General features: G+C 44.9%; 780 protein-coding genes, 11 tRNA genes, 3 rRNA genes, 2 other RNA genes, 9 pseudogenes, 1 CRISPR repeat array and 1 other annotated feature (2 of these 807 cut by a window edge). Of the genes and pseudogenes, 447 read left to right on the forward strand and 358 right to left on the reverse strand.

Annotation, left to right across the window (positions count from 1 at the left end; all coding sequences use genetic code 11):
- The 5 genes from rpiA to ssrS form a co-directional block, all read right to left on the reverse strand.
- Positions 1–24, reverse strand: the start of a protein-coding gene (gene rpiA / locus IUA53_RS05050; RefSeq protein ID WP_196898568.1) for a ribose-5-phosphate isomerase RpiA. Its footprint begins 633 nt before the window's first position; 24 of the gene's 657 nt are visible here — the first part of the coding sequence; the start codon lies at positions 22–24; its stop codon lies beyond the left edge, outside the window.
- 80 nt (positions 25–104) lie between these two features.
- Complete coding sequence (locus IUA53_RS05055; protein ID WP_196898569.1) at positions 105–713, reverse strand: 5-formyltetrahydrofolate cyclo-ligase; 609 nt, start codon at positions 711–713, stop codon at positions 105–107.
- 68 nt (positions 714–781) lie between these two features.
- Positions 782–1,723 (reverse strand): nucleoside hydrolase, encoded by a 942-nt coding sequence (locus IUA53_RS05060; protein WP_044057789.1) that lies wholly within the window; start codon positions 1,721–1,723, stop codon positions 782–784.
- A gap of 25 nt (positions 1,724–1,748) precedes the next feature.
- The gene (locus IUA53_RS05065) at positions 1,749–2,642 is read right to left on the reverse strand and encodes a ribokinase (RefSeq protein ID WP_044057788.1); all 894 of its coding nucleotides are present in this window, start codon (positions 2,640–2,642) and stop codon (positions 1,749–1,751) included.
- A gap of 21 nt (positions 2,643–2,663) precedes the next feature.
- Positions 2,664–2,846: non-coding RNA, 6S RNA (gene ssrS, locus IUA53_RS05070), on the reverse strand.
- A gap of 352 nt (positions 2,847–3,198) precedes the next feature.
- Between ssrS and IUA53_RS05075 the strand changes: the two genes are divergently transcribed.
- The 6 genes from IUA53_RS05075 (at position 3,199) to IUA53_RS05100 (ending at position 9,902) form a co-directional block, all read left to right on the forward strand.
- Positions 3,199–3,765 carry a UPF0149 family protein gene (locus IUA53_RS05075; RefSeq protein ID WP_044057787.1) on the forward strand — a complete coding sequence of 189 codons (567 nt, stop codon included), beginning with the start codon at positions 3,199–3,201 and terminating at the stop codon, positions 3,763–3,765.
- A gap of 44 nt (positions 3,766–3,809) precedes the next feature.
- Entirely contained in the window at positions 3,810–5,123 is a 1,314-nt protein-coding gene (gene pepP / locus IUA53_RS05080) for a Xaa-Pro aminopeptidase (RefSeq protein ID WP_044057786.1), read from the forward strand.
- A 3-nt stretch (positions 5,124–5,126) separates the two neighbouring features.
- Positions 5,127–6,353 carry a 2-octaprenyl-6-methoxyphenyl hydroxylase gene (gene ubiH, locus IUA53_RS05085; RefSeq protein WP_044057785.1) on the forward strand — a complete coding sequence of 409 codons (1,227 nt, stop codon included), beginning with the start codon at positions 5,127–5,129 and terminating at the stop codon, positions 6,351–6,353.
- Positions 6,354–6,407: 54 nt separating this feature from the next.
- Positions 6,408–7,580 (forward strand): FAD-dependent monooxygenase, encoded by a 1,173-nt coding sequence (locus tag IUA53_RS05090; protein ID WP_196898571.1) that lies wholly within the window; start codon positions 6,408–6,410, stop codon positions 7,578–7,580.
- Positions 7,581–7,649: 69 nt separating this feature from the next.
- A complete protein-coding gene (locus tag IUA53_RS05095) occupies positions 7,650–8,579 on the forward strand; it encodes an EamA family transporter (RefSeq protein WP_196898573.1) in 930 nt (309 codons plus the stop codon).
- Between the two features lie 42 nt (positions 8,580–8,621).
- The gene (locus IUA53_RS05100; RefSeq protein ID WP_196898575.1) at positions 8,622–9,902 is read left to right on the forward strand and encodes a M24 family metallopeptidase; all 1,281 of its coding nucleotides are present in this window, start codon (positions 8,622–8,624) and stop codon (positions 9,900–9,902) included.
- A 29-nt stretch (positions 9,903–9,931) separates the two neighbouring features.
- On the opposite strand, the gene IUA53_RS05105 is transcribed toward IUA53_RS05100, so the two are convergent.
- Positions 9,932–10,780, reverse strand: a complete 849-nt coding sequence (locus IUA53_RS05105) for a LysR family transcriptional regulator (protein WP_196898577.1) — start codon at positions 10,778–10,780, stop codon at positions 9,932–9,934.
- Positions 10,781–10,922: 142 nt separating this feature from the next.
- Between IUA53_RS05105 and gcvT the strand changes: the two genes are divergently transcribed.
- From gcvT to cas2e, 13 genes are all read left to right on the forward strand, one after another.
- Entirely contained in the window at positions 10,923–12,002 is a 1,080-nt protein-coding gene (gene gcvT / locus IUA53_RS05110; RefSeq protein WP_196898579.1) for a glycine cleavage system aminomethyltransferase GcvT, read from the forward strand.
- A gap of 39 nt (positions 12,003–12,041) precedes the next feature.
- Positions 12,042–12,431: a glycine cleavage system protein GcvH gene (gene gcvH, locus IUA53_RS05115; protein WP_044057773.1), complete on the forward strand. Its 390-nt coding sequence runs from the start codon at positions 12,042–12,044 to the stop codon at positions 12,429–12,431.
- 118 nt (positions 12,432–12,549) lie between these two features.
- On the forward strand, positions 12,550–15,447 hold the full coding sequence (gcvP, locus tag IUA53_RS05120) for an aminomethyl-transferring glycine dehydrogenase (RefSeq protein ID WP_196898581.1): 2,898 nt from the start codon (positions 12,550–12,552) through the stop codon (positions 15,445–15,447).
- 145 nt (positions 15,448–15,592) lie between these two features.
- Entirely contained in the window at positions 15,593–16,429 is an 837-nt protein-coding gene (locus IUA53_RS05125) for a helix-turn-helix transcriptional regulator (RefSeq protein ID WP_196898583.1), read from the forward strand.
- Between the two features lie 118 nt (positions 16,430–16,547).
- Complete coding sequence (cas3, locus tag IUA53_RS05130; protein WP_196898585.1) at positions 16,548–19,295, forward strand: CRISPR-associated helicase Cas3'; 2,748 nt, start codon at positions 16,548–16,550, stop codon at positions 19,293–19,295.
- A complete protein-coding gene (gene casA, locus IUA53_RS05135) occupies positions 19,292–20,899 on the forward strand; it encodes a type I-E CRISPR-associated protein Cse1/CasA (protein WP_196898587.1) in 1,608 nt (535 codons plus the stop codon). The genes cas3 and casA overlap by 4 nt, the downstream gene beginning before the upstream one ends.
- Entirely contained in the window at positions 20,899–21,468 is a 570-nt protein-coding gene (gene casB / locus IUA53_RS05140; protein ID WP_196898589.1) for a type I-E CRISPR-associated protein Cse2/CasB, read from the forward strand. Before casA ends, casB begins: the two co-directional genes overlap by 1 nt.
- A gap of 44 nt (positions 21,469–21,512) precedes the next feature.
- A complete protein-coding gene (gene cas7e, locus IUA53_RS05145; protein WP_196898591.1) occupies positions 21,513–22,550 on the forward strand; it encodes a type I-E CRISPR-associated protein Cas7/Cse4/CasC in 1,038 nt (345 codons plus the stop codon).
- Between the two features lie 13 nt (positions 22,551–22,563).
- On the forward strand, positions 22,564–23,295 hold the full coding sequence (cas5e, locus tag IUA53_RS05150) for a type I-E CRISPR-associated protein Cas5/CasD (RefSeq protein WP_196898593.1): 732 nt from the start codon (positions 22,564–22,566) through the stop codon (positions 23,293–23,295).
- Positions 23,295–23,963, forward strand: coding sequence for a type I-E CRISPR-associated protein Cas6/Cse3/CasE (gene cas6e, locus IUA53_RS05155; RefSeq protein WP_196899436.1), 669 nt, complete (start codon positions 23,295–23,297; stop codon positions 23,961–23,963). The genes cas5e and cas6e overlap by 1 nt, the downstream gene beginning before the upstream one ends.
- 21 nt (positions 23,964–23,984) lie before the next feature.
- On the forward strand, positions 23,985–24,806 hold the full coding sequence (locus IUA53_RS05160; RefSeq protein WP_196898595.1) for a KilA-N domain-containing protein: 822 nt from the start codon (positions 23,985–23,987) through the stop codon (positions 24,804–24,806).
- Positions 24,807–24,808: 2 nt separating this feature from the next.
- Entirely contained in the window at positions 24,809–25,729 is a 921-nt protein-coding gene (gene cas1e / locus IUA53_RS05165) for a type I-E CRISPR-associated endonuclease Cas1e (RefSeq protein ID WP_196898597.1), read from the forward strand.
- Between the two features lie 5 nt (positions 25,730–25,734).
- Positions 25,735–26,037 (forward strand): type I-E CRISPR-associated endoribonuclease Cas2e, encoded by a 303-nt coding sequence (cas2e, locus tag IUA53_RS05170; protein WP_196898599.1) that lies wholly within the window; start codon positions 25,735–25,737, stop codon positions 26,035–26,037.
- A 73-nt stretch (positions 26,038–26,110) separates the two neighbouring features.
- A CRISPR array of direct repeats spans positions 26,111–29,374; the repeat unit is 29 nt; unit sequence GTGTTCCCCGTGCCCACGGGGATGAACCG.
- Between the two features lie 100 nt (positions 29,375–29,474).
- Here the strand turns inward: cas2e and IUA53_RS05175 are convergent.
- Positions 29,475–29,618: a hypothetical protein gene (locus IUA53_RS05175; RefSeq protein WP_231401260.1), complete on the reverse strand. Its 144-nt coding sequence runs from the start codon at positions 29,616–29,618 to the stop codon at positions 29,475–29,477.
- Between the two features lie 209 nt (positions 29,619–29,827).
- On the opposite strand from IUA53_RS05175, the gene IUA53_RS05180 reads away from it, so the two are divergent.
- Complete coding sequence (locus IUA53_RS05180) at positions 29,828–30,142, forward strand: helix-turn-helix transcriptional regulator (RefSeq protein WP_332310804.1); 315 nt, start codon at positions 29,828–29,830, stop codon at positions 30,140–30,142.
- Positions 30,136–30,360 carry a HipA N-terminal domain-containing protein gene (locus tag IUA53_RS05185; protein ID WP_196898603.1) on the forward strand — a complete coding sequence of 75 codons (225 nt, stop codon included), beginning with the start codon at positions 30,136–30,138 and terminating at the stop codon, positions 30,358–30,360. Before IUA53_RS05180 ends, IUA53_RS05185 begins: the two co-directional genes overlap by 7 nt.
- Positions 30,361–30,485: 125 nt before the next feature.
- On the opposite strand, the gene IUA53_RS05190 is transcribed toward IUA53_RS05185, so the two are convergent.
- The 4 genes from IUA53_RS05190 to IUA53_RS20355 form a co-directional block, all read right to left on the reverse strand.
- Positions 30,486–33,056, reverse strand: coding sequence for a serine hydrolase (locus IUA53_RS05190; RefSeq protein ID WP_196898605.1), 2,571 nt, complete (start codon positions 33,054–33,056; stop codon positions 30,486–30,488).
- Positions 33,057–33,437: 381 nt separating this feature from the next.
- Positions 33,438–34,634, reverse strand: a complete 1,197-nt coding sequence (uxuA, locus tag IUA53_RS05195) for a mannonate dehydratase (RefSeq protein WP_196898607.1) — start codon at positions 34,632–34,634, stop codon at positions 33,438–33,440.
- A gap of 17 nt (positions 34,635–34,651) precedes the next feature.
- Positions 34,652–34,972 carry a hypothetical protein gene (locus tag IUA53_RS05200; protein WP_196898609.1) on the reverse strand — a complete coding sequence of 107 codons (321 nt, stop codon included), beginning with the start codon at positions 34,970–34,972 and terminating at the stop codon, positions 34,652–34,654.
- Positions 34,973–35,222: 250 nt separating this feature from the next.
- The gene (locus IUA53_RS20355; RefSeq protein ID WP_196899439.1) at positions 35,223–35,384 is read right to left on the reverse strand and encodes a DUF2986 domain-containing protein; all 162 of its coding nucleotides are present in this window, start codon (positions 35,382–35,384) and stop codon (positions 35,223–35,225) included.
- 162 nt (positions 35,385–35,546) lie between these two features.
- Between IUA53_RS20355 and IUA53_RS05210 the strand changes: the two genes are divergently transcribed.
- Positions 35,547–35,870 carry a helix-turn-helix transcriptional regulator gene (locus tag IUA53_RS05210; RefSeq protein WP_196898611.1) on the forward strand — a complete coding sequence of 108 codons (324 nt, stop codon included), beginning with the start codon at positions 35,547–35,549 and terminating at the stop codon, positions 35,868–35,870.
- Positions 35,864–37,180 (forward strand): type II toxin-antitoxin system HipA family toxin, encoded by a 1,317-nt coding sequence (locus tag IUA53_RS05215; RefSeq protein ID WP_196898613.1) that lies wholly within the window; start codon positions 35,864–35,866, stop codon positions 37,178–37,180. Before IUA53_RS05210 ends, IUA53_RS05215 begins: the two co-directional genes overlap by 7 nt.
- 411 nt (positions 37,181–37,591) lie before the next feature.
- Here the strand turns inward: IUA53_RS05215 and IUA53_RS05220 are convergent, their stop codons facing one another.
- Entirely contained in the window at positions 37,592–38,248 is a 657-nt protein-coding gene (locus tag IUA53_RS05220; protein ID WP_231401261.1) for a sensor histidine kinase, read from the reverse strand.
- 252 nt (positions 38,249–38,500) lie between these two features.
- On the opposite strand from IUA53_RS05220, the gene IUA53_RS05225 reads away from it, so the two are divergent.
- The 3 genes from IUA53_RS05225 to IUA53_RS05235 all read left to right on the forward strand — a co-directional run bounded on the left by IUA53_RS05225 (position 38,501) and on the right by IUA53_RS05235 (position 40,843).
- Complete coding sequence (locus IUA53_RS05225) at positions 38,501–39,241, forward strand: class II aldolase/adducin family protein (protein ID WP_196898615.1); 741 nt, start codon at positions 38,501–38,503, stop codon at positions 39,239–39,241.
- A gap of 242 nt (positions 39,242–39,483) precedes the next feature.
- Complete coding sequence (locus IUA53_RS05230; protein WP_196898617.1) at positions 39,484–40,203, forward strand: diguanylate cyclase; 720 nt, start codon at positions 39,484–39,486, stop codon at positions 40,201–40,203.
- 187 nt (positions 40,204–40,390) lie between these two features.
- On the forward strand, positions 40,391–40,843 hold the full coding sequence (locus tag IUA53_RS05235; RefSeq protein ID WP_044057756.1) for a DUF3010 family protein: 453 nt from the start codon (positions 40,391–40,393) through the stop codon (positions 40,841–40,843).
- Positions 40,844–40,956: 113 nt separating this feature from the next.
- Here the strand turns inward: IUA53_RS05235 and IUA53_RS05240 are convergent, their stop codons facing one another.
- Positions 40,957–42,201 (reverse strand): DEAD/DEAH box helicase, encoded by a 1,245-nt coding sequence (locus IUA53_RS05240; protein ID WP_196898620.1) that lies wholly within the window; start codon positions 42,199–42,201, stop codon positions 40,957–40,959.
- Positions 42,202–42,815: 614 nt separating this feature from the next.
- Here IUA53_RS05240 and IUA53_RS05245 point away from each other — a divergent pair.
- From IUA53_RS05245 to IUA53_RS05265, 5 genes are all read left to right on the forward strand, one after another.
- Positions 42,816–43,982, forward strand: coding sequence for a hypothetical protein (locus tag IUA53_RS05245; protein WP_196898622.1), 1,167 nt, complete (start codon positions 42,816–42,818; stop codon positions 43,980–43,982).
- Positions 43,979–45,034 (forward strand): hypothetical protein, encoded by a 1,056-nt coding sequence (locus tag IUA53_RS05250; RefSeq protein WP_196898624.1) that lies wholly within the window; start codon positions 43,979–43,981, stop codon positions 45,032–45,034. The genes IUA53_RS05245 and IUA53_RS05250 overlap by 4 nt, the downstream gene beginning before the upstream one ends.
- 261 nt (positions 45,035–45,295) lie before the next feature.
- A complete protein-coding gene (locus tag IUA53_RS05255; RefSeq protein ID WP_196898626.1) occupies positions 45,296–46,177 on the forward strand; it encodes an ABC transporter ATP-binding protein in 882 nt (293 codons plus the stop codon).
- Positions 46,178–46,188: 11 nt separating this feature from the next.
- Complete coding sequence (locus IUA53_RS05260; RefSeq protein ID WP_196898628.1) at positions 46,189–49,746, forward strand: ABC transporter permease/M1 family aminopeptidase; 3,558 nt, start codon at positions 46,189–46,191, stop codon at positions 49,744–49,746.
- A 200-nt stretch (positions 49,747–49,946) separates the two neighbouring features.
- The gene (locus IUA53_RS05265; RefSeq protein WP_196898630.1) at positions 49,947–52,523 is read left to right on the forward strand and encodes a hybrid sensor histidine kinase/response regulator; all 2,577 of its coding nucleotides are present in this window, start codon (positions 49,947–49,949) and stop codon (positions 52,521–52,523) included.
- 78 nt (positions 52,524–52,601) lie between these two features.
- Here IUA53_RS05265 and msrA read toward each other — a convergent pair whose 3' ends face one another.
- Positions 52,602–53,195 carry a peptide-methionine (S)-S-oxide reductase MsrA gene (gene msrA / locus IUA53_RS05270; RefSeq protein WP_196898632.1) on the reverse strand — a complete coding sequence of 198 codons (594 nt, stop codon included), beginning with the start codon at positions 53,193–53,195 and terminating at the stop codon, positions 52,602–52,604.
- A 298-nt stretch (positions 53,196–53,493) separates the two neighbouring features.
- Here msrA and IUA53_RS05275 point away from each other — a divergent pair, with 298 nt between their 5' ends.
- The 3 genes from IUA53_RS05275 to IUA53_RS05285 all read left to right on the forward strand — a co-directional run bounded on the left by IUA53_RS05275 (position 53,494) and on the right by IUA53_RS05285 (position 56,333).
- Positions 53,494–53,925 (forward strand): OsmC family protein, encoded by a 432-nt coding sequence (locus IUA53_RS05275; RefSeq protein WP_196898634.1) that lies wholly within the window; start codon positions 53,494–53,496, stop codon positions 53,923–53,925.
- A gap of 261 nt (positions 53,926–54,186) precedes the next feature.
- A complete protein-coding gene (locus tag IUA53_RS05280; RefSeq protein WP_196898636.1) occupies positions 54,187–55,176 on the forward strand; it encodes an alpha/beta fold hydrolase in 990 nt (329 codons plus the stop codon).
- A 2-nt stretch (positions 55,177–55,178) separates the two neighbouring features.
- Complete coding sequence (locus IUA53_RS05285; RefSeq protein ID WP_196898638.1) at positions 55,179–56,333, forward strand: RNA polymerase sigma factor; 1,155 nt, start codon at positions 55,179–55,181, stop codon at positions 56,331–56,333.
- A gap of 34 nt (positions 56,334–56,367) precedes the next feature.
- Here the strand turns inward: IUA53_RS05285 and IUA53_RS05290 are convergent, their stop codons facing one another.
- The 4 genes from IUA53_RS05290 to IUA53_RS05305 form a co-directional block, all read right to left on the reverse strand.
- Positions 56,368–59,595 (reverse strand): response regulator, encoded by a 3,228-nt coding sequence (locus tag IUA53_RS05290; protein ID WP_231401262.1) that lies wholly within the window; start codon positions 59,593–59,595, stop codon positions 56,368–56,370.
- A 17-nt stretch (positions 59,596–59,612) separates the two neighbouring features.
- Positions 59,613–59,816 carry a hypothetical protein gene (locus tag IUA53_RS05295; RefSeq protein ID WP_044057748.1) on the reverse strand — a complete coding sequence of 68 codons (204 nt, stop codon included), beginning with the start codon at positions 59,814–59,816 and terminating at the stop codon, positions 59,613–59,615.
- A gap of 12 nt (positions 59,817–59,828) precedes the next feature.
- Positions 59,829–60,656 carry an SAM-dependent methyltransferase gene (locus tag IUA53_RS05300; protein ID WP_044448251.1) on the reverse strand — a complete coding sequence of 276 codons (828 nt, stop codon included), beginning with the start codon at positions 60,654–60,656 and terminating at the stop codon, positions 59,829–59,831.
- Between the two features lie 123 nt (positions 60,657–60,779).
- Positions 60,780–61,955, reverse strand: coding sequence for a hypothetical protein (locus tag IUA53_RS05305; protein WP_044448249.1), 1,176 nt, complete (start codon positions 61,953–61,955; stop codon positions 60,780–60,782).
- Positions 61,956–62,388: 433 nt separating this feature from the next.
- Between IUA53_RS05305 and IUA53_RS05310 the strand changes: the two genes are divergently transcribed.
- A complete protein-coding gene (locus IUA53_RS05310) occupies positions 62,389–63,393 on the forward strand; it encodes an alpha/beta fold hydrolase (protein WP_044448247.1) in 1,005 nt (334 codons plus the stop codon).
- A 69-nt stretch (positions 63,394–63,462) separates the two neighbouring features.
- On the opposite strand, the gene IUA53_RS05315 is transcribed toward IUA53_RS05310, so the two are convergent.
- Entirely contained in the window at positions 63,463–65,454 is a 1,992-nt protein-coding gene (locus IUA53_RS05315) for a RecQ family ATP-dependent DNA helicase (RefSeq protein ID WP_044448245.1), read from the reverse strand.
- Between the two features lie 72 nt (positions 65,455–65,526).
- Positions 65,527–66,234, reverse strand: a complete 708-nt coding sequence (locus tag IUA53_RS05320) for a transposase (protein WP_044448243.1) — start codon at positions 66,232–66,234, stop codon at positions 65,527–65,529.
- 6 nt (positions 66,235–66,240) lie between these two features.
- Here IUA53_RS05320 and IUA53_RS05325 point away from each other — a divergent pair, with 6 nt between their 5' ends.
- Together IUA53_RS05325 and IUA53_RS05330 are read left to right on the forward strand one after the other, a co-directional pair.
- The gene (locus tag IUA53_RS05325) at positions 66,241–66,480 is read left to right on the forward strand and encodes a hypothetical protein (protein ID WP_044448241.1); all 240 of its coding nucleotides are present in this window, start codon (positions 66,241–66,243) and stop codon (positions 66,478–66,480) included.
- A gap of 40 nt (positions 66,481–66,520) precedes the next feature.
- Positions 66,521–67,642, forward strand: coding sequence for a zinc-binding dehydrogenase (locus IUA53_RS05330; protein ID WP_044057742.1), 1,122 nt, complete (start codon positions 66,521–66,523; stop codon positions 67,640–67,642).
- Positions 67,643–67,791: 149 nt separating this feature from the next.
- On the opposite strand, the gene IUA53_RS05335 is transcribed toward IUA53_RS05330, so the two are convergent.
- From IUA53_RS05335 to IUA53_RS05345, 3 genes are all read right to left on the reverse strand, one after another.
- Complete coding sequence (locus tag IUA53_RS05335) at positions 67,792–68,466, reverse strand: nitroreductase family protein (RefSeq protein ID WP_044448239.1); 675 nt, start codon at positions 68,464–68,466, stop codon at positions 67,792–67,794.
- Positions 68,467–68,687: 221 nt separating this feature from the next.
- Positions 68,688–69,065, reverse strand: coding sequence for a hypothetical protein (locus IUA53_RS05340; RefSeq protein WP_044448237.1), 378 nt, complete (start codon positions 69,063–69,065; stop codon positions 68,688–68,690).
- 247 nt (positions 69,066–69,312) lie between these two features.
- Complete coding sequence (locus IUA53_RS05345; RefSeq protein ID WP_044448235.1) at positions 69,313–69,672, reverse strand: hypothetical protein; 360 nt, start codon at positions 69,670–69,672, stop codon at positions 69,313–69,315.
- Positions 69,673–69,984: 312 nt separating this feature from the next.
- On the opposite strand from IUA53_RS05345, the gene IUA53_RS05350 reads away from it, so the two are divergent.
- Positions 69,985–70,431 (forward strand): retropepsin-like aspartic protease, encoded by a 447-nt coding sequence (locus IUA53_RS05350; RefSeq protein ID WP_044057738.1) that lies wholly within the window; start codon positions 69,985–69,987, stop codon positions 70,429–70,431.
- 52 nt (positions 70,432–70,483) lie between these two features.
- On the opposite strand, the gene tal is transcribed toward IUA53_RS05350, so the two are convergent.
- Entirely contained in the window at positions 70,484–71,437 is a 954-nt protein-coding gene (tal, locus tag IUA53_RS05355) for a transaldolase (RefSeq protein ID WP_044449681.1), read from the reverse strand.
- 22 nt (positions 71,438–71,459) lie between these two features.
- Positions 71,460–72,446: a Gfo/Idh/MocA family protein gene (locus IUA53_RS05360; RefSeq protein ID WP_044448233.1), complete on the reverse strand. Its 987-nt coding sequence runs from the start codon at positions 72,444–72,446 to the stop codon at positions 71,460–71,462.
- Positions 72,447–72,644: 198 nt separating this feature from the next.
- On the opposite strand from IUA53_RS05360, the gene IUA53_RS05365 reads away from it, so the two are divergent.
- Positions 72,645–74,249 carry a glycoside hydrolase family 43 protein gene (locus IUA53_RS05365; RefSeq protein WP_196898641.1) on the forward strand — a complete coding sequence of 535 codons (1,605 nt, stop codon included), beginning with the start codon at positions 72,645–72,647 and terminating at the stop codon, positions 74,247–74,249.
- A gap of 131 nt (positions 74,250–74,380) precedes the next feature.
- Here IUA53_RS05365 and xylA read toward each other — a convergent pair whose 3' ends face one another.
- The 7 genes from xylA to IUA53_RS20360 form a co-directional block, all read right to left on the reverse strand.
- A complete protein-coding gene (xylA, locus tag IUA53_RS05370) occupies positions 74,381–75,700 on the reverse strand; it encodes a xylose isomerase (protein WP_044448229.1) in 1,320 nt (439 codons plus the stop codon).
- Between the two features lie 97 nt (positions 75,701–75,797).
- Entirely contained in the window at positions 75,798–77,807 is a 2,010-nt protein-coding gene (gene tkt / locus IUA53_RS05375) for a transketolase (protein ID WP_044448227.1), read from the reverse strand.
- A gap of 7 nt (positions 77,808–77,814) precedes the next feature.
- The gene (gene xylB / locus IUA53_RS05380; protein WP_196898643.1) at positions 77,815–79,272 is read right to left on the reverse strand and encodes a xylulokinase; all 1,458 of its coding nucleotides are present in this window, start codon (positions 79,270–79,272) and stop codon (positions 77,815–77,817) included.
- Positions 79,273–79,436: 164 nt separating this feature from the next.
- The gene (locus IUA53_RS05385) at positions 79,437–80,606 is read right to left on the reverse strand and encodes an endo-1,4-beta-xylanase (protein ID WP_231401263.1); all 1,170 of its coding nucleotides are present in this window, start codon (positions 80,604–80,606) and stop codon (positions 79,437–79,439) included.
- A gap of 72 nt (positions 80,607–80,678) precedes the next feature.
- On the reverse strand, positions 80,679–81,722 hold the full coding sequence (locus IUA53_RS05390; protein ID WP_044448225.1) for a glycoside hydrolase family 43 protein: 1,044 nt from the start codon (positions 81,720–81,722) through the stop codon (positions 80,679–80,681).
- A gap of 14 nt (positions 81,723–81,736) precedes the next feature.
- A complete protein-coding gene (locus IUA53_RS05395) occupies positions 81,737–82,609 on the reverse strand; it encodes an MFS transporter (protein WP_332310821.1) in 873 nt (290 codons plus the stop codon).
- Positions 82,539–83,066: an MFS transporter gene (locus tag IUA53_RS20360; protein WP_269748620.1), complete on the reverse strand. Its 528-nt coding sequence runs from the start codon at positions 83,064–83,066 to the stop codon at positions 82,539–82,541. Before IUA53_RS20360 ends, IUA53_RS05395 begins: the two co-directional genes overlap by 71 nt.
- A gap of 254 nt (positions 83,067–83,320) precedes the next feature.
- Between IUA53_RS20360 and IUA53_RS05400 the strand changes: the two genes are divergently transcribed.
- Complete coding sequence (locus IUA53_RS05400; RefSeq protein ID WP_231401264.1) at positions 83,321–84,394, forward strand: endo-1,4-beta-xylanase; 1,074 nt, start codon at positions 83,321–83,323, stop codon at positions 84,392–84,394.
- Positions 84,395–84,522: 128 nt separating this feature from the next.
- On the opposite strand, the gene IUA53_RS05405 is transcribed toward IUA53_RS05400, so the two are convergent.
- Positions 84,523–85,224, reverse strand: coding sequence for an NUDIX hydrolase (locus IUA53_RS05405; protein ID WP_196898645.1), 702 nt, complete (start codon positions 85,222–85,224; stop codon positions 84,523–84,525).
- 201 nt (positions 85,225–85,425) lie between these two features.
- Between IUA53_RS05405 and IUA53_RS05410 the strand changes: the two genes are divergently transcribed.
- The 3 genes from IUA53_RS05410 (at position 85,426) to IUA53_RS05420 (ending at position 89,034) form a co-directional block, all read left to right on the forward strand.
- Positions 85,426–86,613 (forward strand): XylR family transcriptional regulator, encoded by a 1,188-nt coding sequence (locus IUA53_RS05410; protein WP_044448219.1) that lies wholly within the window; start codon positions 85,426–85,428, stop codon positions 86,611–86,613.
- Between the two features lie 191 nt (positions 86,614–86,804).
- Positions 86,805–87,599, forward strand: a complete 795-nt coding sequence (locus tag IUA53_RS05415) for a ThuA domain-containing protein (RefSeq protein ID WP_044449678.1) — start codon at positions 86,805–86,807, stop codon at positions 87,597–87,599.
- Positions 87,600–87,618: 19 nt separating this feature from the next.
- Complete coding sequence (locus tag IUA53_RS05420; RefSeq protein WP_044448217.1) at positions 87,619–89,034, forward strand: sugar porter family MFS transporter; 1,416 nt, start codon at positions 87,619–87,621, stop codon at positions 89,032–89,034.
- A gap of 42 nt (positions 89,035–89,076) precedes the next feature.
- Here IUA53_RS05420 and IUA53_RS05425 read toward each other — a convergent pair whose 3' ends face one another.
- The 3 genes from IUA53_RS05425 to IUA53_RS05435 form a co-directional block, all read right to left on the reverse strand.
- A complete protein-coding gene (locus IUA53_RS05425; RefSeq protein ID WP_044448215.1) occupies positions 89,077–89,385 on the reverse strand; it encodes a hypothetical protein in 309 nt (102 codons plus the stop codon).
- On the reverse strand, positions 89,385–89,933 hold the full coding sequence (locus tag IUA53_RS05430; protein ID WP_044057736.1) for a YaeQ family protein: 549 nt from the start codon (positions 89,931–89,933) through the stop codon (positions 89,385–89,387). Before IUA53_RS05430 ends, IUA53_RS05425 begins: the two co-directional genes overlap by 1 nt.
- 240 nt (positions 89,934–90,173) lie before the next feature.
- The gene (locus tag IUA53_RS05435; protein WP_044448213.1) at positions 90,174–90,956 is read right to left on the reverse strand and encodes a DUF1194 domain-containing protein; all 783 of its coding nucleotides are present in this window, start codon (positions 90,954–90,956) and stop codon (positions 90,174–90,176) included.
- Between the two features lie 304 nt (positions 90,957–91,260).
- Between IUA53_RS05435 and IUA53_RS05440 the strand changes: the two genes are divergently transcribed.
- Positions 91,261–91,707 (forward strand): MarR family winged helix-turn-helix transcriptional regulator, encoded by a 447-nt coding sequence (locus tag IUA53_RS05440; RefSeq protein ID WP_044057734.1) that lies wholly within the window; start codon positions 91,261–91,263, stop codon positions 91,705–91,707.
- Positions 91,708–91,783: 76 nt separating this feature from the next.
- Here IUA53_RS05440 and IUA53_RS05445 read toward each other — a convergent pair whose 3' ends face one another.
- Entirely contained in the window at positions 91,784–92,254 is a 471-nt protein-coding gene (locus tag IUA53_RS05445; RefSeq protein ID WP_044448211.1) for a hypothetical protein, read from the reverse strand.
- 210 nt (positions 92,255–92,464) lie between these two features.
- On the opposite strand from IUA53_RS05445, the gene IUA53_RS05450 reads away from it, so the two are divergent.
- Positions 92,465–93,106 (forward strand): peroxiredoxin-like family protein, encoded by a 642-nt coding sequence (locus tag IUA53_RS05450; protein WP_044448209.1) that lies wholly within the window; start codon positions 92,465–92,467, stop codon positions 93,104–93,106.
- Positions 93,107–93,197: 91 nt separating this feature from the next.
- On the opposite strand, the gene IUA53_RS05455 is transcribed toward IUA53_RS05450, so the two are convergent.
- From IUA53_RS05455 to IUA53_RS05465, 3 genes are all read right to left on the reverse strand, one after another.
- Positions 93,198–94,388, reverse strand: a complete 1,191-nt coding sequence (locus tag IUA53_RS05455) for a M56 family metallopeptidase (RefSeq protein ID WP_196898647.1) — start codon at positions 94,386–94,388, stop codon at positions 93,198–93,200.
- Positions 94,381–94,773 carry a BlaI/MecI/CopY family transcriptional regulator gene (locus IUA53_RS05460; protein WP_044057730.1) on the reverse strand — a complete coding sequence of 131 codons (393 nt, stop codon included), beginning with the start codon at positions 94,771–94,773 and terminating at the stop codon, positions 94,381–94,383. The genes IUA53_RS05455 and IUA53_RS05460 overlap by 8 nt, the downstream gene beginning before the upstream one ends.
- Positions 94,774–94,960: 187 nt before the next feature.
- The gene (locus IUA53_RS05465; RefSeq protein WP_196898649.1) at positions 94,961–95,317 is read right to left on the reverse strand and encodes a HopJ type III effector protein; all 357 of its coding nucleotides are present in this window, start codon (positions 95,315–95,317) and stop codon (positions 94,961–94,963) included.
- Between the two features lie 226 nt (positions 95,318–95,543).
- On the opposite strand from IUA53_RS05465, the gene IUA53_RS05470 reads away from it, so the two are divergent.
- Complete coding sequence (locus IUA53_RS05470; protein ID WP_052806693.1) at positions 95,544–96,251, forward strand: sulfotransferase family 2 domain-containing protein; 708 nt, start codon at positions 95,544–95,546, stop codon at positions 96,249–96,251.
- A gap of 1 nt (position 96,252) precedes the next feature.
- Here the strand turns inward: IUA53_RS05470 and IUA53_RS05475 are convergent, their stop codons facing one another.
- The 4 genes from IUA53_RS05475 to IUA53_RS05490 form a co-directional block, all read right to left on the reverse strand.
- Positions 96,253–97,449 carry a PepSY-associated TM helix domain-containing protein gene (locus tag IUA53_RS05475; RefSeq protein ID WP_044448204.1) on the reverse strand — a complete coding sequence of 399 codons (1,197 nt, stop codon included), beginning with the start codon at positions 97,447–97,449 and terminating at the stop codon, positions 96,253–96,255.
- Between the two features lie 6 nt (positions 97,450–97,455).
- Complete coding sequence (locus IUA53_RS05480; protein ID WP_044448202.1) at positions 97,456–99,582, reverse strand: TonB-dependent siderophore receptor; 2,127 nt, start codon at positions 99,580–99,582, stop codon at positions 97,456–97,458.
- 112 nt (positions 99,583–99,694) lie between these two features.
- A complete protein-coding gene (locus tag IUA53_RS05485) occupies positions 99,695–101,188 on the reverse strand; it encodes a carotenoid oxygenase family protein (RefSeq protein WP_044448200.1) in 1,494 nt (497 codons plus the stop codon).
- Between the two features lie 5 nt (positions 101,189–101,193).
- Positions 101,194–101,607, reverse strand: coding sequence for a DUF2141 domain-containing protein (locus IUA53_RS05490; RefSeq protein ID WP_052806692.1), 414 nt, complete (start codon positions 101,605–101,607; stop codon positions 101,194–101,196).
- Between the two features lie 154 nt (positions 101,608–101,761).
- Between IUA53_RS05490 and IUA53_RS05495 the strand changes: the two genes are divergently transcribed.
- Complete coding sequence (locus IUA53_RS05495) at positions 101,762–102,895, forward strand: sensor histidine kinase (protein ID WP_196898651.1); 1,134 nt, start codon at positions 101,762–101,764, stop codon at positions 102,893–102,895.
- On the forward strand, positions 102,888–103,517 hold the full coding sequence (locus IUA53_RS05500) for a response regulator (protein ID WP_044057725.1): 630 nt from the start codon (positions 102,888–102,890) through the stop codon (positions 103,515–103,517). The genes IUA53_RS05495 and IUA53_RS05500 overlap by 8 nt, the downstream gene beginning before the upstream one ends.
- 4 nt (positions 103,518–103,521) lie before the next feature.
- Here IUA53_RS05500 and IUA53_RS05505 read toward each other — a convergent pair whose 3' ends face one another.
- Positions 103,522–104,478: a YihY/virulence factor BrkB family protein gene (locus IUA53_RS05505; protein WP_044448196.1), complete on the reverse strand. Its 957-nt coding sequence runs from the start codon at positions 104,476–104,478 to the stop codon at positions 103,522–103,524.
- A 289-nt stretch (positions 104,479–104,767) separates the two neighbouring features.
- Between IUA53_RS05505 and IUA53_RS05510 the strand changes: the two genes are divergently transcribed.
- From IUA53_RS05510 to IUA53_RS05520, 3 genes are read left to right on the forward strand one after another with little or no spacing between them, the layout of a single operon-like run.
- Positions 104,768–105,295: an RNA polymerase sigma factor gene (locus IUA53_RS05510; protein ID WP_044058993.1), complete on the forward strand. Its 528-nt coding sequence runs from the start codon at positions 104,768–104,770 to the stop codon at positions 105,293–105,295.
- 32 nt (positions 105,296–105,327) lie between these two features.
- On the forward strand, positions 105,328–106,371 hold the full coding sequence (locus IUA53_RS05515) for a FecR family protein (protein WP_052806691.1): 1,044 nt from the start codon (positions 105,328–105,330) through the stop codon (positions 106,369–106,371).
- An 8-nt stretch (positions 106,372–106,379) separates the two neighbouring features.
- Positions 106,380–109,295: a TonB-dependent receptor gene (locus IUA53_RS05520; protein ID WP_044448194.1), complete on the forward strand. Its 2,916-nt coding sequence runs from the start codon at positions 106,380–106,382 to the stop codon at positions 109,293–109,295.
- Positions 109,296–109,336: 41 nt separating this feature from the next.
- Here the strand turns inward: IUA53_RS05520 and IUA53_RS05525 are convergent, their stop codons facing one another.
- Both IUA53_RS05525 and IUA53_RS05530 read right to left on the reverse strand, forming a co-directional pair.
- Positions 109,337–112,081, reverse strand: a complete 2,745-nt coding sequence (locus IUA53_RS05525; protein WP_196898653.1) for a TonB-dependent receptor — start codon at positions 112,079–112,081, stop codon at positions 109,337–109,339.
- Between the two features lie 19 nt (positions 112,082–112,100).
- Positions 112,101–113,165 carry a Ca2+-dependent phosphoinositide-specific phospholipase C gene (locus IUA53_RS05530; RefSeq protein ID WP_196898655.1) on the reverse strand — a complete coding sequence of 355 codons (1,065 nt, stop codon included), beginning with the start codon at positions 113,163–113,165 and terminating at the stop codon, positions 112,101–112,103.
- Between the two features lie 216 nt (positions 113,166–113,381).
- Here IUA53_RS05530 and IUA53_RS05535 point away from each other — a divergent pair, with 216 nt between their 5' ends.
- Positions 113,382–115,187 carry a metallophosphoesterase family protein gene (locus IUA53_RS05535; RefSeq protein WP_196898657.1) on the forward strand — a complete coding sequence of 602 codons (1,806 nt, stop codon included), beginning with the start codon at positions 113,382–113,384 and terminating at the stop codon, positions 115,185–115,187.
- 12 nt (positions 115,188–115,199) lie between these two features.
- On the opposite strand, the gene IUA53_RS05540 is transcribed toward IUA53_RS05535, so the two are convergent.
- Positions 115,200–117,002 (reverse strand): vanadium-dependent haloperoxidase, encoded by a 1,803-nt coding sequence (locus IUA53_RS05540; protein ID WP_196898659.1) that lies wholly within the window; start codon positions 117,000–117,002, stop codon positions 115,200–115,202.
- A 310-nt stretch (positions 117,003–117,312) separates the two neighbouring features.
- Between IUA53_RS05540 and IUA53_RS05545 the strand changes: the two genes are divergently transcribed.
- Both IUA53_RS05545 and IUA53_RS05550 read left to right on the forward strand, forming a co-directional pair.
- Positions 117,313–117,831: an RNA polymerase sigma factor gene (locus IUA53_RS05545; RefSeq protein ID WP_044057721.1), complete on the forward strand. Its 519-nt coding sequence runs from the start codon at positions 117,313–117,315 to the stop codon at positions 117,829–117,831.
- Between the two features lie 4 nt (positions 117,832–117,835).
- The gene (locus IUA53_RS05550; RefSeq protein WP_196898661.1) at positions 117,836–118,210 is read left to right on the forward strand and encodes a DUF6768 family protein; all 375 of its coding nucleotides are present in this window, start codon (positions 117,836–117,838) and stop codon (positions 118,208–118,210) included.
- Positions 118,211–118,259: 49 nt separating this feature from the next.
- On the opposite strand, the gene IUA53_RS05555 is transcribed toward IUA53_RS05550, so the two are convergent.
- Together IUA53_RS05555 and IUA53_RS05560 are read right to left on the reverse strand one after the other, a co-directional pair.
- Positions 118,260–119,633, reverse strand: coding sequence for an amidohydrolase family protein (locus IUA53_RS05555; protein ID WP_196898663.1), 1,374 nt, complete (start codon positions 119,631–119,633; stop codon positions 118,260–118,262).
- Positions 119,630–120,991, reverse strand: a complete 1,362-nt coding sequence (locus IUA53_RS05560) for a nucleobase:cation symporter-2 family protein (protein ID WP_196898665.1) — start codon at positions 120,989–120,991, stop codon at positions 119,630–119,632. Before IUA53_RS05560 ends, IUA53_RS05555 begins: the two co-directional genes overlap by 4 nt.
- A 147-nt stretch (positions 120,992–121,138) precedes the next feature.
- On the opposite strand from IUA53_RS05560, the gene IUA53_RS05565 reads away from it, so the two are divergent.
- Positions 121,139–122,023 (forward strand): LysR family transcriptional regulator, encoded by an 885-nt coding sequence (locus IUA53_RS05565; protein WP_044448188.1) that lies wholly within the window; start codon positions 121,139–121,141, stop codon positions 122,021–122,023.
- A gap of 13 nt (positions 122,024–122,036) precedes the next feature.
- Here the strand turns inward: IUA53_RS05565 and IUA53_RS05570 are convergent, their stop codons facing one another.
- Positions 122,037–122,534: a DUF6644 family protein gene (locus tag IUA53_RS05570; protein ID WP_196898667.1), complete on the reverse strand. Its 498-nt coding sequence runs from the start codon at positions 122,532–122,534 to the stop codon at positions 122,037–122,039.
- A 13-nt stretch (positions 122,535–122,547) separates the two neighbouring features.
- On the reverse strand, positions 122,548–124,329 hold the full coding sequence (locus IUA53_RS05575) for a DUF6152 family protein (protein ID WP_196898669.1): 1,782 nt from the start codon (positions 124,327–124,329) through the stop codon (positions 122,548–122,550).
- Between the two features lie 458 nt (positions 124,330–124,787).
- On the opposite strand from IUA53_RS05575, the gene IUA53_RS05580 reads away from it, so the two are divergent.
- Complete coding sequence (locus IUA53_RS05580; RefSeq protein ID WP_044057714.1) at positions 124,788–125,339, forward strand: DJ-1/PfpI/YhbO family deglycase/protease; 552 nt, start codon at positions 124,788–124,790, stop codon at positions 125,337–125,339.
- Between the two features lie 75 nt (positions 125,340–125,414).
- On the opposite strand, the gene IUA53_RS05585 is transcribed toward IUA53_RS05580, so the two are convergent.
- Positions 125,415–126,329 carry a hypothetical protein gene (locus IUA53_RS05585; protein ID WP_044448185.1) on the reverse strand — a complete coding sequence of 305 codons (915 nt, stop codon included), beginning with the start codon at positions 126,327–126,329 and terminating at the stop codon, positions 125,415–125,417.
- 424 nt (positions 126,330–126,753) lie between these two features.
- Between IUA53_RS05585 and gtfA the strand changes: the two genes are divergently transcribed.
- From gtfA to IUA53_RS05600, 3 genes are all read left to right on the forward strand, one after another.
- Positions 126,754–128,235 (forward strand): sucrose phosphorylase, encoded by a 1,482-nt coding sequence (gene gtfA, locus IUA53_RS05590; protein ID WP_044448182.1) that lies wholly within the window; start codon positions 126,754–126,756, stop codon positions 128,233–128,235.
- Between the two features lie 241 nt (positions 128,236–128,476).
- The gene (locus IUA53_RS05595) at positions 128,477–129,100 is read left to right on the forward strand and encodes a DUF6515 family protein (RefSeq protein WP_196898671.1); all 624 of its coding nucleotides are present in this window, start codon (positions 128,477–128,479) and stop codon (positions 129,098–129,100) included.
- Between the two features lie 179 nt (positions 129,101–129,279).
- The gene (locus IUA53_RS05600) at positions 129,280–130,200 is read left to right on the forward strand and encodes a dienelactone hydrolase family protein (RefSeq protein ID WP_231401265.1); all 921 of its coding nucleotides are present in this window, start codon (positions 129,280–129,282) and stop codon (positions 130,198–130,200) included.
- 141 nt (positions 130,201–130,341) lie between these two features.
- Here the strand turns inward: IUA53_RS05600 and IUA53_RS05605 are convergent, their stop codons facing one another.
- The 4 genes and pseudogenes from IUA53_RS05605 to IUA53_RS05620 form a co-directional block, all read right to left on the reverse strand.
- Positions 130,342–130,905, reverse strand: coding sequence for a DUF4136 domain-containing protein (locus IUA53_RS05605; protein WP_044448175.1), 564 nt, complete (start codon positions 130,903–130,905; stop codon positions 130,342–130,344).
- A 78-nt stretch (positions 130,906–130,983) separates the two neighbouring features.
- Positions 130,984–131,187, reverse strand: coding sequence for a hypothetical protein (locus tag IUA53_RS05610; RefSeq protein ID WP_196898673.1), 204 nt, complete (start codon positions 131,185–131,187; stop codon positions 130,984–130,986).
- A 56-nt stretch (positions 131,188–131,243) separates the two neighbouring features.
- The gene (locus IUA53_RS05615; protein ID WP_044057707.1) at positions 131,244–131,498 is read right to left on the reverse strand and encodes a hypothetical protein; all 255 of its coding nucleotides are present in this window, start codon (positions 131,496–131,498) and stop codon (positions 131,244–131,246) included.
- Between the two features lie 93 nt (positions 131,499–131,591).
- Positions 131,592–132,104, reverse strand: a pseudogene (locus tag IUA53_RS05620) (cupin domain-containing protein); the annotation flags it as partial.
- A gap of 300 nt (positions 132,105–132,404) precedes the next feature.
- Between IUA53_RS05620 and IUA53_RS05625 the strand changes: the two are divergent.
- Positions 132,405–133,490: a serine hydrolase domain-containing protein gene (locus tag IUA53_RS05625; protein WP_196898675.1), complete on the forward strand. Its 1,086-nt coding sequence runs from the start codon at positions 132,405–132,407 to the stop codon at positions 133,488–133,490.
- A gap of 3 nt (positions 133,491–133,493) precedes the next feature.
- Here IUA53_RS05625 and IUA53_RS05630 read toward each other — a convergent pair whose 3' ends face one another.
- Positions 133,494–135,506, reverse strand: a complete 2,013-nt coding sequence (locus tag IUA53_RS05630; RefSeq protein WP_196898677.1) for a tetratricopeptide repeat-containing diguanylate cyclase — start codon at positions 135,504–135,506, stop codon at positions 133,494–133,496.
- Positions 135,507–135,620: 114 nt separating this feature from the next.
- Positions 135,621–137,594 carry a class I adenylate cyclase gene (locus IUA53_RS05635; protein ID WP_196898679.1) on the reverse strand — a complete coding sequence of 658 codons (1,974 nt, stop codon included), beginning with the start codon at positions 137,592–137,594 and terminating at the stop codon, positions 135,621–135,623.
- A 243-nt stretch (positions 137,595–137,837) separates the two neighbouring features.
- Here IUA53_RS05635 and IUA53_RS05640 point away from each other — a divergent pair, with 243 nt between their 5' ends.
- Entirely contained in the window at positions 137,838–138,494 is a 657-nt protein-coding gene (locus IUA53_RS05640; RefSeq protein WP_044057703.1) for an NAD(P)H-dependent oxidoreductase, read from the forward strand.
- A 70-nt stretch (positions 138,495–138,564) separates the two neighbouring features.
- Here the strand turns inward: IUA53_RS05640 and IUA53_RS05645 are convergent, their stop codons facing one another.
- The 3 genes from IUA53_RS05645 to IUA53_RS05655 are packed head-to-tail and all read right to left on the reverse strand — an operon-like array spanning position 138,565 to position 142,299.
- Positions 138,565–140,775 carry a xanthine dehydrogenase family protein molybdopterin-binding subunit gene (locus IUA53_RS05645; protein WP_044448168.1) on the reverse strand — a complete coding sequence of 737 codons (2,211 nt, stop codon included), beginning with the start codon at positions 140,773–140,775 and terminating at the stop codon, positions 138,565–138,567.
- A complete protein-coding gene (locus tag IUA53_RS05650; protein WP_044448166.1) occupies positions 140,765–141,787 on the reverse strand; it encodes an FAD binding domain-containing protein in 1,023 nt (340 codons plus the stop codon). Before IUA53_RS05650 ends, IUA53_RS05645 begins: the two co-directional genes overlap by 11 nt.
- Positions 141,787–142,299: a (2Fe-2S)-binding protein gene (locus IUA53_RS05655; protein WP_044448164.1), complete on the reverse strand. Its 513-nt coding sequence runs from the start codon at positions 142,297–142,299 to the stop codon at positions 141,787–141,789. Before IUA53_RS05655 ends, IUA53_RS05650 begins: the two co-directional genes overlap by 1 nt.
- A 244-nt stretch (positions 142,300–142,543) precedes the next feature.
- On the opposite strand from IUA53_RS05655, the gene IUA53_RS05660 reads away from it, so the two are divergent.
- Together IUA53_RS05660 and gloA are read left to right on the forward strand one after the other, a co-directional pair.
- Positions 142,544–143,173 carry a DUF1456 family protein gene (locus IUA53_RS05660; RefSeq protein ID WP_044448163.1) on the forward strand — a complete coding sequence of 210 codons (630 nt, stop codon included), beginning with the start codon at positions 142,544–142,546 and terminating at the stop codon, positions 143,171–143,173.
- 66 nt (positions 143,174–143,239) lie between these two features.
- The gene (gloA, locus tag IUA53_RS05665; protein WP_044448161.1) at positions 143,240–143,791 is read left to right on the forward strand and encodes a lactoylglutathione lyase; all 552 of its coding nucleotides are present in this window, start codon (positions 143,240–143,242) and stop codon (positions 143,789–143,791) included.
- 64 nt (positions 143,792–143,855) lie between these two features.
- Here gloA and IUA53_RS05670 read toward each other — a convergent pair whose 3' ends face one another.
- The 3 genes from IUA53_RS05670 to IUA53_RS05680 all read right to left on the reverse strand — a co-directional run bounded on the left by IUA53_RS05670 (position 143,856) and on the right by IUA53_RS05680 (position 149,401).
- Positions 143,856–146,969, reverse strand: a complete 3,114-nt coding sequence (locus IUA53_RS05670) for a DUF748 domain-containing protein (RefSeq protein ID WP_196898681.1) — start codon at positions 146,967–146,969, stop codon at positions 143,856–143,858.
- 96 nt (positions 146,970–147,065) lie between these two features.
- Positions 147,066–147,635, reverse strand: a complete 570-nt coding sequence (locus tag IUA53_RS05675) for a DUF2780 domain-containing protein (protein WP_044448157.1) — start codon at positions 147,633–147,635, stop codon at positions 147,066–147,068.
- Positions 147,636–147,748: 113 nt separating this feature from the next.
- Complete coding sequence (locus IUA53_RS05680; RefSeq protein WP_196898683.1) at positions 147,749–149,401, reverse strand: isovaleryl-CoA dehydrogenase; 1,653 nt, start codon at positions 149,399–149,401, stop codon at positions 147,749–147,751.
- A gap of 262 nt (positions 149,402–149,663) precedes the next feature.
- On the opposite strand from IUA53_RS05680, the gene IUA53_RS05685 reads away from it, so the two are divergent.
- The gene (locus IUA53_RS05685; RefSeq protein ID WP_082052915.1) at positions 149,664–150,404 is read left to right on the forward strand and encodes a PaaX family transcriptional regulator C-terminal domain-containing protein; all 741 of its coding nucleotides are present in this window, start codon (positions 149,664–149,666) and stop codon (positions 150,402–150,404) included.
- 106 nt (positions 150,405–150,510) lie between these two features.
- A complete protein-coding gene (locus IUA53_RS05690; RefSeq protein WP_044448154.1) occupies positions 150,511–151,623 on the forward strand; it encodes a hypothetical protein in 1,113 nt (370 codons plus the stop codon).
- Positions 151,624–152,078: 455 nt separating this feature from the next.
- On the opposite strand, the gene istB is transcribed toward IUA53_RS05690, so the two are convergent.
- Together istB and istA are read right to left on the reverse strand one after the other, a co-directional pair.
- Positions 152,079–152,813, reverse strand: coding sequence for an IS21-like element helper ATPase IstB (istB, locus tag IUA53_RS05695; RefSeq protein ID WP_071979584.1), 735 nt, complete (start codon positions 152,811–152,813; stop codon positions 152,079–152,081).
- A gap of 9 nt (positions 152,814–152,822) precedes the next feature.
- Positions 152,823–154,346, reverse strand: coding sequence for an IS21 family transposase (gene istA, locus IUA53_RS05700; RefSeq protein ID WP_071979583.1), 1,524 nt, complete (start codon positions 154,344–154,346; stop codon positions 152,823–152,825).
- A gap of 230 nt (positions 154,347–154,576) precedes the next feature.
- On the opposite strand from istA, the gene IUA53_RS05705 reads away from it, so the two are divergent.
- Positions 154,577–155,044 (forward strand): hypothetical protein, encoded by a 468-nt coding sequence (locus tag IUA53_RS05705; protein ID WP_044057693.1) that lies wholly within the window; start codon positions 154,577–154,579, stop codon positions 155,042–155,044.
- 324 nt (positions 155,045–155,368) lie between these two features.
- Positions 155,369–156,289, forward strand: a complete 921-nt coding sequence (gene rlmF / locus IUA53_RS05710) for a 23S rRNA (adenine(1618)-N(6))-methyltransferase RlmF (protein ID WP_044448152.1) — start codon at positions 155,369–155,371, stop codon at positions 156,287–156,289.
- On the opposite strand, the gene IUA53_RS05715 is transcribed toward rlmF, so the two are convergent.
- Positions 156,286–156,987: an META domain-containing protein gene (locus tag IUA53_RS05715; RefSeq protein WP_052806686.1), complete on the reverse strand. Its 702-nt coding sequence runs from the start codon at positions 156,985–156,987 to the stop codon at positions 156,286–156,288. The genes rlmF and IUA53_RS05715 overlap by 4 nt on opposite strands.
- Before the next feature lie 150 nt (positions 156,988–157,137).
- On the opposite strand from IUA53_RS05715, the gene IUA53_RS05720 reads away from it, so the two are divergent.
- Positions 157,138–157,653: an Mpo1 family 2-hydroxy fatty acid dioxygenase gene (locus IUA53_RS05720; RefSeq protein WP_044057691.1), complete on the forward strand. Its 516-nt coding sequence runs from the start codon at positions 157,138–157,140 to the stop codon at positions 157,651–157,653.
- 83 nt (positions 157,654–157,736) lie between these two features.
- Here IUA53_RS05720 and IUA53_RS05725 read toward each other — a convergent pair whose 3' ends face one another.
- Complete coding sequence (locus tag IUA53_RS05725) at positions 157,737–158,393, reverse strand: crotonase/enoyl-CoA hydratase family protein (protein WP_044057690.1); 657 nt, start codon at positions 158,391–158,393, stop codon at positions 157,737–157,739.
- A 280-nt stretch (positions 158,394–158,673) separates the two neighbouring features.
- Between IUA53_RS05725 and IUA53_RS05730 the strand changes: the two genes are divergently transcribed.
- Both IUA53_RS05730 and IUA53_RS05735 read left to right on the forward strand, forming a co-directional pair.
- The gene (locus tag IUA53_RS05730) at positions 158,674–159,270 is read left to right on the forward strand and encodes an ECF-type sigma factor (protein ID WP_044448150.1); all 597 of its coding nucleotides are present in this window, start codon (positions 158,674–158,676) and stop codon (positions 159,268–159,270) included.
- Positions 159,271–159,301: 31 nt separating this feature from the next.
- Positions 159,302–162,592 carry a serine/threonine-protein kinase gene (locus IUA53_RS05735; RefSeq protein ID WP_196898685.1) on the forward strand — a complete coding sequence of 1,097 codons (3,291 nt, stop codon included), beginning with the start codon at positions 159,302–159,304 and terminating at the stop codon, positions 162,590–162,592.
- 25 nt (positions 162,593–162,617) lie between these two features.
- Here the strand turns inward: IUA53_RS05735 and IUA53_RS20445 are convergent, their stop codons facing one another.
- Positions 162,618–163,001 (reverse strand): helix-turn-helix transcriptional regulator, encoded by a 384-nt coding sequence (locus tag IUA53_RS20445; protein WP_044057688.1) that lies wholly within the window; start codon positions 162,999–163,001, stop codon positions 162,618–162,620.
- Between the two features lie 245 nt (positions 163,002–163,246).
- Between IUA53_RS20445 and IUA53_RS05745 the strand changes: the two genes are divergently transcribed.
- From IUA53_RS05745 to IUA53_RS05775, 7 genes are all read left to right on the forward strand, one after another.
- Positions 163,247–166,522: a PKD domain-containing protein gene (locus tag IUA53_RS05745; protein ID WP_196898687.1), complete on the forward strand. Its 3,276-nt coding sequence runs from the start codon at positions 163,247–163,249 to the stop codon at positions 166,520–166,522.
- A 228-nt stretch (positions 166,523–166,750) separates the two neighbouring features.
- Positions 166,751–167,482, forward strand: a complete 732-nt coding sequence (locus IUA53_RS05750; protein ID WP_044057686.1) for a TrmH family RNA methyltransferase — start codon at positions 166,751–166,753, stop codon at positions 167,480–167,482.
- Positions 167,483–167,559: 77 nt separating this feature from the next.
- Positions 167,560–168,558, forward strand: coding sequence for a ribosome biogenesis GTPase YlqF (gene ylqF, locus IUA53_RS05755; RefSeq protein ID WP_196898689.1), 999 nt, complete (start codon positions 167,560–167,562; stop codon positions 168,556–168,558).
- A gap of 187 nt (positions 168,559–168,745) precedes the next feature.
- Positions 168,746–169,981, forward strand: a complete 1,236-nt coding sequence (locus tag IUA53_RS05760) for a hypothetical protein (protein ID WP_044057684.1) — start codon at positions 168,746–168,748, stop codon at positions 169,979–169,981.
- Complete coding sequence (locus IUA53_RS05765) at positions 169,978–170,772, forward strand: transglutaminase domain-containing protein (protein ID WP_044057683.1); 795 nt, start codon at positions 169,978–169,980, stop codon at positions 170,770–170,772. Before IUA53_RS05760 ends, IUA53_RS05765 begins: the two co-directional genes overlap by 4 nt.
- 169 nt (positions 170,773–170,941) lie before the next feature.
- Positions 170,942–171,475, forward strand: a complete 534-nt coding sequence (locus IUA53_RS05770; protein ID WP_196898691.1) for a DUF2780 domain-containing protein — start codon at positions 170,942–170,944, stop codon at positions 171,473–171,475.
- Positions 171,476–171,634: 159 nt separating this feature from the next.
- Positions 171,635–172,135, forward strand: coding sequence for a WbuC family cupin fold metalloprotein (locus tag IUA53_RS05775; protein WP_044057681.1), 501 nt, complete (start codon positions 171,635–171,637; stop codon positions 172,133–172,135).
- Here the strand turns inward: IUA53_RS05775 and IUA53_RS05780 are convergent.
- Positions 172,125–172,547: a hypothetical protein gene (locus tag IUA53_RS05780; RefSeq protein WP_231401267.1), complete on the reverse strand. Its 423-nt coding sequence runs from the start codon at positions 172,545–172,547 to the stop codon at positions 172,125–172,127. The genes IUA53_RS05775 and IUA53_RS05780 overlap by 11 nt on opposite strands.
- A gap of 464 nt (positions 172,548–173,011) precedes the next feature.
- On the opposite strand from IUA53_RS05780, the gene IUA53_RS05785 reads away from it, so the two are divergent.
- The 3 genes from IUA53_RS05785 (at position 173,012) to IUA53_RS05795 (ending at position 175,157) form a co-directional block, all read left to right on the forward strand.
- Positions 173,012–173,248, forward strand: coding sequence for an XRE family transcriptional regulator (locus IUA53_RS05785; RefSeq protein ID WP_044057680.1), 237 nt, complete (start codon positions 173,012–173,014; stop codon positions 173,246–173,248).
- A 57-nt stretch (positions 173,249–173,305) separates the two neighbouring features.
- Positions 173,306–173,935, forward strand: coding sequence for a uracil phosphoribosyltransferase (gene upp, locus IUA53_RS05790; protein WP_044057679.1), 630 nt, complete (start codon positions 173,306–173,308; stop codon positions 173,933–173,935).
- Positions 173,936–174,131: 196 nt separating this feature from the next.
- Positions 174,132–175,157 (forward strand): LacI family DNA-binding transcriptional regulator, encoded by a 1,026-nt coding sequence (locus IUA53_RS05795; protein ID WP_044057678.1) that lies wholly within the window; start codon positions 174,132–174,134, stop codon positions 175,155–175,157.
- A 68-nt stretch (positions 175,158–175,225) separates the two neighbouring features.
- Here IUA53_RS05795 and IUA53_RS05800 read toward each other — a convergent pair whose 3' ends face one another.
- On the reverse strand, positions 175,226–175,804 hold the full coding sequence (locus tag IUA53_RS05800) for a thymidine kinase (RefSeq protein ID WP_044057677.1): 579 nt from the start codon (positions 175,802–175,804) through the stop codon (positions 175,226–175,228).
- A 5-nt stretch (positions 175,805–175,809) separates the two neighbouring features.
- On the reverse strand, positions 175,810–177,786 hold the full coding sequence (locus IUA53_RS05805) for a putative bifunctional diguanylate cyclase/phosphodiesterase (RefSeq protein ID WP_052364398.1): 1,977 nt from the start codon (positions 177,784–177,786) through the stop codon (positions 175,810–175,812).
- A 394-nt stretch (positions 177,787–178,180) separates the two neighbouring features.
- Between IUA53_RS05805 and IUA53_RS05810 the strand changes: the two genes are divergently transcribed.
- On the forward strand, positions 178,181–180,685 hold the full coding sequence (locus IUA53_RS05810) for a TonB-dependent receptor (RefSeq protein ID WP_196898693.1): 2,505 nt from the start codon (positions 178,181–178,183) through the stop codon (positions 180,683–180,685).
- A 73-nt stretch (positions 180,686–180,758) separates the two neighbouring features.
- On the opposite strand, the gene IUA53_RS05815 is transcribed toward IUA53_RS05810, so the two are convergent.
- Complete coding sequence (locus IUA53_RS05815) at positions 180,759–181,457, reverse strand: hypothetical protein (RefSeq protein WP_196899445.1); 699 nt, start codon at positions 181,455–181,457, stop codon at positions 180,759–180,761.
- A gap of 215 nt (positions 181,458–181,672) precedes the next feature.
- Complete coding sequence (locus tag IUA53_RS05820; protein WP_196898695.1) at positions 181,673–183,922, reverse strand: acyl-CoA dehydrogenase; 2,250 nt, start codon at positions 183,920–183,922, stop codon at positions 181,673–181,675.
- Between the two features lie 303 nt (positions 183,923–184,225).
- On the opposite strand from IUA53_RS05820, the gene IUA53_RS05825 reads away from it, so the two are divergent.
- From IUA53_RS05825 to IUA53_RS05835, 3 genes are all read left to right on the forward strand, one after another.
- On the forward strand, positions 184,226–184,483 hold the full coding sequence (locus IUA53_RS05825; RefSeq protein WP_044057673.1) for a DUF3081 domain-containing protein: 258 nt from the start codon (positions 184,226–184,228) through the stop codon (positions 184,481–184,483).
- A gap of 142 nt (positions 184,484–184,625) precedes the next feature.
- Positions 184,626–185,555, forward strand: a complete 930-nt coding sequence (lpxL, locus tag IUA53_RS05830; protein WP_196898697.1) for an LpxL/LpxP family Kdo(2)-lipid IV(A) lauroyl/palmitoleoyl acyltransferase — start codon at positions 184,626–184,628, stop codon at positions 185,553–185,555.
- Between the two features lie 140 nt (positions 185,556–185,695).
- On the forward strand, positions 185,696–186,313 hold the full coding sequence (locus IUA53_RS05835) for a TcpQ domain-containing protein (RefSeq protein ID WP_196898699.1): 618 nt from the start codon (positions 185,696–185,698) through the stop codon (positions 186,311–186,313).
- Position 186,314: 1 nt separating this feature from the next.
- Here IUA53_RS05835 and glnE read toward each other — a convergent pair whose 3' ends face one another.
- Positions 186,315–189,203: a bifunctional [glutamate--ammonia ligase]-adenylyl-L-tyrosine phosphorylase/[glutamate--ammonia-ligase] adenylyltransferase gene (glnE, locus tag IUA53_RS05840; RefSeq protein ID WP_196898701.1), complete on the reverse strand. Its 2,889-nt coding sequence runs from the start codon at positions 189,201–189,203 to the stop codon at positions 186,315–186,317.
- Positions 189,204–189,332: 129 nt separating this feature from the next.
- Here glnE and IUA53_RS05845 point away from each other — a divergent pair, with 129 nt between their 5' ends.
- Positions 189,333–190,238 carry a DUF350 domain-containing protein gene (locus IUA53_RS05845; RefSeq protein WP_044448123.1) on the forward strand — a complete coding sequence of 302 codons (906 nt, stop codon included), beginning with the start codon at positions 189,333–189,335 and terminating at the stop codon, positions 190,236–190,238.
- A gap of 31 nt (positions 190,239–190,269) precedes the next feature.
- On the opposite strand, the gene IUA53_RS05850 is transcribed toward IUA53_RS05845, so the two are convergent.
- A complete protein-coding gene (locus IUA53_RS05850; RefSeq protein WP_044449664.1) occupies positions 190,270–190,611 on the reverse strand; it encodes a GIY-YIG nuclease family protein in 342 nt (113 codons plus the stop codon).
- Between the two features lie 31 nt (positions 190,612–190,642).
- On the opposite strand from IUA53_RS05850, the gene hldE reads away from it, so the two are divergent.
- Complete coding sequence (gene hldE, locus IUA53_RS05855; RefSeq protein WP_196898703.1) at positions 190,643–192,073, forward strand: bifunctional D-glycero-beta-D-manno-heptose-7-phosphate kinase/D-glycero-beta-D-manno-heptose 1-phosphate adenylyltransferase HldE; 1,431 nt, start codon at positions 190,643–190,645, stop codon at positions 192,071–192,073.
- Between the two features lie 84 nt (positions 192,074–192,157).
- Positions 192,158–193,225, forward strand: coding sequence for an XrtA/PEP-CTERM system-associated ATPase (locus IUA53_RS05860; RefSeq protein ID WP_196898705.1), 1,068 nt, complete (start codon positions 192,158–192,160; stop codon positions 193,223–193,225).
- 59 nt (positions 193,226–193,284) lie between these two features.
- On the opposite strand, the gene IUA53_RS05865 is transcribed toward IUA53_RS05860, so the two are convergent.
- Genes IUA53_RS05865 through IUA53_RS05880 form a run of 4 tightly spaced genes read right to left on the reverse strand, consistent with a single transcriptional unit; the run spans position 193,285 to position 198,108 of the window.
- The gene (locus IUA53_RS05865) at positions 193,285–194,955 is read right to left on the reverse strand and encodes a TIGR03016 family PEP-CTERM system-associated outer membrane protein (protein WP_196898706.1); all 1,671 of its coding nucleotides are present in this window, start codon (positions 194,953–194,955) and stop codon (positions 193,285–193,287) included.
- Positions 194,924–195,877 carry an XrtA-associated tyrosine autokinase gene (locus IUA53_RS05870; RefSeq protein ID WP_196898708.1) on the reverse strand — a complete coding sequence of 318 codons (954 nt, stop codon included), beginning with the start codon at positions 195,875–195,877 and terminating at the stop codon, positions 194,924–194,926. The genes IUA53_RS05865 and IUA53_RS05870 overlap by 32 nt, the downstream gene beginning before the upstream one ends.
- On the reverse strand, positions 195,877–197,445 hold the full coding sequence (locus IUA53_RS05875; protein WP_196898710.1) for an XrtA system polysaccharide chain length determinant: 1,569 nt from the start codon (positions 197,443–197,445) through the stop codon (positions 195,877–195,879). Before IUA53_RS05875 ends, IUA53_RS05870 begins: the two co-directional genes overlap by 1 nt.
- Positions 197,446–197,475: 30 nt before the next feature.
- On the reverse strand, positions 197,476–198,108 hold the full coding sequence (locus tag IUA53_RS05880) for an XrtA/PEP-CTERM system exopolysaccharide export protein (RefSeq protein ID WP_044448113.1): 633 nt from the start codon (positions 198,106–198,108) through the stop codon (positions 197,476–197,478).
- 149 nt (positions 198,109–198,257) lie between these two features.
- Here IUA53_RS05880 and IUA53_RS05885 point away from each other — a divergent pair, with 149 nt between their 5' ends.
- The 14 genes from IUA53_RS05885 to IUA53_RS05950 all read left to right on the forward strand — a co-directional run bounded on the left by IUA53_RS05885 (position 198,258) and on the right by IUA53_RS05950 (position 213,293).
- Positions 198,258–199,670 carry a TIGR03013 family XrtA/PEP-CTERM system glycosyltransferase gene (locus tag IUA53_RS05885; RefSeq protein ID WP_044057663.1) on the forward strand — a complete coding sequence of 471 codons (1,413 nt, stop codon included), beginning with the start codon at positions 198,258–198,260 and terminating at the stop codon, positions 199,668–199,670.
- 5 nt (positions 199,671–199,675) lie between these two features.
- On the forward strand, positions 199,676–200,527 hold the full coding sequence (locus tag IUA53_RS05890) for an XrtA system polysaccharide deacetylase (protein ID WP_044057662.1): 852 nt from the start codon (positions 199,676–199,678) through the stop codon (positions 200,525–200,527).
- An 8-nt stretch (positions 200,528–200,535) separates the two neighbouring features.
- Positions 200,536–202,008, forward strand: a complete 1,473-nt coding sequence (xrtA, locus tag IUA53_RS05895) for an exosortase A (protein WP_196898712.1) — start codon at positions 200,536–200,538, stop codon at positions 202,006–202,008.
- Between the two features lie 159 nt (positions 202,009–202,167).
- A complete protein-coding gene (locus IUA53_RS05900; protein ID WP_196898714.1) occupies positions 202,168–202,917 on the forward strand; it encodes a glycosyltransferase domain-containing protein in 750 nt (249 codons plus the stop codon).
- Entirely contained in the window at positions 202,914–203,792 is an 879-nt protein-coding gene (locus IUA53_RS05905; RefSeq protein WP_196898716.1) for a glycosyltransferase family 2 protein, read from the forward strand. Before IUA53_RS05900 ends, IUA53_RS05905 begins: the two co-directional genes overlap by 4 nt.
- Before the next feature lie 4 nt (positions 203,793–203,796).
- The gene (locus IUA53_RS05910; RefSeq protein WP_156026756.1) at positions 203,797–204,831 is read left to right on the forward strand and encodes a hypothetical protein; all 1,035 of its coding nucleotides are present in this window, start codon (positions 203,797–203,799) and stop codon (positions 204,829–204,831) included.
- Positions 204,828–206,279: an oligosaccharide flippase family protein gene (locus IUA53_RS05915; RefSeq protein WP_196898718.1), complete on the forward strand. Its 1,452-nt coding sequence runs from the start codon at positions 204,828–204,830 to the stop codon at positions 206,277–206,279. The genes IUA53_RS05910 and IUA53_RS05915 overlap by 4 nt, the downstream gene beginning before the upstream one ends.
- The gene (locus IUA53_RS05920) at positions 206,267–207,061 is read left to right on the forward strand and encodes a hypothetical protein (RefSeq protein ID WP_196898720.1); all 795 of its coding nucleotides are present in this window, start codon (positions 206,267–206,269) and stop codon (positions 207,059–207,061) included. The genes IUA53_RS05915 and IUA53_RS05920 overlap by 13 nt, the downstream gene beginning before the upstream one ends.
- 16 nt (positions 207,062–207,077) lie before the next feature.
- Positions 207,078–207,947 (forward strand): sulfotransferase family protein, encoded by an 870-nt coding sequence (locus IUA53_RS05925; protein ID WP_196898722.1) that lies wholly within the window; start codon positions 207,078–207,080, stop codon positions 207,945–207,947.
- On the forward strand, positions 207,944–208,633 hold the full coding sequence (locus IUA53_RS05930; RefSeq protein ID WP_044057655.1) for a GDSL-type esterase/lipase family protein: 690 nt from the start codon (positions 207,944–207,946) through the stop codon (positions 208,631–208,633). The genes IUA53_RS05925 and IUA53_RS05930 overlap by 4 nt, the downstream gene beginning before the upstream one ends.
- Positions 208,634–208,637: 4 nt before the next feature.
- Complete coding sequence (locus tag IUA53_RS05935) at positions 208,638–209,762, forward strand: acyltransferase family protein (RefSeq protein WP_231401313.1); 1,125 nt, start codon at positions 208,638–208,640, stop codon at positions 209,760–209,762.
- A gap of 8 nt (positions 209,763–209,770) precedes the next feature.
- Positions 209,771–211,096: an O-antigen ligase family protein gene (locus IUA53_RS05940; protein ID WP_196898726.1), complete on the forward strand. Its 1,326-nt coding sequence runs from the start codon at positions 209,771–209,773 to the stop codon at positions 211,094–211,096.
- Positions 211,093–211,926: a hypothetical protein gene (locus IUA53_RS05945; RefSeq protein WP_196898728.1), complete on the forward strand. Its 834-nt coding sequence runs from the start codon at positions 211,093–211,095 to the stop codon at positions 211,924–211,926. Before IUA53_RS05940 ends, IUA53_RS05945 begins: the two co-directional genes overlap by 4 nt.
- A gap of 74 nt (positions 211,927–212,000) precedes the next feature.
- A complete protein-coding gene (locus tag IUA53_RS05950; protein WP_196898730.1) occupies positions 212,001–213,293 on the forward strand; it encodes a right-handed parallel beta-helix repeat-containing protein in 1,293 nt (430 codons plus the stop codon).
- 92 nt (positions 213,294–213,385) lie between these two features.
- Here IUA53_RS05950 and IUA53_RS05955 read toward each other — a convergent pair whose 3' ends face one another.
- Genes IUA53_RS05955 through IUA53_RS05990 form a run of 8 tightly spaced genes read right to left on the reverse strand, consistent with a single transcriptional unit; the run spans position 213,386 to position 224,162 of the window.
- On the reverse strand, positions 213,386–214,390 hold the full coding sequence (locus IUA53_RS05955) for a sulfotransferase domain-containing protein (RefSeq protein ID WP_196898732.1): 1,005 nt from the start codon (positions 214,388–214,390) through the stop codon (positions 213,386–213,388).
- Between the two features lie 42 nt (positions 214,391–214,432).
- On the reverse strand, positions 214,433–215,539 hold the full coding sequence (locus IUA53_RS05960) for a glycosyltransferase (RefSeq protein WP_196898734.1): 1,107 nt from the start codon (positions 215,537–215,539) through the stop codon (positions 214,433–214,435).
- Positions 215,536–217,440, reverse strand: a complete 1,905-nt coding sequence (gene asnB, locus IUA53_RS05965; RefSeq protein WP_196898736.1) for an asparagine synthase (glutamine-hydrolyzing) — start codon at positions 217,438–217,440, stop codon at positions 215,536–215,538. Before asnB ends, IUA53_RS05960 begins: the two co-directional genes overlap by 4 nt.
- A gap of 12 nt (positions 217,441–217,452) precedes the next feature.
- Positions 217,453–218,514, reverse strand: coding sequence for a GNAT family N-acetyltransferase (locus IUA53_RS05970; protein WP_044448089.1), 1,062 nt, complete (start codon positions 218,512–218,514; stop codon positions 217,453–217,455).
- Positions 218,514–219,539: a polysaccharide deacetylase family protein gene (locus IUA53_RS05975; protein ID WP_196898738.1), complete on the reverse strand. Its 1,026-nt coding sequence runs from the start codon at positions 219,537–219,539 to the stop codon at positions 218,514–218,516. Before IUA53_RS05975 ends, IUA53_RS05970 begins: the two co-directional genes overlap by 1 nt.
- On the reverse strand, positions 219,532–220,641 hold the full coding sequence (locus tag IUA53_RS05980) for a glycosyltransferase (protein WP_044057648.1): 1,110 nt from the start codon (positions 220,639–220,641) through the stop codon (positions 219,532–219,534). The genes IUA53_RS05975 and IUA53_RS05980 overlap by 8 nt, the downstream gene beginning before the upstream one ends.
- Positions 220,642–220,644: 3 nt before the next feature.
- Positions 220,645–221,607, reverse strand: coding sequence for a glycosyltransferase (locus tag IUA53_RS05985; RefSeq protein ID WP_196898740.1), 963 nt, complete (start codon positions 221,605–221,607; stop codon positions 220,645–220,647).
- On the reverse strand, positions 221,604–224,162 hold the full coding sequence (locus tag IUA53_RS05990) for a hypothetical protein (protein WP_196898741.1): 2,559 nt from the start codon (positions 224,160–224,162) through the stop codon (positions 221,604–221,606). Before IUA53_RS05990 ends, IUA53_RS05985 begins: the two co-directional genes overlap by 4 nt.
- A 189-nt stretch (positions 224,163–224,351) precedes the next feature.
- Here IUA53_RS05990 and IUA53_RS05995 point away from each other — a divergent pair, with 189 nt between their 5' ends.
- Both IUA53_RS05995 and IUA53_RS06000 read left to right on the forward strand, forming a co-directional pair.
- Positions 224,352–225,548, forward strand: a complete 1,197-nt coding sequence (locus IUA53_RS05995) for a TIGR03087 family PEP-CTERM/XrtA system glycosyltransferase (RefSeq protein ID WP_196898743.1) — start codon at positions 224,352–224,354, stop codon at positions 225,546–225,548.
- A complete protein-coding gene (locus IUA53_RS06000) occupies positions 225,545–226,129 on the forward strand; it encodes an acyltransferase (RefSeq protein ID WP_196898745.1) in 585 nt (194 codons plus the stop codon). Before IUA53_RS05995 ends, IUA53_RS06000 begins: the two co-directional genes overlap by 4 nt.
- Here IUA53_RS06000 and IUA53_RS06005 read toward each other — a convergent pair.
- From IUA53_RS06005 to IUA53_RS06015, 3 genes are read right to left on the reverse strand one after another with little or no spacing between them, the layout of a single operon-like run.
- On the reverse strand, positions 226,116–227,267 hold the full coding sequence (locus tag IUA53_RS06005) for a GNAT family N-acetyltransferase (RefSeq protein WP_196898747.1): 1,152 nt from the start codon (positions 227,265–227,267) through the stop codon (positions 226,116–226,118). The two genes, IUA53_RS06000 and IUA53_RS06005, sit on opposite strands and share 14 nt — an antisense overlap.
- Before the next feature lie 14 nt (positions 227,268–227,281).
- Positions 227,282–228,079, reverse strand: coding sequence for a YdcF family protein (locus IUA53_RS06010; protein ID WP_196898749.1), 798 nt, complete (start codon positions 228,077–228,079; stop codon positions 227,282–227,284).
- Positions 228,080–228,136: 57 nt separating this feature from the next.
- The gene (locus tag IUA53_RS06015; RefSeq protein ID WP_196898751.1) at positions 228,137–228,964 is read right to left on the reverse strand and encodes a PEP-CTERM/exosortase system-associated acyltransferase; all 828 of its coding nucleotides are present in this window, start codon (positions 228,962–228,964) and stop codon (positions 228,137–228,139) included.
- Positions 228,965–229,116: 152 nt separating this feature from the next.
- On the opposite strand from IUA53_RS06015, the gene IUA53_RS06020 reads away from it, so the two are divergent.
- Positions 229,117–229,890 (forward strand): S1 family peptidase, encoded by a 774-nt coding sequence (locus IUA53_RS06020; protein WP_231401268.1) that lies wholly within the window; start codon positions 229,117–229,119, stop codon positions 229,888–229,890.
- A gap of 37 nt (positions 229,891–229,927) precedes the next feature.
- On the opposite strand, the gene IUA53_RS06025 is transcribed toward IUA53_RS06020, so the two are convergent.
- Positions 229,928–231,559 carry an FAD-binding protein gene (locus tag IUA53_RS06025; RefSeq protein ID WP_196898753.1) on the reverse strand — a complete coding sequence of 544 codons (1,632 nt, stop codon included), beginning with the start codon at positions 231,557–231,559 and terminating at the stop codon, positions 229,928–229,930.
- 277 nt (positions 231,560–231,836) lie between these two features.
- Between IUA53_RS06025 and IUA53_RS06030 the strand changes: the two genes are divergently transcribed.
- Genes IUA53_RS06030 through IUA53_RS06045 form a run of 4 tightly spaced genes read left to right on the forward strand, consistent with a single transcriptional unit; the run spans position 231,837 to position 234,679 of the window.
- Positions 231,837–232,454 carry a hypothetical protein gene (locus IUA53_RS06030; protein ID WP_196898755.1) on the forward strand — a complete coding sequence of 206 codons (618 nt, stop codon included), beginning with the start codon at positions 231,837–231,839 and terminating at the stop codon, positions 232,452–232,454.
- 2 nt (positions 232,455–232,456) lie between these two features.
- Positions 232,457–232,672: a hypothetical protein gene (locus IUA53_RS06035; protein ID WP_044057640.1), complete on the forward strand. Its 216-nt coding sequence runs from the start codon at positions 232,457–232,459 to the stop codon at positions 232,670–232,672.
- Positions 232,669–233,541, forward strand: coding sequence for an HprK-related kinase A (locus tag IUA53_RS06040; protein ID WP_269748621.1), 873 nt, complete (start codon positions 232,669–232,671; stop codon positions 233,539–233,541). The genes IUA53_RS06035 and IUA53_RS06040 overlap by 4 nt, the downstream gene beginning before the upstream one ends.
- The gene (locus IUA53_RS06045; protein WP_196898757.1) at positions 233,534–234,679 is read left to right on the forward strand and encodes a nucleotidyltransferase family protein; all 1,146 of its coding nucleotides are present in this window, start codon (positions 233,534–233,536) and stop codon (positions 234,677–234,679) included. Before IUA53_RS06040 ends, IUA53_RS06045 begins: the two co-directional genes overlap by 8 nt.
- Before the next feature lie 59 nt (positions 234,680–234,738).
- On the opposite strand, the gene IUA53_RS06050 is transcribed toward IUA53_RS06045, so the two are convergent.
- From IUA53_RS06050 to IUA53_RS06060, 3 genes are all read right to left on the reverse strand, one after another.
- The gene (locus tag IUA53_RS06050; RefSeq protein ID WP_196898759.1) at positions 234,739–236,910 is read right to left on the reverse strand and encodes a malate synthase G; all 2,172 of its coding nucleotides are present in this window, start codon (positions 236,908–236,910) and stop codon (positions 234,739–234,741) included.
- A gap of 98 nt (positions 236,911–237,008) precedes the next feature.
- Entirely contained in the window at positions 237,009–237,953 is a 945-nt protein-coding gene (locus tag IUA53_RS06055) for a LysR family transcriptional regulator (RefSeq protein ID WP_044057637.1), read from the reverse strand.
- 256 nt (positions 237,954–238,209) lie between these two features.
- Complete coding sequence (locus IUA53_RS06060; RefSeq protein ID WP_196898761.1) at positions 238,210–239,805, reverse strand: isocitrate lyase; 1,596 nt, start codon at positions 239,803–239,805, stop codon at positions 238,210–238,212.
- A gap of 348 nt (positions 239,806–240,153) precedes the next feature.
- Between IUA53_RS06060 and IUA53_RS06065 the strand changes: the two genes are divergently transcribed.
- The 3 genes from IUA53_RS06065 (at position 240,154) to glsB (ending at position 243,704) form a co-directional block, all read left to right on the forward strand.
- Positions 240,154–241,113, forward strand: a complete 960-nt coding sequence (locus IUA53_RS06065; protein ID WP_044057635.1) for a chemotaxis protein CheV — start codon at positions 240,154–240,156, stop codon at positions 241,111–241,113.
- 225 nt (positions 241,114–241,338) lie between these two features.
- A complete protein-coding gene (locus IUA53_RS06070; RefSeq protein ID WP_196898763.1) occupies positions 241,339–242,781 on the forward strand; it encodes an alkaline phosphatase in 1,443 nt (480 codons plus the stop codon).
- Entirely contained in the window at positions 242,772–243,704 is a 933-nt protein-coding gene (gene glsB / locus IUA53_RS06075) for a glutaminase B (RefSeq protein WP_375277366.1), read from the forward strand. Before IUA53_RS06070 ends, glsB begins: the two co-directional genes overlap by 10 nt.
- On the opposite strand, the gene IUA53_RS06080 is transcribed toward glsB, so the two are convergent.
- From IUA53_RS06080 to IUA53_RS06120, 9 genes are all read right to left on the reverse strand, one after another.
- A complete protein-coding gene (locus IUA53_RS06080) occupies positions 243,698–244,396 on the reverse strand; it encodes a VC0807 family protein (RefSeq protein WP_044057633.1) in 699 nt (232 codons plus the stop codon). The two genes, glsB and IUA53_RS06080, sit on opposite strands and share 7 nt — an antisense overlap.
- Positions 244,397–244,443: 47 nt before the next feature.
- Positions 244,444–244,983 carry a rhomboid family intramembrane serine protease gene (locus IUA53_RS06085; RefSeq protein WP_196898765.1) on the reverse strand — a complete coding sequence of 180 codons (540 nt, stop codon included), beginning with the start codon at positions 244,981–244,983 and terminating at the stop codon, positions 244,444–244,446.
- Positions 244,984–245,037: 54 nt separating this feature from the next.
- A complete protein-coding gene (locus IUA53_RS06090) occupies positions 245,038–246,204 on the reverse strand; it encodes a glutathionylspermidine synthase family protein (RefSeq protein WP_196898767.1) in 1,167 nt (388 codons plus the stop codon).
- A 3-nt stretch (positions 246,205–246,207) separates the two neighbouring features.
- The gene (locus IUA53_RS06095) at positions 246,208–246,855 is read right to left on the reverse strand and encodes a DUF1190 family protein (RefSeq protein ID WP_044448070.1); all 648 of its coding nucleotides are present in this window, start codon (positions 246,853–246,855) and stop codon (positions 246,208–246,210) included.
- Between the two features lie 10 nt (positions 246,856–246,865).
- Complete coding sequence (locus IUA53_RS06100; protein ID WP_044057630.1) at positions 246,866–247,282, reverse strand: DUF350 domain-containing protein; 417 nt, start codon at positions 247,280–247,282, stop codon at positions 246,866–246,868.
- A 16-nt stretch (positions 247,283–247,298) separates the two neighbouring features.
- The gene (locus IUA53_RS06105) at positions 247,299–247,943 is read right to left on the reverse strand and encodes a YjfK family protein (RefSeq protein ID WP_044448068.1); all 645 of its coding nucleotides are present in this window, start codon (positions 247,941–247,943) and stop codon (positions 247,299–247,301) included.
- A 20-nt stretch (positions 247,944–247,963) separates the two neighbouring features.
- A complete protein-coding gene (locus IUA53_RS06110; protein WP_196898769.1) occupies positions 247,964–249,019 on the reverse strand; it encodes a potassium channel family protein in 1,056 nt (351 codons plus the stop codon).
- A 92-nt stretch (positions 249,020–249,111) separates the two neighbouring features.
- Positions 249,112–249,792, reverse strand: coding sequence for a PspA/IM30 family protein (locus IUA53_RS06115; RefSeq protein ID WP_044448066.1), 681 nt, complete (start codon positions 249,790–249,792; stop codon positions 249,112–249,114).
- Positions 249,793–249,815: 23 nt separating this feature from the next.
- A complete protein-coding gene (locus tag IUA53_RS06120) occupies positions 249,816–250,205 on the reverse strand; it encodes a DUF2170 family protein (protein WP_044057627.1) in 390 nt (129 codons plus the stop codon).
- Between the two features lie 236 nt (positions 250,206–250,441).
- On the opposite strand from IUA53_RS06120, the gene IUA53_RS06125 reads away from it, so the two are divergent.
- The 6 genes from IUA53_RS06125 to secF all read left to right on the forward strand — a co-directional run bounded on the left by IUA53_RS06125 (position 250,442) and on the right by secF (position 256,494).
- Complete coding sequence (locus IUA53_RS06125) at positions 250,442–250,654, forward strand: DUF6471 domain-containing protein (protein ID WP_231401314.1); 213 nt, start codon at positions 250,442–250,444, stop codon at positions 250,652–250,654.
- 322 nt (positions 250,655–250,976) lie between these two features.
- Entirely contained in the window at positions 250,977–252,011 is a 1,035-nt protein-coding gene (queA, locus tag IUA53_RS06130) for a tRNA preQ1(34) S-adenosylmethionine ribosyltransferase-isomerase QueA (protein WP_196898771.1), read from the forward strand.
- A 158-nt stretch (positions 252,012–252,169) separates the two neighbouring features.
- Entirely contained in the window at positions 252,170–253,282 is a 1,113-nt protein-coding gene (tgt, locus tag IUA53_RS06135; protein ID WP_044057624.1) for a tRNA guanosine(34) transglycosylase Tgt, read from the forward strand.
- 24 nt (positions 253,283–253,306) lie between these two features.
- On the forward strand, positions 253,307–253,642 hold the full coding sequence (yajC, locus tag IUA53_RS06140; RefSeq protein ID WP_044057623.1) for a preprotein translocase subunit YajC: 336 nt from the start codon (positions 253,307–253,309) through the stop codon (positions 253,640–253,642).
- Between the two features lie 55 nt (positions 253,643–253,697).
- Entirely contained in the window at positions 253,698–255,542 is a 1,845-nt protein-coding gene (gene secD / locus IUA53_RS06145) for a protein translocase subunit SecD (protein ID WP_196898773.1), read from the forward strand.
- 10 nt (positions 255,543–255,552) lie between these two features.
- Positions 255,553–256,494, forward strand: a complete 942-nt coding sequence (gene secF, locus IUA53_RS06150) for a protein translocase subunit SecF (protein ID WP_044057621.1) — start codon at positions 255,553–255,555, stop codon at positions 256,492–256,494.
- Positions 256,495–256,579: 85 nt separating this feature from the next.
- Here the strand turns inward: secF and IUA53_RS06155 are convergent, their stop codons facing one another.
- Positions 256,580–257,464, reverse strand: coding sequence for a LytTR family DNA-binding domain-containing protein (locus IUA53_RS06155; protein ID WP_196898775.1), 885 nt, complete (start codon positions 257,462–257,464; stop codon positions 256,580–256,582).
- A 135-nt stretch (positions 257,465–257,599) separates the two neighbouring features.
- Between IUA53_RS06155 and IUA53_RS06160 the strand changes: the two genes are divergently transcribed.
- Positions 257,600–258,817, forward strand: coding sequence for an acyltransferase family protein (locus IUA53_RS06160; protein ID WP_196898777.1), 1,218 nt, complete (start codon positions 257,600–257,602; stop codon positions 258,815–258,817).
- Between the two features lie 188 nt (positions 258,818–259,005).
- Here IUA53_RS06160 and suhB read toward each other — a convergent pair whose 3' ends face one another.
- Complete coding sequence (suhB, locus tag IUA53_RS06165) at positions 259,006–259,782, reverse strand: inositol-1-monophosphatase (RefSeq protein ID WP_044057618.1); 777 nt, start codon at positions 259,780–259,782, stop codon at positions 259,006–259,008.
- 258 nt (positions 259,783–260,040) lie between these two features.
- Between suhB and trmJ the strand changes: the two genes are divergently transcribed.
- The 20 genes from trmJ (at position 260,041) to der (ending at position 280,042) form a co-directional block, all read left to right on the forward strand.
- A complete protein-coding gene (gene trmJ / locus IUA53_RS06170) occupies positions 260,041–260,826 on the forward strand; it encodes a tRNA (cytosine(32)/uridine(32)-2'-O)-methyltransferase TrmJ (RefSeq protein WP_196898779.1) in 786 nt (261 codons plus the stop codon).
- 5 nt (positions 260,827–260,831) lie between these two features.
- On the forward strand, positions 260,832–261,656 hold the full coding sequence (cysE, locus tag IUA53_RS06175; protein ID WP_196898781.1) for a serine O-acetyltransferase: 825 nt from the start codon (positions 260,832–260,834) through the stop codon (positions 261,654–261,656).
- Between the two features lie 121 nt (positions 261,657–261,777).
- Positions 261,778–262,263 carry a Fe-S cluster assembly transcriptional regulator IscR gene (gene iscR, locus IUA53_RS06180; protein ID WP_044057615.1) on the forward strand — a complete coding sequence of 162 codons (486 nt, stop codon included), beginning with the start codon at positions 261,778–261,780 and terminating at the stop codon, positions 262,261–262,263.
- Positions 262,264–262,281: 18 nt separating this feature from the next.
- Entirely contained in the window at positions 262,282–263,460 is a 1,179-nt protein-coding gene (locus IUA53_RS06185; protein ID WP_196898783.1) for an IscS subfamily cysteine desulfurase, read from the forward strand.
- A gap of 295 nt (positions 263,461–263,755) precedes the next feature.
- The gene (sufB, locus tag IUA53_RS06190) at positions 263,756–265,192 is read left to right on the forward strand and encodes a Fe-S cluster assembly protein SufB (RefSeq protein ID WP_196898785.1); all 1,437 of its coding nucleotides are present in this window, start codon (positions 263,756–263,758) and stop codon (positions 265,190–265,192) included.
- 3 nt (positions 265,193–265,195) lie between these two features.
- Complete coding sequence (gene sufC / locus IUA53_RS06195; RefSeq protein ID WP_196898787.1) at positions 265,196–265,957, forward strand: Fe-S cluster assembly ATPase SufC; 762 nt, start codon at positions 265,196–265,198, stop codon at positions 265,955–265,957.
- Positions 265,954–267,210 carry a Fe-S cluster assembly protein SufD gene (gene sufD, locus IUA53_RS06200; RefSeq protein WP_024016622.1) on the forward strand — a complete coding sequence of 419 codons (1,257 nt, stop codon included), beginning with the start codon at positions 265,954–265,956 and terminating at the stop codon, positions 267,208–267,210. Before sufC ends, sufD begins: the two co-directional genes overlap by 4 nt.
- Positions 267,207–268,424, forward strand: coding sequence for an aminotransferase class V-fold PLP-dependent enzyme (locus IUA53_RS06205; protein WP_141154275.1), 1,218 nt, complete (start codon positions 267,207–267,209; stop codon positions 268,422–268,424). The genes sufD and IUA53_RS06205 overlap by 4 nt, the downstream gene beginning before the upstream one ends.
- Positions 268,425–268,433: 9 nt before the next feature.
- Positions 268,434–268,790, forward strand: a complete 357-nt coding sequence (locus IUA53_RS06210; protein ID WP_012519003.1) for a HesB/IscA family protein — start codon at positions 268,434–268,436, stop codon at positions 268,788–268,790.
- 51 nt (positions 268,791–268,841) lie between these two features.
- A complete protein-coding gene (gene sufT, locus IUA53_RS06215) occupies positions 268,842–269,375 on the forward strand; it encodes a putative Fe-S cluster assembly protein SufT (protein ID WP_044057611.1) in 534 nt (177 codons plus the stop codon).
- Positions 269,376–269,442: 67 nt separating this feature from the next.
- Positions 269,443–269,853, forward strand: coding sequence for a SufE family protein (locus IUA53_RS06220; RefSeq protein ID WP_044057610.1), 411 nt, complete (start codon positions 269,443–269,445; stop codon positions 269,851–269,853).
- Positions 269,854–270,087: 234 nt separating this feature from the next.
- A complete protein-coding gene (gene ndk, locus IUA53_RS06225) occupies positions 270,088–270,519 on the forward strand; it encodes a nucleoside-diphosphate kinase (RefSeq protein WP_012519000.1) in 432 nt (143 codons plus the stop codon).
- 261 nt (positions 270,520–270,780) lie between these two features.
- On the forward strand, positions 270,781–271,899 hold the full coding sequence (locus tag IUA53_RS06230) for a bifunctional tRNA (adenosine(37)-C2)-methyltransferase TrmG/ribosomal RNA large subunit methyltransferase RlmN (RefSeq protein ID WP_044057609.1): 1,119 nt from the start codon (positions 270,781–270,783) through the stop codon (positions 271,897–271,899).
- A 24-nt stretch (positions 271,900–271,923) separates the two neighbouring features.
- The gene (pilW, locus tag IUA53_RS06235; protein ID WP_196898789.1) at positions 271,924–272,973 is read left to right on the forward strand and encodes a type IV pilus biogenesis/stability protein PilW; all 1,050 of its coding nucleotides are present in this window, start codon (positions 271,924–271,926) and stop codon (positions 272,971–272,973) included.
- Positions 272,974–272,981: 8 nt separating this feature from the next.
- On the forward strand, positions 272,982–274,067 hold the full coding sequence (locus IUA53_RS06240; protein WP_196898791.1) for a RodZ domain-containing protein: 1,086 nt from the start codon (positions 272,982–272,984) through the stop codon (positions 274,065–274,067).
- Between the two features lie 8 nt (positions 274,068–274,075).
- Positions 274,076–275,194, forward strand: coding sequence for a flavodoxin-dependent (E)-4-hydroxy-3-methylbut-2-enyl-diphosphate synthase (gene ispG / locus IUA53_RS06245; protein ID WP_044057606.1), 1,119 nt, complete (start codon positions 274,076–274,078; stop codon positions 275,192–275,194).
- 77 nt (positions 275,195–275,271) lie between these two features.
- Complete coding sequence (hisS, locus tag IUA53_RS06250; protein WP_082052910.1) at positions 275,272–276,552, forward strand: histidine--tRNA ligase; 1,281 nt, start codon at positions 275,272–275,274, stop codon at positions 276,550–276,552.
- Positions 276,553–276,564: 12 nt separating this feature from the next.
- Positions 276,565–277,185, forward strand: a complete 621-nt coding sequence (locus IUA53_RS06255; protein ID WP_044057604.1) for a YfgM family protein — start codon at positions 276,565–276,567, stop codon at positions 277,183–277,185.
- Positions 277,186–277,216: 31 nt separating this feature from the next.
- Positions 277,217–278,473 (forward strand): outer membrane protein assembly factor BamB, encoded by a 1,257-nt coding sequence (gene bamB / locus IUA53_RS06260; protein WP_196898793.1) that lies wholly within the window; start codon positions 277,217–277,219, stop codon positions 278,471–278,473.
- 126 nt (positions 278,474–278,599) lie between these two features.
- Positions 278,600–280,042 (forward strand): ribosome biogenesis GTPase Der, encoded by a 1,443-nt coding sequence (der, locus tag IUA53_RS06265; RefSeq protein WP_044057602.1) that lies wholly within the window; start codon positions 278,600–278,602, stop codon positions 280,040–280,042.
- A 64-nt stretch (positions 280,043–280,106) separates the two neighbouring features.
- Here the strand turns inward: der and IUA53_RS06270 are convergent, their stop codons facing one another.
- Positions 280,107–281,168 carry a hypothetical protein gene (locus IUA53_RS06270; protein ID WP_196898795.1) on the reverse strand — a complete coding sequence of 354 codons (1,062 nt, stop codon included), beginning with the start codon at positions 281,166–281,168 and terminating at the stop codon, positions 280,107–280,109.
- Between the two features lie 9 nt (positions 281,169–281,177).
- The gene (gene xseA / locus IUA53_RS06275; RefSeq protein WP_196898797.1) at positions 281,178–282,533 is read right to left on the reverse strand and encodes an exodeoxyribonuclease VII large subunit; all 1,356 of its coding nucleotides are present in this window, start codon (positions 282,531–282,533) and stop codon (positions 281,178–281,180) included.
- A 100-nt stretch (positions 282,534–282,633) separates the two neighbouring features.
- Here xseA and guaB point away from each other — a divergent pair, with 100 nt between their 5' ends.
- From guaB to IUA53_RS06295, 4 genes are all read left to right on the forward strand, one after another.
- The gene (gene guaB / locus IUA53_RS06280; protein ID WP_044057600.1) at positions 282,634–284,103 is read left to right on the forward strand and encodes an IMP dehydrogenase; all 1,470 of its coding nucleotides are present in this window, start codon (positions 282,634–282,636) and stop codon (positions 284,101–284,103) included.
- Between the two features lie 69 nt (positions 284,104–284,172).
- A complete protein-coding gene (gene guaA, locus IUA53_RS06285) occupies positions 284,173–285,750 on the forward strand; it encodes a glutamine-hydrolyzing GMP synthase (RefSeq protein WP_044057599.1) in 1,578 nt (525 codons plus the stop codon).
- Positions 285,751–286,146: 396 nt separating this feature from the next.
- Positions 286,147–287,769 carry a methyl-accepting chemotaxis protein gene (locus IUA53_RS06290; RefSeq protein WP_044057598.1) on the forward strand — a complete coding sequence of 541 codons (1,623 nt, stop codon included), beginning with the start codon at positions 286,147–286,149 and terminating at the stop codon, positions 287,767–287,769.
- Positions 287,770–287,861: 92 nt separating this feature from the next.
- Positions 287,862–288,764, forward strand: a complete 903-nt coding sequence (locus tag IUA53_RS06295; RefSeq protein WP_196898799.1) for a histone deacetylase family protein — start codon at positions 287,862–287,864, stop codon at positions 288,762–288,764.
- 30 nt (positions 288,765–288,794) lie between these two features.
- Here the strand turns inward: IUA53_RS06295 and IUA53_RS06300 are convergent, their stop codons facing one another.
- The 6 genes from IUA53_RS06300 to folD all read right to left on the reverse strand — a co-directional run bounded on the left by IUA53_RS06300 (position 288,795) and on the right by folD (position 294,774).
- Positions 288,795–289,745 carry a phospholipase A gene (locus tag IUA53_RS06300; RefSeq protein WP_044448025.1) on the reverse strand — a complete coding sequence of 317 codons (951 nt, stop codon included), beginning with the start codon at positions 289,743–289,745 and terminating at the stop codon, positions 288,795–288,797.
- Between the two features lie 35 nt (positions 289,746–289,780).
- Positions 289,781–290,620 carry an MBL fold metallo-hydrolase gene (locus IUA53_RS06305; RefSeq protein ID WP_044057595.1) on the reverse strand — a complete coding sequence of 280 codons (840 nt, stop codon included), beginning with the start codon at positions 290,618–290,620 and terminating at the stop codon, positions 289,781–289,783.
- 30 nt (positions 290,621–290,650) lie between these two features.
- Positions 290,651–292,351 (reverse strand): proline--tRNA ligase, encoded by a 1,701-nt coding sequence (locus IUA53_RS06310; RefSeq protein ID WP_196898801.1) that lies wholly within the window; start codon positions 292,349–292,351, stop codon positions 290,651–290,653.
- An 89-nt stretch (positions 292,352–292,440) separates the two neighbouring features.
- On the reverse strand, positions 292,441–293,154 hold the full coding sequence (gene tsaA / locus IUA53_RS06315; protein ID WP_196898803.1) for a tRNA (N6-threonylcarbamoyladenosine(37)-N6)-methyltransferase TrmO: 714 nt from the start codon (positions 293,152–293,154) through the stop codon (positions 292,441–292,443).
- A gap of 207 nt (positions 293,155–293,361) precedes the next feature.
- A complete protein-coding gene (locus IUA53_RS06320; RefSeq protein WP_196898805.1) occupies positions 293,362–293,913 on the reverse strand; it encodes a DUF1415 domain-containing protein in 552 nt (183 codons plus the stop codon).
- 6 nt (positions 293,914–293,919) lie between these two features.
- Positions 293,920–294,774 carry a bifunctional methylenetetrahydrofolate dehydrogenase/methenyltetrahydrofolate cyclohydrolase FolD gene (gene folD / locus IUA53_RS06325; protein ID WP_044057592.1) on the reverse strand — a complete coding sequence of 285 codons (855 nt, stop codon included), beginning with the start codon at positions 294,772–294,774 and terminating at the stop codon, positions 293,920–293,922.
- A 372-nt stretch (positions 294,775–295,146) separates the two neighbouring features.
- On the opposite strand from folD, the gene IUA53_RS06330 reads away from it, so the two are divergent.
- The 12 genes from IUA53_RS06330 (at position 295,147) to dapE (ending at position 306,506) form a co-directional block, all read left to right on the forward strand.
- Positions 295,147–295,223 (forward strand) — tRNA-Pro (locus tag IUA53_RS06330).
- Positions 295,224–295,247: 24 nt separating this feature from the next.
- Positions 295,248–295,324 (forward strand) — tRNA-Arg (locus IUA53_RS06335).
- A gap of 89 nt (positions 295,325–295,413) precedes the next feature.
- A tRNA-His gene (locus IUA53_RS06340) sits at positions 295,414–295,489 on the forward strand.
- A gap of 7 nt (positions 295,490–295,496) precedes the next feature.
- Positions 295,497–295,581: transfer RNA gene (locus IUA53_RS06345), tRNA-Leu, on the forward strand.
- Between the two features lie 47 nt (positions 295,582–295,628).
- Positions 295,629–295,705: transfer RNA gene (locus IUA53_RS06350), tRNA-Pro, on the forward strand.
- Between the two features lie 323 nt (positions 295,706–296,028).
- On the forward strand, positions 296,029–297,333 hold the full coding sequence (gene tig, locus IUA53_RS06355) for a trigger factor (RefSeq protein WP_044057591.1): 1,305 nt from the start codon (positions 296,029–296,031) through the stop codon (positions 297,331–297,333).
- 98 nt (positions 297,334–297,431) lie between these two features.
- The gene (gene clpP, locus IUA53_RS06360) at positions 297,432–298,061 is read left to right on the forward strand and encodes an ATP-dependent Clp endopeptidase proteolytic subunit ClpP (protein ID WP_044057590.1); all 630 of its coding nucleotides are present in this window, start codon (positions 297,432–297,434) and stop codon (positions 298,059–298,061) included.
- Between the two features lie 74 nt (positions 298,062–298,135).
- Positions 298,136–299,410: an ATP-dependent protease ATP-binding subunit ClpX gene (gene clpX, locus IUA53_RS06365; RefSeq protein WP_044057589.1), complete on the forward strand. Its 1,275-nt coding sequence runs from the start codon at positions 298,136–298,138 to the stop codon at positions 299,408–299,410.
- 382 nt (positions 299,411–299,792) lie between these two features.
- Positions 299,793–302,147: an endopeptidase La gene (gene lon, locus IUA53_RS06370; RefSeq protein WP_044448021.1), complete on the forward strand. Its 2,355-nt coding sequence runs from the start codon at positions 299,793–299,795 to the stop codon at positions 302,145–302,147.
- A 305-nt stretch (positions 302,148–302,452) separates the two neighbouring features.
- Complete coding sequence (hupB, locus tag IUA53_RS06375) at positions 302,453–302,725, forward strand: nucleoid-associated protein HU-beta (protein WP_044057587.1); 273 nt, start codon at positions 302,453–302,455, stop codon at positions 302,723–302,725.
- A 266-nt stretch (positions 302,726–302,991) separates the two neighbouring features.
- On the forward strand, positions 302,992–304,884 hold the full coding sequence (locus tag IUA53_RS06380; protein ID WP_196898807.1) for a SurA N-terminal domain-containing protein: 1,893 nt from the start codon (positions 302,992–302,994) through the stop codon (positions 304,882–304,884).
- A gap of 452 nt (positions 304,885–305,336) precedes the next feature.
- Positions 305,337–306,506 (forward strand): succinyl-diaminopimelate desuccinylase, encoded by a 1,170-nt coding sequence (gene dapE, locus IUA53_RS06385; protein ID WP_196898809.1) that lies wholly within the window; start codon positions 305,337–305,339, stop codon positions 306,504–306,506.
- 134 nt (positions 306,507–306,640) lie between these two features.
- On the opposite strand, the gene IUA53_RS06390 is transcribed toward dapE, so the two are convergent.
- Entirely contained in the window at positions 306,641–308,359 is a 1,719-nt protein-coding gene (locus IUA53_RS06390; RefSeq protein WP_196898811.1) for a GNAT family N-acyltransferase, read from the reverse strand.
- 150 nt (positions 308,360–308,509) lie between these two features.
- Complete coding sequence (locus IUA53_RS06395; RefSeq protein ID WP_044057582.1) at positions 308,510–309,310, reverse strand: UDP-2,3-diacylglucosamine diphosphatase; 801 nt, start codon at positions 309,308–309,310, stop codon at positions 308,510–308,512.
- 297 nt (positions 309,311–309,607) lie between these two features.
- Between IUA53_RS06395 and IUA53_RS06400 the strand changes: the two genes are divergently transcribed.
- The gene (locus IUA53_RS06400; protein ID WP_044057581.1) at positions 309,608–310,360 is read left to right on the forward strand and encodes an SDR family oxidoreductase; all 753 of its coding nucleotides are present in this window, start codon (positions 309,608–309,610) and stop codon (positions 310,358–310,360) included.
- Between the two features lie 83 nt (positions 310,361–310,443).
- Here IUA53_RS06400 and rpsT read toward each other — a convergent pair whose 3' ends face one another.
- Entirely contained in the window at positions 310,444–310,707 is a 264-nt protein-coding gene (gene rpsT / locus IUA53_RS06405; RefSeq protein ID WP_044057580.1) for a 30S ribosomal protein S20, read from the reverse strand.
- A gap of 347 nt (positions 310,708–311,054) precedes the next feature.
- Here rpsT and murJ point away from each other — a divergent pair, with 347 nt between their 5' ends.
- The 11 genes from murJ (at position 311,055) to IUA53_RS06460 (ending at position 325,391) form a co-directional block, all read left to right on the forward strand.
- Positions 311,055–312,614 carry a murein biosynthesis integral membrane protein MurJ gene (gene murJ, locus IUA53_RS06410; RefSeq protein WP_196898813.1) on the forward strand — a complete coding sequence of 520 codons (1,560 nt, stop codon included), beginning with the start codon at positions 311,055–311,057 and terminating at the stop codon, positions 312,612–312,614.
- 78 nt (positions 312,615–312,692) lie between these two features.
- Positions 312,693–313,613, forward strand: coding sequence for a bifunctional riboflavin kinase/FAD synthetase (ribF, locus tag IUA53_RS06415; RefSeq protein ID WP_044057578.1), 921 nt, complete (start codon positions 312,693–312,695; stop codon positions 313,611–313,613).
- A gap of 110 nt (positions 313,614–313,723) precedes the next feature.
- On the forward strand, positions 313,724–316,543 hold the full coding sequence (gene ileS, locus IUA53_RS06420; protein WP_196898815.1) for an isoleucine--tRNA ligase: 2,820 nt from the start codon (positions 313,724–313,726) through the stop codon (positions 316,541–316,543).
- Positions 316,536–317,096, forward strand: coding sequence for a signal peptidase II (gene lspA, locus IUA53_RS06425; protein WP_044448012.1), 561 nt, complete (start codon positions 316,536–316,538; stop codon positions 317,094–317,096). The genes ileS and lspA overlap by 8 nt, the downstream gene beginning before the upstream one ends.
- 11 nt (positions 317,097–317,107) lie before the next feature.
- On the forward strand, positions 317,108–317,575 hold the full coding sequence (gene fkpB / locus IUA53_RS06430; protein ID WP_044057576.1) for an FKBP-type peptidyl-prolyl cis-trans isomerase: 468 nt from the start codon (positions 317,108–317,110) through the stop codon (positions 317,573–317,575).
- A 2-nt stretch (positions 317,576–317,577) separates the two neighbouring features.
- Positions 317,578–318,522, forward strand: coding sequence for a 4-hydroxy-3-methylbut-2-enyl diphosphate reductase (gene ispH, locus IUA53_RS06435; RefSeq protein WP_044448010.1), 945 nt, complete (start codon positions 317,578–317,580; stop codon positions 318,520–318,522).
- A 286-nt stretch (positions 318,523–318,808) separates the two neighbouring features.
- Complete coding sequence (pilV, locus tag IUA53_RS06440) at positions 318,809–319,432, forward strand: type IV pilus modification protein PilV (protein WP_231401270.1); 624 nt, start codon at positions 318,809–318,811, stop codon at positions 319,430–319,432.
- Positions 319,429–320,274 (forward strand): PilW family protein, encoded by an 846-nt coding sequence (locus IUA53_RS06445; protein ID WP_044057573.1) that lies wholly within the window; start codon positions 319,429–319,431, stop codon positions 320,272–320,274. The genes pilV and IUA53_RS06445 overlap by 4 nt, the downstream gene beginning before the upstream one ends.
- On the forward strand, positions 320,271–320,834 hold the full coding sequence (locus tag IUA53_RS06450; RefSeq protein WP_044448006.1) for a PilX N-terminal domain-containing pilus assembly protein: 564 nt from the start codon (positions 320,271–320,273) through the stop codon (positions 320,832–320,834). The genes IUA53_RS06445 and IUA53_RS06450 overlap by 4 nt, the downstream gene beginning before the upstream one ends.
- A gap of 13 nt (positions 320,835–320,847) precedes the next feature.
- A complete protein-coding gene (locus tag IUA53_RS06455; protein ID WP_044448005.1) occupies positions 320,848–324,921 on the forward strand; it encodes a PilC/PilY family type IV pilus protein in 4,074 nt (1,357 codons plus the stop codon).
- A gap of 5 nt (positions 324,922–324,926) precedes the next feature.
- Positions 324,927–325,391 carry a type IV pilin protein gene (locus IUA53_RS06460; protein ID WP_044448003.1) on the forward strand — a complete coding sequence of 155 codons (465 nt, stop codon included), beginning with the start codon at positions 324,927–324,929 and terminating at the stop codon, positions 325,389–325,391.
- Positions 325,392–325,395: 4 nt separating this feature from the next.
- On the opposite strand, the gene IUA53_RS06465 is transcribed toward IUA53_RS06460, so the two are convergent.
- The 4 genes from IUA53_RS06465 to IUA53_RS06480 are packed head-to-tail and all read right to left on the reverse strand — an operon-like array spanning position 325,396 to position 327,625.
- Positions 325,396–325,614 (reverse strand): hypothetical protein, encoded by a 219-nt coding sequence (locus IUA53_RS06465; RefSeq protein ID WP_044057569.1) that lies wholly within the window; start codon positions 325,612–325,614, stop codon positions 325,396–325,398.
- A gap of 46 nt (positions 325,615–325,660) precedes the next feature.
- Entirely contained in the window at positions 325,661–326,545 is an 885-nt protein-coding gene (locus IUA53_RS06470) for a hypothetical protein (protein WP_044448001.1), read from the reverse strand.
- Positions 326,529–327,140: a prepilin-type N-terminal cleavage/methylation domain-containing protein gene (locus IUA53_RS06475; RefSeq protein WP_044447999.1), complete on the reverse strand. Its 612-nt coding sequence runs from the start codon at positions 327,138–327,140 to the stop codon at positions 326,529–326,531. Before IUA53_RS06475 ends, IUA53_RS06470 begins: the two co-directional genes overlap by 17 nt.
- Positions 327,134–327,625 (reverse strand): GspH/FimT family pseudopilin, encoded by a 492-nt coding sequence (locus IUA53_RS06480; protein WP_172655523.1) that lies wholly within the window; start codon positions 327,623–327,625, stop codon positions 327,134–327,136. The genes IUA53_RS06475 and IUA53_RS06480 overlap by 7 nt, the downstream gene beginning before the upstream one ends.
- A gap of 111 nt (positions 327,626–327,736) precedes the next feature.
- On the opposite strand from IUA53_RS06480, the gene IUA53_RS06485 reads away from it, so the two are divergent.
- Entirely contained in the window at positions 327,737–328,126 is a 390-nt protein-coding gene (locus IUA53_RS06485) for a type IV pilin protein (RefSeq protein WP_052806677.1), read from the forward strand.
- Between the two features lie 24 nt (positions 328,127–328,150).
- Here IUA53_RS06485 and IUA53_RS06490 read toward each other — a convergent pair whose 3' ends face one another.
- Positions 328,151–328,723: a GspH/FimT family pseudopilin gene (locus IUA53_RS06490; protein ID WP_082052908.1), complete on the reverse strand. Its 573-nt coding sequence runs from the start codon at positions 328,721–328,723 to the stop codon at positions 328,151–328,153.
- Positions 328,724–328,983: 260 nt separating this feature from the next.
- Here IUA53_RS06490 and nadE point away from each other — a divergent pair, with 260 nt between their 5' ends.
- A complete protein-coding gene (nadE, locus tag IUA53_RS06495; protein ID WP_044449629.1) occupies positions 328,984–329,817 on the forward strand; it encodes an ammonia-dependent NAD(+) synthetase in 834 nt (277 codons plus the stop codon).
- Positions 329,818–329,822: 5 nt separating this feature from the next.
- Positions 329,823–330,161, forward strand: coding sequence for a P-II family nitrogen regulator (locus IUA53_RS06500; RefSeq protein WP_044057565.1), 339 nt, complete (start codon positions 329,823–329,825; stop codon positions 330,159–330,161).
- Between the two features lie 80 nt (positions 330,162–330,241).
- On the opposite strand, the gene IUA53_RS06505 is transcribed toward IUA53_RS06500, so the two are convergent.
- Positions 330,242–330,733 (reverse strand): FKBP-type peptidyl-prolyl cis-trans isomerase, encoded by a 492-nt coding sequence (locus IUA53_RS06505; RefSeq protein ID WP_044447996.1) that lies wholly within the window; start codon positions 330,731–330,733, stop codon positions 330,242–330,244.
- Between the two features lie 61 nt (positions 330,734–330,794).
- Positions 330,795–331,793 carry a CAF17-like 4Fe-4S cluster assembly/insertion protein YgfZ gene (gene ygfZ, locus IUA53_RS06510; RefSeq protein WP_196898817.1) on the reverse strand — a complete coding sequence of 333 codons (999 nt, stop codon included), beginning with the start codon at positions 331,791–331,793 and terminating at the stop codon, positions 330,795–330,797.
- Between the two features lie 263 nt (positions 331,794–332,056).
- On the opposite strand from ygfZ, the gene IUA53_RS06515 reads away from it, so the two are divergent.
- From IUA53_RS06515 to IUA53_RS06525, 3 genes are read left to right on the forward strand one after another with little or no spacing between them, the layout of a single operon-like run.
- Complete coding sequence (locus IUA53_RS06515; protein ID WP_044057562.1) at positions 332,057–332,308, forward strand: FAD assembly factor SdhE; 252 nt, start codon at positions 332,057–332,059, stop codon at positions 332,306–332,308.
- Between the two features lie 40 nt (positions 332,309–332,348).
- On the forward strand, positions 332,349–332,783 hold the full coding sequence (locus IUA53_RS06520) for a protein YgfX (protein ID WP_332310822.1): 435 nt from the start codon (positions 332,349–332,351) through the stop codon (positions 332,781–332,783).
- The gene (locus IUA53_RS06525; RefSeq protein ID WP_044447990.1) at positions 332,773–333,624 is read left to right on the forward strand and encodes a MaoC family dehydratase; all 852 of its coding nucleotides are present in this window, start codon (positions 332,773–332,775) and stop codon (positions 333,622–333,624) included. Before IUA53_RS06520 ends, IUA53_RS06525 begins: the two co-directional genes overlap by 11 nt.
- Positions 333,625–333,647: 23 nt before the next feature.
- Here the strand turns inward: IUA53_RS06525 and nadB are convergent, their stop codons facing one another.
- Positions 333,648–335,333, reverse strand: a complete 1,686-nt coding sequence (gene nadB, locus IUA53_RS06530; RefSeq protein WP_196898819.1) for an L-aspartate oxidase — start codon at positions 335,331–335,333, stop codon at positions 333,648–333,650.
- Positions 335,334–335,530: 197 nt separating this feature from the next.
- Between nadB and rpoE the strand changes: the two genes are divergently transcribed.
- From rpoE to IUA53_RS06580, 10 genes are all read left to right on the forward strand, one after another.
- Positions 335,531–336,109 carry an RNA polymerase sigma factor RpoE gene (gene rpoE / locus IUA53_RS06535; protein WP_044057559.1) on the forward strand — a complete coding sequence of 193 codons (579 nt, stop codon included), beginning with the start codon at positions 335,531–335,533 and terminating at the stop codon, positions 336,107–336,109.
- 89 nt (positions 336,110–336,198) lie between these two features.
- Positions 336,199–336,783, forward strand: a complete 585-nt coding sequence (locus IUA53_RS06540) for a sigma-E factor negative regulatory protein (protein WP_044057558.1) — start codon at positions 336,199–336,201, stop codon at positions 336,781–336,783.
- A 12-nt stretch (positions 336,784–336,795) separates the two neighbouring features.
- Complete coding sequence (locus tag IUA53_RS06545) at positions 336,796–337,992, forward strand: MucB/RseB C-terminal domain-containing protein (protein WP_082052907.1); 1,197 nt, start codon at positions 336,796–336,798, stop codon at positions 337,990–337,992.
- Positions 337,989–338,432 (forward strand): SoxR reducing system RseC family protein, encoded by a 444-nt coding sequence (locus IUA53_RS06550; RefSeq protein WP_044057556.1) that lies wholly within the window; start codon positions 337,989–337,991, stop codon positions 338,430–338,432. Before IUA53_RS06545 ends, IUA53_RS06550 begins: the two co-directional genes overlap by 4 nt.
- Before the next feature lie 191 nt (positions 338,433–338,623).
- Positions 338,624–340,420, forward strand: coding sequence for a translation elongation factor 4 (gene lepA, locus IUA53_RS06555; protein ID WP_044057555.1), 1,797 nt, complete (start codon positions 338,624–338,626; stop codon positions 340,418–340,420).
- Complete coding sequence (gene lepB / locus IUA53_RS06560) at positions 340,420–341,325, forward strand: signal peptidase I (RefSeq protein ID WP_044057554.1); 906 nt, start codon at positions 340,420–340,422, stop codon at positions 341,323–341,325. The genes lepA and lepB overlap by 1 nt, the downstream gene beginning before the upstream one ends.
- Positions 341,325–342,005, forward strand: a complete 681-nt coding sequence (rnc, locus tag IUA53_RS06565) for a ribonuclease III (protein WP_044057553.1) — start codon at positions 341,325–341,327, stop codon at positions 342,003–342,005. The genes lepB and rnc overlap by 1 nt, the downstream gene beginning before the upstream one ends.
- Complete coding sequence (gene era / locus IUA53_RS06570) at positions 341,998–342,909, forward strand: GTPase Era (protein WP_044447984.1); 912 nt, start codon at positions 341,998–342,000, stop codon at positions 342,907–342,909. Before rnc ends, era begins: the two co-directional genes overlap by 8 nt.
- 58 nt (positions 342,910–342,967) lie before the next feature.
- Complete coding sequence (pdxH, locus tag IUA53_RS06575; RefSeq protein ID WP_196898821.1) at positions 342,968–343,606, forward strand: pyridoxamine 5'-phosphate oxidase; 639 nt, start codon at positions 342,968–342,970, stop codon at positions 343,604–343,606.
- A 36-nt stretch (positions 343,607–343,642) separates the two neighbouring features.
- Entirely contained in the window at positions 343,643–344,434 is a 792-nt protein-coding gene (locus IUA53_RS06580) for a TatD family hydrolase (protein ID WP_196898823.1), read from the forward strand.
- Here the strand turns inward: IUA53_RS06580 and IUA53_RS06585 are convergent.
- Positions 344,418–345,059 carry a hypothetical protein gene (locus tag IUA53_RS06585; protein WP_196898825.1) on the reverse strand — a complete coding sequence of 214 codons (642 nt, stop codon included), beginning with the start codon at positions 345,057–345,059 and terminating at the stop codon, positions 344,418–344,420. The two genes, IUA53_RS06580 and IUA53_RS06585, sit on opposite strands and share 17 nt — an antisense overlap.
- Positions 345,060–345,186: 127 nt before the next feature.
- On the opposite strand from IUA53_RS06585, the gene serB reads away from it, so the two are divergent.
- Entirely contained in the window at positions 345,187–346,185 is a 999-nt protein-coding gene (gene serB, locus IUA53_RS06590; RefSeq protein ID WP_044447980.1) for a phosphoserine phosphatase SerB, read from the forward strand.
- 32 nt (positions 346,186–346,217) lie between these two features.
- Here the strand turns inward: serB and IUA53_RS06595 are convergent, their stop codons facing one another.
- The gene (locus IUA53_RS06595) at positions 346,218–348,752 is read right to left on the reverse strand and encodes a PilZ domain-containing protein (protein ID WP_044057547.1); all 2,535 of its coding nucleotides are present in this window, start codon (positions 348,750–348,752) and stop codon (positions 346,218–346,220) included.
- Between the two features lie 208 nt (positions 348,753–348,960).
- Here IUA53_RS06595 and radA point away from each other — a divergent pair, with 208 nt between their 5' ends.
- Positions 348,961–350,328 carry a DNA repair protein RadA gene (gene radA / locus IUA53_RS06600; RefSeq protein WP_044447978.1) on the forward strand — a complete coding sequence of 456 codons (1,368 nt, stop codon included), beginning with the start codon at positions 348,961–348,963 and terminating at the stop codon, positions 350,326–350,328.
- On the opposite strand, the gene IUA53_RS06605 is transcribed toward radA, so the two are convergent.
- Both IUA53_RS06605 and ettA read right to left on the reverse strand, forming a co-directional pair.
- Entirely contained in the window at positions 350,295–350,717 is a 423-nt protein-coding gene (locus IUA53_RS06605) for a PilZ domain-containing protein (RefSeq protein WP_044447976.1), read from the reverse strand. The two genes, radA and IUA53_RS06605, sit on opposite strands and share 34 nt — an antisense overlap.
- A 170-nt stretch (positions 350,718–350,887) precedes the next feature.
- Positions 350,888–352,555 carry an energy-dependent translational throttle protein EttA gene (ettA, locus tag IUA53_RS06610; RefSeq protein WP_196898827.1) on the reverse strand — a complete coding sequence of 556 codons (1,668 nt, stop codon included), beginning with the start codon at positions 352,553–352,555 and terminating at the stop codon, positions 350,888–350,890.
- A 200-nt stretch (positions 352,556–352,755) separates the two neighbouring features.
- On the opposite strand from ettA, the gene lpxD reads away from it, so the two are divergent.
- The 10 genes from lpxD (at position 352,756) to IUA53_RS06660 (ending at position 361,181) form a co-directional block, all read left to right on the forward strand.
- Complete coding sequence (gene lpxD, locus IUA53_RS06615; RefSeq protein ID WP_044057543.1) at positions 352,756–353,784, forward strand: UDP-3-O-(3-hydroxymyristoyl)glucosamine N-acyltransferase; 1,029 nt, start codon at positions 352,756–352,758, stop codon at positions 353,782–353,784.
- Positions 353,785–353,947: 163 nt separating this feature from the next.
- Entirely contained in the window at positions 353,948–355,204 is a 1,257-nt protein-coding gene (gene glyA, locus IUA53_RS06620) for a serine hydroxymethyltransferase (RefSeq protein ID WP_044447971.1), read from the forward strand.
- A 58-nt stretch (positions 355,205–355,262) separates the two neighbouring features.
- Positions 355,263–355,712, forward strand: coding sequence for a transcriptional regulator NrdR (gene nrdR / locus IUA53_RS06625; protein WP_044057541.1), 450 nt, complete (start codon positions 355,263–355,265; stop codon positions 355,710–355,712).
- A gap of 14 nt (positions 355,713–355,726) precedes the next feature.
- A complete protein-coding gene (gene ribD, locus IUA53_RS06630) occupies positions 355,727–356,848 on the forward strand; it encodes a bifunctional diaminohydroxyphosphoribosylaminopyrimidine deaminase/5-amino-6-(5-phosphoribosylamino)uracil reductase RibD (RefSeq protein WP_196898829.1) in 1,122 nt (373 codons plus the stop codon).
- A gap of 16 nt (positions 356,849–356,864) precedes the next feature.
- Positions 356,865–357,527: a riboflavin synthase gene (locus tag IUA53_RS06635; RefSeq protein ID WP_196898831.1), complete on the forward strand. Its 663-nt coding sequence runs from the start codon at positions 356,865–356,867 to the stop codon at positions 357,525–357,527.
- 20 nt (positions 357,528–357,547) lie between these two features.
- Positions 357,548–358,648, forward strand: a complete 1,101-nt coding sequence (ribBA, locus tag IUA53_RS06640) for a bifunctional 3,4-dihydroxy-2-butanone-4-phosphate synthase/GTP cyclohydrolase II (protein ID WP_044057538.1) — start codon at positions 357,548–357,550, stop codon at positions 358,646–358,648.
- Positions 358,649–358,758: 110 nt separating this feature from the next.
- Entirely contained in the window at positions 358,759–359,232 is a 474-nt protein-coding gene (gene ribH, locus IUA53_RS06645; RefSeq protein WP_013783365.1) for a 6,7-dimethyl-8-ribityllumazine synthase, read from the forward strand.
- Positions 359,233–359,244: 12 nt separating this feature from the next.
- Positions 359,245–359,667, forward strand: coding sequence for a transcription antitermination factor NusB (gene nusB, locus IUA53_RS06650; protein WP_044057537.1), 423 nt, complete (start codon positions 359,245–359,247; stop codon positions 359,665–359,667).
- Positions 359,668–359,715: 48 nt separating this feature from the next.
- Entirely contained in the window at positions 359,716–360,681 is a 966-nt protein-coding gene (thiL, locus tag IUA53_RS06655) for a thiamine-phosphate kinase (RefSeq protein ID WP_044057536.1), read from the forward strand.
- On the forward strand, positions 360,681–361,181 hold the full coding sequence (locus IUA53_RS06660) for a phosphatidylglycerophosphatase A family protein (RefSeq protein WP_044057535.1): 501 nt from the start codon (positions 360,681–360,683) through the stop codon (positions 361,179–361,181). Before thiL ends, IUA53_RS06660 begins: the two co-directional genes overlap by 1 nt.
- Before the next feature lie 117 nt (positions 361,182–361,298).
- On the opposite strand, the gene dxs is transcribed toward IUA53_RS06660, so the two are convergent.
- From dxs to IUA53_RS06675, 3 genes are read right to left on the reverse strand one after another with little or no spacing between them, the layout of a single operon-like run.
- Positions 361,299–363,176 carry a 1-deoxy-D-xylulose-5-phosphate synthase gene (dxs, locus tag IUA53_RS06665; protein WP_044447966.1) on the reverse strand — a complete coding sequence of 626 codons (1,878 nt, stop codon included), beginning with the start codon at positions 363,174–363,176 and terminating at the stop codon, positions 361,299–361,301.
- A gap of 33 nt (positions 363,177–363,209) precedes the next feature.
- On the reverse strand, positions 363,210–364,100 hold the full coding sequence (locus IUA53_RS06670; RefSeq protein WP_044447964.1) for a farnesyl diphosphate synthase: 891 nt from the start codon (positions 364,098–364,100) through the stop codon (positions 363,210–363,212).
- 31 nt (positions 364,101–364,131) lie between these two features.
- Positions 364,132–364,374 carry an exodeoxyribonuclease VII small subunit gene (locus tag IUA53_RS06675; protein WP_044447962.1) on the reverse strand — a complete coding sequence of 81 codons (243 nt, stop codon included), beginning with the start codon at positions 364,372–364,374 and terminating at the stop codon, positions 364,132–364,134.
- A 262-nt stretch (positions 364,375–364,636) separates the two neighbouring features.
- On the opposite strand from IUA53_RS06675, the gene pomA reads away from it, so the two are divergent.
- Entirely contained in the window at positions 364,637–365,401 is a 765-nt protein-coding gene (pomA, locus tag IUA53_RS06680; RefSeq protein WP_044057531.1) for a flagellar motor protein PomA, read from the forward strand.
- Complete coding sequence (locus IUA53_RS06685) at positions 365,401–366,330, forward strand: flagellar motor protein MotB (RefSeq protein ID WP_044057530.1); 930 nt, start codon at positions 365,401–365,403, stop codon at positions 366,328–366,330. The genes pomA and IUA53_RS06685 overlap by 1 nt, the downstream gene beginning before the upstream one ends.
- A 46-nt stretch (positions 366,331–366,376) precedes the next feature.
- On the opposite strand, the gene IUA53_RS06690 is transcribed toward IUA53_RS06685, so the two are convergent.
- From IUA53_RS06690 to IUA53_RS06710, 5 genes are read right to left on the reverse strand one after another with little or no spacing between them, the layout of a single operon-like run.
- Positions 366,377–367,630 carry an SAM-dependent methyltransferase gene (locus IUA53_RS06690; protein WP_196898833.1) on the reverse strand — a complete coding sequence of 418 codons (1,254 nt, stop codon included), beginning with the start codon at positions 367,628–367,630 and terminating at the stop codon, positions 366,377–366,379.
- 13 nt (positions 367,631–367,643) lie between these two features.
- Positions 367,644–368,366, reverse strand: coding sequence for a DUF1365 domain-containing protein (locus IUA53_RS06695; protein WP_044447960.1), 723 nt, complete (start codon positions 368,364–368,366; stop codon positions 367,644–367,646).
- Positions 368,366–369,628 carry an NAD(P)/FAD-dependent oxidoreductase gene (locus IUA53_RS06700; protein ID WP_044447958.1) on the reverse strand — a complete coding sequence of 421 codons (1,263 nt, stop codon included), beginning with the start codon at positions 369,626–369,628 and terminating at the stop codon, positions 368,366–368,368. Before IUA53_RS06700 ends, IUA53_RS06695 begins: the two co-directional genes overlap by 1 nt.
- A 29-nt stretch (positions 369,629–369,657) precedes the next feature.
- A complete protein-coding gene (locus IUA53_RS06705; RefSeq protein WP_044447956.1) occupies positions 369,658–370,374 on the reverse strand; it encodes an SDR family NAD(P)-dependent oxidoreductase in 717 nt (238 codons plus the stop codon).
- Entirely contained in the window at positions 370,371–370,802 is a 432-nt protein-coding gene (locus IUA53_RS06710; protein WP_044449620.1) for a nuclear transport factor 2 family protein, read from the reverse strand. The genes IUA53_RS06705 and IUA53_RS06710 overlap by 4 nt, the downstream gene beginning before the upstream one ends.
- A 333-nt stretch (positions 370,803–371,135) precedes the next feature.
- On the opposite strand from IUA53_RS06710, the gene IUA53_RS06715 reads away from it, so the two are divergent.
- The 3 genes from IUA53_RS06715 (at position 371,136) to IUA53_RS06725 (ending at position 373,257) form a co-directional block, all read left to right on the forward strand.
- A complete protein-coding gene (locus IUA53_RS06715) occupies positions 371,136–371,711 on the forward strand; it encodes an LON peptidase substrate-binding domain-containing protein (protein WP_044057524.1) in 576 nt (191 codons plus the stop codon).
- A gap of 137 nt (positions 371,712–371,848) precedes the next feature.
- The gene (locus IUA53_RS06720; protein ID WP_044057523.1) at positions 371,849–372,460 is read left to right on the forward strand and encodes a sigma-70 family RNA polymerase sigma factor; all 612 of its coding nucleotides are present in this window, start codon (positions 371,849–371,851) and stop codon (positions 372,458–372,460) included.
- Between the two features lie 8 nt (positions 372,461–372,468).
- Positions 372,469–373,257: a ChrR family anti-sigma-E factor gene (locus IUA53_RS06725; RefSeq protein ID WP_044447954.1), complete on the forward strand. Its 789-nt coding sequence runs from the start codon at positions 372,469–372,471 to the stop codon at positions 373,255–373,257.
- A 58-nt stretch (positions 373,258–373,315) separates the two neighbouring features.
- Here the strand turns inward: IUA53_RS06725 and IUA53_RS06730 are convergent, their stop codons facing one another.
- On the reverse strand, positions 373,316–374,083 hold the full coding sequence (locus IUA53_RS06730) for an outer membrane protein assembly factor BamD (RefSeq protein WP_044057521.1): 768 nt from the start codon (positions 374,081–374,083) through the stop codon (positions 373,316–373,318).
- A 169-nt stretch (positions 374,084–374,252) separates the two neighbouring features.
- On the opposite strand from IUA53_RS06730, the gene rluD reads away from it, so the two are divergent.
- The 3 genes from rluD to clpB all read left to right on the forward strand — a co-directional run bounded on the left by rluD (position 374,253) and on the right by clpB (position 378,653).
- On the forward strand, positions 374,253–375,233 hold the full coding sequence (gene rluD, locus IUA53_RS06735; RefSeq protein WP_044057520.1) for a 23S rRNA pseudouridine(1911/1915/1917) synthase RluD: 981 nt from the start codon (positions 374,253–374,255) through the stop codon (positions 375,231–375,233).
- Positions 375,234–375,238: 5 nt separating this feature from the next.
- Positions 375,239–375,976: a peptidoglycan editing factor PgeF gene (gene pgeF, locus IUA53_RS06740; protein WP_044447952.1), complete on the forward strand. Its 738-nt coding sequence runs from the start codon at positions 375,239–375,241 to the stop codon at positions 375,974–375,976.
- 100 nt (positions 375,977–376,076) lie between these two features.
- Complete coding sequence (clpB, locus tag IUA53_RS06745) at positions 376,077–378,653, forward strand: ATP-dependent chaperone ClpB (protein WP_044057518.1); 2,577 nt, start codon at positions 376,077–376,079, stop codon at positions 378,651–378,653.
- Positions 378,654–378,714: 61 nt separating this feature from the next.
- Here clpB and prsT read toward each other — a convergent pair whose 3' ends face one another.
- The 3 genes from prsT to xdp1 (IUA53_RS06760) all read right to left on the reverse strand — a co-directional run bounded on the left by prsT (position 378,715) and on the right by xdp1 (IUA53_RS06760) (position 383,572).
- Positions 378,715–381,522 (reverse strand): XrtA/PEP-CTERM system TPR-repeat protein PrsT, encoded by a 2,808-nt coding sequence (prsT, locus tag IUA53_RS06750; protein ID WP_196898835.1) that lies wholly within the window; start codon positions 381,520–381,522, stop codon positions 378,715–378,717.
- A 79-nt stretch (positions 381,523–381,601) separates the two neighbouring features.
- Entirely contained in the window at positions 381,602–382,513 is a 912-nt protein-coding gene (gene xdp1, locus IUA53_RS06755; RefSeq protein ID WP_196898837.1) for an exosortase-dependent surface protein XDP1, read from the reverse strand.
- A 171-nt stretch (positions 382,514–382,684) separates the two neighbouring features.
- The gene (gene xdp1, locus IUA53_RS06760) at positions 382,685–383,572 is read right to left on the reverse strand and encodes an exosortase-dependent surface protein XDP1 (RefSeq protein ID WP_231401271.1); all 888 of its coding nucleotides are present in this window, start codon (positions 383,570–383,572) and stop codon (positions 382,685–382,687) included.
- Between the two features lie 281 nt (positions 383,573–383,853).
- Here xdp1 (IUA53_RS06760) and pssA point away from each other — a divergent pair, with 281 nt between their 5' ends.
- The 7 genes from pssA (at position 383,854) to IUA53_RS06795 (ending at position 391,997) form a co-directional block, all read left to right on the forward strand.
- Positions 383,854–384,663 (forward strand): CDP-diacylglycerol--serine O-phosphatidyltransferase, encoded by an 810-nt coding sequence (gene pssA / locus IUA53_RS06765; RefSeq protein WP_044057517.1) that lies wholly within the window; start codon positions 383,854–383,856, stop codon positions 384,661–384,663.
- Positions 384,664–385,159: 496 nt separating this feature from the next.
- A 16S ribosomal RNA gene (locus IUA53_RS06770) occupies positions 385,160–386,692 on the forward strand.
- A gap of 80 nt (positions 386,693–386,772) precedes the next feature.
- Positions 386,773–386,848: transfer RNA gene (locus tag IUA53_RS06775), tRNA-Ala, on the forward strand.
- Between the two features lie 17 nt (positions 386,849–386,865).
- A tRNA-Ile gene (locus IUA53_RS06780) sits at positions 386,866–386,942 on the forward strand.
- A 564-nt stretch (positions 386,943–387,506) separates the two neighbouring features.
- Positions 387,507–390,386, forward strand: a 23S ribosomal RNA gene (locus tag IUA53_RS06785).
- Positions 390,387–390,515: 129 nt separating this feature from the next.
- A 5S ribosomal RNA gene (rrf, locus tag IUA53_RS06790) occupies positions 390,516–390,631 on the forward strand.
- Together the 16S, 23S and 5S rRNA genes with 2 tRNA genes alongside form the textbook arrangement of a ribosomal RNA operon.
- A gap of 415 nt (positions 390,632–391,046) precedes the next feature.
- Positions 391,047–391,997 carry a sensor domain-containing diguanylate cyclase gene (locus tag IUA53_RS06795; protein WP_231401272.1) on the forward strand — a complete coding sequence of 317 codons (951 nt, stop codon included), beginning with the start codon at positions 391,047–391,049 and terminating at the stop codon, positions 391,995–391,997.
- Between the two features lie 261 nt (positions 391,998–392,258).
- Here IUA53_RS06795 and IUA53_RS06800 read toward each other — a convergent pair whose 3' ends face one another.
- Both IUA53_RS06800 and IUA53_RS06805 read right to left on the reverse strand, forming a co-directional pair.
- On the reverse strand, positions 392,259–392,621 hold the full coding sequence (locus tag IUA53_RS06800; protein WP_044447944.1) for a DP-EP family protein: 363 nt from the start codon (positions 392,619–392,621) through the stop codon (positions 392,259–392,261).
- 21 nt (positions 392,622–392,642) lie between these two features.
- Complete coding sequence (locus tag IUA53_RS06805) at positions 392,643–395,924, reverse strand: nSTAND1 domain-containing NTPase (protein WP_044447942.1); 3,282 nt, start codon at positions 395,922–395,924, stop codon at positions 392,643–392,645.
- A gap of 243 nt (positions 395,925–396,167) precedes the next feature.
- On the opposite strand from IUA53_RS06805, the gene IUA53_RS06810 reads away from it, so the two are divergent.
- The 7 genes from IUA53_RS06810 (at position 396,168) to IUA53_RS06840 (ending at position 403,056) form a co-directional block, all read left to right on the forward strand.
- On the forward strand, positions 396,168–396,581 hold the full coding sequence (locus IUA53_RS06810; protein WP_044447940.1) for an HvfA family oxazolone/thioamide-modified RiPP metallophore: 414 nt from the start codon (positions 396,168–396,170) through the stop codon (positions 396,579–396,581).
- Between the two features lie 55 nt (positions 396,582–396,636).
- Entirely contained in the window at positions 396,637–397,485 is an 849-nt protein-coding gene (locus IUA53_RS06815) for an HvfB family MNIO-type RiPP peptide maturase (protein WP_044447937.1), read from the forward strand.
- On the forward strand, positions 397,482–398,234 hold the full coding sequence (locus tag IUA53_RS06820; RefSeq protein WP_044447935.1) for an HvfC family RiPP maturation protein: 753 nt from the start codon (positions 397,482–397,484) through the stop codon (positions 398,232–398,234). Before IUA53_RS06815 ends, IUA53_RS06820 begins: the two co-directional genes overlap by 4 nt.
- 277 nt (positions 398,235–398,511) lie before the next feature.
- Complete coding sequence (gene apt, locus IUA53_RS06825; protein WP_044057509.1) at positions 398,512–399,048, forward strand: adenine phosphoribosyltransferase; 537 nt, start codon at positions 398,512–398,514, stop codon at positions 399,046–399,048.
- A gap of 17 nt (positions 399,049–399,065) precedes the next feature.
- Positions 399,066–401,606, forward strand: coding sequence for a DNA polymerase III subunit gamma/tau (dnaX, locus tag IUA53_RS06830; protein WP_044447932.1), 2,541 nt, complete (start codon positions 399,066–399,068; stop codon positions 401,604–401,606).
- Between the two features lie 37 nt (positions 401,607–401,643).
- The gene (locus IUA53_RS06835; RefSeq protein ID WP_044057507.1) at positions 401,644–401,970 is read left to right on the forward strand and encodes a YbaB/EbfC family nucleoid-associated protein; all 327 of its coding nucleotides are present in this window, start codon (positions 401,644–401,646) and stop codon (positions 401,968–401,970) included.
- Between the two features lie 198 nt (positions 401,971–402,168).
- On the forward strand, positions 402,169–403,056 hold the full coding sequence (locus IUA53_RS06840; protein WP_375278307.1) for a hypothetical protein: 888 nt from the start codon (positions 402,169–402,171) through the stop codon (positions 403,054–403,056).
- Positions 403,057–403,062: 6 nt separating this feature from the next.
- Here the strand turns inward: IUA53_RS06840 and IUA53_RS06845 are convergent, their stop codons facing one another.
- Positions 403,063–403,896 (reverse strand): putative porin, encoded by an 834-nt coding sequence (locus tag IUA53_RS06845; RefSeq protein ID WP_044447931.1) that lies wholly within the window; start codon positions 403,894–403,896, stop codon positions 403,063–403,065.
- Positions 403,897–404,105: 209 nt separating this feature from the next.
- Between IUA53_RS06845 and recR the strand changes: the two genes are divergently transcribed.
- The 4 genes from recR (at position 404,106) to IUA53_RS06865 (ending at position 408,237) form a co-directional block, all read left to right on the forward strand.
- Positions 404,106–404,705, forward strand: a complete 600-nt coding sequence (recR, locus tag IUA53_RS06850) for a recombination mediator RecR (RefSeq protein ID WP_044447930.1) — start codon at positions 404,106–404,108, stop codon at positions 404,703–404,705.
- 139 nt (positions 404,706–404,844) lie between these two features.
- Positions 404,845–406,767, forward strand: coding sequence for a molecular chaperone HtpG (gene htpG / locus IUA53_RS06855; RefSeq protein WP_044057503.1), 1,923 nt, complete (start codon positions 404,845–404,847; stop codon positions 406,765–406,767).
- A 319-nt stretch (positions 406,768–407,086) separates the two neighbouring features.
- On the forward strand, positions 407,087–407,731 hold the full coding sequence (adk, locus tag IUA53_RS06860; RefSeq protein WP_044057501.1) for an adenylate kinase: 645 nt from the start codon (positions 407,087–407,089) through the stop codon (positions 407,729–407,731).
- 110 nt (positions 407,732–407,841) lie between these two features.
- Positions 407,842–408,237, forward strand: a complete 396-nt coding sequence (locus IUA53_RS06865; protein WP_044057500.1) for an MAPEG family protein — start codon at positions 407,842–407,844, stop codon at positions 408,235–408,237.
- 81 nt (positions 408,238–408,318) lie between these two features.
- Here IUA53_RS06865 and IUA53_RS06870 read toward each other — a convergent pair whose 3' ends face one another.
- Positions 408,319–410,931 carry a TonB-dependent receptor plug domain-containing protein gene (locus IUA53_RS06870; protein WP_196898839.1) on the reverse strand — a complete coding sequence of 871 codons (2,613 nt, stop codon included), beginning with the start codon at positions 410,929–410,931 and terminating at the stop codon, positions 408,319–408,321.
- A 586-nt stretch (positions 410,932–411,517) separates the two neighbouring features.
- Between IUA53_RS06870 and IUA53_RS06875 the strand changes: the two genes are divergently transcribed.
- Together IUA53_RS06875 and IUA53_RS06880 are read left to right on the forward strand one after the other, a co-directional pair.
- Positions 411,518–412,444, forward strand: a complete 927-nt coding sequence (locus IUA53_RS06875) for a transposase (protein ID WP_196898841.1) — start codon at positions 411,518–411,520, stop codon at positions 412,442–412,444.
- A 427-nt stretch (positions 412,445–412,871) separates the two neighbouring features.
- Positions 412,872–413,717: a formate/nitrite transporter family protein gene (locus tag IUA53_RS06880; RefSeq protein ID WP_196898843.1), complete on the forward strand. Its 846-nt coding sequence runs from the start codon at positions 412,872–412,874 to the stop codon at positions 413,715–413,717.
- 296 nt (positions 413,718–414,013) lie between these two features.
- Here IUA53_RS06880 and IUA53_RS06885 read toward each other — a convergent pair whose 3' ends face one another.
- The 9 genes and pseudogenes from IUA53_RS06885 to hisG all read right to left on the reverse strand — a co-directional run bounded on the left by IUA53_RS06885 (position 414,014) and on the right by hisG (position 422,665).
- On the reverse strand, positions 414,014–414,964 hold the full coding sequence (locus IUA53_RS06885; protein ID WP_196898845.1) for a LysR substrate-binding domain-containing protein: 951 nt from the start codon (positions 414,962–414,964) through the stop codon (positions 414,014–414,016).
- 547 nt (positions 414,965–415,511) lie between these two features.
- On the reverse strand, positions 415,512–416,129 hold the full coding sequence (hisIE, locus tag IUA53_RS06890) for a bifunctional phosphoribosyl-AMP cyclohydrolase/phosphoribosyl-ATP diphosphatase HisIE (protein WP_196898847.1): 618 nt from the start codon (positions 416,127–416,129) through the stop codon (positions 415,512–415,514).
- Complete coding sequence (hisF, locus tag IUA53_RS06895) at positions 416,126–416,938, reverse strand: imidazole glycerol phosphate synthase subunit HisF (RefSeq protein ID WP_196898849.1); 813 nt, start codon at positions 416,936–416,938, stop codon at positions 416,126–416,128. Before hisF ends, hisIE begins: the two co-directional genes overlap by 4 nt.
- Entirely contained in the window at positions 416,920–417,657 is a 738-nt protein-coding gene (hisA, locus tag IUA53_RS06900; protein WP_196898851.1) for a 1-(5-phosphoribosyl)-5-[(5-phosphoribosylamino)methylideneamino]imidazole-4-carboxamide isomerase, read from the reverse strand. Before hisA ends, hisF begins: the two co-directional genes overlap by 19 nt.
- Entirely contained in the window at positions 417,657–418,298 is a 642-nt protein-coding gene (gene hisH, locus IUA53_RS06905; RefSeq protein WP_196898853.1) for an imidazole glycerol phosphate synthase subunit HisH, read from the reverse strand. The genes hisA and hisH overlap by 1 nt, the downstream gene beginning before the upstream one ends.
- Positions 418,298–419,368, reverse strand: a complete 1,071-nt coding sequence (gene hisB, locus IUA53_RS06910; protein ID WP_044057491.1) for a bifunctional histidinol-phosphatase/imidazoleglycerol-phosphate dehydratase HisB — start codon at positions 419,366–419,368, stop codon at positions 418,298–418,300. The genes hisH and hisB overlap by 1 nt, the downstream gene beginning before the upstream one ends.
- Positions 419,365–420,441 carry a histidinol-phosphate transaminase gene (hisC, locus tag IUA53_RS06915; RefSeq protein ID WP_196898855.1) on the reverse strand — a complete coding sequence of 359 codons (1,077 nt, stop codon included), beginning with the start codon at positions 420,439–420,441 and terminating at the stop codon, positions 419,365–419,367. Before hisC ends, hisB begins: the two co-directional genes overlap by 4 nt.
- Positions 420,441–421,748, reverse strand: coding sequence for a histidinol dehydrogenase (gene hisD, locus IUA53_RS06920; RefSeq protein ID WP_196898857.1), 1,308 nt, complete (start codon positions 421,746–421,748; stop codon positions 420,441–420,443). Before hisD ends, hisC begins: the two co-directional genes overlap by 1 nt.
- A 12-nt stretch (positions 421,749–421,760) precedes the next feature.
- Positions 421,761–422,665 (reverse strand): annotated as a pseudogene (gene hisG, locus IUA53_RS06925) (ATP phosphoribosyltransferase).
- 47 nt (positions 422,666–422,712) lie between these two features.
- Positions 422,713–422,833 (reverse strand) — a sequence feature (His leader region).
- 282 nt (positions 422,834–423,115) lie between these two features.
- On the opposite strand from hisG, the gene IUA53_RS06930 reads away from it, so the two are divergent.
- The 3 genes from IUA53_RS06930 (at position 423,116) to IUA53_RS06940 (ending at position 426,424) form a co-directional block, all read left to right on the forward strand.
- Positions 423,116–423,364 (forward strand): hypothetical protein, encoded by a 249-nt coding sequence (locus IUA53_RS06930; protein ID WP_044447916.1) that lies wholly within the window; start codon positions 423,116–423,118, stop codon positions 423,362–423,364.
- A gap of 94 nt (positions 423,365–423,458) precedes the next feature.
- Positions 423,459–425,369 carry a TonB-dependent receptor domain-containing protein gene (locus IUA53_RS06935; protein WP_196898859.1) on the forward strand — a complete coding sequence of 637 codons (1,911 nt, stop codon included), beginning with the start codon at positions 423,459–423,461 and terminating at the stop codon, positions 425,367–425,369.
- Positions 425,357–426,424: an MBL fold metallo-hydrolase gene (locus tag IUA53_RS06940; RefSeq protein WP_231401273.1), complete on the forward strand. Its 1,068-nt coding sequence runs from the start codon at positions 425,357–425,359 to the stop codon at positions 426,422–426,424. The genes IUA53_RS06935 and IUA53_RS06940 overlap by 13 nt, the downstream gene beginning before the upstream one ends.
- A 38-nt stretch (positions 426,425–426,462) precedes the next feature.
- On the opposite strand, the gene IUA53_RS06945 is transcribed toward IUA53_RS06940, so the two are convergent.
- On the reverse strand, positions 426,463–427,035 hold the full coding sequence (locus IUA53_RS06945; protein WP_044057484.1) for a YSC84-related protein: 573 nt from the start codon (positions 427,033–427,035) through the stop codon (positions 426,463–426,465).
- Between the two features lie 116 nt (positions 427,036–427,151).
- Positions 427,152–428,012: a TraB/GumN family protein gene (locus tag IUA53_RS06950; RefSeq protein WP_196898863.1), complete on the reverse strand. Its 861-nt coding sequence runs from the start codon at positions 428,010–428,012 to the stop codon at positions 427,152–427,154.
- A gap of 251 nt (positions 428,013–428,263) precedes the next feature.
- On the opposite strand from IUA53_RS06950, the gene IUA53_RS06955 reads away from it, so the two are divergent.
- From IUA53_RS06955 to IUA53_RS07015, 13 genes are all read left to right on the forward strand, one after another.
- On the forward strand, positions 428,264–429,568 hold the full coding sequence (locus IUA53_RS06955; RefSeq protein WP_196898865.1) for an alpha-amylase family glycosyl hydrolase: 1,305 nt from the start codon (positions 428,264–428,266) through the stop codon (positions 429,566–429,568).
- A 120-nt stretch (positions 429,569–429,688) separates the two neighbouring features.
- Positions 429,689–430,021 (forward strand): hypothetical protein, encoded by a 333-nt coding sequence (locus IUA53_RS06960; RefSeq protein ID WP_044057481.1) that lies wholly within the window; start codon positions 429,689–429,691, stop codon positions 430,019–430,021.
- A 112-nt stretch (positions 430,022–430,133) separates the two neighbouring features.
- Positions 430,134–432,053 (forward strand): ATP-dependent DNA helicase, encoded by a 1,920-nt coding sequence (locus tag IUA53_RS06965; protein WP_044447912.1) that lies wholly within the window; start codon positions 430,134–430,136, stop codon positions 432,051–432,053.
- A gap of 7 nt (positions 432,054–432,060) precedes the next feature.
- Entirely contained in the window at positions 432,061–432,762 is a 702-nt protein-coding gene (gene tsaB, locus IUA53_RS06970; RefSeq protein ID WP_044447910.1) for a tRNA (adenosine(37)-N6)-threonylcarbamoyltransferase complex dimerization subunit type 1 TsaB, read from the forward strand.
- 172 nt (positions 432,763–432,934) lie between these two features.
- The gene (locus IUA53_RS06975; protein WP_044057478.1) at positions 432,935–433,240 is read left to right on the forward strand and encodes a hypothetical protein; all 306 of its coding nucleotides are present in this window, start codon (positions 432,935–432,937) and stop codon (positions 433,238–433,240) included.
- Positions 433,241–433,494: 254 nt separating this feature from the next.
- On the forward strand, positions 433,495–434,175 hold the full coding sequence (locus tag IUA53_RS06980) for a Slp family lipoprotein (RefSeq protein WP_196898867.1): 681 nt from the start codon (positions 433,495–433,497) through the stop codon (positions 434,173–434,175).
- Positions 434,176–434,298: 123 nt separating this feature from the next.
- Positions 434,299–435,132 carry an alpha/beta fold hydrolase gene (locus tag IUA53_RS06985; RefSeq protein ID WP_044057477.1) on the forward strand — a complete coding sequence of 278 codons (834 nt, stop codon included), beginning with the start codon at positions 434,299–434,301 and terminating at the stop codon, positions 435,130–435,132.
- Between the two features lie 129 nt (positions 435,133–435,261).
- Positions 435,262–436,914, forward strand: a complete 1,653-nt coding sequence (gene fadD, locus IUA53_RS06990; protein ID WP_044447906.1) for a long-chain-fatty-acid--CoA ligase FadD — start codon at positions 435,262–435,264, stop codon at positions 436,912–436,914.
- A gap of 51 nt (positions 436,915–436,965) precedes the next feature.
- A complete protein-coding gene (rnd, locus tag IUA53_RS06995; RefSeq protein WP_044447904.1) occupies positions 436,966–438,126 on the forward strand; it encodes a ribonuclease D in 1,161 nt (386 codons plus the stop codon).
- Positions 438,127–438,196: 70 nt separating this feature from the next.
- Positions 438,197–438,490, forward strand: a complete 294-nt coding sequence (locus IUA53_RS07000) for a YcgL domain-containing protein (protein ID WP_044057474.1) — start codon at positions 438,197–438,199, stop codon at positions 438,488–438,490.
- Positions 438,490–439,476 carry a lytic murein transglycosylase gene (locus IUA53_RS07005; protein WP_196899449.1) on the forward strand — a complete coding sequence of 329 codons (987 nt, stop codon included), beginning with the start codon at positions 438,490–438,492 and terminating at the stop codon, positions 439,474–439,476. Before IUA53_RS07000 ends, IUA53_RS07005 begins: the two co-directional genes overlap by 1 nt.
- A gap of 1 nt (position 439,477) precedes the next feature.
- Positions 439,478–440,140 (forward strand): fumarylacetoacetate hydrolase family protein, encoded by a 663-nt coding sequence (locus IUA53_RS07010; RefSeq protein WP_044057472.1) that lies wholly within the window; start codon positions 439,478–439,480, stop codon positions 440,138–440,140.
- On the forward strand, positions 440,140–440,634 hold the full coding sequence (locus tag IUA53_RS07015; RefSeq protein ID WP_196898869.1) for a YcgN family cysteine cluster protein: 495 nt from the start codon (positions 440,140–440,142) through the stop codon (positions 440,632–440,634). Before IUA53_RS07010 ends, IUA53_RS07015 begins: the two co-directional genes overlap by 1 nt.
- Positions 440,635–440,689: 55 nt before the next feature.
- On the opposite strand, the gene IUA53_RS07020 is transcribed toward IUA53_RS07015, so the two are convergent.
- The 3 genes and pseudogenes from IUA53_RS07020 to nhaB all read right to left on the reverse strand — a co-directional run bounded on the left by IUA53_RS07020 (position 440,690) and on the right by nhaB (position 443,355).
- Positions 440,690–441,238, reverse strand: a complete 549-nt coding sequence (locus IUA53_RS07020; protein ID WP_044447900.1) for a GNAT family N-acetyltransferase — start codon at positions 441,236–441,238, stop codon at positions 440,690–440,692.
- Entirely contained in the window at positions 441,235–441,750 is a 516-nt protein-coding gene (gene dsbB / locus IUA53_RS07025; protein WP_044058954.1) for a disulfide bond formation protein DsbB, read from the reverse strand. Before dsbB ends, IUA53_RS07020 begins: the two co-directional genes overlap by 4 nt.
- A 20-nt stretch (positions 441,751–441,770) precedes the next feature.
- A pseudogene (nhaB, locus tag IUA53_RS07030) lies at positions 441,771–443,355 on the reverse strand (sodium/proton antiporter NhaB).
- A 390-nt stretch (positions 443,356–443,745) separates the two neighbouring features.
- Between nhaB and fadR the strand changes: the two are divergent.
- The 4 genes from fadR (at position 443,746) to IUA53_RS07050 (ending at position 448,136) form a co-directional block, all read left to right on the forward strand.
- Positions 443,746–444,456, forward strand: a complete 711-nt coding sequence (gene fadR / locus IUA53_RS07035) for a fatty acid metabolism transcriptional regulator FadR (RefSeq protein ID WP_044057468.1) — start codon at positions 443,746–443,748, stop codon at positions 444,454–444,456.
- Between the two features lie 181 nt (positions 444,457–444,637).
- Positions 444,638–446,815, forward strand: a complete 2,178-nt coding sequence (locus IUA53_RS07040; protein ID WP_196898872.1) for a S9 family peptidase — start codon at positions 444,638–444,640, stop codon at positions 446,813–446,815.
- Between the two features lie 164 nt (positions 446,816–446,979).
- Positions 446,980–447,339 (forward strand): phasin-related domain-containing protein, encoded by a 360-nt coding sequence (locus tag IUA53_RS07045; protein ID WP_044057466.1) that lies wholly within the window; start codon positions 446,980–446,982, stop codon positions 447,337–447,339.
- A gap of 71 nt (positions 447,340–447,410) precedes the next feature.
- Positions 447,411–448,136, forward strand: coding sequence for a hypothetical protein (locus IUA53_RS07050; protein ID WP_052806675.1), 726 nt, complete (start codon positions 447,411–447,413; stop codon positions 448,134–448,136).
- Positions 448,137–448,159: 23 nt separating this feature from the next.
- Here the strand turns inward: IUA53_RS07050 and IUA53_RS07055 are convergent, their stop codons facing one another.
- Together IUA53_RS07055 and IUA53_RS07060 are read right to left on the reverse strand one after the other, a co-directional pair.
- The gene (locus IUA53_RS07055; RefSeq protein ID WP_196898874.1) at positions 448,160–449,593 is read right to left on the reverse strand and encodes a hypothetical protein; all 1,434 of its coding nucleotides are present in this window, start codon (positions 449,591–449,593) and stop codon (positions 448,160–448,162) included.
- A 57-nt stretch (positions 449,594–449,650) separates the two neighbouring features.
- Positions 449,651–451,108: a DUF3336 domain-containing protein gene (locus IUA53_RS07060; RefSeq protein ID WP_044447894.1), complete on the reverse strand. Its 1,458-nt coding sequence runs from the start codon at positions 451,106–451,108 to the stop codon at positions 449,651–449,653.
- Positions 451,109–451,292: 184 nt separating this feature from the next.
- Here IUA53_RS07060 and IUA53_RS07065 point away from each other — a divergent pair, with 184 nt between their 5' ends.
- The 3 genes from IUA53_RS07065 to IUA53_RS07075 are packed head-to-tail and all read left to right on the forward strand — an operon-like array spanning position 451,293 to position 454,619.
- The gene (locus IUA53_RS07065; protein WP_196898876.1) at positions 451,293–452,501 is read left to right on the forward strand and encodes a DUF445 domain-containing protein; all 1,209 of its coding nucleotides are present in this window, start codon (positions 451,293–451,295) and stop codon (positions 452,499–452,501) included.
- A 1-nt stretch (position 452,502) separates the two neighbouring features.
- Positions 452,503–453,168 carry a TetR/AcrR family transcriptional regulator gene (locus IUA53_RS07070; protein ID WP_196898878.1) on the forward strand — a complete coding sequence of 222 codons (666 nt, stop codon included), beginning with the start codon at positions 452,503–452,505 and terminating at the stop codon, positions 453,166–453,168.
- A gap of 11 nt (positions 453,169–453,179) precedes the next feature.
- Positions 453,180–454,619 (forward strand): wax ester/triacylglycerol synthase domain-containing protein, encoded by a 1,440-nt coding sequence (locus tag IUA53_RS07075; protein WP_196898880.1) that lies wholly within the window; start codon positions 453,180–453,182, stop codon positions 454,617–454,619.
- A gap of 25 nt (positions 454,620–454,644) precedes the next feature.
- Here the strand turns inward: IUA53_RS07075 and IUA53_RS07080 are convergent, their stop codons facing one another.
- Complete coding sequence (locus IUA53_RS07080; RefSeq protein ID WP_231401274.1) at positions 454,645–455,379, reverse strand: DUF1439 domain-containing protein; 735 nt, start codon at positions 455,377–455,379, stop codon at positions 454,645–454,647.
- Between the two features lie 235 nt (positions 455,380–455,614).
- Between IUA53_RS07080 and IUA53_RS07085 the strand changes: the two genes are divergently transcribed.
- A complete protein-coding gene (locus IUA53_RS07085; RefSeq protein WP_196898882.1) occupies positions 455,615–457,240 on the forward strand; it encodes a GMC family oxidoreductase in 1,626 nt (541 codons plus the stop codon).
- Between the two features lie 9 nt (positions 457,241–457,249).
- Here IUA53_RS07085 and IUA53_RS07090 read toward each other — a convergent pair whose 3' ends face one another.
- Entirely contained in the window at positions 457,250–457,855 is a 606-nt protein-coding gene (locus IUA53_RS07090) for a TetR/AcrR family transcriptional regulator (RefSeq protein ID WP_044447887.1), read from the reverse strand.
- Positions 457,856–457,992: 137 nt separating this feature from the next.
- Between IUA53_RS07090 and IUA53_RS07095 the strand changes: the two genes are divergently transcribed.
- The gene (locus tag IUA53_RS07095; protein WP_044057458.1) at positions 457,993–458,832 is read left to right on the forward strand and encodes a crotonase/enoyl-CoA hydratase family protein; all 840 of its coding nucleotides are present in this window, start codon (positions 457,993–457,995) and stop codon (positions 458,830–458,832) included.
- 105 nt (positions 458,833–458,937) lie between these two features.
- Positions 458,938–460,980, forward strand: a complete 2,043-nt coding sequence (locus tag IUA53_RS07100; RefSeq protein ID WP_044057457.1) for an NADPH-dependent 2,4-dienoyl-CoA reductase — start codon at positions 458,938–458,940, stop codon at positions 460,978–460,980.
- Positions 460,981–461,027: 47 nt separating this feature from the next.
- Here the strand turns inward: IUA53_RS07100 and IUA53_RS07105 are convergent, their stop codons facing one another.
- The 3 genes from IUA53_RS07105 to IUA53_RS07115 all read right to left on the reverse strand — a co-directional run bounded on the left by IUA53_RS07105 (position 461,028) and on the right by IUA53_RS07115 (position 463,439).
- On the reverse strand, positions 461,028–462,221 hold the full coding sequence (locus IUA53_RS07105; RefSeq protein WP_196898884.1) for a retropepsin-like aspartic protease family protein: 1,194 nt from the start codon (positions 462,219–462,221) through the stop codon (positions 461,028–461,030).
- Between the two features lie 4 nt (positions 462,222–462,225).
- On the reverse strand, positions 462,226–462,666 hold the full coding sequence (locus tag IUA53_RS07110; RefSeq protein ID WP_414630847.1) for an acyl-CoA thioesterase: 441 nt from the start codon (positions 462,664–462,666) through the stop codon (positions 462,226–462,228).
- Between the two features lie 62 nt (positions 462,667–462,728).
- Entirely contained in the window at positions 462,729–463,439 is a 711-nt protein-coding gene (locus IUA53_RS07115) for an FFLEELY motif protein (protein WP_044057455.1), read from the reverse strand.
- Between the two features lie 161 nt (positions 463,440–463,600).
- On the opposite strand from IUA53_RS07115, the gene IUA53_RS07120 reads away from it, so the two are divergent.
- From IUA53_RS07120 to IUA53_RS07140, 5 genes are all read left to right on the forward strand, one after another.
- Positions 463,601–464,149 carry an elongation factor P hydroxylase gene (locus IUA53_RS07120; protein ID WP_196898886.1) on the forward strand — a complete coding sequence of 183 codons (549 nt, stop codon included), beginning with the start codon at positions 463,601–463,603 and terminating at the stop codon, positions 464,147–464,149.
- Complete coding sequence (locus IUA53_RS07125; protein ID WP_196898888.1) at positions 464,146–465,276, forward strand: ATP-NAD kinase family protein; 1,131 nt, start codon at positions 464,146–464,148, stop codon at positions 465,274–465,276. Before IUA53_RS07120 ends, IUA53_RS07125 begins: the two co-directional genes overlap by 4 nt.
- A gap of 52 nt (positions 465,277–465,328) precedes the next feature.
- Complete coding sequence (locus IUA53_RS07130; RefSeq protein WP_044057453.1) at positions 465,329–465,628, forward strand: YfcL family protein; 300 nt, start codon at positions 465,329–465,331, stop codon at positions 465,626–465,628.
- Positions 465,629–465,807: 179 nt separating this feature from the next.
- Positions 465,808–469,941, forward strand: coding sequence for a hybrid sensor histidine kinase/response regulator (locus IUA53_RS07135; RefSeq protein ID WP_231401275.1), 4,134 nt, complete (start codon positions 465,808–465,810; stop codon positions 469,939–469,941).
- A gap of 133 nt (positions 469,942–470,074) precedes the next feature.
- Positions 470,075–470,887, forward strand: coding sequence for a mechanosensitive ion channel family protein (locus IUA53_RS07140; protein WP_196899455.1), 813 nt, complete (start codon positions 470,075–470,077; stop codon positions 470,885–470,887).
- Between the two features lie 12 nt (positions 470,888–470,899).
- Here IUA53_RS07140 and IUA53_RS07145 read toward each other — a convergent pair whose 3' ends face one another.
- Complete coding sequence (locus IUA53_RS07145) at positions 470,900–473,062, reverse strand: winged helix-turn-helix domain-containing protein (protein WP_196898890.1); 2,163 nt, start codon at positions 473,060–473,062, stop codon at positions 470,900–470,902.
- A 372-nt stretch (positions 473,063–473,434) separates the two neighbouring features.
- Here IUA53_RS07145 and IUA53_RS07150 point away from each other — a divergent pair, with 372 nt between their 5' ends.
- Genes IUA53_RS07150 through IUA53_RS07160 form a run of 3 tightly spaced genes read left to right on the forward strand, consistent with a single transcriptional unit; the run spans position 473,435 to position 475,539 of the window.
- Entirely contained in the window at positions 473,435–474,049 is a 615-nt protein-coding gene (locus tag IUA53_RS07150; protein ID WP_052364379.1) for a FlgO family outer membrane protein, read from the forward strand.
- Positions 474,050–474,053: 4 nt separating this feature from the next.
- The gene (locus IUA53_RS07155; RefSeq protein WP_044447880.1) at positions 474,054–474,815 is read left to right on the forward strand and encodes a FlgO family outer membrane protein; all 762 of its coding nucleotides are present in this window, start codon (positions 474,054–474,056) and stop codon (positions 474,813–474,815) included.
- A 1-nt stretch (position 474,816) separates the two neighbouring features.
- The gene (locus IUA53_RS07160) at positions 474,817–475,539 is read left to right on the forward strand and encodes a FlgO family outer membrane protein (RefSeq protein ID WP_196898892.1); all 723 of its coding nucleotides are present in this window, start codon (positions 474,817–474,819) and stop codon (positions 475,537–475,539) included.
- Here IUA53_RS07160 and mnmC read toward each other — a convergent pair.
- The gene (gene mnmC, locus IUA53_RS07165) at positions 475,536–477,572 is read right to left on the reverse strand and encodes a bifunctional tRNA (5-methylaminomethyl-2-thiouridine)(34)-methyltransferase MnmD/FAD-dependent 5-carboxymethylaminomethyl-2-thiouridine(34) oxidoreductase MnmC (protein WP_196898894.1); all 2,037 of its coding nucleotides are present in this window, start codon (positions 477,570–477,572) and stop codon (positions 475,536–475,538) included. The genes IUA53_RS07160 and mnmC overlap by 4 nt on opposite strands.
- Before the next feature lie 309 nt (positions 477,573–477,881).
- On the opposite strand from mnmC, the gene fabB reads away from it, so the two are divergent.
- The gene (gene fabB / locus IUA53_RS07170; RefSeq protein ID WP_196898896.1) at positions 477,882–479,096 is read left to right on the forward strand and encodes a beta-ketoacyl-ACP synthase I; all 1,215 of its coding nucleotides are present in this window, start codon (positions 477,882–477,884) and stop codon (positions 479,094–479,096) included.
- A 67-nt stretch (positions 479,097–479,163) separates the two neighbouring features.
- Here fabB and IUA53_RS07175 read toward each other — a convergent pair whose 3' ends face one another.
- Complete coding sequence (locus IUA53_RS07175; RefSeq protein WP_044447877.1) at positions 479,164–479,856, reverse strand: Crp/Fnr family transcriptional regulator; 693 nt, start codon at positions 479,854–479,856, stop codon at positions 479,164–479,166.
- 127 nt (positions 479,857–479,983) lie between these two features.
- Here IUA53_RS07175 and IUA53_RS07180 point away from each other — a divergent pair, with 127 nt between their 5' ends.
- From IUA53_RS07180 to purF, 9 genes are all read left to right on the forward strand, one after another.
- Entirely contained in the window at positions 479,984–481,186 is a 1,203-nt protein-coding gene (locus IUA53_RS07180; RefSeq protein ID WP_196898899.1) for a 4-phosphoerythronate dehydrogenase, read from the forward strand.
- Positions 481,187–481,221: 35 nt separating this feature from the next.
- Positions 481,222–482,238, forward strand: a complete 1,017-nt coding sequence (locus IUA53_RS07185; protein ID WP_196898902.1) for an aspartate-semialdehyde dehydrogenase — start codon at positions 481,222–481,224, stop codon at positions 482,236–482,238.
- Positions 482,239–482,658: 420 nt separating this feature from the next.
- Positions 482,659–486,261 carry a FimV/HubP family polar landmark protein gene (locus IUA53_RS07190; protein ID WP_196898904.1) on the forward strand — a complete coding sequence of 1,201 codons (3,603 nt, stop codon included), beginning with the start codon at positions 482,659–482,661 and terminating at the stop codon, positions 486,259–486,261.
- Positions 486,262–486,322: 61 nt separating this feature from the next.
- Entirely contained in the window at positions 486,323–487,114 is a 792-nt protein-coding gene (gene truA / locus IUA53_RS07195) for a tRNA pseudouridine(38-40) synthase TruA (protein ID WP_044447875.1), read from the forward strand.
- A gap of 303 nt (positions 487,115–487,417) precedes the next feature.
- Positions 487,418–488,263, forward strand: a complete 846-nt coding sequence (gene accD, locus IUA53_RS07200; RefSeq protein ID WP_044057441.1) for an acetyl-CoA carboxylase, carboxyltransferase subunit beta — start codon at positions 487,418–487,420, stop codon at positions 488,261–488,263.
- Positions 488,263–489,561, forward strand: a complete 1,299-nt coding sequence (gene folC, locus IUA53_RS07205) for a bifunctional tetrahydrofolate synthase/dihydrofolate synthase (protein ID WP_196898906.1) — start codon at positions 488,263–488,265, stop codon at positions 489,559–489,561. Before accD ends, folC begins: the two co-directional genes overlap by 1 nt.
- Before the next feature lie 31 nt (positions 489,562–489,592).
- A complete protein-coding gene (locus IUA53_RS07210; RefSeq protein WP_196898909.1) occupies positions 489,593–490,225 on the forward strand; it encodes an SPOR domain-containing protein in 633 nt (210 codons plus the stop codon).
- Between the two features lie 131 nt (positions 490,226–490,356).
- Positions 490,357–490,845, forward strand: coding sequence for a CvpA family protein (locus IUA53_RS07215; RefSeq protein WP_044057439.1), 489 nt, complete (start codon positions 490,357–490,359; stop codon positions 490,843–490,845).
- A gap of 14 nt (positions 490,846–490,859) precedes the next feature.
- Positions 490,860–492,383, forward strand: a complete 1,524-nt coding sequence (gene purF, locus IUA53_RS07220) for an amidophosphoribosyltransferase (protein ID WP_196898910.1) — start codon at positions 490,860–490,862, stop codon at positions 492,381–492,383.
- 64 nt (positions 492,384–492,447) lie between these two features.
- Here purF and IUA53_RS07225 read toward each other — a convergent pair whose 3' ends face one another.
- Positions 492,448–493,047, reverse strand: coding sequence for a Yip1 family protein (locus tag IUA53_RS07225; protein WP_196898913.1), 600 nt, complete (start codon positions 493,045–493,047; stop codon positions 492,448–492,450).
- Between the two features lie 144 nt (positions 493,048–493,191).
- Positions 493,192–493,977, reverse strand: coding sequence for a tRNA isopentenyl-2-thiomethyl-A-37 hydroxylase MiaE (miaE, locus tag IUA53_RS07230; RefSeq protein WP_044057436.1), 786 nt, complete (start codon positions 493,975–493,977; stop codon positions 493,192–493,194).
- Positions 493,978–494,329: 352 nt separating this feature from the next.
- Here miaE and IUA53_RS07235 point away from each other — a divergent pair, with 352 nt between their 5' ends.
- On the forward strand, positions 494,330–494,920 hold the full coding sequence (locus IUA53_RS07235; RefSeq protein ID WP_196898916.1) for an acyl carrier protein phosphodiesterase: 591 nt from the start codon (positions 494,330–494,332) through the stop codon (positions 494,918–494,920).
- On the opposite strand, the gene IUA53_RS07240 is transcribed toward IUA53_RS07235, so the two are convergent.
- On the reverse strand, positions 494,917–495,849 hold the full coding sequence (locus IUA53_RS07240) for a LysR family transcriptional regulator (protein WP_196898918.1): 933 nt from the start codon (positions 495,847–495,849) through the stop codon (positions 494,917–494,919). The genes IUA53_RS07235 and IUA53_RS07240 overlap by 4 nt on opposite strands.
- A 110-nt stretch (positions 495,850–495,959) precedes the next feature.
- Between IUA53_RS07240 and IUA53_RS07245 the strand changes: the two genes are divergently transcribed.
- Positions 495,960–496,985, forward strand: a complete 1,026-nt coding sequence (locus IUA53_RS07245) for a zinc-binding alcohol dehydrogenase family protein (RefSeq protein WP_196898921.1) — start codon at positions 495,960–495,962, stop codon at positions 496,983–496,985.
- A 77-nt stretch (positions 496,986–497,062) separates the two neighbouring features.
- On the opposite strand, the gene IUA53_RS07250 is transcribed toward IUA53_RS07245, so the two are convergent.
- From IUA53_RS07250 to IUA53_RS07280, 7 genes are all read right to left on the reverse strand, one after another.
- The gene (locus IUA53_RS07250; RefSeq protein ID WP_196898924.1) at positions 497,063–498,811 is read right to left on the reverse strand and encodes a flotillin family protein; all 1,749 of its coding nucleotides are present in this window, start codon (positions 498,809–498,811) and stop codon (positions 497,063–497,065) included.
- A 16-nt stretch (positions 498,812–498,827) separates the two neighbouring features.
- A complete protein-coding gene (locus IUA53_RS07255) occupies positions 498,828–499,448 on the reverse strand; it encodes an OB-fold-containig protein (protein WP_196898926.1) in 621 nt (206 codons plus the stop codon).
- A gap of 120 nt (positions 499,449–499,568) precedes the next feature.
- On the reverse strand, positions 499,569–500,318 hold the full coding sequence (locus IUA53_RS07260; RefSeq protein WP_196898929.1) for a hypothetical protein: 750 nt from the start codon (positions 500,316–500,318) through the stop codon (positions 499,569–499,571).
- A 95-nt stretch (positions 500,319–500,413) separates the two neighbouring features.
- Positions 500,414–502,411: an alkaline phosphatase gene (locus IUA53_RS07265; protein WP_196898931.1), complete on the reverse strand. Its 1,998-nt coding sequence runs from the start codon at positions 502,409–502,411 to the stop codon at positions 500,414–500,416.
- A 13-nt stretch (positions 502,412–502,424) separates the two neighbouring features.
- Entirely contained in the window at positions 502,425–504,008 is a 1,584-nt protein-coding gene (locus tag IUA53_RS07270; RefSeq protein ID WP_044057429.1) for an alkaline phosphatase, read from the reverse strand.
- Positions 504,009–504,308: 300 nt separating this feature from the next.
- Complete coding sequence (lpxH, locus tag IUA53_RS07275) at positions 504,309–505,037, reverse strand: UDP-2,3-diacylglucosamine diphosphatase (protein WP_044057428.1); 729 nt, start codon at positions 505,035–505,037, stop codon at positions 504,309–504,311.
- A 57-nt stretch (positions 505,038–505,094) separates the two neighbouring features.
- Positions 505,095–505,586: a peptidylprolyl isomerase gene (locus IUA53_RS07280; RefSeq protein ID WP_044447856.1), complete on the reverse strand. Its 492-nt coding sequence runs from the start codon at positions 505,584–505,586 to the stop codon at positions 505,095–505,097.
- Between the two features lie 161 nt (positions 505,587–505,747).
- Between IUA53_RS07280 and cysS the strand changes: the two genes are divergently transcribed.
- A complete protein-coding gene (cysS, locus tag IUA53_RS07285; protein ID WP_044057426.1) occupies positions 505,748–507,130 on the forward strand; it encodes a cysteine--tRNA ligase in 1,383 nt (460 codons plus the stop codon).
- A gap of 37 nt (positions 507,131–507,167) precedes the next feature.
- On the opposite strand, the gene IUA53_RS07290 is transcribed toward cysS, so the two are convergent.
- The 3 genes from IUA53_RS07290 to gloB form a co-directional block, all read right to left on the reverse strand.
- A complete protein-coding gene (locus IUA53_RS07290; RefSeq protein WP_044447854.1) occupies positions 507,168–508,226 on the reverse strand; it encodes a hypothetical protein in 1,059 nt (352 codons plus the stop codon).
- Positions 508,227–508,231: 5 nt separating this feature from the next.
- Positions 508,232–509,893: a lytic transglycosylase gene (locus IUA53_RS07295; RefSeq protein ID WP_196898933.1), complete on the reverse strand. Its 1,662-nt coding sequence runs from the start codon at positions 509,891–509,893 to the stop codon at positions 508,232–508,234.
- A 64-nt stretch (positions 509,894–509,957) separates the two neighbouring features.
- The gene (gene gloB, locus IUA53_RS07300; protein ID WP_196898935.1) at positions 509,958–510,749 is read right to left on the reverse strand and encodes a hydroxyacylglutathione hydrolase; all 792 of its coding nucleotides are present in this window, start codon (positions 510,747–510,749) and stop codon (positions 509,958–509,960) included.
- A gap of 86 nt (positions 510,750–510,835) precedes the next feature.
- Here gloB and IUA53_RS07305 point away from each other — a divergent pair, with 86 nt between their 5' ends.
- The gene (locus IUA53_RS07305) at positions 510,836–511,690 is read left to right on the forward strand and encodes a methyltransferase domain-containing protein (protein ID WP_044057423.1); all 855 of its coding nucleotides are present in this window, start codon (positions 510,836–510,838) and stop codon (positions 511,688–511,690) included.
- A gap of 68 nt (positions 511,691–511,758) precedes the next feature.
- On the opposite strand, the gene metG is transcribed toward IUA53_RS07305, so the two are convergent.
- Positions 511,759–513,786, reverse strand: a complete 2,028-nt coding sequence (gene metG, locus IUA53_RS07310) for a methionine--tRNA ligase (RefSeq protein WP_196898937.1) — start codon at positions 513,784–513,786, stop codon at positions 511,759–511,761.
- Between the two features lie 107 nt (positions 513,787–513,893).
- Here metG and apbC point away from each other — a divergent pair, with 107 nt between their 5' ends.
- The 4 genes from apbC to IUA53_RS07330 all read left to right on the forward strand — a co-directional run bounded on the left by apbC (position 513,894) and on the right by IUA53_RS07330 (position 517,371).
- A complete protein-coding gene (gene apbC, locus IUA53_RS07315; protein ID WP_196898939.1) occupies positions 513,894–514,997 on the forward strand; it encodes an iron-sulfur cluster carrier protein ApbC in 1,104 nt (367 codons plus the stop codon).
- Positions 514,998–515,090: 93 nt separating this feature from the next.
- Positions 515,091–515,684, forward strand: coding sequence for a dCTP deaminase (gene dcd, locus IUA53_RS07320; RefSeq protein WP_196898941.1), 594 nt, complete (start codon positions 515,091–515,093; stop codon positions 515,682–515,684).
- 99 nt (positions 515,685–515,783) lie between these two features.
- Complete coding sequence (locus IUA53_RS07325) at positions 515,784–517,196, forward strand: SLC13 family permease (protein ID WP_044057419.1); 1,413 nt, start codon at positions 515,784–515,786, stop codon at positions 517,194–517,196.
- 98 nt (positions 517,197–517,294) lie between these two features.
- A tRNA-Pro gene (locus IUA53_RS07330) sits at positions 517,295–517,371 on the forward strand.
- A gap of 125 nt (positions 517,372–517,496) precedes the next feature.
- Here the strand turns inward: IUA53_RS07330 and IUA53_RS20450 are convergent.
- Positions 517,497–518,688: pseudogene (locus IUA53_RS20450) on the reverse strand (ISL3 family transposase).
- Positions 518,689–518,763: 75 nt separating this feature from the next.
- Positions 518,764–519,552: pseudogene (locus IUA53_RS07345) on the reverse strand (transposase); the annotation flags it as partial.
- A gap of 174 nt (positions 519,553–519,726) precedes the next feature.
- Between IUA53_RS07345 and IUA53_RS07350 the strand changes: the two are divergent.
- The 4 genes from IUA53_RS07350 to IUA53_RS07365 all read left to right on the forward strand — a co-directional run bounded on the left by IUA53_RS07350 (position 519,727) and on the right by IUA53_RS07365 (position 522,051).
- A complete protein-coding gene (locus IUA53_RS07350) occupies positions 519,727–520,671 on the forward strand; it encodes a slipin family protein (RefSeq protein ID WP_044057416.1) in 945 nt (314 codons plus the stop codon).
- Between the two features lie 2 nt (positions 520,672–520,673).
- Positions 520,674–521,126, forward strand: a complete 453-nt coding sequence (locus IUA53_RS07355) for an NfeD family protein (RefSeq protein ID WP_196898948.1) — start codon at positions 520,674–520,676, stop codon at positions 521,124–521,126.
- Between the two features lie 216 nt (positions 521,127–521,342).
- Positions 521,343–521,633, forward strand: coding sequence for a helix-turn-helix transcriptional regulator (locus IUA53_RS07360; RefSeq protein ID WP_196898952.1), 291 nt, complete (start codon positions 521,343–521,345; stop codon positions 521,631–521,633).
- Positions 521,623–522,051 carry a HipA N-terminal domain-containing protein gene (locus IUA53_RS07365; protein WP_196898955.1) on the forward strand — a complete coding sequence of 143 codons (429 nt, stop codon included), beginning with the start codon at positions 521,623–521,625 and terminating at the stop codon, positions 522,049–522,051. Before IUA53_RS07360 ends, IUA53_RS07365 begins: the two co-directional genes overlap by 11 nt.
- Before the next feature lie 83 nt (positions 522,052–522,134).
- On the opposite strand, the gene IUA53_RS07370 is transcribed toward IUA53_RS07365, so the two are convergent.
- On the reverse strand, positions 522,135–523,802 hold the full coding sequence (locus tag IUA53_RS07370; RefSeq protein WP_196898956.1) for a hypothetical protein: 1,668 nt from the start codon (positions 523,800–523,802) through the stop codon (positions 522,135–522,137).
- A gap of 386 nt (positions 523,803–524,188) precedes the next feature.
- Between IUA53_RS07370 and IUA53_RS07375 the strand changes: the two genes are divergently transcribed.
- Positions 524,189–524,842 carry a DUF1707 SHOCT-like domain-containing protein gene (locus IUA53_RS07375; RefSeq protein ID WP_196898958.1) on the forward strand — a complete coding sequence of 218 codons (654 nt, stop codon included), beginning with the start codon at positions 524,189–524,191 and terminating at the stop codon, positions 524,840–524,842.
- Between the two features lie 91 nt (positions 524,843–524,933).
- Here the strand turns inward: IUA53_RS07375 and IUA53_RS20265 are convergent, their stop codons facing one another.
- The 5 genes from IUA53_RS20265 to IUA53_RS07395 form a co-directional block, all read right to left on the reverse strand.
- The gene (locus tag IUA53_RS20265) at positions 524,934–526,100 is read right to left on the reverse strand and encodes a M16 family metallopeptidase (RefSeq protein WP_231401278.1); all 1,167 of its coding nucleotides are present in this window, start codon (positions 526,098–526,100) and stop codon (positions 524,934–524,936) included.
- A gap of 17 nt (positions 526,101–526,117) precedes the next feature.
- Positions 526,118–527,677: a M16 family metallopeptidase gene (locus IUA53_RS20270; protein ID WP_231401279.1), complete on the reverse strand. Its 1,560-nt coding sequence runs from the start codon at positions 527,675–527,677 to the stop codon at positions 526,118–526,120.
- Positions 527,678–527,707: 30 nt separating this feature from the next.
- Positions 527,708–529,801: an amidohydrolase family protein gene (locus tag IUA53_RS07385; protein ID WP_196898959.1), complete on the reverse strand. Its 2,094-nt coding sequence runs from the start codon at positions 529,799–529,801 to the stop codon at positions 527,708–527,710.
- Between the two features lie 128 nt (positions 529,802–529,929).
- On the reverse strand, positions 529,930–531,318 hold the full coding sequence (locus tag IUA53_RS07390; protein ID WP_196898961.1) for a sensor histidine kinase: 1,389 nt from the start codon (positions 531,316–531,318) through the stop codon (positions 529,930–529,932).
- Complete coding sequence (locus IUA53_RS07395) at positions 531,315–532,844, reverse strand: DUF3369 domain-containing protein (protein ID WP_044447843.1); 1,530 nt, start codon at positions 532,842–532,844, stop codon at positions 531,315–531,317. Before IUA53_RS07395 ends, IUA53_RS07390 begins: the two co-directional genes overlap by 4 nt.
- 290 nt (positions 532,845–533,134) lie before the next feature.
- Here IUA53_RS07395 and IUA53_RS07400 point away from each other — a divergent pair, with 290 nt between their 5' ends.
- Positions 533,135–533,806: a nitroreductase gene (locus tag IUA53_RS07400; protein ID WP_044057407.1), complete on the forward strand. Its 672-nt coding sequence runs from the start codon at positions 533,135–533,137 to the stop codon at positions 533,804–533,806.
- Here the strand turns inward: IUA53_RS07400 and IUA53_RS07405 are convergent.
- Complete coding sequence (locus tag IUA53_RS07405) at positions 533,803–535,170, reverse strand: sensor histidine kinase (protein ID WP_044447840.1); 1,368 nt, start codon at positions 535,168–535,170, stop codon at positions 533,803–533,805. The genes IUA53_RS07400 and IUA53_RS07405 overlap by 4 nt on opposite strands.
- Before the next feature lie 11 nt (positions 535,171–535,181).
- Positions 535,182–535,895 (reverse strand): response regulator transcription factor, encoded by a 714-nt coding sequence (locus IUA53_RS07410; protein ID WP_044057405.1) that lies wholly within the window; start codon positions 535,893–535,895, stop codon positions 535,182–535,184.
- Between the two features lie 167 nt (positions 535,896–536,062).
- On the opposite strand from IUA53_RS07410, the gene IUA53_RS07415 reads away from it, so the two are divergent.
- From IUA53_RS07415 to IUA53_RS07425, 3 genes are all read left to right on the forward strand, one after another.
- Positions 536,063–536,515: a Spy/CpxP family protein refolding chaperone gene (locus tag IUA53_RS07415; protein ID WP_044447838.1), complete on the forward strand. Its 453-nt coding sequence runs from the start codon at positions 536,063–536,065 to the stop codon at positions 536,513–536,515.
- A 255-nt stretch (positions 536,516–536,770) separates the two neighbouring features.
- Positions 536,771–537,148: a hypothetical protein gene (locus IUA53_RS07420; RefSeq protein ID WP_156141779.1), complete on the forward strand. Its 378-nt coding sequence runs from the start codon at positions 536,771–536,773 to the stop codon at positions 537,146–537,148.
- Positions 537,149–537,506: 358 nt separating this feature from the next.
- Positions 537,507–538,751, forward strand: coding sequence for a hypothetical protein (locus IUA53_RS07425; protein ID WP_231401280.1), 1,245 nt, complete (start codon positions 537,507–537,509; stop codon positions 538,749–538,751).
- Here IUA53_RS07425 and IUA53_RS07430 read toward each other — a convergent pair.
- The 5 genes from IUA53_RS07430 to manD all read right to left on the reverse strand — a co-directional run bounded on the left by IUA53_RS07430 (position 538,745) and on the right by manD (position 545,753).
- Complete coding sequence (locus IUA53_RS07430; protein ID WP_231401281.1) at positions 538,745–540,649, reverse strand: putative bifunctional diguanylate cyclase/phosphodiesterase; 1,905 nt, start codon at positions 540,647–540,649, stop codon at positions 538,745–538,747. The genes IUA53_RS07425 and IUA53_RS07430 overlap by 7 nt on opposite strands.
- 61 nt (positions 540,650–540,710) lie before the next feature.
- Positions 540,711–541,565 (reverse strand): hypothetical protein, encoded by an 855-nt coding sequence (locus IUA53_RS07435; RefSeq protein WP_044447834.1) that lies wholly within the window; start codon positions 541,563–541,565, stop codon positions 540,711–540,713.
- On the reverse strand, positions 541,565–543,349 hold the full coding sequence (locus tag IUA53_RS07440; RefSeq protein WP_044447831.1) for a sodium:solute symporter family transporter: 1,785 nt from the start codon (positions 543,347–543,349) through the stop codon (positions 541,565–541,567). Before IUA53_RS07440 ends, IUA53_RS07435 begins: the two co-directional genes overlap by 1 nt.
- A gap of 10 nt (positions 543,350–543,359) precedes the next feature.
- Positions 543,360–544,493 carry a Gfo/Idh/MocA family protein gene (locus IUA53_RS07445; RefSeq protein ID WP_044447829.1) on the reverse strand — a complete coding sequence of 378 codons (1,134 nt, stop codon included), beginning with the start codon at positions 544,491–544,493 and terminating at the stop codon, positions 543,360–543,362.
- A gap of 42 nt (positions 544,494–544,535) precedes the next feature.
- Positions 544,536–545,753, reverse strand: coding sequence for a D-mannonate dehydratase ManD (gene manD / locus IUA53_RS07450; RefSeq protein ID WP_231401282.1), 1,218 nt, complete (start codon positions 545,751–545,753; stop codon positions 544,536–544,538).
- Between the two features lie 124 nt (positions 545,754–545,877).
- On the opposite strand from manD, the gene IUA53_RS07455 reads away from it, so the two are divergent.
- A complete protein-coding gene (locus IUA53_RS07455) occupies positions 545,878–546,897 on the forward strand; it encodes a LacI family DNA-binding transcriptional regulator (RefSeq protein WP_196898968.1) in 1,020 nt (339 codons plus the stop codon).
- A 70-nt stretch (positions 546,898–546,967) separates the two neighbouring features.
- Here the strand turns inward: IUA53_RS07455 and IUA53_RS07460 are convergent, their stop codons facing one another.
- Positions 546,968–547,372, reverse strand: coding sequence for a phosphate ABC transporter substrate-binding protein (locus IUA53_RS07460; protein ID WP_044057399.1), 405 nt, complete (start codon positions 547,370–547,372; stop codon positions 546,968–546,970).
- Positions 547,373–547,739: 367 nt separating this feature from the next.
- Between IUA53_RS07460 and IUA53_RS07465 the strand changes: the two genes are divergently transcribed.
- Positions 547,740–547,991, forward strand: a complete 252-nt coding sequence (locus tag IUA53_RS07465) for a hypothetical protein (RefSeq protein WP_044057398.1) — start codon at positions 547,740–547,742, stop codon at positions 547,989–547,991.
- A gap of 60 nt (positions 547,992–548,051) precedes the next feature.
- Here the strand turns inward: IUA53_RS07465 and IUA53_RS07470 are convergent, their stop codons facing one another.
- Positions 548,052–549,506: an ATP-binding cassette domain-containing protein gene (locus IUA53_RS07470; RefSeq protein ID WP_156141778.1), complete on the reverse strand. Its 1,455-nt coding sequence runs from the start codon at positions 549,504–549,506 to the stop codon at positions 548,052–548,054.
- 245 nt (positions 549,507–549,751) lie between these two features.
- On the opposite strand from IUA53_RS07470, the gene IUA53_RS07475 reads away from it, so the two are divergent.
- The 4 genes from IUA53_RS07475 to IUA53_RS07490 all read left to right on the forward strand — a co-directional run bounded on the left by IUA53_RS07475 (position 549,752) and on the right by IUA53_RS07490 (position 557,835).
- Entirely contained in the window at positions 549,752–550,888 is a 1,137-nt protein-coding gene (locus IUA53_RS07475; protein WP_044447826.1) for an efflux RND transporter periplasmic adaptor subunit, read from the forward strand.
- Between the two features lie 16 nt (positions 550,889–550,904).
- Positions 550,905–554,003: an efflux RND transporter permease subunit gene (locus IUA53_RS07480; protein WP_332310813.1), complete on the forward strand. Its 3,099-nt coding sequence runs from the start codon at positions 550,905–550,907 to the stop codon at positions 554,001–554,003.
- A gap of 214 nt (positions 554,004–554,217) precedes the next feature.
- Positions 554,218–556,797, forward strand: coding sequence for a M1 family metallopeptidase (locus IUA53_RS07485; RefSeq protein WP_196898970.1), 2,580 nt, complete (start codon positions 554,218–554,220; stop codon positions 556,795–556,797).
- Between the two features lie 153 nt (positions 556,798–556,950).
- On the forward strand, positions 556,951–557,835 hold the full coding sequence (locus IUA53_RS07490) for a WYL domain-containing protein (protein ID WP_044057394.1): 885 nt from the start codon (positions 556,951–556,953) through the stop codon (positions 557,833–557,835).
- Positions 557,836–557,853: 18 nt separating this feature from the next.
- Here IUA53_RS07490 and IUA53_RS07495 read toward each other — a convergent pair whose 3' ends face one another.
- The 4 genes from IUA53_RS07495 to IUA53_RS07510 all read right to left on the reverse strand — a co-directional run bounded on the left by IUA53_RS07495 (position 557,854) and on the right by IUA53_RS07510 (position 564,009).
- Positions 557,854–559,995 (reverse strand): response regulator, encoded by a 2,142-nt coding sequence (locus IUA53_RS07495; protein WP_196898972.1) that lies wholly within the window; start codon positions 559,993–559,995, stop codon positions 557,854–557,856.
- A 136-nt stretch (positions 559,996–560,131) separates the two neighbouring features.
- Positions 560,132–561,319: a pectinesterase family protein gene (locus tag IUA53_RS07500; protein WP_196898974.1), complete on the reverse strand. Its 1,188-nt coding sequence runs from the start codon at positions 561,317–561,319 to the stop codon at positions 560,132–560,134.
- Between the two features lie 18 nt (positions 561,320–561,337).
- A complete protein-coding gene (locus IUA53_RS07505) occupies positions 561,338–562,789 on the reverse strand; it encodes a glycoside hydrolase family 28 protein (RefSeq protein WP_231401284.1) in 1,452 nt (483 codons plus the stop codon).
- Positions 562,790–562,812: 23 nt separating this feature from the next.
- Positions 562,813–564,009, reverse strand: coding sequence for a glycoside hydrolase family 88/105 protein (locus tag IUA53_RS07510; protein ID WP_044057390.1), 1,197 nt, complete (start codon positions 564,007–564,009; stop codon positions 562,813–562,815).
- A 592-nt stretch (positions 564,010–564,601) separates the two neighbouring features.
- On the opposite strand from IUA53_RS07510, the gene IUA53_RS07515 reads away from it, so the two are divergent.
- Together IUA53_RS07515 and IUA53_RS07520 are read left to right on the forward strand one after the other, a co-directional pair.
- Entirely contained in the window at positions 564,602–567,298 is a 2,697-nt protein-coding gene (locus IUA53_RS07515) for a TonB-dependent receptor (RefSeq protein WP_044449598.1), read from the forward strand.
- An 80-nt stretch (positions 567,299–567,378) separates the two neighbouring features.
- Positions 567,379–568,179, forward strand: coding sequence for a rhamnogalacturonan acetylesterase (locus tag IUA53_RS07520; protein ID WP_052364535.1), 801 nt, complete (start codon positions 567,379–567,381; stop codon positions 568,177–568,179).
- Between the two features lie 32 nt (positions 568,180–568,211).
- Here IUA53_RS07520 and IUA53_RS07525 read toward each other — a convergent pair whose 3' ends face one another.
- From IUA53_RS07525 to kduD, 10 genes are all read right to left on the reverse strand, one after another.
- Positions 568,212–569,132, reverse strand: coding sequence for a sugar kinase (locus tag IUA53_RS07525; protein WP_196898976.1), 921 nt, complete (start codon positions 569,130–569,132; stop codon positions 568,212–568,214).
- Between the two features lie 53 nt (positions 569,133–569,185).
- The gene (locus IUA53_RS07530; protein ID WP_196898978.1) at positions 569,186–570,676 is read right to left on the reverse strand and encodes a mannitol dehydrogenase family protein; all 1,491 of its coding nucleotides are present in this window, start codon (positions 570,674–570,676) and stop codon (positions 569,186–569,188) included.
- Positions 570,677–570,678: 2 nt separating this feature from the next.
- Positions 570,679–572,094 (reverse strand): glucuronate isomerase, encoded by a 1,416-nt coding sequence (gene uxaC / locus IUA53_RS07535; RefSeq protein ID WP_044057387.1) that lies wholly within the window; start codon positions 572,092–572,094, stop codon positions 570,679–570,681.
- A gap of 12 nt (positions 572,095–572,106) precedes the next feature.
- Positions 572,107–573,591 carry a UxaA family hydrolase gene (locus tag IUA53_RS07540; protein WP_044447816.1) on the reverse strand — a complete coding sequence of 495 codons (1,485 nt, stop codon included), beginning with the start codon at positions 573,589–573,591 and terminating at the stop codon, positions 572,107–572,109.
- 138 nt (positions 573,592–573,729) lie between these two features.
- Positions 573,730–574,746: a LacI family DNA-binding transcriptional regulator gene (locus tag IUA53_RS07545; protein WP_044058936.1), complete on the reverse strand. Its 1,017-nt coding sequence runs from the start codon at positions 574,744–574,746 to the stop codon at positions 573,730–573,732.
- 77 nt (positions 574,747–574,823) lie between these two features.
- Entirely contained in the window at positions 574,824–576,119 is a 1,296-nt protein-coding gene (locus IUA53_RS07550) for a TRAP transporter large permease (protein ID WP_196898980.1), read from the reverse strand.
- Complete coding sequence (locus IUA53_RS07555) at positions 576,119–576,604, reverse strand: TRAP transporter small permease (RefSeq protein ID WP_044447814.1); 486 nt, start codon at positions 576,602–576,604, stop codon at positions 576,119–576,121. Before IUA53_RS07555 ends, IUA53_RS07550 begins: the two co-directional genes overlap by 1 nt.
- Positions 576,605–576,606: 2 nt before the next feature.
- Positions 576,607–577,539 (reverse strand): TRAP transporter substrate-binding protein, encoded by a 933-nt coding sequence (locus IUA53_RS07560; protein WP_231401317.1) that lies wholly within the window; start codon positions 577,537–577,539, stop codon positions 576,607–576,609.
- Positions 577,540–577,602: 63 nt separating this feature from the next.
- Positions 577,603–578,448 (reverse strand): 5-dehydro-4-deoxy-D-glucuronate isomerase, encoded by an 846-nt coding sequence (kduI, locus tag IUA53_RS07565; RefSeq protein WP_196898982.1) that lies wholly within the window; start codon positions 578,446–578,448, stop codon positions 577,603–577,605.
- Positions 578,449–578,460: 12 nt separating this feature from the next.
- Positions 578,461–579,219: a 2-dehydro-3-deoxy-D-gluconate 5-dehydrogenase KduD gene (gene kduD, locus IUA53_RS07570; RefSeq protein WP_196898984.1), complete on the reverse strand. Its 759-nt coding sequence runs from the start codon at positions 579,217–579,219 to the stop codon at positions 578,461–578,463.
- A gap of 166 nt (positions 579,220–579,385) precedes the next feature.
- On the opposite strand from kduD, the gene IUA53_RS07575 reads away from it, so the two are divergent.
- Positions 579,386–580,597, forward strand: coding sequence for a DUF4861 family protein (locus IUA53_RS07575; RefSeq protein WP_196898986.1), 1,212 nt, complete (start codon positions 579,386–579,388; stop codon positions 580,595–580,597).
- A 42-nt stretch (positions 580,598–580,639) separates the two neighbouring features.
- On the opposite strand, the pseudogene IUA53_RS07580 reads toward IUA53_RS07575, so the two are convergent.
- The 7 genes and pseudogenes from IUA53_RS07580 to IUA53_RS07610 all read right to left on the reverse strand — a co-directional run bounded on the left by IUA53_RS07580 (position 580,640) and on the right by IUA53_RS07610 (position 586,967).
- Positions 580,640–581,234, reverse strand: a pseudogene (locus IUA53_RS07580) (DUF1989 domain-containing protein).
- 20 nt (positions 581,235–581,254) lie between these two features.
- Entirely contained in the window at positions 581,255–581,920 is a 666-nt protein-coding gene (gntA, locus tag IUA53_RS07585) for a guanitoxin biosynthesis heme-dependent pre-guanitoxin N-hydroxylase GntA (protein WP_196898988.1), read from the reverse strand.
- A 30-nt stretch (positions 581,921–581,950) separates the two neighbouring features.
- Positions 581,951–583,057 (reverse strand): glycosyltransferase family 2 protein, encoded by a 1,107-nt coding sequence (locus IUA53_RS07590; protein ID WP_196898990.1) that lies wholly within the window; start codon positions 583,055–583,057, stop codon positions 581,951–581,953.
- Between the two features lie 208 nt (positions 583,058–583,265).
- The gene (locus IUA53_RS07595; protein ID WP_196898992.1) at positions 583,266–583,619 is read right to left on the reverse strand and encodes a hypothetical protein; all 354 of its coding nucleotides are present in this window, start codon (positions 583,617–583,619) and stop codon (positions 583,266–583,268) included.
- Positions 583,616–584,619, reverse strand: a pseudogene (locus IUA53_RS07600) (YHYH protein). The gene IUA53_RS07595 and the pseudogene IUA53_RS07600 overlap by 4 nt, the downstream one beginning before the upstream one ends.
- Before the next feature lie 249 nt (positions 584,620–584,868).
- Positions 584,869–585,558 carry a response regulator gene (locus IUA53_RS07605; protein ID WP_044447796.1) on the reverse strand — a complete coding sequence of 230 codons (690 nt, stop codon included), beginning with the start codon at positions 585,556–585,558 and terminating at the stop codon, positions 584,869–584,871.
- Entirely contained in the window at positions 585,558–586,967 is a 1,410-nt protein-coding gene (locus tag IUA53_RS07610) for an ATP-binding protein (RefSeq protein WP_196898994.1), read from the reverse strand. The genes IUA53_RS07605 and IUA53_RS07610 overlap by 1 nt, the downstream gene beginning before the upstream one ends.
- Positions 586,968–587,140: 173 nt before the next feature.
- Here IUA53_RS07610 and IUA53_RS07615 point away from each other — a divergent pair, with 173 nt between their 5' ends.
- From IUA53_RS07615 to IUA53_RS07625, 3 genes are all read left to right on the forward strand, one after another.
- Complete coding sequence (locus IUA53_RS07615) at positions 587,141–587,401, forward strand: hypothetical protein (RefSeq protein WP_044057374.1); 261 nt, start codon at positions 587,141–587,143, stop codon at positions 587,399–587,401.
- Positions 587,402–587,593: 192 nt separating this feature from the next.
- On the forward strand, positions 587,594–588,184 hold the full coding sequence (locus IUA53_RS07620; RefSeq protein ID WP_156026752.1) for a hypothetical protein: 591 nt from the start codon (positions 587,594–587,596) through the stop codon (positions 588,182–588,184).
- An 85-nt stretch (positions 588,185–588,269) separates the two neighbouring features.
- Positions 588,270–588,848, forward strand: coding sequence for a hypothetical protein (locus tag IUA53_RS07625; RefSeq protein WP_044057372.1), 579 nt, complete (start codon positions 588,270–588,272; stop codon positions 588,846–588,848).
- Positions 588,849–588,899: 51 nt separating this feature from the next.
- Here the strand turns inward: IUA53_RS07625 and IUA53_RS07630 are convergent, their stop codons facing one another.
- Positions 588,900–589,874 (reverse strand): endonuclease/exonuclease/phosphatase family protein, encoded by a 975-nt coding sequence (locus IUA53_RS07630; protein WP_196898996.1) that lies wholly within the window; start codon positions 589,872–589,874, stop codon positions 588,900–588,902.
- A 307-nt stretch (positions 589,875–590,181) separates the two neighbouring features.
- Here IUA53_RS07630 and IUA53_RS07635 point away from each other — a divergent pair, with 307 nt between their 5' ends.
- Together IUA53_RS07635 and IUA53_RS07640 are read left to right on the forward strand one after the other, a co-directional pair.
- Positions 590,182–590,802, forward strand: coding sequence for a BON domain-containing protein (locus IUA53_RS07635; protein ID WP_196898998.1), 621 nt, complete (start codon positions 590,182–590,184; stop codon positions 590,800–590,802).
- A gap of 473 nt (positions 590,803–591,275) precedes the next feature.
- Positions 591,276–591,635: a hypothetical protein gene (locus IUA53_RS07640; protein WP_044447791.1), complete on the forward strand. Its 360-nt coding sequence runs from the start codon at positions 591,276–591,278 to the stop codon at positions 591,633–591,635.
- A 3-nt stretch (positions 591,636–591,638) separates the two neighbouring features.
- Here IUA53_RS07640 and IUA53_RS07645 read toward each other — a convergent pair whose 3' ends face one another.
- The 4 genes from IUA53_RS07645 to IUA53_RS07660 all read right to left on the reverse strand — a co-directional run bounded on the left by IUA53_RS07645 (position 591,639) and on the right by IUA53_RS07660 (position 596,440).
- Entirely contained in the window at positions 591,639–592,613 is a 975-nt protein-coding gene (locus IUA53_RS07645) for a hypothetical protein (RefSeq protein WP_044447790.1), read from the reverse strand.
- 83 nt (positions 592,614–592,696) lie between these two features.
- A complete protein-coding gene (locus IUA53_RS07650; protein ID WP_196899000.1) occupies positions 592,697–593,590 on the reverse strand; it encodes a 5'-methylthioadenosine/S-adenosylhomocysteine nucleosidase in 894 nt (297 codons plus the stop codon).
- A gap of 225 nt (positions 593,591–593,815) precedes the next feature.
- The gene (gene pyk / locus IUA53_RS07655; RefSeq protein ID WP_044057367.1) at positions 593,816–595,252 is read right to left on the reverse strand and encodes a pyruvate kinase; all 1,437 of its coding nucleotides are present in this window, start codon (positions 595,250–595,252) and stop codon (positions 593,816–593,818) included.
- 336 nt (positions 595,253–595,588) lie between these two features.
- Positions 595,589–596,440, reverse strand: coding sequence for a MurR/RpiR family transcriptional regulator (locus tag IUA53_RS07660; RefSeq protein WP_044057366.1), 852 nt, complete (start codon positions 596,438–596,440; stop codon positions 595,589–595,591).
- Positions 596,441–596,727: 287 nt separating this feature from the next.
- Between IUA53_RS07660 and zwf the strand changes: the two genes are divergently transcribed.
- The 5 genes from zwf to IUA53_RS07685 are packed head-to-tail and all read left to right on the forward strand — an operon-like array spanning position 596,728 to position 602,355.
- Complete coding sequence (gene zwf, locus IUA53_RS07665; protein ID WP_044057365.1) at positions 596,728–598,221, forward strand: glucose-6-phosphate dehydrogenase; 1,494 nt, start codon at positions 596,728–596,730, stop codon at positions 598,219–598,221.
- Between the two features lies 1 nt (position 598,222).
- The gene (gene pgl / locus IUA53_RS07670; protein ID WP_196899002.1) at positions 598,223–598,915 is read left to right on the forward strand and encodes a 6-phosphogluconolactonase; all 693 of its coding nucleotides are present in this window, start codon (positions 598,223–598,225) and stop codon (positions 598,913–598,915) included.
- A gap of 9 nt (positions 598,916–598,924) precedes the next feature.
- The gene (gene edd, locus IUA53_RS07675; RefSeq protein ID WP_044057363.1) at positions 598,925–600,751 is read left to right on the forward strand and encodes a phosphogluconate dehydratase; all 1,827 of its coding nucleotides are present in this window, start codon (positions 598,925–598,927) and stop codon (positions 600,749–600,751) included.
- Entirely contained in the window at positions 600,751–601,704 is a 954-nt protein-coding gene (gene glk / locus IUA53_RS07680; protein ID WP_196899004.1) for a glucokinase, read from the forward strand. Before edd ends, glk begins: the two co-directional genes overlap by 1 nt.
- 3 nt (positions 601,705–601,707) lie before the next feature.
- Positions 601,708–602,355, forward strand: a complete 648-nt coding sequence (locus IUA53_RS07685; protein WP_044057361.1) for a bifunctional 4-hydroxy-2-oxoglutarate aldolase/2-dehydro-3-deoxy-phosphogluconate aldolase — start codon at positions 601,708–601,710, stop codon at positions 602,353–602,355.
- Between the two features lie 155 nt (positions 602,356–602,510).
- Here IUA53_RS07685 and IUA53_RS07690 read toward each other — a convergent pair whose 3' ends face one another.
- Together IUA53_RS07690 and gap are read right to left on the reverse strand one after the other, a co-directional pair.
- A complete protein-coding gene (locus IUA53_RS07690) occupies positions 602,511–603,362 on the reverse strand; it encodes a D-hexose-6-phosphate mutarotase (protein ID WP_044447785.1) in 852 nt (283 codons plus the stop codon).
- Between the two features lie 178 nt (positions 603,363–603,540).
- Positions 603,541–604,536, reverse strand: coding sequence for a type I glyceraldehyde-3-phosphate dehydrogenase (gap, locus tag IUA53_RS07695; RefSeq protein ID WP_044057359.1), 996 nt, complete (start codon positions 604,534–604,536; stop codon positions 603,541–603,543).
- Positions 604,537–604,789: 253 nt separating this feature from the next.
- Between gap and malQ the strand changes: the two genes are divergently transcribed.
- The 5 genes from malQ to msrB all read left to right on the forward strand — a co-directional run bounded on the left by malQ (position 604,790) and on the right by msrB (position 613,564).
- Complete coding sequence (malQ, locus tag IUA53_RS07700) at positions 604,790–606,985, forward strand: 4-alpha-glucanotransferase (protein ID WP_196899006.1); 2,196 nt, start codon at positions 604,790–604,792, stop codon at positions 606,983–606,985.
- A gap of 105 nt (positions 606,986–607,090) precedes the next feature.
- Positions 607,091–609,313 carry a 1,4-alpha-glucan branching protein GlgB gene (gene glgB / locus IUA53_RS07705; protein ID WP_196899008.1) on the forward strand — a complete coding sequence of 741 codons (2,223 nt, stop codon included), beginning with the start codon at positions 607,091–607,093 and terminating at the stop codon, positions 609,311–609,313.
- Between the two features lie 8 nt (positions 609,314–609,321).
- A complete protein-coding gene (gene glgX / locus IUA53_RS07710) occupies positions 609,322–611,409 on the forward strand; it encodes a glycogen debranching protein GlgX (RefSeq protein WP_196899009.1) in 2,088 nt (695 codons plus the stop codon).
- 132 nt (positions 611,410–611,541) lie between these two features.
- The gene (gndA, locus tag IUA53_RS07715) at positions 611,542–613,095 is read left to right on the forward strand and encodes an NADP-dependent phosphogluconate dehydrogenase (protein WP_196899011.1); all 1,554 of its coding nucleotides are present in this window, start codon (positions 611,542–611,544) and stop codon (positions 613,093–613,095) included.
- 70 nt (positions 613,096–613,165) lie between these two features.
- On the forward strand, positions 613,166–613,564 hold the full coding sequence (msrB, locus tag IUA53_RS07720) for a peptide-methionine (R)-S-oxide reductase MsrB (RefSeq protein WP_044447776.1): 399 nt from the start codon (positions 613,166–613,168) through the stop codon (positions 613,562–613,564).
- A 173-nt stretch (positions 613,565–613,737) separates the two neighbouring features.
- On the opposite strand, the gene IUA53_RS07725 is transcribed toward msrB, so the two are convergent.
- Complete coding sequence (locus IUA53_RS07725) at positions 613,738–614,631, reverse strand: DUF2989 domain-containing protein (RefSeq protein WP_196899013.1); 894 nt, start codon at positions 614,629–614,631, stop codon at positions 613,738–613,740.
- A gap of 123 nt (positions 614,632–614,754) precedes the next feature.
- Between IUA53_RS07725 and IUA53_RS07730 the strand changes: the two genes are divergently transcribed.
- From IUA53_RS07730 to IUA53_RS07760, 7 genes are all read left to right on the forward strand, one after another.
- Positions 614,755–616,200, forward strand: coding sequence for a glyceraldehyde-3-phosphate dehydrogenase (locus tag IUA53_RS07730; RefSeq protein ID WP_044057354.1), 1,446 nt, complete (start codon positions 614,755–614,757; stop codon positions 616,198–616,200).
- Positions 616,201–616,356: 156 nt separating this feature from the next.
- Positions 616,357–617,484 carry a M14 family metallopeptidase gene (locus IUA53_RS07735; RefSeq protein ID WP_196899014.1) on the forward strand — a complete coding sequence of 376 codons (1,128 nt, stop codon included), beginning with the start codon at positions 616,357–616,359 and terminating at the stop codon, positions 617,482–617,484.
- A gap of 97 nt (positions 617,485–617,581) precedes the next feature.
- Positions 617,582–619,240 (forward strand): alanine/glycine:cation symporter family protein, encoded by a 1,659-nt coding sequence (locus IUA53_RS07740; protein ID WP_044057352.1) that lies wholly within the window; start codon positions 617,582–617,584, stop codon positions 619,238–619,240.
- A gap of 181 nt (positions 619,241–619,421) precedes the next feature.
- Complete coding sequence (locus tag IUA53_RS07745; protein WP_044057351.1) at positions 619,422–619,748, forward strand: Zn-ribbon protein; 327 nt, start codon at positions 619,422–619,424, stop codon at positions 619,746–619,748.
- Positions 619,748–620,041, forward strand: coding sequence for a YeaC family protein (locus tag IUA53_RS07750; protein ID WP_044057350.1), 294 nt, complete (start codon positions 619,748–619,750; stop codon positions 620,039–620,041). Before IUA53_RS07745 ends, IUA53_RS07750 begins: the two co-directional genes overlap by 1 nt.
- A complete protein-coding gene (locus IUA53_RS07755) occupies positions 620,031–622,901 on the forward strand; it encodes a DUF349 domain-containing protein (RefSeq protein WP_196899016.1) in 2,871 nt (956 codons plus the stop codon). The genes IUA53_RS07750 and IUA53_RS07755 overlap by 11 nt, the downstream gene beginning before the upstream one ends.
- A gap of 1 nt (position 622,902) precedes the next feature.
- On the forward strand, positions 622,903–623,118 hold the full coding sequence (locus tag IUA53_RS07760; protein ID WP_044057348.1) for a hypothetical protein: 216 nt from the start codon (positions 622,903–622,905) through the stop codon (positions 623,116–623,118).
- A 49-nt stretch (positions 623,119–623,167) separates the two neighbouring features.
- Here the strand turns inward: IUA53_RS07760 and IUA53_RS07765 are convergent, their stop codons facing one another.
- The 11 genes from IUA53_RS07765 to IUA53_RS07815 all read right to left on the reverse strand — a co-directional run bounded on the left by IUA53_RS07765 (position 623,168) and on the right by IUA53_RS07815 (position 631,418).
- Entirely contained in the window at positions 623,168–623,362 is a 195-nt protein-coding gene (locus IUA53_RS07765) for a hypothetical protein (protein WP_044057347.1), read from the reverse strand.
- Positions 623,363–623,390: 28 nt separating this feature from the next.
- Positions 623,391–623,567, reverse strand: a complete 177-nt coding sequence (locus tag IUA53_RS07770) for a DUF1328 domain-containing protein (protein WP_044057346.1) — start codon at positions 623,565–623,567, stop codon at positions 623,391–623,393.
- 354 nt (positions 623,568–623,921) lie between these two features.
- Entirely contained in the window at positions 623,922–624,509 is a 588-nt protein-coding gene (locus tag IUA53_RS07775) for a CC0125/CC1285 family lipoprotein (RefSeq protein ID WP_231401285.1), read from the reverse strand.
- A 12-nt stretch (positions 624,510–624,521) separates the two neighbouring features.
- On the reverse strand, positions 624,522–624,779 hold the full coding sequence (locus IUA53_RS07780; protein ID WP_196899018.1) for a hypothetical protein: 258 nt from the start codon (positions 624,777–624,779) through the stop codon (positions 624,522–624,524).
- 32 nt (positions 624,780–624,811) lie between these two features.
- Entirely contained in the window at positions 624,812–625,234 is a 423-nt protein-coding gene (locus tag IUA53_RS07785; protein WP_196899020.1) for a hypothetical protein, read from the reverse strand.
- Positions 625,235–625,330: 96 nt separating this feature from the next.
- Complete coding sequence (locus tag IUA53_RS07790; protein WP_044057343.1) at positions 625,331–625,651, reverse strand: hypothetical protein; 321 nt, start codon at positions 625,649–625,651, stop codon at positions 625,331–625,333.
- Positions 625,652–625,865: 214 nt separating this feature from the next.
- A complete protein-coding gene (locus IUA53_RS07795) occupies positions 625,866–627,875 on the reverse strand; it encodes a response regulator (protein ID WP_196899022.1) in 2,010 nt (669 codons plus the stop codon).
- 11 nt (positions 627,876–627,886) lie between these two features.
- The gene (locus tag IUA53_RS07800) at positions 627,887–628,339 is read right to left on the reverse strand and encodes a response regulator (protein ID WP_044057342.1); all 453 of its coding nucleotides are present in this window, start codon (positions 628,337–628,339) and stop codon (positions 627,887–627,889) included.
- The gene (locus IUA53_RS07805) at positions 628,329–629,843 is read right to left on the reverse strand and encodes a sensor histidine kinase (protein ID WP_196899024.1); all 1,515 of its coding nucleotides are present in this window, start codon (positions 629,841–629,843) and stop codon (positions 628,329–628,331) included. Before IUA53_RS07805 ends, IUA53_RS07800 begins: the two co-directional genes overlap by 11 nt.
- Positions 629,844–629,847: 4 nt before the next feature.
- Positions 629,848–630,072, reverse strand: a complete 225-nt coding sequence (locus IUA53_RS07810; protein WP_044058929.1) for a hypothetical protein — start codon at positions 630,070–630,072, stop codon at positions 629,848–629,850.
- Between the two features lie 14 nt (positions 630,073–630,086).
- Positions 630,087–631,418: a sigma-54-dependent transcriptional regulator gene (locus IUA53_RS07815; protein ID WP_044057340.1), complete on the reverse strand. Its 1,332-nt coding sequence runs from the start codon at positions 631,416–631,418 to the stop codon at positions 630,087–630,089.
- Positions 631,419–632,113: 695 nt separating this feature from the next.
- Between IUA53_RS07815 and IUA53_RS07820 the strand changes: the two genes are divergently transcribed.
- Positions 632,114–632,719: an exopolysaccharide biosynthesis protein gene (locus IUA53_RS07820; protein WP_196899026.1), complete on the forward strand. Its 606-nt coding sequence runs from the start codon at positions 632,114–632,116 to the stop codon at positions 632,717–632,719.
- Here IUA53_RS07820 and IUA53_RS07825 read toward each other — a convergent pair.
- Positions 632,711–633,643, reverse strand: a complete 933-nt coding sequence (locus tag IUA53_RS07825; RefSeq protein ID WP_044057339.1) for a LysR family transcriptional regulator — start codon at positions 633,641–633,643, stop codon at positions 632,711–632,713. The genes IUA53_RS07820 and IUA53_RS07825 overlap by 9 nt on opposite strands.
- Positions 633,644–633,712: 69 nt before the next feature.
- Complete coding sequence (locus IUA53_RS07830; protein WP_044057338.1) at positions 633,713–634,063, reverse strand: rhodanese-like domain-containing protein; 351 nt, start codon at positions 634,061–634,063, stop codon at positions 633,713–633,715.
- A gap of 167 nt (positions 634,064–634,230) precedes the next feature.
- Here IUA53_RS07830 and IUA53_RS07835 point away from each other — a divergent pair, with 167 nt between their 5' ends.
- Positions 634,231–634,563, forward strand: coding sequence for an ArsR/SmtB family transcription factor (locus IUA53_RS07835; protein WP_044057337.1), 333 nt, complete (start codon positions 634,231–634,233; stop codon positions 634,561–634,563).
- A 91-nt stretch (positions 634,564–634,654) separates the two neighbouring features.
- Here IUA53_RS07835 and IUA53_RS07840 read toward each other — a convergent pair whose 3' ends face one another.
- Together IUA53_RS07840 and maoP are read right to left on the reverse strand one after the other, a co-directional pair.
- The gene (locus IUA53_RS07840; protein ID WP_196899028.1) at positions 634,655–635,395 is read right to left on the reverse strand and encodes a PRC-barrel domain-containing protein; all 741 of its coding nucleotides are present in this window, start codon (positions 635,393–635,395) and stop codon (positions 634,655–634,657) included.
- Between the two features lie 244 nt (positions 635,396–635,639).
- Entirely contained in the window at positions 635,640–635,996 is a 357-nt protein-coding gene (gene maoP / locus IUA53_RS07845) for a DUF413 domain-containing protein (RefSeq protein ID WP_044057335.1), read from the reverse strand.
- Positions 635,997–636,392: 396 nt separating this feature from the next.
- On the opposite strand from maoP, the gene IUA53_RS07850 reads away from it, so the two are divergent.
- The 4 genes from IUA53_RS07850 to IUA53_RS07865 all read left to right on the forward strand — a co-directional run bounded on the left by IUA53_RS07850 (position 636,393) and on the right by IUA53_RS07865 (position 638,172).
- Positions 636,393–636,557, forward strand: coding sequence for a hypothetical protein (locus tag IUA53_RS07850; protein ID WP_172655519.1), 165 nt, complete (start codon positions 636,393–636,395; stop codon positions 636,555–636,557).
- A 123-nt stretch (positions 636,558–636,680) separates the two neighbouring features.
- On the forward strand, positions 636,681–637,517 hold the full coding sequence (locus IUA53_RS07855; RefSeq protein ID WP_044057334.1) for a LysR family transcriptional regulator: 837 nt from the start codon (positions 636,681–636,683) through the stop codon (positions 637,515–637,517).
- Positions 637,518–637,533: 16 nt separating this feature from the next.
- Positions 637,534–637,878 carry a DUF2750 domain-containing protein gene (locus IUA53_RS07860; RefSeq protein WP_044057333.1) on the forward strand — a complete coding sequence of 115 codons (345 nt, stop codon included), beginning with the start codon at positions 637,534–637,536 and terminating at the stop codon, positions 637,876–637,878.
- Positions 637,879–637,941: 63 nt separating this feature from the next.
- On the forward strand, positions 637,942–638,172 hold the full coding sequence (locus IUA53_RS07865; RefSeq protein ID WP_044057332.1) for a DUF2789 domain-containing protein: 231 nt from the start codon (positions 637,942–637,944) through the stop codon (positions 638,170–638,172).
- 9 nt (positions 638,173–638,181) lie between these two features.
- Here the strand turns inward: IUA53_RS07865 and IUA53_RS07870 are convergent, their stop codons facing one another.
- A complete protein-coding gene (locus IUA53_RS07870) occupies positions 638,182–638,838 on the reverse strand; it encodes a YceH family protein (protein ID WP_196899030.1) in 657 nt (218 codons plus the stop codon).
- Between the two features lie 252 nt (positions 638,839–639,090).
- On the opposite strand from IUA53_RS07870, the gene IUA53_RS07875 reads away from it, so the two are divergent.
- From IUA53_RS07875 to IUA53_RS07885, 3 genes are all read left to right on the forward strand, one after another.
- Complete coding sequence (locus IUA53_RS07875; RefSeq protein WP_420535547.1) at positions 639,091–640,401, forward strand: ribonuclease J; 1,311 nt, start codon at positions 639,091–639,093, stop codon at positions 640,399–640,401.
- Between the two features lie 94 nt (positions 640,402–640,495).
- Positions 640,496–644,674: an EAL domain-containing protein gene (locus IUA53_RS07880; protein ID WP_196899034.1), complete on the forward strand. Its 4,179-nt coding sequence runs from the start codon at positions 640,496–640,498 to the stop codon at positions 644,672–644,674.
- Between the two features lie 184 nt (positions 644,675–644,858).
- The gene (locus tag IUA53_RS07885) at positions 644,859–646,538 is read left to right on the forward strand and encodes an AMP-binding protein (protein ID WP_044057329.1); all 1,680 of its coding nucleotides are present in this window, start codon (positions 644,859–644,861) and stop codon (positions 646,536–646,538) included.
- A gap of 63 nt (positions 646,539–646,601) precedes the next feature.
- Here IUA53_RS07885 and IUA53_RS07890 read toward each other — a convergent pair whose 3' ends face one another.
- A complete protein-coding gene (locus IUA53_RS07890; protein ID WP_196899036.1) occupies positions 646,602–647,258 on the reverse strand; it encodes a dUTP diphosphatase in 657 nt (218 codons plus the stop codon).
- Positions 647,259–647,754: 496 nt separating this feature from the next.
- Here IUA53_RS07890 and recC point away from each other — a divergent pair, with 496 nt between their 5' ends.
- The 3 genes from recC to recD are packed head-to-tail and all read left to right on the forward strand — an operon-like array spanning position 647,755 to position 657,062.
- Positions 647,755–651,276, forward strand: a complete 3,522-nt coding sequence (gene recC, locus IUA53_RS07895; RefSeq protein ID WP_196899038.1) for an exodeoxyribonuclease V subunit gamma — start codon at positions 647,755–647,757, stop codon at positions 651,274–651,276.
- On the forward strand, positions 651,273–655,067 hold the full coding sequence (gene recB / locus IUA53_RS07900) for an exodeoxyribonuclease V subunit beta (RefSeq protein ID WP_196899040.1): 3,795 nt from the start codon (positions 651,273–651,275) through the stop codon (positions 655,065–655,067). Before recC ends, recB begins: the two co-directional genes overlap by 4 nt.
- A 9-nt stretch (positions 655,068–655,076) precedes the next feature.
- Entirely contained in the window at positions 655,077–657,062 is a 1,986-nt protein-coding gene (gene recD, locus IUA53_RS07905; protein ID WP_196899041.1) for an exodeoxyribonuclease V subunit alpha, read from the forward strand.
- 1 nt (position 657,063) lies between these two features.
- Here the strand turns inward: recD and IUA53_RS07910 are convergent, their stop codons facing one another.
- Complete coding sequence (locus tag IUA53_RS07910; protein ID WP_044057325.1) at positions 657,064–657,489, reverse strand: hypothetical protein; 426 nt, start codon at positions 657,487–657,489, stop codon at positions 657,064–657,066.
- Between the two features lie 415 nt (positions 657,490–657,904).
- Between IUA53_RS07910 and IUA53_RS07915 the strand changes: the two genes are divergently transcribed.
- Entirely contained in the window at positions 657,905–658,594 is a 690-nt protein-coding gene (locus tag IUA53_RS07915) for a sulfotransferase family 2 domain-containing protein (RefSeq protein ID WP_196899043.1), read from the forward strand.
- A 114-nt stretch (positions 658,595–658,708) separates the two neighbouring features.
- Entirely contained in the window at positions 658,709–659,059 is a 351-nt protein-coding gene (locus tag IUA53_RS07920) for a hypothetical protein (RefSeq protein WP_196899045.1), read from the forward strand.
- Positions 659,060–659,079: 20 nt separating this feature from the next.
- Here the strand turns inward: IUA53_RS07920 and IUA53_RS07925 are convergent, their stop codons facing one another.
- A complete protein-coding gene (locus tag IUA53_RS07925; RefSeq protein ID WP_044057322.1) occupies positions 659,080–659,343 on the reverse strand; it encodes a DUF7218 family protein in 264 nt (87 codons plus the stop codon).
- Between the two features lie 323 nt (positions 659,344–659,666).
- On the opposite strand from IUA53_RS07925, the gene IUA53_RS07930 reads away from it, so the two are divergent.
- The gene (locus IUA53_RS07930; RefSeq protein WP_044057321.1) at positions 659,667–660,854 is read left to right on the forward strand and encodes a pyridoxal phosphate-dependent aminotransferase; all 1,188 of its coding nucleotides are present in this window, start codon (positions 659,667–659,669) and stop codon (positions 660,852–660,854) included.
- Positions 660,855–660,979: 125 nt separating this feature from the next.
- Here IUA53_RS07930 and IUA53_RS07935 read toward each other — a convergent pair whose 3' ends face one another.
- Complete coding sequence (locus tag IUA53_RS07935; protein WP_196899047.1) at positions 660,980–662,158, reverse strand: saccharopine dehydrogenase family protein; 1,179 nt, start codon at positions 662,156–662,158, stop codon at positions 660,980–660,982.
- A gap of 165 nt (positions 662,159–662,323) precedes the next feature.
- Entirely contained in the window at positions 662,324–663,520 is a 1,197-nt protein-coding gene (locus IUA53_RS07940) for an aminotransferase class I/II-fold pyridoxal phosphate-dependent enzyme (RefSeq protein ID WP_196899049.1), read from the reverse strand.
- A 304-nt stretch (positions 663,521–663,824) separates the two neighbouring features.
- Between IUA53_RS07940 and IUA53_RS07945 the strand changes: the two genes are divergently transcribed.
- Positions 663,825–666,269 (forward strand): zinc-dependent metalloprotease, encoded by a 2,445-nt coding sequence (locus IUA53_RS07945; RefSeq protein ID WP_196899051.1) that lies wholly within the window; start codon positions 663,825–663,827, stop codon positions 666,267–666,269.
- Positions 666,270–666,563: 294 nt separating this feature from the next.
- Here the strand turns inward: IUA53_RS07945 and IUA53_RS07950 are convergent, their stop codons facing one another.
- From IUA53_RS07950 to IUA53_RS07960, 3 genes are all read right to left on the reverse strand, one after another.
- Positions 666,564–667,538 (reverse strand): transposase, encoded by a 975-nt coding sequence (locus IUA53_RS07950; protein WP_442859011.1) that lies wholly within the window; start codon positions 667,536–667,538, stop codon positions 666,564–666,566.
- 122 nt (positions 667,539–667,660) lie between these two features.
- Positions 667,661–668,782, reverse strand: a complete 1,122-nt coding sequence (locus IUA53_RS07955; protein ID WP_196899053.1) for a succinylglutamate desuccinylase/aspartoacylase domain-containing protein — start codon at positions 668,780–668,782, stop codon at positions 667,661–667,663.
- A 72-nt stretch (positions 668,783–668,854) separates the two neighbouring features.
- A complete protein-coding gene (locus tag IUA53_RS07960) occupies positions 668,855–669,598 on the reverse strand; it encodes a HesA/MoeB/ThiF family protein (RefSeq protein ID WP_196899055.1) in 744 nt (247 codons plus the stop codon).
- Positions 669,599–669,722: 124 nt separating this feature from the next.
- Between IUA53_RS07960 and moaB the strand changes: the two genes are divergently transcribed.
- The 7 genes from moaB to IUA53_RS07995 are packed head-to-tail and all read left to right on the forward strand — an operon-like array spanning position 669,723 to position 674,111.
- Entirely contained in the window at positions 669,723–670,229 is a 507-nt protein-coding gene (gene moaB, locus IUA53_RS07965) for a molybdenum cofactor biosynthesis protein B (protein ID WP_044447749.1), read from the forward strand.
- Positions 670,226–670,708: a cyclic pyranopterin monophosphate synthase MoaC gene (gene moaC / locus IUA53_RS07970; protein WP_044447747.1), complete on the forward strand. Its 483-nt coding sequence runs from the start codon at positions 670,226–670,228 to the stop codon at positions 670,706–670,708. Before moaB ends, moaC begins: the two co-directional genes overlap by 4 nt.
- Before the next feature lie 3 nt (positions 670,709–670,711).
- Positions 670,712–670,960 (forward strand): MoaD/ThiS family protein, encoded by a 249-nt coding sequence (locus tag IUA53_RS07975; RefSeq protein WP_044447746.1) that lies wholly within the window; start codon positions 670,712–670,714, stop codon positions 670,958–670,960.
- Positions 670,961–670,967: 7 nt separating this feature from the next.
- Entirely contained in the window at positions 670,968–671,435 is a 468-nt protein-coding gene (locus tag IUA53_RS07980; RefSeq protein ID WP_044447745.1) for a molybdenum cofactor biosynthesis protein MoaE, read from the forward strand.
- A 32-nt stretch (positions 671,436–671,467) separates the two neighbouring features.
- Entirely contained in the window at positions 671,468–672,331 is an 864-nt protein-coding gene (modA, locus tag IUA53_RS07985) for a molybdate ABC transporter substrate-binding protein (RefSeq protein WP_052806669.1), read from the forward strand.
- Entirely contained in the window at positions 672,328–673,026 is a 699-nt protein-coding gene (gene modB, locus IUA53_RS07990; protein ID WP_196899057.1) for a molybdate ABC transporter permease subunit, read from the forward strand. Before modA ends, modB begins: the two co-directional genes overlap by 4 nt.
- On the forward strand, positions 673,005–674,111 hold the full coding sequence (locus IUA53_RS07995) for an ATP-binding cassette domain-containing protein (RefSeq protein WP_052806668.1): 1,107 nt from the start codon (positions 673,005–673,007) through the stop codon (positions 674,109–674,111). The genes modB and IUA53_RS07995 overlap by 22 nt, the downstream gene beginning before the upstream one ends.
- Positions 674,112–674,116: 5 nt before the next feature.
- On the opposite strand, the gene hemN is transcribed toward IUA53_RS07995, so the two are convergent.
- Positions 674,117–675,484, reverse strand: coding sequence for an oxygen-independent coproporphyrinogen III oxidase (hemN, locus tag IUA53_RS08000; protein WP_044057312.1), 1,368 nt, complete (start codon positions 675,482–675,484; stop codon positions 674,117–674,119).
- A gap of 468 nt (positions 675,485–675,952) precedes the next feature.
- On the opposite strand from hemN, the gene IUA53_RS08005 reads away from it, so the two are divergent.
- Together IUA53_RS08005 and IUA53_RS08010 are read left to right on the forward strand one after the other, a co-directional pair.
- Positions 675,953–676,603: a DsbA family oxidoreductase gene (locus IUA53_RS08005; protein ID WP_172655518.1), complete on the forward strand. Its 651-nt coding sequence runs from the start codon at positions 675,953–675,955 to the stop codon at positions 676,601–676,603.
- The gene (locus IUA53_RS08010) at positions 676,603–677,604 is read left to right on the forward strand and encodes an XdhC family protein (RefSeq protein WP_044447741.1); all 1,002 of its coding nucleotides are present in this window, start codon (positions 676,603–676,605) and stop codon (positions 677,602–677,604) included. Before IUA53_RS08005 ends, IUA53_RS08010 begins: the two co-directional genes overlap by 1 nt.
- Here IUA53_RS08010 and IUA53_RS08015 read toward each other — a convergent pair.
- Complete coding sequence (locus tag IUA53_RS08015; RefSeq protein WP_196899059.1) at positions 677,601–680,165, reverse strand: TonB-dependent receptor; 2,565 nt, start codon at positions 680,163–680,165, stop codon at positions 677,601–677,603. The genes IUA53_RS08010 and IUA53_RS08015 overlap by 4 nt on opposite strands.
- 293 nt (positions 680,166–680,458) lie before the next feature.
- Between IUA53_RS08015 and IUA53_RS08020 the strand changes: the two genes are divergently transcribed.
- From IUA53_RS08020 to IUA53_RS08035, 4 genes are all read left to right on the forward strand, one after another.
- The gene (locus IUA53_RS08020) at positions 680,459–681,133 is read left to right on the forward strand and encodes a histidine phosphatase family protein (RefSeq protein WP_044057309.1); all 675 of its coding nucleotides are present in this window, start codon (positions 680,459–680,461) and stop codon (positions 681,131–681,133) included.
- An 11-nt stretch (positions 681,134–681,144) separates the two neighbouring features.
- On the forward strand, positions 681,145–682,359 hold the full coding sequence (locus IUA53_RS08025; protein ID WP_044057308.1) for an acyl-CoA dehydrogenase family protein: 1,215 nt from the start codon (positions 681,145–681,147) through the stop codon (positions 682,357–682,359).
- Between the two features lie 9 nt (positions 682,360–682,368).
- Positions 682,369–683,430: a phosphotransferase family protein gene (locus IUA53_RS08030; protein WP_052806667.1), complete on the forward strand. Its 1,062-nt coding sequence runs from the start codon at positions 682,369–682,371 to the stop codon at positions 683,428–683,430.
- Positions 683,431–683,503: 73 nt separating this feature from the next.
- Entirely contained in the window at positions 683,504–684,478 is a 975-nt protein-coding gene (locus IUA53_RS08035; RefSeq protein WP_196899061.1) for an NADPH:quinone oxidoreductase family protein, read from the forward strand.
- A 63-nt stretch (positions 684,479–684,541) separates the two neighbouring features.
- On the opposite strand, the gene IUA53_RS08040 is transcribed toward IUA53_RS08035, so the two are convergent.
- The 3 genes from IUA53_RS08040 to IUA53_RS08050 form a co-directional block, all read right to left on the reverse strand.
- Positions 684,542–684,820, reverse strand: coding sequence for a hypothetical protein (locus tag IUA53_RS08040; protein WP_044057305.1), 279 nt, complete (start codon positions 684,818–684,820; stop codon positions 684,542–684,544).
- Between the two features lie 175 nt (positions 684,821–684,995).
- A complete protein-coding gene (locus IUA53_RS08045; RefSeq protein WP_196899063.1) occupies positions 684,996–685,760 on the reverse strand; it encodes an SDR family NAD(P)-dependent oxidoreductase in 765 nt (254 codons plus the stop codon).
- Positions 685,761–685,775: 15 nt separating this feature from the next.
- On the reverse strand, positions 685,776–686,678 hold the full coding sequence (locus IUA53_RS08050; protein WP_196899065.1) for a haloalkane dehalogenase: 903 nt from the start codon (positions 686,676–686,678) through the stop codon (positions 685,776–685,778).
- Between the two features lie 268 nt (positions 686,679–686,946).
- Between IUA53_RS08050 and IUA53_RS08055 the strand changes: the two genes are divergently transcribed.
- Genes IUA53_RS08055 through IUA53_RS08065 form a run of 3 tightly spaced genes read left to right on the forward strand, consistent with a single transcriptional unit; the run spans position 686,947 to position 692,092 of the window.
- A complete protein-coding gene (locus IUA53_RS08055; RefSeq protein ID WP_044056892.1) occupies positions 686,947–689,067 on the forward strand; it encodes a 3-hydroxyacyl-CoA dehydrogenase NAD-binding domain-containing protein in 2,121 nt (706 codons plus the stop codon).
- A gap of 34 nt (positions 689,068–689,101) precedes the next feature.
- Positions 689,102–690,283, forward strand: a complete 1,182-nt coding sequence (locus IUA53_RS08060) for an acetyl-CoA C-acyltransferase (protein ID WP_196899067.1) — start codon at positions 689,102–689,104, stop codon at positions 690,281–690,283.
- A 9-nt stretch (positions 690,284–690,292) separates the two neighbouring features.
- Complete coding sequence (locus IUA53_RS08065) at positions 690,293–692,092, forward strand: acyl-CoA dehydrogenase C-terminal domain-containing protein (RefSeq protein ID WP_196899069.1); 1,800 nt, start codon at positions 690,293–690,295, stop codon at positions 692,090–692,092.
- Between the two features lie 186 nt (positions 692,093–692,278).
- Here IUA53_RS08065 and IUA53_RS08070 read toward each other — a convergent pair whose 3' ends face one another.
- The 3 genes from IUA53_RS08070 to IUA53_RS08080 all read right to left on the reverse strand — a co-directional run bounded on the left by IUA53_RS08070 (position 692,279) and on the right by IUA53_RS08080 (position 694,700).
- Positions 692,279–692,674 carry a DUF3718 domain-containing protein gene (locus tag IUA53_RS08070; protein ID WP_044056895.1) on the reverse strand — a complete coding sequence of 132 codons (396 nt, stop codon included), beginning with the start codon at positions 692,672–692,674 and terminating at the stop codon, positions 692,279–692,281.
- A gap of 407 nt (positions 692,675–693,081) precedes the next feature.
- Positions 693,082–694,038: a sugar-binding transcriptional regulator gene (locus tag IUA53_RS08075; RefSeq protein ID WP_044056896.1), complete on the reverse strand. Its 957-nt coding sequence runs from the start codon at positions 694,036–694,038 to the stop codon at positions 693,082–693,084.
- On the reverse strand, positions 694,035–694,700 hold the full coding sequence (locus IUA53_RS08080; protein WP_231401287.1) for an HAD family hydrolase: 666 nt from the start codon (positions 694,698–694,700) through the stop codon (positions 694,035–694,037). Before IUA53_RS08080 ends, IUA53_RS08075 begins: the two co-directional genes overlap by 4 nt.
- A 560-nt stretch (positions 694,701–695,260) precedes the next feature.
- On the opposite strand from IUA53_RS08080, the gene IUA53_RS08085 reads away from it, so the two are divergent.
- Positions 695,261–696,976, forward strand: coding sequence for a purine-cytosine permease family protein (locus tag IUA53_RS08085; protein WP_196899073.1), 1,716 nt, complete (start codon positions 695,261–695,263; stop codon positions 696,974–696,976).
- 9 nt (positions 696,977–696,985) lie between these two features.
- Complete coding sequence (locus IUA53_RS08090) at positions 696,986–698,494, forward strand: mannitol dehydrogenase family protein (RefSeq protein WP_196899075.1); 1,509 nt, start codon at positions 696,986–696,988, stop codon at positions 698,492–698,494.
- Positions 698,495–698,607: 113 nt separating this feature from the next.
- Here the strand turns inward: IUA53_RS08090 and IUA53_RS08095 are convergent, their stop codons facing one another.
- Together IUA53_RS08095 and IUA53_RS08100 are read right to left on the reverse strand one after the other, a co-directional pair.
- On the reverse strand, positions 698,608–699,000 hold the full coding sequence (locus IUA53_RS08095) for a DUF3718 domain-containing protein (RefSeq protein WP_044056900.1): 393 nt from the start codon (positions 698,998–699,000) through the stop codon (positions 698,608–698,610).
- Positions 699,001–699,465: 465 nt separating this feature from the next.
- Positions 699,466–700,371, reverse strand: coding sequence for a LysR family transcriptional regulator (locus IUA53_RS08100; protein ID WP_044056901.1), 906 nt, complete (start codon positions 700,369–700,371; stop codon positions 699,466–699,468).
- 196 nt (positions 700,372–700,567) lie between these two features.
- Here IUA53_RS08100 and IUA53_RS08105 point away from each other — a divergent pair, with 196 nt between their 5' ends.
- The gene (locus IUA53_RS08105; RefSeq protein ID WP_196899077.1) at positions 700,568–701,014 is read left to right on the forward strand and encodes a MaoC family dehydratase; all 447 of its coding nucleotides are present in this window, start codon (positions 700,568–700,570) and stop codon (positions 701,012–701,014) included.
- Positions 701,015–701,115: 101 nt separating this feature from the next.
- Here the strand turns inward: IUA53_RS08105 and IUA53_RS08110 are convergent, their stop codons facing one another.
- Entirely contained in the window at positions 701,116–701,283 is a 168-nt protein-coding gene (locus IUA53_RS08110; RefSeq protein ID WP_081869476.1) for an entericidin A/B family lipoprotein, read from the reverse strand.
- A gap of 53 nt (positions 701,284–701,336) precedes the next feature.
- Positions 701,337–702,314 carry a mechanosensitive ion channel family protein gene (locus IUA53_RS08115; protein ID WP_196899079.1) on the reverse strand — a complete coding sequence of 326 codons (978 nt, stop codon included), beginning with the start codon at positions 702,312–702,314 and terminating at the stop codon, positions 701,337–701,339.
- Positions 702,315–702,760: 446 nt separating this feature from the next.
- Between IUA53_RS08115 and IUA53_RS08120 the strand changes: the two genes are divergently transcribed.
- From IUA53_RS08120 to rpsO, 12 genes are all read left to right on the forward strand, one after another.
- Complete coding sequence (locus IUA53_RS08120; RefSeq protein ID WP_196899081.1) at positions 702,761–705,463, forward strand: TonB-dependent receptor; 2,703 nt, start codon at positions 702,761–702,763, stop codon at positions 705,461–705,463.
- 177 nt (positions 705,464–705,640) lie between these two features.
- On the forward strand, positions 705,641–705,946 hold the full coding sequence (locus tag IUA53_RS08125) for a 4a-hydroxytetrahydrobiopterin dehydratase (RefSeq protein ID WP_044056905.1): 306 nt from the start codon (positions 705,641–705,643) through the stop codon (positions 705,944–705,946).
- Positions 705,947–706,138: 192 nt separating this feature from the next.
- Positions 706,139–706,215: transfer RNA gene (locus IUA53_RS08130), tRNA-Met, on the forward strand.
- Between the two features lie 70 nt (positions 706,216–706,285).
- Positions 706,286–706,362 (forward strand) — tRNA-Met (locus IUA53_RS08135).
- A 355-nt stretch (positions 706,363–706,717) separates the two neighbouring features.
- Positions 706,718–710,044 (forward strand): MHYT domain-containing protein, encoded by a 3,327-nt coding sequence (locus IUA53_RS08140; protein WP_196899083.1) that lies wholly within the window; start codon positions 706,718–706,720, stop codon positions 710,042–710,044.
- Between the two features lie 9 nt (positions 710,045–710,053).
- Entirely contained in the window at positions 710,054–711,049 is a 996-nt protein-coding gene (locus IUA53_RS08145) for a response regulator (protein WP_044447134.1), read from the forward strand.
- A gap of 295 nt (positions 711,050–711,344) precedes the next feature.
- The gene (gene rimP, locus IUA53_RS08150; RefSeq protein ID WP_044058850.1) at positions 711,345–711,803 is read left to right on the forward strand and encodes a ribosome maturation factor RimP; all 459 of its coding nucleotides are present in this window, start codon (positions 711,345–711,347) and stop codon (positions 711,801–711,803) included.
- Positions 711,804–711,848: 45 nt separating this feature from the next.
- On the forward strand, positions 711,849–713,342 hold the full coding sequence (gene nusA, locus IUA53_RS08155; RefSeq protein WP_044056908.1) for a transcription termination factor NusA: 1,494 nt from the start codon (positions 711,849–711,851) through the stop codon (positions 713,340–713,342).
- 24 nt (positions 713,343–713,366) lie between these two features.
- Positions 713,367–715,970 (forward strand): translation initiation factor IF-2, encoded by a 2,604-nt coding sequence (gene infB, locus IUA53_RS08160; protein ID WP_196899085.1) that lies wholly within the window; start codon positions 713,367–713,369, stop codon positions 715,968–715,970.
- A 99-nt stretch (positions 715,971–716,069) separates the two neighbouring features.
- Positions 716,070–716,471, forward strand: coding sequence for a 30S ribosome-binding factor RbfA (rbfA, locus tag IUA53_RS08165; RefSeq protein WP_044447136.1), 402 nt, complete (start codon positions 716,070–716,072; stop codon positions 716,469–716,471).
- The gene (gene truB, locus IUA53_RS08170) at positions 716,472–717,452 is read left to right on the forward strand and encodes a tRNA pseudouridine(55) synthase TruB (RefSeq protein ID WP_044056911.1); all 981 of its coding nucleotides are present in this window, start codon (positions 716,472–716,474) and stop codon (positions 717,450–717,452) included. It begins immediately after the preceding gene.
- A 167-nt stretch (positions 717,453–717,619) separates the two neighbouring features.
- Positions 717,620–717,889 (forward strand): 30S ribosomal protein S15, encoded by a 270-nt coding sequence (rpsO, locus tag IUA53_RS08175; RefSeq protein WP_044056912.1) that lies wholly within the window; start codon positions 717,620–717,622, stop codon positions 717,887–717,889.
- Positions 717,890–718,038: 149 nt separating this feature from the next.
- On the opposite strand, the gene IUA53_RS08180 is transcribed toward rpsO, so the two are convergent.
- The 4 genes from IUA53_RS08180 to IUA53_RS08195 form a co-directional block, all read right to left on the reverse strand.
- Positions 718,039–718,962 (reverse strand): GGDEF domain-containing protein, encoded by a 924-nt coding sequence (locus IUA53_RS08180; protein WP_196899087.1) that lies wholly within the window; start codon positions 718,960–718,962, stop codon positions 718,039–718,041.
- The gene (locus IUA53_RS08185; RefSeq protein WP_231401288.1) at positions 718,959–719,807 is read right to left on the reverse strand and encodes an alpha/beta fold hydrolase; all 849 of its coding nucleotides are present in this window, start codon (positions 719,805–719,807) and stop codon (positions 718,959–718,961) included. The genes IUA53_RS08180 and IUA53_RS08185 overlap by 4 nt, the downstream gene beginning before the upstream one ends.
- Positions 719,808–719,960: 153 nt before the next feature.
- Positions 719,961–720,770: a hypothetical protein gene (locus IUA53_RS08190; protein WP_196899089.1), complete on the reverse strand. Its 810-nt coding sequence runs from the start codon at positions 720,768–720,770 to the stop codon at positions 719,961–719,963.
- Positions 720,771–720,892: 122 nt separating this feature from the next.
- Positions 720,893–722,446 (reverse strand): carbon-nitrogen hydrolase family protein, encoded by a 1,554-nt coding sequence (locus IUA53_RS08195; RefSeq protein WP_044056914.1) that lies wholly within the window; start codon positions 722,444–722,446, stop codon positions 720,893–720,895.
- A 361-nt stretch (positions 722,447–722,807) separates the two neighbouring features.
- Here IUA53_RS08195 and IUA53_RS08200 point away from each other — a divergent pair, with 361 nt between their 5' ends.
- Entirely contained in the window at positions 722,808–723,479 is a 672-nt protein-coding gene (locus tag IUA53_RS08200; protein WP_196899090.1) for a 2OG-Fe(II) oxygenase, read from the forward strand.
- Positions 723,480–723,684: 205 nt separating this feature from the next.
- Positions 723,685–725,370 (forward strand): response regulator, encoded by a 1,686-nt coding sequence (locus IUA53_RS08205; RefSeq protein WP_044056916.1) that lies wholly within the window; start codon positions 723,685–723,687, stop codon positions 725,368–725,370.
- A 111-nt stretch (positions 725,371–725,481) separates the two neighbouring features.
- Here IUA53_RS08205 and IUA53_RS08210 read toward each other — a convergent pair whose 3' ends face one another.
- On the reverse strand, positions 725,482–728,049 hold the full coding sequence (locus tag IUA53_RS08210; protein WP_196899093.1) for an ExeM/NucH family extracellular endonuclease: 2,568 nt from the start codon (positions 728,047–728,049) through the stop codon (positions 725,482–725,484).
- Positions 728,050–728,321: 272 nt separating this feature from the next.
- A complete protein-coding gene (locus IUA53_RS08215) occupies positions 728,322–729,656 on the reverse strand; it encodes a DUF2252 family protein (RefSeq protein WP_196899095.1) in 1,335 nt (444 codons plus the stop codon).
- Between the two features lie 330 nt (positions 729,657–729,986).
- On the opposite strand from IUA53_RS08215, the gene ahpC reads away from it, so the two are divergent.
- The 8 genes from ahpC (at position 729,987) to IUA53_RS08255 (ending at position 739,612) form a co-directional block, all read left to right on the forward strand.
- The gene (ahpC, locus tag IUA53_RS08220) at positions 729,987–730,544 is read left to right on the forward strand and encodes an alkyl hydroperoxide reductase subunit C (RefSeq protein ID WP_425592650.1); all 558 of its coding nucleotides are present in this window, start codon (positions 729,987–729,989) and stop codon (positions 730,542–730,544) included.
- A 134-nt stretch (positions 730,545–730,678) separates the two neighbouring features.
- Positions 730,679–732,268, forward strand: a complete 1,590-nt coding sequence (gene ahpF / locus IUA53_RS08225; RefSeq protein ID WP_196899097.1) for an alkyl hydroperoxide reductase subunit F — start codon at positions 730,679–730,681, stop codon at positions 732,266–732,268.
- A 253-nt stretch (positions 732,269–732,521) separates the two neighbouring features.
- Positions 732,522–734,663, forward strand: a complete 2,142-nt coding sequence (locus tag IUA53_RS08230) for a TonB-dependent siderophore receptor (RefSeq protein ID WP_196899099.1) — start codon at positions 732,522–732,524, stop codon at positions 734,661–734,663.
- Between the two features lie 9 nt (positions 734,664–734,672).
- On the forward strand, positions 734,673–735,209 hold the full coding sequence (locus IUA53_RS08235) for a hypothetical protein (protein ID WP_196899101.1): 537 nt from the start codon (positions 734,673–734,675) through the stop codon (positions 735,207–735,209).
- A 10-nt stretch (positions 735,210–735,219) separates the two neighbouring features.
- Positions 735,220–736,683 (forward strand): PepSY-associated TM helix domain-containing protein, encoded by a 1,464-nt coding sequence (locus IUA53_RS08240; protein WP_196899103.1) that lies wholly within the window; start codon positions 735,220–735,222, stop codon positions 736,681–736,683.
- A 220-nt stretch (positions 736,684–736,903) separates the two neighbouring features.
- A complete protein-coding gene (locus IUA53_RS08245) occupies positions 736,904–737,386 on the forward strand; it encodes a cupin domain-containing protein (protein WP_196899105.1) in 483 nt (160 codons plus the stop codon).
- Between the two features lie 117 nt (positions 737,387–737,503).
- Entirely contained in the window at positions 737,504–739,198 is a 1,695-nt protein-coding gene (locus IUA53_RS08250) for a S41 family peptidase (protein ID WP_196899107.1), read from the forward strand.
- Positions 739,199–739,225: 27 nt separating this feature from the next.
- The gene (locus IUA53_RS08255; RefSeq protein ID WP_196899109.1) at positions 739,226–739,612 is read left to right on the forward strand and encodes a hypothetical protein; all 387 of its coding nucleotides are present in this window, start codon (positions 739,226–739,228) and stop codon (positions 739,610–739,612) included.
- Between the two features lie 69 nt (positions 739,613–739,681).
- On the opposite strand, the gene IUA53_RS08260 is transcribed toward IUA53_RS08255, so the two are convergent.
- Positions 739,682–741,922 (reverse strand): YgiQ family radical SAM protein, encoded by a 2,241-nt coding sequence (locus IUA53_RS08260; protein WP_196899111.1) that lies wholly within the window; start codon positions 741,920–741,922, stop codon positions 739,682–739,684.
- 187 nt (positions 741,923–742,109) lie between these two features.
- On the opposite strand from IUA53_RS08260, the gene IUA53_RS08265 reads away from it, so the two are divergent.
- A complete protein-coding gene (locus IUA53_RS08265) occupies positions 742,110–742,574 on the forward strand; it encodes an EVE domain-containing protein (protein ID WP_196899113.1) in 465 nt (154 codons plus the stop codon).
- Between the two features lie 8 nt (positions 742,575–742,582).
- Here IUA53_RS08265 and IUA53_RS08270 read toward each other — a convergent pair whose 3' ends face one another.
- Positions 742,583–743,005 (reverse strand): DoxX family membrane protein, encoded by a 423-nt coding sequence (locus tag IUA53_RS08270; RefSeq protein WP_044056926.1) that lies wholly within the window; start codon positions 743,003–743,005, stop codon positions 742,583–742,585.
- Positions 743,006–743,166: 161 nt separating this feature from the next.
- Between IUA53_RS08270 and IUA53_RS08275 the strand changes: the two genes are divergently transcribed.
- From IUA53_RS08275 to IUA53_RS08310, 8 genes are all read left to right on the forward strand, one after another.
- Positions 743,167–745,512 carry a TonB-dependent receptor gene (locus tag IUA53_RS08275; RefSeq protein WP_196899115.1) on the forward strand — a complete coding sequence of 782 codons (2,346 nt, stop codon included), beginning with the start codon at positions 743,167–743,169 and terminating at the stop codon, positions 745,510–745,512.
- A 19-nt stretch (positions 745,513–745,531) separates the two neighbouring features.
- Positions 745,532–747,685, forward strand: a complete 2,154-nt coding sequence (locus IUA53_RS08280) for an FAD-dependent oxidoreductase (RefSeq protein ID WP_196899464.1) — start codon at positions 745,532–745,534, stop codon at positions 747,683–747,685.
- Positions 747,686–747,689: 4 nt separating this feature from the next.
- Positions 747,690–748,508 carry a DUF547 domain-containing protein gene (locus IUA53_RS08285; RefSeq protein ID WP_442859012.1) on the forward strand — a complete coding sequence of 273 codons (819 nt, stop codon included), beginning with the start codon at positions 747,690–747,692 and terminating at the stop codon, positions 748,506–748,508.
- Positions 748,492–749,703 (forward strand): ABC transporter substrate-binding protein, encoded by a 1,212-nt coding sequence (locus IUA53_RS08290; protein ID WP_196899117.1) that lies wholly within the window; start codon positions 748,492–748,494, stop codon positions 749,701–749,703. Before IUA53_RS08285 ends, IUA53_RS08290 begins: the two co-directional genes overlap by 17 nt.
- Positions 749,703–751,451, forward strand: coding sequence for an ABC transporter permease (locus IUA53_RS08295; RefSeq protein ID WP_196899119.1), 1,749 nt, complete (start codon positions 749,703–749,705; stop codon positions 751,449–751,451). Before IUA53_RS08290 ends, IUA53_RS08295 begins: the two co-directional genes overlap by 1 nt.
- On the forward strand, positions 751,448–752,107 hold the full coding sequence (locus IUA53_RS08300; protein ID WP_196899125.1) for an ATP-binding cassette domain-containing protein: 660 nt from the start codon (positions 751,448–751,450) through the stop codon (positions 752,105–752,107). Before IUA53_RS08295 ends, IUA53_RS08300 begins: the two co-directional genes overlap by 4 nt.
- Complete coding sequence (locus tag IUA53_RS08305; protein WP_196899128.1) at positions 752,101–752,721, forward strand: CDP-alcohol phosphatidyltransferase family protein; 621 nt, start codon at positions 752,101–752,103, stop codon at positions 752,719–752,721. The genes IUA53_RS08300 and IUA53_RS08305 overlap by 7 nt, the downstream gene beginning before the upstream one ends.
- Before the next feature lie 84 nt (positions 752,722–752,805).
- Positions 752,806–753,603 carry a sterol desaturase family protein gene (locus tag IUA53_RS08310; RefSeq protein ID WP_196899130.1) on the forward strand — a complete coding sequence of 266 codons (798 nt, stop codon included), beginning with the start codon at positions 752,806–752,808 and terminating at the stop codon, positions 753,601–753,603.
- A 24-nt stretch (positions 753,604–753,627) separates the two neighbouring features.
- Here IUA53_RS08310 and IUA53_RS08315 read toward each other — a convergent pair whose 3' ends face one another.
- The 3 genes from IUA53_RS08315 to IUA53_RS08325 all read right to left on the reverse strand — a co-directional run bounded on the left by IUA53_RS08315 (position 753,628) and on the right by IUA53_RS08325 (position 755,931).
- Complete coding sequence (locus IUA53_RS08315; protein WP_231401290.1) at positions 753,628–754,194, reverse strand: exopolysaccharide biosynthesis protein; 567 nt, start codon at positions 754,192–754,194, stop codon at positions 753,628–753,630.
- Between the two features lie 125 nt (positions 754,195–754,319).
- The gene (locus tag IUA53_RS08320; RefSeq protein WP_196899134.1) at positions 754,320–755,369 is read right to left on the reverse strand and encodes an alcohol dehydrogenase family protein; all 1,050 of its coding nucleotides are present in this window, start codon (positions 755,367–755,369) and stop codon (positions 754,320–754,322) included.
- A 34-nt stretch (positions 755,370–755,403) separates the two neighbouring features.
- Positions 755,404–755,931: a TetR/AcrR family transcriptional regulator gene (locus IUA53_RS08325; RefSeq protein ID WP_196899136.1), complete on the reverse strand. Its 528-nt coding sequence runs from the start codon at positions 755,929–755,931 to the stop codon at positions 755,404–755,406.
- 236 nt (positions 755,932–756,167) lie between these two features.
- On the opposite strand from IUA53_RS08325, the gene IUA53_RS08330 reads away from it, so the two are divergent.
- From IUA53_RS08330 to IUA53_RS08345, 4 genes are read left to right on the forward strand one after another with little or no spacing between them, the layout of a single operon-like run.
- Positions 756,168–758,612: a TonB-dependent receptor gene (locus IUA53_RS08330; protein ID WP_196899138.1), complete on the forward strand. Its 2,445-nt coding sequence runs from the start codon at positions 756,168–756,170 to the stop codon at positions 758,610–758,612.
- Positions 758,613–758,626: 14 nt separating this feature from the next.
- A complete protein-coding gene (locus IUA53_RS08335; RefSeq protein ID WP_196899140.1) occupies positions 758,627–758,908 on the forward strand; it encodes a hypothetical protein in 282 nt (93 codons plus the stop codon).
- A gap of 34 nt (positions 758,909–758,942) precedes the next feature.
- A complete protein-coding gene (locus tag IUA53_RS08340; RefSeq protein WP_196899142.1) occupies positions 758,943–760,427 on the forward strand; it encodes a PepSY-associated TM helix domain-containing protein in 1,485 nt (494 codons plus the stop codon).
- Positions 760,424–760,708 carry a DUF3325 domain-containing protein gene (locus IUA53_RS08345; RefSeq protein ID WP_196899144.1) on the forward strand — a complete coding sequence of 95 codons (285 nt, stop codon included), beginning with the start codon at positions 760,424–760,426 and terminating at the stop codon, positions 760,706–760,708. The genes IUA53_RS08340 and IUA53_RS08345 overlap by 4 nt, the downstream gene beginning before the upstream one ends.
- A 47-nt stretch (positions 760,709–760,755) precedes the next feature.
- Here the strand turns inward: IUA53_RS08345 and IUA53_RS08350 are convergent, their stop codons facing one another.
- From IUA53_RS08350 to ssrA, 8 genes and pseudogenes are all read right to left on the reverse strand, one after another.
- On the reverse strand, positions 760,756–761,580 hold the full coding sequence (locus IUA53_RS08350; protein WP_196899468.1) for a DUF4437 domain-containing protein: 825 nt from the start codon (positions 761,578–761,580) through the stop codon (positions 760,756–760,758).
- A gap of 325 nt (positions 761,581–761,905) precedes the next feature.
- Positions 761,906–763,555 carry a methyl-accepting chemotaxis protein gene (locus tag IUA53_RS08355; protein ID WP_196899156.1) on the reverse strand — a complete coding sequence of 550 codons (1,650 nt, stop codon included), beginning with the start codon at positions 763,553–763,555 and terminating at the stop codon, positions 761,906–761,908.
- A gap of 282 nt (positions 763,556–763,837) precedes the next feature.
- Positions 763,838–766,033: pseudogene (locus IUA53_RS08360) on the reverse strand (TonB-dependent siderophore receptor).
- Complete coding sequence (locus IUA53_RS08365; protein WP_196899158.1) at positions 766,030–767,346, reverse strand: DUF3526 domain-containing protein; 1,317 nt, start codon at positions 767,344–767,346, stop codon at positions 766,030–766,032. Before IUA53_RS08365 ends, IUA53_RS08360 begins: the two are co-directional and overlap by 4 nt.
- On the reverse strand, positions 767,343–768,785 hold the full coding sequence (locus IUA53_RS08370) for an ABC transporter permease (RefSeq protein ID WP_196899160.1): 1,443 nt from the start codon (positions 768,783–768,785) through the stop codon (positions 767,343–767,345). Before IUA53_RS08370 ends, IUA53_RS08365 begins: the two co-directional genes overlap by 4 nt.
- A complete protein-coding gene (locus tag IUA53_RS08375) occupies positions 768,782–769,504 on the reverse strand; it encodes an ABC transporter ATP-binding protein (RefSeq protein ID WP_196899162.1) in 723 nt (240 codons plus the stop codon). The genes IUA53_RS08370 and IUA53_RS08375 overlap by 4 nt, the downstream gene beginning before the upstream one ends.
- A 605-nt stretch (positions 769,505–770,109) precedes the next feature.
- A complete protein-coding gene (locus IUA53_RS08380; protein WP_196899164.1) occupies positions 770,110–770,529 on the reverse strand; it encodes a hypothetical protein in 420 nt (139 codons plus the stop codon).
- 277 nt (positions 770,530–770,806) lie between these two features.
- Positions 770,807–771,166, reverse strand: a transfer-messenger RNA (tmRNA) gene (gene ssrA, locus IUA53_RS08385).
- Positions 771,167–771,297: 131 nt separating this feature from the next.
- On the opposite strand from ssrA, the gene IUA53_RS08390 reads away from it, so the two are divergent.
- A complete protein-coding gene (locus IUA53_RS08390) occupies positions 771,298–772,554 on the forward strand; it encodes an NADH:flavin oxidoreductase/NADH oxidase family protein (RefSeq protein ID WP_044449464.1) in 1,257 nt (418 codons plus the stop codon).
- Between the two features lie 48 nt (positions 772,555–772,602).
- Here the strand turns inward: IUA53_RS08390 and smpB are convergent, their stop codons facing one another.
- Positions 772,603–773,082: an SsrA-binding protein SmpB gene (gene smpB / locus IUA53_RS08395; protein ID WP_044056946.1), complete on the reverse strand. Its 480-nt coding sequence runs from the start codon at positions 773,080–773,082 to the stop codon at positions 772,603–772,605.
- Positions 773,083–773,259: 177 nt separating this feature from the next.
- Between smpB and IUA53_RS08400 the strand changes: the two genes are divergently transcribed.
- Positions 773,260–773,691: a type II toxin-antitoxin system RatA family toxin gene (locus IUA53_RS08400; protein WP_044056947.1), complete on the forward strand. Its 432-nt coding sequence runs from the start codon at positions 773,260–773,262 to the stop codon at positions 773,689–773,691.
- Entirely contained in the window at positions 773,688–774,047 is a 360-nt protein-coding gene (locus IUA53_RS08405; protein WP_044056948.1) for an RnfH family protein, read from the forward strand. Before IUA53_RS08400 ends, IUA53_RS08405 begins: the two co-directional genes overlap by 4 nt.
- A 51-nt stretch (positions 774,048–774,098) precedes the next feature.
- On the opposite strand, the gene IUA53_RS08410 is transcribed toward IUA53_RS08405, so the two are convergent.
- Entirely contained in the window at positions 774,099–774,578 is a 480-nt protein-coding gene (locus IUA53_RS08410) for a MarR family winged helix-turn-helix transcriptional regulator (protein ID WP_044056949.1), read from the reverse strand.
- A 33-nt stretch (positions 774,579–774,611) separates the two neighbouring features.
- A complete protein-coding gene (locus IUA53_RS08415; RefSeq protein WP_044447179.1) occupies positions 774,612–776,582 on the reverse strand; it encodes a BCCT family transporter in 1,971 nt (656 codons plus the stop codon).
- Between the two features lie 304 nt (positions 776,583–776,886).
- Between IUA53_RS08415 and IUA53_RS08420 the strand changes: the two genes are divergently transcribed.
- Together IUA53_RS08420 and IUA53_RS08425 are read left to right on the forward strand one after the other, a co-directional pair.
- Complete coding sequence (locus tag IUA53_RS08420) at positions 776,887–779,595, forward strand: TonB-dependent receptor (RefSeq protein WP_196899166.1); 2,709 nt, start codon at positions 776,887–776,889, stop codon at positions 779,593–779,595.
- Between the two features lie 166 nt (positions 779,596–779,761).
- A complete protein-coding gene (locus IUA53_RS08425; RefSeq protein WP_196899168.1) occupies positions 779,762–781,720 on the forward strand; it encodes a tetratricopeptide repeat-containing sulfotransferase family protein in 1,959 nt (652 codons plus the stop codon).
- Positions 781,721–781,765: 45 nt separating this feature from the next.
- Here the strand turns inward: IUA53_RS08425 and ppsR are convergent, their stop codons facing one another.
- The gene (gene ppsR / locus IUA53_RS08430; RefSeq protein WP_044447183.1) at positions 781,766–782,578 is read right to left on the reverse strand and encodes a posphoenolpyruvate synthetase regulatory kinase/phosphorylase PpsR; all 813 of its coding nucleotides are present in this window, start codon (positions 782,576–782,578) and stop codon (positions 781,766–781,768) included.
- A 270-nt stretch (positions 782,579–782,848) separates the two neighbouring features.
- Between ppsR and ppsA the strand changes: the two genes are divergently transcribed.
- Positions 782,849–785,221, forward strand: coding sequence for a phosphoenolpyruvate synthase (ppsA, locus tag IUA53_RS08435; RefSeq protein ID WP_196899170.1), 2,373 nt, complete (start codon positions 782,849–782,851; stop codon positions 785,219–785,221).
- Between the two features lie 73 nt (positions 785,222–785,294).
- On the opposite strand, the gene IUA53_RS08440 is transcribed toward ppsA, so the two are convergent.
- From IUA53_RS08440 to IUA53_RS08450, 3 genes are all read right to left on the reverse strand, one after another.
- Complete coding sequence (locus IUA53_RS08440) at positions 785,295–787,550, reverse strand: xanthine dehydrogenase family protein molybdopterin-binding subunit (RefSeq protein ID WP_196899172.1); 2,256 nt, start codon at positions 787,548–787,550, stop codon at positions 785,295–785,297.
- Positions 787,547–788,065, reverse strand: a complete 519-nt coding sequence (locus tag IUA53_RS08445; protein ID WP_044056956.1) for a (2Fe-2S)-binding protein — start codon at positions 788,063–788,065, stop codon at positions 787,547–787,549. The genes IUA53_RS08440 and IUA53_RS08445 overlap by 4 nt, the downstream gene beginning before the upstream one ends.
- A 329-nt stretch (positions 788,066–788,394) precedes the next feature.
- Complete coding sequence (locus IUA53_RS08450; protein WP_044056957.1) at positions 788,395–788,622, reverse strand: PGPGW domain-containing protein; 228 nt, start codon at positions 788,620–788,622, stop codon at positions 788,395–788,397.
- A 282-nt stretch (positions 788,623–788,904) separates the two neighbouring features.
- Here IUA53_RS08450 and ydiJ point away from each other — a divergent pair, with 282 nt between their 5' ends.
- Positions 788,905–791,946: a D-2-hydroxyglutarate dehydrogenase YdiJ gene (ydiJ, locus tag IUA53_RS08455; RefSeq protein WP_196899174.1), complete on the forward strand. Its 3,042-nt coding sequence runs from the start codon at positions 788,905–788,907 to the stop codon at positions 791,944–791,946.
- 69 nt (positions 791,947–792,015) lie between these two features.
- Here ydiJ and IUA53_RS08460 read toward each other — a convergent pair whose 3' ends face one another.
- From IUA53_RS08460 to IUA53_RS08490, 7 genes are all read right to left on the reverse strand, one after another.
- On the reverse strand, positions 792,016–792,474 hold the full coding sequence (locus IUA53_RS08460) for a GNAT family N-acetyltransferase (RefSeq protein ID WP_044056959.1): 459 nt from the start codon (positions 792,472–792,474) through the stop codon (positions 792,016–792,018).
- Between the two features lie 9 nt (positions 792,475–792,483).
- The gene (locus IUA53_RS08465; RefSeq protein ID WP_044056960.1) at positions 792,484–793,602 is read right to left on the reverse strand and encodes a JmjC domain-containing protein; all 1,119 of its coding nucleotides are present in this window, start codon (positions 793,600–793,602) and stop codon (positions 792,484–792,486) included.
- Positions 793,603–793,667: 65 nt separating this feature from the next.
- The gene (locus IUA53_RS08470; protein WP_196899176.1) at positions 793,668–794,870 is read right to left on the reverse strand and encodes an adenylate/guanylate cyclase domain-containing protein; all 1,203 of its coding nucleotides are present in this window, start codon (positions 794,868–794,870) and stop codon (positions 793,668–793,670) included.
- 63 nt (positions 794,871–794,933) lie between these two features.
- A complete protein-coding gene (gene purB / locus IUA53_RS08475) occupies positions 794,934–796,301 on the reverse strand; it encodes an adenylosuccinate lyase (protein ID WP_044056962.1) in 1,368 nt (455 codons plus the stop codon).
- Positions 796,302–796,315: 14 nt separating this feature from the next.
- Entirely contained in the window at positions 796,316–796,942 is a 627-nt protein-coding gene (gene hflD / locus IUA53_RS08480; protein ID WP_044447195.1) for a high frequency lysogenization protein HflD, read from the reverse strand.
- Positions 796,942–798,069: a tRNA 2-thiouridine(34) synthase MnmA gene (gene mnmA, locus IUA53_RS08485; RefSeq protein WP_196899178.1), complete on the reverse strand. Its 1,128-nt coding sequence runs from the start codon at positions 798,067–798,069 to the stop codon at positions 796,942–796,944. Before mnmA ends, hflD begins: the two co-directional genes overlap by 1 nt.
- Positions 798,070–798,309: 240 nt before the next feature.
- Positions 798,310–798,855, reverse strand: a complete 546-nt coding sequence (locus IUA53_RS08490) for an rRNA large subunit pseudouridine synthase E (RefSeq protein ID WP_231401291.1) — start codon at positions 798,853–798,855, stop codon at positions 798,310–798,312.
- A gap of 405 nt (positions 798,856–799,260) precedes the next feature.
- Between IUA53_RS08490 and IUA53_RS08495 the strand changes: the two genes are divergently transcribed.
- On the forward strand, positions 799,261–801,480 hold the full coding sequence (locus tag IUA53_RS08495; RefSeq protein WP_196899182.1) for an NADP-dependent isocitrate dehydrogenase: 2,220 nt from the start codon (positions 799,261–799,263) through the stop codon (positions 801,478–801,480).
- A gap of 327 nt (positions 801,481–801,807) precedes the next feature.
- Here IUA53_RS08495 and cspD read toward each other — a convergent pair whose 3' ends face one another.
- Positions 801,808–802,026 (reverse strand): cold shock domain-containing protein CspD, encoded by a 219-nt coding sequence (cspD, locus tag IUA53_RS08500; RefSeq protein ID WP_044056965.1) that lies wholly within the window; start codon positions 802,024–802,026, stop codon positions 801,808–801,810.
- Positions 802,027–802,226: 200 nt separating this feature from the next.
- Between cspD and clpS the strand changes: the two genes are divergently transcribed.
- Both clpS and clpA read left to right on the forward strand, forming a co-directional pair.
- Positions 802,227–802,547, forward strand: a complete 321-nt coding sequence (gene clpS / locus IUA53_RS08505; RefSeq protein ID WP_044056966.1) for an ATP-dependent Clp protease adapter ClpS — start codon at positions 802,227–802,229, stop codon at positions 802,545–802,547.
- A gap of 24 nt (positions 802,548–802,571) precedes the next feature.
- The gene (gene clpA / locus IUA53_RS08510) at positions 802,572–804,848 is read left to right on the forward strand and encodes an ATP-dependent Clp protease ATP-binding subunit ClpA (protein WP_044056967.1); all 2,277 of its coding nucleotides are present in this window, start codon (positions 802,572–802,574) and stop codon (positions 804,846–804,848) included.
- A gap of 118 nt (positions 804,849–804,966) precedes the next feature.
- On the opposite strand, the gene infA is transcribed toward clpA, so the two are convergent.
- From infA to trxB, 4 genes are all read right to left on the reverse strand, one after another.
- Positions 804,967–805,185, reverse strand: a complete 219-nt coding sequence (gene infA / locus IUA53_RS08515) for a translation initiation factor IF-1 (RefSeq protein ID WP_008844395.1) — start codon at positions 805,183–805,185, stop codon at positions 804,967–804,969.
- A 75-nt stretch (positions 805,186–805,260) separates the two neighbouring features.
- A complete protein-coding gene (locus IUA53_RS08520; protein ID WP_044056968.1) occupies positions 805,261–805,974 on the reverse strand; it encodes an arginyltransferase in 714 nt (237 codons plus the stop codon).
- Positions 805,971–806,717, reverse strand: a complete 747-nt coding sequence (aat, locus tag IUA53_RS08525) for a leucyl/phenylalanyl-tRNA--protein transferase (RefSeq protein WP_044447202.1) — start codon at positions 806,715–806,717, stop codon at positions 805,971–805,973. The genes IUA53_RS08520 and aat overlap by 4 nt, the downstream gene beginning before the upstream one ends.
- Positions 806,718–806,808: 91 nt before the next feature.
- The gene (gene trxB / locus IUA53_RS08530; RefSeq protein WP_044056970.1) at positions 806,809–807,774 is read right to left on the reverse strand and encodes a thioredoxin-disulfide reductase; all 966 of its coding nucleotides are present in this window, start codon (positions 807,772–807,774) and stop codon (positions 806,809–806,811) included.
- Between the two features lie 356 nt (positions 807,775–808,130).
- Here trxB and yfbV point away from each other — a divergent pair, with 356 nt between their 5' ends.
- Positions 808,131–808,580: a terminus macrodomain insulation protein YfbV gene (yfbV, locus tag IUA53_RS08535; protein ID WP_044056971.1), complete on the forward strand. Its 450-nt coding sequence runs from the start codon at positions 808,131–808,133 to the stop codon at positions 808,578–808,580.
- Between the two features lie 22 nt (positions 808,581–808,602).
- On the opposite strand, the gene IUA53_RS08540 is transcribed toward yfbV, so the two are convergent.
- Together IUA53_RS08540 and sppA are read right to left on the reverse strand one after the other, a co-directional pair.
- A complete protein-coding gene (locus IUA53_RS08540; RefSeq protein ID WP_332310823.1) occupies positions 808,603–809,097 on the reverse strand; it encodes a SprT family zinc-dependent metalloprotease in 495 nt (164 codons plus the stop codon).
- Between the two features lie 17 nt (positions 809,098–809,114).
- Entirely contained in the window at positions 809,115–810,980 is a 1,866-nt protein-coding gene (gene sppA, locus IUA53_RS08545) for a signal peptide peptidase SppA (RefSeq protein WP_044056973.1), read from the reverse strand.
- A gap of 638 nt (positions 810,981–811,618) precedes the next feature.
- On the opposite strand from sppA, the gene IUA53_RS08550 reads away from it, so the two are divergent.
- Complete coding sequence (locus tag IUA53_RS08550) at positions 811,619–812,170, forward strand: NAD(P)H nitroreductase (RefSeq protein WP_196899184.1); 552 nt, start codon at positions 811,619–811,621, stop codon at positions 812,168–812,170.
- Between the two features lie 12 nt (positions 812,171–812,182).
- Here the strand turns inward: IUA53_RS08550 and IUA53_RS08555 are convergent, their stop codons facing one another.
- Together IUA53_RS08555 and ansA are read right to left on the reverse strand one after the other, a co-directional pair.
- A complete protein-coding gene (locus IUA53_RS08555; RefSeq protein WP_196899186.1) occupies positions 812,183–813,022 on the reverse strand; it encodes a DUF2797 domain-containing protein in 840 nt (279 codons plus the stop codon).
- A gap of 24 nt (positions 813,023–813,046) precedes the next feature.
- Complete coding sequence (gene ansA, locus IUA53_RS08560; RefSeq protein ID WP_196899188.1) at positions 813,047–814,054, reverse strand: asparaginase; 1,008 nt, start codon at positions 814,052–814,054, stop codon at positions 813,047–813,049.
- Between the two features lie 233 nt (positions 814,055–814,287).
- Between ansA and IUA53_RS08565 the strand changes: the two genes are divergently transcribed.
- Positions 814,288–816,018, forward strand: a complete 1,731-nt coding sequence (locus tag IUA53_RS08565) for a tetratricopeptide repeat-containing diguanylate cyclase (protein WP_196899190.1) — start codon at positions 814,288–814,290, stop codon at positions 816,016–816,018.
- Between the two features lie 136 nt (positions 816,019–816,154).
- Here IUA53_RS08565 and lipA read toward each other — a convergent pair whose 3' ends face one another.
- From lipA to leuS, 13 genes are all read right to left on the reverse strand, one after another.
- A complete protein-coding gene (lipA, locus tag IUA53_RS08570) occupies positions 816,155–817,117 on the reverse strand; it encodes a lipoyl synthase (RefSeq protein ID WP_044056979.1) in 963 nt (320 codons plus the stop codon).
- Positions 817,110–817,766, reverse strand: coding sequence for a lipoyl(octanoyl) transferase LipB (gene lipB / locus IUA53_RS08575; RefSeq protein WP_044056980.1), 657 nt, complete (start codon positions 817,764–817,766; stop codon positions 817,110–817,112). The genes lipA and lipB overlap by 8 nt, the downstream gene beginning before the upstream one ends.
- Entirely contained in the window at positions 817,767–818,030 is a 264-nt protein-coding gene (ybeD, locus tag IUA53_RS08580) for a DUF493 family protein YbeD (protein ID WP_044056981.1), read from the reverse strand.
- A gap of 89 nt (positions 818,031–818,119) precedes the next feature.
- Positions 818,120–819,313, reverse strand: coding sequence for a D-alanyl-D-alanine carboxypeptidase family protein (locus IUA53_RS08585; RefSeq protein WP_044447211.1), 1,194 nt, complete (start codon positions 819,311–819,313; stop codon positions 818,120–818,122).
- 238 nt (positions 819,314–819,551) lie between these two features.
- Positions 819,552–820,424: a septal ring lytic transglycosylase RlpA family protein gene (locus tag IUA53_RS08590; RefSeq protein ID WP_044058863.1), complete on the reverse strand. Its 873-nt coding sequence runs from the start codon at positions 820,422–820,424 to the stop codon at positions 819,552–819,554.
- Positions 820,424–821,539: a rod shape-determining protein RodA gene (gene rodA, locus IUA53_RS08595; RefSeq protein WP_044056982.1), complete on the reverse strand. Its 1,116-nt coding sequence runs from the start codon at positions 821,537–821,539 to the stop codon at positions 820,424–820,426. The genes IUA53_RS08590 and rodA overlap by 1 nt, the downstream gene beginning before the upstream one ends.
- 2 nt (positions 821,540–821,541) lie before the next feature.
- Positions 821,542–823,431, reverse strand: a complete 1,890-nt coding sequence (mrdA, locus tag IUA53_RS08600) for a penicillin-binding protein 2 (protein WP_196899192.1) — start codon at positions 823,429–823,431, stop codon at positions 821,542–821,544.
- Between the two features lie 12 nt (positions 823,432–823,443).
- Positions 823,444–823,914 (reverse strand): 23S rRNA (pseudouridine(1915)-N(3))-methyltransferase RlmH, encoded by a 471-nt coding sequence (rlmH, locus tag IUA53_RS08605; RefSeq protein ID WP_044056984.1) that lies wholly within the window; start codon positions 823,912–823,914, stop codon positions 823,444–823,446.
- 87 nt (positions 823,915–824,001) lie between these two features.
- Positions 824,002–824,319: a ribosome silencing factor gene (rsfS, locus tag IUA53_RS08610; RefSeq protein WP_044056985.1), complete on the reverse strand. Its 318-nt coding sequence runs from the start codon at positions 824,317–824,319 to the stop codon at positions 824,002–824,004.
- Between the two features lie 12 nt (positions 824,320–824,331).
- On the reverse strand, positions 824,332–824,982 hold the full coding sequence (gene nadD, locus IUA53_RS08615) for a nicotinate (nicotinamide) nucleotide adenylyltransferase (protein ID WP_196899194.1): 651 nt from the start codon (positions 824,980–824,982) through the stop codon (positions 824,332–824,334).
- Between the two features lie 4 nt (positions 824,983–824,986).
- Positions 824,987–826,015, reverse strand: coding sequence for a DNA polymerase III subunit delta (gene holA / locus IUA53_RS08620; protein ID WP_196899196.1), 1,029 nt, complete (start codon positions 826,013–826,015; stop codon positions 824,987–824,989).
- A gap of 3 nt (positions 826,016–826,018) precedes the next feature.
- The gene (locus IUA53_RS08625; protein WP_196899198.1) at positions 826,019–826,540 is read right to left on the reverse strand and encodes an LPS-assembly lipoprotein LptE; all 522 of its coding nucleotides are present in this window, start codon (positions 826,538–826,540) and stop codon (positions 826,019–826,021) included.
- A 2-nt stretch (positions 826,541–826,542) separates the two neighbouring features.
- On the reverse strand, positions 826,543–829,146 hold the full coding sequence (gene leuS / locus IUA53_RS08630; RefSeq protein WP_196899200.1) for a leucine--tRNA ligase: 2,604 nt from the start codon (positions 829,144–829,146) through the stop codon (positions 826,543–826,545).
- A gap of 538 nt (positions 829,147–829,684) precedes the next feature.
- Between leuS and IUA53_RS08635 the strand changes: the two genes are divergently transcribed.
- Complete coding sequence (locus tag IUA53_RS08635; protein WP_196899202.1) at positions 829,685–832,081, forward strand: Lon protease family protein; 2,397 nt, start codon at positions 829,685–829,687, stop codon at positions 832,079–832,081.
- A gap of 80 nt (positions 832,082–832,161) precedes the next feature.
- On the opposite strand, the gene IUA53_RS08640 is transcribed toward IUA53_RS08635, so the two are convergent.
- Positions 832,162–832,938: an SDR family NAD(P)-dependent oxidoreductase gene (locus IUA53_RS08640; RefSeq protein WP_196899204.1), complete on the reverse strand. Its 777-nt coding sequence runs from the start codon at positions 832,936–832,938 to the stop codon at positions 832,162–832,164.
- Positions 832,939–833,030: 92 nt separating this feature from the next.
- Positions 833,031–833,324 carry a ribosome assembly RNA-binding protein YhbY gene (gene yhbY, locus IUA53_RS08645; protein ID WP_044056992.1) on the reverse strand — a complete coding sequence of 98 codons (294 nt, stop codon included), beginning with the start codon at positions 833,322–833,324 and terminating at the stop codon, positions 833,031–833,033.
- Positions 833,325–833,419: 95 nt separating this feature from the next.
- On the opposite strand from yhbY, the gene rlmE reads away from it, so the two are divergent.
- The 9 genes and pseudogenes from rlmE to IUA53_RS08690 all read left to right on the forward strand — a co-directional run bounded on the left by rlmE (position 833,420) and on the right by IUA53_RS08690 (position 842,500).
- Complete coding sequence (gene rlmE / locus IUA53_RS08650) at positions 833,420–834,049, forward strand: 23S rRNA (uridine(2552)-2'-O)-methyltransferase RlmE (RefSeq protein ID WP_044056993.1); 630 nt, start codon at positions 833,420–833,422, stop codon at positions 834,047–834,049.
- A gap of 111 nt (positions 834,050–834,160) precedes the next feature.
- Positions 834,161–836,108 (forward strand): annotated as a pseudogene (ftsH, locus tag IUA53_RS08655) (ATP-dependent zinc metalloprotease FtsH).
- Between the two features lie 78 nt (positions 836,109–836,186).
- Positions 836,187–837,011: a dihydropteroate synthase gene (gene folP / locus IUA53_RS08660; protein WP_044447227.1), complete on the forward strand. Its 825-nt coding sequence runs from the start codon at positions 836,187–836,189 to the stop codon at positions 837,009–837,011.
- 10 nt (positions 837,012–837,021) lie between these two features.
- Positions 837,022–838,365 carry a phosphoglucosamine mutase gene (glmM, locus tag IUA53_RS08665; protein ID WP_044447229.1) on the forward strand — a complete coding sequence of 448 codons (1,344 nt, stop codon included), beginning with the start codon at positions 837,022–837,024 and terminating at the stop codon, positions 838,363–838,365.
- 95 nt (positions 838,366–838,460) lie between these two features.
- Positions 838,461–839,204 carry a triose-phosphate isomerase gene (tpiA, locus tag IUA53_RS08670; protein ID WP_196899207.1) on the forward strand — a complete coding sequence of 248 codons (744 nt, stop codon included), beginning with the start codon at positions 838,461–838,463 and terminating at the stop codon, positions 839,202–839,204.
- Between the two features lie 10 nt (positions 839,205–839,214).
- Entirely contained in the window at positions 839,215–839,607 is a 393-nt protein-coding gene (gene secG, locus IUA53_RS08675) for a preprotein translocase subunit SecG (protein WP_044056998.1), read from the forward strand.
- An 18-nt stretch (positions 839,608–839,625) separates the two neighbouring features.
- Positions 839,626–839,711: transfer RNA gene (locus IUA53_RS08680), tRNA-Leu, on the forward strand.
- Between the two features lie 205 nt (positions 839,712–839,916).
- Entirely contained in the window at positions 839,917–842,211 is a 2,295-nt protein-coding gene (locus IUA53_RS08685; protein WP_196899209.1) for a putative bifunctional diguanylate cyclase/phosphodiesterase, read from the forward strand.
- Positions 842,212–842,341: 130 nt separating this feature from the next.
- Positions 842,342–842,500, forward strand: a complete 159-nt coding sequence (locus IUA53_RS08690) for a YqaE/Pmp3 family membrane protein (RefSeq protein WP_044057000.1) — start codon at positions 842,342–842,344, stop codon at positions 842,498–842,500.
- A gap of 114 nt (positions 842,501–842,614) precedes the next feature.
- Here the strand turns inward: IUA53_RS08690 and IUA53_RS08695 are convergent, their stop codons facing one another.
- The 3 genes from IUA53_RS08695 to IUA53_RS08705 form a co-directional block, all read right to left on the reverse strand.
- Entirely contained in the window at positions 842,615–843,058 is a 444-nt protein-coding gene (locus tag IUA53_RS08695) for a hemerythrin domain-containing protein (protein ID WP_044057001.1), read from the reverse strand.
- 192 nt (positions 843,059–843,250) lie between these two features.
- A complete protein-coding gene (gdhA, locus tag IUA53_RS08700) occupies positions 843,251–844,594 on the reverse strand; it encodes an NADP-specific glutamate dehydrogenase (RefSeq protein ID WP_196899211.1) in 1,344 nt (447 codons plus the stop codon).
- The gene (locus tag IUA53_RS08705) at positions 844,595–846,244 is read right to left on the reverse strand and encodes a diacylglycerol kinase family protein (protein WP_196899213.1); all 1,650 of its coding nucleotides are present in this window, start codon (positions 846,242–846,244) and stop codon (positions 844,595–844,597) included.
- A 202-nt stretch (positions 846,245–846,446) separates the two neighbouring features.
- Here IUA53_RS08705 and IUA53_RS08710 point away from each other — a divergent pair, with 202 nt between their 5' ends.
- On the forward strand, positions 846,447–847,001 hold the full coding sequence (locus IUA53_RS08710; RefSeq protein WP_196899215.1) for a DUF2878 domain-containing protein: 555 nt from the start codon (positions 846,447–846,449) through the stop codon (positions 846,999–847,001).
- 4 nt (positions 847,002–847,005) lie between these two features.
- Complete coding sequence (locus IUA53_RS08715; RefSeq protein ID WP_196899217.1) at positions 847,006–847,695, forward strand: SDR family NAD(P)-dependent oxidoreductase; 690 nt, start codon at positions 847,006–847,008, stop codon at positions 847,693–847,695.
- Positions 847,696–847,858: 163 nt separating this feature from the next.
- Here the strand turns inward: IUA53_RS08715 and IUA53_RS08720 are convergent, their stop codons facing one another.
- A complete protein-coding gene (locus IUA53_RS08720) occupies positions 847,859–848,410 on the reverse strand; it encodes a hypothetical protein (protein WP_044447240.1) in 552 nt (183 codons plus the stop codon).
- A 491-nt stretch (positions 848,411–848,901) separates the two neighbouring features.
- On the opposite strand from IUA53_RS08720, the gene IUA53_RS08725 reads away from it, so the two are divergent.
- The 5 genes from IUA53_RS08725 to IUA53_RS08745 all read left to right on the forward strand — a co-directional run bounded on the left by IUA53_RS08725 (position 848,902) and on the right by IUA53_RS08745 (position 855,323).
- Positions 848,902–849,999: a DNA topoisomerase IB gene (locus tag IUA53_RS08725; RefSeq protein ID WP_196899219.1), complete on the forward strand. Its 1,098-nt coding sequence runs from the start codon at positions 848,902–848,904 to the stop codon at positions 849,997–849,999.
- 387 nt (positions 850,000–850,386) lie between these two features.
- Positions 850,387–851,886, forward strand: coding sequence for a sodium/proline symporter PutP (putP, locus tag IUA53_RS08730; protein ID WP_044447242.1), 1,500 nt, complete (start codon positions 850,387–850,389; stop codon positions 851,884–851,886).
- 16 nt (positions 851,887–851,902) lie between these two features.
- Positions 851,903–853,012 carry a glutamate 5-kinase gene (gene proB, locus IUA53_RS08735; RefSeq protein ID WP_044057008.1) on the forward strand — a complete coding sequence of 370 codons (1,110 nt, stop codon included), beginning with the start codon at positions 851,903–851,905 and terminating at the stop codon, positions 853,010–853,012.
- A complete protein-coding gene (locus IUA53_RS08740; RefSeq protein ID WP_196899221.1) occupies positions 853,009–854,256 on the forward strand; it encodes a glutamate-5-semialdehyde dehydrogenase in 1,248 nt (415 codons plus the stop codon). The genes proB and IUA53_RS08740 overlap by 4 nt, the downstream gene beginning before the upstream one ends.
- A 128-nt stretch (positions 854,257–854,384) precedes the next feature.
- Positions 854,385–855,323 carry a mechanosensitive ion channel family protein gene (locus tag IUA53_RS08745; protein WP_044447244.1) on the forward strand — a complete coding sequence of 313 codons (939 nt, stop codon included), beginning with the start codon at positions 854,385–854,387 and terminating at the stop codon, positions 855,321–855,323.
- Between the two features lie 20 nt (positions 855,324–855,343).
- Here the strand turns inward: IUA53_RS08745 and IUA53_RS08750 are convergent, their stop codons facing one another.
- Complete coding sequence (locus IUA53_RS08750; protein ID WP_196899223.1) at positions 855,344–855,901, reverse strand: HNH endonuclease; 558 nt, start codon at positions 855,899–855,901, stop codon at positions 855,344–855,346.
- Positions 855,902–856,357: 456 nt separating this feature from the next.
- On the opposite strand from IUA53_RS08750, the gene pnp reads away from it, so the two are divergent.
- Positions 856,358–858,469 carry a polyribonucleotide nucleotidyltransferase gene (pnp, locus tag IUA53_RS08755; RefSeq protein WP_044447246.1) on the forward strand — a complete coding sequence of 704 codons (2,112 nt, stop codon included), beginning with the start codon at positions 856,358–856,360 and terminating at the stop codon, positions 858,467–858,469.
- A gap of 105 nt (positions 858,470–858,574) precedes the next feature.
- On the forward strand, positions 858,575–858,868 hold the full coding sequence (locus IUA53_RS08760; protein ID WP_196899225.1) for a DUF1244 domain-containing protein: 294 nt from the start codon (positions 858,575–858,577) through the stop codon (positions 858,866–858,868).
- A gap of 127 nt (positions 858,869–858,995) precedes the next feature.
- Here IUA53_RS08760 and IUA53_RS08765 read toward each other — a convergent pair whose 3' ends face one another.
- A complete protein-coding gene (locus tag IUA53_RS08765; RefSeq protein WP_044447250.1) occupies positions 858,996–859,652 on the reverse strand; it encodes a class I SAM-dependent methyltransferase in 657 nt (218 codons plus the stop codon).
- Positions 859,653–860,098: 446 nt separating this feature from the next.
- On the opposite strand from IUA53_RS08765, the gene IUA53_RS08770 reads away from it, so the two are divergent.
- Together IUA53_RS08770 and IUA53_RS20365 are read left to right on the forward strand one after the other, a co-directional pair.
- A complete protein-coding gene (locus IUA53_RS08770) occupies positions 860,099–860,611 on the forward strand; it encodes a hypothetical protein (protein ID WP_044057015.1) in 513 nt (170 codons plus the stop codon).
- Positions 860,612–860,731: 120 nt separating this feature from the next.
- Positions 860,732–860,866, forward strand: a complete 135-nt coding sequence (locus IUA53_RS20365; RefSeq protein ID WP_269746493.1) for a hypothetical protein — start codon at positions 860,732–860,734, stop codon at positions 860,864–860,866.
- Between the two features lie 69 nt (positions 860,867–860,935).
- Here the strand turns inward: IUA53_RS20365 and cdd are convergent, their stop codons facing one another.
- Complete coding sequence (gene cdd, locus IUA53_RS08775) at positions 860,936–861,343, reverse strand: cytidine deaminase (protein WP_044447258.1); 408 nt, start codon at positions 861,341–861,343, stop codon at positions 860,936–860,938.
- A 132-nt stretch (positions 861,344–861,475) separates the two neighbouring features.
- Between cdd and nlpI the strand changes: the two genes are divergently transcribed.
- Positions 861,476–862,369, forward strand: a complete 894-nt coding sequence (gene nlpI, locus IUA53_RS08780) for a lipoprotein NlpI (RefSeq protein ID WP_196899227.1) — start codon at positions 861,476–861,478, stop codon at positions 862,367–862,369.
- A 14-nt stretch (positions 862,370–862,383) separates the two neighbouring features.
- Positions 862,384–863,913, forward strand: coding sequence for a sel1 repeat family protein (locus IUA53_RS08785; RefSeq protein WP_044447259.1), 1,530 nt, complete (start codon positions 862,384–862,386; stop codon positions 863,911–863,913).
- Positions 863,914–863,917: 4 nt separating this feature from the next.
- Here the strand turns inward: IUA53_RS08785 and cysZ are convergent, their stop codons facing one another.
- Positions 863,918–864,664, reverse strand: a complete 747-nt coding sequence (cysZ, locus tag IUA53_RS08790; RefSeq protein WP_044447261.1) for a sulfate transporter CysZ — start codon at positions 864,662–864,664, stop codon at positions 863,918–863,920.
- Between the two features lie 296 nt (positions 864,665–864,960).
- Here cysZ and smc point away from each other — a divergent pair, with 296 nt between their 5' ends.
- The 3 genes from smc to ligA all read left to right on the forward strand — a co-directional run bounded on the left by smc (position 864,961) and on the right by ligA (position 871,965).
- Entirely contained in the window at positions 864,961–868,437 is a 3,477-nt protein-coding gene (gene smc / locus IUA53_RS08795; protein WP_044447263.1) for a chromosome segregation protein SMC, read from the forward strand.
- 20 nt (positions 868,438–868,457) lie between these two features.
- Positions 868,458–869,789: a cell division protein ZipA gene (zipA, locus tag IUA53_RS08800; protein WP_044447265.1), complete on the forward strand. Its 1,332-nt coding sequence runs from the start codon at positions 868,458–868,460 to the stop codon at positions 869,787–869,789.
- Positions 869,790–869,931: 142 nt separating this feature from the next.
- On the forward strand, positions 869,932–871,965 hold the full coding sequence (gene ligA / locus IUA53_RS08805) for an NAD-dependent DNA ligase LigA (protein WP_044447267.1): 2,034 nt from the start codon (positions 869,932–869,934) through the stop codon (positions 871,963–871,965).
- A 78-nt stretch (positions 871,966–872,043) separates the two neighbouring features.
- Here the strand turns inward: ligA and IUA53_RS08810 are convergent, their stop codons facing one another.
- Positions 872,044–872,577: a DUF2062 domain-containing protein gene (locus tag IUA53_RS08810; protein ID WP_044057021.1), complete on the reverse strand. Its 534-nt coding sequence runs from the start codon at positions 872,575–872,577 to the stop codon at positions 872,044–872,046.
- A gap of 68 nt (positions 872,578–872,645) precedes the next feature.
- Here IUA53_RS08810 and IUA53_RS08815 point away from each other — a divergent pair, with 68 nt between their 5' ends.
- From IUA53_RS08815 to IUA53_RS08840, 6 genes are all read left to right on the forward strand, one after another.
- A complete protein-coding gene (locus IUA53_RS08815) occupies positions 872,646–875,102 on the forward strand; it encodes a DNA internalization-related competence protein ComEC/Rec2 (RefSeq protein ID WP_231401294.1) in 2,457 nt (818 codons plus the stop codon).
- Positions 875,103–875,170: 68 nt separating this feature from the next.
- Positions 875,171–876,916: a lipid A export permease/ATP-binding protein MsbA gene (gene msbA, locus IUA53_RS08820; RefSeq protein WP_044447269.1), complete on the forward strand. Its 1,746-nt coding sequence runs from the start codon at positions 875,171–875,173 to the stop codon at positions 876,914–876,916.
- Positions 876,916–877,917, forward strand: a complete 1,002-nt coding sequence (gene lpxK / locus IUA53_RS08825) for a tetraacyldisaccharide 4'-kinase (RefSeq protein ID WP_044447271.1) — start codon at positions 876,916–876,918, stop codon at positions 877,915–877,917. Before msbA ends, lpxK begins: the two co-directional genes overlap by 1 nt.
- 25 nt (positions 877,918–877,942) lie before the next feature.
- Entirely contained in the window at positions 877,943–878,137 is a 195-nt protein-coding gene (locus IUA53_RS08830) for a Trm112 family protein (protein WP_044057024.1), read from the forward strand.
- Between the two features lie 8 nt (positions 878,138–878,145).
- Complete coding sequence (gene kdsB / locus IUA53_RS08835; RefSeq protein ID WP_196899231.1) at positions 878,146–878,889, forward strand: 3-deoxy-manno-octulosonate cytidylyltransferase; 744 nt, start codon at positions 878,146–878,148, stop codon at positions 878,887–878,889.
- Positions 878,890–878,945: 56 nt separating this feature from the next.
- Entirely contained in the window at positions 878,946–879,605 is a 660-nt protein-coding gene (locus tag IUA53_RS08840) for an SDR family oxidoreductase (RefSeq protein ID WP_196899233.1), read from the forward strand.
- A 56-nt stretch (positions 879,606–879,661) separates the two neighbouring features.
- On the opposite strand, the gene rimO is transcribed toward IUA53_RS08840, so the two are convergent.
- On the reverse strand, positions 879,662–881,089 hold the full coding sequence (gene rimO, locus IUA53_RS08845; protein ID WP_196899235.1) for a 30S ribosomal protein S12 methylthiotransferase RimO: 1,428 nt from the start codon (positions 881,087–881,089) through the stop codon (positions 879,662–879,664).
- 182 nt (positions 881,090–881,271) lie between these two features.
- On the opposite strand from rimO, the gene IUA53_RS08850 reads away from it, so the two are divergent.
- The gene (locus IUA53_RS08850) at positions 881,272–882,894 is read left to right on the forward strand and encodes an esterase/lipase family protein (protein ID WP_196899237.1); all 1,623 of its coding nucleotides are present in this window, start codon (positions 881,272–881,274) and stop codon (positions 882,892–882,894) included.
- Positions 882,895–882,962: 68 nt separating this feature from the next.
- Here IUA53_RS08850 and IUA53_RS08855 read toward each other — a convergent pair whose 3' ends face one another.
- From IUA53_RS08855 to IUA53_RS08910, 12 genes are all read right to left on the reverse strand, one after another.
- Positions 882,963–883,982: a serine hydrolase domain-containing protein gene (locus IUA53_RS08855; protein WP_052806649.1), complete on the reverse strand. Its 1,020-nt coding sequence runs from the start codon at positions 883,980–883,982 to the stop codon at positions 882,963–882,965.
- Between the two features lie 109 nt (positions 883,983–884,091).
- On the reverse strand, positions 884,092–884,844 hold the full coding sequence (locus IUA53_RS08860) for a hypothetical protein (protein WP_044447277.1): 753 nt from the start codon (positions 884,842–884,844) through the stop codon (positions 884,092–884,094).
- Positions 884,845–885,452: 608 nt separating this feature from the next.
- Entirely contained in the window at positions 885,453–885,809 is a 357-nt protein-coding gene (locus IUA53_RS08865; protein WP_044447280.1) for a DUF2750 domain-containing protein, read from the reverse strand.
- 133 nt (positions 885,810–885,942) lie between these two features.
- A complete protein-coding gene (locus IUA53_RS08870) occupies positions 885,943–886,854 on the reverse strand; it encodes an alpha/beta hydrolase (protein WP_052806650.1) in 912 nt (303 codons plus the stop codon).
- Between the two features lie 133 nt (positions 886,855–886,987).
- A complete protein-coding gene (locus tag IUA53_RS20455) occupies positions 886,988–887,185 on the reverse strand; it encodes a type II toxin-antitoxin system RelE/ParE family toxin (RefSeq protein WP_082052884.1) in 198 nt (65 codons plus the stop codon).
- A 98-nt stretch (positions 887,186–887,283) separates the two neighbouring features.
- Positions 887,284–887,481: an addiction module protein gene (locus IUA53_RS08880; protein WP_044447282.1), complete on the reverse strand. Its 198-nt coding sequence runs from the start codon at positions 887,479–887,481 to the stop codon at positions 887,284–887,286.
- Between the two features lie 169 nt (positions 887,482–887,650).
- Entirely contained in the window at positions 887,651–888,073 is a 423-nt protein-coding gene (locus tag IUA53_RS08885; protein WP_044447283.1) for a hypothetical protein, read from the reverse strand.
- A gap of 126 nt (positions 888,074–888,199) precedes the next feature.
- Positions 888,200–888,634, reverse strand: coding sequence for a hypothetical protein (locus tag IUA53_RS08890; RefSeq protein ID WP_044447285.1), 435 nt, complete (start codon positions 888,632–888,634; stop codon positions 888,200–888,202).
- A gap of 114 nt (positions 888,635–888,748) precedes the next feature.
- Positions 888,749–889,363, reverse strand: coding sequence for an FMN-binding negative transcriptional regulator (locus IUA53_RS08895; RefSeq protein ID WP_196899239.1), 615 nt, complete (start codon positions 889,361–889,363; stop codon positions 888,749–888,751).
- A gap of 143 nt (positions 889,364–889,506) precedes the next feature.
- The gene (locus tag IUA53_RS08900; RefSeq protein WP_044447290.1) at positions 889,507–889,797 is read right to left on the reverse strand and encodes a hypothetical protein; all 291 of its coding nucleotides are present in this window, start codon (positions 889,795–889,797) and stop codon (positions 889,507–889,509) included.
- Between the two features lie 116 nt (positions 889,798–889,913).
- Positions 889,914–890,177: a type II toxin-antitoxin system RelE family toxin gene (locus tag IUA53_RS08905; RefSeq protein WP_044447293.1), complete on the reverse strand. Its 264-nt coding sequence runs from the start codon at positions 890,175–890,177 to the stop codon at positions 889,914–889,916.
- A complete protein-coding gene (locus tag IUA53_RS08910; RefSeq protein ID WP_196899241.1) occupies positions 890,164–890,397 on the reverse strand; it encodes a ribbon-helix-helix domain-containing protein in 234 nt (77 codons plus the stop codon). The genes IUA53_RS08905 and IUA53_RS08910 overlap by 14 nt, the downstream gene beginning before the upstream one ends.
- A 414-nt stretch (positions 890,398–890,811) precedes the next feature.
- Here IUA53_RS08910 and IUA53_RS08915 point away from each other — a divergent pair, with 414 nt between their 5' ends.
- Positions 890,812–891,762, forward strand: a complete 951-nt coding sequence (locus tag IUA53_RS08915) for an IS110 family transposase (protein WP_196899243.1) — start codon at positions 890,812–890,814, stop codon at positions 891,760–891,762.
- A gap of 34 nt (positions 891,763–891,796) precedes the next feature.
- On the opposite strand, the gene IUA53_RS08920 is transcribed toward IUA53_RS08915, so the two are convergent.
- The 6 genes from IUA53_RS08920 to IUA53_RS08945 form a co-directional block, all read right to left on the reverse strand.
- Positions 891,797–892,171, reverse strand: a complete 375-nt coding sequence (locus IUA53_RS08920; RefSeq protein ID WP_196899245.1) for a hypothetical protein — start codon at positions 892,169–892,171, stop codon at positions 891,797–891,799.
- Positions 892,172–892,295: 124 nt separating this feature from the next.
- Entirely contained in the window at positions 892,296–892,592 is a 297-nt protein-coding gene (locus IUA53_RS08925) for a hypothetical protein (protein WP_196899247.1), read from the reverse strand.
- Between the two features lie 710 nt (positions 892,593–893,302).
- Positions 893,303–893,590, reverse strand: a complete 288-nt coding sequence (locus IUA53_RS08930; RefSeq protein WP_196899250.1) for a lysozyme inhibitor LprI family protein — start codon at positions 893,588–893,590, stop codon at positions 893,303–893,305.
- A 547-nt stretch (positions 893,591–894,137) separates the two neighbouring features.
- Positions 894,138–894,353, reverse strand: coding sequence for a hypothetical protein (locus IUA53_RS08935; RefSeq protein WP_196899252.1), 216 nt, complete (start codon positions 894,351–894,353; stop codon positions 894,138–894,140).
- Entirely contained in the window at positions 894,337–894,522 is a 186-nt protein-coding gene (locus tag IUA53_RS08940) for a hypothetical protein (protein WP_196899254.1), read from the reverse strand. The genes IUA53_RS08935 and IUA53_RS08940 overlap by 17 nt, the downstream gene beginning before the upstream one ends.
- Positions 894,523–894,657: 135 nt before the next feature.
- Positions 894,658–895,149: a hypothetical protein gene (locus IUA53_RS08945; RefSeq protein WP_196899255.1), complete on the reverse strand. Its 492-nt coding sequence runs from the start codon at positions 895,147–895,149 to the stop codon at positions 894,658–894,660.
- 193 nt (positions 895,150–895,342) lie between these two features.
- Between IUA53_RS08945 and tnpA the strand changes: the two genes are divergently transcribed.
- The 3 genes from tnpA to tnpC all read left to right on the forward strand — a co-directional run bounded on the left by tnpA (position 895,343) and on the right by tnpC (position 897,599).
- Positions 895,343–895,663, forward strand: a complete 321-nt coding sequence (gene tnpA, locus IUA53_RS08950; protein ID WP_014979025.1) for an IS66 family insertion sequence element accessory protein TnpA — start codon at positions 895,343–895,345, stop codon at positions 895,661–895,663.
- Positions 895,660–896,010 (forward strand): IS66 family insertion sequence element accessory protein TnpB, encoded by a 351-nt coding sequence (gene tnpB / locus IUA53_RS08955; RefSeq protein ID WP_014979024.1) that lies wholly within the window; start codon positions 895,660–895,662, stop codon positions 896,008–896,010. Before tnpA ends, tnpB begins: the two co-directional genes overlap by 4 nt.
- A gap of 86 nt (positions 896,011–896,096) precedes the next feature.
- Entirely contained in the window at positions 896,097–897,599 is a 1,503-nt protein-coding gene (gene tnpC, locus IUA53_RS08960; RefSeq protein WP_196898098.1) for an IS66 family transposase, read from the forward strand.
- Between the two features lie 847 nt (positions 897,600–898,446).
- Here the strand turns inward: tnpC and IUA53_RS08965 are convergent.
- The 3 genes from IUA53_RS08965 to IUA53_RS08975 form a co-directional block, all read right to left on the reverse strand.
- Positions 898,447–898,935, reverse strand: coding sequence for a hypothetical protein (locus IUA53_RS08965; RefSeq protein ID WP_196899257.1), 489 nt, complete (start codon positions 898,933–898,935; stop codon positions 898,447–898,449).
- Between the two features lie 973 nt (positions 898,936–899,908).
- Complete coding sequence (locus IUA53_RS08970) at positions 899,909–900,406, reverse strand: hypothetical protein (protein WP_121638463.1); 498 nt, start codon at positions 900,404–900,406, stop codon at positions 899,909–899,911.
- A 116-nt stretch (positions 900,407–900,522) separates the two neighbouring features.
- Complete coding sequence (locus IUA53_RS08975; RefSeq protein WP_174380488.1) at positions 900,523–900,861, reverse strand: hypothetical protein; 339 nt, start codon at positions 900,859–900,861, stop codon at positions 900,523–900,525.
- 351 nt (positions 900,862–901,212) lie between these two features.
- Between IUA53_RS08975 and IUA53_RS08980 the strand changes: the two genes are divergently transcribed.
- A complete protein-coding gene (locus IUA53_RS08980) occupies positions 901,213–901,680 on the forward strand; it encodes a DUF2919 family protein (protein WP_044447295.1) in 468 nt (155 codons plus the stop codon).
- 97 nt (positions 901,681–901,777) lie between these two features.
- On the opposite strand, the gene IUA53_RS08985 is transcribed toward IUA53_RS08980, so the two are convergent.
- Positions 901,778–902,185: a hypothetical protein gene (locus IUA53_RS08985; RefSeq protein WP_044057047.1), complete on the reverse strand. Its 408-nt coding sequence runs from the start codon at positions 902,183–902,185 to the stop codon at positions 901,778–901,780.
- A 65-nt stretch (positions 902,186–902,250) separates the two neighbouring features.
- On the reverse strand, positions 902,251–903,027 hold the full coding sequence (gene tcdA, locus IUA53_RS08990; protein WP_044058870.1) for a tRNA cyclic N6-threonylcarbamoyladenosine(37) synthase TcdA: 777 nt from the start codon (positions 903,025–903,027) through the stop codon (positions 902,251–902,253).
- A gap of 266 nt (positions 903,028–903,293) precedes the next feature.
- Here tcdA and IUA53_RS08995 point away from each other — a divergent pair, with 266 nt between their 5' ends.
- Together IUA53_RS08995 and IUA53_RS09000 are read left to right on the forward strand one after the other, a co-directional pair.
- Positions 903,294–904,259, forward strand: coding sequence for a glutathione S-transferase family protein (locus tag IUA53_RS08995; RefSeq protein ID WP_196899258.1), 966 nt, complete (start codon positions 903,294–903,296; stop codon positions 904,257–904,259).
- A gap of 182 nt (positions 904,260–904,441) precedes the next feature.
- Positions 904,442–905,902, forward strand: coding sequence for a phosphomannomutase/phosphoglucomutase (locus IUA53_RS09000; protein ID WP_044447298.1), 1,461 nt, complete (start codon positions 904,442–904,444; stop codon positions 905,900–905,902).
- Between the two features lie 75 nt (positions 905,903–905,977).
- Here the strand turns inward: IUA53_RS09000 and IUA53_RS09005 are convergent, their stop codons facing one another.
- Positions 905,978–906,400: a DUF3429 domain-containing protein gene (locus tag IUA53_RS09005; protein ID WP_044447300.1), complete on the reverse strand. Its 423-nt coding sequence runs from the start codon at positions 906,398–906,400 to the stop codon at positions 905,978–905,980.
- Positions 906,401–906,470: 70 nt separating this feature from the next.
- Positions 906,471–907,748: a citrate synthase gene (locus tag IUA53_RS09010; RefSeq protein WP_044057051.1), complete on the reverse strand. Its 1,278-nt coding sequence runs from the start codon at positions 907,746–907,748 to the stop codon at positions 906,471–906,473.
- 702 nt (positions 907,749–908,450) lie between these two features.
- Between IUA53_RS09010 and sdhC the strand changes: the two genes are divergently transcribed.
- The 10 genes from sdhC to IUA53_RS09060 all read left to right on the forward strand — a co-directional run.
- Positions 908,451–908,825 (forward strand): succinate dehydrogenase, cytochrome b556 subunit, encoded by a 375-nt coding sequence (sdhC, locus tag IUA53_RS09015; RefSeq protein ID WP_044057052.1) that lies wholly within the window; start codon positions 908,451–908,453, stop codon positions 908,823–908,825.
- Positions 908,819–909,166, forward strand: coding sequence for a succinate dehydrogenase, hydrophobic membrane anchor protein (sdhD, locus tag IUA53_RS09020; RefSeq protein ID WP_044057053.1), 348 nt, complete (start codon positions 908,819–908,821; stop codon positions 909,164–909,166). Before sdhC ends, sdhD begins: the two co-directional genes overlap by 7 nt.
- 1 nt (position 909,167) lies before the next feature.
- Positions 909,168–910,940, forward strand: a complete 1,773-nt coding sequence (gene sdhA / locus IUA53_RS09025) for a succinate dehydrogenase flavoprotein subunit (protein ID WP_044057054.1) — start codon at positions 909,168–909,170, stop codon at positions 910,938–910,940.
- A 14-nt stretch (positions 910,941–910,954) separates the two neighbouring features.
- Positions 910,955–911,665 carry a succinate dehydrogenase iron-sulfur subunit gene (locus IUA53_RS09030; protein ID WP_044057055.1) on the forward strand — a complete coding sequence of 237 codons (711 nt, stop codon included), beginning with the start codon at positions 910,955–910,957 and terminating at the stop codon, positions 911,663–911,665.
- Positions 911,666–911,837: 172 nt separating this feature from the next.
- A complete protein-coding gene (gene sucA / locus IUA53_RS09035; protein WP_044447302.1) occupies positions 911,838–914,657 on the forward strand; it encodes a 2-oxoglutarate dehydrogenase E1 component in 2,820 nt (939 codons plus the stop codon).
- Positions 914,658–914,666: 9 nt separating this feature from the next.
- On the forward strand, positions 914,667–916,175 hold the full coding sequence (odhB, locus tag IUA53_RS09040; protein ID WP_044057057.1) for a 2-oxoglutarate dehydrogenase complex dihydrolipoyllysine-residue succinyltransferase: 1,509 nt from the start codon (positions 914,667–914,669) through the stop codon (positions 916,173–916,175).
- Positions 916,176–916,328: 153 nt separating this feature from the next.
- Positions 916,329–917,495, forward strand: coding sequence for an ADP-forming succinate--CoA ligase subunit beta (sucC, locus tag IUA53_RS09045; protein WP_044057058.1), 1,167 nt, complete (start codon positions 916,329–916,331; stop codon positions 917,493–917,495).
- Positions 917,495–918,367, forward strand: a complete 873-nt coding sequence (gene sucD, locus IUA53_RS09050; protein ID WP_044057059.1) for a succinate--CoA ligase subunit alpha — start codon at positions 917,495–917,497, stop codon at positions 918,365–918,367. The genes sucC and sucD overlap by 1 nt, the downstream gene beginning before the upstream one ends.
- Positions 918,368–918,691: 324 nt before the next feature.
- Positions 918,692–921,553: a TonB-dependent receptor gene (locus IUA53_RS09055; RefSeq protein WP_044447304.1), complete on the forward strand. Its 2,862-nt coding sequence runs from the start codon at positions 918,692–918,694 to the stop codon at positions 921,551–921,553.
- Positions 921,554–921,687: 134 nt separating this feature from the next.
- Positions 921,688–922,746: the 5' portion of a tryptophan halogenase family protein gene (locus IUA53_RS09060; protein ID WP_196899260.1), read on the forward strand. It continues 471 nt past the right edge of the window; 1,059 of the gene's 1,530 nt are visible here — the first part of the coding sequence; its start codon is at positions 921,688–921,690; its stop codon lies off the right edge, out of view.

The following is a 922,746-nucleotide window of genomic DNA, read 5'->3' on the forward strand; positions in this document are numbered from 1 at the left end:
CAGTTTTTTTGCGTTTTGATCCATCGTTACTCTCCAGTGGGTTTTGTTAGAGTCTAACAAAAAGCCACCTTTTCACCTATGGCTCAATTTAGCAATTGCAGGTTTTATTTCTGATTGAAGGTAATGGTTTGCGTAGGAGTAACAATTGCATCAAGGGGAACATCCCAAGATTGTACAGGTAACCTATCAACGTGTTGACAGTCGTGGGCAATACCTACAAGGGCTGGACGGGAGTGTGCTTCGCGCACCGAGGCAAGGGTTCTATCGTAAAAGCCGCCGCCCATGCCCAGTCGGTTACCTTGACTGTCAAAGCCCACCAGCGGCATAAAAATAACGCTATGGTGTCGCATAGGAACAATATTTTGGCACGCCAGTTCAGGCTCGGGAATGGCAAAGGTGTTTTTCACCATGTGAGTTTGCGCATCATAGCCAAGAAACAACAGATGGCCCTTACACACTGGATGAAGCACAGGCAAGGTGGTGTTGCATCGCATAGGGTGAGAGGTGGCTTTGCTCTGCCAACAATGCTTAATAAACGGGGTAAGCGAAACTTCCCCATCGTTGGGTAAATAACAGGCTGCGTAGGTAGCGTGAGATAATAGTGGAAGGTCACACAAGCGCTGAAGCACAGCTTCTGCGGCCTTGTCTTGCTGAGCGCGTGTTAGCTGCTGACGCGCTAGCCTTAGTTGCTTTCGTAATTCAGAGCGCTGCATAAAAGGCCATTCGACAATGGGAATTAAATGAATAAAAAAGGTGGCCTATTGCCACCTTTTTTCATGCACTACAACGCGTAAGTATCAACAAACAATTGTTCCAACTTAGCGTGGTCAACTTTGGTGGCAACCTTAATGGTATTTGCTTCAGTCCACAGCGGACTTGGCGTAGTACCTAAAGGCGCAACCACGGTTTGACCGCGGTCAAGAGGGCCTGTACCTACACGGACGTGACCTTCAGTTAACTCAAAGAGCTCTGGGTGACGTAAGTGAGCGATAGGGAAGGCATCGTGGAAGAAACACACACGATCTTCGCGGTTCTGAGAATAGAAATCCATATAGAACTGCGCGCTTTCCTGAACAAAACCACCTAGTTTAGGGTTTTTCTCAGCAAGAACGTCAACGAATGATGGCTTAAATGGCACATCATTGGTGACGTCTAAACCAAACATGGTTAAGTTCCAATCGGCACCAAACACAATTTCTGCAGCGTGGGCATCATTCCAAATGTTGGCTTCAGCCACCGGCGTGACATTACCGCGAACAAATGCTGCGCCACCCATAATGCTTACACCTTTCACTAATTTAGGTAAGTCAGGCTCTAAGCGAAGTGCTAGCGCTAGATTACCTAAAGGGCCAATAGCCACGATAGTGACTTCGCCTGGGTACTTGCGTGCGGTATCTACAATAAACTGTGCTGCACTACGAGGGTCAAGCTCGCCCTTAGGGGCTTCAGGTTTCATATGACCGAAACCGTAATCACCATGTACGAAGTGCGCATAAGTAGATTCTGGACCTACCCAAGGCATGCCAACGCCTTTTGTTACAGGAATATCTTTACCTGCAAACTCACAAAGGGTTAGCGCGTTTTGGGCTGCCATCGTCACAGGCACGTTACCATAAACCGTAGTTAAACCCAGTACGTCGATATCGGGTGATTGAAACGCGAAAAAGATAGCCATGGCATCATCAATGCCAGGATCCGTGTCTAAAATGATTTTATGTGCCATTAAAAATACTCTGTGCGTTCTGCAATTAGCTGTGTTTTGCTAAAAAACGATCCACTTCTTTTTGAGTGGGAATACTTTGAGCTGCGCCTTCTCTCGTTACGGCAATAGCTGATGCCGCGCAGCCACGAATAAGCGCGCGCTTTGCGTCAGTGTGATTGCTGTAAGCCGACAAGAAATAACCGATAAAGGTGTCGCCCGCTGCCGTGGTATCAACTGCGTCTACTAAAAATGCGTCGACTTTAATGCAGTCGTTATTTTTTAGCATCATGACACCGGCTTTGCCTAGTGTAATGATAACTTCGCACTCTGACCACTGCTCTTTAAACACCGCTACAATATCATCGAGTGAATCTTTTTCAGTAAGGGCGGCCGCTTCCGTTTCGTTCACAATAAGTAAATCGATACATTCAAGTGGAAGCGATTTTACTGATTCGCTCATAGGGGCAGGGTTAAAGGCAACTTTTAACTGCTTTTCTTTGGCCTGACGCAATACTTGGTCAATACTGCTGGTTTCATTTTGTGTTAAAACCCAGTCGGACGGCTTAGTGCCATCAAGCGCCTGCATGACAGTTTTTGCGGTAATGGTTTGATTAGCACCGCCAAACAACACTATCGCGTTTTCGCCACTTGGCGTAACTTGAATAATGGCATGGCCAGATGGGGTTTCAGAACACTTAACGCCACGACAATCAACGCCTTTTTTAATTAGCGCTTGTTTAAATGCCGCGTCATTTTCGTGAATGCTGCCAACATGGCATACATCAGCACCAGCTTGTGCAAGGGCAATAGATTGATTGGCGCCTTTACCACCTAAAAGCTGTTGGTAGTGGGTAGAAGCCAAGGTTTCACCAGGTTGAACAAAATGATCTACCTGATAAACATGATCGATATTAATAGAGCCAAAATTTATAATTGCCATTTCTTCTTCCGTCGAAAGAGGGCGTCTCCCAGAATGCCGCTGTTCATCGTTCGCCCGTGAACCGAAAAGTTCAGGGCGGAAGAATCACAATAGCCGTAGGCTTCTCGATACGCGCCGAGCTTGCACAATAGCCATCGTTTCAACTTCCTAGTTTTAAAGCATCGGCCAGGGACATGAATGAACTGGCGTACATCCCAGGAGACATTGTTGTTGTGTAACGCAACAGGGTATATCAAACGCGGTACTTCGTGAAGTGGATCACTAAGACGCCTTTCAAACCTTTGCGAAGTTATTCATTACTGCTAAGCAAGAAAGGTAAGTTTCTTGACCAGATGGTCAGCAATTATACACGCAATTGAACGAAGCTCAATCATTGTACTGTTACGTGGGGAAATCCTTATCCTGTGTCGGGGATCATAGAGCAATTACATCAGCCTTACCACCCTAAACCCTTTATTTACTGCACGTTCGAATACACATTAACCAATTTGCTAAAAGTAGGTTTTAAAGCATGAATTTGCTAGTATGAAGTATCACCGAAAAAGGAACAGTATTTGTGGAAAAACAGCTCGATTATGACAGCGTAAGCAATAAATTGTCACAACACGGTATTATTGTGGATGGCGCTGAAGTGCACGGCATACTCGTGGGCATGTTGTGTGGCGGTATGTCACTGACCGATCGCAACTGGTTAACGGCGCTAAGTGAAACGATTAACCAAGGCGACAAGTTTAACGACGCAACAGAATATTTGCTGACTAGCTTATTCAATCAGGTATGCCAGCAGCTTCTAGAGCCAGAATTTGCTTTGCAATTAATGGTACCTGACGATCAAACGCCTATTAACGACCGAGGTACTGCGTTAATTAACTGGGTTCAAGGGTTTATGTTAGGGTTTGGTTTGCACCAACAAGACTTAATGCAGTGTTCTGAAGACGTTAAAGAAGCACTTGAAGACTTTGCCGATATTTCGCGTATGGAAGAACCCATGGACGCTGATGAAGAGTCTGAAAAGGCCTTATTCGAAGTCATGGAATACGTAAAAATATCGGCCATTTTGTGCTACAGCGAATTAGGACAGTCGCTTTTAGATGATCAACAAGAAAAGCCATCCGTACATTAAATACCAACCCAAGACCATTAACGTAGCGTGATAAGGCCAATAATATGATTAGTGCGCAAGAGTTTATTGCTCGCCAAGATAGGTTATTAGCTCAGTGCTTACCTAATAGCGTGTGCTTAGTGCCCGCGGCATCAGTGGTAACTCGCAGTCGAGATACCGAATATGTGTTTCGCCAAAATAGCGACTTTTGGTATCTCACTGGATTTCACGAACCAGAGGCATGGCTTCTGCTTTCAAATCACCCACGCTATGGCGAAAGCTACCGTGCGATGGTGGTGCAAGATAAAGATCCCGACGCTGAAGTATGGCAAGGGCGACGGGTAGGTGCAGAGGCAGCGTTATCGGTATTTAGCTTAGATGAAGCGTTTGAGTTGTCTGAATTAAACGAAGCATTACTTGAAACATTGCTAGGTCACGACAACCTTTATTTTGCATTGGGCGAAAATAAACAAGCCGATGCACTTGTGCTTGATGCATTACAAGCATTGCGTGAGGCGCCTAAAGCGTCACTCGCGCCTTATAGCATGCATGACACCCGGCCCATGTTGCATGAAATGCGGGTATTTAAGTCGGCATGCGAAGTGGCAGTGATGAAAACGGCAGGTCGAATATCTGCTGCGGCACATAAACGTGCCATGCAATTTGTAAAGCCTGGCTGCTATGAATATCACCTAGAAGCGGAGCTGCACCATAGTTTTGCCATGCAAGGTGCACGCACCCCAGCTTATAGCACCATAGTGGGAAGTGGGGAAAACGGATGTATCTTGCATTACACCGAAAACAGCGCGCAAATTAAAGACGGCGACCTGGTACTGGTGGATGCGGGGTGTGAATACCAAGGCTATGCAGCAGATATTACGCGCACTTTTCCTGCCAACGGGACATTTAGCAAACCCCAAAGAGACATTTATGAATGGGTGCTAAAAGCACAAGAAGCAGTATTAACCACGCTGGGGCCAGGTAGCACCCTAGGCGAAGCCATGCAACAAAGTGCCGAGGTAATAACTGAAGGCTTGGTGTCGTTAGGATTGCTTGGTGGCACTATTGCAGAAAACCTTCAGCAAGAAACCTGGCGACAGTTTTATATGCATGGTGTGGGTCATTTCTTAGGGTTAGACGTACATGATGTGGGCGACTACAAAATTGATGGCCAAGACAGACCCTTGAAACCCGGCATGGTATTGACCATAGAACCGGGTATTTATATCGGCAGCCACCTAGATGTAGATGAACAATACAAAGGTATTGGGGTAAGAATTGAAGACAACGTGGTGGTAACCGCTACCGGTGTTGATGTACTTACTGCCGATGTACCCAAAACGGTGGACGCCATAGAAGCATTAATGAAGGGCGCATAGCAGGTGAATCAAACTGACATAGTGATAGTGGGTGGCGGTATTGTAGGTACTGTGTTGGCCAAGGGGCTTAGCCAACTTACCGGTTTCTCGGTGGTATTGGTTGATGCCCAAGATAGCGCACAAACCGACGGTATTCATCCTCGTGAAGATAAGCGAGTTATTGCCCTGGCAAAGCGCACCGTCAATGAATTAACCGCGATGGGCGTGCCACTGCACGACTTAGCTCAGCAAAACCCCGGTAAAATAGAGCACATTGAAGTTAGCGATAAAGGGTGGCTGGGCATGACTCAGCTGCACTGTAACGACTTCAATTTAGATGCATTTGGGCAAGTGGTGTCGCTATCGGCATTAGCGTCGTTAGTTGAACAGCACACTACCAGTGAAGGCATTACCCATATTGCACCCGCTAGCGTGTTTGCCATTGAGCGAACTGCCAATGATGCGCAGGTGACATTGGATTCTGGCGAGTGTTGGCAAGCCAAACTGGTGATAATGGCCGACGGGGGGCAATCTTCACTCATTGAACAAGTGGGAATTAGCCGAACGCAAACCCCTTACAACCAAGTGGCCGTGGTGGCCAATGTACATACCCAACTGCCACATAATAACAAAGCTTACGAACGTTTTACCCCCAACGGGCCGTTAGCGTTTTTACCCTTCGACAGCAGTATTAACGGTGAAACGGCCAAGGGGAATGGATTTTCAGTGGTATGGACAGTCAGCCCAGATAAAGCCAAGGCATTGCTTTCGTTATCTGATAAGCAGTTTTTGGCCCAGCTTCAACAAGACTTTGGATTCAGGCAAGGTGTCATTAATGCCATCAGCGATCGCGTGAGTTACCCGCTTTCGTTGCGCGTGACAGACAGCCTTTATTCCCACCGCACCGTGGTGGTGGGGAATGCCGCGCAAACCCTTCACCCTATTGCGGGGCAGGGGTTTAACCTGGCGCTACGAGATATTGTCACCTTAGTTGGGCACCTAACCCAGTGCAAGGATCCAGGCGACTATTCGCTATTGCGTGAATATGGGCAAAACCGCCAGCGGGATCGTGAAAATACCATAGCGCTTACCGATACCCTAGTGCGCACATTTTCAAATACCTATTTCCCATTAGTATTGGCAAGAAATGCCGCGTTGTTAACGTTAAATATTGTACCAAGTTTAAAGCGCCGCTTTGTAAAACAAACCACAGGTTTTGCGCCTTCAGTAAAAACCAAACACGCTAGCTAATGCGAGCAAGCCGTTATTATTGGCAAAAACAAATAACACAATGAGAGAGCTTTTATGCAACATGTTGATATAGCAATAATTGGTGGTGGAATAGTTGGCTTAACATTAGCCGCAGCACTAAAAGATGCCCCATGTAGTATTGCTGTGATAAACAAACACCCTCTCGTTGTGCCGTTGTTAGACGCACCAAGCCCCAGAGTAAGCGCCATTAATCAGGCCAATATTGAGGCTTTGGATTCACTCGGTGTTTGGCAGTTTGTTCAACAAGACAGAGTTAACCCATACAAGGCAATGCATGTGTGGGATAAAGACAGTTTTGGTGATATACATTTTAATTGCGACGACATGGGTAACGACAGCTTAGGCGTGATTGCGGAAAATGCCGCGTTAGTGAACGGTCTGGCAGACAGCGTAATGCAACAAGCGAACGTGACGGTAGTGACTCAAAGTATTGAACGCATGTTAGTAGGGCCGTCGCAAAGCATGCTTATGCTAGATAATAATGACGCCATCAGTTGTAGGTTGTTAGTAGGCGCAGACGGCGCTAACTCCTCTGTGCGAAAGCAGGCCAGCTTTCCCATTACCTTTCGTGATTACGAACACACGGCCATTGTGGCCAATATTCAAACCGAGCATCCACACAATAATGTTGCGCGCCAAGCCTTTACGCCAACAGGGCCGCTAGCACTTTTGCCTATGGCTAACCCGCATGTTTGTTCAATTGTTTGGTCGCAGACACCGGATGCTGCAAGTAAGCTGCAACAATGCAGCGATGACGATTTCTGTCACGCCCTAACTGTGGCGAGCGACGCTGCCTTGGGTAACGTTAGCTTACAGACCTCGCGCCATACTTTTCCGTTAACCATGCGTTACGCGCGAAGCTGGGCGAAAGATGGGGTGGTGTTAGTGGGCGACGCCGCACACACCATTCATCCACTGGCGGGGCAGGGCGCCAATTTAGGCATGCAAGACGCATTGGCCTTAGCCGACACACTCTCTGCATTATTAAACCGTCAAAAAGACATTGCGCAACATCGTTATTTGCGCCCCTACGAGCGAGCGCGCAAAACCGAAGCGGTGAAAATGATAGCGGCTATGGACGGGTTTAAGTTTTTATTCGACGGTAACGACCCTGTGAAGAAACTTATTCGTGGAGTTGGGCTAGCCGCCACCGACAAACTTACTACGGTAAAGCAGGCCTTCGTGGCGCATGCTATGGGGCTTTAACGGCCTTGCGGGAAACGACGTAAGCCCTCATTGCAACCTACAAGTGAAGACATAGAGAAGGAACGCTAAGTGAGTTGGGTGCTATTTACCTTAGGTGCAGTTTTTCTCCAAACCGGACGCAATGCCCTGCAAAGTAAACTTAGCGATAAGGTAGACACCTTAGGTGTAACCTTGTCGCGCTTTTTATTTGCGCCGCCTATTGCATTAGCGTACCTGCTGTTGCTTTCCTGTTTATCTCAACCATCTTTTGACAGCCACGCTAATGTTCAGCCAGCCTGGCTAGAACTGCCTCAGTTTTCCCTTTCTTTCGTGCTGGTAGTGATACTGGCAGCGCTTCTCCAAATTGCCGCCACATCGTTTATGGTCATGCTTTTTAAGCAGCGTAACTTTGCCATAGGTGCAGGCTTGGCAAAAAGTGAAGCCTTAGTGGCGGGCATTTTAGGGACTTTGTTTTTTGGCAGCTATTTGAGTGTTATCGGCTGGTTAGGGATTGTACTGGGGGGCGTGGCGGTATTTGTATTAAGTGCAGGTAAAAGTGTTCAACAGGGTGCAACCCGTAGCTTAAGCACAAAAACCTTGTGTATTGGTTTGGCCAGCGGCGCGTGTTTTGCGCTTACGTCGCTCTTTGTTCGTGAAGCCTCGCACCTATTAGCTTTGCCGCTTAAACAGGCGGCAGCCTGGGTGCTACTTTGGGTGGTAAGCATTCAAGCCGCAGGCCTTAGCCTCTACATTTTCATTCGTAAACCCAACATACTTAAACAAATGCTAGCCAATGTTCATACCGTACTGGTGATTAGTACCGTCAGTTGTTTGGGCTCTGTGTGTTGGTTCACCGCTATGGCGCTACAGCATGTAGCCTATGTAAAAACACTCGGTCAAATAGAGGTATTGCTTACCTTGCTGCTGGCACACTTTTGGTTAAACGATAAAGTGTCGAAACGTGAGATTATTGGCCTTCTGCTTATTGGCGTAGCCGCTACTATGGTGATGTGGGCTTAAGCACTTATAAAAACGATAAATGAAAAACGACAGGGAACAACCATGAATAAACGTGATTTTTTGAAGTTTACCGGCGCAAGTCTGGCGTTGACGCCATTGGCTGGCATGGCCGCTGGCAGTGATTCAGGTAAAAATGTGACTGAATCTTTAAGCAATATAACAGGCTCGGTAAACCCTATTTCTGTTGCAGAGCGAAAGGCGCGTATCGAAAAGGCGCAGCAACTTATGAAGCAGCACAACATGGCTGCCCTGTTAATTGAACCCGGCGCAGCCATGGACTACTTTTCAGGAATACAGTGGTGGCGCAGCGAACGCTTAACTGCGTTAGTGATTCCACAAAAAGGCGACATTGCCGTGGTAACCCCGTTTTTTGAAAAGCCCAGCGTGCTAGAAAGCTTAAAGGTGGGCGACGACGTTCAGGTGTGGAACGAGCACGAGAGCCCTTTTGAGGTAGTAGCAAACATTTTGACGTCACGGGGTATTCGTTCGGGCAACATAGGCTTTGAAAGTAGTGTGCGTTATTTTGTGGTTACCGGCATCAGTAATGCCTTACCGGCTATGAATATCGTTGCCGCAGAGCCTGTGACCTTAGGCTGTAGAATGTATAAAACCGCTGCCGAACTTACCCTGATGCACAAAGCTAATGAAGTGACCCTTCGCGCTTACGAACATGTGTTTAACAACCTGAAGTTGGGCATGAGCCAAGCACAAGTTAAAGGGCTAATGAATGCGGCGCAACGAAAATTAGGGGGCAGTGGCACCTGGTGTTTAGCGTTGTTTAACGACGCCAGTGCGTACCCCCACGGCACCAATGCGAAACAAGTTATTCAAGAAGGCTCTGTTATTTTGCTTGATAGCGGATGCAGTGTGCACGGGTATCAAAGTGATATAAGCCGCACCTTGGTATTTGGCAAAGCGTCGCAAAAAGTGGAAGACGTGTGGAATACCGTACGCGAGGGCCAAAATGTTGCTTTTGCCGCCGCTAAAGTGGGCGCACCTGCCGGTGGTGTTGACGACGCGGTTCGCCAATACTACGCAAGTAAAGGGTATGACAAAAATTATGCCTTACCTGGGTTAAGCCACAGAACCGGCCATGGTATAGGTATGGAAGGGCACGAAAGCGTGAACTTCGTAAGGGGTGAAACCACGCCATTGAACAAAGGCATGTGTTTTTCTAACGAACCCGGGTTATATATTCCGGGTGAGTTCGGCGTGCGGTTGGAAGATTGCCTGTACATGACCGACAAAGGCCCTGCTTACTTTACGACTCCACCAGACAGTTTAGCTAGCCCGTTGGGCACGCTTATGCCATTGCAAGCATAAAACATGGGCTGGCTGAGTTGCCCTAACGGCTATTCAGTGAGCCTAGCTTTAAAAAACTCAGCCAGCGTTTTGCTGATAACCGGGTGTTGAGTGTCTTGGTTAAATAGGCAGATATTCACCCTGCCTAATTTAGGGAGTTTTGGGTGGTTAAGGGGCGATACGTTTTGCGGCAAACTAGAGCGGGCGAGGGCGGTAATGCCTAAGCCTTGCTTAATAGCGGCGACCAGCCCGCCTAAATCGGCGTTAGTGTAAGTAATTTTCCAGGCAAAAGTTTGTTGTTTTAGTTCTTCTATTACCCGGCTTCGGTACATGCATCCATCGGGGGCGAGTACTAACGGAATGCTGTCGCCTACGAGCGGGTGGCTAGCATCACCCACCCACACTACGTCATCTTCAAGTACCACTTCCCCTTCCGTGTCTTCATTGGGGTTTACCAGCGCCAATATTAAATCGAAATGATCACGCTGACTGGGGTGCAGTAAATCACGACTCAAAGCAGACGTGACTTCGAGAGAAACATCGGGATAACGCTTAGAAAACTCACCAATTAAACCCGGTAAAAGGGTAGAGGCAAATTCGTTAGGAATGCCCAACCGTAATCGCCCGCTTAATGGCGCGGGCGTAAGGCTTCTAAAGATATTGTCGTTAAGCTCTAATAATTCTTTAGCTTTAGGATACAACCAATTGCCGTCGGCGCTAGGAACATGTCGCTGGCCCACTTTAGTAAACAGCTTTTTGCCTAATTGGGTTTCAAGCTTTTTAATTTGCAAACTAATCGCAGGTTGAGAACGACCTAAAAAGTCGCCCGCTTTGGCATAGCCACCAAGCTCTATAACGCTAACAAAGGTGCGCAAGTTATCTAACGAAAGCTGTTTCATATAGATTTGAATTCCTGATGTAGTTAAGCGCATACATTATAAATGCAAATGTATTGATAAGAAATTCCAATTTGTTGCATAAGGTGTAGCTCACTATACTCAATGGCGTTTTCTACCTTTCAATTCAAAAAGAGTAAGTGGAATGTCTAACACTACCGCCTTACACGCCAAGCACCTAGAAGCTGGCGCGAAAATGGTCGATTTCTTCGGCTGGGATATGCCCATTAACTATGGTTCACAAATTGAAGAGCATCACGCAGTGCGCAAAGACGCGGGTATGTTCGATGTGTCTCACATGACCATTGTTGATGCAAAGGGCGCGCAAGCGAAAGCCTATCTTCAGTATCTACTTGCAAACGACGTAGCGAAGTTAAAAGACAAAGGCAAAGCGCTGTACAGCGGCATGCTGAATGAAGAAGGCGGTGTAGTAGACGACCTTATTGTTTACCACTTCGACGAAACCAACTACCGCCTAGTGGTTAATTCAGCAACCCGCGAAAAAGACATGAACTGGTTAATGAGCAAAGCCGAAGGCTTTGACGTAACCATCACCGAGCGCCCTGAATTTGCCATGATTGCCGTACAAGGCCCTAACGCAAAAGAAAAAGCAGCCACCTTGTTCAGCGCAGCGCAAAAAGAAGCGGTAGCGGGCATGAAGCCATTCTTTGGCGTACAAGCCGAAGACTTATTCATTGCTACCACAGGTTATACCGGTGAAGCAGGCTACGAAATTATGGTGCCTACTGAGCAAGCCGCAAGCTTCTGGCAAGGCTTATTAGATGCTGGAGTACAGCCTTGCGGGTTAGGTGCACGTGACACGCTGCGTTTAGAAGCGGGTATGAACTTATACGGCCAAGATATGGATGAAACCGTATCGCCACTAGCCGCCAACATGGGCTGGACAATTACATGGGAACCGGCAGAACGTGACTTCGTAGGGCGTAAAGCACTAGAAGCACAGCGCGAAGCAGGTACCGACAAGCTAGTAGGCTTGGTGATGACTGAAAAAGGCGTGCTTCGTCATGGCCTTAAAGTGAAAACAGAAAGCGGCGAAGGCGTTATCACATCTGGTACTTTCTCGCCAACACTAGGTCACTCAATTGCCATGGCACGAGTACCACGTGATGCTGGTGAAACAGTAGAAGTGGAAATGCGCAAAAAGTGGGTTACAGTAAAAGTGGTTAAGCCCTCCTTTGTTCGCAATGGAAAAAGTGTTTTATAAAATAACTTCTTAAGTTTACAAAGATTAACAGGAACGATTATGAGCAACATCCCAACTGATTTACGCTATGCCTCTACCCACGAATGGGTACGCCCAGATGGTGACGGTGTTTTCACTGTAGGTATTTCTGAGCACGCTCAAGGCCTACTTGGCGACATGGTATTTGTAGAGCTGCCAGACGTTGGCGATGCCGTAAGTACTGGCGACGATATTTGTGTTGCTGAATCGGTAAAAGCGGCGTCTGACGTTTATGCACCTATTTCAGGTGAAATTGTTGAAGTTAATGAAGACCTAGAAGACTCACCAGAGCTGGTTAACTCTGACCCCTACGGTGACGGCTGGTTATTCAAAATTAAAGCTGACGATGCGGCAGAAGTAGAAGGCCTACTTGACGCAGAAGGCTACGAAAACAGCATAGACGAAGAGTAATTCGTTACGCCATTTTCATGTAGTACATTTTGAAAAAGGGGCCTATGTATAGCGCCCCTTTTTAAATTTAAGATTTAACGCGCCCTTGCGGCAACCATTACGAGTGCTTAACAACGTTATGTCGAATACTTCCCCAACATTGGCTCAACTAGAGCAAAAAGATACCTTTATCCGCCGTCATATTGGCTCGGGAAAAGGTGAAATTGAAGAAATGCTGTCTGCCATTGGTGCAAGCTCATTAGACGATTTAATTGAGCAAACCGTACCGGCAGGTATTGCGCTACCAGAGCCATTAAAATGTGGTGAAGGGGCGACAGAAGTTGAAGCATTAAATGAACTTAAAGCTGTTGCACAAAAGAACAAAATCAACCGTTCTTTCATTGGTATGGGTTACTACGATACCCACGTACCCAACGTTATTCTTCGCAACGTGCTAGAAAACCCAGGTTGGTATACCGCGTACACGCCCTATCAGCCAGAAATTGCCCAAGGTCGTTTGGAAGCTATCCTTAACTTCCAACAAGTGACCATTGACCTAACTGGCTTAGAGCTAGCATCGGCGTCATTGCTTGATGAAGGTACTGCGGCCGCAGAAGCTATGGGCCTTGCTAAGCGTGTATCTAAGAACAAAAAAGCGAATGCGTTCTTTATTGCCAATGATGTTCACCCACAAACCGTAGACGTGGTAGAAACCCGCGCTGAAATGTTCGGTTTTGAAATCATTAAAGGCGAAGCAGAAGAAGCCGCAGACCACGATATTTTCGGTGCGCTACTTCAATACCCCACTACCACAGGCGAAGTAAAAGACATCAGCGATGTTATTACTGCGGTACAAGCGAAAAAAGGCATAGTAGCAGTAGCGGCAGACCTAATGAGCTTGGTAATGCTTAAATCACCAGGCGAGCTAGGTGCTGATGTGGCACTAGGCAGTGCGCAGCGCTTTGGTGTACCCATGGGGTACGGCGGCCCCCACGCGGCATTCTTTGCTACACGCGACAGCTACAAGCGTTCACTACCAGGGCGTATTATTGGTGTAAGTAAAGACACCCGTGGTCGCCCAGCACTTCGCATGGCGCTACAAACCCGTGAACAACACATTCGCCGTGAAAAAGCCAACTCGAACATTTGTACCGCGCAGGTGCTTCTAGCCAACATGGCAAGCTTCTACGCTGTGTACCACGGCCCACAAGGCTTAAAAACAATTGCCGAGCGTATTCACCGCTTTGCCGACATTTTGGCGACAGGATTAACCCAAAAAGGGCTAGCACTTAAACATAGCACCTACTTCGACACCTTAACCATTATGGTTGACGATAAAGAAGCGGTACTAAACAAGGCTTACGAACAGGGCTTAAATTTACGTGCCGACCTTGAAGGCGCGGTAGGTGTGTCGTTAGATGAAACCACCACCCGTGAAGACATTATTGCACTATTCGATGTGCTTCTAGGTGAAGAGCACGGCCTAACGGTTGAAGACTTAGACGCTAGCGTAACCACACAAGGCGTTAAGTCTATTCCTGACACGCTAGTTCGTACCAGCGACATTTTAACCCATGAAGTGTTCAACAAATATCACTCAGAAACTGAAATGCTTCGCTATATTAAGAGCCTAGAGAACAAAGACTTGGCGCTTAACCACTCGATGATTTCATTGGGTTCGTGCACCATGAAGCTAAACGCAACGGCTGAGATGATCCCAGTAACCTGGGCTGAATTCGGCCAGCTTCACCCGTTTGCACCACTAAACCAAGCCGAAGGTTATCAAGAAATGATTGCCGAGTTGGCTGAGTGGCTCATTAACGTAACAGGCTACGACAACCTTTCAATGCAGCCGAACTCAGGTGCGCAAGGTGAATACGCAGGCTTATTGGCTATTCAGCGTTACCATGAAAGCCGCGGCGAAGGGCACAGAAACGTGTGCCTAATTCCAAGTTCCGCCCACGGTACTAACCCTGCGTCTGCACAAATGGTTAGCCTTAAAGTGGTAGTAGTGGCTTGTGATGCTAACGGTAACGTAGACCTTGACGACCTACGCAAAAAAGCGGAAGAAGTGGGCGAGAACTTATCGTGCGCCATGATCACATACCCGTCTACCCACGGTGTGTACGAAGAAACCGTACGTGAAATGTGTGACATCGTTCATCAGTACGGCGGCCAGGTTTATATGGACGGCGCGAACATGAATGCACAGGTTGGCATTACGTCACCTGGCTTCATTGGTTCTGACGTATCGCACCTTAACTTACACAAAACCTTCTGTATTCCACACGGTGGTGGTGGCCCAGGTATGGGGCCCATTGGTGTTAAATCGCACCTAGCACCGTTCCTACCAAACCATACTGTGGTGAATATTGAAACCGCTGGCAAAAACTGCGGCGCCGTTTCAGCCGCACCATGGGGCAGTGCGTCTATTCTGCCTATTAGCTACATGTACATTAAAATGATGGGCAGCGCTGGTTTACGCAAAGCCACTGAAGTAGCAATTCTAAATGCCAACTATGTAGCTAAGCAGCTAGAAGGGCACTTCCCCGTGCTTTATAAAGGTAACAATGGCCGCGTAGCACACGAATGTATTATTGATCTTCGCCCGCTTAAAGAAGCAAGCGGCGTTACCGAGCTAGATATTGCAAAACGCCTTAACGACTACGGCTTCCACGCCCCAACCATGAGCTTCCCAGTAGCGGGTACGCTTATGATTGAGCCTACAGAGTCGGAAGCGAAGTACGAACTAGACCGTTTCATTAACGCCATGGTTAGCATTCGCCAAGAAATTGCGAAAGTAGAAAGCGGCGAGTGGGATGCCACTGACAACCCGCTACACAACGCGCCACACACATTGGCCGATATTTGTGACAGCGACTGGAACCGTAGCTACGACCGCATGCTAGCGGCATACCCTGCACCAGAAGTACACAGAAACAAATTCTGGCCAACGGTTAACCGTATTGATGACGTTTACGGCGACCGTAACCTGATCTGTTCTTGCCCTAGCATTGAGAGTTATGTTGAGGGGTAGGTTTTTGTTGGTTTAGCAGCGTTGCTGCTAGAGTTTGATTTGAAAGGCGAACCTGTTGGTTCGCCTTTTTTTTGAGCGAGTATTATTTTACAGTTCTTATACTTTAGTTTAATGTTAATGAATTGCAAAGGAAGGTCAAATTGTTATGGAAAACAAAAGCACCTCAAAATACTTTTGGTTTATTGAATTAGTTGCCTACTGGCAGGGGCAGATAAACAGCCGAGAGTTGTGTGATAACTTTGGTATTAGTGTAACGCAAGCTAAAAAGTATATTACTCACTACAGAGACTATTGTCCTACAAACCTCGCCTATTGCAAAAGTACCAAAGCTCACCTCGCACAAGACTCATTTCAACAGCAGTATATTTCTGGCGACGTCAGTGAATATCTCGATTGGCTCAATGGCTTGAACGAAGGTACTGTGTTGACCGCAAATTCAATTACCCACGCAAAACTTCGTTTACCGGCAAGAACAATTTCGCCAAACATCATGAGAGCATTAGTAAGCGCAGTAAAATCAAAGCGTAGAGTAGATGTAGACTACGTTTCGCTTAGCAAAACGACGGAGGAAGGGCGAGTAATTCAGCCACATACCTTCGTGAAAACGGGGCTACGTTGGCATTTACGTGGCTATTGTGAATATCGAGGTGAGTTTAGAGACTTTGTACTCAGTCGTTTTCGGGGCGAGCCGACGTTAATGGGCAAGGCGACACATTTTGAAAGTGATGACTCAGGTTGGAATACAGAAGTCAGTTTGCGCATTCAACCCGACCCTAGATTCTCAAAAGCACAAAGAACTATTATTGAGCAAGACTATAAGATGAGAAATGGCGAATTAGTCATCAAGTCAAAACCCGCGTTAGCGCAATACTTGCTCCAAGAAATGCATGTAAGAACCGAGTTTTTAGCCAAAACACCTCAACAGCAACAGCTCGTACTGGTAAACGAAAGCGACGTAAAAGAATGGCTATTCGGTAATTAGCCGATATATGCGTGCACAATCGGTACACTTAATTTACTGGTTTTATTTACCTCATTGTAGATGAAGTAAAAAAATGGAAATGTACTTAAACAGTATTTTTCGAATATAAAGGAACGGCATGGATAAGGAATTCCCTCCCTATTTTAAATATTGGGGTAAAGCTAAAAAAGACGTTAATCAGGATGGGGCAGACTATCACTTGCTCCCCTACCATTGTTTGGATGTGGCGGCTGTGTGTTATGAGTGGCTTTACGCTGATACTAAACTCTCTGCTGAATTAAGCAATTATTTGGGAATCCCTAGAGCGCAGTTTACATCAATGATGAGCATGTTCATGGCAATGCATGATCTTGGGAAATTTGCATCTGCTTTTCAAGCGTTATTTTCGAACGCTTCATCGTCACTCATTTTTCCCAATAGTCGAAAGTGTTATGACGGTTCACGTTATCGCCATGACAGGTTGGGCACTTGGTTTTGGCGGAAACTGCGCAAGCAAATCTGTGAACGATGTACAGAAGGCAATGGACTAGATAGAAGACAGCAACGGTATTTAACAAAGCCATTGAATATCATCATGGATTGTATGTTGGGACATCATGGTGTGCCGGTAGAACTTGATGAGCCGGGCATTGAAGGATTTACTGAAAGCCAAAACCTAATTGCCGCAGATGCATTTGCTGTAGATCTAATCGCACTATTCCAACCTGAATTTACCGAAGTCATGTATCTAAATGATTCTGAGTGGCTAGCAAAGCTAAGACAAGTCAGTTGGCACATTGCAGGTATAGCTGTGCTTTGTGATTGGATAGGCTCAGATCAAACCGATTTTCCCTATGTTTCAGATGAGATACCGTTAGACGTCTATTGGCAAAATGCTAGAAAACAAGCCCAGAAAGCACTTGAGAGTAAACAACTCATCCGGTCATTTAAAGTTGCGCCTTTCGTTTCTGTTGAGAATAGCTTTGGTTTTAAACCTACACCATTACAGAGCTGGGCTGAAAAAGTAGAGATCGCAGATACCCCCCAGCTATTCATACTTGAAGACGTAACAGGGGCTGGCAAGACAGAAGCTGCGCTTACATTAACCCATAGGCTTATGCAAAAAGGTGTGGCTAGTGGTTTTTATTTTGGTCTACCTACCATGGCTACGTCCAATGCTATGTATAAACGGGTGACCGAACATTACTTAAGTATGTATGAATCAGTGGCAAAAAAGCCCAGTATTGTGTTGGCTCATGGTGCTCGTGAAATGAACTCGCTCTTTCAGCAAACGGTCATCACTTCAGGCAAAGATAACTCTGACTACAACGCAGACGACAAAACTGCCCTCGCAGAGTGTCATCGGTGGCTTGCCGATTCTCGCAAAAAAGCACTGCTTGCACCGGTTGGTGTTGGCACCATTGATCAGGCACTGCTGGCGGTGTTACCTAAAAGGCATCAATCCCTTAGACTCTTAGGGTTACATAATAAAGTCCTGATTTTTGATGAAGTCCATGCGGCAGACGAATATATGTTTGAACTGCTGGAAGGATTACTAAAACTGCATTTGCATCAGGGCGGTAGTGTTATTTTATTAACGGCCACATTACCCCTAAAACAGCGTAAGAAGCTGGTAGAAATATGGCAAACGGCATCACGGGACGAAGTGATTTTGCCAAAGAAAACCTGCTTCTCTGATTTTCCTCTTGCCACTCAAGTTGCGCCCGGAACAGTGAATCCAGTGCAAGAAGCCACAATGCCTAGTCGGGAAGCAGTGAGTAGAGCGGTAAAGGTGACTTTTCTGCATGATGAAGCGAGTTGTATTGAGCGCATTATCAACACCACAGAAAGCGGAGACTGCGTAGTTTGGGTGCGCAATTCTGTTGATGATGCTCTAGCCGCATACTCAGTATTGTCTGTTCAGATGAGTAACCCCGATGATTGTATTTTATTTCATAGCCGGTTCACCCTAAATGATAGAAATTTTATTGAAGCAAAAGTTCTGAATGTATTCGGTAAGCATGCTGAAGTAGGTACTCGAGCCGGTAAAGTCCTTATAGCGACTCAGGTTTTCCAGGAAAGTTTAGATGCAGACTGTGACCTGATGATTTCAGATATTTGCCCAATTGATGATTTGATACAACGGGCTGGACGCTTACATCGTCATTCCCGAGATAAGTTTGGCAAATTTACTCCGAATAAATCAGATCAGCGAGGGCAACCCGAATTAATTGTGCATACACCACATTGGACTGATAACCCCAGTGATGAATGGGTAAGTAAAGATTTCAGAAATATCAGCTATGTCTACCCATCAGCAGGCAGGTTATGGCTGGGCATGAGAGAGTTGCTGAAATTAGGCTCCATGCGTATGCCACAGGATGCCAGACAGTTAATCGAAGCGGTATATAGCGATGAAGGTAGAGAGCAAATCCCTGCTAGTTTAATTGCACAGGAGCAACAGGTTCTCGGCGATGAACGAGCGAGAGAAAATCAAGCATTTGCCAGAAAGCTCAACTGGGAAACGGGATATCAAATAACGAACCGAGGGCGCTGGGAAGAAGATGAGATTGAAATTAATACCCGGCTAAGTGAGCGGGAAGAAGTGCAGGTGGTATTACTAAAGGTAAGTGAGCAGGACCATCTTACTTTTTGGTGCGAGCATAAACAGCATGCAATACAGCTAAGCACATTGAAACTCGCAAAAAATAAGTACGCAGACAATTTAAGCCCAGTGCCGGAAAAATATCAGGCACAACTGGAAGAATTACAAACGAAATACCCAGTACTTAAATCTAAACAATGTTGGATACCAGAGCAGGATGAGCGGTTTGGTTATTCTCCTGTATCTGGTTTTTATCAAAAAAACATCAAGGAAGAGCTATGAACTTACTCAAAGATCCTTGGCTGTTATTTAACGTGCAACAACCAGATGGAAGCATAGCTGAACAAACGTTGCCGATAACCGCCATTGCAAAACCAGAAGTCATCGACTTTGCATTACCCAGAGCCGATTTTCAGGGTGCAGCCTATCAGTTTGCGATTGGGCTATTGCAAACCTGTTTCTCGCCTGATGATGAGTTTGAATGGGAAGATAACTATCTTGAACCACCAACAGAAGATGCCCTTCGGCAAGCTTTTTCAAAAGTAGAACATGCATTCAATGCCACAGGTGATGGCCCGCTGTTTATGCAGGATTTCGACAGCTTGGAAGAGGCAAAGCGAAACTCAATCTCAGGTTTACTCATCGAAGCGCCGGGTGGAAATGGCTTAAAGCTGAATACCGATCACTTTGTTAAAAGAGGGGGTGGTGAAGCCATGTCTTTGCCCATGGCGGTTTTGGCGCTTTTTACTCTCCAAATAAATGCACCAGCGGGTGGGCAGGGTAATCGCACCGGGCTTCGCGGTGGCGGCCCTTTAACAACTCTCGTGATGCCGCAGCAAGAACTCGCTCCGCTTTGGCAGAGGCTTTGGCTCAACATAACTCCAAAAGATGACAATTACTCCGAGCCTGATTTTGACAGCGACACATTATTCCCATGGTTAGGCAAAACTCGAGTAAGTGCAAAGAAGGGAAGCGAAGTTTATCAAAAAGATGTACACCCGTTGCATATGTTCTGGGCGATGCCAAGACGCATAAGACTGATCGTCGAAGATGTTGCTGGCGAATGCAAAATTACAGGTAAGCCTTGTAGCCAATTAGTGAAACTGTATAAGACTCAGAATTACGGTGCAAATTATGCGGGATCGTGGTCACACCCCCTTACACCCTATAAGCGTGACTTAAAAAAGCCGGATCAGGAAGACTTGTCGACCAAAGGCCAGCCTGGAGGAATTACTTATAAGGTTTGGGATGTGCTGACACTAACGGGCTCTCCGGATGGTGGCAAGACTCAGCAGATGTGTGCGAGGGTGGTTCGTTCTTTTAATAGTCTGGTGAGCGAAGACATTATAGATGATGTAACGGTACAAGCCAGATTATGGGTATTTGGCTACGACATGGATAACATGAAAGCTCGTGGATGGTATTCAGAATTTATGCCGCTTTATCAGTTCCCGTCGGCTAAGCAACAACATATCCTTGATCACATCAAAGAGCTTCAGTCAATAGCCACTGATGCCCTATGGCATTGTCGTAGCCAGATAAAAGCGGCGTGGTTTGATAAACCCGGTGATGCAAAAGGGGACTTCAGTTTTATCGATGCTGCCTTTTGGCAACAAACCCAATCCGATTTTTTTACCGCTGTGCAACAGTTGATGAGTAGTGAGTCTCAGTATTTGAGTTCAATGGATGCAAAACATTGGATATCTACGCTCAGGAATGTTGCGTTGTCCTTATTTGATGAATATGCGCTATCTGAACTGGGTTCTGAACGGACGATGGCTAAGCGAGTTACAGCAAGAAAAAGCTTGTTAAAAGGGCTGTACTCAAAATCATTCAAAAATTTTGAAAAGGAACATCAAATTGAGCCGATTAAGGAGACAAACTAATGGATAAAGAGCTAATTCAACGTGGTGTATCAACAGCGCTCCGCTGGTGGAAGTCTATGTATGCCAGTGCGGGTGAGTTGAAAAAAGAGGGTATTCAGGCTGCACCAACCGCTTGGAAAGCTGAACTAAAAAGAGCTGAGTCTATTGACGCGGTGTTGTTAACACAGGGCTTTAGGGCTCTTTGGATTTCGTTAAGTAGTGAAATAACCGAAGGCAACGAAAAGCAAGTGAGTCACAACATGTTTGGTTGGGCTATGGTTGCTGGAGCACTCGTTTCCATAACAGAAAATCATGCTCAAAGCTTTGCTAAATTAGCCGGGAAAAAGGGCGACGGAGAGAAGCCTGTGGTAAGCGAAATGCGTTTCGCTCAATTGCAACAGGCGCAAACGCCAGAAGAGTTTTTACGCCGAATCAGGCGAATTTTGAAACAGTTGAAAGGCAAGGCATCAGTGGCACAGTTAGCCAAAGATACCTGTAACTGGAATCAGGAACTGACATCAAATTACCCCAGGCAAGCTGACAAACGCATAGCGGTACGCTGGGCAATGGATTACTACCAGGCAAACTAATCAAAAGCGCCTGAATAACTATTTTTTGAAAAAGGATTAATCACATGAGCAAATTTATTCAACTTCACTTACTAACTTCCTACGCGCCGTCAAACTTAAACCGTGATGACCTCGGACGCCCTAAAACAGCAAAAATGGGCGGGTTTGATCGTTTACGTGTGAGTTCACAAAGTTTGAAGAGAAACTGGCGTGTGTCTGAGTTATTCGAAGAAGCCATGATTGGCGAAATCGGCGTTCGCACCAAAAAGCTCGGTGAAGAAGTATTTAACACCTTGGTTACCGGTGGCGTGAAAGAGAAGCAAGCGACAACATGGGCTTCATCTATTGCAGGGGTTTTTGGCAAGGTTAAAAAAGACAAGCCATTAGAAATTGAGCAACTTGCCCATATCAGTACGGCTGAAAAACAAGCCGTATTGGCATTAGCTAAGTTGCTTTGCCATGAGCAGCGCGAGCCAAGTGCTGATGAATTGAAATTGTTAAAAGCAGACCGCACTTCGGTTGATATTGCCCTATTCGGCAGAATGCTGGCATCCAGCCCAGAGTTCAATGTAGAAGCCGCTTGTCAGGTAGCCCATTCAATCAGTGTTCACAAGGTATTGGTGGAAGATGACTATTTTACCGCTGTTGATGACTTAAACGATGGTAAAACAGACACTGGCTCAGCCCACATAGGTGAAGCTAACTTTGCGGCGGCGTTGTTCTATAGCTATATCTGCATTAACAAAACTCAGCTAGTCGAAAACCTTGGCGGTAATGCCTCCTTGGCAGATAACGCTATAAAAGCACTGACCGAAGCGGCGGTAAAAGTTTCTCCCAAAGGCAAGCAAAACAGTTTTGCTTCACGCGCCTACGCCAGCTATGTCATGGCTGAACTTGGTGAACAACAGCCACGTTCACTTTCAGTATCGTATCTTAAGCCGGTTCAGGACGAAGATATGGCTGATGCGGCAATTACCGCAATAGAAAAACAGGCGGCGAATTTTGACGCGGTTTACGGCAAATGTGCAGATGCGCGTTATACAATTAACGCTGTAAAAGGCGAAGGTACGTTAAACGAATTATTAGATTTCGTTGCAAAGTAATTGGAGCGTAACAATGAAAGAATATTTAGTCTTTCGGCTCTATGGAGCAATGGCGAGTTGGGGCGTGCCTGCAGTGGGAGGCGATAGAGCCACTGCGATTGCACCCACGCGTTCAGCACTGTTGGGTTTGCTCGGTGCTGCATTGGGGGTCACCAGAGATAATGCTACGAAACTAGAGGCGCTTCAGCAAAGTGTTTCTTTTGGTGTTAAGCAATGTGTACCCAGTTCAATATTGCGGGATTATCATACGGCACAGGTGCCATCAGAAAAAAGAGGCGTTACTCATTTCACCCGCAAGAGCGAGTTAAGTGAAGCAAAGTTGAATACGGTATTATCCAGCCGGGATTACCGCTGTGATGGTGTTTGGATAGTAGCAGTTTTGTTAAAGGGTAAGCCTCAAGTAACTCTTTCAGCCATAAAAGACGCGTTGGAAAAACCGGTATTTCCCCTCTACTTGGGACGTAAATCTTGCCCTCTTAGTTTACCACTTTCACCAAAGTCTATTGAAACTGAGACACTGCAGCAAGCTTTAGATACCGATTTCCCCCCTGTTGTTTCAGAACAATCAGACAAATATTGGTTTGGTGCTAACGGCTTTGTAACTTATTTTTGGGAAGGTGCTGTGACGGAATTTGACGGTGAACTCACGCAGTCTTACCAACCTTGGGATGAGCCAGTTCATCGCGGGAGATGGCAGTTCAAACAGCGGACTATGCATCAAATAACAATGCAGGAGGCTAAGTGATGTATCTATCAAAAGTCACAATGAAATCGAGTCCGCAAACTGCACAGGAATTAGCAAAGCTTCAACGTAATGGCGTTTATGCATCACACCAGTTAATTTGGCAATTGTTTACAAATGATGCAGAAAGGTCATTTCTTTATCGTGAAGAAATCGGAGCAACGGGCATGCCGGAATTTTACGTTTTGTCTAAAACAGAGCCGCAAGCAAATTTACCTATCTTTTCGAGTGTAACAAAAGTATTTGAGCCTAAATTAGACAAGGGGCAGCGGCTGTCATTCAAGCTAAGAGTTAACCCTACCGTTTGTGTAAAAGGTGAGGGTGGAAAGCAGCGCCGCCATGATGTGATGATGCAGGCGAAGTATAGTGTCAAAAACGAATTATTGGATGCACAAAAGCTCAAGATGCATATGGAGCAAGCTGCAATTGGCTGGTTGAGCAACGAGAAAAGATTGGATGAATGGGGGATTACTCTTGATTGCCAACCAGCCATTGATGGCTATACCCAGCACAAGGTTCAGAAAAAACGTCATCAAATACAGTTTTCAAGCGTTGATTATCAGGGCATGTTAACAGTTAAAGACCCACTAAAATTCATAAACCAATACGCCAAGGGATTTGGCAGAGCCAAAGGAATGGGCTGCGGATTAATGATGATTAAACGAGCGTGAAACTACAAAACAGGGACGTTTATGAAACCAAAACTACAAGTACTTGAACAAACAATCGCGACCATGACCAATGAGGGAGGGGAGTATATTTGCATTACTGATATTGCAAAGTATAAAAACTCTGCTCGTTCCGACGATCTTATTCGAAACTGGTTACGAAATCGCAATACTATCGAGTTTTTGGGTATCTGGGAGCAACTCAATAATTCGAAATTTAATCCCGTCGAATTCGACGGGTTTAAAAAAGAAGCAGGATTGAATAGTTTTACACTTACCCCAAAACAATGGATAGAGAAAACCAACGCCATAGGGCTTATTTCAAAAGCCGGCCGCTATGGCGGTACTTATGCACAAAAAGACATTGCCTTTGAATTTGCCAGTTGGATTTCAGTTGAATTTAAACTCTATTTGATTAAAGAGTTCCAACGATTAAAAGAACAAGAATTTGAAAAACTCGGCTGGGATATTCGACGCAATCTCGCAAAAGTGAATTACCTGATTCACACAGATGCGGTCAAGGAACACCTTATTCCTGAAACGCTCAGTAAGCAACAAATAGCCTGTGTATACGCCAGCGAAGCTGATTTACTTAATGTTGCACTTTTTGGTGTAACGGCTAAGCAATGGCGCAATGAAAACCCCAAGCACAGCGGTAATATGCGTGATCATGCCAATATTCACCAGCTTGTTTGTTTGGCCAACATGGAATCTATGAATGCCCATTTTATTCAACAGGGCATGGTGCAATCTGAACGAATTGTAAAACTGAATGAATTAGCTATTCAGCAAATGCAGGTACTGATAGCAGCCAATACCACCAAGAATCCTTTATTAAAGGGGTAAATATGGCATTCATTCCACTTAAACCTATCCCTATTAAAGATCGCAATTCAATGATTTTTGTTGGTATGGGGCGAATAGATGTGAAAGACGGCGCGTTTGTGGTTATCGATGAGGTACACGGCGAGCGGATGCATATTCCAGTGGGATCGGTTGTGTGTATTATGCTTGAACCAGGTACACGAGTTTCCCATGCGGCAGTAAAGCTGGCAGCTCAGGTTGGCACATTGTTAATTTGGGTTGGGGAAGCTGGGGTTAGGCTGTATGCTGCTGGTCAACCTGGCGGTGCACGCTCAGACAAGTTGTTATACCAAGCTAAACTGGCACTGGATGAAAACTTGCGATTGAAAGTGGTTCGTAAAATGTTCGAACTGAGATTTGGAGAACCAGCACCAGAGCGACGAAGCATAGAGCAATTGCGCGGAATTGAAGGAGCACGCGTACGCAAAACCTATGAACTGCTTGCGAAGCAGTATGGTATTGAATGGCGAGGACGAAAATACGACCCCAAAGATTGGGAAAAAGGCGATGTCGTTAATCAATGTATTAGCGCCGCCACGTCTTGTTTATATGGTGTAACAGAAGCAGCAATTTTAGCGGCTGGATACGCCCCCGCTATTGGTTTTATTCATTCAGGTAAGCCTTTGTCTTTCGTTTATGATATGGCGGATATAGTGAAATTCGAGTCTGTAGTACCGGAAGCATTCAAGATAGCCTCAAAACACCCCCGAAGTCCTGATAGAGAAGTACGGGTTGCGTGTCGTAATATTTTTCGGGAAACCAAGGTATTAAACCGCCTTATTCCGCTAATTGAAGAAATCCTAAGTGCTGGAGAGATTACTCCTCCAGCGGCCCCTAAGGATAGCCAACCTCCCGCGATACCCGAACCTACGAATATCGGAAACGAAGGGCATAGAACAGGGTAAGTATTATGGCAATGTTAACTGTAGTGACTGAAGCTGTGCCTCATAGACTAAGAGGCCGGCTTGCCGTTTGGTTGTTAGAAGTTAGAGCTGGCGTATACGTTGGAAATGTTTCAAGGCGGGTTCGGGAAATGATTTGGTTTCATATAACCGAGTTGGCTGATGAAGGGAATGTAGTAATGGCATGGTCTACCAATAATGAGTCTGGCTTTGAATTTCAAACTTTTGGTGAGAATAGACGAGAACCAATTGACGTTGATGGACTAAGGCTAGTTCGATTTTTACCTCTTGATTCTAACCAAAATTCTTAACTTTGTTCTTTAAAAAGTTGGTGTATTTTTAATTTTCAATATTCCTTTTATAGATCAATTGTCTATCATTAGAGTGTTCCCCGTGCCCACGGGGATGAACCGAGCCAGGCAATCTGGATGGCGCGTTAGATGAAGTGTTCCCCGTGCCCACGGGGATGAACCGATGAAGCGAGAGAGGAAGAGCTACAGAAAGAAGTGTTCCCCGTGCCCACGGGGATGAACCGCCTACAACAGTATGGTTGGTATACCTATTGTAGTGTTCCCCGTGCCCACGGGGATGAACCGTTAGCTATATTGGACTATGAACTTTATTTCCAGTGTTCCCCGTGCCCACGGGGATGAACCGGGATTCAGGTACCCATTGCTGAATATTTTCTGGTGTTCCCCGTGCCCACGGGGATGAACCGCAGCAATAAATGCAGGGCAAGAACCGAGTGTTGTGTTCCCCGTGCCCACGGGGATGAACCGTACATGGGAATGGACAGATAATGCAGCATTAAGTGTTCCCCGTGCCCACGGGGATGAACCGCGTATATGCGCGTAAACCCAGATAACAATGGCGTGTTCCCCGTGCCCACGGGGATGAACCGGTTGAGTTGGACTTTCTCGCTACTGGGTTAGGGTGTTCCCCGTGCCCACGGGGATGAACCGTCGCAGGAAATATCCCTATATACCCCGATTTAGTGTTCCCCGTGCCCACGGGGATGAACCGGCGTTTTTATCGCGAGTGTTTCGCTGGGCATAGTGTTCCCCGTGCCCACGGGGATGAACCGCGTTAAAAGTGATGCTCGCCCCTGGTTATTGCGTGTTCCCCGTGCCCACGGGGATGAACCGTTACGCGGCTGTCTATAAACAACGTTGCCGAAGTGTTCCCCGTGCCCACGGGGATGAACCGGCTAAATCGGAGGTTACAACATAGGCTGACTCGTGTTCCCCGTGCCCACGGGGATGAACCGCCATCTGAGGTTAGCGCTTTAATGGCACCACCGTGTTCCCCGTGCCCACGGGGATGAACCGCAGTAGTGACCGGCCAAGCGGCCAAGAAAGCGGTGTTCCCCGTGCCCACGGGGATGAACCGTCAGGTGGAGCTAAAACCCATCAAGCCGACGAGTGTTCCCCGTGCCCACGGGGATGAACCGTCTTCACAATCGCCGCGAAACGGCTTGTCTATGTGTTCCCCGTGCCCACGGGGATGAACCGCTTAATTCCGCTGCCAAAATCCGAAGGCTGGCGTGTTCCCCGTGCCCACGGGGATGAACCGCATACGCTAACGTTAATACCACTATCTCTAGCGTGTTCCCCGTGCCCACGGGGATGAACCGATGGAACTACGTATTTGGGGGGAGGCCTTACAGTGTTCCCCGTGCCCACGGGGATGAACCGGGTTTTCACTCCGCATTCCCCTGAAACTTGACGTGTTCCCCGTGCCCACGGGGATGAACCGCGAGGGCGGCATAAGTGGCACCAAGGCGCAGGGTGTTCCCCGTGCCCACGGGGATGAACCGAGGGGAGGCGTATATTTAAACCATACCAAGACGTGTTCCCCGTGCCCACGGGGATGAACCGAACGGCGGTGGAGATATCCGTCTTTGTGAAAAGTGTTCCCCGTGCCCACGGGGATGAACCGGTAGAAACTGTGCTTCGCAAAATCAAATGGCCGTGTTCCCCGTGCCCACGGGGATGAACCGTGCCAGCAGAAAAATCCCCGGCGTCAACGTACGTGTTCCCCGTGCCCACGGGGATGAACCGTATCGACCCAGAAATTATATCTCGTATCCAATGTGTTCCCCGTGCCCACGGGGATGAACCGTTTTTACTTCAACGGTCATTGGTTTGTTATTCGTGTTCCCCGTGCCCACGGGGATGAACCGCCCATGTCGCCTTTAAAGAAAAGCAGAATCCCGTGTTCCCCGTGCCCACGGGGATGAACCGTTGAAAATATTGATGAGGAGAGTCGTGTTGTCGTGTTCCCCGTGCCCACGGGGATGAACCGCAGTTACAGGAGCTTACACGGGGCGATCAGAGGTGTTCCCCGTGCCCACGGGGATGAACCGGGGGTGAGTGATGCATCATTTACAAGCAAAAGGTGTTCCCCGTGCCCACGGGGATGAACCGGGCGGCGTTATACTGTCAGAGCCTGAAAACGGGTGTTCCCCGTGCCCACGGGGATGAACCGCTATACAAGTAGCTCCGGGCCTATTCCCCTTGCGTGTTCCCCGTGCCCACGGGGATGAACCGTAATGCAAGCATTAAAGGGGAATTTTGGAAGAGTGTTCCCCGTGCCCACGGGGATGAACCGAAACAACGGCTGAAATTTTTGATGACACGGTGGTGTTCCCCGTGCCCACGGGGATGAACCGCATGTACTCTTTGATGGCATTGAAATAACTGTGTGTTCCCCGTGCCCACGGGGATGAACCGCTTCTACCACTTGCCCAGCATGACCACGCATAGTGTTCCCCGTGCCCACGGGGATGAACCGGTTGTTGGGGCATATCTGGAGGATTACTTAGCGTGTTCCCCGTGCCCACGGGGATGAACCGCTTATCTTCTATTTTTGGTATATGTCGGCCAGGTGTTCCCCGTGCCCACGGGGATGAACCGGGTTTAGCTCGAAACATTACGAGCATGAAATCGTGTTCCCCGTGCCCACGGGGATGAACCGCGATTGAGGCATTGGAGTTGAGAGAGCTATGAGTGTTCCCCGTGCCCACGGGGATGAACCGAGGGTAAGATCACGCACTTGCTACGCTGGGGCGTGTTCCCCGTGCCCACGGGGATGAACCGTTCAAAGCTCAGGAGGTTGGGCATAATGCTGGGTGTTCCCCGTGCCCACGGGGATGAACCGTAAACGAAGGCAAAGACTGCTTTTTCACTGAAGTGTTCCCCGTGCCCACGGGGATGAACCGAGTGGGTGCGAGTTCCCGCTGGGGAATTGAAGGTGTTCCCCGTGCCCACGGGGATGAACCGCCATCTTGACGCAGCGAGAACTCGATAAACTGGTGTTCCCCGTGCCCACGGGGATGAACCGGCACTAATCAAACCTCTGATTATTTCAATCACGTGTTCCCCGTGCCCACGGGGATGAACCGGCGCGGTTTTAGGTGTCCAATTACGCACCGTAGTGTTCCCCGTGCCCACGGGGATGAACCGGTTTGTAGAGTGTGACCCTTCAGCTACTAACGGGTGTTCCCCGTGCCCACGGGGATGAACCGGGCGCTAAGTGCGCCCAGTTTAAAGGTATGTTGTGTTCCCCGTGCCCACGGGGATGAACCGAGGATGTATCTCGCTTGGCGAAACAGGGAGGGGTGTTCCCCGTGCCCACGGGGATGAGCCGCGGAATATGGAGGACTTTAAATACGGTATTTAGGGAGTTAAGGGTCAGAGTACATTATCGCTCAGACTGGCAATGTCCACTTCCCCTAAACTAAGACTGATTAAACTAGTGATGCCAAAAGCTTTGTAAAAGGCACAATATCTTGTTTGGCGCTGGCTACTTCCAACGCTTGCATATATTCATCTCGCCGCGTAACCGGCACAATTGTCCAAGGGTAGCCACCAGATGCCATCATTAGATTCATGATAAATTTCCCCATTCTCCCGTTACCATCAAAGTAAGGGACAACAGCTTGTTGCCCCATTATGCAGCGATGTTTATGCTCACCTGCGATTATCGCTTTCATCTGTTATGAATGATGTGTCCTAAAGATCACATAAAGCCCCAAAATGGTTACTCTAATAGGTTAAAAGGCACTTAACGTAACCAAAAGTGCACTTTATAGTGAAAGGTGTGACAGCTGCAGCATTAGCAGAAGAGATCGGCGACAGATTGAAGCAAGCTCGACTAAATCGAAACTTAACACAAGCAGAAGTTGCGGAGCTTGCTGGCATTGCTCGCAAAACGGTTTTAAATGCAGAAAAGGGAAAAGTTCAGCTCAACATCATGATTGCTATATTAATGGCATTAGACCTCACGCAGCAGATTGATCTATTTCTTCCTAAACAAGAAATTTCTCCCTTACAGCTGGCCAAACTGCAAGGAAAGAAAAGGCAGAGAGCCTCTGGCCAGCGCAGTAACAAAGATGAGGAAACACCAGAATGGTAATGGAAGCCATTACAATAACATACCAAGACGATGTTGTTGGTGCAGTGAGTTTTGACACTGAAAAGGGACTTGGGTCATTTGAATATGATCCAGGCTTCATTAAAAAAGATATCGAGCTGTCCCCGATCAAAATGCCATTATCGAATCGTATTTATAGCTTTCCCGAACTGGATTTCAATACCTTTAAACTCGACCTCATTAAAGAGTTTCAGCGATGAAAAGAACAAAAATTCCTATAACTGCGCGGGAATATTCGCCGCAATCTGGCGAAAGTGAATTACCTTATTTACACCGATGCGGTAAAAGGGCATCTCACTTCGGAAACGCTTAGCTTTACCGCTGACTATTCCCTAACACCCCGAATATTCCCATCCATAACAAGCGTCTTAGCCAGCACGCCTTCAGCATCGTCTTCAAAACGAACACTACTACCATTCTTGGCAAAGAATCGCCCGCTTCCCTCATGAAAATATTCTTCATTTTCAACGTAGGGTAAGGCGTTAAGCACAAAGCCATTGCTTGTTTTTTCTAGCACCACATCAACATTAACAGGGGTAGTCACCACATAGGTTCCAATATATTTAGTTAGTTCCTTTTGGCTTATGGGTACTAACTTCTTAACCTCAGCTTCCGAGTAGCCTACATCTAACGCTTCTTTTAAACGTATTTCTAGCTCGCTTATTAACTGCATGCCATTGTTGCCATTAGTCATGATGGCGTAGCCATTGCCGGTATCTAACTCAAGGTATAGCTGCGACATAAATCCAGCATCTGCGCCGCCGTGACCAAAGCCCAGAGTTTTACCGTCTTCATCCATGTTGATAAAAAAGCCAATACCAACATTAGGTGCTTCATTGGTTGGCGTATTGTTGGTTAACATTTCTCGTGCAGTAGCTTGCGATATCCAATCTGTTTTTTGCCCCAAATACGCGCTACGAACGCCGCTTGCCATTTTCAACATGTCTGATGGCGTGCTCCACATGCCTGCTGCTGCAAGCGTAGCGTAAGTATGCGCGCCACCTTCTACTGGTGCACCGTCACCGTCGTATGGCGTAGCCATATTGTTTGATAGGTTTTTCGATATGGGCTGTTCGAAGCCAGAGCGCGTCATGTCTAAAGGTGTAAACAAAAGCCGTTGTGACATAACTGGCAGGGGCTCGTTAGCTACGTCCTGCAAGGTAAGTTGAGCAAGCGTAGTGCCGCCACCTGAATAACGCATTTGCGTACTGGGCTTAATATCAACAACAACGGCGTCGGTATTGGCTGGAAATGCACCTTCTAACACTTGCTGCAAAGTAGGTACTGGCTCACCAGCTGCGTAACCAGGGAAGCCGTGTACGGTGGTGCCAGCCGTGTGGCTTAATAATCTGCGTAATGAAACAACCTCTTGCCCAGCCCATTCGTGTTCAGGCAACTGCCAGCTGGTAAGCAAGTTATTTACGTCGGTATCTAAATCAATAGGGTTATCTTGGCGGTATTTCATCAATACCGCGGCAAATGCGGGTTTAGAAATACTGCCTGCTTGAAACACTGTGTTTTCATCAACAACCAATTCAGTGGTTAAATCTTTAACGCCGCTTTGCATGGTCCAAGCTAATTGCCCGTTTCTCATAAACGCGACAGACACACCGGGCACATCGTAATGCGCTTGTCTTTGCTCTAAAGATTGGTAATCAACCTCTTGCCCTTCAATTCGAATGCGTTCAGCCAGCCCAGTTTTCAAAAGGTTGGCTTCTTTTGATTCTGTACCTTTCGCAATCTTCTTTCGCAAGTTAGCCAGCCGCGTTTTATAAGCACCATTCTCAACATTTTCTTCATAGCTCATTGCTAGCGCTTTCTCTCTCATTTCAAGCGCCATGGCTAATTCGCCGTTAGCTTCATACCCGTCTGCCAGACTGTCGTAAGCATCAGATTTGTTAGGGAAGCGAGTTACATTTTTCTTAAAAATTTCAATGGCGGATTCAAAGTCTTGTTTGTTTAACGCCGCATAACCCGCGTGGTTTACGGCTTTATATTCTGGCTTTGCTTCAAAAGCGTATTTTGCAGAAAGGTCTTTATAGTATTGCTCTACCGCAGGAATGCCTTCCTGTATTATCGCACCTGTTGGGCGTAACGAATTTAGCTGCTTTTGAAGCGCCAAGCTCATACCTGCAAGCGCAGTGGTGTTGTGGCTTTCAGATGTATCCAGTTCGGTATCAAAGGTAAACCCTTTTCGTTCGCTGCTATTTAGTAGTTCAACGTAACTTTCGTATGCGCTTAGCATGTTCCCGTCTTCGTTACCCATATTGATATAAAGGTATTTGTTAAGGTCGTTATCTGACGCAAAGAACGCTTTTGCCTCTGGAAATATCACTTCTTCGTGCCACCACAAACTTGGGCTAAATGCGAAGTAAGCTTGAAACAGTTCAGGCCGCTCTTGCAGTGCGTATAAGGTAAAAAGGGCGCTTAATGAATGCCCGGAAATAATCCCGTAGTTATTGGTGCGATAGTTTGCCTCTACGTAAGGCTTCAGTTCTTTTTCTAGAAAGTCTAAAAAGTTGTCGGCACCACCAGATATTCCCCACTGGTTGTAGCTTTCATCATAGGTAGGTGTGAAATCTCGCGTGCGCTCTGTGTTGGTAATACCAATAACTATCATTTCTTGCGCCATTCCAGACTGATTGAGCAGATCAAGCGTGCCTACGGTATGGGCAAAATTTCTCTGTCCATCTAGCAAATATAAAACTGGGTAGGTGGTGTTTTTATAGCGGGAATAGTTATTAGGTAAGTGAATAAGTAGTTCTCGCGACTCATTCAAAACTTCTGACGTGATTGTTGTAACTACGGCTTCGCCACGCACTTTGGCGTTTACGTGAAAGCTAAGGCTGAGGGTAATTACAGCGCCGATAAAAACGCAGGCAAGTTTTTGATACATTTGAAATTCCCTTTTTCGCTATCAGGCACGAGATTTTTATAGTTTGTTTATCCTACGCTGTCATAGCCGCTCTTACTTGTCAAAAAATAGCCAAATATTAGCCAGCTAAAAAGAAAAAATATTGTCCTCTTATCATATGCGCGACTGACGTCTCTGGCGACGTTCACGGTCATTTTACTCGTTTTGTATTTTTACATGACCCACAAATAGAATAGTGGGCCAAGTGAAAATTAGCTGTACTGGCTTAAGGAGCCTGTAACACTTCCCGTACCTACCGTAAAACCGAACAGAAATATCCTTGTCAACAGTTTTTTAATTATTTTTGATAATGCTGTTATACCACTTGTACCGCCCCATACCGCTAATTACATGTGCAAAAAACTATCTCCGCGCAGCAAGGGCTCTTATTACACCGCGAATTTCAGCCAAGCCTTTGAGGCGACCTATACCCGAGTAACCAGGGTTCACAGTTTTTCCAATGTCGTCCATCATTTGATGCCCGTGATCGGGGCGTATGAAAATATCTTGTGACATACCTTTTTCAGCACGACGCTGCTCTTCTTTAAGAAGCGCATCAATTACCGCCACCATATCTACGTCACTATCTAAGTGGCTTGCTTCATAAAAGCTACGCTGTTCTTTAGGGTCTCGTGTTACCCCCCTTAAGTGAGAGAAATGTATACGCTCTCCGAATTGCTGAGCCATTTCAGGAAGGTTGTTGTCTGGCCTACTGCTATAGGTTCCAACGCACAAGGTCATTCCGTTTGACGGGCTTGGTTGGGCATCAAATAAAATATTTAAATCATCTGCCGTGCACACAATACGAGGTAGACCTAGCATGTCACGCGGCGGATCGTCAGGATGAATAGCGAGCTTGATACCCGCAGCTTCTGCTCTGGGAAGTACTTTTTCTAAAAAGGAAAATAGGTTCTTGCGCAGTTGGTTGGCATCGATATCTTTATAATTTGCCAGCATGGCGCGGAAATCTTCAATGCCGTAGCTATCTGTCATACGACCTGGCAAACCCGCAATGATGTTATTCGTCAGGGTTGAGCGTTCTGCTTCGGTCATCTCTTCGAACACCCGCTTTGCTTCAACTAACTCTTCTTTGCTGTACTCATTTTCAGCGTTTTCGCGCTGCAGAATGAACAAATCGAATGCAGCAAACTTGGGTTGGTCAAAGCGCAATGCATAAGCCCCACTTGACAGGCGATAATTTAAGTCAGTGCGTGTCCAATCAATTACCGGCATGAAGTTATAGCAAATGGTCTTAATGCCACATTTGGCTAAATTTTCCATGCTCACTATCCAGTTTTCGACATACTTTTCGTGCCCAGGCCTCGCAAGTTTAATGTCTTCATGCACGGGAATACTTTCCACTACCGTCCATTTAAGTGGGCTTTCATGGGGTTCACAGGTTTCGATAAGCGCTTTATACGCTTTTATATCTTCTACTTGCCAAACTTCGCCGGTAGGAACACTGTGCAAAGCACTTACTATATCTGTGGCGCCAGTTTGTCTGATTTCGCTAATTGTTACCGGGTCATTAGGACCGAACCATCTCCAAGATTCACGCATACTTTATTTACTACCATTTAAAGACAAAAATCGGACTGGGGGTTGCTGATTACGCCCGCTTTCACCGCATGCTGATCAAAGCAAACCCACGCTACTGCCTCTTTATTGTGGTGTTGCAATACTAGCTCTACACCTTGTTTTAAAATCTCTCCGCCTCCTTGCATATTGTCGCAACATAACACTGTAAAGGGCTGCCTATTCTGTTCTGCACGATTAACACAGTTAGCAGCAATGAAACCATAAATGGCTTTGGGTGAAGATAAAGACGTTAGATCTGCTGCGATATCGGGATGTGATTTATCTACTTCACCTATTTCGGATAAGGTAAGCTGCTTCATGTTCTGCCTTTCGGTTACAGTCACCCTGAAATACAAGCAACATACCGAGTGTACTTACCAATTCAGAATTAAACAAATTTAAAACTTTGTAGTTACGAAACAGTATTAATAAATAACATTTTAACAACAAGGAAACTAATACATAAGTATAAAATTAGGTGAGATATTGGAATGACCGATTATAAGTTTAGTGTATGTGACAGAATATGTGATAGTGCCTCTTGATGGTGAGGCAGCGTATTGGGGGGATTTATTCGCTGACTGGTTTTGTGCTTTTTTCGTTCACAGGCGGTTTACTCTGGGCTTGTTCTACTAGCTTTGCACGTTCTGCTTTAGGGACATAAGCTGGCTTACTGCTTTTATGAAGTTTAACTTTCTCATCTTTTTCTGTTATGAATAACGCTTCCTTAATATCGTATAAAGCACCAAAATGGTTACTCTAATAGGTAAAAATGCACTTTATGTAACCAAAATAGCACTCTAAATGCCAACTTGACAGAGTTTCTTTAAAGTCCTAAATTAAGAACATTAAGTGCGTATACCTCTAATAATGTAACTAAGTTGGGACTTTATAGTGAAAAGCGTGACAGCTACAGCATTAGCAGAAGAGATCGGTGATAGATTGAAGCAAGCTCGGCTAAATCGAGACCTAACACAGTCTGAAGTTGCGGAGCTTGCTGGCATTGCTCGCAAAACGGTTTTAAATGCAGAAAAGGGAAAAGTTCAGCTCAACATCATGATTGCTATATTAATGGCATTAGACCTCACGGAGCAGATTGATCTATTCCTCCCTAAACAGGAAATTTCTCCCTTACAGCTGGCCAAACTGCAAGGAAAGAAAAGGCAGAGAGCCTCTGGCCAGCGCAGTAACAAAGATAAGGAAACACCAGAATGGTAATGGAAGTTATTACAATAACATACCAAGACGATGTTGTTGGTGCAGTGAGTTTTGACACTGAAAAGGGACTTGGGTCATTTGAATATGATCCAGGCTTCATAAAAAAAGGCATCGAGCTGTCACCTATCAAAATGCCATTATCGAATCGCATTTATAGCTTTCCCGAACTGGATTTCAACACCTTTAAAGGCCTACCGGGTTTAATAGCTGACTCCTTACCTGATGATTTTGGTAACGCAGTTCTCAACGCATGGGTTGCAGGTCAAGGTCGATCACCTAGTGACATTACCCCACTGCAACGCCTTCAATATACGGGAAAGCGAGGCATGGGAGCGCTTGAGTATGCGCCAGCTACAAAGTTACGAAGTTTAAATGCTTCACAGCAAGTAGAAATCCAATCCCTCGTTTCAATTGCACAAGAAATCTTAGATTTACGAGGTAATTTTGAAGTAGAACTCAAACAAAGTGGTCAAGACGATAGGGAGGCAATGATGTCTTTATTATCTGTTGGCATGAGTGCGGGAGGAGCACGACCGAAAGCCGTATTAGCATTTAATGGAGATTTTACTCAAGTTCGCTCCGGCCAAGCCAAAGTGCCAAGTGGTTTTACTCATTATTTGATGAAATTTGACGGCGTTAGTGAACACAACAAAAATCAAGAAACCTTCGGTGACCCATTAGGCTATGGTGCAATGGAGTTTGTCTATCATTTAATGGCTAACAAATGCGGTGTCGATATGATGCCATGCCGCTTACTTCATGAAGGCAATCGACGCCATTTTATTACACAACGGTTTGATCGAAATAAAAACAACAAGGTACACGTACAAACATTAAACGGGCTTGCTCACGTCGATTACAAAAAACCAGGGGCATTTTCTTACGAAGAGTTATTCGGTATTGCCAGACAATTGAAGCTTTCTGCTGTTGAAGCTGAGCAGCTATTTAAGCGTATGACGTTTAATATCATTGCTCGAAATCATGACGACCACTCAAAGAACTTTGCCTTTATGTTAAAAAAAGACAAATGGTCTCTCGCACCCGCTTATGATTTAGCATATAGCTATAAACCAGGCAGTAAATGGGTGAATAGCCACTGGATGAGCTTAAATGGTAAAAGAGATAGATTTACACGAAGTGATTTCTATCGTTTAGAGAAACTTAGCCCTATTTTTAGCAAGAAAAAGATCGACGATATTATTGATGCAACCATTGAGCACATATCAACTTGGCGTCAGCTTGCTGAGGAATGGGATGTACCAAAAACTCTGATAGACGAGATACAGGAAAACTTGCGGCTCGATATTTAGTACGTTCAGAGTTCGATACTCATTTCCGCTATTCGCTCATTTGAGTCCTAAACAGCCACTGCAGAGGCTATTAAGTATGTTTTCAACTCTAGTTACTACTACTCGTGATACTGGCCAATTAGCAATTCTTATCTATAGGTTTTGGTGTTATATCATTTATAGGTTTTAATGCCGCTTTTTAGCCGTTAACCCTTATTTTAATGTCATCGAATTTGATGATTTTTAAAAAGAAGCTGGTTTTAATTAGTTCTGCGTTTACGGTCGAGTTTAAACTCGACCTCATTAAAGGGTTTCAGCGATGAAAAGAATAAGAGATCCAATAACTGGACGGGAACATTAGCCGTCATCTGGCGAAGTGAATTACCTTATTAATACTGTTCTGGTAAAAAAGCATTGGCTGTTTTTTCTAGCTCACCAACACAACCTAGCAACGACTAGATTTTCAGACGTGCTTAGTGAAAACGCCCAGTTATTTTTCTCACACAAACGCTGCACAATGCCTAAACCAAGGCCGTTGTTTGTTGTACTGAATTCATTAGCCAACGTTATCTGCTGACTAACATGCTTATTTGTGTGATTACTAACAATGAGTTCGTTGTGTTTTATTATTACGCTGACTGAGCCCTGGTTATCTAAGGTGTGTTCGAACGCGTTACGTACAAGGTTTGTAACGGCGATAGAAAAAGCCTGTGGATGCCCGAAAATGCTGGGGTTGGCCGCTTCGTCTAGTTCAATATCAACTGACTTTCCTCGCAAAAGGTAGCGCTGCTGATCAATGGCTTTATACACTAAGGGCGCAATGCTAAACTGTTCGCTGTACAAGCCATGGTCGGTCTCGCGGGCTAAACACAAAAACATTTCAATCATGTTTTTCATGTCTAGCGTGGCACGCCGCATTCTATCTAGCGCCTTTTTGTCACCATTATCTAAGTCACTTTGTTCAAGTATTTCAAGCGCACCTGAAATTACCGTCACTGGGGTGCGTAATTCGTGGCTGGCTGCATTGGTGAAATTGCGTTCGCGTTCAACAAAGTCGCTCACTCTTTCGAGGGTCTTTTCAATTGTCATCGCTAACAGGCCTACTTCGTCGTCTACGAATCGGCTCGACCTAATGCGTTTATGATCGTCAGCAGTTAAATGTTAGAATAATGGGGTCAGAGTACTTTTTTCAGCCGCACTTACCTTGTTTTTATTCGTTTGTTTGAAAAATACGTCTCGTTTAAATGCTCTACATAACATTCTTCGTATTTTCATCAGTCATTGCATGTGGTCTCATAAACGCGTGTACTGACCAACTTCTCAAAGTTTAGGGGCCCTTAGATGGCAGATATCGATGCTGAACAAGAATTACGAAAAGACCTAGCTGCCGCTTATAGGCTGATGGATTTAGAAGGCTGGAGCGATATGATTTTTACACATATTTCCGCTCGTATGCCCGATGAAGCAAACCGTTTTTTGCTCAACAGTTACGGTTTATTGCCAGAGGAAGTTTGTGCGTCGAATTTGGTCATGGTGGATGTACAGGGCGAAAACGCCGATAGCAGTCCTGCTTCTGTTAATCCAGCGGGCTTTACTATTCACAGCGCATTGCATATGGCCCGGCACGACGCCCACTGTGTAATGCACACACATACTATGGCGGGTATGGCGGTATCGGGGCTGGCCGAAGGCCTACTGCCGCTTAATCAAACCAGTATGGAGTTCTTTAATCGTGTGGCCTATTACGACTATCAGGGCATTCCTTTGGAATGCGATGAACGCGAAGCAATCGTGGCCGCTATGGGCGACAAAAACAGCATGATTCTACGCAACCATGGGTTATTAACCGTTGGCCGTACTGTTGCCGAGGCCTTCTATCGAATGTATTACCTCAATAAAGCCTGCGAAATTCAGGTGGAAATGATGCAAACAGGCGGGAAACTACTTATCCCCGCTGATCATATTTGTGAGCATGTTGCCCAACAGGCTTCCAACCCGCGCTATATGGCCCAAAGTGTTGATCTTATCTGGCAGGCAATGTTGCGTAAATTAGATAGAATCGACCCTGCTTACCGTTCGTAACCTGTTTGGACCTACCATTAAGCGAGCACTTGCTTATCAAGCAGGGTAGTCCAACTACTATCGAGTTAGGCGCATAGTTTATTTTCGCTTTAAAGCGCCGCTTCTTACAATCTCACTACGCAAAGGTTAAAAAATTTTAATGAAGTGCTAATCTGTTTTGGTCTGTTGCCCGTTTATAACCTCATATTCCTTCGCTCACGTTATGTGATGTAAGCCATGTTTATGAGGAGAGGCTGGTTTCTATGGACGACCCTACACTCATTATCCTGATGTATTTCATCATACCCATCTGGTTTCTGGCGGGCATTGTTGACTGGTATTGTCATAAGCGAAGCAATATTTCCGGCACTAGCGGTGCAAAAGAATCCCTTATCCATTTACTTATGTTCGCCGAAGTGGGCATTCCGCTTTTTATGGTACTGGTTTTTGAAGTCAACAGCTTAATTATCGCTATCAGTATTCTGTTCTTTTTTGTGCATGAGGCTACGGCAATGTGGGATGTATCCTATGCTGTAACCAAGCGCCATGTTGGGCCAATCGAACAGCATGTTCATAGTTTTTTAGAAATGATCCCGCTGCTTGCCTTAGTACTGGTGGTGGGGCGACATTGGGAACATTTCATTGCACTTTTTGGTGTTGGCAATATGTCTCCCGACTTCGCGTTAGAACTGAAAGAGGACCCTTTACCCACATGGTATTTAGTTACCGTATTATTGATAGCACTCGCTTTGGAGTTTGTTCCCTATCTGGAGGAATTAATGCGTGGTTTAAAAGATAAGAATCAAAAAAGTAGGAGCGAGCCCGGTGACATACGCACCAAAAACATCAGCCCTGTTTCACATGAGCAAGCCGAAGCGGCTAGCCCCTATGATACATCCGTGGCAGGGGAAGAAGACCCCGGTGTGGCATTAGAAGAATTGGTAGAGGATAGAAAGGTGGACCCGATTCACCCGAAGCGCTAAATTGCTTTTATCGTAGGATAAACTCTAGCATACCCCGCAAAAATTAATGGGGTCAGAGTACATTTCATTTTTTCAAAATGTACTCTGACCCCATTTTTTCCAATGACTAAGTAAAGAAAAATGCCTATTAATAAGTATCATCAGCGAAACAGGTTATAATGGATGATAAATGTAAATAGGAATGAATATGAAAGTTTGTGGTGTAGATTTAAAAGGTAACGAAGCCGTTGTGAGTTTGTTATCGCTTGTTGACGGTATGTTCCACCTTCCCGACTGCCGTGTACGCCGATTAACACTAGCCGATACCAGTGCCAAAGGGCTAAAAAGCTTTCAAAGTACTTTTGCTAAACTCGTAGCCGACTATAAAATTGATGCGGTAATAATCCGCCAGCGTCAAAGCAAAGGTAAGTTTGCGGGCAGTGCCATTGGTTTCAAACTAGAGGCGGCTATTGAATTAATTGAAGGGTTAAACGTTGTTGTTATGAGCCCAACAGATATTAAAGAGTCGTTACGCAGAAACCCAATCGCTGTACCCTTTTCAGAGACAGGCTTAAAGCAATTTCAAGAGACTGCTTTTACCAGTGCATACGCGTGGCTTATGAAAAATGAGTATGCTTCGCAAGATTCAGGTGAGCTCTAAAAGCTGAATGCTAGTAGCTTAGTTTTAATCGCGGTGTAAATGAAATAAATGGGGTCAGAGTACATTCGCCTATTTCAAAAAGTACTCTGACCCCATTGTTTAAGCGTATATTATTAGCGGCGTTTTCTACGTCCTTTCGATTTGCCTTTGCGCTTTGTTTTATCGTCGGCTTCGAAATTTCCGTATAAGTCATCTTCCTTTTCAACAACGGGCGGCTTTGGCATCGGCTTTGGCGTAAAGCCAGCAATAAACGTCTTCTTAAATTGTCGACCAAGAAAGCGTTCTATAGCCCTCAATTGTTTCGCTTCATCATCGCTAAATAGTGAGATAGCTAACCCCTTAGAAGACGCGCGGCCTGTACGACCTATTCTGTGAATATAGTCTTCGGGTACATAGGGTAGGTCGATATTAATAACACATGGTAATTGTTGAATGTCGATGCCTCTGGCGGCTAAGTCTGTGCCAATCAACACTTTTATACTGCCACTTCTAAAGCCATTCAATGCCAATGTACGCGCATGTTGCGTTCTATTGGCGTGAATAGATTCTGCAGTAATCCCTATTGCTTCAAGATCATTTCTTAATGTATCTGCACCGCGTTTGGTACGTGTGAATACCAATATTTGAGACCAATCATGGTTTTCAAGCAGGTGAATCAGTAGTTCGTGTTTTCGCTCCTTGTCCACCGGGTGCAAAATTTGTGTGATGTTGTCGATGTGATCCTGCGCTGTGGCTAATTCAATTGTCATGGGGTTGCGTAGCATCGCGGTGGTGAGTGCTTTTATTTCTTTTGAAAAAGTAGCCGAAAATAGCAGCGTCTGACGTTTTTCTGGTAACAGACTTTGTATGTGATGAATATGGTCGATGAAACCCAAGTCCAACATGCGATCGGCTTCGTCTAGTACGAGTATTTCGAGATTCTCGAAGTTAATTGCACCTTGCTCATATAAATCGACCAAGCGCCCAGGTGTTGCAATGAGGATGTCGACACCTTTTTCCAACGCAATCTTTTGGGGCTCGATACGTACACCACCAAATACGGCCGTTGAGCGAACATTCAGGTTTTGACTGTATTTATCAACGTTATCGGCAACCTGCGCTGCAAGCTCCCGAGTTGGAACAATAATTAGCGCCCTTATACCGTGAGCTTGCGGTCTTTGCGTGGTAGCCAATAAATGCAAAATAGGTAAGGAAAAGCTGGCCGTTTTTCCGGTGCCTGTTTGCGCAATCGCAATGACATCTCGCTGGCTTAATATGGCTGGAATAGCTTCCTTTTGAATAGGGGTAGCGGTGGTATAGCCTTTTTCAGCAACAGTGTTCAAAAGTTCGGCACATAGGCCTAAAGCGCTAAATGACATAAGAGGAAAGCCCACGACACATTAAAATTGGCGTCATAATACGTGTTGTTGGAAATTTTTGTGTCACTATTTTATCCCTAGCCTAACTATTCACCACAAGCTTTCTAAAAATACATCTCACTTAAGCATTCGGCTGAAGTTCTAAAAAGAAATGGGGTCAGAGTACATTACGATTTTGCAAAAAGTACTCTGACCCCATTTTTACGCTCCAGCATTGGAAATTTAAACTATTTTGAAAAGTTGGTGAGAGAAACTGCTTCATTCTTTCACAACCAATATCGAGACGGGTAAACAAACCAATACTTTCAAGGCTTGAGATTAAAGTGCGATGGTTTTTAGATTAAGTGAAGCTGAAGTTAGTTCATGTGAGCATTATTGCGGCTATATCAATGATGCAATGACCAGCACTGGAGCACTACTCGCACAAGTTAGAATGGATTGGGTTTATGGTTCTGAGGCTATAGGATACTAGCTGTATGGCTTTCTAGAAGTGAAAAGCCTTACTGTAGTCCGAAGCACGTAAATCAAACTAGGGACCGAGTACAATTATGTTAAACGGTGCTGTCCCCCTTTTGTTATTTAATTTATAAGTAAACAACAATATATGGGAAAGGATGATGAAAACTACTTTTAATAATAAATTGTTAGCCACCTTAATGTTCTCTACTGCGATTATTTCATGCAGTGCAACGGGAAAACGACAAGATTTAACCGTTGTAGAAACGAGAACTTATATTAGCAATCAGTGTTTGGTTACTTCCAATAATAGCGCTATGGATAAGGGAATAGGCGCCGTTGTTGCTAGCACACTCATACCAGTAGCGGTTAATTGGTTTATCGATCAAATTACTGAATCTCTAACCAAAGTGAAGAAAGTACAAAAGGTAAGCACTACTGAATTTTACTTATACACCTATGACAAAGAGGATAAATATCCAAAATGGAATAGTGACTTTAAGTGTATTACTAGTATCACAGGCGTTTTTGAAGACGAAGCGTTGGAAAGCGGTTTACTTGATGAATTAGACAATACCTCGTCGCAAGTTACTCTTGCCAATTTAGACACGCGTGACAACGAAGTTCATCAAAGGCTGAAGGATAATGAGATCTTTGTTAGTGAGGTTTACTCTATTTTTGAGAGTAAATTAGAGTTCTCCAAAGATGCGTCTGCATTTAAGTTTGTTAGTCAGTATCTTGATATTAAGAATCTACTTACCAACAAAAACTCAACAGAATTGGTTTACAGTTATGAACTCGTTGGCCCTGGTTCGACTCCAGATTCAGTTGTATTGGCGTCTGCGGCGTTTAATTTTGGTACGGTAAAACCAGGCTTATTCTACGCTCCCTTAAAATTTAAAAAGGGCAAAGAGTCCGGGTGGATTCGGACAGTGGGGATGTCAAAAGAGTCGCTATTATCTTTTATTAGCCAGCATCACTTAAACGCAGAGAATAAAATAACGCACTACTCTCCCATTAAATTGAAAGCTTCCAATATACAAACAAATAAACCTAGTGATGGAGCAAAGTTAGTGGCCGCAATACTGGGTGAAGCCAAAGAGACACTGTCAACAGCGGCGGTGGCGAAGCTTGTTCCGGAAGATAAAGATGAGGTAGCAAAGAAGCTTCTCGATGCTCAGATTGCTTATCAAACAACGAAAGTTGCCATCGTCGATGCGTCTGGCGAATCTGAAGACCACCAGCGCTTAGCTGAGCTCCAAGCTAGGAAGGCCTGCGAAGCATTGAAGGAGTTGGATCCTACTACTTTGTGTAGCCACCAATGAGTAGGTGGAACGCGTTACCGTATCTTTCATTTATTTGCTTATCTTCAATTTGCCTAAGCCAAACTAACGAAGATTTGATAATTGAAAAGCCTTTTCAATTGAGTATTTCAAATTACCAATCGTTGGAAGCGCTGTGGGCGAAAGATGTTGATGATGCAAACAACTATAAATACGTGTTAGATGTGGCTGCAAAGTGGGCGCTGTCTGATGTACCTTTGACCGTTTGCTTTTTGGATGGCGACAAGGGCGATCGAGTTCGAGTTAAAAAGGCAGCAGAGCAATGGTCAAAGGCAATCAAAGAGGACTTGTTTGATTTCGGGCCGCGACGCAAACCACAGGATTGCAAGGGTGAGTATCCTGGTGAAAATATAAGGATCTCCTTTAGGGGGAGTTCTCTTTCAACCTATCGAGGTCAACTAGGTATACGGAAAGTTGCAGCGCACAATCCAACAATGATACTTGGTGGATTTTCAAAGTCGAAGCCTTCCGGCGATGGCGTTTTTACGCATTGGGTGCTACATGAATTTGGACATGCTTTAGGGTTAGTCCATGAGCACCAAGGGGAACATAGTGCTTGTGAGCAAGAATATGATTTAGAGAAAATTTACGAGAAACTTGAATCTCCGCCTTTTCATTGGAGCAGAGATGAAGCAATTGCCAACATTAAAACGATGTATTTAGACGACGTACAAACATCGCCGTTTGATGAAAATTCGATTATGTTGTACCCGTTCCCTACGGAGTATTATAAGCAAGGAAAGAAGAGTCACTGTTACGCAGAAGTGCACGCTACTTTATCTGAAAAGGATAAGCTATTTGCGAATTCGTTTTATTCTTCCATTGCCAGTACCAAACAAAAAAATATGATGTTACGAAGTTTATACCCCGAACAAGTGACCGTTGCTATTAAAGGGCGTATGGGAGAGCAGGCTCTTCTGACACAGGATGTTAAATTGTCGAGAGAGGCAGCAATAGAGGTACTCAAACTTAAAATCCAGTCAGAGAATATCTCTGATGACGAGAAAGAGTCTTTGCTGGTCTTACTTGAGTAAAAACAAAGAAATGGGGTCAGAGTACATTACGGTTTTGCAAAAAGTACTCTGACCCCATTTTTACGCTCTATTCCATTAAAACAGTTGGTTTCTGCAGTTTCTCTATTTTTCAATGTATTGAAGACTTCGTTAGCGATTTTTGACTTGCTTCCATTTGCAAAGTGTTGAACAAATTTTGCACTTTGTTACAACTTTCATATTAACAATACAAAAAATAGTGGGTAGGTTGGAATTTCAATAATAAAAAACCATGGAATGATCATGCTCAATATAAGCGGCCTTACCAAAACCTATCCAAATGGGGTTAAAGCCCTTAACGGAATAAACTTGTCAATTCCCAAGGGAATGTTTGGGCTACTTGGCCCAAACGGCGCCGGCAAATCGTCATTGATGAGAACTATTGCGACTTTGCAAACGCCCGATACCGGCACTATTCAGTTTGATGACATTGATGTATTGGCAGATCCCAACGGGTTGCGGCAGCGCCTAGGTTATTTGCCACAGGATTTCGGTGTTTATCCGCGCATTAGTGCTGAAAAGTTACTTGATCACCTAGCGGTGCTAAAAGGGATCAATAATAGTTCGGAGCGCAAAGACACAGTAGAAAGCCTATTGGTTCACACAAACTTATGGCAACACAGAGATAAAGCCGTGAGCGGGTATTCTGGAGGTATGCGTCAACGTTTTGGTATTGCTCAGGCGTTATTGGGCGACCCTGATCTTATTATCGTTGATGAACCAACGGCAGGGCTCGACCCTGAAGAGCGAAACCGGTTCCATAATTTGCTGGTTAGCCTGGGTGAAGAGAAAGTCATCATACTTTCTACCCATATTGTTGACGACGTGTCAGAGCTTTGCCCGAAAATGGCGGTGTTAGGGCAGGGTAAAATATTACTGGAAGGTAATCCCATCAGTTTGACCCATGAGCTGACTGGGCGTATCTGGCGCAAACAGGTTAGCCAAGACGAGTATCGAGAGCTTGAGCAGCACCTTAACATTATCTCTGCTCGCCTCATTGCCGGTAAGCACGTTATACACGTGATGGCAGACACTTCGCCTGAAGGCTTTGAGCAGGCGCCCGCTAACCTTGAAGACGTCTATTTCTCTACGCTGTATAACAGCCGCGCTGCGACTGCTGCGTAAGGAGACCAAAGATGTTTCTAAATAGCCTAACTTTTGAATGGCGTTATTACCTTCGCCAACCTTCGTTTTACGTCACTATGCTGGCGTTTTTCTTACTACCCTTTCTGGCCACAACCACCGACAATGTGCGTATTGGTGGTGGTGGTAATGTGCTTTATAACGGCTCGTTTGCTATTACACAAACTACGCTCATCATGGGGATTTTTGCGTTATTCCTCTTGGTGAACTTTGTTTCAGGCACAGCCACACGAAATCACTCAAGCAATATGGGGGAACTGGTCTATACCCGCCCCATAACGCCGCTGTCTTACCATTTGGGCCGTTTCATAGGCGCTTATTTGATAAGCATCAGTGTGTTTGCCATGGTTCCCATCGCTATATTATTGGGCTCTTTAATGCCGTGGGTAGATCAAGAGCGAATAGGACCAACACACTTAAGCTTCTATCTAACAACCTTTTTCTACTTCTCCGTGCCCAGTATGCTGGCACTAGGTATGATTTTTTATGCCATTGCCCAGCGCCTGCGTTCTATGATGGCGGCGTATCTGGTCGCCATGGGTATTTTTATTTTTTACCTTATTAGCGGAGTGGTAACGTCTGAGCCTGAATACCGTACCATTGGCGCATTGCTTGACCCATTTGGTCTGCGCACGTATGCAGAGATAACCCGATATTGGACGGTATTTGATAAGAACACCGCAGTTGTGTCGCTGGAAGGAGTGTTGTTACATAACCGTCTTATCTGGCTAGGTATAGGCGCACTGATATTGGCCACAGTCGGCAGTATTTATCACATGCATTGGCAGCAAAAAGCCCGTAACGAGAAGCCATCCAAAGCCTCTCAAGTTCCCCCGCCTTCAACGCTGAACCTCACCATAAAAGCACACAGTGGCAGCCAATTTGGTAAGTTGCTAGCGCGTATTGGCTTTGAAATGCGCCAGGTGATGTTTAGCCCAGCCCTTCTTGTACTGATGATATTCACCTTGTTTAACCTTACTGCGGTTTTCTTTGTGCCTATAGGCGGTATTTACGGTACACCTGATTGGCCGTTAACGTACAAGATGGTGGAGTTCATTCGTGACAGCTACGGGCTGATGATGCTTATTGTTATCACCTACTACAGCGGTGAAATAGTGTGGCGCGAGCGTGGTTCAGGTATGGGCGATATCGTCGATGCGACCCCAGCATTTAACCTTGTATTTTGGGTGTCTAAGCTACTTGCGATGTGGGCTGTAACCGCTTTATTGTATGCCATTGGCATTATCTTTACGGTGATTTTCCAGGCCACTCAAGGCTATTTTAATTTTGACTTTGGCACTTACCTGATTGGCGTCTATTTTGTGTCCTGGGTTCCTTGGGCCTTACTGGCTGTGCTGGCATTTTTTATTCAGGTATTAAGCCCGAATAAGTTTGTGGGCATGTTACTGTTCGTTGCTTATTTTATTATTAGCTTGGTGTTTGCTGAACTTGGGCTTGAGCACAATATGTGGAGCTTCAGCGACGCCCCCCAGGTATTGTATTCCGACTTAAATGGCTGGGGCTGGTTCCTAGGGCCGTTCGCTTGGTACATGCTGTATTGGAGCGCGCTATCGCTTGCGCTTTTCACTATTGGCTATGCCATGTGGCAGCGTGGCCCAGAGGTTTCGCTAAAACACCGATTCAAGCTATTGAGCTATCAGTTGGGCACCTCTGGAAAGACACTGCTGGCTGCTAGCCTTATCGTATTTGTACTTACGGGCGGCTATATTCATTACAACACCAAGGTAGTGAATACTTTCCTTACACAGGATGAAACCTTCGAGTTGCAACATGAATACGAACGCCAATTCGTACAATTTGAGGATGACGCCATTCCAGTGGTCACTCGCATTAATGCGAGCGTAGACATTTATCCAACCGCGCGTCGTATTGAGGCATCAGCTGACTTTACCATTAGCAACCCATTCGATGCGCCGATTTCACGCACTTTAATTTCCGTACCGCGATTCACCACACAATGGGATATGGAAGTTACGGGGGCGAAAATTACCGAGCGGTTCGACAACCTTCGTGCCGCCTGGTTGTCGTTCGATGAACCATTACAACCAGGTGAAACACGAGATGGCAGGTTAACAGTACTGCGTGAAAATAAAGGGTTTAAAGACGGTAATTTCGACCTTCAGGTTGCCGAAAACGGAACTTTCATTGATAACGCCTCGTTGTTTCCTTCTTTCGGATTTAATGCACAAAACCTGATAACAGACCGACACGAGCGACGTAAACGTGATTTACCACAGCGCCCTCGTGCAAATAAACTGGAAGATACTTCTCGCTACGGCGAAAGTGGCTTTGGTAAGGGTGTCACTTTTATCGACTTTGAAACCACCGTGTCTACCAGTAGCGACCAAATAGCTATCGCCCCAGGCTATTTGCAAAAAGAATGGCAAGACAATGGGCGTCGCTATTTCCATTATAAAATGGATGCACCCATCGTAAATTTCTTTTCTTACCTTTCAGCCCGTCACAAGGTTAAGAAGGACGTTCACAATGGCGTGAATATCGAGGTGTATTACCACCCTGAACACAACTGGAACGTGGATGTGATGGTAAAAAGTGTGAAAGATTCACTTGATTATTTCACTCACGCGTTTGGCCCTTATCAGCACCGACAGATGCGGATTATTGAGTTTCCAGGCTATCGCTCATTTGCACAGAGCTTTGCTAATACTGTGCCGTATTCTGAGGAAATAGGGTTTATTGCGGACCTGCGCGACCCAGAGGATATCGACTACGTGTACTATGTTACTGCGCACGAAGTTGCTCACCAATGGTGGGGGCATCAGGTGGGCGCGGCAAATGTACAGGGCCAATCAATTATCATTGAAAGCCTGTCTCAGTACAGTGCCATTATGGTGCTACGTGAACGCTTTGGTGAAGAGAAAATGCGTCGTTTCCTCAAATACGAACTCGACCGGTATCTGCGTGGTCGCGGCAGTGAACTGATTGAGGAAATGCCGTTTATGCGAAGTGAAAATCAGCAGTACATTCACTATCGCAAAGGCTCTGTTGTCATGATGGCAATCCTCGACCGTTTAGGTGAAGAGCGGGTTAACACCGCGCTTAAAAACTTCTTAAAAGACTACAAGTTCAGTGATGCTCCGTATCCAACTACGTTAGATCTTCAGGCTGCTCTAAACACACAGGCCACAGAAGAAGAGCAGCAGTTTATTGCAGATTTGTTTGAACGCATTACGCTGTACGACCTGAAGATGCTATCCGCCGAAACTGACGAAACCAACGAGGGCAAAATTCAAGTCACCATGACAGTTTCAGCGGCAAAATTTGAAGCAGAAGGCGATGGTCGCGAGACAGAACGCGAAGTAGATGAGTACATTGATATTGCGCTGTTTAGCGGTGATCCTGAGGATGTATCTGGTGACACTAAAGTGCTTTACAACCAAAAGCACAAGCTAACGAATGGGGAAAACACCATTACCGTTACGGTAGAAGAAAGGCCTGCATATGTGGGCGTTGATCCATTCGTGAAAATGATCGACAGAGACAGCGGCGATAACGTTATCCAGCTTTAAACCTCGCCAAGTAAAAAATAATTGGGTCAGAGTACTTTAATTTACTTTAAAAAGTACTCTGACCCCTTTTTTGTAGCCCTACATCCGCTAACCCTTGTTTCTTTGCACAAAATAAATATACATTCACGGCAAGATGTAAGTTAGGTATTATACTTTGGTCTACGTAGTGTGGTCGTTGCGTTAAACCGAAAGGATGCATAGTGTTCAAAAAAGTATCAAAGTCAGATCTTGTTATTGCTGTTTTCTGCGCCATTTTTATCTGTATTTTGGCTGTATTAGCCAACATTTTATGGATTGAAACTAAGCGGTTCAGTAACGACGCAATCGACCAACAATTCGATGTGTTGCGTAAGGATTTCCAAAACCAAATTAACAACGTCGTTTTGGATGCGCGTTCAATTGCTATTCAAGAAAGCCAAAGCACGCTAATAACCGACGCACTAGTTGAAGAGAAAGCGAAAAGCTATCTTACATCTCATTGGTCGGCGCTTTTTAATGTTTACCCTAATTTGCAGCAAATTCGTTATATTACCTTAGATGGGCAAGAACAATTACGCGCAGAAAAATCCTCTGATGCCCTTATTTGGCGAGACACGCAAGACTTGCAAAACAAAGCTGATCGGTATTATTTTATTGAAGCGGTGGAGTCGTCAAAAGACTTTTATATTTCGCCCTTAGATTTAAACAAAGAGCGGGGTGTTGTAGAACTTCCTTACCGCCCCACGATTAGAAGTGTAGCCAAGTATCGTGTGAATGGGGAAGTCGCGGGTTTAATTGTGCTCAACTTTGACCTTCGTCAGGTGTTTATCCGCTTAGACAGCCTTCAAAAGCAAAATGCGCATTGGCTAATTAACCCCGATGGCTTCTTTCTAGCAGCGCCTAACGATACTGCATGGGGTTGGTTGCTAGATAGGCCCGAGAACCAAGTTAGCATGCAGTTTCCTGGCTTTGAAAGTCGCTTTAATGGCAATGAAAACCAAGCCCCAGATGCGCATTTTTCATCTAAGTATACCGATGGAATCATTCCGATTAGTAACAGCAATACAAAAGATACGGATATTGAAGACGCTTATTACTGGCTAGTGATGGAAAAGCCCACTGATGTCGTGGCATACATGCAACGAACGAAACACTTTATTACGCTTGGGTTTGTGTTGGCGGCGTTGTTTTTAATTGGCTTAGCGTATTTGTTAATTAGGCTGCTTAGGCAGTTGAACTTGGAAAAAGAGCTAGCAATAAAGGCAAAGAATAAAGCCACTAATGCTGAGAAGGCCAAGGCCGACTTTCTGGCAAGAATGTCTCATGAAATCCGCACACCGATGAATGGTGTTTACGGCTTACTACAAATTACACAAGGCGAGCGTAATTACAAAAAAATAAACGACAACATTGAACAAGCCATTACGAGTTTTTCTTTGCTAAGTAGAATTATTGATGACGTGCTCGACTTTTCAAAGATAGAAGCCGGAAAGCTAGATATGGTTGAGGCGCCGTTTCGGTTAGACAGTTTGCTAAATCAAGTTGGAAAAATGATGAGCCGTGCTGCATACGGTAAACATATAGAGTTGTGGATTGATGTCGACCCTAAATGCCCTAAACATGCAGTGGGGGACTCCGTCAGGCTGAATCAAATTATCAGCAACTTAATTAGCAATGCAATAAAGTTTACATCGCGAGGGGAAGTAAACTTAAGCGTTGATTTACTCGCGGAAAATGATGAGACGGTTCAGCTGGGCTTTGAGGTTCAAGATACCGGCATTGGTATGACTGAAGAGCAAGCTAGCCAAGTATTTGGTGCATTTACGCAAGCGAGTCGAGATACCAATAGCAAGTTTGGTGGCACTGGGCTGGGGCTCAGTATAGCCAAACAGTTGGTTGAAATGATGGATGGAAAAATTGGTGTGGTTAGCCAAAAAGGCAAAGGCAGCAAATTCCACTTTAACGTTGTACTGAAAAAAGCCTCTAAGGCGCAAGAAGAAGACGCTAACGAGCAGGATGTAGTGTCTTATCAAGCCATTATATTTACCCAAAATGTGAATGTTGAAACAGGTATTAAGCGCCAATGTTCAGTGCTTGGGTGGCCCTCATACGTGGCCACGAGTGTTGAAGAATTAGCGTCGCACAAAACAGCTAAAAGTTTGCCCCGAGTCATTTTAATTGATGAAGCTATTTTAGATGTGATTAACAAAGATGCGATGGCGTCTTGGCAACGAGAGCAAAAAGAAGCAACGCACTTAGTGATTGTTTCTCATAACAGAGAAGGGTTTGATGAACACTCTCTTGGTCTATTTGATGATCTGCTTTATAAGCCCTTTACGCCGTCTACGCTCTACGATACGGTAATTTCTTGTAACTCATCCTCTACTAGCCTTATGGAGAGTGTGTCAGGAGAGGGCGATGAAAAGCTGTTGGCTAAAACCCTTATTCTAGTGGTTGAAGATAATCCAATTAACCAGCAAGTGGCAGGCTCTATGTTGAAGGGGGCGGGTGCCATTGTTAAGTTCGCTGAAAATGGGCAAGAGTGCTTAGAGCTTCTGTCCAGCGGATTTAAGCCTCATTTGATATTGATGGATATGCAGATGCCGATTATGGGGGGCATAGAGGCTACCGAGCATATTCGTGAAAACGCAATGTGGGACGATATTCCTATTTTGGCCATGACTGCCAATGCGATGGAAGCAGATAAAAAACGTTGTATAGATGCTGGCATGCAAGGGCATATCGTTAAACCTGTGGTTAAACAAGAGCTAATCACCGCCGTTAAATCACGGCTATAAAAAGCTAAAAAAATGGGGTCAGAGTACATTTTTCATGACGCACTTTGGCGAAAAGTACTCTGACCCCATTTTTTCTGGCTAAGATTTGCCAGTCGCTCTATCTCCCCAAATTTCTTCTAAGCGTTTATCGCGCCCACAGTTCCAGCGGTATAATTTGTAGCGCACGGGGCTTTTTTTGTAGAAGTCTTGGTGGCCAATTTCATCACCCTTAATCGGGTAGAAAGTGGATGCGTTTAGTATTGGTGTTACCACGGTTTGTTTAGGAAATTGTGCCTGTATGGCATTTTTGGTTTCCTCGGCAATTGCTCGTTCTTGGTCGTTGGCCACAAATATTGCGCTTAAATAGCTTGGGCCTTTATCACAAAATTGACCGCGGGCGTCGAAAGGGTCTATGTTCACCCAATAGTGATCGAGTATTTGTCGGTAAGATACTTTGCTTTCGTCATAAGTGATTTTTACTGCTTCATAGTGCCCTTTGTGATCTCCATTGTAAGTAGGGTTTGGCGTAGTACCGCCAGTGAACCCCGAAATAACACGGGTGACGCCATCTAATTTTTCAAAGTCTGATTCCATACACCAGAAGCACCCACCCGCTAAAACAGCCTCGTTAGCGTTGGCCACAGGCGCAACAAGCAGGGCGCTTAACAACAATGCAGATAAAATAAATTTCATTATTAACCTATAAGAGTAACGTTTAATTAGAAAATACGGCTTACTCATACAGAACGGATTAAGGTGAAATAGCTTTCAATGGTTTTCGGGTGATTGCGCGTAAAATTTTCAATTGACTATGTAGGCTACACGTATGACCTATAGATAGATACTGGTAATGGGGAGGGGGAAATGTCTGTAGCCTTTATAAAATAAGGCCTTTAGCTAAGGTTTAAGGTCGGCAAAGCACTTGCATCGATATGTTTTTAATATACAAACCGTATCTAGGGTTTGGACGAAAAACGCAAGGAGATAATTGATGAGCATAGTTAAATCAGGCAGCGCAACCTATAAGCCTTTAGGTAAAGAGGGAAAAGGTAGTATTTCTACAGAAACCGGCGCATTAGCTAATCAGCCTTACGGATTTAATACGCGATTTAAAGAAGGGAAAGGAACTAACCCTGAAGAGCTCATTGGCGCGGCACATGCGAGCTGCTTTACCATGGCATTGTCCTTCGCATTGTCAGAAGCGGGCTACGACGATGGTGAACTAAACACCACAGCAAGAATAAGCTTAGATAAAAATGACGACGGTTATGAAATTAGTCAGTCGGCACTTACCTTAGACGCCAGCGTTGAGGGCATTAGCGAAGACGAGTTTGCCAATATAGCGCAAGAAGCCAAAGAGAACTGCCCTGTTTCGCAACTGCTTGATACCAAGATTATCCTCGAGTTTACTCTTAACCAGTAACCACAAATAATGGGGGCAGAGTACTTTATAAAGCTATAAACTCTGCCCTCATTTTCCTAGGCTCTGTTAAGCGCTTCGTAAAAATGCAAAGGAGTGAACAAAGTACTCTGACCCCATTTTTTATTCACTCCCCATGTATTACGGATACCTTTTACTACTTACCAGCAAAAATGTTGTCACACTTTTCTCGTGGCGTGTTTCTTAGTTATATGTCCAGCAAATGATTTGCTGTCCATTTTTATAAACGAGAGGAATACGAATATGAAACGGGTCTTACATGTGAGCAAATGGCTATTACGGGGTCTAAAGAGAACTACTTTGGTTCAGTCCACTGGGTTTTGGCAGAAGTTTGCTGTGTTTATGCTGATTTTAGGCGTGGTAATACCAACTGCGTTACAAGCCAAAACTATGATCACTCCCAGTGATGAGCGTATTACAAATCTTGGCACTGCTATTGTTGAGCAGCACGCAAGTAATACGAATAAAAAAGCGATTATCTTTATCCCTGGTTTGATGTCGAACGCGTCGGTTTACGAGGGGATTACAGAACATTTTAATTCGCAGTTTGATGTTCATATTGTTGCGATAAAAGGCTTTGGGGGCACGCCTCAAAACGGGGGATTTAATTTCGACACGTTAATAAAGGAGCTTCGCGATTATATTGCAGTCAACAAGCTAAGCAAGCCTCATGTCGTTGGGCATAGCATGGGAGGGTTAATAGCGTTAACCCTAGCTGCAGAGCATGAAGAGATAATTGGGAAAGTGGTATCAATAGATGGCTTGCCATTTATTGGGCCTGTTTTTACGCGTAGTAACGATACTGAAGTAAGCCAACTTGAGCCGCAAGCCCAAGCATTTAAGGCTATGTTTAGTGCAATGAAGCCTGACCAATTGGCAGAGCAAACAAAACGCGGTATTTTTATTCAAGCCACAGCGCCTGATGATCAAGCTCGCATCATCGAAATGGCAAAAGACTCTCACCCGCCAACGGCTGGAAATGCCATGTATGAAGTCATGACAAGAGATCTCAGGCAGCCTCTTAAACACAGCCAAACCCCTATACTCATGTTGGGCGCATCGGGAGGCTTTAGTGATGATGCTCAATACCAGCACGCACAGTATTTATATGAACAACAATTTGTTGATGTAAAGAATGCTAAAGTGGTTATGAGCACAGAAGCGCGGCATTTCATTATGTACGACCAACCGACATGGTTAGTGAATCAAATTCGCTCATTTTTGGAGAAATAGGGATGTTGAATGCTCAGATAGCACACGCCGAGAATGCCGACATTATCTTGGCTCAACAGGACGATCAGCAAGCCTACGAGCGTATTATTCGTCGTTCACAGAATTTGGTAAGTACCATTGCGCTAGCAATTGTGAAAGATGTGGATGATAGCGAAGAAATAGCTCAGCAAGTGTTCGTAAGTATATGGCAAAATTTGAAGCAATTGAATAAGCCGGAAAGTTTTTTGCCTTGGCTCAGGCAAACCACGCGATATGCGGCGTTGAATTTCCTTAGAGACAACAGAGTTAACGCCCGTGTAGATTCCGATGAAGCCAATTTACTGTTAGCGCAAATGGCGACTGCCAACGACGTGCAATATGAAAAACTTAGTCAAGAACAACACAAGCGTCTAGTTGCACAATTTATCGACCAGCTTTCTGAGGAGAGCAGAGAAATAGTACTGCTTTACCTTCGTGAAGAGCAATCCAGCAAACAGGTGGCACAATTGCTGAACCTCACGGAATCCTCCGTACGAAAAAAGCTCTCTCGTGCGCGGGTTGCTTTGAAAAGTGAGATGCTAAAGCACGTAGGTAGTGCTATTTACAGTACAGCCCCCAGTATTGGTTTTAGCGCTGTGGTGCTGGGGTTAATCACCCCAAGCGGGCCTGTTGCCGCTGCTATGGTATCAGGCAGCCTAACGTCGGTATCGGCGGGAAGCAAAGCGGGAAGCAGTTTCTGGTTGAAAGCGTTAAGTATATTGGGAGGGTCGCTCATCGGTGCATTTATGGCCGTATTGGTAATCATGTGGTCGTCGAAGACGGCGCTGTCTAACTTGCCTAACAAAGACAGCAAACGCACTATGAAGCGCTATCGAAACGAACTTATAGCCTGGGTTTTACTTTGGGGGCTGGTTATTACCGCCGCATATGAACTCACTCTTGATTGGGTGGCGCCGGTGGTGACTTACACTATATTTGCTTTTGGTTTATTCGTGTTGATGATAAGAAACATGGCTTTTCTTCACGAAAATGCAGAATTCAATGAAAGTGGTAAAGCAAAAAGGAAAACCACTGGTTCTATGAAGGTGTTGAATTATGCATGTTTAGTGCTGGGTATTGGCAGTGGCTTTGCGGGGGTTATTTGGGGGCTTATCTCTAACGGAAGGCTAACGCTTTAGGCTTTGCTGCTTGTGTGGGGTGATGAGTTTAGTGCTATCTCTGTTGCTCGAATTTTGCGTTCATTTTAGTGAGCTCGCTATGTAATAGATTTAACTGCACGAAAAAGCCTTCAACCTTGTCTTGTTCGTTTTGTTGGATGGTTAACTCTATTGACCTCGCAAGCTCAGCTAACCCATAAGCCCCGATGTATTTAAGCGCTGTAGTGTAAATATGTGCAATCCTTAATATTGACGAGAAATCTTTTTCGTCAATGGCAGTGCGAAGCGCATGTAATTCGGGGCCGAGTGCTACAAAGTCGTTAGTCAATTCTGTATACAGGGGTTCATCATTTAGCAATGCCTGCATCGCTTGCTTTTTATCAATAAAGCTAAGGGAATTAGGCACAAACGCATCAGAAGAGGCTAAACCTAATGGCGCTTCGTTGCTGGGTATTGAATGTAACTTTTGATCGTTTAGCACTTCAACGAGCACATCGAAAAATCGATTTGGGTCCACAGGCTTATTGATATGCCCATCCATTCCTGCCGCATGGCTCTTATCTATATCTTGCTGCATAGCGTGGGCGGTCATCGCAATAATTGGAAGAGTGAGTTTCAATTCTTCGCGAATGCGTTTTGCTGCGGTTAAACCATCCATGATGGGCATCTGAATATCCATCAATACCACATCGAATGTGCTATCTTCGCGTAGCGCCTTTAACGCCTCTAACCCATTATTGACAACGCTAATGGTAGCATGAGTATCGGTTAACAAACCCAGTGCTACCTTCTGATTCAGTGCGTTATCTTCGGCAAATAGAATTTTTATGCCAGTGAGATCGGGTACCTGAATAGTGTCTGCTGCTTTTACATTACTCTTCACCGTAAGGCAGAGCTCTTGAAGCTTGTTGACTAAGTCGCTGCTACCAAAAGGCTTTTTAATAAAGGTGTGAATGCCTAGTTGGTTCGCTTGTTCACGCATATGTGGCGACTCAAAGGCATAAAGCATAATCACCTTTGGCTGTTTATTTGGAAACTCTTGGTTAATGATGGCAGCCACTTCCAAACCATCTATATCGGGCATATTCCAGTCTAATATAAGAACATCATAGGGGTGGTTACTGGTGACGGCCTCACGCACTCTCGTCACCGCTTCTTTACCGCCGGTGGCTTTGTCGGCGTGAATATTCGCCATGGATAAGGCTTCGGTAATAGCTTCACGAGACATACTGATGTCATCAGCAATCAGCACCTTAAGCGCTGACAGTTGCATAGATGGTGAGACAATCTGCTGCGCAGGGTCATGCTTCACATTAACCGTGAAATGAAAACTTGCGCCTTTTCCTAGTTGGCTTTCTACCCAGATGTCTCCACCCATTAATGTGGTGAGCTGCTTACAAATTGCCAGCCCCAAGCCGGTACCACCGAAGCGACGTGAGATAGACTCGTCACCTTGGTTAAAGGGCTTGAACAGTTTGGCTTTTTGTTTACTACTCAAGCCTATTCCCGTGTCTTTGACTTCAAATTCAAGCTGAATATTTTGTTCTTCTTTTGTACATCTCACGCTCACGGCAACTAGCCCATCTTCCGTAAACTTTAACGCGTTACTTAGCAAATTACTTAATACTTGTTGAATTCGCAGGGGGTCGCCAACTAAGTTATGCGGCACATCTCTGGCAATGTGTTGAATGAGCTCTATGTGCTTTTCATCCGCGCGGGCTAAATGAAGACGAATGGTCTGATTCACCAAGGCATCTAAATTAAATTGGGTCGACTCTATATCTAACTTTCCGGCTTCGATTTTTGAAAAGTCTAGAATATCTTTAATGATGGCGAGGAGCGTTTGCGATGCCCCTTCTATTTGTATAAGGTTGGTTTGCTGCTCTTGATTTTCTGCAGCACGCTGTGAAAGCTTGGTAAGACCGATAATAGCATTTAATGGCGTACGTATTTCATGGCTCATACGAGCAAGAAAGTCAGACTTAGCTTTGGTGGCTTTTTGCAAATCTTGCGTAAGATTATCCAGCGCTTTACGCTGTTGCCTGGTGCGCATTAACAGGCCAATAACTAATACCAACGACAAAATAACGCATCCGATAAAGTACAGTTGGAAGGTGTTTTGCTTTTGTTGAATGAGATTGCGCTGTTCTTTTAGCTGGTTGTCTTTTTCCAGCAATTCTATCGTTTCTTCTTTTTCGGATATCGCTAGACGTACGCGATTCAATGCCAGAAGTCTTGACTGTTGTTCGTTGAAACTTTGTGTATACACTTCTCTATATTGCTTTGCATAGTTGAGTGCCATGCGATAATTATCTGCCGCTTCATAGAGAGTAATCAACTGTTCTAGCAGGTCTAAAAGTACGACTTTGTCGTTTTGAATAGCCGTTTTATTTAGCCCAGCTTCTAGTTCCGCAATAGCGAGTTCGTTCTCACCTCTCTGCCTATATATCTCGGCTAGTTGAAGTAGGTAAGTGCCTTCGTTGTACCGAAAGCCAACTTGACGATCTACTTCGGCTGCTTGATTTAGCTTTTTCAATGCCTCGTTTAAATTGCCCTGAGCAATGTGAAGGTCTGCCATGGCACTATAAACAATGCTCATAAAGGGATACTGAACCTCGCTTAACAGGTTGTCGGCAAGTAATAAGTTAACCTTGGCTTCTTGGTAGTTTCCCAACCTCTTTTGTGTGTATCCCTGGAAAAAATACGCAATGCCTTCATCTTGACGGCTATGAAAACGTTGGGCGGTAGACAGGTATTGCTGTCCGAACGTCAACATTTGTTCATAGTCTTTCAGCGACATGTAGACATTCCCCATACCACTGTACACAAGCAATACCCTCGAACTTTGCACTTTATTATATAGTTCCAAAGAGCGGTTTAATGCTTCTAACGCATTCGCGTGCTCGCCAGAGAAATCTAAAATTAATCCTTCTAATCGATAGGATTCGGCTAGAGCGAGTATGTTATTGCTGGCATTTGCAAACTCACGAGCCTCTAGAAGGAGTTCGTAACCTGCCAGGTAATTCTGTTTTAGAATGTGGTGGTAGGATTTTAGGTTTAAATAGCGCGCCTGTTCAAAGTCGTTGGTGTTGTTGACAAAGAAGTCTTCTAACTTTGAAAGTGTGTCGTCAACCGAGGAGTCGTTTTCGCGAATTCGATCTCTTAGCCCGTCTAGTAAACTGAGGGGATAGGAAGCGGTATCTGCTAGCGCCTGAAAGGCGAGCAGGGGCAATGCCACCAGAAAAAAGATGGCATTTATGTTACGGCAGATACATCGCATCATTGACTGCAGTGTTTCAACTAATAGTTAACAACACGAATGGCTTTACTTGTATCGTCAAAGCGTTTTGCTACTTCGTCCCAATCTTTGTTTTCAATCAGTTTTAGTTCTTCATCCGATAGGCCATAGTCGGCAGCAATTCCTACGGGATCTTTTTTATACGCTTCCATCAATTTACTGTTTGTGTCTAATTCTACTAAGAAGTCTACTATCGATTTTGCCATTTTTATTTCCTGTTAGTTTATGCTTGGGTTTCTATAATTAATCACTTGTTGTTCCGTTAAACCTAACTTGGCTAAACGGTCCTGTCGGTACTCTGGCAAGCCTAGCGACGGAACAACCAGAGTGGAAATCAATGTAAGTTTGGCGAGCGTTAACTCGCTAAGCAGGATCTTTTGAATTTTGGGCTCGCAGATAGGCAAGGTTGCCGCTTCGTAGATAATAAGCTCATGATTGTCGGGGTAATGCTCGCGCAGGATATCTGCCAACATCACAAGTCCTGGCTGATTGTGCGTGGCATCTAGCACGCTTAACGATGCTTCTCCCGCTAAGCCTATTTGCCATATGATTTGCGTCATATAAGGGTCGATGCGGTAATCGCGAAACATAAATTGCGTGGCTTCATAAGACTGACAGCCAAAGCGCGATGGGTCTATGCCTAAGTCAGCAATTAAACAATCTTCCGCTGACACGCCCGGCAGCATTTGAGCGTTAAGACCAAGCTCTCTTACTCTGCGAATAGCCTCGTGAGAAGGAGTGACGAAAACGCCGGGGTGGCCATAGAATGCCACGCATACTTTGTGTCCTTCAGATACAGCCTGCACAATACGGTCGGCCATTTGGTCATAAGTGACAGCACGTGACTTACCCTCTTGGTAGAGGTCGTCCAAGGAAATACTGTTAGGATTGAGGTTTTTGACAGCATGTTCGCCAACTTTATTCATGATACCCATGAAGACGATGTCAGCGTTTTCGATGTGGCTTTTTGCAGCTAATGTCATTTGCCCTGCCACACTAATCCCTGTGCCCACAACAATCAACTGTCCTTTTTTGGCGGTGTCCATTATTTCCTTAACCAATAACCACGCTTAATCTGAGATTCACTATAAAATAGATTTCAACTATTTACTATGCCGGCAAGTTGAGAATAATGGGGTCAGAGTTAATTAAAAAGTACTCTGACCCCATTATTTCAGTGAAGTGACCTTAAACCGGTGTTTAAAACGGAGTAGTTTGAAAAAGTATCGTATTTTGGTCAATCCGGAACTTTGTGTGTATGAAGCTTGTATAGCCTTCAATACTTCATCTGTAACGCTGTTTTTTACAGTATCACTTAGCACTAAATGATTGGAGTTACTCACTTTGTTATACGCGGTTAAGTTGCTTTCGTCTTCACTGTCCCAATGAATAAAGCTGCCTAATTGCAATTTTGGCGTGTGGATATCTCTTTTTCCTGTTGTCATTCTTGGCTTAAATTGAAGAGCCCCCTCATATTGATCAACCACCGTTAACGTTTTAATTGTTTGAAATGTCGCTAAGGGAGCAAATAGGTTGAGAAAACCCTTTTCCATTCGTTTATAGAGTAACGGAACGGTGAGAACTGCACCGTTGTCGGCCGTAAGTTGAATGAACGTATTTGTTTGAAACCCGTTTACAAAAAAGCCAATTAACTTCTTTTGTGTGGATATCGACATAGTGTGGCCTTTTTCACACTCCAGATATTGTGCTTCAGTTAATGAATTTTTATAGTTTCTTATTTCGCCTTCATTAAGATGGGTTGAAACTATCTCAAAGTTCTTACTGTAATCTACACACTCAGCTCCGTTTGTTATGTGATCATAGTGATGACTAATAGCCACACCTAGGTAATAACCTATTTTATTTGATATTTCATCTTTAGGGTGTGCGGGGTGATTCGAATACACGTCGTCATATAAATATTGATAAACCTTAAGCAGCGATGAAAAATCGATAAACTGAGCGCCCATGTTATTGGCAAGGTTTTCTCTGTCAGTATAAATAGCGGATGGCTTTGCAAAGAAATCGCGAATCGCAATTCCTAGAACAATTAGTTTGGTTTGCGAGGAGATGGTTGAAACGACTTCAAGCAGAATACGCTTATTTTGATTGCTATAAGAGTAACCCGGCGTTTGCAATGCATATTGTTCATCATTTGGTACAGAATCCAGCACCACTAAATCATAGCTAGTGAAGTCCATCTTGGCATATTTAGAAAACTGTATGCCTGGTGAAGCACCTGAAGATAAGCTGGTCCATGACGCATTAGGGAGTGCTCTTTTCAAGCCACTAACATAACCATTTTTCAAAATAGAATTGGATGTTCCCAGTATTAATATGTTCATTCCTGACAGCCTTTATCCTTTTAATAACAACCGCTTAATGTCGATAAGACAATAAGATACTATCATTCGGGGCAAGATATTACTTCATTAAAGTGAGAAATGGGGTCAGAGTACTTTAAAAGGCTCTTGAATTGAGTGATCTAAAGAGCAGCATACAAAGTGTTGTATCGCCTTTGATGTTATTTAAAACCCCACTACTATTAGCTAGGTTTACCTTTGTTTTACAGTTACCTTCGAATGTATTGAAAAACAACATTCCTTATAAAGTTGCTTCACTGGTATTAAAATGTCGGGCCATAAATAATGGGGTCAGAGTACTTTAATGAGAGTACATTAATGAGAGTACATTAATGAGGGTTGATTAGTGAGAACATTAATTCCTTAAAAATACGCTGTGCCTTTTTATGGCTTATCTAAATTGCTAGGAGCTAACATGAAACTATGGATTAAAATACTTTTGCTAGTGTTGGGAGCGATACTCATTCTTATTGTATGGGGGCTAACATTAGACAAAAAATTCACTGAAACCAGCACCGCTGCCTACATACAAACTAGCCATGCATTATTTGAAGAAATTGGCATTGACCCTCAATCTCATTTTGTAAATACCCAAGGACCTGTTAAGCGCGTCCACTATTACGAAATGGGGGAGGGCGAACCTCTAATTTTGATCCACGGAGGAGGCGGTTATGCATCTCAGTGGTATACCATTATGGAAGAACTCGCTAAGTCCTATCACATATATGTTTTGGATCGCCCTGGAAGTGGATTAACTGATAATTTTATCTATGGTGATGTAGACCTAACTAAACACGGCGCTGCGTTCATCCGTTCTTTTATGGATGCTCTAAAATTAGATAGTGCACATATAGTAGGGCATTCCATGGGTGGATTATTCAGTGTGAATTTTGCAGGCATCTACCCCCAACGAGTAAAAAAGCTGGTGCTGATTGGGCACCCTGCTGGCGGCACCGAAACCATCCCTCCCCAAGTCGTAATGATGGGCCTACCGGCCGTTAATAAAATACTGTTAAAGCTAATTGGCGAGCCGACAATAAAGGGAAGTAAGGATTTTCATGGCATGATGCTGGTACATAAACCAGAGCAATTATCTGATATCTACTGGCAAAATGATGTGAATGCTCAACTTATTCCCGGAAGTGCTCGCTCATTTAATTCACTGCTTGAAAACTGCGTAGAGTTTGGCGGGTTCAATGAGGCGTTTCTTATTCAAAATACATTGTTTAACCTGCCCCATCACGTGACCTTTATTGTTGGTGATAAAGATGTTTGGGATACGATAGAAAATGCTGAATATTTAGCATCGAAAATGAATAATGCCACGGTTCATGTAATAAAAAATGCCAGTCACTTGCCATGGCTTGATGCACCTGAAGAAAGTGCACAACTCATCTTAAGTGCCTTAGAAGGGAATTGATGGTACGCCAAAAATGAGGGCAAAAAATGGGGTCAGAGTAAATTAAAAAGTACTCTGGCCCCATTATTTCTAGATTAGCTCGCTAACTAGTTGCTTCACATCTGCATAACGGCAGTGTTCACAACTTCCGTAGCCCTTAACTTGCTTCACTTTCAATCGAGTAAAGAGAGGCATGGTCATGGCGGTTAAAAATCGGCAATAGATGGATATCGTGATTGGGTCATTAAATTTTCCCTCTAGGTGTGCTCTTAGTGCTGCCATTGCTGCAGATACTTGTTCTCTCTCTGGTGTTGGTATGGGGCTTGAATAGCTAAGTTTTGCGACTTTGCCTTCGCAAACGCTGCAATGGCCGCATTTACGTGGCGCTTGGTTATCATCGAAATAGGCTGATAAGTTGAAATTTAAACAACTATCTTGTTCAAAAAACTGAATTAGCGCGGCAATTCGCTCAACCTCTTTTTGTTCATTTTCAGCAAAATAGCGCGCCAATTTGTCGGCTAATTCACTTTGTTGAAGTAATGAATAGTCAACACTGTACACATCGGTAATTAAGCGCGACGCCAGCTCAATATGATTATGCTCGTGCAAATACTCTAGTGCAGCCACAACTCTCGAGCGCTCTGCCCCATATTGTGCGTAGATGCTATCGAAATTTACTACTCCCCATACTTTTTTCATATTTGAATGAGTAAAAACTGCTTCTAAGAATTCTCTTCGTTCTTTAGAAAATAAATTAAGGATGTCTACTTGCTCCGTATTGAAACGGAATTTATATTCGGCAAAGTAGGCGTACAGGGGGCGAATAACGTTGGCTAACTCTAACTGTACCAATAAAGTTTTTAAGGGTAACTGCCGAATGTTGCTTATACTCGATAAGCTGTTAATTTGCGTTTCCCACTGGTAAACGCTGCTACTTGTTGGGGTGGGGGGAGATTTGATATTAGCAGCTTGTAAGTGCGCAGGCGCTTGCGCTGAAATATCATCTATCACCCGCCGAATGGCGCTTTTATCGGGTGTGTCGCCATACACAAAATTTTCAATGGTCACCAAACCGTCTAAGTTTGCCAGCACTGTGCAGTTGGCTGTTCCTCCATCTCGCCCGCCTCGACCAATTTCTTGGCTATAGTTCTCAATAGATTTTGGCAAATCGTAATGTATAACAAAGCGAATGTCAGACTTGTCTATGCCCATACCAAACGCGATGGTAGCCACAACAACTTGCAGCCTATTTTCCATAAAATCTTGCTGAATACTTTGCCTAACATCATTGTGTAGACCTGCGTGGTAAGCTTGTGCGGCGTACCCATTTTGTTGTAGGTATTGCGCAACTTCTTGCGCGGTGTTTTGAAGGGTGACATACACAATACCCGCGCCTTGCTGTCGTTGTAATTCTTCTAGCAATACTTTGTTTCTATTGATACCTGCTACAGGTAACACATTTAAATTGAGGTTAGGTCTATAAAACCCTGTTTGGATAATATTTCCATGAGCAATATTAAAACGGCTGGCCATATCTAACTTTACTTTTTGAGTGGCAGTAGCCGTTAGCAATAATACTAAGGGAATGTTCAGTTCTTTTTGATAGGCCGGTAGCTTTAAATAGTCGGGTCGAAAGTTGTGGCCCCATTCAGAAATGCAGTGTGCTTCGTCTACCACTAACATGCTCACTTGGACCGATTCTATAAACTGTCTAAAACGCTCGTTTTTAAAGCGTTCTACCGACACCATTAAAATTTTGCAGCGCCCAGAACGCACGTCATTCATCACTTGCTTATTTTGCTCAGCAGTTAAAGTTGAATCGATGCTGGCCGCTGCAATACCTTTGCTGTGTAAAAACGAAAGCTGGTCTTTCATCAAGGCCAATAAAGGTGAAATGACCAAAGTTAAGTGGGGGAGCTGGGTAGCAACATATTGATAGCACAACGACTTTCCAGAACCAGTGGGAAATATCGCTAGTGTAGAACGCGCGTTGAGTAGGCCTTCAACAACCTCTTGTTGCCCTTGTCGGAAAGCAGTAAAGCCGAATAAATTTTGAAGCAATTGTGAATGGGGTGATGTCATCGTTACACGCTTTCCTTACAATGTTTGAAGAAAAATAATGGGGTCAGAGTACATTATTGAGCACCTGAATATTTAAGTTTTAGCTATTCTATTATTGCTAGCGGGTCGGCCGAGTGTTTCATTTTTTAATGTACTGCCAGTTAGCTGTTCTATGTGGTGTTTGAATTTTTTACTTCCTAAAGCTAACTCTTTTCGTGAGCTGGTTTGAATTTTATCTATGACCGATTGCGGTACGTCGTTTTTGAACAGAGTTCGGTAAGCTTTTAATCGCCGAAAGTCAGTTTTCCCCAATGATAAGTAAACAGGGTGCGGGCTGCATAGCATTGATTTAATGCCTAATGCATTTATCCGATAGCTTGACCATTTATATTCTGCTGGTGATAAAACCATATTGGCTCTCACGGGGTTAAGTTCAATGTACCGGTAAACCGCAAGCAGATATTCTTCACTGCTCACCAAGCTAGAGTTAAATCTCCCTTCCCATAACGTGCCGGTGCGGTTGTACTTATGGTTGAAGTACCTTACATACATTCGCCCTAATGATTGCATCATCGCGCTGACGCCACGATTATCTGAGTTAGGCGTGCAAAGTAAATGCACATGATTAGTCATTAAAACCCATGCGTGAATAGCTACGTCAAATTGCAGCGAAAACTTCTTTAACCAATGGGCGTATGCAATGTAGTCGCTTTCATCGGCAAAGCATATAGAGCGATTATTTCCTCGTTGAATGACATGCTGTGCAAAGCCAGCTGGGCCTAGTCGATGTTTACGAGCCATACCTTTATGAGTTACTTTTTGAGTTTTCTTTTTACTAAGATGGGCAATTTAAAAACTATCTACAACCCTGTACCCGCTAAAACTGGTCTAATAGACAGTGAGAAAAAGCTGGAAGAAAAAGATGCCGTGTACGCTCGTGAGAAAAGTACTCTGACCCCATTAACTCAGCGCCTTAATTATAAATCATTGGAACTCATATATATTCGCAATATAAATATTGCTGATAGTGGTGTCGTGTTAGCTTAAGAATATATTTAGCGTTATCACTAGGGCGGGAAACACCGATATGAATAAATCAAAACAACTTTTTACGCTTATTACCTCAGAAGGCGAGTTGCAAGTATCTCTTAAAGAGGTTGATGTACCAGAGCCTAAGCCCCACGAAGTTATTGTTCGTATGGAGGCCTCACCGATTAATCCTTCTGATATGTGGCCAATGTTTGGCCCCGCTAGTTTAGATAAGGCGTCGTTTAACGCTGATAAGGGTGCGCTTATTGCGCCAGTTCATAAGCCATTGCTAGCTCGTATTAAATCACGTCTTGATCAAACGTTACCTATCGGCAATGAAGGTGCTGGAACCGTAGTTGCCGCTGGCGACAGCTCAGAAGCGCAAGCGTTGATGGGAAAAACCGTATCTATTCTTACGGGAGCAGCTTACACCGAATACGCATGTGTTCCCGTGCAAGTTTGTTTGCCGCATAGGGAAGGTACTACTGCTCAGCAAGCGGCGTCTTCATTTGTTAATCCACTAACAGCACTTGGTATGGTAGAGACCATGCGAATGGAAGGTCACAAAGCATTAGTACATACCGCCGCAGCGTCTAACTTAGGCCAAATGCTGAATAAGATTTGCTTAGATGAGGGTGTGGAGTTAGTGAACATTGTGCGCAGCCAAAAGCAGGTGGATATGCTTAAAGAAATTGGCGCCAAAATTGTGCTTGATTCTAGCAGTGAGAATTTTAAAGCTGAACTTTACCAAGCCATTGATAAAACAGGTGCAACGTTAGCTTTTGACGCCATCGGCGGTGGCGAGCTTGTTAGCGATATTCTCACGATGATGGAAGCATCTGGCAGCAAAGATGCCAAGGGTTTTAACACGTACGGCTCTGATAGCAATAAACAGGTGTATATTTACGGCGGTTTAGACTTTTCTCCCACCATTTTAAATCGTGCGTATGGCATGACCTGGGGTATCGGAGGTTGGCTGCTAATGCGCTTTTTGGGCAAGCTTGATAAAAAGCGGGTGGGTGAGCTTTACCAAAAAGTAGCTGCAGAAATAAACACCACATTTGCCTCTTCTTACACCAAGGAACTTAGTCTTGAAGAAGCGCTGCAGCCTGAAAATGTAGCCCTTTACAATGCCAAAAAGACAGGCGAAAAATACTTAATTGTGCCAAACAAAGGGTAAAGAAATAATGGGGGCAGAGTACATTTCCCATACCCTCAAAAAGGAATGGGAAAGGGGGCGGCTTAACACTTTTGAGGGTCGAGCTTTAACTCCATGAATTGAACCGTAATAGCGCGTTCAAAAAGTACTCTGACCCCATTTTTAGTTTGTTAGAGGAAACTGGCTATTTCGCTGAGTGATTTCTTTTGCTTAGCATGGGTGGGAAGGGTGGCATCTTTAGCAGGATAACCGGCCACAATTAGCATGTAGGCTCTCTCATTACTAGGGCGTTGGCAAACGTCAGTTAAAAAGTTCATCGGTTTCGGAGTATGCGTTAAGGTTGCTAAGCCTGCGTTGTGCAACGAGGTGATAAGCATACCCACTGCAATGCCAACAGATTCATGGACATAGTAGTTTTGAGTTCTTTCTCCTGTATCTGTTTCCCCAAATTTTTGGCTGAATACCGCTATTAGCCATGGGGCAGTTTCGAGATAAGGTTTGCTGGCATCAGTGCCTAAAGGTTTTAGGTCGTTTAACCACTGCTGTCCAGCGCGCCCATCATAAAACCCCCGTTCGTGGGCTTCCGCTTGTTCGCGAATTTGCTTTTTTATACTCGCAGAGTGAATGGCAGAAAAATGCCAAGGCTGGTGGTTGGCGCCGCTAGGTGCGGTGCCTGCGGTTAAAATACAGTTTTCAATAATGGCTTTATCTACCGGTTTATCACTGAAATGACGAATACTATGACGGCGCTGCATGGCTTTTAAAAAGTCAGTGCTTCGAGCAAGCATATGTTCTTCAGGGTATTCGATGAAATCGTTAAGTGGTGAGTGATCGTGAGGTTGCATTTTTAGTCTCGTTTTACGTCACGTAATTGCAGAATAGCGTAAGGGAGAAATCACAGATTTTCAAAACAAATAATGGGGTCAGAGTACTTTTATCGTGAACTGTCATTTGCTCAGCGAAAAATGCGGCAACGTTATATTTCACGGCCAGGAATGTACTCTGACCCCATTTGGGCTTACTGTGCAGTTTTGCAGGGACTTAACCAGCCGCTACCACGCAACGCTTAATCGTCACACTCACTGACGTCGCCGCCCATCTTTTCTTTCATTGCCACACAGGCTTCGTGGGCTTTTTTGGCTGCTGCGTCTTTCCATTCACCGGTTTTTTCCGCGGTTTTGTCATAGGCATCAGAGGCCATTTCTTTGCCATCTTCATAGGCATCAGAGGTCATTTCTTTACCATCTTCATAAGCATCTGATGTGGCATTTTTAGTATCATCCCACGCGTCTGCCGTTTTTTCTTTTGCGCCTTCATAGGTTTCAGCTGTTGCTTCACCAGCCTTTTCCATTTCTTTTTTCATGTCTGTTTTTGCGTCTTCGTTACTCTCAGAACAACCCACTACAGATAATAATAGGGCTAACGCCATTGCTTTAGTTTTCATTGTGAAACTCCTTTTGCCTAATTAGGGGCAAGTGTATAAGCCAGTAAAAGTGTGGTTTTCAATTATTCGCAATCTGCTCATTCAAGTTACCAAGGCCGGATTGCCAACATTCGACGTTTCCAGTCTAGCTTAAATGTTGGTTAAAGTGTAAACAGAAGTTAAGGCGGTGGGGAAGAGGTCGCTTTTTTACTAAGAGGCCGTTCACTCATGCAATAGTGAACAGCCAATGTTGGTAATAAATGATGGCTTAAAAACGTTTGAAAGGAGGGCGCGTCCCCCGTTTTTGCGAAGTATTTTGCGCTTCCAATACTTCAAACTGGGCGACGTCATATACCGGCATCATAGTGACTTTTCTGCGGTACGGCGGTTTGCCACGCATCACGACTTCTTTAACGTCAACGTATTCAATGGCTTCTTGGCCTAGTGTTTCCAGTTGAGCAACATCACTCACGGGAACACTTACCGTTCTACGTTTAAAAGGTGGCTTACCAGAAAAATCGACCAGTTGAACATCAACCATCTCTTGATGAGAAACTTGTTCAGCCTGCGCTGCTAGAGGCAGGGTGGCAGTTATCAGTAGTGTGCCCAAAATATAGCGTAATTTCATGCTGGATCCTCTTTTTGCACCAAATTAGTACCTTTTCATATTGTATTAATGAAAATTTTTAAAACAATGATGATTCGTGATAGTCATAAGCTATCAGTTTTTTGGGATGTTCGGTTTTATCTTATCAAATGATGATGAAAAGAGGGGGTAATTCTATTTTTCGCCTGAATTTGGTGCGTTTTGATTTTTGTTGCGCATTATTGGTGCTTTTGCGTAGTGAGGAAAGGTGGGGACGCTATTGAAATCAAGGGATTAACGCCTTGGTGTCCAATTTGCTTTGTTTTTAGACTCTAATAGCTTGGTGCCTCTGCAGTGAAGATTCTTCGGTTTAGCTTAATCAGCATGATGCTAGTTTTCATTAACGCCGCATTTGCCATTGAACAACAGATCCCCCTCGCGCAAAGTGGTGGGGGAACCTTGTATCTGGAGGCAACCCTCGAATCGAGAGTAAAAGCAAAATTCTTACTCGATACGGGGTCAAGCTTGCTCACCCTAAATCAAGAAACCTTTGATGCGCTTACCCACAGAAAAAAACGTATTGCCATTAGAACCTCTGCAGCCAGATTGGCGAATGGTAAAATACTAAAGGTGGCTCAGTACCAACTCAGTTCAATTCGCATTGGTGATCATTGCGAGGTAGGGCCTGTGGAGGTGGCGGTGATCCCCAAGGGAAGTAATATTCTGGGGATCAACACGTTGCTGCGTGTAGCGCCGCTTACAATAACAGCAAATTCGGTGATATTGGCAGGCTGTGAGTAATCTATTTGCAGTCCACCAAATTAGACTAGTCACTTTGCCGATATTCCCACGCTTACTTAGAGGAAGCACGAAGGTTTTCCACTAACGCTTCAAGGGTTCGCTGATCCTTTGCAAAGTTGCGTATGCCTTCGCTAAGTTTTTCTGTTGCCATGGCGTCTTCGTTGTGTTGCCACAGGAATTCTTCATGAGATAGTGGCTTAATTTCTGCTTTTGATTTTTTATCAATCGCATCGGCATTAAGCTTGACGTCTAGCTTTCCTTCCATAGTACTTAGCTGCGATAGCAGGGCGGGGGATACCGTCAATAGGTCGCAACCGGCTAGCTGTAAAATTTCATCAGTATTCCTAAAGCTTGCTCCCATGACTGTGGTGGCGTAGTGATAGCGTTTGTAGTAGTGATAGATTTGCGTAACCGACTTAACCCCAGGGTCATTTGCGCCTTCATAGTCAAGCCCGGTTTTTGATTTATACCAGTCTAGAATGCGGCCTACGAATGGAGATATGAGGGTTACGCCAGCTTCTGCACACGCAATAGCTTGAGGCATTGAAAAAAGGAGTGTCAGGTTGCAGTTTATGCCTTCTTTTTCCAACTGCTCAGCCGCTTTGATACCTTGCCATGTGGAGGCGAGTTTTATTAGCACCCTTTCTCGCCCTATACCGCTCTTTTCATACAGCGAAATGATTTTTCTCCCTTTTTCAATGGAAGCTTGTGTATCGAAGGATAATCTAGCGTCAACCTCGCTGCTTACGCGGCCAGGTACATATTTTAATATTTCACACCCAAAATTAACGATTAGCTGATCGCATATATCATCAGTCGTTGCTTGCGGCTCAGCGCTGTCTATCGCCGCGAGAAGGAGGTGCTTATATTGAGGTTGCTTTGCCGCTCGAAGAATTAACGAAGGGTTAGTTGTAGCATCGATAGGAGATAGTGATTTTATCAAGTCTACATCGCCACTGTCTGCGACTATTGTTGTGACTTGTTTAAGTTGCTCTAAGATATTCATAAATTTATTCATTCACCTTAATTCAGCTGTTATCTTTTCCATTAGCTTCGATATTTAATCTAATATCATTTAGCCTTTTTAGGAGTTGGCGCGAAACCATGTGGCTTACAATAGAAGACTCTTTTTCACCTTTAAGAATTTTGTCACTCGCGTGACTTATTTCAAATTCAAAGCCGCTACCCTCACGGGCGTCAGCAAAGTGTTCAACAAGCGAATTCCCGTCGTAAAGAAAACATTCTTTTGCACTCCAAAAATCAGGAATTCTAATGGTGCCTTTACTACCAATGAGCCAGGCATCATTATTAAGCCGGCTTCTAAAACTGGTATGAAGCGTTGATGTAACCTGTCCCCTTTGGTAAATCCAAGTTACATCGTCTTCCACCCCATTGGTGGCTAAATGATGACTAACGAACTCCGTTGTTGGCTCGCTAATATTGAAAAGCGCATCTAGGGCGATAGGGTATATACCCATGTCTAAAAGGCATCCACCCCCAAGCTCTTTTGCATACTCCCTAGATTTTGGCTCATAGTGAACAGGGAAGCCAAAGCTGGCTTTTATATGCAATAGTTCACCAATTTCCCCTGATTCTACCCATGCTTTAGATTTTAGAATGGCAGGTAAAAAATAGGTCCACATGGCTTCCATAAAGAAGCGGTCTTGCGCGCGAGCTTCGGCAATCATGTGCTCTAATAAAGACAATGATGTGGTGGCAGGTTTTTCACATAAAACATGTTTGCCGGCCTGCATTGCTTGTATTGCATTTTCGCAATGAAGGGTATGCGGAGTGGCAATGTAGACAGCGTCAATGTTGGGATCTTCTAGCATCGACGTATAACTTCCATACGCATTGGGTATTTGGTGGTTGTGGGCAAAATGTTTAGCATCTTTAATATTTCTAGATGCTACCGCGTATAACTTGGAATTAGTGCAATGCCTTACGTCCTGTGCAAAGGTATTTGCTATACGAGCAGTTGAAATAATTCCCCAATTTACGATGTCTTTTTGCAATTCTCGCGTCCTTTAATATCGGTATTAGTGTCTGCTACGTCAGCTATCGTACACAGGTTATATGATTTTCTGTTACTTAGAATAGGATAGTAAAAATTAGTTAATAGTATGTAAGTAATCGTAATTGTTGGCGTTTTATAAAAGTTTCAACCTAAAGTCCCTTCTAGTTTGTGACATGAGCGTAAACGTATGACTCACATGAAAAATCCAATTTTACGGGGATTTCATCCCGACCCTACCATTGTCAGAGTAGGGGATGATTATTACCTGGCAACATCAACATTTGAGTGGTATCCAGGAGTCTGCATTTATCACTCTGTAGATTTGGTTAACTGGGTACTAGCGGCGCGACCATTAGCGAGCCTTGAATTGTTAGACATGCGTGGTAATCCCGACAGTTGTGGCGTTTGGGCGCCTTGTCTTTCGTATCACAATGAACGATTTTATTTGGCGTTCACCAATACTCGTCGCTTTCAGGGAGACTTTAAAGATACACCAAACTATCTTATTTCGAGTGAAAAGATAACAGGGCCTTGGTCTACTCCTCGGTTCATCAATAGCAGTGGGTTCGACCCCTCATTGTTTCACGATGACACAGGTAAAAGTTATTGGTTAAATATGATTTGGGATCACAGGCCGAGTAAAGTTAGAGGCAATCATGCTGGTCGCTTTTTTGGTGGGATTAGTTGCCAAGAAATTGATCTCAATACGGGTAAGCTACTTGGATCTCCTAGTGTAATATTTAAAGGGTCAGAGCTAGGCTTGGCGGAAGGACCTCATATCTTTAAAAAGGGTAACTACTATTATTTAATCGTAGCAGAAGGAGGCACTGATAAAGACCATGCCGTCACCATCGCGAGATCGGAAACTGTTTTCGGCCCCTATGAGCTACCATTAAATAGGCCATTATTATCCAGTAAATGCTCGCCTAACCTGTCTATCAAACGCTCTGGTCATGGTGATATATGCACAACGCCGGAAGGTGAGAGCATCTTAGTGCACTTATGTAGTCGGCCGTTGACATTCCGTGGTCGCTCTGTGATGGGGCGAGAAACAGCACTGCAAAAACTATCTTGGAAAGACGGTTGGCCAGAGTTAGCCAGCGGAGCTAACATCCCTTCATTAATTATCCAAACAGATAAGCATCCACACAATACTTGTTTCATTGAAAAGGTAGATTTTAAGCGGCAGAAATTACCGAATAGTTATCATTCGCTACGTTACCCTTTACCTAAAGAGGTTTTATACTACAGTCCCCACGCGCTAACCCTTCATGGGCAGCAAAGTTTAGGTAGCTTATTTGAGCAAAGCCTTTTGGCGCGACGCCAACAATCGTTTCGTTTCAGTTATACCACTGAGTTTTCTTTTTCACCTAAAAACTTTCAACAGATGGCTGGGTTAGTGTGTTACTACAATAGCAAGCAATATTATTATTTATACGTTACTTTTAGCGAGGAAAAGGGACGGGTTATAGAATTGTCATCCTGTCAGGGGCGAGCAAATTGTGAATACTTATTAGAAGAGCCAATAAAACTACCCGATACGGGGAAAGTGTATTTGAAAGCAAATATTGATCATGACTTACTTCACCTAGCTTACAAAACTGATGAAAGTGCTTGGCATTGGGTAGCAGTAAATCTTGATTACAGTATCTTATCTGATGAATTCGGAGAGGGTGGGGCTGGGGCGAACTTTACTGGCGCGTTTGTGGGGATCTGTTGTCAGGATTTATCTGGTGCGAGACAGCCCGCACATTTTTATTCGTTAAACTATCAAGAGTTTAATGAAGGCGAGGTTGGCTAAATCGGGTGGGTTCAGTGTGGAGAATGAGACGGAGAGTGCGTTAATTTTTTAACATTTCATCACGTCCATTTTGGAAAAAGGGCATGATTAACTCATGCCCTTTTCAATAAAAGCGAATGTATGGTAACTAATTAACCATAAATTATGCGGTTAACTTTATTTTCTAATAACTCTTGTTGACCCGTGTTGTGAGATGGGTTTAGGTTATCGCCGAGGGCTTGCTGAGAGAGCGATTCAAGAGAATAATTACCGCCTAGAATGTCTTTCCCAAGTGATGTATTCCAGCCCTGGTATCGAGATGAAACGGCTTCTGCCAAGAAGTCATTTTCCACTAATTGAGCAGCGCGTTTCAAGGCCATAGCCAGATGATCCATACCGCCTATGTGACCGTGGAATAAGTCTAGCGGGTCGGTACTTTGGCGGCGTAATTTTGTGTCGAAATTGAACCCACCGGTTGAGAAACCACCGGCCTTTAATATTTCGTACATTACCAGTGATAGTTCATCTACATTAATTGGGAATTGATCCGTATCCCAACCATTCTGCGCGTCTCCTCGGTTAGCATCTACACTGCCGAATATTCCCAAAGAAATAGCGGTGGCTACTTCATGATGGAATGAATGACCCGCTAAAGTGGCGTGATTGGTTTCAATGTTAACGGCAAATTCATTTTCTAGGCCAAACTCTTTAAGAAAACCATAAACCGTTGCGGTATCATAGTCATATTGATGTTTAGTGGGTTCTTGAGGCTTTGGTTCTATTAATAATGTCCCCTTAAAACCAATTTTATGCTTGTGCTCCACAACCATTTGCATGAACCGTCCCAACTGCTTTCGTTCTTGACGCAAGTCGGTATTGAGTAGCGTTTCATAGCCTTCACGACCGCCCCATAGTACATAGTTTGCACCACCTAAACGTTTTGTCGCATTCATTGCGTTAAATACTTGAGTGGCACCATAAGAAAATATTTCAGGGTTAGGGCTAGTCGCCGCACCACCTGCGTATCGCGGGTTACTGAAAAGATTCGCGGTTCCCCACAATAAGGATAATCCTGTTTCTTCCTGCTTTCGCTCCAGAACATCTGTCATCGTTAAGAAGTTTTCAGTGTACTCTTTCAGGTTAGCGCCCTCTGGGCTAACGTCTACATCGTGGAAACAATAATAAGGAATACCCAGCTTGCTAAAAAATTCAAATGCGACATCCGCTTTTTGTTTTGCTCTTTCCATGGCATTGCCCGGTTTCAACCAAGGGCGGCCAAATGTACCAGCACCAAAAACGTCGGCCCCATCCCAACAGAAGTTGTGCCAATAGCACGCAGCAAACCGTAAGTGCTCTTTCATAGATTTACCAAGAATTATTTCGTCTTCATTGTAATGTCTAAATGCAAGAGGGTTCTCTGAATTAGGGCCTTCGTATTTTATTTTTTCTACTGACTCGAAAAATTGAGACATGAGTAGTTCTCCGTATCTATGTTTATGTATCGGCGATTATTGAGCGTTTACATCGTTCTAACAATTATGTTTTTTGCTATTAGCATTCCGCTTATTGCTAAGGACTAGGGGTACCTATGTCGCTCAATATTTGTTTGCAAATCTCCTCTTGAGTGAGTTCAAAGTGTTCATAAAGCGCCTCCGCCTTTCCCGATTCGCCAAACGAATCTATGCCAAACACGCGGCCATCCAGCCCTACAAATTCATACCATGGCTGTGAACATCCGGCTTCTATTGCAAAGCGGTGCCTGATATGAGGGGGAAGGACCTTGTCTCTGTAACTGTTTGGTTGCTGTTGAAAGCGAGAAAAACAGGGAATGGAAACCACCCGAATGTTTAAACCTTGTTCCTTCGAGAGTTGGCTGGCCACCGATAACGCCAGCTGGACTTCAGAACCGCTCGACATAAGTATTAACGAGGGCGGCATTTTGCTATCCAAAAGGATGTAACCACCTTTCTCTATATTTTCTATGGATGCCGTCGTTTGTGGTGTGGGGGAAAGGGACTGTCTAGAAAAACATAACGCGCTAGGACGTGATGTTTGTTCTACCGCACTGTACCAGGCAACTGCAGTTTCAATTTCATCACAGGGACGCCAGGTATCAAGGTTAGGGGTCGCCCGTAAGTTCGCAATTTGTTCTATAGGTTGATGAGTAGGGCCGTCTTCACCAAGGCCGATTGAATCGTGAGTAAATACAAAAATATTGGGCAATTTCATTAACGCTGACATGCGAATAGCGTTTCTAGCGTATTCCATAAACATTAGGAATGTCGCTGCAAAAATTTTGTGCATACCGTAAGCTGACACGCCGTTTGCTATCGCTGCCATGCCAAACTCCCTTACACCGAAGTGTAAATACTGGCCTTGGGGAGTTGAATGAGAAAACGGTAACGCCTCTTTCCATTGCGTTAGATTAGAAGGCGCTAAGTCAGCAGAGCCACCGATTAGCTCGGGAATGATACTTTTGAGTTGATTAATCATACTTTCAGAGGCTTTTCTTGAAGCGATATTGGCTCTGTGTGATAAAAGGTTTTGCAAGTGTGCTTTTTTCTTTGAAAGAAACGCCTCTGGCAATGTACCTTTTAATCGTCGTTGAAGTTCAGAGGCGGCCTGCGGATATAGTTTCGCATAGTGGCTTAGCTTTTGATCCCAATCGGTTTGCCATGTCAGTCCTTTATCTTTGGCGTTCCAAGCGTTGTACATTCCATCGGGCAAAGAGAATGGTTCGGCGTCTACTCCAAGTGCTTGTTTGACTAATGATATCTCCTCTAAGCCTAGTGGCGCACCATGACAGGAATGGGAACCCGCTTTGTTGGGAGAGCCATGGCCAATAGTGGTTTTGCAACAAATGAGCGTAGGTTTCGACGCTTTTTTAGCCGCAATTATGGCGTTATCAATAGCCGTGGCGTCATGGCCATCTACATTTTGAATAACATGCCAGTTATAGCTTTCAAACCGTTTTGGGGTGTTGTCTGTGAACCAGCCTTCCACTTCACCGTCTATTGATATTCCGTTATCGTCGTAAAATACAATAAGCTTGCTCAGTTGCCAGGTTCCTGCAAGCGAGGCGACTTCATGGGATATTCCCTCCATTAAGCAACCATCGCCTACAAAGCAATAGGTGTAGTGATCGATGATATTAAAATCAGGTTTGTTGAATTCTGTTGAAAGCATTTTTTCGGCAAGAGCAAAGCCGACAGCATTAGCAATGCCTTGCCCTAACGGGCCCGTGGTTGTCTCTACACCCGGCGTGTATCCTTTTTCTGGGTGACCTGGTGTCTTGGAATGCAGTTGGCGAAAATGTGCAAGGTCGTCAATAGACACATCATAACCTGTGAGATGAAGTAGGCTGTAAAGTAACATCGAACCATGTCCATTTGACAAAACAAAGCGATCTCTATTCATCCAGTGTGGATCGCGAGGGTTATGAACCAAATGCTTACGCCATAGCACTTCTGCAATATCTGCCATCCCCATAGGCATACCTGGGTGCCCTGATTTGGCAGCTTCTACGCCATCCATGCTTAAAATTCGGATAGCATCAGCACATTGTTTGTTTGAAAACATATTCAATTTACTCTTTGATTTGTTGGTTGGTAAACATAGTGAAGGCTTCATACCTGCTCATCAGTAACTTATGGCGTGCTGGATTTGGACTATGCTCTTCTATTGCGTTAGGAACTGGGCAAAGGGTAGAGATATCTTCCGACGGGAATTCATTTATTTTAGCTAACTTGGCAGCGCCTAATGCAGGACCAACTTCGCCGCCTTGGCGGTAGGTAATTGGCATGCCAAGAACATCTGATATTAACTGCCGCCAAAACTGGCTTCTAGCGCCTCCACCAATAATGGAGATTGAATTTAAATGGACGCCTGCTTCCTGCATAACCTTAAGGCCATCTTTAAATGCAAAGGCAACGCCCTCTAGCACTGAATATGTCATGTCCTTACGCGTTGTACTGTGGGTTAGGTTGCAGAAACGCCCGGTCAAATCTGGGTTGTTGTGAGGTGTTCTTTCTCCACTTAAATAGGGAGTGAAATAACAGGAATGGGACGTCGTATCTTCGGGCGACTCGTCCAGTTCATTGAGTAACGTGGCGACATCACCATTGGCCGATATGTTAGCAAACCATTGTAAACAAGAAGCAGCACTCAGGTGCACTGACATAACATGCCACTTATTTGGAATAGCGTGACAAAAGCTATGTAACGCGGAGTTTGGGTTAAAGATAAATTTATCGGTCACGGCAAAAATTACGCCTGACGTGCCCAATGAAATCATCGCCTGACCGGTGTCAACGACGCCGCTACCAATGGCACCTGCCGCGTTGTCTCCAGCGCCACCCACGATGGGTATTTGATCCACCCCCCACTTTTTAGCGAGGTCTGCCTTCAACGATCCTGATGTTTCTGTACCTTCAACCAGTGAGGGCATATGTTTGCGTTTAAGATCGGCGAGTGCCAACAGTTCATCGGACCAATCCCTGTTTTTGGTATCGAGCCAGCAGGTGCCTGCTGCGTCAGACATTTCACTGACAAATTGTCCCGTCAGCAAATATCGAATGTAATCTTTTGGTAGAAGTACTTTGTCTATCTTTGCAAAGTTACTCGGTTCGTGTTCCTTTACCCACCTCACTTTTGGCGATGTGAAACCAGGCATAATTAGATTACCAGTGATGACGGTCGCTTCTGGGCATTCATTCATCATGTCAGTGCACTGCTTTTCGCTACGTCCATCATTCCATAGTATGGCTGGACGGATAACGTTTCCGCTTGTATCAATTAGAACTGCACCGTGCATCTGACCTGCTAATCCAATGGCTTTTACTTTTTTAAGACTTCCTCTTAGACTTAGTGCTGACATGGTATGATCAATGGCGTGCCTCCAGTCAGCAGGGGATTGTTCTGACCACTTTGGGTGAGCAGATGAAACGTTAAGGGAGTGGGATTCGCTATCAACCACCGTGCCCGCTGAGTCGCATACGACTATTTTGATTCCAGATGTACCAATGTCGATACCGATGTAATGCATGATATGTCCTCATTTTTTAACTCATCATTAACGAAGACTAGCGGCCAAACAATTACGAAAAGTACCATGTGAAATTATGATTCTTCTGGGATCAGTATTTATAGCGTGATTGAAGTGAAAACGTGAGGGCCCTATGTGCCGTAACACGACACATAGGGGGACTACTACAAAGTAAGAATTTTTTCTAATGCACCTTTTGGCGAGAAGTCTCGGTTCCACAATAATGGGTAGTTAGTACGATTAGTTACAGGGTAGTCATTTTTCCATGAGGTTGAATCGTCAACCCCCCAAAAGGTTACCCTGTCTATAGCGTCTGACTTACGTTTGAATAGGGAAAAAAGCGCTGTCCAACGAGCATCTAATTGCTTTGCAACCGACGTAGGTAAGTTCTCTTTATAAGGATCGAGAAACGCTTCGAACTCCGGCTCTTGAAACTGTTTATGGAGTAACCCCGAGCCTATGACTTGTCCCTCTTTTGTTATCGGCAGTACGTCAATATCTATCTCGCTTATCATCACCTTTACGCCCTCGGCAGCGTAAGCATCTATAGCCTCTTCGATGAGGCTAATACTCGGGTAATTCAGTCCCCAGTGACCTTGTATGCCAATACCATCTATACGAATGCCTTCTTTCTTTAGCATTCTTATCATTCGTACAATACCTTTCACTTTTCCTGGCTTCCAGGCATTGAAGTCGTTGTAGTAAAGTTCTGTGTTAGGCGCATATTTTTGAGCGGCTCGGAAGGCCATTTTAGCGAGTTTGTCTCCCCCACCTATCTGCTCTACCCAAATAGTGGGTCTGTAACTCCCATCATCGTCAATTATTTCGTTCAACACGTCCCATGCGTGAACCTGGCCAAGGTAACGTTCAGCCATCACTTTAATATGCGCGTTTAACACTCGGGATTGCTCCTCTTCATCAAAAGGTTCCCCCTTCTCATTTGTGAAGAACCAGGAGGGCGTCTGATTATGCCAAATTAAGGTATGTCCAATGACAAAGGCGTTTCGTGCTTTGGCATAATCAATAAATGCATCAGCCCTTGAAAAGTCATATTGCCCCCTTTGTGGGCTAACAACTTCCGCCTTCATGTCATTTTCAACGGTTAACGTGTTGAAATGCTTCGACACTAACTCGTTAGCCAAAGGGGAGTCTCCTTCTACAATACTTCTCCCTACCGCTGCACCTATCAAAAAGTCATCTTTGAAATGCGTTTTTAGAGAATCCGCGTCGACCATGTGGGGTAGAAGCAAGAGGCATAGCCACATTAATTGAACATTGGCGAATAGCGGGTATTTTTTATTGCGTTTAGATTTTTGTTGAACAGGTATCATCATTTGTCCACCGCATTAAAAGCCGCAGAGCGCCAGTTTGCTGCGCTCTTCGCGACGTAAATAAAATGGATAGGGTTACACGTGGTAGGCGTTGTAGGTAATAATTTTGCCTTGTTCATCATGTATCAATTCCGCCATTTTCACACTACGCAAGTGAGATTGGCCTTTTGACAGGGTGCTATCATGGTAGAACAAGTACCATTTATCCTGATAAGAGACGATACTATGATGGTTTGTCCAGCCTAGCACGGGCTCTAAAATAGTTCCCTGATACGTAAAAGGGCCTAGAGGCGAGCTCCCCGTGGCATACACTATTTTATGAGTATCGCCAGTCGAGTAAGAGAAGTAATAGACACCATTGTGTTTGTGCATCCAAGCGGCTTCGAAAAAACGACGGTGATTATCTCCGGCTTTAATTAACTCACCGTTTTCGTCGTAAATGAGAATATTTTTGGGCGGACTCTCTAATGTGAGCATATCGTCGTTTAATTTAGCCACCCGTGGGCAAAAAGCAGGGTCTTGTGGCGCTAGTTCTTTCGCTGAAGATGAATAGGTGTTGTGCTCCCAGTGCTCTAATTGCCCCCCCCATAGTCCACCAAAATACAAATAGAAACTGCCGTCGTCATCTTCATAGACAGCAGGGTCAATACTGTACGTACCTGGTATGAAGCTTTCTTCAGCAGCAAACGGGCCGTAGGGCTTATCGGATGTTGCCACACCAATACGAAATAACCCTTCAGTATCTCTTGCTGGAAAGTAAAAATAATAGGTGTCGCCCCTTTTAGCCGCATCAGGAGCCCATAATTGTGTGCTTGCCCACGGAATGTCGTCAAGGGTTAACGCTACCCCATGGTCTGTGGCGGTACTTAAGTCCTCTGATAAAGACAGAACATGGTAGTCTCGCATAGCATATTGGTCCCCGTCATCGTTAACTGATGGACCTTCTTCGGTCTCTATGTCGTGGGATGGGTAGACATAAATCTTTCCTTCAAACACATGGGCAGAGGGATCTGCCGTGTAAATGTGTTCCACAAGAGGCTTACTTTTTTGCTTCGTAGTAAGCTCCTCTGCGCGCTCTGCATCTTTAATTTGAACTTCTTCTGCATGACTTAATGGCATAATTAACCTGCTATTTATTTTGAAAGCGAATGTTGAATATCTAAAACAGTAGTTTCTGTGAGACGATATCTTGAGATGAATAAGACCGCTGCTAGCATGCATAGAGTGGGAATGCCGGCGAACGCAATGAGGATACCTTGTAGTGCCTCAGCAGATTGCGATTGGTTGGCTATATAACCAAACATTGATAGTAGCCAGCCTGCGAGAGCTCCCCCAATGGCAAAACCAAGTTTTATCGCTAGTAAATGACCAGAAAACGCTATGGCGGTAAGCTTCTTTCCACTCATTTTTTCGCCAAAGTCGATAGTGTCCGCCACCATTGAAAACATAAGCGGAGTAATGATCATGTGGGCGAAGTTAGCGATGAAAAATAGCCCAAAGATTAGGGATAAACTAGACGATGGAACAATGAAAAACAGAAGGTGGGAAACGATGACCACCCACAACGCTATTTTGAATAGACGAATTTTTTGTATCTTCTTTGTCAGTAAGTGGGTAGCAATAGCGCCTAATACTGAACCTGTGGCAGCCACGGTTAAGAATGGAGAAAGTAGATCTGGTGCTTCTAAGTAGTATTTTATGTAATGAGGAGCCACAGAAGAGCGTACGCCAATCAAAATAAGAGTGAACAAGCTAATAAGGGCAACTAGTGTCCATTGGCTATTCTTAATTAACGTATAAAAGTCACTCAATTTAGCTTTCTGGTAGGTACTAGCATCAAACTTTTCTTCACTGGTAAAGAAGTAGCAGAGAACAAAGCAAATGATAGCTAGCACACTCATTACAAGCATCGCTATCGGATATCCCTTTTGTTCGTTACCGCCACCAAAGAATAAAACGAGTTTTGGGATAGCCCAAACGACAAGAAACATCGCAAACATTGCCATTGCAAATCGGTAAGACTGCAAAGAAGCGCGCTCGGTAGGGTCTGTTGTCATCGTGCCACCCTAGAGCGCCGTAAGGTATATTGATTGCGGTGTATATCGTCATTAATAAACCATAGGTAACGTAGGCGTAGATAAGTTTGCCGTTGGAGGACCAATCTGGTGTGTAGAAGGCAAGGACGGCGAACACGCCAAAAGGAACTGCAAGGTATAAAAGATACGGGCGGTAACCACCCAATCTCGCTCTTGTTCTATCCGCAATGGTGCCCATAACAGGGTCGGTTATACCGTCGAATAGACGCACCACTAATAGTAATGTTCCCGCGGCCGCCGCAGTGAGGCCAAACACGTCGGTATAAAAAATTAACATAAAATTGGCGACCATCTGGAAGACGATGTTACTGGCGGTATCCCCTAGGCCATAGCCAAATTTCTGTTTAACACTTAGCGCTGTTTTCACGAAACATCTCACTCTTTCTAATTGTCAAAAACACTATAACTTAATATTTGTTAATATAAAGTATACTTTGTGAATTGCGCGTCCATAGAAAAACGTAAAAATGTAATGGAAATATTAAAAATGGTTGTTTGTCTTGGAGAGTATTGCTATCAGAATTTGTCGCTCATATTGACTATAAGGAGTGTATGGTGAAGTTAAAAAAACATATTGCATCTATATTTAGCGCGATGATTTTTGTGACAGGGTGTAATGGTATGTCCGAACAAAAGTCCGAAGTTGAATCACCATTTAGTTTAAAGCAGGCGTTTGAGGGCAAATTCGTTATTGGCGCAGCAGTGAACGAACATCATATAAGCAGTGAAGCGGACAACCTCTTGCTTACACAGCATTACAATACACTAACGCCAGAAAACATGATGAAGTGGGAAGAGATCCACCCTACGCCAACGCAGTTCTCCTTTGCACGTCCGGATGACTTAGTATCTTTTGCCGAACTTAACAATATGCAGGTGGTTGGTCATACATTGGTTTGGCACAGTCAAACCCCAGACTGGGTTTTTCATCGTGAAGACGGAAGCCGAAAGAGTAGGGAAGAGCTACTCTTGTTGATGAAAAATCATATCGATACTGTGGCAGGTCGATATAAAAATAGGCTATATGGGTGGGACGTGGTGAATGAGGCTTTCAATGAAGATGGAAGTTTAAGGCAATCACTCTGGTACGAAATTATTGGCGAAGACTTCATAGAAAAAGCGTTTGAATATGCTCATGAGGCAGCGCCAAAGGCGAAGCTTTACTACAACGATTACAATCTCTTTAAACCTGCCAAAAGAGAGGGGGTAGTGAGTTTAGTCAAACGGCTCCAGTCAAAGGGGATTAAGATAGATGGCGTCGGTATGCAAGCTCACTATTCGTTGGAACACCCTGATTTGAAAGAGGTTGAGGATAGTATTAAAGCTTTTTCTTTGTTAGGTGTAGATGTCATGCTTACCGAGCTGGATATTTCGGTGTTACCTTTTCCTGACGAAAACAACATGGGCGCAGATGTGGGATTGTCTATTGCGTTACAAGACGAATTTAACCCATACAGTGATTCGTTACCCTCTAATATACAAAAGGAACTTGCCAACCGTTACCAATCTTTATTCGCTATTGTAAACCGACACAGCGACAAGATTAGTAGGGTCACGTTCTGGGGGCTTCATGATGGGCATTCTTGGCGTAACGATTGGCCGATGCCTGGTAGAAAGGATTATCCACTTCTATTCGGTCATGATAAGGGACTGAAAGATTTTGCAAGACAGCTCCCTTTCGCTGAAGATAAATAAAACACGAAGACAATGGGTTTAGTATTAATCTAAGCCCATGTTTTAGTTGTGATTTACTAAGCGCGCCATCATTGTTATGAATGGTATTCGAATAAATGACGTCTTGGGTCAAAGAGATGGGATATGGGTTAAAACTCAAAGTTAAACCCATGTTCGCAGAGTTTTTGGTAAACGATGGGATCGAATCGATAATAGTTAGCAGCGCGATGCGTTACCCCTTTTTGCTTTTCTTGGCAATCAACCAATAAATTCATTTTGAGAATTTTTCGTCTAAAATTAGGTTTGTCGAGCTTTACGCCCCATATCGCTTCATACACTTCCAAGAGCTGTAGCAGTGTAAATTTCTCAGGTAGCAAGTTGAAACCAATGGGTTCAAAACGAATCTTGCGCTTTAACTGTTCAAGTGCCGCATCTACCAGCTTGTTGTGGTCATAAATAAGTGGTGGCAACTGTTTTGCGGGGTACCAGCTAACATCACTTGCGGTAAACCCTGCATGGAATGAGTAATTTTCGGGGCGAACTAAGGCGTAGTAAGCAATGGTTATTACTCTATCAAGGGGATATCTGTTTGGTGCGCCAAACGCCCTAAGTTGCTCCATGTGAAAGTCATTTTCACCGGTGATAGCCCTTACTAGCCTCTTTGCTGCATCATCAATATTTTCATTTATACCGACCCAGCCACCGAGTAACCCTTTTTTCCCTTCAGCGTCCCCCTCCTTGTATTCAGCCACGAGCACATTGAGCTTGCCGTCAATAATACCAAATACAATATTATCCACAGAGAGGTGAGGTAAGAATGACGATTTGTTAGGGCTGTAGGGTTCGGACATCGTTTCTAATTTCCTAATTGAAGAAATAAAATGTTAACAAATATTAAAATAATTTGTTAAATTGTAGTAGTCATTTTTACTTTAAGGTATCTTGTTGTGAGATTGTGCGGCTTTTGGTCAATCATTGAAAGACCATTCTTTAAATAACCGACCATACAAGCCTAATCAATGACATGGCATAATGATATTTGGAGGCGCATCTTGTTTGACGTTAAGCATAGTATTTCTCTCTTGTTCAATGCTAACAAAATCTATGATCGACAAGTGATTGAGGGTGTTGGCAATTATTTACAGGCATCGAAAGTCAATTGGGACGTTTACCTCGAGGAAGACTTTACCGCAAGGCTTAATCTTATTGATGAGTGGTCAGGAGATGGTGTCATAGCCGATTTCGACTCGGCGGAGATAAGAGAGGCACTTTCAAATTCAGATAAGCCTGTTATTGGCGTAGGTAGTTCTTATTTTGATGAGGCAGATTATCCGCCTGTGCCCTACGTGGCTACAGACAATTATCAAGTAGTTAAACAAGCATTTGATCACCTCAAAGGTAAAGGGTTAGAGCGTTTTGCATTTTACGGTGTGCCTGTAGACGCGTCTCACTTATGGGCAACTGAAAGGGAGAAAATCTATCAATACCTCACGCGCTCTCAAGGTTATGAACAGTTCTCTTATCAAGGCATAACCACCAGTCCCGAGACATGGCAATATGCAATCAATCGGCTTGCTGATTGGCTACATAGTTTACCAAAGCCCATTGGTATTATTGCCGTTACTGACAGTCGCGCCCGACATATTTTACAAGCCTGCGAGTTAGCCGATATTGCTGTACCCGATAAAGTCGCCGTTATAGGTATCGACGATGACGACATTGCTCGGCACCTCAGCAGAGTCAGTTTAAGCTCAGTGACCCAAGGCGCTGTTGAAATGGGGTATCGAGCAGCTAAACTATTGCACCGTCGACTAACCCGACCTTCCTCAAAAGCAGTGAGAGTGCTGATTCCACCCGCCGGAGTTTCTGCACGCCAGTCGTCAGATTTTAGTGCTCTGCACGATCCTTACGTGATCCAAGCAATGCAGTTTATCCGTCAAAATGCGACTAAAGGGATAAAGGTGGATCAAGTAACCGACTTTATTGGTATTTCGCGCTCGAACCTTGAACAACGATTTATTTTGGAACGTGGACATACCGTGCACACGGAAATTCATAACGAAAAGCTTAACAAGGCGCGCAATTTACTCGAGGAAACCGAACTCCCTACTAAATCGGTCGCAATGCAAAGCGGTTATCCTTCGCTGCAGTATATGTACGCAATTTTTAAAAAGCATTTTGGGCTTACGCCCACCCAATTTAGAGAAGAGCACTTCGTACGCGCACAGAAATCTAGATAAAACTCAAAGAAGATAAAGTGCAATGAAATTAATGGTGTTAACGATGTGATTAAAATTGTTGAAAATAATGTAAATTCATAACACTGTTAATAAGACTCGTAAATCTTGCATGATATACACTTTGCCGCATCTTCTAGAAATAGGTGGCGGTGACCACCGAGGTTGAACTTGGGATTCGCTTGAGATTATTTATGTTACATTTTACGAAAGCATGCAGCGTGGTTCTGATTGTGATTATTGTAGCTATTTCAAGCCTTGCGTACGCCGCTGAGTTTAATGTATTACTATTTACAAAGACTACCGAATGGCATCACAAATCTCAGCATACAGGGGTAGAAACCATTCAAAACTTGGGGAAAAAACACTTCTTCTCAGTTGAGTGGCACGAAGATTCCCGTGTTTTTAACCGCAAGGATTTGGCGCGTTTTGACGCCGTGGTTTTTCTCTCAACCACTGGCGATGTGCTCAACGAAGAGCAGCAAAAGCATTTCATAGAATTTATTCAAGCAGGTAACGGCTTCGTGGGTATTCATAGTGCTAGTGATACTGAAAAATCCTGGCGTTGGTATCAAAAGCTCGTTGGCCACACCTTCATCATTCACCCCGCCATACAAACGGCAGAAATACGGCTGTTAAATAGCCAGTTTCCAGGCATGCATAAATTTAACGATCAGCAACTATGGACGGATGAGTGGTATGAATTTTCTCCGGCACATGTTTCTGGCTTACAGTATCTGCTTTCCGTTAATGAAAGCTCTTACAATACGAGTGCGGACTGGGGGCATATTGTAGGCAATGGCATGGGCTACTTTCATCCCATTGCGTGGTATCACAATTTTGACGGAGGCCGCTCATTTTATACATCACTCGGGCATATGGCGAGTACCTATGAGTTAGCTGCTTTTCAATGGCACCTATTTGGTGGCATTTATTGGGCGGCAACAGGGAAGGGCATAATTACAGATAGCCCTCCTCCTCTTCACTAAGGCTACAAGGAGAATAATAATGAATAAGCCTGTTTCTTCAATAAATGGTGAATCCGTTAATATTGGATTCGTTATTTTTATTAGTATTGTTGCCACAATTGGAGGCTTCCTTTTTGGTTATGATAGCGGCGTTATAAATGGAACGGTAGATGGACTGCAATCTGCGTTTCAATCCGAAAGTGTGGGAACTGGTTTTAACGTTTCTAGTATGTTGCTGGGTTGTGCGGTAGGTGCTTTCTTTGCTGGGTGGCTCGCCGAGCGGCTAGGTCGCCGTTCGCTACTGCTTGTCGCTGCTGTATTCTTTCTCATTAGTGCGTGGGGGTCAGGCGTTGCCTCAAGTAGTGGAGAATTTGTTTTTTACCGTATTATCGGTGGGTTAGCCGTAGGCGCGGCATCTGTGATGGCACCCGCATACATTGCCGAGGTTTCACCCGCTCGCTATCGGGGCATGCTCACGTCAATTCAACAGATAGCCATCGTAAGTGGGTTATTTGCGTCTTTTGTTAGCAACTACCTATTAGCTGATATTGCCTCTGGCTCTACTCAGCCACTATGGTTTGAATTCGCCGCTTGGCGCTGGATGTTCTGGATGGAACTCATTCCCGCAGCCTTATTTCTTGTCATGTTGTGCTTTATTCCGGAAAGCCCTCGATATTTAGTGGCCTCAGGGAAAACCGAGCAAGCAAGCCATGTACTCAATAAGCTTTTAGCGAGAGGAGTAGCCCAAAAAGTTAAAGACATACAAGCCTCTTTGGTGAATGATCACAAACCAAGATTACGCGACATTATAAATCCAAGCGGCATTGGCATTCGCCCTATCGTGTGGGTAGGTGTTGGCCTAGCTGCATTGCAGCAATTGGTAGGAATAAATGTGGTTTTTTACTACGGGGCAGTGTTATGGCAAGCCGTTGGCTTTTCAGAAGGTGATGCGCTACTCATAAACGTCATAAGTGGTGGGATCAGCATTGGAGCCTGTATCATTACCTTACTTGTAGTGGATAAGATTGGGCGTAAGCCACTTCTCAAGTGGGGATCGATTGGAATGACAATTACCCTAGCGGCTGTGGCGTTCGCTTTTTTTAATGCGCAAATTGGCGATGATGGGAAGCTAATCCTTGGCCACTGGGGGCCTATCGCACTTATTGCGGCAAATCTTTATGTATTCTGCTTTAACTTCTCTTGGGGCCCCGTGATGTGGGTGATGCTTGGGGAAATGTTTCCTAATCAGATACGAGGTTCTGGTTTAGCTGTTTCGGGTCTAGTGCAGTGGATAACAAACTTTGCTATTACGCTGTCTTTCCCGATGTTACTGGCAGGAATAGGCTTAGCTGGCGCTTATGGTCTATACGCTTTCTGCGCACTTGTATCGGTGATATATGTTATTCGTGTCGTCAATGAAACTCGTGGAAAAGAGCTAGAAGACATGCAAGGCTAGTAGAACAGCACTTGTGTTACTCTGAATAAAGGGCGATTGAGGTTATCCCTCTGGCCCTTCAGTAGTAAACACTAAGTGTCTGCGCATGTCTTTCAGCACTACACCTTTTTTAAGCAGCGCTGCACTCAGGCGTTTTTGCCACACTTTCAATTCAGGCTCTGCAGAACGCATGGCATCTTCACTGTCGAACTGAAAACGCAACAGCAACGAACCTGGAAACTGGTGATATTGTACGTCGAACCAACATTGAACTATACCTGGAATCTCTTCTCGGGCTTGCTCTTCTAACCTATTGGCAATGTCAAATACCAGGGTTTGTTGTTTACGTTGAACCGCAGAAAGCTTTTTCATTACATGTGCTTCTGTATGGCGATTTCAACGCTTTCAGTCACTTCAGTACCCTCAATAGTCAACCACATTTGCCCATCTTGAATAGTTACCTGAATTTGCATAGAACGCTGAACCGCATTAGCGAGCGTACCGGCTAATGATTCAGGCAAGGTGAATACCGATAAGTTTTTTCTTGTGTGCAATTTGTTTTGCTCTTTTTTCCACCATGCCTCAAAACTGTTGTCGGCATAAGCATAAATCATCATGTGCTGGCTTTGATTACAGCCCTTTTTAATACGTTGCTCTGAAGGTTGCCCTAATTCTATCCATAACTCTATTTCGTCACTAAAGTTTTTTTGCCAGAGATCGGGTACATCGTCATCAGACAAACCTTTGGTAAACTGAAGGTGCTCGTGGGCGTTAACAATAAAGGCAATGATGCGCAGCATCATGCGTTCATCGTTTTCAGACGGGTGGCGAGCAATAGTCAGGTTATGATCGTTATAGTAATTGCGGTCCATATCGGTTATCGATATGTCTGCTTTGAAAATAGTTGCTTTAAGCGCCATGGTCTTCTCGGTTGCTTTTTTGCGGGCTATTTTAGCAGCTAATACAGCCTTTCGCCCTCAAAATTCCTACGCGAATAAGCGCTTATGGCTATTTTTAAAGAAGGGGATTCGTTAGGTCTACGTGAACGAAAAAAACATTTATTGTCTCGCCAGTATGTATTGGCGTCCATGTGCTATTTATCATTTTAAAATGAAAAGTAAATAATGCATGGCGCCGCCACGTTTTCGTTTTACCCATCGCTAAGCGTATTTTACTGATAAGCAGCGAAACAAGACTGAGCGTATGCATGTGAAAAGTAAAAAGGAAAATGCGAAAATCGTGAGTGGGCGTGGCGCCGCAACTAAACGGGGCGTTTCTGTGGTATCAATGAGTGCAAGGGTTAAGGCTTGTTCAAAATCGGCGTAGCTGTTTGCTTGATAGCATTGGCCATCCGCAGTAATAATATTTTCAAAATAGTAGCCGCCGGGTAAGCAAGCATCAATGAAGTACCCTGGGTCATCCACTGCCAGCCCATTAATGGTGACGCCGTTCGCCTGAGCGGCATCACGTGCGGCACCGTCATTATGGTACGACCCATAGCCATCGCCTACTACCAGTGCCAACAAACTTGGGCTTTCCCAAACGGTACTGTCCAGCAACCAATCACTGGCCAAGATCATGCCATCAGCTGGAGAGGTGCCTTCGCTGAAGGGGCGAGTTAACGCGCCTATCGTTGTACTAAATACGGCGGCATCTGCGGCAGAGGTTAAAAGCATATCGATATCCGCGCTAACCGCACTTGATGAAAAAAAGAATACCTCTACCAAAATACCTTCATTTAAGGCATCAATATTCGCTAAAACTGTGGGGTTATTAAATGCGGTTTCAAAAGCCTGTATTTGAAATTGGTAATCGCTATCACTAACACTGGCTGACACATCAATGACGAGGGCAAGTTTAGAATCGATGAGGTCAGCACGACAAACAGGGGATAAAAAGAAAACAACGAGGCAAGTAGTTAAACAAGATTTAAATGCTTTCATAAACTAATTCCATTTAGTTATTGTAAGGACAATTTTAACGTGAACGAGTCAGTTCACCGGCGTGCACAATCAGTAGAGTATTTATATATCAAAAAGCACGGTGTATATAATGTGCACAATTCGGTTGGTAAATCTACAAATTTATCAGCGCTTTACGATATTTTTACGTTCGTAAATGGAATTGTATCCTGGGACAGTTCGGGGCTAAATAAAGTGTGAAATCGCCATTAACGAACGCTAAATCTGGCGTTTATGAAAAGCGGTATCGCACGTCATCTATTAAAAAAGCGAAAAGGGGTTGACAATGTCAACTAATGCCACGGTTTCCCCAATGAAATTTAACGACGCCTTATTTAACCTGCTTAACACAATACGCAATGCGATTTTATTAGAAATCAAGAATACATCGTTAATGTTGCCGCCTATGCAGCTGAAAACGCTAAAAATTATTGATCAATTAGAAGGGTGTACAGGGCAAAAATTAGCGGCATATTTAGGCAGAGACAAAGCTCAAATAAATCGCTTAATTAAAGAGTTGTCGGAAAACGACTTAGTACGAAAAGTGCAATGTGACACCGATAAGCGTAGTCAAATTATTTCGCTTACCACAAGTGGCGAGCGCGCCCTTGCCGTGTTTATTCAAATAGAAGAGCGCGTGTTTTCCGATATGCTAAAAAATGTAAGTGTAGAGGATCAAGAAATATTCAAAACATTGGTGCTTACCTTTAAAGAAAATTTAGACAACAGGTAAGCGGCATTCGGCTGATGCTTTCCGCCAACATTTTTTTTGGTTTAGGGTATTTACCTCTGATTTCTTCTCCTTGGCGTTAAAATGAAATACCTATCGCCAAGCCCGCCACCACTGCACTTTTGTGATTTCTGTGGTAATCGTAATGCAGTTGGGGTGATACCGTAAAGCCAGCCCACTCGAATTCATACAGCATACCTAGCCTTCCTACTTCCATTTTGTGGCTGCCGTGAAATTCTACGCCGGGGCCTACTTGAATGATAAAGTTGTGGGTTACGTGAAGGTCTGCAACGAGCAAATAGGTGTAGGCGTCGAGGTCATCGGCTGCATATTCGGCCACTACGCCTACGCCTAAAAAGTTGTTTAAACGGTATTCGTAATCAAGGCCAAGGGTGAAGGCGTTGCCGCACTCTTTTGTATAGGTGGTGCCAATTAAAGCTGATAGATGGTGTGGTGAGGTTTGCCAGTGGTGGTGAGCATTTCCTTTTGCAGCAGCATGGTGGGCAAACGTCACAGCTAGCATAAAAACCATGATTGATTTTATTCGCATGTGAAGCTCACTTACATTGAAACGGTGACAACCTAAAGCATGTCTGCTTTAGCACTTCTTTATAGCGTAGGTGCGTTAGCGTATTTTCACCAATGAACTTTAGTTTTAGCTCTATCGAGCATAGCTTGGCGACTTGAAAGTTTTCTTTTTACTTGTCGGTCTAGTAGTAGGTAGCGCAATACGCGCGAAAAAATAAATAGGGAGACATATGTGAGAAATTTTATTGTTGTAGCTGTGGTGGTGCTTAGCGTTATATTGGGTGCAAATCAGGCGTTAGCTTTTGAAAGAGGGGGCATTGCAGAATCTGCGAACGCAGTGACTCCATTGCTAAACGGTCAGTTTGCGCCTAAAACGACGTTAAAAATGGCCGATGGTACGCCGGTTAGCTTACAAGCCTTAACCCTACAAAAGCCGACTATTGTGCTTTTTTATCGCGGGGGATGGTGTCCCTATTGCAGCCGCCAACTGGCGCAGTTAAAAGATATTGAAAAAGAACTCGTTAACCTGGGCTTTCAAATTCTCGCTATTTCGCCCGAAACACCAGAACGGCTTCAAGAACAAAAGCTTGAAACTGAGTTTTTAGTTACGCTTCTTTCCGATGAAAAGCTAGCCACCATTCGTGAATTCGGTGTGGGGTTTTATGTGGATGAATCAACGTCTGAAAAATATCAAACCTACGGCATTAAACTAGCAAAAGATGAAGCAGGCCGTGAAGTTTTGCCTGCCCCAGCTATTTTTATGCTCAATACAAAAGGGCAAGTGCTGTTTAGCTATGTTAATCCAGATTACAAGGTACGCCCTTCTGCTGAATTAGTGCTATCTGTCGCGAAGGTGCTAAAAGCGGAAATGTAGCAGTTACAGTGGTGTGCTGCCTCTCAATGACAAAACACTAAAAGGAGCGTAAGCTCCTTTTAGTATTCTGATGCCTGTGATGTATTCGACGCTACATGGGAGGCAGGGTGTTTTTTGTAGTAATAGGCTCAGGGGCTAGCTTAAAATCAAGCTGAACGAGTAACCCTTTTTGTCTTATTGGCTTACCCCCTTTTGTGGCTGGTTTGAACTCCCACTGCTTAAACGCTTTTAACGCATTTTTATCGAACACGCCTTTAGGTGAGGACTTTACCACCACAATTTTGTCGGCCGCTCCTTTCTCTGAAATGTCGAATTTGAACACGACAAACCCTTCTAGGTTCTCCTTAATGGCTTTTTTAGGGTAAATAGGTTCTACACGTTTGATAGGAGCAGCACTATTTATTTGCGCTTTGTTTGACTCTACCGGTTGTGATGGCATGTTGGCCAATGCCGTATTCGCCGCCATTAGTATTGCCACGGACGTTATCGCCATGGCCAGCATTTTATTTCCCTTGCTAGGGGTTTTAATTGCATTTATACGTTTAATCATTGTCGTTTTTTCTCCAAAAGTAGGATACAGCGTTAAGGGTGTAGCACTATGCTCTGCACATTGAACCAATGCTTTCGCATAATTGAGTTTATCGTTGTCTGATTTTAGTTTTAGCACGTTGAAGTCGCAGGCCAATTCCTGGTTTAAACGAAACGACTTAAGCGCTATCCACACAAGTGGGTTAAACCAAAATACGGTGGCCAATACCAATGCCAATGCATTCCACACGTGATCTAGGTGCCGTAGATGCATATTTTCATGTTCTAAAACGAGGGCTTGCTGTGAGTCTGTGAATGTAGAGTGGAATGAATAAGGCAAAAGTATTTTGGGGGCTATAAAGCCAAATAGCATGGGGGTATTCGCTTTACGGGAAAAATGCGTGTTTGGGAATGCTTTCTCTTGTTTATCTATGGATTGCCATAAAGTGAAATGATGCAAGCCAACGTACAAAACGATACTGCAAACGCCCAATACCCATACAGAAAAATACACAGTAGAAGGTGGGACGGTGACTTCTGTGTTCATCCCCACCACATAACGGCTAATCGTGTTGCTGGCTACAGCCACCACATCCGAAGGTAAGTTGTTCAATATCAGTACAAGCGGCACTAGCGCCCATAATCTATAGGTGAACATTGGGTTAAGCTTCACCGCGGCGAGTCGCTCGTTTACGATGAGAAGGGCAAGGGCAATAGACAGTACGCCTTGCTGCGCTATTATCCAATCAATCATTGTTCTGTTCCCACTGTTCGATAAGTGCTTTAAGTTCATCAACATCTTGCTGAGATAACGCATTTTGGTTAGCAAAGCCTGCCACTAAAGGTGCTACTTTCCCTTTGAACAAGCGACCAATGAAGCTGTTTGCTTCTTTTTTTGTATACTCATCCCGCGCAATAAGAGGGTAATACAAGTACTGACGTTGCTGCTTTTCGAATCGTAATACCCCTTTTTTTACTAGCCGCCCCAGTAAGGTTTTTACGGTTTTTTCGTGCCAATCTTTGTGTTTGTTTAACCTAGCAATCACGTCTGCCGATGTGGCTGGGCTGTCTTCCCAAAGGGCGTCGAGCACGTCAAATTCGGCATTAGAAATATCGGGTTTATCTACTGAATGAGTCATTGTGTTTAATCTGCATCTTAATGAATTACAAGTGTAGTCTTCATTTAAGATTACATGTGTAATCCATTTGTGCAAGCTTTTTGTTTAAATATTGAACGCGGCGGTTTGAGGCGTGTTCGCTGGAGCGGACACGCACTTAACGAAGGAGAAATGGAAAGGCGAAATAATTAAATGATGAAGTGGGTGGTTAACCCTTTAATACTAATGGGAACTGTTCGAACGTGACACCAGCATGCCCTGTTTGCATGAAATTTCTAATGTTTCCGTGGTCGTCCCCTTCTGCGTGGTTGAGCACATCGTCTCGGTAAAAGCTACCAAACAACGCCAGAGTTTGCTCATTTGAAAGGTCAAGATATTGGCCTAATGCCAATAGCTTACATGAACCATTATTTTGGTTTTCCTGGTTCTTTATGACACCGTTTTCAAATGCTGTGGGGGTAAAGAAAAACGTATTATCAATAAGGGAAATCACATCACCAAACGCTATAGTATTGGGTGCTTCAGAAAGGTGTGCGACTAATTCTTCCAAACGCGTGTACGACACAGTTAACTCCATAAGTAAAAAGTAGACAGTAAAAAATAACCCCAATCTTTCTAACGACTATTCTTCTGCATGACAGTGCAATCATACCAAGCCAATATGGGGTGAATAAGGGCAAAATGGCAGTGAACGTTAAATAGCGTCAGGATATCTACAGCAACTGTAAATTACCGCTAAAGCTATCAACTTACGCATTAAATAACAGTCACTAGGGTACGTAAGGTTATTGATGACAGAGTACCTGAAAACAGTGATTATTTCTCATAAGCACAAATTTATCTTTATCAAAACAAAAAAAACGGCGGGCACAAGCATAGAGGTATTCTTATCGCAGTTTTGCGACGAAAACGATGTGCTGACACCTATTTACCCTGCGGTTTCACCTCATACGCCTCGCGGATACAAAGGATATTGGAATCTCTTTCCTGAACTGGCGAGATCTTCATTGTGCGAGAAATCGACGATTATGTGGCATTGGGTAAAAAGAAAAAAGTTTCGTAATCATGCATCCGCATTAACGATAAGTCATCGTGTGCCTAAGCACATTTGGAATAGTTACTATAAGTTTTGTGTCGACAGAAACCCGTGGGATAAAACCCTGTCTCATTATTATATGGTTAAAAGTCGTCGCTATCCTGAAATGACGTTAGATCAGTATTTTAAACGGGGTAATTTGTGTTTGAATTACCCTAAGTACTGCGATCAGAAGGGTAACATCATGGTAGATAGAGTTTTAAACTACGAGAACCTAGATCACCAACTCGCACAGGTCTGTAAAACCCTTTCTCTCCCCTTTAATGACGGGCTGACGGTGCGCGCGAAAGGCGACTATCGCGTTGATCGAAGGCCCTATCAAGAGGTGTTTACTGCTACGCAGAAAGGTTACGTAGCAGAAGTATTTTCACGGGAAATTAGCATGCACAATTATGGCTTTTAAGCTAGCGGTTAGAAAGGGCTAAGGTGGTAAGCACTAAACATATTGTTATTAACGTCAATGATATCAACGCCCCAGCTTTCGTGTTCATTGCCCCACGATAGAGGACGTTTCTCAGTGGTGGCGTTTGCCCTTTTCGCCATTTAAACGTGCGGTGTGCATAAATAATAGTGCCGGTAATAGATAAACTGCTCATGAGTAAGCCAAACATGAAGTAGAGGGTTTTACTCCAGTAACCTCCCCAAGTACCAAAGTGAAGTGGGTCGGCAGCTTCAGATATTCTTACGTGGGCTGAAAGATCCTCGGCATGACGTTGAGAAAGTAGCGCACCTGATACGGGGTCGAATATGAGGTTGTTTGCACGATCTCGCACTAGAATTTGGTTTTCTTGGCCGTCTACCCTAATGGGTTGCCCCGCTTTAATGGGTAAGTAAATCGACTTTATTTGGAATGCGGGGCGTAAACGAGCAACAGTGTCCAGCGCGGTGTCGAGCACCTGTGGTTGAACACTAACGTGGGTCTTCATGGCCAGCTCGCTTTCTGGCTTTCCATTTATCGGGTAATTTGCACCCAAGCCATATTTTTCCACAAAATACCAAACTCCAGTAACACTAATAATGAGCAATAAGCCACTTGTCCATAGGCCGGTTAAGCGATGAATGTCACCCCAAAATACCCGTTTATTGGCGCGCCGGGGAGCGCGCCAAAGCCCTCGCCACCATTGTGGATGCAGTATTAAGCCTGAGACTAGGCTAAACAGTAAGGGAAGCGCTAATGCCGAGACAATGGTTAAGCCGAGATTTAATGGCATCATCAAATGGCGGTGTATTCGCCTTAACGTTGTTTGCCAATTAAACCACGCCCCATTGCCGGTATATTGGTAGCCATTGGGGTCAACGTATACGCGGTAACGCTGATTTTTTGCGTCATAGAGGATGGCCTCGGCGGCGAATCCCTCATGTAGAGGTGCCGATAACTGATAAATTTTATCGCCGTGGGAGACGCTTTGTACTTCGCGATAGTATTCTGACCAATTAAACGGTTCGGCTTGATGAGGCTGGGTGCGAATGGCGGGGTTAGTTAACCAATCGAGTTCGTGAGACATCACCGCGAGGGTGCCAGATAGCATGACGAAGCAACAAAGCACAGCCAGCGGAAACCCCGCCCAGCTGTGCCATTTGTACCAGTGTTGTTTGCTCATGGGGAATTAGAAATCGTAACTTACCTGCACAACAACTTCTCGTGGCTCTCCAGGGAAGTGACCATTGCGCTCACTAAAACCGCTCACTGCGTATTCTTTATCGAACAGATTTTTCACGTTAATGCTTAACAACATGGCATTCCATTGCGTGGTCCAGCTAGCATCAAAAATGGTATAGGGTTTCACTCGCTGCCCATCTAAGCTTATTTGCTCACTCACATAGTCTACGCCCATGGCAAAAGAAGAGTCGATAGATTCAAGGTTATACCGCGCCCAAAATCCAGCCTGATGACGGGGCGCATTGGCGAAGCGGGTTCCATCGTAGGTATTGCTGGTGCTGCCTTCTTTTACAAGGGTGTCGTTGTAAGCATAGTTGGCAGTAATACTAATATTGTCGGACACGTCACCCACAAGAGTGAATTCAGCCCCGCTGCTTTCGACTAAACCGAAATTAATTAATGCAGGCTCAACATCGTCATTTTCCCCTTCAATATAGTCAGGGTTACTGATAACGAGGTTTTCTTTTTCAATTTGATAAACGGCGACAGTGGTCATAATGCTGCCATTTAACCATGACTGTTTCAGGCCTAATTCCACCTGGTTGCCTGTTTCTGGGTCAAGCGGGGTTACCCCAGCGTCTTCGTAATCAGAGGAGTCTACAGAGTTAAAGCTCTCAGAATAATTGAGGTAAACCGTGGTTTCTTGCGTTGGGGTATAAATTAATCCCGCTCGAGGCGTAATATCCTTGTCATTATATTCCGTGTCCGTATCCATACTTTGTTCATCAAAGTAATCGAATCGCGCCCCTACCATTAGGGCCCACTCAGGCGAAAATGCAATTTTATCTTGAACGTAAATACTGGCTCTGTCACGTTTTAAACCGTCACGATCTAAATCGGTAAGATTGTAAGTGCTAGGATCGGTTTCACCATAATTTAAATCAAAGATATTTAAATTACCTACACCGTCAGCTTCGTAGCGGGCGCGCAAGTAATCGTATTGCGTTTCTACATTGTGCCAATCTCCACCAAACAATAGCTGGTGGTCAAGGCCAAGTAGGGTGGTGTCGTACACAAAATCGAGGGTTAAACTGAGTTCTTCATTTGCGCGGTATTGCTTGCGGTATTCTCGCTGAATGGTTTCATCATTAATGTCGGCCACCCCATCACCGTTCACATCAACCCAACTACGGGACTCATGATATGCCTGATCGCGTTCGTTATCTAAATATCTCAATGTGCCGTTGAAGGTAAAATTATCATTAAAGTTGTGTTGTAGATTGGCTTGTAAAACCAGGGCTTCTAAGTCTTGGTAATCGCCTTTTTCATTCGCGTTGTAGCTAGGGTCAACTAAGAAGTTACCATCGTCATCCACGGGTACCCCGCGTAAGCGGTTGCCACCCAAGTTTTGAACAATATAATCATAGGTGGTTGTCAGCTGTGTATTGTCACCAAGGGCAAATAATGCGCCACCTGCAAATTCAATGTTTTCTGAGTCAGCATTGTTGCGGAAACTGTCTTGTGCTTCGTAAAATGCGCCGAAACGATACGCCATGGTGTCTGTTACTGCACCCGTTAATTCAGTAGACGCACCTAATAGCGAAAAGTTTCCGCCCGTAACCGTGATGTTCTTTCCTTCATTGAAAGACGGCTGACGACTCACATAGTTAATCATTCCGCCGGGTTCGCCACCACCGTAAAGGGCAGCCGCAGGGCCTTTCAGTACTTCAACACGCTCTACATTAAATAATTGGGGGACCGAAAATCCTGAGAAAGGGTCGCCGCGTACGCCATCGTAAAACACATTGGCGTCGTCTCTGAAACCTCGAAAGGTAACCCCTGAGTAACTAAACTCACTAACACCTGCAATAGAGCGGTACAAATCTGTGATATCACGAGCGGCTTGGTCTGCAATGAGCTGATGGGTTAGCACCTGAACAGACAGGGGAATTTCCATAATATCCGCATCAGTTTTCGTCCCTACTCGAGTATTACTGTCTAAGTAGAACTGCTGCGCGCGCCCTGTAACCTCAATTTTTTCGACGTTTTCTCCGTCGGTTTGTTTTTCAGCTAACGCTGAGAACGAAGCGCCTAAACCACCGATTACCGCTATGGCAAGTGTTGAATATTTCATGAAGCTCCTGCTAACGTAATATTTTTGTAAATGAAAACTATTTGTATTTGTGTTTGGGGGATTGTACATCAAATTCAAATAAAATCATCTACATTAAAATGTCTTTACATTGTCATATGATGGCACCATGAAAACCTAATGGCATGTAGCTATCTAACTTAACTTGGGCAACAGGGCCGTCCGCAATATGTTGTGCATTGAATACGTAGCAGTAAGTATTGCCTGACACGAAATCTAACCCTGTATTGACTAAGTAGCCTTCACCTGGCTTACTGCTCACAGGCACAAAAAGGGGTTCTTCGGTAATAACATTATTGCCAAAGCTAAAACTGTCAAGATGCCCTGTTTGGGTGTTCACACTCGCGATACTGTTATACTCGCCATGGGTAACATGTTTAGACGCGTGAACGCCAAATTGCAGTTGTGTCGCCTTGCCGGTAAAGCGGTTATCGAATTGCACAAATTCCATAGGCGTAGTGCTATTATCCAAGTACGCGGTCTTTTTACTTAAATTGATGCGTATTTGTGCCGCTGTGCTTCTATCGTGTTTACCTATTGTCCCGTCACTAACCATTTTTACGTCATTAAGCATAATATCGGCGTTGTGATACCAACAGGCATTCACGGTAAGCGTGTTGCCTTCTTGCCAAGCATTGCCAAAATGGAAGACGAACCCAGCGTCAAAAGGCACTCGCAATACCGGGGTAAGGGTGTTTTTGTCTACCACTAATAGTTCGCCTGGCTGGTGACCCTGCCAATTCATGCTGCTAATTAATGTCTCTCCTCTGCCTTTTTGGATGGGCGGGAAGTAGAACACTAAATAATTGTCGGTGACCGCGAAGTCGTGAACATAACTTTTGGGCGCATCTACCATGGCGTATCGCGACAATTTTCCCTGGGGCGTAAGCTGATAAATCATCAGTTTTGCATGGCCAAAAAACGAGAGGTCGCCAAAATTCCAAAGGTTACCTGTGCTATCGGCATGAGGGTGAGCTGAAAAGGGCATGCCATCTAATGCCGATTCAAGCGATACTTGTCCCTCGGTGACTAGGCTATTCGGGTTAAGCTTATAGGGCATCGCCGCCTCCCATAATGCCCATAGTTCATTGTTCACCGGCAACAGTGCAATGTTTGCTGTGTTTACCGCTTCGGCGTTTTTAGACAATTTTGAATTCGGGACGATAGATCCAGCCCCGTTATATAAGAAGCGGTTGGCTTTTGTTTCTTCAACAAACTTTTGCGTGCGAACGAATTTTCCCGAATGGGTAACACCTTTAGCGTCGAAGGCATAGCGGTGAACGAACCCGTCACCATCAAACCAATGTGTGTAGCGCTCGCCACCTAACACCACGCGGGCAGGCCCATTCCTATAAAGGCTTTTTCCTCTAAGTTCCTCGGGGAGTTTACCTTCCCACGAGAAATGGCGAGGGGCAATATCTTGAGTAAGTCCTTCCCAGCCTCGCAATATAGGGTGTTGCTGTAGTTGTTGGTTGAACGCTTCGTTGAATGAAGGCCGCTGCTCAGCAAACGCATGGAGGCTGAAAGAGGGGGCTAGGGTACTGCAACCAGCAACACCAAGTGCTTTAACAAAGTCTCGACGGTTCATCTTGGTTACTCCATATTTATTGTGAGGTGTACGGGGGTGGTGGCGACATCAAATTGAATGTCGGAAAAGGACGGAGGCCCCATCACTCTGGGGTTGGTACTAAACCCGTAGGGTTCCGTTGGAATGCCAATTAAGTTCGAGTTTAAATCGCGGTTGCCATCTAAATCTTGAAACACCATCACACCATAGTGGCCGCTAGGTAAATCAGCCAATACCGCTTTTTGATCAGCTTTGTGGACCGTAATAATTTGACTTTGAATGGCCTTGCGAGATTTCATGTCTTCTTCCGATGCATACACCGCCAGGTAAAGCTGACCAGAGAGGGTATTTACTCCAGCAAAATTTACTGTCACATCGGCTGCTTCTGAAAAAGGCGTCATCATAGTGAATAGGGTGAGTGCGGTAAGGTGAGTTTTCATGTTTTGTCTCCTGTTAAGTTAATAGCAACTTTATACAGCAGACATAAACGTGACATGTGCCAAAAGTCATGGCGATAAAAAACATGACTTTTGGCACCTGAGTAGGCAAAGTGGGCCTTGTATTCTGCCGTTACGTTCAATAAAGAAAAAAACTATGCCTAAGGAAGATAAGCAAATAACGTTACTCATCGCTGGCGTTCTCGCTTGGTTTGCAGTACTCATGATTACGCAAGTAAGAGCTTCATTTTTATTGGCAAATGAGGTTTATTTCGCGGGGTTCGGTTTTTTTCTCGCTGGCTTTTTGGCGATTAATTTTTTAACTAAAGCTAAGCAACGAACCTGGTTGGCCAGCGGGTTTATTTTGCTTCAACTCATCGGGTTTGTTTTTGTCTTCATGACCTCTCGAACCTCTGATGCATTAATTCTATTGGTTGTATTTGCAGGTCAATTGCCTTTTTTTCTGTCACAGAGGCAATCTATCGCTGTATTGGTGCTGATTGATGGGCTGTGCCTCGCGACTTTTCTTTTAATGTGGGAGCGGGGGGTTAACGCATCCCTAATTGCAATAACCTTGAATTTGGCATTCCAGTGTTTTGCACTGTCGGTGGCGCATATTGCAGTACGTGAAAGCAATGCGAGGGTGGCGTTAGAGCAAGCGAATGCGGAACTGGTATCCACGCGATCATTGTTAGAGCAAACCTCACGGCAGGCCGAGCGCCTTAAATTAAGTCGAGATTTACATGATATTTGTGGCCATCAACTCACCGGCCTGCTGCTTAATTTAGAATATTTAAGCAAAACCGTGCCTGAGCCTCAGCAAAGGGGGATAGATGAAACAAAACAAATTGCAAAAGATTTACTTAACGATATTCGTGCCGTGGTCAGGCAAAACAAACAATCGGCACAATTAGATTTAAATGCCGCCATCGATAGTTTGTTTGCCCATTTACCCCATGTCAATGCTACCTTTAATCAGCGGCTAGCTGCGCCTTTATTATCTGTGCACCATGCAGAGGTCTTGTTGCGAATTTGCCAAGAAGCGGTGAGCAATGCATTGCGCTACGGCAGTGAGAAGCGCCTGGCTATTTCACTCACCAAGCTCCCCGATACCATATTACTTGACGTGACTAACCCGTATAAGGCGCGCACTCAACCTCGGCAAGGTTCGGGGTTGCAAAACATGCAGGAGCGCGCCACCGAATTGGGCGGGAAGGTGACAATTGAAAAGGACGAGAACCAATGGAAAGTCAGTGTAAGCTTGCCCTACAAGGAGCAACACTATGATTAATGTCGCCATTGCCGATGATCAAATTTTGGTGCGCCAAGGTATAGCAAGCTTATTAACGTTATGTGCGGATATAAACGTGTGTTGGCAAGCTGATAACGGTGAAGATGCACTGCAAAAAATAGCGGCGCAGCCCATCGATGTAGTGTTGATGGATATTCGAATGCCGTTAAAAAGTGGCATTGAAGCGCTCAGTGAATTGCGAGACGCAGGCAACGACACAAAAGTGATTATTTTAACTACGTTTGATGATCCAGCCCTTTTTACCCAAGCTATGCACGCTGGGGCGAATGGTTTCTTACTAAAAGATGTGGATGCCGAAAAGCTTGAGAGTGCCATTAATATCGTGTTTAACGGCGGCATGCTGGCCGAGCCCGTTCTTTTAAATCAGCTGAGTCACGACCAGCTAAGCACCTTCGCCGACCCCGATATCGAGCCATTAAGTGGGCGCGAATTAGACATTTTAAAGCTAATTGCAGGAGGCTATTCGAACAAAGAAATTGCAGAAACGGTGTTTTTAGCAGAGGGCACAGTGAAAAACCATGTTTCGAATATTTTATCAAAACTAAACACCCGGGACCGAACCCGCGCCGTACTAAAAGCACTAAGCGCAAAACTGATTTAGGTGGCTAAGTATCGCGTAAATCAGCTGGGGTGTTGTCGGCAACAACGGCATTTCTATGCCCCATAGGCTTATCTTCACCCACTGTACTGTCGGCGGTAGTTTGTAATTCAATGGATGAATTGACTTCAGCGCCAATCAGTATGATATAGGCACTTAAATAGAGCCACATTAGCAGCACGATGATACCGCCAACAGAGCCGTAGGTTTTATTGTAGGAAGCAAATTCATTCAGGTAAATTGAAAACCCATAGGAGGCTATTACCCATAATATTGTGGCAAATAGAGAGCCTGGGGTGACCCATCGCCATTGTGCTGAGCGACGGTGAGGGGCATACCGATACAACGCCGATAACCCTAAGTTAAAAAATATCAACATGGTAGGCCACGATACCCATGCGGCTTGTTTAGTACTTACTGTGTTGTTTGATAACCAACTGATTAATTCAGGTAATATGGTAATGGTTGCAAGGGCAATAATAACGGTGGCTATGACGCATAAGGTTCCCGTTAATCGGGCAAGTAGCCCTTTAAAAAAGCCCCGCGCATTGGTTTCGTTATAGGTGATATTGCAGGCTTTAATAAGGGCATTCGCGCCTTTGCTGCTGCTCCACAACGACAATAATAATGTGAGTAAGAAGCTCCAGCCTAGCGCTGAATTTGTTTTTTCCGTCAGGTTGGTTAACTGTTCTTCAATGATGTATCTGCTGTCTCTAGGCACTACATCCACTATCAGTGCCATGTGCTTTTGTAACTCATCAGCCGACACCACTAGTCCGTATAGGGCAATGGTTGCCCCCAATAATGGGAAGATAGCGAGCAAACAATAAAATGCGACGCCTGCTGATATAAGAGGGATATTGTGCTTTTGCACATTTGTCACAATACGTTTGCTGATTGACCACCAACTGCGCAACGACATTTCCATGGCCGATTGTGCCTTACTGATATGCTTTTGCTTCATGGTAATAAGGTTGTTCCTAATATCTAATGTAGATACTAGGTTTAGCGTATGAAAGATTACTACTGATGTGAACAAGTGAGCTAAGGTGTTCGGTATGTCATTTAAGCGTCAAAAAACCTTCATAGTGTTTATTGTCCCCCATTGACGCCTTTTTGCGTCAATAAAGATGAAACCGGTTGCCCCTCTCTATGTTTATTCCGATGATGGGGGGAACCTCTGAGTGAAATGAATTTGTCATATAGCAAAGGTACACTGAAAAGACTCTACGCCAATGCATTCAATAATAAAAATGAAGCCTTCAGATGATTTAAATTGGCACGGCCTATCACGTTCAGAGGCCAATGTGCTTTGGACATCCTTGCGGGCATTTATTCGAAGCTTAACCTTTGACAGTGCTCAGGTTGATGACATTTTTCAAGAAACGGTGTTACGCACCCGTAAAAGTAAATGTTTATCTGAACTGGACTCACCGCTTGCTTACATGATTACGGTGTCGAAGTCGGTGCTGTATGATTTTCAGCGTAAATCAATCCCTCAGGCCGACGATATTCAAACGCTTGAGCTGCAATCTGCGGATGAGTCTCCTGACGTTGCTTATTTGAATCAGCAAAAATTAGACGAAGTAGAGCGCATTTTGTCTGCGATGGCGCCGCTGCGTAGACAGGTATTTTTACTACGGAGAATAGACGGGTTATCGCGGGACGAAATTGCAGAGAAGCTTGATATAAGCCTAGAGGCGGTAAAAAAACACCTTACTCGTGCTATGGTAGAACTCACCGTAAAGCTTGAAGAAGCGGGCTGGTCGAAAGACCACTAACACCCAAGTAGCCGAAGAGACGTACGCCATTAATGAACGCTTATACTAATCAATCCTCCCCCAATGCATCTGTTTTAGAAGAGGCCGCTGATTGGGTTGACCGCTTTGACTCTCTTTGTGAAGCGGAACACCGCGCGTTCACCGAATGGCTGGAAATTGAGCAAAACAAAAGGGCGTTTGAGCGGGTATCTCGCATCATGGGGCAACCTGAAATTGTTGCCAAAGGGCAAGCGCTTCTCGCGGAGCACCGAGCGGCCAGCCGTTTAGCGCAAACGCCCACGTCATTACAATGCAAGGCTAATGTAAGTCGCTTTCCTCACCTATCTAGTTGGCTTTATGCCAGTGCGGCGTCCTTGCTGGTGGCCGCAATCTTTATTACCACAAATGTATGGCAGCCATCTGAATCATCATCACCGGGCGATGGCCTAGTTAATCAGGTACCCGTTAATCAATGGCAACAGGAAGACGTCACCACGCAAATAGGTGAACTACGCTCTACGGTACTCAACGATGGCTCCATTGTTTATTTAGGCGCAGACACTGCATTGGTAGTGTCACACACGGCAGACAAAAGGGCGGTAAGGTTACAACAAGGCCAAGCTTACTTTGATGTTGCCCATGCCCCTCATCGTCCATTTGAAGTCGAGGCCGGGGATGTGGTTATTACAGTAGTTGGCACCGCATTTGACGTAGAGCGCTTAGGCAGTAAAACCGACATTCAGGTTTACGACGGTACTGTTAACGTGGCGGCAGATAAACGATTAACCTTGTACAAAGGGGACGGGGTGGTTCTTGAAAATGGGCGCGTCATACAAGAGACCCACGTCAATAACCGACAACTGCCCACGTGGCGCACTGGATGGCTTGAAGCTGAAGGTAAGCCGATTAAAGATATTGTGGCAACATTAAATCGATACCTGAAAAAGCCCATTTCGTATACCGGTGATGAACACTATGCGGTATCAGGTCGCTTTCCACTGAACAATCCGAAACGTGCACTTAAGCTACTGGCTTCCATAGACGAATTGCAATTACAAGAACGCCAAACTAGCTATACGCTTACTCTCACTGATTAGGTGCATACATGGCACTTAAGCATTTAGGGTGGCGAGCGGGTTTATTTGCCATTTCATTGGCAAGTAGCGAAGCCATTGCCAACGTTAATCACGATAATGTGCCGCAGTACCTTCATATTCAGGAGGTAACCTTAGACAAAGCCTTACAGCATGTTGCCGAACGTTTTGCCTACGCCTATGTCGCCAACCCCAAGTTACTCAGCCATTCTGATACGGTTTCACTTAACGGTAATTACGGGCTGCATGAAGCCTTAGCTTACCTTTTAAAGGCCACCCCGCTTACCTATATTATCAATGATCAGGGCATTGTCATTAAGGCGAAACCTGCTGTTGAAGCAACGGCGATAGAAGAGGTTAGGGTGAAGGGTATTCGGGGGTCCTTAAACCTATCTCGCAAAGGCAAACGAGAAAGCAAGGCAATTTCCGATGTGATTGCCGCACAAGACATTGCTGCTTATCCTGACAGAAATTTAGCAGAGTCTTTGCAGCGTATCTCGGGCATGTCTATTACCCGTGAAGCTGGCGAGGGCCGACAAATTATTCTGCGTGGGCTTAATCCAGACTTTACCCTTGTTACGTTAAACGGCATGCCCGTACTTGCTAATAATGACTCACCCATGGACAGTCGAACCCAACGAGATAGAGATCGTTCTTTCGACTTAAACCTGTTTACCTCTGATTTATTCAATCAAATACAAGTATTAAAAAGCTATTCCCCCACACTTCCAAGTGGTGGAATGGCTGGGGTGACCGCGTTGAGTACGGCGCGACCATTTGCAACGCCCGGAGTTCATGCCACATTCACTCAACAGGTGGGAGCAAATCAGTACGCCAATGGGGTGTCATCGCGCTCTTCTGCGGTGGTGTCTGCCACGAAAGGAAACTGGGGCGGACTATTTTCCATTTCCTACGGCGCTAGAAACTCTCAAGAGCAGGGCGCGAATACCTTTAGGTGGCGACAAATCCCCCCTGATGGTGCGGATATTTCATTGCTAGACGATGATATAGCCGCAGCCTGGGAAGCGCAGACACTTTGGATCCCCCGAGGAAACCGCTATTCAGTTTGGCGCAGTGATATGCGCAGGTTGGGGGCGGGGGCAGCACTGGAATACAAAGATACCCAAAGCCACATTACCCTCGATTGGATATATGGAAAATTAGCCAGCACACGGCAAGAAAATCATCTCTATCCGAGAGGGTTTAATTCTACCCCTATCATTGAAGATAAAACCCTTGTGACAGCGCTAGAGGTAAATGAGCAAAACGAACTCGTGTTTGGCAAATTCGAAAACGCGAGGGTAGGTACCGAAAATCGATATCAGCAGGTTGCTACTCGGTTTGAGCAATGGGTGGTTAATTCCGAAAACGCCTTATCCAATACATGGCGTGGCCTGGGAGTTTTTGGTGTTCAGCAGGCCAGTTATGACATGCCAACCAGCATACGCGCCTACATGCGCGGCGAAAGTGATGTCACATTAGATTACACTCAAGATTACTATTTTGCTGATATTCGCTATGCCGACGACCTCACTCAGGGAGGTTTTTGGCAAATGAATGAACTTGATGCCGAGCAGTATGGGTCAAGCTCTCATTTTGTGTATGGGAAGTATACGCTTGAATATCAACCAAGCAGCCATAGTGTGTGGCAGATGGGAATGGACAGAGTCCACTTTGAAAGTAAAACTAACTACCTAGACATTCAGGATATGCTGAAGGAAGAATGGAAAACGACTGCTGTGGAGGTACCGTTAAACGCAAGCTATGGGTTTTCAGCGCACCCTAAATTGTCTTGGCTCGCATTGCGCCCGCGCGCTGCATTTGAGGCGTTTGATGTTTCTACATCAGCGCAAGCACTCGCTTCCTCTTTTGAAATTGACCGCCAAGAAGACAACACCGTGAAGGAAATACGCACGTCGGCGTTTGTTCAACATCAGTGGCAGTCAAACCGTTGGACTTTTCTAGCCGGCATTCGAAGTGAGCTTGATGAAACTCACGTACAGGTGGTTCAAGATGACATCAAACGTAGCTACACGATGAATAACTTTATTTGGCTGCCTCATGTAGCTGCTAATTTGCGTCTTCATGAAAGTGTGTATAGGTTAAGCGTCAGTCAGTCAGTAGGTTATCCACAGTTAGATACCTTAACGTCGCAGGTGGTTTATAACCCTCTCACGCAAATGCTGTATTCACCTAATGAGAATTTATCGCCCTTTACGGCTTACAACATCGATTTAAGTGTTGAGCGATACCTTGCGGGTGTCAATAGAGTGTCTACCAATGTGTTTGCCAAATTAATCGATGATATTGTGGTGAGTCAGCGCGCAGCGTTAAATATAGATTCGTTATCGGCGTATGAGCAGTTTATTATTGCTGATATTGACCCTGACACGATTAGGGGTAAAGTGACACCGCAAAATGCAGAAGAGGCATTTATTTACGGTATTGAAGGCACCTTGCAATGGGAAATGCCGGTGGCAGAGGTGTTGCCGCTAGCTTCACCTTATCATTTAGGCCTAGTGATTAATGCCAGCTACACCCAAGGAGACGTGCGCTACTACAACGAAAACACGGGTGAAGCATTAGAGCGAAAAGCCCTACCGTATCTATCGCCTTGGCTTGCCAATGTAACGGGCTATATAGAAGGATACGCATTGAGTCTAAGGGTGTCTGCCACCTATCGTGATAGTTATATTGCCCGGGTAGATAGCAATACATTAACTGATGAAGACGAAACGGGCTTTGAACCAAGTTTGTATCTAGACGCGGTTTTCGCTTATCAAATGGACGATCACTGGGAATGGCGTATAGAAGCGACCAACTTAACCAACGAGCGCGAAATTCAATATTCCAATTCAAATCATCGGCCCTACAACACAACGGTAAGTGGCAGAAACTATACGCTTTCATTGTCTTATCGATTATGACCAACTACCTAAGGGTAGTTGGTCACTGATTCACTCATCCCTTAGAACTCGTAAGTTACCCCAAGGTAGAAGGTTCTGCCGCTTACCGTGGTGTTATATAAACGGTCGTCAGAGTCACTGTACTGTTCTTCACGCTCATCACTTAAGTTAATCCCTTCAAAGGAGAGTTTGATTTTCTCACTGACATCATAAAAGGCTGAAAAGTCCCAATACGTTGTGCCATGAAAACCGGCTTCATCTTGATCAGAACTAGAGGTTTCTACCTGAGTAAGGTAATCATCGCGGTGTGCCAAGGATACACGCATACCCCAATGACTTGTTTCATAGTATAGGGTTGCGTTGTACGTGTTTTCTGACAGCCCATAAAACGGGCGATAAACTTCAGTACTTTCGCCATCAACCAGCACATTGTGAAGGGATTCACCTTCAGCGTAGGTGTAGTTTACGATGGCGCCCATATTGTTAAACGGGGCAGGTAAGAAATCGAAATCACGCTGAAATGCTAGCTCCCAGCCAGAAAAGTCGCTGTCATCAAGATTTTGCGGTTGGGAGAACGTATACAGGGTACTGGCGGTTTGTGGATTGCCATCTTCATCTACCATACCTTCGATAAGGTCGAGAGGATAACCGGTATCACCATAAGCAACCGGCACGATGGTGGTGGCAATAAAGTTATCAATGTCTTTTTGGAAATAGGTTACGGACGCGTATCCCACTTCGTCAAAATAATACTCTGCACTGACTTCCATATTGAGGGTTTCAAACGGTTGCAAGCCGGGATTACCCGCATTAATGTTTAAGCCGCTAGAACCAAATAACGGGTCGGTATTCACAGTACCAGACACTGACAGGCTGCCTAATGTAGGGCGCGTAACGTTTTTACCCGCGCTAGCTCGCAGCACCAGTTTTTCTGTTGCATACCAGGCTAGGTTGAAGGTAGGCAGTATGTCGTCGTACTGGCGTTCTACGGTGACATATTCAGTGCCGTTCACTAAGCCGCTAGATTCAATGTCGGTATCAAAATAGCGCAAACCAAAACTGGTTCGTACTTCCGAGTTTTCAAGTAAGAAGTCTTTTTCGTAGGTGATGTACAGGGCTGTAGTTTGTTCTGTGACTTCGTCGGGTTGGTCAGAGTACGAAAGGTTTCTGTCTACATTAAAGGTAGTTAAAACACCGGTGACGTCTGTGCTTAACCAGCTTTGTTTTTCATGCACATTATTAACGTAAACTAAATCAGGGTTAATGACGTCGCTTATTTCGCCACTTTGCCATTCGCTTCGTAACGCATTGCCAATCTGTTCAGAGTTATTACTATGCTCGAAGTCTTTAATAGACACCCCAAACTTTAAGGTGCTGGTGTCAGAAAGTAAGTAGTCGCTATCGAGCTTCGCGATAGCGAAACTGTTATCCACCTTGTCTTCGGCTAAATCAATTTCGTGGAAGCGGTATTCGTCAATATCGGTAGGATCAAAGCCGTTTACGTAGCTGTTAGTGCCGTAAAAACGGTCTTCGCGGTAGTCTATTGTCATGTCAGCAAATGACTCTAAATACACTTTGGCACTATTACTTTCGTACTCACTCTTCATATAACCGAGCAGGCCAGAGACAGAAAGCGCCTCTGTGACTGTCCAATCGGCGTTAAATATCATCTGAGAGATATCGGTAGTGGCGCTTTGATCGCGGCTTTCCGAGTGCAGCGCGGTGTTTTCCCACGCCGAGTAAATCACTTCGTTGTTAGCGTTAAACTCAATGTCGGTTAGGCTAGAGCAGTAATAACGCGCACCCTCGTAATCGGCGCCCGTACACCCTAAAGCTGTAGAGCTTGAGCCTCGGCTTTGGAGGTGAAACTCACCTCGATCACTATCTAACGTGCCGTAAAGGGCGTCTAGGCCAAAAGAAAGATTGGCGCTTGGGCGATATTGCAACGCCACGGTAGCCCCAACACGGGTTTGTTCGCTGTTAAATTGGGAATAGCGGCTGCCGCGAGAGAATCGTAATTCCCCACTGTTAACAGCATCTTGGTCCGCAGCTGAAAGGGCTGATATGTCAGAGCCTTGCGCATCTCTTGGGCGCCAGCGATAGGTGTTATAGCCTTGCTCAGCGGTGTCTCGTTTACTATAAGCTAATGAGAAAAGTGCGCCGAAGTCGCCCCACGTATTTGATACCAATGCGGCTAATCGAGGGCTGGTGTCTTCTGTGAGTGAGTTGTCACCCGCTTGCGCGCTCACCACCGCTTTCATGCCATCGTAGTCGAAGGGTTTTGCGGTATAAAGTTTCACAGTGCCACCAATACCGCCTTCATCCATTTCGGCGGAATAACTCTTTTTAACATCAATTTGATTAAAGAGTTCAGAAGCAAATATATTAAAATCAAAAGAACGAGAGCGGTTAGTGGTGCCACGACTGTCCATGGCTGAAGACGACGTGCCTAAGGCTTCCATTCCGTTAAGTTGTACCTGGGTAAAATCTGCGTTTAGGCCTCGTAGTGAAATTTGTCTACCTTCACCGGCTTCTCGAGTAATGGTGACACCAGGAATACGCTGAATAGATTCGGCTAGGTTGAGACTAGGAAAGTCAGCGATATCTTCTGCAAGAATGGAGTCTTGAGATCCTAACGCATCTTTTTTCAAATCTTTCGCTTTAATCAAAGAGCTTCTAAAGCCACTGACCACAATTTGCTCAATCATGTCGTCATCGGCTTCTTGTGCTAAAGACACCTGTGGCAGCGAGGCGAATGACGAGGTGACCGCAACGGCGATCAGGGCTTTTTTGAATGTGTGTTGCATGTGTGTTCCTTATTGCGTGTTAATTAACGTTATTGTTTAAAAAAGGATGACTTCGTACGAAGGGGGTTGACTCAAAAGAGACCACATGACCCCTTTGCCTTGACAGCAAAGCGCCTGCGTAAAAATCGGTAGAAATAAACTGTGCACCACTGGCGAATGCCGCTTGCTTTTGTAATGCCATGTCGTCAGTGGTGGCACTTAGGTTGGCATCTGCACGGGTGCGCACTAAAAAACCTTGCGCCACCAAAGCCCGAATATCGTCTAGTTGGTTGCGGGGGTTGTTGCGGATAAAAATAGCCGCTTCGTCCCACTCCTCAGGCACCGAGATAAACATGCTGCGTCCTTTCAGTGAGGGGGCGTGTTTCACGTATTGCGCGCGCTGGTGGGTGCTGGCGTCGAAGATAAATAAAAACTTACCGCGCAGGCTGTCTAGTTGTGGCCAACCTTGCGTTAGCACTGCCCGCTTGAGGGAGTTAAATTCACCGCGAATCTCGTCGGGCGTAACCAGTTTGTGTTTAAGTAACTGCGCTATTTCGTCATCTAGGCGCTTATAGGCTTGTGCTGAAAAGGGCGCTGGTGAAGGTCGAGAGATAAAGTCAGGCTGGGTTTCTTTCGCGTTCACTAAAATGGTGATGGGGAAATGATTAGGGTGCGCATTGGACCAAGTCACAAGACGCGTCAAACAGGTGCTAAAGAGAACGCAGTGAGTTTGCATATCCAAATGAGGGATATGCATAACCTTAAAACCGGGTTGTGCCAGGTGTTCTCGCTGTTGATCATTGAACCAGGTGTCGTTTAACAGTAACTCTGTTTCAGGAGCGTGGTATTGCCCGCCTTGGGGGTCGTTTACCACATCGATTTCAAGCTGTCGCAACCCCATATCAAGTTGCTCGGTAAGCGATGGGTGGCTGTAGTTGAGCTTTGTCCACATACCAGGGGCACGTTTATTTAAAAACGCCAAAAGCGAAACAGGTAATGGTTTTTTGTAGCTATTGTGGGATCCAATAACCTGATATTCATTAAGAGAAGCCGCCTTAGCACTTAAGATAAGACAGCACCCGAATACAAAAGACACGAAACGCATAAACTCACTTCTAAGCAGTATTTTTGAAGGTAGAGTGAGTGAGATTTAAAACGGGGACGAGAAAAGTTGCGGTAAAGATAAATTTAATAAAAGTGTCATAAACCTGCTGATTTATTTAGGAAAAAATTTATTTTCTTTGTCCCCGTTTCGCGGTGAACGGTGTCTTCTTTGTGTGATGTTGTAATTTTGTATTAGGCAAGGATTAAACGAGAAAAAATGAAAAATCGCCAGCGGTACACAGTGGTTAGCGCCGTATTTCCCCGTCTTTTATTTATCTATCTGCTTTGGGGAGCCTGCTTATTGCCCCTGGCTAATGCGCAAGCCAAGGCGCTAGAAAAAAAACAGCAAATTGCTTTTATCGCCGATATTCATTTGCATGCGCCAGTGGCTACGGCTAAAGGGATCCCTAGTGCGCTCTTGCCTAAGGATCCCGCGACGAAACAACCCGTATTGTTACGTAGTATGCAAGCACAGCTTCATTCTACTCGGTTATTTAATGAAAATAGTGTGGTGTTGCGTACCGCGTTAGAGGATATTGCTGAACAAGGTATTCAACTTGTCGCCCTGCCAGGTGATTTCTCAGATGATGGTCAACCAGCCAATATCGAGGCCTTAAACGCCATTCTCAATGAATATGCCGAAAAATACGGAATGCGCTTTTTTGCCATTAATGGTAATCACGACCCTGTTCGTCCGTTTACCAGGCCTGGGGGAAAGGCCAACTTTTTAGCGGCTGAAGGGAATGAAATTCGTGTTGTTAGCCCACTTCACAAAGACTGCATCAGTGGCAAGGCTGTTCATTGTAGCGAAGGCGTCAAAGAGTGGGGATACAAAGAAATTGCCAACGCGCTGGCCGCCCATGGGTTTCAACCTCACAGTAGTGACATTTTGTATGAAACGCCTTTTGGTACTGCCGATTTAGCTAAACGGGCATGGCAATGGTGCGATGATAATGTCAACTGCATCGCCATGCCTGATATGAGTTACCTGGTGGAACCCACCGAAGGGCTTTGGCTATTAGCCATAGATGCCAATGTTTATATTCCAGAAAGCGACAGTGGAATGGGAAAATTTAAGGGGTCTAGCAATGCCGGTTATAACGCATTGCGAGAATATAAACCCCAACTTATTGAATGGATAGCGAATCTTGTACAGCGTGCCAAGCGCGAAAACAAACTTTTAGTGAGTTTTAGCCACTTTCCCATGGCCGATTTCTATGATGATCAAGCAAGCGCAATGGCGAGGGTGTTTGGGCAAAACACTATGCAGCTATCCCGTTTACCTACAGCAAAAACCACTGCAATACTTGCCAATACAGGGCTTAAGTTGCATTTCGGGGGGCATATGCATCTGTTTGATATAAGTCGCATACAACCCCAGGGTTTATTAAATGTGCAGGTACCGTCACTCGCCGCTTACCAACCTGGCTATACAGTGCTGAAACTGGCCCCTTCTGGAGAGGCGCTAATAGAAACGAAAGTAGTGAAAAATGTGCCACAGTTTACCCGCTGGTTTCCCATTTACGCAAAAGAGTGGCAGTTCCGTCGAGCTCATAACTTGAACGTTTGGGATAAGAATATTCTTAACGCACCAGATTACTTATCGTTTACCGATGAGCACCTAAAACAGATTATTCACCATCGTTATTTAGTAAAAGAATGGCCTGAAAGTGTGGTTAACACATTAACCCAATCAACGATTGGCGATATTGTTGCTCGTTTGGGGTATACCCTGAGCGGCCCGCAATATGATGAGGTACTATCCCAAGACGCTATCACCTTGGTTTATGATTTCTATCGCGCAAGGAATGCGGGTAGCTTTGCCAATTTAAATGGAAGGCGCGCCTTTTACCGCGCGCTCGACCGAGTCTTTAGAAATCGACGACCTTCACTCTCCATCACTTCACAGGCTGCGAATGCGAAGCCAACAGAGCAACTGGAAGCCGTGATATCAATGATTATCGAAACGGTTGAACGCGCGAGTAAAGACACAGCAATACAAACCCTAAATTTAAGGGGCTAACAATAAAGCACCCTAGGTAGGTTTAATTTCGCCGTTCTTAATTTCCACTTCTGTACCTGTGAATTGATTAAATTTAAATACCAGGTTTTCTTTTGCATTATGGGTGAGTGTTTGTTCCTGTAAAATGCCCATCGCAATTTCCTCACCCATTAACAGTGACTCGCGATAGTCACTGTAGTAATGCACGCCTGCCCAATCGCGTCCAATTGAAATGTTAGCGGCCAGCTTGTTGAGCTCGCCTTCTAAGGTGAGCGAACGACTCACTTCCACAACCCTTAAACGTTTTCCATCAGGGGAGGGCACAAAAGCGTAATCACTTTGGTAACTTTGGCCATCCACGCTAATGCTTTCCCCGTTTTTTGAAACATGGAGATAGTTTGCACCATTGAAAAACGCTTTTAGCATGGTGACACATGCACCCGCTACGGTAGCGTGGCCAGCACCATAAGAAGGGTGCATGGGTGACCCTTCCGCAAAGGCCATAGGTAACAGCAAATTGCCTGAGGCGTGCTGTAATTTTTCTGCAAGCCCAGCGTTGTCTATTTCACTCCGCATAGCCGTAAATTGCGGCTTTACTTCGTCGGGTAATATATCGGCTTTTTCAATACGCGCAGCCAGTGCTTCGGGGCGTAAGCGTCGGTGTACATTAAATTTTTGATATCGAACGGCTTTAAGTGCACGGGTTGCCACCTCTGTCACTAAGGTGAGTATGTGTGGGCCACCGTAAAGGGCAAAGCCCTGCTGTCTGTCTTGTTCGTCACTTTGGGTATAAGGAATTCCTTCACTCAAAGGCGCTTTGATATTCAACAGTAAAATACAGGCATTCAAGTAGGCTTGGTAAAGTGCGTCGTAATGCACGAAGGTGGCTAGGTCTCTTGGGGTAGTGATAAATCGCCTATTGTTTCCTTTGTAATGCTCTAAGCTTCCGGTATCTCCTCCATTTTGAACATGAAGCCATTCGTCCCAGTCGGTAAGATAATTTTCCTCGCTGGCTTGCCGAACACGCTGATCGATTATTTGTGCGCCGTAGCGAATTTTACCGTCGCTAGCATCATGCTCTGGGCTAGTGTCGTTTTTGTGGTTTAAACCGGTATCACCACTTAGCAAAAACTGCGAAAGGTAAGGGCCATCAACATCCCCATGAGTCATCCCCCTAAATGCGGTTGTTAATGTGAAAGGCGCAGCGGCAGCTCGATTTTCAAAGGAAAATTGATTAAGCATAGAAACAATGCTGTCAGCGTTTTGCTGCTCTCTTTTTAACGAACGGTAATGCCGAGAATGCTCGCCAACAAAGGATAAAAAGCTCTCTTTAGGCATAGAGAAGGCCGCAAAATGTACATCTCGCAATAAAGCTTGCGCGTAAACCTCGGCCATTTCGCCCGTTAAAATCGATTTTTTATTAGATAACCCCGGAGGAGGGCACATGGTTACAGCATGGCTGTCTGGGCCTTGTAAGTCGAAAGTTAAACCGGCTGAAGCACTTTCCCAAGCTCGCCATTTGTATTGCCCCGGGTCGCCCACATTGATGGCTTTGAAATCTGCTGGGTCGCCAGAGTCAATAGCCTTCACCAAGGCAGCGTAGTCATCGGTATTAGCCACTAACCCTGTGTTGCCGTGGTGTGATAATCCTTTGGTGAAATTCATTGCTTTGCAAATGAGTAACTCGTCACCATTGGTGTTATGGATAGATTCACCGCCGGAAGCAGCTAACGCTGCGTCGGCTCGGCTTTTCGCGACATCTGCCGCTTTCACTCTGGTACTGAGGCTTTTAAGAGTACGATTGACTTGTGCATTGTAATCATGTGGATTAGCCATGACATCTCCTTATTAATGGTAGATACAGTCTATTTAATGGTTGCTTTCATCGTTGTTCTATTGCTTGCTAAGAGTGAGTGCTAAGAAAAGGAAATTTCTCTCATTAAGGCTAAAAATTAATCGTTGATATGCAAAAGTGCTTGTATGGCTTAGGAGGAGGTATGAAATGGTGGGCAGCAATTAAAAAGTCCGAACCCGAAGTGCATTTGACCCGTCATTATATAAAAAGAAGAGGGCGCTCAATGTTCATAACACTCCTATTGCTTTTGGTTACCTTTCTAATAGAAGTATTTGAGACTGTTGTAAATTAATGACAAATGCAGACATAGAGTTACTGGTGATAGAACTTCAATTTGGCGATAGGGCTGCGCTTGGCAAACTCTATCAGCATTTTCATGTTGCCATGCGAAAATACGCATTAATGCGGGTTAAAGACAGTATGGTGGCAGACGATCTTGTTCAAAATGTATGGGCCAAAATTGCCAAACGCGTAACGCGATTGAACGACGTATCGCTGTTTAAAAGCTGGTTATACAAAGCGCTGCGGTGGGAAATAATCGACTGGTATAGAGCATCACGCAATGAAGTATTACTAGACGAAAATATCCCTGAAAAAACCATAGAGCTGGTCTTCAGCGAGCCCCTTTCACCCTTAAGGCATTTATTTACACTACCGGCGAAAGAACGAGACGTGGCAGAGCTGTTTTACCTTAACGATTTAAATATTAAAGAGATAAGCCTAGTGGCAGGAATACCACTAGGCACGGTTAAGTCGCGATTACACCGCGCACGCACCTTATTAAAAAAACGCATTTCAGATACGGAGTAAAGCCATGACGACTAATTCAGACGATGAGATTAAGCGCTACCTAAAACAGCAGTCGCAGGAGCTAGACAGCATGCTAGGTGAAGGTTTAACCGATTACCTAAAACTGGGGTTTGACAGTCGCTTTTCTGGCTTGATGAAGCTAGGCTATGCTATAGCGATAGCACTGAGCATAGTGCTATTTTACTGTGGCTATCAGTTTTTCAACGCGCCAGGTGCAGACCAAGTATTTTGGGGGGTATTACTCATAGTGAGTTTTAACGCACAGGTAGCCACCAAGCTTTGGATATTCATGCAAACCAACCGCAACATGCTTTCAAAAGAAATGCGCATGATGGAGGTTAGGCTGCGGGCATGGGTTGAGGCCAAAGGGTTGCAGTAAGGTGTTAGGTCACGCTGCACTACCCAACACCTTTTCATGCTAATAAACACTACTTATTCAGCGCGTTTTTGCTTCCCCCTGACGTTTTCATCCACGCATTTCTGCGAGCAAAGAGCGCGGGGGCGGCAAGATTGACTTGCTCAATCAAGGTTTGGATATCGTGTTCTAGCAGCTTTCCGTTTTTAACCAGTACCTTTCCCGCCACCATGGTCATGTTCACGTCTTGCCCTTGTACGGCATGAACCAAATTGTGGTGAATATTCATTAAGGGGCCTGAGGCAATGAGAGGCGTCATTCTTGGGGTGTTCAGGTTAATACTGATCATATCTGCTGATTTACCTACTTCTAGTGAGCCTGTGGTTTGCGCTAGCCCTAAGGCTTTTGCGCCATTAATAGTGGCCATTTTGCACACATCCCAAGCATCCAAGGTGGCGGCATCAAGTTTGACAAACTTCGCCAACAGCGACGCAGTTTTCATCTCTTCAAACATATCTAGGTTATTGTTTTCTTTTTCACCGTCAGTGCCTAACCCTACGGCAATACCGGCTTTTAGCATCTCAACCACGGGGGCAGCGCCAGACGCGAGCTTCATATTACTGATAGGGTTGTGCGCAACGCCTATTTTTCGGTGCGCCATAAGGGATATTTCACTTTCATCCACCCATACGCAATGGGCAAGTAACACCTTGGGAGCTTCTAGCAAACCTTGTCGCTCTAACGCGTGTAAAGGGCGGCACTGATAGCGCGCTAACGTTTGTTCTACGTCAAATTGACTTTCATTGCTGTGAGTGTGAAACCCTACGTTGTAGTCGTTACACATTGCCGCTATTCGGGTTAATGCGTGTGGCTCTGCGTAAAACAAATGTTCTAACCCCACCCAAACTTGAATGCGACCATCACCTTTTTCATGCCATTGATTGATTAACTGTTCATTGGTATCTAACGTTTCAAAATAGTTGTGGTCGGGGTGTTCGGCGACATACGGCACTAAACACGCGCGAATGCCTAGTTGCTCTGCAGCTTCGGCGCTGCCATGCATGTATCGCCACATATCCACTATGCAAGTGGTGCCAGACAATAAAGCTTCTGCATAGCATAACCATGAAGATAACGATGCGTCTTCAGGCAATAGCACACGGTGCATAGGGTCAATATACTGTTGTAACCAATCCCAAACAGGCAAGCCTTCCGCCGTTCCTCGCAGCATGCCAGAGTGGCAATGCGTATTAATTAAACCCGGCATTAGGAGTTGATTCTCAAGGTATACAACCTCTGCATGAGGAAAAGTTACGGTTAACTCTTCTGAGGCATCAATGGACTTAATTATGCCGTCTTCAACTAATATGCCTCCGTTTTCAATTAAGGTATTGTCATCGTCCATGGGGAGAATATAGTCGGCTATATAAATTGTACTTTTTTTCATTTTTTTGCCTGAGGGGAGTGATGTGAATTTGAGTTAAGCAGTGCGTTCAACAACACCGCAGTGATGACGCAAAGAATAATGCCGCTATCGGTTATCATTTTGCTCCAAGCTGGCATGTGCTGGAAAAAGTGAGGCGCAATGGTAGGGGTGAGGCCAATGCCAACACTGGAAGAAACAATAAGAATATTCGAACGGTGATGGGAAAAATTCACGTTAGATAGAATTTGAACGCCCATTAACGCCACGGTGCCGAACATCACCATGGCGGCAGCACCCAACGCATAGAGCGGAAGCGACGCAATAATAAACGCCATTTTAGGGAAGCACCCAAGTAAAATCAGAATGAACGCCCCGGAGGAGGCCACATATCTACTCGTTACGCCGCTAATGGCAACGAGGCCAATGTTTTGAGAAAACGAGGTGTAAGGAAAAGCATTGAATATGCCGCCGAGTAAGGTACCAAGCCCGTCTGATCTTAGACCCCGAACTAATCGCTTTTCGTCAATCTCTTGATCTACCATTTTGCCTAACGCTAAAAACATGCCGGTGGATTCTACCATGGTCACCAGCATGACGAGGCTCATAGACACAATGGCCCAAATATCGAAGGTAGGCAGGCCGAAGCTAAAGGGTTTAATCATGCCAAACCACGCTGCTTCATCAAGCCCTTTTAGTGAAACGTCACCCAGTGCGGTTGCACAAATAAAACCGCAAATCATAGCAATGAGAATTGACGTGTTGGCTATTAATCCTTTTGCATAGCGGTTAATAAGTAGAATAAGGGCAAGCTGAAAAAAGCTAATAGCAAGGTATATGGGCTTACCAAAATCAGGGTTAGGGCTGCCATCTGGCAATCTTGGTTCGCCGCCTGCTGCCCATTCTATGCCCACTTTCATTAAGCTAAGACCAATGACCAAAAGCACTGAACCTGTTACCACGGGCGGGAAAAAGCGAAGTAATTTTCCCATAAGTGGGGCGCAGGCAATTCCAATTAAACCCGAGGCAATAATCGCCCCGAAAATACCAGTAATACCTAAATCGGGATTAACGCCAATGGCTATCATGGGGGCTACGGCGGTAAAAGTAACGCCCATCATAATAGGCAGGCGAATGCCAAAAAAGCGGTTGCCGAAACATTGGACAAGTGTGGCAAGTCCGGCTGCAAACAAATCGGCGTTGATAATAAGTGATAGCTTATCTTTCGGTAAATCCAGTGCGGCGCCAAGAATGAGTGGAACAATAATACAGGCTGAATACATCACTAAAACATGCTGTAGTCCCATAACAAAGGTTGGCCAAAGCGCTAATTTTTCATCTACGGGGTGAACACGACTTTTTATTTTTATTGTGCTGTCCATGGTTTTTGGTTTTCCATTACAGAGAAGTACAGAGGGCTAGCGAATTAACTTCACTGTTTTGCAGCGCAAGTTGAAGAATAATTTACGCCGCTAGTACAATTATGCAAAATGGGACCTATTGAAAAAATTAATAGGTCGGAGAGAAAGTTGAGACTTTCTATAGAACAGTTAAACGCGTTTTACGAAGTAGCCAGTGAGCGATCATTTTCTGCGGCGGCTCGAAAATTGAAAAAATCTCAATCTGCGCTGAGTATTGCGGTTGCAAATTTAGAAACTGACCTGGGGGTAACGTTATTCGACCGAACTGGGCGATACCCTGTGCTAACCCATAACGGTAAAAGCCTATTGCGGGATGCTGAAGCTATCTTGCAGCAATGTGCATCTATGGAAAATCGCGCTTATGGATTGGCTGCTGAATTAGAAAATGAGGTCACATTAGCCATAGATGACACCATCCCTTTTGCGCTATTGGCATCAAATTTAAATGAATTTGCTCACCAGTTTCCTTTTGTTGACTTAAATTTACTACACCCTTCATCATCCTACGTACAAAATCTCGTTGAGCAAAAAAATGCGGGGCTAGGCATTATGTGTGCCGGCGAAAACTATCCTGCACATATTAATTTCAAACGGCTCGGCTATATTGTATTTGCTAATGTGGTGCATAAAGATCATCCGTTAGCTAAATTCGAGGAAGTCACCTTTGAGCAATTGAGCCAGTACAGAAATTTAGTGTATAGCCCGTTACAAAATGTGCTTCCCACCAGTGAGTATTTGAGTGGACCTCGACAATGGCGAATGGAAAGCTACCTTAATTTGATACATATGCTAAGTAGTGGGTTAGGGTGGGCTACAGTACCTAAGCAAGTACTGAGTGATAGCAAAGTTAAAGGAGAGTTAGTGGAACTTCATTTAACGTCTTACCCCTTTACCGAGTGGATGGTAGGGGTGGATTTAATTTGGTCTACTGAACATCGCTTAGGGAAAGCGGCAGAGTGGCTAAAAGGCGCATTAGGGAATACGCCTTTATAGCCAGTATTACCCGCTAGGGGGTTTCTACGTAGGGGATAAAGCGGCCTAAAATAATCACGCTTGACCATAGCGCTAACGAAAGCCAGGCCACCACTTGGGCTTCTGAACTTGGGGTTTGCCCATGGCAATTGAAGTGCAATTTAGGTTTAACTCGCAGTAAAAAATAAAGGGTGTTAAGACCAGCAAGGACAATCATTAGCATTTTTAGCCCAAATGCGAGATTAACCAAGTACCGGTCTGGATCGCCCGCCACAAACAACGCACCTGAAATAAGGTTGATGGCAAAACCAATAAGCGCAAAGCGAAGAAACGCCTCTACTTTTTCTAACGGCAATTGTTTAGCTATACCGACGAGTCTCAAATCCACGATGAGTAGCGCCCCAAAAAGTAAACTTAGCCCGAGAAAGTGCAGCATTTCTAGGGTGGGGAACACCACCGCATTGTCCATCACAAAATGGTTCAGTTGGCTATTATTCAGTGCGTCTATAATCCACGAAAGGCATGTATTCATTGTCTAAAACTCCTTAGGATAAATAGCCGATGAGACGGCCGGCCACAATGGCTAGAACCCAACTCAATAACGTTACAACGGCAAGGGGCTTGTACGACGATGAAACAGAAGGTGTCTGCATTATCGCTTTGTTAACCAACCGCCACGTTAGCGCTATTCCCAGTGCTACCAGGAGAATCTTGCTTCTAAATGCCCAGTTGTAAAATAGCTCAGACGCATTTCCAAAGAAGAGGGCGGTACCCGACAGTAGATTGATAGCAAAACCGATTAATGCCACATGCCAGTATGGGGCGAGTGAAGAAAATGCAATAGAAGACGCAAAACCTAGTGCTCTTATGCATATCATCAAGGCTACACCTACCATGGTGGCCATTCCTATGGCATGCAGCGATAGTACAATGGGGTAACCCCATTGCGTACTCGATATCGCCATGCCCACGCTGGAGTCTTCTAGCCAGTAAAGAAATGCATTTTCATGGTTATTCATGTTGTTTGAGGGTGAGGTCGCTCGCGTGACTCCTATGCCGCCTAGACTGTCTGAACCGCGCTCTGCCGTAAGATCTTCACACTCGTAAGCCGTAAACTTGTCGTGGGTGAACGTAACTTCGTCCGATCCTGTCATAGGCGACTTAAGATAGAGAGGGTCGGTAATAGTATATTCACGTTTCAAAACCGTTCCGTCGGCGTTTAAAGAGAAACGCTCGACAATGGTCATTTCGGTGCTGTTTTTGGCGGGTGAGGGAGGCCCACGTCTGCCTTTAGGGCGTTCACCTTTCATACCTGGAGGGGGGCCGCCAGCATTATCAGGGCGAGGGGGGCGCTCACTTTTTTCTCCCCGCTCGCCTTTACCGCCAGGGGGCATGCCACCTGGGTTTCCCCCCAACGGCGCCATAATCCAACCCTCGTCAAAACCGGTAGTGGTTACCACTAAGGTATCGCCTTCCCACTTTCCGGTAGAAAACCCGGCTCTGTTGCGCTGATAGTCACTAGGCATTCGCGTACCATCGAGGTAAATGGTTCGCTTCAGGCTCATGAAGCCATAGCTTAAGGTCATCTGGCTACTCGACTGCTCAATTTTATTCACCATTAAATCGAACCACCAATCCATAATGATATTAGTGGGTTCACATTGAAAGCGAGGGTTATCCGCAGAGCTAGCGCCGGCAATGGCGGCCTTACCAGCTTGGGTGAGTTCTGCCATTTCGCCCCCTGCGCCTGGAGGTGCGCCCGCTTTTCGAACCATAGCCCAATTGCCGGCAAAGTTAGGTGAACCATCTTCGCGCACTAAGCTACGTTTTTTTTCACTCTCTTCATCTTCATGGGTGGCGTGGAATTCTTCGTGATCGTCGTCATGATGATCCTCGTTTATTGCTTCTTCTTGCATGTCGAGGGTTGTACTGATGTGGCCGTCGTCGTCAAACTCACTGTTGCGCGTGGCAGTCATACCATTTTCAAACGTAATTTCTTTCATATAGCAGGTGGTAGGGTCGGTTCTATCTGGCGACCCTTTGATGGAAATTTCGCTGCCAGTTTTGAATAGGTCGGCTGTCCAGCCTCTGCGTTTAAGCAAAGAACCTGATTGCAGTTCACAACGCATATTGGTGACAGTTCCGTTGGTATCTACGGCGTCAAAATAGACATAGGCATGGGGGTTAACCAGCCTAATACGCGTGATTTTCCCGCTGAGTTCTACGGTGGCGTTGGTATCAAATTGACCGCTACTTCCGTGATGAGCGTTGACGGTACAAGAAAATAGCAATGCTACAAATACGCAAAGGCATCGTAGGTTTCCCATTGTGTTATGTCCTTAGTTTACAAAAATTACTGTAGCCCTCAGTGGCGATGAAGTGCGAAGTGAGTGGCATACAATATGAACCTTGAAAAGAGGTAGGGAATGATAATGAAAGCAAGGAAATGTCGCTACTAAGCAAATGTAAAGACCGTTTAAATTTTTCTCAGAAAAAGCTAAAATTTAGCGTCCCTGCGTTTTCTGTTTTTATCCCTGCTTTCATTTATGCCTTGTCGAGTACGCCAAATTTTTCGGTGTGCAGGGTGTAATTCTTTCATTACAGACTCGTTTCTTCACTCAGTGTATATCACTCTCTAGGTGTATTTCTGGTTTTTTGTATTTTAATCAGTTGGTTGTGATAGTTTTTCTTTAGGAGTGAAAATTGCTTCGTTAATGTTACTGAAACGATGCCAGCCTTTATATCAAGGTACTCGTTGCACTAACCATGAGAGGAGTATTTTTACATGAGTGACAATCAAAACCTTTTTGGAAAGAAAATCGCTATTTTGGCCACCGATGGATTTGAACAAATTGAACTCATCCAGCCTAAAGACATGTTAATGGAAAAAGGGGCGCAAATTGACATAGTCTCAATCGACCAGAAAGACACCATTCAGTCATGGGATGAAGACAACTGGGGAGACAGCGTGAAGGTTGATGCGCAAGTCACCGATGTGAGCCCCAGCGATTACGATGCCTTAATTTTGCCTGGCGGCCAAATTAACCCCGACTTACTTCGTGCCAACGATGAGGCGGTGGCTTTTATTAAGCAGGCCCATGATGAATCTAAAGTGAAAGCTGTGGCGGCAATTTGTCATGGCCCTTGGCTGCTTGCCGAATCGGCTCTCATTGATGGCTGTGAAGTGACGTCTTTTCCCAGTATTAAAACCGATCTGATAAATGCTGGCGCAAAATGGGCTGACAAAGAAGTGGTGACAGATGGAAAATTGGTGACCAGTCGCAACCCTGATGATATCTCAGCCTTTGTGGCTAAAATTACCGAATTGGTTGCGTAACTAAAAGACTAAGCAGGGGCGCGCTCGTGCCCCTGAATGATTATTTTCAGTATTCAAGTACCACTTGCTCACTCGTTAATTAAGCAGTGCTGCTAATCTTGCTGCCCACGTATGGTTTTTCTCAATTTCGTTCACCGTTGACTTTCGGTGCTCGAGAGGCACGTCAGTTTGCACCTTATTACTTGGATAAACCGCAGGTAAACCTTGCAGCATTTGACGTTGGTTAACATTGGCGTCAAACAAAATCGGCGTGCCTTTAGCTAGCGGGTAAACCATTCGCTCGTGTAGCGCGAATTCGAACCCTGGTGAGTTATGAACCACAAAGCTGGCGTTAGCCATTTTTTCAAGCATGTCTTTGTACGGTACTTCGTCATGATAACGGTGGAATGGGTAAGCTTGCTGGTATTGTTTTACATTTCTACCATAAACATCTAAAACGATATTTTTTTCGGTGTAAGATGCGAGAATTCTCTCTCGAGCGAGTGCACGTATGTATAAATCAGCTTCGCAGGTTATTTTGTAAATAGCTTCATTGAGCTGTGCTCTTGCAGGCTGGTTGCCATTGGGTAACACCCCTATCGCCATTAAAAGTTCATTGATGCTTCCCACGGCCGTAACCACTGGCTTCAACTGGTCCCACACGCCCATTTCCTGTAGCTTTTTCTGTGCGTTATCTTTATTGATATGGCTTGCAGGAAATAAAATCTCCCCCGATTTTGCTTCATTTAATGACTCGGCTGAGGCGATATCTGCCCTAGAGACGGCATGAAAGAAGTCGCGTGCGGGAATATTAAGAAGCTGAGCGAACGCGGTATGTTCTTTTGCAACGCATAGAAGCTCGAAACCTCTGTATTGCTGGAGGTGAGGCAAGATAAGAAGAGGGGGGGCGACGGCAAGCGCATAGGCTTTTCCGAACGTTAATGCGGTATCGAGGCAAGACCCATTAATACATAGACTAAACTTAACGTCTTTCTTCGATATTTGGTTCAATAATTTAGCTACGGTTACGCCATCATCAACGGGAAGGACTAAACTTTTTCTCCCATTGTCTCAAGGTCGTGCTTAATACCCTCGCTGAAATGGGAAAGTACGCCATATTGATTGACCACGCCAAAAATTAATATCATAAAACATCTTTGTGGGGTGTTGAGTAATAAAGTTCTGTAGCATTATAGACTTGCATGAGGAAGAGTGTATCGACTGATCGTTTTCTTTCATGAATTTTCTTCAGTGACCAATGAAATTTTAAAGGGTAGCTAAGGAAGAGTTAAAACAAGTTATTTACATTTGAACTGATGATTGCTATTTTACTCCCGCAAACTTAATCGATTAAGTTTGTGTTGGTAAAGGTAAAGATACGGCGTTTCTTAAAAGCCTAAAGGCGCCACGTTTACCGTATTTTGGAGAAATTTTCATGTCTATACGCAACGGCGTTCAATTAATCACCTATGCCGATAGGTTAGGTGATGGCAATATAGAAAGCCTTAACGGCCTTCTTAACGGTAAGCTTAGTGGCCTATTTACGGGTGTTCACATTCTGCCGTTTTACTATCCTTACGACGGCGAAGATGCTGGTTTTGACCCTATTGATCACACCATTGTGGATGAGCGTTTAGGCGATTGGAATCACATTAAGTCGATAGGCGAGTCAAAAAATATTATGGCCGATCTCATCGTCAATCACATGTCGGCACAAAGCGCTCAGTTTAAAGACGTGCTAGCTCATGGGCGTGAGTCAGAGTTTTGGCCGCTTTTCCTGACTAAACAAGATGTTTTTACCAGTGATGATGACGCTGAAACCGCGGCGCAGATCGCGCAAGTTTTTAGACCTCGCCCCACTCCGTTTTTCAGCAACTATGAAGTAGCCGGAAAAGAGATGGTGCCCTTTTGGACAACGTTTACATCTAACCAAATTGATATAGACGTAGAGTCAGATTTAGGCAAAGCGTATCTTTCTTCTATTCTTACTTCGTTTACGCAAAGCAATGTAGATTTAATCCGCTTAGATGCTGCGGGTTATGCCATTAAGCGCGCCGGATCGAATTGCTTTATGTTAGAAGAGACCTTCGAATTTATCGAGTCTCTTAGCACTCGTGCCAGAGGCATGGGAATGCAATGTTTGGTTGAAATACATAGTCACTACCAAACACAAATTGATATTGCCGCACGTTGCGACAGTGTTTATGACTTTGCACTACCACCATTAGTGCTGCATACGTTATTTACTAAAGATGCGAGTGCGCTAGCGCATTGGTTATCCATTTCCCCACGCAATTGTTTCACTGTGCTAGATACTCACGATGGCATAGGTATAGTGGATGTTGGGGCAAGTGGCGATAAGCCGGGGTTGTTAAACAACGACGAAATAAACAATTTAGTTGAGCAAATTCACATTAATTCGCAAGGGGAGTCGAGAAAGGCTACCGGCGCAGCCGCTAACAATGTGGATTTGTATCAAGTTAATTGCACCTACTATGATGCCTTGGGGCAGAACGATCTTGAATATCTAGTAGCCAGAGCTATCCAGTTCTTTAGCCCAGGTATACCTCAGGTGTATTATGGCGGATTGCTCGCTGCGGCAAATGACATGTCATTACTCGCTAGAACCAATGTTGGTCGAGATATTAATCGTCCCTACCTATCCAGTAGCGATGTAGACGAAGCCTTTGAAAAGCCAGTGGTGCAAGGGTTGATGACGTTGATAAAACTAAGAAACGATTCGTCAGCCTTTGACGGTGAATTTCGTGTTTCTTATACGCACAATCTACTTGAGCTTGTTTGGATAAATGGCGAGGCGTCTGCACAATTGACTGTAGACTTTGCCGATTTTGATGCCGTTATTCGTATGGTGAGCGCGGAAGAAACCACCGCCTTTTCGCTATCGTCACTGCTTTAACAGTAAAAATGTTATTCTAAAAAAGAACGCCTCCGTACTGAAGTACGTGGGGCGTTTTTCAGTCGTTTATTCAAATCACTGTTATCCTCTCGTTTTTATTCAGTAAATTTACGAAACTTATACCTACTTTTCCGTATTCTTGACGAATTTTTTCTTCGCGGATGACTCAAAGTCACTATCACATGCAATCGTCTAATTTGTTTTGTTTCGATGTGAGCTTTCAATTTTTGGCAAGGAAATTATGATGAATTTACGATTATTATCGGCCCTGTGTGTCACCTTAATGGCTGGATGTGCCCATTCTCCACGGGGTGGGCATGGACATGTCAGAGTTAGTGGGCATGGTGGCGGCGTGGCTGCAGTTGCTGTGGGTATTGGTATAGGGGCATTGGTGGCAAATGTCATTAGCCGGCCCAAATATGAAGTAGGGCACAAGCCAACCCATGTTCCGCGAGATGCGAGAGATATTCATTTTCACGGTGTCACCTACCGTTATCACAATGGGGTTTATTATCAAAAAATGGAGGGGGCTTTTCATGTTGTTCGCCCGCCACTGGGGATAAGAGTGCATACCCTTCCTCCTAAACCTGACGTAATAGTGATCGATGGTGAAACTTATTACGTGGCCGAAGGGGTTTATTACTATAAATCCGGTGACGATTACATTGTGGTGGATGAACCAAAAGTAAGCGCCCCTCGGCGTCACACAACGTATGTTTCAGGCCAGTTTTACAGTGATTTACCTAGCCAGGCAAAGCCGGTGAAAATAAATGGTATTCAGTATTTTACCTATGAAGGTTTGTTCTTTTTACCCCAACCAGTAAATGGCAGTGTGCGCTATTTGGTTGTAGAACTTAACGATTAAAGTCGTTTAAATAGGCTCGTTAAGGTACGCGCCCTTCAGAAAAAGGGGGCGTTTCATCTTGTTTAATTGATTATCTGCGCGTTTTATAGGTAGTGTTAAATTGCTGGTATAGCCGTTTGTTGGGTTGCCCCTTGTGGCAATCGTTGAGAATGTAACCCTACCCCAAAATAAAACGCAGGTTGATTACGACGAAAGCAAAAAATGAAGCAGCAGAGTCTCGCATTCCCATTCCTCAAGAGGCCTTTGATTGGTACGACGAATACGCCCATGGTGATATCGATAGGCGAACCTTTTTAACGCGTATTGCGTCGCTTTCCATTGCGGGATTGTCTGTTGGGGTCATTGGAAACGCCCTTCTCCCTGATTATGCTAAAGCCGAGCAGGTGTCGTTTAACGACCCTGCTATTAAGGCGACCTATGAAGAATTTGCGTCGCCAGAAGGCCATGGTACAGGGGGAGGGTATTTGGTGATACCCAGCTCCCTTAGTGCAGACCAAAAAGCGCCTGCCGTACTTGTTGTGCATGAAAATAGAGGTTTGAACCCTTACATAAAAGATGTTGCTCGCCGATTAGCTTCTCAAGGTTTTATTGCCTTTGCCCCCGATGCTTTATTTCCACTTGGCGGCTATCCAGGTAATGATGATGATGGCCGAGCAATGCAGCGAAGCTTAGACAAACAAAAAATTGAAAATGACTTTATAGCTGCTGCTCGTTGGCTTCATTCTCATAATCAAACCACAAATAAACTGGGTGTGGTGGGATTTTGTTTTGGTGGATACATCAGTAATTTTCTTGCTGCCACATTGCCAGACGTCATTAGCGCCGCAGTGCCTTTTTACGGCACACCGGCAAAGGGTGAGTTGCAGGCTCGGGTTAAAGGGCCTCTTTTGCTGCACTTCGGTGAAAAGGACAAGCGTGTGAACGCGACGTGGCCAGAATATGAAAAGGTATTGAAGGACAATGGTGCAGAATACTCAGCCCATGTTTATGCACAGGCTCAGCATGGGTTTCACAACGACTCAACTAGCCGCTATAGCCCGAAAGATGCTGAATTAGCATGGCAGCGTACCTTGGCGTTTTTCAACAGCCATTTACGTTAAACGCTGGAGTAACTGAGAGCGCTTCACAGCGCCGGTAGGCGCTGATGGATGCGGGGAGATGATACTTTCAAGCCACTCGAATACGTTTGCGCGAGCGCTGTATTTTCCGTTTTGTGGGTACAGCAGTGTGAGTGGAGTGGTTTAGCCCTTCGCCGGATACGCTGTGAGAAGCGCCTCCACCAGTTGCTCAAGCTTTTGCTGCACGCTGATGCTGTCTTTAGACTCTAATTCAGCACTGCCTGCAGCGCTGTATATAAATTCGTTGTTGTGCACCATATCAATTTGTAAGTTTTGATATTGGGTGACCTGTTCGCCCACGGGTAGGCTAAAAATACTGCCTAAAGATAAGCCACCAGAGCGGCCAAAAATGCCCGTGCCTAGCCCTAAATTTACTCGTGTGCCATTTTCTTTTGATGCGGTAGAAGGGAAAAAGCCAACAATAATGTCTGCGTCCTCTTCTGATGACGGCGTTAACCCTTTCGATTGCAGAGTGCGGGTAATGGCGTTAGCCACCTGATTTTCTATCACTTCGTTGATAGCATTTAATGGGGGCGTTACATAAAACGTATTGAGAGCGGCAAAGTTCTGCGACTCACTTATATTAATTTCAGGTTTGTTGCTGGCACAGCCAGCTAGCGCAACACAAAAAAGAATCGTATAGGCGGCATGTTTGAATACAGTGAATGTTGGATGATTAATTTGCATCGAGCGCTAATGTCGTAATGAATAATGTGTTTAAACGAAGTGACCCAGTGAAAGGGATCGCTTTTTAGGTTGGGCTAATTATTCTTTACGAAATACCTTTAACTTAATGGCGATTTGCGTGCACACAAAACCCACAAGCAATATTACCGAGATGATCATGCTTATTTCAGCCAACTCTCCCATTTCCCAGTTCGCTTTAATAGCGCGAATAAAGGCAATGCTTAGGAAAATGATAGATAGCGCGTAAATGACATAACTTAAAACAGCTTTAATATTAGGCATGAAAAAAATCCTTTGTTTAGGAAAGGAGCGAAAGCTCCTCAACCTATTTCGTTATTTTAATGAGAAAGAGACGGCGTGGAAGAACCTACATTCGTCGTTCTTTCAGACATTTTGTCACCTATTGTGCTCCCTGCGTAACCTAGGCCACCGGAAAGTGCGCCTAAGCCTATAGCAGCCGGGCCGCCTCTAAGGCCGCTAATAGCGCCGGCGAGCAAAGATGCGCCAAGTCCAGCCAAACTAAAATCTCCCCAGCAGTGTTCAGCACATCCGCCTGAGACTCGTTCAATGTCGTTTAACATCAGTTGTTTCATTTTACATTCCTTATGTTTTCCCCCTAATTGGGACACTAAAATTAACCTGAAATGAAAAGGAAAACAGCTGTATCAAAGGCCAGTTATTGGTCATTAGCGGGTGAGCTTTTTGATTACGTCGGCATGCTGTGGAAACGCTAACAACATGGCACTTCTTTTCCCTAACTGCATATCTGTGTATTCAAACCCCGGCGCAACCGCTTCACCGATGAGCCCGTATCCATAGAGCCCTTTTTGTGGAATCACCGATGCTTTCCAAGTTCCCCCTTTTACCACCATTTGCAGTTTGTGACCTTGAGTTGGGTCAGGCCCTAAAATATGGGTTTCTAGGCTACCGTCCTCGTTTATCAAATAATAGGTAATGGGGTCACCCATATGAAAATAATGCATGATGTCTGACTGGTTCATATGAAAATGGCCAATGGGAGATTCGCCTGTAAGCAAATAATAGATAGATGTCATCGTCACCCTGTTACCATGACTGGTGGATAACATGGGGCGATGATCGGCCTTAAATGTTTGCTTAAAATAACCACCTTCTACATGGCCTTCTAGTTCCAATGCGTTTATAAGCTGATTAGCGGTTAGCATTCTGGAGGAATGGCTGCCTTTCACTTTGATTGGTTCGCCAGCGGTTTTGAAATAAGGTGTCGAATTTTGACACCCCGTTAAAACCACACTGAAAGCAAATAGAGGCAGAAAAGTAAGACATTTAGGAGAACATTTGAACACTGTGAGATCCTTAGCGATTCGCGATAAAATTTAGCATACCCAGTTCCCGCATTTTTACCAATCCTTTGCGCTTACAATTTCTTACGTATTAGCGCATGCACGTGGTGATGTTTGCTTGTATGTTAGACGTGAAGTCAATTTAGGTGCTTTAATAAACAACACAAGATGCTGCATATGGACAAAAAAAAGCGGAAAAAATACCTCACACTGATCATGCCTCTAATTGGTATTGCCATTGGGGTGATAATAGCGCCTCTTGATCTTCTGCCGCTATGGCTTTCCCCTCAACCTAACACCATAGAAAAAGTATTAGAAGAAGGTATAAACGCTGATATTGATGGCATCTTGCTGTACGTTGAAACAAGCGATAAGCCACCAAGTATTTATAGCGCGGGCGTTAATAATAAAATGGCTGGCTCATCCTTACAGGCTGACACTTTGTTCAAAATCGCCAGCATTAGCAAAATGTTTATGGCAGTAAGCATTGTTAAATTAGTGGATAATCAAAGCCTCTCTCTCGATGATACATTAGCCACCTTATTGCCTCAGCGAAGTCAGATTATCAACAATGCGGATAGTATTACTCTCGGCATGTTGGTGCAGCACACAAGTGGTATTCCAGATTTTGTTAATCAACAAGGGCATCATTGGTTTGAGCCAGCCTCGCAGGCCAGTGATTATTTTGCCTTGGTTGCCAATAAGCCGCCGTTGTTCTCACCAGGCGAGGATTATCGCTATTCCAATACCAACTACCTGCTGCTGGGTGAAATTATGGATCGTGCGCTTGGGTATCATCATAGCCGTTTTATTCAACAGCATATTCTTGCCCCGCTTTCACTTTCCGATACCTACTATTCTTTATCTGAAGTAGATAATGACGCCGTGGCGAGTGGTTATTGGTATGGCTACCAAGATGATCTCAAGTCATTAAACTTCGTGGCACCCGGTGGGTCTATGATTGCTAGCGCAGGCGATGTCGCTACGTTCATAAGGGCACTAAACAAAGGGGCATTACTATCCCCCAGTGAGCAACAGCTTTATGAACGGCTCTATCCTTTAGAACATGATGGGTGGTTACCTGGCTATCACAGTAAAGCAAGATACTATGCAGATATAGATACCGTAGTGGTGCAATTTACCAATACCACAGGCGGTGAGACATGGGGGCTTGCTAATGTGATTGGCGGGAAAGCAACCGCCATGGCTAACATCGTGTTTGAACGTGCCGTGAATGTGGTTGAGCGAGAATCGCAGCAATAATCTTTATGGGGCTATTTCGTTCCAACTGGTAACAGAATTCCGACCTTTGTGCTTGGAATGAAATAGCGCAGTATCAGCCTGTTCAATAAGTTCCGATGGCGTGTTAGCGGTAAACGCCATTGATGAAACGCCAATACTGCACGTCACCTCTATGTCGCCATGTTTGTATGTGCTTACTTTGTTTTTGATAGTATGAGCAATATCAATTGCACTGTTAATGGTTGATGTGGGTAAAACAATACAAAATTCTTCACCGCCGTAGCGCGTAACAATACCCGTGTCATTGACGGTGTGGGTTAAAATAGCGGCAATCTCTTCCAGTACCTTGTCACCGGCGGTATGGCCATACGTATCGTTAATTGCCTTAAAGTGGTCAATATCCACCATGATTAGGCTGTAATTTTCAGCCAAGGGAGGATTGGCAAAGTCTTCGTTAAGGTAATCGAATAAATAGCGTCTATTATAGCAACGGGTCAACGGATCTTGGGTCGCCAGTTTATCAAGCTCAGCATTGCGCTTCTTTGCAGCGCTAAAGCTGCGATAAATAAAGGCACTAAACAATAAACAGACCGCAAGCATAAGTGCCAGCGCTAAACTGGCGTATTTGTTCTTGGTTAATTCAAGCTCGGCAATAGTATTTCTCTGGTTCGCAATTTCAACTTCATCACTTTTCTTGTCTAATTCTAGCTTTGATAGCTTCGCGTCTTCTCGCAGATCATTGAGTTCCATCTCAAGGGTTCGGGAATACAAAGAGGCGTTAGACAGCGCCATTTGCTTGGCGATTTCTTCATCTTTTAAGATCGTGATCATTTGAATTTCTTTTTCAGCATACGCCAGCGAGCCGGCAATGTTGCCTCGCTTTTTGTCTGCTTTTCTAAGTGCACGATAGCTGTAAAGTAAGTAGGCGGTGTCGTTAATTTCTGCTGCTAATTGTTGGGCTCTTAACAGTAAGGGCACGGCCGAGGCTGCCGATTGGTTTATCAACAATTCACCAAGATGCACAAGTGACTTGGTTTGATTTAACTTATTGCCCGATGCTTCTGCATAGTTAAGTGATTCTTCATAACGGGCTTTAGCGAGTTTCGGCTGCCCACTGTCACGGTATATATCTGCAATAATGCGCGTCGTCAATGACAGCTTTTCTACTTCATTTTCAGCCTTGTAAATATCATAAGCACGTTGGGCAAAATTCAACGCCGTTGAATAATCGGAACTGTGCCATTTTGAAACGCCCATTTCTCGTAAGGCTGTGGCCAGTGTTCTGGCTTCTAATTTATCTTTGGGCAACCCTATGGTGGTGAGATAAAAGCGCTCAGCGTTGTCGAATTGCATCAGTCTGGTGTAAACCAGGCCCATTTCATTGGCTGCTTTCGCAATACGGTTTGGCGCGTTAACACGTTTGAAATACTGATACGCCTTGTACGCATGTTCAAGTGATGCATCATAGCGACCTATGTGCCGGTATATGATGGCTGCGCCCATGAACGCCTTCGCTTCCCCTTCAGGATCATCAATTTCGCTGTGAATACGCAAGCTCAACATAGAGCATTGGAGTGCTTTTTCAAGTTCGTTAATATAACGCTCCGCCTCCGCTAACGTATTGAGGGTGCGAGCCATATATTTCTTGTCGTTTAATGCAGTGAAGATAGCCAGTGCTTTTCGATAGTAGACGACGGTTTCTGTTCTTTCTTTTAGGCGCTTATAAGACTGTGCAACATTGGTATAGGTAGTACCAAGCAAACGTTGTTCGGTTTTTTTACTCGATTGGGCAAGGATAGATGCTGCGTGTAGATAAGCTGAAATGGCAAGGGAGAATTGCTTAGTATCGTAATAGCCGTCTGCAGAGGCTAACCAATTTTCAACTTCCTCTTGCTGAACGTCAGACAAAGACAATGCGCTTTCTGCCGAGGTAGCAGAGAGAGAACCCGAAGGGGCAGGGAACGCACTCACCGCCTTAGCATTGGCAAAGAATGTAACAGAAAGCACGAATAACGAACAACGTAACCGATTTTGCATCAAACCTCAATTGTCTTAAAAGATATCCATTTCACGATGACAGCAATCTGCAATAAAGACCATAAGGTCACCTTTACTACAAAAATAGCGCAATAATGAGCGAAAAACTGTGTACTACTGCAATAAAGTAAACGACATAGCATGGTTTTCGATGAACTCTCCATGGATGCGCGAGTGTTGATTCCCTCTTGGGATAAACACAAAGCAGGCCGCTGGGTTGTTTATATCTTGCATGTCTAACCATAAGGCATCGAGGCTTTCTTCACCATGACACACAAAAGTTTCACCCCAAGATGTACTATAGATCATAGAGATATCTTCAACATTCGCCTTTTGTCTAAGTGTGGGGAAATTGACAATAACCATGCAGCTAATAATGCGCTCTGGTGCCAGTAATTGATTGCGGGTAAGTGCCGATACCTTGACGGGGGGAAAATGCTTACACAAATGCTTCAGCAAATCATTGAGGTCTAATTCGCTGATTTCACCTGAGTTGTAATCTAAAAGCACCTGAGTGCGACTATCAATAATACGGCTAGATACACACCAGGCGATTAAAGAAATGGCGTTGTCAGCTTGAGATATTTTCTGATCTTCATCCACAATACCACTTTTGCTTAACTGATCTCCGGCATAAACTCGCCAAATTTGTTCCCCATTTTTAAGTTGTTTTAGGGAAACCGTCACACGCTCACAATAGGACTCGGCGTCGAATGCGCGTCTGAGGAAATCTATTTTGTTGGCCTTTTTACTGTAAAAAGTACTAAGTCTGCGACCTAATACTGTCATGTCTTTGACGTCCATTACTTGTTGCTCTGGCGTCAGTTGGGCAGAAATGCGGCGATAACACTTTAGTAAAAAACGGTGAATCTGGCGGCTGAACTGTAGCTTTTGATGGAAACTCCAACTATGTTGATTATCCAAATAATGAAGATCTGAACGGGTCCATCCCCAGGCTTTCGCGTAGGCCGTTATTATCTTGCGTTTAAAGTTGGGCTTTTGTCCTTGCGGTAAGGGTTCGCTAAGCTTAGCACCACATTTTAGGTAAAAGCACTGCTGTAAAAGCAAAACGTCTTCTTTCTGCCCCTGACTTTTGTAGTGGCTAATGAGCTGATCGAACATTAACCCATAAGGGTCGATGATGGCCACACTTCCTGGCGCTTCAGCCCCCCTATGAACATGTTTTTTAAGTACGTTACACAAGGGCTGACCGAGTTCAATATTCGCAAGGTAAACTTCTAATTTAGCTATCTTAAGCAAAGACTTAAATGGTGAATCCATGGCTTTACTTAGCTGCCAGATAGTGGCACCAAAAAGCTCACTTGCGTCTAACCGGTCGATGTGGCCTAAATCCATAAACCAGTTAATGTCTGGCGAGCCCCCTTTTTCCAAGGTGCTATACAAGCCTTGATATTGTTTGTGGGTGGCTTTTTCAGGGGTAAGCCACCAAAAAGGCGCTTTTCCCGCCACCACGATATTGGTGTTATAAAATTCCGCTTTTAAGAATAGTGCTTGCGCTGAACCGGCGCTTTCACCGTCGGCTATGCCAAAGTTGTTTTGCCGTACGTGGTCAATTTGCGACAAGAAAAAATGCACTTCAACCTTGTATTCATGCTCCGCCCATTGTTCAATTAGGGTTAGCTTTTGCTGTAATTTTTCGAGTTGCGCATCAGAAAAATCTTGCCCATTCACACATACCCAGTAATCAAAATCTGAATGCTCTGTTTGTGCAATTGTGCCAATACTTCCCATTAATATAAGCGCTTCAATAGACCTCTGTCGTGGCCAAATTTCTTTAATGTTGGTAAAGAGGTGACGCTGTTCAGGAAAGCAGGTAATGAGTGCAGAGGCTATATCTTCTCGAAAGGTGTAATTGTTGATACCCATGGGAATAGCGTGCCCATCCACGTAGCCAGGTAAGTCAGGATGATTAACATGCAATAAAAAAGGGAGCACATTGAACAGCGGTTGATGTGCTTTGGGCATGAGCGTAATGGCTCGTTCAATTCGAGCTTTGTTATATCTGAGCACCCGCAATAAGCGAATAGTCAGGTTTTGTTGAATTGATAGCGACTGTGGCGCTGTCATTGCTGCCCATATATTTGCTTAGGTAGGGGTCAAGAATAGCGCGAATTGGGTAAGCCTGCCTCTTATTTTTCCTCATAAAGATCTTGGATTTATAGTTGTTGGGTATCTAATCTTTTAACTCAAGCCGTTATTATCAAAAAAATATGTAAACTCATTCAAAGGCTTTGGGGCTTATCAATAACTGACCTTGGCTTTACACTTCTTCGCACATTTCGCAGTTACACTCATCAATAGGAGTTCATTGTGTCTCATCAGATTATTAGTGATTTACATACCCGTTACACAGCAAAAAAGTACGACAGTAACAAACGTATTTCAGCCGAAGATATGGCGATTATTACTGAAGCCTTACGCCTATCAGCGTCATCAATAAACTCTCAACCTTGGAAGTTTGTCATCGTAGAAAGTGATGAAGCAAAACAGCGCCTTCACGATACGTTTGCTAATAAGCATCAGTTTAACCAATTGCACGCGAAAGAAGCGTCACACACCGTGTTGCTTGCTTATGACCCTGCCTTTACCAAAGACAAGTTTGTCAAGCGTGTTGATGCAGAGGTTGCCTCTGGCCATTTGCCAGAGTCAATGCGTGACTCTTTTATGGGGGCCTATGCATTTGCCGAAGCAAACACAGATGAACAAGGTAACAATGGAAGTTGGACAAAAGCACAAGTGTACTTAGCATTAGGTAACTTATTGCATACACTTGCCCGTTTAGGCATTGCTTCCACGCCGATGGAAGGCGTGGACGCGGATCTCATTGGTGAGCTGTTCAGCAAGGAGCTAGACGGTCATATTTGCGAAGTGGCTGTTGCCATGGGCTATCCAGACCAAGAGCAAGACTGGAACTATGGTTTGCCGAAAGCTCGCTTACCTAAAGAAGACGTGGTTGAGGTGGTGTAATCACTACACTAGACACACGAGTTATGTGATGTCACGCCCCATTCCAAAAAGGCGTCGTTAAGACGCCTTCTTATTTTAGCCCTTCAAGCACTTTATCCAACGTTATTGGGAAGTCTCGTACACGCACGCCAGTGGCATCGAAAATAGCATTTGCAATAGCGGCACCTGCTCCTGTAATACCCAGCTCTCCAATGCCCTTAGCGCCTACCGGTGATGCTTCAAAGTCGGGTGAGTCGATAAAGTCTACTGTGACCTCAGCAATGTCTCTATTTACCGCAATGTGGTATTCGCCAAAGTCAGGGTTAACAAAGCTGGCGGAATCGGTATGATGATGAATGGCTTCAGTAAGCGCGTAACCGGCGCCCCATACCATGCCGCCTTTAATTTGGGATTTGGCGGTTTTTTCATTCAGTATTCTTCCTGCCGAGAACATGCCGTACTGTCGCTTTAAGCGCACTTCTGCGGTGAGGGTGTCTACCTCCACTTCAACAAAATGCGCACCGCAAGAATATTGCTCATCATCGCTGGTATCTTCATCACTTACAGCCCCAAGTTCGCTGATAGGAAACTTTGTGCTATCAATAAGGCTAATAAGCGGAGTTTCCTGTATTTTTTCCGAATTCGATTGCCTTACACAAAGGCCCTTATCGGTCACCAAAAACTGGGCATCTCGATAATCTTCTGGCAACAGGGATAAAAGTGAAGACTTGACTGCCTCACAGGCTTTAAGTACGGCGGAACCGGTACTTGCCGCACCGAAAGAGCCGCCAGAACCGCAAGAGGCTGGTGACTGACTATCGCCGAGATTGACGGTGACATTGTCTACTGAGGTGTTAAAAGCGTCTGCGGCTATTTGCGCCAAAATAGTGTAAGTTCCCGTGCCTATGTCGGTCATATCTGTTGTGACGGTAATCATACCGTTTTCATCAATAGCAACATTGGCTGAGCTTTGAACTAGCACATTCATTCTCATGGCACTCGCTACGCCATGACCTATGACTTTCCCTGGTTTGGCGTTGCTCTTCTGTTGCCACCCGAAAATATCAGCTCCGCGTTGTAGGCAGCTTTCAAGTTTGTGACTGGTAAATCGACTGCCATTGACAGGGTGCACTTTTGGCATATTATTTAAGCGAAATGTTAGTGGGTCAATGTTAGCCTTGTGCGCCAATTCGTCGATGGCGGATTCGAACGCTAATGACCCAATGGCATCTCCCGGTGAGCGGGTAGAATCGATAAGCGGAGTATCTGCGCTTTTTACCCTGTGAGTGCTATTAATGTAGTTCGCATGGTAGGTAACTCTTGCGCCCGCCCCAGTGGCTTCTGCGAAGGTATATCCTTTCGCTTTTGGCATTGCACTGTGATGGGCAATGCTAGTGAGGTATCCTTGATTATTGCAGCTTAGCTGCATGCGCTGAAAGCTATGACCACGGTGTGGTGTGTTATAGAATACATGGCGCCGGCTAAGTGCTACTTTCACTGGGCGCTTAAGATAACGCGCACCGATGCAAGCTAGTATCGCATCGTAGTGTAAACCTAATTTAGAACCAAAGCCGCCGCCGATAAAGGGGCTTTTTACATGAATGTTGTCTTCGTCCATTTCTAGGGTGGTTGCCAGCGCTTGTACTGCTGAGGCAACAATTTGTACGCTGGGGTAAACCGTTAATTTATCTCCATCAAAGTGGGCAATGGTGGCGTGAGGTTCCATTGCTGCAGAAATTTGTGATGGCGTGGTGTATTGCATATCGACATTAATATCTGTCGCGCTTTGTGTTGGCGCAACACCACTTTCCACATCGGGCTCAAATCCACCGTCTAGTGATTCAGGCACCTCAGTTGCTTGGTCTGGCGCCAGTAACAACTGAGCAGGTTGTGCATCAATATTGAATGCTACCAGGCTTGCTGCATATCTCGCTTGTTCTAAAGTGTGAGCAAGGACTAGCGCCACAGGCATGCCGTAATGGCGAATATGGGAATCATTAAGCACCGCACGGCTTTGGGTGAATCGGCCTTCATCATCGGGTTGACTGAACGCTTTTAGGGGGCCGGCGTTTGTGTGGGTTAACACAGCTTGTACGCCTTCAGCTTTTTCTGCTTTTGAGGTGTCTAAATGAGTAATTTCACCCACCGCAGATGTGGAAGCTACTAAGAAGCCGACAAGGGGCGTTTGTGGCATAGCGTGAGTGTGTTCAGCGGCGTAACGCGCTTGCCCTGTTACCTTTAATACACCATCAACTCGATTGATAGGATCGCCTATAGAATTAGCGGAATGATTAGTTTTCATATAGAGCTCCTTCGTGCTGAGGGTAGGTGCGTTGATGCTGGGCGAGGGCACGTAATACTTTGTGTAAGGTGTTGCGTAAAAGCGGTGGCTTAAAGTTGTTACTGCCGTAAACTTGCGCAGGCGCGAGTTCAGCGTCCAGTGCTTTTTCAATATTGGCGTCTGTGAGTTCCGTCCCCATCAAAGCATTAATCGTTGTTTCTGGATACCAAGGCACCGTACCAACGCCGCCAAATCCTAATGTGAGGGCGCTAACTTTGTTGTCTTTCATCACCAGGCCTGCGGCTACTGACACTAACGCGAACGCATACGATGAACGATCACGCACCTTATGGTAATACTGAGAACCAACCGCTTGCTTGGGCAGAATAACCGCGGTGATCAGCTCGCCTTCTTTTAAGTTATTTTCAATATGGGGTGTGTTCCCCGGCGTACAGTAGAAGTGGCGTAATGGAAGGGTTCTTTTTTCGCCATTTGGAGCAACAAGTGCGAGCTTAGCGCCCAGCGCTATCATGGCGACGGCCATGTCTGAGGGGTGGGTGGCAATGCACTTATCGCTGGTGCCAAAAATAGCGTGTATTCTATTTTCACTATTCACGGCGGTACAACCTGTGCCTGGTTCACGCTTATTGCACGGTTTTGCCGTATCGTAAAAGTAGTAACAACGGGTGCGTTGCAAAAGGTTTCCAGCTGTGGTCGCACGGTTTCTAAGCTGAACGGTGGCGCCACTCAATAGTGCTTGCGACAGTAAAGATAGGCCAGGGGTGGTGCTGGCAAAGTTGGCCAGCTGAGTATTGGTGACCATTGCGCCTATGCGGAAATGCTCGTCATGTTCAACAATGCGTGTTTCGTCTTGCCAGTCACTTAAGTTCACCAGCGTAGAGGGCGTTTCAACCTGTAATTTCATTAAATCGATAAGGTTAGTGCCCCCAGCGATAAAACGAGAGTTTTTTGCCCCAGAGGTGCTGTCTAGCTCTGATGTGTTGTGTAGATGAGTTAACGTAAATGGCTGCATTATTGTGGCTCCAAAGCGATAACGTCTTCTATCGCATCAACAATATTGGGGTAGGCACCACACCGGCATAAATTACCGCTCATGCGTTCGCTAATGTCTTCTCGCGGGCTATAGTCTTCACTAAAGGTAACGGCGCTCGGCGCGTTGTCGGCCAACTCTTTTTGCAGCGCAACTGATGAGCAAATTTGCCCCGACGTGCAATAGCCACATTGAAATGCGTCACGGTTTACAAACGCCCGTTGTAGCGGGTGAAGTTCATCATTCTTGGCTATACCTTCAATGGTGGTTATCGACTTGCCTGTAAGTTGAAAGGCAAAGACCAAACAAGCGTTAATCCTTTCATCATCAACTAATACGGTACATGCGCCACATTGTCCATGATCGCAGCCTTTTTTGGTGCCGAATAAAGCAAGGTTTTGATGAAGAAAATCAAGCAAGGTAGTGCGAGGGTCGGTAGGTAGCACATAGGGCGTACCATTAATTGTGACGGTTGGTCCCGTATCTATAGACATAATGCAATCCTTTTCCGTGTAGTCAGCCTTCCACTGCGTCATACGCCTTAAATCTATCTTAGCGGGGCTGACGGTAGGCATGTGGGTTCATAGCTGCGTACGGGAGGAAAAGGAGATTGGTTTAGCTACTTTGCGAAGATATTACTGGCGTGATGGCGTGTACGTAGCGAGAAAGCGCAATCTGCGGTAAAATAGACAGATTACCCTTACGGTACGCACCCCCAGTTAATAAAGGCTTTCACCAATGCTCCATAACGATGTGTTACGTCGTCTTCGATACGCACTTGCAATAAATGACACCGCCGCCATCAGTATTTTTAAGTTGGCTGATTATGACATGGACATGGCGTACCTCCATGCCATCATGAAAAAAGAGGAAGAAGAAGGATATTTACCCTGCAGGGATAAAATTATTACCCTATTTCTCGATGGTTTAATTATTAAAAATAGAGGAAAGCAAGAAGGGCAGAAGCCCGGAGAGCTGGCCGCTAATGCAAGGTTGAGTAACAACGATCTGTTACGCAAAATTCGAATTGCAATGCGTTATAAAGATGAAGACATTATTGCCATTTTAAATTTGGCTCAATTTCGAATGAGCAAAAGTGAACTCTCGGCCTTATTTCGAAAGCCAGACCATCGAAACTACAAACCTGCTGGTGACCAAGTTGTTCGTAACTTGCTACAGGGAATGGTGAAAAAGTATCGAAGCGGTGGAAAAGGGGCAAGCACATCGAGCGTTGTAGCATCTCACGCTCCTGCCACGAAATCACAGCGTACAGCACAAGGTAAAAGCGTAGGGACAGCGCGTAAAAAAGAAAATACGGCGCCGAAAAAGACCGATTCGCCATCGAATTCCGTATGGGGGAAAGTGTAATTCAACGGGTTTTCTTTCGAAACTCATTTTCCATAACGTGACTAGCGATAAAATAAGGAGTATGTAATGAGCCGGCATTTTGACCAAGCCGAAGGTTTGTGTGAAGAAAAAGATGAGGCTACAAAAGGGTTTGTGTTTAATCAAACCATGCTGCGTATTGCTGAACCAAAGCGTTCTCTCGATTTTTATACCCGGGTAATGGGCATGACATTACTAAAGCGCCTCGATTTTGAGGAAATGCAATTTAGTTTATACTTTCTAGCGGCAGGTGAAGACTTTTCCGATATTAGTTCAAACATTGAAAAGCGCACCGAGCAAACTTTCGCTCGTCCAGCCATGTTGGAGCTTACTCACAATTGGGGTGATAGTGCAGATACCGTTGATTACCACAGTGGTAATAGCGAACCAAAAGGCTTCGGTCATATTGGTTTTCATGTACCTGACGCAGAAGCGGCATGTGAACGCTTTAGCGAAATGGGTGTGCCGTTTCAAAAAGGGTTGAATGATGGCAGCATGAAAGGCATCGCGTTTATCAAAGATCCTGATGGTTATTGGATTGAAATATTTGATGCCAGTAAAGTCGCAGACACTTGCGCCCCACATTTAAAGAAGGCTTAGCCTCGTAAGGGCGTTGCTAAGCAACGCCCTTGTTTAACTGTTTGTTGAACGTTATCGCTTTATTTTAATTGGCCTCAAGCGTTAATTCCACGCCACTGTATTCGCTTTGCAAATGATGTTGGCTGTTCAGTAAAAACACCCGTGTCGTTTCCAGGCCGCCAGTATTCACCAAGTAACCTTTCACCGCCTTTGCCCGTGACTCCGCAAGGTTCGCAAGTTCAGCCTCGGTAATCGTTACTTTATTTCTTAGTGTGTTATACATGGTGATATTCAACACTCGTTGCACGCTTTCCTCGCTAGGTATATAAGGGAGGGCTGCTTCATTCCCCTCCTCTTGAGCTTTTTCTTGTTGTAATGTAGACAAGATATGTTGACGTTCCTGTTGAATGTCACTATTGAATGTTTCGCTGTATAGCGCAGTGAGTGCATCTGTAATTTCGCCGCTAAGCGGTACCGAGCTGGCGGTTAAATCCGCTGGCAGAGTCGACAGATTCGTACGTGCTAATATAGCTTGTTTAACCATAGATTCTGCTAGCGCCGTGGCGTCGCTAACCGCATCGACAGTACCTTCAATATTCACCCTCAATCGAGGCCGCGATTTTAGCGCTTTAGTAAGCGTATCTAAGGTGTCTTCACCTTGCTTGCTAATGTAAGAACTGCCCGGAGCAAAGGCAATGTGGTCGAGTTCGTCGTCGCTGCCCACCAAATTAGCTAGTAAGCTAAATGGAGCGGTTACCGCTTTAGTGATCAAGTTGCCAAGGGCGTTGAGAATAATTGAGCCAAAGCCAAATGTGGGACTGTCTAAATCTCCCGATACTTCTAGCCCTAAGTCAATCACGCCTTGGCTATCTTCTAGAAGTGCGATGGCCAGTCCTAACGGGAGACTTAGGGCTTGATCTGAATCGGATTTTTGCCCTAGCGTGAGCTGGTCAATCACCACATGGTTATTCCCTTGGAGTTGATTGTGGTTAAGGGTGTATTCTACATCAAGTGATAAGAGCCCTTTATCTATGTAGTGCCCCATATAGGTGCCAGAGTAGGGGTTGACAGAGGTTAGCTCAGCGCCATCTACAGAGAATAGAAGGTCTAGAAAGATATCTTCTTTTAGTGGGTTAATCTGCCCTTTTAGTTGCACCGGTGCATAGCCATCAATTTTACCTTCTATATTGACGTTTGCTGCGCTATCACTGCGTGAATCTAAGTTATCGACGTAACCATTTAACCTGTCTATTTTTGAGGCAAAACGTGGCGTTAAAGAATGGTCAGCAAAGTAAGCACTACCTTCCTTAATGCCTACATGGTTGACCATTATGGCCATTGCGTCCTTGTTTTGAGTCGTGGGCGCTTGCGCTTTAGTTATCGCACTTTCATTTGCAGAATGCGTGGCTTGCGGAACAAGCAACGCACTGATATTCGTGGCTTTATTTTCATCAATAACCATGCGAGCGTAGGGGCTGTCGAAAATAACATCGTTAATGGTTAACCCGTTTTCTTTGGCGCTATAGTGAATGTCAGACAATGACAATGACTGCCATTTCAATAAAGGAGATTGCGTGTTATCGAGTACATTCAGTGACCTTATATCAGCGTTGGCGTGAAGGTCTATCTGGCCGTCAGCGCTGGCCTTAAAAGCGAGCGTGGACGAAAATGCGCCATCTTCAATGGTGATGCGTGCATATCTTTCTGCGTATAGTTGGAATTGGTCTAACTCAAACTGATGGATTTCTGCACATCCTTTCACGGATTGCGTGGTGGCGTCGACACTACCTACACTACTAAAGGTGCCTTTTGTTCTTTCACTACTAGCACCTTCTGCGCTATTACTTGCTGAAATAGCGGTGTAAAAAGAGTAATCGATAGGATTGGCGAGTGTTGAAGAAACGGGCCCCGTTTCTAATGATAATTGGCTAAGGTGCCAAAAGGTATTGTCGTTAAATTGACGCTCTTGAAGTTGAAGACTCCCTTGTATGAAAGAAAAGGTTGATAACTCTACTCGCCAATCAGAGGCGGTATCGTCGGAAGAGTCTGAGGTAGCTGCAGAAGGGCTATTCTGCTGTGCATTATCATCGTTGGTGGTAGCTAAATGAGGTGAAAATAGCCGCTGTAAATTGAGCCCTTTATCGTCATATACGCCCTTTACGGTTAACCCTTCAATGCCAATATGTTCAATGTCTACCTGTTGGATAAGGCTGTTGATACGCATATTTTCAAGCTTTAAAACCGGAAGGTTAACCAGCGCTTCGTCTTGGTAAGAAAAAACAATGTCATTAAGGCTTAATTCACCTTCGTTTAAATGAAACGCAAAGGTGTCTGTGAGGGCTTCAAATTTGGCGATAAAGTCAAGGTTTAGGGTACCTTGATCCAGTTTGGCTGAAATGGCATTGTCGGAAAGCGGCCATAAGGGGGCTAAGGCAATATTCGACAACGATATTTGCGTGGTGGCGACAAGCGGCGCAAGTTGAAAATCACCCCGCATCGACACATGACCCTGTTCCGCAGTAGTGATATCAAAGGCATATCGATTGACTTGTTGCGTTTGAGGTTCAGTGGCTATCGTTGCACGTGTATCGATATCATTAAGCACGAATTCTAGCTGTGGGTAGTCAAGTTTTGCGCCCGTGATTTGGTCAGTAAATAATGCATGTCCCTGCTGCAACTGAAATTTTGCAATCCTTAGATGGGGAATGTCGCCCACACTTTCCTCGTCTGTGACCTCGTTGCTCTGAGCATTTGATGCCGCCAGTGTTGTAAGAATATCGCTGATATTCAACTGCGTGTTGGCTTTGTCGGCGCGGTTGTCTAACCGTGCAAGGTGAACATAAGGGGCATTAATGTCTATCGATTCTAGGGTCGGCGTCAGCGTAATAAGCGAGCGTAAAAAGGCAACATCAAGGGCAAAACTTTCTACCGTGAAAAAGGGCGTTTTTCCATTTTGTTCGAAGATTGTGAATTGGGAAAGCTCGGCGTTGAGTAAAAACGGATTAATGCTAACGTCGTTAAGTTCAACCTGTCTGCCTAACACGTCTGCAGCCATGTTAGGCAGTTTTGCTTTTAGCACAGCAGGTATGACAGCGCCTAGAATAATGGCGTAACACAGATAGGCGGTTGCTAAGTAAGAAGTAATTCGAAACCATTTAGGTTGACGACTAAACGCAAGCTGAGCATTTTTAAAAGACATAAATGTACTATCTGTGAAGGTTGAGTTGTTGCCAAGTGATGGGCGTGAAGAGAGCTGCAGCACTAAGATGTAATGTGTGCAGCCCTTCGCTCTAGATTAAAGCGCTGTTAGTAAATTATCTAGGCCTGACGTAAATAAAGATTGGGTTTCTTCGCTGGCATTCGAATTTAAGTAGCTGGATATTTGGGTTACAAAGCTGCTGATCATGTCGGTAGATAAGCCTAACGCTTCGAATTGTTGTTTAAGATCGTTCACTGATTTTAGCGTGTCGCTATATTCGGAGGCTTTATTGAGTAAGCCGGTCAACGATGAGCTTGAACTTGTTGTAGACGTGCCACTTAAGCTAGGCACATTATTTAACAATGAATCTATGCCTGGTATATTGCTAGCCAGTTGGGTGTAATCCGTGCTTGATAAATTTCCTTGTACGTAATTCATTACCGACGCAATCCCGCCTTCAGATTGGGTTTCTGAGACGTCAAGATTGTCTGAAACAAGACTAACAAGGCGACTTAAATCTACGGTACTGTCGGTAGATGTGGCGGCTTCAGCGGTTGTCTGGTTGCCAAGTAAGCCTTTCAGTTGGTTTAACGTATCATTTGCTGACGCCGGCGCGCTCAAAGGTAGGCTGGCAATGGCAATGAAGGAAAGCACTTTAACGTTCATTTATAATCCTATGGTCATTTAAGGGGCAAATAGCCTAGTTTACCCCAAGCCCTTATTGAATGCGCGGGGTTAAATGTAAAGTGTGTTTACATTGGCACTCCTTAAAAGAATCTCTATTGGCGAGGCGTAACCAAGCCGGTGGCGATGATGTCATCAAAGGGAACATGGGCAGGTAACGTACCAAACGCCATTCCATGCTGATGCGATAGCCTGCTTTCGCAAAAGGCATCCGCTAAAACACCTTCACCATGTTTTAGCAACTGAGCAGCTTGAAGGGCAAGCGCCGTTTTTTCAGTAAGTAAACGACTTCTAACCTCTATGTCTTCATGTTGGTTGAACGCTAGTGTTAGCTCTACAACAAAGTTGTCGTAATGGCGGTTTTTCCCACGAGCATGCGTTAATTCCTGAAAAAGCGCGTGTTTAGATTGAGGGTCTTTCGCAATGGCGCGCAATACGTCTAGGCACTGAACATTGCCGCTGCCCTCCCAAATGGAATTAAGAGGCGCTTGACGATATAAGCGGGGAAGTATGTTTTCTTCAACATAACCTATACCACCTAAACATTCTTGTGCTTCGTTAATGAAGGTGGCTGTGCGTTTACATATCCAGTACTTGCCAATGGCAGTGGCTATGCGGGCGAACGCGGCTTCAGTGTTGTCATTTTCGGCGGCATCTACGGCTTTGGCTACACGCATGGTTAAGGCAACATGGCTAGCACACTCTAAAGTTAAATCGGCAATCACGTTTTTCATAAGGGGCTGCTCAATAAGCCGCTTTCCAAACGCTTCTCGCTCACTCACGTGATGGACAGCTTGTACCAAACCTTGGCGCATTAGCGCAGAGGAGCCAATCATACAATCTAGTCGTGTTAACGATACCATGTCGATAATCACCGGCACACCACGCCCCTCTTCACCTATCAGAAAGCCAGTCGCACCGGTAAATTCAACTTCCGATGAGGCATTACTCCAGTCCCCCAGTTTGTCTTTTAATCGCTGAATACGCACATGATTGCGTTGCCCATTTTCTAAAATTCGTGGTAACAAAAAGCAACTCAAACCGCCTTCCGTTTGAGCCAAAATAAGGTGCGCATCGCACATGGGAGCTGAAAAGAAAAACTTATGGCCAATAATGGAATAGCTTCCATCGTCATTTGGGATAGCTTTTGTCGTGTTGCGTCTCACATCAGACCCCCCTTGTTTTTCTGTCATTCCCATACCTATGGTGACACCCGCTTTATCCATCGCCGGTATGTCACGAGGGTCGTATTGGCCATGTACTAACTTTTCCAACCAGTAAGGTGGTAGATGTTTTGCTTGCTTTAATGCAGGTACAGCGGCATGGGTCATGGTGAGGGGGCAGGTCGTCCCCGCGTCTGCTTGGCAATGCATGAAGAGCAATGCGGCTCGCACGATATGGGCACTTCCCTTATTCTTGTGCTGCCAAGAATAGTTATGTACACCCTTGCTCATGGCACTATCCATAAGGCGGTGGTAACTCGGGTGAAAATGTACTTCATCTCTTCGCCGGCCATACCTATCGAAAAGGTGTAACTCAGGTTTATGTTTATTGGCGTGTTCACCGTCATCCATCAAGCTGTGCCCAGCCAGTTGGCCATAATGATGCAGCACCTCTGGCATTTCCCCTATGCTATTGCATTGTGTCCAATGCAATAGCATAGGGTCTTCTGACCATAGGTTATAAGGTGTGGGTGGGGTGGGCTGGTTTTCAACAATGTGGGTATCGAAGCGGTCAGAATAGCTCATGGGGCGATCTCGAGTGAAATAGGATAAATCAACTATTACTCTTAAATGTAATTATTGTCAAATTGTGTAATATTAGTGATGGGTAGAATTCTGCATTTGTTGAACTCTGCTTTTGGGGTACAGTGTTTAAACATCTTTATTTAATAATTTCCTAGTGAACGCAATGCCATTCCTATCATCACCCTCGCACGCCCCTCAAAGCGCTAAGCCTGTTCCCCGCCATTTGCTGCTTAAGCTATTTAGTTCAAGAGAGGGGGTGAGAATGGATGTACAAAGTGCGGTGAGAACAGGCGCACTTTTTGGTATTTCACAGAACAACATCCGGGTGACGCTGAATAGGTTAGTCGCCTCAAATTTGCTAAATAAAGCCCAGCGCGGGTGCTATACATTGGGCGCAGAAGGTGTTGCATTTGCACAGCAAGTGAATCACTGGCGCGAAGCCGAGTCTTTACTTTGCCGATGGCAGGGCGATTGGGTGTGTGTGAATACCAGTGAACTGAAAAAAAGTGACAGAAAAGCCTTTCGCGCACGCGAACGGGCGCTGAGCTTGGTAGGCATGCAGCAACTTTCAGCTGATTTATACATACGCCCCAATAATATCCGCAATGGTGTCAGTGCGGTGAGGAGCCAACTGCATAGCATAGGGTTAGAAAAAACAGCCTTAGTGTTTGCCTTGTCACAACTCGATGATGAGCATGAGGGGCAGGCGAAAAGACTGTGGAATACCTCGCAACTGGAACAATCTTACAGGGAAAGCGCAGCCGCGTTAGAAACGTCTTTGTCGCAATTGCCGAAGTTGCCTTTAAACGACGCAGCAAAGGCCAGTTATTTAGTGGGCGACAGAGCCTTACGTCAACTTGTTTTTGATCCTCTCCTTCCTGCGCCCCTTATTGATGAGCAGTTGCGTAGAGACTTTACCGAGATAGTGAAAGCCTACGATAAGGTAGGTGAAGATATTTGGTTTAAGTTTTTACGTCTAGACGGTGAATGTAAAACGGGGTAGTTTGGTGACAAGATTTTCATTTTTCAAACGTTATTCTAATTGGAACCAAGCACAAATAAATGAGCCCCAAACGCCGTTCCTTTAGCCGTATTTTGGAAGAAGTAGCATGAACGAACACCGCCCGCTTTTTAAACATATAAGAAACCACGCCGCGTTATTCAGCGATTTATCTCATTACCGTAATGCCGCCGTTGCTGAGCTTGGTTTCCCGCAGTATGAATTTCATAAAACACCAAAGTTTGTGACCGATGACGGACAGAGACTGACCATAGAGCCAGAACGAAGTATTGTTTTACCGAAAGTGAATGTTTTAGAGGGGGTAAAATCAAAGTTGGTAGAGCATGTTCCTGGATTGAGCATGGTGAAGCATTCTGAAATTGGATACCGCTATCCCACGGCGGCGCTTGCCGGCTTAGATGCGCCTTTTATTAAACGCATGCGATCTGAATATTTTCATAAAGTAGATGAAGACAGAAGTATTTGTCGTCCTGTTAATTTGTCTTACGGAATTAAAAGCCGTGGTAAAGCTGACAACAGGCAAGAATACGAAGTTTGGATGCCTGACGAAGCGCCAGATCAAAATCCACTTCCTTTGTTAATAGAAAATTATGGCGAAGATTTGCCTAACGATGTGAGGCATTTTGTTGAACAGCCTTCACGCGTGCACGGATGGATGGGGGTAAAACGCGCGGCTTTCGAGGCCTTGTATAGAAATTCAGTCGCCTGTGGCGACCTTATCATTTGCGTGGCTATGAGTGTGGACGCATATAATATTGGTGCCCAACCTGACTTATCCTATTCACCTCAGGTGGAAAGCTCTGTGGCAGCCAGCAATGCAGAATTAGAATGGGAAGTTGAAGGTTATTATGCGCCACGGGGCTGGACGTTCGATCATGATGCTGTTTGGTCAGCCATATATCATACACTTGAAGCGGTGGGGGCGCCCTTAAATGACCTTTATAGCCATGCCATTTTACCGATAACGCAAAGCAAGACCGAGCGCATACTTTCTACATTGTCGTCGCTAGGTGTAAGCCAAGCTCATATTGATGAACTGAATTTACAACCGTGGGAGTTCTTACAAACGGAAAGCCAGCATAGAGTGAAGTCCCATGATCCCAGTCGGCCAGTGAACCTCTTGGGCAGACTAAACCGACTATTTTATCAACCAGAGCTGCAACTTCCTTCATTAAACTGGATGCATGATTTAATTTTGTAAGGGATGCATGTGCGCAGTGACGCTTTGTTCAATTCTTCTGTTCTGTAATAAAATAACAAAATGCCCGCCTTTGGCGGGCTAGAAATTTCTGCTTATTTCCCTTTTCTACGGTTTTTTCCCCTCTCATTTTCGTTTTTCATCAGAATGCTCCCTCGAATTCAACGCAGCGCTTTGCCAAGAAAGCCCAGAGGATACTAAGGTTTGAGGTAACTGAAATGCCATTTTTGTAACAAGTTTGAGGTAAATTATAACTTTTTGTAAATGACTTTCAGTTTTGACGTAATCTTTACGTATAATTCCTATTTTTCGTAATAAAATTACAGAAAATTGCGTATTAGGCATTTCCCGATCACTAATTCCGGCCTCTCGATCACCCCAATTCTGATACACCCGATCACTGGTATTATGGCTTGCCCGATCAGTAGTTGTGGCAGACCGCAGTCTGCCACAGGTATTTACCTCATGGTTTGTTGCTTTCTCATTGACTCCCCAGTGAGGGTTATCCGGTGAGCATTGTGGATGAGGCGATCTAGTAGCGCATCGGCAACCGTGCCGTTACTTATCATTGAATGCCATTGCTCTACAGGTAGCTGACTACAGATGATGGTGCTACTTACGCCGTGCCTGTCTTCTACCACCTCCAGTAAGTCTGTTGCCTGTTTGACGGTGAGTTTTTCCAGTCCCCAGTCATCCAGGATCAGTAGCTGTTGTTTCGCTATCGTTGCTAGCTGCTTGGTGTAACTGCCATCAGCGTGACCGATGTGTAAGTGCTCGTTTAATCGTGGTAATCGCCAGTAACCAACACGTATTCCCTGGCGACACGCTTGTTCACCAAGCGCACAAGCTACATAGGTTTTACCGCCACCTGTGGCTCCGGTAACAATGATATTCTGATGATGACTAAGATATCCGCCATTTAATAAATCGGCCATTCTTGGCTTTTGTAATCCGCGGCCATTGTCGTATGACAGTTCTTCCGGTGTTGCATTTAACCTGAGTCGTGCCTGTTTACGAAGTCGGTTGATGCGGTTTGTCCGTCTTTGGTTCATTTCATGGTCAACCAGCAGGGACAACCGTTCCTCGAAGGCTAATTCACAGTAGGTGTTGGGTTGAGCGCGTTGCTGTTTTAACATATCCGCAATCCCTGTCATGCGCAGTTGCTGTAATTGTTGGATGAGTAGATCGTTCATTTGAGTTCCTTATTTGTAATATTTAGGGCCGCGGATGTTGTGATGAGTGAGATTGGGCGTTTCAACGTCATCCACTTTCGGGGCATTATCAAGGTGGGTGTGCAACAGCGATTTCACGCTGGCTCGACAGGGATTACCTATATCAATAGCCCGGCGACAGGCTTGTTCCAGGCGACTTTCGCCGTATTTCTTTGCAAGGTTAAGTAGCCCAAGGCAGGCCCGATAACCTTGCTCTGGATGTGGTTTGCTTTGCAGAATGGCGTCGGTGACTTCAAGTGTGGAAGGGCCGATCTGCTTTGCCCAGTTCTTGAGTCTTCCGGGTGACCATTTCTGATGCTGATGATTGGCAGGCATATGCTCATCAACACAGGTAAAGCCACCTTTTCGGTCACTACGCATGTGTTGTGCAATGCACTCGCGTTGGTAGTAAATCCGAATAAGCCGCTTAGAAGCCTGTATTTCAACTGACTTGCCGACAAAGAGGTGAGGAACTGAGTAGAAATGGTCTTTGTACAAGACATGGTAATCAATACCGACTCTGGCAATATGGATTTCAGTGTATTCCCATGGTGTTGTGGGTAACGGGGCCAGCTCTGGTTTATCCAGCGATTCAAACAAGGTTTGTCGGTTTCCCGGTAATCGCTGGAATGGTTTCTGATTCAGTTCATGCAGTAACGCCCGAATAGCAACATTAAGGCCTGATAAGGTATGGAAGACCTGATGCCGCAATTTTGCCATTATCCATCGTTCCACAATGAGTACGGCATTTTCTGCTTTCGCTTTATCTTTTGGCTTCAGAGGTCTTGCAGGCATCACGGCGCAGCCATAATGATTCGCTAATGACTGGTAAGCTGTATTCAACTGAGGTTCAAATCGACAGGCTCTGGTGACCGCTGACTTGAGATTGTCCGGTACCAGCAATTGCGGCACGCCGCCGAAGAAGGCAAACATAGCCACATGCGCCTCCAGCCAGCTTTCGAGCTTCTGGTTTTCTGTGGCAATCGCAAAGGTGTAGTTTGACGCGCCCAGTACCGCAACAAAGACCTGGGCATTACGCACTTCTCCGGTGCCGGGATTTACAATCGGTAATGTCGGCCCACAGAAGTCGATAAATAGCTTCTCGCCTGCTTTATGCGTAAATCGCATCGAGCGCTTTTGCTGGGATTTCCATTCACGATAATTGTCGCAAAACTGGCTGTAGCTATAGCAAGCATCAGGGTAATTAGCCTGATATTCCTCCCAGAGCAGCAGTTTAGTTACACCTTTACGCCGCAGTTCAATATCCATCAGGCCATAATCAGGTTTAATACGGCCCGCTTTCCTGTCAGGATAAAGTGACTGATGTAGCCATTGATCGGAGGCATGCTCAGGTAACGGCCAGCCACAATCCAGGGTTCTGAATTTACCGAGAATATCAGATATAGTGGCAGCCCCCACATTCAGTCTCCTGGCGATGTCCCGGTTACTGAGGTTTTCATCAAGCTTAAGATAGAGAACCGCTTTAACGCGTTCTATGTCAGTAGGTTTTGACATACTTGTTTCCTCTTTAAAATTAAAAGAAGTTAACAAGCATAAAAGACTGATCGGGTGGTGAAGAAAAAGTCTGTGATCGAATGACCGGAATAGAGTTGATCGGGCTAGCCAGAATCAGCGATCGAGAACATCAGAATACGCAAGAAAATGCTTTATTTTCTGTAATTTTTGGTCATAATGTATCCGTACTTTGATGAAAATCTAATTTAGTTACGAAATAGGAATACAAAATGAAACTGTCTACTCTTGCACTTGCTCTTACCTTCTCTGTTATCAGCGTATCGTCTTTTGCCAAAGATGTGGTACTTAAGCCTGTTAACGCGAATATTGAAACTCAAGCCTGTTTAACTGCGGCGACTGAAGGTTTCGGTCCAGCGCTACGCTTCATCAGAAAAAATGGATTTGATGCAGAAACATTCAGCGCAACAGTGCGTTGTAACGGTGAAAGCCTAAGAACATTTGCACACATGTACAGAAACAACGAAGTTTCTAGCAATGCAAAAACAGTGGCTCTTGTTGCTAAAAATGAAAACGTAGCATCTAAAGCATGCTTAGCAGCAATTAAAGTTGGCGCACGTCAAGCGCTAGCTCAGTACAACCTTGAAGGTGAAAACATCATCTGTAATAACAAGCAAATTGCAGATTTTGCACGTGAATACACTGCACAAGACGTGGTTGTTCGTAACCTGTCTGAATAACCTTAGCCTGGTTGGCTACGTAGTTCATTAGTAACTACTTGTATACAGTTTCATGGCCTGCTCGCCCTGAGCGGGCCTGATACTTAGCCCAATTCTCTAAATACCTTCTTATCCCCACGCTGTTATTTATCACTGTCTGCCTAGATACATTCAACGACATTGCTCTTATACCCTATTTACCATGTTCTAAAGCTGAGTAAGGTTTATCAATATGATATCCTGTTCACCGTGCTTCATCACTTAATAGCTAGATGGAAGTGAGCCACAAGTTATCCCTTTAAAGCACGACATTCGTGTACTTATTCTTTGTATTGAAAAGCGACTATGCATCCGAACAATGCCCATAAAAATGGATATCCGATGGATAAGCTTTGTAAGCGTCACCCCGCGCTTAAAGCATTCATCACCCCAGCCAAAAGTGGCCAGCCTAGTATCGATTTTGCTAATCCTGCAGCCGTTAAGGCGCTAAATACTGCGTTGCTTGCCTACTATTACAATATGACTTACTGGGATATTCCCGCTGGATACCTATGTCCACCGGTGCCAGGTAGAGCTGATTATTTACATGGCATTGCAGATTTACTTCAGGCCGATACCGCCAATAAAGCCCCAAGAGCATCTGGTAGTGAGGTGAAAGGTTTAGATATTGGCGTTGGTGCAAATGCCATTTACCCTATTTTGGGAAGTCAGCTGTTTGGTTGGCAATTTGTTGGCAGTGATATCGATAAAAAATCCATTGAGAACTGCCAAACTATCATTCAACGTAATCCCCCGCTTTCTTCGTTGTTTAGTGTGCGGCATCAGCCGAATAAAGCATGCATCTTTTCAGGTATCATCCATGAAGATGACTATTTTTCGTTTACTATGTGCAATCCACCGTTTCATAAATCTGCGTCTGATGCGAATAAAGGCAGTGTGAAAAAAGTAGCGAACCTGTCACGACATAAAAATAAACGCGCCAATAATAAAGGCCGGCTCCGTCTATCATCTAAGCCACCGCTGAATTTTGAAGGGCAGTCTAATGAATTATGGTGTGATGGGGGAGAGCTCGCCTTCATTCAAACAATGATAAAAGAAAGCGTTGTGGTGAAAAGCCAAGTGGGGTGGTTTACCTGTTTAGTGTCAAAGTCAGCTCATTTAAAGGCCATTAATACCAGCCTGAACTATTATAATGCTGCTGAAATTAAGACACTAAACATGGGGCAGGGGCAAAAACAAAGCCGGTTCGTGGCCTGGCGTTTTTAAACACTTACGCACTGATAGGTGTGGTCTTGCTCTCTATAAATACCTTGTTGACCTTTGTTCCAAAAAACCATGTCGCCATGGCGATACTTTGCCCCAGAGGCGCTTCTCTCTCGGTGGAGTGTCTGGCTTGTTGTTGCTGTGGTGAGTGTGATGGTTTCTGGCCCCACAAACATCATGGATATCATGCCAATATCTTCACACTGGAATAGGTGAGTAACGCCAGCGCTTGCGTCTTGGCGTTTCGGTTGGAGGGAAGATGCATGGGATGTCTTTAGCAGTTTAACCTGAACATTGTTGTTGTTACTGTTTTTCAATAGGATATAAGGCGTATTAATAGACAGTGTATTTACTGTCTCCAAGGAAGATATATATTGTTGCTCTTGGTGCATAAGGGCTTCTGGGCACAGCTTGCGGGTAACGGCAAGTTGCGAAATATGCAGTGCGTCCCCCTGACTTTCTATACTGCCCGTAAAGTGATTACAGCCTGTACTCCCTGAAACCTGATTTCCATTTACTCGTAGTGTTAACTGGCTATAGTCGATAATTCCCCGTTTATTTACGTCTTCCACCGTGTATTGCCCTTGCAACATTGTGCTTGTTTTCAACGTCGTTTGCTGAGAACGGGTAGACGAGCAACCACCTGATAATACGAGAAAGAAGGTAAAGATAGGGGCTATCAAAATGAGGTGCTTTCGCATAAAAAATCCTTATTTACTGACATAGGAGCGTTGAAAAGACTGAGTATAGTTGGCCTGGGTGAACAGAATATGAATTGTCGTTAAGCTGACAGTTCATGTATGCCTGTCACGGTATGCTCACAGATAATTTGTTAATAGCGGGTGAATACAATGAAAACCTTAGAGCAACATTTATCTGAATACGCAAAATACCATAGAGATCAACGAAATATTTATACGCATTACATAGGCATTCCGCTCATTGTATTTTCTGTGTTTTGTTTATTGAGTCGACCTTATACTCAAGGGGTATTTCCGTTTGTTGGTGAGTTTTTGGTTAGCCCGGCGGTCGTGGTGTGGTTCATTGGCAATGCCTTTTACCTCAAACTTGACCTAAGACTGGGGGCGGTAATGGCGCTTATTACGGCTGCCATGGTGTATTTGGCGCAACCGATTGCCATGATGACAACATCACTTTGGCTGAGTATTTCTATTGGCATTTTTGTGGGTGGGTGGATTTTACAATTTATCGGCCACCACTATGAGGGGAAAAAACCCGCTTTTGTGGACGATATTATGGGGCTTGCCATAGGCCCATTGTTCGTTTTGGCAGAGCTAAGTTTTGAGTTAGGGCTGAGAAATAAGCTTAAATCTGATATTGAGGATGTGTCTGGTCCAGTCCACTAGCGCTGGAAAACAGAGGGCGGTTTGTCAAACTGCCCTCTGTTTTCGTTTTCTATAGCAACCTAGCTAACGGGGGAAGGTACAACCTAGACCCCCATTTTTTCTAAGGTTTCTTTTCTTAATTGGCGTTTAGATTCTGCAAATGCACTAGAAGGAAGCATTTTTAACTGAGCCGCATAACTCATGGCAGTGTTTAGCACGTTATCCTGCGGTACTGCCGCATCGAGATACCCCGCTTTCACGGCTTCTTCACCTTGATAAATACGCGAAAATAGTAATGCTTCGGTTAGCGAAGTACTGGCGAGACGCGCTTTCGCTAATTCCATGCCGAAACTAGGCAGCACCATACCTATTGCCGTTTCATTTAAACCGTATTTAGTGTCGCCATCTTTTCCAATGCGTAAGTCTGCAGCCATGAGAAAAATGGCGCCAAGGGCGATGCTATGGCCTTCGGCGGCCATAATAACAGGCTTGGGAAAGGCGTATAGCCGCTTAACGAGAGCCGCCCCAGCGCTGACCAACGCCTGTTGCTGGCCTTTGTCCTCGCCTTTCATGACTGAAAGATCGAAGCCGCCGCAAAATTTCCCCTCGCCGCCATAGATAACCACGGCCTTCGCGTCTGCTTCCGCACTATCGAGTGCCTGATTAAACGCGTCAATAAGGCCGAAACCTACAGCATTGACTTTGCCATCGTCAAAAGTAATAAGTGCAATTTCATTATCAATAGTCATATTGAAAGACATAACGTACTCACATCATTTTTGTTGTTAATGGGTTTACCCTAGTGTGAGAGTTAGTGCGGGTAAGGGCAACTTTTTATTAATAATGCTGTTTAGTTTGAATTTGTGATAGTGGTGCCACTTCGCTGACCACACGCTATACACGGGGGGAATCGCTCAATCTATTTTTAAGTTACTGTTAATATTGTTTAAATCTGCTAAGTTTTGGTCTAATGTAAAGATGTTGTGTAGTGAGCTTGGCTCAATGGTGTCGTAGCAGTATAGATGTAGAAAGGAAAGCAACATGGAAGTAGGTTCGGTCATTCGGGGTCAAGATAACTTCACAGAGGTACTAAACCAATGGGTAGTTAGTAACGATCTTGATAGTGCAAATCAGTTGCGCAGCATGGTGTATTACCATCTTAAACATATTGTTAAAAAACAAATTCGCGGTGTAAAGCGGGTTCAACGTAAGAAGGATATCGCCGATAAACTGCCTAATACCACCTCTATTCTTCACGACATCATCATAGAATTGACCGCGCCAGACGAGATTTTCGACAGTCGGGAACAATTTTATACCCATATCGCTCTTTTTGTTCGGTGGATGATTCAAGATGAATTGAAAAAGCGCCTAGCAAAAAAACGTACAGCAGACTTGCAGTCTGAAGTGCTCTTGCCTGAACTCGCCACTGAATCCTTCTTATTTGTTGAATTTGACAATGCCCTTACCGCATTAGAAAAAGCCAATGAAAGATGCTATCGCATAGCCTTGCTCCACTTTTATCTTGGACAAGAAGTGGAGCAAATACAAACTCAGATGAGCCTGAGTAACTCCACGGTTTACAGCGAACTCTCTGCGGCGAAAGCCTTTCTCAAAGTTCAGTGTGCTCACGCATAAATTGACTTTCTAAACTTGCTCAAAGGCTTTTATGCAGTTTTCAGATGCGCTTTCGTTATTTACCCATTTAATTACGCTTGATGAAGAGCGTATGCGTGAAAATGTGTCTCGTTTTTGCGCAGAAGGTAAGCCCTTGTTTGAAGAGACCCTCGCTTTAATTGATGCGCATTACACCGTACAAGAAAAAGGTGGGTTCACGTCTATCATTAGTGGGCAAGCCGAGTTTTTTTCTGATGATCACATTGAAAAATCTCTGGAAGGGCAGCAATTCGGCCCCTACAGATTAGTAGAAAAGCTGGGGCAGGGAGGGATGTCTTCCGTTTATCTCGGTGAGCGCAATGACGGCACGATTACCCAGCACGTAGCGATTAAGTTTGTTTTTTCGTCTATTGCGAATATTGCGGGCGAGCACTTTATATTACGAGAAGCTCAGTTTCTGGCGAATCTTAACCACCCGAATATTGCAAAAGTGTTCAATATTGACGTTAGAGACGACGGTGTTCCGTACATAGTTATGGAGTACATTCAGGGTAAACCACTCAGTGAATTTGGCCAGGAAAACCTGACTAAGTCGGCGAGGATTTCTTGTCTTATTCAACTGTGTAGCGCACTCACCGAAGCACATCAAAACCGTATAGTTCACGCGGATATTAAGCCTTCAAATATTGTACTGGATGACAGTCATCGCCCCAAGTTGCTTGATTTTGGCATAGCCTCTTCACTCAATGATGCGGATAGTCAGTACCTTAAAGCCGCCAGTTCAGATTTTTCTAGCCCGCAATTGCGAAACGGGCAGAAAGCCAATGTTACCGATGATGTATTTTCGCTGGGTAAGGTGATGGCGTTTTTATTCCCAGACACCCAAGACAAGGAAGTGGCTGCCATTATCGAAAAAGCCACAACCGCGACGCCACAAGCGCGCTTTAAAAGTGCTGAACAGTTTAAAGATGCCCTAGATGCGTACCGTGAAAATAAACCCCTTCGCTGGTTTAACAGTTCCCGACGTTACTTAATGAAAAAGTGGTTTCAACGTTCGCCTACTACCGCCTTTTTAACCCTCGCGTTCCCATTGGTACTGCTTACAGGGATAAGTATTCTGTGGATGCAAAATAATAAGCTGCTGTTTGAAGCAAACAAGAATGAACAAATTCTCAGTTTTTATCACGAGCTGTTTCAGGCAAATACACCCACGTCGGCGAAAGGTAGTGCATTAAGCGCAGCTGACTTTATTAAAGAAGGGGTGAAATTGGTCCACGGGTCGAATGTAGTGGATGAAATGAGTAAAGCATCAATTTTATCTACTTTGTCAAATAGCCTGCTTAATTTGGGGTATTTAAAACAAGCGCAAGAGGTAATTTCTCAGTTGCCAAAACAAACCCCTGAGGGGTTCTACATTCAGGCAAAAGCCGCTTATCAGCGAGGCGAGTATGAAGAAGCTAAACTATGGGGGGAAGCGTATAACCGCGCTACTGACGCGACGAATTTTAATGGTCAGTTTTTAGCGCTGAATATTGCTAAAAAGCTTGATGACACCGTACCCTTATTAGATGAGTTATCTCGTATTGAGCGTGAGTTTTCTGGCCATTTAACCGACGACCAAACTTTCTACTTAAATAAAGTCAGGTGGTCACACTGGTTAGCCACCGATCCTGAATTTCTTCTCACGTCATTAAGCAGTATCGATCGGTCAACCTATTCCTCTTATAAAAAAGCCTGGCTTCTTACCTTAAAAGCGCAAGCGGAAGCGGCGCTAGCGTTAAAAGAAGAAGGAAGAAGTACCCTACAAACGGCCTTATTGCATGCAGAGGCTGCGTTTAATCCTTTAAACCCCGAGCTAGCAGAAATATATGCTGGGTTATCTTCTGTTGCCAGCGACGTTGAAGACGAAGTCATGCTGGAAATGCTACTCATTCGTCAGCAAACCATCTACAGCAGTCTGCAGCCCCTGTTTGATGAGCAGCTACTAACGGTTCTTGAACAACAGTTTAATTATCACATGTATACCAAACAATATGCTCAGAGTGCGTCTTATATCTCTTTGGCGGTAAAACAGTGTGGCGAAAAGCAAAGTGCAAGGTGTGAACGAATTCGCGTGAAGCATCTCGCTGCTAGCTACTTTACCAATAAATTTAACGAAGTTGTTACCTACTACCAGTTATGGTTTAACCGCCCCAATGAGCTGACTTACAGCGCTCAATTTTATGCTGAATTACTACTGCTAGCGAGTAAGACTGGTTTAGCGCAAGAGGTGTCAAGCAGCGACGTTGATCGGTTAACGCAATTTGCTGAGGCAGAAGAAAATGCCGGATTGATTATCCATACAGCATTAAGGGCTGGACTGACTAAGTGGGCCGTAGAGTATGGTGAAAAATTGCGCACCCCTAAAAGAGCGGCAAAGCTGGCGTTATTGGCGGCATATGCAGAAATCCAACATACTGAAAAAGCGGCCGAAGTTTTAAATTCCCTTAACCAAGGCAACGAAGAACAGGACTTCCTTCGCCCGCTTGCAAGTGCATTAAATCCTGAGAGCCTCCTATTTCCTGCGTTTGACAGTATAAGTGTGAAGACTCTTGTAGGAGAAAACATCATTTTCAGTAATCGACGGGTGACAGGTATAACTGCACCGGGGAAAGCTGAAATGCTGAAAATGGGCGAACTTTACGAGATTAAGTGGCTGCCTCAGGTACTGCCAGGCGATCAAATATCATTGTATATCAATCACCGACATCACTACGACGCAGAAGCTTTTTCTCTGTGGGATGATGTGCAAAAAACGCACTGGCACCGATTTGCGGCAAATATTGAAAATGACGGAAGTGAATGGATAGACCCCCTTGTTATGTCTGCAAACGGTATTCAGGGCTTTAAGGTAATGGCGGTATCAGATAAAGGTTATTGGGCATTAAGCGATGGGTTCTTCGGCATAGAATCCGGCCTGACAGAAAACAATGGGCTTAAGCAGCTCATGAACCAAAATTTACTGGTTGATGCCGTGCATCGGCCCCTCGCTTTTGAGGTGTACCAAGTGGGGAAGGCCAACAGCATTGAGTGGAATAGCAACACACTCAAGGGAGATACCGTCGCGATTTATGTCCTGCATGATAGTCCGCATAATATCGGTAGTGGAAATGGTGCTCATTACCCCACGGTGGTTAAGCGTCGCTGGTACATGGTTAGTGATAGAGTGGAAAACAACGGCAACTATACACTCGACCCAGCGCAATTTAACGGCCAAGGTAACGCCTATAAAATTCTTATCATTTCGAACACCGGATATTGGGCGGTGTCAGAAGAGCGCTTTACGGTGGTTAATCCGCACTAGTCTTTATCGGATACCTTCCGACGCGTTAAATATCAAAAGCGCAGTGGCTTTTAATAAATTCGCTAGGCGCAATGCCAACGTGCCTTTTAAATACCGTAGAGAATGTTTTGTGCTCATAGAACCCAAGTTGAGCTGCAATTACCGAGGGCCGTATTCCCTTTGATAATAGTTTTCTTGCTTTCCTGATTCTATAAATATCAATAAGTGCTTTTGGCGACTTTTGGTAATGTTTTTGGCATTGCCTTCTTAAATTAGAAACATCCATGTTGAGTCTCTTTGCTAACTCCTGAACCCGAATGTCCGAAACAATGAATACTTTAGGGTTTTGCCTTCGTGATATCTCCAAATTCAATTGTTGCTCAAATTTTTCTGCAAACGAACGGTAGAAAAGCGTGTTGTTTCCTTGCATGCCATCTTGCCTTTTTACTACGTAAATTCCGGTAAGGCGTCACTATGCAGAAGTGTCCACTCACAACGTAGTAAGAAAATTAAACGGCGTATTCCAAAAAAAAACAAAAAGATTTTTTCGGTAGGAAAAATAGGCGATTGCGCGAATTGAGGAAGGAAATGCAAATTAGGTTGCGATTATTATTTGTGCAGATTTCGATGGGTATTTCGTCAGCGTTGAATTGATTTAACCGGAAAGGAAGTAGAATGTTGGTCTCAAAAAAATATAAAAAAAGTGTCATTGCTGCGTCACTTCTTGTGGCCTTGTGTGGCTGTAACGATGACGACAAAAAAGAGCCTGTAGAAGAAATTGCCAACCAAGCCCCCGTGGTAGATGCGGGCGATGATATCACCATAGATGAACTCACAGAGGTGACACTTGTCAGTTCAGTAACGGATGAAGACGGTGACGTTGTCACTTACCGTTGGGTCCAGGTAGCAGGTGCTAACGTTGAATTAACAGGCGCAGATACATCAACAGTGAGCTTCACAGCGCCGGATGTTAACCCTTCTGAAACACTGACTTTTGAACTCACGGTAACGGACGATGACGCAGACACTAGCGCTGACAGTGTGAATGTGACTGTTACCCATGTGAATGCCTCGCCAAGCGTTTCCGTGGCTGCCAAGGTGGTGGAAGAAAAGCAGGCCGTAACCTTAACGGCTGTAGCTTCAGATGATGGGGACGTGGTTTCGTATAGCTGGCAACAAACTCAAGGTACAGAAGTGACTTTAGTCGATGCAGACACGGCAACGTTGAGCTTTGATGCACCGTCGGTTGATCAAGATGAAACACTCACGTTTTCCGTGAGTGTCACCGACGATGAAGGCGTGACAGTCAGCGAATCGGTTAATGTCGAGGTGACGCAAAAGCAAATAAATTTGGAGATTGCAGGGCGAGTTACCGACTCACCGATTGTCGATGCTACCGTGACTTTTTTCATCGGCGACGAAGAGGTTACCAGCTCTGCAGATGGGCAAGGTGATTACGTAGTTTCATTAAGTCTAGATGACGATGATGGCGCGCAAATGATTTCTGTTGTGGCGCAAGGTAAGGATGACCAGTCACACGCTAGGTTGATGTCGATTTTGGGTACCGCCGATGCGTTAAATCAGGCTTCAAACGACAATGGCTTACTCACCAAAGAGGAACTCTTTGATGTCAATGTTACCAATGTAACGACGGCAAATTCAGCACTTATTTTGCGCGAAAACCTAGGAGAGCCTGTTGTTGATGATGAAATGTTGGCAGCACTTAACCTAAGAGTGTCTCAAGAGGAAATGTTTGCGTTAGCGACGGCCATTAAAGTGGCCATAGATAAAGCGCCAGCGAATAGCAGTTTAGCACTGCCGGAAGGCATTGAAGACACATTGGCTTTAGCGCAAAACACAGACGTCGCGGCAGCGTACCTTGAGGTTGTCGAAAATACTCAAGAATATGAAGACGCCTACGAGGAAATTGTCGCCGACCCTGATCTTATTGAAGTGAGTAGCGATAGTGACCCGAAAAGTTTTTATGTCTCTGATTATCATAACCCCCTCATTACTCACCCAGGTAGTTTTGTACAGATTATCGATGACAATAGTGCGCGTTTCACTGCCTTCGACACGGACGTTGAGGCTACCCTTACCAACGACGACGGCAAACTGATACTGCGCTTTAACGAGGGCGACTATACTGTTTCATCAAACACGAATATCGTCCTCGATGGTATACAGTATTATGTGCCCGTTGAGTATATTTACCATGAATTGCAGTATCGCTTGCTTTCAGACAAAGAAGGCATTCTTTCCCTTGAATTTTTCTCGGTATATACCACCCATTACCCAAATGGTGAGTTAAGCGACGAGCTTCATAATAATGACCCGGTCAAACAGATAACGGCAATATCGGTAGATAATGTATCTGAGGTTGCGCTAAATAATGACAGTGAAACCATTTTATCCCTGCCAGTTCCAGGGATCTTGTTCCCTTCTCCTGATGACGCGGTCACCGCTTACAATAGGGGAGCTGATATATTTAGCTTTTCACCTCAGGGCAGTGGAGAAACTCAGCTAGAACGCGCCGGGTTCACTTGGATTACACAACCTTCCACCGTGGATGATGGGGTGAATGAGCTGGTTATTACGTTTGATGATGGGGCAGAGCTGCGCTATTTACAGTTAACCAATAGTGAAGGGGTGACGTTATATGCAGTATCGGGAACATCTGCTGATGGAGCCGTAAACTCGTTTAAAGTGGATGCTGGTAGCGAAGTTGACAGCAACATTAAATTTGACATTGCAAATGTGCCCGGTGTTTACACATACGCTTTCGACGGTGAAACAATCAATGAGTTTTGGTGGGAATTATGGCCAAATGGAAAGGCTTACAGCATTGAAACGGCCGACGACAATGGTGACGGCGCTATTTCGGTCGATGAGATGCTCGTTATGTATGGGGAATGGAAGGTAACGGATAACGGTGGACTTAGCATTACCCGCAATCGGTTTGAAGATTATAGTTGGCCAGGGTGTTTCGGTTCCGATGCAGGCTGCTACCTTTACAATGAACGCCATTGGAATTTGTTCGCTTTGGAAGGGAACGCATACCACGTAACCAATACCCACAAATTCGATTTTTACACCTCGAGTGGCAGTGATGGATTCGACGGAGTATTCGATTACTTAACCTTCGATAATCGAAGAATATCAAAACAAATCGCGCGACCTGTACCTGTTCCACTGCCTGATAATCAATACCTTCCCACGTCTCCGCCAAAAGCGTATTTGGACTTAATAGACCCTAGAGCGTTTATAGGCTCCGAGCTTTACGGCGTTGCGCAAAATGAGGTAACCGAGTATGACGATGTAAGTTTCACCATTATCCTCAAGGCTGACGGAACCTATGCAACAGCGTCTTCGATTAAAGGGAGTGCTGAGGGTGAATATGCCGTAGGTGCCGATAACAGTGTGTTATTCGATGAAGGCGCGACAGGGAAACCTACCTCGGTTGAAACCCTGCTTTACCGAAACGATAACTTCGTGGTGAACCTGTTTAATGAAGCACCTGCAATTGTGTTTTTTGCCTCATCTGATGCCGATGATTATGAAGCGCTACTTAGAGATAAAACATCTGCCGCCTCTTTTGATAGCATTGCCGGCACGCCACTCGCACTTGTCGATGTGCAAGAAGACGGAACGTGGGGCATGGCCTTCGTTGAGTTTGCTGATGGTGAAGTAAATATCTATACCGACAGCCGTTTTGACGAGGTGGACGCCACCTATGCGTTTAGCAAAAACGACGATGGCAGTATAGGTTTAGGGGGCAGGTTATACTTATCCCTTAGTGAAGGTGGTGTGCATGTTTTCGTTACCGACGAAGAAGATGCAGAGCACAACGACTACAACTTCCTGTTTGAGGATATTGAGAAGGCAAAAGGATTCGTTGAGAATATCAATAATACCTTAAATGGTGAGTATCACTATTCTGACTATCAGTAGGGCAGCGTAACCTGTTCGCAATAGAGAGCATTAATCTTTCTTTTTAGGTCAGCCTTACGTGCTGGCCTTTTTTCCTTTTCATCTCATGTTTCTTCTACGCCAGATTTCAGTAAAATGCGATTACAGTTAACACGCTATAGTGTAAAGTGTCGCGCTTTTAGCACGTGTCAGTTAACACACTAGCGTGTAACTAAAATGCTCCGCCAATTGAATGCGTAAGTGGTAACCATGAAATTAGATGACGTAAAAAAGCTGCACCAAAAAAAGTACCGAAATCAGTTTAAACACTATTTGGTAGAAGGGGAGCACCTTGTTCTTGAATTGGTGAAAGCCAATTTGTCGTCAATGGGTGATATCACCCTTTATGTCACGGCTGAATACCTATCTTGGGCACAGGCGCTAAATCCCTCTTTTGAACTCGTCGAAGTAACCCAAAAGCAAATGTCACAACTGAGTGATACTCAATCTCCGCAAGGTATTATTGCTTGTGTCCCCATGCCGGCCAAGCCACAAGAGATTGAAGTGACAGGGGGGAGGTATGTTTACTTACACGAAGTGCAAGACCCAGGAAATTTAGGAACAATATTGCGATCCCTAGCGTGGTTTGGCAATTTTAACTTGTTGCTTAGTCCAAATAGCGTGGACCCTTTCAATTCAAAAGTTGTTAGGGCAAGTATGGGGGCTATCTTTCATGTCCCCATTGAACTTGATGTGCCTTTGTTGAGTTTATCAGAAAGGTTTTCTCACTTTGCGTACTTAGATATGCAGGGCAAGGCGATATCCGACCCTGATTTTAGTGAATTCCAATGTTACTTGTTTGGCAACGAGGCGCGGGGCGTGCCCAGAGATACCTTAGTGGAAGTTAACGCTAGTGCATTTACCATTGCCGGCAGTGGTAAAATAGATTCATTAAACCTGGCTAGCGCAGTGAATATATGCGCTTATCAATTGTCTCAATAAGCGGCTTAATCCAAATTTTAATGCGGCGAGAAATGTCATGACGTGATCTCGCTGCCGCCAATATAAAGGTGAATAACGTGGCGTTACAATGGTTTCCGGGGCATATGCACAAAGCCCTTAAAGAGATTAAAGAGTCTCTTAGTCAAGTTGATATTTTAATTGAGGTGCTGGATGCCCGCATTCCTTATTCCAGTGAAAACCCGGAAATTGCAAAAATTCGGGGCGATAAGCCGTGCATTAAAATTCTCAATAAATTTGACCTGGCTGATCCAGAGATGACGGCTCAATGGCAAGTGCACCTAGAAGCAGAGCGTGGCGTGAAAACCATCACTACTTCCAGTGATAAACCCGGTAGCAGTAAACAGATTATGGGCATGATTAAAACAATGTTTGCTCACAAAGATGTGCAACACAAATCAATTAAAGCCATGATCACGGGGATTCCCAATGTTGGGAAGTCAACGTTAATTAATATATTGGCCGACCGTATTATTGCTAAAACCGGTAACGAGCCTGCGGTAACAAAAAGCCAGCAACGAATAAATTTAGGGGACGGAATTATTCTGTTTGATACCCCAGGTGTACTCTGGCCAAAACTAGAAAACCCTCATTCTATTTATCGGCTTGCCTCTTCGGGGGCTGTGAAGAACACGGCAATGGAATACGATGATGTTGGTTTTTTTGCTGCTGACTACTTGATCAAAGCCTACCCAGAGGTCATGAAATCCACTTACAAGTTGGACGATTTGCCGGACACTGAACTTGCCTTTTTAGAGGCAGCGGCACGAAAACGTGGCGCTATTATGGCTGGCGGGCGAGTAAACTTACATAAAATCTGTGAAGTTCTGCTTAATGAATTGCAATCTGGAAAGCTCGGCCGTATTACCCTGGAAACCCCCGCTATGGTGGAACAGGAAAAAATAGAAATAGCGGAAGCGGCTGCAAGAAAAGAAGCAGATAAAGCGAAACGAAAACAACGCTTTAAAGAGGGGTCGTTAACGCCTGACAAGCAGGCAAGGAAAGAAAAACGTAACGAAAAACGAGAAGCGCAAAGCAAGAGAATGAAAAAGCGTTAAGCCCAATGTGATATTGAGCCAGTGCTTCATCGCCTGTATGAATTAGTCTTTAGTCGTAATAGATGCGGAATGTTACACCCAGTTACGTAATTTAATGGAAAAGTATTTGTTAATTGCGTAACCTAATTCATACAACCTGCGCCCAAGAGCGTGATTTAACAATAACTATAATCAAGGAAGATATGCTATGAAGCTTTCGCCTGTATTTACCTCTATTGCCCTAGCCTTAACATGCAGCTCTACGTCTGTCCTCGCAAAAGATTTTATCCCTATTGAAACCTTTCCAGAATGGTTTAAAACAGCGATGTCGAGAAGCATTGACGTCACCAAAGAAAGTGACTTTTCCCTTGCGTCCGTTGCAGCCAAAGGCAAAGTGAAAGGTGAGATTTCGTTAGTAGACGAAAGCGAAGGTACATGGTACTACCATATTGATATTGGCACGCCTACGCCTGTAGAGTGCTACGTGTTTAACGAGTACGATGGCCCGGCAAACTCGCTGCATGCTATTGTTGATTTAAGCTTAAATGGCGCCGCAGAATTAAACGGAAAAACCCGTTCGGCACAATTCAACTACGCCATTGATACCGGTGTTATAGGCAATACGCCTTACTTGCAATTAGATACTCTCTACCACTTAGGCGAAGGAGAAGAGAAGGTAGCTGGAATGATTAAGGCCTATTCTGCGCAAACCAACGACACCTTAGAAATTTGTGTGCACAACGAACTGGGTTACCGCGACATCTTTTTCGACGTCTTTTCGTCCTTTGTAAACACCTTTAACAGCGAGCCCGCCGATGCGCCCTTCTTCGAGTCTGTGTATGAAATGCGTATCAATGATATTCCTATGGGCTTCGCTGTAGAAAAGTATACTAAGGATGCCGATGGCGACGTCATGATAGAAAGCGAAACCGCGTTGTTGGTGCCGGTAGATGCCAATACCGTTTCCCGTACTGATTCGGCGGATATTTCATGGAGTCGTCCTGATGGTTCGCTTATTAACGGCAGTACGTACACTATTGATAATGGCGTTTTATCCTCAGAGTTTGAAATTTCAGTGGCTGACGATAAGTGGCATGTGGAAGGGCAGATTCAAGGCAAGGCGGTATCTGCAGACTTAGCCTATGATGGCTGGTTATTATCAGATTTTGGTAGTTATTTAGAAACCGCGGATTTAATAAAAAGTGACGCAGAAAGCGCCCAATTTAAAATGTGGACACCGGATGCTGACCCAGTGTCGGCTATTTCAATTACCTTGAGCAAAGTAACGGGTAACGAAGATGCCAACATGAAGATTGATATGGGCCCAATGGTTTTGGATTTCTATGCAGAAGATAACGGTATCTTTAAGCACGGCGTCATGGCGCAGGGGCCTATCAATATCTTTATGAAATCTATTTATACGCAAGGCGTACCCAGCCTATGATTTCGTGTAGAAAACACGTTTTGCCTTTGGTGTTGCTGTCATGCTTTGCCACTGCCACCTATGGGCAAAGTGACCCCTCCTTTGCGAACGTGGCAATTTCGTTAAGCGAAGATCATGAAGGGGCATTGGGGGAGCGAATTAGTCTCACTTTATCGTCTAACTCTGCGCAAAAAATTGCGCAAACGTTAACGCAGTGGTCGGGCATAGAAGTGCAGCACGTTGCTAAAGATGCCCTTACTCTGACGATGGTATTGCGCCCAGAGTATCAGGGCGAAGTGATTAAACAGTATACTTCAGCCAGTTTCGTGATTGATTTGGATGAAGATAGCACGACTCAGTTTACCGCTGCTTTTGCCACCCAATATACAGGTCCATTTTCCGTCGAAGAGGCGGAAAAGTACGTCAGTGAATATATTGATGATACTACCTACATTCATGGGTTTAATTTTGCCTCTACAGTGGCGCGCGAAAAAAGCGGAGATTGTACAGAATTTGCGGTATTAACCACGGCATTAATGCGAGCACTGGGCAAACCGGGGCGCGTGGTGTTCGGCACCGTGATCATTGAAGATGAAGTAGGGGTCACCGCTTATGGCCATGCTTGGACAGAGGTTTGGCACGATAATAAGTGGCAAGTAATGGATGCGGCGCTATATGGTTTAGATGCAAATAAGCGCTTCTATTTACCGGGGTCGGTCATTGATAACGAAGGGCCGGGATATGGCATGTCTCTCGCTACCGGTACTATTCTAATGCCGGTGAAATTCTACGATGTAAAAAGCGCCTCTTAGGCGCTTTTTTTATGCCTTATTGTTGAAGTCCTAATTAAATATAGCCCTTTGCCTAATTGCAGTAATTTTCACTACCGGTAGGCTATTGGCTTTATTCTTCTGTGCAATCTCCCCCCACAGGGGTTGAGCGGAACGCGCTACTTACAATAATGATTAATGGAGTTTACCAATGAAATATTTATCACCGCTTATCTTAACAGCAGCCTTGGCTGTCACCCCACAAAGTCATGCAGAGGGTTGGTTAGATTCGGTAAAAGACTTTTTCGGTATTTCTGAACAAACCGAGAACGGTCCAAGCATTCAGGCGATGGTGGCGGCAGTAAGTGATAGCGTAGGTATCACAGAAACACAAGCAGAGGGTGGATTAGCATCAATTTTCAATTATGCGCAAAACAATCTGTCTGCAGAGCAACTCACGCAACTCGCACAGTCCTTACCTGGCCTTGATGAACTAGTAGAGCAGGTTCCCGATGTTAGCCAGGTAACCTCTTCTGGCGCGTTAGGCGGATTGCTAGACAAAGCCGCGAATTACAGTGAACAGCTTCAGTCCGTCAATGAGCTTAAAAAACAGTTTGACGCCTTAGGCTTAGACACTCAGCAAATTATGCAGATTGTTGAAGGGGCTAAAGCCTACCTTGATACTGAAGAAGGGCAGCAGGTAAAATCACTTTTATCTGACGGGCTAACGAAGCTTAATTTTTAAAGCCTTAACCCGTGACCTACCTTTATTGAAGGCGTGCATTTTACAGCACGCCTTTTTTTTTGCTGCTAGGGTACTGCATCAGCTTCCACACACCTATTGCTATAAAAGTAGGATGCGTTATATGGTAAAGGTTTAGGAAAACCAAGCACAGGAAGCACAATGGCAGACGTGAAACTGTTCGACAGCGATGTTTTTTCATCCCTTAAAAGAGACGCCGAGTTAAGCCCCCGAAGACGCGCAAATTATAACGTTCATGAGCATTACGATGACGTGGTTCAACGCTTGTTTATAGCAATGATGCCTGACTCCTACGTCCGCCCGCATAGGCATACGCAAGCCCATAAATGGGAGTTTTTCATGGTGCTGGAAGGGAGTATCGATATTCTGTTTTTCGATGATGACGGATGCCTAACAAAGCGTGTTACCTTGCAAGCGGGAGGAGAATGTTGTGGGTTACAAATACCGCCTTTAACATGGCATGCCACTGTATGTGATGCGCCAGTGATATTTATGGAAGTTAAGCAAGGCCCCTATGATGCCAACGAAGACAAAGGCTTTGCTGACTGGGCACCTCAAGAGGGAAGTCGTGAGGTTACCCAATTTTTAGGCAAACTAAAACATGCGAAAATAGGCACTTCCTTTTTTCCCATCAAGGGTTAGGAAAGTCCAACCTGTCTAGTTCGTTTGCAGCATCGTTGCATTCCCCAAGAATATGTACGCGATCTTCAGTCTCGTGGGTGTCAATTTCAATGTACCCATCACGACAATAGCGAGTTTCAGCAAGTTTTTCATCGAGAGCCTTGTAAAGCATATCCATTTGCTGCTCTTGGCGATTGTTTGACCCACCGCGCGATTGCCCTTCTTCGCCATCTGGACGTGGGCCACGACCTTCGCCACGGCCACCACCGCCTCCACCTTTTCTACCGCCAGCCCCTCTTCCTTCAGGTTTTGGTGTACTAATGCTAAATGCGAACAGCTTTGTACCATCAGGGTTTATTTTTGTTTCAAAAAAGGTTTCACCTATTTCAGGCATAGGCGGTTTACTCGCACAGCCTGAGATCAGTGTAGTCACAGCCATTGCTGTAAGCGATAAAGTAGTTAGAGCATTCTTCATGTTTTTTTAATCGTAATTATCGGTGCACTTATGAACGGTAATTTAAGCCAAAGTTGCGGCTAGGTGTGTAAGTTTCACGTAAATTAACCAACAGAATGATGAGATTTGGGCGAAAGATAAAGAAAGCCTAACTGAGACTGGTTGAAAAGTGACAATGGGAAAACAGTTGTCATTACCTAAAATACTGGTATGGTTAAAGACACGAGCAGCAGGACTGAGCCTGCGCTATGTCACAGAGAATTCATCATGCAAAACGTTTTAAACAATTATTTTTATAATTTTACCTACGCATAGCGCCTTGAAGCTAAGTGTTCAGGGGCTAGTATTCGCTTCTGGGCATTGAGAGTAAAAACGTTTTGTAAGAGCCCAGAAGTTAACAAACATCTGGGCTTTTTTTATGCCCAAAATTGGATGGCAATAAAATGAGAGAATTAACATTAGGCGAGATCAGAAAGCAGCACAGAGTCAAGCAAGAGGTCGTGGCGCTGGCGCTTTGCGTTACCGCATCGGGTGTAAGCAAACTTGAGTCTAAACGTATTCAAGACGTACCGCTTCACCGCGCAGCTGCCTATTTAGCGGCGGTAGGGGGAAGTTTAAAGGTTGAGGTAACCTTGCCTGATGGTGGCACGGTGAGTGTTGACGGAAATACGTCAGCTTGATTTTGTCATTATCCTTGAACGGGTTAGAATAAGAGAAATAGTTTAAAGGAAAGCATTATGGCCGTTCATGAAATTACTCACCCGCTTATTGCACACAAATTGGGTTTGATGAGAAACGCGAAAATTAGCAGCAAAGACTTTCGCGAATTAGCCTCGGAAGTGGGTAATTTGCTTACTTACGAAGCCACCCGAACGCTGCCTACGGAGCGTGCTGTGATAAAAAGCTGGTCAGGTGACGAAGTAGAAGTAAAACAAATTAAAGGTAAGAAAATTACCGTCGTCCCTATTTTACGTGCGGGTCTAGGTATGCTTGAAGGCGTATTGGAGTTAATTCCTAATGCGAAGATTAGTGTGGTGGGGCTTTATCGTGATGAAGAGACGCTTCAACCTGTTGCCTATTTTGATAAGGTTGTGAAGAATATTGATGAACGTACCGCGCTTATTGTCGACCCCATGTTGGCCACAGGTGGCACACTTATCGCGACCATTGATTTGTTGAAAAAGAAAGGGTGTACCAAAATACTGGGTTTATTTTTGGTCGCCGCTCCAGAAGGGATAAAAGCGGTCATTGATGCCCATCCTGATATTGAGATATTTACCGCAGCCATTGATGAGCGGTTAAATGAGAAAGGCTATATTTTACCAGGGCTAGGTGACGCTGGGGATAAAATCTTTGGAACCCGTTAGTGATAACGCTTGGTGACAACTCGCGCGCTTTTACATCATAGTGTTAATCGGTTATGTTAGCGTTCGTGTTAATCGTTTAAGAGGGCAGGTGGCAGTATGACTTGCCAATATTCAACATCCAGAATGCACGCGTGTATTGCAGTGTTGTCTCACCTTATTGATGAGACCTTAGCCCTCTTGTTTAAGAAGCAAACTAATGAACAAAAATAAGCTTACCCTTAAAGATGTGGCCTTGCAGTTAGGTGTGTCCACCGCCACGATTTCAAATGCGTTTAATCGTCCTGATCAGCTTTCCGCGGCACGACGAGAAGCTATCCTCGCTGAGTGTGAAAAAATAGGCTATACGGGCCCGAATAAAGCCGCGCAAATTCTACGCAAAGGTCGCTCTAATATTGTTGCCCTTATTCTGGCAGACAGCATTGCCTATACGGTGAGTGACCCTGTGGCCAGTACTTTCATTAAAGGGGTTTCGCGGGTCTTGCAACAGCAAGGCAAGCATTTACTCCTGTATGCGGGAGATTCTGAGTCTATTTTAGATGTGGTTGACTTTGTTGATGGGTTTATCTGTTACGGCGCACCAAGAAACCCCAAATTAGCGGAAGAAGTGGTTAGGCAAACTAAGCCTGCCATAACGGTAGATTTCAATATTGATGGCTTGCCGTCTATCAATATTGATAATGAAAAAGCCGCCTACGAGGTTGCCTCTCAAGCCATTGCCAATGATGATCATGTTGCTATTTTAGGGTTACGCCTTATCGATTCTCCAAGCACGTGTCGAATCTATGACAGCCCGCTTATCGAAGTTGAATCCTCAATATCACACCGTCGTTTAGACGGCTATATTCGCGCCATTGAAGAAAAAGGGCTGATCATTGAAAATGATTGGATATGGCATATCCCAGAGAGTGACAGAAGCTTTGCAAAACAGGCTGCCAAAGAAGTATTACATAGCAGCCCACGGCCTAATACGGTGTTGTGCATGAGTGATATTATTGCGCTTGAGCTATTACAAAGCGCACTTTCCTTGGGCATAAAGGTACCAGAAGAACTAAAAATCACCGGCTTTGATGGTATCGAAGAGGCGGAACGGACACGCCCCAATCTGACTACTGTTTGCCAAGCGAGTGACAAAAAAGGTGAAATGGCCGCCACTGCGTTATTGGAAAGTCGCGATAAAGACGAAATACTGCCGTTTGAAATAAAACGGGGCGAAACCTTCTAATTGAAGAAGGTTTCCTCATGCAAAGCGAGCGTGGGGACCCGTGCATGGCAAGTCGCGTTATTGCCCCACTATTGCCATACTAGGGCTTTAAAGTGGCGCCTACACATAGACTCGTAACGGTCATTACCGCCAATTTGCACTTGGTCGCCAGCCGTCACCGCCTTTCCATTTTCATCTAAGCGCACCACAAAATTCGCTTTTCTACCGCAGTGACACACGGTTTTCAATTCAAAAAGTTTATCAGCCCAAGCCAGTAAATAGTGGCTACCTTCAAAGGTTTCACCTAGGAAATCGGTACGTAGACCGTAGGCCAACACTGGAATTCTAAGCTCGTCTACCACGTCCACTAGCTGGCGAACCTGTTGTTTAGTGAGAAACTGCGCTTCGTCAATGAACACGCAATCTAGCTTTTGTTTGTTATGATCTTCACTGATAGCGGCGTACAAGTCGACGTCTTTGCTGTAAAGCTTAGCATCTGCTTGTAAGCCAATGCGTGATGTAACTTTTCCAATCCCATATCTGTCGTCTAAGGATGCAGTATAGATAAGTGAGTGCATACCCCGTTCGCGGTAATTATATGCTGATTGAAGTAGCGAAGTAGATTTGCCTGCGTTCATCGCAGAGTAATAAAAATAAAGTTGAGCCATGGAGATTAGTAGTTTTCGTTATACCAAGTTATAAGATCGCTCGATTGCATAGGCTTTGCGTAGTAAAAACCTTGGAAATAGTTAACACCTAAGCTTTTTATATGTAGCATTTGGGTGTTGGTTTCTATGCCTTCCGCTATTGTCTTACAGCCAAATTCTTGGGCAATGAGCATAGTAGCGCGCATAATAGTATCACTACCTTCACTGGTATTCTGCACAAATGAACGATCAATTTTTACAAAGTCGCAAGGCATAGACGCGAGACGACTCAATGAAGAATACCCTGTCCCAAAATCATCTATTGAAATCTTTACCCCCAACGCTTTTATGGCAGCCAACTGAGTTGCCACGGCCTTTTCGTTTTTTGCGAATACGCTTTCAGTGATTTCCAGGTGCAAAAGAGAAGGGGATAGCGATGAGGTGTCGAGTGCGCGTTGCAATATAGAAATAAATGTATCATCGATAAGTTGATTGATAGAAACGTTGACCGAAACCGCAATTGAGTTTTCAAAATTCCACTGAGAGGCATCTATACAGGCACGGTTGAGCACCCAGGTTCCTATATCTATAATTAAACCGCTACGTTCGGCTAAGGGAATGAAATCAGTGGGAGAAATTTGCTCGCCTTGGTGTTCCCATCTCAACAGGGCTTCTACAGAGCTAATGCGTTGTTGTTGTGAACACATGATGGGTTGATAGTGAACCGACATTTCACTTCTGGCAATAGCATGGCGTAAGTGTTCGCAAAGATATTGTTCTTGCCTAATTTGCTCGTGTAAAACTTCGCTAAAGACACCAACGGTGCCTCGTTGGCTTCGTTTTTGATCGTACATTGTCAAGTCAGCTTGCTGAATTAACGAAAGCGCGTCTTTGCCGTGTTGGGGGTAAATGGCAATGCCAATGGTGGCGTCTAAAGTGACTTGATTGTCCGATGCAATGATAGGCAGGGTAACGCCACTGCGCATGGCATGCGCCACGGCCACTGCGGTATCAACTGTGGCATAAGGAACCACCACAACAAATTCATCACCTCCCCATCGGGCAAGATGATCTTTTTCGCAATATTTGGTAAGCCGGGTAGCAATTTCAGCCAAGACAATATCCCCAACTTTGTGACCTAAGCTGTCATTCACCTGCTTAAAGCCATCTAAGTCTATAAATAGTATGGCCAGGTTATTTCCTAGCGCTTTTGATGTATCTAAAAGGGCGTTTAGGTGTTTTAAAAAACCGTTTCTATTCAGTAAGTCGGTGAGAGGGTCGCGGTTCGATAGGCGAAATATGTCTTGTGTTCTTTTCTCAACCTGCTGTTCTAAATTTGCATTTGCGTCATCGAGTTGAGCATTCGTTTCTCTCAACATTTCATTAACTTTTGCTGTTTCCTGTCGATCGGAAACGAGCTGTTCCATTAAGTCGTTATTGTGCTCTCTTAGCCGAACGGTATTAACAATAAATCGATGGGTGCCTAATGAATTAGTGAGTATCCCCACCCAAAAAACCACACCTAATATACCTAATACAATAATACTTCGCTCATTGTCGAGAAGTGCACATAGCGACATGGGAAGCAACAAGGCTGTGCAATAGTAAGTCACTATCCACTTATTTGGGGCTAATACTGACGCAGCGCCACCGGCCATGGCAGCTAAAACCACCATAGTGGAGGCTAGCTCAATAGTGGTCATGGTATTAAAAAGCATTAAGGAGTAAGCCGCCCACACCGCCCCCGTGAGGTATAAACCTATAGCAAATAGTGCCTCTACCGACTTAGGGTTGTAATGGCTGCCTTTTAGCTTTATATGCCAATAGATACCATGGGTTAAGCGACATACAGAGAGGCAAACCATCACGCCCCAAAGTAGAACTTTTACATCGTGCCCTTCTTCATTTTGAAAGCCAAATACTAGCCCTGAGAAGGCAATTAAGGTCATGGCTAGGCCAGTAAATATGTTTCCTACCAACATATCCACTAGATCACGGTGCATTTGGACGCTAATGGTGGGAGATGTAACCGGAGGACTATATGAACTAGGGCTTTTCACAATGCTTAATCATTCCAAGAAAAGAAGAGACGTGACGAAAATTTAACTAGCTGATTAATTAAACAATAGCACGCATTTTTTAGCACGCCTATTTTCGCTAAAACCTTCAGCCAAACAAGTATCTATTAGTCTATAAATTAACCCGTGTCTTTTTGTTTTTTATTGTTAAAAAATAGTATGCAAAGCGACCATTGAAATTTTTTTCTTCACAGGGTGTTTACAATTGCTGGCGCATACTATATCTTCTTTATCGTCTTCTTAATCGATTAAGTTGGTTGTTAAAAAAATCTGTGCCATGCTTATTAACACAACGGCTCACACACTGCCGGAGAAAAATATGAAAACACAACACACTAAAAGTTTGATTACTCTTGCCGTATGCGCAGCGTTTTCTAGTTCAGTAATTGCTCAAGATAACGCTGACGTCGAACAAAAGAATAAAGAAAAATTTGAACAAATTGTGGTCACTGCCGCTCCTGGAGGTGCCACAATGCAAGAAGCTAGCGTCTCAGTAAGTGCCTTTGACGAAAGTGACATTATCAAACTTGCACCTCGTTCTACGGCAGAAGTGTTTCGCGCACTGCCGGGAATTCGTGCTGAATCTTCTGGCGGTGGCGGTAACGCCAATATTACTATCCGTGGTATTCCACTCGCCACTGGCGGTTCTAAGTTTTTGCAAATCCACGAAGATGGCTTGCCTGTGTTGGAGTACGGCGATATAAATTTTGGCAACGCGGATAACTTCTTACGTTATGACTGGTCGGTAGCCAATGTGGAAGCCATACGCGGGGGGTCTGCATCTACCTTCGCAAGTAACTCCCCTGGCGGTGTTATTAATATGATCAGTAATACCGGCGAGCTAGGTGGCGGTGCCATTGGGACGTCTTTTGGTGTTGATTACGATGAGTTTCGATTAGATTTTCGCTACGGTGGCGAGATTAGCGATGACTTGTACTATCACATTGCAGGTTTTGCCCGTAATGGGGAAGGCCCTCGGGAAACAGGCTACAATGGCGATCAAGGTGGCCAAGTTAAATTTAACATCACTAAGATGCTAGATAATGGTCATATACGTTTCTACTACAAAAACTTAGACGACAAAGTTTCTACTTATTTGCCTTCGCCTGTATTGGTTAAAGGCGATGGTGAATATGGCGCTGTGCCAGGATATGACGCAAGCTCTCAGTCATTGAATTCAGCGTACAACACCAACATCTCAACCTTTGATGCCTATGGCAATGCTGAAAACCGTGATGTCCGCGATGGTATTGAATCGAAAGTAAGCTCGTTCGGCGTTGAGGTGGATTTAGAGGTTGCTGAAAATCTTTACCTACTGAATAAGTTTAGAATCTCTGATATTTCGGGTGGCTTTATAGCCCCCTTCACCGACACTTTTCCAGAAGGGCCGGGTGATGTCTCAGATTTCGCCGCCTCACTGTGTAGCTCTGCACTTGATGGTGATGGTAATGCGTTGAATTGTGACACAACGACAGTCACCTTGGCTAACGGGCCAGATGCAGGGGAAGTTTATACAGGTGAAGCCTTTACGAACTTGCAATTTGATACCCGCATTAACGACTTAGGTAACATGATCAATGACTTTAGTTTACGCAAAGAATTTGATAATGGCTTTGATGTCACTGTAGGTTACTACTACTCAAATCAAGACATTGCAACAAGCTGGTCAAGCTGGCAAACCTTTATTCAAACCCTTGATGGCAGTAACTCGCAGTTACTCACCATTACCAATGGTGATGGCGTAGAACTGGTTTCAAATGGCTTGTTATCGCCGAGCTTTCTATCATGGGAATGGGATTTAAACTATGTGACCAAAGCACCCTACATGAACGTGGGATTTGAACTGTCTGATAACATTCTTATTGATGCATCTGTACGCTACGATACAACAGAGGCGTCAGGTGAATTAATATCCTCTTGTTGTGGTGGGACCGCTGATTACGATATTAATGGTAATGGCGTGATTGAACAAATTGAAGATGCCTCGGCGACAAACAGTGGCTTCATATACGGCGGTGTTATTAACTTAAATCGCGCTGATGCCAGTTCACAGATTGTAAACTACGATGCCAGTAACACGTCCTACTCTGTAGGAGGCTCATACCTATTGAGCGACACCCAAACCTTCTTTGCGCGCTACTCAAAAGGTGGCCGTGCTATCGCAGATAGATTGCTACAAATTAGTGGCACGCTAAACACAGATGGAAGCTTAACTGACACGACCTCTGGCTACGATACGACTAAGCAACTAGAAGTCGGTTTCAAATACGGCACCAAAGACCTGATGGTTAACGCAACCTTATTTGATACGGTAACAGAAGATACTCAGGCAGAAGTCACCAGTGGACTGACCTTTATGCGTGAATATGAAGCGACGGGTCTTGAGTTTGAAGGGCGTTGGACTGCAACAGATAATATCGTTGTGTCAGGTAACCTCACCTGGACAGATGCTGAAATTAGTAAGGACGTAAATAATGCGACACTGGAGGGCAATACGCCTCGTCGTCAAGCTGATTGGATTTGGACCATTACACCTGAATACGTGACTGACACCTGGTCTGTCGGTGCGTCATTACAAGGTTCGACTGAATATTACGTGCAAGATAATAATGACCTGAAGCAAGACGGTTACAACCTGGTTAATCTATTTGCCACTTATTGGGTTAACGACCAATTTTCAGTGTCATTAAACGTGAACAATGCAACTGATGAGTTCATTATTACTGAGTCTGAAGAAGGCTCGGCTGAAGTGGGAAGCTATATCCGTGCTCGCCCACTCAACGGACGCACCACGGTATTGTCGATGAAGTACATGTTTGATTAACGGTTAGAAAACATCGTACATTAAGTTGTTACGCCCGCATTTAGCGGGCGTTTTTATATCTAAGGCGAACGCGTTAAGGTCTGGCTTCATTGAGTTGTTTAGCAATAGCCTGGGATAGCTTATCAAGTAGATGCTCGTGTTTCTTATGAATCACGTGAACAAGCGCATGCTCAACAAGGGGAACATATTCAATGCCTGCGCGCTTAAATTCTTCATGTTCAGAATTATCGCTAGGTAAGATGGCATAGTTAAATCGTCCATTGAGCAATAAAGAAATGACGTGGTGAAAATCATCAAACTCAAATATGTTGGCGGCAAGTTCTGACGGCTTAGCTTTCATGTTATCGAAAAATCGTGTGGTGGCTGCAATGGCACTGTTTGGATCATCGATAATACTTTTATCGCATTTTACCTTGCGCATACATAGTAAATAGGAAGCGCCGTGAGATAACGCGGGTTCGACAATGAGTATATTATTGTCTTGTTGCGATGCGACATCGTAGCGAATAACATCGGCATCCGTCATACCTTGATTGAGTAACCTTAAACCCCGTTCACCACCGACTTCTTCAAAGATTGGCGTAATGCCAATATCTTCATAGGCACGCTGAATAAGCGGCTTATAGAATGCGTTTACACGAGGGTGATTAATATAGCCAATAATGTATTTTTTATCTTCATGAGCCCCGTAGCTATTGGTACTAAATAACGCGAAAAACAGAGAGAAAACGGAGAACGAAACCGGCAACATGAGATATCGCCTGAATAACATGTTCACTACACAAATCCTTGTTTGAGAAACGCTTTTAAAAGCGGGATAGCTTTAGCGTAGAAAACGACAAGAAAAAAGTCTATTTTTGTAAGGCATATTCAGTGGCTTTGCCGTTATAGAAATGTTGCTATCTTATTCGTAATGTATTGCACGACGAAAAACAGCGCAAAAAAAAGCCCCAAACTCAGTTGGGGCTTTTTAGATATAACGTGGTGTTACGCGGCGTTTTGCCCGCCGTCAACAGCTTTTAACGTTTGCGACGCTGGCAGCAATTCCATGTCGAACGTATATTCGTCAACGCGAACGGCCAGTTTACGTTTTTCGTTGTAATCGTGAAGTTGCGCTGCTTCTTGCGCGTTCACAACACCTTTCTCTTGAAGCTTATTAAGGGCATGTTCAAAAGAGATGAAAGGTACAACAGGCTCTTTGCGCAGCGCTTTTTGCACTTTGCCAAGTAGGTGCGCTACCGCGTGCTTCGCTTTAAACGCTTGTTCGTTAATGTCGTTACCATCACCTGGGCTAACGCGAACTAAGTGAGTAAGTTGCGCTTTCACACTGTTGTCTTGCATAGATGCCATAGACAATTCACGAACTAGGTCATCACTAATACCTGCAACACTGTTTGAGTAGGTGTTGGTCAGTAAGCGCATTAGGCCGCGAGTCGGCGTGTTCGGGAAATTGTTGATGAAGTTAACAATTGCCTGATCCGCTTGTTGTAATGACCACTGCATGGCGTATTCGAAATACGGTAGTGCAAGTTTACGATCTTCAATGCGCTGCTCGTAAAAACGAATCGCTGCCATTGCACCGTAAAGGTAACTCATTACATCACCCAGACGGGCTGAAAGTAATTCTGCCTTCTTAAGGTCACCGCCAAGTACGGCAAGTGATAAGTCAGCAAGTGGTGCTAATTTAGCTGAAATGCTATTTACACGCTTTTCGTACTTACGTACTTCAGGCAATGCGGACTCTGAACCGCGTAGGAAAGGTAGGTAACCTTTACCAAAACTACGGAATGCATTCTTAACACTAAAGCCAACCGTTTTACGTAGTACCTTATTGAATTCTTTATCAGCAGAACTTTCGTTGCTGTGAATAAGGTCAACCATGTCTTTCAAGTAAGGGTGACAACGCATTGCACCTTGACCGAAAATCATGAGGTTACGAGTAAGGATGTTTGCACCTTCAACCGTAATGGCAATAGGAAGTGCTGCATATCCGCCTGCAAGGGTATTTTGCGGGCCACGTTGAATTGCTTTACCTGCTTGAATATCCATCGCCGAGTTCATTACATCACGGCCAAGTTCGGTCATGTGATACTTAGCAATAGCGGTAACAACCGATGGTTTAACGCCTAAGCCTAAGCCTTCTGTTGTTAAAACACGCATAGCTTCAAGTAAGAATGTCTTACCAGCAATGTCTGCCATCTTCTCTTGAATACCTTCGAAGCGACCAATCGGCACACCGAATTGTTCACGAACGAATGAATACTCAACTGTACCTTTAAACGCAGTCTGTGCCGTTGCAACGCCCATCGCTGGAAGTGAAATACCACGACCTGCACCAAGACAGCTTACTAGCATCTGCCAACCAAGACCGATGTTCTTTTGACCGCCAATGATAAAGTCCATTGGGATGAACACGTCTTGACCACGGGTTGTACCGTTGTAAAAACGTACGCCCATGGGGTCGTGACGGTTACCAAGCTCAACACCAGGGTGAGACTTAGGTAATAGGGCACAGGTGATACCCAGCTCTAATTTGTCGCCAAGAAGTTGCTCTGGATCGAATACTTTAAATGCTAAACCAAGTACCGTAGCAATTGGTGCTAGCGTGATATAACGCTTGTCCCAACTTACTCGCAGACCAAGTACTTCTTCACCGTTGTACTCGCCTTTCGTCACGATAGCGGCGTCAGGAATAGCACCAGCGTCTGAACCCGCTTCTGGGCTGGTTAATGCGAAACATGGAATGTCACGACCATCGGCAAGGCGCGGAAGCCAGTAATCTTGCTGTTCATTTGTGCCATAGTGCATTAGAAGCTCACCAGGGCCTAACGAGTTAGGTACCATTACAGTAACCGCAATAGCGCCACTCTTTGCTGCAATCGTGGCAACAATGGTTGAGTTCGCGTACGGGCTAAATTCTAGTCCACCAAATTTCTTTGGAATGATCATAGAGAAGAAACGGTTTTTGCCCAAGAAGTCTAAAACGTCTTGTGGAATGTGATCGCCGTTGTTTAACTCGAAGTCGTCGATCATGCCCAGTAATTCAGTGACTGGGCCATCCATAAAGGCTTGCTCTTCTGCACTCAGTTTTGCCTGAGGGATATCGCGAAGCGCCTGCATGTCAGGCTTACCCTGATAAATAGAAGATTCAATCCAGACATCACCAGCATCTAATGCTTCTTGTTCTGTGACTGAAATTGGGGGTAGTACTTTCTTTAAGCTAGTTCTGATACTCATATTAACTCATCCGCTCATCTGACCAGTTGTTGTAGGTTAATAGTACATTAGATTTCAAAAAGATCAAATTTTGTGAATAATGGCTATTTTTCAATTGCTTAAAATTATTTTTCACGAATATTTTTACGTTTAACTAACAAAAAAGCCCTTTTGTGTACAAAATTTAATCTCTGTGCTGGAGGGGAATTGGCAGAAAGTGACAAAGCGTGAGGCAAATATACGGGTGAAAGTCACTAGAATGAGTAATCCAAATGGGCCGCGTTTAGGTAATAATCATCACAGTCACAGAATAATGGACCAACAATGAAGAACGAACTTGATAGTAAATTTTTATTACAGGTGTTTGATAAAATTCGTCAACATGGTTCGAAGAATGATGAACACTACCAGTTGAATGGAATAACCGCTTATACAGATTTAGACGGTTACACGCTTTTCGTAGAAGATGCCAACGTTAAACTGCAATTTGGTTTTCATAATCAGTACCATTTCGATTATGACTCGAAAGCGCATTTTGAGGTTTTTGAAAAACGGCTCATGCAAATAGACAAGGAGTATTAGTAGGAAGTCGTGTAATTGGTGTATTAAAACTGAATAGCCCTTTTCGGTGAGAGAGAAATTACCTTACTCCTCTCATCAGACCTTTCTACTCTCATTCCCTCTGGTACAATGTCGCGCAAATCAGCAGTAAGGAATAAACACGTTGGCGGCGGCAATAAAAGCACCTTCATTTAAGATCTCCTATTTAGGCCCCAAATACTGGGGTGTATGGATAGGCGTTATGCTTCTTTATATTATTACCTGGCTCCCGTTACCTGTGATTCAATTTATAGGGGCAAGAATAGGCAAGTTAATTGCCCTCATTGTGCCAAAGCGCGCCAAAGTTGCCCGCCGTAACATTGAACTTTGGAACCCATCATTAACCGACCGCGAAATAGACGCATTGGTAAAAGAAAATATCAAACGCACCGGTATGGCGTTATTTGAAACCGCCATGGGATGGTGGTGGCCATCGTGGCGAGTCAGACGCGCTATCGAGATTGAAGGCTATGAACATGTTGAAGCTGCTTTGGAGAGAGGCAAGGGCGTGTTCGGTATGGCACTGCATAATATGAATTTGGAATTCGCTTGTCGTGGGATTGGCTATTTTCACCCGAGTATTGCCTTTTACCGTAAACACAATAACCCTTTAATGGATTACTTACAGTATCACGGCAGAAACCGCTCTAATAAATACATGATTCACAAGCGTAACGCCAAAGCCTTACTTGAAGCACTTGATGAAAAAGAACTGTGTTTATACCTTCCAGATCAAGACTACGGTCGTAAGCAGAGTATTTTTGTACCTTTTGGTGGGGTTAAAGAAACGGCGACCACCACGGCCACGTTAATGTTTATCCGTCGTTCAAATAGTGTGCCTATGATGATCACATCCCAATACACCAAGCGGGGTTATAAAATTAAAATATACCCCCCTCTAGAACACCTAGGCGACATGGATGACATTTCTGCGCTTACTGAATTAAATACCCATGTGGATAGCGCAGTAAAAGAGCAGCCTGAAAGCTATTTGTGGATGCATAAAAGGTTTAAAACGCGTCCTACGCCTGAATCGCCTTCTTTATATGACTGATGCCTAACAACGAGAAAGAGAGAGAAGAGATACTGCGACATTAGGATGAATTATGGTGAGGCCGTATTGAGAACTGACTTATACTGGTATAAGTTTAGTTTATCTTTTCTCTTTTATTTTATTAGGCTTACCTCTTACCAATGGCTCAAAAAAGTTACTCAAGCTCAATGTTTTGGGCGCGTCAGATTGCACTGGCTGTGGTGCTGGTTATCGTTGCTGGCGTAATGATTTATGTGCAACAACGTAAAGAAAATGCACCTTTACCGGAAGGGGAAACGAAAGACAAAACAGTATCCCAGGGTTTAAGTGACTTTTACCGTGAATATCGTATGTCCTCTACCGACCCGCTTAAAGAGGAGCAAGGGGATTTCGTGTTGGATATTGCCGGCGTTGATCCACAGCTCGACACAAAATTAGCACGCATGTCTAGCGAGGCTAAGCCTGTGGATGAAAAATGGACGGGGGAACATAAATTTAGAACCTTTAAAGAAGGGGTTACCTTAAGAGAAGCCATATCCTCTTATGCACAAGCTGAGGGAATGCAGCTTATTTGGAATTTAGAGCAGGACTTTGTCATAAAGTACCAATTTCAACTGGATAACACGGTAGCAGGTTCGCTAGCAAAGATAGCGAGTGCTATCGACAGCAGCTTCTCTGGTACAGTAACCGCCTATATTTGCCCTGAACAACGTTCTTTGGTGGTCTCCGCCAGGGAGACCCCATTTTTAATTGAAAACTGCCAAGTCGTTCAAGGTTAGGTTATTTGCATATTTCGCTAAAAATGCCAGTCCAGTAACCAGTAACCTGCTCCCGTAGCTTAGCGAGTTGATCCGTTTGATCTGCGTATTTGGTATCGGCTAGCGTTAAGTGGTGATATTGCTCGCGTAACGCAAGGTAAGCATCCTGAAGCATTTTCGCCTGCTTGTCGTCAATAACCCCATGTTGGGCGGCTTCATTGAGAATGCGTAGATTGTCAGTGTAGCGTGTTATACTGGGTATTGTACTGGCATTGGCTAATACCCAGTATTGGGTCATAAACTCAATGTCAGTTATGCCTCCCACACATTGTTTTAAATCTACCTTTTGCGCTTTTTCATTTAGAAGATGTTGACGCATTTTTGTACGCATTTTACACACATCGTCTCTTAACGCCGCTTTGTCCCGCGGTTGACCAAGAATTTCTGCTCTTACGTCAGCAAATTGGGTTAATAAGGTTTTATCGCCGCATACACCACGGGCTCTAACTAATGCCTGATGCTCCCAAGTCCATGCTTCTTCTTGTTGATAGCGTTTGAAACCGTCCAGATGGCAACAAAGCAAACCAGCGTTTCCAGAAGGACGAAGGCGCAGGTCGGTTTCATACAATTGTCCGAACAAGGTTTTCGTATTAAGTAGGTGCATGATGCGTTGAGCCAGCTTTATATAAAACTGTTGGGCTTCTATAGATTTAGCACCAGTGGTGGTGGCTTCTCTTGGCGCGTTATGTAGAAACACTAAATCCAAATCTGAACCATAACCTAATTCGTATCCGCCAAGCTTTCCATAGGCTACAACGGCAAAACCAGAATTGTCTGCGGTTAAGTGATTAGGTACGCCAAATCGTTCAGATATTTGATGCCATGCGGCGTGCACCACTTGTTCTAAAACTACTTCAGCCAACACGGTAAGCTTGTCACTTACATTGGCAATAGGCAGTGAGCCACTGATGTCACTTGCTGCAATTCGCAATTGCTGGCAAAGCTTAAACTGTCGCCAGGTATCCATCATGGCTTCTACATCATCAGGTTCTACTCTCAGCAAAGACTGTCTTAGCTCACTGATATAATCGTTTTTGCTTGCCACAATGTCGGTATCTTGCTGCTCAAGATACAAAGGCGTCAATAACTCATCTAATAGCAAAGGAAAGCGTTTTATTTCATTGGCAACCCACTCACTTCGTTCACACAAACGCACTAATTGTTTTAGCACATCTGGGTTTTCTAATAATAAATCCAAGTAGGTGGTACGGCCTGTTATTGCTGAAATTACGCCTAACACGCGTTTGAGTATGTAAGGCACACCTTGTGCGTTATGGGTGATAAGCACGTATAAAATTTCGGGAATCAGTTTGTTTAACGTATCTTCGCCCCGTTGCCCTAGCAAATAGCGGCGCTGATTTTGGTTAAAATCCAAGAGCAAGTGCTGCACCCTTGACGCATCTTCAGGTGGTAAATAAGAGGCAAAGGTTTGACAAAACTCATGCTCTACCATCTGTAATTGCCATGCGTCGCAGCAGGCAGAAAATAAGCTGTCTTGTGGGTCATGGGCATCTTGAGATTCTTCAATAAGCTCGTTAAAGTGCCCGTGAATTCTCGCCATAACTGCGTCAAGATGGGTTAAAAACTGCGCGTAGTTTGGAAAGCCCATCACCTCTATAAGGGCCTGTCTTTGGTCTTCGTCTTCTGGCAGGGTCTGGGTTTGTTGGTCACGGTATTGTTGTAAAGTATGTTCTACCTTGCGAAGAAACAGGTAGTCTTGCTTTAATGCTTCAACCACCTCATTTTCTACGATTTCATTCTCCTCAAGGGCCTTGAGTGTAGTAAGTAATGACTTACTTTGTAGAGAGGGTTCCCTTCCACCATGAATCAACTGAAAACTTTGGGCAAAAAACTCGACTTCGCGAATACCGCCGGCACCCAGTTTAATATTGTTGTTTAGCTTTCTGCGTCTGATTTCTGTGGCGATGAGTTTTTTCATGTTGCGCAGCGCATCAAGGGTGGTGAAATCGAGATAGCGGCGAAAGGTAAAGGGGGTCAAAATGGCCTGTAGTGCCGCTTCATATGAAGAGTCATCACTGTTAATAACCCTGGCCTTTACCATAGCAAAGCGCTCCCAATGGCGACCTTGTTCTTGGTAGTAGTCTTCCATGGCATCAAAATGCAACACTAGGGGCCCAGATTCGCCAAACGGACGTAAACGCATATCTACGCGATATACCTGACCATCAACGGTGACTTTGTTGAGTGCCTGAATCAACTTTTGGGCAAGTCGGGTGAAGAACTGTTGGTGCTCTAACGATTTTTTCCCGCCTTGCGTTTCCCCTTTTTCTGGGTAAGTGAAAATGAGGTCGATATCGGATGAAAAGTTAAGCTCGTGACCGCCTAACTTTCCCATGCCCAATATGTACATAGGCATAGGCCCATGAGAACCAACTGGTGTGCCATGCTTGCTGCATAGCGATGAATACAACCACGTATACCCCTGCTGGATAAGGGCGTTTGCTAACGACGATACTTGCAGCAGAGACGCATCAATACTCTGCCTGTTCAGCACGTCTGAAAACGTAATTGCTGCCATGTGAAATTGTCTGCAACGCCTTAATGCCTTAGCCAACTCATCTTCGGTTTTCGCTTGGCTAACGTACTTACTGACTTTTTGATGATAGTAGCTTTGCGGCATTGATGGCGCGGCAAAATCTAACAATTCCACTAGCCACTCGGGGTGTTTTGCGCACACGTCGGCAACAAATGGCGAGCGAGAAAATACCCGTTTAATGTCGGCTTCATTCGCTAAAATTCGATTTTTGTTCGGGGTGTGGGTGATTAACGTTTCCCAGTATTTTTCCACAAGTTGCGTTTGGTTCATGCTATTTGTGTTGTCTATTGGCATAATATTGGCATCAATAATATTAGTATTAACATAATTAATAATTACAGTTAGTAAGCTGAATTAGTCTGGCATACTTCGCAGCCGGCCTCCAGCCATAACGTGATGTGACCAGAAAAAGGAGATACCGCTTTGGACACGCTAGTAAAGCTCGTACCTTTGAATAGAGATTTGTGGGGATACCTTGCCATTGATGTGGGAATAGCACTTCTCCTTTTATTGGTGATGAAATGGCTGTCAGGCGCTATGCGTGATAATTCTGTGGCCGAAGAGCTTGGGGTAAAAGACAATTTTGCGTTTGGGATCAGTATTGCCGGCGGCTGGCTATCCCTTTGTATAGTGCTAAGTGCAGTGGTAGGGCGGCACATAGGGCAGGGCTATTGGCAGGCGGTTGAAGGTATGTTGCTGTTTGGCGGCGTGGGTATTTTGCTTGTGAAAATTGGCCGATTTGCTCATGACAAGCTGGTGCTAAATAGAGTAGATACCCACGCCATGATTGCGGATAGAAGTGTCAGTATTGCGTTAGTAGATGCAGCAAGCTTGGTGGCAAGTGCCATTGTATTGCACAACATTATGGTTTGGGTAGACGGCACAGATATGAATGCCATCATTGCCATAGTTACAGGGTTCCTTGTAGTCCTTACTATGTTGCTTGTAATGACAAGGATACTTGAGGTGCGCTACGCTAAAGACAACCAAAATGATTCTTTCCAAGGAGCATTAAGAAAAGGGCAATTAGCGCTGGCTATAGAACATTCGGGCAATCTTCTTGGTACCGCGATGATTGTTTCTGCGGCGAAGGACGTGCTTATTTATTACCCTTCTGCGTATGTGAGTAATGTAACCGGTTGGTTGATTGTCAGTGTCTCTTTAGCCATTGCGCTTCATTTGCTGGTGCTGTTTAGCAAAAAAGTTATTTTGTTTGGCATGAACTTTCGACAGGAGGTAGACCAGCAACACAATGTGGGGGTGGCTGCTTTAGGGTTTACCTTAAGTATTGGCACGGCCATGATCATTAATGGTGTATTAGGGGGGTAGCCGAGGTTGCTAGCTAAACCATGCACAACGGCTACCCATGAAATTGCTGCAATACGCAGTGACTATCGTGGAGTACCTTAGTGGTCACTATTTTACGCTTCTGTGCGCCACTCAGCTGTTTAACTTCATATTCTAACTGGGCTGCACGAGTTCTGCAGCCAATCTCAAAAAGCACTTTATACACAATGGGGGCTTTGCCTTTTAAGGCCTTTGCGCCGCCTGCTAATAAACCGTTATGTTGTTTAATTCTGCGCTGTGGGTTGGTGGTGATCCCCGTGTACAGGTGACCTAATCTATTTTCTACAATATAAAGATACCAAGTACCTGGCAGGTTATGGGTATTCCCGTTCTGGGCTGTTATACTCTCAGGCAATTTGAAACACATCGATAAAGTTGTCTGATTAATGATTTTACCAGATTTTAGTCAAGCCAAGGTGCTAATTGTGGGTGACCTAATGCTCGATCGCTATTGGAGTGGCGGTACGGGTCGCATTTCTCCAGAGGCTCCTGTGCCTGTGGTTAATGTTAGTGGGTCGGAAGACCGGCCGGGAGGCGCCGCCAATGTGGCGATTAACGTCGCCACATTAGGGGCGAAAGTTACCCTTTTAGGCATGTGTGGTCACGATGAAAACGCCCGTATCCTTAAAGAGAAACTCAGTTCTTTTGATATAAACTGCGAGTTTTTCGAGGTTCCAGAGCGCGATACCATTACTAAACTTAGGGTGATGAGTAGAAATCAGCAACTGTTACGCTTAGATTTTGAAAAGAGTTTTGCTGATGTTGATAAATCCGCGTTGCTCACTACCTTTAATCAAGCCCTAGACGATGTGGATATCGTTATTCTTTCCGACTATGCGAAAGGGTGTTTAAGTGACCCTCAATCACTGATTCGCGCAGCAAAACAAAAAGGTAAAAAAGTCATTGTCGATCCCAAAGGTAGCGACTTTGAAAAATATGCGAATGCAACCTTAATTACGCCAAACGTGGCCGAATTGTATGCAGTTGTCGGCGAGCAAGATAATGAACAATCGCTAGTGGCAAGTGCCCAATCATTAAAAGCTTCGTTATCTTTAGATGGCCTACTGCTTACCCGTTCTGAAGATGGCATGACGCTATTTGAAACCGGCGAAGATGAATTTCACTTACCGGCTAAAGCGAAGGAAGTGTACGACGTCACTGGCGCGGGTGATACTGTGGTGTCTACCCTAGCGGTAGCGCTAGCGAGCCGCTTACCCATGCAAGCAGCTTGCGTATTGGCAAACTTAGCTGCCAGTGTCGTGGTAGGGAAATTAGGCACATCTACTGTGACCAACACAGAATTGGCACTTGCTGTGGGTGAACAATCTGTTCATTTAGATGGTGGTGTGATGTCTGAAGAGCAGTTAGCGATAGCAATGCGCGCGTCTAAAAGTCGAGGTGAACGCATTGTGATGACCAACGGCTGCTTCGATATTTTGCACTCTGGGCACGTGAGTTATCTCGAAGAAGCCGCTCAACTAGGCGATAGACTCATCGTTGCGGTAAATACTGATCGTTCCGTTACCGAATTAAAAGGCCCCGGACGCCCGGTTAATAATGTGAATAGAAGAATGGCCGTGCTTGCAGGTTTGAGTGCGGTAGACTGGGTTGTACCTTTCGAAGAAGATACGCCGCAGCGCCTTATCGCCAGGCTTTTGCCGGACATCTTAGTTAAGGGCGGCGACTATAAAATTGAAGACATCGCCGGTGGAAAGGAAGTCATTGAAAACGGTGGTGAAGTCAAAGTGCTTACCTTTGAAGACGGCGTTTCAACCACAGGCATTATTGAACGTATCACTAAAAATAAGCTGTCCTAGTAACGAGTGGCTTAGGAAATTCCTAGGCCAACTGACCGTTCAATAGTGGGTTCACCTTCATCGTTTCAACATACGGAAATTTTCATGTACGAAAGCTTTTACGGACTATCAGCCAAGCCTTTTCAGTTAACGCCTGATCCCAGTTTTTTCTTTGCCAGTAAATGGCACCAAAGAGCGCTGGCCTATTTACAGTATGGCTTATCGCAAAAAGAAGGCTTTATTGTGATTACCGGTGATATTGGTACGGGCAAAACGACTATCGCAAATAGCCTGTTAGCGGATATTGAAGATGAAATTCATGCTGTTCAAATCGTCACCCCCAAATTATCTCCAGAAGAGTTAGTGAAAATAGTGGCGGCTAAATTTGGTCTTGCCACTGAAGGGCGTAATAAAGCGGAAGTTTTACAATCGCTTGAGGTGTATTTGCAAAACTTGCACGCTAAAAATAGCCGAGCCTTGTTAATTGTTGATGAAGCACAAAACCTTCCTCTTGAAACGATTGAAGAATTAAGGATGCTGTCTAACTTTCAAGAAAGCGGAAAGCCGTTGCTGCAAAGTTTTTTACTGGGGCAGAAAGAGCTTCAACCTATTTTACGGGCGTCTAACATGGAGCAGTTTAGGCAGCGTATTGTTGCTTCGTGCCACCTGAAACCGCTCACGCTAGAAGAAACCATTTCCTACATTAATTTTCGCCTCAATCAAGCGGGTTGGCGCGGACAAGCGCCCATTGATGAAGCGGCATTTTCACTGATACAAGGGTTTACCTTAGGTATCCCTCGAAAAATAAACACCTTTATGGATAGGGTGTTTTTGTACAGCTTTCTTGAAGAAGTGACTCAGATTTCAGCATCTATCGTTGAGGCCGTGATAGACGAAGTTCGTGAAGAAATGTTTGAGCCAGATGAGGTGAACGAGCAGGGTATGTCTGAAGATGAGCAAGTCCCTCTCGTTACACCTAAAGGGCACCGTGTGAAAGACAGTGAGTATTACAAAGGTATGCTAGTGGAGCTTATTGATGCGCTAGACGATGCGGTTCTGCATAAAGTGAAACTAACCCAGTACATGGATAAGTTATTGAAAAAGAAATACCAAACCTATGTTCGCCTTAAGGATTCGGATAAAGCGCCAGATAAAGGTGAGCAGGGAGAATAGTGACATAAGGGCTGCTACCTCAAAGCAGCTATGAGTATTATTGAGTGACAGAATGCACTTTATTCATACTCATAGGAGACAGAAAACGTAATACGCCTGTCAGTGTAATCATTTCCATATAAGCTAACCTGGCTTAAATTGCCAGAGGTGGTGAGGTAGCTCAAATTCAAGGAAGTGGTGAGGTGCTCGCCAAACGTGCGACTCAGTCCAAGCGTGCTGTTTATATTCTCACTCACTCCTGCCGTGGTGCTTGTGCCTCGTTCTTCAATATTCGCGTAGGTGATGCTTCCCGTTAGGCTGGTATAGCTGCCAATATCATAAGAAAAGTCAGTGCCCGCCGAATAGTTGCGTCTTAGCCTGTCCTCTTCTAGGTATTCACTTTCTGTATAACGCCACGTTAGGCCTAATGTTAGTCGTGAAAATTGATAACCTATCTGTGTATTGGCACTTTTATATATGATGACACTGTCGTCAAATTCTAAATTTTGGGATGTTAGCTCTACAAACTGCTCTCCTGCACCTAAATCGTAAGCTAAGCTACTGGGCTGAAAACAATCAGAAATACTCGTAGCGTCACTTGCACATACGAATACGCCTAAGCTTTCACTGTCGGTCAGTAGTCTGGACGTTGTGGTGACATCTTCATTGTAGGAAAAAGAAGAACGAAAATACTTGGTATTATAGGAAATTTGGGCGGCTGCGGATTCTCCGTAGAAGCGCCTATCGTATGAGCCTGCCACGCTGGTTCGGCTACTAAGCGCCCATGCGATATCAAGCCCTACATAAGTTTCATTCTCATCGGTGTCCGAATCACTTCTGTTGGCGGTGAGGGCAATGTAGCGCTCTGCAGATTGTCGATAGGTTATGCCAGCGCCATAGCTATTAAATTGTCGTGTTGCGCTGTCACTGTTGTCAGTACTATTGATTTGATTCGCTTCATGAAAGGCCGTCACACGAAGTGCCCAGTCACTAAATAACATAGCATCAGCGGTAAACTCGCCTTCGCGGGTAAAGAAGTCACCTGATGACGTGGTGCTTCGGCTGGTGTCCTGATAGCTTCCTGTAAGCGTCCAAAACAAGCGTCTGGCGCGGTCACCGTTAGCAAGCGTCCCCGTCAGGCTAGTACTGTCATTATCCAATCCGGTTGAATTTGTACTTGATTCCTCAGACTCTACAACAGAGTAAGCAGCTGAGCCAAGCGCAGTGATCCAATCGCCGTTGATGAACTGTAGCGTTCCCGACAGCGTGTTCGTGCGGGTTTTCGAAAGTCCTTCAGAATTCGTGACAAAATCAGTCAACAAATAACTGCTTGACGATGTATTTTGATAATTGAGTGCGCCATTAGCTTGCAGGAGTAAATATTCATCAAAAGGTTGCCACTGGGCTGTATAGCGATACTCAGCATAGGTGTCTTCTTCGCCGCTGGTATCACTTTCTCGTTCTAGGTGGGTGACGGTGCTCGACCAGTTCCCAGAAAACGTTCTTGATGAATAAGTGGCTATCAGGCTAGGGACTATACTTACTGTGGTAAGCGAAAGGTTACCGTCTGTTTCCGTTTGCACATCTTGATAAATAACTTCCGCTTCACTCTGCGCTGTTATTTTTAAGTCGGATTGTGCCAAGGTCGTCGTAGAAGATAATAGTCCAGCGAAGGTAATCGCTAGTTGACTGTATTTAATGCGATTACCTTTAACGGTGTTATTCACTTCTCTCGGCATAATAGTAGCCATAATAGCCGCTGTGGTCTGTATCATTGTGAACAGATTTATTTACTACAAAGCCGATGGCCATTTCAGGGTTCAGTCGTTCAACCGCAAGTTTAATGTCGGCTATTTTGGCTTTACCTTCTTCAACAACGACAACCGCTTGACCAGCAAAGTTAGCCAAAATGGCACTTTCGTTAATTCCAATCAAAGGTGGGGTATCAAAAATAACAATACGGTCAGGGTATCTGTTGGCGAATTCATCTACGGTCTCATGCATCTTGTAGCTGGCAAGCATTTCAGTAGACAGGTGATGGGATTTACCCGCAGGAATAAGCTTTAGTTTATCGACATTGGTGTGATATAGCACATCGGAAATATCTTCTACGTCACCCGTCAGGTATTCCATTAACCCTTTTCTAGGTTTGAGTTCTAGCGTACGAAGTACATTTGGCTTTAGTACATCCGCATCAATCAATAGCACGGTTTTGTCTTGCTCAGACGCAATACTTAATGCAAGGTTTGTGGCCGTAAAGGTTTTACCTTCTGAAGGACGACTGCTGGTAACCATAATAATGTTAGGGTTTTTCAGCGTTTTCGAGAGTGGACCAAACGCATTCGCTAACAGCTTTCGTTTAATTTCTCGGTACTCTTCGTTAATTTGTTTCCGCTCGCCGCCTAATGTGACGTGGCCATTTTCCGCAAGGCGCTCAAAGTCGATATGAAACGGCTTGGCAGCACGAGTTGGCGTTTTCTTTGTTGCAGGCGGCTCTTCGGACGGTGCCTGTTTCGCCTTAATGTTTCTCTCTTTGTGATTGTCGTCCATCTGTTGCGGTGCAGTATCAGGTGTTTCTACCTTTTCGCGAGTGTCCAAAGCGGCATTTTCATTGGGATCAGATTTGGATTGCGCTTTTTGTTTTTCAAGCGCTTTTTCAATGCTATTTTTCATTACAATAAACCTCCTAAGAGGTGGATGTTCAGTATTTCGGCTGCTGCTAGAACCGCATACATGGCGACGATGGAGCCTGATGACAATAAGAATATCAGTAAGCGATTTCTGTTTTTACGTTTTATTTCACTTAGGTCTAAATGCGTCACTGTTCCCCAAATAGGGTAGTCGGCTATCTGGAGTAGTTGTTTCGGCCTAATTAAAATCGGGTTTAACTGACTGACTAAGAATGCCACACCGATACCAGAACCAAAGCCAATAATTAATACAGCAGTATAAAGTATTAACCGATTTGGGCCAGAAGGTCGCTTGGGCACTAAAGGCGGCTCTATAATTCTAAACTGTAATTCTTCAGAGGAAACTTCTGCGCGTCGAGAAAGATCCGCTGCTTCTTTGCGCGATAGCAACTCTTCATATTTACCTTTAGTAATTGAATAGTCTCGATTCAGCGCGGTATTTTCAGCCTCAATTTGCGGAATAAGGTCCACCTTGGATTCTAAGCGAGCAATCTTGGCTTTAACGTCAGTTTCTTTCACTTCTAACGCCGCTAAATTACTTTGGTATCGGCTGACTTCTAACTTAATTTCTCTGTTTAAATCGTTCAATGGTTGCGTACCATCTTCATCGCTTTCATTGAGAAATGCATCAATCTCTTTGGTACGTGCTGCTTCTAAACTTTCGAGTAACGCTTTGGTTTCAATGACATCCGGGTGTTTATCCGTAAAGCGCAATTTTAGGGTGTCAAGCTGCTCTTCTAAGCCTCTGATTCTATCGTCATAGCGCGTACGCAGCACAGGTTCATCCGCGTTAGTGACCCCAAAGCTGTCAGAGGATTTCTTTTGCGCCATTTGCGATTTTAAGGAATCGACTTGTTGCTTAGTTTGTTTTATTTGCAGCTGTGTGTCTTCTAACTCTCCCTGCAGCCGTTGGAGTTGTGCGTAGTAGGTTCCCGATAACGGCAAAATATCATTATATTGGCGCTTAAAGTCAGCAACTCTTTGTTCCGCTTCCGATAATCGAGATTCGTATTCAGCGATTTGCTCTTCAAGAAACTTTCCCGCGGTATCGGTATCGCGCCTGTTGTTGCCTAGTGCACCTTCAACAAACAAATCTAAGGTTTCTTTAACCACCTTTTGTGCCACGATGGCATCTTTGTTTTCATACGAAATATTGTAAATGTTATCGCGCCCAGTGGAACTCAATCTAATACTATTCACCAATTCGCTTACAATGCCCTCAAACTGCGCCTCGGTTTGCGCTGCAATGTCTAAGTCACTTTCACGGGCGATAATCTCAACATTACTTCTACTCAGCAGTGTTTTAGCCATCATCTGAATTTCTTGGTCAGGGTTTGTTTGTATGGCTAACCCTCTCAATAAGGGCTGCAATACCGAGCGAGTGTCTACAAATACCTGTGCTCTTGACGCATACTGGTCGGGCAAAGTGGCAACGTAAATAAAACCAATAGGGCAAATGAGCCATGAAAATAACATGACGTAACGCTTCTTTATCCAAATACCTTTAACGTAATCGAGTATTTGTACAAGCGTTTGCTGTAAATCCTGCATTATTTAATTCTTTTCCATAAATACGTTAGATTAGAACCAGGCTTCTGGAATAATCACGATATCGCCAGGCAACATATCCACATTTTCTGCAATGTCGCCGTCGCGTATTAAATCATCTATGTTAACTTCGTATGTCGTTTGTTTACCATCTACCACGCGCACTAATTTAGCATTGTTACCATCAGCGAACTCGGTAAGCCCACCGACTGCAATCATCAAATCGAGTAACGTCATATGTTCAGTATAATTCACTGCGCTCGGGTTGGTAGCTTCACCTATCACTCTGACCTGTTCGCTTAGAGGGCCGGTAAAGTTATTGACACTTACGGTGACACGGGGATTATTGATGTAAGTTGAAAGCTGTTCTTCTATTTGACGGGCAAGATCGGTGGGGGTTTTGCCTGCTACATCAATATCTTCAACTAATGATGTGGTCACCTTACCATCAGGGCGAACAATAAATTGGCCTGAAATTTCAGGGTTTCGCCAAACAAAAATAGTGAGTGAATCACCAGGACCAATCAAGTACTGATACTCATTCACATTGGTTGTCATAGAAGGGCGAGTGGTTGCCTGTGGCAAAGTAGAGGTGTTACTGCATCCTGATAAAAGTATAACGATTATACTAATGTATAGATGAACCGGTTTTTTAAAACGGAACATAAAAATAGAGGCCTATACTCAAGTGGTTAGTTAAAGGTTTCTTGATTTACCCTACGGCAAATAGCACTATAATGCCAACATCAATTCTAGTCTATTAGAATAATTCCGATTATGATGGAATTCATGCTGCAGTTTTTAGGGGGCCAGGGGTGGCATTAAACAAGCGCAATCAAAGTAAACGCTCGAATATATTAGTTTTCACTGAAGCGTTACTCATCGCTTATATGGGTTACATTTCACATTTTATTTTAACGCAAGTTGGGCTTTCGGCTCAGGTTTCAGTAGAAAAGTTAATGATTAATGTGGCTATGCTGACCGTTAGCATTCTTATTTGCTCATTATCTGTAGGGCTATATGAAGCCAAATTACGAGAAACTTTCAGGGGTATCATAAGAAGAATATTTGTTAGTGCTGGTCTTAGCTACTTTTTGGTCGAGATTTTAAGTCGTGCTTTCTTTGACAAACTGGTCATGGATTCATACTTCTTACCTGCTGCTGTAGGGTCGATTATTATCACCCTTGTGATCTTTAGATACTTTACACATCGCTTGGGATTACTGGGTTTAGGCAAAGTAAGAATTGTTGTGCTTGGAGCCGGAGAACGTGCGTCTATTATTGAAAAGCGTATGCGTCGAGATGTGGACAGAATTGGTTTCGAGCTTGTGGGATTCATCCCCATTCCTGGTGATAACCGTGAAGATGGTATACGCAAAGAAAAGATAATCCATGCCAAAGTCGATGAAAGCTTTTTACGGTTTATTCTTGAAAACGACATTGAAGAAATTGTTATTGCTTGCGATCAGCGTCGCGGCACCTTGCCCGTTGAAGTGTTATTTGACTGTCGTCTTAGAGGTATAGAAGTCACTGAATTGCTTGACTTTATGGAACGGGAAACAGGCCAAATAGTCGTAAACTTAATGTATCCAAGCTGGGTTATTTACTCAAATGGTTTTCAAAGTCAGAACTACCTGAGAGATGCATTAGACTATACCTTGAATGTCGTTTTGGCATTTTTGATTTTGTTATTTGTGTGGCCATTCATGCTGTTTACGGCTCTCTTTATATACTTAGATGATGGGTGGCGTACAGGCACCTCGGTGTTTTACAAGCAAGAGCGCGTAGGGTTGAATGGGCAACTGTTTAAAATTATCAAGTTCAGGAGTATGCGTCCCGACGCTGAGAAAGATGGCGCTAAATGGGCGAGCAAGGATGATGATAGAGTCACGCGAATTGGCCATTTCATTCGAAAGTACCGTATCGATGAACTACCTCAGCTATTAAATATATTTAAAGGTGAGATGGCCTTTATTGGACCTCGTCCAGAACGTCCGCAGTTTGTTGAGCAGCTCGTGCGCGAAGTACCGTATTACAACCAAAGACACAATGTTAAACCGGGTTTAGCTGGGTGGGCGCAACTAAATTATCCCTACGGTGCTAGCGTAGAAGACTCTATGGAAAAACTGAAGTTTGACTTATATTACGTCAAGCACCAAAGCTTGTTGTTAGATATTTTAATTTTAATTCGTACTGTTGAAATTGTGCTTTTTGGAAAAGGGCGATAAAAGCTATGAAATTAGACAATCGCCTAAATGCGATGACAGTGGATGTAGAAGATTATTTTCAGGTTTCAGCATTCGAAGGGGTTATTGATAGAAAGGATTGGGACAGCATTAGCCTGAGGGTGGGGGACAATACCCACCGGTTGCTCGATTTATTTGCTGAGAACGATGTGAAAGCCACCTTTTTTACGTTAGGTTGGGTAGCGCAGCGATGCCCTGATGTAATTAAGCGTTTGATTAGCGAAGGTCATGAGTTAGCTAGCCATGGCTTGGCGCATCAGCGTGCGACTACGATGACCCGTGAACAGCTGTTTAGTGACGTTGCAGAAAGTAAAGCCATCTTGGAAGATATTGGCGGCGTGAAAGTCATTGGCTATCGCGCCCCCAGTTTTTCAGTGAATGACACAAACACCTGGGTTTACGACGTACTTAAAGAGCAAGGTTTTATCTACTCATCAAGTACATACCCTATAGAACACGACTTATATGGCGTGCCCGAATGGCCTAGGTTTAAGTACGATAGGCCAGAGGGAATTATTGAAATACCAATTCCAACGCTACGTAAAAATAACGCCAATACCGGTATAGGTGGAGGTGGTTATTTTAGGCTTTACCCTTATCGCCTATCTAAAAAGCGCATTCAGCGTTTTATGAATGAAGAGCCTCACCCTTATAATTTTTATTTCCACCCTTGGGAGATAGATCCTGATCAGCCTCGCATTGAAGGCGCTTCGCTTCTGTCCAAGTTTCGTCATTACATTAATCTGTCTCGAATGGAAACAAAGATAGTCAAGTTACTTAAAGATTATAAGTGGCAGACAATTAGTCGAACTTACGACATTGTCAAAGAACAAAAGTGAGGGAATGCGTGATTAAGCAGTACAAAAAGCAATACGTCTCTGTCGGAATTATATTGTTACTTTGGCTGTTGTTTTGCCATCAAGGATTATTCTCTGCTGCTCAGGTCTGGTGGACGAATGACATTTTTAATCACGGTTTCTTCATAATTCCAGCCTCGCTTTACTTAATATACCTTCGACGCGCACGCTTAATCGCTGTTGAAAAAAACATTTCATTGCTTCCTCTAATCGTGATTTTCCCAAGCTGCTTTTTGTACATTGTGGGCGTGGCGGGTGATATCCAACTATTTATGCACACAGCAACGTTTGTACTTCTTCCTGCATTGATATGGTTAGCCATCGGGCATAAGGCTGCCAGGGTTATCGTGTTTCCATTGTTATTTATGTTGTTTAGCATACCGGTGGGGGAACAGCTTATCCCTTATTTGCAAGAAATTGCAGCAGATGGCGCTGTCGCATTATTACGAGTAACTGGTATACCGCTTTATCGTAACGGGCTGTATTTAGAAATTCCACAAGGTCGTTTTTTGGTCGCTGAAGCGTGTTCAGGTGTAAGCTTTTTTATCGCTAGTATTGTGATTGGGGTCTTGTACACATACTTGAATTTGCAATCTCGCAAGAGACAAATATTTTTTGTTTTGTTGTCGTTTTTGTTCCCTGTTGCCGCTAATATTGTGCGCATTTATGGAATTATCCTGATTGCTTATTACACCAATATGGAGCATGCGGCGGGCGCTGACCATTTGATCTATGGATGGTTTTTCTTTGCGTTTGTTATTGTTTGCCTTCTTGGTATTGGAGAGCTTATTCGAGACAAAGTAGGGACTGATGAGAGTGCTCAAATGACGACTAGTGCGGGTCATTGGTCTATTCATCAATTAAAAGTTTTGTCGATTAGTCTATTGCTTGTGAGTTTTTCGTTGTGGTCCACTTTTATTCAATCTGCTTTGGGCAACCTAAAACCCAATGATTTTGATCAAGAAACGATTGGCCTCGAGCAGTGTTTTCAACACGATATAAACTTGACTCCGAGCTTCAATAATCCTGATAAAACCACTAAGGCTATGTTCGAAGTAGAGGGCGCTTGTACCGCAGTGCTCTACGAAGCCTGGTTTAGTGGCATTGATAACGAGCTTGTTACCGATTTACATAAGCCATATACGCAACAAAGATGGTCATTATTGAATAGTGAAATCAGCTCTTTATCTCTACTAGGAAAACAGTTGCAGGTGCGCACTATTACTTCTCCTACAGGAAGTAATGTCAATTATGCTAGTTGGTACGAGATTAATGACAGACTTTTCACCAGTAAATTAGAAGCTAAGTTATATCAAACATGGCTAGTCTTATTAGGTGTACCATCGTCTGGAAAGCTAGTAATACTTGGGGTTGATAGCAAATCAAACTTTTCTGGTGCCTTGCATACGTTGGAAATGGCCGCGACAAAGAATAGCCTAAAGACAACGTATTCAATTGAATAATTGGAACACTTGGAAATTAGTGAACTTATACAAGTAGCCGTTTGAGTGCCTGCCTGTATGAACAAGCGAGTTATCACGAAAACAATATAATATTAACAGTGAACCAATAAATGTTGATTCGGACATTTGTTCTACGTTGTCACATGTAACGAGGGTAAAATGAAGCCGTATGTAGTGTACTCAGTTATAACTGGTGCTTATGACAAGTTACTTCCTCTTGATATAGCTGAAAGCGATGTCGACTATATATTAATCGTCGACAATGCTTTTAGTGGTGAAGTACCACCAGGTTGGAATTTGATGAAGCTGCCTGAATCCAGCCTAAGTCATAAAGATTTAAACCGATACATAAAAATGCATCCTCATCTTTTGTTTCCGCAGTACGAGTGCAGCGTGTACGTAGATGGAAATATCCAGGTAGTTTCAGCCCTTAAAGACGTAATAGATAACGCTTTAGCATCAAAAGATATTGCACTTTATAAACATTATAAACGTGATGATGTTTATTCTGAGGCTTCCGAGTGTCTCGAACTCGGATTAGACTACTTTTGGCGGGTTATTCCCCAAATGGCGAGATACAAAGCGAATGGGTTCAAAGGCAATGCGTTGTATGAAGCAAGTGTTATTTTTCGCAGACATCATTCTTGCGACCTCAAGAGAGCTATGGAGCTTTGGTGGAAAGAATATTTAGGCAATGCGAGGAGAGATCAACTTTCTTTAACATTCTGCCTCAGCACTGCAAACGTAATAGTGAATAATTTGGGTATCAGCGATCCTAGAATAGAGCAGAAGTACTTCGTTAAGAAAACCCATGCAGTTTATCGGCCTGATAAACTAAGCGTTCGATTAACTGCAAAGTTGAATAAGCTACTTTTAGCTGTTCTACCACAGAAAAAACTAGTTAAATGAAGCTGAACATAGTCATTGTTTTGTACAACAAGGCAATATGCCAGTCAAAGACAGTAAATAGTTTATTAGACAATATAGATTCGTTTTTTGATACTGAAATAACTGTATGTATTTGGAACAATGGTCCTTCATCAATTAGAGATGAGGTCGCTGCTTTCATCGATTCGCAGACATTCAAAAATTTTGTTGTTTGTGAAAATCTTTCAAATAGTCCTCTAAGCTTTGTATACAACTCAATGCTGAATGAAGACTGCGCGAATATATATTTCGATGATGATACCTTTGTCACTCAAGAATATGTCTTATCTGTTAACGATTTTATGAAAGGCGACAGAGAAGTCTTTCTGCCCAGCATTGTTTCATTGAACCAGCGTAGATATCCCAAAGTCAATAAGGTTGCTGGCGACTTTAACGGTGAGTTGAGTGAACTTTCAGTCGTTTCTATATTGAGTGGTTTATTGATTAAAGAGGACACGATAAGGCGATTAAAGTGCAAGTTTGGGGATGTTTTTGACCATAGATTTAATATATATGGTGTTGATACGACACTTTTTTACAGGCTTAAATCGATAAATTTTGATCGTTATTACGTGGGAGGTATATTAGAGCATGATCTTTCAGGTGTATCTGCCGGTGGTGCACAATATATTTCTATGTTTAGGGTACGAGAACGGTTATGGGATTTCACATTACAGACAATTTTTTACCGAAAGTTGGGCGCTTTATTGGGATTAATTCAGTTCTTAAAAACGTATAAATCTAGGTTGACTATCTCTTTTGTATTTGAGGTATTTGTAAAGGCCTTATTTTATATGGGACACCCTAATACAAAGAAAAAATCAACGACACATACCTTATTTCCTTATAACGAGTAAAGTTTTGAAAAGCATATATGTGGGTCCAGAGTCAGATAAGCCAAGCTTTTCTTGGGTTTCCAAGGATATCTTCGATACGCTTAAGGATGAATATAATGTTATTTATTTCAGAGCTTTTAAAGAAATTCCAAAAAGTTTTGATGGTCTTGTTTTTATAATCAAAGAGATGCCACCACTGTCTTTTTTTGTAAATAATTGGAAGAGCAGAAAAATCTACATACCTGTTGATTTTTTTAAGTCAGAGAAACACATTAACGACGCATCCTTGTTACTGAAACTCTTTGACAGGATTGCGGTCCATAATGACTTGCTAAAGCGCTTCATAGACTCAGAGAACGTTTCAAATGTAGATCACTATGTTAAATATCTCGTAGAACGTAAAGAGCCACAAAACAGATACATGTGGCTTGGCGTTGTAGATTATATTCCTGACCTTTTGCGCAATTTGAGTAAATATCCAGTCCTGTCACAAATTCCGCATGTGTTTTTAACTGATCTAGACCATTTGAAAAAGTCGTTGCACTCCGTTGTTGCAGAGGGGGAAGTAGGTCATAACGTGTACGACGTTGACGTGACGGAAGATAAGGTCTTCATCGGTAACTATTGCTTTGAGCAGTGGAGTGAGTCTAGTCAAAGAGCAGCCTTTGAGCGTTCGGCATTCGCAGTAGACTTTAAATCTGATCGTTTTTATCACTCAACAAAACCCCCGACCAAAGTGCAAGTTTACCTCGCTAATGACGTTCCTGTATTTGTTAATGATGAGCATTACGCGGTTGAATACATACGCCAGTTTGGCTTTGATTGTTACACCATGTCCGATTTTGTCTTCCCTCTCACAAATGAAATGCTAACGAGTCAATCCACAAAGGCTAGGCAGATGTGGAGTCTAGAATCTATCGCACAGCAATACGTAAATCTCGCAAACCAAACACTGTCTCAAACGAGAAAAAGCTATTTCGGCTACGGTTCGATCGTATTTAGTTTGATGGTAAAAAAGTTAGTGAAATTAATACAGTCGAGTTGGAACAAGTCGCAATGATTTTCTTCGATATAGCAAAAAGCTCAGGGATTATTACGGCACTCAATTTAATCAAGCGATTTCTCTCTGTGTTCAGTTTGATTGTTCTCGCTAGACTGCTAGACCCTTATGACTTTGGTGTGGCTGCTATCCTGACAATTGTTCTTTTCATATTTGAGAAAATAGCGTCAACAGGTGCTCTCCAATACATACTGCAACTAGACAAAGTTGATGACGTTGATTTGAATTCAAGTTGGAGTTTGGATTTCCTAATTAAGGGGAGCCTTTTTATTGTACTGGTGGCATGTTCAGAATTTTTAGCCCACTTTTACGGTGACCCAAGCATTCGTCTTGCCTTTATTGTCGTTTCATTTAACCTCATTGTTAAATCCCTGAATAACCCAGGGATCCATTTGCAGAAGAAAAGTTTTAATTATAAATCAATATTTTATATTGGAATTATTCAAAAGTTATCGTCTACAGCTGTTTGTATCTCCATTGCGTATTTTTATCAAAGCTATTGGGCACTCATAATCGCAGACTTGCTATCAAATGTGATAATGATGCTAGGCACATATTATTTCTGTAGTTATAGACCAAAATTCGATTTTACTAATGTCGCAAAGCAGTGGACGTTTTCAAAATGGATCATGCTCAAGAGTATGGTCTCTGCGGTAAAAGGACAAATTGACGCAATTTGGATCTCTAAACTATTTCCTGTCGAGTCATTGGGCTTTTTTCACGTTGCGAGAAACTTGTCAATGATGGCCAGTCAAGAGGTCATCAACCCAGCTATGGAGCCGCTGATCAGTGCTTTTTCAAAAGTTGGTCACAAAAAAAATGATGAGTTTATTGATAAATTCTGTGTCACGCTTTTTGCACTGGCGTTTATAATCATTCCTCTTTCTTTTGGTATAGCTCTGTTTTCAGTTCCTCTCGTCCAATTAGTGTTAGGTGATGGGTGGGAGGTCACCGGTGAGCTTATGCAAGTGATGTCACTCTTTGTTTTTTCTTTTTCGATGATGATCTTTTTCAGCAACATTATTATTTCTAAAGGTGTTTCTAAACCGATATTTATTATTGATTCAATGAGCTTTTTTCTCACTGTCATCACTTTTCTTATTTTGTCTTTTGAACCAGTACTCAGTGATTTTGTGCTAGCTCGAAGCATAATTAGTCTCTTCACGCTATGTCTAGCGATTGGGTTTTCTTGTCGCGTTGCAAATATTGATTTTAAATGTATTTTCCTTTCGGTCAGCCCTATTTTGGCTTCAGTGTCGTTTGCTACATTAACTATGTTTTTTATTGAAAGTTATTTTTCGTTGCATGTGATATTTAGTGTAGCCATATTCATGGCGTGTTATTTTATGTATCTGGTTGTGATGTATCTTTCATTTTTCAACAGATTTCATTTTTTTAATAAAATATTTAAACGTTTAGAGGTTTACTATTTCGCATGGAAAAATTGAAGCTTGGCATTGTTATACCTCTAAAATCAAAAGCTATCTCTAAGTGTTGGAAAGTAACCGTTAACTCGCTTATTTCAACGCTTAGATCGGTTTATGCTCAAGACAACGATAGTTTCGTGGTAGCCGTTGCTGGTCACGAAATTCCCCAGGAAATTGAGGATTTATTTCCTAAATTGAAGGTCGTCAAAGTTGATTTTTTGCCACCGGACCGAAACGCACCTGACTTCAATCACAATAAGTTGATTCAAGATAAGAATTTAAAAATTGCTTTTGCTATGAGTGCATTGGTAAACAGTGGTGTTACCCACTGGTATGCTTTAGATTCTGACGATTTGTTATCGAGAAATTTTGTTTCAACGGTACTCAATTTAGTTGATGATAAGTCTGGCGCTGTAATCGACGGGGGCTACCTTTTATACCACGACGTACGTAGAGCAATACCATGCCAAGAAATGAGTCAGCTTTGTGGGTCAACTTCTGTATTGTGTGATGAGCTAATGGATATCCCTACAAAGCCTACGCTGGAGTCTATTGGCTTTATTCCATGGGCGCGATATCCGCATATGCAAATACGCAATTTTTTTGAACAAGAGGCAGCAGCACCTTATATTGTGATTGGAGCTCCAATCTTAGGCTATGTATTGGCCTCTGGTGATAACATAAGTGATAGATGGCGAGATAATTGGTGGAAAGTCACAAAAGCAAAGATTAAACCATTCATCAAAGGTATGAAGTATTCTCCATCCTTGTTGCAATCTTTCTCAATGAATAATCTAAAGTAACTAGAGAGTTTTTAAGATGTTATCGCCTTTATTTATCATGGGAACGCAGCGTTCTGGGACAACATTGTTAACCAGAATTCTATCAGCACACCCTGAAGTATTTATTCAAAACGAACTTGATTTGCCCAAGGTCTTTGAGGACTCTTCGTCAACTGAAGCGGTTATCAAGGGAATAGAAAAACAGGTTTACATTGAGAATGGTTCAGAGTTAGCGAATTTGGTGAAAGCCGCCCCAATTTGGGGGCTAAAAGATCCTCAATTAACTGAATATATTGATGTATTGCGCAATTTTCTACCAGCGTCTAAGTTCATTATTATTGTTCGCGATGGGCGCGGTGTAACAAACTCCTATATGGAGAACAAATGGGGGCTAGGTACAAACGCCTATTATGGTGCACAGCGATGGAAGCGCGAAGTCGAGCAACAGCTTGAATTTATGTCTGAAATGCCTGAAAACTTTTTGTTTATACGCTATGAAGATATCGTTACAAACTTTAAACCTACACTTGAACAAGTTTGTCAGTTTTTGGAATGTTCACTTGCCCCGGAAATGCTTGAATACGACAAGCAAGCCAGCTATTACAACGTTCAGCGAGAAAATGTTCATACATTTAAAAAACCGGATAAAACACTGTCCGAGAAGTGGAAGTTTAAATTGTCTCAATTTGAGATTGATGTCGTTGAAAATGTTGCGGGCGACTTGCTAGAAAAACTGGGTTATAAAAGAATTGGCCAGCCTGTAAAATTATCTAAACTTCAGTTGTTTTATTTTAAATGGCATCAGAAAATTATTGGAGAGATTCAAATCCAGTACCGCTGGAGACAAGCGATGTGGCGAGCGAGGAAGCAGCAAAAAGAACGCAAGGAACGATGGTATAGACAATGAAAAATATCCTTATTGGAATATTGATCGCTGGCATTCTCTTCGTCAGTTTCCTGTATTTAGATGCCAAAAAAATGCCGTCTCCACAAAGCTATTTCGTGCAGTCTACGCATGTTTTTTATAAACGTTTAGATCGTCAATACTCTCACAGAACAGTGCTATTTATCGGTGACAGCTTGATTCAAGGCTTAGCAGTATCAGAAATCTCAAAAGATGCCATTAATTTTGGAATCGGCACCGACACTGTGGGTAACGTCCGAGCGCGATTGAGTGATTATAAAAGCACAAGTAACACTGATTGTATCTTTATAGGTGTGGGCATAAATGATCTTATAAGAGGTCAATCCTTAGCCTCTACGTTAAGTGAGTTTTCTCTATTACTCGCCTCACTTTCGGATCACCCTCGCGTTATCGTAGGTGAGTTGTTGCCTGTGAACAGCCTGTCCGCCAAATTGAAACGTATAGCTGGAGATATTTCGGCGTTTAATTTAATGCTAGCAGAGGAAATTGACAAATATGACAACGTTTCACTAGTGAAGCAATATGATATTTTCCTTAATGATGGGAATGAGTTGTCTACCATTTATCATGTTGGTGATGGTTTGCACTTAAATACCTCTGGTAATAAGTTATGGATTGAACATTTGAAGCGACAGCTACCTCAGCATCATTGTGAAGTAGAGACGTAATGTGATGAGCAGTGAAAAACATCATTTTAAACCTCTGACTTGGTTGAGAGGAATAGCTGCATTACTCGTCGTGATTTCGCATAGTCTGAGGGCGACTCAAGATACCTACTTATCAAAAGATGAACCCGTAAATTGGATATGGCTAAAGGTCTTCGATTTAGGCACGTTTGGCGTGCTTTTGTTCTTTACTCTTAGCGGTACCACACTTTATCTAAGCCATACAAGTAGGGCGTCCAAGTTAAATGTTTTTCCTTTTTACATCAAACGCTTCTTCAGAATTTGGCCAGCATTTGCTTTGTCATTGTTGGTTTATTTTGTATTTTCATTTGCATTTAGAGAATTCTATGGAGTAGCTACTGGCAATTGGATAGAGCGGCAATTCTTACAGGTACCAACTCCAACTGATTTCCTTACTTATTTAACATTGAGTTTCAATATTTCTGGTCAGCCGGGTTTGTTCAACAATGCCTATTGGAGTCTACCTGTTGAGTTCCAATACTACCTGTTGTTTCCCATTATGATCTTGTTAATCCCTAAGCTGAAATCACTTTCACCAATTTTAATGGGCGTAGCCTTATACATGGTTTTCAAGCTGGATTTAGGTATATTTAAAGATCAAAGAGTCTTTATGCTGGGCTTCACCTTTTGTGGTGGGGTTTTTCTCGGGTATATTTATAGAAAATATGAATTGCGTTTAAACCAATATATCGGAACCATCACATTTGTTTTTTTGTTTGTGTCTGCTTCAATAGTGAGTAATGGGTTTGTTGAGATTCCAGACCTGCCCGTTATCTCAAACATTTGGGTAATGTTAGGACTCATAGCGCTATCAGTTGTGGCATCTATTCTTTTCGCAGAGGTAAAACTACCGAGAATATTAATCAGTCAGCTATATAAAATGGGTGAATATTCTTACAGCCTCTACCTTTACCACAACTTACTCATCGGGTGCGCCGTTTTGTTACTTATCTACTTTAGTGTGACTGATTCTGCGCAGCGCTATTTCGTGGTCATTACATTTGGTGGATTCGTAAGCTTGTATGTTGCTCATATTTCGTACAAATATATTGAGTTACCTTTTATGAGAATGGGCAGTAGATTGAGTAATTTGGATAGATTGAATAAATAAGACCTTAAATGATTAATATTTTACTGTTTTTAGGAAGCTATGCTGGCGGAATATTTTACGCAATTTTAGCTTCTCCGATGTTCATATTTGCGGTTTATCAGGCAGTCTATTTTTACAATCCTCAAAATAGATGGTGGGGGTCATCTGTACCAAACTTGCCTTATTCATTTATCGTGGTTGTGGTCATGGGACTACTATTTCTAAAGTCTTTTGGGAAATTTAACCAAAACCGTCTATTTCAAATACCACAGTTTAGATGGATGTACGTGCTTCTGCTGCTCTATGGCATAGCGTCTTTTTACGCAGTGCTCCCCATTGGGCATAATCAAGCACTGGTCTTTTACTTTAAGCTAATGGTAATTATTAGCATCGCATTCAAGATGTGCGAGTCTGATAAAGACCTTAATATTATGATGTACGGCTATATATATGGAGCTTGGTACATTAGCTTTATGGCGATGCAAAAAGGAAGAAACGGTGCCGGCCGAGTTGAAGGTATTGGTACGGTTGATTCACCAGATGCTAATGGCTTAGCTGCTGCGATTGCGCCTAGTGTGGTACTGTGTCTATATTATTTTTGGACAGCGAGTAATAACAAAATTCGCCTACTAATAGCCATAGCGGGCGCGTTTATTGCTAATGGGATCGTCTTGATTAACAGTCGGGGAGCTTTCTTGGCAGTTGCTGTGAGCTGCGGTCTCTTTATGTGGCACATGTATTTCTCTAGTTTTCAAAGAAAGTATCAGAAAGCGGCAGCTGTAGTCATTACGTTGGCAGGGCTAACTGGCGCTGCTGTAATTGTTGACAAAGCTTTTATCGAACGTATTTACACAATGACCACCCAATCAACTGAAAATGTTGATCAAGAATCGGGTGCGACACGATTTATTTTTTGGCAGTCCGCGTGGGAAATGACTAAAGACTATCCTTTTGGTAACGGCTTTCAAGGGTTTAACGTGTTTGCCCCTATGTATATACCAGAAGGTGTAGACACTGGAGAAAGCCGGAAAAGATCGGTTCATTCCACGTGGTTTGAAACGTTAACAGAAATTGGCTATGTAGGCCTGTTCGCATTGATCATGATGTTATATGCCTGTTACCGAACCTCTAATATTACCAAGAGAGCATTAAAAGAACGCGTTGACGTAGACAATTACTTTAAGGTGATAGCGCTTCAATGTGCGCTTCTGGCCTTTGTTGTGGCGATGACGTTTATGAATCGGATGAGAGCTGAAATATTGTATTGGTGTGTATTGTTTATCGCCTGTGCTTATAATATCTACGTCGTGAGATACACCGCTAACCAAGAAAAGGCATCGGTAGTAAAAAAATGAAAACTAACCCCTACACATATATCGCTGTGGTATTAATGACCTTAGGTTTAGGGTTATTCAGCGTGAATATTTACGGTCTTTTCAAGGATGTGAGACCTTCCGTATTTTTTGATGATGAATTGCGGTTTGAAAATGATATTACACTAACGCGAGAGGAAACGTTTACTGCTATTGAACGGGTCGAAGGGGAAACAGACAAAGAATATGCTGAGCGAATTACGAAAGTTATCGGTAGTGGCTTAGCGCATATTCATTGGCGCAGATATGATACTAAGAAGTTTAACCAACTTGTCCCAATATGGGAGAATTACTTTCTATATTTTATGGGTAGATTCTCGGGGATTCCGGAATACGAAAGATACCATTTCGCAAATTATGAAAAAAGCCTTAATAGAGGTATTGGGATTTGTGGCGATGCTTCTATGATTATGTCCCAGCTATTAGACAGGCAAGGAATCCCCAATCAACTACTTACATTTCCAGGTCATGTAATTTTAACCGCAACGTTTGAAAACGGTGAAGAGTTAACATTTGATCCGGATTTTGGCGTTTCGCTCAATTTCAGTCCTGTAGCGCTACAATCTACACCGGATATCGCTGGCGAGGCCTACGCAAATGCGGGTTATCCACATAGTGATGTCATAACAATGAGCAAAATATATGACAATTCATTTAAACGTTGGGATGGGGTGTCGCACTTTATTACTAAAAAATACTATTTTGAAATTGTTGCCTATTGGCTTAAATGGCCATTTCCCATAGCGATTATATTGCTGGCTGGTTATTTATTTCATTTATCGGCAAGAAAGAGCAAGGCCTCTTTCCGTTAGGCTGAATTATCTGTCTTAGAACTAGTCAACTGAGTTCACATGTAACGTTTTTGTCCAAGGAAGAGCGAATATCTATGGCTTTTTTTAAATTATTCATTAAAAAGTTTTTGATCGGAATTGCTCAAGGACTAGGTATTGCTGCTGGATTGGGTGCACTAGCTATTATTGGATTTTTTTTTAGATCGGATATTAAAGCCGTTATTTCTGGCGTTACTACCCCCAATTCTAATGTTGTGTCCAATGTTGATATAGCCACATACCAACCTGCAGAAAAGCGTGTTAATCCTCATGAACATCTCATCGTTAATCAACTACAGATTGCGGTTCCCGAAAATTACGACAAAGAGTATGTCAATTCGCCTGAGCAACTGCTTAACGTACTGGAGCGCACCGATGGTAATGTGGCGATATATGTTGCTCCTGGGACGTATGATTTAACCAAAACAATAGTATTTAATAAGCCAAATATCATCTTGCTGTCTGAAGTCGCTGATAAAAATTCGGTGATTTTTAATGGTAAGGGAATGAGAAGGTCTAAAACTGTTGAGAACTTGATAGACATAAAAAGTTCAGGCGTGGTCATTGATGGTATCACGATGCAAAATGCGGGTAACCATATTATTCAAATTCGTTCTGAGCGTAATGCAGACTTTCCAATTATTCGTAATTGCACCATAAGGGATAGCTATGAACAATTACTAAAAGTCAGCTATGACAAACGAAACAAACCCAATATTCAGTCTGATTCGGGAATCGTTGAGAATTGCCTTTTTGAATACAGTGCTGGAATCGGCCCCCACTATTACATTGGTGGTATAGATGCACACGGAATCAGAAACTGGGTGATCCGAGGGAACGTATTTAAGCATATTGCGAGCCCAAGAAATCGTATTTCCGAGCATGCTATACATTTATGGAACAATACCGAGAATAATGTTGTTGAAAACAATATCATCATTGACTCAGATAGAGCGATTGGTTTTGGAATGAGAAAACGCGTCAAAGGGGATGAAAATAAGTACATCAAATTCTCAAATTTTGGTGGCATTATCAGGAATAACTTCATTTATCATTCAGACAATCAAGACCCTTTTGGGGATACTGGAATAGTCTTGGAAGACAGCCCCAATACCTTGGTAGAAAACAACTATATCTTTATGGAACATTCGTACAGAAGAGCTATTGAATACCGGTTTACACCAACACAAGATGTGGTAATTAAGAATAACCATGTTAATAGGCTAATATCATCAAGAAATGGGGGCAGAGCTGACTTGGTTGACAACTCAGAAGAGTTGTCCAAGACTGACTTTTTAGTCGAAATCCATGCGTTTAGCGTAAAGCACAACATTCAATTTACATACTAAAAAGCATTTAGATAGTGCCTGAGTTACAGCGTCTAATGTCGTTACCGGAAGTAAATTTCCTGAAGCACAAGTGAAGTTAACTGACATCGTTATTAGCTTTGTGCTTTTAGCTCACTCAGTTTTTCATACATCGTGCTACAGTAAGAATCAATAAGGTCTATTTCTTTCTGTGTGAGTTCGTCCTTCCAAGAATCTTTATTAAACGAGCTATCTCTATAAACACTATAGTATTGGTCGCCCGCATCTTTTAAATAGTTAGACTTTTGTCCGGAACTCTGTGCGATGTAAGTTTCTACTTCATCACATATCTCAAGATGTAGATTTGAAAAAATGTGCTCTATTTCTTTTCGAGGATTTTCCATGATTTCGTCGTAGAAATAAATCGAAGCAGAAGAAAATTCTGTTTTTAATGCTAATGCTTTTTCGTGATACAGCGCCCAGTTAATCGCGTAATACTCTAAATCTTTTAACTCGGCATCAAGTTTCTTATGACTTAAGTGTGTTTTAAAGTAATCGCTATTTGAAGCTTCTATCCGTAGCCTATTCTTGACCTTATCAGGCAAGGGGCTCATTTTTTTCTTTTTCACTCCCTTAATATGAGAAAGAATGGTAGCTTGAGGCTTTCTCACTAGAAACAATAGTGCGTTCGGATCTAAGCCGAGGATCATGGACCGCATGTCCGTAAGTGATCGTGTTTCTTTTATTAAAACTTTCCAATCGTGATTGTTGCCTAGTCGATAAAGACGGTTGTAGAAGCCAGAAGCGCGGGGAAAGACTTTAGCGAGCGACCAGAAAAAATACTGAATTTTGGGAAACTTTCTCAACCCGTATTTCTTCTTAAAAAATGGGGGTTTGTCCGTTTCTACATGCGCTTTTTTAATCACATTCTCTACGACTTCATAATCAGAGGAACTCAAACCATTTGCATATTTTAGTTTAGAGAAAACCCTGTCTCCCATCATGCCATGGTTTCTTCCTATAAGTTCATGTCTGTATATTACGCTTTCACTAGAATTTATTAAATTTGAAAACCATGTAGTGCCAGACCTTGGGAATCCCATTAATAAGAAAATAGGTATATTTTTATTATCGCCCATTTTTCATCTCACAAACTTTGATAAAAGTGTTCGCTAATTTCACTATGACTCCAAGGTTCTAAGGTAAATTTTAGAATAACTGTCGAACATTTTTGTTGCATGGAAATGTTCATCAAATCTGGGCTTTGCGTTATTTGAGAGTTTGACGTACAAGTCGTTTGATTGACTAATGGAAATCATCGCATCTTTTAATTCTTGTTCATTATCATTAGTCACCACCAATCCCGTCTCTAAATGAGCTACAATTTCTGGGTTTCCTCCTGCATTGGTAACAATACATGGCTTTCCGATAGACATGGCCTCTAGTAATGTAATCGATGTACCTTCACTTAGCGATGGGAGTAAAAATACGTCCATAATTGCCAGATAGTTGGAAGGATCTAACTTGTATCCTGCGAAGAGGACTTTTTCAGCAATACCTAATTGTGCCACTAATGAATTTAGCTCGCCCATTAGCTCACCATCTCCGACTATTAACAAATAGGCGTTTGGTAGTATCGCGCTAACTTCGGCAAATGCAGTAATCAGCATTTTCTGGTTTTTTATAGGATCTAGTCTGGCAACGGTGCCAAAAACTAATGCATCTTGAGGTAGTTCAAGTTGAGTCTTTAGCTGTGGCAGTTCTTCTTGGTTAGGGCGCAAAGGTTCAATGCCATTGTACACAACGTCTACACTATCGAAGGGAATATATTCGTAAGTAACTAGGGCGTCTTTAGTTGCTTTAGATATGGCAGTAATGACAGAAGTTAACTTACATAAAATAGGGTTGACGAATTTTCGCTTCCAACTGCTCGAATCTGGATAAAAGCGCCCGTGTTCAGTGAAAACAACCTTTGTACTGGTAAAGGCTGTGGCAATTGCACCGTACACCCAGGGCGTGTATTGGTGACAATGAACGATGTCGATGTGATTGTCTTTTATATGCTTGCGTATCGCTTTGATAAGTAGAAGATCAAAACCCGGTTGACGTGCTTTCACACTGATGGAGATCCCTGCTTTTTTAAGCTCTTCCCCCCAAGGTCCAAGGGGAGACTCAATACAAAATATCGACATATCAATACTATCATCAGTATTACTCTCAATGAGGTTCTTTATCACCATCTCGGTGCCGCCTATCCTCATGTCATAGGTAATATGAAGCACTTTCATTGCAAACCTCTTTCTTTATCAACGTTTACATAGCGGTTGTACCACATTTGGTACATGAGCATGCTCCAAAGCACTGTCCCGTGTTGGTGGGTCCCGTTTTGATGCTGTTGCCAGGCTTGGTTGACACTATCTCGGTCAAATATGTCGTAAACGCCATAGCTAGCATTAGATAGAATGGATTCAAATAGCTCTTTTAGCTCCCCTCTAAACCACTCATCTAAGGGCGTGCTGAACCCCATTTTCTTTCTATATAACAATGAGTCAGGAATAAAAGGTTTAAAGACTTCCTTAAGTAAGTATTTTTTCTCACCGTCTCGATATTTCTGAGAAGAGGGTAGGGTGGCGGCAAACTCTGCAACTTGGTAGTCGAGAATAGGCGCCCTTACTTCTAACGAGTTAGCCATACTCATTCGATCCACTTTCACAAGGATATCGCCCGTCATGTAGGTTTTGATATCGGTGTAGAGAATTTTGCTCAAATGGTCGGGGCCATCGGCTTTGTTGTACATCTCTAACGTATATTGACTGGGGTGGTAATCACCAAGCTCTTCAGTCACCTCGGTTTTTACCAAGCTTTGCCACATGTCGTCCGTCATCATACTGTTAGTGATATAAAAGCCCATTGCTGGGTCGTGAGACAAGCTTGTAAGTAATGACTTCGCTTTTTTGCCAACTGTGCCTGGTATTTTCCCTGCAAATTTGCCTAGACTTGGAAATATCGATTTTCGGACCGCTTCGGGGAACTTGTTTCTAAGTTTGTTCTCGATGTCGTCAACCGAGTACTTTTCGTATCCTGCGAACATTTCGTCACCACCGTCACCGGCAAGAGCAACAGTGACAGCCTTTCTCGCCAATTCTGAAACAAAGAAAGTCGGCACGAGTGATGGGTCAGCAAACGGCTCATCAAAAAAGCTGACGATATGCTCTAGTCTGTCGGCAACGTTCTGATGAACAGTGTACTCATGGTGTTCTGTTTTGTATTTTTCAGCAATTTCACGGGCGAAGTCAGCTTCGTTAAAGTCTTTATTGTCAAAGCCGATAGTGCAGGTTTTCACAGGCGTTTCGCTTGCTTGTGCCATCATGGCAACCACCCCCGAGCTGTCTACGCCGCCACTTAGGAATGCACCGAGGGGAACATCACTTACCATTCTCTGCTTAGTGACTTTTTCGAGTAAGCCTTTCAGCTGTGCTTTGTGGGTTTCTTCGCTATCCCTTGATGTGTTCTTAAAGCTTATGTCCCAATATTCTGTAAGGGTGAAGCCATCTTTGTTTAACAATAGGTAATGGGCTGGGGGCAATTTATGAATATGCTTAAATATGCTTTTCGGGTCCGGCACATATTGGTAAGCAAAGAAGTCGTAAACGGCATCTAAGCGAATTTCTCTTGGAATGTTTTCTAATGCCAATATAGCTTTAATCTCAGAGCCAAAGGCAAATCGGCCATTGTGCGAAAAGTAGTAGAGAGGTTTTTTGCCCAGCCTATCGCGGGCAATAAAAAGTTCTTGCTTGGTTTTATCCCAAAGGGCAAAGGCGAACATACCGTTAAGCTTGCCTAAACACTGAGTACCTTCTCGCGCATAGAGTGCTAAAATAACTTCAGTATCAGTATGACTTTTAAACTGGACGCCCTCAGCTTCCAATTCTGCACGTAGTTCAAGGAAATTGTAAATCTCTCCATTGAATACAATAACGAGATTGCCGTCAGCAGAAAACATAGGTTGATTGCCGGCTTCGGACAAATCAAGAATGCTTAACCGTCGATGACATAAGCCAATGTGTTCATCTAGGTAGGTACCACTAGCGTCTGGACCTCTGTGATGAATAGCTTCGTGCATTGAGGTTAACGAAGCTTGTCCACCTTCTTGATGGTTAAATAGGCTAAATCCGGCAATGCCACACATCTTTATTAATCCCTATAAACTGATATAAGGCCGAACATACGCGCCCGCTTTTATCGTAAATTCTAAAGGAAGCTTTCTCCAAATACTCTCCATCAAAGGTCGAAATTTACTGGTAGAGGGAGACGTATCTGAGCCGAGTTTTTTATTGTCAGCCCCTAGGGATTGCCAATTCAGCGGTTGAGGCACTGCCCCCCACTGCTTTTTAAATTTGTAAGTCCCTTCTTCGAAGGAAGAGCGCCCAAAATCAAAGGTATCAATACCTGAGTCGGCACAATGGGCGAGTAACGACCAATAAAGTAGCATGTTTGGTGCTAATTTGTTGAATTCACGCAATGTTGATGCCCATGGAATAGAAGCATTATTTCCATTGATTATGACCAAGCCTGCACCTACGGGCATGTCGCCCTTGTAAACGACACTCACTATGCAATTTTCGTCGTACGCGGCAAGGACACTCTCGAACCACCCTAAGGCGTGTACAGGAGAGCCTAGGTCGCGCATGTTAACTGCGTACACGCGATAAAAGTGTTTGAGCAATTCAGGTGTTTTGCCAAGGGTAACCGTAAGGCCATTTTTCTCGGCTTTTCGAATTTGGCTTCTTAACTTTGATTTGAAAGACGCCATTAGGGTGTCACTCGACTCGGGCAGGGATAGTAGCATTCTCACTTTATGGCCTGCTTGAATGTCTTGCCCGGGGGGTGTTGATTCGGCTTGTCGTATCTCTAACTTTCTACATCCCGCATTTGCCATTTTAGTGTGTAGGAAGTGTTGCATGTCTTGTAATACCTCAGCATTATCGGCAAGACCGTATCCCACATCGCAATAAGGCAGCGCACATATTTGTTTACCCCAAAACGGCGTTTTCATGAACACAGCGGGGAAAAGCCCAACGACTTTCTGAGTTTTAGGGTGCCTAGCAATAACGCCAAGGGGTTTGTGGCCATAGGCATGCTCCACGGCTTCTAGCCAAGCATACTTGTGATAGGCAGTCGTTGATTCATGGGTCAAACTATATGCATCCCAATCAGCCTTGTCATTCAGTGAAGCTGTTGAAAGTTGTGCATCAGATTGCATTATGACGATACCTTTTCAATGCTCACAACACCGTTGTGGGAATGTTGATTCGCTAAAATAACACGCGCTTCTGAAATGGTACAAAAACGCACATTTGCTTGGGTATTTAAATGATTAACAACACGTTTCATTCGTTCGCATATGCGTGAACATGCATTGTCTACCTCTAATAGGCCTGTCACGCCATCAATTAAACTGGAGCTGTGTAAATACATATGAATAACGGGTTGTTGCTTTTCCAAGCTTTGGTCAACCAGGGCAATCATATCTTCTGTTTTGGTTAGCTCTGGGCTTAAATAAAGTTTTCTCAATAACTTACTGTGCCACAGCACACCTATCACTTTTAGCCAGTTGAATGGCGGCTTAGACAGTGCGTTGTGAACGCGCTCACCAAGGTTATAATTTTTTACGTTAAAGCCAGCCGTTACTGGCAGCTCTAAAATCTGTCTTTGCTGTCCTGGGGCAAGAGCATTTTCAAAAGAAGGCCAGTAGGGCTTTTCTGGTGCCCCTATACAGCTAAAATAGTCATTTTTGTAAAAAGGGTAAACGCTTGAGTCAATCTTGTAGCCTCTGGACGCCAATAAACGTAAAGTCTTTGCATTGATTCCCCAACGCCCGCTTCTAAACGACTCTGGTTTAATACTGAATTTTTCCCACAGCAGGGTGTTTAGCGCGTCTAGTTTGGCAACCACCTGCTCGTGAGGAAGGTTAATGACATGGGACTCTGCTTCGGTGGTCTTTCCAAAATAGGGCGGGTTACACCAAGGGTGTAAATGGGCGCCGATTTCAGCTTTTTGGTCCTCTACGAATTCTCGAAGAATAGTGCTGCCTATATTGTTGCTTGCCACTGCATAGTCAACAAAGTAGGTGGGGCGTATGCCTAACGTTTCACAAAAGGCCTGAAAAGCGGGAAGCTTTTCCACATTTTCTAAGGAGAAGTCACGATCGGGAAAATCGTCATTGTCCCAATGCCATTCTTCTTCCGTGTCTATTGTTAAAACAAATAAAACATCCTGTTTAGGCATCTACTTTCTCTTTTACCAATTCTTCAAATAACACCATGTATTCATCGGCCATCCTTTTTGCCGAGAAATTTGCTTCAACAAAGGCTTTAGCATTGTGGGCCAATGTTGCAGCATATTCGCTATCGTTTAACAGGGTTTCCCAGTCTTTTTGCAGTTGTTCTTTATCATGTAGCGGCGCTAGCAAGCCAGATTCTTGGTGTGTAATGAGTTGGTCAATACCTGCAATATCATACGCAGACACTGGAATTTCCATCGCACACGCTTCCATTAAACAGCGTGGAATACCTTCTAGCGTTGATGTCATTACAAAAAGGTCAAAGTCACGTAATAGCTGAAGCCTATCGTTTCTGAAACCTAAAAATTGAATACTGTCCTTACTTGCCAGTGTTTTGCTATATTCCTCTAGAGAGGGGCGTTCTTCGCCGTCGCCTAAGAGGACTAGCTCAATGTCTTGGCGTTTTTGGTACAAATCATTAAAGCAGTCCAAGATAGCGGTTATGTTTTTTCGGCTTATCATTTGGCCAACAAAGCCGATGGTTTTTTTCTGGGGCTTAACGCCGGATTTTGTTAATCTCACGGCTTCAACTTCCGACAAGTCTACACCGTTTTGAATGTAGGCCAATCTGTCTTTGCTGACGTTATACTTTTCTACGTCACGCATGAGTTGCTTTGACAGCGGTACCACTTTGTCTGCAAATCGCATAGATTGGCAGCCTATCCATATAAACAAGCGCAGTTTTAAGTCGGCGGCATTTTCAAACCCATGTGGGGTGACCACACAGGGAATACCTGCTTTTTTAGCTGCCATGACACCTAGAATATCCGACTTGTACCCATGGGTGTGAATCACGTCAATGTCTTGCGCTTTTATCAATGCGGCTAACTTATTTACTGCAGAAAGGTCAAATCTGCCTTTCATGGGAATAGCGTGAGTATGGCCAATCGCACCAAACTGTTTAACGAGTTCGAGTTCTTCGGTGCCGGGTTCTAACGTTACCACTAACTCACTGGTAACATGGCGAGGCAAGTGCTTGGCAAGCGCTAATACCCAACGCTCAGCGCCGTAGAAACCTGTTGAACAAATAAACTGTAATACTTTCATAAGTTATTTATGCGAACTGGTGTATACCGAGCCGCTTACTCCTAATACGGTCCCTATGGCTCTAGCCGGGAAGTAAAGTAGATAAAAAAGGGCGCAATGAACAATGGATACTTTTTTTCCGGTCAATTTTTTCAGTCGAGCCGTGTATAGCAGCATAACCAGCAGCATACAGATAAATAAAAAAGTCGCCGCTTCATATTGCGTGAATACTAAGGCTAGGCAGGCTAATAGTAGCCCTCCCGTTACCGCGAATGGCGCAATAAAACTGGGCCATTCCCTCATAGGGATTTTTCTGCCTTTTAGTGAAGCAATATTACTCTGACCACGCCATACTTCTTTTTTCCACATTGGAACAAAGGCTTTATCTTCGCCAAGGTGGATATAGTGTGTATTTGAGGTGTAATACAGCCTTCCGATATTGTTTACTTTATCAGTAAAATAATAATCTTCACAGGTCATAAGGTGCTCTGGAAATTGACCGGCTTTGAAAAAGGTACTTCGGTGCAAAAAGAGATTGCGCCCAGGCAAAAAGCTAACATCAGTATCGAGTTCGGCGTTAGTCAACGCAGTGCGTATTGTTTCCAGTGGCGGTGCATCCCTACTATCTATTTGCATCGCACTGACTAAAGCCGCACTCTTTTCTTGAAGGGTGCAAAGCATAACGTCAAGCCACTCATTGGCTAATTCAACATCTGCATCAAGAAACGCGAAATACTCTCCCTTTGCCGCACTGGCCCCTAAATTTCTTGAGTGTGAAATGGTATTTGCCGTGTCATTGTATATAACCCGCAAAGGCATCGATTTAGTCAATTCGTTTAGTGTTTGCGAACAATCTGAATTTTGACTAACGACAATGACTTCATAGGTGTTGCCTGGGGCCGTTTGATTGGCGATGCTCTCTAGCGTTCGAATCAGCATTTCCTCACGGCCTTTGTGAGGAATAATAAACGAGGTGATGATACTCATGGTTTGCCCAACCACTTTTGTGTTTGCACAAAGCGTTTTACAAATTGTTGTCGCTCACGTTGAAATGAAAAGTGTCGCAAATGTCGAGCAAAGTACTTCACTACGCTATAAGGCTGCCTATGTGTTATGGCAGATTCGTTTGGCTCGTCACGGGTTACCTTACGTGCTTGTTTGGGTTCTATTTTATAGGCCTCGTAGTGTGCATTTTGCATCATTAAACACAAAACGCGAGTGGTGGAGGTTTCGTGGTGGTTTTTCAGTCGCGCTAAAATCGTATCTTTTAATAGATGTATTTTTTCCATGACTCTTTTAGCGTCACTCTCGCGTAACAAGCTTGCTGCAAAATGCAGTACGCAAAGCTTTCTCAAATCCTGACCACTCCACGTTTGATTGGGAAACTCGAGGATCTCGGGTTTGTCTAGGTAGGCGTACTCGTTATCTAGCATCCAACGGGCATAATGTTGCAAAGATTTTACCGCGTAGTCGTAGTCACTATCCAAGGTGTTGAGTTGTGTCTTGATCTGTATAAATCTGCACACTGCTTGAAGAAATACCGTATAGAACCAAGTATTTTCCACATCCTCGAGATGCCTAGAGGTAATGTCATCCTGGGGGGAGACCGTGTGACGTATCACGTGTGCGGCACTATCTATATCGGACTGCGTGCCCAAAAGTTCAAATCGGTCAAATAACGCGTGAAGGTAGTTTCCTGTTCCTCGATCAAGGGGGTAGGTATTGGTCTTTACGCATTTTAGCCCGGCAGAACCGCTGTTTTTCAAGGCGAGAAGGGCGCCAACCATTGTGCCATCACCTTCGTAGTAATGTGTTAGCCAATGTGTAATTGAAAGGGCCGCTTTCTTAGAGGTGGGGCGGCCAGTCAGTAAGTAATGTAGCGCCAAACCACTGGTGTAACCATGTTGGCCGCCAGGTCCTCCCCCGCCGGCGTGGTCTTCATAGACATGGCTGGGTTGTCGTTTGGAATAGGTTCTATGGGTGGCGGTACAGGCTTGTACGTAATGGTCGGTGTGCCAAAATAAGCCACCGTTGTATTCAGGTTTGTCCTTGTCAGTATGATAAACGTCAATATCAGCAACATGTTTCGCCAAGGCATCGGCGAGGGTAAACCATGCGCGCTCTCCGGTTAAAATCCACTGACACAGCATGCCAAAGATAGGATCGTATTGATTGTTGTAATGTGAAACGAAAATGTTGTTGTCTCTGTTTAGCGCGGTTTCGTGATCAGCGTATAACTCGCCATAATGACGCCAACCAAATTCATCAATGACTTCCCGTTTATGGAAAAATGATGTATCGCCTCTAATACCGTATTGAATTAAATCATGAAACTCGTTGGTTGTATCAGGCAAAAAGCTGATTGCTTTGCTGGCGGCAACCCATTCTTTATTTAGCCTAGTTTCAGCATCACTGACGGGAGTGTGACAAAGGCTAATGTCTCGGGTTTTTTGTTCGCCAGGCTGTAATTCAATGGGGTCGGCAAAACGTGAGCCCAGTAAGCTCATGTCTATTGAGGTGGGGATTGCCACAATCGACGAAGGAAAGTTCTGCCAAAAGTCTTTCACCGTTAACATGCTGCGGGTTTGGTGTGGGGATGCTTGCATGTTCACCTTTGGCACGCACTGCCGCCCTTCGTCCACGAGATGGCCATCTTTGTGCACGCGGTAGCCGCAAAACGGTAATGGAACTTTGTTGTCTCTATTTACGTGGTTGGGGCTATTCCACCGTGGCTTTCCACTTGATGCTTGGAAAACCGATAATTGGTCACAGGCATCGAGGGAGTAGGTGTGTTCGTTAATGAGCAAAGACGCTTGGTTGAAGTCTTTTATACACAAACCTAGCTCAAAAATGTCAATGGAATTCGGGTCACCTAAATCCCACTGGCCGTGAGGGTGGCTAGCGGCGGCTGGGTTGGTTATTGAAATGCTCCCTTTTACCGTTCCGTCGTCCAAAAACAGCGTGTACTGGGCATTCACGTCAAGTTCTATGTGAGTGCCTTCATTTAAAGTGGCGCATTGCTGAATACGAACTGCTTGATAACCTAATGGGTTATCAAGCAGTTCGTAGTCGGTGACTACATTGCTAACGTGGGTGTCTAATGTTTCATTGGCCGTTAGGGAATAAAACTGGGTGTGCAGTTTGCTGGAATACGTTAGTGCCATTAATTGCTGGCCATGCACGTTCACCCAATCACCGTTTTTCAACTGAATGTGAAGGTGTTCGCTTTCCTCTTTTACTGGCAAGGCGTGATTGATGGGGGGGCGATGACTTTTGGCAATTGATACTGCAACACAAGGCCTGTTGTCGCTTAGGACCTCCGCGTCGCATAGCCCCTCTACGCTTAGCCATTTAATTGAGCCATCAGGCCATAATTGATTGACGGTGATGACACTGTTCGTCATCACCTGATTATTGCCGAGCGCCTCCAGCCTATCGGTCACTTGCCACTTGCCTTGGGGGCAAGGTGTACCCAATTTAAAATAGGTACGTGAGAAACCTTCGAAAGACGAAGCTTGGATAGAAAAAACATTTTGCGTCATGACTTTATAACAACTATTAGCTCGTCCATGAATCAGAAAGGCGCATGATAAATTAGCGTTGATGAACCTAGTATGCCAAGGAGAAGTCTAATTGAATAGTATAAAAGTGCATGCCGTTGCTTTGACCTTCGAATATCTTCAACGTACTATCCTGCAAGACTCTCAATTTACGTCAACATGGAAAGCGAAATGCTGAAAATGAGTGTGGTGGCGCAGCGCGTTCCCTATCCGCCTAACAAGGGGGAGAAACTAAGGACATACCATCAAATTGCGCGGTTAGTGCAATTAGGCTATGGCGTTACGGTTCATGCACTGCAAGACAATGAACAAGATATCGCCAACGCTAAGGCATTGAGCAAGACTCTGGGCATTGACGTTCATACCTACCCATTGAAAGCTAAGTGGCGACGCTACCTTTGGTCGCTTGCCCGTGGACAGGCACTCAGTGTGGGGGCTTTCTACAGCAAAGGCTTGCAGGCAAAAGTGAATGACCTGCTCAAGGGGCAAGAAGATGTCGTGCTCTTTTCCGCTTCTAGCTTAAGTTACTACGTGTTTTCTGGTGCAGACCGTGAAGGTAGCCCTCATTTGTTGATGGATTTTATGGATGTGGATTCTGATAAATGGGCGCAATACGCTTCCATGGCCTCGTTCCCCATGTCTTGGGTTTACCGTCGAGAAAGCGCGAAAATTAAGGCGCTAGAGATAAAGACAAATCAACAGTTTGTCCAGACCTTCTTAATTGCAAACGAAGAGGTCACGCTCTTCCATAATAAGGTTTGCCACCACAAAGACGTTAAAGTCTTGAGTAACGGTTTAGATTTTAAGCGTTTTTACCCTACGAATACTGAAGAACGAAACAGTGCCGCGAACTTTCTTTTTACTGGGGTTATGGATTACAAACCGAATATTGATGCTGTTTGCTGGTTTGTCGAACATTGTTGGCCCGCGATTAAAACTCACATGCCGCAAGCTACCTTCACTATCGCGGGGATGAACCCATCAGAAAAAATAAAAGCATTGGCGAAAGACAAGAGCATTCAGGTTACAGGGTTTGTAGATGATATTTTACCCTATTTTCACAAAGCCACGGCATTTGTCGCCCCTTTTAGAATTGCGAGAGGCGTGCAAAATAAAGTCCTTCAAGCATCGGCGTGCGCCCTGCCTATTATCACCACCTCGATGGGCGCTGAAGGGATCTCATTCGCCTCTGAGCAGACAATGTACTTGGCCAACACTGATAAAGAGTTTATTGCATCGTGTATTGACGTAGTTAATAACCCTGCGGCTGCGAATCAAAAAGCGCAGCAAGGCTATACTGCCATTCGAGAGGCCTACAGTTGGGAACAGCAACTAAAGCCGTTAGAGGATACATTAGCATCACTATGAAAAAGATAATAAAAACTGCTTTTTTTACGCTATTTGCTTGTCTTATGCTGCCTATTGCGGCGCTCTTTTACTTGCTAGCTTTGGGGGGGAATAAAGATGAATTACTCGCAAGTTTCAGCCAGGGATTGTCCCTGATCCCTGGCAAAATCGGTTGCTATTTAAGGTCGGCATTTTACCGCTTTACGCTTACGCACTGTGCGCCTAATGCACTGGTTGGGTTTAATACTCTGCTGTCTCAAACCGATTGTACCATTGAGCAAGGTGTATACGTGGGGCCGCAAGGCAACATAGGCTCTTGTCGCATTGGTGCTAACACCCTGTTGGGCAGTGGTGTACATGTAATGAGTGGCAAAGGGCAGCATAATTTCGAGCGTAACGATGTGCCTATTAAAGACCAAGGTGGACGCTTAACGAAAGTTGATGTTGGCAGCAACTGTTGGGTGGGGAACGGTGCATTAATCATGGCTGACATAGGTGATGGCAGTGTTATCGCCGCTGGCTCTGTGGTTGTTGATGCTATCCCCGCCAATGCCATTGCTGTGGGTAACCCTGCGAAAGTCATAAAGTTTAGGGGGGAGTAGTCGCTTTTCTAGTGACAGCATGCAGCGCTTTCTTAATGCCGCTCCAACTTTTATCAATCAGTCTACTCAACCAAGATGGATTAACCAGGGTAAGGGTTGCCATGGTATACCCTTCGTTGCTAAGGCTTTTTTTGTACCGAAAGTCACCTGCCATAAAATCGTAAGCCTCATAGCCCTGTGCAGCAAAATGCGCCATGGCAAGAAAATGCAAAACATGCCCTGGTTTTACTTTATTCGTCGCAATTTCTTCGTTTACCCCCGCGCAATAAAAATAGATATTACGTTCATCTTTTAAATAGTAGGCATAGCCTAGTAATGTGCTCCCTGCGGTGACTTTTATAAGCGCAACCCTATCAGGAAATTGTGATATCAGATGAGTATGATGGGCAACAAAATAGGGGTTTTGAAAGCCACTGCCCTCGTCTGTGCCGCCCCATTTCAAAATATGCAAAGGGGATAGTGCCGAAAAGTAGTCACGCTGTTCACTATGTTTTGCTTCAGTGAGCGTGATGTGACCGAAGGTGGAAGTAATTGCGCGCTGAGTTCTTCTCATTTGCTGGCGAGAGTTGGCCGAGAGCGCGTTATATAATTGCGTCTCTATGTCTTGTTTTGCCCCTGGCAGCTTATGTCGATACGCCTGAGTCACTAGCGTTGAGTATGTTATGTTATTTTGCTGGCACACCTGTTCCCAGGGCACTGTTTTATGACACATAGACACGGTTAGCTGTAAATTTCGATACCGTTTGAAAACAAGTGCGATTAGCGCTTTTATACAGCCGTGCTTCATCGTATCCGGGCAGATGATATCGTTGAATTCTACCCATACTTGGTCTGATTTTGTGTGGCCGCTTTGGTTAACAAGTGATACCTGAAAAGGCAAGTAAGGCTTTATTGCTCGTGTACCCAACAAGGTATATCCCACAGGCGCGGGGTCACCATGATGTTTACCCACAGTATAGAAAAGTACTATGTCAGGGAGTGTAGGTAAACTCGCCAGCCAACTCAGTTGCCAATCATCTGTAAGAAAAACGGAAGTGTCATTTTTGTAGGTCAGCGAGGAAATTATCTGCTGAGCCTCTTCTCGGCTTTCAGGGCTTATACGTTTTGCGATGATGGAAATAGAATGCATTTTTGTCATATTAAACAATAGTGCTATTGAGGAATTAAATAGAGCTTCGCCAGTGCGAAGTACTCATAAAACGCGTGCTGGCAACTCGTGAGGGCACTCAAAGAGGGTAAAGTTACACTGGGCGTTAAGTTGCCATTACTGTGAAAATCGACAGGTTGATACCAAATGTTTTCTCCAAGCGGTTCATACAAAATAGATAATCGGGTTAAGTGCGTTGCTGAAGAGACCACCCAAACATCCCCTTGTTGATAAAACCCTATCACTGCTTTTACTTCTTCATAGGTGTTTTTCCCATTAGGAAGCGCAATGAGATCTTCTTGCGGAACGCCAAGAGAGACAAAAAAATCGACGGCTTTGTGCGCGTATTCAACTTCTTTTTCACGCAGAAAGTTGCCCCCTGTCACGATGATTTTTGCTTTTCCTGCCGACGCGGTATAAAGCCTGTAGGCCTCAATATTGCGCTGTAGTGAACATTCAGACCAGCGACTAACTTCGGTCATATTACCCGAGGTGTTGTAGTAGCAAGCCAGAACATGAATGTAGTCTGGGCTAGCTGAGTTTTGTTCGACATCGCCATGGCTATTCTTATCAATAGAGATGTTTTGGCCAGAGGTTCTGAACGTATGCTCCAAGGGGTATAGCATGAGATCGGCAAAAAAAGTCTGAGAGCAAAGTGCCAGCCAAATAAAGGCAGAAAAACGGAAAAAACGAGAAGTTTTACGCGCTCGAGTAAATGCAAGTATCCAACCAATGGTGAGAAACAATAAAGCGAGGGTGAGGGGGGAAGTTAAAGCAACAACAATACTTTTTATGATATCCATGCTCGACTACACATTATTCCCGATTGTTGGCGCTAGTAGTGAGCGCCGCCAGCTTCACTAATACTCTTGTGCTAACTTTGCCACAATATCATCACGCATAACAGCGAAACCGCCAGACAGGCCATATTTTAACGCCTTAAGATCAACATGGTGCGCGGCCCGCTGGCCGTGGTAATCAATAACTGGGCCTATTTGTTTAAATTTAATCCCTACGAGGCGCATATTTTTTGCAAGCCTTGGCTCAACCATTACGTAAACATGTTCAATGCCTTCTTGAATGATCAACGCGGTGGCGGTGAGATATAAACCCACGGCTATGAAGGGGAAGCAGCGCAACTCTGTTTGCGAAAAGGTACTGGGGTTCAGTTTACCCACTTCGGCACCAGAAAAGTGATCCATACTTCTTCTTCTAAAGTGAGCGGGAATGGCTAACCGAGATATTTCACAAATAGACGAGCGTTCAAAATTTGTAGGTAATAAGGCGTCATTGGTAATGGCATGCATACAATATTTTTCAATGGGCAATAATTCTGATTCCAATGTGGGCCTAACCATACGCACTGTACCTGCTATGGTATCTGATGATACGTGGCGTATTAAGCAAGGAATAGAATAGGCGTCAAATTCATCGCTTTCTTGCTTATTGGGGCGGGTGGCTTCAAGCTTTAGCTCTTCACAATACACGCTATGCCTAATGCTATAACTCTGTGCTTTTAGGGCGCGAGACGAAGCAATAACAGGCAACAGATACTCAGAAAAATGCGTGGCAATCTGATTGGCTTCTCTGTACTTACTGTATCCCTTAATCGCTTTGCCTAATTTGTTTTTAGTGCCGACTAAGTGACTCAAACGTTCCAACACGGGTTTATTCGCTTTTCCATCCATAGCGCTATTTAAACTCTAACTGGTTTCATCACAGACTCATTCAGTCTATCAGAGTTTGTTCTAATTTCGACCAATATTAGCAAAGGCTTAATTTAATTAATAATCGGTTATACTGAGCTGAGTATTACTTCCTCACGTAAATAGGTGCCTTAGTGTTTAAATCATTCTCTGCGCGTTTTTTCATGTTACTTAGCCTCTTAGCGCATGTTTCCTTTGCTGAAGCTGAAGAGGCTTCTTTTCCCAAAGTGGTAGAATCAGTCTCATCCACCGTGGTTGCTATTGGTATTTACAGCCCACTTAAGCAAGCTGGTAACCAAATTCGTGGCACAGGGTTCGTCGTTGGCGATGGCAAATGGGTTATTACCAATCATCATGTGGTCGACGAGGTTTTGGATCCTAGCGTGGTGGAATATTACGTGGCCGTGCATGGGAAAGGAAAGCAGGTTAACGCGCTAAAGGCCACTATTGAGGCGGTTGATATTAAACACGATTTAGCGTTATTGCGAATAAATGAAGCCTTACCAGCCGCAACCTTAAGTTCGCAAGCTATCTTGCCTGCAGGGCACGAAATTGCAATAACAGGCTACCCAATAGGCGCAGTGCTTGGCCTCTATGCAGCCACCCATCGAGGCTATATTGCTGCGGTGACTCCTGATGCGTTGCCCAATGCGAATTCCAGTCAGTTAACGGTGGATATGCTGGCGCGACTGGAAAACGCCGACTTAATTTATCAACTCGATGCTACAGCTTACCCGGGTAATTCTGGCAGCCCACTTTATTTGCCTAAAACAGGTGAAGTGATTGGCGTGATTAACAAGGTGTTTATTACCGGCGGTAAGGAGTCGGCCATTAGTACTCCTACAGGCATTAGTTATGCAATCCCTGTTAAGCATGTACATGCGTTACTAAATAGGGTCGGCAACTAGTGTATTTTCTAAGCCGATATGGCTGCCACTAGGCCGCTTACGAAAGAGGATTGTATCGCGTAGGGCTTAGCACAGCATTAGGATCCAGCGCTTTTGCGATTTTTCCTGCGGTTTGCCAGCATACTGCATTTTTGTCTAACTGCCTTTGCTGTTTGATGTTTAACCGGTAAGGTACGAACCCTCGTTTAACCCCTTCTGCAAACAGGGCATCTAAACAGGCGTGTGCGTCAGCTTTGGCTTTCTCGTTAGTCAGGTCGAATATTATGGGTACAGTACTGTCTATATTATGTGCCGACATATGAGTAAAGGTAATTAACGGTTCAATATTGTATTTCACCGTTGTACTACGCACCATGTCAATAAATGAAGTCATGGCGTCTTTGTTTGCAGGTATGAGCGGGGCATACCATAGCAATCCACATTTATCTTTTGCGGGGTGTAAGGTTTTACCTGCCTCAGCGGTATAACTCGGGTTGCGCCAGTACGCTAGCGGAAGCGCAATTTGGTTGGGTTTCCCCAGCATGATTTCAGTGGCGGCAGTTAAACTATCAAGCTGCTTACGAACCGGCGTCAAATAGTGTGAGGGTAGTAGGCTGCAAACGTGCTTTACACTTTTTATCAATAAGGAATTTGAGAAGAAGCATTTATCTGCTAGCCCTTTAACGGTGCGCTTTACTTCTTTTTTAGCAGCCTCCACTATTCCTTTACTGCCGTAGAGCGTTCCTACCACTGTCCATTCGGGTATATCATGGGCGTCGCTAAGGGCGTTTTTCTGGCTCTCTGACATAACGGCATGTTTATCTCTACCTTGGGGATTGTCAGCTACCATGGCACTGACTCTTGATTTATCCATTAAGTTAATACCGCCCACCACACCATGCAAACAACAATAGAGTTGTTGAATACTTTCATAGGCGCGTTCAAAACTGGCGTCGCCATAAAACCGCAAATAAAAGGAATCAAATCCTGCCGGGCGTCGTGCTAGGCTAAGCGAAACCTCAGTGACCACCATATTGCCGGATTGCGTAAAGAGTCCATCAAGATAGGGGCCATGCTTCCACTTGAAGGCTTTATCGACTAATTGGGCGTCGCTTTTATCCATCGCGCTCAGTGAGGAGGTATAATAGTCACCGTTGGGTAAAACGCCTTCAACACGAGTGATGGCGGAAAAATGATCGGCAATAGGGGTTATGCCATAGCCTCGTTCAAGGGCATTGGCCAAAATGCTGCATGATGGGCCGGCGCCTGTGACGGGCACCATAAACGGGTAATTATTTTCTTCAAGGTAGGTAAAAAGTTGCTGTTGAGTGACGCCGGGCTCAATGGAACATAAACCTGTATTAGGGTCGAAATAGGTGATTTCGTTGAGTTCAATGAGCGACAATAACACCACTGGCTTATCGGAAAAGTTAGGCGTGGCACTACCATATCCCCAATTTTGCCCCGTACTTATGGGGTATAGCGTAAAGCGAGTGGCGCGACTAGCCACTTCGTTGGCTAAATGAATTAACGTTTGAATGGCGCGTCTGCTTTTTACCGTTACTGTGCAAACCACAGGCTGCTCAAACCCCTCTGTCCCCTCGATGGGTGAATCTGGCACGGAAATTTCCGCTTCATTTCCTAAGCGAGATGTGAGTAAACTCACAATAGCATCATTCAATATGTCCATTTTTCGCACATGCCTCATTCTAGGTTATTCGCCCACGTTAAACTAAAGTCATCTTTACGGGTAAAGCGCAACTCGATTACTATATCAATGAATTGAAAATAGATTGAGAAGATTGTCTATTTTCTTTACAAATCAAATCTGGGAAAAAACTTAGTTGTTGTTTATCAATGATTTGTTTTTGTGGCCTTGTATTTGCTTAAACGCATAATGGTGGTTTTTCTTCTACGCCTATGAGTGCCGAAGTAAGAAGTTAATTTGAAATAGGTAGAGTACAGCAGTGATGGATGCCAAGAAACAAGAAACAACGCAAAGCAATAGCGTAAAGGAACGTCGTACCTTTGTTAAAAAAGCTATGGCTGGTAGTGTGTTGGTTTCACTTCCGTTAAAAGGAGTGTGGGCAGGTAATCACGGTAACGTTGGCGTAAACACCTCTGCTGCGGCATCGGGAAACGGCTCTGGCGGAAGCAGTGTGCAATCTTGGAATCTAGAAGGTTACGATTACTGGAAATATAGGTTGCCTTCTCATTGTAACTACAGCGATTTCAACGATGTTTTCGGCGTTAAGGCGTACAAAGGATATTCGTACGACTATTATCCTCAGTCAAATCAATACGGTAGTTGGTACACGTTTAACGAGTCTATTTATAAAGTAATGAAGCCTGAAAGAAACAAATATGTCGGCCCAACAAATTATAATAGATTACTGATTGCATTGTATCTCAACGCCAGTGAACACGGAAAAAATGGTATCTATTTTCCTATTGTGGATGGTGTGAACTATTCAAGCGCGACCGAATTTGCCAGGGAGTTAGTTTCTTGGTCGTATTCGAACCCTGGCCATTGGGCACCAAAATTTGCAAGCTTCATTGATGATCCTGCGTCGTTCTTCAGTTAGTCGTGCAACTTAAAGTTTATGAAAATATTGTGCTGCACTGTTTTTCTGACGAAAGTGGTGTACTTTTCTACAATACAGTAACAGAAGAATCTCTATTAGTGGCTTGTGAGCATTGCAAGCTAATCGAGCAAAATAAGCCTAGTGGCGAACGTTGGATAATGACATCTAACGACGACGTTAGGCATAAACTCACCGCCCTTGGCTTCGCTACCTCGTGACGTACCGCTTTATTTTATCCTGTGCCCCCTACACATTCGAGGTTTCTACCGAGTTTACGAATGTGGCAGAATTCTTACGCACATTGTATGGCTCTAGGCTAATAGAGCCTGCTCATTATCACGGTTTTATTGATTACAAAGTTTCATTGAGTAATACCACAGGAATGCGTGCGTTGGTGAAACCTCAAGCCCGTTTTCTGTTTGAGGGAATAGAGCCCTTTAAGCCTTTTTCAGTGCAGCAGGGCCATGCTTTAATAGAGTGGGGACTCAATTGGGTTGTTTCCTCCCAAGAATTTTCTTATGTCATCATTCACGCAACGGTGCTCGCCAAGGGCGATAAAGCCATTGTTTGCCCTGCGCTTTCAGGTTCAGGCAAAAGTACCTTAGCGGCCTATTTGTCTAGAAATGGTTGGCGCTTACTATCAGATGAAATGGCGCTAATCTCGCCTAACTCCTCAACCGTTACCCCTTTCGTCCGGCCTATCTGTTTAAAAAATCACAGTATTGATCTGGCTAAACGTTGGTTTCCAGATGCATTTTTCTCTAAAGTGGCGGTCAATACCCACAAGGGAGATGTTATCCACTTGCGCCCAGACCCACACTCAATAGAGCATTCGACAACACCTGCACAGGTGGTAGGCGTGATTTTCCCTAAGTACAACCAAGACACATTTTTGGATGTTTACAAAATTGATAAAGCGGGATGTTTCCAAGGGTTAACGCAAAATGCGTTTAACTATGGCATTTTAGGTAAAGACGGGGTGTCATCCCTCATAAATATTGCAGAAACAAGTCAGTGTTTTGAAATTCACTACAATGACATGGCAGAGGTCAATAGGTTTTTGTCTGAGGTGGTAGCGAGTGAGTAGCGCAAATTGCAATGACAAAGATGCCAATAACGTAGGCGTCTTAAACAAAGCGTCCATTATCACGTTTTTTAAATCGCCCGATGCATTGCGCAACATGTCTTTGAAGCAGTGGAATGATTTAGTCTTCATTTTGCGTGCAGAGAATATGCTTGCTCGATTTTATGCTCTACTTGTACGGCACCACATGACGTCAATTATTCCCGAACCGGCGCTAAGGCACTTTATTAACGCTTACCGTATGAGTGCAAAACAAAATAACATTACGGCCAAAGAAGCGTTGTCGCTTACCACATCATTATCTGAAAAATCTGCATTTGTGGTGTTTTTGAAAGGGGCGGGATATGCAGTTTCAAATAGTCCGGCTTCCATGGGGCGTAGTTATTCAGATATCGATATTCTTGTTCCTCAAAAACAGTTAGCTAGCGTAGAGTCATTTCTCACTATGTTTGGTTGGGTTAGCGCGGAACTAGAAGATTACGATGAGCAGTATTATCGCAAATGGGCACATGAAATCCCCCCCATGACCCACCACTCTCGAGGCACGGTTTTAGATATTCACCATAATCTTATTCCTCCAGTCACTGGAATACACTTTGATATAAATGGCTTTGTGGATGAGTATCAAGAGAAGGTGAATGGGGTGACTGTGCTTAAAGATGTCGCCAAGTTTTACCACAGTGCTATCCATCTTTTTTTTAACGAAGATATGAGCAGCGCTTTTAGAGACATGACCGACTTATACCTGCTTGCTACATCAGGTGATAGTCAGCCTTTTTTTAATGATGTATTGTCGATTGCCACTAACTATGGCTTTGAAAGAGAGCAAATGTTAGCAATTTATTTTCTTAATAGGCAGTATGGTGTCGCCGTTCCTGACGAGTTAGCAGCACGCTTAACACAGATGGAAAAAGGGTTGAGTGGCCTAGAAATTAAGTTGCTTTCACACTTGGTTTTGCCAAAGCATGCATTGTTGAAGGGGGGGGACGTGGGCATGTTGCAATTGATAGGGGAAGTAAGAGGCCATATGAAAAAAATGCCGCCCCATATTCTCACTTATCACCTTATCATGAAAAGCTATCGTGGCCTTGCGAAGTTGTTGTTTGGTAAACACGTATTTCTAAAAGAAGAACAGAAATAAAAAACCGCTTTAATATAAAGCGGTTTTTTCGTTGCTAGCCAGTTCCAGTTGCGTATTTTTTAATTGGCTAGTTTTGCCTTCATCTCACGTCGACGGGCATGCAGTAGGGGTTCAGTGTAGCCACTTGGCTGTGTTTTACCCTCAAAGATCAAGTCGCTTGCCGCTAAGAAACCAATAGAGCTTTCAAGGTCTGGCGCCATAGGAATATACTCAGAATCATTGGCGTTTTGCTCATCCACCAATACTGCCATTTTGCGTAGTGAGTCTTTTACTTGATCTGCGGTCACTATGCCGTGCTCTAGCCAATTTGCGATATGCTGCGACGAAATGCGTAATGTGGCTCTGTCTTCCATTAAGCCAACGTTGTTGATATCAGGCACTTTTGAGCAGCCCACCCCTTGATGTACCCAACGCACAACGTAGCCTAGAATACCTTGTACATTGTTATCTAACTCCCTTTGAATAACGTCTGATGTTAGGTGCTCAGTACTGTCTAGTAATGGAATTTGTAAGATGTCGCTTACGCCGTCAAATGCTATATCTAATCCTTGCTGAATGCCGAATACATCAACTTCGTGATAGTGTAAAGCATGCAAGGTAGCGGCTGTTGGTGAAGGAACCCACGCTGTATTCGCACCTGATTTAGGGTGGCCAATTTTAGCCTTCATCATGTTGGCCATTTCATCTGGAATGGGCCACATTCCTTTTCCTATTTGCGCCCTTCCTGATAACCCACATCTAAGCCCTACCGCTACGTTTGCAGTTTCATAGGCTTTAATCCATGGCATAGCTTTCAAAGATGCTTTATCAGCAAATGCGCCGGCTAACATGGAAGTGTGGATTTCATCACCTGTTCTATCCAAGAAACCTGTGTTAATAAATACGACGCGAGACTTCGCCGCAGCAATACAAGCTTGAAGGTTAACGCTGGTGCGGCGTTCTTCATCCATAATACCCATTTTCAGTGTGTTTTTAGGCACGTCGATAATAGGTTCAATGGCTTCAAACAATGCGTCAGAAAACGCCACTTCTTCTGGACCATGCATTTTAGGCTTTACAATATAGATGCTGCCTTCACGGCTATTTTTAAATGCACTATTGCCGAGCAAATCGTGTTTGGCGATAAGCGATGTGATTAGCCCATCCATGATCCCTTCAGGCACTTCATCGCCATCAAATAGCATGGCATCATTGGTCATTAAGTGACCGACATTTCGCACAAACATAAGGCTGCGGCCACTGACACAAACTTCTTGGCCTTGTTGGGCGCTGTGGTAAATTCTATCTTCGTGCATGGCACGAGTAAGTGTCTTGCCGCCCTTGTTGATATCAATGCTTAGGGTGCCTTTCATTAAGCCTAGCCAGTTACTGTACACCAGCGTTTTATCTTCAGCATCTACCGCAGCCACAGAGTCCTCACAATCCATAATTGTTGTAAGCGCCGCCTCTATTGCCACATCTTTTACGTTAGCAGGGTCGGTTTTACCGATTGGGTGTGTAGCATCTAGTTGAATCTCAAACCTTAGACCATTGTGTTTAAACAGTAGAGCGCTGGGAGCATTGGCGTCACCTTGGTAGCCCAGCCATTGAGAGGGTGTGGCTAACGCAGATTTCTCGCTATTGCCTAACTGGATAAATAATTCGCCCTGTTTAATGGTATAAGCAGTGACGTCTGCGTGACTCCCCTGAGTTAAAGGAAGCATTTCATCTAGATACGCTTTTGCTTTTGCTACCACTTTAGCGCCGCGAACTGGGTTATATCCCTTTGTGGCTTCAGCACCACCTTCATCGCTAATAACGTCAGTACCGTAGAGGGCATCATAAAGGCTGCCCCAACGAGCATTCACGGCGTTAAGCGCATAACGGGCATTATTGATAGGCACCACAAGCTGTGGGCCGGCCATGGTCGCTATTTCAGCGTCAACGTTTGTTGTGTCAGCGTTGACGTCTGCGGGTTGTTCTACGAGGTAGCCAATGTCTTTTAAAAACTGCGTGTAGGCTTGGCCTGAAACGGGATTTCCCGCTTTGTGATATTCATCAATTTTGTGTTGTAGCTGTTCACGCTTTTCTAGTAGGGCGCGGTTTTGAGGTATGAATGTGGCGAACAGGTTTTCGGCACCTTGCCAAAAAGACGTAGGTGAAACGCCAGTGTCTGGGAGTGCGTGCTGGTTGATGAAGGCATCTAGCTGTTCAGCAACCTGCAAGCGTCCGTAAGTAATATAATTTTGCATAACTACCCCTATACTTATTTTGTGCTACCAGTGTAGAGAGTATAGAGGCAGTTTTTTAATTTATGGTTCCTATTTCTGCCATAAATTTCATGAATGAATTAGTTGCCATTCATTTCAGATGCAACGTCACTAATAAGACGTCGTAACCAAATATGCCCTGCATCATGGTGCAACAACGCGCTCCATGCCATTTTCAGTGCTATAGGAGGGATATCAAACGGAGGTTCCTTTACCACTACATCAGGGTCATCTTTAAACAATTTTGCAGCTTTACTCGGCAAGGTGGCAATAAGCTTTTGGGTTTTGGCAATTTGTAATGCCGCATGATAGTGACGGGTGAACACTCTAATGGCCCGTTGTTTACCGATTTTCGTCAATTCTGCATCTACCCATCCGAGTTTTTGTACTTCGTTAGGGTCAATACCCACGCCTACACCAAATCCAGTTTTGCTCACCCAAATATGCTGTGCGCTCAGGTAGCTTTCCAAATCACACCTTTCCACTAATGGATGATCGGAACTCATGACGCAACTGAACGTGTCATACCAGATAACTTTTTGGTGAAAAGAAAGGGGGAGTTCATCGAATCGGTTGATGGCCATATCCACTTTTCCCTGCTCCACATCGTGGAATGTCACATCACTAGGTGTAATTAAGTCTAGGGTAATGTTGGGGGCTAGGTTGGCTAATCGGCCAACCAATTCAAGTAGCAATGTACTTTCCGCATAATCACTGGTCATGATACGAAACGTACGATCACTGGTAAGAGGGTCGAAATCGGTTTCTGGCTGTATGGAACTTTCTAAACGACTTAGCACATCTCGTATAACAGGTTGCAGTTCTAAAGCGCGCTTAGTGGGCGTCATACCATCACTGGTTCGAACAAGTAGAGGATCTTTAAACAGATCTCTTAGCCGTTTAAGGCCATTACTCATTGCCGGTTGAGTGATACTTAATTGGTTTGCTGCCCGTGTAACGCTTCCTTCACGAAGTAAAACATCTAAGTACACTAATAGGTTGAGGTCGACCTTTGCTATATTCATTGTTGTAATGCTCTCAATAAGCCCAATTAGACAAGGCTATTATACGGGCTTTTTACTTGCTTGTCAGATAACCATTTGGTCTTAGGTTTACCTATGGCTAATTTTTTAAGTATATGTAATGTATGGCTATTTGTTTATTTTTGAATTGGTGCTAATTAACTGAGCTTAAGCATGGAGCTGTGTTACAGCGATAAATGAAGTGAATGAAAAAACGGGCACCTTGGGGTGCCCGTGACAAAGGTTGGGATACCTTTTGTTAAACGTCGAATTGGTTCATGGTGTTATCTTCACCTGACGCTTTCAATGCAGCTTCGCCAGAGAAGTACTCTTTGTGAGTATCACCTAGATCAGAGCCTGCCATTGCTTGGTGCTTAACACAGGCTAGGCCTTGGCGAATTTCTTGACGTTGAACGCCTCGAACATAGGCCAACATACCTTCTTCACCAAAGTAACCTTTCGCAAGATTATCCGTTGATAGTGCTGCGGTGTGGTAAGTTGGAAGGGTGATAAGATGGTGGAAGATACCCGCTTCGCGAGCCGCATCAGCTTGGAAGCTCTTAATTCTTTCATCTGCTTCTACAGCCAACTCGGTGCTATCATAATCGGCTGACATCAACTTATCACGGTCGTAGCTAGATACATCTTTACCTTCTTCTACCCATGCATCAAATACTTGTTGGCGGAAGTTAAGTGTCCAGTTGAAAGAAGGCGAGTTGTTGTAAACGAGTTTAGCATTTGGTACTTGTTCACGAATTGCGTTAACCATTTCAGCAATTTGACCGACATGAGGTTTTTCAGTTTCAATCCAAAGTAAGTCTGCACCGTGCTGAAGTGACGTAACGCAGTCAAGTACAACGCGGTCAAAGCCGGTATTTTCTTTAAAGCGGAATAAACCGTTAGGTAAACGTTCAGGCTTAACTAATTGCCCACCCTGTTTAATCACAAGGTCGCCTTCACTCAAATCCTCTGCACCTGCAACAGGTGTTGTTTGCAAGAATGCGTTGTACTGTGCAGCAAGGTCGCCTTCAGAGGTAGATACTGGGATTTTTTGTGTGAGACCAGCACCGAGTGAATCCGTTCTCGCCACAATGACACCGTCGTCTACACCCAATTCTAAGAAGGCATAACGAACCGCATTAATTTTCGCTAAGAAGTCTTCATGTGGGACAGTCACTTTACCGTCTTGGTGACCACATTGTTTTGCATCGGATACTTGGTTTTCTATTTGAATACAGCACGCGCCAGCTTCAATCATTTGCTTAGCCAGTAAATAGGTGGCTTCTTCGTTACCGAAACCCGCGTCGATATCGGCAATAATAGGTACAACGTGTGTTTCGTAGTTGTCTATTTCGGCTTGTATCGCTGTCACGTCGCCGCCGTTAGCCTTAGCATCGTCGAGCTTATGGAAAAGGTCACCCAATTCTCTCGCATCTGCTTGGCGAAGGAAGGTGTAGAGTTCGTCGATGAGTGCAGATACCGATGTTTTTTCATGCATTGATTGGTCTGGTAAAGGGCCAAATTCTGAGCGGAGTGCCGCAACCATCCAGCCTGAAAGGTAAAGGTAGCTTTTGCTTGTTGTGCCTTGATGTTTTTTAACCGACAGCATTTTTTGCTGCCCAACAAAGCCGTGCCAGCAACCTAGTGATTGCGTATATTGAGAGGAATCTGCATCGTATTCAGCCATATCTTTACGCATGATGCTAGCTGTGTAGCGGGCAATGTCTAAGCCGGTCTTAAAACGATTTTGCACCTTCATTCGTGCAGCATACTCTGGATTAATACCTTCCCACGTGCCTTTTGAAGCAGCTTTTAAGGTAGCGAAGTTATCAATGTCTTGTTGATATTGCGACATGAGCGTTTCTCCCGACTATAATTAAAATTCTTTAGGTTATTAGGGTCACGCAGTAGGGCGTTTCCTTAAGTTCCATTTCATCCTAGAGAACTGATTGAGATAATAGAAATATATAATTTGCATTGCGGTCATTTATTTTGTGAATGTGATTATGCGGCCGGTGCGAGAATTGGCGTCTTGAAACCGCATTTGGGAGTGAAAGAGAGAAAAGGATATTCGTAAAAAATGCGGCTTTGTCTATTCTTTATGCAGTTTATTAGCACAAAGGGTAATAGGCTTACCCGCAAATGCGAGGTACCTTAAAGCATTTGTGCGATAAGTTTAAAATGGTGAAATAAGTGAGCGACAATGAACAATAGTGTGCTTTCTTCAGTTGATCAACGGACAAAGTTGGTAGGTGAAAACCGGTTGGAGCTGCTTATGTTTCAGCTAGGCACCCGCCATATCTTTGCGATGAACGTGTTTAAAATTAAAGAAGTCATCGGGATCCCGACGTTCAACAATATGCCTGGTTCACACCAAAATCTAAAGGGTGTGATGAACTACCGAGGTAGTGCCATCCCTATTATCGATTTGCGTCAAGCTATTAAGCTTCGTGGGGGAAGCATTGGAGAAGACGCGCACAATGTCATCATTACCGAGTACAACCGCAGTGTTCAGGGCTTTATCATTGGTAAAGTCATGAGTATCGTTAATACTTCTTGGGAAACCATTCAACCTCCGCCGTCTGGAATGGGAAAAACCAATTACCTTACCGCTATCACGCAGGTATCTGTGTCCGGAAAGGACGAAATTGTTGAAATTATTGATGTAGAAAAGGTCTTAGCAGAAATTATTGACTACGATACGTCTATTTCAGAAGAGGTATTAGACGACCAAATTGTGAATCACTTTAACGATAAAAGAGTGTTGATTGTCGATGATTCCAGTACCGCGAGAAAGCAAATCAGGGATACCTTGGAGCAACTTGGTATATCCATTATAGAGCGCAAAAATGGGGCGCAGGCCTTAGCACTTTTAAAAGAGTGGGCCGATGAAGGTAAACGTCCGAGTGATGAAATTCTGCTTATGTTCACCGATGCGGAAATGCCAGAAATGGACGGCTATCGCCTTACCGCAGAGGTGAGAAGCGACCCGAGAATGTCTGACCTTTTCATTGCGCTAAATACGTCACTTAGTGGAAGCTTCAACGATGCTATGGTGGAGAAAGTTGGATGTAATCGATTTATTTCCAAGTTTCAACCAGACATGCTAGTTGATGTAGCACAGCAACGACTGAGAGAATACCTAACGTCTCATAACACCTAATACCCCTTCATTTCTTCAAGAGGGATTAAATGCGCTCAAAGTTTTGAGCTAATCCCTCTACTGTTTTACACTAACCGCCTCGATAAACTCTGCTCGGTACACAGTTTCGTCTTCTAGCGAAATTACATCATAGTGTCATGAGCAAATATTATAATTTTAAATTTTCACACCGTTCTTCTTTTCTACGGTTACGGTGATATTTTTAATACTTCAGGGAAGTTATACATGATCAAACGAAACCTTCGTTCCGCATTTGTTGCCGGGGCAACCCTTGTCGCCTTGGCTGCATGTAGTTCAACAGATACCGATACGGTTTCGACTACGAAAAATGAATTTAATGGGCCTAAGAATATCATTATGGTGGTGGCTGACGGAATGGGGCCAGCATACACCACGGCGTATCGAAACTACGTTGATGATAGTAAAACAGCAATTGTTGAAACGGTGGTTTTTGATGATTTATTGGTAGGAAATGCGTCTACTTATCCTGCACAGGTATCAGGTTATGTGACTGACTCCGCCGCTGCCGCAACGGCGTTGGCAACAGGCATTAAATCGTATAACGGGGCTATTGGCGTCGATGTGGATAAGCAGCCGGTGCAGTCAGTGATGCATTACGCCAAGCAAAAAGGGATGCGTACTGGGCTGGCGGTAACCTCTCAAATCGTACACGCTACACCTGCCTCTTACATTGCTCACAATGAAAGCCGTAAAAATTATAATGCGATTGCCGATGATTTCTATGACGTAAGAGTAAACGGTGAGTTTGTTGCTGACGTAATGTTAGGTGGCGGTACCCGCTATTTTGAACGAGAAGACAGAGATGTTCTGGCGCAATTCATAGATGCTGGATATGCATATGCAGATAGCTATAACCGTTTGGCGAGCGTACCCACTGGAAGCAATGTCATTGGCTTATTTGCGCCGGTTGCTCTTCCTTGGGTGTTAGACGATAGCCGTAAAAATCGCCTTGAATACCTCACTAAACAAGCCATACGACAATTAGAAAATGATAAAGGCTTTTTCTTATTGGTAGAGGCAAGTCAAGTTGATTGGGCAGGGCACGCCAATGATATCGCGTCTGCCATGGCTGAAATGCACGACCTCGCGTTAACGATTGAATATCTTAAAGCCTATGTAAGCGAAAACCCTGATACGTTGGTGGTTTTAACTGCCGATCACAGCACGGGCGGGTTAACAATAGGCGCGAGAGGAGACTATCGTTGGACACCCAGTTTCTTGCACAAGTTGGATGCTTCCGCTTCCACTATGGCTAAAGACATTGCAGGAGAATCACTGCCGGGTGCTTATATAGAAAAGACACTAGGGTTTGCGTTGACTGACGAAGAGAAAAAGCACTTTGATGACGTTGCTAAGCAAGAGGAAAGTGAGCGATATACCGCCATTAAGTCTTTCCTTAATGATAAAACCAATACAGGCTGGACATCCACCGGTCACACAGGTGTAGATGTAGAGGTGTTTGCTTTTGGCGCGGGTTACAACGCATTTATGGGGCAGATAGATAATACAGATATCGCTAAAAAGATATTTTCTTTCATCGATAAACGTCCAGTGTTGTCTTCTGGAATTCAAACTAACATTGAAATGACCCCTTCAGATGATAAAAGCGACACGTGTAACTTCAAGGAAGATTGGCGTTGTCAGTAAGTGAACAGCCAAATATAGCGCAATTGCTTGAGGCCATATATGACGAAATAAGGCCCTTGCTGGGGCAGGGGAAGGTGGCAGATTATATTCCTGCCCTTGCCTCTGTCAGTCCGCACCAATTTGGTTTGGCTATTTGTGATGTAAACGGCGAGGTCACCTCCATAGGTGATGCAAGCACGCCATTTTCAATTCAAAGCATATCGAAAGTGTTTAACCTTGTTTTAGCTATCAATCACTACGGTGAAACCATGTGGGAGCGTGTGGGGCGCGAGCCTTCCGGTCTACCGTTTAATTCATTGGTTCAACTAGAGTATGAGAATGGCATTCCCCGAAACCCTTTCATCAATGCGGGGGCGCTGGTGATTAGCGACATGAACGAGTCGCGTTTTGCTTCACCGCATATAGGTATGCGGGATTTCGTACGCCGGCTGGCCTGCAACGGTGAAGTGGTAGCCAACAAAACTGTAGCCGATTCCGAGTTCGAGCATAGAGCTAGAAATGCGGCTATGGCTTACTTGATGAAGGCCTACGGCAATTTTGAAAATGACGTTGATGATGTATTGCACAGTTATTTTCATAATTGCGCTATAGAAATGAGTTGTGAAGATTTAGCAAGGGCAACCAATTTCTTAGCTAATAAAGGCTATTCTGTGTGTGCTGACGAACAGGTGTTAACCGCAGATCAAAATCGCCAAGTTAATGCACTTTTGGCGACAAGCGGTATGTACGATGAAGCAGGTAGTTTCGCCTTCGAAGTGGGCTTACCGGGGAAAAGTGGGGTCGGTGGAGGAATAATTGCTGTGGTTCCCCAGCAATTTTCCATTTGCGTCTTTTCGCCAGCATTAAACAAAGTTGGAAACTCTCTGCTAGGTGTCGCTGCGCTTACGTCTTTAAGTAAGCGCATAGGTTGGTCGGTTTACTGATTAATAAAGTTATCTAGCTCTTCACCGGTAATCTTTTTGATTTGTGCAAAAAGGTACCAAAGTGCGGCAATCAGTAAAACCATACTGGGTATAACGATGACAGGGTAGCTCAATGCTGTCATCCTACCTAGCTCTTCTGTATAGGCAGTTGTGCCTGGTTCACTGACTAAAATAACCTTGGCGAGAATATAGTTAAGGGCTGAGGATAGAAAAAATGAACTGGCGACGATATATGAACTTACCGCGACTTTTCGTTTAAATACGGCCTGTTTTCCTTGAGCATCCAGTACTTGATTTAAGTGCGGCCAATTAATGATTTGATCATTTAAAATTAGCATTTTGACTAAAGGTTTGTCGGAATACTGAGTGACCAATACCGCAATGCCTATTAAGCCAGGAATGGCCGCTTCTTTTATAGCAATATATTCAGCAGGTAGCTTTAGCAGGCTAAAGCCGCCGGTGAGAAGCACACTCACTATACCTAATATAGAGAAGCCATTGATTTTCCCCGATTGTTTTAAGTCCCAGAGACCATAGCCAATAGGAAAACTAAGGGCTGCCACAATACTCCAAGCAGGGCCTAAGTAGTCTTCTGAACTGGCGTAGCTCATAAGTACAACGGGAATGATAATGTTGAAAGCGAGGTTGCCAAAAAATCCCTGATTTTTGGGCTGATTTTGTACTGTCGTCATAGGGTCTATTAATTACTCTTCGTTAGCGCCAATTATACGTTATCTCTTCATCGTGCCCAGTACCACGCGGCAATTAATCCGCCAATAAATCCAAATAAGTGATATTCAAAAGAAATAAATTTAGAGGTTGGAAGAATGCCTACCAGCATGCCACCGTAAAGTGCTGCGACCAGAACAGATATCACGAGGTATTTGATTTTTTTGCTTTTAAAACCGGCCAATACCAAGAACCCAAAATAGCCATATACCATGCCACTGGCACCAATATGTATAGCACCCCTGCCAAATAGCCACACACCTAAACCAGCTACCATTAATGCACTTAAGGTGGTTATCACAAAGGTACGAGTACCCCACTGCATGGTTAGCCACATAAAAAGCAAGAGGGGAATAAGGTTTGCCATAAGGTGAGAGGGTGAGCCATGCAGGAAAGGCGCGCTAAAAATATACGGTAAATGGGAAAGTGAGCGAGGAATTACCCCAAATTGATTAAGCGCGTTAGCAGTAAAAACGTTGATAACTTCAATGAGGATAAGCAGGGCGCCTAAGGTGAGCAAAACCCGAAGTTGAACTGATAGTGGCTTCATAACATGTCCTTTTCTACAACGCGGTACACTGCATCAGGCTAGCTTAACGTCAGTTTATATAATGACATGGGGCAGGTAGCGAGAGAGGTCTTGCGTTATTGCAGAGCTGTCTTCTCGTACAGAAATACCCGCAGGCATATCATCAACCAACCAGCTTCCAATTAATGTATGGTTGCCATCAAATACAGGTAACGGCGCTAAAGCCTGAACTACAAATCCTTCTTCTCCATACGGGCCTGGGCTTAAATTAGATTCATGGCCACGTTCAATACTAGAAATATTCGCCCCTTCTCTGGAAAAAATAGGTTTCTTTATCCACTTACCTTGGGTGACTTTGTTACGCGCATCTTGGGCGAAGTAGGCAGGGAGTAAATTTGGGTGGTGAGGAAACATTTCCCAAAGCAAAACGAGTAATGCCTTATTCGATAGAATCGATTTCCAAGGCGGCTCAATCCAATTTACCTGTGCGTCATCCAAATATTCTCCAAAGTCCTCCCGAAGCATAAATTCCCAAGGGTAAAGTTTGAAGCAATCGGTAATGGGGGCGTCCGTTAAGTCGGTGAACACCCCAGTATCGGCGATACCGACATCTTCAATAAAGACAAAGTCGTTTTTTATGCCAGCTTCTGTCGCGCAATCTTGTAGATACTGAACAGTGCCCCTGTCTTCAACAGTATCTTTACAACAAGCGAAGTGCATTTGATTAATACCATAGTGCTGTCCAATCTCGACCAATCTATGGACTAACTTCTCTTGCAAACTATTGAACTGGTCTGCATTTCTCGGCAAAACGCCGGCATTGACCTGCTGCTCTAACCACAACCACTGCCAAAAGCCAGACTCATATAAGCTGGTGGGCGTGTCCGCATTATTTTCCAGAAATTTTGCTGGGCCTTTGCCGTTATACACAAGGTCAAGACGAGAATATAAGCTGGGGTCGCGATTCTCCCAACTCGTTTTAATAAGACTCCAATGGGCTTGGGGAATGCAAAACAGCTTGAGCCATTTTTCATCATTCACCACTTTATCAACGGCGGCCAAGCACATTTGATGAAGTTCTGCGGTGGGGTCTTCTAAGTCATTTTCAATTTGTTCAAGTGTAAACTGATAGTAAGCACTTTCATCCCAGTACGGCTCTCCGTACATGGTATGAAAGTGAAACCCGAACTCGTTGGCCAACTGCTGCCAGTTTTTTCTTGCTTGGCATGGCATACGGAACATGTGCTATCCGCCCCAACTGCCTTTTCGAGCGCTACTGCCCCAAGAAGACTTCGCCCTAACGCTACTGCCAAAGCCACCACGCTTCATGGTGCGATTAACGGTGGGTTTAGGTTTAAACGTTTCTGAACGTACTTTGTAATTGCGTTTACGAATATCGCCATCAAACACATAACCGTCGGCTGATATCCATCGTGAGCGAAAAGGGGAGTTATACGAGTAAGACGTATAAAGAGGTTGAGAGTAATAACGGTTGGGTGATAAAAGTTGACTCACCATAAAACCGGCCATGAATGGCATAAAGAAACTGCCATTATTGGTATTGACTGTACGACATTGGTTAGGGCCAAATTCGTACTCACAGTCATACTCTGTATTAAATCGGGGGCTGGTGCGTTGTGCTTCTTCTACCGCAGTTTGGTAGGCAGCTTCACACTTTTCTATGGCGTTTGGGTAATCTTGCTTACAGTCATCAATGGACGTATAAATAGTGGCATCTTGACGTTCATCCGCGCAAGCACTTAGAAATACTCCGGCCACCCCTACTGCCAACGGCTTTAGGGTGAACGCTTTACGCATTTGCGCTACGTTAATTGTACTGCGTTTACGTGCTTTTAGTGGTGTATCTGTTTTGTTAGAGGAACCCGTTTTCATTGTTGCCTCCTTAGTACGTCATGCAGGCCGCGTTTAAAAGGCCTACCGCTATGGACATACCAGCAAGCATCACGCCTGCAGATACTTCATTTTCATTAATGCGTTGTGCAATTTTGGGCATAAATGTAAATCGCAACAAAGCAAAGGCGAGAGATTGCGCGATAATCGCCACCACAGCCCAAATGATAAAGTCGATTATGGCTACCGAGTTTGAGGCAGCACTTCCCAGCGCTATAGCAAAACCCACTATAGCGCCAGCAAAGCCTATAGCAGCAGCTACATTTTTCTCTTCTTTCACTAATTTCCATTCATCATGGGGGGTAACTAGTGCATAGACCAACTTAAACACGAAGAGAAAAACAATAGACAAGCCGAAGTAAAGCGCAAAATTATCTAGGCCAGCTAATGAGTTCATGATTGTTTCCATGGTGTTTCCTTTATTATTAACCGTTAATCGTAATATCAGCGGGTTGAATATCAAAGCCAGTTGAGATGACAAGGCAGCGATCTAGGTTGTTTCCCACCTGTTTCTCTTCGCCCACGACAAGTAGTGACTCCACTCTATCATTTTCAATCTCACGTTCGTAGAGCATCATAAACTGATCGGTTTTACTGATGTCTCCGTCCTCTTCGTAGGTCGTTTCTGTTACCGCAACGGGCGGGGAGTCGTTACCTACGGCTTCCCAAACACGAGTATAAGTGTAACCTTCAATTTCATAGGTAGGTTGGCTAATTAATGATGCTAAGCAGGTATCCCATTGCGACTGAGAGCCAATGGTTTTAGTCTCGTAAAAGTGCCAGAGTTTGACATCGGTAATATGGTTTTCAGTCATGCCTCCGTCTAATACTACCTGCAAAAAGCCATCATCATCGGTATAAAAACGTAGCAGGGTTCCACCTGTGTCGAGAGGCGCTTCACCCACCGCTTGAATAAGTTGGGAGCGCGCTGATTTTTGAATGACCAGTGACGGTTCTAATAAGGACATTTTTAGGTTGTCCAGCTCAAACGAACCGCCTAAATACAACCCCATAACTTCAGGAGTTTTAGGTTTATCTTCAGTCTTTTTTTTAAACAGTTTACTGAACATTCTGTACTCCTATTATCGATTTACTCGGCATTTAGCGATGACCAGTTTATTGACGAAATACGCCGTTCAGCAATATAGAATAGGGTATCGCTAGGGGACAAATTAGTTTCTAGGGGAGGGTTCACCACCATTTCCTTTACTTGCCCCTTTGGTGCATACCCTATAAATATGGCATCGTGGTGCTTTTTCAAATTGATAAAAAGCTTCGCGACTGAAATATTGGGGCTATCTGGCGGTATTTTTACTGAAAATTGTGCTTGCCCTTCATCCACGCTAAGTAAATCGTGGTGAAGCATACTGGAACCTGGGTCAAAGGCAGCCTTTGCGAGCATTTCTACTGCCACACTGGGCGTGCACTCCACTTTAGGGCAATGCTCTTGTAATAGGCTAACCAAACTGTCGTCATTGAAATAGGCGACTTGATGGGCATCAGGATTACGTTTGGCACAATACAAAGCCGTTGTCATCGTCACGTCATCTTGAGGATTATCTACAAGTATGGTTTGGGCGGTTGCTACGCATGCTCTATCCATGTCTTCATCTTTGTTGAATGAATCGACTTTTACAAATTCAATCACACCGGGCATGGGATTGGTAATGTCCGCTTTAACGCACAACACGATGTCAGGTTTTACACTCATGGCTTCTCGTTCTTGAAGCAATAAATTTAACAACAACATGGTGCGCTGTTCATTCCACCCAATAACAAGAATATGTTGATTCGATTGTAAACTCGTCATACCCATCAATCCTTTTCTCCACTGTTCAGACACCCAGGCAGCAATTCGGCCAATGACCATGGCGAAAATACTCAAACCTAACGGAATTACGTAAAACGCCACAATGAGCTTGCCGGCGCTACTGACAGGCGAGAAATCGCCATAGCCTACCGTTGACGCTGTGACGGCTAACCAATATATAAAGTCAGCACGGGCAATAAGGTCGTTTTCACCGGCTGCATATAGAAGCCAATAGCTGGAAATTCCATAAAAAACAGTGGCACCTAAAATAGTGTACCACCGTGACTCGGCAAAATACTGCAGCATAATTCTGCGTACTTTTATCCATGAGGTCATAGATGACATCACCTTTTTTGTTTTTATTCAGTTTGCCCGAAGGCGGTGTCCGTACGTTAAGAAAAACGGGAGCTAATTGCTCCCGTTCTGCCTTAATTACCCAAGATGCGGGCTAGCTCATCGTCTGCTGAATTTTTTCCGCCTTTAATACCAGCTTCAGATAAACGTTTTTCTAAATCGCTACTCGATTCATCGCTGGCAAGCTCTTCTGCAGCTTGCAATTCTGCATTACGCATTTTTTGCTTTTCCTGAATACGAGACAAAGATTCAGTGGCCGTTTTCATTTTGCTATTGGCCCCCATATGACGGGAGGATACCGCCACTTGTGCCTTTTGAACGCTTTCTGTGGCCTTAACCATATCCACTTGTTGCTCAAGGCGACGTAGGTTGGCTTTAGCCTGTTGAATGTTCTGTGCAAGTTGTCTTTCGGACTGCTTGAACTGATCTAAATACGCTTGCTCTTGCTCACGCTCTTCTTTCAGTTCTGAGACTTTCTGAGCACAGTCTAATGCTAGTTGTCGATCCGAGTCTATGGCCTTTCTGGCGTGAGTTTCGTACTCGGCAATGGATGAGTCAAAGCTGTCCACTTTCTGTTGAGACAATTTGCATTTCGCTAAAATTTGCGTGCGTGCGTGATCGGATTTGCGCAGTTCCTCTTTCGCTTCACGAATTTCTTGTTCCAAAATTCGAATAGCTTGACTATCTACTACTGTCTGCGCTGCCTCAGTTGCACCACCCTTAACAGCCGTTACTAATTTTTTCCACACTGACATTCGCTTCTCCTTAGAAGAAAATTTTATTTAAGGTGAGTTTCATAAGCATCTAAAAACGATGCAACATTTTGAAACAAAGTCTCTACTTCAATCACAATACTTTCTGCTTTCGACTGTGCGCTTAATGCGCCAAAGGCCGTGTAGTATTCTTCAGTCCCTATGGTTGAAATTCCCACCGTGGTTAATGGGAAAACCATATGGCTAGACAAAATTTCGTGATCCAATGCAGGTTTGTCTTTCACTTCATCTGCGGCAAATAACAAACTTTCAACCAAAATCTGCTCACCGCTGATGGCTAGCCATGCATCGATGCCATCTTGATTTGCAATAAGCAAACAGTTTTCTTCACGTGTAACCACAAAGTCATCGTGGTCCTTAAATAGAGCCTCGATACTTTCAAGATCCCAACTCATACAGTTCTCCTTTCAAATTGAAGCGATAATGTCGAACGCTACTGTAACCAGTATTTTCGCATTCGCCAATAATCTTGACTTGCAGTGTAGCCACTATCTGCCATAATCGTCAATAACGAATACGCTTTTAATGTGTAAAAAAGTGTGTTTTTGTAAATTATATATCACAAATGGGGTGTTTCTTGAGTGCAAAAAATGCGTGGCGAGAAGCGGTAGCGCGGCTAGTAAAGTCTGAAATGTCGGTACGTGGCGTCAAATATCAGGGGTTAAGTGCACGTTTAGCCGACATTGGCGTACAACAAAGTGCGGATAACCTAAGGAATAAAGTGAATAAAGGAATTATGGGGGCAGATTTGCTCGTACAAATTTTGTACGTACTAAAAGCTCGGCCTGTGGATGCTAACTTATTAGAAGAAATCTTAACTGATCTTGACGCATCAAAAGAGTAGAATAGGGCGGATAAAAAAGTACCCGACAAATGCCGGGTACGAACGATAAGGAATGTTATGGGAGAACATCATCACTATCTGGAGCAAATGTTAATCGTTTAAGCATATGCTCGCTAGCGTTATTTTTTGATTGTGCGTATTTTAAGCGATAAGTAGGTATTAAAAAAAATACTTAAAGCTTAAGTGGTAGGATTTCTAAGGCTTTGGTAGGGGGATGTTTTCGCGAAAAACTTAGACGTAAGTATAATCTAAACGAAACTTAGCGCAACTTAATCAATCACACTCAGGTGTAAATTGAGACGTAATAACGAAATGATCAACTATGAAATTATCTGAATTTAGCTTTACACTTCCCGAAAAACTCATCGCCAAATACCCCACTGAAAATCGTTCTGCCAGCCGGTTGCTGCAACTGGATGGCAAAACAGGGAAGGTGAGCCACAGTATGTTCACTGACATGTTAGATCTTGTGGACGAAGGTGACCTGCTTGTTTTTAATAACACTCGAGTTATCCCTGCTCGGTTATTGGGCAAGAAGGAAACCGGTGGGCAAGTTGAAGTCTTGGTAGAGCGTATCATCGATGAACATACCGCCCTTGCGCATGTTCGCGCGAGTAAAGCGCCTAAGCCGGGAACTAAGCTGACGCTAGAAGACAAAGTCAATGTGACCGTTAAAGGTCGAGAAGAGGCTTTGTTTGTGCTTACTTTCAACCATGAAGAAACAGTGCTGCAATTATTGGAAGCTCATGGTCACATGCCGCTACCTCCTTATATTGACCGGCCAGATGAAACCTCGGATAAAGAACGTTACCAAACCGTTTACAACGATAAGCCTGGCGCAGTTGCGGCGCCTACTGCAGGCCTTCACTTTGATGACGACATTTTGGCTGCCCTAACGCGTAAGGGGGTAAAGCTCGCATTTGTAACCTTGCATGTTGGAGCTGGCACTTTCCAGCCAGTGAGAGTGGACAACATTTTAGAACACAAAATGCATGCAGAATACGCGGAAGTTCCAGATTCAGTGGTAGATGCTGTGCGTGAAACTAAAGCCGCAGGTCACCGGGTAATTGCGGTTGGCACCACGTCTGTTCGTTCGTTAGAGTCGGCGGCGAAAGCCGCTGGTGACGAGCTGATCGCACCATTTTACGCAGATACGGATATTTTTATTTACCCTGGATTCAACTTCAAAGTGGTTGATGCTATGTTCACAAATTTCCATCTGCCAGAGTCTACGTTGATGATGTTAATCAGTGCATTTGCAGGAAAAGAGCATGTGATGTCGGCTTATCAAGAAGCCATTGAGCAGGAATATCGGTTCTTCAGTTACGGCGATAGTATGTTTATTAAGAAGCGCTAAGTATGGCCAGTATTCGCTGACTTCGCGAGAAACATAGATACGGGGCATGATCTCAGTGGAATTACTGGTATAATCGCCGCCAATTTATTTTTATACCCAGCGCCAAGGGCGCAATTTATACCACGCCAAAAGGCGTATCAGAATGGGAATGCTTTCACATGCAATTTGAGTTGTTAAAAACCGATGGTCGCGCAAGACGCGGTCGTTTGGTATTTGAACGTGGTGTGGTTGAAACCCCCGCGTTTATGCCTGTTGGTACTTACGGTACCGTTAAGGGGATGACCCCAGAAGAATTAGATGATAGTGGTGCTCATATCTGTCTGGGAAATACGTTTCACTTAATGCTTCGCCCAGGCACGGGAATTATTCGCCAACACGGCGATTTACACGACTTCATGAATTGGGATAAGCCTATTCTTACTGATTCTGGCGGCTTCCAAGTATTTAGTTTGGGTGATTTGCGCAAAATCACTGAAGAAGGCGTGACCTTCCGCTCACCTATTAATGGTGAAAAAATTCTACTTACGCCTGAGAAATCAATGGAAGTTCAGCGGGATTTAGGTTCGGACATCGTGATGATTTTTGACGAATGTACGCCTTACCCTGCTACAGAGCAGGAAGCGCGGGTTTCCATGGAAATGTCATTGCGTTGGGCTAAGCGTTCAAAAGAAGCCCACGGCGATAATCCTGCTGCTTTGTTTGGTATCATCCAAGGTGGTATGTATGAAGGGTTACGCGACGTTTCACTTGCTGGCTTAGAAGCGATTGGGTTTGACGGTTATGCCATTGGTGGTTTATCGGTGGGTGAACCCAAAGAAGACATGATCCGCATTATTGATCATACTGCTCCGCAAATTCCAGAAGACAAGCCACGCTATCTTATGGGGGTAGGTAAGCCTGAGGATTTAGTGGAGTCGGTAAGACGCGGTATTGATATGTTCGACTGCGTTATGCCAACGCGTAACGCGCGAAATGGTCATCTGTTCGTAACCGAAGGGATAGTGAAAATACGTAACGCAAAACATCGCAATGATACGTCTCCTTTGGACGAAAAATGCGACTGTTACACTTGTAAAAACTATTCTCGCTCCTATCTACATCATTTGGACAAGTGTAACGAGATATTGGGTGCGCGATTAAATACCATCCATAATCTTCGTTACTATCAGCGTGTAATGCAAGGTCTTCGCGATGCCATTGATGCAGGCACGCTTGAACAGTTTGTACAAGAATTTTATGAACAAAAAGGGTTGCCGGTTCCGGCACTATAACAACGATAATTATTGGGGAAATTTATGAGCCTATTCATTTCAAACGCGTACGCGCAATCAGCAGGTGGTCAACAAGGTGGTGGCATGGAAATGCTAATCATGTTGGCAGTATTCGGTTTAATTTTTTACTTTCTTCTATACCGCCCGCAAGCTAAGCGTGTAAAAGAGCATAAAAGCCTAGTGTCTTCACTGGGTAAGGGCGATGAGGTGCTTACTCAAGGTGGTCTTGTGGGTAAGATTACCAAAGTGTCTGAGGAAAAAGACTTTATCGAAATTGCCCTTAACGACACTAACAACATTGTTGTTCAAAAGTCATCGGTAACGGCGTTGCTACCAAAAGGCACAATGAAGTCGCTGTAATTGAGATACGCCGGGGCCGGGAAGCTTCCCGGTGCTGGCACGAAAGGAATATCCAGTGCTAAACAAAAACTCTCTGTGGAAGGTACTATGTGCCATAGTCGTTATCGGCTTGTGCGCGCTGTATGCGCTTCCTAATATTTACGGTGAAGATCACGCGGTTCAGATTTCTGCTGGCCGCGACGCTACCGTTACCGAATCTATGGTTGAACAGGTAAAATCGACCCTAGCGGAAAAAAACATTTCAGTAAAACGCATTGAATTTGCTGATGAGCAGATTCTCGTTCGCGTACCAGATTCTGATTCACAATTGGTTGCAAGAGAAGCGCTCGAGTCTGCGCTAGGTGATGACTATTTTGTCGCAATGAACCTTGCCCCAGATACGCCTGAATGGTTAGAGGAATTAGGCGGCACTCCAATGAAGCTAGGCCTAGACTTACGTGGTGGTGTTCACTTCCTAATGGAAGTTGATATGTCTGAGGTGATTACAAAATCATTAGAAGATGCGGAAAGTGGATTTAGAACGTCTCTTCGTGAAGAAGGTATTCGTTACCGTGGGGTCACACAAAAAGATAACCACGTTGACATTACCTTCCGTGATGAAGAAGCGTTAGATAAAGCCGAATTCTTTCTTCGAAATCAAAATCGTGACCTAACCTATACGCAAGTTGACGATCTGGTGCTTCGCGCAGTGTTCTCTGAAGCCAAGCTTCAAGAAATTCGTGAAAATTCGGTAAAGCAAAATATTACGATTATTCGCAACCGTGTGAACCAATTAGGTGTAGCAGAACCGCTGGTGCAAAAACAAGGTGCAGAACGAATTGTTGTGCAGTTGCCCGGTATTCAAGACACCGCGCGGGCGAAAGAAATTCTAAATGCCACGGCCACGCTAGAGTTTCGGATGGTGGATCAGAAAAACGATATACGTGATGCGCTAAATGGCCGAGTCCCTCCGGGTTCTCAAATTATTGAAGACCAACAAGGAATTCCCCAGTTGCTTGAAAAGCGCATTATGCTTACAGGTAGCCACATCATTGACGCTAACAGCGGTGTGGATGAATATGGCCTACCCAATGTAAACATATCGCTAGATTCTGAAGGCGGCAATAAAATGTCCCGTTCAACCCGTGGCAATATTGGCAAGCCCATGGCGACAGTTTTTATTGAATACAAATCTACCGATGAACGAAACGACGAAGGTAAATTGGTATTTGAAAAACATGAACAGGTTATTTCTGTGGCCACCATTCGTGCCCAATTGGGCAGTAAGTTTCAAATTACCGGCCTTGATTCACCCAAAGAAGCGCGTGATTTAGCATTACTTTTGCGTGCTGGTGCTCTGATTGCTCCCATCCAAATTGTTGAAGAACGCACGGTGGGTCCAAGCTTAGGTAAGGAAAATATCGAATTGGGTATGCAAGCGATTGTTTACGGCCTTGCAGCTGTGCTTGTCTTTATGCTTATTTACTACAAAGCGTTTGGTGTGGTAGCGAACATCGCACTGATGACAAACCTAGTCATGATTGTGGGCATTATGTCGATGATCCCTGGTGCGACCCTTACCTTGCCGGGTATGGCTGGCATTGTTTTAACAGTAGGTATGGCCGTCGACGCGAATGTACTTATATTCGAGCGAATTCGAGAAGAATTACGTGATGGACGAAGTCCACAACAAGCTATCCATCAAGGGTACGACAGTGCGTTTTCAACTATTCTTGATGCAAATATTACTACCTTTATTGCGGGTTTAATCCTTTTCGCTGTGGGCACCGGCCCTATTAAAGGCTTTTCGATTACGCTTATGATAGGTATCGCTACCTCTATGTTTACCGCCATTTTAGTGACTCGCGTTATTGTTAATGCGGTATGGGGTGGGAAACGTCTTGAGAAGTTGGCAATTTAAGGAGCGTAACATGCAATTATTAAAACTATCCGACAGCGTCAACTTTATGCGCCTTCGCTTTCCTGCGATGGTGCTATCTACTCTTCTTATTATTGGTTCATTCGTCTCTCTAGGCGTGAACAGCCTTAATTGGGGGCTTGATTTCACGGGCGGAACCCTAATTGAAGTGGGCTATGAAGACGCCGCAAACTTAAGTGATATTCGCGGAAAGTTGAACGAGGCCAATTTTGGTGATGCCATTGTGCAGAACTTTGGTAGCAGCCAAGACGTGCTTATTCGCATTTCGCCTAGAGATGGTGTGAAAGCCGTTACCATTGGCGAACAAGTACTTGAAGCCTTACGTGCTGACGGTACAGCAGTGGATATGCGAAGAATTGAGTTTGTAGGGCCGAATGTAGGCGAAGAACTCACTGAGCAAGGTGGTCTTGCGATGTTAGTGGCGCTGCTATGTATCTTAGTTTACGTGGCAATGCGATTCGAATGGCGTTTTGCGTTGGGGTCCGTATCTGCACTAACTCACGATGTTATTCTTACTTTAGGCTTGTTCTCTGTATTGCAAATAGAGTTCGATTTAACTGTGTTGGCGGCGGTACTTGCGGTGATAGGTTATTCACTTAACGATACCATTGTTGTGTGTGACCGTATTCGTGAAAACTTCCGTAAAATCCGAAAAGGTGAGCCGGTAGACATCATCAATACGTCGCTTACTCAAACGTTAAACCGTACCATTATTACGTCATTGACCACAGTACTTGTGCTTGTTGCGCTGTTTTACAAAGGCGGTGCGCTAATACATGGGTTCGCGACGGCACTATTGTTTGGTGTTGTGGTAGGTACTTATTCATCAATCTACATTGCAAGTTCAGTTGCACTTGCTTTAGGTATCAGTAAAGAAGACCTGATGCCTCCGCAGGTGGAAAAAGAAGGTGCAGATTTAGATCCTATGCCGTAAATAGGCAATGGTGTGTCGCGCCGAATAACACTGATGAAGTAGAAAGCCGCACTGAGTTGCGGCTTTTTTTATTTGCGACATGGGGTTATTTATCGAGAGTCAGTTTATATCTTCTCGACATCTTGACCGTGTGGCCGTTTTTTAACCTAATGACGCCGTCCCCGCTATCGGCGACTTTCATGCTTTCAATATCATTCATATTAATGGCAAAAGAACGGTGGACCCGCGCAAAGGGAAGGTAAGCATTTTCATCTAAAAATGAGGTTAGTGTTGTACGCATAGGGTAGACATTGTCACCAATATGCAGGTTGACATAATTCCCCGAAGACGCCATCCAATTGATATCTTGCTTATTAATGAGAAATTCACGTCCGTTCTTTTTAATGAGTAGTACGTCACAATGTACGCCTTCCTCGTCGATGGAATGTGTAGCATTGTCTACTTTCGATGACGCGGGTTTTAGCCCAATTTTTCTAGCATCCCCCAGCCATTGCGCCACCACAAAGCGATAACACCAAATCATGACCATGAAAAACACAAAAGACCACAGGTCTTTGCGCATCTCATAAATGAGTTCAAAGAACCATTGTTCTGTAGACGTCGCGAACTGGTAGTGACTGCCAGCCAATGCGTAAATGACCGCTCTACTAGCAATCATCAACACAATATGGGTGGCAGCAAAACAGAGCCCCATGACGCTGTATAGCACAATGCTAAAAGTGGGGCGATCCCATCGCCAAGGGTATCGGTTTAGGACGTTAGCCAGTGCCATCACCACGCAAAAGCTGCTAAAAGCACTGGTATATTCCCATACAAAAGGCTCCCATTGCGCAAAAGGTAACGGGGGCGTGCGCATGGCCTCCATCAATACCGTGGTGCTATTGATAAACCCATTAACGATGAAGTAAAGGCCAAGTAGGCAAAGAGATATCGCGCCTTGGTGCGCTTGAAACCTGGCTTTATTTATCACGTGAACATTTGTCCTTCTGTCACTTAATTCCACCGCTTGTCACTTTATAACGTACTTTCAATAACTTGCTTGATAGATTCTACACACTTATGTGACCAACAATGGCAAACCCGCTTCATCTTATTAAGGGACCCGATGAATACAAAATACCATACACTTGCACACTCAGAAAATTCTCGAATTGTGGCGCTTGATTATCTTAGGGTATTCGCCGTTATTGTTTTGTTCTTTTTTCATTTGGGCATGATTTGGGTACCTGAGTGGCATTTTCATTTTAAGCAAGAAACCCATTGGTTTTGGCTGCAACACATCATGCTGTTAAGTTCACCATGGAGAATGGGGTTGCTGTGGTTTGTGGCGGGAACCTCGCTGTATGTTATGCAGCAGAAATACGGCGTGTATTTTTTAATAACCCGTAGAAGTAATGCGATATTACTTCCGCTATTAATCGGGGTTTATGGCATTGTCCCAATACAGCTGTTTGTTGAAATGACCCAAAAAGGCGCAATCGATACATCGTTAGGCCAATTTTTCATACAGTTTTATTTTGGTGCAAACGACTATTTTGAGGGCTTTAGTTCAGGTATTTGGCATCACGTAGATGTGAACCACCTGTGGTTTCTGCGTTCTCTTTGGCGATTCACGTTACTGTTGGTTATTTTTAACCGGCCTCTTGCATGGATACGCGGCCGATGGGGCAACTTCAACAGTGCATGGTTGGTACTACTGGTTTCTTTGTCACTTTTTGCTTCTCAAATAGAGGACAGCGATGATAAGCGCGACCTTTATGGTTTAGCGTGTTTAGTCTGGGGTTATCTTTTTGGTAGCCGTGCACAATTTTGGGGGTGGTTAAATGACAAGCGTAGTGCCCTTGTTGTAGTTGCCATTGTACTTACCCTGTTGTACGAAGTGGGGTTTGGGATAGGGCGCTACTATCCTGATAACCTGCTAATAAAAGACACCGCTTTATGGTCGTATTACTTGGCTAAAGTCATTAGCTTATTTGCTATTTTAGCATTGGCAAATATGCTTTTTGTTACGCCACACCCCGCTGTGACAAAGGCAAACGCGTACGTCTTTCCTTTCTATGTTATTCATCAAAGCGTGATAATCGCTGTTGGCTATGGTATCACGAATTGGGCAATGCCCGCGCACAAGGCCATACTGGTATGTGCCATTTTGAGCGCATTAATATGCGTTGCACTATTGTTGTTGTGCAAATACAGTGATGTCGCAGGCGCACTTTTAGGTAAGAAAGCAAAGGCACCCCATTGGTTAACGGGTAAGGTGGCCCAAATCGCCATAGCATTAATAACGTTACCTTTAGCGTTTAAGCTTATCGGCTTGATATAGCGCTCGGATAACGTCGTTTTTATTGGGTTTGGTAAGGGAGGGAGTTCTCATCACAGGGCGCTAAAAAAGGGACGAATGGGTTTAATTCGTCCCTTCATGTGCTTTTCATTTAGCCCGAGTTGTGGTGCTGGGCTGAGGCAAATCATCAAGGGCAAAAGCCAGAGACGACATGACCTAGTCTATATGACTTATTTTAAGTGTTTGACCAAGCCTTGAACTACCTTAGCGCTACCGGCAACAATTTCGCCTTTGTGAAGCGGATCGTTATTCCCTTTAAAGTCGGTAACTAGGCCGCCCGCTTCGCGAACAATAAGCTCGCCTGCTGCGATGTCCCAAGTCTTAATTCCACGCTCCCAATAACCGTCATGGCGGCCTGCTGCCACGTAGGCTAAATCTAACGCTGCACTGCCGGCGCGGCGAATATCACCTACATCGTGGAAGATTTTATTAAGGCTTAATGCGTACTCACCAAAGGCGGCTTTATTTTTAAACGGAAGGCCAGTAGCAATAATCGTTTCAGACAAATCCCGCGGCTTAGAGGCGCGAATACGGTAGCCGTTTAACTGCGCACCTTGACCGCGACTAGCGGTGAATAGTTCGCTGCGAATGGGGTCAAATACCACGGCTTGGTCTAAACGACCTTTATGAAGAAGTGCGATTGAAACCGCAAAGTGAGGAATGCCTTTTACAAAGTTAGTGGTGCCATCTAGTGGATCGATAATCCACTGATATTCTGTTTCTGTGCCAAGTACTTCGCCAAATTCTTCACCTAAAAAACAGTGATTTGGGAAGGACTGCTGAATTTTAGCAATAATTGCTTGCTCTGCTTCTTTATCAACTTGGGTAACAAAATCATTCAAGCCTTTAGACTCTGTTGCTACTTCGTTATATTTCTCAAAACCGCGAACAATAACTGTTCCAGCCGCACGCGCAGCGCGTACTGCAATATTCAGCATAGGATGCATAGATAAACCACCAATTGTAAAAGATCAATGAAATAACCAAGCTGTACAAAAAATAGCTAGTTATTTTCGAAAACGGGCGGAGTCTACCAGAATCTATGCGCGATGCAAATGAATTCCCAGAACTAGAGGGTGAATAGCCATCTATCACGCCGCTATGGTACACTCGCGACCATTCTTAGCAATAAGATTGCATAAAGACGCTAGGGTAGAGCAAGGCTCCATTGGCGAACACAGAACGGTAATTAGGTATCATCCCCCATGTTAGAAAATATTCGCATCATTTTAGTTAATACATCCCACACGGGGAACATTGGTTCAACCGCCCGTGCCATGAAAACCATGGGACTCAGTAGCCTCTATTTGGTCAATCCGGTGAATGAACCTGATGGCCAAGCCAGCGCTCTAGCCGCAGGGGCAGGGGATGTACTCGCGAACGCTCAAATTGTGAATACGTTAGAAGAAGCCGTAAAAGATTGCGGATTGGTGGTTGGCACGTCAGCCCGTTCTCGCACGCATTCATGGCCTATGCTGGGTCCCCGCGACTGCGGAGAAAAGCTCGTCCAAGAAGTAGAAAAATATCCTGTGGCATTGGTATTTGGCCGAGAAAATAGTGGCTTAACTAATGAAGAGTTGCAGCAGTGTCACTTTCACATGTGCATTCCGGCAAACCCTGAATATAGTTCGCTTAATCTAGCCGCAGCGGTTCAAACCCTGTGCTACGAAATCCGCATGGCCTATCTCAATCGCGAAATTTACCCAAGCGTAGAAGAAGAGTACCCATTAAACGAAGATTTAGAGCGTTTCTATACGCATTTAGAAACCACGTTGGAAAGTACGTCTTTTATTCGTAAAAGTCACCCTGGTGTGGTGATGACGAAGCTTCGTCGTTTGTTTAACCGCGCACGTCCAGAATCGCAAGAGTTAAATATATTGCGCGGAATTTTAGCGTCAATTGATAAATCAGTTAAATCAACAGGCCCAGGTCAAAGTGACGGGGTTGATGCGCAGATGAATGAAAACGCGCTAAAAGAATCGCAAGAGTAAGTCACATGTTTGCCCGTATTAAAGATGATATTCAAGGGGTTTTTCATCGCGACCCTGCGGCGCGAAATACGTTTGAAGTGCTAACCAATTATCCAGGCCTCCACGCGGTGTGGCTACACCGTATTAGCCACAAATTGTGGAAAGCCGAGTGGAAATGGTTGGCGCGCACATTATCAACCTTTAGCCGCTGGTTGACGGGCATAGAAATCCACCCAGGTGCAACAATGGGTAGGCGGGTATTTATTGACCATGGCATGGGCGTGGTCATTGGTGAAACCGCCGAAATTGGCGATGATGTTACGCTTTACCATGGCGTGACCCTGGGCGGAACCAGCTGGAAAGCAGGTAAGCGTCACCCAACGCTTAAAAAAGGCGCAGTGGTGGGCGCAGGAGCGAAAGTTTTGGGGCCTATCATTATTGGCGAAAACGCCAAAGTAGGGTCAAACTCTGTGGTCGTGAAAGACATTCCAGACGGTGCGACCGCCGTGGGCATCCCAGGTCGAATTATTATTTCAAAACAGCAAAATGAAAATACAACGGTGAACCCAAACCGAGATAAAATTGCTGAGAAATATGGCTTCGACGCTTACGCGGTTGCCCCTGACAACCCAGATCCAGTGGCAAACGCCATGGGTATAATGCTTGAACACATGCATCAAATGGACACCAAAGTAGAGGAAATGTGTAAAGTTATTCAGTCTCTGGGCGGCGATGTATGTACTGATAACCTTCACAATATTAGTGCTGAAGACTTTGCAGACAGTGGGTTTGACCTGACAGAAAGACAAGAAAGGGAAAGGGCACATTCCTCTTTTGACCCAGCTATTTAGCTTGTTCAGCGAAAGCGATTAACTTAATCAATAATACTTGACTAATTTACTGGGTCTTATACTTGACCATTTTAGTCAGGTATGTGAAAATTCCTGCATCAAAAAACGGCGGGAGAATTCAATGAAACTTACTTCTAAAGGGCGCTATGCAGTTACCGCGATGCTTGATGTGGCTTTGCATTCTAAGCGCGGTCCAGTGCCTCTTGCCGATATATCAGAACGACAAGAAATTTCTTTATCTTACCTTGAGCAGCTTTTTTCACGTTTGCGCAAAGAACAGCTAGTAGACAGTGTTCGCGGCCCAGGTGGTGGCTATTTGCTAGGCCGTCAGGCAAGTGAAATCGCGATAGGTGAGGTAATACGAGCGGTAGATGAATCTATTGATGCAACGCGTTGCCAAGGGCAGGCAGATTGCCAAGGCGGCGATCGTTGTCTTACACACAGTTTGTGGCAAGACTTAAGCGATCGTATTTCTGTATTTTTAAATTCAATCACTCTTGGTGAGCTAATGGCGAAGCGCGACGTACAAGAAGTAGCAGGGCGTCAAGACAATAACGCCTCTTTGCGCAATATCACCAACGACATTGAAGTTAGTATTCAATTATAGATAGGTATTAAGAGACACATGGCTTTATCAACGCCCATTTATCTCGACTATGCAGCGACGACACCTGTCGACCCGTTAGTGGCTGATGCAATGGCAAAGTGCCTAACGTTAGATGGCAACTTTGGTAATCCAGCATCTCGCAGCTACCGCTTTGGCTGGATGGCTGAAGAGGCCGTAGACGTGGCAAGAAACCAGATAAGTGATGCGCTTAACTGTGACCCTCGAGAAATCGTTTTTACGTCTGGTGCCACAGAATCAAATAACCTTGCTATTAAAGGTGTCGCGCAAGGTTATGGTCAAGGGAAAGAAAACAAAGGCAAACATATTATTACGGTAAACACCGAACATAAAGCGGTGTTAGATACCTGTGAATTCCTTGAAGGCCAAGGGTTTGAAGTAACCTACTTAAACGTGCAAAAAGACGGTTTGATAAGTGTCGCAGAGCTTGAAAGTGCACTGCGTGACGACACCATCCTAGTGTCGGTTATGCATGTGAACAACGAACTTGGGGTTATTCAAGATATTCAAGCTATTGGCGCGCTTTGTCGCGAAAAGGGCATCTTGTTTCACGTGGATGGTGCGCAAAGCGTGGGGAAAATCGCCATCGATTTATCAGCGCTGCCTATCGACTTACTGTCTATTTCCGCGCACAAGATATACGGCCCCAAAGGCATGGGAGCGCTTTATGTGCGTCGTCGCCCGAAGATAAATCTGGTGGCACAAATCCATGGTGGTGGCCACGAGCGTGGTATGCGTTCCGGCACCCTTGCAACCCATCAAATTGTGGGAATGGGAGAAGCTATCGCCCTTGCAAACCGGAATATGGCTGCAGAGGGAGAACGTATTAAAGTTCTTCGAGAGTCGTTGTGGAATGGATTAAAGCAGTTAGATGACGTTTTTTTAAACGGTCATGAAACACAACGTGTTCCCGGCATATTAAATGTCAGTTTTGCGGGTGTAGATGGCGAAAGCTTAATGATGGGGTTGAACGATATCGCTGTATCCTCAGGCTCCGCATGTACATCGGCAAGTTTGGAACCGTCTTATGTACTAAAAGCTATCGGCAGAAGCAACGAGTTAGCTCATGCTGGTATTCGCTTTAGTGTGGGGCGTTTTACGACCCAACAGGACATTGACTACGTGGTACAGAAAGTCACAGATGTGACCACGCGATTACGTCAAGCAGTAAGCGCATAAGGTGCTGCTTTTCGCGCGTTTTACATGTAAGTGAAATTTAAACTATTGCGGCTAGAAATAAACGGCTGAATATTTGAGTGAAATAGTCGGGTATTATATACTACCGCACCAAATTTTTAGGCTGCCCTCAATGTAACTGGCAGTTTGCGCTGAATTTAATGGCGATAATCGCAGCGTTTAAATGGTGCAAACCTAGAGAAACGACATAAATCATCAAGACCGTGGGGTGATTTATTTACCAGTTAAGTAACGAATTTAGTGGCAGCAAATGCAGGCAAACAAGTGAGATCCCAACATGAGTGAACAGATCGAACAGGCGTTAGAAAGAAAGTACGATGCAGGTTTCTATTCAGAAATCGAGTCAGAAACGTTTGAAAGCGGCCTGGACGAGTCGGTTATCCGCCGCATATCAGCAATGAAAAACGAGCCTGAATGGATGCTTGAATGGCGCTTGAAGTCGTATCGTGCATGGCTTGAAATGGAAGAGCCAGACTGGGCGCATGTGGATTATCCAAAAATCGACTATCAGTCCATTTCTTACTACTCGGCACCAAAGAGTATGAAAGACAAGCCTCAGTCGCTAGACGAGGTGGACCCAGAGTTACTGCGTACCTACGAAAAGCTTGGTATTCCGCTTCATGAGCAAGAAATGCTGGCGGGTGTAGCGGTAGATGCGGTATTCGACTCGGTTTCCGTTGTGACGACATTCCGCGAAAAGCTGGAAGACGCAGGGGTAATTTTCTGCCCGATTTCTGAAGCGGTTCAGAAGTACCCAGACCTTGTGAAAAAATATATCGGTTCTGTGGTTCCCCGCACGGACAACTACTTTGCGGCACTAAACAGTGCGGTATTTACCGACGGTTCATTTGTTTATATTCCAAAAGGCACCCGCTGCCCTATGGAGCTATCAACCTATTTCCGTATTAACGAAATGAACACCGGTCAGTTCGAACGTACGCTTATTGTTGCCGATGAAGGCAGCTACGTGAGCTACCTAGAAGGCTGTACTGCGCCTCAGCGCGATGAAAATCAGCTGCACGCCGCTGTGGTTGAACTGGTCGCGATGGACGATGCGCAAATCAAATACTCGACGGTACAAAACTGGTACCCGGGCGATGAAAACGGTAAAGGCGGTATCTACAACTTCGTGACCAAGCGCGGCGTTGCACACACGAACGCTAAAATCTCTTGGACGCAGGTTGAAACGGGCTCTGCGGTAACGTGGAAGTACCCAAGCTGTGTACTTAAAGGCGACAATAGCGTAGGTGAGTTTTACTCAGTAGCCCTAACACGTGGCCGTCAGCAGGCAGATACCGGTACTAAGATGATTCACGTGGGTAAAAATACCAAGTCGACCATCATTTCAAAAGGTATATCAGCGGGTAACAGTAACAATGCCTATCGCGGACTGGTTCAAATGGGCCCGCGGGCAGATGGTGCACGTAACTTTACCGAGTGCGACTCGCTGCTGATTGGCGACAGGTGTGGTGCACACACGTTCCCGTATATCGAAAGCCGCAATCCTTCAGCCATTGTTGAGCACGAAGCGACAACATCGAAGGTGAGCGACGAACAATTATTTTTGTGTCAGCAACGTGGCTTAGACACAGAGAAAGCCGTTTCTATGATTGTTAACGGTTTCTGTAAAGAAGTATTCAAAGAGCTACCAATGGAATTTGCCGTAGAAGCCGGCAAACTGCTCGAAATTAGTCTTGAAGGTTCAGTGGGGTAATCAATGCTTAGTATCAAGAATTTACATGCCAGCGTGGAAGAGAAAAACATCATTAAAGGTCTTAACCTTGAAGTTAAACCTGGTGAAGTACACGCGATCATGGGCCCCAACGGTGCCGGTAAAAGTACACTAGGTTACGTACTATCTGGCCGTGATGGCTACGAAGTGAGTGATGGTGAAGCCACGCTTAACGGTAAAGACTTACTTGAGCTTGACGTTGAAGAGCGCGCTCGAGAAGGCCTGTTTTTAGCGTTTCAGTACCCAGTTGAAATTCCTGGCGTAAGCAACATGGAATTTATGAAAGAGTCGGTTAACGCCATGCGTGAAGAGCGCGGCGAAGCGCCACTGACGGCTGCTGAGTTCCTTAAAAAAGCGAAAGACGCGTGTAAGCAAGTTCAACTTCCACTGGATTTCTTAAAGCGTGGCGTTAACGAAGGTTTTTCCGGCGGTGAGAAAAAGCGTAACGAAATCATGCAAATGATTTTGCTTGAGCCAAAGCTTTGTATTCTGGACGAATCAGACTCAGGCCTTGACGTTGATGCACTACAAGTGGTTGCCGATGGCGTAAACAGCCAGCGCGACGGTGAGCGTAGCTTCATTGTTGTTACCCACTACCAGCGTCTTCTCGACTACATCAAGCCTGACTTTGTACACATTCTTGCCGACGGTAAAATTGTGAAAAGTGGTGATGCGTCACTGGCGCTAGAAGTTGAAAAGAGTGGTTACGCTTTCCTAGGTAAGGCGTATGAGGAGGCCGAGGCATGAGTCAATGGCTAGAACAGGTCATTGATACAGCACAGCGCGACGATTATCTATCGCCCGTGCGTCAACAGGCCTTAGCACAACTAAAAGCCGACGGCTGGCCAGCGCGCAGAAACGAAAGCTGGCGCTTTACGCCGCTTACGCCAATTGAAAAGCGTGAAGCAAAGCAAGCCGTTCAAGCTGACAACTTGCCAGTACCGGCTATTGATAATTTAAATGCTATCGATCTTATTTTTGTTGATGGCGTGCTGGTTACACAGGTTAATACCCTTGATGTGCCAGCTGGCATGAGTATTACGTCACTAAATAGTGATGATGCTGCTACGCAACAAGCGATTAGCAGCGTGTATGGCAAAGTTAAGCCTAGCCGTCATATGTTTGGTTTGGTGAACGATGCGCTATGCCAACATGGTATTTTTATCAATGTTGAAGCAGGCGTGAAAATCGACACACCAGTTCGCATTGTGAACATGGCGTCGCAAAATGTAGATGCCCACACGCGCGTGGTAGTAAAAGTAGCAGAAGGCGCAAGCGCCACTGTTATCGAGCAAGGCTTTGGTGATACTGAAAGCTTAACCACGGCGTTTGCTGAATACGATTTGGCGGATGATGCTCATCTAGAGCACTATCGTTTCGCTATGTTTACTGGCAAAGCAAAGCAACTAGGCGGTAGCCACTTCAAGCTACATAACCGCACCACGCTCAATAGCACCATGGTGGGTTATGGTAGCGAGCTGTCGCGCTTAGACGTAGACATTCACCATGCGGGCGAGTTTGCTGACGCGAAAATGAATGCTGTTTATTTGTTGGCAGAGGGCGAGTTGTTCGACCTGCACTCTACCATTGAGCACGCTATGCCTAACGGTACTACCGAGGAAAATGCGCGCGGTATTGTGGGTGATAAAGCGCGCGCTGTGTTTAACGGTCGTATTCATATTCACCGCGACGCACAGAAAACGCTGGCTGAACTGAACAACCGCAACTTGTTATTGTCACGCCGCGGCGTAATTAATACCAAACCTGAGCTTGAAATTTACGCAGATGACGTAAAGTGTGCCCACGGTGCAACCGTAGCTGAAATTGAAGAAGAAGCCTTGTACTACATGCTGACTCGCGGCATTCCGCGTAGTAAAGCACTTGTTATGCTTAACTTCGGTTTCATTCAAGAGCTGATAAACGATGTACCAAATGGGGCAATCCGTGAATGGCTTGCGCCACTGTTAAGTGAACGCTTCGCCCAAATGGAGGTGAAATGAGCCTAGACGTTGCAGCACTTCGTGCCCAGTTTCCTATTTTATCAAAGACGGTAGACGGCAAACCGCTAGTCTATCTAGATAACGCAGCGACCACGCAAAAACCGCAAGCGGTAATAGATGCGTTGGTAGACTTTTATACGGGCACGAACGCGAACGTGCATCGCGGTGCTCATCACTTGTCTGATGAAGCCACCCGTCGATATGAAAATGCACGTAGCAGCGTCGCGAGTTTCATTAATGCCAACGCCCGCGAAGAAGTTATTTGGACGTCGGGTACCACTGAGGCCATTAACATCGTAGCCAATGGTCTAGCTCAGCTTCTCGGTGAAGGTGATGAAGTGATGGTCACCGAGCTTGAGCACCATGCTAACTTGGTTACGTGGCAACAGGCCTGTCGTCGCGCTGGCGCTACGCTCAACATTGTACCTATTTTCGATACTGGTGAGCTTGATGTAGAAGCCTTTGACAGACTGCTTTCAAGCAACACCAAAATGGTCGCCTTCCCCCACGTGTCAAACGCCTTGGGAACGGTAAACCCAATTAAACTGCTAACGCAAAAAGCCAAAGCAGTGGGGGCCTGGGTTTTGGTTGATGGCGCGCAGGGTATAGCCCATGGCGGTGTAGACGTACAAGACATCGGCTGCGACTTTTACGCATTTTCAGGGCATAAACTTTTCGGCCCAACAGGCATTGGCTGCTTGTGGGGTAAAAAAGAGGTCCTAGAAACCTGGCCTGTATGGCAGGTTGGTGGCGAGATGATCAAGGATGTCACCTATCACGAAGCCACGTGGGGCCCTTTACCTAACCGCTTAGAAGCCGGTACCCCAAATATCGCCGGTGCTATCGGAATGGGGGCGGCAGTTGACTGGTTTAGCGCCCTTGATGTAAACGCATTACACGAACATGAGCAAAAGCTGCTGGCCTATGCCACCGAGCAGGCTGAAGCCTTTGAAGGGATGCGTATTATTGGTACAGCACCAAACAAGGTTGGGGTGTTAAGCTTTTTGCTTGAAGGTGCGCATCCAGCCGATGTGGGCTTTATTTTAGATAGACAAGGCGTGGCTATTCGCACAGGTGATAACTGTGCGCAACCACTGATGAAGCGATTCGGCATACCGGGTACCGCTCGTGCGTCGTTTTCAATTTACAATACGCTTGAAGAAGTAGACAGCTTATTTGCTGCGCTTAAAAAAGCAAAAATGATGTTGGCCTAAGGAGGCATTATGAGTGTTGAAACGTTTGTACCTAGTACAAAACTCATTACGCTAACTGACAGTGCCGTTAAGCATTTCGAAAGTAAGCTTAAAGACAAGCCTGGTCAGTTAATTCGTTTATCAACAAAAGTAAGCGGCTGTACGGGCTATGCTTACGTGCTTGATTTCGCTGACAGCGCCCAAGCAGATGATGAAATTATTGAAATTTCTCCCCTTGTTAATGTCGCGGTTGCCGCAGATGCAACCGATTTATTGCGTAACACAGAAATTGACTATGTTATGGAAGGCGTAAACGGCATTATCAAGTACAACAACCCTAATGTTGTTGATGAATGTGGGTGTGGCGAGAGTTTTAACGTAGGTTAATTGCCACGCAAAAGCACTTCAGTTGTAGAATTAAAGAGTACTAAGTCGTTTATGAAACAAAAAATGGTGACCACCGAGCGCGATTGTAAAGCGCGTTTGGTGCCAGCGGGTAACCCAACTGTTATCCCTGAAGGCGAGTTTGTGAATATCACCCAAGAGCTCGGTGGTAACTACACGGTAACCTGGCGCGGCAATATGTACCGCATTGACGGTACTGACGCTGGCGCTATCGGTCGCAAAGCGATGACGTTAACCTTTGATGCGCCAGAAGATGGTAACATTAGCGAACAGCAAGTGTGGGATGCCTTAGAGACCATTTTTGACCCCGAGATTCCAATTAACCTGGTTTCATTGGGGCTTATCTACAAAGTCGATATTGATCAAGCATCCGGTGACGTCAATATTGATATGACGCTTACCGCGCCGGGTTGTGGCATGGGGCCGGTTCTGGTCGGTGACGTGGAGTATCGTGTTGCCATGGTGCCTCATGTGAAAAACGTCAATGTTGAGCTAGTGTTCGACCCAGCATGGTCACGAGATATGATGAGTGAAGAAGCGCAGCTTGAAGCGGGGCTTTTCTTCTAATCACACTAGCCATCGTTTATCGCCTTGTCGTTTAACCTTATTACAGATTTAAAAAGCGGAAATAGAAATGCAATTACCAAGTAGTGAAGAGATTATTGATGATTTAGCGTTCTTCGACGATTGGGAACAGCGATATCAGTACATCATTGACTTAGGCAAATCTATTCCAGGTTTACCCGAAGACGCGAAAAGCCCCGAGCGCCTAGTGAAAGGCTGTCAAAGCAGCGTGTGGCTAATTGAGTCCTATGACGGTAACAAAATTACCTTCGACGTAGATAGTGACGCGGTTATCGTTCAAGGTTTATTAGCACTCGTGCTCGCGGCCTACAACGATAAAACCCCAGCAGATATACTCGCGTTTGATATCGATGGGTATTTTGAAGCGTTAGATCTGGAGCGTCATATTACCCCAACGCGGGGGAATGGCTTGCGCGCTATTGTGGGTAAAATACAGCAACTGGCAAAAGCAAACGCCTAATCTGTCTGCTCATTGGGTTGGCTAAGCGGCTAGTCAGTTTAACGTAGGTGCCGACAAACCTAGGGCTGTCATCAAATTGTCATGCCCTTCGCGCTATGCTTTCATGGCAGTTTTACACCACAATTCAAAGGATTATAGCTCTTTTTACAAAGGCTCTAGTAAAGCCGTAATTAATTGCCTATAATTCGCGGCCAAAATTTAAAGATACATACACTATTTGTTTGGAGAGAGAACATGGCTCTTGAGCGTACTTTTTCGATTATCAAGCCTGATGCGGTAGCTAAAAACGTAATCGGTGCAATTTACAACCGTTTCGAATCTGCAGGTCTTCGCATCGTGGCATCTAAGATGATCCACATGAGCAAAGAGCAAGCAGAAGGCTTCTATGCAGAACACAAAGAGCGTCCTTTCTTCGGCGCACTTGTTGACTTCATGACGTCTGGTCCAGTTATGGTTCAAGTACTAGAAGGCGAAAACGCTGTTCTAGCTAACCGCGAAATCATGGGCGCAACTAACCCAGCTGATGCCGCTGCAGGTACACTTCGTTCAGACTACGCTGCGTCAATCGACGAAAACGCAGTTCACGGTTCTGACGCACCTGAGTCAGCAGCACGCGAAATTGCTTACTTCTTCTCTGAAGAAGAAATCTGCCCACGTACTCGCTAAGAATACGCAGGTAGAAAAAACGAGGCCTTAGCGCCTCGTTTTTTGTTTTTAGCGCCTTAGTATGTTTCATGCTGTGTTGCAGTGCTCGCATTGCCAAACTTAACACCAGTCTGCGCTAAATCGACTTTTTCTGACTAATCAGATGTGTTAAAATTCGCGCAATTTTTAAACAGTGTCTAACGCCTAGGCAAGACGCTGGTTTTAACTCCAATTTCAGCAGTGAGAGGGGCTTCCCTCGAAGGTAAAAGGGTCATCTTATTCATGGCAAAAACGAACTTATTAAATCTAAATCGCGAAGGCTTGCGCAATTTCTTTAAGGAAATGGGCGAGAAACCGTTTCGTGCCGATCAGGTAATGAAATGGATTTACCAGCAGGGTATCAGCGATTTCGAGGAAATGAGTAACCTCAATAAAAACCTTCGCGCCATGCTTATTGAACATTGCGAAATTAAGGCGCCCGAAATAGCCTACTTTCAGGAAGCGAGCGATGGCACTATTAAATTCGCTCTTACGCTAGAAGGTGGACAGGAAGTGGAATCGGTTTGGATCCCCGAAACCGATCGCGCCACCTTGTGTGTATCGTCACAGGTTGGTTGTGCGTTAGAGTGTACTTTCTGCTCTACGGCGCAGCAGGGTTTTAACCGAAATCTCAGCGTCAGCGAAATTATTGGTCAAGTATGGCGGGTGGCCACGTTCTTAGGGTTATCAAAAGATACCAGTAAACGTCCCATCACCAACGTGGTCATGATGGGCATGGGGGAGCCGTTACTTAACCTTAAAAATGTCGTGCCTGCTATGGACATTATGCTAGACGACTTTGGGTTTGGCTTGTCTAAACGCCGGGTAACGTTAAGTACCTCTGGTGTGGTGCCAGCTTTGGATATGCTAGGCGATCAAATTGACGTTGCGCTTGCTATTTCACTGCACGCACCCAATGATGAATTGCGTAACGAAATTGTCCCTATCAACAAGAAGTACAACATTGAAACATTCTTGGCAGGTGTTCGCCGCTATTTAGCCAAATCTAGAGCGAACCAAGGCAAGGTGACGGTAGAGTATGTTATGCTTTCTCATATCAACGACAGTACCGATCAAGCTCACCAATTGGCGCAAGTGCTGAAAGATACGCCGTGTAAAATCAATCTTATTCCGTTTAACCCATATCCAGGGTCGCCGTATACGTGTTCGAGTAATTCACGTATTGATAGATTCTCAAAAGTGCTTATGGATTATGGGCTTACCACTGTAGTGCGTAAAACGCGTGGGGATGATATTGATGCTGCGTGCGGTCAATTAGTGGGTGATGTTGTTGATAGAACGAAAAGAATGTTGAAAAAACAGATGAAGGGCGAAGCAATTTCGGTAAAAATGGCCCAATAATCATTAAGATATTAGGGTAAGACTATGGGCAAAGGTTGGCTAGTCGTTATATCACTTAGCATTGTGTTGTTGTGCGGGTGTGTCAGTAGTACAGATGCAAATAGAGTTGGTGACGACTTCAATCGTGAAGAAGCCGCGAAAACGCGAATGTCCCTTGGTCTTACCTATTTAAAAAATAACAATTACACCCAAGCCAAAAAGAACCTAGATAAAGCGCTGGAATTTTATCCCCATTCTGGTGATGTTCACTACGCTTTAGCCTACTACTATCAGTTGGTGGGCGATAATGAGCGAGCAGAATCCGCCTATAAAACGGCAATTTCATTGTCGCCAAATAGCGGCGATATCATGAATAGCTACGGTGCATTTCAATGCCAAAATGGTCGTTATGCAGAAGCTAAACGTTATTTCCTAAAGGCCATTGATAGCAAACAATACGCTAATGCAGCCGAAACTTACGAAAATCTTGCGCTGTGCGCACAAAGTCAAGGTAATCTTGATGATGCGATTGCTTACTTGGAAGATGCGGTAAAGCATCAACCGGGGCGACCAAAGAGCCTTTTACTGTTGTCTGAACTCTATGTGGCAGACAGACAATGGGATAACGCCAAGCGTACCTTATCTACCTACCAGAGAGTTGCAAGTACAACCCCTAATGTACTCTGGATGTCTTACGAAGTGGCCAAAGCCCAAGGTGACGAAAGCAAGGCATTAGCCTATGGGAATCGTCTGCTTGAGCAGTTTCCGCAAAGTGCGTTAGCTGAACGTGTTCAACAGCAGATAAACACTTCAAAGCCTCAAATTATGCGAAGCCTAAAAGCGAATCCGTCGGAAGGATCACCCCCGGCGGAAGAAAGTAGTGCCAATGAGAAAAGCACAAGTAAAAACAGTGAAGTATCTAAAGAAACACCTCAATTCCATATAGTAAAACAGGGCGAAAACCTATATCGTATTTCGCTCATGCACAATATTAAAGTGGCTACGCTGCAAACCTGGAACAACCTTGAAGATCCTGGCGCAATTTTTGCCGGTATGAAACTTTGGTTAGTCCCCACTCAATTGCAGGAAAAATAGGAAGTCGAATGGTGTCAGAAGAAAAAGCGACAGAAGAAAATAGTTCGCAACCAGAGAATAATACTACGCCAAGCCCTGGACAAATGTTAAGGGAACGTCGTGAAGCGTTAGGACTTTCACAACAACAAGTGGCTGATAAACTATTTTTAAAAGCCCATCAAATTAATGATTTAGAAGAAGATCGTCTTGATGACAATGCGTCTATCACGTTTACCAAAGGCTATGTGCGGAATTATGCAAAGCAATTAGGTTTAGATTCTGCGGCGGTGATCAACGCATTTGAACAACGTCATGTCACAGCCGAGCCTCCGGCTAAATTGCAGAGCTTCTCCAAACGTGTCGCAAAACAGACACACGATGACCGTTGGATGATGGTGACCTACCTTATTCTGCTGCTTATTATTGGTGGAGTAGTGGCTTGGTGGTATCAGCAACCAAGCGATGAAGGTACGGCGGGAAATACGCCGGGAAATACGGTAGAGAGCACGGTAGATAGTACCGCAGAACGCACGGTTGTTGAGCGTATTAAAGAGGACGCTGGCAATACACCAGTTTCAAGTTCAAATGGTCGTCTCGGCGAGCCTAGCTCAGACGAAGCGGTTACTGGGAATGCTCGGCAAGCCGTGGATAGTGTCGATAATTCAATCAATCCAGAAGCCTCTTCACAAGGTGCAATTAACGATAGTCATTCACAACTTATCGAGCAAGCCACCCCTGCTAATGTAAGTCCAGACAACGGTGGCGTGAGCGGTGCAAATATCGATGAGTCGAATAATCTGACGGCATTAGTATCAAACCGAGCAGATGGCACTGTTGCCTTACAGCAGAACACGTCGCCAGTGCCAACGTCGGCCCCCATACAAATGGCGTTTACCTTTGAGGATGATTGCTGGGTAAACATAAAAGATGCAACAGGTGAAGCCATCGCCTACGGGGTAAAGCAAAAAGGGCGAGTTATGGAAATTCAAGGCGTACCTCCTGTTGAAGTTACGCTTGGTGCACCGGATAATGTACGTATATCAATTAACAACGAGCCGGTAGATATTTCATCATATCAAAATGGTACAACCGCTCGTTTTACGCTTCCTTTATAGGTATTTAGATGTTTGCAGAAAGCCCTATTAAACGCAGAAAATCGACGCGTATTAACGTAGGTAATGTTCCTATTGGTGATGGAGCGCCCATTGCCGTCCAGTCAATGACGAATACTCGTACTACAGACGTGGCCGCTACCGTTGAACAAATTAATCGCATTGTTGCGGTGGGGGGCGAGATTGTTCGCGTATCTGTGCCTACTATGGAAGCCGCCGAAGCATTCAAACACATTAAACAACAAGTGAGTGTTCCGCTGGTCGCCGATATTCATTTTGATTATCGAATTGCGTTAAAAGTGGCAGAGTATGGCGTAGATTGTTTACGTATTAACCCAGGCAATATTGGCAACATGGAACGGGTGAAATCGGTTGTCGATTGCGCAAAAGACAAAAATATCCCCATTCGTATTGGTGTAAATGGCGGCTCACTGGAAAAAGACTTGCAAGAAAAATACGGCGAGCCTACACCCGAAGCACTTGTCGAGTCAGCTATGCGACACGTAGACATTCTTGATAAGCTCAATTTCGACCAGTTTAAAGTAAGTGTTAAGGCCTCGGATGTCTTTTTGGCCGTGGGCGCCTATCGCTTGTTAGCTCAGAAAATCGACCAACCTTTACATTTAGGCATTACCGAAGCAGGCGGCCAGCGTGCTGGGGCAGTGAAAAGTTCGGTGGGTCTAGGCATGTTACTCGCTGAAGGTATTGGCGATACCATACGAATTTCACTGGCAGCAGACCCTGTAGAAGAAATTAAAGTCGGCTTCGATATTTTAAAGTCACTGCGTATCCGTTCCCGAGGCATTAATTTTATCGCGTGCCCCAGCTGTTCTCGCCAAGAGTTTGATGTAATTGGTACCGTTAATGCGCTTGAGCAACGTTTAGAAGACATTCTTACGCCTATGGACGTCTCAATCATCGGTTGCGTGGTAAATGGGCCAGGGGAAGCGGAAGTGTCTGATTTGGGTTTAACCGGCGCTCGCAACATGAGCGGCTTGTATGAAGACGGTAAACGGGTGAAAGAACGTTTACCTAACGATGATCTGGTTGATAAGCTTGAAGCGAAAATACGGGCTAAAGCCTTACGCCTTAGCGATGAGCATAAAATTCAGGTATCAGTAAAAGACTAAGCTCGTAGCATTGTTGTTTACTACCAAAGCCCCTATAATGCGGGGCTTTTCACCATTTTGCAGTATGAGAAATTCACGTGGCTAAGACTATTCAGGCAATTCGCGGAATGAATGATTGCCTGCCGGAAGTGTCCGGTACATGGCAGAAAGTAGAATCTGTACTCCGTCAGGTGGTAGCCAACTATGGCTATCAAGAAATTCGTACTCCCATAGTAGAGAGCACGGATTTATTTAAGCGCTCTATTGGCGAGGTGACCGATATTGTCGAAAAGGAAATGTATACCTTTGAGGACAGAAACGGTGATAGCTTAACGCTGCGTCCAGAAGGTACCGCCAGCTGCGTTAGAGCCGGTAATGAGCATGGCTTGCTGTACAATCAGCAACAACGCTTGTGGTATATGGGGCCCATGTTTCGCCACGAACGTCCACAGAAAGGGCGTTATCGTCAGTTTCATCAGTTTGGCGTAGAAACCTACGGCATCGATGGCCCTGATATTGACTTAGAGGTTATCCTCTTAAGCGCTCGACTTTGGAAAGCGTTCGGTATTGAGAAGCACGTGACACTGCAAGTGAATTCACTTGGCTCAAACGAAGCACGACAAGCGTACCGTGATACTTTGATTGAATACTTAAAAGCCCGCGCTGATAAGCTTGATGAAGAGTCTCTTCGACGCTTAGAAACGAATCCTTTACGGGTTCTTGATAGCAAAAATCCTGATGTACAAGCTGCTATTGCCGATGCTCCCTCGTTACTCGATCACCTTGATGAAGCGTCAAAAGCGCATTTTGACGTGCTATGTGAACGCTTGACACAAGCGGGTATCCACTTTGAAGTTAACCCTCGGCTTGTTCGTGGTCTCGACTATTACAATCGTACTGTGTTTGAATGGGTAACGGAAAGTTTGGGTGCTCAAGGTACGGTGTGTGCGGGAGGCCGATACGACGGCTTGGTTGAACAGTTAGGCGGTAAAGCTACGCCGGCGGTAGGCTTTGCCATGGGTATTGAGCGCTTAGTTTTATTGCTCACTACGCTAAACGAAGATGCACAGGAAACCAGTGCTGCTGATGTTTATGTAACCGCTATGGGCGACGAAGCTCAGGGTTATGCCGTGCAGGTTGCCGAGCATTTACGAGACACCTTACCTCACGTGCGCGTCATGATGCATTGTGGCGGCGGCAACTTCAAAAAACAATTAAAGCGTGCCGATAAAACCGGCGCACAAATAGCCCTATTGCTGGGGTCGCAAGAAATGCAAGCGCGGCAAGTAGGCGTAAAACCTTTACGCGATGGTCAAGAACAACAAACGGTTGCCTTTGATGATTTATCGGCCACCCTTGCTGACCTTCTAGCAAAATAATAAGAGGATAAAATGGAACAATTTGCAACTGAAGAACAACAAGTAGAAGCCATTAAACGATTTTGGAAAGACCACGGCATTGCTATTTTAGTTGGTGCCGGTTTAGGTCTGGGTGGTTTGTGGGGATGGCGTGCGTTTACTGACGCGCAAATCGAATCTCGTGAATCAGCCTCTGTGGCGTATCAAGCAGCCGTAGAAACTTTTGGCACAGAAGGTAGCGACGCTAAGATAGAGACCTTTATTAAAGAAAATGAAGACTCAGGTTATGCCAGTATCGCAAGCTTACTCGCCGCCAAACAAGCCGTTGATGCAGGTGATTTAGATGCCGCTGCTTCTCATTTGAATCGGGTTGTCACTTTTGCAGAAAATGATGAAATTAAAGCATTAGCCGGGTTACGTTTAACACGGGTTCAAATTGAAATGAACCAGCTGGACGCGGCGTTGTCTACGCTAGGCAATGTTACTAATGAGGCATTTTCTGCTGAAGTTTCTGAACTTAAAGGTGATGTATATCAACAGCAAAGTAAATTCGATGATGCACGCTTAGCATATTCAAGTGCACTTGAGAAAAATGCCAATAATCCGCTATTGCAGATGAAGCTAGATAACCTAGCGGTTGCAGCGGGCCAGTAAGCTGGTAAATAAAAATAAAGAGGTACGCAATTTGTTTCACAACACCTGTGGCCGTAAGGGTCGTCTTGTTCGTGTAATGGGGATGGCACTTGCCGCATCTGTTATGCTTTCTGGCTGTTCTACAGTGTCTGATTGGTTTGCGGATGAAGAAGAGCTAGAGATTCGTCGTCTTAAACCTATTCAATCTCAATTTACACCGCAAGTTAAATGGGACAAAGATATTGGTGATGGAGTCGATCACTATTTCTCTCGTCTTCGCCCCGTTTATGCCTATGAAAGTTTGTATGTCGCAGATCGTCACGGCAGTGTTGTGGCGTTGAATCCCGAGACGGGCGACCAACTTTGGGCACGAGACTTCGCTATATTCAATGGTGAAGGCATCTGGGATTCTATTTCCAGACTATGGCGAAGCGGCCAAAGTGCACGTATTGGCGGTATTTCTGTTGCAGATAGAATGGTTTTTCTGGGGACAGAAAATGGGGATGTTATCGCCCTAGATGCCGAAACCGGTGAAACCCGCTGGGAAACCACTATTCCAGGAGAAGTGCTTGCTGCACCTTCAGCTGACGAAGGTATTTTGGTTGTCAACACTGGCGCAGGCGTGATGTTTGGCTTAGATACGCGAACTGGCGAGCAGAAGTGGCGTCATGAAGGCGATACTCCGCCGCTGACATTGCGTGGTATCTCTGGGCCGGTAGCGGCAAATGGCGGGGCTATTGTAGGTACAGCGACGGGTAAAATTCAGGTTAACCTGTTAGAAACAGGTGTATTGGCATGGGAAACCGTGATTGCCACGCCATCGGGCGCGACGGAACTAGAGCGTATTGTTGATATAGATACGACGCCGGTATTATTCGGTGGCACTATCTACACTATCTCTTACAACGGCACCTTAGCGGCGGTGGAACTGCGCTCAGGGCGTGTCATTTGGAAGCGTGAATATGCGTCTTACCGAAACATTACCCTTGATGGAAATAATTTATTCGTTGTTGACAATAATTCAAATATTTACGCGCTAGATAGACGAAATGGCGTAGAATTATGGTCACAAAGCGGCTTAAAGAAACGCTCTGTAACTGCCGCATCTGCCGTTAAAGACTTCGTTGTTGTGGGTGATAACTGGGGCTTTTTGCACTGGTTAGATAAAGAGACTGGCAACCTTGTTGCTCGCTTAGATGTGGGCGGTGATGACGAAGACGATGCTATTTACGCAGCGCCTATTGTTGTAGACGATGTCGTCATTACTGTTACCCGTAATGGAGAAGTGGCAGCCGTTACCACGCCTTAAAATCTACCATGCCTGATTGATGCTGACGCATCGACGCTAAACAGGTATAATATTTCTCATAGAGTGACCGCAAGTAGGCTTAGCTTACTTGCGGTTTGTGCTTTCACGACCTGTAGGATCTGATACATGTTACCCGTAGTTGCTTTGGTGGGCCGCCCTAATGTGGGCAAGTCTACCCTGTTTAACCGATTGACCAATACTCGCGACGCCCTGGTTGCTGATTACCCTGGCTTAACTCGCGATAGAAAATACGGCCAAGCTAAATATGAACAGCGGCAATTTATTGTTGTTGATACCGGCGGTATCACAGGTGACGAGGAAGGTATTGACGCAGAAATGGCGCAACAGTCTTTGTTAGCCATTGAAGAGGCCGATGTTGTTATGTTCTTGGTTGACGCTAGAGCAGGCTTGCTACCAGCCGATAAAGGCATTGCCGATCACCTAAGACGCATTAACAAACAAGTATTTGTGGTTGCCAACAAAGTTGACGGTATTGACGGCGACAGTGAAAGTGCAGAATTTTACGCCTTAGGTTTAGGTAACGTGAAGCAAATCGCTGCGGCCCACGGCCGTGGTGTTAGTCAATTGCTACAAGAGGCGTTATCCCCTTTAGACGCTAGCTTTCCTGATATGCAAGTGGTAGAAGCACCTAAAGAGGAAGACTTAGGCGCAGAAGCACAGCGCGAAAAACTTCAATCATTGCCCATCAAATTAGCCATAGTCGGCAAGCCAAATGTAGGTAAATCTACCCTCACAAACCGTATTTTGGGTGAAGAGCGAGTGGTGGTTTATGACTTACCTGGTACCACCCGTGATAGTGTTTATATTCCTATGGAAAGGGATGAACGTGAATATATCCTTATTGATACGGCGGGGGTGCGAAAGCGTAAGAAAATTAATGAGGCAGTAGAAAAGTTCTCTATCGTAAAGACCTTGCAAGCCATTGAAGAGTCAAATGTGGTGTTGTTAGTCATAGACGCCCGTGAAGGTATTACGGATCAAGATCTTAGCTTGCTTGGATTTGTCCTTAATTCTGGTCGCTCTTTAGTGGTGGCGGTGAATAAATGGGACGGCTTGAGTACCGATGTTAAAGACGACATTAAACGTGAACTCGATCGCCGTTTAGGATTTATCGACTTCGCTCGTCTACATTTTATTTCAGCGCTTCATGGCTCCGGCGTGGGTAATTTGTTTGAATCTGTACAAGAAGCCTACGCAAGTGCCACCAAACGCATTAATACCTCTATCCTTACGCAAATTATGGAGATGGCGCAGGACGATCATCAGCCGCCGCTGGTGCGAGGGCGTAGGGTGAAGATGAAGTATGCTCACGCGGGGGGCTACAACCCACCTGTTATTGTTATTCACGGAAACCAAGTGGATGACCTACCAAGTTCCTACAAACGTTTTTTAATGAACTATTTCCGTAAGTCATTAGAAATTATGGGCACGCCAATTAAGATTGAGTTTAGGGAAGGACACAACCCATTTGAGGGCAAGAAAAACCAACTTACGTTAGCGCAGCAAAGAAAGCGCAAGCGCCTCATGTCGTACCATAATAAAAAGTAAGCCCTAAGGCGACCACTTCAACAGTGAAAAACCAGCAACGTTTACGCGAAACATTGCTGGTTTTTTAATTTAATAGCTGCCTAACTTGTTCCATTAAGGGCGAGGGAGTGGGGACTTCAATGGTTTCCATCAGCGTTCTTGCAATTGGGTCGGAAAGCGCAGTGGGGAAGGTGGTTGATATTTTGATTATCTTATCGTGCTGAGTGAATACATAGGTTGTGGCGTAAATCGTATCACTGGTTTGAGATTCCGCTTTCATTGCTATCCGCCATCCTGTGGCCCGAGGATTTGCAGTAAATGTGGTTAACGGTTTGTCTTTACTCAAGTTTAAGCCGCGTGCGTGAGCCACTTCGCTGGCCTTTTTCCAATCATCATGAAGGGCTTGTTGCAATAAGGTATCTCTGTTGGCGCTTGCTTTCGCTATTAAGGGATACACAGTGACATCAATTAACGCATCTTCAAATGTGGGGTGTATGTAGCGGGTAACCGCGCCTTTAAATGGGTCAGGGTAAAGCTGAGTGTCAAAGCGCGTAAAATCACCAAGCTTTTGCGGTACCTTCAACGACCTTGTGTAATCACTGGCTTCTAGCGCTGAATATAAGAAGTCAGTGGTAAATAGGTGGTTTTCATCGCTTTTAGCATACCAACGTGAAAGTAGGCGCGTAGCTATATCTTCTTTGCTGTCGCTACTTTTTCCATCGTGATCTTGATGGCTCTCTGTGTCGACACTTGTGGAGTTAATTTCCATCCCCCGCCACAATAACGTCATTTCTAAAAAGTGCACCACACGGCCCTTATCACTCAGCGTATTCATGTGCGCAATAAGTAGCTCGTAATCGTAAAGTTCATTGAAAGCCATCACTGCTTTAAACCAACCTTTCTCCTTAATAATATTAATGAAGAGGTCAGGAGAAATGCCGTCTTCTATACAAGCACCAAGCGGGCTGATGTCGTTACACGACGTCGCCAGTTGATCACTCGGGTAAGTAGAAAAAACGGAAACAGAAATATCAGATGAAGGGGTACTGTCGGCGTGGGCGTGTGAAGAAAGACAATACCACAATGAAAATGCCGCCGACAAAATGAAGAAGTGACGTCGGCGGTACCATGAAAATGAAAATGACAAATAAGCGCCTTACTTATGACGTGAGATAGCCACTACTTTACTGGTTATTTCCCCGTCAGTCACTCGCGTATAGATAACATCGTCCTTTTTTACATTCGCGACTTGGGTGATTGCGGAATTATTGTGCAATGTAATGCTGTAGCCCCTTGAAAGTGTCGAAAGAGGGCTAACCGAGTGAAGTAGGCCGGCCTTGGCACCTAGCAACTGCTGTTTGTCTTTTAACTGGTTTCGTATGGCGCTGGTCAGGGCTTTGTCTAACTGGTTTAACTTGTTCTGCCCTCGCTCTATTCGTAGCAGCGGCGACTGCTTAGCTAGCTTCTGCGTTTTGTCATCCAATGTCTTGGCTACATGAGACAACGTGTTGGCCATAGCATGCTTTAACCTCAGTTGCAGTCTATCTAAAGATTGCCATTGATGTTGAATACGGCGTTGTGGATGCACGGAAAGCAATTTTTGCTGGCGTAATGTTAATCCTTGTTGTGCACGCTGAATCTGTGTTTGCATGGCACGAACAAGACGCTGCCTATTTTGCGTGACTGCATGATATAGCGCTCGCGTATCCTGACTTAGTATTTCAGCGGCTGCAGAAGGGGTGGGAGCCCTAACATCGGCAACAAAATCAGCGATAGTAAAGTCGATTTCGTGCCCCACCGCACTGACTACGGGCAAGGTTGATTGGGCAATGTGACGGGCCAAGGTTTCATCATTGAAACACCATAAGTCTTCTAAAGCGCCGCCTCCCCGAGATAGTAATATCACGTCCACTTCATTGCGCTGATTAGCCACGGTTAACGCGTTAATGAGTTGGCTAGGTGCGCTTTCACCTTGCACCATAGAGGGGTAAATAATAACCTCTGTCTGGGGGCTTCGGCGTTTCAATACACTTAATATATCGTGCAAGGCAGCCCCACTGGCGGAGGTGATCACACCAATACGATTGATAGCCTCAGGCAAAGGCTGTTTGCGGTGCGTGGCAAACAAGCCTTCTGTATTAAGGCGCGCTTTAAGTGCTTCAAAGGCTTGTTTTAACGCGCCTTCACCATCACTTTCCATGTGTTCTACCACTAATTGGTAGTCGCCTCGTGCTTCATAAAGCCCAACCGAGGCGCGCACCAGAATTTTATCCCCTTCTTTGGGGCGCATGCGTACATTGCGATTAGCACCTTTAAACATCGCAGCCTTCACCTGCGCTTTATTGTCTTTCAGAGTAAAGTACCAATGGCCTGACGCGGCACAAACAAAATTAGAAATTTCAGCAGATAGCCAAATAAGGCCAATTTCGCCTTCTAGCACGGTTCGGGCTAAGCGATTTAGCTTGGTGACTGTTAAAATTTGTCGAGAGGTAGATGGCGAATTTGTAAACATAAAAAAAATCACAGGGTTTAATACAAATAGAGTTTACCTGAAAACTAAAAAACACTACAATTGCGCCGCAATTAACCCTCAACTGAATAGGTGTTGTTGCATGCTACGTATCATCCAAGAAGCCCTGACCTTTGACGACGTGTTGCTCGTTCCTGGCCACTCGACCGTCCTTCCACATACAGCTAACTTACAAACCCGACTTACCCGTGGTGTAACGTTAAATATTCCAATGGTGTCTGCTGCCATGGACACGGTTTCTGAAGCCCGCTTAGCGATTGCACTTGCCCAAGAGGGTGGTATAGGTTTCATTCACAAAAATATGAAGCCAGAAGAACAAGCCAAACACGTTCATGAAGTTAAAAAGTACGAAAGTGGTGTGGTTTCAGACCCCGTTACCGTTACTAAAGATGCGACGATTGGTGAGGTTCTCGCCCTTTCAAAGCAAAAAGGTTATTCAGGTTTCCCGGTAACCGATGAGGATAATAATCTCATTGGTATCGTCACCGGTCGAGATTTACGTTTCGAAAAGCGTTTAGAACTGCCTATTAGTAACGTGATGACGGGTAAAGAAGACTTGGTCACTGTTAAAGAAGGTGCCAGTTCAGATGTGGTGCTAGATCTCATGCATGAACATCGTATCGAAAAAATTCTTGTGGTTGACGACGCGTTTAAACTAACGGGCCTCATCACGGTTAAAGATTTCCAAAAAGCGGAAAACAAGCCAAATGCATGTAAGGATTCGCTAGGCCGTCTTCGCGTAGGCGCGGCGGTCAGTGTGGGGCCAGGTACCGATGAGCGCATTGCGTTGTTGGTAGAAGCTGGCGTGGATGTACTGCTTATTGATACGTCTCACGGCCATTCCCAAGGGGTGATTGACCGTGTGAAAAAAGTGCGTGCGGACTATCCTGACGTTCAAATTATCGCTGGAAATGTGGCCACCGGCGACGGCGCGAAAGCGCTAGCCGACGCTGGCGTAGATGCGGTTAAAGTGGGCATTGGCCCAGGTTCAATTTGTACCACACGTATTGTGACAGGCTGTGGTGTGCCGCAAATTACAGCAGTATCAGATGCCGTAGAAGCATTAAAAGGCACTGACATTCCTGTCATCGCCGATGGTGGTATTCGTTTCTCAGGTGATATTGCTAAAGCCCTTGCCGCCGGTGCAAGCTGTGTCATGGTGGGTAGCATGTTGGCGGGTACGGAAGAGTCGCCAGGTGAGGTAGAACTTTTCCAAGGCCGTTACTACAAATCGTATCGTGGAATGGGCTCGCTAGGGGCAATGAATCAAAGCCATGGTTCATCAGACCGCTACTTCCAAGAATCTAATAATGCAGAAAAGCTGGTACCAGAAGGTATTGAGGGCCGCGTAGCGTATAAGGGGCCAATTGCGAATATCATTCACCAGCAAATGGGTGGTTTACGTTCAGCTATGGGACTAACAGGTTGCGCCACTATTGAAGAACTCAATACCAAAGCACAATTTGTTCGCGTAACGTCTGCTGGCATGGGTGAAAGCCACGTCCATGATGTAAGTATTACTAAAGAAGCGCCAAATTACCGCTTAGGTTAAGGCGACCGACGACTGCGAGGCTGGTTATTCACCAGCCTTTGTTCTTTTATTTAACGGGTAAAATGAAAAATGACCACAAATATCCACGACCAACGCATACTTATTTTGGATTTTGGCTCGCAATACACGCAGTTAATAGCACGTCGCGTTCGCGAAATTGGCGTTTACTGTGAACTATGGGCTTGGGATGTCACCGAAGCTCAAATTCGTGAATTTAATCCTCAAGGCATTATCTTATCTGGTGGCCCTGAATCAGTGACGGAAGAGGGCTCTCCACGGGCTCCAGAGTATGTGTTTGAAGCTGGCGTGCCGGTATTCGGTATTTGCTATGGCATGCAAACCATGGCGCAACAACTTGGTGGTGCCGTTTTAGGTTCTGACAAGCGTGAATTTGGTTACGCTCAAGTGGAAGTCATTAAACCCAGTCCACTATTGGATCAGATAGAAGATGCCGTTAGTGAAACAGGGGCCGCACTGCTTGACGTTTGGATGAGTCATGGCGATAAAGTGTCAGCTATTCCTGAAGGCTTTGACACCATCGCACAAACCGCCTCGTGTCCACATGCGGCTATGTACAATGAAGAAAAGCAATTTTACGGCGTACAATTTCACCCAGAAGTTACTCATACTCGTCAGGGCATGCGACTACTTACCCATTTTGTTATGGATGTGTGTAAGTGCGAGAAGCTTTGGACTGCCGGGGCGATTATTGAAGACGCGATTGAGCGCATTAAAGAAAAAGTGGGCGACGACGAAGTTATTTTGGGCCTGTCTGGTGGCGTAGATTCATCAGTGACAGCAATGTTGCTTCACCGCGCCATCGGCAAAAAGCTAACCTGTGTGTTTGTTGATAACGGACTATTGCGTTTAAATGAAGCCGACCAGGTTATGGAGATGTTTGGTGACCACTTTGGTTTAAACATTATTCGTATTGACGCTGAACAACGCTTCCTCGACCGCCTTAAAGGCATTGAAGACCCTGAGCTTAAACGTAAGGCAATTGGCAACGAGTTTGTGCGTGTATTCGATGAAGAAGCCGGTAAACTTGAAAATGCGAAGTGGTTAGCACAAGGTACAATTTATCCTGATGTGATTGAATCGGCTGGCTCGGCGACGGGTAAAGCGCATGTGATCAAGTCTCACCACAATGTAGGCGGCCTTCCAGATGATATGGAACTTGGCCTCGTTGAACCGCTTCGTGAGCTTTTTAAAGACGAAGTGCGTAAAATTGGTCTTGAGTTAGGCCTGCCTTATGACATGCTATACCGTCATCCTTTCCCAGGACCAGGTTTAGGCGTGCGCGTTCTTGGTGAAATTAAGAAAGAGTACTGCGATTTGCTTCGCCGTGCCGACGCTATCTTCATCGAAGAGCTTTACGCGGCAGACCTGTACCAGAAAGTCAGCCAAGCATTTACGGTATTTTTACCGGTACGTTCTGTTGGGGTGATGGGCGATGCGCGTAAATACGATTGGGTGGTAAGCTTACGTGCCGTCGAGACCATTGATTTTATGACTGCACATTGGGCGCACTTACCTTACGATTTCTTAGGCAAGGTCTCTAACCGAATCATCAATGAAATCGACGGTATTAGCCGTGTGGTTTACGATATTTCAGGTAAGCCGCCAGCTACCATTGAGTGGGAATAATGCGCCTTTAAGAATGCTCTGGCATTAACAGGCTCTCAATCATACTTAAGTCCGCATAATTGCGGACTTTTTGTTTGTTGCCCGTCAAGTTAGTGAGTCAATGAGGCTTTTGAATTGGTATTTTAGTGATCTTAGTCCCGTGAGCTCGGCCGACGATTTAGCGCTTTCTTACCTTAACTTGGCAATAGTCCATTACACCCCCCTTAAGAGGTAAAACAAGCTCCGATAGCGAGTTAGGGGCGTTTCTGATTTCATTGCTATAATAACCTGTGCATAGCAAGAGTATAAAAGTATATATAAACGTATTTTTAATAATACCTTTAGTGTCACCCTTCTGTCACAAAACGATCATCTAATGGCCGCGTCCTTTTTACTTCTTATACTAAAGGTTAAGTCGTGTTCAATTTCACCAGCATAAGTCGATTGGTAATGACCCCCGTTCTTGCCAGTTTGATGATTTTAGTTTTGTTAAATAGTGCATCTATCATGAAGGCGTTTTCTCTTTTGAACGCCTTTGATGAGTTAGAAAACACGCTGGTGCAATCGGAAAGAGATGTCAATCATATTCACAGTGCATTTAAAACCCAAGTTCAAGAATGGAAAAATGTGCTGTTACGCGGGCACAACCAAGACGACCGTGAAAAATACTGGTCGCGATTTAAGCAAAAAGAACAGGAGATTACACGTGCGTTCGAAAGTATGTTGCTAAACGATATAATTAGTAACGAAGCCAAAGCGGACATCAGAGAATTTCAAAGCGCCCATCAGGTGATGGCGCAGAAGTACCGGGAGGGTTACGAGGCTTACGTACAATCCGGGTTCGATCCTAAAGTTGGTGACAGCTACGTGAGAGGGATCGATAGAGCGCCTGCTAAGTTACTGACCAGTATTTCACAAAATATCGCTTCAGAATCGGCCACGGCTATCTCTGACCTTAAAAGCAACACGCGAAGCATCTTATGGATAATCATGGTGGCCGCGTTGTCACTGTCTATATTGAGCGTGGCTTACGTCATATATTGTCTTCGTAAACATGTTATTAAGCCAATCAAGCAAGTCGCAGGGTGTATTTCAAATTTAGCGGCCAGTCAATATGATTACGACCTCTCTTATTCGAGTTACCACGAACTTGGCGTGCTAGCCGATTCAGCCCGCTCGCTTCAGACAAAGCTGAAAGAGTCGGTTAGACAGTTGCAAGATGCGGAACAAGAAATGGAGCGGGCCTTTGGTACGCTTAGTCAGGTTAGTGCCTCTATTATGGAAGGCGCCAACGGCCAGCGTTCGGCATCGCGGTCTCTAGACAGCAGTACTGATAAACTCAAAGAGATTGTTCAGAATTTGGTGGCAATTACCGATCAAGTGGCAGTGGCGACAAACAATTCAGAAAAAAATGTGGCAAGTTGCTATGCCACATTTGAAAAAGCCAATTTAGGCTTTAAACAATTGGCTGAAACGGTAACGGAATCAAGTGATATAGTCTCTGAATTGCAAAATCGCAGTACCAATATTTTAAAAGTGGTTAATGTGATTAATGAAATTGCTGATCAAACCAACTTATTAGCGTTAAACGCAGCGATTGAAGCAGCACGAGCTGGAGAGCATGGTAGAGGTTTTGCCGTGGTTGCAGATGAAGTACGCGCACTGGCTGCCAAGACGCAGCAATCGACCAAAGAAATTAATGATATTCTGAGTAGTTTTGAGTCGGAAGCAAAAGGCGCTGTGTCTGCGATGTCTACGGGTAAAACCTTGTCTGACAATAATGCGGCAGAAGCGGCTATCGCGCTAGATACCCTCAATGAAGTAGTGAAAGACATTCAAGAAACTGCCAGTGTTGTTGTGGCGCTGAACGAAGCGGCCGATGAGCAGGAAGCCGTATTACAGCAAGTGGAGAGTATTATTAATAATGTGGTGACGTCATCAGAAAAGTATCATCAGTTGGCGCAAGGTGATGATATTTCCCGCTCTATGAAGAGTATGTCATTTAACGTAGAAAAAGTCGTGAATAGTTTGACCCGATAAGACGGCTTTGACACTATCTTAACAAGGCGTATTACAAAATAGTAAGTACGCCTTTTTTCGTCAGTGTTAGACAGTTTTATTAGGCGCCCTGCATGATCCCATTGGTGTTTCACCCCATTTATAGTCAACTCGAATTACCTCATAGACACAGATTCCCAATAGAAAAATACGTGGGGATAAGAGATGAACTGGTGAATCGAGGGGTGAGTGAATCGGGCTTTACGCAGCCACTCCCCCTATCAGAACGTGACTTGTATCAGTATTATTCTCACGATTACGTGAAGGCGCTATCTAGCGGTACATTAGATGTAAAAGCTATGCGTCGAATTGGCTTTCCATGGTCTGAGCAATTGATTAAACGTACCTACACCGCTGTGGCAGGTACCTGTTTAACGGCACAACTTGCCATTGAACAAGGCAAAGCCCTCAACCTGACGGGAGGCTATCATCATGCATTTGCAGATTATGGCTCGGGTTTTTGCCTGTTTAACGACTTGTACCTTGCGGCGAAGACAATGCAAAAGGCGTCACATATTGATAATGTACTTATTCTTGATTTAGATGTACATCAAGGGGACGGTACGGCTAAGTTGGCAGAGAATGATAACGATATCTTTACTTTGTCTATCCACGGTGAAAAAAACTTCCCTCACCGAAAACAGCAATCAAATATCGATATTGGTTTGCTCAAAGGGGCAGGTGACGATGAATATTTAACGACCCTTGATGAGGCGCTCACTTTAGTTCTGCGTCAATTTCACCCTGATGCAATCATTTACGACGCTGGCGTGGACATTCATGTAAATGACGATTTAGGCTTGTTGAATGTCACGACAGGAGGTGTTCTCACCCGTGATAAGCGGGTATTTGATTTTGCCGATGGCTGTGGTGTGCCCATAGCCGCCGTTATTGGTGGCGGCTATCAGCGAGATATCGCAGCGCTGGTGGATGTACACCTGCAGCTTTACAAAGCGGCGGGTGTCATTGCTCGCTAAGGTTGCGCGCCACTATTTATAAGGCGCGTGTTATAAGAACAGTAGTTGGAATCCAACACCAATACGCTCTTGAGAGCGATTATAGTCAATTAACGAGTCGCCGTAGCCGTTAAAGTATTGCAGTAGCAGCTCGTATCTATCAGAGATAGGATAGGTAAAGTCGAGTTGAATGCTGCCTCGATTTTCGTCAAAGTCTAAGTTATTTCTTAGCAATGCCATCATTTTAAATGCGCCAATTTTACGGCCATACCCAAGCTCTATTCTGCCGTAGTAGTCTTGAATATCTGGGTTGTCATCTCCGGTAGGATCATTAATGTCGTCTTTTTCGTCTTCCGGAATACGGTACCACGTCTTGAGGTAATAGATATCATCGTTATCACTAAACACGATTGAGGCAAACAGGCGGTTCCAGCTGCGTGATTGCAAGCCACTTTGTCCGTTTGACATATGATTAAAACCTACTTGGAAGGTATTAAACTTGTAGCCGAAAACAGAGTAATCAGCGGTTTCTTGCCAAAACACTTCTGGTTCGTAGTTGGTTTCGCGAAACGGCTTTGATACTTCACTGTTGTACAATTGCCAAAATGATGTGAGGGTAAAACCAAAGTAAACTCCGTCGAAACCGGCTTCTTCTAGATACAACGGGAACTTAGTGCTGACCTGGAATTTAGCTTCTTTTTTATCAATATTTTCTTCCGTTAATTCACTATTGCCGGCCGAATTGGGGTTAGTGATGTAAGTCATGGGAAGAATATAATTTTGTCTGTGTTGGGTCATGGCGAAGGAGTTATCCAGCGCTTCTTTATCGCCTTCCATGCGATTGTCTAAAGCGCTTTCCGTAGTCACATCGCGCTTAATAATATCGATAACTTCAATATCATTTTCGTCGCTATCTTCACTCTGCTGTTTTTCTTGAGCATGTACGTGCTGACTGCATAAAGTAAACACAGCCATATATAGTAAGGACTTTAAAACTGACACCTTATTTCTCCGTGGTGGTGGACGTAATTTTATCGTTAAAAAATGAGGGTTTGCCCTTCCGCAGAAGCAAAAACAGCTAATGCAGATTCTGTGACGGTAATGTACTGCTCACAGTGTTCGACAATCATATCTATATCTTTATCGGTGCGATCTGGATCATGACTATATAAAGCGAGATGCTTCGCTTGGCATGCAAGCGCCAGTTTTACCGCTTCTTCAGCCACTGAATGCCCCCAACCTGATTTATCTGGCATGTCAGAGGCTAAGTATTGTGCATCATGAATTATCATATCTGCATCTTTCGCAAAATCCACAAAGCCTAAAAAGTTTGTTTCTTTTTGATAGGGAGGGTAGAGCTCATTGTCGGTAATATACGCCAGTTTCACGCCGTCTTCTTCAAGACAATAGGCACTGCCTTTTCCGGGGTGGTTCATCCTTAACCGCTTTATTTTCGCATTGCCAATTTGCCATGACATTTGATTTTCAGGAAATGTTTTAAATTGGATATTCGCGTGTAAATCACAAGGAGACACGGGAAAGAATGAGCCTTCCATTTGCTGCAAAATATGATCATGCTGTGCAAGTGATGTTTGGCCAGGGTAAATAAAGATATCGCGGTTAGCCTGATATATCGGAGAGAAAAATGGAAAACCTTGTATATGGTCCCAATGATTATGACTTAATAATAAGTGAATAGGGGAGGTTTTGTTTTTTAACTTATTGCCTAACAGACGAATGCCCGTGCCTGAGTCTAATATGATATCGGTGCCGTCGTTAAGCTCAACGTGAACGCATGCGGTATTTCCACCGTACTTGATGTACGCCGCGCCAGGGGTCGGAATAGACCCTCTAACGCCGTAAAAAGTGACTCGCATGCATCCTCCTTCTGCCGAGTTTATTGTCGCTTACAAGGTGGCGACAAAGTCTCTCGCAGCCGACAAATCAATCAGTTGTTTTTCACCTGTATGGCGATTTTTATATTCCACCTGTTGATTGTCTAAGTTTCTTTCACCAATCACAATTGTGTGAGGAATACCGATAAGTTCCATGTCGTTGAACATGACGCCTGGGCGCTCTTTTCTATCGTCGAATAGCACTTCTATGCCCATGTCTAACAAGGTTTTATATAAGCCTTCAGCCGCTTCCTTGATGCGATGAGATTTGTGCATATTCATTGGAATAAGCGCCAGCTTAAAGGGAGCGATAGGATCGGGCCACTTAATACCAAACTTATCATGATTTTGCTCGATTGCCGCAGCCACAATACGTGAAACGCCAATACCATAGCAACCCATGGTTAGGGTTTGGTGTTTGCCTGTTTCGCTTAACACACCGCAATTCATGGCTTCTGAGTATTTGCTGCCTAACTGGAAAATATGACCGACTTCGATACCACGTTTAATTTCCAGTGTACCATTTCCGTCAGGTGAGGCGTCGCCGGAAACTACATTTCTCAAATCTGCTGTTTCAAGCTCACCCACCCAGTTCGCGTTTTTACGCATGGTGTTCTCGCTGTTACCACCACACACGAAATCTGCAAGGGCAGCTGCACTCAAATCTACCACAGTAGGAAGCGTCAGTGCGCTCGGGTCGGCAAACGTAGGGTGTACACCAAGTACAGCGGTTGCTTTTTCTTCACTAGCAACCACCAAAGGTACCTGTATACCGGCAACTTTTTCCGCTTTAATGTCGTTCAGCGTATGCTGCGCTGACAGCACTAACGCTACCCAGCGTTCTGCCTCGCCCTCTTCTGATTCGCCTTTGACCACAATCACTTTTACGGCTTGTGCTGCGTCAACATTGAGTGACGCTAATGCGGTTTCTAGGTCTGCGGAGTCTACGCTGACGACTTCTTCAGCTAAACCGGAGGCGTGTTGCTTCTCAGGTGCTATGGCTTCTGCCATTTCCACATTGGCGGCATAGTTACTGTCACTGGCAAAGGCAATGGCATCTTCACCTGAGTCAGCTAAAACATGAAATTCGTGAGAGTGGTTGCCGCCAATAGAGCCTGAATCTGCAATGACCGCTCTAAAATCTAGGCCTAAACGGGTGAAAATATTGCAGTACGCCTCAAACATGATTTGATACGTTTTTTCTAAACAGCTGTCTTCTAAGTGGAAGCTGTACGCATCTTTCATGGTGAACTCACGACCACGCATGATGCCAAAACGAGGGCGAACTTCGTCACGAAATTTCGTTTGAATTTGATATAGGTTTAACGGCAGTTGCTTGTAGCTGCTAATTTCATTGCGCACCAAAGAAGTAATGACTTCTTCATGAGTGGGGCCTAATACAAAGTCTCGCTGATGGCGGTCTTTGACACGTAAAAGTTCAGGGCCATATTCGTCCCAACGTCCAGATTCTTGCCAAAGGTCAGCGGGCTGAACCACGGGCATCAACACTTCAATCGCGCCGGCTTTATTCATTTCTTCACGCACGATATTTGAAATTTTGTTTAATACGCGAAGGCCACTGGGTAACCAAGTATATAGACCAGAGGCTAGCTTTCTTATCATGCCCGCACGCAACATTAGCTGGTGGCTGATAACCTCAGCATCGGCGGGGGTTTCTTTCTGCGTGGCAAGCAAATATTGACTAGTGCGCATTCGGTGCAGTTTTCCTATAAAAAATAATAAATGGGTAAATCTGGCGTATTCTAATTAACAAATAGCAATTGTGCTACAACCGTGTTGATTTAAACCGCTTTCAATTGTGTGACAACCAGTGTTCCCTGCTGAACATAAAAGTAAATATCGTACGCATACAGCATGACACGGTATTCCTTCGGATCGTCATCGAGTTTGTGTTTGTACGCTGGTCGCGGATCTTGCTGTAGCACAGAAACAATCAGTGTCTCTAAATCGCTGTGGGTCATGCTCGCTTGAGTTAGGCTTGCCCTTGCTGGCTCGCTAATCACAACTTGGCGATTGGGAATAGGGGCATAATCATCTAGCTTGTCTGTGGCGCTTTCACATATGTCCGCATAGGGAAGGTAAGGCTTGATATCTAAGATAGGGGTGCCATCCAGTAAGTCTAGCCCTTCTACCTCTAACTGCACGAGGCCGTTGTGTTTGTAGTAGCCTCCGCGTTTTAAAACAGACATCCCAATCCCATTAGGTCTATGTGTACTGCGGCTAGCAAATACCCCTAATGTCTCATTGCCACCTAATCGTGGTGCTTTTACCGTGGGCTTCCAACCTTTATCACTATTCTTGTGAAACTGAAACAGTACCCACACATGGCTAAAGCCTTCTAATCCTTTAAATACACGTATGTCGTTAAATTGTTCAGTGAGGGTGATATGCCCCTTTGCCTTCGCTAAATTAGGTTGTCGTGGGATCGCAAACTTCTGCTTAAAAGGGCTGGTGATAAAACCTACGGGAGTGATAGGTATATTGTTGTTATTCATGGGTAATAAAGTGTTTTCACTGAAACATTTTGTTAATCATTTATTGGCTCAACCCCACATTATGTAATATTTTAATCACATAGTTCAGGTATGATAAAACTTCAAGTTTGCAGTGAAATTTAAACTTGAGCCAAATACGGATGTTTGGGTCGCTGTATTTGGTTTCCCTGGACCCATCTTTTGGCCTGTCTATTTGGACAGGCTTTTTTAATTCGTTTTGAGCGCTTTCAACTTATCTCTGAAATAAGGGCAACCCAGCGTCTGCGCCTTTTCCATATTATGAGTGTAAATCTTTTCCGCATCCTCTTCATTTTGCATATATTTCGAAATGTCTGATTCGCGGATTAAATGAAGCAGCGGATACGGAGAACGGTTGGTAAAGTGAGAGGGTGACGCACTGTCTTCACCTTCAAATTGGTAGTCTGGATGAAAGCTGGCGAGTTGATAAATGCCTGCATATCCCCAATCACTCAACATTTTTTCTGCTATCGCAAGAATATCAAGGTAACGATTAAAGTCTTTTGCATCTTCGTTTGTCAGTATTAGGAGCGTCGTCGCAATATTGGCGTCATTGTCGAGGCGTCTACATTCATCAAACAATGTCGCAAGGACACTCCCTGCATCGGCTGTGGCGTCTGTCACTTCACAATGTATTCCGCCAGGATAGCGGGCATAGCGAGCAAAGGGACAAAAGTTGTGGTGGATGACGATATCATCCACCCATTGCAATGTCGCCGAGATGTAATGTTGATTTTCCATGAAATATTAAGAATGGAACTTTACGTACGCTTCTAGCGTGTTTTCAATGAGACTTGCCACTGTCATTGGGCCTACGCCCCCAGGCACTGGTGTAATCCATCCCGCTCGTTCCTTGGCTTTCTCAAACTCAACGTCACCCACTAACGAGCCATCGCCCATACGGTTGATACCTACATCAATAACAATTGCGCCAGGCTTAATCCACTCTCCAGGAATGAAGTTAGGCTTTCCTACCGCCACCACAAGAAGGTCGGCACGATTGACATGCGCTTTTAAGTCTTGCGTGAATTTATGGCAGGTAGTCACGGTGCAACCCGCCAGTAGTAGCTCTAAACTCATAGGACGGCCCACAATATTTGAGGCACCTATGATAACGGCGTCTAAACCTTTTACCGGTCTCTTCGTCGCCTCTATCATTGTCATGATCCCCTTTGGGGTACAGGGGCGTAGTGCGGGAATTCTTTGCGCGAGTCGGCCAATATTGTAAGGGTGGAATCCGTCTACATCTTTATGCGGGTGAATGCGCTCTAAGACTTTTTCAGCGTTTAAACCCGCTGGTAAGGGCAGTTGTACCAATATACCGTCTATTTCATTGTCAGCATTTAAATCATCAACGATAGAAAGTAACTTTTCTTCTGACGTGTCTGCAGGCAAATCAAAAGAGCGAGAAACAAACCCCACTTCTTCACACGCTTTTCGTTTGTTAGACACATAAACTTGAGAAGCTGCATCACTTCCTACTAAAACAACGGCAAGGCCAGGTTGTCTTTTTTTAGCCTCAATTAAAGAGTCTACATATGAAGAAACATGTTGGCGAACTTGTTTGGCAATTAGCTTGCCATCAATTAGGTGAGCGGTCATAAAAGGGATATACTTTCTATAGTGATCAACAAGTGGTCATTATTGTTTCACATATAGGCTTATTTAGACCAGTAGCAAGCATAAAATAGTTACCTTCCTTCAAAGACTTTTTCGCTTTTTCTTTTTATTTTTCGTTTTGCGCAAATAAACATGCAACAGCGTTCTACCCATACAAGGGCAGGGTAAAGGCCTTAATTCACCTTATAATGTATAAATAGCCATCAAATTGATTAAAAAAACACGATAATGCCTGCTTTGTGAGCGGTTGGGATTTTTATTTAAAAAAGTGTTTGACGAGGTGGGGGCAAGTCAGTAATATTCGCACCCCGTAACGGCACAGAGGCAAAACGCTTCAAACGCCGCTACAATAGTCGGTGAGTGGCGCAGCTTGGTAGCGCACTTGTTTTGGGTACAAGGGGTCGCAGGTTCAAATCCTGTCTCACCGACCACTTTTGCAAGCGAAGATTCGCCGAGCGCCCGTAGCTCAGCTGGATAGAGCAACGGCCTTCTAAGCCGTGGGTCGCAGGTTCGAATCCTGCCGGGCGCGCCATGCGGGTCAGGTAGGTCCTGACAGCGTGGTAGAATTTTCAAAATAGTATGTCTACAATTCACATACTGTTTATTGCAAGCACCTCTATGGTGGGCGTAGCTCAGTTGGTAGAGCCCCGGATTGTGATTCCGGTTGTCGTGGGTTCAAGTCCCATCGTCCACCCCACTTTTTTGCGGAAGTGGTGGAATTGGTAGACACGCTGGATTTAGGTTCCAGTGCTTCACGGCGTGAGAGTTCAAGTCTCTCCTTCCGCACCATATTTTATGCTTTAATTTAAAAGCAGTTCTTTTTAAAAGATCCTCGTCGGTGAGTGGCGCAGCTTGGTAGCGCACTTGTTTTGGGTACAAGGGGTCGCAGGTTCAAATCCTGTCTCACCGACCATTCTTCTTTCGTCAATTTCCTTTTTTTCTCCTTGTTTTCAACGAATTTTGCACCGATCGTCTGTTATTCGGTCAATTGGGTGTTACAAACTTGTGTTTCCCTCTCGACTCTTGTTTAGTGCGGCTGTATACTACCGCGTCTTTTTTTAACCGGTGCGTTTGTCTCAGGTTAGTGAAGTGCAGTGATATACTGCGCTGAATTTTGGGAATACAAACGCCAAAAACGACCTCTACCCCGATGTGATCCGCCACAAAATTGATGGCATAGCGGGAGAGGGGATTGTGAACCAAGCGCCTATAGAGGCGTATAGTTGAGGTAACATAATGCAAGTTTCTGTCGAGACGACCCAGGGTTTAGAACGCCGTCTTACTATCAGCGTTCCAGCTGACGCTGTTGATTCAGCGGTTAAGTCACGCCTACAACAGTTGGCGAAAACACAACGCATCAATGGCTTCCGTCCAGGAAAAGTTCCAGTAAGCGTAATTAAAAAACGTTTCGGCCAAGCGGTTCGCCAAGAAGTTGCTGGCGACGTAATGCAGCAAAACTTCTACCAAGCTATCGTTCAGGAAAAAATTCAACCTGCTGGCATGCCAAAGTTTGAATTAACGAAAGATGAAGACGGACAAGATCTTGAATTTGTCGCCTCATTTGAAGTTTACCCTGAAGTAGAAGTGAAAGGTGTAAGCGATATCGAGATTGAAAAGCCAGTAGTAGACATTACTGACGAAGATCTAGATAACATGATGGAAACCCTGCAAAAGCAGCACGCTAGCTGGAAAGAAGTTAAGCGTAAAGCGAAAAAAGATGACAAAGTTATCATCGATTTCGTAGGCACGGTTGACGGTGAAGAATTCGAAGGTGGTAAAGCTGAAGATTTCGCACTAGAACTGGGTCAAGGCCGCATGATTCCTGGTTTCGAAAAGCCGTTGGTTGGCGCGAAAGCGGGTGAAGAAGTGACTATCGAAGTGACTTTCCCTGAAGATTATCACGCTGAAAACCTAAAAGGTAAAGAAGCGGTATTCCAAGCAACCGTGAAAAAAGTGGAAGGCCAATCTCTACCTAAAGTAGACGAAGAATTTGCCAAGCTTTTCGGTGTTGAAGAAGGCGGTGTTGACGCGCTTAAAGCTGAAGTTCGTAAGAACATGGAACGTGAACTTAACCAAACGCTAAAAGCGCAGGTTAAAGAAGACGTTATCGCTAAACTTGTTGAAGCAAACGAATTTGATATTCCTCAAGCGCTTATCGACCAAGAAGTTAACGCTCTGCGTGAACAAGCGAAGCAGCGTTTCAGCCAACAAGGCGGTGGTCAAAACCTTCCTGAGCTTCCAGCTGAACTATTCACTGACAATGCTAAGCGTCGTGTTTCAATCGGCCTTATCCTTGGTGAAGTGATCAAGCAAAACGAGCTTAAAGCTGATGAAGCGAAAGTTAACGAGATGATCGAAACTGCTGCTTCAGCGTACGAAGACCCACAAGAAGTGGTAGAATACTACAACAACAACCAAGAGCTTATGCAGCAAATGCAAAACGTTGCACTTGAAGAGCAAGCTATTGAGTGGGTTCTTGAGCAAGCAAATGTTACCGAAGTAACAAAAGCTTTTGACGAGGTTATGAACAAACAGGCGTAATTTTTTACTGTCTGATTGACTTAACCCATCAGCAACTGCTTAAATGCTCGGAGCCTTCCGAGCATTTTTGTTTTTAACGCTAGATAATCAAGGTAGCTATGACTAATACCCCGTTCGATCCAATGAATGCACTTGTCCCTATGGTAGTAGAGCAAACTTCCAAAGGGGAACGTTCTTACGATATTTATTCTCGCCTGCTAAAAGAAAACGTTATTTTCTTAGTAGGGCAAGTTGAAGACCACATGGCAAACCTGATTGTGGCTCAAATGTTATTCCTAGAAGCGGAAAATCCAGAGAAAGATATTTTCCTTTATATTAACTCTCCTGGTGGTTCAGTCACCGCGGGAATGGCCATTTATGACACCATGAACTTCATCAAGCCTGATGTGAGTACCGTGTGTATGGGGCAAGCTGCAAGCATGGGAGCATTCCTCCTTTCAGCAGGCGCGAAGGGCAAGCGTTTCTGTCTGCCTAATTCTCGCGTAATGATTCACCAGCCATTAGGTGGGTTCCAAGGCCAGGCATCAGATTTTGAAATTCATGCGAAAGAAATCTTGTCTATTAAAGAGAAGTTAAATCGCTTGATGGCTCAGCATACAGGGCAAGACTACGACACAGTAGCACGTGATACTGATAGGGATAACTTCCTAAGTGCGACCGAGGCTAAAGAGTATGGCCTTATCGATCAGGTTTTAACAAATCGATCTGACGCAGCCGCAACTAAGTAGTATAGTTATAGTAGTCCTGAACACGTGCAAAGCACACTTTGGTTTTAGGTTCAGGCAAGGCAGAGGCAAAAGTAATGAGTGATAAACAAAGCGGTGATGGTGACAACAAGTTACTGTACTGCTCGTTTTGTGGCAAAAGCCAACACGAAGTAAGAAAATTAATTGCAGGCCCGTCGGTATTTATATGCGACGAGTGTGTAGAGTTATGTAACGATATCATTCGCGAAGAAATCAAGGAAATCGCGCCAAAGCAAAAGCAGGATGCTTTACCGAAACCAAGTGAAATTCATTCACACCTTGATGATTACGTTATTGGCCAAGAACATGCCAAAAAGGTATTGTCGGTAGCAGTGTATAACCACTATAAGCGTTTACGTAACGGTGACGTGCACGATGGGGTTGAATTAGGCAAAAGTAATATCTTGCTTATTGGCCCTACAGGCAGTGGTAAAACATTACTGGCAGAAACCCTAGCACGGCTATTAGACGTTCCTTTCACTATGGCAGACGCCACCACGCTAACTGAAGCCGGTTACGTGGGTGAAGACGTAGAAAACATTATCCAAAAGTTACTGCAAAAATGTGACTATGAAGTGGAAAAAGCGCAACGCGGTATTGTATACATTGATGAAATTGACAAAATTTCTCGTAAGTCAGACAACCCATCTATTACCCGTGATGTGTCTGGTGAAGGTGTACAGCAAGCATTGCTTAAGCTTATTGAAGGAACGGTTGCCTCTGTGCCTCCACAAGGTGGACGCAAGCATCCTCAACAGGAATTCCTTCAGGTAGATACCTCTAAAATCTTATTTATTTGCGGTGGTGCATTTGCAGGGCTTGATAAAGTTATCGAGCAACGAGCACAAACTGGCGCAGGCATTGGCTTTGGCGCATCAGTGAAGTCTACAGACAATAAGCAAGAAATTAGTCAGTTGTTTAAACAGGTTGAACCTGAAGACTTGGTTAAATACGGCTTGATTCCCGAGTTTATTGGGCGTTTACCGGTAGTAACCAGTCTTGAAGAGCTGAACGAAGATGCGTTAATTCAGATTCTTCGTGAACCTAAAAATGCGATTACAAAGCAATACGCAGCCCTTTTCGATATGGAAGAGGTAGAGCTAGAGTTTCGCGACGACGCACTACATGCTATTGCGAAAAAAGCCATGCAGCGTAAAACCGGTGCACGAGGCCTTCGCTCTATTGTTGAAGCCGTTCTACTCGACACTATGTACGAGCTGCCTTCAATGGACGATGTCAGTAAGGTGGTTATTGATGAAACCGTAATACGCGGCGAGTCTAAGCCCATTCTTATTTATGACAGTAACGAAAAGAAAGCGGCTTCTGAGTAAGCCATTTTAGAAAAGGCCCGTTAAGGGCCTTTTTGTTGTTAGCCCCTCTTATCTTTCTTTTCCTCACACCCATTCAACATTCAAAAAATATCGAATCTTGGCGAAAGCCAAGGCCACTCATGCTTCCCTTTTCGTCTTTTAAAAAAGTAAGAGGTGGCAAAATTAAATTAACCCTAGCAACCTCATTTGGTGGATATTTAAGCTATCAGTCTTAATTTAGCTATCCTTTCTGCCAGATTTACTAACTAAGTGTTGCCATGCGGTCTAAAATCGATAATGGTTAAGTAAAAGGGTGGGATTACATGCACTTTAATAAGTTTTAATTGAACTTTGACTTTGCATCCCCATATAAATCGACATTGCAAACTAATAGAGAACACGTATGACAGTTGAGCGTGAGAATCGCATTGAAATTCCTGTACTTGCCTTGCGGGACGTGGTCGTTTATCCACATATGGTCATACCCTTATTTGTTGGGCGTGAGAAATCAATCCGCTGTTTAGAAGCGGCAATGGACAATGACAAGCAAATCTTTCTTGCTGCGCAAAAAGACGCGAGTGTAGATGAACCTGAATCAGAAGATATTTACAACGTAGGTACCATAGCGACCATTCTTCAGTTGCTAAAACTACCTGACGGCACGGTAAAGGTACTTGTAGAAGGCAGTGTTCGTGGTCAGGTAGAAAGTTATGAACAGTCCGAACCTTATTTCGTGGCCACCGTGTCTAAAATTGAAGACGAAGCCATCGATGAAAGCGAACAGGAAGTCCTCATTCGCTCAGCCGTATCTCAATTCGAAGGCTATGTGAAACTTAATAAAAAGATACCACCAGAGGTACTTACCTCGCTAAACGGTATCGATGATGCTGCACGCCTTGCCGATACAATGGCGGCCCATATGCCTCTAAAACTGACTGAAAAACAGAAAGTACTAGAGATGAAAGGGGTGAATGAGCGCCTAGAATATCTTATGGCCTTGATGGAAGGCGAGATAGATTTATTGCAAGTCGAGAAGAAAATTCGTACTCGCGTTAAAAAGCAGATGGAAAAAAGTCAGCGCGAATACTATTTGAATGAGCAAATGAAAGCCATTCAAAAAGAATTAGGCGAACTGGATGACGCGCCTGACGAATTTGAAGCCCTCTCGAAGAAAATTGCTGACGCTAAAATGCCGAAAGAGGCCGAAGATAAAGCGAAATCTGAACTGCAAAAGCTTAAAATGATGTCGCCTATGTCGGCGGAAGCCACGGTGCTTCGTAGCTACATAGAGTGGCTTACCAATGTGCCGTGGAATAAGCGTTCGCCAGTGAAGAAAGATTTGTCACGGGCGGAAGTCGTGCTTAATGAAGACCACTACGGACTCGAAAAAGTTAAAGAGCGCATACTTGAATACCTTGCCGTCCAGCAGCGTGTCAAAAAATTAAAGGGTCCTATCCTTTGTTTAGTGGGGCCGCCAGGGGTGGGTAAGACGTCTCTTGGCCAGTCAGTGGCTAAAGCGACCGGGCGTAAATACGTTCGTATGGCGTTAGGTGGCGTACGTGATGAAGCGGAAATCCGTGGACACAGAAGAACATATATTGGTTCTTTGCCTGGCAAGCTCATTCAGAAAATGGCAAAAGTGGGCGTAAAAAATCCACTGTTTTTGTTAGATGAAATCGACAAAATGTCTTCAGATATGCGTGGTGATCCTGCGTCAGCGCTATTGGAAGTCCTTGACCCTGAGCAAAACAACAGCTTCAGCGATCATTATCTTGAAGTTGACTATGACTTGTCTGATGTCATGTTTGTTGCCACGTCTAACAGCATGAATATCCCTGGGCCATTGCTAGATAGAATGGAAGTGATTCGTTTGTCGGGTTACACAGAGGACGAAAAACTCAATATTGCCAAGAATCATTTAATTGGTAAGCAAATGGAGCGTAATGGCTTAAAAGCAAAAGAGTTGGAAATCACCGATTCTGCTGTAATTGGCATGATACGCTACTACACCCGTGAAGCGGGCGTACGAAGCTTAGAACGTGAAGTGTCTAAGGTTTGTCGTAAAGCAGTGAAGGATATCCTGCTAACGAAAAGTAAAGACAAAGTGGTGGTTAACCAAGACAACTTAAAAGATTACTTAGGCGTACAACGTTTTGATTATGGTAAGGCTGACAAAGATAACCAAATTGGACAAGTTACTGGCCTAGCTTGGACTCAGGTAGGTGGTGACTTACTAACAATAGAAACCACCGCGGTACCCGGTAAAGGCAAGATGACTTCTACGGGGTCACTGGGGGATGTCATGCAAGAGTCTATTCAGGCGGCCATGACAGTCGTGCGAAGCCGTGCTGAAAAACTTCGCATTAACGACGATTTTTACGAGAAACGTGATATTCATGTGCATGTACCAGAAGGGGCAACACCGAAAGATGGCCCTAGTGCAGGTATTGCTATGTGTACCGCCCTCGTTTCAACATTGACCGGTAACCCGGTGAAATGCGAAGTGGCCATGACAGGTGAAATAACGCTGCGTGGAGAGGTTTTAGCCATTGGTGGGTTGAAAGAAAAACTGCTGGCAGCACATCGTGGTGGCATCAAAACGGTGGTGATACCGAAAGACAATGAACGTGATTTGGAAGAAATTCCAGAAAATGTGAAAAAAGACTTAAGTATTCATCCTGTTAAGTGGATAGATGAAGTGTTAGATATCGCACTTCAAGAACCAGTAGACAAATTTAAAGTTGTCACTAAGTCATAAAAAAAACCGGCTGCAACGCTTTATTTTAAAGGGGTGCAGCCATTTTTCTTTAATATTTGTTTAAAAAATGTGCATAACCTTTGTAAATCGCCATTTTTTTTCAAATTAGGGCTTTCAAGTCGCAGAAGTTGTGTTACCTTTAGTTTGTATTCGCTTGAAGCCTTGCCACAAAAGGGATTGCAGCGATTCAACAAAAGTTAACTATTTGTGACAGATTGCTTGAACTTAAAGATCAAGCTTGCTATAACGTTCAATCAAATCGTTTTGGACAAACAGTATAATAACAATCGAAGGGGATCATAATTGTGAACAAGTCTCAACTAATCGACCAAATCGCTGCTGGTGCAGACATTTCTAAAGCAGCCGCTGGCCGCGCTCTTGATGCATTCACTGACTCAGTTACTGCAGCGCTAAAAGAAGGCGATCAGGTAGCACTAGTAGGTTTTGGTACTTTCTCAGTTCGCGAACGTTCAGCTCGCAGTGGCCGTAACCCACAAACTGGTGAGACTATTCAGATTTCAGCAGCGAAAGTTCCTTCTTTCAAAGCTGGTAAAGCACTGAAAGACGCTTGTAACTAAGCAATAATATTATTGAAAAGGCGATGGCTAGTCCATCGCCTTTTTTATTTGTAGTGTCATATCACTGCCTACTACATAGGCAAGCTAAGTGTCCTTTCAACAAGCATGCGTCTTGTTCCCATCTAATTGTTATTAGTTCATGTTAGGCCATTTATCTTCCCACGTATTAGGTTATAATCAGCGCTTATTTTGCCAAGGTAATTGCGTAATTCGTTTAGGGTTGTGTACTTGGTAAGTGTAGTAAGCAACGGAGTTGAAGAACAATCATGCTAGAAAGAATCAGAGAAGGTTCTCAAGGCCCTTGGGCGATGGCCATTATTGCGCTCATCGTATTAAGTTTCGTCTTTGCTGGCGTAGGCAGCTACCTGACTTCATCAGGTTCTACCGCAGTCGCAACGGTGAATGGCGAAGAGATTTCCGCACAAGAATTAGAGCGAGCGTACCAAAATCAACGTGCGCAAATGGAGTCTCAATTTGGTGAAAGTATTGCCCAGTTATTTTCAAGTGAGCAGTACCTAAGTGACTTTAAGCGCAATGTTCTTGACCGTTTAATTGCCGAAAAGCTTATTCAGCAAGAAGCGGTAGCATTAGGGCTTAGAGTCAGTGATGAGCAAATTAAAGAAACCATCACACAAATGCCGGAATTCCAATTTGGTGGTCAATTCGACAATCAACGATTCCAAACCATTTTGCGTCAAAATGGCTTTCAAGTAGCGGATTTCCGTGATTACTTGCGTACGCAAATGACACAAAATCAATTGGCTGCTGCTTTGACTAACTCTGCATTTGCGTTGGAAGGTGAAGTTGAGTTAGCCAATACGCTGCAAGGCCAAACTCGTGACGCTAACTATCTTGTTATTGATTCAGCCTCATTCTCTGAGGGTGTTGAGGTTACCGAAGATGATATTAATGCGTACTACAACGCAAATATTGCCGCTTTCGATACTGAAGAGCAGGTTAAATTAGCGTATGTGATGTTATCTATTGACGATCTGAAATCTCGCGTATCTGTAGATGATGATGAAGTTCGCAGCTATTACGAGAATAATTTAGCGGGTTACCAAACGGAAGAAGAGCGTCGTGTTTCGCACATTCTTATTGAATTTGGCGACGACACTGAAGCGGCCCGGGCAAAAGCTGAAGCATTACTTGCTGAGATTAAAGCGGGGGCTGATTTTGCTACCTTAGCTGAAACCTCTTCTGAGGACAGCTTTTCGGCAGAAGCTGGTGGTGACTTAGACTATATCACGCAAGATGCTATGGATCCGGCGTTTGATGAAGCTGCGTTTGCTATTGAGAACGTCGGTGAGGTATCAGACGTGGTAGAAAGCGAATTTGGTTTTCATATTATAAAGCTAACCGACATAAAGCCTTCAACCACCACAGCATTTGAAGATGTAAAAAGCGATATTCGCGAGTCGTTATTACTTGATAAAGCAACGGAAGCCTATTTTGAAGATCAAAATCTAATGGCTGAAATTGCATTTGAAGTACCAGATACGCTTGAAGATGTGGCCAATGCCGTTGATGCAACAGTGCAAGAAACGGCGCTGTTTAGCCGCAATATGGCGCCTACAGCGTTAGACTATCCAGCAGTACTGGAAGCGGCGTTTTCTTCAGAGCTTATTGAAGAGGGTGTAAATAGTGACATCATCGAAATTGACGATGAAACTGTGGTAGTGGTTAGAGTGGTTGAACATGAACCTCAACGTACTCAATCGCTTGAGGAAGTACGTGAAGGCATCGTGGCTTCTCTTCAAGACCAAAAAGCACAAGAAGCTGCTCAAGCGTGGGCGAGAGAGCGAGTTAATCAGCTACAAAAAGGCGAGTCTATTGATGACGCGTTAGCTGAAAAATCACTGAACTGGGAAGCGGCAGAAGGTATTGCTCGTTCCGGCAGCACAGTAAATCGCGCTATTGTGGATAAAATGTTCACATTGGCATTGGGTGAAGGTAGTCAATACGATTATGTGTCACTGGTAAGTGGCGACGTAGCCATTGTGGAACTTACTCATGTTAATCCTGCACCTGCGTTAGAAGAGAGTGTGGCGAGTACATTGAAGCAACGCCTCTCTGCTATGCATGGTCAGCGTGTTTACCAGCAATTTGTAGAAGGGCTTCGTGCCGACGCGGATGTCACCATCTCCCCGTCGCTATAACAGGCCGTATTAACTGCGTGACGTGCGCATATATTTAAAGTCAGCCTAAATAAAAAGCCCTCAATAGTTGGACTATCCAATAAATTGAGGGCTTTTTATTTAGGCTGGCTTTTTAGTGTGTAAGAAACAACATAAGGGTATAAAACAATGCAATGACCGCAGATAAAACCAAAATATACATAAAGCCCTGTTTACCCTGTGACACAGAATAATGGTTAGCTTTAAGGTAACCCAACCAGAGTAACGAAAGTAAAATGGGTATAAGGACAAATATTTTTAACACAGATTAGCTCCATCATTGCGAGTACGTCTTATAGTACTACGCTTCTTAAAGATAAAAAGGACTTCCTTGATGACACAAAGCTTGTCATTGGCTTGTCTCATTTCTGTTATGTCGCTGTCATCTTCCCTTTGTCTAATATAGCAAAGTCATCTGAATACTGAATGTTATTATGAATCAAGCCGCACCGCATCATGCTAAAGAGGCCAGAAGTATACATTTTGCAGAAGTTCTTATGGCGCGCGAGTCGATAACACCCAAAGACGCGGGTTGCCAAAGTTACCTCATTTATCGCCTTCAAAAGCTTGGTTTTTCATGCACTAAGCATAAGGTTAACGGCGTCACAAACCTTATTGCCCGTTGGGGACACGGCCCTTTGCATTTTGCTTTCTCAGGGCATACTGATGTTGTGCCACCCGGTCCTTTAGCAAAATGGCAGTCACCACCTTTTTCTCCCGTTATCAGTGAGAATAAGCTGTACGGTCGAGGAGCAGCGGATATGAAGACGGGGCTTTCTGCTATGTTGGCGGCCACCGAAAGAGCAATAGCTTATCTCAACCAAGGTGAAATTAGCTATTGGTGGCTTATTACTAGCGACGAAGAAGGCGAGGCTGAGTACGGCTCTAAGTGGATAGCATCCTATCTCAAAGAGCAGCAGGTTACCCTGGATATGTGTTTAGTTGGCGAACCAACGGCCACCCAGCATACGGGTGATACCATTAAAGTAGGACGCAGAGGCTCGTTGTCTGGGGCGATTACCATTCATGGCAAACAAGGCCACGTGGCTTATCCGAAAAGCTGCGTTAACGCTCTTCACATCGCCGCGTCAGTGGTAAATAGCTTAACCCGTTACGCCTTTGATGAAGGCAGTGCGGACTTTCCGGGAACCAGCCTACAAGTGACGCATATCGACAGCGGTAAATTTACTGATAATTTAGTTCCTGGTGTAGCGCGCATTGAGTTTAATGTTCGCTACTCGTGGCAATATAACGAACAAACCTTAAGCGATTTATTAACACAATTGGTAAAAAGTGTAGACGCTAATGCCACGTTAACCTGGTCTCGCCCTTGTGAACCTTATATCACGACGCAGAGCAAAGACGGCGCTTGTTTAATTAACCTCGTTGAGCGAGCGGTTCGTAACGCCACCGGGCGTTACCCTGTGGTAAGCACCTCTGGTGGCACGTCCGACGGGCGCTTCTTTGCCAGCGAGCAAACACAAGTGGTAGAAGTGGGCGTGCCTAATGACACTATTCACCAAATTAATGAACATATTCACTTATCGGACTTAGTCACCTTAGAAGACATCTACACTGATGTGCTATTGAGTTTAACGGGATAAATTCGCCGCCTGCGCTAATTTTCCGAGGCCGCTTGAGGGTAGGCCGGCACCATTAGATAGAATATTGACCTATAAAAAACGCCTATCACATAGATAGGCGCTCTTTTGATGAACAAGCATTACCGTCTCCGTGGTTAGGCCGATTGTTTTAAGTTTACGTCGCCTAAATAGCGTTTACGCTTTTTGGTGGTTAAGGTCTCTAAATCTACCACCACTAAACCATCAATACAGTCATTGAAATCTGGGTCAACGTTAAAGCCTAAGAAAGCCACGCCTCCTTCTTTGCATACTTCACTGTATTGTTTGTATAAGGTAGGAACATTAACCCCCATATTAGCGAGCAAGTGCTTAAGTTGCGTAAACTCAGCTTTGTAGTCATTGCCAGTAAAAGTATGGATGATTTCCTGAGACATTTGGTAAGGGCGTTTGCATTCTGCATGACCGAACTTGGCTGGAAAGTAAGTGGAGTAAAACTGAACAATAAGATCCTTCGCCGGTTGCGGGTAGGCATTACTGAGTGACACTGCTCCGAATAGGTAGCGATATTTAGGGTATTGATTGAGAAATGCGCCAATACCAAACCACAGATAGTCTAAACTGCGTTTACCCCAATAGCGAGGTTGCACAAAGCTTCGTCCTAGCTCTAGCCCTTGCTCAAACAGAGCGTCGTTACCCTCTTTGTAGTCAAAGAGGGTGGCAGAGTATAAGCCTGTTGGGTGATCTTCTTGGGTAAGCAATTGAGCATCGCCAAATCGATAAGCGCCAACAATTTCTAAGTCTACTTCATCCCACAAAACCAAATGATAATAGTGGCTATCGTAGGTGTCGATGTCGCGACGTTTATTGGTACCTTCGCCCACGGCGCGAAAGGCAATTTCACGCAGGCGACCAATCTCTCGCATGATGGGAGAACAATTTTTGTGTTGGTACAAGTAGATAGACTTACCATCGGTTGTTTGACCAAGGTGCTCACACTGTTTTATCGCCCGTGAAAGTTCCTTTCTGTCTTCTGGCGTGGCGACGGGGGCCTGGGTGTCAAATATGCCCTTTTTATTGCTGCCTATACGATACAAGTGGCGTTTAAATAGTTTTACCTGATCTTTAAGCGAAATAGTGGTTTGCTGATATGACTCAAACGGGATGAGTTCACCAATACGCATAGGAAGGTGTTTTTTGCGCTGTTTAAACATTTCTTTTACTAGCAATGCGGTGGCCAGCGGTTTGTACACCATAGATACACCATAAAATAGCGGACTATTTTTGGCATCAATATACACGGGAAGGATAGGGGACTTCGCTTGTCGTGCCATGCGCAGAAAACCAGAGTGCCAGCGTGTATCTCTTACGCCTTGCGGGCGTAAGCGGGAAACTTCCCCAGCAGGGAAAATCAGTACAGCACCTTCTGATTTTAGGTGAGATTGAATGGCAGATAAGTGTTGTTTTGGCGTGCCGCCTTGCATGTTATTAACGGGAAGCAACATATCGTGCAGGGGCTCGATGGCCATAAGCATTTGGTTAGCCACCACTTTTAAATCGTGCCTAACTTCGCTAACCAGTTTAATCAGCGCCAATGCATCCAGCGAGCCTATGGGATGGTTCGCGATAATGACAACCCGTCCTTCGGTAGGAATACGCTCTTTTTCAACGTCGCGGGTAGAATAACTGATATTGAAGTATTCAAGCACTTGCTCTACAAAATCAATATCTTCATAGTGCGGGTAGGTTTCACCAAACTCCGTAATTTCTCGCTCATGGAGTAAATGTCGCAATACAAAAGACAGCGACTTGAATAATAACGGATTATTTGCCACCTGAGGGTAGTGTTTATTTAGTACTTCATCAACAGTAAACATAGTCATTCTCGGTTTTTGGCGAACTTTAACAGGGCAATGTGACGTTTTTCACACAGTTTGATGTCACTTATTTGACATTGGTTTTTCGGCATTGCTTTTTCGCATTGAAGGGAAGGCACACTACATTCGGTGTGCCTCTATTCAGATGAGTTATGCTGCTTTCGAGGTAGAGGCTTTTGCCTTGATAGGGGTGACGTTATTTGTGCTTTCCATTTCTTCTAAATAATAAATAAGTGATAAGTTCCCCTCCATGTCTTCGCCAAGGGCACTACAATTTTCAACCCAGTCACCATCGTTAATATAGTGAATTCCCTTTTCCATACTGCTTTCTGGGTGGTGGATGTGGCCACAAATAACACCATCAAGCTGCATTTCAGCTGCCCGTTGGCAGCAGGCTTCTCGATAGCGAGCAATCGCCTCGTTGGCGCCTTTAATGTGCTTTTTGATGTAGCCTGCTAAAGACCAATACTCTCGCTTTCTCCAGCTTCTGAAACGGTTGTATTCACGGTTGAGAAACAAGAGTAAATCGTAGCCTTTGTCGCCAATCCATGCGTGGAATTTACCCATGGTAACTTCGCCATCAAACTGGTCGCCGTGCAGCACCAGGTAACGTTTGCCCTGTGCGGTAGTGTGTACCAGTTGACGCTCAATTTCGATGTCACCAAATGCCATGCCGGAATATGACTGAATAGGTTCATCGTGATTGCCAGGAAGATACACAACACGAGTGCCTTCTTGACCCATTTGCATAAGTCTGTGCATCACTTGATTGTGTGTTTTCGGCCAGCGAAATTGTTTTGTCATTTGCCACATATCCACAATGTCACCCACCAAATAAAGGGTATCCACGGTAATATTGTTCAAAAATGACAAGAGGTACTCAGCCTTACAGTCACGGTTACCCAAGTGAATGTCTGAAAGCCAAAGTGTGCGATAGTGTGTTTTCTTCATAGCAAGGTCCCAAAGCGATTGCCTTGGAACGCCACTATATGGCCACTAATTGACAGAACCGTGACGCTTGCTTGACCATTGTGTTACAAACCCGGTCTTTACATTTAAAGGCACCCACTATGAATTGGATTTATAGCTTCTTATCATCAGGCATCATTTTTATTTGAGTATAAAGGCAGTAGACTGATTCAATGGTAAATAAAACCTAGATGCAGTGCTTGGTTTACTGCAACAGCCAACTCACGCAAGTTACCGACGTTTGCGTGGTGAAAAACAAGATGACATCAGGAAAAGATAATGACAATAAGACGAAATATTCTGATAACAGGCGCCAGTTCTGGCTTAGGTAAAGGTATGGCGATTGAGTTCGCTAAACAAGGGTGCAATCTTGCGCTTTGTGCCCGCCGTTTTGAGAACTTAGAAAGCTTAAGGAATGAGTTGCTTGAGATAAATGCCAATATTCAGGTTTTTATTCGCTCGCTCGATGTAAACGATCATGATGCTGTGTTTGACGTGTTCAACGATTTTAAGGAAGACATGGGGCAGGTGGACAGAGTTATTGTGAATGCGGGAATGGGAAAAGGCGCTTCCATTGGCACAGGGTATTTTCATGCCAATAAACAAACCGCGATTACAAATTTTGTCTCTGCGCTTGCTCAGTGTGAAGCTGCCATGGCTATTTTTAGAGCACAAAATTCTGGCCATCTTGTGACTATTTCATCTATTAGCGCAGTGCGAGGTTTTCGACGGGCTATGACGGTATATGCGGCAACAAAAGCAGGCTTAACCTCAATGACAGAGGGCATAAGAATGGATGTGATGCATACACCCATCAACGTAAGCTGCATTCATCCGGGCTTTATCCGCAGTGAAATTAACGAAAAAGTGGAAAAAGTGCCTTTTATTGTGGATACCGATGTGGGGTGTCGTGCGTTAGTCAAAGCCATCAATAAAGAAAAAGCGAATGCTTATGTACCTAGCTGGCCTTGGGCTTTGCTTCATTGGGTAATGCGGATTGCACCGGCAAGCAGTATAAGAAAAATGAGTTAGTATGTGACGAGTGTGTACGTAGCAAACGTAAAAGATACAAAAAAAGCGCCAATAGGCGCTTTTTTAACTACTAATCTTTAAGATTAGCCTAGTGCTTTAATTTGTGCAGCTAGACGGCTCTTATGACGAGCAGCTTTGTTCTTGTGAATCAAGCCTTTAGTAGCCATTCTGTCAAGTACAGGAGCAGCAGCAGCGAGTGCAGCTTGTGCACCTTCTTTATCGCCACTAGCGATAGCAGCAACTACTTTTTTGATGCTTGTACGAGTCATTGAACGACGGCTAGCGTTGTGCTGGCGACGCTTTTCGGCTTGGATTGCACGCTTCTTAGCAGACTTAATGTTAGCCAAGGTGTAACTCCCAAAATAAATTCATGTCAAAAACGAGGGTGCGGATTGTGCCTAGCAAACAGGTAAATGTCAAACGATTTTATCCCTACGTGATGAAAACCTTTCACTTACCTTATATATAAGGTGCATTTACGGGTTTTTATCAATCGAACTTAAAGAATATATCGTTTGCGACTTACAGGTTCGTAATGGCTAAGCCTTCACTGCTACCCACAACGGGCGCGGATTATAGCAAATTATCCGCACAAGATGCACCTTATTTTTAATAAGGCATTTCGCCGCACACTGCCTTTCGCTATTATGTCACGCTTCGTACTGAAATGATTTATCAAAAAAAGGCGACATGGGTGTCTCGAAAGTTAATTAAATCAGGGCTTGTTGTTAGCGTGATGACGTTGTTATCGCGTATTCTTGGATTGGCAAGAGATGTTGTGGTTGCCCGTCTAATGGGAGACGGAGCGGCGGCAGATGTATTTTTCTTCGCCAATAAAATTCCCAATTTCCTACGTCGTCTTTTTTCCGAAGGGGCGTTTGCGCAAGCCTTTATTCCGGTATTAACAGAAGTTCACCAACAAGATGATAAAGCCGAACTTCGTGCTTTTGTTGCTAAAATCTCAGGTACTTTAGGTGCTATTGTTTTTGTAGTGTCACTCATAGGCATAGTGGCGTCCCCTCTATTGGCTGCGCTATTCGGTACCGGGTGGTTTTTATCTTGGCTAAACGGCGAACCAGCGGGAGATAAATATTTACTTGCCTCCACGATGCTAAAAATAACCTTCCCCTACCTGGCTTTTATTTCTCTTACTGGGTTAGCTGGGGCAATTTTAAATACCTTAAATAAATTTGCCGTGGCAGCCTTTACCCCAGTACTGCTCAATGTTTGTATTATCTTGTGCGCTATTTATTTGGCGCCTGAATTAGAGCAGCCGGCCTTTGCACTAGCCTGGGGGGTATTTCTAGGCGGAATTGTGCAATTTAGTTTTCAGTTGCCGTTTCTTTTTCGTGCAGGTTTGCTGGTTAAGCCAAAATGGGGCTGGCACGATAAAAATGTAGTGAAAGTAAGAACATTAATGATCCCCGCATTATTCGGCGTGTCTGTGGGGCAAATCAATTTATTGTTCGACACCTTTATTGCGAGTTTTCTCGTTACGGGCTCCATTAGTTGGCTGTATTATTCTGACCGCTTATTAGAATTTCCGCTGGGCTTGTTTGGTATTGCTATTGCCACTGTGATTTTGCCCGCATTATCACGAAATCATGTTAGTAAAGATCCCAAGGCATTTGCAGCCAATATTGACTGGGCATTTAGAATGGTATGCCTATTAGGTATACCCGCGGCGGTGGGGCTGGCTACCATGGCGCGGCCCATATTAACGGTAATATTTCAGCGTGGCGCGTTTACTGCCCACACCGCTACCATGGCCTCTTATTCACTTACTGCCTACGCGTTTGGGCTGCTTAGTTTTATGCTGGTTAAAGTTCTCGCGCCTGGTTTTTACTCCCGTCAGGATACAAAAACCCCGGTTAAATTTGGTATTTGGTGCATGATAGCGAATATGGTGTTCAATTTAATTTTTGCCCTTCCTTTTGGTTATATTGGTTTAGCCATTGCTACCAGCTTATCGGCCACGTTAAATGCCTTTTTGCTTTATTTGACGTTGCATAAACAGGGTGTGTTTGTATTAAGCAGAACATCCGTAGGGTTTATCGCCCGAGTATTATTGGCAAGCGTTGCCATGGGGTTAGTCATATTTTATCGTGATGAAGGCGTGGCGTTTTTTAATCTCGACTTCGTTGCACAAGTGAGTCATGTGGCGTTAACCATTGGGGTATCTGTGGTGACATTTGGGCTTTGTATGCTTGTTTTAGGCGCAAGACCACGACATTTTAGAAGTGGAGGCGGCTGATTATTGGTAATCCTAGCTGGGTCGTTTATAATCGCGAGCTTTCATTATTCAAGCAGTAAACAAAGGCAGTAGCTAATTGTGGAATTTATCCGCGGGCTTAATAACGTAAAACCTTCTCATCGCGGTTGCGTGCTCACTATCGGCAAGTTCGATGGGGTGCATCTTGGGCACCAAGCGGTACTGAGTAATGTGCTTGAAAAAGCACGTGCGCTTGATTTACCCGCGACTGTGATGGTGTTTGAACCTCAACCAGAGGAGGTGTTTACACCTCATCGGGCACCCGCGCGTATTAGCCCGTTAAGAGAAAAATACGAGCTTTTAAAAACGCAAGGGGTAGACAGGTTACTTGCAGTTCGCTTCAATGCCGACTTTGCTCGCCAAAGTGCCGATACATTTGTGCATGACCTGCTGGTGGACAAACTGGGGGTTAAGTTTTTGGTGGTGGGTGATGATTTTCGCTTCGGCAATGGGCGTAAAGGTGATTTTGCTATGCTACAAGCCGCTGGCCGAATGTACGGGTTTGAGGTCGTCAGCACACAAAGCTTCATGATGCATGCGCATCGTATTAGCTCAACGGCAGTGCGCAGTGCCTTGGATGCCAGCGATTTTAGTTTGGCGGAAGACATGCTCGGCAGGCCCTTCGCAATTTATGGCAAGGTAGTACATGGTGAGAAGAAGGGCCGTACCATCGGTTTTCCTACCGCAAATGTATTGTTAAAGCGCTGTCGCACCCCCATTCATGGGGTATTCGCCGTGCGTGTATTAATAAACAATGAAATGCACAAGGGCGTGGCCAATATTGGCACTCGTCCCACACTAGACGGTGAAAGAAATCAATTAGAAGTGCATATCTTCGATTTAGCAAGCGACCTCTATGGGAAGCCAATATGGGTCTATCCCGTGGCTAAAATTCGAAATGAACAAAAATTTGCTTCTTTTGAGGCACTAAAAGACCAAATACAGCAGGACGCAAACCAAGCGCGCCTGTTATTAGAATAGTTAAACGTGATAAAGTCTGCTCGCAGCGAAACCGTTTTGACCAATACACGCCTTAACGATACCAACTCCGGTATCGGGTATTATTAAAGGTAACCGGATACTACAATTTTATGAGTGATTACAAAGCCACATTAAATCTTCCAGAAACCGCCTTTCCAATGCGCGGTAACCTAGCCCAGCGCGAGCCTAAAATGCTTATAGACTGGCAGGAAAAAGGGGTATATTCAAAAATCCGTGAAGCGAAAAAAGGCAAAAAGCCTTTTATTCTTCATGATGGCCCTCCTTATGCAAATGGCGATATCCATATTGGTCACGCGGTTAACAAAATTCTAAAAGACATTATTGTCAAATCGAAGAACCTGTCTGATTTCGATTCTCCTTATGTGCCAGGTTGGGATTGCCATGGTCTACCTATTGAGTTGATGGTAGAAAAGAAAGTAGGCAAACCGGGTAAAAAGGTCACGGCAGCGGAGTTTCGTCAAAAATGTCGCGAATACGCACAAAAGCAAATTGACGGTCAAATGGCCGATTTTAAACGCTTAGGTGTGTTCGGCGAATGGGACAACCCGTATAAAACCATGGACTTCAAATCTGAAGCCGACATTATCCGTGCACTTAGCAAAATCGTTGATTCTGGCCATTTAGAAAAAGGGTTTAAGCCAGTGCATTGGTGTACCGATTGTGGTTCAGCACTGGCTGAAGCAGAAGTCGAGTATAAAGATAAAGTATCGCCAGCCATTGACGTGAAGTTTCCGGTTGCCGATACCGCCGACATTGCACAAGCGTTCGGTGTTTCAACCCATGATTTGACTGACCACAAAGCGGGCGTTGTTATTTGGACCACCACACCGTGGACGCTCCCTGCTAACCGCGCAATCAGCCTACACCCTGAACTGACTTACGCCATTGTAGAAGTACAACCGTCAGGTGAATGGCTAGTGGTTGCGCAAGATTTGCTTGAAAGCTGCATGACCCGCTACGGTGTAGAGGATTTCCGGGAAGTGGCAACATGTACAGGTGCTGCGTTAGACAAGCTTAAAGTCAATCACCCATTTCTTGACCTAGAAGTCCCTCTTATTTTGGGTGAGCACGTTACCACCGATTCAGGTACGGGTTGTGTTCACACAGCACCTGCACATGGTGTGGACGACTTCAATGTAGGTAAACAGTACGATATCGAAGTTTATAACCCCGTGGGCAACAACGGTGTTTATTTGGAAAATACACCGCTATTTGCGGGTAAGTTCGTATTTAAAGCCAACGATGAAATCATTGAAACGGTAAAAGAAAAGGGTAACCTTGTTCTTAATGTTAAATACGAGCACAGCTATCCACATTGCTGGCGTCACAAAACGCCCATTATTTTCCGTGCTACGCCTCAGTGGTTTATCAGCATGGATAAAAAAGGCCTACGAGCTGAATCCCTAGCGCAAATTAAGCAAACTAAATGGATCCCTGATTGGGGCCAAAACCGCATTGAGAAAATGGTAGAGGGCCGTCCTGACTGGTGTATTTCACGTCAGCGTACCTGGGGCGTGCCCATTCCTCTTTACGTGCATAAACTCACCGGTGAAATTCACCCTGAGTCTGCTGCATTAATGGAAAAAGTCGCCCTTGAAATTGAAGCTAAAGGCATTCAAGCCTGGTGGGATCTGGATGACGCTGAGCTACTGGCGGGCGAGCTAGATAATTATGAAAAAGTCACTGACACGTTAGACGTGTGGTTCGACTCAGGCGTCACCCACTACTTTGTTGTAGACCGTCGCGATGATATTCCGGCTTCTGCTGATTTGTACCTAGAGGGTTCAGACCAGCACCGTGGTTGGTTTATGTCGTCATTGATGTCGTCAACCGCCATGCATGGACATGCGCCCTACAAAGAAGTGTTAACCCATGGCTTTACGGTAGATGCACACGGCAGAAAAATGTCGAAGTCGGTAGGTAATGTTGTTGCACCTCAGGAAGTTACTAATAAGCTAGGCGCTGATATTCTTCGCCTTTGGGTCGCGTCTACAGATTACCGCGGAGAAATTGCAGTATCCGATGAAATTCTTAAGCGCGCAGCAGATTCTTATCGTCGTGTTCGCAACACGTCACGCTTCCTACTGGCAAACTTAAATGGCTTTAAAGTAGAAGATGCTGTGGCTGAAGAAGATATGGTGGCACTGGATCGATGGATTGTTGCCCGTGCTAAAGCGCTGCAAGCAGAACTTATCGAAGCGTATGATAAATATGACTTGCTAGTGGTATCGCAAAAGCTCATGCATTTTTGTTCAATCGAATTGGGTTCGTTCTACTTGGACGTAATTAAAGACCGTCAATACACCGCGAAAGCCGATGGTCTTGCGCGTCGCTCATGTCAAACGGCGATGTACCACATTGTGGAAGCGCTGGTACGTTGGATGGCGCCCATTACGAGCTTTACCGCGCAAGAAATCTGGGAAACCTTGCCAGGTGAACGCAGCGAGTTTGTATTTACCGAAACTTGGTATGAAGGTTTTAATGGCTTTACCCAAAGCGATACATTTAACGATGACCTATGGCATCAAGTCTTAAGCGTGAAAGACGCGGCAAACCAAGCAATGGAACAAGCCCGTAAAGATGGCGAGCTAGGTGGGTCTTTAGAAGCAAGCATTGAACTATATGCGTCTGAATCGCTATATAACGTGCTGGTTAAATTAGAAGACGAGCTTCGCTTTGTTCTCATTACGTCAGGCGCAACACTTACCAAAGTAGATAGCGCGCCAGAAGGTGCCAAAGAAACAAGCGTTGACGGTTTATGGTTAACCGTAGGCAAGGCGAGTGGCGAAAAATGTGTACGCTGCTGGCACCATCGTGAAGATGTGGGCTCACATGAGGAGCACGAAGCGTTATGTGGCCGTTGTGTTACAAACATTGAAGGCGAAGGGGAAGCGCGCAAGTATGCATAATTCTGCGCCAGCCTCCAACCCGTCAGCGTCTGGTTTGTCGATATTTCGACAAACCGGGCTGCGCTTTTTATGGATAAGCATACTGTCATTTGCCTTAGATCAATGGAGCAAATATGCGGTAATGGATAGCCTTTCACTGTATCAATCAGTGCAGGTTCTGCCTTTTTTCAATTTAACCTATGTACATAACTACGGCGCTGCTTTTAGTTTTCTAGACAGTGCAGGTGGTTGGCAACGCTGGTTTTTCACGGCCATTGCGATGGCAGTGAGTGGGGTTATTTTGTGGTGGCTTAAGCAGTCGCCTAAAAACCAAACCCTTCTGCCGGTGGCATTTTCTTTTATTCTCGGTGGCGCCTTGGGCAATGTTTATGACAGACTTGTGCATGGTTACGTTATCGACTTTTTAGATTTCTACGTGAACGGTTATCACTGGCCTGCGTTCAATATTGCAGATAGTGCTATTTTTATTGGTGCTGCGTTACTTATTATCGACATGATCAAAAACGGTGATAAGAACAAAAAAACTGACGCACCCAATACCTCACAGAAGTAACCGGAGGCCACATGACAGATACCATGATAATTGGTGCAGACAGTGAAGTTATACTGCACTTTGATTTAAAGCTGGAAGACGGATCGGCTGCCGATAGTACCCGTGTTAACAATAAGCCTGCGAAAATGGTAATGGGTGACGGCAGTTTGACTGCGAATTTTGAAGCCTGCTTATTAGGGTTGAAGAAAGGCGATAAGAAAGCCTTCACTTTAAACGCAAATGATGCGTTTGGAGAGCCTAACCCCAATAATGTGCATTATATGGAAAAAAGCAGGTTTGGTAGTGATTTGAAGATTGAGGAAGGTATGATTTTGGCATTCTCACAACCCGATGGTAGTGAAATTCCAGGTATCATTCGTAGTGTCGCAGGGGACTCTGTTACTGTAGACTTCAATCATCCGCTCGCTGGGCAAACGGTGATTTTTGATGTAGAAATTATTGATGTTAACCCGGGTAATTCTCAACAAGGTGAAAAGTAACTATGCAAATTCATCTCGCAAATCCAAGAGGCTTCTGTGCCGGTGTTGATCGCGCCATTACCATTGTTGAGCGGGCGCTAGAAATGTTTCAGCCGCCTATCTACGTGCGTCATGAGGTTGTGCACAATAAGTTTGTGGTAGATGGGTTACGGGAACGTGGCGCTATTTTTGTTGATGAATTGCATGAAGTTCCAAACGACAGCATTGTGATATTTTCTGCGCACGGTGTCTCGCAAGCCGTCCGAAAAGAAGCAGAAGAACGTGGTTTAAAAGTGTTTGATGCCACCTGCCCGTTAGTGACTAAAGTCCATATGGAAGTGACCCGTGCCAGTAAAACCGGCACAGAATGTATTTTAATTGGTCATGCTGGTCACCCTGAAGTGGAAGGCACCATGGGGCAATACAGTAATGCCGAAGGAGGCATTTATCTGGTGGAGTCTGAAGCCGATGTTGCCACCTTGGTAGTTAAAGACCCTGCCAACTTGTATTACTGTAGTCAAACGACCCTATCGGTGGATGATACCGCGGATGTCATCGATGCACTGCGTGAAAAATTCCCCCATATTCAAGGGCCACGTAAAGACGATATTTGCTATGCTACGCAAAATCGGCAAGACGCCGTTCGCGACTTGTCCACAGACTGCGACGTGCTCTTGGTAGTGGGCGCGCAAAACAGCTCAAATTCTAATCGGCTTCGCGAACTTGCTGAGAAAATCGGCGCAAAAGCCTACCTCATAGCCGATGCCAATTGTATTCAACAAGCATGGCTTGAAGGTGTTGAGCATATTGGTGTTACCGCCGGTGCTTCTGCACCAGAAGTACTCGTACAAGGGGTGGTCAATAAACTTAAGCTATGGGGCGCAGTATCAGCCAGTGAGCGTGCTGGACGGGAAGAAAACGTTGAATTTGCTGTGCCTAAAGAGCTTCGCGTAAAACAAGTGAGTTAGCCACTCTAATAGACATCTACACACAGTAAAAAACACCGCCATCGACGGTGTTTTTTTATAGGTTATTTGTACTGTAAATGTGCTTTCATTTCCCCATCAACTTTTACGCCCAAGTGGTTATCTTTGTTGCACCAAGAAAGACTGAGACAAAAATTACCTAAGTGATTGTTCATAAGCCGATTATACGTTTGAATTGTTAGCGATACCCGTTGCCACGCGTTTTTGCTCTAGACTACTACACTGATAATAATTTTAAGCTGATGTATCTCAGGTGAATATGAAGTGTATGTCCTCTCGTACACCCGCTGGTAAACAAGGCGGTGCGGGGCTTATTGAAATTTTGGTTACCTTGTTTATTTTGGCAGTAGGTTTGCTAGGGGTAGCTGCACTTCAATTTACCGGTTCTTTCGCTAATCGCGATGCCATGAGCCGTACCCAGGCGGAGTTTGTCGCCGCACAAGTGGTTGAGCGCCTTCGAATTGCCGCGCGCCCCGCCACGGTAGGTGACGGCATGGTTGTTAATAATGCCTATTTTGATGAAGGGGCGTTTAATTTTAGTGGCTTAACGTGTACCTCTAGCACCCATCCAAGTACTTGTTATTGCTTGTCGAAGCCGGCCGCCATTCCCAATTGTGAGGGCGCAAGCTGCAGTGAAGTCGACATGGCTCAATACGATGGTTGGGTGTTGTCGTGTGCTGCGGTACAAACCAACCCTAATACCCAAATTGCTTTATCTTGTACTGATAATAATAACAACGACCCTTATATTTGCAGCCCAGGCTCTCGTATTGAAGTGAACGTAAATTGGCCGGTGGCTTCTTCTGGCCACCAGCAATATACCCTCAACGCCCGCTGTAATAATGATGACAGTCAGCGCCTTGCCTGTGTGTATAAGGATATTGTGCTATGAAGTCATCATCAGGCTTTAGTTTGGTTGAGTTAATGATTACATTGGTGCTGGGCTTAGTCATTTCCGGTGCCGTCATTCAAGTGCTTGTGAGTAGCAATATTACGAATACGCTCAACCAAGCCGTTTCTCAGGTACAAGAATCTGGCCGATTTATTACCCATAGGCTCACGCAGGAGTTGCTCGAGGTAGGTAGATATGACGGTATTACAACATCAATAGATGACACCGTAGATCCTGTGGTAGAGGCGGCCTATGTACAAAATCATCCAGTGGCTGTACCCGGTGATTTTGTTTCCGATACCTTGTTAGGCAGTACACAAAGTGGCAGTGGTAGCAGTGATACACTGATGGTGAGCAAATTGGCTTCCCAAGACTGCACTGGAAATCGTCATGGGTATCTTAATAACGATGAATTTCATGTGGTGAACCTCTATTACCTTAGTGGCAACGAGTTTAAATGCACGGGGTATGATGGGCGGGTGCTACGAGGGCTTAAAGTACAAACGGTATCGCCTACCAGTGTTGTATTACTCGATAATGTTCATCGTTTTCACGTGCAATTTGGCGTGAGTGATACCATGGATGTTTCTAATGGGCAAACCATTACCTATATCACTGCCGATGAAGTTGGCGCCTATCGAGACCAAAATCAACAGGTTGTGTCACTTCGCTGGGCGCTGTTATTAGCGAGCTATCAAAATCAAGTACAACAAACCACAGCCAAGAAATTTGCCTTGCTCAACGAAAGTGCCATTTCTGTTTCCACCGATCATTACTACCAAGTCTTTAGCAAAACCATTGCTTTGAGAAACATGAAAAACCTCGTGAGGACGTCGGGATGAAGCAACAAGGGTTAGTTATGGTATTCGCACTCCTAGTGCTGCTTTCGTTAACCATCTTGGGGATAAGTGCAGTCTCTAGTAGTTTAACCCAATCGAAAATGGCGATGTCTACCCAGCAAGCAGGGTTGGCATTTGATGCGGCGGAAGCAGCCATTGCTGGCGTGTTCTTCGAATCTGAAGATGAAGTGCTATTGTCTGATGTTAACCTTACTGACCCGCTGTCCGAGGCCCGGCAAGGGAATGTTTATGACCCTCAGGTCAATACCTTAAGCTGCTTTGATGAAAACACCTGGACCAACCGACAAATGCCCAGCGGAGCGTTAGAAATAGGCAAGCAGAACATAGGTTCGGAAAATTATCAAAGCACCCCAGCGACCCAAAGCTGGTCACGTACGGCATTTATACGTGAACAAGCCTGTAGGGGCTCAAGCAATGTCATTGGCGGCAGTAATGTCAATTGTCATGTATTTATCATTCGTGGTTGTGGGAAGGTAGATGGAAAGCCTTCTACTGTTGCCAATACACTTGCAGCGTCAGTGTTTGGCCCTGCATCTCAATAGTAAGGTAGTGTGCATGTCTCGGCTTATCAGCTTTATCACCTCATGTTTATTGTTTGCCTGCATAGGTGTAAGTGCACTGGCCGACGATTTAGATATTTACCTAGGTTCGTCAGCTAACTCGGTAACCTATAACCCTAACGTGCTTTTTATTATGGATACGTCAGGCAGTATGACCAGCACAGACAATACCGGTCAATCTCGCATGTTACGGGTACAAAATGCACTCAAAGATGCGCTCGGTTCAGCCACAAATATCAATGCGGGGCTAATGCGCTTTTCTGACTACGGCGGGCCCATTTTATATCCCATTCAAGGAATTGATGACGCGGTGCGCCCAGAATTGGTGACATCCACCAGCGCGTCAAATCATGACGGTTATGAAATTAATGGCAATGTAGATATTACCGATGATGAACTGGTGCTAAGTTCAGGTACAGATACGGTGCTCACTGGGTTGAGATTTAGTGATATGAACATCCCTCAGGGGGCTACCATTGTTAGTGCTTACCTTCGTTTTACGTCCGAGAAATTCAATGTTGCCGGCACTCAATTTACCATCAAAGGGGAGGCGAATGCCGACAGTGCTGAACTTTCTACCGCTGCGTCAAATCTATCTACACGCACGCAAACGAGTGCGCAAGTGCGGTGGGACACAGATAATGACTTTCCCGCGGCTGGAGAAATCGTTACCAGTCCAGATATATCGTCCGTTATCGAAGAAATCGTTGGCTTATCTAGCTGGTGTGGTGGACAAGACCTTTCTCTATTCGTTGAAGGCACAAGTTCAGATGCCGCCAGTCACCGTTTAGCGAGAGCATTCGATTCAGGGCAAGGTGGTGCGCCTCAGTTGGTGGTGGTTTACGACGATAGTACCGCCACAGGTTGTATTGGCGGCGAAGCAGTTTATCAGGTATCTAGTTCTCGCGATAATCTTGAAGAGGATTATCGCGGCTATGAAAGTACAGGTTCAGAGCTCACTTTCAGTGACTATTACAACAACTATATTGGTATTCGTTTTCAGAACATTAATATTCCTCAAGGGGCAACAATAACCGAGGCGTATCTAGAATTCACGGCTTATGATACCTACAGGTATAGCGGTGCCAGTATGCAGATTCAAGCCGTAGCCAATGATGATGCCGACGACTTTTACCCTAACTATCGTCATCAACTAAGAGACCTAGATAAAACCTCTGGCGTAACCTGGTCTATGCCAAGTTTCAGGCGTTACTCCGATTACACGTCGCCAGACTTATCATCCATTGTGTCTGACATCGTGAATCGTCCGGGCTGGGAGCCCGGTAACGCGATGGCGTTTGTATTCAGTGATTTTACTAGTTATCGAGGCGTGTATAGTTACAACGATGTGCCCTCTGCAGCCCCTCGACTGGTGGTAAAATTTAATGGGAATGCTACGCCAGGGGCGAGTTCAACAGTGAGGGAACTGCTTATTAGTAAAGTGGACGAACTTAGCGCAAGTGGTTACACACCCATCGTAGATACACTGTATGAAGCTGTAAATTACTATGGTGGTAGAGAGGTTGATTGGGGATTAGCGCGTGGTAATTACAATGTATCTAATACGGTACGAAAGAATACGCGAGTGAGTCACAGAAGTAGCTATTTAGGAAGTGATTCGGTACGCCCTAGCGGGTGCACGGACGATAACTTATCTGATAGTGATTGCATCAATGAATATATCCCCAGTGGTGCAACATACCTCTCTCCTGTCAATGATCTACAGTGTCAAACAAACAATCATATTGTGCTGCTGTCTGATGGCGAGGCGAACAACAATCATAGTGTGTCGAGAATTGAGGCATTGCTTAATCAAAGCTGTACAGGAAGTGGAGGGGAAAAATGTGGCTTAGATTTGGTCAGAGATATTAGCGAGTCAGAGACGTCATCTATCGATAGACGCGTTATTACTCACACTATAGGCTTTGCGGCAAATACCTCCGCCAATAATTTTCTCAATCAGTTAGCACTGCAAAGCGGAGGGGGCTTTTACCAAGCGGACAACAGCACAGAGTTACTGGACGCCTTTAATACTATTTTACGTTCAGTGAAAGACATTAACGCCACCTTTGTTTCACCCGGTGTTGCGGTAAACCAACTCAACCGATTAACGCACCGAGACGAATTGTATTTTGCTTTGTTTAAACCCAGTGAAGGGGCTATTTGGCCCGGCAACCTAAAACGCTATCGTTTAGATGGTGATGAAGTGCTGGATAAAAACGGGCTGGATGCGGTAGACAGCGTGACGGGCTTTTTCGCTGAAAACTCCCACAGTTATTGGTCGGTACTTGCTGATGGCAATGATGTTAGGGAGGGAGGCGCAGCCAGTAAAATGACGGCCAACCGTCACCTTTATGTGTTTAATGCAAACGGGGTAATAACGAGTTCGAGCAATGTGCTTCATGAAGATAATAGCAGTATCACAGTGGAAGATTTAGGTATTGAAGATGAAACTGATGCACAAGACCTGCGCACCACATTGCTTCAATGGGCGCGAGGGGTTGATGTTAAAGACAGTGATGGCGATGGTGACACCACAGATATTCGTCTTCAAATGGGAGACCCTATTCATTCTCAACCGGTTATCGTCAATTATAGTGAGACAGATTCAGCTATTTTCGTTGCTACTAATCATGGCATGTTGCACTCCATTGATGCGGCAACAGGGGAAGAAAATTTTGCCATTATGCCCCGCAGCCTATTGCCGAACTTACATCATTTTTATCAGGACATTTCCACGTTTGAGCACAAATATGGCTTGGACGGTGACATGGTACTTCGCACGGTAGGCAATAGTACCTATCTCTATCTAGGTATGCGTAGAGGCGGTAACAATTACTACGTGTTTGACGTTACCCAAAAGGCTTCACCAACGCTGAAGTTTATGATTGAAGGGGGAACGGTAGGGTTAGAAAAACTGGGTCAAACCTGGTCCCGGCCGACTATCACCAAGGTGCGTTACGGTACAGAAGAGAAAAATGTGATGATCGTGGGCGGCGGCTACGACGTGGCGCAGGATGATAAAACGGTGCGCAGCGTAGATGGCGTGGGCAACGCGGTGTTTATGTTTGATGCAGACACCGGAGATTTACTTTGGTCTGCTAGTAACAGTGATGCCACCGTAAACCTAGAGCATATGAACTACAGCATACCGGCGCGAATTTCTGTTATTGATAGAGACAATGACGGCTTCGCTGATCACATGTACGCCGCGGATATGGGCGGGCAATTGTTTCGTTTCGATATTTACAATGGTGAAACGGGAGACAATTTTGTGAAAGGCGCAAGGCTTGCCGATTTTGGCGGAGATACCGCTGAAACCCATCGGCGATTTTTTTACGGTCCGGACGTCACAGAAATAGCACTAGGGGATGAGCTTTACTATGGCGTGGCAATAGGCAGCGGATGGCGAGCGTCTCCCCTTGATGTCACCATTGAGGATAATTTCTATTTAATAAAAGATGAGGGTGTATTTAATCGTGATAGCGACGGTCATTACACTTTTATGTCTACCATCAGTGAATCGCAGCTTTATAATGCCACGGAACATGGCTTAACCAGCACTGATGAAAGTGAGCAAGCGATTGCGGCGGCTGAATTTGCCAACAAAGCAGGGTGGTACATTGAATTGACCACCGAAGGCGAAAAGGTATTGGCGTCGCCCTTAATCATAGACTACAAGGTATTCTTTACCACTTATGTGCCCGCGGTATCGAGTACGAGTGCGTGTGCTCCACCCACGGGCAATAGCCGCGCATACTTGGTTAATATGTTTAATGGAAACGCCGTAAGCGACCTCAATAATAATGGTGATTTAGACAGTGGAGATAGATACGCCGACTTAAAGCAAACTGGGATTGCGCCGGAAACTAAAATATTGATAGAGGACATAGTAAGCCCTGTGGTGTGTTTAGGCACTGAATGTGTTTCTGCGGTTATCCAGGTGGATGAAGAGGGAAATGAGGAAGCATGTACATCGGCATTCGCTTGTTTGGCTGAGAATATCTACGGAAAGTTTGAACGAATTCAGCGCGGCGCGTGGCATTCAGAAACCGAGAGAAATGAGTAAATATAATGAGACACTCTAGCTTAGAACGAGGCTTTTCCTTAATTGAACTCATGATTGTCGTTGCCATTATTGGCATAATTGCGTCCATTGCCTATCCTTCGTACCAGTCAACCATTGTCAGTAGCTACCAGCGTACTGCGCAGGCCGATCTTATGGCTTTTGCTGCGGCCATGGAGCGTCATCACAGTGGTGGTTTTTCTTATACTGGCGCGGGTGAAAACGGCGGAAATACCGGCACCCCGAGTATATTCTCAAGCTATTCTCCCGCCACCGAACCTGAAGCGAATAAACGCTATAGCCTCACTATTTTATCTGCAGACGCCTTAAGCTATCAGCTAAAAGCTACTCCTGTAGAAGGTACCTCACAAGCCAGCAACGGTGCATTGTTTTATTACAGCGATGGCCGCAAAGGGTGGGATGAGAACAACAATGGGTCGTTAGACGCCGGCGAATTTTGCTGGGCGTGCTAGGGCATTAGTTGCTATTTTGCTCAGCTGGAATAAACGGGGCAAGTCGCTCAACATCTGTTTTTTGCAAAGGTGAAAACATCAATGCTGGGTTAATCTGCGATAACGCATATTCATCATACTCATTTTGTATTGCCACGGCATGTTGCCATTGCGAATAAAGTTGATGGTGAAAGAGCAAGAAACCCAGCATACCAACCACAAACAGACTTGCCGCTAACAGCACATCTAGTAACGCAAATCCAGCACTAGCGTGGGGGGCGACCCGACGTTTAGTCGAAGTCGTTCCAGCTATGTGGAACGGGATAGATATTTTGCAATTCAGCCCGTTGCTGCAAGGCAGAGAGCACATTTTTTTCATACGTAATGTTACCGTAGTTGTTTAACGTTAGCTGACCGTTGGTGACCAAAGCGCCGAAGAGTTTAGCGCCATGTTCAAGCGTCGCATTGCGGCGGTTTGATTCAGCGTCGAGTTGTACCAATAAGCCATAAAAAGATGCCCTGTTCCCTAGGGCAATATTGCCATTTTTTACAATCACTAAGACAGGCGCGTCAAGGGAACCAAGGTGAGTGTCGTCAGGCAGTTCCCAATCACCTTCTACCCAAATCACTGACTCTTTCGACATCGCTTGGCGGCTTGGCGCTTCTTGTGAACCCAGCTTTTGTGCCTCTAGGATGTGCTGAAAATGGGAAGCAGAAAGCGGTTCGAAGTCCCGATTAAACAGCTTTTGGGTGAGGTTTGATTGGTCGCTGGTGACGGCTTGTAGTGGAAACCAGAAGAGGCTGGAGAAACGAAAAAAATCTTGTTTGATATGTAGGCTCGGCGACACTAATGAGAGGGTTACAGTGAATAGAACACTGCGGGTATTATTGCTATTAATAAACGTTTGGTAAGCGATATCTAGCTGTTCGCTCTCCAGGCTTTGCAGGGTATTAATATCGGCAGTTCTTAATTGCATTGCTACTGAGGCATGCCGGGCATGCAGTTGAGCATACGCCTGGTTATAGGCAAGCCCACGTCTCACCATCTGCAGTTCGTTGGTCAACCGTTGGCTCACTACCCATAGCGACAGGCTCACAATACTGAGCAATATGCCCATGGTTGCGAGGGCTACAGCTCCTCTTTCTTGGGTGAGTGGATTAAGACGGGTGTGCATTGGTTGCGCTTATTAAAAAAGTGCGGCTCGATGTTAGCCCTGCTTGTTGGGCAGATTGTAAGGTGAGAGTCACTACCCATGCTGGCTGCCCCGCTTGTTTGGGTTTTATTTCAAACGCTGACACATACGTTTTACGGGTATCGGTAATGTCGTGCCACCCGCTGGCTTCACAGGATTTCCCCGCTACTCTAAACTCTAATGCTTTGTTATTCAGGCGAAACCCAAAATGTTCTGATGGCGAGGCTAAGGAAATAGCGCCATCTTTATTTTTGTCGTAAGCGAAAAGCACACAGGAGTGTTGAGGCGCATTAGGGTGATGCCCCACGTGAATGTTGGCCAAAGTACCGTTGAGGGCTAGCTGATTAACTAACGTAGATGTATCGTGGTACCTCGCCACATAGCCTGCGCGGGAAAGTTGCAGCGTCAACGTTTGGGTTAATAGCCTAAGCTCGCTTTCTAGGGTGAGTTGTTGCTGTATTTGATACATAGAATGTCCCAGCGTAAGCATAAAGGTGATGGCTGAAGTCAGGAATGCTGCCCCTATGGCTACAGAGAGCATAAGCTCCACAAGCGTAAATCCATTGCGTCTTAACACTGGGGCACTCCACGATGCGTTAATTCATTAGAATCTGCGCAAAAACGAGATCGTCCAAAATTACTGAGCACGATTTTGCCCTTGTGGGACGAGTTTGAAACAAATAGCGTCAATGCCAGAGAAAAGCCCAATCCATGAATGCCATCAAAACTGATGGTAGTAGCCTTTTCGCTGTTGAGGGTCAGGGTGGCGCTTAGCTGGGATAAAGAGAGTTGGTAGGTTTGATTATCTAATTGGCATGCATCGCTGGCATGGCAATCGCAGGCACCCTGCGTAGACAGCCCTATACAGCCTGATTGGCTGGGATCGAAAGAGAGATAAACCTTGCGTCTATGACTCAGTGCGTAGCTTCTCGCATGCTGAATAAACAAGTGGCTATGCTGAATTGCGCCAACAAACTCAGTTTGCTTTTTCCAATGAAAAAAGGAAGGGGCAGCCAGGGTAGTCATTAGGCCCATTAAGGCCACGCATATCATACTTTCCATTAAGCTTGCCCCGCGTTGAAAAAAGAAAACCATGCTTTTGTCCGGTTATTACCGTGTTCAGTCATTGATAAATTGAGCATAAATAAAATACGGAAAGAAGGAAGCTGTACTATGGGTGTGAATAAGTATGAATGCGTGACAATACGCTATGGGTATAGCCTGTTAGAGCTGCTGGTGGTAATGGCGTTAGTGGGCATATTGCTGTCTGTCGCCGTACCCAGCTATCAAGCTCAGCGCGAAAGTGCTCTGAGGTATCAAGTTATGACGTATCTGTTAAATATACAAATTCAACAGGCCTACTTTGTTATGAACGAGGGCACGTACCGGTCATTATCGCAATTGCCGGGGTTTGACAATGGGAGCGTCAGTGTTACTGAGGACGAAGCCAGCGCAGGGGACTATTCTATTACTGCCACCCTGTTATTTTTAAGTGAAGAGGAAGCGTGTAGAAAACTTACGGTTACTTCGCTAGCGACCGAACCTTTAGCATGCTGGCGATAATCGTGTACTCTCTAGCGGGAATGTTTATTCGCAGGTTAACTCGTCGCCACTAAGATCTTCTTTTATTCCGTCGTCGTTGCTATCTATGGCGATGGAAATTCTACCGTGTAGGGCAATCAGTAGCGCTGTTGCAAACGTGGTATCTTGGTTGTCTGGACATAAGGTAATGGTAGTACGGATACTGCTGTTACCCTCTTGCGCAAACAATATAGGGTCAGTCACACCACTGATAACATTGCGTTGGTGTATAGGGTCTGACGTGGCAATTAACCTTTCACCCTCATCTCTTTTGCTGTTGCTATTGGTGTCAATAAATATCATCTTTGCGTTGCGCCATTCAGACGAACAATCCATATAATCGGTGGTGGCGCAAAGCGTAACGGTAAGCTGCTCGTTGATGGCGGTAAATCTGGCGTGTTGTGCCAAGGCGCTAAGGCGGTTGACGTCTGAGGTAATACGGTTTTGCGTAAGTATATTCGACACGCTAGGGGTAACCGTGGCCACTAAAATGGCCAAAATAGCAATGGCAATGAGCATCTCAAGTAGTGTGAGGCCCTTATGCTTGCGGGGGCTGGCAAACAAAGCTGGATAAGACACAGTAAATTACATAACCTTAATTAACATTGATTATTGACGCCGCTATCGCTTAAATAGAAGCATACCGTGTAGAGTAAACTAATCCTGTTAGAATAGGGTATAGTAATCGGAAGGTAAGCATCATCCGTAATACTAAGCATGGAACGTGATGATAATATTAGGTTATTGGTAATAGTAAACCCACGAATAACACTAACATCTAGCCTTAGTTTATCGTAAACTCATATCTCAGGACGCCTACAAACAACGTGGATATTATGATGCAAAAACAAGCAGTTATTGAAGAAATGAAAGTGCTGCCTGACATTGATGTAGCCTTTGAGGTTGCTCGTCGAGTCTCGTTTATTAAAAAACAACTTCTGGCATCAGGGTTAAATGCCCTTGTGCTAGGTATTAGCGGTGGCATTGACTCTTGTACATTGGGGCGGTTAGCGCAATTGGCCGTAAACGAGCTAAACGAAGAAAAACACGAAAACTACCAGTTTATTGCTGTTCGCCTTCCGTATGACACGCAAGCCGATGAACAGGATGCCCAAGCATCTATCGACTTTATTCAGCCTAGCCAGTCGGTAACGGTAAATGTACAGCCAGGTGCTGACGCGATTCATGCCTCTACCACTGAAGCGCTAGCAAACACTGGGCTGCTTCCTGACAGTGACGCAAAAGTTGATTTCGTCAAAGGTAACGTTAAAGCCCGTACACGCATGGTTATTCAATACGAAATTGCCGGTTTAGTGGATGGCTTAGTGTTGGGCACAGATCATTCAGCAGAAAATATAACAGGGTTTTATACTAAGTATGGCGATGGTGCCTGTGATCTTGCGCCATTGTTTGGATTAAGTAAGCGTCAAGTGAGGCAAGTTGCAGCGCATTTGGGGGCGCCTCACAATATTATCACCAAAGCACCCACAGCGGACTTAGAGTCGCTATCGCCGCAAAAAGCAGATGAACAAGCGCTGGGAATGACCTACGACCAAATTGACGATTTTCTAGAGGGAAAATCAGTGTCAGCGGATGTCGATGAGAAACTTCTTTATATTTATCAACGTACCCAGCACAAGCGTGTTCCTATTCCCACAATTTATGATGAGTAGTTGCTATGAAAAAAATTGAAGCCATTATTAAACCATTCAAAATGGATGATGTACGTGAAGCCCTCGCTGAAGTAGGTATTTCTGGCATGACAGTGTCAGAAGTGAAAGGCTTTGGTCGCCAAAAAGGCCATACAGAACTTTATCGTGGTGCCGAGTATCAAGTGGATTTTCTTCCAAAAATCAAGATAGAACTGGTACTTGATGATGAGCGTGTAGAGCAAGCCATTGAGGCCATTGAGAGCTCAGCGAAAACTGGAAAAATTGGTGACGGTAAAATCTTTGTTTACAACGTAGAGAGTGCGGTACGTATCCGCACCGGGGAACAAAACGAAGAAGCAATTTAAAGGCGATTAGCCAAGGTTGGCTTTAAGCATTTGCGTAATAACGAAAAAGGGAGCCATCGGCTCCCTTTTTTATCTGCGCTTTAGTGTTCTTCACCGCCGCCACAACTTCCACCTGCGTGAGCATGGCCGTGGGCTAACTCTTCTTCTGTTGCGTCACGTATGTCAACCACTTCAACGTCGAAGGTCAGCGGAATGCCGGCTAGCGGGTGGTTACCATCTACAACCACTTCATCTTCAGTGGTTTCGATGATAATTACCGACTGTTCGCCTTCAGGCGTAGTTGCTCTAAAAGACATACCTACTTCCACGTCCATGCCGTCAAACATAGTGCGAGGTACGCGCTGAACTAGGGCGTCTACACGTTCCCCGTAAGCCTTTTCAGGCTCAACAGATAAATTGAATTTGTCACCTTTCTCTTTACCAATGAGGGCTTCTTCTAAGCCTTCAATAAGAAAACGTCGACCTTGTAGTACCACCAATGGCGCTTTTCCTGCCGACGAATCTAGTTCAGTGCCGTCTTCAGTGGAAACTGTGTAGTGAAGGCTGACAACGCTATCAGAAGTAATGGTCATAGATAATCCTGTTTTTGGGCCTCTTAATGAGGCGATGAATGTGATTAAGTGTGCGCAATCTTTATTTACGCTTTTTTATAATATTGCTCGGGTTTTGCTCAATATTATAAGGTTGTGTGTTAGGGTAGCAGGTTATGTCTGGATTTTCTGCCAAACGATGGCAATCTGTTTCTTTTGTGTCGTTAGACAGAACAGCCATCAACCAGGTTTCTGCTTGCAACTTGGCGGTGGCAATTATGTTACCTGCCCGTCGCCAGTTTTCACCTAGTTGTTTTTCAAGGGTTTCGCCTGGTGCAACCGAGGTTGCGTGGTTCAAGGTAAAGCTATAAGCGGCGCGTTTGTTCTTTCCCAAAAACCGCGTGCGAGCCACGACTTCTTGCCCCATATAACAGCCTTTGTCGAAATCTATTCCCTCAACGGCTTGCACATTAAGCATTTGTGGAATGTATTCGTTTACGCCGCTCTCACTTAAGGTAGGAATGAGGTTGTCAATGAGTATGGCATCGAAAACAGCTTGACCGTATATGGCCTCTACTGCCTCTGCCATCTTTTCTTCCCATGCTTCAGCATGCTCGGCTGTAATCAGCGCGTAAAACCCTGCTTGAGTATAAGGGGTTTTAAATAACAAGCCGTTTGCACTACTGACGGAAGACATCGGCGAGTCTGGCAAGCTGTCAAAGAACGACTTACAAAGCGAGTTGGCAAGCGCGTCGCTAATAAAATAATGATGGTATGCCTCGCTAGCATCAATAATATCCACTTTTGAAAATACGCCATACTTGTTCAGCTGTGCCAGTGAATGTGCGCCTGCATCTTTATTTGAAATCAACACCACGCCATCATTAAACCGCGCTACATAAGGCACCGACCAGGTTTTACCTTTATTATCACAATGCGCGCAAATCCTTACCTGATGCTTATCTAGGTCGTTAATATTCACGGTGAGTTGACCATGCAGGTAACTGTCTGTTTGCTCCCCCGTAGCGCTAATGAGCATTTGATTAGTCAAGCGAACGGCGTAGCTAGACGGTAAAGCAGAAAGCGTTGATAAAGCTGTCATTTAATATTCCACTAATTCAAAACACGAATTTGAGACCCTAATAGGTCTAAGGTGAGGGGAGAATACAAGATATCAAGGATAACGAGCTAAAAAAGTGCGAAATGCCAGAGTAAACTAAGTTTCATTGTCTTCCCATAGCAAAGCCATTCGCTATGCTCACACACATGTACAACAAAAACACGGTGAATCAGACTAAAAGGGCAGTGATCAACAGACGAAGTACATGATAATATCCCCCATGTCCTAATCACTAGAAAGCGAATATGTTTGAACAGAAAAGACTAGCCCGACTCAAATGGGCGTGCCGTCGCGGCATGTTAGAACTTGATGTGTTGTTATTGCCTTTTGTTGAAGAAGCCTTCGGCGATTTAACTTACGAAAAACAAGTCGTTTTCGAGCGCTTGCTTACCAGTGATGACCCCGATTTGTTTGCGTGGATAATGGGGCATCAAAAATGTGATGACCCTGAACTAGCAGACATGGTGGCTACCATTGTAAACCGTGTCAAAGTATAGGCTTACATTACACTATTCATCACTGCGCCAATACAAGGTGGTGCTACCCTTAGCGTCACTAATCATATGTGCCGCGTGTATGCCTTCGCAAGTGGCATCATATGCTTACACACCCTTGTTTTTTCTTGCCGCAATTGTTGTTACGCTTTGTATAAAAGACGTATTCGTTTGTGACAAGTTAGGCGAAATTGAGGTATATACACTAACAGCAAAAGGGCAGCTTATTTTGCATGCTTCGGCGCAAGAGCAAGGGGCAGATCACGTTTACACGCTTCATCCCGAATCGAAGATTATGCCCTGGGGTGTTGCACTGTCTGTCTATCAACCTTCTGATTATTGGTATCAGCGGTCATCTAAACATCTGCGATGGGTACTGAAAGGTGAATGCCCAGCGCGCGATTACAGAAGGCTTTGTCGGGTTTTAGCCCAAACAAACCTTCACCCAGAAACAAGGAAAACGACTGATGTTTCGTGAGTATTCAAAAGCGTTGTTTAAACGGGTTGACACCCGTCAGCTTATGCAATTTCGTCCACCGGTACTTCCACCTCGCATCTATTCCAAACAGATCAACGTGGACAATAAACACTACGCGGCGTACTGCCAGGAAATGCACTGGCCTAAAAGTCACCGTATGCATCCTGTTTATCTGCAAATGCTGTCACTACCATTGCAAATGCAGTGTCTACTAGATAAAAAAAGCCCCTTCCCATTACTTGGGCTGATTCATGGCAAAAATGATATCTCTGTTTTAGGTGATTGTGATCTTAGCGCGCCTTTTGAATGCCGCGTAAGGTTTGGCGACGTTCGCCCCCATAACCGAGGCTGGGAATTTGATATTTTGCTTGAGGCATTTCAGCAAGGTCAGCGTGTTTACCAAGCCATAAGCAGTTATCTTGTAAAAGTAAAAGCGGTGCATGTTGCGCCCAAACCTGTGTCACTGGATAGTCTGAGTACGTGTGACGATGAGACGGAAACACCCATCGATGAATTAACGGTGACGGCGGATACAGGCAGGCGTTATGCGAAACTCTCCGGTGACTATAACCCTATACATCTTTATGGGCTTACTGCGAAGCTGTTTGGCTTCCACCAGCCCATTGCCCATGGCATGTGGACCTTGGCAAGAAGCCTTTCAAGCTTAATGGAAAACGAAGAGCGGGATATTTCTAAACTCACCTGCTCGTTTAAGCGGCCGGTGTATCTCCCCAGCAAGGTTCAAGTCACCAAGTGGTGTGAGGATGAGGTAGGTGTACAGGTTACTGTGTCTGATCATCAGAATAAGCACAAACACATGGCAATGAGTGTCACATTTTAAAAAAGGAGCCAATGGCTCCTTTTTCAATTTTCGGTGACAGGCACAGACGTGGCTGTTAACGAGCCGGGCACGGGCCGCGCATTGCTCTTCTCTGGCACCAAAATGGTGGGTAGAGGTTCGTCTAATTGGTTTGGATGATCCAAGTTAAAATGTAACCCTCGGCTTTCTTTACGCGCCATAGCACAGCGTACAATCAATTCTGCCACTGTGACGAGATTTCTAAGTTCTAATAAATTGTTACTGACGCGAAAATGCGAGTAGTACTCATTAATTTCCTGTTCAAGCAGCTGAATTCGTCGCATTGCACGTTCTAGCCGTTTGTCCGTTCTCACTATGCCAACATAATCCCACATAAACAGTCTGAGTTCGTGCCAATTATGTTGGATGATAACTTCTTCGTCTGAGTCAGATACTTGGCTTTCATCCCACGGCGAAATTGCTTCTTCACAAGACGCGAAGGGCAATTGTGCGAGAATGTGCTCAGCTGCAGAAGACGCAAAGACGACGCATTCTAGTAATGAGTTGGATGCCATACGGTTTGCACCGTGAAGCCCGGTATACGCCACTTCACCAATGGCGTAAACATTGTCTAAATCTGTTTTTGCATTGAAGTCTGTCATGACGCCGCCGCAACTGTAATGGGCAGCAGGCACCACAGGGATGGGTTCTCGGGTGATGTCTATGCCCAATGAGCGGCATTTGCGGTAGATATTAGGAAAATGCTTAACAATGAAATCCGCTGGTTTATGACTGATATCTAAATACATGCAGTCAGCTCCGAGGCGTTTCATTTCATAGTCGATTGCTCGGGCTACCACGTCACGAGGGGCTAAGTCGCCCCGTTCATCAAACTTGTGCATAAACCGAGTGCCATCAGCATGACAAAGGTTCGCCCCTTCGCCGCGAAGGGCTTCGGTAATCAAGAAGTTTCTGGCTTGCGGATGGAACAAACAGGTGGGATGAAACTGGTTAAATTCCATGTTTGCTACCCGGCAGCCCGCGCGCCATGCCATGGCAATACCATCACCACTTGATACGTCTGGGTTTGAGGTGTATTGATACACTTTACTGCCGCCACCTGTGGCAAGGGCAATAAATGGCGCGCGAATAACTTCCACATGCTCTTGCTGTCTATTCCATACATATGCCCCCACGCACCGACCTTTATCCTGCTTTGAGGGAATTAAATCTATCGCGTTATAGCGCTCGAAAACATGAATGTTGGGGTGGGTAGACACAGCGTCATTCAAGGTGATTTGAAGCGCCTCTCCCGTGGCGTCAGCGGCATGTAATATTCGACGGTGGCTATGACCGCCCTCACGGGTTAAGTGGAAACGCTCTTCGCCAGATTCTGTTTTTTCGGTGTCAAAGGGCACGCCATAGCCTATCAGCCAACTCAACGCCGCTTTGGCGCGCTCTGTAGTGAAACGTACCGCAGGCTCTTCACACAACCCGCCACCAGCATTAAGCGTATCTTTAACGTGAGCGTCAATCGAATCTTGCTCATCGAAAACCGCGGCAATACCGCCCTGGGCATACCGCGTAGACCCTTCGTTTCTATCACTTTTGCTGAGCACGATAACCTGACAATGGTCAGCAAGCTTTAAAGCAAGGCTTAACCCTGCGGCTCCGCTACCAATAATCAGTACATCACATCGGTGTTCAATAGCATTTGATGTGGAAGTTAGTGAAGACGACACTGATTTCATGTATTTTTGTATATATTCAAATGAACAAAGGTTCGGCAAGTCTAATGGATGAGGGGCAAAACACAATGCTCCCTTTCACTTTACACTCGCATTTTTTAGTATTTTTAATATAAATTGAGAACTTTTTTCAAAAGCTAGCGTCTACAACAATGCTTGCGAGAGCTATTGGGTAGTTGAAGTAAGGAGTAATGGCTCGAATGAGCGAGCAGATAACCGATCAACAATTGGTTGAGAAAGTACAACGTGGCGATAAGAATGCATTTAACTTACTGGTGACAAGATACCAGCACAAAGTGATGCACCTCGTTTCACGGTACGTAAAAAACACAGGCGATGTTGCAGATGTAACGCAAGATGCTTTTATTAAGGCATATCGTGCGCTTCCTAATTTTAGAGGCGACAGTGCGTTTTACACCTGGCTATATCGTATTGCGGTTAACAGTGCTAAAAATTATTTAGTTGCACAAGGTCGTAAGCCGCCGGCGAGTGATGTGGATGCTGATGAAGCTGACTTTTATGAAGGCAGTGACGCTTTAAAAGAGCAGTCCACACCCGAGCGAAGCTTACTGTCAGACGAAATAGAAGAAACCCTATTTCGCGTGGTGGAGAAACTTCCCGATGATTTGCGTATGGCAATTACTTTACGTGAAATCGAAGGGTTAAGTTACGAAGAAATCGCGAACGTTATGGCCTGTCCTGTAGGTACAGTAAGATCACGTATTTTCAGGGCGAGAGAGGCAATTGATAAAGTTATTCAACCGCTATTAGAAAATTAAATTTGAGGAAAGTGAACTTTCCCAAGATGAAGCTGACTAATAGCTGTGTTAGGGTAGAAAATGATCGCAAATGGTCAGGAAATGAATATATGACGCAACAGCAAGAAAAAATGTCCGCATTCATGGATGGTGAACTCGATGATAGTTCAATTATCGACACCATTAAGCAGGACGCAGAACTACAAGCTAAGTGGCAGCGCTATCATGTAATGAGAGGCGTTATGCGCAAAGAGATGCATGTTGCGCCAAACTTAGATATTGCTTCTTCTGTGGCTGCTGCGCTAGATGCTGAGCCCGCTATTGTCGCACCTAAGACGTCCCGTTGGCGCTCAATGCCGGTGCTTGGTAACGTGGTGCCTTTTGCTAAACAGTCTGGGCAGTTCGCAATGGCAGCTTCTGTTGCTGTCGCGGTTATTCTCGGTGTTCAGAACTTTAATCAACCTGCGCCTACAGAACCATTTATGACGGCACCGACAGCCGGGCCGCAAGGTGGCTTATCGCCAGTTAGCTTAGAGCAAACGCGTGCGCTTCCTCGTAATGACATGAACGAAATGTTAGAGAAGAAGAGAAAGATTAACGCACTTATCGCTGACCATGAGCAACAGCTGCTATTAAAGCAGGCGCAAGAGTCAGAAGAAAATGAAAATGAGGTTAGCCCTAACGAGCGCCCATAACGACGTAGTTTCATGAAAATTAAATGTATTAATAACGTACCAGCGCCTCGTTCGCTGGTACGCGTGTTTTCGGACACAGTAAAACGCAGTGCCCACAAGCTCGTGGCCTTGTTGTCAGTGGCAGGTATGCTGACGGCACCTATTGCCCTCGGGCAAGAAACTCAAATGAACCCTGCTGACGACGAGAAACCAAAAGAAGTGGTTACCCATTCGCCCACGCAAGATTCAGAGGCCGAATTCAAGCAACCAAGCGTAGATCGGATTCAAAACCAACCTGCTGTGTTGGCTGATACTCAGCGTTTAGCATCCCCCAAAAGCACCGCTGATTGGTTAGCCCGTTTAAGTGAGGTCATTGAAACCCGTAATTTTCAGGTTTCTTTTGTGCAAAGTCGCGCTGATGGCGACACTATGCCTTACCTTTGGCGTCATGCTGTTATGCCCAATGGCATTAAAATGGAACAGTTAAACCTGCAAAACGGGCCTGGGCGGGAACTTATTCGCGTGGGTGATGTGGTAAGTGTATTCGAGCCAGATGTTTCGCCATACAGCTTGAAGTCTGAACATATCAATGGCCCAATTCCAAGCACGCTATTACATCATCCCGAGCGTTTAAAGCAGGGGTATGAGTTTGTTTCCGTGGGAAGAGCTAGAGTGGCGGGCAGACCTGCTCAGCAAATACGTATTGTTAGCCGCGACAACAACCGGTTTAGTTATCAGCTATGGTTAGATGAAGACACCGGCATGTTGTTAAAGCTGAATATGCTTGATTTACAAGGTGGCTTGTTAGAACAGATTCAGGTGACGTCATTACAAATGACAGAACAACCTAACCCTTATTTTGAACGAATTAATCAGGCCAGCCTGCCCAAACCGTTGGTACTCTCCAAGCGCCATCGCCGTGAGCATAATTGGGATGTTACCTTTCTTCCCACGGGAATGAAGGAAGTTAAGCAGGAAACTCGCCGGTTAGCGCAAACCGGTCAAATTGTTGAATATAAAATGTTCAGTGATGGTCTAGTGGATGTTTCTGTTTATGTGCAGCCAGCCGCAGATGCACTGGGCAGTGACTTAGTACTGCGTAATGACTTAAGTACATTTCTCACATTGACAGACGGCAAAGCACAAGTCACTGTAGTGGGAGAAATTCCCCTTCAAACCGCTAACGCTATTGCAACGTCTCTGACATCGAAAACGACGGAAACCCCATGATCAAAGAAACTGCCACTGTGGTTGCAGTGGAGGGAGATAAAATAACGGTAGAGGCCGCTATCAAGTCAACATGTAGCAGTTGTCAGGTGCAGAGCGATTGTGGTACTGGCGTGGTCTCCCGAGCGTTAGCGCCGAAAACGCAACAGCTGGTGTTGCATTCTCCTATGCCTGTAAACGTCGGGCAACGGGTCACTGTAGGTGTGCCCGAAGCGGGCGTGCTAAGTGCATCGGCGTGGTTGTATATTCTGCCGTTGCTAACGTTTATCGGCACCACACTCTTTGCCAGCCTGTTATTTGAGTCATTTGGCCTGTTCCACGAGCTGTGGCCAATGGTTCCTGCGATTGCCACTACTTATTTTGCTTATCGTGGTATTGCTCGACATCTCAGCCGGCTTGATAACGGAAAGTACCAAGCTGTTTTACTGCAAACGCTCTCCTAACGACAAATACGACAAAAGCGAAAATTATTATCGCTTTGCGCTTCTTCCTCAATGGTTCCTGCAAATATGCACGGGAATTCGCTTTTCAGCCAAGAAATGGGTAAAATCCGCTCGCGCTAGATAGTATCTCTTGAAGGGAGCTACTGGCATTTTTGTTTAATGAATTTTTTCTGCAGGTAATTTCCAGCATTATGCAACAATCGCACATTCGTAACTTCAGTATTATTGCCCACATTGACCACGGTAAGTCTACCTTGTCAGACCGTTTAATTCAGCATTGTGGAGGGCTTTCCGATCGCGAAATGGCTGAGCAAGTGCTTGATTCAATGGACTTGGAAAAAGAGCGTGGAATTACCATCAAAGCACAAAGTGTAACACTAAATTACACTGCAAAAGATGGTGAAACCTATCAGTTGAACTTCATCGATACCCCAGGACACGTGGACTTTACTTATGAAGTATCCCGTTCTTTAGCGGCCTGTGAAGGGGCGCTTTTGGTGGTTGATGCAGGGCAGGGTGTTGAAGCGCAAACCCTGGCAAACTGTTATACCGCCATTGAAATGGATATGGAAGTGGTACCGGTACTCAACAAAATTGACTTGCCCCAAGCCGATCCAGACCGTGTGGCCGAAGAAATTGAAGACATTGTGGGTATTGATGCGTTAGATGCAGTGCGTTGCTCAGCGAAAACCGGTATCGGTATTGAAGACGTACTTGAAGTTATTGTGAATAAGATCCCGCCCCCTGAAGGTGAACGTGAAGCGCCGTTAAAAGCGCTAATTATTGATTCATGGTTCGATAATTACCAGGGCGTTGTATCTTTGGTGCGCATTGTTGAAGGGCAGTTGACCAAAAAAGACAAAATCCAAATTATGTCAAATGGGCAAGTGCACCAAGTGGACAAAATCGGCGTGTTTACGCCAAAGGCGCTGGATACTGGCGTGTTACGTGCTGGAGAAGTTGGCTTTATCATCGCAGGTATTAAAGACATTCAAGGTGCGCCAGTAGGCGATACCATTACCTTATCTCGCGACCCTGCTACAGATATGCTACCTGGGTTTAAGAAAGTGAAGCCACAGGTTTACGCAGGTATCTTCCCAATTAGTTCTGATGATTACGAAGATTTTCGAGACGCCCTAGCAAAATTAAGCCTTAACGACGCGTCTTTGTTTTATGAGCCAGAAAGTTCAGCCGCATTAGGCTTTGGTTTCCGCATTGGATTCCTTGGCATGCTGCACATGGAAATTATTCAAGAACGCTTAGAGCGTGAATACGACTTGGGCCTAATCACCACGGCACCCACGGTAATTTACGAAGTAGAAACCACAAAAGGTGAAGTGATGACGGTGGACAGCCCGGCTAAACTTCCCGCAGTGAACGACATTGCCGAAATTAGGGAGCCCTTGGTTGAAGCCAATATTCTGGTTCCACAGGAATATCTCGGTAATGTGATTACTCTGTGCGTTGAAAAGCGTGGTATGCAAACGAATATGACTTACCATGGTAAGCAAGTGGCAGTGACCTATGAACTGCCCATGGCAGAAGTTGTACTTGATTTCTTCGATAGATTGAAATCTACCAGCCGAGGGTTTGCATCACTGGATTACAACTTTAAACGTTTCCAGCCATCTGACATGGTGAGAGTAGATATTCTCATTAATGGTGAGCGTGTAGATGCACTTGCTGTTATTACTCACCGCGAAAACTCTCAGGGTAGAGGTCGTGAGTTGGTAGAGAAGCTACGTGAGCTTATTCCTCGTCAGATGTTCGATATTGCCATTCAGGCTGCTATTGGTAACCACGTAGTAGCAAGAAGTACAGTGAAGCAGTTGCGTAAGAACGTTATCGCGAAATGTTACGGCGGTGATGTAAGCCGTAAGAAAAAGCTGCTTCAAAAACAAAAAGAAGGGAAAAAGCGAATGAAGCAAGTAGGTAATGTTGAATTACCGCAGGATGCATTCCTTGCAGTATTGAAGGTAGGTAAATAATGGCGAATTATTTTTCTCACATTCTTGTGGGACTAACGCTAATTACTGGCCTTATTTGGTTAGTCGATAGCCTCGTTTTTGCGCCTAAACGCAAAGCTCGCTTGCAAGCCGCAGCGGATGCAGGCGGCGCGAGTTATGGCGAAGATCCTCAACTGCCATATTTGGTCGATACATCACAGCAAATTTTTCCAGTCATTGCGTTTGTCTTGGTGCTTCGCTCGTTCATTTATGAGCCTTTTCAAATACCGTCAGGTTCTATGATGCCAACACTTTTAGTGGGTGACTTCATTTTGGTTGAGAAGTTTTCCTACGGCATTAAAGACCCGGTGTTTAGAAGTAAATTGGTGGAGACGGGTGAACCAGAGCGCGGCGATGTCGCGGTATTTAAATACCCAGAAGACCCATCTGTTGATTACATCAAGCGTGTGGTTGGCTTGCCTGGTGACACTGTGGTTTATCAAAATAAGCAAGTGTATATCAAGTCAAAATGTGACGGTGCACAGAGCCAATGTGGCAAGTTAACCCCAGTGCCACTCGACTTTGTTGAACGCGGTGAGTTTGTTCAAGACATGGCAAAGTTAATGCGCTACACGGAAACGCTTGGCGACGTGAAGCATGATATTTTGCGCCATCCAATAAGAGAAATTTCGCCGGTTAACTTCTATACTCAACCTGGTACCCGCAGTAACGAGTGGATTGTGCCTGAAGGGCATTACTTTGTATTAGGTGATAACCGAGACAATAGTCGAGATAGCCGTTTTTGGGGCTTTGTTCCTGACGCCAACCTAGTGGGTAAGGCGGTGGCTATTTGGATTTCATTTGAATTTGAGCGCAGACCCGAAGATTTGTTGCCAGGCTGGATCCCGTCAGGCGTGAGGTTTGAGCGTGTAGGTGGCATTGATTAATGCAAGGAATTGATAAATATCATCGCCTCAATAAGGCGATAGGTTACACCTTTAATGATGTAGCCTTATTACAACAAGCGCTCACACATAGAAGCGCGGCTAAAAAGCACAACGAACGACTAGAATTTCTTGGCGATGCTATCTTAGGCATGGTCATTGGTGAAACCCTTTATAAGCGCTTTACCGATGTACCAGAGGGTAAACTCACCCGTATGCGTTCAACCTTGGTGAAAGGCGATACTTTAGCTGAACTGGCTCGCGAAGCCTGTATGGGTGAACTATTGCTGTTAGGTCCAGGCGAACTAAAAAGTGGTGGGCATAGACGAAGCTCCATTCTGGCTGACGCCGTAGAGGCGTTGCTTGGTGCTATCTACCTTGATTCTGGTATGGAACAGGTGAGAGACGTTATAAGCCGCCTATGGGAGAGCCGAATTGAAAAGCTTGACCCCAACGCGCACCCGAAAGACAGCAAAACCCGTTTACAAGAATATCTGCAAGGTAGAAAGCTGCCTTTACCCACTTACGAAGTGATGTCCATATCGGGCAAAGACCACGCGCAAACATTTGAGGTGTGCTGCAAGGTTGAAAACTTAGACACCCCTGTGGTTGCGATGGGAAATAGCCGCCGTAAAGCCGAGCAAGAAGCCGCAAGAATGACGCTGGAGAAATTAGATGACTGAGCCAACACCCAATACCCGTTGTGGCTTAGTCGCTATCGTCGGGCGCCCCAATGTCGGTAAATCCACATTGCTTAATCGCTTGTTAGGGCAGAAAGTCAGTATTACCTCGCGAAAGCCCCAGACCACTCGCCATCGCATTTTAGGCATAGATTCTGAGGGAGATTATCAAGCCATTTACGTTGATACTCCGGGCTTACATCAAGAAGAAAAGCGTGCCATAAATCGCTACATGAACCGTGCAGCATCAAGTTCATTGGCTGAAGTGGGTTTAGTACTCTTTGTTATTGAAGGCACACGCTGGACCACCGATGACGAAATGGTGCTATCCAAAGTGAAAGCCTCGGGATTGCCTTGCTATTTAGTGGTTAACAAAATGGACAAAGTTGAAGATAAAGAAGCCTTTATGGTTCATCTTCAGCAGTTAGCAGAGAAGCACCAGTTTGAGCACATCATTCCGGTGAGTGCTAAGCAAGGCAAAATGGTTGACGACATTCGCACTTTGGTGGCAGGAAGCTTACCGCAGAGTGAATTCTATTTTCCAGAAGATTATATTACCGACCGTTCAAGCCGCTTTATGGCCGCTGAAATTATCCGTGAAAAGCTCATGCGATTTACGGGCGATGAACTTCCTTACTCTACCACCGTAGAAATTGAGCAGTTTAAGTTAGCTGATAACGGTATTTATCGTATTAGCGGTTTAATCCTGGTTGAACGTGAAACGCAGAAACGTATGATCATTGGTAAAGGCGGAAAGCACCTTAAGACCATCGGTGAACATGCCCGCAAAGACATGGAAAACCTGTTTGATAATAAGGTGTTTTTAGAGCTTTGGGTAAAAGTTAAACAAGGCTGGGCTGACGACGAGCGCGCGTTACGTTCACTGGGATATGGCGACGAAAGTTAATTTTCTCGCCACTGGCTGTATAACCATTCGTTGTGGCTTCTAAGCGTTAGGGAATTTTATGTCTATTTCAGATTTACGCCGTCAATATTCGAAAGGCAAACTGTCTTCGTCAGACCTGACTGACAGCCCTTTTGCTTTGTTTGAGCAATGGCTAGCAGAGGCAATAAAGGCCGAGATTCCAGACCCTACAGCAATGACGGTGGCCACTGTAGATGCCGATGGGCAGCCTTCTCAGCGCATCGTCTTGTTAAAAGAAGTGAGTGAGTCTGGGTTTGTTTTTTTTACGAACTTGGGCAGCCGCAAAGCCAAAGAACTCGCTGATAATCCGAAAGTCTCTTGTCACTTCCCCTGGTTTTTTATGGAGCGACAAGTACGGGTTTGCGGTGTTGCAGAACGTTTAACACTTGCCGAAAATGCCCGGTATTTTTTCTCTCGCCCTAAAGAAAGTCAATTAGCGGCTTTCGCTTCTAAGCAAAGCCAGCCTATTAGCAGCCGAGAACTGCTCACGACCCAGTTTAGTCAGATGAAAGCCAAGTTTGCCAACAAGTCCTTGCCGACGCCTGATTTCTGGGGCGGGTTTCGAATTGTTCCGCATCAAGTTGAATTCTGGCAAGGGGGCGAAGACCGCCTTCATGACCGCTTTGAATATAATCGACAACAAGACGACAGTTGGGCAACGCAACGTTTAATGCCGTAACGTGTTGTGAGTATCGCCGGTTAAGAGGCTTGAATTATGATTGATAGCCATTGCCATCTCGACTTAGCTGCATTTTCCAATGATTGGACTGACGAGTTACAGCGGGCCAAAAAAGCAGGGGTAACGCGGTTATTGGTGCCAGGTACCCAAGCAGGCCAATGGCAGCAACAGCAACAGTTGGCGAAAGACGCTTCATCCATCATACCTATTGATATTGCCCTTGGTGCTCACCCGTATTTTTTACACCACGATGAAGATGAGAAAGCCCTTGTCCGCCAGTTAGACGTGGCGTTCGAAGAAGCGGTAATTGCACCTGTTGCGGTGGGCGAAATAGGATTGGACAGTCACATTGATGTGCCCATCGAAACACAAAAACGGTGTTTACAGGTACAACTCAATTTTGCTCAGCAGCGCCAGTTGCCGGTAATACTACACCATCGTAAAAGTCATCACAGGTTGCTAGAGGCATTGACGAAAGTAAACCGCCATTACGGCGGCGTGGTGCACGCCTTTTCCGGCAGTATTGAGGTGGCGAAGGCGTATATCCATAAGGGGTTATATTTAGGGATTGGGGGAACGGTAACCTACCCAAGAGCATCCAAAACCCGTGATACCTTAGCGTACTTGCTTCATCATTTTCCAGGTCATCTTTTGCTGGAAACCGATGCGCCAGATATGCCTATGTTTGGTCGGCAAGGTAAACGAAGTAGTCCCGCCTACCTTTTGGATGTTGTGCAAACGATGGCGGCGTTAAGTGAGCATAGTGAACAAGAGATTATAAGTTTTACAACCGCGAACTATAACCGCTGTTTTAAGGGTGTTGAGTAAGCTTGTCATTGGTGTGTAAAACTCGGGTCAGCCAGGGGCGAAACTTGTAAAAGCCACGGGTTATATAAATGCCCACAATGAGCGCCAATGCGATAATTAATATGGCAATAAACACCTGTTGCTGACGCAGCGTTAAAGGGTTATCTAAGATGTAGCCTGTGTCGATATTCACACTCAAGTAGCCTAATGTTTGGCCTTCGTCGCCCTCTATCACTTCAAGGTAAGTTACCGGGGGGATTGGGTTTTCTCTTGTGAGCGTCACCACACTTTCCCCCCTAGGCAAGGGGGCGATATACTTACCTTTGCTATCAAAAATGCTCACCGACATTACGGCAGGATCTGACACCGCGATTGTTGCGAGGTTTTCTAATTCCGTTATGTCACTACTGGATAACGCCGGAGCAAGGATTTTCGCGTATTGCTGACTCACACTTCTACCGGGCTGCTCAGTTTGCACGCTTACCCATTGTGATTGATACTTTTCGTATACGACGAACAAACAAATGATAAGCGCGACAGCTGCACCCATGATGGCAGTATGAATGAGGCGCTTAAGCGCCGTATAGGCAGAATGCGATACTGATTGTTTTGACCCTGTTCTCTGTCGACTAGCCTGATTTTGCATACAGCGATAAATTCCCATTATATTTAGCGTAACATTAGGCGAATTTCAGCTAATTTGAAAGGGTGTATTTCCACAGCGGTCGAGTTTGGGTAGCATATAGCCAAGATTTCTAAGGTTTGTACAAACAGTGACGACGAATTTTCCTGACTTATTAAGAGATACACAAGCAAGTAATCAGTATAACCATGCCGCTGCGCTAGAGCGTTGTTTAGCCACAGTACCGTCCTCTAGGCTTAAAAGTAATGAAGCGAGGGTAACCTTGATTGGTCAGGCGTTAACGCCTTACCTTATCGATGAGGCGTTAAAGGCGATGTCTTCTTGCTTTCGCCCTTCAGCGTTATTTTTACACCCTTTACACAATGGATTTGGCGACAGCGTAGTGGTGGCTTTTGGTGAAAAGCAGGCAGGGGAAGATGCCTCTATTGCCCAATGTATTGAACAGGTTTCAAACCAATATCACATAGATATCGGGCTGACCGAGGGCACACCGCACTTAAACCAACGCGGCCTGTTAGTGATGGATATGGACAGTACCGTCATTGCCATTGAATGCATTGATGAAATAGCTAAGCTTGCTGGCGTTGGTGAGCAGGTCTCTAAAGTGACTGAAATGGCCATGCGAGGCGAAATTGCATTTAATGAAAGCCTGCATCACCGCGTGGCTTGCCTAAAGGGCGTGCCACTCAATCAGCTTCAGCAAATTCGAGACAGCATTCCGCTAATGCCCGGCGTACAGAGGCTAATTAGCACCCTGAAAGAAAATGGCTGGAAAGTGGCGATTGCATCAGGCGGTTTTACTTACTTTGCAGACTATTTAAAGGAAAGACTAGGCTTAGATGCCGCAGTGTCTAATACCTTGGCGGTAGAAGGTGAATTGCTGACTGGAGAGGTGGTAGGTGAAGTGGTAAATGCCGATGTAAAAGCGGCCACCGTAAAGGCGTTATCTCATCAGTGGGACATTTCGCCACACCAAACCGTCGCCATGGGCGACGGTGCAAACGACCTAGTTATGATGGCCACATCAGCACTAGGGGTGGCCTGCCATGGGAAGCCTGTGGTCAATCAGCAGGCCGATGTCGCACTAAGGTTTAGCGGCCTTCATGGGCTACTGTACTTTTTGAGCTAACCCGCCGCCAATTGAATGTCGTGCACAAGTGTTTAGGCGTTGAGTAGCGCCTGAATACTTGTTTTTACCACCGCTTTTTCTGTACTACTATCACGATTACGTTTTATCGCTTCTTGGTCAAACCCATAACGAATAAGTACTTCATCGGTGACATCAATAAGGTGTGAACAGGCGGCTATACTCCACAGTTTCTGCTCTAACTCTTTCGCTCGGTGGATCGCGTACACACTCACATAGCTTATTTCAGTTTGAAGCATGGATAAGTCGGGTTTACCCGTGGTGGTTAGCATCACGTGAATGGCAATAAATTGGCCGCGTGCCATGGCATCGTCTATGAAAGCCTTGCGTTGACCGTTATTTTCGAAGCGGTGAGAGTAACGAGGGATTATCGCTAAGCGCTGATCTTTTTGCGTAGGATCGAAAGAGACAAACAGCTCTTGCCTCAAAGGCATATTTTCTAGCTTAACCTGCTTAATCCCACTTTGCATAAAGGGGCTGTCTAGCTTACGGTCTCTAAACAAATATTCCAAATTGACCTGTCGGCTTTCTGCGTAATGAGTAGAAAGAAGCGATACTCGTTCATCTTGCCGGCCAATGATGCCAGCTTCAGGGGTATACCTAGGCCCTTCTTTGCTCATTAAGAAGGACAATGAGGTAGGGTTGCGAGCGTTGATAACGCGAAGCGCTTGCCCCATTCCTGGGATCTCCTCTTCGCCGTCATCCTCTTGCAGGCTGTGCTTGTTCTTCTTAATCAATTCTTCGAAAAAGGCGCGGGCACTTTTACCTTGTTCTCCGGGCATGGCTTTTAAGTGCAAGATGTTCTTTTCAACATTGTGGTAAACCACTAAATATCGAAGGTGCATCACATCAAACGATTTGGTGATTTCTTGCAATCGTGGGAAGGCCACTTCCACTTGCCCTTCTAGTTCACCTGAATAACCCTTATTGAGCTCTATTCTTAGCCCCAAGCCGTGTACAGAAATATCTTCGCTGACACCCACATGCACACTGTTGTCCTCAGGTATCGTTAACTCAATTTGTGAGCGTAATCGATAACGTGATTCTAGCCGCTGTTCTTCATACTTGAATCTAGAGAGCGAAATGGGTGCAGGCGGTTTGTTTCTCGCGTGCCCAAACGTACGCAAATGTGACAAATTGTCTTTGTTAAAGGTAAAGCTGTTGTACGCCTGTTGGCCTATCACAGAGGTCACATCTGTGACATGAGCCAAGTACTTTAGGTGCTGTAGCTTCGCCATTAGTCGTGGCGCGGGTGGGGTGTTCTGCCGTTTAATCTTTGTGCCTACAGAATCGGGGATAGATGTGGGGACATGTGCTTGCTCTGGCGACATGTCGGTCAGCGTGACTTTAAATACACGCCAACTCGCTTTTTTCGATCCAAACCCTAAAAATACATCTTTAAGAACATCTTTTTTCTCGAGTTCTTCGTAGGCTGCAGAGTAAAAATAAACCTTTTCGTTTTGTAAGTGCGTAAAACTATATATAAAAATCTCGCGGGTAGCTTCAGGCTTTTTCAGTAATAACTGTAACCTGGGCTTACTGAGTAAAAAGCCAATACGGCATTCGTCTTCTTCGTCCTGCCAATAACTGACGGTTTCTCGGTTAACTTCGTTAACCATGGCAAAGCGCGGAATTAACTGACCTTTTATTTCGTCAATATACACCGGCAGGGTGGGGCTTCTCGGGGAGAAATACTGCTCACAGGTCTTGCTCGTGATGGCCTCAATGGTATTCGCCATATTCACTTTGTAGCGTCGCTTATTACCATGAATAAAGCTTTCTAGGAATTTATCGAAAGCGGTATTTGGATTTGCAGTATCACGCTGTAAGGCAAGATAGATGAGATCGTTTTTTCGGGTTATTTTTACAAGCTTGTAAGCAATGCCATTTTTCTTGTCCATGGCAAATTCTGTTTCTAAACCACGGAAGTAAACCGATACTCGTTCATTCTTTTTAAACAAACTTTCTTTATCTAGCTTTACCTGCAAACCTTCTAACGAAATATCGACACTCAGCCCGCGAATAGACTGGTTACTTTCGTTAAAAAGCTCAACTGCCACGGCAAAATTCATGCGCTCTGTATTACGCTGACGATAGTCGAGCAAGTTCACGATAGGCACTTTGAACTGCTCTAATATACTCGCTTTTTTCTTTTCGGCCGCGGAACCACCAGACAATTCCCGTTTTTCCGCTTTTTCGCGCAGTACACGGAAGTTGTTTTCGGTATTTTGTACGGCTTCGTACACGCCAAAGGTATAGCTGCCGAATACGCGAATTTGTTCCTCAAATTTTTCAATGGCCACGTCGTCCATGTAATGCTTTCGACCATCATGCTCGTACAGTTTGCATTTGCCATCGACTAACCCACGTAAGTCAATTGAGCGCATGCACGGCTTCGCCAAACGCTTAACTTCCATTTTAATTAAGAAGCGTTTTTCCTTTGGAATGTTCGCACCCACTTGCATGAGTACCCGATTAAATTCGGGCTCATTTACCATGGGTTTCAGCTGTTCAATAATGTCAGCGTACTGTTGTAAATCCTGATTCATGTATGCGCAACTTTTGTTATTCTTTTTTGACGAAGACGCCTTTTGTATCGGCAGCGTCTTGCAACACATTAACCTCTGCCAGTTTAAGCATGAAAGCGCGTTATAGATAACTGGCTTAGGAAGATTAAAAGCGGTGCTTTAGACGAGTTACTTAGACGATTATTATAATGATAGAATACCCTTTTTATGTCGTGGATTAAACTGGAATATGGCAAAACGAAAAACTGCATATGTGTGCTCTGATTGTGGTGCAGAGTTTCCACGTTGGCAAGGTCAATGCTCTGAGTGCAAAGAATGGAATACCATCAGTGAATTTGTGGTGAGCAGCGCGAAAGCGTCGTCGAAGCCCACCTTGTCGGGATATGCCGGACAAACAGCGGCCAAAATTGAAACCTTAAACGCTATCGACCTTGAATCGCTTCCACGATTTAGTGCTGGATTCAAAGAGTTAGACCGGGTGTTAGGGGGCGGGATTGTACCTGGCGCGGCCATGTTGATAGGGGGCTCACCAGGGGCAGGTAAAAGTACGCTGTTGCTTCAAGTTATGTGTCAAATGGCAAAAACGGCGCCCGCACTGTATGTCACGGGTGAAGAATCATTACAGCAGGTCGCCATGCGGGCTAGACGCTTACATCTTCCCGATGACAAGCTCATGATGTTGGCAGAAACTAACGTCGAGACCATTTGTGATTTAGCGCTAACGAAAAAGCCTAAGATTATGGTTATCGATTCTATTCAGGTGATGCATGTGTCCGATGTGCAATCTGCCCCTGGCAGTGTGTCACAGGTGCGTGAGAGCGCGGCATACCTTACCCGTTTTGCTAAACAGCAGCATATTTCCATGTTTATTGTAGGCCACGTCACTAAGGACGGTAACCTCGCGGGGCCTAAGGTACTCGAGCACTGCATCGACAGTTCTATGATGCTTGAAGGGGAAAGTGATGGGCGGTATCGCACCTTACGAAGCCATAAAAACCGGTTTGGTGCGGTTAACGAGTTAGGCGTGTTTGCGATGACAGAAAGTGGGCTGAAGGAAGTCAATAATCCGTCAGCTATTTTCCTAAGCCGTGGCGACAAAGAAACGCCAGGGTCCAGCGTCATGGTAATATGGGAGGGGACGCGCCCACTTCTTGTTGAGATTCAGGCACTGGTTGATTATTCGCAAATGTCTAACCCTCGTCGTATCGCGGTGGGGCTAGATCAAAATCGTCTTTCTATGTTACTCGCCGTGCTACATAGGCATGGTAATGTGCAAATGAACGATCAGGATGTTTTTGTTAACGTCGTTGGCGGCGTGAAAGTCACTGAAACCAGCGCAGATTTAGCCTTGCTATTGGCGATGGTGTCAAGCTTTCGAAATCGCCCATTACCGAAAGACTTGATTGTGTTCGGCGAGGTGGGCCTAGCAGGAGAAATTAGGCCAGTGCCCAACGGCAATGAACGGATAATTGAAGCGGCAAAGCACGGTTTTAAGCGCGCTATTGTACCTAAAGCCAACGCGCCTAAGCAGGCCATTGGTGGGATGAAAGTGGTGCCAGTGTCTCAGTTGTCTGATGCACTTGAAGCGTTAGAATAAACGGCATCGATAAGCGCGTTTAAGTCTTTTTCATCTATGTGAGCATCTTCGCTGTTGAGTGTAATTAAACGGCGAAGTGCGCTAACACTATCCACATCCATTTTGGCCACTTTACACCCTAACGACACTGAGTCTTTTCTTCCATCATTTTGGCGATAAAGTTGCTCTATGTGTAAGGTGATAATAGGGCTATCTTCATTGGCTTGGAATTTTGCAGTATAGGGAATATGGCTATCAAAGGGGAGATGGCTTAACGCGCTTTCAGGGGCGAGAATTCGAATACCCGTGAGAGATACATCACTTATTGACACTGCGATCTGGCTGTCTTCATGAGACAGCGTACCAGGTACATTTAATTCTATTCGCGTAAACCGGCGTTTGTCGACCATGACTTAACTCATTAGTACATCGTCCGTTCAGTATTAGTGAAATGCCTTTTTATGGCAACTGTCTTTATGAGTTTTTAATGTTAACTGATGAATTGACAAATAAAAAAGCCCCTGACAGAAAGGGGCTGAATGTTGGCTCTAGGCGATTTACTATGTAGGCGCTTGGCAGGTTACTTCGCCATTTTTTTATATTTCAAACGATGGGGCTCTACCACATCCTGGCCGTACTCGGCTTTCAGCCAGCTCTCATAGTCGGCATAGTTACCTTCGAAGAAGTTAATTTTACCTTCGTCTCTGTAATCCATGATGTGCGTGGCCACACGGTCTAAAAACCAACGGTCATGGGAAATAACCATGGCGCAGCCTGGAAATTCTAATAGCGCGTTTTCAAGCGCTCGTAATGTTTCTACATCAAGGTCGTTAGTGGGCTCATCCAGCAGTAACACGTTGCCGCCTGCTTTAAGTAGCTTTGCCAAGTGCACACGATTACGTTCACCTCCCGACAAATCTTTAATAAACTTCTGCTGACTGTTACCTTTAAAGTTAAAGCGACTGCAGTATGCACGACTGTTAATTTCAAAGTTGCCAATGCGAATAATATCTTGGTCGTCAGAAATCTCTTTCCAAACGGTATTATTTTCATTCATGTGATCGCGGAACTGCTCAACGCTAGCGATTTGCACCGACTCACCAATGTTAATTGCACCAGAATCAGGTTGTTCTGAGCCCGTTAGCATTCTAAAGAGCGTAGATTTACCTGCACCGTTAGGTCCAACAATTCCGACAATAGCTCCCTTGGGCACTTTAAAGGTTAAATCATCAATTAATAAACGTTCGCCATAAGACTTTTTAAGCCCCTCAACCTCTATGACTTTGTCGCCCAAGCGTTCACCCGGTGGAATGAATAGCTCATTGGTTTCATTTCGTTTTTGATAATCACTGGTGGCCATTTCTTCGAAGCGAGCCATACGCGCTTTGCTTTTAGCATGGCGACCTTTTGGATTAGAGCGAACCCATTCAAGTTCTTGCTTCATACTCTTTTGACGAGCACTTTCTGTACGCTCTTCTTGTTCTAAGCGTTTCTCTTTCTGCTCTAACCACGAAGAGTAGTTACCTTCCCAAGGAATACCTTCACCGCGATCCAGTTCTAGGATCCAACCAGCCACATTATCGAGGAAGTATCTATCGTGGGTAATGGCGACCACAGTCCCCTCGTAATCGTGTAAGAAACGCTCTAGCCACGCGACTGATTCTGCATCCAAGTGGTTAGTGGGTTCGTCCAATAGAAGCATTTCAGGCTTTTCTAATAATAAACGACAAAGTGCCACACGACGACGTTCACCCCCAGAAAGTTTGCTCACATCGGCATCCCAAGGCGGAAGGCGGAGGGCGTCGGCAGCGCGCTCTAGCGCGTTTTCAAGGTTGTGACCGTCTTTTGCCTGTATGATGGCTTCAAGCTCACCTTGCTCTTTTGCAAGGGCGTCAAAATCGGCGTCGGCATCAGCGTAAGCGGCATACACTTCATCTAGGCGCACGAGAGCGTGCTTAACGTCTGCCACGGCTTCTTCAATATTGCCACGTACATCTTTACTTTCATCTAATTGAGGTTCCTGCGGAAGGTAACCAATTTTCAATCCAGGCTGCGGTCGTGCTTCACCTTCAATGTCGGTATCTAAGCCGGCCATTATGCGAAGTAATGTAGACTTACCTGCGCCATTCAGACCGAGTACGCCTATTTTTGCGCCCGGGAAAAAGCTAAGAGAGATATCTTTTAAAATCTGACGATTCGGGGGAACAATTTTTCCTACCCGATGCATACTGTAAACGTATTGAGACATGCTGTGTCCTTGCCTAAAAATGATGCGTTATTATACGTGCAACAGGATAGCCTGTACCAGCGTCTAACGCCAACCAGGGGCGCAGATGATGGTATTTTGTGCAGTTGAGGCCAAAAGTCATAATATTCAGTCGGTCGCCTTTTAGAATTAAGGTAAACTTAGTTAGCATACGCAGTATTAAACTTGTAGGTATTGTTAGGATGACCGCAATGAAGAAAATAACCTATAGCCTTTCAGAGCTGGCGAATCACGTAGGTGGAGAAGTGCAGGGGAACGGGGATATTGTCATTTCCTCCGTGGGCACCTTAGCAGGGGCGCAATCACATCAAATCTCATTTCTCACGAATCCCAAATATAAAGCGCAGCTTAAAGAAACCCAAGCTGGCGCGGTTATCCTGCATGAAAAAATGAAGGCAGATTCACCGGTGGCGGCCTTAGTGGTCGCCAATCCTCATGCTGCCTTCGCACGTATAGCGCAACTGTTCGATACCTCTCCGCAGGTGGCAGTAGGCATCGCTGATTCCGCCCTAGTGGCGCCTTCCGCTAACCTTGGTAGTGATGTGTCGCTTGGTCACAATGTCATTATTGAAGAGAACGTGGTCATTGGCGATCGTGTCACCATAGGGGCCAATACCGTAGTACGCAAAGGGGCTCGAATTGGCGAGGGCAGTATCATATACCCTAATGTGACGGTTTATCATGACGTGCATATTGGTAAACGTGTGACTATTCATAGTCAAACGGTTATTGGCGCCTCTGGTTTTGGGTACGCCAATGATAAAGGTGTGTGGCTGCCAATTCCGCAAACAGGGTCGGTCATTATTGGCGACGATTGCCAAATAGGGGCAAGTAGCACTATTGATCGCGGCGCAATGGAAGACACGGTGTTGGGTAACAACGTGATTGTAGATAATCAAGTACAGATTGCTCACAATTGTATTATTGGCGACCATTCATGTATCTGCGGTGCAACGGGTATCGCAGGCAGTTGTCATATTGGTAAGCATGTGATCATTGGCGGTGGCGTGGGAGTGAACGGGCACATTACCATTTGCGATAACGTGCAAATAACCGGTTACACTATGATTGTACAAGATATTACCGAGCCCGGCGTCTACTCATCAGGGCAGCCAGCGCAGACGAATCGAGAATGGCGTAAAAACGCAGTGCGTCTACAAAAAATCGGCAGCCTATTTGACCGTGTAAAGGCCTTAGAAAAACAGGTCTGATGACACTGTAACGCCCGTATTACGTTAAACCTACGTCATTTGCTACATTTTGCACACAAAGCGGTATACAAGCGATTGAAAATGACTAGAATATGGCACCAAATTAGCAAACACTCATGCCTAATTTAGCGTGCCAATTTACTACCGCAGTTAAGGAGCCCCCATGTTTTCTCGCGAAATGAATATCGCCGATTTCGACCCAGAGTTAGCCAATGCAATGGCCAACGAGGTTGAACGTCAAGAACATCACATTGAGCTTATTGCTTCAGAAAATTACTGTAGCCCACGTGTTATGGAAGCACAGGGTTCTCAGCTTACAAACAAATACGCGGAAGGTTACCCGGGTAAGCGTTATTATGGTGGTTGTGAACATGTTGATGTTGTAGAGCAACTGGCAATCGATCGTGCTAAAGCCTTGTTTGGCGCAGATTACGCGAATGTTCAGCCCCATGCTGGTTCACAAGCTAACTCAGCCGTTTTCATGGCGCTACTCGATGCGGGTGACACTGTGCTGGGCATGAGCCTTTCTGAAGGTGGACACCTTACTCATGGTTCACACGTCAATTTTTCTGGTAAAACCTACAACGCGGTACAATACGGTTTAAACAAAGACACTGGCGAAATTGACTACGCACAAGTAGAAGCGCTAGCAAAAGAGCACAAGCCTAAAATGATTATTGGTGGTTTCTCTGCCTATTCAGGTATTGTCGACTGGGCTAAATTCCGTGAAATTGCAGATAGCGTAGGCGCATACCTTCTTGTTGATATGGCACACGTGGCGGGTCTTGTGGCCGCTGGCGTTTATCCAAACCCACTGCCTCACGCGCATGTAGTAACGACAACTACCCATAAAACATTGGCTGGCCCACGAAGCGGTTTAATCCTTTCTTCATGTGGCGACGAAGCAATTTATAAAAAATTAAATAGCTCTGTATTCCCAGGTAATCAAGGTGGCCCACTTTGCCACGTTATTGCAGCGAAAGCGGTCGCGTTCAAAGAAGCGCTACAGCCAGAGTTTAAAGTGTATCAGCAGCAAGTTGTTGCAAACGCTAAAGCCATGGTTGCTGTTATGCAAGAGCGAGGCTACAACATTGTGTCTGGCGGCACTGATAACCACCTGTTTTTACTCGACCTTATCGATAAAGACATTACGGGTAAAGATGCCGATGCGGCACTAGGTTCAGCCAACATTACAGTTAACAAAAACTCTGTACCTAATGACCCACGCTCTCCATTCGTCACCAGTGGTTTGCGTATCGGAAGCCCGGCCATTACTCGTCGTGGTTTCAAAGAAGAGCAAGCGAAGCAAGTTGCGACTTGGATTTGCGATATTCTTGATAATATGGGTGATGACGCGGTGATTGAACGGGTGCAAAGCGAAGTGGTTGCTCTTTGCGAAAAATTCCCTGTTTACGCATAATAAGGGGTAAAGCGCATCGACCTCAATAGGTGGGTGCGCGGTTGTTTTAGGAAGTGTTATGTTTTGTCCTTTTTGCTCAGAGCAAGAAACAAAAGTGATTGATTCTCGCTTAGTTGCTGAGGGGCAGCAAGTGCGCAGACGCCGTGAATGTGTTGTTTGTCACGAACGTTTTACCACGTTTGAAAGTGCTGAATTAGTGATGCCTCGCGTGATTAAGCGTGATGGTTCACGTGAACCTTTCAACGAAGATAAGTTACGTGCGGGGTTACAGCGCGCACTAGAAAAACGCCCGGTTAGCACGGAAAAAGTTGAGCAATGTGTGCTTTCATTAAAATCTCAACTTAGAGCGACCGGAGAGCGAGAAGTGGCCAGTGAGCTACTCGGAAACTTAATAATGAAAGCGTTAAAAGAGCTGGATAAAGTGGCTTACGTGAGATTCGCTTCTGTTTATCGCTCGTTTGAAGATATCCGAGAATTTGGTGAGGAAATTGCCAGACTAGGAGATTAACCACAGGATACGCCGTGGACACTTCTACAATCAATCAAGATTACTATTGGATGGCAAAAGCCATTCGTCTTGCCCAACGTGGTTTATACACTACGTCACCTAACCCTAGAGTGGGATGCGTCATTGTCTCACCAGACAATCACTGTGTGGGTGAAGGTGCCCATCTCAAAGCGGGAACACCTCATGCTGAAGTTCATGCCCTAAAACAAGCAGGTGACCTTGCTAAAGGGGCGACGGCATACGTGACGTTAGAGCCCTGTAGTCATTTCGGTAGAACGCCCCCCTGTGCCGAAGCGCTAATCCATGCTCAGGTAAAGCGTGTGGTGATTGCGATGACTGATCCAAACCCAAATGTGAGTGGCAACGGGATCCGCAAACTTCAAAATGCCGGAATTGAAGTCACTTCTGATGTAATGTCTGCCGAGGCCGGTGCGTTAAACCCAGGGTTTGTAAAGCGAATGCTAACCGGCAAACCTTATGTTCGGGTGAAGCAAGGTATTAGCTTAGACGGTAAAATTGCGTTAAAAAACGGGGTGAGTCAATGGATTACAGGGCCAGAAGCACGCCAAGACGTGCAGAAATACCGCGCACAAAGCTGTGCAGTATTGACAGGCTCAGGCACGGTAGAGGCCGACAACCCCAGTTTATTGGTGCGTCCAAGTGAAGCTAAACTCTCAGCCTATCCCCTTGATACACTTCGCCAGCCCGTGCGTGTTATTGTGGATGGTCAGTCTCGGTTAGCCAGCCATTACCAATGCTTCAACGATGGGTTCCCTACATACGTAGCCTCTACCTTACACCATGCAGATACCAAGCAAGGGCATTACCTTAAAGTTAACGCAAAAAACAATAAGGTTGATCTCAATCACCTAATGTTGCAACTAGGCGCTATGCAGTTCAATGAGGTATGGGTAGAGGCAGGACCAGGGCTGAGTGGTGCATTATTTGAGGCTGGCGAGGTAGATGAGTTTATTTGTTATCAAGCACCTATGCTGCTGGGTGACCAAGCAAGAAGTATGGTATCTTTGCCCCAATTTACCGCCATTGACCAAGCTGTTTCGCTGACTTTACTGGAGTCCCGTCACGTTGGTGAAGATTTAAAATTGCGTTATCGCGTGAACAACAGCGCGTTATAGCGCCGCGAGGAACACTATGTTTACTGGAATTATCGAATCCCTAGGCACCATTACCAAGTTAGATAACCGTGGTAACGACATTCGACTTACCGTGTCTTCCCCGACCTTAGATATGTCTGATGTCTCGCTAGGTGACAGCATAGCCACCAATGGCGTGTGTTTAACGGTGACCGAGATGGGATCCGACTACTATTGTGCCGATGTTTCAGCCGAAACGATAAAGCTGACCGGGTTTGCTCACTATGGCACTGGGTCCAAAGTGAATTTAGAAAAGGCCATGCGTCCTACCGATAGACTAGGTGGGCACATTGTGTCTGGTCACGTGGACGGTGTTGGCGAAATTAGCAAGATAATTAAACACACCGATTACATTGAATTTTGGGTAAAAGCACCAACATCATTAGCAAAATACATTGCACACAAAGGCAGTATCACGGTTGATGGTATAAGCCTGACCGTGAATGAAGTGAGTGGCGCAGAATTCATGCTGTGGATAATCCCACACACATTACAAGAAACCATCATGAGTACCTATAAAGTGGGCACGCGGGTCAATTTAGAAGTTGATGTAATTGCGCGATACCTAGAACGCTTAATGATGGGCGACAGCGCAGCGTCTACCGATACCAAAGGTATTGATATGGCGTTTTTAGCAGAAAATGGATTTTTAAAGAGATAACCCTACAAGAAGCACACACTATGGCATTTAACACCACACAAGAAATAATCGAAGATATTCGTCAGGGCAAAATGGTGATCCTGATGGATGATGAAGATCGTGAGAACGAAGGCGATCTCATCATGGCCGCTGAGCACGTTACGCCAGAGGCCATTAATTTTATGGTTACCCATGCTCGGGGCTTAGTATGCCTCCCTATGACCGAAGATCGTTGTAGACGGTTAAATCTACCGCTAATGGTAGATAAAAATGAAGCGCAGTTTTCAACTAACTTTACCGTCTCTATTGAAGCTGCTACGGGTGTGACCACGGGAATTTCGGCGGCAGATCGCGCAGTTACCATTAAAGCGGCGGTGGCTAAGGAAGCCAAAGCGTCTGATATTGTTCAACCTGGGCATATCTTTCCACTGATTGCGAAAGAAGGCGGGGTTTTAAACCGCGCGGGACATACCGAAGCTGGCGTAGACTTACCCCGTTTAGCAGGGTTAGAGCCTGCTGGTGTCATCGTAGAAATTCTCAATGAAGATGGTTCAATGGCACGTCGCCCTGAGCTTGAAAAGTTTGCGGAAAAACACGATCTTAAGATCGGTACCATCGCGGATTTAATTGAGTACAGAAATTTAAATGAAACCACTATCGAAAAAGTGGCGCAGTGTCACTTACCCACAGAATATGGTGATTTCGAACTGCATACATTTAAAGACAGCATTGACAACCAATTACACTTTGCCCTCAAAAATGGTGAAGTGACGGAAGACAACCCTACATTAGTGCGCGTACATCTTCACAATACGTTTAGTGATCTACTTGGCTCTACCCGTGGTATTCATCGCTCGATGACTTTGGCTGATGGCATGCGTAAGATTGCAGAAGAGGGCGGGGTATTGGTGCTATTAGGTAAAGAAGAGCATATTGAACATCAGGTACGCCGCTTTGCCGCTGAAGACCGAGGGGAACGTCCAGCCGGAGCCGATTGGCAGGGGTCTTCTCGCACTATTGGGGTGGGAAGCCAAATTCTCGTCTCTATGGGCGTTCAAAAGATGCGCTTACTCAGTAAACCTATCAAGTACCATGCATTGTCAGGCTACGGTCTTGAAGTGGTTGAGTACGTACACGACTAGCGCGAGTGCGAAAGTACCCGTTTACGAATAGTTGAAGTTAAAGAAACAATCGATTTAGTTTGGGCGCGGTTGTGGTATACTTCGCGCCGTTTTTCTCGAGGAATAAAATCATGCAAGTAGTTGAAGGTAACATCAGAGCAACGGGTAAGAAAATTGCCATTGTTGTTGCTCGCTTTAATAGCTTCGTAGTTGAAAGTTTATTAGAAGGCGCGTTAGACACACTAGACCGTCATGGTGAAGTGAATGAAGACGATATCACAGTGGTTCGTGTTCCCGGTGCCTATGAGTTGCCTATTGTTGCTAAGAAACTTGCTGAGAAAAAATCTTTTGATGCCATTATTGCATTAGGTGCAGTAATTCGTGGCGGCACGCCTCATTTTGACTTTGTTGCCGGTGAGTGCAACAAGGGCCTAGCACAAGTATCGCTAGAGTATGGTGTACCGGTTTCATTCGGCGTTATCACTACAGATTCTATTGAACAGGCTATCGAACGTTCTGGAACCAAAGCAGGTAACAAAGGCGCAGAAGCTGCCCTTGGTGCACTTGAAATGGTTAACGTTATTGATGCTGTTGAAAAGCTTTAAGGTAAAAAATACGTGAAAGTTTCAGCTCGTCGTAAAGCCCGTGAACTTGCCCTTCAGGGTGTATATTCATGGCAAATGAGTCATAACGACATTCAGCAAGTAGAGTTAGCTTTAGCCACAAGCAATGATATGCAAAAAGTGGATATGGCCTATTTTCAGGCATTGCTTCGTGGTGTCGCTCACAATGCAAGCCATTTAGACACAACCATTAAGCCGTATTTAGGTCGTTTACCTGAAGAGCTTGATGCCATTGAAAAGGCTATTTTACGCATTGCTACGCTGGAACTGACAGAGCGTATGGATGTACCGTATCGCGTTATTATTAATGAAGCCATTGAACTTGCTAAGGCATTTGGTGCCGAAGAGAGTCATAAGTTTATTAATGGCGCATTAGATAAAGCGGTTCGCACTTTACGTAAAGACGAACGCAATTAATCGTGTGCCAGTGACAGCCACTGTCACCAAAGGGCTTTACCCATTACCGTGAAAGAATTTGACCTAATCGGCCGCTATTTTTCTAATGGCGGCTACAAACGCAAAGATGTGATCATTGGCATTGGTGATGACTGTGCCGTAACCAAGGTGCCAGAAAATCAACAACTCGCCGTGACCACTGACACCCTCGTCGGTGGCGTACATTTCTTATCTGATGCACCTGCTAAATCGGTGGCGTATAAAACCGTCGCCGTTAACTTAAGTGATTTAGCGGCTATGGGGGCAGAGCCCGCATGGATCAGTTTGTCGCTTTCATTACCCGAAGTGAAAGAAGACTGGTTAGCGGAGTTCGTCGATGGGCTGTACGAGCTAACGCAGTATTATTCTGTACAGCTTATTGGTGGCGATACTGTGAAAGGCCCCATGTCGATGACCATTACGGCCCAAGGGTTCATTCCTCCAGGGTCTGAGTTAACCCGCAGTGGCGCGAACCCCGGAGACTGGGTTTACGTGACAGGCACGTTAGGCGACGCAGGCGCAGGGTTGGATATTTTGCAAAACACGTTAGAAGTGAAGGGCGAAGCGCGAGATGTGCTGATTAATCGTCATTACTTCCCAACACCGCGTGTCGCCGTAGGCACTGCTTTGCGCCGTATTGCCACATCGTGTATTGATATTTCAGATGGGTTACTTTCCGATCTCAATCATATTCTGACCGCGTCTGGCTGCGGGGCCAATATTCATGTGGACAGACTTCCTTTGTCACGTGCTATCACCAGTGCTGTAGATAACGATACGGCGATAGAGTATGCCTTAAGTGCAGGTGATGATTACGAACTTATCTTTACCGTCAGTGAAGAACAGAAAGGCAATTTAGAAACCTCTTTGGCCAGCACCAACGTTAAAGCTACCTGCATTGGGCAGCTATCAGGCCATTCGAGTAACTTGTCTTTGTTTAAGGGCGAGAAACCTTACACGCCAAAACGTGACAAAGGCTATGAGCACAATTTCTAATGCAAAAAGAATATCGCGCTAGAGTCAGCATGAGAAATCCAGTGCACTTTTTAGCACTGGGTTTTGGTAGTGGCCTTGTGCCGTTTATGCCAGGTACCTTTGGGTCTCTTGCTGCCGTCCCACTTATTTATTTCAGTGCCAATTTACCTGTTGCGTTATTTATCACCTTTACCTTGGTTGCCAGCGTAGTGGGTATTTATCTCTGTGGTAAAACCGCTGACGACATGCAAGTGCATGACCATGGCTCTATTGTATGGGACGAAGTAGCAGGTATGTTTATTAGCTTTCTTTTTGTGCCCATCACCGCGCCGACTTTACTCATCGGTTTCTTGTTGTTCCGTTTGTTCGATATCTTAAAACCTTGGCCAATTGGCGTGGTAGATAAACGTATGCATGGGGGAACAGGTATCATGTTAGACGATATTATCGCCGGGATAATGACGTGTGTCTGTATGCATTTAGTTATTCATTTATGGCCTGCGGTGTTGCTCATTTTTTAATGTCATAGGCTAACTTAGCGTATGGCGTTAAGCACCTGCCAGACATAGAAAAGGCCGCAACAGGTTCTGTTGCGGCCTTTTTGTTTGCCGATGTATTTAATAGGGTGAGCGTTGAGCTTACCCTTTTAGCGAATCAATCACTGCGGATATGCCAGCGGCATCTAATCCATGCTCTTTGTACATTTCCTCTTGTGTGCCTTGCAGTATAAAACTATCCGGTAGACCAAGCATACGAAGTGGCTTGAGTATGCCTTGTTGCTGCAAGCACTCATTTACAGCGCTGCCTGCGCCACCAGCTATACAGCCGTCTTCTAAGGTAACAAGTACATCGTGCGCGTGTGCTGCTTGTACAACTGCCTCGTCGTCGAGTGGCTTTACAAAGCGCATATCGATCACTGTTGCATTAGCAGCTTTGGCAGCTTCCAACGCGTAAGGAAGCAAAGTACCAAAGTTTAATATGGCGATTTTTTTGCCAGCGTCATTTGTAGCTTGGTGACAAACACGTGACTTCCCTAGCGCCATGGCGGTCATCGATGTTTCTGGCTCAATACCCATACCGGCACCACGAGGGTAGCGAACTGCAGCTGGTTTTTGCAGCTTGTGGCCGGTGTATAACATTTGTCGACATTCGTTTTCGTCAGCCGGCGTCATGATGATCATGTTCGGTATACAGCGAAGAAACGCAATATCAAACGCGCCTTGGTGAGTAGGGCCGTCGGCGCCCACAATTCCGGCTCTGTCAATGGCGAAAAGCACGGGAAGGTCTTGCAGCGCAACATCATGAATAAGCTGGTCGTAAGCCCGTTGTAAAAAGGTAGAGTAAATCGCTACAACAGGATTTAGGCCGTCTCTGGCTAAACCTGCAGCGAAGGTCACTGCGTGTTGCTCAGCAATCGCTACATCAAAGTATTGCTCGGGGTATTGTTGAGAAAACGCCACCATACCTGAGCCTTCCCGCATGGCGGGTGTCACGGCCATGAGTTTAGGGTCTTGTGCGGCCATATCGCAAAGCCATTGCCCAAATATTGTTGAAAACGTCGGTGACGATGGCTTCGACTTAGGTAGCGCATTATCAGCAGGGTTAAATTTAGGGACAGCATGGAATTTGATTGGGTCTTTTTCGGCAGACGGGTAACCTTTCCCTTTTTTGGTCACTACATGAAGAAGCTGCGGCCCTTCGAATTTTCGCATATTGCGAAGGGTATCGACTACGCCGTTAACATCATGTCCGTCAATAGGACCAATATAATTAAACCCTAACTCTTCAAAAATAGTGCCTGGTACCACCATGCCCTTAATGTGTTCTTCCGCTCGGCTAGCAAACTCTTTAATGGGGGGCACATTGCTGAGCAGTTTTTTACCGCCGTCGCGAATAGAGTTAAATAAATTCCCCGTTAGTAACCGTGCTAAGTGGCTGTTTAGCGCCCCTACGTTTTCGGAAATAGACATTTCGTTGTCATTTAAAACCACAACCATGTCTTTTTTGATATCGCCAGCGTGATTAAGTGCTTCAAATGCCATACCAGCGGTCATGGCTCCATCGCCAATAACGGCGACCACCTTTCTGTTTTGCCCTTCTTTTTCCGCCGCTACTGCCATGCCTAGGGCTGCGCTTATTGAGGTAGAAGAATGCCCCACTGCAAAGGTGTCGTAATCGCTTTCTGGCGGCCAAGGAAAGGGATGAAGCCCATCTTTTTGGCGGATAGTCGACATTTGCTCGGCACGGCCGGTGAGTATTTTATGGGGGTAGGCTTGGTGACCCACATCCCAAATTAATCGGTCGAAGGGAGTATGGTAGATGTAATGCAGTGCAACCGTCAGTTCTACCGTGCCTAAACCAGAGGCGAAATGTCCACTGGTCTGACTTACGCTATTAAGTAAGTACTCACGTAATTCGTCGGCCAACAGACGCAATTTTTCTTGCGGTAGTTGGCGTAGTTTTTCCGGCGTCTGCGCAAGTGCAAGCGTGGGGTAATGTTGGAGATCTAAACTCATTATTTATTATCTTTTTTCAACATGGAGGCAGAACTAGTGGTTTCTATTAACCAACAGCTCGCTAAATGCAATTAAACTGTCTGTATTGTAGGGCAAACTGGCTAAGGCTTGAAGTGCATTCTCGTGCAGCTTGCCTAGTTCCGCTTTGGCACCCTCCAACCCGAGCTTTGCCGGAAAGGTATTTTTACCTAAGGCGATATCAGAACCCGCAGGTTTGCCAAGTTGTTCACTGCTGCCTTCGACATCAAGAATATCATCCTGCACCTGAAAAGCGAGGCCAATAAGTCTGGCATAGCTTAGCAAGCTATCTTTGGTGTGGTCGTCAAGATCGCTTGCGACTAGGCAGGTCATTTCAACGCATGCCTGAAGCAATGCGCCCGTTTTCAATTTGTGGAGTTCACGTAGCTGGGTTAAATCTATGCTTTTGCCTGTACTGGCTAAATCGATGGCTTGGCCACCGCACATGCCCATATACCCAGCGGCTTGGGCTAACACTGACAATAGATTCGCACGGCGGCTATGCGCGAAATCGCTCAATGGTGTATCGGCTAAATGGCTGAATGCTAGTGCTTGCAGTGCGTCACCGGCCAAAATAGCGGTGGCCTCATCAAAGGCGATATGGCAAGTCGGCTGCCCCCGACGTAAATCATCGTCGTCCATGGCTGGCAAATCATCGTGAACCAGTGAATACGCGTGTACGCACTCGATGGCCATGCTAATCGCCATTTGGTCTTTCTTGGGCACATCCAGCGCATTTCCCACTAGTTGAACTAACAAGGGGCGCATGCGCTTACCCCCCGCAAGAAGGGAATGGTGCATAGCGGCCTTCAGGCGAGGAGCATGATTGGGTAGCGCATCAATGAGCGTGACTAATGCGGCATCAGTTTGCAGCTTAATTTGCTGATGCAATGCAGTAAAGTTCATAGGGTTCCTGTATTAAGATAAGCGAGTAACGTTAGGGCTGCTCGTTTTCTGGCAGAGTGTGAAGCTGATTTTCGCCTTGCTCATTAACAAGGATCTTCACTTTTTGCTCAGCTTGTTCTAATGATTGCTGGCCCAAACGTGACAGGGCAACGCCTCGCTCAAACTTTTCTAGTGCAACCTCTAGCGGTAAATCACCGTTTTCCATTTCTGATACAATGGCGTCCAGTTCACTTAATGTTTCTTCAAATGAGGGAGAATCTTTCTTTTCTGTCACGATAGTACTCGATATGCGGTGATTATTCGGATTACGCGCACATTAACTGAGGGTTGCCAAAGGGTCAAATGAAAACTCTATCCTAATGACGATATAAAGAAGCTCAGCAATTAGGTGCGAGATGGGTGAAAAGGTTCTACTATCTAAAAAAACAAAATTACGGATTTTAAGATATTCTTATTATAGAATTTTTTGAACATGCCGATAGAATAGCCATAGTCGTTATGCGTCAGCTATAAAAGCAACAAATGAGGAAGAGTGAGTGGATTTAGCAACCGTCATAGGTATGTTGGGCGCCATAGGTTTCGTGGTAATGGCCATGGTAATGGGCGGCAGCATAAGTATGTTCGTCAATGTCCCTTCAATTTTGATTGTTTTTGGCGGCACATTGTTCGTAATTTTATCTCAATACACCATGGGGCAATTTTTCGGCGCAGGTAAAATTGCCGGTAAAGCATTCATGTTTAAGATTGACTCCCCAGAAGAGTTGATTGAAAAAATTGTTGAGATGGCCGACGCCGCAAGAAAAGGGGGCTTTCTGGCGCTTGAGGAAGCCGAGATTGACAACCCTTTTATGCAAAAAGGCGTTGATATGCTGGTGGACGGACACGACATCGAAGTCGTGCGAGATACACTGGCGAAAGACATCAGCATGACCACAGACCGACACGAATTTGGTGCGACCATCTTTAAGGGGATGGGCGATGTTGCCCCGGCAATGGGAATGATAGGTACACTCATTGGTTTGGTCGCCATGCTATCGAACATGGATGACCCAAAATCTATTGGCCCCGCAATGGCAGTTGCTTTGTTAACCACACTTTACGGTGCCTTTATGGCGAACATCATTTGTTTGCCTATGTCAGTAAAGCTTAACAACCGTGCTCAAGAAGAAAAACTTAACCAAATGCTGGTACTGGATGGCATCGTAGGCATTGCTGATGGACAGAATCCTCGAGTTATTGAAGGTATGCTCAAGAACTACCTAGCGGCGAGTAAACGCAATACAGGAACTGAGGACGAGTAATGGCTGAGCAAGAGTGCCCCAAATGCCCGCCGGAAGGGCTGCCCGCCTGGATGGGCACCTTTGCTGACCTTATGTCTCTTCTAATGTGCTTTTTTGTACTTTTGTTGTCGTTCTCAGAGATGGATGTGCTTAAGTTTAAACAAATCGCCGGTTCGATGAAGTTTGCCTTTGGTGTGCAAAATAAAATAGAAGTTAAAGATATTCCCAAGGGCACCAGTGTTATTGCTATGGAATTTAGACCGGGCAAGCCTGATCCATCACCCATAGATACCATTCAGCAGCAAACCATTGATATGACCCAGCAAATGCTAGAATTCCAAGCCGGTGATGAAGACTCTGCTGGCGGGCGGCAAAAGCAACGGGGTGAACAGCGAGGGGGGCAGTCGCAGCAAACGGCAACCGATCAGTCTTCCTCCGCAGAACAAGCGGCGGAACAAAATGAAACCGCTGAGCTGATGAAGAAAATTGCTCAGCAGTTGGAAAAACAAATACTCGATGGCTCAATCGAAATGGAGTCTTTGGGGCAACAAATCACTATTCGTATCCGCGAAAACGGATCATTTTCAGCAGGTTCAGCATTCTTACAGCCACAATTTAAGCCTATTGTGCGAAAAATTGGTGAGTTGCTTGCTGATGTGCCTGGGGAAATAGAAATTTCGGGCCACAGTGATGGCCAGCATATTGCCAACGAGCTATATCGCTCGAATTGGGATTTGTCATCTCAGCGAGCGGTTGCGGTGGCAGAAACAATGAGGGTTGTCTCAGGTTTTGACGAAAGCCGAATGTCTGTTGTGGGTAAGGCGGACACCCAGCCTATTGTTCCTGATGCAACTTCGCCCCTTGATAGAGCACGAAATCGCCGTGTGGAAATTAATATTAATCAGGGCAAACCCATGTTATCTAAACCTATATCGGTGGTGGACGAATAACCGTTTGTCTCTCACCGATAGAGGCTTTGGCATTCACCTATCTGGATTAGCGATGTAACATGTCGCGATGGTGAGGTTTAGCAATCACTAATTGCACTGTACTTATGGTTCGCTCTAAGAACCCCCCTTCGCAGTATTTTAAATAGTAGGTCCACATTCTAACAAACCGTTCATCGTAGCCGTCTTTCAATAGGGCTTCTTTTGCCGAAATAAATGCCTGGTACCAATGATTCAGCGTGTAGGCATAATCTAACCCTATATCGTGCAAGTCGCGAATCATCATGTTTGTGTGACGTTTAAGGTGGGCATTTAATTGATATTGTGAAGGCAAAAAGCCACCTGGGAATATGTATTTCTGTATAAAATCGACACTATTGGCATAGCTGTCGTAACGTCTGTCATCAATAGTAATCGACTGCAATAACATTAAACCGTTATCTTTAAGCAGTGACGAACATTTCTCAAAGAAATTACCCAAGTAGTCTTTGCCTACGGCTTCAATCATTTCAATGGACACTAACTTGTCGAACTTACCTTCGAGTAGGCGGTAGTCTTTTTTCAATAAGGTTATATTCGACGTTAGCTGTTCTTTTTCAATCCACTGCTGAGCCCATGCATGTTGCTCTTCCGATATGGTCGTAGTGGTCACCTTACACCCATAATGTTTGGCGGCAAATACGGCAAGGCCGCCCCAGCCTGTACCTATTTCTAGTAGGTGGTCGTGCTCGGTTAATTTCAACTTATCGCAAATGGTTTTGAGCTTATTGTTTTGCGCTTCATGAAGGCTCGCCGTGGGGTCAGGATAAATTGCCGATGAATACATCATGGTGGGGTCTAAAAAACGGGTATAAAGTTTATTGCCCAAATCATAGTGAGCTTCAATGTTCTTTTTCGCTTGTGACTGCGTGTTGCGATTGGTGAAATGCTGTAACTTTAACAGTGGCATAGAAAGCCACTTGAATTTGTTTTCCCATTTATCAAGGGTGGGTAAATTACGCGCGAAAATTTGAACCACAGCAGTGACATCGTCGCTGTCCCAAAGCCCATCCATAAATGCTTCACCCGCTCCCACGCTGCCGCCTAGTAACAACTGGCGGTAGGCTTTGATAGACAGAATGTTCACGTTTGCCTGTAGCGTGTCATCCGGAAGACCAAATTGGGCCACTTTATGTCCATTTTCTAAAATGGTTAATGCACCGAGGGGTAACTTATCTAAGCAGCGTAAAAATACGCTACGACACATTTTATCTATCACTGACGCTTGTTCAGTATCTATAAGTACAGATTCACCAAAAGACATGTTGTTATTATTCCTAACTCTTTTCCGGATGGTCATACAAGGGCGTGCGCTTTATTAACAGTTTCAAAGCTTGCCAATAAATACCAAGCATGGTTTTTATTGTCATGCTAGGTATACGTTTCATTGCCTGCCTTAGATTCGCATTATCTAATGTTAAACGAGACAAACTGATGCCCGCGCTAAACTCTTTGTCTTCGCGCACGCAATTCATAGTCAGTTTTAATGTGGCATCAGGTTGCGAAATTTGCCACTGATACGTCATATCCATGGGGTTAAAAGGCGAAACATGGAACGCTTTTTTCGTATCGTCTTGGGTGTGTAAGTCTACCAAGTAGTAATGCCGTTGGTTCCACGGCGTATTGCTTACTTCGGCTAACAAATAGGTAAATGCGCCTTGTGGGCTTCGCAAATAGTAAAAATTAACAGGGCTGAAATACAGCCCCCACATCCTTAATTGGCCAAGCATAAAAACATCACCATCTGTGAGCTTTGCGCCTAAGGAGGTCATTTTTTGCCTTACCGCACAAGACAACGGAATGTCGCTGGGGCCTAAATAATCGCTGCGTTTAAATCGCACTCGAGCACGTGACCGAGAAGAAAAGTGTGTCAGTTGCGTGTTTAATTCGTCTATCTCATCTAACTGAAGCCAGAATAAGTAGATGTCATAGTCAAACTTATGCTGAGTGGGCAAAAAGCGCTGGTGGTACACCTTACCTTGATAAAGTGCACTCTCCATTACAAGCGCGCTCCAAACCGTGCGCACACATCAAGGGCGCTTTTTACACCGTCTTCATGAAACCCGCTGTACCAATAAGCGCCGCAAAAATGCAGGCCGTCTTGGCCGCATATTTCCAGCCTACGTTGCTGAGCTTTAACCATTGCTTCGCTGTACTGAGGATGTGCGTAGCTATATTGGCCAATGATATCTGACGCGGTGATGTCGTTTTTATTCAGGGTGACGCAATACTCATTTTTCGCATCGAGTTTTTGCAAAATATTCATGTTGTACGTCACTGACGCCGGCTGTTGCTCTTCATTAGCTTCATCATTGAGCCTGTAATTCCAACTGGCCCACGCGAGTTTACGTTTCGGTAACTGATCTTTATCTTTGTGCAGTATCACATCATTGGCGGCGTAGGGAATGGCGCTCAGAATTTCCTGCTGGGCGGGGGAGGGTGAACCTAACATCCGAAGGGCTTGGTCACTGTGACACGCAAGCACCACTTCATCAAAGCGCTCTGTATTACCTTGTTTATCTTTAACAAACCAATACTCCTCTTTTTTATCCACCGATTGTACACCGCACGATAGCTTGATTTTATCTTTGAAACTGGCGGTCAGTGGCGGGATGTATTGATTGGACCCGCCTTTAATTGTGTACCATTGCGGTCTGTCGTTAATGTTTAGTAAGCCGTGGTTGTTAAAAAACTGAAGGAAGAACGTAAGCGGGAATTGTCGAGTTTGCGCCAACGTGGCCGACCATATAGCAGCGCACATGGGTAAAATGTAATAGCGGGCGAAGTCGTCGCTTAAACCTAGTTCTTCAATAATATCGTTTAGGGTTAAGCCTTCGGTGTCGCGCTTCTTTGCCACCATACGCTTACACGCTTTATTGAAGGTTAGAATGTCGCCAATGATACGCCAAAACCGAGGACGTAAAATATTCCGTCTTTGCGCGAACAAGCTGTTTAACGTATTACCATTATATTCTAAGTTTGCTTTTTCACTGGTAACAGAAAAGCTCATTTCTGTAGGTTGGTAATCAACGCCAAGCTTATTCATCAACGCGATAAAATTGGGGTATGTCCAATCATTAAACACAATAAATCCGGTATCAATATTTAAGGTATTGCCGCTTTCTTGTACTTTTTTGGTGGCAGTATGGCCGCCAATATAGTCATTCTCCTCATACACAATAATGTCGTGCTCTTGATTAAGAAGGTAAGCAGTGGTTAGCCCTGAAATCCCTGTGCCGACAATGGCTATTCTTTTTTTCATTTTTATTATTCTCTTGTAATGAGGTACGACTATTTTTCTCGCATCGACAACGACAATCGTTTCTGAATAGACTGCGGTAGCACATGCATAAACCGCAACATCAACCCGAAGACGCGTGGAAAGAATACGGTTTGTTTATGGCTTTCTATGCCTTTCAACATGGCTTTTGCAGCCTCTTCAGAAGAAATTTTCATTGGCATATCAAAATCGTTTTTATCAGTCAGCGGGGTTTCTACGAATCCTGGTGAAACTGCCTGAACGACAATGCCTTTATCATGTAGGTCAACCTCTAGACTCTTGGTGAAGTAGTGCAACGCCGCTTTACTTGCGCCGTAGGCTTGCGTTCGTGTAAACGGAAGTAAACGTGCCATACTGTCCACAATGACCAGCTTGTTGCCTTTCTGCAATTGTGGAAGTAAGCCGTTAACACAATGAATAACACCAAAAAAATTCGGTTCAAAAACCCGTCTAAACATGGCCGGTTCAAAGCTGTCTATGTCAACGTATTCACAGGTACCAGCGTTGAGCACGGCAATATCACAAGTGATTTGGCCTAGGGCGGCGGCAGTTTCTTCTTCTGAGGCCACGTCAAATTTAAGGGAAGTAATACTTCGATGCTTAGACAACGTATTTAACGCCTCTTCATTTCTGCCACATGCGATAACCTGGTATCCCTTGTCTGCAGCATAGATAGCGAGCGCTTTTCCTATGCCTGATGTGGCGCCTGTGATGAGCATCTTTTTCATTTGGCTAGCCTTGTTTTTATTTTCTTTACAAAATACCCCAATAGAGGAATATGCTCATAAACCATTTCACCTAAGTCATAATAGTCTTTGTGATAGACAATAATATCGTCAACCACTTTGAGTTGAGTGATACCATCAACGTTAATGTACTTGTTACCGGTTTTCAGCGTAAGGTGCATGGTCCAACTTACACAGTGCGTCACACCGGCATCATTATCTGTTGTAGGCAAAATGGCAGATATATCAAATTTGCAGCTTTGCGCCTGGCCAAGTAAATTTTCAAAGTACCGCTTTACGTCATCAATACCCTTATGGGTAGTAATGGGGTCGATAAATACCACATCACGTCCATATATAGTGGCCAAGTCATCTGGGCTAAATTGCGTGATGTCTGAGTAAATATGACAGAAACGGTCGATTACATTCATTTTAGTCCTGTTTTCACAAAGCGTGGGTGACAACCCAGTTACAATGCACGTGAAACTTTCTTTAGGGTGCAAATTTTCTACCCGTCCAAGCAAGGAGCGCTGCTTTTTCGGTAAAATTTCGCGTACTTATTATTTAAATGTTTTTATGGCGAGCTTGGCGTTGGTTTAACGTTTGTGAGACAAGCTGCTGAATTACATACCTTAACGTGATTTTTTACCGTTTTCATTCCTGCAAGGATCATTCGCTTCTTACTAAAGTGTGAAATTCTTTCTCATGCGATCCAATATCTTCACACTGCCGTAGTGGTCTTAGTGTTTAAGAGTTAGGTTGTTATGAGCCAATCACAGGTACCTTTATTTCCGCTTTCCGCGCATCTTCTTCCTGAAGGGAGAATGTATTTGCGTATTTTTGAGCCTCGTTATATTCGAATGGTTAAGCAGGCATGCGCCGAAAACACTGGCTTTGTTATGTGTATGCTCAATGCAAAAGGCGATAAAAGTGCGAACGAACACATTTATCCCATTGGCACATTTGCGCATGTGGTCGATTTCGATTTAATGGATGATGGGTTGCTTGGCATAAAGGTTGCTGGTTCTCATCTTGTAGAGGTGTCGAATATAACCTCAGAGTCAGACGGGCTTCGACTAGGTCAATGTACGTCGCTGTCAGATTGGCCTGAGGATATTGACCCCAAAAAAATTGCGCCTATGGATGAGCGTCTTAAAGAGATTTTTGCGAAGTATGAGGATATCTCTGGCTTATACGACAACCCGCGATTCAATGACCCTTTATGGGTGCTGCGACGCTGGTTAGAGCTTTTGCCAGTAGATGGCGGGCTAAAGCAGCAATTCTTACAACATAATGATTGTTCGAAACTGCTAAATTACCTCAATGCATTGGTCCCATAAGAAGGGTCTCTTTAGTGAAGAAAACGACGTTTAATTTACATTACATAAATGTAATGAGATTTAGCCGAAAATGACGAACAGTTTTCTTAGTTTATCCGTAGAATAAACTAACCAAATCGGAAAAACGGACGAATCATATGTTAGTTGGAATTCCATTGGAACAAAGCAACAGTGCCATTAAGCCTAAAGAATGTGCAGTAGAAATGTCGGATTACCTTGTCGCTGTAGCTGACAAACGATGTAAGCGTTCATTTTCTCGCGTATTCAATTACTTCGCACCTCGCTTACGTTCTTATGCTCTTAAACAAATGGGCAACGAAGCTTTAGCGATGGAGTTAGTGCAAGACACTATGTCGAATGTTTGGCAGAAAGCGCACTTATTTAACGCTGAAAAAGGTTCGCCTTCTACGTGGATTTTCACCATTGCACGTAACATTCGTTTCGACATGTTACGAAAGCTACAGAATCGTAAAGAAGATGTGTGTTCAGACGATTTGTGGCCAGTGCTTTGCGAGCAAACTGCTGACTTGAACGAGGCCCCTCTTGACGAACAAGTGACATTAGAGCAAATTGGTCATTTGTTCGAAGCGTTGCCAAGTAAGCAGCAAGCCGTGATCGAATCAATATACATAGACGGTAAATCACAGCAAGAAGTTGCAGACGAATTAGAGATTCCTTTAGGTACCGTTAAATCGCGAACTCGATTGGCCTTGCAACGCCTTAAAGGTATGTTACACGACAGTGAATAAGAAAGTAGATGATTAGGTTTCACCCAAGCAATCAGCAACTGGTTAATTTTGTTGAAGGCAGTTTATCACCAGCCGTCTCGATTATGGTATCGGCGCATTGTGACATGTGCCCTTTGTGTCAGCGTGTGGTAGAGGTTGAAACTGAACGACTGGCATCTGAACTGTTTGAAGAAAACCTGCTTCCAGCTAGAGAAGAGGCAAGTGGGTTTTCATTCGCTGACGCTTCCCCAAGTTACTCAACAAGTTCCCTAGTGTCGTCTTCCTCCATGTTTGACAACATGTTAGCGAATATTATTCAAATGCCAGATGCGAAGTCAGTGGATGGCAAGAATCAGTCACGGGGCACCCGCAGCCCAGCTAACGTGTCTTCTGGGTCTGAAGCTGATACGCATAAAATTGAATTAGATGGCCGAGTTTTTACTGTTCCCCGAACCTTACGACGATATGTGGGTAAAACCGGTAACTGGTCTAGTTTGGTTGGAAAACTTTGGCAAGCACCGGTAGATTTAGGTAATCAAGGCGTTGCTAACTTTATATTTATGGGTCAAGGTGGAAGTGTGCCAGAACACACACACAGAGGCACAGAATATACATTGGTTATTGATGGTGAATTTAGTGATGGCCTGAATAAATACGACACCGGCGATTTTATCTTCATGGACGGCCAAAATACACATACGCCACGGGCAGATGCCAAAGATGGCTGTCTTGTATTCAGTATTGTCGATCAACCATTACATTTTACGTCGGGCATCGCGCGGTTATTAAATCCCTTTAGTCATCTATTCTTTCGATAACCTTATTTTTCCCAAAAAAAAGCGCACTTCAAAGTGCGCTTTTTTGTATGTTTACTGCTTAGCTAATGTATTCGCTATCAGGATAGTTTAAACGCAACGTCTTTAATGCGTTTTCACGAAGTTCATCTAACCCTAACTGCTCATAGCTAGACACCATGATTTCCAGCGCTTGTTGAACTTGAGTCGTATCAGGGAAGTGCTCAAGAACGTAGCGCCCACGATTTGCCGCGGCTACGTATGCTTGTCTGCGCATGTAAAAACGGGCAATCGCAATTTCGTATCGTGCTAAACGATCTTTAATATGCAACATACGTTTGCGGGCATCGACCGCATATTTACTTTCAGGATATTGTTGAATAAGTCGTCTAAAATCTTCGAACGCTTCACGAGACATAGAAGGGTCACGATCGGTACGATCGATATTCATCAGTTCTTGAAACAAGTTACTGTCGGCCTCCATGTTGGTCAGGCCGCGCATGTAGTATGCATAGTCCACATCAGAATGGTTCGGGTTTAATCGAATAAACCTGTCGATGGTGGCAATGGTTTCTTCATTCTTACCTGATTTGTAATAGCTGTAAATCAGATCTAATTGAACTTGATGTGAAAGGGGACCAAATGGATAGCGAGAATCTAGTGCGCTTAGGGTTTGAGCAGCGGCACTAAAGTTTCCTACTTCCATACTTTGTTTAGCACGCTCGTACAATTGCTGCGCGCCCATATTAGCCAAAACGGCTTTTTCTTCATTGTCGGCAGAGGAGCTACAACCTGCAACTGACACCATAGCACCCAATACTACTGGGGCTAGTAAACGAAATGATTTCATAATAATTCTAGTTTCCTGCTAAACAGTGTGGATGACTTCGCTGTCTAAGCTCGTATTTTTTGTATTCTAACGTACTCGCGGTGAGAAAAACCATACAATTTAATAAACAACGCAGTGTACCGATAGAAAGCTTGTTATAATACCCTTTTTACATTTAATCATTGGTGTTATGACACAGTCGGAAAACACAATACAATTAGACGCAACAACCGGGCCCGAGCACTTTGGCTTACGGTTAGATCAGGTTTTGGCTGATTTGTTCCCTGAATATTCACGTTCTAAGCTAAAAACTTGGATTCAAGATGGGAATGTTGCTGTTGATGGCGAGGTAATTACCGTTCCTCGCCACAAAATGCAGATTGAAGAAAGGGTTACCGTTAACGCGGAAATCGATATTCAAGTTACCAGCAAGCCGCAAGATATCGCTTTAGATATCGTTTATGAAGACGAGCATATTCTTGTTATCAATAAACCCGCTGACTTAGTAGTACATCCTGGGGCCGGTAATCCTAGTGGCACGGTGCTGAATGCCTTGTTAAATCATGTTCCTGACATTGATAAAGTCCCTCGAGCAGGGATAGTTCATCGTCTGGATAAAGATACGACAGGGCTTATGGTTGTGGCGAAAACCTTACCAGCGCAAACCCACTTAGTCGATCAACTTCAACACAGAGTGATGAGCCGGGAATATGAGGCTATTGCATTGGGAACCATGGTTGCGGGTGGCGTGGTAGATGCGCCTATTGGCAGGCATGCCACCAAACGTACTCATATGGCAGTTAGGGAAATGGGTAAACCTGCCACCACCCATTATCGAGTAATTGAAAAATTCCGTGCTTATACCCACTTAAGACTTAAGCTTGAAACAGGTCGAACTCACCAAATCCGTGTGCATATGGCTTACATAAAGCATCCACTGTTAGGTGATCCTGTTTATGGTGGTCGTCCTCGCCTTCCTAAAGGGGCGTCGGATGAATTTATTGATACTCTAAGAGGGTTTCAACGCCAGGCACTTCATGCTGCACAGTTGTCACTGTTTCACCCTGAAACGGAAGAATGGATGACTTGGAAAGCGCCTTTGCCCGCTGATATGCAGCACTTATTAGCGTCGGTAAGGGAAGACTCTCTCGCTAATCCAGATTTTGATTAGATAAAATGAGTTGCGTTATTCTTCCCGATTGGCCCCTCCCTGAAGGGGTAATTGCCTATTGTTCAACCCGAACAATAGGCGATAGCAAGGGCACCTACGGGAATTGCAATGTAGGCGACCATGTGGGGGATGACCCTGTAGTAGTGGCGAATAATCGCAAGCGTTTACCCCATGCCGATAACATTGTTTGGCTGCAGCAAGTTCATGGTAACACCGTTATTCATCTCAACGATGTATCGACGCCTAAAGGTGAGCCACTCGTTGCAGATGCCGCTATTTCCAGTCACCCTGCGCACTTTTGTGCGGTCATGACAGCTGACTGTGTGCCTGTTTTGCTTTGTGATAAACAAGGACGACAAGTCGCGGCAGTTCACGCGGGTTGGAAAGGACTTCATACGAACATTATTCGCCAATGCATTGCTGAATTTAATGCGCCTGCTCACGAATTAACAGCGTGGATTGGGCCGGCCATATGCCAGCAATGCTACGAAGTTGATGAAACCCTGGCCCACAAGTTTCAAGGTGTACCAAAAGCAGTCGTGAGTGGAAAGCGGGCAAATAAATTTCAGTTAGATTTACCTCAGGTTGCGCAGCACCAACTTGCAGCCTTAGGGGTACACTCAGTGTTCAATAGTCAGTTGTGTACCTACTGTAACCCTCAGCAATTTTATTCTCACCGCCGTGCTACCCACACGGGAGATGCGCCTACAGGACGTATTGTAAGCGTGATAGGTTTGCGCTAAATCAAAGGGGAGGGTAACTTTTTCATCTTCCACTTGAATCGTTCCTGATCAGATACCATAAATAGAATATAGGAAATGAAGATCTTTTCGGGGTATAACGATGCGTTTAGACAGATTTACCAGCAAATTCCAACTCGCTATTTCTGATGCCCAATCGTTGGCGCTAGGACGAGACCACCAATATATAGAGCCAGTACACTTGATGTCTGCCATGCTGAATCAGCAAGGTGGCTCTGTACGCCCTGTTTTAGACCAAGCCAAAGTGAATGTGAATGCACTGCGCTCTGCGCTAAGTGAAGCAATAGAACGTTTGCCGCGGGTGGAGGGTATTGGCGGAGATATTCAACTAAGTAAAGAGAGTGGTATTTTACTGAATCTTTGCGACAAAATTACCCAACAACGAAAAGATGATTACATCACCTCTGAGATTTTTGTTCTGGCTGCGCTTCAGGACAACGGTAAGCTTGGACAAATCTTAAAACAGCTCAATATCACACAAAAAGCGATTGAGACCGCAATCGACGAGATGCGCGGCGGGCAAAAGGTCACCGATCCTAACGCTGAAGATGTACGCCAAGCGTTGGAAAAGTATACCACCGACCTTACTGAACGAGCTGAGCAGGGTAAATTAGACCCGGTAATAGGCCGTGATGAAGAAATACGTCGTACGGTACAAGTGTTACAGCGTAGAACGAAAAATAACCCTGTGCTCATCGGTGAACCGGGGGTAGGTAAAACGGCTATCGTAGAAGGGTTGGCTCAAAGAATTATTAATGGTGAAGTGCCTGAAGGACTTAAAAATAAGCGTGTTTTATCTTTAGATATGGGGGCATTAGTCGCCGGTGCAAAATACCGTGGTGAATTTGAAGAGCGGTTAAAAGCGGTGCTTAACGAACTGGCCAAAGAAGAAGGCAGGGTGATTCTGTTTGTTGACGAATTGCACACCATGGTTGGCGCTGGCAAAGGCGATGGCGCGATGGACGCCGGTAATATGCTCAAGCCAGCATTGGCGCGAGGAGAGCTTCACTGCGTAGGTGCAACAACGCTGGACGAATATCGTCAATATATTGAAAAGGATGCGGCACTTGAGCGACGCTTTCAAAAAGTCTTAGTAGAAGAGCCCAGCGTAGAAGACACCATCGCTATTTTGCGTGGTTTGAAAGAACGTTACGAGTTACATCATTCGGTGGATATTACAGACCCAGCGATAGTGGCGGCAGCGAGTTTGTCACACAGATATATTAGCGACCGTCAATTACCGGATAAGGCTATTGATCTTATCGACGAGGCGGCATCAAGCATACGCTTACAAATAGACTCGAAGCCTGAGGATATGGACCGGTTAGAACGTCGTATCATTCAATTGAAGCTGGAAGAGCAGGCACTAGCGAAAGAAACCGACGATGCGAGTCATAAGCGGCTTGAAATGATTGAGCTAGAACGTGAGCAAGCTGAAACTAAATATGGCGAGCTGGAAAAGGTATGGCTGAAAGAAAAAGAAGCGATGCAGGGCACCCAAACCATCAAGTCTGAGCTAGAGCAAGCGAAACTCGATTTGGAAATAGCGCGGCGTGCTTCAGATTTAAATCGCATGTCCGAATTGCAATACGGACGCATTCCTGAGTTAGAAGCTAAGTTGGAAAGGGCGTCAGAAGGCGAAACAGTAGAAACACAGTTGGTGAAAAATAAAGTGACTGATGTGGAAATTGCTGATGTGCTCTCTCGCTGGACGGGTATTCCGGTGTCAAAAATGTTGGAAGGAGAACGTGATAAGCTGCTTAAAATGGAGGATGTGCTTCATAAACGCGTTGTGGGTCAAAGCGAAGCAGTACAGTCGGTTTCAAATGCCATTCGTCGTTCCCGAGCAGGGTTAGCAGATCCAAACCGCCCGATTGGTTCATTCTTGTTTCTTGGCCCAACCGGTGTGGGAAAAACCGAGTTATGTAAAGCGTTAGCCGGTTTCATGTTTGATACCGAAGATGCCATGATCCGTATCGATATGTCGGAGTTTATGGAAAAGCATTCTGTCGCGCGTTTGGTCGGCGCGCCTCCCGGTTATGTTGGCTACGAAGAAGGGGGCTATTTAACGGAAGCGGTAAGAAGAAAGCCTTACTCGGTTATTTTGCTAGATGAAGTAGAAAAGGCACACCCAGATGTGTTTAACATTTTGCTTCAAGTCCTCGACGATGGAAGGCTGACTGACGGTCAAGGCAGAACGGTGGATTTCAAGAATACCGTGGTTATCATGACATCAAACCTTGGCTCTGATGTGATTCAAGATAAGCACAATGAAAGCCAGTATGACGAAATGAAAAATGCCGTAATGGGAGTGGTAGGCCAACACTTTAGGCCCGAATTTATTAACCGAGTAGATGACATTGTTGTATTTCATCCCTTGGGTAAGGATCAAATTAAGTCCATTGCTAAAATTCAATTGGCCTCCCTTCGCGCCCGGTTAGCTGATAAAGGCTACAAACTGACACTGTCGGGAGCCGCTATGGATAAATTAGCCGAAGCGGGTTTCGACCCTGTGTTTGGCGCGCGGCCACTTAAACGGGCTATTCAAGTACATATTGAAAACCCCTTGGCGCAACAGCTGCTAGCGGGGCATTTATTGCCTGAATCCACCATACGCATTGATGTTGATGGAGACGAATTAACGGTCTTAAATCAATAGACCTTACTAGATGAAGCTGTCATATAATGAAAAAGGCCTTCATTTTGAAGGCCTTTTTTGTTTATAAACTATCAAGTAATGCTTGAGCTTGTGGGCGCATAAAAAATGGCCGTTCAATATTCACTGCAAAGTCTAATTCTTCTTTGGCTTCTTCTATTCGGCCCATTTTCGCGAGGGTATAGCCAAGGTGATAGCGAATATTGGGGTTTTTAGCGTTACGTGAAAAGGCATCGCGTAGCAATTTCAAGCTTTCCTCATAGGCACCTTGCTGCGCTTTAACCCAGCCATAGGTATCCAGTACGTCTGGACTTGTGGGTGATAACGCATACGCTTTAGTAATATAGGCCGCAGCGTCTTCTAAAGAGTCTTCCAGTGCCATAATCGCTAACCGATTATACGCTTGCGCTGGATTAAGCAAATTCGGCTCTTCCACTAATGCGGCGTACATGGGCATGGCTTCGTCAAAGTTGCGGGTGAAAAACAGGTACTGGGCTAACAAGTTCCTTGCAAGCAAATTCGACGGGTCTGACTGTGAGATGGCTCTGGCTTCTGATATAAAAATGTCAACGTAAGAGGCTTGCAGCGCGTAGTTGTATAAGGCGATAAAGGGCTGAGCGTAACGAGGATCTAACGCTATGGCTTTTCGGTAAGCGTCTATCGCTTCATCATCTTTGTCGGTAGCAGATAACCACTGCCCCTTTAGGTGCCAATAATTAGGGTTATCCTTTTGCTTTCCAGCCAATGTGTTTAACAAGGCTTCTGCTTCTGACAGCTTATCAAGTTGAAGCAGCAGGCGTACCCTTGAAAGTGCAATAAAGTTACTATTAGGGGCCGATTTCTGGGCCTCGCGAATAGCGTCTAATGCCTGTTCATCGTTACCCAACTGCAAGTTTAAGTTACTGAACTTAACCAAACGCGGTGCGTCACCTGCAATGAAGTTTTGCACAATGTTGAGGGTTTTCTGCGCTTCATTTTGTAGCCGCATGCTAATTTGAATTGAGGCTTTATCGAGTAAGTAGTCAGGGTTATCAAAGTTATCTTTCAGCAATCTGTCTAAATGGTAGAGTGCAGTGGATAGGTCCCCTTCGTTTTGATACATGGTCACTAACCGCTGGCGCGCTGCTACGTTGGCTGGGCTTATCACGAGAATATCGAGATACAGCTGTTTAGCCTCGTTATTTTGCCCTAGCCTTGAGGCATTGAAGGCTTTTAGTAGTAGTGTCTCAATATGCTGTGGAGACAGCGTGAGTAATTCTTCCACTAAGGTATTTGACCTATCGATATCGCCAAGGCGGCTGTAGGTGGCAGCTAAGTTAAATTTTGCGGGAAAATGGGTGGGGTTTAACGATAGGGCTTTTTCTATCGCCTGTTTTGCCTCTTCAAGCTTGCCCTGACGAATCAGTATTCCTGCTTGAAGATTATAAACTTCAGCTTCATCTGGGAACATTTCTGTTAATAGCCGTGCGCCAAGTAGCGATTTTTCGAAATCTTGAGCTTGTAGATGCATGAGTGAATAGGCAAACAAAAATGAAGAATTGCCTTTGTTTTGCTCGAAGCTATTGTCCAAAATGGCTAAGGCTTCTTGTTGCTTTCCTCTTGCAGCCATCAGTTTTATTTTAAATAGCTGAAGCTTGGGGTTGTCTGGGTAACGAAGTTCTAAGCGTTGCAGTAAGCGTTCAGCTTTAAATGCTTTGTTCTGACGGATGAACAAATCGCCTAGTATTAACGCAGACTCAGGGTTTTCTAATAGCGCAGTTTGATGCTTTTCTAGCAAAATAAGGGCTTGTTTATACTGTTGTGTGGCGAGATACACTTGCGACAACATCATGACTGCTTGAATATCATCGCTTTCTTGCTGCAAGTACGAACTGAAATCCTTTGCTGCCTTTTCCATATTGTTGTTAAAAAAGTTTGTTAACCCGCTGATATAAAGCAACATAGGTTGAGATGCTATGAGTTCAGGAGAGAGTTGTGCCATAAACTCATTCAGTTGCTCTAGTTTCTCATTATCAATGATTTCCTCTGCCTGCCTACTTTCTAGCCAGCTATTCAATAGAATGGCTAAAGGGTCGTTTGGTGTATCTTCAATAATCTCAGCCACAAAAAGCCTAGCTCTATCGTAGTCTTTTGCCTGAAGGTACAAATCCACGAGGTTTCGCAGAGCAATGGGATCTTCCCGGTTAAACGTAAGCGCTTGTTGAAGAAATTCGGTGGCAGATTGCGTGTCGCCTTCTAAGTAGGCCAATTGTCCTTTCAGACGCCACGTTATGGCATTTTCGCTATCGATGGCTTCTGCGCGGCTAATATAATTGCGCGCCAAATCCGGGTTATCTTGTTGAAGCGCAATAGAGGCTAATCCATTCATCGCTGGCACATGAGTTGGGTAGTCATTTAGGATTTTTGAGTATTCACTCTTAGCACAAAATAAATCTTCTAACCGCACACAAGCCGTGGCCGTAATTTGCAACCAATCACGTTTGTTCTCGCCACTTAATTTTTCTGTTTGATTAAATTCGGTGATATCTTTGTATTTATTAAGAAATAGCCAAGTATTCCCTAAGGGTTCGGCCAGCAGGTTGATATCAGCACCCATAGAAAGGGCTTCGGTAAATTCTTGTTCTGCGGCAACAAGGTAGCCGTTAATCAGCAGGATCCTGCCCATCAAAATTTTTGCTGCGAGGTTTTCGGGGTCTTTTTGTAAGCTATTTTTTAAGTGAATATAGGCTTCATCGTACTCGCTGACATTGTAGGCGCGAAGCGCTTTCTCGTAATCTTCCGAAGTGGTGGCTAAACTATTGAAGCTGGCCCCCAATAGCAGAGTGCCAATGATCGCACTTTTAACCAATCCCAATTTTTTCAATCCTAGCATAAGTACAACTATCCCACTGAACACCAATAAAAAAGGCGGCCTAAGCCGCCTTTATAAGATACGTGTTTTTACTTAATTTTTAAACTGTTTGACGAATTTGCTTACGTCGCCAAGCCATCAATCCAAAACCTGTAAGTAAAAGGGCAATGGGGGCTGGCTCGCTAACTTCATTGGGCGGGCTAACAACATCTGTACCGCCAGTGGTTATACTAAGAGAAGCAAGCTTGAATCCAGAGCCTTGATAACTTGTGCTGCTGTCATCAAAGTAAATATTGTAAGCGCCTACTAACCAGTATTTCGCAGCGCTTAATTCTGTAAAGTCACTAGTGAAATCGCCATGGGAACCATGTGAAGATATATTTGATGAAATAGTAAAGTGACCATCAGACACCACCGTACCTACACCAGAGGCAACATCTGCCCAACTGAATTCGTTCGATGCGTGATTCTCAAACAACGAAATATCACTAAGTCCAACCACTGACACCTGTTTGTCAGTGTCGTAGCCTTGTAAATACGTAAACGACGCGGCTGATAAGGTGACTTCCTCACTGAATGAGAACAACACCATATCGAAATCGTCACCACCTGAGAAGTTATCTAGGGTGTGAGAATCGTTGTCATTTGAGTTGACCAGGCCGAATCCGTAATCACCATTGTAACTGTACCCATTTAATTGTGAGTACTTAACAACTTCGTTATCGTCGTTATTAACACCGTCGTTAGAGATATTTTGGGTATCCGACCAAGCAGTAACGCCCACAGTAACCGTTGTACCATCAATAACGATGCTTGAAGTAGTTGCATCAAGGGTATAATTAATATTGGTAGAGCCGTCTGAATATAGGTCGTACACATGTTCGTCTAGTGCGCTGTCGCCTGTGGCAGAGCCTGAATCGTTACTACTTCCGCTACCGCCGCCCCCAGCAAGCGCTGGCGTTGTAGCAAGCAAGTAGGACAGGCTTAGTGCAATAATCGACAAACATTTCATAAACAACGAACTCACATCTACTAATACAACAATTAATAAATTGAGTAAGCACTATGTGTGCCACTTTTTACGTGTATGAATTATAAAGGGAATTTGGTGTTTGGTTGGGAGCGGGGTAAAAAAACCTGACATTGGTTTACGCTTTGTTTACCCCTATAGTCTACATTAAGATCATTTATTCTTACGGCGCCACGCGACGATTAGACCGACGGCTAAAAATGCACCAAGTGTATTCGGCTCACTGACCTCAGTGGGATTGGAATTTCCCGGCGTATCAGATGCTTTTTCAAAACCGATACTTGCAAGTTTAAATGCGTCGTCAAACATATTGCTGTCTAATTCACCAAACACTGAATTGTATGCTCCAACGAGCCAATACTGTGCGGTTTCGGTCTCTTCAAACTGCGCAATATCAATCGATTCATAGCTTTCAATATCATACGAGCCTGCAGTGAGTGCGCCTTCAACAATATTTGACCATGTTTGGTCGCCAGAAACTAACCCAGATAGATCATCTAACGCAGCGATAGATAATTGGGTGTTGTCGGTTTTCCCTACCCACGAGAATCCTGCGCCCGTTAACGTAACCGACTCTGAAAAAGAAAGGAGTACAAAGTCGAAATCATAATCAACATTTCGGCTAACAGTATTGTAACTATCAATAGCATGATCGGGGCTAGAACCGTCCATTTCAGCATCTTTATTGTATACGCCGTACCCGTAACTGCCTAAGTCTACAACATAAGCAGAAGTGACCACGTCATCATTATAGGTACCAACCGTATCTGACCAGGCTGAAATGGAAATGTTTACATCATCGATAGAGATATTTGAATACTGGCTACTCGTCGACACGTACACGTCTTCCGACACTAAGTTGTACACCGATTCCCCAAGCGCACTGTCACAGTCGCTTTGACTACCGCTATTACTTAGACAGGCATTGTAATCTGAGTAATTACTTTGGTTTTTGCCGGCATGGGCAGAGCCGACTGCAATCAAAAGCAGCGTTGGTAACACGGCTTTTAATATAAAATTAGGTAAACGAGACATTTTCATACGACTAAACCTTTTGCTATTCGTTAAAAGGTGTAGTTCAAGCGATGGCGGCAAACTTTTATTATTTCCGCTCGCGAACTTCAACATGGTATTAACGATCCTACCTGAAAGGTGTGCGTATGTAGGTATGTGATCATATACCTAGTTATTGAGTGCTTACGTTGAGTAGAAACAAGAAGCGATTAAAGATGAAAGGCACATGCCCTTGTTATCTTGCATCTATGCGTAGCTTATTAACTATGAAATAATTAGCCGCAATTAATTAGTGCCAATGAGGACTTATGTCTGAACAAAAACGAAAAGGGATTTATTTACTCCCCAATTTACTGACCACGGCAGGGCTATTTTCTGGCTTTTTCGCTGTAGTGTCATCAATGAACGGACGCTTTGAAGCAGCAGCAGTTGCCATATTCGTAGCCATGATCTTTGATGGCCTGGATGGAAGAGTGGCCAGAATGACTAACACGCAAAGTGATTTTGGCGCAGAATACGATTCTATGGCCGACATGGTTTCGTTTGGTATGGCGCCTGCGCTAGTGGCTTATAATTGGGGGTTGACCGAATTAGGTAAACTAGGATGGCTAGCGGCCTTTATATATGTCGCAGGCGCAGCATTGCGACTGGCAAGGTTTAATACTCAGGTGGGTATTGCCGATAAACGTTTCTTCCAAGGTTTAGCCAGCCCTGCCGCCGCAGCGGTTGTTGCTGGTCTCGTTTGGGTGGGTGTAGAGTATGATGCTAGTGGCGCCGATTATGGGCTAATTGTAGCCGCGGTAACGGGTTTATCTGGCCTACTTATGGTGAGCAACTTTAAATATAATTCGTTTAAGGAAGTTAACTGGCACGGCAAAGTTCCCTTTGTAGGTTTGTTAATTGTTCTTCTTATATTCGTCATTGTTGCTACTGAACCCGCACTCGTGCTTTTTATCGTCTTTGCTTTGTATGCATTGGCAGGCCCAATAAATACCTTCAGAACGGTAGATAAAGTCACACTAAATGACGTGGTGGGCGATCATGAAGAAGATGCTGACTTTAAAACGACGACAAAAGATGAAGGTGAGAACCAAGAAGATTCTCACAAATCCACGTAATTCTACTTTGAAATAACGTCTATTGTTGCTTGGTAGTACGACAAATAAGCAAATTGATTAAAAGGTGCTCGGTTGGGCGCCTTTTTTGTATTTTATGGGTAGAAACTGTTGACGTATTTATTTAGATGCGTAGAATGCGCGCCTCTTCAACGGGGAACGTCGAATAGGTGGCTCAGGTGAAGAGTGTTAAACAACTGGTTTGAATAAATATTCAAACAAAAGTGTTGACAAAAAAATGATGCGCTGTAACATACGCATCCGCTTTGGAAGAGGCTAATCACTGAGAAGTAAAAACGCTTCTAGTGAATTGCGACGACCAAGGTTGTCCGCTAGCAAGGAAAACGAATCAACTGAGAGTAATGTTGGTCCTCCTTGCGCAGAAGTCACGACAAAAAGCGTCATGATTCTGCACGATGTTCTTTAACAATTTAGACAAGACAATCTGTGTGGGCACTCGTTAAGAGTGTCACAACGACGATTCATATTTCGATATATTTAATTGAAGAGTTTGATCATGGCTCAGATTGAACGCTGGCGGCAGGCCTAACACATGCAAGTCGAACGGTAACATTTCTAGCTTGCTAGAAGATGACGAGTGGCGGACGGGTGAGTAATGCTTGGGAACTTGCCTTTGCGAGGGGGATAACAGTTGGAAACGACTGCTAATACCGCATAATGTCTACGGACCAAACGGGGCTTAGGCTCCGGCGCAAAGAGAGGCCCAAGTGAGATTAGCTAGTTGGTAAGGTAATGGCTTACCAAGGCAACGATCTCTAGCTGTTCTGAGAGGAAGATCAGCCACACTGGAACTGAGACACGGTCCAGACTCCTACGGGAGGCAGCAGTGGGGAATATTGCACAATGGGGGAAACCCTGATGCAGCCATGCCGCGTGTGTGAAGAAGGCCTTCGGGTTGTAAAGCACTTTCAGTTGTGAGGAAAAGTTAGTAGTTAATACCTGCTAGCCGTGACGTTAACAACAGAAGAAGCACCGGCTAACTCCGTGCCAGCAGCCGCGGTAATACGGAGGGTGCGAGCGTTAATCGGAATTACTGGGCGTAAAGCGCACGCAGGCGGTTTGTTAAGCTAGATGTGAAAGCCCCGGGCTCAACCTGGGATAGTCATTTAGAACTGGCAGACTAGAGTCTTGGAGAGGGGAGTGGAATTCCAGGTGTAGCGGTGAAATGCGTAGATATCTGGAGGAACATCAGTGGCGAAGGCGACTCCCTGGCCAAAGACTGACGCTCATGTGCGAAAGTGTGGGTAGCGAACAGGATTAGATACCCTGGTAGTCCACACCGTAAACGCTGTCTACTAGCTGTTTGTGACTTTAAGTCGTGAGTAGCGAAGCTAACGCGCTAAGTAGACCGCCTGGGGAGTACGGCCGCAAGGTTAAAACTCAAATGAATTGACGGGGGCCCGCACAAGCGGTGGAGCATGTGGTTTAATTCGATGCAACGCGAAGAACCTTACCTACACTTGACATGCTGAGAACTTTCTAGAGATAGATTGGTGCCTTCGGGAACTCAGACACAGGTGCTGCATGGCTGTCGTCAGCTCGTGTCGTGAGATGTTGGGTTAAGTCCCGCAACGAGCGCAACCCTTGTCCTTAGTTGCCAGCCTTAAGTTGGGCACTCTAAGGAGACTGCCGGTGACAAACCGGAGGAAGGTGGGGACGACGTCAAGTCATCATGGCCCTTACGTGTAGGGCTACACACGTGCTACAATGGCATTTACAGAGGGAAGCGAGACAGTGATGTGGAGCGGACCCCTTAAAGAATGTCGTAGTCCGGATTGGAGTCTGCAACTCGACTCCATGAAGTCGGAATCGCTAGTAATCGCAGGTCAGAATACTGCGGTGAATACGTTCCCGGGCCTTGTACACACCGCCCGTCACACCATGGGAGTGGGATGCAAAAGAAGTAGTTAGTCTAACCTTCGGGAGGACGATTACCACTTTGTGTTTCATGACTGGGGTGAAGTCGTAACAAGGTAACCCTAGGGGAACCTGGGGTTGGATCACCTCCTTACCATTACGTCGATAGACGCACTTGATGCAGTGCCTACACAGATAGTCTTGTTTAAAAAATAAAGAACGACATAAGCTTATGGGGCTATAGCTCAGCTGGGAGAGCGCCTGCCTTGCACGCAGGAGGTCAGCAGTTCGATCCTGCTTAGCTCCACCATCTGCTTGTTTTACCCTAGGCTTGTAGCTCAGCTGGTTAGAGCGCACCCCTGATAAGGGTGAGGTCGGCAGTTCAAGTCTGCCCAAGCCTACCAATTCTACTTGCTTGCGTTATTTTGAACGCTGCGATGCTCAGGTGCTAAAGCACATTGCGCTTCTCGCATTCAAACTAACTTTACCAAGCGAATTGGTTGTAGTTTTACGTTACTTGCTTTGCAAGTGGTCGTGAAAAAGCCGCTTAACCGGAAGCAGAGCTTCCTGACGGTTTTTCTACTCGCTAAAGTTGGCGGTAGTGAAAGGCTAAGGTAGAAAGCTGATATTTGTGTCACGTTGGACCCGAAATCCTAATGAATATTTACTGTTTTAGTAAGCATTGATTAGGGTTTTTTACTCTAAAGATGAAAGTACTGCTTTAGCAGGAAACATCGAATGTTCTTTAACAATTTGGAAAGCTGATATTAATAGTAATCAATCAAAATTGAGTAACTGAGAAGTCGAAAGACGTACTTTTTACTCTACTTGACTTGAATTGCTTGTTATCAACATTGATTGATAGCAAGGCAATTCTTCCGATTAGCTTGTCATGCATACAACATTACCCTTGTCCGAATTCAAAAGGCGGACATGAGGCCGATACTCAAGGCTTTTTAGGGTTGTATGGTTAAGTGACGAAGCGTATACGGTGGATGCCTTGGCAGTTAGAGGCGATGAAGGACGTGTAAGTCTGCGAAAAGCGTGGTGAGCCGACAAAATGCATTTGAGCCACAGATGTCCGAATGGGGAAACCCACCTGTTTACAGGTATCGTTACATGAATACATAGTGTAACGAGGCGAACGAGGGGAACTGAAACATCTAAGTACCTTAGGAAAAGAAATCAAACGAGATTCCCCTAGTAGCGGCGAGCGAACGGGGAACAGCCCTTAAGCTGTTTAGTGTGTAGTGGGAATCCTTTGGGAAGAGGAGCGATACAGGGTGATAGCCCCGTACACAAAGCGTGCTTTACAGTGAAATCGAGTAGGTCGGGACACGTGTTATCTTGACTGAATATGGGGGGACCATCCTCCAAGGCTAAATACTCCTAACTGACCGATAGATATGAACCAGTACCGTGAGGGAAAGGCGAAAAGAACCCCTGTGAGGGGAGTGAAATAGAACCTGAAACCGTATACGTACAAGCAGTGGGAGCCCTTCGGGGTGACTGCGTACCTTTTGTATAATGGGTCAGCGACTTATATTTAGTAGCAAGGTTAAGCGAATAGCGGAGCCGTAGCGAAAGCGAGTGTTAACTGCGCGTTGAGTTGCTAGGTATAGACCCGAAACCCGGTGATCTAGCCATGAGCAGGTTGAAGGTTGAGTAACATCAACTGGAGGACCGAACCCACTAACGTTGAAAAGTTAGGGGATGACTTGTGGCTGGGGGTGAAAGGCCAATCAAACCGGGAGATAGCTGGTTCTCCCCGAAATCTATTTAGGTAGAGCCTCGGACGAATTCCATTGGGGGTAGAGCACTGTTAAGGCTAGGGGGTCATCCCGACTTACCAACCCTTTGCAAACTCCGAATACCAATGAGAACTATCCGGGAGACACACGGCGGGTGCTAACGTCCGTCGTGGAGAGGGAAACAACCCAGACCGCCAGCTAAGGTCCCAAAATATTGCTAAGTGGGAAACGATGTGGGAAGGCACAGACAGCTAGGAGGTTGGCTTAGAAGCAGCCACCCTTTAAAGAAAGCGTAATAGCTCACTAGTCGAGTCGGCCTGCGCGGAAGATGTAACGGGGCTAAGCAATATACCGAAGCTGCGGCAGCACAGTTTACTGTGCTGGGTAGGGGAGCGTTGTGTAAGTGGATGAAGGTGAGTTGTAAAGCTTGCTGGACATATCACAAGTGCGAATGCTGACATGAGTAACGATAATGGGAGTGAAAAACTCCCACGCCGGAAGACCAAGGTTTCCTGTCCCATGCTAATCAGGGCAGGGTAAGTCGGCCCCTAAGGCGAGGCAGAAATGCGTAGTCGATGGGAAACGGATTAATATTTCCGTACTTATATAATCAGTGATGGAGGGACGGAGAAGGCTAGGCAAGCTTGGCGTTGGTTGTCCAAGTGAAAGTGCGTAGACCGAGAACTTAGGTAAATCCGGGTTCTTAAAGTCGAGACACGAGACGAGCCACCAAGGTGGTGAAGTTGTTGATGCCCTGCTTCCAGGAAAAGCTTCTAAACTTATGATTATATGAACCGTACCCCAAACCGACACAGGTGGTCAGGTAGAGAATACTAAGGCGCTTGAGAGAACTCGGGTGAAGGAACTCGGCAAAATTGTACCGTAACTTCGGGAGAAGGTACGCCTCTGTGTGTGAAGACTTCGCGTCGTAAGCACATGGAGGCCGCAGTGACCAGGTGGCTGGGACTGTTTATTAAAAACACAGCACTCTGCAAACTCGTAAGAGGACGTATAGGGTGTGACACCTGCCCGGTGCCGGAAGGTTAATTGATGGGGTTAGTTTTCGGACGAAGCTCTTGATCGAAGCCCCGGTAAACGGCGGCCGTAACTATAACGGTCCTAAGGTAGCGAAATTCCTTGTCGGGTAAGTTCCGACCTGCACGAATGGTGTAACCATGGCCACGCTGTCTCCACCCGAGACTCAGTGAAATTGAAATCGCAGTGAAGATGCTGTGTACCCGCACCTAGACGGAAAGACCCCGTGAACCTTTACTACAGCTTGGCACTGAACATTGAACCTACATGTGTAGGATAGGTGGGAGGCTTTGAAGCATTGTCGCTAGATGATGTGGAGCCGTCCTTGAAATACCACCCTTGTATGTTTGATGTTCTAACATAGTTCCCTTATCGGGAATGTGGACAGTGTCTGGTGGGTAGTTTGACTGGGGCGGTCTCCTCCCAAATAGTAACGGAGGAGCACGAAGGTTAGCTAATCACGGTCGGACATCGTGAGGTTAGTGCAATGGCATAAGCTAGCTTAACTGCGAGACAGACACGTCGAGCAGGTACGAAAGTAGGTCATAGTGATCCGGTGGTTCTGTATGGAAGGGCCATCGCTCAACGGATAAAAGGTACTCCGGGGATAACAGGCTGATACCGCCCAAGAGTTCATATCGACGGCGGTGTTTGGCACCTCGATGTCGGCTCATCACATCCTGGGGCTGAAGTCGGTCCCAAGGGTATGGCTGTTCGCCATTTAAAGTGGTACGCGAGCTGGGTTTAGAACGTCGTGAGACAGTTCGGTCCCTATCTGGTGTGGGCGTTGGATGATTGATGGGAGCTGCTCCTAGTACGAGAGGACCGGAGTGGACGAACCGCTGGTGTTCGGGTTGTCATGCCAATGGCATTGCCCGGTAGCTACGTTCGGAACGGATAACCGCTGAAAGCATCTAAGCGGGAAGCCGGCCCAAAGATGAGTCATCCCTGACCTTTAAGGTCTGGAAGGGTTGTTATAGACGATGACGTTGATAGGCAGGGTGTGGAAGCGTTGTAAGGCGTTAAGCTAACCTGTACTAATTGCCCGAGAGGCTTAACCATACAACGCCTAAAAGGCTTCGATGAGAAGTTGGCGTTGTAAGCAAAGACAAGCTAAAAGCAAGATAGAGTAAAAAGTAGTTACTCACTGATTGAATTAATATCAAACTTTCCCAAATTGTTACCAAATTTCTTGGCAGCCATAGCGATACGGTACCACCTGATCCCATTCCGAACTCAGAAGTGAAACGTATTAGCGCCGATGGTAGTGTGGGGTTTCCCCATGTGAGAGTAGGACACTGCCAAGTCCCTATTAGAAAAACCCGCCTTACGGCGGGTTTTTTGCTTTCAGGCGTTTGTAAAAAGAAAAAATAATGGGGTCAGAGTACTTTTACGATATTCGCAATAAAGTACTCTGGTCCCATTAACTTTATTTCTATTCAGGTATTCTGCCTCCACTAGCTACGAATAATACTTATCCTGTCGAAGGTCGAAACTTTACCGATAAAGTTCCTACCAATTGAATTTTTCTTTCAGAAATTTCTTGTACTTTTGGCCTTTTATACTTAATTTGACTCGCTTTTTACTCTTCCCTTTCGGTTATTTTATATAAAAATCAGAGTGTTAAAAGCGAAGGTGCTCGGAAGGATACATATATTTAAAAAGCGTAATCTTTGTTTCATCAACTATTCCTATAAAGGTGAATAAAGGATGTTCTCTTCGATGATTAACAAAAACAAAGAAACTAGACCAACGCCAAAGCTGTTTAACTTTTATCAAGATTCATCATTAGCGCGAATGATAAACTTTATTAACGAAGCGGTAATCGTTATTGATTCATCTGGCGTCATTGAAATGCTCAATCCTATGGTTGCCAATTTAATGGGCGCACAACGAGATAGACTACTGGGTCATAATTTACTTGAGTTGGTCGTTGACGCAAAAGGGAAGTCTCAAACACTGCTCATAGACTGTTTAGAAAAGGGGCGCCACTATCCAATATCTTCACCACCTATAGAATTGAACCTAAAAGCAGACCTTAGTCCGACAATCAGTGTGGAGATGTCTATTTCAACGCTACCCGAAGAATTGTCTTCGTCTAATACATTATTTCTTTGTATTTTGCGTGATCTCACTTTGCATAAAGCAGAGTACGGTTTGCTTAAACAAAAAGCCAATACAGACTATTTAACCGGCCTTGCCAATCGCCACCGTTTTGCCGACTACTTAACGAAGCAATGGAATATTTGCGAGCAAGATAATCTTCCTCTTAGTATTATCTTTATTGATATTGATCACTTTAAAGATTTTAACGATAGGTACGGGCACATAGCGGGCGACCGTTGCTTAAAACGCATAGGTGAGACTATTTCGTTAAGCTTACCCCATCGCGATACCTTGGCAGCCCGTTATGGCGGTGAAGAATTTGCGCTGGTATTGCCTAAGTGTTCACCGCAAACAGCACAGTTGTTGGCTATTCGTATTAAGCGCCATATATCACAGCTTAGTACCCGCCAGTTTGCCGTCACAAAAGAGTCGCAGCTTACCGTAAGTATGGGGGTGGCCACTCAATTGGAAGGTAGGTACAACAATACCGAATCGTTATTGAATGCTGCTGATACCTTACTTTATCAAGCTAAGTCTCAAGGCAGGGACCAGATTTGTTATTTGTAAAAACTGCTAGACTAAAACACGCTAGATCACTTCTCTAGCGTGTTGAATGTTAATTGCAATTACCATGAGCGGATCTTACTTACTAAGTAAAGTAACATCACTTGGGTTAGTTGCGGTTACCCAGCGGGATAGATAGCAGGTTTCAATTATTTCGTGAAACTTGAGTTTAGTCTACGGTTTTAATCTGGTTCAGATATTACTTTTTCTGGGGTATATCGACATGTTTTGCGCCTAGGTGCTAGGCGCAAAACAATAATATTTTTATCTCCCGGTAGGTCTGTTTTTTAATTGAGGGTCTGGGCTAACGAATACTTGGTTTTTTGGCACGGTAACGAGTTTTAAACAAATATCTTCTTTGTCTGCATCAGAATCAATGATCGTTAACACTTGGCCGTCCTTTGAGATATTTATACTAAGGTCATGGCTGGGATCTCCTGTTATTTCAGGCGCTATGAACTGTAGATTAGAGCTATCTGGGTTGAGAGTGTATGTAATAATGGTATTTGCTTCCTCTACCGTGACTGCTTCTGTGGTTGGGCTACCTTCCGAATCATATATCGTGTATTCCACTGAAGACGATGACGTATCTACAGATACCGTAAAGCTAATTATAGGTGCTGACATTTTTGGCTCCTTTATATTGGGTTAAAAATCTGAAGTGTTTATGTTCATTAAATTAAGCTGTTTTTCTACAAGCTTGGCTTCGTCCAATATTCCTAGACATGTTTTACTCAGGTGGTTGGCGATTAGGAATGTAGGCTTTAAACTTAAAGTAAGCAGTTTGTCGGTCATAGACTGTAACACTTGGCAGTCTGGTTCATAGGCAAGTCCGGTGTATCGTTTGTAATAAACCCTTGCAGTAAAGTATTCGGTTAACTCATAAGCATTCTCTAGTAGATATTTATCGGTATACTTTTCGATCTCAGTTTCGAAGTGTTCATCTACAGTAGAAAGAATTAATTTGCTTGCCGAGAAGTCTTTATTTACTAAAAAGAACTTAATGAGAACCAATTTAACTTTAATTGATATATATGGCTTTATCACCTCGCTAAGTAGCAAAGTAATCTCTTGCTCGTTAGTATCATGGTCATTCATGTAGAGTGAATTTCTGACAAGCATCGCATTAGTATAAACGAGATCATGTTTCCAGTAGCTATTATCAGGATCTTGATTTAATGCATTTACAAATAACTCTTTAGCCTGCAGTAAATTGTTTCGAGCCAAATCTGGGCGTTGCATAGTTTCGTTAAGTTCTGACAAGTTCAGAAATACAAACGCTAATGTTTCCTTAATCTCAGCGTTATCAGGGTTAATCTCAAGCTGTTCGGTTAGTATATTTTGAGCGTCTATCAATATCTTTTTAGCATCCGCTAGCTGACCTTTATGCTCTAATGTTGAAGCAATCCATGAAAGTGTATCAGCTGTATAGCTATGCAAGTGAATGTTATGTGGCTCGATGTCTAGGTACTGTTTTTTTAAGTTAATCGAACGACGAAAGTGAGTAAGAGCTGCGTCCCACTTAAAAGTTTTATATTCGACTCCGCCTAAAGAGCTATATGCGTAAGACAATTCTAGTAACGCTTCTAGATTGTCTGGGTACGCACTTACCAATTGCTTGCTCAAGTCAACATAACGCTTAAATTCTGCTCTTGATACTTCAAATTGCCGATTGCCCAACGCAATATTGCCCAACGCAATATTCCCCAACCAAAAGGCATTCGCCCCCGCCGCCTTTAGCAGTTCGAAGTTATTGGGCTGTTCTTCTAATAATGCACTTAAACGTTTATCAGCCTCTTCATACAATTGTTTAGCGGTTTCAGTATCGTCTCGGTAAAATCGTACTTCGGCCATCGCTTGCAGTGAAAGCGCATGTTGAAAACGAAGTTCGAAACTGGCTTTTGGCGGGCTAATGGTAAAAAATCCATATTCACTCGCTTGCTGAGCTTGTTCAACATAACTCAGTGCTTGTTCGCTAATGCCTTCCAATAAATCCATGCGTTTTACGCTACGTAGTTTATCGGCAAAGTCACCTATCATATAACCCATTAGATTTTCGGCTTCTAGCCGTTTTCTTTCGGCCAGGTGTTGGGACTGCTGACTTTGTAGCATGGCACCAAATGAAACTACCGTTAAGCACGCTAGCGCGGCCAGCGTCACTCGGCGAATAATTCGTTTCCGTTGGGCGGTTTTTTGTGATGCCTTGATGAGGGCAAGTTCGTCTTGGGAAAGGCTTAAGCTGGTGTCGCCTTTTAACGCCAGCGCATCGGTTAAGGGTTTACCCTCGGTCAGCAAAAACGCCTTACTTTTGTTGTCTTGCAGCCACTGTTGGGTTTGCTGTTCAAGGCGGTTTTTACTGACTAACGAACTTTGGTGTTGTTGCTGCCACGTTTGTACTCGCTGCCAGCGGCGAAGTACCGCTTCGTGGGCGACTTTAAAGCACGCTTTATCTTGGTAGAGATGCGATACAAATAACCGATTTTCTACCATTAAGGTTGCAAACTGCTTTTCATTATCGTTAGTGAGTTCACTCCATAGGGCCGTGCGGCTGGTAAGTGTATTGCCGTCGTTGGCAAGGGTTATTATTAAAGGTAATACGCGGTCTAACGCGGTTTGTACCTTAGCTGGCATATGCTGGAAAAGTTGTTCGGCTTTGTGACCAATCGCCCCTTCAATACCGCCTAATTGCTTATAGGTGCTTACTAGTAGCGTGTTGTCTTTTCGCTGTAAGTAGAGTTCTTGCAGCGTATATTGCAACAAAGGTAAGCAATCGGGTTCAGCGGCGGCATCGGTAAGAATAATGTCGTCTAGGGTGACATCTGTGTTGTCGTCTTCTTCCCAGTTCAAACCCGCGGCAATGGCGGGTAGGCGTATCATTTGGCTAAGTTCGCCTGCGGATGGTGGGGTAAGGTCGAAATGCGCGCCCCGTTCTTTGTTTTTCATTAGGGTGGGGTAGGCAGCTAACTGGTGGTAAAAGTCGTTTCTACATACCAGCAATATCATAAATATACCGCTTTGCGACAAGGTGTCTAACAGAGAAAATACGGCGTTTCGCTGGCTAACGCTAACCGCTGAGGTGGCTAAATAAGCTTCTAGTCGGTCTAGTACAATCACAAAACAAGGGTAGGCCAAGGTGTTGTAGTGGTCGCTCTGGCTTAGCTTTGTTTTTACGTTATGAATAATCTGTTCAGGGTGAGTAGTCAGCTTTATCGCTAAAGAGTCTGCGCTCTCCCCCTCAAACATTGGGGCATCATTAATGTCCCAGTCCAACATGCAGGCGGCTAACTCTTCAATAATGTAAGCGGGGCGAATATCGGAAAAATCAATGCTGATGTAGTCGAAGGCACGTATGCCGTTTGCCCCCTTTTCGTTTAACATTCTGGGTAATAACCCTGCATGCACTAACGAGCTTTTACCTGAACCACTGGGGCCAATAATTAAGGTAAAAGGGCGTTTTCTGTTGCATTGCTCGGCAAGTCGGTGAATTAAATTTTTCACTGCGGCGTTACGGCCATAATACACTTGGCTTTCTTGCTGGGTAAACGCGGTTAAGCCGGGGAAGGGGGACTGACCTTGCCAATTAGTCTCTGCTGCACGGGTTTGTTCGTCTTCTACAAACTGCACATCGGCAATAACCCTATACCCACGTTTTCTTATGGTTTCAATAAATAGTGGGTCACTGGCTTTGTCGTCTAACGCTTTTCGTAGCTGAGTAATGGTTTTATGAATGGGGTTGTCGCCAACGGGCGAGTTGGGCCAACATTGGCGTACAATATCGTCGGCACTCACTACCTCACCAGCTTGCTGGCAAAGTAGGAGTAAAACGTCCATGGCTTTGGGTTCAATGGTCCGCTTAAATTTTCCGAGTCTTAAAGTATTAGAGGATGGTTCGACTTGCCAATCGCCAAGGTAGAACTGTGTAATAGCCATTTATAGATTCAACTAAAGGTTAATAACGCGGTTCTAAGCTAACCTGATTTGATTAAAACGTAAACGGATTTTGCTTGTTTGACATGTAACAGAATATATAAAATTATTATACTTATTAGACATCTATAATATTTATGTATATATTGTGAACCCTTTTTGAAATAAGAATTAAGCTTATAGGGTCTTATTTTATACACGTGCTTAGCGCGTCTTAATCTGATAACGACAAGTAGGGGTATTCCCATGAAACAAATCAACAAAACATCTATGGCTTGTGCGCTAGGTGCCGTGGTTTTAGGTTCGTTGGCATCAACGTCAACATTGGCTGAAGCAAATCCATTTGGGGTTCAATCACTAGAATCCGGCTATAGTCAGTTTGCACCTGAAGGCAAGTGTGGTGAAGGAAAGTGTGGCGAAGATAAAGCCAAAAAAATGAAAGAAGGTAAATGCGGCGAAGGAAAGTGCGGCGAAGATAAAGCCAAAAAAATGAAAGAAGGCAAGTGTGGTGAAGGAAAGTGCGGCGAAGATAAAGCCAAAAAAATGAAAGAAGGCAAATGTGGCGAAGATAAAGCGTCCATGAAAGCCGATGCCAATAAAGCCAAAGAAGGGAAATGTGGCGAAGGAAAATGTGGTGAAGGTACTTGCGGAAGTATGTAAGCGTAGCGCACAATTCGGGTCATCATAAGATGACCCAGTTATTATGAGGCGAAGAATGTTTAATCTTGAAGGGGCTGGACTGGGTTTTAGAAGGGAGTTACTCGCTGATATCTTACCTATACTGCCTTCAGAAGTAGATTTTTGGGAAGTGGCGCCAGAAAATTGGATCCCTCTTGGTGGTGCATACCAGCGCAAATTTCAACAGGCAATATCGCAGGCACCTTTTACAACCCACGGCCTTTCACTGTCTATTGGCAGTACAGATAAACTTGATGTGGGGTTCGTTAAATCCATCAAACAGTTTTTAGATGCGAACAATATCGCTCTGTACAGCGAACATTTAAGCTATTGCTCTGGGCAAGGTCATATGTATGATTTAATGCCCATTCCCTTTACCAGTGAAGCCGTATACCACGTCGTTGAGAGAATAAAACAGGTTCAGGATATTATTGAACGGCCATTGGTGTTGGAAAATGTGTCTTATTATATGGCGCCTAATCAAACACTTTTAGAAATTGAATTCTTAAATGCGGTGCTTGCAGAATCCGGCGCTTTCATGCTTTTAGATGTGAACAATGTCTACGTGAATAGCGTGAATCATGGCTACGACGCTTACGACTTTATTGATAAACTTCCCTCAAATAAAATAGTGTATGGGCATATTGCTGGGCATTTCGACGAAGCCCCAGATTTAAAAGTAGACACCCATGGAGCAGATGTTATTGAACCGGTATGGGCGTTACTTGACCATGCATATCGTACCCACGGTGTATTTCCCACCCTCTTAGAGCGCGACTTTAACTTACCGCTTTTGGGCCATCTACTTGATGAAGTACGTCGAATTAAAGCCATTCAATCTTTGGTGAAAAATGAAACATCATTTGCCGGGAAGGCGCAGGCATGAGCGACGGACTAAAAGAGCAACAAAGCGCATTTGTACGAGCGATTAAAGACCCTGCAACCTTTCAGGCAAAAAATGAAGACGAAAAGCGAAGAATGGCAATTTACCAGTCGCTTTTTTTTAACAATGTAAAAGGCTTCGTTTTATCAGGATTCCCTGTTTTAACCTCAATATTGTCAAGTGATGATGTAAACCACTTAGTGAGGCAGTTTTTCAATCAGCACGCTTGTCGTTCTCCCTATTTCGTGGAAATAAGTAAGGAGTTCGTCGCCTATTTGGCCACTGAACCCGCATTACCTTTCTCGTTACCCAACTTTGCAGCGGAGTTAGCGCACTATGAGTGGCTTGAGTTAGACGTCAGTATTCGGCATGCTTCTATCACTGTGTTACCGTCAACGCATTGTAAAGACACCGATAAACTGTTTTTTTCACCCCTTGCAACCTTGGCGTCCTATACTTATCCTGTACATCTTATCGGTGCGAAATTTATTCCGGCGCATCCGTCTGCGGAACGTAACTATTATCTTGTTTATCGTGATGTTCAGGATGAAGTGCAGTTTACCTTGGTTAACTCGGTAACGGCCGGTATGCTAAACACCATAATACAATATGAAGATGGTGTGGCTTTATCCCAACTAGCGCAGCTACTTTGTGAACAATTGCCGCAAATACCGACACAAAATTTACTGAATGGCTTGCATCAAACCGTTTCAGATTTACTACAAAAAACGGTTTTGTTTACCAAAGCTTAATCTTTCTTCAAAAGATCCTAAAAATTTGTACTGAAAGTGAGCGTTTGATTGGATTAACGCTATCAATCGCGCGTGCTTTCGATTAACATTTACCACCATTTTTTGGTTCCATAAATTGTTTAGGTAGTGCAAATGGCTGACAATTCAGATTTCAAAGAAGTCTACAACAAGTGGTACTTTCTCGCTTCATTAGTAACTTTACTTGCGTTCCCGCTGATGCATATCATCTGCGGCTGGTTTACCTTCTGGTTATAACGCAGACAATCAAGGCATTATTGTGACTGCAGAATATATAAAATCAGTAGTAAAAACCGTACCTGACTATCCAAAGCCAGGTATTTTATTTAGAGATGTAACAAGCGTTTTAGAAGATCATAAAGCGTTTAGCAGCTGTATTTCCCTGCTTTTAGAAAAATATCAAGGCATGGGTTTCAATAAAGTTGCAGGTACCGAAGCTCGCGGCTTTTTATTTGGTGCGCCTCTTGCCATAGAAATGGGCATTGGGTTTGTGCCTGTAAGAAAGCCAAATAAACTCCCTCGCGAAGTGGTGAGTGAATGTTATGAATTGGAATACGGTACTGATACTTTAGAGATACACAAAGACGCCATTCAACCTGGCGACAAAGTACTTCTTATTGATGATTTACTCGCAACAGGTGGCACCATTGCCGCTTCAGCAAAGCTAATTCGCCGTTTAGGTGGAGAGGTGGAGCATGCTGGCTTTATTATCAATTTACCCGATTTAGGTGGACGTGAAAAACTTGACCAAATTGGCGTGGAAAGCTTTAGTCTATGCGAGTTTGAAGGCGAATAAGGATTAAATAACAGGCAATGAGTTATCAGGTATTAGCACGGAAATGGCGCCCAGGTAAGTTCAGTGAACTGGTAGGGCAAGAGCATGTCGTTTCTGCTATTTCAAACGCGCTTGATAATGATAGGCTTCACCATGCGTACCTGTTTACAGGTACCCGTGGCGTGGGCAAAACCACCATTGCTCGAATTTTTTCTAAAAGCTTAAATTGCGAAGAAGGGCAAGGTGCGAATCCATGTGGTCAATGTAATACCTGCAAAGAAATTGAGCATGGTAATTATGTTGATTTGCTAGAGATAGATGCGGCATCGCGCACTAAGGTTGAAGATACCCGAGAATTACTCGATAACGTACAATATAAGCCAACCCGCGGCCGTTATAAGGTGTATCTTATCGATGAAGTTCATATGCTATCAAAGCATAGCTTCAACGCCTTGCTGAAAACGCTTGAAGAGCCACCTCCGCACGTTAAATTTCTGTTAGCAACCACCGATCCGCAAAAATTGCCGATTACTATTTTGTCGCGCTGTCTTCAGTTTAATTTGAAGGCGCTTTCGCGGGAGCAAATAGTTGGGCAATTAACGCATATTTTACAGGAAGAGTCGCTGCCGTTTGAACCTTCAGCGTTAGCGCTATTAGCACGTGCAGCACAAGGCAGTATGCGTGACGCACTAAGCCTTACCGACCAAGCTATTGCTCAAGGGGGCAATGCGGTGAACGCGTCGGTGGTTACCGACATGCTAGGGCTAATGGATAAAAATCAATTGGTGAAGTTGTTACACGCAGTGGTAACTAAAACGCCTACTGATGTTATGCAGTTAGTGCAGGATATTGCTGAGCAAGCACCAGATTACAGTCAAGTACTTGGAGAATTAGCCAGCACCTTACATCAAATTGCTCTTACTCAGTGGGTGCCTGATGTATGTAAGCTAGAAACCACCTCAGCCAAGGCTATTTTTCAACTGGCGAAAAGTATAGCGCCAGAGCAAGTGCAACTGTTCTACCAGATTGCGCTGCAGGGGCGTAAAGATTTACCATTAGCGCTAGACGGGCGAAGTGCGTTAGAAATGACGCTAATGCGAATGATGACATTTGCACCGAACGAACCCATCTCCGACACAGAGGAGATTATCAGTACGGGAAAGTCCCAACTTAACTCGCCAGTCTCTGCAATAACTGCTTCAGAGGCAAGCAGCGCTGTGGTTGCTGAAAAGCCAGCCGAGGAATCTTCATCTGTCAGTCAACGCCAAGCTTCTCACAGTGACGAGCAATCCTCTTTAACGCCAGAGTCAGAAACCACTCTTACACAGCCAGTTGAGCCACAGCCAGTTGAGTTAACACCTGAGGAATCTGGTGCCGCCCCAACACAGCCAGAACAAGCACCGCCAATTGATGAGCCTGTTACTAAAGCTCAATCACCCGCGTTGACACCGGAAACATTGCCGCCAAGTGATGAATCACCGTTCAATGATACGCCGCCGTTAGATGCTTATCATGACGATCTTCCTCTACAAGAGACAGGCATGTTTGAGGGAGAGTTTGGCTATCAAGAGCCTGTGCATATCAATGAGGCCACTGAAAAAAATGCAGATGCTGAGCATTTAAGTGACACGTCACACGGAGCCCTTCAGCATGGTGATAACGATGCGCAGCTTACGTCAACGGCGGATATGTTGGCACTGCGACAGAAATTAAAGCAGCAAAAAGTTGAAAGTGCAGCTGAAAGTACCAAGAAAGCCGCCAAAAATGACAAAGACGACGGCTTGTTTAACCGACTTAGCAGAGGCAATGGCGCGCAAGACATCACACAAGCAGCGCAAGAACCTGTGGCGAAGGAAAACGCGCCGCATACACCAGATTTAGGGGATGATTCGCCACCTTGGGCTACAGAGTCTAAGGGAGACGACAACCCATCGTCTCAGTCTATGGCTGAGCCTGCACAGGTAGAGGCACCATCAAGACAAGTGCAGACCGAAGAAGACCTAGTAACGTCACAATCGCATACGCCTTTTGCTCACGAGAGTGAGCCTCATGCGAACATGCCGCGTAATGAAAATAACGTTGATTCGCAAATGTCGAGCGACCCGCTTCAACCTAGTGAAGCAAGTGATACTGGTGTAGCGCCTCAGCAGTATAAGGGGCAGTTAACGGCGTATTTAGAAGACGGTAAAAAACTGGTGCATGCCAGTCAAATAGATAAATGGAGCTACCTGGTTGAGCAAATGCCGCTGGCGGGGTTATTAAAGCAGCTTGTGTTGCATGCCTCTTTCAGTAAAAACAACGGTCAGGTTACGCTTGAAATTGACAACAGTCAGGCGCATTTACTTAATGAGAGTGCCAAAAAACAATTGTTGGATGCGCTACACCATACGTTAGGTGAACAGGTGGAAGTTGAAATAGTATTGGGCAACCCTGCTCAGACACCATATTCACTTCAACAAGAAATAGTAGCAATGCGCGAAGCCTATGCGCATGAAGTTTTAGAAAGTGACGAAAAAATTCAAGCGCTGTTATCAATGTTTGATGCATCTATTGTTACCGACACGGTAAAGGCGAGATAACAGTTTCAATTAACACCAAAACGAAGCGAGATAAAATATGTTTAAAGGTGGAATGGGTAATATCATGAAGCAGGCGCAGCAAATGCAAGAGCGCATGCAAAAAGTACAAGACGACCTAGCGAACCTAGAGGTTACCGGTGAAGCGGGCGCAGGTATGGTTAAAGTGACAATGACCTGTAATCACAACGTGCGTCGTGTTGATATTGACGATTCTTTGATGGACGACGACAAAGATATGGTTGAAGACCTAGTTGCCGCAGCATTTAACGATGCGGTACGTCGCGTGCAAGAAACCAGCAAAGAAAAAATGGGTGATGTGACTGGAGGCATGCCTTTACCTCCGGGCTTCAAAATGCCGTTTTAAGAGGTTTTTAGTCAGACTCAGCGTTCCCGATACGTACCAGAAGCAGTTAAGTAAACACGCCGTTAACTTAACTGCTTTTTTATTGGCAACACGGGTTGAGACAGTCATTCATGGTCGCGAAAATGTCACGTGTAAACAAGGATGTGTATTTGCATGATTAAAAAGCCCGTTGTACTCATTTCTCTACTGTTAGCTTGCATGGCAATGTTGTTCACGGTGGGGGCTGCGTATTCTTTGTATAGCAAAAAGCAGCATGATATTGACCCAAAGGTGCGTGAAATTTCGGGTATTGAGTTTGATAAGAAATTACGTCTTTGGGCCATTAACGATAGCGGGGACGGGCCTAAACTCTATATGTTGAATGATGATGGTTCAGTAGCTAGGGAAGTGACGGTAACCAATGCAAAAAATATCGATTGGGAAGACATGACACAAAACGAGTTTGGTCATTTTTTTCTAGGCGATTTCGGCAACAATGAAAATAACAGGCGATGGTTAACCATATATAAAATTGAAAACCCCATAGATATAAAGACAGACACAACAGAAGCAGAAATTATTAAATTTACCTACCCAGAAATGGATGGTACACCCGTAGAACCTCACCAAAAGAACTTTGATTTAGAAGCCTTTATTGAGTTTGACCACAACCTCTACTTATTTACTAAGAATCGAACTGCGCCATTTGATGGTATTACAAATGTGTATAAAGTAGGAGATCATGCGGCAAATTTTAATGCTGAAAAGATAGATGCTTTTAAAACCTGTACGACATTGGAAAAGTTATGTTGGATAACTTCAGCAGCCATCAGTCCAGACAGAAAAAGGTTAGTATTGTTAGACTCAACGTCAATATGGCTATTCGAGAATTTTCCGTCAGACCGATTTTTCTCAGGTGATATTTACAGAATAGATTTAGGGTTAATTACACAAAAAGAGGCCGTTACCTTTTACGACAACAATACGCTGGTATTTACCGATGAAGAATTCAAAGGGCTCATTGGCGGCAATGCCTACAAGATCGAGCTCGATAAAGTGGCGAAGCAGCCCATACGGACTTCTTCGCCAAGTAATCCTGCGGAATAAACCTTATTAAAACCTGAAAGTGCCTAACAGCCTAATAGAACCTAAATCGCCATCGTCGGTATCATATCCTAGGCCAAATCTAAGCGATGAATAAGGGTTAAACCAATAGTTGGTACCTAATTCGATTAGGTTCTCTGAACTGTAGCCGTCATGATTTTCATACAGTGCAGCGACACCCACACTCCAATTGGGTTTAAGATAGTAATCTGCGTCAATTTCAATTGAAAATTCGTCGTCGAAGTGAGTGCCTTTCATCGCGATATCCCACCCTGGCGTGAAGCTTTTTGCTGTCCCACCAAAGCTGGTATACCTAGCAAAGATACTGAAACTGAGTTCGTTATCATCAGCTTTATATCTTGTTGTTGGGTCATCATAAGCGTAAAACGCTTCTTCAATATCGAAAAGATCGATACCTGCACCGTATTCCCAGTGGTCGTTGGCAAAGGTGGACAAACTGATGCCTACCCGTTGCTGAGTAACATCAGATAAATTCCTTTCGTCGGAAATTCTCCCATAGCGACCACGCACTATGAGAGTATCAGAATAAAACCATTCGCCATCTATATTGATACTGTTTAGGTCGTCGATAGCAAAATAGTTTACCGATGCATTGTTAGCGCGCTGAAGGTAGGGGCTTATCGCCCAAGGCTGAGTAGCCATATTCACAGTATCGAAATAATAGCGGTAACCTACACCCAGAAATTTATCGTCTGCGTCTTTGATATCAGAGATACCTAGGCTAACTTCGTGATGAATTTGCGCGGTTTGAGCTAACGCAAGAGGGGTTGTAAGAGAAGTTGATAGTACAATGGCACACATGAGTGGGCGACGAAACTTCATAAAATATCCTTTTTCGAGAAAATGGTAGCCCTACTAGCTTTAGGGGGTAAAACGATAAGGAACTATAGTTACGTGAAAATGAATGTAAACTGAACGTGGCTAAAATATATTACTTTCACGCGGTTTTACTTACGCGAATCAGTTGAATGGGGCATCGTTAAATGCGACCATTGCGCACACTCAAATCGTGACAAATCCATACAGCCATTATGAAGTTTAGCCCTTTACTTACCGAACTCATTCAAGCCTTAACCTGTCTACCTGGTGTAGGGCAAAAAAGCGCACAGCGGATGGCATTTCATCTGTTGGAGCGCAATCGTACTGGTGCGCTGGACTTAAGCAATGTTTTACATAACGCTATGGAGCATATACACCATTGTGAACGCTGCAGAACGTTTACAGAGGATGCGCTGTGTGAAATTTGCCGTCACCCTGAACGCGAAGCAAGCGGGCTTCTGTGCATTGTTGAAAGCCCACAAGACGTTTTGGCTATTGAGCAAACCTTGAGCTACAAAGGCCAATACTTTGTGTTGATGGGGCATCTATCGCCTATCGATGGTGTAGGGCCGAACGAAATAGGCTTAGATGAGCTTGAGAGGCGTCTGTCTGCTGGGGGCATTAACGAAGTGATTTTAGCAACCAACCCCACCGTGGAAGGGGAGGCCACTGCACACTATATTGCTCAAGTGTGTGCTAGTCACAATATTGATGCGTCACGAATTGCCCATGGGGTCCCCGTTGGTGGGGAGCTAGAATATATTGATGGAAACACCCTTACACATGCGTTTTCAGGGCGCCGAAAGTTATAGCTTTCCCTCAAGTGCCTTCATTTAGCAACCTAATACTCACTTTTCGTCATAATTTTTTACCTTTACTGTTGAAAAACACGCTCACAGACCCTACCTGTCTGAGAGTAATGTGATCCATTCAACGAGGAGATATTGGATTATGGCTGAAGCAGCCCATAAAGAAACCCACGGTTTTCAGACGGAAGTAAAGCAGTTACTTCATCTGATGATTCACTCTTTGTACTCGAATAAAGAAATTTTTCTTCGTGAGTTAGTGTCAAATGCCGCTGACGCAGCAGATAAGCTCCGTTTTCGCGCATTGGAAGACGGCAGTCTTTATGAAAATGACGGCGATCTTGCGGTTAAAATTAGTGTTGATAAAGAAGCTAGCACGGTAACCATTGCGGACAATGGTATCGGGATGACCCGAGATGAGGTTATCGCTAACTTAGGTACCATCGCAAAGTCTGGTACTAAGGACTTCTTTAGCAAGCTTTCTGGCGACAACGCCAAAGACTCTCAACTTATCGGCCAATTTGGTGTTGGTTTTTACTCGGCATTTATTGTAGCGGATAAGGTGACGGTTCGTACTCGTGCTGCTGGCACTGATGCAGCAGAAGCAATTGAATGGGTATCTGAAGGGGAAGGTGAATTCACCATCGCCGAAATTAACAAGCCCACACGCGGTACTGAAATTGTGCTTCACCTACGTGAAGACGAAAAAGAGTTTGCTGATGCTTGGCGTCTGCGTTCCATTATTAGTAAGTATTCTGATCACATCAGCATCCCAGTACAGATGTGGAAAGACGAAGTGCCTGAAAGCGAAGGCCCTGATGGCGAGAAGATTGAAGCTCAGCCAGGTGAATGGGAAGTTGTTAACAAGGCAACGGCCCTGTGGACTCGTGAAAAATCTGATATTTCAGATGAAGAATACAATGAATTCTACAAGCACATTTCACACGATTTTACCGATCCTCTAGCATGGGCGCACAATAAAGTAGAAGGTAAAACGGAATACACTAGCTTATTGTATATTCCTTCAAAAGCGCCGTTTGATATGTGGAACCGTGACCAGAATCATGGCTTAAAGTTGTATGTGCAACGCGTATTCATTATGGATGACGCAGAGCAGTTCATGCCAACATACCTGCGTTTTGTGAAAGGGTTACTTGATAGTAACGATTTACCGCTAAACGTTTCTCGTGAAATTCTTCAAGACAACAAAATTACCCAGACCCTTCGCCAAGGTTGTACTAAGCGTGTGCTTCAGATGCTTGAGAAAATGGCGAAAAATGATGCTGAAAAGTATCAGTCATTCTGGAATGAATTTGGTAATGTGCTAAAAGAAGGCCCAGCGGAAGACTTTAGTAACCGTGAGAAAATTGCAGGCCTACTACGTTTCTCATCAACGCACGCTGATTCTGATGCGCAAACAGTATCTCTTGCTGATTACATCGAGCGTATGAAAGAAGGTCAGGATAAAATTTACTACGTGACCGCAGACAGCTTGCAGGCAGCGAAGTCTAGCCCTCACTTGGAAATCTTCCGCAAGAAAGGCATTGAAGTTTTGTTAATGGGCGAGCGTATCGACGAATGGTTGATGTCTCACCTTACTGAATTCAGTGAAAAACAGTTTGTTTCTATCGCTAAAGCTAACTTAGATTTAGGCGACCTTGAAGACGAAGAATCTAAGAAAGCGAAAGAAGAAGCTGAAAAAGAAGTTGAAGGCTTGCTTGAGCGAGCGAAAACTGCCCTTGGTGATAAGGTAGGCGAGGTTAAATTTACTCACCGTCTCACTGATTCCCCTGCTTGTATTGTAGCAGACGACAATGGCATGACTACGCAGATGATGAAGTTGATGCAAGCTGCCGGGCAGACTGTACCTGATGTGAAGTATCATCTAGAGCTTAACCCTGAGCACGCGCTGGTTAAAATGCTAGCTGATACGCAAGATGAGGCACTTTTCAACGAGTGGGTTGGCGTATTATTCGACCAAGCCGCATTGTCTGAACAGGGAAGCTTAAAAGATCCTTCAACGTTTGTTCAAAACCTGAACAGTCTGTTAATGAAGTTAGCTAAATAAGGCTTGTAATCATTAATTGATTAGTAAAAAGCGAGCAAATAGCTCGCTTTTTCTTTGTGTGGATTATTATTTTATGGAAGTGTTATAAAAATCCATTTAAATTAATTAGTTAAGTAAATTGAAAATGGTGGGTTTATGCTTGGCGTAGAGCGCAATATAACAAAACAACACCCGTTCATACGCAATATAACTTGTACATATATTCGCCATTAGTCTTAAGTTTAAAATTAGCCGTAGCCTTCTACTTGTCACTGTGGTGTTGAATGTGTAAAGTGCCGAAGGTGAAAAAGTTTCAAAATCATAAGCGGAGAACGCACACATGCGAATTATTCTTCTCGGCGCTCCTGGCGCGGGTAAGGGCACACAAGCTCAGTTTTTAATGGGCAAATATGGTATTCCACAAATTTCCACGGGCGATATGCTTCGTGCGGCAATTAAAGCGGGTACAGAATTAGGCCTAAAAGCCAAGCAAGTTATGGATGAAGGTAAGTTAGTTTCTGACGATATCATCATTGGCTTGGTTAAAGAGCGCATTGCACAAGATGACTGCAAAGACGGTTTCTTACTAGACGGTTTCCCTCGTACAATTCCACAAGCCGACGCCATGAAAGAGGCAGGCGTTAAAGTGGATCACTGTATCGAATTTGACGTGCCTGACGACGTTATAGTTGAGCGTATGGGCGGACGTCGTGTTCACCCAGCGTCAGGCCGTGTGTATCATGTAGTGTACAACCCGCCTAAAGAAGAAGGCAAAGATGACGTTAGCGGTGAAGACTTAATCATTCGTGATGATGATAAAGAAGAAACGGTGCGTAAACGTCTTGCTATATACCATGAGCAAACGAAGCCGCTGGTTAATTATTACAGCGCAGAGGCAGAAGCCGGTAACTGTGAATATCATAAGTTAGACGGCACACGCCCAGTAGACGAAGTTAGCGCTGAGTTGGCCAAACGTCTCGGCTAACGGGTAATGAAGTTGAAGAAGGTCGCATTAGCGGCCTTTTTTGTTACTTGTAAGTGGGACTTGAATAACGTTTAATCATAAAAGATAAAAAGACTAATTGGAGTAGCTAAATGGTGTTACCTATTACGGCCTTCTATGTAAGCTTATTGGGAATATGCTACATATACCTGTCGTTTCTTGTCATTGGCGTACGGCGGTCAGCCCAAATCAGCTTGGGAGACGGGGGAAATGAAGATCTAAAACGCTTAACTAGAGCTCATGGCAACTTTAGTGAATACGTACCTATTACCCTTATAATGATTGCTTGCTTTGAAGCGAATACGGGGCAGGGATGGATAGTCCATGGATTAGCAGCCGCATTGTTATTTGGGCGAGTATTGCATGCCTATGGTTTGCGTCAACACGCTGGTGCAAGTTGGCAACGTATCGCGGGCATGATGCTTACATTTGCTTCTATGCTTATGGCTGCCATTGCAAACTTGGTGCTTATTCATTTCGGCCTATAAATAACGCTATCGCACAATGATAATAAAGCCCCACGCTAATTATTTTTCGCGCGGGGCTTTTTTATGCCTTTAACGCTTTATTTAAAAAGAGTAGGTTACTTTGGCATAAGCGTAACGGCCTTGGAAACCGTAAGGCGAAAAGTTAGGGAATGGAATGATGTAATCAAACTGACCTGGATTGGGCTGATCGGTAATCACCGCTGACTCTGGATATTTGTCGAGTAAATTGTTAACGCCCACTTTGCCTTCTAGATTGTCGGTAAACAGATAACCTGCTTCCACATCAACAATAAATGCGGCGTCTACGGTGACATCTCCTTCTTGAGTCGTACCAGGTTGAGTGACTTCACCATAGTAGTTCGTTCTGAACATAAGTGATAACGCGTCGCCGCGCCAATTGGCAGTAAGGTTAGCTTTAACTTCTGGCGCTGCATTTTCTAGCAGTTCTCTTTCCCTTCGTGCAAAGAGTTGATCAGGTTCAAATAAATCGCTAGGCCCTGCCGTGGCAACCACATCACTCACATCGGTGTTGTTATAGTTAGCGCCTAGGCTTAAGCTTAAATCGCCATTTAGCACTGTACCTGCCGTATAGTTAGCCACTACATCAACGCCTTCGGTTACGCTGTTAACACCGTTCATGAAAAAGCGAACAGCGCCTACGCCTTCGATATTATTGTCGGCAAACACCTGTTGCACAATAACCGCTTCGTCGTCACTGTCTCCTAGCGTTTCTGAAAGCACAATGCGATCGTCTATTTCAATGCGATATGCATCGGCCGTTATGTTTAACTTATCTGTGACTGTCCAAGTAAAGCCAATGGAGTAGTTAGTCGACTCTTCCGCATCCAGCTGTTCCCCGCCTAGGGCAACGGCCGCGGCACTAGTTGACGCTATGGTTCCTACTTCATAGGCTACGCCATCCACAAAGTTTGTTGAAATTGAAGTGTAGAATTGCTGCTGTAGAGATGGTGCTCTAAAGCCCGAGCTAATTGAGCCTCGCAATGCGAAATCGTCATTAAAGGTATAACGCGTTGCTATTTTGCCGTTAAGCGTGGTACCAAAATCCGAGTAATCCTCAAAGCGGCCTGCTAACGCAATATTCCATGCCTCTGTGATATCGCTATCTACATCAACATAAAATGCGTACGCGTGCCTGTCTTCGTCCACTTCAGCAGCATCAGAGAAGTAAATAGCGCCCTGTGCAAAAAGACTGTTAGTGGGGTAAACAGGGTTTCCGCTCTCATCAAATATGGGGTTGCCACTTTCGTCTGTCATTTGACGGTTAGTGTACGCCTCCTCATCCCCTGCGGTAATTTGGAAAGCGTCTTGGCGGTACTCAATACCCATAGCAAAGGAGATAGGCGAATAGAGGCTATCAAGGTCGATATAGCGAGAAGCATCAAAACTTAAGGTTGTTTGAGTGCTTGCTAACTCACCGCCATAAAAGCGAGTGGGTGTATCTAACAAGTAAGTCGCATTCGCGGTATTGCTGGTTGTATAGTCAACGGTATTTTTGCCGGTTACCACACTGGCATTATAATCCCAAATATCAGCACTGCCCTTAATGCCTGCGAGTACGGAATAGTCTTTAATTTCTGCTAATATTCGTGGGGTAAATCCATCCGGGTAGATTTCCTGAATTAGCAAGGCTTCATCAGATGCCTCCCGGTAAAACGCGCCAGAAAGGCTATCTTTGTCTTGAAAAGTTACCGTTGAGTAAGCTTCAATTCCGTTGTTGAAAACATAACCAGCGCTACCTAACAGGGTATAGCTCTCTGTTTCGGGGAGGCCATAATAAAATCGGTCGCGATCAGCATCTATTTCTCTTAAATCAAAACTACCATCTTCGTTTTTAGGGTAAGTATCGCCATCGTCGTATCCACCGCGACTTGTTCTGTTTGCGTGCGCGTATTCAGCGCTGATATTCACATAGCCATCGCTGCTTAACTGCAAGCCCCAATTGCCGGAAATCGTGTAATTTTCACCGTCGTTGCGGCTAATATCATCACCATAAACCCCAGCAACACGGCTACTGCCATTTCCTACTACTGCGCCAGTGTCGTCCACTTGGACACCGACAAGTTCTGGTACGCCATCTACTGTGGTGTAATAACTTCCACCAGAAACGCTGATAGCACCACCTTCGCTGTCATCCTTTGTAATGATGTTGATAACACCGGCAATGGCGTCTGAGCCATACTGTGCAGCTGCGCCATCGCGCAAAATTTCTACGCGTTTAATGGCAGCAGAAGGAATGGCATTTAAATCGACAGACACAGAGCCTCTGCCAGCCGTGCCATTTAAATTAAGAATGGCGCTAGAGTGGAATCTGCGCCCATTGAGTAGCACTAGAGTTTGGTCTGGCGCTAGCCCTCTCAAAGAGGCTGGCTTAATGTGTTCAGTACCGTCTACGAGTGATGGCTGGTAGTAGTTAAAGCTGGGGACCACGTTTTGGAGTTGACGGCTTATATCTGTAAAACCGCCAGCTTGCAACGTATCTTCGCCGATAAGGTCAATAGGTACATTGCTTTCTACCACCGAGCGTCCTGGGCGGCGGCTACCTAAAATTACAATTTGTTCTGCGTCTTCAGAAAAGGTATCTGCTATCTCGGAGTTAGCTTCTTGTGCTGACAACGAGTTAGGAAGAGAAAATATAACGGCGCCAGTAAGGGCCGAGATCGGGAATAGTTTCATGTGTGTTCCTGAGTTTATGTCTTTAGCGATCACCCTTTATCGTTATATAGGTAGGCAGGTGTATTTAACTATTTGTTTTTTAGGGTACGACTAAAGTATACATTAGACAGGCAGTTAAGGATTAAACTTAGATGGAATAAGAGATAATGAAGTGTTTGAATTGTTTGCGTTTAAATGAGTTTCAAACGCGCTGGACTGCTGTTTTTCATGACAGCATTGACGCATTGAAGCGCATTAACGAGACCATTAACGAGACAGGCACCATTAACGAGACTGGCACCACTTTTCTCGGGCGGCATTGACGTGACAGGCACTTCTAGCGGCACTTTTTTCGAGACAGGCACAGCATTGACGTGACAGGCACTTCTCGTGTCTCTTATAAAATTTGTTTAAAAGGGCGGCATTGACGTGACAGGCACTTCTAGCGGCACTTTTTTCGAGACAGGCACAGCATTGACGTGACAGGCACTTCTCGTGTCTCTTATAAAATTTGTTTAAAAGTAATATCTATTCTAGCCCTTCGGCCAGTACCAGTTATTTCAACACTGTGCACAATAGTGAGACTATTAAAGAATGTTTTATTGTTATGCCACAGCCACGTAAATCCCTTATTTGTTTAGAAAGCACGCCCTATTATCATTGTGTTTCGCGGTGTGTTCGTCGTGCATATTTGTGTGGGGTAGATGAGTTGACTGGTAAATGCTACGAGCATAGGCGCCAAGTCATTGAAGATAGGGCGCTAAAACTGACCACTTCTTTTGCTATCGACATTTGTGCATTTGCTATTATGAGTAATCATACGCACTTAGTACTGCACGTAAACAAGGCCAAAGCTCTAGCACTGAATAATGATGAAGTACTTGCACGTTGGCATAGGTTTCACAAGGGGACGGTACTCAGTCGTCGCTATGTAGACACCAAGCAACGCCATACCTTGTCGGAAGCAGAGTTGAAGAGCGTAGAAGCTTTAGTGAAGGTTTATCGCCAGCGACTTTATAGCATCAGTTGGTTTATGCGTTTGCTCAACGAGTACATAGCTCGTATGGCGAATAAGGAAGATGAATGTACCGGGCACTTTTGGGAGGGCAGGTTCAAATCTCAGGCTTTACTTGATGAAGCAGCCCTTCTAGCCTGCATGGCCTATGTAGACTTGAATCCTATTCGAGCTGGTGTAGCGAAAACGCTCGAAACATCACCACATACGAGTATAAAGCGTCGCATTAAAGCCGTGAAAAATAATGTTCAACCTAAAAAACTGATGCCTTTTATTGGCTCGCGAGAACGTACTCATACAGGGTTACGCTTTGAATTAAAAGATTATCTTCAACTTGTGGATGATACTGGTAGGAGTATACGGCCAGATAAACTAGGTTCTATTTCGGCTAATAGTGAGCCTATTCTTACACGAGCGGGCTTAACTGAAGCTAGCTGGCAACTGATGGTCAATACCATTGAAACACAATTCTCAACTTCAGTTAGTGTTAGCATACTCGAACATAAAAAATGTGCATAGCCTTTCATAATGAACACTAAACCACGGGCTCTTCTAGAGGCCAATTGAACCAATCTCTTCAGTTCTCTTAATAGGCTCTTTTTACTAAATACATATTCAGCATAAACGCACAAGCTCTCATAGTCTTAATGGTTTAGAGGCTTTTTATCGTACCGCAATTGCGACGGTCCTCGATATTATCGAAGCAATTCAATACAAAACTCAAAACAAGACAGTCACCGTATATTACTAATCTTGCCTGTCACAATGACTGATATGAATACATATGCCTGTCTTGAGTCGAGGTTATTTTGTGTGACTGTCTATTCGTCATCTATTCGTCAAGCAACAGAAATGAATGTGACCGAAATACCAGGTGCAACACGTACCAATTTCTTAGTGATTTAACGTAGGACGTGAGTCTATTGGACTATGCTGGAGGCATTTGATGACTGAAAAATCGCAGCAGTCAAAAGATAGAGAAAAAGATGTGGCATTAAGTCACACCGAAGAACAAGATGTAAGAGACAACCAAAGCTTAAATTCAGTTTCTCTTTATGCCATTGTACATCGCGAGGGGTTAGAAGAGCTTCAGCGTCCCGTGATGTCTTTATGGTGGTCGGGCGTAGCAGCGGGTATCGGCATATCTCTTTCCATTTTAGCTGAAGGGATCTTGCATTACCTATTTGAAGATTCCCAATACCAGTTCGTAATAGAAAATTTAGGCTATACCGTTGGTTTTGTTTTGGTGATTGTTGGTCGGCTTCAGCTATTTACTGAAAATACCTTGTCTGTCATCTTACCGCTTCTTAGCAAACCTTCTGTGAATATGACGCTGTGCATAGCAAGGTTATGGTTAATTGTGTTTGCTGCTAATATGGTGGGTACATTTTTGGCCGCGGTATTCAGCTACACCTTACAAGCAGTTCCTCCCGAGCTGGTGGAGGGAATGACTGCCATTTCCAAACACTACGCCGAATTTAGTGCTTCAGAAGCGTTTTCTTATGGCATAACCTCAGGCTTTATTATTGCCGCTATTGTGTGGATGAAGCCATCGGTGAAACATTCTCAAGTGTTGATGATTGTCATTTTCACGTACCTTATCGCCATAGGTAACTTTACCCACGTAATAGCAGGTTCAACAGAGCTCTTTTTACTAGTGCTTCAAGGGCACATTAGTGCTGCTGAAACTGTCGCTTTAATTGGCGCAACCTTGATGGGAAATATTGTGGGCGGAACTGGGTTATTCGCCCTATTGGCCTATGGGCAGGTGGTGCGAGAAATAGAGCGTTAAATAGAAGATATGCCCCTAAAGCAAATAGCTATGGGGGCATTTTCTAACGCGGCTTACTAATTTAGTGCATTAACAAGACAGGCACTTATCTCGCAGCTAGTGATAGACCAACTAAAAAAACAGCCATCGTGTGCTACTAATCTTGCCTGTCAAAGTGCCAGATTTGATTAAACGCATATGCCTGTCTTGTGTCGAGCAATGTCTGTCTTAAGTCGAGTGCTACTTATAGAAAGAGCCAGTAAAAACGAGATCCAAGTTATCCTAATGCTTAGAACAGCAGGAAGCTTTCGCTTCCCTTAATGTGTAACGAGGTAATGTAGCTCTTTGCTCGACAGTTTAACCTCATTGGCGGTCATTTGTTTTTTTAGCCAATCGCAAAAATGAGCAATGCGTTGCTGTTTTGGGGAGTTTTTCAAATATACAAAGTGATACTTCCAGCGGACAGGGTGAGGTTTTGCCACCGGTATAACTAATTGCCCAGAATTTAGATATTGTCTTATCATAAAATCACCTGCCAGCATTACCCCTTGACCAGCCAACGCTGCGCTTAGGGCAAGGTCACTGGAAGATACTGTTGTTTTATTTAGCACGGTGTTAGACAAATCTATTTTGTCGTTTTCGAAATAATTTTCCCAGTTTGCTTTTTCTTCACAGGCCAACGAAAGCAACCGCGCGTTTAGTAAATCCTTGACTGTCTTAAGTTGCATTTTAGACTGAAACTCAGGAGAGCAGGCCGGTATTACGCCGTCCTCAGCAAACTTTTCTACAACAAGCGTGTCATCAAGCAATGACGTTGTTGACGTGCTAAAACGAATGGCAACATCAATATTGCCATCGTGAAGGTTTTCAATGCGGTTAGATGCTTGAATGTTGACGTTTATATCGGGGAATAGGTTAAAAAACGCGAATAAATTAGGCATAAGCCACAGCGCGCAAAACGCTTGCGTTGAACTTATGGTTAAGCTGCCTTCTATGGGCTCTTCTTGCACTTGGTTCAGGCCGTTAATGATTTCGCTAAACCCATTTTTACACGACGCTAGAAGTGTACGACCCGGTGCGGTTAATAACATTTTTCGGCCTTGTCTGCGAAATAGGCTAATACCCAAATTAGCTTCTAGTTGACGCATATGCTGACTGACTGCCGCTTGCGATATATGAAGTTCTTCAGCGGCTTTACTATAACTTTCGTTGCGTGCGGCTACTTCAAAACAAAGCAAATTGTTCAGCCACTTTAATCGCTTATCCATGATTGCTCTACTATAAGTTCAGCTTATTTTATACGTTAGTTTTTATCGTTGGTTTAGTAAAGGGAAATTCGCCACACTAAGGTTCTATAACACGATGGGTGGGGCTGGTATGAAGGGAACGATACAAAATACAGTTATAAAAGTGACTTCTAAAAACACGAGGAGTGGCAATGAGGAGGCGCGGGAAGTAAGGCGAAATGAAAACGGCCAGAGCCATTTTATTACCAAGAACACTAATGTACTAAAGGGGAATGATCCTACTTCTAGCAAGCCAAAAGCGCATGCTAAGAGTAGTGTGCTGGCGGTCATTAGTGATAAGCTAAACTTATGCATGTGGAGCGCCTACAAATGAATGAAAGCGATGTGCTATAAACGAGATAGCCGTGCTGGTTTAGTTTGGTTCATCGCTTTTTAACGAATGGCTGGCGAAAATATGCCGTATGTAGGCACAGAAATAAGCGCCAATTCTGATACACTTGCGAAAAAATACCCTTAAAGCATGAAGCGATAAGGGCATTTTATCTTAATAAATTATTCGTATGACGAATTATTTATGACGCTCGCGCAGCACATTCAGCGCGTCGTTTAACGACATATCACTGGCCTGAAGCAGTACGGTTAGGTGATACAACAAATCCGCGGCTTCGTTTTTAAGCTCTTCTTTGTCGTGTACCGTGGCAGCAAGCGCCGTTTCTACGCCTTCTTCACCTACTTTTTGCGCTATACGCTTGATACCTTTGTTATAAAGGCTAGCGGTGTAGCTGCTTTTCGGGTCAGCATCTTTACGAGCCGCCAATACACGTTCTAGGTCTGCTAGGAAGGTAAATGCAGGGGTATTACCTTCAAACCAACAGCTTTCTGCACCTGTGTGGCAGGTAGGGCCATTGGGGTTGGCAAGGACTAATAGTGAATCTTGGTCGCAATCGCAGGCGACACTCACTAAATCCAGTGTATGTCCCGATGTTTCACCCTTGGTCCAAAGGCGCTGCTTCGAGCGGCTGAAAAACGTGACTTTGCCTGTCTCAAGGGTCTTAGATAACGCGTCTTGATCCATGTAGCCTTGCATTAGCACCTTGCCCGATAGTGCATCTTGCACAATAGCAGGTAGCAGGTTGTCCATTTTGTCCCAGGCTAATTTATTGCTGTTCTCATTAGTAATGATCACGGGTTTACTCCTTCCGCTTGCGCCGTTAAACCGTGACGCTTACGCATGGCAATGCCATTGCTAGTTAGTTCTGCTTTTAGCTCATCAATGTTGATGATGCCTTTGTGAAATACGGAAGCCGCCAATGCGCCATCTACATCCGCCTGTTGAAATACGTCGGTAAAGTGGGCAATTTCGCCGGCACCCCCAGAGGCGATAAGCGGTACTTCACATACGTCGCGTACGGCTTTCAACTGTTTTACATCATAGCCTTTGCGCACACCGTCTTGATTCATGCAGTTAAGCACAATTTCACCTGCGCCCCGTGACTGAACTTCTTTTATCCAGTCGATGGTTTGCCACTGGCTTTTCTGCGTGCGGTTTTCATCACCGGTAAATTTGTACACTTCATATTGGTCAGTCGCTTCGTTGTAAAAGCTATCGATTCCAATAACCACGCACTGTTGGCCATACACATCGTGCAGCGCGTTAATAAGCTCTGGGTTATTTAGGGCAGGAGAGTTAATTGAAATTTTATCTGCGCCCATTTCCAAAATACGCCCAGCATCTTCAATGCTTTTAATGCCGCCAGCGACACAAAACGGAATATCGATAACTTGCGCGATACGGCTCACCCAGCTTTTATCAACTACGCGCGCATCTGAGCTTGCGGTAATATCGTAAAATACAAGTTCGTCGGCACCCGCTTTCGCGTATTGCTCGGCAAGGGGCACAATGTCACCGATGATTTCGTGGTTTCTAAATTGTACGCCTTTTACCACTTTGCCGTCGCGTACGTCTAAACAGGGGATTATGCGTTTTGCCAGCATGCGATAGCCTCCTTCACGGTAAACTTACCTTCAAGTAAGGCGCGGCCAAGGATAACGCCACCAACGTTAGTGGGCTTAAGTGCTTCGATGTCGTTAATGCTGCCAATACCACCAGAAGCTTGCCAGCTTACATTAGGAAAACGCGTCGCCATCTCCTGGTATAACTCTGTGTTCGCGCCTTGCAGCGTGCCGTCGCGGCTAATATCAGTGCATAGTACATGCTTGGCACCAACGGTAGCGAAGTCTTCCAGCAAACCTTCAAGCGCCACGCCTGAGTTTTCCTGCCAGCCGTGCGTCGCAATAAGCTTTTCACCGCTTTCGCTAATATTGATATCAAGGGCCAGCACAATGCGCTCAGGGCCGTATTTTTCTACCCAAGACTTAACAAGTTCTGGCTGTTTTACGGCTAGTGAACCTATCACAACACGGCTAACGCCGGTTTCTAGAAGCTGGGCGACTTCCTCTTCGCTACGAATACCGCCGCCGGCTTGAAACTGCATGCGCTTGGTATCCACCATGGCTTTCATCAATTCTAGCTGGCGCTTGCTGGTGTCTTTAGCGCCAGTAAGGTCAACAATGTGTAGCCAGGTTGCGCCTTGGTCGGCATAGTCGTGAACCACATCTACGGGGTCCAGTTCGTATTGGGTTTTTTGCTTGTAGTCACCTTGATATAAGCGCACTACGTGTCCGTCAATAAGATCTATCGCTGGAATAATCATTATAGATTCACAAAGTTAGTCAGAAGTTGGGCTCCGGCTTCGCCAGAGCGTTCTGGGTGGAATTGCACCCCGTAAAAGTTGTTTTTATTTATCGCCGCAGAAAACGTATTTCCATAGGTGCAGCTGGCCAGCGTGTGCTCGTATTCCGGCACTGCAAAGCTATGTACAAAGTAGAAATAGGTGTCTTGAGGAATACCTTTAAATAAACTTTCTTCTTTATGTTCGCTGTTGTGAGAGACAGTGTTCCATCCCATATGAGGTAAACGCACACCCTTTGATTCCATGCGCGCAACATGGCCGGGCATTAGGTTTAAGCACTCAATGTTGCCCGTGCCTTGAAATCCGCCTTCTGCGCTGGTTTTCACCATTAGTTGCATACCTAAGCACACACCTAACACCGGCTGAGTAAGCGTCTGAAGCGCATCAACTAACGCTTTTTGTTTAATGCTAGCCATGGCCGCTGTTGCTGTGCCTACACCGGGTAAAAACACTTTGTCTGCGCTTTTAATCACCTTCACATCGTCAGATACATCGACTTCAACACCTAGACGTTCAAGAGCAAAACGTACCGATGAAATATTCGCGCAACCAGTATTTACGATAACTATTTTTTGTCGTTGGCTAGTGTTTACCACTGACATTATAGTGCTCCTTTACTGCTAGGTAGTGCGTCGCCTTGGCGTGTTATGGCTTGACGTAGTGCTCGGCCAAAGACTTTGTATAAGCTTTCAACTTGGTGGTGCGCATTACCTTCGCTGGTGGAAAGGTGCAGTGATAGCCCCATGCTTTGTGCCAATGAGTAGAAGAAGTGAGGTACCATTTCAGTGGCCATCTCGCCTACCTTATCGCGGCTAAACTCTGCATCAAACTTAAGGTATGGACGGTTTGAAATGTCCATAATACATTCAGCGCGGCATTCATCCATTGGCAGCGCAAAGCCGAAACGACCAATGCCGCGCTTGTCGCCTAAGGCTTTTTTAAGTGCTTCGCCTAATGCAAGTGCGGTATCTTCAACACTGTGGTGATCGTCAATATGCAAGTCGCCATCTACCGTTACATTGAGCTCGAAACCGCCGTGCGTGGCAATTTGATCTAACATGTGATCGAAGAAGCCTAGGCCAGTTTGAATAGTCGACTTAGCCTGCGAATCTAGGTCTACGCGAACTTTAATGTCGGTTTCAGACGTCGTGCGAACCACTTCAGCAATGCGTGACGATGCTAACAGGCTTTTCTGAATATCATTCCAGTTTAAGCTTTCGCGATGGTATTGAAAGCTGCGAATACCCATATTTTCAGCAAGCTGAACGTCGGTAATTCTGTCACCAATAACGAATGAACGTGTGAAGTCTACTTTGCCCTGTTGGAGGTAATCTTTCACCAATCCAAGTTTCGGTTTGCGGCAGGTGCAGTTATCTTCATCAAAGTGCGGGCAAATCAGCACGTCGTCAAAGGTTACGCCTTGGCTTTCAAAAATGGCCATCATGGCATTGTGTGGTTTGTCGAAGTCTTCCTGCGGGAAGCTGTCTGTGCCTAAGCCGTCTTGGTTACTTACCATAACCAATTTGTAGCCTGCGGCTTTTAGCTTAAGCAATACAGGAATAACATTGGGTTCGAAAACAAGCTTCTCTAGGCTGTCTAACTGCTTATCAACTGGCGGCTCTTCAACTAGGGTGCCGTCGCGGTCTATAAATAAAATGGCTTGCTGACTCATGCCGCGTCCTCATTTAAAAATTCATTAATTAATTGCATTAAGCGCTGATTTTGCTCTTCGGTGCCAATCGTAACTCGCAAACAATTCTGTAAATTAAGTTGTTTCGATTGATCGCGAATAAGCATGCCTCGGCTAACTAAAAACTGCATGAGTTCGGCAGACTTTGTGTACCTAAACAAAATGAAGTTAGCTTTTCTATCACCCACCAGGGTAAAGCCTTCAATGGCTGCGAGTGATTCAGCCAGCGCTTCTTTTTCGCGATTAATTGTGTCAACTTGTAGCGCGATTAGCGCCAACGAATCGGTAGACAGTGCATTAGCCGCAATTTGTGCAACAGGCTCAGGTATTGGGTAGGGTGCAATCACTTTCAATAGTGCTTGAATGACGGGCTTTTGAGCAAGGGTGAAACCACAGCGCAACCCTGCCAGTGCAAAGGCTTTTGACAGCGTACGAAGCACAACAAGATTCGTGTAGTTGGCTATTTCTGTTGCCCATGTATTGCTAGCATCAAATTCGATGTAGGCTTCATCTACAACAACCAGTGCAGTATCCGCAAAGTGTTCTAATACGGTTTTGATGTCTTCGCGGGCGACCGACGTTCCCGTTGGGTTATTCGGTGCACAAATAAAAATAATGTTAACGTCTTCTTCAGCGCAAATGGCGTTAACATTTAGACTGAAGTCATCGTTCAAAGCCACTTTCTTAACGCCCACATCACAGGTTTCGGCACTAATAGCGTACATGCCGTATGTGGGGGGGCAAATCAGAATGTTATCTTTACCTGGTGTACAGAAAGTGCGAATAAGCAGTTCGATACCTTCATCGGCCCCTCGGGTAATCAAGACATTGCTTGCGTCTAAACCGCTATAATTTGCATAGCCTTCAACCACACCGGTAGGCTGGCATGATGGATAACGATTAAAATTACTACTATCAACGTGGTATTCATTAGCAAACGGACTTTCATTGGCATTCAACCAATCTTGTCCACCTGAAAACAGCCTTCGAGCGGATTCATATGGCTTTAAAGGTACCAAGTTCTCATTGATGAGTGTGTCAATAAGTTTAGACATTAGGCATTGCCTCCAAAACCTAATTTCTTCATGCGAAGCGCCACCGCTTGTTCGTGTGCATCTAGCCCTTCTGCGTTGGCCAACGCCATAATAGCAGGGCCCAAATTACGCATACCGTCAGCGCTTAACTCTTGAATGGTAAAGCGGCGCATGAAGTCTAGTAAGCCTAGGCTCGAATAGTTTTTAGCATACCCATACGTGGGTAACACGTGATTGGTGCCTGATGCATAATCCCCAGCCGATTCAGGGGACCAGGGGCCTAAGAAAATAGAACCTGCGTATTTGATTTTCGATAAATAGCGCCTGGCATCTTCAATTTGCACAATTAAGTGTTCAGGTGCATAAGCATTGCTTACCTCAATGGCTTCTTCAATCGAGCCGGCGAGAATATAGCGCGCATTTTCCATTGCTGGGCGCGCAATATCTGCGCGTGAAAGTGTGGCTAGCTGACGTTCCACAGCCGCTTTTGCGTTTGCAATAAGGGTTGCATCGTCGCTGACTAAAATCGCTTGTGAGTCTGGGCCATGCTCAGCTTGAGACAATAAATCTGCGGCCACAAATTCCGCATCAGCCAAGGCATCGGCGAGTACTAATACCTCAGAAGGACCTGCAGGCATGTCAATGGCTGCACCGTCAGCGCGCTGGCTAACCTGTTGCTTGGCTTCCGTAACAAAGCTGTTACCAGGGCCGAAGATTTTGTCTACTTGAGGAATCGTTTGTGTCCCTAAGGCCATGGCCGCAATAGCTTGCGCGCCACCACACAAAAATATCTTATCAATGCCACATTTACGGGCGGCGTAAGCAATCTCAGGAGCAATCAATTGCGCTTTGTTTGGCGGCGTACAAAGGAGTTTGTTTTCACAGCCCGCCACCAATGCGGGTACACCTAACATTAATACCGTGGAGGGCAGAGGCGCACTGCCTCCAGGAATATACAACCCCACTGCGTCGAGGGCGGTAAAACGCAACTCGCAGTCTACGCCAGGCGTGGTGGTAAGTGCGATATCAGTAGGCGATTGAGCCTCGTGAAACTGCTTGATGTTGTTAAATGCAGTATCAATTGCAGCGGCTACCTCAGGGGTAACCTGCGCTGCAAGCGCATCAATATTCTCTTGAGATAAAATAAGAGATTGCAAATCAGGGCAGTCGAACGTGCGAGTATAATCAAGTACGGCCTCGTCGCCACTCGTTTCAACTTTCGCGATAATATCGCTAACAGTTTGCTTCAATTGTTGGCTATTGGCCATAGCCGGGCGCGCTAGCGCTTGTTTTTTCTCGTCAGATGAGAGAGATGACCAAGTAATCATAATCGTCTGCCTTTAGCCCATCATTTTTTCGATGGGCATTACAAGAATAGAACTACAACCAAGGGCTTTTAGTTTTTCCATGGTTTCCCAGAATAAAGTTTCTGTTGAAACAACATGAATGGCCACTTGCTCATCGTTCCCAGCAAAGGGGCAGTACAGTGGGATTTTCGGCACCCGGTAGCAAGCTTTTTACTTGCTCTAAATAGGCTTTCGGTGCGTGTAGCATGATGTACTTGCTTTCTTTCGCCAGTAACACGCCGTCTACACGAGGCATTAGGCGGTTGATAAGCGATTGCTTTTCATCACTGATTTCGCCGTCAGCACGTTGAATCAGCACCGCTTTAGAACGGAATATTTCGTCTTTTTCCACTAAGCCATTGGCTTCTAATGTCGCCCCTGTTGATACAAGGTCACAAATAGCGTCGGCAACACCCGCTCGAGGGTGCAACTTCAACGGAGCCCGTTAACATTACCGCTTTCGCGTTAATGCCTTTTTCCTCGAAATAGCGCTCTAGCAAATAGGGGTAGGTAGTGGCAACTTCTTTACCCTCTAGAGACTGAATGCCCTCGTACTCCATTTCGTTTGGTACTGCGATAGACAAACGGCAACCGCCGTAATCTAAACGACGTAATGTTTCATACTCAAATGGCTTGCCAGCGGCTTTGCGTTCAAGGGACTTTTCTTCCAGCTCGTTCTCACCGATAAAGCCTAAATCAACCACGCCATCCATGACGAGACCAGGAATGTCGTCATCACGAACACGAAGCAAATCAATAGGTTCGTTTGTCGAATGCGCAATCAGCAAGCGATCACGAATATTCAGTTTTATGCCGATAGCTTTAAGTAAGGCGATGCTATCATCGCTCAAGCGGCCTGATTTCTGTACGGCAATTCGAAGTCTTTTGCTGTTACTCATTGAAACGTTCCTTACACGTTGTGTGTTAACTTTGTGATTGCGCTAAAAATGAAAAACCCCCGGAAGTTTCCTTCCGAGGGCCGAGAATTTGGTATCTGCGCCACTGGAAGGAAATATAGACCTTCCAGCACGAACCTGAAAGGTTATGCTATGTGGTGATGGTGATGTTTCGCAGCGCAATTGATCATTTAAAAATTTAATCCTATTTTCGAACGGCTGAAACATTAGCGGTTTGACTGACGTTTTGCAAGGCAAAAGTGAACTCTTTTTACCCAATAGGTCTAAATTAATATGTATATAGTAAAACTTTTTGATCTGAGCAAAGGTGATCTTAATTTTCCTGTGTTTCAATGAAGGGATAAAGGCTATTTTTAAACCCTTAATTAGGCCTAAAAAATAGAAAGGCCCACGTGAAAACTACCCGAATGGCGGGAAACCGGAGTAAACCCCATGAGTAATGACTTGTTATTTCCTATATTACCCCGCAATACCAAGGTGCCAGTGGAAGAAGATAAACGGGTTAAAAAGGTAGAGAAGACGAATAAGACTGAACACTTTTCTGAAGAAGGGCAGGATAACTTCGACCGTGTTAAACAAACGGATGCAATAGAACGACGAGGCAATCAATCTGAATCGGGTAAAGACAAAAAAGACCCCTCAACTCACGATGGCCTAAAACACATTGACGTGGATGTTTAGTGCTAAAGCTAATTAAAAAAGGTTAAATCCTTTCTTTACATTTGAATGATAATGATTATCATCTGCTTAATCCTTACATATTAAACGATTAAGTATGACTTTTAGACCCACGTTCCTGACCATTTCGCTATGTTCTTTGTTTTCTCACAGTGTATGGGCACAAACATCTAACACCGACAAAATTGAAAACATTACCGTCACCGCGTCGGGCTTTGAGCAGCTTTTATCACAGGCGCCAGCATCTGTGAGTGTTATTGATAGAAAGCAATTGGCACAAAGAGCGTATAAAGATATTACGGACGCCCTTCGCGATGTGCCGGGCGTTACCGTAACGGGAGGCGGTTATCGTCAGGATATTAGTATTCGTGGGTTGCCCGCACAGTACACCAGCATACTCGTAGATGGCAAAAAGCAAACGGGAAGAGAATCACAACCCAACGGAAGCGGAGGCTACGAACAAGATTGGCTTCCGCCACTAGATAGTATTGAACGTATAGAAATTGTACGCGGCCCTATGTCAACGCTATACGGTTCAGACGCCATGGGCGGTGTTATCAATATCATCACGCGAAAGAACTATCGCAAGTGGAGTGGAAACCTACGTGCGGAAACGAAAATTCAGGAAAATTCAGATAGCGGCGCTGATAGCCAAGTTCAGCTAGCGTTTTCAGGCCCTTTAATTGAAAACTTGCTCAGTGTTTCCGCCAGTGGTTTATATCAAAAGCGCGAAGAAGATGAGATTGAGCGCGGCTATGCGGAAAAATCGTTACGCAATTTAAGAACGGCGTTTCACCTCACACCAAACACCTCAGATACGCTAACATTTGAATATATAGTGCAAGATCAAACGCGAACATCAACGCCGGGTAAGTCGTTGCCCGACACCAGTTCGCTCTCTGAAACGAACAGTGACAGGCATTCCTATGCACTGACTCACGAGGGTAAATACGAAGATACAACGGTCAGAAGTTATATACAGCAAGAGTCTGTGGAAAACGTGGGCCGTGATATTACTATTGATAATTTAGTGGTTAACTCTCAGTGGACCTTCGTGTTAAATAGTCAACATATGCTTACGGCGGGGGCTGAATTTCTAGAAGAATCTTTAGACGATTTTGATACGAATGGCGCTGACGCTACCCATATTGAAAACAGTCAATGGGCGGTTTATGGTGAAGATGAATGGCGTGTGAATGAAAATCTTGCCATTACCTTAGGCATCCGCCTAGACGACAATCAACAGTTTGACTCTCAAGTTAGCCCACGTGCCTACGCCGTTTATAATATAAACGATAACTGGGTAGTAAAAGGCGGTGTTTCCACTGGGTACCGTACACCTGAGCTTCGTGAAATGGCAGAAGGTTGGGTTCAAGAGAGCCGTGGTGGTGATATTTACGGCAACCCAGCACTTGCACCAGAAACAACGTTGAACAAAGAAGTGGCGATTTACTACCTAGGTGACAACGGCCTTGAATATAGTGTTACTGCTTTTCACAATGATTTTGACGATAAAATAGCCGTCGCGTCCTGCGAGCTTGAGAACTGTTTAGATGATACAGACCGCTACAATATTAATATTGACGAAGCGGAGTCTTACGGTGCGGAATTGGCCGCTAAATATAGCGTAGGAAACTGGTCTTTTAACGGTGCGTATAGTTACACGCGTTCAGAGCAAATCACGGGGGATAATGAAGGCCTTCCGTTGGTTCAGCAGCCCAAGCATCTCTTTACCTTAAATTCGACCTACCGCCTTTCAGATACAGGCGAACTCTGGTCAAGATGGACAGTAAGAGGGGAGGAAGCGGCGTTGACTTCGGTTTCTTCCCGTTCGGTATTATCGCCAGGTATTGGATTGTTCGACATCGGTTACAACACCAAGCTTACCCGTAATGTAAAACTACAAACAGGTCTGTACAATGCGTTTGATAAAACCATGCGCTATGCAGAGTATGGATATGTTGAGGATGGCAGAAGGTTATGGTTAGGGGTGAATTGGACATTTTAAAGGCAACAGTACCGTTATTGCTCACGGCAACTGTGCTGTTGAGCAATAGCGCCAAAAGTGATGGGTTAACAGCACAAGACTATGCTGAAAAGGGGCTGGAAAGCGCTACCTTCTTTCCGGGCCTGGCCAGCCTGTGTGATATCAGCCGTGAACCACGCAATATGTTTCAATCCGGCGTAAGTAAAGACACGCGTCCCGAGCGCCGGGCTGCTGACACCCCATCACTGACTGAACAAAGAAATGCGAGTAAGGGAAATACGAATAGACGCGCTCGCCGGCATATTCCGCCACAAAAGGTGTTCGACAACCTTTATTACGTTGGGGCGGGGAATGTAGCAAGTTGGGCCATCGATACCGGTAAAACCATCGTATTGGTCGATGCGCTTAATAGCGACGAACAAGCGGGAAAATACATCTTTGCGGGGCTTAAAACGCTTGGCCTAGAAGATAAACCTGTCTCCCACTTAATTATCTCTCATGGCCATGGCGATCATTACGGCGGTTTTAACGCGGTTGTGAAACGCTATAACCCTCGTATCGTCATGAGTGAATTAGAGTGGGAATTACTGGAGCATGACAGTTTTGCCAGTCGGCGTTGGGGCGCAAAGCCAAAAAAAGATATGGCCGTTAACGATGGTGATACCCTTAACATTGATGGTACAACGCTTACTTTCCATGTCACGCCTGGTCACACGCCGGGTACATTGTCGCTGGTTTTCCCCGTGTATGATGGTGATGAACCTCATCGCGCGGTGTTGTGGGGTGGGACGGGTCTTAATTATGGCTCAGATGTGCAGCGCATTCAGTCGTACACTGAATCGGCGCAAATCATGAAAGGGTACGTTGAGGCGCAGAATATTGATGTCTTTCTATCAAACCACCCCGGGCGAGATGGCAGCAGAGAAAAGCTTCTCGCCTCACGTCTTGATAACGCAGCGGAAAAGCATGCTTTTGTTCAAGGGAAAAACATTGTAAAAGAAGTATTTGAATTATTGGAAAACTGTACGCGAGCGCAGTGGATGAACATTGTGGAGAACAAATCAAAAGGAAGCTAAGAACCTCCTTTTGATTGTCGCTGGCGTACATACACCACTTAGTTAAGCGCTTTATCTACCCAAAACTTAGTGCCTTTAACGGTTGCTTGTAGGGCTAAACCGCTCTCTGTCATCGTGTAAACCGTCACGTTGCCGAGATAGCCTTCTCCTTCGGCAGACGCGCCTTTATTACCGGCTTTGGCGGCTGCGTCAGCGTTACCGCCAACGGTCCACCCATTTTCGATGAAGTAGTTCATGGCTTTTTGTGTGTGGAAAACCATCACGACTCGGTAATCTTTCGCACCAAGTCCAAGGCCAACACCGCCTTCCGCCATATTCATATAGGTTTTCGCGCCGGTCACATTATTGTTCACCACTCCATAACCGGTGCCGGCAGCAAAAAAGATGACATTCACATTTGCATTGGTAAATACGGCATAACCCGCCGCGTCGCGAATTTGAGAGCGTGTGTCAGGTTTTTCTGTGTATAAGCGGGCAAGGGCATTTTGTTGCATATCTAATATAGCTTGTCGCTTTTCAGCGACAGAACCATCACCCATAGACGCACACCCAACGGTAAGAGCAGACAGTGCGCCTACCAATAAAACGTTACGTAACACATTAAAAATCATAGTATTTACTCCAGATTCAAAATAAAAAAACACCATTTATTTGTTTTTTCGAGTTTTAACTATGTGTGTCTACGCAAAATGTATGCAAAAAGATAACTGCCACCGTAATCTTTACACTACTTGACCTTTTCAACCTCGTAACCTTGCTCTCTGAGCTGGTTTAACACGCCCACATTGCCCGGTAAATGCAGTGCACCCACTAATACAAATTCCACTTCAGGGGAAGCGAGGTAATGGTTTAAATCTCGCATCCAGGCGTTGTTTCTTTGCGTGATTAAGGTGTCAAATACCTTGGGGTATTGCTCCGCAAAATCAGCCAAACTCTCGTTATACATTTTATCTAAGTCACCTGAACTCCAACTACTTTTAAGTTCGGGCAGTAGTTCAGGTAACTGCGCTAAATCTTTTAATGTGTATTGCATGAATGCATCGGGATCCCCTTGGCCCATTTGTGCGATAAATGCAATCTGTTGTTCCGGGGTCTCTAGCCATGCAATGGGTTTTCCTTCCAACGAGGCCTTATGATGAAAGTGCTTGTCTACACCTTCGCTGGTCAACCCCATCCTCTGCAACTCCACCATGCTTAAGGTCATACTCATCATGGCGGGTTTAAAATGATTAAACTGTTGTAGCGTCAGGCCTCTTTTTTCAAGATGTGCGGTTAATGACGTTATGGTGGTTTGACTCAGTGCATCTGTAAGGCGTTCACCCTTTTGATAGGTGAGGGCTGATAGCATATGCTGCAAAAACTCCGGGCTATCAAGGGCTGCTAAATCGGTTTCAAATATCACCAAATCTGATTGCTCATAGGCTTGACTATACTGAGTTGGAAGGGGGTAATCAGACTCGCTCAGTAAATGCAGTGTTCCACCCACGTAGAGATAATCTTCTCCTTTAGACACTTTAAACACAGAGGCCGCGAAACAGGTTGTTTGAGCAATGAGGCTAAATAAAAACAGTAATACAGCAAGGCGCATGAAGGATCCTAATGAGTCGTTTGAGCCTCACTGTAGCGGCTATCTTTGAGGCAAGCAACTTTAGCAAGCGCTTGTAAATAGAAACAAAATTAAAAACGTTGAATAAAGCATGCAAGAACGAATACACGGCGGGGGTTAAATCGAGTGTGCTGTTTTAAGGTTAGGCACGTAATTCTTTTTAACCGCCAGTTATTCGCGAGTGAACGACGTGCACTCCCGTGACATTCTTATCGCATAAGGAGGGGAACCCTTTGACATCAAATTACCAACCTCAACACTTGTATAAGGTCGAGCAACCGAAGTGGACTCAATATGGCGTTATTTATCAGATAAATACCCGCCAGTTTTCCCGTTCTGGTGATTTTAATGGCGTTATCGAACACTTAGACCGCTTAGCCGCCTTAGGGGTGACTACGCTTTGGATAATGCCCATTCATCCCATTGGAGAAGTGAATCGAAAAGGGAAGTTGGGAAGCCCTTATGCCGTGAAAGATTACCTCGAAATTAACCCTGAGTTTGGCAATAAAAATGACTTTAAAAAGCTGGTTGATGAAGCCCATTTGCGTCATCTGAAGGTCATTATCGACTGGGTGCCCAATCACAGTGCTTGGGATGGCCATTTAGTCGATCAGCATCCCCAATGGTATGCAAAGGACTATAAAGGCGACTTTAGACCTTCACCATGGTGGGATTGGTCAGACATTGTTGAATTTGACTATGACCAAGTAGGATTAAGAGAGTACATGATTAAGGCCATGTGTTACTGGGTGAACGCCTTCGATATCGATGGGTTTCGGTGCGACGTAGCAGGTTACGTACCCAATGACTTTTGGGTTCAGGCGAGGCAAGCACTTGATGCAATCAAGCCTGTATTCCTGTTAGCCGAATGGGAAAGCCGCGACCTCCACGAACAGGCCTTTAATATGACCTATGGGTGGAGCTGGAATGAGACATTGCACGAGCTAGCCCACGGTCGATGTTCGCTAGACAGGCTTCGCAAGTACTATTCTTGGAACGAACGGGCATGGCCTAAATCAGCCTTGAGAATGACGTTTGTTAGCAATCACGATAAAAACGCCTGGGATGGTACACAGCGAGAACAATTTGGCGACGCCCTTGAAGCTTGTATTGCGTTGTCTGTTCTAGGTGAAGGCGTGCCGCTTATTCACAATGGGCAAGAAGCCGGAGAAAGCAAACGGCTAGCCTTCTTTGAGCGTGACCCTATCCATTGGCAAACGCACAGCATTGGCGATTTGTATCGCAAACTTATTTCGCTTAAAAAATCAAAATCCGTGTTAGGGAATGGCAACTACGGAGCCAGAATGACGCAAATACCGAATACTAAAATGGACAAGGTATTCAGTTTTGTCCGCTACAATAAAGAGGAAAAAGTGTTTGTTATTATTAATTTTTCCAGTGAAGCGGTATCGGTATCGTTTGAACCGCCACTATTTGAGGCTAACTATACCCATTGGAGCAGCAAAGAATCTCGTGTGTTTTCCTCTGATACCACTCGCAAGCTTTCTCCGTGGCAGTTTGAGGTGTGGGTGAGTTAAATCGCTTATTCAAAAAGCGATGAGAAGGAGAGGGCAGTTAAATAGGCATGAAGGCATGCTCTACTGGCAAATTGATCAAAATTTTCCCATAATCAATTCTTTAGCTTACGCAAAGACATAATGGAAAATAGACTCCCCCTGTACAAAAAGCTGTTGGTGATGTATCGCATTGAACCTGGTTGCCTAGGGCCCCAGGGAACGGATTACGTCGAGGAGTTTTGTGTCTTCGCCAAGCAGAAACTAAAAGACCAACATGGTCACTGTTTAAGGTGGGCCATTAAACCACGTTACGATAAATCGTTGCCTGAATTAGAGTTTCAGATGAAAAACGCCATAGTGTCCCGTGACAATGCCGCTAAGTACTTGGCCAGTTTTGACATTGAGCTTGATGTGTTTGAAGAAGAGCTAGAAGAAGCGTTGGCGGATTTAGTCGATGGTTTTTTTGAACGCTAGCCCACGGGAGTAAACTACGCTTTGCAGCAGTTAAAAGCTTTAATGGGCATTCAATATGCTTTTTGGCATAATGCGCGGCCTAACGTAGAAAAGTAATCACAGCGCTTAAACCATGCCCACGATAAATAATGTATTTTCCTCAGACGGACGTCTCGCGAGTGCCATAAAGGGCTTTGTTCCTCGTGAAGCACAAACTGACATGGCGAACGCAGTGAAGAAGGCCATAGATACACAAAGCAGCTTGGTGGTTGAGGCCGGCACGGGGACGGGGAAAACCTTTGCTTATTTGGCGCCTGTTCTAATGTCTGAAGGCAAGGCCATTGTGTCAACGGGCACAAAAAACTTGCAAGAACAGTTGTACCATAGAGATTTACCGCTAGTAAAAAAGGCATTGGGCAGTAAGCGCAAAACCGCGCTTTTAAAAGGCAGAGCAAACTATTTGTGTTTGCATAGAGTGGCGCAGCATAGCGGCAACAGCACCTTGGTGGAAAAAGAGGTGTTAGGTCAACTGTCAGTGGTAAGACGCTGGGCGAGTGAAACGAAATCCGGTGATATGGGCGAGCTTAAGTCATTGCCTGAAGACGCCAAAGTACTACCGCTTGTCACATCCACAGTAGATAACTGTTTGGGTAGAGACTGCCCTGACTACGAAGAATGCTACTTGGTTAAAGCAAGACGCAAAGCCTTGGATGCCGATATTATTGTGGTCAATCACCATCTGTTTTTTGCCGATATGGCGCTGAAAGATACAGGGTTTGGTGAATTAATCCCTGAAGCTGACGCCATTATTTTCGATGAAGCCCACCAAATTCCCGATATTGCCAGTGACTATTTTGGTGAATCTCTGTCTACCCGGCAAATTCAAGACTTAGCGAAAGATATTACGCTCATTTTTCGCACGGTTTTGAAAGATGCAGCGCAATTAGATAAAGCCGCAGACAAGTGTCGAATGATTGCTGCGGATTTACGTTTGCTTTTCCCCGATACACCGCAAAGAGGAAATTGGGCGGAAGCGCTTACGCGTGATGATGTCCGGTTACAGGTGGGGAAGCTGGCAGAAGCGCTTGGAGTATTGCATGAGGTGTGCAAACTTCATATTGGCCGCGACAAAGATCTTGATAACCTTTACGAACGGGTAGTGGCAGCGAGAGAGCAGTTAGATGCCCTGAGTAACGACAAGCAAGAGAATGTGAGTCTGTGGTACGAAACCACAAATCGTCATCTCATTATGCATTTAACACCACTTTCAATCGCGGCCAAGTTTAGACGATTCGTTACTTCGCCCCCCAGAGGTTGGGTGTTTACGTCGGCCACCCTTATGGTTAACGGCGGTTTTGAACATTTTCAGCGCAGAATGGGCTTGGAAGATGCACATACCCTTGGGCTAGATAGCCCGTTCAACTACCCTGAACAGGCCATGTTGTGTGTGCCCAGATATTTACCCGAACCTAATAGCTTCTCTATGCGTGAAACCTTGTTAAATACGGCCAAGCGTTTGATAAAGGCAAGCAAGGGACGATGTTTTCTGCTCTTTACCAGCCACGCCATGTTGCGAGAAATTGCCGGTAAGTTGGAAGATGAGATAGACAATCCATTGCTGGTGCAAGGCACCACCACTAAACAAGCGTTATTGGATGCCTATATTGCAGATGAGAAAGCCGTGTTACTTGGTACGGGCGCATTCTGGGAAGGGGTAGACGTAAGGGGGAACGATCTGGTTTGTGTGATGATAGATAAACTTCCCTTTGCGTCTCCTGATGATCCTTTGCTACAAGCAAGAATGGAAGATGTCAAAAAACGGGGCGCTAATCCGTTTGCCGTTATTCAAATACCCCAAGCGGTGATTGCATTAAAGCAAGGCGCAGGAAGGTTAATTCGCGACCCGTTGGATAAAGGGGTTTTGGTTATTTGTGATAATCGCCTTGTTACCAAACCTTATGCAAAAACTTTCATTGGAAGTTTACCAGACATGAAACGCACAAGAAGCTTAGATGAAGTAGAAGCTTTCTTAGCCAACATTGATGAAGAGTAAGAAGTTCATGAAAATACTAGCAATAGACACAGCCACAGAAGCGTGTTCTGTCGCATTAAACAATGGCACTGAGCAATTTCAAGAGTTTGAGATTTGCCCTCAACAACACAGCCAACGATTGCTGCCTATGGTCGATAGTGTGTTAAAGCAGGCGAAGATGAGCTTAAGCGATTTGGACTTACTGGCCTTTGGCCGGGGGCCAGGCAGCTTTACAGGCGTTCGTATTGCCACAGGTATGATACAAGGATTAGCTTTAGGCACGGGGTTAAAAGTGGCGGGCGTAAGTACCCTAGCAGCAATGGCAGTTGAAGCCGCTAGCATCAGTCAAAATACGCTTATTGCCTGTGCCACAGATGCGCGTATGGGCGAAGTGTACTTTGCAGTTTATCAAGTAAAAGAGGGCAGTTGCCAGCAAGTGATTGAGGAGCAGGTATGCCCACCCGATGTTGCCGCACGTTTATTAACCGACTATGTTAATCAGCATGCCTATACTTTCGTTCCCGCAGGTACAGGCTGGCAAGCCTATGAAGTGCTTGGTGCGCTATTGCCTTCTGATAATGAGATAACAGTGCTTTATCCGAATGCCGCTTTCATGATGGATTTGGCTTCGTCGCTTTATGCTAGCGGCGAGGTGAAGGTGGCAGCGGAGGTGGCGCCTGTTTATTTAAGAGATAAGGTCACTTGGAAAAAGCTTCCAGGCCGCGAGTAAACTTCAGCGAACTGGGTGCCATTGTTTGTCTTTGTGGTTTAACGTTAGAGTAGGTATGTTTTTTGCTGGTTTTTTTCTTTGAAGTAATTATTTAAACCCTATTTACTTTTATCGGAGTCATTTATTGTACTTGCGTGCTAAGTAAAATAAGCGTTATTCATAATGTAAGAAGATGGACGTTAATAACCAGTTTATTATACCTTCACAGCGCAATTCGCAGCAAAATGTACAAGAGCGAGTTGCGCCGGTAAACAAAGATGCCGAACAGGGCAATTCAAGGCAAGGTCAGAAAACTGATCAGGCCATTGTTATTGCGCCTAATAAAGAGGGTACAGATAACGCTAAGGCCTACCAGGACTTCATTCGCGAAGACAATAATAGTTATTCAAAAAACGCGATTGCATCATACACCAGCTTTGAAAAGCAAAGTCAGCGAGAATCAGTAGAAAGTATGTTTGGTGTAGACGTTTACGCCTAAACGGTGAAAGAGGGTGAAGGCCAAACATACATACCCACACTTTACAGTTTCGCGATAACACCTCCCCTTCCACAACGCATCTATGTTGTTGCTTGTATAGTTAAAATATTTCTAACCAAGTAATCCTCTTATGGTTTTTATACCGTATAAGTGCTAGTGTTTTAGTGGTAGATAAATGGATATTTCATCATTAGACTTAAACTTATTGCAGTTTATATTTTGCCGTATTGCAATGCATGCTGGCGGGAGGCTTTATGCAAATTAAACATATACTTATCTGTAGTGTATTACTATTTTCCGGGTGTGCTATTGTGCCAGATAGCCTTGAAGTGCCTGAAGGAACTTCTCTTATTTCCTACACAAAAGCCGTGACGTCAGGGGCGAACGCTCAGGGGCAAACGGCACGATGGGGCGGCCTTATCGTAGGGGTAGAAAATAAGCCAGATAAAACCTTTGTGGAAATTGTTCATTTTCCTCTTAATAATTACGGCAAACCCAATCGGGGCGCTGAAACAACCGGGCGATTCAAAGCACAAATTGATGGTTTCGTCGATCCTATCGTATTCGAAGAAGGTCGCCTTATTACGTTTTTAGGAAAGCTAGTGGCGCCCACCGCTGGCATGGTAGGCGAGCAACCTTATATTTACCCAACGCTGCTAGTGGACGACTACCACATGTGGCGTAAGCAGGAAATTTATGACGTCACCATGTACCATTTTAACTATCGAACAGGGTGGTTCTCGCCATTTTATGGCCGCTATAATCAGTGGGGGCCGGGCTTCGGGCATAGCCGTATACGTGTTATTAAATACGACAATAGCAATTACAAAGGCACGATTAAACCACCTAGTACACCTACCACTAGCCGAGACGTGAATGTGCGTGGTCGTGATGGCAACCCCAAAAAGCCGGGCAGTAAACCGGGTGTAGAATAAACGAAATAGCTGATTAACAAGTAAAAGAAGGGTGGCAGTCAATTGCCGCCTTTTTTGTTTTTCGAGGAACCATAATGCCAACTTGCGGCAACGTGTTGCCGCCATAACATATAGGGAAGTTGTATGATTGAAACCGAATTGAACGCTGGTCACATCGTGTTAACCGCACTCGATAATCAAGGCAGTGGCCCTGTGGTACTAGGTTTACATGGCTTTTTAGACAACGCAGAAAGCTTGCGGTTGTTAGCGCCTTATTTTCATAATTTCCGCTTTTACGCCCTTGATTTAGCGGGGCATGGACGCTCAGAGCACCGGCCTAAGGGCGCTCACTATAATCAAGCTGATTATTTACAAGATTTACATGGGTTAATTGAAACCCAAGGCTGGGAGCAGGTTATACTAGTGGGCCATTCGATGGGGGGAATTTTAGCAAGCTTGTACGCTGGTTTATTCCCGGAGCATGTATCCGCTGTCATCAGTATTGATGCTTGTGGCCCACTTACGCTTGAGGACGATTCGGCTCAGACGCAAATGCGAGAGGCGTTAATTAGCCGCAAGTTAAAGCAGCGCAACAGATTACAATTGGTAGACTTAGACGATGCTGTATCCGCGCGATGTCGTGTTTCTGATATTCCGGAAGAACATGCGCGGGCCATTTTGTCGCGCAATTTAACGCAAGATGCGGGGGGGCATTGTTTCTGGTCCAGCGACCCTCGTGTGCGGACGAAATCTATTTTGCGGCTTACCGAAGGCCAAGCTAAAACACTGATGGCCTCGATAGCGTGCCCCATCTTATTTATCGGAGCATCCAACAGTTTTAAGCATGTCGAGAGTGTTTTTGACGCAAGAAAGAATTGGTTTAAAAATGCGCAATATGTAGGATTTGAAGGTGGACATCATATCCATATGGAAAAAACTGATGAAATTGGTTTATTAATTCAACAATTTGTTGAGTAAATGTAAACTACACCGTTTATTTTTTTTTACAAATCCTATACTATTCGCAAGTTATCAGACCAGTTGCAGTGGTGCGTGAAAAATAGACGCATCTTTTTGGCAATATAATAATAAGTGAAGGAGGTTTTGGTGGAAAAAACCTGGCTCAAACATTACGACCCTCGCGTATCTGCAGAAATCGACGCCGATCGTTATGACTCAGTCGTTGATATTTTCGAACAGTCGGTAAAGAAGTTTAAAGATAAAGAAGCCTTTATTAACATGGGTCAAGCGATGACCTTTGGTGAGCTTGATACTTTATCAGCACAATTTGCGGCGTATTTACAAGCAAGCGGGTTACAGCGTGGCGATGCCGTTGCCATTATGATGCCTAATTTACTGCAGTACCCTGTAGCCATGTTTGGTATTTTACGCGCAGGTATGGTGGTGGTGAATGTGAATCCACTTTATACCGCAAGAGAACTTAAGCATCAGTTAAACGACGCCAATGCGAAAGCTATTGTTATTGTTGAAAACTTTGCGTGCACTTTAGAAAAAGTGATTAAAGAAACGAACCTGCAAGAAGTGTTTCTTACGTCACTTGGCGACATGCTCCCTGCGCCTAAGCGTTGGGTAGTGAATACCGTGGTTAAATACGTGAAAAAGTTGGTGCCTTCTTATCATTTAGAAGAAACCACGTCTTTTATGTCAGCCGTAAAAAAAGGGCAATCACTTACTTATACCCGCCCTGATATTAAAAACGGTGACTTGGCGTTTCTTCAGTACACAGGTGGAACCACAGGTGTGTCTAAAGGTGCAATGCTAACCCATAGAAATATGGTGGCGAACCTAGAACAGGTTTCTGGCATTTTAGAAACGGTGATTGAAGAAGGGAAAGACTTCGTTGTTACGGCCTTGCCGCTTTATCATATCTTTGCCTTGCTTGCGAACTGCTTAATGTTTGTGAAGTATGGGTGTAAAAACCTGCTTATTACCAACCCTCGTGATATGCCAGCTTTCGTCAGCGAATTAGGAAAATACCCATTCACCATTTTGCCGGGTGTAAATACCTTGTTTAATGGCCTATTAAACACGCCTGGGTTCAATGAGCTGGATTTCAGTAATTTTAAATTCGGCTTAGGTGGTGGTATGGCGGTTCAACGCCCTGTGGCTGAAAAGTGGGAAAAAATTACCGGAACCGTATTGTTGGAAGGCTATGGCTTAACAGAATGTTCACCTGTTGTTGCGGTCAATCCACCACAAATTGAAGCCTATAAAGGCGCCATCGGTATGCCAGTACCTTCTACCGACATTAAATTGCTTGACGATGACGGCAATGAGGTGGCGAAAGGCGAAGCGGGCGAACTTTGGGTAAAAGGCCCACAAGTGATGAAGGGCTATTTAAATCGCCCAGAAGCCACAGAAGAAATTCTCAAAGACGGTTGGCTTGCTACCGGTGATATTGCAACGGTAGATGATGAAGGTTATTTCTATATTGTTGACCGTAAAAAGGATATGATCCTTGTTTCTGGATTCAATGTGTTTCCTAACGAAATTGAAGAAGTGGCAGCAATGCACGACAATGTGGTGGAAGCAGCTGCCGTGGGCGTCCCCCATGAAGTGAGCGGCGAAGTTGTGAAGTTGTTTGTTGTTCGCAACGACGACTCGCTAACGCCTGAGGCTGTTATTGCACATTGCCGTAGTCATTTAACCGGCTATAAAGTGCCTAAACAGGTCGTCTTCAAAGAAGATTTACCAAAAACCAATGTAGGGAAAATTCTACGTCGGGAACTTCGTGATTAGTGTTTATTTACGCTGATATATTATGAAGCCGACGTAAGTCGGCTTTTTATTATGCAATATCAACTAATTACTACCTTTGAGCAACTAGAAAACGTTTGTGCAATAGCGCAAACTCAACCTGCTATTGCCCTTGATACCGAGTTTGTTCGTACGCGCACCTTGTCACCGCACTTAGGCCTCATTCAGTTGTTTGATGGCGAACAACTGGTGCTTATCGATCCCATCGAAATTGAAGATCTTTCTCCTTTTGTGGCACTAATGGAAAACGAAAATGTGGTGAAAGTACTGCATTCTTGTTCTGAAGATTTAGAAACCTTCTTATCAGCGTTTGATACCATACCAACCCCTGTTTTTGATACACAGTTCGCTGCTAGTGTACTTGGCTTAGGTGCCACGCTTGGCTATGCCAAACTGGTTGAATTGCTGTGTGAAGTTAGTTTAGACAAAGGTGAGTCGCGCACAGACTGGTTAGCAAGGCCTCTGCGAGAAGCGCAATTGAGTTACGCTGCTAACGATGTTCTTTACCTTTTGCCTTGCTATCAACAACTCGTTGAAAAAATAAATCAGGCAGGTAAGTTACATTGGGTATATCAGGAAGTTGAATTACTGGGGCAGAAAAAGCGTAGCCAAATGCCAGAAGATTTTGCTTATCTCCAAATTAAGAATAACTGGCGTTTAAACAGCGAACAGCTCACTGTCTTGCAATCTCTCGCGGCGTGGCGACTTGCTCGCGCACGAGAAAAAGACATGGCGTTAAATTTTGTGTTTAAAGAACTGCACCTTTTTGAAGCCGCGCAGTTAATGCCAACCAGTAAAGCGGGCCTATCACGCATGCATGGCTTAAGCCCTCAAAGTGTAAGGCGGTATGGTGAAACAATTATCGCCTTGGTTGAGGAAGCCAGAGAGCGTTACAAGGCAACGCCTGATTCTTTAAAGCTTCCTGTGGTTAAGCGCCTAATAGATGTACCTCATTACAAGAAAATGTTAGCGTCGTTAAAAGACATAAGTGAGCGTATCGCTAAGGATAATGAGGTTACCACCGAAGTCATTGCGTCTAAAAAACAGCTAAATCAATTGCTAAAATGGTACTGGTTTTCCACCGATGACACCCGTGTATTGGGCCTTAAACCTGAAGTATTAAGTGGTTGGCGACAACCTTTGTTCCAGCCTCACGTTGAAGCGCTGCTTGGTCAACCTCCCGTTAACCCATAATGTTTTGCGTTGGTTTTCGTTGCCTTTCAAAAAAACAACGCACGATTTGCCTATTGAAAAGAGATAAACAATGCTGTGTGCAATTTATAAAACCCGTAAGAAACAGGGAATGTATTTATACGTTCCCAAAAAAGGCCACTTTGATGATGTACCCGAAGAGCTCATGAATATGTTCGGTTCTGGGGAATTAGTGACCATATTGGCGTTAGATAAACACGACAAACTCGCCAATGTAGATAAGCAAAAGTTAGTTACCGCATTAACTGACGAAGGCTACTATTTGCAAATGCCTCCAAAAGAAGAAGACTTGTTGGTGGCACACCGAAAGTCGCTGGGACTCTCTGAGATTTCGGATAAGAAATGATGAGGGGAGTTGGTATAAAGTTAGCTAGCCTTTTATGGTTAGCCCTTGTTAGCGCGAGTATACAGGCTGAGGAAAAAACGCAAGCTGGGTTTGAATCCTATGTACAGAAACTAAAAAGTGAAGCGCTTAGCCATGGTTTTACGCAGCCGTGGATTAATACTACTTTCGCTAACATCAAATTTCGACCCACGGTGATCAAGTCAGACAAAAACCAGCCAGAAAAAAAGATTACCCTTGATGATTATTTAGCGACCCGTGTGCCTGATTGGAAGGTGAAGCAGGCGGTAGAAGCCTATCAAACCCATAAGGTGTTACTCGAAAAAATTGGTAAACAATATGGAGTGCAACCTAGATTCATTGTTGCGCTTTGGGGTAACGAGTCAAATTTTGGTAAAATTCAGGGCAATTTTGATGTGCTTTCTGCATTAGCTTCCTTGGCTTATGAAGGGCGTAGAGAGAAGTTATTCAAAGATAACCTATTTGCAGCGCTTAAGATTTTGCAGGAGGGCCACGTCAGCCGTGATGCTCTAAAAGGCTCGTGGGCAGGGGCTATGGGGCAAAGCCAATTTATGCCCATGTCTTTCCTAAACTATGCCGTAGACTATGATGGCGATGGGAAAAAAGATATTTGGCACACGCCCGCCGATGTGTTCGCTTCTATTGCCAATTACTTGGCTAAAGAAGGCTGGGATGACGCGGGGACATGGGGGCGGCAAGTGAAACTCACGAAACCCATTAGCCAGTTTGGCTTAAGTAAATCCAAAATGCACACATTGCACGCATGGCAAGACATGGGGGTGAGGCGTTTCGATGGTCGAGCACTTCCCACCGTGGAAATTAATGCGTCTCTTATAATGCCCGACGGTGAAGAAGGGCGCATTTATTTGGTCTACAATAATTTTCATACCCTCATGAAATGGAATCGCTCAAGTTATTTCGGCGTGGCCGTGGGGTATTTATCAGAACGTATAAAAAGGGGCTATTAGGGTGTACCAACATTCAGATTATTTAGGCAATGTATTACCTATGCCTGTAGGGAAAGTGGTGTGCATTGGTAGAAACTATCTCGATCATATTGATGAAATGAATTCAGCAGTCCCTACCTCCCCATTGCTGTTTTTGAAACCGAAAGCGGCCCTATGTAGCATGCATGCACCTTTAGTTGTTCCTACCGATCAAGGTGAATGCCACAACGAACTTGAAATTGCTATTTTGCTTGATAAACCACTCACTAAGGCCAGCGAAAGTGATGCTAGAGCTGCCATTTGGGGCGTGGGATTAGGGCTAGATCTCACATTGAGAGAGGTACAAAAAACACTAAAAAACCAAGGGCAACCTTGGGAGCGAGCGAAGTCTTTCGACAATAGCTGCCCAGTGTCAGGTTTTGTGCCTGCCAGCGAATTTCCAGCGCTACAAGATATTCACTTTTCCCTACATATAAACGGTGAGTTAAGGCAACGTGGCCATAGTGCCCTGATGCTCCATAAAATTATTCCGCTTATTGCACATATGTCAGCGTTTTTTAGTTTAGATGCCGGTGATGTCATATTAACAGGCACGCCTAAAGGCGTTGGCCCTCTTGTGCCCGGCGATAAAGTCAGGGCGTCACTAGAGAAGATCATTGAAATTAACACGCAGGTGGTAGGCTAATGACGGCACCATATTGGGAAACTAAATCATTAGAAGAGATGACGCAGTCTGAGTGGGAATCTCTTTGTGACGGCTGTGCAAAGTGTTGTCTGCATAAGTTTATTGATGATGATGCTAAAGATGAAGCCGAAACCACTGATTACATCAATGCAAACGAGCAAATTCATTACACCAATATTGTATGTTCGTTACTTAATACGAAGTCGTGTGAGTGTACCCAATACACCAAACGAACTCATTTAGTGCCAGAGTGCGTGCAGTTAACCAAAGCAAATTTAAAAGATATCTTTTTTATGCCAACCAGTTGTAGCTATCGGCGCTTGTATGAAGGGCGAGGGTTACCGTCTTGGCACCCTTTGTTAAACAAGGGGAAGAAACACGCCATGCATAAGCAAGGCATGTCAGTGAGAAACAAAACCGTATTCGAAACCGACGTGGATTTAGGCGCGTTTGAAAACTATATTGCCTTGTGGCCGCTAGAGGACCTGGATTAATTTGCCACCTCTGCGTAAATACACGCACACTATTGCAGAGCCTTGCTTTTAGCCTTTAAACAGTAATGCTGTAGAGCAGGGCGTCGCGACCGAATATCCGTTTTCTGCATACCCCTTCTTTTGATGCACCAATGCGCTCTGCCACACGCAAACTGGCCTTATTATTTGGTTCAATAAGGCATTCCAGACGGTACAGATTCATTTGGGTGAACGCTAATTTCTTTAGCGATTCGCAAATAGCAGTGGCCAAGCCTTTTCCGCAGGCTTGTGGGGTTAGCCAATACCCCAAATTAGCCGTGAGATGGGTATGGTGAATGTAATTAATAATACCCATGCCAAGGCATTTTTCGTCGTGCATAAGCAAATAGGTGAGCCCATAGCCAGCTTCTCTCGCCGCTTCCATGTCGTTTACACATTGTTTAGCCAGTGCCGGCGTTACGGGACACAAAGTACTGCCAAGCCAGGGTTTAACATGGTGGATGGCTTGCTGAGATGCTTCGCACAATGGGTGAATATGCTTCGCATGAATGCGTTCAATGGTTACCGGGCCTTGTTCCGTGTGAATAGGGGGTAACCTTGAAGGAAGAATCGATAAGTCTATCAAAAGGGTTTCTTATCCAGTAATCGACAACTAAATACAATGGCAAACACGATGAAATAGGCGGCAAAGAGAATTTGCATCCATTCTGCCATCCCCATGGACATAAACTGCCAACTGTCTTCTAAACAATCGCCCTTAGCTGCAAAGATAGCAGGTATCCATTCATGCAAAGGTAGCCACGATGGGAAGTTGGGTACAATTTCGCAGCTCGCAAAGAAGGGGTTGGATGCATTAAGAATCGTGAGATGTTCTTTTGCAATTAAAAATCCCCATGCCGATGAGACAGCCCAACCGGCAAACCCTAACATCCGTGTAAAGCCATTATTTTTAATTAATACCACTAGGGCAGAAATAACGATGCCGTACATGGCTGTGCGTTGATAGATGCACATTATGCAAGGTTGAAGACCCATTCCATATTGAAAATACAGCGCAGCTATCTGCAACCCCAGTGAGGTGGCGAAAAGCACAAACCACGACGATTTGTGCTCAGCCCATTGACTTAATTTACTCATCATTCCCTATTTATGCCTTTTTAGTGCGCAACAGCGCCACCCACAGCATCAGTTACTGTGTGGTGTTCAATCAGATGCATATCGTATAACCATTGGGTCATGTCAGCCAGTCCAACGTAGGTGGCAACCAAGCCCCACAATGGTAAGCACAATGGTGTAAGGAAGTGCCATCATTACCATGCGGCCATAAGACAGCCTTAGTAAAGGCGCGATGGCAGAGGTCAGCATGAACAGGAAGGCTGCTTGTCCATTAGGCGTTGCAACGCTTGGCAGGTTAGTGCCTGTGTTAATGGCTACAGCAAGCATATCGTACTGGTCACGGGTGATTTGGCCATCTTGTAATGCAGCAGTCACTTCCGTGATATACACAGAGCCCACAAATACGTTATCACTTACCATAGAAAGCACGCCGTTGGCTAAGTAGAACATGACCATTTGGGTTTCACCTTCGTAACTTAGTACCCACTGGATTACCGGTTGGAATAAGCCTTGGTCAATAATAACCGCTACCACGCCAAAAAAGACACAAAGTAAGGCGGTAAAAGGAAGTGCTTCTTCAAATGCTTTACCAAGGGCATGTTCTTCGATGACGCCACTCATAGAGGTAGCCAACACAATAACAGAAAGGCCAATTAATCCTACTGAGGCCATGTGGGTAGCCAGGCCTACGATTAGCCATACGCCAATTAATGCTTGCACAATAAGCTTTGCAGTTTCACGTTTACTGCGGCCTTTATCCATATGTTCGTTGTACTCGCTCAATATCCCTCTCACCGAATTGGGGAGTTGTGCGCCGTAAGTGAACCACCCGGTTTTCTCTAGCACCACAGTCGTGAGCAAACCAAATACAAATACGGGTAAAGTGACCGGTGCCATACGGATGAAGAATTCAACAAAATCCCAGCCCGCTTTGTCGGCAATAATAAGGTTTTGTGGTTCTCCTACCATCGTCATTACACCACCTAACGCAGTACCCACCGCTGAATGCATCATAAGGTTGCGAAGGAAAGCGCGAAAATCTTCTAGGTCGTTTCTGCCTAAGTCGTGAACACCATCGTCACTGGTATGGTCGTGGTCTGAGTGAAATTCTTTTCCTGACGCCACTTTGTGATAAATAGAATAAAAGCCAAGACCAACACTTATTATCACCGCAACAACCGTGAGTGCATCAAGGAACGCAGAAAGAAACGCTGAGGCAAAAATAAATGACAACGAAAGAATGAGCTTATTTTTGACTTTAATCACCAGCTTGGTAAACAAGAACATGAGCAAGTCTTTCATAAAGTAAATGCCCGCAACCATAAACACCAGCAGCAAGAGCACTTCAAGGTTGACTTCTATCTCGTGCATCATGTGGCTAGGCGATGTCATGCCGATAAACATAGCTTCAATGAGTAATAATCCACCGGGCTGTAATGGGTAACATTTTAACGCCATAGCAAGGGTGAAGATGAACTCGATAACGAGTGTCCAACCTGCTATATAAGGGTCAATACTAAATAGCACCGGATTGATAATCAGAAAGGCGATAATGGTTTTTTTATACCAATCTGGGGCGTGCCCCAGAAAGTTCTTATAGATCGCCGAGATCATTGAGGTTTGCATGGGTTCCTGTTCCTTTTACAACAAAGTCGCTAATAGGGCATTTTTGCCACTGTACGAAAAGAGTTATCGGTTATTGCAAACATAAACAGCCATAAAATCGAAGCCAAGTTATCGATATTGGGACAGTTTTGCTGCTGTCATTATAGTCCGAATTCAAGCGTACACGATATTACAACCTTGAGAAAGCAAATCACAGACCCCACCTTACGAAAGTTGCTCAGGTATTCTCACGGTTTGACCGATTATTAACCAGGTTTGCGGGCAGTGGAATGGTGCACAGCAGAAAACCTAACAGTACACTTTACTAGACGTGGTATATTTCATTGTGATAATAAAACGGCATCTGGTACAATCAGTTGTAAAATAACAATAACGTGCAGGCGATTAGTTATGATTTATAAGGCTCAAAGTCCAGCAGGATTTGCCGAAGAATATATTGTTGAATCGATTTGGAGTGGACGGTTTCCTCCAGGCACTATTTTGCCTGCAGAACGAGAACTTTCTGAGCTAATTGGTGTAACGAGAACCACATTACGTGAAGTGCTACAGCGCCTTGCCCGTGATGGCTGGTTAACGATTCAGCATGGTAAGCCAACCAAAGTTAACAATTTTTGGGAGTCGTGCGGATTAAACATCCTTGAAACACTCGCGCGACTTGACCAAGAAGGCATACCTGAACTGGTAGATAACCTTCTTGCTGCAAGAACAAATTTAAGTGCGGTATTCATCCGCGGGGCCATTAGACATAACCCTGAAGAATCTGCCACCATTATTGCCCGCTACAAAGAAGTGGAAGAAGATGGCATGGCCTTCGCACAGTTTGATTATCAAATGACCCACGACCTTGCGCTAGCATCAAACAATAACGTGTTTGTTTTGATGATGAATGGGTTTAGAGGCCTATACTCAAGAATCGGTGGTTTCTACTTTTCTCATCCACAAGCTCGCAATGTGGCTAAGGCCTATTATGCCAATTTGCTTGAAGCCGCTGAAAAAGGCGAGTACGACAGCGTGCCAGTGATTGTGAGAAACTACGGAATAGAAAGTGGCAAAGTTTGGCAAGAAGTTAGAGACAGCATGCCAAACGACTTAGTCGATTAATTTTTTCCCCACGGTGCTCATATTGTCTAAGCCCTCATCATACGATGGGGGCTTTTTCGTTCCTGCCATTTTATGATGGATTTATCCATGCTGAGTGGAAAGTTGGTATCTTGCTATCATCGCTATATACTCGAAATTCAATTTAAGCTGTTAAATTTCGCAGAAGAATAGGGAAATATGAATGAAAGTAATAGTAATCGCCTTGTTAAGTAGCATGATTATCATGGGGTGTAGCGAGCCCAACCAGCAACAATCCGAGTCATTAGCAGAAGATACAATGAAATTGAATTTAGAAACACCCGCCCCACAGGCCAAGAAAGTTCCACACCCACTAACCGCTCACGGAATAACACGTACAGACAACTATTACTGGATGCGCGACGATGAGCGAAAAAACAGCGAAGTTTTGGCGCATCTCGAGAAAGAAAACGCGTATTTAGAAAATGTACTGGCGCCTTTGGCCGATACGCGAGAGTCATTATATGAAGAACTGGTTTCTCGAGTACCTAAAGACGATTCTACCGTGCCGGTTCTGGATAATGGGTATTGGTATTACACGCAATATTCTGGCGACAACGAGTACCCTATTTTTATAAGAAAGCCGACGTTAGACGCAGAAGATGAAACGTTACTGGATGTAAACGAATTGGCAAAAGGCCATGATTACTTCTCAGTGGGTACTGTGGCTGTGAGTCGCAATAATGCTATTTTGGCCTACTCAGAAGATACCGTAAGCCGTCGTTTATACACAATCAAATTGCGTAATATTGACACCGGCGAATATTACTCAGACACCATTAGCGAGACGTCAGGCGGCATTGTCTGGGCAAACGATAACACCCATTTTTTCTATGTAAAAAAAGACCCTCAAACCTTGCTAGGTTATCAAGTCTATCGGCATAAAATTGGCACGACCCAAGCCGACGATGTATTAGTGTATGAAGAAGATGATGACACCTTTTATACCTATTTAGGTAAGAGTAAAGATGATGACGTTATCTATGTGTTTCATAGCAATACCGATATGACAGGGACGACGCTGATCGACGCCAATGCCCCGACGAAACCCACAAGGATATTTTTACCCATAGAGCATGGGGTTGAGTACGATATTGCGAAATCAGGTGACAGCTATTTCGTGCTAACGAATAAAGACGCACAAAACTTTAAGGTAATGCGCGCACCGGCCTCAGCCACTGACGACGTAAGTCAATGGGAAGAAGTGGTGGCTCATAACCCCGACGTCTTTATCCAAGACATGGAGGTAGTGGGCGACTTTTTGGTGCTTAAAGAAAAGGAAAACGGTGAACAACGCTTAGTGGCGCACAATTTAAACACCAATGTAGTAAAAACTATACCGATGGAAGACCCTATTTTTGGGGTTTACTTCACAGGAAATACGCAAACAAACACAGACACCCTCCGCATTTATTACAGCTCATTAACGACGCCGCCGAGTACTTTAGATATTAACTTAGTGACGTTAGACACAAAGGTGATGAAGCAAAATAAGGTGTCTGAAGACTTTGATGCCAGTCAGTATCGTTCCGAGCGAGTAATGATACTTGCGCGTGATGGCAAAAAAGTGCCCGTATCACTGGTTTATAAGAAAAGTACCTTTGCTAAAGATGGCACTAATCCGCTGTATCAATATGCCTATGGTTCCTACGGTTCAACGGTAGAGCCCACATTTTCAACCTCTTGGGTGTCTTTATTAGACAGAGGGTTTGTTGTGGCTATTGCCCATGTTCGTGGCGGGCAAATGCTAGGGAGAGCGTGGTATGAAGATGGCAAAATGCACGCTAAGACAAATACGTTCACCGACTTTATAGATGTTAGCAAAGGGTTGGTGGCAATGAATTATGCGGATGGAGACAATGTCTTCGCGATGGGAGGCAGTGCTGGCGGTCTGCTGATGGGCGCTATCGTGAATATGGCACCCGAGCTATACAAAGGGGTAAGCGCACATGTTCCCTTTGTGGATGTAGTGACTACCATGAGCGATGCATCTATTCCACTGACTACCGGCGAATACACAGAGTGGGGCAACCCTGCTAATAAAGACGAATTTGATTATATGCTGTCTTATTCGCCCTACGATCAAGTGAAAGCTCAGGCTTACCCCAATATGCTTGTTACCACAGGTTTGCACGACTCACAGGTACAATACTTTGAGCCCATGAAATGGGTTGCTAAGTTAAGAGAGCTAAAAACTGACGATAATTTATTGTTGTTTCAAACCGACATGGAGGCCGGTCACGGTGGTGCATCAGGGCGCTTTAAGCGTTACGAGTCGAAAGCGTTAGAGTATGCATTTGTATTGTATTTAGCGGGTAAGCTCGAGAAAAAGATGAACTAACAAAATCTGAACATACGCGCCCGTTCGGGCGTTGTTTCAGGGCGTAAAGGGTAATTAAAAAAGGCACATTGTGTCTTTTTTTGTTTTTAGTATGCGGTTTCTAATTGTAATCAATATAGTGAGTAGGTATTCAAGAAGTAATTGCACACCCATAGGAGCTGACGATGACGACTACAGACACAATAAAAGGCAAAATTAACGAAGCTGAAGACATGGCGAGAAAAATTTGGCTAGCGGGCTTAGGCGCATACGGTAAAAGTGTTGAAGAAGCACAAGGCCGTTACGAAAAGCTCAGCGAAGAAGCGTCAAAAATGTTCGACGAGCTAGTGACAAAAGGTGAAACCCTTGAAGACGATGCACGTAGTAAGTTTAAGTCGACAACTAACGACGTAGAAAACCGCGTGTCAGATGTGCGTAAAAAACTCGGCTTAGATGCAGAGCCCGCCGATCAGCGTATTGACGAGTTATCGGCAAAAATTGATGCGCTCACTGAAGCTGTAGCTAAGTTAGCAGCGAACAAATAGTCGAGCCATTTCATTAAACGAGGTAGGTGAGTGCCGCCTCGTTTTCACTCACCTCTTAGGTTGGAGGTTATATGTCTGACAAATACAAATCATCCCCATTTTTTGGCTGGTTAACGGCTGGCGCAGATTTGATCACAGCACAATTAGAGTCTGCGGCGAACACGGTAAGTCAACGCTTAGATGATACCCACGAAGCATTTGAAAGCATGCAAGTTAAAGGGAAACAAGTTGAAACTGAATTAAAACAAACTTGGCATCCTGCTACTGTGATAGACAGTGCTCAGCAACTGGTGTCAACGTTACCTGTAGTATCAATGCTATTTGGTAATAAGCGTCAGACAAATCGCGAACTGCAACTTGATGCGTTGTCGGCTAAAGTCGACTTACTGGTAGAGCAGGTGGCAATACTGGCGGCTAAACAGGCTGCTGAAAAAGCCAAAGCCGAGACGGCGAAAAGCCCACGGAAAACCAGTGCATCTAAAGCGTCTTCACCTGCTAAAACCACGGCAGGGAGCAAAAGCGCCGCGACAAAGAGCACCACTGCCAAGAGGGGAAGCACGGCAGCATCGAAAACCAGTGCCTCGAAAACCACCGCAGTGAAACGAACCGGTGCCTCAAACGCCACTAAAACCAAGGCGACTGCCAGCACAACAAGCACTCAGCCAGCCGCGAAGAAAGCCACCGCTGCTCAGGCCACCACTACCGCGTCGAGTGCAGCAGGCAAGAATGGGGCGGCGTCTGCGTCATCTGAGTCTGCAAAAGCGACGCCTAAAGCACCTACAGAAACGAACGACTAACAATAATTAGTGCCGTTAAGGCACTAGTTGTTTTTACTCCACAAGTTCTGATGCTTCTTATAGCCAAAGAAGTCGTAGGGCTCCCAGAAACTGGGTATGAGGTCATCAATCGCGTCTGGGGTAAAGTTGCTAGATAGCTGGCTCATAATTTCAGTTAGACGCTCTTTGCCGACACGCATTAATCGTTTTCGATTGGCTGGGAAGTAGAGGTTTTGCGACTTGACGATCACTTCTTGTTGGCCGCCCGTAATGTACTTTTGATTGCGCGTCACTATTTTACAAATGGGTTCAGCAGGTTTTTGCGGGTTTAACCCCACCACAATCGCGCACTCATATTGCTCTTTTTCCTGGCCGTTTTCGTTAAGGGGAATGTAGGTAATGCCGAAGCCCTGAGGAAAGTAGCCCACCAAGTTGATAAAGTCTTCAGCCAATTTTTTATTTAACGCGCCTTTTTTCGCTAGCTGTTCAATAAGAAGGTAGCCTTTTGGCAGCGACTTTCTGCTGTAGTCTGTTTTCGTTGAAAACACGATAGACGTGTAAATCTGTGGAATTTTTACAATTTCACCAAGTCCGGTTTTTGACAAAAATGCATCTTTCATTAGAGCTTGAATGAAACTACTGGCATCTTTATGGGTTTGAATAAATCTATCGCGTTCTTCACGAACGTTACCAATATACGCTGGAATGCCCAGGCCCTCAGAAACGTACTTCATTGTGAAATGGTAATTAAGCTTGAGTAGGTCTTTTCGTTGGCTTTCTTCAAGTAACCTAAATTCATCCAAATCGTTATTCTCACCTTTAAGCAAGGTAAGTGCAGCAGGGCTTTGTAAGCCAATATCTTGAAGTAGCGCAACGGTAATAAGAGGAATGCCTAATTCAACCCGCCATTTTTCACGCCAATACCGATTGCCTCTGAACCGAGAAAGAGAGTCACGGTATTTCGATAAATAGGTATGGGCTATGGTGTCTTGCTCCATTAGCCTGTCTACAAGGCGTAGGGTCAATACCGCTTTGTATAGTGGTTTAAAGCGCTGATGAATGCGCGCGAAATTGCCTTCTGCACCACGCGTTAGCAGCATGAGGGTACCCAAAAACTTTGCACTAAGTTGCTGAGTTTCCTGCCAGTTATCGCCTTCGCAAAGGGAAATAATCTTGTCGCTGACTTTCTCAAGGCGCGCTAGTCGGGCCAATCGCTCTTCTTCTAACTTACGATTGGCAGACTTTAGCTGCTTTTTTAGCTGTTCAGCCAGCGCCTCCTTTTTGGGGATATTGTCTACTTTCGCCAATTGTGCTTTTACGTCGTCAGCATGCTTTTCTAAATCTGGCGTTAAAGTAAAAAAGTGTCTCGCATCTTCAAATACAGAGCCATAGCCTACCTCTTTAGGGTAAACCATGTTTATGAGCTCTTTAACTTGCTGCGTGTACATGCTGTCGGGGCTTTGACTCTGCGCGCTCACCGTTATCCTTTATCATTGTTATAACACCGCATGGAATAGCGCGATGGGAAGCCTATTTTAACTCGCGTGGCCGAGCTCTTTTGCTTCTCTTAGTTTAAGTTGGCTTAAATAATACCTGAGATTTTCACTGATTTTGGTATTTCTTTCAATAACATCGAGTTGAGGCCAAGTCGCTTTCTCACCACTTTCTATCAATGTGGTGATACTTTCCAACGTAGGGTTAGATAATACTTGCGCTAAATTGCGCAATTGGCGCTCTGGTAAGATATTAATGTTACCAACATATTGCTGGTCAATAATAGATCTAACTTTATGTATAGCCAGTTTTGCATTCTTATTTGAGGTTAAACGCTCGATAATATCAATTGCAAAAATACTGTTTGTTTTTGCTAGTTGCCCAATATGACGGGCAGTTATGTCCCAAAGATTGGTCGCGTCTATGCGGCTTGCAGCAATAAAAGGCACGGCGAGGGGGTTGGTTTGGCTAACGATACTGTGATTGACACCATATAACCTTGCCAATCGCTCGAAGGGAAGGTCGGCCATTAACGAGCCATCAGCAAAACGACGGTTCGGTATATAGGGCAAAATGTCACCATTGGCCGCTTTTGCCTTCAACTGAACAGGGCTAAATACCACAGGCACTGCACAGGATGCGCGCACAGCCTGGGTGATAATGGCATTAGGGGAGGTTTTAGCATTTAAGAGGCGAGAATGCTGATGTAAATCGGCGGGTGAAACGGTAATTGTGATGTGGCGATGGGTTTTCTTATAAGCCTCTTCAAATGTCATTAAATCGAACAATTCTATGAGGGCATTCTCTAGCACGGTGCTATCGAATAAGCTCTGTTTGCCTAACCCTTTCCACTGTCGCCAGCTTTTAAATGCATTATAGATACTTTCAGGTCGCAAAGAGTCCAATAGCTCTTCGTGTGTGCGAGTACCTACCAGAGCCGCAATGATAGAGCCGGCACTTGCGCCGGAAATAACCGTGGGCAAAAGCTGGTGTTCGTTTAGCGATTTAACCACACCGCAGTGAAAAAAACCGAGACCAGCGCCACCCGATAACATAAGACAACTGCGGCCAAACGCGTGGGCGGTTTCTTCGAAAAACGACAGCTTTTCGTAAAAATCGACATGTCGCTCATCTGCGTTGTATATGTGCTGTAAAGCGAGGTCTACTTCTTGTATAAATTGTTCGATAAGCACTTTGGTGCCAATTTTACACCCAGTTCGCATCGCGGGATTGGCGATATTACCCAAATTGCCATGGAGCCCTTCATGCAAAATGGACATAAGCCCGTGGCTGTCGTTTTTACCCCGGGCTATTTGCAAGCGTTGTACGCGTTTTCTAATGAGTTTGTAGTCGTAATCGTTCGACGTATCGCTCGCCTTCCACTCGTTAGCCCCTGATAGTTCATCGTGAAGCAGGCTCGCTTCCTTAAACGCGGCGTAACTGGTGGCATGTTGAATGTCTTGTTCCAGCTTTTTTAGTCGTAAATCGAAAGTGATCATCTACAGCACCCTTTTTGACCCTTATCAAAAGCCTACTGGAGTAAATTAGAATTCACTACCTAGATCAAAAAAAGAGGATTTTTAACGTATTTCTCCGCTGCTTTTCGTATTAATTATTGACCAAGTCCCATGCACTCAGTAGCCTGAGTTAGAACAATAAAAACACTGGACACCATGTTGCCCTATGGAATGGAACCTAGAAACATTTAGCTTGCTTTCAATTCCCTTGATTAGTGCGTTAGTAGGCTGGCTCACTAACTACCTTGCGGTAAAAATGATGTTCTACCCCATTGAGTTTGTGGGGATTAAACCGTTTTTTGGTTGGCAAGGGTTAATTCCAGCTAAGCGCCGACAAATGGCCGAAATCGAAGTTGAACTGGTTTTAGGCAAATTACTGAGTGTTGAAGAATTAGCGCAACGACTAGACCCTGATGAATTAACCAAGGCCATAGAGCGGCGCTTGAAACAAGTCATTCGTAAAGTGGTTAACGATGTGATGGCACAGTCTGCTCCCCAGCTTTGGGCGGCGTTGCCTGTACAAGGTAAAAATCTCGTTTACCAGCGCATTGAAAACGATATTCCTCATGTGGTGCATAAACTCGTTGATGATTTCCAACACAATGTAGGCGAGATATTAGATATTAAAGAGTTGGTGGTTGAACAACTGGTGAATTCTCCTTCGCTTATTAATGAAATTTTTCTCACCGCGGGAAGCAAAGAATTCCCTTTCATTGTGCGTTCTGGTTTTTATTTCGGTTTTCTATTTGGTTTGCCCACTATGTTTCTTTGGTATGTTTTTCAAGCGTGGTGGATTTTACCGTTAGGCGGTTTACTGGTAGGGTACGCTACCAATTGGATTGCGATAAAAATCATTTTTGAGCCAAAGAGACCTCGTAAAATAGGGCCTTTCACGTTTCAGGGTATGTTTTTAAAGCGTCAGAAAGAAGTGTCTGAAGTGTATGCATCCATTATCGAGCAAAAACTCATTACCCCACAAAATATCACTCACGTCATTTTACATGGTTCAGGTTCAGCACAACTGCTTGAGCTTATTGAACTGCATGTAAACGATGCGATAGAGCGCTATGTAGCCATCGCTCAACCCTACTTTGCCATTGGCGTAGGTTCAGAAAACTACCATCAAATGAAAGCATTGGCTGTTAAGCAAATATTTGAAAACTCAGATAAGTACCTCTTATATGCATACGACTATGCCAACGGGGCGCTGAATGTGGGTGAAGATTTATGTTCGCGAATGCAGTCACTTTCTGCGACTGAATTTGAAGGTGTATTGCGACCGGCCTACCAACAGGATGAATGGAAACTCATCCTCACCGGCGCGGTGCTGGGCATGCTAGCGGGGTTTGCCCAGCTTTATTTGGTGTTCATGTAAAATGAAAACACGGGAACGTATTCTGTTAACCGCACTAACCCTGTTTAATAAACACGGTGAAAACGCGGTCACCAGCGTAGATATTGCCCTTGAGCTAGATATAAGCCCAGGAAATCTATACTACCATTTTAAAGGGAAAGAGAGCATGGTAGTGGCACTAATGCGTATGCACGAAAAACATATCCAGCGAGTGCTAGTGGCAGATAAACTCGACGCATTGAATGCTGAAGATGTGATGTACTATTTTTATTTATTAATAGACAGCTTACACGTCTTTCGGTTTTTCTATCGCAGCCCGGCTGATTTAGCAGAAAAGTATCCGTCTATTGCGAGACAACGCACCGCTATTTTACGTAGCATTCAAAGGCAACTAACGTTGCTTTTCACGCAATTAGAAAAGCGAGCGTTATTTAGTGCCTCGGCCACTGATCGTGCACTGCTGGTTGAATTGCTCAGTTTAGTTATTTTTCAATCTTGTCAATTTGATGAACTCAACAGCCACATGGATGAAACATCTCAGCGATATCATGCACTGTCGCTTATCATGGTGAGCCTATTGCCTAGGCTTGCGATATCTGATCAACAAAGGGACATTATCCGTCAAGCCCTCGACTCACATGCATATACCAACATGTCGCAGGTAAAAACAAACGAACTTTTCGAGTAAAGGGATTACACATGGGGAAAACATTAAGCTTTCTGGATAAATCTTTTTGGATTACGGAGTCTGATGCAAACCCAAAGCATGTTGCTTGCTTACAATTGTTAGCCATGCCTGAACATGCCGACAAGGACCACTATGTACCGGCCTTATTCGATGAAATAAAAGGGTTTGCGCGGGGCACATCGCCGTTTAACTGCTACGTTAAAACGGTGCTTGGCTATCCCATTGCCTTAGTGCCGGTAAAAAAGCTCGACATGAATTATCACGTTCAGCTGCATCGCATTGATGACGTTAACGACCGAGAAGCGCTGGATGGGTTTATTGCTAAACTTCATGGTTCACGGCTGGACCCAGATAAGCCGCTTTGGCAATATCATTTTATTTACGATGGCAAATCTGCAACCTTTGCTATTTATGCCCGAGTCCACCATATGTACGGAGATGGCGCAACGTTAGTGCGCTGGTTCCAATCGGGCTATGTTTCTCGCCCCAATGGCAGCACATTTACGCCAGTATGGGCGCTTAAACGGCTAAGGCATAAGCGGCGTGAAACGCAAAGTGGATACAAACGCTTGATTGCCGTCGGCCACGCACTTAAAACCAGTTTGGATTTAGCCGTTATCTTTTTACGCATTTTTATGAAAGTGCTGCGGGTTAATCCCCATTACATGCCAATCCCCTTCACGGGCACGAAAACCATTCTTACCGGTCAAGTCGAACCCGGCAGGGCAGTGGCCACCATGGATTTGGACTTTAAGCGAATTAAACAGCTTGCACGGCGAACACGGTCTACGGCAAATGAAGTCTTACTGTGTGCGTTTGATATTGGCGTGCATCGCTTATTGCAAGATCACGGGCAAACCTTTCCCAAAGCCTTGTTTTCCAACATGCCGATTAATTTGCGCAAACCTGGAGAAAAAACCACGGGCAATAAAATTGCTATTGTGCCTGTCCAGTTAGCGCACGGCGAGCAAGACCCTTACCTTCGTTTACGGCAAATCATCATCAATCACCGAATTGTAAAACATGCGGCGCAACATGCGCGCCCCGCTGCTTTTAGTGGGTACACCATTGCCATTCAGTCATTAGCCTTGGTATTTGAATGGTTGCGGATATCTAATTGGGTGAAGCCCATTGCGAATATATTGGTCTCGAATGTGCCTGGGCCAAAAGACAGGCGCTATCTAAAAGACAGTGAGCTATTGGCCTGTTACCCCATATCAACCATGACACCTGGTGGCGGCGTGAATATTACCCTGATGACGTATTCAGGCACCGCGAATATTGGCATGGTGTGCTGCAATAAGAACGTAAAGTCTTTACAGGTTTTATCACGTTATGTCACGGAAGCGTTTGACATGCTAGAGGCCAGTGTCGACAACCCAAGGCTGAAAATTGAGGACGTGGGCGAACATATCCATACCATGCCGGTGTCCATTGTAAGTGAGCACTAGCGTTGATTTAGCGTGCAAGTGGTGATTAAAAGTAAAAGCGTAAGCGGTTGTCTTCAATACCTACTCGTTCACCGTAGCGGGAAAATAGCGCTTCTCGCCAAACGTCTTGCCTTAATTGAAAATGGGTAGGTTGCTTGGCAATTTCTTTTAGCACCGCCGCCCGTATTTGAGGGGTGTGATAATCCAATATAGTTTGTTTGGAACCGGCCAAAAAGAGGGTTAAGTAATTTTGTACTTTTGCTGAGGTGCCTGCTGTCACAAGGCTAAGTGCGCTTTGAACGGTTTTGCCTAAAAGAGTATTGAGGTTGCCAGGAAGAAAAGCAGACAGCAGTGATTGGGTGTCGCCAATAAGCGCGTAATCATCATTTATCAAGGTAATATGGTCGAAGGTAATTGCCTGAAGGCACACCGACTTTGTACCTTTGTCATAAAATGGTGTGGCGCCTAATACCACAATAAAATGAGCGCGGTAAAGCGTAGTGCCGGCCGATTCAATCACAATGCTGGCAAGAAACTGGGCATTGATGGTTTGGTGTGATTCATCTAAATTCACCGCGCCTTCTAGCAAGGATACCTTGGCAATGCCTACGGGAATATCAAAGTTAAACCCGTGGGGAAGTGACGTATTCAGGCTTGATTCTAGCTCTTCTTTGGTGAAGTCATCGTGTTTCAATTTACCAAGCTTAATCAGTAAGCGGGCAAATAGGTATTTGCAACGAGCCTTAAAAGTTAGCGACATAGGCGTAGTAGAGAAAGTCATGAGCAGCGTAGAGTGAATTTATACTCGCATAAATTCATCAATATTTCACAGTCAGCATTCAATTAATGCCGTTAGGCTGGGCTATATTTACCTAGTGATTCGTCAATAGTTGGAAATCATCACAACGATGTGGTCTTACCAGGGTAATTTGTATACATTATTAGCGCTACTGTGATGCGATGAATGTACACGATTGAATTCAATGTCGTCACGGGACGAATTATTGGAGAGAGCCATGAGCGATAGCAATACACAATTTGATTATATTATTGTCGGCGCCGGGTCGGCTGGTGGCGTGATGGCCGCGCGTCTCTCGGAAGATCCCGCTTTGCGTGTATTGCTTATTGAAGCAGGAAGTAAAGATAGCAACCCTTTTATTCATATTCCCTTCGGTTTGTCTATTCTTAGCCGGTTTGAGGGGATAGGTTGGGGTTATCACACGACAGTGCAGGGTGAACTGCACGATCGCGAATTGTTTTGGCCTAGAGGGAAAACACTGGGTGGCAGTAGTTCGGTCAATGCCATGTGTTACATTCGGGGTCAAAAAGAGGACTACGACCGCTGGGCGCAAGAAGGGGCAGAAGGTTGGGGCTTTGATGAGGTCTTACCCTACTTCAAACGTTCGGAAAACTATTATCAAGGTGAAGATGACTATCACGGTGTAGGGGGGCCTTTACATGTTTCCCCCCTTACAGATACCAGTCGCTTATCCGATGCATTTTTAGCGGCAGCACCGGCGGCCGACTTAGCCGTGCTAGATGATTTTAATCGGGATGTGCGAGAGGGTCTGGGGTACTACCATGTCACCCAAGTTAATGGTCAACGCTGTTCTACCGCCAAAGGCTATCTATCTCAGGCTAAACACAGAGGCAACTTAGTCATACTGACGAAAGTTGCGGTAGAAAAAGTACTTATAAAAAATAAGTGCGCCATAGGCGTGCAGGCCAGAGAAAAAGGAAACGTTAAGCGGTATGCTGCTCGCCAAGAAGTGATTTTGTGCGGTGGTGCAATAAACTCGCCACACCTGCTTATGCTGTCTGGCGTGGGGCCACGCAGACAGCTTGAAAATATGGGTATTTACGTTCATCAAGACTTACCCGGCGTGGGTGAAAATCTTCAAGACCATCTGGATGCTATTGTTCAAAATACCTGTAAAGCCAAAGAAGGCTATGCAGTGGCTGCAGGTATGTTCCCGAAATACGCCAAAGCAAGTGTGGAATACTTGTTTAAACGAAAGGGGATTTTTTCGTCCAATATTGCCGAAGCAGGCGGTTTCGTGCGTTCGTCCATTGCCGATGACTATCCGGATATTCAATTTCACTTTTTACCAGCCATCTTAGAAGATCACGGTCGGCAACTGGCTTTCGGGTATGGCTATGGCGTTCATGTATGCTGTTTGTACCCAAAAAGTCGCGGTACAATCCGTTTACAGAGTAATCATCCCGCCGATCATCCACTTATCGACCCCAAATACCTGACTCATCCAGATGATATTAAAGTGATGATTGACGGCATTAAGCTCGCGCGAACCCTATTAGCCGCGCCCAGCTTTGCTCCCTTTGAAGGGAAAGAGCGTCACCCAGGTGAAGACGCGCAGACCGATGAAGATTTAACCGCTTTTTTACGGGAGCGAGCCGAAACCATTTATCATCCCATCGGCACCTGTAAAATGGGAAAAGAAAGCGACCCTATGGCGGTGGTAAACAACAAACTGAAAGTACTTGGTATTGAAAACCTGCGAGTGGTGGATGCGTCGGTTATGCCAAGCTTAGTGGGTGGCAACACTAATGCGCCCACGATTATGATTGCCGAGCGCGCAGTAGATTTTATTAAAGCCGAGTTGCATCAGGCGGCGTTATGATTGCCAACATCATGAAGACACCTGCATAAATAAATCCGCTGCACAATCGCACATTTCTTCAATATGACTGCTGTCAGCGTATATACCGTCAATGAGCAATCGTGCAATCCCATGTAACGTACCCCAAGTAACCTGCGCTAGTCTCAGCGCATCCTGGTTGTTCGGAAGCAGCCCTTTGTCTTGCCAATAGCGCGTCATGGTTACCTGAAACTGAAAACACGGAAACGCCACTTCTTTAAGGTCGCTTGTCGCAGCTTGGTTCTGCCAAATGGTGCGACCGAACATGAGTTCATACATTTCGGGGTTGTCGGCGGCGTAGCCGATGTATTCGTGAACAAACTCACGAAAACGCGCTTGCGGTGTTTTGTCTTCTTGCTCAAATATACGCTTGGCCGTTGAATGCCAGTCGCTAAACCCTTTTGCCGCGATGGCGCTTAGCAAGGCGCTTTTATCTTTAAAATGATGATAGGGCGCAGTTCGCGAGACTCCGGCGTCTTCTGCCAGTTTTCTAAGAGATAAACTATCAACGCCGTGCTCAGACAAACGCGCGCTAGCTGCTTCAATCAGCGCGCTGCGTAAGTCACCGTGATGATAGCTTTGTACTGCATTAGCCATATATCAAATGTGTCCGTTTTCAAATTAAGCCGAATAGATAGCGTTTTATCTTGACACTGTCAACATAGCCTTTTATCTTGACGCTGTCTAGTTTGCAAATTTGTTAACAGGAACAGCCCAAGGAGACAGCGCAAACCATGAAGTACTCTACATTAGAAGTAAAACAAGAGGGTCATATTGCCCACGTAGTACTTAACCGCCCTGATGCAATGAACAGTATGATCCCAGAATTTTGGACAGAACTGCCGGCGGCCATTCGTGAAATAGATGACGAAGCTAAAGCTCGCGTCATTGTTATTTCATCTACAGGTAAGCATTTCTCTGCCGGTATGGATTTATCTGTGTTCTTGAACATGAAAGAAGACTTTAAGGGCGACCCGTCGCGCAGGGCTGAACGCATGCGCCGCATGGTGATGCTGCTGCAAGACAGCTTTACTGCCATTGAGCAAGCACGGGTGCCGGTTATAGGTGCCGTTCAAGGTGGAGCCATCGGTGGCGCGGTAGACCTACTAAGTGCATGCGACATGCGCTACTGCACCCAAGATGCTTTCTTTACTATAAAAGAAACCCAATTAGGCATGACGGCCGATGTGGGTACCCTTCAACGATTGCCTAAGCTTATTCCTATTGGTGTTGTGAAAGAGCTGGCTTACACCGGGCGCAACTTTGGTGCCGCAGAAGCGCAGCAGCTCGGCTTTGTGAATCAAGTATTTGACGACCAAGCTTCAATGCTAGAAGCGGTAATGAAAATAGCCCAGCAGATTGCAATGAATTCGCCGCTAGCGGTATCAGGCACCAAGACGATGATTAACTACGCGGTAGAACACACGGTAGCAGAAAGCTTAACCTATATGGCTACGTGGCAAGCGGGTATGTTCCAAATGGAAGACGTGTTCAAAGCCATGGAAGCACAGAAAACAAAAACACTGCCGGAGTATCCGCCGCTGCACCCAGCGATTAAAAAAATGAATTCGTAAGTTTATGTATGAGCGCGTTTTTAAACAAAGCGCGCATTATAAAAAAATAGTTAACAGGCATTTTAACGGCTTTTATCAAGCCGAAACGACTTTCAGGAATGTATCATGAATCAGACCGTTACCGATCATCCCGTTTACCCCCATCTATTTCGCCCGCTAGACTTAGGCTTTACTACGCTTAAAAACCGTGTGCTTATGGGCTCTATGCACACGGGCTTAGAAGAGTTGCCTGACGGCCATAAACGTATGGCGGCTTTCTATGGCGAACGCGCCAGAGGCGGCGTTGGGCTTATTGTAACAGGGGGCATTGGCCCCAACGAAGAAGGGGCAACGCATCCTTCCACTTTTCGTTTAGACACCGATGAAGCGGTGAACAATCACAAAGAAGTGACAGACGCCGTTCATATCGCGGGTGGCAAAATTTGTATGCAAATTTTGCATACAGGGCGCTATGCGTATAGCCCTAAACTTGTTGCACCTTCTGCGGTACAAGCGCCGATTAACCCGTTTAAGCCAAAAGCACTTGAAGCTGAAGAGATTGAAAAGCAAATACAAGATTTCATTACTGCAGCGACCCAAGCTCAGCGCGCCGGGTACGATGGCGTTGAAATCATGGGGTCTGAAGGCTATTTCTTAAACCAATTTATTGCAAAACGCACTAACCATCGTGACGACGAGTGGGGTGGCGAGTACGAAAACCGCATCCGCTTGCCTATTGAAGTAGTCCGCCGCGTGCGCGAGGCCGTAGGTAAGCACTTCATCATTATTTACCGCCTGTCGATGCTTGACCTTGTTGAAGGTGGTTCAACGTACGATGAAGTGGTGCAGCTGGGCAAAGAGATTGAGAAAGCCGGTGCAACTATCATTAATACCGGTATCGGCTGGCACGAAGCGCGTATTCCAACCATTGCCACCAAGGTTCCGCGCGCAGCGTTCACTTGGGTAACCGCGAAATTTCGCGAAGCGCTTTCAATTCCTGTTATTACGTCTAACCGTATCAACACGCCTGACGTAGCGGAAGAAGTGCTATCTCGCGGTGATGCAGATATGGTGTCGATGGCGCGTCCATTCTTGGCCGACCCCGACTTTGTGCGTAAAGCGCAGCAAAATAAAGCCGATGAAATTAATACGTGTATAGGCTGTAACCAAGCCTGTCTTGATCACGTATTTAACGGCAAAATGACCAGCTGTTTGGTCAACCCTCGTGCCTGTCACGAGTTGGAAATTAACGTAAAACCTGCTGAGACTAAAAAGCGTGTTGCAGTGGTTGGCGCAGGCCCAGCGGGATTAGCTGCAGCCGTGACGTCTGCCCAGCGCGGTCACGACGTTGTAATTTACGATGCGTCTAGCGAAATTGGTGGCCAATTTAATATTGCTAAACAAATCCCTGGCAAAGAAGAGTTTTACGAAACGTTGCGTTATTTCAAACGCCAGATTGAGCTTCATAAAAATATTACGGTTAAACTGAATACTTATGTTGATGCCGCTCAATTAAATGACGAAGGCTTTGATGAAGTTATGGTAGCCACAGGTATTAAGCCTAGAACCCCTGCCATTGAAGGTATTGAGCACGAGAAAGTACTGACCTACATCGACGTGTTGAAAGAGAAAAAGCCTGTTGGTAATAAAGTGGCCATTATCGGTGCTGGCGGTATTGGATTTGATACCGCGGAATACCTGTCTCATGGCAAGGAAACACCAAGCCAAGACATACCTGCATTCATGAAAGAGTGGGGTATTGATATGACCTTCTCGGCCCGCGCGGGTATTGAAGGCGTTAAGCCGCAGCCTGAACCATCGCCAAGAGAGATTTTCTTACTGCAACGCAAGACCACAAAAGTGGGCGCAGGTTTAGGAAAAACCACAGGGTGGGCGCACCGGGTAGGCTTGCTGGCCAAAGGGGTGACTATGATCCCAGGTGTTAGCTACGATAAAATTGACGATGAAGGTCTACATATTACGGTAGACGGCAATAGCCAAGTATTGCCGGTAGACAATATCATTATTTGTGCAGGCCAAGAGCCAATGCGTGACATCGTCGAAGGTTTGAACATGCCATATCACCTTATTGGTGGTGCCGATGAAGCATTGGAGCTAGATGCGAAACGCGCCATTGACCAAGGTACACGGGTGTGTGCGGCAGTGTAGCGCACTTTCATCGTTATTCGATGTTTCGATACTGCTTCAAAAGCCCCTTAATCTGCATTAAGGGGCTTTTTTCTTTCCTGCAACAGTAGCTGATTTTCCTGCGGCAGAATAGAAAAGTCGAATTTGCCCAATATATTCATGCCAAGTAGCCCATCAGACTCAGGTAAAGCGTCTTCGGGTAAAACGATGGCTGATATGTTGCTGATTTCATAACCGGCGAATTTAAAAAGAGGGATTTTTACGAGTGCCGCTTCTATGCTGCCAGACGCAGTATATACTTGAAAATTTCCCACAAATGGTAAGGTACTGTAGCCTCCCATTCGCCTAAATAATGAATAGGAGATAGCTGAAATAGTGGCACCTGTATCCAATATCATGTCGGCATCTTCATCAAGTGTAATAGCATCTACGCGATATTGATCGCCATACCTTCGTAACGGCACGTACACTTCTCTAACGTACCCCTCAGCGGTTATGGCACTCTCGCTATTTTCTCTAAGGCTAGAGGGATTAGCGGGGTTGTCGACGATGGAAGACGCTTCTTCTTGGTATGCAACCCCCCGAATGGCTTGTGCTTTACTATGGTTAAAGGGCAGCGCCGCCAATACATCTTCCATTAACGTCAATTTTTGCTGATGGGCGTAAGCTTCAGCAAGGTTAAGAATATAGGCGTGCTCGTCGGGTACACGCTGGTATAACGCTTCGTTAAGTTGCGCCACCAACTCCCATTGCTGTGCTTGGCGTAGCTGACGCTGCGCTTGTTGATAAAGGGTGGATATTTCAGCGTTAACATTATTTCGCGCTGAAGTTGAAAGGGATGAATCGGCTAAGTCGTAATAATGAATAAGTGCAGTAGAAAGTGGTTGAGTTAACTTAATCAATTCGGCTTCAATGAGCAGTAAAGCTTCATTGTTAGGCGCATCTTTAAGGTAACTATTGAGTTGTTCCGCTAATTTGTCATAGTGGCCCGCCTCCAGCATTTTGCGCAGATCTCGTACTGCATTCGCTATATTTTGGTCTGAATAGGGGACATCGCCGTTATAACGTGCGCCTTGAGTGGCAGAATGACCGCCATTCGGCTGTAACACTCCCGAGCTATCTCCGGTTAACCTTTGTTGATAAGCGCTTTCATGGTTGATGGCATTTTGATTCACTTTTTCAAGGCGAAGCCATAAGTAGCCATTAATACCGATGGAAGCCACTAACAAGCCAAGAAGAAAATACACTAACACACGGTTCATCAGATCACCTCGTGGTGGCTTGCGGAAAAACACACGCACTACCGTAAATCTCGGTAAAGCGCGAAGGCATTCGTTTAGGAGCGCCGGTATCAAGGCTAACGCACACAAAGGTGGTAATAGCATCAAAAACAGGTTTATTGCGCTTGGGGCATATGAACTGAAACTGGCGTTTTAGTGTGAGCTTGAAGTCGCAAAATACAATCCATGTAGCGCACGCAAGCGTGTCACCTAAATGGGTGGGAAGATGATAGTTGAGCTCATGGCGCTTAATCACCATGCCCCGGTTTAGTGACTGATAATCGGCAAATTGTAAGCCAAGCGCGTTCGAATGCGCCCAGGCCAGGCTTTCTAATTGCGACAAATACGCCACATTATTTACGTGCTGGTAGTGGTCAATATGGGTTTCATCAATTTGCCACTGCTGAACAAATGGCTGTGGGTACATCCACGATATCACAGGCTCGCTCAATGTTTTTCCTCAACTTATTTCATTGCTTAGAATCGATTTCACACTACTGGCAGCGGGTTTTGCTCGGGTAACTTTACGGTATCGTCGAGCAAGGTCTGCATAAGCGCCTTCTCTCGCATAAGAACCGGCTGGATGAAGCTTTGAACATCGCCAATGGCTTTAAAGGCATTAAATCCACGTTCTAAAAATTCGTGCAGCGCGAGTAGGCCAGCCAGTTTGGCAGGGCGACGAGACAATGAAATTAACATACCTATACCGCGAATTTTGATGACATCCGCCAGTTGGTCACCTAAATGAGAAATAATCGCTATTTGATGTGCTCTGTCTTCTGCTCTACCAATATGTCGGTAGGCTTGCGCGTAGCTATCACGATGAATGGGTTCGCCGGGGTAGTTCGCATCCATGTATTGCGCCATAGCCATGTCTAAATCGAATGAGAGGGCGTTAAGAGAAAGGGCATCGTCCATCGCATTCATGGCTTTATCGGGGAGAACTTTGGCGAGTTTTGGTATTACGCGTACCAAATCAGCGTCCCTTTGGCTGAAATCTTTCGGCCCATAAAGTTCTTCAACAAAAAATGCCATGGCCTTTTGATAGCGTTTTTGCTGCGCTAAATCGTCATGAGAAACAAGTAGGCGCTGGCACTGCCAGTCTTGTAGTTGATGAATTAGCGGCATGATATTAAGTTGGTTCGCCATGTCGCGAAGCGCATTGACGCGATGAATATGTTTAACAATCTCTTGTGCCAATAGAAAGACTCCATCACTGTGGTTTCTGGATTGCAGAGTCGATAGAGTGACCCAACCCTGCTTAGCTTTCAAGTGAGAAGTGGCTGTTTTACTGATATAATACCGGCTTTATTACCGCGCCTGCCCGCGTGTTTAATTGTTTGTTGACCTATAAGTGATGTATGAATTTAGAAGGTAATCAAAACCAGCCTCAGCAACGGGATGAAGACGTACCTATTCTTATAACGTTGTTTAACCGCACCTTTGCTGATTACAACACCCGTTTGGTGCTAGGCGAGGATGAACCCGTATACCTACCCGCTAATGACCAATGCCCTTATCATCAAATCGTGTTTGCCCACGGTTTTTTTTCAAGTGCCTTGCATGAAATCGCCCATTGGTGCATTGCGGGCGAAGCTCGACGTTTGCAAGAAGACTACGGTTACTGGTATTGCCCCGATGGACGTGATGCCCAACAGCAGGCCAATTTTGAAAAGGTAGAAATAAAGCCCCAAGCCATTGAATGGGCATTCACAGAAGCGGCAGGAAGAAAGTTTCAGGTGAGCACCGATAACTTAAACGGGGCAGAACCCGATAGGGAAACCTTCACAAAAAATGTGGCGGCTCAATTGGCGTGTTATCAAGAAAAGGGGTTTCCACCGAGGGCTCAGCGCTTTATTGATGCATTGATGGCAACATTTTCAACCCTGGCAAAGGGGAGCGCAGCATGAGTAATCCTCAATTTCGACTGGGCGTTATTGTTAACCCTTTTGCCGGGATTGGCGGCGCATTGGCGCTAAAAGGCAGTGACGGTGCGCAGGTGCGTGAAAAAGCGTTAGCCATGGGCGCGGAAAAAAAAGCCAACGAAAAAATGGCGAAAGCATTAAGTATTTTAGAGGCGCTATCGGGCAAATTTACCGTGGTGACCGCCCAAGGAGAGATGGGCGAAAGTGTATGTGTATCATTGGGGTTACCCTATGAGGTTATCTACTCACCAAGTTGCACGCAAACCGAGGGTGAAGATTCAGAAAAAGCCGCCCAGGCTATGCTTGAGGCCAATGTAGATTTGCTTTTATTTGCCGGAGGGGATGGTACCGCTCGAAATATTTGCAACGTGGTGGGCGCGGCGATACCCGTGTTAGGCGTGCCTGCTGGGTGCAAAATTCATTCTGGCGTTTACTGTGTTTCGCCCGCGGCGGCAGGGCAGGTGGTGAGTCAAATGATTGCCGGCGAGTTAGTTAGCGAAATGGAGGCAGAAGTCAGGGATATTGACGAAAATGCATTTCGACAAGGCAAAGTCATTGCCAAGCATTACGGAGAAATGCGAGTGCCCGCCGAGCTAACGTATATTCAGGCGGTAAAAATGGGCGGGAAAGAAGATGAAGCCCTTGTGCTTGATGATATTGCTGCCTACGTAAGTGAAATGATGGAAGATGAACCCGATACCTATTTTGTGATGGGATCAGGCTCTACTGTGGGTGCGATAATGGAGTACCTGGGGCTTGAAAACACCTTATTAGGGGTTGACGTGGTTCGCCAGGGAAAACGAGAGGCCAGTGATGTGACAGCATCGCAGCTTATTGCGCTTACCCAAGGTAAGCCGTGCAAGGTGGTGTTAACGGTTATTGGTGGTCAAGGCCACCTCTTAGGGCGAGGAAATCAACAACTTAGCCCAGAGTTTATTCGCCACGTAGGCAAACAAAACATGATAGTGGTGGCCACTAAGCAAAAAATCCGTGGGTTACACGGAAAGCCATTACGTCTGGATTCCGGCGATGAACGTTTGGACGCCCAGCTAAGTGGTGCGTTCACTATTATTACCGGATACAAAGATAAAGTATTGTATAACGCCGTTTAATATTAGCCCTTAAAAAAGAGGCGCGCGCGTTGAGTTAACAAAGGAGAAAGTCTTGTTACCACCTGCTGCAGCACCACAATCTGTGGTCGAAAAAATAGCAAAAATTGAATCCGCCCTAGACGATGTCGTGAACCATGGCAGTGACGATGAGTTGTTTATTGCCAGCTACTTGCAAGGGCACTTTGCTGTAGAAGCACGACAGTTAGAAATGCAAGAAAATGCCACGATTACGCTGCTTGATGAAAAGATGCAAGAAAGTCTTCAGCAAGCTTTCGCTAACAATGAATTAGAAGGTGACGACGCCGCTCGGGTTTCTGCTTTGTGGGCAAAGCTTATGTCTGAGAGCCGTTAATCGCGCAGACTTCATGCTTCTTTTGTCGAATGGATATACCCAGGTAAATGCTCTACATTAGGAGGTAATTCAATCATTACCCTTCCTTACCTATACGTATTTCATATTCAATGACGGCAAATTGCGCATATCATCGTAACCCTTTGAACATAGCCACGCGCTTGATAGCGGTGGTGTTTATGTTTTTTTGTTGTGCGTGTTCTTCGTTCGCTGTTGATAGCGATACCTTGATGAATGAATATGCCATTGAAAAACTTACGTTAGAAGAAGGCTTCGTTTCCTCAGAGATTTATTCCATTATTCAGGATCGTAAGGGGTTTTTATGGTTTGGCACCGCTGAAAACGGGGTCATGCGGTACGATGGTAGAAACGTCACCCTGTTTGAATACGATAGATCAACAGCCAGTGGGCTATCACATAATGATGCTGGCAATCTCATGCTCGATAAAAACGGCAATATTTGGGTGGGGACCTGGGGCGGCGGCGCAAACAAGTACAATCCGGCGACCGGCGAGTTTACGCGGTTTGCCCATGATGCCACACGAGATGACGCGTTATCGTCAAATCGTATTCAGTCGCTATTTCATGACGCGAGTGGTGATATTTGGTTAGGGTCTTATGCGGAAGGGTTAAATAAGTACCTAGGGGGCAATTCGTTCGCCCGTATCCAAGCCATTGAGGGTAAAGCCGATAGCCTTTCGCATAACCGAATATGGGATATTGAAGACAACGATGAGCATAGCTTATGGGTAGCCACCAGTTTTGGCCTCAACCTATTAGATAAACGCACGTTATCCGCCACACATTTCTTTCCTGAACCTGACAATAAAACAGGAACGGGCGCCAACGAAATTCGGAGCATTCTCATTGCCTCTAATGGGCGCTTTTACGTGGCTACCCAAGAAGGGCCTTTCATCTTCAACCCCGATACCGGCGAATTCACCCGGCAGCTAACGGTGAACGGCACCACGTTAGGCCAAGTGAATTCGATGATAGAAGATCACGAAGGTTATATTTGGTTTGTGACGACCAACGGCATTTATCGACAAGCTATGGATGAGCATGCCGTCGAAAAACTGGATTTTGATTACAATAATGGCCTTCGTATTATCTTTGAAGATCATACTCATACCAAATGGGTTACCAGCGAAGTTCATGGCATTTTCAAGCTAACGCCTCGCAAAAAAGTTAAGTTGATTAACAGTGATGAGTTAACACCACCCAATGGCATTGCGTTAGATGATGAAGGTGATGTCATCATCGTGAATGCCAGCGGCGATGTTTATCGATGGCAAGTCGACAATCAAAACCTCACTAAAATTGCAGACTCTGTGTTTAATGCTTTCGAGGGGTACGTGGACGATGGCGTTATAGAGCGTCCTATTGTGCTGCCAGACAGTGAGGCCTATTTGTGGATAGCGCAGGATGATTTTCTGGTTAAATTTAATCTAGAAACCGGCGTTTCTACCCCGGTGACTTACCCTCATTCTGACGAACGCTTTAGGCAATTTAGAGAATTTAGGGCGCTGGCGCTAGATGACGACAATCGACTTTGGATTGGCACCTATAAAAATGGTGTTTATGTGTATGACGAAACTGATCATGCCTTTACGCATCTCAATCACGCCCAGGGATTGTCGCACCCTGAAGTGCTCGATGTTACCAAAGACGATAAGGGTAACATGTGGGTGGGTACGGGCAGAGGGGTCAATATCTGGCCTAAAGGAGAGGATCGCTTTATCAACTTTGTTTACGATGAAAAGGACTCGGGCAGCCTTTTAGGCAACATTGTTGATGACATTCATCAAAGCGCAGATGGAAAAATTTGGGTAGCGACCCAAATGGGATTAAATCTCTACGTACCTGACAGCGCTTCATTTCAGCGCTTTAGTGAAGATGACGGCTTGCCCGCATCACTAATACGCGCCGTGAGTGATGGCAAAGACAGCACGCTTTGGTTAACCACCAATAAGGGAATCTTCTCTTACGACCCCCTAAATAAAAGCACACTGAATTATAAATTGAATACGAATTTAAGTGGCAAAAACTACTACCCTAACAGCCTATTTCGAGCAACCAATAATACTTTTTTTGCTAGCAGTCAGCGAGGGGTTGAATACTTTAGCTATGTGCAAAGCGACACGGAAATGGCGCAATCGAATATTGTATTAACAGGGTTTACAAAGATGGGGCAAGAAACCCCGCTAGACAAGCCGCTTCCCTATGTTTCTGAAATCGAGTTAAGTTATCTCGATTACTTCTTTACTCTTGAATTTGCTGTACTTGATTATACGGCGCCCAGTAAGGCGCGGTACGCCTACAAGTTAGAAGGCTACGATAATAACTGGATTGACATAGGCAATCGGAATAGCGTTTCTTTCTCTAATTTAAACGGTGGGCATTATCGCTTACTCGTAAAAGCAATGAACCATGAAGGTGAATGGGGGAGTAGCATCCTCAATTTACGCTTGCATGTTTCTTCTCCGCCGTGGAAAACCTGGTGGGCATACACCTTATATACCCTCTTTTTGGCAGCCTTAGTTTACTTGGTTATTTATCTGCGAACTCGGCTACATCAAACAGAGATCACAAAGCAAAAACAATTTGTTGTTGCCTTGGAGCAGCAGGTGTCTGAAAAAACTGCCTCGTTAGAAGCGCAAGCCTGTGACTTAAAAGAAGCGGTAAGCAAAGCCGAAGAAGCGACTAAGCTTAAATCTGAGTTTCTTGCCAATATGAGCCACGAAATAAGAACCCCAATGAATGGCGTCATTGGCATGTTAACGCTACTTAAAGATACAGGCTTAACAAACGAGCAAGCCCAGCGGGTGAATATTGCAAGTACCAGCGCCAACGCTCTGTTAAACCTCATCAACGATATTTTAGACTTTTCAAAAATTGAAGCCGATAAACTTGAACTCGAAAGCGTAGACGTTGACATCCGAAGTCTTGTGGAAGACCTCGTGCAATCGGTTGCGCATATTGCTCAGGAAAAAGGCATAGAGATAATCGTCGATGTCTCTGCCATCCGTGTTTCTACGATAAAAACAGACCCAAACCGACTTCGTCAAATAATAACCAATCTGCTAAGCAACGCCATTAAGTTTACCGAGCGCGGTGAGATTAAGATTACCGCCAGTCTTCAGCCTTCTGAACCCAAAGGAACCCAAATATTCCAGTGTACGGTTAAAGACACCGGTATTGGCATACCTGAACATAAGCTAGCGCACTTGTTTGATGCTTTTACCCAAGTGGATGCGTCTACCACCCGGCGCTACGGTGGCACAGGGTTAGGCTTGAGTATAACGAAAAAGCTCTGCAACTTACTTCAAGGTGATATTAAAGTTGTTAGCCAGTTAGGTGAGGGCAGTTGCTTTAAAGTGCATTGCCAAGTGAAGCACGCTAGCACGGCCACGCCACTCGACGCTGTGCTTGAGGGCGAAGGTAAACGTTGTTTAGTGATAGATGATAACAGCGCTAACCTATGTGCATTACAGAAGCAGCTTAGTGCAATGGGCGCTCACGTTCTAACCGCAAAAGACGGAGCGTCGGCACTAACGCTACTTCAGCAACAGCCTAGCAGTGATAAATGCGATATTGTGATAATTGATAGGCACATGCCAGGGATGAGTGGCACCGATATCATAAAGGCGATACGGGAAGATAAAGTGAACAACGCTGTTAAGCTGGTACTGTTAACCCAGTTGGGAGATGTGGGTGAAGCTCATTATTTTCAGCAGTTAGGGGTGTCAGCGGTTTATCCTAAACCGTTTAGAACCGACGATATGCGGGCCATGCTAAGCGGAGAAGAAAATCTTCAGCCATTTATAGCCAAACAGGTGAATTCGCCTAGGCAGGCTAATTATCACCTTGATGAGAAATGCGGGGCAACAAATCAAGGCGAAATGAATGACGCGCACGCCCCAAACGGTGCACAGGTACTGTTGGTAGAAGACAATGCCATCAATCAAATGGTGGCCGTGAATGTTATTGAAAGTATAGGCCTAGCTGTTACGGTGGCGAGCAATGGTAAAGAAGCGCTCGATGTATTGCGTAAGTCCAACGAAGGCGGCTGGGCATTTACCTTAGTTATTATGGATTGCCAGATGCCTGAAATGGACGGTTACGAAGCGACCAAGCAGATTCGACAAGGAAAAGCGGGTAACGAGAATATTAACATTCCCATCATCGCAATGACGGCTAATGCCATGCAAGGTGACAAAGAAAAGTGTTTACAAGCGGGTATGAGTGACTTTTTAACCAAGCCGGTCGATCGTGAGAAGCTGGTTGATAAACTCGCCCATTGGGTTAAGTAAGCCTAAAATCACATGGCGGAGCAGCGTATTTTTGATGATAAACGCAATAAGATTGAATTTGTACTTGAATAAGGCACTTACCGTTGTTTATGCTCTCACTCACACCCCCTCCAGCGTAATTAAACAATAAATGATAGAAGAATTACAACAAGCACAGGCGCTTTACGACATCCTGATAGAATTTGCTGTGGCCTACAGTTTTCAAATTGTCGGCGGCTTGTTCATTTTATTTGTGGGGTGGTGGCTCGCCGGTAAAATTGGCAATGTGGTCGAAAACTTAATGATTGGCCGCAATATCGATATAACGCTGAGTCGTTTTACCGGGGGTGCCTGTAAAATCCTTATTCTTGCCCTTGTCATTATTATTGCTCTTGGCAATATAGGCATTAGCGTGACGCCATTGATTGCAGCAATTGGCGCAGTGGGGTTGGGGGCAGGCCTGGCTATTCAGGGAATGCTGGCGAATTATGCCGCTGGTTTTACCATTATTATTACCCGTCCATTTGTTTTGGGTGACACTATTCAAGTTCGCGGTGTGTCTGGCGTAGTGGATAAAGTCATGCTGCCTTACACCATATTAATTGACGAAGACAACGTACAGATCCAAATTCCAAATAAGTTAATTGTTGGCGAAATTTTGCATAATTCTGCTGAACAAATGCTTATTGAACTTGAGGTTGGTGTGGCCTATCACAGTGATGTTAATCAGGTCACCGCGCTCATAGAAAACGCCATTGCAAAGGTAGACGGTGTGGATAGCACCAAAAAGCCTGCAGTTGGCGTGGATAACTTTGGTGATAGCAGTATTAATTTCGGTGTACGGGTATGGGCGCTTACTACCCGTCATTATGAAGTTCGTTATGCGCTAAATAACGCCATATTTGCAGCACTTAAAAACGACAGTATCGAAATACCTTTCCCACAACGGGAAGTGAAAATGCGTTAAGCCTGCTTTATGTTAGTGGGCTAAATTTACCGTGCTATGAATGTCGCCTTCTAGGCTTTCAAGATCGCTAACTAAAACCTGCCCCTGATGTACGTCATAGCTAGAAAAGGCGTTAAGGGGCAACACGTCAGCACTGCCTTTCTCAGCTATCGGGACGCTGTTTATGTATTCCCTTTCTCCCACGGTGGTCACGTAATACACAACGCCATTATCGATTTTTACGTGATAAAACCCCTCAGGTAACCTGATTCGCATATCTTCGAGGAATGGCGCGTAGTCGAGTTGTTTCTTTTCCAGGTGAAGACCATCAAGGCGGTAAAGCTTATGGCTATGTTGCTCTATAAGGTAAACATAGCGAGGGTTTTCAACATCGCGCAGCCCAAATCCCCATCGGCGAGACAAGCCGCGCGTATCCGAACCGTTGATTGATACCATCCGCAGGCGTGGTACGCCATCTTGAACTTCGGTGATACCAATGTGAGTGCCAGTTAGCCAGTCTAGCGCAATAATAGGGTTGCCCGCGCCGTAAATACGTTGCTCTGGGGGAAGGGCAGTTAGGGGGGCCTCAAAGGCCAATGCACTCGTTGGCACAAGGTAAACGTCATTTTCCACATTCAGCAGTAGGTTTTTGTCATCGCCAGATAGGGATAAATAGGACAGTGAGTGTGCTTGGGGGAAGTTAGTCACGATGTGTGCGTAGGGTTGGGTTGCATCAGCCAGATAAACTTGGCTTTTCCCACTGCGTTTCGACAAAAATAAGTACTTATTTTTTGTGTGAAAAAGTGCAGGGTAGGTGTCCATAACCGCTGAATTGTCTACAGAGGCGAGATGGTCGCTCTTGCCCTTTTGGAAGCCATCAGATGAGGCCAACCAACGAAGGCTCATATTTTCTTGGTAGGTGCTAAAAAGGATGTTTTTTCCCTCGGGAAAGCGGGATAGATGTGCCGACAATGGTTGCGAAGAATTCACCACGGTGACGGCATGACTGCCGTCGAAATTACTGGTAATGATTTGATTTGACGGGGGCGCAGAAAAATAGAAAACCTGCTGTGAATTATGGTGCCATATTGCTTCATACACAGGGTGAGAGAATGTTATGCCTTGTGTCATCTTGTTGTTGTTAAGTTGTAGCGCGAGTAATTGCGTCTTGTGATCGCTAGCTGTACTCATGATAAGCAGCTTTTTTCCATCAGGAGAAATATCAAGGCTGTGGTGCCCCCAACCTGTTGGTTCGGGTTGCGCGACCAGTTGGTGAGTTTGATGCTTTATGTCGAAACGATAGATGTGATTGGGCCAATAGTTTTGCGGCTGAGCGGTATAATAAAACGCCTTTTCCTCTTGGTGATACGCTATATCTTTTAACTTTTTATTACTGCAATCGAAGTGCTTCTCGCTATGCTCAATGCGCAACGGGCGAATAGAAAGAGAGGTTAATGTTCCTTCGTATACCGCACAGGTTGCGGATGTTTTGTTGATATAAAAAAGCTGGGTGGCTGATGTGTTGGTGTTTTGGGTGACATCAATAATGTGAGTAATGCCTGTACGCAATGCAATCTGTTGGGTAACGGACGACTTTAGATGTTTAAGCCAAAGTGTATAGTGCTTGCCTGTCTGATGTTGTCGCAAAAACAAAAGATGCTCACCGTTTGGGTGTGCGGACGGCGAAATCTCAACACCGGACGCACGGGTTAAAGCAACAGATGTACCTGTATCAGGTGCGTTATTGCCCGCACCCCAGCTAAACAGCGCCACCAGCGCGATTATCAGTAGCAGGGCTCCACCACCGGCGGCGTAGAGGTTTGTTGATGGTAGTTTTGAGGCACTTACAGACGAACCTATGGAGGGGACAACTGCTTCTTTTTCTACCGCAGACAGGGAACAAACAAACCTATAGCCCTGCTTAGGGATAGTTTGAATAAAGCGGGGGCTTTTAGCGTCGTCGCCTAATATTTTGCGAAGGTTTCCTATTAGCTTGTTCACCGCATTATCGGTAACCAAGGTGCCAGGCCATAAATGGGCTAGCAGATCGTCTCTTGTGAGTATGCGATTAGGTTGTTCGGTAAATAGCAGTAACAGATCGAATATTTTGGGCTCAAGGTGAACAATGCTTTCGCCCTGATTAAGCAGAAGCTGTCGCTTCTCAATGTCGAATATGTGACTGCCAATATAAATCATAGCCTACTGCATTGACGCAAAGTACAAGTAGCATTCAACTATACAGTAAGGGAATATTTACATAAAGAACAAATAGTTGCCTGTGCAATCTTTGCTGCTTTTGTGAAATATCACCTTTTCATCATCTTTGTTACGGTTTAGCAGCACAAGGCAAGCGGCAATAGTAAACGGCAAAGGGCTTCCGCATTTTGGGATGAATTCGCGTATATTGCCTGTAATCTATCCAGCGTGTATTTGTCTAATGCACAGATTTTATTGGGGTTTGTTAAAAATACACTTGAAGTTTAGTTAGGTGGTGCGAAGATTGCAGACCTGCGGTAGACGTTGCATAAATTGTGCAAATCTCTTGTTTCGCTAGATTTAGGTTATTTTATGATTGCTATCAAAAAGCCATTGCTGGCATGGGTTGTTATTGCATTAATGCAAGTGGGCTGCAGTTCATCCGAACAGCAACAATCAATGTCTCAAGCAGAAACCCCTAATGTGCCGGCGTTGGGTAATGTTGAATACCACACTTATATTCTAGCCAATGAGCTTTTTGCAGGCGTGCGTCCTTCACGGCAAACCCGTTATGCCGTGGTAGGTTTTGTGCCCGCCGACACCATGAAATATAACCCTGACAATCAGCATCCACTTATGCTTTTAGGCCATCAATTAGAGCAAGGTATGATTACCGAAGCGTCAAAAAGAGGTTTTACTACTCAAGAATTTAAGTTATCGAACGATATAATGTTAAACGACAACAGTGACAGAATACTAACAAGAGATATTGAACAGTTGTCAGACATTGAACGCGTAGACTTTTATATAACGGGCACCCTTGTATATCAACAGGCGGGCGCTATGGTTAACGCGCGCATTATTAATGCAAGAAACAAAGACGTGGTGGCCGCTGCGACGCGCTTTTTCCCTTCAGAATTATTTTGGGAAACCGAGCAGGTAACCAGCCGCAATGGGCGTTTGTACAGAACTGAGAGTACGAGGTAACGGGATGAGTGCATTTAACAAGCGAATAGCCTTAATGGTAGCAGGGATAGTAGTTTCCCTAAGTGGCTGTTCTATGATGAAAGGTGATGACGAAACGGCGCAAGCCGAGCCTGTTAGTCAACCTATGAATGTCATCGATATTACGGCCATCGACCGTGCTCCGGTGGAGCCAGACGATGATGATGAAAGCGCAAGTCAAGGTATGGATGCCTATGGTGCCATTGGCCAACCGCCACTCTATTCAAGCGTGCAAGGCGCTTACAAGGGCCGACCACTCACTAAGCATATTGGCGATTATGTGAAAAACATGACCCAAGACCTTATTGCTAATATGGAGTATGTGAACGAAAAAACGCCCATTGGTGTAACGCACTTCGCATTAATTGATACCGACCTACAAACTACGGATTTACTCGGTAGGCAAATGGCCGAATCTTTTGTACATGAATTGCATAAATTTCGTGTTCCTGTTATCGATTTTAAAGCCACAGATTACATTCGAATTACCACTGATGGCGACTTCGTATTAAGTCGAGACTACCTAGAGTTAAGCAGTAGTTTACCCATTGAGTATGTGCTAACAGGCACCATGGCGAAACACCAAGGTGGTGTACTCGTGAACGCGCGAATTTTAGGTATAGAATCTCGCGCAGTGGTGGCCAGCGCACAAATGCTGGTGCCGTTTTACGTGGTAGATGCACTTATTCCTAGTAATGGTAGCCAGCAAAATGGCATGCGCGATGGCGTAAGATTAAGCCGAGGTTAACATGGAAAATAAGCGTCTTTGGGCGGTGATGTTTGTCTTACTGGCTTTCACACTCGCCGGCTGCACTAGCACCGAATCCATGGGGTCGTTTTGGCTAGGTGACGATGGTGAAATTTCCCACGACGAAAAACCCGTACCTGTGCCTCGTGGTTCGGGGCTGGTCTACACACCTGATTCTAGAGATCGCGAATATCAGCAGTATGTGACGGTTGAGCCAGGCTACCGAGACCCTTTGCATCACGGCTTTTTCCCTTCACAAACCCATAAACGCCTGAACGATTACGCCTCTCAGTTGGCCATGAACCTTATGGAAAATGCCACGCGATTAACCTTAGAAGACAGGGTGGGTATCACCAGTTTTGTTAGGCTTAATCAATCGTTAGAAGATGGAACCGTGCTGGGTAATCAGCTTTCTGAGTACCTTATAGCTGAATTACAAGATTTTGGCTTGGCCATTGTGGATTTTAAATTAGCCGGTGGGGTGACAGTTACGCCCTACGGCGATTTTGTACTCTCGCGCAAAGCGAATGCGTTGGCAAAGCAGGTAGCTATTGACCATGTGGTAACCGGCACCATCATTGAAGATGACCGTGGCGTGCGTGTTAACGCCCGTATTGTGTCAATGCAAAATAAAAACGTGGTGGCCAGTGCGAATGTTTATATTCCTGCATTTATTGTAATGGATTTAAATAAAATCGTTTCTACCACGGCGCTGGCAAATTAATCTTCTAATATTCCTCTTATGCACTCTCTTACCATAAATCGCGCTGGGTGCAGTGCGTGACACAAATCTTTAGTTAAAGGAAGCGGGCTGTGAGTAAGCTCGCTTGCGAGCAATTCAGCGGCTAAAGGCGCCGTGGTTAACCCGCGAGATCCCAAACAGCATAGTGTACTCACCGGAATGTCCTCAATGGGTGATGCCTGACTGATAGGTTTGCCCAGTGATAAATCGACGTAATGGGGCTTCAAATTGGTAAAGTGCGTGAGTACACCACACACAGGCTGGTGATCCGGTGAGCCTAAACGCGTTGCAGCACGGGCAGTACCATCGTGGTGCAGTTGTTCCACCAGTTGCGCACCTAACATGGCCTTTTTATGGGTTTGTAAGTTTTGTTCAGTGTCTTGTGTATTTACATCTGTGTTTAAATCGTCTTTACCGTACGTTGAGCCAAGTGCATGACGGCCCAGATGCGCGGGTGTCATATAACCCTTATGGCAAAGTACAGTGGCAAGTGGCTTTAGCGGCGATTGGCTAGGTATGGCTTCCACTTGGCCTCTTACGGGGCGAAGTGGAAGTGAAGCAAACGCGGGCAAGTTAACTGCCCCCGCACCTAACGCGAGTATCAGGTGCTTCGCTGTTAATGTTTCACCTGTGTCAAAATTCACGCGAACCGTTTTCATTCCTTGTGATGATTGCATAACCTCATGGTCGCCGTATCGGTGGTGAGGTTTTAGGGTAACCTGGCCGTAATTTTGGGCTAAGGTTAGCAGAGCTGTCACTAAGTCAGGCGGCGAAATCCAGCCTCCAAGAGGAATAAACAGCCCATCAAATGGCAAGGGGATTTTCGCGCGCTCACTAATAAACTCGGGTGTGGCAGCATGGACAAGTGCCGAAGGCCATACATCATTTTCAATTAATTTGCGCTGGCGCTCGGCAACTTTTTCGTTAAAGTTTAGCTGTGCAACGCCACAGAAATCATGCGCAATACGTTGCCCTTCTTGGCTTGCAATCACCTGGTTGTAATATGCGCGGGCAAACAAAAAACTATGGGCTTGTAAGCGGCTGGCAATGCTTTCTTGAGCATGAAGCTGCGGGTAAAATCCACCTTGGGGGTTACCAGACGCGCCTGAGGCTAAATTCTTACCATCAAAGCACACAGTCACCTTCAAGCCTTGCTTCGCCAAGGCTAACGTGGCGGTAGCCGCGGCAAGTCCAGACCCCACCACAATAACCTCGTCACCCGGCGATAACTTGCGTCTATTATAGCGATAATAAGGGCCTTCAAAGTCGCGGCCTTGTGCTTTTTCCTCACTGTAAGTACCGGTAAGCATATCGCGCTTACGCCCGAAGCCATTCCGTTTTTGAATAGTAAAGCCCACATTCGCTAAACCGCGTTTGACGATGCCCGCTGCTGTAAAGGTGCCAAACGTGGCGCCTTGTTTGGACAGCCTTGCCATTTGGCGAAACAAATCGTCGGTCCACATTTCGGGGTTTTTACTCGGCGCAAACCCATCTAAGAACCAAGCGTCTACCAAGCCAGAAATAGGGGACGACCATTGCGGTAAGCGTTCATGAACATCACCGATCCACAAATCTAAGGTGGTTGAAAAGGCCTCAAAGTGCCTGCGATGACAGCCTTCTAAACCTAGAGGATAGGCTGTTTTAAGTGCATTAGCTTGGGCCTGAAGTGTAGGGAAGGCGTCAAGGGCTTTTTGCATATCCGGTAGCGGTAGCGGGTATTTTTCGGTACTGAGAAAATACAGATGCTTCAGTGGGTGCGATGGGTTATTTTGACGAAACTCGCTAAATACCTTCATGGCCACTAAGAAATTAAGGCCAGTACCAAATCCGGTCTCAGCAATCACAAAATAGGGGGCTTGCCAGTTTTCCCATCGGGTGAGTAAGTCATTTCCAGCCACAAAAACGTGCAGGGTTTCATCAACACCACTATCTTTTGAAAAGTAAACATCATCAAAGTGTGACGCAATAGGGGTGCCTTTGTCGTTAAAATGAACTTCTGCCTGCTTAGATTTCACGTTTTTACACTACTCTGTACATTCAAATGGATACGCTGAGCGCATTTTACTAAAAACCCACCAAGAGTGCTTGAGTGAAAAACAGAATTTTTGCTACAGGTTACCTGTGAAGATTTTATGAAGTTCGCACATTCTGGTGCCAATACACTATTTGTTTCGTGATACATTGGCTAAAGTATTCTACAAAATGCGCAAATATAACTATCAATAATAGCGAAGCGGTATGTTTGGGGTGTGTGGTGGCGCAAAGCAGACCACTTCATGATGTAAAATCGTTACCATAGGCCGCATCAACGCAAAGGGTAAACTATGAAAAGAGCAGTAATCACCGGGCTTGGCATTGTTTCAAGTATCGGCGTCAATAAACAAGAAGTGCTTGCTTCTTTGCAAGCAGGAAAATCTGGCATTACGTTTTCAGAACAATTTGCCGAAATGGGCCTTAGAAGCCAAGTTTGGGGCAATATTGATATTGACCTTAAAGCACATATCGACCGCAAAGCAATGCGCTTTATGGGCGATGCAGCGGCCTACGCGTATGTTGCAATGCAGCAAGCGATTGAAGACTCGGGTCTTGAAGAAAAAGACATTTCAAATGATCGCACAGGTATTATTGCCGGTTCTGGCGGTGCATCTTCTGAAAACCAGGTATTGTCTGCAGATATTCTTCGTGAAAAAGGTGTAAAACGCGTAGGGCCTTATATGGTTCCTCGTTGTATGGCATCAACGGTATCAGCATGTTTGGCTACGCCATTTAAAATTCGTGGTGTTAGTTACTCGATTGCTTCTGCGTGTGCCACCAGTGCTCACTGTATTGGTAATGCATTAGAGCTTATTCAACTTGGCAAGCAAGATGTTGTATTCGCCGGTGGTGGCGAAGAGCTACATTGGTCGCTATCCAGTCAATTTGACGCCATGGGTGCACTCAGCTCTAAATACAACGACAATCCAGCTGTAGCGTCTCGTACCTATGATGCCGCACGAGATGGTTTTGTTAGCTCTGGTGGCGGTGGCATGGTGGTGGTTGAAGAACTGGAGCATGCCTTAGCCCGTGGTGCAAAAATTTATGGTGAAGTGGTTGGCTATGGCGCGACCTCTGATGGATTTGACATGGTCGCACCATCAGGTGAAGGCGCCATTCGATGCATGAAGATGGCCATGCAAAACGTTGACGCCCCTATTGACTACCTTAACACGCATGGCACTTCAACACCGGTAGGTGACGTGAAAGAGCTGGCAGCGATTCAGGAAGTCTTTGGTCAATCAGGCGTGCCTATTAGCGCCACAAAGTCATTGACCGGGCATGCCCTAGGTGCAGCGGGTGTCAATGAAGCGATTTATAGTTTGTTAATGCTAGAAAACGACTTTATTGCGCCGTCTATTAACATAGATACACTGGATGAGGCTGCAGCAGGGCTTGATATCGTTACTGAAACCCGCCAAGCCACGCTAAATACCGTCATGTCTAACAGCTTCGGTTTCGGCGGCACCAATGCGACCTTGGTAATGCAGCGCTACGAGAAATAATGCAGCGCTACGAGAAATAGCGCAGCGCTACGAAAAAAAACACAGCGCTAAGCCATAGGCGCTGTGCTTACTCGTTAAGTAGGGCAAACATACCATTCATGTCCATTACGGTAATTTGTCCGTAGTGGACACGAACCACTCCTTCAGCTTGTAAACCTTGAAGCAATTGATTCACCGTTTGGCGACTACTATTAATCATTTGCGCCAGCGATTCCTGAGACAACCGCAATACAACACTGTTTTGGGTAGGTTGATATTGCCCAAAACTGGTAGACAGCATAAGTAACCGTTTCACCAATTGTTGCTTCAAACTTAACCCTGCACTGGAATCAATAAACTGAAATGCACTGCGCACGCGGGAGCACAGTAAGCGGGTAAAGTGCGGGTAAAGTTGAGGGTGGCTTTCCAACATACGCTTAAACGCGGTTTTAGGAATAATGCCTACCCAAGTGTCTACATCACAATAACTGTCATGGGTGCGGGGTAAATCATCAAACAAAGATATTTCACCAAACCAGGTACCCGGGCCCAATAGGGCAAGAAGAAGGGCTTTACCGTCGTTGCCGGTATTCATTACCCGAATCCTTCCTTCACAAACGCCGTAAAACCCCACACCTTCATCGCCTTTTCCGTGCAATAAATGGCCAGCGTCAAAATGTCTGCAACGCATATTTTCAAACACCACAGTTTGCAATTCAACCGGGATGGACGCGAACCAGGTTGCCCGTGATAATCGACGTTTATATTCTTCTTTTAACATATTGCTTACAAGGCGATTTTTATGGCAGTGTAGCGACAAATATCTTATTGGGGTAGAGAAATATTTCCCGCTAAGAAATTGCTTTGCCAAGGTTACTATTCATTGCGTTTGCGTTAAACTTACGCCCATGAAAATACTTCTTGAAGACACGATCCCATTTGGATGTGAATACCTTGCCCCATTAGGAGAGGTAACAACTTACGCTTGGCAAACGCTCAGTAAAGACGCGATAAAGCAGGCCGACATTATGGCCATTCGTTCTACCACGCAAATTAACCAGCAAACTATTGCCCCTTGCCCTCAACTTAACTTTGTGACCACAGCCACGGCTGGCACCAATCATATGGATACTGATTGGTTAGACTCACAGGGGATAACGTGGGACTCGGCTGGAGGCTGCAACGCCGTGGCTGTGGCTGAATATGTGGTGAGCACCGTGTTGCAAGCGCACAAAGCCAATATCATCAATATTGAACAGTGTACCGTAGGTATTGTAGGTGCAGGCCATGTGGGTACGGCGTTAAGCAAATTACTAGATGCACTTAACATACACTATAAATTGTGCGATCCGCCTCTGGAAGCTCAAGGTGATAGTCGCGAGTTTTATAAGCTTCAAGATATTCTAACCTGTGACGTGATTTCGCTACATGTACCATTTGTGAAGTCAGGGCCTTTTGCAACGGGGCATCTCATTGACGCCGACGCGTTAGCTCAAATGTCGTCATCGCAATTGTTTATCAACGCATGTCGAGGGGAAGTGGTAGACGAAGCTGCCCTTATCGCTCGCTTAAGCCAAGAAAACCCACCTATCGTAGCGCTTGACGTATTTGCTAATGAGCCAAATATAAATAGGGGGCTATTAGCACTGTGCTGGCAGGTAACGCCGCACATTGCGGGGCACTCGGTTGAAGGGAAGGTGCGCGGTACCCAAATTATTTACGAACAAATTTGCGCTATAGCGGGCAAGCCCGTACAGAAAAAACTGAGCGATGTGTTGGAGGTTCTTGCGCCTACAAGGGTGGCATTGACAAACAAAGATGCAGATTCGCTTACCACGGAAGACTTGACGGCGTTATTTTTATCGGTATACGACGTGAAAATAGACGACGCCGCCATGCGTGACGCACTTAGCCCGCTTTCTACATTGTCAAATGACACTCGCGGAGCTACCGATGACCCAGCACCTGCACTAGCAAGCCAATTTTCAACACTGAGAAAGCAGTATCGCGTGCGCCGAGAATGCAGCGCTTATACCCTCATTTTGCCGGAAGGCACAAGCAATGGCATTAAGCAGCAGCTAATGGCATTGGGTTTCGCGATACATCAATAAATTAAAGACGTAAACCAGTTAGGAGTTATACCACTATGTCACAAGCCTTTGATGTTGCCGTATTAGGAACGACAGGTCTCGTTGGGCAGACCATGATAGAGCTTTTAGCCGAACGAGGCTTTCCAATAGGCCGCTTGTACCCATTGGCAAGTGAACGTTCTGCAGGCACCACAGTGACGTTTAAAGGCGAAGATATTGAAGTGTTAAACGCAGATACCTTCGATTGGAGCCTGGTACAATTGGGTTTCTTTTCAGCGGGTGGTGATATCTCTGCTCAGTTTGCCCCCTTAGCTGCCGAGTCGGGCTGTATTGTTATCGACAATACCTCTCACTACCGTTACGACTATGATATTCCGTTAGTTGTACCTGAAGTGAATGCACACGCATTGGCCGATTTTAGAAACCGCAATATTATTGCGAACCCAAATTGTTCAACCATTCAAATGATGGTGGCGTTAAAACCTATTCAAGATTCAGTGGGTATTGAACGTATCAACGTATGTACTTACCAGTCTGTTTCTGGTGCTGGAAAATCAGCGATGGAAGAACTTGCCAAGCAAACCGCCAGTTTGCTTAACGCCCGCGAAGTCAAAACTGAAGCCTTCAGCCGACAAATTGCGTTTAATGCTATTCCGCAAATTGATGCGTTTCAAGATAACGATTACACCAAAGAAGAAATGAAAATGGTGTGGGAAACGCAAAAAATCATGGGCGATGATAGTATTTTAGTAAACGCTACAGCGGTACGAGTGCCTGTTTTTTATGGTCATGCTGAAGCCATTCATTTAGAAACTCGTGCACCTATAGACGCCGAGCAAGTTAAGCAGTTGTTGGCCGATGCGCCTGGGGTTACGCTGTACGAAGGCGCTGAACAATTTCCCACCCAAGTGAGCAGCGCCAGCGGAAACGACAGCGTGCATGTTGGGCGAGTAAGAAACGATATTACTCACCCTTGCGGGCTAAACCTTTGGGTTGTGTCTGACAACATTAGAAAAGGGGCCGCGACCAATAGTATCCAAATTGCTGAAACACTCATTCAAGATTATCTGTAATATAAGGTGAGGTGCCCGAAGGTAGGTACAGACAGGGCACCTCAATTTTTAACCTCGGTGGGTAAACATTTTGCCGGCCTTGCCGATAACAAATATATCGATATTCAACAAATAGATAGCGAAAAGATGAGGGCTAACTAGATTGGTCTGGATAACTGGTTTATAGTTTTGTAAACACATAATACATTTATGTTGCTACTTCTAAGGGGTATCACCCCCATTTTGTGGAACGCAAAAACGGGTGAAGTAGGGGCGTAACAAGGTTGATAGCCTCAAATATTCATGCGCGAGTGCTATTAAACAATAAGAATAAAAGTCGTTAATTGTTAACTGCGCTGATAAACAACCCAGTAACAATGAAGACAAAAGCACGGCTTCGTATTCAGCACGTGTTGACGCTTGAGGGCATATAGGATTGCTATGAAACTGCATTTAACGGGCTTACTTTTATTTACACTGTTTTTCACAGCCCCACATATCAATGTTTATGCACAGGAACGCGCCACGCAATTAAAAGGGCCGAAAGATGCGACGGATCAATATTCAGGTTTAGAATATGGGCCCATAGACGCACAAGACACCTTGTGGAGAATTGCCGAACGTTATCGCCAAAATAATAACCTCACGGTTTATCAAGTGATGGCAGCGATTTACGAATTAAATCCCAACGCATTTGAACAGCAAAATCTGAATTTACTGGTAGAAGGCGCCACATTAAAACTGCCCTCTGAACGCTATATTGCCAGAATCAGCCCCCAGCAAGCACGCATTCGTGCTGAACGAGACGATAGAGAATTTGCCGAACTACTGAACCAGCCTGGTAGCAGCGTGCGAAATATTAAGCCGCCATCGCCGTTGGTGAATCAAAACGACTTAACCCAAACCCAGTCAGATATAGAACGTAAAATTACTCGCTTAGATGCAGAGCAAACTCGTCAGTTTGATGAGTTGCGTATGCAGTTCGCCGCCTCACTCGAAAATGTAGAGGCGCTGCTGAATGAAAATCGTAAGTTGTACGATAGGGTTGATCAGGTTAACGGTGAACTTGAGTCGTTACGCGGCCAGGTGGAAGGTGACGTCAAGCAGCAGCTTGACACACAAGTGGCATTGCAAGAAGAACTTCTGGCAATGATGCGAGCCGAACAGGCACAGCGAGAAGCAGAGAAGAATGCTTCGTTCCTTAACGCGTTAATGAGCCCCATCACGTTAATTATTGCCACAGGCTTAATTACCCTTTTATTAGTCGTGGGTCTCATTGTATGGCTACTTAAACGTAAACCTAGCGATGCTCAATCGGCTCCGGTAACAGACGCAAGTGTAAGTGACTCTGTACCAGTTCCTGATAACGAATTAGACGATCTTGCCACCGCAATTGCCCCTGATTTAGATGATAAAGCCGAACTTAGCGACGACGAGCTATTTAATGACGACGACCTTCTAGACGACGTTCTAACATCAGAGCTAGAAGATAGCTTAGACAGTGAATTAGAAACCTTTGCTGACTTAGAAGATGACATGTTAGTGCCTGACGATGATTCAGACGAGCTGTTTGAGGCAGGCGCTGACGAACTGGATCAAAATGAACTAGACAGTTTGTTTGACGACGATGATTTGTCTGACAAAGTGCTAAGTGAGGATGATGCAGGTAGTGATATTGATGGTTTCGATTTATCTGGCGACGATGATGACGTAGAAGGAATAGACCTTGACGCTGACCTTGACGACGACCTTAATGACGGCTTCACTGATGACTCAGATGCCGACATGGATGATGTTAGTGGCGACCTAGATGGGGATGGTAGTTCTGATGGCGATTTAGACGACTTTGATATTGACGATATTCTTAATGATGCCCAGAACCCGCCAGAAGAAACCCCAGCAAGCGATAATGACGTTGATAGTAATTTCGATATTGATGACATTGACGATATTCTTGCGGCAGAGTCTGCATTACCCGATGTAGATGATGAAGACGACAAGCCTGAAATCAGCATTGATGATCTTTTAGACGAGCATGCACCAGAGCCCAGCTTAACTGACGAATTAGACAGCAAAGACGACCTCATTAATGAGGAAATGATTGATAAGCTGGATGATGAAATTAACCAGCAGAATAATGAACTGGATAAAATCACTGACGATTTGCTTAATGAGATTGAGCAAATTGAGATGATGGGCGGCTTAGACGACGAAGATGAAGAAGCGTCTGAAGATGACGAAATTGAAATAGAGCAAACACCGCCTTCACCGCAATCTATTCAAAGCTTAGATGCGATTACTGATGACTTAGATGATGTTGATGTCGATGAAATCGATGTTGAGAACATGGAAAATGCAGATGAGTTTACCGACCCGCTTTCAGACGATCTCATTGCAGAGCTACAAGCGGAAAGTGACGATGCTGATTTCGATGAACCCAGTGATGACACGCCAGAAAATGACGCAGGCACGACGGCAGATGCTTCAGAGGGCGAGAGCGCCCAAGGTGAAAGCGAAGACCTAGATGATGCGTTAACCGATGAGTTGTTAGCCGAATTAGAGTCTGAAATTGAAGCAGAACCTGACATTTCACCCGAGCAAGAACAAGAGGCTGATGATAGCGACACACCGTTAGGGGAAGAAGAAGATTTAAGTGACCCCCTTACTGATGAATTACTCGCTGAATTAGAAGCCCAAGAAAACGACAGTGAAGCAAAAATAGACGAATTGTCGGATGAACTGCTTAATGAATTAGAGACCGAAGAACAGGGTGATACTGAGCTGGAAGAGCTTGGGGATGCGCCGGAGACATTGGCGGAAGATGCTGATTTTAATGAAGAATTACTTGGCAGCGACAGCCAGTTAGAAGAGCCTCCTGCAGAAGCAGAAGCAGAAGCAGAAGCAGAAGCAGAAGCAGAAGCAGAAGCAGAAGCAGAAGCAGAAGCAGAAGCAGAAGCAGAAGCAGAAGCAGAAGCAGAAGCAGAAGCAGAAGCAGAAGCAGAAGCAGAAGCAGAAGCAGAAGCAGAAGCAGAAGCAGAAGCAGAAGCAGAAGCAGAAGCAGAAGCAGAAGCAGATTCCCCCTCTCCCGATCCGTTGGAAGACGCGTTGGCTGAATTCGATCAGCAAATGATGGATGATATACCTACATTTGGTGAAGCAGACGATACACTTGCAGAGCCAGAGCCAGAGCCAGAGCCAGAGCCAGAGCCAGAGCCAGAGTCTGACTTTGATGACAGCATCTTAGACAGTGCATTTGATGACATTGATGAGTTCGAGCTAGAGCAGGAACAAGACGGTGTGTTATCAGAGGCTGATATTCCTGAGCCAGAGTCTCTCGACACCACAAATGATGCACAAGACAGCGAGTTGGCAGATGTGCCTGGGTTGGATGATTGGCTATCCAACGAAGACAGTGATGACACAGATAACACTGGCGACGAAGCACTGCGCCCAGAAAACATTTATGACGAACTAGACAGTGAAGACTTTGATGAGTTACTGGAAAGTTTAGAAGCAGACACACCTAGTGTAGAACCTGAATTAGATGCTGAGCAAGGCGGCAATTTAGACAATAAGACAGTGTCTGAAGAAGAGAATAATCAAGCGCCTGTTGCACAAAGTGAAACGGACAAAAGCCCCGAAGAAGAGGCATCACTGCAACTTGATAACCCCGATTTAGACCTAGCCGCGTTACTCAACGACGTGGAACCAGTAGGCGACGAGGCAGCACCACGAACGCCCCCTGAAGAATTTCTCGACGTAGATGCGTTAATGGACGAAGGCGGAGACGACGGCGATATCGACCCTGATACCGCTGAATTAGATTTAGATGTGAGTTTGTCTGACTTTACCGGTGTAAACGACAATGATGCGGTTATCGATATTGACAAAGACGCCGGCCAAAATGCAAACCTCGATTTAGCCCGTGTTTACATTGAAATGGACGACGTCCCCGCCGCGAAAGAATTGCTAGACGAAGTGGTGTCGCAGGGCAGTGAAGAACAAAAACAAGAAGCTGAATCTATATTGAAGTCCATCAGCTAATTGCATGTTGCAAGCGGTATGACTAAACTTAGCGGCTTTTCAATTTAGAGGTTTCAAAACAATGGGGCGAATTGCCTTAGGCATTGAATACGATGGGGCTGCCGTATATGGTTGGCAACGTCAACGAGAAGTGCCAAGTGTACAAGAGCATTTGGAGCGCGCCTTATCTACCGTGGCGGATACCACAATAGAAGTGCAGTGCGCTGGTCGCACCGATGCCGGTGTTCATGCCACGGCTCAAGTCGTGCATTTTGAAACAGAAGTTCAGCGCCCCTTAAAGGCATGGACTTTGGGTGTTAACGCTAATTTACCAAACGCTATCGCGGTTACCTGGGCGAAAGAAGTGAGCGACGATTTTCATGCTCGCTTTTCTGCAACGCATCGACGTTATCGCTATGTCATCTTCAATGCAAAGTTACGCCCGGCTATATTGCATCATGGTGTGACGCATGTGCACCGTGAGCTTGATGAACAAAAGATGCACCGAGCAGCGCAGGCACTGCTTGGCGAACAGGATTTTACCTCTTTTCGTGCAGCACTTTGCCAAAGTAAAACGCCATTTCGCAATGTCACCAATGTCAGTGTTTACCGCCAAGGCCGATATGTTGTCATTGATATTCGTGCTAATGCATTTTTGCATCATATGGTAAGAAATATCACAGGTTCGTTAGTTGAAATTGGTGCTGGTGATAAACCCGAAAACTGGATAGCAGAGCTTTTAGCCGGTAAAGATCGCAGCCTCGCGGCAGCGACAGCAAAACCCAATGGCCTCTATTTGGTTGATGTGACTTATCCAGACATTCATAACATACCTAAACATCCTCTAGGCCCGCTGTTTCTTGCAGAAAACTAGGGGCCACGATTATGCGGTTATAGGGCGGCTGAGTTCACCACCTCGCTCGCCTTAGCAGCTTAGATTTAGCCGTAAACCCTACCTCGTTTAAGAGGGGCTCAACTTCTTAGACCAGTTTTGTTTTTTCCATTTTCCTGTATTGTGGTCTAATAGCGCGTTATATTAGGTGGTTGTACTAACGTGGCGCGTATATTGATATCGCAAAGCGTCGAGTAGCCGAAATATTCATGCAGCACGGGTAGCCCCGAAAAGTAAAACGCGAATGCTACCTGTGCACTACAAAATACAAAGGATTCATTTTCGATGAGCTGGATTCAAAAAATTCTTCCGCGTACGCAAACATCCACAAAAGGTAATGTACCTGAGGGGATTTGGACTAAATGCGGCTCTTGTCAGGCTGTATTGTACAAAACCGAATTAGAGAAGCTTCAAGAAGTTTGCCCTAAATGCGATCATCATATGCGCATTACTGCTCGTCGCCGTATCGACGCCTTTTTAGATGAGGGTGATAGGGTAGAGCTAGGCTCTGAACACGAGCCACAAGACATACTTAAGTTCAAAGACTCGAAACGCTATAAAGATCGCATTGTGGCGGCGCAAAAAGCCACCAACGAAAAAGACGCCCTGGTGGTGGTAAAAGGTAAACTGAAAGGTATGCCTGTGGTGGTTGCGTGTTTTGAGTTTGCCTTTATGGGCGGCTCTATGGCCTCGGTTGTTGGCGCACGTTTCGTGGCCGCCGTTAATGCATGTATTGAGAACAACACCCCCCTTATTTGTTTTTCGACCAGTGGCGGCGCGCGAATGCAAGAAGCGCTTATGTCGCTAATGCAAATGGCGAAAACATCAGCAGCTTTGGCCAAGTTAAGTAAAAAAGGTTTGCCTTACATTTCTGTGCTAACCGACCCTACTATGGGCGGTGTGTCTGCAAGTTTAGCCATGCTTGGCGACGTTAACGTTGCAGAGCCTAAAGCACTGATTGGTTTTGCTGGCCCACGGGTAATTGAACAAACCGTTCGCGAAAAGCTGCCTGAGGGTTTTCAGCGCAGTGAATTCCTTGTTGAGAAGGGCGCAATCGATATGATTGTTGACCGCAGAGAAATGCGTGATAAATTACACGGCTTGTTACTTAAGCTGCATCATCAACATTAGTGAATACACCAAAAAAATTGCCCACTGCTACTGACGATTCTGCGTTAGAGCAGTGGCTTTCTTATTTAGAATCTATCCATCCTTCAGCCATTGATATGGGCCTCACCCGTGTTGAACAGGTAGCTGAAAGGCTCAAACTTCAATTTGATAATACGTTACTTATTACCGTGGCGGGCACAAACGGTAAAGGCACCACCTGTCGATTCTTAGAGCAAGCCTTGCTTGCGCAAGGGAAGCGCGTGGCTGTTTATGGGTCGCCGCATTTAGTGAGCTACCGTGAACGTGTTCGCTTTAATGGAGAATGGGCTGACAGCCATGCTTTTTGCCAAGCTTTTCAAGCGATAGAAGCGGCAAGGGAAGAGATTACCCTCACGTACTTTGAGTTTGGTACCCTTGCGGCCATAAAAATGATGCAAGACTGGCAGGCCGATGTGGTTATATTGGAAGTTGGGCTAGGGGGAAGATTGGATGCAACCAATATTCTTGACGCAAATTTAGCCGTTATCACTACCATCGATTTAGATCACCAAGACTATTTGGGTGATACAAGAGAGAAAATAGCCACAGAAAAAGCCGGCATTATGCGTGAAAACGGTAAAGCAGTAATAGGTGAGCTACGCCCACCTGACACACTATTTGCGTCAGTCAATGAACGGAATGTTGATGCTGTGTGGGCTCAAAAAGATTTTTATTCCAATGGCAGCGCACCGCTCAATCAACAGGGGCAATGGGACTGGCAAGGAAAGCACTCAATACTGAACAGTTTACCTGCCCCACATATTCCTTTTCAGAATGTATGCACGGCGTTAGCCGCATTAGAAGCGATTGAAATGTTGCCGTCTAACGCTATTATTCAAAACGTTATTGCCAATACCCGATTGCCCGGCAGGCAGCAGCTTTTGCGAAATACACCCAAGGTTGTGGTTGATGTAGCGCACAACCCACAAGCCACGAAAGCGATGCTGTCATGGCTACAAGGTTTTCAAGCAAATAAGATACACGCCGTTGTGGGTATGCTTAAAGATAAGTCTATTGCAGAAACACTTGCGCCACTATCACAACTAAATGCACAATGGTATGTAGCGAGTACCGAGGGGGCAAGAGGCTGCGAGGCAGATGTGTTAACATCGGCGCTTGAAAGTGCAGCGGTGCCGGCGTCAGCCATAAGCCGTTTTAATGGGGTTGCCCCAGCTTACGAATCCGCACTCAAACATTGCGAAAACAACGAACTTGTACTCGTTTTTGGTTCGTTTATTACTGTTGCGGCAGTGATGACACACGAACACCAGCACTCATAGAAAATAAATAAGAAATTATCGGGAGAACACAGTGTCGTCGGCTTTAAAGAATAGACTGGTAGGTACCATCATCATAGTGGCACTTGCTGTAATTTTTTTACCAGACTTTCTAGACGGCAAAAAGCAAACGAACCGTGAGCCTTTTGTTTCTATTCCTGCAAACCCACCTAAAAAGCCCATTGTTGAGCCCGAAGCCTTTCCCACCAACAGAGTGGCTAATGCCGCTCAGCGACCCGTTGAATTAAAAGACGACGTGCCCGTGGACGACATGCTTACGGCAGAAAAAAGCGCTGATGAGATGGGCGAGGGCAAAAACGTAACGGATGAAAGCACTTCGCTACCTCAGCCTGTCGAAGCGACAATCGAAGCAAAAAATGACCTTGCCAGTCAAACCGTTATCGACAAACCGCAAGTCACAGAAGATGCTGGTTGGGTTATTCAGCTAGGTAGCTTCCGTCATGAAAAAAATGTAAAGGGGCTGCTCAATAAACTTGAAAAAGCAGGGTATCGTGCGTTTAGTCGCCGTATTCAGACCAGTTCAGGTCCACTTACCAAAGTATTTGTAGGGCCAGATTTAGAAAAACAAAAATTAGAAGCAGCGTTGCCCCACCTCAAGGAATTAACCGACCTGAAGGGCAAGGTAACCACATTTAAAGTAAACTAAAGCCGAACAAGCTTGGCCGGTAACGAATATTACACATTGGTAATCTTATCGGCTTCTGTTAGAATGCGCGCCATCTCGCCAACGGCACGTTGCTTATCAATCAAAAGTGACAATAACGCAATTTAGAGACGATGAACTGGGTAGACTTTTCCATTTTGGGTATCGTTGCGGTATCTACCTTAATAAGCCTTATTCGAGGCTTTGTTAAAGAAGCCATTTCTTTAGTGGTATGGTTTACTGCACTCTTTATTGCCAGTAATTTTTATGCCGATCTTGCTGTTTACTTCACGGCGTTCGAAGACCCTTATGCACGAAATGGTGCTGCAATTGCGGCGCTATTTGTGGCTACACTTGTGCTCGGTAGCCTACTTAACTTTACCCTTGCTCAGCTTATACAAGTGAGTGGCTTGTCGGGAACAGACAGACTATTAGGTATTGTATTTGGTGCGCTACGCGGCGTACTTGTTGTAAGCGCACTGCTTTTTTTCTTAGACACCTTTACCGCCTCTGCACAATCGCAGTGGTGGCAAACCTCTGTGCTTATTCCAGAGTTCAGTGTCATTATTGAGTGGTTTTTCACTTATATGAAAGGCTCCTCCAGTTTTTTAAATCCCGCTTGATATAGGTAACGCACATGTGTGGTATTGTCGGAATAGTTGGTAAAACGCCAGTGGCGCAGTCACTGTATGATGGATTAACGGTAATACAACACCGTGGCCAAGATGCGGCAGGGATCATGACTATCGACCAAAATATGTTTAATTTGCGTAAGGCAAATGGCTTGGTTCGAGACGTGTTTCATACGCGCCATATGAAAAGGCTATCGGGCAATATGGGCATAGGGCATGTTCGCTATCCCACAGCAGGTACATCAAGCTCTGCAGAAGCCCAGCCTTTCTATGTTAACTCTCCCTTCGGTATCGCTTTTGCGCACAATGGAAACCTAACCAATGCGCATGACCTTCAAGAAGAAGTGTTCCGCATTGCTCGCAGACACATAAATACCACGTCAGACTCAGAATTGTTGCTTAATATTCTTGCTCACGAGCTTCAACAAGTGGCGGGGTTGAGCGTATCTGCTTCTCATATTTTTGAAGTTGTCACCAAAGTACACAAGAAAATTCGAGGTGCGTATGCAGTGGTAGCAGCCATTATTGGCCAAGGTATTGTGGCATTTAGAGACCCCCATGGTATTCGTCCCCTGGCACTTGGTAAGCGTATGAGTGAGTTAGGCGAAGAGTGGATGGTAGCCTCAGAAAGTGTTGCGCTTGATGCTGTTGGCTTTCAATTTATTCGCGACGTCGCGCCAGGTGAAGCTGTATTTATTACCGAAGCTGGCGAATTACATACGCAGCAGTGTGCTGAAAATCCAGTAACCTCGCCGTGTATTTTTGAGTTTGTTTATTTTGCGCGCCCAGACAGCTTTATCGATGGTATTTCGGTTTATGCATCACGGGTGAACATGGGGCGTAAGCTGGGCGAAAAAATCAAAAGGGAGTGGAGCGACCTCGATATCGATGTGGTTATACCTATCCCAGAAACATCTATGGATGTTGCACTACAAATAGCGAATACTTTAGAGCTTCCTTACCGTCAGGGCTTTGTGAAAAACCGCTATATTGGCCGTACCTTTATTATGCCGGGTCAAACCATGCGTAAAAAATCAGTACGTCGCAAACTGAACGCGATTTCCTCTGAGTTCAAAGGAAAGAGCGTATTGCTGGTAGATGATTCCATTGTACGTGGAACGACGTCGGGTCAAATCATTGAAATGGCGAGAGAGTCTGGTGCGAAAAAAGTCTATTTTGCCTCGGCGGCGCCAGAAATTCGCTTCCCGAATGTGTATGGCATCGACATGCCCTCTGCCAATGAGCTTATTGCCTATGGCCGTGAAATAGACCAAATTGCAGAGCTTATTCAAGCCGATGGCCTAATATTCCAGGATATCTCAGACTTAGTGGCTGCGGTTCGAGAAGAAAATGAGGCTATTGGCCGCTTCGAAACATCCGTGTTCGATGGCAACTATATTACTGCTGATATCGATCAAGAGTATTTAGAGCGTATTGATATGTCTCGTGGTGAAAAATCACGAGAAGCGCCAGTGGTACAGGCCGAGTTAAGTAATTTAGATGTGCATAACATTGATGCTGGCGACTAAGTAGGCTTGCACCAAAACCACGTTATAAACGAAACGCCCGCCATTGCGGGCGTTTTAGTATAAGTTAATGGACAAAAACAGGGCCACCAGATAAACCCCAAATGAGCACTGAACCAGTCATTAAAATAACCAACAGCACAAGACCGCACGTCACCACTGAACTGGAATAGATAAACCCTTTATCCTCTGGCATATGCATTAAAATAGGTACGCCGGAGTAAAGCAGGTATACCGAATAACTAATACCAACCAAAAGTGCCGCCATAACTACCCAAAGTTCAGGATAAAGGCCAGCAAAACCCACCATAAATAACGGCGTAGCTGTGTAAGCGGCAAGTTCTAACGATTGCGTGTATGTAGGGGTGGCTTCAAAGGCTTTTGCAAGTTCGTGAATTAATATGGCTAATGCCAATACGCCCATGACTAAACCGGCATACATACCGATTGCCATCATTAACGCACTTTGCTGATCTAATTTAATTAAGTCGCCAGCGCCTATACTCCAACCCGTATGCGCCGATGAATAATAGGCGACAATACTGGGGATAAGCGCAATTATGGCGATATGGGTGAGCGCATACATAGACGTTTCGTGGCGGGTGTCTATGCTTTGCCACTCTTCTTTTGGATGTGTATAAATACCAATTAAGTGATTGAGTATCATAATATTTAACCCTGTTCATCTACATTGTTGTTATTATTTACAGGCTGACGCCCGTGCTCATTTGTTGAATTTAACAAATGATTTACAACTCAGTGTGCTACAAGGTTAATATTTAATCAATCTAATTGTGTGAAAACTGTACCTTTAGCCCTGTGCTTCTAAGGCAGTCGCGGTAGAAAAAGCAGGAACGCCACTATGAAATTTGAAATCGCTATCATCAGACAAAATTAGTTGGGCTTCTACTTCACCAAAAAATGCGACTCGCTCACTAATATCTGCGCCGGCAATATCTTCAGCTAAGGTTAAATAATCCATAAAATGCCGCGCTTCAGAACGAAGTAAAGAAACATAGAAGTCACTTAATCTCTTATCTACATGTGGTGCTAGCTTGGCGAAGCGTTCACAGGAACGTGCTTCAATGTATGCACCGCAAATGAGTTTATCAATTAAGGCTTGCGGCTCGTAAGTACGAACCTCACGGAGCATACCGCGAGCATAACGGCTTGAACCGACAGATTCATACTCAATATTGTAGTCGGCCATAATCTCTAAAACCTGATAGAAGTGATGTAACTCTTCTTTTATCAGCAGCACCATTTTATCGATTAAATCCTGGCCATATGGCGTACCTGACTTAGGGAACATCGATTTATTCAGTTTCTGATGATTTGCAAGCGCCTGCCAGCTACCTACTTTTCGGTAAGTGAAATCTTCAAAGGGCTTTAACCAGGCGAGCAGTGCATCACCGCTTTCTTTATCAACCGCATATTTACGAATAAGGTACATCGCAGATTGAGCGGCTTTTAATTCACACACAAGGTGATCGAGCAGCACAATCGATAGATTTTCTTTTTTAGTGGCTTCTGCTACCCAAGCATCAGGGGTTTCACAGTGTAAAAAAGCGTTGATGGGGGCAAGTAATTCTTTCACAGCAGGCTCTCTATAAAAAAGACAAATCTATATAAGGTTAACGCGCCCGAATTTTACCACAGCTAGCTAATACAGAGACACCCACTAAAAATAAATTCATGGACACCCACCAAATTCATGGACACCCACCAAATTCATGGACACCCACTAAATTCATGGACACCCACCAAATTCATGGACACCCACCAAATTCATAGACACCCATAATAAATACTGCAAAACCAGTTGAAGTGGGTGTCTTTATAGGGGAGGTCTGTGGGTGTCTTGTTAGAGGAAAAGTGTGGGTGTCTTTATAGAGGGTATGGGGTAGCGTGGGGATTGCTTTCTAGCTTGTTTTGCTCATACTAAGGGGATGAATTATTTAGCGCATTTATATTTATCTCAGCCGACAGTAGATTCTCATTACGGTAATTTGCTTGGTGATTTCAGAAAGGGTGTTAATGTGGCTGCGTTACCGTTTAGTGTGCAGCAAGGGCTTCAAAACCATTATTTGGTAGACAGATTTACCGATAGCCACCCTGAGGTAATGGCCGCGAAGCAAGTGTTTCCGAAAAGTCAGCGACGGTTTGCTCCCGTGGCATTAGACATGATTTTCGATCATTTTTTAATAAAAAACTGGTCATCCTATAGCAGCATCACGTTTGATGATTTTTGCTACCGAAGCTTTAATCTTTTGCGTGAAGGTATGCCGGCTATGCCTGTCCCCATGCAGCGAACAGTTAGCCATATGATAGAGCATCACTGGTTTAATAGTTATGCCAGTTTTGATGGCATTACTTATGCTATCACACGGGTAGCAAACAGCATTCGTTTTGCCAATCAGTTTGCCCGTAGTGTGGATACGCTAGGTGCGCAATACTCCTTGTTAGAAGCGCAATTTCGTCACTTTTTTCCCGCGTTAATTGACCATGTCAATGCACATGCGATTGAGGAAGGCATTTAAATCCGCGCTTTTTCTATAATGTTGGCCTGAACCAGTGCGTGTAATTTTGCCTGGCATTTCTCCCTTAAGGTGTCTCTTAACAATCTCACCGCTGGCGTAATGCTTTGTCTGCTGGGGCAAATCAACCATAGTTGAGTGGGCTTTGGGATATAATCTGGGAGTAAGGACACTAATCTCTTCTCCAGTAAATCGTCGCAAACATCCAAGCTTGATTTCACGGCAACACCTTTGCCCGCCACGCACCAGCGCCGAACCATATCGCCGTCATTAGAGGCTCGATTGCCTGACATTTTTATTTTCACTGGCTGATTGTCGTGCTCAAATGCCCAATCGTTATAGACAATATCGTGTAACTGATAAAACAATCCGTTATGCCCTCGCAAATCATTCAACGTGGTAGGCTTGGGATGTTGTTGTAAATACGTGGGGGAGGCAATTAGCGTGCGCGGAACTTCACACACTTTAAAGCCATATAAATTTGTGTCGTTTGGTGAGCCATAGCGCAATGCTATGTCTACGGGATCCCGGTAAAAATCGACATTACTATCAGAAAGGTGAAGTTTTACCTTTACATTGGAGTGCTGTTGAATAAATTCATCCAGCCAGGGTGCAATAACATTACGTCCTAAATCTGAAGATAGCCCAAGGCGCAGCTCACCTTCAATATTGTCTGCGTCTTCCTGCAAATTCATTTTAGCCCCTTCGAGCATGTCTACGGCTTGCTCACAAACAGGAAGGTATCGCTCTCCCGCAGTCGATAATCGAAGTGAGCGGGTGGTACGTATAAATAGGTCGAAACCTAATTGGCTTTCCACCCGCTTAATTGCAGCACTTGCCGTTGCTGTGCGCATATCTAAGCTAGCCGCAGCTGCAGTAATACTGCGAAAATCAGCCACTTTTATCACAACCTGTAAATCTTCTAATAGCATTTATTATCTAAAAGTTTTTGAAAATGTTTCTTTCATTGTGCGGTTTAAGAATAAAGTGTCAATGTTATTATTAACCTAGATTTCTCTACTTACTTTAAAGGATGCTCATTATGAAAGCGGTTGGATATACATCGTCACTTCCTATTAGCCATAGCGATGCGCTAAAAGATATTGAACTCGATAAGCCAGCGCCTTCGGGTCGAGATGTGCTTGTTAAAATAAGTGCAATCGCCGTAAACCCTGTGGATTACAAAATTCGTCAACGGGTGTCGCCCGAGAAAGGGGCTAGTAAAGTACTAGGCTGGGACGCGGTTGGCGAAATTGTGGCAGTGGGTAGCGAGGTTCAACAGTTTAATGTAGGCGATCGGGTATTCTATGCGGGTGATTTAACCCGTCAGGGCTCGAACGCTGAATATCAGCTTGTGGATGAACGCATTGTAGGTAATGCGCCAAGTAGCTTGTCAGATAGTGACGCAGCAGCATTACCGCTAACCACAATCACCGCATGGGAATTGGTCTTTGAGCACTTGGAAATTAAAAAGCAGCCGGTGGGTAAGGTTGAAAAAACCGACGATCTCGTATTGGTTGTTGGAGCAGCCGGTGGTGTAGGTTCAGTTATGTTGCAATTGCTAAAGCAACTTACGGGGGCTACCGTTATTGCTACGGCTTCTCGCGATAGCTCTAAAGCGTGGGTAGAACGCTTAGGTGCAGATTACGTGGTGGATCACAGCCAACCACTTAGCGCCCAAATTAAAGGGCTAGGGCTTGGTGAAGTCACCCATGTGGCAAGCTTAAACAACACCGACAGTTACATAGACACTTACGTAGATGTAATGAAGCCTATGGGCAAAATTGCTCTTATTGACGACCCTGAATCGTTAGATGTTAAAAAGCTAAAACAAAAGAGTATATCGCTGCATTGGGAGTTTATGTTCACCCGTGCCATGTTTGCTACTGCTGATATGCAAGAACAAGGGCGTCTATTAACAGAAATGGCATCGCTTATTGATAAGGGATGCATTAACACCACAGTGGGTAAGCACCTAGGAAAAATTAACGCGGAAAACTTAATGGCCGCCCATCGGGAATTAGAGTCTGGTACGGCGATTGGGAAAATAGTGTTAGAAGGTTTTTAAGCTGAATAGCGTGGCGGCTTGCGCTAATAAATGCGCAAACCGCCTAGTTCAATGGCCCGTGTAAATACATAAGCCGTTTAACTGGGCTTTGCTGCGCCATTGGATTTTGACTCGCCAGTGGAGGAGTTAGCCCCTGTAACCTTAGGCATTACCGAGCTATTACCGGTGATAAGGTCATCGAGTGTTCCTTTTTCACTGTCCACGAGCCCCACTTCACGTAGCATGGCATCTACAACGGGGGCATTAGCACGATAACTTAGCGCAGCCTGAGTGACTTGTTCAGCTAACCCGCCTTGGCTGCCACTTGCCACTGTTTGCCCATTGGTTGTACTTGCGTTTTGCCCATAGCCTTGCAGTATTTTAATCCCTTCAATATTCTGAAGTGGTTTAACTGCATGTTCCACGAGTTCTGGTAACACTTTCAACATGGCTAGTGCTTTTTGTAATTCTATTTGTTCGTCTTTAAGGGTGTTTTCAGCTTCGTAAAGAGCTTGTTTACCGGCTGCTTCCACCGCAAGAACTTTCTCATCGGCTTCAGCCTGCAGCATCTTGGCATCGGCAGCGGCTTTGGCTTCTGTCAGTATGGCTTCAGCACTGTTTTCTGCGGCTTCTTTTTTCGCCTCAGCTTCAACAGTAATGCCTACCGCCTCACGCTCAGCTTCCTTGCGGGCGTCTATTACTTCAATTTGCTTTTTACGCTCAGCTTCGGCCACCATTTTAGCTGTGGTTACCGCTTCTACTTTCTCAACTTTACCTTTTTCAGCTTCCGCCGCTTTTGCCCGCGCAGCTGATTCTTCTTCAGACTTATTGGCAACCGCTATTTGTTTAACTTGTTCGGCAACTTCCACTTCTTGCTGCTGACGAATACGCGCTTGCTCTAAAGCTTGGCGTTTAGCAATCTCTTGAGTTTCAATTTCCCGTGATTTTTCTATTTCTGCCGCTTCAATAGCGCGGTCTTTCGCAATTTCTGCTTCGCGCTCTTCACGTTCTTTGTTTTCCCGCTGTTTTGCAATTTCCGCTTTTTGCTCTTGGCGCTTAAATGCCAGTATTTGTTCTTGGGTTAAACGCGCTTCTTCTTCATCCCGTTTTACTTCTAGGGATTGTTTTTCTGCTGCTAAATTTCGCTGTTCAATTAAAATACGATTTTCTTGCTGAATGTCATTGGTTTCTTTGCGCTTTTCTTCAATGATCTTCGCTAAGCGTGCGCGACCTTCTGCGTCGAATGCGTTATTTTCATTAAAGAAATCTAAGTCGGTTTGGTCAAAGCCCGTTAAGCTTACAGACTCTAGTTCTAATCCATTCTTTTCCAGGTCATTTGCCACACTTTGCTGTACTTTTTGCACAAAATCGGCACGCTGTTCGTGCATTTCAGTCATGGTCATCTCTGCTGCCACGGCGCGAAGCACGTCAACAAACTTAGATTCCATCAACTTTTTCACTTCTTCAGCTCGGGTGGTGCGTGTTCCTAATGTTTGCGCCGCCATTGAAATACCCGCGGCGTTTGGCGCTACCCTTAAATAAAAGTCAGCTTTAACATCTACACGCATGCGATCCTTTGTAATTAGGGCGTCTTTTTGTATTTTTTCTACTTCAATACGCAGGGTATTCATGTTTACAGGAATAATTTCATGCACAACAGGAAGCACAAGTGCACCGCCATCTTTAATCACTTTTTCTCCGCCTAGCCCCGTACGTACAAAGGCTGTTTCTTTGGTGGCGCGAGTGTAGAGCTTGGCGAAAATTAAGCCAATGGTGATCAGGGTAACGACAACAATGCCGGCAATAAATAGTATCGATGATAAGTTTGATGTTTGAATAGTATCCATACGTTTTCTCTTTTAATTATTGATATCGAGTGGCTAGCCAGCTGTGTGGCGTCTTTTTCACTAAAATGACCCGTTCGCCGCGGTCAAATAGCTCTTTTTCTTCAAAGGGTTCGACAAGCACATAGTGAGGCTGTGCGTAATTATCGGTGAATTTCGCCTCGGCTGGGTTTCCCCGCGATGCGCATCCTATCGTGATATGTGCTACAGCGCCCACAAAGTCATCATTGTTGAGTGCAGAAGACTGCATTTTTGGCAGCAACTTCGCCACACCTATGCTCAATTTTGACGTAGCGAAAAGACTACAAACAGTGGCAAATATGATAGAAATCCACGAGGGGAGGGTAAATTGCAAAAGTGAATGGGTAGCCGCGTTAAGTAAGAACCCGAGTAAACCGAAAAGAGATAGAAAGCAGACTAGCCACACCAGTAATGGCACTTTATCGATATTTAGCCAGTTGCCTATAGCAAGTAGGGAGGAGCCATCTATTTCTACATTAGCAACAGGGGAGTCATCTAGTAAGCCTAAAGCACTTATACCAAATAATAGAAAGGTAAGCTCAAGCGTAAACAGAATCACCACAATAAATAAAGCGACGCTAAACCAATAATTAGCATCGCTTAGCAAAATTTCCAACATACGCTACACCGTCCCTGATGATCATTTAAAATGTCTAAATAATGTATAACATATATTAGACAATTGCGTATAAAAAACGCTAGGCAAAAGGACAGTTTTATTCGTTATTTATACTTTCGTCTAGTGTTTGTGTTGCCCTTCAATCGCATGTCCATCTTGATGGTAAAAGCCTGACGCGCCTGCCTCAATGAAACCTTGGTTAACCATTTTCGTGAGAAAGGGGTCGGTATGATCGTCACCAATATCAGCATAATCAGTGGACTGATATGCCTCGCGCTCTGCGAAAAAGGCGTGGGTGTCTAGTTTTTCTTTGTCTGGGTGTGCTAGTGAGGTGAGGCGCCATTCTCGCTTCATACCCTTAGCTTCAACCTGAAAGTCTTTAATCAACCGAAAAGCCGGTAGCCAAGTTAGCGTAATATGCTGAGCTTGGTCGTTAAGCGTCATTTTTACTTCCGTGTTGCAGCCTTCACCCACGGTTTCTTGTTCAACCATCTTAGCCAGCACCCCGTCACTGATTAATTGGTAGCGATAAGAGAAATCTTTCTCTACCTTACCGTGGATGCGCTCGTTTGGTTGGTACTCAATGGCGCGATTGTGGCCATCAAAATAGCGCACGGCTTTAATGTGGGTGTCTCTTATAAGCTGCCAAGTTTCAGTAATGTTAGTTTGTGGGTACTGATGTGCCACTTTGTTCCCATCGCGCCAAAGCATTAGGGTGGTGGCTGGTGATTCGCTGTTGCCTCTGGTGGTTGTCACCTGGTAAGTGGCTTTTAACGATTGTGAACTTAGTGTGCAGCCAGTATCGGCCTTGGCGGTTTTCATTGCTGTCACGCTAAATATAGCAATAAGTAATAGAGAAAAACGTTGCATTGTAAACTCCAAAAATAGTGGGAGCCGTAGGCCCCCACTGTCGTTCTTCTTTCGATGAACTCGTGTTACATTTATTGTTGTTGGTACAGTGAGTGTTATTCAACTACGCTATCGGCATCGCTCACGAAGTCTGCTGCAAAATCCATAACATGGAAAATGACGCTTTGTTCGTTAGTACCGTTAACCAAAAATGCACCAGGTCCTTTTGCATATATGCCCACATCTTCACCAGAGTGAGTTTCTGAACCTAGCGGAATAAGCGCTTCTTGGTGATACCCTGGCGTTGTAGTATCAACATCGGTAATGTCTTTTCGGCCCGTATCAGCGGCTTCAAGATAAGACGCATCAGAGTTGGTTTCGTCGCCGAGGTTTCTGTAGCCCAAACCATTGGTGTAACCTAACGTAGTGTAAGGTGTACCGTCTGATGCCGTTGCAGCATCTTCTTCACCTACATTAACCACTTTACCTAAGATGGGGTTACCACGTTTAGGGTAGCCGGCTATGGTAAACACGTGACCGTGGTCAGCCGTAACGATAATCAAGGTGTCTGAATCGTCAGTAAGTTCGTCGGCTTTGGCAACAGCTTCAGCAAACGCCATGGTATCGTGCAATGCGCCATAGGCGTTACCCGCATGGTGAGCGTGGTCTATGCGGCCAGACTCAACCATAAGGAAGAACCCTTCGTCGTTGTTATCCAGAATGTTGATGGCGGTTTCGGTCATTTCTGCAATAGAAGGTTCCCCCGCGATGTCGTTACCGCGATCAGCTTCATATTGCATGTGCGACTCGTTGAATAAACCAAACAAGCGTTCAGTGGTTTCAGTATCTACCCCGTCAAAGCCGCTTTGGTCATAAACGTATACACCATTGGTGTACATGCTTTGCCATTCAGTGACAAGGTTACGACCATCGGTTCTATCACCTTCGGTAGAACTTGCAGCATCTGGGCTGTTTGCTGACGCATCATTCGGTAAGAAATGGCGACGTCCGCCACCCATGACAACTTCAATGCCGTCTATATCTAAACCGGTATAACTCGCTTCAAGATTAGATTCAAAATTAACCAGTTGATCAGCAATGTCTTCACAGCCGGCGGTTACCGCATCTTCTGGCATATCAGAAATGTCTTCCCAGTTTCTGTCAGCCGATTTTGCATAGGTTGCTGCTGGTGTTGCGTGGGTAATGCGGGCGGTTGAAACAATGCCCGTAGACTTACCTGCAATTTCCGCTAACTCTAACGCAGTGACTAACTCGTTACCGCTTACAGTAGAACATTCGCCGCGCTCAATATCTTCATCTACACCAATAACGCCCACGTCGGTTTTAATACCGCTCATCATTGCTGTCATGGTGCCTGCAGAGTCCGGCGTTTGCGCATCTACGTTGTAGGTTTTAGATAAACCAGAGAAGGGGAATTTGTCGAAGCTTAATTGATACTCTTCACCGTCTAGGCCGTTCATCTGACCTTCTAAAATACGCGCTGCGGTAACGGTAGAAATACCCATGCCGTCACCCACAAAGAGAATGACGTTCTTCGCGGTACCACGAAGGCTTTCTGCAAGCGCTTGAGCGTCGTCAGTGGCCACGGCCTGTACGCTCACATTGTTCACGCTGGTGGTACTCACCGTACTGGTACCGGTGGCTTGCATCCATACCTGCTTGTTATTTTCTACTTCTGCCTGCGCACTAACAAACCAATCGTTGTTTAGGCTCGTCAGTAACTCGCCGGTGGCAACTTGTGACACGCCCGGCGCGCACACGTAGTTAGTATCGGTAATTTCATCATCACCTAAAACTCCATCGCCATTGGTGTCTAAGCCTGAGTCAAAACGTACACCGCTATTGGGGCAGTTTTCGTTGCCCACCTCTAAACTGGTTTGCACCGTTAAACTGTTAGCACCGTTTGAGCCGTCTTGCCCATCACTGCCATCTGCACCGTCGTTGCCATCAGAGCCGTCTGCGCCATCTGAGCCGTCTGCGCCATCAACACCGTTTACACCATCGACACCGTCAGAGCCATCGTCGCCTTCTAAAAAACATCCTGATAGGCCAGCTACAGCAATTGCAATAATACTTAATTTAAAAAGGTTCATTGTTCTTCTCCACTTATTCGTTGATCAGGCCAAGGGCTTGGTTAATGAGGTGGAAAACAACGTTTTGTTCTACCACGCCTTGTGCTAGTTGGCTGCCTGGCCCAGTTGCGTGAAGTGCGATATCTTCACCAGAATGGGTTTCAGAAGACAAAGGAATAAGCGCTTCTTGGTGATACCCTGCTGTGGTGGTATCAACATCGGTTAAATCAACACGACCTGCGGCAATATCCAAGCCGTAAGCCACATCTGAATCTGTTTCGTCTCCCAGGTTTTGGAAGCCTCTACCGTTGGTGTAGCCTAGTGTTGTGTACGGTGTGCCATCAGACGCTGTTGCTGGCTCTTCTTCACCTACATTAACCACTTTTCCTAGTATTGGGTTACCGCGTTTAGGGTAGCCAGCAATCGTAAATACATGGCCATGGTCGGCAGTAACTAAGATAAGGGTTTCTGATGGGTCGGTATTTTCTACCGCCGCGGTTACCGCAGCTTCAAACGCAAGCGTGTCTGTGAGCGCGCCGGCCGCATTGCCAGCGTGGTGAGCATGGTCAATTCGCCCGGATTCAACCATTAGGAAAAAGCCGCTGTCGTTGTTATCTAGAATATTGATAGCGGTTTCGGTCATTTCTGCAATAGAAGGCTCGCCAGCAATGTCATTTTCTCTGTCGGCTTCGTACTGCATGTGCGACTCGTTAAACAAGCCAAACAAGCGCTCGGTATTTTCGGTGTCAATAGCATCGAAACCTGTTTCATCGTACACGTATACGCCGTTGCTATAGGTGTCTTGCCATTCAGTCACAAGGTTTCTACCGTCGGTACGATCGCCCTCTACATCGCTTGAAGCATCTGGGCTGTTGGCTGAAGCGTCATTGGGTAAAAAGTGGCGTCTGCCTCCACCCATGGCTACGTCGATGCCATCAATATCAACGCCGGTGTAACGTGCTTCAACAAAACGCTCGAAGTTAACAAGTTGGTCGGCAATATCCACACAACCTTCAGACACTGCGTCTTCAGGCATATCTGAAATGTCTTCCCAGTTTCTGTCAGCCGATTTTGCATACGTCGCAGCGGGCGTCGCGTGGGTAATACGTGCCGTTGATACGATACCTGTAGAAAGGCCACGAATTTCCGCTAATTCTAATGCGGTGATAACTTCGTTCCCCTCTACAGTTGCGCATTCTCCGCGCTCAATGTCTTCATCTACACCGATAACACCCACATCGGTTTTAAGGCCCGACATCATAGCGGTCATGGTACCCGCTGAATCAGGGGTTTGCGCGTCAACGTTATATGTTTTAACAAGCGCGGTATGAGGAAAGGTTTCAAAAGAGAGATAGCCTTCCTCGCCCATGTTTCCTTCAAGTTGCCCTTTGTGTATGCGTGCAGAGGTAAGGGTAGACACACCCATTCCATCGCCAACAAAAAGAATCACATTCTTCGCTTTAAACTGGTTGTTAGTAGCAAGCTTTTCTAATAGTTGTGCTTGTGCGTCTGTATACCATGCGCTGTCTGTTTGATTCGCAGGTAGCACGTCGGCGTGCAAACCAGACGATACCGCAAGTGCTATTGCACCCAGTGTCGCTTTCCAAGTACGAGTCATCGTTTTTTCCTACTTGTTATTAAGTTGGTAGAAGGTTTCTGTTACTTTTTTAAGACATAACAAGCCATTGATAATGATAACTATTATCAAAAAATTGGCTCTTTCTTTACAATAGGGAGGGAAAGTGACGATTATTTGACAGTTATATTAACTCAAATTTATGTTTTGAAATTGCGGAGTGAATTAACTGAAATTAGAAAAATTTGTAGTTAAACATCATTGAGTTGGGGAACTGACAAGGGAAATAAAATACATTTGTTAATTTTTCGTGACAGTGAATGATGGACTAAGTATCAGATATTATTGGTTAAATTTGTTATGTTGTAACATAACTTCTTTTGGGGATACCTTCAGAATACTACCTTGGTCATACCAATCACCCAATACGATTCTAGTGGCAGGTTTTCCATTCACCGTGAGTGAATGAATGTTCGGGCGATGGGTATGCCCGTGAATGAGTCTTTGCACACCATGACGCTGCATGGCCTTTTCAACCTCTAGGGGGGTGACGTCCATAATTTCAGGCTTAAGACCTTTTTGTTTCTCCTTGCTTTCTTTTCGGCCATTTTCAGCGACTCTACGTCGGTACCAAAGCGGTAGCGCCAGCATCAGCCTTGGCCACCACCAACCGCGGGATTTCTTTCTAAATTTTTGATAGGCCACGTCGCGTGTGCACAACTCATCTCCATGGGTCAAAAGCGTAGGGGTGCCGTAGAGATCGACCACCGTCTGCTCTTTAAGTAGCGACATGCCGGCTTTCTTCAACCAAGCCTCGCGAATAGCAAAGTCGCGGTTTCCGTGCATGAAATAAACAGGGCAGTGCTGGCTTACCTCATGAAAGGCGGCAGCAATGGCGGTATTAAAAGGTGTAATGTCATCATCGCCTATCCATACTTCAAATAGATCACCAAGAACATAAAGGGCGTCTGCTTGTTTGGCGTCACGGGACAGAAAGTTAAGTAAACACTCTGTGATGTCGGGGCGGTCGGCACTAAGGTGTAAATCGGCAATAAAGTAAGTAAATGACATATAACACTGCTAGCGTAGAAATTGGCTGCTTTGAAGAAAAGCAGCCAAGAAAGAAAATTAAGCGATGATGGCTTTTTCGATGATAACGGGTTCAACAGGTACGTCTTGGTGATAGCCGCTTGAACCGGTTTTTACGCTTTTAATTTTCTCTACTACGTCCATGCCTTCGGTAACTTTACCGAATGCGCAGTATCCCCAGCCGTTAACGCTTTCACTGGTGTGATTGAGAAAATCATTGTTATTAACGTTAATGAAAAACTGCGCGGTAGCTGAATGAGGGTCGTTAGTACGCGCCATGGCAATGGTGCCTTTTTCATTTGCTACGCCGTTGTTCGCTTCATTTTCGATAGTGTCTTTAGTGTCTTTTTGATCCATATCTACAGTGAAACCACCGCCTTGAATCATGAAACCCTCAATAACACGGTGGAAAATGGTGTTGTCGTAAAAGCCGTCTTTTACGTACGATAAAAAGTTTTCTACTGTTTTAGGGGCTTTATCTTCAAAAAGTTCTAAGGTGATGTCACCAAAGTTTGTTTTAAAAGTAACCATGTTTGTTTGTCCTGATTAACGAAAAAGTCTTCATTAACACATGGTAACGCAAAACACGTAATTCGGGAAAGCGTGATGTTAAAAAGCCATGCAAAGTCTTACCATTTCAATGCGTACAGTGATAAACTTTGCGGCCAAATTTTACTAAGGAAACGATAATTATGCTGCATTTATACAATACCCGAACCCGAGAAAAAGCGAAGTTTGTTCCGCTTGAAGAAGGGAAAGTGGGCTTGTATGTGTGTGGAATTACCGTTTATGACCTTTCTCATATGGGGCACGCGCGCACGTATTTAAGCTTCGACGTGTTGGTTCGTTATCTGCGCCATTTAGGTTACGACGTAAAATACGTGCGTAACATTACTGATATCGACGACAAAATCATTGCCCGAGCGAATGACAACGGCGAGTCGTTTGAAGCACTCACTGCTCGCACTATTGCGATGATGCATGAAGACTTTGCCGCCATAAACTTAACAGAACCGGACGTAGAGCCTACCGTTAGCGGCCACATGGACGAAATTATTGCCATCATTGAGCGTTTGGTTGAGAAAGGTTTTGCCTATCAAGCCAGCAGCGGCGACGTGCTGTTCGACGTGAGCAAATTCCCTGAGTACGGCAAACTAAGTAAACAAGACTTAGATCAATTAAACTCAGGGGCGAGAGTTGAAGTTGCTTCAGGCAAAGATGACCCATTAGATTTCGTTTTATGGAAAACCGCTAAACCGGGTGAACCTGCATGGGCGTCACCGTGGGGCGAAGGGCGTCCTGGCTGGCACATTGAGTGTTCTGCCATGAATCACAAGCACCTAGGTGCGCATTTTGATATTCACGGTGGCGGCTCAGATTTGATATTTCCACACCATGAGAACGAAGTGGCACAGTCATGCTGCGCGTACGACACACCTTACGTGAACGTGTGGATGCACGCAGGTATGGTGCAGGTGAACGACGAAAAAATGTCGAAGTCGTTAGGTAACTTTTTTACCCTAAGAGATGTGCTAAAAGAGCATGATGCAGAAACGTTACGCTTCTTTTTAATGTCGGCACATTACCGCAGCCAGCTAAGTTATTCTCAAGATAACATTGTTCAGGCTAAAGCGGCACTAGAGCGCTTATACACGGCATTACGTGGGGTTGTGATAGATGAGACTACCGAACTAAGTTACGGCGGTTACCTGCAAAGGTTTGAAGGGGCAATGAACGATGACCTAAATGTGCCAGAGGCCTTTTCCGTGTTGTTTGATGTGGCCCGTGAAATTAATCGCCAAAAAGACAACGCCGCGGAAGCCAGCAAGCTAGCCTCTGTGCTTAAAGGGCTTGGCGGTATTTTAGGCATGTTGCAAAGTGACCCTGATACTTACTTAAAAGGTGGGCAAGGTGACGATGATGAAAGCGCAGAAATTGAAGCCTTAATTAAACAGCGCAACGATGCCCGTGCTGCAAAAGATTGGGCGGCGGCGGATGCCGCTCGCGATGCACTCACTGCGAAAGGGATTGTTCTTGAAGATGGTGCAGGTGGCACAACATGGCGTAAAGCGTAGCCACCGCCTATTCCCCGCACAATCAACCAGCCGCCAGCTATTTAGCTGGCGGTGTTGGTTTTGGCGCTCGGGGTGGCGTAGACGAGGGGACTGCCGATTCTTTTTCCATGAGTTGCGACTTCCAACGCTGCTGTGCAACGTGAGATTTCACTAGCTCTAAACATTCATTAATAACATCCAGCACTTCTTTATCTAATGCGTCGGCGGTGGGGGTGTAATCGTGCATACCCACCGACATAAAGTGATCAATACGCTGAGCATCTAAATCGCTGAGTAAATTCACCAGCGACATCGTCACAATGTCTGTTACCGATTCTTCTAACGTGTTTTCTATGGTTTTACCTATCACCGGTAAATAGTTAAGTGTGGACACTTGCGCATTGCTACGTACAGCCTTACCCACGCTTTTTCGAACATGTTCTCGAATCACCTGCCCATGTTCCTGACTACTAATAGACTGTCCTAAGTGATTCACCACCCCCGCCAACCATTGTGTAATAACAGGGCGGCGTGGTGCTAATACATTGTGGGTAATGTCGTCAACTAAGGGTGAACCCGCCGCAATATCTTTTTGAGCATCACTGAGCACCTTAACAACAATACGATCGCTAAGTTCTTCTACAAAAACGTCGTAGTAAAACGCAAAAAATCGAAATATTGCAGTTTGGTTTAAGTCGATAATTTGGAATTTGTGCAACCGATGCAAAATTGAAAATATGCGTAAAAAACGAAATAGCCGCGTTGCGCCAAGGGGAATAAGGCCCACTAAGTCGTACCAATGTAAGAAAGGAAAAAAGTACCAGCGAAGGTGCTCTTTACGCGCAATAGCCACAGCCCATCGAAAGCAAAACTCGGTAAGAAAAATGCCTATAAAGACTAAATCTACCAGCAAAAAGTTATGGTGAATGGGATCGTATGCGTTAACCAGCGCAGGGAAGTAGGTATTAATTTGGGCGTAAATGAAGTCAGTAGCGTAAAGGGCATCGAAAATTAGCCATGCTAGGTTCACAAACAAAACCCCTAGCATGACTAAATCTAAAATTAACCAGGGAGTTTCATGGCTATTGCGTAAATTTTCCCGGTTAATTTTAAGCATACTTGTTACCCTGTACTGTCTAGCCTAGTGACGTCTACAAATAACTTGAGCTTTTGCCCCGGTTGTAAGTAGCGTTTGCTATTGATGTTATTCCATTTACTAATGTCATTTATACGAACATTGAACTTTGATGCAATGCGCGATAACGAATCACCGTTTCTTACGGTATAGGTTAGCTGCTTAATAATGGCATCACTGTTCTTACTTGCTGGCGCGTCTTGCCAAACCACCAAGGTTTTGCCAAGTTTCAGCATGTCGTTTGGCGCCATGCCATTCCAGCTCGCGAGCTTCTTTGTGGATACTTTATACTTACGCGCAATGTCCCACAAGGTATCACCAGATTTTACGGTATGGGTAATTTTATGTGCGCTGCGCTTCGTATTTTGGGTAGCTGCTAGCCGTTCACCTTGGCTTAGTGAATATGCATCAAGCGCTTTAAGCGCCACGGGCACCATAATAGCTTGCCCTACACGTATGGTATTAGATTTAAGTTCGTTTACCTGCTTAACCACGTTAACGGTAGTATGATACTTACTGGCAATTTCGCTTAAGCTGTCGCCCGATTTTACGGTATAGCGCACCCAGTTTAGGCGGTCGTTACGGTCAATCTTGGCCAATGCATCAGCAAAAGTACTGGCTTTATCTAATGGGAGTACAAGCCTGTGAGGCCCCTCAGGCGACGTTGCCCAGCGATTAAAACCTGGGTTCAAGGCGTGAAGCTCTTTTAGCGACATGCCTGCAAGGTCGGCGGCAAATGCCAAATCAACCTGAGAGCCTATGTCGACAATATCAATAACGGCCACATTTTCTACTTCTGGCCATGCATAAGCGTAGGTATCGCGATTTTTGAGAATATCGGCTAGCGCCAGTAACTTTGGCACATAGGCACGGGTTTCTCTGGGTAAGCGCAGGTTCCAAAAGTCGGTAGGTTTACCCGCTTTTTTGTTTGCGCGAATGGCTTTAGAAACACGGCCTTCACCACTATTATACGCCGCTAGGGCATGTAACCAGTTACCATCAAACATGTTGGCAAGGTAGGTAAGGTAATCTAGCGCACCTTGGGTTGAGGCAACCACATCTCGACGGCCGTCGTACCACCAGGTTTGTTCCATTCCAAAACGTTTGCCTGTACCGGGAATAAATTGCCACATACCGGCCGCTCGGCCATGTGAATAGGCAAAGGGGTCGAATGCGCTTTCTACTATGGGCAGAAGTACCAGCTCCATAGGCATATCCCGCTTTTCTATTTCATCTACAATGTAATAAAGAAACGGCTGCGCACGCGTTACCACACGCTTCATGTATTCTGGGTGCTTTAAGTACCAGTTTCTTTGTGATTCTACACGCTTATCGTCAGGAATATGAAAACGTAAGCCATCACTTACCCGTTGCCAAACGTCGGTGATCACCGCTTGGGTTTCAATATTTTGTGTGTCTACGATTTCTTGGGCTTCATCGAGCAAGGCATCGTTTGGGTGCACAACTTCAATCACACCATCGCGGGCTATTTCGCAATCGCTTATCGCTTCTTCTGTGGTATGTAATTCATTGCACGACGCCAAGGCCTGGTCGTTCGTGCTGGATTCTAGGGTTTGTTCATCCGTGATCTGACACCCGCTTAGCCCCACGGCTAAAACCAGGGGAGACAAAACAAACTTCAACTGCATTATGAAGAAACCTCTCAGCGTTTGAGCAAACCGCGTATTCTACTTATAAACGAAGCAATTTGCATTAAAACTCATCTTTCCAACGTCTTACCGCAGTAAACACGGCAACATCGTCCTGTAATGTTTTTTCGCAATAGGCTTCGGCAGCGGTTTTTACTGAAAGTTCATGTGCGCGTAAAAAAGGGTTAATATTTTTCTGTTCTTTTAATGTTGAGGGAAGAGTGGGTAAGTTAGCCTCTCTTTGTTGCTTTGCCCAATGTTGGTAATCGTTGAGTGCTTGATTCTCTTTTTCTACCGCTTGTGCAAAGCTAATGTTAGCTAACGTATATTCATGGGCGCAGCACACCAAGGTATCGTCGGGTAAGCGTTTTAGCTTATTTAGTGAATGGAGCATTTGTTCTGGAGAGCCCTCAAACAAACGCCCGCAACCTGCCGAAAATAAGGTGTCACCACAAAACACAATGCCATGGCCAAAAAAGGCGATGTGGTCTAATGTATGCCCCGGCACTTCCATTACTTGAAAGTTAAGCGAGAGTACAGGCAGTTGCACAGTATCGCCCTGAGATACCGATTTAGTGATGCCACGAATGTGGTTACCCCTTGGGCCTATCACGGGCATACCTGGGTTGGCTGATACAAGTTTAGCAATGCCGCCTGTGTGGTCGTGATGATGGTGGGTGATCAAAATCGCTTTTAACGCCAGTTGGTGCTTTTTCAAAAACGCCAAAACGGGCTCGGCATCGCCGGGGTCTATCACAATGGCATCGTGAGTATTGTGAAGACACCAAATGTAGTTATCGGTGAAGGCTTCAATAGGAACGAGTGAAATACCGCTGGGAAGAACGTCAGTTGTCATGGCGCACCTGCTTGTGTAGGTATAATTATGCGATACTATAATAACTTGTAGTACGTAGAGCAACCTTAGGGCACGCTAAGTTTAATATGAAATCTGCATTTCGTCACGAGGCACCACGGTATCCAAGCAGTTGGACAGACTTTCCTGCTGGCCCGCAAATACAGCAAGCCGTCACCCAAGTGTGTGACGACTACACTCAGCGCATTTTTGGCTATCACTTCGTTAAGTTAGGCGCGCTGAGTGCGCAAATTCCTTTAAACCAAAGCCCTATTCGGCATGTGGTCAATCAAGTGCCCAGCGAAACCCATGTTACAAGCAGCCTCGCGTTTAACCAACGTGCCAGCGAACAAGATGAAGACACCACCAGCACCGCCTATGAAAATGGACAGTCACCTTTTTCTTCATCGTACGTGATTGGACAGTCACACATATTACCGTTCGCCGAAAACAGCATAGACGGGTTTCTTCTGGCCAATGAATTAGACTTCGCACAAGACCCCCATGAAATTTTACGTGAAGTGGATAGAACCATTACCCAAAGTGGCTATGTGATTATTAGTGGCTTTAACCCGTTAAGCTTGGCCGGTATGGCGAAAATATTGCCAGTGAAACGTGATAATTTGCTGCACGATGCACGTTTTTTTACCTCGTTTAGAATTCGAGATTGGTTACAATTGCTGGGGTTTGAAATTGTAGAGCAACGGCAAATTATGTTTTCAACGCTATTCTTCCAGCCTCGTTGGCAGTATTCTGAACGCATTCAGCAGTATTTGTCTCGCTATCTGCCTTGGTGCAGTGCCGCTTACGTTATTTTGGCACGCAAACGGGTATTTCCTATGACGGCTATTCGCCCTAAATTAAAATTAAAGCCCCGCTTCTCTGCGGTAGGTGCTGCAAGCGCCAGAACACCGTCTTACCGCTCAGCCAAATTGAGCAAATAACACATTAGGAAATAAAAAAGCCACTAACAGGTAGCTGTCAGTGGCTTTGTATTCGAACAAGTAGGGGGCTACTTAACGCGCATCCCCGGTTTTGCACCTTCGTGTGGCTCTAGAATGTAGAGTTCGTCACCACCAGGGCCTGCGGCTAGCACCATGCCCTCGGATAAGCCGAAACGCATTTTACGAGGCGCAAGGTTGGCTACCATCACAGTATGCTTACCAATCAGTGCTTCTGGTGAATACGCCGATTTAATTCCAGCGAAAACCTGTTTAGTCTCACCACCTAAATCTAGCTCTAATCGCAGTAGCTTATCGGCTTTTTCTACGTGTTCAGCTTTGGCGATGCGGGCTATACGTAAATCGACTTTGGCAAAATCCTCAAAGCTGATGGTATCACTAATAGGGTCTTTGCCTAGTGGGCTATTAGGGTCGATTGCTGGTGCTTGGGGTTCAAGGCTTTCTTTGGAATCTTCAACCATGGTGTCTATTTTCTCCATTTCTACACGTTGCATCATTGGCTTAAATTTATTGATGCTGTGACCGGTAAGGACGGTTTGCAACGACGCCCAATTAAATTCGTCGTTAAGGAAGCCTTCCGCTTTTTCAGCAAGTACCGGTAATACTGGCTTCAAGTAAATAACCAACATGCGGAACATGTTAATACCCAATGAACATACATCGTGGGTGAACTGCTGTTTGGATTCATCTTTAATAGTAACCCAAGGTGCATTGTTGTCGATAAATTGGTTGGCTTTATCGGCTAGAGCCATAATTTCACGAACCGCTTGGTGATATTTTCGCTTTTCATATAAGGCGGCTATATTGTCTGCGGCCTGTTGAAACTCAGCCATTAGTTCAGGCTCAACAATGTTGTCTGAAAGCTTACCGTCAAAACGCTTGGTTATAAAACTGGCACAACGGCTAGCAATATTAACGACCTTACCCACAAGGTCTGAATTTACCTTTTGTGCAAAATCGGTAAAGTTTAAATCGATGTCAGTAACACTGTCACTTAGCTTAGAGGCAAAGTAATAGCGTAGGTATTCCGGGTTCAGGTGATCTAAGTAAGTGCGGCCTTTAATGAAGGTGCCACGGGACTTAGACATTTTCTTACCATTAACGGTAACGAAACCGTGTATATTCACGCCAGTAGGCTTGCGGTATCCCGCGCCTTCTAGCATGGCAGGCCAAAATAGGCAGTGAAAATAGGTGATGTCTTTACCAATAAAGTGGTAAAGCTCGGTATCGGCACCTGCTTTCCAGAAATCATCAAATTCTAAGTTGTTTTGATCACAGAAATGCTTAAAGCTGGCCATGTAACCTACAGGTGCATCTACCCACACGTAGAAGAACTTGTTGGGTGCACCAGGAATTTCAAAGCCAAAATAAGGTGCGTCTCGGCTAATGTCCCATTGCTGAAGACCTTCTTCAAACCATTCCTGCAACTTATTGGCCATTTCTTCTTGTAGCGCACCAGAACGGATCCAGCCTTTTAGCATGTCTTCAAACTTCGGTAAGTCGAAGAAGAAGTGTTCCGATTCTTTAAGTACTGGCGTGGCGCCTGATACCACACTGCGAGGCTCTTTCACTTCGGTGGGGCTGTAGGTAGCGCCACACACATCGCAGCTGTCGCCGTTTTGATCTTCCGCACCGCAGCTAGGGCAGGTACCCTTTACAAAACGGTCGGGTAAGAACATTTCTTTTTCGGGATCGAACAGTTGGTTGATGGTGCGCTTGCTAATATAACCAGCATTATCTAAACGTGTGTAAATATCTTCACACAACGCTTTGTTTTCTGGCGAATGCGTCACATAGTAGTTGTCGTACTCAACATGGAAGTCGAGTAAGTCTTGGTGATGCTCGGCGCGGGTTCTTGCCACCATTTCTTCTGGTGTAATGCCCAGCTCCTGCGCTTTAAGCATAACAGGAGTACCGTGTGCATCGTCGGCACAAACACTGTAACATTCGTTTCCACGAAGACGCTGAAAACGTGTCCAGATGTCGGTTTGAATATGTTCAAGCAAATGACCTAAATGAATAGAGCCATTGGCATATGGCAACGCACTGGTCACCAGAATGCGGCGTTTTTCTGACATAATGACGTATTGATTCTTTGCGTTTCAAAATGGCTGCAAATACTAGCGGAAATCCGCATTTTTTGCATTACGTAATTCACTTTAATACACACAAGATAGGAAGTTGTATGTTCTTTTCCAAAAAAGGGGCAGGATTAGCGGGTAAAGTTGCTGAAGTTTTAGCCGCCTATTTCAGTTTAACCGCTAAAGATACCCAACCTTGGTGTAGCGAAGAAAAAAACGATAAGGGTGTACAAATAACTATTACCTTGCCGTTTTGTGCAAAAAGCCAGTTTTCGAATATTGAACAACACCTCATTGCCGCCCTAAAAGGTAAGCTTAAGCAAGGGCAATTACATATTCGCCAACATATAGACAGCCATGTTACCCACGTAGAGCCCGTGACCAATATTAAGAATGTGATTGCCGTGGCAAGTGGGAAAGGAGGAGTAGGGAAGTCGACCACCAGTGTTAACCTAGCCTTTGCCCTTATGCAAGAAGGCGCAAGAGTGGGCATTCTAGATGCTGACATTTATGGCCCTTCTATTCCTATTATGTTGGGTAACGACGGTGAGCACCCAGAAAGTAGCGACAACAAACACATGCAGCCTTTGCGCGCTCATGGCATGGTGGCTAATTCCATTGGCTATTTAGTGCCGCAAGAAGATGCAGCTGTATGGCGTGGGCCTATGGCAAGCCGCGCTTTAAAGCAGCTGCTTGATGAAACCCTGTGGCCCGTTTTGGATTATCTTATTGTGGATATGCCGCCGGGCACCGGCGATATTCAGTTAACCATGGCGCAGCAAGTGCCCTTAAGCGCCGCGGTTGTGGTAACCACGCCGCAAGACTTAGCGCTCGCTGACGCGCAAAAAGGCATTAGTATGTTCGAAAAGGTGAACGTGCCTGTGCTGGGGCTTATCGAAAATATGAGTTATTACCAGTGCCGAGCTTGTGGCACCAAAGATTATATTTTTGCCAAAGATGGCGGCGAAGCATTGGCACAGCGTCATGGATTGCCACTGTTAGGGCAACTGCCCCTCGATGTAGGCATTCGCGAACATGCAGATGCAGGCACGCCGCTATTACTTAGCGAACCTGAAAGCCCGCTTTCGGTTAGCTATAGAGAGGCGGCTCGGGCAATGTCGATGCAACTGGCGCTTAGCGTTGAAGTACGTTCCGACGGTAAAAAGCACTTGCGTGGTGACCCTATTGGTATTGTGGGCAAATCCTAAGATTATCAAAATACTAAAAAGCAATAGCGAATCAGTTGATTGGCTAGCGCTACATACGCATAATAGCGGCCTATTGACATAAGGAAGACCACCATGCGTTTGTGCGATCGCGATATTTACCAACATCTTCAAGATGGTAAAATTACCATTGACCCCATGCCAGATTACGACCAAATCAGTGGCGTAACTGTAGATATTCGTCTTGGTAACAAGTTTCGCGTATTTGAAGATCACCAAGCGCCCTATATCGATTTAAGTGGCCCTAAAGCGCAAGTACAAGAAGCGCTTGATCATGTAATGAGCGATGAAATAGCGCTTCCTGAAGGCAAAGCATTCTTCTTACACCCTGGAGAGCTTGCCCTAGCGATAACCCATGAGTCGGTGACCTTGCCAGACAATATAGTTGGCTGGTTAGATGGGCGCTCTTCATTGGCAAGGCTAGGGCTAATGGTGCACGTAACTGCACATAGAATTGACCCCGGTTGGGCGGGGAATATTGTTTTAGAGTTTTATAACAGCGGTAAATTACCCTTGGCGCTAAAACCTAAAATGAAAATAGGGGCGTTGAGTTTTGAGGTGTTGTCGAACCCGGCTGAAAAGCCCTATAACGCGCGTGTAGATGCCAAATACAAAGGGCAAGACGGCGCAGTGGCTAGCCGCATTTCTTCCGACGACCAAGAAAAATAAAATGTAAATTCAACATCATGGCGTGCGTTTCTCGCCATTTGCTGGTAGAAAATATAAAACAATAACAATTATATTTTCGTTCAGCATAAGGGAAGCGCAATGCAAAAGCCCGCGACCAAGAAAAATACTATAATATTCTTCGCGTTTTTGTCATCGTTGGTACTCGGTGGCGTGCTTTACGTGATGAATCAACCCAAAGATATTATCTTTACCGCAGCAATTACCTTGTTCGTTGCGGTGCTTTGGGTTACCGAAGCGTTACCCATCCCCGCCACCTCGGTTATTCCGTTCGCCGCTTTTCCGTTGTTTGGTGTAATTAGCCACACTGAAGCGGCCTCGTCGCTTGGCAGCCACGTTATCATGTTGCTAATGGCAGCGTTCATGTTGTCGAAAGCACTAGAAAAAGCTAATTTACACAAACGCTTTGCCATCTACATGTTACGGGTAACAGGGTCGGGAAGCCCCCTTAAAGTGATTTTAGGCTTCATGATGACCACCGCCGTGCTGAGTATGTGGATCAGCAACACCGCCACAATTCTCATGATGTTACCTATGGCTATCGCCATTATTAATGCCTTGGATAACCCCAGGTTTGGTGTAGCGCTTATATTAGGCATAGCCTACGCTGCCAGTTTGGGCGGCGTAGGTACGCCCATTGGCACGCCGCCCAATATCATCTTTATGAGCGTTTACGAGGAAACCCAAGGGGTGGAATACAGTTTCATTGAGTGGATGAAAACCGGCATTCCTATTGTGATTGTGGCTATTCCTGTTATGGCACTGTGGTTGGCTCGCGGCATTAAAACCGTTGGCAATATAGATTTGCCCGAGCCAGGGCACTGGACAAAAGCCGAAAAGCGGGTACTCGCCATATTCGGCACGGTGGCCCTGGCGTGGATTTTTCGACCCTTTTGGACGGCATGGCTAGGTATTACCACCATTAGCGACAGCACTATTGCTGTAGCAGGTGTTGTTGCCATGTTTTTGGTAAACAGTGGCAACGATAATGGAGAAGTAGACGCCAAAGGCAACAATGAAAAACTACTCGATTGGAAAACCGCCAACGACATACCTTGGGGAATGCTACTGTTGTTTGCGGGCGGCATTTGTATTGCGAAAGCGTTCATGGCATCGGGTTTAAGTGTAGTCATGGGCACTTGGCTTACTGGCCTTTCCACATTACCGGTACTGCTATTAATGTTGTGTATTTGCTTGTTTGTGACCTTTTTAACCGAAATTACGTCGAACACGGCCACATCAACCTTACTTATGCCTATTTTGGCCGCTGCCGGCCTTGCCGTAGGCGTAGACCCTAAATTGCTGATGATTCCTGCCGCCATTAGCGCCAGTTGTGCATTTATGCTACCCGTGGCCACTGCGCCCAATGCCATTGCCTATTCCACCGAAAAGTTTGATATAAAAACCATGGCCAGAGAAGGGATTGTGCTTAATGTGTTAGTGGCAGTGGTGGTAACGATCGTGTGCTACGTAACGTTAGGTTTATCTGCTTAAAACAAAGAGTTGGTTAGCAATTGAGCGCTTAGCCGTGCTTTTTAGCAAATATCGTTGCAATGTGGAAAAAATTGAGTAGACTTGTCGGCTCTTTCGGTCGGTGTGTAGCGCAGCCTGGTAGCGCACTGTCATGGGGTGTCAGGGGTCGGAGGTTCAAATCCTCTCACACCGACCAACTTCTCTGGCTCTACCCCATAAACGGGGGATAAGCATTCACCTTACCCTATTGATAACACCATCCCATCCACAATGGGTCATCACTCTTATTCGGGCTCTACCCCATAAACGGGGGATAAGCATTCACCTTACCCTATTGATAACACCATCCCATCCACAATGGGTCATCACTCTTATTCGATAATTTTCAAAGTTTCTAAAACCATACGCTCTTCTCGATATCATTTCCATTTTGTTGTGGAAGCCTTCAGTGATCCCGTTGTTTCGTGTAAAGCGCCACATGGCGATGATAGGTTGCAACCACGAAGTTAAGGTATTGGCCAGTGCACGAAGTGGACTGTGATGTAACTGTTCAAGCAAGTCTAAGAACCTCGGTAATGTCTTCTCCATTCGTTTTTCATTCATAGTCTTTAACAGCATATACCTGATGAGCTTCTGTTTGACCTCATACAGTGTTTTCAACACCGGATAGTCAGCTAAGTAGCGTTGTAGGTTGCTGTTTTTCTCTTCGCTTAAATGCCATTGATGTCGTCGCATCAAACTAAGTAAACCCCGATTTTTACGTCCTTCAGGGTGTTGTTGCTGCCACGCTTTTAAGAAGTGATGGTTGATCAAGCGCACCACATGAAAACGGTCAGCGACGATTGTCGCGTTAGGAAAGTACTTTTTAGCAATGCTGCGATACGTTTCGGACAAATCCATCGCGATGAGCTTCACGTTCTCTTTATTGGGAAGGTGGCGCAAATACGAGCGTAAACTTAATTCAGAACGTCCCAGTTTTACATCAAACACACTACGATGTCGTAAATCTACAAACGTCGTCGCATAACCCTTCTTACGGGTAAAAAAGTGTTCATCTAGCCCCAACATCTCGGGGCAGGGGCGACTGATAATCTCTTTATTTTTGGCTGATATGAGATTGGTACCACCGCTCTACCGTAGTTGGACTAATGCGATGTGTGCGTGAGATGCCACGCTGCGTAACACCGCCGTGGTGCGCCTCAAAGACTTCCAAGCGAAAGCACTCTGATGCCCGATAGCGAGGCCGAATCCCAACAAAAGGATGCCTGAAATAACGACCACAGCATCGACAATGATACTTAGGCACCTTTAAATGTAGCGTTAGCACCTGATTACCTTGACGCGTGTGCTTTACAGTGCGCTTATGTGTGGCTTTTATGCGTAAATGTCGACTCTCACAATGCTTGCATAGAGGCTTTTTAGTAGGCTTCGCCCACACTTCAATAAAATCATGTCGATGAACACGTTCTATTTCTAACTCACTTATGCCTAAAATAGTACCTGCGTGGGACATCTGTACTCTCCATTAAATGATTCTTCGCAAAATCAGTTTAATGAATGCGGATGTCCCCCGTTAATGATGAAGAGCCCGTCGCATTAAACTCAGTAAGCCACGATTCTTTCGCCCCTCGGGGTGCTGTATTTGCCATGCTTTCAAAAAATGATGGTTTATCAATCGCACGACATGAAAGCGGTCAGCGACGATTGTCGCGTTAGGAAAGTACTTTTTAGCAATGCTGCGATACGTTTCGGACAAATCCATAGCGATGAGTCGCACGTTTTCTTTGCCGGGTAAATGGCGTAGATAGCTGCGTAAGCTCAGCTCAGAACGCCCCAACTTCACATCAAAAACGTTGCGGTTACGTAAATCCACTAACGTAGTGGCGTAGCCCTTTTTGCGCGTGAAGAAGTGTTCGTCTATGCCCAACATCTCGGGGCAGGGGCGACTGATAATCTCTTTATATTTTTGGCTGATATGAGATTGGTACCACCGCTCTACCGTAGTTGGACTAATGCGATGTGTGCGTGAGATGCCACGCTGCGTAACACCGCCGTGGTGCGCCTCAAAGACTTCCAAGCGAAAGCACTCTGATGCCCGATAGCGAGGCCGAATCCCAACAAAAGGATGCCTGAAATAACGACCACAGCATCGACAATGATACTTAGGCACCTTTAAATGTAGCGTTAGCACCTGATTACCTTGACGCGTGTGCTTTACAGTGCGCTTATGTGTGGCTTTTATGCGTAAATGTCGACTCTCACAATGCTTGCATAGAGGCTTTTTAGTAGGCTTCGCCCACACTTCAATAAAATCATGTCGATGAACACGTTCTATTTCTAACTCACTTATGCCTAAAATAGTACCTGCGTGGGACATCTGTACTCTCCATTAAATGATTCTTCGCAAAATCAGTTTAATGAATGCGGATGTCCCCCGTTAATGATGAAGAGCCCTGTAACGTTTCCTGACAATTTAACGACCCTAGATGTTTTATTTTTGTGGTATAACCGTGAAAGAACGCCGTTGTATTAACTGTTTAGGAGTACATAAATGGAATTAGAAACTGTTTTAGATTACGTGTTTTCGTATCAAGTTATTTTACTTGTGTTAATTGTTATTGGCCTTAAATCGTCAATTAAATTCGTGCCTCAAAACCGCGCGTTTATTATTGAGCGTTTCGGCAAGTACAACACCACGTTGGAAGCCGGTTTAAACTTTATCGTGCCCTTTATTGATACGGTTGCGGCTAATCGCTCTTTGAAAGAGCAAGCGGGTGACGTGCCTGAGCAATCAGCTATTACGAAAGATAACATTACCTTAAGCGTAGATGGTGTGTTGTATTTTAAAGTGGTCGACCCTTACAAAGCCACCTATGGTGTAGAAGACTATGTGTTTGCGGTAACGCAATTAGCGCAAACCACTATGCGTTCCGAACTGGGTAAAATGGAGTTAGATAAAACCTTTGAAGAGCGGGACCTATTAAATACGAATATTGTGTCGGCATTGAACGAAGCCGCTGCGCCCTGGGGGGTTCAGGTATTACGTTACGAGCTAAAAGACATTAACCCGCCAAATTCAGTATTAGATGCAATGGAACAGCAAATGAAGGCCGAGCGCTTGAAGCGAGCGCAAATTTTAGAGTCGGAAGGGGATAGGCAAGCCGCCATTAACCGTGCTGAAGGTGATAAACAAGCCATAGTACTTGCCGCAGAAGCCGATAGAGAAGAGCAAATATTAAAAGCAGACGGTGAAGCACAAGCTATTATTCGCGTGGCACAAGCAGATGCTGAAGCGATTGAAACTGTAGGTAAAGCGGCCGCCACTGAAGAAGGGCAAAAAGCGGTGCAGCTTGACCTAGCAAAAGGCGCTATTCAGGCAAAAGAGAAAATTGCGAAAGAGTCTTCTATCGTGTTACTGCCTGACAGCGGCACTGAAATAGGCAATGTAGTTGCACAAGCCATGACAATTGCAAACGCAATAGGCAAGAAGGGGTAACTATGGATAATATGTTTACCAATTTACCCCACTTTTTACTTGGTTTTGGGTTATTGCTGCTGATTATTGAGGTGGTGATGGGCTTCACCACCATATTGTTACTCACGCTAGGTATTTCACTGCTATTAACATCTGGCCTTATGTACGTGGGTGTAATCGACGAGGCCATGTTAGATGCACTTATTGCTATAGCTGTTCTTGATGCGGTACTTACCTTTGCGCTTTGGCGGCCGTTGAAATTGCTTCAACGAGACCGTGCGCCCAAAGAGGTTAAATCTGATTGGATTGGTACTCAGTTCGACTTAGACAGCGATGTCGCGCCCGGTCAACCCGGAACCGCGCGCTTTTCAGGCGTTGCCTGGACCATCAAATCTTCATCATCACTGCCAAAAGGCGCCACAGTGGAAGTGGTGAAAGTGGAAGTGGGCGTATTGCACGTTCAGCCAAGTCACTAACTGCCTACTAAAACTCACAATAATGGGGTCAGAGTACATATTGACGTAATATGCTCTCCCCCTGCTTATCATTCTTTCTCAATCAAATTCTTCTCTACGCGCATTGCCTGCCTTTTATTTTGTGCATAAGCCTATTTATGCACAAATTAATAAACATTGATTTCTCGTTTGATTGCGCTATATTTTATGCATTAATAGTCTTATGTTTAATATATCATGCAAAAAACCGACATCCTTCTTAGTGCCATTGGTAAGCTGGTTGTTTCTCTACGCTCTGTTACCATGGATCAAACGGAACTGGGTCAACGGGTGGGGGTTGGGCGTAACACCATCTCATCTATAGAAAATGGCAAAGCGGTTAATGCAGAAACACTGTTTAATGTGCTTGAGCATTTAGGGGTAATAGAAGACTTTCAAGAGGTAATAGAGCAACGGTTAGCACAGCAAACTACTGCGCTTTCTCGAAAGTCGAGAAAAGACGTGCAGGAATTAAACAATGACTTCTAAAGCTTATGTATTCATTGATGGATTAGAGGACAAACCAATTCCTTGTGGGGTCACACTCGTAGACGAAGACACTAAAATAGGGCGCTTTCGGTACGGAAAGCGCTATTTAAACAGGCCCGACGCGTTTCCTTTAGACCCTATTCACTTACCGCTTAGCGATAGAGAATACAGCACGCCATTCAACAAGGGGGTGTTTGGTACGTTATCTGATGCGGGGGCTGACTCTTGGGGAGAAAAGGTAATTTTGTCTCTTCACAGCACTACGCCTAAAAACCGATTGGAGTTTTTACTGGCAGGCTCAGGTATGGGGGTGGGGGCATTAGTATTTAGTTTGTCTAGCGCATCGTCAAAGCCTAAATACAGTAAAAATACATTAGGTGATATTCCCATGCTATTATGGGCGATATCGCGAGGCTGAAACACGTCATTCCGCTGTTTTAGTGTGCATGAAGCGCTTCATGTCACAAGGAAAAAGGGCGGTGAGCACCGCCCTCAATAAGCTTAAGATATACGTTTTATTTTTTCTTGCAGTTGCGGTAACTCGATTTCAAACTGCTTTAAGGTATCACTTAAGCGTGACAAGATAGATTCTCTCGCTTTTCTGTTTTGCGCGCTAACCGCCAGCGTTCGAACAAACCAGTAAACGTTGAGTAGCGCAAACACAATCAGTGGTATGTTTTCCACTATCGGCATGTAATAGCTCAGTTCTTCTGCAAAAGCGTACTCTTGAAATTGTATAAGAATATCTAATGCGTTGGCCGACCATAGCCAGTTGCCGCCTGTAAATAGCACCAATAATACTATCCACTTGGCTATGGCGCTTGGCCCACTGTAGCTTTTAAAGGTGCTGGTGGTGAAGTGGTGGTTTTGCGACAAATTATACGCATATTCACGGTTGTGCGATGACACGGGAAATTGTGCATCGGCTCTGGCATAGATAAACCAGTCACCTTCATCTAAGCCGCCAATAATGTCTTCAGCAAAGCCTTGCTCACGTATTTCATCGTTTGCTAATTTAATAACGAGCTTCCCTGTCATTTTCGACTGTCGAAGACGGTTACTGCTTACACTCGTTTCGGTTTCTGTACGTTGATACCGGTTGCCGTGATAAACATCGTAACTGCGGGTGGTGGTTTTGGTGGTAGTGACATCACTGACATTCGAGCTAGTATCCCTAGACACCACCTTTGCAAGCATACAAGATACGTTTACCTCACAGTCCTGATCCTTTCCCAACACCCGTTTATGGGTGTAGGCTTCACTATAATCTACATGAAACTGGCCTAGTAAGTCGCTCTCAATAGCGGCAACATTGGTTGTTTGAACGCGGCTTGAATCGGTATTTTGCTGTGAACCGCAAGAGGCGCAGAACACGCTATCACTTGCAATGCGCTCTTCACACCGGTGGCAAAATATATCACTTGGCATGTGCTCGCGCGCCGCTAAATGAAACCCAAGTTGTTTTTTAGTTACGTTTAAGAACGCGTCCATGGCACCGGTCAAGGTGGCGTGTTTTTCCAGCTGCTTTTCATGTTTATTTCCATTAGCTACGTACTCTAGCAAAAACGTAACGAATGCAACGAGAAGAGCGCCCCCCAACATCTCTGGGCCAGCGCCAAGCACCGAACCAAAACCAAACATCGCCAAAATAAAGGTTAATACAAACCAGTACGACTTAGGGCGGTCTGAGGGGGTAAACCAGCTATCAATGTTATATTGCTGATTCTCGTCTCTGTGCACTACCGCAGCTGGCACTTTGGTGTCGTCGGTAACACGCGCTTTGGCTTCTCGACCCATGATTTGGTGTGTGAGCGTTAGGCTGGTAGGAAAGACAACAGAAAGCACATCCCCTTTCTTAATATTCTCAAAAACACGACTCTCAGCATCCAAACTGAATTGGTGAAGTTGATCGTTTTTATCGCAAAGCGCTATCCACCAAAAACTGTGGGTAAGATTGGCGTTGCTGGAAGAGTAGTTTCGTTTATACAAATAGCTGGAGGTGACTCTACCTGTTACTGTCCATGCGTTTTCATAGGCGGTTTTTAGTGTTGCGAAGGCATCAGGTGCAATGTCATCTAAGTGTTTAAGCTGAGGGGCATCCTCTAGTGCGTTGCCGCTATAGGAACAATATTTGTCCCCAACAAAAACGGCACGATCTCGCTGTTGCATATGTTCTCCTTGTGTTTTTCATTCTTCCTCGCCTTATTAACTGTAAATAGGGCAAGCGTAATGTAGCTTAAATTTATCGCTACTCACACTTTTTTTATAATAATGAGTATGTTGCGTTATACCGGAAGGACTCACTTGTTAATATGACTGCTGTTGGGAGCGAGGTGTAGTTTTCGGATAGCGTGTGGGCTATTAGCGGTAGCGTACGTTTACTTTTATTATGACAAACTTCGCTAATAAGGCGTCAAATTCACCATATTATGGCGTTAACGTAACCGTTAAAATTCATGGTATTTGTAAGTTTATGATTTATATAAAATTAATAATTGGCTAGGCAATTGCTTGTTAAGCGTTAAACAAAAAACCAATCTCTTTTGGAACTTACTATGACTGTAAAATTGGAAGATCGCCCCATAGAGCAAGTACGTGAAGAAGTCATCGATAAACTCATTTATCACTATAGTCACGGCGTGATATCCGCAGAAGCTTTTGAGCGTCGCCTTGACGCCGCTATGGCCAGTCAATCACATCAAGAAATTGTTGATTTGGCGTCAGATTTAACCATGAATGTAGACGACCAATTTAACAACCGAAAGCAGCAGCAATTTAGTATTAATTACGCCAGCAGCGATATTCCTGAAACCGAAACCATGATAAACGTGTTGGGAGGATCTAACCGCACAGGCATGTGGGAAGTTCCAAAAGAAATCAAAGTATTGTGCTTAATGGGCGGCGCGGATATAGATTTTTCAGATGCTATTTTTACGTCATCTAACGTTACGATAAAAGCGTTGTGCGTAATGGGGGGCATTGATATTAAGGTGCCTGAAAACGTCAATGTGGTTACAAAGGCATTTTGCTTCATGGGTGGGCTAGATAATAAGGCGCCGTCCATTGCTAACAGGCAAGCCCCAACCATCACCATTGAAGGCTTTGTAATGATGGGAGGTGTAGACGTGGGTTTGAAACGCACGATTAAGGAAAAATTTGTGGCTTTTGCTAACCAAATGAAGTCTGCTTTTAGTTCTAACCAGCGTTAAACGTGCACATTAAGAAATAACACTTAAACGTGCAAAGTACATTGGCTATCCAAGAGCCATGTGTACTTTGCACCTTGTCTATCTGTTAGCTTTATAAGCTGCTCATGCTTTGCACTGATACAGGCCCTACACCGGCTGCTTCTACTTCTTCCTTAATTTTTTCAGCATCGCCAATAATTAACCAGGTTAACTTGCCGGGCATCACGACTTGCGCGGCGGCTTTTTCAAGGTCGTCTAAGGTAAGCGCATTGTATTGTTCTACCAAGGTTTCTGGGTAGTTATAGGGGCGATTAAAACGGCTACTCGATAGTAAGCTTCCCAACACGGCAGTTGACGTTTCATATTGGCCAGGCAGTGAACGCACTTGGTCTAAACGTGCACGTTCAAGCTCGTCGGGCATAGGTGGTTTATCACCTAAGTAGCTATTGAGCTCTTTTTTGAGTTCAAGCAAGGACGCGCCAGTTTTGTCGGTTTGCACAGGGGCGTACACCATAAATGGTCGTTGGCCGCGAGCATCTTGCAAAAAGGTATAGGCGCCATAAGCCCAGCCTTTGTCTTCACGCAAATTCATATTCACCCTAGCGGTAAATGCGCCACCCAGTGTTTGGTTCATGGTTTCTATGGCAATGTTGTTGTCTATACCTGTGGGAGGGGCTAAATGTGCAGCAAGAATAAGCGATTGCTGAGAGCCAGGGCGGTCGATGATTATGGTTCTACCTTGTTCAGGGAGGCTAGCTTGCGCAATTTGCTTTATCCCTTTACTTCCCTTAGCTTGCCACTTCCCAAACTCGTCTTCTAACACCGTTTTTACTTCATCAAGAGAAGTATCACCCACCACAAAGAGGGTGGCGTTATCGGGGCGAAGCCACGTGTCCTTAAAGTTGATTAAATCTTGGCGGGTGATGGCGCTTACGTCCGCTTCTGTGCCTGTCCCGGTAAATGGAATGCCATAAGCGTGGCCGTCACCGTAAATAAGCGGTGGAAGTAGGGTTAAGGCTATACTCACCGGGCGAGATTTCTGTTGCGCAATGCTGTTTAAAATGAGGGTGCGCTGGCGTTCAATTTCTTCTTTTGCGAACGTTGGAGCAGTGATAATGTCACCCATTAATGCCACAGCATCACTCATGTTTTCTTTTAAAACCGACATGCGCACCGTGGTGGTGTCTAGGTTAGAACCGCTGCGTAACTCCACCCCTAATTGCTCTAGTTCAGCGGCGAGCTCAAGGGCATCATATTTACCTGCGCCTTCATCTAGCATGCGGGTAGTAAACTCCGCTAACCAAGTTTACCGCCTGCGTCTGCTGCGTATCCTGCATCAAATTGCATGGCAATATTAACCAAGGGCACTGTACTACGATTAGCAAATACCAGTTTTATGCCGTTCGATAGGGTGGTTACTTCAACGTTGGGGAAAGACAGCTGTGTTTCCGAGGTGATAGCAGGCAAACCTGTGCTTCTATCTACACCGTCACTGGTGGCGGCATGTTCAGCAAAAGGGATATAGGTAATTTGATGCCAGCCGTCGCTCAGCCATTGTTGTGCGGCAGCTTTTACTTTTTTCGGCGTTGTATTGGCCAGTTCCTTTAGCTCGGTTTTAAAATAGTTAGGGTCGTTGGCTACAAATTCGCCGCTTGCTAAGGTATCTGCTTTACCGCCAAATCCACCTACTTCTTCTAACCCTCGAATCATTGCAGCTTTGCGCTTTGTCGACACCAGTTTTACTTCATCTTTCGTCGGGCCTTTTTTCAAAAATTGGTTGATGATTTTGTCCATTTCTCGTTCAACAACAGCTGGGTCTTCGCCTTGTTTTACATCTACACTAATGCCAAAAATAGAGGCCAGTTTCTGCTCATAGTTAAACACCGACGCATTGGTAGCAATTTGCTGGTTGTACACTAGCTCTTTATACATCCGTGAGTTTTTACCATCACCCATCACGCTGGCAGCAATGTACAAATCGGTGGCAGTAGGGCTAGTATTTTCTGGCGAGACCCACAGCCGGTAAATACGGGTTTGTGGTACTTTGTCTTGCACAACTTGGCGGGTATTAGCATTGCGCTCAGGCACCCAAGACTGCCATTTTGCCAAGGCCGGCCCAGGTTCAATATCACCAAAGTATTTTTCTACCATAGGTTTGGCCTGCGCAGCGTTGATATCGCCACTTAATACCAATATGGCATTATTGGGCCCGTAATACTCGTTAAACCATGCTTTCACATCGTCCAGTGATGCTGAGTTTAAATCTTCCATTGAGCCTATAACGGTGTGCGAATAGGGGTGTTCGTCAGGGAACAATGCTTTTACCGCATGGGTAAGTAGCGATCCGTAAGGCTGGTCTTCGCTTTGGCGCTTCTCGTTTTGTACTACCCCTCGTTGTTCATCTAATTTTTCTTGGGTGATTGCACCTAAAAGATGCCCCATTCTGTCTGATTCCATCCACAAAATACGTTCTAATGCAGGGGTAGGAACCGTTTGAAAGTAATTGGTGCGGTCGAAGCTGGTGGTGCCATTTAACCCGGTAGCACCTACCTCTTGAAGGGGTTTAAACCATTCGTCGTCGTAGTTTTCAGTGCCGTTAAACATAAGGTGTTCAAACAGGTGAGCAAAGCCAGATTTCCCTAGCGGCTCATCTTTCGACCCCACCTTGTACCACACTGCCGCGGCAACCACCGGGGCTTTACGATCTTCATGCACAATAACGGTAAGGCCATTATCTAAGGTGAATTTTTCGTAGTGTATGTTTATGTCGTTAGCGGCTTTCGCAGGGAGTACGCAGGCTAGCGATATAAGCACGCTGCAAAGCCAATGGTTAAATACGCTGTGTCGTCTTTTCATGATAAGTCTTCCTTACTGTATACATGTAGATTATTGATTTTGTTCAGTAATATTGGGTATCTCTGTAAATGGCAAGATGCCAAATTCTGGATAAACTTCAGTGGGATAGAAAAACTTCCCTTGGGTGACTACCATCGCAATAGTTTTTATTGCTTTTAATTCTTGAGTTGGGTCTCCGGGTGTTAAGAAAAAGTCTGCGGTTTTGCCTACTTCAATAGCGCCTCTATCTTGATGCCCAAGGTATTGCGCCATATCGAAAGAGCCTCGTTTAAGCACTTCGGCAGGGCTCATGCCTATTTGTTCAAACAATTCTAGTTCTCTGTGTAAATAGAACGCGCCACCCATGTCTGTGCCTGGTACTAGAAAAATACCTTTTTCATGCATGAGTGATAGGGTAGCCATAATCTTATCGAAAGCCGCGCGATAGGCTTTATCCTCAGCCTCGTCAGCCACGTTTAGCATGGCTGACTTAGCACTTCTTTGCTCGCTAACTGGCATGTGGTCAATGTAATCTACAACGGCATTGTTAGTGATGCCATTACGGCCTTTCATGGCGTATTCATGAATAACAGCCGTGGGGTCGTGGGCAATGTTGTTTTCAACCATTAGGTTAAGGGTGTGTCGTACTTTTTCGCTATTTAAATCTAAATCAGCAAAGCGTTTCATACCGGTTATTCTAAACAGCGTGCGCGTATCTTCTTCAGGGTTAAGCACCCATCCCAGCATTATCTGGTTAATGTGGGTTAACTCGTCATAGCCTGCCTCAATCATTTGATCAGCGCGATAAAATGCAGGTACGTGGCCAGCTACACGAAGCCCTAAATCATGGGCTTCTTTCACCATGTCTGGTACCCATTCGCCATTCATGGAGTTGTAAATTTTAATTTGCCAGTAGCCTTTATCTGCATAATCTCTTATCAAAGCAAGGGCGTCATCTTTCGTTGAGGCGAGTTCACCTGTGGCCGCACTGTAATCACTCACCCCTTCAATAAACCCGCTTTTTGTGATGGTAGGTCCAATCAGCGTGCCACTGTCTATTTTGTCAATTAGGGCATGTAGTACGTCATCTTCATTCCCCATATCTCGCACGCCGGTAACACCCGCCATTACATTGAGCAAAGCTTGGTTATCACCCATGTGACCATGCATATCATACAAACCCGCCACCACGGTGCCGCCGTTCCCCTCAATGGTGACTTCTCCTGGCAGAGGTTGCTTTACCGCAGGCTCTATGGCGGTAATGGTATTATCCGTGACAACCACAGAGCTTAGTGGTGATAGAGAAAGCGTATGGGGGTTAAAAATATGCACATTGTTCACGCGCACGGGGAGTTCATATTGGTGTGTCACATTGCTTGCAATGTTTTCGTATCGTTCACTGTTTAAGTTAGCGGCCAGTTCGCGTAATGCCTTATCCTGTTGAGACAAATCATTAGGTAAAACAGCAAAACGTGGCGATACCACGCCTAAAAAGGCATGTTGGCCGTCAAGTAGTACATAGGTGGGATTGAGATCAATTCCGCCTACCGCATACAAGGTTGCCTTAATGATTTTTTCGTCATCCGTGTTTAAATCAAGTTGGCGCAGCGCCGTTACTGTCACCTTGCCTGAGGGCAGGGCGGGGTAGGGTTCGCCGCCTGCGTCTAACACGGTTTTTGCGTATACATAATACGCGTATGGGCTGGGATCTTGCGCGATATACAAGGGTTTTCGTTCATTGTTTTGCATCTCGCCATCTTCAGCATTACTACTTCCTGCCGCCGACGACCAACTTGCTCTGCCGTCAACCATCTCGAAGTTCTCGTTAACCTGATTGCCAAAGGTGGTTTTGCCGGTGATTGTCCAACTGATGGGGATGCCAGTTTCCGAACGTAGGATAGTTTCCTGGCTACTGGCGCCCCGCCCATTGTTACTGAACCCAAAGTCGATCGACACTTTGGTGCCGTTTTCGGTGACGGTCAGCGCACCTACATTTGTTCCGCCAAACAGCACGTCATAGGTGGCGAATGTGGCTGGGCCTTCACGGGTGAGTTTTTCTGCTTGTGACTTAGCTTCAGGCCCGGGCACTTCGCCGCTACAAGCCGAAATGCACGCCACTATTATGGTGGATAAAAGTAATCTCATTATTATTCTATTCCCTGTTCTTTTTTCTGTTCTGTCGTTTCACATCAGCAAAGCGGATGTGATGATTAACCATAGCGCAAAATTCAAGGGCACATGAAATTAATCGTATTTTTGTGACGTTAATCGCGTTAACTGACCGGGATCATCACATCCACTTTCGTGCCCTTATTCGGGGCAGACGTGAGTGTAATTTCGCCGTTAAGCTTTTGATTGACTAGATTGAACAGAATGGGTAACCCTAAGCCCGTGCCTCCCTGATTTCGGGCGGTGGTGTAGAAAGGTTCGAATACTTTTTTATGTAGGTGGTCGGGAATGCCTTTTCCGTTGTCACTTACGCAAATCGAAATATGGTTTCCTCTTCGTTTGCAGTCAAGGTGAATACTGCGGTTGTGTGAAGGGGGGAGTTGCGCGTCTTCTTGCTGCGCGCTAAAAGCATGGCGTTGGGCATTGGATATTAAATTCGTGAGCAGTTGCGCAATTATTCCTGGGCAGGTGGTAAGCCTAAGGTGAGGCTCAATATCCATAGACAGGGATATACGTTCTTTTTTAAGCATAGGCCCCAGAGGATTACACACAGCAGGTATGTACTCGTCGAGTGCTATTTCTTGAATTTCTAGTGATGTTTGGTCTGCCGATGTGCGTTTGAAATCTTGAATTAGCTTTGCAGCACGCATTAGGCTCACTTCAGCAAGGTTTAATCCTTCTGCGCTATTGGCATTAAAGTCGCGGAAGCCTTGTTCTGTAAGTTTGTCGCCCTCAAAGTCGCGATATACGCGCTTTAATTCTTCTTTGCAATTACTCACTGCCGTTAGCGCAATACCCAGTGGTGTATTTACCTCGTGCGCAATGCCTGCCACCAAGTTGCCCAATGCGGCCATTTTTTCCGACTCAACAAGTTTTTCTTGTGCTTGTTCTAGTGTTAGCAAGGTCGCTTCTAATTCTGCGGTGCGGGCTTTAACTTTGTTTTCAAGGGTTTGGTTTGCTTCTAGCAATTGGGCTTGGTAGTCGGCTCGCTCATTTGCACTTACCGCGCGCCCATACAGGTCGGCCAATGAACCGGCAAATACAATTTCATCGGCGTGCCATTGCCTAGGCTTACCCTGATGTTCGCAGCATATAATGCCAATCATTTTACCTCTATGGCGAATGGGCACATCTAACATAGACGCAATGTTTAATGGTGACAGGTAAACGTCGGCAAACTCTGCAGTGGCAGGGTCTGTCTTAGCATCATTGGCGGCAATACTTCGTTCTTTGTTTAGTGCCTTAAAGTAATTTGGGAAATCATCGCGGCTAAGGGCCAAACTTTCACTGTCTAAATCGTTGCCCTTGTCTATCAGTAGCTTGCAGTTAATTTTTGATTGCGTATTGTCATATAGCCAAATGCCCGCACGGCTAATTTTTAACCCTTCGCATACAGAATCAATGATAAGGCGTGAGGCTAACGCTAACTCTCCTTGGTCAATATCTGTACTTTGGCTTACCCGCAGCAAAATTAACTCAAGGACTTCTCTCATTCTTCTTCATCCGGTTGTTGTGCGCGAATTTCAAGGATTTTGTCGAAATTTTCAAGCAAGATTTTGGTGATGAGAGGGTCAAACTGTGCGCCTGCGTTTTCTTCAAGGTATGCCTTTACCTGACTTCCGCTCCATGCGGGTTTATAACACCGTTTCGACAAGAGCGCATCCACCACATCAACAATGGCCATAATGCGACCTTCTATGGGAATGTCATCTCCGGCTAAACCTTCGGGGTAGCCTTTACCGTCCCATCTTTCATGGTGTGTTTTAGCGATGATTGCGCCCATTTTTGCCACTATTCGATCGGAATCTGCTAAGAGTTCATAGCCTTTTTGAGCATGGGTTTTCATCACTTCCCACTCTTGGGGATCAAGCTTGCCAGGTTTGTGCAGTATGCTTTCAGGAATACTGATTTTTCCCACGTCATGAAGGGCTGATGCGTAGCGGATGGTGTCAATGAATTCTTGGGGCATAAAGAGCTTTTCAGCCAAAAACTCGGTCATGAGTATAACCCGCCGTACGTGGCCACCGGTTTCTTTACTGCGCATTTCTATGGCGTCGCTTAACACCATTATCAGTTCTTTCTGGGTTTGCTGAATGTCTTCTTTTTGCGTGAGATTTTGAAATATAACCGCCACGTTAGAAGCAAACATTTCCAACGTTTTTCTTTGTACCTCATTAAGTGGGCCGTCCAGTTTTACATACAAAATGTTGTGGCTGTCTTGCCCTGAAGGGTAATACCCTATGAAAAGCGTATCCGACTGATAATGGCTTTTACTTTTCAACACAAGGGCCACTTTCTCTTCAATATCTGGAGGAATATGAGTAGATATGCCAGGCTCACACAGGGTTAAGAGATCGCCACTGGCACCCAGCACGGTCATCTTGGTGTCACCGTACAAATCGGTGTGTTGTGTGGTTAGGTACAACACTGAATTATTGAGATTAAGCAAGGTAAGAATTTGTTTTAAAACCGCAGAGCCAAACTGAGAGAGAGATTGGCTGGCCAACACTGAAGATGACGACTGTAGCACTTCCTCCATACCCCGTTTGCCGCGCTCGATGGTTCTAATATCACGAAAAGAACGAATAGCGGTATACACGCAGGATTTTAGTTTTATTGACGACAACTCGGTTTTCGCTTTGTAATCGTTAATGTCGTAGGAACGAATAACGTCTTCTTCGGGGGCTTGACCGGGCTGCCCTGTGCGTAGAATTAATCGAGTAGTGTGATTATTGAGTTCATTGCGAATTGCATCAACAAGCTTTAATCCCGCATCGTCTGTTTCCATAACGACGTCGACAAAGGCTAACGCAATATCTGGTGTTTCTCTAAAGAGGGTAAGGCCTTCTTCGCCGCTATAAGCTGACAAAAATTCAACCGGGCGATCCTCGAAATTAAATGTCTTTAGCGTCAGTTTTGTGACGTCGTGCACACCTTCTTCGTCATCAATGATGGCAATTTTCCAAGGCGTTCGGTTGGTGACGTTGGAGCTAGCTAATGACTTCTTAAATAACGGCATTGATTCGTGTTTTCCCATTACCCTACAGTAAAACGTAAGACACAAATAGGCGTTGCGCAAATGTGCGGTATACGGAAGCGGCCAGATTCATTCGAAAGTATGAATAATACGCTCGGTGAATATCAGTGGGTATAATTAACTATAAAAACAATCAATCCATAAACTGCCGCTTTTGCATTGCGTCGAGCAATCACGATGTTTACTCTATTTTAACAATTTCCTATGCCAATACAGCGCTAGCGGCAAAGTATCGAGTAAAACGCTGGCGCGCTGAATGAAAAGGGGTAACTATGAATTTTGCGGAGTTTGCTGCATCACGAAAAAGTGTGCGAGGGTTCACTAAACAACCGGTGACAAGAGAAACGGTAGACGCCATTATAAACGCCGCTAAATGGGCGCCTTCGTCGTACAATACGCAAACATGGAAAATTCATGCAGTATCTGGCGAGGTGTTGGATAATATTCGTAAGGGCAACACTGAAAATACATTGGCGGGAAAACCTCACGTTCGCGATTTTCCTTATAAAGAGGATTATGAGGGAGTGCATCGTCAGCGACAAATAGACGTGGCTGTACAGCTTTTTGACGTGATGGGAATAGCACGGGAAGATAAAGAAAAGCGAATGGAATGGATGATGCGAGGCTTTCGTCAGTTTGACGCGCCAGTGTCTCTCGTACTCACTTACGATAAAAGCCTTGAGCCCGCAGGCATCACCCAATTTGGTTTAGGTTCGTTAGCGTACGGTATCGTTTTAGCGGCATGGGACTTAGGTTTGGGGTGCGTCATTAATGGCCAAGGTATTATGCAGTCTGAAGTGGTTCACAAGTATGCGAATATTCCAGATAATGAAGCGATTATGATTTGTATCGCATTGGGTTATCCTGACCCAGATTTTCCAGCTAACACAGTACGTTCAACCCGCGCGGATAACGAAGAGTTTGTAACCTACCACGGGTTTTAATCCCGTGGTGCAACATTTTTAGGTAGGGTAACTTCTACGCTAAGCCCCCCGTCGCTGGGACTCGTCATATGAAGTTGCCCTCCATGTTTATGAATGGCTTTTAACGCAATGCTTAAGCCTAGGCCAAACCCTTGTGTATGCATTTGGTTTCCTGCGCGGTAAAAAGGTTGCAGCAATTTTTCAATTTCATCTTTGTTTACCCCTGGGCCATGATCTCGCACGCGAATCACCACATTGTCGTGAAGAGGTTCTATCGTGACGTCTACCGATTCCCCCTTATTAGAATACTTACATGCATTGCCAATGATGTTGTCTAACGCTTGATGAACAGCTTCTGGAAAACACATAATTAGACTTTGCTGTGCGCCGCCTTTAGGTGGCGTTAATGTAGTGGGTATACCAGGGTAGTTAACCGCCATATCGTCAAGAATGCGTTCACAAAGCGCCAGAAGATCGCATTGTTTCGGCTCGGGCATTGTGTTTTCTAAGGTAGAAAAATTCAAAATTTGCTGTATGAGTTGATCGATACGATGACAATCGTTATGAATTTGTTTTACGTGGCGATTATCTGGCTGTTTTTGCTCAATAATAGCGGCTGACGCTTGTAAACGCGCTAACGGTGCACGTAACTCATGGGATACATCATGAAGTAACCGTTGCTGGGCGCTAGCCGCTTCATGGGTTTTGCTTACCATAAAGTTAATGTCTGTGGCCAAATCACCCAGTTCATCTCCCCGATTAAGCATGGGCGAAGGCAGGGATGAAATGGTTTGTTCGTTAGCGTACTTTCGACTAAATGCCCCTAAATATTTAATAGGCTTAACAATAGTCCAGCTAAGCAAGGCGCTCACTAGGGCTGAGGCAATGAATATGAAAACAAACTGTAGTGACTGAAATCGATACAGTACCTGCTTTAAGATACGAGGGGCTTGAGGACGGTGCACAAACACCGAGTATTGCGCGTTTGAAGGGCCATATACCTGTTGTTCGCTACGCTGTTCCGGTGGCACCTTATTCATTCTGTAATGAAATACGGTTTTGCCGTTAGCATCGAGAATAAGCATAGGCAAAAGTTCACCTCTGCGGTTTTCTCTTTGTCGTATCCAGTCTTTTATTTTACGCTTGGCAGTGCCACTGACTAAGGTTTCGTGCTCGTAGCGCCAGACAATGCGTTCCGCTTGTGAGGTAACCAGATTCAAGAATCGTTGATTGTTCTCATTAGAGGCATATTCGTTAACGAGCACGTAGCCTGTAGCCGCCATAACCGCTAAGCTAGCTACCCAAAAGGTAAGAAAAATACGCCAAAACAGGCGCTTAAACCCTAAACTTTGTCTTATATTTTGCCAAGCCGCGTTAACCCGCATCGTACGCTACCTCATTGTTCTTGCGGTTGTGGTGTGGTTAACATCTGATAACCTACGCCTCGAACGGATTTAATCACATCATTGACCCCAACCGCTGAAAGTTTTTGTCTAATGCGGCTAACATGCACATCCATGGCGCGATCGTAAGCTTCTAGTGGACGATTAAGTACTTCTTGGGTCATGTCTTGCTTCGTAATGGTTTGTCCTGCGCGTTCCATCAGTAAACTGAGAGCATTAAATTCTGCACCGGTTAACGTTAAAACTTCTTGGTTTACCGTGGCCGTTCGCGCGCCGGTATCCAGTACAATGCCGTGTAATTCCGTGTGCACCACGGCAGCGCTCTTTAATTGCTGAGTTCTACGAATAATTGCGCGAATGCGTGCACCCAATTCTCTTGGGTTGCAAGGTTTAGGTAAATAATCATCCGCGCCCATCTCTAAACCGACAATACGGTCAATGTCATCACCACGACCGGTTAACATCAAAATGGGTGTCTGCTTTTTAGCGCGTACGGTTCGTAGTACATCCAGCCCTGACATGCCAGGCATCATAATATCTAGTACTACCGTGTCGTACTTGTTGGTGTTTAACAAGGTGTCTACTGCTTTATCGCCACTATGAAGCGTGTCGACGGTAAAACCGTCACCCTCCAGAAATTCACCTAACAAGGCGCATAGGTCTACGTCGTCATCAACCAGTAATATGTTGTACTTTTCATTTTCCATAAAACGAAGCTTAACCTTTTTAATTGTGGGTAATTTTCAACTTTACCGAACTTTACACTAGCTTAACCCTACTTATCGATTGATTCACTCATACTTAGTTCCGTTGATGAAACAACATTCTTTTTCACGTCATGCATCATCATGACAAAACAAGTAGGAAGATTAAGATGAAAAAATTAATTACCGGTGTTTTATTAAGTGCATGTATCGCAACTACCGCTTTTGCAGGTGGTAAGCATTCAGATGAGCGCAGAGGCGAAGGTTTTTTCCCCATTCATAAAATGGTTAAAGTGCTTGAGTTAACTGATGAACAAAAAGCACAGTTTAAAGCGTTAAAAGAAGAGCTAAAGGCTGAGCGAGAAGTTAAAAAATCTCAAATGCGCGGTGATGATTCAGGCAGGATCAAGCTAGCTGGCTTAAATCCAGATGATGCCGATTATCAAGAAAAGCTAAACGCATTGGCAGAGCAAAAAGCAGAGCGTGCTAAAGCGCGTTTCTTAAAAATGGCTGAAGTTCGCGAAAAAATCAGCGACATCTTAACTGATGAGCAGCTAGAAAAGTTTGATGAAATGGCTCAAAAGCAGGGTAAACGCGGAAAAAAGCATCATAGACATAGCTAAAGTTTCCCTATCGTCATCTTGTCGGTAATCGCAAAAGCGCCTTTTTAAAGGCGCTTTTTTCATTTTATGGCGGCCATTAACATTTATAGGTGGGCAAGTCAGTTTAGTAAAGATTGTTTAAAGGGTGTTGTTCAGCAGGCTTTATGCCGCACACTTTGTGAGCGTTGGCACACAGGTTTTTAGCGAGTGGTACGTGATCGCGCCGAAATGTCATGCGTGTTTTTCTCTATTTTGTTGTGCAATAAAGGTTTGCAAATGTTTAATAACACCTCTTTCTTTTTACGATTGTTCTCCCTGGCGGCATTGAGCTCTATGGCATTGATGGGATGTAATTCTGATTCTTCCTCCTCAACAACCACCGATGTTACAACGTCAGACACGTCCAGCGAGGACGATACTACGACATCAGATACTACTGTTAGCGAATATGAAACCGATAATTCTATTGGTCTGATACTAAACTCTTCTAATGCGCAAAATGGCTATGCCTTATTTGGTGGCTTGCGCTTTAATCAAACCTATTTAATCGACAATTGTGGTGAGGTGGTTCAAAGCTGGGATTCAGATTACAGCACCATGTCTGCCTATTTGCTTGAAAATGGCTCTGATTATACTTGCGAGCTTTTCGAGTAAAACGGCACTTTTCTGCAACTGATGGCGTAATAGCAACCACTAAATACCCATGGGTATTCTGGTGGTTGTTTTATTCTCAATACGCTTTGTATACTTTCCTTCGCCTCTACAAGCCTACTTGCCCTCATTGTTTTGCTTACAATGAACGACGTCACGCGCACTTCGCCGAAATATCATGGAATGAAGATAGATAATTTACTTTAGTTCGAATATTTTAGGTGTCTGCTCGGTCAATGATATTAGCCGTTGAGCACACAAAGTTAACGTGCTGACATTGATCCAATAGGGATGATGATGGCGTTTAAGCCATGCCCAAATAGTTAAATTGTTGTTTGCCCATCCACACTAAGGAATTGTTATGTTAGGTAGAATAAAAAACCATGGCTGGTTAGCATATACCGCCATGTTAGCGTGTATGTTAGCGGGAGCCGCACACGCGGAGCGCAACCAACAAAGGCCTGAGGTTGCAAGTGAAGCAGGCGGACATGCCTTGGTTGATGTGGTTTTTTATCCGGTCGAAGGGGCGCAGCACAAAGTGCCGCAGTTTCGTGTAGAAACCAGTTGGCCTTCACTCCCTTCCACTTGGTTAATTGGCCAGGTGCCGGGCCTTGCGGTAGATAGCCAGGATAATGTGTGGATACTGCATCGTCCAAATTCATTAAGCCGTTTAGATTTGGGTTTAGAGAACGGTATGGGGCTATGTTGCGAGGCGGCGCCTCACGTGTTGCAGATTTCACCCCAAGGAAAGGTATTAGCCAGCTGGGGTGGTCCTGAAATCACACCTAGTATAGACGGCGAAAATCAATGGCCCAGCATCGTACACGGTTTGTTTGTGGATGATGAAGATACGATTTGGCTAGGCGGAAATGGTGACGGTGATCACGTAGTTTTAAATTTCAGCCCCAAGGGTGAGTTTATACGCCAATTTGGTGTGCGAGGAAAAACCGCCGGAAACTTGAGTGAAGAGGCACTAGGCAACCCAGCCGATATTTACCATAACACGCAAACGAAAAAAGTCTTCATTGCAGATGGCTATATCAACAAACGGATAACGGCCTATGATTCTACAGATAATGGGTTTGAGCAGTTGTGGGGGGCCTACGGCAAACCTCCGGGCGGCGGGACTCGCGAGGGCAGCTTCGATCAGTCTCAGGCAACGGCAAACGCTGCAAATACCAGCACAAAAGCAGAGAACTTTGGTGACATAGTTCATTGTGTCACACAAGCTGATGATGGCCGCATTTACGTGTGCGACAGACGCAATAATCGTATTCAAATATTTAAAGCAAACACCGATGGGCAGGTGGTGTTTTTGCAAGACCTCATTATTGAGGGAGATACAGGCGGACTAGGAACGGCCTCAGATATCGCGTTTTCGCCAGACAATAAATACATGTACGTGGCTGACATGATGAATGGGCGCGTGTGGATACTATGGCATGATACGTATGAAGTACTCGGTAGTTTTGGTCGCCCGGGGCGTTACCCAGGCCAGTTTACCTGGCTTCACAGTGTAGTGGTTGATAGCCAAGGAAATCTTTACACCTCGGAAGTGAATACCGGCCGACGGGTGCAGAAGTTTGTGTTATCGGGTTTTCAATAATGTGATTTAAGTTGTTGCGATAAGGTATCTGGGGGAAGGGGCTTCGACCAAAGGAAACCCTGACCACGGGTGCATCCTAGGTTTATTAATTTTGCAGCTGTAGATTCGTGTTCTATGCCCTCCGCCACTGTATTTAAATGTAGGCTTTTGGCCATGCTGATAATGGCGGTCACAAGCGGCAAGTTTTCGTTTGTCGGGCCTAGTTGTGTGACTAGGCTTCTGTCTATTTTAAGGGTTTGAGCATTAAATTTATGCAAATAGCTCAAGTTTGAGTAGCCTGTACCAAAGTCGTCGATAGCAATATTCACCCCTAAGCTAGCCAGCGCATCGAGTTGGTGTTGAATATTGGCCACGTCATCCATCAGTACAGACTCGGTAATTTCTAACTCCAATGCGTTGGCAGGCAAGTCGCTTTGGGCCAGTGCAAACTCCACAATAGAAGGCAGCTTTCCATCTTGAAACTGTAACGTTGAAAGGTTGACCGCCACACGCAAATGTTCAAACCCTTCTGCGCGCATTTTAGCGCAGAATAAGCAAGCTTCGTTCATCACCCACAGCCCAATATCGTTAATAATGCCGGCGGTCTCTGCTAAGGGAATAAAATACTCTGGAGAAATGAGCGAACCGTCTTGCTGAGGCCATCGAAGAAGCGCTTCAACAACTTCTAACTTGCTAGTTTCTAAATGAATAACAGGCTGGTAATAAACCTCAAATTCATCTTCGGCAATGGCGGTCTTAAGCCGTTGCATTATGGTGAATTTAGCTTCACTTTCGGCGTCGAGGGCTAAGTCATAATGCCTAAAGGTGTTTTTTCCGCCAGTTTTAGCGTGGTACATCGCAATGTCAGCTTTGCGACACAAGGATTTAAAGTTAATGCCGTGCTCTGGCGCTTGAACAATCCCTATTGAGGCCGACACTCTTACCCGTGTTTTACGGATTAAGAAGGTCGACGCACAGTGTAAAATAAGTGATTTGGCGAGGGTTTCCAGCTCTTCTTTGTACCCAAATTGGGTGAGCACCAAAAATTCATCGCCACCAAAGCGAATAAGATATTGTTCTTTTGATAAATTGCTGGTTATACGGTGGGTAAGTTGTTGCAATAATAAGTCGCCCGATTCATGACCTAAAGCATCATTAACGGGTTTGAAATTGTCTAAGTCGATAAAGAGAATGGCCAGGTTTTTATTGGTGTTCGCACAATTAGCCAGTAGCTGTGCGAAACGTTTTTCACCACAGCGTCTATTGGGAAGATTAGTTAACGCGTCATGATGAGCCAGATGCTGAATACGAGTACGGCTTTGTTGTACCTTTTTATGTTCATGCTTAAGAGACGACAACAAGCGTTTAATATCCTGCACCAGAATATACACACTCAAGCCTATAACCATTAAAATAATATTCAAAAAGACCACATGAGGCCATGTCAGTCTAGGAGTACTGGGCACAATGTGTCCGCTAAGCGTAAGCCACGCCATCAACAAACAAAGTGCAATTATCCATGCTAATACGGCAAGAAAAACGGCGACTCCGCCTAAAATAGCCGCGAATATAATGATGCCGGAAAAACCTAATACCGCGAGGTCATAAATGCCTGCCCCAGTTATCGCTAGGGCGAAAAGCATGCTAGACATTGCACCTAACAAGACCAAGCTTGCAGCCAGCAGCTTATGCTTGTAGCTAAGCGTAAAAGAGACGACGAGGCTGGCTAACCCTGTAACAATAATAGTAAAGGTTGAACTTTTGGCCACGGTGAGTGCAGCGAGTAAACCCAAAGCAGTCACACAGCCTATTTGCATCAAGCGCTGGCGTCTTATTTCGTGAAAAGTGTCAGGCTTACTGCTTATTCGATCTTTATAGATTCCGCTTAGCGCTTTCCAAATCATAGTTAAATAACGCAAGAATAGTACTGTTATTATAGCGTTTAGTTTCTGAAATATCTGTAGTAATTTACCTATTATTTTACGGGGTGGGGGACGATAATGCTGTCACTTTTTGTTTTATGGTGTGGTAATCGTGACTGCGAATAAAGCCCAAGGAAAACCGAGAGGGTGTCGTGAGATATTTGTTTTTATGTTGGCGGCCAAAACCGAGAACCGTCATAAAAGGGCGGCCCTCGTAACTATCAGGGGCTGTATCATCGGTATGATGTAATAAGTACAGCATTGACGAGGCTTGCGTATCGCCAAAGGCATACCATTCTGGGGAAGGGAGGTCGCCATGGAAGCTTTCTTGAATATTGCGGCGAGTAGGCGCCGCACTATTATAGTAGAAATCGCTGTCGTTTAGGGTGCCGCCCGGTACGCCTTCATATTGCACCCAGTATGTGTATCCCTGGCTTACTTTCGCCATCGTAAAATCTAGCCTGTCTGGATAAAAGTCCCACACTGCTTGCCATTGTTTATTACCAGAGTCCACGGTTATTTGTACGTGTTTTGCACTGTGATGGGTAATGTGACTGCTAGATAAATCCGTGCTCGCATTCACAGGGTGGAAGTAATTGCCATCTTGTTTGTGAACCGCGTTGGGAAACCCTCTATACTCCCCCTGCCAGCCAGAGCCTGGCGTGGGAGCAAAGCCAATCCAATCGTTACCGTCTGCATCAATCAGGGAGGACAACCCGCCGCCCTTTTTATCGAGATAATAGGTTGCGGTGGGTGTCTCAATAATGAAAACGGCCAAACCACCTGCCGTGGTGTCTACGCCGTGTCGCAAAGTGACGGCTTGTGGCTCGGCGACTGATGATGTATATAAGGTACACCCTTGCATTAATGGCAGAGTTAACATCACAAACATAAAAAATAAAACAGGCTTCATTACTTTTCACTCGCTAATGGTGAATGCACAGGTGGGTATGGTTTTTTCTTTGCGCTTTGTTTGAGCAATACGCCAATACATACCATGACTATGCTGCACACAAGAAACATGCCGCGCCCCCACAAAGGGTTGGGTATCAGCGTCATCGCTAGCATGCCGACACTCATAATTATCACCATAATGCCAAGTTTCTCTCGCTGCTGGCGGTCTACCTCGCTTTGCTCGTAATCGGCAATAACGGGGGTGGCTAAGTCTTCAAAAAATAAGTCGGTTTGGGCCTTGTGAGGGTCTTTATCACTGCGATAGAACCACGAGGTGGCACAGAAGAAGCCAGCCGTAATCACTAGGTGGGCTAAGATCATCAGCATCAGGCCTGCGTCAACGCTTTCTCGACGAGTGAGTACAATATTCAATTCCAGCCATGAGACCAGTTTATCTGGTGTAATTAGGTCAGACATTATCCACGACACCGCTAAGCCAATAATCACCGTTACCCATGGTGCCCATTGAGGCGTACGTTTAATTAATAGCCCAAATATCAATGGAATGAGTAAGGGGACTTGAATCATGGTGGACACGTTCATCATGAGTTCAAACAAGCTGAGTTCTTTTAATGATTTAAAGAATAGGGCCACCACAATCACTAAAATACCGCTGATAAAACTAACCAAACGGCTGACATTCAACAGATGTTGGTCTGATACCTCTTTGGCTTTTTTAAGCAAAAAAGGTTGGTACACGCTGCGCACATATATTCCGGCATTTTTGTTCAACGCTGAGTCCATGGATGACATAGAGGCAGCGAATAAACCGGCAAGCAACAAGCCTACGGTTCCTATTGGCATGGCGTTGCGCGTAAACACCAGATAAACCGCATCGCCGGCCTTATTGCCTAATTGGGGGTAAGCGCTGGCGGCGTCAGGATACAATATGGCAGCCGCCCAGGGCGGAATAAACCAGATAATACTGCCTACACCCATTAATACCATGGCTAAGAGCGCGGCTTTTCTGGCGTTAATGGAATCTTTGGCGTTTAAAAAACGAAATGAATCGTTCAGGTTCATGATAGTAATAAGTTGTTTGGCTAAGAAGAAAACAAAAGTACCAAACAACAATATGCCGTAATTCATATCAGGGCCCATCACAAAATCCACGGGGAAGTCGTTAACCAAGGCTACCGGGCCACCCACTTTTACTAACGCAACAATGGCACAAGCGGTGGAAATAATAGCGACAATGAGTGTTTGTACAAAGTCGGAGGCAACCACCCCCCAAGCCCCTGATAGTACGGAGACAAAGAGGACAGTCAAACCGGTGGCGATAATGGTTAGGCTAATATCGGCATTGAAGACGGCGCTTGAAAATACACCTAGTGCATTTAGCCATACCCCAGCATTAATCATGCTAAATACAATAAGCGCCCATGAAAAGAACAGCTCGTTTTGACTTCCAAAGCGACGCTTAATACCTTGAGTGGGCGTGTCTACCCGCATTTGACGAAAGCGGGCAGAAAAGTAGGCCCATCCACAAAAGTAGGCAAAGGTGTTGGCGAAAAACACTAAGCTAATGGCAAAACCATCACTAAAGGCTTTTCCCGCGGCCCCGGTAAATGTCCAAGCGGAAAATTGCGCCATAAAGGCGGTTGAGCCTACCATCCACCAAAGCATTCGGCCGCCACCGCGAAAATAATCGCTGGTTGAGTTTTTCGCCATTGATTTAAAGGCAAACCCAATGCCAATAATCAACAAGAAGTAGCCCGCAATAACCAGGTATTCATACATCATAAGAAGGCCTTTACAGTTGGCTAACGTCAACCCAGTTGTCGTTTTGACGAATTAAATCGATGAGTTTTTGGTATTGAGCGCCTTCTTTGAAGGTTTGATAGGGTTGCACGCCATTCCCTTGCACGTCTTCTATCAGTAGGCGAATAAGATAGCGCCAGTTTCGCTCGGTATCGCTTTCGCCTTCGGGAATACGTTCGATAATATCTTGTGGTAAAGGCTGCGCTTCCCAGTTTCCATTTCTGTATAAATATAAGGGGCCGCTGGCGTAGTGCCCCTTAATGTAAATAGCGCCTTTACTGCCGTACACCACAATGTGATCGTCGTTAAAACGAGGGTGAAGCCCCCCATGTTTAAACAATACCGACACAGGTTTCTTTGCTAGTTCGCTTTGAATCTGAGCCAAGACGGTATAAGACCACTCCACATTTGACTCTCCCCATGTCAAATCAGGATCGTTGATATCTTGTGGAATAAAGTCGCGGCGTTTTTTGAAATTGTGTACCCCTTCTACAATAGGGGCTTTGCCCAAGTCATCCCGCACTTCTCCCATCATGGATAAAAGGTGCTCTCCAATCATTGAGGTGACAATGGACAATTTATGGGTGAAATTGTTGTTGAGCCGACCGCCTCCATCTTCTTTTCTGTGAGACCAGCCATAGGGGATATGCTTTTCAAGATTAAAGTGAGAGATACATTCCACTTCTTGCGGTTCGCCTATTTCACCGGCTTCAATAAGTCGTTTTGCATGAATAACATCGGGCATGTAGCGAAAACTTGCGGCAAAGGCGGTTTTAACCTGCTTTTGTTCGGCAAGTTCGTACAGCCGTTGGGCAGACTCTCCGGTGGTAGATAAGGGCTTGTCACTAAAAACATGACACCCATGTTGTATGGCTTGGATAATGGGTATCTCATGTGCACCCCCTGGCGTTGCAATGGACACGATGTCGGGCTTTAATGTTTGCAACGCCTCTTCCCAGTGGGTTCCCGCGTACGGAATAGCCAACTGCGCTGCCACTTCCTTAACTACACTTTCTGTTCTTCCTACTATGCCAACCACTTCCGCGCCTGCATAACGGAAGGCTTCTGCGTGGCCTTGACCAGCAAAGCCAGTGCCTTGAATGAGTACTTTTATAGGTTTACGCATTGTTTAGTCCTGTCTGAATGTAGAGTGATTGCGGGTAAGCATTTACCAATGCCACATGGTGCCGTCTTCTAGGCGGCTGACGGGTAAATAAGACCGTTTATAGGGGTATTTTTTAGCCGCATCTTCGTTAAAACTTATTCCCAGACCTGGGAGGTCGCTAGGGAGTGCCATGCCATTTTCAACCCGGATGTCGTGGGTAAATACCTCGTTAAGTTGAGGGTTATCTAAACCAACAAATTCCTGAATACCAAAATTGGGTGCCCATATGTTGATGTGAAGATGGGTAGCAAAACACACTGGCGATAAATCTGGCGCACCATGGGGGGCAATGCGAACATCAAATACATTGGCAAATTCGGTGATTTTTCTCAAACCGGTTAGGCCACCTGCATGGGTTGCAGCGGTTCGAATAAAGTCTATCCATTGATGTTGAATAAGATCTTTGCATTCCCAGAGGGTGTTGTATGTTTCGCCTATGGCTAATGGCACAGTAGTATGGTGACGAATTAACTGATAGCTGTTTTGATTTTCCGCGATAGCCGCGTCTTCTAAAAAATAGAGATGGTAGGGTTCTAACAATTTCCCTAGTCGCGCCGCTTCAATGGGAGTTAATCGGCTGTGTACGTCGTGAAGAAGGTGTACTTCTTCGCCTAGCCGTTTGCGTGCTTGTCTAAATAATTCAACCACAACGGAGAAGTACTTTTGTGTACACCAAGGCTCTTCCGGAGGGAGTGGACGATTACCCTGTAACTCAAAATAGTCTTTTTTATCACCAAGTACCCCGTAGGTAGCCGTTAGGCCTGGTATGGCGGTTTGTAAACGAACGGCGCGGAAGCCTTGGTTAATCAAATGTTCGGCTTTTGAGAGGGTACTGTCAATGCATTCACCACTGGCATGGGCATAAAGAGTAACCCCCGTACGGCTTTTTCCCCCAAGCAACTGGTGAACGGGTAGGCCTGCGACTTTCCCTTTAATATCCCACAGTGCCATGTCGATACCTGCAATCGCCGCCATGTTAACCGGTCCTTTGCGCCAGTAAACGCCCTTATAAAGGTATTGCCAAATATCTTCGATATTTTGGGCGTCTTTGCCAATCAAACAAGGAGCAATATGCTGTTCCAGACAACTCACTACGGCCATTTCACGACCGTTTAACGTGGCATCCCCTATGCCTGTTGTGCCATCTTCTGTGGTGACTTTCACAGTGACAAAGTTCCTACCTGGGCTACACACGAATACTTGTATTTGACTAATCTTCACGGCCATCTACCTTCTAAAAATCAATATAAAACGTTTTAGTAAAACGTTTTAGTTGTAGAAGTTAGCACAAGTTGGCATAATGTCAACAAAAGGTTAATGACGTTAATAGGTGTGTAGCCAGGCGATGAAAAAAGCAAAACTAACGGATGTGGCGAAACGCGCTAAGGTATCGAACAGTACGGTATCCCAGTACATAAATGGGCGCTTTGATTATATGTCGAAAGAGACCCAATTACGCATTCGTGCAGCGGTAAAAGAGCTAGATTACACCCCCAATCATGTTGCGAGGAGCCTAAAAAGTACTAAAACTCAAACCATTGGTGTGATAGTGAGGGATATTACGGGCTTTGATACTAGCCAAACTATCAGAGGTGTAGATGATTTTTGCAAGGCTAACCAGTACAACGCGTTTATTTACAACACCGATTTTAACCCCGAAACCGAGGCGCAATCTCTTGCGGCTTTATATCAAATGGGGGTGGATGGCATTATTATCGCCGGGTCAGGTAAAAATACGGCGTTAATCAACGAATACATCGAAAAGGGGATGCCAATTGTTCATTTTCAGATTGAGTATGATGGGCTGGAAAAGAATTTAGTGCTGTCAGACTATCGTAAAGCGGCATTCGAGGCGACGTCCTATCTGATTTCACTCGGGCACTCACGAATTTGCTTTTTTACACAATCCTTCACCAATGTAAAATCCCGCTATGAGCGGTTCTTAGGCTATAAAGATGCGCTAACGGCTCATGCTATTGCCTTTGATGATGCTCTGGTGCAGTACTGGCATCGAGAGACAGGTTTTGAAGTGTCACCTAAAGCATTACTAGCGGAAGAAAACCCGCCAACGGCAATGTTTAGTCAACATTTAGCGATTACCACAGAGCTATTGGCTTACTTAAACCAAGAAAATATTGCCATCCCCACTGATGTGTCGCTAATTGGTTTTGACGACATTCCCATGGCTGAATTTTTCAAGGTGCCTATTACCGTAGTTAAGCAAGAGCCTTACATTATTGGAAAAGAGGCAGCGAAAGTACTTTTTGAAGTCATGAAGAATAAAGGGGAGCATGCGCAGAAATTACTCATTTCTTGCTCATTGACAAAACGAGCTTCTTGCGCGCCGGTGAAAGCGCTTAGCTAATGTAGTGGGGTTTCTGTTGCCCCACCTTAAATGACGTGGGGCAAAGCCGAAAGCTGGATTAGCCCTTCAATTAAAACGTACCTATTGCCGTCACACTGCCGTCAACCATGCTTTCATCTATAAAGCCGATGGTATTGGGGTTCTCAGACACTAATTTAAGCATTTCTTCGGCCGTGGTGACTTCTTCAGGGGGCGTGCCCTTGCCAGTAAACACCAGTTTAGACCAAAAGGCAGAGTATTGGCTTTCTGATTTTCCTAATACTTCGCTATTGAAAGTCGCTCTTAAATCATTGCCTTTTTCGAAGGTAAGGGGAAGCGCTTTACTGCCATCGGGGAAATTTTTGGCGCGCCCTAAGTAAATGCGTTTGACGGTATCGGCATCCACACCTGTTGCATTGTTTGCATTAATAATAATGACATTGGCTGCGCTGACTGGCAGGGCGAACATACAACAGAGTAAAAGTGCGATTTTCATGAATAATACCTCTAGTGATCCCGGAAAGTTAACGTAACGCGCAGCTAACAACCGCAGCGACGGGTGCCTAACCAAGTTGATTTATATCTAACTACTGCACTGACACTGAAAGTATAGTAGTAGAATTTAACTTTTCCTTTAAAAAGAGTATCTGTCTACCGGCAAGACATTAGCATCTGCATGGTTTTTTTGAATTTGTTACACTCTTTTCGCTAAATAGCCTCGTGTGAAGCGTGCTTATTATCTTCATTAATCTCGACGTTTTTATATAGTCCAATAGTTGTAATTAGACTAAATAGAAAGTGGCTTTTAGTGGCTAAACGAGTGGCTTAGAAAGTAAGTGAATGCCTACAGGAAAGGAGACGTCATGGCAAAGCCGAACAAAAAAGGGCCGGTACAAACCGTAGATATTGTCTGTGGTAAGTGTAAAGCTATGCTGTTTAAGTACAGAAAAGGCGGGAAGGGGGCCTTGGTAAAATGCTTCATAGAACGCATTGTAAATGACTTTACTCTAACCCCATGTTGTTGCCCAAACTGCCACCAGGTTTTTGCTAGAGAAACCTTAATTAGAGGCACGCCCGCCTATAAAATTATTGGTGGCAAAGCGCGTATGAAATAGCAGGTGAAGGTTAACCCTCGGCATCGTAGACAATACCGAGCTTGCCCCAGTTTGCCAAAATTAGGCGGGATGATAATCTTCCATGGTCAAATGATGTTGAATGCCCGCAATGGTTTCACGTTGGCTGTGGGTAACATAAAGTACAGTGCTCTGTCCTTGGGCGACTATTTTCTCAATCAGTTTCAGGGTTTTCACTCGATTAAATTCATCTAGTCCGTTGCAGGGCTCATCAAGTATGAGCAACGCAGGATGTTTCACCATGGCGCGGGCAATAAGGGCAAGGCGCTGATCACCAAAAGAAAGAGATTGAAACGGTGAATCTGCATACTTGCTTAACCCTAAAACCGCCAGCCATTGCGCTGCTTTTTCGCGCTCAGTATTGGAGGGTTTGGAGTACAATCCAATACTGTCGTAAAAACCAGATAAAATCACATTTTCTAAACTGGTGTTCACCTTATATTGTAAATGTAACGCGTTGGACATAATGCCAATATGTTTTTTTATGTCCCAAATACTTTCGCCGGAGCCACGTTGAATGCCAAACATGGTTAAATCGTTGGTGTAGCAGTGGGGGTTGTCGCCGGTAAACATCTGCAGCAAACAGGTTTTTCCAGAGCCATTTTGTCCACTTATTTGCCAATGTTCTTGCTTATCCAGCTGAAAATCCACGCCTTCAAAAATGACTCTGTCCCCATAGCTCACCCGACCCGCATTAAGCGTAATTAAGGTTTCCGGCACCGAATGTTGATGCTCACTTAAAGGGGCAGGCAGCATAATATCTTCATTTTCTAAAGCGAACCAAGTCCCCAATTGATACCGAATTTCCTCTGTGGTTAATGTTTGGTCCGACTGCCAAGCCACGCTTAAGTCCTTCATTACCAGTAGGTTGGCATTGAAATCATCGGGTATGTCATCTAATTTATTGGCCGTGATAATTAATGATGCTTGCTGTTGAGAGGAAAGAAACTTACTAAAGTCTTGCTTTGCTTTTGCATCTAATCCTTCAAAGGGCTCATCAAGAAGGATTAACGAGGCACCGCTGAGCCATGCCAACACGATTAATACTTTGCGAGTTTCTCCCGTTGATAACGATAAAAACTCGGCATCAATGAGGTGTGCTATGCGTAATACGTTTATCAGTTCTTCATACACAGGATGTTTGGTGTAATGGGTGTCTTTTGAAGGACGCTCGACATTGATGGCGCTTTGCTCCAGTAACTCTGATACTTTGGTGGGGGTGGCAATGACATCAAGTATATCTGCACTGTCTTTTTGTTTTTCCTCAGCAATAAGCTGCTGTTGCATTTCAATGCTTACCTGCGCTATTGATACCTTGCACTCTCTAACGCCAGCCATGGGCGTGCCGTTATTTGCAAGCGCTGCCAACAATAGCGATTTACCTGAACCATTTCTGCCTGCCAATAGGTAATTCCCTGGCAATGCGAGAGTCAACGAGAATGCGGGAGAAATAAAGTGGTGTTGGGTTTTAATTTGAAATTGGGAAAGGGACAGCATGGGGTGTGGAAAAAGCCTAATCATTGAGGTGCAAGGGTGTTGGCATTGTGTCGCGGGGCGGTATGGGTGTCAAATATCAATCTACCGCATTATCTACCATACTGCCATTCGTACTTTCTTCTGTATTGTTTGTGGTGTTCGCTAGGTTAGTTTCATTATGGCTGCCGCGCGACGCAAAATATGAAAAAAACCAAAGTGAACAATATTCTGTATAGACAATATTAATCTTGCATCAAGGAGCGATAATGAAACTCAGTATGGCTGGCGTTTTCTCAATAATATTAATCATGTCAGGGTGCGCTGACCCTAAGCCTCAAGCTGAATTGTTACGTACAGTGATGGTTAGCCAGGTACAAGCCTACGATGGTCAGCAGTCTCATGTTTTATCTGGTGTAGTGCAAGCAGCGGAAACAAGCCAGCTGAGTTTTGAAGTGGCCGGGGTGGTAGAAAACGTTAACGTGAATTTAGGTGATACCATTGCCCGGGGAGATAAGCTTGCTCGAATAGAGAGCAAAGTGTTTGAGCTTGCCGTGAAACAACGCCAAGGGCAGTTATCTGAAATTCAGGCGCGGATAAAAGATGCACAAAAAGACGTAAACAGAAAAAAGCAGTTAGTTGAAACCGGAGCGGTTTCGCAAGCAGAGTACGATGTTGCCGTCACTCAATTAAATGCACTGAGCGATCAAGCAGAGGTCGCTGAAGCGCAACTAAGTATTGCCGAAGAAGACTTGGCTGACACCACATTAGTTGCCCCTTACGCTGGCACCATTGCTCAACGTCATATAGAGCCTTCCCAACGAGTGACTCCCGCACAACCTGCTTTTACGGTAGAGGGGACAGCGGGTTTGGAAGTGGCGCTTTCCGTGCCTGAAAGCATGATAAATTACCTGAACGTTCAAGATGTGGTTAAGGTAACGGTTTATGCACTGGGCGAAACCAATCTGAAAGGGCGAATTTTTGAAGTCAGCAGCCGTGCAGGCAGCGCCAATGCATTTCCTGTAACGGTGCAATTAGACGATGCGCCAAAGGGGCTGCAGCCAGGAATGAGTGCTGAGGTTACCTTAAGCTATACCGGCAAGACCAATAACAATAGGGAAAGTCGCGGGGGCTTTATTGTGCCCTTGTCCGCACTGGGTAATGGCAGTGACGACAGTTATTTTGTTTATACCGCAACGCCGATTGAGCAAGAATCGGGTGACAAATCGCCTGTTTACCGTGTGACTAAAGTTCCCGTAACCCTACTCAATATGAATAAGGACACCGCGCTGATTGAAGGAGAATTTGATGGGTTACCTTCAGTGGTGCGTGCAGGGGTGGCGCATTTAAGTGCCGATCAGCGGGTTCACGTGGCAAACGGCGATACGCACTTTTTCAACGAGTAACGAGCAAGGATAAGCCGTGAAATCTATCTCTGAACTAAGCCTTATTCATAACCGCTTAATGCTGGCCATTGTCAGTATTCTAATGGTCTTTGGCCTATACAGCTATTTTACGCTACCCGCCCAAGAAGATCCCGATATTACGATACGCGAAGCCTTAGTGACTGCGTCTTACCCTGGCTTGCCCGCCGATAAAGTGGAGTTGTTGATAACAAAAACCTTAGAAGAAGCGGCGCGGAAGCTACCAGAAATCGATGAAATTCGTTCGGTGTCTATGACAGGGCAAGCGACGTTACACGTGAAAATTAAAGACAGGTATTTTGAGCTTGAGCAAATTTGGGATGATTTGCGAGATGAGCTAGAGCAAGTGACACCAAGTTTGCCCGAGGGTACCAGTACGCCACTGGTGAATGACAGCTTTGGCGACGTGGCGGTACTAACCATTGCGCTTGAGGCGGATGAAAGCTATGGATTTGACGAACGTAGAGACATTGCCCAGCACGTTCGTGACACTCTGTTTCGCGTGGATGGCGTAAAAAGTATCGATATTTTAGGTGCCCGTTCAGAGCAAATTACCATCGCCATCAATAATGGCAAGCTGGCCAATTTTGGCATGTCTCCCGAACAAGTGATTGGACTGCTGCAGGCCCAAAATATTATTCAACCTGGCGGAACGATAGATGCAGGGGGCACCAATTATACGCTGCAACCGTCTGGCTACTTTCAATCTCTAGAAGACGTAAAAAAGGCGCTTATTTCCATACCTGAACGCCAAGAATCGGTATTGCTTGAAGATATCGCCGAGGTGCGCCGGGAAGCTGAAGACCCACCTTCTCGCACCGCCTATCTCAATGGCAAGCCTGTCATTGTGTTTGCGATTGCAAAAAATGACCATGTAGATGTATTAACCTTTAGCCCGCAGATTGAAGCGCAGCTAGCTAGCTTGAATCGTATATTGCCTGTGGGCATGCAGCTTACCACGATTACCCGGCAAGCCGATGTGGTGCAAAACGCCATCAATGGCGTGAGTATTAACGTGTTAGAAACTCTCGCGATTGTTAGCGCCGTAGTGTTGCTGTTTTTAGGCGTGAAAGCTGGGCTCATTGTGGGAGGGATTGTGCCTAGTGTGATACTCATCACCATCTCGATAATGGCGTTTTCCGGTATGGTGCTTGAGCGCATGTCGTTGGCGACATTAATTATTTCATTAGGCGTGCTGGTTGATAACGGCATCGTTGTGGCTGAAGACTTTAAAAGAAGGTTAGAAGATGGAGAGGACCGAGAGCAAGCGCTGGCAAATTCTAGTCGGTCTCTTGCATTCCCCTTACTTACCTCGTCACTCACGACTATCTTGGTATTTCTACCGCTTATGCTTGCGGACAGTGTGGCGGGAGAGTACACACGGTCAATTTCATTGGTGATATTAATTGCGTTACTGGTGTCTTGGTTGTTGTCTCAAACTATTACCCCTTATCTTTGTTACCACTTTGTACCTAGCCCCGACGGTAACAAAAAACAAGGCAAAACCAACATCAGTGAGTATTTCAATAAACTGAACCCTTACTATGAATCGCTGCTGCGTCGGGTGCTGAACATGCGCCTCCTGTTTATGGCTATCATGGTGGGGCTTTTCTTTGCGGGTGGTTTTGCGCTCTCGAAAGTGCCGGCTAAGTTCTTCCCCGACTCCGACCGCACACAGGTGCTGGTGTATTTGGATATGCCAGCGGGTAGCTCTATACGCAAAACTAATCATACATTAGCGCGGGTATTTAAGGATTTAGAAGACAAACAGCAGTTCCCTTATGTGCAAAATGCCGTGGGCTACGGAGGGTTTGGTGGGCCAAGGTTCGTGCTGTCACTGACACCCATAGACCCAGACGAAGCAAAAGGGTTTATGATGTTGGATATCGACAAAGGAGAGCATGTTCAACCCACAATAGACGCATTACGAGCGCAATTTGCTGCTCATTATCCTGATGTGTTTGCGCGGGTAACGAAAATGTTTCTTGGCCCTTCCGATTCCAGCAAAATAGCGTTGCAAATTAAGGGGCCAGATAAAGATGTGTTGTTTTCATTATCTAAAAAGCTAGAGGCCATGGTGGCCTCTTTACCTAATACCTATGACATCCGCAATGATTGGGAAAATCGTGTGTCCCGTTTGCGCATAGATGTTAACCAGCAAAAAGCCCGGCGAGCTGGTGTAAGTTCTGCTGATATAGCGCAGACGCTAAACACCTATTACAGTGGGCGCATTATTTCTGAATTTATTGAAGGTGACGACATCCTGCCCATTATTGTGCAAAGTAGAGATAAGGAACGCTTCGATCTTTCACGGGTTGAAAGTATTAATGTGTTCTCTAACGCGCGAGGGGTGAGTGTACCTTTATTGCAGGTGGCAGATATTAACTACGAAACCGGGTTTTCGCGTATCGCCCGAGAAAACTTGTTTCGCACTATTAGTATTGAAGCCAAGAATCATGTTCTCAATGCTGAAGAAATGGTGCCTTTACTGACGCCAAAGTTAGCGCAGTTAAAGCAGCAATTGCCGGTGGGCTACAGCATAGAATACGATGGGGTTATTGAAGAGTCAGCAAAGGCTAAATCGTCGCTGAATACCTATTTACCCTTGTGTATAGGTATCATTATGTTGTTATTAATTGCCCAGTTTAGGTCTTATCGGCGCACGCTTATCATTACCTTAACCATTCCGCTTATCATCATAGGTGCCGCATTGGGCCTGCTGTTAATGCAAGGCGACTTTGGGTTTATGGTGATATTGGGGCTGTATGCGTTGGCCGGTATCATCGTCAACAACGGCATTGTTCTTATTGAGCGTATAGATGCTGACCGGCAAGACGTTGATGCTGATGATAAAGATGCGCAGAGCGAAGCGGTAGTTACGGCGTGTGTGCGGCGGCTAAGGCCCATTTTGATGTCGTCAATGACCACCATATTAGGGTTGGTTCCGTTAATATTAAGTGGAGATGTACTGTTTTACGCTATGGCCTGTGCCATTGCATTTGGCTTAGCCTTAGGCACAGTGTTGAGCTTAGGCGTTGTGCCTGTGTTGTATTCACTTTTCTTCGGGTTGTCACCACAAAAATCGACGGGTAAATAACGTCGCGTAAGGCCAGTTGCAAGGGCAAGGTGATGGGGGGGCAGTGTTGCGGTGAAATCTCGGAATTTTGCGCTAGACATGTCTCGTAACAATTTCAGGCAGGGTTAACCCCTATGTGGAGTTGCGAGCGACGCCCTGTGGAACTAGTATCTTGCCGGTAAAATGAGGTGTGGTGACAACAGCGCCACACCAACAATAAAAAAGGAATAAAAATATGCGACGCATCATAGCTTTAATGAGTTGTGTGGTAATGTCGGTAACGCTATCTATCTCTTCTGCGTTTGCCAAAGACGTTGAATACCGTTTATCGTCTTCAGTCACGCCCACATTTCAAAAAATCCACCTAAATATTGACCCAGACGCTGCGGATTATTCTGGCGTTACAGTGATTGATATTTCGGTGAATACGCCCACTAAAAAAGTCGGCTTTTATCAAGAAGATCTAACCGTAACTCAGGCTTTCCTTACGCAAGGAGACACTACCATTGCGCTAACGGTGAGTGAAGGCGATTACAACATGAACTGGGGTGAAGCCGAGTCTGATATTGCGAAAGGCGACTACCAGCTTAATATTCAATTTAAAGGCAAAGTAAATACCTCATCAGATGGCATGTATTTGTCACGCTTTGAAGAGAACAATTATATCTTCACCCAATTTGAAGACATGCATGCACGTAAAGCGTTTCCAAGCTTTGATGAGCCTGCGTTCAAAATTGCTTATCAAATGACCATTACCTCGCCAGAAAAGCAAGTTGTGGTGTCTAACACGCCGGTGGCGAAGCGCACAGTGGAGAACGGCGCACAAACCGTGGTTTTTGAAAAAACCAAGCCCATGCCCACTTACCTTATCGCCTACGCTGTAGGCCCGTTTGACAGTGCTGAACTTACCGGTTTATCGGTGCCAGGCAAGGTATATGTACCAAAAGGCTATGCAGATAAAACGAAATTTGTGGTGAAGCATACGCCAGAAATTCTTGCCTCTTTAGAAGCTTTCTTTGACACTAAATATCCGTATAAAAAGCTAGACTTTGTGGCTGTGCCAAACTTCACACACGGTGCAATGGAAAATGTGGGTTTGATCACTTACCGCGATAGTTTGTTGTTGCTAGAAGATAACCCCTCTTTAACTGAGCGCTCAGGGCCGTTAAACATCATTGCTCATGAACTGGCTCACCAGTGGTTTGGAAACCTAGTTACCATGGAGTGGTGGGACGACTTATGGCTTAACGAAGCATTTGCTTCTTGGGCAGCCAGCTATACCATGATGGAATTATACCCAGAACTGAACTTTGCCGATCGTATTGTTCAAGAAGGTGCCTTTGGTGCTGACGCTAGTCCTACGGTTAAGCCAGTGAAAAAGATAGTGCGCACTCAACCTGATGTGATGGATGGGCTAGGGCTTAACTATTCAAAAGGTGAGTCAATCTTGCAAATGATTGAGTCACTTATTGGTACGGAAAAATTCCGTGACGGCGTGCGCAACTACATGAATAAGCATGCTTGGGGAAATACGGTTGCTGACGATTTATGGGCAGCATTAGACAACGTTTCTGATTTTAACTTAAGTGCCATGATGAAGGCCTATTTAGAACAGCCAGGTTATCCACTTATTAGTATTGATAAGAACGGCACAGTAACACAGTCACGCTTTCACTATGCTGGTGCTGAAGTGGCCCCGCAAACCTGGGCTGTGCCGCTGAAACTTACCTATAAAGTGAAGGGTAATATAAAGCAAGAGGTGGTATTTATTGATGAGAAGACCACCACACTACCTCAGCTAGCCGAGGCCGAGTGGGTATTTCCAAACGACAACGCCACAGGTTATTTCCGTTGGGCTATTTCAAAAACCCAAATGACGGCGTTACTTAATGATTTGGGTGCATTAAATAACAGAGAAAAGAAAAATGTACTGTATAACGCTCAGGCCATACTTAATGCTGGCGTTATTAACATTGGTGATGTTATGCCCGTCGTCAATGCGTTGGCAAAAGATGACGAAGCCGTGGTGAAGCGCGCAGCAGTTGCAGTGTTAGCTGAGTTTACATACCTTGTCGATGACACTAACCGAGATAATTATGCAGCCTTATTAACGCAAGAGTACCTTCCTGTTCTTAACGCGCTTACCTTAACACCGGCAAAAGGTGAATCAGAGAGTGAAATTAGACTACGAAATAGCTTGTATGGTTTGCTAGGGCAGTATGCGAAAAATGACTCACTGATTGAAAAAAGTGAAAAGTTAGCAAAGCAATACGTTAAAGACACCACAAGCGTACCGGCCGGCATTGCTAGAACAGCAATTGCTGTTACCACTAAGCACGGTGATACGGCTATGTTTGACACCATAGTGGACGCCTACAAAAAGGCGACACTACCTAATGTGAAAAACACGCTGCTTTATTCTATGAGCTTTACTGACAAAGAAACCGTTAACAAAATGCTGGATATTGCGTTGACAGACTTAGTCACACCCGCAAACACTTTGTACATGGTTGTGAGTGTATCGCGTAATTTAGAAGACAAAACACTGTTATATTCATGGATGAACGAAAACCTAGATGCGCTTATAGGTAAAATGCCTGATTATCACGTGTCGAGAATGCCAGAGTTTGTGTCTACTACCTGCGACACTAAAAATCTCAATCTTGCCAAAGCGTTTTATGCACCGCTTAAAGAGAAGCATCAAGGTATGGCAAGAAGTTATGACGTTATGCTAGACAAAACGCAGCAGTGCTTACGTCTTAAAGACACGTTCCAGGAAGGCTTCAATCAGTATGTAAGCCGTTACATCAACTAATACACCTACGCTCAAAAACGGGGTGCTGAAACGCCTCCTTCAATAATCAGTAAGATGCTGCTTATGAAGGGGGCGTTTTTTTGACTAAAAATAAGGTTTACTTCCAGTTTTAAATGAACCACACTGTTTAAAAATACAATGGTTGAGAAAGTGATGTTAGAAACAATCAGCTTTGCCCAGCGACAACGCTTGGCTTATATCGATTTCTGTTTGCTTTTTAAAGGTGCGATTTATCGTCAGGATTTAATCAATCGTTTTGAAGTGGGTTTGTCTGCTGGCTCAAGGGACTTTTCACTTTACAAAGAACTTGCACCGCATAACTTGATTTACGATGCACGAGAAAAACGCTACTTTCAGACTGAAAAGTTTGAACCCCTTTTCGAACATGATGCAAAACGCACGTTAGTGAAATTGGCAAACGATATCTCAGATGGCTTTGACGCCATAGGCGATATTGAGTTTCCGGTTGAAAGTGCCTCATCGCTAAATGTTCCTGATATTTATATCGTGGCAAAAATTGTTCAGGCCATTGTGAACAATAAATCTGTTAGCGTTATATACACCTCTTTATCAAGTGGGTCGAACGCACGTGAATTGGTGCCGCATAGTATTGTAGATAATGGGCAGCGTTGGCATGTTCGCGCTTATGATAGAAAGTCAAAAAGCTTCCGTGATTTCGTTCTCTCTCGAATGAGTAAGGTGACAGTGAAAACCTCCCCGCATCCTCACGAGGAAGTCAGTCACGACACTGCGTGGCAGCATAAAATCTCGCTAGAGATTATTCCTCACCCGAAAAATATTAAGCATCCAACGGCCATTGAACTTGATTACGGCATGCAAAATGGAGTGCTTAGCATTGACGTGCGACGTGCAATGGCGGGGTATTTATTGCGCCGCTGGAATGTAGATTGTACTAAGCACGCCAGTTTGCGCACCGGTGAGTACCAATTATGGTTAAAAAACCATGAGGTGTTAGCCAATATCGATAACCTTGCCATTGCGCCAGGTTACATTGCCGAGCAAACCACCTATGGGTAGCGGGTCAACGCGCTGGTCTTAACCAACATCGTTCTGGGTGTGCAAGCGAATGCTGGCAAGCAGTGCGCCTTTATTTAAGGGTTTTGTTAGAAAATCGTTCATGCCTGCCTTCAGGCATTCTTCTTTATCTTCTGGAAACACATTCGCCGTTAGGGCGGCAATGGGGGTACTAACTTTAAGTTCGTTTCGAATGATATTTGAGGCCATAATGCCGTCCATGACAGGCATGTTGCAGTCCATCAAAATAAAGTCAAACTTATGCTTTGAGCAAGCTGCTACGGCTTGCTCGCCATCCTTTACATGAAGGGTTTTAAAGCCTTCAGCTTCTAGCATGGCTTTGACTATTTCCGAATTAATATCGTTATCTTCGGCAATGAGCACCCGCATTTTCTGCGCTTTTGAGCGCTGCGCGGTATTGTCGGGGGTATCGTTGTTAATTAATTTCGTTAAGTCGGCCTCAAGCTCTCTTCTGTTAATGGGCTTGGCGTGGGTTTTCCAAATTAGCCGCCGTATTTCTTGTTCACAATCTAATAGCTCTAATTCTGCACTGATTAACATTACTCGTGGGAAAGGGGAAATGTTCAGGTGGGCCATTTCTCGAAGCAGGTCGACGCCCGATTTGTTTGGCATCGCTAAGTCCACAATCAGTAAATCGAACTGTTCAGGATGATCGTCTAAAAATGCATCGGCACTGGCAAAGGTGGTAGGTTGTATCGCCATAGCCGTTAATACGTGTTGAAGATATTCGCGACTGGTTTGCAAATCGTCAACAACGGCACAACGTAGGCTCGCCACCTCGTTAACCTCCAATGGGGGAAGGTTCGCCTCAATAAGGGGGAGGCTAACGGTAAATTCACTGCCTTTACCCAGCGTGGATGAAACGCTGATGTCGCCCTCCATTAACACGGCTAACCGTTTAGCGATACTTAACCCTAATCCGGTGCCGCCATATAAGCGCGTGGTAGATTGGTCTGCTTGCTCAAATTTTTGAAAGATGGCACTAAGCTTCTCATCGGCAATACCAATTCCTGTGTCCGTTACCGTAAACACGATAGCTGGCTTATCGTCTATATGGGTTTCATTCACCGCTAACGATACTGCCCCTGATTCCGTGAACTTAATGGCATTGCTTAGCAAATTATGAAGAATTTGAGCAATGCGAGTTGAGTCGCCCTCGATAATGTGAGGCAGGGTGGCAGATTTACAATAATTGAATGCCAACCCCTTATTCACGCAGTAGACGCGCTGTATGGTGACCACATCATCCATAAGCTGCAGAAGATCCACTGGGCTTTTCTCTACTTTTATTTTTCCGGCTTCTATCTTTGATAAATCAAGGATGTCATTAATCAATGAAAGGAGTTGGCGACCAGCGGCTTTGGCCTTTTTTAAATAACTTTCACTCTTTTCAGGGGTATCTAAGGCAAGTTCTATCATGCCAAATAAGCCATTCATTGGGGTGCGTAATTCGTGACTCATGCTGGATAAAAAGTCTGACTTTGCTTGGCTGGCAGCTTTTGCCTCGTCCATTGCAGTTTTGGCTTCTAAATGAGATTGCTTAAGCGACGCTATGGTGCTTTCTATGGCTTTGCGCATGGGGGAGAAAATGAATGTTGCCTCTAGTAATAGTAACACCAACGTACCCAGCCAAAGAAACAACTCTATGTTAGCCACTTTATCTACTCTACGTTTGGCGTGCAGTTCAAATTGATACACCACTTCATTTAGTTTTGCGAGAAGATTGGAGACTTGGTCGAGCGTAAATGGGGACGTTGGCTGCATACAATTGACTTGCGTTAGGCGCGACTGAGCTTGCTGTATGTATTGCTTCACCTCAGTATCTAAATTACCAGGTGAAAAATACAGTTGTTCCACTTGCTTAGGTAATGATGTGAGTTGCGTTAGCCGGGTATGGTTCGATATGAAGGTGTCGAGGGTACTGGCCAACGTTTGCTGAGTACTTGCCGAGGAATCGCAAAATGAAGGGTGCGCCGAGATGAGTGCTATACGCTGAGAAAGCATACGTTGTTGCCCAGCAATGTTGATGATTTCTGCGTCGTTTCGCTGAGAGGAAAATAACCCTGTCATGGAGAAAAACGATAACGTAACAAGGCACGCTATCAGGGTAAGTGCAACGATGTATCGAAAACGTATCGACATAAAAAGGCTTCGCGGAAAAAACTAAATATATATTCTACAAAGCATATACGCAATTTCGTTCAATAGCGATTTCACGCTAAGTGTATTTATAGCAATAAAAGGTGGATAGGGAGAAAGCTGTTCTATGCTGAGGTAGCTATTCTTTGGGTTTCCATTCTCTTAAAATAGCGTCGATTGAGTAAAAGCTCGCTTCTTTTTCGTTAAGTACCGTGTGACCTTGAGCATTTCTTTCAGCACCTGGGCCCAAGGAACCGTATTCTGAAAAACGGGCTTCTGTTAATGGGCTGAAAGCACGCTTGCTTCCGTCTTTTTGGGTGCCAGACATACTCGTCCACGGGTGTTTTGCAATGTGGCTGTCCATATTGCAACGAATAAAGGTGCTATTTCCTACTGCGTAGGGGTTGGCATATCTTCCATCGGCGAATGTCGTGGTGGGGTGCCAGGGTCTGCCTAGTGCCACCGTTTTTGGGGGGACGCCCTTTTCCCTTGCAAGAGTGCATCCTATAAAAACGAAGCCGAACGGACGTGAAATTAATGTGCTTGGTGCCGTGATATAGCCAGCATAGCCTTCATTGACTTCCTTTCCTCGTTGACGAGATAAGAGAGTAACGCCATCAAAAACGGCGGTGCCTCCACCGAAGATAAAGTCGATATTCCCCGCTACCATGCCGCCTTTTATGTAAGCTCTGTCCCCGTTAAGATAAAGGGTGTCCTGATAGCCCCATAGTGCCACATTATTCAAAAATATTTTGTCAGCGCCAAGCCCTGTTTTTAGTGCAACCGCCTGCGTACCCCTGACTTTGTTAGTGTCGTCATCGGCCAATTGTTCATTGCTTAGAAAGTCGAAGGTATTTTTAACAGTAAGGTTGGTTAGGGTAATTGCGCTACCATTGATTTCCACCGTGGCAGTGCGGCCTGTACCCCAATTCTTCTTAATCTTAGCCTGTTCAGGCGTGTCTACACGTTGCCCCGCATATCTGCCGTAGCTGATGATGGTACTCTCTTTCTGCTCCCCGATTAGTTTGATATTGTGATCGTCAATAACGACACGTTCATTATAGGTGCCGCGCCTAATGAAAATAACGAAGGGAGTACCAGGTTTCTGCGCTGTTTTCTCGTTCGCTATTAAGGATGGGTCAAGAAAAGAGCGTGCCTTTAACGCTTCACTGACGGTACGAAATTGGGGTAGGTGCGTGTCTAGTGGTGACTTACTCACTATGACGGTCACATTATCAGGCAAAGTCACCGTGCTCTCCCTGGCCAATACACTTTGAACCTGCAATACGGTCAGCACCATGAGTAGCCATCGAACCCCAAAAGACATTGCTCTTTTCCTTATGGCTTAAAGCGCAAACGTTTGTTGATTTATCATCACGTTATTAATTGATATATTTTCAACATTCTCAATAATGGAAGGCGACTGCGCGTTTTTAATGATAATGTTATTTAATGTCAGCCCTTCGATAGGCGTATGATCGTAGCCGCGTAAATAGAACGCCCGTTGAGCCGCTTCTACCGTTAAATTCTCAATGGTGATGTTTTCCAAATGGGGGCTGAAGGCGCCTGCGTCACCTTCCTCGTAGAAGAAGTTAACCACCACCGCATCCTTTACGCGGCCAATATCAATGTTCCTGTAATTTAAGTTTTCCAGTCGTCCGCCTCGGATACTGTTTGTTTTTATTCTGATGCCCCTGTCTAAATCTGGGCTGCTCATGGTGCAATATTGTGCGTAAAGGTTTTTTACTCCCCCTGAAATTTCACTACCGATAACCACGCCACCATGACCGGCTTTCATTTCACAGTGTTCAACAACGATATTCTGGCAGGGAACATTAATTCGCCGGCCATCTGCGTTTCGACCCGATTTAATGGCTATGCAATCATCTCCTGTATCGAAGACACAGTGGGTTATTAGCACATCGGTACAACTTTCAGGGTCACAGCCGTCTGAGTTAGGCCCGAAGCTTTCACAATGAACATGGCTAACTGTTACGTTTGAGCACAATACGGGATTCACTAACCAAAAGGGTGAACGCGTTAAAGTGACGCCTTCAATCAACACGTTTTTGCAACGATAAGGCTGTATCAGCGGTGGGCGTAAATAGTTGTGTTCAAATACGCGTTCCGCCACAGGAACTTCTTCTTCAACCATCACTTGTAATGCGTCTCGGGTGAATTTTTGATTCGCCACAGGATGGTTGCCCCAATCCGCAGATTTCCATTTTCCTTTCCAAGGCCACCAATTGTCCGCAGACGCAGCACCGTCAATGGTGCCTTCACCAGTAATGGCGATATTTTCTTGTTCAAAGGCGTAAATTAAAGGTGAATACCCCATTAGCTCCATGCCTTCCCAGCGCGTGAATACAAATGGCTTATAATCTTCAGGGTTAGTAGAGAAGGTGAGGGTAGCCCCTTTTTCCAAATGTAAGTTAGTATTTGAAATTAAATGCAGAGGGCCATCGCAGTAATGAACACCTGGGGGGATAATCACTTTTCCGCCACCATTTTGTGCTACTTTTGCTAACGCGGTATGAATGGCTTGGCGAACATTAGCACTCCCAAGCTCTCGTTGTTGCGCTTCTAAACTATCGCTGATTGATACCGCGTAATTGGGAAAGCTAGGGGCGTTTATTCTTTGTTTCACTAGTGCCGCTTCTTTATCCCATTGCGCTTGTGAGCGCACCGCGGGTGAGGATGTGGAACATCCCCCCATCATGACGCCGGACGAAAGCAACATACTGGAAGACGCTAAAGTAGATTTTAAAAACTGACGTCTTGATGATTGAGTTTCCATAATTATCCTTTACCCGAGCTTTATTATTGATCTAGAAAATGTGCAGCCATGATGAAAGGGCCAACGCCTTTAGCATCATTCGGGCGAATGGGTTCACTTAAGTAGTATTCGAATGAGCCGTCTCGATACGGAGAGCCGCCTAACCCCGCCACTCTACACACATTTTCAAGGGTAATGACATTGGAATCAGGCTTCACAGAAATCATCTGATCAACTAAGCCTGAAAAGCCTTTTTGAGCATACTTTTTATACTTGGCAGGCAAAAATTTTAATTCAACGCCTTTAGCGATGGCGTAGGTGATCATAGCGGTGCCCGAAGCTTCTAGATAATTTCCGTTCAAATCCCCTTTATCTGTAACCTGATACCAGTTACCAGACACGTCTTGGTATTTTAATGCGGCGTCAATAAAAGACTGAAAACGGGCATTGAGCCACGGGGTTTTGGGATGGTCAGTAGGTACGATGGCCAATACGTCTACCAGTGCCATGGCATACCAGCCTAATGCTCGCGACCAGTGGTTGTCGGAAAGGCCAGTTTCACTATCCGCCCACTTTTGCTGTTTCGACGCATCCCAGCCGTGGCGAGGCAGCCCTGTGTCTTCATCGTATAAATTCTCTTCAATAAGCTCGAATTGCAGGAAGACGTCGTCTAATTCACTCATATCACCATATTTAACAATATATTCAGCATAAAATGGCGCGCCCATATAAAGGCCATCCAGCCACATTTGATGTGGGTATCTTTTCTTATGCCAAAAGCCACCTTGCGCTGTACGTGGGTGGGTGTCCAGTTGAGCTCTTAAGGTATCTGCGGCCTTTTTGTATTTTACGTTTCCGGTGGTTTCATAAAGGAAAAAGAGAACCCTGCCTGGATTAACCATATCAATATTGTATTTTTCTTTGACGTAGGTTTTTATGCTTCCATCTTCATTAACGAGCATATCGTAATAGCCCTCAACGTAACGCAGATAGTCGGGGTTCTTGGTTTTTTTATACACTTCGGTAATGGCGAGTAAATTAAGGCCGTGTACATAGTCCCATTGCGGTTTTTCATCCCAATCAATTTGCCAGGCTTCTGGGAAGCGTGTCATTTCTGATTCAATCATACGAATAGACCACGGCTTAGTATTGTCTAATGAGGGTAATGATTCCGCGTATCCTACTGACAACGTGAGTGACGACGCAAGAAGTGCAGCTGCACTAAGTAGATGTTTCAACATAAAGAGACCTTAATAAAATAACATTTTAAAAACACGTGGTGCTACCGGTAGCATTTTGATGACACCCCCTCTTTTTGTCAATAAATATGTTAATAAATGTTAATCAATATATTGAGTGTGTAAATATGGTATTATTTTTATCTTTATGATTATAAAAGATTTAGTCGTTATTTGTTGTTTTATGTTTGCATTTTTATATTGAGATTTTAACACGTCTATTATTGGGAAATACTAAGAAGACTAAAAAATTATTAAAAACGGGGTTGCTACCGGTGGCATAAATCATTAGGATGTAAATCAAATGTAAAGTCTTGGTTGTCATTTAGGCTTTCATTGTTGTCTGAAAAGCGATTCCAAAGGCCTATTTTCAATAGGGTTTTTTAATGGCGAGTTTGATTTAGGCAAAATAGAACTGCTTCTTAAACAATTACAAGAAAAATTAGGTTTGCGAGCAAGGTTAACTTTGTTGAGTAAAGAGAAGGTCTTAACGTTAGGACATCTAGATTCAGTCGAAAAGATGGTCACTTTACCCAACTCTGTGCCAAATGTGGGTGCCGCGCAGCCAATGACACATAAAATCGGAGAAACAACGATGATACCAAAGAAAAAGCAACTTGCTATTCTGGTTACGCTAGCAATGTCTGGCATTCAAGTTCAGGCACAAGAAGCTGAAAATGCCGCTACAGCGGCAGACGAAAAAGCGATAGAAGTGATTGAGGTTTCTGGTTTTAGAGGCTCACTAAATAAGTCGTTGCTGGAGAAGCGCACCTCGGTGAATAGTAAAGAGTCGATTGTTGCTCAAGATATAGGAAAGTTCCCAGACTTGAACATAGCCGAATCAATTCAACGGGTACCGGGTGTTGCTATTTCCCGTGAAGGCGGAGAAGGTAGGCAAATTACGCTGCGCGGTCTAAGCCCGTCGTTTACGCGAACCACGCTAAATGGCATGGAAGTGCCTGCCAGTACCGATGGTACTGATTCTGGTGGTGGTGTGAATGGTGGTCGGGGATTTGACTTCAATATCTTTGCGTCAGAATTGTTTAACCGAGTTGATATTCAAAAGTCACCCACAGCCTCAATGGAGGAGGGTGGCATAGCCGGTACAGTTGATTTATATTCTGCCAAACCTTTTGATTATGATGGCTTTAAATTCGTATCTTCCCTGCAAGGTGGGTATAACAGCATTACCGAAGAAGTGGATCCTCGTGCCGCCTTTATGGTGAGTAACAGGTTTGCCGATGACAAGATAGGTGTTTTATTCTCCGCCGCCTTTTCTGAGCGTACTGTGCGTCAGGAAGGTTACGGTACAGTGCGTTGGACCACGCCAGTTAGAGACGGTGGTGGATTGTTTGCTGATACGTCTAACACGCAGGTGACGGGCACACCAGATGTGGGGAGTTGCGAAGCTGATGGGCAGGCGGTCGATCCACTCAATTGTTTATGGTCTCCCCGATTACCTCGTCCTGATTACTTTGGGAACGATCAAGAGCGCGTAGGCTTTACCGGTTCACTTCAATGGCAGGTGAGCGATGATTTCACGCTAACGTTAGATGGTTTGCTATCCACCCTCGATAATACACGAACCATGTACAACTTCTTCCACATGTTTAGAAGTACCTTTGATGAAATAACGCCTACCGCCATTACTGTTCATCCAAATGGTAAGCAGGTGCTCGCAGGGACATATGAAGGTGTTAAATCAAGAATAGAAAGTCGACTTCAAGAATCTACCACCGACTTTTCACAGTTTGTATTATCCGGCGAATGGTTTGTTTCTGATAATTTTCGTGTGGATGTGATGGCGGGTACCGCAGAGTCGGATGCACGTTCTGAGCAGTACCGTTACAACATGACGCTACTTGAACCGACATCATTTTCATTTGATTTCAGTGACAATATTAATGCGCCCGATGTTACCTATGGTTACGAGGTTAATGATGCTAGCAACTATAACCTAAGTGATGGTCGCTTGCGTGCAACGGACGTTGTGCGTGAAAACGATACGCTCAAACTCGATACCACCTACTTAGGCGAAGATCTCACCATCAAAATGGGCTTCGCCTATAATGACCGTGTGGTGTCTTATAGCGAAGAACAAATTAACGGTTTTCCTGATCAAGATTCTGCTGTGGGCTTTGCGGAAATGATGCCAGTCGACGATTTTGGCAGTGGCTTTGATGGTGAGCTATCACCGTTCATTGTTGCAGATTTTGACGCGATTAATCGTGAATTGTTAGATGTGACCTGGACCCCTCGCTCAGCACAGAGCTGGCAAGTTGGTGAAGAAACATCGGCGTTGTATATCGAAGTAGATACCAACTATGAAATTGCCGACATGCTTTTACGTGCCAATTATGGTGTGCGTTACGTCAAAACGACCACGCAGGCTGAAGGCTTTATTCAAGGTGAAGCAGTGGCAATCGAAAACGACTACAACAACTTTTTGCCCGCCATCAATTTCGCCCTTGATGCTACGGATGATGTTGTCGTACGTTTGGGGTTAACTCAATCAATGACACGTCCGAGCTTGAATTCATTGAACCCAGGTAATCCAAGTTTTGATTATATCAATGGCTCGGTGAGTGTGGGCAATCCGTTCCTAGACCCTTTCACCTCTGATAACGTGGATATAGGGGTAGAGTGGTACTTTGATGATGAAGCCTTAATTGCTGCCACGCTATTTTATAAAGATATTGATAACTGGATAGTGAGAGCTTCGGAAGAGCGTATGGTCGACAGCGCCTATTACGACTTCATTGATAACGATGCACAGTATGATCCAGAAATAGCGTTAAACCCACGGGAAGTGGCTTATGAGCATAGTAGCCCAATTAATGCGGAAGACCGCACGATCAGTGGTTACGAATTGATTTATCAGCAGCCGTTAACCTTTTTGCCTGGATTCTTCGAAAATATGGGGATTGTATCTAACTACACCCATGTAAACGCAGACAATATCGAGGGCATGAGTGAAACCTCATATAACTTTACTGTGTATTACGAGACCGATGTGTATGGTGCTCGAGTCTCAGTGAACAAGCGGGATGACTATATTACGGACTTTACCGGTAGCAATGGTAACGTTGCTCATGGCACCACTGGTCCTACTCAGGTAGATTTTTCTTCATTCTATAACTTTAGCGATGAATTAACCCTTACCTTCGAAGTTATCAACCTCACCGATGAGTACGAGCGCCTATTTACTACTGGTGATGGCAGCTTGAATTTAATGCGTGAGTATAACCATACAGGTAGACAGTTCTTCTTAGGAGCGCGTTACAACCTTTAATTACTTTGTGTGCCGTGAAAACGGGTGTGTTTGGCCATCTTTATGATGGCCATTTTTTTATCAAAAATTGGGCTAACAAAATGAGAAATAGCAACGACCACTATCGAGTAGCAAGTAGGCGACTAGCAAGTAGGGCGTTTATCCTCTTTGCCATGCTGGCGTCGACAACCTGTATTGCAGACGGACTTCCTCCTCCAACTACCTTGCACCTTGTGGGCGATTCAACCATGTCGAATAAAGAGAACCTTAACTACCCAGAGAGAGGCTGGGGGCAGATACTGCCTGGTTTTATGCTACCTCAATTGCGAATTATGAATCATGCTGCCAATGGAAGAAGCACTAAGCGGTTTGTGGACGAAGGGCGTTGGGCATACTTGCTATCAGAGTTGTCAGCGGGGGATTATGTTTTGGTACAATTTGGTCATAACGATCAGAAAAAAGACTCTCCCTCTCGCTATGCTGATGCGGAAAATGATTATCCTGAATATTTAACGGGTTTTATCAATGATGTGACTGAGCGGGGAGCCCATATTATGATTGCAAGTAGTATTTGCCGAAGACATTTTGATAATGAAGGAAAGCTTAAGCGTACGCTAACTCGTTACGCTAGCGCCGCTGAGCAAGTTGCACGAAAACATAAGGTGACTTTTATTCCCATGAACACCTTAACCTGCGATTTTTTCGCGAGTATTGGTGATGGCGCAAGTGAAGATTACTTTATTAAGGTGCCAGCGGGTATATACGCGAAGTTTCCAAACGGTAAAGTCGATAACACACACGTTAATGTGGTGGGCGCAACAAAAGTTTCTCAACTGTTTGTTAGGGCGCTTAAAGCCCAAAATCACCCATTGGCAGATTATGTATACCGAACGTTGCTTTAGGGGGTAACAAAGTAAGATGTGTTTCACATCCCCTATAACGTGGGGATGTGGTTGTTAAAGTCGATAAGAGGAATAATGGCGCCAGGATAGGTGATGACGGTCGCTGCGACTTTTGCGCCATAGCTAGCGCTTTCTACCGGTTTTTTCCCTGATAGTCGTGCTGCAAGATAACCGCCATTAAATGCATCTCCTGCCGCGGTGGTATCTATCACCTGTTCAACTCGCTCCACGGGAACAATACGTTGTTCTTTTCCTTCCAGTATGTGTACGCCAACAGACCCATTTTTCACCACAATTTCATCGATGTTTTTATTGGCTAAATAACTAAAGATGTCGTCTGCAGTTCTGTGCCCATAAAGCATAAGGTGGTCATCAGCGCCAGGGAAGGTTAAATCAGACACCTGATAGGCGCGTTCAGTCCAGTATTGCGCATCTTCCTTTGTGTCCCAAAGGCTAGCGCGATAGTTGGGATCAAAGACAATTTTACTGCCATTTTTTGCCAGCTCATCGATTACCGCAAATAACGACTCTCGCTGAGGTACGTCTAAAATGGCGATAGAAATACCACTAAAGTAAAACCAGTCACAGTGGATGGAGGTTTTTGTTTCTTCCAACAATGTGAAGGTTTGGGTGGCTGCAGATTGTGATCGCCAATAGGCGAAATCTCTTTCGCCGTGCTCATCATTGCGAATCATGTAGAGCCCCAGATTTCGGGAAACAGAACGAAAAACATAATCGGTGTTGATTTCGTTTTCACCCATATTGAACATGAGTTCGTCACTAAGAAAATCCGCTCCAATAGCAGTGAGAAAACTGACCGAAGATGACGGTAAACATCGCTTTAAGTATACGGCTGAATTGTACGTGTCGCCCGCGTAGCTTTTTGTTAGGGTCTGCGCAGATTCAGTACGCAATTCCACCATGCATTCGCCATAAATCACTATTCTCTTCATTGTGTTAACCTACGTATAGAGGGCTGAAAAACAGGTGGCGCGTACTTCTCTCATTATTGATCTCCTGCTAATTTTGCTAGCATCTTGTCGCTGTCTAATTGGGATAATCCTTGCTCTGCACAAGCCGTTAATACTTCCACTTTGTTCAACACCGTCGATTGAAAACCTTGATGATGGACTAACTCGGCAAAAATGCGCTCTATACCTATCAATTTACTCGCAAGTAACGACACCTTGTGCTCACAGGCCTGCGCTAGTGCATTAAGCTCATCAGCGAGTGGGTCGGTAATGGGAGCATTACGCAGCGACCTCTCATTGATGAACACACACCATGCTGCTACTGCGGCACATAATAAGTCTATAGAACGATTAGCGCTTATGTTGTCCCTAATGGTATCGAGAATTCGAAATGGAATTTTTTGCGAACCATCCCAAGCAATTTGCGAAAGCATGTGTCGAATATGTTTGTTTTCATAGCGCTTGAGAATGCTGGCAGCATACTGATTTATGTCGAAGTCATCGTTCCCCTGTAACGAGGGCACAATTTCGTTGCTAAGCAATCGTGAAATTAGCTGATGTATGAAAGGGGTGCTAATCGCATCAAAAACCGTTTCTTTTTCAAATAATAACCCGACGTACGCTAGGGTGCTGTGGGTACCGTTCAGAATGCGTAATTTCGCTTTTTCAAAAAAGCTAACGTCGTGCGTAAAGGTTACGCCTACGTTTTCCCAGCAAGGTCTAGGTGAAGAAAAATGATCTTCTACTACCCATTGCGTAAATGCCTCACGCTGAATAGGCCAGTTGTCTTTTACGCCAAGTTTTTGCTCTACGTAGGAGCTGAATTCACTGTCCGTCGCCGGTGTAATGCTGTCTACCATGGTACAAGGGAAGGCGATATTCTCAGTAATCCATTGCTCTAACGCTTGACTTAAAATACCCGCGTACTCAGTCACAGCCTGACGTAGCTTTTTGCCATTATCGGAAACATTGTCACAGCTAATAACAGTGACATCGGCGTAGCCCGCTTGCATGCGTAACTTCAACGTTTGAACAATAAGGCCTATTGCGCTCACTGGTTTCTCTGGGTTTTGCAAATCCGAGATAATTTCCGGGTGCTCTGTATCTAGGTGCCCGGACGAATTTAAGCAATACCCTTTTTCGGTGACGGTGAGTGATATTATTTTGGTCGCACTATTTACCATGGCCTCGACAATACGCTCTCTGTCTCGGGAGAGTGTAGAGAGCTGGCCTATAGCACCGATGACTTGAGTTTTAGGTTCGTCGTCAACAATACTTAAGGCATACAAGTTGTCTTGGGGAGCTAACGCATCTTTCAAGGAGGCGCTGCGCATGGAGACACCGTGTATCCGCCAATCTCCACCAAAAGCCAGTGCGCGTTCAGTGTAAAATGCTTGGTGGGCACGATGAAAAGCCCCAGGACCCAAGTGAACAATGCCACAGCCAGTGGTGGTTAAATCGTAGTTGGGTACTTCAATGTCTGCTTTTAGTTCACCTTGGGTGTGGAGTGAAAGTTGTTTACTCATGATTAACCTAGCTTATACGCTTGCTTGGCAAAGTCGTACGTCAGCTTTTTCGCAATACTCGCGGCCTCTGTTTCGCTCAATCTGTGCTCAACCACTAGCTGTGCTAAGAAACGACAATCTATGCGTCTAGCCACGTCGTGCCGGGCAGGAATACTTAAAAAGGCACGGGTATCATCATTGAACCCTACTGTGTTGAAAAAGCCCGCGGTTTCTGTGGTTTGATGGCGAAAGCGCAACATACCTTCCGGGCTGTCGTGGAACCACCACGCTGGGCCTAACTTAAGGCAAGGGTAGTGGCCAGCGAGAGGTGCAAGTTCTCTTGCATAAGTGGTTTCATCCAAGGTGAATAAAATAATATTCAAATTCGCTTCGTTGCCGTATTTACTCAATAGCGGGCGTAACGCATTCACATAATCAGTTTGCGTAGGAATATCGTGGCCTTTATCCCGACCAAATTGGGAAAACAAACGCGAATTATGATTTCGAAACGAGCCTGGATGGATTTGCATGACCATCTTATCTTCAATGCTCATACCCGCAAGCTCAGTTAGCATTTGTGCTCTAAACAGCTCTTGTTCTTGCGCGTTGCTGTTACCGGTAGACACTTTCTCAAATAAAGCCTCACACTCACGTTTACTTAGGTCTGCTGTATTTGCCGTGGGGTGACCATGGTCTGTTGCTGTGGCGCCATGGCGTCTGAACACTTCTCTACGCACGCGTATGGCGTTGAGATAACCTTGCCACGTTGAAGTATCTTCGCCGGTGATCGTGCCTAGTTTGGCGATGTTATCAACAATATCTTCTCTTGATGCATCAACAACATCATCTGGGCGGAAGGTGGTAATCACCCGTTTTTCCCAACCTGTACCTTGTAACTTGGCATGGTGCGGTAAGCTGTCCAGCGCGCCTTCCGTGGTGGCGATAAGTTCTATATTGAACCTGTCCATGAGCGAGCGGGGTCTAAACGCATCACTTTGTAACTTTGCGGTAATGACATCGTAATAGTGCGTCGCATTAGCAGGGCACAGCATTTCTTCTAAGCCGAAGACATCGTGGAACACGGTATCAAGCCAAAGTCGAGACGGGGTTGCTGCGAAAAGATGATAATTATCAGCAAGCAATTGCCAAATCTTCTTAGGATCACTTTCTGTGGCTCCGCCATCCCAACGGGGCACGCCGAGCTCACTAAGTTTAATGCCCTGGCTATAGAGCATTCTAAACACATAGTGGTCAGGTGTAATAAACAGCTCTGTAGCGTTAGTAAAATGACTATTTTCAGCAAACCAGCGTGGGTCAGTATGTCCGTGAGGGCTTATAATAGGGAGATGGCGTATTTCCTGATATAAACCGCGAGCGACCTGTCTTGTTGCTTCGTCGGCAGGAAAAAGCCTATCTTCATGTAGTAGTATCGATTCCATAACTCTCTCTTTTTAGAGGGTGACGCCACGTTTCCAAATAGCAATCTCGTGGCTGCCATTTTTCTCGTTGCAGGTTTGTTGACCAGACGCTACTGCTAAACAGTGATGCAATAGCTCGGAGGCACACTTATCGATAGAAGTGCCTTCAAGAACTTTTCCGGCATTAAAATCTATCCAATGAGGCTTCTTATTTGCGATATCTGAATTGGAGGATATCTTAATTGTAGGTACAGGAAAGCCGAGGGGAGTACCGCGGCCCGTGGTGAATAAAACAATGTGGGCGCCCGATGCAGCAAGGGCAGTGGCACTAACCGCATCATTCCCAGGCGCTTGTAATAAACTCAGCCCTTTTTCTTTTCGCGGCTCACCATAATTTAATATGGACTGTATGGTTGATTGGCCGCCTTTTTGTACGGCGCCTAATGACTTTTCTTCTAGGGTAGTGAGCCCACCAGCTTTATTCCCAGGAGAGGGGTTTTCATAAATAGGCTGATTGTGAGCAATAAAATAATCTTTAAAAGCTGTGATTAAATGATTAAATTCCTGGAACACGTTTTCATTTTTAGCACGGTTCATAAGTAACTGTTCTGCACCGAACATTTCAGGTGTTTCAGTGAGAATGACCGAACCGCCTAACTGACACATTAAATCAGTCACTCGGCCTACCGTTGGGTTTGCCGTGATACCACTAAACGCGTCACTTCCACCACACTTCATTCCTAATACTAATTCGCTGGCATCTATGGGCTCTCTTTTGTCGCCCGCGATGACAGTGAGTAATTGCAGTACAGCGCTTACCCCTTCTTCTATCTCATTCTCGACTTCTTGGGCGTTATAAAACTTTACGCGATGCTCGGGCTTGTCTACCTGTGGCAACATAGACGCTAACTGGTTGTTTTCACATCCTAACCCGATGATTAAGACTGCGCCCGCATTTGGGTGAGAGGCTAACGAAGACAGGATAGTGCGGGTGTCATCTAAGTCATCACCTAGTTGCGAGCAACCGAACGGATGGGTAAAGGCCCTAAAACCGTCACATTCCCCGGTAAAGCGGCGGCTGCATTCGTCGGCAATACGTTCGGCTGCGCGGTTAACGCAACCCACAGTATTGATAATCCAGATTTCATTTCGAATGCCGACTTTTCCGTTTTCTCGGCGATAACCAAAAAACTGTTGGCGGGGAAGTTGAGGCCCTTGACTCGCAGAAACAGGGTGGTAACTGTAGGTTTCGGTACCGTTTAACTTGGTTTTCAAATTATGGCTGTGGACGTGTTCACCTTGGCGGATATTCTCTGTTGCTTCGCCTATTTCAAAGCCATACTTAATGATTACCTGCCCTTTATCGACAGACGTAAGGGCGACTTTGTGACCGGCTGGAATTGCTTCTTCTACCGTCAGGTTTTCAGTGTTTATAACGGTGCCTGGTACGAGAGGCTGAGTAGCAACAGCCACATTATCGTTCGGATGTACTTTTACCAGTTGAATTACTGCACTCATTATTTTCCCGCCAACTTGATTTCTTTTGCAGTGCTACGCGCTGCTTATGTTTACAAAATGTTTCTTTTTATATTTAATTATGCCACCGGTGGCATAATAAGGCCAAACGAAGATCTAAGCAACAATTCTGAGCTTAAATCATACTTTTTTTATTGAGTCCCTAATAATTAAATGCGGTTTTACTAGGTAGGTTTCACTTTCGCTCACTTCTTTACCCTGAATATGAGCAATGATTTTTCTGGCCGCTATGGCTGCCATATCGCCCACAGGTCGTTGGACTGTGGTGAGGGCAGGGATCACACGGGCCGCTAGTAAGTTATCGTCGAAGCCGGCTACTGAAAGGTCATCGGGGACGGCAATCCCCATTTCGTGGGCAACTTTTAAAACGCCTGCGGCCATTTCATCGTTATTCGCAAAAATAGCTTTGACGCGTGGTGACTGAATGAGCAAGTGACGAGCGCACTCAATTCCGCTTTCGAAGCTGTTTTTCCCTTCAACGATCCGCGATGGGGGCACGTCGACATTTAATGACTGTAAGGTTTCTAAAAAGCCTTCAAGGCGCTCTTTTGATGAGTAATATTGTTGCGGACCGCTAATAATACCTATGTCGGTGTGACCTAACGAAACCATATATCGTGCTAAATCACGCAGTGCGGCACGATCATCGGATACAACAATGTTCTTGTGATCGTCTAAGTCTACTGAGGCCATGCGCACATAATTAATATGCTTACTTTGTAAGGTGTCGGCCAGCAATTTAGATTCAGACACAGGCGGTAAAATGATAACGCCATCAATATTTGAACGGCGAACAAAGTGAATACAGTCTTCTATAAATCCCTCGGATTTATAGCGGCACGGATGTACCACCAGTTCGTAGCCCAGTTCTGAACAGATGCTTAACACTCCCCGTTGCACCTGGTCGATATAAAGCGCATCCGGGTTGTCGTAGATAAGCCCAATGAGATAAGAGCGACTGGTGCTTAACCCTCGCGCTTGTTTATCTGGCGCAAAGCCCGTTTCTTTAATTACGGCTTCAATCCTTTCCCTCGTAGCCTTGCCTACGTTAGATGCCCCGTTAATCACACGAGACACCGTACGTTTTGAGACACCGGCTAAATGGGCTACATCATTAATTGTGGGGCGCTTATTCATTGCAATCTGTTTTTCTGCGCTAACTTCCAATTCGTCAGATATTAACACATAAAGCCCCTTCCATTAAAAACAATCATTTAAAAGCCCAATGCTCTTGGAAGCGCTTCACTAAACCAATCAACGTAGGTGATGAGCATTAACACCACAAACATGGCCGCGTAGAGTGGGAGCAATGGTTTAATAATATTTTCTAACTTGGTTTTCGCGATGGCACAGGTAATGAATAATACAGCGCCCACGGGGGGAGAGCACAATCCAATTGATAGGTTGAGCACTAGCATGATACCAAATTGCAATTCACTCATGCCTAACTGCATGGCTACCGGTAAGAAAATTGGCGTAAAGATAAGAACGGCAGGCGTCATATCTAAAAATGCACCAACGACAATAAGCAGCAAATTAATTAGCAGTAAAATAAGTAATGGATTATCGCTAACGGTGAGTAATGCATTACTGAGTGTTTGCGGAATGTTTTCAAAAGAAAGTAGCCATGACATTGCGGTAGATGCCGCAATGAGTAGCATAACGATGGCGGTGGTTTCCGCCGCTTTCAACATGATACCGGGTAACGCGTTTAGCGCCACTTCTTTATAGAAAACCACAGCCAGTAATAGGGCATATACCACGGCAATGGCACCTGCTTCTGTGGGGGTGAAAATACCGCCAACTATGCCGCCAATAACCAAGATAATAAGAAACAGCGAAGGAATGGCTTGTAGTACTTTTTTAAATACCACGGACAAAGGCAAGCGAGGAGCCAACGGGTACCCTTTGATTTTCGCATATCCGTAACACACCATCATAAGCGCTAGCCCCACCATGATGCCTGGAATATATCCCGCCATAAAGAGTGCGGCGATAGACACACCTCCGCTGGCAATGGCATACACAATAAGAATATTGCTGGGCGGGATTAGCATGCCTGTGGTGGCAGCGGCGGCCGTAACGGCGGCGCTAAAATTTGGTTCGTAACCTGCCTTTTTCATTTCTGGTAGCATAAAGCTGCCAATGGCCGAGGTGGCGGCAACCGCAGAACCAGAAATAGCACCAAACATCATGCAAGAGACCACATTGACTAATGCCAATCCTCCAGGCAACGCGCCAATTAACGCCATGGCACATTCGATGAGGCGCTTAGCAATTCCCCCGCGCCCCATAATTAAACCTGATAATACAAAGAAGGGGATGGCCAAAAGGGCAAAACTATTTAAACCGCCCACCATACGCTGGGCAATGGTAATGGTGGCGGGGGTTACATCCATATTCATCAGCATGGCAAGTAACGTCGCTACACCAATGCTGATGGAAATAGGGACGTTTAATAGCAATAAAGCAAAAAATACGACGACTAAAATAATGCCAGTTAATTCCATTATTGCGTACTCGTTTGAGGTTGAGACCACAGGGTGGCAATGTTGACAAGGCTATAGCCAATAATCAGTAGCCCTGATAGAGGAAGGACGAGATAGATATGTCCCATTTTGACGCCTAGCGCTGCCGATATTTGGTTGAGCTCAAGGGTTAGCATGACTAATTCTGAGCCGCCATAAACCATGACAAGCACACAGAAGTAAATAACAACACACTCAACGAGGGTAAGTAGAATTCGTTTAACAGCAAAAGAACGGCGCTCTACGATGAGGTTAAACCCAAGATGAGCGCGCTGTTTATAGGCGTAAGCGGCGCCTAGAATTCCTATCCAGATGAGGAAAAATCGAGAGAGCTCTTCGGTTGCCGCTGCAGGATCTTGAAGTAGGTAGCGAGAGACAATTTGCCAAATAACCGTCAGTAAAATACAGGTCATTGCGACAACGAGTGCTGCGGCCAAGGTTTTATCGATGAATTTTATTATTGTCATTTTTACATCCCCTTAATGTCTTGGATAAGCTCACCTATTGGTGTGCCGTTAAAGCTTTCATGAAGCGGCTTTACCGCTTCTAAGAAAGGCGCTTTATCGGGGTAGATGACCGAGACGCCTTCGGCTTTCACTTTGGCAAGAGACTCGATAGTGGACGTTTTCCAAAGCTGACGCTGGTATTGCACCGAATCGGCCATGGCTTTGGTTAGCCACTCCTTTTGAGTATCAGTAAGGCGGTTCCAAACCGGCAGTGAAGCAAGCATGACGTCAGGCACACTCGTATGTTCATCGAGGCTGTAATATCGTGAAATTTCATAGTGACGAGACAGGTAATAACTTGGCGGGTTATTTTCAGCCCCGTCTACCACACCCTGCTGTAACGCAGTATATAGCTCTCCCCATGACACGGGCGTGGCTGCGCCGCCTAGTGCACGAACGCTCGCGACGGCGGTTGGACTGTTTAACACGCGAATTTTAAGGCCGCTTAGGTCACTGGGTTGGCGAATGGGCTTGTCATTGGTATAAAAACTGCGGCTGCCTGCGTCATAGTAGCCTAAGCCCTTTAAGCGATAATCTTCGATACCGGTAAGCAGTGCGCTGCCTAGATCACTATTAAGAACGCGCCAGAAATGCTCGCTATCTCTAAACAAATAAGGAATGCTGAATATTTTCATTTCAGGCGCAAAGCCTTCCAAGGGACTGGCGGACACTTTCGTCATTGCTAAAGAGCCAATCTGCAATAGTTCAATCATTTCGCGCTCAGTGCCCAATTGACTATTGGGGTAAATAACCACATTCATGGTTCCGTTAGAATAATAGGCGAGCCGCTCACCTAAATACTCCATCGCCTTGTGCACTGAGTGTTGTGTATCCAAAGAATGACCAATGCGAAGGACTGTGATATCCGGGTCGACCTCCTCGCTGGAGCAACTCATAAGAGTGGCGACGGTAAAGCCGATAACCATTATCTTTGACAAAAACTGCATAGTTGACACGCCTTAACGAAGAGCCGAAGGTGGAAATTTATCCATATCGTCGTAGTCTAGGTTTTCGCCAGCCATTCCCCAGATAAAGGCGTAACTTCCTATGCCTACGCCACAGTGTATCGACCAAGGAGGTGAAATCACGGCTTGCTCATTTGCCACAAAAAGGTGGCGGGTTTCGTGGGGTTCGCCCATGAAGTGACAAACGCGATTGTCGTCGCCTAAATCAAAATAGAAGTAAACCTCGTTGCGTCTGTCGTGCTGGTGAGCAGGCATGGTATTCCATACCGACCCATTTTTCAGGCGAGTGAGCCCCATTTGGAGTTGGCAAGTATCAACCACCGAATTAATGATGAGCTGTTTAATGTCTCTTTCATTGGAGGTGCTTTGGCTGCCCAAATTCAGCACATTTGCCTCTAGCTCTCCAATTTTTTTACATGGGTAGCTGTGATGTGCAGGGGCAGAATTAAGATAATACTTTGCTGGGTTATTCGCATCTTTAGAGGAGAAAACGACGTTATCGTTGCCTTTTCCGATATAAAGCGCTTCTTCATTGCCTAAATCGTAACTGACACCCGCGACTTCAATAGTGCCTGGACCTCCGATATTAATAACACCCACCTCTCTACGCGCGGTAAAGAAGGGCATTTTTAACTGGTCTTCAATGGTCTCTAGTGTCAGCGGGGTGGTGGTTGGCACCGCACTTCCTAGCATAAAGCGCTCGTAATGAGTGTAAATCCATACCACTTTTCCCGGCGTCATTAAGCTTTCTGCCAAAAACGCCTCTCTTAGCTCATTGGTGTTGTAGGCGTTGGCCTCTTTCTTTCCAATAGCATAACGACAATCAATTTTGTTGTTCATAGTAAACGGTTCCTATCGTGCTAAAAAGCCGCCGTCGACGGCGAGGGTGTGCCCATTAACGTAATTGCTGGCTTGGCTGGCTAAAAAAACCACAGCGCCAGCGAGATCATCGGTTTGCCCCCATCGTCCAGCAGGTATTCGAGCACATATTTCGCTACTGCGTTTTTCATCATCTTGCAGTGCTTGAGTGTTGTCAGTTTTGATATAGCCTGGTGCTATGGCATTCACTTGAATATTGAATTGACCCCATTCATTCGCTAATGCTTTGGTAAGACCCGCAATGGCGTGTTTGCTTGCGGTATAGGCAGGTACAGTGATACCGCCAGAGTAACTCAGCATTGAGGCAATATTGATAATCTTCCCTTGCTGTTGCTGAATCATGTTGCGGCCTATGGCTTGGCTTAAAATAAACGCAGAATCAAGATTAACCGCAAGCACATGTTGCCACGCTGATAGCGGGAAGTCGGTGGCTGGTGCCCTATGGATAGTGCCCCCATTATTGACTAAAATATCGATATTGCCTTTTAGCCCCATCGCTTCTTCTGCCATGGCCGCAACTTGCTCTGCATTAGACAAATCTGCGCTTACCGCATTGGCAGAACCCCCCGTTGCCAGGATTTTACTTACTGTGTGGTCGCAGCCTCCGGCGCGAGAGCTTGCACAGATAACATGCGCGCCAGCCTGGGCGAGCGCAAGAGATAGGGCTTGACCAATTCCTCGACTAGCCCCTGTAACCAGCGCTCTTTTGCCTTCTAAACTGAAGTTCACCATTTGAGTAACCCTTTAAACCGACATCGATATATACAAACGACATACTAAATTGAAAAATTCCGTTAACAAAATTTAAAATAATTGCCACCGGTGGCATTTGTCAATATATTGTTTAAAATAAACTGCGTGAGTAATTACCGATAAATTCATCGTTAGGAGAGGTTTTATGAATAAAGTCATGAAGTTAGGTTTGGTTATATTGCCAATATTGACGGCGTGCGATAATGCAAAAAATATAAAAGAAAAGGGTGTGCTGGTTAATAATCCAGCAGAAGGGGGCGCGATGACACAATGGGTTTCCGTACCGGTGCCCGATGCGCAATCACAATGGCGGGTAAAGGGGGTGCCATCTGAATGGCGCAATACGCCGGAAGGCGGAAAAGCGCTTTTTGCCGCCATTAATGTGACGCCAGGCACTTCGGAGTATTATCCCCTAACCAGAATTAGCGCAGGCCAACCCGTTGAAGATTTTGCGCATGCAGAGCTTTCGATCAGAACCGGCGGCGAATGGAACGGCACGGTATATGAAGCACAAGAATTTTCCTTCGAAACGGTGGAACACTTTGTTGCACCTGAGCAGCTTACCGATCATTCTTATTATTTACGCTACGAAGGGCCAGGCTGGGAATCCGACAAAGTAGGCTATCGTCTATATTTCGATTGGCGTAATGCGATTGATGTATTTGTGAAAACAGGAAGCGACCCGGTTCTGTCAAAAGTAGGTCAGGATGGTTACGACAGTTATCATTCACTCAGTGAGTGGGGGGGAGATGCGCTTAAAGTAGGTAAATCTTTGGGTGTTGGCGCCCTTGGAAGAAAGACCGACAATGGCATATTACATTTTCAATATGTAGATAATACGTCTTATACCTTGCTTGAGAACAGTCAGACTTCAGCCTCTTTTAAAGTGAATTATGAAAACTGGGCTTTGGATGAAAACGGTTCAGCGGGGGTAGACATTCAAACGGTATACCGAATTAATGCATTTGACCCAACCACCCATATTAACGTGAAAGCATCAGAAGCCGCGTCAGGAATAGTGGCGGGGTTAGTCGCGCATGATAATACACAAGTTATTGATGTAAAAGGCGCTGAGTGGGGCGTGATTGGGACGTGGGGGCCTCAAAGTGTGCTAGGCGACCAAGATAAATTGGGCCTAGCGGTATTTTACAGGCTAGACCAAGTCGTCGGCGTAGAAAAAGGCGAATTCGATCACTTAGTGATGTTCAAGCCATTAACCGCATTCGAATACAAAATTCTGGCGGTGTGGCCTCAAAGAGACGAGGCCATTCATTCAGCCGAAGCATTCTCTACCCTGCTTGAAGACAAGTTAAACGCGTTTGAAAACCCGATAAGTGTTCAAGTCGTTGAAAAATAAGCTGGTGTAAGCCTGTTTTAAGCCGCTGCGATAGTAGCGGCTTTATACTGTCTGGGCTGGTAAAATTTCAAATTGTATAGGTTTATAGCGAAAGTTATTTGACTCGCCAGCAGAACAGGCGGTTAAGCCCACTATCATGTCCATTTTGGCTTCAAATACGGTAAAGTCACCGGCTTGGCTTTTTGGCGGCAGAACCGCAATTTTTCCGTTGTCGCTAATATCCACATTCATAAAGGTATTGAACGTTGTGCCTACATGGTGAGCAGGAATATCAAATTCCGCGAACGCGGCAACGAGATTGCCGTAGCAGCCAGGGACGGGTTCTTCGTCAGGATAAAAGTGTCTAAATGTGTCCACACTGCATGGCGTGAGCAAGAAGTCATGATCTTCCACTTTGTCTTCGATTATTTCAAACATGACTTCACTTAAGTTGGAGTAAAGCTTGCTGCCGGTTTTAAAGCGAATGCTTTCGTTGTAATCCAGGGTTCTGCCTGATGACAGAAACTCGGTTTTGTCGTGTTCGTTAAACGCATAAATATCGGCCACTTGTTCACCCTCGGGGGTCGATAACTTTTAATCTTTCCCCTTTTTTAATCGTAAATGCTGTGCCGCTTCTAGGTTGTATTGTTTGTCTCATTGTTTGACTCTTTTTATGGTTTAATTTGATGCAGCGTGGAACGGGCATTGCCAGTTTTTAGGCTGTTGCTTGCCACTGTACTGCAGGGCCTCCGAAGATTCTCCATGATTGTCGAGCAGCGTATTTTTACTGCCACAAAAAATAGCATCTTGCTCTCTGATATGATCCCGTAACGGAGTGAACTTGCCTTGTTCTTTTAACGCTTCAAATTGCGCATGAAGGTTAAAAACCAGTGCTGGCCGTGAAAAGCGCCTGCTTTTACGCGAAGCCGCAGGGTGCAGGCCAATAATGAAAAAGGCACAGCCGCCTAAACTGAAACTGAAATTAGGGTGATGTGGATCGTTGGCCACATTCTCGTCCCAGTCATTTATGCATGCGTCAATTTCATGGAGTTGTTGCAGCTTTCTCCACAACAGTTTGTCGAACACAGTTTCATTCAGTACTTCTGGGAGTTCAAAGGTAAATACCAACGACGAGTAAATGTCTTTTTCCATGTTGAATTGATGAATAAAATCGTAAATATCCGAAAGCATATCAATATTATTCATTTCACAGGATAGATCGTCGTACTGTTTTACGTGTACTTGATCTTTGGTGAGCGCGGTTTTTGCGCCTGCACATGGAAATGCAGGCTGAGCTATAAACTCACTAAGTTGCGCTGAGAGATTCGGTTTTAAAAGTGACATAACCTTTCCTCATTCATCGCAAACTCGCTATTACGCAGTGTAAACACGTGAGGCAACGATAGCGTTGTTTGCGGCTGCATCATGGGTGTCATGTTCTACACCTTTATTTAGGTTCGGTAGCTGCGTAACCTGCTTGTCTACCTGAGCTGCCATACGTGAGGGCGTGATAGATGCAGCGCTCAATTCTGGCGATGTTTGCATGGGTGTCTCTGTATCGTCTTCGTTTTTACTTGCGTTAGGCAGTTGTAAAACCTGAATGCCATTTTCAATATAGTCTTGATTGATATAGCCTGCTTCGGCGTATGCATCTAGCACGTCGGGGCGGGGGTACTTGCCCCATTTCGAATAGTAACGTTCAGCGTTCTTAACGAAATCCAGTAGGTGATTAACCGGGCATTGATAATTCGGCCGCTCAGGTAAGAAGGTGATTTGTGGTATTTCTTTAATGGCGAACCCTAAAGTTCTGCAATTGGTGAAAAAATCTTCGTCGTTTATTCCGAAGCCGCTGTAGCCTTCATCGAAACCGCCGGTTTTCTCGAAATCTGCCTTATTAATAAAAAACACTGTAGAACAAATACTATCGTGACTAAACTTTCCATGATGATCTTCCTGCTTAATTGTTATCTGGTCTCGGTGAGGGATTTCGTTGTTGTCTTCAGAGGGGCCATCTTCTGAAGGAGTATCTTTTTTAGATGTGTCGTTGGCATGACTGTCTGTTAGCGTGGTTTCAGACGACATCGACGCGCTGATTAGATTGTGGTCGAGGTGCCAGCATTCTGCGTCTATCATTTTTACCTTGGTGTGCAGAACGCTATGTTGTGACCATTCTCTAAGGCCTGCTTCAATGAAGTTTGGCGCACATATGGCATCAACGTTCATATAGACGAGGGTGTCATGTTTTGCTTCAAGCAAGCCTTTGTTTCTGGCTCTTGCGATGGGTAAATCGTCTTGGTTGACAAATTTATGCACAATATCGAATTTTTCGCTTCGTATAAGAGACAGTTCAGACGGTGAAGACATCCATACAATAACGAGTTCAGCTGGCGAGGGGTGACAATGTTCTAGTTGCTCAATCAAGTGACAGAGCTTTTCAGTACGGCTTTTTACTATGGTAACTACGCTTACTGGTAAGTGCATGACAACCTCCAATGTTTCGACAACCTGCGTGATAATTACTACTAAAGTAGCAATAGCTGTACCATTCCAGTAACTGCATGTTTTCTAATTGAAATATTTATTTTTCGGCGGGCTATACACACGTATTGTGCAAACATTTCATTGTGAGTGAAAGATATTTACACAGCAAAGTGGTTGCCGTTCCAAGGTTTGAACGGCATTGCAAAGCTTAAAAGAATGTTAGAAGCGGTTTGCTTAGCTGTGGGGGTAGGTGAGTGGCGACGGTGTGGGGACTGTTTTCGTGATGATGCTCGTGTGAATCAGGGTTTGCCTTAGCACCATCCCCTTTGATGAATTCGATAGGCTGATTTCGTACGCAGAGTTTCGTGCCATTGAAAACTTGGCATGTGCCTTTAAAGCGTTTATCGCCTCCAGACTCGTACTGACATTTGTCGCTTATGCTTAATGCTCTGCAAGCGTCAATTGCGGCATCAAAGACATGCCCATTGTGCGCATAACTTTGTGACGAAAAAACAAATGAATTGAGTAATAGCAAGCTCAATAAGGTGACTGGTTTCATCACTGCGCTACCTCGATACTTCCCTGCGCTCCACTGTAACAGCCGATAAACATATTTTCAGCCGCACTTGCAGCATGATAATGATAACCTCTCGTGTCGTCGCTATGACCTCTACATTCGTCAAGATCGTAATCTTCTTCGCCTGTTGAATTCAACATGGCATAAATGCCATACCCGTCTAACGCATAACCAATGAGGTTTGCGTGGCCGTCTACTGAGGTAATGACATCACTACAGCCTAATGCTGCATGGTAATGATAGCCTTCCACCGGGTTTATATGCCCGCCGCAATCGTCAAAAGCGGCAATGGTGTTGGCGGCGAGAATGGCGCTAACAGGCGCGGGGCCCGCGATAACAACACCGTTGAGTGCTACACCTATATCAGCACTGACTTGTTCTGGGTTGGATAACGCTACTGGAGTAACGGGGATAAGAAAAGTTTGCTGAACCCCCCCGTTGTAGTATTCGATATCGCATTGCACACAGTGATTTTGATACTCGGGATCTACATCGGGTCGCGCTGCTGCTTCACAGGCGACTTGGGTGTCTGTTACATATACCTCACCAGTGGTCTCGTCATATAGCTGCCAATCATCTCCGTAGAGCGTTTTGGTATACACAATAAACTCACCATCGAGTTGATACAGCTCGCCGCTCCGTCAAACCATACCCCCCCTTGTGTTTCGTCATCATCAATATGTGTAGGGCAAAATGGCCCTATTTCATTATTTGAAGGTACGCCATTGATGACTATTTCGTAGCATTGGGTCTCTGTGCCATCAGATAAGGTACAAGAGGTTGTGCTTATGTCTTGGGCTAAGGCGTCTGTGAGAAAGTTGTCAGGATCTAACCCTAGTTGGGTGTCTGATTGTGTATTATCCGTGTCTGATGCAGACGTAGTGTCTGTATCAACGGTACTTGAACTATCGCTACCACCGCACGCTACCAACGTAAGAATAAGTAATGCAGCACCCAGCAAATACCCAGTTTCTTTTTTATTCATATCAAGACACCCACCTTTTGTTTAATAGCCAACGCTGCATTTTTCATCTATCTGCTAACAAGACACCCATGATAAAACGCGGTTTTTTGCGCGTATAACGAGCGTTTGATTATTGGTTGATTATCAAGACACCCATAAGAAACAGAATTGTCGTGGGTGTCTTGTTAGTGATTTACCTGCACGTCATCCTATCGGCTAAAAGTGCAGATATTGTGCAGGATTTAAGGGGGTTTAAAGAAGTTTTAAGGTTTAGACGATTTTGTAGCCTACGCCGTACACGGCTTGAATTGGACACTCTAGGTGATCCGCGGTTAACTTGTGCCGCAAGTTTTTCATATGACTGTCTATTGTACGGTTGCTCACGACTCTACCGTCTTGGTAACCCGATGCCATTAGCTGCTCTCGTGAATACACAACGCCGGGGTTAGTCATAATGGTTTTAAGTAACCGAAATTCGACAGGCGTCAGTTCTACCGGTGAACCATTGCAGCTGCAGCGAAATTTAGCGATATCAAGTTCAATATGCTTGAAGACTAATACATTAGTGTATTCTTCAGTGTCGGGAGCACGCGCGGTACGGCGTAAGATGGTTTGTATTCTTGCGACGACTTCACGTGCAGAAAAAGGCTTACATACGTAGTCGTCGGCGCCAGCTTCTAGACCAATAAGGCGGTCTATTTCATCCACTCGCGCTGTCAACATTAAGATGGGAACCTGTGAAAATTGTCGAATCTGCTTACATAAGGTTAACCCGTCCACGCCAGGCAGCATTCTGTCTAAGATTACGGCGGTAGGCTGGCGTTTTTTAACTTCATCTATAACGCGTTCACCTGAGTGTAATACGTGGCTATCAAAACCTTCTAACGCAAAGAAATCCACCAAAATTTGTGCAATTTTTTCTTCGTCTTCTACGATAAGAACATGGTTGTCAGACCGCATCAGTTATCCTTTATAAGTTGTTCTTTTGGCAACGTGATTGTGATTTTAATACCGCCAAGCTTCGAGGGCTCTGCAACAATCTTCCCTTGATGAGCGTTAACTATTTGTTTGCAAATGGACAAGCCTAGGCCGCCTCCAGAGCTTCGGCGAGCACGAGAGGCGTCTTCTCTAAATAAGGGTTCAAATAATAAAGATTCATTGCCTTTCTTTATTCCAGGCGGTGTATCTTCAATAAGTAGTGTAGCAGAGGGGCCGCTATCTTTGAGCGTAATCACGACTTTACCTGGCGCGTCTGTATATTCACATGCATTCACCAATAGATTTGTGATTAACTGGTTTATTCTTTGGGGGTCAGCATCTATGAGTATGGGCGAAGCCTCAGCTATCTCAATATCGATGCCTTTCTGTATAAACTTACTTAACAGAGTGTCTTTTTGTGAGATGACAGCGTCACGTAAATTGACACTCAGGAAATGGTATCGCAAACCGCCAATGTCTGAGAGAGACAATTGATAAAGGTCTTCAACAAGCAATGACAATCGAGATACTTCTTGATCGAAAGAATGCAATTGCTTTTGGTCTAAAGGGCGTATGCCTGCTTTTATGAGTTCTATTTCTCCAGAAAGTATCGTAAGCGGTGTTCTTAATTCGTGAGATATGTCAGCAAGCCATTGATTTTTTGTGTTTTCATTGTTTTTTAACGTAGTAGATAACGTATTGATATGGCTCATCAACTCTCCGAATTCATCGGCTCTTTCATTTGGAAGGTAGGTGTCGTATTTACGAGCAGTCAGGGCTTTTACTGCGGCTAATATCGACTCAAACGGTCGTAATATTCGTGGTGTAATGCCCAACGCTATGATGATTGCCAGTGCGAAGGAAACCAACCCAATAATGATAATGGCGTGATTTTGCTGGGCGGCAAATGCAACGGCTATTTCTGAATTAGGCGTCGGTGGCGGGTAACTGATTAGCGTACCAATACGCCCTCTGTCTGAGATTAAATCCACGGTAACTTGCTTTGCAGACGAATCTCTAGAGACATTGCCAGTTACTACATTATCTTCATTATCGAAAAGTGCAGTTGGTGGGCCAAGGTCGAGGTTGTTTGCAGCCATTGACCGTGATCGCGGGGGCGGCCCCATTCGGCGAGGAGGGCCAAATTTTCTATTTGGAGGGCCAGAGAAAAAGGAAGCATTATCTAGTTCTACATTTTCCCACGAGTTGCCGTTAGCACGATATTCATCGACGAGTTGAACCGCGAGTTGATTTAAACGCTCGCGTTCTTGGTTGATGATGAATTCTGTGAACCCTTGCTCAAAGCTCCAACGGGCCAATGCGAGCGAAAGCAATAACGAAAAGCACGTAAAGCCTAGCAGTAAACACAGGAATTTATAGGACAATTTCATGGGTAAATTATATATAAGGTAGGGTGGGGCACAAGCATGCTTAACATTTATTCACTGTATTTACACACTTGCTGCGTTAGAACTGCACATTGTTTCGTTATAGTGATTCAGTACCAAGCGTATTCTTGAATCCAGAGTAAACAACAAGACACCCATGCAGTGGAGAAATAGTTATGAGTATAAACGTTAAAAAGACGGTATTGAGTTTAATTGCAGTAACTGGCTTAGTTACCGCTGCTTCTAATGCATTTGCCCAACAGCATGAACGCCCAAGAACGCCACCACCAGAAGCTATTGAAGCTTGTGAAGGCCAGTCGGAAGGTGACAGCGTAAGCTTTGAATCTCCTCATGGTGACACCTTGGAGGGAGTATGCGCCTACGTTGAAGAGCAACTAGTTGCTGTGCCTGAAAATCGTGGCAGAAGACACGATTGAATTGACCGAAATATCCTCATCCCACTAGAAGAAACATTTAATTATATCAATGAGTTATATTTCTAAATATAACTCATCATTGGTTATTTCATATCGTTCTAACAAAGGTTCTGCGATTGTGAAATAATTCGTGTATGTTATACTTAAGTATAATTTTTGCCATGAAGGCAGTGTGGTTTGAGGAGGCTGATCGTGCAATATGCTAGTAATAGCCTAAACGAGCTCGTTAATGCACGGAATCCCAACGTACCTGATGTGTTTGTTCTCCCTTGTGATGGGCAAACACTTTATGTGCACATAAGCCCATATGTATGGACGCGACCTTGGGAGGGGCGGGAGCATACCGCTTTTTCCATCGGACTGGCTCCGGGCTGCCCTAACGCGTGCAGGATGTTTGGAAAAATTGACATTCCTTACCTTGATGTCACGCTTGAACAGGTGAGAGATGCAGCGCTTCGACGTGTAGCGCAAACTGGGCTGTCTTTCCTTACGCGAAGAGGTGCCGGCGTTAAGAGCTTTGCTATTCATCCTCGCGGCGGTTTTACTTCCATAAATGAAAGTTCAGCCTATCAGAGCGCGTACGATAGCGGTTACCGTTATGTTGTTCATGTCTATCAACTGAGAAGTGGTGGATTAGGCAGGCAGTTTGCGGAGTGGTTTTTCTTTGGTGAGCCCGACGAGCTCAATGTGCTAGCGAAAGTGCGACGTCATCAAGCTAAGCATCCAGAGTCCATGCATTTTGAAATATGTCAGTTGTCATCAGAGTTACCTAAAACGGCATAGTTAGCCTTCAAATTTAACCTTTTGCATACTTGTTTTCGTATCTGTTAGCTAATACAGTTCATCGAAATAATCGTGGGAGTGAGTTGTGTCCTCGCAGTCATCTGTAGTACTTCGTCAATATGATAAGCAAACGCTGAAACACGTTGATATCATTTCAGGAATTTCTCCGAATGCGATGAGAAGGGTTTTCGGTGGTTGGATCCTTTTCGTGGCTATTGTGGCTGTTATTGTCTCCGTTGCACCTGATTTAAGTGTTCAGTTTATTGGCCTTACTCTCTTTGTGCTTGTTGCCTTTACACTGCTTATGTTTGGTCAAAGTCGTATTTCTGAAGGTTGGCCGGCGATTATTTGCGATGACAATACCGTAGGAGTGGTAAGAGACCCAGTTAAACGGGAGTATATTTGTGTCGATAAATCCTTGGTAACCGTTGCTAACCCCACTTTGATTAAACCTAATAAAAAAGCGATTGAAATAGTGTTGGATGCCTCACGCCTCACGGAAAGTGATGTCGCTGTGCTAAATCAAGCGGTTTGGCCTAGGAGTGACAGATTATTAGGTTTGTCTCACTTTAAACGTAGGGAAGACGCTTGTGATAGCGTGATGTGGTGTGTGAAACACCTAAGAAAACGACCGGTTGAACATGTGAGTACCCAAACTGCCTAATTAATTGGCTGAGACTTTTCTCCTTCATCAAGTTACGACCTACCTTAGATTTCACTCTTTCAACTGCAGCGTTGTCAATAACGGGTAGTGATCAGAGCCGATATCACCAAGCTTGCGTATATCCACAAGTGAAAAATGACTCGAATGAAATAAATGATCAAGAGGCCATTTAATTAAAGGGTAATGGGCGTGAAAGGTGTTATAAAAGCCTCGCCCGATACGCGGGTCTAGAAGGCCGCTCACTTTTCTGAACTTACGAGTGGTGGGAGACCAAGCCACATCATTTAAATCACCAGCGACAATCACTGGCTCTTCGTAATCACAAACCATATTGCCTACCAGATCTAACTCTATGTCCCGAGGTTTCGCTCTTTTATTTTCAGTAGGGCTTGGCGGCTTAGGATGAAGGAAAAATATTGTTACAGTGCTATTGTTTTTTGTGAAAGTGACTTTGAACGAAGGCACATCATCTTCTACAAAATAATGCAGTTCTACGGTATCCAATGGCACTTTGCTATACAGGTTCATTCCATACAAATTTTCTAACGGACAGTGTTTCTGATAAGGGTAATCCGAATTTAGTTCTGCAAGTGCATTCTGCCATCGCTTATTCGACTCTAAGGTGACTAGGAAGTCGGGTTGGGTGTCTTTCACGTGAGAAAGAAGTTTATGGTAGTTTTCATTGGGCATAAAGACGTTACTTGAAAGAATGCTAATCTTATTATCTTGGTCCGGCGACTCAGCCCTTTCCACTTCTTTGGAAGCCAATGGTGTGTAGGGATAAATCCAGAAGGCTTGGTATATAGCACAGCCCACGAGTACAAGTAATAGCAGGCTTTGGATATTGAATCCTAGGCCTTCAGCCTCTCCTATTAAAAGGCTAGCCGTTAATGTTATCAACATGATGCACAGAATTTGAAGGCGGGGAAATTCCCAAACTCTAACTAACCAGTGGGAAGAAGGAAGAGAGGGGGCCAGCGTAATAAGTATGAGTAGAATTGCTACTGTATCCAGTAAAATGTTCATCGTCCTTCCTGACATTGCGTTAATTGAAAAGGTAACAAAGCACTACAATCCACACCAGGCGTGGCTTTGCCTTTGCTAAGGTTATAATTGAAATTTCGCCTTCGCGTTATTGCGTAGATGGTATACAAAATTTGTACCGTATATATCACGTGGCTCAGTAAAAACTTCGCAATCACGGGCAAACTTTGCAAAATAGGGAGCGTGTTAAGACTAGGTGTTTTAAATAAAATAATATTAAATCAATGGCTTAAAATAGTGGCTTGACTTTCGCTTAGTGACTAATGTGTTTCAACAAAGGAGAAATGTTATGAAACGTACTTTGATCTCACTATTAGTTGCTACATCCATAAGTTCAGCGGCTGTTGCCGGGGATATGGAATCGGATAACAAATGGGAAAAAGGCGCAAAGGATGCTTGGATAGATGGTAAAGCTGAGGCAACGCTATTATTCAATGGCAATTTGAACTCATTCGATATCAATACCGACGTTGATAATGGCGATGTTATCTTAACGGGTAAGGTGTCTAACTCCGTCGACAAAAAGCTAGCTGAAGAGTTAGTTGCGAACATTGATGGTGTAATGTCGGTAGACAACAGACTCACAGTGGTTGAGGAAAAAGATCTCTCTGAAAGTTCCGAGGACATGCAAGATGATCTTGCTCAATCGAAAGAAGAGTCTGAAAGCGCGTTAACAGATGCTAAAATTGCGACGGTTATCAAAACTCGGTTACTAATGGACACTGATATTTCAGGTTTTGATATCGACGTCGACGTGGAAAACGGCAATGTAGTATTAACGGGTGAGGTTGACTCCGATGCGGAGCGACAACTCGCTATTGAAATTGCAAAAAATGCGTCAGATGTTAAAGACGTAGAGGACAACCTAGAGGTTGTTCCTGATACCGCTACCGAGACAGCCATGAACTAGTCTTGACCTTGCAATAAAAAGGAGCTTCGGCTCCTTTTTTATTGGGTTTAGAAGATAGACAATCTACTCAGACACCCAACTTAAAAATAATTAGACACCCACTTCACGGTGCTTACTCCCAACTAATCCACTCTAGGTTTCTTCGGATACTTAATTTCACGAGATATGTTTACTAGTGGCATTTAATGGACAGCCACTCAAAGACCATTAGAACAGCGTTGTTTTAAAGGGTGTCTTTCTGCATTTTAATTGTGTAGGTCATATTAAAATATCCAAGGTGAAAGTAATGGGTGTCTTTATAGCAGGCCATTAGAAGAATGTTCCTTATGTAGTGTAGAACTTACCTTTTGCCTGCGTGAGCTCACTTGATGTGAGAGTTTAAGTTGTTGATTATGTTTACTTTTTGTGATGGCATGAGAAGTGCTTTATTCCCAGTGACTTTTTAATTTATATTATTGCAAGGGACTAACGCGATGAATATTTTACGCTGGATTTTCTCAGCTTCACTAATCTCCGCTGGAATCATGATAGCTGGGCTTTTAATGAGCGGTACGAATCTTATCAGCCAGGCAAATGCTGGTAATACTGATAAGCCGTATCATCCCTCTATCATCAAGATTGAAACGATTTACAACAATGCTGAGTTTGACTTTAATCGAAAGAGTCATCTTCTTAGAAATGCGCGAATCTCCTACTACTTGAAGCAGGCAAAGCAAGCTGATTTAAGAAATTGGGAGTTTCAGCGAGATGATATGGTCAATAGAGCAAAAAGTATTCTTATTCATCATCAGCAAAATTACGTTCATACCTCGTCAGAGTTTGCGAGTTTGTAGACGTTAACCAAAGAGTTTCCGGGCGGTCGAAACCCCTTTTAACCTTCGCCGCCCGGTAGTGTGCTGGAATTTTTTTATCCTACTTACACTACCCACTGCGATAGAGAAGTGTTGTTCAAATTCGAGACTGGCTTTGAGCCACTGAGAACTAGACAAGGCTATTTGGTTCAATGAAGCTTGGTACTCACCGTCAATAAATCCCGCTTTATCATCTCTCACAGCTTTACCCGTCTGAGTTAGTAACGTCACATACTCTGTAAAAGTTAGGTTGAGGCAATATTGATTTGAACAAGCAGTATCGGATTTAAAAGGTAGAATTCCCGTTGACGTTTTACGTGTTAACTTACATTCAATACGCCGTTTAATACTGGTGTACTCGGAGTCTTCAGGGGTGCTGGCTAATGATGCACGTATTGGATTCAAGTCAACGTAGACCATACAACTAAGTAATGCTTTCTCATCTAAAAGCGCTTGAGACTTAAAACGACCTTCCCAGAAGCGCCCTTTACATTCGTCCTCTGCATTTGCTGCGCGAGCGATGTACTCATTAAGATCTCGCATAAACCAACTGATACTAAATAATCGTTTTCGATATACGGCAGCGGTACGCTTTACACTCAACAATTCTGCTTCAGAGAGGGCTTCGCCAGCCAGGTAGGATTTAGTGAGTAATGTGCCTTTATGGAGTTTGTGCCATCGTATTAACACTTCCCGCATTGAAAGTGAGTTAGCTGATTTCTCATCTACTCTCAAAACAACATGAACATGGTTGCTCATCACGGCGTAGGCGCATAAATCTATGGCGTAAACGGATGACAAAAATAGCGTTCTTTTTTCAACCCAACCTCGGCGGTGTTCAAAACTTTGCCCTGTGTTTTTATCATATCCGCACAAATAGCATTGCCGAACACACCGCGTTACGCAATGGTAAAACGGTGTTTCGGATAAATTGACGAGGTCGCTTCGACGTGTTGCCATAAATCTAAACTCATAGGTATTTAGTTTATATATTATCAGGCGTACTCGAAAAACAACCTGTCGCTTAGGACAGTTCTTAAAAACTAAAGCGGTTTTAATGTTGTGTTTAGTTGATTTATGTAAGCTTCTACTACGCCTTTAACGAATGACTGGCAGGCTTTCGCTGTGGAAGGGTCATATTCACCATGGTTTGTTATATTGTTTGATAACACACGGATACCTAACATGGGTGTCTTGTACGCATAAGCAACTTGTGCGGCTGCGGCTGTTTCCATTTCTTCTACACTTGTGCCCATCTCTTCGTGAAGCCACGCGATACGGTCTAGTTCATTATTCCAGAAATTGGCGCTGCCGATGGTGCCTTTCACAATTTTTCCACGGGTGTAGGTATCCCTTATGCTGACCGCTACAGATATCAGTGTCTCGTCACCCGCATAATACCTAATTTTGTTAGCGTCTGAGGCGCTGTCACCTTCGCCAGCACTGCCTTCAGATGCCATCAAATCCATGGGTGTCCAGGTTAGGGGGTTGGAGCCTTGTGCTTTTGCTAACTTGGGTGTCTTGAAATTGCCGATGTTGACACTTCTTGCGCCAAGTACAATATCACCCACCTGTAGTTTGGGGTCGTGACCGCCAGAGGTTCCCTGGTTGATAATGATAAGGGGGCGATACTTAATAATCCCTACAGCCGTTGCTGCAGCTGTATTCTCTAATCCTTTACCAGTTTTAACTACCACTACAGGATAGCCGTTTAGTGTGCCCTTATAAAAGGTAGCGTTTCCAGATTTTTCTGTTTGCACATTGTCTAACAAGCCTGCGAAATATTCAGCTTCAATGGGCATTGGGCCTTGAATCATTATAGGTTGTAATGGCGTGGCAGCACTTTCAACAACAACGTGGTTAAATTCTGCTTTTGCAAAGAACGCCAAGGAAGACATGAGTGCCCATAAAATGACAGATAGTGTGATTTTTTTCATAATTTTTCTAATGATAGCCTCGGTAAGGTTAATATGGCTGTCCTGATGTAATGACCTAACATGGGTGTCTTGATGTGTTTATCATGCAGGTAATCATCGGATATGACCACCAGATTCTTTTGCTTGAGAGAATAAAAATGTGAGGTAAATAGAGAGATTATACGTAAACAGGTTGGGTAGTGTGATTGCAGTAGCACGCTCGCACCACTGCAATCACATTGAGGTTTATTCTACATCAACAATCTTAAGCGTGTTGGTCGCACCAACTTTTTCCATTTCATCGCCATAAGTAAGGATAATGCTATCACCACTTTTCACTAACCCTTTTTCTTTAAGAGCGGCAATCACGTCGTACTTCAATTTTCCAGGCTCGCTGTCTGAAGAATCGAAATAGACGGGCTTAACACCTCGGTAAAGCGCCATGCTATTAAGGGTGTCTTCATGGCGAGACATAGCAATAATAGGTAGCGAGGTAGTGATGCGTGACATCAATTTAGGCGTGTTGCCGCTTTCTGTTAGACCGACAATGGCCTTAACGCTAGGAAGGTGGTTGGCGGCATAAACGGCTGATAAAGCGATAGATTCGCTGGTAGAAGAGAATAATTCATCCATTCTATGCTTCGAGATTTTGATGCTTGGATGGGTTTCTGCACCTTCACACACTCTCGCCATGGCTGTCACAGTTTCTACCGGGAAGTTACCTGCAGCGGTTTCTGCTGACAACATAACGGCGTCTGTGCCGTCTAGAACGGCGTTTGCAACGTCCATTACCTCGGCACGTGTTGGCATAGGGCTATCAATCATCGACTCCATCATCTGTGTCGCCGTTATCACCACCTTGTTTAGCTGGCGAGAGCGAGAAATGAGTTTCTTTTGCACCCCAACAAGCTCAGCATCGCCAATTTCCACACCTAAATCACCACGGGCAACCATCACCGCATCTGAAGCACTAATGATGTCAGTAATGGCTTCGTCAGTGGCGACGGCTTCAGCACGCTCAACTTTGGCACAAATTTTTGCGTAGCAGCCAGCGGCCTCAGCGAGTTCACGTGCGTAATCTAAGTCAGCTCCGCTTCGAGGGAATGAAACCGCTAAATAGTCTACGCCAATTTTTGCCGCCGTCTTAATATCTTCTTTATCTTTCTCGGTGAGCGCTTCTGCTGACAAACCACCGCCTTGGCGGTTAATACCTTTATTGTTAGAAAGTTTGCCGCCAACAGTCACTTCAGTAATCACCTTGCGACCTTCAACGGATGTTACGCGAAGTTGTATACGGCCATCATCTAAAAGCAAGATGTCGCCTGCTGATACGTCGTCAGGTAGCGCTTTGTAATCAATACCCACTTGGGTAGCGTCGCCTGCGTCACGGTCGAGTTCGGCATCTAGGGTAAAGGTCGCGCCAACATCGAGGTGAACAGCACCGTCTACAAATCGCGCTACGCGGATTTTAGGCCCTTGCAAATCACCCAATATAGCAACGTACTTTCCTAAATTCTTAGCAGCTTCTCTAACGCGCTTCGCACGTTCGATGTGGTCTTCTGCTTGGCCGTGAGAAAAATTCATGCGTACTGTATTTGCGCCAGCAGCTATGATGGCCTGAATCTTTTCAATTGAATCGGTTGCAGGGCCTAAAGTGGCAAGAATTTTCGTTCTTCTGGTCATGTTATTCCGTCGCTATTTCTGGATGAAGTATCATATGACATACAAGGTGAATTAGATTATAAATTCGCCTGTAATCGCTTTACGTAATTTTATTACAGAATAGTAGTTGAATCTGACAGAAATGTGAATGAAAGAAAGAAAATCTGGCAACTGGCTCGACCAGTTGGGCGGGCAGAGCCGATTTTTACCCATGATGTTAGTAGAATTTTAACGCCCATCAAGGGCATTAGCCAAGTGCCGATGATATAAAGATTTTAACGCCTGTCGCCCATTAACATTACATTAAACTTAGGGCGACACACGTGGCGTTACTAAAGGCGTAAAACGCGATAATGGTTAATCAGGGCGTTTCTCGTAACGCGATCCCCGCAGGGTGTCTTTTACCCGCTTCAAGTTTTCTCTAAACTTGTTGCCACGACGCAACGTGAAACCGGTGGCTAGCACATCTATCAATGTTAACTGGGCAATACGCGAGGCCATCGGCATATACATGTCGGTGTCTTCAGGTACTTCTAGTGAAAGCACATAGGTGCACTCTTGTGCCAGTGGACTATCTCCAGAGGTAATGCCAACCACAGTCGCATCATTCATTCGCGCGATTTGCGCTACTTCCACCAAGCTTTTTGTTCGGCCAGTGTGGGAAATGAGCACAACCACATCACCGGTGGTACTGTTCATACAGCTCATACGTTGCATGAGTATGTCTTCAAAGTAAACCACTGGCACATTAAATCGGAAAAACTTGTTCAGTGCATCATGCGCCACAGACGCTGATGCGCCAAGACCAAAGAATGAAATTTTCTGGGCTTGAGTGAGCAAATCAACAACGCGGTTTACGATGTGCACATCAAGAGATTGACGGGCTACTTCCAAAGAAGCCATGGTTGATTCGAATATTTTGTTGGTATACTCATCTGGACCGTCATTTTCATCTACATGTCGGTTAACATAGGGTGTACCATTAGCTAAACTTTGTGCCAGATGTAACTTGAAGTCCGGAAAACCTTTGGTGTCCAAACGTCGACAAAAACGATTGACCGTAGGCTCACTGACATCCGACATTTTGGCCAGGGTTGCTATACTCGAATGAATGGCTGTCTGCGGGTTTGCAAGAATCACTTCTGCAACCTTGCGTTCCGATTTACTGAATGCTGCTTTATTTTGGGTTATTTTTTCTAATATGTTCATACAGGTATAGCATTTAATAGAGAGAATAAGTGAACGTTTCTACCTTAATAGTACCCAATGTGACAGCAGTGACAAGAAAAATGTAATTTTTTGACATTTTTAGATGAAATTAAGGGTGTAAAGCGTTAGGTTTCACCTAAATAATAAGAAATTCTTTTCCATGGTTCACCAAAGTTGTAATTTTACTACATTTGGTGTTAACTATATGCTAATAACAAGTTTGTTATTGCTGCTAGAACCCTTTTTTATAGCAGCGTAACCGCACACACAATTTAAGGTCGACGAATATGGTATTGGAAAATTCCTATGAACCCTGTGACTTCGTGCTATTCGGCACATTAGGGGATCTTTCACGACGCAAACTTTTGCCATCGCTTTATCAATTAGAGAAAGCAGATCTCATGCACCCAGATACCACAATAGTGGGGGTTGCGCGTCAAGACATGTCTCTAGACGACTATATAGAAGAAGTTCATACCAACTTAGTTAAGTTTGGTGAAAAAGATTTGTGCCAAGCCACGTGGGAACGCATGAAAGCGCGTTTGCATTACGCCTGTGTTGATATGAAAGATGTCGACAGCTACTGCGTGCTTGATGACCATGTAGACCCTTCACGCACCATGGTATGTTATCTTGCTACGCCGCCTGCCATTTATGGTGATATTTGCCGTGGTTTACATAGCTGTAAGATTATCGATTCCAGCGTACGTGTGGTTCTCGAAAAGCCCATTGGTCACGATTTAGAATCGTCTAAAGTCATCAATGAGCAAGTTGCTGAATACTTTGACGAAAAACAAATTTACCGTATCGACCACTATCTAGGTAAAGAAACGGTTCTTAACCTTGTATCACTGCGTTTTGCCAATTCAATTTTTGCCACAAACTGGGATCACAACTGTATCGACCACGTACAGATATCGGTTGCTGAATCAGTGGGTATAGAAGGGCGTTGGGGCTACTTTGATGATGCAGGCCAAATGCGCGATATGGTGCAAAACCACTTACTTCAAATCTTAAGTTTGGTTGCCATGGAGCCACCAACAACGTTAGATGCCGATAGCATTCGAGACGAAAAACTTAAAGTGCTGAAAGCACTGCGTCCAATCAATGCGTCTAACATCAGTGAAAGTATCGTGCGTGGTCAATACACCGCGGGCTTTGTAAAAGGCGAAGAAGTGCCTGGGTACCTCGAAGAAGAAGGTGCTAATACACAAAGCAAAACTGAAACTTTTGTGGCCATTAAAGCCGAAATTGACAACTGGCGTTGGGCTGGCGTGCCTTTCTATCTAAGAACGGGCAAACGCATGCCAAATAAAGTCAGTGAAGTGGTTATTTACTTTAAGCGTCAGCCTCACAATTTGTTTGGCGATAGCTTTAAAAACCTACCACCCAATAAATTGGTTATTCGTCTTCAACCTGATGAAGGCGTGGAAATCACGGTCATGAATAAGGTGCCTGGATTAACTAATTCAGGGTCGATGGATTTACAGAAGTCTAAACTGAATTTAAGTTTCTCTGAAGCCTTTGCCGATGAACGCATTCCAGATGCCTACGAGAAGCTACTTCTAGAAGTTATGTTAGGTAACCAAGCGCTATTTGTACGTCGCGATGAAATAGAACAAGCCTGGACATGGGTTGATTCAATTTTAGAAGCATGGAAGTCATCTAGCGAGCCACCTGAGCCGTACCAAGCAGGTACGTGGGGTCCTGTGGACTCAATTGGGTTGTTAGCACGCGCTAACCGCAGTTGGTACGAAAGCAAAACGGTAAAGAAGAAATAATATGGCATTAACCACACTATCATTTGATAATCCTGAAGCGCTAACATCAGCGTTTGCCGAAGATTTGGTCAGCATTTTGAAAACGGGTATTCGTACCCGTGGTCGTGCTTCGCTAGTGGTAAGTGGCGGCAGAACGCCACTTGCGCTTTTCAAGCAGCTTAGCGAAACCAACCTTGAATGGGATAAAGTGGACATCACTTTGGCTGATGAGCGTTGGGTGGATGAATACCACGCAGACAGCAACACCAGCCTAGTAAAAAATAACCTGATAAAAAATAAAGCCAGTGCAGCACGCTTCGTTGAACTTAAAAGTGAACCAAGCGACGCCAATGAAGGCGTTAATGCTGCTGAGGCCGCCCTCGCGAGCATGTCTCAACCTTTTGATGCGTTAATTCTCGGTATGGGAGAAGACGGACACACCGCGTCTTTGTTCCCCTGTTCTGAGCAGATAAATGACGGCCTTGATATGAGCAGCGGCAGAACGTGCATTGCAGTTCAGCCTACCACGGCCCCTCACCAGCGCATCTCTCTCACACTGCCAGCTTTGCTGAACAGTCGTAACATTTTCTTGCATTTAACCGGTGAAAAGAAAAAGCATGTATTGCTTGATGCACTGGACAATGCAACCGAAGCGCAAAAGCCCATCACAGCCGTGGTTAATAGAGCCCCGGTGACCTTGATGTGGGCGCCATAGGAGATTGAAATGAATTCACGTATTGCCGAGGTTACACAGCGCATTATCGAGCGCAGTAAAGAAACACGTAAAGCCTATTTAGACAAAATAGAAGCCGCGCGCCGACAAGGTCCTCATCGTGGCGTATTGTCATGTGGTAACTTGGCTCATGGCTTCGCAGCATGTGGTACAGCAGACAAAGCCGATCTGCGTTCTATGACGAAAGCGAACGTGGCCATTGTGTCTGCGTACAACGATATGCTGTCTGCTCACCAACCCTACGAAACCTACCCAGCGATTATCCGCGAGGCGGTAAAAAACGTAGGCAGTGTTGCACAATTTGCAGGTGGCGTACCTGCGATGTGTGATGGTGTTACCCAAGGCCAAACCGGTATGGATTTGAGCCTAATGAGTCGTGACAACATAGCACAAGGTGCAGCCATTGCGCTATCGCACAACATGTTTGATTCTGCGCTAATGCTAGGCATTTGTGACAAAATTGTACCAGGGCTGCTTATGGGCGCCTTGAGTTTTGGTCACTTACCCACGGTATTTGTGCCAGCCGGCCCTATGCCTTCTGGGTTGCCGAATAAAGAAAAAGCCCGTGTAAGACAAGAGTTTGCAGAAGGTAAAGTGGGTCGTGATGCACTGCTTGAAGCCGAATCGCAATCGTATCATTCTGCTGGAACGTGTACCTTCTATGGTACCGCTAACTCTAATCAGTTAGTCGTGGAAATGATGGGGTTACACCTTCCTGGCTCATCATTCGTTAATCCAGGTACAGAGCTACGTGATGCACTTACCCGCGCTGCGGCTGTGCGTTCTACACGCATTACCGACCTTGGCGACGAATATACGCCAATTGGTCATATCGTTGACGCGAAGGCCATTGTAAACGGCCTAGTGGGCTTGTTGGCAACCGGTGGGTCTACGAATCATACGATGCACCTCATCGCAGTTGCGCGTGCAGCGGGTTACATTATTAACTGGGATGACTTCTCAGACATTTCAAATGCTGTTCCTCTACTCACACGTATCTATCCAAATGGTTCTGCTGATATTAACCATTTCGTGGCAGCAGGCGGCATGTCATTGCTTATTAAACAGCTTCTAGATGCTGGTTTATTGCATAACGATGTGAAAACCATCTGTGGCGAAGGCTTAGATTTCTATACCAAAGAGCCTATGCTCAAAGACGGCGAAGTAGAGTGGCGTGATGGCCCAACTGAGTCTCTCGATAAAGAAGTTTTAGCCACAGTAGAAACGCCGTTTAAACCAGACGGTGGCGTTAGTGTATTAGAAGGTAATCTTGGCCGCGCGGTATTTAAAACGTCTGCATTGCCAGAGCCTCAATGCGTAATTAAAGCGCCAGCGGTTGTATTTGAAGATCAATTCGATCTTGATGCGGCTTTCAAAGAAGGGAAGTTGGATAAAGATTGTATTGTTGTGGTGCGCTTCCAAGGCCCATCTGCTATTGGTATGCCAGAGCTCCACCGCTTAACTCCTCCTCTAGGTGTGCTTCAGGATAAAGGCTACAAAGTCGCTTTGGTCACTGATGGCCGTATGTCAGGCGCGTCAGGTAAAGTACCAGCCGCCATCCATGTTACCCCAGAAGCGTTCAAAGGCGGTTTGTTAGCGAAAGTGGAAGAGGGCGATATTATCGAACTCAACACGGAAACGGGCGCATTGTCACTACTGGTTGATGATGAAGTGTTAGCTGCCCGTGAAGCAAAACCTGCCAATATCGATCATCACCATATTGGTATGGGGCGTGAGCTATTCGGCGGTATGCGCGCTGTTCTGACTGGTGCAGAAGAAGGTGCGTGTTCGCTGTTTTACACTCAGGAGCAAGCGTAATGAGCCAGAAGTTTGTGGCTGATGTAGGCGGCACCAATATTCGCGTGGCTAGGGTTACCGAGTCAGGCGTCGCCGACATTAAGAAATACATGTGCAATGACTTTGCCAGCATTGATTTAGCGATTGCGCAGTATTTTGCTGATATGCCAGAACACACCTTTACGCAAGGCTGTATTGCTATTGCGTGCCCTGTACTCGGTGACTTAGTGGAAATGACGAACCACAGTTGGTCTTTTTCTCAACAAGCGCTGAGAACTCAGTTACACCTAGATAGCCTTTATGTGATCAACGATTTTACTGCGGTGGCGCATTCGCTTCCTGTGCTAGCGCAAGATCAAGTGGTTCAAATTGGTGAAGGTACGCCGGTGGCTGAGGGCAATATTGCCGTTTTCGGCCCAGGCACCGGTTTGGGTGTTGAGCATATCACCATGACATCCTCAGGTTGGCAGACCCTCGACGGCGAAGGCGGTCACACAGATTTTGCCCCTGTAGATGAAACTGATGTGGTTGTATGGCGTCATTTGCAAAAGCAGTTTGGCCGTGCATCAGCAGAAGAGGTGATGTCGGGTAGAGGTTTACTCAATATTTATACTGCATTGGCACTACACGGCGGCAATACGCCAGTGTTTACAGAGCCTGCGCAAATTACCTTAGCGGCATTGGAAAATACCTGTGACATTGCGGTAGCAACACTCACCCAATTTTGTCGAATCATGGGTAGCTTTGCCGGTAATTTGGCGTTAAACATGGCCACTACGGGTGGTGTATTCATTGGCGGTGGTATTGCTAACCGTTTCCCTGAGTTTATTAAATCAAGCGATTTTAGAGCGCGATTTGAAGCGAAAGGGCAGATGAAGCACTACGTGAAAGACATTCCTACCTACTTGATAGCAGAGCCAGACCACGGTTTATTGGGGGCGGCTGCTTATCTTCAACAACATACTGCGAGCTGATTTATGACAACAAAATGGAAATATTCACCAGAGGAAATATTTGCGGCCGGCCCCGTTGTACCAGTATTGGTCATTAACGATGTGGAAAAGGCGGTACCACTGGCTAAAGCGCTTATGGAAGGCGGAATTAAAGTATTAGAAGTTACCTTAAGAACCCCGGCTGCAATTGATGTGATCAAACGTATCGCACAAGAAGTGCCAGATTCTTTAATTGGTGCAGGGACAGTAACTAATGCACAACAATTGAAAGCAGTGACGGAAGCTGGCGCTAAGTTCGCCATAAGCCCAGGTATGACCGCTGATTTGTTAAAAGCTGGAATGGAAGCTGAAATTCCATTGATTCCAGGAATTTCTTCTACCTCTGACCTGATGAAAGGTAAAGATGCGGGTTACACCCACCTTAAATTCTTCCCAGCAGAGGCTTCGGGTGGTGTTAAGGCTATCAAAGCAATTAGTGGTCCATTCCCAGACTTCACTTTCTGCCCAACAGGTGGCATTGGACCGGGTAACTATAATGATTACCTCGCACTGAAAAACGTGAAGTGTGTGGGTGGTTCTTGGTTAGCCCCAGATGATGCCATTGAATCGGGTGATTGGGCACGTATTACCCAATTGGCGAAAGAAGCGGTAGCGGGTGCGAAAAACAGCTAATCCTGTTTTTACGCGATAAATATTATAAACGCCTTGGTTTTAAACACTAAGGCGTTTTTGTTTGTACGTTAACCGTTTTCTTATGACGGTTGGCAAGCGCCACGATAGAATTTTAAAGGAACAGCAAACATCCATCAGTGATGCGCAGCTAAACACTATTTAGGAGATACGCGTTGTATCAATGTGTGTTCAGCTTGAGGCGCTAATGTTTTTCCCCCCGTAATAGCACTTTCCACACAAACCATGTGTTTATACCCAAACGCATCCATGTCAGAGATTGATGCGGCACCCTGCCAAGGATTCCACACAACCAAAGAGTCATTGCCTTGTGAGCTCACTTGGGTAAAGTCATTGCCTTCAACTTCAATATAGGTTTCAGCAATGGCTGCAAGGTGAATACGGTCGGTTTCTTGATGGAAGGTATAGGGGGAGGGGGTCACTTTCACCGCCCAGTTTTGCGTTTTATCTTTATACTGACCAGCAATGCCGGTTAGTGCTGTTTTTTGAATATGGTCTACTTGAAAGTAAGTGTGCAGTGCACAATTATATTCAAAGGGAACAACGCCGGTGTTTTTAGTGGCCAAGGTGACCGTCAGCGAGGCACCTACAGTGACTGAAAGCGTCACTTCGCAATCGTATTCAAAGCCCTCTGCACGGGTAAAAGAAGGGGCCAATACAATGTGAGTAGCTTCACCGGTTTCTTCAGTCGATACAATCTTCCACGTTTGCGTTCGTAAAAAGCCGTGGGAGGGAAGTTCACCCTTCTCTTTACCGTGATCGTCACTAAACCATGGCCAGCAAACGGGAATGCCGCCGCGAATTGGACGCTCGCCGTTTAAATAAGCATGAGGGCTTAACCAAAGCCTTTCTTGGTTATCGCTTTTAGGGATGTAAGAAAGCACATGACCACCGAATAAGCTAATTTTAGCTGAAGCTAAGTCGTTCTCTATATCAAGAAACGTCAAACCTCCCGCCTCACTTACGGTTATTGAATCTACAAGTGTCATATTTTCTCCGTGAATCTGCGCTGCAATAGGGTTGGCGCGGTCATGTCATGCCTGTCTTTATTGAATGTTTATTATGTGATGAAAACAAAAAAGGTGCGACATTAATCGCACCTTTTTTCGGCATTTAAGCATGCCATACTATACTTATGTCTATTAACACATAAGTAATAGCCACCTATTACTTAGAAATGTGTGCTACCAAGTCTAATACCTTGTTTGAATAACCCCATTCGTTATCGTACCAAGATACCACTTTTACAAAGGTGTCAGTTAACGCAATACCGGCAGTAGCATCGAAAATAGAGGTGTTTGCATTACCAATGAAATCGTTAGATACAACCGCATCTTCGGTATAGCTCATAATGCCTTTAAGCTCGCCTTCAGAGGCTTCCTTCATGGCAGCACAGATATTTTCGTAGCTTGTAGGTGTTGCTAAGTTAACAGTTAGGTCAACAACCGACACGTTTGGCGTAGGTACACGGAATGCCATACCTGTTAGCTTGCCGTTAAGCTCAGGAATAACTTTACCTACCGCCTTTGCAGCGCCTGTCGATGATGGAATGATGTTTTGACCAGCACCGCGGCCACCACGCCAATCTTTCATCGAAGGTCCATCAACGGTCTTCTGAGTTGCCGTTGTGGCGTGAACTGTCGTCATAAGACCATCAACAATGCCAAATTTGTCGTTTAGTACTTTGGCCAGTGGTGCAAGACAGTTTGTGGTACAAGAAGCGTTAGATACAATTTCTTGACCTTCGTAGCTGTCGTGGTTAACACCCATAACAAACATTGGCGTGTCATCTTTAGATGGGGCAGACATAACCACTTTCTTCGCGCCAGCTTCAATATGCTTAGCAGCGGTATCTTTCGTTAGGAATAAACCCGTAGACTCTACAACCACGTCTACATCAACGTCGTTCCACTTCAATGAAGCAGGATCTCTTTCTGATGTAATGCGAATGTTTTTACCGTTTACAACAAGGTTATTGTTGTCTACTTTGATCTCACCGTCGAATAAACCGTGAGTCGAGTCGTACTTCAAAAGGTAGGCAATGTAGTCTGTATCTAATAAGTCGTTAATGGCGACTACTTCAATGTCTTCGCGAGCAGCAGCTGCGCGCATTACTAAACGACCTATACGACCGAAACCATTGATACCGATGCGAATTGTCATGACGTACCTCGATAATTGTTTAAAATATGAAAATAAATTACGTAAAGTATGGATCAAAATGCCATAATTGGCAAAAGAAAAAGCTAAAATGTTGCAAAATTACGAATTTGTACTTATGCAATCGTATTCAGTTTTCCTAAGCGCATCTTTCTAGAATAATGTTAAAAATTTGTATTTGCGCGCAACTGTTTTTGCTGCGCATGTATCACACTGACTTTAAAGTGGCTTTCACTGAACACAGGAATCACTCACAATGACACAACAGCTTCTGCAACAACTGGTTGAAATGCGCGGAATTGAAACCCAATACGTTGATGCATGGGGAAAACCAGCAACCATCGCAGAGTCGAGTAAAGCCAAGTTGCTCAACACGCTAGGTTATGACACCGAGAGCGACGAAAAAATTCAGTCTCAAATTGCATATGATATTCAATCGGTTTGGTTATCTCCGCTTAACCCTGTACACGTGATACGTAGCAATGAGCCATTGCATTGCGCGGTTCGCTTGCCCATTGAACTGGTAAACGATGAACATGTCATGACAATCACTTGTGAAAATGGAGACACCCACGAACATCGTTTCGTTCCCATCGATGCCCCCATGTCCACCATGGCGCACATCGATGAAGTGGAATTTCACGAATACATTATTGCGTTGCCTTTCACACTCCCTCTTGGTTATCACTCGCTAACCTTGAGTGCAGATGGCGACGGGTTTGCAACCTCTAGACTGATTATAGCGCCTCACGCTTGTTATACGCCCCAAAGTGTCAAAGAGGGCAAAAAAATTTGGGGGCTTAGCGTTCAATTATATTGTGTGCGAAGTGAGAAAAACTGGGGCATAGGCGACTTTAGTGATTTGTCTTTGTTAATCGAGAATGCGGCTAATGTCGGCGCTGATTTTATTGGGCTAAACCCCATACATGCCCTATATCCGGCCAACCCCAATGCGTGTTCTCCTTATGGTCCTAGTTCACGCCGGTGGCTAAATTACCTCTATATAGATGCTACTACCGTTGAGGGTTTTGAAGATGAGGGTGTTCAAGCAATTGTTAACGACCCGGCATTCCAAACTACATTAGCGCATGCCCGCCAAGTTGAGCATGTAGATTATGACGCGGTGGCTCATCTGAAGATTACCGCGTTGAAAGCAATATTTGATGTATTCGACGCGCGATATCTGCGTAAAAACACCAAGCAAAATAAAGCCTTTAAAGCCTTTGTTAGTGAAGGTGGAGAAAGCTTAGATATGCTAGCCGTTTATGATGCATTGCAGTCTCACCTTAAAGAGGACGGTAAGGAGAGTTGGGGCTGGCCGGTATTCCCTGAGCAATACAAAGATTATCATAACCCTGCGGTGGCAAAATTTAAAAAAGCCCACGGGAAAGAAGTAAAGTTTTATTTATTCTTACAGTGGATTGCGGCTCAGCAACTCGAGGCATCCAGCCAAAAAGCGAAAGACTGTGGCATGACGATAGGTTTGTACCGTGATTTAGCGGTCGGGGTGAGTGAAGGCAGCGCTGAAATTTGGGGAAATAAAGATCTCTACTGCACGAATGCCAGCGTAGGGGCTCCGCCGGATGTACTGGGGCCATTAGGTCAAAATTGGGGGTTGCCACCCATGGACCCGCGTAAATTGTACGAGCAAGCATATCAGCCCATTATCGATTTGTTCGCGGCCAATATGGCATCGTCTGGCTCACTTCGCATCGACCATGTGATGGCTTTATTGCGCTTGTGGTGGGTAGTTAAAGGTGATGATGCAAAAGAGGGCGGGTACGTCTATTACCCTGTTGATGATCTACTGGGAATTTTAGCGTTAGAAAGCCATCGCAATGAAAGCTTAGTGATTGGTGAAGATTTAGGCACAGTACCTGAAGAAATTCGCGCAAAACTTGCAGACAACGGTGTGTATTCTTATCGTGTGTTTTTCTTTGAACAAGCTGAGGATGGTGGGTTCTTTTCACCGAGCCATTATCCTATTCAGTCTATGTCTACCTTAACCACCCATGATATGCCCACACTCATTGGATATTGGCACTGTTTAGACTTAGAGTTAGGTAAAGACATTGGGCTATATCCCACTGACGAAATTTTAGACGTGTTGTACGCTGATAGGCATCAACAAAAGCAAGCGATTTTAAATACCTTGCATGGTCATGGTTCAGTGTCTGAAGAGGTTGGCCACGACGTTAATATGACAGGCATGACGAAAGCGTTAAACTTTGGAATGCAGGTTCACATGGCCGGAGGCTCAAGTGCATTATTGAGTTTGCAGCTGGAAGATTGGTTAGAAATGGATAAACCCGTCAATATTCCAGGTACCTTCAATGAATACCCCAACTGGCGTCGAAAGCTAACACGAAATATTGAAGACATCTTTGATAACCATGATATAACAGCATTAGCAGCTAGGTTAACGGACGCTCGATTGAAAGCGAGCCAATAACTATCTCATTGAGTAAAAAGATGAGTTTGGTGTGCAATTGCGCACGCCTTTGCCTACATTTAGGCACAGAGCCCGCTATTAGCGGGCTTTTAAAAGGAGTATTTAATGCAAATATCGCAACAGTTAAGTCATGCCGCGTGTTCTCAGCCTTTCAGCCATTTAGGCCCCGTTCATAATAAAAACTCATTGATTATTCGTGTATGGCGACCCGATGCGAAATCTATCACGCTTACCTGGCCATCAGCGGCATCAATTAACGACCTTGTACTAACATTAAATACCAAAACTGGGCTGTTTGAAGGTGAAGCGCCAACTATCGCAGAAAGATATGTATATACAGTGGTGGTTTCTGTCAGTGCTGTGGGCCAATGTGGAAACGAACAAGGGGATGTAAACCTTGGGGCAAGCACATATCGCTACATTGATCCTTATCAATTTCAAGAGCAAGCGTATCATGCCGTTCATTATATCGATGCTGCGCCAGCAAACCTCTATCAGCAAGCAGGTGCACAACTCGTTTTTACACAAAAAGAAAACATAAGTGCTACGCGATTTTGTGTTTACGCTCCTAATGCCAGCGCTGTATCGGTTATTGGCGATTTTAACCAATGGGATGGACGGCTTCATCCCATGCAAAAAACCTCTCTCGGCTTTTGGGTGCTTGTTATTCCCGCTGTTGGCGAAGGCGAACGTTATAAGTATCAAATTAAAGATGCTCAGGGGTTCGAGTTACCCCACAAAGCAGACCCTGTAGGCTTTAGCGCAGAGCAGTACCCCTCCCACGCGTCTAAAATCTTCGACCATTCTCGCTATACATGGCAAGACAGCGAATGGATGGCGGCGCGAAAAGCGGATAAATACCATCAACCTATGAGTATTTATGAAGTACACCTTGGGTCGTGGAAAAAGCCAGAAGATAATAGCGAACAACGCTACTTGACCTACAAAGAGTTGGGTGAGCAATTAATTCCTTATGTAAAAGACATGGGGTATACCCACATAGAATTACTGCCCGTTTCAGAATTCCCCTTTGATGGCTCTTGGGGCTATCAACCCGTGGGTATGTTTTCACCCACCAGCCGATTTGGCGAACCTGATGAGTTCAAGCAATTTGTAGATCAATGCCACCAAGCAGGTGTGGGTGTCATCATAGATTGGGTGCCAGCACATTTTCCTGAAGATGGGCATGGCCTGGCGCGCTTCGACGGTTCCCATGTGTACGAATATGAAGATCCGCGTAAAGGCTGGCACCCAGATTGGAACTCGTGTATCTACGATTTCGGCAAGCAAACCGTACGACAGTTTTTAGTGGCCAACGCGTTATTTTGGCTAGATAAATTTCATATTGATGGTCTGCGTGTCGATGCGGTTGCCTCTATGCTTTACTTGGATTACTCCCGAAATGAGGGGGAGTGGATCCCCAATGTCGACGGCGGAAACGAAAACTACGAGGCAATTAGTTTACTGCGTTGGATGAATGAAGAGGTTTACAAGCATTACCCTGATGCCATGACCATTGCTGAGGAATCAACTTCATTTCCCAAAGTATCTCGCCCTGTATTTGATGGCGGATTAGGCTTTGGATTTAAATGGAATATGGGGTGGATGCACGATTCATTGCATTACATTTCTAAAGATCCCGCCTACAGGCATTACCATCACGGTGACATTACATTTAGCATGGTCTATGCCTTCGATGAGAATTTCGTATTGCCAATTTCCCACGATGAAGTGGTACACGGAAAGGGCAGCTTAATAGGAAAGATGCCTGGCGATGAATGGCAACAAGCGGCAAATTTGAGATGTTACGCTGGCTTTATGTACGGTCACCCAGGTAAAAAGCTCAACTTTATGGGTAATGAAATTGGTCAGTCACGAGAGTGGAATCATGATAGCGGCCTCGATTGGCACTTGTTACAGTATGAAAAGCACAAGGGTATACAAGCGCTTTATAAGGCGCTAAATCGCCTTTATGCTAGCACGCCTGCTCTCCATGAACTGGATCATGAACATCAGGGTTTCCAATGGATTGACCACGGAAATGCTGAACAAAGTATTGTTTCCTTCGTAAGATACGCTAAAGATAAACAGCAACAGGTTTATGTGATTAGTAACTTTACGCCGGTGCCAAGAACGCACTTCAGATTGGGCGTTAAACAAAATAGCCGATTACGCCTTGCGCTAAATACCGATAGTCAGCTATTTTGGGGAAGTGACTATGCCACTATTGAGCAAGTATCAAGTGAGCCGGTTGCGTGGAATGATTGTAAAGAATCTGTCGAAATCACACTGCCGCCATTAGCGACATTGTTTTACGTTACTGAATAGGAAGAAGGGTGGACGCCGTACTTGCTGCTGTCAAAGACTTTCAGGTTTCAGTAGGAGAAGCCTACCCCTTGGGTGCCACTTTGGTTGACCACGGGTGTAATTTCGCCATTTACGCGCCAGATGCCAAAGCGGTTATTCTGTGCATTTTCCATAGAGACACGGAAGAACTTTGGGCAGAAATTGTTTTGCCTGAAAAAAGCGGTGACGTATGGCACGGCTTTGTTGCTGATATAGAAGCTGGTGCACTCTATGGATATCGCGTATTGCGTGGCGACCTTGATCTTCATGCATCGCCCACTGATAAACTGCTTATTGATCCTTATGCCAAAAAGCTCAGTCGTCCCATAAACTGGGACGCGCGGCAATACAAACACGATTCGCAGTTTATGATCCCTAAGTGTGTGGTGGTGAATGAGCAAGTCTATTCCACACAGTCGAGTTCGCCAGTACAAGTGGCCAAGCATAAACGCATTGTTTATGAAGCTCACGTTAAGGGCTTAACTAAATTACACCCCGAGGTGCCCAAAGCCCATCAGGGAAAATACCTTGGTGCATGTCACCCTTCTGTGGTTGAACATATAAAGCAACTGGGCGTCACCACAGTACAGTTTATGCCCTTGTGCGCCTTTATGCCCGAGCCATTTATCACCGAAAAGGGGTTAACTAATTATTGGGGGTACAACCCCATTAACTTTTTCGCACCAGAGCCACGCTATGCAAACGAAGATGCACTTGCTGAAATAAAAACCATGGTAGATACCTACCATCATGCTGGTATTGAAGTCATTGTTGATGTGGTGTTTAACCATACCGCTGAAAGTGGAAAGGGCGGCCCTGTCTTATCTTTTAAGGGGCTGTGTCCTTACCAAGCCTACCTACTTGAACAAACTAAACGTGGAGAATTGGTTTACTCCAATCATTCCGGTTGCGGAAATACGGTGAATACTTCTCACCCCTATATGATGACCTTGATTCTGGACGCCATGCGTTTTTGGGTAACGACAATAGGGGTAGACGGTTTCCGTTTTGATTTAGCCGTGAGTTTAGGTCGAGAGCCACAAGTTTTTAACCGCTATTCGGGGTTAATTCGCGCGATAGGCCAAGACCCTTTTTTGCGTAACAAGGTATTGATTGCAGAACCTTGGGATATAGGTCCTGGAGGCTATCAGTTGGGGAATTTCCCTACGCCATGGTTAGAAGTTAACGACAAATACCGCGATACGGTTCGCGCATTTTGGCGTGGTGATGAGGGTGTGACGCCGGATTTTGCTACCCGGTTAATGGGCTCAAGAGATGTATTTCACAAGGGCTACCGACATATCTCAACGTCGGTGAACAATGTCACTTATCACGATGGCTTCACACTTCATGACTTAGTGAGTTATGCCGAGCGGCATAACTTAGCGAATTTAGAAGATAACAGAGATGGTCACGGCCATAACTTGTCTGCCAATTACGGTGTTGAAGGTGATACAAAAGACCCGGATATTCTTACGCTTAGAGAGCGACAGAAGCGCAACTTATTCGCCACCCTTATTTTTTCTCAGGGCACGCCCCATGTATTAGGCGGCGATGAGTTAAGCCGTAGCCAACAAGGCAACAATAATGCGTACTGCCAAGACAATTCCATCAGTTGGCTGAACTGGGAAATGAATAAACGAAAACAGGACTTTCTCGACTTTTGTAAGTACGTCATAGCCTTAAAACGGGCGTCTTCGTTGCTAAGTGAAGTCAGGTTAGACGATGATGATTTCACCGTTACACGCAACGTAAGCCACGTAAATTGGTTTAAACCCGATGGTAGCGATAAGGCATCAGAAGATTGGAATGAAAAGCACAACAAAGCCTTTGGCGTAGAAATAAGAGGGTGCGCATTGGATGAACACACTCCTGAACACTGGTTTTTGTGTTTTAACGCAGGTGATAACGACGTGCGCTTTCAGTTGCCTACGTTGTCGCCAAATGGGGGATGGACACTGCGCTTGGACACCCGTTACTCCTCTTTGCAAGAGCAGCCCAATATTTGTATCCAGCAGGTGTTTATGCAAGCTGCTCGATCCATTTCATTATTTAGCTTTAGCGAAATCCAAAGGTAGGGAAGAAATACCGATATAAGCTTTACCTTTGATGGCAAATAAAACAGATGGGATTTATTTCACTCGTGAATACTGTTCTTTGCGTATGTTGGTGGTATCATGCGCTCCCATCTGAAAAGTGAGGGTTATCCTATGCAAAGTGAAGGTGGTAAACAGCACGATTTGAACGCGTGTGACATTGGTTTTATCGGTTTAGGGGTCATGGGAAGTAACCTTACCATGAACTTAGTTGACCACGGTTACCGCGTGGCATGTTTCGACTTAGATCAACCTAAAGTAGAATCTATTTTGGCTAAAGACGCCAGTGAGCGTGGCGAAGGTGTTGCCCCTCGGGTTGAAGGCTGCAGTTCTTACACTGAACTGCTGAGCAAATTAAAAGCCCCTCATCTTATTATCATTTCCGTACCTGCAGGCGACCCTGTTGATCACGTATGTCATCACTTAATTGATGCGGGTATTCACGCTGACGATATCGTTGTCGATACAGGGAACAGTCTTTGGACCGACTCTGTGGCTCGTGAAGCGCAATACAAGGGCAAGTTCATCTTTTTCTCAACCGCTGTATCTGGTGGTGAAGTGGGTGCTAGGTTTGGTCCCTCACTGATGCCTTCAGGTAACCCTTACGCGTGGACACGTATAGAGCCTGTATTAAAGGCGATTTCTGCAAAAGCGGATGCTATCACGGGAAAACCGATAGAAAGCTTTACACCAGGAAATCCTGTGCTAGAAGGGGAGCCATGCGCGACTTATATTGGTCCCATTGGCGCTGGTCACTACGTGAAAATGGTACACAACGGCATCGAATATGCCGACATGCAGCTAATATGTGAAACCTATCACATTATGCGTGAAGCCCTTGATATGACACCAGCTGATATTGCCGCGGTTTTCCGAAAATGGAATGAAGGGAAGTTAAATAGTTACCTGATTGAAATCAGTGCCGACGTGCTAGAGCAGTGTGACCCCGAAACAGAGCAACCTCTCGTTGATGTTATTCTAGACCGTGCTGGTCAAAAGGGAACAGGATTGTGGACGGCTGTCAGCGCACTTGAAGTTGGCAGTCCCGCACAAACCATCACGTCGGCAGTATTTGCTCGCAGTATCTCTTCACTAAAAGACGAACGTGTTGCTGCAAGTAAATTGTTAGCAGGGCCAGCAAGCGTAAGCTTCGATGATGATCAAAAGCAGGCCATTATTGATAAGCTAGAGCACGCACTTTATTGTTCAAAAATTTGCGCCTATGCCCAAGGCTTCCAATTAATGGCGATGGCGGGCAAAGAACATGGTTGGAATCTTGAGTTTGGCGAAATTGCAAAAATTTGGCGCGCAGGTTGTATCATCCGTGCCGTTTTCTTGCAGTCTATTTCAAAGGCGTATGAGAACAACGAAGAACTGGACAATTTGTTGTTAGACCCTTTCTTTGCCGAGCAAATTACACAGTATCAGTCAGATTGGCGTGAATCAATTGCGCAGGCTACGCTTGCCGGCGTACCTTGCCCCTCAATGATGTCTGCATTGAGTTACTACGACTCTTATCGCACGGCTGTATTACCTGCAAACTTGTTGCAGGGTCAAAGAGACTATTTTGGTGCGCATACCTACCAACGTGTAGACAAACCAGCTGGTAAGAAATATCACCTTGAATGGAGCGATCCAAACCGGCCGCAAACGTCTATAAAACGTTAGTACCGAAAAGGTAATAGTTGTAAGGTGTATCTATGATTAGATACACCTTTTTTGTTTTTTTGGGGGAAATATGTCGCAGCAGGAATGGAAAGATAAATTATCTGAAGATGAGTACCGCGTGTGCAGACAAGCCGCCACGGAACGACCCTTTACTGGCGTGTTGCTTGATGAAACCCGTGAGGGACTTTATGTCTGTAAATGCTGTGGCGCACCCTTGTTCTCGTCTGATACAAAATTTGACGCAGGGTGCGGCTGGCCTTCATTTTACCAACAGCTAGATGATGCAAACGTCGATTACCGAGAAGATCACACTCATGGAATGCACAGAGTAGAAATATTGTGTAAGCAGTGTGAGGCTCATTTAGGGCATGTATTCCCTGATGGACCAGAACCGACAGGGCAACGATACTGTGTGAATTCTTTATCGCTTACCTTTAAAGGTAAAGACAGTAGTGTGGTAAAGGGATAAGGCAGAAGTGAGTTTACCGCAACAATACAGCGGCGCGGTTATAAAGGTAAACAATTGATTAAAAAACGTACTGCTTGGGGTGTCTTGCCCGTTGCCAAGAGATAAAAAACGCGCTTAAAGCGCGTTTTTTTTATTTTTTTAGAGGTAATCTAGGTGTAATTCATTTTCATAATCTAGAGTTTATCTAAAAGCAGCTTGTTTGCGTTAAAGCTGCCTTCATCTAACGCCTTCACAATATCGTCGACAATTTTATCTAATATAGAGACTGGCAAGTTATGGTTTTCTTTTAGATAGCTAGCCTGGTCTAAATTCATACGTTCATCGTACTCTGCTGCTACTGCCATCCACACATAAGCCATACGATACTTTTCACTATCAAGGGCTAATGTGTATAAAGAATGATAAATGGCTAGGTCAACATCATCGCTATCATCGTATAAACTTAACGCACGATACAAGGTGGCTACTGTCTTTTTAGCGTCGGTTTTTACTTGCACCGAAGCAAGGGCTACTAATAAGCTTGGGTCGCTAATGCGCTGGCTAGCTGCATAACGCTCGAAGCGATTAAATGCTTGTTCATCACCAAAGCGCGTCCAATGATAATAAGACAAGTACGGATCCAGCGACGCTTTGGTTTCTCGCGCTAACCGTTTCAATTCCCGTTGCGCAGTAATAACGCCTTTTAGGCGTGTTGCTTCTTTGCCTTTACGCCTTATATGTTCAATGTGCTGCACTTCTTCTACACACACTAAATACTTCTCAAACGCTAGGAGAAGAGGGTATTTATACGCCTCTGAAGTATCATCTTTGTGGTTGTATCTTAGGCGTATTATTTCAGCCCGTTCAAAACGGCAACGGGCATCTAAGCTTAAGTCCAGACACAGGTTTGGCTGGGTGTTACATATCTCTGAAATGGTGGGCTCAAACCACTCGCTGCAACTCGATAGCAGAAACGCGAGAAGCACAATCGCTAATGGTTTTCCTGAAAATGTGGAAAAATTACTAAATAATCGAGCTAAAAACTGTGTTTTCTTATTTTTATTGAAATTTATCAACAATTTGGTCATCCCTGTCTGTTTGATTAAGATACTGCTCGTCACCGTCAGACGAATAACTCACCTAGTGTACCCTAAAACTTTAAAAAACTGACGTGCCTCTTACAGTTAATTTACGCCAATCAAGGTAAAAGAATGAACCAACAGTTTGAACAGGAACTACAAAGTAGCTGGCAAGAACGCCAAGAATACGCAGAAATGATGCTGCCTCTCATTGGTAAACTTTACCGTAACAATGCCGTAGAAATCTCCGTATACGGTCGCTCACTCTTAAACGCCAGTGCTATTGATGTCATTAAAGCCCATCGAAAAGTACGGTTGCATGAGGGGATTAAATTACGCCTTCGTGAAAGCTACCCCATCGTGGCCGCCCTTAGTGAGATGAAACTGGCCCCTGCACAAATTGATGTGGGTAAGTTAGCGTTTGACTTTAACTACGGGTCGGCGGTAGACAAAGACGACCTTAACGCCTATTTGCGAGACAAGTTAAGCGAAGTTGTTGATAAAGACGATAGCCAACAGCCACAAGATGTTGTGTTGTATGGTTTTGGCCGAATCGGTCGTTTGTTAGCCCGTTTACTTATCGAAAGACAAGGCAAAAACAACAAGCTAAGGCTGCGCGCTATTGTGGTTCGTGGTGGCCGAGACGGCGATCTCGAAAAACGTGCAAGCTTATTGCGTAGAGACTCAGTACATGGGCCATTTAATGGCAGTATCACAGTAGATGAAGAGCGCAATGCGTTAAAAGCAAACGGTTCATTTATTCAGGTTATTTACGCGAACAGTCCAGATGAAGTGGATTACACCCAGTACGGTATTGATAACGCAATTATTATTGATAATACCGGTATTTGGCGTGATAAAGATGGGTTAGGGCTGCACCTCAAGGCAAAAGGGGCTGCGAAAGCTATCCTTACAGCGCCAGGCAAAGGCGACATTAAAAATATAGTTCATGGTGTAAACCACGAGGAAGTGACGCCGCAAGATACTATTGTATCTGCAGCGAGTTGTACGACAAATGCCATTACGCCGGTACTAAAAGCATTAGATGAAGAGTATGGCATTGAAAATGGACATGTAGAAACCGTTCACTCGTACACTAACGATCAAAATCTCATTGATAACTACCATAAAGGTGACAGACGGGGCCGAAGCGCGCCGCTGAACATGGTTATTACGGAAACAGGCGCTGCCAAAGCGGTGTCTAAAGCCTACCCGAAATTGGCGGGTAAACTAACGGGCAACGCCATCCGCGTGCCTACCCCGAATGTGTCTTTGGCTATTTTAAACCTCAACCTAAAAACCACCACAGACAAATTAGCCGTGAATGAGTTTTTGCGTGACACCGCATTGTTCTCGCCACTGCAACATCAGATAGACTATACCGCCAGTAAAGAAATTGTGTCCACTGACTTAGTGGGGTCACGGGCCGCGTCTGTGGTAGATTCTCAAGCTACCATCGCGCAAGATAATCGCCTTACCCTTTATGTGTGGTACGACAACGAATTTGGTTATAGCTGCCAAGTGATGAGAGTGGTACGAGATATGGCCGGCTTAAGCTTTCCGACCCTGCCTCTTTAATAAGAAAATGAACAAGAAACCGACCCTTGCGGTCGGTTTTTTTATATGTGTAAACAAATTGAAGATGGCTTCACTTTAATTCATCGCGCTGCGCGTGGTATTTTTGTTGTTGTCTATGCTAAATTAGCGCACAAATAATTAGGAAAACGACAGTCTATGCATATTTCCAGTCAATTTGACAGCGGCAACATTCATGTTGTGCGGGCAAAAAGCCCTGAAGATATTCTTTTAACTATCCCCAAAGACAATCAGTCTGATTTTGCACAATGGTTTCATTTTCGCTTAGTGGGGGAAGCCTTTGTTACCCATACTATGACCATTGCTGAGTTAGCAACGTCGGCATATCCAGAGGGTTGGAAGGACTACAACGTACTTGCTTCCTACGACCGTCAAAACTGGTTCAGAGTGCCGAGCGACTTTGATGGCGACAATCTGACGTTCTCATTAACGCTAGAACAGCCCAGCGTCTATTTTGCTTACTTTATTCCTTATAGCTACGAACGTCACCTCGACCTTATTCACGAAGCGCAAAATGCTTTACTGTGTGAACATCGATTCCTCGGCTTAACCCTTGATGGCAGAGATATGTCTATGCTGGTTATTGGTGAGGAAACGCCTGAGAAGAAAAAAGTATGGATTACAGCGCGCCAGCATCCTGGTGAAACAATGGCACAATGGTGCGCACAGGGTATCATTTATCGCTTACTGGATGAACAAGACGGACTGGCTCGACAATTGCTGGATAAAGCGGTGTTCTATATTGTGCCAAACATGAATCCAGATGGCAGTGCACGCGGGCATTTAAGAACTAACGCCGTAGGCACAAACCTTAACCGCGAGTGGGCTGAACCTACGAAAGAGAAGAGCCCCGAGGTACTTTATGTACTTAACGCTATGTCGCAAATCGGCGTAGATATGTACCTTGATTTGCACGGCGATGAGGCATTGCCGTACAACTTTGTGGCAGGCACGGAAGGAAATCCAAGTTATAACTCTGAAATTGAAGCATTAGAAAATACCTTTAAACAGGCTTTATTGAATGCAACACCAGAATTTCAGGATGAGTTCGGTTACGATAAAGACGCGCCAGGCGAAGCTAATTTGGCGGTGGCATCGAATGCAGTGGGTGAAAAGTTTAACTGCATGGCTTATACCGTTGAAATGCCGTTTAAAGATAATGCTGATTTACCTGACAAACTGTATGGTTGGTCGGTTCAGCGTAGCGAACAACTAGGTGAAGATTTACTTATCGCCGTTAACGCGGTTGTGAATGCACTTAAATAATAAATAGCGAAATCACTATGCATGCCTTGGGTTCCAGGGCATGCAAAAAAATACAATAATAGAAATCATAACAACAATATAAAGAAGGGGTGTTACCTTGGAAGGGTTATATAGTTTTCTTATCCTGATCGACGGGTTTTTGGGGAGTGCAGGTTGGTTTCCCTATGTGTTACTTGGTGTGGGTCTATTTTTCACCATTTATCTTAAATTCCCACAAATACGGTTTTTCAAACACGCCTGGCAAGTCGTTACAGGTAAATTCGACAAAGAAAGCGATCCAGGGGATACCACGCATTTTCGCGCGTTAACCACAGCACTTTCTGGCACTGTGGGTACAGGTAATATCAGTGGTGTGGCGTTTGCTATCTTTTTAGGTGGTCCAGCGGCATTATTTTGGATGTGGGTGACGGCCTTTTTAGGTATGACAACAAAGTTTGTTGAAGTAACCCTTTCCCACAAGTATCGAGTGAAAACAGAAGATGGCACCATGGCGGGTGGCCCTATGTACTATATGGACCGCCGCTTGAATATGAAATGGTTGGCGGTGGCTTTTGCTATTGCCACTGTGGTTAGCTCGTTTGGTACAGGAAACCTTCCCCAAAGTAACGGTATTGCACAAAGTATTGAAGCGACGTTTGGCTTTGAGCCTTGGATGGTGGGTAGCGTACTGGGTATCTTACTTGCGCTGGTTATTCTTGGTGGTATTCAACGCATTGCAGCGTTCACTGCGCGTGTTGTGCCTGTCATGGCGGTTATTTACCTTATTGGTGCGCTAGCCGTTATTTTTGCCAATATCGAGAACATTGGCCCTTCTTTTGCCGCCGTTATTAGCGATGCCTTTACTGGGTCGGCGGCAGCGGGTGGCTTCCTTGGAGCGTCATTAACCTATGCTTTTAACCGTGGTGTAAACCGAGGTCTGTTTTCTAACGAAGCGGGTCAAGGTTCAGCGCCTATTGCCCATGCCGCGGCGAAAACAAAAGAGCCAGCGTCAGAAGGGATGGTTTCATTACTTGAACCTTTTATCGACACCATTATTATTTGTACCATCACGGGTTTAGTTATTTTGTCTTCAGGGGTATGGAATGAGAAGCACCAAAATGTGTTCGATCGTTCTGACATGCTTTTTGTTGAAGGGAAGTACGAAGAGAATAAACAAGCTGATGTTGAAAAGCTATTTAGCTATCTTAATGAAATCGATCTTACGGCGATAGAGCCCTACAACGGTACAATTACGGTTGTTAACGGAACGGCAGTAAGTGATGGCTATACGTTACTTAACTCTCGTTCAATTGCAGAAGACGTAACCTATTCAGTGGGAAGTGAAGATTTATTTACTGGTACATTAACCATAGAAGACGGTAAACCGTTAAAGCAAAATTTAGAAGTAAGCGGTAAGTCATTGGTTCACTCGGCAGCATTAACGACGATCGCGTTTACTCGTGGTTTCTTCGGTAATTTTGGTCAGTACATTGTTTCTATCGGGCTTATGCTATTTGCTTTTTCTACAGCAATTGCATGGTCTTATTACGGCGATAGGGCAATGACATATCTGCTTGGTCCACGTTCTGTCATGCCTTATCGAGTCATTTACGTTGCGGGCTTTGTTTGGGCCGCCGTATCTGATACTACCTTGGTGTGGGCATTATCGGCAGTAGCAATCGTAATAATGACTTTACCGAACCTATTTGGTATTGTTCTGCTAAGTAAAGAAATGAAAGAAACCATGAACGATTATTGGTCTAGAACTAAAAAGTAATCGCTAATGGTGAATGCGTGAGGATGTAAACGTGGTAGCAAGAAGTTTACACTCTCGCGCATTTTTTATTCTGATTTTTTAATAAGCGCTTCTGCTCGCCATTTTCTTATCAGGTTTCTTTTCATCATTCGCGCAACCAATGCTGCCTGGTTATTTTTATCAACACAAACAGGAGCAAAAAATGGCACTCGTCAATTGTCCTTCATGTAACAAAAAGACCTCAGACAAAGCAAAAGTTTGCCCCCACTGTGACTTTCGCATTGGCAACGCTTCGGCTGAAGATATTGAGCGTAAGCAGCAGCTACAAAAATTTAAGAAATTACAAAGTATTCAAAATCAGTCATTGCTAGCCATGCTAATATTTGTAGCAGGGTTTGCTTTTATGTATTGGGGCGGTACTCGTCCAGGAGATTTACAGCATAACCTGGCGATTGTTTGCAGTATCACGGGCTTTGTGTGGTATCTTGTGAACCGCGTAAGAACAGTATTAATTAAACGATTTTCTTGATGAATATAGATGTATTAGTAAACAGCATGACCGCAGACGTTTATGAACGCCTGCGTAGTGCAGTGGAAACAGGTAAGTGGCCGGATGGTACGCCGTTAAGTGACGATCAAAAAGCGAGCAGTATGCAAGCCGTTTTGCTGTATCAGGCAAAAATTGCGAAGTCTTCGGAACACATGACCGTGAATGAAAACGGTGAAATAGTGCATAAAAGCAAGCAAGAATTCAAACGCGCCCTCCAAGGCGACAGTGATGATAACAACACCATAGCGCGGTTTAAACAGGATGATATTTAGTCGGTTATTTGCTCCTTCTCACACCAGTCAGAATCCCGAAAAAAGACGGGAAGCCATAAAAAATCTATCACCGGAAAAACCCACAGATAAAACACTATTACACGAGTTGGCGTTTAATGATGAAAATGCCGATGTCAGCTTAGACGCCTTAAATAAGCTGGGGTCTTTCGTGTTATGGCAAAAGATGTCCCAGATTGCTAAGCATGAACGTGTACAACGTACAGCAAACAAAGTGGTGTTAGCGTGTCTAATGGGCGAAGGAGAAATTACGATTTCCCGAGCCGAAAAAGCCGCATTTCTAAAAGAATCGGCCAGTGGCGATTTAGTACAGCAGGTTGTCCTTGCTGACCCTGAATTATTGCACGATATTTCTTTGGCTAAAGTGTTAATTGAAAAAGTCGCCAAGCCAGCCTTCTTCCAAAACGTGTTTTTACACTACGCTAGCGGTGAACTTCAGGCGGTTATGCTATCGATGATAGATGATTTGTCTTTGCTACAAAAGCTGGAAAAGAAAACCAAAGGGCAGGCCATTCATTCTGAGGTACAAGCGCGGGTTAACGCCCATAAAGAAGCCAGCGAGAAACCCAAACGCTTATTGCGAGAAATCACTTTATGCCTGTCAAAATACAATGCCTTGTTAGACAAGAGTGATGTGGAAGATATAGAGGATAAGCAAGCAACGCTTGAAGGTGATTATAAAGCGCTTTTACGTGAAGCTTCCATTTTATCTGAACAAGATAAGGACGAGGTTGAGCAAAAATACCTGCGTATTTCGCAATCATTAGAGCGCTACCTTGCCCGCCTTCGTCCAGAATGGGAAGCCAAGCAGGCTAAAGCGCATATCGAAAAGCTGGAGGCCTTGTGCAACGAGCAGCGCAAGCATGCTATTCAGCAAGTCGATTGGCTTTATTACGAGCGATTATGCGATGCAACCATTGCTGACGTCGCCGTGGTTAATGAGTCGGTACGTGCGTTAGAGGCGACATTCGAGCACCTTGAAAATACGTCGGCAAATTCAAGCCTGGTTGATAAAACAACACAGACACTATCGCAGTTGAATGAAAAAATAACAGCGTTTTCTATGCAACAGCAGTACGCCCAAAAACTATTGGTTGTTATTGCCGACGCGGAATCCCTGGCTGACACTGTAACCGCCGCCACTGATACCTTGAAGTCTGACTCAGCGGAATCTCAGGTAGAAAGCGTTGAGGAAAAAGCCGATAGTCAATCGAATAACGTGGTCGACGTCAAAGTAGAATTCAACGCACTTAACGAAAAGTTTGATGGGCTTAAGGCGCAACTTTCTTCAATACCTAAAGGTTTGATGTCACGTTGGAAAAAAGCCAGTGCCCGTATTAATAAGCAACACGTGCAGGAAAAAGCCAACATTGACGCTAAACTTCGTCAATGCAGAAAGCAACTGAGTGTGATTGAAAGCCTGATTGAGCAAGGTCGATATCGTGCGGCCATGGCAAAGTTTGAGAAAGTTCGTGAACTTGTCAGTAGCAGTGATGAAGGTACACAAAAAGCAGTAGCAAAGCGTTTTGAAGGCGTTGCTGAGGAAATTTCTCGTTTAGAAGGCTGGCAGTCTTATATTGCTGGCCCTCGCAAGCCAGCGTTACTTGAAGAGGCGAAGCGACTAGCATTGACACCCATGGAAGACGTGAAATCAAGAACCGAGTCTATTCGGTATTTGCGACAACAATGGCTTTCTCTTGGAAGTAGTGCAGAAGATAAAGATACGTTGCAGGTGGCATTTGATGACGCCCTGGAGCAGGCATTTCAACCTTGCCGAGATTACTACGCCGACATGGATGCTAAGCGGGAAGAAGCCAAACTGGTTCGTGAAGCAATTGTTGCCGATGCGCAGTCAATTGATCTCAGCCAGCCTGAAGCTACTGTGGTGAAAGTGGTAGATAGACTGAGTAAGGCATGGCACCAAGCGGGTCAAGTAGATAAGAAAGACTACGAGTCACTTAAACGCGCGTGGAAAACGGCAATTGCTCCAGCACAAGATAAAATTCATGCTTGGAACATGGCCAATAAAGAACAGAAACAGGCGTTAGTGGCAGAAGCTGAACAACTGGCCGGGGCTGAAGCGCTTGCGGGTGCATCTGAAAAAGCCCAGCAGTTACAAGCTCAATGGAAAACCATTGGTCATGCAGGAAAGCGAGACGAGAGCCGGTTATGGAAAAGCTTTAAACAAGCCAACGATACCTTGTTTGAACGATTAAAAGCGCAAAGGAAGGCACAATCTAACGAATTTGATGCGCAATTTTCCCAATTGATGGATTCGCTGTCTACCGCTGATGAGGCGGCTAATGAAAGCGAAGTCAACGACATTATCGCGCGTGTTGAAGAAGCTGCGGCAGGCTTGCCCCATGGCCTTAACGCCAAACTACAAAAGCGGATCGCCACGCTTACCGCCAGCCGTGATAAAGCAAAAATTGCTCACAAAAAAGCCCAGCAGGACGCGCGTGCTACGGCTTTTGCCGAGCAATTGAGGTGTAAGCTTGAGGGAGCCGACGAGGCACTTAAAAATAGCGAAAGCCATGCGGCCTTGTTGGGTAAACGCTGGACAAATTTATTTTCACACGCTAGCGGAGCCAGCCACAGTCGACACTGGTTAACCGTGGCACTTGAAGCGGTGGCTGAAATGCCCACGCCTGAAGCAGATGCTAACCTAAGAACCGATGTTCAGTTAACCATGATGACTGCCAAGTTAGAACATGGTGAGCAGGTAGACCCTGTTCAATTATTAGAAGATTGGGTGGCAATAGGTGATATTACCGCGGATGAAGGCGCTTTAGTTGAACGCGTTATTGCGGTCGTTAATGCTAGGCCTGAATGGTTAGGTTGATATGGAAAACAGCATAGAATACGTTTTCGAAAGTGAGATGACCGCCTATCGTTTTTTAAATACAGTGAAACATATGGATGTTGACGCGTTACGAGTAAAATTTGGGCGCAGTGATCATCACGTATTTGTAGGCTATCGCGTGGCGATGGGGGAGTTCGATTCAACCTTGTCTAAATTAGACGATTTAGCAAGAGAGCTAAACGGACAAGAAGCATAAAAAAAGGGGTTGATGTTTTCATCAGCCCCTTTTCTTTTTCGCTTAACGCTTAGCAGTCTTTGTCTTCAGCGTCGACGCCTTCTTTCACATCTTCGCATGCGTCTTCCATTGCATTACCGGCATCGGTAACGACTTCATCAATTTCTTCGCCTGCATCTTCTGCTTCGCCATCGCCGCACGCGGCTAGTGATAGTGCAAATGCTGATGCTAATAGTACTTTTGATAATGCTTTCATAGAGATCATATCCTTTCTCCTATAAGTTAAAATATTGCTATACCTTTGGTGACTTACCGCGTAGTGCGTTAGCGACTAAAGAGATAACAAGTAGTGCAACAAACACAAAAAACAGAAACTGTGCTATACCTGTTGCCGCGCCAGCGATACCGCCGAAGCCAAAAACTGCTGCAATAATGGCGATAATAAAAAATGTAATTGCCCAACCTAACATAACTAAATCCTCTTATTGCTCCATAATGTTCACATAAGTTAATGCGATAGTTGTGCCTAATTGTTAAGTTATTGATTTTTATGGTCAATAACTATTTTGGGGCGAATAGCATGGCAACTGTGAACAGTGATTATCGACAAAGGTTACAGGTAATTTGCAGAATTTACAGGCTAGGAGGCATGTCCAATGTGTATGTATTTCAACATACTCATGAAGGGGGGGCACTACCCTAAGTCAACGGGGCAAACGACAAGGTAGAATGGGTGTTTAACACAATGAAAGCGTGTTACGTAAAATTAACGGAAAGGGAGAACAGCGCCAATAGAAGATTGACGCGATAAGAGGGGATAGAAGTTATTTTTTCTCAATGGGCGGAATATCACTCACTGCCATCACGTTTTTGCCTAAGCCTTCTTTTGCGTTAGCCATGCGTACTACAATGGAATAGTAAATGTCATTGATCATAGTGCTTTGTACACTATTTTGCCCTTCAGCCGCAGTGGGTTGCGCAACTTGTGAACAACCAGACATCGTACACTGCTGATCTTGGGTAAAGGTTGCAGGGGAAGATGGCTCTGTTATGACTCTACGGGCTTCAATTGGACGTTTGTCCACATTGGTCTTCACAATGGCTAAGTATTGATAACCTTGTTTCATGGCAATTTGCCCAGCCCGTTGCAGCGCGTACTCTTGTACCTTGTCAGCTGGGGTTTCGTCAGTGGCCTTAAATAGCACACGATATTCGTTGTCACTTAACTGAACACTTGAGTAACCGTACCCTTCTTTAGTTACCGCAGCCTTGTAAGGCGTAGGCACCGCTACCGGCGTCGTGCTGCAGGCAGTTAACGCTAATACAGCGGCCATCGAGGCTGGCCTGGCAATGGCCTTGAACCTGTCACACGCCTTTGTGGCTTGAGTGGCGTTTGAGAAAAGATTAAACATGGAACTTCCTTATCATTGTATAAATGAAATGACCGCTGTTCGAATTAACGAGGTGACCGCCTGATTTCGTTTACTCTTCGGTGAATCAGTTTCCGCGCCTTTAAACGCGCCTGCGGTAAAAATAGCCGCGAGGGTTTCTGGGTTCCCCATGATATGCCGAGCTTTAGTTTTTGTCTCATCGAAAGACACATCAACTTGGTGCTTTTGAGTTAGGTAATCATGCTCTCTTTGCTTAATGGTTTTCAGTTCTTTGTTAAGTAAGAATGACATAAAGTGTTCCTTTAAGCGTTTGACCGCCTATGTTATTCATTCAGGCGTTTCATGAGCTGGATAATGCGTGTCGCACTTATGTAGTTAAATGCGCTTTTTGCTTGCTTAAATATCACCACCCCAATAGTGGCATTGATAACAAGCATAACAACTAATATGATGGATACAGGCGCGCCAGCGAGGTGAGCGAAATAACCCAAGGCAATATTCAATAATATCCAACAAAATCCGCCAATAGCAAATGCGGTCATTCCCGCAAATACCGTGACGAAAACAGATTTCTTAATCAGCATGAGTTCACTGTTGATTAAGTCTAGCAGTGCAAAACCTTGGTGCTGCTTCTGTTTCGCGTAGTTTTTCAATGCGTCAGTAAATTCTGAAAACGACACTTTCTCGTACGGTTCGTTATCCTGCGAGTCCTGCTCATGGCGCTGCGCCGCTTTTTCTTCGTGCACGAAAATCGCCTGGCGCCGAGGGGGCGTCAGGCGAAACGGATTTTCGTCACGCGGCATAAAGCGTGCCTTGCGAAAATCGGGTGCGATTAGCATGGTTTACTTCTTACGCAGTAGTGACGTCACCAGCATACCCGCTGCAAACGCGATACCGGCAGTAGCTACAGGGTTTTCGATAGCGTACTGACGTACTTTAGAAGCCTGCCATTTTTGCTCAGCAAGGCGTTTACGGGCCGACATATTTTCAGCCGATTTTGACGCGGTCTGACGAATGTTCTCTTCCGCAACACCTGCGCTGTCTGCCAACTTATCTACAGATGAATGCAGTGTTTCTTTAAGTTGATCCGTGACTGGGTGACTAGGCTCTGTAACACCGTTTGCTTTCGCGGTTCTCTGTGTAGCTGTTGTTTGTGTTGCCATAGTACTCTCCTTAAATTTTGCTATAAATGCACTATAAAGAGGTGCAATGGCTATACCAACCGAAATGGTTTTCTAATATGTTGATTTTAAATGGATTATTATTTTTGAGGGAGAGGGGTTAGCGTGGGTGTCTAGGTTTGCGGTAAGACTTTCACGGCACCTTGTGTAAAAGTTTCTTGCTTAGGGGCTAACACTCGCCCCTACTTTTTCAGTGCTAAGAGGCGGACTTTTGTTTAGGCGCGTGGATAGCCTGGTATAAATCGTCCTTGCTGACGGGCTTTAAAAGCGATTGGTTAACCCCCAGGTGTTTCATTAATTGCTTGTCAGGTTCATGGCCACTGACAATGGTCAACAGGGTGCTAGGCTGAATTTGCATAAGTTCTTCTGCTAAATCATACCCATGAAAGTCAGGTAAGGTTAAATCCATCAATATATGATCGAAGATTACCTCATTAACCCGCGATATTGCGTCTTCACCGGTATGCGCAATGATGACATCATGGCCTTGGTGAACTAAAAATAATTGTAGCAGCTCTGCTGCATCTTCATCATCTTCCACCACCAAAACTTTAAGCGCGTTTTGAAAAGGTTGGGTGTCTTCAGTGGTTTGCTTGGCGATAACCGCGTTTGAAACAGAAGGGCCTTCTGCTTTAACCAAAAAGCGTTCTAGTACGTGGGTGAGTGCGCTTCGTTCAATGGGCTTGCCAATCACATCTATAAAGCCTTCCTCTAGAAGTGAGGCTTTTAATCCTTTGCGACTCGCCGCTGTTACGGCCACAACGGGCACTGAACACTCGTGTCTACGCAACGCATGCAAGGCTTCAATACCGTTCATTACGGGCATATGAATGTCCATTAACACTAAATGGAAAGGGTCGTTGTCCTCTTGCGCTTGCAGCACGGCTTCTAATGCTTTAACACCATTTTCAGCGTACGCTACGGTGGCATGGCACTGGCTAACCAAATGGCCAGTGAGTCGACGTATTTCACGAAGATCATCGACAATGAGTACTTTCCCTGTAACTTGCAATTGTAATGGATTGTCTTCCACTCGGGGCGCCGGTTCCAAGCTTAGGTTAACTCGCTCTTGGTGAGTAATGTCGCCAGGGTCAATCGTGAAAGAAAAGCAACTGCCTTTACCAAAGACAGACTCCACGCTAATTTTGCCGCCAAGTTTTGATACCAGTTCTTTCGATATTGCTAAGCCCAGGCCAGCGCCACCGTGGTTCGCCCGCATCACATCTTCAATTTGTTCGAAGGGCTGGAAAATACTTTCCAATTTGTCCGGTGGCATACCAATGCCGGTATCTGCTACTCGAAATCGAATACGTTCATTTTCCTTACCCGGTGCAGGAGGAATCACTTCTACGGAAATATTCACCGATCCTGAATCGGTAAACTTAACTGCATTATTGATTAAGTTAATTAATACCTGCCTAAGCCGGGTAGGGTCGGTGTGAATGAATTCGGGAATTCTCGATTCAGAAATCAGGTGCAGACTCAACCCCTTGTCTTTCGCGGTAAGGCGCATAAGGGCGTGGAGGTCGGTTAGAAAACCGCCTAAATTCACTGCTTTTATATTCAATTCCAACTTGTCTGCCATGATGCGAGACATGTCGAGTAAATCATTAAGCAAGCTGAGTAGGTGTTTACCGTTAGAATGAATAATAGAAAGTTCTTGCTCTAACCCATGGTTATTTTTGTCATCTAACAATAATTCCGCATACCCTAATATCGAGGTTAGTGGTGTACGTAATTCATGGCCTAAGTGGGCAAGAAACTTATCTTTTGCTTTGTTTTTTTGTTCTACTTTATGGCGCTCTAATCGTTCGTTTTCAATTTCACGGCGCACCATCGCATAGCGAATAGTGCGCATGAAACGAGGCGTTTCGATTTCACTTTTTTGTAGATAGTCAGCCGCACCTGCACGCATCACAAGCTCGTCCACTTGCGCGTCAGACTGACCGGTGAGAATAATCACCGGTAAGCTAAATTGGTTGGATTTAAGTACGTCTAGCACGTCTACCGCATTTTCAGCACCCAACAGATAGTCTAATAGGCAAAGATCAAAATTACGCCGTTGAAGCGCATCAATCGCATCGGCACTATTGGTGACCCAGGTTAGCTGAAACTTGGGTTCTTCACATCCTTGCAAGTAATCCGAAGTTAAAAAGTAATCATCTTCATCATCTTCAATAAGAAGAACCCGTATAACGTCACTCACATCACACTCCGTTAGTCGTGGGGCAATTCCACAAACTCAATCCAGTACCGGCCTAGTGCACGCATTAACTCTACCAAGCCCTCAAAATTTACCGGTTTGGTAATGTACGAGGCGCAACCTAAGTCGTATCCTCTTAGCATGTCTTCTTCTTCTTTTGAGGTGGTTAGGATAACCACAGGAATGCCCCGTAATTTAGGGTCATTTTTAAGCTCTTGAAGTGCCTCCCTGCCATCTTTTCTTGGCATGTTCAGGTCAAGCAAGATGAGACTAGGGCGAGGGTACTTGTCGGTATCGGTATAGCGGCCTTCGTGACGTAAAAACTCTAAGAGTTCTACTCCGTCCTCTACACAAAAAAGATTATTAAGGACGCGACTTTCTTTTAGCGCATCAACAGTTAACAAACGATCGTCTTCGTCATCATCCGCCATAAGGATGTTTATAGGTTGGCTTTGCTTACGCGTCATCATGTGAGTCTCCACTATTATTGATAGAGCCAAAAGGCTCGCTGTCTATGGGTAGCACTATAGTAAAGAGGGTGCCTTCTCCCGGGGTGCTTTGCGCCGATATCTTGCCATTATGACGCTCAACAATACGTCGGCAAACTGCTAACCCTATGCCGGTTCCTTTGTACTCACTTCGTCCATGTAATCGTTGAAATGGAGCGAATATTTTTTCGGCAAAAGATTGGTCGAACCCGATACCATTGTCTGCAATGGTGATTTTTAGCCAATTGTACTCATCGGCCAACAATAAACCTTCCATGTCGGCTGGGTCAGGAGAGCTAGTCTCGACGTTCACCACAGGAATGGTATCTTCTGCTTGAAATTTCAATGCATTAGATAAAATATTTAAAAACAATTGGTCAATTTGAGACTTATCGGCGCGAATAGTGGGTAGGGTGGCAATGTTAATTTGTGCGCCTTTTTCTTCAATGGCGATTTCCAAATCATCAACCACGGCATGAATAACATCATTGAGGTTCACATCTTCAAAATCTCGTCCGCGCGTGGACACCCGTGAGAACGCCAGTAAGTCTGAAATCAGCATAGACATACGCTCGGCAGCGTTTAGCATACGCGCCAAGAAATCTTGCCCCCTTTCATCCATGACATCTTTGTACCCTGAATCTAAACGGTTACCAAATGCCCTGATTTTACGGAGGGGTTCTTGCAAATCGTGAGATGCCACGAAGGCAAAATCTTCTAGCTCTCTGTTACTACGCGCTAATTCGTCAGAATACACCCGGAGTTCTTGGGTGCGTTCATTAATTTTAGTTTCAAGATCTTCATTGATATCTTCTAAATCGTGTTGGTGCTTTTCATTTTCTCGCACATTCATTTTTAATAATGCGAAAATAGAAATAATCAGTAAAAGGGTAGTGCCCGATGAGATGATGAGGGTATTGACGGAATCTCTTCGCAATTTCATTAAATTGGCGAGATGCGTACTTTGCATAGCCCGCTCAGAGGAGTCTATACTTTGAAAAATTTCTTCAAATTCATTATATAAATTGAGACCCCTATCGCTTTCAAGCAGCGCAAAGGCTTTTGGCGTTTGATCATCACGTACTAACTCTACCACTTCAACCATACCGTTAATTTTAGTACGTGTAAGCAGCAGCAATTCATCGATTCGTGACACCTGCTGGGGTAAATCTGACGAGTACGCACTAACCTCAACTTCGTCAGCTAAGCTAGAAAATGAGTTTAATGTTTCTTTATATTCTTCAAGATACGCTTCATCTTGCGTTAGCAAATACCCTCGCTGGCCAGATTCGGCTCGTAGTACCGCAACATGCAGTTTATTCACTGCATTTATTACACGGTTAGTGGTGAACAGCCTTGCTTCCAGCGACGACAAATCGTCTAAGGTTTTTACGACGTAAAACGAATTTGCGGTAATCACCACGATGACGACGATCACCATAATTATCCAGCTATACAGCGAAGATAAGAGTTTATTCACCATGAGGTTATTCCGAAACTGAATCACCGAGTTCTGAAGTCATTTCAGATAGGGTGTGACTACAATCCTTAGCGCTGGATATAATTTTATCCAACGCCGCCATAGCCTTGTCGGCGGGCACATCACCATTTAGTGCCATTTTAACCAACTCTGCTTGCATCGAAATCCGGTTTAGTGGTTTTCGAGCATCGTGAACATAAACACTTAAACGTGCAAATTCTTCTTCTTTCATACTGGCGCCCACCGTTATTCCTCTTTACTCAAGTCACCATACGCATGGAGACGGTTGTACAAGGTTTTTGTACTGATACCTAACATCTCAGCTGCCATGGTTTTATTGCCATTTACCTTTTCTAAGGTGGCGTAGATAAGCTCTTTCTCTACATCTTCAATTGTGCGACCCGCTTGCAGTGCAGGGGCCGTACTTTGTTTTTTCGCAAAGGGAGACTCTATGGTTTTTGGAAGCTCAATGGCTGACTTCTCAGGATCACTCATTATGGCGGCGCGATGAACGAAGTGGCGTAATTCACGCACATTACCTGGCCAATCGTAAGCTTGAAGCGTGTCTAGTTGACTAGATTGCCAAATGAAATTTGAGCCATTGTCTTTGTTGAATTCTTCAATGAAACTTTTTGCCAGTAGGGGAATGTCTTCCTTTCTTTCCCGCAAGGGAGGAATAGTGATAGGGAATACCGCTAATCGAAAATAAATATCTTCCCTAAGCACTTTGCTTTGTGCAATTTCTTCCATGGTACGGTTGGTTGCCGAAACCACGCGGCAATTAACAGGAATAGTTTTAGTGCCACCCACTCGGATAACCACTTTGTTTTCAAGTACACGCAACAAATTAGGTTGCATGTCGATAGGCATTTCAGTGATTTCATCTAGAAACAAGGTGCCGCCTTCGGCTTGTTCGAACACGCCTTCTTTGCGCCCCACAGCGCCAGTGAACGCGCCCTTTTCGTGACCGAAGAGTTCACTGCCAATAAGTTCTTTAGAAAATGCGCCACAGTTGGTGGCAATATAGGGGCCTTCGCTGTCTGACGCTCGGTGGATAGCGGCGGCAACCACTTCTTTACCGACACCGCTTTCGCCTAGTAGCATGACATTAGCGCTGGTTCTGCTCACCCGTTGAATAAGCTTATACAGCTCTTGCATTGGCGCAGATTCCCCAATCAACAAATCAAAGTGTTTAACAATAATATCGTCTTCCACAGGGGCTTTTTGTGGTTTACCGGATAAAACCGCTTCTATGTCTTCACGTTGAATGGGTTTAACAAGATAATCAATATTCGGTCCGCACAGGCCTTTAATAATGCCCTTCACTGATGGGTGACCTGTGATTAGTGTAACGCGGGGGCGCTTGGGAAGGGTATCGAGCTCATCGAATAAATGGGCTCCACTCCCGTCAGGTAGCATAAAATCGAGTAATACGTGGTCGAAGGTTTCTTTCGTTAACCAGTCTCTTGCTTCTTCTAAATTAGCAGCAGTTAGAACCTCATGACCGAGAAACTCAATAATCGTACAGGCAACTTCTGTAAATTCCGCATCGTCGTCTACAAGCAAAACAGTAAGCACGTAAATTTCCTTTTCTAAACTTCCAATAACCTCACTACTACGGAGTAAAAGGCTATAAGATCAATATTATAAATCGTTATTTTTTGACTAAATATATTCTGGCGGCGACAGTGAATAGTACCTGTCGTGGCTAAATTTGCAATTGCACACGTCAAGGCGCATGGGGGTTATTTTTAAATAGAATCGCGTTTTGAAGTGAAAACCCTGTTCAATTATGCAAACACACGCCGACTATGGTTCACAGTTTTGCAGGTAGTATGCCAACAAGCTATAAGTGCACTTAAGTGGCGCTTAGTGTCTGCGTTTTAAACACCCAAAATGTTAAAGAACAGCACGTCAAATCTCTAAGCGGGGCGGAGGCCGTTTTTTCGCGTGCCGCGTGACAATATGGCCAGCATGACGTCATTTTGTTGAGTTTTTATAGGGTATATCGTTCAGATAACCGCCAGAATGCGCTTTCGGTGTGTGGCATATAATTAGCATTATCTCTATGGACTCTGGTCTGCTTTAACGTCATGTGTAGGTCATTTCGCAGCAATATAAAGAATGGAAGTTGGCGGTAAAAATGGCTTTATGTTGATGTAATTAGTTGTTTTATATCTGTTTTTATAATTTTGAAGGTGGGTTTATAGCAACAAGCATGGCAACAACGCAGGCCGGACATTTAGGGTAAAAATAACCGACAGGGAATGAAAATGTTGCACGGTAAGGCTGAACGGTCAATGACCTTATATGAGCTGCTAGGCAAAATGCAGCCGAAACCTGATACCAACAGCATGTGTTTCGCAGACTTTTGGCAGGCATTAGAAAAGCGAGGATTTGGCCCCATGTTGGCCATGCCTGCGTTTATCGCGTCTACGCCCATAGGGGCAATACCGGGCGTACCATCACTGACTGGCGTGACAATATTACTCATTGCTCTGCAAATATTACTCGGTCGTCGCCACCCTTGGTTACCTAACGGCATTATGAAGCTCGAAATTGAGGGCGATCACCTCCATACGGCGGTTACGAAAATGAAGCCTTATGCATTAAGGGTTGATAGGTTTCTAATTCCTCGTTGGTTTTTCATGCGCCAACCTATTTTTCGCTCGTTAAACGCCCTGAGTTGTGCATTGTGCGGACTTATCATGGTGCCTTTAGAATTAGTACCTTTTATGGGGCTAATACCGGCGGTGGCAGTCCTCATTATGGCCATAGGTATGGCTACCGACGACGGCGCGGTGGCGTTGTTGGGTTTATCTATTGCTACCTGTGGTTTCTTATTGAGCGGCCAGCAAATAATGCAAGGATTAACATAAAGGCTCACCGCAAGGTTGCAACATGCCGTGAGCTGAGGGGAGATTCATGGTTTGGTATCGCAGTTCTCCAATGAAAGAGCGCGCCGCCGGCCCCAGTCCGTCACCATCTTCAAATGATAAATACAGCAGCGATTTACGTAACCCCCCGTTATTACCAAGGGGCAAAGGAAGTAATGCTCCTTCTTCTAATTCTTTTTTAATAATCGCAATGGGCAGCCAAGCAAAACCAAGTCCTTGGGAAATGATATCCACCGACGTACGAATATGGCTGACGGTCCAACGTTGATCTGCACCAAGCCAGCCAACATCCACTTTGCGTTCAGCAGAGGAATCTCGTACAACGATTTGTCGATGAGACTTGAGATCTTCTAATGTTAGCGGCCTGTCGAGCGCATGTAATGGATGGTCGGGATGTGCTACCGCTGCAAATTCGATTTCGCAGAGATCTTCACTAAACCCCGTGGGATAGGTAAAAGGTGAAATGGCGATATCTACATTGCCACTATTGAGCATTGAATTTGCGCCCGACAATACCGTTTCTTCAATTTCTATGCGTAGCAAGGGGAACTCCTCAGACACTTTATTTAAGACGTTATAAAGTAAGTCTGAGGGAAAAATAATGTCTACGGCAATTCTCAGCAGCGTTTCTGTACCCGCTTGTAAACTGGTTGCTACGGCCTCGAGTTTTTGTGCTTCATTGAGTAAAAAAGTGGCTCGACGGTACATAAGTTCACCTTGAGCTGAAAGCTGCACTTTTCTACCCGTATTTTCAAATAGCTCAACGCCAATGGCATGTTCTAATTTTTGCACAGCATGATGCACACTGGATTGGCTTTTATGCACCACAGCGGCCGCTTGATTAAAGCCTCCTGCGTCCACAACCGCCTTAAACATGCGCCATTGTTCCAACGTTGATTTTAGCATGGTTTAACTTTCTCAATTCACTGCGGGGATTAGGGGGTTATACCATATTGAAACTGGCCTTAGTAAGCGTTAATCGGTTACTGCTGCAATAATATCGTCCACCGCACAAGTGACTACTGAAACTTGCTCGTAGCCCATAAGCATAAGTTGTTCTGCCGCCAAAGAGGCGCGCACCCCAGACGCGCAGTGAATATATATAGGCCGATCTGCTTCTTTTACAAGTGCCAGCATCTTCATCTCTAAAATACCTCTTGGAATGGCCGTTGCTTTGTTTACCGGTTTTTCGGCCACTTCACTGGCTTCCCTTACATCTAAAAGTAACCCTTGATTTTTCTCAATCTCAAGCGCCGCTTCTTTGGCAGTAATTCGACGAATAGGTTTCTCAATATTTTTTAATCGAGTAGGGATATCTATTAGCACGTAAAATCTCCTATTTAGTATATAATGATAATATTATATATAACATTTGATGGAAAAGAAGAACAGCACTGTCAAGGTTAGACAGTCAATTTGGGCTTTTCGATAAACCTTATATACTTTAGTATAATGCATTAAGGGGTTTCCCCAATGAAAAATGAGAACATTTTATGCTAGCGACTCTAAAGCTCGACCCTTCAGCAATGCATCAACATGCAGCAGATGCTGAGCAGTATTTAAAGCAAATTGCTAATAAAACCCGTTTGATGATTTTGTGCAATTTGCTGGAAAAAGAACGATCTGTAAGCGAGTTATTGGACGTGGTAGATGTTTCACAGCCTGTGATTTCTCAGCATCTGGCCCTCTTACGGGAAGCCGCATTGGTGGCCACAAGAAGGGAAGGGCAAACGATTTATTATCGTCTTGCTGACGAACGTGTTACCCAAACGATGGCGTTACTCTATCAGTTTTTCTGTGCGTCAGAAGAGGCGCTGGCTGAATAGACGAGATTGCTGTTCTCGCCAAATTCGTTTTTCATGAGTAAATTGGCAGTGAATAAAGGCGGCCACGAATCGCTAGCCGCCTCTCCAGGCTTTATTTAGCAATTTGATGGACGATATCGGCAATGTATTCACCATTACCAAGTTTATCAATGTCAATGTCGGGGCGAGCCATCAGTCCATCGTGGTCTAATTTCACACTGACTCTGTGAGACGACCAATCAATTTGAAGAATATCCGTGGGCAAGAGGGCTAGTTTTTTTCCACCCGGTAACCAATTGTTGGTGTCTACCACCAATAACCGTATTGCCCAATTTCGGGTGTCGACGACAAAATCACAAATGTGCCCTACATTGTCATCTGTGGTGGCTACCTCGTAACCTGAGACTTCGCCACAGGCGCGAAGATGGTTTTCTTTATTTGCTGACAAATCTTCTCGGGCTTCGTCCATTAATTTGGGGTCGGCGAGTTCAGTCGGGTGAGAAAAGTCGCCCCAGGCGCCGGGCCCTATCCAGTAATAACCATAGCCGAAATAGCGGAATAACGTTTCTTCATATTCTCTGGACACCGGCTTGTGTTCATCAATGGTTGGGCTGTTTTTAAGTGTTTCGGCGTCCATGGCCACATCAATCGTGTCATGATCGGGATTAATGATGGATACCGATATAGGGGATATGACCACTTTGCGACTCAGTGGTAGCCAAGTATTGGTATCAGCAACCAAATAGCGTATTACAAAGCTATCATCATCAAACAAAATATCGCGTATGCCGCCAATATCCTTGTCTGTTGCATGAATCGAAAAATGTTTTAACTGTTTGTAAGTTACCATCATCGTTGCGTCTCCTTTGCCTGCGGCTGGGGTAATTCGATGTCGACCTACTTTTCATTAGGGGAAACTGTCACGTTATCGCCTAACTAAAGTGTAGTCCTTCAAAGTAGATATAAAAAGCTATATTGGTTTGTTCGGCAAGATGATTGAGACAGATCAGAATTTATCGAAAACTACGGGAGAAAGGAGACGTGCTTTACCGTTTATTACTAAGCGATAAAGCACAACGCGCCCTGAAGAGGCCGGTTTAGGCTACGTCAAACTCTTCATCGGTATAATCGTCATCGTAATCAGATTGATTACTGGCGCTGCTATGCAAGGTATAAAAATGTTTTTTGCCACGAGAGAGCCTTACATACTTTGCCCATGCTTTTTCGACAGGGTTAATGGCTTCTGCACGCCCAGAGATAAAATCCACGAAGTGTTTCTCATCTTCTGATTCGGCTTGTAGCTCACCGGTTTCTAAAGCATTGAGGGTTCTACCATAAAGCGAGAGTAAGTTCGCTTCACTAATACTGAAATCACCCGACTTTTTAAAGCCGTAAGGAAACTTCACACGGTCAATAAAAGGTTTTGCAGAGGTTCGAATAGCTATGTTGTTCATAACAGTTCCAGCGTAAGTTGATGTACAAGCGCACTTTTAAGCCAAAACTCATCTAAGTTGAAACAAAACTTTTTTTTCTTATCAATAAAAAATTTTGTTGCAAGGATTGCCACGGCGTTTATTTACCATGATACACCTACGGTATTAGTGTGGAGTGAAACCTTTCTTGGCTTAAGTTTATGAAATAAATGAAGTAATTTGTTTTCCTCTGCCGTTGTTTCGGTATCGTGGCTATACGCTAGATAGCGTGGGAAGTGGCATTTTGCCTTCGCTAGACGTGGTCTGTTTTGAAATTTCATTTTATTAAAATTTATTGTCGAAACGATGATAAATATTCGTTTTTCATTTGAATAGCAAAGCGAATAATGAAGGGGTGTTAATTACCAAGAGATGACAATGAGTAAAGACTATCGTTACCAACGTGAAGAATGGGACTCGGTAGAAGACGAAAGCTTCCCATCTAAGCGCAGCGCAAAACGTCATGACCACGTTAAAGCGAAGCAAAAGCGAGACGAACAGCGTCGAGAAAAGCTACGTAGATTACAATCGGAGAGCTTTTAGCCTACTTGATTGAAATTTGACTAAACACACTGCGGATCGTAGTGTGTTTCTGTGCTTTTTGGTTTACATCACGTATTATCTGTGACAGTTTACTTTCATCAGTTCTACGGTTATGTAAGAAGCATGGACATTCGCTTTCTCACCACATTTATCGAAGTTGCTAATACACGTCATTTTGGCAAAGCAGCGGAGAACCTTTATCTTACTCAATCTGCAGTAAGTGCGCGTATTAAATTGCTCGAAGAGTATTTTCATTCCACGTTATTTATCCGGCAAAGAAACAGTATTCAGTTGACTCAGTCAGGTGAAAAGTTATTGCCCTATGCCCAGCAGCTTTGCAGTACCTTGAATGAAGCTAAGCAAGAACTGCAAATTCAATCTTCTGAGTACGTCGTTTGTGGTGCTACCCAATTGGCTAGCGAATTAATTTTGCCATCAACACTTAAAGCGTTACACGCTGATTTTCCTGATTGGTCGGTGAAGGCGGAAGTGCTGACGTTAGACAGTTTGTCTCGGCAGCTGCATGAGCGGGTGACCGATTTAGCTTTTTCCACGGAACCGCTAAAGTCAGAAGAAGTGAACAGTCAAATACTGTTAGAGAAACCTTTAGCACTGTATCGCGTGGGTGATGCTCAGGCCGAGGTCAGCGCGAGTGACTTTGTGGCCATCGACTTTGGCAGTAAAGCGAGAGATATCCTGCTAACACTTTACCCACAATTGCGAGATGCAAAATTAAGAACTAATTCACTCACCTTGGCATTAAATAATTTATATGCTGAAGGCGGCATTGCCGTGTTACCTGAAGATGCCTTTGTGCATCTACCCGCGCAAACGCCTATAACGAAAATTCAGTCACTGGAAAATATATCATTGAAGGTTTACCTTCATACAATGAAACAGGTTCGACGAGTAGGCTTGCAAGGCCTTATCGACGGTATCTCGTCTATTAATCCAGCCTAACTATTAAGAGATCCTTATGACTCATCCTTTGCTTGAAAAAAATGCGTTTGAACGCTTAGAAGCCAGTTTACAGCAAATTAAAAACGCTAAAGAGTTGTTTATCCTAAAAGATGAGCATGGCTGCGTTATGCTAACCACAGATGAAGAAGACGGCGTACCAGTATGGCCTGATGCCAGCTTAGCGGCGCTGTGGGCAACGGAAGACTGGTCGGATTGTGAAACCATGGCTATATCTACCCAAGATTTCCTAACGAAGTGGGTGCCAGGCATGACACAAGATGACCTCATGGTGATGGTATGTCCTGTGCCCGGCGAAGAGGGCGAAGTGATTACTCCAGCACACTTTGCTGAAAAAATTTAATGATCTGCTGATCTCCCTGATCCGTTTAAACTCCAACGGCAAAATGGACGACACGGAGGGAGTATGTTTGTTGAACAACCCACAATGGCGAGTTTATTTGGGCAGCTTGGGCTAGATAGCAGCGACCAAGCTATTGACCGCTTTATCGAGCAACATAAAGGGCTTAACAAGAGTCAGCACCTGAACGAGGCGCCGTTTTGGACGCCGAGTCAGGCCGCGTTTTTAAAAAATGCGATTGAAGACGATGCCGATTGGGCCGAAGTGATAGACCAACTTAATGTCGCTTTGCACTAGTCTGTTTGATTACGTCTGATTTTGCGCGTTTTCAAGGGCGTTTATTTTGGCTTCCAAGTCTGTCACCAGTGATTTCACGTGGGAAAGTGACTCTCGAAGCTCCGCGATGGTTTCAGCTGCATCAGGGGCTCGTGATGGGGTTTCGTCAGCGGTGAGCGGTTGGGAAAACAGATGTCGGTAGCGCACCTCCCGTTTTCCTGCTTCTTTCGGTAATGCGCAAATAAGCGGGTTAGGTTGGTAGGCGATAAGGCTGTTGATGGTGGATTCCACATCACCAACATCACTAAATTTAGCGAGTCGTTGGCATCTTCCCCTTAACTCCCCTGGCGTTTGAGGGCCTCGAAGTAATAACTCGGTGATAATGGCCTGCTGGAATTCGCTCAATTTAAGATCGCCAAATTCGGTGTTACAAAACCGATGGGCATATTTGGTCACGCGGCTGCCAAACCCAGATTCTAATTGAATTAATCGCTTTGCTTTTAAACTGTCTAAGGTTTGAATGATATCGTCTTCAGAATACTGGGTCACAGGAAGGCGATTACTTTTCTGATTGCAGCCGTTGGTCAAGGCATTGAGTGACAAAGGGTATTGCTCGGGAGTTGTAACAGATTTCTCTAACAGCACGCCAATAACACGTGCTTCATTTTCAGTCAGTGTTATCGTCATAGGATAATCCACGCCAATTTATTTATAGTGCAGTGTAGCAAAAATTTTATCACATGCTAGCTTATCGGTGAGGCATTCATAATGCATTTTAGTCAGCGTAATACAAATGCAATCTGGAATGCGGTGGTTGCCTATTCTGTTATGGTATTTTTCATCCTAAGATGATGGGATTAAAGGAGTAGTTTGGGTTTGTTATCACCGAAAAAAGAGGACTTTTGGTTTTTACCATTAGGGGGCACTGGGGAAATTGGAATGAACCTTAACCTCTATGGCCACGATGACAGTTGGCTAATGGTAGATTGCGGGGTGTCGTTCGATGAACCTTTGATCCCTCCGTACAAACACAATGGCGATAGTGTTCAAAATCATCATCGTATTGTGGCGGCTGACCCTACCTTTATTGCGGAACGGAAAGACAAATTAGCGGGTATCGTTATTACCCATGCTCACGAAGATCACGTGGGTGCAATTCCGTATTTGTGGGACAGATTCAAATGCCCCATTTACACCACCTCGTTTACCGCAGAAGTGCTAAGACGAAAGCTCGCACAAACCAAACTCGCCAATAAGGTGCCCATCGTAGAGGTTTCTCATCGCGGTGCAATGCACCTGGGGCCGTTTAGCGTAGAGTGGCTGGCAGTCACTCATTCATTGCCTGAACCTTATGCACTAAAAATTAGCACCTGTGCTGGCACAGTACTGCACACAGCTGATTGGAAAATTGACCCTCAACCTGTGACAGGGCAGCCATTCGATAGCCAGGTGTATAGAAACTTAGGTAACGAAAATATTCTCGCCTTAGTGGGTGATTCCACCAATGCCGTAAAACCTGGGTTTTCGATTTCTGAACGAAATTGTTATGACGGGTTGTTAAGTACAGTGAAATCACAAACTGGCCGTGTGGTAGTAACCTGTTTCGGTAGCAATGTGGCGCGCTTAATTTCATTAGCTAAGGTGGCGAAGAAAACCGGGAGGTACATGGCCCTGTATGGGCGCTCCCTGGTTAATATGTACGGTATTGCGCGCCAACAGGGGATATGGCCAGACGATTTGCCCCTCGCCGATGCCCATCATCTTGGCTACCTTCCCCCTCAGGAAGTGTTAGCGGTGGCTACGGGCAGTCAAGGTGAGAAAAACACCGCGCTAGCTCGCATGGCAAAAGATGTCCATCCGCAAATCGCATTAGATAAAGGGGATACGGTGATTTATTCTTCCATTGTCATTCCAGGCAATGAAGAAAGCGTTGGGAGACTCAATAACGCCCTTAAAGCGCGAGGCATTGGTGTGATATTAAGTGAGGAAAGCCAGTTACCCGTGCATGCCAGCGGCCATCCTTGCGCCGAAGAACTCAAGTTGATGTACCACTGGGTGAAACCGAGTATCGCTATCCCCGTGCATGGTGAACGCGAACACCTATTGGCCCATGCCAATATTGCAAAGCAAAGTGGTGTGACTAAGCATTATGTTGGCGAAAATGGCGACCTCTACCGTTTAGCCCCGCAAGCAAGTATTCGGCGTCAGGTGGTAAAAACGGGGCGCATCCCCCTTCAAGAGGGCGAATAAAGAAGTTTTAGCTAAGTGGGTTTGGTGCTCCAAATGGCTGAAACATTCTGATACACTTATATTTATAACAATAATGTATAAATATCGAACTCTCATGCAAGCGAGCTTACTGTTTTTCCTGTTTGTACTCACCGCGCTAACGGTATTCCCCTCGGCTGCTGAATCGCCCCGATTGCCCAACCCTGTATTTCAGTCGCTTTCTACCAAAAATGGGCTGCCACAGGATGTGGTTAACGATATCCTGATCGATCCCCATGGTTTTGTTTGGATTGCGACAGATGGCGGGGTGGTCCGATGGGATGGCGTAAGAACGTTGGAGATAAAAGGGCCCGACGACATCTTCGTTAATGCCACTATAAATAAACTGGCGTTAGAAGAAGGCCGTGCCTTATGGATAAGCACCTATTCCTCTGGGGTTTATCGACTTGACCTCGAAACACAACACGTCACACAAACTATCTCGCGACCATATCATAATATTACTGAATGGAAGCAAAATGCGGAAAGCTTCTTTACGCTCAATGAAGATGAAGTGGTTGTAGCCTTACCTGAAGAAGTAATTCGCTATACGGTTTCATCAAACCACATTGACGTTTTATATTCACTGGAACCACAACTTGTCGAGCAAGGCCATATTATTCGACATGCGACTGTGGTGGACAATGTACTTATCGTGGCAACGACCAACGGGGTAAGAGCCCTCGACTTGTCGAATCCTGATGGGGCAGTTGTTAAAATTAATTACCTGAAAGAGATTGTCGAGAACGAAGACAATACCAATACGAAGTGGCTCATGTTAGATGACGCTAACCGTTTTTGGATAGGTACGGTGAAAGGGCTTTATATGAGCCCGAAATCTGCCCTTTTGCGCCAGGTTAGGCAAGGCGCGGCAAGTGCGTTCGCGCAAATTCTTTCCTCCACGAATGTGTGGACCATGGAGCCATCTCAGGAGGATGCATTCTGGCTAGGTTCAAATAAAGGGTTATATGAACTGAGCCTTGGCAGAGACGGCTGGAAAGCGGAGCATATTTTTGTTCCCCACAACGGACGCACCGAGCTTTCAAACAAGAAAATCTCTGCCATTGTCACCGATAATATCGGCAATTTATGGCTAAGCTCTGTGTATGGAGGAGCGTTGTATTTTAGTGTTCGAAGCGCTGATATTTTTGCCATTCAGGGGAATGATAAAAGAGGTGAGCCGCTGCTAAGTGACAATATGGTGTGGTCACTATCTCAAACCGATAACGATGGGCTTTGGATTGGAACTGAAAACGGCCTGAACCTTTATGATTTTAGTCGCGGTGAGGTGCAATCGTATCTGGTTACCAAAGAGGATGGCATAGAAGGGGAAGCGATGATCGAGCGCATTGTACCTACCAATGATAATCGATTATTTATTCAAACATATGAAGGCATTCGTATTTTTGACCCTAACAGAGGGGTGGCGTCAATGCCGCCGATATCCGGCAGTGAAAACCCTGATATTTTCAATAATTGGTTGCCTGGTATAGCATCGGATGACGCAGGCTTATTGTATTTTGCCGATGGCCATGAATTCTACCGTTATGATTTAACCGCCCAAACTGTCAGCGCTTTACCGCTAGACCCCGCTGTTTTTGATACCCATTATTTTGTGAGCTTCTTAGGGCAATCTGATTACCATGGTGGGCGTATGTTCATGGCAATGGAGGAAGGGCTTTGGCTAGTGGATTTAGCTACCTTTGAACATGAAATGGTGTTCAGGTTTACCGAAAAGCAGCGGGCAGTAGGGCGGTCCATTTCCTCTTGGGTAATTGACGACTTTGGCGTGCTCTGGCTGGGGTTTAATGGCTACGGTCTGTTTGGGTTAGATGCTGACACCTTCGAACCTATTTACAAGCTCAACGAAGACAACTTACTGCTATCTAATATTGTTTATGGTTTAAGAAAGGACGATAAAGGCAATTTATGGTTTAGTTCTCATAGTGGCCTGCATAAGTACAGCCCGTCTACGTCGTCAGTGCAAAACTTTGTGTATGGTCGGGAGTTGTCAGTCTCTGAATTCAATGAAGGGGCGGCGCACACCCTGCAAGACGGGCGCCTTGCGTTTGGTTCTACCACTGGGGTTATCGTATTTTCTCCAGAAAAAATCAGTGAAAGCATTACACGGGCAGGCTTATTATCAAAACAGATGGTGATTACTCACGTCTCTATTGATAGTCGTAATTTAGCTTTACCGTTAACTAATCTCAATGGCAAAAGTATCGCACTAGAGCATACAGATTATGGTCTTTCTATTCACTTTTCAGCCATGACGATGAGTAAAATAGGAAAGCTCAAATACCATTATAAATTGCTTAAAAACGGGCAAGTGGTAAGCGAAGGTATTACCGAAGATGAGAAAATTACGTTAGCCAATCTTGATGCTGGGGAGTATCAATTTTCAGTAGGCCCCACTCCGGGAAGCTTTGAATATACTGTGCTACCCGCTGAAATTTCAATCAAGATGCCGTATGCGCCTTGGCTTTCTCCTTACGCTTATGCGGCATATATCACGCTGATTGGCTTACTTTTCTTTAGTTATCTCATGTCGCGTCAACGCCAGCTATTTAGATTGCAGAATGCGCAAAAGCAAGTCGCCCTGTTTAGCGACGCTTTTAGGCAAACCCGCGATTGGGTGATTATCTTCGATAAAAATAAAGTCCCCGTGGCGGCCAACCCCGCCTTTGAAACTGTGTTTGGGTTTAATGCTCGAGAGTCTTTAGCAAAGCAATTACAGCGTTTGGTGGGGCGTTATCCATTATTACAAAAGCAATTGCTAGGGAGTTTAACGCAGCTTAAAGGCGGCGAGTTTTGGAAAGATGAAGGGGAAATAGTTGGCGCAGACGGGAAACACTACGACGTTCTTATCGACATTACCGCTATCAGTGATGATGAGGGGAACCCTGATCACTACTTGTTAGTTATTTCGGACATTACAGAGCAAAAAAACGCTGAACGTAAATTACTAAAAATAGCTAACTACGACAGCTTAACTGGCTTGGTAAACCGAAGTTTATTGCTCGATAGGTTGGAGCACGCCATTGGACATGCACGGGTGCACAACCACAGAGTGGCAGTCATGTTTGTCGATTTAGACCGCTTCAAAGGTATCAACGATTCCCTAGGTCACGACTATGGCGATAAACTATTGCGTGTAGTGGCCAATAGGATGCGTAATCTGGTGTCAGATTTAGGCACAGTTGCGCGCTTAGGCGGAGACGAGTTTGTTATTGTGGTAGAAGAGGTAAGCCTTAGCGAGGACCTAAGTTCGTTTGTAGGGCAACTTATAGAGTCGGTAGAAACCCCTATTTCCCTGGCAAGCGAAGTGTTGCGAGTGTCGTGCAGTGTAGGCGTTGCGTTTTATCCTGATGATGCCAGTGAACCAGCGGAACTGATTAAACAGTCTGATGTTGCCATGTATACAGCAAAAAAAGACACCCTTAATGGTTTCACGTATTTTACTAAAGACATGAATGATCGCGCTCGACAGCGGTTACATGTAGAAAATTTGGTTAAGCGTGCTTATTCTGAAAAATGTTTCTTTAATCATTACCAGCCCATTATCGATGCCAGAAATAAACGCACCGTAGGAGTAGAATTATTGCTAAGAGGGGAGTTGGATAATGCGCCTATTTACCCTGATACTTTTATTCCGATACTTGAGCAACTGCGTTACATCATTGATGTGAGTCGCCAGGCGATGCGTCGGGCAGCGCAAGATTTATCAAATTGGTATAAAGAGGGGTTTACCGGTTATGTGTCAATTAATTTATCGGCGTTGCATTTTAAGACCGAATTTGATCTGGCGGGAGTGTTAGCCTTACTTGATGAGTTTCACCTCCCCAAAACCGCTTTTCGGTTTGAAATTACCGAAGGTGTGTTGATGGATGACAGCGACAATGCATATCGACAGATTTCTCGATTTGTTGAAAAGGGATTTGTATTGGCTCTGGATGACTTTGGCACGGGTTATTCATCGTTAAGCTATTTAAAACGTTATCCTCTTTCTGTCCTTAAAATCGATAAGAGTTTTGTGAATGAGATGGCACCTGGAAACGCGAATGATGCCCTTGTGAGTACGACCATTACGTTAGCGTCTAGCCTCAATATGCAAAGCATTGCAGAAGGCGTAGAAACAGAATCTCAGGCAGAGTGCTTGTTGTCAAAGGGCTGCATATATCACCAAGGTTACCACTACGCGAAACCTATGCGGGCTGAAGATCTCACGCCTTATCTTTTCAGGCAGTGGTAATTATCACAATTCGAAAGCGTCAACTATAATAAAAGTAAATTTTACCTGCCACGCCACGTCATTCGTCGCATGGAATGTAAACGTGCGTTTAAAAAGCTTGTCATTCTCAAAAAAATAAGGCTTATTAGAGGTATGTGAAATGATTGTGAAAATAAGCTACATTATAACAACAAATGAGTGACCTATGCCGCTAGATATGACAGCAAATGCAAACACGAAAGAAGGTATCAAATCGCCACTGAGTATGTTGTACCACTGGGAGCAGTCTCGTGGTAACGATATTTTTCTGACTCAGCCTATCAATGGCGAATACATTGACTATACGTGGACGCAAGTGGGAGACCTGGCGCGACGTGTAGCAAGACGTCTTAAAGACTTAGCATTGCCGCAAGGCAGTCGCATCGGAATATTTTCAAAAAATTGTGCAGAATGGTTTATCACCGATTTGGGTATTATGATGGCTGGGCATGTGTCTGTGCCTATTTTCTCTACCGCAGGCCCAGATACCGTTCAGTACGTGCTCCAACATGCCGATGTGAAATTGCTATTTGTCGGAAAGTTGGATAACACTGAAGAGCAGGTAGCGTCTATTCCTGATGCTTACCACACGGTGGCGTTTCCGTACCCAGGTATCAATACAAAACAACAGTGGGACAGCTTTATAGCGTGCGATCCAATTGAGGGGTCGCCTGTGCACGATATGGATAGCACCATGACTATCATTTATACCTCAGGTAGCACGGGGCAACCTAAAGGGGTGGTGCATAGTTATTTCTCAATTTGCTGGGCTGCCCAGAAGTCATTAGACCAACTTGGTGTTGATCAAAACGACAGCATTCTAAGCTATTTGCCATTAGCACATATTACTGAGCGGGTATTGGTGGAACTAGCCAGTTTTTACAGTGGCGGTAAAATACATTTCGTAGAGGCGTTAACAACGTTCCAACGAGATGTGGTGCATTGCCAACCCACGCTATTTATTTCCGTTCCCCGTTTGTGGACCAAATTCCAAATGGGCGTATTAGCAAAAATGCCGCAGAAAAAGCTAGATACACTGCTTAAAATCCCCATTCTCAACAAAATTGTCGCGAAGAAAATACGCAATGGCTTGGGTATAGACAATGCGCGTTTATGGGCCAGTGGTTCTGCGCCATTAGCGCCTGCGGTTATTGAGTGGTTTGCCAAAATTGGAGTGAAGATCTCAGAAGGCTGGGGGATGACTGAAAACAGTGCCTATGGCACGGGCAGTGTGCCTTTCAGGCACGATAAAATCGGGTGTATCGGTAAGCCGTATGACGGAGTCGATATTCGTATTTCTGAAGAAGGTGAAATTCAAGTTAAAGCACCGTGTAATATGCTTGAATACTATTTAGAGCCTGATAAAACGCAAGAAGTGTTTACAGAAGATGGTTACCTCAAAACCGGCGACAAGGGTGTGATAGACGCTGATGGCTATGTGAAAATAACTGGCCGGTTAAAAGATATATTTAAAACGGCAAAAGGCAAATATGTTGCACCAGCGCCAATTGAATCGAAGTTTATGGAAAATCCCATTGTCGAGCAGGTCTGTGTTACCGGTAACAATCTACCACAACCTGTCGCACTGCTCGTACTGAGCGAAGAGGCCCAAAAGAAAGATAAGCAAGGCATTGAAGCAAGCCTTAAGAAAACCTTTGATGCCATTAATGCGAAGTTAGAAAGCCACCAAGTCATGGATAGAGTGGTAATAATGAAAAACGAGTGGAGTATAGAAAACGATTTGTTAACGCCCACCTTAAAGGTGAAGCGCCATGTTCTGGAAAGCCGTTTTAACGATGTTATTCAGGGCAACTACAATGAACCCCTCGTTTGGGTAGACGCCTAAGTAAAATTGGCAATTATTATTTATTGAAACAAAAAAGGTGCGTTAAACGCACCTTTTTTATGCTTAATTTTGCGGGTAGCGCGCTTTCAATCCCTCGTAAACCAAATCGCTAAATTCAGGTTTAGATAAGTCTAATGCATTCATTACGTCCACTAAGTGCTCGTTATCTTCTCTTCCTTGCCAAACTTTGATATAGGTTCCGTCTTTGTAGCCGTTATCTTGGCGGAAGAAATTAAGCACATTTTTGCCTACATATTGGCGATAAAGCTCATCAGCACTCATGTCACACTGCACAACAATTTGCATGAATAGCGGCACGCTGAAGCGTTTAGCTGCGCACAGCCCTGTCATCAACTCAAGGTTATCGAGCAATGAGAGTTGAGAGGAATCGTAGTTCTTTTGGTCAAAGGTGACTTGCGTATTGCCACTGGCTAATTCGGCAGCAATGCTGTTTGCGGAGGCCGCAATATCGCCTTTAAAATCGATAATACAAGCACTTAGCGCAAAGTGCCAAATGTCGACTAACTCCATTTGTAATTGCGGTAAATCTTTATGTTGTGCTTTCCACCATTTCCAGCCGTGATGTTCAATTGCTTCAACCGACTCCACCATGGCGGCACGTAAGTATCCGTAGCCCGCATTCAACCAATCGGGGTTAACCTTGGCGTTCATTTTATCTTGGAGAGTAAGCATGGTGGCGAGTTGCTGTGCAGATAACATTCGTGCTCCTGAAAGAGGTTTTTATAGGTTTTTAAGGGCTAAATTGTACTGGATTGCGGTTTAAGTCGAAACTGTTAAATGGGAAATTTAACCTCACCAGAATGACAAAAGGGGGGCGTTGACAAAGTGCTTATTGATGGTGCACCTGCACCATGGTTAAACTTGCCTACATTTTTGTGTCCGTTTTCATGCTTGTAAGTTATTGAAAAATAAACTTAAAAAAGTTGGCATTTTATCTGCTAAACCTAATATGTTAACTGCGCTGGGTAGTAGCGCTAACATGAATGGGTGCCAGGCAACGCCTATTCATGTTGTTACTACGTGGCCCGTAAACCTTACCCATACAGATTTTTCGTGTCCTGAGGTCTGTATGGGTTTTTTTTTTGCTAGAAAAACCTTAACTCGTTAATGGTTTGCGATACACTAAATCATCGCAACATTATGGCTGCTTGCTTAATGTACAAAGGCTAGCCACTGGTTTATAAAGGATTTTCGTTTGCTTGCGCTTTACCCCTCTAACAAGCTTGAACACCTAAGCTTTCTTCTTACTACCTTGCTGAAGCAACAGCCCACACCCCTATTTTGTCCTGAGACTATTTTAGTTGAAAGTCCTGGCATGCAGCACTGGATCAGTATGCAATTAGCCCGTGAGCAGGGGGTAGCGATGAATATCGACTTTCCTCTACCTGTCAGGTTTATGTGGAATACCGCTAGAGCAGTATTAGGCAGCGATACGGTACCAAAGCAGTCTCCTTATCGTCGAGAAGTCTTAGTGTGGCGTATAGACAAACTACTGCAAGACTCGTCATTAATGGCGGCGCCAGCATTCGAAGATGTGCTGCGCTACTGGCAACGAGCCGGTAGTGAGCAAGAGCAGGGTGTTCAACGATTGCAATTAGCCACAGCCCTCGCCGATGTGTATGAACAGTATTTGTTGTATCGCCCAGATTGGCTTTTTGCATGGGAAAACAATGAGCGTATTGTTTTCAACGACATGGAAATTTGGCAGAGTGAGATATGGCGTCAACTGACCCAATCTGAACCCTTACATCCTGCTCGATTACACCAACTTACCTTGGATGCGCTGAGTCATGGCACAGCGCCAAGCCAATTACCCCAGCGGGTAGTGGTATTTGCGATTAATACCATGGCGCCCCAACTTATCGCTTTCTTCGATGCGCTCGCACAACATACTGACATTCATATTTTTCATTTGAACCCTAGCGTTAATTATTGGGGAGATGCTAAAAGTGACAGTGAACTGGCTCAACAGCTACGTATGGAAGGTCTTGAGAAATGGATGAGCAACGAGCAAAGCAACCCTTTGCTAGGAAATTTAGGCAAGCAGGGTCGGGAATTATTTAATTTACTCACTGAATTAGACACGTTTGAGATTAGTGCATTTGATGCGCCCTCGATGGAGGAAAACACGCTCACGTCATCTTCTGAGCCTGCTTCTGGGCTGTTAGAGTATATACATCACGATATTTTGCACGCGGCCCCAGCCCAGCCTAAGCGAGAAGAGGCATTAAAGAAAGAGGATGATAGCGTCACCATTATGTGCGCGCATTCTGCACTTCGAGAAGTTCAAGTGTTGCACGACCATTTATTGTATTGGTTGTCGCAAGATAAAACTCGTACGCCGTCAGATATTCTCGTTATGTGTCCCGCGATAGAAAATTATGCCCCCTTTGTTGATGCTGTGTTTCATCGTGTGGGAACGAAACCACTGAGAGAAAGTGAGGCGGTTCGCCTCCCTTGCTCTATCGCAGACAGAAGTCCTATGGACGCGGAGCCATTAATTGCCGCCTTCATAGCATTGTTGCAACTACCAGACAGCCGTTTTGGTGTGTCTGATATTATGGATTACGTGCAACTGGATGCTGTCCAAAAACGGTTTAATATTACCCAGGGTGATATCGATCAAATATTGGTATGGCTAAAACAAGCCCACATTCATTGGGGATTAGACAGCCAACATAAATCCTTTGTTTCGGAGGGCGTCACAGAACAAGACGCCTACAGCTGGTGGTGGGGACTTCGCCGATTGCTAATGGGTATGTTAGCGCCAGATAAAGAATGGGTGGTGGATAACCTGCTGACTATTCCGGATGTAGAGGGGCAATCCGCCCTTGTATTAGGTAAGCTTATCGAAATTGTCGACTTACTTGGCACCTTTGCTGACCAACTTAATACGCCACGAACGCCGGCTATTTGGGCTGATGTACTTCTTGAACTGCGGGATGCCTGTTTTAAACCAACCAAAGAACAAGAGCGTAGTTGGGATCTTATCGCGAAGGTGGCGGCTGACTTAGCCGCACGTTGTGAGGAAGCTGAATATGATTACACTTTAAGCTTACGTCAAGTCAGAGAACTGTTACTTAATCGATTCTCCTCACCCGACGCGGGTAACCATTTTATGACAGGTCAGGTTACGGTGTGTTCAATGCTGCCCATGCGTAGTATTCCCTTTAGAAAGGTGTGTATCCTGGGGTTGAATGACAGTGAGTTTCCTCGAAAATCGACCCCATTAGGGTTAGACCTGATGGCTGGGCCAGCACGGCGTCTTGGCGACCGGTCCAGGCGTTTAGAAGATAGATATTTGTTTTTGGAAGCAATCATATCGACACGAGAGAGTCTTTACTTAAGCTACCAAGGCAATGATGTAAAGAATAACAGTGAACGACAACCCAGCTTGGTGTTGGCAGAATTCCTCGACATGCTGGCACTTGGCTATCAAGTGCCCCTGTCTCGTTATGTTACTCACGCGCCTTTGCACCCTTTTAGTGAAGCCAATTTTATGGGGCGAATGGCCAGTTTTGAAAAGGGCTGGTTGCGGTTGGCCAAGGCGTTACACAGCCAGAAGCGAAGCCCTGATGATGGAGGGTCTACCGGGGACAAGCATGCATCAGTAGAACCTACGACGAATTCCGCCCCCACTATTGCCCTGTCTGATGGTCAAGAGGCGAAGGACTTGCGTCTGTCTAGTGCGCAAATAGCTCGCGGGTTTAAAGATCCATTGGCCTTTTTTGCTCAGCAGCGGTTGGGGGTTAATTTGTCTCACTCTGCGGAATTGTTGGATAACAGTGAGCCCTTCGAAACTAACGCTTTAATTCGCTATCAGGTATTGGACGCTATTTTTACCTCGCCAATGGATGCTCGTGGTAACGATGAAAACACGTTATATAGTGAACAGGTGGCAGAATTCGCGCGCTTGCGAGGCGACATTCCTGATAACCCTGTTGCGCAAGACGAGCTGAATATGTGGAAAGAGGGGGCCCATGCGCTCACTCAAGCTATGGGCCCAGTAGACAGTGATGTTAAGCGTGCCAGTTTTACCGGTAAACATATTACGTTTACCGCCAGCGCTTATGAGGGCGCAGACAGTTTAATCGCCCTAAGCGCGGGTAAAGTGAACGACATTAAAGCACTTGAATACTTTATATCTCAGTTAGTATTTTGCAGTGAAGAGGAAAGACAACGTTACAGCCACTATCCATTAGATATCTATTTCTGCGATTGGGAAAAAGGTGAGACGAAATTGATGAAGCGCAGGTGCATGCCTATGAATAAAGACATCGCTGCTCAGATTTTATTGTTTATAGAGGCGCTTTTTATTCGCCTCTACACCACGCCAACCCCACTTTATCGTAGTTTGTTCGCCGATTTCATTCCAGGCAAGCGAAAATCCGACAGCGCCTCTGTCGTTGCAATGATTAAGCCTGACGTTTACCACCAGTTGCTAGACGGGCTCTCAGACGTATCTGGTATGTCGGTAGAATCAGAGGGAGAGCAGGATGTTTTACGAAAGGCAACAGCATTATTTGAGACCGAGCTGGCTGATAGGCTATTGAAAAATTGGTTACAAACCCATGGTCAATATACCCCAGATATGGCAAATAACCCTTACTTAAAGTGGCTTTATCCAGAGGGGGTAAGTTGGCGTGACTTACCGTACAAAGAAGGCTTTATCCTGTTTGCCATGGTGCACAATGCAGCGATGGAGGAGGCGCTATGAGTGATAGTAAACCCGCCTTACAGCTAAATGTTCCCGCTATGCCACTGCATGGTAGGCACCTAATTGAAGCCAGTGCGGGCACAGGTAAAACCTACAATATCACGCGCTTGTATCTTCGCTTATTGCTGGAAAAACACCTTACTGTTAAAGAAATTTTGGTCATGACGTTTACCAAAGCCGCTACCGAAGAAATTAAGGGGCGTATATCCGCCACCTTGCGCGAGGCTGCTGGGCTATGGCAAAACGTTAAAGACAGTGAACATGCACTTTCTGAAGCAGATTTAGAGACCCTAGACCCCGTGTTTTCGCATTTGTTACGTACTTGCGATGTGGATGATAGTTTAGCGCGTATAAAGGCGGCTCAACTTGAATTAGATGATGCGTCTGTGTTTACCATTCATGGTTTCTGTCAGCATGTTATAGGGCAGCTTGCTTTTAACAGCGGCTTTGCGATGTCGTTAAATCTCAGCAAAGACACCAGCGATCTATACCTGCAAGCCACAGAAGATTGGATCCGTAAAATTAGCCGTCGTGCATTAGTTGAGGGTAACAATGAAGATTTCTTATTGTTAGCTAAATACGGGTGGCACGTACCAGAGCGCTTGTTAAGTACCTTTAATGGGAGTATCAGAAGTAGTTTAACGCCCATTCTTCTGAACGAAGAAAGCATTGAGTCAGCGTTTATCTCTGATCTTGAAAATAACCCCAACACTGAAGCTGGGCACTTTTCTTCATACCTGAACCTTATTGAAAGTAATGAAGACTTGCTCTACGCGCAACTTATAAAAACGCCCGCACACAAAAAGACCCGGCCAGCAGAGTTAGAGGCATTAAAGACTTGGCTAAAACAAGGGGATTATGCATTAGCGCCTGCAGAGGCACTGGCGTTTTTAGATGGTCGACGATACGCCCGCAACACGTCCGGCGTTAAGGAAATACTGAGCCCGATAAAAATCTTCACCAAAGAAATAGAGACGGCGGTACAAGAGAAGGAAGCCGCGTTACAGCAAGTGCCCGTTTTCACACTCATTAATGACGCAATTGCGTTTATTAAACAGCGGGTGGCGAAACAGAAAAAGCAACTTGGCGTCATAGATTTCGATGATCTCATTGCTATGCTAGCCGATGAAGTGAGTAAGCCGCACAATACACTAGTTGCTCAACTACGTAAGAACTTTCCCGTGGCACTCATCGATGAATTCCAAGATACTGATGCTAAGCAATATGCAATATTGGACGCGGTGTACCCCAGCGCCAACGTAGCAAAAGACGACGCGCAGGATGGGGAAGATAATAAAACAGCACTGTTGATGATAGGTGACCCTAAACAGGCGATTTACCGTTTTCGTGGTGGCGATATCTTTACGTATTTAAAAGCAGGCCGTCAAGCGGATTACCGTTGGGTGATGAATACCAATTGGCGCTCAGTCTCTGGCATGGTGAAAGCCTATAATAGGCTGTTTTATGGCGCACCTGTGGCAAATAACGCACCTGCTGATGTATTTGGTTTTGATATCCGTTATACCCCTGTGCTGCATACTAAACATGCCAGTGCAGCTAAACAGCCGCTAGAAGATCCAAATAACGAACGTAGTGCCATGAATTATGTGAGCATGGGCTTAGAAGAAAAGCAGGATGCGAATACAATGCGGCGTAATATGGCGCAATGGATAGCCCAGGAAATTTACCGTCTTTTAAATGAAGCAAGTTTTGTTAAGCGCGGCCATGATGGGGGCGAGGTTAGCCCTGAACGTGAACCGGTGAGACCCGCTGACATCGCCATATTGGTAAAAGACAGAACTGAAGCGAATGTCATTAAACAGGTGCTACAACAAAAAGGATTAGCGAGCGTATATTTAAGTGACAGAAGCAATTTGTTTCTAACGCCTCAAGCGAAGGATGTTTTTCGCTTGCTCAACGGTATTTGGCATGCAAGTGACAACTTTAAAGTTGCTTCAAGCTTAGCGTCACCGCTTTGGGGGTATAGCCCCGACACGTTAATTAGTTTGCTTTACCATGAAGATGATGAGCAATGGGATGAGGCCTACGAACGGGTGTTACGGTTACGAGATGTTTGGCTGCAAAAAGGCTGTATGAGCGTACTGCTCCATTTACTGCAAACCCGCTATCAACCTGTTGGCGTGGATGTAGAACGAGCGTTAACCAACTATCAACACCTTGCTGAGGTGTTAGAAAAAGCCAGTACCACGCAGCCTAGGCCTGAACAACTCCTTGATTGGTTACACAAGCAAATCTATCAACCGGAATCAGATGAAGAAATGACCCTTCGTCTTGAAAGTGATAGTCAGCTAATTCGGCTTATTACTCAGCATGGGTCAAAAGGGTTGGAATACCCCATTGTTTTTGTACCTTTCGCCAGCGGCTATAAGGACCCAGCGAGAAACGGAAAGTCGTTATCGCAAATTTTCACCTACTTTGATGAAGAAAAACAAGATTTACAGTTACAGCTGGGGCAGACAAAGCAAGCCATAGCGAGGGTTCGCGCAGAGGGCGAAGCTGAAGACATGCGTTTGGCTTACGTTGCAGTCACCCGCGCAGCACATCGCTGTTACATGGGGGTGATACCCCTAGAGGGAAATCAAAAGAGTGCGCTGGCCCGTGCACTAGGGGTAAGCTCAGCTAAAGAAAAGGGAGACGATGAAAGGGGTTGGCATGATGTATTAGCTGCCATCAGCCAAGAGCCAGACGCATACACGTGTCATATCGTTGGAGATGAATTTGACGAAGTGTACTGCGGTTTTGAAGAGGCGCATCAGGATGTTCAGCTTAGCACTAACGAATTTTCCGGTAGTGACAGTGAAAATTGGCGTCTTTTTTCTTTTTCCGCCCTTAGTCGACTCGCCGTTCATCGCAGTAGCCAAGTGTCACGAGAGTTGGTTAATACCATTATGGTTATTCAAACTCAGCGTGATGAAGAAGTTGTAACATTGGACGCTACCGAATTGGATGGCATAGCACCGCTTTTACTTACTCATAGTGAGCCTACGGACAAACTACGCTTCACCTTAGAAAAAGGAGCCAGTGCGGGTAATTTGTTACATGATTTACTTGAGTTAAATGATTTTCAAGCGCCCACTTGGCACGAGCATGGCCCCGAATTGGCGAGGCGCTTTGGGTTGGAGGAAAAGGCAATTCCACGGCTGTACGAGTGGTTGGAAGAAGTGGTAGATACACCACTTTTTCCGGACGACACCCTAACCCTAGGTCAACTGGCTCTTTCACAAACGCTGAGAGAGGCTGAATTTTATTTCCCGATGAGCGAAAGCAAATGGTCTAATCTACGTACACTGTTAACTCAACACCGACAGTATGTTGCCGCCACGTTAGGCACTGAAGCTTTAACTGCTCCGCAACTCATGACCGAGGAATTAGCCGGTATGATGCACGGATTTATAGATTTAATTTTCGAGCACAATGGTCAATATTTTGTGGCAGATTATAAATCGACATGGCTTGGAAATTCCTTGTCAGACTACACACCAAACGCCCTGTTTGAAAACAATCAGCAGCATCTTTATGACCTACAGTACCTGATTTACTGCTTGGCGCTGCATCGATATTTGCAAAATGCGCTCCCCGATTATCAACCCTCATCGCATTTTGGGGGCGTTTATTATTTGTATCTGAGAGGGATGCATCCAGAAAACCTAGACGGGGAAGGGGTATTTTACACGAAGATTGACGAAGCAACATTGCGTGCATTAGATGCCATTTTCCACGGTAAAGCCACCCAAGATATCTGCCTAAATGCAGACGCTGATGATAAATAGGGCTTATGAATGACAAAGAATAGACGGATTGCCACGGACATTTTCAATGGGCTATATGGAATTGAGGCCATAGACAAATTTATTGCAATAGAATTTGCCTTACCTGAAAGCTTAGATGAAAAAGAAAATGAAATTTGGCTGCATCTGTTAGTTGCGCTTTCTTATATGCAGCGCAATGGACACAGCTGTTTACCGTTAAACGTATTGGCAGATTGTACATGGTTTAGTGATCCCGGTCTTTCTGATGTTGTTGAAGACACCGACACAAAAACCGTAGACGAGGTAAAAGTGGGTTATCGTTTTTGCGCCCTCACGCCCTTAATCGGTGTGGTGAAAAAGGCGTTGTTAGCGCCCAATATTTCCTCGCTGTTTGTTTATTCTCAAGGCGTATTTTATAGCCGTCGGTATTTTGAATTTGAACAGGAAGTGGCAGGGCAATTAGCGAATAGAACGCGCTTCGTTAATCTGGAAGAGCAAGCACTTAGCCAAGTTAAAGCATTGTGGCCAGCAATGTTCCCTACGAGTATGCAGGCGCACCAAGACTGGCAACAGATTGCAGTAGCTAAAAGCTTAGTTCAGCATTTTAGTGTGATAAATGGAGGGCCTGGTACGGGTAAAACCTATACGGTGCTTCGCTTAATATTAGCATTGCAAGCCATGGATGCAGGGCTAAATATTGTGCTCGCAGCGCCTACAGGTAAAGCACAACAGCGGATGACAGAGTCCATTCTAAGCAATATTGCTGGTCTACGTGGCAAAGTAGACGATACTTACTTAAATCGTGTACCCACCACAGCGACCACCTTACACCGATTGTTGGGCATTCGAGAATATACGGTGGCGACGAAATACGATCAATACAACCCTTTAAACCTTGATATATTGATTGTTGATGAAGCCAGTATGGTTGATTTAGCCTTGATGACAAGAATAATGCGGGCCCTTCCTGATCACGCGCGACTCTACTTTATTGGCGATGCTGACCAATTGCCTGCGGTTGAACTAGGAAACGTTTTGGAGCAATTAGTGGGGCATTCGGCACACGATGCACCGCACGCGAATCTAGATGAGGCTAAACTTGGTGCGGTGCCTACGCCGCTAAGGCAGTATATTGCGTCCTTGTGTCCACATCTGCCTTTACTCCCGGTGGATGAAGACGCAAAAACATGGGTACACACCTTACAAGCGCCACAACGGTTTAAAGGGCAAATCGCAAAGGTTGCAACAGCCATTCAAAAAGGTGAGGCTGACGCGGCGTTAGCAAGTATAACCCCAGGCGTCGACGAGGTGGCTGATTCGACAAGCTACGTATCAGTATTGCAGTCGGGCGTGACAATGCGATCAGAGCAAGATATCAGTAAGGTGCAGTTGCAGCGCATGGCGAAAGAAAGTTATGCCACCGTGTTTGCCGCCACTACCGTTGACGATGCACTCAAGCGGTTAAACAAGGTGCGCTGGTTAACGCCTATACGCAATGGCAGCATGGGCGTAGAGGGGTTAAATACGCTGATATACGACGCCATTAAACATAACATTGTCCGTCGGGAAGGAAGCTTTTATCAAGGGCAACCTATTATGATCACTAAAAATAATCACCCGCAACGGTTATCTAATGGCGAAGTGGGCATTATCTGGCCAGATTCTAGCGGCAAACTCTACGCTTGGTTTGAAACGCAAGAGGGTGATTTGCGGCATATTGCCCTTTCACGGGTACCTCAATATGAAACCGTATATGCCATGACAATTCATAAGTCACAGGGTTCTGAGTTTGACAATGTTGTATTGCTTTTGCCTAAGCCTGAAAGTGCCAAATCTGCGAGTTTGTTTCACCGGGGATTAGTTTACACCGGGCTCACCCGTGCCAAAAAAGGGTGTTTAATCATTGCTGATAGCCCCACATTTAAAGACATGGTGATAAACCTAGATACCCGTTATTCAGGCCTTGCAAATGCTATCAGTGAGAAGACCATGGGCTTATCCGAGGTTTCACAATAACTCACCGTGTTTTGATATGGGCAAAAAAACACAGCCCATAACGGAGAATATCGTCACTATTTTTCGCAATAAGATTGATGCGAGTGGGCTTTGTCACCTTGATAACGCCGCGCTCGCAGGTGAAAAATTGAGAGGGTAGGCACGGAACATCATACTTATTGTGATTTATATCAGACGCATTGTTGATTTCAAAATAAGACAAACTGTTGCTATCCACCCAGCCCACAATATCGGCAGGCGAAAGAATATAACTGGCGTGCGCTAATAGGTTTTTATGAAGGGTAATATTTGCGCCGAATACAGGTTTGCTTTGTACTGTTAATGCCAGAGGAATATCCTGGCGAAAAGAAAGCTTGAACAAAGCTGGGCTGTCAGTTTGAATAATGTTCTCCACCCCTGTAACGCGATCAGAATCTAAATTAACCATACGCTATCATTTATAAACTTGAGACTGTGAAAAAGTGTAAGGGATAGCCCTCCATGACGGGTTGATGCAGATCAAGATACACATTCACTACGCCTAATTAGTCATTTATCTCCTTTTGAGCAACAAGGTCACCTTTGTACAAGTGCAAAGATTTTGTAAAGCCTTGCACTTAATACTTCTAAACGGTCATACACTTTGCCATCTTTGTTGTTTCAGTGTTGCTTCATTAACTCCTAAGTATTTCTAACAAAGTGGCCTGCAATTTGCCTTATATTTCAAAGGCGGTAATTGCGACGTGGTTGTTCATATCATATGCATGGCATGAGAAGCCAGCAGCATGGAATGAATGACAATAGGTTTAGAGGGGAGGGGATGACCTCGCCATAATAAGAAAAGCAAAGGTGAACTCTTTTTTATGATTTCTCATAAATTCAAATGTGTATTTGTACATGTCCCTAAAACAGCTGGACAAAGCGTAGAACAGTTTTTTAAAGAAAAACTTGAAGTGAACGAAAAGTACTGCGAGGAATTACTGATTACAAAAAATGACGACCCCGCAAAAGGGCCGGCTCGATTAGCGCACTTGCGTAGTGAAGAATATGTTGCATGTGGGCACCTAGATGAAGACGCCTATCAGCACTATTTTACCTTTGGTTTTGTACGTAACCCCTGGCAAAGACTCGTTTCCGAATATCTGCATAAGAAAATAGATCGCAAAATGTCATTAAAAGAGTTTGTCCTTGAAGGTTTACCAGACCCTGATCCCCTCTGTGATGCCTATCGACATGTTATTCCACAGTACGATTTTCTCTTTGATGCAAATGGGAACCAGAACGTAGATTACATTGGACGCTTTGAAAATTTACACGAATCCTTTGCGGTTATCTGCAATAAATTAGAATTGGGCGCGGCTCAGTTACCTCACAAAAATTCCGCTTATAGCCCTCGACGTGCCTTGCTACGTAAATGTAGGCACATGTTTAGCGGGCAAAAGTCTCGCGTGAAAAAACATTATACTGAGTATTATGACGATGAACTGCTCAAGGTAGTGAACACTATGTACGCTAAAGATATTGAACAATTCGGCTATGTGTTTGGGCAATAGTTTTGTATCAAGGGGCTATGCTTGGAAAGCAAGGGATTGATGGCGGGCGAGGTTTTTCTTGCCTCTAGGATGTGGGATACTAAACCCTTGTTCCCTATTAGCTTTAAGTGATAAATGAAAAGCATTGATCAGCCCGTAACCGCCAGTTTTCGATTTTTATCTTTAGACATGATGCAAGCCTATACGCTGAAAAAGGAAGTGAGTGGTGCTTGGTTTTACAAAGATGAAGCAAAAGAGGTGTTTGTCGGCGTAGTGCCCTTGATAGAAGCCCATTTCGACGAATTGAATGACTATTTCATTCGACAACAGTTAGCCTACGATGAGTGTGATATCTACGTGGAAGCCACTGCGCAAGGAAGTGAGAAAACCGCACAGATAAACGTACCGCGGGAAGTGAACCGGGTATTAAAATACCTAGATTGCCCGCTAACCTATGCGGTTAAGCATGCTTTGGCAGCGCGTTAGAACGCCGTCTACCTACAGGCTTAGTGATGTCGAAGAGCGTCTATCAGCTCACTTTTCGACATGGATGAACGGCCGTCGATACCCACTTCTTTTGCCCTCTCATACAGTTCCTTTTTCGTGCGCTTTTCATATTTTTCTGCCTTTCCACCCTTTTGGGAAGGCGATTGGCTGTTGTTGGCTTGAGCGTTTGCAATGCGAGCAGACTTCTCCTTGCTATAGCCCTCATCCCTTAATGCTTCATAGGTCTCTTCGTTCTTAATTTGATTCCCGTGATCCTTCGCCATGATAAGTCTCCTCTCTTCTCACTTTTTGGTCATTTCGGCGCCTATGTGTAGTTACTCGTATAGGAAAGACTTGGATTACTCTAAAAAAGAAGAGAAAACTATCGGAAAAATAATGGCGTTTACCGCATTGGTAAACAGCGTTTGATTTACCTTGCACTTAATAGAAGCAAAAATGCCTAATAGTTTAATAAGCTTACAAGGCGTGGTGCAACGTTGCACAATTAAAGTGCATTTATATCAATGATTTACCGAAAATTGGCGCTTGCAAGCCTCGTTTTTCCCGACTAGTCTAGGTTGAGTTCACTTCTAAGGCAGGGAAAAATATGCGTCAACATAACAATCAAAACCTCCAACCCGAGAACAATTCACGCAGGCAATGGCTTAAGTCGGTCGGTTTAGGCGCAGGCGCTGTTGCGTTAACTTCAAGCGTTGATTCTTTCGTTAAAGATTTACACGCAGCGGGTATGCCTACGGAACATTTTCCTTCGGCTACACCAAACGTGAATGACGGTCTTGTTAGGCTTTCGTCAAACGAAAATGCGTTTGGTCCATCGAAAAAAGCCGCTAAGGCAATGCAAAGCGAATTGCTTAACTTAGCGCGTTATACCGACGCCACTGTAGACGTGCTAGCGAAAAAGATTGCAAAGCAGGAAGGCGTACTCCCTGAGCAAGTCGTAATTACTAACGGCTCATCACCCATCTTATTTGGCTATGCAGATTGGATAACCAAAAACGGTAATAAATTGGTTACGTCAATGGCTACCTATGAAGGGATCCCTCGGGGGGCAGAATTCATGGGCGCAGATGTGACTTACGTTCCTTTAGCTGCCGATATGACATTTGATTTAGACGCGATAGAGGCTGCGGTAACAGAAGATACAACGGCGGTGTACGTGTGTAACCCAAATAACCCTACGGGGAGCATGGTAGATGCGGCTAAACTGACGGCATTTGCTAAGCGCGTGTCGAAAAAAGCGCAAGTGTTTATTGATGAAGCTTATATTGAAATGTCAGACGCATACCCCGCAAATGTGCAATCTAAACTTGTTGCTGAGGGGCATAACGTTGTGATTTGTCGCACCTTTTCGAAAATTCATGCCATGGCTGGGCAGCGTTTAGGTTACGCAATCATGCCTGCAGAACAGGCTACTTCAATGGGTAGACTGTTAAGAATGGGGGGCGTGAATTATTTAGCGCTTGTTGCAGGCATGGCGAGTATGGACGACCATGAAAACCTTAATGTTATGCGTAAGCGCATTAAAATTGAGAGAGATAAATTAATTGGTGCAGCCGAAGCCCTAGGTCAACCTTATGCTAAGCACCCGCAAGGCAATTTTGTTTACCTAGATACAGGAATGCCACATGATAAATTTGCAGAAAAGATGAAAGCGCAAGGCATTAAAGTGGTAGGCAGAACATGGCCTGGTTACGACACTTGGTCGCGAATTAGTGTAGGAACGCCTGCTGAAACAGATGCGTGTGTGAAGGCGCTAAAGGTGGTTTTAGCTTAAATTGAAACCGACTAGCATGAATCAATACTGATAGTGCGCCAAAGTAGGCCCAGTGTACTGTGCGTTATGCAGAAAACATTGGGCCTTTTTTGTATCGAAAAGCGTGAATGTGGCTTTTTTGCAGTTTATTCAGACTCTATGGCAAATGTTAAGCCGGCTTTTTCTTCTAGCCGCTGAATGAGATTTTGCCCAAGGGCTGCTGCTGGCGTATAAAAGCCGCCAGGTAAAGTGACATCCTGACAAAGACACAGCGCAGATTCTGATATCATTTTACATGTAGAGCCGTATCCGGGATCTTTATCGCCCTTTACCGAAACCGCTAGGGTGTCACCATTGGTGGCTTGGCCTACAAATAGAACATCATAAAACCCATTTTCTCGTTCTTCTTTACTTGGTCCTTCACCGGGTTTTGGGCCCTTGTCGCTGGCTAAAGATTTATCATTGGCGACGTGTTTCGCCATAGCTTCTCCCTTTTCGCCGGGGCCTGTCATCATCATTTCGTCGTATTGAAACGCATCTCCATACGCATAATCATTTAAGAAGTTAGTGCGATGAACATTTTTGGTATTAATTGCTGCCATGATAAAAGGGGCTACCCAGGTGCCAAGTTCCTCATCATAGTAAGGTTTGGTGCCGTCAGGTTGTGGCGCTTTATTGTTCATGTCTGCAAGAGAGTAAGGGTTGATAAGGGCAGACATGATGGACTTGTCTTTATGCGCTGCCGCCATAGTGGCTTTAAGGCTCGCCGCGGTGCCGCCAGAAAATGTGCCTTGCATCTTACGTACTCTGCCTTTTACATAATCAATGGGCTGGCCGGTTTTTGCATGTGCATGCTGTTGTAAATAAAACACGCCCAAATCGAAAGGTACTGAATCAAAGCCGCATGAGAATACGATGTTCGCGCCAGTTTCTTTTGCCTTAGTTTGGTATTTGCCAATCATTTGATGCATCCATGCGGGCTCCCCACACAAATCCGTGTAACCCGTCCCGTTGTCTACACAGGCTTTTAGCAATGGTTCTCCATATAGTTGATATGGCCCCACCGTTGTTAATACCACTTGGGTGCGTTTTGTTAAGGCGTCGAGTGCATCAGCGTCGCCACCATCGGCGACAATGGTTGAAACGTTTTCACTTATGCCTAGTGATGATTTTATGTTATCTAGCTTCTCAGCATTACGCCCAGCAATCGCCCATTTTACTTGTTTATTGTCTTTGTATTGGGCGTGAAAGTATTCTGCAACCAGTTTGCCGGTAAAGCCTGTTGCGCCGTATATGACAACATCAAATTCCCGTTCATTATTCATGATTCGTTCCTGACTTCTTATGAAAATGTATTTGTGCTTTCAATATACGCACAAGAAAGCGACACGATTATTTTTTTCCTAAATGGGTGTCTATTCATGAAACCGTTGGACTAAAACCAGGTATTGTCTCTTTGTTAGCTTGTCAATGTAGTACGCCACGAGCTGCTATTTACGGCACGAAGCGACGAATTGAGCAAGCCGGTTTAAACCTTCAATTAACCTTGATTCCTCAGTGGCGAAGGAGAGACGCACGTACTGACTGGCGTTGTGTTCACCAAAGTCGTTGCCAGGGGTAAGGGCTACATGGTGGGTGTCCAATAATTTATCGCAAAACTCAATGGCTGACAGTTCTGTATTACTGATATTGATGTAGGCATAAAATGCGCCATCTGGGTATGCATCAATACTTAGCCCCATTGTTGAAATTGCGTTGAATACTATATTTGCGCGCACACTGAGTGTGTTCTTGTTTTCTTCTGATTGTGCTAACGCACCTGGTGTAAAGCACGCAAGGGCGGCTTTTTGAGACAGAGTTGACGGGCAAATAAATAAATTTTGTGCGAGTTTTTCAACGATAGACGTCATCGCATTTGGCACCACGCTCCATCCAAGGCGCCAGCCTGTCATACCAAAATACTTAGAAAAGCTATTGATGACAATAAGGGTGTCTTGCAGGTTGCGGTTTGCTAATACAGAGTGAAGTTGTGCGCTTTCTTGTTGATGGGGCGGCGTTAGAGCCAAATCGAGATATATTTCATCTACAATCAAAAAGCCGTTGTTTTCCTTACATATCTGGCCTATGGCGGCTAGTTCTTCGGGGCAAATAGCGGTGCCAGTTGGATTCGCTGGCGTGGCAATCAAGACTCCCTTAGTATTGCTTTTCCAATGTTTCTTAACATCGTTACAGGTGAGTTGAAAGTTATTCTGACTTCGTGTTGGCACTAAGGTAACGTCTGCTCCGAATGCGTTGAGAAAACGTCGATTACAAGGGTAAGAAGGGTCCCCCAAAATGACGTTATCACCAGGCTCCACAAGGGCAGCGCTAGCAAGAAGAAGTGCGGCTGAAGCGCCTGCAGTTACCACAATACGAGATGATGGAACATGTAAACCGTGCTTTTTGTGGTAAAAGTTGGCAATGGCTTCACGTAGTTCGGGTAGTCCAAGGGCTGACGTGTAGGGATAATCTGGCGTATCCAGCGAGGCCTTCATGGCGTCTAGCACGGGCGTGGGGGCGCCAAAATCAGGTTCGCCTAGATTGAGGCGAATCACATCCGCCCCGGTTGCTGCTAATTGGGCTGCTTTTTCTCCGTAAGCCATTGCTAAAAATGGCGATATTTCTGTAGCTCGTGTGGCAAATTTCAAGATTAAAACCTGTGATGCTGAAAGGTGTAAAACGTTTTGCGTTATTAGGGAGCACCCAGGTTCGATATTCAAGTATTTTCTTTAGAACCCCCAATTTTAAGGTGAACAACAATAGGCAAAAGTTTCAACTTGCTGTAGGGTAGTTAAATTAGAATGAAAAACATAACTCGTTGTTTTATATTGTCAAATAAATCAAGCGCATGGCCTCTCCAAGGCTTGGAGAGTAGCCTTCGTCCCGTTACGTTGAAAACAATGCGTGTTCGCTTTATGACTATTAATACAAGTACATAGAAGGAAATCTTTAATGCTGCAGTTGCACTTATCCCAGTGGCCAAAAAATGATGGCGCAACATTGCGTTACCCCTGGGCGGCCCTTTTTTTATTGCTCATTGTTTTTACCTGTTCAGCGAGCGCGGCGCTGCCAAGTATCGAAGAATTTACCGATGGTATGGTGAAAAAAGAGGGGCTTATTCCACTCTATTATGACCAAGATAACGACAACGTGTATTTGGCGGTTGACGTCAGTGCCAGCGAGTACTTGTTTCAAAGTAGTTTGCCACAAGGTGTAGGCTCTAATGATATTGGGCTGGATCGCGGCCAACTCGGTAAAACACGTTTGATACGGTTTGAACGTTTTGGAAACAAGCTATTGCTTAAGCAGTTGAATACCCAATACCGTGCCGAACACGGGAGTGTGGCCGAGAAGCAAAGTATTGATGAAGCGTTTGCCGATTCGGTGCTTGCAGGTTTTGTTATAAAAGCCAAAAGCGAGCAGGCTAATCTTATTGATTATACGCCATTCTTATTAAGCGATATTCATGGGATTGGGAATAGACTCTCCGGCCGTAAGCAGGGCACATATAGTGTGGATGGTAATCGAAGTGGTGTTTACATGGCGAGGACGAAAGGATTTGCGTTGAACACTGAGCTTGAAGCCCTCGTTACGTTTAAAGGAAAAAAACCTGGAGAATATGTTCGACAGGTAACGCCAGATGCAGAAAGTATGACGGTACACTTACATCATTCCTTTATTGCGCTACCTGATGAAGGCTATCAACCTAGAGACTACCACCCTTATTCTGGCTATTGGAAGTTTCGTTTTTTCGACTACTCCACCCCCATTAATGAGCCCACAGAACAGCGCTTTATTACCAGACATCGACTGCATAAAAAAGACCCCCATGCGGGGGTTAGTGAGGCGGTTGAGCCTATTGTCTATTATCTTGATCCAGGTATCCCCGAGCCGGTGATGAGCGCTCTGAAAGAAGGCGCTAGTTGGTGGAATCAAGCATTTGAAGCAGCAGGTTATAAAGATGCGTTTCAAGTGAAAGTTTTACCTGACGGTGCCGATCCAATGGATGTTCGCTATAACGTCATTAATTGGGTTCATCGTGCAACACGAGGGTGGTCTTATGGTTCTTCAGTAGTAGACCCACGAACTGGAGAGATTGTTAAGGGGCACGTGACACTTGGTTCGTTGCGCGTGCGACAGGACTATTTAATTGCACTAGGCTTAACGAGCCCGTTTGAGGGCAATGGCAATGACACTCAAGCGGCACAGGAAATGGCGCTAGATAGAATTAAGCAACTGTCGGCTCATGAAGTCGGCCATACTTTGGGCATTGCCCACAATTTTGCTGCGAGTGAAAACGAGCGCGCGTCTGTGATGGATTATCCACACCCTAAATTGACCATAGTCAATGGGGAGATAAGTTTAGAAGGAGCGTACGACAAAGGTATTGGTAGCTGGGATAAGCATGCTGTGGCCTATGGCTATCAAGATTTTGCGAGCATCAGTGATGAACAAGAAGGGCTCGCTAAAATTGTGGTGAAAGGAAGAAATGCAGGGCTGGCGTTTAAGTCTGATACAGATACGCGTAGTTCACGCCATGGTTCATCCAATGGTCATATGTGGGAAAATGGTGACGACCCTTTAGATGCATTCGATCACATATCGGAGGTAAGGCGTTTAGCATTATATAATTTAGGGTTAAACACGTTGCCGGCAAACGCCCCTTTGTCATCATTAGAAAATGCGCTTGTTCCCATTTATCTTCTTCATCGATATCAACTTGAAGCTGTTGCTAAACAAGTGGGTGGGCTGGTGTATGAATATGAGAGGAAGGGAGATTACACCACTCCCCAAGGTCAAACTTTTGTTGCACCACAGGTGCAGCAGCGTGCAATGCAACAACTTATAAAAGCCTCCACCCCTGAATACCTTACAATACCAGAGTCAGTGTTGGCGCTGATCCCCCCAACCGCTTACGGCAGTGATATCACTCGCGAGCACTTTAAAAGCAAAATGGGATTAATGTTAGACCCTGTGTCGGCGGCTGCATCGGCTAGTGATTTTTCATTACGGTTACTTTTGCACCCTGAGCGGTTGAATAGACTGGAGTGGCAAGTATCGAGTAGCAACGACCGCCGCAAGAAAGTAGGTGTCGAATTACTGGTTAAGCAAATATTGACGGTGCATTGGTATAAAGGTGAGCAAAGTCCATTGGCAAAACGACTTCGACTGGTTGCACTAAACGCAATTATGGATACTGTAACAAGTGACGCTCTGGCGCCTGAAGTGAAACTTGCCGCAGAAACCGCGCTACTGGAGTTTGATGAATGGTTGGACGATGAAGCGGACAATGATGAATATGACATTCTCCATACCTATTTTGAAACCTATTGGAAAACAAAACAGTGGCCTGGCTCATTCAACGTGAAACCGCTACCGCCGGGCTCACCAATATAGCCTTCCATTCCAAACTTGGACATCCACCTAAATTGGTGGATGTCCAATTCTTTAGAAATCACAAACTTTGAATCTAGACACCCGATCTAAAAGGTGGCTGTCCAATACCGGGAAGTTTTGAAAACCGAGAAGGTATCATTACCCTGCAGATCATCATATGTACAAAACAGTATTGTAAACATGATATTCCGAGGTTTTACGAAAAATAGAGGACAATTACCTGACGGTGACATTAGAAGTGAGTATGAGATAGTTAATTTGAGAGTAGATACTCGCCGATTAGGACTTGAGTTTTTATGACGCCAGCCTGTGTATGGCAATAGGTAAACTTATGTTAGACGCAAATTTATTTTCGATACCGTATACAAGTTCTGACCAATTGACTTGCAAAAGCCCCGTTCTTTCTAATATGGATTCACAATATTCTGGCGTGTTCATTGGTGAACTATCTCTATTTTTTCTGCCTATATAATCAACCAGTAATAGATATTCTCTTAATGAAAAGGGAATGCCCTGGTTGATGTTTTTTGAGTGACTACCTACGAATGGTGCAAGTCGTTTTGCCTGTTTACCTACCTTTGCCGCCAGGATCCTGCGTCTTATACTGGTGTGCAAAGAATCTTCTGGCTTGTCAGCTAGGCCAGCTCGCATAGGGTTTAAATCAACATAAGCCATACACGCTAAGAGTGACGCCTCGTCCAACAGTGCTTGCGATTTAAATCGTCCTTCCCAAAAGCGACCAGTGCAATCATCTTCTTTATTTGCACGTCGAGCAATATATTCATTTAGGTGTCTCATATACCAACTTATATCGTATAGACGTTTACGGTAAATTTCGACTGTCTCCATAATGGTGGCAAGCTGATGCTGAGTCAGTAGCTTCCTCTTTGACTTGTTCACAAATTGCCTCGTAAGAAACGTGCCTTTATGTAACCGGTGCCAGCGATGTAGTACTTCTTCTATACTCCATGACTGGGCTTGCGCTTTATTCGCGTTCAATACTAAATGGGTATGGTTAGACATCACCGCATAAGCGCAGATGTCAATAGCGTAAATAGAGGATAGGGTAAGGCTCCGGTTCTCTACCCACTGTTTCCTATGTTCATAACTTTTCCCTGAAGTACTGTCTTTTCCACATAAATAAGCACGCCGCACGCATCGTGATATACAGTGGTAGTACGTTGTATTATCGAGATTAATTAGCTGCTTGCGTGGAAGAGGCATAGTAGGCACTGGCTCAAAACTATAAGGCTTATGATAGTGAGACATATTAACGCTCGGTGAAACTGTCCAAAGGAATGGATTTTGAAATTATACAAGAAATACGAGGTGTGAACTTCAAAGGTTGGACACCCACTAAAATGTGTGGGTGTCCAAGGTTCTGTTATTTGCTAGGTAATTGAGTAGTAATTGGTAAATACCTTGTACAATTGGGTTCCACTTAACACGGATGCGGATGGGAAATGCAGGATGGGGATAAGGTCGCAAGGAGCATTTAACAGTTTACTGCCATTATTGTTGTCTAAATCATCAATATTGAGAATTTGCGCCAAAGGTTGACCTTTTGTAATTGCATGGCCTGGTTTCGCTAAATACTCAACCATTCCCCCCCAATCGGTGAACAAAGTTTTATAGTCCCGTAAGTTGACGCCAATTCTTTGCATGCTTTCGGGTTTAACGTCGCATTGATAAAAAGCGCCTTTTGCATTGAGGTAGCTGATTATGCTAGCCGCATCAATCGCTCCTTCACTAAAGTTAATGACTTCCTGACTACCCATTTCTAAGGTGAAAGCTTCAACGTCAAATGAAACATCTCTGTCTAATCGAGTTTTTACGTGCTCTTGAAGCGTCCACCAAGGGCAAAACGTGGCCTCATCTAGTGCGCCGGCAAATATGTTAGGAATGAATATGCAATGGGGAATATTAAATAATGCTGCACTATCCTTTGCGTATTCTGGAATATAAATATGACGGGTCGATACTGGGCCATTATGTAAATCTAATACATAATCTGCATTCACTGCCAACTGCTGCAGTTTCAGATTTAATTGCTGGGCTAAACCCAGTCCCCAAGGCTCGTCCAATTTCTCGTTTATGGCGTTTGTAAGATGTTGACGAAAGCGTTGCTTAATACCAGCTATGGACTCTTCAGGGGTTACTGTATTAGCAAAGGTTTCAACACTTCCCTTGTCATAAAAATAGCCTCTGTTCCAATTTGTGCCATTTACCGGGTCGAATCTACCGAGCGTATATTCTCCGGCCTTGATATTGGTGCCAATTGGGTTGCAGTTGGGAACCAATATAATCTCGCCACATATATCCATATTTTTTAAACGCTGTATCAGGTGATATATAACCACATTTCCTTGTACTTCTGCGCCATGGATAGAGCTTTGAATATAAACGGTAGGGCCAGGGCGAGCGCCTTTCATTCGGTAAATGGGCACATTCATGTTTCGCCCCGACGCATTTTGCGCAACGACGAGATGTGATTTCACAACCTCTGTAGTCATGATTGATCCTCTTATTTTTGCAATTTCTTAGTTCTAATTCTTCGTGATCATTTTTGCTTTATAACAGGGAGTTTACTTGCATAAATGACAGTGAGTGCCTTCTGGTAACGCCCATTTCTGCCATTCATGAGACAACCCATCGAAGGTCATTAAGGTGTTTAACGGTAAATCGCCCACGCCCATGATGACTTGCATAGCGTACAAGGATTGGTATGTTCCAATGATATTAACCACAGGGGAAAATATGCCCGCTTCAACACAACTTAGTTGGGGGGACGAGAACAACCGCTGAAAACAATTGTAGCAGCAACTCATACCAGGTAATGCAACAAATAATTGCCCTTCAAACCTTATGGCGGCGCCACTAATTAAAGGCGTGTGGGCGGTATAACAAAGCTTGTTGATGAGTTTGCGAGCATCGCTGTTGTCAGTGCAATCTAGCACAACATCCGCGTGCTTTATCAAGTCTAGATGCTGCTCGCTAATGGGGGCATCAACCGTCATTATCTGGCAATCACTATTCATTTGCGCTAGCTTGTCTTTTGCCGCTAGCACTTTTGGCTTGCCTACGTCTTTATCATTGAATAAAGTTTGCCTCGGAAGGTTATGATGCTCTATGTCGTCAAAGTCTAGCAACGTTAGTTTACCCACTCCACTAGCGCACAAACTGCTTGCGGCAGCGTTGCCTAGGCCGCCTAAGCCTATTATCACAATGTGGGCGTTCACCAGCTTTTCTTGTCCATCAAGGTCAACTTGTGGAAGCACAATATGACGGTTGTAGCGCAAGGCTTGTGTGGTTGAAAGCATCTTAGGCATAGGTTATGACAAGATTATTGTTGAATTCATGGTGTGCACCCTTATAAAGTGTTAACCAATAACAAAATTATGCGCGTACTTTACCAAAGTAGCGCCATAGTCGCACAGCAATTTAGGATTTTATATGTCTTCCGTTAGCCAGCCGCTAAACATCGCCGTCCTTACTATTTCAGACACCCGAACACTGGAAACCGATAAGTCAGGTGACTATCTGCATAACGCGCTTTCACAAGAAGGGCATGTATTAGAAGATAGAGCGTTAGTGAAAGACGATATCTATCAGCAACGTGCCATAGTGTCTCAATGGATAGCAAATAAAAACATTCAAGTCATTCTTATTACGGGTGGCACAGGCTTTACACACAGAGATTCAACGCCCGAGGCCATCAGTATACTTTTTGATAAAGAAGTACCAGGGTTCGGTGAATTATTTCGCCATATCAGTTATCAGGAAATAGGCACCTCGACGATTCAGTCTAGGGCAATCGCGGGGTTTGCAAACGACACGGTAATTTTTTGCCTACCCGGCTCTACGGGGGCCTGTAAAACCGCATGGGAGAAGATAATCTCAAGTCAGTTAAATGCAGATTTCAAACCATGTAACTTCGTTAAACACTTGGTACAGTCATGAGTACCTTTAGCCATGTAAATACGGGTGGTGAGGCCAATATGGTGGACGTGAGTGAAAAAGCGACCACCGTGCGACAAGCCACCGCAGAAGGGTATCTTTATACAAATGCTTCTGTGTTGACTCAAATTAGCGACGCTAAAATCGTGAAAGGTGATGTCTTCGCTGTCGCTAGAGTTGCTGGTATCCAAGGCGCAAAGCGATGCGCTGACTTGATCCCGCTATGCCATCCGCTCGCATTATCAAAAGTGGATATTGAGTTTCAGGTTGAACCCGAAAATGGGCGCATAAAAGCCACGTGCTTTTGTAAACTGAGCGGAAAAACTGGGGTGGAGATGGAAGCGTTGACAGGAGTAAACATTGCGTTATTAACCTTATTCGACATGTGTAAAGCAATTGACCCCGCCATGCATATTGAAGGTGTGAAAGTACTTGAAAAAGTCGGTGGGAAAACAGGTCATTGGCAAAATACGAGTGAATAATGCATGAAAATTACGATAAAGACATTCGCTCAAACACGAGAAATTACTAAAACGCCGAGCTTAGAACTAGACGTTGAAGAAAAGGCCACGGTGGCGAGTGTTATGGCGAAACTCCAAGAGCGTGATGAAAATTGGTCATTAGCGCTAGATGCCAGTGTACTGACCGCTTGTAACCACCAACTGTGTGAAAAGGATATGGTGCTTTGTGATGGGGATGAAGTTGCTTTTTTCCCTCCGGTGACGGGGGGGTAATTAAAGTATGTTTGCAGAAATCCAAGTTCATGACTTCAGTCAAGAAACCTTGTTTGAACGATTGAGAAAAGACGCTGATACCAATCATGAAGGCAATGTGGGTGCCATAGTGACCTTTACTGGCTTGGTGAGAGATAACAATCAATCTGGCCGTATAGAGGGTATTGAGTTAGAACATTATCCAGAAATGACTCAGGCGGCGCTGGAAAAGTTAGTACAAGAGGCGAGTCACCGATTTTCTTTGCGTAGTGCAGGGGTTGTGCACAGAGTGGGGCGCTTGCTTAACGACGAACAAATTGTTTGGGTTGGATGTGCAGCTGCGCATCGGCAAGCCGCCTTCGATGGCGCAAGCTTTTTAATGGATATGCTTAAGCAATCTGTTCCTTTATGGAAAAAAGAGCTTAAACAGGGAGAGTCCATTTGGGTTAAACCAAAAGCCTCCGATGATGATGCCGCACTTAAGTGGTTAAAATAGTGAGGCGCCTTGGACGCTTTCTGGCAGCACTGATGTCTAAAATTAAGATGTCTCTTCGTCTATTAAGTGCAGTTTTGTTTCTCTTGATTGGAAGTCCGTACGCGTGGGCAGAAGACACCATTCGCTTAGCCGTCGCCGCAAATTTTGCTGCACCATTAAAAAATATTGTTGATGAGTATTCTCATCAGACGGGTGAAAAATTATCTATTACCATTTCATCGAGCGGCACCTTGTACGCGCAAATTATTCATGGTGCTAACTTTGATGTTTTTTTCTCTGCGGACACGCAAAGGCCTCGAGCTTTAATCGATGCCGGTCGAATTTCAGAAAGTGACGTCGTTCCATACGCTCAAGGAAGGCTCGCTTTTGTAACGCATGACCATGCAATCATTGAAAACGGGCTTACTGACGAAAATGTAAATACGTTACTTGAACAGCACCGTCTAGCTATTGCTAACCCAAAGCTCGCCCCCTATGGCGTAGCGGCGCAGCAGGCTTTAGTTAACCTAGGGTTGTGGGATGATATTAAACCTAGCTTAGTCATGGGTAAGAACGTTCAGCAAACTTATCAATTTTTTACTACTAAAAATGTAGGGGCTGCATTGGTCGCGTATTCCCTAGTTAAAAACAGCGCACCCTCAGTGCTGGTGCCAGACAACGTATATTCCCCAATTGTTCAAAGCTTGGCAATTTTAACACCTCACTCGCAGGAAAAGCTGGACACCCACACAACGCAGGAAAAGCTGGACACCCACACAAAGCTGGACACCCACAGAAGCAAGCATGAAAGGGTAAAGGCTTTTGTGGATTACGTTTTATCTGTGGGTGTCCAAGATAAGCTGGTGGAGTTTGGCTATAAACCAGTGCTTCCTGTGCAAGGAGCGATAAGCGAATGATAGGCATTGATGAGTCTACCATTGCCGCCGTGGCACTTACTTTAAAGCTGGCACTTGTTACTAGTGTTTTGCTTATGCTTATTGTGACGCCAATGGCATGGCGTTTATCTCGCTGGCAGAGTGCCTTTAAACCGTTTGTGCTAGCGATATTTTCATTGCCTCTCGTTTTGCCGCCTACGGTTTTGGGATTTTATCTTTTGGTGGCTTTCTCTCCTCAAAGCCCAGTCGGGGAAGTGTGGGTGTCCATGACTGGAGAAACGCTGGCATTTAGCTTTGAGGGGTTGGTGTTGGGCTCGATTATTTACTCTTTTCCTTTTGCTTTGCAGCCACTTTATGGAGGGTTTGTGCAGTTGGATAGCCGTTATTTAGAGGTTTCACAATCCTTGGGTTTGAATCGTTTTCATACTTTTATGAAGGTGGTGCTTCCCCTTTGTAGAGCGCCAGCTTTGGTGGCATTTGGGCTTAGTTTCGCCCATACCATAGGTGAATTTGGGGTGGTATTAATGATTGGCGGGAATATCCCCGGCGAAACGCAAGTATTGTCTATTTCACTTTACGAACAGGTTGAGGCGCTTGAATACGAGCAAGCCCATCTACTTTCCATGGCGCTACTCCTTTTTTCGTTTTCGCTTTTAGTTTTACTCTATCGTTTTAGCGGCAAAGGGGGGCTAGGTTGGAATTTGTCGTCTCGTTAAATACGCGCATCTCGCTTCGTGCCGAACTGTCTTTACACGCCACTATAGTCGGTGTGACTGGGCCATCTGGGGCTGGCAAAAGTTCGCTATTGCGGGCGTTGGCGGGCTTTGAAAAAAACGCCCACGTTACTGTCAATTGGCAGCTAGCGTTACCAACTGAAAAAGAAACAAAAATCGGTATTGTGTTTCAACAGCCTATGTTGTTTCCTCATCTCAATGTTAGGGGTAATTTAGCGTTAGCACAGGAATATGCAGGTGATAATACAGTCAACTTTGAAGAAGTTGTGAAAGGCTGTGAGTGTGCGCATTTGCTCGATAAACCTATTCAGGCGCTTTCTGGTGGTGAAGCTCAGCGTGTAGCGCTCGCTAGGGCTCTACTTAACGCGCCAAATGTATTGTTACTCGATGAGTCTATCAGTGCGTTAGACGGGAGGTTACGTCGGTCTGTGTTGGCGTTCATTCGTCAATTTTGTCATGCCAATCAAATGCGCTGTATTTTAGTGTCTCACGATTTAAATGACTTGGCCGTTTTCACTGATGAAATTCTATTGATTGATAGGGGCGCGTTGGCTTTTTCTGGAAACACGAAAGACGTGATTAATCACATCAACAGAAACGCAGCGTCAAATGAAAGCAACGATGAGGGCGAAGAATTCGCGACGTTTTCGGTGTTGGAGGGTCAGCTAATACCTAACGATCAGGGCTTTCCCTACCCATTTAAGCGCGTTCAGTTAGGTAACCATTGGATTTACGCTGAGATACCTGATGCGCTGTTTATCAGTACCACGCCAGGTAATACCGTTCGCTTAACGGTACCTGCCAACGAAGTTAGCATAGACACCCTTACCGACTCTCACCAGTGGCAAACCAGTATTATAAATGCGTTACCTTGTGAAATCGTGGATGTCGCGCATCCTAAAAATGCATCGGCAAGCAGCGTGACGGTTACACTGGCGATCATTGATGAGGCTGGCAGCCAAGGCACGCAAACACTGATAACCTATATCAGCGTGCTCTCTTTTGAAAAGCTAAAGCTTGTACCAGGAATGAAAGTCACGGCAAGGTTTAAACTGTTGCGCCATTAATTGGGTTAAATGGCGCTTGAATAACCAGTGAGTGTATATTGCTTGTTTAAATAGGCATCAAAGCGAGCACAAACCGCTCGAATATAAATGCGCGCTGCTTCTGGTACACGTATTTCATTCTCCCCAACGTGTACCAGATTATCTTTTGCTAACGGTGTCAGCGCCTCTAACTCTGATTCGAAATAGTCGTTGAAACACAGAGCATATCGGCTTTCTATATCTTTAATATTCACGCTTAAGTTGCACATTAATGACATGATGACGCTTCTTCGAACGAGATCGTCCTTCGTCAGCAACACACCTTTTTCCGCCAGCGGCAATTGATTATCTATTTTGTGGTAATAGTCTTTTATTTTTTTGGGATTTTGAACGTAAGCGTCACCAATTGTACTGATTGCTGATACCCCCAAGCCCAGAGAGTCCGCTTGCCCAAGGGTGGTATAACCTTGGAAGTTACGATGTAATGTGCCGTTATTTTTGGCGCGGCTTAATTCGTCACTTTGACTAGCAAAGTGATCTAACCCAATCATGTCGTACCCCGCTTCTGTAAAACTATCTACCGCCAATTGATAGAGCTGTGCCTTCATTTCTGCAGACGGAAGGGTGGAGTGGGGAATTTTTCGCTGTGCCGCGAATCGTTCAGGGAGATGAGCGTAGCTAAACAAGGCGACTCGGTCTGGGCGCATGGCTTTTGCTGCCATCAGCGTCTTGCTAAACGTTTCAAGGGTTTGCTTTGGAAGGCCATAAATTAAATCAATATTAACCGATGAGAACCCTTTGTTTTTTGCCTCAAGTACCATATTCGCGATATGCGACGTGCTTTGAACCCTATTAATGGCTTTCTGTACTTCGATGTCTGTGTCTTGCACACCAAAACTGACGCGGTTGTATCCAAGTTCAGCCAATAAAGACAAGTAGGCTTCTGTGGTATGTCTAGGGTCAAGCTCAATCGACATTTCAGTCTGCGTGGAAAACGTAAAGTGTCGGCGTAGCAAGTACATTAAGTAGGTTTGTTGCACACTGGATAGAAAGCTGGGAGAACCGCCCCCAAGGTGCAAAGATACCACCTTCTTACCATCATACAGCGGCTTTTTAAGTAGCATTTCTTGCTCAAGATAACTGAGGTAATCGTCTGCCTTATCGTTGTGTCGGGTGACCGTTTTATTGCAGCCGCAGTAATAACATAGCGTATCGCAAAAAGGAATGTGGATGTATAAGGCCAGATCGTCTGTGCCATATTTCCACGACGCTTCGTTAAGTGCATTAGCAGGAACCTGGCTAAACTTTAATGCGGTAGGGTACGAGGTATACCTGGGCGCTTGTTGAGCATATTTAATAACGGTGCTATTTGGCACTAACGGGGGCGTAGTCATAATTTAACTCTTTTTACGTCGTCGCACATTTCGGTGTTGTTAATGATGCTGATATGCCTTGCATCAGTAGCGAATACATTGCGCATATCCAATAATTCTTGTGCCTGAAGTGTAGTACAGTTAAATTTTACAAATGTTGATCTGGTGCAAGCTTTGTCCTGTTATGTCTATTAAATTTTCTTCACCTTTAGTGTCACCTATTTCTGCTTTACATTCACCCGCAGTCAGGGTGAACTCTTGTCGTTATTGAGCGTATGAATTTACAAAGAATTTGTTAACGGGCATGGAATGCCAGACGGTCTTGGGGCAGTGTTCAGCGTCAATGTGCCTAGCGTTTATGTCAGTGGCCGACAATGGTGCGCTTTTTATCGGTATTCGATAGTCACTGACTTGAAGCCGCATTCGTACCGCCTACAATAGAATTATTTGAACAGGTGTTCACATTTGTAAATGCCTACAGGAGTGATAGTGAAAAAAGTATCAATAGACATAGTATCCGACGTAGTGTGTCCATGGTGTATTGTTGGTTATCAGCATCTGCAACACGCGGTGGCTATGCTGGATGATGTTGAAGTTTCGGTTAATTTTCATCCATTTGAACTAAACCCTTCCATGCCTGAAGAAGGGCAAAATCTGCGTGAGCACGTTATGCAAAAGTACGGCGTAACCGAAGCGCAAAGCCAGCAAACGAGAGAGCAGCTCACCGACATTGGTGATGCCGTTGGCTTTAAGTTCGACTATTTCGATGAAATGAAAATGGTAAATACGTTCAACGCTCATCAGGCACTGCATTTAGCCAGTTTAAAAGGCAAGAAAGAGGCGCTTAAGCTTCGCTTGTTCGCGGCATTTTTCAGTGAGCGCAAAGACGTCAGCGATATTAGTGTGCTTATCGATGAAGCAGTAGCAGTAGGCTTAGAAAAAGAAGATATTCAACAAGCATTAGCGCAACAAACCTATGCTGATGAGGTTAGAATGGAAGAACAACTGTGGATGCAACGCGGGATTCAGAGTGTGCCCACCTTTGTGATCGGGAATCAAGGTGTGGCCGGGGCGCAGCCTCCAGAAACCCTTGCTGCCTTTATTCAAGAAGCCATCTTACAAGAAGCAAACGGTAATTGATGAGTAATCAAACGCTGCATTTGTTGTCTCAGTGGGCGCCACTTAAAGATAAGCACCAGTGGGTGCTGGGGTTAATTTACAAGACCGAGGGGTCCTGCTACCGAAAAGCTGGCGCACTCATGCTATTTAGCGATGACGGTCATCAATTAGGTATTTTAAGTGGCGGCTGTCTGGAAAGTGACATACATCGTAAAGCGCGTCGTGTCATGCAGGACAAAAAGGTACGCCATACTATTTATGACGACAACGACGAAGAAGATATTGCGTTTAAGTTGGGGGTGGGTTGTGGTGGCGTGGTTCATCTAGCACTATTACCCGTAGAGGCTGAAAACTGTTATTTATCTCTGGAAAAGGCATATCAAACCCTACTGAATGGGCAGCACTGTCGTTGGAAGCTTAATTTGGAGGATATTTCAAATAGCCAAGTGAGCTCTCCTAGTGAAGTACAACAGTTAAATAAGCTGGCTAAACTCGATGACCATGTGAATTACGCCCCTCCTTATATCGATATTCCATTCACCTGTCCGCCACATTTGCTGGTCGTGGGCGGGGGTTTTGACGCAACCTTTGTGGTTAAAATGGCCCATTTACAAGGTTGGACAGTCAGTGTTTGGGATCCAAGGCCGGCGCAGGCCAGAGTTGAGCATTTCTCTTTGGCGAATTACATCGTGTCATCCAGCGAGGTTTCGGCTGTATCAGAACACATGAGTGTCCATAATGTTGATGCGGCGGTATTAATGTCCCACCATAGAAATATAGACGCTGAAGCGTTGAAAGCACTGAGTGCTCATCACCTGCAATACATCGCGATGTTAGGCCCCAAGCACAGAAAAGAGGAAATTCTGTCGCTTGCACAGGTTGAGGAAAGTGCATTTAGCGGCATTTTTGTAAGCCCAGCAGGATTTGATATTGGCGGTGAATTACCTGAGAGTATCGCGCTGTCCGTTATTGCACAGTGTCATAGCGTTTTGGCGGGTAAGGAAAGCAGTGGGAAGCGCTAAAAGCGCTTTCTCACCGTCACGCCGTAGCTGCGAGGTGCGCCCGGGTAAGCCATAATTTTTCCTTGTTGAACGGGCACATCAAAACCACTTCTTGCTACATATTCTTCATCGAAAAGGTTTCTCGCCCAAAAGGTCAGGTGGCTGTCTAGGTCAGCGAAATGCAGGTTTAGTCTTGCGTTAACTATCTGGTAAGCAGGTGAACGTTTATAGGGGTCGTTGGTATCGTCTAAATACACATTTCCCGTGTATTGGTAGTCTACACTCACCCACCCATCGATGTCAGATAAGGTGAAATATTGAGTGACGGTGAGGGCCGCACTATTTTGAGGTTCGAAACCCACCCTGTCACCGTCTCTAGCACAAAAGGGATCTTCTGGCGTCGCCCTACCTGGGTCGTCATCTCCCGTATGCCACGTATAGGCAACCCAACAGGTCCCTTTTTTAAATGTCTTAAAATTAGCGAGTGTACGGGCTGCACTGAAGGCTAACTCTGTGGTGTCAGTCATATACCAGTTAGCGTCCAGTTCAATACCTTTTACATCAATGTCACCTGCGTTTTGCAGGTTAAATCCAGTGCCATCGAATGTGGTGGCTTGAAAATCGCTAATTTGGGTGTAGTGTGCAGCAAGGTTCATTCTAAGACCTAGCTCTCGCCATTCTTGTTTAACGCCAATTTCTGCACTGCGTGCCTTTTCCGCATCAAATACCGCATCAAACTGGGGTGAAATTCGGTCTGTATTGGTGCCGCCGGCTTTATAACCTGTGGCTAGGCTAGAATAAAGCATAGTGGTTTCGCTGGGACGATACGCCAATTTCACTGTGCCGGTTAGTTGGTTGTCGCTGAGTGTCGCCATGAGATCGTCCCTAGGCAATACCGTCGCTGCACCAAGAAAATAATATCCCCAACCATCCGATTGAAAGGGAGAAATAGCAGCGAGTGCAGAATCACTCGGTGCATCTCCAGCAGCTAGGGCCGTGCCAATTTGTTGCAATCCGGCCAGTGCTTTGGACACATTCGGCCACTCCTGAGAATTTTTGGCTAACCCATCAATGCCTGGCCCTTGTTCACCGTATTGGCCCAAAATGTCCTTATCTTCAATGGTATAACGTAACCCTGTGGTTAGGGTTGTTTTCCCATTTAGTCGCCAGTCAGCTTGGGTAAAAAGGGCAATACTGTCTTGCTCTTGATAGGCCGAATGATAAAAGGCGGTATTGCTAGGTGCTAACACGCCCGCGGGTGCAATAGCCCCAGCAGTGGCTTGACTTAACCCGTCAATCGCATCAGCAAGAGGCAATAAATCGGCAGCGGCAATAGTAAAAAATGATGAAAAGTCTTCTTGGGTCGTCGTATTAAAATCTACGTCGAGATTTTGCGTGAAATAGTAGACGCCAAAAATGGCGCGCATGCTTTTACTTTTGTAGTGAGCGCGTATCTCTTGTGAAAAAGACTGTTGTCGGGCATCGTTTTCAGCCGTGAGCAAATTGGCATCGGAGAAGTCGCTATCAATAATATCAAAGCTATCGAAAGCCCTAAACGCAATGATACTCACCAACGACCACACATCATTGAACTTAATGTCCAATTGAGCAGAAATGCCTTTGTCTGTCATCTTTGAGGTGGGAACCTGAGAAAGTGACGTGGTGTACTGGAAAAAATTATCGCGGCTGTAAAGAGTGGCATTGAAGGGAGGGGCCTGCAACAGGGCATCAGTACCAAACTTGCCGGGAACGCCATTCGCTTGCAGGTTACTTTGCCATGTTAATGCACCACAACACCTTTCATCTAGTTCTCCATAGTCAGCAACAACACGAAGGCTAAGCGTATCTGAGGGCGTATACAGCCACTGTACTTTCACCGCAGAGCGGTTTTTGTTGTTTAGCGTCTTTCCTGAATGGGTGTCTTCAATAAAACCTTCTGCGCGGCTACTGAAACCTGAAATGCGCATCGCTAAAATGTCATCAAGTACCACAAAAGACGCCGCGCCACTTAAACGCAAAAGTTCGTCATTGCCGGCAAGGACTTCAACAAAGCCATCAGTCTCTTCAAATGAGGGCGCGACGGAGGAAACTGTCATGGCGCCCGCAGCGGTATTTTTACCAAACAAGGTACCCTGAGGGCCGCGCAAAATTTCTACAGAAGCAATATCTACCAGGTCGTTAATGAGCGCGTTTTGACGAGAACGGTATACGCCATCTACATATAATCCTACTGAAGACTCAAAGCCAAAATTTTGCGAGGAAGTCCCGATGCCCCTGATTGAAAATCCAGAATTGGTTACGCTTTGGTTTTGAAAGGCGGCAAACGACGGAACGTAATTTTGTAAGTCAAATACGTCTTTTATTACTGCTTCTACTAAGCTGTCACCAGACATTGCCGTCACCGCCACAGGGACTTCCTGTAAGTTTTGCGGCGATTTCTGCGCATTCACCACAATATGCTCAAGCTGGTTCTTATCACCTTGTGTGGCGTGAACTGATGGGGATAAAGTTGCGAATGCACACAATACAGCCAATGCACGTGGCAGAAGGGGGGCGTCGCTGTTCAAATTTAGCGTAATCATTTTGATAATAAAAGCTTCCTAGGTGCCTCTATGAGGGGATGAAGGCGTTCCCAACCTTGATATATAACAGCTTTCCTAGCTTTATTCACAATTAGCGCGTGGCTAAATGATGAGCTTATTGTGTCAGAATGTGCAATTTAAGCGCAATTTAAAATGCCAATCTTAAACTAAGGTCTAATATTCTACCTGTGCGTTATAGTTTCACTTGATGAATGCTCATTCAAAATATCAATTAAACTTATGGGTTTATATTTCTTACCATGCTTAACATATTGATAACATTAGAGCGCGTAATGACAGATATCTATTTAGTTCGCCACGGGCAAGCTTCGTTTGGAAAAGCGAATTATGACAAGTTAAGCCCCCTTGGCGGGCAGCAAGCCCATTGGCTAGGCGAGTATTTTAAGCAGCGCGATATTGTCTTTGACGAAGTCTTGTCAGGCGATATGGTGCGCCATCATGAAACCACCCAGGGCATTGCCAACGGTTTACAGTATCTGCCAGATCCCACCGTGACTTCAGATCTTAACGAGTTCAACTTTCAAGCCGTCGCACAGGCCTATCTGTCGGCTAACCCGCAGGATAGGGTGCCAGAAGGCGCATCACCTGCTGAATATTACCGGCTTTTGAAAAAGGCCATGCTTGCGTGGTCTGAAAACACATTACCTGAAGCGCTAGTTGAAGAAACGTGGCAGCAGTTTGAGGCGCGGGCAGCGAACGTTTTAACCAGCCTACAAAATAGCAGTGCACAGCGCATTTTAGTGGTGAGTTCGGGGGGGGCTATCGCCATGATGCTTAAACATATCCTAGGTTACAGTGCACCTATGGTTATTAACATGAACCTTCAAATTCGCAATGCCAGCTTTACACAATGTTACGCCAATTCACGCAGCATTCACCTTAACAATTTTAACAGCGTGCCTCACTTAGATGTGATTGAAAAGTTACACGCAATTACCTACAGCTAAACGGTGCAGATATGAATTTTGAGTACAATGAAAAAACGCAATCGCTTTTAACTCAGTTGAGAGCATTCATGCAAAAAGAAGTCTATCCCATCGAGCAAGAGTACATTCATGGGGTTGAAAATGGCGAAGATCGTTGGAAAACCCCGGCGTTGATGCACACATTAAAGCAGCGAGCCCGTGATGCAGGTTTGTGGAATTTGTTTTTACCTGAAGAGTATAAGCCTTACGGTGCAGGACTGACCAACGCCGAATATGCGCCTCTTTGCGAGGAAATGGGGCGCGTGTTGTTTAGCTCAGAAATTTTTAACTGCAGCGCGCCGGACACAGGCAACATGGAAGTGTTGGCAAAATATGGTAACGAAGCACAAAAGCAACAATGGCTTGTTCCTTTGCTCAATGGCGAAATTCGTTCAGCATTTGCCATGACCGAACCGGCTGTAGCGTCGAGTGATGCAACAAATATTGAAACGTCGATTACGCGAGATGGCGACGAATATGTAATTAACGGGCGCAAATGGTACACCAGTGGAGCAATGAATGAGAATTGCAAAATTATGGTGGTGATGGGGAAAACCGACTTTGACGCCCCTCGCCATGAACAGCAATCTCAGATATTAGTGCCCATGGACACCCCTGGGGTGACAGTGGTTCGGCCAATGTCCGCAATGGGATATTATGATGAGCCTGTGGGTCACGCCGAAGTTGAATTTAATAATGTGCGTGTGCCGGCAGACAACTTACTGTTAGGCGAGGGTAGAGGATTTGAAATTGCTCAAGGCCGTTTGGGCCCTGGCCGTATTCATCACTGTATGCGCCTTATCGGCTGTGCTCAACGGGCGTTAGACCTTGCCTGTGAACGGGTTGAACAGCGAGTCGCATTTGGAAAACCACTTTCAAAACAGCAGTCTGTGCGCGAGAGTATCGCGAAGATGCACTGTGAAATAGAGCAAGCACGATTACTTACCCTAAAAGCAGCAGACAAAATGGATAAGTATGGCAACAAAGTTTCACGGGATCTTATTGCAGCCATAAAAATTGTTGCGCCATCCATGGCATGCCGAGTCATTGACGAAGCCATTCAAATGCATGGTGCCGCAGGAACTAGCCAAGATTTTGTGCTATCTGCTATGTATGCCTATGCAAGAACCATAAAGCTGGCTGATGGGCCAGATCAGGTTCATATGATGCAACTTGGCAGAAATCTCATTGCAGACAAGAATGCGTAAGGAGTAAACGTGGCAAGCGATAACCAAGCAAAATCTCACCATATTGATGTAGATAGCCTGAATGTCTATCTCACTGAAGCGTGCCCAGAAGTTGGGCTTATCAAACATGCACAAAAGTTTTCCGGTGGCCAATCAAACCCCACGTTCAAGCTTGAAACCGACAAGGGGGTGTTTGTTTTACGTCGTCAGCCTCCGGGGAAGTTATTAAAGTCTGCTCATGCGGTAGACAGAGAATTTCGTGTCATTCAAGCCTTAGCGGGCAGTGATGTGCCCGTCCCAAAGGTTTTCCATTTATGTAAAGACACCCACGTCATTGGCAGCATGTTTTATATCATGGCGTATGTAGAAGGAGATATTTACTGGAATAGTGCACTGCCTGAAATTACTTCCCCCGATACCCGAGGGGCGATGTACGATGAAATGAATCGTGTTTTAGCTGCCCTACACAGTGTCAACATTGAACAGGCCGGTTTAAATGACTATGGCAAACCTGGTAGTTATTTTCACCGTCAGCTAAGTCGTTGGACTAAGCAATATCGCGCGTCTGAATTAGAGCATATCGCCGAAATTGAACAGCTTATTGCTTACTTGGAAGCGAACCTGCCTGATGACGACGGCCAAGTTGCATTAGTCCATGGTGATTTCAGGCTGGATAACATGATGTTTGATATGTCCCATCCAGATAAGCCGAAAGTGGTCGCAGTTTTAGATTGGGAGTTGTCTACTCTAGGTCACCCCTATGCAGACTTAGCGTATCAATGCATGCAGTTACGATTACCCGCCAATATTGCCCACGCTGCGGGTCTGGGGGGCCTTGATAGGGAGCAGTTGGGCATTCCATCTGAAACGGCTTATATACAAGCTTACTGTCAGCGCCGAAACATTGGTGTTATCGAAAACTGGACCTTCTATCTTGCGTTTAGCTTTTTCCGCCTTGCTGCTATTTTACAAGGGGTAGTAAAGCGAGCCCATGATGGGAATGCCTCTAGTGAAAAAGCCATGCAACTAGGTGCCATGGTGCGTCCTTTGGCACAAATTGCAAACCAAACAATACATCAAGAAATGAAATAATACATTGCTTGATAAGGTTAAAACACGGTAGCAGCCCTACCAGAAACTGTCTCAGAAAGACTGTGGAGTATGTATGAAAGCAATAGTATGTGACGCCTTTGGTCCCATTGACGATTTACAATATAAAGACGTGGCAGATCCCGTGGCAGAGCCTGGGCACGTTGTTGTTAATGTTGAAGCGGCCGGCGTCAATTTTCCCGATGGCCTCCTTGTGCAAGGGCTATATCAAATGCAGCCTGATTTCCCCTTTGTGCCTGGTAACGAAGTGGCCGGTACCATAGTAGAATTAGGAGAAGGGGTAAGCCATTTACACATTGGGCAAAGGGTCATTGCACTGTCAAATATGGGGGGCTATGCGGAAAAAGCACGCATTGCAGCCACCCATGTGCTGCCTCTTCCTGATGCCATTCACGTTAACGAAGGTGCTGCTTTGGTGACAGCGCATGCTACCGCCCATCACGCGCTCAAACAACGCGCCAAACTGCAGCCTGGCGAGACGCTTGTTGTGACGGGGGCAGCGGGAGGCACGGGATTAGCGGCAGTACAAATTGGTAAAACCATGGGTGCTAAGGTTATAGCCGTGTGTTCTACTGAAGAAAAATTAGCGTTAGCAAAAGAATACGGAGCCGATGTCTTAATTAATTACAAAGAAAACGACTTGAAAGAGACGTTAAAAGAAGTCACTGAAGGTAAGGGCGCTGACGTGGTATATGAATGTGTGGGTGGCGATACCTTCCATGCATGCAGCAGAAGTATGGCGTGGGAAGGACGCTTGCTTGTCGTAGGGTTTGCAGGTGGAGAAATTCCAAAGTTTCCCGTCAACCTTGCCTTGGTGAAAGGCTATAGTGTCATGGGCGTATTTTGGGGGGCATTTACTCAGCACGACCCCAAAGGTTTCGCTCAAAACATGCAAGAGCTATTAACCTGGTATGTACAAGGAAAAGTGAAAGTGGTGGTGGACGAGGCGGTACCTCTTCACCAAGCTACGCAAGCAATGAAAAAAGTGATGAATCGAGAAGTAAAAGGTAAAATGGTGGTGGTGCCATAAACAGCAGCCCACGTTGTTTCTTCAAATAGAAAGGCTCAATATGCCGGGTAACGGACTAACACGTTACTCGGATGCACTTGTCTGTACGGGAAGCACGGCATGAATAAGGTGTATAGTTTTCGTTTTGTTAGATGACTTTGCTGACGCGTCTAAAAAGCGTTTAAGCACCGTTGAAGAGGTTTTTCTGTCGCTACGTGCTTTCTTTAACGGTTGCTCGATAGCGTGGGTTTGAACTTGGTTGTTATAATGTGCAGCCGAGGTGTCAGCGAAACTGGCAGTAGAAAATAATGCACTAACGAAAATACTGCAGCTTACTAATGTAGTGGTACTCTTCGTTTTCATCACTTACTCACAATTATCTATGACAGATTCGTTAAAGACATCAGAGGCGATTGCACTCGCCTCTTTTGTCGGCTTTGTTTGTTCTTAAGTATTACAACTAAAGTCTCGTTACAGGGAAAGGTTTTCGCTCATACCTAGGTATGGGAAACAATACCTTTTATGGCTAAAGACTAAGTTACCACGCAGTAACTCCGCCATCTACAGCAATGGTTTGACCGTTCATGTAACTGTTTCCTGGTGACAACAGTAACAGCATAGTATTAACAATTTCTTGTGGGTCAGCCAAGCGTTTCATCGGGCTTCCCATGCCCAATTGCGCTTGGGCTTCAGGCGTATTATAGCCATCTACATTAAGAATATTGGTTGGGCTGTAAAATGGGCAAATGGCGTTCACCCTTACATTTTTTCTTCCATACTCTACGGCGGCGGTGCGGGTGACACCGGCTACCGCGTGTTTGGCTGCGGCATAAGCAGCGCCTTTAGGGGCACCACCTAAACCTGCTAGCGAGCTAACATTCATGATATGGCCTTGCTTTTGGGCTAGCATAACGGGTATCTGGTATTTCATACCAAACATTACACCTTTTACATTAACCGCAAATTGACGATCTATTATGTCTTCTGTCATTTGATGAACAGGCGCAGGTTGATGGGCAATGCCGGCATTGTTAACCGCAATATCTAGGCGACCAAATTGGTTTACCGCTGCGTCTACCAAGGACTGATTTACGCTTTCAAGGGCTATATCGCCGGCAAGGGTAATAGCGTCACATGATGAGGCTAGCGATTGCCGTACTTCCGTTAACGCATGTTCATTGATGTCACTGAGTACAAGTTTTGCGCCTCGTAGAGCTAGACCTTGAGCTAAAAGCCGCCCAAAACCACTGCCTGCACCAGTAATCAACACGACGTGGTCGCTAAAATCGAGTAATGAATCCATTAGTTAATCCTTTTATCATTGTTGTATAAATGCGATGAGGTGGTGGGCAAGTTCCTCACCTTTATCCTCTTGTACAAAGTGTCCGCCACCTTCTATCGTGGTGTGTGTTACGCCTGAGCATCCAGCTATTCGTTTCTGCATGATGGTATCACCGCCAGCGGTGACAGGGTCTTGGTCGCTGAATGCCGTCATAAATGGGCGGCAAAACTGCTGTAGGTTTTCCCAGGCTTCACGGTTTGCGTTGGACTCTGGGTTATCCGGTGATGTGGGTACAAGGAGTGGAAATGCCCGTGCGCCTGCTTTGTAGCGTTCAGAAGGAAAGGGGGCATCATAAGCCTTCAATGTTGGTTTATTCAGTAGAGATACCGTGCCTTGTTGAATAATTTCTGAGGTGGGAAATTCAGGCACATCTTGTGAAAAGCGACGCCACTTTATAAATGCGTCCGAGGGAGGCTTATTTCCGGTTGGCAGCCCAGTATTTGACGCCATGACGGCAACAAATTTCTCTGGCATGTCGGCGACTAAGCGCAGGCCTAAAAGCCCACCCCAATCTTGACAAAAAAGGGCCACTGGCTGATTAACAACTTGTTGAAACCATTCTTTTAGCCAAATTAGATGCCGCGCATAAGTATAGTCTTTTTGATGCACGGGCTTATCGGAGCGACCAAAGCCAATAAGATCGGGAACGAATACGTTAAAACCTGCATCAACCAGTCGCGGCATCATTTTACGGTACAGATACGCCCAGGTAGGTTCACCGTGTAATAGCACTACGGGGAGTCCGTCATCTGGCCCTGCTTGATAATAGGCCATCACGATCTCTCCCCCCATGGTATCGGTGACGTTGATGTATCGCGGCGGGTAAGGGAAATCAGTGATAAACGAAAAAGCCTCTTCGGGGGTTTTGAGTACTTGCATCTTTATCTCCTTCCAGGTGATGGCATGTCATGTCTTTGTGTAACATTTATGTTGTTTTCTTGCTTTATTTTTTAACAAAAACACTCCCTTTCACTGCTGTCAAATTTTCTGTATCTACCTTATATCGGGCTTTATAGCGCTACCACAGAGCGAAAGAGGCTTGAGTTGAGGTATTAAAAATTATGATGAATGTCTATAACACCAATAAACTTGGATGATTGACATCACTGCAATAACATTCCATTAACGTGAAAAATAGGAAATGGTTATGACGCAAGCAGAAAATAATGCAGTTATGTACGAGGTTAAGGATGGGGTTGCTAAGCTAGTAATGCAAAGCGCGCCTGTAAACGCGTTGTCTCGTGCACTTCGAATGGGATTGATTGATGGCGTCACCAATGCATTGCAGGATGACAGCGTTTCTACGATTGTCATAACGTCTTCGCTACCTATATTTTCTGGTGGCGCGGATATTAGCGAATTTTCAGGTGGCGATTTGTCGCCTATGCTACCTGAAGTGCTAGACAAAATTGAACATGCTAGCAAGCCTGTAGTGGCAGTGTTACCAGGGCCCGCATTCGGTGGGGGATTAGAGTTGGCGCTGGCCTGTCATCACCGAATCACTTTCGCATCAAACAAGGTAGGTCTACCGGAAGTCAATTTAGGTATTTTACCCGGAGCCGGCGGAACCCAACGACTTCCCCGTTTAGTTGATGCACAAACAGCCCTTACTATGATTGTTACGGGCAAACCTACGCCAGTCACCAAACTTCCAGGGGTATTTGATAAAATTTCTGAAACGCCAGAGTCGTTACTCGCAGATACACGTGACTACCTTTCTTCTCTTAATGGCAGTAATGCCATTAAGCGTACCTGTGACATTACTTTATCGATGGACGAGAAGACCCAAGCGGTTTTTGATGCGGTTACACAGCAAACTCAAAAGACAACAAAGGGCTTCTATGCGCCGTTAAAATGCATTGAAGCCGTGCGAGGCGCTTATACGTTAGCATTCGAAGATGGCCTTAAGAATGAAAGTAAGTTGTTTTTGGCATGTATGGCCACCCCACAGGCGCGTGCCCAGCAACATTTTTTCTTTGCGGAACGTGCAGCAGGTCACGTGAACGACTTCGATAAAAGCACCCCTGAACGCGCCATTAATCGCGTAGCTATTATCGGAGCAGGCACCATGGGTGGCGGAATTGCAATGAATTTCGCGAATGCAGGTATTCCGGTCACGTTATTAGAATTGAAAGAAGAGGCCCTTGAAAAGGGCCTTGCGTTAATTCGTAAAAATTACGAAAACTCAGCCAAAAAAGGCAAGTTGACCCAAGCACAAGTAGAAGCCCGAATGTCTCTGCTTTCCGGTACCACGGCTTATGAAGATTTAGCGGATGTTGATCTTGTTATAGAAGCCGTGTTCGAAAAAATGGAAGTGAAGAAAGCCGTATTTTCTACCCTTGATAGCGTGTGTAAACCAGGTGCCATTCTCGCCTCAAACACCTCTACACTCGATATTGACGAAATTGCGACGGCCACTTCACGCCCAGAAGACGTTATAGGTTTGCACTTTTTCTCTCCAGCAAATGTCATGAAATTGTTAGAAGTCGTGAAAGCCGAGAAAACAGCGCCTGACGTGATTAAAACCTGCATGAAAATGGCAAAGAAAATTAGGAAGGTGGCCGTGCTTGTGGGCGTCTGCTTTGGCTTTGTAGGTAATCGCATGATTGAACCTTACGGTCGTGAAGCAAATAGGCTTTTGCTTGAAGGTGCCAGCCCAGAGCAAGTTGACCGTGTACTTACCGAGTTTGGTATGCCAATGGGGCCATTCACCATGGGGGATATGGCCGGATTAGATATTGGCTATTACGTTCGACAATCTCGTCAAGAACATATATCTCATGATCCAGCCTACGGCGCGGTAGCCGACCGATTAGTGGAAATGGGGCGCAATGGATTAAAAAGCGGTCGGGGCGCGTATCAATACGAACCAGGCAGTCGAGTGCCGATTCCAGATCCTGAAGTGCTTGACATCGCTAAGAAAGAAGCTCATCGGCTTGGCGTGAAACAACGCTCAGACATCAGCGACGAAGAAATATTAGTCCGGGTAATGTTTACTCTCATAAATGAAGGCGCTTGCATTTTAGAAGAAGGTATAGCTGCAAAATCCAGTGATATCGATGTGATTTATGTATACGGCTATGGCTTCCCTGTTTATCGAGGAGGCCCCATGCAGTATGCCGATGAAGTCGGCTTAGGCACTATTTTAGATAAGCTTGTAACCTATCGAGATCAACTGGGCGACTACGGCGACATGTGGCTACAGCCTAGCGATTTACTCATCTCATTGGCCAAAGACGGTGGCACTTTTAAGCACTACCAAAAGTAAGTCAAATAACAGCTAAAGATAAGGAATTACTATTATGCGCGACGCAGTTATTGTCAGTACCGCAAGAACGCCTATTGGGCGTGCCTATAAAGGGGCATTAAACAACTTACCCGCCCCGTCACTGGGTGGCCATGCTATTGCTAACGCTGTGGCGAAAGCGGGTATTGAGTCAGCAAGTGTTGACGACGTTATTATGGGCGCGGCCTTAACGCAGGGCAGTGGTGGCATGAACATTGGCCGACTGGCCGGGCTAGCAGGAGGGTTGCCCGTGACGGTGGCTGGCATGACCCTAGATCGCCAGTGTAGCTCTGGCATGTATGCCATTGCCACCGCAGCAAACGCTATCCGAACGGGCGATGCTAATGTCATGGTCGCTGGGGGGTTAGATTCTATCTCGTTAGTGCAAAACAAAAACATGAATATGTTTCGTGCGGTAGACCCTGCACTTGTCGCTAAGCACAAAGATATTTACATGCCGATGCTGCAAACGGCCGAGGTGGTGGCCAACCGCTACAACATCAGCCGTGATGTCCAGGATGAATATGGTTACCAAAGTCAAATGCGCACGGCCGCAGCACAAGATGCTGGAAAATTTGACGATGAAATTGTCCCCATTACTGCACAACAGGCGCTATTCAATATAGAGACAGGTGAAACTTCATTCAAAGAGGTCACACTTTCGAAAGATGAAGGAAATCGTCCTCAAACCACCCTTGAAGGCCTAAATAGCTTAAACCCTGTTATTGAAGGCGGGTGCATTACGGCGGGTAATGCCAGTCAGTTATCCGATGGCGCAAGTGCTACCGTTATGATGGACGAACATTCAGCCGCTCAGGGGAGTGTTCAACCCCTGGGTATTTACCGGGGAATTGCCGTGGCAGGCTGTGAACCGGACGAAATGGGCATAGGACCAGTGTTTGCTATTCCTAAGTTGTTAAAACAGCATGGCTTGACCATGGACGACATTGGTTTATGGGAGCTTAACGAGGCGTTTGCGGTACAGGTGCTGTATTGCCGCGATAAATTGGGTATTCCAGATGAATTATTAAATGTAAACGGCGGTGCCATTTCAGTGGGTCACCCTTATGGCATGAGTGGCGCGCGTATGGTGGGCCATGCCCTCATTGAAGGTAAGCGTCGCGGTGCGAAGTATGTCGTTTGCACTATGTGTATTGGTGGCGGAATGGGCGCTGCTGGTTTATTTGAAGTTCTATAGGTAATTGATATGGAAGGTTATAAAGCTCCACAACGAGATGCCATGTTTGTCACACATGAGCTGTTAGATTATCAACGTCATTATCAGGCGTTAGGTTTTGACGAAGCGTCTGAAGATTTGGTTTCTGCGATATTTGCAGAGGCAGCAAAATTTTCTGAAAACACACTTGCGCCAATCAACCAATCGGGCGATGAAGAAGGGTGTACATGGAATGACGGCAATGTGACAACGCCAAAGGGATTTAAAGAAGCGTACCACACCTATGTAGAGGGTGGCTGGCCAAGTATGGCACACCCTGAAGAGTTCGGTGGGCAGCAATTGCCCTATTCTTTAGCCTCTATTATTGCCGAATGGTTTTCCGGTGCTAATCACTCGTGGGCCATGTATCCAGGCTTAAGCCAAGGCTGTATGGAAACCTTAAAGGCGCATGGAACTGAGCAACAACAAACCATGTTTTTGCCAAAGCTTATTAGCGGCGAATGGACAGGCACAATGTGTTTAACTGAAGCGCATTGTGGGTCAGATCTTGGTATGCTTAAGTGCCGAGCTGAACCTCAGGATGATGGTACTTATAGCTTAACCGGTACCAAAATATTCATCTCAGCCGGTGAACACGATATGTCGGAAAATATTGTTCATATCGTGTTAGCTCGCTTGCCGGGTGCCCCTGAAGGAACCAAAGGTATCTCTTTATTCGTGGTGCCTAAGTTTAACGTTTCTGATGATGGCGAAAAGCAGGATAGAAATGCGGTAACCTGTGGCAGTATCGAACATAAAATGGGAATTAAAGCCAGTGCCACTTGTGTGATTAATTTCGACGGTGCAAAAGGCTATTTGATTGGCCCTCCTAATCGCGGTCTCAATTGCATGTTTACCTTCATGAATACAGCACGTATTGGAACAGGGCTTGAAGGGCTGGCTGCCTCTGAAGCCGCGTTTCAAGGCGCCTTACGCTATGCGAAAGATCGTGTTCAATTTCGTTCGTTAACGGGTCGCAAGAACCCAGACGGTCCAGCCGACGCTATCATTGTGCATCCTGATGTTCGTCGTATGTTACTTACGCAAAAAGCGTTTGCAGAAGGGAACCGAGCTTTAGCGGCCTACTGCATGCAAATGGTTGATGTGACAATGTACAGTGACGACGCTGCGGCAAAACAAGTGGCTGAAGCAAAGCTGGCTTTCTTAACGCCAATAGTTAAGGCGTTCCTCACCGAAACAGCGCAAGAAACAACAAGCTATGGTATGCAGGTGTATGGCGGGCATGGCTTTATTAAAGAGTGGGGCATGGAACAATTAGCGCGAGACACGCGTATTTGTACTATGTACGAAGGTACTACGGGTATTCAAGCTGTAGACCTATTGGGTCGCAAGGTCATGGGCTCGAATGGTGAATTGCTCAATGTGTTCGTTCAAGAAGTGCGTGACTACTGTAACTCTCTTCGTGATAACGCACAATTTAGTGCGTGGACCAATGCACTCAGTTCACACTTAGACGAGTGGCAGCAAATTACCTTAGACATTAGCAAAGCGGCCGCGTCAAACCCTGATGAAATTGGGGCCGCATCGGTTGATTACTTAATGTATTCAGGTTATGTCACCGTGGCTTACTTCTGGCTAAGAATGGCAGTGAAAGCTCAAGAGCAACTTGATGCTGGCAGCACGGAAAGTGAATATTATCAAAGTAAAATTTTAACCACGGGCTTTTACTTTGACCGGCTACTAACTCGTACCCGCTCTTTGGTTTCAGCCATGCAGTCAGGCGCAGATAACTTAATGGCTATGCCTGAGAGTATGTTTGCCATTGAATAGCAATAGCATGTAGGTGCGATACAAAAAAGCCGAGTGAATACTCGGCTTTTTTGTTTTTCAACGCTGCATATTAACCCTTCACAAACCCAGCCCACAAAAGAGTGTGGCTCCTTTCGGAGCCACCAGTACGGCATCTTGCCGTGACCATGTTGAAACGACTATCACATGGTTTGTGAAATTGTTGTTTTAGATACGCTCGTTAAGCTCTGTAGAGATAGGGTTTGATTGTAAACCTTGCTCTGCAATCCACGCTTGTAACGTTTTGCCGTCTGCTTCAGGCGCCTGAAGGTCTTTGCTTGGCATTTTCTTAACAAGTAGTGTGCCTACTTCAACCGCGTTGTTTACTAGTGCAGTGCGAATAAGGCTGTTGCCGTTACACGAAACACCTGAGTAGTAATCGCGAAGTTTCATTTTGTAGTCAGACTGTACACGACGCATTTTTTTACGAAGTTCGCCTTTGTCATCCGCTTGTACAATTGTACAAATGTTAGCGAGTGCTTCGTTTACATCAGCGTGCGCCGCGTTAGAAATAGTTAGAGATGTAGCTGCAATGATTAGTGAAGTTTTAACAATTTTCAACATGGTTAATTTCCTTCGGTTGTTGTTGTTTGGTTCGGGAATAATTAAAGCGGATCTGTGGTGGTCAGAAAACATGCAGACCAATAACAAGGTATTTAAAATAATACCTTAATCTAAAGTCTACTATGGGAGAACTTCTATAAAATCTCATTAATACAATGAGTTATTGGTTGGTAGTGATTTTGGGGGACGTTGAAATATACTTAGCATAAAGTTTAATAAAAAGGCTTTTTTAAGAAAAAACAGCGAAAAAGTGCTTTAAAAAGAAGAAAAATAATAAAACAACGCTCATTAAAGAAAGTGGGCGAGGTATGGAAGGTGGGCGAATGAAATGACGTTGAAATGAGGGGGGGCCTAAGTGCAACCACATTACCGTTTGCACTTAGGCGTTTAACGAAAAGAGAAAGAGCCTAGTTTTCTAATAAGGCAGCCGCTGTGGTTTCGTTGGTAATAAGCGCATTGATTAACTTGGAGCGAAGTGCGCCTAAGATAGCGTCTCGCTTATTCATGCCTGATGCAATACCCACCACTGGCCTACTGTTCGATAACGACAGTTCACTGCTGGTCACCCGCTTATTGATTTTACAATCCACGATGGCACCTTCGCGATTGTATATCCAGCTAATGATTTCTCCCGCAGCACCCACTTCAGACAAATACGCCATTTCTTCATCGTCAATAAAACCATCAACATGTAGTGGAGATGTGCTTCCTAAGTTCCCAATGCCGACAAAGGTGATATCTGCTTCTTTGGCCAGTGCATGAATACGGGCCACGTGGCTTTGTTGGTGTAGCACGTGTTTCTCTGCTTCAGAGTTTGCAATAACAGGCAGTGGCATAGGGTAGTGTTGTGCTTTAACTCTATCGGCAATATGCACCGCTACGTCGTAGCGTGTTGCTTCTCCATTATTGGCAATATTACCCACTAAAGACACTATCTTATGCTGAGGACAATGTAATAAGGATAACTCATCTGCACAGGCACGAAGCACCCGACCTGTACCAAATGCAATGGTCTTCGGTGTCTCGCTTCGAAGCGTGCGTTCTATCACTGCGGCGCCAGCTTGTCCAAGGCCAAGGGTCGAGTTGGGATCTTCGGTTATAGCAGGCACCACATCGCAAAACTGAAGGCCGAATCGCTCTTTAATGGCCTTCGCCAATTCCATACATCTTGCTATTGGGTGTTCAAGGCGCACTTTAACCAGCCCTTCAGACATAGACAGCGCCACTAAACGTTGAGCGCTCTGCCGTGAGATATTCAGCATTTTCGCAATTTCGTCTTGGGTTTTACCGCCTACGTAGTAAAGCCATCCGGCGCGCGCAGCGTCGTCTAGTTTTTGGCTATCGTGTTGTTGCTTCTTACTCATTTATTCATCTCATTATGTCTTAGGTTTGCGTACTGCGAAAAAAACACGCCCCAACTGTCTAGTATGTCAACATCGTTACACGCTGGCGCGGTTAAGTGGCTGCCACCTATATAATGCAGTACATGCATATTCGCCGCTCGTGCCGCTTGAATACCTGCTAAAGAGTCTTCAATAACCAAACAATCCTCTGGTTTCACCCCCATGGAATCGGCCGCCAGTAAAAACAAGTCTGGAGCCGGTTTCCCGTTGGCCACCATAGAGCGTGTAAATTGTTTGTTCTCAAAATAGGGTGTTAGCCCTGAACAGGCTAAGGCATGTTGGGTACGTGATTGAGAACTACTTGTGGCCAGGCAATAGGGCACGTGTAAGTTGTCCAGTACTGAAAGTACACCGGGGGAAGCGTGTAGATGAGACTCGAATCGAGCTTGTAGTTGCTGTTGGAATTGATTGACTACCTGTTCGGTAAGCTCGAAATTGAAATCTTGCTTAACCTGACTCTCAACGTGTTGCATGCTTTTACCGAGAAATCTGGAAACAAAATACGTGTCGGTAATGGTGATGCCATAGTCATTCAGTAACGATTGCCAGGTTTGCATTGATAAACATTCACTGTCGATTAACACGCCATCGCAATCGAAAATAACAAGTTTGATGTCCGACACCAACGCCGTCTCCTTTGTTTACTCCGCCCTCTACACGTGGAGGGGGAAACCGAGGTTCCTGAACCTAGTTTTTATAACAAGTGCCTTTGCGCTTGCTAAAACTGTGAGCAATGGCCGCATGCGGTGAATATAATTTCACTTTCACACTGCACTAGCAAGTAGGGATTTACGTAATTCTAACACTTTTCCCCTATTTGCATAAATAAGCGCGAAAACAGGGGTTTGTGGAGAATAAAATTCTCACTAAATGAAACGCCTTGTAAAAATTAGCGCCAATGCCCCCGTTAATCGTCAATTTCGATTAACGAAATAGTAACGAATATTTTGTTAAATCCGTTTACAACTGTTTATTGATATGCGAGTATCCGCGCTGAGCAAATAATTATAGTATTGGCATATGCTCAATATTAATAAGGCTGAGCAGTACGCTGTTCTTTGTTATTAACATTGATGTATATAAAAGTAACAACAAGACCCTAATTGAACTAACGCCGGCTATCTATCTGAACAACAACATCAAAGATAGTCGTGAAGTTAGTAGGAATCGAAGCGAGAGAAAAATGAATTCGACTTCAGAAAAAGTAGATTTTTCGCAAATTAGCGATGAGCAGTTGCCGGTTGCAAAGCATGAGCTTAAGGGGTGGAAACACTTCATGGGCCTGTATGCCGGTGAGCACGTAGCGGCCACAGAATTTGTCTTTGGCGCAACGTTCGTGGCACTCGGTGCTACCATGACAGACATTCTATTGGGCTTACTCATTGGTAATTTATTGGCCGTGTTAAGTTGGACACTGATTACCACGCCTATCGCAGTCGAAACTCGATTAAGTTTATATACTTACTTGCAGAAAATTGCAGGTGACTCGATGACCAAGCTCTATAACTGGGCAAATGTCATCATCTTTACGGTTATCTCAGCTGCTATGATTACGGTGTCGGCTACCGCCGTTCGATTTGCCCTAGGCATCCCAGCCCAGCTCAATTGGTACCCCACAAACATGGCATTTGTTGCCGTAGTGTGTGCAGTGGGTGTTATCGTGGTTTTTGTGGCTATGTATGGCTTTAACGCGGTGTCTGACTTTTCACGTATTTGTGCGCCTTGGCTATTTACCATGTTCATCGCCGGCCCCTTGGTGCTTATGCCCGCATTAGCAGACGCTGTTATTGGCCAAACGTTCCTTACCAGCTGGGGCGACTTTATGCACATAGGCAGTACGTCTGTGTGGACGGGATTAACCCAAAGTGGTGAGCCTGGCATTGGTTTGCTCGAAGTCATTGGTTTCTCTTGGGCAGCCAATACTATTACCCACTTCGGTCTTATCGACATGGCGCTACTTCGTTACGCGAAGAAAAAACGTTATGGTCTATGCACCTCTGCGGGTATGTTGTTTGGGCACTATATTGCGTGGATTTCTGCAGGCATCATGGGTGCTGGTACAGCTGTAATTGTACAAAAATCTATTGTAGAACTCGATCCAGGCGACGTTGCATTCCACGCGTTGGGTTTATCAGGGTTAGTCATTGTTATTGTAGCGGGATGGACAACAGCAAATGCTAACTTGTATCGCGCAGGCTTAGCAGCCCAAGCCATATTTAAAGACAAGTCTCGTAATAAGACTACCGCAATTGTGGGCTTAGTGACTGTTGCTATCGCGTGCTTCCCGTTTGTCTTTACAAAGCTTCTTCCACTTTTAACCTATGCTGGCTTGTTAGTTGTTCCAGTGGGCGCCATTGTTTTTGCCGAACACGTTATTTTCCCACGCATTGGTTACACCCGCTATTGGGCACACTTCCAAAGCCTGACCCATAGTACTCCTGCTGTAGCTAGCTGGGGACTAGGTTTGGTTTTCGGTTTTGGTCTAAATGCGTTGGATGTTATTTCGTTCTATTACCTATTTATTCCAACCTGGTTCTTTACCATCTTTGTGTACACAGTATTGGCAGCCAAATATGGCGCTAAACGTGAGTACCCTCAAGAAGAAGCGCAAATGGCATCGTTTGATCAAAAGGTAGAGGCTCATCATCAGATGCAGGCCGACGCGCTACCTGATCACGTAGAAGATACATCATTGGTGTCTCGTGTACTAAAAGTGGTTTCTGTTTCAAGTTTATTTATCACTATAGCCTTGGCGCTTAATACATTTTCATTCAGTGCAGATGTCACTGGCTACGAAAGTAACCGTGAACTTTTCTTCAATATCGCTTTTGCATGCACGGTTATTTATTTCATCACTGCTTACTGGGCAATGCGTCGCCAGAAGGCACTTGCAAAATAAGGGGTTATTATGCAGTCGCAATCAAGTTTTCGCTTACGTCAATCTAGCCTTTCTACGTTGCCTAGCCACATAGAAATTCCACAGTATGACGCAAGTAAGGTTATAACCGGCATTGTTCACATCGGCGTGGGTGGTTTTCACCGCTCACACGAGGCTATGTACGTCAACAATTACATGAATCAAACAGGTGACCTTTCGTGGGGAATCTGTGGTGTAGGCTTGCGTGACGCCGACAAAAAAATGCAGGACACGCTAGTGAGTCAAGATTATCTTTACTCACTGGTAGAAAAGCACCCTAGCGGTGAACGTAAAGTCAGTGTGATTGGCGCTATTTGTGACTTTATGATGGCGACTGAAAACCCCGCTGCGGTTATCGACAAAATGTCATCGGAAGACGTAAAAATTGTCTCTCTTACCATTACAGAAGGGGGGTACAATTTTGACCCTGTCACGGGTGAGTTTATTGCAGATAATCCAGATGTACTGCACGACATTGCTAACCCCACCGCGCCAAAGCTTGTTTTTGGTTATTTACTGGCAGCATTGAAAGCACGTAAAGATGCCGGCATTAAGCCGTTTACTATTATGTCATGTGACAACATCCAGCATAATGGTGATGTGCTTAAAGCGATGGTACTGGCTTATATCAACCTCGTTGATGCCGCCTTTGCTCAGTGGGTAGAGGAAAATGTAGCATTTCCCAATTCTATGGTAGATAGGATTACGCCGGCAACCACACAAGATGATATTGCTGAACTTGCGAGCCTTGGCATTGAAGATACCTGGCCGGTCGTTTGTGAGCCATTTCATCAATGGGTTATTGAAGATGATTTTTGCCACGAGCGTCCCGCGTTTGAACAGGTTGGGGCACAGTTTGTTAAACACGTCGCGCCTTACGAAAAACTGAAGTTGCGTATGCTTAATGCGGGGCATTCGGTTCTAGGCCTGGTGGGTTCGCTTGCGGGGTTCGATACTATTCACGGTAGTATGGAAAATACAGCGCTACGGGATATGTTAGGCGAGTTTATGCGAGCGGAGGTGAAGCCTAATTTAGACCCTGTGGGCGATATGGATGTGAATGAGTATGGTCAAATCTTATTGGCACGCTTTGCTAACCCAAATATTAAAGATGCATTATCACGGATATGTCTAGAAAGCTCGGCGAAGATCCCCGTTTTCTTACTGCCAACGCTTAATGATAATTTGGCGAACGATGGAAATATTGATATTTCTGCGCTTGTGCTTGCATCTTGGGCCTACTACAGCCAGTTCCATACCTCGCAACAGGGCAAGGCGCTGGAGGTTCAAGATCAAATGGCGGATGAATTACAATCTGCGGCAAAAGGTTACAACGAAGATAAGCTTGCGTTTCTAAAAGTACGCAGCATCTTTGGTGACTTGGTAGAAAATCCTCGTTTCACCGAAGTATATCAAGGGTATCTATCCAAGCTTCACGAAGGCGTACCCGTGTTAGATATTGTTGAAACCCTGGCACCTCAAGTGTCAAAAGCGAGCTAACCGCTCGCTTTAGCGAATTAAAGGCAAAGAAAAAAGGCGACCTCTCGGTCGCCTTTTAAGTGCAGATTTCTCTGCAACCATGTTGAAATGGCTCACATGGTGTTGTGAATGCTTTATAAGCGGTCGTTTAGTACCGCGGCAATAGGGCTGCTTTCTAAACCTTGCTCAGATACCCACGCTTGTAAGGTCTTTCCATCTGCTTCTGGAGAAGATAAATCGCTCTTTGGCATCTTCTTAACCAGTAATGAACCCGCTTCTACCGCGTTACTTAACATTGCTGTGCGGATAAGGCTGTTACCACTGCAGCTCACGCCAGAGTAATAATCTTTCAACTTCAAGCGATAATCTGAGGCGACGGTACGCATCTTTTTACGTAGTTCGCCTTTGTCGTCCGCTTGAACAATGGTACAAATATTAGCTAATGCTTCGTTTACGTTCGCTTGTGCTAGTCCAGACACGCCGAATGTGGCCGCAATAACTAGAGAAGTTTTAACAATTTTCAACATGGTTAATTCCTCGGTTTTCATTTTATTGTTGTTGGTTCGCTAATCATTAAACGTAAAAACCGGGGCTGTGAATACGGGTTTGATGATACTTAGGTATGTATTTTAATAATTAAGCAGGGCGTTAATCACAATATCAACACCATAGTGAAATGAGAGAAGACCGTTAAAGTTAAACACCTGACGATGTCACTCCAACATAGTGTTGGGCTTGTGAGTAGCGCACGTTGAAAGAAAGAAGAAGGTAGGCGAGGACACTCATCGCGGGCGTTTAAGCATATCCACTCTAAGTGCTAAAATAACGCCGTTTATCTAGACGTTAAATGAAAAACGTCTCAATAAACGGCGTTGTTAGCATACAAATTCAGTGACAGCGGCCATCGACAAGGGCGTTTATTTGCTGATACCTAAAAGGCGTCAATACTTATAGCGTATTGCCTCACTCTAGGTTTAGGGTGGCTATCGGTATTATGAGTGACTTTTGAAATTGCTTGCCACTTCCATAATCTGTTCCCGCATCCACATATGTGCATAGTCGTGATCGGCGCTTACGTGCCAATAAAGATAGTATTCTACTGGCGCCAGGTCGAAGGGCAGTTCGTAAATGGCTAAATCATAGTGCTTGGCTAAGTGAAACGGTAAGCAAGCAATGAGATCCGTTTTTACTATGGTGCTGGGTACGGTTAAAAAGTGTTGACCCCGCATCACTTCTTTACGGCGCTTGCCCATTTTATCTAACGCGATATCTATAGGCCCGGCCCCCGACTTACGTTGGGAAACATTGATATGGCCTAGTCGCAAAAAGGTGTCTAAATCTAATCCGTTTTTAAGGGCAGGGTGGTTCTTTCTTGCCAGAACGACAAAGCGGTCTTGGGCAATTTTTTCTTTACATAAATGCGGGTCGGTAAAGGTAGACGCGTCAGCAAAAAAGTCCAGAGTACCGCTTGCCATAGCAGAGACCACCTGACTGCGAGGAATTTCGTAGTTAGTAATACCTATATTAGGCGCAAGATTTTGTAGGCGAGCGACAAGCCTAGGCATAATGCTAGCTTCCAACAAATCGCGACTGGCAAAATTAAATGATTTTTCTGCGGTAAGCGGGTCGAAGGTGTGGCTTTCTTGCACACTTTTTCGCAGCAGTGCGAGGGCTTGTCGGGCGGGCACGATGATATTTTGCGCTACGGGCGTGGGTGTCATGCTATGACCGGTACGAACAAATAAGGGGTCGTTTAACATCTCTCTCAAACGTGCCAGAGAATTACTTACCGCAGGCTGAGTAATACAAAGAACATCTGCTGCTTTTGTTAGGCTTCCTGCAGTATATATCGCATCGAATACAGCAAACAGATTTAAATCAATTCTATTCAGATTCATTGAGTATTCCTTTTTTTGGCAATGCTAACCAGTTACATCTGCCCCTGAAGAAAAAGTATTGCGGAAACACAGGGGTCACAATATTTACGTTATTGTAACAAGAATATTTATAAATACCTATTATTAGAAGTTAATTGAAATATTCAACTAAGTAATAGTAGTCTAAACGGCAAAATGTACCTATAGGGATAAAAACATGAAATGTCTCATTGACTTAAAGATCGGCGACACGTTATCGCAGGCAGAATGGATAACCGTCACGCAGCCTATGATTAATCAGTTTGCTGATGCCACGGGAGACCATCAATGGATTCACTTAGACAGTGTGCGGTGTAAGAACGAAAGCCCTTTTAAAACCACGATTGCTCATGGGTTTCTCACGGCCTCACTTATGCCAAAAGCGTTCGCTGAGGTTATTGAAGATTCACCACGTATAGCGTCAACCATCAACTATGGCATAGACAAACTCAGGTTTTTAGAGCCCGTACGATGCAACGACGGGGTAAAGTTTCAATTTACCGTGGTGGGGATTGACGACAAACCTATGGGGGCACTTTATAAGGTTGAGGCTACTGCACAACTGAAGTCATGTGAAAAACCCGCGCTAATAGGTACGTTTTTAATGCTGGCAGTACTAAAATAAAGATAAAAAGCACGTGACTTCATTCGCATGAAGTCACGTGCTTTTTTCCACATTGGAAACGAGTGCCTATTATCGTCTAGGCACACAGTAGGTCATGCTTATTAGTTAGATGCCTCTTGCGCACCTTCTTCAACGGCTTCACCGGCACTTTGAATATCTTCGCCAGCGCCTTCTATTGTGGCACAACCGTTAATACCGCCAAGGGTAGAGGCGAACAGCAGGGCCGTAAATAGGTGTCTTAACTGCTTTGCTTTGGTTAAATTTTCCATCTTTTTTCTCCTTTGAGTTACGTAAAATGATAATGACGGCCAGTGCCCACGATTTATTCGTCGGCGCCGTCTCCCTCTTCAGATTTATCTAGCGAGGGGGAATCTGGGTTTTCTTGCGCCTTACTGTGTTTAGACTTGCTTGCGTTGGTTAACATGTTGTCTAAGTTGTCGCTTCCCTTAGAATTAAAATCCAATGTCCGTATGGGGAAGGGGATAAGAATATCGTTTTCTTCCAAGACACGTTTCACCGTGACAACAGCGTCGTGACGCACCACCATAAAGCCCGGATCGCCGGGGTAACGTATCCAAAACCAAAGTAAAAGATTAATGCTAGAGTCACCGAACCCTTCTGCGTAAACTGCAGTTTCATCTTTTTTAATCACATAATCCTTTTCTCTCATGGCCTCAGTAATTACCTCAGCGGCTTTTTCCACGTCATCGGCATAGGAAATACCAACCGGTACCTCGATGCGTCGATAACCAAGGTAAGAGTAATTCGTGAGTATGTTGCGAAATAAAATTTTATTGGGAATGACTTCCAATTGACCGTAGAAGGTTTCAACCAAGGTATTTCGCAGGTTTATTTCCTTCACGTTACCGAAAACACCATCCGCTTCTATAACGTCGCCAATATCGAAGGGTTTGCGAATACCCATTGCTACCCCAGCAATAAAGTTTTCTGTCATATCTTGGAAAGCGAAGCCGATAGCCAGTCCGACAATACCCGCTCCGGCAAGCAACGAAGTCACTGTGCCTGATAAACCGACAAAATCTAAAGCAATGAAAATACCCGCTACTACAATAACGGCTTTAATGATTGATGTGAGTAGCCCTGCAATTTGGCGCGACTCGAAGGTACGGCGCATGAGTTTGCCCACCCACTTGCCCACAATTTTAGCTAAAAGCCCAAAGCCGATTGCAATTAAAAAGGCTACAACAATGTTAGGTAACAGCGTGATTGCTTTTTCTAACCAGCTTTCAAGTTTGTCGCTAAGTAAGGTGTACACGTCATCAATGTTTGGAAATTCCATACTTTCACTTTGTTGATTCACAATATTGTATTCACCATCAAAAAGTATTCCGCGATTGCGTAATCTGTAAATGTCTGAATTAAATGATGTTATTTGGTTTTCAGTTTTACTCTCAAATCAAGAGTAAGAAATATCTACCTGAGTATCGAAAAATTTACTGGGTAGGATTTATTCACACCGATGCGTCTAAGCTTTGGCGCATTCCCTTGGGAACCGTCCGAGATGCTGATCAAACTTTAGTCTATGTGGTCAGACCATGCGTAAAATTAATGTAAACATATTATTCACAATAAATTTACAAAATGAGTTGGCAGGCATACCATTCATCAGGTAGGTCAAATTTTATTCATGGCCTTACACCATAACAATGAGAAATCGATCAGCTTGTTGCTAACGGAATGTGTGGGTTAAGCCGTTAGTAATGCGCTCAGATTTGGAATCACACTATGAACTTAAAAACGCGTAAAACTGCGGTAGCTGCACTTGTTAGCGCTGCATTGCTGTGCTCACCTTTAAGCGCTTTAGCGCAAGAGTCACAGGACAGCGAAAAAAAAGAAGCAAAAGACGTTGAACTTATTTTAGTGACAGGGAGTTTTGTTCGTCGCAGTGAGAACTTTGAATCACCCTCTCCATTGGCCGTTGTCGACAGTGTAGCGATTGATGCAATTGGTGCAAAAAACATTGCCGATATTACTCAAACCTTAACCATTAATACCGGAGCAGAGAATAACCCTGATGCGTTTACGCAAAATGCAACGGCGGGCACCTCAAATATTAACCTGCGGGGCTTAGGCGTAGCGTCTACCCTCATATTACTCAATAACAAGCGTCAGGTTGTTAATGCTCAACCAACGAACGAAGGGTTAAACTTTGTTGATACCAGCTCGCTGGTTCCCATGATTGCTATTGATAGAATGGAAGTCGTAAAAGACGGTGCTTCTGCGCTATACGGTTCCGATGCGGTCGCCGGCGTTGTGAACTTCATAACCAAGCGAAATTATGACGGCGTTATGGTGAGTGCGGACTACCAAGATGGTGCGCATGGCAACAATAAAGAATATATACTTCAAGGGCTGTGGGGGGCATCTGGCGACAATGGTAATGTGATGGCCGCCATTAGTTACACTAATCGTTCACCGCTATTTCTTAGCGATAGACGCTTGAGCCGCCCAGAAGATGATACGAGTTCACTAGGTAATCCCGCATCTTATTTTCTTAATATTCCTGGCATGGGTGCGCTACCCATCATTGACCCTTATGGTTGTGAAGATTTTGGCGGTTCCCCCAGTTTGTTGGCACCTAGCGGCACAATACCGGGTCTTGATATTGGATTCTGTGGCTTTGACTTTGGTAAGTTCTATTCCTATGTGGCAGATGAAAGTCGCGTAAATACTTATGTTAGTGCCAATTATGAATTTGAAAATGACATTACGTGGACAGCAGAATTCGGCATGGCAAGAAATCGGGCCGAGCGGGGCGGTGCGCCAAGTTTCCCTATTTTAACCTCGCCAATTGTGCCCGATTATCACCCGCAAAATCCCTTTGGACAGTCTGTTGCCTTTTTTGGGCGAGCAGAAGGAAATGGTTTTGAAGGTGACCCAGCCAACACAGAGTCAGATACATTCAGATTTAGTACCAATCTCCAAGGTGTAACTGACAGTGGGTTTTGGGAAATAAGCTATACCCGAGCGGTCAATGACTTTGTCTTCAGTGTGCCGGATGTGCTGAATACTGAATTCCAATTGGCACTATACGGTTTAGGCGGTTCGAACTGTGATCCAGTGGCAGGAACGCCAGGGGAAGGAAATTGTGAGTTTTTTAATCCGTTTGCTACTTCCTACACGTCTTCGCCTAACTCCGACTATGTGGTTGATTCATTCACCGGCAAGCAAGTCATCGACTCTAAGGCTGATCTTGAGGTCATAGAGGCCTTCACGTCATTTGATGTATTTGAAGTTGGTGGTGGTTATGCAGCCCTGGCATTAGGGGTGCAATATCGAGAGAATCAACTATCGCAGGATTACGATGAGCTATCGAATCAAGACAGTTTTACCTTCGTCATTGGTAACCCAGATATCGACGGTAGTCAGGACGTGTGGGCCGCATTTGGTGAATTAGCGCTGCCGCTCACTGATGATTTAGATGTTCAAGTGGCGTTAAGGTATGAGGATTACGGCGGCAATATAGGTAGCACGGTAGATCCAAAGCTTGCAGTTTCTTACCGCGCCTCTGACACCTTGTCGTTTAGAGGCTCTATTTCTACCTCGTTCAGAGCGCCCACGGTGTTTTTAGCACAAGGTGGCGCAACCTCTTTACAGCAGATACTCGATCCCGTGCAAGGTGCGGTGGCTTTTGTTGCCGTGCGAACCTCGGGTAATGAAGAGCTGAAACCTGAAGAATCTACAGCGTACAATCTTGGGATTTCATTTGAGCCATTTAGAGACTTGTCGCTGGAATTAGATTATTGGAACTTTGCATTTGAAGACCTAATTATTCAGGAAAACGCACAGGCGGTATTAAATGCCGATCCTACTGACCCAGACCGAATTGTCCGCGCTGGCGACCCACTCACCGGGCCATTGCTTCAAATTAACAACACCTATGTTAATGCAAGCGAGCTAGAAACGTCTGGTCTGGACTTTGTTGCCAGCTATAAACTGGAAACGGAGGCGGGGAGTTTTACGCCCTCACTGAACGCTACCTATATTACTAAGTACGACCTAAAGGATCCTCAAGCCGGTAATATTGATGGCGCGGGTAGACGTAACTTCAACAATATAGGTGTTTCTTCTCCAGAGTTGCGTATGAACCTGGGTTTAGCATGGCAGCATGACATTCATGCCGCGAACCTATTTGTACGCTATATCTCGTCTTACGATGATGACCAAAATTGTTCAGATGGCACCGCTAACTTAACGGGTTGTGCCGAGGGCTTTTATGAAATTGACAGTCATGTCACGGTAGACGCGCAGTACAATATAGACTTAGGGGCGTTATTTGAAACCTCGCAAAGTTATGTGTTGTCGCTAGGTGGAATCAACCTGTTTGACGAAGATCCTCCACAATTGTTTACCAACAGTGGTTTCGACTCCAAAGTTCATGATCCTAGAGGTCGTCAAATATATGCGCGCCTTGCAATAGAGTTTTAATCATAACAAGCAAGGTACCTAACACAGAAAGTATAAATACCGGCACAGGGTGCCGGTATTTTTTTGTAAACAATTCGCCCCAAGCAAGGAAGTCGAATCTTTTTCTCGTCTACTGAATTTTATCTAGGGCTGGTTTACAGTGTTTATTGGCTTAAACGGAGATTGAAGGAATCACCCATGGCGAACAAATTAACCTCATCAGAAGTTCAACACGCGTTATCGACATTAAATAACACGTTGGAGGAAGGTCAAACTTGGCAACTTGAAAACAATGCCATTGTAAAAACCTTTACCTTTAAAAGTTTTATTCGTGCATTTGGTTGGATGTCTCAAATTGCTATTTGGGCAGAAAAGCTTAATCACCACCCCGAATGGTTTAACGTTTATAACCGTGTAGAGGTAAAATTATCAACACACGACCTTAATGGGCTTAGCGATTTAGACTTTAAACTTGCAGATAAAATGGAAAAGTTATGTGATTAATGTCGGGGATGGCGAACAAAACCGCGCTGAATCGTACGTTCATTGCACATAATGCTGATTAATTGCGCATACAGTCAGAAAAATGAAATATTTCCTCTTGTGGCTCTTGTGTTAGTAAAGTCCCTATGTATAATACGCACCACGTTGAAGGGAGGCAGCAAGAAACGCTGACACCAACAACGAATTTTCTGGCGCGGGATGGAGCAGTCTGGTAGCTCGTCGGGCTCATAACCCGAAGGTCGTAGGTTCAAATCCTGCTCCCGCAACCACAGAAAATGAACGATATATCTACTTAGTTGCCTAATAGATAATAGCAGGTCAAGTAAGTAAAAGTACAGACGCGGGATGGAGCAGTCTGGTAGCTCGTCGGGCTCATAACCCGAAGGTCGTAGGTTCAAATCCTGCTCCCGCAACCACATTTAAGCCCTGGCATTTGCCGGGGCTTTTTTGTCTCTCTTTCTTTTTATTTTATGACTTTTTTGCTGCATGTTATCTCTACGTGACAGCTTGTCTTCAGTGGCTTTCATGCCAGTATCTCGTTATAAAGTAAGTCCTATTTTTATCAAATGATGCGTACCGAGTTTGACTCGTTGTCTATACTTTTTTCTTCTCGCACTTTGAATAATCATTTATTACATGGTAAAAGTCTGTTTTATTATACTAAAGAATAATGCGGTGCCTGCTATTTGCTTCGTCAACAAACCACTTAGTGGAAGCAAAATTCAGAGTTAACAGCGTGTCCCTAAAAAAGAAGTAACAAAAATAATTGCTATGATATTTAACTATTTTGATGTTGGGCCTGAAGTTACACTCTTAAGCGGGCATTACGATTACGCCTTAGTAGGGCTGTCCTTGTTCGTTGCTATTTTTGCTGCTTTCATGGCGTTTAATGTCGCCACCCAAGCCTCTGAAACCACAGATCGCATTCGACGATATTCGCTGTTGTGCGCTGGGAGTATTGCTTTAGGCGGCGGCATTTGGGCCATGCACTTTCTTGGCATGCTGGCGTTCGAGCTTTGTACGCCGGTGAACTACGATGTCACCATTACCTCTCTCTCTGCGATCCCTGCTATTGCTGCTGCATGGGTGGCGCTGCGCTTATTGACCCAATCGCATATTACCTTTTTACAAATTCTTTATGGTGGCGTATTGGTCGGTGCTGGTATCGGTACCATGCATTACAGTGGCATGGCGGCGATGGAACTTGCACCTTTATTAAGGTACGACCTTGGTTTATTTGCCCTGTCCATTGTGGTTGCTGTTATTTTGGCAATGATCTCTTTAGCCATAAAGTTCGGAGTAAGTAAAAACAAGAACAATAGCCGCAATTTTTCAGGTGTATTGTTAGCCTCTGTGGTAATGGGGTTAGCCATTGCAGGTATGCACTATACTGGTATGGCAGCCGCGCGGTTTGTTCTACCTCCGGGGATGGAGCTAAGCACGCAGAGCGCGAGTATATCGGTTTATTTGGCTCTCTCTGTAGCCATGGTGACTGTTACCTTAATCGCGATTGTGCTTGGCTTAACGTTATTGTTTAAATATAAAGATGTCACTTTACGGGCCATTGCAAGTGAGAGAGTGCAGCGAGCAATAACAGATACCGCAGTTGATGCCATTCTTACCCTGAATGACAAAGGCCTCGTGCAAACTGCTAATCCAGCGGTTGAGAGTTTATTAGGTTACACACCGGAAGAACTCATAGGTCGCCCCGCCGAACTGCTTATTCCTGAAGATCGCAAGCATATTTATAATGACGACTTTTTTGCACAAAGAAGTGTGCCAATGCAGCAAATTATTGGCACCAGTAGAGAAGCAAAAGTGGTTCATAAAAGCGGTGAACACATTCCGGTTCAAGTAGGGATTGGTTACACGAAAATTGATAATAAAGCGATTTTTGTTGGCTTCCTGTCAGATTTGCGCAAACGCAAAGAAATGGAAAATGCCTTACGAGAAAGTGAGACAAAGTTTCGCAGTTTTATTTCGAATATTCCGGGTATTGCCTATCGGTGCTTAAATGAAAACGGTTGGCCCATGCTATTTATTAGCGATGCTGTTGCCGATATAACCGGATACAGCGCACAGGATTTCTTGTCGCCCTCACCAATGATGTCTTTTAACGAGCTCTATCATCCTGATGATCTTGATAAGGTTGCAGGTGGCAACGAAGAAGACGGCGAGTTCAGCTTAGAATACCGAATTATTACTAAACAGGGTGATGTAAGGTGGGTCATTGAGCATGGCGTTCACGTGAAAGATGAGCAGGGTAAGGTTCTGCATATAGACGGTTTCATCTCAGATATTACGGCCCGAAAAGAAATGGAAGAAGAACTTCGGGTAGCCAAAGAAAATGCAGAACAAGCGGCCGCGGCCCGCACCACCTTCTTAGCGAATATGAGCCATGAAATTCGTACTCCCATGAATGCTATCATTGGCTTTAGCGATTTAATGTTAGCGGAGGATATGCCGGTGGAGCAGCACGGGCATTTAACGACCATTAATCGCTCTGCACGCTCCCTGTTGCATCTACTCAACGACATTTTAGACAGCGCCAAGCTAGACAAAGGTAAGCTTGAACTTGAATACCGTGATTTTGTGCTAAGGGAAGAAGTGGATACGGTGGTGTCTACATTCTGGCTTGAGGCAAAGCGTAAAAATATCTCATTACAAGTGACGGTAGATGATGACGTCAGCGAAGCTTACTCGGGCGTGCCAGAGCGATTACGCCAGGTATTGAACAACCTTATCGGAAACGCAGTGAAGTTTACGGCTAAAGGGGCGGTGGAATTAAACGTTAAGACGGATACGGAGTTTGTCTACTTTAGTGTTAAGGACTCAGGAATTGGCATGTCCAAGGAGCAAGTCCAACGTGTGTTTGAAGCCTTCTCACAGGCCGATGCTTCCATGAGTAGAAAGTATGGCGGCACCGGCTTAGGTACCACTATTTCAAAGCAATTGGTTGAACTGATGGGCGGCACTATTTGCGCTGAGAGTGAATTAGGTGAGGGCAGTAAATTCACCTTTAGATTGCCGTTAACTCCCGCCACTGCGCCGAAAGCAGAAGTAGAAGGGAAACCCCTACAGTTGCCCGCTATGCATATGCTTATTGTGGACGATATTGCACAAAATATTGATTTACTGTCTCTGCTCTTAACCCGATCAGGCCACCAGGTAACTATAGCCAGAGATGGGCAAGAAGCCTTGTCTAAAATGCAAGACGACAGCATTGATATTGTACTAATGGATTTACAAATGCCCATTCTCGACGGGTTAGAGGCGGCCAAACTTAGACGGGAGTACGAAAGGGATAATAAGCTTTCTCCCTTACCTATTGTCGCCCTTACTGCCAGCGTATTGGTGCAAGACCGCCATGCTGCTACAGAGGCGGGAATGGAAGGTTTTGCAAATAAGCCTATTGATTATCCTGTGCTTACCAGAGAAATTGCGCGGGTTATGGGGCTAAAAGAAAATGAGTTGGCTGCTAGTCCTATTGAAGTCCCCGCTCAGAAGCCAAAGAAAACCTCACGCTCCACCGTGAAGGTCGTCGACATGGATAAAGCGCTACAATTGTGGACAGATAAAGATATTTATCTGCGAGAGGTAAATCGGTTTATAACCTCAAGCGAAGAGAAAATAAAAGCCATTATCACCGCCATCATAGAAGGAAACGTGGACGATACCGCTATGCTAGCCCATGGCATGAAAGGGGTGGCCGGTAACTTAAGCATGACCACCTTGTTTTCCATATGTCGAGATATTGAGCAAAGCGCGAAATCAAAAGAACTCGATATTGGCTTAGTGGAACCCTTACGTCATGCTTTCGCGGATTTAAAAGCCTGGGTGGTCACTCAAGAAGCTGACAAAACACAAGATACGAATGCACAGATTAATACCAATGAGTTGGTCAGTCATCTTAAACAACTAAGTGATAGTGTTAAGCAAAATATGCTTGATGAGGAAGAACTTAGTACACTTGCAGCTATGACTGTTGGTTCGTATAAAGAAGAAGTATCCGCTATATTATTAGATATAGATGAGTTCGAATTTGAAAACGCAGAAGTAAGAATTCAAGCGTTGATTAATTTAATAGACAAGAGTTAGCCCCGCCCTATGTTACGACAATTATCGGAACCCACGCTTTTATTAGTCGATGATGAGCCAGTAAACCTTCGTGTGCTAAAGCAACTGTTAGCTTCAGATTATCAACTTATTTTCGCTAAAAATGGCGAGGAAGCTATTCGCTTAGCGGCTGCACGACAGCCTAACCTTATTCTTCTTGATATTATGATGCCTGGTATCACGGGCTACGAAGTGTGTAAAACCTTAAAAGCGAACAAAGAAACTCAGCATATCCCAATTATTTTTGTCACCGCGTTAAACGATGAACACGATGAGGCTGAAGGCTTTGAGGTAGGAGCCGTAGATTACATAACGAAGCCAATCTCACCGTCTGTGGTTAAAGCTCGCGTGAAAACCCATTTGTCGTTAGTCCAGTCTGAAGAACTTATGCGCACTAGGCTACAAGTTGTGCAACGGTTAGGGCGCGCCGCAGAATACAAAGACAATGAAACCGGTATGCACGTGATGCGAATGAGTCATTATTCAAAAATTCTAGCCACGGCTTATGGTTTCAATGAAGAGAAAGCCGAAATATTGCTTCATGCTGCGCCCATGCATGACATCGGTAAAATTGGTATCGCCGACAGCATTATGCTTAAACCCGGTAAACTGACTGATGAAGAATTTGCCGAAATGAAAAAGCACCCAGAGATAGGCGCGGAAATACTCGGCGAATGCGATTCAGACTTACTTAAAGTGGCAAAGTCCGTGTCTTTAACTCACCATGAAAAGTGGGATGGGACAGGGTACCCCAATGGTCTTGAAGGTGAAGATATTCCTATTGAGGGGCGTATTTGTGCGGTGGCGGATGTGTTTGATGCGCTGACAAGTAAACGCCCTTATAAGGAGGCATGGAGTGTAGAGAAAACCTTAGACTTTATGGACAGTCAGAAAGGCAAGCACTTCGATCCTGCGTTGATAACCTTGCTGCACCAAAACTTAGACGCCATCCTCGAGATTAAAAATAAGTGGGTTGATGAAGACTAATCCGATGTGCGTGTTGCTTAATGTACTTACGATCAGTATAATGCTCACATTACGCGATGGTAGCGGGCTCCCTCAGTGTTAAGGAAAGTAACGCTTCCATTCTTAGCAAACTATCGCCTAACGGTGTTTTTACCCATAAGTTTGCAACTGCCAGCGCGGCAGGTATGGGTTCAGTATTTTAATAAAAGCCCCGCTAGTCCGGGGCTTTTTGTTGTATTAAAACCTGGAGTCAGCCTCGCTGAACTGGGTGATGACAGGTGGGCGTAAGCCCTTTTTTTGTTTTTGGAGGTTTGCATTGGCGAAACTTGAAGAAAAACTAACCGAAATGCTAGAGCCGGGTGTTGAAGCACTGGGTTTTGAGTTGGTTGGCATCGAGTTTGTACGAGCGGGGAAACATTCGATTCTTCGTGTTTTTATTGATCATGAAAACGGTATTACCGTAGATGATTGTGCAGATGTTAGTCATCAAGTGAGCGCAATTTTGGATGTTGAAGATCCAATTAGCACCGAATACAACTTAGAAGTGTCTTCACCTGGTATGGACAGACCGCTTTTTAAAGAAAAGCATTATGTTGATTCAATTGGTGAAATCGTTCAGGTTCGATTATCAATGCCGATGGATGATAGACGTAATTTTAAGGGCAAAGTGCTGGCATGCGAAAATGGCATAGTCAGTATCGAAGTGGATGGCCAGCAGTTCCAGTTAGCTGTGGCTAATATCGAAAAAGGTAACGTTGTTCCCACTTTCGATTAATGGAACAGCAATGCTTTCATCGACGAAAGCTTTAGTGAGGCGAAAATGAATAAAGAAATTTTGTTAGTGGCAGAAGCCGTTTCAAATGAAAAACAAGTGCCTAGAGAAAAGATTTTTGAAGCGCTGGAATTTGCTATTGCCAGTGCGACCAAAAAGAAAAACGAAGGCGAAATTGAAGTTCGTGTAAGTATCGACAGAACATCAGGTGATTTTGACACCTTCCGTCGTTGGATGGTTATTCCTGACGACCAAGAACAAGAGAATCCGTTTGCAGAAATTACAATATCTGCAGCACAAATTGATGAGCCTGATATTCAATTAGGCGATTATGTGGAAGAACAGATTGAATCTATTAAATTCGACCGCATAACTACGCAGACTGCGAAGCAAGTTATCGTGCAAAAAGTACGTGAAGCTGAGCGTGCGCAAATGATTGCTGAGTACGAAGATAAAGTTGGTGAACTTGTAACTGGTACGGTTAAGAAAGTTAACCGCGACAACATCATCATCGACCTAGGTAACAATGCTGAAGGCGTTATTTATCGCGACGACATGTTACCCCGTGAAACATTCCGTCCAGGCGATCGCGTACGCGGTTTACTGTACGTAATTCGTCCAGAAGCGCGTGGTGCACAACTTTTTGTTAGCCGCACGCATCCAGACATGCTAGTGGAACTATTTCGCCTAGAAGTCCCTGAGATTGCAGAAGAAACGCTTGAAATTAAGTCTGCGGCTCGTGATCCAGGTTCAAGAGCGAAAATTGCCGTTAAAACTAACGACAAACGCTTAGACCCTGTGGGTGCATGCGTAGGTATGCGTGGTTCACGTGTGCAAGCGGTATCTGGTGAACTTGGCGGTGAGCGTGTTGATATCGTGCTTTGGGACGAAAACGCAGCACAGTTTGTGATTAACGCCATGGCGCCGGCAGAAGTTGCCTCTATTGTGGTTGATGAAGACAGTCACACCATGGACGTTGCTGTGGAAGCCGATAACTTAGCACAAGCTATTGGCCGTAGTGGTCAAAACGTGCGTTTAGCAAGTCAGCTTACCGGCTGGGAACTAAACGTAATGACAGTGGACGACTTAAACAAAAAACACGAAGAAGAAAATGCCAAAGTGCTTAACCTATTTACCACTGGGTTAGACATTGATGAAGATTTTGCCTCTGTGTTGGTTGATGAAGGTTTTACCACGTTAGAAGAAGTGGCTTACGTGCCAGCAAGCGAACTTCTTGCTGTTGACGGTTTAGATGAAGATACCGTTGAAGAATTGCGTAACCGTGCACGTGCTTTCCTAACAACCCGTGCATTAGCAACAGAAGAATCGCTAGAAGGCGCAGAGCCTACCGAAGCCTTACTAGGCCTTGAAGGAATGAGTAAACACGTGGCCTATGTGTTGGCCAGCCGCGGTATTACCGACCTTGAAGAACTGGCCGAGCAAGGCACAGATGAGATAAGTGATATTGATGAACTCGACGAAGAAAAAGCGGGCAAGCTAATTATGGCGGCACGTAATATCGTTTGGTTCAATGAAGAATAAGGTCAACAGGGGGAAAAATACGTAATGGCAGATGTATCTATTGAAAAGCTCGCCAGCGACATTGGTACGACCGTTGACCGATTGGTTGGCCAGTTTAAAGACGCGGGTATTACAAAGAATGCCGGCGATCAGGTAAATGAAGATGAGAAAAAGAAACTGTTGGATCATTTAAGTAAGCAACACGGTAGCGCGTCCGAACCTAAGCGCATGACACTTCAACGTAAAACAACCAGCACGTTAAGTGTAGGTAAGTCGAAAGAAGTGAAAGTAGAAGTACGTAAAAAGCGTACTTATGTGAAGCGTACTGATGTTGAAGAACAACAGCGTCTAGCGGAAGAAGAAGCAAAACGCGCTGAAGAAGAGCGTTTACAGCGTGAAGCCGAAGAAAAAGCGGCTGCTGAAGCGAAGAAAGCCGCTGAAGAAAAAGCACGTCAAGCAGAAGCAGCGAAAAAAGCAGCGGATGAAGAACGTGCTCGCCGAGCAGAACAAGCAAAGAAAGAAGCTGAAGCCCGTAAACAAGACGAGCCTGAACTCACTGAAGCAGAAAAAGCGGAAGCAGAGGCAGCACGTCAGGAAGAAGAGCGTCTTCGCAAAGCGCAAGAAGAAGAAGCGCAGAAGAAACTAGAAGAAGAAGCGAAAAAGGCTGCTGACGAAGCGCGCAAACTTGCTGAAGAAAACGAACGTCGCTGGAAAGAAGAAGAAGAGCGTCGTAAGAAAGCTGAAGCCGAAGAAGTGCACTTGCACTCTAACCGTTATGCGCAAGAAGCAGAAGACGAGCAAGACATGCAAGTGGAGCGTTCTTCACGTCGCCGTCGTAAATCTAAAAAGCATGCGGGTGAGCATCTTAAACAAGGCTTTAACAAGCCTGCACAGCCTGTAGAGCGTGTGGTTAAGTTAGGCGAAACCATTACTGTTGGCGAACTGGCCAGCAAGTTGGCAATTAAGTCTAACGAAGTTATCAAGACCATGATGAAAATGGGCGAAATGGCCACTATCAACCAGGTTCTTGACCAAGATACCGCGGTACTTGTTGTTGAAGAAATGGGCCATAAATTTGAACTGGTCAATGACAACGCGCTAGAAGATGAATTATTAGCGGAAGGGTCTGGTGGTGAAAAAGCAGGTCGCGCACCTGTGGTGACTATCATGGGTCACGTCGACCACGGTAAAACGTCACTTCTTGACTACATTCGTCGCGCTAAAGTTGCCGATGGTGAAGCCGGTGGTATTACCCAGCATATCGGTGCTTATAAAGTTGAAACTGATAATGGTGAAATTACCTTCTTAGACACACCTGGACACGCTGCATTTACAGCAATGCGTGCTCGTGGCGCAACGGCAACAGATATTGTTATCTTAGTCGTCGCTGCAGACGACGGTGTGATGCCGCAGACAAAAGAAGCGGTACAACATGCTCGTGCAGCTGGCGTACCTCTTATTGTTGCGGTTAACAAGATGGATAAAGAAACTGCTGACCCAGACCGCGTTAAAACAGAACTATCTCAGTTAGAGGTTATTTCTGAAGAGTGGGGCGGTGAGCATCAATTCTGTAACGTATCTGCAAAAACAGGTATGGGTGTCGATGAGCTTCTTGAAGCCATTGTACTTCAAGCAGAACTACTTGATTTACAAGCTGTTGCTGATGGTCCAGGCCGCGGCATCGTGATTGAATCTCGCCTTGATAAAGGCCGTGGTCCAGTGGCGTCTGTGCTTGTTCAGGAAGGTCAACTACGTTCTGGCGACATTCTATTGTGTGGCGAAGAATATGGCCGCGTACGTGCTATGCGCGATGAAAACGGCAAAGAAATGAAAGTCGCGGGTCCTTCTACACCTGTAGAAGTATTAGGCCTTTCAGGTGTTCCTGTTGCCGGTGAAGATGCGGCCGTTGTTAAAGACGAACGCAAAGCCCGTGAAGTTGCGGCTAAACGTCACCAGAAGAAGCGTGAATTGAAACTGGCGCGTCAGCAAAAAGCGAAGCTTGAAAACATGTTTGCTAACATGGAATCAGGTGACGTGAGCGAATTGAACATTGTACTTAAAGCTGACGTACAAGGTTCTGTTGAAGCTATCGCCGAATCGCTCGTTAAACTGTCTACCGCAGAAGTGAAAGTTAACATTGTTGGTAGTGGTGTAGGTGGTATCACCGAAACAGATGCGACGCTTGCAGCTGCTTCCGGTGCTATTGTACTTGGCTTTAACGTTCGTGCGGATGCGTCTGCACGTCGTGTACTTGAAGCTGAAGAAATCGATTTACGTTACTACAGCGTTATTTATCATCTAATCGATGAAGTGAAAGCGGCCATGAGTGGTATGCTTGCGCCAGAGTTTAAGCAAGAAATCATTGGTCTTGCAGAAGTCCGTGACGTGTTTAAGTCACCGAAACTAGGCGCTATCGCTGGTTGTATGGTAACAGAAGGCGTGGTTAAGCGTAGCAATCCAATCCGTGTACTACGTGAAAACGTGGTTATCTACGAAGGTGAGCTAGAATCACTGCGTCGCTTTAAAGACGACGTTCAAGACGTGCGTAACGGCATGGAATGTGGTATCGGCGTTAAGAACTACAATGACGTGAAAGTAGGAGACCAAATTGAGGTCTTCGAAATTGTAGAAGTTAAAAGAGAAATCTAATTTGCCAAACATATCGGCATAGTAAAGCGGGGGCCGAAGCCCCCGTTTTTGTCTGCGTAACTTGCAGATTAGCATGCCGGTGTAGGGAAGGAGTGTATTATGGCTCGTGAATTTTCACGTACCGATAGGGTGGCGCAACAAGTTCACAAAGAAGTTGCCAGTATCCTACAAAATGAATATAAGCACCGTGTAGGTGATATGCCACTGATTACTGTGTCTGACGTGGATGTATCGAGAGATTTAGCGCATGCTAAAATTTTCGTCACCATTTACAACAGTACAGAAGAAGAAGGTAAAGCACACATAAAGCAGCTTGCTGAGTTTAAAGGCTTTATACGCAGTTTGTTAGCGAAACGTATCCGTATGCGTGCGGTACCCGATCTTCATTTCTTTGAAGACAAATCTATTATAGAGGGTATGCGTATTTCTAACCTTGTGTCTCAGACTATCGCTAAAGATGAGTCTAAACGCGATACAGACGAGTCAGAAGAGCAGGAGTAAATGGCGAGAAGACGCAAAGGCCGCAGTATTAATGGTATTGTGCTTTTAGATAAGCCACTCGGTGGTTCATCAAATCAACTATTACAGAAAGTACGATGGTTGTATAAAGCGCAAAAGGCTGGGCATACCGGGGCACTAGATCCATTGGCAAGCGGTATGCTTCCGCTTTGTTTAGGTGAAGCTACGAAATTTTCTCAGTTTTTGTTAGATGCTGAAAAAACCTATGAAGTCACTGCTAAGTTAGGGGTAAGAACTACCACCTCTGACGCAGACGGTGAGGTGGTTGAAGAAAAGCCCGTTGAGGTGAATGAGGCGCAAGTCAACGCGGCGTGTTTGGCCTTTCTCGGTAAGAGTAAGCAAATCCCGTCTATGTTTTCTGCGCTAAAGCACCAGGGGAAGCCGCTGTATTTCTATGCACGTCAAGGTATTGTTATCGAGCGTGAACCCAGAGATATAGAAGTGTATGAGTTAGAGGTGACGCGCCTTGCCTTGCCTTATGTCGATATGCGTATTAAGTGTAGTAAAGGGACTTATATCCGTTCCATCGTTGACGACTTAGGGCAGAACTTAGGCTGTGGCGCCTATGTCACCCGATTACATCGTACAGAAGTGGCCGATTATCCTACGGATAAAATGGTGTCATTAGACACACTGATAGAGACGCAAGAAGCGTTATCTGAGGGAGAGTTTGAAGCCCTTGATGCCTATCTAATTCCCATGGATACGGCCGTGAGTCGGTTGCCATATATCCTCATTAACGATGCTGAACGCGCTCGATTCGATAACGGCCAAAGTGTCATAGGAACTTCCGTTACCCCTCTTGTTCAAGGGAAGTCTTATCGTGTTTATCACGGTGAAGATACACAAGGGCTTTTTTTGGGCGTGGGGGAGGCGGTATTAGACCCTAAAGACCAAGGCGTGGCGAAAAACGCGCTGTACGTCAACCCTAAACGACGCGTGGTTTATGGCGACGAAGGTTAGCCTTCACAGTTTTTTTAGGTCACAAATTGTATTGATGACGTAGCGACGGCAAATTCGTTAAGAAATAACGGCCTTGCACTTGCTAAGTAGGTAAAGGTCATTATAATACGCGCTTCATTCCGTTCTGCTGAATTAGTGATCGGCGGAACTTAACTTAGGAGAATGACATGTCACTAACTAAAGAAGAAACCGCAAAAATTATTGCTGACTACGGCGTAAAAGAAGGCGACACAGGCTCACCTGAAGTTCAAGTTGCTTTGCTAACTCACAACATCAACAAGCTTCAAGGTCACTTTGCTGATCATAAGAAAGATCACCACTCACGTCGTGGTCTTCTACGCATGGTTAGCCAGCGTCGTAAGCTTCTAGATTACCTTAAAGGCAAGAACGCTGAGCGTTATCTTGACCTTATCAAGCGTCTAGGCCTACGTCGATAAGACGAGGTTTCATGAAAAAAGCGCCTTTAAGGCGCTTTTTTTATAACTTTTTTTTAATGTGACGTATTGGGCAATAGCCCTACACTGTCGTAGCGTTATAGCTTGGCTATGCGAAACAACACACGGGTGCAGTAAAAGCGGACTAATGCTTAAGTGAGGGACGGCTGGTGTTGCTTAAATTCAGCGAAGCAAGTTTGATTTCTACCTGCATCTTTCGCGCGATAAAGGGCGTTGTCGGCGTGCTTGATTAAGGAGTCTTTCTGCTCAAGCAAGGCTTGGTTCTCCTCCCTTATTTGCATTACGCCAATACTCACAGTCAGTGTTTGATTATCATTATGCTGAAGGGTGTGGATACTCTCATGAAGACGCTGGCAGTAATCCGAAGTACTTTGAAAATCAGAGTTATACAGTACGATAAGAAATTCTTCTCCCCCCCATCTAGCGACAATATCGGAACAGCGAGTCGCGTTTTTCAATATAGATGCTAGCGCTACGAGAATGTCATCCCCCGCGTCATGGCCATAGGTGTCGTTGATATGTTTAAAATGGTCAACATCAATCAGTAAGAAGGCTACGGGGCAAAACTGCCGTTGTAACCGAGTAACCAGAATTTGTATGTCGTTATTGGCGGCACGTCGGTTTAGCAAGTTGGTTAGAGGATCTACCCTCGCTAAAAGAGAAAGCTGTTCTGCTTGTCGCTCTAAATTGTCCCGGGCTTCGATTAATTCTTGGTACAGCTTATCCCGCTTATCAGCAAAATGTATGCTCCAGTAAAGCATGCCCTCATTTACCGCGATATTGGCGACACAAGGGATACGGCGATTATCATGGGTTTTCAATGTGATTAAGGCTTCTTCGAAAAAGGGCGTACTCACTAATATTGGCCGCATATAGCTTTCAAAGAATACCTCTGTGGCGTGGGTAACAATGGATGATAACTTACTCCCCACAATAGCATTCAATGGCCGACCAATCTTTTCCACCGTATAGTTATTGCAAAAGACTATCTCACTGCTGTCTTGTCTCGTGACAAACAATAACGAGGGAAACCGCTCTAAATCAGCGTCTTTCATATAAACACAGCGGTAATTTTTGCGGCAACCTCGCGCGGGTTGGTCATATGTAAACAGTGACCGTGGGAATCAATGACGTGAAGCGTGGCATTGGGAATTTCGCTTTGCATATACTCGCCAATAGACACAGCGGCTAAAGCATCTTGCTGACTTTGCAGAATGAGCACTGGTTTATCGATACGAGGAAGCAACTGGCGGTAATCTGAAAAGAATGTTGCCTTAGCAAAGGGTTTGGCAAATTTCGGGTCTGTAGAGCAGAAGCTTTCTTCTAATTCAATTTTGAAGTTTGTGTCATGGCCATCACCCATCACAAGTGGTGCAAGATAACTTGCCCAGCCTAAGTAATTTTTGTCCATCAAATTGATTAATTCTTCCAAATCCGCTTTGTCGAACCCCCCATAATAGTCAGGAGGAAGATTGAGAAAGCAGGGTGAAGGGCATACCATAACCAGTTGTTTAAAATACTCGGGTTGCTGAAGTGATGCAATCATTCCGATAACACTGCTTACCGAATGCCCTACAAAGGTAATATCGCTAAGAGACAGTGCATCACAGATATCCAAAACATCTTGCGCATAGCCGTCTAGTGTCTCATATCGACTTTTTTGATAACCATTAACATCGGACTGACCAGAGCCCACATAATCGAATAAAACAAAGGTAAAGCGTGTTTCTGCACTGCTTTCTAAGTAGGGAATAAGGTATTGCCACATGGTTTGGTCGCAACCAAATCCGTGGGCTAGCATAAGAACTTGAGGGCCACTACCAATAACTTTGACGTTATTACGGGTAAGAACAGGATGTTGCTCGCCACTATTTGTATGGGCGCTAGCGTGATTGAACATGACAATATTACCCTTATTATTAGCCGTTTACATCCGTCAGTATCGCACTAGATGTACGAGTAAGAGTATTCAACTTTTGGCGAAATTTATTCAGTTAAAATAAAAGGGCTTTCATCGCCCCTTTATTTTCATGTTGTCGCACTCACGTTGCGATTAGGGCGTAACTGAGGACGATGAAGAGGAGGGCGTACTCGCGCTGCGGCCACTTGAAACCACCTTCGTAGCGATTTCTCTGATTTCACTCTCTAAACCTGTTATGCGACCTGATAGTGTATTGTTTCGCTTTTCAAGCACGGAGATTTTATCGTTAAGGTTTTTAATGGTTCGTTCATTGGCCTGTTTGTCACTTGATGCCTGCTCAAGTTGAACATTTAAGGCGAGTAATTCGTCTGCTAGCGAAGCGAGTTGATTTTTTAATGCGCCAAGCTGGCTGGCTTGAGATTTAACATCCGCGTCAACACTGCTAATGTTTTCATTAATGCCTTTCTGCACATTTGAGACTCTATCCCCAAGGTCAGCGATTTCTTTTTGATTACGACGCCATGCGGAGGCCCATAACTTATCCATTTGCTCCCACAGTTCTGCAGATTTGTTTGAAAGCTCGGTCACTTTAACTTGCAGCGCCACAGTAGACTCACCAATTTCTTCACCCGTGGCGGATAGCTTGTTTTCTAATTGCGCAATGCGTTCTTCGGCTTTTTCAGCCTGTACTTTTTGCATTTCCACCAAGGTATACAAATAGTAGCAGCCGCCAATACCGGCAAGGGCAACAAGCGCTACCAGAAAGATCCACAAACCGTTTCCACCTGAAGATGGCGCTTTGGGCGCTGAGGGCGGCTTTGGTTGATTTGAAGAAGACGTCGGTCTTTGCTTTACAGGTTGACGCTTTTGCTGGTAATCGCGACGATCTTCATCATCCAAACGAATGGTGGGAAAATCATCACTTTTCGAATTATCTGCCATAGTAACTCTGTTTCTCTTTTATCAATTATGAAGCGTTGAAGCTTGCTTATACTCACGTGCGCACAGCATGATGTTATCTTGATTTTCATCACAATACCAATACTGTGCGGCGCTACAGTGGGTTAATCGTCGCCAATCCATTCAACACGATAGAGATCACGACGGCGGTCTAAGTAATTTCTTACCGAGCCCTCATTTTGGAGTTTGGTAAGCTTATCAAGATCCAAGTCCACAATCAGTGTCATTTCGGTGTTCGGCGTGGTCTCAGATACAATAGCATCGTGAGGAAACGCGAAGTCACTTGGCGAAAATACCGCTGTTTGGCCATATTGAATATCCACGTTATCCACTTTAGGTAGGTTGCCCACACTTCCTGCGATGGCCACGTAGCATTCATTTTCAATGGCGCGGGCTTGCGCACAGCGGCGTACTCGCAGGTAGCCATTCTTTGTATCTGTCCAAAACGGCACAAACAAAATTTGCATTTCCTGTTCAGATAAAATACGCGCCAATTCTGGAAACTCAACATCGTAGCAAATGAGTACCCCAATTTTACCGAAATCGGTATCAAACACTTTTAAACTATTTCCACCCTTCATGATCCAATCTTTTTTCTCATGCGGCGTCGGGTGCAACTTGTATTGGCTTTCTATTGTGCCATCGCGTTTACAAATGTAACTCACGTTGTACAGTTCTTCCTCTTCAACCACCGGCATAGACCCAGCAATGATAGTAATGTTGTATGACACCGCCAAATGCGACATCGCAGTCAGCAATTCATCAGTATATGTGGCGAGGTGCCAAATGGCATCTATAGAGGAATCAGAAGGGCTTAATCCCATTAAGGGGGCATTAAAAAACTCGGGAAACAAGGCTACGTCACAAGAATAGTCTGACAGGGCATCAACAAAGTACTCTACCTGTTGCAGTAACTCTTCAACATTGTTGAAGTAGCGCATTTGCCATTGAATACAGCCTATCCGAGCATTAGATTTTCGACTGGCAATGAGAGAAGGGTTCCCTGGCTCATAATAGATGTTGTGCCACTGCAATAAGGTGGCGTAGCCCTTAGAGGCTTCGTCTTCAGGCAAATAAGCACTCATCACCTGCTTAACTTCAAAGCCGTTTGACAACTGAAACGTTAAGATAGGGTCGTAAATATCCTTCGATTTTACCTGCTCAATGTATTCATATGGCGACAATTCTTTTGCATGGTTTTTATAATTTGGAATTCGCCCGCCAGCCATGATTGACTTAAGATTTAAATTACGGCAAAGCTCTTTACGCGCTTCATATAGACGACGACCTAACCGTAATCCTCGGTATTCAGGGCATACAATGACTTCTACGCCGTAGAGTACGTCGCCGTTAGGATCGTGAGTGGTTAAATACGCATCGCCTGTAATTTCATCGTAGCTGTGTTTATCACCGAACTGGTCGTAGTCCACGATAACTGAAATGGCAAAAGCAACGACTTTGCCTTTGTCCTCAATACAAATTTGCCCTTCGGGGAAGGTAGTCACTTGCGCTTTATAGTTGGTGTAAGGCCAAGCTCCCCCCACGTTGGCGTACACGGTATCCATTAATGCTTTAATGTCATTGTAATCATCTAAGCGTAAGTTTCTTAGGGCTAAATGGTGTTCTGTTTCTTCAATAACAGTTTGATCTTGACTCATTACAATATCATCCAATGGTTGTGATGAAAGGCAATACGTATATAACCATGGTTTTAGTGCTTTTTATACCAAAAAAATCAGTGGGTTCTATAGGTTTTGCTTAGATACAGGCTGCCAAAGTAGGGCGAAGTAGTCGCAGCGGTTAGGGATTGCGAACACCATGAGGAAAGGTCATGATTTAGGCCTTCTGACCTATCCCTTGCTTAACGATTCCTTATCAAAATAAAAGCACTATAAGCGCCAATGGCGAAGATACTTTAGTGCTTACAAAATTCGCTTTCACAAACTATTGCCAAGGTCAGAAAACAGGCGTATAACGCGCTACCTTAGTTAACTTTAGTGTTACGTAGACATCAGTAGCATGGATAATTTTTCTTTAAATAATGGCGGTATAGGCCATATTTTTGACCAATCCCTTTTCGACAACATTGTTGATGACCTCGTAGAGCATGGCATTAGCGTAAGAGAAAATGGTGTCCCGGGTTTTGTTGTAAAGGCGCTATGCCAGGGCGTGGAGGCATTACCTGCTAGACAATTTAAAAAAGCGGGAATTGGGCGAGCACAAGACTACCAAACGAAACACGCCATTCGTGGTGATAGCATCTGTTGGATTGAAGGTACCAGTGAAGAAGGGGCGACATGGCTCGCGTGGTGTGAAGCCTTGCGGGTTCACATTAACCGTACTTTGTTCATGGGGCTTTTTTCTTTTGAAAGCCACTATGCTACGTATCCTCCGGGCACGTTTTACAAGCGCCATCTAGATGCGTTTAAAGGGCAAAGCAACCGTAAACTATCCATTATTGTGTATCTCAATAATGACTGGTGTTCAGATGATGGGGGAGAGTTAGTGATCTATTCACCGAATCAACGCTTGCCACTTTCCCGTGTTGCCCCTAAGCGGGGCACAATAGTCACTTTTTTAAGTGATGTTTTTCCCCACGAGGTGTTAACCGCAAAGAAAACGCGCCACTCAGTGGCGGGCTGGTTCAGCGTGAATACGTCTATAAATGACAATATTGACCCACCCGAATGAGGATTCATTGGTATTTTCGTATCGACTAATGCTAATATCGGAAAGTTAGGTCGAAAGTATAATAGAAAACACAATTAATAAAATGTAAACCAATAACCGGTCACGTGTCGGCTTATACCATTATTGATGTTATCCGTTCCCCCCAATTTTTTTATGGATTGTCAGTGATGTGTTCTAGGGATTAGCTGTTATAAGTGGTACAAAAATGCTGGAAAAGATTCCACCACCTCCTTCCGTTGAAGAACTTCGCTTTTTGGTGATTGATAACCAAGGGTTAGTTCATGATGTTGTTTCTTCAACGTTGCACGACATGGGCATTAAGCATGTTCACAGTGCGTTTAATGCCTACCATGCTAAACGCATGTGCGAGAAAACGCAGTTCGATTTTGTGTTGCTTGCGTTTAATGTCAGTCACGACAAAGATGGCTTTCATTTATTCGAAGAATTTAAACACCTTAACTATATTACTGAAACCACAACCGTGGTCTTTTTAAGTGCTGAAACGTCACCGGAATTAGTTAACTGTATTGTAGAATTGCAACCCGACGATTTCTGGGTGAAGCCACTACAACGTCAACGAATAGATAGCCGGCTTAATTACTTACTCCAAGTACGTTACAAGCTTCACAAAATGCAATATTGCATGCAGAAAGGCGAGTACGCAACTGCCATGTACTATGCTGAGCGCCAATTGAGCGATAGCGCTTTAGTGGAATATCATCCACGGATAAAGCGTTTAATTGGCCAGTGTCTTATGCAGTTACGTGATTATGAAACCGCTGAAAATTACTACAGAGAATTGCTGCAAAGCATGGATCATGCGTGGGTGCACATTGGGCTTACTCGTGCACTACTTCGTCAAGACGAGTTAGAAGAAGCACAACTTATTATTGATGATTTGCTCAAGCGTGCGGATACGCGCTTTCTTACCTACGACCTGCTGGCGCAGTATTTTATCGAAAAAGAGCAATTTGACGTTGCTTACGAGCAGATGAAAGAAGCCAGTAAACTAGCGCCAAGAAATATAGAGCGGAATAAGAAATTATGGGATTTAGCGCGGCTAAATCATGATAAAGCGGGGCAATTATCGGCAGTGCAGAAAATGGCAAAGTTTGCTAAGAACTCTATCCATGATTCGCCACAGCTCTCATTCAATGTGATTCGTGCCACCATAGATTTAGCAACCAGCCTAGGTGACATCGAAGCCGATAAACACCTGGCAAAAGCGGAAATAGAACTGGAAGAACTCAAAAAGCAAAAAGGGGTTCAAGCACAGATGGACGTGCCCATCGACGTTCTAAACACCAGGTTGCTGTGCTTAAAAGGGAATAAAAAAGAAGCTGAGAAAGTCATAAATTCACTGCCTTCCATGCCTGATAACCTTTCTATGGAAGACAATCTAGATATGATGAAAGCGTATCATGAACTAGGTATGAAAGAGCAGTGCGTGAATATACTCGATAAGTTACGTAAACAAATTGAAGGCGATACGTTTTCTTCGCAGGTGGTAGATGAGTATCTTAAGCAGGAGTCTATTGAGCGTGCAGAAATTAAGTTTACGACTAAGGAACTTAAGAGTATGGCGACGGCTAACTACAAAGAAAACCGCTTAGTTCCAGCCTATAATAATTTACGCCAAGCGTTAGTCATATCACCAAAAGATAAACAAATTGCATTGAGCCTGCTGAAAGTAATTGTACAGTTACAGTTACAAAATAACTTAAGCAACGACCAACTTAAAAACGCTAAAGGTGCCGCTAAGGTGCTGTTGACCACTACATTATCGCCAACGCAATGCCAAAAGCGAGACCAGTACATTAAGCAGTTGGGGCTAGACCCTGACTCGCTAGAAGAACAAACCATGGCTGGTGTTATTAAAAAACTCGCGTAGCGCCCTGCTTTTTGAGGTTGCAGGGATAACCGTGTCTCACTAACATTTTGGCATTAAAAAAGGCCTGTAGCGTTAAGCGACAGGCCTTTTTGTTATTGACGTCTCACGTACTTACTTAGCAGTAGTACGGCGACGAAAGCCAAGCATTGCTGCCATAAACGCTAATATCACGCCCATAGAGCCGCCAGAATCATTGTCATCATCTTCTTCTTCAACTTCTTCCACGTCTGCTTCAAGGCTAAATGTAGCAATGAATGGGTCATGGTCAGAGCTTTTGTATGGCCCTACATCAGTAAACGCATAACCATCTTCATCAGGGTAGTAAGTTAACGCTTGATCGTAAGTTAACTGATACACTTCTGGAGAGTTGATATTCCAGTGAGCACCGTCAACGGCGTCAGCTAAGAATGCTTCTGATGCAAGAACATGGTCTAAACTACCTACTTGTTCAGTCCCGTAGTACCAGTATGAGTAGCCGTCAGCGTCAAATTCTTCAGCAAGGTTGTGGTAACCATAGCTTGTTTCTACTTCAACAGACTCACCTTCATCCATATCCGTATTAATGGCTGTCTTAATGGTGTAGCCACGATCTTCAGGTGTGTAATCGGTTAATAGCGCAACCGGATCTTCTGCACTATACGCGTTAAGGTCACCTAAGATAAGCACGCGCTCAGGCATGCTTTCATCAGCAAGAGCTTCAGCAAGTGTTATAGCCGCAGAAACACGTAGCGCATTACAGCTACCTTGAATAACGTCAGTATCTGAAACGTCTTCCGCTAAGTCTTCAGCACACTCTGAACCTTTAGATTTAAAGTGGTTAACCGCTACAGCAAACGTTTTTTCACTTTCAACGTGGGTAAAGGTTTGTACAAGCGCAGCACGCATTTGCGCAACACTGTCTTCGTCAATTTGTTGAATAGGCATATCAACAATTTGTGCGTCGCCGGCAGGCACGACGACAGAGGCACGGTAAAGCAAACCAACGGTAATTGCATCAGTACCAATTATCGAACTATCAGCTGTACTAACGAACGTATATTGTTCTTCTTCTGCAAGCTCAGCGTTAATGGCGGTTACCAAGGCTTGAATAGCACTATCGTCACCGAAACCATCGTTCTCGATTTCCATAAGGCCAACTACATCAGCATTTAGGCCTACGATGGCTTCAACGATACGACCTTCTTGTAATGCAAATTCAGTTTCATCTTCTGCACCGCGGTTAGCGTCGTAATCAAAGGTCACTTCACCACTGTCCGTGACTTCGCCATTGAAATAGTTCAGTACGTTGAAAGTCGCAATAGACAAGTTGCCTTCGGTAACTACCGGGTTAGCTTCACGGCCTGAAGTCACCGAAATCACGTCAGTTGGGTTAATACGGTAAGTGCCGAAGCTATAGTTTAGTGGACCAGCCGCCGTTACCGTATCACCTACGCGAATTGCGTTTGCGTAGCTAAAGGTTGGGAAGTAACTGATATCGTCTGGGTATGAGTTGCTGTTGTCATCTTCAATCGTCAGTAAGCTAGCTTCAGCAGCTTCCACAGCGGCTTCATACGCTTCGCTTAACGGTGCTGCTACATCACTTGGCTGACGCTTTATGCTATCACTAACGACAAGCTCGCCGTAACGCCATAAATTGTTCTGGCTCGTCACGGTTGCATCGGTAACCGATACAAGCATGCCTTCCAATGTTTCAAGGTCTACGTCATAAGGCATAGCCAATTCAGTGGTTAATACGTCGTCTGAAGCACCACAGTCAGCCGGTGTGACATCAGCATCCATTGTTAAGGTTGTTAGCCCGTAGTTTTCACCCACTTCACCATAAAGACGAATAATATGACCAGCTTCAATGTCAGTACTACCATCTACAAATAGGCCTTCTGATGTCGTTGCATCATCATCGCTTTGTACTGTTTCTTCCTGAATAAAGAAGCCGTCTGCACGGAAACCTGTAATCACCGCTTCTACAATATGGCTATTGCCTACTTCAGCAGAAGCATCATCGCTTCCCTGAATAGCGCTAATTAGCGTTGCATCAGTGCTACATTCACCGAGTTCCACTGTAGGTACTTCAGGCTCAACCACCACTTCACCACCACCTTCGGTGCTAAAGGTGCCAGCTGGGAACGCGGTGGCGGCAGCTGTATTGGTGCCTTCACCATCTAATGCGTCTGTGCCGCTGAACGTCCAGTTAGCCGCATCAAATGTTCCACTGTTTGCGGTTTCACCATCTTTACGATATGCCCAGCCGTCGGTGTACTCCCAGGTTTCACCAGAACCGTCTACATCGATAGCTCCAAAGGTGTCTACAACAGCATCATTTTGGAACAGTTCAATGGCATCGTCACCATTAATGCCCATTGCACTTGAATCATAATCTGGGGCGCTACCAAAAAAAGTGGTAAAACCGTCGATTTCCGAAGCGACATAGATATAGCTACCCGCTGAAGCGCTATCGGCCGGGAAGGTAAATTCTACGCCGTCGGTGCCGCCGCCATTGTTGGCGGTACCAATTCCGTATACAGATAAATCGGCGATATCGTTAACAACATACAGCTCCACAGCTTTTGGTATACCGCCAGTCAATGGGCCATCGATAACGCCGCTGATCACAAGATCAGATGCGTTCGCTGAAAACGCAGACAGTATGCCTGCAGTTAGTAGTGACAATGATGTCTTCATTGTTGTTTCCCTTTAATCGTCTTATTGTTTTGAGCCTGTTTTAACAAGCTATGTTTTATTGCTACGAACTAGCCTATAAGAGTAGGGATGGCGGAGGAATGATTTGATAACATTCAAGCTGATTTTAAGAATATTCAATAAATTCAAATAGTTACTTTGTATGAGTAAATTTACTCATGACTTTATGTTGTCATAAATTGATATTTAATTGCTTTAAATAACACTATGTTTAATTTCGTGGGTGAATGAGTGAATGCTAGCGCCGTTAATATTTACTTAACGGCGGTTGAAGAATTCGTGTTTCTCAGGTCGCCGACAAACGCTCGATGATCGTCGATGACTTGCAGGGCATATTGATTTGCGCTTTCTATTAACGCATTAGAAGCGGTATTAAAATGTGTCGCCGCTTGGCTAGCGAAGCGTGTGCTTCTTCTGTCTCCCCGACAATGTGCTAACGCTAATGTATAACCACACAGTGCACCAAAATCCGCGAACCCGCCTTCAATGGCTTTTTTTCCCATAGCAATATCTTCTGGGTTTAATCCTACCTTCGCGTGATGACGAGAACGAACCAGCCAGTGGCTGTTATCCCAGCGCACCTCATCTAAAAGAAGGTCTGGTCGCCGTTGCATGCGTCGCTGACTACGCGCTGTTAAATGCGCGGGGTTAAGTCTGTTTACAGGGCACAGATCAGTAAAGTAGTGCAAAGGCGCCGCTGTACGCTGCTGTTTGACTTCAACAATATGGCAGTAAGAGAAACTTTGTTCATTGTGGGGTTTCCCGGGGCCTACTAAAAAATAATAGCGACGCAGATTAACCGATCCGGTACCTGCGTTGTGTCGCGAGGTAATATCTACAACATTGTCATCCATATAAGGAGAAAATGCCTGATGAAGGTTGTTATAGTCTTCTTTAGAGACAGGCGTGAATTTATCAGGAATGTGTTTAAAGGCCAGCCCGTCATCATGCATCTTTACGGCTTTAGCTAATGCACTTTTCGACGTAAAGTCGTCCCCTGTGGATGAGCGCTTTAATGCCTTTAGATACAGCTTACTTAATTTACCACCGGGGTTTGTGTCCATGGCTTCGTTTAGCACATTGTTATCTTCAATGACCCGTTGGCACGTTTCAACATAGCGCTTTAGGCAAGCCGATTGGGCGTCGATGACATCATTTAAATCAACTATCGGCTTTTGAGGGTCTATATCTAACAGTTGATAGTCACCAGATTGGCCACCTTCTACGTGTCGCTGCATTAAATGGAAGGAGGTGAGTAAGCGAAGGATGTCCCAATGCGCATATCCCACACAGGCATCGTCAAAGTCATTCGGTGCAAAAATGACCGTATCGCCATGAGAGCCTTCCTCGGTTAAAAAACCGAAATTGGCGCTGTGACAATCTCCCATAACGCTGGTTAAGGGCACGCTAAAGCACTGGTCTGGCACCGCAATGGTGTGACTTTGTAAATCAGCATAAAAAAGTTGCGCACTGCCTCGATAAAAAACAAAAGGACTTTGTGCCATTTTCAAGTGTTTCGACAATGAGGGGGTAGGGCACTTCCCATCTACTCGGGCGATTTCTCGTTGTATATACTGGTATCTATTCATGAATGACATGTGCTTGTAACAATAATAGCCGTAACATTAACGAGATTGACGAAGGAATGCGAGGCTTGTAGTGAACGGCGAATTATGCGATATTTCGCCTCGTTCAGAAAAGCGGCTAAATTGGTTGGTTTTAATTGATAAAACTGATTTAACCATTCAGATTTACCAATTGGTGTTTCTGAACTTCTCGCGCTATTCTTGTCAACAGTTAAGCGCAAGGGTGTTGGCGCAAGTAAGTGAACATCTTAGCATTAAATTACGTAATCTTGTTTTAGCGCACATGTTGCAGCTTTAAACAAAAACTCAATAAATGGAGAATTAAACATGGCATTGATCAATACTGCTATTAAGCCTTTCAAAGCAACGGCATTTAAAGACGGTGAATTCATCGACGTAAGCAGCGAAGACATCAAAGGTAAGTGGGCAGTATTCGTATTTTACCCAGCAGATTTCACGTTTGTATGTCCAACTGAGCTTGGCGACATTGCTGACAAATACGAAGAGCTTCAATCTCGTGGCGTAGAAGTGTTCTCTGTATCTACAGACACTCACTTTACCCACAAAGCGTGGCACGATTCTTCAGACACTATCAACAAGATCAAGTTTGCTATGATTGGCGACCCTACGGGCGAAATCACACGTAACTTCGATTGTATGCGTGAAACGATGGGTCTTGCTGACCGTGCTACATTCGTTGTAGACCCAGAAGGTATTGTGCAAGCAATGGAAATCACGTCTGAAGGCATTGGCCGTGACGCTGACGACCTAGTTCGTAAAATCAAAGCTGCTCAGTACGTTGCAAACAACCCAGGTGAAGTTTGCCCAGCAAAATGGAAAGAAGGCGAAGCAACCCTTGCTCCATCTCTTGACCTAGTAGGCAAAATCTAAGCAACGGCTTAGCACCTAGCTATATAAGGGAGTGATTCTCCACTCCCTTTCTTTATAAACCCTAATTTCGCTATTCAGTTAGCCATCAAAATGGTTGACAGGGATCGGCGTGTCGAAAAAAAGGCAGAACAACCGTGTTAACTAAAGAAATTTTGCAAGCATTGAAAGGTTACACCGAGTCAATGCAAAAAAACGTAACCTTTGTCGTACAGACTGGTGAACACAGCAAGCGTGCTGAGCTTGTGTCGTTTCTGTCCGACATTGCAGGTGTAAGCGATAAATTAAATGTTGAAGAACGTGATACGCAAGGTCAATTGCGTAGCGCAATCAGTTTCCTACTTGAAGCCGATGGCCAAGATACGGGGATTCGCTTCTCAGGCATTCCAGGCGGGCATGAGTTCAACTCACTGATCATTGCTATTCTTCACGCCTCAGGAACTGAACTGAAAGTAGACGACAGCGTTAAATCTATAGTTAAAGCTGTAAAAGACGAACTTAACTTTGAAGTGTTCATCAGCCTTAGCTGTCACAACTGCCCAGAAGTTGTGCAGGCGCTTAATCAATTCGCGCTATTGAACGACAATATTACGTCTGAAATGATTGACGGTGGTTTATATCAAAACCTGATCAGTGAGCGAGATATTCAAGGCGTTCCAAGCGTTTACCTAAACGGTGAGTTATTTGCCAACGGTAAAGTTGACGCAGCCTCACTTATCGACAAGCTTATTGAACGCGATCCGTCGTTAAAAGAAGCGAATACAGGCGTACAATTACCACTTCAAGATGTCACCGTAATTGGTGGTGGTCCTGCAGGCGTAGCGTCTGCTATATACAGTGCTCGTAAAGGCCTTAAAGTTACCGTCGTGGCTGAAAGCTTTGGTGGCCAAGTAAAAGATACTATGGGTATTGAGAATCTTATCTCTGTACCAAAAACCACAGGCCCAGAGCTTGTTGGTAATTTGATGGAACACGTTAACGATTACGACATTACGCTTAAAGAGCATGTGCGTGTTGAGAATATCGAAAAAGGTAATGTGAAGACCATCACACTGTCTTCTGGTGAACAAATTCGTACCCGTTCACTGGTGGTTGCCACTGGTGCTCGCTGGAGAGAGTTGGGCGTGCCCGGTGAGAGAGAGAATGTTGGTAATGGTGTTGCGTATTGTCCGCACTGTGATGGTCCATTCTTTAAAGGTAAAGATGTGGCTGTTATTGGCGGCGGTAACTCAGGTATTGAAGCTGCACTAGATTTGGCAGGCATTGTAAAATCGGTAACCGTATTTGAATTTATGCCTACGCTTAAGGCCGATCAGGTACTGATTGACCAAGCTGAAAAGCGTGACAATATTACGATTATTAAGAATGCCGCTACCCGTCAGATTTTGGCTGAAAACGGTAAAGTCAATGCCATTGAATATCAAGATAGAAGCACTAATGAAGTGCATACTCTTGACTTAGCAGGTGTATTCGTCCAAATCGGGTTGGTGCCTAATAGCCAATTCATGAAAGATGTGGTGGAAATGACACCGTATGGCGAGATTGTTGTAGATACTAAGTGTCAAACCTCTGAAGCAGGCATTTTTGCTGCGGGTGACGTGACAACTGTACCCTACAAGCAAATCGTTATTTCAATGGGCGAGGGCGCAAAAGCTTCTCTTGCAGCATTTGAATACTTACTCAGTCACGAAGTTATTGAGTCTGAAGACGAAAGTGCTGCTGCATAACAACAAAATACGCCTTCATTGAACAGGCAACACTAAAAAGCAGACGCGTTATCGCGTCTGCTTTTTTTATACCTATTTTTCATCGTGTCGAGCCAACCTTGTTTAGCGAGTCATTGGGATAAAACTCGCTACTACAAATGATAAGTCTTATCATTTGCAGTTTGGTTTGTTAGTATTGTTCTAGACGTCATGTACAGTGCCTCCATGGGCTGCAAATAATCATAACTAACACACAGATAACAACCCTAAAACTATGAAAACACATAGCATCACACTCACCGCCCTATCCATCGCAATATCGTCAAGTATCGCATTGAATGTTAATGCTCAATCGACTACAGACGCCAATCAAGAAACAGATGAAGCCATTGAAAAGGTAGCCGTTGTTGGAACACGAAGCGCCTTCGGGGCCACAAAGACCAATACGCCTATTATGGAATTGTCTCGAACAATTTCTATCGAAACCGCGTTGGATCTCAAGCAAAAGGGGGCACTTAACTTGTCCCAAACTGCAACCTATATGGCGGGCGTCACGGGAGAGACGTATGGCTATGCTACCCGTGTAGATTCGGTTTCTTCTAGAGGTTTAAGTATTCCCCGCTATCGAGATTCTATTCAAGAGCTGTTTGGAAGCTATAACTCTACTCGCGCAGAAGTGTATACCATGGAGCAAGTCGAGTTACTAAAAGGCCCTGCGTCAGTGCTTTACGGTCAAGGCTCACCGGGGGGAATTGTTAACTATGTTTCCAAAACGCCCACGCTAGGCAAGGGCAGTGAAGTGACTCTGTCTTATGGCTCATTTTCTCGCGCTCAACTCGGCGTAGACATTAACGAAAGCTTGTCCGATGACGATAAATGGGTAGGCCGCTTTGTCGGTCTGTATCGCGACTCAGAGTCGCAAGTTGACTATGTTACTGACGATACTCAAGTGCTCATGCCTTCTGTGTCATATATGCCATCCGATAATACAACACTCACGGTCATTGGGATGTTCCAAGACACCAACAGTGATACCGCCGCGCAGTTTATTCCTGTTGAAGGTACCTTATTACCGTTGGCTGATGGCACGTATTTACCGGATCAGGATGTCTATGTTGGCGAACCTGATTTTAATAAATTTGATACGAAATCCAGTCAGGTTACTTTGCTTGGTGAGCATATATTTAACGACACTACGTCGGTTTCATTTACTGCACTATGGCGAGACGGTGAAGCGGATTACCATCAAGCGTGGGCGACCTTCACGGGCGGCACACGTTATCTTAATGCCTATGTTGGCGCGCCGGTTGCGCCTACTGATACTTACGTCCCCCGTACCTTCTATCAAGCTGACAACACGTTTAACCAACATGCGTTGGATGTCCGCGTGACAAAGCGTTTTGCTACAGGTTATTTAGAACATGAATTACTGGCGGGCGTGCAGTACCAAAACGTTGAGACCGATACGAATTCTGCATACTACGCCGGTGGCGGCGCATTAGCAGGCGATTTTAGCTACATTTTAGATTTAGCTAATCCCGTTTATACTGGCGCACCAGAACAAGCGATTTTCGATGCCATATATTATGACGCTCCTGAGCAAACCGTGTCTGATTCTGGCCTTTATTTATCTGATCAAATTTCGTTAGATAGCTGGCGATTTACCTTAGGGCTTCGCCACGATAAAGTCGACAACGATAATGGCACAACGGACCAAGAAGATAGCCAAACCTCCTACTCGGCGGGGGTGCTATACCAATTTGATAACGGTCTATCACCTTATATTAGTTATGCTGAATCTTTCGAAACCGTGGTGGGGCTTGATGTTAATGGCAATCAATTAAAGCCTGAAGAGGGACGTCAGTACGAAGCGGGTATCAAGTATGAAATGTCGGCGATACCAGGTTATATCACCCTCGCTTATTATGATATTGAAGTGTCAAACTTACCTAATCCTAACAGCTTGCCTGTGGAAGCTGCACAGCAACAAGGTGTGACAAAAATCAGCGGCGTTGAAATTGAAGGGCGCTTAAATTTCGGTGACGTGTCTGCGCAGTTCGCAGGCTCGGTGATGGATGGTGAAGATCCAAATGGTTACGCGCTTTCCGCCCAACCTGAGAATAACGCATCATTGTGGTTAAACTATGCACCCGAAGCATTTGCGGGGGTGAGCATGGGCGCGGGCGTTCGCTACGTAGGTGAAAGTGTTTCGGAAAATGGCACTATTCGTTATGAAACACCAAGCTACACACTGGCAGACCTCATGTTAGCGTATTCAGTAACGAATAACCTAGATTTACAGTTGAATGTCAGAAACCTGACTGATAAGAAATACCTCACTTCATGCCTCTATAGAGGTGACTGCTTCCCTGGTGTTAGGCGTACTATTAACGCATCGCTTACCTATTCATTTTAAGGAGAAATCATGCTTACCGTTGCCGCAAGTGGTTTAACCCTTGCTGCTGTAGCAACAGTTTACAAAAGTTGGCGGTCTCAGACCCCAGCTTTTCTGTATATAGGATTGTTGGTATGGCTTATTTCAACTATTTGTTGGTCATATGCGCAGGGTTGGGAGTTTGGTTTACTCTACGCGTTATGTATTCCTGCCATTTTGGTGTGGCCGTTTATCGCGCTAAATCAAACCGTACTTCCAGAACCGAAAAACAGGCCGTTAGCCCGACCATTGGATTTTTCAAGAAAACAGGTATTAAACAATATAGGCAATTACCTGGTTACGTTGGTGGTATTGCTGGTTGTCAGTGTTCTTATTACCTTAGCCCTGTGTGCGCTTATGCCGTTTAGCATTGCAGGAAAGCTGGCGACCGGGGTTGTATTGCTACCCCTACTTTGGGGGCTATTTGTTTATCACTATTTAGCCACGGCTAGCAAATTGAAAGTCCTTGGCGGTTATATACTGCTGGCTGCGGTCAGTGTGCCTGTTCTCCTGCTATTACCCATTTAGGCAAATGACAATGGATAAAACGACAAAACAAAACGCATTAAACGCACACAATTGGGTGGGCGTATTTTTAAGCGTGCTCTTATTTCTGGTGTGCTTATCGGGCACGGTAGCGGTTTTTCACTTGGAATTTGAACGTTGGGAACAACCTCATATTCAAGAAATGGACAATGTGTCCCCCCAGGTCATTGAAAAAGCGATGGATACCTTTTTGGCCCAAAACCCAGAGGAATCTCACCATTTATATGTGGTGTTTCCTACCTCAGACATTCCGCGCTTGGTCGTAGAAAACGACCACAAAGCGTATTTTGCTGACCAAGAAGGTAACTTACTAGAAGAGGAGAGTGTGTCATTTACCCAAATGCTGGTGGATTTGCACCTCTATTTAAACTTGCCACAGAGTTGGGGCATGATCTTAGTCAGTGCGCTTGGTGCAATTATTTGTACCTTGGTGATAACAGGCATCATCGCCCATAAGCGAATGAGCAAAGATGCGTTTAAACTTCGCCGTGGAGGTAATGGGCAGCAAGCGCAAATTGATCTTCACAATCGTTTTGGCCTGTGGGCTGCCCCTTTTCATTTAGTGATCGGTATCACAGGGGCCTATTTTGGCATGGCTGGCATTATTTTAGTCACCGTTGCGACGTTAAACTACAACGGGGATAGAGATGCAGTTGTGAACCAAATTTTCACCCCTGACCCTGTCTTAGCACCTCAGGAAGGTAAGCCTGCAATAGGAAAAGCGTTTGCGCAAATGGCAACACTCGCACCTGAAAAGTCGCCAATATTTTTAACGGTACATGAAGTGGGTGAGCCTGAGCAGTTCATTGAAATTTACGCTAAAGCGCCGAATCGTATGATTTACGCGGAAGGGTACCGCTTTGATACGGCTGGGAATTTCGTTGGTGTTGCCGGGTACGAATTTGGTGAATGGGGCAAGCAACTGGTATGGGCAATGTATCGACTGCACTTCGGTGATTTTGCTGGCATGACAAGCAAATGGCTGTATTTTGTTTTAGGTGTCATGCTCACCATGCTTTGTGTATCAGGTATGGAAGTTTGGTTATCTAAAAAAGCACACCCTCCGCTAGCGAGTAGACTCTGGTACAGTGTGGTATGGGGCAGTGTGAGTGCTTTAGCGCTTACTGCAATAGCCGATATGTTTATTTCTGGCTCATTGATTGCCGTGTTTTGGTGTGTGATGGCAGTGAATACAGTGTTAACAGTGGTATTCAAGCGCATGACTAAACCCGTTTGGCTGCTGATATCTGGCTTTAGTGTGTTATTGCTTCTTACCCTGTATGTCGTGGTACATGGCGAAGCTAGTTTCAATGTTGCTTCACTTCAGCTTAATATTCCAATGCTGGCGTATGTTGTGTGGAGTGTATTGCGCGCAAATACGCTACTTAAACGAGAAGGTATGCAAAATGACATCAATTTGCAGCCTTCTTCACCCGCGAGGGAAACCACAGCATAACGTCTTCCTTTTCTAATGATAATTTAAGCCCCACATCGTGGGGTTTTTTGTTTTACGCACACTTAGATAAATACGTCTTTCCCCATCGCAAGCGTGAACTTTCCTTAACCCATAACGGTTTTCCATATTGTATTTAACATGTACTTGACATAACGTATCAGGAAAGCGCTTTCTCATTGGCGCATTTGTGACACGTAATCACTTTTAAGGAAGCTTGAATATGAAGATTTCAGAAACTATAAAACACACACTAGTGACGACCTTCGTTGCGTTAACCGCCATCGCCACTGCGGCCACTTTTACTTATGCAAGGGCCGAAAACACCCCAAGCTTCGTGCTTCCTCAAGACAAAGCGGTGGTGGACAAAGGCGATGGTTGGGTTTTTTATCAATATTTTAATGATGAAACCGTGGGAACGTCGCCGTCTTTAGTGGGAATGGCAGTGATACAGGCAGATAAGGAAATACATCCCCCCCATAAGCATTCAGATGAGGAGTTTTTGTTAGTTACGCAAGGAACGGGGGAGTGGAATGTAGAAGGTAAGGTCTTTAAGGCTAAAGCGGGAGATCTTCTCTATGCTGCCCCCTGGGACGGTCATGGTGTAAAAAATACCGGCGAGGAAGATTTGGTTTTTGTGGTGTTTAAGTGGCAGAGCAAAGGCGTTCCTGTTATGAATAAACCAGAAGGGGAAGAGGCAAACTAAAATATTGTTACAAATATTTACGAGCATGGATGTTCGTGAATAAGTATGGCAGTATGATTTTGCAACAATAATTAAGAATAAAGCAAAACAGCTTTAAGATATGCAAAAGGAGAGGTTGTGAAATTATCTAAAGTATCCACATTATCGAGGGCGATTGCCGTCATATTAGCAGCGGGTATTATCAGCGGCTGTGGCGGAAGTGGCTCTAGCAATAATAATACTGTTACACCTACGACACCTACGACACCTACGACACCTACAACACCTACGACACCTACGACACCAACAACGCCCACCACGCCAGACGAGCCTACGTGGGAAGCGGGTGTTTACGAGGATGCTTCAAACTTTATCGCGCGATGTGAAACACCGCGTACAGGAATAGATCCTTTTACGGGAGAAGACTATCCTGATACGGAAGGCTCAGCCTTAGAAGAAAAACTTTGGCTGCGTTCTTGGACGAACAACACGTACCTTTGGTATGACGAAGTTGACGACAATCCGCCTGAAAATTTCACCGTTGAGGCCTATTTTGCTCAGCTTAAAACCAATGGGGTTACGCCCACCGGTTCTGCGAAAGATAATTTTCACTTCTCTCAACCTACTGATGAATATAATACCTTAGCGCAAACCGGAGTAACGTCCTCTTACGGGTTTTCATGGGAATTTGTTAGTAGTACTCCACCACGTCAATTGGTGGTGAGATACACAGAACCAGGATCGCCAGCCGCCCTCGCGGTTATTCCTCGGGGCGCGTCGCTTTTGCGTGTGAATGGAATCGACTTTGTTAACGACAATACACAAGCGGGGGTGGATGCACTCAACGACGCGCTTTTCCCTGCCGAAAGTGGCCAGTCTTCAACCTTTGACTTTGAATTGGCGGATGGCAGTGTGCTAACGGAAACCCTAACGTCGGAAGATATTGTGGTGTCGCCTGTGCAAAATACGAAGGTACTAGATACTGAAAGCGGGAAAGTCGGGTATTTTCAATTCAATACGTTTAACCGTACTGCGCAAGACGACTTAATTGCGTCTTTTGAAACCTTTATCGACGAGAACATTACTGAGCTTGTGATTGATTTACGCTACAACGGTGGAGGGCTACTTGCGTTAGCGTCCCAACTGTCTTATATGATTGCCGGCCCTAATCAAACGAATGGCATGATCTTCGAAACCCTGCAGTTTAATGATAAGCACCCAGATTACGATCCCATTTCGGGTAACGAGATACAGCCCACGCCCTTTTACCAATACGAAATTGATTACAACGCCGGTGTTTTCATCAATACCCTGCTGCCTAGCGTCAGTCTAAGTAAGATATATGTGATTACGACTGACTCGACGTGTTCCGCCAGTGAGGCGGTGATTAACGCACTGCGTGGTATTGACGTAGAGGTTGTGCAGATTGGCTCTGCAACCTGTGGTAAACCCTACGGCTTCTATCCTACGGATAACTGCGGTACCACCTATTTTACTATTCAGTTCCAAGGCGTAAATGCAAAAGGGTTCGGCGATTATGCGGATGGTTTTATTCCATCGTCATCACCAAACTTCGACTTTGAGCTTCCTGGCTGTACGGTTTCTGATGACTTTAGTGCCGCGTTAGGGGACCCTGAAGAAGCAATGCTAAGTACGGCATTAGCGCATTCCGCTACGGGCTCGTGTCCGGCAGTCACGGTTTCTTCAACATCTCAGTTGCAGAACAACAGTTTAGGTCGGGATGATGGTCTATCGATTAAGCGTCCAAATGAACTTAAATCGTCCATTTTTCTTCACAATAAAATATCCACGCCAATACGACAGCCGGAGTAGCGGCGAATGAAGCGAGGAATATTGATTATGAAGACATTTATCAGTGTGGTAGTGGCCACAATTGGGGCCGCGGGGTGCACAACCATGGCAATGGAAAGCGAACGCTACTATGCTAACCGCGTCGCTACGGATAAAGCGCAGAAACAGGCTATTGTCGATGCCGTTAGCGAATTTATGGGAGGCAAAAGCATCACCTTGGCTGATGATGTCTTTATCAATGAACACTCAATGACCGTTGAGCGTCAATCTGCGGTAGATAGTCGTGGTCTTATCATAGACGGTAGACATAACAATCCAGCCAGAAGTTTTACTCTATTAAAGTTGGCCGACATGTGCCTAATACGAGATGACACTTCTCAGGTTGAATTGGAATTACCCACCGTGGCGTGTGTGGCGCAAAGTAAAGCCAAGTAAACCGTCGTAACAAAACGAAAATCGCCGCGTAAAGGTTTGTCCGTACGCGGCGATTTTTATTGTGCTCGGTTATCTTTTACTGCCTGCATTTGTTGGCTTTGTATTTTGTCTTCTATTTGATTGGCCATTATTTTTAGCCGAAGACTTGCCATTCGATTTACCTTTACGCTGAAACGAAGGCGGTAACCCTGTGTGCTTAGTTAATGCGCGTTCACCTTTTCGTCCTTTACTCGCCTTTTGACGCTTTTCATTGGCGGTTTCAGGGGGCACTAAATGCTGTGGTCCTCGCCCAATTAAATCTTCACGTCCCATTTTTGTCAGGGCATCACGAATTTGCGCAAAGTTTTTCGGATCATGATATCGCAACATGGCTTTGTGCAATCTACGGTGAATTTCACCTTTTGCAGAAGGGACATCTTCGCTGTCCTTGGTCACTTTACGCAAGGCGTTCACTTCTGTGTGGTACATAGTGGTTGCGGTGGCCATGGGCGAAGGGTAGAAATTTTGTACCTGATCAAGCTTAAATTTATTTTCCTTAAGCCAAATCGCGAGGCTCAACATATCTTCGTCGGTGGTACCCGGATGCGATGCAATAAAATAGGGGATAAGATACTGCTTCTTACCTGCTTCTTGAGAGTATTTGTCGAACAACTCTTTGAAACGATAATAGCTGCCCATTCCCGGTTTCATCATTTTAGAAAGCGGCCCTTCTTCGGTATGTTCAGGGGCTATTTTTAAATAGCCGCCAACGTGGTGAAGGGCAAGTTCTTTGACATACTCAGGGTCTTCTACTGCTAAGTCGTAACGCACACCTGAGGCGATCAAAATCTTTTTGATACCAGGCAAATTACGTGCACGGCGATACAGGTCGATGGTGGGTTTATGGTCTGTATCCATGTGCGCACAAATGCTTGGATACACGCAAGAAGGACGACGACAAGTTGCCTCTGCCTTCGGACTTTTACAGCGCAGACGATACATGTTGGCCGTTGGGCCACCAAGATCAGAGATCACCCCAGTGAAACCTGGCACTGTATCTCGAATTTGTTCTATTTCACGAACAATAGAATCTTCAGAACGGCTTTGAATAATACGGCCTTCATGCTCTGTAATAGAACAAAAAGTACAACCGCCGTAACAGCCACGCATAATATTGATACTAAAACGTATCATGTCGTACGCCGGAATTTTAGCATCGCCGTAGACAGGATGAGGCACCCGTTGATAAGGTAAATCAAACACGGCGTCCATCTCTTCAGTTTCAAGAGGCATAGCCGGTGGGTTTATCCAAATATGTCTATCAGCATGACGCTGCATCAACGCCCGTGCACATCCGGGATTGGTTTCCTGATGGAGAATACGCGACGTATGAGCATACAGGGTTTTATTGTCTTTTACCGTTTCGTAAGCAGGCAGTTTCACATACACCTTTTCCCAAGGCTTACGTTTCTCTTTTTCCTTTTGTGGAGGCTGAATCACAATAGGGGCGGCTTCTGGCGCTTCGCTATTACTGGCATTCTTATCCTGCGAGTCGCATTCAGGCTCCATCTGATAAGGGCTAGGAATGGGTTCGATTTTACCCGGTTTGTCCAACGAGGTTGAATCCACACCTTGCCATTCAGGTAGCGCTTCTTTAACAATAATGGCGGTACCGCGAATGTCTCTAAGATCGGCAATATCTTCACCAGCAGCAAGGCGGTGTGTCACTTCTACAAGGGGGCGTTCAGCATTACCGAAAAAGAGCATATCTGCTTTGGAATCGAACAATACAGAGCGACGAACTTTCTCACTCCAGTAATCATAATGTGCAATTCGGCGCAAACTGGCTTCAATACCACCCACAATAACAGGCACGCCTTTAAAGGCTTCACGACACCGCTGAGAATAAACGGTAACTGCACGATCGGGGCGTTTCCCGCCCACATTGCCTGGCGTGTAAGCATCATCGTGACGCAGCTTTTTATCTGCGGTATAGCGGTTTATCATGGAATCCATGTTTCCCGCCGTGACGCCAAAATATAAGTTAGGTTTACCTAACTTCATGAAGTCGTCTTTACTTTTCCAATCGGGCTGCGAAATGATACCTACGCGAAAGCCATGGGCTTCAAGTACACGACCTATAACAGCCATGCCGAAGCTAGGGTGATCTACATACGCGTCGCCAGTGACCAATATGACGTCGCAACTGTCCCAACCCAGTGCATCCATCTCGTCTTTTGACATGGGAAGAAAGGGCGCAGTGCCTAGGCAATGTGGCCAATATTTAGGGTACGAAAATAGGCCGCGATCGGCTTTAATGGTGGCTTGCATAACATTCACACATAGAAAAAGAAATGGGGTCTGTGCGTAGGCTAGCGGTTCTACTTAGCAAGCGTTGGCACCAAGACATGTGAGGCGATTATAACAGTTAGCGCTTCGCTACGGTATCCCGCTATCATTAAATAACCCCAGTTTGTATACTTATGCCTCACAAATTAACCATGAGTGAGAGAGATTAATGGGTTTTTGGCTATTTAAAACAGAACCTGATGCTTTCAGTATTGATGATTTAGCGGCGCGACCTCAGCAAACTGAACCGTGGGATGGCGTAAGAAATTATCAAGCGCGAAATTTTTTGCGAGACAAGGTGCAACTGGGCGACAAGGTATTTATTTATCATTCTAGTTGCAAACAGGTAGGTATTGCCGGTGTTGCTGAAGTGGTAAAAGCGGGTTATCCGGACACTGAACAATTTAACCCCGAGTCGAAATATTATGACCCAAAAGCATCAGCAGATGCGCCGAGGTGGTACCGGGTAGATGTGAAGTTTGTTGAAAAGTTTAACACCGTATTGCCGTTAAAAATCATAAAGTCCTTACCGGAGGTGATGGAGGTGGGGTTAGTGAAAAAGGGGCACAGGCTGTCGATAATGCCCGTGGAAGAAAATGAATGGCATGCACTTTATCGCGCTGCCACTCAATAACGAGGCTTTTAATGACTCATGGCGAATTTAGTGTCTGCATCTCTTAGTAAATAAAGGGCAAAGCACGCTGCCCACATCGGCCATGCTGCAAAAAAGAGTAAGTGATTGAAGGCGTCAAAGTATTGTTGGAATGATGACAAGGTTGAGGCACCGTGGAGAAGGAACACTAATCCGTAGGTGTAACGCTTTGCAAAGCCAGCCACGAATGCTAATACCAAAGCAAGTTGAAAGGCGCCTAATACATATACCGCTGTTTCTGGCACACCGCCAATCGAATAAAACTTTTCGAAAATTTTCATGCTGTGGGCTGGGTTGACAAATTTATCTAGTGTCCAAACAAACATCACAATAAATACGGCTACGCGCAGAGAGAGTAAGGCCCAACTAAGGCGGGAGGTTAAAGAGAGGGGATCTTGCTGAGGGTTTTGCATGAGTACTCCAATTTCGTTTCTATACTTTAGTCTAATGATATAGAACGACCGTTCAAGTTTAAACTTTCATTTATATTCATTTTCTGAAAATAAAAAGTGTTCTGAAATTTTTTAAAATGCGTATCGGTCTAGTCAAATAAGAATTAAAAACGGAAAATTACATGAAAAACGTCGTTGGCCTTGCCTTAAGTGCGCTCGCCCTTGCAGTTAGTCAGGGCATCTCTGCTCAACAACTCACAGAAAATGAAATAGAAATAGTAGAAGTTAAGGGCAACGCGTCGTCGTTATTGAATATGAACCCCGCTGATAACTCACTTCGTGGGCTATTTGGCGAAAGCTTAAGTGCGGCAAACACGCCTCGTTCCGTTACCTCATTGTCGAAAGAAGCAATGGTGGCGTTAAATATTAATGATCTTCACGATATCGTTAAAGCTGCGCCTAATGCTTATGCGTCTAGTGGCTTTGGTACGCCTAGCTTGCCAAGTATTCGTGGTCAGTTGGGTGAACTTTTTCAAGACGGTATCCGCCGGCAAGCCGGTAATAATGGCTTTGGGCTTCCGTTGTCGTTTAACAGTGTGGAACAGTTAGACGTCGTAAAAGGGCCATCGCCCATTTTGTTTGGAAGCACTCAGCGTAACGGCGGGTTTGTTAACCTACAAACCAAGGTTGCACCCACCTTGGGGCGCGAAGGTAAAGCGACTTTTCGTGCAGCCCGATGGGATCAATACTCCGCACAAGTAGACTACGGGCAAAGTATTAAAGAAGGGGAAAGCGGTTTTCGTCTCAGCGCCGAATATGTCAATGAAGGCAGCTTTTACGATTTTGTAGAAACAGAAAGTACTAACCTTTTTATTGCCTATCGTTATACCCCCAGCGAAGCGCTAACGTGGGATATCAGTGGGGAGTATTACGACACGGATTACCCTGATAATGCGGGTATCAATCGTCCGACGCAAGACCTGATAGATAATGGCGTATATATTACAGGGCAGGGCGTGCAGGCCAATGGGAGTGAGGTACCAGGAGCGGGAGCCATAGTGTCTCCTACCGGCGAAGTGAAAATTCCACGCCATCGTGTGTTTACTCACCCGGATGATATAAATGGTGCAAATACCACCGTATTACGCAGCCATCTCACCTATCAATATTCTCCGAAAATAAAACTGAGAAACCTTAGTTATTATCAATATTTAGAACGGGAAGAAATTGCCCAAAATAGCTTCGTTGAAATCATTGATGGCGCGCACACTTTTGAAAATCGAAGCGAATTAGATTACACCTGGTCGACGTCACAAACCACTACGGTGGGGCTAGCGCTGCGCTTAAACGACGTTCTGGGCTACAGTCAATTTACCACGGAAGCAGACAACCCCATTGATTTAACGGGGCCTTTATCTAACCGCGTTATTCCTCTTACTGACGCGCAAAAAGCACGTCTTGTTGAAATTCGCCCCAACGTCTTTGTGTCCCCTGGTGCACAATATGATGTAGACGGTGACGGTAATGGCGATTTCAACCTATCCGATACAACGGATTCACGGGCGTGGCAATCCGGTTTGATGCTTCAACAGCAATCAAAGTGGAGCGAACGGTTAACGACAGTGGCGGGGATTAGGCTAGATTACTATGACGTAGCGGCGCAAGACCCATTAGCGCCGGAAGGTGTAGAGGCTGCTTCTGATAATTATAGTGATACGCTAACCAGTTATCAGCTCAGTGCGGTATACGGGTTAACTGAGAAAATAAACCTTTACGCTGTATTCTCAGAAAATGATGCTACCTCTAACAGTATGGCTGGTGGAACGGTACTAGGTGCTGATAATCAAATAAACCCGCTTAACTTTGCTACGGAAAATACCTTATACGAAGTGGGCGTTAAACTGACACCCAATGATCGCTGGTATGCAGAAGCGTCGTTATTCGACCAAACCCGCAGTTTGCGAAATCGTGATGGCAGCAACAGTGGTATTGCCACGCAAGGTGCAGAGCTACAAGTATTTTACCAAAACGAACAGGTTTGGGTGAATGGGGCTTACAGCTATCTTGATGCGAGGTTTGATGACTCTGCGGCCTTTCAGGAAACCGCGCAAGTGCTTGACGTATTTGACAGTAGCCGCCCGGATATCATCGAAGGTACAGGCGTAGGATCGCCTTCTTTTGCGGCATTCGCACCGTCAAATACACGGGTGCAAGGGATCCCTTCTCAGATAGCCTCACTGAATGCAGGTTGGCAAGTGAATGGAAAGTTTGCGGTGGGCGCTAGCTTTCTTTACACCAAATCATTTCCACTCGATTTTTTGCAAACCGTGTATATTCGTGACCAAATAGCGTTAGATATCAATGCCGATTATCGTGTGAACGAGCAACTAAGGCTTCGCGCTGACATTATCAACGTGACCGATGAAGAAAATTGGCAGCCTGTGTTTGAAGGCGGATACTTTGGCGCTACACTCGTGATGCCGAATGTGCCAAGACACTTACAACTCACGATGCAGTATGCGTTTTAAGCGCAATTAAGGACCAATGATGTTTAAAAAATTAGTGCTAGTTACGGTTATTGCCGCTGCCATATTCGGTTTCTTTTATTTTGATTTAAATACCTATTTGACCTTAGAAGGAATGAAAGGGTCGCTAGATACTTTTCAGTCTCAAATTGCACAAAACCCGGTATTAAGTATTGCCACATTCTTCGCAATTTATGTGGCCGTCACTGCATTATCTTTGCCCGGCGCCGCCATACTGACCCTCGCCGCGGGTGCGTTATTTGGCTTGATGCAGGGGCTTATTATTGTTTCGTTTGCCTCAAGCATAGGGGCGACATTGGCGTTTTTAGTAGCGCGTTTTATCTTGAGAGACACGGTTCGGAATAAATTTAAGGATAAGTTGAACAAGATTGATGAAGGGGTGGAAAAACAAGGGGCATTTTACCTTTTTACGCTTCGATTAGTGCCTGTTTTCCCCTTTTTCTTAATTAACCTGTTAATGGGGTTAACTGCCCTTAAAGTGCGTACGTTTTACTGGGTAAGTCAACTTGGCATGTTAGCGGGCACTGCGGTTTATGTGAATGCGGGAACCCAGTTAGCGCAAATACAGAGCTTGTCAGGTATTGTTTCCCCCTCACTTATCTTTTCATTCGTTCTTTTAGGTCTATTCCCTTGGATTGCCAAGGCCATTGTCGCAATAGTGAATCGTCGACGGGTATATAAGGGTTACACTAAACCTAAAAAGTTTGACCGTAATTTGGTGGTAATTGGGGCAGGCGCGGGAGGCTTGGTAACCAGTTATATTGCAGCTGCGGTAAAAGCCAAAGTTACCTTGGTAGAAGCGGGCGAAATGGGAGGAGACTGTTTGAACTACGGTTGTGTACCCAGTAAAGCCATTATTAAAACTGCCAAAGTAGCCAACCAAATGCGAAACGCCGACAATTATGGCCTTAACGCTATAGAGCCTAGCATGTCGTTTAAGAGGGTCATGGCGCGAGTGCATGAGGTTATCGCGGCTATAGCGCCTAACGACAGTGTAGAAAGGTACACCAACCTAGGTGTTGATGTTGTTAAAGGGTACGCAAAAATTCGAGACCCTTGGACCGTTGATATCCGTAAAAGCGATGGTAGTACGCAAACATTAACCACGAAAAATATTGTAGTTGCTACGGGCGCTAGCCCTTTTGTACCCGATTTACCCGGTATAGAGGACAGTGGCTATGTAACCTCTGATACCTTATGGCAGAAATTTGCGCAATTAGACACTGCACCTAAACGTTTAATCGTGCTAGGTGGAGGCCCTATTGGTTGTGAGCTTGCACAAGCATTTGCTCGCCTAGGTAGCGAGGTAACGCAAATAGAACGCGCACCACGTTTAATGGGGCGTGAAGACGTTGATGTGGCGGAATACGCCGATTCTGTTTTGCGAGAAAGTGGCGTTAAGGTACTCACTCGCCACGATGCGCTTCGCTTTGAATTGCAAAACGGAGAAAAAGTGTTAGTCGTGGCTAAAGAGGGGCGGGAACACACGGTTGCCTACGACGAAGTCATAGTTGCAGTTGGACGAAAAGCCAGATTGAAAGGTTTTGGATTAGAAGAAATAGGCATCACCTTCGATAAAACCATTGATACCGATGAATATTTACAAACAATAATGCCCAATATCTTTGCTGCAGGAGACGTGGTTGGGCCCTATCAGTTTACTCACGTAGCTTCCCATCAGGCGTGGTACGCAGCCGTTAATGCCTTATTTGGCAGCTTTAAGAAGTTTAAAGTGGATTACCGTGTGATTCCATGGACCACTTTTATCGACCCCGAAGTGGCCCGGGTGGGTCTTAATGAAACCGAAGCGCAGGAAAAGGGCATAGAGGTTGAGGTGACACGCTACGAATTTGCAGAATTGGATAGAGCGGTAGCCGAAAGCGCGCGAAAAGGCTTTATTAAAGTGTTGACGCCACCTGGGAAAGATAAAATTCTAGGTGTCACTATTGTGTCAGAGCATGCCGGTGACTTACTAGCAGAATTTGTTATCGCCATGAAGCACGGGTTAGGGTTAAACAAAATCCTAGGCACTATTCATACGTACCCCACGTGGGCAGAAGGTGCTAAATATGCTGCGGGAAACTGGAAGCGCGCCAATGCGCCAGAAAAGCTACTTACCTACGTTGAAAAATTTCATACGTGGCGTAGAGGATAAGGTGATGAATGCTATGCACAATGGGCTAGCCATACGGTGTCTGTTATTTACTTTGTGTTTCGTGGCTACGCCATCCTTTGCCCAAATTAACTTGCATGCGCCTTTTGACCAGTTATTACAAAAGCACGTTGTCGCCATTAATGATGGTAAAAGTACCCAGGTAGATTACGCCGCATTAGCAAAGGATAAATCAGAATTAGACGGGTATTTATCTGCCTTAGCCGCTATCGATACGGCCACGTTTGCAGGTTGGAATAAAGACAGACAACTTGCCTTTTTGATTAACGCATACAATGCTTACACACTGGCGTTGATTATTGAACATTACCCCGATATTGGCTCAATTCGAGATATCGGTGGTTTTTTTTCTTCACCTTGGAAACAGGCGTTTGCGCCGCTTTTAGGGAAAACGCGCACCTTGGATAATATCGAGCACACCCTTATTCGCGGTGGCAACAAATATCAAGAACCCCGCATTCACTTCGCGGTTAATTGTGCCAGTATAGGCTGCCCCGCCTTACGCGAGGAAGCCTATACAGAAGCCAAATTATCGCAGCAACTCGAATCGCAAACGCAACGTTTTCTGTCTGATAATTCAAGGCATTATATTGAGGGTAATACCTTAAAGGTTTCAAAAATATTTGATTGGTATCGCGATGATTTTGAAGCGCCTTGGCGAGGGGCTACCTCATTAAATGGCTTTTTATTGTTATATGTAAGCGCATTGGATTTAACTGAGGTGCAGCAAAGAGCATTAAGGGCGGGCACCTTAAACATTGGATTTTCCGATTACGACTGGGCATTGAATGATCGGGCGAAATAAGCGCAAATTCCAAGGTGTTGCGGCATTGCGCCAAAGACTACTTGGGTTTGCCTGTGTAGTGTTAAGTTTGCTATGTGCTAACGCGAACGGCGATACCGTTCAATTTCATGCATGGGGCGGCAGTGCGCAAGTTAATAGTTATTTGCAATGGGTGAAGCAAGAGGTTAAGCGGCTACATAATATCGATTTAAATCATTTAAAGCTGGCGGATACCAGTGACGCGGTGTCTCGGGTGTTGGCTGAAAAGGCGGCGGGCAATCTTGATAATGGCAGCGTGGATCTCATTTGGATTAATGGCGAAAACTTTGCTGCCATGCAACGCCATGGTTTATTAAAATCAAATTGGGTGGCCACGCTTACTCATTTTTCGCTCACCAACGCCACGGAAAATCCCGCCATGGTAACCGACTTTGGCTTACCTACAGAAGGGCAAGAAGCGCCATGGGGTAAAGCTGCAATGGTTTTTTATCACAATAGTGTATTGTTGCCCCATCCTCCTAAAACCCTGCCGGCATTATTGCAGTTTTCTAAGGCAAATCCAGGGCGTTTCACTTATCCATTGCCCAGTGATTATCTAGGCATTAGTTTTTTAAAATACGCGCTTATTGCTTTAAACAATCAACACCGCGATAGGTTATATGAGCCGGTAACGCCGGAGGCATTCAAGCAATTATCTGAACCCTTATGGACCTTTTTAGATGCACTGCACCCAACAATGTGGCAACAAGGGAAATACCGCGTGCGTCAGGCCTCTGAGTTACAACGTTTAATGGATAGCGAGTCATTATGGCTTGCTTTTTCGTTTACTGCCGCAGAAATTCCTAGCGCGGTTAACCGTTACGATTTGCCGCCTAGTGTTCGCACTTACGCCATGAATGACGGTAGCCTTGCCAATGTGCATTTTATTGGTATTCCGTTTAACGCGGCGCATTTCGAAGAGGCTACAGTCGTGGTGGATTTTTTGTTATCGCCTCGGGCACAAGCGAAGAAAATGCAGTTACAAACATGGGGGGATGACACAGTGTTGGATATGGCCATGCTGAATGAGGCGCAACGAGCACTGTTTAAACAACACAATAAACACCCCTCTGCTTTACCTTCTGACGCGTCTGTGCCGCTTTTTGCAGAACCTCACGCAAGTTGGACAGAAGCACTAAAAGAGGCTTGGTTCACGCGCTATCAAGGTTATTTTTAATGACGGTCTTTGAGCGCTATACCCAGGGCGCGAGCCTACTTTTTATGGCCGTGTTATTTGTGCCCATTACCGCCGGGGTGGTGGGGGTTATTCTACCTGCTTTTGGTTATTTCCCTGCATTAGGCAGTGAACAGTTCAATGTGCAGGCATTTCACGCATTTTTTGCCCAGCCCTCTAACCTTAAGATGATTCAGCTTTCTTTTACCACGGGGGTGATGGCGACTGTCATTGCCGTAACGGGCACCTTTGTCATTCTGGCCTTTCTGTATAACACAACGCTGTTATCACGTGTTCAGCGGCTAATAAGCCCTTTGTTGGTGCTGCCACATGCCGGCATTGCTATTGCACTGCTGTTTGTTCTCTCTCCAGCGGGGTTGTTTAGCAAGCTGTTAAATCAATTTGGGGTAGGGGAATATGGATTGGTGCCGGTTAACTGGGTTTTTCCTTATGATGAACACGGTGTGGCCATTGTCTTTGCGTTAGCGTTAAAAGAACTGCCGTTTATCCTGCTAATGGCGTTGGGTGTGATGGCACAGCCCCAGGTGGTTAAAGCCGTGCAAGGGTACAGTAAAGCGGCGATCATGATGGGGAATTCACGTGAGTCTGCTTTTTTTAAAGTGGTGTTGCCTGTTATTTATCCGCAAATTCGATTGCCTATATTAGCCGTATTGGCATTTTCGACGGCAAATGTGGAAATACCTTTGTTGTTAGGTCCAAATAACCCTGCAACCCTTGGCGTGGCAGTTGTACAGTGGTTTAATCATGTGGATCTTAGTCTGCGTTTTCAGGCGAGTGCTGCCGCCATGATTCAAGTGGGTGTCACGTTAAGTGCTCTACTGGTGTGGTGCTTGATAGAAAAGGGAATAGGGCTTTTTTCAAAAACCTATTTTTTGAGTAAAGAAAGTGGCCTGTTTAAACACATGGTGAGATTTTTTGCCGCGGGTATTTTAACCCTTTACGCCATCGTCAGTGCGTTGGTGTTATTCAGTGTGATCATGTGGTCATTCTCCACATATTGGACATTTTCGTCGTTGCTTCCTGATGGCATTACTCTACTGCATTGGCAAACAGCATTGGGTAGCCTGGGGCCAGTGGTATTAAATACACTAGTGTTAGGAGGAAGCGTCAGCGTGGTTGCAGTGGTGCTTACGTTGTTGACGCTAGAGTTTGAAAGTGCTCATGGCAAAGACAACACCATAGGTTATTCCCCTAAAGTATTCGCTGTCTTACTGTTTCTTCCGTTATTGGTACCCGGTGTGGCCTTTTTGTACGGGTTAGTATGGTTTCAGCAACGCTTTTTGCCTGACACTATTTTTCTATCACTGTTTATTGCGCATTTGGTTTACGTGCTGCCTTATGTGTTCATCTCACTGGCAGTGGCGTATCGAAAGTTAGACTCGCGCTACGAACAAGTTGCGTCGAGTTTAGGAAAAACACCTTGGCAGGTATTTACGCAAATAAAACTGCCGCTTTTAATTAGCCCGTTATTGGTTGCCCTTGCGTTAGGTATAGCAATAAGTGTTGCGCAATATTTGCCTACGTTGTTAGTAGCTGCCGGGCAGTATACGACGATTACCACAGAAGCTGTGGCATTGGCGTCTGGAAGCAGTCGCCGTTTAACTGCGGTATATGTGGTTATTCAAGCGCTATTACCTTGGTTGTTTTTTAGCTTAGCGTGGTGGTTGTCTCCGCGTCTTTTCTCGCCTAGTGAGCGTTTGAATTTTTTTAAGAGGGCAAGGGGCGTATGACGTTAAAGTTGGATAGTCTTACGATTTATAATCAACAACTGGATACAAGCAAACCGCTATTAACGTTAAATAGTGAAATTAAATCGGGGGAAATCGTGTCTGTTATGGGGGCGAGCGGTTCGGGAAAGTCAACATTGTTGGCGGCAATTGCAGGGCATTTAATGCCGCCTTTTTCGAAAACAGGGCGTATTTACCTCAACGACAACTGCATTGATGAACTCGCACCCTATGAGCGTAAAATAGGGCTGATGTTTCAAGATCCTTTTTTATTTGAACATATGAGCGTGGCTGAAAATATTGGCTTTGCGCTTGCTCAAAATCTGCAATATGCCACGCGTTCTAAACATGAAAAACGACGCCATATTGTTCAAATGCTCGCCTCAGTTGGCTTAGATGAAATGGCAAATAGACCGGTGCAATCTTTATCCGGCGGACAGCAGTCTCGCGTAGCGCTACTGCGTACGCTAGCTGCGGCTCCCAAAGCAATATTGCTTGATGAGCCATTTAGTAAGCTTGACCCTGAGACTCGCTCGCACATGAGAGCCTGGGTGTTTAATAAATTAAAAGAAGGTGGCATTCCTACCTTAATGGTGACACACGATAGCGATGATGCCGTTGCTGCTGGTGGCCGAATTATTGAGATTTCTTCATGTTAGATGCAAAAGTAACGCCTTACATTAAGCCAATACTTAGGCCTTTGGTGAGTTGGCTTGATAAACAAAATGTGACGCCAAATCAAATTACCGTGGCGGGTTTTTGTCTAGGTCTGCTTGCAATGCCGTTCATTATTTTGGGTGTATGGAGCGGAGCGTTTGCGTGCATCTGCTTAAATAGAGTTTGTGACGGTATTGATGGAGAGCTAGCTAGGTATCAAAGCAGTAGCAGTAGTGCAGGGGGCTTTTTAGATATTTGTCTGGATTTTTTGTTTTACGCCTCCGTACCCTTGGCTTTTGGTATGGCCAACCCTCAAGAATGGGGCGTTCCAGCGTTGGTATTAATCGCCAGCTTTATCGGTACAGGCAGTAGTTTTCTTGCCTTTGCCATTGCGGCTGAAAAATTTAATATCGATAGGCCGCAGTTTTCAAATAAAAGCTTTTACTACATGCAGGGTTTAACTGAGGGCACAGAAACTATAGCCGTGTTTCTCGCGTTTTGTCTGTGGCCCAGTTATTTTGCGCCATTGGCGTACCTTTTTGCTGGTGCGTGCGCTATAACTGTGGTTACCCGCATTGTATTTGGTTTTACCACGTTAAAAGCACTTGAGAAATAGCTGTGTTTATAACGCAAAGCGGGTTGATATCTTTCAGGGGGCATCATGATGTTCACGGCGATAAAGGAAGTAGGTTAGCCACCCATGGAAAATGAATCTTTGATAAGAGTCGGCGCGTTTGTGTGTATTTTTACGGTGATGGCAATGTGGGAAGCAACACGGCCTGCACGTAAAGCGCAGCTCTCTGCTTGGGTAAGATGGCGGGGGAATTTTGCGATGGTATTGGCCGGCGCACTCATCACGCGTCTATTATTGCCGGGTGCATTAGTAGGTGTGGCGCTTTGGGCAAATAACGCCAATTGGGGGGTGTTTAATCGTCTATCTTTGCCTGCTTGGATTGGTATAAGTGTGTGTATGCTTTTGTTAGATTTGGTGATCTATTGGCAACACCGCCTGTTTCATACCGTGCCGTTATTATGGCGTTTTCACCAAATGCATCATGCAGATAGCCATGTGGACACCACAACAGGCCTACGGTTTCACCCTATCGAAATTGCCTTGAGTTTACTGATTAAAGCCGCCGTGGTCATTTTTCTTGGCGTACCCGCATTAGCAGTAGTCATTTTTGAGGTGGCATTAAACGGTTTTGCTATGTTTAATCATGCCAATATTAAACTGCCCTCAGCGGTAGATAATGCCATCAGCAAACTGTTTATTACGCAACGTGTGCATCGTATTCACCATAGTCAACGTATTGAAGACTCAAACAGCAACTTTGGTTTCAGTGTGTCGTGGTGGGATAAACTTTTTAATAGCTACCAACATGAAACTTCGCTTAGCGACGACGATATCAAAATAGGGCAAGCAGAGTTTCCAGCGTCAAAGCAAAACGCCAGTGTCATTGGCTTACTGTTAATGCCTTTTCGCCGTCATCGCCGGTGAGCAATTTGGTAGAGGGCCGCTGGACTACATCACACCTATTGTGGTCAAAACCAGGTACAGTGTCCCCAACTGAAGGACAGAACCCACACCTATAAACACACCATCTCGATTGGTCATCCCTAACGCTGTAATACATAACGCGAACGCAGGTAAAGCTACCGCAAAAGGCAGCGCTTCAAGAGGGATCATGCATAGCGCGGCAATGGCACAATAGCCCGCGATAACGTTTTTCATGGGAGTTTGAGAGAGCTGCGTCATTCGTGGCCGCAATAACTTTTCTACGCGCTGAACCTTGGGTTTGGCTTTTTCCACGGCGCTTTCAAGTTTATCGGTTTCTATTTGTTGCTGGGTCAGTTTATTGGGTAGCCATGGGCTCTCTCGGCCCATGGCAGCTTGCACACAAATTAAGAAAAGCGTAATGCCACAAAAGGTAGGCACGCCAGGAATAGCGCCAGTAGGCAGTAGCGCAATTAACGACGGTATTAAAAGCAAAGGTCCAAAACCTCTGTCTTCAAAGCGAGCAATAATTTTCCCCGCAGAAACCTTACCTCCATCTTGCTCCTCAACTAGCTTGTTAAGCAGTTTACTCATTGACGTGTCCATAGCGTTCCCTGTGCAATAGCAATAAATTACCTTTCACTATACGTATGCAATGGAAATGGGTTTAGTTCTACACAGAGGAAGGAGTGTGAAAATTACCCTACATCAGACAGTTGTTACTCGACTGAGAGCACCAACTTGCCGATATGGTTTTTTCGTTCAAAATCTTGCTGGGCGCGGGTAATGTCCTCTAAGGGATAAACCTTGCTTACCAGTGGCTTTATTTGATTGGCCTCTATACGTTGAATTAAGCTGGCAAACACTCCCTCAGACAGAATGGTGCAACCCAGTAACTGCAAATCTTTCAAGTAGAGTGTGCGTAAATCGAGCGGTACGGTATGACCCGCAATGGCACCGGCAGTGGCATAGCGACCGAAAGGCTTAAGCATGTCGAGCAGTTCTGGCCAGCGAGGGCCAGCGACTAAATCAATCACTACGTCGAAGGGCTGAGCTTTGGCGTAAGTGTTAAAATCAGCGTTTCTGTCAAGGGTCGCGTCTGCCCCTAAACGTAATATGGCGTCGCGTTTATTTTCGCTGGTCACCGCCACTACTTTCGCGCCACGGGCCTTTGTTAATTGAATTGCGGCCGAACCCACACCGCCGGATGCGCCCGTGATTAACACGCTATCTTTTTCAGTGATCTGAGCTCTGCATAGCATATTTTCTGCGGTGGAATAGGAACAGGGAAAAGAGGCTAACTCGACGTCGCTCAATGAAGAGTGAATGGGGTGAGCGTGCTGGCTGGCTACCTTTGTATACTGAGCAAAGCCGCCGTCACATTCCGAACCAAAGTACCAGGGTGAAGACAATGCTTCGCTATTAGCCTCAAATAAACAAGGCTCAATTAACACCCTTTCTCCAATACGCGCGTTACTCACATTGTCACCTACCGCCACAATGTAACCACATACATCCGCACCTTGAATAAGGGGTAAATTCAGTGCAGTGCCGCCCCAGCCAGCGTCATCTGCATCATTGTCACCTTTCGAATACCAACCAATACGTGTGTTTAAATCGGTGTTATTAACCCCTGCGGCCTTTACTTCAATAAGCACATCGTTAGGGGTGAGTGAAGGTACAGGGATTGAAGGGTTTATCGTGAGGGAGTCTAACCCTCCATGCTGAGTTAATTGAACGCCTTTCATGGTGGCAGGTACGGATGTCATTACGTTTCCTTTTCGCTAAATTTCAATATCAGATTCATACTTGTGAGGGGCTTACTAGCAGTGCAGATACGTTGGCCTTTGCCGCGTCAAGGGCGAGGTAGCCCAGTGTAGGCCAAGCACTAGACATACCTTCGTGAATGAGAAATACGCGTTCTGCAAGGCTTTTATCCCCAAGTCGAGATTCAAACCAACCTTTGACTTCCTGTTTGTGTGAATTCACCGCCTTCGCTATTTGTTCATTATTTGGATAGCTTGCTAATGCTTGAAGCGACAGACATCCTCGCGGGGCATAGTGTTCAAGCCAATGGGCTAAACGCTGAAGAATATGATCTAACGCAGCGTCTATGTGAGGAGGGCAGCCCTGTTCCAGAAAACCGATGTATCGGTTGTGCCTGTTATCTAGTGCGGCCACTATCATATCTTCCTTTGACGGAAAGTACTTATACAGTGTTTTTAGTGTGGTTTGCGTATGTGATTTCAACGTGGCTACGTTTGGCTCTGCAAAGCCATGAAGAGAGAAGGCGTCTTCAAGGCGTGACGCGAGTTCCACTTTTTTATCCATAGTAGGCAACAATGTCTTTCACCTTAGGGTAAACCGTTTGGGTAGAATAAATGTTCTACTTAAAGGGTAGAGCATTCATTCTACCGGGTCAAGCACCCGTTTTTTTGCAGGGTTCGCGATAAGTTCAGTTTTTTGTAAATTAAGTTGAATTAAGTAATGAGACTAATTATCATTCGCACGCCTTTTGCTTCCTAGATTAAAGGTGACTTTACATACACTTCATAGACGGACACTCGATGCACATTAATATTGCCAAATCGAAAACGCTCAGCGCTACTACAGCGCTATTTTCTTTACTTTATGTTTCAACGCCGTTTGCCCAACAGCAGGCGAATGTTGAAAAGGAAGAGGTTGAACAAACGGATATCGCTGAAGTAAGCGATGAAAATCTTGACGTTATTACAGTTTACGGCCGCCATAATCGACTGATTTTAGAGTCAGGTACTGCTACCAAATCAAATATGAGTTTGATGGAAACGCCAGCGGCCATTGTCGTCGTAGATGGCACCTTGCTTAACGAACAAGGGGTTAGCACACTACAAGAAAGTATCAGAAATATTAGTGGCCTGAGTCAAGATGGAAACAACTATGGCGTGGGAGACAACCTTGCTATCCGTGGCCTTGGTGTGAATTATACCTTTGATGGTATTTACGCGGGCGCAGACCTGGGAAATAGCTACAACCCCACTCGTTCAATGACCAACGTTGAAAGTATAGAAGTATTGAAAGGGCCGGCAACAGGCTTGTATGGCATGGGTGAGGCTGGGGGTATTATTAACCTGATTGAGAAAAACCCCCAGTTTGAAGATCAGTATCAAATTCGCGCGTCCGTCGGTAGCTGGGACAGCTATTCAATAATGTTAGATGCCACCGGCGCTATTAATAAAGATCTTGCTTACCGCGTGGTGGCAAACCGCGAACAATCTGACGGCTATCGAGGTTTGAGTGACGAACGCAGTGAGTTATACACGTCACTAAAATTGATTGCATCACCAGACAATCAGTTTTTAGTCTCTGCGGCCTATATTGACGATGCGGTACAAGTTGACTCAGTGGGTCATCCAGTGAGATTAATCGATTTAACCATGTTTGATACAGACGCAGGGAGTTTAACCGGTGATGATTTGGTTAATGGCACTGCAGAGTCAGGTGGTTTACAGTTAACTGATGAACAACGAGACGAATTAGCCGCATCACTCACGTCAACAGACGGTGTGCAGCCTTATGATTTAGGTGACACCAGTCTTATTTCGCCTATTTCACGCCCTAATGAAGGGGAAGAGTTCCGCATTAAAGTACGCCAAGATATTGAATTGGGTGATAACTGGTCACTAACTCAGCAACTTCAATATCGCTCGTACGAATCTGAATACATTCGTCAAACCAGTGCTTTCAATTACGTGTACGTTGATCGTAATGGCACCACTAATTTAGAGCCTCGTGCGCCGCTTGTTATTGATGGTGTGCTATACCCGTTTGCGGCACGCAGACAAGAGTATCGTAAGGTAATGGCTGATGAGAAAGTGTGGCAGTATTTCCTTGATGTCACCAAAACATGGTCTTTTGGCGATGTTCGAGGTGAACATTTAGCCAGCGTGAACTATGAAGACCACGACATTAGCTACGCACAGTGGTCTATTTGGGACGCAGACGATACACGAAGCGATGCTGTACCGTATATTTTAGATATACGCGACCCTAATTGGCCTACTGGCACATTTGAAGATTACAACCCTTCCTTACGCAGCAAATACAACAAAGATGTGAGTAGCTGGGGCGTGAGTTTCCAAGAAGTAGTTTACTTTAATGAGCACTTTACTGGCCGTTTTGGTGGCGCCTACGGTGGGGTAAAACAAACTTACCTAAACCAATATAGCGACGGTAATCCAGAGTACGATACCAGTGACAACGGATTTACCTATAACCTAGGTTTAACCTACTTATTCAGTGATAGCTTGAGTACGTTCATTAACCATTCTAAGGGAAGAACCGCGTACGGTATTTTAGATGCGCTAGCAGAAGAAGATAATCAGCCTGATTCAGAATCGGAATCGTGGGATTTTGGTGTGCGTTTCACGGCGCTTGAAGAGCAGGTTATTGGTTCAATTGTATTTTTTGATACTGCTAGAACCAACCTTCAATACAGCAACCCCTTATATGAAGACAATATTGACGACCCTTCATATAACGTTGATGTGCCGGAATACTACTACGATGAACAAGATCGCACCACAGGTGTAGAAGTAGACATTAACTTTGATATCAACGAACAGTGGTCACTTAATGCGAATGGCACATATCAAGATCCTGTCACCGAGCCTGGTGCGCATGCCTCAAGCACTGATGAAGAGCAAACTAAAGGGATTGCAGAAAAGTTCGCCAGCACATGGCTAACTTACAGTCATACCTTCGATGCGCTGCCAGCGCCTGTGAAGTTTAGTGTGGGCGTAACCTACGAAGACGAACGCACTATTTCTGCGTCAGCCTTTGGTATCGATTACGCATTCGTTGACTCATATACAGTATGGGACGCGGCCGTGAGCTATGTGTCTGATGATTGGAACGTACAATTAAACGTTCGAAACTTAGACAATACTGACTACTACAGCAGCGCAATGTACTTGGGTGGCCTGCCAGGCGAAGAGCGTAACGTTAAGCTAACCGCTTCGTATAGCTTTTAACGTAGGTTGCATCATTGAAAAAATACGTAGAAATATGGCTACGTAGCATAGCCGCCATAGTGGGCGGCTATGCTGCATCTGCACTGAGTACTTTTTATCTCACCTATTGCTTTGTGACGGGCTTCTCACTGGGTAAAGGCGTGGCGATACTGAGTGCATGTATGCTTAGCTACTTTTTATTCTTCGCCATTTTTATTATCAGCTTTGCTGTAGCAAACATTCGAGCGTGGAGCCTCATGCTTTTTTTCAGTATTGTGCTGTGTTTTCTTGGCTTGCCCTACGTATCAACCCTTTAGCGACATCATAATGAAAGCAACATTCAGAAAAAGCATGATTTGGTTGCATACCTATTTGGGTGTGTTCTGCGGCTGGTTACTTTTTGCCATTTTTGTCACAGGTACACTAAGCTATTTTACGCCTGAAATGACGCGCTATTTAATGCCTGAGCGACATGTAATTAGCCTTCCTCAAGATGCCCTTATTGATCATTCTTTTGCTTTTTTAAAAGAGAATGCCAGTGATGCTGACGAGTGGCGCGTACATTTGCCTACAGATAGAAACGCGCACTGGTACGTGCAATGGCGTAAAGATAAAAGCCGGAAAAAGGTCACATTTAATGCTGATACGGCCGCGCTAGAAAAAGAAATGGAAACCAAAGGTGGCTTATTCTTTCGAAACTTCCACTATACCCTGCAATTACGCGGCTACGGAGGGCGCTACATAGTGGGCATTGCTGCTATGGCCATGTTGTTAGCTATTTATACCGGTATTTTTACCCATCGCCGTTTTTTTAGAGACTTTTTCACCTTACGGCCCCACAAGCTGAAAAAATGGCTTACCGATTTTCATGCGTTGGCTGGCATTTTAACCTTGCCATTTTGTATCATGATTTGTGTCAGTGGTATTTTCATCTACGCCATTATGTACATGCCCTATGCAGCAAATAGCCACTTTGAGAGGGGCGAAAAAGGGGTGAACAAGCAAATTATTCCCTCTTTGGCTCTACTGCCGCCCGCGCAAAAAGTGCAGGAGCAGACGCAAATACAAATAAGCCGAATAACCTCAACACTAGCAAAAACATGGCAAGAGCCTAACCCTATTGCCAAAATTACCGTGGAAAAACCCCAGTTAAGCAACAGTCGCACGATTGTTGAACGCAGTAAGGCCACCACCGTATCTAACCGGGCAGAACGCGCTGTCTTTCACAGTTATACAGGAGACGTTCTACCCGGCTATGAAAATGAAACTGTGCCTGCCCAAATAAGACGGGTGCTGTATGGGTTGCATCAGGCTAACTATGCTCCTATAGGTATGCGCTGGTTATTATTTGCATTAGGGGTGGCAGGGTGCGCACTTATCGCTACTGGCAATATCATTTGGGTAAACCAACGTAAGAAATCGAACAAACAAAGCCGTTTAACCCTGGCATTAATGGAAAAAGGAAATGTGGCTGCAATAATGGGGTTAGTGCTTGCGTGTATAAGCTTCTTTCTTGCCAATAAGCTTTTGCCTGAAACCATGGCGATGCGCAGTGAATGGGAAATACATAGCTTTTTTATTGTATGGTTGGCGAGCTTTCATCATGCTTTATACTCTGGGAGCGCTCGTCGAGCCTGGTACCAACAAACATTATTGGCGAGTCTTTTTTGTTTTTCGCTCGTAATGATTGAGCTAAGTATGTATTTTAGCCGCATTCAGCATGGGGTCATTACCGGTGACATGACTTATTTAAGCTTTATTCCTGCTTTTTTAGTGTTTGGTGGATTATTGCTAATACTGGCTAGAAAATTTAGGCGTCACGGAGCAGGGCAGTGACTACTATTGTTGCACTTATTCAACTTTTCGCCTTGGCATGTTTGGCGTTTTCTATGCAAAAGCATCATAAGGTGCTCAAAAATAACTACCCAAGTATTGCGGTAAAACCGCGAGGCCTTGTTATTTTAGGGTGGCTGGGTTTGGTATTGTCGTTGTGGCTGAGTATGGTGACGAGTGAAGTACTGAGCATTGCTTTGGTGTGGTGGTTTTGCACTTTGAGCTTGGCAGTCTTTGCCGTTGCCCTATATCTAAGCCACTTAATTCAATTCAGCAAAGAGTAGCCAGGCTACTCTTTGCAGTTGTAAGTTTTTCGCGTTTGATGGCGCCGCTATTGGCTTACTTGAAAAGGCTTATCGGCACGAATATAAACAAGTACCTCGCCCTCACTCGTGTTGTTAACCTTGTGTTGGCTTTCGCCGGTTGATTCTAGGAAACTTCCCGCGCCAAGGGCGATAGTTTTGTTCCCTTCATCGCTATCTGTTGAGCCCATTGCGGTGTGTTGAGTTACCTGCGCATCTGAATACGTATAGTTCACCGCACCTTTTATGACGACAGCTTTAAACGATTGCCCATAAGCCGTAATCGTGCCGTCAAATCCTGCCGGTAAAGAAAGCATTGAACCAAATACATCTTGGGTGTCTCCCCATAAATAGGTTGCCTTAACGCCATCAGCAGATAGGGTTGCTAAATCAGAGTCGTGAAGCCAAACCATATTGTTGATGTGCAGATTCACGGGGCGTTCACCATTGTCAAAATGTGCGTTTGATGGTTTAACCAGATACGGGCCTTCGTCAATCTCTAAGTAGATGAGGTTTGTTGAATCGTTAGCTGCGGTAGTATGATCTTCCCCGGCGGGTTGAGTCCAAAACGAGCCTGTGGGCATCCACATTTTGGCTGCGCTAGGATCATCGTTGTGCATTTGCCCTTCTATGACAATTCCACGATACGTAATATTATGAATGTGGGGCGGCGACTCAAACCCTTTGTTAAAGCGCACCAACATACCCGTTGCAGTATCTTGCGTTCTATCTCCCCACAAATCAGCGGCGCCTGGGCTTTTATCCCCACGAAGCGGATTTAAATATCCCCATTCTACCTCGTTTGCGGGCACCACTTTCGTGTCGGCGTGGGACATGAAAGGCATGCCAAGCATTATAGATAGTACAAAAAGTCGATGAAGTTGTGGCGCGTTGCGTGTAGGGCTTATACGTGAAAGTTTCTGTTTGAAAAATGAAGTCATGCTATTACCTGTTTGCCGATGTGGTTAGCGCCTAGTGTATGTATAACACTAGGCTGGATAAACAGGCTTTGCCTTGAATCACTTTCCTTAAATTTTAGATAATGGCGCAAACATGACTGTTGCAGGGGGCGCCCATAGGAAAGAATAAGCTGGTGTGAATGTTGGTTTATACGATATTAATAAACAAGGCGAGTACTTGCGGTGACTCACCTTGTTTTAGGTCGTTTCGATGGTTTCGCTATTGGGTAGTGAAATAGTCAGTATGTTGCTTAAGTTCTTTCGCTAAACTCGAGAGTTTTTTCGCTACTAGCTGATTCTGTTCGTAAAGGCTCATGGAGGAATCTCCCATAGCTGTGGCAGTCGCAATAACCTCATTTAACCCATCGTTAAGTGCATTCAGTGTGGATATTTGCTTGGTAGAAGCACTGACCACTTGATTGACATTGTCTAAAGACTGTTTAGCTTGTTCTTCTATAATTTGCAGCAAGTTGCTTGATTTATCCGAGAGCTCAATTGCCCCTTCTACCTGTGGAATACTCGACGACATAATTTCCATTGTGACCGATGTTTCAGCTTGAACTTCATTGAGCATAGACGAAATTTCAGCTGTAGCTTCGCCTGTTCTCGATGCTAAGCTTCTCACTTCGTCGGCCACGACCGCGAAACCTCTGCCTGACTCACCTGCGCGGGCAGCTTCAATGGCTGCGTTAAGCGCAAGTAAGTTTGTTTGCTCTGAAATCCCGCTAATCGTGTTAGTGATACCACTAATTTCTTGCGTGCGTTTTTCAAGCTTTCTAATATTGTCTACCGCCATTTTTACGGTTTCTGCCAAGCTACGAATTTCATTTGCAGCATGGGACACTGCTTCTTTACCATCTGCAGAAGTATCGGCTGCCTCAACTGAAATCTGTTCTGTTTGTGAAAGTAAGTTTTCAACTAACGCCGCCTCAGTTCTTACACTTTCCATATACTTAATAACATTCGCACTTTGAGAAGACTGCTGAGAGGCTAAAAAATCTAAATTTCCGCTACTATCAGACTCAGTTTGAGACTGCCTAGTGATACTGTCTGCAGAATGGTTAATGCCTTTGACTGTGCTATTCAACTGGTGTTGTAAGCGCGCCAAAGAATGCAGCACGCTTCCCGAATGTTTACTTTCTACGTGGTTGCCGATTTTTCCGTTGGCCATGGTATGCAAAATTTCAGCGATCTCATGGGGCTCACCGCCTAACTGGCGTTTAAAGTAAGCAATAAATAGCCAAGTTACCAATATAGCGATGAGGATGGCAATGGTGGTGGCACTTATCATTACACCGGTAAACGCCCCAGTGGCTGTGCGTACTTCGTCGGTTTCAACTTGGTTTTGCTGCTCCTGATAATCAATAAATGCATTGATGGCTGCTAACCAATCGATAAAGGCGGGTTTAGCTCTCGTGAGCAAAATCTCCTTAGAATCCACCCTGTTTCCTTGCAATCGCAGCGTTATAATCTGTTTAACCAAAGGCAGGGTATAGGTTTCTATCTCTTTTATACGCTGCATCATCTTACGTTCTTGGGGAGTACTGTTCGTAGCGAGCATGCGCTCCATGGGAGACGCAGATTCTTTATAGAAATTGGCTAACTGATTAATTTCCCTAATCACGCTTTGGACTTCCGATAAAGAGTCAAGCAACACAACATCTCGAATAGCAATCGCTCTATCGTGAACCGACCCTCGAAAGTTAATAGCGTAACGCTGTTTAACGCTATTAACATCGTTTATGGTGGTCATCTTTTTATCGATAGTATCCACTTCATCGATACCCATTACGGTAACAATGACAAGCATGGTGATGATTAGGCCGAAGCCGAGTAAAAGGCGGTGACTCACCCTAAAAGAAGACAACATAAAACTACCCTGTATTTTAACGAGTTAACGACAATCCGTTTCGAAAGATATGTATTGAAAGCGTCAATTTTGCAAAGGAACGATATGTATGGAAGGTAGCTAACGGGGGCAAAGATTGTCAAATCGATAAAGGTAATTAAAGCAAAAGAAAAACTCAATTAGACATACTTAGCGGGAGAAAAGTGGGTTAATGCAAGCCGTCATCAGCATGATGAGAACAAGCCACTCACAATAGTGACTTGTTCAGATATGATTGATGTAGGTATTGACGCAAGGACTCGTTTAAAAACGGTAAGCGGCGGAAATTCTAAAACGACGGGGCGCCCCAGGTTCTACCCACACTTCAGCAAACGAGTTGGTGTAGTGCTCTTTATCAAATACGTTGTCGACTTCTGCCCGCACCAGCAAATTTTCAGCCGGTTCAATTTGCGCGAACGCGCGTACCGTGGTGTAACTAGGCAGATAAAAATCGGTACCCGTTTGACCCAGGCGTTCATCCACATAGAGCAACCCAGAGCCTAGTCGTACCGGCATGTCTGAGATTGACAGGCTTTTACTCAGCTGAATGCTCAATTGATTTTCAGGCACATTGATGAGCGAGTCTCCAGCTTCAATCGCGGCTACGAAGTTGGCATCTTCGGCATGGTTTGTACTTTCAGCATCAATATAAGCGTAAGACATCCAAAGCGAAACGCCGTTTTTAAACTCAGCATTGATATCAAGTTCAACCCCACGACTGCGCGCCTTACCAGCCGGGGTTAAGAAAAAGCCGTCTGAGGCTTCTTCACTGCTATCAAACACTAAGATGTTGCTTTGCTCAATGTTAAAGGCAGAAAGCGTAACGTCACCTCGTAGGTTGTCGAACATTGATGTGAGGTCTGCTTTTACGCCCACTTCTACAGACTCAGACTGGTTCGGCTCAAATGGGTTGCCAGCGTAGTCGGAACCCGTAAGTTGCCTGAAGCCTTCGCCGTACGTGGCGTAAAAACTCAGGCTGTCATCCAGCAGGTATACAGCACCAAGCTGCGGGGAAAAACGAGTGTCATCTTGAGACGTGGTGGTAACGGGTTAGTTTAAACGATTATCAATTTGCTGCTCAAACTTATCAACGCGGCTACCAAAACGCACTTGAAGCTTGTCGGTAATGTCTATCTGATCTTGAATATAGAACCCCCAAGCTTCTTGTGTTTCCAAGCGGTCTAGGTTGTCAGATAATTCAACATCCGCTACGGGTGAGTAGTCAGGGTTGAGAATATCGATCACCAGGTATTGGCTCAAATCCAAATCACTAATATCAGTATCGCTGGAAAAATACGCGGGGCGATAGCGCAATATAACTTGGTCATTTTCAAACTTATCGTAATCGCCGCCAATAATAATGCGGTGGCTAATTGAGCCCGTTTCAAATTCACCTGCTAATTCACCGCGTAACACCAAATAATCCGTTTCAAAATCGCGATAACGTTTAAAGCGAGAAAGTAACGTTTGGTCTGGGTCAATAAACACGGTTTGCCGACCTTCAAAGTTAGTTTCTAATGCATTACCTTCAAATGTGGTATCGCGTAAACCGGCACCTAGTAGGAGGTTCCAGTCATCGTTAAGTTTGTGGGAAATTTCCAGTTGGTGACCTACCACATCTGTGTTTATCCTGTCTCCCGAAGGGTCGCCAACAAAGGTTTCAATAGGTTGAATGCCCAGTTTTCCATCTATGGCTATCACACCGCGATCAAAAGGGATTTTTTGTTCTGTATACTCGAGTTCGTAAGTCATGCGGGTGTCTTCTGAAAACTCCCAAGAGAGCGACGGGTAAAAGCCGACTTTTTCTGTTTCTACGGTATCCCTAAAACTCTCTGCATCTTCGTAAAATCCAACAAGCCTTAGGCCTACGTCTTCTTTGCTGCCTAAAACGGTTTGCACATCGGCTTCCAGCCTAACTTGTTCCCAACTGCCATAGGTAGCTTTTACCTCACCACCGCTAAGAAACTGTGGGCGTTTAGTCACTAAGTTAACCGCGCCACCCGGTTCGCCTCTACCAAACAAAGCGGCCTTGGGGCCTTTTAATACTTCAACATGATCAATGCCCGCTAAATCACGCGGGCCACCAAAACCACGCCCAGCATTAAACCCATTCACCAAAAAACCACTGGGTAGGTTTTCGTCCCCGGAAAAACCACGAATAGCAAAGCTATTCCAAAGGCCGCCGAAATTGTTTTGGCGTGCAACAGAGGCCGAAAGATCTAAAGCATCATTGAGGTTGATCGCACCAGCATCGCCAATTAGCCCTAAATCAATATCCTGTGCAGCGGCAGGAACTTCCTTATATTCAAACGCTCCCTGATACGCGCGATGCAAGCCGTGTACGGTAATTTTTTCTACCTCAGCTTCAACTTGGTTACTTTCGCTTTGTGCTAAAGCCGATGTACTGAGTAATGCCGATATACTGGCTGCAAGTGAGGTTTTCACCCAACGAGTTTTCATTCTTCTTTTCCTGTGCGGTTTTCGTGTGAGGTTTTAGTGTTTGATGTAAATTGTGGCAGCGCTTCAAAGCTTTCTTGAGAAAATTCAGGCGCTTTGAAAAGGTGGTAATAATAGAATTTACGCAGTGCCTGATGAAAAGCGCGCACGTCATTTTCATAACCCACCATGGCTTTTACGTCAGTGTTAGCTGCACTTGATAACAAACGTTGAGAGAGCAAAGACGGGGAAAGCAGCGCTACGTAGCTTGCAATGGTGTCTTTTTGAAGCGTTGCAGCCTGATAGCCTTGCGACAATTCGCTAGCGGCTTGGTCGCCCACTTGTTGAAATGCGTAGTACCATTTCCAATTAAATGAGCTGTCTCGTTCAGGGTCAAACTCTGTGTAGTCGGTCCACTGCGGATGAGTGGCAATGAAGGCGCGCCATGTGTCTTCAACGGGCTTATCCCACGCACTATTTACTGCTTCACGTTGGGTAAGTACAATGTCGCCGCCTTCAGGTGTTTCTACCACAGCATTAATTAACGTGTGTGCGGTCACCGGCACGACAACTGTGGTAACAATCCAAACGCCTAGCATGATAGAGGCAAGGTGTGTTGCAGTGAAATTAGCAAATCGCTTTGCCGCGCCAATTGAAAGAACAATACCACTCCATAGTGCAATGTTACCTATCACTATCGCGCAAACGGTTAATATAGACGGTAACGAGGCGCCGTTAACTAACCCGAAAAAAACAAACGGAGTAAGCGTCACAAGCGCTAAAGGCACTAAGGTGACTAATACTCGTGATGTCCATATCGCATGGGCATTGCGTGCTGTTACATTGAGTAAATCGAAGCGGCGGGCTTCCCGTTCTTTTGCTTTTAAATCGTAAAGTAGCAATATTATAAATAATGGCAGCAATACGCTGGTCACAAAGGCAAAATCGAAACGCCCTAAAAACGCAAGCTCTGGGTTATCTGTATCGCTTTCATAAATTTGCCCTTCTAACGCCAACATACGTATGCGATGCTTCCAAGGAAATACATCCCGTTCACCTACGGCAGAAAACGCAAGGGGGGAAGGGGGCGCGTAGGTTAGGTGAAACGCGTAATACGCCACCATGCCGTAGTTAGACTGGTGGGTGATAACGGCTTCACGCTCAATTTGGTCTTTTTCTAGTAAACGTTCAATAGTGGCTTGTTGTTCCTGCATTTCCACATGTCCCGACCACAACGACGCCGCACTTAAAAGAAACACCACGAGTAAGGTAAGCTTTATTTGTCGGTGACCGAACACAAAACCGGCTTCACGTTTAATATCAGTAAAACGCATCATGGGTTTAACCTCCTAACCGCCGCTTTTAAAAGCAAGGCGGTAATGCATACCCAAACAAACAGTTGTAAAAAGTAAATAAGCGCGTTTGAAATGCGTGTGTTTGCGGCCTCTGGTTTGAAATTAAACTCTGATAGCAACGCCCAATTGTCTGCACCTACAACCGCTTTATCCGCCGCTTCTTCGCTAGCGTTACGGTTCATGTCGAGTTTGTAGTCCAACTTCTCAACATGCACTTTATTCAGACCTTGAACAAACGCTAAGCGAAGGGCTTCTGCTTCTTTTAGAAAACGATGATGGGTTTCAAGGCTGGTACCTGCCAATATTGTAGAGATAGCGCGCACCGCGACGGTAGGCGATAACCATCCAAACTGACGTGCAATTTCAGCTTGTTCTAACTCTTCACCCATTCTTTTTTCGGCGAATTCATTGAGCACTTTTGCCTGACGGCCTTCAGAATATTGGGCAACAACACCACGGAAATTAACAGGAAGGTCGTCAACGGAATCTACATTGTATTTTGCCAGTAAATCTTCTTTTAGCTTTTTAAATGCAGGGTCGTTAGCATCGTGACCGTCGCCCAAACTTCGAAGTTTTTCTTCTACTTTGAAATCGGCTTCTAGTTTGCCTATTGAGGGGGCAGCATTTGTCGCTACGCTGCTTCCCAAGCGAGGAAGTAACACGCACACAGCCATCCAAATAACAATAAGCACGGTGAAGCTAACGCTACTTTTCTCAAATAACGCTGAACACGCAGTGACAACGGTAGCCCATAGCAAGAAGTAAACGGCGTAACTTAAGCAAAATAGCAGCACAACAAGCGGGCTTTCGCTTGAAAAAGCGACATATAAGCAGGCTAGAAGCAAAGGGAGTAAGAACAAACCGCTAGCTGCAATTAGCGCTAATAGCTTACCTAAGATTAGCTGCCAGCGAGTCGTACCTTGTGACAACAACAAGGTAAGTGTTCCGGCCTCGCGCTCTCGCGATACACTGCCGTAACCAATAAGGATAATAAACAGTGGTGCGAGTACTAACGCAAGAAAGCTCGGGGTTAAGCTGCTAAAGCGGGTAAGGCCGGCTGATTGCCGTTGCTCAGCAAACATGGCGCTATTTTGGCGATGGCCTTCTAAGAAAATCGCGTTACCTGTGTAGGTGTCGACACCCGGCTCTATTACGCTTAATGGAGTAGGGGCACGAAACACATAGTGACCATAATGCACCATGCGGTGAGGGTGCTTATCAGGCTGTGCTTTAAAACGTTCTTCCGCTTCAGTTTGAAGGTGCTCTCTTGCGTGTGCAGCTTCCTCAATGTGAAACGCATTTACAACAAGTGCCGCAAGGGTAAGGATTGCCCCTAGCATGAGTACCGTAGCGGCGACTTTAGTGCGCAGCCAATAGCGCCACTGATCTGCACAAATGGTTTTTGCTACACTAAATATCATGCTTTACGCCCTGCAAATGCTGCGTGTACCGCTTCTGTGTCGATAGGCGTATCGCCAATGCGCTCGAAAGAACCAGTTAGTTTACCGTTACTTAAAAGCACAATGCGGTGAGCCACTTGGCAAGCGCCGTAAACGTCGTGGGTTACCATAAAAATGGTAGCGCCGTTGGCCGCTAGTTCAGACACCAACGCATTAAATTCATCGATAGCGGCAGGGTCTAACCCTGAAGTGGGTTCATCTAAAAACAACACAGGCGCATTGCGTAATAATGCAAGGGCAATGGCGGTTTTCTGGCGCATACCTTTTGAGTAGTTTGATAGCGCGTTATTCCACGACGCTTTCTGAAGCGCCACTTTGCGAAGCGCGGCGAACACCTCATCATCTGACTTTTCGATTCCAGCTACTGACAAGAAGTAACGGATATTTTCCAAACCAGAAAGGTGGCCATACAGAGTGACAGACTCAGGTAAGTAGGCCACTGACTTTTGAACTTCATTGGTATGTTCTGCTACCGAGAAACCCATCACAGAGGCACTCCCTGAGCTTGGCATCATTAACCCAAGAAACGTTTTAAGGGTGGTGGATTTCCCCGCTCCATTACCGCCTAAAAGGGCAAATACTTCGCCTTTCCCTACTTCAAAATTGAGGTTATCTAGAATCGTTCGTTGATCTATGTGAACCGATAACGCGTTAGCGCTAATTACTGAATTTGTTGTCATTGTTTCAAGTATGCGTCTATTAATTTTGTGTTATGTTATATTATAACTATTGTTGTTTGCAATGCAGAGTAGGTTTTTTATTTGCAAAACGTAAGCAGTGGGGCAGTATAGGGACTAGCAAGGTGATAACCGCGAGTAGCTAGGTGTTTACCACGGGGATATGCAGGCAAGTGAGTGGAGGTTTACAGCAATTATATGGTGTTTAATCGAATTCAGCAGCATAACCATCAAGTAGGTGGCAATCTGATAAGCGTGCGTTACCAACCCTTAACCACAAAGCTCACCCTTCACAGCAACAATAACCAAGTGCTACAGAAACATTTGTGTTTTCGGCCATTTCACAAGGTGGATGTTTGTATTGATGGTATCTTTTACACGGTCAAAATAACGTGGGTAATTTTGTGGCAATCGCGCTTGTACCGCAAGCAAACGCTCATTATAAAAGAATTGTTGCCTCAACGGCGTAGACGTTCCATCACGATGATAAGCTATGGCATGTGTATTTTGCTGATTCGTTTATTTATGGTGCTTTTAGAACCTTAACAAAGTAAAGCACGAATAAGGTTCTTTTATCATCTTTTCGTACTATTCGGTTGATGTTCTCGCTAAATACGAGCCCGTTTTTTAACCACATCAACGGCGTACAAATTGTTTTTTGTATTGTAAATGGCGTTAACAATGATAATCAATGTGCGGTCGGATTCAGTAAAGGTTGTTACCGTGGTTTGCAAATTCGCGCCATCCACTAAAGGAATGGAAGTACTCTGAGAGGTTCTAGTTATTGCTTTCAGTTTTTTATCTGATAGGGATACGCGACCTGATTCCTGCGTTGTCTCGCCATCAATTGAAACGGTTTCCATGTAAATTTCGACACCCTCGGCGTTATAACCGGTAACGACAGCGAAATTCCCCCTTTGTTCTACAGAAACACAATTTGTAGAACAAGCAGGCTCAGCCAAAGATGGTACAGCATAAGCAGAGAGCAACGCCGCAAGCAGTAAAAACCAAAACAAAGCACGCTTCATAATGACATCCTTTTTATTGTACGAGAAATCAATATATTAGAGCGCGTGGTTAAATATTATACTGTATTTGCTTAATATTTACACTTTTCAATAAGCCAATATAAACGCCGACACCTAGGGTTGGTAGTGAAGGTTGTTTGATAATATCTTGCAGCTTATTTTGCTTGAAGATTTCTATCTTACCAACTCAACTTATTGTGTTTGGTGTGCAGCAAAACACCCGCTATGAGTGGGCTAAAAAGCAAAAAGCCCCTAAATATAGGGGCTTAATACAAATTGGTGGAGCTGGCGGGATTTGAACCCGCGTCCAGAAAATGTCTACCTTTGGTACTACATGCTTAGTTTGTCATTTATTTAACTGCTTGGAACTCCGACAAACAGGATTTCCTTGCAGCTGGCCTGATACTGTTTCGCGGTTCACCCTCAGACAAGGTTCCCTCGCTATCCTACTTGGATGACCTTCCGAATCCCCGCTAGCAGGAAAAGACTAGGGTGGAAGGGCCTATACCGGTTATTAAGCGGCTAGTGCGTAAGTTTCGTCGTTTGCGACTATTTAAATGCGGCTTTTTTAAGAGGCCAGCCGCACCTCTGCATGCACCTCCGGCGTCCTAGATCCTGTCGAATCCTAATCAGCCCCGAATGTGGATGCGAAGTATAACATATCTAAAATGGTGTTAAACGTTTCTTTTATAAAATGACTTTCAAAAGATGCATTTATCATCAATAACCTTTAAAGTAGGGCGGCTTAAAATCACGTTTGAAGTGCCAATGTGTTCTAATTCTAAAATATATACACCCTATACCTTGCCTTGTGGCGTTACTGTGCGTAATCGGCTAGTAAAAGCGGCAATGGAAGAAAATATGTCTAGCCAAGGTAATTTGCCCGGTAGTGCGCTTTATACGCTTTATCGGTATTGGGCTCATGGCAATTTAGGTATGGTCATTACTGGTAATGTCATGGTAGATAAACAGGCCATGACAGGGCCCGGCGGTGTGGCGCTTGAAAAACATACACCGTTAGCGTCGTTCGAACGTTGGGCTAAAATTATTAAGTCAAACGGTGCGTTAGCGGTGATGCAAATAAATCACCCTGGTCGGCAAGTGTTCAAGAATATGCAGGGAAAAGCGATTGCACCTTCTGCCGTTCCCCTCGATATGGGTAAGCATTCAAAATTGTTTGCCCAGCCTAGAGAAATGACCTGCGAAGATATTCACGATGTGTGTCGCCGTTTTGTTGAAACTGCGAAACAGGCAGAAAAAGCAGGCTTCGACGGTATTGAAATTCACGCGGCACATGGTTATCTACTTACCCAATTTTTATCGCCGCTGACGAATCAGCGTCAAGACGAGTGGGGCGGTTCTATTATAAATCGCGCCAGGTTGCTGATTAATATTGTCAGCCAAATTAGGGCGGTTTGCGCGAAAGGCTTTATTGTCATGGTGAAGCTGAATTCTGCTGATTTTCAGAAAAACGGGTTTAGTTTTGATGATGCCTGCGATGTAGTAAACCGCTTAGAAGCCTTGGGTGTGGATGTTATTGAGTTGTCCGGTGGTAGCTACGAAGCGCCTGCTATGCAAGGGCAAACCCGTGACGACACTACGCTTGCCAGAGAAGCCTATTTTCTGGAATTTGCCCATACACTAGAAAATAAAACCGATATCCCTTTAATGACCACCGGAGGTATAAAACGTGCCGCAGTTGCAGAAAGGGTTATTGAGCAAGGCTGTGAGTTGGTGGGGTTAGCCAGTGCACTAGCCATAACGCCAGATTTAGCTAAAAAGTGGCAACAAGAATGGAGCTATTCTGGCATTATTCCTCATTGTGGCTGGCGAGATAAATCGTTAGCCAGCTTAGCAAATATGGCAATGGTACGGCGTCAGCTGCGTCGCTTAGGTAATAATCTCACGACATTGCGAAACCCTTCGCCTTTGTGGAGCTTGTTGTTAGATTTAATGCACAGAAAATCGATGACCAAGCGTGACGTAGCGGCCAGTCAAGCTGAGCCAGCGGCTCACGATGAGTGAATTTAAAAGGTGCTGAAGGCGTTTATTTAGGGAAAGGGTAAAGCACAGCTACACGCTGTGCTTCATCATACGTTCTTTCTGGCGTTGCCAGTCTTTGTCTTTCAATGTATCTCGTTTATCGTGGGCGTGCTTACCTTTAGCTAAGTGAATTTCTAATTTTACCCAGCATTTTTTCCAGTACATAGACGTTGCTACAATAGAGTAACCTTGGCGGTCTCTAGCGCCCATTAAACGGTCTATTTCACGCTTATTCAGCAGTAGCTTTCTTGCCCGCTCTGGAGCGGCTACCACATGGGTAGATGCTTGGCTTAACGGGCTTATTCTACAACCCACCAAATAGGCTTCAGCGTTCTGAATAATAATGTAGGCGTCGGTAATGTTAACTTTACCCGAGCGGATACTTTTAATTTCCCAGCCTTGTAGCTCTAAACCAGCTTCAAATTTGTCTTCGAGAAAATAATCGTGACGCGCCTTTTTATTTTGCGCGATATTTCCGGTGGTGTTTTTGTTGGCTTTATTCTTTTTCATAGGCGTTATTATACTGATTGTGTAAAAGAATGTCTGTACACCCAACGCAATATTTAATACTTCGTGGGAATGTTTTGTGTTCAAGCCTATATGGGGGCGCTAGCAGAAAAGCGAAGGTGAGTAAGGCGAAAATATTGTGCTACAATGCCGCTTTTGAAAATTGAAGTAGTGGAATAAATGCCAAGTATTCAACGCAGTGCTTTGGTAGCACATAGCGCAGAGGCAATGTTCAATTTGGTGAACGATGTTGCCGCCTATCCACAATTTTTACCCGGTTGTAGCGATAGCAAAATTCTTGAAGCCTCCCACGATGTGATGAAGGCATCGTTGTTAGTGGCAAAAGCGGGAATTAAACAATGGTTTACCACCCATAATGTGCTGGAGCCTGGTAAGCGTATTGATATGCAATTGGTTGATGGGCCGTTTCGTTCATTAAACGGAGGATGGACGTTCTCTGCATTGTCAGAAGATGCCTGTAAAATTGAGCTTAATCTAGAATTTGAATTTTCCAATAAATTGGCGGAAATGGCCTTCGGTAAGATTTTTAATAGTTTAGCGTCTAATATGGTTCAAGCTTTTACAGAGCGTGCCAGGAGCGTATACGCGTGAGTGATTTAATTAATTGTGAAGTTGCTTATGCCTTACCTACTCAACAAGCGATTGTGAGTGTGGCGGTAAAGCCCGATGCCACCGTTGAAGAGGTAATTACGGCGTCGACTATTTTGCAGCAGTTTCCAGACATTGATTTATCTAAAACCAAGGTGGGTATATGGAGTCGTGTGGTGAAGCTGCGCGATTCCGTGAGTGATGGCGATCGCATAGAAATATACCGCCCGCTTATTGCAGACCCCAAAGAAATTAGAAAGCGCCGAGCTGAAAAAGCGAAAGAAGAAGGGCGGGCCGACAAAGTCACGGGTGGCCGCGTTAACCCATTAAAAGCAAAAGAATCACAAGGCGAGAAATGAAAATAGCCAGTTATTACACTGGCTATTTTTAATGAAAAATCACTAGAAACACTACATGTTCTTTTCGGTAATGCTACCTAGTTCTAAGAAAGGTGATGCGTCAATATCTTCTGCATCCATCATGCTAGCAATACGTTGAACCGTGGCTACCATTTGACTTTGTTCCCATTCTTTAAGCTGCGAAAAACGCTCGACAAAGTGCTCTTGAAGCGGGCGAGGTGCATCAACTACAGCCGCCTTACCTCGTTCTGTTAAAAACACGCCCACTTTACGTTTGTCTTGGGTGCTCCTAATGCGCGTGGCAAGATCCCGCGCTTCTAATCTATCGAGAATATTGGTTATGGTCGCCGGGCTCAAATTAATAGAGTCGGCAATTTCACGCACCATTATGCCAGGGCGCTCTTGAATATTTTGCATAACCAGAAGTTGTGGGCCGGTTAAGCCCACATGCTTACTTAGCTGTTTGCTTCGTAGGTCTACGGCGCGAATAACGCGCCGTAACGCTACCAACAGTTCTTCTTCTTTTCGCATTCTTAATCCAATAAAGAGGTAACCACGCTAGGGTTACTTAAGCAAATGAATAAAGTGTTGATGCTTGTGGAACTGATCAATAACATCGTTAATCACTGAGATTTTTGACCACCCCATGATGTCATAGTTCTGTCCACCCTCACTTAAGTGTACTTCAGCGCGATAGTACGTGGGCTTTTCGCTTTCGTCTACCTCTGGCATATCAGTTGGGCCAAATTCAGGCTGTTCAGTGGCCGTCATGTACACAGCGTAAACAAATTCAGGGTCGTTACCCATGGTTACCGTTAGCATTAAGGCTTCATCGGTTTCCTCTATGGCAACATCAAACTGCTGAACTTTAAATTCTTCGCCAACTTCTGCCATGGCCGTACGCACTGTTTTATTCACAAAACGACGCACAGCGTTTTCGTCTGGAAAAGATACAATATTCTCTAATCGGTCTTTCCAGTTTTTGTCTGTGTCACTGTGAAGGGGCGTGCCTGCCAGCACTTGTAAACTTTCCCGTTTATAGGCTTCTATACGCAGCGCCTTCAATAACCCCGAAATGGCAATAAGTAGCACTATGGCGAAAGGCAGGGCAGCGGCAATGGTCATGGTTTGCAATGCGCCTAGCCCTCCAGCGTATAGCAATACCGCGCTTACAACACCGACGCCTACCGCCCAGTAGATGCGTTGCCACAGCGGTGTGTCGTTTTTACCGTGTGAACACAGCATATCTACGACCATGGCCCCGGAATCACAAGATGTCACAAAGAAAACCACAACCATCAGTACAGCAATTAAACTTAATACCGAGGAAAAGGGGAACTGCTCTAAAAACACGAACAACGCCACTGAGGTATCTTCATTCACCATGTTTGCCAGTACATCTTTACCTTGCACTAACACTTGGTCGATTGCGCCATTACCAAATACTGTCATCCAGAACAGGGTAAAGGCAGAAGGAATAAGTAGCACGCCCATCACAAACTCTCGGATAGTGCGGCCATACGAAATTCGGGCAATAAACAGACCAACAAACGGTGCCCACGCTAGCCACCATCCCCAATAGAATATAGTCCAACCACCTATCCAGTCGGTTTTTTCATAGGCAAACAAGTTGAAGGTATTTCTAACTAAATCTGAAAGGTAAGCCCCCGTATTTTGCATATAGGCTTGTAGTAAGAACACCGTAGGACCAAGTATTAAAACAATAAGCAGTAGCAGAATGGCAAGCACCATGTTGGTTTCAGATAAAATACGAATACCTTTATCTAAACCCGTGGCCACTGAAATAACCGCTAAACCGACTACGCCCGCCATAATCATTATTTGAACCGTGGTGGTAGAAGGTAAGCCGAATAGGTAATTGAAGCCAGCATTGACTTGAGACGCACCAAAGCCTAATGACGTAGACACCCCAAATACGGTGGAGGTAACGGCAAATATGTCTACCACATGCCCGGGCCAACCATATATACGATCGCCAATTAACGGGTAAAGGGCTGAACGTAGGGTTAAGGGTAAATTCTGGCGATAAGCAAAGTAACCTAGAATTAGCGCCACTACTGCGTATATTGCCCACGCGTGCACACCCCAGTGGAAAAAGGTGGTTTTCATGGCCTCGCGAACAGCATCGATACTGCCTGCTTCAGCGGTAGGGGGGGATAAAAAGTGCATGAGCGGTTCGGCAACACCAAAAAACATTAAACCAATACCCATGCCGGCTGCAAATAACATAGACAGCCATGTTTTAAAACTGAATTCGGGCGTGGCGTGATCGGGGCCTAGTTTAATCTCACCGTAGCGTGACATTCCAAGGTACACCACAAAAAGTAACACAATGGCTACCGTTAAAACGTAGAACCAACTACCGTTGGTTACAATAACGCTTTGAATAGCTTTAAAGAGTGAATCCGCTGTTTCAGGTGCACTAGCAGCAAAAATAAGCAGAGCCACTATCAGTATTGAAGACGTGTAAAACACGGGTTTGTTAAGTGGAGAATGTGCTTGAGTGTCGTTCACGCGCTAAAAATCCTTTGTCTTATCTATCGTATTGTTATTATTACGGTGAAATATACCGCAAGGTGCAATTTTATTACACTTTAGTTTAAATGATTAGAGTACGTCTATTATTGTATTTTATAAAACGGTAAGTGGCCGTTTGGCCGTCGATTATAACAGATGTGTAGGTGTTTTACATTTTTTAGAAATACTTAGAGTAGAAATTAATTTCTGTTTGTGGGTTAATGTAAAGGATCTTTTTGATATGTGTTTCAAGTAAACACAGTCCAAAGAATTAAAACTACACAAAGGGAAAACACACACCATGCGAAAAACTCAGCTTAGCTGTGCGATTGTCGCTGCACTGGCATCAACCACGCTTGCCGCGCAAGAATCTGAAGCCCCGGCCAAACTCGAAACCATTGAAGTTACTGCTACAAAGCGTAGCGAATCTATTCAAGATGTGCCGGTTGCGGTTTCTGCACTCGACGGAAAAGCCCTTGAAAATTTAGGTATTGATAACTTTCAAGACTATGTCGAATTCTTACCGAACGTTGTATTCCAAGGTACTGGACCTGGCCAAAACGAAATTTATATTCGTGGCGCTGCAACAACCCAGTCCAGTATTACCTTATCTTCAGTTCAAGCGTTACAACCCTCGGTGGCGTTTTATCTTGATGAAATGCCTGTGTCGATGGCAGGAAGAAACCTTGATGTTTATGCCACCGACGTACAGCGCGTTGAAGTACTTCCGGGGCCACAAGGCACCTTGTTTGGTGCTAGCTCACAAGCAGGTACAGTACGTTTAATTACGAATAAGCCCGATCATTCAGGTTTTGCCGCGGGTTTTGATACCAGTATCTCTACCACCAAAGGTGGCGATATGAGCAATTCTGTTGAGGCGTACTTCAATATTACGCCTACTGATAACCTAGCCTTTAGAATTGCAGCCTACAATGAGAGCCAAGGTGGCTGGATTGATAATGTTGAGAATGATCCAGAGAACGGCGGTTACATTGGCAGTGCTGTGGTTATCGACCGTATTTCAGCGGAAGCCCTTCAAGCCCAAGGTATCGACCCCGTTGCGATGGATGCTCGTCGCGAGATTAATGGCTATTCCAGCAGTGAAGCGTCAGTTGTTAGCCCGCGTAATAGTGAACACGTAGAAGATAACTTTAACGACGCCATGTACTCTGGTGCACGTTTTGGCTTGTCTTATATTATTAATGACAGTTGGGACCTCTTGGTTCAACACACGGCGCAGACGTTAGATACAGAGGGTGTGTTTGCCTACGATCCTACCCTTGAGGGTGAATCTTCTGCTATTCGTTTTCAAGCTGATGAAAACTCTGATGAGTTTGGCCTAACCAGTTGGACGTTAAATGGACGACTAGAAAAGCTTGACGTCGTCTACACAGGCGGGTACTTAGACCGTGAAATAGACACGCTTACCGATTACACGGGCTATACCAATGGCGGTTTATACTCGGCATTCTACGTGTGTAGCTACACTGATCTCGACAGTCCAGATGATGCACGCTGCTTAGACCCTACTAAATACTACAAAGAAGACACCACCAGCACTCGTTTAACGCATGAACTTCGCTTCAGTACCACCATGGATACACCATGGCAAGTTACCGCAGGTGTGTTTTACGATGAACAAGAAGTTGGCTCGGTAGGGCAGTTTAAAATTGCAAGCACTGAACTTTTTGAAAACTTAGACAGTTCATGGAATGCACTAGCAGGTGACAAAGGCATTAATAGCGACGGTGGCCCGTTTTCTCCTGAAATAAGTTTTGTTAATGATGTGACGCACACCATTGAACAAATTGCTGTATTCGGGCAACTGGGTTATGAAATCACCGATTCACTTACCGCAACCTTTGGTGCCCGTTGGTATCAAATTGACGATATATACCGTGGTGCAACCTCTACTCGCGACGTCACTAGTCGTTTAGAGGCGTACGGTTCTGGCGTTTTAGACCCTGCAGTCTACGACGACTTGGGGCTAGATGGCGATGATCTTGTTACCGCTATTCAAGACGGTTCATTGGACGTTAGCTTACTGGATGATGATGGCGTACTCACCGTAGACGACACCATTTTTAAATTTGGTATTGATTGGAAAGTTAACGAAGACGTATTGCTATTCGCCAACTATTCAGAAGGGTTTAGACCGCCGGTAACGAATCGTTTAGGTGGCGACAAAGCCGCTAATCAAGATGGCGCGTTTAATGGCTTCCGTGTACCGGTTTATTCCACCACAGATACCCTAGATAATTATGAAATTGGCTTAAAAGGCGATTTCTTAGATGGCATTTTGCGTGTTAACGCAACAGGTTACTATTCAGAAATTAAAGATCTGCAAACCTCTCGTTATGACCCCACAAACATTAGTTTCTTAGTGTTTACTGATAATGTGGGCGACGCAGAAGTAAAAGGGATAGACGCTGATATTACCTGGTTGGCTACCGACAACTTAGTTATTAATGCGGCGTTCAGTCTTCTGGATACCGAACTTGTGCGTATTAACCCTGAATTAGAGGGTATTGCCGCTGGAGTCGGCAGTAAGCTGCCTTATTCGGCTGACTTCTCTGGCAATATTAACGCACGATACTTCTTTGAACTGGAAGGGGGCAAAGAGGGCTATGTTAACGCCTCACTTACCTACACAGGGGATCGCCTTGCAGGAATGGTAATGAATGCCTATGCCATGGAAGACGCTACGCAGCTAATTTATGGCACAGGATCTGGCCTTAAAATTGAAGATGAAGCCGACACGTTTGAAGGGGCAACCTATCTTGGCTCAGACGGTGAAGTGTTGCGAGGCGGACGATACATCCAAGAAAGCTATGTTATTGGAAACGTATCTGTAGGTATGACCTATGAAAGCTGGAAAGTTGAAGCATTTGTTGACAACGTATTCGACAAATCAGCCATCTTAAATATTGATACTCAACAATATACGCCTAAGGTGGTGACAAATCGCCCTCGTACTGTGGGCGTGCGTTTCTCCTACGATTATTATTAATCGCGTGTGGCGTTAACGCATTGTTTAGCGCGATAGGAAAATAAAAACGGTAGGCGGAAGTCTGCCGTTTTTTTCCATTCCAAATTGGGCAATACGCTGTACTATTACCTTCACCATACTGTAAAGCGCTTTCCTATAGGTTCTTTTTCACATTGTAATGTAGGCTATGACATCACAAGATATTCAACAACATATTCAATCCGTTAAGCTCGCACTGCAGCGTTCACAGTTAACGCAAGCAAACGCCAGCATTCAGCAGTTATTGTCACAGCAACTCACCCAAGCACAACAGGTAGACGTTCTTTACTTAGCGGCTGTTACCAGCAGGTTAACTGGTCAACATCAAGAAGCGCGTTCTCACATAGATACTTTATTGTCTTTGAGACCAGACCATGGCCGAGCTTATCAAGAGTTAGCCTATAACTATGAAGCACTGAACCAATCTCAAGACGCGGCCACTGCATTTTTTAATGCTACCCACTTTAACCCTGCTTTGGTGAGTAGCTGGAAAAAACTATTGGTTATTTACCAACACCACAATGACAAAGCGGCACAGCAACTAGCCGAAAGCCAACTTGCATACTTACACAGTCTTCCTAGCCCAATTTTAGGGGCATACGACTTAATGTATGAAAAGCAACTCAGCACGGCAGAGCAGGTTTGTAGGCGGTTTTTATCCCAGCACAAACATCACCCAGAGGCCATGATGCTGCTTGCAGAAATTGGCGTTCAGCTGAAGGTTTATAGTGATGCGGAGTTTCTATTAGAAAGTTGCTGTGAACTTTACCCCGAAAACGAAAGGGCGGGAGCGGCCTACCAAGGTTTATTATCTAAATTGGGGAAATTTCCTAAAGCGGTAGAAGTGGCACGCAGGCGACTCGCCAATGCCCCTAACAATAATGCCATTAAAGGAAGCCTGGCCCATGCGTTAGTTGGCGTAGGTCAATTAGATGAAGCAATAGATATTTACCATAGCGTGTTAGAAGAAAACCCTGATCGCCCATCAATGTGGGTTTCCCTTGGTCACGCATTAAAAGCGAAAGGCGACACTAACGACGCCATTGTGGCTTATGAAACGGCGGCCAAACACAACAAGAGCTTTGGTGATGCTTATTGGAGCCTAGCTAACACGAAAACCTATACCTTTAGTGATGAAATGCTGGCGCAAATGGAGTTGCAGTTGCAAGCATCAAACACCCAGTTAGAGGATGCTATTCATCTTTGTTTTGCTTTGGGTAAAGGGTTTGAAGATAGGGCACAAGCAAGTAAGTCATTTGAGTATTACTGTCGAGGAAACAGCCTTAAAAAACGCACGTTACCTTTTGACATAGCACGCACCGAAGCGGCGCTAGAGGCGCAAGCAGAGGCCTGCGATGAAGCATTAATGAATGAATTTTCTGGCTGCGATGCTCCCGACCCCATATTTATTGTGGGCTTGCCTCGTGCGGGTTCTACCTTGTTAGAGCAGATATTGGCCTCACACTCTATGGTAGATGGCACCATGGAACTACATGATATTTTAAGTATTGCGTCGAGTTTAAGTAATAAAAAGAAGGCCTATCCATACAACCTTGCAGATTTAACAGACGAAGAATGTATCGCATTAGGCGAGCAATACTTGTCGCAAACCCAAGCTTATCGACAAAATGCGCCATTTTTCATTGATAAAATGCCAAATAACTTTGTGCATATAGGGCTTATAAAACGCATTCTTCCTAATGCGAAAATTATTGATGCTAGGCGAAACCCTATGGATTGCTGTTTCAGTGGCTTCAAGCAACTATTTGGTGAAGGTCAGGAATTTAGTTATTCGCTTACCGACATAGGGCGCTATTATCGTGCGTATGAAAAGCTAATGGATCATTGGCATGCAGTGCTGCCGGATTTCATTCTTACCGTACAGCATGAAGATGTGCTGCACGATTTAGAAGGGCAGGTACGTCACATTCTGGCGTTCTGCGGCTTACCGTTTGAACCCGAATGTTTGTCGTTCTATCAGACGAAAAGGGTCATTAAAACCCCAAGCTCTGAACAGGTGCGTCAGCCTATTTATAAAACCGGCATGCAACAATGGAAACCCTTTGAAGCTTACCTGGAGGATTTGAAAGCCATTGTAGGTGAATAACGCAATACGAAGGCTATTCACTTTCGAATAGCCTTCACTGCCTGTTTAGTATTTTCTACGTTTTAACCCTGTTTCTGCGAGAATTTTTGCAGAAATTTCCTCTATGGAGTATTTGGTACTATTGAGAAACGGGATTTTTTCCTTTCGATATAAGTTCTCTACCTCTCGAAGTTCCATTCTACATTGTTGAATGGACGCATACTTACTGTTAGCGCGGCGCTCAGAACGTATCTGGTGCAGCCTCTCTGCGGCAATGGTTAAACCAAAGAGTTTATGTTTGTAACGGCGAAGGGCTGGGGGGAGTTTTAGCATGTCTCCCATATCATCTTCAGTAAACGGGTAATTTGCGGCTTTGATGCCAAACTGCAGGGCCAAATACAGGCTAGTGGGGGTTTTACCCGACCGAGATACCCCGGTAAGAATAATATCGGCCTCATCATAATCTTTTAAATTACTACCATCGTCATTAGCAAGAGCGTAATTTACTGCTTCAATTCGAATATCGTAGGTGGTTTCATGAATGCTATGGGTGCGATGTTTTTCTGGTTTTGAGGGCACGCCAAGCACTTTTTCCAGTGGAGCAACGAATTGATCGAGAAAATTATAATTAATTCCCACAGATTTCGAGATAATCTTGCGCACATCTACATTCACAATTGTATAAAAAACGAGCGGGCGTTCTCCGGTATCTTGAAAACTTTCAGATATTTTCTCTAACACCTTTTGTGCGTGTTCCTCAGTTTCAACAAATGGAATGGTGTTGTGATTGAATTCTACAGGGAAGAGGGAAAGCAGGGCGTGGCCAAACACCTCGGCGGTGATGGCAGTACCATCAGAAATATAAAAAGCTGTGCGCACAACAATTCCTTAACAATGTCGTAATTTAATTACAAAAGTAATAAAAGTTTTACTTTATGATTTTTCTCATTCTAAGATGATTTTGTCGAAAAGCTACTGCGTTGTTATTTCTGTCGTAGGTAACCACATGGTTTTGGGCAGTTTACGCAGGCGCGTTCGGTAATATTTACGGTTGGTAAATACGAAAAAATTACTCTATTTCAGGCAATAAAACAGACAAGGTCTGAAATTAACCTCATACCCTACACAAAAAAGCTGGAGGCTTGGGCTGTGCAAGAATACGTACTTTGGTATCAAGAACTGGGAATACATGATGTAGGTCGCGTGGGCGGCAAAAATGCATCATTAGGTGAGATGATTTCAAACCTAGCGAACGCAGGTGTGCAGGTGCCAGGTGGCTTTGCAACGACCGCCGAGGCATTTAATGAGTTTTTAGAGCAAAGTGGGCTAGAAGCTAAAATCCACGACGTACTCGATTCTCTTGACGTTGATGACATAAACGCACTGACTGAGGCGGGTAATAATATTCGCCAGTGGATTATCGACACACCTTTTCAACCTCAACTAGAAGACGCTATAAAAGACGCCTTTGTTACCCTACAAGGCGATGCTGGCGACGAAGCATCATTTGCTGTTCGTTCATCAGCCACCGCGGAAGATATGCCTGATGCTTCATTTGCAGGGCAGCAAGAAACCTTTCTAAACGTAAAAGGTTACGAAGCGGTATTAGTGGCCATTAAGCATGTATTTGCGTCTTTGTTTAACGACCGCGCTATTTCGTACCGTGTCCACCAAGGCTACGACCATAAAGGGGTGGCGTTATCTGCGGGCATTCAACGTATGGTGCGCAGTGACATTGCCTCATCAGGGGTTATGTTCACCATCGACACTGAGTCGGGCTTTGAAGATGTAGTGTTCATCACCAGCTCTTATGGGTTAGGCGAAATGGTGGTACAGGGGGCGGTCAACCCGGATGAGTTTTATGTACACAAACCTACCCTTGATAAAGGGTTACCAGCCATTGTACGCCGCAACTTAGGCAGCAAGTTGGTGAAAATGGTGTACTCCGACGACCAAGCTCACGGCAAGCAAGTGTCTATTGTTGATATTGATGCCGCCGAAGGCAAAACATTCTCTTTAACCGACGATGAAGTTATGGAGCTAGCGAAGCAGGCTCAAATTATTGAAAAGCACTATGCACGCCCCATGGACATTGAATGGGCGAAAGATGGTGTCGACGGTAAGCTTTACATCGTTCAGGCACGTCCAGAAACCGTACGCAGCCGTGAAGACTCGCAAAGCATTGAACGCTTTCAGTTAAAAGGCCAAAGCAACGTGGTGGTAGAAGGCCGAGCCATTGGTCATAAAATTGGAGCGGGTGTTGCCAAGGTATTAGATTCCATTGAAGAAATGGACAAAATTCAGGTTGGCGATGTGCTGGTTACCGACATGACCGACCCTGATTGGGAGCCCATTATGAAAAAGGCTTCTGCCATCGTAACAAACCGTGGTGGACGTACTTGTCACGCGGCTATTATTGCCCGCGAACTTGGTATCCCTGCTGTTGTGGGTTGCGGTAACGCCACCGACAATATTAAAACTGGCGATAAAATTACCGTGTCATGCGCTGAAGGCGATACAGGGTACATCTACGGCGATGAGTTAGAGTTTGACGTTGTTACCTCGCGTATCGATGCCATGCCAGACTTACCGCTTAAAGTGATGATGAACGTAGGTAACCCCGATCGTGCATTCGATTTTGCACGCTTGCCTAGTGCTGGCGTGGGCTTAGCGCGTCTAGAGTTCATTATCAACCGAATGATAGGTGTGCACCCCAAAGCCTTGTTAAATTTCGACAGCCAGCCCGAAGAGCTGAAAGATGAAATTAACGACATGATTGCAGGGTATGCGTCGCCAACGGAATACTACATTGAAAAACTGGTTGAAGGTATTTCAACCATAGGCGCAGCTTTCGCCCCCGAAAAAGTCATTGTTCGTATGTCTGATTTTAAGTCTAACGAATATTTCAATTTGGTGGGCGGTTATCAGTATGAGCCTGATGAAGAAAACCCAATGCTGGGTTTCCGTGGTGCTAGCCGCTATATTTCGGAAGACTTCCGAGACTGCTTCGCTTTAGAATGTGAAGCTATTAAGCGGGTGCGAAACAACATGGGTCTAACCAATGTTGAGATAATGATCCCCTTCGTGAGAACGCTGGAAGAAGGGCGAAAAGTTATTGAGTTGCTAGAAGAGCAAGGGCTTAAGAAAGGGGACAAAGGGCTTCGTATCATCATGATGTGTGAGCTGCCGTCGAATGCGCTGTTAGCCGACCAATTCTTAGATATCTTCGATGGATTCTCTATTGGCTCTAACGACTTAACGCAATTAACGCTGGGTTTAGACCGTGACAGTGGGCTAATAGCACATTTGTTTGATGAACGTGATGAAGCCGTTAAAGCCTTACTTTCGATGGCCATCCGAGCGGCAAAGAAACGCGGTAAATACGTGGGTATTTGTGGTCAAGGCCCATCGGATCACGAAGACTTTGCAGCCTGGTTAGTGGAAGAAGGTATCGACTCTGTGTCATTAAACCCCGATACGGTAGTAGAAACCTGGTTATATCTTGCTGAAAAGCATAATTAATTAACCTTAATGTCTAAAAAAACCGCGCTCGATACTCTATCGAGCGCGGTTTTTTATTATACGGGTTAAAGGACTAGGCCTTTAATTGATCGCCAATGGGCAACTGCCTAATGCGCTTGCCACAAGCCGCAAATATTGCGTTACACAAAGCAGGCGCGAAAACTGGCGTAGCAGGCTCGCCTACACCGGCAGGAGGCGCATCACTGTCAATCACTTCTACGTCTACCTCTAGCGGGGCGTCACTCATACGTGGCACTCGGTAGTTGTGGAAGTTACTTTGTTGTGCTCGACCATTGTCAAAGGTAATGCCGTCACTCAACGCCGCGGTTAAGCCAAATATTGACCCCCCTTGAACCTGATTTTTCACTGTGTCAGTGTTGACCACTGTGCCTGCATCAATGGCTGACCACGCCTTTATAATGTTAAGGTCGCCCTGTTCAGAAACTTCAACTTCCACCACGGTGGCAACATACGTTAAGAAGCTGCGGTGAGCAGCAATACCCAAACCTCGCCCTTTCGGTAGCGTACGTCCCCATTTAGCCATCGCGGACACTTTTTCAATAACATGGCGTAAACGGCCAATATCTAGGGGATAATCTGCCTTGTCGGCGCCGTAGTTATCGTATTCTGCGCCTTGTTCCGTCACATCCACAATACGGTCTGGTCCAATCGTTTTCAGCAAATAGTCTTTTTGATCCTCACCCGCCTTATGAGCGGCCTCAGCAATAAAAGACTGTATGGCAAACGCATGGAAAATATTAGATACCGAGCGCATCCAGCCAACCCGCACTTTGGCCTCTGCATTACCCACTTCCAATTTTAAGTTTGGCGTATTAATGGGGTTGTCGGTGAATCCAAGACGAAGTTCACCGCTCATGGGGGCGTTGGCGCCGGGTTGAAATAAACCGGCAATAGGTGAAAATGCCGTGCGATGTAGATAAGCATCAATGGCGCCATTTTCGTCTAATGTGGCTTCAATATGCTGCGCAGATACGGCGTGATAAAACCCATGTTGAATGTCATCTTCCCGTGTCCATTGCACACGAATGGCTTGGCCTGTTTTCATTGACAGATAAGCAGCTTCCGCAGAAAAGTCGGGTTTTGATTTACGGCCAAAACCACCGCCTAATAAGGTTACGTTCACAGTAACCTTATCTTGCTCAATGCCCAGCATGGCTGCCACCGTGCCCATGTCTGCCTGTGGATTTTGTGTGGCTGCCCATACTTCTACGGCACCGTTGCTAAAAAGAGCAGTGGCGCAGGGCGGCTCCATCGGCGCCTGAGCTAAATGGGGGACATAATAATCGGCCATCAGTTTATCATCGGCGTTGTTCAGCCGTGCTAATGCATTCCCCTTTTCTCTAACATGAGATTGTGGACTATTGACCGTGTCTAACAGTTGTTGTTTGAACGCGTCAGAATTGTAGCTGCCATTTGCACCATCATTCCATTCTACTTTGAGTGCTTTACGGCCTTGCCAAGCCGCCCAGGTGTTGTTGGCTATAACCGCTACACCGCCTTTGGGTTGAAATTGTAGAGCGCCCTTAGGCGCGGGAATTTCAACCACATCAATCACGCCTTTAATGGCTTTTGCCGCGGCACTGTCTACATTTTTAATGGTGCCGCCAACCACTGGTGGGCGTAAAATCACTGCCACCAGAGCACTAGGTGTACGTACATCGGCGGCAAAGGTTGCTTTACCCGTTACAATATCGTGCAAATCAATATGGGCCATACCCGTATTTATATAACGCCATTCACTTTTGTCCTTCAGAGGGATTTCTTCTGAGACTGGAGGCGTAAAGGTAAGCGCATCGGCAACAAGTTCTTTGTAACTCAGGGTTTTACCCGAGGTATGGGTAACCTTATGTTGCACTGCGGAACAAGTATCAGGCGCAACGCCCCATCTTGCTGCTGCCGCATGCTGCATCATATAGCGGACACTTGCGCCCATTTCTCTTAAGCGCTGCATGTTGTAGCGGATACTACGTGAGCCGTCAGTGTTTTGATCGCCGTACTTAGGGTCGCCCTTGCCTTGGATAACCTTTACCATGTTCCAATCGGCTTCCATCTCATCTGCCACAATTTGCGCAATGGCGGTACGAATTTGCTGGCCCATTTCAGAACGGTGGCACGTTACTTCAACCACACCATCAGGGCGCAGTGCAACAAAAAGGTTGGCTTGTCTGGTGTCATTGGCAGGCTGTGCCAATACGCCGGCTAATACCCGCGGCGCGGCGCCCATAAAGTAGGTGCCCATTACCAGTGCGCCAGCGGCGGCTGAGGTTTTCAAGAAGCGACGTCGATTCATATCGAAATACTGGCTCATGCTTCTTCTCCCAGGGTGTCAGGCGTGAAGTAATTCACCCCTGATTTACCCGATGTGCTCACTGTCATCGACTTTGCCGCCGATTTAATGGCTTTATGTATACGCGGGTAGGTACCACAACGGCAAATATTGCCCGACATATTTTGAACAATTTCTTCGTCACTGGGATTTGGGTTGCTGGATAATAAACTGGCTGCTTGCATCATCTGGCCACATTGACAGAAGCCGCACTGGGGCACTTTGTGTTCAACCCAAGCTTGCTGAACGGGATGATCGCCATCGGCACTTAGGCCTTCAATGGTGGTAATGGCTTTTCCTGCCACCGCAGAAAGAGGTAATACACAAGAACGCTGTGCCATGCCATCAATATGAACGGTACACGCACCGCATTGTGCCATGCCGCAGCCAAATTTAGGGCCAGTTAAATTAAGTTCGTCGCGTAAGTACCAAAGGACGGGCGTAGTGGGGTCGCCAGCAAATTCACGTGTTTCACCGTTAACGGTAAACGTTACCATGGTTGAGTCTCCATTTTTTGCCATTTTGCCGGACTAAGCCCGGGCTAAATGACGTATTTGCCTGTTCGAAATAAAGCGCCAGCCATGTTTTTTATTTTATGCAGCTGTAGCATTAGCCTAAAAGTTAGCATGAATTAGGGTAATGAACATGAAGTTAAGATTAATCTAGCGGCGCGTGCGATAAAGAGTGCACTATAAAAGGTGGAAAGTTGAGTCGTTTGCAGGAATAGGCAATAGATAAGCAGGATAAGACAACAGGATGAGTCACACGTTGTGACTGGCAGCACGCATCAACGGGGAAACGGCTGCCCATTATGAAGGGTTAAACCCTAACACTTTTTTCGACTAAGCTTACGCAATAAGAAGAAGCGGTCGAGCTTTTTCGCGCCAACCGACATGGTGCTTTGACTATACTTGAGCCAGCCTCGCGCTCGCGGCCAATCGTAACTTAGCAGCATTAACCCACTAATAACGAGTAAAATAGAACCGGGCAGTAGAGTGAGTACGATGCCAGCAATAAAAAGTAACCCACCTAGAGTAAGCCGAACAATCTTCATGCTTGTATCCCTTTCAATGATATCTGCAAATGCAGCATGTTATTAACATAAAGTGTGTAGTAAAAACCCGAAAAAGCCAATGAATAAAGTGTAAAAGAATGTATGGATTTGTCAGGCGCAGGTATCTCAAAGCGTCACTGCCAAATAGGTTGGTTGTTGGAAAGTGCTAAATAGGACTAGCTTATAGCAATAAACCCCATGAAAATTGTTTAATTGTATAGAGGGAAAATCACGGCTTGGTTATACTAAGCCATCTACGCATTTCCCAGAGGTTGTATTGCATTGAGTTTGCCACGAGTCGCGCCCCAGCAAAGTCTTTTAGAACACTATCAAGCGTACATAAACGCACTTTCCGCATCTTCGTTTAAAGGCGATATTGAATACAGTTACGCCAGTCGGCTGGCGGTCGCTACAGACAACTCGGTTTACCAGAAGCTTCCCCAGGCGGTAGTTTTTCCTACCTGTGTTGAAGACCTAAAGCTTATTGGCGAGTTGGTGAAAGCACATCCTCTGGTGCGTTTTTCTGCCCGCGGTGGCGGTACCGGCACAAACGGACAAAGTCTTACCGACGGTATTGTGGTAGATGTGTCTCGCCATATGAATAAAGTGCTAGAAATTAATGTTGAAGAACAATGGGTGAGGGTGCAAGCCGGGGTGGTCAAAGATGCCCTAAACGATGCATTACGCCCCCACGGCTTTTTCTTTTCTCCAGATTTATCTACGAGTAATCGCGCTACCGTTGGCGGAATGATAAATACTGACGCCTCTGGTCAAGGCTCTTTGGTGTACGGAAAAACCAGCGATCACGTGTTAGGGCTAACCTCGGTACTCGCCAATGGTGAAGTGCTCCACACGTCGCCAATGTCGGTCGATGAAGCCAAAGCCCGCGCCGAAAATACCGATGGTTATGGCCGTATTCTTTCTCAAGTGCTTGAAACTTGCGTGGGTAAGCGCCAAGCCATTGTGGAAAAATTCCCACGATTAAATCGCTTTTTAACGGGTTACGATTTAGAACACGCTTATGATGAGGCTAATGAGAGTATCGATGTTAGCCGTTTGATTGCGGGCTCGGAAGGCTCTTTAGCGATGGTAGCAGAGGCCAAGCTTTCCCTGACTCCAATTGCGACGCACAAAGCCTTAGTGAACATTAAATATGACTCTTTTGAATCGGCTTTACGTCATGCGCCTGCGATGGTGGCGGCCAACGCGACATCAGTAGAAACGGTAGATTCAAAGGTACTTAACCTAGCAAAGACAGACATTATTTGGCATTCCATTGCAGATCTCATCACTGATATTCCTAACAAAGACATGTTAGGCCTCAACATGGTGGAATATAACAGTAATGATGAAGGGGAGATAAAAGCCCGAATTGCAGAGTTGGAAGCCAGGCTAACCAAAGCCGCTGAAACAGGTGAAGGCGGCGTCATTGGTTATCAGGTGACGTTTAACAAAGTCGATATAGGTCGGATTTATGCTATGCGTAAAAAGGCAGTAGGGCTGTTAGGGAAAACCAAAGGTGCACAAAAGCCCATAGCCTTTGCCGAAGACACAGCGGTTCCCCCTGAAAACCTTGCCGACTTTATAATGGCATTTAGAGCGCTTCTTGATAGCCATGGCCTTCAATATGGGATGTTTGGCCATGTTGACGCGGGCGTATTGCATGTTCGCCCGGCACTCGATTTATGCGACGTTGAACAAGAAAAACTCATGCATCAAATTTCTGATGAAGTGGTAGCGTTAGTCGCGAAATACGGTGGCCTCATGTGGGGCGAGCACGGTAAAGGTTACCGAAGCGAATACGGGCCCGCTTTTTTCGGAGAGTCTTTGTTCACAGAACTGCGTAAAATTAAGACCGCGTTCGATCCGCTCAATAAAATGAACCCCGGTAAAATTTGTACGCCTTTAAATAGTCAGGATGAGCTGGTTAAAGTCAGTGACACCAAACGTGCTACGTTTGATAGAACTATTCCTGTGGCTTTTAAGCAGGCGTTCGCGCCGGCCATGGAGTGCAATGGTAACGGCCTGTGCTTCAATTACGACACCACATCACCCATGTGCCCGTCTAGCAAGGTAACTCGTGACCGTCGTCATAGCCCTAAGGGAAGGGCTGGGTTAATTAGAGAGTGGATCCGCTTATTGGGGAAAGAAGGTGTAGACACCCATGCCTTAAGTGCTGAGCAATTTGATACCTCGTTTTGGCAGCGATTCCAAAACAGCCGTAACAAACAGAATCAAGATGATTTCTCCCATGAAGTGCTAGATGCAATGAACGGTTGCTTGGCGTGTAAGTCGTGCTCCAGCCAATGCCCTGTGAAAGTAGATGTGCCTGAATTTAGGGCCACATTCTTGTCTATTTATTATCAAAGATATATGCGCCCGGCCAAGGATTATCTTGTTGCCAATATAGAGCGTATGGCACCGATGATGGCGAAAGTGCCCGGCCTGGTAAATGTGTTTTTGAAAGCACCTTGGATGCAACGCGCCATCGAGAAAACGGTGGGTTACGTTGATACACCCATATTGTCTCAACCGCCGTTAACCCAGCGGGTGGAAGCTAAGGTAACACAATATAACTATGATGCTTTACGTGGCCTAAGCGAAACGCAAAAGGCAAACACAGTATTGATAGTGCAAGACCCTTTTACCAGTTTTTATGATGCCAGCGTGGTGGAAGACTACGTGTCATTAGTAAGTACGCTAGGTTTTACCCCAGTGTTGCTACCCTTTAAGCCCAATGGTAAACCTGAACACGTCAAAGGCTTTTTGTCGCGCTTTGCAAAAACAGCAAAAAATACCGCTGAATTTCTAAACGAAGTGGCATCACTTAACATTCCCATGGTGGGCGTCGATGCCTCTTTAGTGCTGTGCTACCGTGATGAATATGTGAAAACCTTGGGCGAGGACCGTGGCGATTTTCATGTGCTTACCGTGAATGAATGGCTAGCCATGGTGCCAGACTCAACATTTGCTAATGTAAGCAAAGGCGCACAGCAGCCATTGGCTCTGCTAAGTCACTGTACTGAAAAAACGGCAATGCCAGCCTCAGAACAAGACTGGCAGGCTATTTTTGCTAAAGTAGGCCAGCCTATTGATATTGTGGCGGTAGGGTGTTGTGGTATGGCTGGTACATACGGCCATGAAGCCGAGCAAAAACAAAAGTCTTTAGCGATTTATGGTTTAAGTTGGGAACAAGCGCTTAAACAGTATCCGCAAGACGCCATTATGGCCACGGGCTATTCTTGTCGTAGTCAGGTTGCCAGAATAGAGCAGTTTAAGCCTCGTCATCCGCTACAGTGTTTACTTGCGGTATTACAACAATAAGCACACATCGGGGATGGCAAAAGCCAGCGTTTGGCGATTAGCATTGAAACCCCTCACGCTGACATGCAGTTAATGCATTTGGGATACATCAGGCAAAGGAAAACGTTCAGCAGGGCAGCACATACGCTGCCTTGGTATACCGCCGTCCATAAATACCTTACCGTCGGGCTTAAACCCTAGTTGACTGTGATAAGACACACTATCTAAAGAAAGGTTAACGCGAAGGGTGGCGAGGCGCTGCTTTTTTGCGATATCAATGAGTGCCGCGAAAAGTGCGCGGTACACACTCAAGTGGCGGTGATTGCGCTTAACTGCAATGCGGCCAATTTCGCCGCATTGGGTTAATCTGCCGGTGGCGATGGGCGTATTGTTTTCCGCTACCACCAGCACATGGAACGCGTTTTTATCGCGCTCGTCAAATTCGCTATCTGGTGACAATTGCCACTCCAATACGAAGACATGTTCCCGTAGTGCCTTAAGTCGACTTTGATTCCGTTCCCAATCAACGTTTTCGATGGTAAACGACATAGTGAATATTTATGCTTCCAACCATTCCCAGTAGCCCTTATTAATGAGTGTAGTTAAGGTTTCTAAAAAAGCAAAACTGGGTGGTTTTTCATGCATGTTCACGTCAATTATGTGGGAGTTTAGCAAAAGTTCCACCCATGCCTTGTCGTCGGGCTGAAAATCAAACCTTTCACCGTTAACGTAAAAATAGTCAGCGTGTGGCAAATCTGTCATCATTCCTCTCACGCCAGGGGCACTTGCCAGCGGCGCACCGGTTAGGAAGGCTTGTTCAATATCGTCACGGGTATACAATTCTTCGGGGGGATATTCTGGCAACCCTTGTTCACTTAAACTCGCCAGCATGGCATGGGTGAAATGGTCACTTTCAATACAGGCGATGAGTTGCTGCTTTAATTGCGTTATCTCTTTTTGCGTAAGCGTAGCCGGTAACACTGAGGGGGCACGATTAGGATCAGTGTACATGTCATTGCCTTCACCGGTTTCCAACATAAACGACAGACTATCTGCCAGTTGATGGCTATCAGGCGCTCTAAAACCAACCGAATAAGTCAGGCAGTCTTCAAGGGCGACACCATCGTGGGGCCACCCAGGGGGAATATAAAGCACATCACCGGGTTGCAATACTTCATCTATGACTGGCTCAAACCCCGGTATTTGCTTTAATTTAGGGTGGGGGAATATATCCTCATAATGGCCAGGGGCACCTACACGCCAGCGCCTACTCCCTTTACCTTGCACTAAAAACACATCGTATTGATCGATATGTGCACCTACGCCCGCGCCTTCAGTGGCAAAACTTACCATTAAGTCATCTAAGCGCCAGTGTGGCAAAAAGCGAAAAGGTTCAAATACGGGCGCTACATCATGTATGTATCTGTCTACCCCTTGAACAAGCAGAGTCCAACTGCCTACACACGCGCGAGTGAAATCACTAATAGGCCCTTGTTCAACATCCCATTGACCGTCGAGGTAACGGATAATTCGGCTATCAACCTCTTCTTCTTGTGCCAACCCAGCAAGGTCGTGCTCATCAATAGGATCGTTAAAGGAAGAAAATAAGCCGCGGATCACCACTGGCTTCTGTTGCCAAAAATGAGAAAGAAAGTGTTGAATATCGAACGTGTGCATAGCAAAACCTATAGTAAACAAGGTGGGTATTATGAGCCATAGAAAGCGGGCTTGCCACCATAGACTTAAGCTTGGGGTATGAAACGGCGGTACGCATTCAGTACACCTATCTTCGATACTACCTGAGTGTGCTCGAAGCAAGGCTTAAGATGGAGAGGTAATAACGAATAACTGCTAGGGCAAAGTAGCACAGCGTTGCCTTCGCAAGCCTGCTCTAACATGGCGGCCAAGTTTACCGTTTTACCCCACACATCGAATGTGCCATGTTGGCGATTTGGCATACCTGCTGTTACTGCGCCAGTGGCAATGCCTAACCGCAAGTAACATGGCCATTGTTGTTGGTGACATATCACTTGAAACCGTTTCTGCGCGTAAACGGCGAAGTTTTGCATATTCGCGATATGTTGGGACTGGCACGTTGCAGCGGTGTTTAGTTCGTCTGTTTCGTTAGCCTTACCGGCGATACCACATATTGCCATGTACTCGTCGCCATTGGTTTTGAGCGGAAACACGTCATACGTTGGCGATACACTGTCTAATGCTGCGTAAAATCGGTCTAAGGTATCGATGACCTTTAATTCGCCATGGCGTGCAACCAGTTGTTGATAGCCCTTTACGTCGGCAAAAAGCACGCAGCAGAAATTGAAATGTTGCCGGTTCTGGTCACCTGTGGGCGAATGAAATAAAACCTGAATGGCCGGAGTAGACTGAATTAACAATGACTTGGCGTGCTGGTATTGGGTTTTAAGTTGCCACCACTGTTTAGCATTGTGTCGATAGGTTGCGATGGACACGGCAACGCAGGTTAGGGTGAGGGTAATACTGTTACCCCTACGTACCGCCAATAGCCAGCCTTCAAGTGCGTGGCTCAAATATAAGTCTAACGTACAAAAACTAACGGCATATAGCAGTGCCCATAGCATGCGTTCTCGCTGTTCAAACGAATGGAAAAAATACGCGCAGCACAAACAGCCCACCAACAAAAAATGCTGAATATAAACGTCTTGCGACCACAGTAATGTGGCAAACACGAGGTAAGAATAGTATCCAAAGAGTAAGCATGTTCTTGCCATTGGTATTTGTTTGTTAAGGCTAAATAGGACAGCCAACAAAGCGATAAGCAAATGCGCCAGTAAATTAAGCCAAACTAGAGGGTGAGGGGCATAGCGGATAAGTAGGGGAAGTTGCAAGCATAGCCCCATACAAAATAGCAAACTGGTGGTGGTTAATAAGGGCTTAAGTTTTATTGTGTGGATGTGAGTGGCCATGCTTGTCTCATAAAAAAGCGCGGTTGAGTCCGCGCTTTTTATAGTAAGACAGTTAGCCGAGGCTTATAACTGATCTACAAGCCTGATTGCATCACCAATGTAGTTTGCTGGGCTGAGTGCTTTTAACTCGGCTTTCGCGGTGTCTGGCATATCAAGGTTGTCAATGAATTGTGCAATGACTTGTGCATTGACTTTTTTGCCACGGGTAAGCTCTTTAAGCTTCTCGTAAGGCTTTTCAATGCCGTAGCGACGCATAACGGTTTGAATAGGCTCTGCAAGTAGCTCCCAGTTATTGTCTAATTCATCAAGCAAGCTTTTTTCGTTAACTTCTAACTTGCTAATGCCTTTTAACGTGGCTTGATACGCTATAACCGCATAACCAACGCCAACGCCTAAGTTACGTAGCACAGTAGAATCTGTTAGGTCACGTTGCCAGCGAGAAATAGGGAGTTTCGCCGCTAAGTGATCGAAAATCGCGTTAGCGAGCCCCAAGTTTCCTTCCGAATTCTCGAAATCGATAGGGTTAACTTTGTGTGGCATGGTAGAAGAACCAATTTCACCGGCAATGGTTTTTTGCTTGAAATGACCAAGCGCTATATAACCCCATACATCTCTATCGAAATCGATAAGAATGGTGTTAAAGCGCGCGACGGCGTCGAACAACTCGGCAATATAGTCGTGAGGTTCAATCTGGGTGGTAAACGGGTTCCAGGTAAGGCCTAAAGAAGTGACAAACTTCTCCGACACGCTATGCCAATCTACGTCGGCATAGGCTGAAAGGTGCGCGTTGTAGTTTCCTACTGCCCCGTTAATTTTACCCAATAGCTCAACGTTAGCGATTTGAGCACGTTGACGCTTCAAACGCATAGCCACGTTAGCCATTTCTTTACCCATGGTGGTAGGCGAAGCAGGCTGACCGTGTGTACGTGCCATCATAGGGATGTCGCGGTAGGCTTTCGCAAGCGCTGTTAGGGCATCAATTAGCTTGTCACAGTAGGGGAGGATAACTGTGTCACGGGCTTCGGTAAGCATAAGACCGTGAGAAAGGTTGTTAATGTCTTCAGAGGTACACGCGAAATGAATGAACTCATTTACCGCCGACAGTTCACTGTTATTTGCCACCTTCTCTTTTAAAAAGTACTCAACCGCTTTTACATCGTGGTTGGTGGTACGTTCAATCTCTTTAATGCGCATAGCGTCATCCACACTGAAATTTGCCACAATGGCATCTAGCAATGCGTTTGAGCTGTCTGAAAACCCAGGAACTTCTTCAATTTGCGGATTTGACGACAGCATTTGTAGCCAACGTACTTCTACTTCAACACGGTATTTCAGTAAGCCGTACTCGCTAAAAATGCTGCGTAATTCAACGCTTTTACCGGCATATCGACCATCAACAGGGGAAATTGCAGTTAACTGACTCAGTTCCACCTTAAGCTCCTTAACTAGTTTATCAACCTAAGCGCCTTAACAGCACTATTTAAAATTTGTTTCCGACGAAACAGAATATTCCTTCGTTTGCCGCCCATTTGACGCCACATTACCGCTGCTCTTACACCGGCTAGCAATAACGCTCTAACTTTGTGTTGCGTGGCGGGTTGTCCAAGATGATCTGGGTTGCCTGCTACCTGAATACGTGGAGCAAGAGGGCTAACAATGTCGCTATAAATACTGGCCAATGAGGCGACAATTTGCGGGCTTTGAAAATCTACATGGGCAAGTTGTCGCTGAACATGAGAAATGCGTTCGCCTAACTCTTTCATCGCGCCAGGTTTACGCGCTAACTTTCGCTCTAGCCCTAAAATGCTGGCAATATAACGGGTCAGTTCAGTATCTTTCGAGGCTTGCTTATCTGAAAGTTGAGCAAACAGGGTTTTGTATCCCACCTCTAAGTTACTTAATTTTCCGAAAACCTGCTGTGGTGTTTCGGGGTCGGTAACTAATATACTCGACAGACTCGCTTCTATTGCTTCGTCACTGGCTGTGCCTCTGCGCGCTAAGCTTTGCACCAAGGCAGCCGCTTGGCATACACCGGCCAGCGCTAAATTATTTTCTACATCTTTATCTAGCATCAACGGATATAACTCTCAATGATTCCACCACCCAAGCACACCTCGTCGAGATAGAAAACCGCAGACTGACCCGGCGTAACCGCTTTTTGCGGTTCGTCAAAGATAACGCTTATCTGGTCATCTGCTGTGGGGGTGATAGTGCAGGGAATATCAGCTTGGCGATAGCGGGTTTTTACCACCGCGCGGAAAGGTTCGGTTACCGTTTTCCTGTCTACCCAATGCAATTGCTTAGCAATGAGGCCTTTGGAATACAAACGGGGATGGTTTGCACCTTGGCCTACAATTAACACATTGCGTTCAACATCTTTATCAACCACATACCAAGGGTCGTCACCGAATTTCGCAAGGCCACCAATGTGAAGCCCTTTACGCTGACCAAGCGTGTGATACATCAAACCTTCATGCTTGCCTATTTCTTCTCCCTCGGCGGTTTCTATAATACCAGGCTGAGCGGGTAGGTAGCGTGACAAGAAGTCTTTGAACTTGCGTTCACCAATAAAACAGATCCCTGTAGAGTCTTTTTTATCGTGTGTAATTAGGCCTTGTTCCTCGGCTATTTGGCGAACCAATGGCTTTTCGATATCCCCAACAGGGAACAGCGTTTTGGCAACGTGCTCTTCACCTAGGGTGTAAAGGAAGTAACTTTGGTCTTTATTATTGTCTAACCCGCGAAGCATTTGCCACTTGCCATCTTGCTCGCGACGGCGCACGTAATGACCTGTGGCGATATAATCGGCGCCTAAGTCTTCAGCAGCAAATTCTAAGAACGCTTTAAACTTAATTTCTTTGTTGCACATAATATCGGGGTTTGGGGTGCGCCCTGCCTTATATTCCTCAAGGAAGTACTCGAACACATTGTCCCAATATTCTGCGGCAAAATTGATAGTGTGAAGCTCGATACCCAACTTGTCGGCTACCGCTTGTGCGTCTTTTAAATCTTCTGCGGCTAAGCAATATTCGTCATTGTCATCTTCTTCCCAATTTTTCATGAAAAGACCCTCTACTTGATACCCTTGCTGTTGCAGAAGGTAGGCAGAAACAGAAGAGTCGACGCCGCCGGACATGCCGACGATAACTTTTTTGCTAGCGTTTGATTCAATATCAGTCACAACGTGATTCACACTCATTTATAGGCCGGTTTTAAAGGTGGCGGATTTTACCAGAATAATCCTGCCAATTCACATATTTCAGGGCGGGGAGTAAAAACAAAAGGTTTCCGTTCCTCGCCCCGTCTCAAATAAGAGTAAAAATTGCACTTTCAAGTGCGCAGAGCGAAAAACACATGCGACAAAATCGCTATATATAATAATTAATCGCACTAGTTAAAATTCAGGGGGTAAGTGCGTGTAATGAATCCGTTTTCCCTGTTAAAAACTGATATATTTTCCGTTGTCGATGCCATCGATTGTCCAGCTACCCACACGATACCGAATTAGACGAAGCGTAGGGAAACCTATGTGCGCGGTCATTCGTCTTACTTGACGATTCCTGCCTTCTGAAATGGTTATCGACAGCCAACTGGTGGGGATAGCTTGACGAAACCGAACCGGAGGATTTCTGTCCCAAACTTGCGGCGCTTCTATTGCCTTTACCTTTGCTGGTTTGGTCATGCCGTCTTTAAGCTCAACCCCATTACGCAACGCGTCAAGGGCGGTTTCGTTAGGGGTGCCTTCAACTTGAACCCAATAGGTCTTACTTGTTTTTGCATTTGGGTGTGCCAGTTTGTGCTGCAATTTACCGTCATTGGTGAGTACTAAAAGTCCTTCAGAATCGCGGTCTAGTCTGCCCGCAGCATACACATCAGGAATATCGATATAGTCTTTTAGCGTCTCACGGCCATCGGCATCCGTAAATTGAGATAGCACCTGAAATGGCTTATTAAAAAGGACGATTTTTTTATCACTGGCTTTCATGAAGAGATCTTTGCGCATTAAGGTGAAATCAGGCGAGTAAGAGTAACATGCTTGGTTAACCTTCATCTAAAAAAAGCGCGGGTTTAAGGGGAAAATTCACTGAATTTCGTTGATCTCTAAGGATAAGACAATGGTATGACTTGTAACTCATACTTTCGACCCTATACTATTGGACGCGGCCGATAATAAGAGGCCGTGCTTTGTGTTAGCGGTTGAAGGGTTTGTTTTACTAACACATTGACGAAAACAACAAGTGGCACTGATTTCTAATTTACCAATTTAGAAGCGGTGTTCAAAACATCAATTACATATCGCATTGATTATGGCCAGTTTGGTCACGATTCTAATGAGTGCGACATAACGGACTAAAACGGTATCCTACTACCGACAACATTGAGGTATATAATGACCAAGTCTACGATCATCTATACGAAGACGGATGAAGCGCCAATGTTGGCAACTTATTCGTTGCTTCCCATTATTAAGAAGTTTGCAGCAGCTGCAGACATCGATGTTGAGTTGAGCGACATCTCTTTAGCTGCTCGCGTTCTGGCAAATTTCCCAGAGTATCTCTCTGACGAACAAAAAGTACCAGACGCATTAGCCGAACTTGGCGAGATGACACAAGACCCTAATGTAAACATCATCAAACTCCCTAATATCAGCGCCTCAATTCCTCAGCTTCGTGCAACGATTAAAGAACTTAATGATAAAGGCTTTAACGTTCCAGCATTTCCTGATTCGCCAAAAACTGACGAAGAGAAAGACATTCGTGAGCGTTATGGAAAGGTTCTTGGTAGTGCAGTGAACCCTGTTCTACGTGAAGGTAACTCTGACCGCCGTGCGCCTACTGCGGTTAAAAACTATGCGCGCAAGCACCCGCATTCAATGGGAGAGTGGTCACAAGCATCTCGCTCTCACGTTGCACATATGCGTGGTGGCGACTTCTACTCAGCTGAAAAATCAGTCACGGTAGAAAAAGACGGTTATGTGAGCATTGAATTCACGGGTAAAGATGGCAGCAAAAAAACGCTTAAACCTCGTGTTGACTTGCTAGCGGGTGAAGTTATTGATGGTATGTTCATGAGCAAGAAAGCACTTTGTGCCTTCTTTGAAGAACAAATTGAAGATGCCAAGAACACAGGTGTGCTTTTCTCACTTCACGTTAAAGCCACAATGATGAAGGTTTCTCACCCCATTGTATTTGGTCACTGCGTAAAAGTATTTTATAAAGACCTATTTAACAAATGGGGCGACCTGTTTGAAGAGCTTGGCGTTAACCCTAACAATGGTTTAGGCAGCGTATACGATAAAATAGCTACGCTTCCTGAAAGCCAGCGTTCAGAAATTGAAAAAGACATCAACGCTTGTTACGCCGATCGCCCACCCATGGCCATGGTAAATTCTGATAAGGGTATATCTAATCTGCACGTACCGAGTGACGTTATTGTTGATGCTTCTATGCCTGCAATGATCCGTAACTCTGGTCAAATGTGGGGGCCAGATGGTAAGGCTCACGATACTAAAGCGGTTATTCCAGAAAGTACTTACGCCACCATTTATCAAGAAGTGATTAACTTCTGTAGAACCCACGGTGCATTTGACCCAACAACCATGGGTACGGTACCTAACGTAGGTTTGATGGCGCAAAAAGCGGAAGAGTACGGCTCACACGATAAAACATTTGAGCTAGAAGCCGATGGTACTGTCTCTATTGTGGATCAAGACGGTAACGTTCTTATTTCTCATGAAGTTGAAGAGGGTGATATCTGGCGTATGTGTCAGGTGAAAGATGCACCTATTCAAGATTGGGTTAAGTTGGCCGTAACCCGTGCCCGTCAATCAGGTATGCCAGCGGTATTCTGGCTTGACGATGAGCGTGCTCACGATGCACAGCTTATTACGAAGGTTGAAACCTACCTTAAAGATCACGATACCAGTGGTTTGAATATTCAAATTATGTCGCCAGTTCGTGCTATCCGCTACAGCATGGAGCGCGCTATTCGTGGCCTAGACACTATTTCTGTCACCGGTAACGTTCTACGTGATTACCTGACCGATTTGTTCCCAATTCTAGAGCTGGGTACCAGTGCTAAAATGCTATCCATTGTGCCACTAATGGCCGGTGGTGGTCTGTACGAAACAGGGGCGGGCGGTTCTGCACCTAAGCACGTACAGCAGTTTGTGGAAGAGGGTCATTTACGTTGGGACTCACTCGGTGAGTTCTTGGCGTTAGCAGTGTCACTTGAAGATGTGGCGATTAAACACAAAAATGCGAAAGCGAAAATTATTGCGAGTGCATTAGACAAAGCGACTGAAAAACTGCTTAATAATGGTAAATCTCCATTGCGTAAAGCAGGCCAGTTAGATAACCGTGGTAGCCATGTTTACCTAGGCTTGTACTGGGCAGAAGAAGTGGCGAATCAAACTGAAGATGCAGATTTAGCGGCGCAGTTTAAGCCGGTTTACGAAGAATTATCGGCTAAAATTGATGACATCATTGCTGAAATTGATACAACGCAAGGTAAAGCGCAAGAAATTGGTGGTTACTATTACCCTGATGAAGACAAGTTGTTTGCAACTATGTCACCTAGCGCTACCCTGAAATCAATTCTTGACGCGTAAACGTCGTTAAAGAAAGTGATAAAAAGTCTTATTAAAGCCTCTACCATTTGGTAGGGGCTTTTTTTTTGACAAGGAGAACCCGTAGATAATTGAACGGCGTTTCTGTTAGCCCATGAATATTGATAGTAATGAAGGGGGGATGACAAATAGGGATGAATGCAAAGTTAGGTTAATACGAAAAGAAGCTAATCGAAAAAGCCGAAGGTGAATGGTTTCTAAGGAGGATAGGGTTAAGGTGAATAATATTTAATAGGCAAGAAAAAACCCACCTCCGTCAACCACCAGGTAATCAACGGAAACAGGCCTTTATTGAATTAGTTTATTATTTTAACGCTCTGGCTCTTCTAAGAACCCAATGTTCTCAGCGTGAAGGCCTTTAGGGCCCTGCTGCACATCATAGGTCACCTCTTGACCGGCTTTTAGTGAGCGATATCCTTCCATTTGGATTGTAGAATAGTGCGCGAAGATGTCTTCTCCGCCATCCTCGGGAACAATAAATCCAAACCCTTTTGCGTTGTTAAACCACTTAACTTTTCCAACCGCCATACTTCGACTTCCTCTTAATCCTTGAACTCACACGTTTATGCCCCCACAATAGAAATTGGTGGCATTGCGATATTGCCTTTGGCAAAACAACATCACTATCAAAATGTAGATTTTTTAACCATATTATGTCAAGAGCAAATGCGAATTAATTTTATACAAAAGTTATACGACATCTGCTGGCAAAGCACTATTATTAAGTTATGAGTAAAGACAACACAATTGACATCGAAAAGGAAAAGCAAAAAGACGCGCAGCGAAAAACACCGCAGCCGCCGCCTATGTATAAGGTGTTGTTGAACAATGACGACTACACCCCCATGGACTTTGTCATTGAAGTGCTCATGCATTTTTTCAATATGGATGCTGAGAAAGCCAATCAACTTATGCTTACGGTTCATTATCAAGGAAAAGCCGTATGTGGCATATTCACTGCAGAGATTGCAGAGACAAAGGTAATGCAAGTCAACCAATATGCACGAAAGCAAGGTCATCCACTGATGTGTACTATGGAGCCGGCGTAAGTCAATTTGTAGAGGGCGAGCGATATGTTAAATAAAGAATTAGAGCAGACGTTAAACAATGCGTTTGTATTTGCTAGAGAGCACCGTCACGAGTTTATGACGGTAGAGCACCTGTTGCTGGCACTGTTAGATAACTCTGCTGCGCGCGAAGCGTTGCATGCTTGTGGTGCAGACATTGAGGCAATAAAGAGCGAATTAATCGCTTTCGTGAAAGATACTACCCCGTTAATTCTTGATGATCAGCTTAACGAAAGAGAAACTCAACCGACTTTAGGATTTCAACGTGTCCTGCAGCGGGCAGTCTTTCACGTGCAATCATCGGGCAAAGATGAAGTTACCGGTGCCAATGTGCTTGTGGCTATTTTTAGCGAACAAGAATCTCAGGCTGTATTCATCCTCAAGAAATCTGATGTGACTCGCTTAGATGTTGTGAACTTTATCAGCCATGGTGTGAGTAAGTCTGATGACGAAGCACCGGTAAATTCAGACTCGTTGGAAGAAGGCGAGTCTACAGATGACAGCGGTTCTGCGCTCAGCAAGTACTCAACAGACTTAAACAAGCACGCGAAAGAAGGGAAAATCGACCCGCTTATCGGTCGAGACCTGGAAGTTGAGCGTACGATTCAGATTTTATGTCGCCGACGCAAGAACAACCCATTACTGGTGGGGGAAGCTGGCGTGGGTAAAACAGCGATTGCTGAAGGTTTAGCTTATCGTATTGTGAATAACGATGTGCCAGACGTCATTGCTGAAAGTACAGTTTACTCTTTGGACTTAGGCGGATTATTGGCGGGTACCAAATACCGTGGTGATTTTGAGAAGCGTCTAAAAGCGATTCTGAAAGAGCTGTCGAAAGACGAGCACGCCATATTATTCATTGATGAGATTCATACCATCATTGGAGCTGGGGCAGCGTCAGGCGGGGTGATGGACGCGTCTAACTTGCTTAAGCCTAAATTATCCAGTGGTGAGTTACGCTGCATTGGCTCAACCACCTATCAGGAATACCAAGGTATCTTTGAGAAAGATCGCGCGCTGGCACGCCGCTTCCAAAAAGTGGATGTGACTGAGCCGAGTGTGAGTGATACAACTAAGATATTACTTGGTCTGAAAAGCCGTTATGAAGAGCACCATAATGTGCGCTTTACACAAAAAGCGATTCAAGCGGCGGCAGAGCTTTCGGCTAAATACATTAACGAACGCCATTTACCTGATAAAGCCATTGATGTGATGGATGAGGCAGGGGCTAGTCAACGGTTGTTGCCACAGTCTAAGCGTAAGAAAACCATTAATGTGGCAGATATCGAACAGATTATTGCCAAAATGGCGCGTATCCCTGAGAAGTCGGTATCAGCGTCTGACAAAGAAGTTCTTAAGAACCTAGGGCGTAACCTTAAGATGGTCGTGTTTGGCCAAGACAAAGCCATAGAGACGCTAAACGACGCTATTCTATTGTCTCGTTCTGGTCTAGGCGCTGAAGAAAAGCCCATTGGTAGCTTTTTGTTTGCAGGCCCAACCGGGGTAGGTAAGACGGAAGTGACCCAACAATTGGCCAAAATAATGGGTGTGGAGCTTGTACGCTTCGACATGTCGGAGTACATGGAGCGCCATGCTGTTAGCCGCTTGATAGGTGCACCTCCAGGTTATGTGGGGTTCGATCAAGGCGGTTTACTAACCGATGCTGTCATTAAAAATCCGTATTCGGTGGTGCTGCTTGATGAAATTGAAAAAGCCCACAGTGATATTTACAACATTCTATTGCAAGTGATGGATCACGGTACGTTAACCGACAATAACGGCCGTAAGGTCGATTTTAGAAATGTTGTATTGGTGATGACAACCAACGCGGGTGTTCAGGAAACTGTGCGTAAATCCATTGGCTTTAAGCAACAGGATCATAGTCACGATGCACTTTCTGAAATTAATAAAGTGTTTACCCCTGAATTTAGAAACCGTTTAGATGGCATTATCTGGTTTAATCATCTTGATTCTGAAATCATCTTACAGGTGGTTGATAAGTTTATTATTGAGTTACAGGCTCAGTTAGACGTAAAAGGTGTATCACTGGAAGTGTCTTCTGAAGCACGGGCTTATCTTGCGGAGAAAGGTTACGACAAGTCTATGGGGGCTAGACCCATGTCTAGGCTAATTAAAGAAGAGCTTAAGAAAGAGTTGGCTAACGAACTTCTGTTTGGTGAATTAACCAAAGGCGGTAACGTTAAAGTTGATTTAGACAACGATAAGCTGCGTTTTGATTATTCTGGCGTCGATGCGGTAAAAGAAGAAGCAGAGCCGAGTTAATGCTTGGCTAAGCGCTTCTGCGTTTACCCCATCTTCTAGTCATATGCTGAAAACACCATTAAAAAAGCCCGATGAATTCATCGGGCTTTTTTCTTATGCGTTACCGCTTAATGGCTCGTTATCTGGCGCGATAAATAATACGACCTTTAGTTAAGTCGTATGGAGTCATCTCAACAGTGACCTTATCGCCAGTAAGAATTCGGATATAGTTCTTGCGCATTTTTCCAGAAATGTGTGCTGTCACAACGTGACCGTTTTCTAGTTCTACGCGGAACATAGTATTAGGTAGGGTATCAAGCACCGTACCTTCCATTTCAATACAATCTTCTTTTGCCATGTAAAGCAGTTACCTCAGTAATTCAAATTTTTTGCCGCGCAGACCTTAACCAATCTTGCCTTGCGTGTAAAGTAATTACGCAGGATTTTTATCAAAACGGGTCCAATTGTTGCCAAGAAACTGCTCATAGGGATAAAACTGGTGTTTGTATGACATTTTTTGGCAATTTTTTACGTAATAACCAAGGTACAGAAATTCGTAGCCGTCCTGTTGCGCTTGGGCTATTTGGCTTAAAATCATCCAGGTACCCAGGGAATCTGACGTATAGTCGGGGTCATAAAATGTGTACAAGGCAGAAAGTGCTCTGTGCTGAGCACCATTTTCAACCACATCGGTCACCGCCACGGCGACTAACTTGTCACCATCGTAGGCTTCAATAAAGAGGGGCTTTTTCCAATCACATAATATAAAGCTTTCAAATTGGGTTTTTGATGGCGGATACATACTGCCATCGGTGTGCCTCTCATTAATGTACTTTTCGTACAATGGATAGTATTGATGATTTTGCGTGTACGCACATTTAATAGAAAGGTGCGCATTACGCTTTTTAACCCGTTTTTGGCTGCGTGAGGGTGTAAATGCATCAACGGGAATTCGTACCGATTGACAGGCATTACAATCTGGGCAGTGAGGGCGATATATTTGCTCACCACTACGTCTAAAGCCAACCTGTATAAGTTGACCATAGCGCAAGGCTAATTGCTCGGTGCTGTCTGCATACACCAATAGTTGTTCACGTTCGTCTGGCAGATAACTACACCCAAATATTTGGGTAATACCAAATTTCACGGTGTGATCTCCTGTTTACGCCACTGCGCTTGATATGTAGGGCTTAAGCGGCCTTCTTCCGTGAGTGTATCGTTATGTTGGTTGAGTTTGTTGATAAAGGTTTCCCGAGTGATGGCCTTAGCGCCTAAGGACGTTAAATGCTCGGTAGGTAGCTGGCAGTCAATAAACGCCATGCCGTTGGCTTTCATATGTTCCACTAGCGCGAGCATGGCCAGCTTAGAGGTATTACTTTTCCTGTGAAACATAGACTCACCACAATACACCTGACCAATACCAACGCCATACAAGCCACCTACTAGTGCTTCACCTTCCCACACTTCTACTGAGTGGGCTAGCCCTAACTCATGTAAATGACAATACGCCTCTTGCATATCTTTGGTTATCCAGGTTTCATCACTGAGTGTGTCTAAGCTAGGGTGATGCCTTGGAATGGTCGCACAGGCGTGAATGACGCGCTCAAAGCTATGATTTAGCGTGACTTTATATCGCTGCTTTCTGGCTAACTTACGGAGGCTTTTAGTGCATACAAAATCATCTAGTTCGATAATCGCACGCGGGGTGGGAGACCACCACAACAAGGGTTCATTGTCACTAAACCAAGGGAAAATGCCCTGGGAATAGGCTGAAAATAAGCGCTGAGGGCTTAAGTCTGCGCCAAACGCGAGTAAGCCGTTAGGCTCTTCAAGTGCATGATGAACAGAAGGAAACGGTGTATCTACATCTAGTTGAGGAAGCGCAATCATAGTATTGAGACATACATGGTATTGAGAAGTACAATAGCTAAAATAAAAAACCCTGCTGAAATTTTAGCAGGGTTCTTATTAGGCGTCTTCTTTAACCTTGTTCTGGCATTGTACCATCAAGGAATTTTTCGGCATCAAGGGCGGCCATACAGCCTGTACCGGCGGAGGTAATAGCTTGGCGATAAATATGGTCACTGACATCACCGGCGGCAAACACCCCCGGAACGCTGGTTTGTGTTGCGTTGCCGTTAGTGCCACTGTTAACCACAATATAGCCATCTTTCATTTCTAACTGGCCTTCAAAGATATCCGTATTAGGTTTATGACCAATGGCGATGAATAGGCCCATGACATCGAGGGTTTCCGTGGCGTCGCCTTGGCTGTCTTTAATACGAATTTGGGTAACGCCCATTTCATCACCTAGCACTTCGTCTAATTGACGGTTAAGGTGCAGAACCACATTGCCGTTCTCAGCTTTATCTCGGAGACGTTGTTCTAGAATTTTTTCACTTCTAAACGTATCGCGGCGGTGAATAACGTGCACTTCTGAAGCGATATTCGATAAATAAAGTGCTTCTTCCACTGCGGTGTTGCCACCACCTACTACCGCTACTTTTTGGTTGCGGTAAAAAAAGCCGTCGCAGGTTGCGCATGCAGACACACCCTTACCCATGAAAGCTTGCTCAGACTCCATACCTAAGTACTTGGCAGACGCCCCTGTGGCAATAATAAGAGCATCGCAGGTGTAAGTGCCATTGTCGCCATATAAGGTATAAGGGCGTGTGGTTAAATCGGTTTTGTTGATATGGTCAAAAATGATCTCGGTATCAAATTTTTCTGCATGTTTTTGCATGCGCACCATTAAATCGGGGCCAGTAAGACCTTCAGGATCACCCGGCCAGTTTTCAACTTCGGTCGTGGTGGTCAATTGTCCGCCTTGTTGGATACCCGTAAGAAGAACTGGTTCTAGATTAGCGCGCGCTGCATATACCGCAGCGGAATAGCCAGCCGGGCCTGAACCTAAAATAAGAAGACGAACGTGTCTACTTTCTGCCATTTTTATCTCCAACTTATGCTCTTTTTGTGTGAGCGAATACTGTCATACTGTGCTAGGTGAGGCCGCTGAAGGCTTTTTTCAACCACCTTTTGAATGTTAACGAGGTTTCTTTGAAATCTCGATGTATCTATGATGCCTTGACGGGTGAAAAATGTCACTGTTATGTCAGGGGGGATAAATGAAAAAATCGGTATTGGGGTAAAATTATTTCACCTTCGCTGAATTTACATGATCTACAGACGAACTTACCTTGTATTAGACAAAAAGCGTATTACAATTCGTTTAAAAGCGCGCTTAAATGTACGTGTTTGTATTTTTGTGCTCGCAATGCGTTTTTCCGGTTTATGGGGTGATCTATGTCACAGTCAATAATAACTCTGCTAAAAGATGGTCAGCAGTACCTAGAAACATGGCCGGTTCGCCGTGAGTTGTTCGCCCATTTCCCAGAGTGTAGGGTGGTTGCTGCAACAAAGTTTGCGGTAAAAACCATGCCGCCAGCAGCTATTTTGGCTTGCGCATTGTTGCTACAAAATATGGGGATGCAGTATTTACCTCAAACCATTGCTATTGGTGCGTTTTTCTTAAGCTTACCTTTGCAAGGTATGTTGTGGCTTGGGCACCGTTCAAATCAATATTTACCGCCGCAACTCAATCACTGGTATCAAGATATCCACCGTAAAATGCGCGCGGAAGGTTGCCATTTAGCATCGCTAAAATCTAAACCCAAATATAAAGAACTTGCTCAGTTGCTGAAGACCGCGTTTGACGATTTAGACCGTGTGTTCACCCAGCAGTGGTTCCGATAACCCCCGAGCGCTTCTCTCCAATTTAAATCGCAGTGAGTGTTTCACCGCAACGTTTGCATCGATATTGTGCGCCGCGCTCAATTTTTTTGTGGCGGCGTACAGACAACGCATGCTCACTACACTGACACCGGTATAAGAACGTCTCACCCACGACGTCGCTGACATTAAATTGATGGGTTGTATTCGGCGGCACATTAAACACCTTTACCATAATGGTTTGCCATTGAATGCCGTGCGGCGCCACTTTCCCAAATAGTTGCCAAACCAACAGGTGACTAATCTCATGTGCAATAACATCAGTAAGAAAGGCGGCCTGATTTTCTTTGTACAGTATAGGGTTTAGGTTAATTCTATTTTGCTGTAAAAACGCGGTGCCTGCGTTTCTTCCTGAACGTCTAAAAGAAAGCGTAGGGCGGGGGAATGTGCGGGCAAAATAGGCTTCTGCCCGCTGATACAAGTCAGCGACACATTTTTCAATAGCATGAATGTGTGCCGCTGTTAGATCTTTACTTGCTATGGGTGCACCTGTAACCGTTAGTTTATGTTACAGGGAAGGCACAATACATAGGTGCCCATTGGGTCATTAAGTTGCGCAAAGGAATCAAATTCTTTGATAACTCGTTTAACTTCGCCAATAAGTGCTGAGTTAGATTGCGCGAATTGCCACTTTCCTACCACCGCGAAAGCTTGACCGAAGAACTCTTTCCAAAACAGTTCTTGGGGAGATAAATCGCGGGTAACGTAAAAGGTGTCGTAGTTTTCTAACTCTGCAATCTCTGCCGCGGAGGCAATGGCGTCATCTAATGAACCTAATTCGTCAACTAAGCCTAATTCTAGTGCATCGGTACCAATCCAAACGCGACCTTGGGCAATTTCATCAACAGCGTCAATATTTAAATCTCTGCCGTTAGACACGATGTTCAAAAACTTAGAATAGGTGTTTTCTACACTGTATTGAATAATTTGCCCAAACTGGTCTGGAAGAGGGCGTAGCGCAGAAAAACCTGCCATTTCAGTGGTACCCACACCATCTGTATGTACACCAAGGTGGCTAAGGGATTTTTCGTACGTCATAAACATACCAAATACGCCAATAGAGCCTGTAATCGTACTTGGGCTAGCAAATATTCGGTCGGCGCCAGCGGCAATCCAATAGCCACCTGATGCAGCATACGTGCTCATTGACACAACCACAGGCTTACCTGCTTTTTGCAATTCAAGCACTTCTTGACGAATAACTTCCGACGCTGATGCACTGCCTCCTGGAGAGTCTATTTGGAATACCACTGCTTTTACATCGTCGTTAAGCCGAGCTTTACGGAGTAATCGTGCTGTACTGTCACCACCAATGGTACCTGCTTGCTGTGTGCCATCAATAATGCTGCCTTTTGCAACCACGACGGCAATTTTGTCAAGGTCGTTAGGTATGGAAGGAACGGGTGCATTTATTACGCTAAGGTAGGTGTCGAAAGACGTAATGTTAACGCCCATAGGGTTGTCGTCTTCTCCAACAAGCTCAACAAGCTCCTGACGCACATCTTCACGGGTTTTGAGGGCGTCTACCCATTTGTTTTCAACAGCATACTGCGCAAAATCGCCGTCTACCTGTTCAAACTTGGCGACTAAGGCCTCTAGGGTTTCGTCAAAATTGTCCATAGAAATGCCGCGAGCGTTAGCCACATCCTCTTTATACTGAAGCCAATAAGCCTCCAGCCATTTCTTCTCAGCTTCTTTAGATGCCTCTGACATGTCGTTACGCATCACGGGTTCTACAGCTGATTTGTATGTGCCTACGCGGAAAATGTGGGTGGTAACTTTGAGTTTCTCTAACAACTCTTTAATGTATACCCCATAGCGGCCGTATCCATCTAACAATACGCTTCCCATTGGGTTTAAATAAATGTGGTCGGCATGAGATGCGAGATAGTATTGGTTTTGGGTGTAGTAATTGCCAATGGCATAAACCGGCTTTTCCGACGTTTTAAAGTCGTCTATGGCTTTTGCTACGGTGCGTAACTTATCTAACCCGCCACCGTTAAGTTGATGCAAATCAAGCACAAGCGCCTTTATACGACGGTCCTGTTTGGCATTTTCAATAACTTTGACCACGTCTCTTACTAAAATCTCTGGGTCTTCTGGCTCCGAGCCTAGTGCTTCTTGAAGAAATTGTTCAAACGGATCAACGCTAACTTTTTCAATGACTAAGTTCCCTTTGAGGGTAAGCATGAGCGCGCTGTCATTGTTTACGGTGAGTTGCTCATTATCTTGTGATGAAATTGCAACGATAATACCGATGAAAAACACTAAGAAAATAAGGTTAAAGAAGAGTTTTCTAGAGAAGTTAAGTACCGTCCAAATCCCGGTAAATAACGATTTCGTCCAGTTTCCTTTGCCTGCCATATGAAATAGTACCTTTTATTTATTTATCCCTATTATGTTAGCGATTGCCAACAATATCCCTAACTTATTTGTAATTAATTGTAATAAATTACAACGAGCACCTAACCCTTTGAATTATCGGATTCGTTTAGCCAGTGTGCAATTAATTTTGCGATGTGTTTATGCTCATGGTCGCTAAACAGCATCATGAGTTCGCCGTTGGCTTTTTTATAATCAACTTTTTTATGCCCGCGAAGGAAAATGCGATGCAGTGTGTTGTTAGGTGCCTTTACTATACTTCTGCGTGTTGGAGACGATTTACCCACTTTTCGAAGGCCCCATTTAAAAACAGTGTGTGTCAGGCAAAGTGCCAACGCCAATATTATAGCGGTTTATAGCACGAAAACCGTTATAGATGAAAAAAAGGCTAGTCTACGCAAAATGCGCCTTTGTGTTTCAGTACCTTACTCTAAGTCTTTTGACTTTCCTATTGGTGTTCTAAAAGTGTGTATAGGGGCCGGTTACGCTAGTGCCCCTGGAAGACCAGTGAGGTTATCAATGAATAACATAAATAAGCGCTGCCATATCTGGTCTTTTTAATCTTGGCGGCGTAGGATCTACATATCATTTTCATGTGTTACACGTGTTAAGGAAATTACATGGATGCTTTGTCACTCTTATTAAATAGAAGTTCGCAGCCGCGACTCGGCTCGCCAGCGCCCAGTGGTGCGGCGTTGGAAAACATTATGCAGGCGGCCCTTCGTGCGCCAGACCATGCGTGTTTAACGCCTTGGCGGTTTATTGTATGCCAAAACAAGGGGCTAGAAAAACTGGGTAGTTTGTTTGAACAGTCAGCCATAGCGAATGATAAATCGCAAAAAGAAATTGAACGGTCTGTTCAGCTTCCTCATCGTGCCCCCATGATCATTGTGGCTATTGCAAAATATATAAAGCATGAAAAAGTGCCAAAAGTTGAGCAAATTGCGTCTGCATCATGTGCAGTAATGGCGATGCAAATGGCCGCAGTGGCACAGGGATTCAATGGCATGTGGCGCAGTGGTAGTTACGCCCACTGTGAGTTAGTTCGCGAAGGGCTTGGTCTAGCAGAAGACGATGAATTGGTGGGCTTTTTGTACCTTGGAACGCCATTATTTGAGCCAGCGCCCAAGCCACAGCGCAACTCTGACGATTTTTTCGAGTACTGGAATTAAGAACTGGCGCGTTTAAAGCGCCAATTCCACCTGATAACCTGCGTACTTGCGAATGTTGATTACTCGGTCCTCATCTAATAACCAGTATTGTCCTTTTACCCCTTTTAAAACCCCTTCAAATGCGGGTGTTTTATCTAGGTTAATGGATTTTATTTTCACAGGGTATTCTTCTACAGGGTAGTGAATATCGAAGATGGGGCCTTCTACTTCGCTCACCACTTGGAGGCCTTTTTCTTGTTTTACCGCGTCTAAATCATCACTGATTTTAGCCAGTAATTCTTGTTTTACTGCATTTAAATCTACCGATTCTGGTGCGCCTTTGAGCATGGTACGCCAATTAGTTTTATCGGCGATATACGATTTGCAAAAGGTTTCAACCACACCACTGGTTAAGCGATCTGGTACGCGTAGCATTACAGTAGCCTGGGTGGCACCTTGGTCCATCCACCGAGAAGATACGGCGTCAGTGACGTGACGGGTAATACCTACTTTCACTGTGCCTGTATTCGCAAGGTAAACAAAGTGGTCACTAAAGCAATGTTCTTCCCCCCACTCAGGCTCTCTACACGTGCCCTCGTGATAATGGCATTTCTCAGGCTTAATAATACAGCTATCGCATTGTGCCAATGAAATAAGGCAAGGGTAGCAGTACCCTTGATTAAAACTTTTCTTTGTTTTTCGAGCGCAATGAACGCACTGTATTTCACCGGTAAAGGTTAACGACACCTTTTGCCCAATAAGAGGGTTAATATCGAGGGTGTGTTCGCCAATAGGGAGTTGGTACACGACATTATTATTGGTGTCAGCTTTTGTGCGCATTTTTCGTAGCGCGCCAGAATAAACGGTAGCCATAGTATGCTGATGTCCTGTTGTGAATTATTCGCTGAGTTCGCCACGCAGGTTGTGCGTCAGTTGAGATTTTAGTTGCGAAAAACTAAGCGATTTACTGAGAAGATAATGGAGTTTGGCTAATGCGGCTTCCGGTGTCATGTCACTGCCGGAAAGCACGCCAGCTTGTTGTAGGCCATGACCGGTGGCGTAGCCGCCCATATTGACTCGCCCGCGTATACATTGCGTGCAATTTAAAACCGGTATTTCCCTGTCTTTAGCGTAGTTCAATTGCGCTATAAGTGACGGTGATTGTGGTGCATTACCCACACCATAACTAAGTAAAATAAGCGCGTTAACAGGCTGTTGAAGGGTGTTTTTTAACACCTCTGAAGCTATGCCAGGGTACAAGCTGACCATGCCTATAGGTTGAGCCTTAACCGGTGAAACCCTAAGCGGTTTATCGCTTGGCGTTGCCAGTTCTCCCGCTTTTAGTCTGATATTAATACCCGCTTCAAGTAATGGGGGAAAGTTGGGTGAATCGAAAGCATTAAACCCGTCGGCATCAACTTTTCTACTCCGATTGCCCCTTAGTAAGCGATTATTAAAAAACAAGCTTACTTCAGCTATAGGGTAGTTAGCGGCTACGAACAGCGCGTTTAATAGATTCACTTGTCCATCTGAACGAAGTTCCGCAAGGGGAATTTGAGACCCCGTAACAATCACCGGCTTGGATAAATTTTCAAGCATGAAGCTGAGGGCCGAGGACGTATAGGCCATGGTGTCTGTGCCATGCAGAATAATAAACCCATCGTATTTATCATAGTTGGCGGCAATATCGTCAGCAATACGTTGCCAGTCGGACGGATTCATGTCGGAAGAATCGATAAGGTTGTCGTACTCATGAAGTGTAAACAAGGGCATCTCTGGACGATGAAACTCGGGCATTTGTGCCAATGTTTCACTTAAGAAGCCTGCTGCTGGAATATAGCCTTGGTCGGAGGGCTTCATGCCAATAGTACCGCCAGTATAGGCAATGTAGATGTGTTTACGCATAAATAGACCTTACATAACGTATGGTATTAATTTTGAAGCCGCATTCTAGCAGCCCATAAAGTAATGTCATCCGGTGATTGAAGTTTATCGAAGAGATTATGCATTTTGTTCTGTGTTTAATGCAAAAAAGGGCGTTATCTTCATTAAATTGAAAATAATCAACGTTATATTTTTTCCCTTATGTATACATGGTTCGTTATAATGTTCTTAGATGAGTATTTAAAATAATTACAATGACGAAAATTTTCTCTTCTTGGGCGCGGCTTGTTGCATTTCTTTTCGCGCTATCACCCTTCTCTACGTTATGTGCCCAAGACGCTGCGCTACTTGACATTGAGCGCATTCATTTTGATGATCATCAGCAAGCCTTAGTGCTACTGAACAACCTTGATTTGCAATCGTTGTCACCAGAAGACAAAGAATATCATCGCTTTTTGAAGGCGCTGCTCTCTGCTTACGAAGGGAACCTTGAAAACGCGTTTCATTCGTTAACTGGGGTATACACAGACGTGCAATCTACCCGAGTGAAAAATCGCACACTGGTTTCATTGACGGCCATGGCTTCGTTTTTAGGTAAATGGGAACAGGGCTTCATGTATGCCAATGCATTACAACGTGCGTTGGCGAATGAAAAAGATGAAACGCTGATGCTAAAAGGGCTGCAAGGCCTGCTTATTTTCTATTTGAATGCTGAGCAATACGACATTGCAAAAATGCTAGCGCAGCGTATTGAAAAACATAGCCCTGCTGATTCCCCATATCGATGTCTTGGCGAAGTGGCAATGATGGATATTGCTGCCAAAGAGCAGGTGAGCGAAAGCAAAGAGGCAAGATACCAAACAGCGAAAGCAAACTGTGCGGCAAGCGGAAGTCGCTACTACATTTCTTTGTTAGAGAATGCGTATTTAACCTTGCTTATAAAGCAAAATAAACCGCAGCAAGCCTATAGGCTTTCGAAAATCATGAAAAAGCGGGTAGAGGATATTGATGTCCTGTTTCTTGATTTAGCATTTAATGCATCGTTGGCGCAGCTCTATTATTTACTTGGTGATGTTGAAAAAGCAAAAACGTCAGCAACCTTTGTGCTTGACCAGCTGGACAAACGGGAATTTTTGCAAAGCCGAATAGATGCCTTGTTGGTGATGGTGAAAATAGCTAAAGCGCAACAGGATTTTGCCCAAGCATTACAGTATGCTGAAGCGCTGTCTAAAGCCGAAAGCTTACTTCGCGAAGACAATGTGGTGAAACAAGTGGCCTATCAGCAAGCAAACTTTAATCTGGCCATAAAAGAAAATGAAATAGCGCTTTTAGATAAGAAAAATAAGCTGTTAGAACAGCAAACTCAACTGACCAACGAAAAAATTAATGTGGTGACTTTGGCACTCGTCGTGATTGCGATATGTTTGGCAGCACTCGTTTTCTGGTCTTATCGTAGCCGAAAACTACATTTAAAGTTTAAACAGTTGGCAGAAAAAGACGGGCTAACCGGCGCGTTTAATCGTAGTTTTTTTATTGAGTCAGCGCAAAAAGTTTTACCCGTTCAAAAAGATCTTCAATCAGATTGCTGCTTAATCCTGTTCGATTTAGATCATTTTAAGCAAATTAACGATACGCAAGGGCATCAAGTTGGCGACAAGCTGTTGTCTGCAACGGTAGCGGCGATTTATGAAGTGGTTAACGCAGATACCTTAGTGGCGCGAATGGGCGGTGAAGAATTCGCCATTTTAATGCCGCGGTGTGATGTTATTCATGGTGCTTGTGTGGCAGAGCAATGTCGTAAAGCCATAGAAGGGGTTCGCGTGACGCATGTAAAATCAAACCTCACGGTGAGTGTGAGCTTTGGTGTGAGTGACACATCACAAGTCGGTTACAACATTGACAATCTGCTAGCCGCTGCCGATTTAGCCTTATACAAGTCTAAACAGAATGGGCGAAACCAAGTTAACCGTTACTTCGTAGAGTGAGGCGCCCTAGATAACGTAACGAATTTACTTATAGTTCGACCTTGACCAGTGATAAACGCCTAAAATAAAAAAGCCCGAGCATAGGCTCAGGCTTTTTACGACAGCGTTATTGAAATCAATTCAGTTTATACAAACCCTATTTAACTTCTTTACCTGCCGCTTGCTGATCCGCATGGTAGCTTGAGCGAACCATAGGGCCACTGGCTGCATGCGTAAAGCCAATAGATTTTGCGTAATCACCGAGTGCATCAAACTCTTTCGGGTGCACGTAACGTTTAACAGGGTAGTGGTGTTTGCTTGGCTGCAAATACTGACCCAAGGTAAGCATATCCACATCGTGGGCACGTAAATCGCGAAGCACACCTTCTATCTCTTCGTTTTCTTCACCCATTCCCATCATTAAACCAGATTTAGTGAGAACGTCAGGGTGTTGCGCCTTAAACTTTTTCAGTAAGTCGAGAGACCATTGGTAGTTTGCACCCGGTCGACATTCACGATAAAGACGTGGAATGGTTTCTAAGTTGTGGTTGAAGACATCTGGCACACCGGCTTTGAAAATGTCGAGAGCGCGATCCATACGGCCACGAAAATCCGGTACCAGTACTTCAATGGTGGTTTCAGGACTGTGCTTACGAATGGCATTAATACAGTCTACAAAGTGCTGCGCTCCGCCATCTCTTAAATCGTCGCGATCTACCGACGTAATAACCACATAGCGAAGCTTCATTTCGGCAATGGTGGTGGCTAGTTTTTCAGGTTCTTCAGCGCTAGGCGGTAATGGTTTTCCGTGCGCAACATCACAAAACGGGCAACGTCGGGTACAGATATCGCCTAATATCATGAAGGTGGCTGTGCCATGATTAAAGCATTCTGCTAGGTTAGGGCAGCTTGCTTCTTCGCAAACTGAATGCAATTTGTTTTTGCGCAGTGTCTTCTTGATATGATCAATTTTGTCAGTGGTTCGTGGTAACTTAATTTTAATCCACTCAGGCTTACGCAGCATTTCTTCCTTTTCAGTAGGAATAATGGTGACGGGGATATGTTTTACTTTTTCGTCGTCGCGGAGTTTTACTCCCGCTTTAGGTCGTGCGTTACTCATCAAAACCTTCTTTATATTCTGTGTCCGTTATCGAAAGCGCGTCTAATAGCAATTCGGTTAAAGCGACGCCCGCTTCAACTAAGGATTGCGGGCCATTTAACGTTGCAGTATCAATCATTTCCATGCCTGCATAGCCACAGGGGTTAATTCGTTGAAACGGCGATAAGTCCATATTAACATTTAATGCAAGACCATGAAACGAACAACCATTACGAATACGTAAGCCTAGCGAGCAAACCTTTTTTTCATCCACATAAACACCAGGGGCATCTGGCTTTGGATAGGCCGTTATTTCGTAATTCGCAAGCAAGCCTACTACGGCATTTTCCATTGCTGTAACGAGATGACGAACGCCCAGCTTTCGGCGCTTTATATTCAATAATAAATAAATAACTTGTTGGCCGGGCCCATGATAAGTGACCTGTCCCCCCCTATCTACTTGCACCACAGGAATATCACCAGGCATAAGAATATGCTCGGCTTTACCAGCTTGGCCTTGGGTAAACACAGGGGGATGTTCAACCAACCATATTTCATCTTGGGTGTTTTGGTCTCGTTCGTCAGTAAAGCGCTGCATGGCTTGCCATACGGGCTCATAGTGTTTAGTGCCTAACTGACGAATGATAACCGTAGAGGTTTGTTCACTCACTTACAGTACTACTCTAACTAATTCTAGTTTAGCTAATTCTGTGTATATCAGTTCCATGTGCTCTTTACTGGTGACGCGTACGCTAACGGAAACAGAATGGTAATTTCCTTTACTGCTTGGCTTAACTGTGGGGGCATAGTCACCCGGAGCATGCGTCTGCAAACACGAAATAACATGGTGGGGAAGTTTATCATCAGCCACACCCATAACTTTAAACGTTTGGTGCGTGGGGAAATCTAGAAGTTCATCAAAACGGGTATCCATGCGATATCCTTGGTACTGTCGTTAAATACAAAAACGGCCAGATTGTAACAAATCTGGCCGCCTTTGAACTAGCTTTCAACGAGTTTTATTTAGTCTTCACCAAAACCCAGTTGCAACATGACGTAGTCTTTTATGCGGTTAAAGAAGCTACCCTCTTTAACTTCTTGCAACGTGACCAGTGGGTAACTGGCTACATCTTGGCCGTCTAATTGCAGATAAAGCGTTCCAACAACTTGCCCTTTAGCAAGCGGAGCTTCAAGTTTTTTGTCTAGTTCAAAGTTGGCTTCAAGGTTAGCAGCCTGTCCGCGCGGAATAGTAATGGGGGTAGATTGATTAATTCCAAGGTCTACTGTTTCCCGGTCGCCCATATAAATTCGGTGAGCAACAAAGCTGTGGCCCGCATTATAAGGCGTAAGGGTTTCAAAGAACCTAAAGCCGTATTTAAGTAGCTTCTTATTTTCTACTTTACGTGCACGCTCGCTGTCGGTACCCATCACAACAGAGATTAGGCGCATTCCGCCTTGTTCCGCTGAGGTGATAAGGCTATATCCGGCATCTGATGTGTGGCCAGTTTTAATACCGTCAACGTTTAAGCTCTTGTCCCATAACAGGCTGTTACGGTTGTATTGCTTAATGCCGTTGAAGGTAAATTCTTTTTCGCTATAAATTTTGTACATTTGCGGCGTTTCGGCAATCAGTGCTCGAGAAAGCGTGGCCATGTCTCTTGGCGTAGTATAGTGGTCAGGGTCGTGCAAGCCGTGAGCATTTACAAAATGGGACGCTGTCATGCCTAATGCTTGTGCGTGTGCATTCATCATGCTGGCAAATGCGGCTTCTGAACCGGCAACGTGTTCAGCCATAGCCACACAAGCGTCGTTTCCTGATTGCACTACAATACCGCGAAGCAAATCGCTAACAGACACTTGCGTTCCTACTTCAATAAACATTTTTGAAGAATCTGGGAATTTCTTCGCCCATGCATTCTCCGAGATAGTCACTTCATCTTCTAGGCTAATATTGCCAGCTTGCAACTCTTTACCAATCACGTAAATAGTCATGATTTTAGTTAGGCTAGCAGGGGCCAATTGCATATCTGCGTTTTTTGACGCGATAACATGCCCAGTTTCATAATCGGTTAAAAGAAATCCTTCAGCGGCAACTGACGGTGCGGGTGGCGTTACCACTGCACCATTCGCTGTAGTTGCTGTTAGCGCCAAGGCACTAAAAAGTAAAAAAGCGAAAGAAAGAAAAGACGGTTTAGCGCGTTGAATTGTTCTGAGCATGATGTTGTTTTCTTTGACCGTTTATTATCCGTGTATGGCTAACTGCAAATGTAGTGCGGTATAGCCGTTAGTATTATTAAGTCGAATTCTAACGTAAGGTAACAAGTAGGACTAGGTTTTAACGAAAAAGTTTACTAGAAACTAGGGATTAGGCGACGAATGCCTTTTTTCGTGCTGTAAGCTGTCAGATAGCCACCCCAGTTCGCCTTATTGTTGCCACAATTCGAACATGACCGTGCTACAAGGTGCCTTCAACGGTGTAGGCATTGGGGTAGCCATTTTTACGTAATTGTTCCAGTAAAACATTGGCGGCAGACTTATTTTCGATGGGCCCTAATTGAAGCTTGTAGATGTTGTCGACCCGTGGGAGGTGCGTAGGCACCTGATACAATGCCGAAAGCACATTCGAAATGGATTTTGCCCGCTTTTCATCGGACAGCGCTGCAACTTGGATATAAATGGCAGGCTGGGTGTTTGGTAACCCTGACTTTTCACTGTCTATAGCAGTGGGGCTGGCAGGTACGGTAATGCCCAAGTATTCATCATATGTGATGGTAGGGCGGTTACCCACAGTCACGTTATTGTGTTGGTCAAAGTGAATAACTTCTATTTTTACTTTCGCCGTGCCCTTGTGCTGATAGCCTAGTTTTACCGCCGCTGCATAGGAAAGGTCGATAATTCTATTGTCATGAAACGGCCCTCTATCGTTAACTCGCACAATGGCTTGTTGACCGTTTTCTAAGTTAGTCACTCTTACATAAGAAGGTAAAGGCAATGTCTTATGGGCGGCGGTCATGGCAAACATATTATAAGTTTCACCATTAGACGTCAGGTGACCATGGAATTTTTGACCATACCAGCTGGCGTATCCAATTTCCTCGAAGCCCTTGCCCGACGCTAGCGGAGAATATCGCTGCCCCAACACTTCATAAGGGCGGCTATTAAACTGCCGGTAGGCTTCGTACTTAGGCACAGCATCAAGTGTTTCAGGTTTTTTGGCCACATAAGCGGGGGCGGTATCTTGTTGCATGGTATAGCGACTTTCTGGTGCCGATTGGCACCCACAGAGTGCAGCCATTATTGCACTTAAAAAAACAAAGGAACGTAACATCATCGAGACATAAATCGTTTCTGTGTAGCAATGGACATCAGAATGCCAAAACCTGCCATCAATGTCACCATTGATGTGCCGCCATAACTGACTAATGGCAAGGGCACCCCCACTACAGGTAATAACCCGGAAACCATGCCCATATTAACAAAGACATAAACAAAAAAGGTGAGAGTAATACTTCCTGCTAACAGCTTGGAATAGGCATCTTGTGCGCGATTAGCAATAATTAATCCCCGTAAAATAATGCATAAATAAATTCCCAACAACACCATCACGCCGGTAAGCCCAAACTCTTCACTAAACACGGAAAAGATAAAGTCAGTATGACGTTCGGGCAAAAACTCTAGCTGAGATTGTGTGCCTTGCAACCAGCCTTTACCGTCCATACCGCCTGAGCCAATGGCAATTTTCGATTGTATAATATGGTAGCCCGCGCCCAATGGATCGCTTTCAGGGTTAAGAAATGTCAGTACCCTTTGTTTTTGGTAGTCTTTCATTAAAAAGAACCACATGATAGGTGCGAACGCGCCGCCCAAGAGACTAACAAACCCAATTAAACGCCAACTCATGCCTGCCAAAAAGATGGCGAATATTCCGGAACTGGCAATAAGTAAAGACGTGCCTAAGTCGGGCTGTTTGGCAATAAGTACAGTAGGTACAGCCACCAATGTGAAACCGGTAATGATGTGAATAGTGCGGGGCGGTAAATTAAACTGGCTAATATACCAAGCCACCATCATAGGCACCGCTAATTTCATCAACTCAGACGGCTGAAAACGAATGAATTTTAAATCGAGCCAGCGCTGTGCGCCTTTCCCTACATCACCAAACAATAACACGGCGATTAACATCAGCAAGCCCACAATATAGGCGTAGGTTGAAAGTCGACGAAAAGCGCCTATGGGAATTTGCGCGAGGACAAACATAACAATAAAGCTTACCCCTAGGCGGGTAAACTGACGTTGCATTTGCCCTTCATCTTGGCCGGAGGCAGAGTAAAGGGTAAATAAGCCAACCGACATCAGCACCAGTAACCCTAATAGCAACCATCCATCTATATGGATACGTTGCAAAAAGCTGATTTTGTTGGTGTTTAACGTATTCTTTTTCATGGTTAGGGCTGAACCTGTGCTATATCAGTGTCAAAAACACGGTCTCGAAAATAGAAGTCCATAATTTCACGCGCCACCGGAGCGGCATTAGAACTGCCACCTCCCGCATTTTCCAGTACCACAGTCACTGAGATTTCGGGGGCTTCAAAGGGCGCATAGCCAACGTACATTGCATTGTCTCGTAGGCGCTCATCCACTTTGTCGGCATCGTATTTTTCGTCCTGGCCTACGGAAAACAGCTGTGCTGTTCCGGTTTTGCCTGCCGATTGGTAAGGCGCATCTTTAAACACGCTTCTAGCCGTACCTTCGCTACCATGCACTACGTCATGCATAGCGTTTAACACAATATCAATGTTTTCTTGCTGCTTGAACTGTAATGGACGTAAGGTTTTCAGCGGTAACACGTCCACCGAATTATCGGCTTTCTTAAAGCCGCGAATTATTTGTGGAATATAGCGTTCGCCACGGTTCACCAAAGTATTAAGTGAGTGAGCAAGCTGAATCGGCGTGGTCGTCCAGAAGCTTTGGCCGATACCGACAGGGATAGTATCGCCGATGTACCAAGGCTGATTAAAGCGGGCGCGCTTCCAACCACGACTAGGCATGTTGGCATCGGATTCTTCGTATAAGTCTATCCCTGTAAAATCACCAAACCCAAATTCATACATAGCTTCACTGATTTTATCGATACCTAGCTTGTACGCGAGGTCATAGTAATAGGTGTCGCAGGACACCTCTATGGCTTTCGAAACGTTTACTTTGCCATGTCCCCACTTTTTCCAGTCGCGCCACACATGGGAGACGTTAGGTAATTGATAACGTCCACCATCCATGATGGTGTAGTCTTCAGTAATGATGCCTTCTTCCAAACCAACCAGCGCTAAATGCGGCTTTACCGTGGAAGCAGGCGGGTATTGCCCTTGTGTTGCACGGTTAATAAGAGGGCGGTCCGGTGAATTAAGTAGCGCAGCGTAATTTTTACGGCTAATACCGTGAACAAACAAATTGGGGTCGTAGCTAGGGTTTGAATACAGTGCGAGTACACCGCCAGTTTTAATGTCAGTCACCACTACCGCACCTCGCTGATCGGCTAAGGCTTGCTGCGCAGCAAGTTGAAGCTCAATATCAATATTAAGCACAATGTCCTTGCCGGGAACAGGAGGATCTACGTTCAGCACACGAATAATGCGCCCTTGGTTATTCACCTCTACTTGCTGATAACCTACGCTGCCATGAAGCAGTTCTTCGTGATATTTTTCAATGCCCAATTTACCAATATCGTGAGTGGCGGCGTAATTTGCTTCTTGACCGGCCTCAACCAATTTTTGTAAATCTTTTTTATTAATACGCGCCACATAGCCTAATAAATGGGTCAGTGTCTCTTTATAGGGGTAGTAACGGGCAAGTCTAGCCTCAATTTGTACGCCGGGGAAAAGATGCTTACTGGCAGAAAAAAGCGCAACATCTTCTTCACTGAGTTTAGTTCGAATTGCAATGGGCTTGAAGCGTCTTTGGCCTTTCAGTTTGCTTTCAAAGTTCTCACGCTCATCGTCTGTGATAGCCATGAGTGTCGATAAACGAGACAGAGTATCGTCTAAGTCGTTGGTTTCTTCGGGTGTTATTTCTAAGCTAAAAACCGGGCGGTTTTCTGCTAACAATACGCCATTTCTATCAAAAATGAGCCCCCGATTGGGAGCCACTGGCAGTACTTTAATTCGATTGCCATTGGACCGAGTTTGGTAATCGTCGTACTGCTCAACCTGCAATGAATACAAGTTGTTTAAAACGATGCCTAACATACAAACCACGATGAAAAATGCCACCGTCGCTCGCCGTGCAAATAAATTTGCCTCAGCGGAGTGGTCTCTTATGGTTTGACGCTTCCTTTGCATTCGCCGCTCCTGCTATTCGCGGTGGTAAGGGTGGTTTTGCGTCACAGACCATGCGCGATATAAGCTTTCAGTAAGAATAATGCGCACAAGTGGGTGAGGGAGCGTTAGCGCCGATAACGACCACTTTTGTTCCGAGGCTGCAATGCACGATGGCGCTAGACCTTCTGGGCCCCCAATTAACAGGCTTACATCTCGGCCATCCATTTTCCAACTATCGAGTTGCTTGGCTAATGTGGGAGTATCCCAAGGGCGACCTGTCACCTCAAGGGTAACAACTTTATTACCTTTAGGAATTGCCGCAAGCATCTGTTCGCCTTCTTTTTCAAGAATACGTTTAATATCGGCGTTTTTGCCACGCTTACCCGCTGCAATTTCGGTAAAGCTTACAGGCATGTCAGAAGGGAACCGGCGAATAAACTCGTCCACGCCTTGGTTAACCCAAGATGGCATTTTTGTACCCACTGCAACAATCTGAATACGCACTAGATTTCCTTCATTCGCCGTTTTACAAGCTATTTTTGAGGCGAGGGGAGGCGAGCGTTATTCTGCGCTCCCCAACACAACAGGTTATTACGACCAGAGCTTTTCTAGCTGGTAAAAATCCCGTGCTTCGTCTTGCATGACATGCAAGATTACGTCGCCGAAATCAACCAATACCCATTCACCTGTCTCTTTTCCTTCAATACTGCTAGGTGCAATGTCTGCTTGCTTGGCTTCTACTACTATGTTTTCGGCAATACCAACCACGTGACGTTTAGAATTACCAGAACAGATAATCATGGTATCTGTGATTGTTGATTTACCGCGTACATCAATTTCAATAATGTCACGGCCTTTCATGTCGTCAATTTTGTCTTTTACGAACTGCTTGAGTTGTTGACTCTCCAAGTGTTTTCCTCACTAATTTGATTTATCTTGGTATAAGTGGTGCATATTTATATAGTCTGCAACGGGCGTTGGCAGCCACTCAATAGGCGGCGTCAAGGCTGACGTCGTTGCACTAACGGCGTCGCGTATTTGTGTTGAAGACGCTGGGTGTAGTGGGGTGTTAACCAACAGCACACAACCATTGGGTTGGTGATGTAGTTGGTTTATGTCTTCCGTTTTATTCGCGTTTAGCCATGACGTTAATGACGATGGTGGTTCAAAATTATCCCCTTCTCGTCGCATCACAACGAGGTGACAATAATCAAGCAAACGCTCCCACTCAAACCAGGACTGGATATTATACAGTGAATCCGCACCAATGAAAAAGCAGATTGTGTCGGCGTGGTGCTGGCGCAAATTTTCTAACGTGCGAACCGTATAGGACGGGCTAGGCAGGGAAAGCTCAATAAGCTCGGGATACAATCGTTTGTCGAGTTCACACGCTAACTTTACCATTTCTACGCGATGCGCTTCACTCACCGCTACGGGTTTGTGAGGGGCGATTTTACAGGGCATAAGCCCTAAGGTGTTCACCTTAATATAATCGAGTAAATACAGTGCCGGCTGGATATGCCCTAAGTGCGGTGGATTAAAGGTTCCACCTAATATGGCCCGAATACTCATATGATTAGGCGTCGACCAAGGGGAGGTGAAAAATATTGATGCCCATAAACATCATACATAGATGACAGAGTTTGACGTAAGGCTTACTGATGACGTTTTGTTTAAAAGCGAGGTCAGCATCACTGAGTGCCTGTTGAATAGCATTAAGCTGAGACGCGGATAAACGTTGTAACGCAGATTGATAAAAGCCTTGTCGATTGCGCCAAATACCAAATTTTTGCCATTGGATGGGCGTACCATCTAGCTGCGCACAATGTAACTTCCAAAGGGTTTCCCACTCTCTGACCAGTGCCCATATAATAATGTTTGGCTCTAGGCCTTCACTTTCTAATCGATAAAGCATTTTTACACAGCGGCGACTGTCACCACTGAGCATAACGTCAACGAGTTGAAATACGTTGTAGCGTGATTGATCCACCATCGCGTATTCAATTTGCTCATCGGTAATGCTTTGTTGGGGGTAAAGCAGAGCGAGTTTGTCTATTTCTTGCTTGGCGGCAAGTAGGTTACCTTCACAAAAATCAGCAATAATTTTGGTACCATTGCCTGACACAGACAGCTGATGGGATTGTAAGTGCTGTGCTATCCAGCTATGAAGTTGTCGGCCTTCAAGGGGGTAGCACATAACTGAGACACCCACCTCATCAAGCACTTTAAACCATTTCCCTCGTTGAACATCTTTGCCAATTTTAGGGCCATGTACTAACAGCAATACATCTTGATGAAGCGCCTTGGCTATCTCTTGCAGCATTTTACTGCCTTCGGTGCCAGGTTTACCGGTAGGAAGTTCCAACTCAATAAATTGTTGTGACGAAAACAACGACATACTTTGTGTTGCTTCCAAAACGTGATTCCACGAGAAGCCCGTGTCGGCAACCAAAACGGTTCTCTCGATAAACCCTTGCTGTTTTGCGGTTTGCCGTATTTGCTCAATAACGTCAAATTTTTGCTGCGGTTCATCACCAAAAACTAAGTAGCAAGATTTTAAGCCTCGTGAAATCTCTTGTCCAAATTGATTTGGATAAACTTGCATCGCCTACTGGCCTTGATAAGTCATGGTGGCTTGACTGGAAAGTCGGCGGATAATAATGTCAGCCGCTTCATTACGCATTTCGTCTAACACTATATCGAGTTCACGTGACTTCGCCAGTACATGATCTGGGTCGTCTTGATAATCGCGGATAACATCAAAGGTGGCCAAAATGGCTTCTTGGTCTGGAAACTGTACTTTATATCGCACGGTATAAATAAGTTCGTATTCAGCCACTTGTCCAGAGGGGTACACCGACAACAGTCGACGCTCTAGTTTTTCTGGCATCAAAAATACCACCACGCCGTTATCCAACGTGTTGGCATCTTGGGCATATACGCCGTTTAAACCATACACAGTCACTCGCTTATAAAGTGCTCTGCTCAACAGGGCATGTGTTTTTGCGCTATCGACAATCACAGCATTCACATTGTCTGGCAGGTTAGGGGCGCTACGTAAATGAAATCCGCACCCAGCCAGTGTTAACGTTACTAACAGCGATATTGTGTAGAGAAATAAACGGCTCATTCTTAGTTAGCCACTATGTTAACGAGTCGTCCCGGCACCACAATCACTTTTCTAATGGTTTTGCCATCAATAAACTGCTGCACATTGGGCTGAGCTTTCGCTTCTGCTTCAATGGCTTCTTTGCTTGCGTCCGCAGCAATGGTAATTTTGGCGCGAACCTTTCCGTTGACTTGAACGATAATGAGCTTTTCATCTTCAACCAACGCTTCTTTATCTGCTTTTGGCCAAGGCGCAAGTTCAATATCGTCCTGATGGCCCAACACATGCCAAAGCGTATGACAAATATGCGGAGTGATAGGGTTTAACAGCAACAATACAGACTCAACGGCTTCTCGCATGATAGCCACGTCTTGTGGTGACTCTTGCGGCGCCTTTTGAAGGTGATTTAACAATTCCATAATGGCTGCAATCGCGGTATTGAAAGTTTGGCGGCGACCAAGGTCGTCGCTAACCTTTTCAATGGTCTTATGCACTTCTCGACGCAACGCTTGTTGGTCTTTACTTAACCCACTTACGTTCAAGGCTTCCGGCTCGCCCTTCTCTACGTGTTCAGTGGTCAGTTTCCAGATACGACGTAAGAAACGGTTTGCGCCTTCTACGCCAGAATCAACCCACTCAAGTGTTTGCTCAGGTGGAGCGGCAAACATAGTAAACAAGCGAACGGTATCTGCACCGTATTGGTCAATCACTTCTTGTGGGTCGATGCCATTGTTCTTCGATTTCGACATTTTGGTCATGCCGCCGTGGATCACCGGCTCGCCATCCTCGGTTAACCAAGCTTTGACAATTCTGCCTTTCTCATCTTTTTCTACCGACACCTGTGTGGGTGAATACCAGGTTTTCTTGCCCTTGGCATCTTCGCGGTAGTAAGAATCGGCCAACACCATACCTTGACAGAGTAAGCGTTTAAATGGCTCGTCAGAATCCACCAAGCCTTCGTCACGTAACAATTTGTGGAAGAAACGTGAATACAATAAGTGCAATATCGCGTGTTCGATACCCCCAATATATTGATCAACAGGTAACCAATAGTTCGATGAAGCAGGGTCAAGCATAGCGTCATGGTTGGTTGCGCTGGCGTACCTTGCGTAATACCAAGAAGACTCCATGAAGGTGTCGAAGGTATCTGTTTCGCGTGATGCTGCTTCGCCGTTATACGTGGTCTTCGCCCATTCTGGATCCGCCTTAATAGGGGAGGTTACGCCGTTCATTTCAACGTCTTCGGGTAAAATGACAGGCAGTTCACTTTCAGGAACGGGTACCGACTCGCCATTTTCCAGATTCAACATTGGGATAGGTGCGCCCCAGTAACGCTGGCGACTCACGCCCCAGTCACGAAGACGGTAATTTACTTTACGCTGGCCACAGCCTTTTTCTTCCAAGGCTTTAGCAATAGCGTCAAAAGCATCATTAAACGTAAGGCCATCAAATTTATCAGAATTAACAAGCGCGCCTTTTTCCGTGTAAGCCGCTTCTGTTAAATCACAGGCTTCTTTTGCATCGTCTGCAGGCTGAATCACTTGTTTGATCGTTAGGCCGTATTTGGTAGCAAATTCCCAATCTCGTTGGTCGTGCCCCGGTACCGCCATTACCGCACCTGAGCCGTAATCCATCAATACAAAGTTTGCTACCCATACAGGCAATAACTCACCAGTTAGGGGGTGAATTACCTGCATGCCGGTATCACACCCTTTTTTCTCCATCGTGGCCAACTCTGCTTCGGCCACTTTGGTGTTCCTACATTCTTCAATAAAGTCAGCTAAAGCAGGATTAGACTGCGCGGCAAATTCAGCGAGTGGATGCTGTGCTGCCACCGCCACATAAGTCACCCCATAGAAAGTATCTGGGCGGGTAGTGTAAACGGTTAGGTCGCTTATGTTGCTTGCATTTTTAGCAAGATCGAAGGTGATATCTACACCTTCAGAACGACCAATCCAATTTGCTTGCATGGCACGTACTTGATCTGGCCACTCTTCAAGTTGCTCTAAATCGCTAAGAAGTTCTTCTGCATAATCCGTAATTTTAATAAACCACTGTGGAATTTCTTTTTGCTCTACCAGCGCACCAGAACGCCAGCCACGGCCATCGATGACCTGCTCGTTAGCTAAAACAGTTTGGTCTACGGGATCCCAGTTCACAGTAGAGTTCTTTTTATACACTAACCCTTTTTCGTAAAGGCGGGTGAAAAACCACTGTTCCCAACGGTAGTAGTCTGCCTTACACGTGGTGACTTCTCTGTCCCAGTCGTAGCCAAACCCTAAACTGCGAAGCTGATTTTTCATGTAATCAATGTTCGAGTAGGTCCATTTCGCTGGGGCCGTGTTGTTGTTTATTGCGGCATTTTCTGCTGGAAGCCCAAAAGCGTCCCATCCCATTGGCTGGAGTACGTTTTTTCCCTGCATACGCTGGTAGCGACTGATCACATCACCTATGGTGTAGTTTCTTACGTGGCCCATGTGGAGTCTGCCACTTGGGTAAGGAAACATAGAAAGGCAATAGAACTTTTCTTTATCCACATCGTCATTGGCTTTAAATGACTGATTTTCTTCCCAGTATTGCTGAACGCTTTGTTCTATTTCTTTAGGGTTGTACTGATTTTCGGCCATGAAACTTAGGCTTCCGCATTAATATTGGTTTAACGTTAATAAATCGTCTATGAAAAACCGAGTGAGTGAAACGGCTAAGGCCCACGGTTCAACATAGAAATTTAACTTACATATAGCCTTATAGAATACCCTAGCGACGTGTCCACGCTCAATAGCTTAGCGAGTTATAGTGCTATTTTTATCCTCACTTGTTGAAAAACTAATCATTCTTCGTGGATGGCTGGGTTAATCCCATGAAATACTGCCAACACATTAGCATGCTTCCTCGCCAAAACCTTTAGCGCACTTTGATTTAGCGCACTTTGATTTAACGCACAGTGTTGTGTTTGCTTCGTGAGATTATTTCATCGTTAGCTAACGCGAGTTGTTGTGGTGTAAAACAGCGAGCCCCAAAAAGCCATCAAATAGAGCAAAAGAGGGCTCCACTTGATGGTTTATTCATCTAATAGAGACACACAATACAATAAAGCGAGATAAGGGTTTGACAGACCTGCGCTAACGGGTTTCACTTACCACAAAGATTTAAAAAATAAGAACTATGTCAGGCGAAATTAAGCATACATCACTTACTCCTTCTTCTCTTACACCCACGATTAATCGAAAGGCGATAAATAGTGCGTTGAAAGATGATGAAGCACTCCATGCTACTTTTATTGGCCAGGAGCGTGCTCGAGAAGCGCTTACTTTTGGCTTAGGCATTAATGCGAAAGGCTACAACCTTTATGTGATGGGTGAACCCGCCACGGGTCGATTCACCTTGGTGCGCGACTATATTGCACGGCAAGTTGCTAATTTAAACGCGCCCGACGATTGGGTGTACATCAATAATTTCGCCGAAGAACGCGAACCTGTGGCACTGAAATTCCCCACCGGTGGTGGTAAAGCCTTTCATAAAGATATCTCTCAGCTTATTGATGACGTGCTAGATACCTTTCCCGTCGCATTCGATAACCCAGGCTATCAGCGAAAGCGGGCCAATATCTCCCGGGAATTCGATAAAAAGTATGACGAGGCCATTGCTGCGCTAGAGCGTTACGCACAAGCCAATGATGTGGCCTTGTATGAAGAAAATGGCGAAATTTCATTTTCTCCTATTGTTGAGGGCAAGCCACTAACGGATACGGAATTTGCGGCTTTGAATGAAAGCCAGCGTTCGCATTTTTATGCGTTAATTGACGATTTAGAAAATCGCCTCAGCGAGAGCCTACTAAGCTTACCCTCGTGGAAGAGGGAAAATTCTGAACAATTAAGAGCATTAGACAAACAAACTGCAGAGCAGGGGATTAAACCCCTCTTGAAAGTGCTAGAGCATAAGTATTCGGCAGAACTTGGTATTTTGAAGTACTTAAAGCAGTTAAAGACGGCATTGGTTAACGCCATCCTTCTCATTGTACAAGAAGAGCGAAAAGATGAGAAAAGCGATGAGTTTGATCAACGGGTGTTTTTAGAAGAACAATTTTTGCCGAATGTTCTGGTGGCAAATAATGTTGGAGACACGGCGCCGGTTATATACGAACCAAACCCTACTTACCAAAACCTTTTTGGCAAAATCGAATACACCAATATTCATGGGGGCGTGTTCACTAACTATCGAATGATACGACCTGGTGCGCTTCATCGCGCCAACGGTGGATATTTACTGCTTGATGTAGACCAACTCATTGAGCAGCCTTACGTGTGGGAAACCCTGAAACTTGCCGTTAAGCTTGGCAGATTAAAAATGGACTTGCCCCAGCAAGATGTCGGTATGGTGAATGCCATCACTTTGCATCCTCAACCTATCGACTTGAATATTAAAATTGTGCTTCTTGGTTCCCGGGATCTCTATTATACGTTGCAAGATTACGACGATGAATTTGATGAGCTTTTTCGTGTATTAGTAGACTTCGACTTAGAAATTCAAGTTTCTCGCCAAGCGTTGTTCGATTTTGTGGGCAAGGTGAGAAAACATTTGGCTCAACTTAACATCCAACACGTGACCGCCAACGCCATGTGTCGGTTGGTAGAATATTCATTGCGAATGGCTGAACACCAACAAAAGTTATCAGCGCATTTTTCCGAGGTGATAGAACTCGTAAACGAAGCGCACTTTTTCTGCATGAAATCTGGTAGTGACACCTTAGAATTGCATCATTTAAAAACGGCGCTGGCGGCGAAAAAACGCAGAACGGGCCGCGTTAGCCAAACCCTGTTAAACGACATAAAAGAAGGGCATGTACTTATTGCTACTGAAGGCAAAGCAATAGGGAAGGTGAATGGACTGACGGTTTTAGACATAGGTGACACTGCGTTTGGGACGCCGGCGCGAATTACCTCTACCGTGTTCGCCGGTGCAAGTGGCGTTGTAGATATAGAAAGAGAAGTGGAGTTGGGTCAGCCCATACATTCAAAAGGGGTGATGTTGCTAACAGGGTACTTGGGTAACAAGTACGCGCAGCACTTTCCACTGACATTGTCGGCAAATATCGCCTTAGAGCAGTCTTATGGTCACATTGACGGAGACAGTGCATCGTTGGGTGAACTAGTGGCATTAATCTCAGCACTCACTGAAATACCCTGCTTGCAAACGCTTGCCATAACGGGCTCAATCAACCAATACGGTGAAGTTCAGGCAGTGGGCGGTGTAAATGAAAAGATTGAAGGCTATTTCGATCTTTGCCAACATCGAGGTTTAACGGGCACCCAAGGGGTTATTATTCCAAAATCTAATGCCATTAATTTAGTATTAGACTCTACGGTGATAGATGCGGTGAAAAAAGGGTTATTCCACATCTATACTGTAGAAACGGTTGATGATGCATTATCCATACTGATGGAACAGGAAGCCGGTGTACTAAGTTCTCGCGGCCGATACCCGAAAAATACCATCAATTACCACGCGGTGAATCGACTTTACAACATTGCGCTGATTGTGAATGGGGGGGATGGCGAATAATCTTAGCGCCACGCTAAAAATGAAAGCGAGCGATATATAGCTTGCTTTCATTGAATGGTTGGCGACTGACCTTGCCAGGTTTACTTAGGTGGCATACGTAAACCGCCATCTAAGCGAATGGTTTCCCCGTTTAAATACGCATTTTGTGCAATATGAATAACTAACTTTGCAAATTCTTCAGGTAATCCTAACCGTTTGGGAAACTGTACATTATGCGATAATGCCTGTTGTACATGCTCAGGCATGGCCAATAGCATTGGGGTGCCCATAACCCCAGGGGCTATAGTGTTAACCCGAATACCTAATGGCGCTAGATCTCGTGCCATAGGAAGGGTAAGCCCAATGATCCCTGCTTTACTGGCGGCATAGGCGGTTTGCCCAATTTGCCCTTCATAGCCGGCCACCGACGCGGTGTTAATAATCACCCCTCGTTCCCCCTCATCATTCACTGCGGATTGGTTAGCCATGGCACTGGCCACTAAACGTGCGACGTTGAAGCTGCCGACTAAATTTATATCAATAGTGTGCTGGAAGTCCTGTAATGGGGCGGGGGCATTTTCTTTGTTAAGGATACGTTTGGCAGGGGCAATGCCTGCACAATTAACGCACAAATGAATATGATTAAATCGAGATTGACACTGACGAATTGCTGATGAGATTTCATCTTCATTGCGGACATCGGCGCGCACAAATAACGTGTTCTCGGTGCCGAGTTCCTCTACCCGTTGTTGGCCTAGTGCTTCGTTCATGTCTAGCAAGCACACTTTTGCGCCAGCCTGACTCAATGCTATGGCAGTCGCGTGACCTAGGCCAGAACAGCCTCCGGTCACCAATGCAGTGACTTCAGTAATTTTCATAAATCCCCGTTAACGCTGTTTTTTAACAACATGTTAACGGGGTATCACCATAAAAACCATTTTGCCGCTGTTAAACGGCGAAAATGTTAACTTTATTTTGGCAACTGAATTTTACGCTCTTCATTAGGACGGTATAAAATAAGAGTATGTCCGATAACTTGAAGTTTTTCGGCGTTGGTTTCTCTTACAATGGCATCCATGATGAGCGATTTTTCTTCGCGATCATCTGTGGGCACCTTAACTTTAATTAATTCGTGGAAGTTTAGGGCGTTGTCGATTTCGGCTACAACCCCCTCTGTAAGGCCGTTAGCACCAAGTTGCACAACAGGCTTAAGCGGGTGTGCAAGGCCTTTAAGAAATTGTTTCTGTTTGTTTGAAAGTTTCATGTAGTCAATATTCTTACAATTTATCTATAAATTTACGCTTGAAATAACGTATTCTAACGCCATCTTCTCTACAATCCTAATGACATTGTATTGGAATGACAAAAAAGAAACACTCCGCCAGCAGTAAACGCTGGCTACAAGAACACTTTGATGACCACTATGTGCAAAAAGCGCAGAAGCAAGGTAAGCGGTCCCGTGCCTTCTTTAAACTGGAAGAAATCCAGCAAAAAGATAAGCTTATTAGACCTGGCTCTACGGTTGTTGACCTAGGTGCGGCGCCAGGTGGCTGGTCACAATTGGCTTCAGAGCTCGTGGGTGACCACGGCAAAGTCATTGCTTGTGACATTTTACCTATGGATTCAATCGTGGGTGTCGACTTCTTACAAGGAGATTTTCGAGATGATGCAGTTTTAGACGCATTATTGAACAGAATCGGCGGTAAGAACGTAGATACTGTGTTATCAGACATGGCACCTAACCTGTCTGGTAACGCGGCGGTGGATCAAGCCGGCTCTATGTATCTCTGCGAGCTTGCCTTAGATATGTGTCATCAAGTCCTAAAGCCAGGTGGTAATTTTGCAATTAAAGTTTTTCAGGGTGAAGGGTTTGACGAATTCCTGAAAGATTTGCGTAGCGCCTTTACTACCCTTAAAACGCGGAAACCAGATTCGTCTCGATCCCGTTCAAGGGAGGTGTATTTGGTGGCTTGTGGTTATAAAGTGTAGTACTCTTTCGAGTAAGCGATTTTCGTTGCGAAAGACTGTAGGTAAAGTGAACAAACTCTTGTGTGTTCACTCTAAGTCTCAGGCTTTCGGTTTTTTTAGAGGTTAGTAGCATTGAGCGATATGGCAAAAAATTTAATCTTATGGTTGGTTATCGCCGTTGTGTTAATGTCTGTTTTTCAGAGCTTTTCACCCAGTGAATCAGCACGAACGCAGACCGATTACACAACATTCCTAAGAGAAGCTGAACAAGGAAATATCCGTGAAGTTCGCATCAACAATGATGGTGAAATTCGTGGTACTAAACGTTCGGGTGACACATTCCAGACGAACGTTCCTTACTTCGACGACAAGTTAATTTCAGATTTAGTTAAAAATGACGTGCGTGTCTACGGTGAGCCGCCGGAAGAGCAGTCAATTTTAACGTCTATCTTTATTTCTTGGTTCCCCATGTTGTTGCTTATTGGTGTATGGATTTTCTTTATGCGTCAAATGCAAGGTGGCGGTGGCCGCGGCGCCATGTCTTTCGGTAAGAGTAAAGCGCGCTTACTGGGCGAAGACCAAATCAAGACCACATTTGCCGATGTTGCTGGGTGTGATGAAGCGAAAGAAGATGTATCAGAATTGGTAGACTTCCTTCGTGACCCATCAAAATTCCAGAAATTAGGCGGTAAAATCCCTAAAGGCGTACTTATGGTAGGCCCTCCAGGAACAGGTAAAACCTTGTTAGCGAAAGCGATTGCCGGTGAAGCTAAAGTGCCTTTCTTTACTATATCGGGGTCTGATTTCGTCGAAATGTTTGTGGGTGTTGGTGCATCACGTGTTCGCGATATGTTTGAACAAGCGAAAAAAGCAGCACCATGCATTATCTTTATTGATGAAATCGATGCAGTGGGTCGTCAGCGTGGCGCAGGTTTAGGTGGCGGTCACGATGAGCGTGAACAAACCCTCAACCAAATGCTTGTCGAGATGGACGGTTTCGAAGGTCATGAAGGTATCATCGTTATTGCGGCAACCAACCGTCCTGACGTACTTGATCCAGCATTACTGCGTCCCGGTCGATTCGACCGTCAGGTGGTTGTAGGTCTGCCCGATATTCGTGGTCGTGAACAAATACTTAAGGTGCATATCCGTAAGGTTCCCGTGGCTGATAATGTAGAGCCGTCAGTCATTGCTCGCGGTACCCCCAGGTTTCTCTGGTGCCGATTTAGCCAACCTCGTGAACGAAGCTGCATTATTTGCTGCTCGTGGAAACAAGCGCCTTGTTTCTATGGAAGAGTTCGAGAAGGCGAAAGACAAAATCATGATGGGCTCTGAACGTAAGTCTATGGTGATGTCTGAGTCAGAAAAAGAAATGACGGCGTATCACGAAGCTGGTCACGCTATTGTGGGTCGTTTAGTACCAGAGCATGATCCAGTTTATAAGGTATCTATTATTCCTCGTGGTCGTGCATTAGGTGTGACTATGTATTTGCCAGAGCAAGATAGAGTAAGCCATTCTAAGCAGCATTTAGAAAGTATGATTTCTAGCTTGTTTGGCGGCCGAATTGCAGAGCAAATCATTTATGGCGATGACAAGGTGACCACAGGGGCCTCTAACGACATCGAACGTGCCACTGAAATTGCTCGTAAGATGGTTACTCAATGGGGGCTTTCAACGAAAATGGGCCCAATGCTGTATGCAGAAGATGAAGGTGAAGTTTTCTTAGGCAAGTCTATGTCGAAAGCAACCAACATGTCTGATGATACGGCCAGAGCCATTGATGCTGAAATTAAGTCGTTAATTGATAGTAACTACGACCGTGCACACAAAATCTTAGAAGAGAATATTGATATTCTTCATTCTATGAAAGATGCGCTAATGAAGTATGAAACTATTGATGCCAAACAAATTGACGATTTAATGAACCGTACAGATGTGCGTCCTCCTGCTGATTGGGATGACCGCTCGCCGTCAGGCGGTGACAAACCAAGCGGTGGCAAGCCAGCGCGTGAAGGTGAAATTACTGACGATGGTGTTGATAAGCCGTCTGTAGGTAAGCCAGGCGATTTGCCCAGCTAAGCTTCTTAGGCTAAACGTGAAAAACGCCAGTTAATCTGGCGTTTTTTGTATGTGTTAATGCAATACGAGTGATTTTTAATGCGCTTTGCTAACCGGGAAATAGACCTCTCTACCCCTAAGATCATGGGGATTTTAAACGTGACCCCTGATTCCTTTTCTGACGGCGGTAAACACCATCATCTCGACAGTGCCTTACGCCACGCCCATGACATGGTTGAAAAAGGTGCGACTTTTATCGACGTGGGCGGTGAATCCACCCGCCCTGGCGCTGCAACAGTAAGTGAAAGTGAAGAACTCGATAGAGTCATTCCTGTCATTGAACGTTTACACAGTGAGTTAGACTGTGTCATTTCCGTAGATACCAGCAAAGCGATGGTTATGAGAGAGGCTGTCCAAGCGGGTGCCGGGCTTATTAATGACGTAAGGGCTTTAGCAGAACCCAATGCATTAGAGGTTGCAGCGCATTCCTCGGTTCCTGTTTGCTTAATGCATATGAAAGGGCAGCCCACTACCATGCAACAAAACCCTGAGTACACAAGTGTAGTGGATGATGTAACAGGATTTTTATTACAGCGTGTAGACGCTTGTATTCAGGCCGGGATAAATCGCGACAATATCCTGCTTGACCCAGGGTATGGCTTCGGTAAAACCCTTTCTCATAACTATACGTTAGTGAAATATTTGCCCAAAATTATGGCGTTGGGTTACCCCGTGTTAGTGGGAATGTCTAGAAAGTCCATGATTGGCAGCTTACTTGATAGAAAAGTGGAAGAGCGCTTGGCGGGAAGTGTGGCACTCGCTACAATTGCTGCCACTATGCGAGCGCACATTATTCGTGTTCATGATGTACAAGAAACCAGTGATGCCGTGTCTATTGTTAACATGGTTCATGAAGTAAAATAAGGATTTAAAAATGGGTCAGCGCAAATATTTTGGTACTGATGGTATTCGTGGCAAAGTGGGTGAAAGTAACATAAACCCTGAATTTGTTACCAAACTTGGCTGGGCGGCAGGTAAAGTCCTTGCTGGCCGTGGCACTAACAAAGTACTCATTGGTAAAGATACCCGTATTTCTGGTTACATGCTTGAATCATCATTGGAATCAGGGCTATCTGCTGCGGGCATCGATATTGGTTTGCTTGGGCCAATGCCCACACCGGCAATTGCCTATTTAACGAAAACCTTTCGTTCTGAGGCTGGCATTGTCATCAGTGCTTCACATAACCCTTATTACGACAACGGTATTAAGTTCTTTTCATCCAATGGCTTTAAGCTTGATGATGATATAGAACACGCTATTGAGGCTATGCTTGAGGAACCCATGACGTGTGTTGCGTCAGATAAATTGGGTAAGGCTACGCGCATTAATGACGCAGCGGGCCGTTACATCGAATTCTGTAAAGGTACATTCCCCTCTGAATTGTCTTTAACGGGACTAAAGATTGTCGTGGATTGTGCGCACGGCGCGACTTATCACATTGCGCCTAACGTGTTGCGTGAATTAGGTGCCACGGTTATTGAAATTGGCACCGCGCCGAACGGCTTAAATATCAACGAAAACGTGGGCGCTACTTCTTTAGGCGCCATTGTTGAGGCGGTTAAAGCGCATCACGCCGATTTAGGCTTTGCCCTGGACGGCGACGGCGATCGTATCATGATGGTAGATCATTTAGGTAACGTGATCGATGGTGATCAAATCGTGTTCATGATTGCGCGGGATGCATTAAAAAATGGCCGGATGCAAGGGGGAGTTGTTGGCACCCTGATGAGTAACTTGGGCTTAGAGGTGGCGTTGAGTCGCTTGGGTGTTCCCTTTGCACGAAGCAAAGTAGGAGATCGCTATGTCATGGAATTGTTGCAAGAAAAAGGGTGGACCATCGGCGGCGAAAGTTCTGGCCATATTTTGAATTTAACGGCGTCTTCCACCGGAGATGGTATCGTGGCAGGTTTACAAGTTATTGCTGCCATGTTGCGTTCAGACATGGACTTACACGACCTGAGCAGCGGTTTTGAAATGTATCCGCAACGGCTCATCAACGTGCGCTATACAAATTTAGATGAAGACTACCTTGCTCATGATGCTGTACAAAAAGGCAAAGCAGATGCAGAAGCGGCGTTAGGTAAGCGAGGGCGTGTTTTATTACGCAAAAGTGGCACTGAACCCTTAATTCGCGTTATGGTTGAATCTGATGATGAAGCCCAAACAGAGAAGTGGGCTGAACATATCGCTGAAATTGTTCGTAAAGTCGCCAATTGATTGGCATGACTGGAATTTTTGCGTTTTATGCTTGTATATTTTATTTGAAATCGTTAATATCACGCCCGCTTTAAGACAGGGCTAAGGTCTATAGTGTGAAGAATAATAGAACGCCATTCGTGGCAGGTAACTGGAAAATGAACGGTGACCGTTCACTGGTGTCAACGTTTAGTGCATCGCTTGATAGTCATGCAGTAAGCAATGTAGACATTGTTTTATGTCCACCGGCTGTTTATTTACCGCTATTTTCTTCGGCTAACTTTAGTTTAGGCGGGCAAGATTTAAGTGCTCAAGAACCGGGTGCACACACAGGTGATGTGTCTGGTGAAATGCTTAAGGATGTTGGCTGCAGTTATGTTATTGTAGGCCATTCGGAGCGCCGGGAATATCATGGCGAGTCGAACAGTGATGTTGCTAAAAAAGCCAGTAAAGCATTAGCATGCGGCTTAACGCCTATTATCTGCATTGGCGAACCCTTAGCGGTGAGAGAAGCAGGTGAGGTTGAAGCCTTTTTATCTGAGCAATTGAAAGCGTTGGTAGAACATCTCAGTGTAGATGACTTATCTAAATCGGTTATTGCTTACGAGCCAATATGGGCTATAGGCACAGGTAAGACAGCATCACCAGAACAAGCGCAATATGTACACAAATTTATCCGTGAGTTTTTTGCGAACGAAGACAAGACACTAGCGGAAGGGCTGCGCATTTTATATGGCGGCAGTGTAAAGCCTGACAATGCAAAAACATTATTTGCACAGGCTGATGTAGATGGCGGGCTCATTGGGGGCGCCAGCTTAAAAGTCGAAGATTTTATTTCAATTTGCCAAGCGGCAAACTGACGAGGTAATTATGGTTTATGAAGTGCTACTTGTAGCCTATTTAATTGTAGCTCTATTGCTTATTGGATTTGTACTTATCCAGCAAGGCAAAGGGGCTGATATGGGCGCTTCTTTCGGTAGCGGTGGCTCTAATACTGTTTTTGGTTCTTCTGGCTCAGGTAATTTTATGAGCAGAACAACCGCGGTTTTGGCCGGTTTGTTTTTCTTTATCAGCTTAACGCTAGGTGCATTAACGGCGAATAAAGAAAGTGCGGAAGACGAGTGGGAAAACTTAGAGGTTCCTGCTGTCGTTGAAGCACCTGTACAAACACCAGCGGATCAAGATGTTCCAATGGGTGAAGTGCCTGAATCAGCAATTGATGATGTTCCCCAAGTGGACAAATCATCTGACGTACCTAACTAGTCGTTCATTTAAAATTTCGCGGAAGTGGTGGAATTGGTAGACACGCCATCTTGAGGGGGTGGTGAGCATAGCTCGTGCGGGTTCAAGTCCCGCTTTCCGCACCAATTTTAAAAAGGCCAGCATTATGCTGGCCTTTTTTATTTGTGCCCATTTTTACAGCGCTAAATTTAATATTTGTAACAATTCGTAAAATAAAGTTATTTCAGCCAGTTAACGCTATTCGTTGGAAATTAATTGGGCTATGCTTGCTGCTTGTAACCGATTATTAATCATTGAACATGCCTATTTTGAGTCGCTAGGAGCGCTAGCGTGCAGATTTCGTTAAGACAAAGCCTATTTAGAACCTTGCTTGGTGGCATACTTGTCGCGGCCTTTTTAATCATGGCTTCCGTGTGGGAGTCGGCCAATAGCCTTGTGCAGCAAAATATTAATCAAGATATTGCTGTAACGGAAAAAGTGTTACACCGGCTCATTGACGACAGACAAGCCATCGTTAAAAGTGTTTCAAATGTATTGTTGCGGTCGTACGACTTCAGGCGCGCAGTTGGCACTGAGGATACGCCTTCAATAGAAGCGGCGTTTACCAGCTACGCTAAGCGTATCAACACCGACGTGATTGCCTTAGTAGATTTAAATCATAACGTGGTGGCAAGCTATACCGACTTATTCACGCCTAATGAACAATTAAAAGCCAGTACAGCCCTTGCTGCGAAGGGGTATGAAAGTGGTTTTTTCCTCATTAATGATAGGCTACTGCAACTGAATTTGTATCGTGTAGAAATTCCAACCTTACGGTATTACCTCATTATAGGTATCGAGTTCGATTCTGCTTTGCTAGAGGATTTAAGACGTCTAGTAGAAGCAGACATCATCATTTCAGGCAAGGGCGACCAAGGGATCATTGCCTCGACGTTGGTAGATGAACAAGCACGATCCATTTTGAATGCTGAGGAAAGCCCGTCATGGCTGGATGTTACTTTCACCAATCAACTCACGTATATGCGCCGTTCGGTAACATTATCTTCCATGGGTACGTTACCAGTCGATATTACGATTGCTATCGATGTATCTGAAGCGTATCAGTCATTTACTCATATTCAGTTATCAATTTTAATTTTTACCCTTATTGCCATATTAGTGGCGTTAGGCTTCTCTATGATTTTAGCCCGCAACGTGAGCGGCCCAGTTTCAAATTTAGTGAATGCGGTAAATCGAGTGGCAGCGGGTAACTATGGGGCTATTTTAAGTAAACCTTCAAGACTGAAAGAAATTTCTGCGTTAGCGACCGCCGTAGATAGCATGCAAGATAGTATTAAGCTGAGGGAAAAGCGTATACGCTATCAGGCACAACACGACGTGTTAACAGGTTTGTTCAATCGTAATTATGTTGAACAATACTTTGAGTCTCAAATCAACAGCAATAAAAGTGTCCAAGTCCTGGCTATTACAGTTATTGGCTTTAGAACCATTAACGACTTGTATGGCTACTCTAACGGTGATACTGCGCTAAAAACCTTGGCTGAGCGACTTATGCGTTGGCCTGGCACTTCTGCCCGGCTGGCAGGCGGGGAAATTCTTTATATCAGTGAATCTCGTCTTGATGAAGCGCAATTAGAAACCCTCAAACATATTTTAGAGCAACCGGTAGAAAGTAACCTAATAGCCATACCTATTAAAATCGCCATGGCTGTGATCTCATGTCCATCAGATGCGGATAACAGCGAAGAGCTGTTTAGAAAAATCAATATTGTCTCTGACGAAGCCATTCATTCTGGTCAGTGGTGTGTGCATTATCGAGCCGATCTGGAAGCCAGATATGTTCGCCGATTAACCATAACCACTGAATTGAAGCGGGCGTTGGCTAGCGAGCAATCTGAATTATCCATGGTTTATCAGCCTAAAGTGGATTTGAGCACGATGAAAGTGTGCAGTATGGAGGCGCTTATCCGTTGGAATAATGCCGTACTTGGTTTTGTGCCTCCCGACGAATTCATTACCATTGCTGAACAAGCTGGCTTGATAGAACAGGTGACGAGCTGGGTAATGCGCCGCACGATTGAAGATTTATCTTATTTCAGAGTGAAAGGCTATCGCTTTACGGTAGCGATGAATTTATCGACTCAAGATATACAAAATAAGCCGCTGCTTAATAAGCTGGTTAATTTATTAACAGAGTTTGCCCTTTATCCTTCGTCATTAGAATTAGAGATTACAGAAAGCGATCTTGTTGCTGACGCATCTCTCGCGATTGAAAACTTGAATGCATTGACCTCAAGAGGGTTCCATTTCGCGATTGACGATTTTGGAACTGGGTATTCATCGCTGGCTTATTTGAAAAATTTACCGGTAAATACCATCAAAATTGATAAGAGCTTTATATTGTCTCTTGCTACCGATGAAAATGATCAACAAATTGTTCATACCGTACTGGGATTAGCTGATGCTTTTAATTTAAAGGTAGTCGCTGAAGGGGTTGAAGATGAAGTATCTATGAACATTTTGAAGGATTGGGGATGTGATATCGCCCAAGGGTACTTTATTAGTCGGCCACTGCCACGCGCTGATTTAGAAGCTTGGTTAGAGAATTCACCTTTCGGTGAATAGACGCCTTTTGGCTAATATATTATTGTTGGCAGCGTATATGCATTATAAAAACTAAACCTTCCAAAAGAACGTTCAAACGGTAAATTTGGTAGGTAAACTGTGAAATTACTTCAAGAACAAGGAAATTATTATGGATATTATACGCATTATCTTGTCAATCATACTTCCACCGCTGGGCGTTTTCTTACAAGTGGGTATCGGTGCGCACTTTTGGATCAATATTCTGCTTACACTGTTGGGTTATTTCCCAGGTTTAATCCACGCCATTTATATTATTGCTAAGCGTTAACATCCGAACAGTTGAAAAAGCCAGCGTCAAGCTGGCTTTTTTATGTGTGAATGAAAAGCGTAAAGTGTTGGCTTTACGCGTTAACTTCAAAGGATCGATTCTTCTTAAGAGGCGTTATGCATGAGTCAATTCTTGAGCCATTTCTTCGCGATAACCGTCGGCCAATTTTTCTTTCTGTCTTTCATTAAGCACTTTACCCGCCACTTGGAAAAACTCTTGTTCTTCATCCGCGAGGTGATGCTCAACTTTTTCTTGTAAGCTTTTTAAATAATGAAGCCAAGCTGGAGAGCTCATTTCAGTTTCATCAAGCTTTTCAATAAGCTCATCTATCTCATGATGCTCTGCAATACCATGGCGTGTCAGCTCAACAGTTTCATCGTTTTCAAGCATATGTGAATAGAAATGACGCTCTTCTGCCACAGCGTGACTTTCCAATTGGTCTTTTAGCTCTTGAAAATACTCACGGCGAGCTGCGGTATCGCCACTGGTTTCTGCAAGAATTTTTAGCAGTAATCGTTGCTTCTCATGGTCTTTGCGTAACGCTTCAAATATTTTCATCAAGGTTCTCCAGAATTGTTAAAATAACAATTTAGAGAATGCGAGAAGTATTCCAACTTTCTAATATGGCTAACGTTATGAAAGTAATACAAAACATTGCCATCTTTAAACGGAGCGAGCTAAAAAGCCCGCCTTAAAGTGCATAAATTACAGGTGACCCTGTATGAATGGCGCCACCGTCACTCACAAAAATTAAACGCCTTGCGCTACCATAGCGTCTGCTACACGGCGAAAGGCAGCCACGTTTGCGCCTTTGGCGTAGTCTATTCCAGTGTCTGACGTTCCTTCTTGTTCACAGCGGTAGTGAATGTTTTGCATAATGCTTTTAAGTTGTGCGTCTAAGGTGTTTGCATCATCTTGAGAAAATACCGCATTTTGTGCCATCTCAAGTCCTGAGAGTGCAACGCCGCCAGCATTCGATGCTTTGCCAGGTACGAATACGACCTTTGCTTTTTTAAATGCTTGTTGCGCACGTTCTGTGCACGGCATGTTGGCGCCTTCTAACACCATTTTACAGCCAGAGTGAATCAGCGATTCAGCGTCACTATGATTCAACTCGTTTTGGGTGGCGCAGGGCAGGGCAATATCTACTTCCTCGGACCACGGCGTTTGCGCTTTATGCCATTGCATATTGCGTTCACTTTGCTGGCAAAGTGCCGTTAAGACATTGGATTCCATGGTATGGTTGTGGATAGCCCACTGAATGTCACTTTCGTGAAAACCCGACGTACAAGCGAGGGTCCCTTTGCTGTTTGACAATGTAACGACTATGGCTCCTTTCTGTTTCGCTTTTAACGCAGCATGCAGCGCGACATTCCCGGCGCCTGATATCGCGATTCTCTGGCCTTCAATATCAGTATTATGGGCTTTACATACCGCTTCAAGGAAATAGACTAAACCAAAACCAGTGGCTTCTGTACGGACGTAGCTGCCACCAAACTCTAACCCTTTACCTGTTAGTACACCTTCAAACCTGTTATTTAGCCTACGGTACTCACCATACAAGAAGCCTATTTCTCTTGCTCCAACATTAATGTCACCGGCTGGAACATCGGTTTGTGCACCAATATGACGTTGTAGTTCGCGCATGAAGCTTTGGCAGAAAAGCATAATGTCATGGTCGCTTCTACCCTTAGGGCTAAAGTCTGAGCCGCCTTTACCGCCGCCCATAGGCAAGCCGGTTAATGCATTTTTAAAGGTTTGCTCGAAGGCTAAAAATTTTAAAATTGATAAGTTCACCGAAGGGTGAAACCGTAAGCCACCTTTATAGGGGCCCATGACAGAATTGTGTTGAACACGCCACCCTTGATTAACTTCCACCTCTCCGTGACTATTCATCCAACTGACGGTGAAATAAATAATGCGTTCAGGTAAACACAAGCGCCTGACTATATCGTAGTGTTTGTAAGTGGCATTTGCATTGTAAATAGGCATGATGTCGGTTAGCACTTCAGAGGTCGCTTGCAGGTATTCGCTTTCATGAGGAAACCGCTGGGCTAAAAATGTATTTAGTGCTTCGGTATTACTTTTTGACATTTATTTTGTGTCCTCGAATTCGTCTGCGTTACTTAAAACCTTAAGGCTGCGTGGCTGAATGTTAATTTCAATATGTTTTGCATTAAATATTTCACCGTCTAGGGCGTAAGATACTTCTTCATCAAATTCCAATGTGAGGGAACTGGCTTGGGTGTGCGTAATAGTGTCAGATTGCTGCTTCGACTCAGAGGTCGTTAGTACAAGTTCGGCGAGGGATAAAAATTGCTTATCCGCAGAAGCTTGTGGTGTGAGCCACGTAATATCTAGTTTCCCATCTGTTACATCTGGCGGTTCACCACCTTGTGCGAGTGCGGTTGTTACAGGGGCGGCATTGGCAATAACTAAACTCGGAGTTTCAATATGTTGTGTCGGGCCATCTTCTAAAGATAAAGAAAACGACAAGTTGTCGTTTTGAGAAATTGCATCCCAAAGCCCTCGTAAATAGGCCATTTGTCCACCGTTGTCTTTTTCCCCTCTGTCTGCGGCTGAAATCATCCGCTCCTCAAAGCCTACCGCGGCCACCAATAACATCATTTTGTCGTTGCACCTTGCGGTATCCATATAGATGGCGTGGCCATCGATAATAATTTCGCAAGCTGTGCCTACGGGCATTATTTTGCTGGTGTATCCATGAAGTACCTGGCAAAGGGCATTGGCGGTACCTAGTGGAATAATGCCTAATGTGGTATCAGTGTCGGCTAACGCACTGGCAACTTCGGTAATGGTACCGTCACCACCGCAGGCCACCACAATATCCACCCCTTCTTCCACGGCTTTTTTGGCTAACGCTTCGCCGTCAACGTCTGGCGTGGTTTCTTCAACGGTAACGCGAAACTTTTCATTTAGTTGGGCTAAAATATCTGCCTTTTCTGTTTTCCACTTGCCGCCGCCTGCCACGGGGTTGGCAATGAGTGTAAGGCTCTTAGATAAATTTAAGTGGCCGCCTTGCTGTATTTTAGCAAGGGCGCTACGCTGGCGTTTGTTTAAACGTGCGGTGGTGCGTATAGATTGAATATTTGCCATGGCCTCATCAATGGTGAGGGAAGGGTGCTTGGCCAGCAAGTAAGCTGCAACCACAAGTACGGAGCGTCCTCTGCCTAACGCACAATGCACCACCACTTTTTGGCCATCAGCGATTTTTTGATCTAGCCAATTTATCGCGTGAAGTAGTTGTTCGGTGGTTGGGCTGGTATGGTCGAGTACCGGTATGTTTAAGTAGGCAAAATCTTCTTGATAAGCCGTCCAATCTAACCCATCGAACTCAGCCGTTACGTCTAATATTGCACCAATGTCATTTTCATTGAGTAAATCCACATGTTGCGTCGACATTCTGCAACCGAGGAACAAGGATTCTTCAATTTTTTGCAAAGGAGGGACTTTATCGGTGCGCCGGGTATATTCGTTATATAACCAACTCCCTAGCAAGAAGGGCACGAAAATCCAACGAATGTAAAATGGGATAGCGCCGTCTTCGCGTTTTCTAAAAAGCGCAGGGTAACGTAATAAATACGCGCTACTCACTGCAATAAGTGAAAACCCCGTCCAACCAAAAATAATGGTTAGTCCAAGGTTGGGTACATACCAGGCAAAATAGCCGGCCAGTGCGCAGGCAAGTATTGCCCCTAACACATAATATTTTACCATTTTCACGTTACACACGTCCTTTGTTAACGAAACATACCTAACAGGTACGGCTGCAACGGCCATTTCGTTTAGCCATCTTGGTATTAATTAGAGCTATAGAAGTTGAACTTTCTTTACTTCATGGCGTATTCACAAAATAATGCGTGAAACGCGCGCACAATAAGCCCTTCAACTACTCGCCATAAACGGGTAGGCAGTGGAACCCCATATGGCCAATAGCTTGTTTCTTAAAGTGATTAATTTTATCTGGTTCCAAACTATTTGGTGGCTGGTGATTTTAATGCAATCAGCCTCCATTCCTTACGTATTAGCGTTGTTTTTATTGTGGTTTGTGCTGACGCCTACAAGGAAAATCGATGGAAAATTGATGTTGCTCGTGATGTTAGTGGGCGCCACGATTGATTCCCTCTTAATGTACTGCAGCGTATTCTATTTCACGGAAGACGCGTATGTATTCACTGCATTGTCAATGTGGATAGTGCCTCTGTGGTTGGTTTTATTGTGGGGTGCGTTTGCCGCAACCTTGGCACACAGTTTAGATACCTTGCGCTCGAAACCCCTTTTGGCAGCGTTGGTTGGGGGGATTTTTGCTCCTTTAAGCTATTTGGCAGGAGCAAACTTTGGTGCGGTTGATCTCGGCTACTCCCTAATGACTACCTATATTACGTTGTGCGTGGTTTGGGGCTTCACCTTACCTGGGTGTTTTGTGCTCTTAGATAAGCTCAGCGCACCATTCGAATTGGAGTTAGCCAAGAGGAGATAGCAGTATGACAAAGAATGTCATGGTGACAGGTGGTAATAGAGGCATTGGTTTAGAAATAGTAAGGGCATTCGCTAAAGAAGGCTATAAGGTGCTAATGGCGTGTCGAGACGAAGAAAGTGGTGAAGAGGCAAAGCAAGATATTGTGGGTGGCGATGTTCACGTTATCGAGATGCCTTTAGATAAGGAAGCCACTATCGTCGACCCGTTTGTAAGAGCAGAAGCCGTATTTGGCCCCATGGATGTGGTTATTAATAATGCCGGTGTGCTCGATAAAACGTCGTGGGAAGATGTCAGTGGCGAAGACATGCGGCGTTCGTTACAAGTTAACACGTTAGCGCCACTCACGCTGATACAACAAGCGTTACCGGGCATGATTGATAGAGGCTATGGCAGAATCGTGAATGTGTCATCAGGGTGGGGATGCTTTAGTGAGGACATGAAAGGGCCCTTGGCCTATGCGGTAAGTAAAGCTGCGCTAAATGCCTTAACGCTTAATATTGCGAATCACATTCCCGATAATACTGATGTCACCATCAACGCAATGAGCCCTGGTTGGGTGCATACCCGAATGGGCGGCTCCGATGCACCTAAAACACCAGAGGAAGGAGCGGAAACTGCATTGTGGCTAGGTACCCATGAAAAGGGGGGGCCCAATGGTAAGTTCTTTAGAGATAAAGACGTGGTTGATTGGTAGGGCTTTTACATTGCGTTACGCACAAAAAACAACCGTTAAGCATTAGCTTAACGGTTGTTTTTTTACGTTCAATAAATACCCGTTGGGCAATCATGAACCGGGATATGGCAATGAGACAATCACAACGCCGTAAAAGTTCTTTGTACCTCAACGCCCATTTAATCTAGCGAATCGCTTCCACCACCGTATTACTTCGGTTATTTAAAAACTGCGAGACATCAGACACCGACTGCGACTTTTCCAAATTGATAACCAAAGCCACTTTTTTGCGTCTTACTGCATGACGAACGGTTTGAATAATCTGTGAGCGATCAGGGCGTAATCCCAGTAAACCCGCAATAAACAAGCCTGTAAATATCCCTGGGCTGATAAGTGCGATATAGGTGAATAGCGGGTTCTGCTGCGTCAACGCTGGGCCAAACTCAACCAAAATAAAAGCAAAGAGTAGCCCTACAAGCAGTCCTATTCCCCCTAACACAAGATGGGAATTCCACATATGCTTACCAATCTTTTCGCTGCTGCCCTCAAGCTTCTGGCTAAGCTTTTCATCTTGGCCATCAATAAGAGTGACTTGTTGAGGAGAGATACCTTTGTTCGCGGTAAGTTGTTCAGCAGTGGTTTGCGCCTCGTGCTTATCTTCAAAAATGGCCGCAACTTGTACCTTATTTGTCGGTGCAATGTCTGCTCTTAAATTTTCATGTTCAGACTTACTCATAAGTCCTCCTTGTATGTTACTACCGCCTTAAGCGTAAAATTCATGTCATAGAACATTCAAAAAGCGTACCGATGAAAAGGCAGGTAAGTGACAAAAAATTAATTTACTTCCTTATCGTTAGGCCGCTTGAAAAGGCTAAGGCATGAATAAATAACCCCTCCTTACTTATTGATATTTAAAGAATAATTAAATATTAGTCAATGGGTCGATAATGATAGATGAAAACTTACAAAAGAAGGACGTTGCTAATAGCGTAAAATCCACCCGTACAATGAACACCAAGAAATCCTCAATCATTACCATCTTGCGCTGGTTGTGAAAATATTGCTCACTTTCATTTTCTGCTCTTCATACCTATGTGCAGTATGGATTGTAGCTAACGGCGCGTTAACCTAGTACCGGCGTAACTTACATATGCCATACATTATCAAAAGATTTAATGAGTACATTAATTGCTTGCGATGCATTAAGGCATAGCGCAAGGAATTAACATGGCAGTGGCTGAAAAAATAAACGCGAAGGCGTTACGAACATCAACAAAGAAAATCAAAAGCACCGAACCTCGAAAACAGTTTCAGCTAACTGACGAAATGGATTTGACGATTAAACGTTACCGCTGTGGCAAGTCCGGGTTTTACTACAAGTACGCATCGGGAAGGAAAGTCACGAGTAAACGTGTTTTAAATAGAATTTCCCGCCTCGTGATCCCGCCAAACTGGCAGCACGTGCAGATTAACAAGGTAGAAACTGCACGTATTCAAGCGGTAGGGGTAGACGCGAAAGAAAGACGGCAATATCTCTATCACCCTAAATGGCATCAACAGCAGCAAGCGAAAAAGTTTGCGCGCTTGCATGAATTTGGACGCGCCATTAAAGCGTTTCGCGAAGCATGTATATCGCTATTATCGGAAGAAGAATGGACGCAGTCTCGTGCCTGTGCGCTGGTGTGTCTGTTGCTTGACTGCACAGGCGTTCGCATCGGAAATAGTCAGTACTGCAAAGAAAACAATACCTTTGGCTTAACCACTCTGCGGCGAAAGCACATTAAAAAGGCATGTGCAGATAGCGTTACATTGAATTATGTGGGCAAGCATAAGATAAATCGCGTGGTAACGGTTGATGACCCTCAATTGGCTGCATGGGTACAAGAGAGTGCACAAGCCGTAGGATACAGCTTGTTTCGTTATGTAGATAACAACAACGAATGGCATGATGTTACCAGTGACGACGTGAACAGTTTTATACATCAATACTTAGGTGATGGTTTTAGTTGTAAGGACTTTAGAACGTGGGCGGCCAGTCGTTATGCGCTGAAGTGCTTACCGCAAGTGAGCAGGATGCTTAAAGAAAACAAACAAAGGAAATGGCAGCCCACATTAAGCAAGTGTGTAGCAAAAATGCTGGGGAATACGCCTAAAGTTTGCCAAGAATATTACCTTCACCCCAAGCTTTATGAGGTTCTAGCCTGCCCCAAAACGCGTGAAAAAGTAGAAAAAAAGGTCACGCAAGTGCATGAGCAATTTTGTAGCGAATATGAACAGTGTATCAAGCTAGAAAGCCTTCTTATGGATATTATTTCTTCTGAATGACATTCGTATTAAATTTCAATAACAATGGTTTATTATTTTATTCAATTTTATCTGACGTGCTTTTTGAATGAATGCTAATGTTTCTATTCGCTTATTGGGATGTTTGTATCTATTTGTTTAATATGCCAAATAAAGGTGTAAATACGGAGGGGTGTGTATAACACCCTTCTTGCAACAGACTTGGCTATTAGGCCATGTTTGTCTTATTTGCACAAATATTGAACTTGAAAAAATAAATAAAAGCTTTATATTATTAGAACTCTAATCATTTTTGTTCTAGTGATTTTTAACAGTATTCCATAGCACTGCTCTATTGGGGCAGTGCTTTTTATTGTCACGAGAGAACAAAGCCGTATTGAACGAGTTGAAAAGGATAGTTTTACAGTTATGCCAATTGAAAGTTATATATCACTGGCTATTTATTTTGTCGCCATGTTAGCAATAGGGCTGTTTGCCTACCGACAATCAACCAGTGATATCTCTGGCTATATTCTGGGTGGCAGGCAAGTTAGTCCGCAGGTAACCGCGTTATCTGCCGGTGCCTCTGATATGTCAGGGTGGATGCTAATGGGTCTACCAGGCGCTATGTTTGTCACTGGGTTTGACGCTGTTTACATTGCCATTGGGTTAGTCGCCGGTGCGCTTGCTAATTATGTACTGGTGGCGCCTAAATTGCGTGTTTATACAGAAGTGGCTGACGATTCTCTTACCGTACCTGAGTTTTTTGCCAAACGTTTTGATAACCCGAGTGCCAGTTTACGCATAGTGTCTGCGGTTATCATTGTCATGTTTTTCACTTTGTATACCTCAGCAGGCTTGGTGGCCGGCGGAAAGTTATTTGAGAGCGCATTTTCTGTTAACTATCAACTTGGTTTGTTTATCACGTTAGGCGTGGTGGTTTCATACACATTACTCGGCGGCTTTTTAGCGGTAAGCCTTACCGATTTCGTGCAAGGCTGCATTATGTTTGTTGCGTTGGTACTTGTTCCCATCGTGGCATTCAGCGAGTTTGATAGTGTGAGCCAAATGACAGATGCTGCGTATGAATCTGTACCCAGTTTTAGTGAATCACTAGAGACGCTAACGATAATTGGTCTGGTTTCTAGCTTGGGTTGGGGATTGGGGTATTTCGGTCAACCGCACATTATTGTGAGGTTTATGGCTATTCGTTCTGTGAATGCCATTGGTACGGCGAGAAATATCGGTATGTCGTGGATGACAGTGACCATTATCGGTGCGCTAGCTACAGGTTTTGTTGGGGTTGCGTATGCAAACCAATTTAACTTGCCAGTCGACGACCCAGAGACCATATTTATTGTGTTCTCACAGTTATTATTTCATCCACTTATCAGTGGATTTCTCATGGCGGCAATTTTAGCGGCCATCATGAGTACAATTTCTTCTCAGTTACTTGTATCTGCAAGTTCATTAACTGAGGACATTTATCGCGTGTTGTCGAAAAAAGACGTGAGCGATGAAAAAACAGTGAACATTGGACGTTTTGGTGTCGCCGGTGTGGCCATAGCCGCGTTATTACTTGCTATGGACTCAAGCAATACCATTTTATCGCTGGTAAGCAATGCGTGGGCTGGATTTGGTGCAGCGTTTGGTCCGCTTGTTTTGTTTTGCTTATATAAAAAGGATTTAACCCAAAATGCAGCACTGGCGGGCATTATCAGTGGTGCCGTGACTGTATTGTTTTGGATATATGCGCCAGTACTTGAAAACGGGCAATCGTTAAGCAGTGTCGTTTACGAAATTATTCCCGGTTTCGCCGTAAGTACAGCCACATTGTGGTTGGTTACACATTTTAGCCTTGCGCCCTCAGCGCGCGTACAGGCGATGTTCAGCGAAACGAACAAAGAGTTAGCAGATCAACAATCTTAAGGTGAAAGTAAATATTATGAGTCATCCGAATTGGAAACGCGTAGTCATTAAAGTAGGCAGTGCATTAATCTCGCCGAACCAGCAGGGGTGCAGCAGTCACTATCTGCTGAGCATCGCCCAGTTCATCGTACGCTGCAGAGCGAACGGCACTCAAGTGGTACTTGTGTCTTCAGGTTCTGTCGCCGCGGGCGCACATTTATTCCCGGAGCAAGAAAAATCAAATATCGCCGTTAAAAAGGCCATGGCGGCGGCAGGGCAAACCGAAATGATTGCCACGTGGGACAGGTTATTTGATTTCCCATCAGCGCAAATGTTATTGACCCATGCCGACTTACGGGACCGTGAGCGCTATGTCAGTATTCGAGAAACGATTTTCAGTTTGCTCGACCACAATGTGCTACCGATTGTGAATGAAAACGATACGGTAACGACGGATAAACTGAAAGTGGGCGACAATGATAATTTGTCGGCCATGGTGGCCGCTGCGGCTGATGCAGATGCACTTATTATCTGCTCTGACATTGATGGGCTATACGATAAAAACCCGCACGAGCACGATGATGCCAGTTTGCTAAAAACTGTAGAAAGCATAGACGCTAGCATTTACGCTATGGCTGGCGGCGCGGTGAAAGGCGGTGTGGGCACTGGCGGTATGCGCACGAAAATTGAAGCTGCGGAAAAAGCCGTTTCGCATGGTATAGATACTTATATTATTAACGGCTTCACAGAACTGTCGTTTAATATGTTGCTGGCGGGTGAAAACCCAGGTACGCATTTTAAACCCTACGAAAAGCCAATGAAAGAAAATGTACATTGGATGACACATACCTCGAATGCGCAGGGCGAAGTGATAGTAGAAGGGGACTTCGATGAATCTCTAGTCAGAGATAGCGAGCAATTAACGAGCAGCGAAATCATCGATGTGAAAGGAGAATTCTCTGTAGGCGATACCATTTTGGTACGTAAAGAAGACGGAACCAAATTGGTGAAAGCGAAATCGAACTACAGCAGTTGTTTACTTAATTTTATTGCTAATCAGGAAAATGATGAATTCGCCAGTGAATTCGAAGAAAAGACTGGCCCGATAATTTCTGATCAGCATGTGGCAAATTTGGAGAAAGAATGAGCATTATTACCGACTTAGCACAACAAGCGAAAAAAGCAGCCCAAACACTGGCAATTCTAGATGAAGCCAAAAAAAACGCCGTACTGAAAGGCATGGCGGCGGCTATTCGCGAAAACAAAGACAAAATTAAAGACGTTAACGAAAAAGAAGTGGCGCGCGCGAGAGAAAATAACCTTGATGATGCCATGATCGATCGTCTCATTCTTGACGACGAACGCATTGAATCCATGGCCGAAGGCATCGAAGTTATTATTAGCCTAGACGATCCTGTAGGCAAAGAACGGGTGATAGGTACCCGCCCTAATGGCATCGAAATTAAGAAAATGCGTATTCCACTGGGTGTGGTATGCATGATTTATGAGGCACGCCCTAACGTTACTGTTGACGCAGGAGCTCTATGTTTTAAATCAGGGAATGCGGTGATTTTACGTGGTGGTAAAGAGGCACTAGATACCAGTTTAGCCATCGCGACGTTGATGCAAGATGTGCTAGAAGCGCATAATTTGCCAAAAGCGCTAGTGACAGTGGTGCCAAACCCAGATCGCGCGCTTATGCAGGAATTGATGGAACAGCGCGATTATATCGACGTTATTATTCCTCGTGGCGGTGAAGGGCTTATTAATTATGTCACCGACAACGCTAAAGTCCCGGTTATTCAGCATTTTAAAGGCGTGTGTCATTTATATATTGATAAAGATGCCGACTTAGACAAGGCATTGGCCTTGCTACTTAACGGTAAAACCCAGCGTACTGGTGTATGTAACGCGTTAGAAGGGTTAGTGGTGCACCAAGCTATTGCCGCTGACTTCCTGCCCAAAGCAGCCGCGGCGCTTAAACACCACAACGTAAAGGTTCATGTGAATGCGGCCGGCAGCGAGTATTTTGATAATGCTGATGTTATCGCGGATTCAGACTACGGTGAAGAATACCTTGGTTTAGAAATCGCCGTACGCGTGGTGGACGATTTTGCAGGCGCTATTGCTCATATTGCTGACTTTGGTAGCAACCATACTGAAGTTATCTGTACAGAGAACAAGGAAAGCGCTGCACTGTTTCAACGTGCTGTTGATGCGAGTGTGGTGATGGTGAATGCTTCGTCTCGTTTTTCAGACGGCAGTCAGTTAGGCCTTGGCGCTGAAATTGGTATTGCTACCACGAAATTACACGCATATGGACCTATGGGGCTTGAGTCATTAACCTCAGAAAAATACTTAGTGAACGGTGAAGGCCAAATTCGCGAGTAAAAATAGGCTAAATCAGGCAAGCTGAACTGGTCGGCATTGTACCTAGGTACACCATGCTTCATAATGAAAGCGCTGTTATTTAACAGCGCTTTTTTATTTTCTATCAATCGGTTAAATGGAGTAGATACATGGAGAATGTGTTCGACCACACATTATTATGGCAATACGCAATAAACTTTGTCACAGAATATAAGTTTCTTGCCTCAGTGGTATTGCTGGTGGTTTTGCATTTCTTCAAAAAAGGCCTCTTACGATTAATTAAACGACGAAGTTCGAGAAAGGGCGAAGATAGACGCAATCAAATCAACATACTGGAGCAGCTGGGCAATGCACTCATTATCATTTTATTAATGATGGTGTGGTCTTCAGAGATTCAAACGCTGGCAATTTCTATTGCTGCGTTTATGGTGGCGATTGTGCTGGCAACCAGAGAATTTATACAATGCTTTATGGGGTTCATTTATTACCTCAGCGCTCGGCCATTTCGCGTGGGAGATTGGATACAAATGAACAGCGTCATCGGTGAGGTGGTTGAAATGGACTGGGCGAAAACAGCCTTGTTGGAGGTCGATTCTCAAACCTTTAACTATACGGGAAAGCACGTATATGTGCCGAATAGCCAGTTGGTCACGCAAACCGTACGTAACTTAAACTTTTTGCGACGTTACAAACTTCACTCATTTGAAATTGTTAATGAGCCTACAGTGAACGCATATAGCTTATTGCCAGCGTTTCAAGCCAGAGCCCAAGCGCATTGTGAGTATTTTAGAGACGTAGCGGAGCGTTATAAAGGGCTCATCGAGCGCCATTTGGAGCAAGACTTTATTCGCATTGACCCTGAAGTTGAAATTAAAACAAACGAGTTAGCCAAGGTGGTGGTTAAGGTAAGCCTGTTTTGCCCCACGGTAGAAGCCCACGAACTTGAACACAAAATGTGTTCTGACTGGCTTAGCTTATGGTTTAAAGCATTAAAAGAAGACAATGCTCAACAGGTTAATAGTCTGAATCAGGGCCAGCAAGTTCAACACGACAGTAGCCCCGCCTCAACGACAAGTTCAGGGCTCTAGTATACAGGTTACACGCCAGCCTATTCGGCGCTTACAAACCAATCGCGGTTAGCGGTAAAATGACCTTTCAAAAATTCCATTTGGTCGGCCAGAATACGTCGGTTCATAAGGTAAAAGCGTTCGTAAACATTGGGGCGAAAGGGCACCGCGAGTAAAGGCATATTGGCTTCTTCCGGTGTTTTAGCCCCTTTTGCATGATTACAGCGCTGGCATGATGTTGCAACATTTGTCCAGGTGTCTTTGCCACCGCGGGAGCGGGGTAAAATATGGTCCCGTGTGAGCACCCTGGGTGCAAACTGCTGACCACAGTACAAGCAAAGGTAATTATCTCGCCGAAAAAGATAGCGATTGGTGAGCGCTACTTTACCGCTCAAATCTGCCACTTTGCCTTCGCAAGCAATAATGCTCGAAAGGGTGAGTGCGCTTTGGTTACAATGGTGGTCCCAACCTCCTTTTAAGGTGACAGACCCCGTGCCTAACTCAAACAGCACTTTATCCTGACAATAAAGTTTCGCCGCTTGTTCCACATGTATCCATTCTTGCGGCATACCCGCTTTATTTAGTCGCAATACCAACATAACGATCCCCTTAGCGCGCAAATGGGAAGTACTTAATTTAATTTTATGAATCACAAAGTACTAAATAGCAAAGCCAATCGAACAGCGTGTTTTGCTAAAACGTGCTTTACTAAAAATAGTGCAGAAGGTTTTATTCGCGTATCTATAGCATACGCCGTTTTATGTCATTATGATGAAAATATAGTCAATTTGTGAGAATTCATCGATATTTCACATTAGCATGTTTATTTAACCCATATTGACGTAGGCCACACGCTTGAATGTAGGCTTCCCGTGCAGTGCTAGCATAAAATGTCGCTTTCACGTTCATCGCGCATTCCTTAAAAAAGCATTCGTCAGTAACAACGCCGAGATTGTGGGATAAATAAATTTGTTAATGGTATTAGTGCAAGTTCACCGCTATACTATGCACCGCGATTATAAGCGATAAATAAGATTGAAATTAAAGGACAAATAGTGACTCCTATTACTAAATCATTTCAGTATGGACAGCATACTGTAACACTTGAAACGGGCGTTATCGCTCGTCAGGCAACAGCAGCCGTCATGGCAAGTATGGATGACACCGCTGTATTAGTTACCGTTGTTGGTAAGAAAGAAGCGAAAGCAGATCAAGATTTCTTCCCGCTAACGGTTAACTATCAAGAAAAAACATATGCTGCGGGTAAAATCCCAGGTGGTTTCTTTAAACGTGAAGGTCGCCCTTCAGAAGGCGAAACGCTAACAGCTCGTTTGATTGACCGTCCTATCCGTCCATTATTCCCAGAAGGGTTTAAAAACGAAGTACAAGTTGTTATCACAGTCATGTCTGCCAACCCAGACATTCCTACCGATATCATCTCTATGATTGGTACTTCAGCTGCGCTAGCCATTTCTGGCATTCCATTTAATGGCCCAATTGGTGCAGCGCGCGTTGGTTATACTAACGGCGAATATATTCTAAATACCCGTGTTGAAGAGCAAGCTGACAGCGAACTAGATTTAGTGGTTGCTGGTACTGAAGGCGCGGTATTAATGGTTGAATCAGAAGCTGACGTACTTTCTGAAGACGTTATGCTTGGTGCTGTGATGTTCGGTCACGAGCAACTACAAACGGTGATAACAGCGGTAAACGAATTTGCTGCTAACGTTAGCATCGACAAGTGGGATTGGAAGCCAGAAGCAGAAAACACAACTCTTAAAGAGAAAGTAAAAGCACTTGCTGAAGCTGAAATGGTTGCTGCGTACCAAATTTCTGACAAGCTAGCGCGTAAAGATGCGGTAACAGCTGCAACAGAAAAAGCGCTTGAAGCTATCCTTGCTGAAGACGAAGAACAAGATAAAAAAGAAGTGCTTAACCTTCTTCATGACCTTGAGTCTGACGTAGTACGTTCACGCATCCTAGCTGGTGAGCCTCGTATCGACGGACGTGATCCTAAGATGATTCGTGCGCTAGATGTTGCCACGGGCATTTTACCACGTACTCACGGTTCTGCAGTTTTCACTCGTGGTGAAACGCAAGCCATTGTTGCTGCTACCCTAGGTACAGAACGTGACGCGCAAATGATTGACGAGCTTCAAGGTAAGCGCGATAGTCGTTTCATGCTGCATTACAACTTCCCTCCATACTGTGTTGGTGAAACCGGTATGATTGGCTCTCCTAAGCGTCGTGAAATTGGTCACGGTCGTTTGGCGAAGCGTGGTATTCAAGCTGTCATGCCTAGTGAAGAAGAATTCCCGTACGTAGTACGTATTGTTTCTGAAATTACAGAATCAAACGGTTCATCTTCAATGGCGTCTGTATGTGGTACTTCACTTGCGCTTATGGATGCAGGTGTACCTATTAAAGCTTCAGTGGCTGGTATTGCAATGGGTCTCGTGAAGAGCGACGACAACTTTGTTGTACTTTCAGACATCCTAGGTGACGAAGATCACCTTGGTGACATGGACTTTAAAGTAGCGGGTACTACTGGTGGTATCACTGCACTTCAAATGGACATTAAGATTGAAGGTATTACCAAAGAAATCATGCAAATTGCCCTTAAACAGGCAAAAGAAGCACGTTTGCATATTCTTAACGTAATGGACGAAGCTATTGGCGGTCACCGCGAAGAGCTTAGTGAATTCGCTCCACGCATTTACACAGTTAAAATCGATCAGGATAAGATCCGCGATGTTATCGGTAAAGGTGGCGCAATGATTCGTCAAATTACTGAAGAGTCTGATACTAACATTGAGATTGAAGACGACGGTACAATCAAAATCTTTGCAACAGAGCGTGCTAAAGCAGACATCGCTATTAGCAAGATTGAGCAAGTCACCGCTGAAATTGAAGTGGGTAAGACTTACAACGGTAAGATCACACGTATTGTAGACTTCGGTGCGTTTGTAGAAGTACTTCCAGGTAAAGAAGGTCTTGTTCACATTTCACAAATCGCTCATGAGCGCGTGAACAAAGTGACGGATTACCTTAAAGAAGGTGAGATGGTTGACGTTAAGGTTATGGAAATTGATCGCCAAAATCGTGTACGTTTAAGCATTAAAGAGCTTCTAGAAAAGCCTGCGCCTAAGTCTGACGACGCAGAGTAATATTTAATTAGGTTGACTTAAACTTAATTAAACACATGTAAGTAAAAAGGGAGCTTGGCTCCCTTTTTTCGTTTTTCATTGCATCTTCTTGAGTAAGGACAGAATATGGATAAGCAAACCCAAACAGAAGTAGAAGCTGCGGTTTTTCGCCGTTTAGTTGAACATTTAGACGCAAATAAAGATGTTCAAAACATTGATTTAATGATCCTTGCAGATTTTTGCCGCAATTGCTTAGCTAAGTGGTATTCAGCCGCCGCGAGCAAGCAGGGTGCTGACGTAGACTACGAAGCAGCCCGTGAGGTGGTATACAAAATGCCGTATTCAGAGTGGAAGGAAAAGCACCAGCTACCTGCAACTGATGAGCAACTCGAAAAGCTTGCTGCAAGACAGAAAAAATAAATCACGAAATGACGGTAGCCAGCGCAAGCTGGCTTAAGTAATACGGTTATGGGCAGACTATAGAAGAGAGCCGACACGAAGAACGTGGTGCAATATAGGTAATTCTCTCTTATTGTCGCTTTCAGCGTTAGCCTTTACGCACAAATTGAAGGATATGGCCTTTAAAGTCATTTTTTAAGCATTCAATTTTATCAGGTTTAAAAAAAGACGAAGCATATCCGTTTTCAAGCATTTTTTTGGCAAGCTTGTTTTTTCTTCCGCGGCCAGGGTCAACAATAATCACTTCACATGTTGGATTCGAATGTGCCTGAATGAAATCGGATAGCAATTCGATGTGTTCATCTTCGTACAGTAGGTCACTGCCGATAATTAAATCGAAATAGCCTAAGCTGTCATTGTTATCGGCCCAACCGGTTCGCTCAAAAGGGATAACGGTATCCCCATTAAGCAGAGAATTTCTATTTAAAAAGGTTTCTACTTCAGGGTGGTAGTCGGTCGCGGTTATGTCTACGTGCTGTTTATTAAGCAGTAAGCTACTCAATGCGGTACCACAACCAATCTCTAGAACACGTTTAGTGCCAATATCGTAATTACTAACAAAGTGGGCTAATACTAGGCTGGAAGGCCATAAAATGCCGAAAATAGGCCAAGTGGCTGAGGAAATGCCAAGCGCTTCTGCAGTACCTTCAGGGTCGTGAAACTCTTGTTTATTGCGAAGCGTACACAGGTGGATATCTATCTTACCAAACTCAATGGTTTGATAACTTAAACGTAGGGTTGCCATTTGACTGCCTCAAAAATGAGCGCTCAGCCAACTACCATAGATAAATGACGAAACGAAAAAACAACAGATTATAGTTATTTTCGATAAAAGCAATATATTTCGTTTTTCTTATATTGGATGAAATTTGGCGAGAATCACAAAAAAGTGCACTTTAATTTTGACTGTGGATTTTATATTATGGGCGGGTTTTGCTGCATAAGCGTTTGAAAAAAAGGCAATACTTTATTTTTCGTTATTTTTTTCGAACCATGATCAACTAGATAGTTGGCGGCAAACAGACGGCAAGGAAGCGCTTTTTACTAGGGATTCAGGTACTCGCTTACCGATATATCTATTCATTTTTTAATGAAAGAACCACGGATACCTACTGCTTCATTACTTGCCTTAATTTTTAACAAAGCCAGTATTTAATAACAACAATTCATCTCAAATTTATGGAGCAGAAGATGAAAATAAAAACCATAGCAGCAGCGCTTGTTACCACAGGCACGTTATTCTCTTCCATTGCATCAGCGGACGATACTCAACTCTTACTAAACTCATTCCATGAATATGGCATCACCAAATGTGATAGTTTTATTGCGGAAAATAGTGGGCTCAATGGCAACTGGAACTACTTTATTAATAAACATAGTGGTGGTATTGATGGGCCGGCTACAGAAGTCACTGTAACCCAAATATACGGTTCAAAAGACGATACGGTAAAAACCGAAGATACTTATATTCAAACAGCAAAAAAATGCTTTCTTCGTTCTACATGGACACTCACTTTTCCGGGCCCATGCTCAGACAGCATTGACGGAAACGCCTGGTACGTGGCAACAGCAATGCCCAACAAAGATTATACCACGTACAAAAATGCTGGCGGTATAGAATTACATGCCAAGGAAATTAGCATGGGTAATTTTAAAGCCTGTGTTCAAGAGGGGTCTAAGCGTATTAACGGTAATCACGGCTAGGCTACACTAGTACCTAAAAGCAAGCCTGTGCCTTGTGTTGAAAGTAGCAAGGCACTTTCATTTTTCCCGCCTCATAAAAATGCTAGTCTAGTCACGAAAATACATAATAAAGAGCAAATAATGGACTTTTTAATTAACATTCTAGTCTGGGTAGGCGTCGTCATTTTTGCGCTATTTTTTATTGCCTTTGTGGCTGCCGCAAAGCTGAATAAAAAGCAAGAGAGTCAAAAGAATAGCGATAACAAAGAACCCTAATAACACGTGCTAGCTGACCCTCTGGTAGCCAGCACATGCTTTGACGCTTTCGGCGAAAACGCCGCTTAATTACTTGCCTAAATCATGGGCACGAAAAGCATTGGGTAATAACTCACCTATGGTGGTGTCGTGGGTTGCGCCCGATTTCGTCACCATAGTGACGGGTGTCTCGTCCGGCGCAAATTCTGCAATTTTTTGTCTACATCCTCCACAGGGAAAACAAAACTCGTCGTTGGGGCTTGCTATTACGATATGGGAAATGCGTTTGCCACCGTGGGTAACCATATTGCCAATGGCGGTTGCTTCCGCGCATTGGCCGAGGGGAAATGCGGCGCTTTCTACGTTACAGCCGGAAAAAATATCGCCGCTGTCTGATTCTAGGGCAGCGCCTACCTTAAAACCAGAATAAGGGGAGTGAGAATGTTGTTGGGCACTGTAGGCCTTTTCAATAAGTAATTTTATCTTGTTATTTGTCATAGCTACCTGCTTATCACCGCTATTAGTCTTTACTTTTTATATTAAATGCGAGAAGGTTGCGACATATACGCCGCTGACATTGCATTTTCTCTAGCGGATTGTGTTTTTCTTACTTGAAGTATGCTTTTTACCATGCACCGAAACGTTAGTCTCATCTTTTTTTTACTGGGTGTTGTTATTTTGAGCGGTTGTGCTCAAACACCTGTTGTCACCCAAAAATCCGAAATGGGGAATTTGCTGCTCGCAGAACCGGCCCCTGTAAATCCTCGCTCGGAAATGGCTATCGCACGGTATAATCAAATACTTATGAGTTCGGCGTTATCCAATGAAGATAAAGCAGAACTGCATTTTCAACGGGGCATGCTTTACGATAGTGTTGGGTTAGGCGGCTTGGCGCAATTCGATTACAATCAAGCTATTAGCCTTAAGCCTGACTTAGCAGAAGCTTATAATTCCTTAGGGATTCATTTTGTCCAACAAAATGACTTTATTCAAGCGTACGATGCGTTTGATTCAACGCTAGATATTAACCCTGATTATCACTATGCATTCCTTAATAGAGGCATTGCTCTGTATTATGGCGGTCGCTCAGAACTCGCGGTTGCTGATTTAGAGAAATTCGCCCAGGAAGATAACTCCGATCCATTTAGAGCGTTGTGGGCGTATTTCGCCCACTACGCGGTGTCACCAGAACAGGGCGTACAGTTTTTGGCCTCTATTCGTCCAGAATTAGACAATGCCCACTGGGCAACGGCGCTTGCCGATATGTTTTTAGGCACTAAAAACGAAAATGACGTGTTAAATTCATTGCTCGATGGGGTTAAAAGTCAACGTGGGTTAACCGACCGTTTGTGTGAAGCATATTTCTATTTAGGCAAGTATCATATGCAACACGATAACCGTGGTATTGCTTCGAATTACTTCAAATTAGCACTCAGCACCAATGTGTTCGATTACGTAGAACACCGTTATGCACGTCTTGAATTAAATCGTTTACGCCAACGTACTGCCAGCGTTTCTGAGTAAGTTCGCACAGTAATATGAGAGGGTTACTACTCGCCGTGTTGGCACTTTTGTTGGTAGCTGGTGATTCCGGACGTTATCCTTCTCAACTTGTTTATAATGTAGCGCAGGTTTACCCGGCGAACAAAGAAATTGCGTCCGCCAACAGAACCTACCTTCAATCTCTCTATTCTTCACTGTGGTACGCTGCCAAATCTGGCAATCAAAAAGCGCAATCTATGATGGTTGCATGGGCGACAGAACATGAGAGCGTGTACTGGTTAAAGAAGCTAGTGTCGCTGGAAAATGCGGAAGCTGCATGGGCATTGTATCAACTTATTGGGGAAGCAGAATCTAACGCAGAGTTAATGGCGTTGGCCGCTATTGGAAATGTGCCAGAAGCTCAACTTGCCTTCGCTATGGACACAGATAACCCCAATAAACGTGAAAAATGGCTTTTACGTGCGGCAAAATTAAATTATCTTCCGGCGCAATCTGCGTTGGCTGACTGGTATCTGTTACAAGGGAAGCTAGAACTTGCCCGTCCTTGGCTTGAAAAAACCGCCAGCCTAGATATGCAAAGCGCGTTTAAGTATGGTCGACTCTTGTGGGATGAAAATCTAAGAGAAGAGGCACTGAAATACTTTCAGCAGGCTGCTGATGCAGGGCATACAAAAGCAGCCGAAGTCATCATGTTGTTATCACAGTATTCACCTAAAGCGGCTAACAGTGTGGGTGAGTATACATGGCCTACAGATAAAACCTGCTTACAACGAATCCAAATTTTTGCCACTTCGTTATCAACAATTTCTCGGGCAAATGCCTTATACGAGCAATTTGAACAAGACCTGCGTTTACAGGCTTTACCTTTGTGTATTGCACCGCCAATCTGGCTTGAAAACAACCAATTAGATTGCCACGCCCAGTACCAGGGCAATAACCGACTTGGCTGTAATATTAAGCCATTAGGGCCTGCGGTAACCAAACGTACGCTCACCCACGCGGTGGTTGTTGCCGAGCAGGGAAAAGCCAATGTCCAAAATGGGGTTATGTTTCTCGATATGAGTGATGACTATTCGGTATTTGTGCACGAGTTAGCGCATTTTGCGGGTTTTATAGATGAATACCCTTTACCAAAATCTTCTGCTCAGCGTTACTGTCACCCCGAAAAGATAGCAGATTTTTCGGTGCCAAACTTAGTGATTGAAGGGGCAATAACTTACCATCCCATGGCCACCGTGAACCAATGGCATGAGGCCGTAAACGCTGCTCATACAACGCTGACTATAGCATCAGCTCGCACTTGTGACGCGTCTGGCATAAAGGCCTACAAGCCGAGTCACCGCATTACCTTTATGGAACATCACGACGTGGGTGTTATTCCACCGTTATATTTAACGTTGTGGCGCCAACAATTGCATAACCCTGATACACAGCGGCCTATCTCAATGAACCTTTTTCAAGCCTTCCATCAAAGTGGCCGCGCAGAGCGTGCAGGGTACTGGTTAGCTGAATACGAAAGTCGCGCTTCTGTTTTGCATGAATTAAGTGAACCCGTGAGTGAATGAACCATTAATATTCGCTTAAGGCTTCTCGCTTTAACACCCCAACCCACATTGATGTAGCGCCACATATTGCCACTGGCATGACAATAAAATTCACCACGGGTATCAGTGAAAACACATTCACCATAATACCAAAGGAAAGCGCCTTTCCTTTATGGGCAGATAAATGGGATTGCATCCGCTTAAAACCCACTTTGTGGTTATCGTAAGGGTAATCACAATATTGAATAGCCATCATCCAAGCGGAAAACAAAAACCATAACAATTGACCAAATACAGGTACAAAAATAAACAGAAGTAGAAATCCTAGCGCCCGAGGTATATACCAAGCAAGCTTTGTGAACTCACGGCCCAGGGTTCGTGGAATATCTTTGATAAGTGACATGATACCCTCGTCACCAAGATCTTGACCTGTTAGGTGGCGCTCAACTTTTTCAGAAAGCACACCATTAAACGGCGCAGCAATCCAATTGGCTAACGTGCCAAAAATGAGCGCAAAGATGAGCAAGACACTAATAACGGCTAAAGGCCACAAGAAGAAACTGATCGCTGTCTTTATCCAGCCAAGCCATTCAGGGACAAGGTTGATGGTGTAAGCAATGGCAAATTCAATTTGGCCAAATAAAAAATAAAATGCCACGGAAAATAACACGAGGTTAATAGCCAAAGGCACAAAAACAAAGCGTTTTAGTCCTTTGGTTTTAATAAGAGAAAAACCTTCGAAAAAATAGTGTACACCACTGTGGGATTGCATTGCCGCTCCTGATGATTAAATACGTGCACGTTTTTTAAGCATAAAAATAGTATAACGCTAAAACCTTTGGCTACATTGCCATCGCTATTTTAATGGCAGTATACCCGTGCTAACACATTGCCTGAAATGGTAATTGTTACAAGCTGTTAGATTTGCTAAAGTCGATAAACAAATAAAAATAACATGACAGCCACGCTAATAATACAGGCACTTACGCTTGTTTATCGCCTTAGTATGAACAACTTTATTGTACCGATTCGACTGCTATTTTGTGCGTTTGTTCGCAAGGTGGTCTCGTGCGTCTAAAGAAAATCAAACTAGCTGGCTTTAAATCCTTTGTTGATCCCACCTCAATCCCTTTTCCCGGAGACATGACCGCGGTAGTGGGGCCTAATGGCTGCGGCAAGTCTAACGTCATCGACGCGGTTCGTTGGGTGCTGGGTGAAAGCTCGGCGAAAAACCTGCGTGGCGATGCCATGACAGACGTTATTTTTAACGGCTCATCAGCGAGAAAGCCCGTGGGGCAATGTAGCGTCGAGCTCGTGTTTGATAATAGCGCGGGGCGAATAGGGGGCGAGTACGCCTCTTACAACGAGCTTTCGGTAAAACGGTTAGTGACTCGCGATGCTCAATCCACCTATTTTCTTAACGGTGTAAAATGTAGAAAGCGGGATGTGACCGATTTATTTTTAGGCACAGGGCTAGGTCCTCGTTCGTATGCCATTATTGAACAAGGCATGATCTCTCGGTTAATAGAGTCAAAACCACAAGAACTTCGCGTTTTTATTGAAGAAGCCGCAGGCATTTCTAAGTATAAGGAAAGGCGAAGAGAAACTGAAAACCGAATAAGACACACGCAAGACAATTTAGACCGCTTAAATGATGTGCGCGATGAGTTGGCGCAACAACTTGAAAAACTACAACGGCAAGCGGCAGCAGCCACCCGCTACAAAAGCCTTCGAGGAAATGTTCGCCGTTTAAAAGGCGAACTAACAGCCCTTCGTTTTTTAAAGAACAGTGAGCATATTGAACGCCTTGAGTCGCAACAAGCGAATATTAAAAAGCAACTAGATGCGTTAACGTCTAAGCGCGAAGGTGATGAAGCAGGTATGCTCACCTACAAAACACAGCAAAGTGAGTTGAAATCAGCGCTTGAGGCAAATCAAGAAGCCTTATTTACAACCGCCACTGCCATTACACGTATAGAGCAAAACACCCTCCATGCCCAACAGCGATTATCGCAAATTAGCCATGAGCTAACTGAGCTAAACCAACAAAAGCAGCTTCTTATTTCTTCAAAAGCAGAAGCTGAAACCGCACTAGAACAATCCACGCTGTCGCTGGAAGCATTGCTGCCGCTTCAAGAAGTCAAAGAGGAAGCGTTATACCAAGCGAAAGAACAATTCGAAGATGCTGAAAATGAACTTCGCGTTTTTAATCGTAGTGCACGTGAACACGAAGAAACTTACCATCGTATTAAGCAAGAGGTACAAAGCTGCCATAGCCAGGTGCAATCCACCATGGGTATGCAACTGCGTACTTCCCAGAGGATCAGTGAGCTAAACGAAGAGCTTACTCAATTAGGGCAAAGTGATTTGCACACTAAACTGTCCGTGCTCGACTTGAAGCAAGAGGAAGCGGAAGAAAAAGTAGCTAACGCAGAAGATGCGTACCTTCAAGCGAAACAGGCACTGTCAGAGAACCAGCAAAAGCTAAAAGAAAGAGAGCAGGAATGGCGGCACATACGTGAACAATGCCAAACGCTGAGTTCATCAATTTCTGCATTACAAACCCTGCAAGAAGATGCGACAAATACTAATAATGAGATTAACCCACAGTTGTCGATGTTGTGGCAATACTTAGCTGTACCAGAAGCATTAACCAAATGTACTGAAACGGTATTACGACGATGGCAGCAACCCTACATTAGCGACTTATCTTGCCCCACCAAGCTACTCAATCAAGATAACCTGCCACAAGATGTGCCAGTTTTTTTGCAAAGTGAATTTACCAAGAAAAAAGCAGCTGGCACATTGGCAGCGGCAATAAGCTCTAAATATGTGCCTGAGGCCTTTAATGATATCTACCTTTACGACACAGATGCGGCGGCATTAGGCGCCCGCGGCGAACTAAAAACGCATCAAAGCGCACTTTCAATGTCGGGGCTTTGGTGTGGGGTAGACTGGATAAGCATACCGACCACCCGTCAGGAAACGGACAACGATGGCGTACTTAAACGGGCGCATAAAATAACAGGGTTACAAGCGCAGTTAAGCGAGTTAGAAAATACTGAGTCAATCATTAACGAGCGCATGGTCGTCGCCAGTGATTGTGTGAAGGACGCGGAAGAGCATAAAGTTGATTGTGAAAACGTATGGCAGGCGTCGAAAAGTGTTTTGTCTAATGTGGTAAATGAACGTTCACTTATTACTATGCAATTAGCACAGGATGAAGCGCGTCAGGCTAAACTTCGAAGTGAACTAGACAAACATCAAGCAATGTTGGAAAAAGAAGAGACTCAACTGGCGTCTTTGTCTGAACGATTAGCCATAGCCGAAGCGCAAATACTTGAGCATGAAGTACGGGTAGACGATGTACAGAGAGAGCGGGAATCAGTTGAACAAAAAGTGGCGGCGTTACGGGCAAGTGTTGAACAATTAACGCAGGAAAAACATGAGCTTGCATTAAAAGCGCAACAGCTTGAGAATCACCAAAAACTCTATCAAGAACAGGTTACGCGTAACAATCAGCAATGGCATACGTATGAAAAACGTATCAAAAACCTGCAAACAGAGCAGCGCAATTTACACGCACCTAAAGCTGAGCAAGACCAAGAGTTACAAAAGCTGTTGTCGAAAAGAGAAGCGTTGGAAAATGAAAAGCAGACGCTTACTGCCAAGCAGGAAAGTGTAGAAGCCCTGCTTGCTGATGCAGAAAAAGGCCATCAAGCGCTGGCGAAAGAAATGCAGGAACGACAAAGTGACATTGACAAGCTGAGTGTTGACATTGAAGGCTATCGCGTAAGAGTGACGACGCTGTTAGAGCAGTTGGACGAGGTGAAGTTATCGCTCAAGGAGGTGCTTGAAACCTTACCTGATAATGCTGATGAAACGCAATGGCAACAGGAATTAGATAAAAATCAGGCCGCGCTTTCACGTTTAGGCGCAGTCAATTTAGCGGCGGTGGAAGAATATGAAGCGCAATCTCAGCGTAAACAGCACTTAGACACTCAGCACGAAGATTTGTCAGAGGCGTTAGAAACATTACAAAGTGCTATACGCAAGATAGATAAAGAAACGCGTGTGCGGTTTTCTACCACGTTCGAGCAAGTTAATCGTGATTTGAAAACCTTATTCCCAAAAGTCTTTGGCGGGGGCTCGGCCTATTTAGCATTAACTGACGATGATTTATTAGAAACCGGTGTTACTATTATGGCGCGCCCCCCGGGCAAGAAAAATAGTACGATTCACCTTTTAAGCGGTGGAGAAAAAGCGTTAACCGCTTTATCATTGGTATTTGCAATTTTTAGGCTTAATCCAGCGCCGTTTTGTTTGTTGGATGAAGTCGATGCACCGTTAGATGATGCAAACGTGGGGCGTTTTTGTAACTTGGTCTCAGAAATGTCTCAAACCGTACAATTTATATATATCACCCACAATAAGATTGCGATGGAAATGGCAAGTCACCTCACCGGGGTTACCATGGCTGAACCTGGCGTATCTAGAATGGTGGCGGTTGATGTTGACGAAGCTATGGCTTTCGCAGAAGCATAACAAAGGGCGACGAAGCTAAAATGGAAGATGAATTACGTCTATCACTACTTATTGCCGGTACGTGTTTTATCGTAGCCGTACTTGCACATGGTATTTGGAAAATTCGCAAAAATAGTAAATTAGAAGGGAAGCCAAGACAGGAGCCTCGGCAATGGAGCGACGAGCATGACGATCAAGACCCTGTGCAAGACTACGCGAGTCGTGAAGAACCAGAATTTGATGAGTTAGGTATTGGGCAGGTAAGAGTGGTTTCACCTTCATCGAAGGATGAAAATCAGACTGAACCTTACACAGACGAGCGTGAACTTTCATCACCATTGCAGGATACAATGGAAAGCGAAGATGACGCAGCAAGCACTCTTTCCCATGATGAAAGCACGTCAGATGAGGTAAGTAAGTCAGCGTCGTCGCCCACGCAAAAGCAAACAGAACCCAGTACACCAGAACCTGAGAAGCCCAAATTATACGGTTCAGTGGTTTCCAATCCAAAGCCCCACATGCAATCGGGCAGCCGTGTTCAAGGGGAGCCTACTTCCGATAATGCGCAGGCGTTTCCAGAACCGCCTGGTTTTTTACTAAAGGACGAGGACGATAACGAACAAGCCAGACAACCTGCGGCTGAAGAACCCACGTCTCCGTCTGTTGACACGTTTAGCCTAGATGCACAACAGCAACCGGAGCCATCATCACACTCTGATACCGATGCTCCGCCAGCCAGAGAATCCATAAAATCACCAAGTTTCGGTGATCAAGCAAAGAAACTTGTGAAGCCCAAGCGTCAAAAGTCCACAATGAAACGCCGCCAAGAACCTTCTATTGGAGACGATCAAATACGCATTGATTTTGATAAAGAGGCGACGGCGCAACAAGCTCAGGATACTGCAAAAACCCAGTCGAACCAAAGCGCTAGCAGCGGGCAAGAACAGGAAGTTTTAGTGCTAAATGTGCGTGCACAGGATGATGATCACATTAGTGGCGCTGCACTGTTACCCATGCTGCTTACATTAGGCTTTAAATTCGGCGATCAAGATATTTTTCATCGGCACGTGAACGCAAATGGAAAAGGGCCTGTTCTGTTTAGTTTAGCGAATATGTTTAAGCCTGGAATTTTTGACATTGATAATCTTGAGACGTTTTCCACGCAAGGTGTGTCTTTGTTTATGATTTTACCGATTGAAGGCGACCCGCATCAGGTATTCAATATGATGCACAACGCTGCACGCAAATTGGCTGACGAATTTAACGCCCAAGTACTTGATGGCAGGCGCAGTGTGTTAACAAAGCAAGGCTTGCAGCAATACGTTGAAAAAATTCGCGAATTTGAACGCAAGCGTATTATTTCTCGCCACTAAAACCGGCGTAAATGTAATATAATAAAGAAGGGCCTGACCACAATCAGGCCCTTCTTTTGTGTTAGTGAAAGTTTATTGCCGACAGGCGAATATCATCAGCAGCCTTGCTGCTAATTTATCAATCAAGGTACGTGCTATAACCATGTCTGAAACCGATCTACAAGTGAAGCAACGCATAGACGAACTTCGTGCTCGACTCGCTGAATATAATTATCAATATTACGTTAAAGATGCGCCCACCGTACCGGACGCAGAGTACGACCGGGAAATGCAGGAGTTGATGGCGTTAGAGCAAGCGCACCCTGAGTTTCAAAGCGTTAATTCACCCAGCCAAAAAGTGGGCGGTCAAGCGCTAACCGCGTTTGAGCAAGTGACTCACGATGTGCCAATGCTGTCGCTAGATAACGCGTTTGATGAAGCGTCATTGTTGGCCTTTGAAAAGCGAATTCTAGACCGACTTAAACAATCAGTCACGCTGGCTTTTAGCTGTGAACCTAAGTTAGATGGTTTAGCGGTGAGTATTCTTTACGAAGACGGTCAGTTAGTGCGTGCAGCTACCCGCGGTGACGGGCAAGTAGGTGAGAATATTACCGCTAATGTACGCACCATCGCCAATGTCCCGTTATCGTTAAGGGGTAAAAATTGGCCACAGCGCGTTGAAGTTCGCGGTGAAGTGTTTATGCCTAAAAACGGTTTTGAAACACTGAATGAAAATCAGCGAAAAAGCGGAGGAAAGGTATTTGCAAACCCTCGTAATGCGGCAGCGGGCAGTTTGCGCCAGTTAGATTCCAAAATAACGGCAAAACGACCTCTTATGTTCTATGCCTATTCCTTAGGAGTTGTGACCCCAAGTGAATTCGAATTGCCCGAACAGCATAGTGAACGCTTAAATACCCTTGCTTCTTGGGGCGTGCCGCTGTGCCCAGATATTACCACAGCTCAAGGGGGAAAGGGCTGCTTAGCCTATTACCAACACATTTTAGAGAAACGTGATGCCCTTCCTTACGATATCGATGGTGTTGTATTCAAAGTGGATGATATTCAGCTGCAAAACACACTTGGTTTCGTTGCTAGAGCGCCTCGCTGGGCTATTGCACAAAAGTTTCCAGCGCAAGAAGAGGTTACTCAGTTAATTGAAGTAGAATTTCAGGTAGGGCGGACAGGGGCTATTACGCCCGTTGCGCGGTTAGAGCCGGTATTCGTCGGTGGCGTAACCGTATCTAATGCCACGCTTCATAACCAAGATGAAATTGAGCGTCTAGGTGTGAAAGTTGGCGACTACGTGGTTATTAGGCGAGCTGGGGATGTTATACCGCAGGTCGTTTCTGTGGTTGAAGCTAAACGCCAGAGTAACGTGAAGCCCATCGAGTTTCCTACGCAGTGCCCGGTGTGTGATTCAAATGTTGAAAAACTTGAAGATGAAGCGGTAGCGCGTTGTACAGGGGGGCTTATTTGTGCGGCACAACGTAAACAAGCACTCAAACATTTCGCTTCTAGAAAAGCGTTTGATATTGACGGCTTGGGCGACAAACTTGTCGATCAATTAGTGGATGCGAATTTAGTACACAGCCCGGCAGACTTCTTTACGCTTTCGCTTCCAAAGCTAATAGGTTTAGAGCGCATGGCTGAAAAATCGGCGTCTAAACTTCTTGATTCACTGGAAGCGTCTAAACGTACCACATTGGCTAAGTTTCTTTACGCGCTAGGTATTCGTGAAGTTGGTGAAGCCACAGCGTCCAATTTAGCCTTGCACTTTCGTACGTTAGAAAGCATTAGGCAGGCAAGCATTGATGACCTTATCGCGGTTCAAGATGTGGGAGAAATCGTTGCTGCGCATATAGTCAATTTCTTTAACGAAAGTCACAATACCGATGTTATTGATGCTTTGTTGTCTGTTGGCATTAACTGGCCAGAAATAGAGGCGAAAGAGGAAGGTGTAACTTTACCATTGGAGGGTAAAACCTGCGTGATTACGGGCACACTAAGTACGATGGGGCGTTCCGACGCAAAATCAGCATTACAAGCATTAGGTGCCAAAGTTGCGGGATCTGTATCAAAAAATACGGATTTCTTAGTTGCAGGCGAAAAAGCGGGTTCTAAACTGACTAAAGCACAGGACTTAGGTGTGGACGTTTGGGATGAAGAAGCATTGGTTGCGTTTCTAGAGCGCCACTGAGGCTAAATAGCCCAAGGTGCTAAGAAAAATAAAAAAGGGCGATACGCATAAGTATCGCCCTTTTTTTGTATTCAACGATTAAGCTTGTTGGGTTTTGTTTGCTCTGGCCTGCTTACGCTTTTCCCAAGCTTTTTTAACTTGTAAACGCCAAATCCAATTGAGGCTTAAGTATCCTGCCACACTAAATATAACAGAACAGATGGCACAGCCTACAAGAAAAGCCGGGCCAATTGTGGTTAAACTTTCTACCACCCATTGCCAGCTAAATTGAAATTCAAAATGCTCAGGCTTGGTCCCAAGTACAGTAGTGCCTACTTTATAAGCCCCGTAGAATATGGGCGGCATAGTAAATGGGTTTGTAATCCAAACGGTAGCCACAGATAAAGGCAAGTTCGCTCTAAATGGAATCGCCATGCCAGCAGACAGCCACATTTGAAAGGGCACCGGCCAAAAAGCAAAAAACAACCCTATACCGAATGCACCCGCAGCGGAACGTCGGTTTAAGTGCCATAAATTTGGTTCGTGTAACACACTTCCAAAGATACGTAGTGCTTTGTTTTTCTTGACCGTTTGATGGTCAGGAAGAAATCGTCTAATAAATTTTTTAGGCATAAAATTCGTTCGTTACCGTAAACCAGATGGCTAGTTTAGCCATGTACCACTATTGCTTACGTAGACTAATGGCTAATCGTATCACAATTTGGTGTGGCAGTTTTTGCACTTGCGCAATAACTAGTGTGCTTTGGCCCGCACTTCCTTCATATCCAATCCAATTTGGAATAGGCATTGCTGCAATTATTTTTGCTGCGTTTGGCTATGTAATGACACGAAAGGCACCCACTTTTAACGTAAGGGGGCATTTATATAGCGAACATTGCGCTACCTTAAGTTTCGCGATGAGTGGCGCGCTAGCAGGAACACTATGGGTGGCGAGTGTAGGGTATTCCTACCTGTCTTGGCAACTCCCAGAAGACAAAATTCAACAAGATGTCACACTTTTCGGACAAGTGGTCGCAGGGGGCTGTTTAAATAGTGTTAAAAGTGATGAAGAATTAAGCGGCGATGGGCAAAAGAAGCCAGTATTAACGTTAAGGGTAAGTCGAATAGACTCGCTTAAACTTAATGCTAGTGTAGACATGCGTTTGTATGCGTTAGATCCCCAGTTGTGCGTACACACGAACGATAAAGTCACCTTCACAGCGCGAATTAAACCGGCCTACGGAAATGCCAACCCAGTGGGTTTTTCTCAGCAAAGGTATTTAACGAGTCAACACATTGTTGCCACGGGCTATATTAAAACGAATGCTAAGCAGGCATTTACCGAAAACCGCATTAGCCATCACCATGGTCTGCGTTTCTATTTAAGCGAAAGCCTCAGTGATTTAGCGCTTGTCAATAATGCCTGGTTCCAAGCACTATTATTAGGTAACAAGCAGGCCCTGTCTAACGAAGACTGGATGTTAATTCAGCGTACAGGCACAGCGCATGTATTTAGCATATCAGGTATGCATTTGGGCATAATTGCAGGGGCTGTACTGTTAATGACTCGTGCCCTGTTTCTGTTAGTTGTGCCGCTTTTTGGCCAGCGCATTGTGTTAAGTAACACGCGGGATGCGAACTTATGCTTGGTGGTGTTAGCCACATTGCTATATGCCTATGTGAGTGGACTGTCATTGCCCGTCGTGAGGGCGTTTAGCATGCTTGTGATAGGGTGTGCGATGGTATGGAGTCGATTAGCAACAACGCCTTCAGCGCTTTTGGTGTTTATGTTGTTCTTCTGTGTCGTTCTATTTCCTTTATCTTGGCTGCATGCCAGTTTTTATCTCAGCATAGGTGCTGTGTTTATAATTATTTTTTTAAACTGGCGATTTCAACTATTTCAACTGCCTTGGTATTACTCAATCATTGTGCTTCAAGTTGCACTTTCCATCTTCATGGTACCCATCACACTACTTTGGTTTGGCCAAGCGAGTTTGACGGGAATTGTCGCTAACTTGGTGGTGGTGCCCTTAATCAGCCTTTTGCTGCCCATTGCCATAGCGCTGTTTATCATCGCTGCTTGCTGTGACACCTTGCTACCCAGCGCAGCGGGGTGGGCAATGCAGGGAATGTGGCTTCTTGATGATGCATTTAGCCAGCTACTTAGGTTTTTGCGGTTCCTGTCAGATTGGCCTCACAGTGCATTTTTAGTGTCTTTTGAACCTCAAGTTATGATGGCACTGTGTTTCGCGTTGATCATTGCCATCTTGCCTACCTTTTATGGCCAAAAGCGTGGCATTTTGTTGTGCCTTTTCCCCTTTATTTTCGCAATCAGCACCCCTTACAATCCAACACGCTGGTACGTTCATGTTTTTGATGCAGGGCAGGGAACTGCCATTGCGCTTACACGTGGCCATAGAGCAGGCATAATAGACACCGGCCCTGTTTATCAGGGTAAAGCGCCCATTGCTGAAAGTGTAATACCGCAATATCTCGCACAAATTAATGCGAATGATGTCGACTTCGTTATAGTGAGTCATAGTGATACAGATCATGCTGGCGGTGTTGATGCGCTGTCGACATGGTTAAGCCAAGCGAGGACAAATAAAGCGCTGCCCCGTGCTCAATCAGGTTCTACGCAGTGGTTTAGCCCACTCAATGGCTGTACTCAAGGCGAGGCGTTTGAATGGCAGGGGCTTATCGTAAGTTTCCACTGGCCGCAAGCTGGGAATCACGTTAACAGCAATAATACTTCGTGTGTGGTTTCAATTTCTGACGGCCATTATCGGATATTATTACCTGGCGATATCGAACGTGAAGCAGAGTATGCGTTGATTAAAACAACACAATTACCTTCAGCAAATGTGTTAATTGCCCCTCACCATGGCAGTAAAACGTCGTCTACACAGGCGTTTATAACATCAGTATCCCCCCAGTATGTCATTTACACGCAAGGGTATGAGAACCGGTGGCAGTTCCCTTCCAAAAAAGTATATCAACGTTATGAAGCATTTGGTGCCCGTCAATTCACCACGAGTGAATTTGGCTATATACGCCTTGAATTTTCATCAAAGGGCATCATAGTAGAGCCTACACGATCAGGTTCAACAAAACGTTGGTTCATGGTTAATAAACCACCTAGGTACCTGCAAGATTAGGGAAAAAAGCAAGAAGCGAGTACAATGGTAGGGTATAACTTTAATTCCAAACAGGTTCACATTAACTGATGCAGCAAACCGATACATCCGCTTCACAGGTTAAGCGTTTTTTACGCTATTTGCGTGATTTTAAACTTCCTTTTTTCGCCGCCATTGTAGGGATGATTGGCTATTCTGCCGTAGATACCTTTGTGTTTGCGCAGTTACAGCCCATGATTGATGAGTCGTTAGGGAATAACGATCATGAATATTTGAGACTTGCCGCGTTCGCTATTGTCCCTTTGTTTATTATTCGCGGTTTGTTCAACTTTTTAGGTACATTCACGTTAACTTGGATTGGTTCTCAAGTCGTGATGCGCATGCGTCAGCAATTGTTTAGTAAGTACATTCATCTGCCCGTATCATTTCACGATACCCAAGCTGTTGGCAGCTTAATTAGTAAGGTTACCTACGATACTGAGCAAGTAGCGAATGCCTCCGGCAAAGCATTACTCACCTTGGTACGCGAAGGCGCGCTTGTAATTGGGTTACTTGCGGTCATGTTTTATTACTCGTGGCAATTGTCATTGATATTTCTTTTGATAGGCCCCTTAGTGGCCGTGATTGTGTCAGTAGTTAGTAAGCGCTTTAGAGTGGTAAGTAAAAACATACAGCAATCAATGGGGAACCTCACGTCCGCAGTAGAGCAAGCGGTTAAAGGTCACAAAGTGGTGATTATGTTCGGTGGCCAAAAAATAGAACAAAAACGTTTTGCCCAGAAAAACAACCATAATCGCCAACAAACCATGAAACTGGCGGTGACACAGATTCTTAGTGTGTCGTCTATTCAAGTTATTGCCTCTATTGCTCTGGCGGTAGTGTTATACATTGCCAGTACGCCGGGCATGCTAGAAAAGTTAACCGCTGGCGTATTCATTAACGTGGTGTTTTGTATGGTGATGTTATTAAAGCCACTTAAACAACTCACTACCATAAATAATGAATTTCAAAAAGGCATGGCGGCGTGTTCGAGCATTTTTGATATTTTAGATCGTAGCGATGAGGCCGACAGCGGTGGCTTAAAAATAGAGAGAGCCAAGGGAAAAATAGAGTTTGATAATGTTACCTTTACTTATCCAGGCAAACATACACCAGCGTTAACTGAAGTGTCATTTAAAGCCGAACCAGGTCAGTCTATTGCTTTGGTAGGACGCTCGGGGAGTGGTAAATCCACAATATCCTCTTTGCTTACTCGCTTTTACTCACCCCAACAGGGTCAGGTAAAACTGGACGATAAATCTCTAGAAACCATTGATTTAAAGTCGTTACGGGCGCAATTTGCAGTGGTTTCACAAAATGTCACCCTGTTTAACGACTCTATTGCGAATAACATTGCTTATGGTGCAAAAGAGACCGTTAGCCGCGAGCAAATTGAGCATGCCGTTAAAATGGCCCATGTGGAAGAATTTTTAGACAACCTTCCTGATGGTTTAGATACCGTCATTGGCGAAAACGGCTTAATGTTGTCGGGCGGACAGCGCCAACGAATTGCGATTGCACGGGCTATATTGGCCGACGCACCCATTTTAATTTTAGATGAAGCCACCTCTGCATTAGACACAGAGTCAGAACGTTTGATTCAAGACGCATTAGAAACGCTACAGCAAAAATGTACCAGTATTGTAGTGGCCCATAGGCTTTCAACAATAGAAAGTGCTGATGTGATCATGGTGGTTGAACAAGGACGTATTATTGAGAGCGGCAAGCATGATGAATTACTTGAGAAAGGTGGTCATTATGCACAACTTCATGCGCTTCAATTTGGTGACCACTAGTGGAAACACTTGTGAGGCAATGGCATAAAGGGGCGTGGTGGGTTTGGTTGTTAAGCCCTCTAGTGTTGCTGTTTTGGAGTGTTTCGCATATTCGCCGGTTAGCTTACCGCTTTGGCATTAAGCAAAGCACCCGTGTTAACGCTAGCGTTATTATTGTGGGTAATATTTCTGTAGGGGGCAATGGAAAAACCCCGGTGGTACTGGCGCTAGCGCAATATTTTTCCCATAAAGGCAAACGTGTTGGTATATTGAGCCGAGGCTATGGCGGCAAGTCAGACACTTACCCAAGGCAAGTTTTAGAAACCGATAGCCCAGAGGAAGTGGGTGATGAGCCACGATTGCTGGCAATTCGCTCAGGAGTACCTGTGGTGGTTGACCCGCTAAGAGCACGCGGAGCTCGGTTTCTCTGCGATGAGTTGCACTGCGATATCATTATTTGTGACGACGGCTTACAACACTATGCGTTAGCTCGCGATATAGAATTGGTTGTCATGGACGAACGGCTAATTGGCAGTGGCTTTTTAATGCCTATGGGGCCATTAAGAGAAGGGCGCTGGCGACTAGCAACCGTAGATGCCATTATACATAATCGACAGAATAACACTCAACCTCACCTAGCGAGTGGTACGACACCCCAGTTCATGATGGCGTTAGAGGCTGAACTACCAACATCGGTAAAAAATAACGTAAAGAGAACTGAGTTAACATACTTTCAAGGAAAGCGCGTTACTGCCTTAGCAGGCATTGGTGCACCTGAACGGTTCTTTTCTCAACTAACCGGGTTAGGGGTTAACCTTGATAAAACCTGCCCCTATCCCGATCATTATCAATTCTCACCAGAGGATATTCCTTCGGGAACTGTATTAATGACAGAAAAGGACGCAGTGAAAGTGGCTGGCTTTGCGCATGATGATTGCTGGTTCTTACCGGTTACGGCAAAAATAGATGACGCCGTGTTTACGCTTATCGAGAACAAATTAAACACGGCTCACCGCACTTAAAGATGAATGAATTAGGAATACAACAATGGCTTTTGATAAAAGACTCTTAGAAGTATTGGCTTGCCCTGTGTGTAAGGGAAAACTGGTACTGGCAGACAATAATACACAATTGGTGTGTCGCTTCGACCGGTTAGCGTTTGACATTAAAGACGGTATCCCTGTGTTAATAGAGAGTCATGCCACTGCACTCACGCTTGATGAAGTTGACGAAACTAGGTAGTAGTGCATATGTTTTTTACAGTTGTCATTCCTGCACGTTACGGCTCCACACGTTTTCCAGGTAAACCTTTGGCAGATATTCAAGGTAAACCTATGATACAGCACGTGGTAGACAGAGCCCATGAAGCGGGGGCCAGTAAGGTTATTGTTGCCACGGACGATGCTCGCATTCAAGAGGTGGCGCGTTCATTTGCCACTGTATGCATGACGGCAAGCACCCATCAATCCGGCACCGAGCGAATTGCTGAAGTATTAGAAAAAGAACACATCAGCGGTGACAGTATTGTGGTGAACGTGCAAGGCGATGAGCCTTTTATACCCGCGCAGAATATTCAGCAAGTTGCGTCAAACTTGGCGGTAGCAAAGCAATGTGAAATGGCCACACTTTCAACGCCTATTTCAAACGCAGAAGACGTTCTTAATCCTAATGTGGTGAAAGTGTTAGTCAATACACATAACGAAGCGATTTACTTTTCCCGTGCGGCTATTCCATTTGAACGCAATCGTATGATGGCTAACCCAAGTGATGCTGATCCAACATTGTATTTTCGCCATATAGGCATTTATGCGTACCGGGCTAATTATGTGCAACGTTACGTAAGTTATGCCCCAAGCGCATTAGAGCATATTGAATCACTAGAGCAACTACGGGCACTGTGGTACGGCGATAAAATCCATTGCGATGTTGCGAAAGCGCCGCCACCTGTGGGGGTGGATACGCCGGACGATCTCGCCCGTTTGTTGAAAGGGTAAGCCTTGATTTAAAAGGGCCGCTTCCAGTGTTTGTTTTCAAGTAAAAGGAGGTCTTTATGAACGTGGTCATCACAGGTGGAAATAGAGGTATAGGCTTAGCGCTGGTTAAACACTACGTTTCACAAGGGCATCATGTTTATGCAACATGCCGAAATAGTTGTGACGACTTAAACGTATCGGGTGCCACGGTTGTGAAAGGCGTGGATGTTTCAAAGCCAGAATTTTTACCTGACGCGCTTGCGCCTTTAGCCAATGTCTCTATCGATTTGTTAATTAACAATGCCGGCGTATTGGGCAAAGAGGGTTTAGGCGATTGGGACCCCCACACTATTGATTATCAATTCAGGGTTAACGCGCTTGGCCCATTGCTAGTCACACAGGCTTTACTGCCTTCGCTTTCTTCCGACGGTAAGATTGCGCTTATAACGAGCCGCATGGGTTCCATGGAAGACAACAGTTCAGGGGGATATTACGGTTATCGTATGTCCAAAGCTGCGCTGAATGCCGCAGGCGTGTCTCTCGCTCAAGATTTAAAGCCTAAAGGGATTGCGGTGGGTTTGTTTCATCCCGGTTTTGTACAAACAGAAATGGTGAACGGTAACGGCGATATAGATGCTGATACGGCAGCGGGTCAACTGTACGAGAGAATAGCTGAACTTGCGTTAAATAATACCGGGCAGTTTTTCCATGCTAACGGCGACAAAATACCTTGGTAACAAGCGCCGTAAGTATCACGGCGCTGCAAAGGTTTGATTAGCCAAAGTAAGAGTGGCTAATCGTCCTGATCTTCTGACAACACGGCCCACACGTCGTGTTCGTTGGCATGAATAACTTCTGCCCATACACGATCACCGGGTTTGACATCATACACACCATTTAAGTGTACCAGACCGTCAACCTCTGGCGCATCGGCATACGTTCGTCCTACCGCACCTTCACTGTCCACACTGTCGATAACAACTTGATACTCGTTGCCAATTCTGTCTTGCAAACGCTGAGCACTTATTTCACCTTGTACTTCCATAAATCGGGCTAATCGGGCTCGCTTAATGTCTTCTGGCACGGGATCCGGTAGGTCATTAGCTCTTGCGCCTTCCACCGGCGAATAGGCAAAGGCTCCCACGCGGTCAAGCTGTGCTTCGCGTAAAAAGTCGAGAAGCTCCTCAAACTCTTCTTCGGTTTCGCCAGGAAAGCCAACAATAAAGGTAGAGCGAATAACCAAAGAAGGGCATTGTTCACGCCATTTCTTAACGCGTTCTAAAACACGTTCCGCACTGCCTGGGCGTTTCATCAATCTCAAAATACGTTTGTTGGCATGCTGAAAAGGAATGTCTAAGTAAGGGAGTATCTTGCCTTCATTCATCAATTCAATTAAGGCGTCAACGTGGGGGTAGGGGTAAACATAATGAAGGCGAACCCAAATACCCATTTCACCTAACTTTTCACACAGCTGTTGCATGTGGGTTTTCACCGGCATGCCGTCCCAAAAGCCCGTACGGTGTTTAACATCTACACCATAGGCACTCGTGTCTTGAGAGATAACTAAAAGTTCTTTTACCCCAGCGTCTTTAAGGCGTTTAGCCTCGTCTAATACGTTGCCAACAGGACGGCTAACCAAGTCGCCTCGCATAGAAGGTATTATGCAAAATGTACAACGATGATTACACCCTTCGGAAATCTTTAAATACGCGTAGTGACGAGGTGTGAGTTTTACACCATGGTCGGGGATCAAATCTTCAAACGGGTTATGCTGAGGCTGTGGGAGATGATCATGAACTTGCTCTACCACTGTTTCATAGGCATGAGGGCCTGTAATGGCCAATACGTTAGGGTGTAATTCTCGAATTTCATCTTCTTTTACACCTAAACACCCGGTTACAATGACTTTGCCATTTTCTTTTAGCGCTTCACCTATGGTGTCTAACGACTCTTCTACAGCCGCATCTATAAACCCACATGTGTTAACGATAACGAGATCAGCATCGTTATACGTAGGCACTACATCGTAGCCTTCGGTACGCAGCTGCGTAAGGATTCGCTCAGAGTCAACGAGGTTTTTGGGGCAACCGAGGCTTACAAATCCAATTCTGTTACCCGCGGTACTTGTGCTTGGCTTAGTCTCATTAAGCACTTTTACTGGGGTTTCCAGTGTCGTGGTTTTATTGACGGCTTTTTTAGGGTCGAAAGTTTCTACTGACATTAAACATTACCAAGTAAGTGACTGCGCTGAAAATGGCCGCGGATTATACCGGAAGTCGTTATTATCCGCAGTAAATAACTTAATTTAATTGTACATTTAGATGACAGGTACGAGTAGTAAATTGAACAAACATTGCGCATAATCAAGGCCTCATCGGTTTCATCTCCATTGGTAGCGATTTAATGCGGCGTGATTTTTTTCTGGTATTAGGGTTTATTACTCTATGCTGGCTAGCAGGTTGTGGCTCGACCTATTATAAACCAGAACCGCCTTCACTCGACTTAGCCCTGGTGCGCAAACCCGTTTATATTACTGACTATACAGATAAAAGCACAGTCGCGCTTTATTCCCAGTGCCTTTCCACTCCAACCCAAAGTACCCAGGGTGTGATAAATAGTTTGCTTTGTTCTCAAGCGCTTCTTGGGCGGACTGATGTAAGCAAGGCGAAAAGACAGTTTGCCTTAAAGCGTAATCGCGATGCGCTTAAACGATTGATTACGCTTAAAATCGCTAAAAAAGAAGATAAAGCGCATTTACATACCAGTATTAATTTAACGGTACCAATCCAGTTTGCTTCGTTAATGCGGGCAAAAGAACCAGCTCTACAACCTGAAATCATTGGCGAGTACGGGGTGGCCATCGTGGTGAAAGACGCAGCCTCACTTCAGGCACCAAAGCATTACTACCCGCAAGAAGGTGTTTATCGGGCTTATACCTTAATATTTGAGGGAGTGAAAATAGTCAATGGCGAAGCCTTTGTTTCTTTAGATGCAAAACCCATTGATAAGCGCACTACTGTGCGCGTTGGGAACAATGCCTATCTCGCCAGGTATTCTCCGGGTGCCGCGTACCTCGCTTTACTCAACGATGCAAACATAGACGCCTTAAGTTGGAAAGGGTTTGTGGGATCAAAACTCGCTGAACAGCGTCGTGGCATATATGTTATTGGCGAGCTTTCACACCATAAGATGCCGTTAATTATGGTACATGGACTTAACTCGGATCCTCTAGTATGGCGTTACCTCACCATGGCAGTACTTAACGATGAGTGGTTGAATGAGCGCTATCAAATATGGCATGTACTTTACCCCTCTGGACAGCCTCCTTTTTACAATGCCATGAAGATTAGACGTGAATTGCACAGCCTGATTGATGACATCGATAACCCTTTGATTACCCAAGAGGCAGTGTTTATTGGGCATAGTATGGGCGGTATTATCACTAAATTGCTGAGTACGCAATCTAACGATGATTTCTGGAAAACCACATTTGTGGCACCTCCAAGCATCATTTCTCAACAGCACGAAAAAGACATTCACGATTTGTTCTTCTTCGACCCTGTGTTTGAATCAAGTACCGTGTTTTATTTAGATACACCGCACAAAGGTTCAGCGCTAGCGACATCGGCGCTGGGTTACATTGGTTCTTCACTAGTATCAATTCCGGATAACTTAAAACACCTATTTTCTGACGTGCTGGAAACCTTAGGTTTAGATATTGTACAACCCGATATGCAACCGTTTATAAAAGATGCCAAATTTAAAAGTATTGATATGCTAAAGCCTGGCCACCCGCTAATGACCGCGTTATATAAAAAGAAAATAAAGGGTAGGGCATACTCTGTTATTGGTTCACGCAAAGAAACAGAATGTGACACCCGCGAGGTGTGTTTGTTACTCAGTGATGGCGTTGTTACCTACGACAGTGCTGATATACCAGACGCTTTAGAACGACTCATTGTGGTATCCAAACATAATTCGTTTAAGTCTCCTGAAGCGGTAGCATTTATTCTTGAACATCTATGAAGCAGCGTGCTACCCATTATGTTACGAATAGTGTCTCCTAAGGGAGAGACTTAAGCGTGTTGTCACATTCAAACCCCGTATGCAGATAGACGCGCCACTAGTTTCTCTTTTATTTGATACAAGGTCGATTTATTCCCGTCGCTAGACATAATAAGGATGACCAAATCTTGTTCGAAATCGTGAAATTTCAATGTGTGATGAGACGGATTTGAGCCATCATGCTGCCAGCTAAGCAAAGTATCCCTACTGTCTTTAGAAAACGAACCGAAATCATAGAGAGCGCGTTCACTTTGACCGGATAATTCATCACCGTCCAGTTTAGCTTGAACCCGTGAAAACGGGATTAATACATTTGATGTTAGCGCAATTTCAAATTTCATTAAATCTATCGGTGTAACATACACAGTTACGCCATTCAGAAACGTTGGGTAATCACCGTCAACCTTTTCAGGAGACGCGTCTTTCGCTGACAATTGTTGATAAGAGCCCCTCATTTGCGCTGGCTCGAATAGGTTGTTTTGCATAAAAGCTGAAAATGTCTGGTTTGTTACTGCTTCTATTACCAATGCTCGGGCAACAACATTCAAATTTGAGTATCGGTACCCGCTGCCTGGCTCAAATAAACCTTCACTGTTTAATAGTTGCGTTATCGCATCGGTGGTTAAAATTCCTTTTTTCCATTTTATCTTAGGTAAACCCGATGTGTGGCTGAGAATGTGGTGGATGGTTATGTTCTTCGCCCATTCAGGCAGATCAGTTAAGAATGTTGAGATCTTGTCTTCGTAAGATAATCGACCTTGCTCTTCAAGTAGCATAATGCCAACAGTAGTAAACTCCTTACCGACCGAACCAGGGCTAAACAGGTGTTTACGCGTTAGTTTTGTGGTCTTTTGGAAATCCGCGTAGCCAAAATACTCTTCAATGATGAGTTTGTCATTTTTGCTAACTAAGACTGCCCCATTGAATCCAGTTTCATCAATGTATTTGTGTATCTCAGTTAGATTTCTATTTGCCCCACTGCTATTAGCAAAGAGCTGTGGTGATAAACACAACAAAAATAAACATAAAAACTCTAGGTATAACTTCATACACTTCCCTCGAATGATAAGGTTAAGCTAAGAGGCGCTACCATGTGGCTAAAATTCGAATGGAGTAACTGCATTGTTGGGGAAGTGGACGGGTTGCTATGCGCCATAACTAAATACTACTGATCATTTTTACTGACCAGTCACCCCATGCTTGCCATTTGAAAATAGTGTGCATAGTAAGTACTAATAGGCAAAATAAAACAAACGATAACGCCGTGCTGGCATATAAACGGCCGTGTACTTTCCAGTCATAGAACATAAGAATTAGGTAGACTGAAAACATGAAAAGAAACATGGAATAGCCTGGTATTGAAAGCAAGTGTATAACACGGTTCAAGCCCTCTGGCATCATTTGAATTGCTGCAGCGATCATAAATCGTTTGTGGTGAGCCGGATTTTTTATATTTAGAATACCTAAACCATAAAGTACTAAGAAAATAAGCCACTGAAGAAAAGCGCCGCCTAGAAAACTACCAGCACGTAATCGGGCCTGTGCATCTTCTGGGTTAAAGACGCCAAAGCCTGCCAAGCGATGGTAAAACTCATACGCCATTATTGACCCAGTTAGTAAGATTCCAAGCACTAGAAAAACGCTCAGTTTTCCGAAAATTTTGTGCGTTGAATAGCTGCCTTTGCTTGCTAGTTTTATTTGAGTAAGAAGTAGTAAATACCACGCAGCACTGAAACCACCATGCAATCCAGTCCATAAGGTCACTCTACCTAGATTACTCGGATTAGATAGCCAATTTAGTGCAAAGCCACCAAATACTATGAAAGTAATAAAGAGTGCAAATAGACCAAAAAATTTACTGTCCGCATATCTGCTTTCAACTGGATTATTGCTAATTATGGTTGACTCCATGTCTAGATGATTCCTATTAGTTCTATAGAGGTAAAGTATGCCAAGTTGGCGATTAACGCGCCATTAAGAGCCTTTTAATTGTTTGGTTAGCATGTAAAGCGTAGCGGACTCTAGCAAACTAAAAGCCCTGCTTGGATGGTTAGTTTTACCTATTTACTTTTTACGTGATTTACGTTGTAAGCAGTGACAGAAATTGTAACTTTGTCACACTCTTTGCCCGGCGTTTTGCCTACACAACGACCAGCAAACCAGATGTCACCGTAGCCTATATGCATTCCATACGAATTAACAAATAGCTCGGAGAATTTTTGACGCTTAACTCTAGCCATCATTTCCGCGGTAACGATTTTAGAGTAATGGGTTATGAATTCTTTTTCAGTGTTAAAATACTCAGTTCTTGAATCAAAATTTACTTTAATAGGATAGCTATTTAGCTTTGCTAGCTTGTTAAAATTATTGAATTTAAGATAAAACAACTCTGTGCGAAATGCCAGATGTTATAGAATGTGTGGGGCAAGTGAGCGAGTTTAGAAGACTGCTGAAGCCGCCCCGCGTGTATGCGTCCCAGTGAACGAAGTGAGCGAACTTGATTTTTTTGTTAGGAGACATTACCCAAATGCCTCTACTTGCGTAACTAGTATTGATGCTGGAATGTCTATGCCGGTCAGGTTTTTCCCTGAAAGGTTTATCCCAACTACTTTCTCATCATCCTGTAGGATAGGTAAGAAGTGCTCCTTAAATTGTGCCCAGCTAACACTTTGTGCTTCTACGTCTCCGAGCAGTTCAGGATTCAGTTTTTTAAGCCTCTCGATTCTAGATTTGGAAGACCATAGGGGCAAAGATACTTTGTTGTCACTAACATCAAACTCTAAGAGTATTTCGTTTGGGAGGCAACCAAACCAAACTATTTGAGTCGCTGCGACTTCTTCGTAAAATTTGTTTGCTTGTGCCACGCCTGCTGACATTTCCTTGTCTCCTAACGCCCGCCTAAGACGCGGGGAAATTAATTGGACGCCTTTTTGCGTCGTTTCTTTTTGCAAAAAGTCGGACAAATTGTACCGTCTGAATTGATGCGCTTGTTAGGGCTTCGTTTAATATCTAAAGTAGCTCTGAAGCGGCTTCAGACATTTCTTTATAGTTATGACCAACATTTGGCACCACTTGGAGCCGCCAGTTAAATTCAAGCTTTTTACGATTTGACACTTCTTGAGCAAAATTAAAAAAATTAGTGCCTCGTTCAAGTCGATGACCACCTTGGACCATCGCATTTTTAGTTTGCCTAAGCTTGCCTAGTTCTGCACTTTTGTCCAACTCTCCAAGTAAAACTGTTAAGTCGGTGGAAAACGATTTTTCTAGTGGAGCATTAATATTTTGCAGCCCATAAGGATAGTCAGTAGAAACATCTGTAAAAGTGTAGAACCCAGCGTTGGCAGCAATTGCTTTTTTGATTCGATTAGTAGAGCCTAAAAGCACCATTCTATGAACGAACTGCCCACCCGCAGAATGGCCAAACATACTATAACCATCAAGTGAAAAGTCATTATTTTCATTAATGTAATCGAATATGTTCTCTATGACAGTATAAGACCATTCGCTTTCTGGATTCTTTACACCAAAGAAAGTTTGTAGATTTCCTTCTTGATAATCATTTGTTGTTACTCGATAGAATTCATTCTCAAACTCTGGAGCTATAAGTAAGATGTTTTTCCTTTCGGCAATATCAACCCAAGCATCAAGGTAGTTTTCAGCATTTCGTGCCATACCATGCATAACAAAAAGTACAGTATTATCAGGCTCCCAAGAATCCGGTTTATATGTCCAAACACGGATGCTTTTTCTTTCTGTATGCTTATAGGAAGACATTACGAAGTTACCCTTGCCGATTTCGAGTGGTTTAGGAGTAGTTAACTCAGGTCCTTTAGGTAAAACATAAAGATATAAGTAACCAAAGACTACAAGAAAGGCTACGATAGTTAAAAAAGATAAGATTGTAATTTTCAATATTTTCATTGACTCTTTCCTTGAGATTAAAATTAATTGGCCCTAATTTTCCAATAACGGGCGCAGGCATGTGGGGCATAATGGCGAAGCCGCCCCGCGTATAGGCGTCCCAGCGACCGAAGGGAGTGCCAACAGCGTTTTGTTAGCTGCGTTTTTGCCACGTTCTTGGAGCTCTGCTTGTATGCATAACAGCAAATACCAGAACTTTATTGCCATACATTTTGTAAAAAACACCAAATGGAAAGTGCCCGATGAGTACGCAGCGAAAATCCCGGTACACTTTCTGGTAAATCTCTGGGTTTTCTATGATGTTAATCAATGCTGATTCTACAGAGGCAATAAAATCATTTCCTAGCCCAGTTTGGCATTGTCGATATTAAGAATATGCCTCTTTGATATCTTCTTCTGCTTCCGGCCTGATAGATAAAATAAATTTCATTAGCCAGTGATTCTGCTCTTAACATCGCTCCAACTTGAACCAAAGTCTTGGTCAGCTTCGAAGGACTTTATTCTATCGTTAAGAAGCTGAGCTTGCTCTTTTGATAATTCAATAGAATCTTGTTCAGCAGCTACTGAGTCCCAAATCCTCTGGGCGAGTTCAACTTTTTCTATAGCTGAGAGGTTCTCTATTTTCATAGCAGGTCTCCTAATATATCTAGTGCTACAAGTATAATTGTTTATTAGACAAAAGGCATTTCGTTTTCATTGAAGCAGCTACCTTTCCAATAACGGGCGCAGGCATGTGGGGCGATAATGGCGAAGCCGCCTGCATGTTTGCGTCCCAGCGAGCGACATAATTTGCTTGTTATGTGGCAATACTGTCATATGTTTTACCGATCTCAAATTGAGCATCGTTTAATTTGACGATGATTTCTGCCTTTGAGTTTTCACCTTTCACATAATCGAAAGGTGGCGATTGAATAAAAAAGTCGTTTTGCAGTGTACCAAATGAATGAAGAACATATCCCTTTTGCACATGAACAGCACACGACGGAGACATTTTAGGCAGCGATACTCTAGAGCTTGAACCATTACAATCAGCGCCATCGCCATAAACATCCAATAAGCCAGGAATAAGGTTAGCTTCTTGGAGTTTTGATTCGACAATTATTTCCCAATTTGCCTGTAGCCAATCTGCCAATAAGTCTTCAGATAAAACGCCATTCATAGTGACGAAGTTTAGTAGCAGAAATTGCCTGTAAATTTCTAAAACATCCTGTAAATGCAATGTCCCCTCCTTGCCACATAACTTTTTAAATAAGGGGCGCAGACATGTGGGCTAAAATCCGAACGAAGTGAGTCAGCCCACATGTTTGCGTCCCAGCCCGCGCAGCGGGCGTACTTAATTTTTTTGTTATATTGCATTTTTCAATACAGCCTTTGTTTTACCAAGAGGGTTAACCGCTAGGCGCTGAAGCTGCATCCCAAAGTTACAAATTGCTTGAGGCTCGACTTTCATATCAAAGTTAACTTTATAGTTTTCGTTTCTGACATTTGTGAAAGATTCGATGTGAGCAATAGTAACAGCAAACATTGTATGTCCAGAATTGTCTATACAGAAAGCATGAATGGAGAAATATGAAAGATCGGGGGGGGAACGGCTTTTGAACTCGAACTCATCTTTTGTGTTTCGAGGAAATTTCTCAAGAAGCTTTCCCAGATGATCAATCTCCTCTCTATTTGTATAGCAATCTGCTTGACCAGAGAACTGCCCATTACTACCGAATATAGAGATTTCAAATAAAGATTCATCTTCCCATATTGATGAAACTACGAGCTGACTTTCCATGTTACTCCTGCAATATAACTTTCCAATAACGGGAGCAGGCACGTGGGGCATAATGGCGAAGCCGCCCCGCGTGTATGCGTCCCAGCGAACGAAGTGAGCGGCAACAGCGTATTGTTAGCTGCCATGGCCTACTCCCCGCTGTTTCATATAATTTGCGAGCTGAACTGAATCGTTGTTTTGGCTACCAAGTAATGCTTTATAAACGCCAACTTGATCTTCGCTTTTCTTGTGCTGACCCAGTTTTTCTTTTCCGTGAATTTCGGTTACAACTACTTTGAATCCAACCACTGCCTTTAATAATCTTTGAATATATTCTTGCGGCATGAATTCTGAGCTATCTAATATCTCAGGCTCGTACTTATGAACTAATGAGTTTATTGCCCTTAGCGTTTCAGTTGCATCCAGTTCATGAAATATTCCAAAACAATGCACTGACGCGTAGTTCCATGTTGGGACCGCTGGTTTTGAAGAATACCAAGTAGGAGAAATATATGAATGCGGCCCATTAAATAGAACAGATACTTTCTTTCTAGATAAATCTTTCCATTGTGGGTTAGCTCGAGCCATGTGCCCAATTATGCAGCCACTTTCATTTTCTGAGGTATCAAAAATTAGAGGAAGGCGCGTTGCCTCTAAATCTTGAGTGATTAACGTACCAAAACCAAACTCCGATATAAACGCACTAATTGAATGAATATCTGGCATTTCCATGTTTTTTGGGGTGTACATTCAAGTCCTTAATGCTAATGGCAGCTAACTTTTAAATAAGGGGCGCAGGCATGTGGGGCATAATGGCGAAGCCGCCCCGCGTGTATGCGTCCCAGCGAACGCAGTGAGTGACTTGATTTTTTTGTTATACGCAATTGCCAAATTTAACCGCCATATTGCATTACTAAGTAAAAGCCAAAAACTAAACATACCGAAACAGAACAAGGAATACCAAACAAGAGCAATTTTTGTTTTGACGCCAGCGGCTTTGAACTAGCTAAAAGCGTAACACAAGGAAGCAATTGTGATATGAAAATAGGAATGATGAAAACACTTACTGGGTAGCCAAGATAATTTGCGATGAAATCGCCAGCATTACCTGCATACCAAATTTGAAGTACGAAATTGAGTAAGCAAATTAATACAACAAGCCCAATAAATTCCTTTTTATTCACAGATTTCCTTTTGCGTATAACTTTCCAATAACGGGCGCAGGCACGTGGGGCATAATGGCGAAGCCGCCCCGCGTGTATGCGTCCCAGCGAACGAAGTGAGAGTGTTGATTGGGTTGTTAGGTACGTTTATAAACATCGGAGCGATGCCCGATTTTTATCACCTGTACTACAAGCTCGTTTTCTCGGATTTCATAAATTATTCTATAAAGACCTTGCCGGATACGATACAAGTCGAGTCCACTAAGTTTAATTGCTCCATCCCTTCGCGGGTTTTCAGCTAATAAGTCAATTTTGGCGAGGATCTTTTTAACGTCCGACTTGGGAATTGCCCTAAAATCTTTTGCTACTGACTTCTTGAAAGTGACGCTATATTTTTCCATCAGCTTCCAAAGTGTTTAGCAAGTCCTCATAGGAGATTTCGGGCTCTTTGGCCCTTTGTCTTACCGCAGCCAAATCATCTTGATCTTCTTTCATAAGGAGTCTTACTGCTTCATCAATCAGTTCTGATATTGAGGTATCTGATGATGCTGCCCGCAGTTTCAAAGCATTATGAATTGCTGGTTCGAAGTAGACAGTTGATCGTTTTGATAAAGTACTCATGAATAAGCCTCCATTTAAGTAACATTAAAACATTATAGCGTTAAAATGTCAGTTGGGCTAATTTTTACTCAAGAGGACCTAACTTTAAGCTAAGGGGCGCTAGCATGTGGGCTAAAATCCGAACGAAGTGAGTCAGCCCACATGTTAGCGTCCCAGCAACCGAAGGGAGTTGCTTGAGCGTTTTGTATGGATAATTATTCCCTAAATTCACCACATTTCCTTTTCAAAGATGGGTAAAGTGAGGCCCAGACTTTGGCTGCAACCAAAGTTGGCTGCGTGGTAGTTCGATTAAGCGAAGGCTCCTCAATTGAGAGACCGATAACAAACATGAACGCCACACAGTGCTCCAAGCAACATACTCGAATAGTCGACTGGGCCTCGAGCTCGCATTTAGCAAACCAGAGTTAGCTTATTATGAATAAATTAGTAGTGCAAAACTTAAACGTGGGTGTAGATGTAGGTAAAGATTTTCTCGATATACACATTCGGCCTTTGGGCGAATACCTCAAAGTGAGTAACGATAAGAAAGGCATAGGGGAGGCGATAAAGAGGCTCAGGAAATTGACCGTTGAGCGTATAGTCATTGAGGCAACAGGGCGCTATGAAATTGCCTTTGTGAGTGCTTGTGCGAAAGCAGCATTACCTTTTAGTGTCGTAAATCCTATTCATGTTAAACGCTTTGCTGGCGCCATTGGCCGTAAAGCTAAAACGGATAAACTTGATGCGGCGTTGATAGCGAATTTTAGTGAGGTAATTCAACCTGCCTTGTCGACACTAAAGCCCGAGAACATTCAGAAGATGGCTGACACTGTAGCCCGCAGAAATCAGCTTTTAGAGATGCAGACCCGTGAGAAAAACCGCCTTCAAATCATGCCGAAAACTGTTCAATCAAGCATAAAGGCAATATTAACAGTTTTGAAAAAGCAAATTCAAAAGATGGACGACGAATTAGCTGATTTAATTGAAAGCTGTCCAGAATACCAAGCAAAAAGTGAACTGGTTCAAAGTATGCCAGGGATCGGAAAGGTGTCAGCTGCGGCTCTCATCAGTTATTTACCAGAGCTTGGTATGATGAATAGTAAACAAGTGGCCGCCCTTGTTGGCGTCGCACCAATGAACAAGGAAAGCGGTCGCTACAAAGGTAAGCAAGTTACTCAAGGTGGCCGACACCAAGTTAGAACCGTTTTGTTTATGGCAATGATGTCAGCGATGCAATGCAACGCTAAATTTAAAGCCACTTATGAGAGGCTGGTAGCCGCAGGTAAGCCGAAAAAAGTCGCCATCATTGCCTGTGTTAGGAAGATGGTTGTCATATTAAACTCAATGGTTAGAGATGGTGTAATGTGGGAAGAAAAAGCGGCTTAATGTTTGAGTTGACACCATAGTCGTTTGTTATAACTCAATTCCTGATGATGTATGAATACTCGTTACCACGATCATCGTGAGCAATTGCCTTAACGCAAATACTTCTAAGAAGAGTCACATATACTTCTGTACGGTAATCAGTAAGTTTTTCTATATCTACGCCCAAGCTTGAAGCCATTTTAGGCAACCAATCTAAATAAAAGCCTATGGAGCGTTTTACTCGGTCTGAGAGTTCAGGATCTTGCTGTTCAGTGTAGGGTAGCCACTGAACGACGACTTTTCTTCCTTTACGTTTTCCAGCCAACTCGAAAAGATCTTCAAAGATAAATTTATCATCAAGATAGTTACAACCTCCCACAAACGAGTGGGTAAAATGGTGAACCAATGGCTTGAAGTTTTTATATTTCACCGAACCGTCCTTGAGTTATAACTTTTGAATAAGGGGCGCAGGCATGTGGGCTAAAATCCGAACGAAGTGAGCAGCCCATATGTTTGCGTCCCAGCCCGCGCAGCGGGCGAGCTTAATTTTTTTGTTATACGTACCTTACTGAACCAACCACTAAAAGTATAAAAGAAAGAAGAAAATATTTACGACTATCAGTGGTGAAGCCAACATTTTGTTTAAACCAAATCCTTACTGGTCTGCTTAACATATAAGGTGATAGCAACAATCCGCGTAATAAACATAAGATACCTAATGTCATAGCGATAGAGCCAAAGTTTAGTGTGTTAGTTTTTTGGAAAGTCATTGCTTCTATAAGAATCACGGTTGCCATAGCTACTTTGATTAATACTTTAGTCCGCTGGACTTTAATTGCTTCGTCTTCCATTGAGAGTAAATCCTAAAAGTACGTATAACTTTTCAATAACGGGCGCAGGCACGTAGGGCATAATTGCGAAGCCGCCCTGCGTGTATGCGTCCCAGCGAACGAAGTGAGTGAGTTTATTGAGTTGTTAGGTGCTCACGGACCATGAATATACAAGTTCGCCATTAAAAAAGCACCCCACGAAAAAAAGCAAACAATGAGACAAAGCGATACATAAGATTTCATGCTTCCTAACTTCGCAATAACAATCGACCTGACAGAGGAAAAAAACCAGCCCAAAATTAGGAATGGTAAAATCCATAATGAAAGTATCCCAAGTCCGAAATACCATGATCCATCCGTACCAATTATGCTTGCAGTAAATGGAGCAAACCAAATAATCCAGTACGTCACACAATAGAATGCTACACCGAAATAAATATATGGAAGAAACTTCAAATTAGTGACACCTAACGCCCTGTTAAGGGGCAAAATTTAGTTGGCTAAAATGTTGAGGAACGAAAACAGCCAACTAAATTTTGTCCCGCTTGAACAGCTTGTTATATTTACCCTTTGCCATTCTTTAAATAATATTCATGCATTACTGAACCAGAACAAACTTCGCCCTCTGTACTACCCTTAACCACTCTTTCAAAAAGGCAATACGTTGAAGTGTGAGTCTCATTTTATAACCAGAGTAACACATAGGAAAAACACTCCCGTAATACATGGGTTCATCTGCCTTTGGATATTTTCAAATTCAGATCTAGCTCAAGTTGGATTTCCCAGTTTTGTTGCGATTTCTCTAGGTTAGTAAGAAATTTAGTTTCCCCTTTATATAGCCTTTGAACCTCTTTAATTACTCGGTGCAGTTCAGACTCAGCTTTTTTGTAATCAATACCTGCACATTGATTCATATCTCGTTGACTCATTGCTGTTTCAAGACATGACGCCGTTTCTTCAGAATAAACATTTAGACTAAATAATATAGTTATTAAGAAACTAATTCTGGCAATAAACACTGGACTTCCTTGGTAAATATAACTTTAAGCTAAGGGGCGCAGATACGTGGGGCATAATGGCGAAGCCGCCCCCGCGTATAGGCGTCCCAGCGACCGAAGGGAGTGAACTTGAGCGCTTTGTTAGAAGCAGAGCCTGTTCCTTTGGCCTAATTAAAAACTAATAAAGTCAGCATACGACTGATTATTAACACAAACAAGCAAAATGCCAATGCAGTGATGTAGGTGATTTGTCAGAAGTAAGCTGCCATTTGAGCTACCAAGTGCAATGGCGCTTGCTAAACTGAATTAATAACTTGGCGATAAAGCGCCTATTGCGCGACCTTTGAATTTGATGCAGCGAAGTTAAAACCACCTAAAGCCGTAGCGATTTTTGAAGCAGTAGGTGAGGGCGGTTGAACTGATATCTTTATAAAGCAAAATGCAGTTTAGGCTGCCGCCTTCTAACGCTAAGCTTTGGGGCGCTAGCACGTGGGCTAAAATCCGAGCGAAGCGAGCCAGCCCATGTGTTAGCGTCCCAGCGACCGAAGGGAGTGCCAACAGCGTTTTGTTAGCGTTCATTTATGCAGCCGGGTAAAACAACGGGTATTGAAAACTTTATTCGAGACTCTGACTTGTTAGACGATTCTGTTTTTCCACCACCGCCTATACCAATTGAAGCTATTGAAAGCTTTGCTTCAGCAGAGCCTTGCTGCCCTGACTCAACAACAACTGCTACATCAAAATCTACTTTTTGAACTATTCGTGAGTCAGGTTTGTAAGTCATGCTTCGGATCTCGAGACTTTGTTCTACCGTAAGCTTGAGCATTATCCGTATGCATCTTGACATAAACAGGGTTTATCATAGCTTCTGAGTCTACAAGCTCAGCATTTGCTTCTTCAATTCCCTTGCTAATTTGGACCAATGATTCTTTAACGAAGTCTTTTAATTCCATTTAATTCTCCTTTGAACGCTAACACCCACATAAGGGGCAGTAACGCGAGGGCTAAAATCCGAGCGAAGCGACAGAGCCCACGTGTTACTGTCCCAGCGAGCCTGCGAGCGGCTTAATGTGTTTGTTATACGGCATTCACAGGGATGGCGCGTATGCATTTAATACAAAAAACACAAATAAACCAAGTACTATAAAAATCACATTTCTTGCTGAAGACCTAATTAAATTTGCAGGCTCAGACTGCAATTCATCTACATATGTTAATGGATAAATAATCGTCAACAAAATACCTAGCCCAATAAATGAGATTCCTAGACAGAAAAAGTAAATTATTTTCCAATGACGAATAAACTTTCTCGTATCTACGTCACGCAATAAGCGGCTACCCTCTATATTATCGCTTTTGACATATGCAGCAGCTCCAAGAAAAGACAGCGTCCATAAATCTAATAAGGATTGTGGAAGTGTAATTCTAAATATTCCAAGAACCTCGTTGATGACAAAGCGATAATACTCAACTACGTTGGCAAATACGCCTGACAAACCTATATCAAAGACCTGTTGGCAAAAACTGATTAAGCTAAGAGTACTTACTACAATTGTAAGAAACTTAGAAAGCTGGTTCATAAGGTTGAGTTAACCATGTCGTATAACGCCCGCATAACGGGCAAAAATACGTAGGCTATAATACCGAGCGAAGCGAGGGGAGCCTACGTGTTTTTGTCCCTGGCGAGCGCAGCGAGGTGTCCGTCCGGTAATCCCCACATTCAATTCATAAGTTAGCTCCGGCATGGTGCTCTCTTTGCAAAGGAGAATGACCATGCAGCAACATCAACGAAGAGACGTGCAAGACTGGCTCAATTTATTTGACCAACAAAAACAAAGCGGACTCACTGCGGTGGCGTTTTGTCGCCAGCAACAGATTAATGTTCAAACATACTACACTAGGCGTCGTGATATCAGGCTACAGCGAACAAATAGTAAGTTCGTTCAGGTTAAGCGTGAAGTCACTAAAGTTGAGTCATACACTGAGGAAATGGGTGGCGACCTCCTCCTGAAATTGGGAAACGCAGAACTTACCGTGCCAACCACTACTAACCCTCATTGGGTTGCCGCCGTGATGAAGGTATTGGCCGAATGAAGATGTTCGTTGAGCCTGCCGACATTTATTTATACATGGAAATCGTCGACTTCCGTAAATCAATTAACGGCTTACTTGTCGTGGTTGAGCAGGATATGAATCTCAACCCGTTCCGTGATGCATTGTTCGTCTTCTGCAATAAAAAGCGCGATAAGCTAAAAATACTCTATTGGGATAAAACGGGGTTCGCACTCTGGTACAAACGACTTGAGAAGCATCGGTTTAAATGGCCTGTCGATGAGAATTTACAGCAGATGCATGTGAGTGAGCAGCAGTTGCAATGGTTATTATCCGGCTTTGATGTGATTGGCCATCAGCCCTTAAATTACACTGCATCCGGCTTATAACCTGTGATCATAAGTAGCGATTAACGATCGCAAAATTGTCTTAATAATGTCGGGTAATCAGTATCTTATTGCATGATAATAAGGTCATGAATATTGATATCGAAAACTTACCCGACGACCCCGCGACACTGAAAAAGATGTTGTCGCAGGTTATGTCTCGCTATCTATATCTCGAAGAACAGTTTCGTATTGCCCAGCACAAGCAGTTCGGTAAAAGTACTGAAGGCCACCCTGGGCAAGGTGAGTTGTTTAATGAAGCGGAAGAACTGGTCGTTGAATCTGAAACCGCCGAAGAAACGATGAGCTACACCCGCAAAAAGGCGACACGTAAACCGCTGCCTAAAGACCTGCCTCGTGAAGTTATCGTTCACGATATTAGCGACGAAGAAAAAATCTGTGGCTGTTGTGCGGGCGAATTACATCGCATTGGTGAAGATAAGTCAGAGAAGCTTCAGTTTATCCCCGCTCAGGTAAAAGTGATTGAGCATGTTCGTCCTAAATATGCGTGCCGTACTTGTGAAAAAGACGGCATCAGCAATAAGGTGAAGCAAGCGCCAGTGCCTCACAGTGTTATCCCCAAAGGATATGCAACGCCAAGCTTGTTAAGTCAAATCATTACCAGCAAATATCAGTATGGGCTACCGCTTTATCGACAAGAAGCAATGTTTAAACAGCATGGTATCGAGCTAAGCCGTAAAACCATGGCTGATTGGATAATCCGCTGCGCTGAGTTATTTAAACCGCTTTATGAGCAGCTTCATCAACACCTGTTAAAGCAACCTGTTATCGCGGCGGATGAAACCACGCTAAAAGTGGTTGAGTCTGAAAAAGCGAACAGCTATATGTGGTTGTACGCCAGTGGCGCTGATTCACCTAGCGGTAATATCCCCGATACAGCGACATCCAATATCGTGTTGTACGATTATCACAATAGTCGCGCTGGGCAATGCGCAGTAGACTTCCTTGATGGCTATAACGGCTACCTGCAAGTAGATGGCTATCAAGGCTATGAGCAAACGCAAGCCACACTCATTGGTTGTTGGGCACATGCACGCCGTAAGTTTATGGAAGCCAAAAAAGGTGCAGGAAAGAAAGGCAGTGGCAAAGCAGATTGGGCGCTCAATCACATCCAAAAGCTCTACCGCATAGAAACCCAGCTAAAAGATAAAGCGGTAGAAGTGCGCTACAGCACAAGACAAGAAAAAAGCCTGCCGTTACTCAATCAGTTTTACACATGGCTAACGAAATCAGTCCAGCAAGTACTACCTAAAACCAAATTAGGTGAAGCGATACAATACTGCTTGAACCAATGGGAAAAGCTCGAGCGTTATACACTAGACGGCCAACTAAGTATCGATAATAATCGCGCTGAGCGCGCGATTAAACCGTTCGTCATAGGCAGAAAAAACTGGCTATTTAGTCAAACCGCCACGGGCGCAAACGCCAGCGCAGTGCTCTACAGCATCATCGAAACCGCTAAAGCTAACGACCTCAATGTGTTCGAGTATGTGATGACTTGCCTTGATGAACTCAGCAAGCCCGACGTCGATATCGAGCAACTTCTACCATGGCAATTTGCTAAGCGTTAGGTGGGATTACCGGACGCGCACGCAGCGAGTGTTAATGCGTTTGTTAGAAGCAGAGCCTGTTCCATTGGCTTTTTTAAAAAATAATAAAGCCAGCATACGATTGATTATTAACACAAACAAGTAAAACGTCAGCGTAGTGACGTAGGTGATTTGACTGAAGCGAACCGCCCTATGAATTACCAAGTGCAATGGCGCTTGCTAACTGAAAATAAGAGCTAGCCGATAAAGCGCCTATTGCGCAACCTTTTAAGTAAGCGCGGAGACATTAAAACTACCAATGCTTTGGCGATGATTGAAACAACAGGTGAGGGTAGTTGAACTGGAATTTTTATAAAGCCAAACGCAGTTTAGGCTGACGCCTTCTAACTTTTCAATAACGGGCGCAGGCACGTAGGGCATAATGGCGAAGCCGCCCTGCGTGTATGCGTCCCAGCGAACGTAGTGAGTGCGTTAATTGACTTGTTATGTTCTAAGTCACTGAAGTTACTCAATACCGTTTTTACCGAATGTGTAACCACAATTGTGGCATGTATTATTGGGTAGCTTAAACCGCTTTAACGAAAGTACAACTTGATTTCTTTTACACTGTGGACAGAAGTAATTAAGCGTATTTATCAATATTGCAACAGCAAAAACGATGCCGCCGATATAGAACGGGTTAGTATAAAAAGTCATGCTTGGTTCAGAAAACTGAAAGCCAACAATACAGACAATCAAAGCTACTAACCAAAGTTTAAATTTTCTGCTTTTATTCAACCTACTAAATCCAATTAAAGAACATAACACCCCAATAAGGGGCTGTTGATAGTTTGCTAAAATGTGAAACGAAGTGGAACCGAGCAAACTATTAGCAGTCCCTTCTTAATTGGCTTGTTATAGGGAGACCTTCCCAGCCCTCTAACTTTATTTTTGTACAAGTATTAATTAGCTCTGTTGAAAGACTTTCCGCAGATTGAGTTATTTGTTGTAATTCTTCAAAAGTAATAGTTACTCCATCTTTTGTATTTGAAATAATAATCTCTTTAAAGTCACCATCAAACAAATCTAGCATTAATGGATTGTGAGCAACTATATTTCGTTTTTCTGCTAATTTCTTAGCTTTCTTCAACCCTTGAATTAAATCTGCTTTGTTCTGCTCAACAAATTCTAATGTACCTAAAAGATCAATGATTACGTCAACACGTTGTGAGAATCGCATCTTACTTATATGAGCATAAGTGGGATCTTTTAGCCAATCTATTAGGCAGTTATGAGTTGTTCTTTCAATCGAGCCAAATGCAATAAATAACCTGCCAATAAGAACAGCCCATTTGTCATTTAGATCAACAATTTTCACCAAACCTATCACTCCCTATAACTTTAAGCTAAGGGGCGCTAGCGCGTGGGCTAAAATCCGAACGAAGTGAGTCAGCCCGCGTGTTAGCGTCCCAGCGACCGAAGGGAGTGAACTTGAGCGCTTTGTTAGAAGAAGAGCCTGTTCCCTCGGCATTTTTAAAAACTAATAAAGCCAGCATACGATTGATTATTAATACAAACAAGTAAAACGGCAGCGCAGTGATGGTATTGATTTGACTGAAGCTAGCTGCCATTTGAGCTGACAAAGGCAATGGCGCTTGCTGACTCAAAATAAGAACTAGTCGATAAAGCGCCTATTGCGCAACCTATGAAGTTAATGCAGCGAAGTTAAAACCACCAAAAGCCAGAGCGATTTTTGAAACAGCAGGTTAGGTACGTTGAACTGGGATTTTTATAAAGCCAAACGCAGTTTAGGCTGACGCCTTATAACTTTAAGCTAAGGGGCGCTAGCGCGTGGGCTAAAATCCGAACGAAGTGAGTCAGCCCGCGTGTTAGCGTCCCAGCGACCGAAGGGAGTGAACTTGAGCGCTTTGTTAGAAGCAGAGCCTGTTCCCTTGGCATTTTTAAAAACTAATAAAGCCAGCATACGATTGATTATTAACACAAACAAGTAAAACGAAAGCGCGGTGATGTTTTTGATTTGACTGAGGCAAGCTGCCATTTGAGCTGACAAACGCAATGGCGCTTGCTGATTTAAAATAAGAACTAGTCGATAAAGCGCCTATTGCGTGACCTTTGAAGTAAATGCAGCGAAGTTAAAACCACCAAAAGCCAGAGCGATTTTTGAAACAGCAGGTGAGGGCGGTTGAACTGTTGTTTGTATTAAATCAAACGCAGTTAAGGCTGACGCCTTCTAACGCCCCAATAAGTGGCAAGTAATGCTAGGCTAAAATAGCGAAGAATGAGCGCGAGCCTAGCGTTACGCGTCCACCTTGATTGGCTTGTTATATGCTTTATTCAAAAATTTTATGTTGTGCCATTTCTTCAGACCAAGGCACATACAGTGGATATACTAAGTCCTTGTGTGCAGCTAAAATAACTTTTGCAACAGGCTGTCCAAAATATTCTGTGGGTTCAAAAGAGTCAATATCCTCGAAGTTGATTGCAATGTAGCAATTTGCCTTTTTGATTAATAAAGCCGAATCCCCCATACGAGCATGAACCGCTATTTGTAACTTTTTAAATGGAACCATCGATACCGTATGTTCACTGCCATAAAAACTATCACGATCAATGTCTTCACCGACTTGTTTTAAGAAATTAATATAAGCTTTCCAACGCATTAAAACTAAAAGAGTAACCGCTAATAAAACACAACATAAACCTAATAGAAGCGAGTTTACAACTGTGAATTTACCCAAATAATAAAAAACAGTAGCTAAAATTAACACCACAGCTAAATTAGTCAGTGACCACTTATTCGGTTTCAACTTTGGAAAATTAATGCGCAAATTTTATCCTTGGCATATAACTTCCAAATATGGGGCGCAAACACGTGTGCAATAATGGCGAAGCCGCGCACGTGTTTGCGTCCCAGCGAGCGGCAGCGAGTGACATAATTTGTTTGTTATAAGCCATTGTTAAAACTGCCTTGCTTAGTCTTTTTATAGTTTAACCACATTGCAACGGAAAGAACAAAACCACCGATTAATATTAGAATGGCCCTGTTTGTTTGAGTTGGCTGAAGTACGGGCGCGAGTGTATTGAGCCATAATGGGAAAAAGAAGGCAAACGGAATAACCACGCCGATAAATACAGCAAAAATGAGATAGCAAATTGCGTTGTTAGTTAACCCTGCTGGTCTTGGCCAACCGAAGCGAAGGTTTAACATTTTGTGACCTTTAACTAGCAAGTTTATGGCAACCAAATAGATGGCAGCGCCAATTGTAAAAATGATTATTTCCATGGGCTTACACTGGCTTATAACAATTTAATGTACGGAAAAAATCCTTTATGCAACGTGGAAAAAATCCGTATATAACCTTAATCATCTACTCACTTTCGCACGTATTGTCATCTACATCAATATCCTGCACTTTGTATCTGAATACGCGGTATTAAAGTACGGAATTTGTCCTTTTTATTTTTCTATCCACGAATATTTACTAATTTTTGAGTGTGTATAGAAATATTTAACACGTTTAGCGCGGGTTTATTGTCAAATAGGGGGGAGTAGATACCGTAACAGCCGGGTCTTTAAGTTAGTAAATTTGCCCCAATATGTAGGAGCAATACCCTCACAATTTTTGAAAATTAAATGCTCAAATTACCCTTGAAGTACTACGATGAGTCGGGTCGTATTTTGCCGCCAAAATGGCTGTATTTGCTGTTGGCATTCTTTTGCTTAGATTGGGTTATTTTTATATTTTCACTGGCGTCACCCTCTCAAACCGACACTTTGTTATTTCTTTTTTACCCCCAAGCGAATAGTTTGGGTATCGCACTACTGGCAAGCTTACCTATAGTGGTAAGTTTATTATTGTTAAGCCAGCGCGAGCGATTATGGAAGCGCAACCTTACTGGCTGGCCACGGGCACTGTTACCTCTTATGCTACTGGGAATAAGCTGTGCATTTTGCGTAGTCTTATATCATGAAGCCTTAGTTAAATGGCAGTTTGAATTGTTTCAGGGTATAAGACTATTAGTGTCAATCGCTAGCTTATATGTTGTATCTCAAAGTCGTCATTTACGTTGGATGGTAGAAGATTGGCAGAAAGGGAAATAACGTACGAGTTGGGGCTCCAAGCGATAAAAAATATACTTACAAAGCGGCATTCACAGGCTTTACACTATGTTGTGTAAAGCCCGCTGACCCTCTCCACCTATTGGTGATTAGCTAAGGCTTTAGTGAAATATTCCTGAACGCTTGTTTCACTGTTGTTTACTAGTCGTTCGTAACATATGCCAGCAAAGGCGTAAGTGTTTTCGCCTACACCTAAAAGCACATAGGGCGCATTGGGGTTAGATTGATCGTAAATCCACTGACTGTTATCTACAAATCTGCGCATCGTTTCACCAGTATAAGCACCAAATATATTACAAAGTGTGAATACGGCTTCGTTTTCCAATGCTTGATCGTGGTATTTATCTATAAAACTCAGCAGCAAATCATCCACATTTGCAATGCTCTGTTTTGAAAAATCCAGTGTTACGTCAAATTCATCTTTCGCCGTTTTCACTGCATTTTCAGCGCAATCGCTCATTAATTCTTCTAGTTCTTTAGGCGTCATCGTAGCTCCTTGGTGGCACCGTCTATTACCGATGTCTTGGGTATCCGTTACGTTACCGTAATTGTTTATTTTTGACCAGTCAGCCGATTAATAATACTGGCGGCTGCGAACAGGCCAAATGTGGCTGTTACTGTTACAACTGCACCGAATCCTCCAGCACAATCTAAACGGGTGCCTCCTTCCATGGCAGACTTATTGAAACAAACGCTACCGTCTGGTTGTGGGTAGCGAAGCTGCTCGGTAGAGTATATACATTCTACACCGAATCGGCGCTTGGGGTTTTTAGAGAAGTTATAGTTTCTTCTTAGTTCACTGCGAAGCTTTGCGGCAAGTGGGTCTTGTATTGTTTTGGCAAGGTCACCTTTCGTTACTTGGGTAGGGTCAATCTGACCGCCAGCTCCGCCTACCGTTACAATAGGAATTTTGTTGCGTTTGCAATGGGCTATCATGGCTGCTTTTGCACTAATACTATCTGTGGCGTCAATAACGCCATCCATATCTGTAGTAAGTAACTCACGTACATTTTCAGGTAGAACAAAGTCTTCAACGCAATTAACTTTGCATTTTTCATTGATGGTTGCTATTCGTTGCGCAATCGCTTCTACTTTGGGTTGACCTACAGTGCTAGCTAACGCGTGAATTTGTCTATTCGTATTGGTTACGCACACGTCATCTAAATCGATGAGCGTTAGCTCACCCACGCCAGAACGCGCCAGCGATTCAGCGCACCAGCTACCCACACCGCCAATACCCGCAATGCACACATGGCTATTCGCCAGCGCATTGGCACCGTCTAGGCCATACAGTCTTACTATGCCGCCAAATTTGGGGTCATTCGACACATCAATACTCACTCGCGCTACCTATTGCATCAAAAAGGGGTTTTAAAATCTGGCGCGCATGATCGCAAAAACACATCAGAATGCAAGCGCCATTGGTACTTATACATTCATTTTATTTGCATCCGTTCAGTTTAAACTTACGGTTATTCATGCCTATAAAATTCGAATAAGTCGAATAGCCTGTCCCATTAATGTCGCCTTACTAACAAGTCTAAATATGATGCAATACCGTAACCTAATACATCATTATTCACAGAGGCAAAGCAATGGGATTACTTGTTGACGGTAACTGGGTAGATAAATGGTACAACACCAAAGAAAATGGTGGAAAATTCGAAAGGCAAGCCTCGAAATTTAGGCACAGCATAGGGGAGGGGAACTCTCGTTATTTGCCCGAATCCAATCGCTATCATCTGTATGTTTCTTTAGCTTGTCCATGGGCACACAGAGCCTTGATATTTAGAAAGCTAAAAGGGTTGGAAAATCACATAGACGTATCGGTAGTACATCCTCATATGCTAGAAGCAGGGTGGAAATTTGAACCTTACCCAGGTAGCACTGGCGATAAACTCTATGGTTATGATTATTTACATCAAGTATATACTCTCGAAAAAGACGATATTACTACACGCGTTACCGTGCCTGTTCTATGGGATAAGCACACCAAAACCATCGTCAATAATGAATCGGCGGATATTATACGTATATTTAACCACCGGTTTAATGCTTTAACCGGCAACGAAGACGATTATTACCCTGAGCAACTTTGTGCGCAAATAGATGAAATAAATCATGAGATTTACCACAACGTTAATAATGGGGTATATAAAGCGGGGTTTGCGACTACGCAAGAAGCCTATGAGGATGCGGTAACCTCATTGTTTACCACGCTAGATAATGTTGAAAAAATGCTGAGTAAGTCGAGGTATTTGGTAGGTGATACACTAACCGAGGCCGACTGGCGATTATTTACCACACTAATTCGCTTTGATGCTGTGTATTACAGCCACTTTAAATGTAACGTTAAACGTATCGTTGATTACCCTAATCTCTATGCATACATGTGTGAGCTATATCAAGTTCCCGGTGTGAAAGACACCGTGAATTTCACGCATATAAAGCAGCACTATTATGTTAGCCAAACCACCATCAATCCAACCCAGGTAGTCCCTATTGGGCCAACGCTAAACTTCACGTCAAACCACGGAAGAGAAAAGTACACGAACCGCTAAATTAAATAGCCTATTGACTGACGAATAAATGGCCTGAAACACACACAATTTCAGATTATATGTGTTCAGGCATTGCACCTGATGAAGGCCTTGATTACCATTGGTTGGAGGAATTTAAATGGGAAGTTAATTATCCCAATTTTCGATATTTGCACGTTTGCAGGGAACAGAGACCTTAAATAATGACAAAATCCATCACATGCTTTAAAGCCTATGATATTCGTGGCGAGTTAAACAGCCAACTAAACGAAGAAGTCGCCTATCGAATTGGCTATGCATTTGCACAAGAATTAAATGCAAGAACCGTTGTAGTAGGAAGCGACGTTCGTTTAACCTCAACGCCTCTAAAGTTAGCGCTAACCGCAGGCCTTATTGATGCAGGTGCAAACGTGACTGATATTGGTATGGCGGGTACGGAAGAAATTTATTTTGCAACCAAGCACCTTGGTGTAGATGGTGGAATTGAAGTTACTGCCAGTCATAACCCAATTAACTACAATGGTATGAAGCTAGTGAAGGCGGGTTCTATCCCCATCAGTGGTGATACGGGGCTGAATGCAATTAAAGAAAAAGCAGAGCTGCTAGATGACCATAGGGTAACAACGCGCTTAGCCCACTATACGCAGCAACAGCCAATTGATGCAGATGCGTTTTTCAACGGAACCGCGCATGTGAAAAAAGACCTGCTGATAGAATCGGGTAGTTACGTAGAAGACTCCTGCATGGAGGCCTATGTGGAGCACATGCTTTCTTACGTTAACTTAGATAACTTCAAACCGCTAAAAATTGTGGTTAATGCAGGCAATGGCGCAGCAGGAAATGCACTGGATGCCATTGAGTCAGAATTAGCGAGTAGAAACATTCCTATTACCTTTATTAAAGTGCACCACGAAGCAGATGGCACTTTCCCAAATGGTATCCCTAACCCTTTATTACCAGAAAACAGAGCCGATACCGCAGATGCAGTAAAAGCCCATAGCGCAGATTTTGGTATTGCATGGGATGGCGATTTCGATCGTTGTTTCTTATTCGACGCCGATGGACAGTTTATTGAAGGCTACTACATTGTAGGCTTACTTGCGGCGGCCTTTATCGCTAAAGACAAAAACAGCAAAATTATTTATGACCCACGGGTTTACTGGAACACCGAAGACATTGTAGAAAATGCTGGCGGAACCCCTATAAAATCTAAAACCGGTCACGCGTTTATTAAAGAACGTATGCGTAAAGAAGACGCGGTGTATGGCGGAGAAATGAGTGCCCACCATTATTTCCGAGATTTTGCATACTGCGACTCAGGCATGATCCCATGGCTGCTGATTGCTGAACTAGTCAGTGTTAAGCAACAGTCCCTGGCTAGCATGGTTAAAGCGCGTATAGAAGCGTTTCCTTCTTCAGGAGAAATCAACAGTAAGCTGAAAGACGCAGATGCGGCGTTAGAGCGTGTGACCAACACCTATAAACCTCAAGCTTCTGTGGTAGATACTACCGATGGTTTAGGGCTGGAGTTTGGTAATTGGCGCTTTAATTTACGCAAGTCTAACACCGAGCCGGTGATTCGCTTGAACGTTGAAAGCAGAGGGGATATCGCATTAATGGAAGAGAAAACCGAAGAATTGTTGGCGGCAATACGGGCTGAATAATTACCTATTTGGTTAAGCAAATGTCAAAAAGCGCTCATTAGGAGCGCTTTTTTTATGATTAATTTAATTCATTACCTACGTCACAATAAAAATCATCCATGCGTGACATAAAACCACCACAGTGGTTAATGCAATGCGTAAGCTAATGTAGTCAACAATGTACGACTTAGGCAGTGATAGGGTGAATTTGTCATAAACTAAAACGCCTACGTAGCATAAAGAAAGAACGCCTAACACTTCAACCCGGTGGCTAAACACTAAACATAACCATCCCACAATAGTCGGAAGCATGGCGATATACATTTGCTTATTGAACGCTTGCTCTTTTATGGCGTCCCACCAATGAACACCCCCAAAAAAAGACAATAGCACCGCAGAGTACTGAATGAAGTACAGTGCACTTTGGGTTAGTGATAGCCAGTTAAAAACATAAGACAAAGGTAAGAAAAGGAAAGGGATTAAGCCTGCTATACCAAGTAAAACGGCAGAATAGGGCATGGGTGACTCCTAATAAAAAATAGCGCCAACAGGCGCTATTTTTACGAAGGTTTGCGAAAACCGTTCAATACTACTTGATCGGTGTATATTTACGCTGATTGTGGCCGGTATAAAGCTGACGAGGACGACCAATTTTTTGTTTAGGGTCGCTCATCATTTCATGCCAGTGTGAAATCCAACCTACTGTACGAGACAGTGCGAATATACACGTAAACATATTGGTAGGAATACCAATCGCTTTAAGCACAATACCTGAGTAGAAATCTACATTAGGGAACAATTTCTTCTCAGCGAAGTACGGGTCATTTAATGCAATTTTTTCAAGTTCCATTGCAACTTCAAGCAATGGATCTTTAACATTAAGTTCGCTTAATACTTCGTGACAGCTTTCACGCATTACTGTCGCGCGCGGATCGTGGTTTTTGTATACACGGTGACCAAAGCCCATCAATCGGAATGGATCAGACTTATCTTTAGCACGAGCAATAAACTCTGGAATACGATCTACAGTGCCAATCTCTTCAAGCATGTTTAAACATGCTTCGTTTGCGCCACCATGAGCAGGGCCCCATAGTGATGCAACACCCGCAGCAATACATGCATAAGGGTTAGCACCTGAAGAACCAGCCAAACGAACGGTAGACGTTGATGCATTTTGCTCGTGATCAGCATGAAGCGTAAAGATACGATCCATCGCACGCTCAACCGCTGGGCTAATTTGAAATTCTTCTGCGGGTACAGAGAACATCATGTTTAGGAAGTTTGCTGCATAGCTTAAATCGTTACGTGGGTAAACAAACGGCTGGCCGATGTTGTACTTGTAACACATAGCAACAAGGGTAGGCATTTTCGCAATTAAGCGATGTGCACTACGAATACGCTGTTCTTCATTAGAAACGTCTAAATCACTGTGGTAGAACGATGACATTGCACCCACTGTTCCACATAACATCGCCATAGGGTGAGCGTCGTTACGGAAACCATGGAAGAACATATTAATTTGTTCATGCACCATAGTGTGACGAGTAATAGTGTCTTTGAATTCTTCATATTCTTCTTTCGACGGCGCATCGCCGTGTAGAAGCATATGACAAACTTCAAGGTAGTCTGCATCGCGCGCTAGTTCTTCAATTGGGAAACCACGGTGTAGCAATACACCCGCAGAGCCGTCAATGTAAGTAATAGCTGACTCGCAAGATCCTGTCGCCATAAAACCAGGGTCGTAGGTAAAATAACCGTGTTGTCCTAGTGAACGGACATCGATCACATCTTGTCCTTCGGTGCCCGACAAGATAGGAAGCTCGATTTCCTTACCGCCGGCCTTAAGAATGGCTTTCTGATCTGCCATATAATGCTCTCCTCAGAATGGTTCTGTTTGCAGCGAAAACGAACGAAAATGCTCGTCTCGTTGGGAAAAGTGGCGTATTTGTACTTTATTATGCACCATTAAGTCAATTTAATTGCATATATGCGCAATAAATATTCTAGATTACGGTAGCTTATTATCACTACGAAAAGAATACTAAATTGTATTTAATGGAGAACGCACTTATTCCAATCGGGCTAATTATCACGGTCTTTTCACAAAAGGTAAACCACCGTTTGCTAATTTAATTAACACCTTAGTCGAATATTTGGTCAATAAACGGCTGAATTGTCACCGTTCACATTAAAACACCTTAATTTCAACCACTGAACTAGTGTTATTCTACTTTAGTACTGATAAACTCTAGTGCCTTGTAAATAAAGCGGTTCATATCCGTCTTTAGGCGTAAACGGATACACGCAATTTACAGTGCTTATGAAATTTGTGTGAAAAAAGACTAAAGTCTTACAGCACCACAAAAAATTGTAATTATATACTGTGCTGGATATACTCAGCGGTGCTCAAAAACAGAATATTTATTCTGTTAGCGGCATTAAAGAATAATTCACAAATTGTTAACAACTCATTGGATGAGGCAATTAACAGGTAATAAACGAATTCACCTACACAGGACATAATAAGGTGGGTAATTCAATATCCCTACGGATTAAACAGGCATACATTGTGAAAAAGCAAAGACCAGTAAATTTAGAACTCAATACTATTAAATTTCCGCCCTCTGCTATTTCGTCAATTCTCCATCGTGTTACCGGTGTTGCAATGTTCTTCGCGTTACTTTTTGTTATTTGGGCATGGGCAGTTTCTGTTTCTTCGCCTGAAGGTTTCGCGGACGTGCAAGCAATCATGAATGGTTTCCTTGGAAAATTCGTCGCAATTGGCACAGCTTCAGCGCTGACATATCACATTCTAGGCGGCCTAAGACACGTTGTAATGGATTTAGGTCACTGGGAAGAATTAGAGTCGGGTAACCTAAGTGCGAAAGCAGTTATCGCATTATGGATTATACTGACCGTAGTATTGGGAGTTGCACTATGCTAACCAACCAAGCAAGCATGAAGCGTAATGGTGTACAAGATTACGTATCCTTACGTACTACAGCAGCAATTATTTTCGCGTACTCGGTTTTCATGGCGTGGTTCTTTATCACCACCGATAACCTTACCTTTATCGAATGGCGAGGGTTATTCTCTGGCCTAGCTATGAAAGTTTTCACATTGGCAGCATTGATTGCAATTATGATTCACGTACGTATCGGCTTATGGCAGGTACTCACTGATTACGTTAAGTCGTCAGGTTTACGTGCAACGTTGCAATACGTTCTAAACCTTATTGCGTTTGGTTACGTTGCTGTCGGCCTATTTGTACTGTGGGGAGTGTAAGATGAGTTTACCCGTTCACGAGTTTGATGCAGTAGTAATTGGAGCTGGTGGCGCAGGCATGCGTGCAGCACTACAGATTTCGCAATCTGGTAAATCATGTGCACTGTTATCAAAAGTTTTTCCAACCCGTTCTCATACTGTGTCTGCACAGGGTGGTATTACCGTCGCATTAGGTAATTCACACGAAGACAATTGGGAATGGCACATGTACGACACCGTTAAAGGTTCTGATTATATCGGTGACCAAGACGCGATTGAATACATGTGTAAAACTGGCCCAGAAGCGATTATCGAAATGGAGAACATGGGTTTACCCTTCTCACGTTTCGAAAACGGTAAAATTTACCAGCGTCCTTTTGGTGGTCAGTCTAAGAATTTTGGTGGAGAGCAGGGCGCCCGAACTGCGGCAGCCGCTGACCGTACAGGTCATGCACTTCTTCACCTTCTTTACCAACAAAACGTAAAGAACAAAACAAAGGTATTTTCTGAATGGTATGCCCTCGACCTTGTTAAAAACCAAGATGGCGATGTCGTTGGTTGTACTGCTATCGATATCGAGACAGGTGAAGTGGTTTACTTCAAATCACGCGCTGTTGTGTTAGCAACAGGTGGTGCAGGTCGTATCTATGCGTCTACCACTAATGCACACATTAATACCGGTGACGGTGTGGGCATGGCACTTCGTGCTGGTGTTGCTGTTCAAGATATGGAAATGTGGCAATTCCACCCAACAGGTATTGCTGGCGCAGGGACATTGGTAACAGAAGGTTGTCGTGGTGAAGGTGGTTACCTTCTTAACAAAGACGGCGAACGCTTCATGGAGCGCTATGCGCCAAACGCGAAAGACTTAGCGGGTCGTGACGTTGTTGCTCGTTCAATGATGACTGAAATCCGCGAAGGTCGTGGGTGTGAAGGCCCATGGGGAACTCACCTTAAGCTTAAGTTGGATCACTTAGGTAAAGACGTACTTGAGTCACGCTTACCTGGTATTCTTGAGCTATCGCGTACGTTTGCCCACGTCGACCCGGTCAAAGAACCTATTCCGGTTATTCCAACTTGTCACTATATGATGGGTGGTATTCCAACTACCGTTGATGGTCAGTGTTTAACTGTTGATGCCGACGGTAATGACAAAGTTGTTAACGGTTTATTCGCTTGTGGTGAGATTGCATGTGTATCTGTTCATGGTGCAAACCGCCTTGGTGGTAACTCTCTATTAGACCTTGTTGTATTCGGTCGTGCGACTGGTTTACATCTTGGTACTACGCTTTCAGAAATGGCACCAACACGTGATGCTTCTGAGTCAGATTTAGACGCATCTATGACGCGCTTCAATCGTTGGGAAAATTCTGAGAAAGGCAAGGGCGAAGATCCTGTTCAAATTAAGAAAGACTTGCAGCAATGCATGCAGCTTAACTTCTCAGTATTCCGTGAGGGTGACGCCATGGCAGAAGGGCTTAGAGAGCTTAGCGAAATTCGCGAGCGTCTTAAGCATGCGCGCCTTGACGACAAGAGTTCAGACTTTAACACTCAGCGTATAGAGTGTCTTGAACTAGATAACCTTATGGAAACCGCGTACAGCACAGCAGTAGCAGCGAACTTCAGAACGGAAAGCCGTGGCGCTCACAGCCGCTTCGACTTCCCAGATCGTGATGATGAAAACTGGTTATGCCACAGTATTTACGATCCGAACACTGATAAAATGCTCACACGTGATGTCAATATGGCGCCTAAGCTTAGGGAAGCATTCCCGCCTAAAGTGCGTTCATATTAAGAGAGGCAACGATCATGCAAAAAACTTTTTCGATTTATCGTTATAACCCAGAAGTAGACGCTAAGCCTCGCATGCAAGACTACACTCTAGAAGTAGAGGAAGGTCAGGACATGATGGTGCTCGACGCACTATTAGCACTTAAAGAGCAGGATCCGACGCTTTCATTCCGTCGTTCTTGCCGTGAAGGTGTATGTGGTTCAGATGGTGTAAACATGAACGGCAAAAACGGCCTAGCATGTATCACACCATTATCGGCATTGGGTAATGGTAAGGTTGTGGTTCGTCCATTACCGGGTTTACCTGTAGTACGTGACCTTGTCGTAGACATGACACAGTTCTACACTCAATACGAAAAGATTAAGCCATTCTTAATCAACGACCAAAAACAGCCGCCTGCACGAGAACATCTTCAGTCTCCTGAAGAACGTGCTAAGCTTGATGGACTGTACGAGTGTATTCTTTGTGCATGTTGTTCTACGTCGTGCCCGTCTTTCTGGTGGAACCCTGATAAATTCATTGGTCCTGCTGGTTTGCTTCACGCTTATCGATTCTTAATTGATAGCCGAGATACGGCCACTGATGAACGTCTTAACGACCTTGATGACGCATTCAGCGTATTCCGCTGCCACGGCATCATGAACTGTGTAAGCGTATGCCCGAAAGGATTGAACCCGACAAAAGCAATTGGACATATTAAGTCTATGCTTTTACAACGGGCTGTTTAGTACCATAATCTGACACGTTAGTGTGACAGATAGCAATGCTCTAAATGGCCATCCGGACGGGATGGCTATTTTTTTTTGTATTCATCGGTATAACACTTGGTTATGTTAAGAATAACCTTATAATAGACACTGATGGTTAATAGAATTTACAAAACGTAGCAAGGCAAATTAAATGCAAGAAAGCGTGATGAAAGCGTGGTGGGATTCCTCGCACATGGCAGGTGCCAACGCTGCCTATGTTGAGGAGTTGTACGAATCGTATCTGGAGGACCCCAAAAGCGTATCCGATACTTGGCGTCAAATCTTTGATAACCTCCCTAAGGTTGAAGGCGTTGAGTTAGAAACCAATCATACAAGTGTTAAAGATCAGTTCAGGAAACTTGCTGCGCTAGGCCCTACAGCCAGAATGTCGAGTGTTCCTGTTGACGGCGCAAGTGTATCAGACGACAGGCAGGTAAAAGTTTTACAGCTTATTAATGCTTATCGTTTCCGCGGCCATCAACACGCTAATCTCGACCCACTCGGTTTATGGAAACAAGAGCGAGTTCGCGATTTAGAGCTTTCTCACCATAGCCTTTCCGAAAAAGATTTTGACAGTGTGTTTAATGTTGGGTCGTTTGCCATTGGTAAAGATTCAATGTCATTAGGCGAACTGTTTAAATCGCTTAATAGAACCTACTGCGGTTCGATTGGTGCAGAATACATGCACATTACTGATACCGACCAAAAGCGTTGGTTACAGCAGAAGATCGAATCAGTGCAAGCCAAACCAGAAATTGCTAAAGAAGAAAAAATTAGCATTCTAAAAGGGTTAACGGCTGCCGATGGTATGGAAAAATACCTGGGTTCTAAGTTCCCTGGTGCAAAACGCTTCTCTCTTGAAGGTGGTGATGCGCTCATCCCAATGCTGAAAGGTTTAATTACCAAGGCAGGGACTGCGGGGACCAAAGAAGTGGTTATAGGTATGGCTCACCGTGGTCGCCTTAACGTACTTGTTAACGTACTTGGTAAAAACCCCTCTGTTTTATTTGATGAGTTCTCGGGCAAGCATGATGATTCTCTTGGTGCTGGTGACGTAAAGTACCACGCAGGTTTCTCGTCTGACTTTGCAACCCCAGGTGGCAATGTGCATTTAGCGCTTGCGTTCAACCCATCACACTTAGAAATCGTTAATCCTGTTGTGATGGGGTCGGTTCGTGCACGTTTGGTACGAAGAGACAACGACACAAATACTGTATTACCTATTACCATTCACGGTGATTCTGCTATTGCTGGTCAGGGTGTTGTACAAGAGACGTTTAACATGTCTCAAACCCGCGGTTTTGCGGTTGGTGGCACGGTTCGTATCGTGGTGAATAACCAAGTTGGTTTTACCACGTCTAAAACAGAAGATACCCGTTCTACTCAATACTGTACTGATATTGCAAAAATGGTACAGGCACCTATATTTCATGTAAATTCCGACGACCCAGAAGCAGTAGCCTTTGTCACTGAATTAGCACTTGAATACAGAAATAAATTCAAGAAAGACGTGGTTATCGATTTAGTTTGCTACCGTCGTCATGGTCATAATGAAGCTGATGAGCCAAACGCAACTCAGCCGCTTATGTACCAAAAGATCAAAAAGCACCCTGTGCCACGAGCGATTTATGCTGATCAGCTTATCGCTGAAGGTATTATTGAGCAACGTGATGCTGACCGTTACTTAGAAGAGTATCGTGCAGCGCTAGATCACGGCGCTTGTGTGGTTGAAGAGTGGCGACCAATGACGGAACACAGCGTAGACTGGACACCGTATTTAGGTCACGACTGGGATACGCCTTATGATGGTTCAGTAAGTGTCGAAAAACTTAAAGAGTTAGGCACGTCTATTACTACCTTCCCAGAAGGTCATAAACTTCAATCTCGGGTTAATAAACTCTATCAAGACCGCAAGGCGATGGTAGCCGGAGAGAAGAAACTTGACTGGGGTATGGCGGAAAACCTTGCCTACGCAACCTTGGTTGATGAAGGCGAAGATATTCGTATTACCGGTCAAGATTCTGGCCGTGGTACTTTCTTCCATCGTCATGCTGTGCTTCATAATCAAGCTGATGCTAGTACCTATATGCCATTGCAGCATATTTGTGAGGGGCAGGGCGAGATTGAAATTTACGACTCGGTTTTGTCTGAAGAAGCGGTAATGGCTTTTGAATACGGTTACGCTACGGCAGAGCCAACTTGCTTAACCATTTGGGAAGCACAGTTTGGTGACTTCGCGAACGGTGCTCAAGTTGTTTTCGACCAATTCTTAAGTTCAGGTGAAGCAAAGTGGGGCCGCTTGTGTGGCTTGACGGTTCTACTTCCACACGGTTATGAAGGCCAAGGGCCGGAGCACAGCTCTGCACGTCTTGAGCGTTTCTTACAAATGTGTGCCGATCACAATTGGCAAGTGTGTGTTCCCTCAACACCTGCTCAGGTTTACAACATGCTTCGTCGTCAAGTGGTTCGCCCTATGCGTAAACCGCTTATCGTCATGTCGCCTAAGTCATTGTTACGTCATCCTCTTGCGGTATCTTCGCTAGAAGAACTTGCGGAAGGTAAATTCCACAATGTTATTGGCGAAATTGATGATATCGACCCGAAAAATGTTAAGCGCGTGGTTATGTGTTCAGGCAAGGTTTATTACGATTTGTTAGACCAACGCCGAAAGAACGAACAAACCGACGTTGCGATTATTCGTCTCGAACAGCTTTATCCATTCCCGCAAGAAGAATGCGCTAAAGTTGTGGCGCAATACAGCCACGTTACCGATTGGGTTTGGTGTCAAGAAGAACCCCAAAACCAAGGTGCTTGGTATTGTAGCCAACACCATTTCTGGCAAGCAATTCCAGATGGTGCCAAATTAACATATGCAGGTCGTGAAGCATCCTCTTCTCCTGCAGTAGGTTATGTTTCCGTTCACAACCAGCAACAAAAAGCCCTGGTTGAAGACGCACTCACTATTAAATAAGGAACAGTAATGACAATTGAGATAAAAGTTCCGGTTCTACCTGAGTCAGTTGCCGATGCCTCCATTGCAACCTGGCACGTAAAAGCCGGTGACGCAGTTAAACGAGACCAGAACCTGGTTGATATTGAAACTGATAAAGTGGTTTTAGAGGTTGTAGCGCCAGCGGACGGTACAATGGGTGAGATCTTAAATGAAGAGGGTGCGACAGTTTTAGGTGAGCAAGTGATTGCTAAATTAGAAGAGGGCGGCGCGGCTGCTCCTGCTAAGTCTAATACTGATAGCGCGAAAAAAGAAGAAACCAAAGAAGCTGCACCAGCGGCTTCAGGAAAAGCGTCAGACGTAAAAGTACCGGTTCTGCCAGAATCAGTAGCAGATGCTACGATTGCGACATGGCACGTTGCTGTTGGTGAAGCTGTGTCTCGTGACCAAAATCTCGTTGATATTGAAACAGACAAGGTAGTACTAGAAGTTGTTGCTCCCGCTGACGGTTCATTGTCTGAAATTATTGCAGAAGAAGGCGCAACGGTTACTGCTGAAGAAGTTATCGCAAAATTTGTTGAAGGCGCAGCAGGCGGTGCTTCAGCATCTTCTGATACCGCTGAAGCCGACGAGAGTGATGACAGCAGCGATGCGCTAAGCCCTTCTGTACGTCGTTTGCTTGCCGAAAAAGGTGTTGATGCATCTAAAGTTAAAGGCACGGGTAAAAACGGCCGCATTACTAAAGAAGACGTAGAAAAATACCTTAAAGGTGGCGACAGTGCTGCGAAAGCCGCACCTGCTGCATCTGAAGCTGTTACTGCAGACCTTCCTACTGGCAACCGTACAGAGAAGCGTGTACCAATGACACGTCTTCGTAAGACCATTGCTAATCGTCTACTTGATGCGAAAAATTCTACGGCAATGTTGACCACGTTTAACGAAGTTAACATGAAGCCCATTATGGAACTTCGTAAGCAGTATCAAGAAAGCTTCGAGAAACGCCATGGTATTCGTCTTGGCTTTATGTCTTTCTACGTTAAGGCCGTGACTGAAGCGCTTAAGCGTTTCCCTGAAGTGAATGCGTCTATTGACGGTGATGATATTGTTTATCACAACTACTTCGATATCTCTATCGCGGTATCTACGCCTCGTGGCCTTGTTACGCCGGTACTTAAAGATACTGACACGCTTGGTATGGCAGGGGTAGAAAAAGGAATTAAGGAACTAGCACTTAAAGGTCGTGACGGTAAGCTGTCTATGGCTGAACTACAGGGTGGTAACTTTACTATCACCAACGGTGGTGTGTTTGGTTCACTTATGTCTACGCCAATCATTAACCCGCCGCAAAGCGCAATTTTGGGAATGCATAAAATTCAAGATCGCCCAATGGCAGTTAATGGAAAAGTAGAAATTCTACCAATGATGTACCTAGCGCTTTCTTACGACCACCGTATTGTGGACGGTAAAGAATCTGTCGGTTTCTTGGTAACAGTTAAAGAGATGCTTGAAGATCCTACTCGTCTATTGCTAGACGTGTAAGGCTTTCGTCTCACGTTATTGTGGTGAGATGCTAAGCTTGTTTAGGCAAGCTTAGCGTTCCACGCAACGCTGATATTTGCCCTATAATATCAGTCAAACTAATCAAGTCGCGAAAGCGGCTTTTGTCTTAAAAAAAAATCGGATAGAAACACCATGAATTTGCATGAATACCAAGGTAAGCAGCTATTCAAAGAATACGGTTTGCCTGTTTCTGAAGGATACGCAGCAGACACTGCTCAAGGTGCTGTAGAAGCCGCTGATAAAATCGGCGGAGAAGAGTGGGTAGTTAAGTGTCAGGTACACGCGGGCGGTCGCGGTAAAGCTGGCGGTGTAAAGCTAGTTAAAGATAAAGACGCGATTAAAGCTTTCGCTGAAAACTGGCTCGGCAAAAATTTGGTGACGTTTCAGACTGACGAAAATGGTCAGCCTGTAAGCAAAATCTTAGTTGAATCTTGCACAGATATCGCTAACGAGCTTTACCTTGGTGCAGTAGTTGACCGTACAACCCGTCGCGTTGTATTTATGGCTTCTACTGAAGGTGGCGTAGAGATTGAAACCGTTGCAGAAGAAACCCCAGAGAAGATCCTTAAAGCTGAAATCGACCCAATTGTAGGTCCTCAGCCTTACCAAGCACGCGAAATGGCGTTTAAACTTGGTCTTACTGGCGTTCAAATCAAGCAGTTCACCAAGATTTTCCTTGGCCTAGCTAAGATGTTTGAAGATCTTGATATTGCCCTTATCGAAATTAACCCTCTTGTTATTAAAGAAGACGGTGACCTTCACTGTCTTGATGCTAAGCTAGCTATTGACGGCAACGCGTTGTATCGTCAACCTAAAGTTAAAGCAATGCAGGATCCTTCTCAAGAAGACGAACGTGAAGCGCATGCTGCTCAGTTCGAGCTTAACTATGTTGCTCTAGACGGTAACGTAGGTTGTATGGTTAACGGTGCCGGCCTAGCAATGGGTACAATGGACATCGTAAACCTACACGGTGGCAAGCCCGCTAACTTCTTAGATGTTGGTGGTGGCGCAACAAAAGAACGTGTTGCAGAGGCATTCAAAATCATCCTATCTGACGACAACGTTAAAGCTGTTTTAGTTAACATCTTCGGCGGTATCGTTCGTTGTGACATGATTGCTGAAGGTATCATTGGCGCAGTTAAAGAAGTTGGCGTTAGTGTTCCTGTTGTTGTACGTCTTGAAGGTACAAACGCAGAGCTTGGCCGTGAAGTTCTAGCGAACTCAGGTCTAGATATCATTGCTGCTGAGTCGCTAACTGATGCAGCTGAGAAAGTTGTTGCTGCTGCGGAGGGCAAATAATGTCTGTATTAATTAACAAAGATACCAAAGTAATCTGTCAAGGTTTCACTGGTGGTCAAGGTACTTTCCACTCTGAGCAAGCTATTGCTTACGGTACGCAAATGGTTGGTGGTGTTACACCAGGCAAAGGCGGCACTGAGCACTTAGGTCTTCCAGTATTCAATACAGTACGTGAAGCGGTAGAAGCTACCGGCGCAACAGCAACGGTTATCTACGTACCAGCTGCGTTCTGTAAAGATTCAATTGTTGAAGCTGCTGATGCTGGCATCGAGCTTATCGTTTGTATCACTGAAGGTATTCCTACGCTTGATATGCTTTACGTAAAAGAATACGTAAACGCAAAAGGCGTTCGCATGATTGGACCAAACTGCCCAGGTGTTATCACGCCGGGTGAGTGTAAAATTGGTATTATGCCTGGTCATATCCATAAGCCTGGTAAAGTAGGTATTGTTTCTCGCTCTGGTACGCTGACGTACGAAGCAGTTAAGCAAACTACTGACGAAGGTTTTGGCCAGTCTAGCTGTGTGGGTATCGGTGGTGATCCTATCCCAGGTTCTAACTTCATTGATATTCTTCAGTTGTTCCAAGACGATCCACAAACTGAAGCTATCGTTATGATTGGTGAAATTGGTGGTACCGCAGAGGAAGAAGCTGCTGAATTCATCAAAGCTAACGTCACTAAGCCGGTTGTGTCTTACATCGCAGGTGTTACAGCACCTCCGGGTAAGCGTATGGGTCATGCTGGTGCAATCATCGCAGGCGGTAAAGGTACTGCTGATGAGAAATTTAAAGCACTAGAAGATGCAGGCGTTAAAACGGTACGTTCACTTGCTGAAATCGGCAAAGCGCTTCGCGAAACTACAGGTTGGTAAGCTAACGCTTATTGATGAATTTAAAAGCCCGCTTTTAGCGGGCTTTTTTGTATCTCAAATTTATTATTGCTTCGGTTTGATGTAACAAAATTACTACATCCTGATCAGCAAGGCCTCATTTTCTCGCCATATGTAGTTAAATTACCTCATTAAATACAAACGCTTTGTTAATGCAGTGTTGCATAAATTTTATTGAATACGTATGCAGGCAATTGTGCATTCAACGTGTCCTCTATAGCATTATGCCGACAATGTTTATTGTCATTTAATAGTCATAACAATAACAAAAAGACAACAACTATAACCGTATGGGACACCCGTTTTATGAAACAATTCAAACCCAATCTCATTAAAGCTGCGCTTATTTCTGGCGGTGTAGCCTTTGTAAGTACACCGACGTTCGCACAAGAAAGCACCAGCGATTCTATTGATGAAAGTAATGTTGAAGTTATTCAAGTAAGTGGTATCCGAGGTAGCTTGCAACGTGCCCAAGCAATTAAGATGGACAACACGTCAATTGTAGAAGCCTTGTCAGCAGAAGATATTGGTAAATTGCCTGATACCAGTATTGCCGAATCTATCGCACGACTACCTGGCGTTACGGGTGAGCGTAGAAACGGGCGTACGAGTGGTATCTCTGTACGTGGTTTTAATGAAAACTACGTAGGTACGTCATTAAATGGTCGCGAATTACTGGGAATGGGCGACAACCGTGGCGTTGAGTTCGACCTTTACCCAACGGAAATCATTTCAAATATTCTGGTATACAAAACGCCAGAAGCCGGTATGACCACGCAGAACATTGGTGGTTCTATTGATCTTCAAACCGTTAAGCCTCTCTCGGCGGAAAGTACATTTACGGTAAACGGTAGCTTTGAAAAAAATGCAGAAGACTCACCAAACCCAGATTTCGACAATTCGGGCCACCGTGTGTCAGTTAACTACGTTGATCAGTTTGCCGATGACACATTAGGTTTAGCGTTAACCGTAGCGACTATGGAATCACCAAGACAAGAACAGCACTTTCGTGGTTGGGGCTATGCTGATGTTAACTTAGCTGCAGAAAATACATTTAATGATGATGGCGATCCTGTTTGGAACCCTCGTCGTTATGATGGTCAAGATACGGTAAACGTTCCTGAAGGTACTGTTGTGCTTGGCGGACACGATTCGTTCCAACGTTCTGCAATGTTAGAACGTGATTCAATTGCTGCGGTAGTTGAATGGGCGCCTACGGAAAAACTTAATATACAACTTGATGCACTATACATCGATTTCGTTGAAGACGATGTTCGACGTGGCCTTGAGGAAGGTGGTGCAGAGTGGGGCACAAGTGCTTACACAGTCACTGGTGTTGAAGACGGTTTGGTGACCTCTGGTTACACCGATGGCTTTTATTCTGTTGTACGTAATGACGCAAGACGTCAGGAAGCTGATTTAACCACCATAGGGATAAACGCCGAGTATCAAATTAACGACTCTTGGAGCGTAGAGCTTGATTATTCTACTGGATCAGTAGAGAAAGAAATTATTGATGTCGAGAGTTACTCAGGTGTGGGTCGTGCTGGTACAGATGGTCGTTCTTTGTCGGCGCGAAGCTGGGAAATGACGTCTACGGGCGTTATGTATTCAGACCATCCAACGGCTGATGCCGTAGACCTTACCGACCCTACTCTTATTCGTTTAGCTGGACCACAAGCATGGGGCGCGCGTCCTCTTCTTGAATCTGATGCGCAAGATGGCTTTGTGAATCAACCTCTGTTTGAAGAAGATCTAGACACAATACGTCTCGACCTCAAAGGCTATGTAGAGTGGGGAATCGTCACCGGCGTTTCTACAGGTATCGTTTACTCTGACAGAAGTAAGTCAAAAGACAATAACGGCGCTTACTTAACGGCGCCTTCTTACCCTGATGATGCAGCGATTCCTGATGTTCTTGGCGTAGTAAATTTAGATTTCATCGGTATAGACGGTATTTTGGCTTATGATTCTTTAGGCCTTTATGAGAGCGGATACTACATTGAAAGTGACGCTAGCCGTGTTCAAAACGATCGCTTGGGTGATACCTACACCGTTGATGAAGAACTTATTACGCTTTATTCTAAATTCGATTTAGAGATGGAATTAGGTGACGTTTGGGTTCGTGGTAACGTTGGCGTTCAGGTCGTTAAGGCAGATCAGCAATCTACAGGCTTCTCTACCACTTCTGATGCTGATGGCTACACCATCGCAACGCCAGTGACCGGTGGCGCAGATTACACAGATGTATTACCTACTTTAAACCTTTCAGCCGAAGTTGCAGACAATCAATTCGTTCGCTTAGGTTTAAGCAAGGTGATTTCTCGCCCTCGTATGGACGACATGCGTCCAAATACACAGGTAACGTTTTCATTCAATGACAATCAAATTACCAGTTCTGATATAGAAAATGGCCCTTGGGGCGGCAGTGCAGGTAACCCAGATTTACGTCCACTTGAAGCGAATCAGTTTGATTTAGCCTACGAGAACTACTTTGCAGACTCCGGATATGTGGCGGTGTCATTCTTCTTTAAAGATATAAAGAATTGGCATAGAGATACGTCGATAATCGCTGATTTCTCTGATTACTACGTTCCTGATTTGCATCAAGGTTCTGAAGGACAGGTGCCTGTGTTGTTTACTGGCCAAGTAAGCAGTGTTCTTGATGGGTTTGAAGGATTTGTGCGCGGGTACGAGCTACAAGGCTCACTACCATTTGATATTATCCATGATTCACTAGAAGGGTTTGGTTTGTTTGCCAGTGCCACTTTTATGGATGGTGAGGTAGACCCAGCGCCAGGCCAAACGGAAACGCGTATTCCTGGTTTATCTGAAGAGTCTTATAGCATGACATTCTTCTATGAAAACAAAGGGTTTGAATTCCGTTTAGCAGCAACTAAACGTGACCAATACCTTACCGAAGAGCGAGGTACAAGCCTTGCGCTTGTTGATGCAACTAAACAAGGTGGTACCTTGGTTGATGCTCAAATTGGCTATGACTTTAGTGAATCAGGTATTGATTACCTGGATGGTTTGCGTGTAACGCTACAAGCACAAAACCTAACAGATGAAGATGATATTCAAGCATCTAGCACCGACCCACGTCAAATTACACAGTTCCAGTCTTATGGAACCAACTATTTACTAGGGTTTAACTACAAGTTCTAACTTTTCCGTGTGTGTTAAAAGCCACCTAAAGCTTTTTGTATTAGCTTATGCTAAAACAAAAGCAAGGTGGCTTTTTTATTTTCTGAAGCTACAACTAAGGTTTAGTGGCTTGAATGAGTATTAGCGAGAATGACATGCAAAACCCAAAAAAAAATCCAATAAAGCGGGTCGTCATCGCGGGCGGTGGCACTGCAGGATGGCTGACTGCATCCCTCATGAAAAAGGTGTTGGGAGAGGCCGTCAATATAACGTTGGTTGAGTCAGAGGTCATAGGAACCGTAGGGGTAGGTGAAGCCACTATTCCACCTATTCGTTTAGTTAACCAAGTTTTGGGGATAGACGAAGCCCAGTTTTTATATGAGACAAAAGCGACCATCAAGCTTGCCATTAAATTTGAAAACTGGAAAACCAAAGGGCAAAGCTACTACCACACCTTTGGTGCACCAGGTAAGGCCATGGCCTTTTGTCATTTTCACCATTACTGGTTAAAAGGCCAACAGTTGGGGAAAACCCAAGATTTATGGGATTATGACTTAAACTATCACGCCGCTGAGGCGGGTAAGTTTGCCCCTATTAATGCCAAAGATCCCGTACTAGAACTGCCTTTTGCGTATCACTTTGATGCGAGTTTGTATGCAAAGTACCTACGCAAACTTAGTGAAAGTATGGGTGTTGTTCGTATTGAGGGAAAAATTGGCAGCGTAGAAAGAGATAACGTAAATGGTTATATTAAGGCGTTGCGGTTAGATAATAAAAACCGCATAGAGGGAGACCTCTTTATTGATTGTACCGGTTTTAAAGGCTTACTTATTCAAGAAACCCTTGGAACAGGCTACGACGATTGGTCCCATTTGCTCCCCTGTGATAGTGCGATAGCAGTGCCATCTGAGCGGCACGAATCCACACGCCCCTTTACGCGGTCAATTGCCCATGATGCTGGCTGGCAATGGCGCATTCCATTACAGCATAGAAACGGTAACGGACATGTATTTTGTTCTCGCTATGTTAGCGAAGATCACGCCTTAGATACGCTAATGGGCAACCTTGATACAAAACCGCTCGCCGACCCTAAACTTATAAAGTTTACAACGGGCCGTAGACGCAAGCAGTGGAATAAAAATGTGGTGTCAGTAGGGTTGTCGAGTGGCTTTTTGGAACCATTAGAATCTACCAGCATACACCTCATTCAATCA

Source organism: Alteromonas sp. B31-7 (assembly GCF_015767655.1).
GTDB classification, from domain to species: domain Bacteria; phylum Pseudomonadota; class Gammaproteobacteria; order Enterobacterales; family Alteromonadaceae; genus Alteromonas; species Alteromonas australica.

What these genes read in the sequence shown, in the direction of transcription:
- IUA53_RS05870 (WP_196898708.1), bottom strand. Translation starts at nt 195,877, where the DNA reads ATGAAAAATAGCATTGAAAAAGCGCTTGAAAAACAAAAAGCGCAATCC.
- IUA53_RS06635 (WP_196898831.1), top strand. Translation starts at nt 356,865, where the DNA reads ATGTTTACTGGAATTATCGAATCCCTAGGCACCATTACCAAGTTAGAT.
- IUA53_RS06605 (WP_044447976.1), bottom strand. Translation starts at nt 350,717, where the DNA reads ATGGTCGACAAACGCCGGTTTACGCGAATAGAATTAAATGTACCTGGT.
- ygfZ (WP_196898817.1), bottom strand. Translation starts at nt 331,793, where the DNA reads ATGACAGCTTTATCAACGCTTTCTGCTTTACCGTCTAGCTACGCCGTT.
- suhB (WP_044057618.1), bottom strand. Translation starts at nt 259,782, where the DNA reads ATGCATCCTATGCTGAATATTGCAGTACGCGCTGCGCGTGCGGCTGGA.
- ribH (WP_013783365.1), top strand. Translation starts at nt 358,759, where the DNA reads ATGCAAGTAGTTGAAGGTAACATCAGAGCAACGGGTAAGAAAATTGCC.
- IUA53_RS07490 (WP_044057394.1), top strand. Translation starts at nt 556,951, where the DNA reads ATGTTAGAAACAATCAGCTTTGCCCAGCGACAACGCTTGGCTTATATC.
- IUA53_RS09055 (WP_044447304.1), top strand. Translation starts at nt 918,692, where the DNA reads ATGAAACAATTCAAACCCAATCTCATTAAAGCTGCGCTTATTTCTGGC.
- IUA53_RS05430 (WP_044057736.1), bottom strand. Translation starts at nt 89,933, where the DNA reads ATGGCGCTTAAAGCAACTATTTTCAAAGCAGACATATCGATAACCGAT.
- IUA53_RS05295 (WP_044057748.1), bottom strand. Translation starts at nt 59,816, where the DNA reads ATGGCAAAATCGATAGTAGACTTCTTAGTAGAATTAGACACAAACAGT.
- gcvH (WP_044057773.1), top strand. Translation starts at nt 12,042, where the DNA reads ATGAGCAACATCCCAACTGATTTACGCTATGCCTCTACCCACGAATGG.
- rnc (WP_044057553.1), top strand. Translation starts at nt 341,325, where the DNA reads ATGCAAGGAATTGATAAATATCATCGCCTCAATAAGGCGATAGGTTAC.
- aat (WP_044447202.1), bottom strand. Translation starts at nt 806,717, where the DNA reads ATGATTGCGCTTCCTCAACTAGATGTAGATACACCGTTTCCTTCTGTT.
- IUA53_RS07160 (WP_196898892.1), top strand. Translation starts at nt 474,817, where the DNA reads ATGGAAAATAAGCGTCTTTGGGCGGTGATGTTTGTCTTACTGGCTTTC.
- IUA53_RS08125 (WP_044056905.1), top strand. Translation starts at nt 705,641, where the DNA reads ATGGCGAACAAATTAACCTCATCAGAAGTTCAACACGCGTTATCGACA.
- gndA (WP_196899011.1), top strand. Translation starts at nt 611,542, where the DNA reads ATGCAAAGTGAAGGTGGTAAACAGCACGATTTGAACGCGTGTGACATT.
- IUA53_RS06935 (WP_196898859.1), top strand. Translation starts at nt 423,459, where the DNA reads ATGACTTTTAGACCCACGTTCCTGACCATTTCGCTATGTTCTTTGTTT.
- IUA53_RS07250 (WP_196898924.1), bottom strand. Translation starts at nt 498,811, where the DNA reads ATGGATACTATTCAAACATCAAACTTATCATCGATACTATTTATTGCC.
- IUA53_RS06980 (WP_196898867.1), top strand. Translation starts at nt 433,495, where the DNA reads ATGCAAATTAAACATATACTTATCTGTAGTGTATTACTATTTTCCGGG.
- nrdR (WP_044057541.1), top strand. Translation starts at nt 355,263, where the DNA reads ATGTTTTGTCCTTTTTGCTCAGAGCAAGAAACAAAAGTGATTGATTCT.
- IUA53_RS05725 (WP_044057690.1), bottom strand. Translation starts at nt 158,393, where the DNA reads ATGTCTTTCAATATGACTATTGATAATGAAATTGCACTTATTACTTTT.
- IUA53_RS05745 (WP_196898687.1), top strand. Translation starts at nt 163,247, where the DNA reads ATGTTGGTCTCAAAAAAATATAAAAAAAGTGTCATTGCTGCGTCACTT.
- rpsO (WP_044056912.1), top strand. Translation starts at nt 717,620, where the DNA reads ATGTCACTAACTAAAGAAGAAACCGCAAAAATTATTGCTGACTACGGC.
- IUA53_RS06815 (WP_044447937.1), top strand. Translation starts at nt 396,637, where the DNA reads ATGTTTAATCTTGAAGGGGCTGGACTGGGTTTTAGAAGGGAGTTACTC.
- IUA53_RS08105 (WP_196899077.1), top strand. Translation starts at nt 700,568, where the DNA reads ATGAAATGTCTCATTGACTTAAAGATCGGCGACACGTTATCGCAGGCA.
- IUA53_RS07770 (WP_044057346.1), bottom strand. Translation starts at nt 623,567, where the DNA reads ATGTTAGGTTGGGCAATTACATTTTTTATTATCGCCATTATTGCAGCA.
- hisH (WP_196898853.1), bottom strand. Translation starts at nt 418,298, where the DNA reads ATGTCAGTGGTAAACACTAGCCAACGACAAAAAATAGTTATCGTAAAT.
- ndk (WP_012519000.1), top strand. Translation starts at nt 270,088, where the DNA reads ATGGCTCTTGAGCGTACTTTTTCGATTATCAAGCCTGATGCGGTAGCT.
- IUA53_RS05100 (WP_196898575.1), top strand. Translation starts at nt 8,622, where the DNA reads ATGAATAAACGTGATTTTTTGAAGTTTACCGGCGCAAGTCTGGCGTTG.
- cas6e (WP_196899436.1), top strand. Translation starts at nt 23,295, where the DNA reads ATGTATCTATCAAAAGTCACAATGAAATCGAGTCCGCAAACTGCACAG.
- IUA53_RS05970 (WP_044448089.1), bottom strand. Translation starts at nt 218,514, where the DNA reads ATGCAATCTGATGCACAACTTTCAACAGCTTCACTGAATGACAAGGCT.
- IUA53_RS07125 (WP_196898888.1), top strand. Translation starts at nt 464,146, where the DNA reads ATGAGTAATCCTCAATTTCGACTGGGCGTTATTGTTAACCCTTTTGCC.
- IUA53_RS07915 (WP_196899043.1), top strand. Translation starts at nt 657,905, where the DNA reads ATGATTTCTCATAAATTCAAATGTGTATTTGTACATGTCCCTAAAACA.
- IUA53_RS05810 (WP_196898693.1), top strand. Translation starts at nt 178,181, where the DNA reads ATGAAAACACAACACACTAAAAGTTTGATTACTCTTGCCGTATGCGCA.
- IUA53_RS08115 (WP_196899079.1), bottom strand. Translation starts at nt 702,314, where the DNA reads ATGGAATTTCCAAACATTGATGACGTGTACACCTTACTTAGCGACAAA.
- IUA53_RS05880 (WP_044448113.1), bottom strand. Translation starts at nt 198,108, where the DNA reads ATGTTCCGTTTTAAAAAACCGGTTCATCTATACATTAGTATAATCGTT.
- IUA53_RS05535 (WP_196898657.1), top strand. Translation starts at nt 113,382, where the DNA reads ATGAAAAATCGCCAGCGGTACACAGTGGTTAGCGCCGTATTTCCCCGT.
- IUA53_RS07610 (WP_196898994.1), bottom strand. Translation starts at nt 586,967, where the DNA reads ATGAAATTGTCCTATAAATTCCTGTGTTTACTGCTAGGCTTTACGTGC.
- IUA53_RS07960 (WP_196899055.1), bottom strand. Translation starts at nt 669,598, where the DNA reads ATGCCTAAGATGCTTTCAACCACACAAGCCTTGCGCTACAACCGTCAT.
- sucA (WP_044447302.1), top strand. Translation starts at nt 911,838, where the DNA reads ATGCAAGAAAGCGTGATGAAAGCGTGGTGGGATTCCTCGCACATGGCA.
- tnpC (WP_196898098.1), top strand. Translation starts at nt 896,097, where the DNA reads ATGAATATTGATATCGAAAACTTACCCGACGACCCCGCGACACTGAAA.
- IUA53_RS06865 (WP_044057500.1), top strand. Translation starts at nt 407,842, where the DNA reads ATGGTGTTACCTATTACGGCCTTCTATGTAAGCTTATTGGGAATATGC.
- IUA53_RS07945 (WP_196899051.1), top strand. Translation starts at nt 663,825, where the DNA reads ATGCTGCAGTTGCACTTATCCCAGTGGCCAAAAAATGATGGCGCAACA.
- radA (WP_044447978.1), top strand. Translation starts at nt 348,961, where the DNA reads ATGGCAAAACGAAAAACTGCATATGTGTGCTCTGATTGTGGTGCAGAG.
- IUA53_RS07175 (WP_044447877.1), bottom strand. Translation starts at nt 479,856, where the DNA reads ATGTTAAAAGAAGAATATAAACGTCGATTATCACGGGCAACCTGGTTC.
- odhB (WP_044057057.1), top strand. Translation starts at nt 914,667, where the DNA reads ATGACAATTGAGATAAAAGTTCCGGTTCTACCTGAGTCAGTTGCCGAT.
- IUA53_RS07245 (WP_196898921.1), top strand. Translation starts at nt 495,960, where the DNA reads ATGAAAGCGGTTGGATATACATCGTCACTTCCTATTAGCCATAGCGAT.
- IUA53_RS05440 (WP_044057734.1), top strand. Translation starts at nt 91,261, where the DNA reads ATGTCAACTAATGCCACGGTTTCCCCAATGAAATTTAACGACGCCTTA.
- IUA53_RS06885 (WP_196898845.1), bottom strand. Translation starts at nt 414,964, where the DNA reads ATGGATAAGCGATTAAAGTGGCTGAACAATTTGCTTTGTTTTGAAGTA.
- IUA53_RS06580 (WP_196898823.1), top strand. Translation starts at nt 343,643, where the DNA reads ATGATTGATAGCCATTGCCATCTCGACTTAGCTGCATTTTCCAATGAT.
- IUA53_RS07930 (WP_044057321.1), top strand. Translation starts at nt 659,667, where the DNA reads ATGCGTCAACATAACAATCAAAACCTCCAACCCGAGAACAATTCACGC.
- sppA (WP_044056973.1), bottom strand. Translation starts at nt 810,980, where the DNA reads ATGGCAGGCAAAGGAAACTGGACGAAATCGTTATTTACCGGGATTTGG.
- modB (WP_196899057.1), top strand. Translation starts at nt 672,328, where the DNA reads ATGATAGGCATTGATGAGTCTACCATTGCCGCCGTGGCACTTACTTTA.
- IUA53_RS05815 (WP_196899445.1), bottom strand. Translation starts at nt 181,457, where the DNA reads ATGTTATTCAGGCGATATCTCATGTTGCCGGTTTCGTTCTCCGTTTTC.
- IUA53_RS05365 (WP_196898641.1), top strand. Translation starts at nt 72,645, where the DNA reads ATGAAAAATCCAATTTTACGGGGATTTCATCCCGACCCTACCATTGTC.
- ybeD (WP_044056981.1), bottom strand. Translation starts at nt 818,030, where the DNA reads ATGGATACCCGTTTTGATGAACTTCTAGATTTCCCCACGCACCAAACG.
- clpP (WP_044057590.1), top strand. Translation starts at nt 297,432, where the DNA reads ATGACTAATACCCCGTTCGATCCAATGAATGCACTTGTCCCTATGGTA.
- IUA53_RS08280 (WP_196899464.1), top strand. Translation starts at nt 745,532, where the DNA reads ATGTTTAAAAAATTAGTGCTAGTTACGGTTATTGCCGCTGCCATATTC.
- IUA53_RS06525 (WP_044447990.1), top strand. Translation starts at nt 332,773, where the DNA reads ATGTTTCGTGAGTATTCAAAAGCGTTGTTTAAACGGGTTGACACCCGT.
- msrB (WP_044447776.1), top strand. Translation starts at nt 613,166, where the DNA reads ATGTCGCAGCAGGAATGGAAAGATAAATTATCTGAAGATGAGTACCGC.
- IUA53_RS07780 (WP_196899018.1), bottom strand. Translation starts at nt 624,779, where the DNA reads ATGTCATTCTTACTTAACAAAGAACTGAAAACCATTAAGCAAAGAGAG.
- hisB (WP_044057491.1), bottom strand. Translation starts at nt 419,368, where the DNA reads ATGAGTCAGCAAGCCATTTTATTTATAGACCGCGACGGCACCCTAGTT.
- hldE (WP_196898703.1), top strand. Translation starts at nt 190,643, where the DNA reads ATGATTTTACCAGATTTTAGTCAAGCCAAGGTGCTAATTGTGGGTGAC.
- IUA53_RS05660 (WP_044448163.1), top strand. Translation starts at nt 142,544, where the DNA reads ATGCTCCATAACGATGTGTTACGTCGTCTTCGATACGCACTTGCAATA.
- IUA53_RS05545 (WP_044057721.1), top strand. Translation starts at nt 117,313, where the DNA reads ATGACAAATGCAGACATAGAGTTACTGGTGATAGAACTTCAATTTGGC.
- IUA53_RS05865 (WP_196898706.1), bottom strand. Translation starts at nt 194,955, where the DNA reads ATGGCTACTATTATGCCGAGAGAAGTGAATAACACCGTTAAAGGTAAT.
- IUA53_RS05475 (WP_044448204.1), bottom strand. Translation starts at nt 97,449, where the DNA reads ATGAGCAAACAACACTGGTACAAATGGCACAGCTGGGCGGGGTTTCCG.
- IUA53_RS05635 (WP_196898679.1), bottom strand. Translation starts at nt 137,594, where the DNA reads ATGACAGCGCCACAGTCGCTATCAATTCAACAAAACCTGACTATTCGC.
- IUA53_RS06470 (WP_044448001.1), bottom strand. Translation starts at nt 326,545, where the DNA reads ATGCACACCCGTCTTAATCCACTCACCCAAGAAAGAGGAGCTGTAGCC.
- IUA53_RS05445 (WP_044448211.1), bottom strand. Translation starts at nt 92,254, where the DNA reads ATGCGAATAAAATCAATCATGGTTTTTATGCTAGCTGTGACGTTTGCC.
- IUA53_RS08060 (WP_196899067.1), top strand. Translation starts at nt 689,102, where the DNA reads ATGCGCGACGCAGTTATTGTCAGTACCGCAAGAACGCCTATTGGGCGT.
- nadE (WP_044449629.1), top strand. Translation starts at nt 328,984, where the DNA reads ATGCAAAAACAAGCAGTTATTGAAGAAATGAAAGTGCTGCCTGACATT.
- zwf (WP_044057365.1), top strand. Translation starts at nt 596,728, where the DNA reads ATGGTATTGGAAAATTCCTATGAACCCTGTGACTTCGTGCTATTCGGC.
- IUA53_RS05240 (WP_196898620.1), bottom strand. Translation starts at nt 42,201, where the DNA reads ATGTCATTTAGCGCTTTAGGCCTATGTGCCGAACTTTTGAACACTGTT.
- IUA53_RS05945 (WP_196898728.1), top strand. Translation starts at nt 211,093, where the DNA reads ATGAAAACTAACCCCTACACATATATCGCTGTGGTATTAATGACCTTA.
- dcd (WP_196898941.1), top strand. Translation starts at nt 515,091, where the DNA reads ATGCGTTTGTGCGATCGCGATATTTACCAACATCTTCAAGATGGTAAA.
- clpA (WP_044056967.1), top strand. Translation starts at nt 802,572, where the DNA reads ATGTTAAATAAAGAATTAGAGCAGACGTTAAACAATGCGTTTGTATTT.
- IUA53_RS07100 (WP_044057457.1), top strand. Translation starts at nt 458,938, where the DNA reads ATGAATCAGACCGTTACCGATCATCCCGTTTACCCCCATCTATTTCGC.
- IUA53_RS07005 (WP_196899449.1), top strand. Translation starts at nt 438,490, where the DNA reads ATGAGGGGAGTTGGTATAAAGTTAGCTAGCCTTTTATGGTTAGCCCTT.
- IUA53_RS06710 (WP_044449620.1), bottom strand. Translation starts at nt 370,802, where the DNA reads ATGAATGTAATCGACCGTTTCTGTCATATTTACTCAGACATCACGCAA.
- IUA53_RS07325 (WP_044057419.1), top strand. Translation starts at nt 515,784, where the DNA reads ATGCAAAAGCCCGCGACCAAGAAAAATACTATAATATTCTTCGCGTTT.
- rluD (WP_044057520.1), top strand. Translation starts at nt 374,253, where the DNA reads ATGACACAGTCGGAAAACACAATACAATTAGACGCAACAACCGGGCCC.
- glk (WP_196899004.1), top strand. Translation starts at nt 600,751, where the DNA reads ATGAGCCAGAAGTTTGTGGCTGATGTAGGCGGCACCAATATTCGCGTG.
- IUA53_RS07350 (WP_044057416.1), top strand. Translation starts at nt 519,727, where the DNA reads ATGGAATTAGAAACTGTTTTAGATTACGTGTTTTCGTATCAAGTTATT.
- tgt (WP_044057624.1), top strand. Translation starts at nt 252,170, where the DNA reads ATGCAATTTGAGTTGTTAAAAACCGATGGTCGCGCAAGACGCGGTCGT.
- IUA53_RS06695 (WP_044447960.1), bottom strand. Translation starts at nt 368,366, where the DNA reads ATGGAGAGTGCACTTTATCAAGGTAAGGTGTACCACCAGCGCTTTTTG.
- IUA53_RS06670 (WP_044447964.1), bottom strand. Translation starts at nt 364,100, where the DNA reads ATGAACTTTACTGCATTGCATCAGCAAATTAAGCTGCAAACTGATGCC.
- glyA (WP_044447971.1), top strand. Translation starts at nt 353,948, where the DNA reads ATGTTTTCTCGCGAAATGAATATCGCCGATTTCGACCCAGAGTTAGCC.
- IUA53_RS05615 (WP_044057707.1), bottom strand. Translation starts at nt 131,498, where the DNA reads ATGAAACAACTGATGTTAAACGACATTGAACGAGTCTCAGGCGGATGT.
- infB (WP_196899085.1), top strand. Translation starts at nt 713,367, where the DNA reads ATGGCAGATGTATCTATTGAAAAGCTCGCCAGCGACATTGGTACGACC.
- IUA53_RS07065 (WP_196898876.1), top strand. Translation starts at nt 451,293, where the DNA reads ATGGAATGGAACCTAGAAACATTTAGCTTGCTTTCAATTCCCTTGATT.
- IUA53_RS07040 (WP_196898872.1), top strand. Translation starts at nt 444,638, where the DNA reads ATGAAAGTAATAGTAATCGCCTTGTTAAGTAGCATGATTATCATGGGG.
- IUA53_RS06000 (WP_196898745.1), top strand. Translation starts at nt 225,545, where the DNA reads ATGAAAAAGATAATAAAAACTGCTTTTTTTACGCTATTTGCTTGTCTT.
- xseA (WP_196898797.1), bottom strand. Translation starts at nt 282,533, where the DNA reads ATGTTTACAAATTCGCCATCTACCTCTCGACAAATTTTAACAGTCACC.
- holA (WP_196899196.1), bottom strand. Translation starts at nt 826,015, where the DNA reads ATGCAAGTTTATCCAAATCAATTTGGACAAGAGATTTCACGAGGCTTA.
- IUA53_RS05795 (WP_044057678.1), top strand. Translation starts at nt 174,132, where the DNA reads ATGAACAAAAATAAGCTTACCCTTAAAGATGTGGCCTTGCAGTTAGGT.
- IUA53_RS05730 (WP_044448150.1), top strand. Translation starts at nt 158,674, where the DNA reads ATGGAAGTAGGTTCGGTCATTCGGGGTCAAGATAACTTCACAGAGGTA.
- IUA53_RS07840 (WP_196899028.1), bottom strand. Translation starts at nt 635,395, where the DNA reads ATGATGGTAACTTACAAACAGTTAAAACATTTTTCGATTCATGCAACA.
- IUA53_RS05820 (WP_196898695.1), bottom strand. Translation starts at nt 183,922, where the DNA reads ATGAGTATCAGAACTAGCTTAAAGAAAGTACTACCCCCAATTTCAGTC.
- IUA53_RS08275 (WP_196899115.1), top strand. Translation starts at nt 743,167, where the DNA reads ATGAAAAACGTCGTTGGCCTTGCCTTAAGTGCGCTCGCCCTTGCAGTT.
- IUA53_RS05495 (WP_196898651.1), top strand. Translation starts at nt 101,762, where the DNA reads ATGCCTAAGGAAGATAAGCAAATAACGTTACTCATCGCTGGCGTTCTC.
- IUA53_RS08350 (WP_196899468.1), bottom strand. Translation starts at nt 761,580, where the DNA reads ATGCTTGGCATGCCTTTCATGTCCCACGCCGACACGAAAGTGGTGCCC.
- lipA (WP_044056979.1), bottom strand. Translation starts at nt 817,117, where the DNA reads ATGAGTAACGCACGACCTAAAGCGGGAGTAAAACTCCGCGACGACGAA.
- IUA53_RS08310 (WP_196899130.1), top strand. Translation starts at nt 752,806, where the DNA reads ATGGAAAATGAATCTTTGATAAGAGTCGGCGCGTTTGTGTGTATTTTT.
- IUA53_RS05960 (WP_196898734.1), bottom strand. Translation starts at nt 215,539, where the DNA reads ATGAAAGTGCTTCATATTACCTATGACATGAGGATAGGCGGCACCGAG.
- IUA53_RS06690 (WP_196898833.1), bottom strand. Translation starts at nt 367,630, where the DNA reads ATGTCTTTTGGTGAATCTGTACTTATAGATACTGAACAAGCGTCAGTG.
- IUA53_RS05230 (WP_196898617.1), top strand. Translation starts at nt 39,484, where the DNA reads ATGGACGACCCTACACTCATTATCCTGATGTATTTCATCATACCCATC.
- pdxH (WP_196898821.1), top strand. Translation starts at nt 342,968, where the DNA reads ATGTCTATTTCAGATTTACGCCGTCAATATTCGAAAGGCAAACTGTCT.
- IUA53_RS08180 (WP_196899087.1), bottom strand. Translation starts at nt 718,962, where the DNA reads ATGAAAGACGCTGATTTAGAGCGGTTTCCCTCGTTATTGTTTGTCACG.
- IUA53_RS09005 (WP_044447300.1), bottom strand. Translation starts at nt 906,400, where the DNA reads ATGCCCTATTCTGCCGTTTTACTTGGTATAGCAGGCTTAATCCCTTTC.
- hisC (WP_196898855.1), bottom strand. Translation starts at nt 420,441, where the DNA reads ATGTCTAAACTTATTGACACACTCATCAATGAGAACTTGGTACCTTTA.
- IUA53_RS07790 (WP_044057343.1), bottom strand. Translation starts at nt 625,651, where the DNA reads ATGGCAACACAAACAACAGCTACACAGAGAACCGCGAAAGCAAACGGT.
- IUA53_RS07645 (WP_044447790.1), bottom strand. Translation starts at nt 592,613, where the DNA reads ATGGCAACACGTCGAAGCGACCTCGTCAATTTATCCGAAACACCGTTT.
- IUA53_RS06835 (WP_044057507.1), top strand. Translation starts at nt 401,644, where the DNA reads ATGTTTAAAGGTGGAATGGGTAATATCATGAAGCAGGCGCAGCAAATG.
- IUA53_RS07510 (WP_044057390.1), bottom strand. Translation starts at nt 564,009, where the DNA reads ATGTTGAAACATCTACTTAGTGCAGCTGCACTTCTTGCGTCGTCACTC.
- IUA53_RS07440 (WP_044447831.1), bottom strand. Translation starts at nt 543,349, where the DNA reads ATGATGTATGAATACCTGGTTATTGCGGGCTACTTCTTGTTGATTATT.
- rlmE (WP_044056993.1), top strand. Translation starts at nt 833,420, where the DNA reads ATGACAAAAAAGAAACACTCCGCCAGCAGTAAACGCTGGCTACAAGAA.
- sufC (WP_196898787.1), top strand. Translation starts at nt 265,196, where the DNA reads ATGCTTAGTATCAAGAATTTACATGCCAGCGTGGAAGAGAAAAACATC.
- IUA53_RS05980 (WP_044057648.1), bottom strand. Translation starts at nt 220,641, where the DNA reads ATGAAAGTATTACAGTTTATTTGTTCAACAGGTTTCTACGGCGCTGAG.
- IUA53_RS05560 (WP_196898665.1), bottom strand. Translation starts at nt 120,991, where the DNA reads ATGGACAGCACAATAAAAATAAAAAGTCGTGTTCACCCCGTAGATGAA.
- guaB (WP_044057600.1), top strand. Translation starts at nt 282,634, where the DNA reads ATGCTACGTATCATCCAAGAAGCCCTGACCTTTGACGACGTGTTGCTC.
- cdd (WP_044447258.1), bottom strand. Translation starts at nt 861,343, where the DNA reads ATGACAAATAACAAGATAAAATTACTTATTGAAAAGGCCTACAGTGCC.
- IUA53_RS06810 (WP_044447940.1), top strand. Translation starts at nt 396,168, where the DNA reads ATGAAACAAATCAACAAAACATCTATGGCTTGTGCGCTAGGTGCCGTG.
- hisA (WP_196898851.1), bottom strand. Translation starts at nt 417,657, where the DNA reads ATGATTATTCCAGCGATAGATCTTATTGACGGACACGTAGTGCGCTTA.
- IUA53_RS05950 (WP_196898730.1), top strand. Translation starts at nt 212,001, where the DNA reads ATGGCTTTTTTTAAATTATTCATTAAAAAGTTTTTGATCGGAATTGCT.
- IUA53_RS08270 (WP_044056926.1), bottom strand. Translation starts at nt 743,005, where the DNA reads ATGCAAAACCCTCAGCAAGATCCCCTCTCTTTAACCTCCCGCCTTAGT.
- IUA53_RS07420 (WP_156141779.1), top strand. Translation starts at nt 536,771, where the DNA reads ATGTTTAATAACACCTCTTTCTTTTTACGATTGTTCTCCCTGGCGGCA.
- IUA53_RS08240 (WP_196899103.1), top strand. Translation starts at nt 735,220, where the DNA reads ATGGATAAAACGACAAAACAAAACGCATTAAACGCACACAATTGGGTG.
- IUA53_RS07295 (WP_196898933.1), bottom strand. Translation starts at nt 509,893, where the DNA reads ATGCAGTTGAAGTTTGTTTTGTCTCCCCTGGTTTTAGCCGTGGGGCTA.
- IUA53_RS06210 (WP_012519003.1), top strand. Translation starts at nt 268,434, where the DNA reads ATGAGTGTTGAAACGTTTGTACCTAGTACAAAACTCATTACGCTAACT.
- lepA (WP_044057555.1), top strand. Translation starts at nt 338,624, where the DNA reads ATGCAACAATCGCACATTCGTAACTTCAGTATTATTGCCCACATTGAC.
- proB (WP_044057008.1), top strand. Translation starts at nt 851,903, where the DNA reads ATGAGTCATCCGAATTGGAAACGCGTAGTCATTAAAGTAGGCAGTGCA.
- IUA53_RS08195 (WP_044056914.1), bottom strand. Translation starts at nt 722,446, where the DNA reads ATGAGTCAAGATCAAACTGTTATTGAAGAAACAGAACACCATTTAGCC.
- IUA53_RS07660 (WP_044057366.1), bottom strand. Translation starts at nt 596,440, where the DNA reads ATGAACATATTAGAAAAAATAACCCAAAATAAAGCAGCATTCAGTAAA.
- glmM (WP_044447229.1), top strand. Translation starts at nt 837,022, where the DNA reads ATGGGTCAGCGCAAATATTTTGGTACTGATGGTATTCGTGGCAAAGTG.
- dxs (WP_044447966.1), bottom strand. Translation starts at nt 363,176, where the DNA reads ATGAGTTTAGATCTCCAACATTACCCCACGCTTGCACTTGCGCAGACG.
- IUA53_RS06310 (WP_196898801.1), bottom strand. Translation starts at nt 292,351, where the DNA reads ATGCGCACTAGTCAATATTTGCTTGCCACGCAGAAAGAAACCCCCGCC.
- IUA53_RS08010 (WP_044447741.1), top strand. Translation starts at nt 676,603, where the DNA reads ATGAGTAATCAAACGCTGCATTTGTTGTCTCAGTGGGCGCCACTTAAA.
- IUA53_RS08895 (WP_196899239.1), bottom strand. Translation starts at nt 889,363, where the DNA reads ATGTACACCCCAAAAAACATGGAAATGCCAGATATTCATTCAATTAGT.
- sufB (WP_196898785.1), top strand. Translation starts at nt 263,756, where the DNA reads ATGAGTGAACAGATCGAACAGGCGTTAGAAAGAAAGTACGATGCAGGT.
- fabB (WP_196898896.1), top strand. Translation starts at nt 477,882, where the DNA reads ATGAAAAGAGCAGTAATCACCGGGCTTGGCATTGTTTCAAGTATCGGC.
- IUA53_RS08815 (WP_231401294.1), top strand. Translation starts at nt 872,646, where the DNA reads ATGGCTAATCGTATCACAATTTGGTGTGGCAGTTTTTGCACTTGCGCA.
- IUA53_RS06975 (WP_044057478.1), top strand. Translation starts at nt 432,935, where the DNA reads ATGGACGTTAATAACCAGTTTATTATACCTTCACAGCGCAATTCGCAG.
- IUA53_RS05335 (WP_044448239.1), bottom strand. Translation starts at nt 68,466, where the DNA reads ATGCAACCTCACGATCACTCACCACTTAACGATTTCATCGAATACCCT.
- yhbY (WP_044056992.1), bottom strand. Translation starts at nt 833,324, where the DNA reads ATGAAACTTTCAAACAAACAGAAACAATTTCTTAAAGGCCTTGCACAC.
- yajC (WP_044057623.1), top strand. Translation starts at nt 253,307, where the DNA reads ATGAGCCTATTCATTTCAAACGCGTACGCGCAATCAGCAGGTGGTCAA.
- IUA53_RS05930 (WP_044057655.1), top strand. Translation starts at nt 207,944, where the DNA reads ATGAAAAATATCCTTATTGGAATATTGATCGCTGGCATTCTCTTCGTC.
- msbA (WP_044447269.1), top strand. Translation starts at nt 875,171, where the DNA reads ATGCAGCAAACCGATACATCCGCTTCACAGGTTAAGCGTTTTTTACGC.
- IUA53_RS08140 (WP_196899083.1), top strand. Translation starts at nt 706,718, where the DNA reads ATGATATTTAACTATTTTGATGTTGGGCCTGAAGTTACACTCTTAAGC.
- IUA53_RS08340 (WP_196899142.1), top strand. Translation starts at nt 758,943, where the DNA reads ATGATTTGGTTGCATACCTATTTGGGTGTGTTCTGCGGCTGGTTACTT.
- ileS (WP_196898815.1), top strand. Translation starts at nt 313,724, where the DNA reads ATGAGTGATTACAAAGCCACATTAAATCTTCCAGAAACCGCCTTTCCA.
- IUA53_RS07865 (WP_044057332.1), top strand. Translation starts at nt 637,942, where the DNA reads ATGTTTGTTGAACAACCCACAATGGCGAGTTTATTTGGGCAGCTTGGG.
- hemN (WP_044057312.1), bottom strand. Translation starts at nt 675,484, where the DNA reads ATGACTACGCCCCCGTTAGTGCCAAATAGCACCGTTATTAAATATGCT.
- IUA53_RS08200 (WP_196899090.1), top strand. Translation starts at nt 722,808, where the DNA reads ATGGATAATTTTTCTTTAAATAATGGCGGTATAGGCCATATTTTTGAC.
- IUA53_RS07925 (WP_044057322.1), bottom strand. Translation starts at nt 659,343, where the DNA reads ATGGCGAAGGATCACGGGAATCAAATTAAGAACGAAGAGACCTATGAA.
- pgeF (WP_044447952.1), top strand. Translation starts at nt 375,239, where the DNA reads ATGAGTTGCGTTATTCTTCCCGATTGGCCCCTCCCTGAAGGGGTAATT.
- IUA53_RS08470 (WP_196899176.1), bottom strand. Translation starts at nt 794,870, where the DNA reads ATGGCCACTCACATCCACACAATAAAACTTAAGCCCTTATTAACCACC.
- IUA53_RS06100 (WP_044057630.1), bottom strand. Translation starts at nt 247,282, where the DNA reads ATGGAAACAATCATGAACTCATTAGCTGGCCTAGATAATTTTGCGCTT.
- IUA53_RS07505 (WP_231401284.1), bottom strand. Translation starts at nt 562,789, where the DNA reads ATGGAAACTCAATCATCAAGACGTCAGTTTTTAAAATCTACTTTAGCG.
- IUA53_RS05490 (WP_052806692.1), bottom strand. Translation starts at nt 101,607, where the DNA reads ATGAAAACTCACCTTACCGCACTCACCCTATTCACTATGATGACGCCT.
- IUA53_RS08070 (WP_044056895.1), bottom strand. Translation starts at nt 692,674, where the DNA reads ATGTTGAAAATTGTTAAAACTTCACTAATCATTGCAGCTACATCTCTA.
- purF (WP_196898910.1), top strand. Translation starts at nt 490,860, where the DNA reads ATGTGTGGTATTGTCGGAATAGTTGGTAAAACGCCAGTGGCGCAGTCA.
- IUA53_RS05385 (WP_231401263.1), bottom strand. Translation starts at nt 80,606, where the DNA reads ATGATGATACCTGTTCAACAAAAATCTAAACGCAATAAAAAATACCCG.
- IUA53_RS06320 (WP_196898805.1), bottom strand. Translation starts at nt 293,913, where the DNA reads ATGGAAAATCAACATTACATCTCGGCGACATTGCAATGGGTGGATGAT.
- era (WP_044447984.1), top strand. Translation starts at nt 341,998, where the DNA reads ATGACTGAGCCAACACCCAATACCCGTTGTGGCTTAGTCGCTATCGTC.
- gloB (WP_196898935.1), bottom strand. Translation starts at nt 510,749, where the DNA reads ATGACAACTGACGTTCTTCCCAGCGGTATTTCACTCGTTCCTATTGAA.
- IUA53_RS07805 (WP_196899024.1), bottom strand. Translation starts at nt 629,843, where the DNA reads ATGGTGAATAAACTCTTATCTTCGCTGTATAGCTGGATAATTATGGTG.
- hisD (WP_196898857.1), bottom strand. Translation starts at nt 421,748, where the DNA reads ATGATTACTTGGTCATCTCTCTCATCTGACGAGAAAAAACAAGCGCTA.
- lepB (WP_044057554.1), top strand. Translation starts at nt 340,420, where the DNA reads ATGGCGAATTATTTTTCTCACATTCTTGTGGGACTAACGCTAATTACT.
- IUA53_RS06595 (WP_044057547.1), bottom strand. Translation starts at nt 348,752, where the DNA reads ATGAATCAGGATTTACAACAGTACGCTGACATTATTGAACAGCTGAAA.
- IUA53_RS08355 (WP_196899156.1), bottom strand. Translation starts at nt 763,555, where the DNA reads ATGTTGTCTTCTTTTAGGGTGAGTCACCGCCTTTTACTCGGCTTCGGC.
- IUA53_RS06090 (WP_196898767.1), bottom strand. Translation starts at nt 246,204, where the DNA reads ATGTTCCGTATGCCATGCCAAGCAAGAAAAAACTGGCAGCAGTTGGCC.
- IUA53_RS05340 (WP_044448237.1), bottom strand. Translation starts at nt 69,065, where the DNA reads ATGAAAACTAAAGCAATGGCGTTAGCCCTATTATTATCTGTAGTGGGT.
- IUA53_RS08095 (WP_044056900.1), bottom strand. Translation starts at nt 699,000, where the DNA reads ATGTTGAAAATTGTTAAAACTTCTCTAGTTATTGCGGCCACATTCGGC.
- IUA53_RS07355 (WP_196898948.1), top strand. Translation starts at nt 520,674, where the DNA reads ATGGATAATATGTTTACCAATTTACCCCACTTTTTACTTGGTTTTGGG.
- IUA53_RS06800 (WP_044447944.1), bottom strand. Translation starts at nt 392,621, where the DNA reads ATGTCAGCACCTATAATTAGCTTTACGGTATCTGTAGATACGTCATCG.
- IUA53_RS05310 (WP_044448247.1), top strand. Translation starts at nt 62,389, where the DNA reads ATGAAACTATGGATTAAAATACTTTTGCTAGTGTTGGGAGCGATACTC.
- IUA53_RS07885 (WP_044057329.1), top strand. Translation starts at nt 644,859, where the DNA reads ATGCCGCTAGATATGACAGCAAATGCAAACACGAAAGAAGGTATCAAA.
- IUA53_RS07850 (WP_172655519.1), top strand. Translation starts at nt 636,393, where the DNA reads ATGAGTAAAGACTATCGTTACCAACGTGAAGAATGGGACTCGGTAGAA.
- trxB (WP_044056970.1), bottom strand. Translation starts at nt 807,774, where the DNA reads ATGGCAGAAAGTAGACACGTTCGTCTTCTTATTTTAGGTTCAGGCCCG.
- IUA53_RS05675 (WP_044448157.1), bottom strand. Translation starts at nt 147,635, where the DNA reads ATGAACGTTAAAGTGCTTTCCTTCATTGCCATTGCCAGCCTACCTTTG.
- IUA53_RS08295 (WP_196899119.1), top strand. Translation starts at nt 749,703, where the DNA reads ATGACGGTCTTTGAGCGCTATACCCAGGGCGCGAGCCTACTTTTTATG.
- IUA53_RS05770 (WP_196898691.1), top strand. Translation starts at nt 170,942, where the DNA reads ATGAAATATTTATCACCGCTTATCTTAACAGCAGCCTTGGCTGTCACC.
- IUA53_RS05425 (WP_044448215.1), bottom strand. Translation starts at nt 89,385, where the DNA reads ATGAAAAAGCTTTCTGCGGTTCAACGTAAACAACAAACCCTGGTATTT.
- IUA53_RS07460 (WP_044057399.1), bottom strand. Translation starts at nt 547,372, where the DNA reads ATGAAAATCGCACTTTTACTCTGTTGTATGTTCGCCCTGCCAGTCAGC.
- ettA (WP_196898827.1), bottom strand. Translation starts at nt 352,555, where the DNA reads ATGTCTCAATACGTTTACAGTATGCATCGGGTAGGAAAAATTGTTCCC.
- IUA53_RS08400 (WP_044056947.1), top strand. Translation starts at nt 773,260, where the DNA reads ATGCCAAGTATTCAACGCAGTGCTTTGGTAGCACATAGCGCAGAGGCA.
- IUA53_RS06870 (WP_196898839.1), bottom strand. Translation starts at nt 410,931, where the DNA reads ATGAAACTATTCCCGATCTCGGCCCTTACTGGCGCCGTTATATTTTCT.
- IUA53_RS05570 (WP_196898667.1), bottom strand. Translation starts at nt 122,534, where the DNA reads ATGAATACATGCCTTTCGTGGATTATAGACGCACTGAATAATAGCCAA.
- mrdA (WP_196899192.1), bottom strand. Translation starts at nt 823,431, where the DNA reads ATGCAAAGGAAGCGTCAAACCATAAGAGACCACTCCGCTGAGGCAAAT.
- IUA53_RS20270 (WP_231401279.1), bottom strand. Translation starts at nt 527,677, where the DNA reads ATGAAAAGACGACACAGCGTATTTAACCATTGGCTTTGCAGCGTGCTT.
- ansA (WP_196899188.1), bottom strand. Translation starts at nt 814,054, where the DNA reads ATGCGTAAACACATCTACATTGCCTATACTGGCGGTACTATTGGCATG.
- IUA53_RS08890 (WP_044447285.1), bottom strand. Translation starts at nt 888,634, where the DNA reads ATGGAAAGTCAGCTCGTAGTTTCATCAATATGGGAAGATGAATCTTTA.
- IUA53_RS05900 (WP_196898714.1), top strand. Translation starts at nt 202,168, where the DNA reads ATGAAGCCGTATGTAGTGTACTCAGTTATAACTGGTGCTTATGACAAG.
- moaB (WP_044447749.1), top strand. Translation starts at nt 669,723, where the DNA reads ATGTCTTCCGTTAGCCAGCCGCTAAACATCGCCGTCCTTACTATTTCA.
- IUA53_RS08855 (WP_052806649.1), bottom strand. Translation starts at nt 883,982, where the DNA reads ATGAAGTTATACCTAGAGTTTTTATGTTTATTTTTGTTGTGTTTATCA.
- IUA53_RS08315 (WP_231401290.1), bottom strand. Translation starts at nt 754,194, where the DNA reads ATGAGTAAACTGCTTAACAAGCTAGTTGAGGAGCAAGATGGAGGTAAG.
- IUA53_RS07135 (WP_231401275.1), top strand. Translation starts at nt 465,808, where the DNA reads ATGTTTTTTTGTTGTGCGTGTTCTTCGTTCGCTGTTGATAGCGATACC.
- IUA53_RS05250 (WP_196898624.1), top strand. Translation starts at nt 43,979, where the DNA reads ATGAGTAGGTGGAACGCGTTACCGTATCTTTCATTTATTTGCTTATCT.
- sufT (WP_044057611.1), top strand. Translation starts at nt 268,842, where the DNA reads ATGAAACAAAAAATGGTGACCACCGAGCGCGATTGTAAAGCGCGTTTG.
- IUA53_RS08625 (WP_196899198.1), bottom strand. Translation starts at nt 826,540, where the DNA reads ATGAGCCGTTTATTTCTCTACACAATATCGCTGTTAGTAACGTTAACA.
- IUA53_RS05685 (WP_082052915.1), top strand. Translation starts at nt 149,664, where the DNA reads ATGGATGTACAAAGTGCGGTGAGAACAGGCGCACTTTTTGGTATTTCA.
- IUA53_RS08640 (WP_196899204.1), bottom strand. Translation starts at nt 832,938, where the DNA reads ATGAAAATTACTGAAGTCACTGCATTGGTGACCGGAGGCTGTTCTGGC.
- IUA53_RS07445 (WP_044447829.1), bottom strand. Translation starts at nt 544,493, where the DNA reads ATGCGTAAACCTATAAAAGTACTCATTCAAGGCACTGGCTTTGCTGGT.
- IUA53_RS07270 (WP_044057429.1), bottom strand. Translation starts at nt 504,008, where the DNA reads ATGACTCGTACTTGGAAAGCGACACTGGGTGCAATAGCACTTGCGGTA.
- IUA53_RS05575 (WP_196898669.1), bottom strand. Translation starts at nt 124,329, where the DNA reads ATGGGAAACCTACGATGCCTTTGCGTATTTGTAGCATTGCTATTTTCT.
- mnmA (WP_196899178.1), bottom strand. Translation starts at nt 798,069, where the DNA reads ATGAGTGTGAATCACGTTGTGACTGATATTGAATCAAACGCTAGCAAA.
- zipA (WP_044447265.1), top strand. Translation starts at nt 868,458, where the DNA reads ATGGAAGATGAATTACGTCTATCACTACTTATTGCCGGTACGTGTTTT.
- IUA53_RS05985 (WP_196898740.1), bottom strand. Translation starts at nt 221,607, where the DNA reads ATGAGTATCATCACCTCGTTTATTATTCCTCACAAAGGCCGTGAGGAA.
- IUA53_RS07410 (WP_044057405.1), bottom strand. Translation starts at nt 535,895, where the DNA reads ATGGAAAATGAAAAGTACAACATATTACTGGTTGATGACGACGTAGAC.
- IUA53_RS05805 (WP_052364398.1), bottom strand. Translation starts at nt 177,786, where the DNA reads ATGCACCGTGATCTAGTGGATATGTTGGTAGGAAACATATTTACTGGC.
- IUA53_RS05235 (WP_044057756.1), top strand. Translation starts at nt 40,391, where the DNA reads ATGAAAGTTTGTGGTGTAGATTTAAAAGGTAACGAAGCCGTTGTGAGT.
- IUA53_RS08425 (WP_196899168.1), top strand. Translation starts at nt 779,762, where the DNA reads ATGACATCACAAGATATTCAACAACATATTCAATCCGTTAAGCTCGCA.
- IUA53_RS08300 (WP_196899125.1), top strand. Translation starts at nt 751,448, where the DNA reads ATGACGTTAAAGTTGGATAGTCTTACGATTTATAATCAACAACTGGAT.
- IUA53_RS07305 (WP_044057423.1), top strand. Translation starts at nt 510,836, where the DNA reads ATGAAATCTGCATTTCGTCACGAGGCACCACGGTATCCAAGCAGTTGG.
- IUA53_RS07590 (WP_196898990.1), bottom strand. Translation starts at nt 583,057, where the DNA reads ATGCACTTACCAGTAAGCGTAGTTACCATAGTAAAAAGCCGTACTGAA.
- IUA53_RS06480 (WP_172655523.1), bottom strand. Translation starts at nt 327,625, where the DNA reads ATGGAAAGTATGATATGCGTGGCCTTAATGGGCCTAATGACTACCCTG.
- IUA53_RS07180 (WP_196898899.1), top strand. Translation starts at nt 479,984, where the DNA reads ATGAAAATACTTCTTGAAGACACGATCCCATTTGGATGTGAATACCTT.
- cspD (WP_044056965.1), bottom strand. Translation starts at nt 802,026, where the DNA reads ATGGCGGTTGGAAAAGTTAAGTGGTTTAACAACGCAAAAGGGTTTGGA.
- IUA53_RS05065 (WP_044057788.1), bottom strand. Translation starts at nt 2,642, where the DNA reads ATGGCAATTATAAATTTTGGCTCTATTAATATCGATCATGTTTATCAG.
- IUA53_RS07725 (WP_196899013.1), bottom strand. Translation starts at nt 614,631, where the DNA reads ATGACCAAATTGTTGATAAATTTCAATAAAAATAAGAAAACACAGTTT.
- IUA53_RS07240 (WP_196898918.1), bottom strand. Translation starts at nt 495,849, where the DNA reads ATGCTATTAGAAGATTTACAGGTTGTGATAAAAGTGGCTGATTTTCGC.
- IUA53_RS07485 (WP_196898970.1), top strand. Translation starts at nt 554,218, where the DNA reads ATGCGACGCATCATAGCTTTAATGAGTTGTGTGGTAATGTCGGTAACG.
- IUA53_RS08915 (WP_196899243.1), top strand. Translation starts at nt 890,812, where the DNA reads ATGAATAAATTAGTAGTGCAAAACTTAAACGTGGGTGTAGATGTAGGT.
- IUA53_RS08995 (WP_196899258.1), top strand. Translation starts at nt 903,294, where the DNA reads ATGGGATTACTTGTTGACGGTAACTGGGTAGATAAATGGTACAACACC.
- IUA53_RS08770 (WP_044057015.1), top strand. Translation starts at nt 860,099, where the DNA reads ATGAAAATAAAAACCATAGCAGCAGCGCTTGTTACCACAGGCACGTTA.
- IUA53_RS05200 (WP_196898609.1), bottom strand. Translation starts at nt 34,972, where the DNA reads ATGAAGCAGCTTACCTTATCCGAAATAGGTGAAGTAGATAAATCACAT.
- metG (WP_196898937.1), bottom strand. Translation starts at nt 513,786, where the DNA reads ATGTCAGAAAAACGCCGCATTCTGGTGACCAGTGCGTTGCCATATGCC.
- IUA53_RS06380 (WP_196898807.1), top strand. Translation starts at nt 302,992, where the DNA reads ATGCTAGAAAGAATCAGAGAAGGTTCTCAAGGCCCTTGGGCGATGGCC.
- dsbB (WP_044058954.1), bottom strand. Translation starts at nt 441,750, where the DNA reads ATGAGTAAATTAAGTCAATGGGCTGAGCACAAATCGTCGTGGTTTGTG.
- IUA53_RS08045 (WP_196899063.1), bottom strand. Translation starts at nt 685,760, where the DNA reads ATGGATTCATTACTCGATTTTAGCGACCACGTCGTGTTGATTACTGGT.
- IUA53_RS07150 (WP_052364379.1), top strand. Translation starts at nt 473,435, where the DNA reads ATGATTGCTATCAAAAAGCCATTGCTGGCATGGGTTGTTATTGCATTA.
- IUA53_RS06080 (WP_044057633.1), bottom strand. Translation starts at nt 244,396, where the DNA reads ATGACGACAGTACAAAATCAGCCCAAAAATCAGGGATTTTTTGGCAAC.
- IUA53_RS07435 (WP_044447834.1), bottom strand. Translation starts at nt 541,565, where the DNA reads ATGAAGCCTGTTTTATTTTTTATGTTTGTGATGTTAACTCTGCCATTA.
- IUA53_RS05510 (WP_044058993.1), top strand. Translation starts at nt 104,768, where the DNA reads ATGAAGCCTTCAGATGATTTAAATTGGCACGGCCTATCACGTTCAGAG.
- IUA53_RS08745 (WP_044447244.1), top strand. Translation starts at nt 854,385, where the DNA reads ATGGAGAATGTGTTCGACCACACATTATTATGGCAATACGCAATAAAC.
- IUA53_RS08715 (WP_196899217.1), top strand. Translation starts at nt 847,006, where the DNA reads ATGACAAAGAATGTCATGGTGACAGGTGGTAATAGAGGCATTGGTTTA.
- IUA53_RS05275 (WP_196898634.1), top strand. Translation starts at nt 53,494, where the DNA reads ATGAGCATAGTTAAATCAGGCAGCGCAACCTATAAGCCTTTAGGTAAA.
- casB (WP_196898589.1), top strand. Translation starts at nt 20,899, where the DNA reads ATGGATAAAGAGCTAATTCAACGTGGTGTATCAACAGCGCTCCGCTGG.
- IUA53_RS05860 (WP_196898705.1), top strand. Translation starts at nt 192,158, where the DNA reads ATGTACGAAAGCTTTTACGGACTATCAGCCAAGCCTTTTCAGTTAACG.
- IUA53_RS07545 (WP_044058936.1), bottom strand. Translation starts at nt 574,746, where the DNA reads ATGAATAAGCGCCCCACAATTAATGATGTAGCCCATTTAGCCGGTGTC.
- IUA53_RS06085 (WP_196898765.1), bottom strand. Translation starts at nt 244,983, where the DNA reads ATGAAGCCACTATCAGTTCAACTTCGGGTTTTGCTCACCTTAGGCGCC.
- IUA53_RS07415 (WP_044447838.1), top strand. Translation starts at nt 536,063, where the DNA reads ATGAAAAAATTAATTACCGGTGTTTTATTAAGTGCATGTATCGCAACT.
- IUA53_RS07980 (WP_044447745.1), top strand. Translation starts at nt 670,968, where the DNA reads ATGTTTGCAGAAATCCAAGTTCATGACTTCAGTCAAGAAACCTTGTTT.
- ispH (WP_044448010.1), top strand. Translation starts at nt 317,578, where the DNA reads ATGCAAATTCATCTCGCAAATCCAAGAGGCTTCTGTGCCGGTGTTGAT.
- hisF (WP_196898849.1), bottom strand. Translation starts at nt 416,938, where the DNA reads ATGCTGGCAAAACGCATAATCCCCTGTTTAGACGTACGCGACGGCAAA.
- IUA53_RS08495 (WP_196899182.1), top strand. Translation starts at nt 799,261, where the DNA reads ATGACCAAGTCTACGATCATCTATACGAAGACGGATGAAGCGCCAATG.
- IUA53_RS05470 (WP_052806693.1), top strand. Translation starts at nt 95,544, where the DNA reads ATGACAGAGTACCTGAAAACAGTGATTATTTCTCATAAGCACAAATTT.
- sdhA (WP_044057054.1), top strand. Translation starts at nt 909,168, where the DNA reads ATGAGTTTACCCGTTCACGAGTTTGATGCAGTAGTAATTGGAGCTGGT.
- IUA53_RS05925 (WP_196898722.1), top strand. Translation starts at nt 207,078, where the DNA reads ATGTTATCGCCTTTATTTATCATGGGAACGCAGCGTTCTGGGACAACA.
- IUA53_RS05485 (WP_044448200.1), bottom strand. Translation starts at nt 101,188, where the DNA reads ATGAACCGTCGAGACTTTGTTAAAGCACTTGGTGTTGCTGGTTGCAGT.
- IUA53_RS07265 (WP_196898931.1), bottom strand. Translation starts at nt 502,411, where the DNA reads ATGAACCTTTTTAAATTAAGTATTATTGCAATTGCTGTAGCTGGCCTA.
- IUA53_RS08695 (WP_044057001.1), bottom strand. Translation starts at nt 843,058, where the DNA reads ATGAAAATATTTGAAGCGTTACGCAAAGACCATGAGAAGCAACGATTA.
- IUA53_RS07920 (WP_196899045.1), top strand. Translation starts at nt 658,709, where the DNA reads ATGAAAAGCATTGATCAGCCCGTAACCGCCAGTTTTCGATTTTTATCT.
- IUA53_RS06160 (WP_196898777.1), top strand. Translation starts at nt 257,600, where the DNA reads ATGAATACAAAATACCATACACTTGCACACTCAGAAAATTCTCGAATT.
- IUA53_RS09010 (WP_044057051.1), bottom strand. Translation starts at nt 907,748, where the DNA reads ATGGCAGATCAGAAAGCCATTCTTAAGGCCGGCGGTAAGGAAATCGAG.
- IUA53_RS05190 (WP_196898605.1), bottom strand. Translation starts at nt 33,056, where the DNA reads ATGTATCAAAAACTTGCCTGCGTTTTTATCGGCGCTGTAATTACCCTC.
- IUA53_RS05255 (WP_196898626.1), top strand. Translation starts at nt 45,296, where the DNA reads ATGCTCAATATAAGCGGCCTTACCAAAACCTATCCAAATGGGGTTAAA.
- xdp1 (WP_196898837.1), bottom strand. Translation starts at nt 382,513, where the DNA reads ATGAAATGTTTGTCGATTATTGCACTAAGCCTGTCCTACTTGCTTGCT.
- malQ (WP_196899006.1), top strand. Translation starts at nt 604,790, where the DNA reads ATGACACAACAGCTTCTGCAACAACTGGTTGAAATGCGCGGAATTGAA.
- IUA53_RS20445 (WP_044057688.1), bottom strand. Translation starts at nt 163,001, where the DNA reads ATGCAAGGAAACAACACGCTTTTCTACCGTTCGTTTGCAGAAAAATTT.
- IUA53_RS05105 (WP_196898577.1), bottom strand. Translation starts at nt 10,780, where the DNA reads ATGAAACAGCTTTCGTTAGATAACTTGCGCACCTTTGTTAGCGTTATA.
- IUA53_RS07405 (WP_044447840.1), bottom strand. Translation starts at nt 535,170, where the DNA reads ATGCGGGTTAACGCGGCTTGGCAAAATATAAGACAAAGTTTAGGGTTT.
- tsaA (WP_196898803.1), bottom strand. Translation starts at nt 293,154, where the DNA reads ATGAATAACAACAATATACCTATCACTCCCGTAGGTTTTATCACCAGC.
- IUA53_RS08850 (WP_196899237.1), top strand. Translation starts at nt 881,272, where the DNA reads ATGCGGCGTGATTTTTTTCTGGTATTAGGGTTTATTACTCTATGCTGG.
- IUA53_RS08810 (WP_044057021.1), bottom strand. Translation starts at nt 872,577, where the DNA reads ATGCCTAAAAAATTTATTAGACGATTTCTTCCTGACCATCAAACGGTC.
- xylA (WP_044448229.1), bottom strand. Translation starts at nt 75,700, where the DNA reads ATGTCTCAATTTTTCGAGTCAGTAGAAAAAATAAAATACGAAGGCCCT.
- IUA53_RS07950 (WP_442859011.1), bottom strand. Translation starts at nt 667,538, where the DNA reads ATGTCTCACTATCATAAGCCTTATAGTTTTGAGCCAGTGCCTACTATG.
- IUA53_RS07575 (WP_196898986.1), top strand. Translation starts at nt 579,386, where the DNA reads ATGAATAAAGTCATGAAGTTAGGTTTGGTTATATTGCCAATATTGACG.
- apbC (WP_196898939.1), top strand. Translation starts at nt 513,894, where the DNA reads ATGTTCTTTTCCAAAAAAGGGGCAGGATTAGCGGGTAAAGTTGCTGAA.
- IUA53_RS06720 (WP_044057523.1), top strand. Translation starts at nt 371,849, where the DNA reads ATGTTAGTTGGAATTCCATTGGAACAAAGCAACAGTGCCATTAAGCCT.
- gcvT (WP_196898579.1), top strand. Translation starts at nt 10,923, where the DNA reads ATGTCTAACACTACCGCCTTACACGCCAAGCACCTAGAAGCTGGCGCG.
- IUA53_RS08205 (WP_044056916.1), top strand. Translation starts at nt 723,685, where the DNA reads ATGCTGGAAAAGATTCCACCACCTCCTTCCGTTGAAGAACTTCGCTTT.
- IUA53_RS05800 (WP_044057677.1), bottom strand. Translation starts at nt 175,804, where the DNA reads ATGGCTCAACTTTATTTTTATTACTCTGCGATGAACGCAGGCAAATCT.
- IUA53_RS06960 (WP_044057481.1), top strand. Translation starts at nt 429,689, where the DNA reads ATGGAAAATAGACTCCCCCTGTACAAAAAGCTGTTGGTGATGTATCGC.
- IUA53_RS07935 (WP_196899047.1), bottom strand. Translation starts at nt 662,158, where the DNA reads ATGAATAATGAACGGGAATTTGATGTTGTCATATACGGCGCAACAGGC.
- fkpB (WP_044057576.1), top strand. Translation starts at nt 317,108, where the DNA reads ATGACAGATACCATGATAATTGGTGCAGACAGTGAAGTTATACTGCAC.
- IUA53_RS08145 (WP_044447134.1), top strand. Translation starts at nt 710,054, where the DNA reads ATGTTACGACAATTATCGGAACCCACGCTTTTATTAGTCGATGATGAG.
- IUA53_RS08325 (WP_196899136.1), bottom strand. Translation starts at nt 755,931, where the DNA reads ATGGATAAAAAAGTGGAACTCGCGTCACGCCTTGAAGACGCCTTCTCT.
- der (WP_044057602.1), top strand. Translation starts at nt 278,600, where the DNA reads ATGTTACCCGTAGTTGCTTTGGTGGGCCGCCCTAATGTGGGCAAGTCT.
- IUA53_RS05090 (WP_196898571.1), top strand. Translation starts at nt 6,408, where the DNA reads ATGCAACATGTTGATATAGCAATAATTGGTGGTGGAATAGTTGGCTTA.
- IUA53_RS05345 (WP_044448235.1), bottom strand. Translation starts at nt 69,672, where the DNA reads ATGAAATTACGCTATATTTTGGGCACACTACTGATAACTGCCACCCTG.
- sdhD (WP_044057053.1), top strand. Translation starts at nt 908,819, where the DNA reads ATGCTAACCAACCAAGCAAGCATGAAGCGTAATGGTGTACAAGATTAC.
- pilW (WP_196898789.1), top strand. Translation starts at nt 271,924, where the DNA reads ATGGGCAAAGGTTGGCTAGTCGTTATATCACTTAGCATTGTGTTGTTG.
- IUA53_RS08690 (WP_044057000.1), top strand. Translation starts at nt 842,342, where the DNA reads ATGGATATTATACGCATTATCTTGTCAATCATACTTCCACCGCTGGGC.
- IUA53_RS08765 (WP_044447250.1), bottom strand. Translation starts at nt 859,652, where the DNA reads ATGGCAACCCTACGTTTAAGTTATCAAACCATTGAGTTTGGTAAGATA.
- nlpI (WP_196899227.1), top strand. Translation starts at nt 861,476, where the DNA reads ATGCACCGAAACGTTAGTCTCATCTTTTTTTTACTGGGTGTTGTTATT.
- sufD (WP_024016622.1), top strand. Translation starts at nt 265,954, where the DNA reads ATGAGTCAATGGCTAGAACAGGTCATTGATACAGCACAGCGCGACGAT.
- IUA53_RS05645 (WP_044448168.1), bottom strand. Translation starts at nt 140,775, where the DNA reads ATGAAAACTAATCATTCCGCTAATTCTATAGGCGATCCTATCAATCGA.
- cysZ (WP_044447261.1), bottom strand. Translation starts at nt 864,664, where the DNA reads ATGCAATCCCACAGTGGTGTACACTATTTTTTCGAAGGTTTTTCTCTT.
- IUA53_RS08565 (WP_196899190.1), top strand. Translation starts at nt 814,288, where the DNA reads ATGACGAAAATTTTCTCTTCTTGGGCGCGGCTTGTTGCATTTCTTTTC.
- IUA53_RS06070 (WP_196898763.1), top strand. Translation starts at nt 241,339, where the DNA reads ATGATCAAACGAAACCTTCGTTCCGCATTTGTTGCCGGGGCAACCCTT.
- IUA53_RS05330 (WP_044057742.1), top strand. Translation starts at nt 66,521, where the DNA reads ATGAATAAATCAAAACAACTTTTTACGCTTATTACCTCAGAAGGCGAG.
- IUA53_RS07470 (WP_156141778.1), bottom strand. Translation starts at nt 549,506, where the DNA reads ATGCTGTCCCTTTCCCAATTTCAAATTAAAACCCAACACCACTTTATT.
- IUA53_RS07520 (WP_052364535.1), top strand. Translation starts at nt 567,379, where the DNA reads ATGAGAAATAGCAACGACCACTATCGAGTAGCAAGTAGGCGACTAGCA.
- IUA53_RS07155 (WP_044447880.1), top strand. Translation starts at nt 474,054, where the DNA reads ATGAGTGCATTTAACAAGCGAATAGCCTTAATGGTAGCAGGGATAGTA.
- IUA53_RS05915 (WP_196898718.1), top strand. Translation starts at nt 204,828, where the DNA reads ATGATTTTCTTCGATATAGCAAAAAGCTCAGGGATTATTACGGCACTC.
- IUA53_RS07635 (WP_196898998.1), top strand. Translation starts at nt 590,182, where the DNA reads ATGAAACGTACTTTGATCTCACTATTAGTTGCTACATCCATAAGTTCA.
- IUA53_RS06400 (WP_044057581.1), top strand. Translation starts at nt 309,608, where the DNA reads ATGACAATAAGACGAAATATTCTGATAACAGGCGCCAGTTCTGGCTTA.
- IUA53_RS20365 (WP_269746493.1), top strand. Translation starts at nt 860,732, where the DNA reads ATGGACTTTTTAATTAACATTCTAGTCTGGGTAGGCGTCGTCATTTTT.
- IUA53_RS05550 (WP_196898661.1), top strand. Translation starts at nt 117,836, where the DNA reads ATGACGACTAATTCAGACGATGAGATTAAGCGCTACCTAAAACAGCAG.
- IUA53_RS08490 (WP_231401291.1), bottom strand. Translation starts at nt 798,855, where the DNA reads ATGAAAGCCAGTGATAAAAAAATCGTCCTTTTTAATAAGCCATTTCAG.
- IUA53_RS05245 (WP_196898622.1), top strand. Translation starts at nt 42,816, where the DNA reads ATGATGAAAACTACTTTTAATAATAAATTGTTAGCCACCTTAATGTTC.
- IUA53_RS08035 (WP_196899061.1), top strand. Translation starts at nt 683,504, where the DNA reads ATGAAAGCAATAGTATGTGACGCCTTTGGTCCCATTGACGATTTACAA.
- IUA53_RS07855 (WP_044057334.1), top strand. Translation starts at nt 636,681, where the DNA reads ATGGACATTCGCTTTCTCACCACATTTATCGAAGTTGCTAATACACGT.
- IUA53_RS06505 (WP_044447996.1), bottom strand. Translation starts at nt 330,733, where the DNA reads ATGACCATTACTTCTGATAGCGTTGTCAGCCTTCACTACACAGTTTCC.
- IUA53_RS06230 (WP_044057609.1), top strand. Translation starts at nt 270,781, where the DNA reads ATGGCAAAAACGAACTTATTAAATCTAAATCGCGAAGGCTTGCGCAAT.
- IUA53_RS08870 (WP_052806650.1), bottom strand. Translation starts at nt 886,854, where the DNA reads ATGAAAATATTGAAAATTACAATCTTATCTTTTTTAACTATCGTAGCC.
- IUA53_RS05160 (WP_196898595.1), top strand. Translation starts at nt 23,985, where the DNA reads ATGAAACCAAAACTACAAGTACTTGAACAAACAATCGCGACCATGACC.
- kdsB (WP_196899231.1), top strand. Translation starts at nt 878,146, where the DNA reads ATGTTTTTTACAGTTGTCATTCCTGCACGTTACGGCTCCACACGTTTT.
- IUA53_RS06025 (WP_196898753.1), bottom strand. Translation starts at nt 231,559, where the DNA reads ATGGACATATTGAATGATGCTATTGTGAGTTTACTCACATCTCGCTTA.
- IUA53_RS08725 (WP_196899219.1), top strand. Translation starts at nt 848,902, where the DNA reads ATGGCAGTGGCTGAAAAAATAAACGCGAAGGCGTTACGAACATCAACA.
- IUA53_RS08460 (WP_044056959.1), bottom strand. Translation starts at nt 792,474, where the DNA reads ATGTCGTTTACCATCGAAAACGTTGATTGGGAACGGAATCAAAGTCGA.
- IUA53_RS08100 (WP_044056901.1), bottom strand. Translation starts at nt 700,371, where the DNA reads ATGAATCTGAATAGAATTGATTTAAATCTGTTTGCTGTATTCGATGCG.
- xdp1 (WP_231401271.1), bottom strand. Translation starts at nt 383,572, where the DNA reads ATGAAAATGTCTCGTTTACCTAATTTTATATTAAAAGCCGTGTTACCA.
- asnB (WP_196898736.1), bottom strand. Translation starts at nt 217,440, where the DNA reads ATGTGTGGCATTGCCGGATTTAGCCTATTTAACCATCAAGAAGGTGGA.
- IUA53_RS08830 (WP_044057024.1), top strand. Translation starts at nt 877,943, where the DNA reads ATGGCTTTTGATAAAAGACTCTTAGAAGTATTGGCTTGCCCTGTGTGT.
- IUA53_RS08555 (WP_196899186.1), bottom strand. Translation starts at nt 813,022, where the DNA reads ATGGCTACCGTTTATTCTGGCGCGCTACGAAAAATGCGCACAAAAGCT.
- IUA53_RS08075 (WP_044056896.1), bottom strand. Translation starts at nt 694,038, where the DNA reads ATGAGTAAGAAGCAACAACACGATAGCCAAAAACTAGACGACGCTGCG.
- IUA53_RS08370 (WP_196899160.1), bottom strand. Translation starts at nt 768,785, where the DNA reads ATGATATTTAGTGTAGCAAAAACCATTTGTGCAGATCAGTGGCGCTAT.
- IUA53_RS07880 (WP_196899034.1), top strand. Translation starts at nt 640,496, where the DNA reads ATGCAAGCGAGCTTACTGTTTTTCCTGTTTGTACTCACCGCGCTAACG.
- IUA53_RS05395 (WP_332310821.1), bottom strand. Translation starts at nt 82,609, where the DNA reads ATGGCAATGTTTGCGATGTTTCTTGTCGTTTGGGCTATCCCAAAACTC.
- IUA53_RS08590 (WP_044058863.1), bottom strand. Translation starts at nt 820,424, where the DNA reads ATGTTACGTTCCTTTGTTTTTTTAAGTGCAATAATGGCTGCACTCTGT.
- IUA53_RS07540 (WP_044447816.1), bottom strand. Translation starts at nt 573,591, where the DNA reads ATGAGTGCAGTAATTCAACTGGTAAAAGTACATCCGAACGATAATGTG.
- IUA53_RS08985 (WP_044057047.1), bottom strand. Translation starts at nt 902,185, where the DNA reads ATGACGCCTAAAGAACTAGAAGAATTAATGAGCGATTGCGCTGAAAAT.
- IUA53_RS07835 (WP_044057337.1), top strand. Translation starts at nt 634,231, where the DNA reads ATGCTAGCGACTCTAAAGCTCGACCCTTCAGCAATGCATCAACATGCA.
- guaA (WP_044057599.1), top strand. Translation starts at nt 284,173, where the DNA reads ATGACCACAAATATCCACGACCAACGCATACTTATTTTGGATTTTGGC.
- IUA53_RS08290 (WP_196899117.1), top strand. Translation starts at nt 748,492, where the DNA reads ATGATCGGGCGAAATAAGCGCAAATTCCAAGGTGTTGCGGCATTGCGC.
- IUA53_RS06845 (WP_044447931.1), bottom strand. Translation starts at nt 403,896, where the DNA reads ATGAAGTTTCGTCGCCCACTCATGTGTGCCATTGTACTATCAACTTCT.
- IUA53_RS06255 (WP_044057604.1), top strand. Translation starts at nt 276,565, where the DNA reads ATGGAACAATTTGCAACTGAAGAACAACAAGTAGAAGCCATTAAACGA.
- IUA53_RS07975 (WP_044447746.1), top strand. Translation starts at nt 670,712, where the DNA reads ATGAAAATTACGATAAAGACATTCGCTCAAACACGAGAAATTACTAAA.
- IUA53_RS06685 (WP_044057530.1), top strand. Translation starts at nt 365,401, where the DNA reads ATGGCTGAGCAAGAGTGCCCCAAATGCCCGCCGGAAGGGCTGCCCGCC.
- lpxH (WP_044057428.1), bottom strand. Translation starts at nt 505,037, where the DNA reads ATGTCATTTACTTACTTTATTGCCGATTTACACCTTAGTGCCGACCGC.
- IUA53_RS06705 (WP_044447956.1), bottom strand. Translation starts at nt 370,374, where the DNA reads ATGAAAAAGATGCTCATCACAGGCGCCACATCAGGCATAGGAAAAGCG.
- IUA53_RS05455 (WP_196898647.1), bottom strand. Translation starts at nt 94,388, where the DNA reads ATGATTGATTGGATAATAGCGCAGCAAGGCGTACTGTCTATTGCCCTT.
- IUA53_RS06730 (WP_044057521.1), bottom strand. Translation starts at nt 374,083, where the DNA reads ATGAAATCATTTCGTTTACTAGCCCCAGTAGTATTGGGTGCTATGGTG.
- IUA53_RS06880 (WP_196898843.1), top strand. Translation starts at nt 412,872, where the DNA reads ATGACTGAAAAATCGCAGCAGTCAAAAGATAGAGAAAAAGATGTGGCA.
- IUA53_RS09000 (WP_044447298.1), top strand. Translation starts at nt 904,442, where the DNA reads ATGACAAAATCCATCACATGCTTTAAAGCCTATGATATTCGTGGCGAG.
- IUA53_RS07730 (WP_044057354.1), top strand. Translation starts at nt 614,755, where the DNA reads ATGAACCAACAGTTTGAACAGGAACTACAAAGTAGCTGGCAAGAACGC.
- IUA53_RS08905 (WP_044447293.1), bottom strand. Translation starts at nt 890,177, where the DNA reads ATGGAAAAATATAGCGTCACTTTCAAGAAGTCAGTAGCAAAAGATTTT.
- hflD (WP_044447195.1), bottom strand. Translation starts at nt 796,942, where the DNA reads ATGCTAGATAAAGATGTAGAAAATAATTTAGCGCTGGCCGGTGTATGC.
- tnpB (WP_014979024.1), top strand. Translation starts at nt 895,660, where the DNA reads ATGAAGATGTTCGTTGAGCCTGCCGACATTTATTTATACATGGAAATC.
- nadB (WP_196898819.1), bottom strand. Translation starts at nt 335,333, where the DNA reads ATGAAATCAGTGTCGTCTTCACTAACTTCCACATCAAATGCTATTGAA.
- IUA53_RS08440 (WP_196899172.1), bottom strand. Translation starts at nt 787,550, where the DNA reads ATGAGCCAGTATTTCGATATGAATCGACGTCGCTTCTTGAAAACCTCA.
- IUA53_RS05655 (WP_044448164.1), bottom strand. Translation starts at nt 142,299, where the DNA reads ATGTCTATAGATACGGGACCAACCGTCACAATTAATGGTACGCCCTAT.
- cas3 (WP_196898585.1), top strand. Translation starts at nt 16,548, where the DNA reads ATGGATAAGGAATTCCCTCCCTATTTTAAATATTGGGGTAAAGCTAAA.
- IUA53_RS05060 (WP_044057789.1), bottom strand. Translation starts at nt 1,723, where the DNA reads ATGGCACATAAAATCATTTTAGACACGGATCCTGGCATTGATGATGCC.
- IUA53_RS07555 (WP_044447814.1), bottom strand. Translation starts at nt 576,604, where the DNA reads ATGACAATAATAAAATTCATCGATAAAACCTTGGCCGCAGCACTCGTT.
- IUA53_RS06110 (WP_196898769.1), bottom strand. Translation starts at nt 249,019, where the DNA reads ATGACCTCATGGATAAAAGTACGCAGAATTATGCTGCAGTATTTTGCC.
- IUA53_RS06550 (WP_044057556.1), top strand. Translation starts at nt 337,989, where the DNA reads ATGATCAAAGAAACTGCCACTGTGGTTGCAGTGGAGGGAGATAAAATA.
- cas7e (WP_196898591.1), top strand. Translation starts at nt 21,513, where the DNA reads ATGAGCAAATTTATTCAACTTCACTTACTAACTTCCTACGCGCCGTCA.
- glgB (WP_196899008.1), top strand. Translation starts at nt 607,091, where the DNA reads ATGCAAATATCGCAACAGTTAAGTCATGCCGCGTGTTCTCAGCCTTTC.
- IUA53_RS06715 (WP_044057524.1), top strand. Translation starts at nt 371,136, where the DNA reads ATGAGCCAATCACAGGTACCTTTATTTCCGCTTTCCGCGCATCTTCTT.
- IUA53_RS05555 (WP_196898663.1), bottom strand. Translation starts at nt 119,633, where the DNA reads ATGAAAAAAAGTACAATTTATATAGCCGACTATATTCTCCCCATGGAC.
- IUA53_RS05280 (WP_196898636.1), top strand. Translation starts at nt 54,187, where the DNA reads ATGAAACGGGTCTTACATGTGAGCAAATGGCTATTACGGGGTCTAAAG.
- IUA53_RS07750 (WP_044057350.1), top strand. Translation starts at nt 619,748, where the DNA reads ATGAATATAGATGTATTAGTAAACAGCATGACCGCAGACGTTTATGAA.
- IUA53_RS08410 (WP_044056949.1), bottom strand. Translation starts at nt 774,578, where the DNA reads ATGCGAAAAGAAGAAGAACTGTTGGTAGCGTTACGGCGCGTTATTCGC.
- IUA53_RS07820 (WP_196899026.1), top strand. Translation starts at nt 632,114, where the DNA reads ATGTTGCACGGTAAGGCTGAACGGTCAATGACCTTATATGAGCTGCTA.
- gcvP (WP_196898581.1), top strand. Translation starts at nt 12,550, where the DNA reads ATGTCGAATACTTCCCCAACATTGGCTCAACTAGAGCAAAAAGATACC.
- truB (WP_044056911.1), top strand. Translation starts at nt 716,472, where the DNA reads ATGGCGAGAAGACGCAAAGGCCGCAGTATTAATGGTATTGTGCTTTTA.
- rbfA (WP_044447136.1), top strand. Translation starts at nt 716,070, where the DNA reads ATGGCTCGTGAATTTTCACGTACCGATAGGGTGGCGCAACAAGTTCAC.
- uxaC (WP_044057387.1), bottom strand. Translation starts at nt 572,094, where the DNA reads ATGGAATCGATACTACTACATGAAGATAGGCTTTTTCCTGCCGACGAA.
- IUA53_RS05595 (WP_196898671.1), top strand. Translation starts at nt 128,477, where the DNA reads ATGATGAATTTACGATTATTATCGGCCCTGTGTGTCACCTTAATGGCT.
- IUA53_RS08265 (WP_196899113.1), top strand. Translation starts at nt 742,110, where the DNA reads ATGGGTTTTTGGCTATTTAAAACAGAACCTGATGCTTTCAGTATTGAT.
- IUA53_RS05405 (WP_196898645.1), bottom strand. Translation starts at nt 85,224, where the DNA reads ATGTCCGAACCCTACAGCCCTAACAAATCGTCATTCTTACCTCACCTC.
- IUA53_RS05435 (WP_044448213.1), bottom strand. Translation starts at nt 90,956, where the DNA reads ATGAAAGCATTTAAATCTTGTTTAACTACTTGCCTCGTTGTTTTCTTT.
- IUA53_RS08380 (WP_196899164.1), bottom strand. Translation starts at nt 770,529, where the DNA reads ATGAAGCGTGCTTTGTTTTGGTTTTTACTGCTTGCGGCGTTGCTCTCT.
- cysE (WP_196898781.1), top strand. Translation starts at nt 260,832, where the DNA reads ATGTTTGCCCGTATTAAAGATGATATTCAAGGGGTTTTTCATCGCGAC.
- IUA53_RS06875 (WP_196898841.1), top strand. Translation starts at nt 411,518, where the DNA reads ATGCCACAGCCACGTAAATCCCTTATTTGTTTAGAAAGCACGCCCTAT.
- IUA53_RS07235 (WP_196898916.1), top strand. Translation starts at nt 494,330, where the DNA reads ATGAATTATTTAGCGCATTTATATTTATCTCAGCCGACAGTAGATTCT.
- IUA53_RS08420 (WP_196899166.1), top strand. Translation starts at nt 776,887, where the DNA reads ATGCGAAAAACTCAGCTTAGCTGTGCGATTGTCGCTGCACTGGCATCA.
- IUA53_RS05995 (WP_196898743.1), top strand. Translation starts at nt 224,352, where the DNA reads ATGCTGAAAATGAGTGTGGTGGCGCAGCGCGTTCCCTATCCGCCTAAC.
- IUA53_RS08120 (WP_196899081.1), top strand. Translation starts at nt 702,761, where the DNA reads ATGAACTTAAAAACGCGTAAAACTGCGGTAGCTGCACTTGTTAGCGCT.
- IUA53_RS06240 (WP_196898791.1), top strand. Translation starts at nt 272,982, where the DNA reads ATGGTGTCAGAAGAAAAAGCGACAGAAGAAAATAGTTCGCAACCAGAG.
- lpxD (WP_044057543.1), top strand. Translation starts at nt 352,756, where the DNA reads ATGACCGCAATGAAGAAAATAACCTATAGCCTTTCAGAGCTGGCGAAT.
- IUA53_RS07425 (WP_231401280.1), top strand. Translation starts at nt 537,507, where the DNA reads ATGTTAGGTAGAATAAAAAACCATGGCTGGTTAGCATATACCGCCATG.
- dapE (WP_196898809.1), top strand. Translation starts at nt 305,337, where the DNA reads ATGAATCAAGCCGCACCGCATCATGCTAAAGAGGCCAGAAGTATACAT.
- IUA53_RS08365 (WP_196899158.1), bottom strand. Translation starts at nt 767,346, where the DNA reads ATGATGCGTTTTACTGATATTAAACGTGAAGCCGGTTTTGTGTTCGGT.
- sucD (WP_044057059.1), top strand. Translation starts at nt 917,495, where the DNA reads ATGTCTGTATTAATTAACAAAGATACCAAAGTAATCTGTCAAGGTTTC.
- IUA53_RS06395 (WP_044057582.1), bottom strand. Translation starts at nt 309,310, where the DNA reads ATGAAGAAAACACACTATCGCACACTTTGGCTTTCAGACATTCACTTG.
- IUA53_RS08285 (WP_442859012.1), top strand. Translation starts at nt 747,690, where the DNA reads ATGAATGCTATGCACAATGGGCTAGCCATACGGTGTCTGTTATTTACT.
- IUA53_RS05420 (WP_044448217.1), top strand. Translation starts at nt 87,619, where the DNA reads ATGAATAAGCCTGTTTCTTCAATAAATGGTGAATCCGTTAATATTGGA.
- tig (WP_044057591.1), top strand. Translation starts at nt 296,029, where the DNA reads ATGCAAGTTTCTGTCGAGACGACCCAGGGTTTAGAACGCCGTCTTACT.
- IUA53_RS06485 (WP_052806677.1), top strand. Translation starts at nt 327,737, where the DNA reads ATGGGTGTGAATAAGTATGAATGCGTGACAATACGCTATGGGTATAGC.
- IUA53_RS06185 (WP_196898783.1), top strand. Translation starts at nt 262,282, where the DNA reads ATGGCTTTATCAACGCCCATTTATCTCGACTATGCAGCGACGACACCT.
- IUA53_RS05775 (WP_044057681.1), top strand. Translation starts at nt 171,635, where the DNA reads ATGGCAGACGTGAAACTGTTCGACAGCGATGTTTTTTCATCCCTTAAA.
- IUA53_RS05990 (WP_196898741.1), bottom strand. Translation starts at nt 224,162, where the DNA reads ATGACGCAAAATGTTTTTTCTATCCAAGCTTCGTCTTTCGAAGGTTTC.
- pssA (WP_044057517.1), top strand. Translation starts at nt 383,854, where the DNA reads ATGTCTGAACAAAAACGAAAAGGGATTTATTTACTCCCCAATTTACTG.
- IUA53_RS08025 (WP_044057308.1), top strand. Translation starts at nt 681,145, where the DNA reads ATGAATTTTGAGTACAATGAAAAAACGCAATCGCTTTTAACTCAGTTG.
- IUA53_RS07385 (WP_196898959.1), bottom strand. Translation starts at nt 529,801, where the DNA reads ATGAGATTACTTTTATCCACCATAATAGTGGCGTGCATTTCGGCTTGT.
- IUA53_RS07080 (WP_231401274.1), bottom strand. Translation starts at nt 455,379, where the DNA reads ATGACTTTCTCTACTACGCCTATGTCGCTAACTTTTAAGGCTCGTTGC.
- IUA53_RS05300 (WP_044448251.1), bottom strand. Translation starts at nt 60,656, where the DNA reads ATGGACACCGCCAAAAAAGGACAGTTGATTGTTGTGGGCACAGGGATT.
- IUA53_RS06445 (WP_044057573.1), top strand. Translation starts at nt 319,429, where the DNA reads ATGAAGTCATCATCAGGCTTTAGTTTGGTTGAGTTAATGATTACATTG.
- IUA53_RS08390 (WP_044449464.1), top strand. Translation starts at nt 771,298, where the DNA reads ATGTGTTCTAATTCTAAAATATATACACCCTATACCTTGCCTTGTGGC.
- IUA53_RS07860 (WP_044057333.1), top strand. Translation starts at nt 637,534, where the DNA reads ATGACTCATCCTTTGCTTGAAAAAAATGCGTTTGAACGCTTAGAAGCC.
- secF (WP_044057621.1), top strand. Translation starts at nt 255,553, where the DNA reads ATGCAATTATTAAAACTATCCGACAGCGTCAACTTTATGCGCCTTCGC.
- IUA53_RS05125 (WP_196898583.1), top strand. Translation starts at nt 15,593, where the DNA reads ATGGAAAACAAAAGCACCTCAAAATACTTTTGGTTTATTGAATTAGTT.
- IUA53_RS07365 (WP_196898955.1), top strand. Translation starts at nt 521,623, where the DNA reads ATGACTTCTAAAGCTTATGTATTCATTGATGGATTAGAGGACAAACCA.
- yfbV (WP_044056971.1), top strand. Translation starts at nt 808,131, where the DNA reads ATGTCACAGTCAATAATAACTCTGCTAAAAGATGGTCAGCAGTACCTA.
- IUA53_RS07475 (WP_044447826.1), top strand. Translation starts at nt 549,752, where the DNA reads ATGAAACTCAGTATGGCTGGCGTTTTCTCAATAATATTAATCATGTCA.
- IUA53_RS05735 (WP_196898685.1), top strand. Translation starts at nt 159,302, where the DNA reads ATGCAGTTTTCAGATGCGCTTTCGTTATTTACCCATTTAATTACGCTT.
- IUA53_RS08055 (WP_044056892.1), top strand. Translation starts at nt 686,947, where the DNA reads ATGACGCAAGCAGAAAATAATGCAGTTATGTACGAGGTTAAGGATGGG.
- cas5e (WP_196898593.1), top strand. Translation starts at nt 22,564, where the DNA reads ATGAAAGAATATTTAGTCTTTCGGCTCTATGGAGCAATGGCGAGTTGG.
- IUA53_RS05760 (WP_044057684.1), top strand. Translation starts at nt 168,746, where the DNA reads ATGAAGCTTTCGCCTGTATTTACCTCTATTGCCCTAGCCTTAACATGC.
- IUA53_RS05715 (WP_052806686.1), bottom strand. Translation starts at nt 156,987, where the DNA reads ATGCGAAAGCACCTCATTTTGATAGCCCCTATCTTTACCTTCTTTCTC.
- IUA53_RS05630 (WP_196898677.1), bottom strand. Translation starts at nt 135,506, where the DNA reads ATGCAAAATCGGTTACGTTGTTCGTTATTCGTGCTTTCTGTTACATTC.
- IUA53_RS05765 (WP_044057683.1), top strand. Translation starts at nt 169,978, where the DNA reads ATGATTTCGTGTAGAAAACACGTTTTGCCTTTGGTGTTGCTGTCATGC.
- IUA53_RS06295 (WP_196898799.1), top strand. Translation starts at nt 287,862, where the DNA reads ATGATCCCATTGGTGTTTCACCCCATTTATAGTCAACTCGAATTACCT.
- recD (WP_196899041.1), top strand. Translation starts at nt 655,077, where the DNA reads ATGACAAAGAATAGACGGATTGCCACGGACATTTTCAATGGGCTATAT.
- IUA53_RS06015 (WP_196898751.1), bottom strand. Translation starts at nt 228,964, where the DNA reads ATGGATGGAAAAGCGAATAAACCCGTGTTGGAACGTTTGAGTCACTTA.
- IUA53_RS08255 (WP_196899109.1), top strand. Translation starts at nt 739,226, where the DNA reads ATGAAGACATTTATCAGTGTGGTAGTGGCCACAATTGGGGCCGCGGGG.
- IUA53_RS08260 (WP_196899111.1), bottom strand. Translation starts at nt 741,922, where the DNA reads ATGCAAGCCACCATTAAAGCCGATCGCGGCCTATTTTCGTACCCTAAA.
- IUA53_RS06060 (WP_196898761.1), bottom strand. Translation starts at nt 239,805, where the DNA reads ATGTCGCAATATCAACAAGACATTGATAACTTCGCTACCTTAAAAGCT.
- IUA53_RS05315 (WP_044448245.1), bottom strand. Translation starts at nt 65,454, where the DNA reads ATGACATCACCCCATTCACAATTGCTTCAAAATTTATTCGGCTTTACT.
- IUA53_RS08215 (WP_196899095.1), bottom strand. Translation starts at nt 729,656, where the DNA reads ATGAATAGATACCAGTATATACAACGAGAAATCGCCCGAGTAGATGGG.
- IUA53_RS08840 (WP_196899233.1), top strand. Translation starts at nt 878,946, where the DNA reads ATGAACGTGGTCATCACAGGTGGAAATAGAGGTATAGGCTTAGCGCTG.
- recR (WP_044447930.1), top strand. Translation starts at nt 404,106, where the DNA reads ATGAAGTTTAGCCCTTTACTTACCGAACTCATTCAAGCCTTAACCTGT.
- IUA53_RS07870 (WP_196899030.1), bottom strand. Translation starts at nt 638,838, where the DNA reads ATGACGATAACACTGACTGAAAATGAAGCACGTGTTATTGGCGTGCTG.
- leuS (WP_196899200.1), bottom strand. Translation starts at nt 829,146, where the DNA reads ATGGCCGAAAATCAGTACAACCCTAAAGAAATAGAACAAAGCGTTCAG.
- IUA53_RS08465 (WP_044056960.1), bottom strand. Translation starts at nt 793,602, where the DNA reads ATGCACACGTTCGATATTCAACACTTTCTTTCTCATTTTTGGCAACAG.
- IUA53_RS08110 (WP_081869476.1), bottom strand. Translation starts at nt 701,283, where the DNA reads ATGGAAAATTTAACCAAAGCAAAGCAGTTAAGACACCTATTTACGGCC.
- IUA53_RS07105 (WP_196898884.1), bottom strand. Translation starts at nt 462,221, where the DNA reads ATGAACCGTGTGTTAGTGTATTTTCTTCTTGGCTTGTTAGTGGCTTCC.
- IUA53_RS06585 (WP_196898825.1), bottom strand. Translation starts at nt 345,059, where the DNA reads ATGCAAAATCAGGCTAGTCGACAGAGAACAGGGTCAAAACAATCAGTA.
- tnpA (WP_014979025.1), top strand. Translation starts at nt 895,343, where the DNA reads ATGCAGCAACATCAACGAAGAGACGTGCAAGACTGGCTCAATTTATTT.
- ribBA (WP_044057538.1), top strand. Translation starts at nt 357,548, where the DNA reads ATGGCATTTAACACCACACAAGAAATAATCGAAGATATTCGTCAGGGC.
- IUA53_RS05890 (WP_044057662.1), top strand. Translation starts at nt 199,676, where the DNA reads ATGAAATTAGACAATCGCCTAAATGCGATGACAGTGGATGTAGAAGAT.
- IUA53_RS05505 (WP_044448196.1), bottom strand. Translation starts at nt 104,478, where the DNA reads ATGAAGCAAAAGCATATCAGTAAGGCACAATCGGCCATGGAAATGTCG.
- accD (WP_044057441.1), top strand. Translation starts at nt 487,418, where the DNA reads ATGAGCTGGATTCAAAAAATTCTTCCGCGTACGCAAACATCCACAAAA.
- IUA53_RS07095 (WP_044057458.1), top strand. Translation starts at nt 457,993, where the DNA reads ATGAAGTACTCTACATTAGAAGTAAAACAAGAGGGTCATATTGCCCAC.
- IUA53_RS08330 (WP_196899138.1), top strand. Translation starts at nt 756,168, where the DNA reads ATGCACATTAATATTGCCAAATCGAAAACGCTCAGCGCTACTACAGCG.
- IUA53_RS05975 (WP_196898738.1), bottom strand. Translation starts at nt 219,539, where the DNA reads ATGCCTAAACAGGATGTTTTATTTGTTTTAACAATAGACACGGAAGAA.
- IUA53_RS05935 (WP_231401313.1), top strand. Translation starts at nt 208,638, where the DNA reads ATGAGCAGTGAAAAACATCATTTTAAACCTCTGACTTGGTTGAGAGGA.
- casA (WP_196898587.1), top strand. Translation starts at nt 19,292, where the DNA reads ATGAACTTACTCAAAGATCCTTGGCTGTTATTTAACGTGCAACAACCA.
- IUA53_RS07955 (WP_196899053.1), bottom strand. Translation starts at nt 668,782, where the DNA reads ATGACTACAGAGGTTGTGAAATCACATCTCGTCGTTGCGCAAAATGCG.
- IUA53_RS08320 (WP_196899134.1), bottom strand. Translation starts at nt 755,369, where the DNA reads ATGACATCCGTACCTGCCACCATGAAAGGCGTTCAATTAACTCAGCAT.
- IUA53_RS05530 (WP_196898655.1), bottom strand. Translation starts at nt 113,165, where the DNA reads ATGCGTTTCGTGTCTTTTGTATTCGGGTGCTGTCTTATCTTAAGTGCT.
- lspA (WP_044448012.1), top strand. Translation starts at nt 316,536, where the DNA reads ATGCATAATTCTGCGCCAGCCTCCAACCCGTCAGCGTCTGGTTTGTCG.
- IUA53_RS07015 (WP_196898869.1), top strand. Translation starts at nt 440,140, where the DNA reads ATGACGGCACCATATTGGGAAACTAAATCATTAGAAGAGATGACGCAG.
- IUA53_RS08910 (WP_196899241.1), bottom strand. Translation starts at nt 890,397, where the DNA reads ATGAGTACTTTATCAAAACGATCAACTGTCTACTTCGAACCAGCAATT.
- IUA53_RS05260 (WP_196898628.1), top strand. Translation starts at nt 46,189, where the DNA reads ATGTTTCTAAATAGCCTAACTTTTGAATGGCGTTATTACCTTCGCCAA.
- infA (WP_008844395.1), bottom strand. Translation starts at nt 805,185, where the DNA reads ATGGCAAAAGAAGATTGTATTGAAATGGAAGGTACGGTGCTTGATACC.
- pgl (WP_196899002.1), top strand. Translation starts at nt 598,223, where the DNA reads ATGGCATTAACCACACTATCATTTGATAATCCTGAAGCGCTAACATCA.
- nusA (WP_044056908.1), top strand. Translation starts at nt 711,849, where the DNA reads ATGAATAAAGAAATTTTGTTAGTGGCAGAAGCCGTTTCAAATGAAAAA.
- istA (WP_071979583.1), bottom strand. Translation starts at nt 154,346, where the DNA reads ATGTCAAAACCTACTGACATAGAACGCGTTAAAGCGGTTCTCTATCTT.
- folD (WP_044057592.1), bottom strand. Translation starts at nt 294,774, where the DNA reads ATGACCGCTCACCTAATTGATGGCAAGCTAATTGCCAAACAAGTTCGC.
- IUA53_RS08635 (WP_196899202.1), top strand. Translation starts at nt 829,685, where the DNA reads ATGTCAGGCGAAATTAAGCATACATCACTTACTCCTTCTTCTCTTACA.
- uxuA (WP_196898607.1), bottom strand. Translation starts at nt 34,634, where the DNA reads ATGCGTGAATCTTGGAGATGGTTCGGTCCTAATGACCCGGTAACAATT.
- IUA53_RS05690 (WP_044448154.1), top strand. Translation starts at nt 150,511, where the DNA reads ATGAACGAACACCGCCCGCTTTTTAAACATATAAGAAACCACGCCGCG.
- rodA (WP_044056982.1), bottom strand. Translation starts at nt 821,539, where the DNA reads ATGAAAAAGAATACGTTAAACACCAACAAAATCAGCTTTTTGCAACGT.
- IUA53_RS06515 (WP_044057562.1), top strand. Translation starts at nt 332,057, where the DNA reads ATGTTTGAACAGAAAAGACTAGCCCGACTCAAATGGGCGTGCCGTCGC.
- IUA53_RS05605 (WP_044448175.1), bottom strand. Translation starts at nt 130,905, where the DNA reads ATGCAAATTAATCATCCAACATTCACTGTATTCAAACATGCCGCCTAT.
- IUA53_RS06005 (WP_196898747.1), bottom strand. Translation starts at nt 227,267, where the DNA reads ATGACAAAAATGCATTCTATTTCCATCATCGCAAAACGTATAAGCCCT.
- IUA53_RS07260 (WP_196898929.1), bottom strand. Translation starts at nt 500,318, where the DNA reads ATGCAACGTTTTTCTCTATTACTTATTGCTATATTTAGCGTGACAGCA.
- IUA53_RS07255 (WP_196898926.1), bottom strand. Translation starts at nt 499,448, where the DNA reads ATGTTGGAAATTTTGCTAAGCGATGCTAATTATTGGTTTAGCGTCGCT.
- IUA53_RS07280 (WP_044447856.1), bottom strand. Translation starts at nt 505,586, where the DNA reads ATGGTTACTTTTAAAACAAACTTTGGTGACATCACCTTAGAACTTTTT.
- upp (WP_044057679.1), top strand. Translation starts at nt 173,306, where the DNA reads ATGGCCGTTCATGAAATTACTCACCCGCTTATTGCACACAAATTGGGT.
- IUA53_RS06065 (WP_044057635.1), top strand. Translation starts at nt 240,154, where the DNA reads ATGAACAATAGTGTGCTTTCTTCAGTTGATCAACGGACAAAGTTGGTA.
- IUA53_RS05320 (WP_044448243.1), bottom strand. Translation starts at nt 66,234, where the DNA reads ATGGCTCGTAAACATCGACTAGGCCCAGCTGGCTTTGCACAGCATGTC.
- IUA53_RS07525 (WP_196898976.1), bottom strand. Translation starts at nt 569,132, where the DNA reads ATGAAGAGAATAGTGATTTATGGCGAATGCATGGTGGAATTGCGTACT.
- IUA53_RS05580 (WP_044057714.1), top strand. Translation starts at nt 124,788, where the DNA reads ATGAGTGACAATCAAAACCTTTTTGGAAAGAAAATCGCTATTTTGGCC.
- IUA53_RS06700 (WP_044447958.1), bottom strand. Translation starts at nt 369,628, where the DNA reads ATGAAAAAAAGAATAGCCATTGTCGGCACAGGGATTTCAGGGCTAACC.
- htpG (WP_044057503.1), top strand. Translation starts at nt 404,845, where the DNA reads ATGGCTGAAGCAGCCCATAAAGAAACCCACGGTTTTCAGACGGAAGTA.
- xylB (WP_196898643.1), bottom strand. Translation starts at nt 79,272, where the DNA reads ATGCATTACATCGGTATCGACATTGGTACATCTGGAATCAAAATAGTC.
- glnE (WP_196898701.1), bottom strand. Translation starts at nt 189,203, where the DNA reads ATGCCAATAGACAACACAAATAGCATGAACCAAACGCAACTTGTGGAA.
- IUA53_RS07075 (WP_196898880.1), top strand. Translation starts at nt 453,180, where the DNA reads ATGGGGAAAACATTAAGCTTTCTGGATAAATCTTTTTGGATTACGGAG.
- IUA53_RS08865 (WP_044447280.1), bottom strand. Translation starts at nt 885,809, where the DNA reads ATGTCAGCAGGCGTGGCACAAGCAAACAAATTTTACGAAGAAGTCGCA.
- IUA53_RS05480 (WP_044448202.1), bottom strand. Translation starts at nt 99,582, where the DNA reads ATGAAATATTCAACACTTGCCATAGCGGTAATCGGTGGTTTAGGCGCT.
- smpB (WP_044056946.1), bottom strand. Translation starts at nt 773,082, where the DNA reads ATGAAAAAGAATAAAGCCAACAAAAACACCACCGGAAATATCGCGCAA.
- rimO (WP_196899235.1), bottom strand. Translation starts at nt 881,089, where the DNA reads ATGTCAGTAGAAACTTTCGACCCTAAAAAAGCCGTCAATAAAACCACG.
- IUA53_RS08020 (WP_044057309.1), top strand. Translation starts at nt 680,459, where the DNA reads ATGACAGATATCTATTTAGTTCGCCACGGGCAAGCTTCGTTTGGAAAA.
- IUA53_RS07000 (WP_044057474.1), top strand. Translation starts at nt 438,197, where the DNA reads ATGCTGTGTGCAATTTATAAAACCCGTAAGAAACAGGGAATGTATTTA.
- IUA53_RS07630 (WP_196898996.1), bottom strand. Translation starts at nt 589,874, where the DNA reads ATGAACATTTTACTGGATACAGTAGCAATTCTACTCATACTTATTACG.
- IUA53_RS07775 (WP_231401285.1), bottom strand. Translation starts at nt 624,509, where the DNA reads ATGTTTAATCTTTTCTCAAACGCCACTCAAGCCACAAAGGCGTGTGAC.
- istB (WP_071979584.1), bottom strand. Translation starts at nt 152,813, where the DNA reads ATGAACGATCTACTCATCCAACAATTACAGCAACTGCGCATGACAGGG.
- putP (WP_044447242.1), top strand. Translation starts at nt 850,387, where the DNA reads ATGCCAATTGAAAGTTATATATCACTGGCTATTTATTTTGTCGCCATG.
- clpS (WP_044056966.1), top strand. Translation starts at nt 802,227, where the DNA reads ATGAGTAAAGACAACACAATTGACATCGAAAAGGAAAAGCAAAAAGAC.
- IUA53_RS05875 (WP_196898710.1), bottom strand. Translation starts at nt 197,445, where the DNA reads ATGCAGGATTTACAGCAAACGCTTGTACAAATACTCGATTACGTTAAA.
- trmJ (WP_196898779.1), top strand. Translation starts at nt 260,041, where the DNA reads ATGTTAGAAAATATTCGCATCATTTTAGTTAATACATCCCACACGGGG.
- IUA53_RS07765 (WP_044057347.1), bottom strand. Translation starts at nt 623,362, where the DNA reads ATGATCTCTATGAAAGCATTATCAAAAGTACTATTAGCATCAGCATTT.
- IUA53_RS07045 (WP_044057466.1), top strand. Translation starts at nt 446,980, where the DNA reads ATGACGACTACAGACACAATAAAAGGCAAAATTAACGAAGCTGAAGAC.
- IUA53_RS05705 (WP_044057693.1), top strand. Translation starts at nt 154,577, where the DNA reads ATGAAACTGTCTACTCTTGCACTTGCTCTTACCTTCTCTGTTATCAGC.
- IUA53_RS06120 (WP_044057627.1), bottom strand. Translation starts at nt 250,205, where the DNA reads ATGAGTTGGGATCTTGAAAGTATCGAGGCTCTATTTAAGGACCACGAT.
- fadR (WP_044057468.1), top strand. Translation starts at nt 443,746, where the DNA reads ATGATTTATAAGGCTCAAAGTCCAGCAGGATTTGCCGAAGAATATATT.
- IUA53_RS06305 (WP_044057595.1), bottom strand. Translation starts at nt 290,620, where the DNA reads ATGCGAGTCACTTTTTACGGCGTTAGAGGGTCTATTCCGACCCCTGGC.
- IUA53_RS07745 (WP_044057351.1), top strand. Translation starts at nt 619,422, where the DNA reads ATGGCACTCGTCAATTGTCCTTCATGTAACAAAAAGACCTCAGACAAA.
- IUA53_RS08190 (WP_196899089.1), bottom strand. Translation starts at nt 720,770, where the DNA reads ATGGCAGATAATTCGAAAAGTGATGATTTTCCCACCATTCGTTTGGAT.
- IUA53_RS06985 (WP_044057477.1), top strand. Translation starts at nt 434,299, where the DNA reads ATGATTGAAACCGAATTGAACGCTGGTCACATCGTGTTAACCGCACTC.
- IUA53_RS07755 (WP_196899016.1), top strand. Translation starts at nt 620,031, where the DNA reads ATGATATTTAGTCGGTTATTTGCTCCTTCTCACACCAGTCAGAATCCC.
- IUA53_RS05290 (WP_231401262.1), bottom strand. Translation starts at nt 59,595, where the DNA reads ATGATGCGATGTATCTGCCGTAACATAAATGCCATCTTTTTTCTGGTG.
- IUA53_RS07495 (WP_196898972.1), bottom strand. Translation starts at nt 559,995, where the DNA reads ATGTCGATACGTTTTCGATACATCGTTGCACTTACCCTGATAGCGTGC.
- IUA53_RS07360 (WP_196898952.1), top strand. Translation starts at nt 521,343, where the DNA reads ATGCAAAAAACCGACATCCTTCTTAGTGCCATTGGTAAGCTGGTTGTT.
- IUA53_RS06055 (WP_044057637.1), bottom strand. Translation starts at nt 237,953, where the DNA reads ATGAATATAGCAAAGGTCGACCTCAACCTATTAGTGTACTTAGATGTT.
- kduI (WP_196898982.1), bottom strand. Translation starts at nt 578,448, where the DNA reads ATGAACAACAAAATTGATTGTCGTTATGCTATTGGAAAGAAAGAGGCC.
- IUA53_RS08445 (WP_044056956.1), bottom strand. Translation starts at nt 788,065, where the DNA reads ATGGTAACGTTTACCGTTAACGGTGAAACACGTGAATTTGCTGGCGAC.
- IUA53_RS07810 (WP_044058929.1), bottom strand. Translation starts at nt 630,072, where the DNA reads ATGAAAGAAGAAGAATTTGCACGTTTAAGTGTTTATGTTCACGATGCT.
- IUA53_RS05400 (WP_231401264.1), top strand. Translation starts at nt 83,321, where the DNA reads ATGTCCGAACAAAAGTCCGAAGTTGAATCACCATTTAGTTTAAAGCAG.
- IUA53_RS06930 (WP_044447916.1), top strand. Translation starts at nt 423,116, where the DNA reads ATGAGTAATGACTTGTTATTTCCTATATTACCCCGCAATACCAAGGTG.
- IUA53_RS06220 (WP_044057610.1), top strand. Translation starts at nt 269,443, where the DNA reads ATGCAATTACCAAGTAGTGAAGAGATTATTGATGATTTAGCGTTCTTC.
- secG (WP_044056998.1), top strand. Translation starts at nt 839,215, where the DNA reads ATGGTTTATGAAGTGCTACTTGTAGCCTATTTAATTGTAGCTCTATTG.
- IUA53_RS07800 (WP_044057342.1), bottom strand. Translation starts at nt 628,339, where the DNA reads ATGACGCGTAAGCAAAGCCAACCTATAAACATCCTTATGGCGGATGAT.
- IUA53_RS09030 (WP_044057055.1), top strand. Translation starts at nt 910,955, where the DNA reads ATGCAAAAAACTTTTTCGATTTATCGTTATAACCCAGAAGTAGACGCT.
- IUA53_RS07370 (WP_196898956.1), bottom strand. Translation starts at nt 523,802, where the DNA reads ATGCAACAGCGAGATCGTGCCGTTTTTGTTGGGGACAAATATTGTTCC.
- IUA53_RS05390 (WP_044448225.1), bottom strand. Translation starts at nt 81,722, where the DNA reads ATGCCATTAAGTCATGCAGAAGAAGTTCAAATTAAAGATGCAGAGCGC.
- IUA53_RS07070 (WP_196898878.1), top strand. Translation starts at nt 452,503, where the DNA reads ATGAAAACACGGGAACGTATTCTGTTAACCGCACTAACCCTGTTTAAT.
- IUA53_RS07760 (WP_044057348.1), top strand. Translation starts at nt 622,903, where the DNA reads ATGGAAAACAGCATAGAATACGTTTTCGAAAGTGAGATGACCGCCTAT.
- IUA53_RS07190 (WP_196898904.1), top strand. Translation starts at nt 482,659, where the DNA reads ATGAAACTGCATTTAACGGGCTTACTTTTATTTACACTGTTTTTCACA.
- IUA53_RS07605 (WP_044447796.1), bottom strand. Translation starts at nt 585,558, where the DNA reads ATGCGGTCTGACAACCATGTTCTTATCGTAGAAGACGAAGAAAAAATT.
- IUA53_RS08040 (WP_044057305.1), bottom strand. Translation starts at nt 684,820, where the DNA reads ATGAAAACGAAGAGTACCACTACATTAGTAAGCTGCAGTATTTTCGTT.
- IUA53_RS07120 (WP_196898886.1), top strand. Translation starts at nt 463,601, where the DNA reads ATGAATTTAGAAGGTAATCAAAACCAGCCTCAGCAACGGGATGAAGAC.
- IUA53_RS08720 (WP_044447240.1), bottom strand. Translation starts at nt 848,410, where the DNA reads ATGAGTAAGTCTGAACATGAAAATTTAAGAGCAGACATTGCACCGACA.
- IUA53_RS07225 (WP_196898913.1), bottom strand. Translation starts at nt 493,047, where the DNA reads ATGATACTCAATCACTTAATTGGTATTTATACACATCCAAAAGAAGAG.
- IUA53_RS05515 (WP_052806691.1), top strand. Translation starts at nt 105,328, where the DNA reads ATGAACGCTTATACTAATCAATCCTCCCCCAATGCATCTGTTTTAGAA.
- IUA53_RS05610 (WP_196898673.1), bottom strand. Translation starts at nt 131,187, where the DNA reads ATGCCTAATATTAAAGCTGTTTTAAGTTATGTCATTTACGCGCTATCT.
- IUA53_RS08305 (WP_196899128.1), top strand. Translation starts at nt 752,101, where the DNA reads ATGTTAGATGCAAAAGTAACGCCTTACATTAAGCCAATACTTAGGCCT.
- IUA53_RS06455 (WP_044448005.1), top strand. Translation starts at nt 320,848, where the DNA reads ATGTCTCGGCTTATCAGCTTTATCACCTCATGTTTATTGTTTGCCTGC.
- IUA53_RS06125 (WP_231401314.1), top strand. Translation starts at nt 250,442, where the DNA reads ATGTCGGTACGTGGCGTCAAATATCAGGGGTTAAGTGCACGTTTAGCC.
- IUA53_RS05525 (WP_196898653.1), bottom strand. Translation starts at nt 112,081, where the DNA reads ATGCAACACACATTCAAAAAAGCCCTGATCGCCGTTGCGGTCACCTCG.
- IUA53_RS08090 (WP_196899075.1), top strand. Translation starts at nt 696,986, where the DNA reads ATGCAGTCGCAATCAAGTTTTCGCTTACGTCAATCTAGCCTTTCTACG.
- ligA (WP_044447267.1), top strand. Translation starts at nt 869,932, where the DNA reads ATGTCTGAAACCGATCTACAAGTGAAGCAACGCATAGACGAACTTCGT.
- IUA53_RS06115 (WP_044448066.1), bottom strand. Translation starts at nt 249,792, where the DNA reads ATGTCAGTGTGGAAAAAATTAGTAACGGCTGTTAAGGGTGGTGCAACT.
- IUA53_RS08015 (WP_196899059.1), bottom strand. Translation starts at nt 680,165, where the DNA reads ATGATTACGCTAAATTTGAACAGCGACGCCCCCCTTCTGCCACGTGCA.
- IUA53_RS08050 (WP_196899065.1), bottom strand. Translation starts at nt 686,678, where the DNA reads ATGCAAGTACTCAAAACCCCCGAAGAGGCTTTTTCGTTTATCACTGAT.
- IUA53_RS05415 (WP_044449678.1), top strand. Translation starts at nt 86,805, where the DNA reads ATGTTACATTTTACGAAAGCATGCAGCGTGGTTCTGATTGTGATTATT.
- IUA53_RS07215 (WP_044057439.1), top strand. Translation starts at nt 490,357, where the DNA reads ATGAACTGGGTAGACTTTTCCATTTTGGGTATCGTTGCGGTATCTACC.
- clpB (WP_044057518.1), top strand. Translation starts at nt 376,077, where the DNA reads ATGCGTTTAGACAGATTTACCAGCAAATTCCAACTCGCTATTTCTGAT.
- edd (WP_044057363.1), top strand. Translation starts at nt 598,925, where the DNA reads ATGAATTCACGTATTGCCGAGGTTACACAGCGCATTATCGAGCGCAGT.
- IUA53_RS07500 (WP_196898974.1), bottom strand. Translation starts at nt 561,319, where the DNA reads ATGTCTTTTGGGGTTCGATGGCTACTCATGGTGCTGACCGTATTGCAG.
- IUA53_RS08980 (WP_044447295.1), top strand. Translation starts at nt 901,213, where the DNA reads ATGCTCAAATTACCCTTGAAGTACTACGATGAGTCGGGTCGTATTTTG.
- IUA53_RS05920 (WP_196898720.1), top strand. Translation starts at nt 206,267, where the DNA reads ATGGAAAAATTGAAGCTTGGCATTGTTATACCTCTAAAATCAAAAGCT.
- IUA53_RS05055 (WP_196898569.1), bottom strand. Translation starts at nt 713, where the DNA reads ATGCAGCGCTCTGAATTACGAAAGCAACTAAGGCTAGCGCGTCAGCAG.
- IUA53_RS05175 (WP_231401260.1), bottom strand. Translation starts at nt 29,618, where the DNA reads ATGAATCTAATGATGGCATCTGGTGGCTACCCTTGGACAATTGTGCCG.
- IUA53_RS07455 (WP_196898968.1), top strand. Translation starts at nt 545,878, where the DNA reads ATGAAAAAAGCAAAACTAACGGATGTGGCGAAACGCGCTAAGGTATCG.
- tkt (WP_044448227.1), bottom strand. Translation starts at nt 77,807, where the DNA reads ATGTTTTCAAACAAACAATGTGCTGATGCTATCCGAATTTTAAGCATG.
- adk (WP_044057501.1), top strand. Translation starts at nt 407,087, where the DNA reads ATGCGAATTATTCTTCTCGGCGCTCCTGGCGCGGGTAAGGGCACACAA.
- IUA53_RS08230 (WP_196899099.1), top strand. Translation starts at nt 732,522, where the DNA reads ATGAAAACACATAGCATCACACTCACCGCCCTATCCATCGCAATATCG.
- tsaB (WP_044447910.1), top strand. Translation starts at nt 432,061, where the DNA reads ATGAAAATACTAGCAATAGACACAGCCACAGAAGCGTGTTCTGTCGCA.
- moaC (WP_044447747.1), top strand. Translation starts at nt 670,226, where the DNA reads ATGAGTACCTTTAGCCATGTAAATACGGGTGGTGAGGCCAATATGGTG.
- IUA53_RS08550 (WP_196899184.1), top strand. Translation starts at nt 811,619, where the DNA reads ATGGATGCTTTGTCACTCTTATTAAATAGAAGTTCGCAGCCGCGACTC.
- IUA53_RS07390 (WP_196898961.1), bottom strand. Translation starts at nt 531,318, where the DNA reads ATGAGAGAAGTCCTTGAGTTAATTTTGCTGCGGGTAAGCCAAAGTACA.
- IUA53_RS05500 (WP_044057725.1), top strand. Translation starts at nt 102,888, where the DNA reads ATGATTAATGTCGCCATTGCCGATGATCAAATTTTGGTGCGCCAAGGT.
- gntA (WP_196898988.1), bottom strand. Translation starts at nt 581,920, where the DNA reads ATGTCACTTTTAAAACCGAATCTCTCAGCGCAACTTAGTGAGTTTATA.
- IUA53_RS08945 (WP_196899255.1), bottom strand. Translation starts at nt 895,149, where the DNA reads ATGAACCAGCTTTCTAAGTTTCTTACAATTGTAGTAAGTACTCTTAGC.
- IUA53_RS06950 (WP_196898863.1), bottom strand. Translation starts at nt 428,012, where the DNA reads ATGCGCCTTGCTGTATTACTGTTTTTATTTAGCCTCATTGCTCAAACA.
- clpX (WP_044057589.1), top strand. Translation starts at nt 298,136, where the DNA reads ATGAGTGATAAACAAAGCGGTGATGGTGACAACAAGTTACTGTACTGC.
- iscR (WP_044057615.1), top strand. Translation starts at nt 261,778, where the DNA reads ATGAAACTTACTTCTAAAGGGCGCTATGCAGTTACCGCGATGCTTGAT.
- msrA (WP_196898632.1), bottom strand. Translation starts at nt 53,195, where the DNA reads ATGAAATTTATTTTATCTGCATTGTTGTTAAGCGCCCTGCTTGTTGCG.
- maoP (WP_044057335.1), bottom strand. Translation starts at nt 635,996, where the DNA reads ATGAACAACATAGCTATTCGAACCTCTGCAAAACCTTTTATTGACCGT.
- IUA53_RS05680 (WP_196898683.1), bottom strand. Translation starts at nt 149,401, where the DNA reads ATGAGCTATTCTGACCGCTTCGATACCCACATTGTTGAAAACCAGCCC.
- IUA53_RS08975 (WP_174380488.1), bottom strand. Translation starts at nt 900,861, where the DNA reads ATGGAAATAATCATTTTTACAATTGGCGCTGCCATCTATTTGGTTGCC.
- IUA53_RS07515 (WP_044449598.1), top strand. Translation starts at nt 564,602, where the DNA reads ATGATACCAAAGAAAAAGCAACTTGCTATTCTGGTTACGCTAGCAATG.
- IUA53_RS07875 (WP_420535547.1), top strand. Translation starts at nt 639,091, where the DNA reads ATGAACCTTAACCTCTATGGCCACGATGACAGTTGGCTAATGGTAGAT.
- pilV (WP_231401270.1), top strand. Translation starts at nt 318,809, where the DNA reads ATGTCCTCTCGTACACCCGCTGGTAAACAAGGCGGTGCGGGGCTTATT.
- truA (WP_044447875.1), top strand. Translation starts at nt 486,323, where the DNA reads ATGGGGCGAATTGCCTTAGGCATTGAATACGATGGGGCTGCCGTATAT.
- kduD (WP_196898984.1), bottom strand. Translation starts at nt 579,219, where the DNA reads ATGGTGAACTTCAGTTTAGAAGGCAAAAGAGCGCTGGTTACAGGGGCT.
- cysS (WP_044057426.1), top strand. Translation starts at nt 505,748, where the DNA reads ATGCTGCATTTATACAATACCCGAACCCGAGAAAAAGCGAAGTTTGTT.
- IUA53_RS07145 (WP_196898890.1), bottom strand. Translation starts at nt 473,062, where the DNA reads ATGATTTATATTGGCAGTCACATATTCGACATTGAGAAGCGACAGCTT.
- folP (WP_044447227.1), top strand. Translation starts at nt 836,187, where the DNA reads ATGCGCTTTGCTAACCGGGAAATAGACCTCTCTACCCCTAAGATCATG.
- IUA53_RS07060 (WP_044447894.1), bottom strand. Translation starts at nt 451,108, where the DNA reads ATGATCACTTTCGATTTACGACTAAAAAAGCTGGAACAAGACATTCAA.
- IUA53_RS20265 (WP_231401278.1), bottom strand. Translation starts at nt 526,100, where the DNA reads ATGCTAGATGAAGGCGCAGGTAAATATGATGCCCTTGAGCTCGCCGCT.
- IUA53_RS06795 (WP_231401272.1), top strand. Translation starts at nt 391,047, where the DNA reads ATGATTAACAAAAACAAAGAAACTAGACCAACGCCAAAGCTGTTTAAC.
- gdhA (WP_196899211.1), bottom strand. Translation starts at nt 844,594, where the DNA reads ATGTCAAAAAGTAATACCGAAGCACTAAATACATTTTTAGCCCAGCGG.
- IUA53_RS07110 (WP_414630847.1), bottom strand. Translation starts at nt 462,666, where the DNA reads ATGTACCCACAGCCATTTGTTCAGCAGTGGCAAATTGATGAAACCCAT.
- dnaX (WP_044447932.1), top strand. Translation starts at nt 399,066, where the DNA reads ATGAGTTATCAGGTATTAGCACGGAAATGGCGCCCAGGTAAGTTCAGT.
- IUA53_RS08185 (WP_231401288.1), bottom strand. Translation starts at nt 719,807, where the DNA reads ATGTTCAATCACGCTAGCGCCCATACAAATAGTGGCGAGCAACATCCT.
- queA (WP_196898771.1), top strand. Translation starts at nt 250,977, where the DNA reads ATGAAATTATCTGAATTTAGCTTTACACTTCCCGAAAAACTCATCGCC.
- IUA53_RS07825 (WP_044057339.1), bottom strand. Translation starts at nt 633,643, where the DNA reads ATGCTAAAATCAACGTTGGAACAATGGCGCATGTTTAAGGCGGTTGTG.
- IUA53_RS08750 (WP_196899223.1), bottom strand. Translation starts at nt 855,901, where the DNA reads ATGTTGGTATTGCGACTAAATAAAGCGGGTATGCCGCAAGAATGGATA.
- IUA53_RS05460 (WP_044057730.1), bottom strand. Translation starts at nt 94,773, where the DNA reads ATGACTCATTCAGTAGATAAACCCGATATTTCTAATGCCGAATTTGAC.
- IUA53_RS06840 (WP_375278307.1), top strand. Translation starts at nt 402,169, where the DNA reads ATGGCAATGTTGTTCACGGTGGGGGCTGCGTATTCTTTGTATAGCAAA.
- IUA53_RS07085 (WP_196898882.1), top strand. Translation starts at nt 455,615, where the DNA reads ATGAGCGATAGCAATACACAATTTGATTATATTATTGTCGGCGCCGGG.
- IUA53_RS07650 (WP_196899000.1), bottom strand. Translation starts at nt 593,590, where the DNA reads ATGAAAAAAATCACACTATCTGTCATTTTATGGGCACTCATGTCTTCC.
- IUA53_RS05940 (WP_196898726.1), top strand. Translation starts at nt 209,771, where the DNA reads ATGATTAATATTTTACTGTTTTTAGGAAGCTATGCTGGCGGAATATTT.
- IUA53_RS05225 (WP_196898615.1), top strand. Translation starts at nt 38,501, where the DNA reads ATGGCAGATATCGATGCTGAACAAGAATTACGAAAAGACCTAGCTGCC.
- IUA53_RS06105 (WP_044448068.1), bottom strand. Translation starts at nt 247,943, where the DNA reads ATGTTCAGTAAACTGTTTAAAAAAAAGACTGAAGATAAACCTAAAACT.
- IUA53_RS07550 (WP_196898980.1), bottom strand. Translation starts at nt 576,119, where the DNA reads ATGGAATTAACTGGCATTATTTTAGTCGTCGTATTTTTTGCTTTATTG.
- IUA53_RS07615 (WP_044057374.1), top strand. Translation starts at nt 587,141, where the DNA reads ATGAGTATAAACGTTAAAAAGACGGTATTGAGTTTAATTGCAGTAACT.
- gtfA (WP_044448182.1), top strand. Translation starts at nt 126,754, where the DNA reads ATGTCTATACGCAACGGCGTTCAATTAATCACCTATGCCGATAGGTTA.
- IUA53_RS08210 (WP_196899093.1), bottom strand. Translation starts at nt 728,049, where the DNA reads ATGAAGACATCATTGTCACTACTAACTGCAGGCATACTGTCTGCGTTT.
- IUA53_RS05785 (WP_044057680.1), top strand. Translation starts at nt 173,012, where the DNA reads ATGAGAGAATTAACATTAGGCGAGATCAGAAAGCAGCACAGAGTCAAG.
- pyk (WP_044057367.1), bottom strand. Translation starts at nt 595,252, where the DNA reads ATGACCAGAAGAACGAAAATTCTTGCCACTTTAGGCCCTGCAACCGAT.
- IUA53_RS08065 (WP_196899069.1), top strand. Translation starts at nt 690,293, where the DNA reads ATGGAAGGTTATAAAGCTCCACAACGAGATGCCATGTTTGTCACACAT.
- recB (WP_196899040.1), top strand. Translation starts at nt 651,273, where the DNA reads ATGAGTGATAGTAAACCCGCCTTACAGCTAAATGTTCCCGCTATGCCA.
- IUA53_RS05215 (WP_196898613.1), top strand. Translation starts at nt 35,864, where the DNA reads ATGGTAATGGAAGTTATTACAATAACATACCAAGACGATGTTGTTGGT.
- ispG (WP_044057606.1), top strand. Translation starts at nt 274,076, where the DNA reads ATGTTTGCAGAAAGCCCTATTAAACGCAGAAAATCGACGCGTATTAAC.
- IUA53_RS08085 (WP_196899073.1), top strand. Translation starts at nt 695,261, where the DNA reads ATGAATTCGACTTCAGAAAAAGTAGATTTTTCGCAAATTAGCGATGAG.
- IUA53_RS07400 (WP_044057407.1), top strand. Translation starts at nt 533,135, where the DNA reads ATGAATTTTGCGGAGTTTGCTGCATCACGAAAAAGTGTGCGAGGGTTC.
- IUA53_RS08935 (WP_196899252.1), bottom strand. Translation starts at nt 894,353, where the DNA reads ATGACTTACAAACCTGACTCACGAATAGTTCAAAAAGTAGATTTTGAT.
- IUA53_RS06660 (WP_044057535.1), top strand. Translation starts at nt 360,681, where the DNA reads ATGCAAAAAGAATATCGCGCTAGAGTCAGCATGAGAAATCCAGTGCAC.
- IUA53_RS06805 (WP_044447942.1), bottom strand. Translation starts at nt 395,924, where the DNA reads ATGGCTATTACACAGTTCTACCTTGGCGATTGGCAAGTCGAACCATCC.
- IUA53_RS06540 (WP_044057558.1), top strand. Translation starts at nt 336,199, where the DNA reads ATGACGCAACAGCAAGAAAAAATGTCCGCATTCATGGATGGTGAACTC.
- IUA53_RS06945 (WP_044057484.1), bottom strand. Translation starts at nt 427,035, where the DNA reads ATGATTTTTAATGTGTTACGTAACGTTTTATTGGTAGGCGCACTGTCT.
- IUA53_RS08860 (WP_044447277.1), bottom strand. Translation starts at nt 884,844, where the DNA reads ATGGAGTCAACCATAATTAGCAATAATCCAGTTGAAAGCAGATATGCG.
- IUA53_RS08235 (WP_196899101.1), top strand. Translation starts at nt 734,673, where the DNA reads ATGCTTACCGTTGCCGCAAGTGGTTTAACCCTTGCTGCTGTAGCAACA.
- sucC (WP_044057058.1), top strand. Translation starts at nt 916,329, where the DNA reads ATGAATTTGCATGAATACCAAGGTAAGCAGCTATTCAAAGAATACGGT.
- IUA53_RS06500 (WP_044057565.1), top strand. Translation starts at nt 329,823, where the DNA reads ATGAAAAAAATTGAAGCCATTATTAAACCATTCAAAATGGATGATGTA.
- IUA53_RS06390 (WP_196898811.1), bottom strand. Translation starts at nt 308,359, where the DNA reads ATGTTTACTGTTGATGAAGTACTAAATAAACACTACCCTCAGGTGGCA.
- IUA53_RS07185 (WP_196898902.1), top strand. Translation starts at nt 481,222, where the DNA reads ATGTCACAAGCCTTTGATGTTGCCGTATTAGGAACGACAGGTCTCGTT.
- IUA53_RS08245 (WP_196899105.1), top strand. Translation starts at nt 736,904, where the DNA reads ATGAAGATTTCAGAAACTATAAAACACACACTAGTGACGACCTTCGTT.
- IUA53_RS05540 (WP_196898659.1), bottom strand. Translation starts at nt 117,002, where the DNA reads ATGGCTAATCCACATGATTACAATGCACAAGTCAATCGTACTCTTAAA.
- IUA53_RS08785 (WP_044447259.1), top strand. Translation starts at nt 862,384, where the DNA reads ATGAGAGGGTTACTACTCGCCGTGTTGGCACTTTTGTTGGTAGCTGGT.
- IUA53_RS08925 (WP_196899247.1), bottom strand. Translation starts at nt 892,592, where the DNA reads ATGGAAGACGAAGCAATTAAAGTCCAGCGGACTAAAGTATTAATCAAA.
- IUA53_RS07050 (WP_052806675.1), top strand. Translation starts at nt 447,411, where the DNA reads ATGTCTGACAAATACAAATCATCCCCATTTTTTGGCTGGTTAACGGCT.
- IUA53_RS08450 (WP_044056957.1), bottom strand. Translation starts at nt 788,622, where the DNA reads ATGAAGATTGTTCGGCTTACTCTAGGTGGGTTACTTTTTATTGCTGGC.
- IUA53_RS06965 (WP_044447912.1), top strand. Translation starts at nt 430,134, where the DNA reads ATGCCCACGATAAATAATGTATTTTCCTCAGACGGACGTCTCGCGAGT.
- IUA53_RS07395 (WP_044447843.1), bottom strand. Translation starts at nt 532,844, where the DNA reads ATGCCGTTATTTAAGAAGTCATTAGCTAGCTCCAACGTCACCAACCGA.
- IUA53_RS06820 (WP_044447935.1), top strand. Translation starts at nt 397,482, where the DNA reads ATGAGCGACGGACTAAAAGAGCAACAAAGCGCATTTGTACGAGCGATT.
- rlmF (WP_044448152.1), top strand. Translation starts at nt 155,369, where the DNA reads ATGCATCCGAACAATGCCCATAAAAATGGATATCCGATGGATAAGCTT.
- IUA53_RS05185 (WP_196898603.1), top strand. Translation starts at nt 30,136, where the DNA reads ATGGTAATGGAAGCCATTACAATAACATACCAAGACGATGTTGTTGGT.
- IUA53_RS07375 (WP_196898958.1), top strand. Translation starts at nt 524,189, where the DNA reads ATGACTGTAAAATTGGAAGATCGCCCCATAGAGCAAGTACGTGAAGAA.
- IUA53_RS05325 (WP_044448241.1), top strand. Translation starts at nt 66,241, where the DNA reads ATGAGTTACTTTTTGAGTTTTCTTTTTACTAAGATGGGCAATTTAAAA.
- IUA53_RS07465 (WP_044057398.1), top strand. Translation starts at nt 547,740, where the DNA reads ATGGCAAAGCCGAACAAAAAAGGGCCGGTACAAACCGTAGATATTGTC.
- pepP (WP_044057786.1), top strand. Translation starts at nt 3,810, where the DNA reads ATGATTAGTGCGCAAGAGTTTATTGCTCGCCAAGATAGGTTATTAGCT.
- IUA53_RS05905 (WP_196898716.1), top strand. Translation starts at nt 202,914, where the DNA reads ATGAAGCTGAACATAGTCATTGTTTTGTACAACAAGGCAATATGCCAG.
- IUA53_RS06095 (WP_044448070.1), bottom strand. Translation starts at nt 246,855, where the DNA reads ATGAAAACGGGTTCCTCTAACAAAACAGATACACCACTAAAAGCACGT.
- cas1e (WP_196898597.1), top strand. Translation starts at nt 24,809, where the DNA reads ATGGCATTCATTCCACTTAAACCTATCCCTATTAAAGATCGCAATTCA.
- IUA53_RS07090 (WP_044447887.1), bottom strand. Translation starts at nt 457,855, where the DNA reads ATGGCTAATGCAGTACAAAGCTATCATCACGGTGACTTACGCAGCGCG.
- lon (WP_044448021.1), top strand. Translation starts at nt 299,793, where the DNA reads ATGACAGTTGAGCGTGAGAATCGCATTGAAATTCCTGTACTTGCCTTG.
- nadD (WP_196899194.1), bottom strand. Translation starts at nt 824,982, where the DNA reads ATGAGTATTCGGGCCATATTAGGTGGAACCTTTAATCCACCGCACTTA.
- IUA53_RS08375 (WP_196899162.1), bottom strand. Translation starts at nt 769,504, where the DNA reads ATGACAACAAATTCAGTAATTAGCGCTAACGCGTTATCGGTTCACATA.
- IUA53_RS05305 (WP_044448249.1), bottom strand. Translation starts at nt 61,955, where the DNA reads ATGAACATATTAATACTGGGAACATCCAATTCTATTTTGAAAAATGGT.
- IUA53_RS06050 (WP_196898759.1), bottom strand. Translation starts at nt 236,910, where the DNA reads ATGCAAAATTATATTACTTACGGACGCTTGCAGGTTGCTGAACAGCTA.
- IUA53_RS06725 (WP_044447954.1), top strand. Translation starts at nt 372,469, where the DNA reads ATGATTAGGTTTCACCCAAGCAATCAGCAACTGGTTAATTTTGTTGAA.
- IUA53_RS08740 (WP_196899221.1), top strand. Translation starts at nt 853,009, where the DNA reads ATGAGCATTATTACCGACTTAGCACAACAAGCGAAAAAAGCAGCCCAA.
- IUA53_RS07910 (WP_044057325.1), bottom strand. Translation starts at nt 657,489, where the DNA reads ATGGTTAATTTAGATTCTGATCGCGTTACAGGGGTGGAGAACATTATT.
- IUA53_RS08760 (WP_196899225.1), top strand. Translation starts at nt 858,575, where the DNA reads ATGGATAAGCAAACCCAAACAGAAGTAGAAGCTGCGGTTTTTCGCCGT.
- IUA53_RS07530 (WP_196898978.1), bottom strand. Translation starts at nt 570,676, where the DNA reads ATGAGTAAACAACTTTCACTCCACACCCAAGGTGAACTAAAAGCAGAC.
- IUA53_RS07290 (WP_044447854.1), bottom strand. Translation starts at nt 508,226, where the DNA reads ATGCTTAAAATTAACCGGGAAAATTTACGCAATAGCCATGAAACTCCC.
- IUA53_RS06450 (WP_044448006.1), top strand. Translation starts at nt 320,271, where the DNA reads ATGAAGCAACAAGGGTTAGTTATGGTATTCGCACTCCTAGTGCTGCTT.
- IUA53_RS08710 (WP_196899215.1), top strand. Translation starts at nt 846,447, where the DNA reads ATGGCCAATAGCTTGTTTCTTAAAGTGATTAATTTTATCTGGTTCCAA.
- IUA53_RS06545 (WP_082052907.1), top strand. Translation starts at nt 336,796, where the DNA reads ATGAAAATTAAATGTATTAATAACGTACCAGCGCCTCGTTCGCTGGTA.
- IUA53_RS05835 (WP_196898699.1), top strand. Translation starts at nt 185,696, where the DNA reads ATGGCTCAAAAAAGTTACTCAAGCTCAATGTTTTGGGCGCGTCAGATT.
- IUA53_RS07735 (WP_196899014.1), top strand. Translation starts at nt 616,357, where the DNA reads ATGCATATTTCCAGTCAATTTGACAGCGGCAACATTCATGTTGTGCGG.
- IUA53_RS05670 (WP_196898681.1), bottom strand. Translation starts at nt 146,969, where the DNA reads ATGTCTTTTAAAAATGCTCAGCTTGCGTTTAGTCGTCAACCTAAATGG.
- IUA53_RS05825 (WP_044057673.1), top strand. Translation starts at nt 184,226, where the DNA reads ATGAAGAACGAACTTGATAGTAAATTTTTATTACAGGTGTTTGATAAA.
- IUA53_RS05625 (WP_196898675.1), top strand. Translation starts at nt 132,405, where the DNA reads ATGGACAAAAAAAAGCGGAAAAAATACCTCACACTGATCATGCCTCTA.
- IUA53_RS05955 (WP_196898732.1), bottom strand. Translation starts at nt 214,390, where the DNA reads ATGGGCGATAATAAAAATATACCTATTTTCTTATTAATGGGATTCCCA.
- IUA53_RS08585 (WP_044447211.1), bottom strand. Translation starts at nt 819,313, where the DNA reads ATGCTCAGAACAATTCAACGCGCTAAACCGTCTTTTCTTTCTTTCGCT.
- tal (WP_044449681.1), bottom strand. Translation starts at nt 71,437, where the DNA reads ATGAATATCTTAGAGCAACTTAAACAAGTCACAACAATAGTCGCAGAC.
- IUA53_RS05220 (WP_231401261.1), bottom strand. Translation starts at nt 38,248, where the DNA reads ATGACAATTGAAAAGACCCTCGAAAGAGTGAGCGACTTTGTTGAACGC.
- cas2e (WP_196898599.1), top strand. Translation starts at nt 25,735, where the DNA reads ATGGCAATGTTAACTGTAGTGACTGAAGCTGTGCCTCATAGACTAAGA.
- IUA53_RS08940 (WP_196899254.1), bottom strand. Translation starts at nt 894,522, where the DNA reads ATGGAATTAAAAGACTTCGTTAAAGAATCATTGGTCCAAATTAGCAAG.
- IUA53_RS05750 (WP_044057686.1), top strand. Translation starts at nt 166,751, where the DNA reads ATGAAATTAGATGACGTAAAAAAGCTGCACCAAAAAAAGTACCGAAAT.
- IUA53_RS05720 (WP_044057691.1), top strand. Translation starts at nt 157,138, where the DNA reads ATGAAAACCTTAGAGCAACATTTATCTGAATACGCAAAATACCATAGA.
- IUA53_RS05520 (WP_044448194.1), top strand. Translation starts at nt 106,380, where the DNA reads ATGGCACTTAAGCATTTAGGGTGGCGAGCGGGTTTATTTGCCATTTCA.
- rpoE (WP_044057559.1), top strand. Translation starts at nt 335,531, where the DNA reads ATGAGCGAGCAGATAACCGATCAACAATTGGTTGAGAAAGTACAACGT.
- modA (WP_052806669.1), top strand. Translation starts at nt 671,468, where the DNA reads ATGTCTAAAATTAAGATGTCTCTTCGTCTATTAAGTGCAGTTTTGTTT.
- IUA53_RS07560 (WP_231401317.1), bottom strand. Translation starts at nt 577,539, where the DNA reads ATGAGTTGCTCCAGCGAGGAGGTCGACCCGGATATCACAGTCCTTCGC.
- prsT (WP_196898835.1), bottom strand. Translation starts at nt 381,522, where the DNA reads ATGCTAGGATTGAAAAAATTGGGATTGGTTAAAAGTGCGATCATTGGC.
- IUA53_RS05650 (WP_044448166.1), bottom strand. Translation starts at nt 141,787, where the DNA reads ATGCAGCCATTTACGTTAACTCATCTACACAACACATCAGAGCTAGAC.
- IUA53_RS05285 (WP_196898638.1), top strand. Translation starts at nt 55,179, where the DNA reads ATGTTGAATGCTCAGATAGCACACGCCGAGAATGCCGACATTATCTTG.
- IUA53_RS07685 (WP_044057361.1), top strand. Translation starts at nt 601,708, where the DNA reads ATGACAACAAAATGGAAATATTCACCAGAGGAAATATTTGCGGCCGGC.
- IUA53_RS08880 (WP_044447282.1), bottom strand. Translation starts at nt 887,481, where the DNA reads ATGAAAATAGAGAACCTCTCAGCTATAGAAAAAGTTGAACTCGCCCAG.
- IUA53_RS07890 (WP_196899036.1), bottom strand. Translation starts at nt 647,258, where the DNA reads ATGTTATCTGCACAGCAACTCGCCACCATGCTTACTCTCCAAGATAAA.
- IUA53_RS06205 (WP_141154275.1), top strand. Translation starts at nt 267,207, where the DNA reads ATGAGCCTAGACGTTGCAGCACTTCGTGCCCAGTTTCCTATTTTATCA.
- IUA53_RS07690 (WP_044447785.1), bottom strand. Translation starts at nt 603,362, where the DNA reads ATGACACTTGTAGATTCAATAACCGTAAGTGAGGCGGGAGGTTTGACG.
- IUA53_RS06460 (WP_044448003.1), top strand. Translation starts at nt 324,927, where the DNA reads ATGAGACACTCTAGCTTAGAACGAGGCTTTTCCTTAATTGAACTCATG.
- gap (WP_044057359.1), bottom strand. Translation starts at nt 604,536, where the DNA reads ATGACAATTCGCATCGGTATCAATGGTTTCGGTCGTATAGGTCGTTTA.
- gloA (WP_044448161.1), top strand. Translation starts at nt 143,240, where the DNA reads ATGAGCCGGCATTTTGACCAAGCCGAAGGTTTGTGTGAAGAAAAAGAT.
- rnd (WP_044447904.1), top strand. Translation starts at nt 436,966, where the DNA reads ATGCAATATCAACTAATTACTACCTTTGAGCAACTAGAAAACGTTTGT.
- IUA53_RS07640 (WP_044447791.1), top strand. Translation starts at nt 591,276, where the DNA reads ATGAATATTTTACGCTGGATTTTCTCAGCTTCACTAATCTCCGCTGGA.
- IUA53_RS06010 (WP_196898749.1), bottom strand. Translation starts at nt 228,079, where the DNA reads ATGGATATCATAAAAAGTATTGTTGTTGCTTTAACTTCCCCCCTCACC.